Origin of the sequence: Streptomyces sp. NBC_01474 (assembly GCF_035918215.1) — a bacterium.
In the GTDB taxonomy this organism is placed as follows: domain Bacteria; phylum Actinomycetota; class Actinomycetes; order Streptomycetales; family Streptomycetaceae; genus Streptomyces; species Streptomyces aureus.
The window spans coordinates 8604968-9519762 of record NZ_CP109449.1 but is presented as its reverse complement, the minus strand read 5'-3'; the positions used below and the strand labels follow the sequence as shown (position 1 = coordinate 9519762).

General features: G+C 70.4%; 822 protein-coding genes, 2 tRNA genes, 28 pseudogenes and 1 riboswitch (2 of these 853 running past the window's edge). Of the genes and pseudogenes, 416 read left to right on the top strand and 436 right to left on the bottom strand.

All coding sequences use genetic code 11. From position 1 onward, the window contains the following. A protein-coding gene (locus OG758_RS43575; protein WP_326714952.1) for a glycoside hydrolase family 3 N-terminal domain-containing protein crosses the window boundary here: on the top strand, window positions 1–1444 show its 3' portion. Its footprint begins 713 nt before the window's first position; the window shows 1444 of its 2157 coding nt (coding positions 714–2157); its start codon lies off the left edge, out of view; its stop codon occupies window positions 1442–1444. A gap of 86 nt (window positions 1445–1530) precedes the next feature. Here the strand turns inward: OG758_RS43575 and OG758_RS43570 are convergent, their stop codons facing one another. The 3 genes from OG758_RS43570 to OG758_RS43560 form a co-directional block, all read right to left on the bottom strand. Next, entirely contained in the window at window positions 1531–2760 is a 1230-nt protein-coding gene (locus OG758_RS43570; protein WP_326714951.1) for a MalY/PatB family protein, read from the bottom strand. A gap of 313 nt (window positions 2761–3073) precedes the next feature. Continuing rightward, window positions 3074–4597, bottom strand: a complete 1524-nt coding sequence (locus tag OG758_RS43565) for a glycoside hydrolase family 3 protein (protein ID WP_326714950.1) — start codon at window positions 4595–4597, stop codon at window positions 3074–3076. 30 nt (window positions 4598–4627) lie between these two features. Beyond that, complete coding sequence (locus OG758_RS43560; protein ID WP_326714949.1) at window positions 4628–5548, bottom strand: GNAT family N-acetyltransferase; 921 nt, start codon at window positions 5546–5548, stop codon at window positions 4628–4630. 135 nt (window positions 5549–5683) lie between these two features. Here OG758_RS43560 and OG758_RS43555 point away from each other — a divergent pair, with 135 nt between their 5' ends. Together OG758_RS43555 and OG758_RS43550 are read left to right on the top strand one after the other, a co-directional pair. Next, entirely contained in the window at window positions 5684–6766 is a 1083-nt protein-coding gene (locus OG758_RS43555; protein WP_326714948.1) for a serine hydrolase domain-containing protein, read from the top strand. Window positions 6767–6878: 112 nt separating this feature from the next. Continuing rightward, the gene (locus OG758_RS43550) at window positions 6879–7820 is read left to right on the top strand and encodes a MurR/RpiR family transcriptional regulator (protein ID WP_326714947.1); all 942 of its coding nucleotides are present in this window, start codon (window positions 6879–6881) and stop codon (window positions 7818–7820) included. Between the two features lie 56 nt (window positions 7821–7876). Here OG758_RS43550 and OG758_RS43545 read toward each other — a convergent pair whose 3' ends face one another. After that, window positions 7877–8785 (bottom strand): N-acetylmuramic acid 6-phosphate etherase, encoded by a 909-nt coding sequence (locus OG758_RS43545; protein ID WP_326714946.1) that lies wholly within the window; start codon window positions 8783–8785, stop codon window positions 7877–7879. 283 nt (window positions 8786–9068) lie between these two features. Here OG758_RS43545 and OG758_RS43540 point away from each other — a divergent pair, with 283 nt between their 5' ends. From OG758_RS43540 to OG758_RS43520, 5 genes are all read left to right on the top strand, one after another. Next, window positions 9069–10895, top strand: a complete 1827-nt coding sequence (locus OG758_RS43540; RefSeq protein ID WP_326714945.1) for an ABC transporter substrate-binding protein — start codon at window positions 9069–9071, stop codon at window positions 10893–10895. A 98-nt stretch (window positions 10896–10993) separates the two neighbouring features. Beyond that, entirely contained in the window at window positions 10994–11992 is a 999-nt protein-coding gene (locus OG758_RS43535; protein ID WP_326714944.1) for an ABC transporter permease, read from the top strand. A gap of 4 nt (window positions 11993–11996) precedes the next feature. Next, on the top strand, window positions 11997–12905 hold the full coding sequence (locus OG758_RS43530) for an ABC transporter permease (RefSeq protein ID WP_326714943.1): 909 nt from the start codon (window positions 11997–11999) through the stop codon (window positions 12903–12905). Continuing rightward, window positions 12905–13942, top strand: a complete 1038-nt coding sequence (locus tag OG758_RS43525; protein WP_326714942.1) for an ABC transporter ATP-binding protein — start codon at window positions 12905–12907, stop codon at window positions 13940–13942. Before OG758_RS43530 ends, OG758_RS43525 begins: the two co-directional genes overlap by 1 nt. Then, window positions 13939–14955 carry an ABC transporter ATP-binding protein gene (locus OG758_RS43520; protein ID WP_326714941.1) on the top strand — a complete coding sequence of 339 codons (1017 nt, stop codon included), beginning with the start codon at window positions 13939–13941 and terminating at the stop codon, window positions 14953–14955. The genes OG758_RS43525 and OG758_RS43520 overlap by 4 nt, the downstream gene beginning before the upstream one ends. Window positions 14956–15039: 84 nt before the next feature. On the opposite strand, the gene OG758_RS43515 is transcribed toward OG758_RS43520, so the two are convergent. From OG758_RS43515 to vdcB, 5 genes are all read right to left on the bottom strand, one after another. Continuing rightward, a complete protein-coding gene (locus OG758_RS43515; protein ID WP_326714940.1) occupies window positions 15040–16167 on the bottom strand; it encodes a C40 family peptidase in 1128 nt (375 codons plus the stop codon). Window positions 16168–16204: 37 nt separating this feature from the next. After that, window positions 16205–17962, bottom strand: a complete 1758-nt coding sequence (locus tag OG758_RS43510; protein ID WP_326714939.1) for a glycoside hydrolase domain-containing protein — start codon at window positions 17960–17962, stop codon at window positions 16205–16207. A 310-nt stretch (window positions 17963–18272) separates the two neighbouring features. Next, window positions 18273–18512: a non-oxidative vanillic acid decarboxylases subunit D gene (gene vdcD / locus OG758_RS43505; protein ID WP_326714938.1), complete on the bottom strand. Its 240-nt coding sequence runs from the start codon at window positions 18510–18512 to the stop codon at window positions 18273–18275. A 33-nt stretch (window positions 18513–18545) separates the two neighbouring features. Continuing rightward, complete coding sequence (gene vdcC, locus OG758_RS43500; RefSeq protein WP_326714937.1) at window positions 18546–19973, bottom strand: non-oxidative vanillic acid decarboxylases subunit C; 1428 nt, start codon at window positions 19971–19973, stop codon at window positions 18546–18548. 28 nt (window positions 19974–20001) lie between these two features. After that, complete coding sequence (gene vdcB, locus OG758_RS43495; protein ID WP_326714936.1) at window positions 20002–20604, bottom strand: non-oxidative vanillic acid decarboxylases subunit B; 603 nt, start codon at window positions 20602–20604, stop codon at window positions 20002–20004. Window positions 20605–20751: 147 nt separating this feature from the next. Here vdcB and OG758_RS43490 point away from each other — a divergent pair, with 147 nt between their 5' ends. From OG758_RS43490 to OG758_RS43450, 9 genes are all read left to right on the top strand, one after another. Next, entirely contained in the window at window positions 20752–21585 is an 834-nt protein-coding gene (locus OG758_RS43490; RefSeq protein ID WP_326714935.1) for a helix-turn-helix domain-containing protein, read from the top strand. A gap of 310 nt (window positions 21586–21895) precedes the next feature. Further along, entirely contained in the window at window positions 21896–22915 is a 1020-nt protein-coding gene (locus OG758_RS43485) for a LacI family DNA-binding transcriptional regulator (RefSeq protein WP_326714934.1), read from the top strand. Between the two features lie 108 nt (window positions 22916–23023). Next, window positions 23024–24316: an extracellular solute-binding protein gene (locus tag OG758_RS43480; RefSeq protein ID WP_326714933.1), complete on the top strand. Its 1293-nt coding sequence runs from the start codon at window positions 23024–23026 to the stop codon at window positions 24314–24316. Further along, entirely contained in the window at window positions 24313–25257 is a 945-nt protein-coding gene (locus OG758_RS43475; protein WP_326714932.1) for a carbohydrate ABC transporter permease, read from the top strand. The genes OG758_RS43480 and OG758_RS43475 overlap by 4 nt, the downstream gene beginning before the upstream one ends. Window position 25258: 1 nt before the next feature. Further along, window positions 25259–26107: a carbohydrate ABC transporter permease gene (locus tag OG758_RS43470; protein ID WP_326714931.1), complete on the top strand. Its 849-nt coding sequence runs from the start codon at window positions 25259–25261 to the stop codon at window positions 26105–26107. Window positions 26108–26112: 5 nt separating this feature from the next. After that, complete coding sequence (locus OG758_RS43465; protein WP_326714930.1) at window positions 26113–27192, top strand: glycoside hydrolase family 130 protein; 1080 nt, start codon at window positions 26113–26115, stop codon at window positions 27190–27192. Beyond that, complete coding sequence (locus tag OG758_RS43460; protein WP_326714929.1) at window positions 27189–28418, top strand: Gfo/Idh/MocA family protein; 1230 nt, start codon at window positions 27189–27191, stop codon at window positions 28416–28418. The genes OG758_RS43465 and OG758_RS43460 overlap by 4 nt, the downstream gene beginning before the upstream one ends. After that, a complete protein-coding gene (locus tag OG758_RS43455) occupies window positions 28415–30037 on the top strand; it encodes a glycoside hydrolase family 13 protein (RefSeq protein ID WP_326714928.1) in 1623 nt (540 codons plus the stop codon). Before OG758_RS43460 ends, OG758_RS43455 begins: the two co-directional genes overlap by 4 nt. Then, window positions 30021–31406 carry a phosphomannomutase/phosphoglucomutase gene (locus OG758_RS43450; protein ID WP_326714927.1) on the top strand — a complete coding sequence of 462 codons (1386 nt, stop codon included), beginning with the start codon at window positions 30021–30023 and terminating at the stop codon, window positions 31404–31406. The genes OG758_RS43455 and OG758_RS43450 overlap by 17 nt, the downstream gene beginning before the upstream one ends. Before the next feature lie 233 nt (window positions 31407–31639). Here OG758_RS43450 and OG758_RS43445 read toward each other — a convergent pair whose 3' ends face one another. From OG758_RS43445 to OG758_RS43430, 4 genes are all read right to left on the bottom strand, one after another. Continuing rightward, a complete protein-coding gene (locus OG758_RS43445; RefSeq protein ID WP_326714926.1) occupies window positions 31640–31993 on the bottom strand; it encodes a VOC family protein in 354 nt (117 codons plus the stop codon). A 409-nt stretch (window positions 31994–32402) separates the two neighbouring features. Then, window positions 32403–33470, bottom strand: coding sequence for a maleylacetate reductase (locus OG758_RS43440; protein WP_326714925.1), 1068 nt, complete (start codon window positions 33468–33470; stop codon window positions 32403–32405). A 116-nt stretch (window positions 33471–33586) separates the two neighbouring features. Then, complete coding sequence (locus OG758_RS43435) at window positions 33587–33772, bottom strand: hypothetical protein (protein WP_326714924.1); 186 nt, start codon at window positions 33770–33772, stop codon at window positions 33587–33589. A 230-nt stretch (window positions 33773–34002) separates the two neighbouring features. After that, on the bottom strand, window positions 34003–34908 hold the full coding sequence (locus OG758_RS43430) for a LysR family transcriptional regulator (RefSeq protein WP_326714923.1): 906 nt from the start codon (window positions 34906–34908) through the stop codon (window positions 34003–34005). Between the two features lie 173 nt (window positions 34909–35081). Here OG758_RS43430 and OG758_RS43425 point away from each other — a divergent pair, with 173 nt between their 5' ends. The 4 genes from OG758_RS43425 (at window position 35082) to OG758_RS43410 (ending at window position 40795) form a co-directional block, all read left to right on the top strand. Then, a complete protein-coding gene (locus tag OG758_RS43425) occupies window positions 35082–36518 on the top strand; it encodes a M20 family metallopeptidase (protein ID WP_326714922.1) in 1437 nt (478 codons plus the stop codon). A 38-nt stretch (window positions 36519–36556) separates the two neighbouring features. Next, on the top strand, window positions 36557–37882 hold the full coding sequence (locus OG758_RS43420) for an MFS transporter (protein ID WP_326714921.1): 1326 nt from the start codon (window positions 36557–36559) through the stop codon (window positions 37880–37882). Continuing rightward, window positions 37883–38656, top strand: coding sequence for an alpha/beta fold hydrolase (locus OG758_RS43415; RefSeq protein ID WP_326714920.1), 774 nt, complete (start codon window positions 37883–37885; stop codon window positions 38654–38656). It abuts the gene before it with no gap. A 240-nt stretch (window positions 38657–38896) separates the two neighbouring features. After that, window positions 38897–40795, top strand: a complete 1899-nt coding sequence (locus OG758_RS43410) for a multicopper oxidase family protein (protein ID WP_326714919.1) — start codon at window positions 38897–38899, stop codon at window positions 40793–40795. Window positions 40796–40915: 120 nt separating this feature from the next. Here the strand turns inward: OG758_RS43410 and OG758_RS43405 are convergent. Next, window positions 40916–41017 (bottom strand): annotated as a pseudogene (locus OG758_RS43405) (LysR family transcriptional regulator); the annotation flags it as partial. Window positions 41018–41257: 240 nt separating this feature from the next. Here OG758_RS43405 and OG758_RS43400 point away from each other — a divergent pair. Continuing rightward, complete coding sequence (locus OG758_RS43400; protein ID WP_326714918.1) at window positions 41258–42370, top strand: ABC transporter substrate-binding protein; 1113 nt, start codon at window positions 41258–41260, stop codon at window positions 42368–42370. A 301-nt stretch (window positions 42371–42671) separates the two neighbouring features. After that, window positions 42672–43715 carry a hypothetical protein gene (locus OG758_RS43395; protein WP_326714917.1) on the top strand — a complete coding sequence of 348 codons (1044 nt, stop codon included), beginning with the start codon at window positions 42672–42674 and terminating at the stop codon, window positions 43713–43715. A 63-nt stretch (window positions 43716–43778) separates the two neighbouring features. Here the strand turns inward: OG758_RS43395 and OG758_RS43390 are convergent, their stop codons facing one another. Together OG758_RS43390 and OG758_RS43385 are read right to left on the bottom strand one after the other, a co-directional pair. Beyond that, the gene (locus OG758_RS43390) at window positions 43779–45062 is read right to left on the bottom strand and encodes a low temperature requirement protein A (protein WP_326714916.1); all 1284 of its coding nucleotides are present in this window, start codon (window positions 45060–45062) and stop codon (window positions 43779–43781) included. A 127-nt stretch (window positions 45063–45189) separates the two neighbouring features. Then, on the bottom strand, window positions 45190–46227 hold the full coding sequence (locus OG758_RS43385) for a chitinase (protein WP_326714915.1): 1038 nt from the start codon (window positions 46225–46227) through the stop codon (window positions 45190–45192). Between the two features lie 161 nt (window positions 46228–46388). On the opposite strand from OG758_RS43385, the gene OG758_RS43380 reads away from it, so the two are divergent. The 3 genes from OG758_RS43380 (at window position 46389) to OG758_RS43370 (ending at window position 50403) form a co-directional block, all read left to right on the top strand. Continuing rightward, complete coding sequence (locus tag OG758_RS43380) at window positions 46389–46802, top strand: hypothetical protein (protein WP_326714914.1); 414 nt, start codon at window positions 46389–46391, stop codon at window positions 46800–46802. Window positions 46803–46810: 8 nt separating this feature from the next. Continuing rightward, entirely contained in the window at window positions 46811–49198 is a 2388-nt protein-coding gene (locus tag OG758_RS43375) for a bifunctional polysaccharide deacetylase/glycosyltransferase family 2 protein (protein ID WP_326714913.1), read from the top strand. A gap of 122 nt (window positions 49199–49320) precedes the next feature. Further along, entirely contained in the window at window positions 49321–50403 is a 1083-nt protein-coding gene (locus OG758_RS43370) for an acyltransferase family protein (RefSeq protein WP_326714912.1), read from the top strand. A 139-nt stretch (window positions 50404–50542) separates the two neighbouring features. Here OG758_RS43370 and OG758_RS43365 read toward each other — a convergent pair whose 3' ends face one another. Continuing rightward, window positions 50543–51520, bottom strand: a complete 978-nt coding sequence (locus tag OG758_RS43365; protein WP_326714911.1) for a quinone oxidoreductase family protein — start codon at window positions 51518–51520, stop codon at window positions 50543–50545. Between the two features lie 109 nt (window positions 51521–51629). Between OG758_RS43365 and OG758_RS43360 the strand changes: the two genes are divergently transcribed. Further along, entirely contained in the window at window positions 51630–51980 is a 351-nt protein-coding gene (locus tag OG758_RS43360) for an ArsR/SmtB family transcription factor (RefSeq protein ID WP_326714910.1), read from the top strand. Here the strand turns inward: OG758_RS43360 and OG758_RS43355 are convergent. After that, window positions 51906–52298 carry a hypothetical protein gene (locus OG758_RS43355; RefSeq protein WP_382633482.1) on the bottom strand — a complete coding sequence of 131 codons (393 nt, stop codon included), beginning with the start codon at window positions 52296–52298 and terminating at the stop codon, window positions 51906–51908. The two genes, OG758_RS43360 and OG758_RS43355, sit on opposite strands and share 75 nt — an antisense overlap. A 346-nt stretch (window positions 52299–52644) precedes the next feature. On the opposite strand from OG758_RS43355, the gene gdhA reads away from it, so the two are divergent. Continuing rightward, window positions 52645–54012: an NADP-specific glutamate dehydrogenase gene (gene gdhA / locus OG758_RS43350; protein WP_382743130.1), complete on the top strand. Its 1368-nt coding sequence runs from the start codon at window positions 52645–52647 to the stop codon at window positions 54010–54012. Window positions 54013–54116: 104 nt separating this feature from the next. Here gdhA and OG758_RS43345 read toward each other — a convergent pair whose 3' ends face one another. Together OG758_RS43345 and OG758_RS43340 are read right to left on the bottom strand one after the other, a co-directional pair. Further along, window positions 54117–55127 carry an alpha/beta hydrolase gene (locus OG758_RS43345; RefSeq protein WP_326716230.1) on the bottom strand — a complete coding sequence of 337 codons (1011 nt, stop codon included), beginning with the start codon at window positions 55125–55127 and terminating at the stop codon, window positions 54117–54119. 123 nt (window positions 55128–55250) lie between these two features. Then, window positions 55251–55733 carry a MarR family winged helix-turn-helix transcriptional regulator gene (locus tag OG758_RS43340; protein ID WP_326714909.1) on the bottom strand — a complete coding sequence of 161 codons (483 nt, stop codon included), beginning with the start codon at window positions 55731–55733 and terminating at the stop codon, window positions 55251–55253. A 110-nt stretch (window positions 55734–55843) separates the two neighbouring features. Between OG758_RS43340 and OG758_RS43335 the strand changes: the two genes are divergently transcribed. Further along, entirely contained in the window at window positions 55844–56590 is a 747-nt protein-coding gene (locus OG758_RS43335) for a dienelactone hydrolase family protein (RefSeq protein ID WP_326716229.1), read from the top strand. A gap of 474 nt (window positions 56591–57064) precedes the next feature. Here the strand turns inward: OG758_RS43335 and OG758_RS43330 are convergent, their stop codons facing one another. Continuing rightward, the gene (locus OG758_RS43330) at window positions 57065–58222 is read right to left on the bottom strand and encodes an alanine racemase (protein WP_326714908.1); all 1158 of its coding nucleotides are present in this window, start codon (window positions 58220–58222) and stop codon (window positions 57065–57067) included. Between the two features lie 242 nt (window positions 58223–58464). On the opposite strand from OG758_RS43330, the gene OG758_RS43325 reads away from it, so the two are divergent. After that, window positions 58465–60111, top strand: coding sequence for a PucR family transcriptional regulator (locus OG758_RS43325; protein WP_326714907.1), 1647 nt, complete (start codon window positions 58465–58467; stop codon window positions 60109–60111). Window positions 60112–60216: 105 nt separating this feature from the next. Here the strand turns inward: OG758_RS43325 and OG758_RS43320 are convergent, their stop codons facing one another. The 16 genes from OG758_RS43320 to OG758_RS43245 all read right to left on the bottom strand — a co-directional run bounded on the left by OG758_RS43320 (window position 60217) and on the right by OG758_RS43245 (window position 81601). Further along, on the bottom strand, window positions 60217–63573 hold the full coding sequence (locus tag OG758_RS43320; RefSeq protein WP_326714906.1) for a serine hydrolase: 3357 nt from the start codon (window positions 63571–63573) through the stop codon (window positions 60217–60219). Further along, window positions 63570–64568: an ABC transporter ATP-binding protein gene (locus OG758_RS43315; protein ID WP_326714905.1), complete on the bottom strand. Its 999-nt coding sequence runs from the start codon at window positions 64566–64568 to the stop codon at window positions 63570–63572. Before OG758_RS43315 ends, OG758_RS43320 begins: the two co-directional genes overlap by 4 nt. Beyond that, complete coding sequence (locus OG758_RS43310; RefSeq protein WP_326714904.1) at window positions 64565–66496, bottom strand: dipeptide/oligopeptide/nickel ABC transporter permease/ATP-binding protein; 1932 nt, start codon at window positions 66494–66496, stop codon at window positions 64565–64567. The genes OG758_RS43315 and OG758_RS43310 overlap by 4 nt, the downstream gene beginning before the upstream one ends. Next, complete coding sequence (locus OG758_RS43305; RefSeq protein WP_326714903.1) at window positions 66496–67488, bottom strand: ABC transporter permease; 993 nt, start codon at window positions 67486–67488, stop codon at window positions 66496–66498. The genes OG758_RS43310 and OG758_RS43305 overlap by 1 nt, the downstream gene beginning before the upstream one ends. Next, the gene (locus OG758_RS43300) at window positions 67488–69077 is read right to left on the bottom strand and encodes an ABC transporter substrate-binding protein (RefSeq protein WP_326714902.1); all 1590 of its coding nucleotides are present in this window, start codon (window positions 69075–69077) and stop codon (window positions 67488–67490) included. The genes OG758_RS43305 and OG758_RS43300 overlap by 1 nt, the downstream gene beginning before the upstream one ends. Then, on the bottom strand, window positions 69074–69973 hold the full coding sequence (locus OG758_RS43295) for a serine hydrolase (RefSeq protein ID WP_326714901.1): 900 nt from the start codon (window positions 69971–69973) through the stop codon (window positions 69074–69076). The genes OG758_RS43300 and OG758_RS43295 overlap by 4 nt, the downstream gene beginning before the upstream one ends. Then, on the bottom strand, window positions 69970–71361 hold the full coding sequence (locus OG758_RS43290) for a serine hydrolase domain-containing protein (protein WP_326714900.1): 1392 nt from the start codon (window positions 71359–71361) through the stop codon (window positions 69970–69972). Before OG758_RS43290 ends, OG758_RS43295 begins: the two co-directional genes overlap by 4 nt. Before the next feature lie 140 nt (window positions 71362–71501). Next, a complete protein-coding gene (locus OG758_RS43285) occupies window positions 71502–72395 on the bottom strand; it encodes a serine hydrolase (RefSeq protein ID WP_326714899.1) in 894 nt (297 codons plus the stop codon). A gap of 73 nt (window positions 72396–72468) precedes the next feature. Continuing rightward, window positions 72469–73725, bottom strand: coding sequence for an MFS transporter (locus tag OG758_RS43280; RefSeq protein WP_326714898.1), 1257 nt, complete (start codon window positions 73723–73725; stop codon window positions 72469–72471). 140 nt (window positions 73726–73865) lie between these two features. Next, complete coding sequence (locus tag OG758_RS43275; protein ID WP_326714897.1) at window positions 73866–75521, bottom strand: PucR family transcriptional regulator; 1656 nt, start codon at window positions 75519–75521, stop codon at window positions 73866–73868. A gap of 76 nt (window positions 75522–75597) precedes the next feature. Next, window positions 75598–76704, bottom strand: a complete 1107-nt coding sequence (menC, locus tag OG758_RS43270; protein ID WP_326714896.1) for an o-succinylbenzoate synthase — start codon at window positions 76702–76704, stop codon at window positions 75598–75600. Then, window positions 76701–77597: a GNAT family N-acetyltransferase gene (locus OG758_RS43265; RefSeq protein WP_326714895.1), complete on the bottom strand. Its 897-nt coding sequence runs from the start codon at window positions 77595–77597 to the stop codon at window positions 76701–76703. Before OG758_RS43265 ends, menC begins: the two co-directional genes overlap by 4 nt. A gap of 85 nt (window positions 77598–77682) precedes the next feature. Then, entirely contained in the window at window positions 77683–78795 is a 1113-nt protein-coding gene (locus tag OG758_RS43260) for a M20 family metallopeptidase (RefSeq protein ID WP_326714894.1), read from the bottom strand. Continuing rightward, entirely contained in the window at window positions 78792–80267 is a 1476-nt protein-coding gene (locus tag OG758_RS43255; RefSeq protein WP_326714893.1) for an amidohydrolase family protein, read from the bottom strand. The genes OG758_RS43260 and OG758_RS43255 overlap by 4 nt, the downstream gene beginning before the upstream one ends. 367 nt (window positions 80268–80634) lie before the next feature. After that, the gene (locus OG758_RS43250) at window positions 80635–80964 is read right to left on the bottom strand and encodes a branched-chain amino acid transporter permease (protein WP_326714892.1); all 330 of its coding nucleotides are present in this window, start codon (window positions 80962–80964) and stop codon (window positions 80635–80637) included. Then, window positions 80957–81601 (bottom strand): AzlC family ABC transporter permease, encoded by a 645-nt coding sequence (locus tag OG758_RS43245; RefSeq protein ID WP_326714891.1) that lies wholly within the window; start codon window positions 81599–81601, stop codon window positions 80957–80959. Before OG758_RS43245 ends, OG758_RS43250 begins: the two co-directional genes overlap by 8 nt. Before the next feature lie 218 nt (window positions 81602–81819). Here OG758_RS43245 and OG758_RS43240 point away from each other — a divergent pair, with 218 nt between their 5' ends. Then, entirely contained in the window at window positions 81820–82266 is a 447-nt protein-coding gene (locus OG758_RS43240; protein WP_442810389.1) for an Lrp/AsnC family transcriptional regulator, read from the top strand. Between the two features lie 7 nt (window positions 82267–82273). Here OG758_RS43240 and OG758_RS43235 read toward each other — a convergent pair whose 3' ends face one another. Then, window positions 82274–82765 (bottom strand): GNAT family N-acetyltransferase, encoded by a 492-nt coding sequence (locus OG758_RS43235; protein ID WP_326714889.1) that lies wholly within the window; start codon window positions 82763–82765, stop codon window positions 82274–82276. 59 nt (window positions 82766–82824) lie between these two features. On the opposite strand from OG758_RS43235, the gene OG758_RS43230 reads away from it, so the two are divergent. Beyond that, window positions 82825–83403 carry a TetR/AcrR family transcriptional regulator gene (locus OG758_RS43230; RefSeq protein ID WP_326714888.1) on the top strand — a complete coding sequence of 193 codons (579 nt, stop codon included), beginning with the start codon at window positions 82825–82827 and terminating at the stop codon, window positions 83401–83403. 169 nt (window positions 83404–83572) lie between these two features. On the opposite strand, the gene OG758_RS43225 is transcribed toward OG758_RS43230, so the two are convergent. Then, complete coding sequence (locus OG758_RS43225; protein WP_326714887.1) at window positions 83573–84775, bottom strand: erythromycin esterase family protein; 1203 nt, start codon at window positions 84773–84775, stop codon at window positions 83573–83575. Window positions 84776–84843: 68 nt separating this feature from the next. Between OG758_RS43225 and OG758_RS43220 the strand changes: the two genes are divergently transcribed. Both OG758_RS43220 and OG758_RS43215 read left to right on the top strand, forming a co-directional pair. Continuing rightward, on the top strand, window positions 84844–85581 hold the full coding sequence (locus OG758_RS43220; RefSeq protein WP_326714886.1) for a TioE family transcriptional regulator: 738 nt from the start codon (window positions 84844–84846) through the stop codon (window positions 85579–85581). A 69-nt stretch (window positions 85582–85650) separates the two neighbouring features. Then, on the top strand, window positions 85651–85875 hold the full coding sequence (locus OG758_RS43215; RefSeq protein WP_326716228.1) for a MarR family winged helix-turn-helix transcriptional regulator: 225 nt from the start codon (window positions 85651–85653) through the stop codon (window positions 85873–85875). Here the strand turns inward: OG758_RS43215 and OG758_RS43210 are convergent. The 5 genes from OG758_RS43210 to hutU all read right to left on the bottom strand — a co-directional run bounded on the left by OG758_RS43210 (window position 85805) and on the right by hutU (window position 90878). Continuing rightward, window positions 85805–86770, bottom strand: coding sequence for a hypothetical protein (locus tag OG758_RS43210; protein WP_326714885.1), 966 nt, complete (start codon window positions 86768–86770; stop codon window positions 85805–85807). The two genes, OG758_RS43215 and OG758_RS43210, sit on opposite strands and share 71 nt — an antisense overlap. Beyond that, window positions 86742–86924 (bottom strand): hypothetical protein, encoded by a 183-nt coding sequence (locus OG758_RS43205; protein ID WP_326714884.1) that lies wholly within the window; start codon window positions 86922–86924, stop codon window positions 86742–86744. The genes OG758_RS43210 and OG758_RS43205 overlap by 29 nt, the downstream gene beginning before the upstream one ends. Window positions 86925–87148: 224 nt before the next feature. Then, window positions 87149–88030 carry an alpha/beta fold hydrolase gene (locus OG758_RS43200; RefSeq protein ID WP_326714883.1) on the bottom strand — a complete coding sequence of 294 codons (882 nt, stop codon included), beginning with the start codon at window positions 88028–88030 and terminating at the stop codon, window positions 87149–87151. 185 nt (window positions 88031–88215) lie between these two features. Continuing rightward, entirely contained in the window at window positions 88216–89202 is a 987-nt protein-coding gene (hutG, locus tag OG758_RS43195) for a formimidoylglutamase (RefSeq protein ID WP_326714882.1), read from the bottom strand. Then, entirely contained in the window at window positions 89199–90878 is a 1680-nt protein-coding gene (hutU, locus tag OG758_RS43190; RefSeq protein WP_326714881.1) for a urocanate hydratase, read from the bottom strand. The genes hutG and hutU overlap by 4 nt, the downstream gene beginning before the upstream one ends. A 235-nt stretch (window positions 90879–91113) precedes the next feature. On the opposite strand from hutU, the gene hutC reads away from it, so the two are divergent. Then, a complete protein-coding gene (gene hutC / locus OG758_RS43185) occupies window positions 91114–91863 on the top strand; it encodes a histidine utilization repressor (protein WP_326716227.1) in 750 nt (249 codons plus the stop codon). A gap of 12 nt (window positions 91864–91875) precedes the next feature. Here the strand turns inward: hutC and OG758_RS43180 are convergent, their stop codons facing one another. Next, window positions 91876–92706: an IclR family transcriptional regulator gene (locus OG758_RS43180; RefSeq protein WP_326714880.1), complete on the bottom strand. Its 831-nt coding sequence runs from the start codon at window positions 92704–92706 to the stop codon at window positions 91876–91878. 143 nt (window positions 92707–92849) lie between these two features. On the opposite strand from OG758_RS43180, the gene OG758_RS43175 reads away from it, so the two are divergent. Together OG758_RS43175 and hutH are read left to right on the top strand one after the other, a co-directional pair. Continuing rightward, window positions 92850–94325: an amino acid permease gene (locus tag OG758_RS43175; protein WP_326714879.1), complete on the top strand. Its 1476-nt coding sequence runs from the start codon at window positions 92850–92852 to the stop codon at window positions 94323–94325. A 191-nt stretch (window positions 94326–94516) separates the two neighbouring features. Next, complete coding sequence (gene hutH, locus OG758_RS43170; RefSeq protein WP_326714878.1) at window positions 94517–96055, top strand: histidine ammonia-lyase; 1539 nt, start codon at window positions 94517–94519, stop codon at window positions 96053–96055. A 135-nt stretch (window positions 96056–96190) separates the two neighbouring features. Here the strand turns inward: hutH and OG758_RS43165 are convergent, their stop codons facing one another. After that, window positions 96191–96991 (bottom strand): IclR family transcriptional regulator, encoded by an 801-nt coding sequence (locus OG758_RS43165; protein WP_326714877.1) that lies wholly within the window; start codon window positions 96989–96991, stop codon window positions 96191–96193. Between the two features lie 249 nt (window positions 96992–97240). Here OG758_RS43165 and hutI point away from each other — a divergent pair, with 249 nt between their 5' ends. The 4 genes from hutI to OG758_RS43145 all read left to right on the top strand — a co-directional run bounded on the left by hutI (window position 97241) and on the right by OG758_RS43145 (window position 103558). After that, entirely contained in the window at window positions 97241–98473 is a 1233-nt protein-coding gene (hutI, locus tag OG758_RS43160; RefSeq protein WP_326714876.1) for an imidazolonepropionase, read from the top strand. Window positions 98474–98565: 92 nt separating this feature from the next. After that, complete coding sequence (locus OG758_RS43155) at window positions 98566–101310, top strand: aminotransferase class I/II-fold pyridoxal phosphate-dependent enzyme (protein WP_326714875.1); 2745 nt, start codon at window positions 98566–98568, stop codon at window positions 101308–101310. Window positions 101311–101518: 208 nt separating this feature from the next. Further along, window positions 101519–103072 (top strand): acetolactate synthase large subunit, encoded by a 1554-nt coding sequence (locus tag OG758_RS43150; protein ID WP_326714874.1) that lies wholly within the window; start codon window positions 101519–101521, stop codon window positions 103070–103072. A gap of 108 nt (window positions 103073–103180) precedes the next feature. Further along, complete coding sequence (locus OG758_RS43145; RefSeq protein ID WP_382627221.1) at window positions 103181–103558, top strand: PaaI family thioesterase; 378 nt, start codon at window positions 103181–103183, stop codon at window positions 103556–103558. A gap of 92 nt (window positions 103559–103650) precedes the next feature. Here OG758_RS43145 and OG758_RS43140 read toward each other — a convergent pair. Then, window positions 103651–103776: pseudogene (locus OG758_RS43140) on the bottom strand (aldehyde dehydrogenase family protein); the annotation flags it as partial. Between the two features lie 139 nt (window positions 103777–103915). Next, window positions 103916–104587 (bottom strand): GntR family transcriptional regulator, encoded by a 672-nt coding sequence (locus tag OG758_RS43135; protein WP_326714872.1) that lies wholly within the window; start codon window positions 104585–104587, stop codon window positions 103916–103918. Between the two features lie 94 nt (window positions 104588–104681). On the opposite strand from OG758_RS43135, the gene glyA reads away from it, so the two are divergent. Genes glyA through purU form a run of 7 tightly spaced genes read left to right on the top strand, consistent with a single transcriptional unit; the run spans window position 104682 to window position 112229 of the window. Continuing rightward, window positions 104682–106046 (top strand): serine hydroxymethyltransferase, encoded by a 1365-nt coding sequence (gene glyA, locus OG758_RS43130; protein ID WP_326714871.1) that lies wholly within the window; start codon window positions 104682–104684, stop codon window positions 106044–106046. Continuing rightward, complete coding sequence (locus OG758_RS43125; protein WP_326714870.1) at window positions 106043–107272, top strand: sarcosine oxidase subunit beta family protein; 1230 nt, start codon at window positions 106043–106045, stop codon at window positions 107270–107272. Before glyA ends, OG758_RS43125 begins: the two co-directional genes overlap by 4 nt. Window positions 107273–107287: 15 nt before the next feature. After that, complete coding sequence (locus OG758_RS43120; RefSeq protein ID WP_326714869.1) at window positions 107288–107593, top strand: sarcosine oxidase subunit delta; 306 nt, start codon at window positions 107288–107290, stop codon at window positions 107591–107593. After that, window positions 107590–110460 (top strand): sarcosine oxidase subunit alpha family protein, encoded by a 2871-nt coding sequence (locus OG758_RS43115; protein ID WP_326714868.1) that lies wholly within the window; start codon window positions 107590–107592, stop codon window positions 110458–110460. Before OG758_RS43120 ends, OG758_RS43115 begins: the two co-directional genes overlap by 4 nt. Further along, window positions 110453–111082, top strand: a complete 630-nt coding sequence (locus OG758_RS43110; protein ID WP_326714867.1) for a sarcosine oxidase subunit gamma — start codon at window positions 110453–110455, stop codon at window positions 111080–111082. Before OG758_RS43115 ends, OG758_RS43110 begins: the two co-directional genes overlap by 8 nt. Continuing rightward, the gene (locus OG758_RS43105; RefSeq protein ID WP_326714866.1) at window positions 111079–111318 is read left to right on the top strand and encodes a hypothetical protein; all 240 of its coding nucleotides are present in this window, start codon (window positions 111079–111081) and stop codon (window positions 111316–111318) included. The genes OG758_RS43110 and OG758_RS43105 overlap by 4 nt, the downstream gene beginning before the upstream one ends. After that, the gene (gene purU / locus OG758_RS43100) at window positions 111315–112229 is read left to right on the top strand and encodes a formyltetrahydrofolate deformylase (protein ID WP_326714865.1); all 915 of its coding nucleotides are present in this window, start codon (window positions 111315–111317) and stop codon (window positions 112227–112229) included. The genes OG758_RS43105 and purU overlap by 4 nt, the downstream gene beginning before the upstream one ends. Window positions 112230–112273: 44 nt before the next feature. On the opposite strand, the gene OG758_RS43095 is transcribed toward purU, so the two are convergent. After that, complete coding sequence (locus tag OG758_RS43095) at window positions 112274–113224, bottom strand: LysR family transcriptional regulator (RefSeq protein WP_326714864.1); 951 nt, start codon at window positions 113222–113224, stop codon at window positions 112274–112276. A 9-nt stretch (window positions 113225–113233) separates the two neighbouring features. Further along, complete coding sequence (locus tag OG758_RS43090; protein WP_326714863.1) at window positions 113234–114148, bottom strand: EamA family transporter; 915 nt, start codon at window positions 114146–114148, stop codon at window positions 113234–113236. Between the two features lie 68 nt (window positions 114149–114216). Between OG758_RS43090 and OG758_RS43085 the strand changes: the two genes are divergently transcribed. Continuing rightward, the gene (locus OG758_RS43085; RefSeq protein ID WP_326714862.1) at window positions 114217–115101 is read left to right on the top strand and encodes a LysR family transcriptional regulator; all 885 of its coding nucleotides are present in this window, start codon (window positions 114217–114219) and stop codon (window positions 115099–115101) included. An 81-nt stretch (window positions 115102–115182) separates the two neighbouring features. Here OG758_RS43085 and OG758_RS43080 read toward each other — a convergent pair whose 3' ends face one another. From OG758_RS43080 to OG758_RS43070, 3 genes are all read right to left on the bottom strand, one after another. After that, the gene (locus tag OG758_RS43080) at window positions 115183–115305 is read right to left on the bottom strand and encodes a hypothetical protein (protein ID WP_326714861.1); all 123 of its coding nucleotides are present in this window, start codon (window positions 115303–115305) and stop codon (window positions 115183–115185) included. Between the two features lie 255 nt (window positions 115306–115560). Then, window positions 115561–117201, bottom strand: coding sequence for an acyl-CoA dehydrogenase family protein (locus OG758_RS43075; RefSeq protein WP_326714860.1), 1641 nt, complete (start codon window positions 117199–117201; stop codon window positions 115561–115563). 29 nt (window positions 117202–117230) lie between these two features. Next, entirely contained in the window at window positions 117231–117839 is a 609-nt protein-coding gene (locus OG758_RS43070) for a TetR/AcrR family transcriptional regulator (RefSeq protein ID WP_326714859.1), read from the bottom strand. A gap of 73 nt (window positions 117840–117912) precedes the next feature. On the opposite strand from OG758_RS43070, the gene OG758_RS43065 reads away from it, so the two are divergent. Next, entirely contained in the window at window positions 117913–119454 is a 1542-nt protein-coding gene (locus tag OG758_RS43065) for a class I adenylate-forming enzyme family protein (protein ID WP_326714858.1), read from the top strand. Between the two features lie 63 nt (window positions 119455–119517). Further along, the gene (locus OG758_RS43060; RefSeq protein ID WP_326714857.1) at window positions 119518–120108 is read left to right on the top strand and encodes a helix-turn-helix domain-containing protein; all 591 of its coding nucleotides are present in this window, start codon (window positions 119518–119520) and stop codon (window positions 120106–120108) included. Here OG758_RS43060 and OG758_RS43055 read toward each other — a convergent pair. From OG758_RS43055 to OG758_RS43030, 6 genes are all read right to left on the bottom strand, one after another. Next, window positions 120065–121279: a cation:proton antiporter gene (locus OG758_RS43055; RefSeq protein WP_326714856.1), complete on the bottom strand. Its 1215-nt coding sequence runs from the start codon at window positions 121277–121279 to the stop codon at window positions 120065–120067. The genes OG758_RS43060 and OG758_RS43055 overlap by 44 nt on opposite strands. A gap of 241 nt (window positions 121280–121520) precedes the next feature. Further along, window positions 121521–122684 carry an RNA polymerase sigma factor gene (locus OG758_RS43050; RefSeq protein WP_326716226.1) on the bottom strand — a complete coding sequence of 388 codons (1164 nt, stop codon included), beginning with the start codon at window positions 122682–122684 and terminating at the stop codon, window positions 121521–121523. Between the two features lie 20 nt (window positions 122685–122704). Further along, complete coding sequence (locus OG758_RS43045; protein WP_326716225.1) at window positions 122705–123112, bottom strand: YciI family protein; 408 nt, start codon at window positions 123110–123112, stop codon at window positions 122705–122707. 170 nt (window positions 123113–123282) lie between these two features. Beyond that, window positions 123283–123855: a rhodanese-like domain-containing protein gene (locus OG758_RS43040; protein ID WP_326714855.1), complete on the bottom strand. Its 573-nt coding sequence runs from the start codon at window positions 123853–123855 to the stop codon at window positions 123283–123285. A 33-nt stretch (window positions 123856–123888) separates the two neighbouring features. Continuing rightward, entirely contained in the window at window positions 123889–124689 is an 801-nt protein-coding gene (locus OG758_RS43035) for a sulfite exporter TauE/SafE family protein (RefSeq protein WP_326714854.1), read from the bottom strand. Window positions 124690–124807: 118 nt separating this feature from the next. Then, window positions 124808–126178, bottom strand: a complete 1371-nt coding sequence (locus OG758_RS43030; protein WP_326714853.1) for an MBL fold metallo-hydrolase — start codon at window positions 126176–126178, stop codon at window positions 124808–124810. A 196-nt stretch (window positions 126179–126374) separates the two neighbouring features. Between OG758_RS43030 and OG758_RS43025 the strand changes: the two genes are divergently transcribed. The 3 genes from OG758_RS43025 to OG758_RS43015 all read left to right on the top strand — a co-directional run bounded on the left by OG758_RS43025 (window position 126375) and on the right by OG758_RS43015 (window position 128940). Further along, window positions 126375–126692, top strand: a complete 318-nt coding sequence (locus OG758_RS43025; RefSeq protein ID WP_326714852.1) for a metal-sensitive transcriptional regulator — start codon at window positions 126375–126377, stop codon at window positions 126690–126692. A gap of 176 nt (window positions 126693–126868) precedes the next feature. After that, window positions 126869–128080: an MFS transporter gene (locus OG758_RS43020; protein WP_326714851.1), complete on the top strand. Its 1212-nt coding sequence runs from the start codon at window positions 126869–126871 to the stop codon at window positions 128078–128080. A gap of 68 nt (window positions 128081–128148) precedes the next feature. Next, entirely contained in the window at window positions 128149–128940 is a 792-nt protein-coding gene (locus tag OG758_RS43015) for a hypothetical protein (RefSeq protein WP_326714850.1), read from the top strand. A gap of 185 nt (window positions 128941–129125) precedes the next feature. On the opposite strand, the gene OG758_RS43010 is transcribed toward OG758_RS43015, so the two are convergent. Further along, complete coding sequence (locus OG758_RS43010) at window positions 129126–129494, bottom strand: hypothetical protein (RefSeq protein ID WP_326714849.1); 369 nt, start codon at window positions 129492–129494, stop codon at window positions 129126–129128. 597 nt (window positions 129495–130091) lie between these two features. Here OG758_RS43010 and OG758_RS43005 point away from each other — a divergent pair. Together OG758_RS43005 and OG758_RS43000 are read left to right on the top strand one after the other, a co-directional pair. Beyond that, window positions 130092–133466: a pyruvate carboxylase gene (locus OG758_RS43005; RefSeq protein WP_326714848.1), complete on the top strand. Its 3375-nt coding sequence runs from the start codon at window positions 130092–130094 to the stop codon at window positions 133464–133466. Window positions 133467–133647: 181 nt separating this feature from the next. Next, entirely contained in the window at window positions 133648–134205 is a 558-nt protein-coding gene (locus OG758_RS43000; protein ID WP_326714847.1) for a DinB family protein, read from the top strand. A 19-nt stretch (window positions 134206–134224) separates the two neighbouring features. On the opposite strand, the gene OG758_RS42995 is transcribed toward OG758_RS43000, so the two are convergent. From OG758_RS42995 to OG758_RS42985, 3 genes are all read right to left on the bottom strand, one after another. Then, window positions 134225–135217, bottom strand: a complete 993-nt coding sequence (locus OG758_RS42995) for a phosphotriesterase family protein (RefSeq protein WP_326714846.1) — start codon at window positions 135215–135217, stop codon at window positions 134225–134227. After that, on the bottom strand, window positions 135217–136731 hold the full coding sequence (locus OG758_RS42990) for a long-chain-fatty-acid--CoA ligase (RefSeq protein WP_326714845.1): 1515 nt from the start codon (window positions 136729–136731) through the stop codon (window positions 135217–135219). The genes OG758_RS42995 and OG758_RS42990 overlap by 1 nt, the downstream gene beginning before the upstream one ends. Before the next feature lie 159 nt (window positions 136732–136890). Continuing rightward, window positions 136891–138495, bottom strand: a complete 1605-nt coding sequence (locus tag OG758_RS42985) for a PucR family transcriptional regulator (protein ID WP_326714844.1) — start codon at window positions 138493–138495, stop codon at window positions 136891–136893. A 322-nt stretch (window positions 138496–138817) separates the two neighbouring features. Between OG758_RS42985 and OG758_RS42980 the strand changes: the two genes are divergently transcribed. From OG758_RS42980 to OG758_RS42960, 5 genes are all read left to right on the top strand, one after another. Continuing rightward, window positions 138818–139555 (top strand): ABC transporter substrate-binding protein, encoded by a 738-nt coding sequence (locus OG758_RS42980; RefSeq protein ID WP_326714843.1) that lies wholly within the window; start codon window positions 138818–138820, stop codon window positions 139553–139555. 1 nt (window position 139556) lies between these two features. Then, window positions 139557–140516, top strand: a complete 960-nt coding sequence (locus OG758_RS42975; RefSeq protein ID WP_326714842.1) for an amino acid ABC transporter permease — start codon at window positions 139557–139559, stop codon at window positions 140514–140516. Continuing rightward, window positions 140513–141313 carry an amino acid ABC transporter ATP-binding protein gene (locus OG758_RS42970; RefSeq protein WP_326714841.1) on the top strand — a complete coding sequence of 267 codons (801 nt, stop codon included), beginning with the start codon at window positions 140513–140515 and terminating at the stop codon, window positions 141311–141313. Before OG758_RS42975 ends, OG758_RS42970 begins: the two co-directional genes overlap by 4 nt. A gap of 4 nt (window positions 141314–141317) precedes the next feature. Further along, window positions 141318–142508, top strand: coding sequence for an alpha-hydroxy acid oxidase (locus OG758_RS42965; protein WP_326714840.1), 1191 nt, complete (start codon window positions 141318–141320; stop codon window positions 142506–142508). A gap of 104 nt (window positions 142509–142612) precedes the next feature. Further along, entirely contained in the window at window positions 142613–143032 is a 420-nt protein-coding gene (locus tag OG758_RS42960) for a RidA family protein (RefSeq protein WP_326714839.1), read from the top strand. Between the two features lie 154 nt (window positions 143033–143186). Here OG758_RS42960 and OG758_RS42955 read toward each other — a convergent pair whose 3' ends face one another. From OG758_RS42955 to OG758_RS42945, 3 genes and pseudogenes are all read right to left on the bottom strand, one after another. Next, the gene (locus OG758_RS42955; protein ID WP_326714838.1) at window positions 143187–144416 is read right to left on the bottom strand and encodes a 4-hydroxybenzoate 3-monooxygenase; all 1230 of its coding nucleotides are present in this window, start codon (window positions 144414–144416) and stop codon (window positions 143187–143189) included. Window positions 144417–144494: 78 nt separating this feature from the next. Next, on the bottom strand, window positions 144495–144656 hold the full coding sequence (locus OG758_RS42950; RefSeq protein ID WP_326714837.1) for a hypothetical protein: 162 nt from the start codon (window positions 144654–144656) through the stop codon (window positions 144495–144497). Between the two features lie 277 nt (window positions 144657–144933). After that, a pseudogene (locus OG758_RS42945) lies at window positions 144934–145221 on the bottom strand (hydrolase); the annotation flags it as partial. Here OG758_RS42945 and OG758_RS42940 point away from each other — a divergent pair. Both OG758_RS42940 and OG758_RS42935 read left to right on the top strand, forming a co-directional pair. Continuing rightward, a pseudogene (locus OG758_RS42940) lies at window positions 145219–145419 on the top strand (TetR/AcrR family transcriptional regulator); the annotation flags it as partial. The pseudogenes OG758_RS42945 and OG758_RS42940 overlap by 3 nt on opposite strands. A gap of 205 nt (window positions 145420–145624) precedes the next feature. After that, window positions 145625–146833 (top strand): HAD-IIA family hydrolase, encoded by a 1209-nt coding sequence (locus OG758_RS42935; protein ID WP_326714836.1) that lies wholly within the window; start codon window positions 145625–145627, stop codon window positions 146831–146833. Between the two features lie 11 nt (window positions 146834–146844). Here the strand turns inward: OG758_RS42935 and OG758_RS42930 are convergent, their stop codons facing one another. The 5 genes from OG758_RS42930 to OG758_RS42915 all read right to left on the bottom strand — a co-directional run bounded on the left by OG758_RS42930 (window position 146845) and on the right by OG758_RS42915 (window position 150924). After that, window positions 146845–148332 carry a serine/threonine-protein kinase gene (locus tag OG758_RS42930; protein WP_326714835.1) on the bottom strand — a complete coding sequence of 496 codons (1488 nt, stop codon included), beginning with the start codon at window positions 148330–148332 and terminating at the stop codon, window positions 146845–146847. A gap of 5 nt (window positions 148333–148337) precedes the next feature. Then, window positions 148338–149939: a hypothetical protein gene (locus tag OG758_RS42925; protein WP_326714834.1), complete on the bottom strand. Its 1602-nt coding sequence runs from the start codon at window positions 149937–149939 to the stop codon at window positions 148338–148340. Window positions 149940–150057: 118 nt separating this feature from the next. Next, complete coding sequence (locus OG758_RS42920; RefSeq protein WP_326714833.1) at window positions 150058–150348, bottom strand: hypothetical protein; 291 nt, start codon at window positions 150346–150348, stop codon at window positions 150058–150060. Then, complete coding sequence (locus OG758_RS49200; protein WP_442810436.1) at window positions 150285–150524, bottom strand: recombinase family protein; 240 nt, start codon at window positions 150522–150524, stop codon at window positions 150285–150287. The genes OG758_RS42920 and OG758_RS49200 overlap by 64 nt, the downstream gene beginning before the upstream one ends. Window positions 150525–150645: 121 nt before the next feature. Beyond that, window positions 150646–150924 (bottom strand): hypothetical protein, encoded by a 279-nt coding sequence (locus tag OG758_RS42915; RefSeq protein ID WP_405650679.1) that lies wholly within the window; start codon window positions 150922–150924, stop codon window positions 150646–150648. Between the two features lie 622 nt (window positions 150925–151546). On the opposite strand from OG758_RS42915, the gene OG758_RS42910 reads away from it, so the two are divergent. Beyond that, the gene (locus tag OG758_RS42910; protein WP_326714832.1) at window positions 151547–151927 is read left to right on the top strand and encodes a DUF6083 domain-containing protein; all 381 of its coding nucleotides are present in this window, start codon (window positions 151547–151549) and stop codon (window positions 151925–151927) included. A 94-nt stretch (window positions 151928–152021) separates the two neighbouring features. On the opposite strand, the gene OG758_RS42905 is transcribed toward OG758_RS42910, so the two are convergent. From OG758_RS42905 to OG758_RS42890, 4 genes are all read right to left on the bottom strand, one after another. Further along, window positions 152022–152837 (bottom strand): DUF899 domain-containing protein, encoded by an 816-nt coding sequence (locus tag OG758_RS42905; RefSeq protein ID WP_326714831.1) that lies wholly within the window; start codon window positions 152835–152837, stop codon window positions 152022–152024. A 359-nt stretch (window positions 152838–153196) separates the two neighbouring features. Then, window positions 153197–153553 carry a hypothetical protein gene (locus tag OG758_RS42900; RefSeq protein ID WP_326714830.1) on the bottom strand — a complete coding sequence of 119 codons (357 nt, stop codon included), beginning with the start codon at window positions 153551–153553 and terminating at the stop codon, window positions 153197–153199. Between the two features lie 161 nt (window positions 153554–153714). After that, a complete protein-coding gene (locus tag OG758_RS42895) occupies window positions 153715–154980 on the bottom strand; it encodes an alpha/beta hydrolase family protein (RefSeq protein ID WP_326714829.1) in 1266 nt (421 codons plus the stop codon). Window positions 154981–155069: 89 nt separating this feature from the next. Continuing rightward, window positions 155070–155756 (bottom strand): TetR/AcrR family transcriptional regulator, encoded by a 687-nt coding sequence (locus tag OG758_RS42890; protein WP_326714828.1) that lies wholly within the window; start codon window positions 155754–155756, stop codon window positions 155070–155072. 121 nt (window positions 155757–155877) lie between these two features. Here OG758_RS42890 and OG758_RS42885 point away from each other — a divergent pair, with 121 nt between their 5' ends. The 5 genes from OG758_RS42885 to OG758_RS42865 all read left to right on the top strand — a co-directional run bounded on the left by OG758_RS42885 (window position 155878) and on the right by OG758_RS42865 (window position 161648). After that, on the top strand, window positions 155878–157464 hold the full coding sequence (locus tag OG758_RS42885) for an acyl-CoA mutase large subunit family protein (protein WP_326714827.1): 1587 nt from the start codon (window positions 155878–155880) through the stop codon (window positions 157462–157464). Between the two features lie 69 nt (window positions 157465–157533). Continuing rightward, entirely contained in the window at window positions 157534–159114 is a 1581-nt protein-coding gene (locus tag OG758_RS42880) for an acyl-CoA carboxylase subunit beta (protein WP_326714826.1), read from the top strand. Window positions 159115–159175: 61 nt separating this feature from the next. Further along, window positions 159176–159379, top strand: coding sequence for an acyl-CoA carboxylase epsilon subunit (locus tag OG758_RS42875; protein ID WP_326714825.1), 204 nt, complete (start codon window positions 159176–159178; stop codon window positions 159377–159379). 23 nt (window positions 159380–159402) lie between these two features. Next, window positions 159403–159897: a cobalamin B12-binding domain-containing protein gene (locus OG758_RS42870; RefSeq protein WP_326714824.1), complete on the top strand. Its 495-nt coding sequence runs from the start codon at window positions 159403–159405 to the stop codon at window positions 159895–159897. Continuing rightward, window positions 159894–161648: an acetyl/propionyl/methylcrotonyl-CoA carboxylase subunit alpha gene (locus tag OG758_RS42865; protein ID WP_326716224.1), complete on the top strand. Its 1755-nt coding sequence runs from the start codon at window positions 159894–159896 to the stop codon at window positions 161646–161648. The genes OG758_RS42870 and OG758_RS42865 overlap by 4 nt, the downstream gene beginning before the upstream one ends. Window positions 161649–161780: 132 nt before the next feature. Here OG758_RS42865 and OG758_RS42860 read toward each other — a convergent pair whose 3' ends face one another. Continuing rightward, window positions 161781–162320, bottom strand: coding sequence for a YbhB/YbcL family Raf kinase inhibitor-like protein (locus OG758_RS42860; protein WP_326714823.1), 540 nt, complete (start codon window positions 162318–162320; stop codon window positions 161781–161783). 245 nt (window positions 162321–162565) lie between these two features. On the opposite strand from OG758_RS42860, the gene OG758_RS42855 reads away from it, so the two are divergent. From OG758_RS42855 to OG758_RS42835, 5 genes are all read left to right on the top strand, one after another. Continuing rightward, on the top strand, window positions 162566–163030 hold the full coding sequence (locus OG758_RS42855; protein ID WP_372563864.1) for a MarR family winged helix-turn-helix transcriptional regulator: 465 nt from the start codon (window positions 162566–162568) through the stop codon (window positions 163028–163030). A gap of 87 nt (window positions 163031–163117) precedes the next feature. Further along, window positions 163118–164842, top strand: a complete 1725-nt coding sequence (locus OG758_RS42850) for an MFS transporter (RefSeq protein ID WP_326714821.1) — start codon at window positions 163118–163120, stop codon at window positions 164840–164842. 359 nt (window positions 164843–165201) lie between these two features. After that, complete coding sequence (locus OG758_RS42845) at window positions 165202–166236, top strand: phosphotransferase family protein (RefSeq protein WP_326714820.1); 1035 nt, start codon at window positions 165202–165204, stop codon at window positions 166234–166236. A gap of 6 nt (window positions 166237–166242) precedes the next feature. After that, entirely contained in the window at window positions 166243–167457 is a 1215-nt protein-coding gene (locus OG758_RS42840; protein ID WP_326714819.1) for an acyl-CoA dehydrogenase family protein, read from the top strand. A gap of 175 nt (window positions 167458–167632) precedes the next feature. Next, on the top strand, window positions 167633–168220 hold the full coding sequence (locus OG758_RS42835; RefSeq protein WP_116501250.1) for a TerD family protein: 588 nt from the start codon (window positions 167633–167635) through the stop codon (window positions 168218–168220). 97 nt (window positions 168221–168317) lie between these two features. On the opposite strand, the gene OG758_RS42830 is transcribed toward OG758_RS42835, so the two are convergent. Then, window positions 168318–169640 carry a phosphoribosyltransferase family protein gene (locus OG758_RS42830; protein WP_326714818.1) on the bottom strand — a complete coding sequence of 441 codons (1323 nt, stop codon included), beginning with the start codon at window positions 169638–169640 and terminating at the stop codon, window positions 168318–168320. Window positions 169641–169809: 169 nt separating this feature from the next. On the opposite strand from OG758_RS42830, the gene OG758_RS42825 reads away from it, so the two are divergent. Beyond that, entirely contained in the window at window positions 169810–170604 is a 795-nt protein-coding gene (locus OG758_RS42825; RefSeq protein WP_326714817.1) for a PP2C family protein-serine/threonine phosphatase, read from the top strand. Window positions 170605–170722: 118 nt separating this feature from the next. On the opposite strand, the gene OG758_RS42820 is transcribed toward OG758_RS42825, so the two are convergent. The 3 genes from OG758_RS42820 to OG758_RS42810 form a co-directional block, all read right to left on the bottom strand. Then, complete coding sequence (locus tag OG758_RS42820; RefSeq protein ID WP_326714816.1) at window positions 170723–171154, bottom strand: hypothetical protein; 432 nt, start codon at window positions 171152–171154, stop codon at window positions 170723–170725. Window positions 171155–171303: 149 nt separating this feature from the next. Beyond that, window positions 171304–171732: an SRPBCC family protein gene (locus OG758_RS42815; RefSeq protein ID WP_326714815.1), complete on the bottom strand. Its 429-nt coding sequence runs from the start codon at window positions 171730–171732 to the stop codon at window positions 171304–171306. Between the two features lie 34 nt (window positions 171733–171766). Then, complete coding sequence (locus OG758_RS42810) at window positions 171767–172777, bottom strand: aldo/keto reductase (RefSeq protein WP_326714814.1); 1011 nt, start codon at window positions 172775–172777, stop codon at window positions 171767–171769. A gap of 144 nt (window positions 172778–172921) precedes the next feature. Between OG758_RS42810 and OG758_RS42805 the strand changes: the two genes are divergently transcribed. Continuing rightward, the gene (locus tag OG758_RS42805; RefSeq protein ID WP_326714813.1) at window positions 172922–173899 is read left to right on the top strand and encodes a LysR substrate-binding domain-containing protein; all 978 of its coding nucleotides are present in this window, start codon (window positions 172922–172924) and stop codon (window positions 173897–173899) included. Here OG758_RS42805 and OG758_RS42800 read toward each other — a convergent pair. Further along, window positions 173892–175139: an MFS transporter gene (locus tag OG758_RS42800; RefSeq protein ID WP_326714812.1), complete on the bottom strand. Its 1248-nt coding sequence runs from the start codon at window positions 175137–175139 to the stop codon at window positions 173892–173894. The genes OG758_RS42805 and OG758_RS42800 overlap by 8 nt on opposite strands. Before the next feature lie 211 nt (window positions 175140–175350). Between OG758_RS42800 and OG758_RS42795 the strand changes: the two genes are divergently transcribed. Further along, window positions 175351–176310, top strand: a complete 960-nt coding sequence (locus OG758_RS42795) for an NAD(P)H-dependent flavin oxidoreductase (RefSeq protein WP_326714811.1) — start codon at window positions 175351–175353, stop codon at window positions 176308–176310. A 67-nt stretch (window positions 176311–176377) separates the two neighbouring features. Here OG758_RS42795 and OG758_RS42790 read toward each other — a convergent pair whose 3' ends face one another. The 10 genes and pseudogenes from OG758_RS42790 to OG758_RS42745 form a co-directional block, all read right to left on the bottom strand. Continuing rightward, a complete protein-coding gene (locus OG758_RS42790; protein ID WP_326716223.1) occupies window positions 176378–176536 on the bottom strand; it encodes a hypothetical protein in 159 nt (52 codons plus the stop codon). Continuing rightward, complete coding sequence (locus OG758_RS42785) at window positions 176475–177206, bottom strand: haloacid dehalogenase-like hydrolase (protein ID WP_326714810.1); 732 nt, start codon at window positions 177204–177206, stop codon at window positions 176475–176477. Before OG758_RS42785 ends, OG758_RS42790 begins: the two co-directional genes overlap by 62 nt. An 11-nt stretch (window positions 177207–177217) precedes the next feature. Then, a pseudogene (locus OG758_RS42780) lies at window positions 177218–178051 on the bottom strand (SAM-dependent methyltransferase). Between the two features lie 151 nt (window positions 178052–178202). After that, the gene (locus tag OG758_RS42775) at window positions 178203–178697 is read right to left on the bottom strand and encodes an iron chaperone (RefSeq protein ID WP_326714809.1); all 495 of its coding nucleotides are present in this window, start codon (window positions 178695–178697) and stop codon (window positions 178203–178205) included. 58 nt (window positions 178698–178755) lie between these two features. Continuing rightward, window positions 178756–179382, bottom strand: coding sequence for a glyoxalase (locus tag OG758_RS42770; RefSeq protein ID WP_326714808.1), 627 nt, complete (start codon window positions 179380–179382; stop codon window positions 178756–178758). 5 nt (window positions 179383–179387) lie between these two features. After that, window positions 179388–179831, bottom strand: a complete 444-nt coding sequence (locus OG758_RS42765; RefSeq protein ID WP_326714807.1) for a helix-turn-helix transcriptional regulator — start codon at window positions 179829–179831, stop codon at window positions 179388–179390. Window positions 179832–179898: 67 nt separating this feature from the next. Further along, window positions 179899–180309 (bottom strand): VOC family protein, encoded by a 411-nt coding sequence (locus OG758_RS42760; protein WP_266571662.1) that lies wholly within the window; start codon window positions 180307–180309, stop codon window positions 179899–179901. Window positions 180310–180417: 108 nt separating this feature from the next. Continuing rightward, window positions 180418–181473, bottom strand: coding sequence for a chitinase (locus tag OG758_RS42755; protein ID WP_326714806.1), 1056 nt, complete (start codon window positions 181471–181473; stop codon window positions 180418–180420). Between the two features lie 126 nt (window positions 181474–181599). Next, complete coding sequence (locus tag OG758_RS42750; protein ID WP_326714805.1) at window positions 181600–182169, bottom strand: hypothetical protein; 570 nt, start codon at window positions 182167–182169, stop codon at window positions 181600–181602. 95 nt (window positions 182170–182264) lie between these two features. Continuing rightward, window positions 182265–182876, bottom strand: a complete 612-nt coding sequence (locus OG758_RS42745; protein ID WP_326714804.1) for a TetR/AcrR family transcriptional regulator — start codon at window positions 182874–182876, stop codon at window positions 182265–182267. A gap of 89 nt (window positions 182877–182965) precedes the next feature. Between OG758_RS42745 and OG758_RS42740 the strand changes: the two genes are divergently transcribed. Next, window positions 182966–183385 carry a DUF4345 domain-containing protein gene (locus OG758_RS42740; protein ID WP_326716222.1) on the top strand — a complete coding sequence of 140 codons (420 nt, stop codon included), beginning with the start codon at window positions 182966–182968 and terminating at the stop codon, window positions 183383–183385. Between the two features lie 326 nt (window positions 183386–183711). On the opposite strand, the pseudogene OG758_RS42735 reads toward OG758_RS42740, so the two are convergent. Further along, window positions 183712–184005 (bottom strand): annotated as a pseudogene (locus tag OG758_RS42735) (isochorismatase family protein); the annotation flags it as partial. A gap of 271 nt (window positions 184006–184276) precedes the next feature. Then, window positions 184277–184861 (bottom strand): isochorismatase family protein, encoded by a 585-nt coding sequence (locus OG758_RS42730; protein ID WP_326714803.1) that lies wholly within the window; start codon window positions 184859–184861, stop codon window positions 184277–184279. 202 nt (window positions 184862–185063) lie between these two features. Here OG758_RS42730 and OG758_RS42725 point away from each other — a divergent pair, with 202 nt between their 5' ends. The 3 genes from OG758_RS42725 to OG758_RS42715 all read left to right on the top strand — a co-directional run bounded on the left by OG758_RS42725 (window position 185064) and on the right by OG758_RS42715 (window position 188189). Next, the gene (locus OG758_RS42725; protein ID WP_326714802.1) at window positions 185064–186062 is read left to right on the top strand and encodes a GlxA family transcriptional regulator; all 999 of its coding nucleotides are present in this window, start codon (window positions 185064–185066) and stop codon (window positions 186060–186062) included. 67 nt (window positions 186063–186129) lie between these two features. Beyond that, the gene (locus tag OG758_RS42720) at window positions 186130–186774 is read left to right on the top strand and encodes a TetR/AcrR family transcriptional regulator (RefSeq protein ID WP_326714801.1); all 645 of its coding nucleotides are present in this window, start codon (window positions 186130–186132) and stop codon (window positions 186772–186774) included. Continuing rightward, window positions 186771–188189: an MFS transporter gene (locus tag OG758_RS42715; protein ID WP_326714800.1), complete on the top strand. Its 1419-nt coding sequence runs from the start codon at window positions 186771–186773 to the stop codon at window positions 188187–188189. The genes OG758_RS42720 and OG758_RS42715 overlap by 4 nt, the downstream gene beginning before the upstream one ends. A gap of 64 nt (window positions 188190–188253) precedes the next feature. Here the strand turns inward: OG758_RS42715 and OG758_RS42710 are convergent, their stop codons facing one another. Then, the gene (locus tag OG758_RS42710) at window positions 188254–192486 is read right to left on the bottom strand and encodes a S8 family serine peptidase (RefSeq protein ID WP_326714799.1); all 4233 of its coding nucleotides are present in this window, start codon (window positions 192484–192486) and stop codon (window positions 188254–188256) included. 90 nt (window positions 192487–192576) lie between these two features. Between OG758_RS42710 and OG758_RS42705 the strand changes: the two genes are divergently transcribed. Then, complete coding sequence (locus tag OG758_RS42705; RefSeq protein ID WP_326714798.1) at window positions 192577–193527, top strand: helix-turn-helix domain-containing protein; 951 nt, start codon at window positions 192577–192579, stop codon at window positions 193525–193527. Window positions 193528–193550: 23 nt separating this feature from the next. Here the strand turns inward: OG758_RS42705 and OG758_RS42700 are convergent, their stop codons facing one another. From OG758_RS42700 to OG758_RS42690, 3 genes are all read right to left on the bottom strand, one after another. Continuing rightward, complete coding sequence (locus tag OG758_RS42700; RefSeq protein WP_326714797.1) at window positions 193551–194279, bottom strand: DUF899 family protein; 729 nt, start codon at window positions 194277–194279, stop codon at window positions 193551–193553. Window positions 194280–194444: 165 nt separating this feature from the next. Next, window positions 194445–195692: an RNA polymerase sigma factor gene (locus OG758_RS42695; protein ID WP_326714796.1), complete on the bottom strand. Its 1248-nt coding sequence runs from the start codon at window positions 195690–195692 to the stop codon at window positions 194445–194447. After that, the gene (locus OG758_RS42690) at window positions 195689–196033 is read right to left on the bottom strand and encodes a YciI family protein (RefSeq protein ID WP_326714795.1); all 345 of its coding nucleotides are present in this window, start codon (window positions 196031–196033) and stop codon (window positions 195689–195691) included. The genes OG758_RS42695 and OG758_RS42690 overlap by 4 nt, the downstream gene beginning before the upstream one ends. A gap of 112 nt (window positions 196034–196145) precedes the next feature. Between OG758_RS42690 and OG758_RS42685 the strand changes: the two genes are divergently transcribed. Next, window positions 196146–196547 carry a HEAT repeat domain-containing protein gene (locus OG758_RS42685; protein ID WP_326716221.1) on the top strand — a complete coding sequence of 134 codons (402 nt, stop codon included), beginning with the start codon at window positions 196146–196148 and terminating at the stop codon, window positions 196545–196547. A gap of 4 nt (window positions 196548–196551) precedes the next feature. On the opposite strand, the gene OG758_RS42680 is transcribed toward OG758_RS42685, so the two are convergent. Together OG758_RS42680 and OG758_RS42675 are read right to left on the bottom strand one after the other, a co-directional pair. Beyond that, window positions 196552–197838, bottom strand: coding sequence for an MFS transporter (locus OG758_RS42680; protein ID WP_326714794.1), 1287 nt, complete (start codon window positions 197836–197838; stop codon window positions 196552–196554). Next, window positions 197835–198323 carry a MarR family winged helix-turn-helix transcriptional regulator gene (locus OG758_RS42675; protein ID WP_326714793.1) on the bottom strand — a complete coding sequence of 163 codons (489 nt, stop codon included), beginning with the start codon at window positions 198321–198323 and terminating at the stop codon, window positions 197835–197837. Before OG758_RS42675 ends, OG758_RS42680 begins: the two co-directional genes overlap by 4 nt. Window positions 198324–198465: 142 nt before the next feature. On the opposite strand from OG758_RS42675, the gene OG758_RS42670 reads away from it, so the two are divergent. Together OG758_RS42670 and OG758_RS42665 are read left to right on the top strand one after the other, a co-directional pair. Beyond that, on the top strand, window positions 198466–198768 hold the full coding sequence (locus tag OG758_RS42670) for an ArsR/SmtB family transcription factor (RefSeq protein WP_326714792.1): 303 nt from the start codon (window positions 198466–198468) through the stop codon (window positions 198766–198768). Beyond that, window positions 198765–199157 carry a VOC family protein gene (locus OG758_RS42665; RefSeq protein WP_326714791.1) on the top strand — a complete coding sequence of 131 codons (393 nt, stop codon included), beginning with the start codon at window positions 198765–198767 and terminating at the stop codon, window positions 199155–199157. Before OG758_RS42670 ends, OG758_RS42665 begins: the two co-directional genes overlap by 4 nt. Window positions 199158–199190: 33 nt before the next feature. Here OG758_RS42665 and OG758_RS42660 read toward each other — a convergent pair whose 3' ends face one another. Continuing rightward, a complete protein-coding gene (locus OG758_RS42660) occupies window positions 199191–199754 on the bottom strand; it encodes an NADPH-dependent FMN reductase (protein WP_326714790.1) in 564 nt (187 codons plus the stop codon). Between the two features lie 338 nt (window positions 199755–200092). Between OG758_RS42660 and OG758_RS42655 the strand changes: the two genes are divergently transcribed. After that, on the top strand, window positions 200093–200806 hold the full coding sequence (locus OG758_RS42655; protein WP_326714789.1) for a haloacid dehalogenase type II: 714 nt from the start codon (window positions 200093–200095) through the stop codon (window positions 200804–200806). A 305-nt stretch (window positions 200807–201111) separates the two neighbouring features. Here OG758_RS42655 and OG758_RS42650 read toward each other — a convergent pair whose 3' ends face one another. From OG758_RS42650 to OG758_RS42620, 7 genes are all read right to left on the bottom strand, one after another. After that, window positions 201112–201567 (bottom strand): DUF4913 domain-containing protein, encoded by a 456-nt coding sequence (locus OG758_RS42650; RefSeq protein WP_326714788.1) that lies wholly within the window; start codon window positions 201565–201567, stop codon window positions 201112–201114. 4 nt (window positions 201568–201571) lie between these two features. Continuing rightward, window positions 201572–205564, bottom strand: coding sequence for a trypsin-like peptidase domain-containing protein (locus tag OG758_RS42645; RefSeq protein ID WP_326714787.1), 3993 nt, complete (start codon window positions 205562–205564; stop codon window positions 201572–201574). Window positions 205565–205579: 15 nt separating this feature from the next. Continuing rightward, window positions 205580–205888 carry a trypco2 family protein gene (locus OG758_RS42640; RefSeq protein ID WP_326714786.1) on the bottom strand — a complete coding sequence of 103 codons (309 nt, stop codon included), beginning with the start codon at window positions 205886–205888 and terminating at the stop codon, window positions 205580–205582. Window positions 205889–206052: 164 nt separating this feature from the next. Then, window positions 206053–206751 carry an HAD family hydrolase gene (locus OG758_RS42635; RefSeq protein ID WP_326714785.1) on the bottom strand — a complete coding sequence of 233 codons (699 nt, stop codon included), beginning with the start codon at window positions 206749–206751 and terminating at the stop codon, window positions 206053–206055. An 82-nt stretch (window positions 206752–206833) separates the two neighbouring features. Beyond that, window positions 206834–207715: a hypothetical protein gene (locus OG758_RS42630; RefSeq protein ID WP_326714784.1), complete on the bottom strand. Its 882-nt coding sequence runs from the start codon at window positions 207713–207715 to the stop codon at window positions 206834–206836. Window positions 207716–207824: 109 nt separating this feature from the next. Then, window positions 207825–208373 carry a YciI family protein gene (locus tag OG758_RS42625; RefSeq protein WP_326716220.1) on the bottom strand — a complete coding sequence of 183 codons (549 nt, stop codon included), beginning with the start codon at window positions 208371–208373 and terminating at the stop codon, window positions 207825–207827. A 223-nt stretch (window positions 208374–208596) separates the two neighbouring features. Beyond that, window positions 208597–209070 carry a carboxymuconolactone decarboxylase family protein gene (locus OG758_RS42620; RefSeq protein ID WP_326714783.1) on the bottom strand — a complete coding sequence of 158 codons (474 nt, stop codon included), beginning with the start codon at window positions 209068–209070 and terminating at the stop codon, window positions 208597–208599. Window positions 209071–209223: 153 nt separating this feature from the next. On the opposite strand from OG758_RS42620, the gene OG758_RS42615 reads away from it, so the two are divergent. Both OG758_RS42615 and OG758_RS42610 read left to right on the top strand, forming a co-directional pair. Further along, window positions 209224–209736: a hypothetical protein gene (locus tag OG758_RS42615; protein ID WP_326714782.1), complete on the top strand. Its 513-nt coding sequence runs from the start codon at window positions 209224–209226 to the stop codon at window positions 209734–209736. A gap of 91 nt (window positions 209737–209827) precedes the next feature. Then, the gene (locus OG758_RS42610; protein ID WP_326714781.1) at window positions 209828–210172 is read left to right on the top strand and encodes a VOC family protein; all 345 of its coding nucleotides are present in this window, start codon (window positions 209828–209830) and stop codon (window positions 210170–210172) included. Window positions 210173–210218: 46 nt separating this feature from the next. Here OG758_RS42610 and OG758_RS42605 read toward each other — a convergent pair whose 3' ends face one another. The 4 genes from OG758_RS42605 to OG758_RS42590 form a co-directional block, all read right to left on the bottom strand. Next, complete coding sequence (locus OG758_RS42605; protein ID WP_326714780.1) at window positions 210219–210782, bottom strand: dihydrofolate reductase family protein; 564 nt, start codon at window positions 210780–210782, stop codon at window positions 210219–210221. Window positions 210783–210917: 135 nt separating this feature from the next. Then, the gene (locus OG758_RS42600) at window positions 210918–211898 is read right to left on the bottom strand and encodes an L-histidine N(alpha)-methyltransferase (RefSeq protein ID WP_326714779.1); all 981 of its coding nucleotides are present in this window, start codon (window positions 211896–211898) and stop codon (window positions 210918–210920) included. Between the two features lie 215 nt (window positions 211899–212113). Further along, window positions 212114–213136 (bottom strand): GDP-mannose 4,6-dehydratase, encoded by a 1023-nt coding sequence (locus OG758_RS42595; RefSeq protein WP_326714778.1) that lies wholly within the window; start codon window positions 213134–213136, stop codon window positions 212114–212116. After that, the gene (locus OG758_RS42590; RefSeq protein WP_326714777.1) at window positions 213133–214284 is read right to left on the bottom strand and encodes a UDP-N-acetylglucosamine--N-acetylmuramyl-(pentapeptide) pyrophosphoryl-undecaprenol N-acetylglucosamine transferase; all 1152 of its coding nucleotides are present in this window, start codon (window positions 214282–214284) and stop codon (window positions 213133–213135) included. Before OG758_RS42590 ends, OG758_RS42595 begins: the two co-directional genes overlap by 4 nt. A 64-nt stretch (window positions 214285–214348) precedes the next feature. On the opposite strand from OG758_RS42590, the gene OG758_RS42585 reads away from it, so the two are divergent. From OG758_RS42585 to OG758_RS42565, 5 genes are all read left to right on the top strand, one after another. After that, window positions 214349–215026, top strand: a complete 678-nt coding sequence (locus OG758_RS42585) for a response regulator transcription factor (RefSeq protein ID WP_266571697.1) — start codon at window positions 214349–214351, stop codon at window positions 215024–215026. Continuing rightward, the gene (locus OG758_RS42580) at window positions 215023–216447 is read left to right on the top strand and encodes a HAMP domain-containing sensor histidine kinase (protein ID WP_326714776.1); all 1425 of its coding nucleotides are present in this window, start codon (window positions 215023–215025) and stop codon (window positions 216445–216447) included. Before OG758_RS42585 ends, OG758_RS42580 begins: the two co-directional genes overlap by 4 nt. Before the next feature lie 166 nt (window positions 216448–216613). Beyond that, window positions 216614–217111, top strand: coding sequence for a hypothetical protein (locus tag OG758_RS42575; protein WP_326714775.1), 498 nt, complete (start codon window positions 216614–216616; stop codon window positions 217109–217111). A gap of 109 nt (window positions 217112–217220) precedes the next feature. Continuing rightward, on the top strand, window positions 217221–217547 hold the full coding sequence (gene tnpA, locus OG758_RS42570; RefSeq protein ID WP_442810388.1) for an IS200/IS605 family transposase: 327 nt from the start codon (window positions 217221–217223) through the stop codon (window positions 217545–217547). Window positions 217548–217675: 128 nt separating this feature from the next. Further along, window positions 217676–218092, top strand: coding sequence for a cytidine deaminase (locus OG758_RS42565; RefSeq protein ID WP_326714774.1), 417 nt, complete (start codon window positions 217676–217678; stop codon window positions 218090–218092). On the opposite strand, the gene OG758_RS42560 is transcribed toward OG758_RS42565, so the two are convergent. After that, a complete protein-coding gene (locus OG758_RS42560) occupies window positions 218089–218442 on the bottom strand; it encodes a VOC family protein (RefSeq protein ID WP_266571702.1) in 354 nt (117 codons plus the stop codon). The genes OG758_RS42565 and OG758_RS42560 overlap by 4 nt on opposite strands. 458 nt (window positions 218443–218900) lie before the next feature. Here OG758_RS42560 and OG758_RS42555 point away from each other — a divergent pair, with 458 nt between their 5' ends. The 3 genes from OG758_RS42555 (at window position 218901) to OG758_RS42545 (ending at window position 222299) form a co-directional block, all read left to right on the top strand. Continuing rightward, entirely contained in the window at window positions 218901–219785 is an 885-nt protein-coding gene (locus OG758_RS42555) for an aminoglycoside phosphotransferase family protein (protein WP_326714773.1), read from the top strand. A gap of 383 nt (window positions 219786–220168) precedes the next feature. Further along, window positions 220169–221542: a sensor histidine kinase gene (locus OG758_RS42550; protein ID WP_326714772.1), complete on the top strand. Its 1374-nt coding sequence runs from the start codon at window positions 220169–220171 to the stop codon at window positions 221540–221542. A gap of 112 nt (window positions 221543–221654) precedes the next feature. Next, window positions 221655–222299 (top strand): response regulator transcription factor, encoded by a 645-nt coding sequence (locus OG758_RS42545; RefSeq protein ID WP_326714771.1) that lies wholly within the window; start codon window positions 221655–221657, stop codon window positions 222297–222299. 155 nt (window positions 222300–222454) lie between these two features. Here the strand turns inward: OG758_RS42545 and OG758_RS42540 are convergent, their stop codons facing one another. From OG758_RS42540 to OG758_RS42515, 6 genes are all read right to left on the bottom strand, one after another. Further along, window positions 222455–222832 (bottom strand): hypothetical protein, encoded by a 378-nt coding sequence (locus tag OG758_RS42540; RefSeq protein WP_326714770.1) that lies wholly within the window; start codon window positions 222830–222832, stop codon window positions 222455–222457. Next, window positions 222829–223485 (bottom strand): QcrA and Rieske domain-containing protein, encoded by a 657-nt coding sequence (locus OG758_RS42535; protein WP_326714769.1) that lies wholly within the window; start codon window positions 223483–223485, stop codon window positions 222829–222831. Before OG758_RS42535 ends, OG758_RS42540 begins: the two co-directional genes overlap by 4 nt. After that, window positions 223482–224084, bottom strand: a complete 603-nt coding sequence (locus tag OG758_RS42530) for a 4Fe-4S dicluster domain-containing protein (protein WP_326714768.1) — start codon at window positions 224082–224084, stop codon at window positions 223482–223484. Before OG758_RS42530 ends, OG758_RS42535 begins: the two co-directional genes overlap by 4 nt. 9 nt (window positions 224085–224093) lie before the next feature. Then, window positions 224094–226394 carry a molybdopterin oxidoreductase family protein gene (locus OG758_RS42525; protein WP_326714767.1) on the bottom strand — a complete coding sequence of 767 codons (2301 nt, stop codon included), beginning with the start codon at window positions 226392–226394 and terminating at the stop codon, window positions 224094–224096. Then, window positions 226391–227509, bottom strand: coding sequence for an MFS transporter (locus OG758_RS42520; protein ID WP_326714766.1), 1119 nt, complete (start codon window positions 227507–227509; stop codon window positions 226391–226393). Before OG758_RS42520 ends, OG758_RS42525 begins: the two co-directional genes overlap by 4 nt. Before the next feature lie 126 nt (window positions 227510–227635). After that, window positions 227636–228844 (bottom strand): MFS transporter, encoded by a 1209-nt coding sequence (locus OG758_RS42515; RefSeq protein ID WP_326714765.1) that lies wholly within the window; start codon window positions 228842–228844, stop codon window positions 227636–227638. 121 nt (window positions 228845–228965) lie between these two features. On the opposite strand from OG758_RS42515, the gene OG758_RS42510 reads away from it, so the two are divergent. After that, window positions 228966–229187 (top strand): helix-turn-helix domain-containing protein, encoded by a 222-nt coding sequence (locus OG758_RS42510; protein ID WP_100594665.1) that lies wholly within the window; start codon window positions 228966–228968, stop codon window positions 229185–229187. Next, window positions 229184–229900: a Clp protease N-terminal domain-containing protein gene (locus tag OG758_RS42505; RefSeq protein ID WP_326714764.1), complete on the top strand. Its 717-nt coding sequence runs from the start codon at window positions 229184–229186 to the stop codon at window positions 229898–229900. The genes OG758_RS42510 and OG758_RS42505 overlap by 4 nt, the downstream gene beginning before the upstream one ends. A 78-nt stretch (window positions 229901–229978) precedes the next feature. On the opposite strand, the gene OG758_RS42500 is transcribed toward OG758_RS42505, so the two are convergent. Both OG758_RS42500 and OG758_RS42495 read right to left on the bottom strand, forming a co-directional pair. After that, window positions 229979–230152, bottom strand: a complete 174-nt coding sequence (locus OG758_RS42500; RefSeq protein ID WP_266571716.1) for a hypothetical protein — start codon at window positions 230150–230152, stop codon at window positions 229979–229981. A 31-nt stretch (window positions 230153–230183) separates the two neighbouring features. Beyond that, window positions 230184–231638: a ferredoxin reductase family protein gene (locus OG758_RS42495; protein WP_326714763.1), complete on the bottom strand. Its 1455-nt coding sequence runs from the start codon at window positions 231636–231638 to the stop codon at window positions 230184–230186. Between the two features lie 493 nt (window positions 231639–232131). On the opposite strand from OG758_RS42495, the gene OG758_RS42490 reads away from it, so the two are divergent. The 5 genes from OG758_RS42490 to OG758_RS42470 all read left to right on the top strand — a co-directional run bounded on the left by OG758_RS42490 (window position 232132) and on the right by OG758_RS42470 (window position 236811). Further along, a complete protein-coding gene (locus tag OG758_RS42490; protein ID WP_326714762.1) occupies window positions 232132–233565 on the top strand; it encodes an NAD-binding protein in 1434 nt (477 codons plus the stop codon). A 250-nt stretch (window positions 233566–233815) separates the two neighbouring features. Beyond that, window positions 233816–234520 (top strand): VanZ family protein, encoded by a 705-nt coding sequence (locus OG758_RS42485; protein ID WP_326714761.1) that lies wholly within the window; start codon window positions 233816–233818, stop codon window positions 234518–234520. Between the two features lie 95 nt (window positions 234521–234615). Next, window positions 234616–235314, top strand: a complete 699-nt coding sequence (locus OG758_RS42480; protein WP_326714760.1) for a response regulator transcription factor — start codon at window positions 234616–234618, stop codon at window positions 235312–235314. After that, the gene (locus OG758_RS42475; protein WP_326714759.1) at window positions 235307–236386 is read left to right on the top strand and encodes a sensor histidine kinase; all 1080 of its coding nucleotides are present in this window, start codon (window positions 235307–235309) and stop codon (window positions 236384–236386) included. Before OG758_RS42480 ends, OG758_RS42475 begins: the two co-directional genes overlap by 8 nt. 176 nt (window positions 236387–236562) lie before the next feature. Next, entirely contained in the window at window positions 236563–236811 is a 249-nt protein-coding gene (locus tag OG758_RS42470; RefSeq protein WP_326714758.1) for a DUF6332 family protein, read from the top strand. Between the two features lie 423 nt (window positions 236812–237234). On the opposite strand, the gene OG758_RS42465 is transcribed toward OG758_RS42470, so the two are convergent. After that, complete coding sequence (locus OG758_RS42465; protein ID WP_326714757.1) at window positions 237235–237648, bottom strand: hypothetical protein; 414 nt, start codon at window positions 237646–237648, stop codon at window positions 237235–237237. Between the two features lie 2 nt (window positions 237649–237650). Next, window positions 237651–240839, bottom strand: a complete 3189-nt coding sequence (locus OG758_RS42460; RefSeq protein WP_326714756.1) for a beta-glucosidase — start codon at window positions 240837–240839, stop codon at window positions 237651–237653. Between the two features lie 176 nt (window positions 240840–241015). Here OG758_RS42460 and OG758_RS42455 point away from each other — a divergent pair, with 176 nt between their 5' ends. From OG758_RS42455 to OG758_RS42445, 3 genes are all read left to right on the top strand, one after another. Beyond that, complete coding sequence (locus tag OG758_RS42455; RefSeq protein ID WP_326714755.1) at window positions 241016–242170, top strand: ROK family transcriptional regulator; 1155 nt, start codon at window positions 241016–241018, stop codon at window positions 242168–242170. A gap of 25 nt (window positions 242171–242195) precedes the next feature. Further along, window positions 242196–243584 carry an ROK family protein gene (locus tag OG758_RS42450; RefSeq protein ID WP_326714754.1) on the top strand — a complete coding sequence of 463 codons (1389 nt, stop codon included), beginning with the start codon at window positions 242196–242198 and terminating at the stop codon, window positions 243582–243584. Window positions 243585–243964: 380 nt separating this feature from the next. Then, window positions 243965–244180, top strand: coding sequence for a hypothetical protein (locus OG758_RS42445; protein WP_326714753.1), 216 nt, complete (start codon window positions 243965–243967; stop codon window positions 244178–244180). Window positions 244181–244334: 154 nt separating this feature from the next. On the opposite strand, the pseudogene OG758_RS42440 reads toward OG758_RS42445, so the two are convergent. From OG758_RS42440 to OG758_RS42425, 4 genes and pseudogenes are all read right to left on the bottom strand, one after another. Further along, window positions 244335–244475, bottom strand: a pseudogene (locus OG758_RS42440) (chitinase); the annotation flags it as partial. Between the two features lie 323 nt (window positions 244476–244798). Beyond that, window positions 244799–245179 carry a hypothetical protein gene (locus OG758_RS42435; RefSeq protein WP_326714752.1) on the bottom strand — a complete coding sequence of 127 codons (381 nt, stop codon included), beginning with the start codon at window positions 245177–245179 and terminating at the stop codon, window positions 244799–244801. A gap of 56 nt (window positions 245180–245235) precedes the next feature. Beyond that, window positions 245236–245595, bottom strand: a complete 360-nt coding sequence (locus OG758_RS42430) for an ATP-binding protein (RefSeq protein ID WP_326714751.1) — start codon at window positions 245593–245595, stop codon at window positions 245236–245238. A 927-nt stretch (window positions 245596–246522) separates the two neighbouring features. After that, complete coding sequence (locus tag OG758_RS42425; protein WP_326714750.1) at window positions 246523–246786, bottom strand: hypothetical protein; 264 nt, start codon at window positions 246784–246786, stop codon at window positions 246523–246525. Between the two features lie 132 nt (window positions 246787–246918). Between OG758_RS42425 and OG758_RS42420 the strand changes: the two genes are divergently transcribed. The 3 genes from OG758_RS42420 to OG758_RS42410 all read left to right on the top strand — a co-directional run bounded on the left by OG758_RS42420 (window position 246919) and on the right by OG758_RS42410 (window position 249696). Then, a complete protein-coding gene (locus OG758_RS42420) occupies window positions 246919–247686 on the top strand; it encodes a GntR family transcriptional regulator (RefSeq protein WP_326714749.1) in 768 nt (255 codons plus the stop codon). 827 nt (window positions 247687–248513) lie between these two features. Beyond that, window positions 248514–248813, top strand: coding sequence for a transposase (locus OG758_RS42415; RefSeq protein WP_114041739.1), 300 nt, complete (start codon window positions 248514–248516; stop codon window positions 248811–248813). Continuing rightward, the gene (locus tag OG758_RS42410) at window positions 248806–249696 is read left to right on the top strand and encodes an IS3 family transposase (RefSeq protein WP_326716219.1); all 891 of its coding nucleotides are present in this window, start codon (window positions 248806–248808) and stop codon (window positions 249694–249696) included. The genes OG758_RS42415 and OG758_RS42410 overlap by 8 nt, the downstream gene beginning before the upstream one ends. A gap of 1077 nt (window positions 249697–250773) precedes the next feature. On the opposite strand, the gene OG758_RS42405 is transcribed toward OG758_RS42410, so the two are convergent. Next, window positions 250774–250920 carry a hypothetical protein gene (locus OG758_RS42405; protein ID WP_326714748.1) on the bottom strand — a complete coding sequence of 49 codons (147 nt, stop codon included), beginning with the start codon at window positions 250918–250920 and terminating at the stop codon, window positions 250774–250776. Between the two features lie 67 nt (window positions 250921–250987). Next, window positions 250988–251515 (bottom strand): hypothetical protein, encoded by a 528-nt coding sequence (locus tag OG758_RS42400; protein ID WP_326714747.1) that lies wholly within the window; start codon window positions 251513–251515, stop codon window positions 250988–250990. A 500-nt stretch (window positions 251516–252015) separates the two neighbouring features. Between OG758_RS42400 and helR the strand changes: the two genes are divergently transcribed. Next, a complete protein-coding gene (gene helR, locus OG758_RS42395; RefSeq protein ID WP_326714746.1) occupies window positions 252016–254208 on the top strand; it encodes an RNA polymerase recycling motor ATPase HelR in 2193 nt (730 codons plus the stop codon). A gap of 91 nt (window positions 254209–254299) precedes the next feature. Here the strand turns inward: helR and OG758_RS42390 are convergent, their stop codons facing one another. After that, window positions 254300–254443 carry a hypothetical protein gene (locus OG758_RS42390; protein ID WP_326714745.1) on the bottom strand — a complete coding sequence of 48 codons (144 nt, stop codon included), beginning with the start codon at window positions 254441–254443 and terminating at the stop codon, window positions 254300–254302. 150 nt (window positions 254444–254593) lie between these two features. Between OG758_RS42390 and OG758_RS42385 the strand changes: the two genes are divergently transcribed. Further along, window positions 254594–255199: a GNAT family N-acetyltransferase gene (locus OG758_RS42385; RefSeq protein WP_326714744.1), complete on the top strand. Its 606-nt coding sequence runs from the start codon at window positions 254594–254596 to the stop codon at window positions 255197–255199. A gap of 326 nt (window positions 255200–255525) precedes the next feature. Beyond that, window positions 255526–257820 carry an MMPL family transporter gene (locus OG758_RS42380; RefSeq protein ID WP_326714743.1) on the top strand — a complete coding sequence of 765 codons (2295 nt, stop codon included), beginning with the start codon at window positions 255526–255528 and terminating at the stop codon, window positions 257818–257820. A gap of 88 nt (window positions 257821–257908) precedes the next feature. Here OG758_RS42380 and OG758_RS42375 read toward each other — a convergent pair whose 3' ends face one another. From OG758_RS42375 to OG758_RS42320, 12 genes are all read right to left on the bottom strand, one after another. After that, entirely contained in the window at window positions 257909–258700 is a 792-nt protein-coding gene (locus OG758_RS42375; protein ID WP_326714742.1) for an inositol monophosphatase family protein, read from the bottom strand. 90 nt (window positions 258701–258790) lie between these two features. Further along, window positions 258791–260164: an NtaA/DmoA family FMN-dependent monooxygenase gene (locus OG758_RS42370; RefSeq protein WP_326714741.1), complete on the bottom strand. Its 1374-nt coding sequence runs from the start codon at window positions 260162–260164 to the stop codon at window positions 258791–258793. A gap of 21 nt (window positions 260165–260185) precedes the next feature. Further along, window positions 260186–261424: an LLM class flavin-dependent oxidoreductase gene (locus OG758_RS42365; RefSeq protein ID WP_442810387.1), complete on the bottom strand. Its 1239-nt coding sequence runs from the start codon at window positions 261422–261424 to the stop codon at window positions 260186–260188. A 74-nt stretch (window positions 261425–261498) separates the two neighbouring features. Further along, entirely contained in the window at window positions 261499–261615 is a 117-nt protein-coding gene (locus OG758_RS42360) for a putative leader peptide (RefSeq protein WP_326714740.1), read from the bottom strand. A 144-nt stretch (window positions 261616–261759) separates the two neighbouring features. After that, window positions 261760–261984 carry a hypothetical protein gene (locus tag OG758_RS42355; RefSeq protein WP_326714739.1) on the bottom strand — a complete coding sequence of 75 codons (225 nt, stop codon included), beginning with the start codon at window positions 261982–261984 and terminating at the stop codon, window positions 261760–261762. 152 nt (window positions 261985–262136) lie between these two features. Next, window positions 262137–262709: a cysteine hydrolase gene (locus tag OG758_RS42350; RefSeq protein WP_326714738.1), complete on the bottom strand. Its 573-nt coding sequence runs from the start codon at window positions 262707–262709 to the stop codon at window positions 262137–262139. A 90-nt stretch (window positions 262710–262799) separates the two neighbouring features. Beyond that, window positions 262800–263921: a C45 family peptidase gene (locus OG758_RS42345; protein ID WP_326714737.1), complete on the bottom strand. Its 1122-nt coding sequence runs from the start codon at window positions 263919–263921 to the stop codon at window positions 262800–262802. A gap of 64 nt (window positions 263922–263985) precedes the next feature. Then, the gene (locus OG758_RS42340; protein WP_326714736.1) at window positions 263986–265431 is read right to left on the bottom strand and encodes a purine-cytosine permease family protein; all 1446 of its coding nucleotides are present in this window, start codon (window positions 265429–265431) and stop codon (window positions 263986–263988) included. A gap of 400 nt (window positions 265432–265831) precedes the next feature. Continuing rightward, a complete protein-coding gene (locus OG758_RS42335; protein WP_326714735.1) occupies window positions 265832–266977 on the bottom strand; it encodes an agmatine deiminase family protein in 1146 nt (381 codons plus the stop codon). Window positions 266978–267163: 186 nt separating this feature from the next. Continuing rightward, window positions 267164–268258: an agmatine deiminase family protein gene (locus tag OG758_RS42330; protein WP_326714734.1), complete on the bottom strand. Its 1095-nt coding sequence runs from the start codon at window positions 268256–268258 to the stop codon at window positions 267164–267166. Window positions 268259–268656: 398 nt separating this feature from the next. Then, window positions 268657–269241 (bottom strand): TetR/AcrR family transcriptional regulator, encoded by a 585-nt coding sequence (locus tag OG758_RS42325; RefSeq protein ID WP_326714733.1) that lies wholly within the window; start codon window positions 269239–269241, stop codon window positions 268657–268659. A 63-nt stretch (window positions 269242–269304) separates the two neighbouring features. Further along, window positions 269305–269862, bottom strand: a complete 558-nt coding sequence (locus OG758_RS42320; protein ID WP_227300213.1) for a TetR/AcrR family transcriptional regulator — start codon at window positions 269860–269862, stop codon at window positions 269305–269307. A gap of 167 nt (window positions 269863–270029) precedes the next feature. On the opposite strand from OG758_RS42320, the gene OG758_RS42315 reads away from it, so the two are divergent. The 9 genes from OG758_RS42315 (at window position 270030) to OG758_RS42275 (ending at window position 280705) form a co-directional block, all read left to right on the top strand. Then, complete coding sequence (locus OG758_RS42315; RefSeq protein ID WP_326714732.1) at window positions 270030–271634, top strand: serine/threonine-protein kinase; 1605 nt, start codon at window positions 270030–270032, stop codon at window positions 271632–271634. Window positions 271635–271858: 224 nt separating this feature from the next. Further along, a complete protein-coding gene (ureA, locus tag OG758_RS42310; protein ID WP_326714731.1) occupies window positions 271859–272572 on the top strand; it encodes an urease subunit gamma in 714 nt (237 codons plus the stop codon). Continuing rightward, window positions 272569–274278: an urease subunit alpha gene (locus OG758_RS42305; protein WP_326714730.1), complete on the top strand. Its 1710-nt coding sequence runs from the start codon at window positions 272569–272571 to the stop codon at window positions 274276–274278. The genes ureA and OG758_RS42305 overlap by 4 nt, the downstream gene beginning before the upstream one ends. 121 nt (window positions 274279–274399) lie before the next feature. After that, window positions 274400–275410 carry an agmatine deiminase family protein gene (locus OG758_RS42300; RefSeq protein ID WP_326714729.1) on the top strand — a complete coding sequence of 337 codons (1011 nt, stop codon included), beginning with the start codon at window positions 274400–274402 and terminating at the stop codon, window positions 275408–275410. A gap of 47 nt (window positions 275411–275457) precedes the next feature. Next, complete coding sequence (locus OG758_RS42295; RefSeq protein WP_326714728.1) at window positions 275458–277113, top strand: ABC transporter substrate-binding protein; 1656 nt, start codon at window positions 275458–275460, stop codon at window positions 277111–277113. Continuing rightward, window positions 277110–278069, top strand: coding sequence for an ABC transporter permease (locus OG758_RS42290; protein ID WP_326714727.1), 960 nt, complete (start codon window positions 277110–277112; stop codon window positions 278067–278069). Before OG758_RS42295 ends, OG758_RS42290 begins: the two co-directional genes overlap by 4 nt. Next, the gene (locus OG758_RS42285; protein WP_326714726.1) at window positions 278066–278920 is read left to right on the top strand and encodes an ABC transporter permease; all 855 of its coding nucleotides are present in this window, start codon (window positions 278066–278068) and stop codon (window positions 278918–278920) included. Before OG758_RS42290 ends, OG758_RS42285 begins: the two co-directional genes overlap by 4 nt. Continuing rightward, a complete protein-coding gene (locus OG758_RS42280) occupies window positions 278917–279915 on the top strand; it encodes an ABC transporter ATP-binding protein (RefSeq protein ID WP_326714725.1) in 999 nt (332 codons plus the stop codon). The genes OG758_RS42285 and OG758_RS42280 overlap by 4 nt, the downstream gene beginning before the upstream one ends. Next, entirely contained in the window at window positions 279908–280705 is a 798-nt protein-coding gene (locus OG758_RS42275) for an ABC transporter ATP-binding protein (protein WP_326714724.1), read from the top strand. The genes OG758_RS42280 and OG758_RS42275 overlap by 8 nt, the downstream gene beginning before the upstream one ends. A gap of 214 nt (window positions 280706–280919) precedes the next feature. On the opposite strand, the gene OG758_RS42270 is transcribed toward OG758_RS42275, so the two are convergent. Together OG758_RS42270 and OG758_RS42265 are read right to left on the bottom strand one after the other, a co-directional pair. Further along, on the bottom strand, window positions 280920–282146 hold the full coding sequence (locus tag OG758_RS42270; RefSeq protein ID WP_326708625.1) for an IS30 family transposase: 1227 nt from the start codon (window positions 282144–282146) through the stop codon (window positions 280920–280922). A gap of 48 nt (window positions 282147–282194) precedes the next feature. Further along, a pseudogene (locus tag OG758_RS42265) lies at window positions 282195–283437 on the bottom strand (RNA-guided endonuclease InsQ/TnpB family protein). Window positions 283438–283622: 185 nt separating this feature from the next. On the opposite strand from OG758_RS42265, the gene OG758_RS42260 reads away from it, so the two are divergent. The 3 genes from OG758_RS42260 to OG758_RS42250 all read left to right on the top strand — a co-directional run bounded on the left by OG758_RS42260 (window position 283623) and on the right by OG758_RS42250 (window position 287254). Next, entirely contained in the window at window positions 283623–284780 is a 1158-nt protein-coding gene (locus tag OG758_RS42260) for an agmatine deiminase family protein (RefSeq protein WP_326714723.1), read from the top strand. A 174-nt stretch (window positions 284781–284954) separates the two neighbouring features. Next, a complete protein-coding gene (locus OG758_RS42255) occupies window positions 284955–286049 on the top strand; it encodes a hypothetical protein (RefSeq protein WP_326714722.1) in 1095 nt (364 codons plus the stop codon). 251 nt (window positions 286050–286300) lie between these two features. Continuing rightward, entirely contained in the window at window positions 286301–287254 is a 954-nt protein-coding gene (locus OG758_RS42250) for an endonuclease/exonuclease/phosphatase family protein (protein WP_442810386.1), read from the top strand. Window positions 287255–287294: 40 nt separating this feature from the next. On the opposite strand, the gene OG758_RS42245 is transcribed toward OG758_RS42250, so the two are convergent. Next, window positions 287295–287591, bottom strand: a complete 297-nt coding sequence (locus OG758_RS42245) for a YciI family protein (protein ID WP_326714721.1) — start codon at window positions 287589–287591, stop codon at window positions 287295–287297. A 238-nt stretch (window positions 287592–287829) separates the two neighbouring features. Here OG758_RS42245 and OG758_RS42240 point away from each other — a divergent pair, with 238 nt between their 5' ends. Continuing rightward, the gene (locus OG758_RS42240) at window positions 287830–288147 is read left to right on the top strand and encodes a hypothetical protein (protein ID WP_326714720.1); all 318 of its coding nucleotides are present in this window, start codon (window positions 287830–287832) and stop codon (window positions 288145–288147) included. A 53-nt stretch (window positions 288148–288200) separates the two neighbouring features. On the opposite strand, the gene OG758_RS42235 is transcribed toward OG758_RS42240, so the two are convergent. The 3 genes from OG758_RS42235 to OG758_RS42225 form a co-directional block, all read right to left on the bottom strand. After that, complete coding sequence (locus tag OG758_RS42235) at window positions 288201–288332, bottom strand: hypothetical protein (protein WP_326714719.1); 132 nt, start codon at window positions 288330–288332, stop codon at window positions 288201–288203. 289 nt (window positions 288333–288621) lie between these two features. Beyond that, window positions 288622–289827: a cytochrome P450 family protein gene (locus OG758_RS42230; protein ID WP_442810385.1), complete on the bottom strand. Its 1206-nt coding sequence runs from the start codon at window positions 289825–289827 to the stop codon at window positions 288622–288624. A gap of 5 nt (window positions 289828–289832) precedes the next feature. Further along, on the bottom strand, window positions 289833–290720 hold the full coding sequence (locus tag OG758_RS42225) for a patatin-like phospholipase family protein (protein WP_326714718.1): 888 nt from the start codon (window positions 290718–290720) through the stop codon (window positions 289833–289835). 98 nt (window positions 290721–290818) lie between these two features. On the opposite strand from OG758_RS42225, the gene OG758_RS42220 reads away from it, so the two are divergent. The 3 genes from OG758_RS42220 (at window position 290819) to OG758_RS42210 (ending at window position 293438) form a co-directional block, all read left to right on the top strand. Further along, entirely contained in the window at window positions 290819–291550 is a 732-nt protein-coding gene (locus tag OG758_RS42220; RefSeq protein ID WP_326714717.1) for a TetR/AcrR family transcriptional regulator, read from the top strand. A 114-nt stretch (window positions 291551–291664) separates the two neighbouring features. Continuing rightward, the gene (locus OG758_RS42215) at window positions 291665–292444 is read left to right on the top strand and encodes a class I SAM-dependent methyltransferase (protein ID WP_326714716.1); all 780 of its coding nucleotides are present in this window, start codon (window positions 291665–291667) and stop codon (window positions 292442–292444) included. 178 nt (window positions 292445–292622) lie between these two features. Then, on the top strand, window positions 292623–293438 hold the full coding sequence (locus OG758_RS42210; RefSeq protein ID WP_326714715.1) for an SAM-dependent methyltransferase: 816 nt from the start codon (window positions 292623–292625) through the stop codon (window positions 293436–293438). A gap of 87 nt (window positions 293439–293525) precedes the next feature. On the opposite strand, the gene OG758_RS42205 is transcribed toward OG758_RS42210, so the two are convergent. Then, the gene (locus OG758_RS42205; RefSeq protein WP_266568788.1) at window positions 293526–293747 is read right to left on the bottom strand and encodes a hypothetical protein; all 222 of its coding nucleotides are present in this window, start codon (window positions 293745–293747) and stop codon (window positions 293526–293528) included. A 461-nt stretch (window positions 293748–294208) separates the two neighbouring features. On the opposite strand from OG758_RS42205, the gene OG758_RS42195 reads away from it, so the two are divergent. After that, the gene (locus tag OG758_RS42195; protein WP_326714714.1) at window positions 294209–295363 is read left to right on the top strand and encodes a D-alanyl-D-alanine carboxypeptidase family protein; all 1155 of its coding nucleotides are present in this window, start codon (window positions 294209–294211) and stop codon (window positions 295361–295363) included. A 142-nt stretch (window positions 295364–295505) separates the two neighbouring features. Continuing rightward, window positions 295506–297587 (top strand): SpoIIE family protein phosphatase, encoded by a 2082-nt coding sequence (locus tag OG758_RS42190; RefSeq protein ID WP_326714713.1) that lies wholly within the window; start codon window positions 295506–295508, stop codon window positions 297585–297587. Window positions 297588–297878: 291 nt separating this feature from the next. On the opposite strand, the gene OG758_RS42185 is transcribed toward OG758_RS42190, so the two are convergent. Continuing rightward, on the bottom strand, window positions 297879–298778 hold the full coding sequence (locus tag OG758_RS42185) for a TetR/AcrR family transcriptional regulator (RefSeq protein ID WP_326714712.1): 900 nt from the start codon (window positions 298776–298778) through the stop codon (window positions 297879–297881). Between the two features lie 14 nt (window positions 298779–298792). Continuing rightward, a complete protein-coding gene (locus OG758_RS42180) occupies window positions 298793–300187 on the bottom strand; it encodes a flavin monoamine oxidase family protein (RefSeq protein WP_326714711.1) in 1395 nt (464 codons plus the stop codon). 148 nt (window positions 300188–300335) lie between these two features. Between OG758_RS42180 and OG758_RS42175 the strand changes: the two genes are divergently transcribed. The 7 genes and pseudogenes from OG758_RS42175 (at window position 300336) to OG758_RS42145 (ending at window position 311078) form a co-directional block, all read left to right on the top strand. Beyond that, a complete protein-coding gene (locus tag OG758_RS42175) occupies window positions 300336–301919 on the top strand; it encodes an APC family permease (RefSeq protein ID WP_326714710.1) in 1584 nt (527 codons plus the stop codon). A 42-nt stretch (window positions 301920–301961) separates the two neighbouring features. After that, window positions 301962–303128 carry an acyl-CoA dehydrogenase family protein gene (locus OG758_RS42170; protein WP_326714709.1) on the top strand — a complete coding sequence of 389 codons (1167 nt, stop codon included), beginning with the start codon at window positions 301962–301964 and terminating at the stop codon, window positions 303126–303128. After that, window positions 303125–305179 carry an acetate--CoA ligase family protein gene (locus tag OG758_RS42165; protein WP_326714708.1) on the top strand — a complete coding sequence of 685 codons (2055 nt, stop codon included), beginning with the start codon at window positions 303125–303127 and terminating at the stop codon, window positions 305177–305179. Before OG758_RS42170 ends, OG758_RS42165 begins: the two co-directional genes overlap by 4 nt. A 138-nt stretch (window positions 305180–305317) precedes the next feature. Next, window positions 305318–307330: a phosphocholine-specific phospholipase C gene (locus tag OG758_RS42160; RefSeq protein ID WP_326714707.1), complete on the top strand. Its 2013-nt coding sequence runs from the start codon at window positions 305318–305320 to the stop codon at window positions 307328–307330. A gap of 224 nt (window positions 307331–307554) precedes the next feature. Next, window positions 307555–308267: pseudogene (locus tag OG758_RS42155) on the top strand (ATP-binding protein); the annotation flags it as partial. A 185-nt stretch (window positions 308268–308452) separates the two neighbouring features. After that, on the top strand, window positions 308453–310489 hold the full coding sequence (locus OG758_RS42150; protein WP_326714706.1) for an APC family permease: 2037 nt from the start codon (window positions 308453–308455) through the stop codon (window positions 310487–310489). Between the two features lie 127 nt (window positions 310490–310616). Beyond that, window positions 310617–311078, top strand: coding sequence for a F0F1 ATP synthase subunit B family protein (locus OG758_RS42145; protein ID WP_326714705.1), 462 nt, complete (start codon window positions 310617–310619; stop codon window positions 311076–311078). A 70-nt stretch (window positions 311079–311148) separates the two neighbouring features. On the opposite strand, the gene OG758_RS42140 is transcribed toward OG758_RS42145, so the two are convergent. Together OG758_RS42140 and OG758_RS42135 are read right to left on the bottom strand one after the other, a co-directional pair. Then, window positions 311149–311222: transfer RNA gene (locus OG758_RS42140), tRNA-Met, on the bottom strand. 83 nt (window positions 311223–311305) lie between these two features. After that, window positions 311306–312670 carry an FAD-dependent oxidoreductase gene (locus OG758_RS42135; protein WP_326714704.1) on the bottom strand — a complete coding sequence of 455 codons (1365 nt, stop codon included), beginning with the start codon at window positions 312668–312670 and terminating at the stop codon, window positions 311306–311308. Between the two features lie 648 nt (window positions 312671–313318). Here OG758_RS42135 and OG758_RS42130 point away from each other — a divergent pair. Further along, window positions 313319–313441, top strand: coding sequence for a hypothetical protein (locus tag OG758_RS42130; protein WP_326714703.1), 123 nt, complete (start codon window positions 313319–313321; stop codon window positions 313439–313441). 65 nt (window positions 313442–313506) lie between these two features. Here OG758_RS42130 and OG758_RS42125 read toward each other — a convergent pair whose 3' ends face one another. Both OG758_RS42125 and OG758_RS42120 read right to left on the bottom strand, forming a co-directional pair. Then, complete coding sequence (locus OG758_RS42125; protein ID WP_326714702.1) at window positions 313507–313896, bottom strand: hypothetical protein; 390 nt, start codon at window positions 313894–313896, stop codon at window positions 313507–313509. Between the two features lie 112 nt (window positions 313897–314008). After that, the gene (locus OG758_RS42120) at window positions 314009–314464 is read right to left on the bottom strand and encodes a MarR family winged helix-turn-helix transcriptional regulator (protein ID WP_227292924.1); all 456 of its coding nucleotides are present in this window, start codon (window positions 314462–314464) and stop codon (window positions 314009–314011) included. Between the two features lie 281 nt (window positions 314465–314745). Here OG758_RS42120 and OG758_RS42115 point away from each other — a divergent pair, with 281 nt between their 5' ends. The 8 genes from OG758_RS42115 to OG758_RS42080 all read left to right on the top strand — a co-directional run bounded on the left by OG758_RS42115 (window position 314746) and on the right by OG758_RS42080 (window position 322759). Beyond that, window positions 314746–316194 (top strand): MFS transporter, encoded by a 1449-nt coding sequence (locus OG758_RS42115; RefSeq protein WP_326714701.1) that lies wholly within the window; start codon window positions 314746–314748, stop codon window positions 316192–316194. A 147-nt stretch (window positions 316195–316341) separates the two neighbouring features. Further along, window positions 316342–317112 carry an SDR family NAD(P)-dependent oxidoreductase gene (locus OG758_RS42110; protein ID WP_326714700.1) on the top strand — a complete coding sequence of 257 codons (771 nt, stop codon included), beginning with the start codon at window positions 316342–316344 and terminating at the stop codon, window positions 317110–317112. 133 nt (window positions 317113–317245) lie between these two features. Beyond that, window positions 317246–317872: a pyridoxamine 5'-phosphate oxidase family protein gene (locus OG758_RS42105; RefSeq protein WP_326714699.1), complete on the top strand. Its 627-nt coding sequence runs from the start codon at window positions 317246–317248 to the stop codon at window positions 317870–317872. A gap of 103 nt (window positions 317873–317975) precedes the next feature. Further along, on the top strand, window positions 317976–318869 hold the full coding sequence (locus OG758_RS42100; protein WP_326714698.1) for an RNA polymerase sigma factor SigF: 894 nt from the start codon (window positions 317976–317978) through the stop codon (window positions 318867–318869). Window positions 318870–318886: 17 nt separating this feature from the next. Beyond that, window positions 318887–319243, top strand: a complete 357-nt coding sequence (locus tag OG758_RS42095) for a PRC-barrel domain-containing protein (protein ID WP_326714697.1) — start codon at window positions 318887–318889, stop codon at window positions 319241–319243. 105 nt (window positions 319244–319348) lie between these two features. Next, window positions 319349–320041: an alpha/beta hydrolase gene (locus OG758_RS42090; RefSeq protein ID WP_326714696.1), complete on the top strand. Its 693-nt coding sequence runs from the start codon at window positions 319349–319351 to the stop codon at window positions 320039–320041. Between the two features lie 155 nt (window positions 320042–320196). Then, on the top strand, window positions 320197–320556 hold the full coding sequence (locus tag OG758_RS42085) for a hypothetical protein (protein ID WP_326714695.1): 360 nt from the start codon (window positions 320197–320199) through the stop codon (window positions 320554–320556). Between the two features lie 388 nt (window positions 320557–320944). After that, the gene (locus OG758_RS42080; RefSeq protein WP_326714694.1) at window positions 320945–322759 is read left to right on the top strand and encodes a coagulation factor 5/8 type domain-containing protein; all 1815 of its coding nucleotides are present in this window, start codon (window positions 320945–320947) and stop codon (window positions 322757–322759) included. 50 nt (window positions 322760–322809) lie between these two features. Here the strand turns inward: OG758_RS42080 and OG758_RS42075 are convergent, their stop codons facing one another. From OG758_RS42075 to OG758_RS42055, 5 genes are all read right to left on the bottom strand, one after another. After that, window positions 322810–324387, bottom strand: coding sequence for a sulfite oxidase (locus OG758_RS42075; protein WP_326716215.1), 1578 nt, complete (start codon window positions 324385–324387; stop codon window positions 322810–322812). Window positions 324388–324544: 157 nt separating this feature from the next. Beyond that, a complete protein-coding gene (locus OG758_RS42070; protein ID WP_326714693.1) occupies window positions 324545–325918 on the bottom strand; it encodes a GH1 family beta-glucosidase in 1374 nt (457 codons plus the stop codon). Between the two features lie 47 nt (window positions 325919–325965). Next, window positions 325966–326805, bottom strand: a complete 840-nt coding sequence (locus OG758_RS42065; RefSeq protein ID WP_266569547.1) for a carbohydrate ABC transporter permease — start codon at window positions 326803–326805, stop codon at window positions 325966–325968. A 34-nt stretch (window positions 326806–326839) separates the two neighbouring features. After that, complete coding sequence (locus tag OG758_RS42060) at window positions 326840–327835, bottom strand: carbohydrate ABC transporter permease (RefSeq protein ID WP_326714692.1); 996 nt, start codon at window positions 327833–327835, stop codon at window positions 326840–326842. A gap of 11 nt (window positions 327836–327846) precedes the next feature. Beyond that, entirely contained in the window at window positions 327847–329160 is a 1314-nt protein-coding gene (locus OG758_RS42055; RefSeq protein WP_326714691.1) for an ABC transporter substrate-binding protein, read from the bottom strand. A gap of 189 nt (window positions 329161–329349) precedes the next feature. On the opposite strand from OG758_RS42055, the gene OG758_RS42050 reads away from it, so the two are divergent. Further along, complete coding sequence (locus OG758_RS42050) at window positions 329350–330633, top strand: ROK family transcriptional regulator (RefSeq protein ID WP_326714690.1); 1284 nt, start codon at window positions 329350–329352, stop codon at window positions 330631–330633. Between the two features lie 16 nt (window positions 330634–330649). On the opposite strand, the gene OG758_RS42045 is transcribed toward OG758_RS42050, so the two are convergent. Further along, complete coding sequence (locus OG758_RS42045; RefSeq protein WP_326714689.1) at window positions 330650–331054, bottom strand: ACT domain-containing protein; 405 nt, start codon at window positions 331052–331054, stop codon at window positions 330650–330652. Window positions 331055–331321: 267 nt separating this feature from the next. Here OG758_RS42045 and OG758_RS42040 point away from each other — a divergent pair, with 267 nt between their 5' ends. Then, window positions 331322–333598, top strand: a complete 2277-nt coding sequence (locus OG758_RS42040) for a discoidin domain-containing protein (protein ID WP_442810384.1) — start codon at window positions 331322–331324, stop codon at window positions 333596–333598. Between the two features lie 37 nt (window positions 333599–333635). Here OG758_RS42040 and OG758_RS42035 read toward each other — a convergent pair whose 3' ends face one another. Then, on the bottom strand, window positions 333636–334523 hold the full coding sequence (locus OG758_RS42035; RefSeq protein ID WP_326714687.1) for an oxygenase MpaB family protein: 888 nt from the start codon (window positions 334521–334523) through the stop codon (window positions 333636–333638). 184 nt (window positions 334524–334707) lie between these two features. On the opposite strand from OG758_RS42035, the gene OG758_RS42030 reads away from it, so the two are divergent. The 3 genes from OG758_RS42030 (at window position 334708) to OG758_RS42020 (ending at window position 337540) form a co-directional block, all read left to right on the top strand. Further along, the gene (locus OG758_RS42030; RefSeq protein WP_326714686.1) at window positions 334708–335283 is read left to right on the top strand and encodes an IS607 family transposase; all 576 of its coding nucleotides are present in this window, start codon (window positions 334708–334710) and stop codon (window positions 335281–335283) included. Then, window positions 335280–336737, top strand: coding sequence for an IS607 family element RNA-guided endonuclease TnpB (gene tnpB, locus OG758_RS42025; protein WP_326714685.1), 1458 nt, complete (start codon window positions 335280–335282; stop codon window positions 336735–336737). Before OG758_RS42030 ends, tnpB begins: the two co-directional genes overlap by 4 nt. 101 nt (window positions 336738–336838) lie before the next feature. After that, window positions 336839–337540, top strand: coding sequence for an alpha/beta hydrolase (locus OG758_RS42020; RefSeq protein ID WP_326714684.1), 702 nt, complete (start codon window positions 336839–336841; stop codon window positions 337538–337540). Between the two features lie 74 nt (window positions 337541–337614). Here OG758_RS42020 and lysA read toward each other — a convergent pair whose 3' ends face one another. Continuing rightward, complete coding sequence (gene lysA, locus OG758_RS42015; RefSeq protein WP_326714683.1) at window positions 337615–338889, bottom strand: diaminopimelate decarboxylase; 1275 nt, start codon at window positions 338887–338889, stop codon at window positions 337615–337617. A 93-nt stretch (window positions 338890–338982) separates the two neighbouring features. On the opposite strand from lysA, the gene OG758_RS42010 reads away from it, so the two are divergent. Next, window positions 338983–340566 (top strand): PucR family transcriptional regulator, encoded by a 1584-nt coding sequence (locus tag OG758_RS42010; protein ID WP_326714682.1) that lies wholly within the window; start codon window positions 338983–338985, stop codon window positions 340564–340566. Here the strand turns inward: OG758_RS42010 and OG758_RS42005 are convergent. Then, the gene (locus OG758_RS42005; protein ID WP_326714681.1) at window positions 340547–342028 is read right to left on the bottom strand and encodes an APC family permease; all 1482 of its coding nucleotides are present in this window, start codon (window positions 342026–342028) and stop codon (window positions 340547–340549) included. The two genes, OG758_RS42010 and OG758_RS42005, sit on opposite strands and share 20 nt — an antisense overlap. A 356-nt stretch (window positions 342029–342384) precedes the next feature. Here OG758_RS42005 and OG758_RS42000 point away from each other — a divergent pair, with 356 nt between their 5' ends. Then, window positions 342385–342675 (top strand): hypothetical protein, encoded by a 291-nt coding sequence (locus OG758_RS42000; RefSeq protein ID WP_326714680.1) that lies wholly within the window; start codon window positions 342385–342387, stop codon window positions 342673–342675. Between the two features lie 35 nt (window positions 342676–342710). Here OG758_RS42000 and OG758_RS41995 read toward each other — a convergent pair whose 3' ends face one another. The 3 genes from OG758_RS41995 to OG758_RS41985 form a co-directional block, all read right to left on the bottom strand. Then, window positions 342711–343073, bottom strand: a complete 363-nt coding sequence (locus OG758_RS41995) for a GNAT family N-acetyltransferase (protein WP_326714679.1) — start codon at window positions 343071–343073, stop codon at window positions 342711–342713. An 82-nt stretch (window positions 343074–343155) separates the two neighbouring features. Next, complete coding sequence (locus OG758_RS41990) at window positions 343156–343338, bottom strand: hypothetical protein (protein WP_133305482.1); 183 nt, start codon at window positions 343336–343338, stop codon at window positions 343156–343158. A 130-nt stretch (window positions 343339–343468) separates the two neighbouring features. Continuing rightward, on the bottom strand, window positions 343469–344425 hold the full coding sequence (locus OG758_RS41985) for a class I SAM-dependent methyltransferase (protein WP_326714678.1): 957 nt from the start codon (window positions 344423–344425) through the stop codon (window positions 343469–343471). Between the two features lie 113 nt (window positions 344426–344538). Here OG758_RS41985 and OG758_RS41980 point away from each other — a divergent pair, with 113 nt between their 5' ends. Next, a complete protein-coding gene (locus OG758_RS41980) occupies window positions 344539–345123 on the top strand; it encodes a helix-turn-helix domain-containing protein (protein ID WP_326716214.1) in 585 nt (194 codons plus the stop codon). Between the two features lie 48 nt (window positions 345124–345171). Then, the gene (locus OG758_RS41975; RefSeq protein ID WP_326714677.1) at window positions 345172–345570 is read left to right on the top strand and encodes a TOBE domain-containing protein; all 399 of its coding nucleotides are present in this window, start codon (window positions 345172–345174) and stop codon (window positions 345568–345570) included. On the opposite strand, the gene OG758_RS41970 is transcribed toward OG758_RS41975, so the two are convergent. The 5 genes from OG758_RS41970 to OG758_RS41950 all read right to left on the bottom strand — a co-directional run bounded on the left by OG758_RS41970 (window position 345524) and on the right by OG758_RS41950 (window position 350871). Beyond that, on the bottom strand, window positions 345524–347155 hold the full coding sequence (locus OG758_RS41970; protein ID WP_326714676.1) for a PucR family transcriptional regulator: 1632 nt from the start codon (window positions 347153–347155) through the stop codon (window positions 345524–345526). The two genes, OG758_RS41975 and OG758_RS41970, sit on opposite strands and share 47 nt — an antisense overlap. Window positions 347156–347664: 509 nt before the next feature. Continuing rightward, window positions 347665–348600, bottom strand: coding sequence for a hypothetical protein (locus OG758_RS41965; RefSeq protein WP_326714675.1), 936 nt, complete (start codon window positions 348598–348600; stop codon window positions 347665–347667). Then, window positions 348576–348776 carry a hypothetical protein gene (locus OG758_RS41960; RefSeq protein ID WP_326714674.1) on the bottom strand — a complete coding sequence of 67 codons (201 nt, stop codon included), beginning with the start codon at window positions 348774–348776 and terminating at the stop codon, window positions 348576–348578. The genes OG758_RS41965 and OG758_RS41960 overlap by 25 nt, the downstream gene beginning before the upstream one ends. A gap of 229 nt (window positions 348777–349005) precedes the next feature. Continuing rightward, entirely contained in the window at window positions 349006–350199 is a 1194-nt protein-coding gene (locus OG758_RS41955) for a GDSL-type esterase/lipase family protein (RefSeq protein ID WP_326714673.1), read from the bottom strand. 102 nt (window positions 350200–350301) lie between these two features. After that, the gene (locus tag OG758_RS41950; protein ID WP_326714672.1) at window positions 350302–350871 is read right to left on the bottom strand and encodes a TetR/AcrR family transcriptional regulator; all 570 of its coding nucleotides are present in this window, start codon (window positions 350869–350871) and stop codon (window positions 350302–350304) included. Window positions 350872–351074: 203 nt separating this feature from the next. Here OG758_RS41950 and OG758_RS41945 point away from each other — a divergent pair, with 203 nt between their 5' ends. Both OG758_RS41945 and OG758_RS41940 read left to right on the top strand, forming a co-directional pair. Continuing rightward, a complete protein-coding gene (locus OG758_RS41945; protein ID WP_159032477.1) occupies window positions 351075–351218 on the top strand; it encodes a 50S ribosomal protein bL37 in 144 nt (47 codons plus the stop codon). A gap of 137 nt (window positions 351219–351355) precedes the next feature. Continuing rightward, a complete protein-coding gene (locus OG758_RS41940; protein ID WP_326714671.1) occupies window positions 351356–351631 on the top strand; it encodes a hypothetical protein in 276 nt (91 codons plus the stop codon). A gap of 5 nt (window positions 351632–351636) precedes the next feature. On the opposite strand, the gene OG758_RS41935 is transcribed toward OG758_RS41940, so the two are convergent. Together OG758_RS41935 and OG758_RS41930 are read right to left on the bottom strand one after the other, a co-directional pair. Further along, window positions 351637–352068, bottom strand: a complete 432-nt coding sequence (locus OG758_RS41935; protein WP_326714670.1) for a VOC family protein — start codon at window positions 352066–352068, stop codon at window positions 351637–351639. 110 nt (window positions 352069–352178) lie between these two features. After that, the gene (locus OG758_RS41930; RefSeq protein ID WP_326714669.1) at window positions 352179–353408 is read right to left on the bottom strand and encodes an MFS transporter; all 1230 of its coding nucleotides are present in this window, start codon (window positions 353406–353408) and stop codon (window positions 352179–352181) included. A 113-nt stretch (window positions 353409–353521) separates the two neighbouring features. Here OG758_RS41930 and OG758_RS41925 point away from each other — a divergent pair, with 113 nt between their 5' ends. After that, window positions 353522–353854, top strand: coding sequence for a DUF6233 domain-containing protein (locus OG758_RS41925; protein WP_326714668.1), 333 nt, complete (start codon window positions 353522–353524; stop codon window positions 353852–353854). Between the two features lie 18 nt (window positions 353855–353872). Here OG758_RS41925 and OG758_RS41920 read toward each other — a convergent pair. The 4 genes and pseudogenes from OG758_RS41920 to OG758_RS41900 form a co-directional block, all read right to left on the bottom strand. Further along, window positions 353873–354735: pseudogene (locus OG758_RS41920) on the bottom strand (helix-turn-helix domain-containing protein). Window positions 354736–354821: 86 nt separating this feature from the next. Next, complete coding sequence (locus OG758_RS41915) at window positions 354822–356066, bottom strand: MFS transporter (protein ID WP_326714667.1); 1245 nt, start codon at window positions 356064–356066, stop codon at window positions 354822–354824. Window positions 356067–356549: 483 nt separating this feature from the next. Further along, window positions 356550–358127 carry a hypothetical protein gene (locus OG758_RS41905; RefSeq protein ID WP_326714666.1) on the bottom strand — a complete coding sequence of 526 codons (1578 nt, stop codon included), beginning with the start codon at window positions 358125–358127 and terminating at the stop codon, window positions 356550–356552. Window positions 358128–358350: 223 nt separating this feature from the next. Then, window positions 358351–358569 (bottom strand): annotated as a pseudogene (locus OG758_RS41900) (twin-arginine translocation signal domain-containing protein); the annotation flags it as partial. A 413-nt stretch (window positions 358570–358982) separates the two neighbouring features. Here OG758_RS41900 and OG758_RS41895 point away from each other — a divergent pair. The 9 genes from OG758_RS41895 (at window position 358983) to OG758_RS41855 (ending at window position 373415) form a co-directional block, all read left to right on the top strand. Then, a complete protein-coding gene (locus OG758_RS41895; protein ID WP_326714665.1) occupies window positions 358983–360458 on the top strand; it encodes a glycoside hydrolase family 47 protein in 1476 nt (491 codons plus the stop codon). Window positions 360459–360611: 153 nt separating this feature from the next. Beyond that, window positions 360612–363215, top strand: a complete 2604-nt coding sequence (locus OG758_RS41890) for a PA14 domain-containing protein (protein ID WP_326714664.1) — start codon at window positions 360612–360614, stop codon at window positions 363213–363215. Window positions 363216–363351: 136 nt separating this feature from the next. After that, entirely contained in the window at window positions 363352–365751 is a 2400-nt protein-coding gene (locus tag OG758_RS41885; RefSeq protein ID WP_326714663.1) for a beta-L-arabinofuranosidase domain-containing protein, read from the top strand. A 337-nt stretch (window positions 365752–366088) separates the two neighbouring features. Continuing rightward, window positions 366089–367117: a LacI family DNA-binding transcriptional regulator gene (locus OG758_RS41880; RefSeq protein ID WP_326714662.1), complete on the top strand. Its 1029-nt coding sequence runs from the start codon at window positions 366089–366091 to the stop codon at window positions 367115–367117. 234 nt (window positions 367118–367351) lie between these two features. Beyond that, entirely contained in the window at window positions 367352–368464 is a 1113-nt protein-coding gene (locus OG758_RS41875; protein ID WP_326714661.1) for an aldose epimerase family protein, read from the top strand. Window positions 368465–368655: 191 nt separating this feature from the next. Then, the gene (locus OG758_RS41870) at window positions 368656–369753 is read left to right on the top strand and encodes an ABC transporter substrate-binding protein (RefSeq protein ID WP_326714660.1); all 1098 of its coding nucleotides are present in this window, start codon (window positions 368656–368658) and stop codon (window positions 369751–369753) included. Between the two features lie 110 nt (window positions 369754–369863). Beyond that, the gene (locus tag OG758_RS41865; RefSeq protein WP_326714659.1) at window positions 369864–371423 is read left to right on the top strand and encodes a sugar ABC transporter ATP-binding protein; all 1560 of its coding nucleotides are present in this window, start codon (window positions 369864–369866) and stop codon (window positions 371421–371423) included. Beyond that, window positions 371416–372378, top strand: coding sequence for an ABC transporter permease (locus OG758_RS41860; RefSeq protein ID WP_266568655.1), 963 nt, complete (start codon window positions 371416–371418; stop codon window positions 372376–372378). The genes OG758_RS41865 and OG758_RS41860 overlap by 8 nt, the downstream gene beginning before the upstream one ends. Continuing rightward, complete coding sequence (locus OG758_RS41855) at window positions 372375–373415, top strand: ABC transporter permease (RefSeq protein WP_326714658.1); 1041 nt, start codon at window positions 372375–372377, stop codon at window positions 373413–373415. Before OG758_RS41860 ends, OG758_RS41855 begins: the two co-directional genes overlap by 4 nt. Window positions 373416–373433: 18 nt before the next feature. On the opposite strand, the gene OG758_RS41850 is transcribed toward OG758_RS41855, so the two are convergent. Together OG758_RS41850 and OG758_RS41845 are read right to left on the bottom strand one after the other, a co-directional pair. After that, entirely contained in the window at window positions 373434–375518 is a 2085-nt protein-coding gene (locus OG758_RS41850; RefSeq protein ID WP_326714657.1) for a SpoIIE family protein phosphatase, read from the bottom strand. A 244-nt stretch (window positions 375519–375762) separates the two neighbouring features. Continuing rightward, window positions 375763–376179 carry an NUDIX domain-containing protein gene (locus OG758_RS41845; RefSeq protein ID WP_326714656.1) on the bottom strand — a complete coding sequence of 139 codons (417 nt, stop codon included), beginning with the start codon at window positions 376177–376179 and terminating at the stop codon, window positions 375763–375765. Between the two features lie 511 nt (window positions 376180–376690). Here OG758_RS41845 and OG758_RS41840 point away from each other — a divergent pair. Both OG758_RS41840 and OG758_RS41835 read left to right on the top strand, forming a co-directional pair. Beyond that, window positions 376691–377287, top strand: a complete 597-nt coding sequence (locus tag OG758_RS41840; RefSeq protein ID WP_326714655.1) for an ankyrin repeat domain-containing protein — start codon at window positions 376691–376693, stop codon at window positions 377285–377287. Further along, window positions 377284–378396: a YncE family protein gene (locus OG758_RS41835; RefSeq protein ID WP_326714654.1), complete on the top strand. Its 1113-nt coding sequence runs from the start codon at window positions 377284–377286 to the stop codon at window positions 378394–378396. The genes OG758_RS41840 and OG758_RS41835 overlap by 4 nt, the downstream gene beginning before the upstream one ends. A gap of 28 nt (window positions 378397–378424) precedes the next feature. Here the strand turns inward: OG758_RS41835 and OG758_RS41830 are convergent, their stop codons facing one another. The 5 genes from OG758_RS41830 to OG758_RS41810 form a co-directional block, all read right to left on the bottom strand. Continuing rightward, the gene (locus OG758_RS41830) at window positions 378425–379657 is read right to left on the bottom strand and encodes a cytochrome P450 (RefSeq protein WP_326714653.1); all 1233 of its coding nucleotides are present in this window, start codon (window positions 379655–379657) and stop codon (window positions 378425–378427) included. Window positions 379658–379777: 120 nt separating this feature from the next. Then, entirely contained in the window at window positions 379778–380668 is an 891-nt protein-coding gene (locus tag OG758_RS41825) for a hypothetical protein (RefSeq protein ID WP_326714652.1), read from the bottom strand. A 339-nt stretch (window positions 380669–381007) separates the two neighbouring features. Next, on the bottom strand, window positions 381008–382234 hold the full coding sequence (locus tag OG758_RS41820) for a transposase (protein WP_326714651.1): 1227 nt from the start codon (window positions 382232–382234) through the stop codon (window positions 381008–381010). Between the two features lie 191 nt (window positions 382235–382425). Next, window positions 382426–383028: an IS607 family transposase gene (locus OG758_RS41815; RefSeq protein ID WP_382631423.1), complete on the bottom strand. Its 603-nt coding sequence runs from the start codon at window positions 383026–383028 to the stop codon at window positions 382426–382428. Between the two features lie 327 nt (window positions 383029–383355). Continuing rightward, window positions 383356–384345, bottom strand: coding sequence for a helix-turn-helix domain-containing protein (locus OG758_RS41810; RefSeq protein ID WP_326714650.1), 990 nt, complete (start codon window positions 384343–384345; stop codon window positions 383356–383358). A 58-nt stretch (window positions 384346–384403) separates the two neighbouring features. On the opposite strand from OG758_RS41810, the gene OG758_RS41805 reads away from it, so the two are divergent. Then, window positions 384404–385648 (top strand): MFS transporter, encoded by a 1245-nt coding sequence (locus OG758_RS41805; RefSeq protein WP_326714649.1) that lies wholly within the window; start codon window positions 384404–384406, stop codon window positions 385646–385648. A gap of 88 nt (window positions 385649–385736) precedes the next feature. Here OG758_RS41805 and OG758_RS41800 read toward each other — a convergent pair whose 3' ends face one another. Continuing rightward, the gene (locus OG758_RS41800) at window positions 385737–386960 is read right to left on the bottom strand and encodes a PP2C family protein-serine/threonine phosphatase (protein ID WP_326714648.1); all 1224 of its coding nucleotides are present in this window, start codon (window positions 386958–386960) and stop codon (window positions 385737–385739) included. 413 nt (window positions 386961–387373) lie between these two features. Between OG758_RS41800 and OG758_RS41795 the strand changes: the two genes are divergently transcribed. The 3 genes from OG758_RS41795 to OG758_RS41785 all read left to right on the top strand — a co-directional run bounded on the left by OG758_RS41795 (window position 387374) and on the right by OG758_RS41785 (window position 390532). After that, entirely contained in the window at window positions 387374–388711 is a 1338-nt protein-coding gene (locus tag OG758_RS41795; RefSeq protein WP_326716212.1) for an MFS transporter, read from the top strand. Window positions 388712–388752: 41 nt separating this feature from the next. Then, the gene (locus OG758_RS41790; protein WP_326714647.1) at window positions 388753–389241 is read left to right on the top strand and encodes a MaoC family dehydratase; all 489 of its coding nucleotides are present in this window, start codon (window positions 388753–388755) and stop codon (window positions 389239–389241) included. Window positions 389242–389350: 109 nt separating this feature from the next. After that, entirely contained in the window at window positions 389351–390532 is a 1182-nt protein-coding gene (locus OG758_RS41785) for an aminotransferase-like domain-containing protein (RefSeq protein ID WP_326714646.1), read from the top strand. Between the two features lie 13 nt (window positions 390533–390545). Here OG758_RS41785 and OG758_RS41780 read toward each other — a convergent pair whose 3' ends face one another. Continuing rightward, complete coding sequence (locus OG758_RS41780) at window positions 390546–391403, bottom strand: VOC family protein (protein ID WP_326714645.1); 858 nt, start codon at window positions 391401–391403, stop codon at window positions 390546–390548. Between the two features lie 302 nt (window positions 391404–391705). Here OG758_RS41780 and OG758_RS41775 point away from each other — a divergent pair, with 302 nt between their 5' ends. From OG758_RS41775 to OG758_RS41765, 3 genes are all read left to right on the top strand, one after another. Then, window positions 391706–392548 carry a SigB/SigF/SigG family RNA polymerase sigma factor gene (locus OG758_RS41775; protein ID WP_326714644.1) on the top strand — a complete coding sequence of 281 codons (843 nt, stop codon included), beginning with the start codon at window positions 391706–391708 and terminating at the stop codon, window positions 392546–392548. Between the two features lie 321 nt (window positions 392549–392869). Further along, window positions 392870–394417, top strand: a complete 1548-nt coding sequence (locus OG758_RS41770; protein ID WP_326716211.1) for an FAD-dependent oxidoreductase — start codon at window positions 392870–392872, stop codon at window positions 394415–394417. Between the two features lie 77 nt (window positions 394418–394494). After that, on the top strand, window positions 394495–394890 hold the full coding sequence (locus OG758_RS41765; protein ID WP_326714643.1) for a hypothetical protein: 396 nt from the start codon (window positions 394495–394497) through the stop codon (window positions 394888–394890). A gap of 454 nt (window positions 394891–395344) precedes the next feature. On the opposite strand, the gene OG758_RS41760 is transcribed toward OG758_RS41765, so the two are convergent. After that, window positions 395345–396007: a TetR/AcrR family transcriptional regulator gene (locus tag OG758_RS41760; protein ID WP_326714642.1), complete on the bottom strand. Its 663-nt coding sequence runs from the start codon at window positions 396005–396007 to the stop codon at window positions 395345–395347. On the opposite strand from OG758_RS41760, the pseudogene OG758_RS49195 reads away from it, so the two are divergent. Continuing rightward, window positions 395892–396410, top strand: a pseudogene (locus tag OG758_RS49195) (cytosine permease); the annotation flags it as partial. The gene OG758_RS41760 and the pseudogene OG758_RS49195 overlap by 116 nt on opposite strands. 78 nt (window positions 396411–396488) lie before the next feature. Here OG758_RS49195 and OG758_RS41750 read toward each other — a convergent pair. The 3 genes from OG758_RS41750 to cynR all read right to left on the bottom strand — a co-directional run bounded on the left by OG758_RS41750 (window position 396489) and on the right by cynR (window position 400341). Then, window positions 396489–398150, bottom strand: a complete 1662-nt coding sequence (locus OG758_RS41750) for an FAD-dependent oxidoreductase (protein WP_326714641.1) — start codon at window positions 398148–398150, stop codon at window positions 396489–396491. A gap of 19 nt (window positions 398151–398169) precedes the next feature. Beyond that, the gene (locus tag OG758_RS41745; protein WP_326714640.1) at window positions 398170–399084 is read right to left on the bottom strand and encodes an AurF N-oxygenase family protein; all 915 of its coding nucleotides are present in this window, start codon (window positions 399082–399084) and stop codon (window positions 398170–398172) included. Window positions 399085–399432: 348 nt separating this feature from the next. After that, window positions 399433–400341, bottom strand: a complete 909-nt coding sequence (gene cynR / locus OG758_RS41740; RefSeq protein WP_326716210.1) for a transcriptional regulator CynR — start codon at window positions 400339–400341, stop codon at window positions 399433–399435. Window positions 400342–400476: 135 nt separating this feature from the next. On the opposite strand from cynR, the gene OG758_RS41735 reads away from it, so the two are divergent. The 3 genes from OG758_RS41735 to OG758_RS41725 are packed head-to-tail and all read left to right on the top strand — an operon-like array spanning window position 400477 to window position 402151. Then, window positions 400477–401076, top strand: coding sequence for a carbonic anhydrase (locus tag OG758_RS41735; RefSeq protein ID WP_326714639.1), 600 nt, complete (start codon window positions 400477–400479; stop codon window positions 401074–401076). A 53-nt stretch (window positions 401077–401129) separates the two neighbouring features. Beyond that, window positions 401130–401600 carry a cyanase gene (gene cynS / locus OG758_RS41730; RefSeq protein WP_326714638.1) on the top strand — a complete coding sequence of 157 codons (471 nt, stop codon included), beginning with the start codon at window positions 401130–401132 and terminating at the stop codon, window positions 401598–401600. Between the two features lie 53 nt (window positions 401601–401653). After that, window positions 401654–402151 (top strand): nucleoside deaminase, encoded by a 498-nt coding sequence (locus OG758_RS41725; RefSeq protein ID WP_326714637.1) that lies wholly within the window; start codon window positions 401654–401656, stop codon window positions 402149–402151. A gap of 17 nt (window positions 402152–402168) precedes the next feature. Here OG758_RS41725 and OG758_RS41720 read toward each other — a convergent pair whose 3' ends face one another. After that, window positions 402169–404250 carry an ATP-binding protein gene (locus tag OG758_RS41720; protein ID WP_326714636.1) on the bottom strand — a complete coding sequence of 694 codons (2082 nt, stop codon included), beginning with the start codon at window positions 404248–404250 and terminating at the stop codon, window positions 402169–402171. A gap of 342 nt (window positions 404251–404592) precedes the next feature. Between OG758_RS41720 and OG758_RS41715 the strand changes: the two genes are divergently transcribed. Continuing rightward, window positions 404593–404943 (top strand): VOC family protein, encoded by a 351-nt coding sequence (locus OG758_RS41715; protein ID WP_266568606.1) that lies wholly within the window; start codon window positions 404593–404595, stop codon window positions 404941–404943. Window positions 404944–405076: 133 nt separating this feature from the next. Next, window positions 405077–407467, top strand: coding sequence for an excinuclease ABC subunit UvrA (locus tag OG758_RS41710; protein WP_326714635.1), 2391 nt, complete (start codon window positions 405077–405079; stop codon window positions 407465–407467). 204 nt (window positions 407468–407671) lie between these two features. Here the strand turns inward: OG758_RS41710 and OG758_RS41705 are convergent, their stop codons facing one another. Next, window positions 407672–408487 (bottom strand): alpha/beta fold hydrolase, encoded by an 816-nt coding sequence (locus OG758_RS41705; RefSeq protein ID WP_326714634.1) that lies wholly within the window; start codon window positions 408485–408487, stop codon window positions 407672–407674. A gap of 169 nt (window positions 408488–408656) precedes the next feature. On the opposite strand from OG758_RS41705, the gene OG758_RS41700 reads away from it, so the two are divergent. Continuing rightward, entirely contained in the window at window positions 408657–408848 is a 192-nt protein-coding gene (locus tag OG758_RS41700) for a CsbD family protein (protein ID WP_326714633.1), read from the top strand. A gap of 53 nt (window positions 408849–408901) precedes the next feature. Here the strand turns inward: OG758_RS41700 and OG758_RS41695 are convergent, their stop codons facing one another. Together OG758_RS41695 and OG758_RS41690 are read right to left on the bottom strand one after the other, a co-directional pair. Then, window positions 408902–409600: a formylglycine-generating enzyme family protein gene (locus OG758_RS41695; RefSeq protein WP_326714632.1), complete on the bottom strand. Its 699-nt coding sequence runs from the start codon at window positions 409598–409600 to the stop codon at window positions 408902–408904. Between the two features lie 5 nt (window positions 409601–409605). Further along, entirely contained in the window at window positions 409606–410571 is a 966-nt protein-coding gene (locus tag OG758_RS41690) for an aldo/keto reductase (protein WP_326714631.1), read from the bottom strand. Window positions 410572–410776: 205 nt separating this feature from the next. On the opposite strand from OG758_RS41690, the gene OG758_RS41685 reads away from it, so the two are divergent. Further along, on the top strand, window positions 410777–410977 hold the full coding sequence (locus OG758_RS41685; RefSeq protein ID WP_326714630.1) for a hypothetical protein: 201 nt from the start codon (window positions 410777–410779) through the stop codon (window positions 410975–410977). Window positions 410978–411046: 69 nt separating this feature from the next. Here OG758_RS41685 and OG758_RS41680 read toward each other — a convergent pair. From OG758_RS41680 to OG758_RS41670, 3 genes and pseudogenes are all read right to left on the bottom strand, one after another. Continuing rightward, window positions 411047–411418: pseudogene (locus OG758_RS41680) on the bottom strand (potassium-transporting ATPase subunit C); the annotation flags it as partial. Between the two features lie 48 nt (window positions 411419–411466). Beyond that, window positions 411467–411958, bottom strand: a pseudogene (locus OG758_RS41675) (potassium-transporting ATPase subunit B); the annotation flags it as partial. Next, window positions 411919–412485, bottom strand: a complete 567-nt coding sequence (locus OG758_RS41670) for a GNAT family N-acetyltransferase (RefSeq protein ID WP_326714628.1) — start codon at window positions 412483–412485, stop codon at window positions 411919–411921. The pseudogene OG758_RS41675 and the gene OG758_RS41670, both read right to left, overlap by 40 nt. A gap of 175 nt (window positions 412486–412660) precedes the next feature. Here OG758_RS41670 and OG758_RS41665 point away from each other — a divergent pair, with 175 nt between their 5' ends. Beyond that, window positions 412661–413551, top strand: a complete 891-nt coding sequence (locus OG758_RS41665; protein ID WP_326714627.1) for a glycoside hydrolase family 19 protein — start codon at window positions 412661–412663, stop codon at window positions 413549–413551. 136 nt (window positions 413552–413687) lie between these two features. Here the strand turns inward: OG758_RS41665 and OG758_RS41660 are convergent, their stop codons facing one another. Beyond that, on the bottom strand, window positions 413688–414281 hold the full coding sequence (locus OG758_RS41660; protein WP_326714626.1) for a YdeI/OmpD-associated family protein: 594 nt from the start codon (window positions 414279–414281) through the stop codon (window positions 413688–413690). Window positions 414282–414422: 141 nt separating this feature from the next. Here OG758_RS41660 and OG758_RS41655 point away from each other — a divergent pair, with 141 nt between their 5' ends. Beyond that, the gene (locus tag OG758_RS41655) at window positions 414423–415217 is read left to right on the top strand and encodes a hypothetical protein (protein WP_326714625.1); all 795 of its coding nucleotides are present in this window, start codon (window positions 414423–414425) and stop codon (window positions 415215–415217) included. 67 nt (window positions 415218–415284) lie between these two features. Here the strand turns inward: OG758_RS41655 and OG758_RS41650 are convergent, their stop codons facing one another. Both OG758_RS41650 and OG758_RS41645 read right to left on the bottom strand, forming a co-directional pair. Further along, entirely contained in the window at window positions 415285–415830 is a 546-nt protein-coding gene (locus OG758_RS41650; protein ID WP_442810383.1) for a phosphotransferase, read from the bottom strand. After that, window positions 415805–416623 carry a LysR family substrate-binding domain-containing protein gene (locus tag OG758_RS41645; RefSeq protein ID WP_326714624.1) on the bottom strand — a complete coding sequence of 273 codons (819 nt, stop codon included), beginning with the start codon at window positions 416621–416623 and terminating at the stop codon, window positions 415805–415807. Before OG758_RS41645 ends, OG758_RS41650 begins: the two co-directional genes overlap by 26 nt. A gap of 58 nt (window positions 416624–416681) precedes the next feature. Here OG758_RS41645 and OG758_RS41640 point away from each other — a divergent pair, with 58 nt between their 5' ends. Continuing rightward, on the top strand, window positions 416682–417086 hold the full coding sequence (locus OG758_RS41640) for a DUF5997 family protein (protein WP_326714623.1): 405 nt from the start codon (window positions 416682–416684) through the stop codon (window positions 417084–417086). Between the two features lie 168 nt (window positions 417087–417254). Here the strand turns inward: OG758_RS41640 and glsA are convergent, their stop codons facing one another. From glsA to OG758_RS41615, 5 genes are all read right to left on the bottom strand, one after another. Beyond that, window positions 417255–419039 carry a glutaminase A gene (gene glsA / locus OG758_RS41635; protein WP_326714622.1) on the bottom strand — a complete coding sequence of 595 codons (1785 nt, stop codon included), beginning with the start codon at window positions 419037–419039 and terminating at the stop codon, window positions 417255–417257. A 61-nt stretch (window positions 419040–419100) separates the two neighbouring features. After that, window positions 419101–419916, bottom strand: coding sequence for an ABC transporter permease (locus OG758_RS41630; RefSeq protein ID WP_326714621.1), 816 nt, complete (start codon window positions 419914–419916; stop codon window positions 419101–419103). Window positions 419917–420012: 96 nt separating this feature from the next. Next, a complete protein-coding gene (locus OG758_RS41625) occupies window positions 420013–420897 on the bottom strand; it encodes an ABC transporter permease (protein WP_227293016.1) in 885 nt (294 codons plus the stop codon). Window positions 420898–420909: 12 nt separating this feature from the next. Beyond that, complete coding sequence (locus OG758_RS41620) at window positions 420910–422112, bottom strand: ABC transporter substrate-binding protein (protein WP_326714620.1); 1203 nt, start codon at window positions 422110–422112, stop codon at window positions 420910–420912. A gap of 119 nt (window positions 422113–422231) precedes the next feature. After that, window positions 422232–423266 (bottom strand): ABC transporter ATP-binding protein, encoded by a 1035-nt coding sequence (locus OG758_RS41615; RefSeq protein ID WP_326714619.1) that lies wholly within the window; start codon window positions 423264–423266, stop codon window positions 422232–422234. A 107-nt stretch (window positions 423267–423373) separates the two neighbouring features. On the opposite strand from OG758_RS41615, the gene OG758_RS41610 reads away from it, so the two are divergent. Both OG758_RS41610 and OG758_RS41605 read left to right on the top strand, forming a co-directional pair. Beyond that, on the top strand, window positions 423374–424198 hold the full coding sequence (locus tag OG758_RS41610) for a FadR/GntR family transcriptional regulator (RefSeq protein ID WP_372564473.1): 825 nt from the start codon (window positions 423374–423376) through the stop codon (window positions 424196–424198). Further along, complete coding sequence (locus OG758_RS41605; RefSeq protein WP_326714617.1) at window positions 424152–424952, top strand: cache domain-containing protein; 801 nt, start codon at window positions 424152–424154, stop codon at window positions 424950–424952. The genes OG758_RS41610 and OG758_RS41605 overlap by 47 nt, the downstream gene beginning before the upstream one ends. A gap of 17 nt (window positions 424953–424969) precedes the next feature. Here OG758_RS41605 and OG758_RS41600 read toward each other — a convergent pair whose 3' ends face one another. The 7 genes from OG758_RS41600 to OG758_RS41570 form a co-directional block, all read right to left on the bottom strand. After that, window positions 424970–425536: a GNAT family N-acetyltransferase gene (locus OG758_RS41600; RefSeq protein WP_326714616.1), complete on the bottom strand. Its 567-nt coding sequence runs from the start codon at window positions 425534–425536 to the stop codon at window positions 424970–424972. A gap of 52 nt (window positions 425537–425588) precedes the next feature. Beyond that, window positions 425589–426428, bottom strand: a complete 840-nt coding sequence (locus OG758_RS41595; RefSeq protein ID WP_326714615.1) for an alpha/beta fold hydrolase — start codon at window positions 426426–426428, stop codon at window positions 425589–425591. Between the two features lie 68 nt (window positions 426429–426496). After that, on the bottom strand, window positions 426497–427381 hold the full coding sequence (locus OG758_RS41590) for an alpha/beta fold hydrolase (RefSeq protein ID WP_326714614.1): 885 nt from the start codon (window positions 427379–427381) through the stop codon (window positions 426497–426499). Continuing rightward, a complete protein-coding gene (locus OG758_RS41585; protein WP_326716209.1) occupies window positions 427378–428244 on the bottom strand; it encodes an alpha/beta hydrolase in 867 nt (288 codons plus the stop codon). Before OG758_RS41585 ends, OG758_RS41590 begins: the two co-directional genes overlap by 4 nt. A 238-nt stretch (window positions 428245–428482) precedes the next feature. Continuing rightward, the gene (locus tag OG758_RS41580; RefSeq protein ID WP_326714613.1) at window positions 428483–429127 is read right to left on the bottom strand and encodes a TetR/AcrR family transcriptional regulator; all 645 of its coding nucleotides are present in this window, start codon (window positions 429125–429127) and stop codon (window positions 428483–428485) included. A 96-nt stretch (window positions 429128–429223) separates the two neighbouring features. After that, window positions 429224–429871 (bottom strand): DUF1707 SHOCT-like domain-containing protein, encoded by a 648-nt coding sequence (locus OG758_RS41575; RefSeq protein WP_326714612.1) that lies wholly within the window; start codon window positions 429869–429871, stop codon window positions 429224–429226. Between the two features lie 75 nt (window positions 429872–429946). Then, a complete protein-coding gene (locus tag OG758_RS41570; RefSeq protein WP_326714611.1) occupies window positions 429947–430357 on the bottom strand; it encodes a RidA family protein in 411 nt (136 codons plus the stop codon). A 164-nt stretch (window positions 430358–430521) separates the two neighbouring features. On the opposite strand from OG758_RS41570, the gene OG758_RS41565 reads away from it, so the two are divergent. The 3 genes from OG758_RS41565 to OG758_RS41555 all read left to right on the top strand — a co-directional run bounded on the left by OG758_RS41565 (window position 430522) and on the right by OG758_RS41555 (window position 434013). Next, complete coding sequence (locus OG758_RS41565; protein WP_326714610.1) at window positions 430522–433023, top strand: SpoIIE family protein phosphatase; 2502 nt, start codon at window positions 430522–430524, stop codon at window positions 433021–433023. 119 nt (window positions 433024–433142) lie between these two features. Continuing rightward, window positions 433143–433598, top strand: coding sequence for a GNAT family N-acetyltransferase (locus OG758_RS41560; protein WP_326714609.1), 456 nt, complete (start codon window positions 433143–433145; stop codon window positions 433596–433598). Between the two features lie 22 nt (window positions 433599–433620). After that, window positions 433621–434013, top strand: coding sequence for a TOBE domain-containing protein (locus OG758_RS41555; RefSeq protein WP_326714608.1), 393 nt, complete (start codon window positions 433621–433623; stop codon window positions 434011–434013). 417 nt (window positions 434014–434430) lie between these two features. On the opposite strand, the gene OG758_RS41550 is transcribed toward OG758_RS41555, so the two are convergent. Then, window positions 434431–434901 (bottom strand): molybdopterin-dependent oxidoreductase, encoded by a 471-nt coding sequence (locus tag OG758_RS41550; protein WP_326714607.1) that lies wholly within the window; start codon window positions 434899–434901, stop codon window positions 434431–434433. Between the two features lie 148 nt (window positions 434902–435049). On the opposite strand from OG758_RS41550, the gene OG758_RS41545 reads away from it, so the two are divergent. The 5 genes from OG758_RS41545 to OG758_RS41525 all read left to right on the top strand — a co-directional run bounded on the left by OG758_RS41545 (window position 435050) and on the right by OG758_RS41525 (window position 438984). Beyond that, window positions 435050–435436, top strand: coding sequence for a TOBE domain-containing protein (locus OG758_RS41545; protein WP_326714606.1), 387 nt, complete (start codon window positions 435050–435052; stop codon window positions 435434–435436). A 71-nt stretch (window positions 435437–435507) separates the two neighbouring features. Next, complete coding sequence (gene modA / locus OG758_RS41540) at window positions 435508–436329, top strand: molybdate ABC transporter substrate-binding protein (protein WP_326714605.1); 822 nt, start codon at window positions 435508–435510, stop codon at window positions 436327–436329. Then, window positions 436326–437207, top strand: coding sequence for a molybdate ABC transporter permease subunit (gene modB / locus OG758_RS41535; RefSeq protein WP_326714604.1), 882 nt, complete (start codon window positions 436326–436328; stop codon window positions 437205–437207). Before modA ends, modB begins: the two co-directional genes overlap by 4 nt. A gap of 58 nt (window positions 437208–437265) precedes the next feature. Further along, the gene (locus OG758_RS41530; protein WP_326714603.1) at window positions 437266–438357 is read left to right on the top strand and encodes an ABC transporter ATP-binding protein; all 1092 of its coding nucleotides are present in this window, start codon (window positions 437266–437268) and stop codon (window positions 438355–438357) included. A 207-nt stretch (window positions 438358–438564) separates the two neighbouring features. Further along, entirely contained in the window at window positions 438565–438984 is a 420-nt protein-coding gene (locus tag OG758_RS41525) for a TOBE domain-containing protein (RefSeq protein ID WP_326714602.1), read from the top strand. A gap of 69 nt (window positions 438985–439053) precedes the next feature. Here the strand turns inward: OG758_RS41525 and lpdA are convergent, their stop codons facing one another. Continuing rightward, complete coding sequence (lpdA, locus tag OG758_RS41520; RefSeq protein WP_326714601.1) at window positions 439054–440463, bottom strand: dihydrolipoyl dehydrogenase; 1410 nt, start codon at window positions 440461–440463, stop codon at window positions 439054–439056. 269 nt (window positions 440464–440732) lie between these two features. Further along, a pseudogene (gene tnpA / locus OG758_RS41515) lies at window positions 440733–441128 on the bottom strand (IS200/IS605 family transposase); the annotation flags it as partial. Window positions 441129–441181: 53 nt separating this feature from the next. On the opposite strand from tnpA (OG758_RS41515), the gene OG758_RS41510 reads away from it, so the two are divergent. Further along, window positions 441182–442501 (top strand): RNA-guided endonuclease InsQ/TnpB family protein, encoded by a 1320-nt coding sequence (locus OG758_RS41510; protein ID WP_326714600.1) that lies wholly within the window; start codon window positions 441182–441184, stop codon window positions 442499–442501. Window positions 442502–442543: 42 nt separating this feature from the next. Here OG758_RS41510 and OG758_RS41505 read toward each other — a convergent pair whose 3' ends face one another. Together OG758_RS41505 and OG758_RS41500 are read right to left on the bottom strand one after the other, a co-directional pair. Further along, the gene (locus OG758_RS41505; RefSeq protein ID WP_326714599.1) at window positions 442544–444604 is read right to left on the bottom strand and encodes a restriction endonuclease; all 2061 of its coding nucleotides are present in this window, start codon (window positions 444602–444604) and stop codon (window positions 442544–442546) included. Window positions 444605–444945: 341 nt separating this feature from the next. Then, a complete protein-coding gene (locus OG758_RS41500; RefSeq protein ID WP_326716303.1) occupies window positions 444946–445410 on the bottom strand; it encodes a hypothetical protein in 465 nt (154 codons plus the stop codon). Between OG758_RS41500 and OG758_RS41495 the strand changes: the two genes are divergently transcribed. Continuing rightward, complete coding sequence (locus tag OG758_RS41495) at window positions 445358–445663, top strand: peptidoglycan-binding domain-containing protein (protein WP_326716207.1); 306 nt, start codon at window positions 445358–445360, stop codon at window positions 445661–445663. The two genes, OG758_RS41500 and OG758_RS41495, sit on opposite strands and share 53 nt — an antisense overlap. A 51-nt stretch (window positions 445664–445714) precedes the next feature. Continuing rightward, window positions 445715–446362, top strand: a complete 648-nt coding sequence (locus OG758_RS41490) for a CatB-related O-acetyltransferase (protein WP_326714598.1) — start codon at window positions 445715–445717, stop codon at window positions 446360–446362. Here OG758_RS41490 and OG758_RS41485 read toward each other — a convergent pair. Together OG758_RS41485 and OG758_RS49190 are read right to left on the bottom strand one after the other, a co-directional pair. Beyond that, window positions 446310–447215, bottom strand: a pseudogene (locus tag OG758_RS41485) (CoA transferase). The gene OG758_RS41490 and the pseudogene OG758_RS41485 sit on opposite strands and share 53 nt — an antisense overlap. A 304-nt stretch (window positions 447216–447519) precedes the next feature. Then, a pseudogene (locus tag OG758_RS49190) lies at window positions 447520–447765 on the bottom strand (SLC13 family permease); the annotation flags it as partial. Window positions 447766–448034: 269 nt separating this feature from the next. On the opposite strand from OG758_RS49190, the gene OG758_RS41475 reads away from it, so the two are divergent. Beyond that, the gene (locus OG758_RS41475; RefSeq protein ID WP_326714596.1) at window positions 448035–448913 is read left to right on the top strand and encodes a glycoside hydrolase family 16 protein; all 879 of its coding nucleotides are present in this window, start codon (window positions 448035–448037) and stop codon (window positions 448911–448913) included. Between the two features lie 68 nt (window positions 448914–448981). On the opposite strand, the gene OG758_RS41470 is transcribed toward OG758_RS41475, so the two are convergent. The 3 genes from OG758_RS41470 to def all read right to left on the bottom strand — a co-directional run bounded on the left by OG758_RS41470 (window position 448982) and on the right by def (window position 451399). Then, entirely contained in the window at window positions 448982–449812 is an 831-nt protein-coding gene (locus OG758_RS41470; RefSeq protein ID WP_326714595.1) for an SDR family NAD(P)-dependent oxidoreductase, read from the bottom strand. A gap of 69 nt (window positions 449813–449881) precedes the next feature. Further along, a complete protein-coding gene (locus OG758_RS41465) occupies window positions 449882–450694 on the bottom strand; it encodes a HEAT repeat domain-containing protein (RefSeq protein ID WP_326714594.1) in 813 nt (270 codons plus the stop codon). Window positions 450695–450736: 42 nt separating this feature from the next. Continuing rightward, window positions 450737–451399, bottom strand: a complete 663-nt coding sequence (def, locus tag OG758_RS41460) for a peptide deformylase (RefSeq protein WP_326714593.1) — start codon at window positions 451397–451399, stop codon at window positions 450737–450739. Between the two features lie 114 nt (window positions 451400–451513). Here def and OG758_RS41455 point away from each other — a divergent pair, with 114 nt between their 5' ends. After that, on the top strand, window positions 451514–452155 hold the full coding sequence (locus OG758_RS41455) for a winged helix-turn-helix domain-containing protein (RefSeq protein ID WP_326714592.1): 642 nt from the start codon (window positions 451514–451516) through the stop codon (window positions 452153–452155). Here the strand turns inward: OG758_RS41455 and OG758_RS41450 are convergent. Beyond that, the gene (locus OG758_RS41450) at window positions 452142–454976 is read right to left on the bottom strand and encodes a right-handed parallel beta-helix repeat-containing protein (RefSeq protein ID WP_326714591.1); all 2835 of its coding nucleotides are present in this window, start codon (window positions 454974–454976) and stop codon (window positions 452142–452144) included. The two genes, OG758_RS41455 and OG758_RS41450, sit on opposite strands and share 14 nt — an antisense overlap. Before the next feature lie 302 nt (window positions 454977–455278). Here OG758_RS41450 and OG758_RS41445 point away from each other — a divergent pair, with 302 nt between their 5' ends. Then, the gene (locus tag OG758_RS41445) at window positions 455279–456046 is read left to right on the top strand and encodes an MBL fold metallo-hydrolase (protein WP_382062226.1); all 768 of its coding nucleotides are present in this window, start codon (window positions 455279–455281) and stop codon (window positions 456044–456046) included. 49 nt (window positions 456047–456095) lie between these two features. Here the strand turns inward: OG758_RS41445 and OG758_RS41440 are convergent, their stop codons facing one another. Then, window positions 456096–456791: a hypothetical protein gene (locus OG758_RS41440; protein WP_326714589.1), complete on the bottom strand. Its 696-nt coding sequence runs from the start codon at window positions 456789–456791 to the stop codon at window positions 456096–456098. 541 nt (window positions 456792–457332) lie between these two features. Continuing rightward, window positions 457333–458613: an FAD-binding protein gene (locus tag OG758_RS41435; RefSeq protein ID WP_326714588.1), complete on the bottom strand. Its 1281-nt coding sequence runs from the start codon at window positions 458611–458613 to the stop codon at window positions 457333–457335. 216 nt (window positions 458614–458829) lie between these two features. Here OG758_RS41435 and OG758_RS41430 point away from each other — a divergent pair, with 216 nt between their 5' ends. The 5 genes from OG758_RS41430 (at window position 458830) to OG758_RS41410 (ending at window position 465621) form a co-directional block, all read left to right on the top strand. Then, window positions 458830–459891 carry a LacI family DNA-binding transcriptional regulator gene (locus OG758_RS41430; protein WP_382059877.1) on the top strand — a complete coding sequence of 354 codons (1062 nt, stop codon included), beginning with the start codon at window positions 458830–458832 and terminating at the stop codon, window positions 459889–459891. A gap of 282 nt (window positions 459892–460173) precedes the next feature. After that, complete coding sequence (locus tag OG758_RS41425) at window positions 460174–461484, top strand: ABC transporter substrate-binding protein (RefSeq protein WP_326714587.1); 1311 nt, start codon at window positions 460174–460176, stop codon at window positions 461482–461484. A gap of 14 nt (window positions 461485–461498) precedes the next feature. Continuing rightward, window positions 461499–462434: a carbohydrate ABC transporter permease gene (locus OG758_RS41420; RefSeq protein WP_326714586.1), complete on the top strand. Its 936-nt coding sequence runs from the start codon at window positions 461499–461501 to the stop codon at window positions 462432–462434. Continuing rightward, window positions 462431–463252 carry a carbohydrate ABC transporter permease gene (locus OG758_RS41415; RefSeq protein WP_326714585.1) on the top strand — a complete coding sequence of 274 codons (822 nt, stop codon included), beginning with the start codon at window positions 462431–462433 and terminating at the stop codon, window positions 463250–463252. Before OG758_RS41420 ends, OG758_RS41415 begins: the two co-directional genes overlap by 4 nt. After that, window positions 463249–465621, top strand: a complete 2373-nt coding sequence (locus OG758_RS41410; protein WP_442810382.1) for a beta-glucosidase — start codon at window positions 463249–463251, stop codon at window positions 465619–465621. The genes OG758_RS41415 and OG758_RS41410 overlap by 4 nt, the downstream gene beginning before the upstream one ends. 54 nt (window positions 465622–465675) lie before the next feature. Here OG758_RS41410 and OG758_RS41405 read toward each other — a convergent pair whose 3' ends face one another. Next, complete coding sequence (locus tag OG758_RS41405) at window positions 465676–467646, bottom strand: M13 family metallopeptidase (RefSeq protein ID WP_326714584.1); 1971 nt, start codon at window positions 467644–467646, stop codon at window positions 465676–465678. Window positions 467647–467818: 172 nt separating this feature from the next. Between OG758_RS41405 and OG758_RS41400 the strand changes: the two genes are divergently transcribed. Both OG758_RS41400 and OG758_RS41395 read left to right on the top strand, forming a co-directional pair. Next, window positions 467819–468994, top strand: a complete 1176-nt coding sequence (locus OG758_RS41400; protein ID WP_326714583.1) for an FAD-dependent oxidoreductase — start codon at window positions 467819–467821, stop codon at window positions 468992–468994. Window positions 468995–469035: 41 nt separating this feature from the next. Continuing rightward, window positions 469036–469740, top strand: a complete 705-nt coding sequence (locus OG758_RS41395; RefSeq protein WP_326714582.1) for a TetR/AcrR family transcriptional regulator — start codon at window positions 469036–469038, stop codon at window positions 469738–469740. A 24-nt stretch (window positions 469741–469764) separates the two neighbouring features. Here the strand turns inward: OG758_RS41395 and OG758_RS41390 are convergent, their stop codons facing one another. Beyond that, window positions 469765–470274 carry a YceI family protein gene (locus tag OG758_RS41390; protein ID WP_326714581.1) on the bottom strand — a complete coding sequence of 170 codons (510 nt, stop codon included), beginning with the start codon at window positions 470272–470274 and terminating at the stop codon, window positions 469765–469767. A 362-nt stretch (window positions 470275–470636) separates the two neighbouring features. Here OG758_RS41390 and OG758_RS41385 point away from each other — a divergent pair, with 362 nt between their 5' ends. Continuing rightward, window positions 470637–471266, top strand: coding sequence for a hypothetical protein (locus OG758_RS41385; RefSeq protein ID WP_326714580.1), 630 nt, complete (start codon window positions 470637–470639; stop codon window positions 471264–471266). Window positions 471267–471312: 46 nt separating this feature from the next. Further along, window positions 471313–471912 carry a uridine kinase family protein gene (locus tag OG758_RS41380; RefSeq protein ID WP_326714579.1) on the top strand — a complete coding sequence of 200 codons (600 nt, stop codon included), beginning with the start codon at window positions 471313–471315 and terminating at the stop codon, window positions 471910–471912. Window positions 471913–471934: 22 nt separating this feature from the next. Here the strand turns inward: OG758_RS41380 and OG758_RS41375 are convergent, their stop codons facing one another. Then, a complete protein-coding gene (locus OG758_RS41375; protein ID WP_326714578.1) occupies window positions 471935–472504 on the bottom strand; it encodes a PadR family transcriptional regulator in 570 nt (189 codons plus the stop codon). A 71-nt stretch (window positions 472505–472575) separates the two neighbouring features. Here OG758_RS41375 and OG758_RS41370 point away from each other — a divergent pair, with 71 nt between their 5' ends. After that, a complete protein-coding gene (locus tag OG758_RS41370) occupies window positions 472576–472968 on the top strand; it encodes a nuclear transport factor 2 family protein (protein WP_326714577.1) in 393 nt (130 codons plus the stop codon). 30 nt (window positions 472969–472998) lie between these two features. On the opposite strand, the gene OG758_RS41365 is transcribed toward OG758_RS41370, so the two are convergent. Further along, window positions 472999–473958: a LysR family transcriptional regulator gene (locus OG758_RS41365; protein ID WP_326714576.1), complete on the bottom strand. Its 960-nt coding sequence runs from the start codon at window positions 473956–473958 to the stop codon at window positions 472999–473001. 149 nt (window positions 473959–474107) lie between these two features. On the opposite strand from OG758_RS41365, the gene OG758_RS41360 reads away from it, so the two are divergent. The 5 genes from OG758_RS41360 (at window position 474108) to OG758_RS41340 (ending at window position 479874) form a co-directional block, all read left to right on the top strand. Next, window positions 474108–474803: a type 1 glutamine amidotransferase domain-containing protein gene (locus OG758_RS41360; RefSeq protein ID WP_326714575.1), complete on the top strand. Its 696-nt coding sequence runs from the start codon at window positions 474108–474110 to the stop codon at window positions 474801–474803. 2 nt (window positions 474804–474805) lie between these two features. Beyond that, entirely contained in the window at window positions 474806–475378 is a 573-nt protein-coding gene (locus tag OG758_RS41355) for a TetR/AcrR family transcriptional regulator (protein ID WP_326714574.1), read from the top strand. A 146-nt stretch (window positions 475379–475524) separates the two neighbouring features. Beyond that, complete coding sequence (locus tag OG758_RS41350; protein ID WP_326714573.1) at window positions 475525–476838, top strand: aldehyde dehydrogenase family protein; 1314 nt, start codon at window positions 475525–475527, stop codon at window positions 476836–476838. A 190-nt stretch (window positions 476839–477028) separates the two neighbouring features. Further along, window positions 477029–479386 (top strand): molybdopterin cofactor-binding domain-containing protein, encoded by a 2358-nt coding sequence (locus OG758_RS41345; RefSeq protein ID WP_326714572.1) that lies wholly within the window; start codon window positions 477029–477031, stop codon window positions 479384–479386. An 11-nt stretch (window positions 479387–479397) separates the two neighbouring features. Next, a complete protein-coding gene (locus OG758_RS41340) occupies window positions 479398–479874 on the top strand; it encodes a (2Fe-2S)-binding protein (RefSeq protein ID WP_266568436.1) in 477 nt (158 codons plus the stop codon). A gap of 23 nt (window positions 479875–479897) precedes the next feature. Here the strand turns inward: OG758_RS41340 and OG758_RS41335 are convergent, their stop codons facing one another. Both OG758_RS41335 and OG758_RS41330 read right to left on the bottom strand, forming a co-directional pair. Next, window positions 479898–480686, bottom strand: coding sequence for a hypothetical protein (locus tag OG758_RS41335; RefSeq protein WP_326714571.1), 789 nt, complete (start codon window positions 480684–480686; stop codon window positions 479898–479900). Window positions 480687–480823: 137 nt separating this feature from the next. Beyond that, window positions 480824–482023: an MFS transporter gene (locus tag OG758_RS41330; RefSeq protein WP_326714570.1), complete on the bottom strand. Its 1200-nt coding sequence runs from the start codon at window positions 482021–482023 to the stop codon at window positions 480824–480826. A gap of 108 nt (window positions 482024–482131) precedes the next feature. On the opposite strand from OG758_RS41330, the gene OG758_RS41325 reads away from it, so the two are divergent. Further along, window positions 482132–483283: a serine hydrolase domain-containing protein gene (locus OG758_RS41325; protein WP_326714569.1), complete on the top strand. Its 1152-nt coding sequence runs from the start codon at window positions 482132–482134 to the stop codon at window positions 483281–483283. A 121-nt stretch (window positions 483284–483404) separates the two neighbouring features. Here the strand turns inward: OG758_RS41325 and hemC are convergent, their stop codons facing one another. Beyond that, the gene (hemC, locus tag OG758_RS41320; protein ID WP_326714568.1) at window positions 483405–484340 is read right to left on the bottom strand and encodes a hydroxymethylbilane synthase; all 936 of its coding nucleotides are present in this window, start codon (window positions 484338–484340) and stop codon (window positions 483405–483407) included. A 45-nt stretch (window positions 484341–484385) separates the two neighbouring features. Beyond that, entirely contained in the window at window positions 484386–485141 is a 756-nt protein-coding gene (locus tag OG758_RS41315) for a hypothetical protein (protein WP_326714567.1), read from the bottom strand. A 188-nt stretch (window positions 485142–485329) separates the two neighbouring features. Between OG758_RS41315 and OG758_RS41310 the strand changes: the two genes are divergently transcribed. Next, window positions 485330–485863 carry a GNAT family N-acetyltransferase gene (locus OG758_RS41310; RefSeq protein WP_326714566.1) on the top strand — a complete coding sequence of 178 codons (534 nt, stop codon included), beginning with the start codon at window positions 485330–485332 and terminating at the stop codon, window positions 485861–485863. Window positions 485864–485867: 4 nt separating this feature from the next. On the opposite strand, the gene OG758_RS41305 is transcribed toward OG758_RS41310, so the two are convergent. Further along, window positions 485868–486461 (bottom strand): helix-turn-helix domain-containing protein, encoded by a 594-nt coding sequence (locus OG758_RS41305; RefSeq protein WP_326714565.1) that lies wholly within the window; start codon window positions 486459–486461, stop codon window positions 485868–485870. 141 nt (window positions 486462–486602) lie between these two features. On the opposite strand from OG758_RS41305, the gene OG758_RS41300 reads away from it, so the two are divergent. Continuing rightward, window positions 486603–487679: an NAD(P)/FAD-dependent oxidoreductase gene (locus OG758_RS41300; RefSeq protein ID WP_382747067.1), complete on the top strand. Its 1077-nt coding sequence runs from the start codon at window positions 486603–486605 to the stop codon at window positions 487677–487679. Here the strand turns inward: OG758_RS41300 and OG758_RS41295 are convergent. The 3 genes from OG758_RS41295 to OG758_RS41285 all read right to left on the bottom strand — a co-directional run bounded on the left by OG758_RS41295 (window position 487667) and on the right by OG758_RS41285 (window position 490375). Beyond that, window positions 487667–487864 carry a hypothetical protein gene (locus OG758_RS41295; RefSeq protein WP_326714564.1) on the bottom strand — a complete coding sequence of 66 codons (198 nt, stop codon included), beginning with the start codon at window positions 487862–487864 and terminating at the stop codon, window positions 487667–487669. The genes OG758_RS41300 and OG758_RS41295 overlap by 13 nt on opposite strands. A gap of 73 nt (window positions 487865–487937) precedes the next feature. Continuing rightward, a complete protein-coding gene (locus OG758_RS41290) occupies window positions 487938–488897 on the bottom strand; it encodes a nucleoside hydrolase (RefSeq protein ID WP_326714563.1) in 960 nt (319 codons plus the stop codon). A 50-nt stretch (window positions 488898–488947) separates the two neighbouring features. After that, a complete protein-coding gene (locus OG758_RS41285; protein WP_326714562.1) occupies window positions 488948–490375 on the bottom strand; it encodes an MFS transporter in 1428 nt (475 codons plus the stop codon). Window positions 490376–490512: 137 nt separating this feature from the next. Between OG758_RS41285 and OG758_RS41280 the strand changes: the two genes are divergently transcribed. Beyond that, the gene (locus OG758_RS41280) at window positions 490513–491310 is read left to right on the top strand and encodes a GntR family transcriptional regulator (RefSeq protein WP_326714561.1); all 798 of its coding nucleotides are present in this window, start codon (window positions 490513–490515) and stop codon (window positions 491308–491310) included. Window positions 491311–491354: 44 nt separating this feature from the next. On the opposite strand, the gene OG758_RS41275 is transcribed toward OG758_RS41280, so the two are convergent. The 5 genes from OG758_RS41275 to OG758_RS41255 form a co-directional block, all read right to left on the bottom strand. Next, window positions 491355–491999 carry a GOLPH3/VPS74 family protein gene (locus OG758_RS41275; RefSeq protein WP_326714560.1) on the bottom strand — a complete coding sequence of 215 codons (645 nt, stop codon included), beginning with the start codon at window positions 491997–491999 and terminating at the stop codon, window positions 491355–491357. A gap of 132 nt (window positions 492000–492131) precedes the next feature. Then, complete coding sequence (locus tag OG758_RS41270; protein ID WP_326714559.1) at window positions 492132–492821, bottom strand: alpha/beta fold hydrolase; 690 nt, start codon at window positions 492819–492821, stop codon at window positions 492132–492134. Window positions 492822–492910: 89 nt separating this feature from the next. Then, window positions 492911–493813, bottom strand: a complete 903-nt coding sequence (locus tag OG758_RS41265; protein ID WP_326714558.1) for a polysaccharide deacetylase family protein — start codon at window positions 493811–493813, stop codon at window positions 492911–492913. Window positions 493814–493829: 16 nt separating this feature from the next. Next, on the bottom strand, window positions 493830–494984 hold the full coding sequence (locus OG758_RS41260; protein ID WP_326714557.1) for a maleate cis-trans isomerase family protein: 1155 nt from the start codon (window positions 494982–494984) through the stop codon (window positions 493830–493832). Beyond that, on the bottom strand, window positions 494981–496318 hold the full coding sequence (locus OG758_RS41255) for an MFS transporter (RefSeq protein WP_326714556.1): 1338 nt from the start codon (window positions 496316–496318) through the stop codon (window positions 494981–494983). The genes OG758_RS41260 and OG758_RS41255 overlap by 4 nt, the downstream gene beginning before the upstream one ends. Window positions 496319–496457: 139 nt before the next feature. Here OG758_RS41255 and OG758_RS41250 point away from each other — a divergent pair, with 139 nt between their 5' ends. Further along, window positions 496458–497138 (top strand): GntR family transcriptional regulator, encoded by a 681-nt coding sequence (locus OG758_RS41250; protein WP_326714555.1) that lies wholly within the window; start codon window positions 496458–496460, stop codon window positions 497136–497138. Between the two features lie 115 nt (window positions 497139–497253). Here the strand turns inward: OG758_RS41250 and OG758_RS41245 are convergent, their stop codons facing one another. The 11 genes from OG758_RS41245 to OG758_RS41195 all read right to left on the bottom strand — a co-directional run bounded on the left by OG758_RS41245 (window position 497254) and on the right by OG758_RS41195 (window position 508036). Then, window positions 497254–497766 (bottom strand): hypothetical protein, encoded by a 513-nt coding sequence (locus tag OG758_RS41245; protein WP_326714554.1) that lies wholly within the window; start codon window positions 497764–497766, stop codon window positions 497254–497256. Window positions 497767–497841: 75 nt separating this feature from the next. Then, entirely contained in the window at window positions 497842–498630 is a 789-nt protein-coding gene (locus tag OG758_RS41240) for an SAM-dependent methyltransferase (RefSeq protein ID WP_326714553.1), read from the bottom strand. Window positions 498631–498696: 66 nt separating this feature from the next. After that, the gene (locus OG758_RS41235; RefSeq protein WP_326714552.1) at window positions 498697–500136 is read right to left on the bottom strand and encodes a hydrolase; all 1440 of its coding nucleotides are present in this window, start codon (window positions 500134–500136) and stop codon (window positions 498697–498699) included. 176 nt (window positions 500137–500312) lie between these two features. Next, window positions 500313–501185, bottom strand: a complete 873-nt coding sequence (locus tag OG758_RS41230) for a MurR/RpiR family transcriptional regulator (protein WP_326714551.1) — start codon at window positions 501183–501185, stop codon at window positions 500313–500315. A 163-nt stretch (window positions 501186–501348) separates the two neighbouring features. Further along, window positions 501349–502563 carry a M20 family metallopeptidase gene (locus tag OG758_RS41225; protein ID WP_326714550.1) on the bottom strand — a complete coding sequence of 405 codons (1215 nt, stop codon included), beginning with the start codon at window positions 502561–502563 and terminating at the stop codon, window positions 501349–501351. Then, window positions 502560–503312, bottom strand: coding sequence for an amino acid ABC transporter ATP-binding protein (locus OG758_RS41220; RefSeq protein ID WP_326716203.1), 753 nt, complete (start codon window positions 503310–503312; stop codon window positions 502560–502562). Before OG758_RS41220 ends, OG758_RS41225 begins: the two co-directional genes overlap by 4 nt. A gap of 8 nt (window positions 503313–503320) precedes the next feature. Beyond that, complete coding sequence (locus OG758_RS41215; RefSeq protein WP_382059860.1) at window positions 503321–504286, bottom strand: amino acid ABC transporter permease; 966 nt, start codon at window positions 504284–504286, stop codon at window positions 503321–503323. A 2-nt stretch (window positions 504287–504288) separates the two neighbouring features. After that, window positions 504289–505236 (bottom strand): ABC transporter substrate-binding protein, encoded by a 948-nt coding sequence (locus tag OG758_RS41210; protein WP_326714549.1) that lies wholly within the window; start codon window positions 505234–505236, stop codon window positions 504289–504291. Between the two features lie 241 nt (window positions 505237–505477). Further along, entirely contained in the window at window positions 505478–506371 is an 894-nt protein-coding gene (locus OG758_RS41205) for a hypothetical protein (RefSeq protein WP_326714548.1), read from the bottom strand. Next, a complete protein-coding gene (locus tag OG758_RS41200) occupies window positions 506368–507783 on the bottom strand; it encodes a phenylacetate--CoA ligase family protein (RefSeq protein WP_326714547.1) in 1416 nt (471 codons plus the stop codon). The genes OG758_RS41205 and OG758_RS41200 overlap by 4 nt, the downstream gene beginning before the upstream one ends. Window positions 507784–507886: 103 nt before the next feature. Continuing rightward, complete coding sequence (locus tag OG758_RS41195) at window positions 507887–508036, bottom strand: hypothetical protein (RefSeq protein ID WP_165914302.1); 150 nt, start codon at window positions 508034–508036, stop codon at window positions 507887–507889. Between the two features lie 364 nt (window positions 508037–508400). On the opposite strand from OG758_RS41195, the gene OG758_RS41190 reads away from it, so the two are divergent. After that, window positions 508401–508709 carry a zinc-ribbon domain-containing protein gene (locus tag OG758_RS41190; protein ID WP_326714546.1) on the top strand — a complete coding sequence of 103 codons (309 nt, stop codon included), beginning with the start codon at window positions 508401–508403 and terminating at the stop codon, window positions 508707–508709. Window positions 508710–508713: 4 nt separating this feature from the next. Here OG758_RS41190 and OG758_RS41185 read toward each other — a convergent pair whose 3' ends face one another. The 5 genes and pseudogenes from OG758_RS41185 to OG758_RS41165 all read right to left on the bottom strand — a co-directional run bounded on the left by OG758_RS41185 (window position 508714) and on the right by OG758_RS41165 (window position 512331). Continuing rightward, window positions 508714–509253, bottom strand: coding sequence for a 2'-5' RNA ligase family protein (locus tag OG758_RS41185; RefSeq protein ID WP_326716201.1), 540 nt, complete (start codon window positions 509251–509253; stop codon window positions 508714–508716). Between the two features lie 71 nt (window positions 509254–509324). Then, the gene (locus OG758_RS41180) at window positions 509325–509960 is read right to left on the bottom strand and encodes an LAETG motif-containing sortase-dependent surface protein (RefSeq protein ID WP_326714545.1); all 636 of its coding nucleotides are present in this window, start codon (window positions 509958–509960) and stop codon (window positions 509325–509327) included. Window positions 509961–510064: 104 nt separating this feature from the next. Then, complete coding sequence (locus tag OG758_RS41175) at window positions 510065–511270, bottom strand: Gfo/Idh/MocA family protein (RefSeq protein WP_326714544.1); 1206 nt, start codon at window positions 511268–511270, stop codon at window positions 510065–510067. Window positions 511271–511324: 54 nt separating this feature from the next. Then, window positions 511325–511810: pseudogene (locus tag OG758_RS41170) on the bottom strand (sugar ABC transporter substrate-binding protein); the annotation flags it as partial. A 14-nt stretch (window positions 511811–511824) separates the two neighbouring features. Beyond that, window positions 511825–512331 (bottom strand): NUDIX hydrolase, encoded by a 507-nt coding sequence (locus OG758_RS41165; protein ID WP_382059855.1) that lies wholly within the window; start codon window positions 512329–512331, stop codon window positions 511825–511827. A gap of 211 nt (window positions 512332–512542) precedes the next feature. On the opposite strand from OG758_RS41165, the gene htpX reads away from it, so the two are divergent. After that, complete coding sequence (gene htpX / locus OG758_RS41160) at window positions 512543–513457, top strand: zinc metalloprotease HtpX (RefSeq protein ID WP_326716199.1); 915 nt, start codon at window positions 512543–512545, stop codon at window positions 513455–513457. Between the two features lie 18 nt (window positions 513458–513475). Next, entirely contained in the window at window positions 513476–514066 is a 591-nt protein-coding gene (pspAB, locus tag OG758_RS41155) for a PspA-associated protein PspAB (RefSeq protein WP_326714543.1), read from the top strand. 63 nt (window positions 514067–514129) lie between these two features. On the opposite strand, the gene OG758_RS41150 is transcribed toward pspAB, so the two are convergent. The 4 genes from OG758_RS41150 to OG758_RS41135 all read right to left on the bottom strand — a co-directional run bounded on the left by OG758_RS41150 (window position 514130) and on the right by OG758_RS41135 (window position 518340). Continuing rightward, a complete protein-coding gene (locus OG758_RS41150; protein ID WP_326714542.1) occupies window positions 514130–514927 on the bottom strand; it encodes a family 1 encapsulin nanocompartment shell protein in 798 nt (265 codons plus the stop codon). Next, the gene (locus OG758_RS41145; protein ID WP_326714541.1) at window positions 514924–515964 is read right to left on the bottom strand and encodes a Dyp-type peroxidase; all 1041 of its coding nucleotides are present in this window, start codon (window positions 515962–515964) and stop codon (window positions 514924–514926) included. Before OG758_RS41145 ends, OG758_RS41150 begins: the two co-directional genes overlap by 4 nt. Before the next feature lie 74 nt (window positions 515965–516038). Then, complete coding sequence (locus tag OG758_RS41140; protein WP_326714540.1) at window positions 516039–516533, bottom strand: DUF5709 domain-containing protein; 495 nt, start codon at window positions 516531–516533, stop codon at window positions 516039–516041. 631 nt (window positions 516534–517164) lie between these two features. Next, window positions 517165–518340 (bottom strand): hypothetical protein, encoded by a 1176-nt coding sequence (locus OG758_RS41135; RefSeq protein ID WP_326714539.1) that lies wholly within the window; start codon window positions 518338–518340, stop codon window positions 517165–517167. Between the two features lie 250 nt (window positions 518341–518590). Between OG758_RS41135 and OG758_RS41130 the strand changes: the two genes are divergently transcribed. Further along, window positions 518591–518809, top strand: a complete 219-nt coding sequence (locus tag OG758_RS41130; RefSeq protein WP_326714538.1) for a hypothetical protein — start codon at window positions 518591–518593, stop codon at window positions 518807–518809. Between the two features lie 36 nt (window positions 518810–518845). Here the strand turns inward: OG758_RS41130 and OG758_RS41125 are convergent, their stop codons facing one another. Continuing rightward, entirely contained in the window at window positions 518846–519781 is a 936-nt protein-coding gene (locus OG758_RS41125; protein WP_326714537.1) for an SDR family oxidoreductase, read from the bottom strand. A 187-nt stretch (window positions 519782–519968) separates the two neighbouring features. On the opposite strand from OG758_RS41125, the gene OG758_RS41120 reads away from it, so the two are divergent. Then, window positions 519969–520430: a pyridoxamine 5'-phosphate oxidase family protein gene (locus OG758_RS41120; RefSeq protein WP_326714536.1), complete on the top strand. Its 462-nt coding sequence runs from the start codon at window positions 519969–519971 to the stop codon at window positions 520428–520430. 73 nt (window positions 520431–520503) lie between these two features. Here OG758_RS41120 and OG758_RS41115 read toward each other — a convergent pair whose 3' ends face one another. After that, a complete protein-coding gene (locus tag OG758_RS41115) occupies window positions 520504–521634 on the bottom strand; it encodes an RNA-guided endonuclease InsQ/TnpB family protein (protein ID WP_326716198.1) in 1131 nt (376 codons plus the stop codon). A gap of 47 nt (window positions 521635–521681) precedes the next feature. Between OG758_RS41115 and tnpA (OG758_RS41110) the strand changes: the two are divergent. Beyond that, window positions 521682–522108: pseudogene (gene tnpA, locus OG758_RS41110) on the top strand (IS200/IS605 family transposase). A gap of 246 nt (window positions 522109–522354) precedes the next feature. On the opposite strand, the gene OG758_RS41105 reads toward tnpA (OG758_RS41110), so the two are convergent. Both OG758_RS41105 and OG758_RS41100 read right to left on the bottom strand, forming a co-directional pair. Beyond that, the gene (locus tag OG758_RS41105; protein WP_326714535.1) at window positions 522355–523962 is read right to left on the bottom strand and encodes an MDR family MFS transporter; all 1608 of its coding nucleotides are present in this window, start codon (window positions 523960–523962) and stop codon (window positions 522355–522357) included. Window positions 523963–524136: 174 nt separating this feature from the next. Beyond that, on the bottom strand, window positions 524137–524811 hold the full coding sequence (locus OG758_RS41100) for a TetR/AcrR family transcriptional regulator (RefSeq protein ID WP_326714534.1): 675 nt from the start codon (window positions 524809–524811) through the stop codon (window positions 524137–524139). Between the two features lie 215 nt (window positions 524812–525026). Between OG758_RS41100 and OG758_RS41095 the strand changes: the two genes are divergently transcribed. Beyond that, entirely contained in the window at window positions 525027–525596 is a 570-nt protein-coding gene (locus OG758_RS41095) for a DUF4232 domain-containing protein (RefSeq protein WP_326714533.1), read from the top strand. A gap of 18 nt (window positions 525597–525614) precedes the next feature. Here the strand turns inward: OG758_RS41095 and OG758_RS41090 are convergent, their stop codons facing one another. The 3 genes from OG758_RS41090 to OG758_RS41080 all read right to left on the bottom strand — a co-directional run bounded on the left by OG758_RS41090 (window position 525615) and on the right by OG758_RS41080 (window position 527154). Continuing rightward, window positions 525615–526337, bottom strand: a complete 723-nt coding sequence (locus OG758_RS41090; RefSeq protein ID WP_326714532.1) for a PP2C family protein-serine/threonine phosphatase — start codon at window positions 526335–526337, stop codon at window positions 525615–525617. Window positions 526338–526518: 181 nt separating this feature from the next. Continuing rightward, window positions 526519–526914, bottom strand: coding sequence for a nitroreductase/quinone reductase family protein (locus OG758_RS41085; RefSeq protein ID WP_326714531.1), 396 nt, complete (start codon window positions 526912–526914; stop codon window positions 526519–526521). 39 nt (window positions 526915–526953) lie between these two features. Then, window positions 526954–527154 carry a hypothetical protein gene (locus OG758_RS41080; protein ID WP_326714530.1) on the bottom strand — a complete coding sequence of 67 codons (201 nt, stop codon included), beginning with the start codon at window positions 527152–527154 and terminating at the stop codon, window positions 526954–526956. Between the two features lie 481 nt (window positions 527155–527635). Here OG758_RS41080 and OG758_RS41075 point away from each other — a divergent pair, with 481 nt between their 5' ends. The 7 genes from OG758_RS41075 to OG758_RS41045 all read left to right on the top strand — a co-directional run bounded on the left by OG758_RS41075 (window position 527636) and on the right by OG758_RS41045 (window position 536414). Continuing rightward, window positions 527636–528544 (top strand): TIGR03619 family F420-dependent LLM class oxidoreductase, encoded by a 909-nt coding sequence (locus OG758_RS41075; RefSeq protein ID WP_326714529.1) that lies wholly within the window; start codon window positions 527636–527638, stop codon window positions 528542–528544. Between the two features lie 137 nt (window positions 528545–528681). Beyond that, complete coding sequence (locus OG758_RS41070; protein WP_326714528.1) at window positions 528682–529704, top strand: LacI family DNA-binding transcriptional regulator; 1023 nt, start codon at window positions 528682–528684, stop codon at window positions 529702–529704. Window positions 529705–529854: 150 nt separating this feature from the next. Continuing rightward, window positions 529855–531267 carry an extracellular solute-binding protein gene (locus OG758_RS41065; protein ID WP_326714527.1) on the top strand — a complete coding sequence of 471 codons (1413 nt, stop codon included), beginning with the start codon at window positions 529855–529857 and terminating at the stop codon, window positions 531265–531267. A 30-nt stretch (window positions 531268–531297) separates the two neighbouring features. Then, complete coding sequence (locus OG758_RS41060; protein ID WP_326714526.1) at window positions 531298–532245, top strand: carbohydrate ABC transporter permease; 948 nt, start codon at window positions 531298–531300, stop codon at window positions 532243–532245. A 32-nt stretch (window positions 532246–532277) separates the two neighbouring features. Next, window positions 532278–533153 (top strand): carbohydrate ABC transporter permease, encoded by an 876-nt coding sequence (locus tag OG758_RS41055; protein WP_326716197.1) that lies wholly within the window; start codon window positions 532278–532280, stop codon window positions 533151–533153. Between the two features lie 78 nt (window positions 533154–533231). Beyond that, complete coding sequence (locus OG758_RS41050; RefSeq protein WP_326714525.1) at window positions 533232–534833, top strand: glycoside hydrolase family 13 protein; 1602 nt, start codon at window positions 533232–533234, stop codon at window positions 534831–534833. Between the two features lie 150 nt (window positions 534834–534983). Further along, a complete protein-coding gene (locus OG758_RS41045) occupies window positions 534984–536414 on the top strand; it encodes a PP2C family protein-serine/threonine phosphatase (RefSeq protein ID WP_326714524.1) in 1431 nt (476 codons plus the stop codon). A gap of 61 nt (window positions 536415–536475) precedes the next feature. Here the strand turns inward: OG758_RS41045 and OG758_RS41040 are convergent, their stop codons facing one another. Next, window positions 536476–537975, bottom strand: a complete 1500-nt coding sequence (locus OG758_RS41040) for a DNA-binding protein NsdB (RefSeq protein ID WP_326714523.1) — start codon at window positions 537973–537975, stop codon at window positions 536476–536478. A 232-nt stretch (window positions 537976–538207) separates the two neighbouring features. On the opposite strand from OG758_RS41040, the gene OG758_RS41035 reads away from it, so the two are divergent. Further along, window positions 538208–539386: an aminoglycoside phosphotransferase family protein gene (locus OG758_RS41035; RefSeq protein ID WP_326714522.1), complete on the top strand. Its 1179-nt coding sequence runs from the start codon at window positions 538208–538210 to the stop codon at window positions 539384–539386. Between the two features lie 71 nt (window positions 539387–539457). Here OG758_RS41035 and OG758_RS41030 read toward each other — a convergent pair whose 3' ends face one another. Then, complete coding sequence (locus OG758_RS41030) at window positions 539458–539649, bottom strand: carbohydrate-binding protein (RefSeq protein ID WP_326714521.1); 192 nt, start codon at window positions 539647–539649, stop codon at window positions 539458–539460. A 60-nt stretch (window positions 539650–539709) separates the two neighbouring features. Here OG758_RS41030 and OG758_RS41025 point away from each other — a divergent pair, with 60 nt between their 5' ends. Both OG758_RS41025 and OG758_RS41020 read left to right on the top strand, forming a co-directional pair. Then, window positions 539710–539835, top strand: a complete 126-nt coding sequence (locus OG758_RS41025) for a hypothetical protein (protein ID WP_326714520.1) — start codon at window positions 539710–539712, stop codon at window positions 539833–539835. Between the two features lie 319 nt (window positions 539836–540154). Further along, window positions 540155–542140 carry an N-acetylmuramoyl-L-alanine amidase gene (locus tag OG758_RS41020; protein WP_442810381.1) on the top strand — a complete coding sequence of 662 codons (1986 nt, stop codon included), beginning with the start codon at window positions 540155–540157 and terminating at the stop codon, window positions 542138–542140. A 68-nt stretch (window positions 542141–542208) separates the two neighbouring features. Here OG758_RS41020 and OG758_RS41015 read toward each other — a convergent pair whose 3' ends face one another. Both OG758_RS41015 and OG758_RS41010 read right to left on the bottom strand, forming a co-directional pair. Further along, entirely contained in the window at window positions 542209–542706 is a 498-nt protein-coding gene (locus OG758_RS41015) for a hypothetical protein (protein WP_266568310.1), read from the bottom strand. A gap of 208 nt (window positions 542707–542914) precedes the next feature. Beyond that, window positions 542915–543538, bottom strand: a complete 624-nt coding sequence (locus OG758_RS41010; protein ID WP_326714519.1) for a CGNR zinc finger domain-containing protein — start codon at window positions 543536–543538, stop codon at window positions 542915–542917. 74 nt (window positions 543539–543612) lie between these two features. On the opposite strand from OG758_RS41010, the gene OG758_RS41005 reads away from it, so the two are divergent. Then, window positions 543613–544323 (top strand): leucine-rich repeat domain-containing protein, encoded by a 711-nt coding sequence (locus tag OG758_RS41005; protein WP_326714518.1) that lies wholly within the window; start codon window positions 543613–543615, stop codon window positions 544321–544323. Window positions 544324–544338: 15 nt separating this feature from the next. Here OG758_RS41005 and OG758_RS41000 read toward each other — a convergent pair whose 3' ends face one another. The 6 genes from OG758_RS41000 to OG758_RS40975 form a co-directional block, all read right to left on the bottom strand. After that, a complete protein-coding gene (locus OG758_RS41000) occupies window positions 544339–545253 on the bottom strand; it encodes a universal stress protein (RefSeq protein ID WP_326714517.1) in 915 nt (304 codons plus the stop codon). A 162-nt stretch (window positions 545254–545415) separates the two neighbouring features. Further along, window positions 545416–545658, bottom strand: coding sequence for a DUF397 domain-containing protein (locus OG758_RS40995; protein WP_116500600.1), 243 nt, complete (start codon window positions 545656–545658; stop codon window positions 545416–545418). An 82-nt stretch (window positions 545659–545740) separates the two neighbouring features. Beyond that, on the bottom strand, window positions 545741–546928 hold the full coding sequence (locus tag OG758_RS40990; RefSeq protein WP_326714516.1) for a thiolase domain-containing protein: 1188 nt from the start codon (window positions 546926–546928) through the stop codon (window positions 545741–545743). Then, window positions 546925–547971, bottom strand: coding sequence for a thiolase domain-containing protein (locus tag OG758_RS40985; protein ID WP_326714515.1), 1047 nt, complete (start codon window positions 547969–547971; stop codon window positions 546925–546927). The genes OG758_RS40990 and OG758_RS40985 overlap by 4 nt, the downstream gene beginning before the upstream one ends. Further along, window positions 547972–548919, bottom strand: a complete 948-nt coding sequence (locus OG758_RS40980; protein ID WP_326714514.1) for a Zn-ribbon domain-containing OB-fold protein — start codon at window positions 548917–548919, stop codon at window positions 547972–547974. A 28-nt stretch (window positions 548920–548947) separates the two neighbouring features. After that, window positions 548948–549784 carry a crotonase/enoyl-CoA hydratase family protein gene (locus tag OG758_RS40975; protein ID WP_326714513.1) on the bottom strand — a complete coding sequence of 279 codons (837 nt, stop codon included), beginning with the start codon at window positions 549782–549784 and terminating at the stop codon, window positions 548948–548950. Between the two features lie 196 nt (window positions 549785–549980). Between OG758_RS40975 and OG758_RS40970 the strand changes: the two genes are divergently transcribed. The 3 genes from OG758_RS40970 (at window position 549981) to paaK (ending at window position 553960) form a co-directional block, all read left to right on the top strand. Next, a complete protein-coding gene (locus tag OG758_RS40970) occupies window positions 549981–551597 on the top strand; it encodes an acyl-CoA synthetase (protein ID WP_326714512.1) in 1617 nt (538 codons plus the stop codon). A 112-nt stretch (window positions 551598–551709) separates the two neighbouring features. Beyond that, window positions 551710–552501 carry a GNAT family N-acetyltransferase gene (locus tag OG758_RS40965; RefSeq protein WP_326714511.1) on the top strand — a complete coding sequence of 264 codons (792 nt, stop codon included), beginning with the start codon at window positions 551710–551712 and terminating at the stop codon, window positions 552499–552501. Window positions 552502–552664: 163 nt separating this feature from the next. Beyond that, window positions 552665–553960, top strand: a complete 1296-nt coding sequence (paaK, locus tag OG758_RS40960) for a phenylacetate--CoA ligase PaaK (RefSeq protein WP_326714510.1) — start codon at window positions 552665–552667, stop codon at window positions 553958–553960. A 45-nt stretch (window positions 553961–554005) separates the two neighbouring features. On the opposite strand, the gene thrS is transcribed toward paaK, so the two are convergent. Both thrS and OG758_RS40950 read right to left on the bottom strand, forming a co-directional pair. Then, window positions 554006–555346 (bottom strand): threonine--tRNA ligase, encoded by a 1341-nt coding sequence (gene thrS, locus OG758_RS40955; RefSeq protein ID WP_326714509.1) that lies wholly within the window; start codon window positions 555344–555346, stop codon window positions 554006–554008. Between the two features lie 196 nt (window positions 555347–555542). Further along, a complete protein-coding gene (locus tag OG758_RS40950; RefSeq protein ID WP_326714508.1) occupies window positions 555543–557063 on the bottom strand; it encodes an acyl-CoA synthetase in 1521 nt (506 codons plus the stop codon). A gap of 140 nt (window positions 557064–557203) precedes the next feature. Between OG758_RS40950 and OG758_RS40945 the strand changes: the two genes are divergently transcribed. Continuing rightward, entirely contained in the window at window positions 557204–559621 is a 2418-nt protein-coding gene (locus OG758_RS40945) for a penicillin acylase family protein (protein WP_326714507.1), read from the top strand. A gap of 60 nt (window positions 559622–559681) precedes the next feature. Here OG758_RS40945 and OG758_RS40940 read toward each other — a convergent pair whose 3' ends face one another. Next, window positions 559682–561253, bottom strand: a complete 1572-nt coding sequence (locus OG758_RS40940) for an acyl-CoA synthetase (protein ID WP_326714506.1) — start codon at window positions 561251–561253, stop codon at window positions 559682–559684. After that, a complete protein-coding gene (locus OG758_RS40935; RefSeq protein ID WP_326714505.1) occupies window positions 561250–562377 on the bottom strand; it encodes an NAD(P)H-dependent flavin oxidoreductase in 1128 nt (375 codons plus the stop codon). Before OG758_RS40935 ends, OG758_RS40940 begins: the two co-directional genes overlap by 4 nt. A 161-nt stretch (window positions 562378–562538) precedes the next feature. Between OG758_RS40935 and OG758_RS40930 the strand changes: the two genes are divergently transcribed. Then, window positions 562539–564359 (top strand): serine hydrolase, encoded by a 1821-nt coding sequence (locus OG758_RS40930; RefSeq protein ID WP_326714504.1) that lies wholly within the window; start codon window positions 562539–562541, stop codon window positions 564357–564359. On the opposite strand, the gene OG758_RS40925 is transcribed toward OG758_RS40930, so the two are convergent. Then, a complete protein-coding gene (locus tag OG758_RS40925) occupies window positions 564348–564998 on the bottom strand; it encodes a TetR/AcrR family transcriptional regulator (RefSeq protein WP_326714503.1) in 651 nt (216 codons plus the stop codon). The genes OG758_RS40930 and OG758_RS40925 overlap by 12 nt on opposite strands. A 113-nt stretch (window positions 564999–565111) precedes the next feature. Then, a complete protein-coding gene (locus OG758_RS40920) occupies window positions 565112–566176 on the bottom strand; it encodes a LacI family DNA-binding transcriptional regulator (protein WP_326714502.1) in 1065 nt (354 codons plus the stop codon). Between the two features lie 264 nt (window positions 566177–566440). On the opposite strand from OG758_RS40920, the gene OG758_RS40915 reads away from it, so the two are divergent. The 10 genes from OG758_RS40915 to OG758_RS40870 all read left to right on the top strand — a co-directional run bounded on the left by OG758_RS40915 (window position 566441) and on the right by OG758_RS40870 (window position 578351). Continuing rightward, on the top strand, window positions 566441–567712 hold the full coding sequence (locus OG758_RS40915; RefSeq protein ID WP_326714501.1) for an ABC transporter substrate-binding protein: 1272 nt from the start codon (window positions 566441–566443) through the stop codon (window positions 567710–567712). Window positions 567713–567724: 12 nt separating this feature from the next. Next, the gene (locus tag OG758_RS40910) at window positions 567725–568696 is read left to right on the top strand and encodes a carbohydrate ABC transporter permease (RefSeq protein WP_326714500.1); all 972 of its coding nucleotides are present in this window, start codon (window positions 567725–567727) and stop codon (window positions 568694–568696) included. Then, window positions 568683–569564, top strand: coding sequence for a carbohydrate ABC transporter permease (locus tag OG758_RS40905; protein ID WP_326714499.1), 882 nt, complete (start codon window positions 568683–568685; stop codon window positions 569562–569564). The genes OG758_RS40910 and OG758_RS40905 overlap by 14 nt, the downstream gene beginning before the upstream one ends. Before the next feature lie 94 nt (window positions 569565–569658). Next, window positions 569659–570390, top strand: a complete 732-nt coding sequence (locus OG758_RS40900; RefSeq protein ID WP_326714498.1) for an SDR family NAD(P)-dependent oxidoreductase — start codon at window positions 569659–569661, stop codon at window positions 570388–570390. Further along, complete coding sequence (locus OG758_RS40895) at window positions 570378–572171, top strand: heparinase II/III domain-containing protein (RefSeq protein ID WP_326714497.1); 1794 nt, start codon at window positions 570378–570380, stop codon at window positions 572169–572171. The genes OG758_RS40900 and OG758_RS40895 overlap by 13 nt, the downstream gene beginning before the upstream one ends. A 58-nt stretch (window positions 572172–572229) precedes the next feature. Further along, window positions 572230–574158 carry a DUF4962 domain-containing protein gene (locus OG758_RS40890; protein ID WP_326714496.1) on the top strand — a complete coding sequence of 643 codons (1929 nt, stop codon included), beginning with the start codon at window positions 572230–572232 and terminating at the stop codon, window positions 574156–574158. Between the two features lies 1 nt (window position 574159). Then, a complete protein-coding gene (locus tag OG758_RS40885) occupies window positions 574160–574780 on the top strand; it encodes a DUF624 domain-containing protein (RefSeq protein ID WP_326714495.1) in 621 nt (206 codons plus the stop codon). After that, window positions 574777–574941: a hypothetical protein gene (locus tag OG758_RS40880; protein WP_326714494.1), complete on the top strand. Its 165-nt coding sequence runs from the start codon at window positions 574777–574779 to the stop codon at window positions 574939–574941. The genes OG758_RS40885 and OG758_RS40880 overlap by 4 nt, the downstream gene beginning before the upstream one ends. A gap of 60 nt (window positions 574942–575001) precedes the next feature. Continuing rightward, window positions 575002–577374, top strand: coding sequence for a polysaccharide lyase 8 family protein (locus OG758_RS40875; RefSeq protein WP_326714493.1), 2373 nt, complete (start codon window positions 575002–575004; stop codon window positions 577372–577374). A 2-nt stretch (window positions 577375–577376) separates the two neighbouring features. Further along, a complete protein-coding gene (locus OG758_RS40870) occupies window positions 577377–578351 on the top strand; it encodes an acetylxylan esterase (protein WP_326714492.1) in 975 nt (324 codons plus the stop codon). Window positions 578352–578356: 5 nt separating this feature from the next. On the opposite strand, the gene OG758_RS40865 is transcribed toward OG758_RS40870, so the two are convergent. From OG758_RS40865 to OG758_RS40850, 4 genes are all read right to left on the bottom strand, one after another. Beyond that, complete coding sequence (locus tag OG758_RS40865) at window positions 578357–579907, bottom strand: phytoene desaturase family protein (protein ID WP_326714491.1); 1551 nt, start codon at window positions 579905–579907, stop codon at window positions 578357–578359. Window positions 579908–580030: 123 nt separating this feature from the next. Further along, entirely contained in the window at window positions 580031–582289 is a 2259-nt protein-coding gene (locus OG758_RS40860) for a serine/threonine-protein kinase (RefSeq protein ID WP_326714490.1), read from the bottom strand. Next, on the bottom strand, window positions 582262–583239 hold the full coding sequence (locus tag OG758_RS40855; RefSeq protein WP_326714489.1) for an oxygenase MpaB family protein: 978 nt from the start codon (window positions 583237–583239) through the stop codon (window positions 582262–582264). The genes OG758_RS40860 and OG758_RS40855 overlap by 28 nt, the downstream gene beginning before the upstream one ends. A gap of 83 nt (window positions 583240–583322) precedes the next feature. Then, window positions 583323–584807, bottom strand: a complete 1485-nt coding sequence (locus OG758_RS40850) for an MFS transporter (RefSeq protein ID WP_326714488.1) — start codon at window positions 584805–584807, stop codon at window positions 583323–583325. A gap of 231 nt (window positions 584808–585038) precedes the next feature. Here OG758_RS40850 and mptB point away from each other — a divergent pair, with 231 nt between their 5' ends. After that, window positions 585039–586502 (top strand): polyprenol phosphomannose-dependent alpha 1,6 mannosyltransferase MptB, encoded by a 1464-nt coding sequence (mptB, locus tag OG758_RS40845; protein WP_326714487.1) that lies wholly within the window; start codon window positions 585039–585041, stop codon window positions 586500–586502. A 167-nt stretch (window positions 586503–586669) separates the two neighbouring features. Here mptB and OG758_RS40840 read toward each other — a convergent pair whose 3' ends face one another. After that, window positions 586670–588994: a discoidin domain-containing protein gene (locus OG758_RS40840; protein WP_326714486.1), complete on the bottom strand. Its 2325-nt coding sequence runs from the start codon at window positions 588992–588994 to the stop codon at window positions 586670–586672. 161 nt (window positions 588995–589155) lie between these two features. Continuing rightward, window positions 589156–591537, bottom strand: a complete 2382-nt coding sequence (locus OG758_RS40835) for an Ig domain-containing protein (protein WP_326714485.1) — start codon at window positions 591535–591537, stop codon at window positions 589156–589158. 433 nt (window positions 591538–591970) lie between these two features. On the opposite strand from OG758_RS40835, the gene OG758_RS40830 reads away from it, so the two are divergent. The 7 genes and pseudogenes from OG758_RS40830 (at window position 591971) to OG758_RS40800 (ending at window position 600858) form a co-directional block, all read left to right on the top strand. Further along, window positions 591971–592756 (top strand): FadR/GntR family transcriptional regulator, encoded by a 786-nt coding sequence (locus OG758_RS40830; RefSeq protein ID WP_326714484.1) that lies wholly within the window; start codon window positions 591971–591973, stop codon window positions 592754–592756. Between the two features lie 446 nt (window positions 592757–593202). Then, complete coding sequence (locus OG758_RS40825; protein ID WP_326714483.1) at window positions 593203–594501, top strand: ABC transporter substrate-binding protein; 1299 nt, start codon at window positions 593203–593205, stop codon at window positions 594499–594501. Further along, window positions 594501–595499 carry a carbohydrate ABC transporter permease gene (locus OG758_RS40820; RefSeq protein ID WP_326714482.1) on the top strand — a complete coding sequence of 333 codons (999 nt, stop codon included), beginning with the start codon at window positions 594501–594503 and terminating at the stop codon, window positions 595497–595499. Before OG758_RS40825 ends, OG758_RS40820 begins: the two co-directional genes overlap by 1 nt. 38 nt (window positions 595500–595537) lie before the next feature. Then, on the top strand, window positions 595538–596371 hold the full coding sequence (locus tag OG758_RS40815; RefSeq protein WP_266737255.1) for a carbohydrate ABC transporter permease: 834 nt from the start codon (window positions 595538–595540) through the stop codon (window positions 596369–596371). A 150-nt stretch (window positions 596372–596521) separates the two neighbouring features. Next, window positions 596522–597502 (top strand): aldo/keto reductase, encoded by a 981-nt coding sequence (locus tag OG758_RS40810; protein ID WP_326714481.1) that lies wholly within the window; start codon window positions 596522–596524, stop codon window positions 597500–597502. A 55-nt stretch (window positions 597503–597557) separates the two neighbouring features. Further along, window positions 597558–599930 carry a hypothetical protein gene (locus tag OG758_RS40805; RefSeq protein WP_326714480.1) on the top strand — a complete coding sequence of 791 codons (2373 nt, stop codon included), beginning with the start codon at window positions 597558–597560 and terminating at the stop codon, window positions 599928–599930. Window positions 599931–599989: 59 nt separating this feature from the next. Then, window positions 599990–600858: pseudogene (locus tag OG758_RS40800) on the top strand (amidohydrolase family protein). Window positions 600859–600930: 72 nt separating this feature from the next. On the opposite strand, the gene OG758_RS40795 reads toward OG758_RS40800, so the two are convergent. The 3 genes from OG758_RS40795 to OG758_RS40785 are packed head-to-tail and all read right to left on the bottom strand — an operon-like array spanning window position 600931 to window position 603108. Then, complete coding sequence (locus OG758_RS40795) at window positions 600931–601254, bottom strand: L-rhamnose mutarotase (RefSeq protein WP_326714479.1); 324 nt, start codon at window positions 601252–601254, stop codon at window positions 600931–600933. A 3-nt stretch (window positions 601255–601257) separates the two neighbouring features. Beyond that, window positions 601258–602301 (bottom strand): enolase C-terminal domain-like protein, encoded by a 1044-nt coding sequence (locus OG758_RS40790; RefSeq protein WP_326714478.1) that lies wholly within the window; start codon window positions 602299–602301, stop codon window positions 601258–601260. A gap of 30 nt (window positions 602302–602331) precedes the next feature. Continuing rightward, window positions 602332–603108, bottom strand: coding sequence for a FadR/GntR family transcriptional regulator (locus OG758_RS40785; protein WP_326714477.1), 777 nt, complete (start codon window positions 603106–603108; stop codon window positions 602332–602334). A gap of 430 nt (window positions 603109–603538) precedes the next feature. Between OG758_RS40785 and OG758_RS40780 the strand changes: the two genes are divergently transcribed. Continuing rightward, window positions 603539–604708 carry a Gfo/Idh/MocA family protein gene (locus tag OG758_RS40780; RefSeq protein WP_326714476.1) on the top strand — a complete coding sequence of 390 codons (1170 nt, stop codon included), beginning with the start codon at window positions 603539–603541 and terminating at the stop codon, window positions 604706–604708. A gap of 97 nt (window positions 604709–604805) precedes the next feature. Here the strand turns inward: OG758_RS40780 and OG758_RS40775 are convergent, their stop codons facing one another. Both OG758_RS40775 and OG758_RS40770 read right to left on the bottom strand, forming a co-directional pair. Next, the gene (locus tag OG758_RS40775; protein ID WP_326714475.1) at window positions 604806–605267 is read right to left on the bottom strand and encodes a hypothetical protein; all 462 of its coding nucleotides are present in this window, start codon (window positions 605265–605267) and stop codon (window positions 604806–604808) included. Further along, window positions 605197–605349: pseudogene (locus OG758_RS40770) on the bottom strand (hypothetical protein); the annotation flags it as partial. The gene OG758_RS40775 and the pseudogene OG758_RS40770, both read right to left, overlap by 71 nt. Window positions 605350–605658: 309 nt before the next feature. Here OG758_RS40770 and OG758_RS40765 point away from each other — a divergent pair. Both OG758_RS40765 and OG758_RS40760 read left to right on the top strand, forming a co-directional pair. Next, window positions 605659–605823, top strand: coding sequence for a hypothetical protein (locus OG758_RS40765; protein ID WP_326714474.1), 165 nt, complete (start codon window positions 605659–605661; stop codon window positions 605821–605823). 64 nt (window positions 605824–605887) lie between these two features. Beyond that, window positions 605888–606526, top strand: a complete 639-nt coding sequence (locus OG758_RS40760) for a LysE family translocator (protein ID WP_326714473.1) — start codon at window positions 605888–605890, stop codon at window positions 606524–606526. A 57-nt stretch (window positions 606527–606583) separates the two neighbouring features. Here the strand turns inward: OG758_RS40760 and OG758_RS49185 are convergent. Then, window positions 606584–606816 (bottom strand): annotated as a pseudogene (locus tag OG758_RS49185) (IS5/IS1182 family transposase); the annotation flags it as partial. Window positions 606817–607953: 1137 nt separating this feature from the next. On the opposite strand from OG758_RS49185, the gene ltrA reads away from it, so the two are divergent. After that, entirely contained in the window at window positions 607954–609714 is a 1761-nt protein-coding gene (gene ltrA / locus OG758_RS40750) for a group II intron reverse transcriptase/maturase (protein WP_326714472.1), read from the top strand. Window positions 609715–609835: 121 nt separating this feature from the next. Here ltrA and OG758_RS40745 read toward each other — a convergent pair whose 3' ends face one another. Beyond that, window positions 609836–611026, bottom strand: coding sequence for an acyl-CoA dehydrogenase family protein (locus OG758_RS40745; protein WP_266739281.1), 1191 nt, complete (start codon window positions 611024–611026; stop codon window positions 609836–609838). Window positions 611027–611296: 270 nt separating this feature from the next. Between OG758_RS40745 and OG758_RS40740 the strand changes: the two genes are divergently transcribed. Together OG758_RS40740 and OG758_RS40735 are read left to right on the top strand one after the other, a co-directional pair. Beyond that, window positions 611297–612187: a GNAT family N-acetyltransferase gene (locus OG758_RS40740; RefSeq protein ID WP_326714471.1), complete on the top strand. Its 891-nt coding sequence runs from the start codon at window positions 611297–611299 to the stop codon at window positions 612185–612187. A gap of 203 nt (window positions 612188–612390) precedes the next feature. Next, window positions 612391–613539, top strand: a complete 1149-nt coding sequence (locus OG758_RS40735) for a hypothetical protein (protein ID WP_442810380.1) — start codon at window positions 612391–612393, stop codon at window positions 613537–613539. 88 nt (window positions 613540–613627) lie between these two features. Here the strand turns inward: OG758_RS40735 and OG758_RS40730 are convergent, their stop codons facing one another. Continuing rightward, window positions 613628–614260, bottom strand: coding sequence for an HdeD family acid-resistance protein (locus OG758_RS40730; protein ID WP_326714470.1), 633 nt, complete (start codon window positions 614258–614260; stop codon window positions 613628–613630). 138 nt (window positions 614261–614398) lie between these two features. Here OG758_RS40730 and OG758_RS40725 point away from each other — a divergent pair, with 138 nt between their 5' ends. The 6 genes from OG758_RS40725 to OG758_RS40700 all read left to right on the top strand — a co-directional run bounded on the left by OG758_RS40725 (window position 614399) and on the right by OG758_RS40700 (window position 621471). Continuing rightward, window positions 614399–614782, top strand: a complete 384-nt coding sequence (locus OG758_RS40725) for a DUF488 domain-containing protein (RefSeq protein WP_326714469.1) — start codon at window positions 614399–614401, stop codon at window positions 614780–614782. A 195-nt stretch (window positions 614783–614977) separates the two neighbouring features. Beyond that, entirely contained in the window at window positions 614978–616444 is a 1467-nt protein-coding gene (locus tag OG758_RS40720; protein WP_326714468.1) for an APC family permease, read from the top strand. Next, window positions 616441–616878, top strand: a complete 438-nt coding sequence (locus tag OG758_RS40715) for a hypothetical protein (protein WP_326714467.1) — start codon at window positions 616441–616443, stop codon at window positions 616876–616878. Before OG758_RS40720 ends, OG758_RS40715 begins: the two co-directional genes overlap by 4 nt. 3 nt (window positions 616879–616881) lie before the next feature. Beyond that, window positions 616882–618246 carry a dipeptidase gene (locus OG758_RS40710; RefSeq protein ID WP_326714466.1) on the top strand — a complete coding sequence of 455 codons (1365 nt, stop codon included), beginning with the start codon at window positions 616882–616884 and terminating at the stop codon, window positions 618244–618246. 22 nt (window positions 618247–618268) lie between these two features. After that, complete coding sequence (locus OG758_RS40705) at window positions 618269–620092, top strand: alkyl/aryl-sulfatase (protein WP_442810379.1); 1824 nt, start codon at window positions 618269–618271, stop codon at window positions 620090–620092. Between the two features lie 80 nt (window positions 620093–620172). After that, complete coding sequence (locus tag OG758_RS40700; RefSeq protein WP_326714465.1) at window positions 620173–621471, top strand: hypothetical protein; 1299 nt, start codon at window positions 620173–620175, stop codon at window positions 621469–621471. A gap of 18 nt (window positions 621472–621489) precedes the next feature. On the opposite strand, the gene OG758_RS40695 is transcribed toward OG758_RS40700, so the two are convergent. Beyond that, complete coding sequence (locus tag OG758_RS40695) at window positions 621490–622101, bottom strand: TetR/AcrR family transcriptional regulator (RefSeq protein ID WP_326714464.1); 612 nt, start codon at window positions 622099–622101, stop codon at window positions 621490–621492. 228 nt (window positions 622102–622329) lie between these two features. Here OG758_RS40695 and OG758_RS40690 point away from each other — a divergent pair, with 228 nt between their 5' ends. Continuing rightward, on the top strand, window positions 622330–623256 hold the full coding sequence (locus OG758_RS40690) for an acyl-CoA thioesterase (protein WP_326714463.1): 927 nt from the start codon (window positions 622330–622332) through the stop codon (window positions 623254–623256). A 43-nt stretch (window positions 623257–623299) separates the two neighbouring features. Continuing rightward, complete coding sequence (locus tag OG758_RS40685) at window positions 623300–623635, top strand: PaaI family thioesterase (protein ID WP_326714462.1); 336 nt, start codon at window positions 623300–623302, stop codon at window positions 623633–623635. Window positions 623636–623657: 22 nt separating this feature from the next. Here OG758_RS40685 and OG758_RS40680 read toward each other — a convergent pair whose 3' ends face one another. Further along, entirely contained in the window at window positions 623658–624830 is a 1173-nt protein-coding gene (locus OG758_RS40680; protein WP_326714461.1) for an RNA-guided endonuclease InsQ/TnpB family protein, read from the bottom strand. Between the two features lie 369 nt (window positions 624831–625199). Between OG758_RS40680 and OG758_RS40675 the strand changes: the two genes are divergently transcribed. The 4 genes from OG758_RS40675 (at window position 625200) to OG758_RS40665 (ending at window position 629187) form a co-directional block, all read left to right on the top strand. Next, window positions 625200–626882, top strand: a complete 1683-nt coding sequence (locus OG758_RS40675) for an AMP-binding protein (RefSeq protein WP_326714460.1) — start codon at window positions 625200–625202, stop codon at window positions 626880–626882. A gap of 290 nt (window positions 626883–627172) precedes the next feature. Next, window positions 627173–627907, top strand: coding sequence for an SRPBCC family protein (locus OG758_RS49180; protein ID WP_382060247.1), 735 nt, complete (start codon window positions 627173–627175; stop codon window positions 627905–627907). 69 nt (window positions 627908–627976) lie between these two features. After that, the gene (locus tag OG758_RS40670) at window positions 627977–628492 is read left to right on the top strand and encodes a DinB family protein (protein ID WP_326714459.1); all 516 of its coding nucleotides are present in this window, start codon (window positions 627977–627979) and stop codon (window positions 628490–628492) included. Between the two features lie 65 nt (window positions 628493–628557). Further along, window positions 628558–629187: an acyl-CoA-like ligand-binding transcription factor gene (locus OG758_RS40665; RefSeq protein ID WP_326714458.1), complete on the top strand. Its 630-nt coding sequence runs from the start codon at window positions 628558–628560 to the stop codon at window positions 629185–629187. Between the two features lie 20 nt (window positions 629188–629207). On the opposite strand, the gene OG758_RS40660 is transcribed toward OG758_RS40665, so the two are convergent. From OG758_RS40660 to OG758_RS40645, 4 genes are all read right to left on the bottom strand, one after another. Then, window positions 629208–629330, bottom strand: coding sequence for a hypothetical protein (locus tag OG758_RS40660; RefSeq protein WP_326714457.1), 123 nt, complete (start codon window positions 629328–629330; stop codon window positions 629208–629210). Window positions 629331–629667: 337 nt separating this feature from the next. Continuing rightward, window positions 629668–630834 carry an RNA-guided endonuclease InsQ/TnpB family protein gene (locus tag OG758_RS40655; RefSeq protein ID WP_326714456.1) on the bottom strand — a complete coding sequence of 389 codons (1167 nt, stop codon included), beginning with the start codon at window positions 630832–630834 and terminating at the stop codon, window positions 629668–629670. 85 nt (window positions 630835–630919) lie between these two features. Continuing rightward, on the bottom strand, window positions 630920–631360 hold the full coding sequence (locus OG758_RS40650) for an AMP-binding protein (protein ID WP_326714455.1): 441 nt from the start codon (window positions 631358–631360) through the stop codon (window positions 630920–630922). 56 nt (window positions 631361–631416) lie between these two features. Beyond that, entirely contained in the window at window positions 631417–634650 is a 3234-nt protein-coding gene (locus tag OG758_RS40645; RefSeq protein WP_326714454.1) for a carboxyl transferase domain-containing protein, read from the bottom strand. 179 nt (window positions 634651–634829) lie between these two features. Here OG758_RS40645 and OG758_RS40640 point away from each other — a divergent pair, with 179 nt between their 5' ends. The 4 genes from OG758_RS40640 (at window position 634830) to OG758_RS40625 (ending at window position 637901) form a co-directional block, all read left to right on the top strand. Further along, window positions 634830–635480 carry a TetR/AcrR family transcriptional regulator gene (locus OG758_RS40640; protein WP_326714453.1) on the top strand — a complete coding sequence of 217 codons (651 nt, stop codon included), beginning with the start codon at window positions 634830–634832 and terminating at the stop codon, window positions 635478–635480. A gap of 106 nt (window positions 635481–635586) precedes the next feature. Continuing rightward, window positions 635587–636144: a DUF6069 family protein gene (locus OG758_RS40635; RefSeq protein WP_326714452.1), complete on the top strand. Its 558-nt coding sequence runs from the start codon at window positions 635587–635589 to the stop codon at window positions 636142–636144. Between the two features lie 58 nt (window positions 636145–636202). After that, window positions 636203–636787, top strand: coding sequence for a nucleosidase (locus OG758_RS40630; protein WP_326714451.1), 585 nt, complete (start codon window positions 636203–636205; stop codon window positions 636785–636787). Between the two features lie 241 nt (window positions 636788–637028). Then, window positions 637029–637901: a YihY/virulence factor BrkB family protein gene (locus tag OG758_RS40625; RefSeq protein WP_326716193.1), complete on the top strand. Its 873-nt coding sequence runs from the start codon at window positions 637029–637031 to the stop codon at window positions 637899–637901. Here OG758_RS40625 and OG758_RS40620 read toward each other — a convergent pair. The 5 genes from OG758_RS40620 to OG758_RS40600 form a co-directional block, all read right to left on the bottom strand. Beyond that, complete coding sequence (locus tag OG758_RS40620; protein ID WP_326714450.1) at window positions 637870–639036, bottom strand: alpha-hydroxy-acid oxidizing protein; 1167 nt, start codon at window positions 639034–639036, stop codon at window positions 637870–637872. The two genes, OG758_RS40625 and OG758_RS40620, sit on opposite strands and share 32 nt — an antisense overlap. 155 nt (window positions 639037–639191) lie before the next feature. Then, window positions 639192–639734, bottom strand: coding sequence for a TetR/AcrR family transcriptional regulator (locus OG758_RS40615; RefSeq protein WP_326714449.1), 543 nt, complete (start codon window positions 639732–639734; stop codon window positions 639192–639194). Window positions 639735–639745: 11 nt separating this feature from the next. Next, a complete protein-coding gene (locus OG758_RS40610) occupies window positions 639746–640330 on the bottom strand; it encodes a sugar O-acetyltransferase (RefSeq protein WP_326714448.1) in 585 nt (194 codons plus the stop codon). A 79-nt stretch (window positions 640331–640409) separates the two neighbouring features. Beyond that, the gene (locus tag OG758_RS40605; protein ID WP_326714447.1) at window positions 640410–641369 is read right to left on the bottom strand and encodes a hypothetical protein; all 960 of its coding nucleotides are present in this window, start codon (window positions 641367–641369) and stop codon (window positions 640410–640412) included. Window positions 641370–641478: 109 nt separating this feature from the next. Beyond that, window positions 641479–641805, bottom strand: coding sequence for a dihydrofolate reductase family protein (locus tag OG758_RS40600; protein ID WP_326714446.1), 327 nt, complete (start codon window positions 641803–641805; stop codon window positions 641479–641481). 136 nt (window positions 641806–641941) lie between these two features. Between OG758_RS40600 and OG758_RS40595 the strand changes: the two are divergent. Beyond that, a pseudogene (locus OG758_RS40595) lies at window positions 641942–642142 on the top strand (IS5/IS1182 family transposase); the annotation flags it as partial. Between the two features lie 456 nt (window positions 642143–642598). Here OG758_RS40595 and OG758_RS40590 read toward each other — a convergent pair. The 3 genes from OG758_RS40590 to OG758_RS40580 all read right to left on the bottom strand — a co-directional run bounded on the left by OG758_RS40590 (window position 642599) and on the right by OG758_RS40580 (window position 643812). Then, a tRNA-Met gene (locus OG758_RS40590) sits at window positions 642599–642672 on the bottom strand. Between the two features lie 343 nt (window positions 642673–643015). Then, entirely contained in the window at window positions 643016–643396 is a 381-nt protein-coding gene (locus OG758_RS40585; protein ID WP_326714445.1) for a hypothetical protein, read from the bottom strand. A 56-nt stretch (window positions 643397–643452) separates the two neighbouring features. Next, a complete protein-coding gene (locus OG758_RS40580) occupies window positions 643453–643812 on the bottom strand; it encodes an ATP-binding protein (protein WP_326714444.1) in 360 nt (119 codons plus the stop codon). Between the two features lie 1130 nt (window positions 643813–644942). Between OG758_RS40580 and OG758_RS40575 the strand changes: the two genes are divergently transcribed. The 5 genes and pseudogenes from OG758_RS40575 (at window position 644943) to OG758_RS40560 (ending at window position 650779) form a co-directional block, all read left to right on the top strand. Next, the gene (locus OG758_RS40575; protein ID WP_326714443.1) at window positions 644943–645806 is read left to right on the top strand and encodes a helix-turn-helix domain-containing protein; all 864 of its coding nucleotides are present in this window, start codon (window positions 644943–644945) and stop codon (window positions 645804–645806) included. 2 nt (window positions 645807–645808) lie between these two features. Then, the gene (locus tag OG758_RS40570) at window positions 645809–646024 is read left to right on the top strand and encodes a DUF397 domain-containing protein (RefSeq protein ID WP_326714442.1); all 216 of its coding nucleotides are present in this window, start codon (window positions 645809–645811) and stop codon (window positions 646022–646024) included. A 2220-nt stretch (window positions 646025–648244) separates the two neighbouring features. Then, a pseudogene (locus OG758_RS49175) lies at window positions 648245–648685 on the top strand (IS5/IS1182 family transposase); the annotation flags it as partial. After that, on the top strand, window positions 648642–649208 hold the full coding sequence (locus tag OG758_RS40565; protein ID WP_326714441.1) for a LemA family protein: 567 nt from the start codon (window positions 648642–648644) through the stop codon (window positions 649206–649208). The pseudogene OG758_RS49175 and the gene OG758_RS40565, both read left to right, overlap by 44 nt. Further along, window positions 649205–650779, top strand: coding sequence for a DUF2207 family protein (locus OG758_RS40560; RefSeq protein ID WP_326714440.1), 1575 nt, complete (start codon window positions 649205–649207; stop codon window positions 650777–650779). Before OG758_RS40565 ends, OG758_RS40560 begins: the two co-directional genes overlap by 4 nt. Before the next feature lie 97 nt (window positions 650780–650876). Here the strand turns inward: OG758_RS40560 and OG758_RS40555 are convergent, their stop codons facing one another. Next, window positions 650877–651164: a helix-turn-helix domain-containing protein gene (locus OG758_RS40555; protein WP_326714439.1), complete on the bottom strand. Its 288-nt coding sequence runs from the start codon at window positions 651162–651164 to the stop codon at window positions 650877–650879. A 321-nt stretch (window positions 651165–651485) separates the two neighbouring features. Further along, the gene (locus OG758_RS40550; RefSeq protein ID WP_326714438.1) at window positions 651486–652805 is read right to left on the bottom strand and encodes an MFS transporter; all 1320 of its coding nucleotides are present in this window, start codon (window positions 652803–652805) and stop codon (window positions 651486–651488) included. A 182-nt stretch (window positions 652806–652987) separates the two neighbouring features. Here OG758_RS40550 and OG758_RS40545 point away from each other — a divergent pair, with 182 nt between their 5' ends. Next, window positions 652988–654145: an RNA-guided endonuclease InsQ/TnpB family protein gene (locus tag OG758_RS40545; protein ID WP_326714437.1), complete on the top strand. Its 1158-nt coding sequence runs from the start codon at window positions 652988–652990 to the stop codon at window positions 654143–654145. 98 nt (window positions 654146–654243) lie between these two features. Next, window positions 654244–654741 carry an ArsR/SmtB family transcription factor gene (locus tag OG758_RS40540; protein WP_326714436.1) on the top strand — a complete coding sequence of 166 codons (498 nt, stop codon included), beginning with the start codon at window positions 654244–654246 and terminating at the stop codon, window positions 654739–654741. Between the two features lie 588 nt (window positions 654742–655329). Here the strand turns inward: OG758_RS40540 and OG758_RS40535 are convergent. From OG758_RS40535 to OG758_RS40515, 5 genes are all read right to left on the bottom strand, one after another. Next, window positions 655330–656538: a cytochrome P450 gene (locus OG758_RS40535; protein ID WP_326714435.1), complete on the bottom strand. Its 1209-nt coding sequence runs from the start codon at window positions 656536–656538 to the stop codon at window positions 655330–655332. Between the two features lie 39 nt (window positions 656539–656577). Next, window positions 656578–657972: an NAD(P)/FAD-dependent oxidoreductase gene (locus OG758_RS40530; RefSeq protein WP_326714434.1), complete on the bottom strand. Its 1395-nt coding sequence runs from the start codon at window positions 657970–657972 to the stop codon at window positions 656578–656580. Then, window positions 657962–658189, bottom strand: a complete 228-nt coding sequence (locus tag OG758_RS40525; protein ID WP_168527920.1) for a ferredoxin — start codon at window positions 658187–658189, stop codon at window positions 657962–657964. The genes OG758_RS40530 and OG758_RS40525 overlap by 11 nt, the downstream gene beginning before the upstream one ends. A 242-nt stretch (window positions 658190–658431) precedes the next feature. Next, window positions 658432–658662: a hypothetical protein gene (locus tag OG758_RS40520; RefSeq protein ID WP_326714433.1), complete on the bottom strand. Its 231-nt coding sequence runs from the start codon at window positions 658660–658662 to the stop codon at window positions 658432–658434. After that, entirely contained in the window at window positions 658659–658859 is a 201-nt protein-coding gene (locus tag OG758_RS40515; protein WP_326714432.1) for a hypothetical protein, read from the bottom strand. Before OG758_RS40515 ends, OG758_RS40520 begins: the two co-directional genes overlap by 4 nt. Before the next feature lie 243 nt (window positions 658860–659102). On the opposite strand from OG758_RS40515, the gene OG758_RS40510 reads away from it, so the two are divergent. Continuing rightward, entirely contained in the window at window positions 659103–660218 is a 1116-nt protein-coding gene (locus OG758_RS40510; protein WP_326714431.1) for a PP2C family protein-serine/threonine phosphatase, read from the top strand. Between the two features lie 164 nt (window positions 660219–660382). Here the strand turns inward: OG758_RS40510 and OG758_RS40505 are convergent, their stop codons facing one another. Beyond that, window positions 660383–660838 (bottom strand): hypothetical protein, encoded by a 456-nt coding sequence (locus OG758_RS40505; protein ID WP_326714430.1) that lies wholly within the window; start codon window positions 660836–660838, stop codon window positions 660383–660385. 419 nt (window positions 660839–661257) lie between these two features. Between OG758_RS40505 and dhaK the strand changes: the two genes are divergently transcribed. The 5 genes from dhaK to OG758_RS40480 all read left to right on the top strand — a co-directional run bounded on the left by dhaK (window position 661258) and on the right by OG758_RS40480 (window position 665817). Further along, entirely contained in the window at window positions 661258–662250 is a 993-nt protein-coding gene (gene dhaK / locus OG758_RS40500) for a dihydroxyacetone kinase subunit DhaK (RefSeq protein WP_326714429.1), read from the top strand. A 44-nt stretch (window positions 662251–662294) separates the two neighbouring features. Continuing rightward, window positions 662295–662897 carry a dihydroxyacetone kinase subunit DhaL gene (dhaL, locus tag OG758_RS40495; RefSeq protein WP_326714428.1) on the top strand — a complete coding sequence of 201 codons (603 nt, stop codon included), beginning with the start codon at window positions 662295–662297 and terminating at the stop codon, window positions 662895–662897. Further along, on the top strand, window positions 662890–663324 hold the full coding sequence (locus OG758_RS40490) for a PTS-dependent dihydroxyacetone kinase phosphotransferase subunit DhaM (protein ID WP_326714427.1): 435 nt from the start codon (window positions 662890–662892) through the stop codon (window positions 663322–663324). Before dhaL ends, OG758_RS40490 begins: the two co-directional genes overlap by 8 nt. 205 nt (window positions 663325–663529) lie before the next feature. After that, a complete protein-coding gene (locus tag OG758_RS40485; RefSeq protein WP_326714426.1) occupies window positions 663530–664516 on the top strand; it encodes a fibronectin type III domain-containing protein in 987 nt (328 codons plus the stop codon). 197 nt (window positions 664517–664713) lie between these two features. Next, the gene (locus OG758_RS40480) at window positions 664714–665817 is read left to right on the top strand and encodes a Gfo/Idh/MocA family protein (RefSeq protein ID WP_326714425.1); all 1104 of its coding nucleotides are present in this window, start codon (window positions 664714–664716) and stop codon (window positions 665815–665817) included. Here OG758_RS40480 and OG758_RS40475 read toward each other — a convergent pair. The 3 genes from OG758_RS40475 to OG758_RS40465 form a co-directional block, all read right to left on the bottom strand. Continuing rightward, window positions 665814–666353, bottom strand: coding sequence for a PadR family transcriptional regulator (locus OG758_RS40475; protein ID WP_326714424.1), 540 nt, complete (start codon window positions 666351–666353; stop codon window positions 665814–665816). The two genes, OG758_RS40480 and OG758_RS40475, sit on opposite strands and share 4 nt — an antisense overlap. Before the next feature lie 61 nt (window positions 666354–666414). Next, window positions 666415–668436 (bottom strand): NADPH-dependent 2,4-dienoyl-CoA reductase, encoded by a 2022-nt coding sequence (locus OG758_RS40470; RefSeq protein WP_326714423.1) that lies wholly within the window; start codon window positions 668434–668436, stop codon window positions 666415–666417. Between the two features lie 151 nt (window positions 668437–668587). Beyond that, window positions 668588–668854, bottom strand: a complete 267-nt coding sequence (locus OG758_RS40465; protein ID WP_326714422.1) for a hypothetical protein — start codon at window positions 668852–668854, stop codon at window positions 668588–668590. 68 nt (window positions 668855–668922) lie between these two features. Between OG758_RS40465 and OG758_RS40460 the strand changes: the two genes are divergently transcribed. Further along, window positions 668923–669387 (top strand): MarR family winged helix-turn-helix transcriptional regulator, encoded by a 465-nt coding sequence (locus OG758_RS40460; RefSeq protein ID WP_382060533.1) that lies wholly within the window; start codon window positions 668923–668925, stop codon window positions 669385–669387. 22 nt (window positions 669388–669409) lie between these two features. Here OG758_RS40460 and OG758_RS40455 read toward each other — a convergent pair whose 3' ends face one another. Then, window positions 669410–670135 (bottom strand): GNAT family N-acetyltransferase, encoded by a 726-nt coding sequence (locus tag OG758_RS40455; protein ID WP_326714420.1) that lies wholly within the window; start codon window positions 670133–670135, stop codon window positions 669410–669412. Window positions 670136–670438: 303 nt separating this feature from the next. Here OG758_RS40455 and OG758_RS40450 point away from each other — a divergent pair. The 3 genes and pseudogenes from OG758_RS40450 (at window position 670439) to OG758_RS40440 (ending at window position 673871) form a co-directional block, all read left to right on the top strand. Continuing rightward, a pseudogene (locus OG758_RS40450) lies at window positions 670439–671666 on the top strand (RNA-guided endonuclease InsQ/TnpB family protein). Between the two features lie 48 nt (window positions 671667–671714). Then, window positions 671715–672941 carry an IS30 family transposase gene (locus tag OG758_RS40445; RefSeq protein WP_326708625.1) on the top strand — a complete coding sequence of 409 codons (1227 nt, stop codon included), beginning with the start codon at window positions 671715–671717 and terminating at the stop codon, window positions 672939–672941. A gap of 297 nt (window positions 672942–673238) precedes the next feature. Beyond that, on the top strand, window positions 673239–673871 hold the full coding sequence (locus OG758_RS40440) for a peptide deformylase (RefSeq protein WP_266567682.1): 633 nt from the start codon (window positions 673239–673241) through the stop codon (window positions 673869–673871). A gap of 73 nt (window positions 673872–673944) precedes the next feature. Here the strand turns inward: OG758_RS40440 and OG758_RS40435 are convergent, their stop codons facing one another. Next, the gene (locus OG758_RS40435) at window positions 673945–674736 is read right to left on the bottom strand and encodes a VOC family protein (protein WP_326714419.1); all 792 of its coding nucleotides are present in this window, start codon (window positions 674734–674736) and stop codon (window positions 673945–673947) included. A gap of 209 nt (window positions 674737–674945) precedes the next feature. On the opposite strand from OG758_RS40435, the gene OG758_RS40430 reads away from it, so the two are divergent. Then, entirely contained in the window at window positions 674946–675971 is a 1026-nt protein-coding gene (locus OG758_RS40430) for an NAD-dependent epimerase/dehydratase family protein (protein WP_326714418.1), read from the top strand. Window positions 675972–676004: 33 nt separating this feature from the next. Here OG758_RS40430 and OG758_RS40425 read toward each other — a convergent pair whose 3' ends face one another. Further along, on the bottom strand, window positions 676005–677117 hold the full coding sequence (locus tag OG758_RS40425; protein ID WP_326714417.1) for a sensor histidine kinase: 1113 nt from the start codon (window positions 677115–677117) through the stop codon (window positions 676005–676007). Further along, entirely contained in the window at window positions 677110–677934 is an 825-nt protein-coding gene (locus OG758_RS40420) for a response regulator transcription factor (protein WP_326714416.1), read from the bottom strand. The genes OG758_RS40425 and OG758_RS40420 overlap by 8 nt, the downstream gene beginning before the upstream one ends. Before the next feature lie 123 nt (window positions 677935–678057). On the opposite strand from OG758_RS40420, the gene OG758_RS40415 reads away from it, so the two are divergent. The 3 genes from OG758_RS40415 to OG758_RS40405 are packed head-to-tail and all read left to right on the top strand — an operon-like array spanning window position 678058 to window position 680107. Then, window positions 678058–678792 carry a glycosyltransferase family 2 protein gene (locus OG758_RS40415; protein ID WP_326714415.1) on the top strand — a complete coding sequence of 245 codons (735 nt, stop codon included), beginning with the start codon at window positions 678058–678060 and terminating at the stop codon, window positions 678790–678792. Next, on the top strand, window positions 678789–679457 hold the full coding sequence (locus OG758_RS40410; protein WP_326714414.1) for a TIGR04282 family arsenosugar biosynthesis glycosyltransferase: 669 nt from the start codon (window positions 678789–678791) through the stop codon (window positions 679455–679457). Before OG758_RS40415 ends, OG758_RS40410 begins: the two co-directional genes overlap by 4 nt. Continuing rightward, window positions 679454–680107 carry a class I SAM-dependent methyltransferase gene (locus tag OG758_RS40405; RefSeq protein ID WP_442810378.1) on the top strand — a complete coding sequence of 218 codons (654 nt, stop codon included), beginning with the start codon at window positions 679454–679456 and terminating at the stop codon, window positions 680105–680107. Before OG758_RS40410 ends, OG758_RS40405 begins: the two co-directional genes overlap by 4 nt. Here the strand turns inward: OG758_RS40405 and OG758_RS40400 are convergent. Both OG758_RS40400 and OG758_RS40395 read right to left on the bottom strand, forming a co-directional pair. Beyond that, on the bottom strand, window positions 680062–680604 hold the full coding sequence (locus OG758_RS40400; RefSeq protein ID WP_326714413.1) for a hypothetical protein: 543 nt from the start codon (window positions 680602–680604) through the stop codon (window positions 680062–680064). The genes OG758_RS40405 and OG758_RS40400 overlap by 46 nt on opposite strands. Further along, entirely contained in the window at window positions 680604–681836 is a 1233-nt protein-coding gene (locus OG758_RS40395) for a molybdopterin-dependent oxidoreductase (RefSeq protein WP_326714412.1), read from the bottom strand. The genes OG758_RS40400 and OG758_RS40395 overlap by 1 nt, the downstream gene beginning before the upstream one ends. Window positions 681837–681989: 153 nt before the next feature. On the opposite strand from OG758_RS40395, the gene OG758_RS40390 reads away from it, so the two are divergent. Continuing rightward, window positions 681990–683348: a hypothetical protein gene (locus OG758_RS40390; RefSeq protein ID WP_326714411.1), complete on the top strand. Its 1359-nt coding sequence runs from the start codon at window positions 681990–681992 to the stop codon at window positions 683346–683348. On the opposite strand, the gene OG758_RS40385 is transcribed toward OG758_RS40390, so the two are convergent. Next, window positions 683335–685080 (bottom strand): phosphatidylglycerol lysyltransferase domain-containing protein, encoded by a 1746-nt coding sequence (locus OG758_RS40385; RefSeq protein WP_382060535.1) that lies wholly within the window; start codon window positions 685078–685080, stop codon window positions 683335–683337. The genes OG758_RS40390 and OG758_RS40385 overlap by 14 nt on opposite strands. A gap of 157 nt (window positions 685081–685237) precedes the next feature. Here OG758_RS40385 and OG758_RS40380 point away from each other — a divergent pair, with 157 nt between their 5' ends. Together OG758_RS40380 and OG758_RS40375 are read left to right on the top strand one after the other, a co-directional pair. After that, entirely contained in the window at window positions 685238–686464 is a 1227-nt protein-coding gene (locus OG758_RS40380; protein ID WP_326714410.1) for an alpha/beta hydrolase, read from the top strand. Window positions 686465–686602: 138 nt separating this feature from the next. After that, complete coding sequence (locus tag OG758_RS40375; RefSeq protein WP_326714409.1) at window positions 686603–687085, top strand: DUF4440 domain-containing protein; 483 nt, start codon at window positions 686603–686605, stop codon at window positions 687083–687085. Here OG758_RS40375 and OG758_RS40370 read toward each other — a convergent pair. Beyond that, window positions 687082–687807: a class I SAM-dependent methyltransferase gene (locus OG758_RS40370; RefSeq protein ID WP_326714408.1), complete on the bottom strand. Its 726-nt coding sequence runs from the start codon at window positions 687805–687807 to the stop codon at window positions 687082–687084. The two genes, OG758_RS40375 and OG758_RS40370, sit on opposite strands and share 4 nt — an antisense overlap. A gap of 410 nt (window positions 687808–688217) precedes the next feature. Between OG758_RS40370 and rho the strand changes: the two genes are divergently transcribed. From rho to OG758_RS40355, 3 genes are read left to right on the top strand one after another with little or no spacing between them, the layout of a single operon-like run. After that, the gene (gene rho, locus OG758_RS40365; RefSeq protein ID WP_326714407.1) at window positions 688218–689378 is read left to right on the top strand and encodes a transcription termination factor Rho; all 1161 of its coding nucleotides are present in this window, start codon (window positions 688218–688220) and stop codon (window positions 689376–689378) included. Window positions 689379–689438: 60 nt separating this feature from the next. After that, window positions 689439–689924, top strand: a complete 486-nt coding sequence (locus OG758_RS40360) for a GNAT family N-acetyltransferase (protein WP_266930153.1) — start codon at window positions 689439–689441, stop codon at window positions 689922–689924. Window positions 689925–689972: 48 nt separating this feature from the next. Next, window positions 689973–690512 (top strand): inorganic diphosphatase, encoded by a 540-nt coding sequence (locus tag OG758_RS40355; RefSeq protein WP_326714406.1) that lies wholly within the window; start codon window positions 689973–689975, stop codon window positions 690510–690512. Between the two features lie 25 nt (window positions 690513–690537). Here the strand turns inward: OG758_RS40355 and OG758_RS40350 are convergent, their stop codons facing one another. Further along, window positions 690538–690900 carry an ArsR/SmtB family transcription factor gene (locus tag OG758_RS40350; RefSeq protein WP_326714405.1) on the bottom strand — a complete coding sequence of 121 codons (363 nt, stop codon included), beginning with the start codon at window positions 690898–690900 and terminating at the stop codon, window positions 690538–690540. A gap of 89 nt (window positions 690901–690989) precedes the next feature. Beyond that, window positions 690990–691213, top strand: a riboswitch (cobalamin riboswitch). A gap of 29 nt (window positions 691214–691242) precedes the next feature. On the opposite strand from OG758_RS40350, the gene OG758_RS40345 reads away from it, so the two are divergent. From OG758_RS40345 to OG758_RS40310, 8 genes are all read left to right on the top strand, one after another. Continuing rightward, window positions 691243–692337: a HoxN/HupN/NixA family nickel/cobalt transporter gene (locus OG758_RS40345; protein WP_326714404.1), complete on the top strand. Its 1095-nt coding sequence runs from the start codon at window positions 691243–691245 to the stop codon at window positions 692335–692337. A 42-nt stretch (window positions 692338–692379) separates the two neighbouring features. After that, window positions 692380–693093 (top strand): YoaK family protein, encoded by a 714-nt coding sequence (locus OG758_RS40340; RefSeq protein WP_326714403.1) that lies wholly within the window; start codon window positions 692380–692382, stop codon window positions 693091–693093. Window positions 693094–693184: 91 nt separating this feature from the next. Beyond that, window positions 693185–693883, top strand: coding sequence for a hypothetical protein (locus tag OG758_RS40335; RefSeq protein WP_326714402.1), 699 nt, complete (start codon window positions 693185–693187; stop codon window positions 693881–693883). Between the two features lie 532 nt (window positions 693884–694415). Next, the gene (locus OG758_RS40330) at window positions 694416–696131 is read left to right on the top strand and encodes a sensor histidine kinase (RefSeq protein WP_326714401.1); all 1716 of its coding nucleotides are present in this window, start codon (window positions 694416–694418) and stop codon (window positions 696129–696131) included. Between the two features lie 117 nt (window positions 696132–696248). Next, window positions 696249–696668 (top strand): roadblock/LC7 domain-containing protein, encoded by a 420-nt coding sequence (locus tag OG758_RS40325; RefSeq protein WP_326714400.1) that lies wholly within the window; start codon window positions 696249–696251, stop codon window positions 696666–696668. Beyond that, a complete protein-coding gene (locus OG758_RS40320) occupies window positions 696665–697024 on the top strand; it encodes a DUF742 domain-containing protein (RefSeq protein ID WP_326714399.1) in 360 nt (119 codons plus the stop codon). The genes OG758_RS40325 and OG758_RS40320 overlap by 4 nt, the downstream gene beginning before the upstream one ends. After that, window positions 697005–697619, top strand: a complete 615-nt coding sequence (locus tag OG758_RS40315; RefSeq protein WP_326714398.1) for a GTP-binding protein — start codon at window positions 697005–697007, stop codon at window positions 697617–697619. Before OG758_RS40320 ends, OG758_RS40315 begins: the two co-directional genes overlap by 20 nt. Further along, window positions 697616–698860: a cytochrome P450 gene (locus tag OG758_RS40310; protein ID WP_326714397.1), complete on the top strand. Its 1245-nt coding sequence runs from the start codon at window positions 697616–697618 to the stop codon at window positions 698858–698860. The genes OG758_RS40315 and OG758_RS40310 overlap by 4 nt, the downstream gene beginning before the upstream one ends. Before the next feature lie 56 nt (window positions 698861–698916). Here the strand turns inward: OG758_RS40310 and OG758_RS40305 are convergent, their stop codons facing one another. Next, window positions 698917–700140, bottom strand: coding sequence for a cytochrome P450 (locus OG758_RS40305; protein WP_326714396.1), 1224 nt, complete (start codon window positions 700138–700140; stop codon window positions 698917–698919). 113 nt (window positions 700141–700253) lie between these two features. Next, the gene (locus tag OG758_RS40300; protein WP_326714395.1) at window positions 700254–701135 is read right to left on the bottom strand and encodes an MBL fold metallo-hydrolase; all 882 of its coding nucleotides are present in this window, start codon (window positions 701133–701135) and stop codon (window positions 700254–700256) included. Between the two features lie 407 nt (window positions 701136–701542). On the opposite strand from OG758_RS40300, the gene OG758_RS40295 reads away from it, so the two are divergent. Both OG758_RS40295 and OG758_RS40290 read left to right on the top strand, forming a co-directional pair. Next, window positions 701543–702052 (top strand): transglycosylase SLT domain-containing protein, encoded by a 510-nt coding sequence (locus OG758_RS40295; protein WP_327576765.1) that lies wholly within the window; start codon window positions 701543–701545, stop codon window positions 702050–702052. 84 nt (window positions 702053–702136) lie between these two features. Further along, window positions 702137–703273 carry an LCP family protein gene (locus OG758_RS40290; RefSeq protein WP_442810435.1) on the top strand — a complete coding sequence of 379 codons (1137 nt, stop codon included), beginning with the start codon at window positions 702137–702139 and terminating at the stop codon, window positions 703271–703273. A 19-nt stretch (window positions 703274–703292) separates the two neighbouring features. Here OG758_RS40290 and OG758_RS40285 read toward each other — a convergent pair whose 3' ends face one another. Continuing rightward, the gene (locus tag OG758_RS40285) at window positions 703293–703739 is read right to left on the bottom strand and encodes a hypothetical protein (RefSeq protein ID WP_326714392.1); all 447 of its coding nucleotides are present in this window, start codon (window positions 703737–703739) and stop codon (window positions 703293–703295) included. 105 nt (window positions 703740–703844) lie between these two features. Here OG758_RS40285 and OG758_RS40280 point away from each other — a divergent pair, with 105 nt between their 5' ends. Together OG758_RS40280 and OG758_RS40275 are read left to right on the top strand one after the other, a co-directional pair. Further along, window positions 703845–704906 (top strand): right-handed parallel beta-helix repeat-containing protein, encoded by a 1062-nt coding sequence (locus tag OG758_RS40280; RefSeq protein ID WP_326714391.1) that lies wholly within the window; start codon window positions 703845–703847, stop codon window positions 704904–704906. 50 nt (window positions 704907–704956) lie between these two features. Further along, on the top strand, window positions 704957–705985 hold the full coding sequence (locus OG758_RS40275; RefSeq protein WP_326714390.1) for a methyltransferase: 1029 nt from the start codon (window positions 704957–704959) through the stop codon (window positions 705983–705985). Between the two features lie 88 nt (window positions 705986–706073). On the opposite strand, the gene OG758_RS40270 is transcribed toward OG758_RS40275, so the two are convergent. From OG758_RS40270 to OG758_RS40240, 7 genes are all read right to left on the bottom strand, one after another. Next, entirely contained in the window at window positions 706074–706406 is a 333-nt protein-coding gene (locus tag OG758_RS40270) for a TcmI family type II polyketide cyclase (RefSeq protein ID WP_326714389.1), read from the bottom strand. A gap of 35 nt (window positions 706407–706441) precedes the next feature. Beyond that, a complete protein-coding gene (locus OG758_RS40265; RefSeq protein WP_326714388.1) occupies window positions 706442–706918 on the bottom strand; it encodes an SRPBCC family protein in 477 nt (158 codons plus the stop codon). Between the two features lies 1 nt (window position 706919). Then, window positions 706920–707180: an acyl carrier protein gene (locus OG758_RS40260; RefSeq protein WP_326714387.1), complete on the bottom strand. Its 261-nt coding sequence runs from the start codon at window positions 707178–707180 to the stop codon at window positions 706920–706922. Between the two features lie 26 nt (window positions 707181–707206). After that, entirely contained in the window at window positions 707207–708454 is a 1248-nt protein-coding gene (locus OG758_RS40255) for a ketosynthase chain-length factor (protein ID WP_326714386.1), read from the bottom strand. Next, entirely contained in the window at window positions 708451–709719 is a 1269-nt protein-coding gene (locus tag OG758_RS40250) for a beta-ketoacyl-[acyl-carrier-protein] synthase family protein (RefSeq protein ID WP_326714385.1), read from the bottom strand. The genes OG758_RS40255 and OG758_RS40250 overlap by 4 nt, the downstream gene beginning before the upstream one ends. Beyond that, a complete protein-coding gene (locus tag OG758_RS40245; protein ID WP_326714384.1) occupies window positions 709716–710195 on the bottom strand; it encodes a cupin domain-containing protein in 480 nt (159 codons plus the stop codon). Before OG758_RS40245 ends, OG758_RS40250 begins: the two co-directional genes overlap by 4 nt. Before the next feature lie 66 nt (window positions 710196–710261). Beyond that, window positions 710262–711386, bottom strand: a complete 1125-nt coding sequence (locus OG758_RS40240; protein WP_326714383.1) for a SchA/CurD-like domain-containing protein — start codon at window positions 711384–711386, stop codon at window positions 710262–710264. A gap of 229 nt (window positions 711387–711615) precedes the next feature. Here OG758_RS40240 and OG758_RS40235 point away from each other — a divergent pair, with 229 nt between their 5' ends. Further along, window positions 711616–713298, top strand: a complete 1683-nt coding sequence (locus tag OG758_RS40235; protein ID WP_326714382.1) for an FAD-dependent oxidoreductase — start codon at window positions 711616–711618, stop codon at window positions 713296–713298. 15 nt (window positions 713299–713313) lie between these two features. Here OG758_RS40235 and OG758_RS40230 read toward each other — a convergent pair whose 3' ends face one another. Together OG758_RS40230 and OG758_RS40225 are read right to left on the bottom strand one after the other, a co-directional pair. Further along, window positions 713314–714090, bottom strand: coding sequence for a class F sortase (locus tag OG758_RS40230; RefSeq protein WP_326714381.1), 777 nt, complete (start codon window positions 714088–714090; stop codon window positions 713314–713316). 203 nt (window positions 714091–714293) lie between these two features. Then, window positions 714294–715373 (bottom strand): hypothetical protein, encoded by a 1080-nt coding sequence (locus tag OG758_RS40225; protein ID WP_326714380.1) that lies wholly within the window; start codon window positions 715371–715373, stop codon window positions 714294–714296. Window positions 715374–716089: 716 nt separating this feature from the next. Between OG758_RS40225 and OG758_RS40220 the strand changes: the two genes are divergently transcribed. Next, window positions 716090–717481: an MFS transporter gene (locus tag OG758_RS40220; RefSeq protein WP_326714379.1), complete on the top strand. Its 1392-nt coding sequence runs from the start codon at window positions 716090–716092 to the stop codon at window positions 717479–717481. Window positions 717482–717576: 95 nt separating this feature from the next. Here OG758_RS40220 and OG758_RS40215 read toward each other — a convergent pair whose 3' ends face one another. The 4 genes from OG758_RS40215 to lnt all read right to left on the bottom strand — a co-directional run bounded on the left by OG758_RS40215 (window position 717577) and on the right by lnt (window position 722546). Continuing rightward, window positions 717577–719520, bottom strand: a complete 1944-nt coding sequence (locus OG758_RS40215) for a helix-turn-helix domain-containing protein (RefSeq protein ID WP_326714378.1) — start codon at window positions 719518–719520, stop codon at window positions 717577–717579. A gap of 90 nt (window positions 719521–719610) precedes the next feature. Beyond that, window positions 719611–720402 (bottom strand): 3-hydroxybutyrate dehydrogenase, encoded by a 792-nt coding sequence (locus tag OG758_RS40210; RefSeq protein WP_326714377.1) that lies wholly within the window; start codon window positions 720400–720402, stop codon window positions 719611–719613. 55 nt (window positions 720403–720457) lie between these two features. Continuing rightward, window positions 720458–720937 carry an NUDIX hydrolase gene (locus tag OG758_RS40205; protein WP_326714376.1) on the bottom strand — a complete coding sequence of 160 codons (480 nt, stop codon included), beginning with the start codon at window positions 720935–720937 and terminating at the stop codon, window positions 720458–720460. A 10-nt stretch (window positions 720938–720947) separates the two neighbouring features. Continuing rightward, window positions 720948–722546 carry an apolipoprotein N-acyltransferase gene (gene lnt / locus OG758_RS40200; RefSeq protein WP_326714375.1) on the bottom strand — a complete coding sequence of 533 codons (1599 nt, stop codon included), beginning with the start codon at window positions 722544–722546 and terminating at the stop codon, window positions 720948–720950. 225 nt (window positions 722547–722771) lie between these two features. On the opposite strand from lnt, the gene OG758_RS40195 reads away from it, so the two are divergent. Next, entirely contained in the window at window positions 722772–723842 is a 1071-nt protein-coding gene (locus OG758_RS40195) for an O-antigen ligase family protein (protein ID WP_326714374.1), read from the top strand. Window positions 723843–723856: 14 nt separating this feature from the next. Here OG758_RS40195 and OG758_RS40190 read toward each other — a convergent pair whose 3' ends face one another. Together OG758_RS40190 and OG758_RS40185 are read right to left on the bottom strand one after the other, a co-directional pair. After that, window positions 723857–724411 carry a hypothetical protein gene (locus OG758_RS40190; RefSeq protein WP_326714373.1) on the bottom strand — a complete coding sequence of 185 codons (555 nt, stop codon included), beginning with the start codon at window positions 724409–724411 and terminating at the stop codon, window positions 723857–723859. A gap of 105 nt (window positions 724412–724516) precedes the next feature. Then, window positions 724517–725305, bottom strand: coding sequence for a glutamate racemase (locus OG758_RS40185; protein ID WP_326714372.1), 789 nt, complete (start codon window positions 725303–725305; stop codon window positions 724517–724519). A gap of 58 nt (window positions 725306–725363) precedes the next feature. Between OG758_RS40185 and OG758_RS40180 the strand changes: the two genes are divergently transcribed. Continuing rightward, window positions 725364–726539: a glycosyltransferase gene (locus OG758_RS40180; RefSeq protein WP_326714371.1), complete on the top strand. Its 1176-nt coding sequence runs from the start codon at window positions 725364–725366 to the stop codon at window positions 726537–726539. 13 nt (window positions 726540–726552) lie between these two features. Here the strand turns inward: OG758_RS40180 and OG758_RS40175 are convergent, their stop codons facing one another. Continuing rightward, window positions 726553–727836 (bottom strand): TerD family protein, encoded by a 1284-nt coding sequence (locus OG758_RS40175; RefSeq protein WP_326714370.1) that lies wholly within the window; start codon window positions 727834–727836, stop codon window positions 726553–726555. 260 nt (window positions 727837–728096) lie between these two features. On the opposite strand from OG758_RS40175, the gene OG758_RS40170 reads away from it, so the two are divergent. The 4 genes from OG758_RS40170 (at window position 728097) to OG758_RS40155 (ending at window position 732705) form a co-directional block, all read left to right on the top strand. Beyond that, a complete protein-coding gene (locus OG758_RS40170) occupies window positions 728097–728534 on the top strand; it encodes a DUF6643 family protein (RefSeq protein ID WP_116500463.1) in 438 nt (145 codons plus the stop codon). 45 nt (window positions 728535–728579) lie between these two features. Continuing rightward, entirely contained in the window at window positions 728580–729404 is an 825-nt protein-coding gene (locus OG758_RS40165) for an MOSC domain-containing protein (protein WP_326714369.1), read from the top strand. Window positions 729405–729575: 171 nt separating this feature from the next. Beyond that, window positions 729576–730181, top strand: a complete 606-nt coding sequence (locus OG758_RS40160; RefSeq protein WP_326714368.1) for an Rv1733c family protein — start codon at window positions 729576–729578, stop codon at window positions 730179–730181. A gap of 115 nt (window positions 730182–730296) precedes the next feature. Then, complete coding sequence (locus OG758_RS40155) at window positions 730297–732705, top strand: right-handed parallel beta-helix repeat-containing protein (RefSeq protein ID WP_326714367.1); 2409 nt, start codon at window positions 730297–730299, stop codon at window positions 732703–732705. On the opposite strand, the gene OG758_RS40150 is transcribed toward OG758_RS40155, so the two are convergent. Continuing rightward, window positions 732675–735014, bottom strand: coding sequence for a hypothetical protein (locus OG758_RS40150; protein WP_326714366.1), 2340 nt, complete (start codon window positions 735012–735014; stop codon window positions 732675–732677). The genes OG758_RS40155 and OG758_RS40150 overlap by 31 nt on opposite strands. 216 nt (window positions 735015–735230) lie before the next feature. Here OG758_RS40150 and OG758_RS40145 point away from each other — a divergent pair, with 216 nt between their 5' ends. Next, entirely contained in the window at window positions 735231–736058 is an 828-nt protein-coding gene (locus OG758_RS40145) for a DeoR/GlpR family DNA-binding transcription regulator (protein WP_326714365.1), read from the top strand. 66 nt (window positions 736059–736124) lie between these two features. Continuing rightward, window positions 736125–736622 (top strand): SRPBCC family protein, encoded by a 498-nt coding sequence (locus OG758_RS40140; protein WP_326714364.1) that lies wholly within the window; start codon window positions 736125–736127, stop codon window positions 736620–736622. A 15-nt stretch (window positions 736623–736637) separates the two neighbouring features. Here the strand turns inward: OG758_RS40140 and OG758_RS40135 are convergent, their stop codons facing one another. Beyond that, window positions 736638–737789 carry a PLP-dependent cysteine synthase family protein gene (locus tag OG758_RS40135; RefSeq protein WP_382059399.1) on the bottom strand — a complete coding sequence of 384 codons (1152 nt, stop codon included), beginning with the start codon at window positions 737787–737789 and terminating at the stop codon, window positions 736638–736640. A 312-nt stretch (window positions 737790–738101) separates the two neighbouring features. Between OG758_RS40135 and OG758_RS40130 the strand changes: the two genes are divergently transcribed. Together OG758_RS40130 and OG758_RS40125 are read left to right on the top strand one after the other, a co-directional pair. Continuing rightward, the gene (locus OG758_RS40130; RefSeq protein ID WP_326716191.1) at window positions 738102–738446 is read left to right on the top strand and encodes a hypothetical protein; all 345 of its coding nucleotides are present in this window, start codon (window positions 738102–738104) and stop codon (window positions 738444–738446) included. A gap of 211 nt (window positions 738447–738657) precedes the next feature. Next, a complete protein-coding gene (locus tag OG758_RS40125) occupies window positions 738658–739161 on the top strand; it encodes an ATP-binding protein (RefSeq protein ID WP_326714362.1) in 504 nt (167 codons plus the stop codon). Between the two features lie 35 nt (window positions 739162–739196). Here OG758_RS40125 and OG758_RS40120 read toward each other — a convergent pair whose 3' ends face one another. From OG758_RS40120 to OG758_RS40110, 3 genes are read right to left on the bottom strand one after another with little or no spacing between them, the layout of a single operon-like run. Next, window positions 739197–741758: an ABC transporter permease gene (locus tag OG758_RS40120; RefSeq protein WP_326716190.1), complete on the bottom strand. Its 2562-nt coding sequence runs from the start codon at window positions 741756–741758 to the stop codon at window positions 739197–739199. Between the two features lie 5 nt (window positions 741759–741763). Continuing rightward, a complete protein-coding gene (locus OG758_RS40115) occupies window positions 741764–742555 on the bottom strand; it encodes an ABC transporter ATP-binding protein (RefSeq protein ID WP_326714361.1) in 792 nt (263 codons plus the stop codon). Then, window positions 742552–742833, bottom strand: coding sequence for an SHOCT domain-containing protein (locus OG758_RS40110; RefSeq protein WP_266567544.1), 282 nt, complete (start codon window positions 742831–742833; stop codon window positions 742552–742554). The genes OG758_RS40115 and OG758_RS40110 overlap by 4 nt, the downstream gene beginning before the upstream one ends. A gap of 183 nt (window positions 742834–743016) precedes the next feature. Here OG758_RS40110 and OG758_RS40105 point away from each other — a divergent pair, with 183 nt between their 5' ends. The 3 genes from OG758_RS40105 to OG758_RS40095 are packed head-to-tail and all read left to right on the top strand — an operon-like array spanning window position 743017 to window position 745098. Beyond that, on the top strand, window positions 743017–743577 hold the full coding sequence (locus OG758_RS40105; protein WP_326714360.1) for a TetR/AcrR family transcriptional regulator: 561 nt from the start codon (window positions 743017–743019) through the stop codon (window positions 743575–743577). Between the two features lie 19 nt (window positions 743578–743596). Continuing rightward, window positions 743597–744181, top strand: a complete 585-nt coding sequence (locus tag OG758_RS40100) for a DUF4865 family protein (RefSeq protein WP_326714359.1) — start codon at window positions 743597–743599, stop codon at window positions 744179–744181. Further along, entirely contained in the window at window positions 744178–745098 is a 921-nt protein-coding gene (locus OG758_RS40095) for a phosphotriesterase family protein (protein ID WP_326714358.1), read from the top strand. Before OG758_RS40100 ends, OG758_RS40095 begins: the two co-directional genes overlap by 4 nt. Window positions 745099–745107: 9 nt before the next feature. Here OG758_RS40095 and OG758_RS40090 read toward each other — a convergent pair whose 3' ends face one another. The 4 genes from OG758_RS40090 to OG758_RS40075 all read right to left on the bottom strand — a co-directional run bounded on the left by OG758_RS40090 (window position 745108) and on the right by OG758_RS40075 (window position 749229). Further along, window positions 745108–745698, bottom strand: coding sequence for a DUF1097 domain-containing protein (locus tag OG758_RS40090; RefSeq protein WP_326714357.1), 591 nt, complete (start codon window positions 745696–745698; stop codon window positions 745108–745110). A gap of 89 nt (window positions 745699–745787) precedes the next feature. Continuing rightward, on the bottom strand, window positions 745788–747038 hold the full coding sequence (locus OG758_RS40085; protein WP_326714356.1) for an amidohydrolase family protein: 1251 nt from the start codon (window positions 747036–747038) through the stop codon (window positions 745788–745790). A gap of 98 nt (window positions 747039–747136) precedes the next feature. Next, the gene (locus OG758_RS40080; RefSeq protein ID WP_326714355.1) at window positions 747137–748201 is read right to left on the bottom strand and encodes an acetamidase/formamidase family protein; all 1065 of its coding nucleotides are present in this window, start codon (window positions 748199–748201) and stop codon (window positions 747137–747139) included. Beyond that, window positions 748198–749229 carry a carbamate kinase gene (locus OG758_RS40075; protein WP_326714354.1) on the bottom strand — a complete coding sequence of 344 codons (1032 nt, stop codon included), beginning with the start codon at window positions 749227–749229 and terminating at the stop codon, window positions 748198–748200. The genes OG758_RS40080 and OG758_RS40075 overlap by 4 nt, the downstream gene beginning before the upstream one ends. 171 nt (window positions 749230–749400) lie before the next feature. On the opposite strand from OG758_RS40075, the gene OG758_RS40070 reads away from it, so the two are divergent. The 4 genes from OG758_RS40070 (at window position 749401) to OG758_RS40055 (ending at window position 755137) form a co-directional block, all read left to right on the top strand. Beyond that, a complete protein-coding gene (locus tag OG758_RS40070; protein WP_326714353.1) occupies window positions 749401–751017 on the top strand; it encodes a PucR family transcriptional regulator in 1617 nt (538 codons plus the stop codon). A gap of 132 nt (window positions 751018–751149) precedes the next feature. After that, entirely contained in the window at window positions 751150–752775 is a 1626-nt protein-coding gene (gene fdrA / locus OG758_RS40065) for an acyl-CoA synthetase FdrA (protein ID WP_326714352.1), read from the top strand. Next, complete coding sequence (locus OG758_RS40060; protein WP_326714351.1) at window positions 752772–754205, top strand: DUF1116 domain-containing protein; 1434 nt, start codon at window positions 752772–752774, stop codon at window positions 754203–754205. The genes fdrA and OG758_RS40060 overlap by 4 nt, the downstream gene beginning before the upstream one ends. 104 nt (window positions 754206–754309) lie before the next feature. Next, window positions 754310–755137, top strand: a complete 828-nt coding sequence (locus OG758_RS40055) for a DUF2877 domain-containing protein (protein ID WP_326714350.1) — start codon at window positions 754310–754312, stop codon at window positions 755135–755137. On the opposite strand, the gene OG758_RS40050 is transcribed toward OG758_RS40055, so the two are convergent. The 5 genes from OG758_RS40050 to OG758_RS40030 form a co-directional block, all read right to left on the bottom strand. Further along, a complete protein-coding gene (locus OG758_RS40050; RefSeq protein WP_326714349.1) occupies window positions 755122–755616 on the bottom strand; it encodes a levansucrase in 495 nt (164 codons plus the stop codon). The genes OG758_RS40055 and OG758_RS40050 overlap by 16 nt on opposite strands. Window positions 755617–755678: 62 nt before the next feature. Next, a complete protein-coding gene (locus tag OG758_RS40045; RefSeq protein ID WP_326714348.1) occupies window positions 755679–756941 on the bottom strand; it encodes an ROK family protein in 1263 nt (420 codons plus the stop codon). Between the two features lie 69 nt (window positions 756942–757010). Continuing rightward, entirely contained in the window at window positions 757011–757727 is a 717-nt protein-coding gene (locus tag OG758_RS40040) for an alpha-ketoglutarate-dependent dioxygenase AlkB family protein (protein ID WP_326714347.1), read from the bottom strand. Window positions 757728–757787: 60 nt separating this feature from the next. Next, window positions 757788–758639, bottom strand: coding sequence for a class II fructose-bisphosphate aldolase (locus tag OG758_RS40035; protein WP_116500414.1), 852 nt, complete (start codon window positions 758637–758639; stop codon window positions 757788–757790). A gap of 39 nt (window positions 758640–758678) precedes the next feature. Then, window positions 758679–759563 carry an SIS domain-containing protein gene (locus OG758_RS40030; RefSeq protein ID WP_266567510.1) on the bottom strand — a complete coding sequence of 295 codons (885 nt, stop codon included), beginning with the start codon at window positions 759561–759563 and terminating at the stop codon, window positions 758679–758681. A 179-nt stretch (window positions 759564–759742) separates the two neighbouring features. Here OG758_RS40030 and OG758_RS40025 point away from each other — a divergent pair, with 179 nt between their 5' ends. The 3 genes from OG758_RS40025 to OG758_RS40015 all read left to right on the top strand — a co-directional run bounded on the left by OG758_RS40025 (window position 759743) and on the right by OG758_RS40015 (window position 762687). Continuing rightward, a complete protein-coding gene (locus tag OG758_RS40025; protein WP_326714346.1) occupies window positions 759743–760522 on the top strand; it encodes a DeoR/GlpR family DNA-binding transcription regulator in 780 nt (259 codons plus the stop codon). A gap of 151 nt (window positions 760523–760673) precedes the next feature. Then, window positions 760674–761891, top strand: a complete 1218-nt coding sequence (locus OG758_RS40020; RefSeq protein ID WP_326714345.1) for an MFS transporter — start codon at window positions 760674–760676, stop codon at window positions 761889–761891. Window positions 761892–761955: 64 nt separating this feature from the next. Beyond that, the gene (locus OG758_RS40015) at window positions 761956–762687 is read left to right on the top strand and encodes a maleylpyruvate isomerase family mycothiol-dependent enzyme (protein ID WP_326714344.1); all 732 of its coding nucleotides are present in this window, start codon (window positions 761956–761958) and stop codon (window positions 762685–762687) included. Between the two features lie 31 nt (window positions 762688–762718). On the opposite strand, the gene OG758_RS40010 is transcribed toward OG758_RS40015, so the two are convergent. Next, the gene (locus tag OG758_RS40010; protein ID WP_326714343.1) at window positions 762719–763123 is read right to left on the bottom strand and encodes a MarR family winged helix-turn-helix transcriptional regulator; all 405 of its coding nucleotides are present in this window, start codon (window positions 763121–763123) and stop codon (window positions 762719–762721) included. A gap of 87 nt (window positions 763124–763210) precedes the next feature. Between OG758_RS40010 and OG758_RS40005 the strand changes: the two genes are divergently transcribed. After that, complete coding sequence (locus OG758_RS40005) at window positions 763211–764722, top strand: MFS transporter (protein WP_326714342.1); 1512 nt, start codon at window positions 763211–763213, stop codon at window positions 764720–764722. Between the two features lie 133 nt (window positions 764723–764855). On the opposite strand, the gene OG758_RS40000 is transcribed toward OG758_RS40005, so the two are convergent. The 3 genes from OG758_RS40000 to OG758_RS39990 form a co-directional block, all read right to left on the bottom strand. Then, complete coding sequence (locus OG758_RS40000; protein WP_326714341.1) at window positions 764856–765521, bottom strand: response regulator transcription factor; 666 nt, start codon at window positions 765519–765521, stop codon at window positions 764856–764858. After that, window positions 765518–766810: a sensor histidine kinase gene (locus OG758_RS39995; RefSeq protein ID WP_326714340.1), complete on the bottom strand. Its 1293-nt coding sequence runs from the start codon at window positions 766808–766810 to the stop codon at window positions 765518–765520. Before OG758_RS39995 ends, OG758_RS40000 begins: the two co-directional genes overlap by 4 nt. Window positions 766811–766955: 145 nt before the next feature. Beyond that, window positions 766956–767690: a TetR/AcrR family transcriptional regulator gene (locus tag OG758_RS39990; protein WP_326714339.1), complete on the bottom strand. Its 735-nt coding sequence runs from the start codon at window positions 767688–767690 to the stop codon at window positions 766956–766958. 261 nt (window positions 767691–767951) lie between these two features. Between OG758_RS39990 and OG758_RS39985 the strand changes: the two genes are divergently transcribed. After that, window positions 767952–768434 carry a nitroreductase family deazaflavin-dependent oxidoreductase gene (locus OG758_RS39985; protein ID WP_326714338.1) on the top strand — a complete coding sequence of 161 codons (483 nt, stop codon included), beginning with the start codon at window positions 767952–767954 and terminating at the stop codon, window positions 768432–768434. On the opposite strand, the gene OG758_RS39980 is transcribed toward OG758_RS39985, so the two are convergent. Next, a complete protein-coding gene (locus OG758_RS39980; RefSeq protein WP_382059362.1) occupies window positions 768418–769722 on the bottom strand; it encodes a geranylgeranyl reductase family protein in 1305 nt (434 codons plus the stop codon). The two genes, OG758_RS39985 and OG758_RS39980, sit on opposite strands and share 17 nt — an antisense overlap. A 211-nt stretch (window positions 769723–769933) precedes the next feature. Here OG758_RS39980 and OG758_RS39975 point away from each other — a divergent pair, with 211 nt between their 5' ends. Both OG758_RS39975 and OG758_RS39970 read left to right on the top strand, forming a co-directional pair. Beyond that, complete coding sequence (locus tag OG758_RS39975) at window positions 769934–771292, top strand: dipeptidase (RefSeq protein WP_326714337.1); 1359 nt, start codon at window positions 769934–769936, stop codon at window positions 771290–771292. Between the two features lie 93 nt (window positions 771293–771385). Further along, complete coding sequence (locus OG758_RS39970) at window positions 771386–772123, top strand: MBL fold metallo-hydrolase (protein ID WP_326714336.1); 738 nt, start codon at window positions 771386–771388, stop codon at window positions 772121–772123. Between the two features lie 16 nt (window positions 772124–772139). Here the strand turns inward: OG758_RS39970 and OG758_RS39965 are convergent, their stop codons facing one another. Beyond that, on the bottom strand, window positions 772140–773180 hold the full coding sequence (locus OG758_RS39965) for an NUDIX hydrolase (RefSeq protein ID WP_326714335.1): 1041 nt from the start codon (window positions 773178–773180) through the stop codon (window positions 772140–772142). A 148-nt stretch (window positions 773181–773328) separates the two neighbouring features. Between OG758_RS39965 and OG758_RS39960 the strand changes: the two genes are divergently transcribed. Together OG758_RS39960 and OG758_RS39955 are read left to right on the top strand one after the other, a co-directional pair. Next, entirely contained in the window at window positions 773329–773559 is a 231-nt protein-coding gene (locus tag OG758_RS39960; RefSeq protein WP_326714334.1) for a hypothetical protein, read from the top strand. A gap of 61 nt (window positions 773560–773620) precedes the next feature. Beyond that, the gene (locus OG758_RS39955) at window positions 773621–773998 is read left to right on the top strand and encodes an anti-sigma factor antagonist (RefSeq protein ID WP_326714333.1); all 378 of its coding nucleotides are present in this window, start codon (window positions 773621–773623) and stop codon (window positions 773996–773998) included. A 15-nt stretch (window positions 773999–774013) separates the two neighbouring features. Here OG758_RS39955 and OG758_RS39950 read toward each other — a convergent pair whose 3' ends face one another. Genes OG758_RS39950 through OG758_RS39940 form a run of 3 tightly spaced genes read right to left on the bottom strand, consistent with a single transcriptional unit; the run spans window position 774014 to window position 777146 of the window. Continuing rightward, window positions 774014–774946, bottom strand: a complete 933-nt coding sequence (locus OG758_RS39950) for a carbohydrate ABC transporter permease (RefSeq protein ID WP_326714332.1) — start codon at window positions 774944–774946, stop codon at window positions 774014–774016. Beyond that, on the bottom strand, window positions 774943–775866 hold the full coding sequence (locus OG758_RS39945) for a carbohydrate ABC transporter permease (RefSeq protein ID WP_376224992.1): 924 nt from the start codon (window positions 775864–775866) through the stop codon (window positions 774943–774945). The genes OG758_RS39950 and OG758_RS39945 overlap by 4 nt, the downstream gene beginning before the upstream one ends. A gap of 11 nt (window positions 775867–775877) precedes the next feature. Continuing rightward, a complete protein-coding gene (locus tag OG758_RS39940) occupies window positions 775878–777146 on the bottom strand; it encodes an ABC transporter substrate-binding protein (RefSeq protein ID WP_326714331.1) in 1269 nt (422 codons plus the stop codon). A 267-nt stretch (window positions 777147–777413) separates the two neighbouring features. Between OG758_RS39940 and OG758_RS39935 the strand changes: the two genes are divergently transcribed. Next, a complete protein-coding gene (locus OG758_RS39935; RefSeq protein WP_326714330.1) occupies window positions 777414–779480 on the top strand; it encodes an NPCBM/NEW2 domain-containing protein in 2067 nt (688 codons plus the stop codon). A gap of 123 nt (window positions 779481–779603) precedes the next feature. Here the strand turns inward: OG758_RS39935 and OG758_RS39930 are convergent, their stop codons facing one another. Further along, window positions 779604–780551: an ROK family protein gene (locus OG758_RS39930; RefSeq protein ID WP_326714329.1), complete on the bottom strand. Its 948-nt coding sequence runs from the start codon at window positions 780549–780551 to the stop codon at window positions 779604–779606. 161 nt (window positions 780552–780712) lie between these two features. Between OG758_RS39930 and OG758_RS39925 the strand changes: the two genes are divergently transcribed. Continuing rightward, window positions 780713–781750 (top strand): LacI family DNA-binding transcriptional regulator, encoded by a 1038-nt coding sequence (locus OG758_RS39925; protein ID WP_326714328.1) that lies wholly within the window; start codon window positions 780713–780715, stop codon window positions 781748–781750. A gap of 322 nt (window positions 781751–782072) precedes the next feature. Here the strand turns inward: OG758_RS39925 and OG758_RS39920 are convergent, their stop codons facing one another. The 5 genes from OG758_RS39920 to OG758_RS39900 all read right to left on the bottom strand — a co-directional run bounded on the left by OG758_RS39920 (window position 782073) and on the right by OG758_RS39900 (window position 786643). After that, a complete protein-coding gene (locus OG758_RS39920; protein WP_116500357.1) occupies window positions 782073–783365 on the bottom strand; it encodes a DUF6986 family protein in 1293 nt (430 codons plus the stop codon). Window positions 783366–783538: 173 nt separating this feature from the next. Then, the gene (locus OG758_RS39915) at window positions 783539–784501 is read right to left on the bottom strand and encodes an electron transfer flavoprotein subunit alpha/FixB family protein (RefSeq protein WP_326714270.1); all 963 of its coding nucleotides are present in this window, start codon (window positions 784499–784501) and stop codon (window positions 783539–783541) included. Window positions 784502–784562: 61 nt separating this feature from the next. After that, window positions 784563–785348, bottom strand: a complete 786-nt coding sequence (locus OG758_RS39910) for an electron transfer flavoprotein subunit beta/FixA family protein (RefSeq protein WP_326714271.1) — start codon at window positions 785346–785348, stop codon at window positions 784563–784565. Window positions 785349–785518: 170 nt separating this feature from the next. Then, a complete protein-coding gene (locus OG758_RS39905) occupies window positions 785519–786025 on the bottom strand; it encodes a flavin reductase family protein (protein ID WP_326714327.1) in 507 nt (168 codons plus the stop codon). 210 nt (window positions 786026–786235) lie between these two features. Further along, window positions 786236–786643 carry a TlpA family protein disulfide reductase gene (locus tag OG758_RS39900; RefSeq protein ID WP_326714326.1) on the bottom strand — a complete coding sequence of 136 codons (408 nt, stop codon included), beginning with the start codon at window positions 786641–786643 and terminating at the stop codon, window positions 786236–786238. A 76-nt stretch (window positions 786644–786719) separates the two neighbouring features. Here OG758_RS39900 and OG758_RS39895 point away from each other — a divergent pair, with 76 nt between their 5' ends. Together OG758_RS39895 and OG758_RS39890 are read left to right on the top strand one after the other, a co-directional pair. Then, the gene (locus OG758_RS39895; RefSeq protein ID WP_326714325.1) at window positions 786720–787136 is read left to right on the top strand and encodes a DUF4395 domain-containing protein; all 417 of its coding nucleotides are present in this window, start codon (window positions 786720–786722) and stop codon (window positions 787134–787136) included. A 175-nt stretch (window positions 787137–787311) separates the two neighbouring features. Then, a complete protein-coding gene (locus OG758_RS39890; protein ID WP_266567444.1) occupies window positions 787312–788040 on the top strand; it encodes a lysophospholipid acyltransferase family protein in 729 nt (242 codons plus the stop codon). Between the two features lie 40 nt (window positions 788041–788080). On the opposite strand, the gene OG758_RS39885 is transcribed toward OG758_RS39890, so the two are convergent. The 7 genes from OG758_RS39885 to OG758_RS39855 form a co-directional block, all read right to left on the bottom strand. After that, window positions 788081–788767, bottom strand: a complete 687-nt coding sequence (locus OG758_RS39885) for a B3/B4 domain-containing protein (RefSeq protein ID WP_326714324.1) — start codon at window positions 788765–788767, stop codon at window positions 788081–788083. A gap of 34 nt (window positions 788768–788801) precedes the next feature. Continuing rightward, the gene (locus OG758_RS39880) at window positions 788802–789395 is read right to left on the bottom strand and encodes a transglutaminase-like domain-containing protein (RefSeq protein ID WP_326714323.1); all 594 of its coding nucleotides are present in this window, start codon (window positions 789393–789395) and stop codon (window positions 788802–788804) included. Between the two features lie 104 nt (window positions 789396–789499). After that, on the bottom strand, window positions 789500–790570 hold the full coding sequence (locus tag OG758_RS39875) for a threonine aldolase family protein (protein ID WP_326716188.1): 1071 nt from the start codon (window positions 790568–790570) through the stop codon (window positions 789500–789502). Further along, window positions 790567–791325 (bottom strand): SDR family NAD(P)-dependent oxidoreductase, encoded by a 759-nt coding sequence (locus OG758_RS39870; protein ID WP_326716187.1) that lies wholly within the window; start codon window positions 791323–791325, stop codon window positions 790567–790569. Before OG758_RS39870 ends, OG758_RS39875 begins: the two co-directional genes overlap by 4 nt. A gap of 26 nt (window positions 791326–791351) precedes the next feature. Next, window positions 791352–792770 (bottom strand): DUF6421 family protein, encoded by a 1419-nt coding sequence (locus OG758_RS39865; RefSeq protein WP_326714322.1) that lies wholly within the window; start codon window positions 792768–792770, stop codon window positions 791352–791354. Between the two features lie 82 nt (window positions 792771–792852). Continuing rightward, window positions 792853–793854, bottom strand: coding sequence for an alpha/beta hydrolase (locus tag OG758_RS39860; RefSeq protein ID WP_326714321.1), 1002 nt, complete (start codon window positions 793852–793854; stop codon window positions 792853–792855). After that, complete coding sequence (locus tag OG758_RS39855) at window positions 793851–794993, bottom strand: LLM class flavin-dependent oxidoreductase (RefSeq protein ID WP_326714320.1); 1143 nt, start codon at window positions 794991–794993, stop codon at window positions 793851–793853. The genes OG758_RS39860 and OG758_RS39855 overlap by 4 nt, the downstream gene beginning before the upstream one ends. 154 nt (window positions 794994–795147) lie before the next feature. On the opposite strand from OG758_RS39855, the gene OG758_RS39850 reads away from it, so the two are divergent. Continuing rightward, a complete protein-coding gene (locus OG758_RS39850; RefSeq protein WP_326714319.1) occupies window positions 795148–795732 on the top strand; it encodes a PadR family transcriptional regulator in 585 nt (194 codons plus the stop codon). Between the two features lie 292 nt (window positions 795733–796024). Continuing rightward, window positions 796025–796708, top strand: a complete 684-nt coding sequence (locus tag OG758_RS39845) for a glycerophosphodiester phosphodiesterase (protein WP_266567426.1) — start codon at window positions 796025–796027, stop codon at window positions 796706–796708. Between the two features lie 73 nt (window positions 796709–796781). Here OG758_RS39845 and OG758_RS39840 read toward each other — a convergent pair whose 3' ends face one another. Next, window positions 796782–797333, bottom strand: coding sequence for a GNAT family N-acetyltransferase (locus OG758_RS39840; RefSeq protein ID WP_326714318.1), 552 nt, complete (start codon window positions 797331–797333; stop codon window positions 796782–796784). 79 nt (window positions 797334–797412) lie between these two features. Between OG758_RS39840 and OG758_RS39835 the strand changes: the two genes are divergently transcribed. Then, a complete protein-coding gene (locus OG758_RS39835) occupies window positions 797413–797799 on the top strand; it encodes a VOC family protein (protein ID WP_326714317.1) in 387 nt (128 codons plus the stop codon). A gap of 137 nt (window positions 797800–797936) precedes the next feature. Further along, on the top strand, window positions 797937–799328 hold the full coding sequence (locus OG758_RS39830) for an NAD(P)/FAD-dependent oxidoreductase (protein ID WP_326714316.1): 1392 nt from the start codon (window positions 797937–797939) through the stop codon (window positions 799326–799328). Window positions 799329–799337: 9 nt separating this feature from the next. On the opposite strand, the gene OG758_RS39825 is transcribed toward OG758_RS39830, so the two are convergent. After that, entirely contained in the window at window positions 799338–800804 is a 1467-nt protein-coding gene (locus tag OG758_RS39825) for a PucR family transcriptional regulator (protein WP_326714315.1), read from the bottom strand. Between the two features lie 89 nt (window positions 800805–800893). Between OG758_RS39825 and OG758_RS39820 the strand changes: the two genes are divergently transcribed. From OG758_RS39820 to OG758_RS39800, 5 genes are all read left to right on the top strand, one after another. Beyond that, on the top strand, window positions 800894–801901 hold the full coding sequence (locus OG758_RS39820; RefSeq protein WP_326714314.1) for a DUF917 domain-containing protein: 1008 nt from the start codon (window positions 800894–800896) through the stop codon (window positions 801899–801901). Continuing rightward, window positions 801898–803265: a hydantoinase/oxoprolinase N-terminal domain-containing protein gene (locus OG758_RS39815; RefSeq protein WP_326714313.1), complete on the top strand. Its 1368-nt coding sequence runs from the start codon at window positions 801898–801900 to the stop codon at window positions 803263–803265. Before OG758_RS39820 ends, OG758_RS39815 begins: the two co-directional genes overlap by 4 nt. A gap of 87 nt (window positions 803266–803352) precedes the next feature. Then, window positions 803353–804759: a purine-cytosine permease family protein gene (locus OG758_RS39810; protein ID WP_326714312.1), complete on the top strand. Its 1407-nt coding sequence runs from the start codon at window positions 803353–803355 to the stop codon at window positions 804757–804759. Between the two features lie 70 nt (window positions 804760–804829). Then, window positions 804830–806401 (top strand): hydantoinase/oxoprolinase family protein, encoded by a 1572-nt coding sequence (locus tag OG758_RS39805; RefSeq protein ID WP_326714311.1) that lies wholly within the window; start codon window positions 804830–804832, stop codon window positions 806399–806401. Beyond that, complete coding sequence (locus OG758_RS39800; protein WP_326714310.1) at window positions 806394–807464, top strand: DUF917 domain-containing protein; 1071 nt, start codon at window positions 806394–806396, stop codon at window positions 807462–807464. Before OG758_RS39805 ends, OG758_RS39800 begins: the two co-directional genes overlap by 8 nt. Here the strand turns inward: OG758_RS39800 and OG758_RS39795 are convergent. From OG758_RS39795 to OG758_RS39780, 4 genes and pseudogenes are all read right to left on the bottom strand, one after another. Next, complete coding sequence (locus OG758_RS39795; protein ID WP_326714309.1) at window positions 807443–809779, bottom strand: penicillin acylase family protein; 2337 nt, start codon at window positions 809777–809779, stop codon at window positions 807443–807445. The two genes, OG758_RS39800 and OG758_RS39795, sit on opposite strands and share 22 nt — an antisense overlap. Continuing rightward, window positions 809776–810414 (bottom strand): annotated as a pseudogene (locus OG758_RS39790) (amidohydrolase family protein); the annotation flags it as partial. The pseudogene OG758_RS39790 and the gene OG758_RS39795, both read right to left, overlap by 4 nt. A gap of 157 nt (window positions 810415–810571) precedes the next feature. Beyond that, on the bottom strand, window positions 810572–811102 hold the full coding sequence (locus OG758_RS39785; RefSeq protein WP_326714308.1) for a MarR family winged helix-turn-helix transcriptional regulator: 531 nt from the start codon (window positions 811100–811102) through the stop codon (window positions 810572–810574). After that, window positions 811099–812853 (bottom strand): FUSC family protein, encoded by a 1755-nt coding sequence (locus OG758_RS39780; RefSeq protein ID WP_326714307.1) that lies wholly within the window; start codon window positions 812851–812853, stop codon window positions 811099–811101. Before OG758_RS39780 ends, OG758_RS39785 begins: the two co-directional genes overlap by 4 nt. A gap of 218 nt (window positions 812854–813071) precedes the next feature. Here OG758_RS39780 and OG758_RS39775 point away from each other — a divergent pair, with 218 nt between their 5' ends. From OG758_RS39775 to OG758_RS39765, 3 genes are all read left to right on the top strand, one after another. Then, window positions 813072–813620 carry a DUF5134 domain-containing protein gene (locus OG758_RS39775; protein ID WP_326714306.1) on the top strand — a complete coding sequence of 183 codons (549 nt, stop codon included), beginning with the start codon at window positions 813072–813074 and terminating at the stop codon, window positions 813618–813620. 160 nt (window positions 813621–813780) lie between these two features. After that, complete coding sequence (locus tag OG758_RS39770; RefSeq protein ID WP_266567386.1) at window positions 813781–814716, top strand: M56 family metallopeptidase; 936 nt, start codon at window positions 813781–813783, stop codon at window positions 814714–814716. 73 nt (window positions 814717–814789) lie between these two features. Further along, on the top strand, window positions 814790–815464 hold the full coding sequence (locus tag OG758_RS39765) for a phosphatase PAP2 family protein (protein WP_326714305.1): 675 nt from the start codon (window positions 814790–814792) through the stop codon (window positions 815462–815464). A gap of 45 nt (window positions 815465–815509) precedes the next feature. Here the strand turns inward: OG758_RS39765 and OG758_RS39760 are convergent, their stop codons facing one another. Further along, window positions 815510–815755: a DUF2630 family protein gene (locus OG758_RS39760; protein WP_326714304.1), complete on the bottom strand. Its 246-nt coding sequence runs from the start codon at window positions 815753–815755 to the stop codon at window positions 815510–815512. A gap of 29 nt (window positions 815756–815784) precedes the next feature. Then, window positions 815785–816369, bottom strand: a complete 585-nt coding sequence (locus OG758_RS39755) for a GNAT family N-acetyltransferase (RefSeq protein WP_326714303.1) — start codon at window positions 816367–816369, stop codon at window positions 815785–815787. A 259-nt stretch (window positions 816370–816628) separates the two neighbouring features. Between OG758_RS39755 and OG758_RS39750 the strand changes: the two genes are divergently transcribed. Next, entirely contained in the window at window positions 816629–817324 is a 696-nt protein-coding gene (locus tag OG758_RS39750) for a TetR/AcrR family transcriptional regulator (protein ID WP_326714302.1), read from the top strand. On the opposite strand, the gene OG758_RS39745 is transcribed toward OG758_RS39750, so the two are convergent. Further along, the gene (locus tag OG758_RS39745) at window positions 817312–818814 is read right to left on the bottom strand and encodes an LVIVD repeat-containing protein (protein WP_326714301.1); all 1503 of its coding nucleotides are present in this window, start codon (window positions 818812–818814) and stop codon (window positions 817312–817314) included. The two genes, OG758_RS39750 and OG758_RS39745, sit on opposite strands and share 13 nt — an antisense overlap. Window positions 818815–818898: 84 nt before the next feature. Here OG758_RS39745 and OG758_RS39740 point away from each other — a divergent pair, with 84 nt between their 5' ends. The 3 genes from OG758_RS39740 (at window position 818899) to OG758_RS39730 (ending at window position 822545) form a co-directional block, all read left to right on the top strand. After that, the gene (locus OG758_RS39740; RefSeq protein WP_326714300.1) at window positions 818899–819576 is read left to right on the top strand and encodes a DUF305 domain-containing protein; all 678 of its coding nucleotides are present in this window, start codon (window positions 818899–818901) and stop codon (window positions 819574–819576) included. A gap of 95 nt (window positions 819577–819671) precedes the next feature. Continuing rightward, window positions 819672–821021, top strand: coding sequence for an FAD-dependent oxidoreductase (locus tag OG758_RS39735; protein ID WP_326714299.1), 1350 nt, complete (start codon window positions 819672–819674; stop codon window positions 821019–821021). A gap of 162 nt (window positions 821022–821183) precedes the next feature. Continuing rightward, complete coding sequence (locus OG758_RS39730; protein WP_326714298.1) at window positions 821184–822545, top strand: nucleobase:cation symporter-2 family protein; 1362 nt, start codon at window positions 821184–821186, stop codon at window positions 822543–822545. Here OG758_RS39730 and OG758_RS39725 read toward each other — a convergent pair. After that, the gene (locus OG758_RS39725) at window positions 822501–822890 is read right to left on the bottom strand and encodes an ArsR/SmtB family transcription factor (protein WP_326714297.1); all 390 of its coding nucleotides are present in this window, start codon (window positions 822888–822890) and stop codon (window positions 822501–822503) included. The two genes, OG758_RS39730 and OG758_RS39725, sit on opposite strands and share 45 nt — an antisense overlap. Window positions 822891–823055: 165 nt before the next feature. Here OG758_RS39725 and OG758_RS39720 point away from each other — a divergent pair, with 165 nt between their 5' ends. Beyond that, window positions 823056–824135 carry an NADH:flavin oxidoreductase/NADH oxidase gene (locus tag OG758_RS39720; protein WP_326714296.1) on the top strand — a complete coding sequence of 360 codons (1080 nt, stop codon included), beginning with the start codon at window positions 823056–823058 and terminating at the stop codon, window positions 824133–824135. A gap of 38 nt (window positions 824136–824173) precedes the next feature. On the opposite strand, the gene OG758_RS39715 is transcribed toward OG758_RS39720, so the two are convergent. The 3 genes from OG758_RS39715 to OG758_RS39705 form a co-directional block, all read right to left on the bottom strand. Continuing rightward, on the bottom strand, window positions 824174–824428 hold the full coding sequence (locus tag OG758_RS39715) for a type B 50S ribosomal protein L31 (protein WP_116500281.1): 255 nt from the start codon (window positions 824426–824428) through the stop codon (window positions 824174–824176). Window positions 824429–824564: 136 nt separating this feature from the next. After that, window positions 824565–826112 (bottom strand): M81 family metallopeptidase, encoded by a 1548-nt coding sequence (locus OG758_RS39710; RefSeq protein WP_326714295.1) that lies wholly within the window; start codon window positions 826110–826112, stop codon window positions 824565–824567. Continuing rightward, the gene (locus OG758_RS39705; RefSeq protein WP_326714294.1) at window positions 826109–827290 is read right to left on the bottom strand and encodes an ROK family transcriptional regulator; all 1182 of its coding nucleotides are present in this window, start codon (window positions 827288–827290) and stop codon (window positions 826109–826111) included. Before OG758_RS39705 ends, OG758_RS39710 begins: the two co-directional genes overlap by 4 nt. 276 nt (window positions 827291–827566) lie before the next feature. Here OG758_RS39705 and OG758_RS39700 point away from each other — a divergent pair, with 276 nt between their 5' ends. From OG758_RS39700 to OG758_RS39665, 8 genes are all read left to right on the top strand, one after another. Then, window positions 827567–829444, top strand: coding sequence for a peptide ABC transporter substrate-binding protein (locus OG758_RS39700; RefSeq protein WP_326714293.1), 1878 nt, complete (start codon window positions 827567–827569; stop codon window positions 829442–829444). Next, complete coding sequence (locus OG758_RS39695; protein WP_326714292.1) at window positions 829441–830391, top strand: ABC transporter permease; 951 nt, start codon at window positions 829441–829443, stop codon at window positions 830389–830391. The genes OG758_RS39700 and OG758_RS39695 overlap by 4 nt, the downstream gene beginning before the upstream one ends. After that, window positions 830388–831293 (top strand): ABC transporter permease, encoded by a 906-nt coding sequence (locus OG758_RS39690; protein ID WP_266739369.1) that lies wholly within the window; start codon window positions 830388–830390, stop codon window positions 831291–831293. Before OG758_RS39695 ends, OG758_RS39690 begins: the two co-directional genes overlap by 4 nt. 27 nt (window positions 831294–831320) lie before the next feature. Next, window positions 831321–833372, top strand: coding sequence for an ABC transporter ATP-binding protein (locus tag OG758_RS39685; RefSeq protein WP_326714291.1), 2052 nt, complete (start codon window positions 831321–831323; stop codon window positions 833370–833372). A gap of 92 nt (window positions 833373–833464) precedes the next feature. Further along, window positions 833465–834553: a WD40/YVTN/BNR-like repeat-containing protein gene (locus OG758_RS39680; protein WP_326714290.1), complete on the top strand. Its 1089-nt coding sequence runs from the start codon at window positions 833465–833467 to the stop codon at window positions 834551–834553. A gap of 34 nt (window positions 834554–834587) precedes the next feature. Next, complete coding sequence (locus OG758_RS39675) at window positions 834588–835265, top strand: uracil-DNA glycosylase (protein ID WP_326714289.1); 678 nt, start codon at window positions 834588–834590, stop codon at window positions 835263–835265. Next, a complete protein-coding gene (locus OG758_RS39670; RefSeq protein ID WP_326714288.1) occupies window positions 835265–836314 on the top strand; it encodes an N-acetylglucosamine kinase in 1050 nt (349 codons plus the stop codon). Before OG758_RS39675 ends, OG758_RS39670 begins: the two co-directional genes overlap by 1 nt. Before the next feature lie 132 nt (window positions 836315–836446). After that, entirely contained in the window at window positions 836447–837397 is a 951-nt protein-coding gene (locus tag OG758_RS39665; protein ID WP_326714287.1) for a sirohydrochlorin chelatase, read from the top strand. Between the two features lie 86 nt (window positions 837398–837483). Here the strand turns inward: OG758_RS39665 and OG758_RS39660 are convergent, their stop codons facing one another. The 3 genes from OG758_RS39660 to OG758_RS39650 all read right to left on the bottom strand — a co-directional run bounded on the left by OG758_RS39660 (window position 837484) and on the right by OG758_RS39650 (window position 841880). Further along, window positions 837484–838524: a lactonase family protein gene (locus OG758_RS39660; protein ID WP_382060507.1), complete on the bottom strand. Its 1041-nt coding sequence runs from the start codon at window positions 838522–838524 to the stop codon at window positions 837484–837486. A 207-nt stretch (window positions 838525–838731) separates the two neighbouring features. Then, window positions 838732–840069, bottom strand: coding sequence for a nitric oxide synthase oxygenase (locus tag OG758_RS39655; protein ID WP_326714286.1), 1338 nt, complete (start codon window positions 840067–840069; stop codon window positions 838732–838734). 299 nt (window positions 840070–840368) lie between these two features. Continuing rightward, window positions 840369–841880, bottom strand: a complete 1512-nt coding sequence (locus OG758_RS39650; RefSeq protein WP_326716185.1) for an FUSC family protein — start codon at window positions 841878–841880, stop codon at window positions 840369–840371. Between the two features lie 462 nt (window positions 841881–842342). On the opposite strand from OG758_RS39650, the gene OG758_RS39645 reads away from it, so the two are divergent. The 5 genes from OG758_RS39645 to OG758_RS39625 all read left to right on the top strand — a co-directional run bounded on the left by OG758_RS39645 (window position 842343) and on the right by OG758_RS39625 (window position 848314). Beyond that, on the top strand, window positions 842343–843812 hold the full coding sequence (locus OG758_RS39645) for an aldehyde dehydrogenase family protein (RefSeq protein WP_326714285.1): 1470 nt from the start codon (window positions 842343–842345) through the stop codon (window positions 843810–843812). Window positions 843813–843854: 42 nt separating this feature from the next. Continuing rightward, window positions 843855–845423 (top strand): APC family permease, encoded by a 1569-nt coding sequence (locus tag OG758_RS39640; RefSeq protein WP_326714284.1) that lies wholly within the window; start codon window positions 843855–843857, stop codon window positions 845421–845423. A 20-nt stretch (window positions 845424–845443) separates the two neighbouring features. Then, window positions 845444–846988 carry a GMC family oxidoreductase gene (locus OG758_RS39635; protein WP_326714283.1) on the top strand — a complete coding sequence of 515 codons (1545 nt, stop codon included), beginning with the start codon at window positions 845444–845446 and terminating at the stop codon, window positions 846986–846988. Window positions 846989–847123: 135 nt separating this feature from the next. Next, window positions 847124–848008 (top strand): LLM class F420-dependent oxidoreductase, encoded by an 885-nt coding sequence (locus OG758_RS39630; protein ID WP_326714282.1) that lies wholly within the window; start codon window positions 847124–847126, stop codon window positions 848006–848008. 153 nt (window positions 848009–848161) lie between these two features. Then, complete coding sequence (locus tag OG758_RS39625; protein ID WP_326714281.1) at window positions 848162–848314, top strand: hypothetical protein; 153 nt, start codon at window positions 848162–848164, stop codon at window positions 848312–848314. Between the two features lie 88 nt (window positions 848315–848402). Here the strand turns inward: OG758_RS39625 and OG758_RS39620 are convergent, their stop codons facing one another. Beyond that, window positions 848403–850625 carry an NADP-dependent isocitrate dehydrogenase gene (locus OG758_RS39620; protein WP_326714280.1) on the bottom strand — a complete coding sequence of 741 codons (2223 nt, stop codon included), beginning with the start codon at window positions 850623–850625 and terminating at the stop codon, window positions 848403–848405. 229 nt (window positions 850626–850854) lie between these two features. Between OG758_RS39620 and OG758_RS39615 the strand changes: the two genes are divergently transcribed. The 4 genes from OG758_RS39615 to OG758_RS39600 all read left to right on the top strand — a co-directional run bounded on the left by OG758_RS39615 (window position 850855) and on the right by OG758_RS39600 (window position 853812). Beyond that, window positions 850855–851337 carry an Lrp/AsnC family transcriptional regulator gene (locus OG758_RS39615; protein ID WP_326714279.1) on the top strand — a complete coding sequence of 161 codons (483 nt, stop codon included), beginning with the start codon at window positions 850855–850857 and terminating at the stop codon, window positions 851335–851337. Between the two features lie 25 nt (window positions 851338–851362). Next, the gene (locus tag OG758_RS39610) at window positions 851363–852061 is read left to right on the top strand and encodes an HAD family hydrolase (RefSeq protein WP_326714278.1); all 699 of its coding nucleotides are present in this window, start codon (window positions 851363–851365) and stop codon (window positions 852059–852061) included. An 84-nt stretch (window positions 852062–852145) separates the two neighbouring features. Then, complete coding sequence (locus tag OG758_RS39605; protein ID WP_326714277.1) at window positions 852146–852769, top strand: helix-turn-helix transcriptional regulator; 624 nt, start codon at window positions 852146–852148, stop codon at window positions 852767–852769. A 65-nt stretch (window positions 852770–852834) separates the two neighbouring features. Then, window positions 852835–853812: a threo-3-hydroxy-L-aspartate ammonia-lyase gene (locus OG758_RS39600; protein ID WP_326714276.1), complete on the top strand. Its 978-nt coding sequence runs from the start codon at window positions 852835–852837 to the stop codon at window positions 853810–853812. Between the two features lie 44 nt (window positions 853813–853856). Here OG758_RS39600 and OG758_RS39595 read toward each other — a convergent pair whose 3' ends face one another. Further along, window positions 853857–854501, bottom strand: coding sequence for an FxLYD domain-containing protein (locus OG758_RS39595; RefSeq protein WP_326714275.1), 645 nt, complete (start codon window positions 854499–854501; stop codon window positions 853857–853859). Window positions 854502–854572: 71 nt separating this feature from the next. Beyond that, a complete protein-coding gene (locus tag OG758_RS39590) occupies window positions 854573–855664 on the bottom strand; it encodes a baeRF3 domain-containing protein (protein WP_326714274.1) in 1092 nt (363 codons plus the stop codon). Between the two features lie 185 nt (window positions 855665–855849). On the opposite strand from OG758_RS39590, the gene OG758_RS39585 reads away from it, so the two are divergent. Further along, window positions 855850–857310 carry a basic amino acid/polyamine antiporter gene (locus OG758_RS39585; protein WP_326714273.1) on the top strand — a complete coding sequence of 487 codons (1461 nt, stop codon included), beginning with the start codon at window positions 855850–855852 and terminating at the stop codon, window positions 857308–857310. A 39-nt stretch (window positions 857311–857349) separates the two neighbouring features. Beyond that, on the top strand, window positions 857350–858612 hold the full coding sequence (locus tag OG758_RS39580) for an arginine deiminase (protein ID WP_326714272.1): 1263 nt from the start codon (window positions 857350–857352) through the stop codon (window positions 858610–858612). Window positions 858613–858637: 25 nt separating this feature from the next. Here the strand turns inward: OG758_RS39580 and OG758_RS39575 are convergent. The 3 genes and pseudogenes from OG758_RS39575 to OG758_RS39565 form a co-directional block, all read right to left on the bottom strand. Beyond that, window positions 858638–858812: pseudogene (locus OG758_RS39575) on the bottom strand (3-hydroxyacyl-CoA dehydrogenase family protein); the annotation flags it as partial. A gap of 83 nt (window positions 858813–858895) precedes the next feature. Then, a complete protein-coding gene (locus OG758_RS39570) occupies window positions 858896–859309 on the bottom strand; it encodes a Zn-ribbon domain-containing OB-fold protein (RefSeq protein ID WP_382060508.1) in 414 nt (137 codons plus the stop codon). A gap of 133 nt (window positions 859310–859442) precedes the next feature. Further along, the gene (locus OG758_RS39565; protein ID WP_326716183.1) at window positions 859443–860111 is read right to left on the bottom strand and encodes a TetR family transcriptional regulator; all 669 of its coding nucleotides are present in this window, start codon (window positions 860109–860111) and stop codon (window positions 859443–859445) included. Between the two features lie 142 nt (window positions 860112–860253). Here OG758_RS39565 and OG758_RS39560 point away from each other — a divergent pair, with 142 nt between their 5' ends. Continuing rightward, on the top strand, window positions 860254–861039 hold the full coding sequence (locus tag OG758_RS39560) for an electron transfer flavoprotein subunit beta/FixA family protein (protein ID WP_326714271.1): 786 nt from the start codon (window positions 860254–860256) through the stop codon (window positions 861037–861039). Between the two features lie 61 nt (window positions 861040–861100). Further along, window positions 861101–862063 (top strand): electron transfer flavoprotein subunit alpha/FixB family protein, encoded by a 963-nt coding sequence (locus tag OG758_RS39555; protein WP_326714270.1) that lies wholly within the window; start codon window positions 861101–861103, stop codon window positions 862061–862063. A gap of 68 nt (window positions 862064–862131) precedes the next feature. Here the strand turns inward: OG758_RS39555 and OG758_RS39550 are convergent, their stop codons facing one another. The 4 genes and pseudogenes from OG758_RS39550 to OG758_RS39535 form a co-directional block, all read right to left on the bottom strand. Continuing rightward, complete coding sequence (locus tag OG758_RS39550; RefSeq protein WP_326714269.1) at window positions 862132–863673, bottom strand: DEAD/DEAH box helicase; 1542 nt, start codon at window positions 863671–863673, stop codon at window positions 862132–862134. 330 nt (window positions 863674–864003) lie between these two features. After that, window positions 864004–864207, bottom strand: coding sequence for a cold-shock protein (locus OG758_RS39545; protein ID WP_100598391.1), 204 nt, complete (start codon window positions 864205–864207; stop codon window positions 864004–864006). A 288-nt stretch (window positions 864208–864495) separates the two neighbouring features. Continuing rightward, window positions 864496–864673 (bottom strand): annotated as a pseudogene (locus OG758_RS39540) (alkene reductase); the annotation flags it as partial. 38 nt (window positions 864674–864711) lie between these two features. Further along, window positions 864712–865977, bottom strand: coding sequence for an MFS transporter (locus OG758_RS39535; protein ID WP_326714268.1), 1266 nt, complete (start codon window positions 865975–865977; stop codon window positions 864712–864714). An 82-nt stretch (window positions 865978–866059) separates the two neighbouring features. Here OG758_RS39535 and OG758_RS39530 point away from each other — a divergent pair, with 82 nt between their 5' ends. Beyond that, window positions 866060–869311, top strand: a complete 3252-nt coding sequence (locus OG758_RS39530; protein ID WP_326714267.1) for a BTAD domain-containing putative transcriptional regulator — start codon at window positions 866060–866062, stop codon at window positions 869309–869311. A gap of 53 nt (window positions 869312–869364) precedes the next feature. Here OG758_RS39530 and OG758_RS39525 read toward each other — a convergent pair whose 3' ends face one another. From OG758_RS39525 to OG758_RS39510, 4 genes are read right to left on the bottom strand one after another with little or no spacing between them, the layout of a single operon-like run. Beyond that, window positions 869365–870516: an XdhC/CoxI family protein gene (locus OG758_RS39525; RefSeq protein WP_326714266.1), complete on the bottom strand. Its 1152-nt coding sequence runs from the start codon at window positions 870514–870516 to the stop codon at window positions 869365–869367. After that, complete coding sequence (locus OG758_RS39520) at window positions 870509–872647, bottom strand: xanthine dehydrogenase family protein molybdopterin-binding subunit (RefSeq protein ID WP_326714265.1); 2139 nt, start codon at window positions 872645–872647, stop codon at window positions 870509–870511. The genes OG758_RS39525 and OG758_RS39520 overlap by 8 nt, the downstream gene beginning before the upstream one ends. Further along, window positions 872644–873636 carry an FAD binding domain-containing protein gene (locus OG758_RS39515; protein ID WP_326714264.1) on the bottom strand — a complete coding sequence of 331 codons (993 nt, stop codon included), beginning with the start codon at window positions 873634–873636 and terminating at the stop codon, window positions 872644–872646. The genes OG758_RS39520 and OG758_RS39515 overlap by 4 nt, the downstream gene beginning before the upstream one ends. Then, complete coding sequence (locus tag OG758_RS39510) at window positions 873633–874172, bottom strand: (2Fe-2S)-binding protein (RefSeq protein ID WP_227293378.1); 540 nt, start codon at window positions 874170–874172, stop codon at window positions 873633–873635. The genes OG758_RS39515 and OG758_RS39510 overlap by 4 nt, the downstream gene beginning before the upstream one ends. 280 nt (window positions 874173–874452) lie before the next feature. Here OG758_RS39510 and OG758_RS39505 point away from each other — a divergent pair, with 280 nt between their 5' ends. Further along, window positions 874453–875040, top strand: coding sequence for a TetR/AcrR family transcriptional regulator (locus tag OG758_RS39505; RefSeq protein WP_326714263.1), 588 nt, complete (start codon window positions 874453–874455; stop codon window positions 875038–875040). Between the two features lie 26 nt (window positions 875041–875066). Here OG758_RS39505 and OG758_RS39500 read toward each other — a convergent pair whose 3' ends face one another. The 4 genes from OG758_RS39500 to OG758_RS39485 all read right to left on the bottom strand — a co-directional run bounded on the left by OG758_RS39500 (window position 875067) and on the right by OG758_RS39485 (window position 877933). Continuing rightward, window positions 875067–875519: an STAS domain-containing protein gene (locus OG758_RS39500; RefSeq protein ID WP_326714262.1), complete on the bottom strand. Its 453-nt coding sequence runs from the start codon at window positions 875517–875519 to the stop codon at window positions 875067–875069. 430 nt (window positions 875520–875949) lie between these two features. Then, window positions 875950–876618: a DUF305 domain-containing protein gene (locus OG758_RS39495; RefSeq protein ID WP_326716182.1), complete on the bottom strand. Its 669-nt coding sequence runs from the start codon at window positions 876616–876618 to the stop codon at window positions 875950–875952. A 116-nt stretch (window positions 876619–876734) separates the two neighbouring features. Beyond that, window positions 876735–877196 (bottom strand): DUF6153 family protein, encoded by a 462-nt coding sequence (locus OG758_RS39490; protein ID WP_326714261.1) that lies wholly within the window; start codon window positions 877194–877196, stop codon window positions 876735–876737. 176 nt (window positions 877197–877372) lie between these two features. Continuing rightward, on the bottom strand, window positions 877373–877933 hold the full coding sequence (locus OG758_RS39485) for an NAD(P)H-dependent oxidoreductase (protein ID WP_326714260.1): 561 nt from the start codon (window positions 877931–877933) through the stop codon (window positions 877373–877375). A 125-nt stretch (window positions 877934–878058) separates the two neighbouring features. On the opposite strand from OG758_RS39485, the gene OG758_RS39480 reads away from it, so the two are divergent. Then, window positions 878059–878712, top strand: coding sequence for a TetR/AcrR family transcriptional regulator (locus tag OG758_RS39480; protein WP_326714259.1), 654 nt, complete (start codon window positions 878059–878061; stop codon window positions 878710–878712). Between the two features lie 87 nt (window positions 878713–878799). Here the strand turns inward: OG758_RS39480 and OG758_RS39475 are convergent, their stop codons facing one another. From OG758_RS39475 to OG758_RS39465, 3 genes are all read right to left on the bottom strand, one after another. Beyond that, window positions 878800–879015: a hypothetical protein gene (locus OG758_RS39475; protein WP_382061669.1), complete on the bottom strand. Its 216-nt coding sequence runs from the start codon at window positions 879013–879015 to the stop codon at window positions 878800–878802. A gap of 137 nt (window positions 879016–879152) precedes the next feature. Further along, window positions 879153–880091, bottom strand: coding sequence for an AraC family transcriptional regulator (locus tag OG758_RS39470; protein WP_326714257.1), 939 nt, complete (start codon window positions 880089–880091; stop codon window positions 879153–879155). Window positions 880092–880125: 34 nt separating this feature from the next. After that, window positions 880126–881049, bottom strand: a complete 924-nt coding sequence (locus OG758_RS39465) for an NADP-dependent oxidoreductase (protein ID WP_326714256.1) — start codon at window positions 881047–881049, stop codon at window positions 880126–880128. Between the two features lie 367 nt (window positions 881050–881416). Between OG758_RS39465 and OG758_RS39460 the strand changes: the two genes are divergently transcribed. Further along, entirely contained in the window at window positions 881417–882547 is a 1131-nt protein-coding gene (locus OG758_RS39460) for an NADH:flavin oxidoreductase (protein WP_326714255.1), read from the top strand. Between the two features lie 190 nt (window positions 882548–882737). On the opposite strand, the gene OG758_RS39455 is transcribed toward OG758_RS39460, so the two are convergent. Then, window positions 882738–883517: a GntR family transcriptional regulator gene (locus OG758_RS39455; protein WP_326714254.1), complete on the bottom strand. Its 780-nt coding sequence runs from the start codon at window positions 883515–883517 to the stop codon at window positions 882738–882740. Window positions 883518–883721: 204 nt separating this feature from the next. On the opposite strand from OG758_RS39455, the gene OG758_RS39450 reads away from it, so the two are divergent. The 4 genes from OG758_RS39450 to manD all read left to right on the top strand — a co-directional run bounded on the left by OG758_RS39450 (window position 883722) and on the right by manD (window position 889011). After that, complete coding sequence (locus tag OG758_RS39450; RefSeq protein WP_326714253.1) at window positions 883722–885077, top strand: MFS transporter; 1356 nt, start codon at window positions 883722–883724, stop codon at window positions 885075–885077. A gap of 46 nt (window positions 885078–885123) precedes the next feature. After that, window positions 885124–886212: an alcohol dehydrogenase catalytic domain-containing protein gene (locus tag OG758_RS39445; RefSeq protein WP_326714252.1), complete on the top strand. Its 1089-nt coding sequence runs from the start codon at window positions 885124–885126 to the stop codon at window positions 886210–886212. A gap of 2 nt (window positions 886213–886214) precedes the next feature. After that, window positions 886215–887714 carry a mannitol dehydrogenase family protein gene (locus tag OG758_RS39440; protein ID WP_326714251.1) on the top strand — a complete coding sequence of 500 codons (1500 nt, stop codon included), beginning with the start codon at window positions 886215–886217 and terminating at the stop codon, window positions 887712–887714. 82 nt (window positions 887715–887796) lie between these two features. Beyond that, on the top strand, window positions 887797–889011 hold the full coding sequence (gene manD / locus OG758_RS39435) for a D-mannonate dehydratase ManD (protein ID WP_326714250.1): 1215 nt from the start codon (window positions 887797–887799) through the stop codon (window positions 889009–889011). Between the two features lie 201 nt (window positions 889012–889212). Here the strand turns inward: manD and OG758_RS39430 are convergent, their stop codons facing one another. After that, entirely contained in the window at window positions 889213–889500 is a 288-nt protein-coding gene (locus OG758_RS39430) for an FAD-dependent oxidoreductase (RefSeq protein ID WP_326714249.1), read from the bottom strand. An 8-nt stretch (window positions 889501–889508) separates the two neighbouring features. On the opposite strand from OG758_RS39430, the gene OG758_RS39425 reads away from it, so the two are divergent. Together OG758_RS39425 and OG758_RS39420 are read left to right on the top strand one after the other, a co-directional pair. Further along, the gene (locus tag OG758_RS39425) at window positions 889509–889853 is read left to right on the top strand and encodes a hypothetical protein (RefSeq protein WP_326714248.1); all 345 of its coding nucleotides are present in this window, start codon (window positions 889509–889511) and stop codon (window positions 889851–889853) included. A gap of 159 nt (window positions 889854–890012) precedes the next feature. Beyond that, the gene (locus tag OG758_RS39420) at window positions 890013–890603 is read left to right on the top strand and encodes a TetR/AcrR family transcriptional regulator (RefSeq protein ID WP_326714247.1); all 591 of its coding nucleotides are present in this window, start codon (window positions 890013–890015) and stop codon (window positions 890601–890603) included. 4 nt (window positions 890604–890607) lie between these two features. Here OG758_RS39420 and OG758_RS39415 read toward each other — a convergent pair whose 3' ends face one another. The 8 genes from OG758_RS39415 to OG758_RS39380 all read right to left on the bottom strand — a co-directional run bounded on the left by OG758_RS39415 (window position 890608) and on the right by OG758_RS39380 (window position 901533). Beyond that, entirely contained in the window at window positions 890608–892653 is a 2046-nt protein-coding gene (locus tag OG758_RS39415) for a galactose-binding domain-containing protein (RefSeq protein WP_405651551.1), read from the bottom strand. A gap of 753 nt (window positions 892654–893406) precedes the next feature. Further along, entirely contained in the window at window positions 893407–895065 is a 1659-nt protein-coding gene (locus OG758_RS39410) for an ABC transporter substrate-binding protein (RefSeq protein WP_326714246.1), read from the bottom strand. Window positions 895066–895079: 14 nt separating this feature from the next. Continuing rightward, on the bottom strand, window positions 895080–895886 hold the full coding sequence (locus OG758_RS39405; RefSeq protein WP_326714245.1) for an ABC transporter ATP-binding protein: 807 nt from the start codon (window positions 895884–895886) through the stop codon (window positions 895080–895082). Then, on the bottom strand, window positions 895883–896905 hold the full coding sequence (locus OG758_RS39400; protein ID WP_326714244.1) for an ABC transporter ATP-binding protein: 1023 nt from the start codon (window positions 896903–896905) through the stop codon (window positions 895883–895885). The genes OG758_RS39405 and OG758_RS39400 overlap by 4 nt, the downstream gene beginning before the upstream one ends. Continuing rightward, window positions 896902–897696 carry an ABC transporter permease gene (locus tag OG758_RS39395; protein WP_326714243.1) on the bottom strand — a complete coding sequence of 265 codons (795 nt, stop codon included), beginning with the start codon at window positions 897694–897696 and terminating at the stop codon, window positions 896902–896904. The genes OG758_RS39400 and OG758_RS39395 overlap by 4 nt, the downstream gene beginning before the upstream one ends. A gap of 77 nt (window positions 897697–897773) precedes the next feature. Then, window positions 897774–898799, bottom strand: coding sequence for an ABC transporter permease (locus OG758_RS39390; RefSeq protein WP_326714242.1), 1026 nt, complete (start codon window positions 898797–898799; stop codon window positions 897774–897776). Continuing rightward, window positions 898796–900442: an amidohydrolase gene (locus OG758_RS39385; RefSeq protein ID WP_326714241.1), complete on the bottom strand. Its 1647-nt coding sequence runs from the start codon at window positions 900440–900442 to the stop codon at window positions 898796–898798. The genes OG758_RS39390 and OG758_RS39385 overlap by 4 nt, the downstream gene beginning before the upstream one ends. A 17-nt stretch (window positions 900443–900459) precedes the next feature. Continuing rightward, entirely contained in the window at window positions 900460–901533 is a 1074-nt protein-coding gene (locus OG758_RS39380; RefSeq protein WP_326714240.1) for a C45 family peptidase, read from the bottom strand. A 171-nt stretch (window positions 901534–901704) separates the two neighbouring features. Here OG758_RS39380 and OG758_RS39375 point away from each other — a divergent pair, with 171 nt between their 5' ends. The 8 genes from OG758_RS39375 (at window position 901705) to OG758_RS39340 (ending at window position 910904) form a co-directional block, all read left to right on the top strand. Beyond that, a complete protein-coding gene (locus OG758_RS39375; RefSeq protein ID WP_326714239.1) occupies window positions 901705–902733 on the top strand; it encodes a LacI family DNA-binding transcriptional regulator in 1029 nt (342 codons plus the stop codon). A 160-nt stretch (window positions 902734–902893) separates the two neighbouring features. Continuing rightward, window positions 902894–903505: a hypothetical protein gene (locus tag OG758_RS39370; RefSeq protein WP_326714238.1), complete on the top strand. Its 612-nt coding sequence runs from the start codon at window positions 902894–902896 to the stop codon at window positions 903503–903505. Window positions 903506–903712: 207 nt separating this feature from the next. Continuing rightward, window positions 903713–904339, top strand: coding sequence for a hypothetical protein (locus tag OG758_RS39365; RefSeq protein ID WP_405651569.1), 627 nt, complete (start codon window positions 903713–903715; stop codon window positions 904337–904339). After that, complete coding sequence (locus OG758_RS39360) at window positions 904336–905022, top strand: hypothetical protein (protein WP_326714236.1); 687 nt, start codon at window positions 904336–904338, stop codon at window positions 905020–905022. Before OG758_RS39365 ends, OG758_RS39360 begins: the two co-directional genes overlap by 4 nt. Continuing rightward, window positions 905022–909785, top strand: a complete 4764-nt coding sequence (locus OG758_RS39355) for a putative T7SS-secreted protein (protein ID WP_326714235.1) — start codon at window positions 905022–905024, stop codon at window positions 909783–909785. Before OG758_RS39360 ends, OG758_RS39355 begins: the two co-directional genes overlap by 1 nt. A 15-nt stretch (window positions 909786–909800) precedes the next feature. Next, entirely contained in the window at window positions 909801–910241 is a 441-nt protein-coding gene (locus tag OG758_RS39350; protein ID WP_266567246.1) for a hypothetical protein, read from the top strand. Window positions 910242–910381: 140 nt separating this feature from the next. Then, window positions 910382–910570 carry a hypothetical protein gene (locus OG758_RS39345; RefSeq protein WP_326714234.1) on the top strand — a complete coding sequence of 63 codons (189 nt, stop codon included), beginning with the start codon at window positions 910382–910384 and terminating at the stop codon, window positions 910568–910570. A 28-nt stretch (window positions 910571–910598) separates the two neighbouring features. Further along, a complete protein-coding gene (locus OG758_RS39340) occupies window positions 910599–910904 on the top strand; it encodes a hypothetical protein (RefSeq protein ID WP_326714233.1) in 306 nt (101 codons plus the stop codon). A 328-nt stretch (window positions 910905–911232) separates the two neighbouring features. Here the strand turns inward: OG758_RS39340 and OG758_RS39335 are convergent, their stop codons facing one another. Continuing rightward, window positions 911233–912213, bottom strand: a complete 981-nt coding sequence (locus OG758_RS39335) for an AraC family transcriptional regulator (RefSeq protein WP_326714232.1) — start codon at window positions 912211–912213, stop codon at window positions 911233–911235. 478 nt (window positions 912214–912691) lie between these two features. Between OG758_RS39335 and OG758_RS39330 the strand changes: the two genes are divergently transcribed. Next, complete coding sequence (locus OG758_RS39330; RefSeq protein WP_326714231.1) at window positions 912692–913912, top strand: styrene monooxygenase/indole monooxygenase family protein; 1221 nt, start codon at window positions 912692–912694, stop codon at window positions 913910–913912. Window positions 913913–913991: 79 nt separating this feature from the next. Beyond that, window positions 913992–914795: the 5' portion of a flavin reductase gene (locus OG758_RS39325; protein ID WP_326714230.1), read on the top strand. The gene runs 933 nt beyond the window's last position; only the first 804 of its 1737 coding nucleotides appear in the window; its start codon is at window positions 913992–913994; its stop codon lies off the right edge, out of view.

Here is a 914795-nt window from a genome sequence, read left to right as displayed (position 1 = left end):
GGCGGGCGTACCGGCGCACGGCAATCCGCACACGATGAACACGATCCTCAAGGAGGAGTGGGGCTTCGACGGGTTCGTCGTCAGCGACTACACGGGTGTCGAGGAACTCGTCGCGCACGGCTTCGCCGAGGACGGTGCCGACGCGGCTCGCCTCGCCTTCAACGCCGGGCTCGACATGGAGATGGTCTCCACCAACGTGACCGAGCACGGCGAGCGGCTCGTGACCGACGGCCTGATCGGCGAGTCCCGCCTCGACGACGCGGTCACACGCATCCTGCGCCTCAAGTTCGCCCTCGGCCTGTTCGACCAGCCGTACACCGACGAGGCCGCCGAGATCACCGGTCCGACGCCGGCCGCACGGGAGACGGCACGAGCCGCGGGCGCACGGTCGATGGTGCTGATCAAGAACGACGACGGTGTACTCCCCCTGGAGCGCACCACACCCTCGATCGCGGTGGTCGGCCCGCTCGCGAACTCCACGGACCTGCACGGCACTTGGGCCGGCCCCGGCGGCTTCCAGCTCCCGTCCGTGAGCATCCTGGACGCCGTCCGCACGGCGGCGTCCGGCGCCCGCGTCACCCACGCCGGTGACGACGTCGCGGCCGCGGTCGCCGCGGCGCAGGAGGCCGAGGTCACCGTCGTCGTGGTCGGCGAACCCCCCGCGCTCAGCGGCGAGGCGGCCGTGCGCAGCGACATCGCACTGCCCCGCGGACAGGAGGAGCTGATCGCCGCCGTCGCCGCCACCGGCAAGCCGTACGCCGTGGTGCTCCTGAACGGCAGGCCCCTGACGATCGGAGGCTGGCTGGACGCCGCGCCCGCGGTCCTCGAGGCGTGGCACCCGGGCATCGAGGCGGGGCACGCCGTGGCGGACGTGCTGTTCGGCACGGTCAACCCCGGCGGCAAGCTGCCCGTGACCTTCCCGCGGGCGGTGGGCCAGATCCCGGTGTACTACAACCACGAGAACACCGGCCGTCCCGCCCACGTCCCCGGAGCCGACCCGAAGTTCGTCTCGAAGTACCTGGACCTGGACGAGACCCCGCAGCTCCCGTTCGGGCACGGCCTGAGCTACACGACGTTCACCACCGGCGCCCCGGAGCTGCGGCGCGAGGAGATCACCCGCGACGAGCTGGCGGCGGGCGAGACGCTCGAGGTCACGGTGACGGTCACCAACACCGGCGACCGCGTCGGCGACGAGGTGGTCCAGCTCTACATCCACGACGTCGCGGCGAGCATCGCCCAGCCGGTGCGCCGGCTGCGCGGCTTCGAGCGGGTGACGCTGGAGCCGGGCGAGAGCACCACGGTCCGCTTCCGGCTCGGCGCCGAGGACCTCGGCTTCTGGACGAACGACCCGGCAGGGACGTACGTCGTGGAGCGCGGCCGCGTCGACATCTACGCGGGGACGAGCTCGACGGCGCGGGCCCGCGGCACGGTGCGCATTCTCTGACGGACAGTACGGTCTTCCGGCCGGCGCCGTGGCCGACTTCCCCCAGTCGGTCACGGACCTGGGCATGTGGTGCTTTTCTCGGCTGGTCAGGTGGCTTCGAGGCCGGACACCGCTGCGGCCATGCGGTCCACCGCCTCGCGGAGGATCGCCGATGAGGTGGCGTAGTTGATCCGTACGAACCCGGCGCCGCCGCTGCCGAACGCGTGCCCCGAGCTCAACGCGACCCGCGCCTGGTCGAGGAACAGCTGGGCGGGGCCGGCGATGTCGCTGACGACCGGAACGGCAGCCGTCGGGGACGTCGTATGGAGGCGGAGGGTGCGGCAGTCGAGCCAGGCGAGATACGTCGCCTCCGGCCACATCAGCGCGAACCCGGGAAGTTGCTCGGCCACGAGGTCGGCGAGGAGCGACCGGTTGGTGTCGAGGCCACGCAGCAGCGCGTCCAGCCAGGGCCGTCCGTCCTCGAAGGCGGCGGTGTGGGCGAGGATGCCGACGTGGCTGGGTCCGTGGCTGACCTCCTCCGGAAGTCGGTTCAGGTCGTCGACGGCGTTCGGTCCGGCTACCAGCAGGGCCGCCTTCAGACCGGCGAGGTTCCAGGCCTTCGACGCGGAGTGCAGGGCGAACGCGTCCTCGGCGCCGGGGATGGTCAGGTAGGGGACGAACTCCGCACCGGGCAGGACCAAGGGTGCGTGGATCTCGTCCGAGACGACTCGCACTCCGAAAGACCTGGCCAGAGAGGCGACCGCGGCGAGTTCGGCCCTGGTGTGCACCGTTCCGGTGGGGTTGTGGGGATTGGCCAGCAGCAGGACGGTTCGTGCCGCGACGTGTTGGGCCGAGGCGAACGCCGCCCTGAGCGTCTCCATGTCGAGTCGGCCGTCGGGTCCGAGCGGTGCTTCGATCACCTTCCTGTCGGCGTGGGTGACGAAGGCGTAGAACGGCGGGTAGACGGGCGGGCACACCACGACGGCATCGCCCGAAGACGTGATCAGCCGCAGCGCCTCGACGATGCCCATCATCACGTCGGGGACGATGGCGGTCCGCTCGACCTCGAAGCCCCCCCATCCCCAGCGGTCCGCGGCGAACGACTGGAGGGCACGGGCGTACGCACGGCCGCTGGGGTAGCCGGTGTCGCCGGCATCGATGGCCTCGTGCAGCCTGGCCGCGACCGGCTCGGCGAGCGGCACGTCCATCTCGGCCACCCACAGGGGCAGGACGTCGGCCGGAAAGGTCGTCCACTTCATGCTGGTCCGGGCCCGCAGCTGGTCGATCGTCAACTGTTCGAGCGGGTTCGTGATCGACGGATCCATGTCGGATGGCATGGTCGTGATGCTAGCCACGACCCGAGGTCGGGTCGATGACGGCGCGATGGTCACGCATTGCCTCGCTGGACTTCGGCTGACAAGGCCTCTCCCGCTCCTGCACCAGCTGCCCATGAGGGGGGTGACCTGTCCGGTCTCCGTCGAGGTCAAGTGGGCAACAAGGTCGACTGCCAGGTCTGGGACAGCCCCAATCCGAAGGATGTCGAGGCCAAGGTCATCAACGACCGGGGCGAGCTCTCGGCGGAATCTCCTCGCTGACGGGTCCGGGCCGTCCGCCGTCAGGACACGTCCCGGCCGCTGTGCCGTCGGCCGATCAGGTGCGGGGCAGCGTCCGTCCGGCGAGGGCCTCCGCGGCGGCCTGTCCGCAGACCCTGGCGGCTCCGTGTGTGTCGATGCGGACGGATCCGTCCAAACCGGGGCGTGGGAAGCCGAGTTCCACGATGATCGCGTCGGGACGGCGGGTGAGCAGCGCGCGCAGCCAGTCGCCCACGGCGGGGCGGCGGTGTGCGTCGCGCACGGCGATGACCACCGGCCGGCCGGCGGCCTGAGCGGCGATCGAATGGGTCCGGGCCGCGTTGTACGGGGCGTCTGCGGGCAGGGCGACGCGCACCGTCCCGGGCAGGAGTGAGGAGAGGGCGGGCCCCAGGCCCCATGGAACGCCGTCTCCTTGGACGACGGTGCCGGGGATGCCGAACTCGACCAGGACCGGGGCCGTCTCCAGGGGTAGTGCGGGTGCGTCGGGTGGGGTGACGCGCAGGGCCCGGCGGGCGGCGGCCAGTCCAAGCTCCCGGTCCGGTGGCGCGATGGCAGCTGTTCTGGCGAGGTCGCGTTGCCAGGCGGTGAAGTCGGCCGTGCGGTGGGCGGCTTCGGCCAGCCGGTCCTGCGAGAGCTCGCCGCGCGCCACCGCCTGCGCGATGGCGGTGCGCAGGGCGGTGAACTCGGCGTCGCCCGATGTGTTGCCGAGGCAGATGAGGTCCACGCCCGCGGCCAGCGCGCGGACGGCGGCGCCGGTCAGTCCGTAGCGGGCGCGGACGGCCCGCATTTCGACGGCGTCGCTGACGACGAGTCCGTCGAACCCCAGCTCTTCGCGGAGCAGTCCCGTGATCAGGCGCGGGCTCACGGTGGCGGGGTGTTCGGCGTCGTGGGCGGGGATGAGGAGGTGAGCGGTCATCACCGCACGGGCGCCGGCGGCCAGGGCGGCGCGGAAGGGCGGCAGGGCCAGTTCGGCGATCCGGTCGGCGTCCATGGCGACGACGGGCAGGTCGGTGTGGGAGTCCTTGTCGGTGTCTCCGTGGCCGGGGAAGTGTTTCGCGCACGCGGCGGCTCCCGCGCTGTGCAGTCCGCGGATCCAGGCGGCGGTGTGCCGGGCGGCCAGGGCCGGGTCCGCGCCGAAGGATCGGGTGCCGATGACCGGGTTGTCGGGGTTGGAGTTGACGTCGGCGTCGGGTGCGTAGTCCATGTCGATGCCGACGGCGCGTAGTTCGGCGCCGATCGAGCGGGCGACGGCAGTGGTCACTGCGGTGTCGTCGATGGTGCCGAGGGCGAGGTTGCCCGGGTAGGAGGAGCCGGTCTCCGCTTCGAGGCGGGTGATGTCGCCGCCCTCTTCGTCGACGGCGATCAGTACATCGGGGTTCTCGGCGCGCAGGGCATCGGTGAGCGCGGCGGTCTGCGCGCGGTCTCGGATGTTGGGGCCGAAGAGGAGGAGCGAGCGCAGCCCGTCACCGAGCCGACGGCGGATCCAGTCGGGGGCGGCGGTGCCGTGGAAGCCGGGCTGCAGCACCTGGTCGGCGAGGGTCAGCAGCGTGCTGGAGGGCTGGCCGGTGCGGACGGACGGCATGACGGATCCTCTCGGGTCTGGTCGTGGGGCTCAGATGTCTTTGGAGTACGTCCAGAAGACCCGTCCGAGCCGCGCTTCCACGCCGCGTGCGTAGAAGTGGACGGGTCCGGTCCAGCCGATCTCGGCCTCGTCGAGCCCGCCCGCGAGCTGGTCGGCGAGACAGCGCCGCAACAGTACGGTTCCGACACCCATGCCGCGCAGGGCGGAGTCGGTGCCCATCGGGCCGAACCAGGAGCGGCGGTTGACGCCGTGACAGGCGAACCCCACGTATTCGACTCCGCCGGCACCCTCGCGGACGGCGACATGGCCGCGCGGCGGATCATAGGTGAGGGCGCGTGCGGCCTCGCCGTCCCAGGTGCCGCCCCACCGGGTCATCCACGCGAGGAACGGCTTCTCGTCCTGCGCGGTGAGGCGGCGGACCTGCACTCCGTCGGCGGCCAGACGCGCTTCGTCGGCGGCCGTGTTCAGCGGCGCGGTGCGCAGGTCGACGCTCATGTTGAGGCCTTCGCGCCCGCGGGTGTAGCCGCTGGACTCGGCGAGGCAGACCGCTCGCGTGTAGCGGATGTCGATGCCGGGCCAGGCGTAGTACGGGGGTCTGCCTCGCATCATCAATCGGGTGGCACCGGCCGCGGCGATGAGTTCCTCGGCGCGGGTGAGCAGGGTCCGTCCGATGCCCCGGCTCTGCGCCTGGGGGTGCACGGCGACCAGGTCGATGTGGCCGGTGGCGGGGGCGTCTGCGGTTGCCGGTCCCAGCGCGCCGACGGCGAGGCCCACGGGTTGTCCGTCGGTCTCGGCCAGGAGCCGGAGCTGGGGGCAGGACGCGGCCTGCGTCCACAGAAGGTCGAGGACATCAGCGGCGTCCTGATCGTGCACGAGCGCTGCCTGGACGAGCGTGCGCAGCGCCGGAAGGTCGCTCTCGCTCGCGGTTCTGATGGAGTGAGGGGTCGTCATCGCTGCTCACCTCGGGGATCGGTGGAGACACCGCACGTAAATCAATAACGTTTGAGTTCGTTGTTGCGGCGAAAAATTACCAGCGAGATGATCGGCCTGTCAGCCCCCCGTACCCAACCGGAAGGCAGGACCAGGATGCCCGCAGCTGAAGGCGTCGCAGATATCACCGATCCGTCGGACCTCGTACGGCGTGCGGTGGAGGACGGTACGGTGCCCGGCGCCGTCCTGATCACGGGGCGGGGGACCGCGGGTGAGGTGCGCACCTCTTCCTACGGCGTCACCGCCTCAGGGCCTTCGGGCCGTCCGGTCACCGCCGGTACCGTCTTCGACCTGGCCTCGCTGACCAAGGTGGTGGCCACCCTGCCGGCCGTGTTGCGGCTCGCCGATCGCGGAGACCTGGGCCTTGACGACCCGGTCAGCCGTCACCTTCCACGCTTCCACGGGAGGGGCAAGGAGCAGGTGACGCTTCGTCATCTGCTCTCGCACACCTCGGGGTTGCCCGCGCACCGGGACTACTGGCAGCTTCCCGGCGACCCTGCCGACCGGTTGACGGCCGTGCTGCGCGAGCCCCTCGAAAACCCGCCGGGCAGGGTCGTGCGGTATTCCGACGTGGGGTTCATCCTGCTCGGTGAGATCGTCGCCCGAGTCGCCGATGCGCCGCTCGACAGCGCCGTACGGGACCTGGTACTCGACCCGCTCGGCCTGGGAACCGTCCGTTACCTGCCGCCCGCCGAGTGGCGTGCGCACACCGCCGCGACCGAGGCCGTCTCCGGCGGCGAGCCCAAGCGGGGCGTCGTCCACGACGAGAACGCCGAGAGCCTGGGAGGTGTCGCCGGACACGCGGGCCTGTTCGGCACCGCACCCGACCTGGCGCACTACCTGAGAGCCTGCTGGCTCTCCGAGGAATCGGTGCTCTCCCGCCGGATGCGCACCGAGGCGCTGAACCTGCAGACCCGGGGCCTGAACGGCGCCCGGGGACTGGGCTGGACGCTGCCCGGTGACGACTGGGACCACATGTCCCCGCACTGGCCCTCGTCCGGTGCCGGGCACACCGGCTTCACCGGGACCAGCCTGGCACTCGACCCGGTCAGCGGAATCTGGGTGGTGCTGCTGACCAACGCCGTGCACTATGGGCGCGGCGCGCGGGCGAAGACATTGCGCCGCGTGGTCCACGCGGCCGTCGCCCGGACCGAGTCGGCTCTTTCCCACGGCAGTTGAACACCTTGTCGCCCCCGTCGCACCAACCGTGCACGCCGCGGACGAACCCGACTCCGACAGACGAATCCCTCGGCCCGCTCCCCGTTCCCCACCGAAACCGTAGGATTCCCACATGGCTGCTTCACGTCACCGGAACCACGTACGAGGCGACACCCTTCGTCGTGCCCCCAGCGCGGAACGCACCGCACCGGCACAGTCCGTGCTGGTGCAGATCCGTGCGCTCCTGCCCTCGTTGCCGCCGTCGGAGCAGCGTGTCGCCGAGGCGGCGATCGCCGATCCGGTGGGAGTGGCCGGGCGGACCATCAGCGAACTCGCCGCGGAATGCCGGACATCCGAGACGACGGTCATCCGGTTCTGCCGGGCCGTGGGCCTCAAGGGGTACCCGGATCTGCGGATCGCGCTGGCCACGGCCGCGGGGAGCAAGGACGGCGCCCGGGTCTGGTCGAGTGCCGGCAGCGAGATCGAGCCCGACGACTCCTTGGCCAACGTGGTGAGCAAGCTGGGGTTCGCCGACGCCCGGGCCGTGGAGGAGACGATCGCCCAGATCGACCTGGACGTCCTGGAGCGGGCCATCGACGCTGTCGTCAGCGCCAGCGCCCTGGACCTGTACGGGGTCGGTGCGAGCGCGCTGATCGCGCTGGACCTCCAGCAGAAGCTGCACCGCATCGGGCACCGCGCGACCGCGTGGCCCGACCGGGACGGTGCCGTCACGTCGGCGGCCCTGCTCGGCCGGGGCGATCTGGCGATCGGCATCTCGCACACGGGCGAGTCCGCCGACACCGTGACGGCCATGCGGGAGGCCTCGGACAACGGCGCCACCACCATCGCGATCACCAACTTCCCACGCTCCGAGATCGCCCAGGTCGCCGATCACGTCCTCGTCACCGCGGCACGCGAGACCACCTTCAGGACCGGCGCGATGTCCAGCCGGATCGCCGCGCTGACGCTGGTGGACTGCCTGTTCGTCGGCGTGGCCCAGCACAACAGCAGCCGCACGACGCGCGCGCTGGAACGCACGTACAGCGCGGTGCACCGGCGGCGCTCGAAGGGGTGAACGGGACATTCCCGCCGGACCGGCCCGGCGGGAATGTCCGGTGTGACGCGCGGCTCTCAGCCCAGGAGACGCAGCGCCGCACGGACGCGTCCGCCGCTGTCCGCCAACGCCGCTCGCGCCTGCTGCGGTGAACACGCGGCGAGCAGGCCGACCAGAGCGGTCTTCAGCTCCCCGCCCGAGGCGGCGAGGGCGGCGGCGCACGTCTCCTCGTCCAGTCCGGTGGCCTCCACGAGGATGGTGATGAGGCGACCGCGCAACTTGCCGTTGGTTGCGGTCACATCGACCATCAGGTTCGAGTAGGTCCGACCCAGCGCGACCATCACCATCGTGGACAGGCTGTTGAGGACCAGCTTGTGCGCGGTGGCCGCCTTCAGCCGGGTGGAGCCCGCGATGGCCTCGGGTCCGGTGTCCACGCCCAGGTGAACGTCCACCTCATCGGCGAGTTCCGCCGCGGGGTTGGCACTGACCAGGGCGGTGAAGGCACCGGCCTCCCGGGCGGCGCGCAGGGCCCCGCCGACGTAGGGGGTGCGGCCGCTGGCGGCCACGCCGATCGCGATGTCCCCGGAGTCCACCCCCGCCGCATCGCTCGCGCCGGCGTCCGGGCTGTCCTCCACGCCCTCGACGGGCTCGACCAACGCGCGCGGCCCGCCCGCGTGATGGGCCACGACGATGCCGGGCAGCATGCCGAACGTGGGGATCAGCTCGGCCGCGTCCATCACGGCGAGCCGGCCCGACGTCCCCGCGCCGAAATAGTGCAACCGGCCGCCTGCCCGGATCCGCCGTGCCGTCTCGTCGACCAGCCGCGCCAGGTCGGGCAGCACGGCGGCGACGGCATGGGCCGGGATCCGGTCCTCGGCGTTGAGCAGGCGCAACGCCTCCAGGGTGGGGATGTCGTCGATCTCACGGGTGCGGGGATTCCGGGTCTCTGTAGGAGCGTTGACACGTTCGGCACGCGGCGGGCGCATCGTGGAGTCCTCTCGGTCAGCGAGCGGGGGATCAGCGCGGCGCAACTTTGCCACAAGGGTTGCCGGTTGTACGTAACTTTTTCACGTAGGTGTCTCCCGCGTCGCCTGCCAGCCCCGGCAATCGCTCCGTACGGCCCGTCAGTACGGCGCCGAAGGCGGGAAGTTACGAACAGGATTCGGCCAACGCAAATTATTGACATGCCCACAGGGTCGCTCCTACGGTCTGCTCACCTTCAGGGCCTTCCTTCCGCCTTGTTCTGTCATCCGATCGGAGACCACGCGTATGGTCCGGTTCAAGCATTTCGTCGCAGCCTCCGCCGCACTGGCGACGCTCGGATCGCTCGCCGCCTGCGCACCGGACTCCGGTGCCAAGAACGGCGCCAGGGGCGGTGTCTTCACCACGGTCGACGCCAACAACCCCATCACGCCAGGCGCACCGATGAACCCGTACAACGCCAACGGCAACAGCTTCGTCAGCTTCAACACGATGCGCCTCGGCTGGGACAAGAAGAACCCGCTCAACCCCAACGACAACTTCCCTGGCCTGGCCAAGAGCTGGGAGATGAAGGGCGACTCCCTCATCGTCCACCTCCAGGACGGCGCCAAGTGGTCCGACGGCACCCCGGTGACCCTCGACGACCTCAAGCTGTCGATGGCCCTCGGCTACACCCAGAGCGCCGCCGCGGTCGGAGCCCGTGGTCTCACCGAGGGTCTCAACGTGTCCTCGGTGGAGCCGGCCGGCGCAGGCGCCTTCGAGTTCAAGCAGGCTCCCGGCACCAAGAACCTGACCTTCACCAAGCAGGTCCTCGGCCAGGTCATCGTCAACGCCAAGGTCTACGGCCACCTGGTCCCCGCCGACATGTGGGACATCATCCACGCGAGCCAGCAGGTCGATCCGGCCAAGGCGAAGGACGTAAAGGCCGCGGCCGCAAAACTGACCGGGGTCGGCAAGCAGGTCTCGGCCTTCGCCCCCCAGAAGGACATCTCGGCGGGCCCGTTCGTGGTGCGCAAGCTCAACCCCGGCTCGGTGATCCTCGACAAGAACAAGAACTTCTACGCCGCCAAGAAGGTGGGCCCCAGCCAGGTCGTCGTCCGCCACTACTCGGGCAACGAACAGATCTGGGGCTTCATGAAGAACGGCGAGCTGGACGCCGCGCCGTTCACCGCCATCCCCGAGAACGTGCTCAAGCAGATCGAGAGCAAGGGCTACCAGCGCACCGAGAGCGTCAGCTACGTCCAGGCGTCGCTCGCCTTCAACCAGAGCCGCGCCCCCTATGACAAGAAGGAGGTGCGCCAGGGACTCGCGTACCTCCTCGACCGCGCGGCGGCCACCAAGGTGGGCCAGCCGGTGGGCGGCCAGACCGCCGCAGCGCCGACCGGCATGGTCGGCCAGATGACCCAGGCCTGGCTGACCAAGGACCAGTCCTCCGCCCTGGAACCCTACGCTCACGACACGGCCAAGGCCGAAGCGCTGTTCAAGAAGGCCGGCCTGACCAAGAAGGGCGGCAAGTGGTACCTGGCCAACGGCAAGCAGTGGAAGATGACGCTGCAGACCGTCAACGGCTTCAGTGACTGGATCTCCGCCTCCACCGTCATCGCCAACCAGCTCTCCTCGGCCGGCATCGACACCAAGCCGCAGCTGTCCGCCGACTTCGGCAAGTACCAGGAGGACATGGCCGCGGAGAAGTTCGACGTGGGCTGGTGGCTCACCGCCGTCGGTTCCACCGCGCGCGGCGACTTCCAGCGCCTGTACGGCGAGTCCGACGGGTTCACCGCCAACGGTGACAAGGCCTCCCACACCGACAAGAAGGGCTCGGGCAACTGGATGCACGGCCCGGTCAACGTCACCGTGGGCGGCAAGCGCGTCAACCCCGGTGACCTGACAGCCCAGCTGGCCGGCCTGGACAACGAGTCGGCCAAGCCGATCATCAACCAGCTCGCCCAGGTCACCGCGCAGGAGGTTCCGGTCATCCCGATCTGGGACTACACCAACGTGAAGTTCTACAACGAGAAGAACTTCACGAACTTCCCCAAGAACGGGCAGGACGACCTGCTCGGCAACTTCCCCGGCACGTGGATGGCGCAGGGCTACATCCAGCCCAAGAAGTAGGCGATCCCAGCCGGTCGGACAGGGCGGCAGCCGCACAGCCGCCGCCCTGTCCGCCTGTGTCATCCCACCCACCGCATCACACACCCGGAAAGGAGGTGATGAACGTGAAGGGACTCGTCCGCGTCGTCCTGACCAAGCTGGCCGGCGGCGCGGTGATGGTCTGGGTCGTGGCCTCGTTCACGTTCTTCCTCGTCCACGCGCTGCCGGGCAGCCCGGGCAAGGTGGCCTACGAGAGCTACCTCAGCCAGGGCCTGTCCCCCGACGAGGCCATGGCCAAGGTCGCCGTGATCTACGGCTACACCTCGCAGGACCCGCTGGCCACCCAGTACGTGAACTACGTGTCCGACCTGCTGCACGGCAACCTCGGCCTCTCGATCTCCTACAGCGGCGTGCCGGTCTCCCAAGTGATCGGCAACGCCCTGCCGTGGACGCTGATCCCCATCCTCAGCGGCCTGCTGATCAGCTTCGCCATCGGCACCACCGCCGGCGTGGTGGCAGCGGTCAAACGGTCCTCCCGCTGGGGCGGCGCACTCAGCCTGTCCGCCTCGCTGATCGCCGGCATCCCGTCCTTCGTCCTCGCGATCCTGCTCACCACCGTCTTCCACACCCAGCTGGGCTGGTTGCCGTACGGCGAGACCAACGACCCCTGGGTGGACTCCGGCTGGAGCGCCGCGTACATCGGCTCCGTCGCCTATTACGCGATCCTGCCCGTCGCCACCTACGTACTCATCTCCTACGGCGGCTGGATGCTCTCCATGCGCTCCTCGGTCGCCTCCGTCCTCGGCGACGACTTCATCCTCGCCTCAGAACTGCGCGGCATCACCCCCGGCACACGGCTGCGCTACATCGGCCGCAACGCCATCCTGCCGCTGTTCACCACCCTGGCGATCGCCTGCGGCTATCTCTTCGGCGGCGCGATTCTGATCGAGAACGCCTTCAACTACCCGGGCCTGGGACGACTGTTGCTGCAGAGCATCGGCTCCCGCGACTACCCGCTGATGACCGGCGCGTTCCTCATCATCACCATCGCCGTCGTGCTCGCCAACATCATCGCGGACCTGCTCTACTCCGTGATCGACCCCCGAGTGAGGCGCTGAGACGATGACCATCGCACCCCTCACCGCCGAGCCGCGCCCCGCCGTCGTCACGCCACGCCGCCGCTACTGGGCCGGCATCCGGCGGGTGCTCACGCGCAAACCAGGCCGGGTCGCCGGTCTGGTCATCCTGGTGTTCTTCACGCTCATGGGCACCTTCGGCCCGATGCTCTACTCCGACAATCTCGCCGTCGACCCGAACGCGGTCTACGCGCCGCCCAGCGCCGAGCACTGGCTGGGTACCGACTTCGCCGGCTCCGACGTCTTCCAGGCCCTGGTCGTCGGCTCCCGCTACGTCCTGTTGACCTGCGCGATCGCCGGAGTGTTCGCCGTCGGCCTCGGCACCGCCGTCGGCCTGCTGGCCGGCTTCCACCGCGGACTGGCCGACTCGCTGCTGATGCGTGCCACCGACTTCGTCCTCACCATCCCCGGCCTGCCGGTGCTGGTCGTGCTCTCCACCGTGTGGGCCTTCGGCAGCCCGCTGGAGATGGGCCTGGTACTCGGCATCGTCGGCTGGGGCGGCATCGCCCGCGCCGTGCGCTCCCAGACGCTCAGCCTGCGCGAGCGCGGCTTCCTCGAAGCCGCCCGGAGCCTGGGCCTGTCCAACCGTCACATCCTCGTCAAGGAACTCCTGCCCAACCTCGCACCGTACGTGGCGATGAACCTGCTGCTGGCCATCGTCAGCTTCGTCGAGGCCCAGGTCGGCCTGTTCTTCCTGGGCATCGTGCCGTTCACGTCCACCAACTGGGGCGTGATGATCAACCAGGCGGTGTTCTCCGGCGGCGCGCTGCAGAGCCCGGAGGCACTGATGTACCTCCTCGCCCCGCTGGTCTGCATCCTGCTGCTGATCACCGGCGTCGTGCTGTTCCTCGACGCGATCGACGAGCTGTTCAACCCGCGTTTGAGGGAGCGCTGATGACGCACAACACCACCACGGCGACCGCCGAGGCAGAGGTCCGGGTGCGCGACCTGACGGTCCATTACCGCATCGAGGGCACCGAGTACCCGGCCATCGCGGGCGTCACGCTCGACCTGCCCCGCGGCCGGATCACGGGCCTCGTCGGCGAGTCCGGCTCCGGCAAGTCCACTCTCGCCCTCGCCCTGATGAACGCCATCCCCCAGCCGGGCCGTGTGAGCGGCGGCACCGTCCACGTCGACGGCGTGGGCGAGGTCACTGCTCTCTCCGCCAAGCAGCTCCGCGCCGTACGCGGCTCGGCACTCGGCTACGTGTTCCAGGCGTCCCAGAACTCCATGAACCCGCTGCGCACCATCGGCCGGCAGATCCTGGACCTCGGCCGCTCCCACGACGTCAAGGACCTCCCCGGCCTCCTCCACCGCGCCCGCGAACTCGCCGAGCGCATGGGCCTGGACGGCAAGCGTGTCCTCGACTCCTACCAGCACGAACTCTCCGGTGGCATGCGTCAGCGCCTGGGCATCGTCTTCGCGCTCGTCCTCAACGCGAAGGTCCTCATCCTCGACGAGCCGACCACGGCCCTGGACGTCCTGTCCCAGGCCGCCGTCCTGAAGATCATCCGCGAGGTGCACGAGGAGAACCACCTCAGCACCCTGATCGTCACCCATGACATGGGCGTCGTGTCGGAGATCGCGGACAACCTCGCCGTGATGTACGGCGGCCGCATCGTCGAGCACGGTCCGGCACTGGAACTGCTGCGCGCTCCGTCCCACCCGTACACGAAGGCCCTCATCCGTGCCACGGCCCGGATCACCGGTGACCTCGCGAGCGCCCGGGCGCTGCCCGGCCGGCCGCCGGACCTGACGACCATCCCGAAGACAGGCTGCGTGTTCCGCGAGCGCTGCGCGTTCGCCACGGACGTGTGCACCGGCTCGGAACCGCAGCTGGAAGAGTTCCGGCCCGGCCACCGCCGGGCATGCCACGCCGACGTGGCCCTCGTCCGCACATCCCCCGCCACCCCGAAGGGAGACGCGTCGTGATCGAGGCACGCGGCCTCACCCGCACCTACCGCACCCGCGGCGCCTTCACCGGAGAGCGCACCGTCCACGCCCTGCGCTCAGTCGACTTCATCCTGCCCAAGGGCGGAGCCGTCTCCTTCATCGGCGAGTCGGGCTGCGGCAAGACCACGCTCGGCAAGATCCTCACCGGGATCGAGACATTCGACAGCGGTGAACTCCTCATCGACGGAACTGAGGTGTCGAAACTCCCGCCGCGCAAACGCGCGCCGTACTTCCGCCGCATCCAGATGATCCACCAGGATCCGTACTCCGCCCTCAACCCCACCCGCACCATCGACCAGATCCTCGGCGACCCCCTGCGGATGCGCGCGAAAGCGACCGGTGCCGGGTCCTCGGGGGTCCGCGGGCGGGCCGCGGAGCTGCTGGAACTGGTCGGCCTTGAACCCGACGGCGTCCTGCCCAAGTACCCCCACCAGCTGTCCGGCGGCCAGCGCCAGCGCGTCGTCATCGCCCGCGCGCTGACCGTGGACCCGGAAGTACTCATCGCCGACGAAGCCGTCTCGATGATCGATGTGTCCTTGCGGCTCGGCATCCTCGCCCTGCTGCACGATCTGCGCACCCGGCTGGGGATCTCCCTGGTCTTCATCACCCACGACGTGGCCACCGCGCGCTACATCGGCGCAGGGGGCGAACTGCACGTCATCTACCGGGGGCAGGTGATCGAACGGGGACCGACCGACGACATCATCCAGGCGCCCGTACACCCCTACACCCAGTGTCTGCTGTCCGCCGTACCCATCATGCGCGGACGGGAGGAGCCCGGCCCCGACCGGCTGGAGCCGCTCGCCCCGCTGGACGAGAAGGCACCGGCGGACGGCTGCCTCTTCGCTCCTCGCTGCCCCTTCGCCGACGAGCGGTGCAGCGCCGCACGGCCTGCACTCGAACAGCTCGGGAACACGGGGCAGCACCACGCCTGCTTCCACCCCGCACCACGCCGCGTGGTCGGTGTGGAGATCCAGCCGGCGGGCGTCTGAAGACCTTCCGGGCGGCGGGCGCCAAATGCGGCTGCCGGAACCCTTGTTGGGGCTCCGGCAGCCGTTCGCTTCACCCTCTGACGATCAGCCCGCCTTGTGCGGCGCCGGACCGGCCAGCGAGTCGGCAAGGGCCGCCGAGGTGACACCGGTGACGTGGTAGTAGCCGAGCAGGTCGGTGTGTGAGGCGATGGTGTCCTGCCGCACGTAGGTTCCGGTGTGCGAAGCGTTGATCATCAACCCGTTGCCGATGTAGACCCCGACGTGATGCACCGTCGACGCCGAGGCACCGAAGTACACCAGGTCGCCCGGGATCGCGCCGGCCGCGCTGACCTGCGCCAGTTTCGGGTTGACCACCTGGTCCCGTGTCGTCTGGCCGATGTCGCCGGCCCCCGCACGCCAGTACAGCCACCGTGTGAAGCCCGAGCAGTCCAGGCCCACTTCCTTGTCCGCCGGGCACGGCTGGATCGAGCCGTTGTAGTCGTCGCAGATGCCGATCGACGGGCCGAACGAGAACGCGCCGTCCTCATGACCGCCGCCCCAGACGTACTGGATGTTCTGGCCTGTGGCCTGCTGCGCATAGTCGACGACCGCGGCATAGCGTCCCGAGCCGAGGTCGGCCGGCTGCTGCGGCGCCGGATCGCCGTACAGCTTGGCCTTGGTCGGCGGATCGACCAGCCCGGTGGCCGCCAGGCCGTGCGAGGTCTGGTAGTTGCGCACCGCGGTGACGGTGGCGGAGCCCAGATCATGGTCCACGGTCAGGCCGGCCCCGTTGGTGTTGAGCTTGTTCTGCAGCTCGGTGACGCAGCCGTCGCTCTCGCCAGTCTCCAGCTGCACGGGGCAGCGCAGTGAGCGCAGGTCGACCGGCACGGCCGGGTCCTCGTAGTACAGCGCGGACTTGGTGGCGGGCCCGACCAGGCCGTCCGCGGTGAGTCCCTGGGAGGTCTGGTACGACTTGACCGCCGTGGTGGTGGCCGACCCGAAGTCTCCGTCGACCGTCAGCGAGGCGCCGTGGGCGTTCAGCAGGGTCTGCAGTTCCGTCACGCATCCGCTCACCTGCCCCTGCTGAACGGTGTTGGGGCAGTCGGACGAGACCAGAATGATGCGTGCGGGCGCGGTCGCGGCGGCCGCGGGCACGAGGGTGCCCAGCGCGAGCAGTCCCGCCGCCAGGACAACCCCCAGGCCGCGGGCGGCGCGGTCACGTCTGTGGTGCACAGGCATGGTTCTCCCTTGGTTCGTGGTGGACCGGGGGCTACTTGCCGGCCTGCAGGGCCGACCAGGTGGCGTTCCCGACGATTCCGTCGGAGGTGAGAGCCTGGGCGGTCTGGTAGGCCTTGACGGCGGAGGTGGTCGCGGCGCCGAAGTCGCCGTCGATGGCGAGGCTCTGTCCGCGGGCCGCGATCAGCGCCCGCTGCAGCCGCTTGACGTCGGTGCCGGTGGAGCCGGACTGAAGGGTCGGCTTGGTGCCGGCCGACAGCAGGGCGGTCCAGGTGTGGGAGTCCACCGTGCCGGTGACCGGGAGGGACACGGTGCCCTGGAACGACTGCACCGCGGTCGTGGTACCCGAGCCGAACACGCCGTCCACCGCGCCGCTGTAGCGTCCCTGACGCAGCAGCAGGCACTGCGCCGCGCTGACCAGACCGCCGGAGGAGCCGGCCGAGACCGACGTGTACTGCGCGAAGTCGAGGTTCGCGGAGCAGGATCCGGCGAACGGCCCCGTGTCCACGTCCAGGTAGTCCCGGTCGATGTTGATGGTCACGCCGCCCCAGGTCTCGTCGGTGTCCCCGGAGAGCTGGTGGATGCGCTGGTGGTCGGCCCAGTACGCGTCGGGCACGTAGGGCGTGGCGTCGGTGTCGGCGGCGCCGTTCCAGCGGGCGAACCAGATGTGGTCGGGCATGGTGTACGTACCGGCCGTGTACTCACCGGCCAGGTCGGCCATCCCGGACGCGGCGGACGAGTACACGCCGGACAGATAGCCGCCCGCGCGCAGTTCCTCGGTCCACGCACTCAGGAACGTCATCACCGCTTCGCTGCATGCGGTGTTGGTCTGGTCGTAGGCCTCCATGTCGTTGTAGAGCACACTGCCCGCCGGCAGCCCCAGCGCCGCGGCGGCCGACATGGACTCCTGGGCCTCGCTGCGTCCCTGACCAGCGGCGGTGGACAGGGTGTACGACACCTTGTGACTGAAGTTGTTGCACGGCGCCTGAAGACCCACGTGGATGGGGATGATGTGCCAGCCCGCCGACGTCTGCGTCTGCACCCACGACGCCGTCAGGTTCGGCTGGTCGCACGCCGCGCTGATGCCGCTGATGTACACCCCGACGGCCCGGAAGGGCGAGGCGGACCACGCGGACATCTGTGAGGAGGAGGGTGCGGCGCAGGGGTCGAAGCCCAGCCCCGTGTACGTACCGGGCTGTGCCGCCACAGCTGCCGCGGCCGGGGTTGCCTCCTGGCCGGATTCGGCTGTGCCCGGCGTCGCGGCCGTCGCCTTCGCGTCGTCGTCCAGACGGGCACTGTCCAGAATGCCCTGCACGGTGGTCTCGTGAGCGCCGACGGAGGCGGTCACAAGTACTCCTGCGGCGGGTACCACCTCACGTATGCGCCCGGGGGACTCTCTCTTCGTCCCGTTGGCAGCAGCCGTCGCGGAGCCCTGGGGCGCCACGCGCGTCGAACTGTCCATCTTCTGACGGCTCTTGGCGTCGAGGGGTTCGATGACCAGCGCGTCGGTGCGGCCGACGAGACCGGGCGGGCACGAGGCCTGACCGGCGTCGGAGGGATGACCGACATAGACCGCGTGCCGGTCGAGGCGCACGCAGGTGCCGGGGTTCGCGGTCAGGTCCACGACTGGCCAACTTGCGGGCACGCGTACGTGATAACCGCGATACGAGACGTCCTTGGCCGCGGCGGGCGACGCGGCGGCAGCCACGACAGAGGTGCCCAGCGCGGCCAGTACGGCCAGAACGGTGGTTGCGCCGCGCAGTCGTGCACGCGAGGAACGGAGCGGTGTCATGGCACTCCAGATTCAGTCTCTGGGTTGGACAGGACTGTGCGCCTTCGGCCCCGGTCAGCGGATGGGGCCCAACACCGTTGGTGTGCCTGCCGTGACGGGGCAGGCGAAAGGTAGCGCGTCAATGAGTTCCGTTGCACTACCTACTACCGAATATTTTCTACGTTCACTACGCGAGACGGAGTGCGAGCGAGTAGCAACTACGTGTATATGAGGGAAAGTTGGGCACCACCCGCCCTCACTCCCATGTGGGAGCTCGACGCCGGGCCCGCTCAGCTTCTGGCGGACGTTCTCTCCGGGCGTGCCAGGAACGTCACTTGAGCAGTGGCGGCACCGCGGGCACCTCGATGGCGTTCTCGATGTCCTCCGCCGTCAGCTTGAAGCTGTCCGGGTAGGCGTCACGCCGGGTGCGGCGTGCGGGTTCGATCGTGCGCAAGGTGTAGAGACAGCGGCTGCACTGGACCACGTCCCACACGCCTGGGACGGGGGACGTGGCAAGCAGGGAGATCTCCTCAAAGGCGCAGCGGGGGCATTCAACGGGCAGGTGGTTCACGGGAGTTGTCCTTTCAGTGAGTATCGGTGGGTGTCACCCGCGGGCCGCGATCAGGCGCTGCAGGCGGGCGGCCCACTCTGCGGTCTCGGGCAGGTCCTTGGCCGGAGTGGAGAAGTTGCCGCGGACGTCCGGGGCGACCGGCGTCGTCGCATCGATGATCATCTTGCTGCTGATGCCGGCGGGCTGCGCGGCGGGCGCGAGTTCCAGGACCGACAGGTTGGGGATGACGACGACGTCGTCCTTCGGGTTGACCTTGGCGGACATCGCCCACATGACTTGCGGCAGGTTGAACGGGTCGACGTCCTCGTCGACGAGGATCACCTGGGCCACGTAGCCGAGCCCGTGCGGCGTCGTCATGGCGCGCATGCCGACGGCCTTGGCGAAGCCGCCGTACCGCTTGGCCGTGGAGATGATCACCATCAGGCCGTGCGTGTACATGGCGTTGACGGCCTGCACCTCGGGGAACTCGGCGCGTAGCTGCTTGAGCAGCGGCACGCACGTGTTGGGTCCGACGAGGTAGTCGCACTCGGTCCACGGCATGCCGAGGTAGAGCGACTCGAAGACCGGGTTCGTGCGGTACGAGACGCGGTCCACGCGGATGACGGGCATGCGGCGGCCCCCCGAGTAATGACCGGTGAACTCGCCGAAGGGCCCCTCTATTCGGCGCTTGCGGGACTCGATGACGCCCTCGATGACGACCTCGCTCCCCCAGGGCACGTCGAAGCCGGTGAGCGGCGCGGTGGCGATCGGCGCTGGAGCGCCGCGCAGGGCTCCCGCCATCTCGTACTCGCTCTGGTCGTACGCCATCGGCATCCCGGCCACGATCGCCATCACGGGGTCGTTGCCGAGAGTGATGGCGATGGGCAGGTCCTCACCCTTCTCCTCGGCCTTGCGCAGATGCTGGGCCACGTCGTGCATGGGCACGGGCTGGAAGGCGAGCCGGTTGGTGCCGATGACCTGGATGCGGTAGGTGCCGACGTTCTGCTTGCCGAAGTCGTCCGGGTCCTCCGGGTCGCGGGAGACGACGGCGGCCTTGTCGAGATAGAAGCCACCGTCTCCGTCGTTGAGGCGGAAGAGGGGAAGCACCGAGAACAGGTCGACGTCCTCGCCCTCCTGGGTGTTCTCACGCCAGGGTGCGTCCTCGCGGCGCTCGGGGGCGACGGGGAAGGCGTCCCAGCGCCGCGCGAACTCCTCCACCTGCTCCTTGACCGGCGTGTTCTTCGGCAACCCGAGCGCGAGCGCGTGGTTGGCCCAGGAGCCGTGCACGTTCATCGCGATGCGGGCGTCGGTGAAGCCCTTGACGTTGTCGAAGTGGAGGGCGGGGGCGTTCTCGCCGATGCGGCCGGTCGCGTTGGCGGCGGCCGCGAGATCCGGCTCGGGCAGCACCTCGTCGGTGATGCGCAGCAGCTGCCCCTCCTTCTCCAAGGTGTCGAGGAAGCTGCGCAAGTCGTCATAGGCCATGGTGAATTCCTTTACGGGGCAGGGGACTTCAGGCGGCGTCGCCGAAGGATCGGGCGGCGGCGCGGGCGGCGCGCATCCCGGCCCAGCGCCGGGCGGCGGGCGCGGGCAGGTCGAACTGGTCGAGGATGCGGGCCACCACGTGGTCGACGATGTCGTCGACGGTCTGCGGGTTGTTGTAGAAGGCGGGCATGGGCGGCACCAGTTGCACGCCCATGCGGGCGAGTTCGAGCATGTTCTGGAGGTGGATCTCGCTCAGCGGTGTCTCGCGCGGGACGAGGACGAGCCTGCGTCGCTCCTTGAGAACCACGTCGGCGGCCCGGGCGACGAGCCCTTCGGCGTATCCGGTCCTGATCCCGGCGAGGGTCTTCATGGAGCACGGCACGATCACCATGCCGTCGGTGCGGAACGAACCGGAGGAGATGGTGGCGCCCTGGTCCTCGGGATGGTGCGTGACGTCCGCAAGGGCGGACACCTCGGCCACGGACAGGCCCGTCTCCAGCTCGATGGTGGTGCGCGCCCAGCGGGACAGGACGAGATGCGTCTCCACGCCCGGCAACTCGCGCAGATTCTCCAGAAGACGGACACCGAACGGGGCACCCGTCGCCCCGGTCATTCCCACGACCAACCGCATAGGACCACCTCAAACCCGTCGCTGACCTGTGCTTTCACGCTACGGAGCAATCTGGACGCGGCAGCGGTACCCTCGGGACCATCGATGGGGAAAAACGGACACCCTGCAGGGCGCCCCGATGTCAGGGACCTGGAGTACACCCCGGCCGTGGGCGCACCGGCCGGAGTCGAGGTGATGGAACTCGCCGACCTGCTCGCACGCTCGCGGCGCCACGGCAATGACCCGTACGCGCCCCTGCGCCCCGCCTTCCACCAGCTGATCGGCGTCCGTGGACGGCCGCTGCGCATGTGGGTCGACTTCGTCGAGCACGAGCTGAGGCCCGGCTCGTGGCTGTGGATCCGGCCGGGGCAGGTGCAGCGGTTCGGCCCCGACCTGGCGACGGCGGACGGGGTGATCGTGCTGTTCCAGCCCGGCTTCCTGCCGCCGACCACCGTTTCGCTGGCACACATGGATCCGCCGTACGAACAGCGCCCGTCGGTCCTCGAGGGCTCGGACGCGGAGGGCGTTCGCCGGGCACTCGACCATCTCGTCCACGAGTACGGGGCGATGGCCTCGCTCCCCCTCCAGGCACACACCGAGGTGCTGCGCGCGCTGCTGTCCGTCCTCGTGGTGCGGCTCGCGCAGGCGCGCGGCCCGGCGCCGCGGCCGACCGCCGCGTCGGAGACGTTCCGTCGCTTTCACGCGGCCGTCGAGCGGGACCACGCGGTGACCCGGCGCGTCGAGGACTACGCGGCGGCGCTCGGCTACAGCTCGCGCACGCTGACCCGGGCCACGCTCGCCGCGACGGGACGTACGGCCAAGCAGTACGTCGACGACCGGGTCCTTCTGGAGGCCAAGCGCTTGCTGCAGCACAGCGGCCTGACAGCGAGGGAGGTCACCGTCCGGCTCGGGTTCACGGACGCGAGCGACTTCACGAAGTTCTTCCGACTGCGGACGGGCATGACGCCGGGAGCGTTCCGCGAGGGCCCGCAGTTCGGGTGACGGAGAGCGCGATGCGGACGGCAGAGCGGTCCTGCAAGGGCCAAAGGCACTGGTAGGCAGACCGGCAACTGACGCGGGGCGAGGACGCTCGCCGGGACGGGTCCCGCTCCAGAAACGGCGCGAGAGCCCGGAGGAACGACACAGATCACAGCCACCAACCCCTTGACCTCCGACGTTCAAACCGGTTTAGTCGGCCTCGTTCAGCGACTCAAACCGGTTTAAGGACTGGTTGCGGACCATCGTTCCGTGTCAGTTGGACGGTTCGTCGCGCTCCGGCTCGTCCAAGGCCGCACCCAGGGAGTCCAGCACCATGGCACGCAAGCCCACCATCGCGGATGTCGCACAGCATGCGGGCGTCTCACGTGCCACCGTCTCCTTCGCGCTCAACGACCGGCCCGGCATCGCGGAGGAGACCAAGGCCCGGGTCCTCGCCGCCGCCGCCGACCTCGGCTGGACGCCGAGCCATCAGGCACGCGGCCTCTCGCTGGGCAAGGCCGGAGCCTTCGGCCTGGTCCTGGCGCGGGAGGCGGAGCAGATCGGGGCGGACCCGTTCTTCCCGGCGTTCATCGCCGGCGTCGAAGCCGTCATCGGGCAGCGCGGCGACGGACTCATGGTGCATCTGACCACCCCCGAGCAGGAGCAGGGCGTGTACGAACGCCTTGCCGCACGGCGGCAGGTGGACGGTGTCCTCCTGACCGACCTGCGCCGCGACGACCCGCGCCCCCCGCTCATGCGCGAACTCGGTCTGCCCGCCGTCGTGGTGGGCCAGCCCGAGTGGGGCGGCGGTCTGACGGCCGTGAGCCTGGACGACGAACCCGCCTACGCCGACGCGATCCGCCGGCTCACGGACCTCGGACACCGGCGCATCGCCCACGTCGAGGGCCCCCAGGAACTGCGGCACGCCCACCGGCGCCGGACGGCCTGGGAACAGACCCTGCGCGCTCTCGGTCTGCCCGAGGGACCGGTGCTGCCCGGCGGGTTCAGCCCCGAGGGCGGCGCCCGGGCCACGCGGGAGCTGCTCACGCTCCCCGAGCCCCCGACCGCGATCGTCTACGGCAACGATCTTGCCGCGATGGCCGGGCTCTCGGTGGCCCAGGAGCTGGGCGTCCGCGTCCCCGATCAGCTGTCGGTGGTCGGGTACGACGACGCCCCCCTGACGCGATACAGCTTCCCGCCGCTCGCCTCCGCCCGCGCGGACGCCCGTGGCTGGGGAGAGGCGGCGGCGCGCGCCCTGGACGCGGTGATCGCCCTCGGCACCGCGGCACACGTGGAGCTGCCGCCCGCCCAGTTCGTGCCCCGCACGTCGATCGGGCCCGCGCCCCGCGGGTGACGCGGGGACCGCACCCCCGCATGCGGGAACCAAGCAACGGTCGCGCTGGCGCCGACCGGAAATTCCGCTCGGCGACGAGGCCGCGCGTGAACAGTTCGGAGATCAATCATGCTGAGGAGAACGGCGTACGCGCTGCTCGTGCTCGCACTCGCGGGCACGGCGACAGCCTGCGGCCGGTCGGCTCCGGATCCGGCCGCCGCCGCTGACGCGCGCGGTCCGATCACGGTCTGGCTTTCCAACAACGCGCAAGAGGTCCAGTGGGGCAAGGCCATGGTCGCCTCGTGGAACGAGCGCCATCCCGACCAGCACGTGACAGCGCAGCAGATCCCGGCCGGCAAGACGTCCGAGGAGGCCATCAGCGCTTCGATCATCGCGGGGACGACGGCCTGTCTCGCCTTCAACACCTCGCCCGCGGCGGTGCCGACGTTCCAGAAGCAGAACGGGCTCGTGTCCCTCAGTGACTTCCCGGACGGCGAGAAGTACATCACCGAGCGCGGTGGCGCCCTCACGGACCAGTACCGGTCGACGGACGGCAAGTTCTACCAGCTGCCCTGGAAGAGCAACCCCGTCATGATCCTCTACAACAAGAAGCTCTTCGAGAAGGCCGGTCTGGACCCGGAGCACCCGAAGCTCGCGACGTACAAGGAGTTCCTCGAAACGTCGCGCAAGCTCGTGCACAGCGGCGCCGCGAAGGCGGCGATCTGGCCGTCTCCCAGCAGCGACTTCTTCCAGCCCTGGTACGACTTCTACCCGGCCTTCGCCGCGCAGAGCGGCGGCAAGCAGCTGATCGAGGACGGCAAGCCGCAGTTCGACTCGTCCGCGGGCCGCCAGGTCGCGGCGTTCTGGCGCAAGCTCTACGCCGAGAAGCTGGCGCCGCAGGAGGCCTACCCGGGCGACTCCCTCAACGACGGCAAGGCCGCGATGGCCACGGTCGGTCCCTGGGCGCTCGCCGCGTACAAGAACAGCGTGGACATCGGTGTCGCGCCGGTACCGACCGCGGACGGCGGCTCGGACAAGCACTCGTTCAGCGACGAGAAGTCCGCGGCGATGTTCAGCTCCTGCAAGAACCGGGCCACGGCCTGGGACGTGCTCAAGTTCGCGAGCTCCGCCGGCCAGGACGGGAAGTTCCTCGAGACGACCGGCCAGATGCCGATGCGCGAGCACCTGACCGAGAAGTACTCCGGCTACTTCAAGGCGCACCCGACGTACAGGGCCTTCGCCGACCAGGCGGAGCGCGTCGTCGAGGTGCCCAACGTGCCGGGCTCCATCGACATCTGGCAGACCTTCCGCGACGAGTGGACGAAGTCGGTCGTCTTCGGCCGGGAGTCCACGCCGGCGGGTCTGCGCAACGCCTCGTCCGAGATCACCGACCTGCTGAACGAGTACGGGGACCCGTCATGAGCGTGAATCTCCAGTCAGCGCCCGCCACCGTCAGGGACAGCGCCCCCGCGCGGCGGGAGGGCCCGCGCAAGGCCCGTGGCCTGTCCCGCGTCGGCACGCTGTTCGTGTCGCCCTACGTGCTGTTCCTCGTGGTGGTCTTCGCCGTCCCGCTGGTCTACACGGTGTGGATCTCCTTCCACCGCTTCTACTTCACGGCTCCGGGCACCGACGTCGACTCGCCCTGGGTGGGCCTGTCGAACTACAAGGACGTCTTCACCGATCCCGTGGTCGGCCGGGCGTTCCTCAACATCGTGATCTTCCTGGTCATCAACGTGCCGCTCACCGTGGGCGTCTCGCTGGTCCTGGCCACGGCACTGAACGCGAAGATACGGGGCCGCGCGTTCTTCCGCGCCGCGTTCTACCTCCCGTACGTGACCGCGAGCGTCGCGCTGGTCGCGGTGTGGCAGTTCCTGTTCGGCTCGGACGGGTTCGTCAACCATCTGCTGGGCTCGCACGCTCCCGACCCGTCGTGGCTGGTGAACTCGCATCTCGCGATGCCGATGATCGCCGTCTTCGTGACCTGGAAGCAGCTCGGCTTCTTCGTGATGCTGTACCTGGCTTCGCTGCAGAACGTCGGCAAGGAGCTGTACGAGGCGTCCGCCATGGACGGCGCGGGCCGCGTGCGGCAGTTCTTCTCGGTGACCGTGCCCGGTGTGCGCCCGGCGACGACGCTCGTCGTGATCTACGCCATCATCACCGGCGCCAACCTGTTCAGCGAGCCCTATCTGCTGACCGGGGGCGGCGGTCCCGACCACGCCTCCACCTCGCCGGTGCTGCTGATGTACCAGAAGGGCATCGAGCAGGGACACCCCGACTTCGCTGCCGCGCTCGGTGTCGTCCTCGTCGCGTTCGTCATGGTCGTCTCGCTCGCCGCCCGCAAGCTCACCGAGAGGGACAACTGACATGAGTGACACCCTGCAGACCCGCCACCGCGGCGGGAGCGCGGTCCGCCACATCCTGCTGTCACTCGGTGCGGTCGCCTTCCTGTTCCCCTTCTACTACATGGTCGTCGGCTCGCTGCGCGGGACGACGGTCGGTGATCTGTCCGCCGCGGTCCCGTCCGGGCTGACCGGCGCCAACTACACGGCCGTCAACGGCGCGATCTCGCTGGGCCGCTCCCTGCTCAACTCGGGGATCATGACCATCGGCGTCCTGGTCTGCACGCTCGTCTTCGGCGTACTCGCCGGATACGCGCTCGCCCAGTTGCGCTTCCGCGGCAAGGGCGCCGTCTTCGCCGCACTGCTCCTCGTGCAGATGATCCCGTTCCAGCTGCTCACACTGCCGCTGTACGTGCTCGTCGTCCGCGACTACGGGCTCGGTGACAACTACCTCGGCATGATCCTGCCGTTCGCGATCAACTCGACGGCTGTGTTCCTCTTCCGCCAGTTCTTCTCCCAGCTGCCGCAGTCCCTCTTCGAGGCGGCGCGGATCGACGGGGCGAGCGAGCTGCGGATCCTGTGGCAGATCGCTCTGCCGATGGCACGTCCCGCGGTGCTGACCGCGCTGCTGCTGACGTTCATCGGGCCGTGGAACGAGTTCCTGTGGCCGTTCCTCGTCACGAAGAACGCCGACATGCAGCCGCTGGCCGTCTCGCTGGCCAGCTTCCTCTCCAACCTCCAGGGCACGGTCGCCAACCCGGCCGGCGCCCTGCTGGCCGGCGCATGTGTGCTGGCCGTCCCCGCGGTGGCCCTGTTCCTCCTGTTCCAGCGCCACTTCACCTCTACCGACATCGACTCCGGAGTAAAGGGCTAATCGCCATGAGCAACACCACCGTCGCCACCGCCATCCCCTACCGCATGGTGCGCAAGGGCGTGGTCATGTCCCCACTGGCCGGTGAGGCGAACGAGGTCGAGGGCGTCCTGAACCCCGCCTCCGGCCGCACCCCGGACGGCACGCTGCACCTGCTGCCGCGCCTGGTCTCCGAGGGCAACGTCTCCCGCGTCGGCCTCGCCGAGGTCACCTTCGACGAGACGGGCGTGCCGAGCGCCGTCGAGCGCCGCGGCGTCGTCCTCTCCCCCGACGAGGGCTGGGAGCGCGGCAAGAACAACGCCGGCGTGGAGGACCCCCGCATCACCTGGGTCCCCTCGCTCGGCAAGCACGTCATGAGTTACGTCGCCTACGGCCCGCTCGGCCCGAAGCCGGCGCTCGCCGTCTCCGAGAACCTCACCGACTGGACCCGCCTCGGGCCGATCCAGTTCCAGTACCAGGCCGACCTGGACACCGACCTCAACCTCTTCCCGAACAAGGACGTCGTCCACTTCCCCGAGCCCGTCCCGGGCCCGGACGGCGAGATGGCGTACGCGATGCTGCACCGCCCGATGTGGGACCTGGGCTGGTTCCGTCCGGGCGAGGGCGTTCACCTGCCCGCCGGTGTCACCGACGAGCGTCCCGGCATCTGGATCTCGTACGTTCCGGTCGCCGAGGTCGAGGCCGACATCCGCGCCCTGACCCGCCCGCGCGACCACCGTCTGCTGGCTCTGTCCGAGTTCCCGTGGGAGTCGCTGAAGATCGGCGGCGGCCCGGCCCCGATCCGCGTGCCCGAGGGCTGGCTGCTCATCCACCACGGTGTCTCCGGATCCATCGAGGACCCGTGGGCGCAGAACCAGAAGGTGTCGTACGCCGCCGGCGCGATGATCCTCGACCCGGCCGACCCGTCGAAGGTGCTCGCACGCTCCGACAAGCCGCTCATGGCCCCGGAGACCGAGGAGGAGATCTCGGGCACCGTCCCGAACGTCGTCTTCCCGACGGCGATCGAGGAGATCGACGGCAAGCTCTACGTCTTCTACGGCATGGCCGACGCGCACATCGGCGTCGCCCTCCTGGAGCGCACGGCATGACCGGCGGCGCCCTCGCACCTCTCGGAGTCGGCCTGGTCGGCTGCGGCGGGTTCGCCGAGTTCGTCCTGGACGCCGTCGCGGGACTGCCCGGCCTGCGCCTCGCGGCCGTCGCCGACCCCTCACGCGACCGCGCCGAGCGGCTCGGCGCGCGGCACGGCGTCCCGGCGCTCGCTTCCCTCGACGAGCTCCTCGGACGGGACGACGTGGCGGCCGTGCTGATCGCCACGCCGCCCGCCACCCACGCCGCGATGGCCATCACCGCTCTGCGTGCGGGGCGCCACGTCTTCTGCGAGAAGCCTCTCGCCACCACGACCGAGGACGCCTCGGCGGTCGCCCACGAGGCGCGGCTCGCCGGGCGCGTCCTGGTCGTGGACCACGTGCTGCGCTACAACCCGCTGCTGCGGGCCGTGCGACACCTCACCGAGCGGGGGCTGCTCGCACCCCCGCGCCGGTTCCTGTTCGAGAACGACGCCTCCGACGAGGACCTGGGCCCCGACCACTGGTTCTGGGACCCGGCACACAGCGGCGGCATCTTCGTCGAGCACGGCGTCCACTTCTTCGACGCCGCCCGCACCTTGCTGGGCTCGGACCCGGTCAGCGTGCGGGCGACCGCCGTGGCCCGGCCCGGAGGCCCGGTCGACATGGTGAGCGCCGACGTCGTCCACCCCGGCGGCGTCCTCGCCGCCCATCTGCACTCCTTCACGCACGCCCACCGCGCCGAGCGTCAACTCATGCGTCTGGACCACGGGTTCGCCGAGACGCGGATCAGCGGCTGGATCCCCGTGCGGGCCGAGATCTCGGCGTGGACCGACGAGGCGGGCGCCCACCGCTGGCAGCAACTACCTGACCAACTGGGTGAGTTGTTGTCCGTCGACGGCTTCCGGCCGCACGGCGAGGAGCGGATCACCGTCCGCGTCGAGCGGGACGCCGGCCCCGCCGCCCCGGCCCGCGGGCGTGGCGAGCAGCGCACGGTCCCGCACCACGTCACCGCTGTCATCGACCTGGGCGGCGAGGCCCGCAAGCCGTACGTGTACGCGCAGAGCGTGCGCGCCGCGGTGGCCGATCTGGTCCGGGCCGTCCGTGAGGGCACGCCGCCGGTCGCGGACGCCGTCAGCGGTCTCGCCGCGGTCGCCGTCGCCGAGGCGGCCACCCTCGCCGCCTCCACCGGCACCGAACAGCGGGTCCCCTCCTCCGACCTGGCCGTCTCCGGGGGAGCCTCCGCATGAACTGGTGGCAGGACATGGTCTGCTACGAGGTGTACCCGCGCACCTTCGCCGACTCGGACGGCGACGGGATCGGCGACCTGCCGGGCCTGACCGCACGCCTTGAGCACATCAAGGATCTGGGCGCGGACGCCGTATGGTGCACCCCGTTCTACCCGTCACCGCTGGCCGACGGCGGTTACGACATCGCGGACTACACCGGCGTGGCCGCGGACCTGGGAACGGGCGACGACGCCACCCAACTGACTGCTCGCGCACACGAGTTGGACCTCAAATTCATCATCGACCTGGTGCCGAACCACACCTCGGACCAGCACCTCTGGTTCCAGGAGGCTCTGGCCGCGGGGCCCGGGTCGGCGGAGCGGGAGATGTACCTGTTCCGGCCCGGCCGGGGCGCGGACGGCGAGCTGCCGCCCAATGACTGGCAGTCGGCGTTCGGCGGCCCCGCCTGGACCCGGGTCGCGGACGGCGAGTGGTACTGCCACCTCCACGCCGCCGAGCAGCCCGACCTCAACTGGCGCAATCCCAAGGTGCAGAGCGCCTTCACCGAGGTACTGCGGTACTGGCTCGACCGCGGCGTGGACGGCTTCCGCGTGGACGTCGCCCACGCCCTGTTCAAGGCGGAAGGGCTGCCCGACGCGGGCCCCGGCCAGCACGCCGACCCGCTGCGCAACCACCTGATGCCGTACTACGACCAGGAAGAGCTGCATCCGCTCTACCGCGAATGGCGGGCTCTTCTCGACACCCACCCCGCACCCGCCGGCGCGGTGGCACCCCAGGACCGGGTGATGGTCGCCGAATCCGCCGTCTTCGACCCGGCCCGCCTCAGCCGCTACATCCGGCCCGACGAGATGCACCAGGCCTTCAACTTCGCCTTCCTGGAGGCGCCTTGGGAGGCGGCGGAGCTGCGCCGGGTCGTCGACGGCTCGTTCGCCGTGCCGGGCAGCGCGGTCACCTGGCTGCTGTCCAGCCACGACGCGGTCCGCCCGGTCACCCGGTACGGCTCCCTGGCGCGCGCCCGTGCGGCCGCGCTGCTGATGCTGGCCCTGCCCGGCTCCGCGTACCTCTTTCAAGGCGAGGAGCTCGGACTGCCCCAGGTCGAGGTACCCATCGACCGCATCCTCGACCCTCTGTGGGAACGCTCGGGCCGCACGGAGCGCGGCCGTGACGGCGCGCGTGTGCCGCTGCCGTGGACCGGTGAGCACGCACCGTACGGATTCAGCACCGTGGCGCCCGACCACACCTGGCTGCCCCAGCCGGACGACTGGTCGGGCCTGACAGTCGCCGCGCAGCAGCGGGACCCCGACTCGACGCTCACCCTGTACCGGGCGGCGCTGCGGATCCGCCACAGCCATCCGGCGCCGGACCCGACGGCCCCGCCGACCTGGCTCTCCGCACCCGACGCCCCCCACCTCGCCTTCCGCCGCGGCGCGCTGGTCTGCGTCGTCAACCTGGGCGCCGAGCCCCTGCACCTCGCCTCACTCGCTGTGCCCGGCCGACCGGCGCTCGGCAGCGGACCGTTCGACGGCGACACGTTGCCACCCGACACCGCGCTGTGGCTCCTCGACCCGACCGCCCCCGCCCCTCTCGCCGAAAGCGACACCGATGACACGCGCGACTGACGCGACACACCGCACCGACCTGTCCGGACTCGTCAAGGCGTACGACGTGCGCGGCGTGGTCCCCGACCAGTGGGACGAGACGACGGCCGAGCTCTTCGGCGCCGCGTTCGTCCAGGTCACCGGCGCGGACGCGATCGTGACCGGCCATGACATGCGTCCCTCGTCCCCCGGCCTGGCCCGCGCCTTCGCCCGCGGCGCGACCGCGCAGGGCGCCGACGTCACCGAGATCGGCCTCTGCTCGACGGACCAGCTGTACTACGCCTCCGGCTCCCTCAACCTGCCCGGCGCGATGTTCACGGCCTCGCACAACCCGGCCCAGTACAACGGCATCAAACTGTGCCGCGCCGGCGCCGAACCGGTCGGCCAGGACACGGGCCTCGTCGAGATCCGCACCCTGGTCGAAGGGTGGACGGACAACGGCGCCCCGGCGACGGCCGACCGAACGGGCGTCGTCACCACCAGGGACACGCTCGCCGACTACGCGACGTACCTGCACTCCCTCGTGGACCTGTCGGCGATCCGCCCCCTGAAGGTCGTGGTCGACGCCGGCAACGGCATGGGCGGGCACACCGTGCCGACGGTTCTCGCCGGTCTGCCGCTGGACATCGTCCCGATGTACTTCGAGCTGGACGGTACGTTCCCGAACCACGAGGCCAATCCCCTGGACCCCGCCAACATCGTCGACCTGCAGGCACGCGTGCGCGCCGAGGGCGCCGACATCGGCCTCGCCTTCGACGGCGACGCGGACCGCTGCTTCGTCGTCGACGAGCACGGCGACCCTGTCTCGCCCTCCGCGGTCACCGCGCTCGTCGCCTCACGCGAACTTGCGCGGCATCCCGGGGCCACCGTCATCCACAACCTCATCACGTCCCGCGCGGTTGCGGAGGTGATCCGCGAGGCGGGCGGCACCCCGGTCCGCACCCGCGTCGGCCACTCCTTCATCAAGCGGGAAATGGCCCGCGCCGGCGCCGTCTTCGGCGGCGAGCACTCAGCGCACTACTACTTCCGCGACTTCTGGAACGCCGACACCGGCATGCTCGCGGCCCTCCACGTCCTCGCCGCCCTGGGCACACAGAGCACCCCCCTGTCCGACCTGACCAGCAGCTTCGAGCGCTACGCCGCCTCCGGCGAGATCAACTCCGCCGTCGGTGACCCGAGCTCACGCACCGCGGCGGTGCGCGCGGCGTGGACCGACCGCCCAGACGTCACGCTCGACGACCTCGACGGCCTGACCGTCAGCGGAACCGACTGGTGGTTCAACGTCCGCCCCTCGAACACGGAGCCGCTGCTGCGACTCAACGTGGAAGCCCCGACCGAGTCGGCGATGCGCGCCCTCCGAGACGAGGTACTGGCGACGATCCGCGCCTGAGCCCACAAGTCATGGAGGAGGCCCTGACGACGACGCACCCTCGGACACCAGTCCGCACCGCCGTCGAAAGCAGTGGCCGGGCGCCGAACTACTACTCGGCTCCACCCCAGCCCATGCGGTGCAACCCGACCCCTCGCCGCTCACTCCCCCACCAAGAAGGAACCCGAGCCTCCCACGCTCGGGGTCGGGGCATGCTGGTCGACCATTACGTCACCGCCTGCGCGAAGACGTGGTCAGGCCGGCTGCCACAGCTCGACCCGATTGCCCTCAGGATCGGTGACCCAGCCGAACCGACCGACACCCTCCATATCCTGCGTGTCCTCGGCCACGTCCGCTCCCTTGGCGCGCAACTGCGCGAGCATCGCGTCCAGGTCGCGGACCCGGAAGTTGAGCATGGTCTGCTGGGCACGGGACCCGAAGTAGTCGGTCCCGGACTCGAACGCCGCGAACACCGTGGGCCCGGCCCCCTGACGCCACAGGCCGTTGTCATCGGCGTCCAGGCCCAGGCAGTCGCGATACCACGCGGTCAGGGCCGCCGGGTCGTCGGCCCGCATGAAATACCCACCGATTCCAAGCACACGTTCCATGCCGCCATCTTGCCAGGACTGCGATCGGGCGGGCCGTCACCACACCATCGGCCGCTTCACCTCTGGATGGATGACCCCTGATTCCAAAGACCCTTCACGGAGCATTGTGTACGACGTGCGCCCAACTCCCCGGCGGACTCTGGGGTGAGACGGTGAAACCGTCAGAGGCTGATCGAGCACTCGAGTCGGCCGTCCACCACGTGTTTCAGATTCCGGGTCCGCCCTCGGCGGTTGCGCCCGGGGAGCTCTGTCAGAAGTTCGCCAGGGATGTCGTCTGCCGAGGAAGGAACTCGCTCAGTCCCCGGCGAGCAATCTCGCTGTCGTCGGCGACCAGGACATGGATCACCATGGGTGACCACGGGTCGGAAACTCACGGTCGCTCAGGGACGCCTGTATGTCTTGACCAAGGTCACACACCCGCCGTCGCCGGATTCGCGCCCTCCCACGCCGCGCGCAGCAACACTCGTACGCCGTCGGCTGTGACCGGACGGGGATTGTCCGCCGGGGCCGCCTCCAGGATCGCCGGCACCGCGTCGTCGATGTCCGGCTCGCCGAGGCCGTAGTCCCGCAATGCCGTCGGCGCGTCCACGGCCCGGCGCAGCCGCTGCAGTCCTTCGAGCGACGAGCCCGTGCCGAAGGCCTCCGCGATCCTGCGCTCGGCGTGCGGTGCGGCGAGGGCGTTGTAGGCGAGGACGTACGGCAGGACGACGGCGTGCGTCTGGGCGTGCGGCAGGTCGTAGCGGCCGCCGAGTACATGGCAGATCTTGTGGTGCAGGCCCGACCCCGCCGACGAGAACGCGACCGCCGACAGGTACGCCCCGTACAGCATCTGCTCGCGGCCCTCGATGGCGGAGGGGCCGGCGGCGACTGCGGGCAGCCCGGCGGTGAGCGCGCGGATGCCTTCCCCTGCCAGTGCCTGGTCGACCGGGTCGGTGCGCGGGGCCCACATCGAATCGATGCAGTGGGCAAGGGCGTTGAGGCCGGATGCGACGCTCATCGGCACGGCAAGCGTGAGGGTGAGCGTCGCGTCGTAGACGATCGCGCGCGGCAGCACGCGGGCGTCGACGCCCGTCGTCTTGCGGCCACCCTCGGTGAGTCCCCACATGCTGGTCGCCTCCGACCCCGCGTACGTGGTCGGCACGGCCACGATCGGCAGCCCCGACGTGAGCGCGACGGCCTTGGCCAGGCCGGTCGTCGAGCCGCCACCGACGCAGACCAGCACGTCCGCGTCGTGCCGGGCCGCTGCCGCCCGGGCGCGTTCCGCCGTGGCGAGTGGGACGTGCATCGCCACGTCGTCGTGGTGCACGACCACGGGGACGTCAGCGGTGACGGCCTTGGCCCGTTCGGCTTCGCGTGCCGTCGCGATGACCATCACGCGCGCGCCGCCGAGCCGTTCGACCTCGGTGCGCACGGCCGCGCGTGCGTCGCCGGAGGCGAAGTGGACACGCTGCGGCAGCGTCTCGTGCTCGAATCGCATGGGTCGTTCTCCTTCTTGCTCCGATTCCTGCTTCGATTCCTGCTTCGATTCCTGCTTCGATTCCTGCTTCGATTCCTGCTTCGATTCCTGCTCCGATTCCTGCTCCGACGGTCGCGTCACGCGCGCCGCAGCGCGATGTCGAAGCGGACGCGGGTCCAGCTCACGTCGGTGAGGGTACGGCCGTCGGGGGCCGGTGTGCCGGGTGCCTGCCGGTCGAACCTCTTGACGAGTGATTCCTTGACGCCGAACACAGCGTCCTGCGTGAGCAGTTGGTCGCCTTCGACGAAGATGCGAGTGATCACGGCGCGCAGTCAGGGGGCCGTCGCCTTGAAGTGCAGATGGGAGGCGCGCAGCGGGGAGCGTCCGGTCTTCTCCAGGAGTTCACCGACCGGTCCGTCGTGCGGGATCGGGTATGGGGTGGGCGCTACCTGGGGCTCCGCCCGCCAGGTAGCCGCCGATGGGGATCTCCGGGGTGCCGTCCACGAAGAACGGGCCGACGCCGCGTCGCGGGCTTGCGGAGGCCGGCCCGCGGTCAGTTCCGCGGCTTCGGCGGGTCCAAGAGCGACACCAGCAATGCGGTGAACTCCATTGCCGCCCACGGCAGCCGTCGGCCCAACATGGTCTGCACTTGCGCCTCGCGCTGGCGGAAGACCGGGTGGTCGACGCGTACATGGGTGACCCCCTCCGTCGCCGAGTCCTGGTGCAGGTCACCGAGGTCGCCGACCAGTGCGACGCCGCCTCCGGAGCGGACGAATTCATACTGCGGAGCGAGTCCGTCACACACCAGTGCCGGACGGGCCGTCAGGCCTTCCAACTGCACACCGATATCGAAGAGTTCGCGCTGACTGGTCCCGACCGAACCGATACCGAGGGGGTACTCGCACAGTTCCGCCAGGCTGATCCGATCCCTCCCGGCCAGTTCGTGATCCAGAGGCACGACGGCGGCCACGGGTATCACGACGGCGCATTCCACTCGTACGTCGTGTTGCGGACCCATCGTGTAGGTGGCCGCGACATCGGCGATGCCCTCGACCACGCGGCGGGTTGCCTCCTGGCGGGGTACGACGTCGAGCCGGAAGGTCACCTCTGGGTGGTCCCGCCGGAAGGCCGCCATCGCGCGCGGCAGGACGCGACGCCCGAATCCCTCCGAGCAGACCACGTTGATGTGGTGGATATCGGCCCCACGTCCGGTCCTCAACTCGTTGACGAGCGCGGTCGATTCGGCTTCGCTGCGGCGGGCGTGGGCCAGGAGCCGGGATCCCGCGTCGGTCATCGTCATCCCTCGGGGATGTCGGACGAAGAGAACCACTCCCGTCCCGGACTCGAGCTTGGCGATCTGCCTGCTGATCGCGGAGGGAGCGACCTGCAGCTTCTGGGCGGCCTCGGTCACCGATCCCGTCCGGGCGACCTCGAGAAAGTACGCGAGGCTCACCGGCATGAGCTGCATCGTGCCTCCGGGACAGCTGGGTGGCGCCCTCTGGCGTGGACGCCGGTTTGCCAAGAATAGAACGCAGGGTGCCACAAACGGCAATAGTCGCCGCCCGGAAACCGCCCTACGCTCCTGAGCCAGCACGTCACCCACAACTGCTGCCACCATCAGGAGAAGCTTCAGTGATCCCCAAAAGCCTGGTCGAGAAGGCCGAGGAGTACGTCGACTCGGGCGCCTACTTCACCGACCTGAGCGCGATGGTCGCCTACCCCACCGAGAGCAGCCGACCTGAAGGCCGCATTGCCATTAAGGCATACCTGGATGAGGTTCTCGTACCGGACCTGACCGAACTCGGTTGCTCCGTCACCGAGTACGTCAATCCGGACTCCTCCGGCGGCCCGTTCCTCGTCGGCACACGCGTCGAGTCCCCCGAACTCCCGACACTGCTGTGCTACGGCCACGCGGACGTGGTGGACGGCCAGGCCGGCCGGTGGAGCGAAGGCCGGGATCCGTGGACCCTCATCGCGGAGGGCGACCGGTGGTACGGCCGCGGGTCAGCCGACAACAAGGGGCAGCACCTTGCCAACATCGCGGCACTGCGGCTGCTGCTCGCCGAGCAGGGGTCGCTCGGCTTCAACCTGACCTTCCTGTTCGAGACCGGCGAGGAGGTCGGCTCGCCCGGACTCGCAGAATTCGCCGCCGCACACCGCGCGGAGCTGCAGGCTGATGTCCTGATCGCCTCGGACGGTCCACGTCTGGACGCCACGACGCCGACGCTGTTCCTCGGATCCCGCGGAGGCGTCGGCATCATGCTCGATGTCGACCTGCGCCCCGACGCGTACCACTCGGGCAACTGGGGTGGCGTCATCCGCAATCCCGCCACCACCCTGTCCGGCGCGATCGCGAGCCTGGTCGACGGACACGGCCGCATCCAGGTACCCGCGCTGCTGCCGTCCGAACTCCCGGCCCCCGTTCGCGAGGCACTCACCGATGTCGTGGTCGCGGGCAGCCCCGGCGATCCCGCTCCGGACGAGGGCTGGGGTGACACGACGCTGACCGCTGCCGAGCGGCTCTACGGCTGGAACACCCTTGAGGTCCTGTCACTGGGTTCGGCCGACATCGACCGTCCCGTCAACGCGATCCCCGGCCGCGCACGCGCCGTCCTGCAGCTGCGCTACGTCGCGGGCACCGATGTGAGCCGGGCCCGGGAGATCGTCACCGAGCATCTCACCGACCACGGATACCCGATGGTCGACGTGACCGTACTCGGCAACTTCGCCGCCAGCCGTACAGCCCTGGACGACCCGTGGCTGCTCTGGGCCAAGGAAGCACTCGAGCAGGTCACCGACGAACCCGTCGCCGTCCTCCCGAACATCGGCGGCTCACTGCCCAACCACGTCTTCACGGACATCCTCGGCCTGCCGACCCTGTGGCTGCCGCACTCATACCCGGGGTGCCTCCAGCACGCGCCCGACGAGCACATGCTCTCCGCGATCGCCCGCGAAGGCGTCGTCCTGGCAGCCACCTTGTTCCACACCCTCGGCAATCCCTCGGCCGACCGTCCGCTCCCCGCGCGCGCCGGGCTCAACCACCCTGTCCCCGCCGACCACTCCGCCTGACGCCCACCAGCGCTGCGCCCACCGGAAGGAACCCCGCGATGACGGCCATCTCACGTCAGCACACCCCGCAAGGGAACTCGACCGACGCACCCCCACCCCCGAGACGGGTATCCACCAAGCGAGCGGTCGCGGCGGCGACCATAGGCAACGCACTCGAATGGTTCGACCTCGCGGTCTACGCCCTGATGGCGGTCTACATCGGCCGGACGTTCTTCCCCGCCGACAATCCAGGCGTCCAACTAGTCGAGGCGTACGCGGTGTTCGGCGTGACGTATCTGATCCGGCCCCTCAGCGGGCTGCTGATCGGCTCGTACGCCGACCGGCACGGGCGCAAGAAGGCCCTGATGCTGACGATCTGGCTGATGGTCCTCGGCACCTTCATGATCGCTTTCATGCCGGGCTACTCGACGCTCGGCTTCGTCGCGCCCGTGGGTGTCGTGATCGCGCGACTCATCCAGGGCTTCGGAGCCGGCGGCGAGTTCGGCGCCGCCACCTCGTTCCTGGTCGAGCAGAACGACAAGCGCAAGAGCTTCCTCGGCAGTTTCCAGTTCGCCAGCCAGGGGCTCGCGACGCTGATGGCCTCCGGGTTCGCCACGGGGCTGACAGCGACGCTGTCCGAGGAGCAGATGACCTCTTGGGGCTGGCGGGTGCCGTTCGTGTTCGGCCTCCTGGTCGGCCCGGCCGGCTACCTCATCCGCCGCTACGCCGAAGAGCCGCCGGCTACGACTCGGGCGAGCGCGTCGGAGAACCGCGACGAGAAGTCCTCACCGGTCCGGTCGGTGTTCCGGGACCACTGGGGCGGGCTGCTGATCGCGGGCGGAGCCATGGTGGTCTCGACCGCACTCAACTTCCTCCTGCAGTACATGCCCACCTTCGCCATCAAGGACCTCGGGGTGGACGACTCACTGTCGTTCGCCGCGCTGCTCATCACCGGTGTCATCCTGACCCTCGGCACCCCGGTCGTGGGCCTGCTCGCGGACCGGTTCGGCCGATTGAAGATCATGATCCCGGCCGCGGTGTCGATCGGGGTGTGCGCCGTCCCGCTGTTCCTCTGGCTGACCACATCACCGTCCTTCCTCACTCTCGCACTGTGCATGACGGTCCTGGGCGTGCTCAAGGCCACGTACTTCGGCGCGCTGCCGTCGGTGATGTCCGACGCGTTCCCGGCAGAGGCCCGCGCGACCGGGCTGGCGTTCAGTTACAACACGACGGTCGCCATCTTCGGCGGGTTCGCCCCCACGATCGCCGCTGCACTGGTCACAGCCACCGGCTCGCAGATCTCGCCGAGCTATTACCTGCTGGCTGTCGCAGCCGTGAGCATCGCCGCGCTGGTGGGCGGATACCGGATTCGCGGCATCCGCTGAGTGCCCGCTTTCGACAGCCACTCCCAGTCATGTGCCCTCCGTCCCTGGCGATCAGTCCACCCGCCGCGCGGGCACGTGTGGAGTCCCCAGCTGGCCACTCTCGCGCGGACCCACCGCGTCTTGCGCTGGGACCTTCCGGGGCACGGGGGTTCGCGTGCGGACCTCCTTCCGCACGACGGCACGTCGAGCGTCGCCGCGTTGGCGGCACAGGTGTTGCGGCTCGCGGACACACAAGGTTGGGAGCCGTTCGCGTACGCCGGTGTCTCGCTGGGCGGCGCGGTCGGGGCCCATCTCGCGGTCCACCACCCGGAACGTGTCGCCTCGCTGGGGCTGGTCTGCTCCTCCGCCCGCTTCGGGCCACCGGGGCCTTGGCGGGAGCGTGCCGCCCTCGTACGGCGCGAGGGGGTCGGGCCGGTGGTTGAGACCAGCCCGGGCCGCTGGTTCGGCGATCCGGGGACCGCCGAAACCCTGCTGGGACGCGCTCTGTTGCGGGACCTCGCCGAAACCGATCCGGTCGGCTACGCGGCCTGCTGCGACGCACTCGCCACCTACGACCTGCGACCCGATCTGGCCCGCATCACCGCTCCCACTCTCGTCGTCGGCGGCTCCCTCGACATCGCCACCCCTCTCGATCACGCCCGGGAACTCGCGGACGGGATCGCCGATGCCACCTTGAAGGCATGCGCCATCGGGCATCTCGCGGTGGAGCAGCCCGAGGCTGTCGGCGCGGCGCTCAGCACTCACCTCCGCGCCCCGAAAGGGCCGCAGTGTTGAATGTGCACAACAGGGGCTATTCGCGCGCAGAAAAGCGGAGAAACGCGCTTCCGGATTGGTGGCAATAATTCGATTCCGATACCGATATCTTCCGAATTACTACTGAGATCGGCTCAATGAGTGCCTTTCCCGAACCGGACCGGCGTGCTGCATCCACGGCTCTGACCAGCCCTGTATCTCTTCAACGTCACGCGCGGCGACGAAAGGCTGAAGACGATGGTTGGGCGACGGAGATTCCTCATGGCCGGTGCCATGGGCGGTGCGGCCATGCTCCCACGGGTTGCGGGAGGACAGGCGTATGCATCCGACGGTCACGGTCATGGGTCAGCGTCTGCGAACACGCCGATTCCGCACACCCCCAAGCTGACGAAGTACGTTGACCCGCTGCCCATCCCGAGAACAGCCATCTCGGATCCCTCCGTCTATCCGGGCGCCGACTACTACGACATCACGATGCGGCCGGGCACGTGGAAATTCCACCAGGAGCTCGGGTCGGCCAAGGTGTGGGGCTACTGGGCCGCGAACCCGCACGACCCCCGCAAGCCGATCGGCATGGGCTACCTGGGGCCGACCCTCAGCGTGACCAGGGACCACCCGACGGTCGTCAAGTACCGCAACGAACTGCCGACCACCCATCTGTTCCAGTTCGTGATCGACAAAATTCGCAATGGAGACCCTCAGCTCACCCCGACGCCTCCGCCTCCCTACAAGCCCATCCAGCCGTTTCCCGCGAATGTCAACGTGTGGAACGTCGTACACCAGCACGGCGGTTTCACGGCACCACAGTCCGACGGCATGCCGCTGCAGTCGTTCAGCCCGGACGGCATCCGCGCCGAGCCCTACAGCGGCCTGTACCCGAGCCGGGTCAAACCCAACGAGTCGATCTGCGCCTACACCAACCACGACCGTTCGTGCATGCTCTGGTATCACGACCACGGCATGGGAATGACCAGCGTCAACGTCTACGCGGGCCTCGCCGGTCTCTACCGCGTCGGTGACCCCGCCGACGATCGGCTCGGACTGCCGCGAGGCGAATTCGAGGTCCCCCTCATCCTGCAGGACCGGACCTTCCACCCGGACGGCTCGCTCGCCTACACCATGACCTTGCGGGAAGGCGAGGACACCCCGATCGTCAACGGGAAGGCGTACCCCTACCTTGAGGTCGAGCAGCGACGCTACCGGCTGCGTGTTCTCAACGCTTCGAACGAACGGTTCTGGCGGCTGAGGTTCGAAGTTCCCGAGGACGTACTGCCTCAGCCCATCCTTCCGTTCTGGCTGATCGGCACCGACGGCGGCCTCCGCTCCCCGTTGCAGATGCTGAACTTCCTGATCTCGCCGGCCGAACGGTACGACCTGATCGTCGACTTCACCCATATGCCCATCGGCACGAAGATCAAGCTGACGAACTACAACGCGCCCGTGCACTACCCCGGCGGCGGCGGACCGGAAATCTCGGAAATCATGGAATTCCACGTCACCAAACGACCGTCCGGAGGCGGAGACAGGTCAACGCCGCCCAAGAAGCTCGAACTGCCGACGACCGCCCCCATCAAGGTGACGGCGCGCACCCGCCGGCGGGAATGGGTTCTGTACCAGCACAAGCTCTTCACCACCATGACGTTCAACGCGGTGCCATTCATGGAACCGTCCGAGGACTTCATCAAGGCCGGCTCGACCGAGATCTGGGAGTACATCAATCCCAACCACGACGCCCACCCGATGCATGTCCACCTCGTCAACTTCCAGGTGTTGAACAGGCAGCCGATCGACGCGGCCGGCTACCAGGATCAGTACGAAAAGTGGATTGACAGTGGCCGCAAACCGGAGGACAGGCCGGTGTTGGCGAACTATCTCACCGGTCCCCCTATTCCGCCGGACCCGGATGAAGCACTGTCCCGCAAGGACACGGTCAAGTCCTATCCGGAGACGGTGACCAGAATCGTCATCAATGAATTCGACCCGCCGACGGAAAAGATCGCGGGGCTCCCGGGAAGCGGTACCGAGCTGCCGGCGACATACGTCCAGCACTGCCACATCCTCGAACACGAAGACGACGACCTGATGCGACCGTGGACGATCGTCGGCGACGACCACCACAGCGGTGGTGACCACGCCGGCGGCTTCGGCGAGCACCACTGACGGATCGAACGAGCGACAGTTCGCCGCCCCTACCTCAGGGGCGGCGAACCGTCGTTGGAGGTCGCGGCTGTCAGTGGCAAAAAGTTCCACGCCGAGTTCCCGCTCCAGGCCACGGATCTACTGGGACACCGACGGTTGAGCGACGTGCAGCAGCTCCGCCGCCGCCGTCACCGAGCCCGCCTGGGCAATGGCCAGGGCGTACTCGTACTGACGAAGACTCATCGACTCCCGTCCCCTCCCTGCGGTGGACCACGGTCCACCCTTTGCCATCGTTGTGACAGTCGGCAACTCAGTCCCGCTGACGGCGATTCCCCGGGGGGAGTTGGGGGTCGGTCCGTACGCAAACGGGGCGCCGAGGGTGGTCACTCGCCGCTCGGCTACTCTCGGCGCCACTGGTGATCACTCTGCGATCCGACGATCCGGACAAAGTGCCACCGCATCGTACTCAGGAGACGCCAGCACATGCATACGCCACCATCGCCACCTGCCACGAAGCGGACCGCCGGATCATCCGTCCGGATCGGCGCCCTCGTTCCGCTGACTCGGCCCGGTTGGGTCGAGGCAGGCCGGCACTTGCTCGCTGGACTCGAGTTGGCCGTTCACGAAGTCAATGACGCCGGCGGGATCGGCGGACAGCCACTCGAGCTGGTGGTCCGGGACACCGCAGCTGATCCCCAGAGGGCCGCGGCGGCCGTCGATGAACTGGCTCGCATGGGCGTGGCCGCGCTGGCGGGCGAGTATCACAGCGTCGTCGCCCGCGCCGCTGCTGCCAGGGCCGACTCCCTCGGCCTGCCGTTCCTCTGCTCGTCAGCGGTGCTCGACGCGCTCACCGACCAGCCGACGGAGTGGGTCGCGCGTCTCGCCCCGGCGCAGTCCCACGGCTGGCAGCTGTACGCGGACTTCCTCCTCGGCGCGGGCCACAATCGAATCGCCGTAGCGGCGCAGCCGAGTGTCTACTGGGCATCCGGGACCGGCATTCTGCGGGACTGCCTCGCTGCACGCGGTGGCACAGTCATCGAACTCGACATGGGCGAGCTGGACCCCGCGTCCGTGTGCGACCAGCTCGTCGAGAATCGCGCGACAGCCCTCCTTCTTCTGACCGGCCACCCGGAGCCGGCGGTGTCGATCGTCAAGTCCGTCCGCCACGACCAGCGCCTCGCCGAGGTCTTGATCGGTGCTCCTGCCGGGCAACCGGAGTTCACCGAATGGGCGAGGTTGCTGGGCGACGACGGCGCCGCGATCCCGTTCCTGCGCTACCTGCCCGAGCGCCTCGGCCCACTCGGTGCACGAGTCGCGACGGCACTGCGTGAGCGGCTGGGCGAAGCGCCCTCCTTCGTCGCCTTCGAGGGCTACGACACGGTCACTGTCCTCGCCGATGTGCTGCGCTCTCACGCCGCGGACCGTGCGCGCATCGCCGAGTCCTGGCCGCGGGTTGCAGTCGAAGGCACCCGCGGGCAGATCCAGTTCTCCCGCACGCCAGGCATCAGCGTCTGGCAATGGGCTTGGACGCCGGTGCAGGTCGTTGACCGGGATCCGGCGGAACCCGGTCGCTTCCGGATCCTCCACACCGGCTGAGTGAGCACGGAGGTCCGCCGCGTGACGCGGTCACCTGCCAATCAACCCGTTCACTGTCGAGCGCTGCCTCCCGGGGTGCCACGCCAGGCATGTAGGGTCCCGGTCACGGGGCGGGAGGTGAATCGGGATGTGGCGGTGGCGTGCGGCAACTCCGGCGCTGGTGATGGCACTTGCGGTGGCCGGTTGCGGAGGCGGAAGCGGAGCCGGTGAGCCCGCCGCGGCTCCCAGCGGGCATCCCCTTGCCTGGACTTACGCTCATCTGGCCAAGGATCTCTCCTCGTCCGTCGTCAATGTCGCCGCCGTGTCCGCGCACGACGCCTGGGCAGTCGCCCTGACGCCGGTCGTGGGTAACGTCGACAAACAGCAAGTGACCCTGTTGCGCTATGACGGCTCCTCCTGGCGTCCGCAGACGCTACCGCCCGGGATGGAGGCGGCCCCCATCGCTGGGTACCGCCTCGAGGCATCCTCACCGCGCGACGTGTGGCTGTTTCGCAGCGGCCCCAACACCGGCATGTACGCCGCGCACTTCGACGGGACGCGGTGGCAGCAGACACCTGCCCCAGGCGGCGTCAGCGATGTCGCGGTCCTCGGCCCGGCGGACGTCTGGGCCGTGGGCGAAAGCACTACCGCCTGGCACTGGGACGGCTCCCGCTGGACTTCGGTACCACTGCCTGCCCGTGCGGTGCAACTCGCGGGAGTGGCCGGAGACGACGTGTGGGCGTCCGGGCGGACGACAGGCGAGGAGGACGGCCTCACCTATGGCGCCCCCGTGGTGCTCCACTGGGACGGAGAGACCTGGAAACGGGAACAGGTCCCCACCGTCGAACCCCCTTCCGCCCATAGATCGAACTCGATGGGTGCAAGTCCCATGGCGCTCTACGCGCCGGCCGGGGACGACGTCTGGGCAATCAGCCGCCTCGTCGGCGAGGACGACAACGGGGATGCCGTCTACATCGCCCCCTTCGCGTTCCACTGGAACGGCACCAGTTGGAGCAAGACGTCGCCCGATGCCTGCCGCCGTTGCGGGATTCCCGCCGGTGACGGCGTCGTCACGGCCGACGGAATGGAAGGGGACAACGCCGGCAGCAGCATGCTGCTCAGTTCGGTTCACTACCGCTCCCTGCACGGCAGGCCTCGTACGATCGGCTCCCCGCCGGCCGCCGCGGGCCGAAGCGGCAAAGCCACCGCCGCCGACCGCAAGCAGAAGCTACGGCTGCTGGAGATCACAGCCATCCCCGGCACCGACCGCGTCTGGGGCGTCGGCTCCGTGAATGTGGAGGCACACGGCGACGCGAACTTCAGCCGCGGCGCCATCGTCCAGTACGACCCGCACCCCAGGGACTGAACGGGTCGAACGGGTTCCGCATCCTTTGGTCCATGCCCATCTCCCCTACTTCCGACGGGGTTGTCAGGGGTTCTGCGTGCCCAGCCCTTCCAGCATCCGTCGCTGGTGGCGGTGGCCGATCGTCTCGTAGCCGAGCACGGTGACGAACGGGGCCAGCATCACGATGAGGAGGCAGGCCGCGGTGGCGACGCCCGCCGCGGACAGGAGCACCGCCGCGAGCAGCACCGCCAGCGTGATCGAGATCAGCAGTATGTGGAAGGAGTCGGCCGCGGACAGCAACAGCGTGTGCAGGAGATACACCATCAGCAGGTACAGGCCGACCGGGATGGCCAGGGCCAGCACGACGGCGACATCACTGATCTCCGAGTGGTGCTCCAGGTGCAGGCCGGCCACGTGCAGACCGGCTCCGGCGCCGGCCACTCCGATGAAGAGCGGGATGTGCCCGTAGCCGAAGAGGTAACCGCGGCTGCGGCGGTGCACCAGGATGTCACCGAAGGGAGTGGAGAAGTACACCCACCACATGCCGAAGGTCAGTCCGACGCCGGCGACGACCACGGCGATCGCGTTGCCGCTCCATTGGGTCCCGTCCGCACCGCCGAGAAGGTCACCCGAGGACGCGACGGTCCCGACGACGCCCTCCCCGAGAACGATGATGGCGAACAGGCCGTACCGCTCGGCGACATGGTGAGGGTGCCAGGGGGTGCCGCCCGCGCTGCCCTGGGTGAGGACCGGCAGCGTCAGTTCGAGCGCGCCGAGCAGGATGAAGGCGACGAACACCGCGGTGAGTGGCAGATGCGCGAACGCGATCGCGACCCAACCGGCCTGGGCGATCACCGTCCAGCGGATGTTCGCCATTCCGACGTCCCGGAATTGGGGGGACTCCCGCGCGGCGCGCCACCACTGCAGCACCATCGCGATCCGCATCACCACATACCCGAGCACTATCGCACTCAGTTCGAGGTGGTCGCCCTCGTCGACCGAGTGGAACATCGCGGGCAGGCCGAGCGAGAACACGACGACGCCGATCATCTGCAGCATCGTCAGAGCCCGGTAGAGCCAGTCATCCGTGGCGAACGCCGACGCGAACCAGCTGAAGCTGATCCACGCGACACTGATCGAGAACATCGCCAGCACGAACGCGGTGACGGCCTGTCCGGGATGCCCCTCGGCGACCATGTCGGCGAACTGGGAGGCGGCGGTTCCCACCGCGACCACAAACGTCAGGTCGAACAGCAGCTCCAGCGGTGAAGAGACCCGACCGGGTTCTTCCGGATCGCGGCCGGTCATCGGCACCCGACTGTGCGCCAGGTTGCCGTCGGCACCGTGGGTGTGGTGGGGGTCGCTCATGCTGAGCATGATGCCGCATGGGTGCGCGTCGAGCTGAATGATGCGGGACCGGCGCGTGAGGTGCGTCGATCACGATAACGGTCGCTTGCTGTTGCTGTTGCTGTTGCTGTTGCTCCGAAACGTCACCTCAGCCGGACAGAGCCTTTCCGAAGGCTCCCGAACTCTGCCGCACACCACTGCAGTTACTGAGCGCGTCGTCGGCCGAAGTGTCCGCGGAGGAGCACTGCCGGTCGCGGAACGTGGACCACATGGAGACCCACGCAAGGCCGTTCTTCTCCGCGAAGGCACGCAGTTGGGAGGCGTCGGAAAGCGTGAACGTCTCGTTGTCGACGTCATTCGTGCCGAGCATCGGCGTCACGGCGAGTCCGCGCCAGGCATTCCTGTCCGACAGCCCGAAAACGTCCGCGAGTTGGGCATGGGCCGCCTTGGCCGACGTGATGGCGTAATCGCCCATGTCGCCGGCGTAGGACGTGCCGTAGTTCATCGTCATGATGTTGACGCTGGACACCTTCACGCCTTGGTCGTTGGCCGACTCCAGGAGCGCCACGCTGTCCGCGTCCAGGCCCGAGGGCATCACGGGAAGAGTGAAGGACACCGTGAGATCGGTGCGCTTCTCCTGCAACAGGGCGATCGCCTTCGAGCGCAGGGTCACCGAGTCGGAGTCCTTGAGCGCATCTCCTTCGATGTCGAAGTCGGCCTGGGTGGCGCCGGCGGCGTCGAGCGTGGCTGCGTAGGCGGCGGCCAGAGCGGACGCACTGCCGCACGTCTCGGCCAGTTCCTTGCCGGACGCCCCGCCGAAGGAGACGCGCACGGTCGCGCCGGACGCCTCGAGTGCCGAGATCCGCTTCTTCACCGTCGCGTCGCCGATGGCGTGCGTGCCGTTCCACGTGGGCTTGCAGGAGCTGCCGTCCGCGATGGTGAAGGCGAGGTTGTACGTGGAGGGGGACCCGGCCGCGTCCAGGTCCGAAGCGTCCGTGGCGCTGACGTAAGGGGCGAACGGACTGGATGACGAGGGTGCCGTCGCGGCCGGCGACGGTGCTCCGTGCGGTGACGCGTCCGCCGCATCAGAGCCCGATCCCGGGCTCCCCGATGAGCACCCCGCGCAGGTCGCTGCCGCCACCAGCGACACGATCGCGGCGGCCGGCCTCCCCAGAAGATTCCTCATCGCGCATGCACCCATTTCTTGTCGGTCCTGTCCCGGAACTGAAACACGGAAGCCTGTGATCCAGGTGTCATCAGGCGAATCACAGCGAACTGAGGGCCTTCTCAGGGTGCGCACAGGAATGACTGTGAGTTGCCACAAGAAGATCCCTTAGCGTCCCGAGAATGCATTTCGATTCCTCCGTCGAAAACCGTGCCAGTGGGCGCGGAAGCCACCGCAAGCGTGGAAAAGGGGCCGACGCGGGCCCCGTCTTCGTCGACAGCTCCGGGCGGCGGGCCAAGCTGCTGCGCAGGTTCGGCCTTGCCGTGGTCGTCGCCTGTCTGGGCTACGCGGTCGTCCTCGGCCTGTCGTTCATGGGGTGGGGCGTGTCCGTGAGCACGACCGACCTGCTGCCCTTCGGCGGTGGAGGTGGCGGCGCCGGCACCGGTCGTGGTCCGGTCGACGCCGGGTACGGCCCCCTTGGCGGCGCCGGTCAGCAGCAGGGAACGCCTCCGGCCACCCGTCCTTCCCTCTCGCCCAGCCCTTCGCTGCCCGCCCCCTCTGCGTCAACCACCGCCGACGCCACTGACGCGCAGTAAGGGAAGACATGACTCGCAACACCTCCGCGCGGCGCCGTCGCCGCGCCGCTCCCTCCCGCTTCGAACGCGCCGGGCGCCGGGCCGCAGCTCTGCAACGGCCACGCGTCGTCCTCGCGCTCGTTCTCGTCCTGGGACTCGTCAGCGTGATGCTGCTCGACGGATATCTGCGGGCCGAGGTACTGGGCGACCACCGCGTCCGCACCGACGCGGCCTACGACAAGGTGCCGCAGCGCATCCTCGACGGCGGACCGATCCTGACGTCGACGAATGGTTCCATGCGGACGCAGTCCGTTCCGAAGAAGACCATCGTGCTCACCTTCGACGACGGTCCCGACGCCACGTACACCGAGAAGGTCCTCAAGCTCCTCGCGGACAACGATGTGCACGGCACGTTCTTCCTCGTGGGTTCCATGATCGCCCGGCACCCCGGCATCGTGAAGGACATGGTCGGCCAGGGGAACGAGGTCGGCCTGCACACCTTCACCCACGTCGACCTCTCCTACCAGAGTGACGCCCGGGTCAAGCGTGAACTCACACAGACCCAGCTGGCCCTGGCGGGAGCGGCCGGCATCACCACGAAGCTGGTGCGCGCGCCCTACTCGTCCGAGGCATCCGCGATCGACAACTACAGCTGGCCGGTCTACAAGAGGCTCGGCGCCATGGGCTACACCAGCGTCTTCGTCGACACCGACAGCGACGACTGGAAGAAGCCGGGCGTCTCGAAGATCGTCCAGTGGGCGACGCCGAAGAAGAACAAGGGCGCGTCGGTGCTCTTCCACGACGCCGGCGGCAACCGTGACCAGACGCTCAAGGCGCTGCCGAAGTACATCAAGAAGATGAAGGCGAAGGGCTACACCTTCACGACGGTCAGCGGCGCCATGGCCAAGTCCTCGGCGCGGGGAGGCTCCGCGCAGAACGGATCCGCGCAGAACGGCTCCGCACAGGGCAGCGGCGCACAGGCCGGCAGGACACAGGACGCGGGCACTCGGCCCGGTGGGGCTCAGAGGTCCGGTCAGGTGCCGGGTGGCGCGGCAGCCCCGCAGGGGACCCCTCCTTCCTCCGGAACGAACGCTCCGGGCGGCGGCGCTCAGAACGTCGACCAGGCCGCCCACTCCAAAGCCACCGGCACCACTCTCTACGAAGGCAAGGCGCTCATCGTGGCGGTCGCGATCGCCGAGTGGACCGTGCCGACGCTGGCCGTATTCCTCGCGGTCGTCGGAGTCGCGGTCATGGCGCGATTCGCGATGATGCTGGTCCTCGCGCGGCGCCACTACAGGCAGCGCAACAAGCGCCGCTTCAGCTGGGGGCCGCCCGTGACCGGGCCGGTGAGCGTGATCGTGCCCGCGTACAACGAGAAGGAGTGCATCGCCAACACCCTCAACTCTCTCGCACAGAGCACGCATCCCATCGAGATCATCGTCGTGGACGACGGCTCCACGGACGGCACGAAGGAGATCGCCGAATCCCTCGGCCTGCCCAACGTGCGGGTGATCCGTCAGGAGAACGCGGGCAAGCCGGCGGCACTCAACAACGGTGTACGGAACGCCAGTTACGACATCGTCGTGATGATGGACGGCGACACGGTCTTCGAGCCGGACACGGTCCGGCAGCTGGTGCAGCCCTTCGCCGCCTCGGAGATCGGTGCGGTCGCGGGCAATGCCAAGGTCGGCAACCGCAACACGGTCATCGGTGCCTGGCAGCACATCGAGTACGTGATGGGCTTCAACCTGGATCGCCGCATGTACGACCTGCTCCGCTGTATGCCCACCATCCCCGGAGCGATCGGAGCGTTCCGGCGCCAGGCCGTCCTCGAGGTCGGCGGCATGAGCGAGGACACCCTCGCCGAGGACACCGACATCACCGTCGCGATGCACCGCGCCGGATGGCGCGTGGTGTACCAGGAGCATGCGCGGGCCTGGACGGAGGCGCCGGCCTCGCTCAAGCAGCTGTGGAGCCAGCGCTACCGCTGGTCGTACGGCACCATGCAGGCACTGTGGAAGCACCGCAAGTCCCTGGTGGACAAGGGGTCTTCGGGCCGCTTCGGGCGAGTGGGCATGCCGCTCGTGGTGCTCTTCCAGATCGTCACGCCGGTCTTCGCACCGTTGATCGACCTCTTCACCGTCTACTCGATGATCTTCGTGGACTTCAAGGCGTCCCTGCTCGCGTGGCTGGCCGTGCTCGGAATCCAACTCGTGTGCGCCGCTTACGCGTTCCGCCTCGACGGAGAGAGGTACCGCTACCTGTGGATGCTCCCGCTCCAGCAGATCGCGTACCGCCAGATGATGTACCTGGTCCTCATCCACTCCTCCATCACCGCCCTCACGGGCGGCCGGCTGCGCTGGCAGAAGCTCAAGCGCACCGGCGAGGTCGGGACGCCGACGGGGGTGGGGCGGTGACCGCGGAGGCACAGGGGAACCGTCACCGAGCCGCTCGGCGAACGCGCGGAACGCCAGGTACGCCGGGTACGGCAGGTACGCCAAGTACGCAAGCCCTGGATCAGGACACCACACCCCTCCGGGTGATCGGGCCGGACCGAGAGCTCGCGCCCGAGGCGCCGCCAGCCCGGACAGGCGGCCGCGACCGGTACTTCGACACGCTTCGTGCCCTCGCACTTGTTCGCGTCGTGGCCTACCACACGTTCGGCTGGATGTGGGCGGGCCTCGTCTTCCCCTCCATGGGCGTCATGTTCGCGCTCGCCGGGTCGCTGATGGCCAAGTCCCTTGAAAGACCCGCCGTTTCGGTGATCAAAAGCCGGATACGGCGGCTGCTGCCGCCCTTCTGGCTCTGGGGAATGTTCGTCGTCCTCGCGATGCTGCTCCACGGCTGGATGCCGGGGTGGCAGCTCGTGTACTGGCTGGTCCCCCTCGGCGACCCGCCGGGTAACAGCTGGGGCATGCAGGCCTGGGAGATCCTCTGGTACCTGCGGGCCTACCTGTGGTTCGTGCTCCTGTCGCCGCTGCTCCTGAAGGTGTTCCGGCTGGCGCCACTGGCGGTGCTTCTCGCGTCCCTCGCGCCGATCGTGGTGCTCCAGTTCGTGTGGCAGGCGCCGGACAACCGGTTCGGCAGCTGTCTCCTCGACTTCGCCACGTTCCTGTTCTGCTGGCTCGTCGGCATCGCGCACCGTGAGGGCGTCCTGGCCCGGCTGCGTCCGGGACCCGTCGTCGTACTGTCTCTCGCGGCCCTGGCCTACGGCGCCTGGTTCGCCCTCACCCACCAGGCGGAGTACGGGAGTTACGACCTGGACGACATCCCGCTGGCGCAGGCCTTCTGGTCGGCCGGGTTCGTGACACTGCTGATGTACTCGAAGGCGTTCTTCAAGGTCGACTTCGCGTGGCTGGCCCGCTTCGAACGGCTCGACCGGATCGTGTCGGTCTTCAACGCGCGGGCGATGACGATCTATCTCTGGCACGAGATCGCACTGATCCTCGCGGTGCCGCTGATCGACCAGTTCTGGAACGTGCCCGCGTTCGCGCAGTACCTGCCGCTGGAGAGCCAGTGGTTCATGTTCGGTGTCGGCTGGGTGCTGATCGCCCTGGCGATCCCGCTGGTGGGGTGGATGGAGGACGTCGCGGCGAAGCGACGGCCTCGGCTGCTGCCGTGAGGGGCAGGCCTGCCTCCACGAAGCCCTGAATCCTCGGTTCGTGGTTCCGGCCCCCGGGCGCCATGCCGCCCGGGGGCCTGTTGCGGTACGGGTGACCGGCTGAATGAACCGCAGGCCGGTGCTGCGCCGTTGCTGTCGGTCAGTCGCCGATGCGCAGCAGCAGCTTGCCCGTTGACGTACGTGAGCCGACGAGTCGGTGAGCGCCGACGGCGTCCGCGAGCGGGAACTCCGCCGTGACGGGGAGCTTCACCGTGCCGTCGGCGACCGTGCGCAAGGCGCGCTCGGTCAGCGTGCGCACCACCTGGGGGGCGGTCTGCGCGAGCGCCAGAATGGAGAAGCCTGCGACAGTGCGGCCCTGCGCGTACAGATCGGGCTGCCCTACCTGCCACGGCTGCTGCCCGCCGGCATTGCCGAAGGACACCAGGCGCCCAAAGACCGCCAGAGCGTCGAGACCGCGGCGCAGCGTGTCGCCGCCCACCGGGTCGAGGATCAGGTCGACGCCCCTGCCACCGGTGGCACTTCGGACGTCCTCGTCGAAGGTCTCGGTCGGAAAGACCTGGTCGTAGCCGTGCTGGAGGGCGTACTCGGCCTTGGCACCGGTGGACGCCACGCCGTACACCGCGCCGGCGCCGGCCGCCCGGGCCAGTTGCCCGGCCACCGTGCCGATGCCTCCCGCCGCGCTGTGCACCAGGACACTCTCTCCCGCCCGAAGACGCCCCACCTCGTGGATCAGGCCGTACGCGGTCGGCAGCACCGTGGGCAGCGTGGCCGCGGTACGCAGGTCCAGCCCGCCGGGCAGCGGGAAGACGGCCGCGGCCTCGGCGAGCACGACCTCGGCGTAGCCACCCCCGTCGACGAGCGCGGCGACCTCCTGCCCGATGGTCAGCCCTTCGACGCCCTCGCCGACCGCCCGGACCCGGCCGGACACTTCCAGGCCGGGGCGGTAGGGCAGCGAGGCCACCCGGTACCCCTCCGCGCGCGCCTTGATGTCCGCGAAGTTCACCCCCGCCCACGCGGCGTCGATGCTCACCTGGCCCGGCCCCGGCTCGGGTTCACCGGCCTGTACGAGTCGCAGCACTTCGGGGCCGCCGTACTCCTGGAACTCGACCGCGCGCATAAGTGAACCTGCCCTCCGTGAGTGTTCAACGAGAAGCGAACACTCGGACTGTATGATGGACATCGAACACTTGGCAAACGGACGCACGGGGCGCCGGAGAGGAATCGGGATGGCGGCAAGGTCAGAGCGTGCGAGTGCGGGGTACCGTCCGGCACCCGTGCACACGCATCCCGACGACGTTCCACTCCTCACCGCCCTGTCCGCGCTGGCGGATCCCGTACGCATCCAGCTGATCCGCGATCTTGCCGGTCACCCTGACTGGACGCTCAGCTGCAGCAACTTCGACGTGCCGGTCGGCCGGGCCGCCAAGAGCCATCATTTCTCCGTCCTGCGAGACGCCGGCCTGGTCGAGCAGCGCGATCAGGGGCCCAAGCGGCTCAACCGGCTACGCCGGGAGGAGTTCGACGACCGCTTCCCCGGACTCCTCGACCTCGCTCTTCGCGCCGACTCCGTCACCTGAGCCGGGAGAGCAGCCGACGCCATCGCTCGCCGCCACCGTGTTGGCCCGGCCGTCATACGCGACCAGACACCGGGCGTCCGCGTACGGCAAGCCGGCCGCCATCACATGCCGGCGCTCGTCAGTGAACAGCGATCCGTCGAACGAAGCCCGCTGTACGGCCGTCCGCACGTGCGCCTGCTCCGGCCCGATCACCTCGATCCGCACGCCGGGGTCCCCCACCGTCTCGGTGAGGTCGCGGCGCAGCGGCGTCCACGGCTCGGCGGTCTTCCAGCCGTCCTCGACCAGCAGATCTTGGACCAGCGCGCCGACACCCCGCACCCGGATTCCGGCCGGCTCCGACCACTCCGCAGCCTGAGCGCCTCGTCCCCCGGTGACACAATCTCGACCGCCGCTGCCGACTGACCCGGCTCGGCCTGCAGGGACAGCGGCGTTCCACCTGTTGGGCATCGCCGCTCAAGCCCAGCGCCGCGCGGCCCAATTGCCGTAGTGTCGATCTGGATCAACGCTGATGAGGCGCCCGTCGACTCATCCCAGCGCCACGCATCGCCGCCAAGTGGGCCGCATGGCACTGCGTACTGCTTCGGCCCTTCCCACTTGACCAGACACAACGTAACCGTGCCGTCCGATTCCTCCCCCACCAAGTCCGCTCCCCCGCCAGAGGAAGATGATGACCACCGTTTCGCCCTCAGCCGTTCCCTCCCATCTGGACGACGTCCTCGACGCGGTCCGACGTCGCAGCGCAGGCGAAGTCGTGTTTCAACAGGCCGTCGAGGAAGTCCTGCACACGCTCGGCCCGGTTCTCGACCGGCATCCCGAGTACGCCGACGCACGCATTCTCGAGCGCCTCTGCGAACCCGAACGGCAGATCATGTTCCGGGTTCCCTGGGTCGACGACCGCGGCCGGATTCAGGTCAACCGCGGCTACCGCGTGGAATTCTCCAGCGCCCTCGGCCCCTACAAGGGCGGCCTGCGCTTCCACCCGACCGTCGATCTGTCGGTCATCAAGTTCCTCGGCTTCGAGCAGATCTTCAAGAACGCGCTCACCGGCCAGGGCATCGGGGCGGGCAAGGGCGGCGCGGACTTCGACCCCGCAGGCCGCAGCGACGCCGAAGTCATGCGCTTCTGCCAGTCGTTCATCACCGAGCTCTACCGGCACCTGGGCGAGCACACGGATGTGCCGGCCGGTGACATCGGCGTGGGTGGCCGCGAGATCGGCTACATGTTCGGCCAGTACAAGCGGATCGTGAACCGCCACGAGGCGGGGGTGCTGACCGGGAAGGGCGTCGGATGGGGCGGCTCGCAGGGCCGGACCGAAGCGACCGGGTACGGCACCGTGTTCTTCGCCCGGGACATGCTCGCCACCCGCGGCCAGGACCTGACAGGCCGCACCGTCGTGGTGTCCGGTTCGGGCAATGTCGCGATCTACGCGATCGAGCAGGCCCACCGCCTCGGCGCGAAGGTCGTCGCCTGCTCGGACTCCGCCGGCCATGTCGTGGATCCTGACGGCATCGACGTCGCCCTCCTGCGTGAGATCAAGGAGGTGCGACGGGAGCGGCTGAGCGCCTACGCCGCCGAGCGGCCGTCCGCCGAACACCACGCATTCGGATCGGTCTACGACGTGCCCTGCGACGTGGTGCTTCCCTGCGCCACCCAGAACGAGTTGGGCGAGGACCACGCCGCCGCGCTGATCCGGAACGGGGTGCTGGCCGTCGCGGAGGGCGCCAACATGCCCTGCACCCCTGGTGCGGTGGCCCGCTTCCGCGAGGCGGGTGTGCTGTTCGGCCCCGGCAAGGCCGCGAACGCGGGCGGCGTCGCTACCTCGGCCCTGGAGATGAGCCAGAACGCCGCGCGGGCGACGTGGAGCCGGGACCAGGTTACGGACCGGCTGGAGAGCATCATGAGCGACATCCACGCCCACAGTCGCGCAACCGCCGACGCGTACACCGGTGACCCGGACGACTACGTCGCCGGAGCGGCCATCGCGGGATTCATCCGCGTCGCCGACGCGATGCTCGCCCAGGGCATCGTCTGATCCGTACGACCACCGGACACGTCGCCGTCTCCGTGTGAGACGGCGACGTGCGGGGAACGGCGACCGGCTGCCGCACGAGGCGTGCTGCCGTCGCGCTTCGCCGACTACTGAGCAAGTGCTCCCCTGGCGCGCCGAGTCGACGATGAACACTTGGTGCCGAGGGCGTCGGCGAGGAACGCGACGGCCTGCGTGATGGCGGCCTCGGCGGCATGGGTGGCGCGCAGCGCGTTGAGCATCACGAAGTCGTGGATGATGCCCTGGTGGCGGACGGCCGTGACCGGCACTCCGGCCTCGCGGAGCTTGTTCGCGTACGCCTCGCCCTCGTCGCGCAGCACGTCCGCTTGGCCGGTGATGACGAGGGCCGGCGGCAGGCCGCGGAGCTGGTCGACGGTGGCGCGCAGCGGCGACGCGGTGATCTCGGCCCGCTGGGCGGCGTCGGCGGTGTACTGGTCCCAGAACCACTGCATGGCGTCGCGCCGCAGGAAGTAGCCCTCCGCGAACCGGTGGTAGGAGGCGGTGTCGAAGTTCGCGTCGGTGACCGGGTAGAACAGCACCTGCCCGAGCAGTTGGACGCCCCCGCGCTCCTTGGCCATCAGCGTCAGCGCGGCGGACATGTTGCCACCCACGCTGTCACCGGCCACCGCGATGCGGGTGGCGTCCAGGCCCTTGCCCGCGCCATCGGTGGCCACCCAGTGGGCGACCGCGTAGTTCTGCTCGATCGCGACCGGGTAGCGGGCCTCGGGCGAGAGGTCGTACTCGGGGAAGACCACGGCGGCGTTCGCGCCGACGGCGAGTTCGCGGACGAGGCGGTCGTGCGTGTGGGCGTTGCCGAAGACCCAGCCCGCGCCGTGGATGTAGAGGATGACGGGCAGGGTGCCGGTGGCACCGACGGGCTTGACGATCCGGACGCGTACGGAACCGGTGGGGCCGCCGGGGACGGTGATCCACTCGTCGTCGACCGCGGGCTTGGCGATCTCGCCGGACTGGACCTCGTCGACCGTCTTACGGCCCTCCTCGGGGCCAAGGTCGAAGAGGAACAGCGGCTTCGCGGTCGCGGCCGCGAACTCCGCGGCGGCCTGCTCCAGCACTGGCGCGGTAGGGATGTACTCGGAGATGGCGAACTCCTCCGCTGCAAGGAGTCCGGCGGGCCCCGCCTGACAAGAAGGCTATGCCGCGATGACCGGGGATCACGGCAACGGCCCGCTGGCATCCCTGGAGTTCTCCCTTGCTACGCGCGGTCAGGAGGGCCCGGCGTGGTGGTCCAGCAAGCGGTTGAGCAAATCCACGAACTCGTCGCGTTCGGCCGGATTCAGCGGCGCGAGCAGTTCGTCGTGGAGTGCGTCCAGGACCTTGTCGAGGCGGCGCAGTTGACGGCGGCCTTCGGCGGAGATCGTGATGATGTTGCGGCGCTGATCTTCGGGATCCGGCGCCCGCTCGACGAGGTCACGCTCGGCCAGTTCGTTGAGCACGCCGACCATGTCGCTGCGGTAGATGCCGGTGCGCCCGCTCAGCGCCGCCTGGCTGCCCGGCCCGAAATCCTGGAGTGACGCGAGCACGGCGTAATGCCATTTGCGGGCGTCAGCCTGGGCCAGACCGTCGTTGATCAACCGGTCCGACCGCACAGTCAGCTGCGACAACAACCGGCTCGCCCGCCGACGTAGCCGGTCGGGCGTCCTGGGCGCGCCGACGTCGGGCAGGTCTGCGGCATCAGCTCTGATCATGTGGCCAATTCTACCCGTTGCGTTAGTTCGACTAACGATGTACGTTCACTCGCGCCGACACCGTTAGTGTCACTAACGTTAATTGCGAACTCCAGGAAGGAAGATCCGCTATTCCCACCGAGACACTGCAGATTCCCACCCCTGACGGCCAGGCCGACGCCTTCGCCGCCTTCCCCGACGACGGCGAGCGGCACCCGGGGGTGCTGCTGTACCCAGACGCCTTCGGCCTGCGGCCCGAGATGGAGGACAAGGCCCGCGAACTGGCCGGTCACGGCTACTACGCGCTCGTCCCCAACCTCTACCACCGGCACGGCGCGGCACCGGTGGTAGAACTTCCCGAGCACATCAGTGAAGAGGTCCGGCCCGAGGTCATAGGCCGGCTGATGCCCCTCCTCGAGGCACACACCACCGAACATGCCGAGCGCGACGCCGACACCTACCTCAGGTTCCTCACCGCCCGGTCCGAGGTCAGCGCCGGACCGGTTGCCGTGGTCGGCTACTGCATCGGCACCCTCTTTGCGCTGCGTACCGCAGCGGCACACCCCGACCAGGTGGCCGCCGTCGCCGGATTCCACCCTGGCTTCGTGGTCACCGACACACCGGACAGCCCGCACCGCCTCGTCCCCAAGCTCAGCGCCGAGGTCCATCTCGGCCTCGCCGACGACTTGCCTCCGGAGGCCATCAGCGAGCTCAACGAGGCCCTGGACGCCGCAGGTTTGGGCCACACCGCCGAGATCTACCCCGGCACCGTCCACGGCTTCACCATGTCCGACACCGACGCTTTCAGCGCCTCCGGACTGAAGCGCCACTGGGACTGCCTGCTCTCCCTCCTCGACCGCGCACTGGCCAACAGCTGAGGGCCACCCCCGTAAAGCCGCTCGGGACGGCTCCTTGCGGTGGGGCCGCCCCAAGTGCAGCTCGAGTTCGCTCCCCATGCCCCCTCCTCCGGCCTCGGACGCCGAGGCTTCGCAGGGCCTTTGTCATGCACGACCTGGGCGGACCACCTCGGTCACGGGCTTTCCCAGCCGTGTCGACGTCGATGGCCCGCGCGAGAGCGCCCCGGTGGCGGATCCACATGCAGTGGGCGTACTCACTCAACGCGGGCGTGTTCCGTACGAGTTCGTGACGAAGGAGCCGAACCGGGGGGCGCCGGAGTTCCCGTCAGCGGGTCCCGCGCGGCGGTCACACGCTGTGAGACACGATCTTTGAGGGCGGGAACGGGACCTGCCGGACCGCCGTGCAGGGTGGTCATGGGACTCCTCGATGGAGAGCGGACGCGGGACAGTCCGAGTACGACGCGTCGGACAGTTACGAGAGGCTGGGCAGGGAACTCAGCGGCGGGCCCGACCGGTGCCCACGATCGAGGCTCGACGGAAATCCGTCTGCCACACGTCGATCACCTCGCCTCCCTTGTCGGTGACGAAGTAGTCGGGCCAGCGGTCGAAGGCGGAGCAGGGGTGTGAGATTCCGACGTCGACGAGGTCGGCGACCTCGAGGCCGGATACTCCGGTGAGGACGGCGTGGTGGTCGTACAGGCTGCGGACGTGCCCTGAGATGTCGCGCCTGGGAGATCCGCCGGGACTGTGGGCACAGAGAAGTACTGGCAGGTCGGCGTCGTAGGGGAGGTCACGTTTTCCGGCTCCGACGACAGCCGTCCCGGCCTCGGGAACGGACAGTACGACGGCTCGGATCGACAGGGCCGGAACGAGCTGCGGTATGGGACTCACCCGTTGATAGGCGCCGTGATCGTGGGTCACGTAGCAACCGGACCGAAGGAGCCGCACGGTGCCGGGGACGGCGCTCGCGGTCGGCAGGAACTCGACAACTCGATCAGGGAAAGCCGACCCTCCCATCGAGTACACAGGGGTGTCGGTCTCGAAGAGATCGGCGACGTCGAGATAGACATCGCGCACCCGGCGGCAGTGCGCGTCGACCGCTGCGATCGTGTCGTCGCTCCGGGTGTTGGGGGCGACGCCTTCGTATCCGGCGACTCCGGCCAGACTGAGGCCCGGCGCCTGGCTGACCAGCCTCGCCAGCTGTCGTGCGTCCTCGGGATTGCGGATCCCTGTCCGACCACCGGGCGTTCCGACGTCGAGAAGAACCTTGAGAGCCGGTCCGCGCCCGGTGAAGATCTGCTCCGCCGCGATGACGCCTTCCGGCGAGTCGACGAAGCATCGGATTTCTCTGGCCGGATCCTCCTCCAGCAAGGACTTCAGACGCCGAAGCCCGAAACGGTCGACGACCTGGTTCGCGATGAGTACCGCGCCGTGACCCCAGCTCAAGATCGTCTGCGCTTGGTCCACCGTCGCGACCGTGACACCTGAGGCACCCGCGGCGAGCTGTCGCTCGATGACGGGTGCGGACATCGTTGTTTTGACATGGGGGGCGAGTTCCACATCTCGGGATCTGCACCAGGCGGCCATGACGCGAATGTTGTGATCGACGGCGTCGGCGTCGAGGCGCAATTGAGGGTATGCGGCTGAGATCACGAGAATTCCTTGAGATCGATTCGCAGTCCAGCGTGCGGCCAGGACTCGACGAAAACTGCCGGGGTTCGGTCACATCGAAACTCCGACGGCAATTCTCATGAACATCACCTGGAAATGCATCGTCATTCCGTACCAGTTTCACCCCGCGGCCTTGTTCAGAAGTGCGAACCGGCTCGGGATAGGGTGAGAGTGCGGCGCATGCCCGTTTCCTCACTCACCGACCTAGCTGAACGGTTTCGACGATGAATGGCCACGGAGCTCGGCTCGACAGCATCCTGAGCCACCTGGGCGGCACGCTGCTGGAGGAAGTGGCAGGGCGCATCGATCCGGCAGTCGTCGTCACCGACGTCGTCATCGATGAGCGCCACGGGGACGAACCGCTTCGGCCCGGAGCCGTGCTGCTGTGCGCCGGCGCCGATGCGGGAGACATTCCGACGCTGATCGAGCGAGGAGTCGCGGGCGGGGCCGCCGCCGTGGTCCTGCGTGGACCGCTCGACCTCGATGGAGGAGCCCGCACCGCTGTCGAGAACAGCGGGCTCGCCGTGCTCGCCCTGACGCGTGGGGCGAGCTGGGCACAACTCGTGGTGCTCCTCAGGTCGTTGCTGTCCAGCAGCATCGTCGGCGGGGCCGGCGAGGAACTGCTCGCGGGGTTTCCCGCAGGGGATTCATTCGCCCTGGCCAACGCGATCGGTGCACTTCTCGACGCGCCGATCACCATCGAGGACCGGGACTCGCAGGTGTTGGCGTTCTCGGGCCGCCAGAACGAAGCCGATGAAACCCGCATCCAGACAGTCCTAGGTCGCGTCGTGCCCCAACATGCTCGACATGCCCAGGAGCGTGCCGGAGTGTTCAAACGCCTCTATGCCGGCGAGAAGCCGATATTCGTCGATACACCGCTCATCGAAGGAGTGGCCGGGCTGCCACGCGTAGCAATGGCCGTGCGTGCCGGTGATCAGGTGCTGGGTTCGATCTGGGTGGCGGTGCCGAGCCCTCTCAATCCCGAGAAAGAGCAAATACTCGTTGACGCGGCGAAAGTCGTGGCGCTTCATCTGCTCCGTCGTCGGGTGGGTGTCGATGTGGATCGGCAGGTTCGCGCGGATCTCATCGCCACCGCTCTCGCTGAAGGCCCCGCAGCGCCGGAAGCGATCGAGCGTCTTCGACTGGCGCGCCGACCGGTCACCGTGATGGCCATGGCCGTTTCCGAGATGACCGCCACCTCCGCTGCGGGCACACCGACAAGCCGCCAGCTGCTGGAACGAACTGCCGACGCACTCTCGTTCCATCTCTCGGTCGTGACCCCGGGATCCGTGGCAGCCCTGGTCGGCGACGTGTGCTACGCGATTGTCCCGAGTTCCGCACCGGACGCCGACTCCGACGATCTGCCCGAGAAGGCGCTGTCGACTGCGCGGGACTTCCTGCATCGGGCCCCGGACGGGCTGACAGGTGTGGTTCTCGGCATCGGCCGCGCCGTCGATTCGGCCAGCCCCGCCGACCTGGCCCGGTCCCGACACGACGCCGACCGGACACTGCGAGTGCTCCGCCAACGACCCGGACGTCGTGTCGCCCGGTACTCCGAAGTCCAGGTCGACGCACTGCTGCTGGAAATCGGGGATCTGCTGCACAACGAGGGCGGCCTTCTCGACGGACCGATCCAGCATCTGCGCACCTACGACCAAGACAACGGCACCACCCTGGTCGACACGCTGACCGCTTGGCTGGACAGTCTCGGCAACGTTCTGGGCGCCTCCGCCTCGCTCGATGTGCATCCGAATACCTTCCGATACCGGCTGCGGCGGGCTGCGGAGATCGCCGGGATGGACCTGAACGACCCCGAGAAGCGCTTCGCCGCGATGCTCGAACTCCGCATCATGCGAGCGACCTCTCCATGAGCTCACATCCCAGGCCGAACGCGCGGGCCCGCTGGACCAGTTGATCGTTCACCTGGTCGAGCGGGCCCTTCCACATCGCAGCCGGAGACGCCAGCCGCGAACCGGTCAGGACACCTTCGGGGCCGCCCGCACCCCGTAGTGCACGTACGGCTCGCCGGTGGGCAGCGTGTAGAACGTGACCGGGGTCCAGGTCCGGGATTCAGGCGCGCGGAAGACGAACAGGCTGTCGGAGACCGGTACCAGGTCGTACTCCTGCGTCGGATCCGGCTCGAGTTCGGCCAGTGGACCGGTGAGGGTCTGGCGCAGGCGCAGCCTTGTCCCGGTCAGGAGAACCTCGGCGCGCACCCCGGCCCGCTCGTACACACCGGCGTGCCGCCGCGCGTCCACGGCGGGAGGTTCGGCGGCCGGCTCGAGCGGGCGCGACATGGCCACCCCGGCCAGCTCCGCGAAGATCTCCCGGTACAGCCCCTCGTACAGGTCGCGTGGACTGCCGCCGTTGGTGAGCAGCACCACCGCGAGTCCTTGCTCGGGGAGCAGCCTCAGGAACGCCGCCTGGCCGATCGTGCCGCCGTCGTGGCCGATGACCTGGTGCCCGTCCCAGTCGAAACGTATCCAGCCCAGGCCCCAGGAGTCGCCGATGCTGTGCGGATCGGGCAGATCGGTCTGCCTGTCAGCCATCGCGTCCACCGACGTCCGCGAGAGCAGGCGCTCGCCGTTCGGTGCCAGCCCGCCGGTCAGGTGCAGCCGGGCGAACGCCACGACGTCCGCGGTCGCCGCGCCGATCAGACCGGCGGGACCGACCGAGCGCGGCAGCCCCCAGACCGGCGCGGACGTCGGCTCGCCGCCGCCGGGCGAGAGGTGGCCGACCGCCGCGCGGAACAGCAGCGCTTCCTCTGGGAGCGTGATCGTGTGGCTCAGGCCGAGCGGGGTGAACAGCCGCTCGCGCATCGCGACGTCCCAGGTCTTGCCGGTCAGTTTCTCGATGACCCGGCCCGCGAGGACGAATCCCGAGTTGCAGTAGGAGAAGGTCGCCGCGAGCGGGTGGTTCTGTCCGACACCCGCGAGCTGGTCGACGTAGCGCTCCAGGCAGTCGTCGCCACGGCCGGTGTCGGTGAACACGTCGCCGTCTATGCCGCTGGTGTGGGTCAGCAGATGGCGCATGGTCACCTGCCTCGCCACGTCCGGATCGACCAGTCGCAGCTCGGGCAGGATGTCCGTGATCGGCGCGTCGAGGTCGAGCGCTCCCTCGTCGACCAGTTGCATCACGACGGTCGTCGTCCACACCTTGGTGATCGAGCCGATCTGGAACAGCGAGTCGTCGGTGACTTCGACGCCGGTATTGGCACTCAGGACGCCGTGGCTCGCCTGCACCACCTCGTCGGCGCCGTCCGGGCCGATGCGCAGGATGCCGAGCGCCGCTCCGGGTACGCGGTGTGCGCGCGCCAGTTCGCTCAGCCGCCGCCGCCAGTGCGCGGCGTCGATGGGCACCCGCGCCGCGCTCCCCTTGGGCCTTGCGTGCCGCTCCACCCAGTCGACGACGCGTCGGTTGAAGTCCGCACGGTGCGACGGCCTGCCGTCGAGGATGAACAGGTGCGAGCTGCCGGGGTACAGCACCAGCCGGGCCGGGACGCCCCGCTCGCGCAGCGCGGTGAACCACTGTTCCGCCTGCCCCACGGGACAGCGCACGTCATCGGCACCTTGCACGATGAGCGTCGGTACCTGGACCTGGTCGACGTGGGTGAGTGGCGACTGATTCGTGTACGGCTGTTCCTCGCCCCACGGGGTGCCGCCCAGTTCGCGCACGCTCATGTAGTGGCCTGCGTCCGAGGTGCCCGCCATGCTGGTCAGGTCGCTGACCACCCCGCCCGCGACCGCAGCCGCGAACCGGTTGTCGCGGCTCGTCAGGTAGCAGGTCATGAAGCCGCCGTAGCTGTAGCCGGACACGGCCAGCCGGTCGGCGTCGGCGACCCCCTCGGCGACGAGGTGATCCAGTGGTTCGAGGAAGTCAGGCGCGTCCGCCTGTCCCCACGCGCCGAGCGCCGCGGTGAGGAACTTCTCGCCGTAGCCGTCGCTGCCACGTGGGTTGAGCAGCAGCACCGCCCAGCCGCGCGCGGCGAGCACTTGGTGGTAGAGGTGGGTGGTGTCGGCCGTGCCGTTCCAGGCGTTGTGCGGGCCGCCGTGGATGTCCAGCAGTAGAGGCGAAGGGCCGGTGCGGGCCGGGTCACGTACCAGCCAGCCATGGACCACGGTGCCGTCGGAGATCGTGAACTCCCGCTCCTCACGGGCGAACAGCTCGGCGTCGGCGACGCTCTCGCCGTGGTGTGTGCGCGCCTCGACCGTCCCGTCGGCGAGGTCGACCGTCGTGATCTCGCCGAACGAGGACGGCGTGGCGAGGAGGATCGCCACGGTGTCCCCCGCGACGGCCAGGTCGCCGACGGTGTTCCCCGCGCCCCCGACGACCGGTCGCGGCGCGCTGCCGTCGAGACCGGCCGAGTAGAGGTGGGTGCAGCCGCGCTCTCGCACGCAGAACAGCACACGGCCGTCCGCTGTCGGGCGCGGCGCCGCGCCGGGATAGCCGGGGCCGCCCGGCATCACGTTCCGGTCGAGGGCGGCCGTCAGGTCGACGGTGTCACCTCCGTCCAGCGGCACCACCAGCAATTTGGTGTGCCCGATCTCGGTGTCCCCCCGCCCGACGACCAGCAGCGCCCGACCGTCAGGGGTCCAGGTGACCGTGGCTGCCGTGCCGTCGCCGGAGCCCGTCAGCTGCGGCTCGGCGGCGCGCTCGGTCAGGTCGAGGACGTAGGCGGCGGACCGCAGCGTGAGGTCGGCGTCGGGCTCCGGTGCGCCGGGGAACGCCAGCCGGGTGCCGTCGGGCGACCAGGCGGGATCCCCCGCGTTCCAGTCCCCCGACGTGACCTGCCGGATCTCCCGCGTGCCCACATCGAGGACGTGCACGTGCTTGCGCACGGTCCGCAGCAGGCCCGTGCCGTCGGCCTTGAAGTCCAGCCGGTCCGCGACGACCGGGACATGTGCCCGGCGCGCGCGGGCGGTGGCGTCCTCGCCGTCCGCCGCGGCGAGGTCGACCGGCGCCGCGAAGGCGACCTTGTTGCCGTCCGGGCTCCAGACTGGTGCGCCGGCGCCCAGCGGGAGTTCTGTCACCTGCTCGGCCTCGCCCCCGGCGGTGGGCAGGAACCACAGTTGCGGGGCCGAATCCCGGGCACGCAGGAACGCGATACGCGTGCCGTCGGGCGACCATGTCGGTGCTGTGTCGGTCGTGCCCCGGGTGAGCTGCCGCGCCTCGCCGCCCGCGGCGGCGACCTGCCAGAGCGCCCGCACGTCCCGGTCGCCGTCACGGTCGGCGGCGCGCAGCACGTACACGATCCGGCTTCCGTCCGGCGAAACGCTCGGCTGCTCGGGGACTGTCAACTCGTACAGATCATCAATGCCAAGGCGTCGGGTCATCGCAGGAGGCCTCCTCGTGGGATTGCGGGCTGTTCGCTGACGCTCGGGGAGAAGTGGCAGGCCGCTCGGTGCCGGCGGGTCACCGCGTCGTCGGCCGGGTCGGAGCTGAGGCAGAGGGTGCGCTCGGTGTGCGTGAGCGGGCCGATCGGGCAGCGGGGGTGGTAGCGGCAGCCGGTGGGCGGGTGGTGCGGGTCCGGCGGGTCCGTGTCGCCGATGCCGTCGCCGTCACCGGGGCCGTCGAGCAGGCTGGTGCGGGCGGACGGGGCGGCGGCGAGCAGGTCGCGTGTGTAGGGGTGTTGCGGGTCGTTGAGGACTTGCTGGGCGGGGCCCATCTCCACGATGCGGCCGAGATACATCACGGCGATCAGGTCGCTGAGATAGCGCACCACGGCCAGGTTGTGCGAGATGAAGAGCATCGACAGGTCCAGTCGTCGCTGCAGTGTGCGGACCAGGTTGAGCACGGCGCCCTGGACCGACACGTCGAGCGCGGACGTGATCTCGTCGGCGATCAGTACCTGCGGCTTCCCGGCCAACGCGCGGGCGAGCGCGACACGTTGCCGCTGCCCGCCGGACAGGTGCTTCGGCAGCATCCCCGCCCGGTCCGGGTCGAGGTTGACCAGTTCGAGCAGTCTCGCCACCTCGGCCCGTCTGCCCGCCGCCCCGGCGTGCGCACCGCGCGGCAGGGCCTCGGTGATCGACTCACCGATGCTCATCCGCGGGTCCAGCGAGGAGTACGGGTCCTGGAACACCATCTGCAGCGGACGCCTTCGCGGCAGGCTCTTCACATCCACGCCGCCGAGCAGGACGCGGCCCGCGGCGACCGGTACAAGGCCCACCGCGGCCCGTGCCAGCGTCGACTTGCCCGATCCCGACTCCCCGACCAGCCCGACCACCTGTCCCTTGGCCACGCTCAGGCTGACCTGGTCCACCGCGGTCAGGCCGCCGCGCCGTGCGCCGTAGCGCACGCTCACCTCGTCAAACACCAGCGCGCTCATTCGGCACCTCCGTAGGCGGTTTCCCGGTCGGACTCCGGCGCGACGGCGCCGTTCGGGTGCCAGCAGGCGACCCGGTGTGCCCGGTCGACCCGCTCCAGGACCGGGTCCTCGCTCCGGCACCGGTCCGTCGCCACCGGGCAGCGGGCGGCGAACGCGCACCCCTCGGGCATCTGGTCCGGCTCGGGCGGGCGGCCGGGGATCACGGCCAGCGGCTCGTCGCGGTCGGTGTCCAGTTCCAGCGTCGCGGCCAGCAACGCCCGGGTGTAGGGATGTCTCGGTACGGACGTGAGGTCGGCGGTGGGAAGGTCCTCGACGACCCGCCCCGCGTACATGACGAGCATCCGGTCGCAGGTCTGCGCGACGACCGCGATGTCGTGGCTGATCAGGAGGATCGCCGCGTTCTCGGTCTCCCTCGTCCGCGCGAGCAGCCGCAGCACCTGGCGCTGCACGGTGACGTCCAGCGCCGTCGTCGGCTCGTCGGCGATGATCAGCTTCGGCTCGCCCATCAGACCCATGCCGATCATCGCGCGTTGCCGCATCCCGCCGGAGAACTCGTGCGGGTACTGCCGGGCACGTCGTTCCGCGGCGGGAATGCGCACCTCGCGCAACCGGTCCACGGCTCTGGCGAAGGCTTCGCGCCTGTTGAGTCCGTGGTGCTGCTCCGACGCCTCCGCCAGCTGGCGGCCGATCCGCCGGGTCGGGTTGAACGAGCTCATCGGATCCTGGAAGACCATCGCCAGCGACGTGCCGAGCAACTCGCGCAACTCTCGCTCCGAGGCTGTCCGAAGCGGAGTCCCCGCGAACTCCAGCCGGTCCGCGGTCACCACACCCGGCGTCTCGATCAGCCGGGAAACCGCCAGTCCGGTCAGGCTCTTGCCCGACCCGGACTCCCCCACCACACCGATCGCCTCGCCGCCGCGCACGGTGAAACTCACCCCGCGCACCGGGACCGTCCACCCGTCCGGACGCGGGAACGCCACCTGCAGGTTCTCCACCGACAGCACCAGTTCCACGCCGGGTTCCTCGGCCGCGGCGGGACGGGCGGGCGGCGCCGGCCGGGCCGGGGTCCGCGCGGTCGGGGTGCGCACGCCGACCACCGCGGCGACGGTCTCCCCCACCAGGTTGAACGCGAGACCGGCGAGCACCACTGCCGCACCGGGAGCGAGCGCGGCCGCCGGATTCACGTAGATCCCGTCCAGTCCCTCGCCCAGGAGCCGCCCCCAGTCGTATCGGGGTGCCTGGACGCCGATGCCGAGGAAGGAGAGCGAGGCGAACGCGAGCAGTGCCCCGCCCGCGCTGATGGTGGCGTTCACCATCAGCGGCTCGCCGATGTTGGGCAGGACGTGCCGGACGAGCAACCGGAGCCGGCCGACGCCCGCGATCCGCGCCGCCGATACGTAGTCCCGCCCCGCCACCGACGCGGCGAGTGTCTGCGCCAGCCTGGCGAAGCCCGGCGCCGTCGCGAACGCGATCGCAAGGACCGCGCCTCGGGTGCCCACGCCGAAGACGACCGCGAAGAACAACGCAAGAAGCAGCCCCGGGAACGCCACCGCGATGTCCACGGCGGAGGTGATCAGCCTGCCGGCCCGGCGCGGCAGCACCGACGGCAAGGTACCCAGCACGAGACCGACCGTGACGCCGACCGCCGTGGCGATCACCGCAAGCTCGACCGAGAACCGGGTGGCCACGAGCGTGCGGTAGAAGATGTCGCGGCCGAGCGAGTCGGTGCCCAACAGGTGTGCCCCGGAGGGGCCTTGGCCGATCGCGTTCGTGTCGACCGCGGCCGCCTGCTCGCCCCACAGCACCGGTCCCAGGATGGCGAGTGCGGCCAACGCGACCAACAGCGCCAGTGAGCACGCCCCCATCGGGGTGCGCGCGGCCGCCGACCAGGCCGAGCCGCGCCTTCTCCACTGCGATGTCGACGTCATCAGCTCTCCCGGATGGTCGAGCGCGGGTCGAGCAGCGCCAGCAGCACGTCGACCGCCAGGTTCACCAGCAGCACCCCGATGCCGTACACGAGCACGATGCCCTGCACCGTCGGATAGTCCTTCGCGAGAATCGACTGCACGATCGTCGAACCGAGCCCGGGCCAGGCGAAGACGTTCTCCACCAGCACCGTCCCGGCGACCATCGCCGTGAGCATCAGCCCGCCCAGTGTCAGCGTGGCGGTCAGCGCACTCGGCAGTGCGTGCCGGACGTACACGAGCCGGGCGGGCAGCCGTTTCGCCCGGGCGGTGCGGACGAAGTCGTCGCCGAGCACCGACAGCATCTCCACCCGTACGATCCGCGCCAGCACCGCCGTCGCACCGGTCGCCAGCGCCGTCACCGGCAGCACGAACGCGCTCGCGCCGCCGCTCCCGGCGACCGGGAACCAGCCAAGGCGCACGGCGAAGAACGCGACGAGGCCCACCGCGACGAGGAACTCCGGGACAGCGGCGAGGAACACGCTCACCGAGGTGAATCCCAGCTCGACGCCGCGCCGTCTGCCGCCCCTGGTCAGCACCGCGAACAGCACGCCGAGCGGAATCGCCAGGGCGACCACCACCACGAACGCCGGCACGGCCAGCGCGAGCGTCGCGGGCAGACGGTCGCCGATCACTTGCGACACCGGCAGGTTGCTCGTCATGGACGTACCGAAGTCGCCGGTGAACAGGTTGCCGAGGTAGTGGCCGTACTGCACCCACAGTGGGTCGTTCAGGCCGAGCGCCTGGCGCCGGGCCTCGACCAGTTCGGTGGGTGCGGTCATTCCCAGCGCCGCCCGGACCGGGTCTCCCGGGACCAGGTGGATCATCAGGAATGCCGTGGTCATCAGCACCCACAGCGCGACGAGGAATCGCCGCAGCCTGCGCCGTGCGAACGGCAGCCACGGGCCGCCCCGGATTCCGGCACGCAGGGCGGCCGCCACTGCAGCGGTGGCCATCAGCCGTACATCCGTATCGAAGACGGCGTGATGGAACCAGCGCTGACCTCGAACCGCGCTCCAGTGCCGAAGAACGGGACGACCGAGTGGACGTAGGGGACGACGTCGACGCGCTTGATCAGGGACGTCTCGGCCGCGACCCAAGCGCGGCAGCTGTCGTCGCCGACCAGCCCCGCCGCCCGGCGCACCTGAGAGTCGTACCCGGCGTTCTCGACGTGCGCGAAGTTGGTGCCCTGCGGCGGCGCCTTGCCCGACACGAACCGCACTGCCTGGCTCGGCAGTTCGAAGCCGAACGGCGCCATCGAGACATCCCACGCTCCGGTGGTGAACAGCGCCTGGTTGAGCCCGGAGCTGTCGACGCCCTTCAGCTTGACGTCGACTCCGATGCTCTTCCAGGTCTGCTGCGCCAGCTCGGCGGTGGGCGCCATGGTCGGCCCGAGTTGCGTCGCGTAGATCATGGTGAGGGCGAGCCGCTTGCCGTCCTTGACGCGCACGCCACTCGGGCCCACGTGCCAGCCCGCCGCGTCGAGCGCAGTTCTGGCCGCGGCGAGGTCGTGCGCGGGAAGGTTGCCCTTCACGGTGTCGCCCGTACAGGCCCGGGGTTCGGCCGTGACCATCCCCGTGGCCGGTGTGCCGGTGCCGCTGGTGAGCACCTTGCCGAGCTGCGTCAGGTCGAGTGCCTGGACCAGGGCGCGGCGGACGCCTTCGTCCTGGCCGGCCCGGCCGGGAGCCTCGTTGAAGAACAACTCCCCCATCGGGGCCAGGTAGTCGGCGTGGAACAGCTTCTGGGCGGCGAGCCGCTTCTTGTCGGGCCCGACCGTGGCGGCGGCGTTGAGACCACCGGACAGCAGCAGGTTCGCCGAGGTGGTGGCGTTCGGTACCACCCGCACGACCACCTTGTCGGGCAGCCCCGGCTGGTTCGTCTTCCACGCGCCCGGCCCCCACGTGTAGTCCTTGCGCCGGGTGAACGTGTAGTGGTCGTTGGGCACGGCCTCGGTGACGGTGAACATGCCGGTGCCCGCCCCGCCCTTGGCCAGCAGCGAACGGTCCCGCAGGCCGGCGGCGCACACCATCGGCAGCCGGCCCGCGTTGCGCAGCAGAAACGCGTCCGGCGCGCCGCTGGTGAGAGTGACGGTGCGGCTCGCGTTGTCGCCGGTCGCTTTCGTTCCTGGCGCGATGGTCACCCCCGCGAACGGGGACTTGTTCGCCGGGTCGCCCACGAAGTTGATGTTCGCCGCGACGTCCGCTGCGGTCAGCGGCGAGCCGTCGGCACAGGTGATGCCGCGTCGCAGACTGAAGGTGGCTTTCGTCGTCGTGGCCCGCCACTTGTCCGCCAGTCCTGTCACCGGCTTTCCGGCGGAGTCGACGTCGAGCAGCGAGTCGTAGAGGTAGCGGTCGGTCTGGATGGCGACCGAGAGGACCGTCATCTGCGGGTCGAGGCTTCCGGGGTCGGACGCGATCGCCTGCGTGAAGGTCCTGCCGTCCGCCAGTTCCTGGTGTGCAGCCCGCCCCTGCGTGGACTGCGAGACTCCCCCGCACGCGCTCACCGTCAGCGCCAGTGCGCCGAGCAGCACGACCGGGCGCCTCACGACGTCACTCCGTGACGGAGATGGTCCACGGCGAGCCGGGCGGCCCTGCCGATCGAGGCATCGACAGCAGGCCGGCGGTCCTCCAGGGAGTCCGCGCGGGTGAACACCGCGACGGCGTACTGCCTGCCGTCCGGGTAGGTCAGTACACCTGCTTCATTGCGGACCGCGGGAAGCGTGCCCGTCTTGGCCGCCACCTGGACCCCGGTGTCGAGGCCGGACGAGATCCGGTGCGGCCAGATCTGCCGTCCCATGATCGCGCGGACCTTCTCGCACGCTCCGGGATCGGCCGCGCGGTCGGTCCAGATCGCGTCGAGCAGCAGGGTGATCTCCCGCGGCGTGGACGACGTCGTCCTGGCCGGGTCGAGCACCGCCAGCTTCCACAGCTGTTCCGGGGTGGCCGCGGCGAGCGCGGCCTCCACGTCGCTGTCTTCGCCGACACCGAGGTCGGACAGCAACGACGCGAACAGGTCCTCGCAGCAGCCGCGGACACGCGTTCGGGACAGGCCGAGGTCGGTGAGCACCCGGTCCACGGCGTCCTGCCCGACCTGGTGGAACAAGACGTCTGTGGCGGCGTTGTCGCTCATGGTCAGCATGAACAGCGCCAGGTCGCGCCAGCTCATCTCCACGTCGTCGGCGCACCCGGCCGTGCCGATCCCTCCGATGCGGTAGCGCGCGGTGACCCGTGTCCGTTCGGTCTCGTCCAGCCGTCCGGCGGCCACCTCGCGGGCGTAGGCGACCGCGACCGGGATCTTGAACACCGACGCAAGCACCACCGGTGCGTCCGCGCCGACGGCGACCTCGGGGCCGTCGGTCACTCCGACTTCACGGGCGTGCAGGAACCCTTGCGCACCTGCCTCGGCGAAGACCGCGGTGATCTCGTCAGCGACGGCATTCACCGGCTCACCCGCCGATCGGCCCGGCCGGTGTGCAGGAACCGCGCCCGCCCGTTCCCGTCGTCTCCGACGAACGCGTGCACCGTGTGCATGCCGTGCTGCGGCTTCGCCGGGATCAGCTTGTCGCCGTCGTACGCAACCAGTTCGGTCCTTTCCGGGGGACCGCCGTCGAGCTCGGCGAACACCCCCTTCGGGGTCCGCTCGACCCACAGCCGGCCGTCGGCGTCCTCGCTGACCACGGTGTCGCTGACGGACGACGAGTACACCCCCACGAACCTCGCTGTCTCGATGCTCGGGGCTTCGGTGTGCGGCACCGGGGGCGCCGGCATCTCTATGCCGGCGAGCTCGCGCAGCACGCGTCCGACGAGTTCGACGTACAGCGGGAGCGGGTTGCCGCCGTTGGTCAGCAGTGCCACCGCGATGTCGTGTTCGGGAGCCACCCGCAGGAAGGCCGACTGGCCGAGCGTGCCTCCGTCGTGGCCGATCACCGCGCCGCCGGGCCGGTCGAAGAGCGACCAGCCCAGTCCCCAGGCGTCGCCCATCAGACCGAGATCCGGCAGTTCCACCTCGCGGTGCCGCATGGCGAGCGCGCTCTCCGGCGTGAGCACCGGCGTCCCGTCGGGCCCCCTGCCCCCGTCGAGATGCATCCGCGCGAACGTCAGCAGGTCCCGCGGCCGCATCGCCAGCATCGATCCGGCGGGCGCGTTCGACCGGGGCAGTGCCCAGACCTGCGCGGGCTGCGGCTCGGTGCCCCGCTCCGGCGTGAGGTGCCCCGACGCGGCACGGAACCTGACGGCCTCGTACGGGCTGGGGGCGACGTGGGTCAGCCCCAGTGGCGTGCACAGGTGGTCGCGCAGGCAGTCGTCGTACGACTTGTCGCGCAGCACCTCGACGATGCGACCGAGTACACAGAAGGCCGCGTTGTTGTACGAGAACATCTCGCCCGGTGCGAACAGCTGGGGCACGTCGGCGAGGAGGGTGACGAGCTTGTGCACCGCGTCGTCGCCGCGCCCGGTGTCGAGGAAGATGTCGCCCTCGAACCCCGAGGTATGGCACATCAGTTGGCGGACGGTGATCTTCGCGGAGGCCGTCTCGTCCCCGACGGCGAATTCGGGCAGGTACGCCCGGACCGGCGCGTCGATGTCGAGCGCGCCCTCGTCGACGAGCTGCATCGCCAGCGTGGTCGTCCAGACCTTGGTGATCGAACCGATCTGGAAGACGGAATCCACCGTGGCCTCGACGCCGGTGTTCTTGTTCAGCACCCCGGCCGCACAGTCGATCATCTCGCCGTGTGCGTATACGGCGATCGACGCGGCCGGCACCTTGTGTTCGGCCAGCAACTCGGGAAGGCGACTTTCCAACCAGCCAGGGAGTTCATTGAGTTCGGACATGTGCACCTCTTGTCTCGGCGAGGGAGAACGGGTGATTCCGGGAGGGTATGACCTGCGCGCTCATGGCCGATTCGTGAGAATCGACGAGACTTGGCGAAACCTTCATCTCGGCCGACGAAACACCGGGCCGCCGGTATCGGTTACCGCCTGAGCCAGTCCACCGCCCGGGCGGCGGCGAACCCGATGAAGGCGTCACGCTCGGGAACTCTCGAACGGGCGTCGACGGCCCTGGTGAAGACGCCGACCGCGTACCGGCCACCGTCCGGGTACTCCACCACGCCGATCTCGTTGCGCAGCGAGGGCAGCGTTCCGGTCTTGCCGCTGATCCTGACGTCGTCGTCCGCGAAGCCGGAGCGCAGCCGGTGCGGCCACACCTGCAGTTCCAGCCAGCGCCGGACGTCGGCGCACGCCGCCGCTGGCGCTGCTTCGTCACGCCAGATCAGGCCCAGCAGGCGGGTGCTGTCCGCGGCGGTGGTCCGGCAGGTCTCTTCGGGTGTCAACGCCCGTAGCTTGGCGAGTTGTTCGGCCGGCAACGCGGCCAGGATCCGTTCGTCGTCCTGGTAGTCGATCCCGAGGTCCTCCCCGATCGTGCGCAACAGCTCCCCGCAGTCGTGGGGGACGGCCGTGTGCGGGAGGTCGAGCCGCCGCAGTGACGCGGCGACCGCGGCCTTGCCCACCTTCTTGAGGATCAGGTCCGTGGCGACGTTGTCGCTGATGCCGATCATCAGGACGGCCAGGTCGTACCAGGACATCGTGACGTCGTGTCGAAACGTCGCGAGGCCGTACGGGCTGGCGGTCGGATGTCCCGGTGCCACCGTGATCCGCTCGGCGAGGTCGAGTTCACCGTCGGCTGCCTGCCGGGCAAGTTCCACTGCTACGGGAACCTTGAACACGGAGGCGGTGACCACCGGTTCCTCGGCGTCGATGCCCATCTGTCGTGGGCTGTCCAGATCGGCCGCGTGCAGCCATACCTGGACACCGACTTCCGCCGCCCGGCCGGTGATCGTCTCGACCAGTTCCGCTTCGGTGACCATGGGGTGATCCCTTCTGTCTGTCGGGTGTGGAATCGCTGTCCGGACTGGATCTTTTGCTGGGTGCGCCGGCCGACTACTTGGTGCCGGTCGACGGGAAGTTGAACTGTTCGGCTCGCTGCGGGACCCAGAACGCGATCACCGCGGTGAGCAGCGTGGTGCAGATCAGGAAGCCGAACGCGGCGGTGTACGAGAATGCGTCCGCCAGCCAGCCCATCGCCAGCGGCGCGATCACTCCGGCGACCTGGCCGCCGAAGTTGTTGATCCCGGAAGCGAGTCCGGCCACCGCCGTGGGAAGCACCCGCAGCGGAAGGCCGAAGACGCACATCGTCGCCATCCCGAACACTCCGACAGCCAATGTCTCGTAGAGAGTGAATGTCGCCGCGCTGCCCGCCGACACCATCAGGGCGAGCAGGACCGCGGTCACCGTCGCGATGGACACCAGGTACCACCTGGCCTTGTCATGGAAGTACCGGTCGAACAGCCAGCCGCCGAAGATGGTCGTCGCGAAGCCCACCAGACTCGGGATCGCCGACAGCACGCCGGTCTCGTTCAGCGACAGGTGTCTGGCCTCGAGCAGATAGCTGGGCACCCAGGTGACCAGGCCGTAGCTGAGCATGTTCATCGCGCAGAACAGCACCGCGAACTTCCACACCGCCGGGGACTTCAGTACTTGTGCGCGCGAGACTTCGGGCGTCGTCACCGTCGTTTGCGGGAGCCGGCTGAGCCGGTCCGGCAACGCCTTGGGCAGGAGCGCCCACAAACCGATGCCGATGGCCGCGCCGCAACCCGCCATCCAGAGGAAGGTGTGCCGCCAGCCGATGCCCGTCAGCAGCGGGGCGACGAGCAGGGGTGCAAGGCCGGCGATCCCGCTGGCCGACAGCATCACGCTGGTGGCGGTCCCCCGTCTCTCCGGTGTGGTCCGTTCCGCGATGGCTTTGAACGACGCCGCCGGGAAGGCGCCCTGACAGGCACCGAACAGGCCACGGAACAGCAGGAGCAGACCGAAGGTGCCGGCCATCCCGGTCAGAGCGGTGAACAGCGACCAGAGCACGAGCGTGATCAGCATCGGTTTGCGGGAGCCGTACCGATCGGCCAGGAAGCCCGCCGGTATCTGGCAGATCATGTAGACCAGCGCGAAGACGGTGACGAGCGAGCCCTGTGCCGTCTTGCCGAGATGGAACTCCTCTCCGATCGACGGCAGAGCCATACTGATGGAGAAGCGGTCGATGTAGTCGATCGACCAGGCGCACAGCATGACCACCATCGTGATCGTTGCTGTCCGGTTGACCAGCTTCGGTGTCCAGGTGTCCTCGGTGACCACCGCCGTCATGGCTACCTCCGTACCGCTGCGTCGGGATTGATGGCCCATCCTGGACATCAGGTGACGCAGCGGGTTCGTGGAGTTCCACAAACCTTCAGATGCTGTTCGGGCGGTGCGGACGAACGTTGTCTCGTTGCGGTGTCCGGCTTCTACTCGTGGTGGTGGGCTGGGTGGAGCCGGAGTTGCAGCATCGCCGCGAACCGCTCGCCGGGGTCGTCGAGGTTGATCTCACCGACCTCTGCGACCCGTCGCAGTCGGTACCGGAAGGTATTGGGGTGCACGTACGCCGCGGCGGACGCGGCGGCCACGTCGCCGAACGCGTCCAGCCAGCACGAGAGCGTGTGGACGAGCTGTGACTGGTGCCGGGCGTCGTAGTCGAGCAGTCGGGCGACGGGCCCGGTCGCCACGTCCCCGCGCGCGGCGGCCAGATCGGCGAGGTCCAGCATGAGTGCGTCGACGTGGACCTCCTCCGCCGTGGCCACACGCCGGGCGCCCCCGTTGGCGAGCAGCACCCGCAGCGCCCGGTCCGCGCCGTCACGCGAGCGGCTGAGTACGGAGCCGTCGAGAGCGGGCGGGCCGATGCCGATCGCCGCGTCCACGCGCTGCCCGGTGCGTTCGAGGAAGGTCGACGCGACGCGGATCGACCGTTCCTGGCAGTCCGCCCGGCTCCCCGGCATCGGCACGATGCCGTAGGCCACATCGCCCACCAGCGCCACGGCCGAGCGCGCCTGGACCGCACTCAGGTGCATGGCCAGCGCGTCCGCGACCCGCTGGCGGTCCGCGACCCGGCGCAGTCCGTCCTCCGTCGACGGATCGGCGTCCGAACCGCCGAACAGACCCAGGGCCAGGACGATCGCGGGCTGTCCCACGAGCCCGAGCCGCGCAATCGCCTCCGGTGCCCCGGTGCCGCCTTCGAGCGCGGTGCTCACCAGGTCGGCCCGCAACCGGCGTTCGACATCGGCGCCCGCACGCAGGCGCAACATGTGGAGCGCGACGAGCTTGCCGGCGTCGATCAGCGCCTGCGTACGCTCCTTGGACAAGGGCCCCGGCACCGCCGCCCAGATCGAGCCGAGGATCTCGTCGCCGGCCCGCACCGCGAGCGCCACCCGGGGAACGGTCATCGACTCGTCGTGGAGCGGATCGACGTACACAGGCGCATGGCCGCGATGCAGTCGCTCGAAGACGCCGTTGCGCGCCAGGCCGAGGGTGAACCGTTCCGGCACCTGACGGCCCAGGATCGTCTCCACGCGGGACTGGTCGGCCTCGTCCTGGCGGCCGGAGAAGGCGAGCACCCGTGAGCTGCGGTCCTCGATCGTGACCGGCGCGTCCAGGAGCGCGGCCACCGCGTTGGCCAGCGCGAACAGGTCACCCGACGGCATGCCGCCCAGCGTCTGCGGTGAGATGTCGCCGATGTCTCCCTCGACGAGCAGGGTGCGGAGCATGGCGGCGACCTGCGCCCAGGAGGCTCCGCGGGTGAGTCCGAGCAGGGCGACGCCGGACTCGTCGGCGGCCCGCCGGATTTCCCCGGTCGCGGCGAACGGTGACCGGACGACGAGCGCCGCCGCGCCCTTGCGGCCCAGGTCGCACAGGAGGCGGACCACGTCGCCCGGTTCGTGGACGCCCACACCCAGGACGACGGCCTGCGCGGGGAACTGCGCCTCGTCGAGCGGGTCGTGGATGACTACGCCGCTCAGTTGCCGGCGCGTGCTCCCGCCGCCGGCGATCGACTCCAGCAACACGTCCCCGAGATCGTCGAGAACGCGCGCCAGGCTTGTGTGTGGCTTGCCAGACGTCGGTGTCAGCACCGCCCAAAGGTAACTCCGGCCGCACCGGAACCTGTTGGTCCGATCCGACCGGATTTCACGGCGAATTCGTCGCCAGCTACGAACCGAGCCACACCGTCGAGGTGGTGACCTCCGCCAGCAGGTCGGGAATCGGCGTGACACCGAGGCCCGGCCCCTGGGGCACCGGCAGGTGTCCGTCCTTCAGGACGAACGGTTCGGTGATGTCGGTCCGGTAGAACCGGTCCGACGCCGATGTGTCTCCGGGCAGGGTGAACCCGGGCAGCGAGGCGAGCGCGACATTGGCCGCCCGCCCGAGCCCGGTCTCGATCATGCCACCGCACCACACGGCGATCCCATGGGCGGCGCAGACGTCGTGCACCCGCCGTGCCTCGAGGTATCCGCCGACCCTGCCGGGCTTGATGTTCACGATGCGACAGGCGCCGAGCGTGATCGCGTCGGCAGCCGAACGGGCGGACACGATCGACTCGTCGAGGCAGACCGGCGTGCGGATGCGCCGCGCCAGCTCGGCGTGGCCCAGAAGGTCCTCCTCGTCCAGGGGCTGCTCGATGAGGAGGAGCTCGAAGGGGTCCAGACGGGCGAGCTGGGACACGTCGGACAGCGTGTACGCCGTGTTGGCGTCGACCTGCAACAGCACATCGTCACCGAAGCGCTCCCTCACCGCTCGCACCGGCTCGACGTCCCAACCGGGTTCGATCTTCAGCTTGATCCGCACATAGCCTGCGTCGAGATAGCCGCCGACGACGTCCAGGAGTTGGGGGACGGAGTCCATGATGCCGACCGAGACCCCGCACGGAACGGAGTCCCGGGTGGACCCGAGCGCGGCGGCGAAGGACAGGTCGTGTGCTCGGAGTTCGGCGTCGAGCACGGCCATTTCGAGCGCGGCCTTCGCCATCCGGTGCCCCTTGAACCTGGCCAAGCGGGGTGCGACTTGGCTCGCGGTGACCTCGCCCGCCTCCATCAGGGCCGGGACCAGGAAGTTCCGCAGCACGTGTTCGGCGCCGTCGACGTATTCCGAGGAGTAGAGCGGCCCTCCCATGGTGACGCACTCGCCCCAGCCCTCACCGTTCGGCGTCACGACGCGTACGAGCAGCAGTTCCCGTACGTTCTGCGTACCGAACGACGTCCGGAACGGTGCCACCAACGGCATCTGGACACGCAGAAGTTCCACACCACTGGGCTTCATGACGACTTCTCCCTTGAGACCACGTACCAGCCGGCACGATCGAATCCGATGACCCTGGCTTCCTCCGCCATCAGGCCTCCCAACACCTCCCGCAGCGCGACGCGCCACGCCTGGCCCTGACCCGGGTCCGTGCGTCGGAGTGTCTCGATGTCCGGCGGCACGCCGACGAGCACGACCGGCCCGTCGGCCACTGCGGTCAGCGGGTCCCCGTCAGGTGCGACGGACAGGGCAGCTGCCGCACCGCGCTCTCGCAGCGCGGCGGCGTCGACCCGGGCGGGCTCACCGAGCGATGCGGCGGAGGCCGCCGGGCCCGACAGGTCCCAACGGACCATCAGCCGGTCGGTGTCACCCGAGCCGTTGATGCCGTCGCGCATCGGCCCGTAGAAGTCGGGCAGGTAGCGTGCCGGATCGACGCCGAGCTTGGCCAGGTTGAAGTGTGCGTTCCGCCGCACCAGGGGGTCGAACGTCCAGGTGATCAGCGAGACGTGCTGGCGCAACGCCCAGGCGCGCTGGTGCAGTTTGAGGGAGAACCCGATCCCCCGGCCGAGGCCTCGCGGCGCGACCCCGGCGATGTGACTGTGCAGGCTCGCCTTGGCCGGGCTGCCGAAGAAGCCGAGGCAGGCTCCCAGAAGCTCGTCCCCTTCATACGCCCCTGCGATGTAGTTCCCCGCCGCGGCCATCGCCCGCAGCAGCTCGGTCGTCACCGGTTGGGCACCGGCGCCCGGCTGCCAGATCGACGCGAAGAGCCGGCAGACCTCGGTCAGGTCGGACACCTCGGTCAGGTCCCGGATTTCCACACGCGAGGCGGCTGCCGCAGCGGTCGCGGCGGCCAGCGCGGCCGCGCTCACGGCCGGGGAAACCAGACCTGACTCAGGTGTCGCAAGATCGGTCACGGGACTGTCCTTTCCGGGCTTACCGGGCGGGCCACCGTGGTGCCGCACCAGGGTTGTCCGCCGCGTTTGTCGTGGCGCACGGAGCTCATTTCGCCAACACGGCGTCGATCAGGGCGGTCAGCAGGGCGGTGCGCCGCGGCAGTTCGGCGACGACGACGTGTTCGTCGTCCGCGTGCGCACCGCCGCCCACTGCGCCGAGGCCGTCCAGGGTGGGGACCCCGAGGCCTGCGGTGAAGTTCCCGTCCGAGGCGCCGCCGACAGCGGCGGCGGTGAGAATTCCGAGGCTGAGTTCGCCGGCGAGCGTTGCGGCAAGGTCGAACAGCCCCGAGGACGCCTCCTCCTGCAGCGGCGGGCGGTTGATGCCACCCGAGATCCGGATCCGCGAGCCGTCGAGTACGGGCCGGAGGTCCCGCACGGCCTGATCGACCCGCCGCTGCTCCGCCTCGTCCCACACACGCACGTCGACCGCCACGCCGGCATGGGCGGGAACGGTGTTCGTGGTGGTGCCGGCGGACAGTGCCGTCGGCACGACGGTCGTACCCCGTTCGGCATCGGCAAGTGCGGCGACGGCGAGGATCTGGTGCGCCACCTCCACCCCGGCGTTCACTCCCTTTTCCGGTTCGAGCCCGGCGTGCGCGGCCCGGCCGTCCACGTCGATCCGGTACAGGGAGACGCCCTTGCGGCGGCACTTGAGCGCTCCGCCGTCGGCCGATGCCTCCAGCACGAAGACCGCGTCGCAACCGCGAGCCTCTTCCTCGATCAGGCGCCGCGACGACGGGGAGCCGATCTCCTCGTCACCGGTGACGAGGATCGAAAGACCCGACCGGTTCCGTGCGGCCGCGGCGGCATGCAGCGCCATGACGACGCCCGCCTTCATGTCGAAGCAGCCCGGCCCGCGCAGCACTCCGTCCAGGACGGAATACGGGTGCGTCTCCAGCGATCCGGTGGGCCACACCGTGTCGTGGTGTCCGAGCAGCAGCACACGCGGCGCCTCGCCGAACCGCCACCTCAGATGCGTACACCCGTCGATCACCACGGGATCCGGCTCCGCGTCCAGCAGCCTGCGCCCCAGCGCCGCCACGACGTCTGCGCTGCGGGCGACGGCTTTGTGGTCGGACGACGGCGACTCGCACCGCACCAGGGTCTCGATGTCGGCGAGGAGCGCCTCCACCGTCGTTTCGGCGCGCGTCGCCGTCATCGCGGCTCACCTCGCAGCGGCTGTCCGGCAAGCGCGTCGACCTGAAGCTCCCCCGCACTGACCACCGGGACACCACCGACGAACAAGTGCCGCACGCCCACGGACGGCCGCGTGGAGTCGAAGTAGGTGGCGCAATCGGTGATCGCCACGGGGTCGAGTACGACGATGTCGGCGTCCGCACCGACGCCGAGGTGTCCCTTCGCCCGCGCGCCCGGCGCCACGTCGTCGAGGACTCGCGCCGGCAGGTGGGCACAGCGCCGGAACGCCTCCGGCCAGTCCCAGGCGCCGCTCTCCCGCACCATCACGCGCAGCGTCTTGGTGAACGTTCCCGCGGTGCGCGGGTGCGTCGTTCCCCCGGGCGGCAGCGGCCACTCGGTGCTGTCGTTGCTGCCGTCGGGCCAGTAGACCGGCATCGCGTCACTGGCGACGATCGCGTCCGGGAAGGCCAACGCCTGGTGCAGCATCTCGAGTTCGCGCGGGTTGCCCTCGTCGAGGAACTCCAGAATGCAGGGCGCCCCGGGGTCACTGTCGCGCAACTGCCGCAGGCGACCCGCGTCGGCGATGCGTTCCCCCGATTCGAGCATCACGACGCTCGACGGGGACAGGCCCTTCATCCGCAGCCGTTCGGCGTCGAGGAAGGCCGCACCGATCGCGGTGCTGCCCGCCCCGTACGGGTAGGCCTCGACCGTCACCCGGGACCCGGACCGCCGTGAACTGTCCAACGCGCTGAGTACCCGGTCGATGTGGTGGCCCGACGTACTGTTGACGTGGCAGTGGTGCATCGCGGCGCCGGTCTCGGCCGCGGCGATGACGATCTCCTCGGAGCCGTCTGCCGGAGTGCCGGGATCCACCTCGACCAGCTCACGGACGTGGGTGTACGTCGGCACACCGGCCTTCGCGGCAAGCCGGGCGACGGCGAGGAACTCGGCCGGCTCACTGTGGGGCGCGTACCCGAGGAGGACTCCGATGCCGAGCGCTCCGGCGGCCAGTTCACCCTCGATCAGGGCCAGCCACTCGACGAGTTCACGATCGGTGGAGGAGCGCTGCCATGCGTGGTTCCCCAGCACCGCGAGGCCGCTCCCGATCTGTGCGTCGGGCTGGATACCGGCGAGCACCTGGGCTCTGGCGCCACCCCACGAGGCGGAGAAGCCGTAGTGCAGCGGGCGTCCGTCGGCGGCGGCCTCGGCGTACGCGCGCCCGATGGGCATGAGTCCCGATTCCAGGTCGAGGGCCGTCGTCACACCGTCCATGGCCTGCAGCCGTTGCCCCGCGATGGAGTGCACGTGGCTGTGCAGGTCGACGAACCCCGGACCGACGACCAACCCCGTGACGTCGACCACCTCGCATCCCGGCGGCGCGTCGAGCCCTGCGGCGACAGCCCTGACCACGCCGTCGGACACGAGGACGTCGGCAACGCCGTCGAACCCTGTTCCCGGATCAATGACACGGCCGCCACGCAATAGTGTCTGCATGCTTTCGTCTCCTCGTCGAGGACGCACCGGAGCACCTGCTGGTCTCCAGTGCGACCCTAGGAGGGTGATCAGGCACCGCTGTTGGTCCATGCCGACGAATCCGTGGCGGCCTGTTCATGCGCGCCGACGAACGCGGCACGAAGTGCTGGTTCTTCTCCAGGCAGCGAGGCAGAGGAGGACAGTGCCTGCCACCAAGGCGACGGCCGCGCCGGCGGGGATGTGAGGTGTTCAGCCGGGAGTTGAATGGTCGTCGGGATCGTCGCCGAGCCCGGCGGGGCAGAGCGGGGCGAGCACGACGATGCCGTGCTCCTCGGCGAACTCGGCCATCGCGTCCCGGTACTGGGGGTTGAACTCATCCGCCCACCGGTCAATGCGCGAAGACGGTGCTCGCGAGGATCACGTGGACCGCGGTGCCGCCGAGGATGCTCAGCAGGGCGTTGCGTCGCCATAGGTGCAGGCCGATGGTGACCGCCAGAGCTGCGAGTGGGGCGATGGCGCGTGAATGGGTCGCGGGAAGGTCGCGCAGGCAGTAGGCGAGCAGGATGACCATGACGCCGGCCGGCATGCGGGTGCTGAGGTACTGGACCGTGGCGCTGGCGCGCATGGGGGCCAGGGCCGCAAACGGCAGGGCGCGCAGGGCCCAGGTGATGGCGGTGGAGACGGCGACCGCGGCGAGCAGGTAGGGGGTGTCAGGCATGGCTGGTCCTCGTGCGGGCGGTGAGATGCCGGGCCAGGAGGCCGACGGTGAAGAAGGCGAACGCGGCCGGCAGCATTTCGGCGGGGAGGAGAAGGCGGGCGGCAAGTGCACTGAGCAGAGCCAGGACGGGGGTCGGCAGGTCATCGTGCCGGTCGCGGATCGCGTCGAGGGCCAGGACGGTGAACAGGGCGGTCAGAGCGAAGTCCAGGCCGGTGACGCTGTCAGGGATGAGTGAGCCGAGCAGTCCGCCTGCGGTGGCACCGACGACCCAGTACAGATGCATGAACAGTTGGAGCCACAGGATGCGTCGGCCCGACCAGGATCGGGCGTGTTCGCCGGTCGTCAGGGCGTATGCCTCGTCAGTCAGGGCGAAGGTGCTGTAGGTCTTCGCGAGGCGCCCGTTCACACGGTGCAGCGGGAAGGACAGCGTGTAGAAGACGTGGCGAATGTTGACCAGGAAGGCGGTCAGGGCGATGGTCCCCAGCGGTGCGACCGCGGCGACCAGGCCGACGAGCACGAATTCGAACGATCCGGCGTAGATGAGCGCCGTGAACGCGCTCGCCCACCACCACGCCAAGCCGGACTGGGTCACGACAACGCCGAAGGCGACGCCGAGCGGCACCAGCCCCAGGCCCACGGAGGCGGAATCCCTGAACGCGGCCGGCGCCGCGGCTTGCCGAGGCGGAACCGGCAGTGCTGCAGGGGACGGGGGCACAACGGAGTCAGCGGTTCCGGTGACAGGCCGAAAAGCATCGTCGACAGCGGACGGAGGTATTCCCATGCGGAAATATTAGGACAGAAATGACCTAATATGGTTGCCGATAATGACTCAGTGATCTAGCAATGGGCAATCAAATGCATGTTGATCCTATCGATCGTGAAATTTTGTTTCACCTCAGTCAGGACGGGCGACTCACCAACGTCGAACTCGCCAAACGAGTCGGCCTGACCCCACCCCCATGCCTGCGCCGGGTCAAGCGACTGGAGGAGGCCGGCGTCATCAGCGGATACCGGGCCGTCATCGACCCCGTAGCACTGGGCCGCGGGCTTGAGGTCCTCGTCGACGTGGAGGTCAGCGCCACCGACCGCAAGACGTTCGAGGAGTTCGAGGAGACCGTCTCGTCCTACGAGGAAGTCATCGAGTTCCGGCGCATGTTCGGCCGCCCCGACTACTTCATCCGCGTCGCGGTCGCCGACCACGCCGCCTACGAAGCCTTCCTCACCGGCAAGCTCAGCGGCCCGCCTTGCGTTCTCCGGCTCGAATCCCACCTCACCATGAAGAACATCAAGACCAACTCCTGACGCCCTCCTACAGACTGCGCTGCCAGGTCTGGCCGACCAGGTCCTGGCCGAAGCTGTGATGGGACTCTTCGGCGACGAGCTCGAAGCCGTGCTTCTGGTAGATGCGCCGGGCCGACCCGAGCACGTCGTTCGTCCACAGGGTGATCGCCTCGTACCCGGCTTGGCCCGCGAACTGCAGGCACTCCTCGACCAGGCGGGCTCCCAGCCCCAGGCCGCGCGCGTTCGGATCGACGAGCAGCAGGCGCAGCTTCGCCGTCCGCTCGTCATGGCGGACACAGAAGACGCAGCCGGCCCGCGCCCCGTCGACCTCGGCGATCCAGGCGGCCTGCGGACCGGGTTCCTTCCCCTCGGCGTAGTCGGCGACGATCCTGCTGACCAGCGCCTCGAAGCCGGTGTCCCAGCCGAACTCCCGGTCGTAGAACTCACCGTGCGCCATCACCACCCAGCCCAGGTCGCCGGATCGACCCAACGGCCGGATAGCCACTTCACGCTCTGCCATGTCGACCCCGACTTCCGCATTTTCCTTCACTGAAACGACTGTTTCAGTAGACTAGCGTGGTGAGCCGATCCGAACCAACCCCCTCCCCTCGCCGCCAGGAACTGCTGGAAGCGGCGTACGCCTATGCCTTGCGCAGTGGCCTGGGCGAGCTGTCCCTGCGTCCGCTGGCCGAGGAGATCCACTCCAGCCCGCGCGTACTGCTCTACCTGTTCGGCAGCAAGGACGGCCTGATCAGCGCCCTACTCGCCCGGGCCAGAGCCGACGAACTCGCACACATGCAGCAGGTCGCCGAGTCGCGGGACGGGGCCGAGGGGCTCCAGCCGATTGCCCTGGAGCTATGGCGATGGCTTTCCGACGAGGCCCACCAAGGACTCTTGACGCTGTGGGTCGAGAGCTACGCCCGTTCCCTCATCGAACCCGACGGGCCGTGGGCCGGGTTCGCCCGCGACACGGTCAGCGACTGGCTGGCGCTGCTCGCCTCCGGCCAACCCGCCGCGATACGTGACACCGAGGCCGCTCTGACACAGCGCACCCTCGTACTCGCAGTCCTGCGGGGCGCGATGCTGGACCTGCTCGCCACGGGCGAGACCGCGCGCACCACCGCGGCGGTCCACCATCAGCTGTCCGCACTGGGGTGACGCGGGCGCGTCCCGGTCACGCGGTGCCGCGATGGTCTTGCCTTCAGGGCTCCGGCCACCTCACCGGCCGTGCAGTCAGGTCGAGTTCGAGCCGGCCGTTCATGTCGAGTTCGAACCGGCCGAACCGACTGTCGGCGCCGCCGCCGCCTCGATCGGGTCCTTGCTGACGCTAGCTCTGCGGGACGTCCTTGACGTACACGATCCCGTCGTATCCGGCCAGGTGGGCCGGGTCGAGTGGGGCGTAGCCGAAGTAGGGGGACACGCGGGCTGCCGGCTGTGTGTCGCCGAGGTCGGCGGCCAAGCGGTGGGCGTCGACGACGCAGCGGTCCTCCGGAAGCGCGTAGAGGTGACCTTCGACGGTGTCCGTGGGTGGGGTATCCACGCCCTGATGCCGGATCGTGCCGAGGGCCGTGGCCACGAAGGCGTACCCCTCGCCCAGGCGAGAGCTCACCAGTGCGCCGGCGCTCCACCACTCCACCGGCCGTCCGCCCATCCGCATCGAGCTCTTGTCCCGCTGGAGGTGGCCGTTGTGGGCGTGAATCAGTGCCGGGTCCCGTTCGGCGAGGGCGAGGAGGTTGGCGGCCATCATCGAGTCCCGCAGGCCGACGAGCCGCGTCATGCGGCTCGGTGAGGTGTCGGCCATCCAGAAGTGGTAGCGCAGCAGGCCCGTTGCGGTGCGCCCGCACAGGCGCGCCCGGTCCCAGTCGTCCCTCGATGTCGCCGCGATGATGTGCGGTGTCTGTTCGTCGAGCAGCGCCACCAGATCGTCGGCGAGCAGCCGCAGTTCCCTCGCCTCGGCAGACTGCCCCACGGACTCGGCCGGGTCCGTCATCGCCGCGGGATTGGTCCACCGGTCGTCGGCGCCGAGCAGGCGGTCGAGCGTCTCCGCCGTGCAGGGAAGCAGGTCGGCCTCCACTCGGGCCGCAAGGCAGCCGTGCAGTGCGGTGAGGGCCTGGCGGGGGCTCGCGGCGCCGGTGATCTCCAGCGGGCCGTCGAATCCGGCGAAACGGAGCCGCTCGGGCGCGGGCCGGCCGTCGTTGTGGGCGCGCATCCAGCGTACGAGTTCTCGGTTGGCCGCAGACGCACCCCAGCCGTGGCTGAATCCACGCTCCATGACTTCTTCGAGGGTGCCCGAGCCCGTGGTGACGTAGTCGTCCACGACCAGGCCCATCATGCAGTCGCTCTCGATCGCGATCGTCCGGTAGCCCTCCTGCTCCACGAGTTGCCGGAAGAGCTCGTTGCGCAGGTCGAGCAGAGCGTCCTCACCGTGGGTGGGCTCGCCCAGAGCAAGCAGACGCGGCCGGGCCGGGAGCAGCCCCATGACGGCAGTCGCCTCAACGGGGAGGACGGTGTCCTTGATGTCAGTAGCCATGCCTTAAACGCTATCGTTGAACCTTCGATTGAAACTTTTCCGTGATATCGGCAGGACCTGACAGGCTCATGGGAACAAACCTTCAAAGCCGTGTGCGACTCAGGCCGGTCGATCTGGCGCGCGAGCACGGTCTGTCCACACAGGCGATCAGGAACTACGAGGAGGCCGGCATCCTTCCGGCCGCCCGTCGCACACCCCACGGCTACCGCACCTATACGTCACTGCACGCGGGAGCCCTGCGCACATTCCTCGCCCTGCTGCCCGGCCACGGCCACCGGACGGCGACGTCGATCATGCGGGCGGTGAACCAGGGCACGGACGAGGAGGCGTTCCGCCTCATCGACGAGAGCCACGCCCAGCTCCTCGACGACCGCCGGACCCTCCAGGCCGTGGAACGCGCACTTGGCGACCTGGAGCCCACCACGTCGCCCGAGCCCGGTGCGAGGTCCGGGTCCGGGTCCGGCGGCACGTTCATCGGGCCGCTGGCCGGGAAGCTGGGAATTCGGCCCGCGACGCTGCGCAAATGGGAGGGCGCCGGGCTGGTGCGCCCGCGCCGCGACCCTCGGACCGGATACCGCGTCTACGACGACGCCGACGTACGGGACGCCCGGCTCGCCCATCAACTCAGGCGGGGCGGCTACCTGCTGGAGCAGATCGCCCCGCTGATCGCCCAGGTGCGGGCGGCCGGCGGCCTTGAGCCGCTGGAAGCCGCACTGAGCGACTGGCACGGCCGGCTGTCCGCCCGCGGGCGGGCCATGCTGACCGGAGCCGCCGAACTGGAGGCGTATCTCCGCGAGCGCGGCTGAGATTTCGGTCGGCATCCGAAGAGGCGCAAGGGCCAGTGGCGGCTCCTTCGCGGCTGCCCCGTCCACCTCCTGCCCGAGGCGCCCGGCAAGGCGATGCGCATGAGCGAACTCGCCGCCGCCTGCGGCATTTCCTCAGGCGGGATGACACGCGTCGTCACCCGGCTGGAGAAGCGGGGCTGGGTCGAGCGCACCAAGTGCGCCCAGGACGGCTTCCCGCCCTCTGTCATCCGCCGGATTTCCTGCGGCCGCGCCGACGCCAGTGCCACACTGCGCCGACCGCGACCGAGGCAATGAACAGAACGATGCCCACGACCGGCCAGTTGCTGTCGGCGATCCGCACGCCCGTCAAGAGGGTGACCACGACCAGGACGACCGGCAGCAGTAGGGAAAGGAGGGTGCGGGCGGCACCGGCGATCAGGGAAGGGTCGAGGTGCGACCGCCGCCGGGAGACCGGCGCGGAATCGGTGAAGTAGAAGGCCGTGGCCCGGTCTGTCAATCGAGTGGTGGCCTGGTGGTACGACATGGCCATGTATGGCATCCAGATCAAGGGGGCGACGATTCCCACCAGGAACACCAGCCCCAACAGAAGCCATCGGCATGCCTGCACCAGCCGGTGTGACCAGCCGGTGTGCTCGGACGCGGTGAGCAGTCCCAGCACGCGCGCCATGCGCAGGGTCAGGTACCACAGCACAGCGGGACGCCGTAGCGCGGATCGCTTGCCCGGGGCCGCCTGTTTCCGATGGCAGGCCGCGAGGGCGTCCCGGGCCTGGCCGACGTTCTCATGCACGCCTTGGAGGACGAGGAGTTCGGCGGCGCGGTCGTCGGCCGTGGGATCGCCGCCTTTCAGCGCGGCCAGCTCCAGGACCGTACGGGCCTGCTGGAGCAGCGCAGCGCAGAACGCGACCGGTACGAAGATCAGGAACGGGCCGCCGACGAAGGCACCCTCGGACACCGTGGCACGCCACCCCCTGGCAATCACCAGTGCGTGGAGCCCCGCCGCATCCATGTCCGGGTGGTCCTTCTTGATACCGGCGACCGAGCGTGCGGCGGTCGGGCCGAAGCGCCGCACCGCGAAGGCGGCCAGGTTCTCGGGAAGGCACTGCGGATCGTGGAGCGTCGACCTGAGGAGCCACCGCGCGGGCGACGGCCCCGGCGCGGTGTCAGGGGGTAGTGATCGCGAGTGTGGCACGGCGTGGCTTCGGTTTCATCGCGTCCTGCGGCCAAATGACGACCGCAGCGTCTCGAACCTTGATCAGTTCTTGCTTCTGCAACTGGAGCAGCGTGGCCTCGACCGCTTCTGCGCTGCGGGACGCATCGAACCGCGAAACGGTCAGCGTGGCCACGCTCGTCCTCCAGCGATCAGCCGGTCCGGGGGCAGTGCACATCAGTAAACGCCGAAGGCCGAGAAGGTGCATCTTGGGGCCGCGACCTTCCCGAGCTGCGGAAGGACGAGACCTCGCCGTGCCGGCGCCGGAGGGAAACAGCCGGGCACCCGCGTGATCACTTGCGCGGCTCGGCCGTGGTGCTCAGGCAGTGTGCGCCTCCATCGCGTCGACGATCTCGGTGCTCAGGCGGTGTGCGCCTCGATCGCGTCGATGATCTCGGGCCAGAGTTCGCGCGGGCGGTCGTGGCCCATGTCGGGGATCAGCAAGAGCTTCGCTCCGGGTACAAGTTCCGCGGTGCGTTCGCCTCCGCTCGGAGTGATCAGCGTGTCGTCCAAGCCGTGGATCACCAGAGTTGGCACCTCTAGGGTCCGGAGCGCCTCCGCACGCGAGCCGTCGAGGATCATCGCTCCGAGTTGACGCCCGACTCCCGCCGGGTAGTAGGCCCGGTCGTAACTGCCGGCAGCCAGCTCGCGAAGGAGTGCGGCGTCGCCGTATCGCCTGGACGCCCACACCAGTTCGCGATCCGCCGCTGCGATGTATCCCTCGCGGTCCGCCGGCTTCGGGCTCAGGAGTACCGCTTGGGCCTCGGGGTCGGACCGGCCGTATTCGGGTTCGCCGGTCGAGGACATCATCGACGTCAGGGTCAGGACCCGGGTGGGCTGGGCGATGGCCATCTTCTGGGCGATCATTCCGCCCATCGAGGTCCCGACCACGTGAGCGCCTTCGATGCCGAGCGCGGTGAGCAGGTCGAGGCCGTCGGCTGCCATGTCCGTCAAGGTGTACGGGATCATGGCGAGGGCGGAGGCAATGTCTCCGGAGCTCACAGCCGCGATGAACCGGCCCATGTCGACGGGGTGCTCGTCGAACTTGGTGGACAGCCCGCAGTCGCGGTTGTCGTAGCGGATCACGTGGCGGCCACGGTCGGCCAGTGCACGGCAGAAGTCGTCGTGCCAGGCGATCATCTGGGCGCCGAACCCCATCACCAGCAGGACGGGCGGGTCAGCGGGATCACCGAACGTCTCGTACGCGAGGGACATTCCGGGCGAGACTTCGACACGTGGCATGCCCGGATCTTGCCAGCATCGGGTGTCTCCGCGCATGCGGAATATCGGCCGCCGGATGTTGCTGGTGTCGATGCCCTCCACAGCTCACACAGGCCCATTGCGTCCAGCACCCCTGGCCCGTGGCCGAGGGTGCGCAATGCTCCCCCGGCAACGGGCCCAGGCCGTGCGGTCGGTGATGTGTGTCCTCAGACCTTCGTGGTCCTCGCCTGGTGTGTCGTCAGGATGCGGTGGATCAGGCGGGCGCCCGCTCGGGCGGTGCGGTGGTCGGTGTCGAGGTCCGGGTTGAGTTCCGCGATGTCGACCACGAGCGGCTTTCCGCTCGCCGCCACCTTGGCGCAGACGTGCTCGATGATCTCCATCTGGACTCCGTGGGCGGCCGGGGCGCTGACGCCGGGGGCCACTGCGGCCGGGAGCACATCGAGGTCGATGCTGAGGTGCAGCACGTCGTGGCTGTCGATGAACTCGTCCGTGAAGGCGTCGACCGCGGGCAGGTTCAGCACACCGCATTCGGTGTCCGGCAGGTAGCGCACACCGAGGCGCTCTGCGGTGCGGAACAGATGCGCGGTGTTGCTCGGCTGGCTGACCCCGAGCACGCGGTAGTTGAGCCGGTGCCCGCGCCGCTCCTCGCTCCGCGCCATTTGCAGGAACGGCGTGCCCGAGCTCGCGCGCACGTCGTCGCGGAGGTCGAAGTGCGCGTCGAGGTTGAGCACTCCGAGCCGCCCGCCGGCCCGGACGGCCCGCGTGGAGACGAGCCCCAGGTACGTGCCGTACGCCACCTCGTGGCCACCGCCGAGGACCACGACGGGAGCACCGCGGTCGACGAGCGGGCCGACGACCTGCCCGAGCCGGTGGTGGCCCAACTCCAGTTCTCCGTCGGTGACTTCGATGTCTCCGGCGTCGAGCGCGGTCAGCGGGGCGGGCAGGGCCATCGAGGCGAGGGCGGCGCGCAGTTCGCGCGGACCGTTCGCCGCGCCTTGACGGCCCTTGTTGCGGCGGACGCCCTCGTCGCTGCGGAAGCCGACGAACGTGGCGTCCCACGGCCCCGGGGCGCCGGTGTCGGTGCTGATCGCGTGGTGCCAGCGCAGGTGCTCGTTCCCGGGGCCGTCGTCCCGGCCGTGCCAGCGTTCGGGGGCCGCGTCCACGGTGAGTTCGATGGTGGCGACAGCACTCACTGGGAGTCGTCCCCCTCGGTCATCGGGACGCGTACGCCGCGGTCCTGTGCCACGGAGGCGGCGTGCTCGTAGCCGGCGTCGACGTGGCGGATGACGCCCATGCCCGGGTCGTTGGTGAGCACGCGCGACAGCTTCTGCGCGGCGAGTTCGGTGCCGTCCGCGATGCAGACCTGACCCGCGTGGATGGAGCGGCCCATGCCGACGCCGCCGCCGTGGTGGATGGACACCCAGGAGGCGCCGGAGGAGGTGTTCACCAGGGCGTTGAGCAGCGGCCAGTCGGCGATGGCGTCGGAGCCGTCGAGCATCGACTCGGTCTCGCGGTACGGCGAGGCGACGGATCCGGAGTCGAGGTGGTCGCGGCCGATGGCGAGCGGGGCGGACAGCTCGCCGCTCGCGACCATCTCGTTGAACTTGACGCCAGCGCGGTGGCGTTCGCCGTAGCCGAGCCAGCAGATACGGGCGGGCAGGCCCTCGAACTCGACGCGCTCGGCGGCCATCTTGAGCCAGCGGTGCAGGTGCTCGTTCTCGGGGAAGAGCTCCATGATCGCGCGGTCGGTGGCCTCGATGTCCTTGGGGTCGCCGGACAGGGCCGCCCACCGGAAGGGGCCGAGGCCCTCTTCGAACAGCGGCCGGATGTGGGCGGGGACGAAGCCGGGGAAGTCGAAGGCGCGCCGGTAGCCGGCCTTGCGGGCCTCGTCGCGGATCGAGTTGCCGTAGTCGAAGACCTCGGCTCCGGCGTCGAGGAAGCCGACCATGGCCTCGACGTGGCGGGCCATCGACTCGCGGGAGCGGCGGGTGAAGTCGGCGGGGTCCTTGCGGGCCTGCTCGTGCCACTCCTCGACGCTCACGCCGACGGGGAGGTAGGCCAGCGGGTCGTGCGCGGAGGTCTGGTCGGTCACGATGTCGATCGGCGCGCCCATTTCGAGGAGCCGCGGGAAAAGTTCGGCGGCGTTGCCGGTGAGGCCGATGGAGAGCGGGCGGCGGGCCTCCTTGGCCTCGATGGCCAGGCTCAGCGCGTGGTCGAGGTCGTCGGCGGCGACGTCGAGGTAACGGTGGGCGATGCGGCGCTCGATGCGGGTGGGGTCGACGTCGACGCAGATCGCGACGCCGTCATTCATGGTCACGGCGAGCGGCTGGGCGCCGCCCATGCCGCCGAGGCCGGCGGTCAGGGTGATGGTGCCCGCGAGGGTGCCGTTGAACTTCTTGCGGGCGACGGCGCCGAAGGTCTCGTACGTGCCCTGCAGGATGCCCTGACTGCCGATGTAGATCCACGAGCCGGCGGTCATCTGCCCGTACATGGTCAGGCCGCGTGCCTCGAGGGAGCGGAACTCCTCCCAGTTGGCCCAGTCGCCGACCAGGTTGGAGTTGGCGAGCAGGACGCGGGGTGCCCACTCGCTGGTGCGCATGACTCCGACGGGCTTGCCGGACTGCACCAGCATCGTCTCGTCGTCCTTGAGCGTCTTCAGGGTGCGCACGATCGCGTCGAAGGACGCCCAGTCGCGTGCGGCCTTGCCGGTTCCGCCGTAGACGACCAGGTCTTCGGGGTGCTCGGCGACCTCGGGGTCGAGGTTGTTCATGAGCATGCGCAGGGCGCCCTCCTGCTGCCAGCCGAGGCAGTTGAGTTCACTTCCACGGGGGGCGCGGATGTGGCGGGACTCGGGGGAAACGCCGGTCATGTTCTCTCCTGGTCGATGGCGGTGGAGTTGCGTGTTCCATGACAGGCGAGGCGCCGCACGCGTTCCAGCGGCGGCCGCCCAGGTTCTCGGATCCGAGAACGGCGCCGGCCGGCGGTGATGTGGGGGCGCTCAGGGGCGCGGGTTCCGTGCGGGCCGCCTCGCCTAGGATTGCCGTGGTGTTCGCGCATGTGGCGCGACGGATCCATGGGGTACGAGGACGGTGGACGGCTTGGTCGTGGAGGCTGCGGAGATCGCCCGGCTCTATGCGCGGCAGACGCCCGCTTCCGCCCCGGCCTATCAGCGGATCAAGGACCTTGTGGCCGGGGAGATCCTGGGTGGGCGCTGGCGCGAGGGCGAGGCGCTTCCCTCGGAGAGCCAGTTCGTCGAGTCGCTGGGCCTGTCCCGTATGACGATCAACCGCGCCCTGCGCGAGCTGAGCGCCGACGGGCTGCTCCGGCGCGTCATGGGCGTGGGCACGTTCGTGGCGCGGCGCAAGAGCAGTTCCGCGCTCGCCGGGGTGCACAACATCGCCGACGAGGTCCGGGACCGCGGGCATGGCTACTCGGCCAGGGTGCTGTCCCTGCGCGAGGAGCTCCCCGACCCCGAGATCAGCGCTCAGCTCGGCCTCGACGGGCGGCGCAGCGCGTTCCGCTCACGTGTCGTGCACCTGGAGGACGGTGCGGCGGTCCAGTTGGAGGACCGCTACGTCCACCCGGACTTCGCCCCCGGCTATCTCGACCAGGACTTCACCGCGGGTACGCCGTTCACGTTCCTGTCCGAGGTCGCCCCGCTGGGCAAGGGCGAGCACATCGTCGAGGCGGTACTGCCGTCCGCCGAGGAGTGCGAGATCCTCGGCATCGGCCCGTCCGAGCCGTGCCTGCTCATCCAGCGCCGCACCTGGTCCGGGGATGCTGTCGTGAGCGTCGCGCGGCTGATCCATCCCGGATCCAGGTACCGCCTGGTGGGGACGTTCGACGCCCACTGAGTCGGGCTGCCGTCAGCGTGCCCGCGTCGGGGCCGGTTTCGCGGTCGGGCGTCGGCCGGACATCGCGGCCGTCAGCCGTGCCGCCCCCTGCTCCAGGACCTCGCGGACGTGGTCGGGGTCGTGCCGGCTGTAGTGCCGGTGCCAGGTGCTGCTGAGTGCGGCGACGGGCCGTTCGTTGTGGTCGAAGGCCGCGACACCCAGCGACCGGAAGCCCTCGGAGACCAGCTCGACCTCCTCCGACCAGCCTCGTGCGCGGTCACGGGCCAGCAGGTCGAGGAGTTCCGACAGCGAGCGGGGTCCTCTGCCGGTACGCGTGATGAGATCCGCCTGCCGGGGGAAGAGAGCCCGCACCTGTGCCGGGGACACGTGGGCGAGAAGGGCGCGCCCGTTGGCCGTCAGGTGGGCGGGCAGCCGGACGCCGACGTCGGTGACGAGGGAGATGTCCGCGTCGCCGGACCGGTTCGACGGGGGCCGTTCCTTCAGCAGGTAGACGGTCTCCGCGCCGTGGACGATGCCGAGGTGCACGGTCTGGCCCAGACGTGCCGAGGTGGTGCGCAGGATGGGGCGCGCGAGGCGCTCCAGCGGTTCGTGGCGCAGATAGGCCGAGCCGATCTCGAAGGACGCGACCCCAAGACCGTACGCCTGCTCCTTGGGGAGGTAGGTGACGAAGCCGCGGTCCACCAGGACCGAGAGGACGTGGTACGCGGACGATCTGGGGATGTCGAGTTCGCGGGCCAGGGCCGCGGCCTGGACGGGGCCCGAGCGTCCGGCGAGGTGCAGCAGGATGTCCAGCGCGCGACCGACGGCAGGCGAGGCGCTGGACGCCGTTGTCCGTTCACCCATTGGTCCACCTCTTGACTCATCTGTATATACAGGAATATACAAGGGCCTTCGTCATGCGGGAGTGCTGACGAACGCCGTCGACCGGCACGTGATTCAGCCCCGCCACCTCACCCGGAACCCGGCGTTCCCAAGGAGGACCTGCTTTGTCCACCGACACCACGTCCCTGCAACGCGGGCTCAAGTCCCGGCACATACGCTTCATCGCCCTGGGTTCCGCAATCGGGACCGGTCTCTTCTACGGCTCCTCGGAGTCCATCAAGGCGGCGGGGCCCGCCGTCCTGCTGGCCTATCTGATCGGTGGCGCCGCGGTCTTCCTCGTCCTGCGCTCGCTGGGCGAGATGGCGGTGAGCCGCCCGTGCGCCGGATCCTTCGGCGAATACGCCACAAAGTACCTCGGACCGCTGCCGGGTTTCCTCACCGGCTGGACGTACGCCCTCGAGATGGTCTTCGTCTGTCTGGCGGACATCACGGCACTCGGCGTCTACATGAGCTTCTGGTTCCCGGACGTGCCACGGTGGATCTGGCTCCTCGCGGCCGTCGGCATCATCGGCGCGATGAACCTGTTCAGCGTCAAGGTCTTCGGTGAGCTGGAGTTCTGGCTCTCCTTCGCCAAGGTCGTCGCCATCATCGCGATGATCCTCGCCGGCCTTGCGATCATCGTCTTCGGGTTCGGCGGCAACGGCGACGCAGGCATCTCGAACCTGTGGAGCAACGGCGGGTTCATGCCCAACGGCATCCAGGGCCTGGTCCTGTCCTTCGCCGTGGTGATGTTCGCCTTCGGCGGCACGGAGATCATCGGCGTCACCGCCGGCGAGGCGCAGAACCCGGAGAAGACCATTCCGAGCGCCGTGAACTCCATCCCGATCCGCATCGTGCTCTTCTACGTGCTGACGCTCGCGGTCCTCATGTCGCTCAACCCGTGGGAGCACATCGGCGCGAAGGGCAGCCCGTTCGTCGAGATCTTCGCCGGTATCGGCGTCGCCTCCGCGGCCACCGTGCTGAACGTCGTGGTCATCATCGCGGCCCTGTCCGCGATCAACAGCAACATCTTCGCCGCCGGACGCATCATGTACGGCATGGCCGAGCGCAACCAGGCGCCGTCCGTCATGCGCCGCCTCTCCCGCAACGGCGTGCCGTGGATGACCGTCGTCATCATGATCGGCGCACTCCTCTTCGGTGTGCTCCTGAACTACCTCATGCCCGAACGGGTGTTCCTCGTCATCGCCTCGATCGCGACCTTCGCCACGGTGTGGGTCTGGCTGATGATCCTCCTGTCCCAGGTCAGCGCGCGCCGCAAGATGTCCGCGCAGGAGGTCGCCGCACTGAAGTACCCGGCGCCGTTCTGGCCCTACGGCCAGATCATCACCATCGCCTTCATGGTCTGCGTGGTGGTGCTCCTCGCGTTCTCGGACAGCACCCGGATCGCGCTGATGGTCGGCGGGGTGTGGCTGGCCCTGATGACGTGCGTGTACTACCTCTGGCTGCGCCCCCGGGCCCGGCGGGCGGCAGCGGCCGACACCGCGCCGCAGGTCTCGTACGAGAACGAGTCCACCGAGGGCCAGGAGCCCTCGGACGAGGATGCCGCCAGGGCCGGGCTGGAGCCCGTGCGCCAGCGATAAGGGCGGCAGAAAGGGCCGGCGGAACCGCGACAGCGACGGTTCCGCCGGCCCTTTTCGCGTGGGGGCCGGGACCGCCACCGCGCCCGTGATCAGCCCGAGATCCCGGTGCATGCGGCAACTGTCTGGGATCCCAGACAGTAACCCTCCGCAGCCACTGACGAAGACGTTCCGTTTTCGGGCTTCATGGAGTCATGAACGAAACCTTCGTAGGGGTCGGCCCCCTCTCCGTCGCCGATGTCGTGTCCGTCGCCCGGCACGGGGCCCGCGTGACCCTCACCCACGAAGCCCTGGGCGAGATAGCCCAGAGCCGCAAGGTGGTCGAGAACCTCGCCAACGACGTCGTACCCCACTACGGCGTCTCCACGGGCTTCGGCGCCCTGGCCACCCGTCACATCCCGCTGGAGCTGCGCGCGCAGCTCCAGCGCAGCCTCGTGCGCTCGCACGCCGCCGGCTCAGGCGCCGAGGTCGAGCGCGAGGTCGTCCGCGCCCTCATGCTGCTGCGTCTGTCGACGCTCGCCACCGGCCGCACCGGTGTGCGCCCCGACACCGCCCAGGCCTACGCCGACCTGCTCAACGCCGGCATCACCCCGGTCGTCCACGAGTACGGCTCGCTCGGCTGCTCCGGCGACCTCGCCCCGCTCGCCCACTGCGCCCTCGCCGTCATGGGCGAAGGCCAGGTGCGTGACGCGAAGGGCGACCTGATGCCCGCCGCGGACGCACTCGCCGCCGCCGACCTCTCCCCGGTCACGCTGCACGAGAAGGAGGGCCTGGCCCTCATCAACGGCACCGACGGCATGCTCGGCCAACTCGTCATGGCCGCGCACGACTTGCAGATGCTGCTGCGCACCGCCGACATCGCCGCCGCCATGAGCGTCGAGGGCCAGCTCGGCACGGACGCCGTGTTCGCCGCCGACCTCCAGGCCATGCGCCCGCACCCGGGCCAGGGTTCGAGTGCCGCCAACCTCACCACCCTCCTGAAGGGTTCGGAGATCGTCGCGAGCCACCGCGGTCCGGAGTGCACCCGGGTCCAGGACGCGTACTCGCTGCGCTGCACCCCGCAGGTCCACGGCGCCGCCCGCGACACGCTGGCGCACGCCGAGACGGTCGCCGCGCGTGAGCTGGCCAGCGCCATCGACAACCCCGTCGTCACGCCGGACGGACGCGTCGAGTCCAACGGCAACTTCCACGGCGCGCCCGTGGCCTGTGTCCTGGACTTCCTTGCCATCTCCGTCGCCGACGTGGCCTCCGTCAGTGAGCGGCGTACCGACCGCTTCCTCGACGTCGCGCGCAACCACGGCCTGAACGCCTTCCTCGCCGACGACCCGGGCGTGGACTCCGGCCACATGATCGCCCAGTACACCCAGGCGGGCATCGTCTCCGAGCTCAAGCGCCTCGCCGCGCCCGCCTCGGTCGACTCCATCCCCTCCAGCGCCATGCAGGAGGACCACGTCTCCATGGGGTGGGCCGCGGCCCGCAAGCTGCGCCGCGCCATCGACGGCCTGACCCGTGTGGTCGCCGTCGAGATCCTCACCGCGGCCCGCGCGCTCGACCTCCGTGGCCCGCTGGCCCCCGCGCCCGCCACGGCGGCCGTCCTGGCCGGACTGCGCCGCGATGTCGAGGGCCCCGGCACCGACCGGTACCTCGCTCCCGAGATCGAGGCCGCCGTGCAGTTCGTGGCCACCGGCGGCGCCCTCGCGGCCGCCGAGTCGGTCACCGGCCCGCTGGGCTGAACCGATCGGACCTGGTTCCTGTGACCGTCCGCGCCTGGTCTCTGTGATCGTTCGCGCCTGGTCCAAATAAGCCGAACTCCCGCCGCCGGCCTGTCCGGCGGCGGGAGTTCGGCTTCTGCGTGAGGCGCACCGCTTCTAGGTGAGGTGTCCCGCCGTCTGCGTACGGGCCTGTGCGTCGGCCACCCCGCCGATGCGCCGGCTCAGTTGGTTGGCCGTACGGGTCACCTGCGCGGCGATCCGCCGCTGTTGTTCGGCCCCGACCTCGTCGCCGCGAAAAGTGACCGCGACACCTGCGACGGGGTGCGCGCCGTGGTCGAGGACCGCGGCCGCCACGGACGAGAAGCCCGGCGTCACCTCGCCGTCCTCCGTGGCGTACCCCCGCCGCCGCGCCTCCACGAGGAGTTGGCGGAGCGCGGTCAGCGAACCGGGGCCGGACTCGTTGCGCAGGACGAAGGCCGACGCGTCGGGGAACAGGGCCCGCACCTGCGCCTGCGGCAGACGGGCCAGGACGGCCCGACCGCTGGCGGTGAGGTGGGCCGGCAGCCGGACACCGACCTCGGTCACCAGGGGGGCACGTCCTGGCGCACGTTCCTCGATCACGTAGATGACCTCGCGGCCGTGCAGTACGGCGAGGTGCGCGTTGTGGCCCGTGCTGTCGACGAGCTTGGCCAACGGCATCCGCGCCATGCGCTGGAAGGGCGCCTGCCTGCTGTATCCGGAGGCGAGTTCGAAGGCGCTGACGCCCAGGCCGTAGCGTCGCTCCTCCAACAGGTGCACGACGAAGCCCTCGCGCGCCAGGGTGTCGAGCAGGTGGTACGTCGTCGAGCGGGGAAGCCCGACGTCACGGCTGATCGCCGCGGCGGGTACGGGCCCTGCCTGGCCCGCGAGATAGCGGAGGATGGCCAGCACCTGGGCGGCGGCGGGAACGGGAGACATACCGGGAGGTTACGTCCGCCCGTCGGCCCCGCACCGAACCACCCGTACGAAGTCTGGGATACGAGACGCAATGCGGGCGGCGGCCCTGGCACCGCCCCCGGGGCCTGATGCTTGATGGAAGCCCCCGGTGCGGACGCGCGATGGAACGCCGTCCGCACCGGGGCACTCACTCATCCGCTGCCCGGCCGTGTGCCCACGGATCACGCCGCGCCGGCAGGACCTGGCCGCAGCATCCACGGAGAGATTCACATGCCAGTCCCCCAGCCCCTCGCCGAAGCCGGACGCGCCGGTGCTGATCTGCCCGGCGCCTCCACGCTGATCACGAACATCGGCGCCCTGGTCACCAACGACGCCACGCGCGGAACGGGTCCACTCGGCCTGATCACCGACGCCGCGCTGGTCATCGACGGCACCGATGTCGCCTGGGTGGGCCCCCGGGCCGAGGCGCCCACGACCGACCGCAGCTTCGACGCCCAGGGCCGGGCAGCCATCCCCGGATTCGTCGACTCGCACTCCCACCTCGTCTTCGCCGGCGACCGAACCGCGGAGTTCAACGCGCGGATGTCGGGCCGTGCCTACAGCGCCGGCGGCATCCGTACGACCGTCGAGGCCACCCGGGCCGCACCGGACAGCGCGCTCCACGCCACCGCCGGGCGCCATGTGTCCGAAGCGCTGCGGCAGGGCACGACCACCGTCGAGATCAAGTCGGGCTACGGCCTCACGGTGGAACACGAGGCCCGGTCACTGGCCGTCGCCGCCGCCCACACCGACGAGGTGACGTTCCTCGGCGCGCATGTCGTGCCCGCCGAGTTCGCCGAGGACCCGGCCGGCTATGTCGACCTGGTGACGGGCCCGATGCTCGACGCGTGTGCGCCGCACGCCCGTTGGGCGGATGTCTTCTGCGAGCAGGGAGCCTTCGACGCGGACCAGGCGCGCGCGATCCTCGAGGCCGCGTCCGCCCGCGGACTCCTGCCGAGGATGCACGCCAACCAGCTCAGCCACGGGCCGGGCGTCCAGCTCGCCGTCGAACTCGGCGCCGCCTCGGCCGACCACTGCACCCACCTCACCGACTCCGACGTCGACGCGCTCGCGCACGGCGACACCGTGGCGACGCTGCTGCCGGGGGCGGAGTTCTCGACGCGGGCGACCTACCCCGACGCACGTCGTCTGCTCGACGCCGGCGCGACCGTGGCGCTGTCCCCCGACTGCAACCCCGGCTCCTCCTTCACGAGTTCGATGGCGTTCTGCGTCGCCCTCGCCGTACGGGAGATGGGCATGACGCCGGACGAGGCGCTCTGGTCGGCGACGGCGGGCGGCGCACGGGCGCTGCGCCGCGACGACGTCGGCACGCTGTCACCCGGGGCGCGCGCCGACCTCGTACTCCTGGACGCGCCCTCGCACGTGCACCTCGCCTACCGCCCCGGTGTTCCCCTCGTCTCCGCCGTCTGGCGCGCCGGCAGGTGCGTCGTCCGGCCCACCTGAGGAATCCCGCGCGCCACCCCCTGTACGCGCGCCACCCCCCGTTCGATCACCGCCCTCCCGAGACACGACGTCACAAACGAGGAAGCCACACGATGGGTGACACACCCGCCAATCCGCCTGCCGGCGTGTACAGCAGCGTCCGTCAGCTGCGTGCCGACGCCTGGAGCTCACTGACCGAACTCGCACGCCAGTGGGCGTCCGACACCTCGAGCGCAGCCCGCAGGCAGGCGACGCAGGAGCGGCTGGACGAACTCTTCCGGCAGTTGCTGCCGATCGAGAACTGCTGGGCCTTCCCCGGCAGGTCCGCCTTCACCGAACTGCGCCGCCTGCGCACGGCCGAGGACCGGTACGGCCTGGCCCGGCGCACGGACGAACTGCATCGCGCCCTGGGCACGGAGTCGTACCGCAGCGCGACGCCCCGGAAGGCCGAACCGACCGCTCCGGCCGGGGAGGAGCCGCTTCCGGGCGGGACGACGCCCAAGCCGTACTTCGAGGTCCTCGTGGTCGGCGAACTGACCGCGGCGGAGGAGGAGGCGCTGCGCATCTCGCTGCGCGGCCGGCGCCGCGCCGAGGACGAGTTCGTGTACGAGATCGTCGTCGCGCCCAGCTTCGAGGACGCGGTGATGGCGGTCCTGGTCAACCCCGGTCTGCAAGCCGTGGTCATCCACCGGAGGTTCGCCGACCGTTCCCCGTACGACCTGAGTGTCGTCGCGGGCCTCGTCGAACAGCCGCAGGCCGACCCGTTCGCGCAGGACGGGCCCTACGAGCAGAGGGCGCAGGCGCTCGGTGCGCGGCTGCTCGAACTGCGGCCCGAGATGGACCTCTATCTCATGACCGACGGCTCGGTGGAGCGGATCGCCGGTGTGCTCAGCAGCGGATTCGCCCGGGTCTTCCACGCGCGCGAAGGGCTGCTCGAACTCCACCTGTCGATTCTGCACGGCGTCCGCGAACGCTTCCGCGCACCGTTCTTCACCGCGCTCAGAGCACACAGCAGACGACCGACAGGTGTCTTCCACGCGCTCCCCATCTCCCGCGGAACGTCGCTGCTGACCTCGCACTGGATCCCCGAGATGGTCGAGTTCTACGGGCTGAACATCTTCCTCGCCGAGACGTCCGCCACCTCGGGCGGCCTCGACTCCTTGCTGGAGCCGACGGGCCCGCTGCGGGAGGCCCAGGACCTCGCCGCCAAGACGTTCGGGGCGCGCCAGTCCTACTTCGTCACCAACGGGACGTCCACCGCCAACAAGGTGGTCGTACAGGCGCTGGTACGGCCGGGCGACATCGTCCTGGTCGACCGCAACTGCCACAAGTCCCACCACTACGGGCTGATGCTCGCGGGCGCCCAGGTGGTCTACCTCGACGCCTATCCCCTGGACCGGTACGGGATGTACGGCGCCGTGCCGGTGAAGGAGATCAAGCGCAAGCTGCTGGAGCTGCGGCGGGCCGGTCTCCTCGACCGCGTCAAGATGCTGATGCTGACCAACTGCACCTTCGACGGCATCGTCTACAACCCGACGCGGGTGATGGAGGAGTGCCTGGCGCTCAAGCCCGATCTGGCGTTCCTGTGGGACGAGGCGTGGTTCGCCTTCGCCCGCTTCCACCCGGTCTACCGCCGGCGCACCGCCATGGCCGCCGCCCGCACCCTCACGGAGAACCTGCGCGGACAGGGCCTCGCCGACCGATACGCCCGACAGCAGCAGGAGTTGGGCGACGATCCCGACGACGAGATGCTCCTCGACCACCGGCTCGTCCCCGACCCCGCCAAGGCCCGGATCCGGGTGTACGCCACGCAGTCGACGCACAAGACGCTCACCTCGCTGCGCCAGGGTTCCATGATCCACGTCTTCGACCAGGACTTCAGCCACCGCACGGCGGAGACGTTCCGCGAGGCGTACATGACGCACACCTCCACGTCCCCCAACTATCAGATCCTCGCCTCCCTGGACCTGGGCCGAAGACAGGCCGCGCTGGAAGGTTTCGAGCTGGTGCAGAAGCAGCTCGAACAGGCAGGGGTGCTGCGTGATGCGATCGACCAGCACCCCGTACTCAGCCGGTACTTGCGCTTCCTGACGACGCCCGACCTGATCCCGGGCGAATTCCGGGCCTCCGGCGTGGAACAGCCGCTGCGGACCGGTCTGGCACGGATGTCGGAGGCCTGGGAGGACGACGAGTTCGTGCTCGACCCGACCCGGGCGACCCTGCACATCGGTCTCACGGGCATCGACGGGGACACGTTCAAGCACGAGCACCTGATGGACCGCTACGGGGTGCAGGTCAACAAGAGCACCCGCAACACGCTGCTGTTCATGACGAACATCGGCACCACCCGCAGCGCCGTCGCCTACCTCATCGAGGTGCTCCTCAAGATCGTCGAGGAACTGGAGGATCGCAAGGACGAGTTGGGCCCGCCCGCTCTGCGTCGACAAGCCGCCGACGCCGCATGGGACGCCGTCGTCGCCCTGCCCGACTTCAGCTCCTTCCATCCCGCCTTCCGACCGGGAGGCCGTACACCCGAAGGGGACATCCGCCGGGCCTTCTACCTGGCGTACGACGAGACGCAGTGCGAGTACCTGTCGGCGGACGAGGTCACCGAGGCCATGACCGGCGGCCGGGACGTCGTCTCGGCCACGTTTGTGACCCCGTACCCGCCCGGATTCCCCGTACTGGTCCCCGGTCAGGTCGTCAACGACGCCGTACTGGACTACATGCGGGCCCTCGACACCCGGGAGATCCATGGATACCGGCCGGAGACCGGGTACCGGGTGTTCACCGAGCAGGCATTGAAGGAGCAGCAAACGCTCCTGGAGTCCGACAACGGCCCCTGGGCGACGGCCTGATCGATCCGGTCCGACGTCCGGAGCGCCCTCGTTGCCGTACGTCGACGAGATGGACGGGCGCGGGCCCGAGGCCGATCCTCGACACACGATTACCGACCGCTTAGTATCCGCAGGCAGCACACGCATCCCCTCGTGTATCCCACGACAGACAGTCGCCGGCCGTCAGCCCTGGAAATCAGCGCGGACGGCCACGACGGAGAGGCCGCCCATGAACGGCGCGCAGTCGCTGATCCGTACTCTCGTCCGTACCGGTGTCGACGTGTGCTTCGCCAACCCCGGCACCTCGGAGATGCACTTCGTCGCCGCGCTCGACTCCGTACCCGAAATGCGCGGCGTGCTCGGCCTGTTCGAGGGTGCCGTCACCGGGGCCGCCGACGGATACGCACGCATCGCCGGCAAACCGGCCGCCACGCTGCTGCACCTGGGCCCCGGCCTCGGCAACGGGCTGGCCAATCTCCACAACGCGCGGCGGGCCCACACCCCCGTCGTGAACGTGGTGGGCGACCACGCCACCCACCACAAGAAGTACGACGCTCCCCTGGAGTCCGACATCGATCCGGTGGCCGGGTCGGTGAGCGGCTGGGTGCGGCGCAGCGACCGGGTCGCCGAGGTCGGCGCCGACGCTGCGGCCGCGGTGGCGGCCTCGATGAAGGCACCGGGACAGGTCGCGACGCTGATCCTGCCCGCCGACGCGTCCTGGGACGAGGGCGGTCAGGTCGCCGAACCACTGCCCTCGCGCACATCTGCGGCTCCCGGTCCGCAGACGGTGTCGTCCATCGCTGACATCCTCCGCAGCGGCGAACCCGCCGCGCTGCTGATCGGCGGCCCGGCCTGCCGTGAGCCCGGCCTCCTCGCGACCAGCCGGATCGCGAACGCCACCGGCGTGCGCGCGCTGGTGGAGACCTTCCCCGCGCGACTGGAGCGCGGCGCGGGCCTGCCCGCCATCGAGCGCCTCCGCTACCTCGCCGAGCAGGCCGTCCGCCAACTCGACGGTGTCAAGCACCTGATCGTGGCGGGCACTCGCTCCCCCGTGTCGTTCTTCGCCTACCCCGGCAAGCCGAGCGACCTGGTACCCGAGGGCGCCCAGGTGCACACCCTCGCCGATCCGTCCCAGGACGTGGTCGCCGCTCTGGAAGCGCTGGCCGAGCAGGTGGCCGCGGACACGCTCCCGACCCTGGCCGAGCCCGCCCTCCCGTCGTTCCCGAGCGGCCCCCTGACCGCGAACAACTGGGCCGAAGTCGTCGGCGCCCTGCTTCCCGCCGGCGCGATCATCTCGGACGAGGCGAACACCTCCGGCGCCGCCTTGCCGGCCGCCACGGTCGGCGCGCCCCGGCACGACGTACTGACGCTGACCGGCGGCGCGATCGGGCAGGGCATACCGGTCGCCACCGGGGCGGCAATCGCGGCACCGGACCGGCCGGTCGTCAACCTGGAGGCCGACGGCAGTGCGATGTACACGATCTCGGCCCTGTGGACCCAGGCACGCGAGAACCTCGACGTCACCACCGTCATCCTGAACAACAGCGCCTACGCCGTACTGCGCCTCGAAATGCTGCGGGTGGGCGCCGACCTCTCGGGTCCTGCCGCGAAGACGCTGCTCGACCTCTCCTCGCCCGACCTGAACTTCGCCAAGATCGCGGAAGGGATGGGTGTCCCGTCGTCGCGGGCGACCACCTGCGAGGAACTCGCCGAGCAGCTCCGCCGCGCCTTCGCGGAACCGGGCCCTCATCTGATCGACGCCGTGGTCCCGCCTCACCTGTAGTGGGCCCCGAACGACGAAGGAGAACATGTGGACGAGCCTGAGCGGCTGGAAGAGGCAAGCGCCGAGGTACAGGAGCGCGTCCGGGCCAGCTTCGACCAGCAGGGGCTGATGGCCCACCTCGGTGCGCGGCTCACGCGCATCGCACCGGGCGTCGTGCACATCGCGCTCCCGGCCCGGCCCGAAGTGACCCAGCAGCACGGCTACTTCCACGCCGGCGCCACCAGTTCCATCGCCGACAGCGCCGGTGGCTACGCGGCCTTCACTCTGTTCCCCGAGAACACCGAGGTGCTCACGGTCGAATACAAGATCAACCTGCTCGCGCCCGCCCTCGGCGACCACCTTGAGGCCGTCGGAACCGTCCTCAGGGCCGGGCGGACCCTGACCGTGTGCCAGCTGGAGGTTTTCGCCGCGCAGGAGAACGGCACACGCAAGCTCGTGGCCCACGGACAGCAGACGCTGATCCGCGTGAACAGGACCGCGCAGTGAGCGGGGCGACTCGGCTGCACCCGCGACGAGCGTTCCCTCGACCTCAGCTTTAGGGTGAGACTTCGACGCCCCTCCCCTCCCGGCCACGGAGGTCAGCGCGCGTGGTCGCGCATGACGCGTTTGGTGCGCGAGTAGTCGTCCAGCGCGTACACCGACAGGTCCCGGCCGTAGCCGGATCCCTTGAAGCCGCCCCAGGGGACTTCGGTCGCCGGCACGAGAGGTGAGTTGACCCGCCCGAGTCGTCACGGGGGCGCCGCGCGCCGACCCACGGGACGGAGGGCCTCCGGCGCGTCAGGGCTTCGTCGACTCGCCGCCCTGATCAGCGGGTTGGGCCCGCGGCCAAGCCATGGGCCATGGTCAGATGGCGTCGCGCACGGCCCGTTCGAAGCCCTCGACATGCGCGCGGGCGATCTGGGCCGCCGCATCCGGCTCACCGGCGACGATCGCGTCGATCAGCGGTCCGTGCTCCTCGACGTGGCCGGCCATGTCGGCGAGCCGGTCGATGAACAGGCACCAGATCCGCGTGGCCAGATTGTCGTGGCGGATGAGGGTGTCTTCCAGGTACGGGTTGTGCGTGGCGGCGTACACGGCACGGTGGACCTTGAGGTCCAGATGCATCAGCTCGGCCGCATCGCTGTGCCGGGGATCCACGCCTGCCAGTTCACGCCGTACGGCTGTCAGGGCCGCACGGTCCTCGGCCGTGGCCCGCCGTGCCGCACGGGCGGCGGCCAAGGGCTCGAGCTCCAGGCGGACTTCGGAGATATGGGCCAGGTCGGTGATGTTGACTTCGGTGGCGAAGGTGCCGCGCCTGGGATAGGTCGTGACGAGCCGCTCGTACTGGAGTCGTTTGAGGGCCTCGCGCACCGGGGTGCGGCCGACTCCGAGGGACTGGGCGAGCTGATCCTCGTTGATGGGCGCGCCCGGGCGGATGTCGAGCATGACGAGCTGATCGCGGATGGCGCGGTAGGCGCGCTCGGCGAGGGACAGCTCCTCGCCGCCGACCGCCGGCTCGGTCGCCACGTGCTGCATGAGGCCCCCTTGACCTGTCCATCGAGGTCCCATACCTTACCGCACAGACTGATATATCAGTTGCTCATTAGTCGGCTCTCAGAATGGTGTGCAGATGGCAACGGACGCCCAGTCGATCACCACGCCTACGACCTCCGCTTCGCTCCACGCCCTTCCGCTCAGCGAGCTCGACCCGGACATCGCCGCCGCCGTCGACGCCGAGCTGCACCGCCAGCAGTCGACGCTGGAGATGATCGCGTCGGAGAACTTCGCCCCGGCCGCCGTCATGGAGGCCCAGGGCTCGGTCCTCACCAACAAGTACGCCGAGGGCTACCCCGGCCGCCGCTACTACGGCGGCTGTGAACACGTGGACGTCATCGAGCAGTTGGCCATCGAGCGGGTCAAGGACCTGTTCGGCGCCGAGGCCGCAAACGTACAGCCGCACTCGGGCGCCCAGGCCAACGCCGCCGCGATGTTCGCACTCCTCAGCCCGGGCGACACGATCCTCGGCCTCGACCTGGCGCACGGCGGCCACCTGACCCACGGCATGCGCATCAACTTCTCCGGCAAGCTCTACAACGTCGTGCCGTACCACGTAGGCGAGTCCGACCTGCGTATCGACATGGACGAGGTCGAGCGGCTCGCGCGCGAGCACCGGCCCAAGCTGATCGTCGCCGGCTGGTCGGCCTACCCCCGACGCCTCGACTTCGCCGCGTTCCGGCGGATCGCCGACGAGGTGGGCGCCTACCTGATGGTGGACATGGCGCACTTCGCCGGACTCGTCGCGGCCGGACTGCACCCAAGTCCCGTTCCGTACGCGGACGTTGTCACGACCACCACCCACAAGACGCTCGGCGGTCCGCGCGGCGGAGTGATCCTCAGCCGGGCCGGTCTCGCCAAGAAGATCAACTCCGCGGTCTTCCCCGGGCAGCAGGGCGGGCCCCTCGAGCACGTCATCGCGGCGAAGGCGGTGGCCTTCAAGGTGGCGGCGAGCGAGGAGTTCAAGGAGCGCCAGCAGCGCACCCTGGACGGCGCCCGCATCCTGGCCGGGCGACTGCTCAGCGACGATGTGGCCGAGGCCGGGATCACCGTGCTCACCGGCGGCACCGAGGTCCACCTGGTCCTCGTCGACCTGCGGAACTCCGCGCTCGACGGGCAGCAGGCCGAGGACCGGCTGCACCGCGTCGGCATCACCGTCAACCGCAACGCGGTGCCGTTCGACCCGCGCCCGCCGATGGTCTCGTCCGGCCTGCGGATCGGTACGCCGGCGCTGGCCACGCGCGGCTTCGGCGCCGAGGAGTTCCGTGAGGTCGCCGACATCATCGCCGGGACGCTCAGGCCCGAACATCTCGGCGAGGAGCAGGCGAGCCTGCTGCGGGACCGGGTGGAGAAGCTCGCCGATGCGTTCCCCCTGTACCCCCATCTGCCCCGCCTGCCCCAGCCGCCCCACCTGCCTCGCCTGAACGGAGACGCGGCATGACCGTCCAGCCGCAGCCGACCCTGCCGGAACACCCGGACTTCCTCTGGCGCAATCCCGAGCCGCGCTCCTCGTACGACGTCGTCATCGTCGGCGCGGGCGGGCACGGCCTGGCGACCGCCTACTACCTCGCGAAGGAACACGGCATCACCAATGTCGCGGTCCTGGAGAAGGGCTGGCTGGCCGGCGGCAACATGGCCCGCAACACCACCATCATCCGCTCCAACTACCTGTGGGACGAGAGCGCGGCGATCTACGAGCACGCGCTCAAGTTGTGGGAGGGACTCCCGGAGGAGCTGGACTACGACTTCCTGTTCAGCCAGCGCGGCGTCCTCAACCTCGCGCACACCCTCCAGGACGTCCGCGAGGGCAGGCGCCGCGCCAACGCCAACCGGCTCAACGGAATCGACGCCGAATGGCTCGACCCGGACCAGGTCGCCGAGGTCTGCCCCATCCTCAACGTCTCCCCGGACACCCGGTACCCGGTGCTCGGCGGCACCTTCCAGCCCCGCGCCGGCATCGCCAAGCACGACCACGTCGCCTGGGCGCTCGCCCGCCGCGCGGACGAGATGGGCGTCGACCTGATCCAGGGCTGCGAGGTCACCGGCTTCGTCAAGGACGGCGAGAGGGTCGTGGGTGTCGAGACCAACCTCGGCCGCATCAACGCCGGCCGGGTCGGTCTCGCGGCCGCCGGACACAGCAGCGTGCTCGCCGAGCGGGCCGGAGTCCGCCTCCCCGTCCAGTCCCACCCGCTCCAGGCACTGGTCTCCGAGCTCCACGAGCCGGTCCACCCCACCGTCGTCATGTCGAACCACGTCCATGTCTACGTCTCCCAGGCGCACAAGGGCGAACTGGTGATGGGCGCGGGCGTCGACTCGTACAACGGATACGGACAGCGCGGTTCCTTCCACGTCATCGAGGAGCAGATGGCCGCGGCCGTCGAACTGTTCCCGATCTTCGCGCGGGCGCATGTGCTGCGGACCTGGGGCGGCATCGTCGACGTCACCCCGGACGCCTCGCCGATCATCAGCGCCACTCCCGTCGAGAACCTCTTCGTCAACTGCGGCTGGGGTACCGGCGGCTTCAAGGCCACGCCGGCCGCCGGCTGGACCTTCGCGCACACCGTCGCCACGGGCGAGGCGCACCCGCTCAACGCCCCCTTCGCCCTCGACCGCTTCACGACGGGCGCACTGATCGACGAACACGGCGCCGCGGCCGTGGCCCACTGAGAGGACGCTGCTGCGATGCTGCTCATCAACTGCCCATGGTGCGGTCCCCACAACGAGAGCGAATACCACTACGGGGGCCAGGCCCACGTCCCGTACCCCGAGAACCCCGCCGACCTCGACGACCGGCAGTGGGCCGAGTACGTCTTCTACCGGGACAACCCGAAGGGCCCCTTCGCCGAGCGGTGGATGCACAACCACGGCTGCCGCCGCTGGTTCAACGCCCTGCGCGACACGGTCAGTTACGAGGTGCTCGCCACCTACCGGCTCGACGAGCCGCGCCCCGAACCCCGCATCACCGACCCGGCCGGAGAGCAGCGATGACCGACCAGCAGTTCCGGCTCGGCGACGAAGGCCGCGTCGACCGCACCACTCTCCTGCACTTCACCCTCGACGGGAGGGAGTTGACCGGACATCCCGGCGACACCCTCGCCTCCGCCATGCTGGCGAACGGCATCGTGGAGGCCGCCCCGTCGCTCTACCGCGGCCGCCCCCGCGGCATCGTCTCGGCGGGCGTCGAGGAGGCCAACGCCCTGGTACAGCTCGGTGGTTCGTGCTCGGAGGGCATGCTCCCGGCGACGACGGTGGAGCTGTACGACGGCCTGTCCGCGACCACGCTGTCCGGCATGGGACGACTCGACCCGACCCCCGACCCCGCCGTCTACGACAAGAAGTACGTCCATACCGACGTCCTGGTCGTCGGCGCGGGCCCGGCCGGGCTCGCGGCCGCAGCCGCGGCAGCCGAGTCCGGCACGCGCGTGATCCTGGTGGACGACCAGCCTGAACCCGGTGGCGCGCTGTTGTCCGGACGCACTCGGTCGGGGTGGGTGGCCGAGGTCGGCGCGGCGCTCGACGCGGCCCCCGAGGTCACTGTGCTGACGCGCACCACGGTGTTCGGGTCGTACGACGACAACTACGTCCTCGCCCTGGAGCGGCGCACCGACCACCTCGGAGGCGACGCACCCGACCCTTCCTCGGGTGTCTCGCGCCAACGGCTGTGGCACATCCGCGCCCGCCAGGCAGTCCTGGCGACCGGCGCGCACGAGCGCCCGCTGACCTTCGCCGGCAACGACCGTCCCGGCGTGATGCTCGCCGCGTCCGTACGCACGTACCTCAACCGGTACGGCGTGGCCCCGGGCCGCCGGGCCGTGGTCGCCACCACCAACGACAGCGCGTACGACACGGTCGCCGATCTGCACGCAGCCGGCATCGACATCGCCGCCGTCGTGGACGCGCGGCCCGAACTGTCGCGGCCGGCCGCCGAGATCGCGACGGCGACCGGGGTACGGGTGCTGACGGGCAGCGCAGTGGTCGACACCGCGGGCGAGTCCCGCCTCACCGGCGTGACCGTCCAGAGCCTCGACGCGGACGGCCAACTCACGGGCGAGACAGAGGAGTTCGACTGCGAGCTGCTCGCCGTCTCGGGCGGCTGGAGTCCGGTCGTCCACCTGCACAGCCAGCGCCAGGGCAAGCTGCGCTGGGACGACGACCTGGTCGCGTTCGTGCCCGACGGCACCGTGCGGGACCAGCAGGTCGTCGGCGCGGCACGTGGGACGTACGGTCTCGACGGGGCTCTGGCCGAAGGCGCGCGGGCCGGTGCGCTGGCGGCGACCGAGGCGGGCTTCCCCGTTCCGGTGCCCGCGGCGCCGTCCGAGGACGCACGGCCCGACGTCCGCGCCCTGTGGCTGGTGCCCTCCCCCGTCGGCGAACCCGGCACCTGGGACACCCACTTCGTCGACCTCCAGCGCGACGTCACCGTCGCCGACGTCTGGCGGTCCACCGGCGCCGGCATGCGCGGCGTCGAGCACGTCAAGCGCTACACCTCCCTCGGCACGGCGAACGACCAGGGCAAGACGTCCGGCGTCAACGCGATCGGTGTGATCGCCGAAGCCCTCGGCGCCGGCGCGTCACCCGGCGAGATCGGCACCACCGCCTACCGGGCGCCCTACACACCGGTGGCCTTCGCCGCCCTCGCCGGACGGGAGCGCGGGGACCTCTTCGACCCGGAGCGCACCACGTCCGTCCACGGCTGGCACATCGCCCACGGCGCGGAGTTCGAGGACGTCGGGCAGTGGAAGCGGCCCTGGTACTACCCCCGGCCGGGCGAGGACATGGACGCGGCCGTCGCCCGCGAGTGCCGCGCGGCCCGTGAAGGCGTGGCGTTCATGGACGCCACCACCCTCGGCAAGATCGAGATCTGGGGAGCAGACGCGGGCGAGTTCCTCAACCGCGTCTACACCAACGCCTTCAAGAAGCTCAAGCCCGGCATGGCCCGCTACGGCGTGATGTGCAAGCCCGACGGCATGATCTTCGACGACGGCGTGACGCTGCGCCTCGACGAGAACCGCTACTTCATGACCACCACGACGGGTGGCGCCGCCGGGGTCCTGGACTGGCTGGAGGAGTGGCTGCAGACCGAGTGGCCCGAGCTCGACGTCCACTGCACCTCGGTGACCGAACAGTGGGCGACGGTCGCCGTCGTCGGCCCGAAGTCACGCGACGTCATCGCGAAGCTCGCCCCCGAACTCGACGTCTCCGCCGAGGCGTTCCCTTTCATGGCGTTCCGCGAGACGACGCTGGCCTCGGGCATCCCGGCCCGCGTCTGCCGGATCTCCTTCTCCGGTGAGCTCGCCTTCGAGATCAACGTCTCGTCCTGGTACGGCCGAGCCGTCTGGGAGCAGGTGTACGAGGCCGGAAAGTCGTACGACATCACCCCGTACGGCACCGAGACGATGCATGTCCTGCGCGCCGAGAAGGGATTCATCATCGTCGGCCAGGACACCGACGGCACCGTCACGCCCCAGGACGCGAACATGGACTGGGTGGTCTCCAAGCGCAAGGACTTCATCGGGAACCGCTCCTACTCCCGTGCCGACACGACGCGCGCCGACCGCAAGCAGCTGGTCGGCCTGCTGCCCACCGACCGTACGACGCGACTTAACGAGGGGTCCCAACTCATCGCGCGGGACACGCCGTTGACGCCCGAGTCCGGGCCGGTGCCCATGCTCGGCCACGTCACCTCCAGCTATCACAGCACCGCCCTCGGCCGCCCCTTCGCCCTCGCCCTCGTCGCCGGCGGGCGGGCCAGGATCGGCTCGACCCTGCTCGCCCCGGTGGGCGACGACCTGGTGCCCGTCGAGGTCACCGACTCCGTCCTCTACGACCCGGAAGGGACCAAGCGCGATGGCTGAGCCCACGAACGACGCGCGCACCGGCCTGCTGGCATGGCGCGTGAGCCCTCTGGCGCATCTCGCGGAGCGGATGCGGGACGCCGCCGTCACGGGGGCCCGCGGTGTCACGCTGGCCGAGTGGCCCTTCGTCAGCATGGTGAACGTGCGCGTCGACCCCGCCTCCGCGGCGGCGACCCGCATCGAGAAGACCCTGGGAGCACCACTCCCCCGCGAGCACGGCCGGACCACCACCTCCGGCGGCCACACGGCGTTCTGGCTCGGCCCCGACGAGTGGCTCGTGCTGTCCCAGACCGAAGTCGGTTCCGTGGTGGCCGAGTTGAGGGAGGCGCTCGCCACGGATCCGGGTTCGGTCGTCGACGTCTCGGCGAACCGCACCACCCTCGAACTGAGCGGCCCCTCCGCCCGGCAGGTGCTGGAGAAAGGCTGCCCGCTGGACCTGCATCCCCGGGTCTTCGGCCCGGGCCGGGCCGTATCGACCACGGTGGGACCGATCGCGGTCCTGCTCTGGCAGGTCGACGACGGGCCGACGTACCGTCTGCTGCCGCGCTCGTCGTTCGCCGATTACCTGGCGCGCTGGCTCATCGACGCGATGCGCGAATACCGCGGCCCCGAGCTGCCTTGACCGCACCGGGCGCGTTCGGCCCGCACTCGGTCCGCGCCGGCCCCTCCTCGCGCACGGTGGGGCCGACACGGGCGGCCCGGCGCTTCGCCAGCAGCTGGGCCGACCACCGCACGTACACGGACAGCCTCGCCAAGGTCACCACGACCCTGCGCGACACCGGCCGGGACATGAAGGCCACATGCCAGGAGGCCGCCCGCGGGCCTCGCCGTCAACGTCACCGAATGCTGACACCATGACTGATTCCCCGGCTTCCGCCGCGTCCCCCGCCCCCTCTCCTACCGGCCCCGCCACGGCGCCGGCCGAACATGTCCTCACCCTCGACTGCCCAGAGGCGCCCGGCATCGTCCACGCCGTCTCCCGGTTCCTCGTCGAGCACGGCAGCGACATCATCGACAACCAGCAGTTCGGCGACCGCCGGGACGGCCACTTCTTCATGCGGGTGCACTTCGCCGCAGCCGTCGGCGAGAACACCACGCAGTCCATGCGCGACGACTTCGCCGCCGTGGCCGCCCCCTTCGCCATGCGGTGGCACCTCGAACCGGCCGGCACCCGCCGACGCGTGCTGATCATGGTGTCCCGCTACGACCACTGCCTCAACGACCTGCTCTTCCGCACCCGCAGCGGCGACCTGCCCATCGACGTCGTCGCGGTCGTCTCCAACCACCGCGACCACGAGGCACTCGTCACCTGGCACGACATCCCCTTCTTCCACGTGCCGGTCACCACCGCGACCAAGCCTCAGGCCGAGGCGCAACTCCTCGAAATCATCGACTCGTTCGACGTCGACCTGGTCGTCCTCGCCCGCTACATGCAGGTGCTCTCCGACGACCTGTGCACCCGACTGCCCGGCCGGCTGATCAACATCCACCACTCGTTCCTGCCGAGCTTCAAGGGCGCCAAGCCCTACCACCAGGCCCACGACCGAGGCGTCAAACTCGTCGGCGCGACGGCCCACTACGTCACCCCCGACCTCGACGAAGGCCCGATCATCGCCCAAGAGGTCATCAGCGCCGACCACAGCCACACCCCCGAGGACCTGGCCGCGATCGGCCGTGACGCGGAATCGGCAGCCCTGGCCCGCGCCGTCCGCTGGCACTGCGAGGGCCGGGTGTTCGTCCAGGGGAGGCGCACGGTGGTACTCCGCTGAGGGGATGGCCAGAGGGCCAGGGGGTCAGAAACCGGCCGTGGGCCTCACGTCCTTCTGGCTGTTCGCTGCCTCCACGTCGGTTCCCACACCTCGACGTCAGGGGTTCGTGCGTGTGTCGTCTCCAGGTGGGCGCGGAACGCGTCGAGCACCGGATGCCGGTTGTCGCCGCGCCAGATCAGTGACATCGGGTAGACCGGTGTCGGGTTCCGTACCGGGATGCGCCGCAGGTCGTAGCTGTCGGGCCAGAGATAGCGCGACCCTTCGCCGACGAGGGTCGCCAGGTCGGTGGAGTCGGCGATCTCGTCCAGGAGCGCCTCGTTCCCGAAGACGGGCCCGACGACGTCGATCGTGAGCCCGAACGCGGCGGAGAACTCGTCGTAGTAGTCGGCCCACTCGGTGCCGGGTGCCATGCCGGGCATCCAGATGCGGTGTCCGGCGAGTTGTGCGGGCGTGACGCTGTCGGCGTCGGCCAGCGCGTGGGAGGGTCCTACGAGCAGCTCGTGCGGGTCGTCGATCACTCGGGCGGTCTTGATCGAGGCCGGCAGGTGGTGCTCGGGGACGGTGATCGCGTGGAACGTCGCGTCGATCGTCCCGGCTTCGACGGCGGCGATCGCTGTGTCGACGTCGGCGTTCAGGGTGACGACGTCGAGCTCGATCTCGGGACGTGTGCGGTAGAAGTCCTGGAGGAGCACGGCCGGAGCGATCCGCCGGTTGAGGACGTCGACGCGCAGGGGGCGCCGGCCGGGGCGCACGGAGGCGTCGGCCCGGTCTTCGGCCCGGAGGAGTTCGCGGGCGTGGGGCAGGAACGCCTGCCCGTCGATGGTGAGCTCGGCTCCGCGCGGGGTGCGGGTGAACAGGCGTACTTCCAGATCCTTTTCCAGCACAGCGATGCGCTTGGAGACGGCTTGCTGGGTGATCGACAGTGCCACGGCGGCTTCCTGGAACTGGCCGGCGTCCGCAGCCGCGACGAAGGTGCGCACAGCGTTGAGATCCACCCGCCCACTCTATTCACACAGCGTCCGGGTGGCCGGAGAGCGGTGCGCTGCCGTGCCCACGGCCACAGCGTTGGCGGCAATGATCACGGCGATGGCCGTCCATGATGCCGGGTCGAGGTGCTGACCGAGTATCAGGAGGCCCACCAGTGCCGCGCACACCGGGTTGACGCTCATGAAGATTCCGAAGAAGTGGGCGGGGACGCGTCGCAGGGCGAGCAGGTCGGTGAGGAAGGGCACTGCGGAGGACAGCACACCGGCCGCGAGCGCGCACAGAAGTGCGGGTGCGGTGGGCCGGTGCAGCCACAGTGCGGTGATGCCGACCGGAACATAGAGAGCGCCGGAGACGAGTGCGGCGGCCGCCGACCCTTCGATTCCGGGCAGGCGCTGCCCCACGGTCCGGTTGAGCAGGATGTAGCAGCCCCAGCACACGGCGGCGAGCAGGGCCAGGGCGATGCCCAGGTAGTCGGTGCTGGGCCGGGGCCGAGTAAGGACGAGTACGGCCGCGCAGGCGACGAGCGCGCAGACCAGGTCGACGCGGCGGCGGGAGCCGGCCAGCGCGACGGTGAGCGGCCCGAGGAACTCCAGGGTGACGGCCAGGCCGAGCCCGATCCGGTCGATCGCCATGTACAGCGTCAGGTTCATGATCGCGAACACCAAGGCCAGTCCCACCACCGGCCGCCATTGCGTCGCGGTGAATCCGCGCAGGTTCGGCCGACCGGCGCTCAGCAGCACGCCGGCGGCCACCCACTGGCGCACCGCGACCACGCCTACCGGGCCCAGAACCGGGAAGGCGAGTGCGGCGACGGAGGCTCCGAGCTGGTTGGACAGACCGCTGCCCAGCATCAGGGCCACGCCGGACCAGCGAGGTGAGGTGACCTGCGGTGCGGTGGACACGGTCGGCTCCGCGCGGGCATCGGTTTTCATGCCGCGACCATCCGCCTGACGGGCTCATACGCAAAATGCATCTGATGCCGGACCTATACGCTGGGCGTATGGATGGTTCTTGGGGTCTGGAGCTGCGGCACCTGCGGTGTCTGGTCGCGATCATCGACACCGGAAGTTTCACCGACGCCGCGATCGAACTGGGCGTCTCCCAGGCGTCGGTCTCCCGCACCCTGCTGGCCTTGGAGCGGATCCTCGGTGTACGGCTGCTGCACCGCACCAGCCGTACCGTCACTCCCACGACCGCCGGTGTAGAGGTCCTGGCCCGCGCCCGGCACATGCTCGCCGATGCCGACGAGCTGGTCCGTCAGGCCACCACCGGTCACACGCGTCTGCGGATCGGCCACGCCTGGTCCGCGATGGGGCGGCACACCGCCGAGTTCCAGCGTCGCTGGCGCGACCGCTACCCCGACGTCGCACTCCACCTGATTCGCCACAACACCCCCACCGGCGGGCTTGCCGAGGGCCTGTGTGACATGGCCGTCATCCGGACCGTCATCGACACCCGGCGTTACGCTCATGCGCTGGTCGGTCACGAGCGCCGCTACGTCGCCCTGGCCTCCGACGACCCGTGGGCCAGGCGCCGCGGCATCCGCCTGTCGGAGATCCGCGAGCGCACCCTCGTCGTGGACCGCCGCACCGGCACCACCACCTTGGACCTGTGGCCCGAAGGGGTTCGCCCCGACGTGGAGTACATCCAGGACGTCGACGACTGGCTCGCCGCCATCGCCACGGGCCGCTGTGTCGGCATCACTCCGCAGTCGACCGCCACCCAGTACCGTCGCGACGGCATCGCCTATCGCCTTCTGCGCGACACCGAACCCGTCCCCGTCCACCTCATCTGGCCCCAGCAGAGCCCGCACCCCGCCACCCACGCCGCCGTCGCCCTGCTGGCCGACCTCTATCGGGAGGACGCACGAAGTCCAAGGGCGTGAAGGGCTCAGCGGTACGACCTGCCCAGCAGCACGTGGAATGCAGGTGCGGCAGCCGCGCCGCGCTGATCTCACGTCAATCGGTCACTGCTCCCCTCGGGCCTTGAGCCAGTTGGCGGCCCTGGTCGCCGATGCCTGGGACAGCCAGGCGTCCTGGACGACTTCGGTCAGTTCCGTGAGGGTGAGTTCGCCGATCCGGCCGGCCATCCTCCACCTCGTACGGAGCACGGTGTCGACCTCCGTCACATGTCGCGCGAAGGCAGCTGCCCATTCCTACTCATCGGGACGCAGGAACGGCGAGCGCCTGAGAAGGAGTCGGCGAGGTCAACCATCAGGCGCTGTTCGGCCGGGGGCCGAGTTGGGCATCGACGCGGCCCTCGCTCCGGAGACCCGAGCACGGGCGAGGACCGCGGCCGACACGATGTGCACCGAGGCCGGCGAAGGCCGAGCACGGCACGAACGTCACGCAGGCAGTCGCTCCAGCAGCGCCGCGAAATCGGTGTCCGGCGGCAGTGTTCCGAAGGCGAGTCCGCGGTCCCCGGCGAGCCGCGAAGCGCAGAACGCGTCCGCGACGGCGGCCGGTGCGTGCCGCACCAGGAGCGCACCCTGCAGCACGAGTGCCGCGCGTTCGATGACCCGGCGGGCCCGCAACGGCGCGTCCTCGGTGAGGACGAGTTCGCCCTGCAACTCCTGCCAGGCCGCGTCGAGCCGCTGGTCGCGGCCCGCCGCCGCCTCGATCTCCGTACGGAACGCCTCCAGGGACTCGGGCTCACGGGCCAACGCGCGGAGCATGTCCAGGGCGTTGACGTTGCCGGAGCCCTCCCAGATGCCGTTGAGCGGCGCATCGCGGTACAGGCGTGGCATACCTGACGCCTCGTCATATCCGTTGCCGCCGAGGCATTCCAGGGCCTCTGCCACCGCTACGGGCTGCCGCTTGCACACCCAGTACTTGCCGACCGCCGTGGCCAGGCGCAGGAAGGCTCGCTCGCCTTCGTCGCCGCGCTGGGCGCGGTCGGCGGCGCCGGCCAGACGCAGCGCGAGCGTGGTGGCGGCCTCGGACTCCACGGCGAGGTCGGCCAGTACGTTGCGCATGAGCGGCTGGTCGATGAGCTTGGCGCCGAACACCGAGCGGTGGCGGGCGTGGTGGGCGGCCTGGGCGAGGGCGGCGCGGGTGCCGGCGGCGGAGCCGAGGACGCAGTCGAGCCGCGTCATGGTCACCATGTCGATGATGGTGCGGACGCCCTTGCCCTCGGCGCCGACGAGCCAGGCCACGGTGTCGTCGAACTCGGGCTCGCTCGACGCGTTGGAGCGATTGCCGAGCTTGTCCTTGAGGCGCTGGATGCGGAAGGTGTTGCGGCTGCCGTCGGGCAGGACGCGCGGGACCAGGAAGCAGGACAGGCCGCCGGGTGCCTGGGCGAGCACGAGGAACAGGTCGTTCATCGGGGCGCTGGTGAACCACTTGTGACCGCGCAGACGCCAGGTGCCGTCGGTCTGTTCGGTGGCGGAGGTGGTGTTGGCGCGCACGTCGGTGCCGCCCTGCTTCTCCGTCATCCCCATGCCGGCGAGCAGGCCCCGCTTGCCGCCCGGGGTGTGCAGACCGGGTTCGTAGACACGGCTGGTGAGCAGGGGTTCGTAGATCTTGGCCAGGTCGGGGGCGTGGCGCAGGGCGGGGACGACGGCGTACGTCATGGAGACGGGGCAGCCGTGCCCGGCCTCGGTGCTGCTCCACACCATGAAGGCGGCGGCCCGCGCCACATGCGCACCGGGCCGTTCGTCCGCCCACGCGCTGCCGGCCAGGCCTTCGCCGACCGCCACGTCCATCAGGGCGTGGTACGAGGGGTGGAAGTCGACCTCGTCGATGCGGTTGCCGTAGCGGTCGTGGGTGCGCAGCACCGGCTCGAAGCGGTTGGCCTCGTCGGCCCAGCGCTGCACCTCCTCGCTGCCCGCGCGGCGGCCGATCCGGTGGAGGTCGTCGAGAGACCATGCGGCGCCCTCGCGGCGCACGCCCTCCAGGAGGACCGGGTCGTCGGCGATGTCGTGGCCGGCCAACGGCGGTACCTGGTTGGTCACTTCGTGCGTCACGGCGGTGGGATTGCTGGACATGGGGCCTCCTCCGGGGGAGAGCGTGGGAATCAGGCGGTCGGGGCGCCCGCGCAGCGCAGCGCCGCGGCGGTGAGGTCGGTGAGGAGTTCCTCGGTGGCGTTCTCGTCGGGGGTGCCGAGCGGGTCGACGAGCACTTCGCCGATGGCTCCGGTCAGGGCGGCGGCGGTGATCTCGGCGTTCTGCTGGGGCAGTCGGCCTGTCGTCGTACCCTCGCGTACCACCTCGGCCCACAGCGCTCGGTAGCGGCGGCGGAAGTCGAGTCGCTCGGCGCCGACCGCGGGTTCGGCGGGGGCGGCGAGCAGGGCGTAGGCGAGGCCGCGGTTCTCCAGGGCACGGCGGGCGAAGACCTCTACGCCGCGGCGGAGCCGTTCGACGGGGTCTCCCGGACCGTGCAGCACCTCGCCCAGGACCTCGACCTCGCGTCCCGCGGCGCGCCGGAACACCTCCACGGCGAGCGCCGCCTTGGAGGGGAAGTGCTGGTACACGGAGCCTGCCGCGATGCCCGCCGAGTCGGCGACGGCGGTCACGGACGCCTGTGACCAGCCCACTTCCGCCACGACCGAGGTCGCGCAGGAGATGAGGCGCTCTCTCGCGGCTTCGAGCCGACTGATTTCGGCTGGGGTCTTGCGGTAGGCCATGAAAGAAGTGAACCATGATTCAGAGTTTCCCGCCACGGTCGGTTCCGTCGGCCCGGCTCGTCAGGAGAACGTGATGCACCTCAGTGCCCTGCTGGACAGAGTGGTTCGCTCGGCCGGCGACAAGGAAGCGGTCGTCTACCGCGAACAGCGGTGGAGCTACCGGGAGTTCGACGAGGCCGCCCGGCGCGCCGCGACGGCACTGACCGAGGCCGGGCTGCGGCCGGGCGACCGTCTCGCGGTGATGACGTACAACACCCCCGCCTTCCTGTTCGCGGCGTTCGGTGCCTGGTACGCGGGCGCCACCCTGGTGCCGGTGAACCACAAACTGCAGAAGGCCGAGGTGGCGCGCCAGCTGCGGCACTGCGGGGCCCGGCTGGCGCTCGTCGACGCGGAGATCGGCGAGCGTGCGACCTCGGCCGACGTGGAGGTGCCGTGGCTGGTCAGCCACCCCGACGCGGACGCGGACACACGCCCGGCGGACTGCTTCGAGTCCCTCATGGCGCGCGCCGAGCCTCGGCGCGCGGAGCCGGGCCCGGACAGCGACATCGCGCAGATCCTCTACACGTCGGGCACCTCCGGGACCCCCAAGGGCTGTGTGCACACGCACCGCGGCATCGTCCTGACCGCCGGGCACACCGCGGACACGATCCCCCTCGTCCACGACGACCGGTTCCTGATCTGCATGCCGATCTGGCACGCGTCCCCCCTCAACAACTGGACCCTGGGCACGCTGCTGCGCGGGGCCACGGTCGTGCTGCAGCGCGAGTACGACCCGCGCGGCATGCTGGAGACGATCCAGCACGAGCGGGTCACCGCGATGTTCGGGTCGCCGATCGCGCTCATCGCCCCGGTGCAGGCCGTCGCCGACTTCGCCGACTTCGACCTGACGTCCGTACGCGCCTGGATCTACGGAGCCGGGCCTCTGGACGCGGACACCGCGCGCCGGCTGATGAAGGCATACGGCTCGCAGGACTTCCACCAGGTGTACGGGATGAGCGAGATGGGCCCCGCGGGGACCTCGCTCTCCCCCGCCCAGCAGGTGACGAAGGCCGGATCGATCGGGTGCCGTGGCATGCCCGGTGTCGATCTGCGGGTCGTACGCCCCGACGGCGCGGATGTCGGTTCGGGCGAGACCGGGGAGATCTGGCTGCGCTCGGAGAGCCGGATGGTCGGCTATCTCGACGACGAGGCCGCCACCGCGGAGGTGTTCGCGGGCGACTGGTACCGCAGCGGTGACCTCGGCCGGGTCGACGAGGACGGCTTCGTCACGATCGTGGACCGGATGAAGGACGTGATCATCACCGGCGGCGAGAACGTGGCCTCACAGGAGGTGGAAGGCGCGCTGCGCGGCCATCCGGACGTGCTCGACGTCGCCGTCGTGGGCCGCCCGCACCCGCAGTGGGGCGAGACCGTGGTGGCCGTCGTCGTGCCGCGCGACGGGGCGGACCTGGACGTGGCGGGCATGCGCACGTGGCTCGAGTCGCGGATCGCCCGCTACAAGATCCCGCGCGAGCTGGTACTGCGCCGGGAGCTGCCGCGTACGCCGTCGGGGAAGATCACCAAGCATGTGCTGCAGGCCCAGCTGACCGACCCGGCGCGCTCGGTGAGCGGCTGAGCTGCCACATCCCGCGGGCCGTGCCCCGTACGCGTCACGGCGTAGGGCCGCGTGGGGGCTCGCATGACGGAGGAACAGGTGGAGCGGGCACGCCGGGGTCCGGGGCGGCCTCGCCAGGAACACGTCATGCGAGCTGTGCTCGACGCCGTCGTCGACCTGGTGGCCGCGAGCGGTATGGCCGCGCTCACGATGGACGCCGTCGCGGCCCGCGCCGGGGTGAGCAAGCCGGCCATGTACCGGCGCTGGTCCACCAGGCAGGACCTGGTCCTCGCTGCCGCGGAATCGCGGATCGGGCCGCGGACCGTGCCCGGCATGGGGGACTTCCGGGCCGGGCCGCGGGCCGTCCTGACGGCGCGCACGAAGGCCTGCCGGCAGCCGGGGATCGACCGCCTGCCGGCCAGTGTGAGGGGTTCCGCCGCCGAGGCGGGAGCGGATCGCCGCGCCCGCCGTACTTCGTCACCAACCGCACCGGACGCACGACGACGGAACGCCTCACGGCCCACGCCACCGACCCGCGGGCGAGCAGGCTGCCGGGCATTTTCGCGTCGGCCCTGCGCGGCTGAGTGGGTTCCGATCTGCCGAGTGCGCAGTTCCCCTCAGCCCCGCGTCGTCACCAGGCCTCCGTCGCGGGTGACTGGGGCAGGTGCGGTGTGATGTCACGTTCCCGGGCCCGCAGGCGCAGGGCGAGCAGGGGGAAGACGAGGACCGAGATCATCGCCGCGCCGACCAGGGCCGCCGCCTCGCTCTTCTTCACGACACCGTCGTCCACGCCGATCGCCGTGATGGCCACGACGAGCGGAAGGCAGGTGGAGGAGTAGATCGTCAGCGCCCGGCGGCTGAGCGGTGACAGGTCCCGCGGCGCGAGTACGTACGTCGGCAGTCCCCGTACGACCATGAAGAGAACGAGGAAGACCGGCAGCAGCAGGAGTGCGCGACCGCCGTCGAGGAGCGAGGCGAGGTCGAACTCAATGCCGGTGACGATGAAGAAGAGCGGGACGAGGAAGCCAAAACCCATCGCCTCCACCCTCGTCAGAATCTCCTCGCTGCTCTCCGGCGCCGAGCTCTGGAGCACGAGCCGGGTGAGCAGTCCGGCGGCGAAGGCGCCGAGGAGCACGTCGAGGCCGAGTACCTGCGACAGCGCCAGCATCGCCACCAGGAGCAGCATCACGAACCGGACTGCGAACTGCGCGCTGGTGTGCAGGGTGCTGCGGATGATCCGGCTGAACCACGGCCGGCGCGGGCGCAGGGCCAGGAACACGGCACCGGCCGTGATGGCGGCGAAAACGGCGAGAACCACCGTGGCCGCCCCTGGTCTGCGGCCGCTGAGCAGCACCGCCATGGCGATGATGGGCCCGAACTCGCCGACCGCCCCGAACGCCATCATCACCGTGCCGAACCGGCCCTCCAGATCCCCGCTGTCCCGCAGGATGGGCAGCACCGTACCCAGCGCCGTACTGGTCAGCGCGGTGCCGATGATGACGGCGCGCGCCCAGTCCACACCCGTCAGGGCCAGCGCCACACCCAGACCCAGAGCCAGGGAGGCCACCCAGGCCCAAACGGATCGGCGCAGCGTGTCTCCCCGGATGGCGGCGAACTGGATCTCGTACCCGGCCAGAAAGATGAGCATCGACAGGCCGAGGTCCGAGAGGACGTCGATGACCTCTCCTCCGTGCGCCCAGTCGAGTACGTCGGGACCGATGAGGATCCCCAGCACGATCTCGAAGATGACCACGGGGATGCGGATCCACCGGCCGACGCCGTGCGCCAGCAGCGGTGCCAGAACGGCGGCCGCCATGATGAGGATGAGCGTTCCCGCCTGTCCCACACCGTCCCCCTGTTCCGCGCCGGATCATGCTCCTCCGACGATCGGTGAGGCGGGCGTCCGGCGCATGCGAGAGCGGACCGTGCGGGTGAGGACGCCGCCGAGGGAGCCGGGGTTGGTGGTACGAGCCCACGACAGCCCGTGCGGACCAGCCCGTTCCGCACCGGCCGCCGTGAGCCGGGGCGCACCCGATTGCCCCCAGGACCGAGCCCCGCACACCTTGCAGCCCGACTCGCCCGGACCGCTACGTGTCTCCTTCCAGCCGGTTCAGCCGAGACGCGTTCAGCCTCGCGGCCTGGCGCGTGAGGTGGTCGCGCTCGGCGAGGGTGGGTGCCTTCCTGGCCGCCTCCGCGTACAGCCGTGCCGCCGTCGCCAGGTCGCCGGCGCGCTCGTGGAGATACGCAGCCACCGCCGTGTGGCGCGGCAGCGAGTCGTTCAGCTCCGCGAGCGCCGCCAGGCCGGCGCGTGGTCCGTCGGCCTCGCCGACGGCCACTGCGCGGTTGAGCCGGACGACCGGGCTGTCCGTCAGATGCGCGAGCTCGTCGTACCACTCGACGATCTGCACCCAGTCGGTCTCCTCGGCTGCCGGCGCGTCGGCGTGGAGCGCGGCGATGGCGGCCTGAGCCTGGAACTCGCCCAGGCGGTCGCGGGCGAGGGCCGTCTGGAGGATCTCGACCCCCTCGGCGATCGACTCGGTGTCCCAACGGGCGCGGTCCTGCTCGGCGAGCGGCACCAGGCTGCCGTCGGGCGCCGTACGGGCGGCGCGCCGGGCGTGGTGGAGCAGCATGAGGGCGAGCAGCCCCCTCACCTCTGGATGGTCGATCGCGGCCGCGATCTGCCGGGTGAGGCGGATGGCCTCGGCGGCGAGGTCCACATCGCCGGAGTAGCCCTCGTTGAAGACCAGGTAGAGGACGCGCAGCACGGTGGCGACGTCGCCGTGCTGGTCGAACCGCACGCCGGAAACGGTGCGCTTGGCCCGGCTGATGCGCTGCGCCATCGTCGCCTCGGGCACCAGGTAGGCCTGGGCGATCTGGCGGGTGGTGAGTCCTCCGACGGCGCGCAGGGTGAGCGCGACGGCGGAGGACGGCGTCAGCGACGGGTGTGCGCAGAGGAAGTAGAGCTGGAGCGTGTCGTCCGTCGCGGGCGCGGGGCCGGGCGCCGGTTCCTCTTCGACGAGGTCCTCACGCCGGCGGCGGGCGGCGTCCGACCGGGTCGCGTCGAGGAACTTGCGCCAGGCCACGGTGACCAGCCAGCCCTTCGGGTCCCGCGGCTGCTCGACGGGCCAGACACGGACCGCCTCGACCAGTGCGTCCTGTACGGCGTCCTCGGTCGCCGCGAAGTCGGCTCCGCGGCGGACGAGGATCGCGAGCACGCTCGGTGTGAGGCTTCGGAGCAGGGCCTCGTTCACCTGAGAGGTCACGTGGGAAGTCACTCCGTGATGGTGGGCGGCTCGGTCAGGAACGGGCGCAGCTCGAGCCACTCGTGGATCGGCCTCCCGCCCGCCCCGGGGGCGGCCGACAGTTCCCCGGCCAGTTCGACGGCGCGCTCGTAGTTGTCGACGTCGATCACCATCCAGCCGGCGATGACGTCCTTGGTCTCGGCGAACGGTCCGTCGGTGACCGGCGGGCGCCCCTCACCGTCGTACCGCACCCACGCCCCTTCGGGGGCGAGCGCCTGACCGTCGACGAACTCGCCGGACTTCTCGAGCCGGTCCGCGAAGTCCCGCATGTACTGCATGTGCGCCGAGATCTCCTCGGGCGTCCACTGCTCCATGGGGACGTCGTTGACCGCGGCCGGAGCTCCCCGGTAGTGCTTCAGCAGCAGGTACTTGGCCATCGTGTTCTCCTCGGTGGTGGTGCGCCCCATTGTGGTCGCGTTCACCCCGGGGACGGAGCGGGCCACGGATTCTCGACATCGCGGTCGAAGTTTTTTTCCGGTTCTCGTGGATGGTCTCGGTGGACGGCGTCTCCCGGACCCAGGCCGATCCAACGCCGCCCATCTTGGGGTCAGTTGTTTCGCAGGGCGGCGAGGGTGGCGTTCAGGTCGGTGCGGTCCGTGCGGTTGTAGGGGAGCTTCCCGAGCAGGGTGGCCATGGCGCAGCTGTTGGAGAGCGCGGAGTAGACGAGGCCGGCGGCGATGCCTGCGGAGAGCAGCTGGAAGGCGGGGTGGATCACCAGGCCCAGGAGCAGGCCGAGGAGGACGACGGAACCTGCGGTCAGGCGGACTTGGCGCTCCATGGCCCACTTGGGTGCCGCGGTGACGGCGGATCGGTGAAGGTCTCCTCCCGCCGAGGCCCAGGCGGCGGTTCCGCCTTCGAGGCTTGCGGCGGGGATGCCGTTACGGGACAGGGTGACGCTCGCGTTCTGCGAGCGGGCGCCGGAAGCGCAGACCACGAGCAGGTCACTGCGGTCGGCCGCCTCGCGGAGGGTGGGCAGTGCGTGTTCGAGGTCGTCGAGGGGGATGTTGTGGGCGCCGGGCAGGTGTCCGCCGGCGTACTCACCGGGGGTGCGTACGTCGATGACGACCAGGGTGTGCAGACGTTCCCGGACGGCGCCGGTGGTGAGGGTGGTCGTATGCATGGGTTTCTGTCCTTCGGTTCTGGCGGGGCTGGGTCAGATGAGGCTGTCGAGGAGCATGAAGGCGGCAACGGCCAGCAGGACGTAGGCGAAGACGTGCTGCAGGCGGTTGCCAGAGATCTTCGCCGCGAGGCGCTTGCCGTCCCAGGCGCCGAGGATCGCGGCTGCCGTGAAGGGGGCGATGACGGCCCAGTCGAGGCTGTCGGCGGTACTGGTGCGGGTGGCCAGTGCGGCGAGCGAATTGATGACGATGACCAGGAGGCTCGTGCCGACGGCGGTCTTCATTCGCAGACCGAGGACGCCGACCAGGGCGGGTACGGCGAGGAACCCTCCGCCGACGCCGAGCACCCCTGTGACGGCGCCGAGCCCGGCTCCGGATCCTGCCGCTCTGGGCGGCCGCACGGGGCGGTCTTGTGCGGGACTTCCTTGTACGGGGCCGTCTTGTACAGGACTGCCTTGTACGGGGTCTTGTGCTGGGCGGCCGGGACGGAGCATCCGCCAGGCGGCGAGTGCGGCTGTCACCGAGAAGGCGATGGTCAGTGCGGTGGCGGGGATGTGGCCTGCCACGAGGCCGCCGAGCATGGCGGGGCCGATTCCCGCGGCGGCGAACAGCAGTCCGGGCCGCCAGCGGACGTTGCCGTCCCGGGCGTGAGCGGCCAGTGAGCTGATGGATGTCAGGGTGACGATGATCAGGCTCGCGGTGGTGGCGGCGACGGGGGTGAAGCCGAGCAGGTAGATCAGTGCGGGCACGGCCAGGACGCTGCCACCGCCGCCGAGTCCGCCGAGGGCCAGGCCGACCACGGCGCCCGCGACCAGGGCAAGGATGAGCACGCTCATATGTGATCGGGATTGGGGCCGAGCCCGGCATTGAGGCCGAGGCGGGGATGGAGGCCGAGGCCGGGGCAGAAAAGGGACATGGCGGGACCAGGACTCCTACTGATTTCGATCAAGGGGCTCAGGCGGCGGCGTGGACGGTCAGGCCGGCCTCTGCCGCCCGGTCGAAGCCGTCGTCGACGGCGACCACGTCGCGCCCGGCCGCGTCCAGCAGCGAGGCCGCGATCCCGGCCCGCATACCGCCGGCGCAGTGCACCCACACCTGCCCGGCGGGCACCTCGTCGATCCGCTGGTGCAGTGCGTGTACGGGAATGTGGACCGAGCCCTCGACGTACCCGCCGGCGCGCTCGGAGTCGCGGCGCACATCCAGGACCACCGGCGGCACCTCTGACCGGGACAGTTCGGCGGCCAGGTCGGCGAAGACCGCCCGACGGAACGACGCCGGAACCTGGCCGGGGCGCAGCCAGTCGGACGGGCTGCCGGTGGCTGCCGCCGCGGGGTGGTCGATCCCTACCCGGACCAGTTCGCGCTGGGCCTCGGCGAGCTGCTGGGGCGTTTCGGCGAGCAGAGTGACGGGTTTGCCCCACGGGATCATCCACGCGAGGTAGGTGGCGATCTTGCCGTCGGCCTCGAAGTTGAACGAGCCCGCGACATGCCCCTGGGCGAACGCGACGCGGTTGCGCAGGTCCACGACCCATTCGCCGGCTGCGAGCCGCACGCCGATCTCCTGAGCGTCCGCGCGCCGGGGTGCGGTCAGGTCGACGGGCTCCGGGCCGGCGGAGTTGGCCGGGGCCATGTGCGCGTAATAGGCGGGGACGTCCTCCAGGCCGGCCAGCAGACCGGCGAGGAAGGAGTCGACGTCCTGGAGCAGGGCCGCGTTCACGGCCTTCTCCCGGCCGATGGTGCTCGCCTCACCCTCGGCCTGCCCGGAGGAACAGAAGCTGCCGAAGCCATGGGTGGGCAGGATCGAGGTGTCATCGGGCAGCTCGGCCGCGAGGCGGTGCGCGGAGGCGTGCTGGGCGCGGGCCAGGTTCTCCGTGAGGCGCGGTTCGACCAGGTCGGGGCGGCCCACGGTGCCCATCAGCAAGGATCCGCCGGTGAACGCGGCGACCGGCGTCCCGGCTTCCTCCAGGACGTACGCGGTGTGGTGCGGGGTGTGGCCGGGTGTCGCCAGGGCCCGCACGGACAGTTCCTCGTCGATCTCGTTGACGTCGCCGTCGTGGACCGGGACACGGGCGAAGGCGACCTGCGCGGCGGCCGGCACGAGGTAGGCGGCGCCGGTGACCCGGGCCAGCTCCAGGCCGCCCGTCACGTAGTCGTTGTGGATGTGCGTCTCCACCACATGCGTGATGCGCACGCCGCGGCGCGCGGCCGCCGCGATCACCTGGTCGATGTCACGCGGCGGATCGACCGCCACCGCGGCCCGGGAGCCCCCGGCCAGGTAGTGCCGGTTGCCCAGACCCTCGATCTCGATGGTGTCGACGAAGAACATGTGCCGTTCACTTCCTCTGATGAATACCCCCCCGGGTATTGATTTCACCGTAGCAGATTACCCCCGGGGGTATACTCGAAGGAGATTTCGCCCCGTTCATCCGGACCCGGGGTCCCCGGCACCGTGCCCCGGCCGCGAACGAGGCAGCGGGCAGACTGGACCGCGCGCTCGTCCAACTCACCAAGGAGCCCTACGGATGACCCCGAACGTGCCGAACCCGGCCCCCAAGGCCACTGCGGCCACCACCGCCGACGACGAAGCCTCCGCGCGCGCAGTGCTCAACCGCCTGCGTCGCGCTCAGGGGCAGCTGGCCGGAGTCATCACGATGGTCGAAGAAGGCCGCGACTGCCGGGACGTCGTCACCCAGCTCGCCGCCGTCAGCCGCGCGCTGGACCGCGCCGGCTTCAAAATCATCGCGGGCCGGATGCGCGAATGCCTGACCGCCACCGAGGACGGCGGCACCCCCGCCATGAACGAGGCGGAGCTGGAAAAGCTCTTCCTCACGCTGGCCTGATCACAGACCTGGGGGTGGGACACAGCGCCCCACCCCCAGAAACACCCCCACCCCCAAAAGCACCCTCCACGCAGACGACAACGCCACCCTCTGAGCGCACCATGCCGCCCGCACTCGCGGCGCGTCGGCGCACGCCGTGCCGGGGCGGGACAGCCCACGGAACTACTGTCGACCGCATGGACGGTGATCGCGGAACATGGCGCAGGTGTTCTCTTGCCGGCGCGGTGTTTGCCGTGTGTATGGCCGGGACCACCCTGCCGACCCCGCTCTACGGGCTCTACCAGGACAAGTTCGGGTTCTCCGAGCTGACGGTGACCGTCGTCTATGCGGTGTACGCCTTCGGGGTCATCGGTGTGCTGTTGCTGGCCGGCAACGCATCGGACGCCGTCGGGCGACGGCCGGTGCTGTTGTGGGGGCTGGCGTTCGCGGCGGCCAGCGCCGTCTGCTTCCTCAGTGCCACCGGGCTGGGGTGGCTGTACGCCGGGCGACTGCTCTCGGGGTTCGCCGCCGGGCTGTTCACCGGGGCCGCCACGGTGCACGTGATCGAGTTGGCTCCGCGCGGCGGTGGCTCCCGGGCCACGTTCGTGGCGACCGCGGCCAACATGGGCGGGCTGGGCTGCGGTCCGCTGCTCGCCGGACTGCTCGCCCAGTACGCCGCCTGGCCGCTGTACCTGCCCTTCGCCGTGCACCTCGCCCTGGTGGCCGTCTCGGCCGCCGTGCTGCTGTGGCTGCCGGAGACCGTGGCCGAGCGGCGGGCGCTGAGTACCGTACGGCCGCAGCGACCCAGCCTGCCCCCGCAGGTGCGGCCGGTGTTCGGGCCAGCCGCGATCGCCTCGTTCGTGGGATTCGCGTTGTTCGGGGTGTTCACCTCGGTCAGCCCGGCGTTCCTCGCCGAGTCCCTGGACGTGGACAACCACGCCGTGAGCGGACTGGTCGTCGCGCTCGCCTTCTTCGCCTCGACGGCGGGGCAACTGGCGGTCACCCGGGTCGGGATGGACCGGTCCCTGCCACTGGGCTGCGGCGCACTCCTCGCCGGTCTGGCGCTGCTCGCGGGCGCGCTGCGATGGGACCTGCTGCTCCTGGTGGTGCTGAGCGCGCTCGTCGGCGGTACGGGGCAGGGGCTGGCATTTCGCGCGGCGCTCGGCGCGGTGGCCGAGGCGTCTCCCCCGGACCATCGCGCGTCGGTGATCTCCACGCTGTTCGTGGTGGCGTACGCGGGCATCTCCGTACCGGTCATCGGTGTCGGAGTACTGACCGGCCCGATCGGCCTGGAGGGTGCCGGGCTCGTGTTCATCGCGGTCATGGCGGTCCTGGTGTCGACCGCGGGTGTCTACCTGGTCCGACGGCCGCGTCATACGACACCTGAGCACGTACGCCCTGCCCCGTAGCGTCCGCGACCGGCGTGATCGGGCGGCAGCCGGCGCAACGAAGCCCCGCCCACATCGTTGATCAACCTATGAAGATCACCATCGCCCGGCGGCAGCTGCGCCTCATGGCGGCGACCGTCTCCGCCCTGGCACTGGGACTTGCGGGCGCCGGAAGCTCGCCGGCCGCGAGCTCCGCCGCGGCTGATTGCCCAACGGCGCAGCTCTTCGCCACCAACAACACCGCGGTCATCACTGACCCGGACGACCCCAGGCTCCACACCCGTCTCACACGCTTCGACCACGAACTGCGCGGGATCATCCGCGCCAACGGGGCCACCCCGGTCGCCTCGAAGCTCCTGGAGGGAGTCTTCTGGTCCGGCGATCTCAAGCAGGCCACGTACGAGCGCTCACGCGAGTTCGACATCAACAGGGTCGGCCGTGACGGGCTCAACCACATCGCCGGTGTCATCGCCAAGACGTACCGTCAGGAGTCCGTGCTCACCTTCGGCTGTCTGCCGCGCACATCGCCGGAGACGGACGCACTCGAAATCGAGGCGCCCGGCGTCAGCGCGAACCGGCTGCACGACGAGCTGGTCGCGGACCCGGTGGCCCGCGACGAACTCGGCGGCGGCTCGGTCACCGTCGACGGCCGCCTCATCCTCATCGCCCCGCTCGCCGACCTGCCACTGGCCCGGGAGTTCACCGCCAAGCTCGGTGTCGACTGGCGGACGACCCAAGTGCACTACGGGGACAGGGAATTCGTGAGCCACATCAGGAGCGTGCCGGCACTCTCACGGCCTAAGCAGCACCGGCGCGCCCGTGCGGCCCCGCGGGGTGCTCGGCCGGACCGGGTGCCGGCCGGACCCCAGCGTGGCCGTTGAGCGCATAGGCCATCTGGTACCGCGCCTCTTCGGCCACCAAGCGGGCCTCCGCCACGACGTCACCGCGTTCACGTACCAGACTCTCGTAGACCGGCAGATGATCGTTTCCGGCTGAGTTGTGATTCACAGGGCTGGTCCTTATCGGTATGTGGGGCTGCCGTCCGGTAATGCGGGCTCAATCGCGGTCACACGCGGTTGAGTCGCGCGGCGATCCCATGCCCGACCAGGAGGTAAATCACTGCCGGCAGACCGTAATTGAGGAGAACGCGAAGGCCTTCTGTGTCCATGGTGAAAACATCCTGTGCCCACCCGGCAAGCCAGTCGGCCGTTCCGTGCACGAATCCGACGAAGACGTTGTCCTGGTTGGCTTCGAGCAGGTAGAGCAGAATCCACAGCCCCAGGAACACCGCGGCTATGTCAGCGATGGTGTGGATGACCAGCCCCGCCCGCCGGGCACCGCCCTCGCGCCGCTCAGGGCGCCGTGGCGGCTGCGGGGGCTGCTGGTACTGGTCGTAGGGGTGGGGCGGTCCGGCCATCGGGTCGGTATTGCTCACGGGAATCCAATCTGACGCGTCACCTTGCAGGCTGAGGCAGGGGCGGACATCGCTACTGACTCTTTCAGGCAATCGCCTGCCGCACCACGCGCACAAGGCGTCGCACGGGGCCCGTACAACTCTGCGTCACGCAACCGCCGTAGCGTTACACGGCCATCGGAATATCCCAAATATGGCCAGGTAATCGGCAACTTGCCCAAATGTGTGAGTGGGGGATCCATTTCACCGTCGAACACCTCACACCGGTGTGCTCATTTCGTGCACTCCTCGTGACGCCTTCATGTGAATACCTCACTTGCCGTTCACGTTGCCGCAGACGATGAGATTCGGCGATCTTCTCCCGGGCCAACTCATAAGCAGTATCAACCGTTTCGGCGTCCATGAAGGCACCCGATTCCGCCGGGTCGGGATGCTCATGTCGCCGCCCGCAGCCGCCCGCCCGGAGCACGCCCCTGAGCCACCGGGCGCCGTCACCCGACGCCGCGGCGTGTGACGTAGTGCACCTGGATGTCTGGAGTGCAGAGGTGGCATGATCCGGGAGCGTGACGCCCCGCAACCCGACAGTTCGCCCATTCCGGGCGACGGAAGGACATGCGCATGTTCCGTAAGGTGCTCGTCGCCAATCGCGGAGAAATCGCGATCCGGGCGTTCCGCGCCGGCTTTGAGCTAGGGGCTCGAACCGTCGCGGTGTTCCCCCACGAGGACCGCAACTCACTGCACCGGATGAAGGCGGACGAAGCCTACGAGATCGGCGAGGCCGGGCACCCCGTACGGGCCTATCTCTCCGTCGAGGAGATCATCCGTGCGGCGCGCAAGGCGGGCGCCGACGCCATCTATCCCGGGTACGGCTTCCTGTCCGAGAACCCCGAACTGGCCCTCGCTTGTGAGCGTTCCGGCATCACGTTCGTCGGGCCGAGCGCGGAGACGCTCGAACTGACCGGGAACAAGGCGCGCGCCGTGGCCGCGGCCCGCGCGGCCGGCGTCCCGGTCCTTGGATCCTCGCAGCCCTCCACCGACGTCGACGAACTGGTCCGGGCAGCCGACGAGCTCGGTTTCCCGCTCTTCGTGAAGGCCGTGGCCGGGGGCGGCGGACGCGGCATGCGGCGCGTCGAGGACGCGGCGACACTGCGCGAGTCGATCGAGGCGGCGGCCCGTGAGGCCGAGTCGGCGTTCGGCGACCCGACCGTCTTCCTGGAGAAGGCCGTCGTCGAACCCCGGCACATCGAGGTGCAGATCCTCGCCGACGGCGAGGGCCGGGTCATCCATCTCTTCGAGCGCGACTGCTCCTTGCAGCGGCGCCACCAGAAGGTGATCGAGCTGGCCCCCGCGCCGAATCTCGATCCCGAGGTACGCGACCGGATCTGCGCCGACGCCGTGAAATTCGCCCGGCAGATCGGCTACCGCAACGCGGGCACCGTGGAATTCCTGCTCGACCCCGCCGGCCGGCATGTGTTCATCGAGATGAATCCGCGGATCCAGGTCGAGCACACGGTGACCGAGGAAGTCACCGACGTGGACCTCGTCCAGGCCCAACTGCGGATCGCCGCCGGCGAGACGCTGGACGACCTCGGCCTGTCCCAGGACACCGTCCGCCTCCACGGTGCCGCGCTGCAGTGCAGGATCACCACCGAGGACCCGGCCAACGGTTTCCGCCCCGACACCGGCAAGATCAGCGCCTACCGTTCCCCCGGCGGCTCCGGCATCCGGCTGGACGGCGGCACCACCCACGCCGGTACGGAGATCAGCGCCCACTTCGACTCGATGCTGGTCAAACTCACCTGCCGGGGAAGGGACTTCGAGACGGCGGTCGGCCGGGCCCGGCGTGCCGTCGCCGAGTTCCGCATCCGTGGCGTGTCGACGAACATCCCCTTCCTCCAGGCCGTGCTCGACGATCCCGACTTCGCCGCCGGACGCGTCACCACCTCGTTCATCGAGAAGCGGCCCCATCTGCTGACCTCCCGTCACTCGGCGGACCGCGGCTCGAAGTTGCTCACCTACCTCGCCGACGTCACGGTCAACAAGCCGCACGGCGAGCGCCCCCCACTGATCGATGCGGCGACCAAGCTGCCGCGGCTCCCCGAAGGCGCACCGCCCGCCGGCTCCAAGCAGAAGCTGACCGAGCTCGGCCCCGAGGGCTTCGCCCGGTGGCTGCGCGCCTCCCCCACCATCGGCGTCACCGACACCACGTTCCGGGACGCGCATCAGTCACTGCTCGCCACCCGGGTCCGCACCAAGGACCTGCTCGCCGCGGCACCGGCCGTGGCGCAGACGGCGCCGCAGCTGCTTTCGCTGGAGTGCTGGGGCGGCGCGACCTACGACGTCGCGCTGCGCTTCCTCGCCGAGGACCCGTGGGACCGGCTCGCCGAACTGCGCGCGGCCGTGCCCAACATCTGCCTGCAGATGCTGCTGCGCGGCCGCAACACCGTCGGCTACACGCCGTACCCCACCGAGGTGACCAACGCCTTCGTGGAAGAGGCGGCCGCAACCGGAATCGACATCTTCCGGATCTTCGACGCCCTGAACGACGTGGGTCAGATGCGGCCCGCCATCGACGCGGTGCGGGAGACCGGCTCGGCGGTCGCGGAGGTCGCCCTGTGCTACACCTCTGACCTGTCCGACCCGTCGGAGAAGCTCTACACGCTCGACTACTACCTGCGTCTCGCGGAGCAGATCGTGGACGCGGGCGCCCATGTGCTCGCGGTCAAGGACATGGCAGGGCTGCTGCGCGCTCCCGCGGCGGCGAAGCTCGTCTCCGCGCTGCGCAGGGAGTTCGATCTGCCCGTGCACATCCATACGCACGACACCGCGGGTGGCCAGCTGGCCACCTATCTCGCGGCGATCCAGGCGGGCGCGGACGCGGTGGACGGAGCGGTGGCGTCGATGGCGGGCACCACCTCGCAGCCGTCTCTCTCAGCGATCGTCGCCGCCACCAACCACTCGGAGCGGCCGACCGGTCTCGATCTTCAGGCGGTCTGCGATCTGGAGCCGTACTGGGAGAGCGTGCGCAAGATCTACGCGCCGTTCGAGGCGGGCCTGTCCTCACCGACCGGCCGCGTCTACCACCACGAGATCCCGGGCGGCCAGCTCTCCAATCTCCGGACGCAGGCCATCGCGCTCGGTCTCGGCGACCGCTTTGAGGACATCGAGGCGATGTACGCCGCCGCCGACCGGATCCTCGGCCATCTCGTGAAGGTCACCCCTTCGTCCAAGGTGGTCGGCGACCTCGCACTGCACCTCGTGGGGGCCGGGGTGTCGCCCGAGGACTTCGAGGCCGAGCCGAACTCGTTCGACCTCCCGTCCTCGGTCATCGGATTCCTGCACGGCGAGCTGGGTCTGCCGCCCGGCGGGTGGCCGGAGCCGTTCCGCACCAAGGCGCTGCAGGGACGCGCGGGCCCCGAGCCGATGCGCGAGCTGTCCGCCGAGGAGCGCGCCGGACTTGCGAAGCACCGGCGGGCGACACTGAACCAGCTGCTGTTCCCCGGCCCGACCAAGGCCTTCGAGAACCACCGGCAGGCCTACGGCGACACCAGCGTGCTGGCGAGCAAGGACTTCTTCTACGGCATCAGCCCCGGGCGCGAGTACTCCGTGGACCTGGAACCCGGCGTCCGGCTGCTCATCGAGCTGGAGGCCATCGGCGAGGCGGACGAGCGCGGTGTGCGCACCGTGATGGCCACGCTGAACGGTCAACTGCGGCCGATCCAGGTTCGGGACCACTCCGTGGCCTCCGACATCCCGGTGACCGAGAAGGCTGACAAGGCCAACTCGAACCATGTCGCGGCGCCGTTCGCGGGTGTCGTGACGCTGGCGGTGACCGAGGGCGACACGGTAGAGGCCGGTGCGACCGTGGCCACGATCGAGGCGATGAAGATGGAGGCCTCCATCACGGCCCCGAAGGGTGGCACGGTGTCCCGGCTCGCCATCAACGCGATCCAGCAGGTGGAGGGTGGCGACCTGCTGGTCGAACTCGCCTGACGCCTGATGCCTGACGCCCCGGGCCAGTCGCACTGCGGCTGCCCGGGGCTTACGCGTCACTGGGTCGGGCGGTTTCGGCGTGGTCTTTGCCCCTCACCGGCGTATGCAGGACAGCAGCTGACCTCAATGCCCCATAACGTGCTTCTTGTCCAACGGAGCAGAAACACGTGGAGGCGGAACCATGGCTGTCAACGAGCTGGACACCCATGACCTGGCAGGGGCGCCGGCCGGCAGCGGCGAGCGTGCCGAGTGGCTGGAGGTGCTGGGCAAGCACCGGGACTTCCTGCGCTTCACCACTCGTGAACTCACCGACGAGCAGGCCCGGAAGCGGACCACCGAAAGCGCCCTCTGCCTGGGCGGTCTCATCAAGCACGTCACCGAGGTCGAGCGGAGCTGGGTCGACTTCATCCTCAACGGCCCGTCCCCCACGGCCGACTTCGCGGCCATGACGGAGGCCGACTGGGCCCGTCGCGAGGACGGGTTCCGGCTGCTGCCCGATGAGACGCTGGCCGGTGTGCTGGCCGCTTACGCCGAGGTGGCCCGCCGGACCGACGAGGTGGTCGCCGCTCTGCCCGACCTGGATGCCACGTGGCCGCTGCCGAAGGCCCCGTGGTTCGAGCCGGGTGCTCAGTGGTCGACCCGCCGGGTGCTGATGCACATCGTCGCCGAGACCGCCCAGCACGCCGGCCACGCCGACATCATCCGGGAGTCCCTCGACGGGGCCAAGACGATGGGCTGACCGGCTGGGCGCTGGGCTTCTAACCCTTCGCGTCGGCCTCAAAGTAGCGGCGGGGTACGTCGACGAGCATCGTGTCGATCTGCTCCTCGGTGACCCCGCGCCGTTCGAGGTAGGGCAGCACCTCGTCCGCGATGTGCAGGTAGTGCCACTGCGGCAGCAGTGGCATGACGGCCGGGTCGATCCAGTCGGTGTAGCAGGATGCGTCCTGCGAGAGCACCATCCGGTCGGCGTACCCCCGTCGGCACATCTCCACCACCGTCTCGGCCCGAGCCTCGAAGGTGGTCTCGAGGTTGATCCCGAACCGGTCCATCCCGAGTACGAACCCTGCTTCGGCCAGTTCGCTGAGGTGGTCCACGTCGGTTGTGTCACCGCTGTGCCCGAGCACGACCCGGCCCGGGTCCACGCCCTCCTCGTCGCACAGCACACGCTTGACGTCCGACCCCGTGTGCGCCCCTGGGTGGGTGTGCACGGTGATCGGGGTGCCGGTCCGCAGGTGCGCCCTGGCCACCGCACGCATCACCCGCTCCACACCCGGCGTGAGGCCCTGCTGGTCGATGGCGCACTTGAGCAGGCCGGCCTTGACGCCGGTGCCGGCGATGCCGTCCTCGATGTCGCCGACGAACATGTCCACCATCGGGTCCGGCACCTCCGTACCCGCGGCCTCGTTCAACGCCGGACCGCGGTGATGGAAGAAGAACGGCACCTCCTCGTACGTATAACAGCCTGTCGCCACGACGATGTTGAGGTCGGGAAGCTGCTCGGCGACGCGCTGGATCCGTGGAATGTACCGGCCGAGGCCGATCACCGTCGGGTCGACGATGGTGCGGACGCCCTGGGCGCTGAGCGCACCGAGCTTGTCCACCGCGTCGGCGATCCGGGCGTCCTCGTCGCCCCACTCCCCGGGGTAGTTCTGCTGCACGTCCGGGGTCAGCACGAAGATGTGCTCGTGCATGTAGGTGCGCTCCAGCGCGGCCGAGTCCACCGGCCCCCGGACGGTCTCCACCATGGCCATCAGCGCAGCTCCATCTTGAGGATCTTCCCGGTCGGTCCCTTGGGCAGCTCCTGGACCACCCGGATCTCACGGGGATACTTGTAGGCGGCCATCCGTTCCTTGCAGAAGGCCGTCAACTCCTCGGGCGTGGCCTGCCGTCCGGGCGTCAGGCTGACGACCGCGACGACTTCTTCGCCGAACGTCTCGTCGGGCCTGCCGATGACGGCGACCTCGGCGACGGCGGGGTGCTCGTACAGGACCTCCTCGACCTCACGGGGATAGACGTTGTAGCCGCCGCGGATGACGAGGTCCTTCTTCCGGTCGACGATGAAGAGGTAACCGTCCTCGTCGGCGTAGCCGAGGTCGCCGGTGTGGAACCAGCCGCCTCTCATCGCCTCGGCCGTCGCCTGCGGGTTCTTGTAGTAGCCCTTCAGGACGTTGTGCCCGCGGATCACGATCTCGCCGACGCTGTCCGGGCCAGGGGGCAGCGGTTTGTCGTCGGTGTCGACGACGCGTATCTGCACGCCCCAGACCGGCTTGCCGACGGAGAGCACCTTGCGTTGGTCGGCGCTGATGTTGAACGTGGCGGTACTCGCCGTCTCCGACAACCCGTACCCCTCAAGGATCACGATGCCGGGGAACCGCTTCTCGAAGGCCCGGACAACCTCACCCGGGATGGCGGCGCCGCCCGACACTCCGACACGCAGCGACGTCAAGTCCCATTCCGCGGCTTCTGCGTTGAGGAGGGCCACGTACATCGTGGGCACGCCCGGGAAGATGGTGACGCCATGCCTTTCTATGGCGTCGATGACCGCTCCCGGATCGAAGCGGGGCACCAGCACCATGGTGGTGCCGAAGCGCACGGCAGCGTTGAGGACACTGGACAGCCCGAAGACGTGGAACAGCGGCAGTACGGCCATGACGATGTCGTCGTCGAGGAAGCCGATCAGGTCTCCGGCGACGGAGCGGTTCATGTACAGCTGGAAGTGCGTCAGTTCGGCGCCCTTCGGCTTGCCGGTGGTGCCGCTCGTGTAGAGCAGTACCGCGGTGTCGTCGGCGTTGGTCGGCACGATGTCGGGGGCCTCGACCAGGGCGAGCAGGTCGTCGAACCGCCTGCTTCCTTCCGGCCGCCGCCCGCCACCGAGGTCGACGACGTACGTGGAGATACCGGGCACCGCGCTCGCACCCCGGTGTGCTTCCTCGGCGAACGACTCGCAGGTGATGAGGACTTGGGCGTCGGAGTTCTCCAGGTGGTACGTGACCTCCGGCGCCCGCAGAAGCGGGTTCAGGGGCACCATGACCAGGCCGGCCCGCAGGGCGCCGAAGTAGGCGAACAGGAACTGCGGGATGTTGGGCAGCTGGACCGCTACCTTCGCGCCCCGCTCGAGTCCGAGCGCGAGGAGGTTGCCGGCCACCAGGCCGGAGGACTCCTCGACCTGGGCGTAGGTCAGGGCGGTGTCGTCGATGATGACGCATGGCTCGTCCGGGGCGGCCGACGCCGTCTCGTACAGCATCGTAGCCAGGTTGAAGCTCACATCAGCTCCTGAGTGCCGTAACAGTGGCCCTAGGCATACCGTCCGGTCGGTAGGGGGTCAAGGGATTGCGCACGGACACTGAAGAGCGACCCGGAACCGGCCGTGTGCCCCTGCTCCGACTGCCGCCGGTTGCGGCTGCCAACGCCCGCCGGGCGGCGGTCAGTTCGCTGGCTTCGCCCCTGCGGTCGAGCGCGAAACGTAGCGGCAGTGAAGGACGAGCCAGGTGAACGTGTCGAGGTCGGCCAGGTCCAGGTCGAACGTCGTCTGGATCTTTTCCACCCGGTATCGGGCGGTGTTGGGGTGAACGCCCATCGTCACGGCCGTTGCGGCGATGTTGCGGTTGTTGTCCACATAGACTTGGAGGGTCCGGAAGTAGTCCGTTCCCGACTGCTTGTCCAGCTCCTCGATGCGGCGGAGGACAGCCGGCTGCCGGGGGCCTGTGCTGCGATTGATGCCGGCCATTTCCGCGAGGTCTACGTGGTGGTGATGATGTGTCAGATGGACTACGTACGCACCGGGCCGGGGTGTGACCACCTGCGCCCGCAGCAGCCCGGCCAGGGTTTGCATCTGCTTGAATTCGGCGCTGATATCGCCCACGTCGCCGAGTCGGGATCCGGCGATGACGGCCATGGATGCAACATTCGGCTGCGCACCTTGGAAGAAGTCTTCGAGACTTCGCTCTGTCTGGACCCAGTCGTGCTCGGCGCTGCCGCTGAAGAGTATGACGAGGCGGGCGTCGACTTCGGCGAGGAGCGCACTCGGATGAATGATGTGGAGCCACGCCGAGAGGCGGCGGACGAGCCGGTCCCTGGGCGCGCTCGCGGAGTCGTCGGACGTCGGTGCCAGCATGGCCAGGACGAACCAGCGCCGTTGTGAGACGTCGAACGGAAGCGCGGCTGCGAGGGACTCGCTGGGCGCCCGTACCAGAGCTGAGAGCAGATTGGCCTGCCGTGTGCGCCGCAGGTCCAGCTCGGCGCGTGCGTGGTGGAGGTGCAGCGCGGCCGTGTCCAGCAGTCCCGGCAGGACGGCGGTCGCCTTTGCCTGAGCGTCCTTGGTGTCGGCGATGACCCAGACCGTGCCCAGGATTTCTCCGTCGCTGCGCACGGCGGCGGCCACTCGTCCGAACACGCCGGCCCCGCCCGGCACGTACAGGCACCCGGTGCGTGCGTAGACCGTCCGGTAGTCGGGGTCGGCCGCGGGCGAGTCGATCTCGCTCATCAGCACTGTGGCGTCGCGGCGTTGCTGGTCGATGGGCTGCCCAGGCAGGTTGGAGAAGCCGAGGACGCGGCCGGTGGGATCGACGATGCTGGTGGCACCACCGGTCATGGAGGCAACGGCGTTCGCGAAGGTGAAGAGATCACCCAGCCGTGCTCCGGCGATGGAATCCGTGGCCGAGAGCGCGGCCGCGCTCTTGAGAAGTGAGGCCAGCTGCAGCCAGTCGCTGGAATCGCGCGCGAGCACCGTTGTGACGTCGTGCAGGCGCCCCAGCGCACCGAACTCGGCGGCGTCGATGCTCGCAGGTTTGGCGATGACCCCCGCGGCGCGCGCCTCACCTGCTCGCGCGACGAGCTCGGCGAACGACGGGTCGCCGTTGCGGTACCCGACGGCGAGAAGCACGGCGTGGGGCGGGATCCGCTCTTCGAGCTGTCCCGGCTCGCGCAACACGATCGATTGCACACGCTCATCCTGGGCGCGGTGCACGAGCCACGCGTCGTCACCGACGCGCTCGACGAGTTCGGACAGCGTCGGTCCGCGCGGGTCCACCTTCGTGGACGAAGCCTTTCTCATGGCACAGCACTCTATGGGGCCGTTTGGAGCTGGGCACTACCGGATGGCGCGATGCTTGGAACCAGCTCCATAGCTCGTGAGTGGGGTGGCTCCTACTTTTGTGGCCACAGCAACACCCGAGCCATAGGAACAACTCATGAACAGATCCTCGCGGCGACTGTTGGCAGGCCTGTTGGTCACGGCCACGGCGACGCTCACGGCATGCGGTGCCGGACCCGCCAGGAGTGCCGGCCCAGATGGATCGGAGTCGGCCGCACAAGGCATCCCGGCTTCGATACGTGAAAGCGGTGTCCTGCGTGTGGGCACGAACGTGCCGTTCGTGCCGATGGAGTACATGAAGCCGGACAACACGACGTTCACCGGCATCGACATCGACCTGATGCGGGCCGTCGGGGACAGGCTGGGGCTGAAGGTCCAGTTCACCAACGCTTCGTGGGACAGCCTGATTCCGTCATTGAGCGCGGGTCGTTACGACGTACTGGCCTCCTCGTTCGGGGACTTCGTTCAGCGCCGGAAGCAGGTCGACTTCGTCGACATGCTCCAGGGCGGTATCGCCGGCGTCGTTCCCTCCGCGAAAAGGGCGAAGTACCCGGACGCCGCTGCGGTGTGCGGAAAGACCGTGGGCGTCGAGAACGGCTCGGCCACCGTAGAGGTGGCTCAGACCCTCTCGGCCCGTTGCACGAAGGCCGGCAGAGCGGCAGTCACCTCGCGCGTCTACCCATCCGATTCCAACGCCGTCGTCGCACTGCAGAGCGGGCGCATCGACATGGTGCTGGACGACCGCGTAGTGGCCGAGCACCTCACAGCCACTCAGGCCGGCCGCTACGCCATGGTTCTCGACAAGGCCACTCCCGCCTTCCTGTACGGCTTCGTGGTCAGCAAGACCAACCGTTCCCTGTCCGAGGCCGTCATGAAGGCGCTGAACTCACTCATCGCCGACAGCACGTACGCCAAGATCTGCGCCCGTTACGGCATCACCGGCAGCTCCCTGCTCACGAAGGCGACCCTCAATGCGGGAACACGGAAGGAGGGCTGACATGGCCGTCTCCACACCGACCCGGACCGGCACACAGGCGTCGGACATCAAGTACGACGCCGGCACACTGCGGGTGATCCGGCGCCGTCATCCATGGCGGTGGGTGTCGGCAATCGTGGTGCTGGGCCTCTGCACAGGGCTCGTGTACGCGCTGGCCGGCACGCCGAACATCAGGTGGAACGAGGTCGGCCACTACCTCACCGAAGACTCGATCCTGACCGGCATCCGCCTCACCGTCGTCCTCACTGTGGCAGCGCAGGGGATCGGTGTCATCGGCGGCATCATCCTGGCCGTGATGCGAGGTTCGGACAACCCCGTGCTCCGCGCGGCCGGCGCCGCGTACCTGTGGATCTTCCGCGGCACACCTGCGCTGATCCAGATCATTCTCTGGTACAACCTGGCCCTGGTCTTCCCCACCGTCTCACTGCACATCCCCTTCACCTCACTGGGATTCAGCAGCCCGACCAACTCCCTCATCACCCCGGTCACCGCCGCGATCATCGCGCTCGGCCTCAACGAGGCCGCCTACATGGCCGAAATCGTGCGTGGCGGCCTGATCTCCGTCGAGCAAGGGCAACACGACGCGGCCGGCGCGATCGGCATGTCCCGAGGCAAGGCGATGCGGTACGTGATCCTGCCCCAGGCGCTGCGCACCATCATCCCGCCCACGGGGAACGAACTGATCAACATGCTCAAGAGCACTTCGCTGGTCAGCGTCATCGCCGCGCAGGAACTGCTCACCGCATCGCAGCACATCTACGCGGTCAACTTCCTCACCGTCGAGCTGCTGATCGTGGCCAGCCTCTGGTACCTGGCGATGTCGACCCTCGCGTCGATCGGCCAGGGCTACCTCGAACGCCGCCTCCAGGTGGTGCTGCGCGTGCGCCCCAAGAGCTGGACGAGCCGGCTCCTTGCGCACACCGGCCAACTCACCCGAACCATCGGAAGGCGCACTTCATGACCGCCATGCTCTCCGTCCAGCATGTGAAGAAGGCCTACGGCGGTGTCAGCGTTCTGCGCGATGTGACGCTCGACGTCGACCAGGGGCAGGTGGTGTGCGTGCTCGGTTCCTCAGGGGCCGGGAAGTCCACACTCATGCGGTGCGTGGCCCACCTCGAACCGGTGGACGCGGGCACCATCAGCGTGGAAGGCCAACTCGTCGGCTACGAACGGCGTGGCAACCACCTGCACGAGATCCGTGAAGCCGAGCTGTGCCGCCAGCGCCGCGGGATCGGCATGGTCTTCCAGCACTTCAACCTGTTCGGCCACCTCACGGCACTGGACAACATCACGCTCGGCCCGCGCAAGGTGCTCGGGCTCGGACGCGGGGAAGCCGAGGCCGAGGCGCGCGATCTCCTGGCTCAGGTGGGTCTCGGCGACCACGCCGCCACCTATCCCCGCCAGCTGTCCGGCGGTCAGCAGCAGCGTGTGGCGATCGCCCGCGCGCTCGCGATGCACCCCCGGCTGATGCTGTTCGACGAACCCACCTCAGCACTCGATCCGCAGCTGGTCGGCGAAGTCCTGCGGGTGATCCGCGCACTGGCGCACACCGGCATCACGATGGTCGTCGTCACCCACGAAGTGCATTTCGCGCTGGAGGTCGCCGACCGCATCGTGCTGATGGCAGACGGCACCGTCGTCTATGACGCTCCCCCGAGCCAGTTCAGGTCGACCACCGATGAACACGTCACCGCGTTCATGTCCCACGTAACGGATGTACCGGCGGCAATATCCACCGCCGAAGCCCTCACGGAGTAACACGATGCCCAAGCGAATCAACGTCAGCGACTACCGCAAGGCCGCAAGCAAGCGCCTGCCCCACATCGTCTACGACTTCCTCGAAGGCGGCGCGCTCGACGAACAGACTCTCGCGAGCAACACCGCCGATCTGGCCGGGTCGCCCCTGCAACAGCGCATCATGCGCGACGTCTCCGGCATCGATCTGAGCACCAGTGTCCTCGGCCACCGGCTGCGAACTCCCGTACTCATCGCGCCGATGGGGCTGCTCTCCCTGTTCCACCCGCAGGCCGACGTCCACCTGGCCCGGGCCGCTCAAGCCGCCGGCACCGTCTTCGTGCACAGCGCATGGTCCGGCACTCCGCTCAAGGACGTGGTCGCGGCCGCGCCGGGCTCGGTGTGGTGCCAGGCCGCCCTGTGGGCCGACCCGCGCCTCGTCGACCAGCACCTTGAACGTGCCGCTGACGCCGGAGTCGACGTCCTGGTGATCGCCGGCGACGTATCGGTGTCCAGCAAGCGCGAACGCGACCTGCACAACGGCTTCACGATGCGCGCCCGTCCGTCGGTCCGAGGAGTGTTCAACGCGGTCCGGAAGCCCCGCTGGGTCAGCAACTTCCTCTTCGGGCCGAAGATCACCTTCGGTGATCAGTCCACCGAAGGCCGCCCGATGACCATCCAGGAGATGGGCGAGTTCATGGAGGCCGACAACGACCGCGTCACCTGGGACGACGTCCGCAGCATCCGAGAACGCTGGCCCGGCAAGCTCGTCGTCAAGGGCATCATGAGCCCGGCCGATGCCCAACTCGCCATCGACGCGGGCGTCGACGGCATCTACATCTCCAATCACGGGGGCCGTCAGTTCGACGCCCAGCCGTCCACGTTCTCGGCTCTTCCGGCGATCGCGGAGACGGTCGGCGATCAGGCCGACATACTCGTCGACAGCGGGATCCGGCGCGGCAGCGACATCGTCAAGATGCGCGCCCTCGGCGCCACAGCCTGCCTCATCGGCCGCCCCGCCGTGTACGGCGCAGTCCAGTCCGGCCAACGCGGCGCCGCCGCGATACTCGACATCCTCACGGACGAACTCGCCACCGCACTCGCGTTCACCGGCGCGACGAGCCTCGCCGACGTCGGCCCCGGCACACTCGCCCTCAACGGCACACTCACCACAGCAGCGCGGGCCGGCTCACCGCGGCTCACGGGATCACGGCGATGAACGGTCGGCCGACACCACACCCGAACCCGCGTCGGTCACCCCGCAGTCAACCCTCACGTCGACGGGTCCATGCCCGCACCAGGCCGCCCCGATGAAGGACCACCATGACAAGCAGCGCCATCACGCGCATCCCGACGCCCTCGGATGAACCCACCGCCGCGCTCTCGGCCGACGCCGTTTCCTACGCGGGGGTCACCTTCACCACGCAAATCCCGGACCGCACCGACGGCTCCCTGGAGCTCGGCGACATCAGACGCCAGACCGAGCAGGTGTTCCACAACCTGTCAGAGACACTCGAAGCGGCAGGCAGCTCACTTTCCCGGCTGCTCCATCTCACCATCTACCTAACGGACATGACGGATCGTGAGGTGTTCAACGAGGTCTACGCGGCGTGTATCCCTAAGCCGGTGCCGGTCCGGTGCTGTGTGGCCGTCGCGACCCTCGCGGTGGAGGGCATGCGTATCGAGATCACCGCACACGCCGCCGTCGAACCGTCGGCCGATGGCTCTTCGGATCGCCGGTGATCACGTGATCGGGGCAGCGGCCACCTGATCACCGAGCGGCCTCGTGTCACGGACGCCTCGCCCTGTTCGCAGCCGTCCGGCCGTGGTGCGAGCGGCATGTCAGGGCCGCCCGCTCCAGGCCGGGCGATGCCGAGCGGCTCGCAGACTGCCGGCGTCAGTAGCGCTCGGCCGTGCCGAGGTACTGCTCGGCGAAGGCGGCCGCCGCGACCGGGGAGCTGAACAGGCGTCGTAGCCGGGCAAGCGTGGTACCTGTCCGGAACGGTTCCCCCGTGGCCGCCCCGTGGTAGACCTCGGACAGCCACTGCGAGAACTCCTGGTAGTCCCACACACGACGCAGGCAGGCCTCCGAATAGCTCTCCAGGCCGCTGCTGTCGCTGTCGGCTTCCTGCGTGAGGTGGGCGACGAGTGCGTCGCCGAGCAGGAAGGCGTCGTGGAGAGCGAGGTTCATGCCCTTCGCCGCGATCGGCGCCACGAGGTGGGCCGCGTCGCCCGCCAGGAACAGGCGTCCGGAAGCCATCGGCTCGACAACATAGTCGTGCATGTCGAGCATCCGCTTCTCGATCAACCGCCCCTCGACCAACTCGGGAGCACCGTCTACAGCGAGCCGTCGGCGCAGCTCGGCCCATACGCGCTCGTGCGACCAGTTCTCCGGGTCGTCGCCGGGCGGGCACTGGAGGTAGTACCGGGTCACCTCGGGACTGCGGGGCATCTGTCCGGCGAATCCGTCCTGGTGGATTCCGAAGAGCACACAGTCGGAGGAAGCCGGCGCCTCGGCCAGCAGGGCGAGCCAACCTATCCCGTAGTCGTGGCGCGCGACCGGGAATCGATCGGCGGGCAGTGCGCGCCGCGTCACCCCACGCGCACCGTCACACCCTGCGACGAAGTCGCAATGAATCACCTGGTGTTGACCGGACTGGGGGCAGGTGTACGAAACCGATGGCTGATCGGTGTCGATGCCGTGTACCTGCACGTCCCGGACGCCGAACCTGACGTCACCGCCCCGCACGTCGGCGTACTCACGCACCAGATCCGTGACGAGCAACGTTTGGGGGTAGATGTAATGATTTCGCCCCGTCAATTCGCTGTAGGAAAAGCGGTGTTGACGGCCGTCGAACCGGAACTCACACGCGGTGTGCCGCTGCGCCTCCCGCAACAGGTTCTCGGCGAGACCCCGTTCCTCCAGGGCACGAACCGCCCACTCCTCGATGACCCCGGCACGCGGCCGCTGCTCGATGAACTCCCGCATCTCGGTCTCGAGGACCACGCAGTCGATCCCGGCGCGTCTGAGGATGTTCCCGATGGTCAGCCCGGCGGGACCGGCGCCCACCACGACTACCGAAACGCGTTGTGGAGCAGGGGTATTGGGATGCTGAAGAGGGTTCACGGCGACATTATGTCGGCGCAGGTGGACAGCTGGATGCCCGGCCCTGCTGTGCCGCTGCCCAAACCCATGGAAGACAGGTCACACCGGAGGTCTCATCCAAAAGGCCAGGCGTGCGCCGGCCGCCAGGTCCTCGCGCCAGCACCGGAAGACAATTCCCTGGACGATGTTGAGCCGCCCGGCCGCAAGCAGACCGGAGTCGAGAGTGGGGCCGCCCGCGTCGGCCTCGAAGGCGACCGGCACGGGAGGTGTCTCACCGACCTGCCGGGCGACGAGTGGGACCTCATCAGGTGTCGGCCGCCGAAGAACCGGATCGTGGAAGGTCGCAGGACACGTGACGAAGACTGGGTCACCGAACACCAACTCCGAGCCGTGGGCATACGAGACGTCGTGCCTGGCGCCCAGACACAGCCGCCCCGGGTCCCAGGCAACAATGTCCAAGTCCCACCACGCCCCCTGCGGCAACTCCCCCGTCCCGGGATACGTGCGGTCGATGAGAGGGACTCTCTCTCCGGCCTGGTCAGCCGTACATCGCCACGCGGTAGAGAGCCGCAAACGCGTCGTCGATGGGATGTGGCTGCGGCCTGCCCGCGGAGTCGAGCCTGTTCCACCTCTGCAGATTCACCGCGACGGACATCTGCCGCTTGCCGTCGGCACTGGTCATGGCCAGCGCTCCACCACCCCAGACCGTCCCGCCATGGCCCCAGAAGGTGCCCTGACCGGGAGCCTCCATCGGGTGCAGACCGAGGCCGTAGTCGATCGCCTTTCCCTCTTGGGAGACGACCGCGACGGTGCGTTGCATCTGCGCCCGGCGGTGCTGGGTGCCGACCCCGAACGCTTCCCCGCCCTGGCCCACTTCGCCCGCGAGGTCCGCCCCCTCGGGGCAGACCGCCGCGCCGCGTTCGAAGAGATTTTCGCCGCCCAACTCGCCCACATCGAGGCCGCGATCCGCCCGAGCCGGCCGACGAGCTCCGAGGTGTCGGCAAACGACAGCACCCTCAAGTGATCAACTCACCCCCTGATCCCGTACACGCTGGTGGGCAGTGTCGAGAACTCGCGCCGGCGATCAACGTCGGTGAGTGGTCCGACCGAGGGATTCCGGCACATGCTCATCGGCTACGAGCGGGCCGAACTTCTGATCTCGGCGTGACGGTCGGTCAGGCCCATCGGGAGGGGAACGGTGTCGTAACCGGCCAGCGACGTGCTCTGCCATGGCGAAGACCTGTGATGCGAGTCGCGGAATTGCCGTCGTCGTCCGGGCTGACGCCCGCTATCGCGCCCGGCCGGGCCTACTCCTTCGGCTGGGTGTCCGGCTGTCCCGCCGCCCCCGTGAATGCGGGCGCGAGCGCCTGTTCGGGTGTAAGACCGAAGCCGAAGCATCCAGCGGCACGGCCGCCCGGGTGCGCCCACTGTTCTCCGGGCCCCCGACACCCCGTCGGTGCACCCAGAGTGCACCGGTAGCCCTCACGCGCCGCGTCCGCGCAGGTCAGAGAGGATTCTCAGCTGTACACCGACTTCTCACACACGCTCTCACCGGGATGGACCGGCGACTCGGAGAGCTTGCACCGCGGATTCAGCCGCGCGGCGACTACCGTCGCCCCATGGAGCGAGAACGAGCCCCCGCGATCCGCGCGGTCCTCATCGACATCGACGGAGTACTCACGGTCTCCTGGGAGCCTCTCCCCGGCGCCGTCGAGGCCATGGAGCGGCTGCGCGCCGCGGGGCTCCCCCTCGCGCTGGTCACCAACACGACCTCACGTACACGCGCGTCGATCTGCGCACGGCTTACGGGGGCCGGGTTTCCCGTCTCGGTCGACGACATCCTCACCGCCCCTGCCGTCACAGCCGCCCACCTTCGCGAGAACCACCCGGGCGCGCGCTGCCTGCTGCTCAACGCCGGCGACATCCAGGACGATCTGACGGGCGTGACGCTTGTGGAGCCAGAGGCACAGGCGGACGTGGACGTCGTAGTGGTCGGCGGCGCAGGGGACGAGTTCGGCTACGCGGCCCTCAACCGCGTCTTCCACCACCTGCAGCGCGGAGCGCACCTCGTAGCCATGCACCGGAACCTCTACTGGCGCACGGCCGACGGGCTCGACCTCGACACGGGCGCCTTCCTCCTCGGGCTGGAGCGGGCCGCCCGGGTCGAGGCGACCATCACCGGCAAACCGTCCGAGGCATTCTTCGCCGCCGCGCTCACCCACCTGGGCGCCGATGCGTCCGCGACCCTCATGGTGGGCGACGACATCGAGTCCGACGTGCTCGCCGCCCAGCGCAGCGGCATCACCGGCACCCTCGTCAAGACAGGCAAGTACCTTCCGGAGACCCACCGTTCGGCCGACGGCACACCTGATCATGTGCTCCACTCCTTCGCCGCGCTCCCCGACCTCCTCGAACGGATGGCCTCGGACTCCCGCTGAGCACCATGGCCCTACTTGTTGCTCTTCCAGAGGGTCAGCGTGGTGACGTAGTCAGGCATGTCGCTGGACAAACCCTGCTTGGTGTCGGGTACGACGTCGGTGATACGGAGCATCGCCAGGTTGTCGTCGCCGGTGACGGTGCACAACACCATGCCCTTGGTCAGGGTCTTCCCCGCGTCCAGGTCGTCGGCGGAGATCGCGGCCGGGAGCGCGTCGGTGTCCACGCCGCTGCTGCATGCCTCGGGCGTCGTGCCGGTGCTCCTGCCCATGGGGGTGAGGAAGCGCAGGTCGGAGTCGCCCCAGTCCTGGTAGGTGAGTTCCATGCCGTCGTCCTGTCCGATCTCGCCGTCGGGGAACAGTTTCGGCGCGTCCAGGTCCACGTGTGTGCCGGTGTTGTAGGCCGGAGCCCGCAGGGTGAGGGGCTTGTCCTTGAAGACGAGCGTGTACGCGTCCTTCGGCGAGGGAGAGGACGAGGTCGACGGTGACGAGGTGGCGGTTGGGGTGCCGGAGTGCTTACCGTCCGCGCCGGTGCCGCTTGCGCCCTCCGTACCGCCGTCGGGCCTCGCGATCGCCCACGTGACGATCACGGCGAGGGCCACGGCGACGACGCCGGCGGCGGCCAGCAGCGGAGTGCGGGTGCGCTTGGCGGGCGTGGGTGAGGGCGTGTTCGTCGACCACGGCGCATGCGCCGGGCCGGGCGGGGGTGTCGACGGGGGCGGCAGGGCGGACACGGTGGGCTGGCCTGCCAGGTGCGCGGCGGCATCGGGCTGGGTGGGCGTGGCCGTAGGTGTCGGCGTGGGCGCCGGGGGCCGTGCGGCAGCCGCCTCCCGGCGTGCGATGCGCTCCATGAGCGGCGCCGGCAGCCAGCTGTCGAACGTGCGCAGTGGCCGACCGGCCTCCCGCTCGCACAGCTCGGCGAGTTCGTCTGTCGTGATGCGGGCCGCGGGTTCGGCGGTGAGACATCGCTCCAGCAACGTCCGCAGCGGCGCCGGGTAGCCGCTCAGGTCCGGGGGTGTGCGCTCGGTGTTGGCGATGCGCACCCCGAGGGCGGTCGCGCCGCCCTCGCCGTACGGATGCCGTCCGGTCGCCGCGACCGCAGCGATGAGGCCGAGCGAGAACAGATCGGTGGCCGCGGTGACCGGTTCACCCAGCGCGTGTTCGGGCGACATGTACTGCGGCGTACCGATGACCCCGCCGCTGCGGGTGAGCTGGGTGGCGTCGGCCGCCTGGGCGATGCCGAAGTCGATGACGTAAGGACCGGTCGAACCGAGCAGGATGTTGCCGGGCTTCAGGTCGCGGTGCACGACGTCCGCCGCGTGGATTGAGCCGAGGGCCCGGGCCGTGCACCCCACCAGCTGGAAGACGGCGGGCAGGGGCAGCGGCCCGTACGCGGCGAGGGCGTCGGCGAGCGAGAGGCCGGGCACGAACGCCGAGGCGATCCAGGGAAGTGCGCCCGCGGTGTCGTGGTCGACGACCGGTACGAGGTGGTAGCCCTGCACCGTTCCTATCGTGATTGGCCAGTGTTGGCCGAATCGCGACAAACCGGATAGGTGATCCGGTGACCCCACGAACGGTCTTCGGGGTCGAGGAACAGCGCGAGTTGGTCACCTCGGTCCAGTCGAGTCTTACCGCCCGGTACGGGCGCGCTCGCTGTCCTGGGTGGGCTCACGGTCCCACGTGGCCTGGGAACGGATACGGTCTGGCCGGCAGCTCTCCGCGAAGCGATCCTCTGGTCGCTTACGGTCACACCTGGCCGACGCCGGATCCTGTGTCCCAGGCCACGCCTGCCGATAGCCACAGCGGCACCGTGGTGCCGTGTGACCGTGGTCTTCTTGTTGGTCTCCTGGAGCGGGGTCTTCCAGTACCTCTCGCCCCAGATGCTGGTGTAGGCCGGGTCGACGGCGATGACGACGAGGCCGGCGTGGAATGCCATGCCGCGCAGCCGTTCCCGGAACCGTGCGGTCGGGATACCGGCGACGGTGCGGCGCAAGGTCTTGCCGCGCCGGCCTCGCCCCATCCGCTCGCGGCCGGTGGCGCGGGCGTCGTCGAAGTTGAGGTTCTCCACCACGATCCCGGCGCAGTTGTGGCGCCGGGCGAGCGTGATGAGTTGGCTGATCGACTCGCGCAGTCGGCCGTCCCGCTGCGATGCCGGGCCGACCAGGTCGAGGGGGATGCTGTGGAGCTGGCCGATCGGGTTTCCGTGGGGGTCCAACACGTAGGCGGCCAGGTGATCGGCGTTGAGGTCGATGCCGATCGTCCGCTCACCAAACCGCCGGATCTCCTGCGGAGTGGGCAGCACGGCCGTGTCAGCGCCCCAGGACGCATCGAGGTACCAGCGTCCGCGCTCGGGATCGTGGACGAAGTCGTACCGCACGGCACGGTTCGCGCTCACGCGGTCTAGCCACTCGTCACGGCGGTGCGAGAACTGCACGGTGCAGGACAGCCGGTACCGGCCACGAGGCTGATTCGCCAGGTGCCGCAGAGGCTCGGGCAGGACGACCGTCACGCTGCCATCGTTCGGGTCCACGCTGATGGTGTAGTTCCCGAACGGTGCCCCCGACTCCCCGTCAGCGGTGAGAAACAGCCGCTCAGCGTCCCACCGTTCGCGCCACTGCTGCTCGGTGAGCCGGGCCTTGGCCAGATTGTGCCGGGTCTTCGCCAGGCGGCGCCCGCCGACCACAATGCTCGGCCGCCCCTCGGCAATGCGCTGCTCGACTCGGGCGAGGCGCGCATTGAGGACCTGCATGCGGCGCCGTTTGTCGAAGTGTTCGGCCTGGTCCCGGTAGCCGCGGACCTTGCCCTTCTTGGTCCCGCACGCAACAGCCAGGCGGCGGGTGATGGCACGGATCGCCCGGCGGAGCGAGGACGCTTCGTCGTACAGGCACCGCAAAGAGAGCTGGTACTGGTCCTCGCTCGCCCTGGTCATCGCGCCAGCCATGCGCGACGACGAGTGCTTCGTCAGCGAGCGTTTCCGCTCGGTGCGCTGATTGTCCTTGACGCACACCTTGCCGATCTCGACTCGCCGGGCGAGGTCGACTCGCTGATGGTGACCCAGATGCCGGCCGGCCAGCGTGAGGACTTCGGCGTCAGCGCCGGTGGCATGCACACGGTCCCGTATCCGGGCCCCAGACGGGGCGGCGACGGTGAAAGGGTCAGCCAGTACGCGAAGCCGCTTACCTCGCTCCTTACGTGCCACTGGCCGACCTCCCCTCACATCGACAAGATCACCCAACCAGCGATGGCCAAGCATGTCCTGCAAGTCCGGGGAAAAGACAGTGGACTTGACTGCCTTCGTTCAGCGCCCTGGCCTTCGCGGAGCGCTGCCCGTACAACCTTCCGGAGAAAAAGGTGACCACGGCCAGCATGTCCCGCACCAGCTCCGATTCCTGCGAAGCGTCCAGGTCTTCATCCGTACCGGTGATTTCCAGCGCCACACCGAACGCCGGCAGCATCACATCCCGCATGACCCCTGCCCCGAACCGAGCAAGGCGTTCCTCGTGCTCGACCAGCAGCACTGCACTTCCGGCCGCTGGCACAACGTCAACACCCTACGCAGCCCCCGCCGCTGGTCCGAGAGGCCAGAGGCGACATCGAAGAACTCGCCCACAACCGGGCGCCCGGCAGCAGCCTTTCTGAGCCGGGCCATCTGCCGGTTAAGGTCACCCTCACCCCGCTGCCGCCGGGACGACACGCGCCCGTACAACACCACACCCTCAACATCCGGCAGCTTCCCGGCGCAGCGTCCGCGTCGACACCCCCAATATCCGGGCAGCCCTTGTCGCCGAAACCATCCCTTGATCCATCCCGGCAAGTTATCCCGAAATGGCCAAGCGTGACCTACCAATCAAGAAACAGTTGCCAACCCGACGGGCGGCCCGGACCTCCTGCTCGAATCGGCGCCGGAAGTCGGGGTCCTGGCCGTACTCGCGTCGGATCACCTTGAAAGCCACGGGTTGCCCGCCTCGCGTGTGCGAGAGGTACACGGTGCCCATGCCGCCCTCACCGAGCTGCGCGAGGAGCCGGTAGCCGGCTGTCTCGCGCGGATCGACGGGCTCGAGCGGGGCCAGTATGTCGTCGATGCCGTTGGTCACGGCAGCCCACCTTATGGCATGTGACAGTGCGTCAAAGTGCCTTGAGATGACGCCATATGCCGAATTGGATCACGGCATGCGAGCGCCGACGGTATGCGCGTCCGGGGACAGGACCTTGTCCGTTCAGAGCCGTTCCCGCTTCGCAGCGGCCGCGAGGTTCTCGGAGGGCTTCGCATCCGAGCCGGGCTGCGGGACGAGGCCCTCGGCGTGGGAACGCGCGGAGCTCCGCGTCGGTCACCAGCTTGCAAGTGTCCGGCCACTTCGCGAGCGCGACCGCGGCGCCCGGGGCCGGCTGAAGACCGAGCTTGTCTCCGGCGGGCTCGGCAGCCCCGATCCTGACCGGGGGTGGCGGCTTCTCCTCCAACGACTACGGCCTGCACGACTTCCGCGCCACCGACGCCGGCTCCATGCTGCGGGTGAAGGGAGGTTGCGTTCGGTTCCAACGGGGACGTGTGTTTCTGACGCTGCCTGTCTACGGCGCCTGTCCGGCCTCTCCCCCTGGGGCGCGAGCGGCCTGAGGTGGCGGATGTCGCCTCGTGTGGCGTGTGACGCCTCACTGGGCGCAGGTGTCCCGTCCTAAGTCGTACGTGTGTTGGGGCGCCGTCGACCGCAGGCTCGCAGTATGAGGGGTTCTGGCAGGGGGATCGCGAGGATCGGCGGCGGGCAGTTCCGGTGTCCTCATTGCGGGCTGCCACAGGATCGGGTGGCCACGCTCGAGCACGACTGGGTTCTCCTGGAGCCCGGGATGCGGGTGCCGGCACATCTGGTGCCGGCGCGGCATCGGTGGATCGAGCTGTCTGACGGCCGGGTGGCGATGTACGGCGTGTGTCCCGTGGACGGGACGCAGCGGTGCCGGATCGAGCATCGGCTGGCCTGCGCCGAGCAGAGACGGCCCGATCTGTGGCCGTGGCTGACGACACTGCGGGATGAGAACAAGCAGATGGCGCGGCGCCAGGAACCGGCGCCGCCCCCCGGAGACGACGCGCTGCCCGACGTGGGGTGACCTTCTGGCGGTCCGGGCCGACCCAGCCCGGCGTAAGAGGCGGTCCACGGGGGTGGTGGCCCTGCGGGTCGACCACCCCGTCGGCGAAGGCGCGTCAGTGGTGACGGCCGTGACGCCCGAGCGTCTCCACGGGGGTCGCGTCGGGGCGGCTCCACTGCGGCACGGGGCGGCTGGTCGGGCCCCAGGCGGCGTTCCCGTCCGCGTCCGAGCGCCAGTACCAGCAGATCGGCGCGCCATGCCCACCCACCGGCGAGCCGGCCTCGGCGGCCTCGGGCCAGCCCTCGGGGTTGTCCTCCCACCCCTCGCGGCGGCCGTAGGGCGTCATGTCGAGCAGGCCGAGGGACCCATTGATCCGCTCGTTGCCACGGCCTGTCGTGGAGTAGGTGAGGAACACGCGGTCGCCGTCGCGCAGGAAGCAGGTGACGTAACCCATTCCTCCGCCGGCAGGCCCCTCCACGTCACGCACCGAGTACCAGGGCTGGGTGTAGCCCATGAACTCGACGAAGGAGGCCACCTCGTCCCACGGGCCCGTCGTCAGGATGGCAAACGAGACGCCGCGGGCGTTGAGGTAGACGGCGTCCTTCATGGACCAGGCCGTGGTGGTGCAGCCCTCGCACTGCCCCTGGGGCGGTGCGCCGTCGTACCACATGTGCTTGTAGACCACGAGCTCGTCGCGGCCCTGGAACAGGTCCAGGAACGGGACCGGGCCGTCGGGTCCGACGACCTCGACCTTGCCGTCGAACTCCACCATCGGCAGTCGGCGGCGGGCCGCGGCGATGGCATCGCCCTCGCGGGTGTGGGCCTTCTCGCGGACCAGCAGCTCGTCACGGGCGGCCTGCCAGGTGGCCGGGTCGACGATGGGCGGGCGGCCGGGCAGCTCGGCGGCCGGGTCGTTCGGCGTGGTCGTCATGGTGTCCTCCGTGGTGTCTCTTGCCGGGCAGCGTCATACGGCGTTGTACGACGGTCACCAGAACAGACTCGGGACCCGGCCGGAACTCATCGCGGCAGGGGCAACCCTCTGCCGAGCCTGCACGGCCCCCTTCGGGCCGGCAAGTTCACACACGCGCCCCAGGACGCGGCGCGCCGGGTCCGTCAAGGTGTCGCCGACACCACATCCCCTGAGGTGACGGGGGCTGCCGGCCCGCGAGGCCGGTCTCGGAGTCGGCCTCCATGGCACCGACACATACGCCCCGCGCTTCCGGCGCTCAGGACGGTCGCTGTGCGGCCGTCAGTTGCGCGCGGGAACCCGGGGCGGGTGTGTGTGGTGGTTCAGCAGTTGGGCAGCGGGTTCGTCTCGCTGGAGATCGCGGTGTCCTTCATCCAGCCGTACTCCCCGTTGTCGGCGACCGTGAACTCCCAGCGGGTCGGGTGCGGTCCGCCGACCCAGTTCTGGCCGTCCATCTTGCAGAAGAACCAGCTGGGGTTGGAGTTCATGTAGCCGACGATCCTGCTCGGATCGGGGTACTGCGTGCTCGCTCCCATCGTGCCGTAGACGGGCGCCCCCGACACGTTGTTGCACCACCAGCGTCCGCCGCTCTGCCAGCATCCGCCGGCCGCGCTCGCGGACGGCGCGGCAGCTCCTGCCACGGTGACGGCGAGTGCGGCGGCGGTCAGCACCGCACCCATCCTGCTCCCCCTGCGCATATGAATCCCACGTAACTCCCTTTGTGCGATGGAATGTTCACCATCCACCGCGGGTACTCCCCCATGGCAGCACAGTCGGATGCCCGCGCGCGGATACTTGCCACGAACATCACAAACGCCCACAACTTTTGCGCCCCCGCGTCCTACACGAACCGCACCTCCGGATACTTCGACGAGGGTCCGTCCAGGAAGTGACCGCCTGCGCGCCCACGAAGCCAGCGGTCGAAGAACGCCGTCACATACGCCCGCTGCACGGCGATCGCCCGCGCCGCAGGCACCGTTCCCACCAGGCCGGTCACCGTCTCCTTCGGCAGCCCCAGCTGCCGGGCGATCTGCGGGATCATCGACGTCGCATCGGTATACGTCGCATGCTGGGCACCCCGCAGCACGAGGTCACGGTGCCAGCCGTCGCTGTGCTCCCACAGCGCGCGCCAGGACGGCACGTTCGTACGGTCGTCGCCGTCCATGCCCATGAGGAGGAACGGCCCGTCCACCCCGTCGCGGGCCACCGAGGACAGCTCCCCCTCGTCATGGTCGTCCGACACGTAGGCGAGCACCCCGTCCAGATTCGCCGCCGCCGCGATGCGCCCGTCGTCATGCATCGTCTGCAGCGCCGCGAAGCCTCCCGCCGACTGCCCGAACATGCCGATCGGCGCGCGCTCCAGGCGGCCCGTGGCGAACGCCCGCTCCACCTCGTCCAGTACGAACCGCGTATCGGCCACCCGTACCGCACAGGTCTTCCGCATCAGGGCGACGACCGCTTCGGGCCCTTCCTTCTGCGCCCGTTCGAACTCCTGTGGAAGCAGAGTCGTCTCCACCCGCCCACCGGGGAACTCCACCGCCGACGCGTCGTAGGTGTGGTCGATCGCCACCACCACGTACCCGTGCGACGCCAGTTCGTCCGTCAGCGTCGTGCCCAGGGTGCGCGGGTCACCCACGCCCGGCGAGTACAGCACCACCGGCCGCGGGCCGCGCCGGTCCGGCGGCGCGCCGAGGTGGGCGAAGGTCTCCGTTCCGCTCCAGTCGATGCGGCCCTTCGGCAGGTCGCCGAAGTTGTTCACACGGTCGAAGCCGGCTGCCTCACCCTTCGTCATCTGCGGCACGCGCGGGTGCGAGTCGACCGAGCGGGCCGGGTACCTCACATCCACCATCAGCTCACGCCTGCGACCGGCCACCCATGGATCGGCACGCCGCCGGTCCACCAGGCGCAGCGACACCGTCCCCACGCCGTACGGCCCGGTCGGTGCGGGCAGCTTCATACGTGCCGTGCGGGGCGTACTGTCCACTGCCACCGCCGTCGCTGTCGCGCCGGGCACGCCCGATGCCGTCCAGGCGAGGCCGAGCGCGGACGCGGCCAGCACGCGGCGCCGGCTCGTCAGTTTGGTCTTGGTGTCGCTGTTGGTGTCCATGCCGCAAGCTTCGCCGGTGGCCCGCCCACGTCACCATCCGACAGGCCAGACCATGCAGTTGGGGGAAATCCCCCACACGCCGCGAACGCTCAGCGTCCCGCGCCGTCCTCAACGAGTCGCCTCAGTGAGGGGAGCAGCGTGTCGAGGTCCTGGCCGGTCCGGAAGGCCACGACGGTGGTGCCGCCGTCGCGGGAATCACCGGCGCCTGAGGGCGCGGGGAAGAGCGCGAGCACTTCGCGCATCGCCTCGTCCATCTCCGCCACCGGGTCGGAGGTCTCACCCCGGAGCCAGCGGCGCAGTACGTGGTTGTGGGCCGCGACCACGGACGCCGCCATCAGTTCGGCCCTTAGCGACGCCGACTCCGTCGGGTCCCCCATCCATTCCGCGATGAATTCGCGGAACAGTCGCTGGTACCTGGCCACGCTGGCGATCTCCCGGTCACGCAGGACCGCCACCTTGCTGGTCAGCCTGTACCGCCGTCGCGCGAGGTCGCCCTCCTCGATGTAGTGCAGCAGCACCAGGCGGACCGCGTCGGACACGGCGATCAGGCCGGTGCTGTGGCTGGAGGTGACCAGCCTGTCCTTGATCAGCGCGAGCAGCCGGTCATGGTCAGGGAAGATCACGTCTTCCTTCGACCGGTAGTGCCGGAAGAACGTCGTACGTCCCACTCCGGCGCGCTCGGCGATCTCGTCGACGGTGGTCTGCTCGTATCCGCGCTCGTCGAAGAGCGCGAAGGCGGCGTCCGCGAGTCGGATCCGCGCGGCTGGCTTACTCATGACCATCCATCCTCACTCATGACCGCCCATCCTTACCTGTCTCGGTGCCAGGAAGCCACTTGCCCAAGTCAATGGTACTGAGTACCGTCTATATGACATCGAGTACCGAAGGAGGTCCGGCATGGGTTCCGCGGCACAGAGCGAGTCCGGCCTGCCCATCCAGCCGCTCTACGACGGCTGGTCGCTCACGGATTTCGACGCGGACGCCAAGCTGGGCGCCCCGGGAAAGTTCCCGTACACGCGTGGCGTGTATCCGTCGATGTACACCGGCCGGCCGTGGACGATGCGGCAGTACGCCGGATTCGGCACGGCGAAGGAGTCCAACGAGCGCTACCACGAGCTGGTCGGCGCCGGCACGGGCGGCCTGAGCGTCGCCTTCGACCTGCCGACGCAGATGGGCTACGACTCCGACGAGTCGATCGCCCGCGGCGAGGTGGGCAAGGTCGGCGTGGCCATCGACTCGATCGAGGACATGCGCACGCTGTTCCAGGGCCTGCCCCTGGACAAGGTGTCCACGTCGATGACGATCAACGCCCCTGCCTCGACGCTGCTCCTGCTCTACCAACTCGTCGCGGCCGAGCAGGGCATCTCCGGTGACCAGCTGACCGGCACCATCCAGAACGACGTGCTCAAGGAGTACATCGCCCGCGGCACGTACATCTTCCCGCCGAAGCAGTCCCTGCGGCTGATCAGCGACATCTTCGCGTACTGCCACAAGGAGCTGCCCCGCTGGAACACGATCTCCATCTCGGGTTACCACATGGCCGAGGCGGGTGCCACGCCCGCGCAGGAGATCGCCTTCACCCTCGCCAACGCGAAGGAGTACGTGCGCGCCGCGATCGCCGCCGGCCTCGACGTCGACGACTTCGCGCCGCGCCTGTCGTTCTTCTTCGTCGCCCGGACCACGCTCCTCGAGGAGATCGCGAAGTTTCGCGCCGCCCGCCGCATCTGGGCGCGCATCATGCGCGACGAGTTCAAGGCCAAGAACCCCAAGTCGCAGATGCTGCGCTTCCACACCCAGACCGCCGGCGTGCAGCTGACCGCGCAGCAGCCCGAGGTCAACCTCGTACGGGTCGCCCTCCAGGGCCTCGGTGCGGTCCTCGGCGGTACGCAGTCCCTGCACACCAACTCCTACGACGAGGCCATCGCCCTGCCCACGCAGAAGGCGGCGCGGCTCGCCCTGCGCACCCAGCAGGTCATCGCCTACGAGACCGACGTGACCAAGACCGTCGACCCGTTCGCCGGGTCCTACGTCATGGAGTCGATGACGGACGACGTCGAGGCGGCGGCCCTCGAACTGATCCAGGCCGTCGAGGACCGCGGCGGCGCGGTGGCGGCGATCGAGCAGGGCTTCCAGAAGTCCGAGATCGAGAAGTCCGCGTACCGGATCGCGCTGGAGATCGACCACCAGGAACGCACCGTGGTCGGCGTCAACAAGTACGCCCTCGACGAGGAGGAGCCGTACGAGCCGCTGCGGGTCGACCCTCAGATCGAGGCCGACCAGTGCGAACGCCTCGCGGCCCTGCGCAAGGACCGTGACAACGACGCCGTCGAGGGAGCCCTCGAAGCGCTGCGCGACGCGGCGCGCGGCACGGACAACGTCCTGCCCCCGATGCGCGAGGCCCTGCGCCTGCGCGCCACGGTCGGCGAGGTCTCCCACGCTCTGCGCGACGTGTGGGGCGTTCACGTCCCCCACGACACGTTCTGATCCTTCCTCCTGTCCCCCTTCGATCCGTCCGATCATTCAGATGACCAGTCAGCCCCGGTGGAGCAATCAGTGAACGAAATCGACATCCACACGACCGCGGGGAAGCTCGCGGACCTGCAGCGCCGGATCGACGAGGCCACGCACGCCGGCTCCGCACGCGCGGTGGAGAAGCAGCACGCGAAGGGCAAACTGACGGCCCGTGAACGCATCGAACTGCTCCTGGACGACAGCTCGTTCGTGGAACTCGACGAATTCGCCCGCCACCGCTCCACCGCCTTCGGCCTCCAGGACAACAAGCCCTACGGCGACGGAGTGGTCACCGGCTACGGCACCGTCGAAGGACGCCCGGTAGCCGTCTTCTCCCAGGACTTCACCGTCTTCGGCGGAGCCCTCGGCGAGGTCTACGGCCAGAAAATCATCAAGGTGATGGACTTCGCCCTCAAGACCGGGTGCCCCGTCATCGGCATCAACGACTCCGGCGGCGCCCGCATCCAGGAAGGCGTCATGGCGCTCGGCATGTACGGCGAGATCTTCCGCCGCAACACCCACGCCTCCGGCGTCATCCCCCAGATCAGCCTCGTGGTCGGCCCCTGCGCGGGCGGCGCGGTCTACTCCCCCGCCATCACCGACTTCACGATCATGGTCGACCAGACCTCCCACATGTTCATCACCGGCCCCGACGTCATCAAGACCGTCACCGGCGAGGACGTCGGCTTCGAAGAACTCGGCGGCGCCCGCACCCACAACACCAGCTCCGGCGTCGCGCACCACATGGCCGGCGACGAAAAAGACGCCATCGAATACGTCAAGACGCTCCTGTCCTACCTCCCCTCGAACAACCTGTCCGAGCCCCCCGCCTTCCCCGAGGAGGCGGACCTGGCCCGCACCACGGAGGACGACGAGCTCGACACCCTCGTCCCGGACAGCGCGAACCAGCCCTACGACATGCACACCGTGATCGAGCACGTCCTGGACGACATGGAGTTCTTCGAGACGCAGCCGCTGTTCGCGCCGAACATCCTCACCGGCTTCGGCCGCGTCGAGGGCCGCCCGGTCGGCATCGTCGCGAACCAGCCCATGCAGTTCGCCGGCTGCCTCGACATCGACGCCTCCGAGAAGGCCGCCCGCTTCGTGCGGACCTGCGACGCCTTCAACGTCCCCGTCCTCACCTTCGTCGACGTGCCCGGCTTCCTGCCGGGCGTCGACCAGGAACACACCGGCATCATCCGCCGCGGCGCCAAACTGATCTACGCCTACGCCGAAGCCACCGTCCCGCTGATCACGGTCATCACCCGCAAGGCGTTCGGCGGCGCCTACGACGTAATGGGCTCCAAGCACCTCGGCGCCGACCTCAACCTCGCCTGGCCCACCTCCCAGATCGCCGTCATGGGCGCCCAGGGAGCCGTCAACATCCTGCACCGCCGCACCATCGCCGCCGCCCCCGAAACCGAGCAGGAAGCCACCCGCACCCGCCTCATCCAGGAGTACGAGGACACCCTCCTCAACCCCTACACCGCCGCCGAACGCGGCTACATCGACGCCGTGATCATGCCCTCCGACACCCGCGCCCACATCGTCCGCGGCCTGCGCCAGCTCCGCACCAAACGCGAAAGCCTCCCGCCCAAGAAGCACGGCAACATCCCGCTCTAGCCCCAGGACCGAAACCGCCGGATACGAACCGCCGAAAGAGCCGCCCGAAAGGACCCGACCGATGATGATCAAGGTCGTACGGGGCAACCCCACCCCCGAGGAGCTGGCCGCCGCACTGGCGGTGGTCCAGGCCCGCGCCGCGGCGGCGGCCACCACCCCGCCCGGCGCGGCAGGCACCCGCGACGCATGGGCCGACCCCTCGCGCATCAACTCCCTGCCTCAGCACGGGCCCGCGGCCTGGGCGCGCACCTATTGGCCGCGCTGAACAACCACCCGATCGGAGAGTTCATGAACACCGTGCAACAGAGGGCGCATCGCGCCGGTCCCGTACCGGCCCCGCGCGCTCGCGTGGTGATCGCCAAACCCGGCCTCGACGGCCACGACCGTGGTGCCAAGGTCATCGCGCGGGCGCTGCGCGACGCGGGCTACGAGGTGATCTACACCGGCCTGCACCAGACCCCGGAGCAGATCGTCGCGACCGTCATCGCCGAGGACGCGCCGCTCCTCGGGCTCTCCGTACTGTCGGGTGCCCACCTGACGATCGTCGAGAGGGTGCTCCAGTTGCTGGCCGAAGAGGATGCCGGCGACGTCCGTATCCTGGTCGGCGGGATCATCCCCGACGCCGACATCGCAGCCCTCGAAGCGCTGGGCGTCCACGCCGTGTTCACTCCCGGCGCGGGCATCGGCGGCATCGTCGAGACCGTCGACCGCCTGCTGACCGCAACTGACACGACCGCCATCACTGAGACCACCACGGACCCCGCGCTGGAGCCGGCATGCTGAAGAAAGTCCTCATCGCCAACCGTGGCGAAATCGCTGTCCGCGTGGCCCGGGCGTGCCGGGATGCCGGTATCGCGAGCGTTGCCGTTTACGCGGAACCGGACCGGGACGCTTCGCATGTCCGAGCGGCGGACGAGGCGTTCGCGTTGGGCGGTGACACCCCGGCCACCAGCTATCTCGACATGGCGAAGGTGCTGCAGGCCGCCAAGGACTCCGGCGCGGACGCCATCCACCCCGGCTACGGATTCCTGTCGGAGAACGCGGAGTTCGCCCAGGCCGTCCTGGACGCCGGACTGATCTGGATCGGCCCGCCCCCGCAGGCCATCCGCGACCTGGGCGACAAGGTCGCCGCCCGGCACATCGCCCAGCGCGCCGGCGCCCCGCTGGTCGCCGGCACCCCGGACCCCGTGTCCGGATCCGACGAGGTCGTCGCGTTCGCCCGCGAACACGGCCTGCCCATCGCCATCAAGGCCGCCTTCGGCGGCGGCGGCCGCGGCCTCAAGGTCGCCCGCACCCTCGAAGAGATCCCCGAGCTCTACGACTCCGCCGTACGCGAAGCCGTCGCAGCGTTCGGCCGCGGCGAATGCTTCGTCGAGCGCTACCTCGACAAGCCCCGCCACGTGGAGACCCAGTGCCTGGCCGACACCCACGGCAACGTGGTCGTCGTCTCCACCCGCGACTGCTCCCTGCAGCGCCGCCACCAAAAACTCGTCGAAGAGGCCCCCGCCCCCTTCCTGACGCCGGCGCAGAACGAGCAGCTCTACACCGCCTCCAAAGCCATCCTCAAGGAAGCCGGCTACGTCGGCGCCGGCACCGTCGAGTTCCTCGTCGGCCTCGACGGCACCATCTCCTTCCTCGAGGTCAACACCCGCCTCCAGGTCGAACACCCCGTCACCGAAGAGGTCGCCGGCATCGACCTCGTACGCGAGATGTTCCGCATCGCCGACGGCGAAGCACTCGGCTACGACGACCCCACCCTGCGCGGCCACTCCTTCGAGTTCCGCATCAACGGCGAGGACCCCGGCCGCGGCTTCCTGCCCGCCCCCGGCACCGTCACCCGCTTCGCACCCCCCACCGGCCCCGGCATCCGCCTGGACGCCGGCGTCGAGACCGGCAGCGTCATCGGCCCCGCCTGGGACTCCCTGCTCGCCAAACTGATCGTCACCGGCGCCACCCGCGAACAGGCCCTGCAACGCGCCGCCCGCGCCCTGGCCGAGTTCGACGTCGAAGGCATGGCCACCGCCATCCCCTTCCACCGCGCCGTCGTCGTCGACCCCGCCTTCACCAGCGACCCGTTCACCATCCACACCCGCTGGATCGAGACCGAGTTCGTCAACGAGATCAAGCCCTTCGCCGCCACCCCCGACACCGACACCGACGAGGAAGCCGGCCGCGAGACCGTCGTCGTCGAGGTCGGCGGCAAACGCCTCGAGGTGTCCCTCCCCGTCTCACTCGGCATGTCCCTGGCCCGCACCGGCCTCGCCGCCGGCGCCAAGCCCAAACGACGCGCCGCGAAGAAGTCCGGACCCGCCGCCTCCGGCGACACCCTCGCCTCCCCCATGCAGGGCACCATCGTCAAGATCGCCGTCGAGGAAGGCCAGGAAGTCAAGGAAGGCGACCTCGTCGTCGTCCTCGAAGCCATGAAAATGGAACAACCCCTCAACGCCCACCGCACCGGCATCATCAAGGGCCTCAACACCGAGATCGGCGCCTCCATCACCTCCGGCGCCACCATCTGCGAGATCAAGGACTGATACGGCCTGTGGACCGAGTTCGGGCCCGCGTCCTGAGCTCACGGTGAGCGTCGCCGCCCACCGGCCGGCGGGCCGAAGCCGGCAGCCCAGGAGGACCTTCTTCTGGGCTGTCGGGCTCTCGCTCCTACGCGCTCACTCCGGAGTCTCGAAGATCGGGACGATCGTGGCCCGCGCCACCGCATGGGTGAAGAGCTGGATGCCCAGCCATGCCGGGGATGCCGCCGCCGGCACAGCCAGCTCGGGCGTGTCCAGCGCGTGGACGGCGTAGATGTAACGGTGAGGACCGTGCCCGGGAGGGGGCGAGGCGCCGAGGAAGCTGTGCCCGCCCGCGTCGTTGGCCAGCATCTTCGCGCCGACGGGAAGGTACTTCCCGCCTGGCGCACCGGCACCGGCCTCCAGTTCGTGTACCGACGCGGGGATGTCGTACACGGCCCAGTGCCAGAATCCGCTCGCCGTAGGTGCGTCCGGGTCGAAGCAGGTCACCGCGAAGCTCTGCGTGTCGGCCGGGAACCCCTCCCAGGACAGCTGTGGGGAGCGGTCCTCGCCGGGGCCGCCGAAGAGACTGCTGCACTGCGCGACGTCGAGGGACTTTCCGTCCGCGATATCCGTGCTGTGCAAGCCGAACTCGGGCACTGAGGGCAGGACGCTGTAGGGATCGAAGGAGTGGGACATGTGCTTCTTCTCCTCTGGTCAGGCGGTCAGGTGCTCGCGGAGTGGTCGGTGACCGACCCGCCCTGATCGACCACACCCTCGACACTCGCACGACACCGGCATACGCCGCACGCCGCAAATGGGCGACTTCCCTCCCGAAAGGGACCGCGAGGGGTCCATCGCGGGCGACGCACACCCCGGGAAAAGTTCTGCCCGGGGGCGCGACCACCCTGCCCACACACGGTATTGATTCACACTACACATAGATGCATAATGCCGTTATGGATAAGCGGGTTGCGGAAGTCGACGCCCGGGCCGAAGGCCTGATGATCGCCGTGGAGCAGATGGTTCGCTACGTGCGGCACAGCGCCGTCGCCGGCGGCCTGAGCACCGCGGCCTCGTCCGCGATCGGCCGGCTCGGCCGCGAAGGCCCGCACCGACTGAGCGAACTCGCCAGGGCCGAAGGCGTCTCCCAGCCGAACATGACCCAACTCGTCACCCGCATGGAACGCACGGGCCTGGTACGCCGTGTGGCTGACCACAACGACGGCCGGGCCGTCCTCGTGGAGGCCACCGAAAGCGGCCTCGAGGTCTTCCGGCAGCGGCGCGCCGAGCGGGCCCGGGCTCTCGACCTGCTCATCGGGGAGCTGACCGAGCCGGAGCAGCAGGCCGTGCGGACCGCGCTGCCCGCCCTGGCCCGCGCCATCCAAGACCGCCAGGCCCACGACTGACGCGCCCCGCCACCAGCCACCCACCACCCCGCAAATCTGTCCGCGCTCCCTCACCACCGCTTCTCGACACTTTGGAGAGAACCGCACATGAGTGCACCGCATGGAAAGGCCGCCAGCCCCTTCAAGCAGCCCAAGGCCGTCTGGGCCGTGGCGTTCGCCTGTGTGATCTCGTTCATGGGCATCGGCCTGGTCGACCCGATCCTCCCCGCCCTGGCCGAGAACCTGCACGCCTCACCCAGCCAGGTCTCCCTGCTCTTCAGCAGCTACCTGATCGTGACCGCGGTCGCCATGCTCTTCGTCGGCTGGATATCCAGCCGCATCGGCGCCAAGCGCACCCTCGTCGTGGGCCTGGTCGTCATCGTCGTCTTCGCCGCCCTGGCCGGGATGGCCGGCTCGGTCAATGGCATCGTCGGCATGCGGGCCGGCTGGGGCCTGGGCAACGCGATGTTCATCGCCACCTCCCTCGCCGTCATCGTCGCCTCCGCGAGCGGCGGCTTCGGCGGCGCGATCATCCTGTACGAGACCGCGCTCGGCCTCGGGATCGCCGTCGGCCCGCTACTGGGCGGGGAGTTGGGCGGGATCAGCTGGCGCGGCCCGTTCTTCGGCGTCGCCGTCCTGATGGCCATCGCGCTGGTCGCGACCCTCGCCTTCGTGCCCTCACTGCCCAAGCCGAAGCGCCCCACCTCGCCGATCGCACCGCTCAAGGCGCTGCGCCACCGCGGCCTGCTGACCATGGGCATCATGGCCCTGCTGTACAACTGGGGCTTCTTCACGATGCTCGGCTACGCCCCGTACCCGATGAAGCTGAACGCGCACGAGCTCGGTCTGGTCTTCACCGGCTGGGGCCTGCTGGTGGCCGCCTTCAGCGTCTTCTTCGCCCCGCGCCTGCAGGCCCGCTTCGGCACGGCTCCCGTCCTGTACGCCAACCTGCTCGGCCTCGGCATCGTGATGGCGCTCATCGCCGCCGGCGTCAGCAACCCCACCGTCGTCATCGTGTCCGTCATCGTGAGCGGCGCCTTCATCGGCATCAACAACACCCTGACCACACAGGCCGTCATGCTCGTCTCCCCCGTCGAGCGCCCCGTGGCCTCTTCCGCCTACGGGTTCCTGCGCTTCATAGGCGGCGGTCTGGCCCCCTTCGTCGCGGGCAAGCTCGCCGACGCCACGGACCTGAGCGTCCCCTTCTACCTGGGCGCCGCCACCTTCCTCCTGGCCATCCCCGTGCTGGCGAGCGGCCACAGTCTGCTGCGCAAGGCGGAGGCCAAGCTGGGCGAGGGTGAGCCCGTCGCCCCGTCACTCACCCCCGTCGGCAGCCCGGCCGTTGCGACGGACGCGCCGCCCGTCATCGTCGCGGTGGGCGCCCACGACAGGGCCGCCGCCATCGTCGACGCCGCGGCCCGGCTCGCTCGCGACACCGGCAGCCCGCTGGAGGTCGTCCACGTCCAGCAGACCGCGGTGGTCGAGGAACAGGCTGTCGACACCGAGACGGACGAGCAGGCCCGTGCCGCAGTGACCGCCCACCTCGACCGCCTCAGCGCCGACGGCATCGCTGCCACCGGGCAGATCCTGACGAGCGTGGGCGACCACGCCGCCGCGGGCCGCGCCCTCGCCCACCACGCGGCGGAGGTGCACGCCCGTACGGTGGCCATCGGACGCTCGCCGCGCGGCCCCGTCACCCAGTTCGCCGACGGCAGTCTCACCACCGCCCTCACCCACTCCGCCACGTGCACGGTCGTCCTCGTCGACCCCGACAGCACACCCCGGCACCTGACCAAGGACAGCCTGGCGGAGATGCGGAACAGCGCGATCTGATCCATTGCCGTCCGAGCTGCGGTGCACGTCCGTGCCGCAGCCCGGAGCTGTCTCCGCCGGCACGGGCCGAAGGGACGAGGTGCTCGGCCAGATGCATCTCGAACCGGGTGAGCAGCGGTCCCGGTCCACGGTGGCCGGGGCCACGCCGCGGGGCTCGGCGGTGCGCAGGGCGCCGATGCGGGGGAGCCCTGCCGAACATTCCCGGTCCGCGCTCTTCCGCTCGGTCATCCACCGCGGCAACGTCCTTGGAAGTCCGAATCCGGCTGAGACGCCGATCACTTTAGCGGCGCCCACTGGACGACATACCGACTAGTCAGGATGATGAGTCCGTCCAGTTCAGACGTCCCGTAGGAGCAAAGATGAGCGCCGGCCACCCTCCAGGTCTCGATCTCGACCAGTTGCGCGGCCACCTCGACCGGGAGCGCCCGGGACTCGTGACCGGTCCGCTGTCCGGGCGGGTCGTCGAGGGCGGCCGGTCGAACCTGACCTACATCGTCGGCGACGGCTCGTCGACCTGGGTGGTCCGGCGTCCGCCGCTGGGTCATGTGCTCGCCACCGCGCACGACATGAAGCGCGAGTACCGGGTGATCAGCGCCCTGAACCCGACGTCCGTGCCGGTGCCCGGGGCGCTGCTCATGTGCGAGGACGACAGCGTGCTCGGCGCGCCGTTCTACGTGATGGAGTACGTGGCGGGCACGCCGTACCGCACGGCCGACCAGCTCGCGCAGCTGGGCCCTGAGCGCACCCGCGCCGCCGTGCTGAGCCTCGTGGACACCCTCGTCGACCTGCACGCCGTGGACCCCGCCGAGGTGGGCCTCGCGGACTTCGGGCGGCCCGAGGGGTTCCTCGACCGGCAGCTGCGGCGCTGGGGCAAGCAGCTCGACGCGTCCAGGAACCGCGAGCTGGCCGGCGTCGACGAGCTGCACGCGGCGCTCGGCCGCTCGCTGCCGACCTCGCCCGCCCCCACGGTCGTGCACGGCGACTACCGCCTCGACAACGTCCTGATCAACGAGGACGCCGACGGCGTCGACCGGATCAAGGCCGTCCTCGACTGGGAGATGTCCACGCTCGGCGACCCGCTCACCGACCTGGGCCTGCTGGTGATGTACAGCGCGAAGCTGGAGGTGCCCGACTCCCCCGTCTCCACGACCGCCGCTGCCGCCGGGCACCCCGACCCGGCCGAGATCATCGAGCGGTACGCCGCGCGCTCGGGGCGTGACGTGTCCGCCGTCTCCTGGTACACGGCCTTCGCCTGGTTCAAGCTCGCCGTGATCCTGGAAGGCATCCACTACCGCTACACCCTCGGCCAGACCGTCGGCGCCGGCTTCGACCGTATCGGTGAGCTCGTGCCCGTCTTCATCGACCACGGCCTGACGACCCTTCAGAAAGGCTGACCCGCAATGGACTTCGCATTCGACGCGCGCACGGAGGAACTGCGGGCGAAACTCCTCGCCTTCATGGACGAGCACGTGCACCCCGCCGAGGCCGTCGCGGACGAGCAGCGCGCGCAGCTCGCCTCCCCGTGGGACACCCCGCCCGTCGTCGACGAGCTGAAGGCCGAGGCCAGGCGGCAGGGCCTGTGGAACCTCTTCCTGCCCGACGCGGAGTACGGCGCCGGGCTGACCAACCTCCAGTACGCGCCGCTGGCCGAGATCACCGGCCGCAGCCCGCAGTTGGCGCCCACGGCCCTCAACTGCGCGGCCCCCGACACCGGCAACATGGAGGTGCTCTCCCAGTTCGGCGACGAGCACCAGAAGAAGCAGTGGCTCGAGCCGCTGCTCGCCGGTGAGATCCGCTCCGCGTTCGCGATGACCGAGCCCGAGGTGGCCTCCTCCGACGCCACGAACATCACCACGCTCATCGAGCGCGACGGCGACGAGTACGTCATCACCGGCCGCAAGTGGTACATCTCCGGGGCGATGAACCCGGACTGCAAGATCTTCATCGTGATGGGCAAGACGGACCCCGAGGGCTCGGACATCCGCCGCCAGCAGTCCATGGTGCTCGTCCCCCGCGACACCCCCGGCCTCGAGATCCGGCGCGCCATGCAGGTGTACGGCTACGAGGACCACTACCACGGCGGCCACGCCGAGGTCGTCTTCGACCGCGTCCGTGTCCCGGCGAGCCACCTGATCGGCGAGGAGGGCGGCGGCTTCGCCATCGCCCAGGCGCGGCTCGGCCCGGGCCGCATCCACCACTGCATGCGGCTGATCGGCATGGCCGAGCGGGCCATCGAGCTGATGTGCAAGAGGGCCGTGGCGCGTACCGCGTTCGGCAAGCCGCTGGCCCAGCAGGGCGTCGTACAGGAATGGATCGCGGACGCGCGGGTCGCGGTGGAGCAGCTGCGCCTGCTCGTCCTCAAGACGGCCTGGCTGATGGACACCGTCGGCAACAAGGGCGCCCACACGGAGATCCAGTCCATCAAGATCGCCACCCCGCGCACGGTCGTCGACATCATCGACCAGGCCGTACAGCTGCACGGAGCGGGCGGCGTCAGCCAGGACTTCCCGCTGGCCGAACTCTGGGCCGCCGCGCGCACCCTGCGCCTCGCGGACGGCCCCGACGAGGTCCACCAGCGCTCGCTGGCCCGGCGCGAGCTGAAGAAGTACCTCTGACACGTGGAGATCCGGCCCACCGCAGCCGGAATCGCGATGTGGCCCCTGCCCGGTCGGGCGGGGGCCGCGTCTGTTGAAGTGCCCTTGCCGCCGCCAATTTCGGACCTGGTGTATCAAGCGACGAGTGATATCGGCAGACTTCATGCATTGCACTCCACCATCACGAGGAATTCACATGATCACGCTCACCAAGGAAGACGGACCGGCCGATCTCGACGGTGTGACCCACCTGTCGATCGGGGTGTCCTGGGACCCCACCGCCGGAAGCAGCGGCGGGCTGATGGGCAAGCTCCGCCGCAACGTCGGCACGGACCTCGACCTCATCGCCATCGCGCTGCAGGGCGCCGACCCGGTACGGCTGGCAGGCCTCGACTCCCTGGACCCGCTGGGCAACGGCTCCTTGGTGCACAGCGGCGACAACCAGACGGGGCGCGGTGACGGGGACGACGAGACCGTGACCGTCGAGTTCGGCCGCATCCCGACGAACATCACGTCGATCGTGTTCGTGGCCGCCGCGTACAAGAAGTCCAGCTCCTTCCAGAAGGCGCGGAACATCAGCTTCAAGGTGTACGACGCGACCGGTGGCACCTCTCAGCAGGTCGCCGACATCTGGCCGAGCCTGCTCACCAACGACAACGGCTGCCGTGTCGCCAAGGCGATCCGGGTCGACGGCAGTTGGAAGCTCGAGGTGCTGAACGAGACCGGGAAGATCAAGCAGGGTGACGAGCGGGCGCTGATGCGTTTCGCCGTGAGCAACCGGTAGACGGGGATCAATAAGGCAGCCAGGGATCAATAGGCAGGAGGCCGGGCGCGTCGTGTACGTGCCCGGCTCCGCTTCTGTGTCCCCGATGAGGCACCGTTCAGTGATGTGGCGTCCGGCGCGCCGACGTCGGAGGGTCGCTGCCTGCCGTCAGGTGCGTGGTGAACCACTGCCTCGCGAGGTCGGCGACCCGGTCGAGCGCTCCGGGTTCCTCGAAGAGATGCGTGGCTCCTGGCACGATCTCCAGCCTGTTCTCGCAACGGAGTTGAGCCTGGGCGGCACGGTTGAGGTCGAGCACCATCACGTCGGCCCCGCCGACGATGAGCAGGGTCGGCGCTCGTACGTCGTCCAGGCGCGGCCCGGCGAGGTCGGGCCGTCCGCCGCGGGACACCACGGCACCGATGTCCGGGTCGTCGGCGGCCGCCCGGAGCGCCGCCGCAGCCCCGGTGCTGGCACCGAAGTATCCGATCGGCGCCGACTCGCGGTCGCGCAGCCAACGGGTGGCTCCCGCCAGCCTGCCGGCGAGAGTGCCGATATCGAAGACGTTGTTCCGGTCGGCCTCCTCGGCGGGCGTGAGCAGGTCGAACAGCAGCGTGCCGAGGCCCGCTTCCTGCAATACCTCCGCCACCGCACGATTGCGCGGACTGTGCCGGCTGCTGCCGGAGCCGTGGGCGAACATCACCAGGCCCGCGGCCCCTTCCGGCCGCGCGAGGTCTCCCGCGAGTCGGACTCCGGCGGCCTCCACCTCGACATCGGTCGTGACCGGTGCGGGCCGCACGCGTGCGGGATCCGCCACGGCCCGCGCCAGACACGCGGCCACTTCCTCGTCCGTGGTCTGCGAGAAGTCGCTGTACCACTCGCCGACGGAACCGAACAGGGGCTGTACGGAGAGGCACACCACGTCGTCGGCCACCGCACTCAGTCGGCGCACCGCGTCGGGCGGCGCCACCGGCACGGCAAGGACCACGCGGGCAGCGCCCTGCGCCCGTACGACCTGGCATGCGGCCGCCGCCGTGGCGCCGGTCGCGATCCCGTCGTCCACCACGATCACCGTATGGGCCTCGCCGGCCGACGCGGGCCGCCCGCCGCGGTACCGCCGTGCCCGCCGCTCCAGCTCCTGTCGCTCCGCGCGCTCGACGGCCGCGATGTGGTCAGGTTCGATCCCGCAGTGGCGCACGACGTCGTCGTTGAGGACCCGCACGCCGCCCTCGCCGATCGCGCCGAAGGCCAGTTCCGGCTGATACGGGACGCCGAGTTTGCGGACCACGATCACATCGAGCGGGGCGCCCAGCGCACGCGCCACCTCGAAGGCCACCGGAACACCGCCACGCGGCAGCCCGAGGACGACCGGCTCCTCATCACGCAGATGCTGCACCGCTGCGGCAAGCCGCCGCCCGGCATCGGTACGATCCGTGAACCGCACGGCGCTCGCCCCTCTCGGAGCCCCTCACAGGTGACGGCAGGCTTGCGTCTGCCCTTACCTCCGGGCTAACCCCGTTCGCGGCGCCGCGCAACTCGGGACGCGAGCCGCTGTCCGGCGCGACAATGGTGGTGCGGACGATGCACTCCTTCGCGGAGAGGCGGCACCGGCTATGCCGTACATATCGGTCACTGCGCTGAGCCACCCCGGCCTCAGGCGCGAACACAACGAGGACAGCCTGGTCGTCGGCCCGTGGACGCTGTGCGGAACGGTGACGGAGAATCCGCAGACGATGGCGTTCCCGCTCGGCCGTCCACTCGTGGTCGCTGTGGCCGACGGCATCGGCGGGCAGCCGGCCGGCGAGGTGGCCAGCAGCCTCGTCGTCCGCCGGCTGGCCCTGTTCGGGCCTGCGCTGGACGGCGAGGAAGCGGTGCGTGACGCGCTGGGGATGTGCAATCACGCCGTGTACGCGGCGGCCGACCGCGCCCCGGAGCTGTCCACGATGGGGACGACCGTCGCGGGTGTCGTGATCCTTGAAAAGGAACTGCTCGTGTTCAACGTCGGCGACAGCAGGGTGATCGAAGTGGGCCCGGCCGGTGACGGCGACGACGACGGCGACCCCGCCGGTGCCCGGGCCGCCACGGACGACACGCTCCACCAGGTGAGCGTGGACGACAGCCCGGCCCTCCCGCAGGGCCGGCGCACGACGTCGATCATCACGCAGGCGCTCGGTGGCGCACCGGCGTTCAGCGCGATCACGCCGCACGTCAGCACGTCATCGCTCACCCCAGGTACACGCATGCTGGTGTGCAGCGACGGCCTGACCGATCCCGTACTCGACGACGAGATCGACGACATCCTTCGGGCGCACGACGGCGGCAGGGCCGTCTTCGAGCTGTGGAAGGCCGCAATGGCCGCAGGCGGTCCCGACAACGTCACGATCGCGCTGGTCAGCGTCACCGGCTGACCCGACAACGACCGACCGGCCGGCCCGCTTTCAGCCGGCAAGGCCTTCCCCGCCTTCAGGCCGGGACATAGCGCAGCAACACGATCCCGCTCCGGAACGCCCTAAACGGCCGACGCCCTTACGAAGTAGGAGCGTTGGAGGGCACGGACGGTGGGCCCGGTGGTCGGGATGGTCGAGGCGGAAACAGCGGTGGAGGTGGCGGGGGCGCCGCGAGGGGACGACTGCGCTGCTGGGGTGGGGCCTGCGCGAGGGCCGGGGGCAGCGCGGATGGTGGCGGGGGCGGAGGCGGCTCGATCGCGGGCAGCAGCGGGCCGCCCTCGCTCAGTCGGGCGATGGTCAGCTCGGCGCGGCGGCGCGCCTGGGGGCCGTCGTCGCGTTCGTAGACGAGCCGGGTGCCCGCGCGGCCGAGGTTCTCGATGCCGAGCCGCTGGTAGCCGAGCGCGTGGGCAATATCTTCGATCCGCCCCAGCTTCGCGGCTGTGGAAAGGCCGGGGATCAGCTCGACGCGGCCACGGCCGTCGAAGCGCGCGCGTACTTCGTCGTCCTTCACCTGACTCCGCTCCCGGGAAAGGGCGGGAGTCACTGACTGCTCCACACCGCGAACCCATCAGTCCCCGACCGTAGAGCACCCGGGGTGCCGACAGCGTCACAAGTCGGCACCCGACGCATCGCCTCACCGGTCCAACACCGGTGTCAGTTTCAGGAGTTGAGGGTCTTGAGCAGCGCCGCGAGGCCGTCCGCGTAGATGCCGTGGAAGAGCTCCTCGACGTGGGCCTCGCTGACGCCGACGGGTGTGAACGAGCCCGTCCATTCCACCCGCGACGTTCCGGGCGCGCCGGATACGTCGCGCACCGTCAGCGTGGAGAGGTAGCCGGTGACGGGGAACGGTGCCTGCTCGATGGCGTAGGAGTAGGTGCGCCTGTCGTCGTCGAAGGCCTTGAGGCGTTCGACGATGACGCCGCCGTCCTGATTGGTCAGGCGGCGCACGCGGCCGCCCTCGCTCAGCTCGCTCTCGGGGATGTACGGGAGCCAGTCGGGCAGGGAGTCGAAGCCGCCGATGAGCCGCCAGACGTCGTCGGCGGATCGGGGGAGGTCGATGGTGGCGGTGGCTGTGGCGGTGGCGGCCATGTGCCGGTCCTTTCGTGTGACGTGAAGCCGGTGGTCAGGCAGTGGGAGTGGGGGCGTCGGCAGCGATGAGCTGCTCGTCGCGGAGCGCGGTCCAGAAGGCGGCCGGGACGTTCTCCTTGAGGGCGGCGATGTCTTCGGCGATGCGGCTGGGCCGGGTGGCGCCGGGGACGACGGCGGCCGTGGCCGGGTGTGCCAGGGCGAACTGCAGGGCGGCGGCCTTGATGCTGACACCGTGCCCGGCGGCGAGCGCCTTGATCCTCTCGACCTTGGCGATGATGTCCGCGGGGGCCTTCTGGTACTCGAAGTGCTGCCCACCGGCGAGGATGCCGGAGCTGTAGGGGCCGCCGACGACCATGTCGATGTTCTGCTCGGTGGCGGCGGGCAGCAGCCTCTGCAGGGAGCGGTTGTGGTCGAGCAGGGTGTAGCGGCCTGCCAGGAGGAACGCGTCGGGCTTGGGCTCGTCCAGGTCGAGGGTGAGCTCGATCGGCTCCACGCGGTTGACGCCGAGGCCCCAGGCCTTGATGACGCCCTCGTCGCGGAGGTTCTGCAGGACACGGAAGGCGCCGGTGCGGGCCGTCTCGTAGACGGCGAGCCAGTCGTCGCCGTGGAAGTCCTGGGCGACGTCGTGCACCCAGACGATGTCGAGCCGGTCCGTCTTAAGGCGCTTGAGGCTGTCCTCGATGGAACGCAGGGTGGCGTCCGCGGTGTAGAGGTCGACCATCTTGTTCGCGCGGCCGTGCTCGAAGAGACCGCCCTTCTCGCCCAGGTCGCGGTCGGCGGGGTCCTCCAGCTCGTCCAGGATGACGCGGCCGACCTTGGTGCTGAGCACGTACTCGTCACGCGGCCGGTCGGCCAGCACATCGCCGAGGCGCAGCTCGGACAGGCCCGCACCGTAGAAGGGCGCGGTGTCGAAGTAGCGGATGCCCTGGTCCCAGGCGGCCTCGACGGTGGCGGCGGCCTCCTCGTCGGGGATGCTGCGGAACATGTTGCCGAGCGGGGCGGTACCGAAGCCGAGGGATCCCGGCAGGAGGGACTTGATACCCATGAGTGGAATCTTTCTGTCTGTCATGTGATGCGAAGCTCAGGACGGTTTCTCCTGCTCCGCGGCTCTTGCTCTGTCGAGGTTAGGATCGAGGGGTCAGACTGTCCAAGACTTGCTTGGACACACTTGAGTCCCCAGAGGTCTTACATGCTTGACCTGCGACAACTTCGCTATTTCGTGGCCGTGGCCGAGGAGGAACACGTCGGCCGGGCCGCCGATCGCCTGCACATCTCCCAGTCGCCACTGAGCCGGCAGATCGCCCAGCTGGAGAAGAACCTGGGCCTGACCCTGTTCGAGCGCAGCCAGCAGCGCCTGCGCCTCACCTCGGACGGCCGCGTCTTCCTCACCGAGGCCACGGCCCTGCTGCGGCACGCGGACCGGCTCGAGAACCTCGGCCGCCGCCTCGGGCGCGGCGAGGAAGGCGGACTGTGCGTGGGATACGTCGGCGACGCCATGCACACCGGGATCCTGCCGCAGGCCCTGCGCGCCCTGCACGACGAGCGGCCTGGCATCCACGTCGCCCTCTACGACCTGACCGCGGCCCAGCAGTTCGAGGGCCTGCGCCAGCGCAGCCTGGACATCGCCCTCGTCCCGGAGGCGCCCCCCGAGGCGGACCCCGACCTGCGCAGCGCCCTCCTCCTGGAAGACCCCCTGCTCCTGGCCATGCCGAGCAGCCACCCGCTTGCCGGGAGGGGGGAGATCCTGCCCGAAGACCTCGACGGTCAGCCGTGGATCGCCATCGAGAACAGCCAACAGCCGGCCTGGCGCGACGACTTCGTCGCCGCCTGCGCGGCGGCCGGGTTCACCCCCGACATCCGGCTCGAAGCCCCCGAACCCCTGACCGCGCTCGGCCTGGCCGCATCCGGCCTCGGCATGGCGCTGGTCCAGGAGAGCATGCTGCGGGGCGACACCCCAGGCGTCACGGTTCGTGAACTCCCCTGGTTCCAAAGGTCCGTACGCCTCTGGGCCGCCTGGCACCAGATCGATCTGCGGCCGGTCGTCACGTCCTTCCGCGCGACCGTGCTGAACACCGAGAACGTCGCGGACGTCGCGCACGATGCGGACGTCGCGGACGTCGCGGACGTCGCGGACGTCGCGGACGTCGCGGACGAGCCTGTCAGCTGATGCCGGCGGTGGCCTGCTCCCCCGCGTTCCGGAGCGCCTTCTCGCGGCGCGGGAGCAGCAGCGGGGTGGCCAGGAGGACGACTCCGGCGATCGCGATCGCGGTGCGGGGGCCGGTGACGGCGGCGATCACACCCCACACGGCGGTCAGGGCCGCGATGGACAGGCTGCTACTCACCGACCACGCGGACAGCGTGCGGGCGACCCGGTCGGGGTCGCTGTGTTCGAGCCGGTAGGTGGCGAGCACCGGGTTGAACAGACCGCAGCAGGTCACCAGGCCGAGCTGGACGGCGATGACGAGCACGATCCCGGGAACTCCGGGCTGGACGAACGCCAGCCCGATGGGCCAGCACGCACGCAAGGCTCCAACGGTGAGCATCACCTTGTGCTGTCCGAACCGTGCCACGAGCGGGTGCGCCACGCGTGAGCCGATGAGTCCACCGATGCACGGGGCCGCGAAGGCGAGACCGTACTGCCAGGGTGCGAAGCCGAGCCGGCTCAGCATGAGCACGGCGATCAGCGGCTCCGAGGCCATGATGAGGCCGTTGACGACGATCGAGTTGAGGAACAGCGGGCGCAGCGTGCGGTGGCTGAGGATGTAGCGCCACCCTTCGAGCAGATCACCGGCGCGCAGCCGTGGTGCCGCGGCCCGCGCGGGGCGGGCTTCCGTCCCTCCGATGGCACGGATGCCCAGCGCCGAGAGCAGGTAGCTGACCGCGTCGGCGATCACCGTCGTCACAGGGCCGAACATCCCGATCGCGGCCCCGCCGAGCGGCGGCCCGACCACGATCGAGGCCCAGGTCGTGGACTCGAAGCGGCCGTTCGCGACGAGCAGGTCCTCCGGCGGCACGAGCGACTTCAGATACGCGCCGCCGGCCGCCTTGAAGGCGATGTCGGCCGCCGCGACGACCACGGAGACGGCGAGCAGTTGGACGAAGCTGAGCCCGCCGAACGCGAACACGGCGGGGACGCTCATCAGCGCCGCGAACCGGATCAGGTCCATCGCGATCATGACGGGCCGCTTACGCCGGAACTCCATCCACGGCCCGAGCGGCACCGCGACCACGGCCCCCACGGCCCGCCCCGCGGCGGCCAGCGCCGCCACCTGCGTCGGCCCGGAGTGCAGCACGAGGATCGCGATCAAGGGGAATGCGCCGAACCCGAACCCCGTGCCGTACGAGCTGACCGCGAACGCCGCCCACAACCACCCGAAGCGCCGCCCCAGCGCCCGTCTGCCCTTCACACTCACTGCACCTCTCGCCGCCCCCGACAACCACACGCTGACCACCGACATCAAAGCGAGGAGCAGACGACGAGATCAAACAACCGACCCGCCATGAGAACACAACCAGTCGTTGTGCGGGCATTCGGGCCGCGCGGATCTCTCGGCGTCAACCGGGAATCGCGCGGGCCTGAGGCTCAAAAGAGGCTGGGCGGGGAGCGATGATGTGGCCATGGCGTTGTCGACGGCGTTCACGGAGATGTTCGGCGTGCGGTACCCGATCGCGCTGGCGCCGATGGGTGGGTCGGCCGGCGGCGCGCTGGCCGCAGCCGTCTCACGAGGCGGAGGGTTCGGATTCCTGGGCGGCGCATTCGGGGACCCGGAGTGGCTGGCGCGCGAGGCGCCGATCGTCGCGGGCACCGACAGTCCGTGGGGCGTCGGATTCCTGACCTGGGGAATCGACGTCGCCGTGGTGGAGCGGGCTCTGGAGTACGGGCCGAGGGCCGTGATGCTGTCGTTCGGCGACCCGAGCCCATACGCGGAGCGTGTCCGCCGAGCGGGGACGCTGTTGATCCTTCAGGTCACGGATCTGGAGGAGGCCGAGCAGGCCGTGGACCTGGGCGCCGACGTGATCGTGGCCCAGGGAACAGAGGGCGGTGGGCACGGAGCCCGGAACGGGCGCTCCACGTTGCCGTTCGTGCCGGCGGTCGTGGATCTCGTGGACCCCGTGCCCGTACTGGCAGCCGGCGGGATCGCCGACGGCCGCGGTGTGGCGGCCGCACTGGTGCTGGGCGCTGCGGGGGCGCTCGTCGGCACCCGCTTCCAGGCCACCACAGAGGCCCTGGTCGCCCCCTCGATCACCAAGGCGATCCTCGAAGGACGCGGCCGGGACACCGAGCGCAGCACGGTCCTGGACATTGCCCGCGGCTCCCGATGGCCGGCGAAGTACCCCGCCCGCACCCTCGGCCACCCGTATCTCGACCAATGGCGTGGCCGCGAGGCGGAACTCGCCGCCGACCCCCAAGCCCGTCAGAACTACCAGGACGACGTGGCACGCGGCACGGTGCCTCCGCTGCCGGTCTGGGCCGGCGAAGCCGTCGACCTCATCACCGACCTCCCCTCGGCAGCCGAACTCGTCCCCACCCTGGCCGCCCAGACGGAGGAAGCACTGGCCCGCGCGGGCCGCCGCTGACAGACCAACTGCCCACGTGGTGAAGGCTCGTGGTGCGCGCAGCCACCTGGCCGGCCAGCGCCAGTGACTACGACGAGGGGTTGCCTCCACGCACCTTGAGCCAGTCCTCCAGCAGGGGGATCACAGCTCGGATGTCCTCACCGTCCACACAGACTCCGGCTGTTTCACGTGCCTGCTGGTCGGCGTTGTACGCGATGCTCAGCCCCGCCTCCCTGAAGAGCGGCAGGTCTGAGCGGCTGTCGCCGATGGCGGCGCAGTCTTGAGGCGCGAGGCCGAAACGACCCGGCGTAGCGGACAGCGAAGTCACGCTTGCCGTACTCGTCGAGCTCTGCCAGGACGCGGCCCGTGAATCGTCCTTCCGCCGTCTCCAACTCGGGTCCGCAGTACGCCTCGAACCCGAACCGGTGGCAGAGGTGTTTGCCTATGGACTGCCAGGCGAGAGTGGCCAGAACAGGGATGAGCCCCTCTCCTCGGCACCACGCGACGGTCTCCTCGATGCCGTCCACGAGTGGAACACCGGCCAGCCAGTCGTCGATCTCCCGCTCCGTGTAGCCGGACCAGGTCTTCGCGTCGGCAGCGGCGACCTGAGGATTGGTCAACCTTCCGGCCGCGTAGTCGGCCTCGGCTTCGGCCATGGCCGCCTCGGTCCCCAAGTAGCGGGCGACGTAGACGGCCGAGCCCGGAGCCGGCACGAGCGTGCCGCCTATGGCCTCGGTCCCCAAGTAGCGGGCGACGTAGACGGCCGAGCCCGGAGCCGGCACGAGCGTGCCGCCTATGGCCTCGGTCCCCAAGTAGCGGGCGACGTAGACGGCCGAGCCCGGAGCCGGCACGAGCGTGCCGCCTATGTCGATGAAGACGACACCTGACACATCCGAAGCGCTCGAGATCAGCAGCACCGTATTTCCCCCTACCTCTTCCGCCCGACCCCACCGAACATCGCCACTTCATCAGGCTCCGCGGCGGTGGCGCCCTCCGGACGCCAGCGCGAGCAGGAGACCACTCCGGGGTCCAGCAGTTCCAGGCCGTCGAAGAATTGGGCGACCTGCTCCGGCGTGCGCTGGTTCAGCTTCGGTGTGCCGTGCTCGTTCCAGAACGCCACGGCCGCGTCCACGTCCGGCATCACCGGGCTGGTGATGGTGTGGGACAGGACGAGATGGCTGCCCGAGGGCAGGGCGTCGAGCAGGCGCCGGACGATGCCGTACGGGTCCTCGTCGTCGCCTACGAAGATGACGACGCCGAGCAGCATCAGCGCCACGGGCCGGTTGAAGTCCAGGGTCTTGGCGGCAGACTCCAGGATCTGCTCGACGTCGCGCAGGTCGGCGTCGAGATAGTCGGTTCTGCCCTCCGGCGCGCTGGTGAGCAGGGCCTGGGCATGACGCAGGACGAGAGGGTCGTTGTCTACGTAGACGATCTCCGAGTCAGGGGCTGTCCGCTGGGCGACCTCATGGGTGTTGTCGACCGTGGGCAGGCCGGTGCCGATGTCCAGGAACTGGCGGATCCCCACCTCGCCGGTCAGGTGGCGCACCGCGCGCCCGAGGAACGCCCGGTCGGCCAGGGCGTAGTCCACGATGCCCGGGTGGAGCTACCTGATCTGGTCACCCGCTGCCTCGTCGACGGAGTAGTTGTCCTTGCCGCCCAGCCAGTAGTTCCAGATCCGTGCGGTGTGCGGCCTGCTGGTATCGATTCTGCTGTCCTGGCCGCCGGGGCGTGCGTCGCTTGTCACGGGTCCCTCTCCTGACATCCGCCGATCACGATCTCACCCCCTCTCACCCTAGATGCTCTCGGCGACGGCAGGAGCAGCCACCAGGCAGCAACTCTCCGACAACGTAAGGCGATTGGGGATATCGAGATGAAGGAAGTCGGGCGGGCGCCGCCCTTGAGGCGGGCCGGTCTCAGCCGGCCGCCCGCTTGATGAGCTCGCCGATCCGCGCCTCGTCGTCGGCGTTCAACTCGGCCAGGGCGTACGCGGACGGCCACATGGTGCCGTCGTCGAGCTTCGCCAGGTCGCTGAAGCCGAGCGTGGCGTACCTGGTCTTGAACTTCTGTGCGCTCTGGAAGAAGCAGACGACCTTGCCGTCCCTGGCGTACGCGGGCATGCCGTACCAGAGCTTCGGGGCCAGGTCCGGGGCGCTGGTCCTGACGATGTCGTGGATGCGCTCGGCGATGGCGCGGTCCGCTTCCGGCATCTCGGCGATCTTGGCGCGGACCTCGGTGTCGCCGTCCGCCTTGGCCGTGCGCGATCCGCGTCGAGAGGTTGCCTTGAGTTCCTTGGCGCGCTCTTTCATCGCGCCTCGCTCCTCCTCGGTGAACCCGTCGTACGTCTTGTCGGCCGTGGCGGTGCCGGTGGTGCTCTTGGCGCTCTTCGTGGTCCTTTGCGTGTTCGTCATGGCAGGTTCCTCTCGGGCAACGCGTGGTCAGGGCGAGCGGGACGGGGGTGGCTTCGGGTCAGGCCGTGGAGGCGACCGTGGTGGCCTGCCAGGCGAAGTCGTCCGGGTCGGTGAAGGTTCCGGCGTCGCCGCCGAGTACGAGCCGGTGCGATCCGCTGCCGTCGACGGGGACGCCGACATCCTTGGCCAGCGCGCGGCGCCCGTAGAGAGCCAGCTTGACCGGGCTCGAGGGTGTTTCGAACTCGACGTACTTGCGGCCGAAGCTCTTCGCCACGGTGAGACCGCGGTCGACGTAGAACTGCCTGCTCGCGGCCACGTCCGCCACGCCCAGCAGGAGCACGATGCTGTCGATCTGGCGGGTCGCCGGGCCCTTGTCCTTCCGCGCGGACGTGGCGACCTTCCAGATCGTCCCGTCCGGTGCCTGTACGACGCCGCCGTATCCCCACAGGGACTTCGTGACGGGCTTGAGAGGCGTGGCGCCGGCGTCGAGGGCCGTGCCGATGAGTGCCTTGACGTCGGCCGGCTGGGACACGGTGAGTGACAGCGAGAAACCGCGGAAGCCGGTCGTCGGCGCCTCCGAGGCGCTCAGTCCGACCTGGGTGTCCAGGCCGAACGCGGCGGTGTGGAAGCGCTGGGCGGCCGTGGGGTCGGCCACCTCGAGGGTGATGGACTCGATGGAGGTCATGGACATCACGCTAGTTCTGGCTCGGTGAGGAATGCTTCTCCATTCCTGACCGGTATCGGCGGCGTCCTTGTCGCGGCCGCCACCACCCCGCACCGGTATGCGCTGGGCGTCACGCCGGCCAGCTCGGTGAAGCGGGCACGGAAGACGCCCTGTGACGCGTATCCGACCAGGAAGCCGACCTCGGTGACCGTGAGGTCGCCCCCGTGCAGCAACGCCTTCGCCCGCTCGACACGACGCGTCATCAAAAAAGCGTACGGCGACCGGCCGTACGCGAGCCGGAACTGACGGCTGAGATGCCCGGCCGGCCAGTTCACACCGCGGGCGAGCGCCTCCACGTTCAGTGGCTGCGCGTACGCCCGGTCGATCCGGTCACGGACACGGCGCAGTCGCACCAGGTCCTTCAGCCGCTGATCCTGGGCGAGCGCGCGCCCCCAGGCGGGATGGCACATACGGCACCTACCTTCATGGGTGTCCGCGCGCGCCAGGGGACCCTGGGGCCACCTGGCGCGGCAGGGCTCAGCGAAGCTCCTGGATGCGGACCATGTTGCCCGCGGGGTCACGGAAGGCGCAGTCGCGGACGCCGTACGGCTGCTCGGTCGGCTCCTGGACGACGTCCACGTCGGCTGCCTGCACCTTCTCGAACGTGCCGTCCAGGTCCCGGGTGGCCAGCAGGATCCAGCCGTAGGTGCCCTTGGCCATCATCTCGGCGATGGTGCGGCGCTCGTCCTCGCTGATGCTGGGGTCCGCGGCAGGCGGCGCGAGGAGGATGGACGTCCCGGGCTGGCCGACGGGGCCGACCGTGATCCAGCGCATCTTGCCCTGGCCCACGTCACTGCGGACCTCGAAACCGAGGACGTCGCGGTAGAAGGCCAGGGAAGCGTCCGGGTCGTCGTGCGGGAGCGAGGTGGTGTGAATGGTGATGTCCATGGCCCCACGTTAGTAGCGGCCCGGCGGACTACGCTTCTCCAATCCTGACCGGCCGGGCCGGATCTCACCCCAGTGGGGTGAAGGGGGCGTGCCCACGTCTCGGGTCGGCTACTGTTCCAGGCCCTTCACGTTGTCCCCGAATGTCCACCCCTTCGACCCGTCCCAGTTGATCGACCAGGTCATCAGCCCCTTGAGGCCGTCGCCGTACGTGTTCCATGCCTGCGAGACCAGACTCGGCGACATGTAGCCTCCGCCCGCGCCGGGCTGGGCGGGCAGGCCGGGGACCTGCTTGTCGTAGGGGACCTTGATGGTGGTGCCCTGGACCACGAGGCCCTTGTTCAGGCAGTCGGTCTGGGCGGTGAAGCCCTGGACGGTGCCGGCCTCGTAGGAGTCGCCGGAGCAGCCGTACATGCTGCCGTTGTAGTACTGCATGTTGAGCCACCACAGGCGGCCGTTGTCGGCGTACTTCTTGATGATGGGGAGGTACGCGCCCCAGATCGAACCGTACGTGACGCTGCCGCCGGTGACGTACGCCGTCTCGGGGGCCATCGTCAGGCCGAACCCGGCGGGCATCTGGGCAAGGATGCCGTCGATGATGCGGATCAAGTTGGCTTGGGACGTGGAGAGTTGGCTGATGTTGCCACTGCCGGTGAGACCCGTCTCGATGTCGATGTCGATGCCGTCGAAGTTGTACTTCTTCAGGATCGGGACGATCGTCTCGACGAAGTGGTCGGCGACGGCGGTCGAGTTGAGGTCGATGCCCGCCGCCGCGCCGCCGATGGACATCAGGACGGTCTGGCCCGAGGCCTTGGCCTGACACATCTCGGCGGGAGTCGCGACCTTCACGTTCGCGTCCATGCCGTCCTCCCACAGCGCGGTGCCGTCGGAACGGATCACCGGGAAGGCCGCGTTGATGACGTTGTAGCCGTGCTGCGCCATCTCGGGGTTGGTGATGGGGGTCCAGCCGAACGGCGGGTGCACGCCGTTGGACGCACCGTCCCAGTTCTCCCAGTACCCCTGGAGGACCTTGCCGGCCGGTCGCGGTTTGGTCGCGCAGGTGTCGGCGGCGGGGGCGGCGGGCGCCGCGACGAGGACGGTGGAGAGGGACGCGGCCGCCGCGAGGGCGGCGCCGAGGAGACGGGACGTACGACTGCGACGGGACATGGGGGGCCTCCGCAGGATCGCCGGGCGACTGGGGGTTGGCGTGAGCACGACGCACGGTAGAGAGGTCCAGACCTTTCGTCAATGGGTATGGACCAATAGGGAGTTGGGGTCGGGTTGCGATCCGGGCTAGTACGTCGCGCGGCGCTGCTGCGGCCGGGCCGCGCTCCCGTCGGCGGCGTCGGGGCGGTCTTCGGGCGCCGAGCGCCCGGCCTGCGCACGCAGGGCGGCGAGCCCCGCGACGACCTCACCGCGGTTGGCGGCCGAGGTCATCCAGTCGGGCAGCCTCGGGATCATCGCCAGGGACGACGACACACTCCCTCGCTCCCTCAGACGCGCGCCGATGTACGCCGCAAGCGCGTCCACATGCTCGATGTCGTACGCCCACAGCACCCGGCCCGCGCAGCGCGTCTGCAACCACAACGGCCGGCCGAAGAACGGCTCGGCCGGACCGCCGAGCGTCGCGCCGATACGGGCACCGCCGCGCCGCTCCGGCTCCCATTCGGCTGTGACCCCGCAGCGGGCGCAGGCCAGCCGCCTGGGCAGGAACAATAGGTCTACGGGGTAACGGAGTTCGGGCCCTCCAGGCCGGGGAACAACCACGGCACGCCCGGAGCAGCGGGGGCACACCACGAGGATGCGGGCCGCGAATTGTGCCAGCATGGCGCCCCTGTCGGCGTGCCGGTGCCCGGCGTCCATGGGGCCTCCCCTGCGTACTTCGCCACTCGGATCCGCTTACCTCGACGCGCCGAATCGTACGCAACGGCCGACCACGCCGCGCGGTCCGCGCCAGGTCACCGGCTCCCCTCCACTCCGGTCAGGGCATCGAGATCCAGCACGGCGCCCAACGCCCCCTTCAGCGCACCGACGCACATTCCGTGCAGTTCGGCGCGGGTGAACGACTCATTGGTCAGCCAGTCCACGCAGAGCACGCGGACGAAGACCAGCCAACTCGTGAGCGCGGCCGACACGAGGTGCGTCGGCCCGTCGCCGAGCACCGTCGCCTGCAGCAACCGCCGCCGCAGTTCTGCCAGTTCGCCCGTGATGATCGCCTGGATGACCGGGTCGCCGGCCAGCACCCGGTTCGCGGCGAGCACGGTGTGCCGGTTGGCGGCGAAGTAATCGAAGTGCGCATCGAGCCCTGCCGAGAGCTGCTCCATGACGGGTGCCGACTGGTCGAGCCTGGTCGCGGCCAGCAGCTGGTCCGCGGCCTGTTGGTAGACCGCGGCGAACAGGGCGTGCTTGCTCGGGAAGTAGCGGTAGAGCAAAGCGCGTGAGACGCCCGCCCGTTCGGCGACGTCCTCCATGAACACCTCGTCGTACGGCTTCGCCGCGAACAGTCGCGCTCCGGCGTCGAGCAGTTCACTGCGGCGCTCGGCGGGATCGAGTCTTCGGCGCGCGGTCATGCGCCCACCTTACTTGACACATGTCTACTAGCAGTCCTAGCGTCGCGCTAGTAGACATGGGTCTACTAGTGAGCGGAGGCGGTTCCCTCATGGCCAGACTTCTCAAGTGGCTCGCGATGGCGATGGGCATCGCCTGCGCGGCGATCGGCCTCTACCACCTCGTCCTCGGCATCGCCTCCGTACCCGGCGAGGGCTCGACGGGAGCGACGGTCGACAGCCGGGAGCGCTTCTACAACGCGATCTTCTTCGGATACGGGCTCGCGTGGATCTGGGTCGCGCGCCAGTCGCCGATCCCCTCCACAGCAGTGCGGTGGCTCGCCGGCATCTTCCTGCTCGGAGGCATCGGGCGCGTGCTGTCCGTCGCCGTCCACGGCTGGCCGCACTGGTTCCAAGTGCCGCTCAGCGCCCTCGAACTCGCTCTTCCCCCGCTCCTCTTCTGGCTGTCGACCGCGGACGAGCGGAGGACGAGAGAGACGGCCGCGGGCGGAGACCGTGTCGGGGCGCTCTGACCGCGGACCGTCCGCCCGTCCGTTCTTCTTCTGGGGGGATCAGAGGGGCCGGAGGGGGGAAGGAATGCGCATTCCTTCCCCCCTCCGAACGCCGAGCTCAGAACTCCGAACTCAGGACTCCGAGAGAGGCGAGTGCTGGGCGGGTACCAGCTACTTGAGCGAGCTCTGCTTGGGGACCACGACTCCGTGCAGTCCTGAACCGTGGCGAGCGCGGCCTCGTGGACCTGCTTCGCGGGGATGCCGTTCGGGTTTCCCTTGAGCGGCAGCGGCCGGGTCGCGGAGGCGTCGCCCACCACGGTCGGGTTGTTGCCGTTGAGGAACGCGCCCTGGGTCGTGAACAGGGTGCACATGTTGGTCATGAATCCGGCGATGATGACGTTCTTGCGCCCGGCCTTCTTGACCTCTTCGGCGAGATCGGTGTGGTGGAAGCCGTTGGGGACGGTCTTCTCGACGACGGGCTCGTCCTTCGCCGGCTTGAGTGCCGGAATGATCTGGCCCGCCCTCGACTTCAGGCCGTAACCCTTGTCGACGATGTGGATGACGGGCGTGCCCGCCGCTCGGGCGCGCTTCAGCAGGGATTCGGCGTTGTTCACCGCGGAGTGCCATCCGTCGAGTTCCATCACACCCTGGGTGTAGGTGTTCTGGTAGTCGCCGAGGATCAGCGTCGCGTCGGAGAGCTTCGCCGGGGTCTCGTCCAGCTTGTTGAGCTGCCGCAGCGTCGTGGTGTCCTTCGCGACGTTCTTCTCCCCGGCGTTCCCACGGGCGTTGTCCACGTCGGGCGACGCCTCGCGGTCGGCGCGTGCGGCGGCTTCGGAGCTTCCGCCCACGCCGTCGCGGTGGCCGCGAGAACGGTGACGAGGCTCAGCGCGGCGGCTGAACGCAGCAGCTTCATCAGACGATCTCCTTCTGGGTCGGTACGACGACGCCGTACAGGTCGGCGATGGTGGCGAGGGCGCTGTAGTGCACCTGATAGGCGTCGAGGTCGGTGCCGGCCACCGGCAGCGAGCGGGTGGCGGTGGCATCGGCGACGACCGTGGGACGGTTGCCGCGCAGGAACGCGCCCTGCGCGGTGAACGCCACGCACATGTGCGTCATCCAGCCGGCGATGATGACGTCCTGTCCGTCCGGGACGTGCGTGCCCAGGTCGGTGTCGACGAACGCGTTCGGGACCTGCTTGACGACGACGGCCTCACCCTCGACCGGCGCGACACGGGGGTGGATCCGACCGATCTCGGCCCGGATGTCGTACGGGGTGCCCTCGCCGCCGTCGTTGATGACGTGCACGACCTTCGTGCCCTCCTGGCGGGCCCGTGCCAGCAACTGCGCGGCGGCGTCGAGCGAGGCCTCCCACCCGTCGAGTTCCATCACACCCTGGGTGTAGGTGTTCTGGAAGTCGATCAGGATCAGCGTCGAGTCGGCCAGCTTCGCGGGCGTCTCGTCGAAGCCGTTGAGCTCGCGCAGCGTGGTTCTGGACATGGGTGTACCGCCTTCGGTCTTCGCGTGAGGTCGGCAGCCCAAGCGATGCGGTGGGCTGCGACTAGAACGCTATGGCCCAGCAGGCGTGTCGACAATGACGTCTAACATGCAGATACCGACATGCCGCTCGCGCATCACTGATCGCCAACTGCCCACCACCAATGGCCAATCACCAATCGTCAATCGCCAACCACGGGGACTCATGCAGGACATCGTCAGACGGCTCATCGTCATCGTCCTCTTCGAAGGCGTCGACCTGCTCGACGTCACCGGGCCACCGGAAGTGTTCTCCCTGGCCCGGCGCGAGACCGAGGACGCGGCGGGCTATCACGTCGTCCTCGCCGCCGAGAGCATGGACCCGGTCACCACCTCCGCCGGGGTCCGCATCCTCCCGGACATCACCTTCCGGGAAGCCGTCGAGGGAAGCATCGACACCCTCATCGTGCCCGGCTCGGTGGAGGTCGACAGCGAGCGCCGTGTACGCGCGCTCATCGACCCCGAGCTGGTCAGCTGGGTGAAAGCCCTCGCCGACCGGACGCACCGCATCACGTCCGTATGCGTCGGAGCGCACCTCCTCGCCGCGGCCGGGCTCCTCGACGGCAAGCGGGCGACCACGCATTGGTCGACCGCGCCCCAACTGGCCGCGGACCATCCGGCGGTGAAGGTCGACGCCGATCCGATCTTCATCCGCGAAGGCAACGTCTGGACCGGTGCCGGAATCAGCGCCTGTCTCGACCTGTCGCTCGCGCTGATCGCCGATGACCTGGGCGAGGCCATCGCCCTGCGTGTCGCCCGGCAGCTCGTCATGTATCTCAAACGGCCGAGCGGACAGAGCCAGTTCAGCGTTCCCCTGGAACAGCTCTCCACGACGCGGCGCATCGAGGATCTCCGTCACCACATCATGCGCAACATCGGCGGGCCACTGACCGTCGTGGACCTGGCCGAGTACGCGCATGTCAGCGACCGGCACCTCACCCGGCTCTTCAAGACCGAACTGGGCATGACGCCTCACGCCTACATCGAATCCGTCCGGGTCGAGAAGGCGCGCCACGACCTCGAATCCTCCGACGCCACCCTCGAACGCATCGCGTCCAGCTGCGGGTTCGGCACGACGGACACTCTGGTGCGGGCGTTCCGACGGCGGCTGAACACGACGCCTACGGAGTACCGCCGCAGATTCCGGGTGCCTCAGACCCGTTGACGACCGAGATCCGCCTCCCTCCCCTCGCGTATAGACACTGTCTACGGATCACTGGTAGACAGTGTCTATGGCTGATGAGAACTCTCTGCGCGAGCGGCTGATCGACGTCGGTGTGCACCTGGTCCTCACCGAAGGCTCCGCGTCTGTGGGGCTGCGGGAGATCGCCCGGCGGGCCGGGGTGTCGCACGGGGCCCCGCGCCGGTACTTCGCCACGCACCACGCCCTGCTCTCGGCCGTCGCGCGGCGCGGCTTCGAGGACCTCGCGGCCCGTTTCGAGACCGCTGTCGACCCCGAGGCGCCACCACGCGCCCAACTGGAGCGGCTTGCCAAGACCTACGTCGGGTACGCGCTGGAGTGCCGCGGCATGTTCGAGCTGATGTTCCGCCACGACCTGCTCGACGGTGCGCAACAGCACGACGACGGACCTCAGTTGCGCACCTCCACGCTTCCTCTGTTCGAACGGATGGCCGCGCTGGTCGGCCGGTGCGGGGAGGGTCCGGACGTCGTGCATCGGCCCGGCCCGCCCGGCAGTTCGGCCGTACCTCCCGTGGTGACCGCCGCCGCCCTGTGGTCCGGGCTGCACGGCATCGCCCAGCTGTGGACCTGGGGAAGCCTGCAGCTGGCCCTCGCCACTCCCCCGCCGGGCGATGAGGAACTCGACCGGCTCGTCACAGCAGTCCTGGACGCTCACCTCGGTCCGGTGACGGCGTGAGCACTGCCGCACGGCGGCCCTTCGCCCTCCTCGCCTCCGTGTCCGGGGCGATGATCGTGGCACTGGACGGGACCATCCTGCTGGTGGCGCAGCCCGGCCTCCGGCGTGATCTCGACGCTAGTGTGGCCCAGGTCCAGTGGACGAGCACCAGCTACCTGATCGCCGTCGCCACGCTCCTCGTCGTCGCCGGCCGCCTGGGTGACCGGTACGGACACGCGCGGCTGCTCTTCGTAGGAGTACTCGGATTCGGGGCCGCGTCGACCGGAATCGCGCTCGCGCCCACAGTCGGATGGGTGATCGCGCTGCGCGCTGCTCAGGGCGTCTTCGGCGCGCTTCTCCAGCCCGCGACACTCGCGCTGCTGCGGCTGGCGTACCCGCCGGACCGTCTCGGCACGCCCATCGCCATTCGCACCAGCGCGATCGCGGTGGCTGCCGGGATCGGTCCGGTCCTCGGCGGGATTCTGGTGCAACATCTCGGATGGCGTGCGGTGTTCTGGGTCAACGCGCCCGTCGCGCTGGTGATCGCCGTACTCACCCTCGCCGTCCGTACGCCGGTCCCTGAACGCACCGGCTCCGAACGGCTGGACCTCGCCGGTACGGCCCTGCTCACGGTGGCCCTTGCGGTCATGGTCCACGCCCTGACCGAGGTGCCGGGGCGCGGGTGGACCGCTGGGTCAACCCTGCTCGAACTCACCGGCGGCCTGACCTGTTTGACGGCGCTGGTCCTGCACGAGCGCCGCGCCAGAGACCCGATCGTGCCGCGTGCCGTGGCCCGGTCCGTCCCTGTGACCGCGGCCATGGCGCTCCTCCTGGTCATCAGCGCGGGTCTGTTCGGCGCCCTGTTCAGGGCAACGTTCTACCTTCAGGACTCCCTTCGCCTCGCCCCGCTCGCCACGGGTCTGCGCGTCCTTCCGCTGACGGCGCTGATGGTCCTGGGCGCGCCCGTTGCCGGTGCAGCACTGCGCCGGTACGGCCCACGGCACACCGCCATCGCGGGCACGGCTCTCGTCGTGGTCGGCATCGCGCAGTTGTCCCGGCTCGGTCCGACCAGCCCGTGGCCGTTCATGACACTCGCCTTCGCCGCACTCGGTGCCGGGTTCGCGACGGTGATGGTCACCGCCACCGGGACGGTCGTCGGCGATGCGCCGCCGGGCTGTGCCGGAGTCGTCGGAGGGCTCAAGCAGACGGCGATGAACATCGGCCCGTCGCTGGGCATCGCCGTCGCTGCCGGCGCGACGGGCGCAACCGCCGGCTCCGCTTCCACGATGAGCCTCAGCCTGCTGCCCCTGGCGGTCCTCACTCTCCTGGGCCTGATTCCCGCCCGCCTCCTGCCTCGGCACCCGGCCAGGCACGTCCCGCCGCGTCAACCGGCGCCACCAGAAAGGGCTGTCGCGGAGGTCGCTGAACGCCCGTGACCACCACGAGGCGCCGCACGCGACCCCACCCCAGGGCCACGTGCGGCGCGCATTCGGGAGAGGGTCAGAGCTTGAGGCGGTGCACACCTCCCTGGACCGTGCCCACGTACAGCCGGCCGCCGTCGGCCGCGAGGCTGGTCGCGTTGAGGTTCTGCAGGCCGGTGGAGATGTTCTGCCAGGTCCGGCCGCCGTCCGTGGAGCGCAGGACGCCACGCCCGCCGCGCGGCAGGGCCGTCTCCCAGTAGCTGGTGGTCGCCGCGTACAGCGTGCTGCCCACCTGCAGCAGGTCCTTGACCCGGAGCGGCAGCTTGCCGGTGTCGCCGGTGCGGAAGGTCTTTCCGCCGTCCGTCGACACCTTGATGGTGTCGCCGCCGGTCAGCATCCGTGAGCCGGTGAACTCGACGGTGTCCACGCGGCCGTCGGCAACCTTGGTGATGTCGTCGCCGCCGTTGTCCGAGCGGTAGAGGCCGTCGGGGGCGCCGAGCCACAGCCGGTCCGGGTTCTTCGGGTCACCCGCGACCGCGGTGAAGTACGTCCGGTCGTTGAGCAGGTTCTTCCAGTTGGCTCCCCCGTCCTCGGTGGAGAACAGGCCCACGCCCAGCAGGTTGCCGTACGAGACGTACACGCGGTCGGGGTCGGCGGGGTGCACGGCCATCGCGAACACCGTGCCGTTGCTCTCGCCCTTCTTCTTCCAGGTGACGCCCGAGTCGCCGCTGCGCTCCAGACGGAAGCCTCCCCAGGCGTTGTACTGCACCCGCCAGACGATCCGTGAGTCCTTGGGAGAGGTCTGCAGCAGCCGGGTCTCGACGCCTATCCTGCCCTCGCCCCCGGTGGTGCCCCACTCGGCCCCGGAGACTGGGAGCCGGGAGCGGTGGGTGCCCTGCCGACCGGCCGCGAGCAGCTGGTCGCCGCTCACCGCGAGGGAGTTGACGGTGCCGCCCTGGACGCCCAGGCGCCGGTAGTCCTTGCCTTCCGTCGTGCCCCGGTACACGCCGGCCGCGTCCGCTGAGACGGTCAGCGAGCCGTCGGCCCAGCGGTCGAAGTCGGAGACGGTCGAGGCGCGGTTGACGCCGGGGATGGTGCTCCACTCGCGGCCGTGGTTGCGGCCGACCCGGGTGTCACCGCCGTAGCTGACGTACAGGTCGCCGCCGGTGAGGGTCATTCCGGAAGCGCCGTATCCGTGATTGTCCAGCGCCGCCCAGGTCTTGCCGCCGTCGAAGGAACCGACGATGCCCGAGCCGATCTCGTAGATCGCCACGACCTGGCTGTCCGCGACCACATTGACGGAGACGCCGCCGTCCACCGAGTCGTGGACCTTGACGGCTGCGCCGAGCGTGCCGGTGGAGAGGCCGTCGCGCTTCCAGAGTGACGTGCCCGCCGAGAGGTAGAGGCTGTCACCGCCGATCGCCAGGTCGTAGACGTGGTCGGCGGGAAGGCCTATGGGCTGGGACGCCCAGGTGTCGCCACCGTCCCTGCTGATCAGCAGATCGGTGGCGGTGCGGGCGACGAGGGTCTTCGTCGCCTCGTCGGCGAGGAAGTCATAGATGGGAGTGTCGGGGGTGTTCAGGGTCTTCCAGCTGCGGCCGGCGTCCTCCGTGCGCAGGATCGAGCCGGTGCGGGGGGTACCGGAGGCGCTGTTCGCGGCGTACCACCAGCGCTTGGCGTTCGTCGGGTCGATGACGGTGAAGGCCTGGCCCGACACGTTGCCGAGCGGCAGCCTGGTGTGCTGCTTCCAGGTCGCGCCCTTGTCCTCGGTCGACCAGGGGCCGGCCTTGTTGTACTGGGTGAGCACGGCGGCCCCTGGGTCGCTCCGCGCGGTGCTGATGTCGCCGCTCTCCGAGTTGGGTCCGACCGGCTGCCAGCGGGAGTCGCGGCTGTCCTCGGGGGTCACCTCGAAGCCGTCGCGGTTGCTCGTCAGGGTCTTGCCGTCGGTGGTCCGACCAGTCACCGAGACCAGATGGGCGCCGGTGCCGCGGCCGGTGATCTCCGCCTGGTAGACGTTCCCGGAGCGGAGTCGGGTGGTGACCGAGTAGGGCCTGCCGTGCGGCGGGGTCACGGTGAGGACCGGCGGCTTCGCCAGCGGGGCCGGCGTGAAGACGACCGCGGTGGACCTGCCGTCGCTCGGGTCGGGGCCCGCCTGCACGAACAGCTGCCGTACGACCAGGAGATACGGGACGCGCAGGGCCGCGCCGCCCTGCGGCGTGACCGTGACCGTGCCGCTGATCTCGGCCTCGCCCGCGGGGCGGTCGGCGCCGAGGGTGACGGTCGCGGTGGCGCTGCCACCCGCCGGGATACGCAGGTTGCTCGGGCTGACCCGGGCCTCGCCGCTCACCTTCAGGCGGACGGAGCGGGTCCGGGTTCCGGAGTTGTTGACGGTGAGCTTCTTGCTGCCGCCCACCGTGTGCCGCGCCAGGTCGGCGAGCCCGTACGAGAGGGTGGCCGGGGTGGTGGTGACGGCGGTGTCCGCCCGGTCCGCGGCCGCGGCGACGTCGAGCCGGCCGGAACCGGCGGTCGTTGCCCCGTATTCCGTCAACTGCTTGGTGCTGCCGACGAGTTCGGAGGTGACCTTCGCCGGGGTCTCACCAGGGTGGAGCTGGCGCAGCAGGGCCGCGGCGCCCGCGACGTGCGGTCCCGCCATCGACGTACCGGAGAGGCGGTAATAGCCGGGTGCATACAGGGACTTGGGGATCGTGGAACGGATGTCGTAGCCCGGTGCGACCAGGTCCGGCTTGAGGTCCCAGCGCTGGTCGGGGCCGCGCGAGGAGAAGGAGGCGATCTTGTCCGTGACGTCCGTGCCGCTGATCGTCACCTCGACCTTGCCGTCCGCCAGACGGCGGCCGAGCTCGGCGTACTGGGTCGAGTCGACGCCCAGCATGACCATGGAGTCCATGCGCAGCGAGTCGCCGGACTCCTTGACGGAGGTCGCCGGCGCGAGCGGCACGGTGCCGTCCGCCTTCGCCGCCGGCGGCTGACCCGCGGTGTCCGGCCGGCCCGCGTCCTGCGGCTGTCCGGCGAGCACCGGACCGCCGCCCGAGCTCTTCCCTCCGATGATGGCGAGCGCCCCATGGCGCTCCGCCTCGCGGGCCATCTCGATCTCCCAGGCGGACAGATGCTCCTGGGTGTCCGCGACGAGCATGTCGATACGGACGGCCTTGCCCTTGACGTCTCCGGCCCGCTCCCAGTCCTCCGCGGTGCCCTGGCCGAGGTCGACGACCTCCGTCGTGACGGGGGCCGCGGGCGGGTTCGCGGAGATCACGCCGCGGTACGTCTGGATCTTCCTGCCGCCCTTGTAGGTGGCGTCTGGTATGCGCAGGCCGCTGACCGAGGCCCCGACCGCGATGACGCCGTCGGCGGCGGCCGGGGTGCCGACGGTGTCGCTCCCCGGGCCCTCGTTGCCGGCCGAGGCGACCACGACAACTCCGGCCTTGGTGGCGGCGGTTGCGGCCAGGCCGAGCGGATCGCGGCCGTCTCCGTAGCCGCCGAGGCTCATGTTGATGACATCGGCGCGGTGCGGATTGGCCGGGTCGATCGCGGCCTCGATGCCGGCGACGATGTCGGAGGTGTAACCCTCGCCCGCATCGTCCATGACCTTGTACGCAAGGAGGTCGGCACCTGGGGCCACACCGGTGACGCCGCCCTTCTCGGCGGCCTTGCCCGCGATGATGCCGGCGACATGGGTGCCGTGGCCGTTGTCGTCCGTCGGGTCGGCGTCGCGGTTGACGAAGTCGTAGCCGCCGACGACTTTGTGGCCCTTGCCGAGGGCGCCGCCCAGGTCCGGGTGGCTGTAGTCGACGCCGCTGTCGAGGATGGCGACGGTGACGCCCTTGCCGTCGGCGCCGTTGCCCGCCGGGTCCTTGCGCTGCCAGACCTGCGGGGCGTTGATCAGCGGCACGCTGTCGTCGGTGAGGATGTGCATCTTGGTGTCGGGGACCACGGAGGCCACCCCGGGCAGTTGCTTCAACTCGGGGACCTCGGAGGCCTTCACGGTCACGGCTACCGCGTTGAGCAGCAGGTTCAGGCGGCGCGGGGAGCCGGTGCGCAGCCCGGCGTCCTTCGCGTCACCGAGGAACGCCTCCTGCCGTGCGGCGAGGGAGGCGCGGTCGGCGCCGATCTCCTGGGCGTCGGCGGACCGCAGCCGGCCCTTTCCCGTCGCGGCGGCGGCCCCTGACAGCGTGACGATGACACGCTGCTCGGGGTCCTGGTGTGGGTCCGCGGTGGCGGACTGGGGCACCGCGGACAGCAAGCCGCCGATGACGGCGGCCGTGAGCCCGGCGGTGAACGTTCTTCGAGGGGTCATGCCAGACGAATAAATCGGAAGCGAGTGGTCCAGACAATGATTTGGCCTGGCCCATTGCTGCCGCTGGCACACACGGGCCAAGATCCGGCCATGCCTCAGCTGACCGCCGCAGGAATCGAAGCCTTCGACGAGAGCGTCTACCGCGCGATCCTCGTCCGGCACACCGCCGCACCCGCCGAGCTGGCGGATGACTTGTCCTGCTCCACCGAGCGGGTCGCCCGCGCCCTCGACCGGCTGCGCGAAAACGGCCTGGTAGGACGGCTGGCCGGAACGCGCCGCCGGTACGCGGCCATTGAGCCGGGCGCGGCCCTGGAGTCCCTGGTCCGCTCCCGTACCGCCGATCTCGACGGCGTCCGGGCGGCGGCCGGCGAGCTCTCACGGCTGTTCGCCGCGGCCCGGCAGGGCGGCTCCGAACAGGTCGAAGTCATCACCGGCGGCGAGGCGTTGGGCCGCTGGTTCGTACAGCTTCAGCAGGAAGCACGCGACGAGGTCATCACCCTTGACCGCCCGCCGTACGCGCTGACCACCTCCAACCCGGTCGAGGCCACGGCCCTCACCCGGGGCGTCCACTACCGCGCCGTCTACGCCCCCGAGGCGCTGGAGTGGCCCGGAGTCCTGGGCGACATCCGCGAGCTGGTGGCGCACGGCGAGCAGGCACGCGTACTGCCGGGCCTGCGCATCAAACTGGCCATCTCCGACCGCCGCCTCGCCCTGATGCCGCTCACCCTCGACTTCACCACGGAGGTACGCGCCGCCGTCATCCGCCCGTCAGCCCTGCTCGACGGCCTCATCGACTACTGGGAACTGTGCTGGCGCACCGCGACTCCGCTGGGTGCCCCCACCGAGGACGACCCCCTCGGCGAGGAGGACCGCCAGATGCTGACCCTCCTCGTCGGCGGCCTCAAGGACGAGGCGATAGCTCGCCAGTTGGGCTGGTCGGTACGGACCATGCGGCGCCGGATCAGCCGCCTCCACGAGGAGCTGGGCGCCGCGAACCGCTTCCAGGCGGGGGTGATCGCGGCGCGCCGGGGGTGGATATGAAACCCAGCAAGCCGGTCGCTCGACTAGCGCCCGGGGACTTCGAGGTCGTCGGAGCCTCCGGCTTCGACGCGGGCCCACTGGGCGGTGGGGCGTCCGTCGGTACGCATGTAGTTGCCGCTGATCTGCGGCCAGCCGGCGGGCGAGTCCTCCCACGGCTCCTGCCGCCCGTACGCCGTCCGGTCCAGCAGGCCGTACGTCTGGTCCATCGCCTCGACGCCACGGCCGGTGGTCCAGTACGTCTCGAACACCCGGTCCCCCCGGCGCAGATAGCACGCCAGCATGAACGGGCCACGCCCCGCCATCAGTGTGTCGATCGACTCCCGGGCCGAGTACCAGGGCACGTCCCAGCCCATGAAGTCGCGGTAGCGGACGCTCTCCTCGTACGGGCCCTGGCACAGCGTCGCGTAGGTGACGTCACGGGAGTGCAGGTAGGACAGCTCGCGGACCTGACTGTTGAAGAACGTGCAGCCCTCGCACTGCTCGGCGGCGGGGTGGTCGGCGTGCCACATCTGGAAGTACGCGATGAGCTGCGTGCGGCCCTCGAATGCGTCCAGCAGCGTGACCTGACCGGACGGGCCGGTCAGCGGGGTACGGGCGTCCACTTCCACCATGGGCAGCCGGCGGCGGGCCGCCGCGATCGCGTCGCCTTCGCGGGTGTACGCCTTCTCCCGGATCCGCAGCGCGTCCAGTTCTGCCTGGTAGGCGGCTCGGTCGACGGCCTTGGGTGCCGCAGCACTCGCTTCGGTGCTCATGAGAACTCATCCCTTCATGTCCTGTCCGGAGGGGGCCTGCCCGGAGACTCTTCTCCGGCTCATCTCCGGCTCATCTCCAGAGCGACTTTCACCCCACCGACGAAGGCGGTCCCGCCGGATCGACACCGGCGGCGAAGAAATTTCGCGGAATGTGCGCGACGCTCGTCAGAGCTCGCCGTTTCCACTGGTCAGCTCACTGATCCGGCCGGACAGGTAGCGCCGCTCGGCCTCGGTCGGCGCCAGTTTCAGGGCTTCCTCGTACGACTGCCTGGCCTCGGCCCTCCGGCCGGAGCGGCGGAGCAGGTCGGCCCGGGTCGCGGGCAGCAGGTGGTAACCGTCGAGGCGCCCGGATGCCGCCAGCTCGTCGACCAGCGCCAGACCGGCCGGGATGCCGTCCGCCATCGCGACCGCCACCGCCCGGTTCAGCTCGACGACCGGGGACGGGGCCAACCGGGCCAGCTCCGCGTACAGCACCGCGATCTGCGGCCAGTCCGTGCTCGCCGCGTCGGGCGCGGTGGCGTGGCACGCGGCGATCGCGGCCTGGACCTGGTACGGCCCGGTACACCTTCCGGCCAGCGCCTGGTCGAGGATCTCCACGCCCTCGGCGATCAGCCCCTGATCCCACCTGCGCCGGTCCTGCTTCTCCAGCGTGACGAGGACGCCGCCGGATGTACGGGTCGTGCGGCGCGCCTCGTGCAGCAGCATCAGGGCGAGCAGTCCGCGCGGCTCGGGTTCGCTGGGCATCAGCCGGATCAGGACCCGGGCCAGCCGGATCGCTTCGGCGGTCAGCGCCCGGCGGGCGTCCTCGCCCTCGTCGTCGTACCCCTCGTTGAAGATCAGGTAGAGCACCGCGAGGACGGCGGCGAGTCTCTGCGGGAGCAGGTCGGCGGGTGGCACGCGGTACGGGATGCCGGCCTCGGCGATCTTGCGCTTGGCGCGGACCAGGCGCTGCGCCATCGTCGGCTCGGCCGTCAGGAAGGCCCGGGCGATCTCGGCGGTGCTCAGCCCGGCCAGCGTACGCAGGGTGAGCGCGACCCGGGCCGGGAAGGGCAGCGCCGGATGGCAGCAGGTGAAGATCAACCGCAATCGCTCGTCCGGGATGTCCTCCACCGGCGGTTCATCCGGGTCTCTGGTGACCACGGCGAGCCCGCGCAGCTTGGCCGCGCCGACGGCGTCGCGCCGCAGCCGGTCGGTCGCGCGGTTGCGGGCGGTGGTGGTGAGCCATGCCCCCGGGCGGCGCGGCACGCCGTCGCGCGCCCAGGTCGTCAGCGCGGCGGCGAACGCGTCCTGCGCGCAGTCCTCCGCCAGGTCCCAGTCGCCCGTCATCCCGATCAGGGTTGCGACCACCTGGCCCCACTCGTCCCGGAACGCCGCGTCGACGGCTGTCCGGACCTGGTCGTCCGGCGCGGTCATTCCCAGACCGGGCGGATCTCGACGCCGCCCCAGCGCGCGTAGGGATGGCCTTCGGCGATCGCGATCGCCTCGTCCAGGTCCGCGCACTCGACGATCACGAAGCCGCCGACGAAGTCCTTGGTCTCAGCGAACGGGCCGTCCGACACCAGGGTTTCGCCGTCCCGGACCCGGACCGTGGTCGCGTCCACCACCGGACGCAGCCGCGCGCCGACGAGCATGCCGCCGCGCCGGTCGAGATCCGCGAGCCAGGCCTGGTGTACGGGGTCCGCGTCGAGTTCCTCGTTGCTGGGTGAAACCTTCTCGTCGTCGCAGATGAGCAGCACGTACTTCACCCTGTTCATTCTGCCCCCGATGCTGCCGGCGTGAGAGCCGCGAATCGCATCTCAGACGCGCATCTCAGACGCATAACCACCCCCTTCTTCGTGAGCGTGAGACTCTCTGGGTGTGTCAGAGATGTTGAGCCGGTTGGAGTCGGCTTTGACTGAGGCCCTCTCCCCTTCGTGGTCGCAACGTGTTCGGGCGGGGCGTGAACTTGCGTCGTCCGCCCATGTTCCCGAGGCTGCGGAAGCGTTGGTGGGGCTGCTGCTGGACGCCGAGGACACGGCGGTGACCCGGCAGACGGCAGAGGCCCTGGCCCGCGTGGGAACGACGGCCTCCGTAAGGCTCCTCGCTCTCGCGATTGCCGGGGCCGACGACAGCCAGGCCGACTGGATGGAGACCGGAGTGCATGACGCGCTCGTGGGGCCGGACGTCGCAACGGTCTGCGGGCGGCTCGGCCGGGACCCAGTAGCGGCTGTCCGTCAAGGTGCCGCGGAGATCTTGGCATGGACGGACGACAGACCGGGTCCGCCATGACCGGCTACCCAGTGACCGTCGCCGCGTCCACGGTCTCGGGCGCGCTCGGCTCGTCGGTGGTCGGCGGCGTGCGGTACGTACGGAGGGAGGCGTTCGTCGCTGCCACCGCGGCGACTGCCAGCGTGGCGGAGAGGCCGCCGGCGACCAGGGCGACGGGGGCGGAGGTGGCCGATGCCATCAAACCGCCGCGGAAATTGCCGAGTTCGGGGCCCGCGATGCCGATGACGTGCTCCAGCGAGGAAACCCGCCCCCGGTACGCGTCGGGGGTCTCCAACTGGACCAGCGCACTGCGGGTGACGACGGAAACGGTGTCGGCGGCCCCGGCCACGGCCAGGCATCCGAGCGCCGGCCACAGCGGCCCGGACAGGCCGAAGCCCGCCAGCGCGAGGCCCCAGACGGCGGCCGCGCACAGCTGGACCAGGCCGCCGCGGCGCCAGCGCGTCACCGTGCCGGAGAGAATGCCTGCCGTGATCCCGCCGACCGCGACGGCCGTGAGAAACAGACCGAGGGTCTGCGGGTTGCCACCGAAGCGGATCTCGTTGACCAGCGGGAAGAGCGCGACCGGCATGGCGAGCAGCGTCGCGGACAGGTCGGTGGCCATCGAGCCCCACAGCGCCGGGCGGCGCAGCACGATCCGCCAACCTCCGCGCTCCGGGCAGCGCCTGGTGTGATTCCTGTCGGCGCCCTCAGGCTTCATGGCCGGGAGACGGATCACCGCGAGCACCGAGACCACCGTCGTCACGGCCTGGGCACCGTATGCGGCAGGGAGGTCCCAGCGGGCGATGATCAGCCCGGCCAGCGCGGGTCCGGCCAGCATCGCCGCCTGGAACGAGACGTTCGTCAGCGCGAGACCGGCCGCGACCTGGTCGGCCGGAAGCAGCCGGACGGGGAAGGTTCGCCGGGCAGGGGCACCCAGCGCGCCGCAAGCGGTCCCGGCCGCAACCAGGGCGAGTAGCAGGACCACGTTCCGGTTGCCCGCCACGGCTTGAGCGGACAGCCCTGCGGCGACCAGCAGTTGGCCTGCCGTGGTGGCCCGCACCAGCGCACGGCGATCGACACTGTCGGCCAACGTGCCGCCGAGCAGCCCGAACAGCACCATCGGCAGGCCGGTGGCGAGCCCGATGGCGCCGGTGCCCACCGTGCTGCCGGTCAGGTCCCAGACCTGGGCGAGAACCGCCACCGTCGCTATCTGGCCGCCGAGTTGGGAGGCCGAGGTGCCGATCCACAGGTCACGGAACGGCCGGCAGCGACGCAGCGGGCGGGTGTCGAGGAACCGGACACGCCTGTTCACTGCGGTGGCTCCGTGAGGTGACGGAGGATCCGCTCCCGCATCGACCGGTGCTCCAGTGCCCGCCGCACCTCCTCGACGACAGCCGTCATCGAGTACGGGATCTCGCCGTCCAGCTCGGCGACCGTCGCGTGCGTGGCCCGCCACTCGGCCTCCAGGAACGGCACCAGCGAGCGGCCGCGTTCGGTGAGATTGATCCGCCGGGTGCGGGCGTCGGGCCCTGGTTCGGAGGTGACCAGATCCTCCTTGCGCATGGCGGCGATGGTCTGGCTGATCGCGGAGTGCGAGCGGTTCAGGGACTCCGCGAGTTCACGGATGGTCAGGGGTCCGGCGTGGGCGAGCCGGATCAGCGGGTACGCGAACCGCGGCCGCACCCCCTTGATGCCACGCTCGACGTAGACCTGCTCGATCTCGGCGTCCATGGCGGCCAGCAGCTGGTGCAGCGACTGCCAGGGATCGGGCAGCACCGTGGGATCAGTAGATGTCACAGCGCTAATATAACAGCGCTGCGATAAATGAGCCTGGGTCACCACTTCACAGGCGAACTGGCCGAACCGAGGCGCAGGACGTCGGCAGGACACGGCGCACCTCGACTTGATAGGCAAGTAAAGAGTTGCCTATCATCTGGCCATGGCCGACGATCTTTTCAAAGCCTTGGCCGACCCCACCCGCCGCACCATCCTCGACGAGCTCTCGGAGAAGTCCGGACAGACACTGTTCGAGATCTGCGGGCGACTGAGCATGAAGCATCAGCTCGGCATCTCACGCCAGGGCGTCTCCCAGCACCTCGCCGTGCTGGAGGCCGCCGGGCTCGTCGAGACCAGGCGGGAGGGCCGCTACAAGTTCCACGACCTCAACACGGCGCCGTTGCGCCACATCGCCGAGCGATGGCCCGTGCCCGACACATCCGGACCGGAGGAGAGCACCTCATGAAGATCCACCTGACCAGCGTCTTCGTCGACGACCAGGCCAAGGCCGAGCGCTTCTACACCGAGATCCTCGGCTTCGTGAAGAAGCACGACGTCCCGATCGGCGAGAAGGACCGCTGGCTGACCGTCGTCTCGCCCGACGAGCCGGGCGGCACCGAACTCCTCCTGGAGCCGGCAGGTCACCCGGCCGTCAAGCCCTACCGCGACACGCTCGTCGCGGACGGCATCCCTCTCGCCCAGTTCGCCGTCGACGACGTCAAGGCGGAGTACGAGCGCCTGCGCGCCCTCGGTGTGGTCTTCACCCAGGAACCCGTGGAGATGGGCCCCGTCACCACCGCCGTCTTCGACGACACGTGCGGCAACCTGATCCAGATCGCGACGAAGCCGGAGTAGGCGACCGACCGCGTGGAAGGGCGGTGGCCGGGACTACGCTTCGTCGGGCTTCGTTGCCGGTGCGGGAAACTCGGCAAGCAGGCCAAGGACCTTGCCGAGCTGCTCCCGCGCCGTCGGATCGGTGATCAATCCGTCCGTGCCGATCGTCCGGCGCTCCACCGGGATCCTCGTGCAGGCCGACTCCACGATGTCGGCGCCCGTGTAGCCGAGTACGGTGCGCAGGGTCGCCGCGGCGCCCTCGCCCCGGCCCGGGGCAGCCGCGTTCACGAAGGCCACGGGCTTGTCGCAGATCTCGGTGCCGCCGACCGTCCAGTCCAGCAGGTTCTTGAACGAACCCGGCAAGGTGCCCGCGTACTCCGGCGTACAGATCAGGATCGCAGTCGCCTCCGCGATCGCCGCGCGCAACGCGGCCACGGGGACCGGCAACGGATCGGCGTCATCGTCGGGGTTGAAATGCGGAAGCGCCGCGAGCCCGTCGTACATGACAGTGCGCACCTGAGGGGAGGCCAGGGCCTGCGCGGTACGCAGCACGGCCTCGTTGGAGGAATCGGTGCGCAGGCTTCCGGACAACAGCAGGATCGAAGGCAGCGTAAACATCCGCTCAACCTATCGGGCCGTTCACCGGTTCCGGCTGCTGCTCGCCGGCGGAGCACAATCGGGGCCCAACTCCCCTGCTTCCCACTGCGGTTGCCTGTGACGACAAGCGACGGCGCCGCGCTCCGCCGCCTCGCCGCCACTCCGGCAGCGGCGAACTCCTGCCATCCCCGCCGCCACCTGGCACACAACACCGGCCACCCGCCCTCCTGAAGGTCGCGGGACCCGCCGGCCAGGCGTAGGCGTCCAGGCGTAGGCGTCCAACGCGGCTTGCCTCCTTGGCGACCCTCCCACTACGTTCGGCCATCCGCCGTCTCACCCCTTGCATGGAGACCTCGCCCATGTCGCAGCTGGAGATCGATGCCGTCGTCTTCGACGTACTCGGCACCCTCGTCGACGAACCCGCCGGTATCCGCAACGGCATTCGCGAACTCGACCCGTCGCTCGACAACCTCAGTGTCGAACGGCTTTTGTCGCTGTGGCAGCAGCACATCGAGCGCGAGCAGCGTCGCATCCTCGACGGCGGCCGGCCCTACGTCACCAGTGACGCGCTCGACCAGGAAGCCGCCCGGCTCGTCGCCGACGCTGCCGGAGTCGGCGACCCTGCCTCCGTAGCGGCGCTTGCCCGGTCAGGTCGCCGGCTCCCGCCGTGGCCCGACACCGTGACCGGCCTCGCCCGACTCGCGGAACGGCACCCGCTGATCGGACTCTCCAACGCGAGCCGCACGGCGCTGCTGGAAGTCAACGCCCACGCCGGCCTGCGCTGGCACCAGGCGTTGTCCGCCGAGGACGCCCGGACCTACAAGCCGGACCCAGCGGTCTACCAGTTGGCCGTCAGGGTCTCCGGGCGACCGCCCGGGCGGCTGCTGATGGTCGCCACCCACGCCTGGGACCTGCGTGCGGCCCAGACCCTCGGCCTGTGCACCGCCTACGTCACCCGCCCCGTCGGCGACCCGCCCACCGCCGCGGACCAATTCGACCTGTACGCCGACGACTTGGACGACCTGGCCGACCAGCTCGACAAGGCTCGCCCTGCCCGCCCCGGCCTGCCCTAGCCATAGGGTTTGGCCAACCAGCGGTTCCCGGATGTCACATGACGCTCGTGCGAGGGCTCACGACCGATTCCGGGTCCCCCGACGTCCATACCGTGTCGCAGGAAGTGCAGGCGAATCTGTTGGACAGGCCGTCGGTGTGGCAACCGCAGCTCGGGCACTGTTCCGTCGTGAAATAGGCGTTCACGACATACGAGCCTAACGGCGAACACCCAGGCCGCTGCTCGCGGTTCGCGTGCTTCATGACGTCCGACGGTTCCGTCTCCGCGCGGAAATAGAGTCCTCTGCGGGACGCATGGCAGGTCGGCTCAGTCCAGGGCGAACGGGTCCTTCGCCGGTGGCTGCGCGTGTTGCTCGAACACTCCTTCTGGCACCGGGTCGATCGGCAGAGGCTCACTCCTCACGTGGCCTTCGGCACAACCGGCGAACGGTCCCGTGACCGGGTCCATTAGGGCGCTCAGATGCGGGTCGACATGATGGAGCCACCAGTTCGACATTCCCAGCGCGCCGTCCCAGCGCAACGTCTCCCAGGCGCGCCAGATGGAGTCCAGCCGGGAAAACGCCTGAGCGTGAGTGAACCAGCTCGGGCACCACACCCGCCCGGATTCGGGGGTCGGCCGGGGAACGAAATAGATGAACCGGTCGGCGACGAACTCGGCCACGTTCGGGTAGTACAGCTCTGCCGGTCGGGTGGCGCTCTCCTCGTCCCTCCGGATGTCCTCGAGCGGCTCGTCCCTCTCCCCGTCGGGCAGTGGTGATGTCACGGCGTCATGCTCCCTTTCGCAGCTGTACGTCGATCGCCTCGGCGTGGCGGCCAAGGCGTTCCAGGACTTTGGTGAGCGTGTTGAGGGCCCATGCCAGGTCGGCCTGGTGCGTCCTGGGGTCCTGGTCCACGAGGCGGCGGTAGATGCGGACGGCCCGCCGCGCCGGTCGCTCCGCACGGGCGGCCCGGCGCCAGTCGCGGCGACCGCACAGGCTCAGCGCTCTGGCCAGTCGGCACAGGAGCAGCGCGCGCTCGGCCGGCGGTTCGCCGGGGCGGTCGACCAGCGTCAGGCAGGCCTGCTCCGCCTGTAGTGCGGTGCGCCATGCGTCGGCCTCGTTCCCCGTCGACGCCCGCCCCTCGGCCAGCCGTAGGAGCGCGAAGCACAGCGGGCTCTCGTGGCGGGCCCGGTTCGTGACGGACAGGCGGCTGCGAAGGCTCACCTCGTGCTCCGCGATACGGACGGCTTCGTGGAAGGAGCTCGTCATCAGCAGGACGCGGGCCAGCTGAGCGCAGGTGCCGGCCAGGTCCTCCTCATGTCTCGCGTCGCCGGCCGACAGGCCTACGCGCAGCTCGTACGCCTCCCGCAGGGACGTAACCGCGCGGTCGGCCGTCGCCCAGGACGTGGCGTAGCTCGTGCCGAGGTCATGCAGACACCACGCCAGCCCCTCGCGGCCCTCGTCGGTGACGCGGGACAGCCGGCGGTAGAGGGGTTGCGCCTGGCGCAGCAAGATGCGCTCCGCGACCGGACGGTCGTACTTGCGGTACAGGTCGGAGAGGTCGTGGAGAGCGGTGGCATACCCCTCCGTGTACAGGCTGGGGGCATACTCCCTGAGGCGGTGCCGGACGGCGAGGGCCTGGTTCAGGGCGGTGAGCGCGTCCGCCGAGCGGCCCAGGGCATCGTAGGAGTGGGCGAGTTTGAGGGCCGTCCCGGATTGGTTCTTCAAGTCGCTCGCACTGAGCGGGAGTTCGGTGCGCTCGTAGGTCGCCAGGGCCTCCTCGAAACCCTCCACCGCCGCCCGGTGGTCGCCCGCGCTCGCGTGGTGGGTCGCGAGCGCGCTCACCGACTGGGCCAGAGCGGGAACTGGTGTCCCGTACGGTTGACGCATCAGGGCCCGGCGATGCTCGACGGCCTCTGCTATGGACTCCCGCGCCGCCGCGGCGTCCCCCGCGTCGAACTGCTCCCAGGCCAGATTGTGCAGCATCTGCGCCAGAGTGGAGCGGTGGACGCCGGGAAGATCCCCTGCCAGCGGGCGCAGGAGTTCGATCGCTTCCCGTACCAGCGCCATGGCCTCGCCTGGTGGCCGTGTGGCGTTGCTGTAGTCGACCGCCAGGCCCATCAGCGCGCTCGCGAGGTCGGCGGCGTAGGCATCGGGGTTCTCCCTGGCCAACCGGCGCGCGGTCTCGGCCGCCTCCTCGCTCAGCGACAGCGCCTCCGAATGCCGTTGGAGGCGCCACAGGTTCGCCCCACGCTCCGCCAGCGCCTTGGTGAGCAGGAGGGGATCCAGATCGGGGTGCCGGGCCGCCAGAGTGCGGGCGCGTCGGACGGCCTCGTCCGTGTGGTCGTCGGACCTGGCGATCTGGTCGAAGGGAATCGCGCTCGGGTCGAGCCGCCAGACCACCTGTGACTGATTGATCAGCGCCCGGACCAGGCCGCGCTCGCGTTTCTCCCCGTCCTCGCCGCCCTGTGCCGCGAGTGTGCGGAAGAGGCCCAGCGCCTGGTCGCCGGCGTCGTGAGCCTCCATCAGGTGCCTGGTCATGCGCCGGGCTTGCGAGAGCGCCAGCAGCGAGTCGGCCCACTCCGTGCGGTGCGTGCTCGTCCCGTCGTCCGCCTGCGTCCTGCGGAGCGCGGCCGCGTCTCCGGCCGCCACTCGGGCTTCCTCCCAGTCGCCGACCGCCATGTGCCGCTCCGCCAGGTTGTGCAGTGCCCACGCGCGCTCGCGCAGCGCCTGTGGGCTGTCGCCCGTGGTGCGGCACAGGCGGCTCAGTTCACGGGCGACGTCGAGGGCGTACTCGCGCAGCACATGGGACTGTTCCGGCAGTGCGTCGGAGTGCGCGCGCAGGGCGGTGGCTGTCAGCGGTTCGTCGGCGGTCAGCCTGCTGGTGCTGTGTGGCTCGCCGGCGGGAGCCGGGCGCACCGTCTCGCGGAGCCGGTCGATGACGATGCGGGCCTCGCGCGTGCGGCCCTCGTTGACGTGGGCCACGGCGGATCGGGCCAGTACGGTGAAGGCCTGCACCTGTTGATGGTCCGGGGCTCCGGCGAGCAGCCTGCCGAGCAGCCCCGCATCGTCGATGACCTGCTCGGAGGCCTGGTACTCCGCCAGCCGGTCCGGTTCGAGCCGGCCCCAGTAGCGGCCCTCGGGCGGCGGATACAGGTCGCGCAGCCAGGCGGCGATGTCCGCGGTCAGCCACGCCGGTTCGTCGGGCAGCAGCCGGGCGATGGTGGCACGGGCTTCCCGCTCGTCCTGCGCGGGACACAGCACGGCCGCCGCCACGGCCCGTGCCTGCAGCCTCTGCGCCCGCCTGCCCATGCCCCACTCCTCGGCGGAATCCTGCCAGTACTTCTGCTCGTGCCACAGGAGTTGGGACTCCAGCACGTCCCCGACCGGCTGGGGGACCCGTACGTGGCGCAGCAGCGCGGCGAGGGCCGCCATCTGTACGGTCAGCGCCGTCTCGGCCCGCGGGCCCGCACCTCGGACCGCTGCCGGGAGGGCGTCGGGGAGCCGGGCCCAGTCGACGTCCGTCTCACCGGTCACCTCGGCCAGGCGACTCGACAGGTCGCGGGCCGCCGTCAAAAACGCGTGCTCCCGGTCCGCGGCACCGGTACTGAGCGCGTGCAGCCGGGTCTCGGGGAGGGCACCGGTCGCCCTGGTCCGCCAGGATCCGAGGGAGCGGGCGAGCAGCAACAGGCGTACCGGATGTCTGGCCTCCTCGGTCTGCTCCCGCAGCTCCCTGACCAGCTCGGGCATGGTCTCGGCGTAGTCGACGACGAGGAGCAGCGGGTGCTGCACGGTGCGCAGCGCGTCCAGGTCGCGTGGCTTGTGGCGTACCTGTCCTGCCACCCAGCCGCGGTTTCGCAGCCGCGCCATCACCTGTCGCGCCAGTCGGGTCTTGCCCTGACCCCCCGGGGCGGTGATCACGCGCACAGCGGTTGCGCCGTCGGAATCCGCCAGGCACCACTGCTCCAGATCGGCGAGGGTGTCCTCCCTGCCGTGGAACGACACGACCTCGGTATCGGCCCGCAGCAGCATGGTGGGGGACGTCACCTCCCGTTTGGGCGGCGCCGACTCCAACAAGCCTGCGAGCTCCACCGGTTCGGGCTGCGGGTCGACGGAGGTCGCATCGCGGACCACGGCGCGGAAGTCGGCGGAGGCCAGCAGATCCTCGCTGCGGGTGTACGTGAGCCGGGTGCCGTGGCGCGGCCGGCGGTCCGCGCGCACCACGCCGAGCAGCAGCTTCCCGCGCTCCTGGAAGAGGGCCGCGCCCGACATCCCGGACCATGAGGTGATGTTCGCGGCGGTCTCGTGGTCGAGCCCAGTGGTGTCGAATCCCAACAGGCCGGCGTCGTCGATAATTTCGGAGATCCTGCCGCCGTGCGGCCTGACCCGGCCGAGCAGTTCCTCGCGGTTCCGGCTGCCGTCCGCGGCCCGCTGCTGCCGGGGGAATCCCGTGGCGGTGACCCGCATCTCGGAACCGCCCGTCACGCACCAGCCCCAGCGTTGCGGGCGGCGGCCGAGGGCGCCGCGCAGTGTGGCGGGCGTGGACCACTCGGGATGATCGGCAGAGATCTCCAGCAGGGCGGCGTCCACGGCCTCGTCCTGCCGTCGCCACCGCACCACCACCGGGAACCGTGCCACCGAATCCCGCAGCGCCACAGTGATCTCGGCCCGCGTTTCCGGTGGCGGCAGCAGATGCGCGGCGGTCAGGACGAGCCGCGGCGCGATCAGATAGCCACTGCCGATGCCCGCGCCGCGGACAAGAACGACCTGTTCCTCCTCCATCAGCCCACCGCCCTACTAGTCGACGTCGCCCACGGCCACGTCTCCGCCGCCGCGACGCTCCGGGTTCAGACGCAGGGTCACGCGTTGAGCGGACCGCTTCGACCGCTCCTGACGGCCGTTGGCCTCCACGACGCCGAACCGCAGTGCCCCGCCGCCATTACGCGTGCGCACCAGCTCGATCTCGAACTCCGCGGTGATCTCGCCCAGCACGAAGCGCAACTCCGAGCCCTGGCCGCGGCGTTGCGCCTCCGACAGCTGGGAACGCAACACCTCGATGGCGTCAGCCAGGTCCAACCAGTCCTCGTCGCGTTCCCTGCTCGCCATGCCCTACCCCTCGTCACGACTTCAGCATGGGCACCCATGCTAGTGATCCTGGTTAACTCACACCCCTACAAGCCGTCATCCCGCACGAAACGCAGACAACGATCCGCGGAACGCCGAACCGCGGCCGCCCCGTCGGTGCTGATCGAAGAGGAAGACACCGCAACTCACCCTTCCTGTACGAGGCCAAGAACGGCACGCAGAGCGTTCGGTCGTCGGTCGACGGGCAGGTGCTCGACCAGGTGAACCGGACACCCCAACGCCGCAGCCCCCGCGTCCGCGACGCGATCGTCGCCGACCATGAGCACCTCCTCGGGCGGCAGTCCGAGCTTGTCGCAGGCCGCTCGGAAGAGCCCCGGATCCGGCTTCTGCACCCCGTGTTCGAAGGAGAGGACGTACGCGTCGACGAGACCGTCGACAGCGTGGTCACGGAAGACGGGCCGCAGGTCCCAGCCGATATTGCTCACCACAGCGACCGAAACGCCCTGCCCACGCAGAGCGCGGAGAGTCGCTTCGGTGTCGGGATAGGGGCGCCATGCGGCCGCCGTGCGGTGCCGGTCATACAGCGCCTCGGCCAGTTCCGCCGACGGGAGGGACGCCTCTCGGGCGAGAGCGGTGTAGGCAGCGCGGTGTTGCTCGGCGCTGAGGTCCCGTTCACGCCACAGCCCCTCGAGATGCGACGGCAGCGCGCGAGGCGGAGCCCCTCCGGGCAGAGCTCCGGCCTCGGTCAACCGACCGGCACACGCGGCGAGTTCGTCCGCACTCATATCGAGTCCGGCCTCGGCAACAACCGCTCCCAGCCACTCGGAAACCGACTCGATGCGGAAGAGGGTCCCGGAAAAGTCGAACATCACACCTTTGACCATGCCGGTGATCCTCGCCTTCCCCGTCACCGGTGCGCAAGCCCGGCAGTGGGCCAGGAAACGGACGACGCTCCCGGCGACTTCGTCACGGCTTCCGGTACGTCACCAGCGCCGTGGCGTCACCGAGGTTCCTGAGCTCCATCGGCCCGCCGGCGGTCGCCACCACGTACTCGGAATTGAACTCCTCGGGCGGGCAGTACGTGGTTTTCTCGCCCGCCAGGACCTTGGCTCCCCTGGGCTGTGCGCGGTCCTCCCAGATGTCGATCAAGTCCATGCGGACCTTGCACGTGGGGCCCTTGAGCATCTCGACCGTTACCGACGCGGGCACGTTGAGCTTGCTCTGCCGGAAGGTCACCTGGTGGCTGCCGTCCTCGGCGCTCCAGGTGCCGAGGAACCGCTCACCGAGCTTCTTGTACGTGGTCGCGACCTCGCCGAAGCCCTTGCCGGCGCGCCAGTCGAGAGTCGTCGCGCTGGCCCACGACTTGCTCGAGAACGTCGCCGATTTCCCGTCGCGGGCGATGTCGACCCGGTCCCAGCCGTCCCAGTTCTTGGCGATGTGGGTGTCCCACTTCCGCAGTCCACCGGTGCCGACGGCGGCGACACTCTCCGTCGGTGGCTCGCCGTCCCGGCAGTACTGTCCGAAGTTGGCGCGGACGGTGACGGCGGCGCGTTTTGCCTTCAGGTCGATGCCCTGGCAGGGGTCGGTCTTGGTGGCGTAGACCGTCTTCGCGTGGGACCAGGGCTTGCCGCCGGCGCTCCGGTGCCGTTCGCGCAGGCCCGTACCGGCCTGGTAGCGCAGGGAGACCCGGCGTCCGTCGGACAGTTCGATGACCGCCTCGTCATCGGTGTCCTTGACGACCCGCGCCGTGCCGGGCGGCGCGGCCGAGGCGTCGCCCTGACAGGCGGTGATGCCGGCGGTGGCCAACAGCACGGCCCCGGCGACACCGAAGGCACACTCGCGTTGCATTTACGTCCTTCAGCATCGAAGTGAACTCTCGGATAACTGACGCACGCGGGGCCGGAATCGTTGCACGGCTCGCCCGTCCTCCGCTCTCAGGGCAGGCTGAGGGCCGTCATCACCGCCTGCCGCCGAACTGCCAGTTGTGGACCTCGATCTCGGCGTAGAGACCCACGGTCAGAACGGCACATGCCGTGTCCGGGTCCGGCGCCCGGACCAGCGCCGCCGTACCCAGCCAGGTGGCGCCGTCGTCGGACAGCAGAGGCCCGTACGCGATCAAGTCGTCCTCATCTGCGGGCACATCGAGGTCGGCAGCCTGCCCGGCACCGAGGCCGAGCACCAGGTACCGGTTTCCTTCGGTCGGGCCGCCGGGGTAGTCCCACATGGTGCGTCCGAGCCTGTTGCGCCACCGGCGCAGCATCACGTCCCGGTACACGCCGGCTTGATAGCCGGGTTCGTCGAACGCGAACGCGCGTGCCGCGGCGGTGTCCGGCAGGTCGACGATGTGCACACTCCCCGTCGGCTCCTCGCCGTCGCTGCTGAGCGTCGGGCCGCGCGCGATCAGCTCTTTGCCGTACCGGTCCATGTAGGACCAGTGGTCTTCCAGCAACTCCTGACGTAGCGCCAGGGAGTCGAGACGATCGCGGTGGTAGCAGAAGAACTCCATGCGCACACTCTGTCCCACCATGCCCAGCGTCACCTCGCAGTCGTCCTCATTCGGTCTGCGAGTGAGGTCACCTGAAGGGGCGGACCACCTGATCGGGCAGGTCGGCCGGATCGGACAAGTCAGCCTGATCCGACAGGTCGGCGGTCCCAGCGATCGGCCGGCCCAGCGGTCGGCCGGAGAGCACCGCCGGGCCGGGCACACCTCGTCGTCCGTCCGGACCGAGTTACCCGAACTGGCCGGGCTGGTAGTCGCCGGCCGGCGTCTGGATGATGACGTTCCCGCGGTTGAACGCGTTGATGATGGCGATCTGCGACACGAGGACGACGAGCTGGTCCTCGTCGTAGTACTTGGCGGCGTTCGCCCAGACCTCGTCCGGGACGCCGCCGGCCGCGTCGGCGAGGCGGGTTCCCTGCTCCGTCAGCTCCAGCGCCGCGCGCTCGGCCTCGGTGTAGACGGTGGCCTCCCTCCACGCCGCGACCAGGTTGAGGCGCGTCGAGGTCTCACCGGCGGCAGCGGCGTCCTTGGTGTGCATGTCGAGGCAGCCGCCGCACCCGTTGATCTGGCTGGCACGGATCTTCACCAGCTCCAGCGTCGCGTGCGGCACCGACGACTCGGCGAGCACCTGGTTCGCCGCGATGATGTGCTTCCAGATCTTCATGGCCGCCGGGTTGCCGAACATGTTCAAACGGGCGTTCATCGTGAACTCCTCCGTCGTTGCCGATGCCTACACCCCTATGACGAAACGGCTCCGTGCGCTGTGACATGACCGCATGTGACCTGCGTCTCCACGTCTTGCCCCGCGGGAGCTGCCACCGACGACGAGGTTCACGGGATGAACGAGGTTCAACGGGTGAGCGAGGTTCACGGGATGAGCGTCGCGATGCCCGCGCAGATCAGGTCCAGGCTGCGGGTGAACTTCTCGTCCGGGGCTGGGCGGCCGCGGCGGCGAACGTCCCGCAACTTCGCCGGCAGCTCGGGCGCGACGTCCTTCCTGGGCGCGAAGCTGGCCGCGGCGCTGTTGCTGCGCGGTGGCGCCGACGAGGTGCCCGAGAAGGACTCCCAGGGCGTGGGACCCTACGCCGAGGCCTCAGCCGACGAGAGCTCGCCCCGCCGGGCCGCTCGAAAGACCGCAAGCAAGAACCGCCTGCTCGCGCGCGCCGTGCCCGTACTTGGGCTGGCGATGTGGTTCGCCCAGGAGAACGGCCACGGGCTGGTCGCCTGTTACGGGTTCGCCCTCGGGGCACTCGCCTGGGCCGCGTTCCGTACGGTCCTGCGCCCGGACCGCGATCTGCGACAGCCGCCGCGTACGACGATGTTCTCGCTGGCCGGGCTCGTCGGCCGCCGGGCCCGGAGCGCCGCGTAGCGGGAATTCCCGCTTCTCCCCCAGGACATCGCCGCCCCGGGACACGGCGTCATATCCGGACTCCGTCCCCAGCGGTAAGTACCCTGCACGCATGATTAACGGCGCTCACGTCATCATCTACAGCCAGGACGCGGAGGCGGACCGCGCCTTCTTCAGGGATGTTCTGGAGTATCCGCACGTCGATGCCGGCGATGGCTGGCTCATCTTCAAACTGCCTCCGGCCGAGGTGGCAGTCCATCCCTCCGACGCACCGTCACACGAGCTGTACCTGATGTGCGATGACGTCAACGCGACGGTCGATCAGCTCTCGGCCAAGGGGGTCACGTGCGCCCCGGTCACGAACGCCGGCTGGGGCCTCAAGACCGGGATCCGGCTGCCGGGCGGCGGCGAGCTGGGCCTCTACCAACCGCGCCACGAAACCGCCCTCAACCTCTGACGACCTCTCCAGGGCCGGACGGCCAGGGCTGGATGGAGACTGCCCGTCAGGCCCGTGGAATGGCGCGTCCCGTGGGGCGGTACTCCATCACCAGCACCCTGCCGTCCAGGTCATGATGGCTCACCAGCTCCAGGTCGGCCGACCTCACACCGGCGAACAACGGCTCGCGGCCCGACTCCCCGACGAGCAGCGGAAAGGTCATCAGCCTCAGCCGGTCCACGAGGCCCGCTTCGAGGAGTTGCCGGACCACGGACAGACTGCCCATGGTCCGCAGGGGCACATGGCCCTCGCTCTTGAGCCGGGTGACCTCGGCGATCAGGTCGTCATGGCACACGCGGGTGTCCTGCCAGGAGACCGTCCTCAGCGTCGACGAGAAGACGACCTTGTCCACGCCGGGCACCGGGTCGGTGCCGGCGCCACCCGTCTCGCCGGAGAGACCCGCGAGGGCCTCGTAGGTGCGTCGCCCCATGAGCACCAGCTGCGGCCCGGCCAACTCCTCGTGGATCCACTCCTCGAGCATGGGCCCGTCGTAGCCGAAGTAGGCGGGCGATGTCGCGCTGCCGGCGTACCCGTCAACCGAGACGAACACATCGACGGTGAGTGTCTGCATGGCCATACCTCCGAACGGCTCGCACCTTCCGTGCCACGTCCGCTCCCATCGGCCATGGCCTCCAGTAGAGACGTCGGAGCGGCATCGCGTGATTCGACCTGTTCAGCCAACCATGTCGCTCGCTCCTCCGGGTCGCTACGAGCCGCTGTCCGTGGGGCGGCGTGCGATCCAGAGCTCGCGCGCGGAGCGCACCACCAGGTCGTCGCGATGGCGTACGTCCGCAGGACCCCCGTTCACCAGGGTGTCCAGCGCTTCCAGGTCGGCCGGGTCGACGCGGCCGACCAGTGCGCCGCGGATGCGGCTGAGCGTGCCGTGCGCGTAGAGCCCGGCACTGCCGCCCGACTGCGGGCGCAGTTCGAGACTCTCTGCGCGTTCCTCCTCAAGGGTGAATCCGGCCGATGCCAGCAGTGCGCCCCAGTCGGCTCCCATGTGGGGTACCTCTTCGTCGTGCAGCGTCGTGAGTGCCTCGCGGCAGCGGCCTTCCAGTCCGGGGCGCTCCGGTACCGCGTCGTCGGCGAGAAAACGTGGCATCCCGTCGAGTTCGGCGATGGCCAGGAGTCCGCCCGGGCGCAGCGCCTTGAAGATGATGCCGAGGGTCGCCGTGGGGTCGTCCATGTGGTGCATGGAGGCGGAGGCCCATACGAGGTCCGCGTCCGTGACGCCCGGAAGGCTCGTACCGGCGTCCGCTTCCAGCGGGTGGACGCGCGAATCCAGGTTCTTGGCGGCAGCGGTTCGGGTCAGCTGTTCCAGCATGTGGGCGGAGCTGTCCACGGCCGTCACCTGGGCGGAAGGGAACTGCTTCAGCAGGGCGAACGTTCCGGTTCCGCTACCGGCGCCGAGGTCCACGATCCGCTTGACGTCGTCCCCGGCCACTTCGGCGATGGAACGCATCGAAGCAGCGAGGTAGGGAGCGAACAGTTCGGCATCGAGGTCGAGCAGCTCCGCGAGGCCGTCCTGCTCATGCGCATGCTCGTGCGCGTGTGTGCCGTGGTTTTCCCGCGCATGTGTGCCGTGACCATGGGAGTCGGTGGCATCGTGGCCGAGCTCATGGGACCCATGCCCGTGCGGCTGGGAGTGTGCGGGGGAACCGTGCGGTGCGGGGGTGGGGTGCGTCATGACATCGACCGTACGCGTCATTTCGTACAACGCATAAGTCCTTGCCTATGACGCAAGAAGATCCCGCGCTCGACGGCCTCGTGCGCAAGGGATCACGGCCTTGCGCGCCTCACGCGGCCGGATACCCGAGGACCGGCCACGGACCGGCCCTCCCCCCAGCCACCTGACACACCGCACCCCACCCCTGACTCAGACCTGGGTACCGGCCCCCTGACTCAGACCTGGTACCGGTCCGTCGCGAACAGCGCGATGTTCTCAGCCACCCACTGCGACGTCCGCTTCAGCCCGTCCTCCAGGGACACCTCAGGCTGCCACCCCGCCCACTCGCGCGCCCTCGCGTTGTCGGAGAGCAGCCGCTCCACCTCGCTGCCGGACGGCCGCAGGCGTGCCGGGTCCACGACCACCTTCGCGTCACGCCCCGACGCGGCGATCAGCGCGGTCGCCAGGTCCCCGATGGAGATCTCCCGCCCGGTGCCGAGGTTGACGGACTCGCCGAGCGCCCGGTCGCAGTCCGCGAGCGCCAGGAACCCGGCGGCGGTGTCGGTGACATAGGTGAAGTCGCGGGTCGGGGTGAGCGAGCCGAGCCTGATCTCCGTTGCGCCCGCGTGCAGTTGGGACAGGATCGTCGGTATCACGGCGCGCGCGGACTGCCGCGGACCGTAGGTGTTGAACGGCCGTACCACCGTCACCGGCAGTTCGAAGGCGTGCCAGTGCGACAGCGCCATCATGTCCGCGCCGATCTTGGAGGCGGAGTACGGGGACTGCGGCTGGAGCGGGTGGGTCTCGCTGATGGGTGCGGTCAGCGCGGTCCCGTACACCTCGCTGGTGGAGGTGTGCAGCAGGCGGCGGACGGAGTGGCGGCGGCAGGCCTCGGCGATGTTCTCGGTGCCGACGACGTTCGTCTGGACATAGGCGCCGGGCGAGTCGTAGCTGTACGGGATGCCGATGAGCGCGGCCAGGTGGAACACGGTGTCGCACCCGGCCACGGTGTCCATCACGCGGCCCGCGTCGCGCACGTCGCCCGCGATCATCTCGACGGGACTGTGCGGGTCGCTCAGGTAGCGCGCCAGATAGCCCTTCTCCGCGTACGGCTTGTAGTGCACCATCGCGCGGACATTCGCCCCTCGTTCCACCAGCATGTCGACGAGTGTCGAGCCGATGAATCCCTCGGCGCCGGTGACGAGGACGGTGCGGTTGTTCCAGTCGGTGCGGTTGTTCCGGTGGTTGTGGTCGGTCATGAGGTGAACTCCATTGCGTGGACGGGTGAGTTGGGGGTCTTGGCGAGACTGATGACCTTGGCGGCGAGCAGGTCGGCTGCGCGAGAGTGGTTTCCGGGGTCCGCGGCGCGGCCCATCGCGGCGAGCCGGGACGGGTCGGCGAGCAGCGGCTCGACGAGGGCCGCGAGCCGCTCGGCGGTCGTTTCGCCGTCGGGTACGAGGTGTGCGGCGCCCGCGTCGGACAGGACGCGGGCGTTGTGCGTCTGGTGGTCGCCGGGGGCGTGCGGGTACGGCACGAGGACGGCGGGCACTTTGGTGGTGGCGAGTTCGGCGACGGTCGCCGAGCCGGCCCGGCAGACGACCAGGTCGGCGACGGCGTACGCCAGGTCCATGCGGTCGAGGTAGGGCACGGCCTGCGCGACCGGCGAGTCCCCGAGCCGCCGCCGGGTCTCGTCGAGCGCCGCGGGCCCGGTCTTGATCAGCAGATGGACGTCGGGACGGTGCCGCCAGCGCGCGGCGAGCCCGAGGGCCGCCTCCGTGAGCCGCGCCGCGCCGAGGCTGCCGCCGTTGAACAGCACGACCCGCGCGCCGTCGGGTATCCCGAAGGCGTGCCGCGCCTCGGCGCGCAGGGCGTTCCGGTCGAGGGTCGCGAGCTGTGCGGCGATGGGCATGCCGACGGTTTCGGCGTCCTTGCCGCCGGCCAGGTGGGCGCGGCTGCGGTCGAAGGCGACGGTGATGTGCGGCGTGAGCCGTGCGGCGAACTGGTTGGCGCGGCCCGGCACCGCGTTGGACTCGTGGATCACGCTGGGCAGTCCGGCCATGCGTGCGCCGACGATGACGGGGGCGCTCGGATAGCCGCCCATGCCGACGGCCACCCGGGCATTTTGGGCGCGCAGAATGCCGCGGCACTGGGCCCCGGAGCGGATCAGGGCCGCGGGCAGCAGGTAGCGCTTGGCCCCGAGGGCCGGGTCGAAGGGGATCATGTCGACGGTGTGCAGGCGGAATCCGGCGCCCGGGATCAGTTTGGTCTCCAGGCCCCGCTCGGTGCCGACGAAGGAGATCACCGCGTCCGGGTCGGCCCGGCGCAGCGCTTCGGCGAGCGCGAGCCCGGGGTAGATGTGGCCGCCGGTGCCGCCCGCACCGATCACGACGGAGAGTGGTGTGCGCATGGCGGCCACACTCGTGGAGCGGTCTAAGAGGGTTCTAAGAGTCCCGTTTGGCACTCTTTACGGCATGACCAAGATCCTCGTAGTCGATGACGAGCCGGAAGTGCGGGCGGCCGTCGAGGACGGACTGGCCGTCGAGGGATACGAGGTGCGCGGCGCGCGCGACGGCCTCGAAGCGCTCTCGGCGGTCTCGTCCTGGCAGCCCGACGCGCTCGTCCTCGACGTGATGATGCCGGTCCTGGACGGGCTCGGGGTGTGCCGCCAGCTGCGGGCGATGGGCGACCGTACGCCCGTACTCGTCCTCACTGCGCTCGACTCGGTGAGCGAGCGCGTCGACGGCCTGGACGCGGGCGCCGACGACTACCTGGTGAAGCCGTTCGCGCTCGACGAACTGGTGGCGCGGGTAAGGGCGCTGCTACGGCGGGCGGCACCGACCCCTACGGAGGGCGGACTGGAGTACGCGGACCTGGTCCTCGACCCTGATACCCGTACAGGTCGGCGAGCCGGCCGCCCCCTGGAGTTCAGCCGCACCGAAGCGGCACTTCTCGAACTGCTGATGCGCCATCCCGGGCAGGTCCTGCCGCGCGAGCTCATCCTGGAACTCGTATGGGGGCGCGACTTCGGCCCCGAGTCCAACTCCCTTGCCGTATACGTCGGTTACCTGCGCCGGAAGCTGGAGGCCGGCGGCGAACCGCGCCTCGTCCACACGGTCCACGGCATCGGCTACCGGCTGGACGTGGCATGAGCGGCGTCCGCCGGCTCGGACGTCGCTGGCGACGGCGACGGCCGCTGCGCACACGCCTCGCCGTGGCGGCCTCGGCGGCGGTGGCGCTGGTCGCGGTCGGCGTGTGCACGGCGGCGTTCTTCGTGATCCGGTACGAGATGTTCCACCAGCTCGACCTGAATCTGACGCAGTCGGCGACGCGGGTGATCCAGGAGAACCGGGACGGGGGACCGCAGGTCGTGGCGGGAGAGTGCCGCTACCTGTCGGCGCCGGCGTGCGCGCAGATCGTGCCGGCCCTGCCGGCCGAGGACCCTGCCGCCCCCTATCTCCTGCCCGTCTCGGCGCCGGTCCGCGAGGTGGCCACGGGCGATCGCGTCCCCTACTTCAGCAACATCACGCTCTCCGGCAAGCCCATGCGGATGCTGACGACCCGCCTCGGCGACGACAAGGCCCTTCAGGTCGCCCTTCGTTCGGACAGCGTCGAGAAGGGGGTGCGCCAGGCCGCCGGGCTGCTGGCCGCGATCGGGGCGGCGGGCGTTCTGCTGGCGGCCGGGCTCGGCTACTGGGTGTCCAGGACCGGACTCGCGCCGGTGGCCAGACTGACCGCGACCGCCGAACGCATCGCGTCGACCCGCGACCCGCGCCACCGCATCGAACTGCCGCCGGGCCCACCGGGCCGTCAGGACGAAGTGACCCGCCTCGCCGCCAGCTTCAACACGATGCTGGGCGAACTGGAGCAGTCCGTGACGGCACAGCGCCGCCTGGTCGCGGACGCCTCGCACGAGCTGCGCACACCGCTCACCGCACTGCGCACGAACGCGGAACTCCTCGTCCGCGCACACCGGTTGACCGACGCGCAGCGCGACCGGGCTGCGGGCGCGCTGGCACGCCAGCTGCGCGAAGTGACGGGCCTGGTGAACGACTTGATCGAACTGGCCAGGGACGAGGAGCCCACGCCACTCCTCGAAGAAGTACGGCTCGCCGCGCTGGCCGAACACGCGGTGACGGCCGCCCGCGCACACTGGCCCAGCACCCCCTTCACCCTTCACATTGCCCCGGATGCCGCCGAGACCGTACAGCCGGGGGTTCCCGCCCGACTGACCAGGCTACTGACGAACTTGCTGGACAACGCGGCTAAGTTCAGCCCGGAAGGGCTCCCGGTGGAGGTGGAACTCACCGCGTCCCGGCACGCGCGGTCGGGGTCGGGGTCGGGGTCGGGCGAGCGTCTCGAACTGACGGTCCGCGACCACGGCCCCGGGATCACCACGGAGGACCTGCCGTATGTCTTCGACCGCTTCTACCGCGCGGAAACCGCCCGCGCCCTGCCCGGTTCGGGCCTCGGCCTGGCCATGGCCCGCCAGATCGCCCGGGCCCACGGAGCCGAACTGACGGCGAAACAGGCGCAGGGGGGCGGGGCGTTGTTCAGGCTGACGTTCGAGTGAGGACGGGTATCCGCCCCGGGCGGCGCGGCGTGGCGCGCGACGACCGTGGCAATGGGGAAGACTGGCTGCCGTCCACCGAACGCAGGCAGGCAGGAACACGGGGAACATCATGGCCGCGACGGCATCGGCAGGGAGGCTGCGGGCCGGGCGTTCGCATCATCGGCGCGTGGCGGGCATCGCGTTCGCCGCGATGGTCGCCGTGGCGGTGGGTGGCTGCGGCAGTACAGACAACGCCGACGACACGTCTTCACCCAGCCGTCAGACCTCGAAACCCACACCGGCGCCGCCCTCCTCCGCGCAGCCGTCCGTGTCGGCGGCGGACGGGCGTGATGTCCGCGCCTGCGCGGACGGCAACTGCGAGATCGCGGTAACCGGCCCGGTGACGTTCCGTTTCAAGGGCCCGGCCGGTCCGGCGACCCTGTCCGTCACCGAAGTCGGCCCGAACAAGGTGCAGTACACGGTGAAGTCGGGCAATGGCCGGTCCAATGGTGGCGCCACCGGACCGGGCCAAGGTTGCATCACGGTCCTCCGCAGCAACGGCGGAGGCAACTCCTGCGGTGGCCTGGACGCCGCCACCCGACCGAGCCCCCAGCCCGACGCGGTGGTGATCCAGGCGACGACCGGCAAGGACGGCACGGCAATCCTCCACATCGTGTCCGACTGACCACGCGAAGCCTTGAGGCCGTTCGGCACCGAGTCTGCCGCGGCCTCCTGCTCGCGGCCAGCTTTTTGCGCGGCGTCAGTCGCCGTCACCAGAAGGCTTCCGGCACAAGGTGTTCGACGATGTCCATCTGCGCCCGATGGAGGAGATCACGCAAGGCGTCTGCACAGACTTCGAGTGCGAGCCGTTGGAGGTCAACGGCGAGGCCGACCACATCCACCTCCTCGTGAACTTCCCGCCCAAAACCGCCGTGACGAAACTCGTCAACTCCCTCAAGGGCGTCTCCTCCCGGCGGGTGCGCCAGGAACTCGACGACCTGACCCGGCACTACTGGCGAGCCAACAAGCTCTGGTCCGGTTCCTACTTCGCCGGCATCGTCGGCGGCGCGCTCCTGTCCGGGGTCAAGCAGTACATCGAGCAACGGAGCCGGCGCAGGTGAGCACTGTCCGGCTCCGCCCGACAGTCGCCGCGACGCATCGCGGCACACGGCATGATGGCGCACCTGACCACCGATGGTGCCGGCCGACTGACCGCACCACGGGCCAAGACCTCACGAAGGCAGGGAAATTGACCACGCAGACCGAGCACGTCGACCACGAACTCATCGAGGCCGCGGCCCATGTCGCGCGCACGCGCTGCCGGGGCGACAACCACACCATGGCGGCCGCGGCCCGCGCCCAGGACGGCCGGATCGTCACCGCGGTGAACGCCTACCACTTCACCGGAGGCCCCTGCGCCGAGCTGGTCGTCATCGGCGCGGCAGCCGGCCAGGGCGCCTACGCGCTGGACACGATCGTCGCCGTGGGCGACCGCGACCGCGGAGTCGTCCCCCCGTGCGGCCGGTGCCGCCAGGTCCTCCTCGACTACTTCCCGGACCTCAAGGTCATCGTCGGTGCGGGCGACCGCCTCCGGACCGTCCCCGTCGCCGATCTGCTCCCCGAAAGCTACGTGTGGCACGACCACCAGCTCGACGCGGAAAATTAGTAGAACTGGGACAGACAGAACTCGTGCCCCTCGGGGTCGGTCATCACGACGACCACGCCCTCGTCGTAGTCATGCCGCTCGCCGGTGAACCGGCCGCCAAGGCCTACGACTTGGGCGATTCCCTGATCGATGTCGTCGACCGAGACGTCCAGGTGCAGGCGCACTTTTCCGGCCCTCGGCTCGGCCACGGGCTGGAAGACCAGGCGCGGCTGCGGGTCGTCGCGATGGCCGAGATAGACCCAGCCCGGCTCGGACGGTCCCCGTGGGCGGTCCAGCAGCACGCTCCAGAACGCTGACACCCGTTCGACGTCGATGCAGTCGACGGTCACTCCCACCCACCGGTTTGCCATGGATCGAGTATTCCCCGGGCTGCGGCCCCAATGTGGCCCGTGGGGCGGCCGCCCGACTCGTTCCGGTCCCCGCTTCCGCCGCAGGCGGTGAGTGCGAGCCCGAGTACGGTGGCCAGGACCCCGGAAAGGGCCCTCGAGTGGCGCTCCATGATGCGCTTTCTCCCTGGATGAACGTGCCGAGGGGACGCGGCTGGAGCGCGACGAGTCCCCCTCGTGACGACCACGCGGCGCGCGTCATGTGCATGCTCGATCATCTCTTGGTCCGTAAACTCCGGGTTCCGTAGCCGGGACCAACATCCCAGTGAGCGCTGTCAGTTCGATCCAGGACGGCCGCCGGTATCCGCAGCCGGTATCCGCAGTCGGCAAACGAGGTGCGCTCCGGGGAGCGTTCCTCGTAGTGTCCCCTGCGCACGTTCGACATTCGGCTTACCCAGGAGGTCCAGGTGCCCCGGAACACCATGCCTGACGAAGGTGACAAGGGCACCGCCCAGGCGGTCCTGCGTGAGGCCAACCACGCGCATGGCGAGCAGTTCCAACTGCTTCGGCGGTTCGACGACGGAGTCCAGTCAGGGGCCTGGCTCCTCACCGATGACACCGGCCGACATGCCGTACTGAAGTGGAGCCCGGACCTCTCCTGGGCCCCCCAGATCGAACGGGCCGCCGCTGGCGTCGCCAGGATCCGCGCTGCCGGATATCCGACCCCCGCCTGGCTCGCCGTCGGCACCAGCGCCGCCGGCTTCGGATACCAGATCCAGGAATTCGCACGTGGTCACACCAGACCACAAGTGACCGCGAGCGAGGCCCGGTTGCTGATCGGCGTCCTGGAGATGCACGCCGGTCTCGACCCCGACCCGCAGCGATGCTGGTCGGAGTTCGTGACCGCGCGCATGACCGGTGAGGACCTTTGGCGGCAGACGGCCGGGACCGGACCGACCGGACGGGACCTCGTCCACGCCTGCAGGCGGCTTCTCGCCGCTCACGGCCCCGTCACCCTGCCCATCGAGGACCTGGTCCACGGCGACTTCCGCCCCGGCAACATCCTGTTCGACGCGGACCGCGTCAGTGGCGTCATCGACATCGAGGCACTGGGCAGCGGCACGAGAGTCTTCGACTACGCGACGCTTCTGAGCGCCCACGACTTCAATCCCGAGGCTCTTGAGATGCTGTGCGACGCCGGCGAGCAAGTGGCCGGACCCGGTGTTCTGGCCTACTGCTTCGCCCAGGTCGCCCTCGACCTCACCGTCTTCGTCCACCAGCGGAACCTTCAACTGGGCATTGAGAACGTGGGCAAGCTTCTCGAGCGCACGCTGATCCTCCTCCGTCGCGCGGAGGGACAGGCCTGAAGCCCACACCGCAGCAGACACCCCTCCCCTGGGACCCCAGGGGGATTGGCCCACGCCGCGCGGATGGCGTGATCAAACTGCGCAGCCTGCGCTCCACCCTGTGGGCGCGGGTGAACAACGTGCTGGCCGGGATCGTCTCGGCCAGCTGATCGTCGGCGTGCTCGGCGTGCTCGTGGTCACCGGCGAGTACTCCTCCGGCGCGATCCGCCTGCTGTGCGTATACGTACTTGCAGCGTTCGCCACGGGAGGTTTGGCTGCTGACGCACCGGGACGCGAAACCGCCCCGCGGCAGATACGTACGCCGGTGCCTACACCAGGTACGTACAGCAGTGGTACGGCAGTGACGTACACGCATAGGTACTTACGTGCAGGAGACTTGAGCCATGCACGAGTCAGCCGAGGAACGGCTGCGGGACGGCGCGCGGGCCGAGCCCTCACGTCGGGTCTCCCCGGGCGCCGTCCTGCGCGCGCCGTTCACGGCTCGTGCCTGGGCCGAAGTCGCGTACTGCCTGATCGGTTTCCCCCTGGCCGTCGTCGGCACCGTCCTCGTGCTCGTCCTGCTCGCCCTCGGCACCGGTCTCACCGCTTCCCTCGTCGGCGCCGTACTCGGGCTTGCGCTCGCCGTCGCGGCGGTCGGCCTCGCGCGCGGCTGCGCCGCCGTGCATCGCCGGTTCGCCCAGGGGTTGCTGGGCGAGCGGGTGGAGGCGCCGCCGCGGCTGCGGCCGACGGGTAAGGCGTTCGCGCGGCTGGACGCTCGGCTGCGCGATGCGGCGGGGTGGCGTTCGGTGGCGTACGTCCTGGTGAAGCTGCCCGTCGCCGCCTTCGGCCTGTACGCCGTCGGCTGGTGGCTGACCGCCCTGCTCAATCTCTCCGCACCACTGCGCTGGGCGGTCTTCCATCAGCGCCCGGCTGTCGGCGAGGCGGGGATGCCGACGATCACGCCGATCCCCTTCGGCGGTGGCGCCCCGCACAGCACGAGTTTCGCCGGAACCTTCGTCGCGGTGGCGATCGGCGCGGTGACGCTGCTGGCGGCGCCCTGGTTCACGCGTGGCGTCGTCGCCGTGGACCGCTGGCTCATCCGGGCACTGCTCGGCCCGGGCCAACTCGTCGAACGTGTGAGGAGTTTGGAGGAGAGCCGCGCTCTCGCCGTCGACGACTCGGCGGCTCTGCTGCGCCGCCTGGAGCGCGATCTGCACGACGGGGCACAGGTCCGGCTGGTCGCGTTGGCGATGTGCCTCGACATGGCGAAGGAGCGGCTGGGCAGGGACGGAGAACCGGTCGCGGACCCGGATCGGGTCCGGCAACTCGTGGACACCGCGCACCGCAACGCCACCGAGGCCCTCGCCGAGCTGCGTGACCTGGCGCGCGGTATCCACCCCCCGGCCCTCGACGACGGCCTGTCCGACGCGCTGTCGACACTGGCCGCGCGGAGCACCGTGCCGGTGGAGCTCTCGGTGGACGTGACGCAGCGGCCGACGCCGGCGATCGAGACGATCGCGTACTTCTGTGCGGCGGAGCTGCTCACCAACGTCATCAAGCACAGCGGCGCGCGCCGGGCGGTGTTGCGAGTGGCGCAGGAGGACGGGTTGCTGCGGCTGCGGGTCACGGACGACGGCCGCGGCGGGGCAACGCTCGGCGCCGGAAGCGGGCTGACAGGCCTTCGGCAGCGAGTGCGGACGGTCGACGGGCGCCTCGACGTGTCGAGCCCGAGCGGCGGGCCGACCTCGGTGACGGTGGAACTGCCGCTCCACGCATGAGTGACACCGTGACGGAAGCCATGGATGACGTTGTGAGTGACATCGCGGACGGGGCGCGCGCAGCACGTCGGCGCCTGCCGTCCCCCGGTCGGACCCGTGAGAGCATGCCTCCATGCGCATCGTGATCGCCGAAGATGCCGCCGTGTTGCGGGAGTTGCTGGCCCAGATGCTCACCGAGCGTGGTCACGAGGTGTGCACGGCCGTGCCCGACGGCGAAGCGCTTCTCACCGCCGTCGCCGAGCACCGGCCCGACGTCACCGTCGTCGACATCCGGTTGCCGCCGACACACACCGACGAGGGCCTGCGAGCCGCGATCGGCATCCGGTGCGAGCACCCGGGCACGGGTGTGCTGCTGTTCTCCCAGTACATCGAGACGAAGTACGCGACCAGGCTGCTCGCCGCGGGCTCCGCCGGGGTCGGCTACCTGCTCAAGGACCGGGTCGCGAACGTCGCCGAGTTCACCGACGCCCTGTCCCGCGTCGCCGCCGGTGGCACCGCTCTCGACCCGGAAGTGGTCACGCAGTTGGCCGGTGCGAGCCGTCGTGGAGACGACCTGGAGTCGCTGACGGCACGCGAGCGCGAGGTGCTGGCGCTGATGGCCGAGGGCAGGACGAACGCCGCGATCGCGCAGACGCTGGTGGTGTCGGCGGGCACGGTCGAGAAACACGTCGCGGCCGTCTTCGGCAAACTGGCCCTGCCCGCGTCGGAGGACGCGAACCGGCGCGTGCTGGCCGTACTGCGCTACCTGGAGTCGTAGGCGACGCCGCTCCGTTGGGGTTCAGGGCGGACCTGCAGGCCGGTTGACACCGGTCCGGAGGGGTTCAGGCCGGACCCGTAGACCGTGGTCGACACTGGCCCGGAGGGGTTCAGGCCGGACCGTTGGGCCGTAACTGACGCTGTCTGGCCGGGAGTTCAGCGGTCCTTCGGGTCGAGCAGCCACAGCCCCAGGACCACCAGGAAGGACAGGCACAGGAAGCCCGCGCCCCACCAGGCCGTGCCGGTCTCGCCCATCATCCACTCGTTGACGATCACGCTGAGGCCCCAGAGCTGGCCGATGACGACGGTCATCGCCAGGACGAGACGGGCGGTGAGTTTCGAGGAGCGTTCCGGTTCCTGGTCGGTGCCTGCGCCGGGGCCCGGACCCGTGCGCTGGATCCGGGGGTCGCCGTAGCCGCTGGTCGGGCGGATCTGCGGGTAGCGCTCCTGGACGGGGCGGTTGAGGCGCGGCTGGGCGCTGCCGGGGGTGTAGTTGGGCATCGGGGGGAGGCCTTCGGGCTGTTCGGTGCTCATGTCCGCTGTTTCCTCTCCCCGTTGGTGCCGTTCGCGACGGGGCAGCCCAGCTGGGCCCTCGCGGCAGGCGGCTGGCCGGCGAACTCGCGGCACACCGCGTCCTGGGGGCTTTCGCCGGAGCGGGCCGTGGCGACCGCCCAGACGCTGCCGTCGGCCTGTTCCACGAGCAGTACCTTGGGCAGGCCGCGCGGTGGGGGGCCCGCGGTGACCTCGCCGGTGCGGGCGTCGAAGACGCCTTCATGGCAGGGGCAGTACAACTCGCCCTCGCTGCCGCGGTCCTTGCGCCACAGTACGCCGCAGGCCAGGTGTGTACAGACGGCGGAGTAGCCGACGAGGCTGCCGTCCGTGAGGCGGACGGCGACGGCGCGGTCGTCCTCGCCGGGGTAGCGGAAGGCGATGGACTCGCCGGGGGCGAGCCGGTCCGTGATCCGCTTGGCGTCCGGCGCGCCGTTGGTGTCGCCGTGCCGGTGCAGCACTCCCCCGGCGACGGCGATGCCTCCGACGGCGAGGCCGCCGGAGACGGTGGTGACGATACGGAGGTAGTCGCGGCGTGTGGTGAGGGAGTCGGCGGAGATGCGGTCCTCGAGTGCCGCCTGGGCCGAGTTGTCGTCGGTGCCGTGTTCGGGGACCGGGGGCTGCTGGGTGACGCTCATCGGGTCACGTCCTTCCCGTTGACCTGGACGATCGGCAGCCCTCCGGGCACCGGCCACTGGACCTTGTCGGCGGGGACGACCATCGCGACGCCGGTGTTGACGACGACGTCGCCGAAGGTGAAGGAGTCCGCGACCTGGACGCCCGGTCGTTCGGCCTGGAGTTCCTCGAGCGTTCCGTAGAAGAGCGCGCCGGTGGGGCAGACCGTGGCGCACATGGGGGCGAGACCGTAGGCGGTGCGGTCGTAGCAGAGGTTGCACTTCATCTGCAGTTTGGCCTGGAGGTCGATCTTCGGTACGCCGAAGGGGCAGGCGTTGACGCAGTTGGCGCAGCCGATGCAGCGGGTGGTGTCGGCCTGCTGCACCACACCGTCGGCGGTCACCAGGATCGCGTCGGCGGGGCACACCTCGGCGCACGGGGCGACGGGGTCCTCGCAGTGCATGCACACGGTGGGAAGGGACGCGACGGAGTGGCCTTCGTCGGGGTAGTCGAGGTGGATCATGGATTTGCCGCGGTGCGAGTCGCACTCCCGGCAGGCGGACACGCACGCCTGGCAGCCGATGCACCGGCCCGGGTCGATGAAGATCGTTCTGCCCATCATGGGGTGACCTCAGCTCCTCTCGGCGGTGCCACGGCCCTGCGGGGCCGTGGGCGGCAGGGGGTCGGTGCGGGACACCTGGGCTTCCGGGTACGCGGCCTGGCCCGGTGCGGTCGGGGGCGCCGGCACCTCGTCGATCTGTTCGGCGTGCTCGATGCGGCAGGCGCAGACTTTGTACTCGGGAATCTTGGATCGGGGGTCGAGGGCGTCGAGGGTGAGCGCGTTGGCGGCCGTGGGGACCGGCCAGTGGTAGGGCACGAAGACGGTGTCGGGGCGGATCGCCTCGGTGACCAGGGCGGGGAAGACCTCACTGCCCCGGCGTGTCACGACGCGTACCGGGTCACCGTTCTTGAAGCCGTGCGAGGGGTGGACTTCCGCCCATGGGCGGGGGGTCTGTTCGACGAGGCCGGCGAGCCGGCGTGTCTGGTTGCCGGACAGGAAGTGGGCGACGGTGCGGCCGGTGGTGAGCGACATGGGGTGGTCGTCGTCGTACGGGTCCATCGGCGGGTGCCACTCCACGGTCTGTAGGTGGATCTTGCCGTCCGGGTGGTACGACTTGCCGTCCTCGAAGAGGCGGGGGGTGCCGGGGTGGTCGGTGGAGGGGCACGGCCAGGCGATGCCGCCGGTCTCTTCCAGTCGGTCGTAGGTGATTCCGTAGTAGTCGATGACCGTGCCGGCCGACGCGATGCGCAGTTCGTCGAAGACCTCGCGGGAGCCGGGATAATCGAACTTCTCGCCCACGCCCAGGCGTTGGGCGAGCTGGCACATCACCCAGGTGTCGGTGCGTACGCCCTCCGGCGGTTCCTGGGCCTTGTTGTGCTTGACGACCCTGGCCTCGGCATTGGCCATCACGCCTTCGTCCTCGGCCCAGGTGGTGACGGGGAAGACGACGTGGGCGTTGTCCGCTGTCTCGGAGAGGAAGAAGTCGAACTGGGCGTGGAATTCGAGGGTGTCGTAACCGTCCTTGACCGTCTTGTAGTTGGGCAGGGAGACGAACGGGTTGTTGCAGATGCCGATCAGGCCGCGGATCTCCTGGCGCTGCATCTGCCAGACCATTTCCATCATCGATGTGCCGGCGGCGGGGAGTTCGGACTCCTCGATGCCCCAGATTTCGCAGATCTGCCGTCGGTGGTCGGGGTTCAGGATGGAGCGCCCGCCGGGCAGCAGGTCGGACTTCTGGCCGTGTTCGCGGCCGCCTTGGCCGTTGCCCTGGCCGGTGATGGTGCCGTAGCCGGCGCCGGGCTTGCCGATGTTGCCGGTGGCCACGCAGAGGTTGATGACGGTGAGGCAGTTCTCGACGCCCTGCGAGTGGTGCTCGATTCCCCGGGCGTGCCAGGCCATGGCGTTGTTGGCGCCCGCGAAGGCCCTGGCGACCTGGACGACCTGTGCGGCGGGGATCCCGCAGATCTCGGCGGCCCGTTCCGGGGTGTACGTCGCGACGGTGGCCTTGACCTCGTCCCAGCCGGTGGTGTGGGCGGCCACGTACTCCTCGTCGACGAGGTTCTCGCGGATGACGACGTTCAGTACGGCGTTGAAGAACGCGGAGTCGGTGCCCGGCTTGAGGGCGACGTGGATGTCGGCCGTGCGGGCGATGGACGTCTCGCGCGGGTCGATGACGATGAGGACGGCGCCGCGGTCGCGGGCGCCCCACACGTACTGGGTCATGACCGGGAAGCACTCCCCCACGTTCGACCCGGCGATGAGCAGGCAGTCGGAGCGGAGGATGTCGGAGAAGGGGTTGCCGGCCCGGTCGATGCCGAAGGACAGCTTGTTGGCGCCGGCGGCGGAGACCATGCACAGGCGGCCGTTGTAGTCGACGTGCTTCGTCTTGAGGGCGACGCGCCCGAACTTGCCGACCAGATACGTCTTTTCGGAGAAAAGGCTCGCCCCGCCGAGCAGCCCGAACGCGTCGTTGCCGTGGGCGGACTGGATGCGGCGGATCTCGGAGACGGTGAAGTCGAGGGCCTCCTCCCAGCTCGCCTCGCGGAAGGGTTCGTCGCGGGAGCGGCGCATGAGGGGGGCGGTCAGCCGGTCCGGGTGGTTGACCTGCTGGTAGGCGTTGATGCCCTTGGGGCAGAGCCGCATCCGGTTGATGTCGTGGTTGCGGGGCTCGACGCCGAAGACCTTGCCGGCCTTGTCGACGCGCAGATACATCCCGCACTGCACACCGCAGAAGCAGCAGTGCGTGGGGACGAGGGTCTCGCCGGCCTGGTCGGCGTGCCACTGGTCGGCTGGAATGCCGCCCGCGTCGCGGAAGTTGCGGGTGCCGGGCGGTGCGATGGAGGGGTCAAGCGGGATGTGCTGCCGGGTCACTTGAAGCCCCTCTTCACGTCGCTCAGGTATGCGGTTCCGCGCAGCACCCGCTTGCAGCGCGGGCAGTACTCGGTCCAGGTGTCGAAGTTGAGCTTGAGGTCGCGCATGGTGCCCTGGAGGTTCTCGACGTACGGGGCGGTGTCGATCAGCTGACCGCAGCGCTTGCAGTGGAAGAGCTGTTCGTCCTGGCGGGCCGTGTACTTGAACAGCTGCATGCCGACGGCGGCAGGCCGCTGCACGATGTGGAAGAACTTCCCGAACGGGATGTAGATGAGGGTGAAGACCACCGACACCATGTGCAGGATCGCCAGGAACTCGTAACCGCCGCCGTGCAGGAAGATCGACGAGAAGGTGAGCAGCAGGCCCGTCACCGAGATGACGATCAGGGCGATCAGCGGGACCAGGTCGTAGGCGAAACGCTGCCCGGTCATGGCGCCGCGGTCCTTCATGCGCCGCCACAGGAAGTACGAGGCACCGGGGATCACCAGGACGGCGGCGATGTCCAGGCCGTGGAACATCAGCCAGCCGAGGATGTTCAGCGAGTCGAAGCCGATGACCTTGATGCCCCAGATCCGCATCGCGTAGCCGGGGCCCGCGCCGGACGGGGAGGTGAACGTGAACCACCCCCAGGTCAGCGGGAAGGTGATCAGGGCGGCCAGGATGCAGCCCCAGAAGATCAGCTGGTGGGCGGCCCAGCGGGCGTGCGAGCGGGCGCCGAGGAACTTCTGGAAGCCGAGGTAGGTGGCGATCATCCCCGGCAGCGCGGTGGGCGCCTTGCGGAAGTTGTCGGCCGAGAACAGGCTGCGCCAGCCCTGCTTGAACAGTCGGCGTGCGCCCGGGGCGGAGATCCACACGGTGTAGCGGTAGGCGACACCGAAGGCCAGGAACACGGTAGCGACGGCGTACGGGAGGAGCGCCGAGTCGAAGTCCTGGAGCATCCGGCTGCCGAACACGATGGCCAGGATCAGCAGCACGGACACGATGGTGCCGGCGAGCGTGGCCCGCCGTGCGACGGAACGCGGTCCAGGCCCGCCGGCCGCGCCGGCCGGCGGTGGCGCATCCAGGGTGGGGGCCGCGTTCGAGGCGGCGGCGGGGGGTGCGGGTGGCTCAGTCACCCGGCCCACGATAGGGAGCTATTTACCCGTTTCGCCCGTTCTGGGAGGCGCGCGAGTGACGTGTCGACGGGACGCGCGCTCAACGGGGCACACCCGCCCGGCCCATGACGAGGCCACACACACGCCCTACGGCCGCTCCGCCCCGATGTTCCGCATGCGGCCGTACGCGTAGACGCAGCCGGCGAGAGCGAGGTCGGACAGCAGCATGAATCCGATGGAGTACGAGTTCTCGGCGCTGTAGACCGCGCCCATGACGAGCGGGGGCACGAAGCCGCCGAGGCCGCCCATCGCGCCGACGATGCCGGTGACGGAGCCGACCTGCGGTTGCGGGGTGACCTGGGAGACGAGCGCGAACACGCTGCCGCTGGCCGTGCCGAGCCCGGCGGCCATCACCAGGAAGCAGATCGTGCCCACGGGGTTCAGCTTCGGGTCGAAGGCCTGGACGATCGCGAAGAGCGCGACGACGGCGAGGGCGCAGGCGGTGACGGTGGCCGGATGGATGCGGTCGGACAGCCAGCCGCCGATCGGCCGGAAGATGACCGTGACCAGGGCGAACCCGGCTGCCTTGGTACCCGCGTCGGTCGGGTCGAGCTCGTACCAGGTCTTGAGATACGTGGGCAGGTAGACGCCGAACGCGACGATGCCGCCGAACCCGATCGCGTAGAGGAACGACAGTTCCCACGTCACCCTCAGACGTCCCGCCTGCCCGAGCCGGGTGGCGAGCGGACTGGTGGGGACCGGCCGGTCGGGGCGGTCGGTGATGAGGACCAGCGCGAGCAGCGCGAACGCGGCCAGCGCGACGGCGACCACGATGAACGGCAGGTTCTCACCGTGCTTGGCGATGCGCGGTGTGAAGTAGCCGGACAGGGCGACACCGCCCATGCCCATACCGAAGATACCGAGCGCGAACCCCCGGTGGGCGGGCGGGAACCACGAGTTCACGAGCGGGATGCCGATGGCGAACGTCGTGCCGCCGACACCGAGGAGGAAGCCGACGCCGAGCATGGCGACGAAGGAGTCCCTGGCGGGGATGACCAGGAGCACCGGGATGATCGTCAGGGCGGAGACCAGCGGGAACATCCGCTTGGCGCCGTAGAGGTCCGTGAGCGCGCCGACGGGTACGCGGCCGAGGGAACCCACGATGACGGGCACCGCGACGAGGAGCGACTGGCTGAACGAGCTCAGGTTCAGACGCTCCTTGAAGTCGCTGCCGAGGGGAGCGATCAGGGCCCAGGCCCAGAAGGTGAGGGTGAAGCCAACGGTGGCCACGGCCAGGTTGCGGTAGGCCGCGGCGGGCGGCCGGGTGGTCGTCTGCTCCGGTGCAAGGTGTTCCACATGCCGATGCTAGGAAGGCCCGGGAGGTCCGGCCTGATCTGGTGCGCCGATCGATTCGCGCGCCCCGGGCTCGCGTCAGCATATGTTGACACTCGTCGAGCGTCAGCATATGCTGACGGCCATGGAGAGCACACTCGAAATCGCCGAGGGCGCCGCCAGCAGCGACCCGGACACCGGACTCCGCGCAGTGGCCGCCCTACGAGAACTCACCGAACGACTGGAGATCCTCCAGGTGGAGAACGCCCGCAAGCTGGGCTGGTCCTGGCAGGACATCGCGGAACGGCTCGGCGTCACCAAACAGACCGTGCACCGCAAGTACGGCCGCCTGATAGGGAGTCGATGATGTTCGAACGCTTCAGCCCGGACGCCCGCACCGTGGTGGTCCACACCCAGGAACACGCCCGCCGGCTCGGCCACAACCACATCGGCCCCGAGCACCTCCTGCTCGCCCTCGTCTCCCTGGACCAGCCCGCAAGCGCCGTACTGCGTGAACACGGCGTCACGCCGGAGGCAGTGGAGGAGGAGATCGTGCGTCTCGTCGGACTCGGGGCCGGGTCCCGCCTGTTCGGCACCCTCAACCGGGACGCGCTGGCGTCCGTGGGGATCGATATCGACGCGGTGCGCGCCAGGATCGAGGAGTCCTTCGGACCGGAAGCCCTCGCACGCGCCGACAGCGCCGTCCACGGTGGGCGCCGCCCGTCGAGGCGCGGCCCGCGTCGCGCAGTGCCCACGGCTCTCGCCCGCCACTGGCGCCGGCGGCGCGCCGCCCGACGCCCCGTCCTCACGGCAGCGGCCGCCGCCCCCGCCGGCTTGTACCAAGCCGCCGGCGCTCGCTCCGGCGGGCACATCCGGTTCTCCCCTCGCGCCAAAGAGAGCCTTGCGAATACCGTCCGCGAGGCACAGGCCCGGCACGACAGTTACATCGGCGTCGAGCACCTCAGCCTCAGCCTCATCACCATGACCAGCGGCCTCGTGCCTTCAGTACTGTCGGCGCTCGGCGCCTCGGCCCCGGCGTTGCGCACCGCGATCACCGACCGGTACCGGCAGGCGAGCTGATCCCGTCCTTCCCGCGGCCATGTGGCTAGGGTCTTTCGTTTGGATCAGGCGAGCCCAGCATGATCCAAACGAAAGACCCTACGGCGCCGTCGCCGTGGTCCGGTCGGGGGCGGGCGGGGCCGTCGGGTCGACGGTGAGGACGAGGAACGTCGCGACGAGCGCGCTGGCCCCCGCGAGCCCCGCCGCAAGACGGCGGCGGGCCGTGAGGGTGGGGAGGGGCGTGGGGCCTGCGGGCTTGCGGTGGCGTCCCATGGTGGATCTCTCTGTTTCGGTCCGGGCCAGGTCAGAACGTGAAGCACTCTGTGTGGATGTGGTCCTCGGGTACCCCGGCCCGTACCAGCGCCGTCGTGGCCGCGGCCGTCATGCCGGGCGGCCCGCACACGTACACGTCGTGCTCGGCGAGTTCGGGTACGAGATTGCGCAGGGCCTGCGGTGCGAGCGGGTCGAACGAGGCGTCCGACGGGCCGAGCAGATAGTGCAGGGCCGCCTGCCTGCCGCGGGCGATCGCCTCCAACTCCCCGCTCAGGACGAGATGTTCGGCCGTGCTCGCGCGGTAGAGGAGAGTGAGGTCGCCCGGCGCTCCCGGCAGCGTCTCGAACAAGGCCCGCAGGGGTGTGATGCCGACGCCGCCCGCCAGGAGCAGCACCTTGCGCCGGGTGCGCCGGTGCGCGGTGAGCGCGCCGAACGGGCCGGTGGCCAGGACGCGCGTGCCCGGCGCGATCCTGCGGACGCGGCGCGTGTGCCGGCCAAGTGCCTTGACGGTGATACGCAGTTCGTCTCCGCGCACCGGCGCCGAGAGGGAGAACGGGAGCGACGTGTGCCAGAGCCCGCCCCGGAGGAATCGCCAGCGGAAGAACTGGCCGGGCTCGGCACGCAGTCCGTCGAGCCCGATTCCCTGCATGACGACGGAGAAGACGCCGGGCCCTTCGCCGTGGACGGCGACCACGCGCAGGCTGTGCCGTAGCGCCTGATGGATGGGCACGACCAGCCGGTACCAGACGAGCAGCACGGCGACTGTCGCGTGCAGGAGGGCCCAAAGCCACCGCGTGACCACGTCGCTTGCCACGTCCGGGCCCGCGAGTTGATGGACGAAGCCCAGCGCGGCGCCCAGGTACGTGAGCAGATGCAGGGCCCGCCACGTCTCGTGGGTGACGCGGCGGCGCACCGCACGAGCGCTGCTCACGCCGACGGCGACGAGCAGGCCCGTACCGGCGGACGCGGCCGCGATGGCCGGGTAGCCGAGGAGGTCCACGACGGTGGAGACGAGGTCGGTGCCGGCGTGGGTGGCGTATCCGCACACCGCGAGGACCAGATGGGCCGCGCACAGCTCCAGGACGTGGCGGCCCCCGGTGGCGTGACGGCGGGCGAGGCGGTCGGCGCCGACTCCGTGCTCGACCGCGGGGATGCGCGCCATGAGGAAGAGCATGACGAGGATGCCGTAGCCGGCGAGCAGTCCGGTGAGGTGTGCGCCGGTCGCGAAGAGCGCGTCGAGGCGCGCCGACGGTTCGGCCTGCACGGCCCAGAGGGCGCTGACGCCGGTGCCGCCCGCGACGATGCCGGCGCGCAGCGCGCGGGGCGAGATGCGAAGGGGCGCGGCGGGGCGGCCGATGCAGGGCCGGCGGGTGGGCCGCGGGGGTATGGGCGCGAGTTCCGCGCCTGGGCCCTCGACGTGGCGCAGGTACGCGTTCAATGCGGGGTACCTGGAGAGTTCGGATGCGCTGGCGGCCTCGGTCGTCACGCAGCCACAGTAGGGGTGGGGAGGGGCGAAGAAGGCCAGGTCAGAGCCTTCGCGCTGATCCTTAAGGCCAGCTTGAGGATCGCCTCACGAGTGGTTAAGCCACGGCCGCCCCCAACCCGGACGGAGGGCCGCACGACCGCGCCGGAAACGCCGCTCCACGTTTGCGACTTCTTCGCCAGGAGGTCACTGTCCCGGACAACAGTGACTCGCGTACCGCACAAAGGACTTCGACTTCTTGTACACAATGTCGGACAGGCCGGGGAACCGACGCCCCTGTGGAGCGAGATACGAACCACCGTCCCCCTGGTACAAAGAACACGTCTTCGGCTCCTCCCGACCGTGCCTCACCTATCGGACACGGCTCACGAGACAGATGTGCCGGCCAGACCGGCCCGCGCCGAAGCCCCCGCACCGAGCCTCGACCAGGCATGCCGGGCGCACTGATCAACACGTGGCTCAGAGCAGCCCCCACCCGTGCAGAAAGGCCGACGGTTTGAACCCGCAGACATTTCAGGACGAGGCACCTCCCCACATACCCGCGCCGGGTCAGCGCATTGTGATCATCGAGGACGACGAGGCGCTGGGGCGCTCCGCCGCCGCCCACATCGGCCGCTGGTACGGCACGGTGCACCGCCTGCCGCGGCCCGACGACGACACGTTGCGCGAGCACCTCGATCAGTCCGTCGATGCCGTCGCCGTCGTCTCCCGTGACGACATCGTCGCCCTGCGCTATGCCTTGCTGGCCGAACATCTGAAGCCGGGCATCCGGTTGGTCGTGACCCTCTTCGACCGCACGGTCGCCGACGAGGTCTCCCGTACGGTCCCCAACTGCACCGTCCTGAGCATGACCGATGCCATCGTGCCGAGCCTCCTGGCCGAGTGCCTCGCTCCGAGCTACGCCATGCTCCAGCCCGACGGCGGCGGCGTCATCGCGGTCCGGCGGGAAGACGGGGCCACTTCCGTCGAGCACCTGCACGGACGCGCTCTCGCGGCCCACGCACACGACCACCCCCGGGCGTCCTTCCGTGCGTGGCTGCGCTCCCTCGGGACCTCGGCCAAGGCGCTCATCGCGAGTCTGGCCGCTCTGTCGGTGGCCTTCTCCGTGGACATCGCACTCGGCGTCCTCGTCCTGCACGAGCACTGGACCGACTCCGTGTGGAACGCCGCCCGCGCCCTCACCACGATCGGCTCCTCGCCGGCGGCCGAGCACGGACCCGGCTGGTACAAGGTCCTGTCCGCCGTCTCCATGCTGGCCGTCCTGGTACTGGCGGCCATCTTCACCGCGAGCGTCGTCGACCGGTTCACCGGGCACCGCATGACGAGCATCCTGGGCGCCCGCTCCATCCCCCGCCGCGGCCACGTCATCGTCGTCGGCCTCGGCCAGGTGGGCCTGCGGCTGTCCGCGCGACTGAAGGACCTCGGCATCAAGGTCGTCGCCGTGGAACGCAACCCCCAGGCGGCCTGCCTGCCCCTGGCCCGCTCCCTGAACATCCCCGTCGTCCTCGGCCGGGGCGGCGACCGCTTCCTCCTCGAACGCCTCTCCGTCCTGCGGGCCCGCGGTCTTGCCGCGGTCGGCTCGGACAGTCTGGCGAACATGGCGGTCGCGGTCGCCGCCCGGGCCGTCGCCCCCGACCAGCGGATCATCCTGCGCGCCGGAAGCGACGAGGTCACGACGGACTCGCAGTCCCTGTTCCGGATCGGCGCGGTCTGCGACTTCCCCCGCATCGTCGGCGCGTTCGTCGCCGCGTCCGTACTGGGCGCCGAGCCGTCCAGCGTCTTCGTCGCCGAGGACCGCACCTGCGCCCTGTTCCCGGACGGCCAGGTGGTCGACCTCGCCACGTGGGACACACGCCCCGAGCAATCCGGGGACGAGACCGCACCTGGCCGTACTGCGTCAGGCGTTGAGGCGTCAGCGGCCACGGGCTGAGGGCGGCCTCACCGTGCTCTCAGTGCTGGCCAGTTGGCGGCCGTCCCCTCCACGCGACATGCCGTGAACGCGACCGAGGAGAGGGAGGGAACATCCGATCGAGCGTGACGACGCGTCGGCGCAACCACCAGCGGCGGGACCATCTCACTGCTGGCTTACGCCAGTTCCTTGATGAGGGGGATTCCGTGTATCGCGGGCGTATCGAAAATCGCATACGCCACCGCAACGGCCCTCCGTCTCCAATGGAGGCATGAACCACAACGCATCCGTGTCGGCAACGCCGCGCCGCACGCGCAGGATCGTGCTCCTCGGCCTGGCGATCGTCGCCTTGGCGAGCGGCGCGTTCGTTGTGCGCGGGCCACTCATGATGTCCGCTCCCAGGTGCATGGCCGGGCGGTGGCACGGCTGCTTCGACACGTTCAACGGTGTGGTGCTCATGACGTTGGTCGCGCTGCCATTGGCCGCGCTGGTGGTGTGGGCTCTGGCGCTCCGTCGGCGTGCCGCCGGCGTCCCATCGGCGTGGCGGATGTCGTTGGCCGAGGTGGGCATGGTCCACGGGACGGTGCCGTTCCTGTGGCTGACCATGATGCCGGGCGCCGGGGCCGGCATCGTCCCCGCCCGGGTGAGCCTGGTACCGCTGCGGGACCTGGTCACGATGGGGACGCTCGGGATCGTCGGCAACCTGCTGGTCTTCGCGTCGTTGGGGTTCTTCGCCCCGATGCGGTTCGCGGCGCTGGCGTCCGTGCCGCGGATCCTGGCGCTCGGGGCGGGCTGCTCGGTCCTGGTCGAAACCGCACAGTACGTCCTGCGCCTTGACCGGGTGTCCTCCGTGGACGACGTACTGGTCAACGCCGCCGGCGCCGTACTGGCCGCGCTGGCGTCACACCACTGGTGGCGCACTGCGGCGCAAGCGCCGTCGGACCAGCCTCGTCTCGCGCCGGCATCGACGGGCTGAGCCGTCGTGTGTCCGCTGTGCACACTTCTTTGCACTCGGCCTTGCATACGCCTTTGCATACGTCGGCGATATGTTCTGCTGCTTAGGCTTCGCACATGCGCGTACTGATCGTGGAGGACGAGCCCTACCTGGCCGAAGCCGTCCGTGACGGTCTACGCCTTGAGGCGATCGCCGCCGACATCGCCGGCGACGGCGACTCCGCCCTGGAACTCCTCAGCGTCAACTCCTACGACCTCGCGGTCCTCGACCGCGACATCCCCGGCCCCTCCGGCGACGAGGTGGCCCGGCGCATCGTCGCCTCCGGCAGCGGCATCCCGATCCTCATGCTCACCGCCGCCGACCGGATCGACGACAAGGCTTCCGGGTTCGGGCTCGGCGCCGACGACTACCTCACCAAACCGTTCGAACTGCGGGAGCTCGTCCTGCGGCTGAGGGCGCTCGACCGCAGACGCGCGTACGCCCGGCCTCCGGTCCACGAGATCGCGGGCCTGCGGCTCGACCCCTTCCGCCGGGAGGTCTTCCGCGACGGACGCTATGTGGCGCTCACCCGCAAACAGTTCGCCGTCCTTGAAGTCCTCGTCGCCGCCGAGGGCGGGGTCGTCAGCGCCGAAGAACTCCTTGAACGGGCGTGGGACGAGAACGCCGACCCCCTCACCAACGCCGTGCGCATCACCCTCTCGGCACTGCGCAAACGGCTCGGCGAACCATGGGTCATTGCCACGGTGCCCGGCGTCGGCTACCGGATCGACACCGGTCCGGACACCACCGCCCCCGGCAGTACGCCGCATGGATAGGCGCCCCGGGCTCAGCGTCCGACTGAAACTCACCCTCAGCTACGCCGGATTCCTCGCCGTCGCCGGCGCTCTCCTGCTGGCCGTGGTGTGGGTGTTCCTGCTGCGCTACGTACCTGACAACCCCAAGGGCCTTCTCGGGATCTCGCCCAACCGCTACCTCCTGGTGCACACCTTCGCCCCCGCCGCGGCCGTGGCGATGGTCTTCCTGCTCATGTTCGGCCTCGTCGGGGGATGGATCCTCGCCGGCCGGATGCTCGCACCGCTCACACAGATCACGGATGCGGCACGGATGGCCGGGAGCGGGTCGCTGTCCCACCGGATCCACATGGAGGGCCGCCAGGACGAATTCCGTGAACTCTCCGACGCGTTCGACTCGATGCTCCAACAACTCGAGTCCCACGTCGCCGAGCAGCAGAGGTTCGCCGCGAACGCCTCCCACGAACTGCGCACCCCGCTGGCGATCTCGCGGACGCTCCTCGACGTCGCCCGCAAGGACCCCACGCGGGACCGGGGCGAACTCATCGAACGCCTGCACGCCGTCAATACGCGGGCGATCGACCTCACCGAGGCCCTCCTGCTGCTCAGCCGTGGCGACCGCGGAAACTTCATCCGCGAGAGCGTCGACCTTTCCCTCATCGCCGAAGAAGCCACCGAAACACTGCTCCCGCTCGCCGAAAAGCGCCACATCACGCTCGACGCCACCGGCGGGGCGGCCCGGACCAGCGGCTCCGCGGAGCTCCTGCTGCGGATGGTGACGAACCTCGTCCAGAACGCCATCGTCCACAACCTCCCCGCCGGCGGCACCGTGACGGTCCGCACCGAGACGCACGGCAACACGAGCGTGCTGCGGGTCGAGAACACGGGCCGTCGGCTCCCACCGGAACTGGTACCGACCCTCACCGAACCCTTCCAGCGCGGAACGGAACGCGTACGCACCGACGAGCATGCCGGCGTCGGGCTCGGCCTGGCCATCGTCCACAGCATCGTCCACGCCCACGACGGGACCCTCGAACTCGTCCCCCGCCCCGCCGGCGGTCTCCTCGTCACGGTCCGGCTTCCCGGCACGCCGTAGGCATGGTCCCCGAGCATGGTTGGCGGTCGGGCACAGCGTCGTGACACCGGAGCCGACCTGACCGGGCTCGCCCGGGCCGCCCCGCGCCCACGGGCCGGACGGCGAAGTTCTACCAGAGTCCCTCTACGGGCGTGCACGTACGTGGCCGGATGGCGGATCGGCTGCGATGCTGCCTCATGGGGACAAGACCGCGGCGCAGCCAGGCCGAGCGGGACGCGATCACCGTCGAGATCGGCTATGCACTGTTCAGCGCGTGCTTCCTCGGTGGTGTCGTCTTCGCGACCATCGCCGGCCCCGCCGCCGTCTGGCACCTCCCTCCCGCCATTGAAGAGTTGTTACTGGCTACGGGAACTGTCGTGGGCGGCGTTCTGGCAGTGCTGCGTGTCGTTCATGTCCTGTGGCGGTTCGGATCGCCGCATCGCTGACGAGTCATCAAATCTACGGCGGCGGCCGCATCATGACGGTGGTCTGGTGGCGCAGGGACAGGATCTCGGCGTCCTTGGCGCGGTTGAATCGCTCCAGGTCCGTGCACTGGGGCCACATCGGTAACGTGGCGCTGTTACCGAATGCGACGTTCAGCATGGCCTACCGTGATTCGACTTCTGGACGGGTCTCTATGCCGAACCTCCGTGCCTCGCGCTCGGCGGCGCAGGACTCGGGGCGATCAAGAAGCTCGAACGGTAAAGGCGGCTTTCCCTCGTCGAGAAAGCCACCCACGAGGTGTACCCGGGCATCCGGCTGATCACGTCGCCCGGGCACACGCTTCGACCACCACGACCCTGAGATCGTCAACTGGCTCAGCGCCCGGCGCCGACCGCCTTGGATAGGGCCTGTTTCGCTGAGCAGGCTCAGCCGCTTTCAAGGCGGAACGCCGGGCATGTGTCCGGGTCGGCACTGGTGAGCGCATCCGGCTCGTCGAAGGAGACTCGAACCGTCGCGTACTTGGCGATCTCGGCTGTCTTGTCGACTTGCCAGGTACCCGAGCCGTCGAACGACTTGTCCTTGCCATACCTCGGGAAATCGCTGCTCGGCCACGGGTGCACCGTCAACGTGCCGCCGAACTGACCAGAAGTTGCCTTGAGGGTGATCGTGGCTCCGTCGCCGTCGCCCGAACCTCGGTAGCTACCCTCGAGATCGGCTGAGCTGACCTCCCCGGTTTCCTCCGGCACGCACCGCTCGAACGTATCGGACGAGCCGCCCACGAACAGTCCGCCGGCAAGCGCGGGGGCGGCGGCCTCTGTGTGATCGGCCGCCGCCCGCATGGTCAGCGCTTGTGGTGGGGCTGCTGGACTCGGCCGTTGACGGAGGTGACCGTCGGGTCGAGGTTCTTGAACTGGTCGGTGTAGGAGCCCACCGAGATGCCTCGTACCTTCTGGGACTGGGCCAGTTGCTCGAACGAAGCGGTCTTGGACGCCGTGGTGAGGATCCGGATCGCGCTGCGCTGCAGGTCGCCCAGCCGCATCGTGTAGGCGCCGGCCGCAGGGTAGTTGCCGGTCAGGGTGACGGTGTAGGAGGTTACGGGGCTGGTCGAGTCCCCTGCCGTGCTGTGCCGCACGTCCGAGACCGTGACAGCTGCCTTCTGGGTCGCGGTCAGGGCGGAGGAGGCGAGCAGGTCCTGCACGGCCTGGTAGGCGTCGTCGACCGAGGTGAACTTCGGGTGAGCCGTGTAGGTCTGGTTGTTGATCGCATCGATCGTCGTGGTACCGGACAGCGGGGTCTTCGACAGGTCCGTCGTGCCGTCGACGGTGGAGGAGACGGTGGTGCTGCCGCCGGCTGCCAGGGTGAGTCCGCCGAGCTGGAAGGTGTAGCTGGTGGAGCCGGTGCTCCGGACGGTCTTGGTGTAGGCGGGCAGGCCGTGGACGTCGACGGTCGGTGCGGCCTTGACGGTGGCGTTGACGATGTCGGAGGGCTTGCCGCCGGGCTCTATGAGGTCGTTGCCGGAGTACATGGTGTTGGTGGCGCCGTGCGCTCCGCCCCAGTCGGTCATGACGGTGCCCTTGAAGCCCCATTCGCCGCGTAGCACGTCGGTGAGCAGGTCGTAGTTGCCGGAGGCGTAGGTGCCGTTGACCTTGTTGTACGAGCTCATGACGGACATGGGCTGGGCGGCCTTGACGGCGATCTCGAAGCCCTTGAGTTCGATCTCGCGCAGAGCCCGCTCGCCGACCACGGCGTTACTGGAGTTGCGGGCGGTCTCCTGGTTGTTCGCGGCGAAGTGCTTGATGGTCACCCCCACGCCCGGGTTGCTCTGGACGCCCTCGGTGGTGGCCGCGGCGGTGAGTCCGGAGATCAGGGGGTCTTCGGAGTAGTACTCGAAGTTGCGGCCGTTCAGGGGGTCGCGGTGGATGTTCATTCCGGGTGCCAGCCAGAGGGAGACCCCGTATTCGTTCATCTCCTTACCGACGGCGGTGCCGACCTTGTCGACCAGGTCACGGTCCCAGGTCTGGGCCAGGAGGGTGCCGATGGGCCAGGCGGTGCCGTACTGGTAGGTGGGCGGGGTCGTGGCTATCTGCTGGGTGAGGCGCAGTCCCGCGGGTCCGTCGGACAGTGTCATGCTCGGGATGCCGAGGTCCTCGTGGGCTCCGGTGGTGTATCCGGCGGCTCCGACGGCTGACGGGGTGGTGCCTCCGACGCTGGAGCCTTCCACGATGTCGGCGAGCTGCTTCACCGTGAGTCCGGCGACGAACTGCTCGATCGAGGTCTTGCCCTTGGCCACGTCGTAGAGGGTGCTGCCGGAGCTGGCCCTGACGTGCTTGACCTTCTCTCCGGTCTTGGGTGCGTAGGGGGCGCCCGTTCCCTCCCAGTCCTTCTCGTCGTGGTCGAGATAGACGGTGGTGGAGGAGATCTTGTCCCTGTCGAGGGCGTAGTAGGGCGAGGTCGAGTCGACGGTGACGTTCTGCTCGCTGTCGGAGGCGTCGTTCTCGGTGTGGAACGAGCGGGGGTCCAGGTTGATGCGCCGGGCGTGGGCGATCTCCTGCTTCTCGTCGGCGTAGGTGTAGAAGTCCGCGGGCTTGCTGGTGAGTTCGCTCGCGGGCTTCTGGTCGTTCAGCTCGTTGTGGTCCTGTTCGGTCACGACGGGCTTGGCGAGGTTGAGCTTGGCGGCGACGTGAGTGTTGCGGGACGAGTTGCCGACGCGGACGAGGTAGTCACCGGCGTCGAGGACCCATGCGGCTCGGGATTCGCTGTAGGAGGCAAGTGAGGAGGTGTTGAAGGTGACCGTCACGGTCTGCGAGGCGCCGGGGGCAAGGTCGTCCGTCTTCGCGTAGCCGGCGAGCTGCTGGTAGGCCTTGTCCGCGCCGGTCTGCGGGGCGGAGACGTAGACCTGCACGGTCTCCTTGCCGCTGTAACGGTGCCCGGTGTTGGTGACCTTGGCGGTGACCGATACCTGCTTGGCGCTCGCGGTCACCTTCTGCGCCTGGATGCTGAAGTCGGTGTAGGAACCGCCGTAGCCGAAGGGGTAGTTGACGACGGAAGCGGGGTCGTTCTCGTTGATCGAGCGGTAGAAGGAATCGAAGTAGCGGTATCCGACGTAGATGCCCTCGCTGTACTCCTCGGTCGCGGAGTTGCCGTCATTGTTCGCAAAGGTTGCGGAGGCCGGATAGTCGGAGTAGCTGGATGCCCAGGTGTCGGTGAGCTTCCCGGAGGGGGCGGTGGTGCCGTTGAGGACGTCGACGAGGGCGTTGCCGCTCTCCTGGCCGGCCTGGCTCATCAGCAGCATCGAGTCCAGGGCCTGCCCACCGGACGAGTCCTTCTCCGCGGCGTTGATCTGCTGGTAGAAGCTGGTGTCGATGATGCCGCCGGAGTTGATTACCACGACCACGTGCTGGTAGGTGCGGCCCAGCAGTTCGAGGTTGGCCCGTTCGGTGTCGCCGAGGAGGTAGTCGCCCTTGCCGGAGGAACGGTCCGATCCCTCGCCGGAGTTGCGGGCGATGACGTAGACGGCGGTGCCGGTCTTGGCGGTCGGCTTCACCGTGTCCGTGGTCAGCGGCTGTTCCACGGAGGCGTAGTCGATCGTGGGGCCGAAGATGCCGCCGGTGGGGGTGCCGTACTTGGTGTCGTAGGCGCTGGTCATGGCGGACCAGTAGGCGTCGCTGGTGGTCACGCTGTAGCCGGCGTTCTCCAGCCCCTGGCGAGCGGTGATCGTGTACCGGTTGTTCACGTTGCCGGAGCCGGTGCCGCCCTTGACGGTCCGGTAGGCGCCGACTCCGTACAGGGCAATGTTGCCCGAAGAGGCGACGGGGAGAGCCTGGCCGTGGTTCTCCAGCAGGACCATGCCCTGCTCGGCCGCCTTGCGGGACAGGGCCGCGTTGGCCTGCTCAAGGGCGGTGGGCTGCGGGTCGGTCGTCGCGGCCTGGGCGGGGATCAGTCCGCCGAACATCAGGGTCGACGCCACGACCGAGGCTGCGGCGGCCACGATCATGGGTCTGTTCCGGGGGTAGCGCGGGGCGAAGGTCATCGACAGCGTCCTCTCTGTCCAAGTCCGGCTGAGAGCCGGACGCAAGAGGAGGCTATGGAGCCTCTTTTGGCCCGTCAATAACTGAAAACAGCTACGTTTCCCGGGTTTTGCGTTAACCCGGCAAAACAAATTCGCCCGTCATTGGCTAAATGCAGGGAGGTGCCTATCATCAGCGCATGGACGTGACCGCCGATCGCTCCTCACCACGCAACAGGACCCGCGAAGAGATCTTCCGCGCCCTCCAGGGCGGCAGCATCACGCGCGCGCACCTCGTCGAGACCACGGGCCTGTCTCGCAGCACGGTGAACCATGCCGTTTCGCGGCTCATCGCCGAGGGGCGCGTGACGGAGGACGATCCGGAGGTCAAGGGACCGGGCAGCGGCAGCGGCCGCCCCGCCGGCGTGCTGCGATGCGTACCCCGCCACGGCAACGCCACGGCGATCGACTTCGGACACACACACGTCAAGGTCGCCGTCGTCGACGGCTCCGGCCAAATGGTCGCCCAGCGACGCGCCGATCTGAATGTCGACCTGTACGCGGCTGAAGCCATGGACGCCGCCGCGGACATGTTGAGGGATCTTCGCCAGGACCACGAAATCGACGCCGGTTCCACCGTGGTGGTAGGGATTCCCGGGCCGCTGGACTCCGCATCCGGCCTGGTGCGCTCACCCACGATTCTCTCCAGCTGGGTCGGACTCGACCCCGGACAGGAACTGATACGCCGACTCGAACTGCCGGTCCACGTCGAGAACGACGCCGTGCTGGGTGCATACGGTGAACTGCGGCGCGGCGCAGGCATGGGTTACGCAGACTTCCTGTATGTGAAGGTCTCCCACGGCATCGGGGCGGGCATGGTACTGAACTCCGAGCCCTACAGAGGTTCGCTCGGTTTCGCCGGGGAGATCGGTCACACGCCGCTGTCCGGGTACACGGAGCTGTGCCGGTGCGGCAGACGAGGCTGTCTGGAGGCTGTCGTCTCCGTCTCCTCGATCATGGCCCAGGTCGCCCACACTCATCCAAGCCAGCAGTCCGACGCCTCGCTCCAGGGGCAACCCGACGACCCCACGACCCGGCGCATCCTCAACGACGCCGGCCGCATGCTCGGAGGTGTTCTCTCCGTCCTGAGCAATCTTCTCAACCCGGCCGCACTCATCATCGGAGGCGAACTGGGAGCAACCGGTGGCCCGCTTCTGGAAGGTATCGACGCGACAGTGAAGCGCGACGCCCAGCCCGCGATCGCCGCGTCCCTGAAAGTCCTGCCCGCCCAGCTCGGGGAGAACGCGGAACTGGTCGGCGCGGCGGTACTGGCCGGCGAACTGGCCCAGAGGTGAAACGAGTTACCGAGCTCCAGGCGGCATGCAGCGTTGCGCCGCCAGACATTGCCCGACAACAACGGTCGTTTCGCCGGGCACGTTAGCGCACCCGCATGACGCCGACACCTCAGACAGGGGCCCCGGTCGGCGTCCACCGCCACGAACGAGGGCCTGCCCGACCACTCTGCTCGTCTCACCCCCGGCGAAGACGCATGCAGTCACCTGCGCAAGAGGAACAATCATGACCGTGACGCGCGGACCGCGCAGCTCAGCCGCTCTCCTGGAAGCTGCCGTCCTGAGTTGCTTTGACACGGCCCCAACCCTGAACCGTGCAGAGGTCGCCCGGCACACCGGTCTGTCGCGGACCGTCGTCACCTCAGTGCTTAACACCCTGGTCGACCGGGGAACTCTCTCGGTCGTCGCCGGCTCCCCGGTCAGAACTCCCGGCCGCCCCGCCATCGCCTATCAACTCCGCGCATTCGCCGACCCCGTCGGCCTGATCCGGTTCGGGGAGTCCACTTCCGCTCTGACGGTAGTAAGCCCGGCGGGCCCGTACTCGGCAGTCCCGATCTCGAAATCGGCCACTCAGCCCGACCGCTGGGCCGCCGAAGTCCTTGAACTTCTCGAGAAGGCCGGTAGCAAATACTGCTCGCCGGTCAGACAGGTAGTAGTCGCCGCACCGTTCCCCGTGTCCCAGGACGGCCACCCTGCGATCCCCGCCTCTGCCGTTCGAGACGAACGTCTGGCCGGGTACTTCCGCGCGGTGGAGGAGGCTCATGCGCGCCTGAGTGCAACGCTCCGTCAGCCGGTCGTCCTGGTCAACGACGCCCAGTTGGCCGGACTGGGCGAGGCCGTCTTCGGTGCCGCCACCGGCGACCACTCCAGCGTGCACCTGAGTGTGCGTCACGGCTTCGGCTGTGGCATCGTCATCGGCGGCCATCTCTTCACCGGTCCTGGCGGCACCGCAGGCGAGATCGCGCACGTTCAGATCAGCGCCGACGGGCGCAAATGTCTCTGCGGCGGCCGAGGTTGCCTTGCGACCCTGTTGACGAGCAAGCACACGGATCGCGCCCTTGCCACGCTCTACGGACGACCGCTCACCCCGGTCGAAACGAACGAACTGGTCGCTGCTCGCGACCCCATGGCCATGGAGTTCTACCAGGACATCGGACATAAGGCCGCCCGAGCCCTGGCCGGCCTGGTCACGGTCCTGACGCCTGATGTGATCGTCATTGATGCCGAACTCGGACCGGCACACATACCGTTCACGACCTCACTCGCCGACGGTCTGGCCGAACACTGCCCACCGACTCAGCTCCAGGACCTGCGGCTCGTACGTGGCAGGCTCGCAGACGCACAAGCATACGGAGCTGTGGCCCTGAGGCTGGACGCACCTGGCCAGCGTGGCACGGCGACCCAGAACCGACTGTGAGCGCCCCGGTCCACCCAGATGGAGGCCATTCTCGCCCTCGCTGCCGCTATCGCTGGCGCCCGCGCGAATGTGGTCACCTCGTCCCGTGGAGAACACCCGACGGAAGCCGACCAGGTCACCGCGACGCAATGAGCGCGTGCACGCTCGTTCCCGTGGCCGTGGCGGCGGGCACGAGATGCCGGAGCGGCGACCGCCCGGCGGGATGGCTCCCAGCATCAGGCCCTCCAGACTGAGTAGATCGGGCACCAGCCACACCCAAATTGGTCGTCCTGATTCAGTACGCCGATCGCGGCTCGCTCAAGCCCATCCCACCGTTCAATCCATCTCCTTCCTCAGACCGTCCTACGCACAGGCCCATCCCCTCGCTCAGGAAGGTCCCCATGTCCGTCACCGACGCCGCGCAAAGCCTTGCCCCCGGCTTGGTCTCCGATCCGCGCCTCGTCAACGAAGACCTCGCCCCCCGCCGGCAAGCGAAGGCTTCCGTGCTGTCCTGGCCGATGAGCACGAACCCGCCGTTCCAGGGCGTGACGCTCACACGCCTGTCGGCCGATGTCGTGGCCCAACTCGTCACGGACGCGATCCGTCCGTCGGCCTGACCCGCATGGACCGGAAGGTGCGGGCGATATCGACGTGACCATGACGCGCCACCGTGCCCCCGACATCGTTGTCGAAGCACGGCTGCACGGGTCGCGGCCCTACGCGATGCGGCAAGCCCCGAGGGGGCACCACGCGCCAGGGCGTGCGGTCGCCTTACGGCGTGTAGACGGCGTCACTGCCGTACAGCTCCCTGGTGAATGCGGAAACATCGGCACTGCGATCAGCGCCGTCGAGGTTGTACGTCAGATAGACGCCGTACCCCTCGCTGACGGTGCGGCGGGCGAGGTCGGCAGTTGCGGCCGAGAGCGCGAGCGCGGCCGCCCGCACTCTGCTCCGCATCAGAGTGAACATCGTCGATCGGTCTCCCATCGCATGAGGCGGCGCGGGAAACGGAGAACCTACCGACCAGACCGGAGGCGAAGCTGACGGCGAACGTCGCGGTTTCCTCGTTCTCGCCCCCCCAACTCATCCAAGACAGAGTCGGAGTTGTAGCCGACGGCGGCGCCGAGCGGCAGCGGACGGCTAGGCCCTGCCCGATGGCCGGGGCCGAGGTCATCCGGGCCACCGGGCAGAGATCTATGGGGTGTCGCCGCGGGGACGGCAGGGCAGGGCATGCCTCATGGCGGACTCTCTCCGTCGGGGTCGAAGGCGCCGGGCGTGGCTGCCAGGACGAACTGGACGCTGCCGTCGCAGACGACGAGCGAATAGGTGATCCCCCGAGCGAGCTGTCCGCCCGCCCGTTGGTGCTCGGCGTGGTCTTGGATCCATGCGCGCACCGGTCGGGCCAGTTGGTCATCGAGCTGGTCGGCAACGTGTCCGGCTCGCCATCCGATCCAGGCCAGCGCCTGCTCAGGTGTCCAGCAGGCCTGTCCGCCCAGCCAGAGCATGCGGCCGTCGCAGAGGTGAGCGGCAACATCGCACCAAAAGGAACCGCGCACTGGCGCTTGGGAAGGTTGCCGGTCATGGATTTTCTGCGGCGGGGCCTGCTCCACGACCATGGGCGGGTCCGCCCGCGTCGCGCGGAGGGCAGGTGCGTGGGGAGCTTCCCGCGCTGTCACAGCGCGCCTGCCGTCTGCTCAGGAAGAGTGACCGCGGCCTCAACGTGGGTCCCGTCGGCCAGCGGTGTGGACCCCCATCGGGTGGCCAGGGCGTCGACGAGGGCCAGGCCTCGTCCGTGTTCCTCCTCGGGGCACGCCTGTCGTGCGACGGGGGTTCCGGACAGTCCCTGGTCGGTGACGGTCACGATGGCCTCAGTGGCGGTGACGGACACAGTGATCTCGATGGTCCGACTCGCTGTGTGGACCACGGCATTGGTGACGAGCTCACTGACGATGAGCCGCAGAGCCTCGACGATGTCGTCGTCGATCTGCCACTCCCGCAGAGCATCGACCGTGTGCGCGCGGGCGTGGGCCACGCTGGAACGCAAGGCTCCGGGCAAGGCCACCCTGCGCCGGCGCGGTGGACAAGTGCCGGCTGTGGGGTGAGCTGTGGTCAGGCCTTGTGCAGGGACCGGTTCGAGGTCACGGCCCGGGACTTGCGCGGTGGAGTCGTAGCGCGCAGGAGGAGTCGGTTTCATGTGAGGCGCGCACCTCCCGAGCATGTCGCTCCCGCGAAGGCGAGCCAAGGCGACTCCAACGTGACCAGTGCGGTAGTGATGGCCTCGCACAGCACGTCGCTGTCGGTGGTGGCCGGCCTCTCGGGACCGGGGGCGCAGATCCACGTGCGACCGCCCGTGTGGCGGCGGCTGGCGGCCGTGAACTCAGGTGCAGGGCACCGCATCACGGCGTCCTCAACACAGTTGGTGGCCGGCAGCGCAGGCCAGGTAGCTCCCGTGCCCGCCGCGACGACAATTTCGACCGTGGAGCGGGCGCGGTTGGCCAGGATCGGCCCCAGCGGTGTTCCGTTCGCCTCAAGAACAGCCAGAGCCGCGACGGCCACGGTGCCACTGACGCGTAACACCTCCGCATCGGTGATCCTGACAGTGCCACAGCGGCCCAACCGCCAGGCCCGCTGGAGCCCCTCCCCCGGCTCGGCGCCTGGCGTCCAGCTCTCGGCCCTGCCGTAGGCGGGCATCACCGCGTGCCCCGGACAGAGCGAGGGCAGTTGGGGCAGACCCGCACCGCGTAGCCAAGTAATCCTCGCAACTTGACGTAGGCGAACCCACCGGGTTGCAGGTTCTTCGTACTCCCGCATCCTGCACAGGCGTTGCCTCGAATCCTTTCCCAGACCTCGGCCGGCGTGCTCAGGCCGTCATGCTCGCGGGCCCGCACGTCGCCTGGCGTACCTGGCTTGGGCGGGAGAGGAACGAGACATGACGCGGGGGCGGGGTGGGCTTGGGTACTCAAGAGTGGCCCTTCTTTGTCGTCGGCGGGCGATCGACCTCGGCCCACAGGGTGGAGCCATCCGGGGCGGCGATATGGCCGAACCGGTCTGCCGTGGCCTGCAGCGCTGCGAGCAGCCTGCGACGTACGTCTTCGTCGAGGTCGTCCGGGACTGGTGCGGTGACGCGTATGACGGTTGTAAGGGTCTGGGTGTGGGGTGGAGTGGCGAAGGCGTGCTGGAACAGTGCCTCCAGCCGGCTGGTGCGGTTCTTCGGTGAGTCCACAGCTCTCCCCCACACAGGCCTCATCACGCAACGTAGATCTGATGCATTAGCTTGCTGCTGATGCATTAGCTTGTCAATCGGGATGCAGTAATTCCCGCCGCCTCTGTCCACGCCGACGTACGGAGACACCACATGGGGCACGAGCCGCCGCCGTACCAGCGAGTCGCCGCCGACCTGCGCCGCCGGATCTCAGCCGGAGAGTGGGGAGTCGGCGAACGGCTGCCCAGCCGCGCCCAGCTCGCCGCGCACTACTCCGTCGGCCCCAACGTCCTCCAAAAGGCCACGGAACGCCTGATCATCGAAGGCATCCTGGAAGGCCGCTCCGGGTCAGGCACATACGTATGCCGCCCACGTGAGCGTCGCCGCATGGTGCGTTCGCGCCACCGCGAACGACGCGGCGGCTCCCCCTTCCGCGCCGACATGAGCGAACTCGGACAGGCCGGCGCCTGGGAGTCCAACTCACAGGCCCGAACTCCCGCCCCGGACCACATTGCCCAGCGCCTCGGCATCTCACCAGGTGACCTCTGTGTGCGAACGGACTACGAATTCCTCGCGGATGGCCGACCCGTACAGACCTCGGCGAGCTGGGAGCCCATGGCCGTCACCGGCCAGAGCCCGATCGTGCTGCCCGAGATGGGCCCACTCGCCGGCCGCGGCGTTGTGGAGCGGATGCGGTCCATCGGCATCGTCATCGACAACGCCGTCGAGATCCCGCGGCCGGGGCGTGCCACCCAGGCCCAGGCGAACCTGCTGGGCATCAGTGTCGGCGACCTGGTACTGCTGATCGAGCGGACCTACTACGACACCGACGGTCGTCCCGTCGAAACGGCGGACATCGTCGTCCCCGACGTGCGCTGGGAAGTCGCCTACGAGTACGGCATAGAACGGTCGGATCAGTAACCCACATCCAGGTTCCGGCTCGGGGTGACGCACCGCCCGCTTCAGCCATCTCCACGTCGAACCACGGCTCCCCGACTCTTCCTGGAATCGGCCGATGGCCTGCTGCACGGCGAGCGCCGTGCAGCAGGCCATCGTCAGCCGCCCCGCCTGAATCTCCGTCCAGGCAGCGCGTGATGCACCCCGTCTCCGCCCCCCTTCCCGCCGCGGCCCGTCTCATCGGGCCCCGAGCGCGGAGGCCCCCAGCCGACGCGCAACAAGGCAGAACGCGGCTCCGAACCCCGAGCGCGCACGCGCCGGCCTAGTCCTGCCGCCTGCTCTTTCTCTTCTACTTCCTTCCACCTTGTCTGCCAGGCCGAAGGGTGCGTGAGAGGGGTTGTCGGCAAGACCGGTACGCCCGTACCGGCCTATCTGACCTGCCGTTTCCTCTCTCAAGCGGTGGAGGGTGCACTAGGGACTTTGAGGCCCATTTTGCAGGTGACTTTGCTAGGGGTTTTGAGGGTGAGTTTGTCGGCGACGCCGGTGCTGGCGGCCGCGGCCCGAGCGGGTCGTCACAGGCGTTGGGCCTCCCTCACCCGGGCACTGCCACTCCATCACGACCTCCACTAGGAGGCTCCGCGATCACGACTGAATCAGAGTCCGTCACAGCAGACCGGTACGCATACCGGTACGCGTCTCGCTGCACCGCACCGCCGGGCGCCACTGCGCACTCGCCTGTCGCCGCCTGCGCAACGGCTCGCGGGTGGTTGCGCAGCACCACATGTGAACCTTCCCCTTGATCGTGGACACCTGGAGACTGGGACCTGAGGTTCCAGAGGAAGTAGCGCCAGGTGGGAAGCAAGTACACGAAGCGGTACACCGAGGAGTTCAAGCGGGACGCGATCGCGCTCGTCGACTCTTCGGGCAAGACGGTCACGGCGGTCGCCCGGGATCTCGGCATCAGCTCCGAGTCCCTGCGCGGCTGGTATCGCCGGGCCAAGGCAGATCGGGGCGAGGGAGCCCCGGGTGAGCTCACCACGGCCGAGCGCGAGGAGCTCAGGCGGCTGCGTCGGCAGAACGTCGAGCAGGCCAAGACGATCGAGGTGCTGCGAAAAGCCGCGGTCTTCTTCGCGAAGGAGAGCGATCGGTGAACGACACGTACGCGTTCATCGAGGCGGAGAAGACCACCCACGGCGTCGCTTTCCTCTGCGGCTGCTGAAGGTTGCCCGCTCCTCCTTCTACGCCTGGCTCGCCGCGGCCAGGACCCGATCAGTCCGCAAGGCCGCCGACGAGGCCCTGGTACACGAGATCACCGTCATCCACGTCGGCTCACGCCAGACCTACGGCGTCCCGCGCATCCATGCCGAGCTGCGGCGTCTGGGGCGGCGTGTGAACCGCAAGCGGGTCGCCCGCCTGATGCGCGAGCACGGTATTCAGGGAGCCCATCGCCGCAGGCGGCGGTCGCTGACCCGGCCGGATAAGAAGGCGAAGCCGGCGCCAGACCTGATCGGCCGGGATTTCCACGCCGAGATCCCCGGCACGAAGCTGGTCGGCGACATCACCTGCCTCCCGACCGCCGAGGGCTGGCTCTACCTCGCCTGCTGGCTGGACCTGGCCACCCGCGAGGTCGTCGGCTACTCGATGGCCGACCACCACCGCGCAGACCTGGTCGTGGATGCCCTGAAGATGGCCGCCGGCCGTGGGCGGCTCCGGCCCGGCTGCATAGCGCATTCGGACCGCGGCAGCGAATACACCAGCAGTCAATTCCGCTGTGAAATAGGTGAGTTGAACCTCCGGCAAAGCTGCGGACGCACCGGATCATGCTTCGATAACGCCGCCGCGGAGAGTTTCTGGGCCCTGCTCAAGGAAGAGATCGGCACCAGAGTCTGGCCCGACCGGGCCACCGCCCGCGCCGACGTTTTCGACTTCATCGAGACGTTCTATAACCGCCGCCGACTACGCAAGCACAAGGCCTTCGGCTACCTCACCCCAGCCGAGACCCGGCAACGGCACCAACACGGCCTCGCAGCATAGAGATCAAGTGTCCAAGATCACGGGGAAGCTTCAGCCGATCCCGTGCCACCCGGCTTCGAGGGGCGCCGCGCGACTGCCCACGCCCATCGCCATCCGGCGACCGCTACGCGTTCTACCGGGGCGGATAAGCACGTATCGAAACGCGCACCGGCCTACAGAACACCCAGGTCAATGACCTGTTAGGCGCACCTATGGTCAGCAGGACGCAACGGTCGCTCAGGTATTGGTACGCGTTTTGCCGTGCCGCTCTAGCCTTCCGGTACGCGTTTTGGCGGGCCCCGCAAGGGCGTTACGACCGCTCACCATCGACCGGTACGGGTTGCGCAGTACCCGGTGCGCAACGCGCCTCGATCGGCAGTGCGCAGCCGGAGTCGGGGCCGGGCAGGCGTGCTGCGCACTCCCAGGACCGCGTTGCGCAGCGAGCCCGAGCACCTGCGCACTGCACCCCGAGTACGGGATCCATAGGGCACTGCGCAGTCGTAGGCCGTACCCCGGCACCGGCACAGGTCACTGCGGCACCGAGGCGTGAGGAGGCTGCGCACCACACTGCGCAGCTTCCGAGAACGAGGGTGCGCAGTCGGCCGTCGGCCGCTACGCAGCCCCATAGTTGGACACGTTGGGTGAAGGCTCGCCTGACCTTTCGCGGTCGCTGCGCACTCCCCGGACCGGTACGCGTGTCGGTACGCGTTGGGGCGGGCGTCACCAGAAGGGCGTGCCGAAACGCGTACCGGTTTGCGTACCGGTCCAACGTGACCAACTCGCAACCGCAGACCCCAGAAACCGGTACGCAAACCGGTACGCCCTGTTGGCTTGGCTCATGGCATCAACAGCCTCCCCCTCCGGGAGTTCGCCGATGCCAGCACCCACCCTTGAGGCGCCGCCGACCGCGGCCGGTCTCGACCTCCACCGCACGCCGCATCGTCCGTCTCGGACGGGCCAGTGCGTGGGCCAGCCTTATCTCCAGCCCGGCCGCCTTCGCCCTGGCTCTCGCTCAGCCGACCACCACCGTCGTCGCACTGGCGCCCCCGCACCAGCCCGCACCAGCTCTGCCGCGGCGGCACCGGTCCATCCATCCGGCTACGTCGGCGGGTTCGTCGACGCCGTCGGCGCAGGCCATCGCAGGGCCGTGTCCGGCCGTTCCTGCAGGCGCAGACGGTGCAGCACCTCGTGGGGCAGCGGTGCGAGGAGTGCGGCGAGCACGGTCCGGCCCTCGGGAGCGAACATCGCTTTCTCCGGGCCGAGTTGCCGTTTCAGCACGTCTTGCGATAGGGAACGTAGTGCTCCCCAGCTCTCATTGCCCGCCGAGTCGGACCGCAACGACCACGTACAGGGTCGCTGATGTCGTCAGAAGCAGAAAGGTGAGAACCGTGTGGACGACGAGCCCTCGTCCCGGCGCAAGGCCCAGGTATGCCCGGGCCGCACGGCTCACCTGGGGGCGGGGGAATCCTCGCGCGGCGTTCGCGTCGGCCTTCTCGATCGCTCGGCGAAGCTTCCCGCGGGATCTCTTCGTCGTGATGCCCAGGCGCACACCATGGGCGTCGCACACCAGCAGGGTGCGGTGCGGGCCGCCGTACGAAAAGGTCGTGAGCAGGCGGACGGTGGCGATCCCGTTCAGGTCGACGGAGCGTTCGCCGGTCAGGGTGCGCGCGGTCAGGTGCGACGACGAGTGCCGGAACGGGGCTCGCTCCTCGGACAGCTCGGTGAGGAGGACGGGGCCGATGATCCCGCACAGCAGGGCGAGCACGATCGGTGTGCCTTCGGGGACCGCCCCGGTGCGGGCCAGTCCGTAGCCGGCGAGGGGCAGCAGAAGGACAGCCACCGCCAGCCCCGATCCCACGCGCGCACGCGCCACGCTGCGGGTTGTGCTTGCCTCCACTGACGCCCCCATCTCTGCCGAAGGGCACCAGCATGCCTGCGCGGTGAGTCCAGCGCACTGCCTGTGTCCGGCAATCTTCGGCCGATGCCGCGGGAGCGTTGCGCGGCGCCACCGCTTGAGGGATGTGCCCGTCCGCAGACAGCAAGGAAGGCGTAGAAACAAGAAAGGCAAGGAGGTCTTCCCACTCCTTGCCACTTCTAACTTATAGCGCACTGGGGGGCTTGCGGCAAGGCCCCCACCATCCCGCACAATCGCTGGCCGAGGCCCGAACCTGCGGAAATGGGAGATCAACGAAGTGCATGTGTTGTTGTCGGTCGACAGGTCGCGCGGTGGCGTCGAACCGGTGGTGGGACTCGTGTCCCCGGTGTGGACGCTCAGTGCCGAGGTGCGCGTGTGCGCACCGTCGGACTTCGCAGACGTGACCTCGGATCGGAGCTGATGACATGACCTCCAGTACTTCCACGACCACCAGTGCGTTCCGCCTTCCCGAGCGTCTCTCCTCCAAGGCTGACGCGACCCTGATCGCCGGCGACGAGGCGCACTTCGCGGCCATCGCGAGCAGCCTCGACCAGACGATCACCGAACTCTCCGACCGTCTCGACGCCCTGCGCAGGGCCCCCGGCGGCATCGGCCGCGAGGCGATGGACCGGGACTCGGAGATCCACCGGCTGACCGGCCGCCTGCGCGCCCTGCGCCGCTTCGGCCTGGATCTGTGCCTGGGCCGTGTCGTCGGCGCGGACGACGCCGGGCCCCTGTACATCGGGCGGCTCGGCCTCACCGACAGCGAGGGTCGCCGGCTGCTTGTCGACTGGCGCTCCCCCGCCGCCGGGCCCTTCTTCGGGGCGACCCACGCCAACCCGATGGGCCTGGCGAGCCGCCGCCGGTACCGCTGGACCGGCGGCCGGATCAGCGACTACTGGGACGAGGTGTTCACCGCCGACGGCCTGGAGCAACACGCCGCGCTCGACGACCAGTCCGCGTTCATCGCCAGCCTGGGCAGCAACCGGTCGGCCCGTATGCGCGACGTCCTCGGCACCATCCAGGCCGACCAGGACGCCATCATCCGCGCCGGTTCACGCGGCGCCCTCGTCGTCGACGGCGGCCCCGGCACGGGCAAGACCGTCGTCGCCCTGCACCGCTCCGCCTACCTCCTCTACTCCGACCCGCGCCTCAGCCACCGCCGGGGCGGTGTGCTGTTCGTCGGTCCGCACCGGCCCTACCTGGACTACGTAGCCGATGTCCTGCCCAGCCTCGGAGAGGACGGTGTACAGACCTGCATCCTGCAGGACCTCGTCACCGAGGGCTCCGCGGCGACCGTGGAGACCGACCCGGACGTGGCCCGCCTCAAGTCGTCCGCGGACATGGTGCGAGCGATCGAGAAGGCCGTCAGGTTCTACGAGGAGCCGCCGACCAAGGGCATGACCGCCACGACGGCCTGGTCCGACATCTGGGTGAGCGCCGACGACTGGGCCGAGGCTTTCAAGGCGCCGGGTCCGGGCGCTCCGCACAACGAGGCGCGCGAGCAGGTCTGGGAGGAACTGGCCTCGATCCTCATGGACAAGCAGGGCATGGACGAGGACGAGGACGGCGTCTCGCCCGAATTGTTCCTGCGGTCGCTGCGGCAGGACCGGGACCTCGTCGCGGCCCTCAACAGCGCGTGGCCGCTGCTCGAGGCCGCCGACCTCGTCTCCGACCTGTGGACGGTCCCCGCCTACCTGCGGATGTGTGCCCCCTGGCTCGACCGCGACGACGTGGCGAAGTTGCAGCGCAAGGACGCCCCCCAGGCCTGGACGGTGTCCGACCTGCCGCTCCTGGACGCGGCTCGGCAGCGGCTCGGTGACCCGGAGGCCGCGCGGCGCAAGCGGCAGCACGACGCCGCGGTCGCCGCCGAGCGCGAGCACATGGCCCTCGTCATCGACGACATCATCTCGGCCGCCGACTTCAACTCGGCCGGCGACGACAGCGAGGGCGCGGTGCGAATGCTGCGCGGGAAGGACCTCCAGGACAGCCTGATCGACGAGAGCGCGCTGCCCACCGCCGACCCGGACCGGCTCGCGGGACCGTTCGCGCACATCGTCGTGGACGAGGCGCAGGAACTAACCGACGCGGAGTGGCAGATGCTGCTCCTCCGCTGCCCGTCCCGGAGCTTCACCATCGTCGGTGACCGCGCCCAGGCACGGCACGGGTTCACGCAGTCGTGGGAGGAACGCCTGGAGCGGGCCGGTCTCGACCGGATCGAGCTGGCGTCCCTGAGCATCAACTACCGCACTCCGGCAGAGGTCATGACGGAGGCCGAGCCCGTCATCCGGGCCGAGCTCCCCGACGCCAACGTGCCGACGTCCATCCGCAGCAGCGGCATCCCGGTCGTCCACGGACCGGTTACGGACCTGGATTCGATCCTCGACACGTGGCTCGCCGCACACGACGACGGGATCGCCTGCGTCATCGGCGACCCCGCGTTCCCGGCGACGTCACGCGTCCGGTCCCTGACCCCGGAGCTGTCGAAGGGCCTCGAATTCGACCTGGTCGTCCTCGTCGACCCGCAGGAGTACGGCGACAGTATCGAGGGAGCGGTCGACCGCTATGTGGCGATGACCCGGGCGACACAGCAACTCGTCATCCTGACGAGTCCCTGACCTGGGAGAGGCCGGTGGGCCCGGTGCGTGCGCAGGCGCGCGGCCGCCGTGTGTTGGCGTGGTCGAAGGGCAGGGTGCTGTCGATCACCGGTCAACGGCCGCTGGTGCGCGGGCCGTTGTACGTCGCCTCGGGGACCTTCTCCAGCCAGGCGGTCTCCTCGATGCCGTCGCCGGCGCCCTCCCACAGCGCGAGGTGCTCCATGAAGCGGTGCGCTGCGGACTGCTCTTCTGCCATGCCGTGCTCCTTGTGGTGCCGATAGCGGCGACACGTGTGGCGCCAGAGACGAGATTGGCACCCTTGCGCACGCCCACAAAGAGGAGACTTTCGTCCTGGGAGAGAAACATCCTGGGAGGAATCCCTCCCCCTCAGCAGCACAATGTCTCAGTGCTCACACTCACCGACATCGCTGAGGAACCGCTGGTCCTGACCAGCCGCCTGCGCCTGCGCGACGGTTCGCAGGCCGTACTCCGCCCTCTCGTCCACGCCGACGCGGAGCGCCTGGCGGGCTTCCTTGAGGGACTCTCCCCGGAGTCGAGACGGCTGAGCACCTTCGACGGCTACGACCTCGCGGCGGCCCAGGAGCTGTGTGACGCGATCGCGCGCTACGACAAGTTGCGGCTGGTGCTGGAGGACGAGTCGTCGGCGCGCATCGTCGGCCTGTTCGAGCTCAGCCTCGCGCTCACTGCCGGCGACACCGCGCGCTACCGGACCGCCGGGATCCACCTCACCGAGCAGACCGACTGTCGCTTCGGCCCCACGCTGGCCGACGCGTACCAGGGCAGTGGGGTGGGCTCGCTCGTCCTGCCGCTCGTCATGGAGGCCGTACGACAGCTCGGCAGGACGCGGGTCATCCTGTGGGGCGGCGTCCTCGCCGGCAATGCGCGGGCGCTGCGGTTCTACGAGAAGGCTGGGTTCCAGCTCGTCGGTCCCTTCACCGGACCGGACGGCACATCGTCGCTGGACATGATCCTTCCACCCGACTGCGCCTGACGCCATAGCCCACCTGACCTGCGCAGACGCTGAGGTCGGTCACGAGCCCGGCGCCGGAGGCGGACTCGTCCTCAGGTCCCCGCCTCCACCCCCCTCCTGCACCCATCGCTCTACAAAAGGGGTCCGGCGGTCATACCGGGGGATGACCGGCGACCTCGTCCGAGTACCGCAGCCGTGGGCCGGAGTCCGTCCCGGAGTCTGACATCCGGGCTCCGGAATGCGGCGACGATAGAGGGAGAAATCCTGCTGACTTCCCTGACGTGCCACGGGCACCGCCGGGCGGTCGCGCCTGCCTCCGCCTCCACCCGACGGGAGTCTCTTTCGCCGTGGCTACCTTCCTTTACAAACTAGGGCGCCTCTCCTTCAGGCGGCGCCGCTATGTGGCACTGCTGTGGGTGCTGCTCCTGGGCGGCATCGGATACGCGTCCTCGGCCGCGCCCGCGCCGCCCGCCGACTCGTTCTCCATGCCGGGCACGGACTCCCAGAAGGCCTTCGACCTGCTCGACGAGCGCTTCCCCGCCGCCAGCGCGGAGGGCGCCACCGCCCGAGTCGTCATCCGCGCGCCGGAGGGCGAGAAGATAACCGACCCCGCCGCGAAGGCTGAGGTCAACCAGCTCGTCGCAGCGCTCGGCAAGGGTCCGCAGGTCGCCGGCGTGGCCAACCCGTACAAGGCGAACGCCGTCAGCAAGGACGGCACCACCGCGTACGCGTCCGTCACCTACAAGGTGATCTCGACGGAGCTCACGGACAAGACGCATGACACGCTGAATGACGCCACCGACAAGACCCGCGCCGAGGGCTTCACCGTCGAGACGGGCGGTGACGCCGTCCAGGCCGAGCAGGAGATGGGCGGATCGGCCGAGCTCATCGGCATCGCCGTCTCCGCGGTCGTCCTCGTCATCACCTTCGGCTCGCTGATCGCCGCCGGACTTCCGCTGCTGACCGCCATCATCGGCGTCGGTATCGGTGTCTCCGGCATCGCCGCCCTGGGCAGCGTCCTCAACCTCTCGGGCACCACCTCGACGCTGGCGATGATGATCGGGCTCGCGGTCGGGATCGACTACGCCCTCTTCATCGTCTCCCGCTACCGCGCCGAGATCGCCGAGGGCCGAGAACCGGAGGAAGCGGCGGGCCGGGCCACCGGAACCGCGGGATCCGCCGTGGTCTTCGCCGGGCTGACCGTGATCGTGGCTCTCGCGGGTCTGTCGGTCGTCAACATCCCCATGCTCACCAAGATGGGCCTCGCGGCAGCGGCCACGGTGGCCATCGCCGTACTCATCGCGCTCACCATGATCCCCGCGCTGCTCGGCTTCGCGGGCAAGCGCGCCCTGCGTCGCAAGGACCGTAAGAACCTCAAGAGCCGCGCGGACAGGAAGGACAGCAAGGTCAGGGGCCTCACTCAGCCGGCCGCCGCGCACAGCACGGAGAACGCCAGGAACACCAAGCCCAACCTCGGCACCCGCTGGGCGCGCCTCGTGCTGCGCCGCCCCGTCACCGTGCTGCTGATCGGTGTACTCGGTCTGGGCGCCGTCGCCATCCCGGCGACGAGCCTGGAACTGGGGCTTCCCGACGAGGGGACGTCGGCGCCGGACACCACGCAGCGCAAGGCGTACGACTTGCTGTCCGAGTCGTTCGGGGCGGGCTTCAACGGCCCGCTGATGGTCACCGTCGACACGGGCGGAACGAAGGGAGCCGCTGCCGCCGCCAAGACGGTGGGCTCGTCCCTCGCCAAGGTCGACGGCGTCGCGGCGGTCACGCCCGCGTCGGTGAACCCGGCCGGTGACACGGCGATCATCACCGTCGTCCCGACCACGGGCCCGAGCGACCACAGGACCGAGGAACTCGTCAAGACGATCCGCTCGAAGGCGAGCGGCCTGGAGGCGGACACCAAGTCCGATGTCCTGGTCACCGGGCAGACGGCGATGACCATCGACTTCTCGCAGACCCTCGACGACGCCCTCCTGCCCTACCTGGGTCTCGTCGTCGGGCTCGCCTTCCTGCTGCTGATGCTGGTCTTCCGCTCGGTTCTCGTCCCCCTGAAGGCGGCCCTGGGCTTCCTGCTGTCGGTCGCCGCGGCCCTCGGCGCCGTCGTCGCCGTGTTCCAGTGGGGCTGGCTCGCGGACATCGTCGGCGTCGACCAGCCGGGCCCCATCATGTCGATGATGCCGATCTTCATGATCGGCGTGGTGTTCGGCCTGGCGATGGACTACGAGGTGTTCCTCGTGACGCGGATGCGCGAGGCGTACGTCCATGGGGCCCGCCCCGCCGAGGCGGTCGTCACCGGCTTCAAGCACGGCGGACGGGTCGTCGGCGCGGCCGCGGTCATCATGATCAGTGTCTTCTCCGGCTTCATCATGGAGAACGACGACATGATCAAGATGATGGGCTTCGGGCTCGCCATCGCGGTGTTCTTCGACGCCTTCGTCGTCCGCATGGCCATCGTCCCGGCGGTCCTCGCCCTGCTCGGCAAGTCGGCCTGGTGGCTGCCGCGTTGGCTCGACAAGCTCCTGCCCAACATGGACGTCGAGGGCGAGAAACTGCACAAGACGCTCGCGCCGTCGTCGTCACCGGCAGCCGAGGACGACGAGGAGGAGCGGGAACTGGAGCCCGTACGCGGCTGATCCCATGCGGTCCGGCCCCGCCCGGGTCTCCTCCCCGCCGCACGCCCGCCGCCCCGGTGATCACGGTCGCCGGGGCGGCGGGCGTGTCTCAGCTGCGGATCATCGACATCAACTGCCCATGGGTCTCGGCATCGGCGGCCACCACAAGTCCCCGCCCCCCAGCCCCGGCCGGGGCGCCGTCGATCCCGGTGACGACGCAGCCGGCGGCCCGGCACAGTGCGATGCCTGCGGCGAAGTGCACACTCCCGATGAGGTCGGCGCCATCGGTGACGTACGCGGCGCGCCTGCCGGCCGCGACCCAGGTCAGCGCCAGCGTCGTCGACACGACCCGCGGCCGGAACCGCTCGACGAACGCGGGGTGGGCCAGCAGGTCAACGGCCCTGAAGCCGGGCCGGTTGATGAACGGCGGGTCCAGATTGACGTCCACCAGCGAAGTGGCGGACGTCGGGGCCAGCGGCTCGTCCACCCCGTCACGCCGCACCCACGCGCTCGTCCCGTCCGTGAAGAACACCTCGCCGCTGAACGGGTCGGCCACCGCCGCCGCCCCGTCGCGCAGCGCCACGTTGACGGCAACGAGCATGCTGCCGGCGGCGTAGTTCAGCGTGCCGCACAACGGGTCCACCAGCCATTGGCGCGCGGCATCGGCCGTACCCTGCTGCCCGCCTTCCTCACCGACCACCGCGTCGTCGGGGCGGGCGGCGCGGATGAAGTCGACAATGGCCTTCTCGGCCTCCACGTCGGCGGCGGTGGCGAAGTCTCCCGCGCCCTTGTCGATGCGGGTGAGGCGTCGCCCGTACAGGCTGCGCACCACGTCGGCACCGGCACTCGCCGCGGCTGTCGCGACCGCGGAATCGTCAGAACTCGCAGATGAGTTGATCACGCGGTGCAGAGTATCGGGCGGCGCCGGAGACGGCGGCGGAAGGCCACCGCCGGCTCCGGCACTGGTGCGGATCGCGTGGTGGACGGGTCGTTACGACGCCACTCGGCGGGTCCCGGCTTCCAGAGCGCTCGGCTCCGTCAGGCCCAGGTGGTCGCGCAGGGTGCTGCCCTCGTACTCCGTGCGGTACACCCCGCGTTCCTGGAGCAGCGGAACGACCGTGTCGGCGAAGACGTCGAGGCCGCCGGGGGTGATGTGCGGGACGAGGATGAAGCCGTCGGCCGCGTCCGCCTGGACGAACTCGTCGATGGTCTCGGCGACCGTGGCCGGGGAGCCGACGAAGGACTGGCGGTTGCCGGTCTCGATGACGAGATCGCGGATCGACCACTTGTTGGCGGCCGCGCGCTCCCGCCACTCGCGGGCCGTGGCCAGCGGGTCGCGGTACATGCGGACCTGGGCTCGGCCGCGTGCGATGGTGTGCTCGCCGAGGTCGGGGTCGATGTCGGGGAGCGGTCCGTCCGGGTCGTAGCCGGACAGGTCACGGTTCCAGACGAACTCCAGGTGCTTGATCGCGGTGGCGCCGCTGACCTGCTGGCGGCGTACCTCGCGGGCCAGTTCCGCCGCCTCGGCGTCACTCTCGCCGAGTACGAACGTCGCGGCGGGCAGGATCAGGAGCTGGTCGGGCGTACGGCCGTGGCGGGCGAGGCGGCCCTTGACGTCCGTGTAGAACGCCTGCCCTTCCTTGAGGGCGCTGTACCGGCTGAAGATCGCGTCGGCGCTCGACGCCGCGAACTCGCGCCCCTCGTCGGAGTCACCGGCCTGGAAGATCACCGGGCGGCCCTGCGGGCTGCGGGGGACGTTGAACTGCCCGCTGATGTCGAAGTGCTGTCCCTGGTGGACGAAGGCTCCGGCCTGGGCGTCGCGCAGGAAGGTACCGCTCGCCCGGTTGGCGACGATCTCGTCCCCGTGCCAGGAGTCGAACAGCTCGCTCGCGGTGGTCAGGAACTCCTTGGCGCGCGAGTACCGCTCGTCCTGCGGCAGGAACCCGCCGCGCCGGAAGTTCTCGCCGGTGAACGCGTCCCAGGAGGTGACGACATTCCACGCGGCACGCCCGTCCGAGAGGTGGTCGAGGCTGGCGAACTGGCGGGCGACCTCATAGGGCTCGTTGAAGGTGGAGTTGATGGTGCCGGTCAGCCCGAGGCGCTCGGTGACCGCGGCGAGCGCGGTGAGGATCGTGAAGGTGTCGGGCCGCCCCACGACGTCCAAGTCGTAGATCTCACCGCCCTGTTCACGCAGGCGCAGCCCCTCGGCCAGGAACAGGAAGTCGAACTTGGCCCGCTCGGCGGTCTGCGCGAAGTGCGCGAAGGAACTGAACTCGACGTGGCTGCCGGCCTTCGGGTCGCTCCACACGGTGGTGTTGTTGACGCCCGGGAAGTGGGCCGCGAGGTGGATCTGCTTGCGAGGCATGGTGTCGGTGGTCCCTCCGGCTCAGACGGTGGCGGTGGCGGTGGCGGCGTAGCGGTTGGCGGGGCGCGTGAGCCCGAGGAGCCCGCGCAGGGTGTCGGCCTCGTACGCACTCCGGAACGCTCCGCGCCGCTGCAGCTCGGGGACGAGCCCCTGAGTGATCGCGGGCAGGTCATGGCCGACGACGCCGGGACGCAGCCGGAATCCGGTGAGACCCGCCTGCTGCAACTCCTGCAGCAGATCGACCAGTTGAGCGGGAGTACCCGCGAAGATCCGGGCGTCACTGGTGTACGTGTAGCCCGCCAGGCCGTCGAGCCGTTCGCGCCGTGCCGCCGCCGCGGCCGGGTCGTCGTCCAGGAACACCACCAGGTCACCGAAGACATGGACGGACTCGTCCGCCCGTCCGGCCGCGGCCTGCGCCGTACGGATCTCGTCGACGACGGCACGCGCCTGGTCCGCGTCGTGCGGGGTCACGAATCCGATGTCGGTGGAACGCGCGACGAGTTGGAACGGCACGCTCTGGTGGGCCAGGGCGCTGACGACCGGCTGGCCCTGGGGCGGCCTGGGGGTGATCGAGGGGCCCTTGACGCTGAAGTGCCTGCCCTCGAAGTCGATGTAGTGCAGCTTGTCGCGGTCGATGAAGCGGCCGGTGGCGACGTCCCTGATCTCCGCGTCGTCCTCCCAGCTGTCCCACAGCCGCCGCACCACTTCGATGTGGTCGGCGGCCTCGTCGAAGAGGTCGCCCGTCAGCTCCTTCGCCTCCGGGCTGTCCAGGTCCTCGATGCGGAGGGCGGGGAACGTACGGCGTCCGAAGTGCGCGGCCTCGTTCCGGCGTACCGAGACCTGTACGCGCAGTCCCGCACGCCCGGAGCTGACATAGTCCAACGTGGCGATCGCCTTGGATATGTGGAACGGCTCCGTGTGTGTGGCCACCACGGTCGGTACGAGACCTATGTGCCGGGTGAGCGGGGCGACGCGGGCGGCGATGAGGACGGCGTCGAGGCGCCCGCGGACCTGGTCGGTGCGGGCGTCGGGCTCGGCGAAGTGCGAGGACTGGGGCCCGAGTCCGTCCTCGATGGTCACGAAGTCGAGCAGCCCGCGCTCGGCCTCCTGGACGAGGTCGGCCCAGTAGCGGGCGGTGAACAGCTCCCGAGGCCGGGACACCTGCTCACGCCAGGCAGCCGGGTGCCAGCCGGCGCCGTCGAGGGCAACGGCGAGATGCAGCACGGGAGTTGAAGAGGGCGGCAAAGAAGACGAGGACACGAAAGGGTGCCTTCCTGATCGACCGTACGAGATGAGCGACCCTCAGGCGGAGGGTGCGACGGCGGAGAATCCGATCAGGAACAACAGAGCGCGCCGGCGACGCGCTGGAGGTCGATATGGGCGCGCGTGTACAGGTGCACCGGGCGGTACGGGGCGAGGACCATGGCGCACAGGCGGGACACCTGGGTCATGACCGCCCTCCCCCTCATCGCCAGTACACACTGCATTGTCAGCAAGAACGGTCCGCCCCCGCCGTCTGTTCCCACTTCCGGCCCGGATCTCGCACGGAACCGATCGTGTTGGTACCGGGGAGGGCTACGGCTCCCCTCGCCGGGTCAGTCCTCGGCGCGATGAAGCCGGATCTCACGGTTCACGAAGAGGTGCACGTATCCGCACTTCCAACAGATCAGGCCCGTCGCTGTCTCGTCCGCCCACGCCAGCTTCATGAACTCCATGCCGGTGCTGTTGAGCTTGATGCCCCGCTCACGGAAGAGTTCGCTGCCGCAGACCTGGCAGGTGATCCACATCTCCCCCAGCGACGCGCGTACCGGCTTGGCCATGTTCGTACTCCCCCGAGTCCGTCCGCCCACCCCGAACGAGGCGGCATGATCACCCTACCGCCCGGTAGCGCGCCTGACACCCCGGACAGGGGTCATCTGCCCGACTGCGGGATTCCGCCGGTGAGTTGACCTGCGAGATGCGACCTGCGACATCAGCCGCTCGGCGTCAGGGAACCGACCCAGTCCTCGACGGTGACGACCTCCGCCCACTGCGGGAACAGCTTCCCGATGAGGGCCCGGTGCACCTCCGGGTCGAGGTCGAGGCAGGCGTCCGACAGGACGGTGAGGCCGAAGTCCAGGTCGTTGGCCTGGCACAGGGTGTGCAGCACCACGCCGCTGGTCGCGATGCCCGCCAGGACAAGGCTGTTGATGTCGCGAGCCCTGAGCACCAGGTCGAGGTCGCTGCCCGAGAACGCGCTCGCCCGTCTCTTGGTGACCACGATGTCGCCCGGCCGGGGCGCCACATCGTCGTGGATCTCGGTGCCGTGAGCTCCGTCGGTGAACAGGCCCGCCTGCAGAACGGTGGCGAGCGTCCTGTTGCGCGGGCTGGCTTCGGGCTGACCCGGCCGGAGCCGCATGACCACGTAGATGACGGGGATACCCGCCGCGCGGGCGCCGGCGATCGCCCCTTTCAGGCGAGCCAGATAGCCGGACCCGTCGTCGGCGATCCGGACGACGTCCCGCTGGATGTCCATCACGAGCAGAGCGCTGTTCGCCTTCACCATGCTTGCTGTCCCTTCCCTCACAGGTGCCCTTGAGCGGGGCTCCATGGAATCAGAAGAGTTTGGGAAGCAGGGTCCAGTGCTGCGAAGAGTTCACCGCGTACCGGATCCGGAATCCGAGCCACGCTGTGCCGCGAGGTGGCGCCAGGGCCGTGAGCCGGAATCGGCCGGTGTGCCGTCCAGGATGCGGGCCGTGCTCGTGGCCGGTTCTAGGATGACCGTGGCCAGGCTTGCCCACCGCTGTCCCTCGGGAAGGTTCATGTCGGGCAGGCAGGTGAGGGCCGCCTCGCCCTCCCCCGATACGAGGAGACCGACAAGGCCGTCGGGCGACTGCGGCAGAGCGGTGGGCGTCAGGCGCTTGCGGATCAGGTCGTAGCGCTCGCCGGAATCAGGCTGGTAGAGCCACGTCTTCTCCCCGGCCGCAAGGGCCGGCGTGAGGAAGTGGTTGGTGCGCACGAGCGTGCCCCGGTCGGATTCCACCGCGAACACACCCCCGGGACTCAGGTCGAGGAGTACGGCCTCGGAGGTGTCGAAGAGGGCGAACGATCCCGACGAGGCGATCGGAGCTCCGCGCACGATTTCCACGGCTTCCGCCACGCTCCCCGCTTCCTCCAGGACGACGGCGGCCAGGACGTGCATGGGGACGCCGCCGACGCCGTCTCGGCGGTGACCGAGGATGTTGAAGTGCAGTGCGAGGCCTGCGCTGTTGATGCCGATCTTGCCGAGGATGCCGTGCTCGGTGAGGCCGACCACGTCGTGGGTGCCGCCGCGGGATTCCAGGGTGTGCCAGTAGGGGTTCAGCTCGACATGCCAGTCCCAGGTCTGGATGCCGAAGGTGTCGACGGTGCCGGCTGCGCCACGCGTGCGGCGGACGATCGTCGAGCATTCGCCGGGTGGGACGGTGGCGCTGCGGGCGAGTATTTCGGTGCGTGCGTTGAGTGCCGCGATGCGCCAGACGTCGACTCCGGCGCCGTGGGCGATGCCCTCGATCTCCGCCCGCGCATGGGGGTGGAACGCGTCGATGGTGTCGAGAGCGCGCTCGGCGTCGTCGCGGACCTGCTGCGGGCCGATGCCGCCGAGGTGGAAAAGGCGGTCGTACGCGGCGATCCCTCCGGGGATGGTGTCGCGCAGTCGCTCACCGCGGGAGGCTCCGCGCGCGAACGGGTCGGACGACGCGACCTCGACGTGGAGGCGTTCGGCGGGGCGGGCGATCATGACGGCGTTCTCCTCGGAGGGTGGGGGGATGTCGTGGCGTGGGGATGTGGCTGCCGCGCGTCGGTCACGCGCCCGGTTCACGGGTCACCGTGCGGCGCCGGGTGCGCCCCGACGCCCCGTACATGACGGCGGAGACCACGAGTCCCGCGACGAGTGACAGATTCGCGCCGCCGAGCAACGATGAGACGGGGCCGGTCCAGAAACTCGTACTCACGCAGAGGACTCCGGCGAGAGCACCGGCGAGGAACCCGGCCACTCCCGCCCGGTGCACGCCCGCGTCGTACCAGAACGGGCTGCCACGCCGCTCGTCGAGGAGTTGCGGGCCGTCGTAGCGGTTGCGACAGATCCAGATGTCGGCGACGTACACGCCGACGGCGGGTCCAGTGACCACGACTACGAGTTCGAGCATGGTGTTCACGCTGGTCAGGAAGTCGAAGACGAGGAGGGCGTACAGGGTCATCGCCGTGGCCAGGATGCCGATGATCAGAACGGCCCGGATCCGGCCGAGGCGCACGCCGATGGACTGGAGGGTGAGACCCGCGCTGTACGCGGTCAGGCCGTTGTTGGCGACGGTGTTGAGGACGACCGCGATGACGAACACCGGGATGAACCAGCTCGGGAGGATGCCCTCGAGCGCCGCTTCCGGGTCACTCATGTCGAGCGTGGTGGCGGCCAGGGCGCCGACGCCGGTGAAGAGCACGCTCGGCAGGAAGGCCCCGAGCGCCGTCCACCCCGCCACCGCCATCGGCTTGCTGTCGCGCGGCAGGTATCGCGCAAGGTCAGGGCTGTTGCTGTACGAGAGCGGGGTGGACGCGATGATCGCGAAGCCGCCGACGAGCGTCACCCAGAGCTGGGCGCCGTGCAGTGGCTCGGCGGGCCGGTAGGACCAGTCGGTGTGTCCCAGAACGTAGCCGCTCACGACGACGAACACGACGGTGAGGGCGACACTCAGCACGGAGTACAGACGCACGATCGTGGCGTGGCCGTACACGCTGACCACGAGGGTGGCCGCGGCGATGCCGCAGATGATGACGCCGTCGAGCACGGGGCTGTCGGGAGCGCCGAGCCGCCGGGCGAGCCCGAACGCGGCGACCGAGGCCGCGGACCAGTTCAGCGCCAGATAGGCGGCGGAGATCAGCCAGCCCGTGAGCGCGATGACGGCCTTGTTCCCGAGGACTCCGTACATGGCACGGGAGATGACCGAGCCCGTGGTGCCGGCGGCCGGCCCGCTGACGGCCAGGACTCCGGTGAGCGCCCACAGCAGGTTGCCGGTGACGATCACCGCCAAGGCCTGTCCGAGGGTGAGGCCCATCAGGACCAGTGCCGCGCCCACGACCAGACTCAGGTAGCTGACGTTGGGCGCCGCCCACACCGCGAACAGCTCCCGGGGTCGGCCGTGCCGCTCCTCCTCCGGGATGTAGTCGATCCCGTGCGCTTCCAGCTGTCCGGCCTGTTCCACGCCCGTGGCCGCGTCACTGCCGGCGGTGGCTGTCAGGTCTCTGGTCGCCATCGCGTCCTCCCTTGAAGCGTCACGGCATGACCGATCGACCCTATTGGCCGCATGCCCAATAGAGCAGATCTAATAGCGGAGGGTCGCGAGACGTCAAGGGTTCACCGGAAATACGTTCGCGATACAACGGCAGCCGCACCGTCGATAAGCCATGTTCAGGAGGCAGCCGGACCCCGATGGGCGCCGCAGCCCCGACGCCCGCCAGGACGACAGTCACCTCACGGACCGCGACGACGGAGGCGCGAGCGAGAGCTGCCTGGCGGCCCGGCCTGCCATAGCCGCCGGGGCCGCCGGGGCCGCCGGGGCCGCCGGGGCCGCCAAGCAGCGAAACGAGCCGACGTCTGCCGCTCGGCGTGCGACGGCTCGTCCCGGACCTGGCGGCCCCGTGCGTGGGGTGGGGTTACGCGGCCGGCTTGCCCGGCTGGTCGTGGGTCGAGCAGTGGATTCCGCCGCCGCCACCCGCGATGGTGTCGATCTTCACGGGCACGATGTCGCGCGTCGGGAAGTGGTCCTGGAGGATGCCCTTCGCGCGGTCGTCGGCCCGGGTGTCACCGAAGCGCGGCATGAAAACGGCGCCATTGGCGACGTAGAAGTTCGCGTAGGTCGACACGAAGTCGTCGCCGGTGCCGGTGATCCTGTCGAGGTCCGGCTGGGGCAGGTCGATGACTTCCAGGCGCTTGCCGCGGGCGTCCGTGGCTTTCTTGAGGACCGACCTGGCCTGGTCCGCCGAGCGCGACCAGACGTCCGGCGGGCTGCCGGGGAACGCCTGGTCCACGAGGACGACCCCCGGCGCGGTGAACCTGACGAGGCTGTCGACGTGCGCGTCGGTGATGTCCTGGCCGCGTACTCCGGCCAGCCAGAGCACCTTCTCGACGCCCAGAGTGCTCTTGAGCTCGGCCTCGATCCGGTCGCGGTTCTTCCCGGGGTTGCGGTTCTTGTTGACCACTGAGCTCTCGGTGACGAGCAGGGTGCCCTCGCCGTCGGTCTCGAAGGAGCCGCCCTCGGCGACGAGCGGGGCCTTCGAGCGGGCGATGTCGTACTTCTTCAACAGGAGCCGGCCGACCTGCGCGTCATTGCGGTGCTCCTGCTTGTCGCCCCAGCCGTTGAAGTTGAAGTCGACGCCCAGCAGACGGCCGTCGGACTCCTCGACGAACACCGGGACGATGTCCCGCGCCCACAAGTCGTCCACCTCAAGAGGGATGACCTCGACCTGAGAACCGCAGGCACTCTGGGCGGCGTCGACCTGTTCCGGCCGCGCCATGAGCACCACCGCCTCGTACTCCGCCACGGCCCGCGCCACGCGAGCGATGTCGGCGCGCACGGCGGGCAGGTCCTCGAACCACACCGATTCCAGCGCGGGCCAGGACATGAACGTACGGGTGTGACTGTCCCACTCCGCGCCGAACCTGCGACCCGAAGCCTTCGCCCCGCTCCCGGAGGACGAGGACGCGGAGGAGGTCAGTTCGTCGCCGGGATTGCAGGCCGCGGCTCCGAGGGCGAGGGCGCCGAGACCCGCGAAGGAACGCAGGGCGCTGCGACGGGACATGGGGGGGTGGGGCACTGGGAACTCCGGAATTCAGCTGACGGGCCACTTTCAGGATTGCTGGATCCTGAATCGTGGGGCCCTGGGGACAGAAATATCCGACGCCGGTTGCCTTTTCGGCTGTCTGGGCGCGCTTTCAGGCATCTAGGTATCTGGAAGAGTTTTCGGTTACCTGCGTGCGTGTGGGGTCTACGGCACGGGTTCGTGCATGGTGGAGCAGTGGATGCCGCCGCCTCCGCCCATGAGACGGTCGACATCGAGCTGGATCACCTCGCGCCCGGGGAACGCGTCGGAGAGGGCCTGGCGGGCGGCGTGGTCCTTCGCCCGGTCCCCGAACTGGGCTGTGATGACTGCGCCGTTGACGACATGGAAGTTGAGGTACGAGTCGACGAACTGAGAGCTGCGCGAGCGGACGGTGTCGGGGCCGTCGACCTGGATGACCTGGAGTCTTCTCCCCCGGGCGTCGGTCGCGCCGGACATGATCGCGAACTGTTCGCGCGCGTCGCGGGCCCAGACGTCTCCCCTGTCGCCGGGCGGCATCTGCACCATGACGACGCCGGGACGGATGAAGCGGGACGTGACGTCGATGTGGTTGTCGGTGATGTCCCGGCCGCGGACACCGGGGACCCAGATCATCTTTTCGGCGCCGTACGCGTGCAGTACCGCCTCCTCGATTTCCGTCCGGCTCATTCCGCGGTTGCGGTTCTTGTTGACGAGGCTGCTCTCGGTGGCCATCACCGTCCCGTCACCGTCGGTCTCGATCGACCCGCCTTCGCCGACGAAGTCCGCCCGTTCGAAGTCGAGTTCATTGAACTCGGCGACCCATTCGGCCACGGCGGCGTCGTCCCGATGGGTCTGCTTGTGGCCCCACCCGTTGAAGTTGAGGCCTACGGCGTCACGGTTTCCCCGGCCGTCGCGCCGGAAGACGGCGCAGGTGTCGCGCGTCCAGAGGTCGTCGGTGGGGATCGAGGTGATGACGGTCACGTCCCGCCCACAGGCGGCCCGGGCGGCCTCGGCGGTGTCCTCGTCCGGGGCACACATGATGACGGGCTCGTAGGCGGCGACCGTGCGGGCGATGAGGGCGATGTCCTGCTGGACTCCGGACAGCTGGCGGCCCCAGATGGATCTGCTCGCCGGCCAGGACATCCAGGTCCGCACGTGCGGGACGTCGTCCGCCGGTACGTGCCATCCATCATCGGCCGTGTTGTCGTAGCCGGCCTGACGCGAGGGGCTCGCCCCGAAGACCGCGTCGAGCAGACGCCTGCCCAGGGGAGGTTCATTCATGAGGGGCTCCACATCAAGTGCTGTGTATTGAGCGGCTGTTGAGGCACAGGAATCGCCAGGAGAGCGGCGGTCGGCGACGGGGAACCTGCCGGTTCCGCGCATGGGGCGAGCCGGAAGCCTCTGCGGCGATCACCGTTCACGCCACGTCATGACGGGAGCCGTCGGCCTGCGACGCCTACGCGGCTGCCGCACTCACCCGTATCCCCCGGGCCGCAGGACGCGCCCGGGGCAGGGAGTGAGCCGAGCGGCTCGGTGTCACCATACCCCCATTGTGACACTGACTGGATTTTCAGTCAAAGAACCGCGCCGGGCTCTGCGCGTCCAGCGAACCGGTGAGGCTCGACGCTTCTTCGTACAGTCCAGCGGATCAGTCCAGCGGATCAGCCTTGCGGGTCAGATCAGCCCTGGGCATCGGGCAGCAGCTCGCGCTCCAGAGCGGCGGCCACATGTGACCTGGCCTCGGCGGTGGTGAGCAGGCCGGCGAGCCAGCGTCCGCTCAGCCCCTCCACCAGCGATGTCAGCCGGACCGCGGCGGCGCGCGAGTCCACCGAGGCCGGGATGTCACCCTCGTCCTGACCGTCCTCGATCACCTCCGCCAGCTCGACGAGCCAGCGTTCGGTCAGCGTCGCCAGGACAGGCCGCAGCCCCTCGTCGAAGGTGGCCGCCGCTCGCACCTCGCCCCACACCGCGGAGTTCTCCCGCACGGCCCGGTCGTCCTGGAACTCTCCGGCCAGCAGGCGGAGCAGCAGCTCGCGGACGGGGGCGTCATCGTCGTCGGAGACGCCCGCATACCCTTCGGCGCGGTCGTTGACGTACTCCAGCGCGCTCGTGACCAGGCCCGACCGGTCACGGAAGTGGTAGTAGATCAGGGTCTTGGACACGCCCGCCTCGGCGGCGACCTCCTCGACCCGCAGTCCTCTCACTCCCCGCAGGGCGATCACTCGGCAGGTGGCTTCCAGCAGTTTGGCGCGTCGAGTACTCACGCCCGTACTGTAACCAGCAGGTCAGGGCGCCGGCGCGACGCACACCGCCGGGGCGGGCCACACCTACCGGCGCTCCAGTCGCCCCAGTTCGGCGTCGACGGCGTCCAGCATCAGCTCGCGGGCGTGCTCCAGCGGGAGGATGCCGCTGAGCCAGCGCATACTGATGCCCTCCACCAGGAGCGTCAGCCGCTCGGCGGAGGTGGCGAGGGTGGTAACTGTGGCCATCGGCCGTACCTGGCCGAGCAGTTCGGAGATTTCCTGCACCCAGACCAACGTCGCCCTGGCCAGGTCCTCCCGCAGATCGGGGTCGAAGATGGCGCTGGCACGCAGCTCGCCCCACGCCGTGCTGTTCTCGCGTACGACCGGATCGTCCTGGAGTTCCAGGAGAAGGGTGCGCTCCAGCTCCTGACGCGGGGTCAAGGGCTCGGCGTCCGCGTCGCGCTCCGTGGTGTAGCGCTCTGCGCGGTCATTGATGAACTCCAGGGTCCGGCGCAGGATCCCGGCGCGGTCCTTGAAGTGGTAGTAGATGAGCGCGGTGGACACCCCGGCCTCGGCGGCCAGTTCCTCCACCCGCAGCCCGCGCACTCCGCGGCGGGCGATGACCCGCGCGGCTGCCTCCATGATCGCTGTTCTACGGTCGCCCACGATTCCTACCCTAACTGCTTTCGGCGGCTGAACCTCACCTCATATTGACTGAAACTTCAGTCACGGGCACCATGCAGTCCCACCCCCTCCCCGCGCGTGCCGCACGCGGCCCCCTGTCCGTCACACCCCGAGAGAGCCACCGCATGACCTCCGACCGACGCGCCGCGCCACCCGCCTTCCAGGCCCTGTCCGCGGACGATCCGCACGAGATCGGCGGCTACCGGCTGTACGCCCGGCTCGGCTCGGGCGGCATGGGCCATGTCTACCTGGCCTTCACACCCGGAGGCCGGCCGGTCGCCCTCAAGGCGGTACGCCCCGAGCTCGCCGGGGACACCGCCTTCCGCCACCGGTTCGCCCAGGAAGTGACGAACACGCAGCGCGTCCACGGCCTGTACACGGCTCCGGTGATCGACTCCGGCACCGACGCCGCGACACCTTGGCTGGCCACCGCCTATGTGCCGGGCCCCTCGCTGCACGAGGTGGTCCACCGGCACGGCCCGCTGCCCGTTCCGACGGTGCTGCTGCTCATGGCCGGCATCGCCGAGGCGCTCCAGGCGATCCACGCCGCCGGCGTGGTCCACCGCGACCTCAAGCCCGCCAACGTACTGCTGGCCTCCGACGGCCCACGGGTGATCGACTTCGGCATCGCCAGGGCCGCCGACGCCGTCGCGCTCACCAGCGCGGGCCTGCAGATCGGCACACCCGCCTTCATGGCCCCCGAGCAGGCCCTGGGCGCAGCCGCCACGTCCGCAACGGACGTCTTCGCGCTCGGGGCGCTCGCGGTGTACGCGGTATGCGGCGCGCCCCCCTTCGGCGGCGGCCCCGAGTCCGCGGCCCTGTACCGAGTGGTGCACGAACAGCCCGACCTCACGCGCGTACCGCCCGAACTGCGGAACCTGCTGTGGCAGTGCCTGGCGAAGAACCCCGAGGATCGGCCCACCACCGGCGCCCTGATCGAGGCCGTGCGCCACCATCCGGCCGCGGGTGCGCAACTGCGGTTCACCGACGGCTGGCTGCCGCACCCGATCCGTGCCGACATAGCCGGCCGCAGCGATCTGCCCGAACCACTCCAGCCGTCATACGCGCAGCCCACGATGACGGCCACCCCCACGGCCCCGGCCCGCACGGACACCGCCGTCAGCGCGCAGCCCGCACCTCCACCTGCGCCGGCCCGGCGCGGGAGGCGCCGCCGCTGGGTCGTGCCGACGGTGACAGTGGCCGTCCTGGTCGCCGGAGCGGCGGCCTACCGCCTGAGCGACTCGACCGGGGACCCGTCGAAGGCGAACGGCCCCGGCGGGCGCGACCGGGGCTCGGCCCCACCGTCGCGGCCGCACTCTTCACCGCCCTCGAAGTCGACCGCCTCACCAGGTGCCGGATACCGGCAGGTGTACGCCGAGACCGAGCTGACCTCCCCCGACCCGAGCTACGAGTTCGACCTCCGCAACGGCACGGTCGCCCCCGAGTCCACCGCCGCCTGGTATCTGGCGCGCACCGCCGACGCATTCGAGTTCCCCGACGACAGCGACGCCTACATCGCCTACGACGACACGCTCTCCCCCGGCGGCTGCGAGGAGGGAATCGACAGCGAGCCGGTGACCACGCTGAAGTTCGACGACCTGGAGGAATGGCGTCCGTTCTGCATCCGCAGCGCGAACGGCAAAGACATCGCGATCGTGCATCTCATCGATGCACCGACGACGAGCGAGTCCGTGACGGTCTCCGTCCGTCACTACCGCCGGACCGACTGACGAACGGCCGCCGGACCGTCCGACGGGCCTGCGCCGGACCGTCCGGCGACCCCGCCCGGCGAATGCTCGTAGAAGTCCCGTTCTGCGTCTTGACTGAATTTTCAGTCAGTGACATCTTCAGGTCAGCACCAGATGAACCGCCACAGAGAGCGACTCACCACCATGCACTTCGACGACTCCACCGCCCACGAGCCCACCCAGGGCAGATCCGCGGAGCCGCCGGTATGCGGCTGACCCCGACGGAGCGCGACCGGCTGCTGCTGTTCGGTGCCGCTGAACTGGCCCGCGCCCGACGCGCCCGCGGTCTCCGTCTGAACGTGCCCGAGGCGACCGCACTCATCGCCGACACCGCGTGCGAGGCCGCCCGTGACGGCGCCCGCCTCGCGGAGGCCGTCGCCGCCGCACGCAAGGCCCTCGGGCCCGACGACGTCCTGCCGGGCGTGCCCGATGTGGTCACCGAGATCCACGTCGAGGCGGTCTTCGACGACGGGACCCGGCTGGCCGTGGTCAGCGATCCGTTCGGCGGCGGCAGCCTGGGGGCGCAGGCGCCCGGCGCCGTCCTGCCCGCGGCGGAGGCACCGGCCGGGCAGCCCGCGCCGGTCCGGACCGTCACCGTCCGTAACACCGCCTCCGTCCCGATCAGCGTCACCTCGCACTTCCACTTCTTCGAAGCCAACCCCCGCCTGGACTTCGACCGGGCCGCCGCCTTCGGGATGCGTCTGGCCATGCCGGCCGGCGCGTCCACCCGGTTCGCGCCGGGCTCCGAGAGCGAGGTCGGGCTCGTCCCCATCGGCGGCGACCGCGTCGTGATCGGGTTCGCCGGCCTGGTCGACGGACCGCTGGACGCGCCGGGCGCCCGTCGCGACGCGCTGATCCGCGCGGCCGCCTGCGGATATCTCGGCGTCAGGCCCGACGACGACCAGGAGGCTTCACCGTGAGCACCACCATCGATCCGCAGGAGTACGCCGCCGTGCACGGCCCGCGCGCCGGCGACCGGGTCCGCCTCGGCGACACCGGACTCGTCGTACGGGTCGAGTCCGACTCCCAGGCCCCGGGGGACGAGTTCCTGGCCGGCTTCGGCAAGACCGCCCGCGACGGACTGCATCTGAAGGCCGCCGCCGTCCGTGAGACCTGCGATGTCGTCATCAGCAACGTGCTCGTGATCGACGCGGCGCAGGGCATCCGCAAGACGTCGATCGGCATCCGGGAGGGGCGCATCGCCTCGGTCGGCCGCGCGGGCAACCCGGACACCCTGGCCGACGTTGATGTCGTGGTCGGCACCGGGACGACGATCGTCTCCGGAGAGGGCATGATCGCCACGGCGGGTGCGATCGACACGCACGTACACCTGCTGTCGCCGCGCATCATGGAGGCATCGCTCGCCTCCGGCGTCACCACGATCATCGGCCAGGAGATCGGGCCCAGTTGGGGCGTCGGGGTCAACTCGCCCTGGGCGCTGCGGCACGCGTTCAACGCGTTCGACGCCTGGCCGGTCAACATCGGCTTCCTGGGCCGGGGTTCGTCCTCCGACCCGGCACCCCTGGTGGAGGCGCTCGCCGAGGGCGGCGCCTGCGGCTTCAAGGTGCACGAGGACCTCGGCGCGCACACCAGGGCGCTCGACACCGCGCTCCGGGTCGCCGAGGAGCACGACGTCCAGGTCGCCCTGCACACCGACGGCCTGAACGAGTGCCTCTCGGTCGAGGACACCCTCGCCGTCCTCGAAGGGCGGACCATCCACGCCTTCCACATCGAGGGATGCGGCGGCGGTCATGTGCCCAACGTGCTGAAGATGGCAGGCGTACGGAATGTCATCGGCTCCTCGACCAATCCGACCCTCCCCTTCGGCCGGGACGCGGTCGCCGAGCACTACGGGATGATCTTCAGCGCGCATGCCCTGCAGCCGGATCTCCCGGGCGACGCCGCCATGGCGCGGGACCGGATCCGGGCGGGAACCATGGGCGCCGAGGACGTGCTCCACGACCTCGGGGTCATCGGCATCACCTCGTCCGACGCCCAGGGCATGGGCCGGGCCGGGGAGACGGTGCGCCGCACCTTCGCCGTGGCCGGGAAGATGAAGGCCGAGCTCGGCCCGATGGAGGGCGACGGACACGACGACGACAACGCGCGCGTGCTGCGCTACATCGCCAAGCTGACCGTCAATCCGGCGATCGCCCATGGCCTGTCCCACGAGGTCGGCTCGATCGAGAGCGGAAAGCTCGCGGACATCGTGCTGTGGTGGCCCGACTCGTTCGGCGCCAAGCCGCAGATGGTCCTCAAGGCGGGCTTCCCCGCCTACGGGGTGACCGGTGATCCCAACGCGGCCGACGACCGGTGCGAACCGCTCGTCCTCGGCCCGCTGTTCGGCGGACACGGGGCGACCGCGGCGGATCTGTCGGTGGCGTTCGTCAGCCGGGCCGCCGCCGAGTCCGGCTCCTTCGGCCGGCCGTACGACGCGCTGGCGACCCGGCGCCGGCGGGTGGCCGTGCGCGGCACCCGCGGGATCGGCCCGGCCGACATGGTGAACAACGCGCGCCTGGGCGAGGTCCGGGTCGACGCCGACAGCGGCCTCGTCACGCTGGACGGGTCGCCGGTCCGCTCGGAGCCGGCGTCCGAAGTGCCGCTCAACCGCCTGTACTTCCTGTAACGCACCGAGACCGACGAGTGCAAAACCGCCGAGATTCTTCGGCTCCCATGACCTGACTGAAATTTCAGTCATAGATCTACCTGCTGCGAACCCCGGATGAATCCGGAGAGGGAGAACCCTGATGACCTTCCGTATGCCCGCCGAGTGGACCGAGCACGAGCGCTGCCTGATGGCCTGGCCGACCCGCCCCGACCTGTGGGGCGACGTCCTGGACACCGTCAAAGGTGAGTACGCCGAAGTGGCCCGCGCCATCGCCGAGTTCGAGCCCGTGACCATGGTCGCGCCGCCCGGCCACGCAGCCGAGGCCCGCGAACGGTGCGGCGACGACGTCGAGGTGATCGAACTGCCCACCGACGACTCGTGGTTCCGTGACTCCGCGCCGCTGTTCGTGCTCGACCCCGACGGCCGCCGGGCCGGCGTGGACTTCCGCTTCAACGCCTGGGGCGGCAAGCACCACCCGTACGACGCCGACGACCGGATCAGCGCTCTGCTCCTCGAACGGCTGGGTGTTCCGGCCGACCGCTCCGAGATGATCCTGGAGGGCGGGGCGATCACCGTGGACGGTGAGGGCACGCTGATCACCACCGAGCAGTGCCTGCTCCACCCCAACCGCAACCCGGGCCTGACCAGGGCGGAGATCGAGGCGGAGCTGAAGGCCCGGCTCGGTGTCACCAAGGTGATCTGGCTTCCGTACGGCGGGCTCCTGGACACCGAGACCGACGGTCACGTGGACGGCGTCTGCGCGTTCGTCGCCCCCGGCAAGGTCGTCGTACAGCTCCCCGATGATCCCGAGCACCCCGACTACGCGCGGATGCGCGCCAACCGGGCGGTCCTCGAGGCCACGCCCGATGCGACGGGACGGACGCTGGAGATCGTCGACCTTCCGCAGAGCGCGTTCGTCGAGGTCGAGGGAGCGCCGGTCGAGGTCGGTTACCTCAACTTCTACGTGGCCAACGGCGGCGTGGTCGTCCCGGTCGCCGGGCTGCCTCAGGACGCGCAGGCCCTGGAAGTCATCGCGGAGGCCTGTCCAGGGCGCAAGGTCGTCGGCGTGAACGCGCGCGTGATCGCCCACGGCGGCGGCGGTGTCCACTGCATCACCCAGCAGGTCCCCGCCGCGCGTCCGCGCGCCTGAGCAGCTCCTCACCCTCGGCGACGTACGTACGGAGAGGAACCGCGCCGATGCACACCACACCACCCAGGCCGGGAAGACGCAGAGCCGGCCGTCCGGCCCTGCTGGCCGCCGCCCTGTCCGCCGTCCTCCTCGTGCCCGCGTGCGCGGGACCGCCGGGCACCGGCGCCTCGGGCGCGGGTACCGACTTCCGGCTGTCCGCGAGCACGCCACGGGCGAAGGGCCAGATCGACTCGTTCACATGGGCGCTCTACGCGGAGCCCCCGACGCTCGACTACATCTCCGCGTTCGACTACCCGCAGAACATGATCCTCTCCAACGTGTGCGAGAGCCTGATGCGGTGGACGCCCGACCTGAAACTGGCGCCGGGCCTTGCCAGGAAGGCCTCCCATCCCGACCCCCTGACCTGGGTGTATGACCTGCGCGACGGCGTGCGCTTCCACGACGGGCGCGTCATGACCGCCGACGACGTCCTGTTCAGCCTCGGCCGGCAGATGAACCCGCACAACGGGGCGGCGTGGGCGCAGGTCTTCGAGAACGTCGCCTCGCTCGACAGGACCGGACCGCTCCAGGTCACCGTCAAACTCAAGCGGCCCGACTCCCAGTTCCCCCAGTACATGGCGACCGCCGCCGGGGTGGTGGCGAGCCGGTCCGGGGTCAGGGCCGCGGGAAGGGACTACGGAACCTCGGGCGGGCTCGCCTGCACGGGACCGTACGAGCTCGGCAAGTGGGACAAGGGGCAGTCGATCGAGCTGCGGCGCTTCGACCACTACTGGGGCAGGAAGGCCAAGTCCGCGAAAGCGGTGTTCCGCTTCCTCGGTGACTCCTCCGCGCGCACCAAGGCCATGCTCAGCGGTGAGGTGGACGGCGGATACCTCATCCCCACCGAGAGCTACGGCGCGCTGCGCTCCAGCGGCGTCGGGACCCTCTACTTCGGCGAGGGCCTCAGCACCGTCAATGTCAACGTCACCAACATGCGCGGACCCCTCGGTGACGTCCGGGTCCGGCGCGCGCTGTCCCTGGCACTGGACCGCCGGGGCTTCCTCAAGACGGGCCTGAGCGGCGCGGGCACCGTCACCAACTCCCTGACCACCAAGGCTGCTTGGGCCGCCGCCCCAGAGTCGGTACGCAAGGCCGCCTTCGACGGACTCCCGTCGGCCGAGCCGAATATCGGCAAGGCCAGGAAGCTCATCAAGGAAGCCGGGGCCACCGGCAAGACACTCACCGTCGCCACCAGCTCGATCGGCCAGGACGTGTCACTGCTCGCCACCGCCGTCCAGGCGGCGGGCAGCGAGATCGGGCTCGACATCAAGCTCAAGACCGTCGCCCCCAACGCCTTCACCGCCCTGTTCACTGACCCGCAGGCGCGCAAGGGCATCGACATGTTCCCCGAGACGTACTACGACTCGATCACCGATCCGCTGGACCTGCTCAGCAACTTCCGGACGGGCGCCTACCAGAACTTCGCCGGCTACAGCGACCACTCCTACGACCGCCTCGTCGACCGGGCACGCGCCACCTACGACCCCGTCGAGCGACTGACGACGGAGGCCGAGCTACAGCGGAAGGCGGCCGATCAGGTGCTGTGGATCCCGGTCGCCGAATGGCCCACCGCCCTGTTCCTCAACAAACGGATCACCGGCGCCCCCACCACGATCTCCTACCTCTACTCCCCGTGGGCCGCCGGCATCGGGGCCGCGCAATGAACTTCCTCATATTCACGGTGCGGAGGCTGGCCGAGATGGCCGCCACCCTGCTCGGCGCCTCGTTCGTGATCTTCGGTGCGATGTATCTCGCGCCCGGCAGCCCGGCGAGCTTCCTCCTGTCGGGGCGGTCCGCCTCGCCGGACGCGCTGCGGGCGGTCAACGAGCAGTACCACCTCGACGACCCGTTCGCCGTACGGTACTTCCGCTGGCTCGGCCAACTGCTGCACGGCGACTTCGGCCGCTCGATCACGTACCGCACCGACGTGTCCCGGCTCCTGGCCGACCGGCTGCCGAGCACCCTGCTCCTGGTCACGATGGCACTGGTCCTCGTCGTGGTCATCGGCCTCGCCCTCGGCCGGATCGGCGCGGTCCGCGGCGGCGCCACCGACGCCACGATCCTGGTCACCACCACCCTCGCCGTCGGCACCCCGTCCTTCGTCGCCGCGGTCGTGCTCCAGGGTGTGTTCGCGGTGCGGCTGCACTGGTTTCCCGCCGGAGGAACCGGCGAGGGGCTCGGGCAGTTGCTCTGGCATCTCACCCTCCCGGCCGTGGCCCTGTCCCTGTATCTGATCGGCATGCTGGCCCGCGTCACCCGCAGCGCCATGCTCGACGTCCTCGGCCAGGAGCACGTCACCGTGGCCCTCAGCCGGGGCGTCCCGAAGCGACATGTGATCAGCAGGCATGTGTTCCGCAACGCGCTCGGCACCGTGCTCACCACCGGCGGGCTCATCGTCTCCACCCTGCTGGTGTGCACCGTCCTCGTGGAGTCCGCCTTCGGTGTCGGCGGCATCGGCCAACTCCTCGAACTGTCCATCACCACCAAGGACTTCCCCACCGTGCAGGCCATCTCGCTGACCATGGTCGCGCTGTTCATGGCGGTCAACCTCGTCGTCGACCTCGTCCACCCCCTGGTCGACCCGCGCATTTCCCTCAGCCCGGGGAGGTCTGCCGCATGACCGTCGCCGTTCTGCGCCGCCCCGGCCTCGCCCGGCTCCGCACCAACCGTCCACTCCTCCACGTGCTCTGCCTCGGTTTCGTCTGCCTGGTCGTCCTCACAGCCCTGCTCGCCCCTTGGCTGGCCCCGGCCGACCCCAACGCGGCCGACCTCGGCAACGCGCTCGCGGGCACGTCCACCGCCCACCCCCTCGGCGTCGACGCCTCGGGCCGCGACACGCTGTCCCGCCTGGTCACCGGCGCCCGGACCTCCCTCCTCGGCCCGCTCGGCGTGGTCGCCTTCTCGACCGTCGCCGGAGTCGCCATCGGGATCGCCGCCGCCTGGCGGGGCGGCTGGCTCGACTCCGTGCTGTCCCGCAGCACCGAACTGATCTTCGCGTTCCCCGGCATGCTCCTGGCGATCCTGATCGTCTCCGTGTACGGCGAAGGCCTCTTCGCCCCGGTCATCGCGCTCGCCGTCGCCTACCTCCCGTACGTCAGCCGGCTCACCCGCTCCCTGGCGCTGGCCGAGCGCGAACGCCCCTACGTCAGCGCCTACTCGGTCCAGGGGCACTCCGGACTCCAGGTCTGCCTGCGGCACGTCCTGCCCAACATCGCGCCCGTCGTCCTCGCCCAGTCCGCCATCAACTTCGGCTACGCCCTGATCGATCTCGCAGGTCTGTCCTTCCTCGGGCTCGGCGTGCCCGCGCTGACGCCCGACTGGGGCCGGATGGTCTTCGACGGCCAGACCGCCATCCAGCGGGGCTACCCCCTGTCGGCGTTCCTGCCGTGCGCCGCGATCGTGCTGACCGTCGTCGCGTTCAACGTGGTCGGCGAACGCTGGGCCGACCAGGTCGCCAGGAGGGACAAATGAACGACAGCCCGCCCGTGCTCGACATCAAGGGGCTCCGGCTCCAACTCCTGGACACCGCACGACCGGTACTCGACGGCGTCGACCTCACCATCGCCGCCGGGGAGACGGTCGCCCTCGTCGGCGAGTCCGGCTCCGGGAAGTCCCTCACCTCCCGCAGCGTCCTGGGCCTGCTTCCGCCAGGGGCCACGACCGAAGGGACCGTACGGGTCTCCGGGAACGACGTCCTCACCATGACGCCGCCACGGCTGCGCGAGCTGCGCACCGGCACGACCGCCATGATCTTCCAGGACCCCCGCGCCGCCATCAACCCGCTGCGCCGGATCGGTGACTTCCTCACCGAGAGCCTGCGCCTCAACACCGGGATGCGCGCCGAGAACGCCGGCCGGCGCGCCGCGGAGATGCTCGCCGCGGTCGGCCTCTCCCCCGACGTCCTGCGCCGCCACCCGGGCCAGCTGTCCGGCGGCATGCTCCAACGCGTCATGATCGCGGCCGCGTTGATGGGCGACCCGGCACTGCTCCTCGCCGACGAGGCCACCACCGCACTCGACGTCACCACCCAGGCCGAGGTCGTCGCCCTCCTCGGTGACCTGCGCGAACAGTTCGGCACCGGCCTGCTCTTCGTCACCCACGACCTCGGTCTCGCCGCGACCATCAGCGACCGGGTCTACGTGATGTACGCGGGCCGGATCGCCGAGACCGGCCCCGCCGACGCCCTGTTCGACCGACCGAGGCATCCGTACACGGCCGCCCTCCTCGGAGCCACACCGCGCCTCGACGCACCTCAGGGGCGGCTGGCCGCGATCGACGGCCAACCACCCGACCTACGACAGGAGCTGCTGGGGTGCCCGTTCGCGCCACGGTGCGCGTACGCCACCGACATCTGCCGGGACGAGACGCCCGTCGACCGGCCCGTCGGCGACGAGGACGGGCCGCTGCGGCATCGCGTCTCGTGCCACCACAGCGAACGGCTCGAAGGGAAGTCCGGCCATGAGTGAGACCGTCCTCGAAGTGACCGGAGTGAGCCGCTCCTACCGCAGCGTCCAGGCGGCGGACGACGTCTCGTTCACCCTCGGCGTGGGCGGATCGCTCGGCATCGTCGGCGAGTCCGGCTCCGGCAAGACGACCACCGCCCGCATCGTCGTGGGCCTGGAGCGCGCGGACGCGGGCGAGGTCCTGGTGCGCGGCGTTTCACGGACGGTACGGGCGCGTGGCCGGGCGGCCCGGCTCGCGCGGGCCCGCGACGTCCAGATGGTGTTCCAGGACCCGTTCCTCTCCCTCGATCCGAGAATCACCGTCGACGCGGCGCTGCGCGAAACGCTGCGGCTCCACTTTCCCGACGGGGACCACTCGCGCCGCCTCGACGAACTCCTCGACCAGGTCGGGCTCGGCAGCCGGGCGGCCGGCGCACTGCCCCGGCAGCTCTCCGGTGGACAGCGCCAGAGGGTGGCCATCGCGCGGGCACTCGCGGTCGAACCGGCCGTACTCGTACTCGACGAGGCCGTCGCCGCTTTGGACGTGTCGGTGCAGGCGCAGATCCTCAACCTGCTCGCCGACATCCGCGAACAGACCGGCATCGCCTACCTCTTCATCACCCACGACCTCGGCGTCGTGCGCTGTGTGACGGACGACGTGATCGTCATGCGCCAGGGCCGGATCGTCGAGTCAGGACCGACCTCCCAGGTCCTCGACGGCCCCCAGCACCCGTACACACGCCTGCTGTTGGAGTCGATCCCCCGCCCCGGATGGAACCCGCAGGCCATCGCCCTGGCCCGCCGCGCGCTGTAGCCACGGGGCTCCGAGACCACCGACCAGAGAGCCGTACACAAAAGATCGGAGATCACAGTTGACTCCTCCCCCTTGTAAGGCGCATTCCATAGATCGTTGCAACACGTGATGCTTTCCGTGCCGCTCTTCTATTCGAACGGCGGTGGACTTAGACGTTCAGTCTTGGCTTCTCATCGAGACATGACGGTGGAGCATGCTACCGCGCCACCGCGTGTCAGCTCGCGGCTAGAAGAGCGGCCATCCGGTCAGCCGGCGTCGCCCAATCCAGCACTTCGCGGGGTCGTTCGTTGAGTTCAGCAGAAACGGAATCGAGGTCGATGCGAGTGAAGACGGATAGGTCGGTGCTCTTCGGAAAGTACTGCCTCAGAAGGCCGTTGGTGTTCTCATTGGTGCCTCGCTGCCAAGGGCTGGCAGGGTCGCAGAAGAAGACCGGAACTCCAGTGGCCTTGGTGAACTGCTGATGATGCGCCATCTCCCCACCTTGGTCCCATGTGACCGATCGCCGCAATTGCGCGGGAAATTCCATCATGGCGGACGTCAGAGCCTCCCTCACGGCGACCGCACCCTTGCCGGGCAGATGCAGGAGTTTTGTGTAGCGAGTCGTTCGTTCCACCAGCGTGCCGATGGCAGAGCCCCCAAGGTTCGGCCCGGTGATCAGGTCGCCTTCCCAATGTCCCGCAACAAGGCGGTCATCAGCTTCCGTCGGACGCTGCTTGATCATGACCATCCCGGTGATGGAGACGGAGGCCCGATGGTGGCGTGCCATCGAGCGAGGCCGGCGGCGGTGTCGACGCGTCCGCAGCACCCTCTTCGCTTCGCGCTCGAGCAGGTTCCCGCGGGCATAGAGGGACCGATAGATGGTCTCCACGCCGATGCACATATCTTCTCTGTCTGGATACTTGAGGCGCAGCCACTGCACGATCTGTCGAGGGCTCCACTTCTTGTCCAGGAGGGACTGGATGACAGTCCTCAGTTCCCCATAGCTCTCAATCTTCCGAGCTTTGGGGCGTGGTCGACGCGCAGCCGCACGCCTTTGTGCCGAGTGGGGCCGGTAGGTGCCATTCGCATTCCTGTTACGTCGGATCTCCCGGCTGACGGTCGATGGGCTCCGACCGAGCGCAGCAGCGATGGCACGGACGGAACGGCCCTCTCGCAGCAAATCACTGATGTGGCCACGTTCCTCCTCGTTCAGATAGCGAGAATTCCCGGACGCAAGGTCACATGTGACGGGTTCCCTGAACTCGGGCAGCGGGAGCCGGGCCCCATTACTGCTGCTGGCTGCCCTGCCATTGACCCAGACCTTCCCCGTTCTGTAGCTGACCCCGACAGTGTGACTAGCTTCTTTGATTCCCATGCCCTCTCGAACGAGCTCGACGAACTTTCGTCGCGCTTGTACACGGGCTGTCCCCCCTGGCTTGCTGCCACGGTGGTACTCGAACATGCAACACACCTATCTACCTGTGGTGTTGCTACGACGGTGGGAATGCGCCTAAACGAGGGGGATTCCTAGCTCACGTCGCCTGTCCCCCAGCGGGGGTGCAGGTCTTACACGATCAGCACTAGCCGGGTGGAAGACCAGCCCGGACCAGCATCACGCGGGCGGAGTTCTTGTCTCTCGGCGAGACGGCTCCGCATGCGGTGCAGGCATACGTTCGTTCGGAAAGAGGTAGTGCGTGCTTGGTTCTCGCTCCGCACTGCGCGCAGTCCGTCGTGGTGTGCGCGGGGTGTACCAGATGGATGGTCCGGCCGTGCTTCCTGGCCATCTCGACAAGCGCCGCCTTGGTGGCGCCGATCGCGGCATCTGCTGCCTTCCTGGCCATGGTCGACTTCGCGAGGAACTTCGGCTTGAAGTCCTCGACGGCCAAGGCATCGTGGTCACGGACGACCTTCTTGGCCCACTTGCGGCCAGTGTCCTGCCGCTGGGCCGCGACCTTGCGGTGCAGTTTCGCCCTCTGCCGCTTTGCCTCGCGGTATCCCTTCGATCCGGCCTGTCCCTTCGCAGGGCGGCGCCGGGCCATCATCCGCTCATAGCGGGCCAGTTTCTGCGCGGCTGTCCGCCCGTGCTGGGAATGGGGAAGGTCGTGGTCGTCGGATGTGGTGGTCGCGGTCTCCTTCACACCCCAGTCGATGCCGATCACGCGACCGGTTGCAGGCAGCTTCTCAGTCTGTGCGGGGACGACGAAGGACGCCCACCAGTGCCCCACCGCATCGCGGTACACACGCACCGACGAGGGAGGCTTGGGCAGCTCGCGCGACCACACCGGCCGCACCACAATGTGGCCGGCGAGATGCAGACGGCCGTCCTTGAGACGGAACCCTCGCCTGGTGTATTCGAGGGTGGGCAGCGCTTCGCGCTTCTTCTTGTACTTCGGCATCCCGGCCCGCTGCCGCATCGGCAACCGCGCCTTGATGTCCTTGAGGGCCTTCGCGCGCGACTTGCCGAAGTCGCGTATCAGCTGCTGCTGAGGAACGCAGGCACCATCGGCCAGCCACGGCGTGCGCGATCGGGCCTCGGTCAGCATCGCCGCGAGCTGGACCGGCCCACACGTCGCCTTCTCGCCGGTCGCCCGGTTGTGCGCGTGGACGGCCTTGGACGTGGCGACGCACTCATTCCACACCCAACGCGCCCGGTCCCACTCAGCTTCGAGCGCAGCGCGGGCCGACGCCGACAGACGCACGCGGTAGGTGTACCGGCAATGGCCGGCCGCCAGCGTGGTCGCTTCTGTCGTCATGCATCGGAACCTACCCGGGAGGACTGACAGTTGAGCCCCCGTTTGCTCTTTGTGGTGTCCCTCGCCAGCGGTTTCGGTGTACGCCGATCCGTCCCTGGCAGCGAATCTGCTTTCCCTGCCCCGCTCACGCAGGAGCTTCATTTCCTCCCCCGGCTAAAGCCGGGGGTATCCACGAAGGAGAAACGATGAACGACCACCGCGCACCTCAGATCCCGGCCCACCGCCTGCTCAACAGAAGGAACTTCCTCGCCGCGACGGGGCTGGCGGCAGCCGGCGCCGCCTGGGCCGCGACCGGCGGCGGCAACGCACTCGCCACCCCGCTTCCGGCCGCCGGCACGGGATTCGCCGTGCCGCTCGACACCGTCCCGCACACCCGGACATGGATGGCGTGGCCCGACAGCACCGCCATCTGGGGCCGCAAGCTGGCCGGCGTCCAGGCGAACATCGCCCTCATCGCGAAGACGATCGCCAAGTACGAACCCGTCACCGTGTGCGCCAACTCCGCCAGCGTCTCGCAGGCCCGGAGCGCCTGCGGATCGGCCGTCACCGTGATCGGTTCGATCCCGGTCGACGACTGCTGGATGCGTGACAGCGGGCCGGTCTTCCGCACCGACGGGGCGGGCGGCCTCGACGCCGTGGGCCTGAACTTCAACGGCTGGGGCAACAAGCAGACCCACGCGAAGGACTCGCTGGTCGCCGAGCGCATCGCGGCCGAGGTCGGGGTGCGGCTCACCACCGCCGACTTCGTCGGCGAGGGCGGCGCGGTGGAGACGGACGGCAACGGCACACTCATCGCCACCAAGAGCAGCCTCGTCAACAAGAACCGCAACCCGGGCATGACGACCGCGCAGATCGAGACCGCGATGTGCGACGCCTTCGGGGCGTCGAAGGTGATCTGGTTCAACGGAGTGACCGGGCGGGACATCACCGACGACCACGTCGACGCCACCTCCCGCTTCCTCGCCGCCGGTGACGGCCTCGTCCAGATGCCCCTGGTCACCGACACCGACGCCTGGTCGAAGGACGCCCGCCAGCAGTACCAGATCCTCTCCACGTCCACCGACGCCGACGGCACCCCGATCGCGGTCACCAAGATCCAAGGCCCCGACTACTCCCGCATCCGGTCGAGCGACGTCAACTTCGTCGCCGCGTACGCCAATTACTACGTGTGCAACGGCGCCGTGATCTCGGCCCAGTTCGGTGACACGCGCGCGGACGCCGCGGCCAAGGCGGCCCTCCAGCGGCTGTTCCCGGGCCGCACCGTGGAGCAGCTCAACATCGACAGTCTCGGAGCGGGCGGGGGCGGCATCCACTGCGTCACCCAGCAGCAGCCCCGCCCGTAGCGACGGGGTACCGGTGCCGGGCTACGGCTCGGCACCGGTACGTCGAGACAACCGCCCCACGTGCACACGGTTTAGGATCAGCGACGCCGAGGCGGCAACCATGCCCCCGGCCGACTCGACGTGGTGAAGGTGGAGCACCACGTCAAGTGCCGTGGAAGGGGCGGGGAGCAGATCGTGAGCAAGAGTGGGGCGTCCATATCGGACGAGGAATGGGAGCGATTCCAGAGGGAGGCCGAGGCGGGAACCCAGGGTGCGCCCGAGGAACCGTCGGCCAGGGCCCGGATGGTGACGCGACGGCTGCGGGAGGAGACCGGCCGGCCCGAGGGGTGGCGGACTCACCAGCCGGCCCCGCAGCGGCGCGGCAAGGGCCGGTACGTGGTCGGTCTGATCCTCGCCGCGGGCGTGCTGTTCGTGGCGCTGGATCCCGGGCGCGTGACCGATTGGTTCGGCGGTGGAGGTGGCGACACCCCGCTCGCCGCGGAGTCGGAACGTCCCGACCAGCCGCCCGCGACGGAGTCGGCGGCCCAACAGCCCACCCTCCAGCAGCCGTTCAGGGGATCGCCGGCGGCGCGATGGGGTGACGGAACGGCGGGGATCACCGTCCCCGAGGCCCGGGCGACCGGCTGGATGAGCAAGGCGCAGGTCTCCCAGGCGCTCGACAGGTCCCGGGACTTTCTTGCCGCGTCCAATCTGGATTCCGGAGTGCTGCTCGGACAGCCGCCCGAGAAGGCGATCGCGTTGATCAATCCGAAGCAGAAGGACGTCCAGGACTACCTGGCGACCGCGTTCCGCGCACCGGGCAAGGACGACGATCCTCTGCTGCTGTTCAGCCGTTTCGCGACGGAGAAGGTGCGTCTCGTCGGGGACGTGGTCAAGACGCGCGGGCGGATCACGTACCGGGAGGGCAAGCGGGGTGCGGTCGAGGTGACCACCGACGTCACGTACGTCTACCCGGTCGCGCACGCTGCGGAGCGAAGTGACGAGGTCGCGCGCACGATCGTGCGCCGCGAGGTGGTGATGAGCTGGGACGACCCGGCGAAGGTGATCACCGAGCCGGGGACGTTCTCCCTCGTCTCCTACAAGTCGGACACCACCAACGGCGGCTGCGACAACGACACCGGTTTCTACGTCCCGGAGTTCCGCTCCGCGCGCGCGGCAACCGGCCCGGGAGCCGGCCGAGAGGTCGACCCGTACGACCGGAGTGCATCGATGGACGCGCGGATGCAGGGCGCCGACGACACGGAGTGCGGGACCGCGACACGGTCGTGAGCGGTGCGGGGGCGCGAGTGAATCGCGGCGACCACTGCCGGTTCAACGTGCTCTTGCGAGGAACCCCCGCGGTTCACCCTGGGAGGAAACGCATCCGGTGATGGCGGTGCGGAGCATCGCCGCGGCAACGGGCGCGGAGTGCCCGCAAGGGGCCTGGCCGGAGTGCCTGGTGAGCGCAATGGGCGGATGGGGAACCTGATCCGTCCGACGGCTCGTGCTGAGAGGTGATGCCGAGCAGATGGGAAGCCGTGGTGAAGTGGGATCGGGCGGCCTGGGCACGGGGGCGTGTGCTCGCCGGGCTCGCCGTCGTGACGGCCGGGCTGCTGGCCTTCCACCGGGCCGTGCCCAACTCCGCGGGGCACCTGGGCAGTTTGCTGGAGCAGTTCCTGCCGTGGCTCGGCCTGGTGGTCGTGATGCTGCTGGTCCTGGCGCTGCTGCGCCGTTCGGTGATCGCGCTGGTGGCCCTGCTCCTGCCCGTGGCGGCATGGGCGTACCTCTGTGGCGGGCTGCTGTTGCCGGGGGCGACACGCGGCGCGCACGACCTGGTCGTGGTGCAGCACAACGTCAGTGACGAGAACGCCGACCCGGCGGGCACCGCGCGCTCCCTGACCGACGCCGAGCCCGATCTCATCGCGCTGGAGGAACTGGTCCCGGCGGCGCTGCCGGTCTACGAGAAGACGCTGGCCCCGCAGTACCCGTACCACGCGGTCCGGGGCACGGTCGGACTCTGGTCGAAGCATCCGCTGACCGGCTCCCGGACGGTGGACATCAAACCGCCAGGGATCACGGACAGTTGGGAACGTGGGCTGCGAGCCGTCGCCCGCACCCCGCACGGCGAGATCGCGGTGTACGTCGCGCACCTGCCCTCGGTCCGCGTCGGGGCGAGCGGTCTCGCATCCGCGTGGCGCGACGAGAGCGCGGGCATGTTGGGCCGGGTTGTCGCGGCCGAGAAGCTGAGGCCGGTGATCCTCATGGGTGACCTCAACAGCACGGTCGACGACCGCGGGTTGGCCCCGCTGACCTCGCGCATGACCACGGCGCAACGCGGCTTCGCGTTCAGTTTCCCCGCCGCGTTCCCGCTGGCCCGGATCGACCAGGTGATGGCCCGCTCGGCGACCGTGACCCATATCCGTACGCTGCCCGAGACCGGCAGCGACCACCTGCCCGTCGCCGCCCGGATCGCGCTGGGCCCGGGAGTGGACTGATGAGGCCGTCACCGCAGATCGGTGGCGGCCGCACACGGCGTCAGGACAGCTGGTCGGCGAGCGGTCCGAGCACCGGGATCCACTCCCGGACCGAGACGTCACTGACGAGCCCGTTCAGGCGGAACGGATCCTTCTCCGTGGCAGCCAGCGCCGACTGCTTGTCGGCTGCGCGGAACAGGAGCAGCGCGCCGGGCGCCTCCGCCTCGGCAAAGGGGCCGGAGACGAGGTTGATCCCCTGCTCGATGAGCACGCCGAGGAAGTCCCGGTGGGCGGGGCGGACGGCGTCGCGGGCCGCGGAGTCATCGGTGTAGGTGTAGGTCACGGCATAGATAGGCATCGTGGTGTTTTCTCCTGTCAGTCCGAATCCGCGGCAGGCCCGAGGTATGTCTGAGTCTGCGGCAGGTCGGCGCGATCTCTGTGCGATTATGCTGCCCGGCTTGTCGAAGAGATCAGTACCCCCGTCTGTGCAGTCTGCCTTCAGGGCATGCCACGCCGGTGGGACGGCTTGGGGGACTGCGGTGCGGGGACAGCAGGGCGGATCTTATTCCGGACGGGCGGCGGCAGTAGCCGGGGCGGTGGCGCTCTGCTTGGGCCTGACCACCGGGTGCTCGTTCGGCGAGAGCTCCGACCCCAAGAGGGCTGCGGCCCAACAGGAGCGCTTCTGCGCCCAGTTCGGCCGGTGGCAGCAGGAGGTCGACACACCTGACGCCGACTCCGTCGCAGGTCAGATGGTGATCGACGCGGCGAAGGTACTGGACCGGGAACATCTGGACACGGGCGGCAGTCACATCCTGCGTGACACCGAGGCGGCCGTTGTGTACCGCATGCACGACAGCGGAGCCAGGGTGGCCGCCTACTGCGACCGGGCTGGCTTCGAAACGCTGGTCGGCTGACTCGAGAGCACTGACACACTGACCACCCCAGTGGGGCGCCTCCTCCGACCGGGTCACGCGAGGCCCTCCCGGAAGCCCTGCCGCCACGACGGACAGTGCGGCTCCCAGTCGAGCTCCCGCTCGGCCTTGGCATTGGGGAAGCCGCGCCCCTGGGTCATCATCCGCACCGCGACTTCCCCGGCCATCAGCCGGGCCGGCCACTTGGGAACCCGCAGTCATCTGGTGCACGACGACGTCCGGCCGGGCCTTCGCGACCGCCTCGCCGACCGACACCGCGACCAGCGCAACAGCCTCCGCGCCCAGGTCCCCGAGCAGGCCCGGCTTGGCCGCGCTCGTCGTCGTGGCCGTCACCTGGTGCCCCCGGGCCACGAGCTGCGGCACCAGCCGCCGCAGGCCGGCAACCGGGCAGCACCGAGACCCTCCTCCCCTTGCCCGCACACGCTCCGTGCGGACAAGGGTGGCGTCCGTAGCGGTTCAATCGACGCGCAGGGGGAGTTCGGTCAGGCCTCTGAGCAGGGCGCTGGTACGCCATGTGAGGGTGGCCGGGTCCGTGGCGAACGCGAGGGTGGGGCGGTCGTGGAGGAGACGGCGGAGGGCGATGGTGGCTTCGGCGCGGGCCAGGGGCGCGCCCAGGCAGTGGTGGAGGCCGTGACCGAAGCCGAGGTGGCTGTTGGGCGCGCGGCGTATGTCGAACCGGTCCGGGTCGGGGAAGTGCAGTGGGTCCCGGGACGCGGCGGCGAGGGAGATGAGTACGGCGTCGCCCGCAGGGATGTGCGTTCCGGCGATGTCGAGCGGTTCGGCGGCGAAGCGGAACGCGCTGGCGTGTACGGGTGAGTTGTAGCGCAGCGATTCCTCGATGGCCGCGCCCGTCAGCTCAGGTTCGGCCCTGAGGAGGTCGAGTTGGTCGGGGTGGGTGAGCAGGGCGTGGAGTGTGCCGGAGATGAGGTTGACGGTGGTTTCGTGGCCCGCGACGAGGAGGAGGAAGGCCATGCCGAGGAGTTCTTCGCGGGTCGGAGGAGCGTGCCCGGTCGCGGTGTCGGCGGTGGCGAGGATGCTGAGCAGGGCGGAGTCCGGTGTGCGGCGTTTGTGTTCGATCAACTTGGCGAGATAGGCGGTCAGTTCGGTGGCCGCCGAGGTCGCGTGCTCCGGGTTCTCCGGCATGACCAGCGCGTTGGACCAGGCGTGGAATGCAGCTCGGTCGGATGCGGGGATGCCCAGAAGGTCGCAGATCACGGTGACCGGCAGGGGCAGCGCGTAGGCGCTGACCAGGTCGACGGTCCCGTGGTGCGGGAGTTCGGCGAGCACGTCGGTGGCGATGGCTTCGATCCGCGGGCGCAGGGCGGTGATGCGCCCCGGGGTGAAGTGGCCTGCGACCAGGCGGCGGAGTCGGGTGTGCTGGGGTGGGTCGGTCTGGAGCATGTTGCGTCCGATGGCGTGTCCGCCGTCGTCGTGCCAGGAGGAGGAGTGCCGGATGTCGTTGCGCAGGCGCGGATCGGTCAGCGCGGCGCGTGCCGCGTCACGTGTGACGACCATCCACGCCTCCCCGCTCTCGGGGACGAGGACGCGGTGCACGGGGCCCTTGTCCCGTAGGGCCGCGTATACGGCGTAGGGGTTCGCGGCCATGTCGTGCCCGTCAGGGGCCAGGTCGTTGAGGGTGGGTGGCTGAGTGGGCTTTTCCATCTCCGTCACACCTTCCAGAGACGGGACACCGCGTCTGCGAGCGCCGTGGCCTGGGCATGGCCGGCGCGTGCGGCGCCGGGCCTGCGCGTATCCGCGGCCATGTTGCGCCCCATGGCGCGGCGGGCGGTACGGTCCGGGGACACCAACAGGATGTCGGTCCCCGCGGCCTCCAGTTCGGCCGCCTGCTGCTGGGCGCTCGGGTGCGGGCCCGGCGCCGAGGTCAACGGAGCAATGGCCAGGACGCGGCGATAGCCGCGGGCGAGATGGATGTTGGCGGTGGCGCGGCTGCCGCCGTCGATCCAGCGACGCCCGGCCGCCGACGCCGGAGGCCAGACAATGGGGACGGCACAACTGGCCGCGACGGCCTCAGCGAGGGTGACCTGTCCGGCGGCATCGAACGCCTCCAGGGATCCTGTGTGCGCGTCGATCGCCGTGATCCGCAGATCCGTGTCCTCGGGCCAGGCGGTGGCGTCCCGCAGCAGAGTGGCGATGGTGGGACGGACGTCGGCCTCGGGTGGTGTGCGAGCGGCAAGGGCGGCTCGTCCCAGCCGTTGTACGGACCGCTGCGAGTCACGGGAGCCGAGTGCCGCCCAGAGAAAACGCAGGGTCTGGGCGGTGGTGACCGGCAGGTCGATGCGATCGGCTCGGGCCAGCTGCCGCTCGTACGACTCGCGGGCGGATTCGCCGCAGGCCAAGCGTGCACCGTAGATCGCGCCCGCCGACGTGCCGATGACCACGTCCGCACTCAGGAGATCGATCCCGGCGTCGGCGAGACCGGCCAGCACTCCCGTCATCCAGGCCCCGCCCACGGGCCCGCCACCGCCCAGCACCAGCGCCGTGCCGTCCCTGTCTCCCTTGCCGCTGATCTCGCTCTTGTTGCTCACGTCGCTCATGTCGCAACCCCTCGAAACCGTAAACGGGGAGTACTCCCCACTTCCCGTTCGACGTTAGCATCAGTACTGGGGAGCACTCCCCGGTACCGTGAAGGGCAATGAAGATCGCAGACAGCACGGACCGCCCGGACGGAACCGCGGACACCGGCAGCGGCAGCGGAACTGGCGGCGGCAAGGACGGTTCGGGCGCCGGTGCACCCGTCCGCCGCCGAGACGCGCGACGCAACAGAGACCTGTTGCTCGAAGCCGCCCACGAGGTGTTCACCGAACTGGGCCTCAACGCGCCGCTGGACGTGATCGCCCGTCGCGCCGGCGTGGGAAACGCCACCCTGTACCGGCACTTCCCCCACCGCGCCGCACTCGTCGACGCGGTCTTCCGCGACCAGCTGACCGGCACGATGGACGCCGGCGACCGCGCCCGGGACGTCGACGATGCCTGGACAGGGCTGATCGGCTACCTCCAGGCCGTCTTCACCGTCCTGGCCACCGACCGCGGGACGAACGACCTCATGACCACCCACCTCGAGGGCGTCGAGTCACTGACGGCCGTGCACGCCCACAACCACCGCACCGTGGAACTCCTCCTCGAACGCGGTCGCCATCAGGGCACCATCCGGCCCGACGTCACCACCGAGGACGTGCTCTTCGCCCTGGCCGCACTCGGCCGCGCGGTACCCGCCCTCACCACGGCGACCACCCCCGACGGGTGGCGCCGGCCCCTCGCGCTCCTCTGCGACAGCCTCCGCGCCGCACCGACGTCGCCCCCACTCCCCTCCCCCGCGCTCACGCCCGAGCAACTCGACGACACGTTGCACCACTTCAACCGCTGACCGCCGAAGTCGTCCGCCCTACCCCTCCGCGAGGGCGCTCCGCGTCCGCCGCCGCAAGTTCCTCAGAAGTCCAAAGGTGGCGCAGCGGCCGTGCGGCACGGATACGGTCATCAGATGGAACAGGACGAACGGCTCCTTCACAGCTCGTCGTTCGGTGCAGCGGCGACCGCGTACGCCGAGCACCGCCCGGACTATGCGCAGGCCGCGGTGCGCTGGGCCCTCGACCCCGCGCCCGGCCTCCGAGTGCTCGACCTCGGCGCGGGAACCGGCAAGCTGACCGCCACGCTCGTCGAGCTGGGCGCCGAGGTCATCGCGGTCGAGCCCGACCCGGCGATGCTGACGGAGCTGCGCCGCACACTGCCGACGGTCCGTGCCCTGCCCGGTAGCGCCGAGACGCTACCGCTGCCTGACGCGTCCGTCGATGCCGTCGTGGCCGGCAATGCCATGCACTGGTTCGACATGGACGTCGCGGGACCCGAGATGGCCAGGGTCCTCGCACCCGGTGGCGTGCTCGCCGGCTTGTGGAACGTCTTCGACAACCGGGTCGACTGGGTCGCCGGACTCGAGCGGATCAGCGGAAGCGCGGCCATCGGCCCGCGGGACACAATCAGCAGTTGGCGTGCCCAGACGGCCGACATGCATCTTCCCGGCGCCGGCCTGGCGGCCCGGTTCGGCTCGCCGGAGCAGACCGAGTTCCCGCACGGGCAGCGCCGGACCGCCGACTCCCTCGTCGCGACATTCGCGACCAAGGCAGGGATGCTGGTCATGCCGGAACAGGAACGAGAGGCCGCGCTCGACCCGATCCGCGCTTTCCTCGCCAGCACGCCGGAGACCGCCGAAGGCGAGTTCACCCTCCCGATGCTGACCGGCGTGCTGCGCGTACGACGACTGTGAAAGTCATCAACTCCGCGATGGGCACGCCGTGCCCGTGTCCGTGCTCGGCCGCTCCGCCACGACGGTTCGCGCACGGGTTCTGTCCGATCGTGTGAACTGGTGTGCGTGCCGGGTTTGTTGGGACGTAGGTTATGCGGTGGAAACAGTTCACGCCTCGGTTGGAAGACGGACGGTAACCATGACGGACCACGCGACGACGCCCGGAGCTGCGGCTCACCAGAAGATCGACACGTCGGTTCCGCATTCGGCCCGGATCTGGAACTACTGGCTGGGCGGTAAGGACAACTACCCCGTCGACGAGGAGGCGGGTGACGCGTACAGCGCGCTGTTCCCCGGCATCTCCACCATCGCCCGCAGCAGCCGCGCCTTCCTCCGCCGCAACATCTCGTACCTGGTCACCCAGGCGGGCATCCGCCAGTTCCTTGACATCGGCACCGGCCTGCCGACCGGGGACAACACCCACGAGGTCGCCCAGCGGATCGCCCCCGAGACCAAGATCGTGTACGTCGACCACGACCCGATGGTCCTCGCACACGCCCGCGCGCTGCTCACCTCGACCCCCGAGGGGGCGACCGCCTACGTCGACGCGAACCTGGCCGACCCCGACCGCATCCTCGCGGCGGCCGCCGAGACGCTGGACCTCACCCGCCCCACGGCCCTGATCCTCAGCAACATCCTGGGCCACATGGGCGACTACGAGCAGGCGCGGACCATCGTCAAGCGGCTGATGGACGGACTGCCCTCGGGCAGCTACCTCTCCATCAACGACGGGTCGCGCGGCATCGACGCCGGCTTCGAGCAGGCCCAGGACGGTTACAACAGCTCGGGCGCCGTCCCCTACTTCCTGCGCCCGGTCGACGAGATCACGGCGTTCTTCGACGGCCTCGAACTCCTGGAACCCGGCGTGGTCTCGGTGCCGTTCTGGCGCCCGGAATCCGACTCCCCGGCCCCACAGCTCATCGCCGAGCACGGCGGCCTGGCCCGCAAGCCGTGACGAGTAACTCCCGTTCCAAGAAAGGGAGTTACTGACCAAGCACTTCCGAAAGCCGAGGCCGGCCGCCGTCGCCGGGGGCGGACCGGGCTACGCGTCCGGATCGTCGTTCCGCCACCGCGGGCCGACGCCGAGTCTGCGCCGGCCGGAGTCCGTCGGCTCCGCATCGTCGGCGGAGGACGGCTCGGGGTCGAAAGGCTGCGGGGCGGCACCTGCTCGCTCCGCGGCCGTGCGGCCTCGTGCGGCGCGCGCGGGCTCAGTGGCCTCGTCGAGGCTCGGTCCGGTGCCCAAGGGGCGGCGGGAATGGCTCACGCGGCAAAGTCTCGCAGGTCACCGCGGCAGATTGCACCACGCGCAGCACCTCGTCACAGCGCCCTCACGACAGCGCTGCCACGACAGCGCAGACGGACGCTTCGGTGGCACGACCTTGGACAGCGCTTCCCACAGCGGCCATGATCCGGCTGCCCAGGTCACCAAGGTGAGGCGATCGACCAGGCGCACCCCGCACCGCCGACTTGCCGAGCGTCCCCGCAACCGTCACGGCGCATCAGATCCCTTACCGCGTACTCGAAGTCACGATGGTGCAGGGAGTCCACCTGAGGCAGGCATGACCGGAGACCCCGACTGCGTACGCGCGCGGCAGACCACCCTCACACCCACCGCCGCCATCAGGTGAGGCGGGAACCACGCAATGTGACATGGAGTCATCCGGCCCCTGCCGAATGGCGTAAGCGCGATGGCAGGGGCGAGGGAAACAACCCTAAATTTCCGCCATGGGACGATTCGTAGGCTTTTACCCCTGTATTACCAAGTCAGTTGTCGCCTCCTTCGCCGGTGCGGCGATCGCGGTCGGCCCGGTCGGCGGCGTCGCGGCCGCGGTGCCCCGCTCCGACGATGTGAGCGATCAGATCCAGACCGCGCCGGGCACGCCGGACGCGCCGGAGGTGTCCGCCCTGTCCTGGACGGTCACCGACGTCGGCACCGGCAAACTGCTGGGCGCCAAGGAGCCGCACCTTCGCCTGGCGCCGGCCAGCACCCTCAAGACGCTGTTCGCGGTGGCTCTGCTGCCACAGTTGCCCGCCGCCACGGAACACACGGCCGTCACCGCCGACATCGACGACGTAGCTCCCGGCAGCAGTCTCGTCGGCGTACACGAAGGCACCAGCTACACCGTCGGCGACCTGTGGCGCGGTGTCTTCCTCAGTTCCGGCAACGACGCGGTTCACACGCTCGCCAGACTGAACGGCGGAATGCCTCTCACGCTCGCGCGGATGCAGGCCACCGCGGACCGGCTCGGCGCGCACGACACCTCGGTGCGCTCCGCCGACGGGTTCGACACTCCAGGGCAGTACTCATCCGCGTACGACCTGTCGCTGTTCGCGAAGGCCGGGTTGCAGAACCCGGACTTCCGCCGCTACTGCGGGACGAAGTCGGCCCAGTTCCCGGCCACGGGCGGCCCCGACTCCTTCGGCATCCAGAACACCAACCGCCTCCTGGTCGGGTCCCACGGCGTGGAGCCGTATCCGGGGCTGATCGGCGTGAAGAACGGATACACGTCCGAGGCCGGCAACACGCTCGTGGCCGCCGCGACCCGGCACAACCGAACGATCCTGATCACCATCATGAATCCGCAGGACACCTCGGCCAACGCCGTCTACGAAGAGAGCCGCGAACTCCTGGACTGGGGCTTCGACGCCGCTCCTCAGGCCGTGAAGGCAGGGCAGCTGCGAGGGTCGGGCTCGCCCTCCACGCCACGTCACTCCGAGGCGGCCCACCACGGTGCCGGCGCCTCGCAGGCTTCCACGTCCGGGGACGGGTCGTCCGGCCTCACCCGCCATCTGGAAGCGGCCGTCGCCCTGCTCAGCCTCGCCTGTCTGCCCTTCGTCCTCAAGGCTGTCCGGCGCAGGCGCAGGCGCTCCACCAGGTGACGGTCCGCGCGCGCACCGGGGCCCGGCGCCTGACAGGCGACCCTCCGCGATTCCGCGCAGAATAAGGAGGTGGGGGTACGCCCGGCGCAGCCGTGAACCGGCGCGCCCACGGTTACCGAGGGCGTACGGGCCAGGAGGTTTCATGGATCGCCCTTTCGAACCGAGCGGCGTGCCTGATACACAGGTTGATCCCGAGGCCGCCGCCCACGTCGCCCTGGCGGTCAACGGCATGGGCACCTTCTCGTGGGACGTGGACGCGGGACTGATCAACTATGACGACGGGGGCCTGGCCGTCATGGGGTTCCGCCCCGGCGAGTTCGACGGCCGCCTGGCCACCCTGGGCGAGCGAATAGTGCCCAGCGAGGTGCCGGCCATCGAGGACCTGGTGGACAGGGCGCTGCGGGAGCGCTCCGGATTCAGCCTCTACTTCCGGGTGCGGCACCCCGACGGGCGACTGCAGTGGACGCACACGCAAGGTCACATCGTCCGGGACGAGCACAACCGCCCGGTGCGGGTCATCGGGATCATCCGGGACGCGAGCCAGGAGCTGCGGGCGGTGGACCAGACCGAGCTGCTGCGGCAGGCCCGGGAGGAGCGCCACCGTCCGTCCGACGCCGTCGTCCACGTCAGTGACGCCCTCGTGCCGACCGTCACCGTGGAGGACGTCGCGGAGGCCCTCACCGACTCGCGGCTGATGGAACGGATCGGCGCCTCCAGCGTCCTCCTCGGCCTGATCGACAACGGCCGCATGGAGCTGGTGGGCTCCAACGGCGTCCACGAGGGCCTCATCCAGGACTTTCACCTGGCACGTCTGAGTGAGCCGCTGCCGCTGACGGAGGCGGCTCGCACCCGCGAGGCGGTGTTCGTGACGAACAGGCTGGACTTCATCGCCCGCTTTCCGGCGCTGACGCCGTACCTGTCTCACTTCCCGGACGCCGCGGCGGCGGTGTATCTGCCGCTGATCGCGCAGGACACCCCGATCGGTGCCGTCGGGCTCACCTACGAGGGGCGGGCCAGCTTCCCGCCGGAGGAGCGGACCGTGCTGACGGCGCTCGGCAAGGTCATCGCGCAGTCGCTCCAGCGGGCGCTGCTCTACGACCAGGAGCACGAGCTCGCCGCGGGGCTGCAGACGGCGATGCTTCCCGGGATCCTGCCGCACGTGCCCGGTGTGCACCTCGCGACCCGTTACCGGCCCACGCGGGCCCGGGGCGGCATCGGTGGCGACTGGTACGACGCGCTGACGCTGCCCGACGGCCGGATCGCCATCGTCGTCGGCGACGTGCAGGGCCACGATGTGACGGCCGCCGCCGTGATGGGGCAGCTGCGCATCGCTCTGCGCGCGTACGCCGCCGAGGGGCATCCGCCGTCCACGGCCATGGCGCGCGCGTCCGCCTTCCTCGCCGAACTCGACACCGACCGGTTCGCCACCTGTCTCATGGCCCTCGTCGATCCGCTCACGGGGATGACGTCAGTGGTGCGCGCGGGCCATCCGGAGCCCGTGCTGCGCAGCCCGGACGGAAGCTGTGCCTGGCTCGACATCCCCGGTGGTCTACCTCTCGGTCTCAACACGCCGGGTGGCCAGCCCGCGTACCCGGTCTTCGAGACCCTCGTCGAACCCGGCTCGACTCTGGTGCTGTGCACGGACGGGCTCATCGAGTCGCGCGCCGAGGACATCGATCAGGGGCGTGAGCGGCTCCTCGACGCGCTGGGCGCCGGGCCGGGGCCGCCCGAGGCCCTCGCCGACCATCTGCTGGACACCATGGCCACCTACACCGGCGAGGAGGACGACGTGGCTCTCCTGGTGCTGCATCGGTCCCGGGGGAAGGCGTCCCCGGCACCACGTATGGAGGCGGTCATCTCCCCCAGCGATCCCGACGCCCTGCGCAACGCGCGGATCGCGTTGCGCGAGGCGCTGCACAGCTGGTCGCTGGAGGCTCTCAGTGACACGGCGGAACTCCTCGCCTGCGAACTCGCCACCAACGCCCTCCTGCACACCGACGGCAGCGCCACGCTGACGGCCAGACCGGTACGGCACAGTGGCCGGGGCCTGCGTCTGGCCGTCAGCGACACGTCGACGGCGTCGCCGCGGCGCCGGGCCGCCCTGGAAAGGGCCACCTCCGGCCGCGGCATGATGCTCGTCGAGGAGCTCGGCACCGCCTGGGGCATCGAACCCCGCGGCAACGGCAAGACGGTGTGGTGCGAGCTGTCCCTCGATCTGGTCTAGCCACGGACCTCACGAGCGTTCTCCCATGGTCAACTCCGGTGTGGGGCGGCTGATTCCGCGGGTGAGCCGGAGCAGCTGGGCGCCTCCCACGGCGAGCCGGCACAGTCCGATGGCGTGGAAGCGGGCCTACGCGCATCTGCCCGCGGATGAGTACCCGACCCCACTCGGGCCCACATCGACGAGTTCAGCTCCGTCAGCCAGAAGGCCCTCTACGACACTGCGCTGGAAGCGGTCGTCGCCGCGATCGAGCGGGCCGCCGACGGCAGTTGACGCAACGCCCAAGGCCCTGTGTCACTGCCGCTGGCGCAGCGTGATGTACGGCTCGAAGGCGTCCAGCAACAGCTCGCGCATGCGTTCCGCGTCCATGTCGCCCGTCCCCGCGAGGACCTGGATGGCCATGCCGTCGACCATGCTGGTGAAGCGGCTGGCCATGGCCTCCGCGTCCGCGCCCCGCGCCATCCCCTCCTGCTGGCAGGTCCGCAGCAGGTCGAGGACGATCTCGCGCCAGCGGACGTGGACGCCCTTCTGGCCTTCCCTGAGGGTCGGGTCGAGGATGGCCTCGTTCCACGACTGCACCCACACCGACCACTCGTCGGCATCCTCGTCGGTCGTCGTCAGCTGCACCTCGATCAGCCGGCGCAGCTTCTCGACGGTGGTGTCGGCCGTCCTGAACTCCTCTTCGAGGCGCGCGTGGAAGCGGTCGGCGTAGAAGACGAGGGCGCCCTTCAGCGCGTCGTCCTTTGTCGGGAAGTGGTAGTGGACAGTGCCGGTGCTGGTCCCGCACGCACGGGCGATGTCGGCGACCCGTACCTTGTGGAACCCGCGGCGGGCGATGAGGCGGGCGGTGGCTTCCAGGATCTGGGCGCGGCGGAGGTCGGCGTCCACGGCGTCGGCGCGGCGGCGGGCCGGCTGACCGCTACCCGCTCCCCCGCGCGCGACGGGTGGCTTTCCCGCCCCGGTCCGCAGATACCGCTGCGACACCTTGCCGACCTGCGCGATCGCGGCGACCTCGTGGTCCTGGAGACGGCGGTTGCCGCGCAGGGCCTTGGACAGCGCGGTGGGATCCATGCCCACGCGGTCGGCGAACTCCCGCTGGCTGATGGGCGCCGAAAGCACCACGAGCCGCGCCCGGTCCGCGAGGGTCGCGGTGTCGTCCGCGATGTCCTGCGCCCCGCCTTGGATGGACGTCATTGCGCTGGGTCCGTTCAGCCTTCCGCGTGCGATGAGAGTGCCGACACGACCTCGTCGGCCGCTCGCAGGCCCGACGAAATGGCACCGTCGATGTAGCCGTTCCACACACTAGCCGTCTCGGTTCCGGCCCAGTGCACGGTTCCGGTGGGTTCCCGCCAGCCGCGACGCCCGTATCCCGTCCAGCCGCCGGGTGTTACGTACGCCTCGTAGCCGCCCCGCGCGAAGGTGTCCCGCGACCAGATCTTCTCCGTGTAGTCGAGCGGACGTGCCGCGCGCTGCCCGACGACGGTGGTGAAGCTCTCCAGTACGGCCGCGCGGCGCCGGGCGTCGTCGAGGTCGCTCCAGTCGGTGACGCGGTCGCCGTACACGAAGCCGACGAGCACGCCCCGGGAGGCGTCGTCCGGCGAATTGTCGAACACGACGCCGACCGGCCCGTCGTCGTAGAGCGTGGCGACGCCCGAGAGTCCGGCAGCCCGCCAGAACGGGGCGTCGTACACCGCGTGGACCTTGGCGACGCGTCCCATCGGGCTGTGGGACAGCCAGCCGTCCCTGCTGACGGGGAGCCCCGGGGTGAAGCGGATGGTGCGGACCGCCTGGGGTGGCAGCGCGACGATCGCCCTGCGGGCCTCGAACACGGTGGACGCCGTCCTCACGCGGACGCCGCCCTCGTCGTACTCGATCGACTGCGCATGCTCGCCGAGTCGGACGCGCCCGCCGAGCAGGCCGGCGACGGCGCGGGCCGGCCCCGCCGCGCCGGTGACGAAGCGGCTGTCCTGGGCGCAGTCCCGCGTCTCCATGAGCTGCTCGTACCCGCCGGCGGCGGCGATGTAGAACAGCACGTGGAACAGCGAGATCTCGTACGGCTCCGCGCACCACAGGCCCTGCACGGCGAGTGCCAGGCGGCGCCGGGCGTCCGGGTCGTCGGTCTGCGCACGGAAGAACGACTCGGCCGTCTGGGCGTCCCACTCCGCGAATCGGGTGGTACGCCAGGGCCGTTGGGTGTCCACGGTCCGGGCGAGCTCGTCGAGGACTTCGCTGACGCGGGTGTACTCCGCGATGCCGGGGCCGTCGGCCGGTGCGGCGCCGAGGTAGGGAACGGTGCCGCCGTCGTGCCACACCTCGACGTGCTTGCCCGTCTCCCAGGTCGGGAAGGTGGCGCAGCCGAAGCGGTCCGCGAGGGCGAGCAGATGTGTCTGGGTCGGGCCGACCCACTGGCCGCCGTGATCGAGCGTCACGCCGTCGGCCCGGATCTCGGTGAGCACGCGGCCGCCCACCCGGTCGGCGGCCTCGACGAGCGTGAAGTCGACACCCGCGTCGTGGAGTCGAAGAGCTGCGGCCAGTCCCGCGTAGCCGCCACCCACGACGACCACCTCGGATTCGACCAGGTCCATTTCGGTCTGTTCCCACATGGCCGCAGAGCATGTCGCAAGACTGATCAGTCAGTCAATCGTTGCGATGAATCTGTCCGGAAACCTTGACACACCCTCCCCCGCCAGCATCATTGACCCACGCATCAATCTTGCGATTCGCCGCCCACCCCGGACAGGGGGTTCGCCCATGGCAACGTCACCTGACACCACTTCGGAAGCCGCACCCGGCAGCTCGCAGGAAAAGGGCCTGCGCACCGGCGCCCTCGGCATGACCACGAGCCTGATCCTCTCGGTGGCGTCCGCCGCCCCCGCCTACAGCCTCGCCGCGACTCTCGCGTTCATCGTCGCCTTCGTCGGATTCCAGGCGCCGTCGATCGTCGTGCTCGCCTTCGTCCCGATCCTGTTCGTCTCCTTCGGCTACGCCGCCCTCAACCGCAAGGAGCCGGACTGCGGAACCATCTTCACCTGGGCCACCCGCGTCCTCGGCCCGCGCGTCGGCTTCATGGGCGGCTGGGCCATCATCACCTCGTTCACCCTGGTGATGGCCAGCCTGGCCCAGGTCGCCGGCCAGTACGTGTTCATCCTCTTCGGTGCGAAAGGCATCGGGTCCGACCCGTCCAGCCCCTGGGTCCTCCTCGTGGGACTCGGCTGGATCGCCCTCATGACGGCCGTCTGCTATCGCGGCATCGAAGTGGCCGCCGCCGTCCAACGCGCCCTGCTCTTCCTTGAGTTCGCGATGCTCGCGGTCTTCTCGGTGGTCGCCCTCGTACGCGTCTACACGGGGAACGCCGGTGCCGGCGCACGGCATCCGCACTGGTCGTGGCTCAACCCGTTCGAGATCTCCTCACCGAGCGCGTTCGTCAGCGGCCTCGTCCTGATGCTGTTCATCTACTGGGGCTGGGAGACCGCGCTCACCGTCAACGAAGAGACCACCGACCGGCACCGGACACCCGGCGTCGCCGCCGTCTCCTCCACGGTCATGCTGCTCGTGCTCTACCTCGTCGCGACCGTGGCGACGCTGGCCTTCGCCGGCATCGGCACGACCGGCGCGGGGCTCGGCAACCCCGACAACTTCGGTGACGTCTTCTCCGCCATCGGCAGGGCCGTCTTCGGCGACAGCGGTCTCGGCTCCTTCCTGTGGCATCTGCTCGTCCTGATGGTGCTGTCCTCCGCCGCCGCGTCCACCGAGACGACCGTGCTCTCCCTGGGGCGCACGCTCCTGGCCATGGGCGGCCGCGGAGCCGCGCCGCGCATCTTCGCGAAGGTCCACCCGCGCTACTCGATCCCGCAGTTCAGCACCATCGCCACCGGAGTCGCGGGAGCGGTCTGCTACATCGTCATGAACTTCCTGAGCCACGGCCAGGTCATCGGCGACGCCGTCTCCTCCTGCGGGCTCATGATCGCGTTCTACTACGGCCTCACGGGCCTCACCTCGGCCTGGGCCCACCGCACCGAGTGGCGACACAGTGCCGCCGACTTCTGGCTGCGCCTCACCCTGCCCGCGATCGGCGGCCTGACCCTCGTCGCGGCCGGGCTGTGGAGCCTGAAGAACGACTGGGACCCGGTGAACAGCTACACCTCCTGGACCCTCCCCTTCGCACCCCACTGGCGCATCGGCGGAGTCTTCGTCATCGGAGTCGGGACGCTCCTCCTCGGCTACCTGCTGATGCTGGCGTACGGCCGCATCGCACCACGGTTCTTCACCGGCACGCCCCAGGAGACCTCGGCCGTCGCCGAGCAACGGCCCCCGCACGAGCGCATCCCTCAGTGAACGTCACAGCCCCTCAGTAGCCCTCCCACCACGGAGTTCGCCATGCCCTACCCCGTACGCGACGCGCTCGGCCTCTCCGCCGAGCAGCACGACTTCATCCGGCTCGCCCGCGACTTCGCCGCCGCCGAGATCCGTCCCCGCGCCCGCGCCGTCGACAACGCCCAGACCGAGTCGCCGCTGGACCTGTGGGACAAGGCCGCCAGGACGGGCCTGGCCGCTTTCATGATCCCCGCGGAGTTCGGCGGCGGCGGAGTGACCGACATGGTCACGCAGGCGCTCGTGCAACAGGAGCTGTGCCACGGCGACATCGGCATCGGGAACCTGCTGACCTCCAGCGGCTTCTTCGCCGATCCCGTCCTCGAACTCGGCACGCAGGCGCAGAAGGAGCGGTGGCTGCGACCGCTCACCACCGACACACCCCCGTTGACCGCGCTCGCCGTCACCGAACCCGACCACGGCTCGGACGCCGCCGGCATCCGCACCCGCGCGGTGCGCGACGGAGATCACTACGTGCTCAGCGGCCAGAAGGCGTGGATCTCCAACGCCCCTTACGCACAGCGGTTCGTCGTGTTCGCCACGGTCGACCCGTCGCTCCGCGCGCGCGGCGTGACCGCGTTCGTCATCGACCGGGACACACCGGGACTGACCGTGGGCAGGCCGATGCGCAAGATGGGGCAGCGCGCCATCGTCAACGCCGAGGTGTTCCTCGACAACGTACGCGTCCCCGCCGCAGACCGGCTCGGCGCCGAGGGCCAGGGCTTCTCCGGGCTGATGCGCACCTTCGACGCCTCCCGGATCCTCATCGGCGCGTCCTGCGCGGGCCTGTGCCGGGCCGCTCTCGACCTGGCCGTGGAGTACGCCCAGGAGCGCGTGCAGTTCGGCGTGCCCATCATCGAACACCAGGCGGTCGCGTTCCGGCTCGCCGACATGGCGACCCGCGCCGACACCGCCCATCTGGTGACGATGCGCGCGGCACGCCTCTTCGACCAGGGCGAGAAGGTCACCGCCGAGTCGGCGATGGCGAAGCTGACCGGCTCGGAGAACGCCATGTTCAACACGTGGGCCGCCGTGCAGACGCTGGGCGGCTGGGGCTACTCGCAGGAATTCCTCGCCGAGAAGTGGATGCGTGACGCCAAACTGGAGGAGATCGAGGAAGGCACCTCCGACATCCAGCGGCTGGTCATCTCCCGGGCGCTCGCGAAGTCATGACCACTCTCGACGTCTTCCGCGCCCCGGAGTCGGTCGCCGTCGTCGGCGCCACCGACCACCCGGCCAAATGGGGCCACTGGCTCGCCCGCGGCGCCGTCGCGGGCGCGCACCGGCGCCGCGTGCACCTGGTCAACACGCGCGGCGGCCAGGTCCTCGGCCGCCCCGCCCTCCCGGGCCTCGACGCGCTGCCCGAGGTCCCCGATCTGGTCGCCTTCGCCGTCCCCGCCTCCGCTCTCGCCGACGGGGTCTCCCGAGCTGTCGCGCTCGGCGTGCCCGGCCTGCTCGCGATCACCGCGGGCATCGAGGACGAGGCCGCGATCGGTGACGTGATTGCCGCGAGCGGGACCCGGCTGCTCGGGCCGAACTGCCTGGGCCTCTACGACGCGTCGAGCGAACTGGAGCTGGCCTGGGGCCGGTTCACGCCCGGCAGCCTCGCGATCGTGTCGCAGAGCGGACAGCTGGGACTGGAGATGGCGGGGATGGCCGCGAGCGCCGGCATCGGTGTCTCCAGGTTCGTCTCCGTCGGCAGCCAGCTCGACGTGTGCGCCGCCGAACTGCTCGCCGACCTGGCCCACCACGAAGCCACCCGCATCGTCGCCGTCTATCTGGAGAGCTTCGGCGACGGCGAGCGGCTACTGGACGCCCTGGACCTCCTGCGTGAGGCGGGCAAGCCGGTGCTCCTGCTGACGGTCGGCGCCAGCAGGGCCGCACAGCAGGCGGCCCGCTCGCACACGGGATCCATGACGTCAGGCATCGACGTCGTGGACGCCGCCTGCCGCGCGGTCGGCGCCGTTCGCGTCGACACACCGGCTCAACTCGTCGACACGGCAAAGCTGCTGAGCCGATGCGCGCCGGTGCGGGGGCGTCGGGTCGCGATCGTGGCCGACAGCGGCGGACAGGGGGCCGTCGCCGCGGACACCGCGTCACGGCTCGGCCTGACCGTCGCCGAGTTTCCCCCGGCGGTCCAGGAGCGCCTCGCGGACCGGCTGCCGCCGCACGCCGCGGTCGCGAACCCCGTCGACCTCGCCGGCGCGGGTGAGGACGACATCTCCACGTACGCGTCGACACCGGCGGCCCTTGCCGACAGCTCGGTCACCGACGCCGTCGTGCTCAGTGGCTACTTCGGCAGCTACGGTCGCGACATCCCCGAACAGCAGGCGGCCGAGTCGGAGGTCGCGCGGGCCATCGGCTCCCTGGCCGCCGAGCGGGCGCTTCCGGTCGTGGTCCACTCGATGGCCGAACACACCGAAACGCTAAGGGAGTTGCACGCGTCCGGGGTGCCGACCTTCGCCGATGTCGAGGCGGCGCTGCGAGCGGTGGCGACGGCGCACCGCTTCACTCAGGCACCCCGTCCGCGCGTACGCCGTGCGCCCATGCCTGAGCGCCAAGTGCCGCCAGGCGGTGGATATCTGGCCGCCCGACGACTGCTGGCCGATGCGGGAGTCCCGTTCCCGCCCGCGGTCGGGATCGCGCCGGGTGCGCCGGATCCTGGCGGCGCGATGCGATCCCTCTCGGCTCCGGTCGTACTCAAGGCCGACTGGCTGGAGCACAAGACGGAGCACGGAGGTGTGGAGACCGGGCTGGGCGATACCGCCGCGCTCGGCGCCGCGTACCACGCCATGGTGGCGCGGCTCGGGTCCCACGGGTACGTGGTCGAGGAGATGGACCGGCGCACCGACGTGGTCGAAGTGATCGTCGCCGCGCGGCGCGACCCGTCGTTCGGTCCGGTCGTCGTGGTCGGCGCCGGCGGAGTCCAGGCCGAGCTCACCCAGGACCTCGCGCTTGAACTCGCCCCCTGCTCCCACGGCACCGCGAGCGAGATGATCCGCCGGCTCCGGTCCTGGCCACTGCTGGCCGGCTGGCGCGGCAGGCGGCCGGTCGACGTCGACGCGCTGGCGGCGGCCGTCGTCGCCGTCTCCGAGCTGATCGCCGACCGTGGCGACATCGGCGAGATCGAGCTCAACCCGGTCCGCGTCTCACCGGAAGGAGCCCTCGCGGTCGACGCCCTCGTCATAGCGACAGCGACGCCCGACAACCCTTCCACTCCCTGACCGCGTCCGGCCGGCGACCACCGGCCGGAACCCGGTGTTCACAAACTCGACCGTGTAGAGGTCTAGCCGCAGACCATTAAGTGTCGGCACTCTTGCGCCCGTTGTGTCAGGACGTACGCGTGAGACAAGGGTGAACCGATGACACCGATAAGCCGCAGGGGTTTTGTCGCGCTGGGCGCCGGGATCGCGGCCGGCGCCGCGCTGCCCGCCACCAGAGCGGGGGCAGCCACCACGGGCACCGTCAAGGACGTCAAGCACGTGGTGATCCTCATGCAGGAGAACCGCAGTTTCGACCACTACTTCGGCCGCCTCAAGGGCGTCCGCGGGTTCGGCGACCGCAGCGGCATCACGCTCTCCGGCGGGCAGCCCGTCTTCAACCAGCCGAACGGGCTGGGCCGCCAGTACCCGTGGAAACTCAGCTCCACCCCGGCCGCGGGCGGCGTGGACGGCGAGACACTCGCCCAGTGCAACGGCGACCTGCCGCACAGCTGGTCCTCCCAGCACTCCGCGTGGAACAAGGGCCGGCTCGACCACTGGGTCGCCGGTGTCGGCAACGTGCGCAGCCTCGGCTACCTGGACCGCGGCGACATACCGTTCCACTACGCCCTGGCCGACAATTACACCGTCTGCGACGCCTACTTCAGCTCCACCCTCAGCGCCACCGGGCCCAACCGCACCTACCTGTGGAGCGGCAAGGTCGACGGCTCCAGCTACGACGGCGGCGACGAGTCGGGGCTGACCTGGGAGACGTACGCCGAGGCGCTCCAGCGGGCCGGCGTGAGCTGGAAGGTCTACCAGAATGCCAATGACAATTACGGCGACAACGGTCTCGCCTACTTCTCGAAGATCGCCGGCGCCGAGCCAGGTGACCCGCTGCACGACCGCGGCATGGCCTCCGTCCCCGCGGTGACCGGTTCCACGCCCGACGACATCGCCGCCGCGATCAAGGCGGACGCGCTGGCCGGCACGCTCCCCCAGGTCTCCTGGGTCGTCGCCAACCAGGCGTTCTCCGAGCACCCCTACGCTCCGCCCGGCGACGGAGCCCACTTCGTGGACCTCGTCCACCGCGCCCTGGCCGCATCCCCCGAGGTGTTCGACTCGACCGTCCTCTTCCTCAACTACGACGAGAACGACGGCTTCTTCGACCACGTACCCCCGCCGTCACCTCCCGCCGGTACGGCCGGCGAGTTCCTCAACGGAACCCCCTTCGGCCTCGGCTTCCGTGTCCCGATGGTGGTCATGTCCCCCTGGACCAGAGGCGGCTGGGTCTCCTCGGAGGTCTTCGACCACACGTCCGTCCTGCGATTCATGGAGACCTGGACGACCGCCCTCGGCACCCCGGCGACCTGCCCCAACATCAGCGCGTGGCGCCGCAAGGTCACCGGCGACCTGACCGGCGTGTTCGACTTCGCCCGGCCCGTGTACGGAATGCCGTCCGGCCTGCCCGCCACCAAGGTCATCGGGTACGACACCTGCGGCCCGCTGCCCAACCCCGCGCCGCAGACGAACGCCCTGCCCAGCCAGGAACCCGGCACCCGCCCCGCGCGCGCCCTCCCGTACCAGCCGAACGGCAACCTCGACCACTTCGAGTTCGGTGCCGCCGGCAAGATCCTCGCGTGGTTCTCCATGGCGAACCAGGGCTCCCCGGCACGCAGCGCCGCCCACCTCTCCATCCACCCGAACGCCTACCGTGACACGACGCCGTGGCAGTACACGGTTGACGCGGGCGGCACGGCCACGGACTTCTTCAACATCGGCGCGGGCTCCGGGGCGGGCGCGTACGACATCACGATGGCAGGGCCGAACCGCTTCCTGCGCCGCTTTACGGGCGACGCCACGAAGGCGGGCAAGGCGATCGAGGTCGCCGCCCGGTACGCCGTGGAGTCCGGCACCGGCAAGATGGCCATCTGGTTCAAGTTGACCAACTCGGGCTCCGCGTCGGCACAGTTCACCATCACGTCCAACAACTACCGTTCGGACGGCCCGTGGACCTACACGGTCCCCGCCGGCGGCTCGACGGAGGACTTCTTCAACGCCGTGGCGAACCAGAACGGCTGGTACGACTTCACGATCACGTCCAGCACGGACACGACGTGGTCCCGCCGCTACACGGGCCACATCGAGACCGGCGCGGCGTCCGTCAGCGGCTGATTCCCCGGCGGCGCCCGCGGCGGGTGATTCGGCCGGGCGAACGGTCGGTTTGTCGGCGGGTCGGTCGGTCAGCGGTCGGTCGGTCGGGAGCACGCGGCCCGGCCGACCCTGCACCGGCCGACCGGTCACCGACTTAAACTGATCGTTTTGACCGTTTCTCGCGAGGGGTAGGGCCGCGCGCAACCGCACGACAGGATAGGCCCGTAGTAGGCAACCTTCCCGTCATGACGACCAGTTTCGTCGGCCGCGACAGCGAACTGGCCGCCGTCGGACGGTCATTGCAGGAACACCGGCTGGTCATGCTCACCGGCAGCGGAGGTGTCGGAAAGAGCCGGCTCACGCTGCGCTTCGCCGAGGAGGTACGGGGCGCGTACGCGGACGGGGCCTGGTGGGCGGACCTCTCCCATCTCTACGACGACCGGCTGTTCACCGCCACGGCCTCCGACGCCGTCGGACTCCTGGACCACAATCCGCGCGCCCATCGAGGCGCTGAGCGAATGGCTGGCCGGCCGGCGCCTCCTCCTCGTCCTCGACTGCTGCGAGCGCGTCCTCGATGCCTGCTGCGAGCTGGTCACCGAGCTCCTCGACGCCACCCCGAACCTGACCGTCCTCGCCACCAGCAGGCAGCCCCTCGGGGTCCATGGCGAGCACTGCATCGAGGTGGCCCCCTCTGTCCACGGGCGACGAGGAGGGCGGTTCCGACGAGGCGGTGCGCCTGTTCCGCGAGCGGTGCGCCCCGGACGCGCCGGACGTCCCGCTCGACTCCCCCGAGACCATCTCCCGTATCTGCCGCCGCCTCGAAGGCATCCCCCTCGCGGTCGAGCTGGCCTGCGCACGGCTGCGCGAGAACAGCCCCGACGAGATCGCCGAGCGGCTGACCTCACGCCTGGACACCCTGGTCGACGACACGGTCTGGCCCGAGCGCCACCGCGCCCTCACGGACGACGCCGAACACGGCCTCGCGCACGCGCTCCAGGGGCACGCCGGTCCCTGACCGCGCCTCACGAGACAGGGCTCGTCTCCCCCCTCGGACGGTAGGACCATTTGTGTACCCCGGCCCGCCGACACGTCCGCAGGCTCGAACGGTGGCACGGTCCGCCATACGCTCACGCAGTGTTCAACATGCCCGCTCTGATCAAACGCCTGGTGATCGGCCGCGCCATGCGCAGCGAGGAGCTGGGCGAGACACTTCTGCCCAAGCGCCTCGCCCTGCCGATCTTCGCCTCCGACCCGCTCTCGTCGGTGGCGTACGCGACCCAGGAGATCCTGCTCGTCCTCACCCTGGGCGGACTCGCCTATCTGCACTTCACGCCGTGGATCGCCGCGGCCGTGGTGGCGCTGATGGCGGTGGTCGTGCTCTCGTACCGGCAGGTCGTGTACGCGTATCCGAGCGGCGGCGGCTCCTACGAGGTCGCTTCCACCAACCTCGGGCCGTCGGCCGGTCTCGTGGTCGCCGCCTCGCTGCTGGTCGACTACGTGATGACGGTGGCGGTGTCCGTCGCCTCCGGCGTGGACAACATCATCTCGGCGCTCCCGGCACTCAACGACTACCGCGTCCTGCTGGCCGTCGGTTTCGTCGCCCTTCTCACCGCGATCAATCTGCGAGGCGTACGCGAGTCGGGCAAAACCTTCGCCGCACCTACTTACCTCTTCATCGGCGGCGTACTGATCATGGTGATCACCGGCCTGATCCGGTACGCCCTGGGGGACGCGCCGGTCTCCGAGACCGCCGCGTACGGCATCACGCCCCAGAAGTCCGACACACATCTCGCGGGCCTGGCCCTGGTGATGCTCGTGCTGCGCGCCTTCTCCTCGGGGTGTACGGCGCTGACCGGCGTGGAGGCGATCTCCAACGGCGTACCGGCCTTCCGCAAGCCCAAGTCCAAGAACGCCGCGGCCACTTTGGTGGCCATGGGCGTCATCGCCGTCGTCATGTTCGTCGGTGTGACGACGCTCGCGCTGATCAGCAAGGTGCACATCACGGACGACGCGTGCCGGCTGACGGGACTCGACGGGGACTGCGCGAGCTATACGCAGCGCACGGTGATCGCGCAGGTGGCGGCCGCCGTGTTCGGCGGTGAGCACAGCGTCGGATTCTTCTTCATCCAGGCCGCCACGGCCCTGGTCCTGATCCTGGCCGCGAACACCGCTTTCAACGGCTTCCCGATGCTGGCCTCGATCCTCGCCAAGGACCGTTTCCTGCCGCACCAGTTGCACAACCGGGGCGACCGGCTGGCGTTCTCCAACGGCATCCTCGCGCTGGCCGTCGTCGCCGCCGCGCTGCTCTGGGGATTCAAGGCCAACGTCACCAGCCTCATCCACCTCTACATCCTGGGTGTGTTCACCTCGTTCACCCTGTCCCAGCTGGGCATGGTGCGGCACTGGAACCAGGAGCTGGCGACCGAGCACGACCCCGTGGTCCGCCGCCGCCACCACTCCACGCGCGCCATCAACACCCTCGGCGCGTGCGTCACCGGCCTCGTCCTGCTGATCGTGCTCGTCACCAAGTTCACCGAGGGCGCCTGGCTGGCCGTTCTCGCCGCTACGGTGCTGTGGCTGATGATGCGCGGCATCCGCCGCCACTACGACACGACGTCCGCCGAGCTGGCCGTCGAGGACGCGCACGCCGAACTCGTGTCCCCCTCAAGGGTCTTGGCGATCGTCCTGGTCTCCAGGCTTCATAAGCCCACGATGCGCGCCCTGGCCTACGCGCGCGCCTCCCACCCCGACCGGCTGGAGGCGCTGACCGTGTCGGTCGACCGCGACGAGGCCGCCGCCCTGCGCGAGAGCTGGGACGAATACAGCATCGACGTACCGCTGAAGGTCATCGACTCCCCGTACCGCGAGGTCACGAGGCCCGTCGTCGAGTACGTGCGCGCCATCCGCCGGGACAGCCCCCGCGACATCATCGCCGTCTTCATCCCGGAGTACGTGGTCGGCCACTGGTGGGAGAACCTGCTCCACAACCAGTCGGCGCTCTGGCTCAAAAGCCGTCTTCTGTTCACGCCCGGGGTGATGGTGACGAGCGTTCCCTGGCAGCTCACCTCGTCCGCGCACGCGAACCACCCGGCCCGTCGGGCGCCCGGTTCCGTGCGCCGGGGCGAACCCCAGCACCCACGGGCCGGTGCCGGCCGGTCGCACAGCACCGGGCACGACTGACGAACCGGGGTACGACATCCATTCCGGTCTCGCACGGCCCAGCGACGGCATCCCGCCAATTCTGGCGCAAATGAGCATGGGGTCAGCACGAATGAGCAGGTAAGCAGGGGTCATGTATCTTCTGCCGATGAAATTTGGACCACTCAACGCCAATATCGAAGTCCTGGCAGTGGCCCTCATCCTCTTCGCCGTCGTCTTCCTCTGGTTGAGGCGCCTCCTGCCCCGCATCAACGAGGTGCTGGCCGAGCGCGCCGACCGTACCGAAGGCGCCCTGGAACGCGCCGAGGCGATCCGGGCGGAGGCCTCCGCCGAGCACGCCGGCGCCCAGGCCTTGCTCGCCGAGGCCCGTCGCGACGCCGCCAGGGTCACGCAGGCGGCGCGCGAGGAAGGTGCGGCGCTGATAGCCGCCGCCCGCGAGGACGGACTGCGCGAACGCGAGGCGCTCCTCGCCGACGGCCAGGCCCTGATCGAGGCCGAACGGGCCTCGGCGGAGGCCGAACTGCGCCTCACCGTCCCCGAACTGGCCGCCGAACTGGCGAGCCGCATCATCGGGGAGCGCGTCCCGGCGGCAGCACCCACGCACCCCTGAAACGCGCTCGTCGCACGGGGCCACAACGCACCAGGGCCCGGATCCAATGGATCCGGGCCCTGGTCGGCAGTAGCGGGGACAGGATTTGAACCTGCGACCTCTGGGTTATGAGCCCAGCGAGCTACCGAGCTGCTCCACCCCGCGTCGGTAGACACCACCGTACGCCATCGGAGCAGCTACTCCTGACCACCTCCTGCCAGGACGGCAGGCACCGCTGTCGCCAGGAGCTACGCGCCACTCGCCCTGAGCATGTCCTCACGCTCGACGATCTTCACGCGCTCACGGCCCTCGGGCTCGCCCAGCGCCTTCTCCGCCTCGTCCAGCCGGTACCAGCCGTCCCACGTCGTGTAGCGCACGTTCCGCTCGTCGAGGAACGCGTCCACGGCCTCCGGGTCGGGCGCGGAGGGCGTGCTCAGACGGCCGTTCTCACGGTCGTCCAGGAGGCTGGCGACCGTCTCGTTGGCGTCGCCCTTGGTGTGGCCGATCAGACCCACGGGACCGCGCCGGATCCAGCCGGTGACGTACGTCGACTGCAGGTGCTCGCCGGACTCCTCGATCACCCGGCCACCCTTGTCCGGAACGGTGCCCGACGCCAGGTCCCAAGGCAGCTTGGGGAGTTCGTCGGACAGGTAACCCACGGCACGGTAGACGCCCTTGACGTCCCAGTCCTTGAACTCGCCGGTTCCCTTGACGTTGCCGGTGCCGTCGAGGGCGGTCCGCTCGGTGCGCAGGCCGGTCACTTCGCCGTTCTCACCGAGGATCTCGGTCGGGGATTCGAAGAAGTGCAGGAACAGCTTGTGCGGCCGCGTGCCGACGTCGCGGATGGCCCAGTTCTCGAGCGTCTTGGCGACCATGTCGGCCTGCTTGTTGCCGCGCCGGGTCGCGATCGAGCCGTCGTCGTAGTCGATGTCCTCGGGGTCGACGATGACCTCGATGTTCGGGGAGTGGTCGAGCTCCCGCAGCTCCATCGGGCTGAACTTCGCCTGCGCCGGACCGCGGCGGCCGAAGACATGGACCTCCAGGGCCTTGTTCGCCTTGAGGCCGTCGTAGACGTTCGGCGGGATCTCGGTCGGCAGCAGCTCGTCCGCGGTCTTGGCCAGGATGCGGGCCACGTCGAGCGCGACGTTGCCGACACCCAGGACCGCGACCTTCTCCGCTTCGAGCGGCCAGGTCCGCGGCACATCGGGGTGGCCGTCGTACCAGGAGACGAAGTCGGCAGCACCGTACGAGCCGTCGAGGTCGATGCCCGGTATGTCGAGCGCGCGGTCGGCCGTCGCGCCCGTGGAGAAGATCACGGCGTCGTAGAACGAGCGCAGGTCGTCCAGGCTGATGTCGCCCGGGTAGTCGACGTTGCCGAAGAGACGGATCTGCGGCTTGTCGAGGACCTGGTGCAGGGCCGTGATGATGCCCTTGATCCGCGGATGGTCCGGCGCGACGCCGTACCGGATCAGACCGAACGGCGCCGGCATCCGCTCGAAGAGGTCGATGGACACACCAGGGTCTTCGGCCACCGCGGATTTCAGCAGCGCGTCAGCGGCGTAGATGCCGGCAGGGCCGGCTCCCACAACGGCTACCCGCAGAGGGCGAGGCATGATCAGGTTCCCTTCGTGGCATGGGCACTCGATGGGAATCCTAAACTAAGGCAAACCTTAGTTAGTAGTCGGGCTGGGTCTATGACCCCATAAGGCCGCCTTATGGGTTCCTACGGGTGGGCCTTATGGCTCGCCTCGGGCGTCGACCAAGTACGCCACGAAGGAAGAGGCCGCGGCTCACGCGGGGCGCGTTCCTCACGCGGCGCGTTCCTCACGGCGCACGCCGCCGACCGCGGGCAGTGCGTGCCCCGCCCGAGACCCGGAACATATCGGCAGGCTCGCGCGGATCACGCCTGGCGTCCGGGCGGTCAGCCTCACGATCACGGGCGACCTACGGACCGGGACCGCGCTGCTGCGCCGGGGCGAACCGTGGTTCCCGTCGGCGTTCCAGGCCCTGGAGGCGGTCACCGCCGGCAACGCCACCGACGAGCACTCGAAGGCCATCGCCCCTTTCTCGTAGGGCCGTTGGGACGAAACGGCGCAGGCGCATCAGGCCGCGGGCAACGAGCGGATGAACACGGAGGTGGTGGCCGCCTACGGGGCCGCGGGCGCTTTCGACCCCGATGCCACACGTACCGTGCCGGCGCGGTTCAGGGCTCCGGTGTTCCCGCCGGCCGGCGAGGCGGCCTCGGGGCGCCTCCACCTACCATGGCCGAGTTCGCCCAGCTGTTCCCGGACGCCGAGTTCGTCGTCCAGTCCGGAGCCGGACACTTCCCGTGGCTCGACGACGCGGCCTGGTCCGTGACGGCCACGGCGGGCTTCTTGGAGTAGGCGGAGAGATGCGTCCGTGGTGCTGCGGTCCACGGACTGGTGACGCGAACGCACCCCTCCGTGGGTCAGTGGTCGGAGTAGCTGAAGTCGCCCACGGTCCAGGCGCTCACGTCCTGGATCGCGACGCGGTACATGCCGCCCGTCTCGGGGATGCCGACGGCGCCCTGAAGGATCCGGGCCACATGGAAGTGCAGATGGGTGGGTGCGAGGCCGTCATCGGTCTCGCCCCGCTTCTGTTCATCGGGCTTCTCGTCGGCGGTGAAGATCTCCGAGAAGGAGCCGAGGTGGTCCGAGTCCGTCAGGACCTCCGAGACGCGCTGCCTCCACACGGTCTCGGGGGCGAGGCGTCCGGTGATCACAGCACCGCTGGTCACCACAGTCAGGGACATCTGATTGCTCTGCTCGGACTCCACCATGCCGGCAATATCGACGAGCAGTTCGTCAGGGTTCGACATGAGAGCGGATTCTAACGGCAGACACCTCCCGGGAAGGCCCCGACGCCCCAACTTCCCCAGGGACACGGCCCCACCGCTCCGCCTCACACGCTCCGGCTCACCGGCGCACACCTCACGGCCGAGGCCACGGCCGGCCGCCCAGGCGTTCGATGTCCATGTTGAAGCGCCTCAGGTACGTGGTGAAGGCCGCGATGTCCTCGTCCGCCCAGTCGGTCATGACGCGGTCCAGGCTGCCCACGATGTGATCGCGTTCCTCGTCGAGGACGCGCGCACCCTTGTCCGTGATGCGGAACTTGCGGGCCATGCCGCCCTCGGGATCAGGGATGCGCTCCACCAGTCCGGCGCGCATCGCGGCGGCGGTCTGCCGGTTCAGGGTGGAGGCGTCGAGCCCGAACGCGTCGCTGAGCTCGCCGATGGACATGGGCCCCTGCACGCGAATGCGGCTCAGCAGGATGTAGGCGCTGCGCTCAAGAGTGCCGTTCTCGGGGCGCCCGCCTTTGTGGTGCACGAGTCCGTGCCGGCTGAGCAGCATCTGCTCGTACTCGAGCTCGTACGTGGGCCTGGCCATGCGTCTGCTGCCTCCTGCTGTCGTTCCGCGGCGTCGCACCGCGCGTTCGTGCACACCCCCGCGCCCATCGTCGCACAGCCAAATGTATCCACCACACAGTGTGCCCCATGCACGAGATGTGTACGATGCATATCACCCCCGGACAGTCCACGCGGGCATCCCGACGGACATACCGACCGGCATCCGACCAGCTCACCGCCGGCGCCCCTCAGACGCTCAGATCCCGCAGACCCCACACCCCGCATTCACCCGAATCCCACAGACACGCAAGGAGCCCCTTGATGGACGCCCCCCAGCCGACGGCACGCGCCGGCGGCGTGGTCGCCACTCTGGCTTTCGCCGGCACCACAGCCGCGATCATGCAGACCCTGGTCACCCCGCTCATCGCGGAGCTGCCCAAGATCCTTCACACCACGTCGTCGAACGCCGCCTGGGTCATCACCGTGACCCTGCTGGTGGGAGCCGTGTGCGTGCCGGTCACCGGACGTCTCGGCGACCTGCTCGGCAAGCGCCGCATGCTGCTCGTGTGCTCGGTCCCGCTCATGGCGGGCTCCGTGGTGTGTGCGCTGTCGTCCTCCGTCGTGCCGATGATCGTCGGACGCGGTCTGCAAGGCATGGGGATGGGCATGGTGCCGCTGGGCATCGCCCTCCTGCGGGACGTGGTGGCGAAGGAGAAGCTCAGCTCCTCGATCGCCCTGGTCAGCGCTTCCATGGGCATCGGCGGCGGCCTCGGCCTGCCCATCGCCGCCGCAGTGGCCCAGTACGCCGACTGGCGTGTGCTGTTCTGGGGTTCGGCCGTCCTTGCCGTACTGATCGCCGCCCTGATCTGGTTCCTCATTCCGGACGTCCCGGCGAGCGCCAAGGGTCAGCGCTTCGACACACCCGGCGCGCTCGGCCTCGGTGTCGGCCTGGTCTGCCTTCTCCTCGCGGTCTCCAAGGGCGCCGAATGGGGCTGGGGCTCGGCGACGACGCTCACACTCTTCACCGCGGCCGTCCTCGTACTGCTGAGCTGGGGCTGGTGGGAGACACGCACCCGGGACCCGCTGGTCGACCTGCGCACGACCGCCCGGCCCCGCGTGCTGTTCACGAACGTCGCCTCGATCTTCGTCGGCTTCGGTATGTACGCGAGCATGCTCGTGATCCCGCAGCTGCTGCAGTTCCCCGAGGCCACCGGCTACGGCCTGGGCCAGTCGATGCTCGCGGCGGGCCTGTGGATGGCGCCCGGCGGCATCATGATGATGATCGTCTCCCCGCTCGGCGGGAAGCTCACCGATGCCCGAGGCCCGAAGTTCACGCTCATCTGCGGTGTCCTGGTGATCGCCGCCGGATATGGCCTGTCGCTCGCGCTGATGGGCTCCGGCCTGGGTCTCATGGTGGTCTGCATGGTCATCAACAGCGGCGTCGGACTCGCCTACGGTGCCATGCCCGCGCTCATCATGAGCTCGGTGCCGCTCTCGGAGACCGCCGCCGCCAACGGCTTCAACACGCTGATGCGCTCCCTCGGCACCTCGGTCGGCGCCGCGGTGATCGGCGTGATCCTCTCCCAGATGACGACCACCACGGGCGGCTACAGCTTCAGCTCCGAGGCCGGTTTCCGTACGGCTCTGATGGTCGGCGGAGGCGTCGCGCTCGTCGCCGCGCTGATCGCTGCGGTCATCCCGGCCGTACGCGCCACCCCCGTCGAAGCGGGCACCGAACCGGCTGCCGCGCCGGCCGAGGTCAAGGCCTAGGCCGGACGCAGAAACTGGACTTGCGAGTCCAATTTCATCGGAGCACAGTCGGCCTCACGGTCCGGACGAACGGACCGCCGGGCCAGGTCGGGCGGTGTTCCCGACCGGCCCGGTGAGCGGGAGAACCGAGACTGAGGAGAGCCGGCCATGAGTGGACGACTGCAGGACAAGACCGCACTCGTCACGGGGTCGACCAGCAACATCGGAAAGGCGATCGCCGAGGCGTTCGCCGCCGAGGGGGCCCATGTCGTCGTATCGGGGCGCAATCGGGAGCGCGGCGAGCACGTCGTCGAGGGCATCCGTGCGGCCGGAGGGCGGGCCGACTTCGTCGAGGCCGACCTCGACGGCAGCGCGGATGCCTCCCGCCGCCTCGCGGACGAGGCCCGCGAGGCGCTGGGCGGGCGCCTCGACGTGCTGGTGAACAACGCGGGCATCTACCCGCCCGGAACCACCACCACGACGGACGAGAAGACCTTCGACCAGGTCTACGCGGTGAATGTGAAGGCGCCCTTCTTCCTGACCGCGGATGTCGCCCCGGAGATGGCACGGAACGGTGGCGGAGTCATCGTCAATCTCGGCTCCTGGATCGCCCGCCTGGGCGTCCCGGTGGGTTCGCTCTACAGCTCCACCAAGGGAGCCATGGAGACGCTCACGCGCGCGTGGTCGGCGGAGTTCGGTCCGCAGGGGGTGCGGGTGAACGCGATCTCGCCCGGCGTGATCGTCCCCCGCGCGGCCGAGGGCGGCGAGCCGCACCCGGGCGAAATCATGATGAAGGGCACGCCCTTCGGCACGATCGGCACGCCCGACGCCATCGCGCACGCCGCGGTCTGGCTGGCCTCGGACGAGTCGGCGTTCGTCCACGGCACGGTCGTGGACGTCGACGGCGGCCGCGTCGGCGCCGCTGTGATCGCCGCGTAGCGCCGGCCGGCGCCTGTTCCTGGCGGAACCGTCGCATTCGCGGATCGTCAATGGCCTAGCGTGGCGCCCACAGTTCGAGTGGGCGCCACGCTCGCTCGTTGTCCACCCCCGGCGATTGAGACGTGATCACGGCATGCCCCTCCGCCCCCACACCCCCCACCCCGTGCCCTCCCAGGGTGAACGCGCCCTGCAGGCCCACATGGGTACGAGCGAGCGCGCCGATGACTTCTACGACCGTCAGGTCCAGCCCCGTCTGACGCCGGCGATGAGTGAGTTCATCGCCCGGCAGACCATGGTGTTCCTGTCCACGGCGGACACACGTGGTCACTGCGACGCCAGTTTCCGTGCCGGGCCGCCCGGGTTCGTCACGGTCCTCGACGACCTCCATCTCGCCTACCCGGAGTACCGGGGCAACGGAGTCATGGCCAGCGCGGGCAACATCACCGAGAACCCCCATATGGGCCTGCTCTTCATCGACTTCACCCGTGACCACATAGGGCTGCATGTGAACGGATCGGCCCAACTGGTCAGCGATCGTGAGCTACGGGCCATCTGCCCCACGCTGCCCAGGGATTCGGCCCCGGGGCGGCAGGCCGAGATGTGGATACACCTCACCCTGCAGGAGGCGTACGTCCACTGCTCCAAGCACATTCCCCACCTGGAACCCGCGCACCAGCCGAACCGAAGGGCCCCCGGACGCCCCAAGGACGGCGACTACTTCACCGAGCAGATGTCCCACGCCTACCTGGGACAGAGATAGGTCAGGTTCCGGCCGGTCCACGCCACTTCCCCCCCGACGGGGGCATAACCGGAGCGGACGAGGGCACACGCTCTGCCACGGGGCCGAGACGAAAGGCAGGGACATGACGGCAAGTTCGGTGCACGCTCATGAAGATGCGCGAGCGCAGGCCACGACGACGCACGACGCCGACGCGACCGTCGGCGCGGGTGGGCTTCCGTGGGTCGAAGACGCCGGCAAGGTCGCGCCCAAGGACGCACGGGATCTCTCCAGGGTGTTCTTCGAGCAGCTCCAGGTACTCGAAGAGGGCACCGAGGACTACCAGTACGCCCGTAACACGCTCATCGAGATGAACCTGTCGCTCGTCCAGTTCGCGGCGTCCCGCTTCCGCCACCGTGGCAGTGGCGAGATGGAGGACATCGTGCAGGTCGGGACCATCGGCCTGATCAAGGCGATCGACCGGTTCGACCTGTCGCGCGAGGTCCAGTTCACCTCCTTCGCCGTCCCGTACATCGTCGGCGAGATCAAGCGCTTCTTCCGCGACACCAGCTGGGCCGTCCATGTGCCGCGCCGCCTCCAGGAGTTGCGCGTCGACCTGGCCAAGGGCAAGGACGAGCTGTCCACCGTCCTGGACCACGAGCCGACTCCCAAGGAGCTCGCCGAGCACCTGGAGCTCAGCGAGGACGAGGTCATCGAGGGCATGGTCGCCTCGAACGGTTACACCGCAGGGTCCATCGACATGCCGAGCGATCCCGGCGAGCACCCGACCGACGCCTCGAGGACCTTCGCCGACGTTCTCGGCGAACCGGATCCGGCCATGGAGACGGTGGAGGACCTCCACACGCTGGCACCGCTCCTGGAACAGCTCGACGGCCGTGAGCGCCGCATCCTCGAGATGCGATTCGGCCAGGAGATGACCCAGTCGGAGATCGGCGCCGAGATCGGCGTGTCCCAGATGCACGTCTCCCGGCTCCTGACCCGCACCCTCACCAAGCTCAGAACAGGCATGTTCGCCTGACACAGAGGGGCTCCACGATGATTCAGGCCGCGGATATCCGTGAGTGGCGCTCCTACGACGTCGTCGACCCGGACGGCCACAAGATCGGCACGCTCGAGGCGGTCTACGTGAACACGCGGACCGACGAGCCGGCCATGGCCACCGTCCTGATCGGACTCCCCACGCGGCGCAGGCTCGTCTTCGTACCGCTGGACGGCGCGGTCGTCGGGCCGACCTACGTCAAGGTCGACTACGCGAAGGCTCTGGCGAAGGAGTGCCCGTCGATCGGCACGGACGACGTGCTGCCCGCCGAGGACGAGGAACCCCTGTTCCGGCACTACGGACTGCCGTACGAGCCCGGGACGAAAGGGGAGCGGCAGCTCGCCCGTCGCTGACGCGCGCCGTCTCACACCCATCCGTTCGGCCCGCGGCCACGGATTCGTCATGATGGCCTCGCAGCGCCGGGCCACGTGGCCGGGGCACGACGAAGGGGAGACAGCGTGCTCGTATGGGACGACGATCCGCGATCGGCACTCGTGGCACCCGTGGCCGCCGAACCGCCGCGGGCCGCGGTGCTCCTCCTGCACGGTGGCAGCTCCGAGGGGACGAGAGCGGTGCCGTGGTTGAGTCTCGCGGGTGCGCGCATGCGTCCGTTCGCCCGGGCCGTCGAGCGGGCCTGCGAGGGCCAGGGGCTGCTGGTGGGGAGCGTCCGCTATCGCTGCCGGGGCTGGAACGGCGACCGCGAGGATCCGCTCCGGGACGCGCTGCGGGCGCTGGACGAACTGGCCGTACGCGCCGGGGACGTGCCGACCGTGCTGGTCGGTCATTCCATGGGCGGACGTGCGGCGCTGCGCGCCGGCGGGCATCGGCTCGTCCAAGGCGTGGTGGGACTCGCTCCGTGGTGTCCGGAGGGTGAGCCGGTGACGCAGTTGCGCGGCCGCCGCGTGGTGCTGCTCCACGGCGACCGGGACCGCACGACGGATCCCGCGGCCTCCGTCGACTACGCCGTCCGGGCCTCCGCCGCGGGCGCCGAGGCCTGCACGCTGCTGATGCCGGGCGGCGACCACGCGATGCTGCGGCAGGCCGGTTCCTGGCACCGTCAGACCGGCCGGATCGTGAGCGGCCTGCTGGGGTTCGCGCCGCTCCCCACCGACGTCGCGGGCCGTCTCGCCCTCAACGGCCGTACGCCGTAAGCGTTCTCGCACGCATGACGTCACAGGTATGCCTCGGGGCGTTCCGCCGAACGGGCGACAGTGAATCCTTTCGGCTTCTGTCGCCGGCGTGACGGGAGGGCCCATGGGCGAAGCTGCCATGGACCTTCCCCAAGCACCGAATGATGAGGCTGTCCATGCGCCGTCGCTCCGCCGTTGCCGCTTCCCTCGCCGCGTTCGCCCTCGCGCTGACCCTTCCCGCCTCCGCCCAGGCAGCCACCGGGGACTTCTCGTACAAGTTCGTCGGGCTCAACGGCCGACCGCAGACGGTCACCCTCCACGCGTTGCCGAGCCGTCAGTGCGTCACCCTCCCCGAGGTCGCGGACCCGAGCTCCTCCGAACCGGCGTTCGCCCCGCACAACGACACGGACGAGTGGGCCATGGTCTTCACCGGACCCGACTGCGAAGGCGACTCCTGGACACTGCGTCCGCACGGCAGGCCGACCACCGACAACCTCAAGCTGCGCTCGGTGTTCCTCACCCCGTCGCAGTTCTGACCGGTCGGGCGGGGGGAGAGGGGCCCTGCCCCCTCTCCCCCCGCCGGCCTACGCCGACTGCCTGTGCTTTCTTGCCGGGAGAAGCCCTCGCGACGCTCCGCGTCGCCACTGGAAGATTCGCTTCACCACCGGCCTGGCAGTCGGAGAGTTGCGGCGTTGGCGCGAGACTGTCAGGAGACGGCTAACACCTCTTCGTTCAAGGGGTGTTGGACTACCGAGGGCGGCTGGGTGACTCGAAACGAGCCTCAACAGCCCCACGCCCGCCACTAATTTCAATGATTCTGGATTTAAGTCTTGACGCATCGTTCACACAGATGAAGCATTCGACCGCAAGAGAGCGCTCCCACCCCCCTCATTCGTTCATTTACTGAACCAGGAGAGTCGCCCTATGCTCACGCCCCCCACGAACCCCTCGACCACGTCCAGTTCGCCCACGGCCGGCTCCGTCGCCCCCTCGCGCCGGACCGTCCTCGGCGTCATGGCGGCGACCGCTGCCACCGTTCCCGGCCTCCTCGCACTCGGCTCCCCCGCCTCCGCGGCCCCTGCCGCCGATCCACTGCCCGGCGGCGGTGACCTGGGCCCGAACGTGATCGTGTTCGACCCCTCCACCTCGGGCATCCAGGCCAAGCTGGACGAGATCTTCAAGCAGCAGGAGTCCGCACAGTTCGGCTCCGGCCGCTACGCGTTCCTGTTCAAGCCCGGCACGTACAACGGCCTCAACGCCCAGCTCGGCTTCTACACCTCGATCGCCGGCCTCGGCCTGTCCCCCGACGACACCTCGATCAACGGCGATGTCACGGTCGACGCCGGCTGGTTCAACGGCAACGCCACCCAGAACTTCTGGCGCTCCGCCGAGAACCTCGCCCTCACCCCCGTCAACGGCACCAACCGCTGGGCCGTCGCCCAGGCCGCGCCGTTCCGCCGTATGCACGTGAGAGGCGGCCTCAACCTCTCCCCCGACGGCTACGGCTGGGCCAGCGGCGGCTACATCGCCGACAGCCGCATCGACGGCACGGTCGGGCCGTACTCGCAGCAGCAGTGGTACACCCGCGACAGTTCCGTCGGCGGCTGGACCAACGCCGTCTGGAACATGGTGTTCTCCGGCGTCGAGGGCGCCCCCGCCCAGAGCTTCCCGGACCCGCCGTACACCACGCTCAACACGACGCCGGTGTCCCGCGAGAAGCCGTTCCTGTACCTCGACGGCGCCGACTACAAGGTCTTCCTGCCCGAGAAGCGCACCGACGCGCGCGGCACCACCTGGGGCAGCGGCACACCCCGGGGCACCTCGCTCGCGCTCACCCAGTTCTACGTGGCGAAGCCCGGTGTCACCGCCGCCACCCTCAACGCGGCGCTCGACCAGGGCCTCAACCTGCTTCTCACGCCCGGGATCTACCATCTCGACGCGGCGATAGAGGTCGAGCGCGCCAACGCCGTGGTCCTCGGCCTCGGTTACGCCACCCTCATCCCGGACAACGGTGTCACGGCGGTGAAGGTCGCCGACGTCGACGGTGTGCGCCTGGCCGGGTTCCTGATCGACGCGGGCGCGGTCAACTCGCAGACACTGCTGGAAGTCGGGCCTTCCGGAGCGTCCGCCGACCACTCGGCCAACCCCGTCACCGTCCAGGACGTCTTCGTGCGGATCGGCGGCGCGGGCCCCGGCAAGGCAACCACCAGCATCGTCGTCAACAGCCGGCACACGATCATCGACCACACCTGGGTCTGGCGCGCCGACCACGGTGACGGCGTCGGCTGGGAGACCAACCGCGCCGACTACGGCGTGCGCGTCAACGGCGACGACGTGCTGGCCACCGGCCTGTTCGTCGAGCACTTCAACAAGTACGACGTGTACTGGTCCGGCCAGCGCGGCCGCACGATCTTCTTCCAGAACGAGAAGGCGTACGACGCCCCGAACCAGGCCGCTGTCCAGGACGGCAGCGTCAAGGGCTTCGCCGCGTACAAGGTCGCCGACTCCGTGACCACGCACGAGGGTTGGGGCCTGGGGAGCTACTGCAACTACACGTCGGACAACACCATCCGCCAGGACCACGGCTTCGCGGCGCCCAACACGTCGGGGGTGAAGTTCCACGACCTGCTCGTCGTGTCCCTGGGTGGCCAGGGTCAGTACGAGCACGTCATCAACGACATCGGCGCCGCCACGTCCGGCACGTCCACGGTGCCCTCGACCGTGGTCTCGTATCCCTGAGCCCACCCGGTGAAGGGCGACGGACCACGGTCCGTCGCCCTTCACCGGCGTCAGCCGATCTCCACCCGGATCGAGTGGTAGCCACTCGCCCCGTCCGGGACGGGGTCGGCGCGTTTCGCCGTCTGCGTCCGGCCCGTGCCGTCGGTCGCGCGGACCGTGAGGCGGTGTCCTCCCGAGGTCGCCTGCCACGGGTAGGACCACTGGCGCCAGGTGTCGCGGGTGTCCTCCTCCGCGAGCGTCGCCCGCTCCCACGGCCCGTCGTCGACGCGGACCTCGACCTTCTCGATCCCGCGATGCTGCGCCCAGGCCACGCCCGCGACCATGACCGTGCCGGCCTTGCGGCTCACGGAGGGCTTGGGGGTGTCGATGCGGGACTCCGTCTTGATGGGCGCCTGCTGGGCCCAGTCCCGTTTCACCCAGTACGCGTCGTAGTCGGCGAAGGTGGTGAGCTCGATGTCCTCGATCCACTTGCAGGCCGACACGTAGCCGTACAGGCCGGGGACGATCATGCGCACGGGGAAGCCGTGCGCGAAGGGCAGGGGCTGACCGTTCATCCCCAGCGCCAGCATCGCGTCGCGCCCGTCCATGATGTCCTCGACGGGGCTGCCGATCGTCATGCCGTCGACGGAGCGCGCGACCAGCTGGTCCGCGGGGCCGCCCTTCGACGGGGGTCTGACGCCGCTCTCGGCGAGCACGTCCGCGAGGCCTACGCCGATCCAGCGGGCGTTGCCGATCAGGGGGCCGCCGACCTCGTTCGACACGCAGGTGAGGGTGATGGCGCGTTCGATGAGCGGCCTTCGCAGCAGGTCGTCGAAGGTCAGGGTGACGGGGCGGGTGACGCCCTTGCCGTGGATCCGCAGCCGCCATTTCATCGCGTCGACCATCGGTACCACCAGAGCGGTGTCGACCCGGTAGAAGTCCTTGTTCGACGTGGTGAACGCGCCGATGCCGGGGATCGCCAACTGGGCGCCCGCCGGAGTGGGTTTTCCCGGAGACGCCGGAGCGGGCAGTTTGACGCCGTTGCGTGAGGACACGGCGTTCACGTCCTGCGTGCCGCGCGACGACCGGGCCAGCAGCCCGGCGCCGGTGGAGATGGCGGCGGCGGCCGTCGCGAGCGTGATGAACCCGCGCCGGTCCCATCCGGGTTCGGTGCTGCCCTCGGGGGGCTCCTCGGCCGCCGTGGAGCGCGCGCGTCCGCTGAGCGCGTACAGGAGCCAGGCACCCACCAGCGCGCCGATCACGGACGGCGCGGCGTCGGCGATGCCCGTCGATTCGGGGCGCGTGGTGGCCGCCAGTGCGCCGATCACACCGAACAGCAGGACGCCGGCCGATCCGACGCGGCGGTGGCGGACGGCGACGAGACCCAGGACCACCGCGAGAACGGCCAGCACGGCGACGATGCCGAGCTGCAGAACTAGCTTGTCGTTCGTTCCGAAATTCCGGATCGCCCAGTCCTTGAGCGCGGTCGGCGTACGGTCGATGGCCGCGCCTCCCACGGCCACCACGGGGCTCGCCTGGGGACGGACGGCGGCCGCCGTCAGCTCGGCGGCGGCCAGAGCCGCGTATCCGGCCAGCAGTCCGCTCAGCGCGCCGAGGTACGCGCGCCGTCGCGCACCGCGCCGCCCCAGGAAATTCCGGTTCTCGCCCGCTTCAGAAATGGGGAAACCTTCCTCGCGGCATGCCGCCGCACCTCGAGCTTCGTCAGCCCGACCATGCTGGAGGCGATCCCGCACGCATTCAAGCGGACATGCGCTGGCGTACGGGCACAAAAGCCGCGGGAACGCATCAGGCCGCGTTGCCCCTGAGTCCCCTCCCCTGCCGGTGCCTGCGGACGATGTCCGCGTAACGGTGGCCGCTGCCCTTGATGGTGCGGCGCTGCGTCTTGTAGTCGACGTGGACGAGACCGAAGCGCTTGTCGTAGCCGTAGGCCCACTCGAAGTTGTCGAGGAGGGACCAGGCGTAGTACCCGGCGAGCGGTGCCCCCTTGCGGGCGGCGGAGGCGCAGGCCGCGAGGTGGTCTTCCAGGTACTCGACGCGTCCGGGGTCGTCGACGGAGCCGTCGGGCCGTACGACGTCGGGGAAGGCGGAGCCGTTCTCGGTGACGTAGAGCTTGCGGGCGCCGTACTCGTGGGTGAGGCGCAGGAGCAGGGTCTCGATCCCGCTCGCGTCGATCTCCCAGTCCATGCCGGTGCGCGGAACGCCGAGGCGGCGCACCTCGCGGGCGTACGGGGCGGGGCCCGTGGGGTCGTCCGCGACGACGGCCGGCATGTAGTAGTTCAGGCCGAGCCAGTCGAGCGGGGCGGCCATCGTCTCCAAGTCGCCTGCCCGCTCGGGCAGTTCGATCCCGTAGACGTCGCGCATGTCGGCGGGGAAGCCGCGGCCGTGAACGGGGTCGAGCCACCAGCGGTTGGTGTGGCCGTCCATGCGGTGGGCCGCCGCGAGGTCCTCGGGCCGGTCGGTGGCTGCCTGGACGGTGGAGAGGTTGTTGACGATGCCGATGCGCGCGTCGGGCGCCGCGGCGCGGATCGCCCGGGTGGCGAGGCCGTGGCCGAGCAGCAGGTGGTACGAGGCACGGACAGCGGCGGTCAGGTCGGTGAACCCGGGGGCCATGCGGCCTTCGAGGTGGCCGATCCAGGCCGAGCACAGGGGTTCATTGAGGGTGGCCCACTGGGTGACGCGGTCGCCGAGGCGTTCGGCGACGACGGTGGCGTAGTCGGCGAAGTGGTTCGCCGTGTCCCGCTCGGGCCAGCCGCCGCGGTCCTGGAGGGTCTGCGGGAGGTCCCAGTGATAGAGGGTGACGGACGGCTCGATGCCTGCTCCGAGCAGACCGTCGATCAACTGGTCGTAGAAGTCGAGGCCCTTGGCGTTGACCGGGCCGTCGCCGCCGGGCACGATCCGCGGCCACGCGAGCGAGAGCCGGTAGGCGTTGGTGCCGAGCTGCTTCATCAGCGCGATGTCCTCGCGCCAGCGGTGGTAGTGGTCGCAGGCGACATCACCGTGGTCGTCGCCTGCGATCTTGCCGGGGGTGTGCGAGAAGGTGTCCCAGATCGAGGGGGCGCGGCCGTCCTCGGCGACGGCTCCCTCGATCTGGTAGGCGGAGGTGGCCGTGCCCCAGGCGAAGTCCTTCGGGAGAGCGGCGAAGTCGATGGGCTTGGACACTGACGTCCTTTCGGGCGAGGGGTCGGCGGCACGGTCCGGGGTACTGCTCACTTCACGGCCCCGGCGGTCAGGCCGGCGACGAGGTAGCGCTGGAGCAGCAGGAATCCGGCGACCACGGGGATGCTCACGACGAGTGAGGCGGCCATGATCTGGTTCCAGTACACGTCGTTCTGGGTGGAGTAGTTCTGGAGGCCGACGGCGAGGGTGCGGGTGGCGTCGGTCGTCAGGACGGACGCGAAGAGCACTTCTCCCCACGCGGTCATGAAGGCGTACACGGCGACCGCGACGATGCCGGGGATCGCCGCCGGGACGACGACGCGGAACAGCGCCTTGAGCGGTCCGCAGCCGTCCACCATCGCGGCCTCGTCGAGGTCCCTGGGGACCGACTCGAAGTATCCGATGAGCATCCAGATCGAGAAGGGCAGGGAGAACGTGAGGTAGGTGAGGATCAGTCCGCCGCGTGAGCCGAACAGGGCGATCCCGGTGGACTGGCCGATGTTGACGTAGATGAGGAACAGCGGCAGCAGGAAGAGGATGCCGGGAAACATCTGGGTCGACAGGACCGTCACCGTGAAGACGCGCTTGCCGCGGAACTGGTAGCGGCTGACCGCGTAGGCGGCGAAAACGGCGATCACGACGGAGCAGACCGTCGCGGCGCCGGCCACGATCAGCGAGTTCCAGAAGTACTTCGCCAGCGGGACGGTCTTCCAGATGTCGAAGTAGGGCTGGATGGTGAGCCCGCTGGGCATCCAGCGGAACTTGCCCGACACGTCCTCCAGCGGCTTGAGCGAGCTGGAGATCATGACGTAGACGGGCAGCAGGACGAAGCCCGTGAGCAGGGTCAGGAAGATCCGGCGGGACCAGATGAAGGAGCGCGGGGACGCCATCGGCGAGCGCGGAGCGCCGCGGGGGACGGTGGGGCTAGCCACGGGAGACCTTCCTCCCTCGTGAGGTGAGCACCAGGTAGATCCCCGTCACCAGGAGCAGGAACAGCAGCAGGAGTACGGACATGGCCGCTCCGGTGCCGAAGTTCCAGGTGGCGAAGGACGACTGGTAGATGTGCACGGAGATGAGATCGGCCGCCTCGGGCGCCGCCCGCCCGAACAGCACGAACGGTGTGTTGAAGTCGTTGAACGTCCACAGGAACAGGACGAGTACGAGCACCTGGTTGACCGGGCGCAGCGAGGGAATGGTGATGCGCCGGATCTGCTGCCAGATTCCCGCGCCGTCCATGGCGGCGGCCTCGTAGAGCTCCTTGGGGATGTTCTGGAGCCCGGCCATCACGATCAGGAACGCGAACGGCCAGCCCTTCCACACCGAGACGGTCAGCAGCGCGAAGAAGCTGTTGTCGCCGATGAGCCAGAAGGGATGCCCGTCGGCGAGTCCGAGCTGGTCGTGGAGTACGTGGTTGACCAGGCCGTTGTCCCTTTGGAACATGAACGCCCAGGTGATCACGGCCGCGTAGACGGGCAGCGCGTACGGCACCAGGAACAGGGTCCTCAGGAAGCCGCGTCCGGTGAACGTCTCCTGCATGAAGACGGCCGCCGCCGTGCCGAGGAGCCAGCACAGGCCGACCGACATGAGCGTGAAGACGCAGGTGATCCAGAACGAGTGGAGCAGGGCCTTTCCGACGGGTTCGTTGAAGTCGACGGCCACGTCGAAGTTGCCGAGGCCGGTCCAGGGAGCCGCGCTCCAGTCCCGCAGGAAGTTCTGGGTCAGCTCCTTGAACGCCATGACAAAGCCGATGGCGATCGGCAGCAGGTGGACGAGGATCTCGAGCAGGAGCGCGGGGAGCAGCAGCAGGTACGGCAGTCCCAAGCGGCGGATGCGCCCGGGGCGGCGCGGCTTGCGCGTCGCCCCGGGGGTGTCCTCACGCACCGCCGGATCCCCCTTCGGGGAGTTCACGATGGTGGTCATGGGCACATCGCTCACTGACTGGCCATCTGCTGCTGAGCCTTGGTCAGCTCGGCCTTGACGTCAGCCGTCGAGAGCTTCTTGCCGTTCGCGGCCTGGGCGAAGAGGTTCTTGACGGCGGTACCGACCGAGGTCTCGAACTGGGACTCGTTCGACACCTGGGGCAGGGCGGTGGCGCTGGTCGCGAGGGTCTCGCGCAGCACCTTGAGCTCCGGCCGGTCGAAGGCCGGGTCGCTCTGGGCGGCCTTGACCGGAGGGATGGAGCCGTAGGTCTTGCAGAGCAGCTTCTGCTCGGCGTCACTCGTCATGAACTTCACGAACTTCAGGGAGCCGTCGATGTTCTTGGTGTTCTTGAAGACGGCGAGGTTGATGCCCGCCACCATCGAGTTGGTGGCCTTGCCCGCGCCGGGCGCACCCGACTGCACCGGCACCGGGGCGACGCCCCACTCGTCGTCCTTCATGCCCTGCGACTTGAACGTGGTGGCCGCGGCCTGCCACAGCACCATGGCCGTTTTGCCCTTGGAGAAGTCGCTGAGGGACTGGTTCTTCGCGTACTCGGCGTTGCCGGGCGCGATGATCTTGTTCGTGGCCATCATGTCGACGTACTGCTTGACGGCGGCGACCGCGGCGTCGTTGGTGAAGTCGGCCTTGCCGTCCGCGGTGAAGAAGTCGCCGCCGTGCTGCTTGGCGAGGACGAACACCTGGTGGATGTTGTTGGACAGGTTGGAGCCCTCGGCGCCGAGTCCCCACTTGCCGCCCTTGGATATCTTCGCGCCGTCCGCGGTGAGTTCGTCCCAGGTCTTCGGCGGCTCGGTGATGCCGGCTTCCTTGAACATCGCCTTGTTGTAGTAGAGCGCGTAGGCCATCGAGTAGAGCGGTACGGCGGCGGGGTCCTTGCCCTGCGCGCCCGTCGAGCCGAGCGCCGACTCGACGAAGCGGTCCTTGCCGCCGACCTTGTCGAAGTTCTTCTGGTCCCACGGGAGGAGGGCGCCGGTCGCCTGGAGCGAGGACGACCAGGTGTTGCCGATGTTGAGGACGTCGGGGCCCTCACCCGAGGTGGTCGCCGTGAGGATGCGGGTGAGCAGGTCCGACCAGGGGACGACCTCCAGCTTGACCTTGATGCCGGTCTGCTTCTCGAACTTGGCGAGTTCGGGCTGGAGGATCTTCTTGTCGGCCTCGATGTTCGGCCCCTGGTTGGACGCCCAGTACGTCAGGGTCTTGGGCGACTCGTTCGATCCCTCACTGGATGAACCCCCGCCGCAGGCGGTCGCCGCGGCCAGCAGGGAGACGACGACCGCGCTACTGGCGAGTGCTCGAATTCTTTGCATGGCTCCAGGTGTCCCTTCCTCAGGAGCGTCCAAGCCGGGGCGCGGGTCTGCAGGCCGAAGCGCTCGGCGTTCAGTTCCTGAAGTCACCCACGACTTAATTTAGGCTGTGAGTTAAACCGCGCGGAAAGGTCGCGTCAAGGGTTTCCGCAGGGGTACCTTGCGTCTGTCGCAGGTCAGGAAGGAGCCCAGATGGATCGGCTGAGCAGACGCACGGTGAGTGACCTGCGCAGAGCCAACCGAGCAGTGATACTGCAACAGTTGTATTTCGACGGCCCGACGAGCCGCCAGGCACTCGGCCCTCTCACGGGTCTGAGTTCAGGATCCGTCAGCAACGTCGTGGCCGAACTCGCCGCCGACGGGCTCGTGGAGGAGGCCGGCAGCCTGGACTCCGACGGCGGCCGGCCCCGCATCCTGCTCCGTGTCAGCCCGCACAGCGGCAACCTGATCGGCATCGACGTCGGCGAGACCCGCGTCCGCGTGGAGGTCTTCGACGTGACCCTCACCGAACTGGCCCGCGCCGACATCCCGTTGACGGGCGACGGGTACGACGTCGCCGTCATCGTGGAACACATCCGCAGCGGCATCGAGCGGGTACTCGCCGAGGCCGGCGTGCCGGCGGGCGATCTTCTCGGGATCGGGATAGGCGTCCCCGGCGTCGTCGAGCGGGTCCCCGGGTCCGGGGCCGTGGTCCACTGCCAGACCATCGGCTGGGACGCGGTTCCCCTGGAGGCGCTGCTGCGCGCGTCCTCTCAACTCCCGCCCACAGTCCCGTACTTCATCGACAACGGCGCGAAGACGCTCGGACAGGCGGAGATGTGGTTCGGCGCCGGACGCGGTGCGCGCAGCGCCGCGATCGTCCTCTTCGGCACCGGGGTCGGCGCCTGCCTCTTCGCGGACGGCAAGGGTCGGGCGCTGGAGTGGGGCCACCTGACGGTGCAGGCGGGCGGACGGACGTGCCGCTGCGGCGCGCCGGGCTGCCTGGAGGCGTACGCGGGGGCGGAGTCCGTACTGGAACGGTGGCGCGAGGCGGGTGGACAGCCGCCCCGACACGTCGACGAGGAGACCCAGTTGACGGCGCTGCTCGCCGCCGCCTGCCCGACGGACGGGACCGATCCCGACCCCGTGGCCTACGAGGTGATGGCCAAGACGGCCGAATACCTGGGCGCCGGACTGTCCGACCTGATCAACCTCTTCCAGCCGGAGCGCATCCTGATCGGCGGCTGGGCCGGGCTCCAGTTCGGCTCCCGTTTCCTCGACGACGTCCGGAAACACACCACGAAGTACGCCCTGTCCTACCCGGCCGGAAAGGCCACCATCGCACTGGGCAAGCTGGGCCCCGACGCGGTCACGGTCGGTGCGGCGACCCTTCCCCTGGAGGACTTCTTCGCCCGCGGCGGCCGCCGCGACACCCCGGCCCAGGAACCGACACCGCCCGCCTGGCGCACGGCACTTGAGGGCCGCGTGCTCGGGTGACCCGTGCCCGGCTTCGTCACGTGGCGGCCGAACGGTGCGCGAGGTCTTCCAGCAGCGCCACCGCCTCTTCCGCCCGCTCGTACGGGACGAAGAGGTGGTCGTGGTGGAATCCCGCCACGACGTTGCAGCTCAGGCCCGCGGTGGCAAGCTCCTGGGCGACGGCTGCGGTCAGGCCCACGGCCTCAAGCGCCGAGTGGACGCGCAGGGTGATCCACCCCGCCACGTAGTCGTGGGCGAGACCTGCCGCCTCGGCCGCCTCCAGCGGGACCACCAGCGTCAGGGCCTCCCGCTCGGCGACGGTCACCACGGGGGTGACGCCGGGCGGAATCGCACCGTCGACGGCAGTGAAGACGTAGCGCCCGGGGTTCAGCTCCGGCCGCATGCCGCTCAACAGTGCCCGCAGATCTCTCTCGCCACTCATGATCACCAGAGTAGGCGGCACGCACGATCGCGCACGCCACGCGGCCACGGACGCCCGCATTCCTCGCACCTTCTTGCCAGTCGATGTCGCAGATTTTCATGTTCATATCAAAATCTTGCGCACACTTATGGCGATCAGCCCATCGCGCGCCCTAGCCTCTGAGCGTTCGCAGTGTTCCCACGAGCGACAAGGACCCCTTCCGTGGTGCACCCCCCAAGCCCCCCAAGAAGCTCTCTGCTCAGATGTGGCATGCTCACGTCATTAGTCATGGCGCTGACGATGTCAGGAACAGCCACAGCCGTCGCGCTCTCCACCGCCGCCCCCGCGGCCCGGGCCGAGGCGGTCCAGGCCCCCTCTCCGCTCGACGTCAAGGACCGCGGCGCGGCCGTCCCCTTCAAGGAGCAGGAGGCCGAATACGCCTCCACCAACGGCTCGTTGATCGGCCCCGACCGCATCTACGGCACGCTGCCCTCGGAGGCGTCCGGCCGCCAGGCGGTGACGCTGGACGCCGTCGGCGAGTACGTCGAGTTCACCCTCACCGCCCCGGCGAACGCGATGTCGTTCCGCTACTCGATCCCGGACAACGCGGCGGGCACCGGCCGGGACGCGTCGATCGACCTGAAGGTCGACGGCAACCAGCTCAAGAGCGTCCCCGTCACCTCCAAGTACAGCTGGTACTACGGGGGTTACCCCTTCAACAACAACCCGGGAGACACCAACCCGCACCACTTCTACGACGAGACCCGGACCCGCCTCGGCTCCACGCTGCCCACCGGCACGAAGATCAGGCTCCAGGTCGCCTCGGTCGCGGACTCACCCTCCTTCACCGTCGACCTCGCGGACTTCGAGCAGGTCGCGGCGCCGGCCGGCAAACCCTCCGGAGCGCTCGACATCGTCGGCGACTTCGGCGCGGACCCCACGGGCGCCGCGGACTCGACCGCCAGGATCCAGGCGGCCGTCGACGCGGGAAAGGCGCAGAACAAGGAGGTCTACATCCCCGAGGGCACCTTCCAGGTCCGCGACCACATCGTGGTGGACAAGGTGACCCTGCGCGGCGCGGGCCCCTGGTACAGCGTCCTCACCGGACGTGACCCATCGGACCGCAGCAAGGCGGCCGGTGTCTACGGCAAGTACGCGGCGCAGGGCGGCAGCAGCGGCGTCACCCTCAAAAACTTCGCCATCATCGGCGATATCCGCGAACGCGTCGACAACGACCAGGTCAACGCCATCGGCGGCGCACTGTCCGACTCGACCGTCGACAACGTCTGGATGCAGCACACCAAGTGCGGCGCCTGGATGGACGGCCCGATGGACAACCTCACCATCAAGAACAGCCGCATCCTCGACCAGACGGCCGACGGTGTGAACTTCCACCAAGGCGTCACGAACTCGACCGTCACCAACACCTTCGTCCGCAACACGGGCGACGACGGGCTGGCGATGTGGGCGGAGGCGAAGCCCAACGTCGCGAACAAGTTCACGTTCAACACCGTGATCCTGCCGATCCTCGCGAACAACATCGTCACGTACGGCGGCAAGGACATCGTCCTGTCGGACAACGTCATGTCCGACACCGTCACCAACGGCGGCGGCCTGCACATCGCCAACCGCTATCCGGGCGTCAACTCCGGCCAGGGCACTGCGGTTTCGGGCACGATCACCGCTGCGCGCAACACCCTGATCCGCGCCGGCAACAACGACTTCAACTGGCGCTTCGGCGTCGGCGCGATCTGGTTCAGCGGCCTCAACGAACCCGTCGACGCGACGCTCAACATCACCGACAGCGAAGTTCTCGACAGCTCCTACGCAGCGATCCACCTCATCGAGGGCGCGACCAACGGCCTGCACTTCAAGAACATCCGCATCGACGGGGCGGGCACGTACGCCCTGCAGATCCAGGCACCGGGCACCGCCACCTTCGAGAACGTGACGGCCACCCACATCGCCCAGAGCAACCCGATCCACAACTGTGTGGGCAGCGGCTTCCAGATCACCCGCACCGGCAGCAACTCCGGCTGGTACGCGGACCCGCCCGCCTGCACCGGTACATGGCCCGACCCCGTGTGGACCAACGGCGGCGTGCCGCAGGGCGGCGGTGACCCGACCGACCCGCCCACCGACCCCGGCAACCTCGCCAAGGGCCGCCCGGTCGCGGAATCCGGGCACGCCGACGTCTACAAGGCGTCGAACGCGGTGGACGGTGACGCGGCCTCGTACTGGGAGAGCACGAACAACGCCTTCCCGCAGACGATCACCGTCGATCTGGGATCCGCCAAAGCGGTCAAGCGCCTCGTCCTGAAGCTGCCGCCCGCGGCGGCGTGGGCGACCCGCACGCAGACGCTGAGCGTGTCGGGCAGCACCGACAACTCCGCGTTCACCACGCTCAAGGCATCCGCCGACTACACCTTCGACCCGAACAGCGACAACACGGCGGACGTCGCTCTGACCGGAACACCGACCCGCTACCTACGGCTCACCTTCACCGCCAACACCGGGTGGCCCGCCGCGCAGCTCTCCGAACTGGAGGCGTATACGGGTCAATGACGCAGGATGCCCAGGACCGGCCCCACCGAGGCGAAAGTCAGCCCGCCGGTGGGGTCGGTAGGGGCCGGTTGGGCGCCATGGCCCAGCGCACCAACGAAGTGACGCCGCGGCCGAGCGGACGGACGGCCACGGTGTCGACCAACGGCAGCCGCGGCAGGCGCAGTTCCGCCGCAGCCCAACTGGGGAGCAGGGAAACGGCGTTCGCGGCGAGAACCCCGTACGGGAGCCGGGCGACCAGTGGCACCGGCGGGTTGAGGAGAAGGAAGCGAGCGGCGCCGCGCGCCTGCGGTGTCGCACGCAGCTCACGCCGGTACGCCGTGAACCGCTCGGCGAGCTCCTCCCGGTTCGTGGGCGGGTCCAGGACACCGAGCGCGGTGGCCACGCGCGCCGCGTCGGCGACGTATCCGTCGTACTCGTCGCCGGTCAGCGGGTGAGCGCCGTAGCGCTGATGAGCGCGCAGGAAGCTGTCGACCTCCGCGATGTGGACCCAGCCGAGCAGATGCGGGTCCCCCGCGTGGTAGGCCTCGCCGTCAGCGGTGACCCCGCGCACCCGGGCGTGGACAGCCCGCACCTGGTCGCAGGCCTCTTGGGCGCCTTCGGCGGGGCCATATGTCGTCATCGCCAGGAAGGTGCTCGTGCGCTGGAGCCTGCCCCAGGGGTCGCCGCGGAAGCCCGAGTGGGCGGACACGGCGGCCATGGCGAGGGGGTGGAGCGACTGGAGCAGCAGGGCCGAGATCCCGCCGATGAACATGGACGCGTCCCCGTGCACCGTGCGGATGGGGCGGTCCGGGCCGAACCAGCGCGGTCCGGGGGTCTCGTGGATACGGGCGCGGTTCTTCGGCCCCTCGGGGCCCGCGACACGGGCGAAGAGGTTCTTTCCCAGCCGCTCCTGCACTCCGCGGCCGTCCGGTCCGGTCAGTCTCATGGTGACGTGACGTCCCTTCGGATGCGCGTATCCAGCCTACTTTGTCCGGTCGTGGCGGGGTCGCGTGTGTCCGTCCCGGCCGCCCGGGGAGACTTCGCGGCGGTGGTGCGGCAAGGATGGGGCTCACAACTGCTGCTGGCTAGATCAGTAGATCTCGGTCTTTCTCGGCTGTTATTTTGATCGAGTGACGCTTTCCGAATGGGCGGCAAGCAATGGTGTGCACTACCAGACCGCGTGGACGCGGGCGAAAGAGGGCCGTATGCCGGTCCCGGTGCGCCAGACACCGTCCGGGACGTGGCTGGTCGACGGCCCTTCCGTGAAGGCATCTGGACGGGTCGTGGCGTACTGCCGCGTGTCCTTGGCTGACCAGAAGCCGGACCTTGACCGGCAGGTCGCGCGTGTGGTTCCGGGAGCTACCGGGCTAGGGCTGCCGGTCACGGAGGCTGTGACCGAGGTGGGTTCGGGGCTCAACGGTCGTCGGCGCAAGCTGCACCGGGTTCTGTCGGACCCGCAGGCGGTGGTGATCGTGGTTGAGCATCGAGACCGGCTGGCCCGGTTCGGCGTCGAGCACCTCGAAGCCGTCTTGTCCGCGTCCGGGCGTCGCCTGGTTGTCCTCGACCCCACCGAGACCGCTGACGACCTGGTGCGGGACATCACCGAAGTGCTGACGTCGATGTGCGCGCGCCTGTACGGGCGGCGGGGGGCGAAGAAGCGTGCCGCCCGCGCGGTGGTCGTGGCGACCGGTGAGGCTGCCGGGTGAAGAAGTTCCGGCCGCAGTCCGGGTTCGTGGTTAAGGCGTACCGGTTCGCTCTGGACCCGAACGCTGCCCAGGAGCGGGCACTGCACTCGCACTGTGGTGCGGCACGGGCCGCGTACAACTGGGCGGTTGCCTGGATCGAGGCGTCGTGGTGGCAGCGCAAGGCCGAGTCCACCTACGGCATCCCGCAGGAGCAGTTGACCCAGTGGCGGCCGTGGTCGCTGCCCGCGCTGCGCAAGGCGTTCAACGCGGTCAAGCACACCGACCCCAGATTCGCGCACTGGTGGGCAGAGAACTCCAAGGAGGCGTACAACACCGGCCTGGCCAACGCCGCCGCTGCGTTCGACAACTACGCCAGGTCCAGGCAGGGCCAACGCCGTGGCCGCGCGATGGGACTCCCGCGTTTCAAGTCGAAGCGGAAGGCGCGCCTGTCCTGCCGGTTCACCACCGGCACCATCCGTGTCGACGCCGACGGCCGGCACGTCACGCTGCCCCGGCTCGGCACACTGCGCACCCACGAGCCCACGGTGAAACTCCTCGCGCGCGTTCAGGCCGGGACGGCCCGGATCCTGTCGGCGACCGTCCGGCACGAGCGGGGGCGCTGGTTCGTCTCCTTCCAGGTAGAGGTGAAGCAGGACCTCGCCCGGGTCACCCGGCCGGAGGCGGCGGTCGGGATCGATCTCGGCGTGAAGACCCTCGCGGTGATGGCCGACAGCGCCGGAGCGATCCGCGAAGTGGCCAATCCGAGGCACCTGGACACTGCGCTGAAGCAGTTGCGCCACGCCTCCCGCACGGTCTCCCGACGCCAGGGACCCGACCGGCGTATCGGGCACAAGCCCTCGAAGCGGTGGGAGAAAGCCAACGCCCAGCAGAACAAGGTCCACCACCGCGTAGCGAACCTCCGCGAAGACGCCCTGCACAAACTCACCACGAGCATTGCGGCCGAGTACGGCACCGTCGTCGTCGAAGACCTCAACGTCGCCGGCATGCTCCGCAACCGGCGCCTGGCCCGCCGGATCGCCGACGCCGGATTCGGCCAGATCCGCCGCCAGCTCGAGTACAAGACCCGCCGGCGCCACGCCACCCGCCTCGTGGTCGCCGACCGCTGGTACCCCTCCTCGAAGACCTGTTCCGGGTGCGGCGCGGCGAAAGCCAAGCTGCCGCTGCACCTGCGGACCTACCACTGCGACGCCTGCGGCCTGGTCATCGACCGGGACCACAATGCGGCCCGCAACCTCGCAGCCCTCGCGGCAGCCGCAGTAACTGGTACCGGAGTGGCCGGAGACCAGGACACCGCCCCGGCGGCGTCGAAGCCTCGTGGAGCCGACCGTAAGACCCGCGCAACCGCCCGCAGCCGCAAGGCCACGGGCGGGCGGGCAGGTGGCGCAACCCTGCCGCACCAGCGGCAGACGGAAACGAGAGACCGTACTCAAGCCGAAGCACTCACGCTTTGGTGATGAGACGGACCTTCCGGGCCACAATGCACGGAATGCTGACAGCCACCGAGGCTCTCAGCAACGGTCATGATGCAGCATTCCGGCGGCCAGGAGGAACGGCCTTGAGCGCAACGATCCGCACCGTTTCCTATCCCACCGGCAGGGAGCACAAGCGTGTCGACATCCACAACTCGCCGCAGGCCGACGGTCCTTGTGTCCTTCTGTGGCACGGCATCGGGACCGACGAGCGCGACGTGATGGTCCCGCTGGCCCAGGACATCGCCGGACTGGGCCTCACCGTCCTCGTCCCCGACTGGCGTTCGGACACCCCCGACGAGGGCCGCGCGCATCTCACCGATTCGCTGCGGTTCGCCCGCGACTTCGCCGGCGGCTCCCGGCAGGTGGTCGTCGCCGGCTGGTCGGCGGGTGCGGGCGCCGCACTGGGGGTGGCTCTGGACCCGGAACTGGTCGATGGCCGGCCACCCGCCGCGGTCGTCGGCATCGCGGGCGGTTACCGGCGCCCGGCCCGTACCACGGGGGCCGTGCCTCTTCAGGCGCTCGGGCGCGCGACGGCACGTGTGCCCGTACGCCTCGTGCACGGCACGGACGACGCCTCAGCCTCCGTCGACTCCTCGCGGGAACTGCACGAAGCGCTGCGCGCGCACGGCTGGGACTGCGCACTCAGCGAACAGGCCACTGATCATGCCGGGGTGCTCGGTTGCGTGTACGACGCGGCGGTGGGCCGCTGCGTTGCCGGTGCCTCCGTCCGCGCCTTCGGCCTGGCGACGGCCCAGGTGGTGGCGGCCGTCGCCCGGTCGGTGTAGCCGGGGGGGCCGGCGGCCGTCAGGCACCACTCCCCTATCACGACTCCCCTATCCACTCCCCTATAAGGACACCGTCACTGGTCGCGGCGTAGCAGGTCCTCGTACGTCTCGCGGCGGACCACCGCGCGGGCCTCGCCGTCGTGACAGAAGACGACCGGGGGCCGGCGGGCGCCGTTGTAGTTGTTGGAGATCGAGTAGCAGTACGCGCCGGTGACCGGTACCGCGATCAGGTCGCCGACGGCCGGTGTCCGCAGCGGTACGTCACGGATAAGGGTGTCGCCCGACTCGCAGTGGCGGCCGACCAGGTCGCAGGGTTCGCCGCCGCCGACGCGGGAGGTGACGGTCGCCTCGAAGCGCTGGCCGTACAGCATCGGTTCGAGGTTGTCGCCCATGCCACCGTCGACGGCGACGAGGGCGCGGGGACGGCCCCGCTTGACGGTGACCGCTCGGTAGAGGGTGAGCGCCGACTCGGCGACCAGGGAACGCCCGGGCTCGATGATGAGGCGGGCGTTCGCGGGGAGGTGGGCGCGGGCGGCGTCGGTCAGGGTCTGTACGTACTCGTCGACCGTCGGTGCCCGGTCCGCGTACGTGTAGCGGACGCCCAGGCCGCCGCCCAGGTCGTACACGGCGTGCTCGCCCAGCTCGCCGAGGGAGGCGATGGCCTCGACGGCGCGGGCGAACGGGGCGGTGTCGAGGAGCTGCGAGCCGACGTGGACGTGCACGCCGTCGAGGCGGAGCCGGTCACTGGCGCGCAGCCGGGCCGCGGCGCGCACGGCGTCGGGCACGGAGAGGCCGAACTTGGAACCGGCGTGGCCGGTGGCCATCGCCTCGTGGGTGTCGGCCTCGACGTCCGGGATGACGCGGATCAGGACGCGCTGCTCGTCCGTGACGATCTTCTCCAGGCGGTCGATGTCGTCGAAGTTGTCGATGACGATCGTGCCGGCTCCGGCGCCGACCGCCATGGCGAGTTCCTCGTCGGTCTTGGCGTTGCCGTGGACGACGAGCCGGGCCGGGTCGGCGCCCGCGGCGAGTGCGGCGACGAGTTCGCCGCCGCCGGCGACGTCCACGCCGAGCCCCTCCTCGACCATCACCCGGACGACGGCGGTGCATGGGAAGGACTTCGAAGCGAAAACGACTTGTCCGTTCGGCCAATGACGGCTCAGGGCGTCCACGTACTCGCGCGCCCGGGCCCTGAGAGCACCCTCGTCGACGATGACGGCGGGGGTGCCGAAGCGCTCGGCGAGGTCGTCGAGGCGGCATCCGCCGACGACGATCTCGCCGTCCGGGGCGAGATCTGTCCCCTTCGGGAAGAGTCCGACGATATCTGAGGTGGCGGTCGTGGCGCTCATGGGCGATGGCTCCTGTCCCTGGTCGATGGGCCTATCCTGACGGCTTCCCCCGTCGCCTTCACCGGCGTCCCGCCCCAGGAATCGAGGCCCCCGTTGTCTGATCGGACAATCCCCGATGGTCGGGCCGCGGGTTCCTTGCGCTTCCTGGTCGGCTCCACCGGCCCCCTCCGCGTACTGGCAGCGCCCGGTGGCCTCGACGTCCCCGTGCGCGGCACTGTCATCCACGACCCGGGCGACCCGCTGCCCGCGGCCCCGTCGGCCCTGCTGCTGCTCGTCGGCGCGGACGTGGCCGATCCGCGTACGGGCACCGTGCTGCGCCGCGCGGCGGCGGAGGGATACGCGGGGGTGGTCGTCAAGTGCCGTGGCCAGGAGGCGGATCGGCTGACTGCCGAGGCCGAACGGTGCTCCCTGGCGGTGCTTGCCGCCGGCGACGCGGTGCCGTGGCGGTACGTGGATGCCGAGATCGGCTGCGCGCTCGCGGCGTACGGAGTGGGTGACCTGTCCCCGTCGGCCCCCGCCGGAAGTGAGGAGCTGTTCTCGCTGGCCGACGCGGTGGCCGCGGTGGTGGGCGGTTCGGTGGCGGTCGAGGACCTGGACCAGCATGTCGTCGCCTATTCGAACGTCCCCGGCCAGCGCATCGACAGTCTGCGCGAGCGCGGCATCCTGGAGCGGCGGGTTCCTGACGACCCGGGACAGCGGCAGCAGTACCGCGACGTGCTGGCGGCCGACGGCGTGGTCCGGTTCCCCCGGGCCCGCGACGAGCTGGCGCGTGCGGCGGTCGCGGTGCGGGCGGGGACGCTGCCACTGGGGACGCTGTGGGCGATCGAGCCGGAGGGCGGCCTGTCGGAGCAGGCCGAGTCGGCGTTGCGGGACGCGGCGCGGCTGGCGGCCCCGCATCTGCTGCGCGCGCTGAACTCGACGGAGACCGAGCAGCGCATGCGCCGGGACACCCTGCGCGCGCTCCTGGAGGGGTACGGACCGCCGGCCGACGAGGCGGCGGCGCGGCTCCGGCTCGGCCAGGGGGAGAAGGTGTGCCTGGCCGCGTTCGCCCCGGACGAGGGCAGCGCCCTCATCGCCCACCTGGAGTCGTCCCTGGTCCGGTACTGCGCGGCGCATCTCCCGTCGGCGACGGTGACGGCGTCGACCCGTGCGGTGTACGTGCTGCTGACCTCGCTCTCGCCCGCCGCCGCGCGGAGGTTCGCGGACGGTGCGCTGGGCACCGTACGGGCTGCCCTCGGTACGCCGGTGCGGGCCGTGGTGACGCGGGCGTACCCGGATCTGCTGCGGGCCGGTGCGCTGCGGCGCGAGGCGGACGACATCCTCCGGGCCACCGACGGCGGCCGGGCCGGCGCGCCCACGGCCACCGCAGAGGACGTACGCCATGTCGTCCTGCTGAACCGGCTTGCCGACGAGCTGCGTCGGGAGCCGTGGCTGCGGCTGCCCGGGGTCGCCGCGCTGCTGGCGCACGACGCGGAGCAGGGCACCGACTACGCGGCGACGGTCACGGCCTGGCTGGACGCGACCGGCGACGTCGCGAGCGCCGCAGTCGGTCTGCGGGTGCATCCCAACACCCTGCGCTACCGGCTGCGGCGCGTTCGTGAACTCTTCGGCCTGGACCTCGACGACCGCGAGGTGCGGCTTGCCGCCTGGCTCGAACTCAGGCTTGCGCAGCGGTAGTCGATGCCTCGGCCGCCGCGTGCTCGTGTGCGACGGCCCGCTCGCGCAGGGCGGAGTGTCGACGGCCGAACACCAGGTAGAGCGCCGCCGCGAGCACCAGCCACCCACCGAAGAGCGCCCATGTGATGCCCGGCAGCAGCCACGCGAGGTAGAGGCAGGACGCCGCGGACACGATCGGCACGACTGGGTACAGGGGCACCTTGTACGGCCGCGGCGCGTCGGGGGCGATGCGGCGCAGGACGACCACGGCCGCCGCCACGGCCACGAACGCGACGAGGGTTCCCATGCTGGTCAGGTCGGCCAGGTACTGGAGCGGCACGAGCGCGGCCAGCGCTCCGACGCCGGCGCCCACGATCCATGTGTTGCCGACCGGCGTGTGCCGCTTGCGGTCGACACGGCGGAAGATCTCGGGGACGAGCCCGTCGCGAGCCATCGAGAAGAGGATGCGCGTCTGCCCGTAGAGGGTCACCAGCACCACGCTGAAGATCGACACCACGGCACCGGCCGACAGCAGGACGACGGGCCACCCCGCGCCGGTGACGTCGCGCAGGATCTCGGCGAGGACCGCCTCGCCCGCGTCGGCCTGCGCACCGAACCGGCCGGTGGGCTGTGCGCCGACCGCCGCGAGGGACACCAGGATGTACAGCACCGTGACCGCGCCGAGCGTCAGGAGCAGCGCGAGCGGGATGGTGCGCCGCGGATTGCGGACCTCCTCGCTCGCCGTGGCGACGGTGTCGAAGCCGACGTAGGAGAAGAAGACGGCGGAGGCGGCAACCCCGATGCCGGACGCTCCGTGCGGCGCGAAGTCGGCGAAGTGACTGGCCCGGAACGCGGTGAACGCCACGGCGACGAACAGTACGAGGACGCTCAGCTTGACGCACACCATCACGGCGTTGAGGCGTGCGGACTCGCGTGTGCCGCGCGCCAGCAGCAGGGAACAGAGCAGCACCACGACGAGCGCCGGGATGTTCACCACTCCCCCTGCCCCCGGCGGCTGGCTGATCGCGTCGGGCAGCGTGAACCCGAAGAGCGCGTCGGTGAGTTCGTTGAGGTACTGCCCCCAGCTCACGGCCACGGTGGACACCGCGACGCCGTACTCGAGGATCAGACACCAGGCGACCAGATACGCCGCCCCCTCGCCGAGGGAGGCGTAGGTGTACGAGTACGTACTGCCCGCCACCGGGATCGCGCCGGCCAGTTCTACGTAACAGAGCGCCGCGAGTCCCGCGACCGCCGCCGCGATGACGAAGGAGAGCACCACGCCCGGTCCCGCCTTGGGGACCGCGGTGCCGAGCACGAAGAAGATGCCGGTGCCCACGACGGAGCTGATCCCCAGCAGGGTCAGCTGCGTCAGCCCCATACTGCGCCGCAGACCGCCGGGCCCGGAGGCCTCGCCCTCCGCCTCGCCGATCATGCTCTCCAGCGGCTTACGGCGGCACAGTTGACGGGCCGTCACGCGCATGCGTCCTCCTGGATGTCCCACGCCCCGCGGTGGATCGCGAGGCGCTGCGGGGGATGCTGCGGCACCCGGACCGCGCGCTCAACGTCGGATCCGTACAAGAGCGGCAGGACGCTTTGGCCGATGCGACAGGTGCGCGCACTGTGCGTCGTATCGCCGGAGGTGCGGGTGGCTACACAGGCGAATGCGCAGGTGAAAGCGCAGGTGAAAGCGCCTTCTCCGATTGGCAGTTGATTTCCGCCTTTGTGCGGTGATTACGGCGTTCGGGTGCTGTGTCCGTCAGGACGCAACCAACCGGTTGCCCGGCAGCCTCCTGACCGACACAGACCGACATAGTCCGACCGTCGTGAGGAAGTGCCATGAACTCTGCTGCCACCGTCCTGCCGACCCCCGACCTCGACGCGGGCGGCGACTTCCTGCTCCCGCTGCCCGACCCGGCGCAGCGCCTGGACCTGGCTCCGCCGGCCCCCACGTGCCTGACCTCCTGCGACCGGCACCGCCTCAGCCTTAACGCCACGCTCACCACCGCCGGGATCCCGCCCCACCCCGACGACATGGAGGCCATCGACGCGCTCAGCGCCCTCGACGACACCGTCGCGCTCGCCGTCCAGAGGTGGCTCATGTCCCGCCCCGCCGTTCTGTTCGGGTGACGTGAGGCACCGGCCCTGTCCCCGCCGCGGACGCCTTACAGCGGCTGGTCCATCCGCACCCGCATCAGCCGCAGCCCGATGGCCTCGTAGAACGGCCGTGCCGCGGCGTTGAACTCCCCTACGCTCGCGACCAGGCGCCGGCATCCGGCTCGGCGTCCCACTTCACGGACGGTTTCCACCAGCGCCGCGCCGACCCCGCTCCGAGCGCCGGCGGGGTCCACGGCCGGCTGCTCCATGGAGACCACCGCGGCGGGCAGGGTGATCACGGACGCCTCTCGTCTCTCGACGCGGCAGAGCGTGTGGCCCACCACTTCGCCCTCGTCCGACTCGGCCACCAGCCGGATTCCGGCCCGGCGCGGCTCCCCTGAGCGCGGAGTGCTCCGGCGCTGAACGCTCACGTGCCTGTGCATGCTCACATGCCTCTGCCCGGCACACCGCAACGCCCCCGCGGCTGCGCGGGGGCGTTGCGGCGTCGACGTGTCAACGCCTCAGGCTCGACTCGGCCACGCGCGCGGCGATGGCGTTCACCTCGTTCTGGGGCAGCCCCGCCTCGCACACGATGGTCACCACACGACCGTCGTCCAGCGTGGCCCGCCGCACCCCGACACCCAACGGCACGGACGGTTCCCGCCGCGTCTCCACTTCAAGTTCCTGCTCGGGCATGCGCGCTCCAACCCTCGACGAGAGGCCACGGTAAGCACAGCCGGGAACGCGGATCACGACAGCCACACAGGCACATCACACAAACGAGCTCTCACGTTCCACGCAGACGGAGCACCCCGCCCGCCGGCCGTCAGGACGCCCGGCGCACACCCGCGAAGACGGTGGTGGCCGAGAGCACGAACGCGTCGGGGCGTCGCAGGATGCCCTCCGGCGCCGTGCCGTCGAGCAGGACGTCGAGCGTCTTGCGGTCGTCGGCGTCCAAGGACTCGCTCATCACGTCGCGCAGCCGGGTCAGTTGGTTGCGCAGAAACGTGCGGGCGGTCCCGCCCAGGGGCGCCGGCAGGTCGAGCAGGTACGTGAAGCTGCCGACGTCCGTGAGTCCTGCCGCGGCGAGCATCGCGGGCCAGTCCTCGACCGTGCTGGTGCTGCCCGGCAGCTCGGAGCGCATCCGCTCGAACCAGTACTCCTGCAGGGCGTCGAGCCGCGCCTGGAAACCCGGCGTGCCGATACCGATGTCGCGGGGGAGGCAGCGCATCGGCAGTCCGCCCTCGGCGACCGCGAGCATGCCGCCGGGCCGCAGCGCGCCGGTGAGCGCGTCCAGTACCCCCTGCTGATCACCGATGTGGTGCACGGCCTTGCTGCTCCAGATCAGATCGGCCTCGCCGAGACCGCCGCCCGCGTGCCCGTCGCCGCCTTCCAGGTCGCCGGGCAGTTCCGCGTGCCGGATCGCCACCCTGTCGCCGAGTCCGAGCCGCTCGGCTCGGGCCAGAGCCCGGTCGAGGAGTGCGGGCGCGCCGTCCACCGCGACGACTTCGGCGTCCGGGAAGGCCTCGGCGAGCGCACAGGTCATCACGCCCGGGCCGCTGCCGATGTCGAGGATGCGGCGGACCTCTTTGTCGGGGCCGAGCAGTTCAGCGAGTCGGGCCGCCGTCTGCCGCAGTACAGGGAGGTGCAGTTCCCCGTTGTTCTCCAGCGTGTCGGCCATGGCCTCCCAGTCGATCTCGGTGCTGTCGGAACCGTGGTCATGCCCGTGACCATGCCCGTTCTCGTGTCCGTGGCTCTGCGCGGGACTGCTGTGTGTGCTCATGGCCAGGAGCGTGCACCCGTCGCGCGTGAACGGCAATCTGTGTTGCCATTTCCGGGACAGCCGGATGAGATGCCCACATGGCCGATGCGGATGACGTGGACGACACGGACGACATGGACAAACCAGTGCCCTATCAAGCGGTCCTCGACGAGGTGGCCCCGCGGCTGAGACGGCTGCGCGACCGGCGCGGTCTCACCCTGGCGGCGCTGTCGGAGGTCACCGGCATCTCCAAGAGCACCCTTTCCCGTCTTGAGTCCGGACAGCGCCGCCCGAGCCTTGAGCTGCTGCTGCCGCTGGCCGGTGCGTACGGTGTGCCCCTGGATGAGCTGGTCGGCGCTCCCGAGGTGGGGGATCCCCGGGTCCGGCTCACGCCACGCCCGATGCCGAGCGGCGGCACGTTCGTGCCCCTGACGCGGTCGCCCGGCCCTCTTCAGGCGTACAAGATGGTCATCGCCGACCGGGGCTGCGAGCCGGATCTCCGTACGCACGAGGGCTACGAGTGGCTGTATGTGCTGGACGGCCGGCTGCGGCTCGTGCTCGCCGAGCACGATCTGGTCCTCGGCCCGGGCGAGGCCGCCGAGTTCGACACCCGGGTCCCGCACTGGTTCAGCAGCGCGGACGGCCGGCCCGTCGAACTCCTCAGCCTCTTCGGGCGCCAGGGGGAACGGATGCACGTCCGCGCCAAGCCCCACCGGTGAGCCGCCTCCCCACAAGAGCCCTGCACCCGGCACGGCTAAGGTTCCGATGTGTCGTCGTACAGCATTGGCCAGGCCGCGCGCCTGCTCGGGGTGAGTGGGGAGACCGTGCGTCGGTGGGCCGACAGCGGCCGGCTGACCATGGGGCGGGACGGGACGGGGAACCGTGTGATCGACGGCGCCGGTCTCGCGCGGTTCGCCAAGAGCCGGGCCGCCGAAGCCGATCGGGGCGTGTCAGAGGCTCCGCGCACGTCGGTGCGCAACTCGTTCACCGGAATCGTGACGGCGCTCAAGGCCGACGACGTCGTGGCGCAGGTGGAGATCCAGGCCGGGCCGCACCGGATGGTGTCGATGGTGACGCGTGAGGCTGTCGAGGAGTTGGGCCTCGCCGTCGGGGTCACCGTCACCGCTCGCGTGAAGTCGACGAGCGTGCACATCGACCGTTCGTAGCCGGGGTCTCGCGGCTCAGGAGCGCGGCCCAGAGGTCGGCGCGGTCGTAGAGCCGGGAGAGGTCACGGCCGGTGAAGTGCTCGATGCGCTGGATGCGGTAGTGGACGGTGTTGACGTGCAGGTGCAGTACCTCCGCCGTGCGCGCCCATGAGCCGTCGCAGGCGAGGAAGGTCTCCAGGGTCTGCAGCAGCGCGGACGCGGACGCGTTGGTCTCGTCGAGCAAGGGGCCCAGCGCGGTGCGGCTGAACGCGGCGCGCACCTCGGCGGGTACGCCGGTGAGCAGCGTTTCCAGGCCGGTGAGCGAGGCCGCGTCGGTCAGCCGCGAGCCGCCGGGCGCGGTGGTGCGGGCCGAGGTCAGGGCGTAACGGGCCTCGGACAGCGTGCCGTTCAGGTTCCGGGGCGCGGCGGCCGGGGAGGCGATGCCCGCGTGCAGCGGGTCGGACGGCTCGCCGGCCGCGAGCAACGGCCATACGTCGGCCAGCGCTGCGCTCACGGCGTCCGCCCCTGCGATGACGGCGAACGCGGTGCCGTCGGGGAGCCGGCCCACGGCGGCGCCGGTGTGCGGGACATGAGCGGCCGCCTCGGTCAGCGCGCCCTGCGCCCAGTCCTCACGCCCCGAGCCGACTTCGGCGACGACCACGCGGTACGGGCCCTCGTCGGGGATCCCGCAGCCGCGCAGCGCGGCTTCGAGGGCCGCCTTGTCTGTGTCGGGCGCGGTGAGCAGCGTGCCGAGTTCGCGCACCGCGCGGCCCCCGTCGGCCCGGCGGCGGGCCCGGATCTCCTGGCATCGGCCGAGGACCTCCGCGATCTCGTGCAGCATGCGCGGCGGGGCGTCGTCGGCGTCGGGCACGTGAAGATGCCAGCGCTCGTAGGGCGAGACCGTGTCGGTGTCGGCCTGGACGGGCACGGTGACGGATGCCCGGCCGAGCGCCGGACCGGCTTTGATTCCTGAGGAGTTGCGGCTGGTCCTCTGTGCGGGGGCCGTGCCTGTCGTGATCAGGGTGGCGGCGTCCCGCGTCGGGAGATCGGCCGAGGCGGCGGTGGCGGCCACGGTGCGTCCCGCCGGTGTGAGGACGTAGGCGACCGGCCGGTCGAGGTGGGCGAACGCGGCGTCGACGATCGCGGCCGGGTCCGCCTCCTGCGCCAGGAGCCGGCTCAGCGTGGTGCGCACGTTCTCGGGCAGGGCGTGGTGGCGGCTGAGCTCGCCCCACTGCTGGAGGTACACCGTGTCCGTGATGGCGCGGAACATGATGTGCGCCGGGACCGCCGCGACGGGGAGCCCGTGGCGGCGGCACGCTTCGACGAGGTCGTCCGGGACGGCGCCGTGCGTCTCCTCCCCCGCGAGGAGCACGGCCGCGCCGGCCGTGCGCAGCGCAGAGACGAACCGGTCCGCCTTGGCCCGCCCGCTCCGCTGCGTCCACCACACCAGGCCGCTGAGCACGACCTCGGCCGGCCGCACGAAGCGGGCCGGGTCCTCCAGGTCGGTGACGGTCACGCCGCTGATCTCCTGCCGCAGGTGCGGTTCGTCGGCCCAGAGCAGGCGCAGGCCGAGTGACTCGTCCCTCAGGAGATGTTCGATGTGCATGTGCTCTGACTCCCTGTGTACCCGGGGACGCAGGAAAGCGGCACCCCGTTTCTCACATTCGCCAGGCGAGTGCGAGTCATCGCATCGTAAATGCCAGAGCGCGCGAGCGATATGGGTCTTGGTTGAACATCCAAGGACCCGCCCCTGAGAGGTGGAGATTCCGTGCTGCGAACCAGTCGTCCGAACCTCCGTGCGGCGGACGCCCGTTGTGACTCGCGTGCGTCTTGTCCAGGGTGGCTGTCGCGTGGCGAAACGGCCTCCGCGACGAACATCAACTCTGTCGGTCCGGCCCGGGCTGAGCTACGGGAAACCAGGGTCGTTCCGGGGTCGTTTCCCTCTTCCAGGTGTGAGATCGGCGCCCACCCGGCACGCCTACCGCCGGGTAGCCGGGTGCGGCACCGCTCTCCCGGGCCCGGGTCACACCCCCAACGACCCGCAAACGACCCCGCCCGCCCCGGCGGCCAGACCGGGCCCGATCACGGGCCCGGTCCCCGACCCCACCGTCACCCTCAGTCGTCGAACTCACCCGCGAACCGCAGTACTCGTTCGAGTGCCTCGACGAAGATGAGGCGGCTGCGCGGGCGCAGCATCCCCGCGATGCCGTACGCGCCCAGTTCGCGGCCGCGCCGCACCAGCCAGCCCCAGTCGAGGTCGAGATGGTGGGCGAGCGACCGCAGCCGCTCCTCCGAGCTGTAGCTCTTGGTGACGCTCTGACTGCGGGCGTGGTCGACGACCTGGGCGTAGGCGCTGACATCGGCCAGGCTGTCGGTGGTGTCGACATGCCAGATGCCTTCGGAGCCGAGCCAGTTGGCGGAGATGACGCGGCGTCCGGGCACGAGCACGAAGCCGTCGATGCGCTTGTACTCGGGCTCGGCGCACACCGAGAACTTCTGCCCGTCGCGTTCCATCATGGCCACGGCCAGCCACAGCAGGATCCGCTCGTAGCGCTGGCTCGCCCCGGCGTCCGTAGCCGGGATGCAGAACACCCGCTCGGGAGCGGCTCCACCGTCGGCGAGGCGCTCCTGGAGCGCGCGGCGGGTGGCCCGCGTGAAGGCCCGTACGTGCGTGTGGTGGTGGGCTCCGATGACCACGCGGCCGTCCTGCTCGTCGGCCTCGTAGAGCTGGACGGCGACGGAGGTTCCGTCGAAGAACCGCTGGCCGTCCAGGTGCCACACGCCCTCCATGCCGGAGGCCCGGCCCAGGGAGTCCAGGTAGGACGTGTCGAACATGGAGTTCAGGAGCCGCGCCGCGTCCCGCGCGGCGCTGGGTGCGATCTGCGACAGTACGACGCCGCGCTCCACCGCGGGCCGCAGCAGCGTCTCGACGCCGACGCCGAGCATGAACTCGAGGACGGCGCCGGCGTCACTGCGGGGTATCCGGTGGCCGGAGAGCCAGCGCCTCCAGGTGGCCTGGGAGGCGGTCAGCCATGCCTGATCCAGTTCCACTTCAGGAAGACCGTGATCACGGGTCCGCACAGCATGGCAAGCATCCACAGGCCGACGCTCGCAGGCGAGTAGATGTAGTACTGCCACGAGGCCGGAAGCACCGACGGCGCCAGGAACAGCGCCGTCAGAACAACCCAGGTCACCGCCACCACAATGATCATTCGTACAGTTGCCACATCGCCCTCCCCTTCAGCGAGCGCTCAGCTCGAGCACAGGCCGCAGGCCCTCTCGCCGCCACCTACAGCAGTCGCTCCACGTATTGAAGCAGCGCCTCCGATGACGGGGTTCCGTCGCCCTGTCCGTCGGCGCGGTCGCGGCGGTACGCGTCGCGATGCGCCTGACGGAACAGAGGCTCGGCGCCGCACGCCAGGGGTGACGCCACTCCCCTGTCGGCGGGGATGAGCCTCAGGGACGGTCGCACGCCGGGAGGGCGAGCGGCCCGTCCGTGCCGAAGGCCAGGGTGTTGAAGCGGTCGCCCATGCGCCGGTGGGTGGCGGCGTCCGGGTGAAGCTGGTCGGGCAGCGGCAGCTCGGCGAAGTCCGCCTCGCCGTAGAGGTCGCGGCCGTCGAGGTAGAACAGGTGCGGATCCTCCGCCGCCCGCTGCTTCACGACGCGCGCCAGCTCGTCCCGGATGACGTTGAGCGTCAGCTTCCCCGCCGCCCGCTCCGCCGGGTCACCGGCGGCCACGAACTGGAGCCTGCCCGCACTGAGATTGCTGAAGTCCGGGGCGCTGGGGCCCGGGGTGTCCTCGTGGATGGCGCAGTAGATCGGCGACACGACCAGCAGCGGTGCGGTCGGGTGTCCCTCGCGGATCGTGTCGAGGAAGCCGTGCACCGCCGGGGCGAACGCGCGCAGGCGCATCAGGTCGGCATTGACGATGTTGATGCCGACCTTGACGCTGATCAAGTCCGCGGGGGTGTCCCGCAGGGCACGCGCGGTGAACGGGTCGAGCAGGGCACTGCCGCCCAGACCGAGGTTCATCAGCTCCACGCCACCGAGGGAAGCGGCCAACGCCGGCCAGGTCGTGCTGGGGCTCGCGGCGTCCGAGCCGTGGCTGATCGAACTGCCGTGATGCAGCCACACCTTGCGTCCGCTGTCCGGCGCGGACTCGACCGGGGCGTCGGCGCGCAGGGCGACCAGCTCGGTGATCTCGTTGTACGGCAGCCAGATCTCGACGTCCTTGATGCGGTCGGGCAGCCCGGTGAACCGCACGGTACCGACGGGGCCGGGCCGGGTCTCCCTGGTGCCGGTGGTCATGTCCATCATCTGCACGTTGCCGCCGGTGACGCCGGCCTGCGCGGCCAGGCGGCCGTCGACCAGCAGGTCGTACACGCCGTCGGGACGGGGCGGAGTGCCCTTGTAGGCCATCTTGGTGCGGAGCGCGTCCAGCTCGATGACGGTGGCCCGGGTGCGGAACACCAGCCGTACGCCGGCGGGCTGGGACTCCGCCATGGCGAGTTGTGCGTCGGAGCACTGCGCGCGGGCCCGCGCGGGCAGCCGGTGCGGGAGCACGCCGTGCTCGGTGCGCTCCAACTCGTACGCGCCACGCACGAGTTCCGGGGTGACGGGAGTGGTGGTCCAGTTGTCGTTCATGTGCATTGCCTCAACCTGTTGATCAATATGCCTGAGTGGCTGGAGTTGTTCCGCCGTCGCCGATGCGTCCGCCGTCGCCCATGCGTTCGCGGTCGGGTGGGGCCGCGGTCAGGGTGCGGGCCAGTTCCGCAGCGTGGCGTCGAGGGAGTCGAGGATCCGCGACCAGCTCTCCTGCGAGTCGGGTGCACTGTGGCTGAACCCTCCCTGCATCTCCAGGCTCACGTAGCCGTGGAAGACGCTGCCCAGGAGCCGGACCGCGTGGGTCTGGTCCGGCTCCGTGAGGTCGTAGCCCCGCAGGATCGCCCGCATCATCTGCGCATGCCTGACGCCGGCGCTGGCGGCCGCCGTCTCCGGGTCGAGCCGCAGCTGGGCCGCCGCGTAGCGACCGGGGTGTCCCCTGGCGTAGTCGCGGTAGACGTTCGCGAAGGCGGCGAGGGCGTCTTTGCCCGCGCGCCCGGCGAGCGCCGCCGCTCCCCGGTCGGCGAGTTCCTCCAGGGCCAGCAGCGCGATCCCGGTCTTGAGTTCCTGGGAGTTCCTCAGGTGCGAGTACAGGCTCGCGACCTTGACGTCGAACTGTCTCGCGAGCGCCGAGACGGTCACCTTGTCGAACCCGACCTCGTCGGCCAGCTCGGCGCCCGCCCGGATCAGGCGTTCCCTGCTCAGCCCTACTCGCACCATTTCCTTCACTCCAATCAACGATAGCGATTATGCAGCTGCCTAATACCTTTAGGCAAATACGTATACATCTTAGTGAGCACAGGAGGGGAACAGGGCCGCCCGCAGCGCGGATCGCCGCAGCGGCGCGCCGCCCGGCCGATCGGGGGCGGGAGTGGTGGCATGGGCCACGTCATTACCGGTCGCGCCCTTGGGTAGGCGGCCGGATGATCGTCTGGGTGGGCCCGCTCATCCAGGCAGGACCGAAGAACAGCGACACCTGGGAGGTAGCAATGTCCTCGAAGCGACGCCGCAAGAAGAAGGCCCGCCGCAAGCACGCCGCGAACCACGGCAAGCGCCCCCAGTCCTGAGGGCCCTCGCCGGACGGGTCAGGGGCGGCGCCGGACGGCGCCGCCCCTGACCCGTTTCGCTCACACCCCTCCGGCATTCGTGTCACCCGCGCGAGCGCTGACCGGGATCGCCTTCACGGCGACCTAGGATCCGCTGCGTGGCACACACCTTCGACGAACTCGTCGAGAGACAGCAGGCCGCGAACGCGGCACACCACGAGGTCCTGAGACTGCGGGACGGCTACGGACCACCGGGGCTCGAGCCGCGGAGCGAGTCCCAGACCCAGACGTACGAGACGGCCTGGCGTGCGTGGCGCGACCTGGCCCGCGATGTCCAGGAGGCCGTCACCGAGTACGCCAAGGACGAGGGCCTCACCAGGAGCGACGTCGAGGCGGACGTGAAGGCGAAGGCGGGTGACGGCTCAGGTGCATAGCGCTCTCAGGCGGCGAAGACCTGCGAGTCGTCGGCGAACGCCTTGAACTCCAGGGCGTTGCCCGCCGGGTCGAGCAGGAACATCGTCCACTGCTCGCCGGTCTCGCCCGCGAAGCGTACGTAGGGCTCGATGACGAACTTCGTGTCCGCGGCACGGAGCCGCTCCGCGAGTTCCTGGAACGCGGGGATGGCGAGGATCAGGCCGAAGTGCGGTACGGGCACGTCGTGTCCGTCGACAGGGTTGTGGACGTGCCGGGCGCGGGTGGGCGCGAGGTGGGTGACGAACTGGTGGCCGTGGAGATTCCAGTCCACCCATGTGTCGGCGCTGCGGCCCTGCTCAAGGCCGAGCACCTCGCCGTAGAAGTGCCGGGCGGCAGCCAGGTCGTCCACGGGCATGGCCAGGTGGAACCGCGGGATCGGCGAGTCGAGTTCGGTCATGGTGGGCCGGTCTCCTTTCGGGAGACTGTTCGGGAGACTGCGCGGTGACGGAGCGTCGGTCACGCTTGCCACGTCGGACGACGTGGACCTACCCGTGGGCGGCATCGAGGTCACGCCGTCGAGGTCGCGATCGGTACGGGCGCCGGATCTTGGCGCGTTTTCGCCGCCCACCGCGCCACCGGCCCCAGCGCGTACGACGCCGCCAGGACCAGGCCGCCCAGCAGCAACCATCCGGTCGTTCCCATCCCCATCAGCAGCGCCGTGAGCAGCAGCGGGCCCAGTGTGCGGGCGACGGTGACGCCCGTACCGAAGAAGCCCTGGTACTCGCCGACGCGTCCGGCCGGGGCGAGGTCGAAGCCGAGCTGCCAGGATCCGGCCGACTGGAGCATCTCGGCGGCGACCAGAAGCACCGACCCACCGACCAGGGCGGCGACCGCCGCCCAGACCGAGCCGGCGGCCGAGGCGGCGAAGACACCGCAGGCCAGCAGCATGAGCACGCCCGACCGGCGGATGGCGCGGGCCGCAGTGGGGAGGCCTGAGACGGAGCGGGCCGTGCGGACCTGGAAGAGCATCACGGCGCCGGTGTTGAGGATGAAGAGCGCGGAGACGAGCCAGGTGGGGGCGTCGGTGCGCTCGTTGATCCACAGCGGGAGCCCGACGCTGAGCAGCGGCATCCGCAGGAGAAGGACGGTGTTGAGGAGGGTCACGGCGGCATAGGGCCGGTCCCGCAGCACTTCGAGCTTCGCTCCCCGGACGGCCGGCGCCGGTGCGAGGGCCGGGAGCCGCAGCAGGACGAGCGCGCAGAGGACGAAGCTCAGGGCGTCGATCGCGAAGACCGTGAGATACGCCGACCTCGTCCCTGCGGACAGCGCGAGGCCGCCGAGCGCCGCGCCCACCGCCAGACCCGCGTTGAGCGTCGACTGCAGGTGGGCGAGCGCGCCCGTGCGGTCCTCCTTGGCCACGAGACCGGCGAGCAGCGCCTGACGTGCGGCCGCGAGTCCCGACTGCGCGCTCGCGTAGAGGCAGGCAGCCACGAGGAACGGGAGGAATTCGCGTACGGCCAGGAAGGAGGCGACCGCGGCGCCGGTCGCGAGGGCGAGCAGGACCGCCGTTCCGCGCGGGCCCCGGCGGTCCGCGATCCTGCCGAGGGGCACCCCGACGACCGAGCCGACGGCCCAGGCGACGGTGAGGCCGAGGCCGATCCTGGCGGGCGCGAGGCCGACGACGTGAGTGAAGTAGAGCGCCGAGGTGACGTAGTAGGCGCCGTCGCCGAGCGAGTTGCTCAACTGGGCCAGGGCGAGGGTGCGTTGAGGGCCGGCGGGCGGCAGCGGGTTCGGCATGTCATGGACGGTACGCGCAGAGCGGCCCATCCCTGTGGGGCAATTCATGGCCTTGAGCTTGGGCCATTTGACGTGCGCGCTGCCTGGCCGGAAACCGTCGTAGACTCGAACACATGTCCGAACTGCCGCCCGACCTGTCAAGGCTCCGCACGCTGGAGACATGGCTCGTGCTGTCCCTGGACCGGGTGCGCCGCAAGATCGCGGAGGCTGAGCGGCAGGAAGCCGAGAAGCAGCGCGGCGAACGGGACCGGCCGCCGGCCCCCGACTGGCTGATCGAGATGGGGCTCGGCGGACGCGCGCCTGTGTACGTGCACGTCGGCGGCTGCCACATGGCGGGCAAGCGGTCGCGAGGCGTCACGGACGACCAAGCGCGCCGCGCACTGTGGGAGCAGGTGCCGGCCTGCCCGCACTGCAACCCCGACGGGGTGCTCGGAGTGCTGGACTGACCCGGTGACGGGCGCCCGTCAGCAGCGCGCCGGTTCCGAGGCGGCCTCCGGGTGATCCGCCGCCCAGGACGCGAGAATGCGCAGCCCGTCATGGCTGGGCGTGCCGACCTCGGCAGTCCAGACCACGAGCTGCTGGTCGGGATCGGTGCTCGCCGTCAGGGTGTCCCAGTCGAGCGTGAGGTCACCGGCGACGGGGTGGTGGAGCACCTTGGTCCCCACCCGCAGCATGGCGACGTGGTGGGCGGCCCACCACTGGCGGAAGTGCGGGTCCCGCACCGACAGTTCACCGACCAGAGCCGTCAGCCGCGGGTCGTCGGGATACTTGGCGGCTTCCCTGCGCAGCTGGGCAACACTGGTACGCGCGACCGTCTCCCAGTTCGCGTACAAGGCCCTCATCGCCGGGTCGGTGAAAATGATCCGGACGTAATTTCGCTGCTTCTCCGGGATCCGGCCGAAATCGGTGACCAGTGCGGCAGCGAGCGAATTCCACGCGAGAACGTCCATACGCCGGCCCATCACGATGGCCGGGGTGGCATTCAGGTCGTCCAGCAGGCGCTGCAATTGCGGCTGGACCTTCTGCCGCGTGCGCTGCCGGGACCGACCGGGCTCTTCCCCGCCAGCCCGAACAGGTAGTCGCGCTGATCGTCGTCGAGGTGCAGTACGCGCGCCAGCGTGCCGAGGACCGGCGCCGACGCCTGTATGCGCCCCTGCTCGAGGCGGGTGTAGTAGTCGGTGCTGATCGAGGCCAGCTGCGCGACCTCTTCTCTGCGCAGTCCCGCCACGCGCCGCGGCCCACCGCTGTCCGGCAGCCCGACCGTGCGGGGGCTGAGCTCGGCGCGCCGGTCCTTGAGGAACTCACCCAGCTCATTGAGGCGATTCACCCGGCTGGTCCGAGGGCTGCCCTCGGTATCACTCGGCCGACCGGAATTACTCGGTCGCAATTCAGACGGCATGGCCCGGCCGCATTTCAGACCTGGGAAACGGGCCGCCCCGCTTCGAGAGGCATCTCCCGCGCGGGCACAGGCCGTTGAGCCCAGCGCACGGCGAAGGGGGCCGCCAAGCCGGTGACGGTGAACAAGGCGCCGACGACGTACCAGCCGGGCCGGCCCCACGTGATGCAGAGCGCGATCAGCAGGCTGGGGCCGAGCGCGTCCGCCAGGCCCGCACCCAGACCGAACACGCCGAGGTACTGGCCGGTGGCCCGTTCGGGGGCGAGGGCGAAGGACACCTCGAACCCCGCGGCGGAGTGCCACAGTTCGCCGACCGTGTGGACCACCACCGCGGCCATGAGGAGCGTCACGGCGGCCCATGTCGGGACGCCCGCGGACAGCGAGATCAGCGAACAGGAGACGAGGAAGACCACGCCTGCCCGCCGGTACGCGCCGCCACCCGCCGCCGGGGAGTTGATGGTGCGGCCGGCCCGCACCTGGAGGGCGATGACGATGACGGTGTTGACGAGCATCGTGCCCGAGATGAGCCAGTGCGGTGCGCTCGTGGCGACGACCAGCCACAGTGGAATGGCCACGGTGAGCACCTTGAACTGGATCGCCATGATGCCGTCCAGCGCCGTGAGGAGGAGGTAGGGCCGATCCCGCAGCGCGATCCAGCGGGGGCCCGCGGCCGTGGGTTCCGGAGCGACCGCCGGCAGCAAGAGCAGGATGGCCGCGGAGGCGCCGAAGGCGACCGCGTTGCCGATGACCAGGAGCTGGTACGCGGTGTGGGTACCCACCTGGAGGGCCAAGCCCGCCAGCAGTGCGCCGAGGGAGATGCCGATGTTGGTGACGGCCCGGAGGTAGGCGCGGAACTCCTGCGGCCGGTCCCCGCCGAAGTGCCTGATGAGAGGGCTGCGCGCGGCCCGTCCCGCCGCTTGCGCCCCGGTCGCGGCACAGACCGCCAGGACGAACGGCCAGAAGCTGCCCACCAGGGCGAAGCCCCCCGTCGCCAGCGCCTGCACGACGATGGTCGCCGCGTAGACGCCGCGCGCTCCGCGCCTGTCCGCGAGGTGGCCCGCGGCTATGCCCATGGCGAGCGAGGCGAAGCCGGCGACACCGAGTCCGAGTCCCACCTGCGTCGCGGGGAGACGGACGTCCTGGGTGAAGTACAGGACTCCGGCGGTCAGGTAGAGGCCACTGCCGACGGCGTTGACGAAGTTCGATGCGGCGAGGACGCGCCGAGGTCCCGCTTCGGGCATCAGCTGGGGCATGACCGGCATGTCGGGCTCCGTGTCCTGGGGCAGGCGGTAAGGACCGGAACAGTTTGTTGCACATTACTTGCAATAACAAGAGAGTTGCGTGATGTCGCCGACGAAGAACCGCTGGGGGAGCCCGCACACACAGAGCGAGCCCCGCCCGGCCGGGGGGGGTGGGCCGAGCGGGGCTCTGTCTCTATCTTCCAGCAAAAACGCCTGACCACCGGATGCACGCGCCCAGCATTCGGATGACCCTGCTCATGGACGTCGCGCCGACAGTCGTGCACCGCCCCTCGCCCCCGAGTGGGCGCAGGGTGACGGTGCCCGGTGCCCGGACAGAAACTCGGCCTCGCGCACTCCGACATGGAAGTCGTCGAGTTCCTGCACCGGGCCGGGCTGCCGGACGCGGAGATGCTGCTCGACGGCCCGGCGTGGGTGAAGTGGCGCGGCGGCGGTGCTCACCACTACGAGGCGGCGCAGCCGGCCCGCCTAGGGGCTCCCGACCTCTCAGTCCTCCCGGCTTCCGGCCCGGTTCAGCAGGTCGAAGAAGACGTCACCGCGGACGATCTCGAACGGGTCCCCGAGCAGTTCGCCGAGCTCCGCGACATCGCTCGGGGTCCAGCTCCAGGCGTTCACGGCACCCGCGATGAACAGCGGTGAGCCGCCGTCCCAGTCCTTGATGTGCTTGAGCAGCCCGTCCCGGTACTCGGCCGCCTTTCCCTGCGGGAAGAAGTTGCCGATCACGGGCAGCCCCGCGGGCCTGATCTGGAGATCCCCCGTCTCCCAGGACTGGATGATGCCGCGCACCTGCGTGTGGTCCCGGTAGGAGCGGACGACGCGCTCGTCGAAAGGCACCCAGCCGTCGCCGGCCGCGTTGCGGGGGTTGTACGCGTAGACGAGATCCAGCCCTGTGCGGCGCAGGAAGCGTCCGGTGAGTGCCGTGTACGCGTCGAGCGCCTTCTCGGGCCAGGAACCGGCATAGGTGTAGCCCGCGCCCGAGGGGCCCGCGATCAGCAGGTCGTTGCCGGTGGCGGACTTCTGGTAGTACGCCAGGAGCGCGGGTCCTATGTCGGCGAGCAGGGGGCTGACCGTCCAGTTGACGGGGACGGCGCCGCGCTTCGGATCGTCCCAGATGTCACGCATGTGGCGCTGGCAGTACTGGACGTTGTCGCCCTCGCCGAACGTGAGGGTGAGGTAGACGCGGTTGCGGAGGGTGGACTTCCGGCGGGGCCGGATCTCGGCGGAGACCTTCGCCGGGACGCCGGCGTGCACGGTGCCATTCATGTAGAAGTCGGCGGGCACCACCTCGATGCCGTGCTGCGAGGCCCGGTCGACGCCACCCCACTCCCCCGCCACGTCGTTGGAGAACCAGCCGGCGTAGGGGGTGGTGGGCTCGACGCGGCTGAAGATCTCGTCGAGGAGCTCGCCCGTCCCGCCGGACGGCGGCAGCCATACGACCATGGCGCGGCTCGCGACCGCGTAGTCCCGGAAGTACGGGAACGGTTCGATGCGCGTGGGTGCCGTCGTCGTCGCGGTGACCAGGTACTGGTTCCACACGTCGACCTCGGCCACGAGTTCCCGGGTGCCGGCCGGCGCGGTGAACCGGTAGATGAAGTAACCGCCGCCGTCGCAGAACCGGTTGGCGTCCCCGCCCATCGAGGAGTTGACGCCGTCGAAGAGGAACGGGGTCTCGGCGTCCGTGCCGGGCGTGAAGGAGGCGACCACCTGCCCGTCCGCCTTCACCGCGACCGAGCCGACCGACGCGCCCCAGCCGTCGTCTCCGTAGGAGTCCTGGAAGCGGAGGTAGACGCCGTCCTCGCCGGTGAGTTCCGCGCTCAGGTCGAAAGTGCGCACCTGCCGGTTCGACGAGTCGCGCACGCGCTCGGCCTCGCGGGCGAGCTCGCGCCACTGCACGCCGTCGGCACGTACGGTCCTCGTCGGCGGCAGTCCGGCCACAAGCGTGTGGGTACAGCGCGGGAACAGATGGTCCAACTGCCAGCGGTACGTGGCGAGTACGTCGTCGGCGTCGAACCGGCCGCGCAGATCGGCGACAGTGGCGAGACCGTGGTCGCGGGCCCGGTCCACCGTGGCAGCGACGGCGTTCTCCAGGCCGGCGAGGGTCGTGGCGACGTTCCACCGAGTCGGGGACGTCCGGGTCGTAGAGGACGGCTCCGCGTACCTCGTCGCGGTAGCGGCGTACGAGGTCCGTCGCGTGGTCGTGGCGGGTGACGGCGGCGCCGGTGCCGGGCAGCCAGCGCAGGTCCACGTCGCCGCTGTCGAAGTTGAAGTACAGGCGCGGGCGGCGGCGGTTGACGACGCCCTGAAGGGTCGTCAGGAGCAGCTGGTCGTGGCCGTCGAGAGCGCTGACGTCCGCGACGTCGAGGTGGGCGGGGCGGCCGAAGGACGGGAGGAGGGGGCGGGCTGCAGCGGATTCGGCGGCACCGGCCGGGTGCGGCAGGCCCATACCCAGTCCTCCCGCCGCGAGGGCCGCACCGCTTGCCTGGAGAAGGCTTCTTCGGGACACCATCGGCGATCACTGCTCCTTGGGAGAAGTAGAGATGACATCGTTGTCACACGGCCGGTTGCACTCGATCGAGGACTGCGGCGCCGTGGAGCATGACAACACGGGCGCGGCACCGTGTCCACCCATCCGTCAGGGCCTCGCAGGACAGGCGGAATTGGGCACGACCGCACTCTTGCCTCCGGACCACCCGGCTCATATAACGTTGTAAAGCACGTGGTGAAGCACCGCCTCCGCACCCGCGGTCCGCGCGGCTGCGAGTCGAGGCCGTGAACAAGAGCGCCGAGCGCTATCTTCTCCGACAACCCGTCAGCACCCCGAGGCCCCTCCGTACTCGGCAACAGCGCCCCCGTGAAGGATGACAACGTTATCAATTGCCCTGCAGCCGTGGGCTGTCGGGCAGAAGGCGAGATCCCCGCATGACTTCGACCTTCCCCTCCCCCTCCCCCTCCTCCCCCGGCAGGAGAAGTCTCAGCCGCCGCGGCGTCCTGCGCGGCTCCGCCCTGCTCGGCGCCACCGCCGCGGCCTCCGGGCTGCTCGGCTCCCCGCTCGCCGGGGCCGCCACGAGGCCCTCCGCAAGTCCGGGCGGCCGCCATCTGCCCCCGGCGGACCGCGCGAAGGCGGCCCAGGTCCGCGCCGAGTTCCTCCATGGCTGGAACGGCTACAAGAAGGCCGCCTGGGGGCACGACGAGGTCAAGCCGGTGTCCGGCACGAGCAGCGAGTTCTTCGTCCCCGGCCGTCCCGTCGCGCTGTCGGTGATCGAGGCACTGGACACGCTCTACGTGATGGAGCTCGACGACGAGCTGAAGTTGAGCTGCGACTACCTGGAGAAGCATCTCGACCTCGACATCGACGGCGACTTCCATGTCTTCGAGGCGATCATCCGCGTGGTCGGCGGCCTGCTGTCCGGCTATCTGGTGACCCGCAGGCCGAAGCTCCTGGAGCTGACCCGAGAGGCGGCGGACCGGCTGCTCCCGGCGTTCACGAAGTCGCCGACCGGCATCCCGTACACGCAGGTCAACATGCGTACCGGTGCCGTCTCGGGGAACACGCCGCCGCTGGCCGAAGTGGGCACGAACATCCTCGAGTTCGGGGTGCTGTCCCAACTGACCGGCGATCAGAAGTACTACCAGGCTGCGAAGAAGGCCTATCGCGAGACGATGCGGCGGATCTCTCCGCTCGGTCTGCTCGGTACGTCGCTGAACGTCGAGACCGGGAAGTGGGCCGACGGGACCGACACGGCTCCGAACCCGCCGGTGGACTCGTTCTACGAGTACCTGTGGGGCGGCTGGGAGCTGTTCGGTGACCGGGATCTGCTCAACTGGTACCGCGAGACCACGCGCGCGATCCTGCGGCGGCAGTCGGTGACCGTCGACGGCCATCTGTGGTTCCGCCAGGCCGACATGAACACCGGAAAGACCACCGGGACCCGCGCCTCGGAGCTCGCCTCGTTCTACGGCGGTCTCCTCGCGATGGGCGGCGACCAGCCGCAGGGTGAGGCGTACTACCGGTCCTGGTCTGCGGTGATGCAGCGCTATCCCGTCCTGCCGGAGGAGATCGACTACACCGACTTCTCGGCGACGCAGAAGGGCAACCAGCTCAGGCCGGAGTACGTGAACTCCGCGTTCAACCTCTTCCAGCTGAACGGCCGGCAGGAGTGGCGCGACACCGCGTGGACGTACTTCCAGGGGATGAAGAACCTGCGCGTCGACGGCGGTTACACCATCGCGTCGGACGTGACCGTCTCGCCGATGGCGCTCGGAGACCTGACTCCCGCGTACTGGTTCGCCGAGAACATGAAGTACCTCTACCTCACCTTCGCCGCCGCCCCGCGCTACGACTACCGGACCGGCTATCTCTCGACCGAGGGCAAGCTGCTGCGCGGCGTGCGCTGATCCCGGCCGGCCCCACGCGGTAACCGAGGGTCGTCTTGTCATGACCCTGGACAGCGCACCTGAGGGCGTGCTGTCATGCCAACTGCCCGTTCCTTCCAACGTTGTACAGACGCAGACGACGAGCCGCCCCCCTTCCTCAGTCAAGGAGGATTCGTGCGCACCAAACGACTCAGAGGCCGACTGGCCATGCTGCTGGCCGCGGGACTGGGCCTCGCGGCACTGACCGTGTCACCGTCGGCGACAGCGGCCGACGACCCGGTCGAACCCCACGGCCTGAAGGGCGAGTACTACACCCAGTCCGCCTCCGGAGCCTTCGACTTCCACGAACTCAAGGCCACCGGCTTCGACCCGAAACTCGACTTCGACACCCTCGAGCCGCGGCTGCGGACGGCCACCGGCCAGGCCGACGACGCGAGTGTGCGCTGGACGGGCAAGGTCGTACCGGAGAAGACCGGCGCGACAACGTTTTCCATCACCGGCGACAACGGCTTCCGGCTCTGGGTCGACGGCAAGCTCGCCATCGACCACTGGGTCGACGACTGGGACAAGGAACAGAACTCCCAGCCCGTCGAGTTGACGGCCGGCAAGGCGTACGACATCAAGGTCGAGTACTTCGAGCACTTCGGCGGCTCGAACCTCCATCTGCGCTGGACCGAGCCGGGCGAGACCAAGGAAGCGATCCCCTCCTCCGCCTTCCGGCTGCCCGACGGCTGGGACTACGACGGGGCGATATCCACGACCGTCCTCAAGGACGGCCGTACCCTCAAGCTCGACTTCGCGCAGTCCCTCGCGGCCCCGCCGGCCGGCCTCGCGGATCACCTCCAGGCCGTGATCGGCGGCGCCCAGTGGCCGCTCTCCACGATCAAGGCCGACCCGGCCGACCCCCGCACCCTGCTCATCGGGCTCAAGGAGCCGGTCGTGGGCAAGAAGGGCGGCGGCGCGTCCGGCCAAGCCGATGTCACGTACGACGGCAAGGGCGGGCTGACCGGCACCGGCGACAAGGCCGTCGGCCAGTTCTGGAGCAGCGGCCCGAACGACTCCGAGTACGAGCTGAGCACCAAGTGGGCGGACGAGGTGGGCCCGAAGAACGCCCACCCCGAGTACCCGCGCCCGCAGCTCACCCGGGACGCCTGGCAGAACCTCAACGGCGAGTGGCAGTTCGCCGCGGCGAAGTCCGGTGACAAGCCGCCGGTCGGCAAGCAGCTCGGTGAGAAGATCCTCGTGCCCTACCCGGTCGAGTCGCAGCTCTCCGGCATCGAGCGCCACGAGGACCGCATGTGGTATCGCCGCACCTTCACGGTCCCCGCGGGCTGGAAGGTCGGTGACGGCAAGCGCCTCCAGCTGAACTTCGGCGCCGTCGACTGGCAGTCCGAGGTGTATGTCAACGGCAAGAAGGTCGCCGACCACAAGGGCGGCTACGACAAGTTCAGCGCCGACATCACGGACGCGCTGAAGCCGGGGCGCACCCAGGAACTGATCGTCGGCGTCTACGACCCGACGGACGCGCAGGGCGGCGAGAACCCGCCGGTCGGCAAGCAGCGCCTCGACCCGAGCGGCATCTGGTACACCCCCTCCTCCGGCATCTGGCAGACCGTGTGGATGGAGCCGGTCGCGGCCGATCACGCCGCCGACCTCAAGATCACCCCGGACGTCAAGGCGGGCACGGCCACCGTCGAGGCCAAGGGCGTACGGGACGGCGTGCCGGTCACGGCGACGGCGTACGACGGCAAGCGCAGGGTCGCCACGGCGAGCGGGGTCACCGGCGCGCCGCTGACCCTGAAGATCGACAAGGCGCATCTGTGGTCGCCCGACGACCCGTTCCTCTACAACCTCAAGGTGAACGTCGGCAAGGACAGCGTCGGCAGTTACTTCGGGATGCGCTCCATCTCCGTGGAGAAGGTGAACGGCACTCCGCGCACCCTCCTCAACGGCAAGCCCGTCTTCATGATGGCCACGCTCGACCAGGGCTTCTGGCCCGACGGTCTGCACACCGCGCCGACGGACGAGGCGCTGGCCTACGACCTGAAGATGCACAAGCAGATGGGCTTCAACTCGGTCCGCAAGCACATCAAGGTCGAGCCCGACCGCTGGTTCTACTGGGCGGACAAGCTGGGTCTGATGGTGTGGCAGGACATGCCCGCCATGAGCGCGGCGCCGGACGCGGCCGCGCGCGCCGAGTACGAGCGCGAGATGAAGACGATGATCGACCAGCACAGCAGCCACCCCTCGGTGGTCATGTGGGTCACCTTCAACGAGGGCTGGGGCCAGTACGACGTGGGTCGCATCGCCGAACAGGCCAAGGCCTGGGACCCGACGCGGCTGGTCAACAACATGTCGGGCCTCAACCTCGGGGCGGACGGCGGGACCGGCGACATCATGGACGAGCACGGCTACCCGAGCCCGGCCCTGCCGCCGCATCCCGACGGAAAGCGCGCCCTGGTCAGCGGCGAGTACGGCGGCCTCGGCCTCGCGGTGCCCGGTCACGCCTGGGCGGTGCAGCAGTCGTACGTGGACGTCGACCCGGCGAAGTACACGGACGACTACCTCGCGCGGCTCGCCGAGGTGCACAAGCTGGCCTGCCAGGGCAGCAACGGCGCCGTGTACACGCAGATATCGGACGTCGAGGGTGAGCTCAACGGCCTGATGACGTACGACCGCAAGATCGTCAAGCCGGATGTGAAGCGGGTGAAGGCGGCGCAGGACGCGCTGATCCGCGACGCCTCGCAGGCGACCGTGGCCGGCTGTTCCGGCAGCTGAGCACGGTCTGACATGTGCCCCGGTCCCCCTTCCGCCTTCGTCGGGGCGGAAGGGGGACCGGGGCACGGCTCGCCCTCCTGGCGCGAGCGCGGCCTTTCGTATCCCCTCCCCCGTACTCCCGAACAGGAGCACCCGCATGCCTGTCAGCAGACGCGCTCTTCTCGGTGCCGGCGCCCTGGGCCTGGGCGCCGCGGCCCTCGGCGGCCCGTTCGCCACGTCCGTGGCGGCGGCTTCACGCCCGTCGGCCGGCACTCTGCTCCCGGACGCGTTCCGGAAGCTGCCCTCCGGCAGTGTCACCGCCCGTGGCTGGCTCGCCGGACAGCTGAAGCTCCAGCTCGACGGGCTGTGCGGCCGGTACGAGGACCTCTCCCACTTCCTGGACTTCGACAACACCGGCTGGGTGCACCCCGAGCGCGGCGCGTGGGAGGAACTGCCGTACTGGCTGCGCGGCTACGTACCGCTCGCCGTCGCCACCGGTGACGAGCACGCCCTGGCCAGTTCGCGCGAGTGGATCGACGCCATCCTCGCCACGCAGGAGAGCGACGGCTTCTTCGGCCCGCGCGCGCTGCGCACCTCGCTCAACGGCGGTCCGGACTTCTGGCCGTTCCTGCCGCTGCTGATGGCGTTGCGGACCTACGAGGAGTACTCGCGCGACCGGCGCGTCGTCCCGTTCGTCACGCGCTTCCTGAGTTTCATGAACGCCCAGGGTGCCGGGGCCTTCAACTCCAGCTGGGTTTCGTACCGTTGGGGCGACGGGCTCGACATCGTGGTGTGGCTGTACCGCCGCACCGGGGAGAAGTTCCTCCTCGACCTGGCGGGCAAGATGCACACCCTCGGGGCGGACTGGACGGGCGGCACGCCCTCGCGCCACAACGTGAACATCGCCCAGGGATTCCGTGAGCCGGCCCAGTACGCGCAGCTCACCGGCTCGGCCGAGCTGACCCGGGCCACGTACCGCGGTTACGACGCCGTGATGGGTGCGTACGGCCAGTTCCCCGGCGGTGGCATGGCGGGCGACGAGAACTACCGGCCCGGCTTCGGGGACCCCCGTCAGGGCTTCGAGACGTGCGGCATCGTCGAGTTCATGGCCAGCCATGAACTGCTCACACGCATCACCGGTGACCCGGTGTGGGCGGACCGCTGCGAGGAACTCGCTTTCAACATGCTGCCCGCCGCACTGGACCCTCAGGGCAAGTCCCTGCACTACGTCACCAGCGCCAACAGCGTCGACCTGGACAACACCCCGAAGACGCAGGGGCAGTTCCAGAACGGCTTCGCCATGCAGTCCTTGCAGCCCGGCGTCGACCAGTACCGCTGCTGCCCGCACAACTACGGCATGGGCTGGCCCTACTTCAACGAGGAGCTGTGGCTCGCGACGCCCGGCGACGGGCTCGCCGCCGCCATGTACGCCCCCTGCACGGTCCGTACGCGGGTCGCCGGCGGCACCGAGGTGACCATCGTCGAGGAGACCGGCTACCCCTTCACCGAGACCGTCGAGTTCAGGCTCTCCACCCCGAAGCCTGTACGTTTCCCGCTCCGGTTGCGTATCCCGGGGTGGTGCCGCGGACCCGAGCTCCTCGTCAACGGCAAGCGCCTGGCGGCCGAGGACGGACCGGTCTGGGCCGAGGTGGAGCGCACCTGGCACGACGGGGACGTGGTGACGCTGCGCCTGCCGCAGCGCACTTCCGTACGCCACTGGCCCGACAATCACGACGCCGTCAGCGTCGACCACGGACCGCTCACCTACTCCCTGAAGATCGGCGAGCAGTACGAGCGCTACGCGGGCGACGACACCTTCCCCCACTACGAGGTGCACGCGACCTCCGCCTGGAACTACGGCCTGTCGCCCGACGCCGGGCTCTCGTTCCGGCGCGACGGCGGCCCGGTCGGGGACAACCCGTTCACCCACGGGACGACACCGGTGCACATCACCGCGCGTGCCCGTCGCATCGAGGAGTGGGTCGCGGACGACGAGCACGTCGTCGCGCCCCTGCAAGGCGGACCGGCCCGCAGCGACGCGCCCGTCGAGACCGTGACACTCGTCCCGATGGGCGCGGCCCGGCTGCGGATCACGGCGTTTCCCCAGGCCTCGCCCGACGGCAGGCCATGGACGCCGGAGCCCGCGTTCCGGCGCATCGCCAACAAGCACAGCGGGAAGGTTCTGGCGGTCGACGGCATGTCGACGGAGAACAGCGCCCGCGTCGTCCAGTTCGCCAACTCCGGTACGGGCGACCACGCGTGGCAGCTCGTCGACAAGGGCGACGGCTGGCATCTGATCCGTAACGGCCAGAGCGGCAAGGTCCTCGGGGTCGACGGGATGTCCACGGCGGACAGCGCACACGTCGTCCAGTACGAGGACAACGGCACCACCGACCACCTGTGGGCGCTGGTCGACAGCGGGGACGGGTGGTACCGGATCCGCAACAAAAACAGCGGCAAGGTCCTCGGCGTGGACGGGATGTCGACGGCGGACAGCGCGCAGGTCGTCCAGTTCGACGACAACGGGACGGACGACCACTTGTGGCGGCTGCTCTGACGTCGTGACCGAGCGTGGCGCGCAGGGGGTGTCCCGGCGCGTCACGGCCTCGGTGCCGGGGACGGGTGCGCCGGGGGTCCTGTGTGTCAGGGGCCGGTGTGCCGGGCGCCCTGCGTGCCAGGGGTTAGATGCGTCGTGAGTCCGGTGTGCCCGGGTCCGGTTCCCCTGCTGGTCCGGCTGCCGGTGCCGGGTAAATCCGTTCCCCTTGCCACCTTTCGCCAAGCGGACGTATAACGTTGCAAGCCCGGCTCCAGAGCCTTTGCGCCGGGGCCATGGCTCCGGCGCCGTGCGGGCACGCAACGGTCCCGGCGCCCGGCAGGCCACCGGAAGGAATGTTGTGCGGGTCAGCCTCAAGGACGTCGCCGCGCGTGCGGGCGTGTCGATCAAGACCGTCTCGAATGTGGTGAACAACTACCAGCACGTCACACCCGCGATGCGCGAGCGGGTGCAGCAGGCGATCGACGAGCTCGGCTACCGGCCCAACCTCACCGCGCGGCACCTGCGTCAGGGGCGGACGGGCATCATCGCCCTCGCCCTGCCCGAGCTGGGCAACCCGTACTTCGCCGAGCTCGCGGCCGCGGTGATCGACGCCGCCGCCCTGCACGACTACATCGTGCTCCTGGACCACACGGGCGGCCGGCGCGAACAGGAGGTCCTGGTCAGCCAGGGTTTCCGCGCCCGCGTCATCGACGGCCTGATCCTCAGCCCCATCGAGCTGGAGGCGGAGGACCTCCGTGAGCGCACGGAGAACGTGCCTCTGGTCCTGCTCGGCGAGCGCCACTACGACCTGCCCTACGACCACATCGCGGTGGACAACGTCGCAGCGGCCCGTACCGCAGTGCGCCACCTCATCGATCTGGGGCGCCGCGAGGTGGCGTTCATCGGCGCCCGCCGCGGCCACAGCCAACCCGCCCACCTGCGTCTTCAGGGGTGGCGCGAGGAGCTCCTCTCGGCGGGCCTCTCCGTGGACGACGGGCTGATCGCGACGACCGAGGGCTGGGGGCACGCGGACGGCGCGGCGGCGATGACCCGGATCCTGGAGACCGGGCGCCGGCCCGACGCCGTGTTCGCGTACAACGACCCCATCGCCATCGGAGCGATGCGGGTGCTGTCGGAGCGCGGCATGCGCGTGCCGGAGGACGTCGCCGTGGTCGGCTTCGACGACGTCGTCGAGGGGCACTTCGGGACGGTCACGCTCACCTCCGTGTCTCCGGACAAGGAGGCCATCGCGCGGATGGCGGTGGAGTCGGTCCTCGCCCGGCTCAGCGGCAAGGCGCCCGAACCCCGCCGCGTCTGGGCGGACTACCGGCTCATCGCGCGTGAGAGCACGCTGGGGCGGAGCACACAGGCCGGACGGAGCACGTAGGCGGGCGGCGGGACCGCGTGCCCGTTCCGCCGGCACAGGGGCTTCCCGCCGAAATCCCCGACCGGGCAGGCGCCGGATATCCGAAAGACCCGAGCAGATACCTGTACCGGCCCCTTACAACGTTGTAATGTCCAGGCGTCCGCAGCTGCCGGTCTCCGGCTCCGTCCGCGCCCCGTCGGCATCGCCCGCGTCCGGCGCCGGACGGAGCCCGGCCCTCACCCCCGCGAGGAGCCCATGTCCTTCGCCGTCCCATTCCCGGCACCCTTCGGCGCCACCCCCTCGGGCCTCCCGGTCGAACGCTGGACTCTGCGCAGTGCGAGCGGAGTTGAGGCCGCCGTGCTGACGTACGGCGCCGTACTGCACTCCCTGCGTGTCCCCGGCCCCGAACGCCGGCCGCCCGCCGAGGTCGTCCTGAGCCTCCCGGACGTGAAGCACTACGCCACCCACGGCGCGTATCTCGGCGCCGTGGTGGGGCGGTTCGCCAACCGCATCGCCGCGGGCACGTTCACCCTGGACGGAACGCGGCACCACATCCCCGGCAACGACCGGGGCAACTCGCTGCACGGCGGGGCCGACGGGTTCGACCGCCGGTTGTGGCGTGCCGAGCCGTGCGAACGGCCGGACGGCGCCGCGAGTGTGCGGCTGAGCCTGGACAGTCCGCACGGCGACCAGGGCTTTCCCGGTTCGCTCCAGGTGTCCGTCACCTACACCCTCGCGTCCGACGGATCCCTGACGCTCGACTACCACGCCGTCACGGACCGCCCCACGCCCGTCAATCTGACGCACCACGCCTACTTCAACCTCTCCGGCAACCCGGACCGAGGGGTGCTCGACCACCTGCTGACGGTGGACGCCTCCGCGTATCTGCCCATCGACGAGACGGGCCTCCCGCTCCCTGGGACACCCGCACCGGTGGCCGGTTCGCCGTTCGACTTCACCCGGGCACGGCGGATCGGTGCGCGGATCGCCGAGCCCGACGAGCAGTTGGCGCGCGCCGGCGGCTACGACCACTGCTGGGTGCTCGACGACCACGACCGTCCGTCCGGCGAGGGGCAGTTGGGCGTGCGCCGTGCTGCCCGACTCGAGGACCCCGGCAGCGGGCGCGTGCTCGAGGTGCACACCAGCGAGCCGGGACTCCAGGTCTACGCCGGGCAGCAACTCGACGGCGGGTTCGGCGACTTGCTGGGCCGCAGGCTGGGCGCCCACTCAGGCCTGTGCCTGGAGACGCAGCACTTCCCCGACTCACCCAACCGTCCCGACTATCCGAGCACCGTCCTGCGCCCGGACCAGGCCCTGCGCAGCCGGACCGTGTTCGGCTTCCCGCACCTCACAGCGGTCGCACGTTGACCGCGGTCGGACGCCCACCCGAATCACAGGGCGGTCACGTCCCGTACAAAGGCTTTACACCCTCCTTTCAACGATGTAAAAACTCCTGCGGGCGGACTGGTCGAGGCTCTCGCCTCGTCGAGCCGCATACGCGCCGCCCTCACTGCTCCCTGCCAACCCTCCGTCGCCGCGTCACCCGGATCGGGGTCACCATGAAGCACTTCGCCCACCGCCGCCACCTCACCGCCCGCCCTGTGATCGTGGCCCTGGCCGCCGCCATGGCCCTCACCGCCTCCGGCTGCGCCAAGTCCGAGGACGACGCCGCGAACAAGTCCGACTCCTCCGCGTCGGCCGCCGACGCGGGCCAGAAGGTCGTCACGCCGAAGCCCGGCAGCAAGGGCTGCACGATCGACGCGTACGGCGGGAAGAAGCTCGACCTCAAGAACGCCACGGTCGGCTTCTCGCAGTCCGAGAAGGAGGCCAACCCCTTCCGGATCGCGGAGACGGCCTCGATCAAGGCCGAGGCGAGCAAGCGCGGTCTGAAGCTGCTCACCGCCAACGCCCAGTCGCAGTTCTCCAAGCAGATCAGCGATGTGCAGGACCTCCTCGCCAAGGGCGCCGATCTGCTGGTGATCGCCCCGCTCAACTCCGACGGCTGGGAGCCGGTGTTGAAGGCCGCCGCGGCCAAGAAGGTGCCGATCGTCACCATCGACCGCAAGATCAACGCCACGGCGTGCAAGGACTACGTCAGCTTCATCGCCTCGGACTTCGTCGACCAGGGCAAGCGCGCCGCCGACCAGATGATCGAGGCGACCGGCGGCAAGGGCGAGGTCGCGATCCTGCTCGGCGCCGCGGGCAACAACGTCACGACCGAGCGCACCAAGGGCTTCAAGGACCGCATCAAGGAGAAGGCCCCGGACCTCAAGGTCGTCTTCCAGCAGACCGGCGACTTCGCCCGCGAGAAGGGCCAGCAGGTCACCGAGCAGCTGATCCAGTCCAAGCCCGGCATCAAGGGGATCTACGCCGAGAACGACGAGATGGGCCTCGGAGCGGTCGCCGCGCTCAAGGGCGCCGGCAAGAAGGCCGGCGACGTGAAGATCGTGACGGTCGACGGAACGCGCAACGCGGTCCAAGGCATCGTCGACGGCTGGATCAGCGGTGTCATCGAGTCCAACCCGCGCTTCGGCCCGCTCGCCTTCCAGACCCTCGACACGTTCACCCAGGGCAAGGAAGTCCCCCAGGACGTCATCATCCAGGACGGGGCCTACGACGCGAAGAACGCCAAGTCGGACATCGGCAAGGCCTTCTGACACGGCTTCAGGCGGACGGGGCGGGGTGGGCCCGCGCCGGCCCACCCCGCCCCTGATCCAGCGTGATCCGAACGAAAGACCCCAGCCCTCACCCCACTCTGGAGGCACAGGTGGCTCCCTCCGCCGAAGTCCTCACCGTCCGCGGACTCAGCAAGTCGTTCCCCGGTGTCCGGGCCCTGGACCGTGTGGACCTCGCGCTGCACGCCGGTGAGGTCCACGCCCTGATCGGCGAGAACGGCGCCGGCAAGTCGACGCTCATCAAGGTGCTCACCGGTGTGTACCGGCCCGACGCGGGAGACATCACCTTCCAGGGCCGCCCGGTCTCCTTCGCCACACCGCTGGAGGCCCAGCACGCGGGCATCTCCACGATCTACCAAGAGGTCAACCTCATCCCGCTGTTGAGCGTGGCCCGCAACCTCTTCCTGGGGCGCGAGCCGCGCAACCGGTTCGGGCTGCTCGACTTCGGCCGCATGCACCGCGAGGCCGGGGAGACACTGCGCGCGTACGGGGTGCGGGTGGACGTCCGGCAGCCGCTGCGGACGCTGGGTGTCGGCGCCCAGCAGATGGTGGCCCTGGCCCGGGCCGTCGCCACCGACGCGCGTGTCGTCATCATGGACGAGCCGACCTCCTCCCTCGAACCGCGCGAGGTGGAGACCCTGTTCGAGGTGATCCGCCGGCTGCGCGCCGACGGGATCGCCGTCATCTACGTCAGCCACCGGCTCGACGAGCTGTACGCGATGTGCGACACGGTGACGGTGCTGCGGGACGGCTGCCGCGTGCACACCGGACCGCTCGCCGATCTGGACCGGCTCACCCTGGTGTCCACGATGCTGGGGCGTGACCTGGGCGAGGTCCGCAGTGAGGGCCTGACCAAATTCACCGGCGACCACCATGCCGCCGACTCCGAACCCGTGCTCAGCGCACAAGATCTGACGGTTCCTCACAAGCTGCACGGGGTCTCGCTGGACATCCGTCCCGGCGAGGTCGTCGGCCTGGGCGGGCTGCTGGGGTCGGGGCGCACCGAGACCGCGAAGGCGATCTCCGGCGCTCTGGCGTCGAAGGCGGGCAGCGTCACGGTGGCCGGCGTCCCGCTGCGCGCGGGATCCACGCCCGCCGCCATCCGCGCCGGCATCAGCCTGCTGCCCGAGGACCGCAAGAGCGAGGGCATCGTCCCCGGGCTCTCCGTCCGCGAGAACATCGCCCTGGCCGCACTGCCGAGGCTCTCCCGGTTCGGTCTGGTCTCCGAGGCCCAGGTCGACAAGATCGTGGACACCTTCGTCAAGCGGCTCCGTATCAAGGCCTCCTCGCCGTACCAGAAGGTCGGCGAGCTGTCCGGAGGCAATCAGCAGAAGGTGCTCCTGGCCCGCTGGCTGGCCATGAACCCGAAGGTGCTGCTCCTGGACGAGCCCACGCGCGGTATCGACGTGGGCGCCAAGGCCGAGGTGCAGAAGCTGGTCGACGAACTGGCCGAGGACGGCCTCGGTGTCCTGCTCATCTCCTCCGACCTGGAGGAACTCATCGAAGGGTCCGACCGCGTGGTCGTGCTGAAGGACGGCGCGGTCGTCGGCGAACTGACCGGCGACGACGTCACGGAGGACAAGCTGATGCAGACCATCGCGGCGGGCAGCCCCGCCCCCGGCGCCGCCGGGGAGGTGACGCGCCATGGCTGAGGCCGCGATACGGCCGGCCGCCCTCGACCGCGCCCGCGTCCTGCAGTGGATGCAGACGTACGGCGTGTACGCGGGCGTGGCCGTGCTGCTCGTCGTCAACATCGCCGTGACGCCGCACTTCCTGTCCGCGGAGAACTTCCGGACGCAGGCCGTGCAGGTCGCGCCCGTGATCATCGTCGCGCTCGGCATGGCCCTGGCCATCGGCACCGAGGGGATCGACCTGTCCGTGGGCGCCGTCATGGCGCTCGCGGCCTCGGTCACGGCCCTCTATCTGGGGTACGGGCTCGTGCCGGCCCTGCTCACGGTGGCCGTGTTCGCCGCCGTGGTGGGCCTGGCCAACGGGGCGCTGGTCGCCTGGGTCGGCGTCCAGCCGATCGTGGCCACGCTCGCCCTCATGGTCGGCGGCCGCGGCATCGCCCTGGTGCTGCTGCCGCAGCTCAAGGACCTGCACAACCCGGCGCTCGCGTCGCTCGGCTCGGGTGACGTCCTCGGCATCCCGTACCTCATCGTCATCGCCGCCGCGCTCGCGCTGCTGGTGGCCTTCGTCATCCGGCGCACCACCTTCGGGCGGCAGTTGCTCGCCATCGGCGACAACCGGGCGGCGGCGAAGCTCGCGGGGCTGCCGGTGCGCCGGGTCCTGATGCTCGTCTACGTGGCGTGCGCGCTCCTCGCCGCTGTCGCGGGTGTGCTCGCGACCGCCCGGCTCCAGGCCAGCGACCCCACGTCGCTGGGCAATCTGATGGAGCTGTCCGCGATCACCGCGGTGGTGGTCGGCGGCACCCCCCTGAGCGGCGGCAGGGTCAACATCGCCGGAACGGTGGCGGGCGCCGTCCTCATCCAGCTGCTCACCGCCACCCTCATCAAGCACGATCTGCCGCCTTCGTGGACGCAGATCGCCCAGGCCATCGTGATCGTGCTGGCGGTGTACGCGGCGCGCGGACGGGGGAAGCGATGACGGCGACCAGGACGGAAACGGAGGAGACCGTGGCCCGTACGGAGAAGGAGCTCCTCGACGCCGCCGAGCCCGTCGGCAGCAGCCGCTCCGAGCGGCTGAGCGCGCTGGTCCAGCAGCACGGCGCGCTGGCGGTGCTCGTGATCGTGTCGGCGGTGGCGTCCCTGAGCTTCGACTCGTTCGCCAGCGGGGACAACTTGTCCAACATGGCGACGAGTTCGGCGTTCCTGGCGGTCGTGGCGCTCGGCATGACGTTCGTCATCATCACCGGCGGCATCGACCTGTCCGTCGGTTCGCTCTTCGCTCTGGGCGGCGTCCTGGCCGCGTGGGGTTCGCAGTACGGCACCTTGGTGGCGCTCCTGCTGCCGATGGCGGTCTGCGGTCTCATCGGTGTGGTCAACGGTCTGCTGATCGCCCGCTCGCGGCTCGCTCCCTTCATCGTCACGCTGGCCGCGATGCTGGGCGCGCGCGGCCTGATGCTGTCCCTGACCGACGAGGGCGCCAACACCTATCTCGTCGCCAAGGGTTCGTTCCTCGCGGAGCTCGGCCAGGGCACGACCCTCGGCCTCGGCAACCCCGTGTGGATCACCCTGGCCCTGTTCGTGGCGGGCGCGGTGGTCCTGCGCCGCAGCCGCTTCGGCCAGCATGTCTACGCGGTCGGCGGCAACGAGGACGCGGCCGCCCTCATGGGTGCTCCCGTGGCCCGCACCAAGATCCTTGTCTATACGCTGTCCGGCGTCCTCGCGGGCCTGGCCGGCGCGCTCAACGCCGCCTGGCTGGCCTCCGGCGTCACGATTCTCGGCAACGGCATGGAGCTGGAGGCCATTTCCGCGGTCGTCATCGGCGGCACGCTGCTGACCGGCGGCCTCGGCTATGTCAGCGGCTCCCTGGTGGGGGTGCTGCTCCTGAAGGTCATCCAGAACGTCATCAACCAGATCGGCTCCCTCGACTCCTCCTACCAGCAGGTCGTCAGCGGCGCGTTCCTGGCGGTCGTGGTCATCGCGCAGACGTGGCTCGGCCGCAGGCGGCAGTTGTTGTGACCGATCTGCTCCGTGTCCTTACGCCGTGGTACCCAGCGGGCGGGCCCGGGCGATCAGGAGGGCCACGTCGTCGTGGTCGTCCTGATCGCGCAGTGCGACCAGGAGGTGGTCGCAGACCTCGTCCAGGGACCCCTGCGGGTCGGAGAGCAGAGCGAGCAGGGTGTTGATGCGGGCGTCTATGGCGTCTGAGCGCGTCTCGATCAACCCGTCGGTGTAGAGGACGAGTTGGTCGCCGCACTCCATCTTCACTGTCGTCTCCTGGAAGGCGATGTCGCCCACGCCGAGGGGTGTTCCCGAGGGCAGGTCGAGGAGTTCGGGGCGCCCGCCCGGTCTGACCAGGATGGGCGGCAGGTGGCCCGCGACGGCGATCCGGCAGTCTCCGCGGTGCGGGTCGTACACGGCGTAGATGCACGTGGCGAACGCGGGGTCGAGTTCGGCGGCGGTGTGGTCGAGGTGGCGGAGCACTTCGGCCGGTGCGAGGTCGAGGTCGGCCAATGTGCGGGTGGCTGTGCGTAGTTGACCCATGGTGGCGGCGGCGTTGATGCCGCTGCCCATGACGTCGCCGATGACGAGGGCGGTCTTGTCGCCGGCCACCGGGATGGTGTCGAACCAGTCGCCGCCGATCTCGCTGGCCGACTGGGCCGGCTGGTAGCGGTAGGCGATCTCCAGGCCGGGCCTGCGCGGCGGCCTGGGCGGGAGCAGGTGGCGCTGGAGGGTGAGAGCGGTGCGGCGTTCGCTCTGGTACGAGCGGGCGTTGTCGATGGCGACCGCCGCGCGGGCGGCCAGTTCGCCGGCCAGGACGACATCGTCCTCGTCGAACGGCAACTCGTTTCTCGCGCGTCCCAGGTCGAGCGCGCCCAGTACTTCACCGCGCGCGATGAGCGGCACCGCCAGATAGGAGTGCAGTCCCGCGCGGGACAGGACCCGGGCGGACTCCGGATCGGGCGCGATGCGCTCCAGGTCCGCTTCGCTCACGTGTTGCACCAGGACCGGGCGCCCTGAGGTCACGCACTGGGTGATGTACCGGTCGGCCGCGTAGCTGGCTATCTGCCCGGGGGTGTCGGCGGCGTGGAGCGCGTTGGTGGAGTAGGCCGCGGTCACCGCCAGCGCCCGGAACAGAGTCGGCTCTCCGGCGGCCCGGGTGGTCTGGCGCCGGCCCTGGAGCACGGCGTCGAGGATGTCGACCGCCGCCACGTCGGCCAGCTCGGAGACGACCACCGACGCCAGTTCGTGCGCGGTCTGCTCGACGTCCAGCGTGGTTCCCACGGTCGTCGACGCGTCGGCGATGACGGCCAGGCGCCGGCGGGCCCGGGCGGCTTCCTTCGAGGCCCGGTGCTGCTCGCTCACGTCCACCACGGAGATCGCCAGACCGAGTACCCGGCCGGCCTGGTCGTCCAGCCGGTAGTAGGACACCGACCAGGCATGTTCCACGTCGGCGGCGCCACCGGGGCGACCGACGGTGAATTCGTTGAGGACCGGGGTGCCCGTGGCCAGGACCTGGCGCATCGTGGACGTGATGGCTTCGGTGTCCAGGAACGGAAGGGCCTCGCCGACGCCGCGGCCGATGTGCTGCTCGGCGGGCAGGGCGTTGATGCGTTCCAGCGCGGGGTTGACCAGCACGTAGCGCAGGTTCGTGTCCAGGACCGCGAGCCCGATGGGCGACTGGGCCACGAGTTGCACGGACAGCGCGAGGTCCCTCTCGACGCGGCGCAAAAGGGCTCGGTCGCTGGCGATGCCCAGGGCGTAGACGTCTCCGAGTTCGTCGTGGAGCCGCATGTTGCGGAACTCCACCAGGCGGGTGCTGCCGTCCTTGTGACGTACGGGGAAGACGCCTGCCCAGCTCCGGCCGCTCTCCATGACCTCGGCGAACAGGCCGAGGACGAGGTCGACGTTTTCCGGGGCGACCAGGAGCTGAGCGGCCCGCCGTCCGAGCGCCTCCTCGGCGGTGAAGCCGAACAGTTCCTCGGCCTGGGGGCTCCACAGGCTGATCCGGCCCTCGGCGTCGACCATCACCGCGGCAACCGCCAGGGCGTCCAGAAGGCCGCCGGGCTCGGATACCGTGCCCGCCGTCAGGCCCGTCCGCGACGAACCGATCGCATCCATCCAGACACCTCCCCAGAATCGCCGGGGTCCGAGGGACGGCTGAAGAAGATCAGCCCGGTTCGGGATGTCATCGACTCCATCGAGGACGAGTATTTTGTCAGCCGGAGCCCCGGCGTGTGGTGCGGTCCAGATTCTCGGCCATGCTGCCTCCAGACTCCCCACGGCATTTTATGCCCCTTTCCCGGGGAAGGTCATGTTTGCTTCCTCCACTGCTGGTGGGCCACGACCATGCCGGGCCGGTGGGCTATCGGGCGCCGATCATCGCCAAGCTGTCGACCGCGGCGGGGGACAGCCGCGATTCCCGCAAGCCGGACAGGGGCATCCAGGTGACGGCGCTCGTGGAGTCGTCCGCCTTGATCACCGCGAGTGGGCCCGGCTTGACGTCGACGCGGTAGAAGAGCCCCACCAGATGCCAGTCGATGCCGAGCCGGTGAGCGGTGTACGCCCGCGCGTCGACCAGCCGGGCGTCCAGGAGTTCCAGGCCCGTCTCCTCGTACAGTTCGCGCCCCAGCGTCTCGTGCGGCTGTTCCCCCGGGTCGATCCCGCCACCGGGCAGGTGCCACCGGCCGGGCTCGAAGACCGGTGAGCTGTCCGCGAGTTGGGTCAGCAGCAACTGCTCCTCCATGACGGCGATCGCATACGCCGAGACTCGCGAACGCATCTGACCTCCTACGTTGCACCACTGAGGACCTCACCGTCCCCGATGACGGCCGGTGCAGGGGAACAACCTATCGATCACGCGCCCCGCGCGGTCAGGAATCACGCTGAACCTACAGAGCCCGCACAGCGCGTCAACGTGACACGCCGATCCACCACGTGCGGGTGTCCTGTGCGGCCATGGCAGAACATGGCACATCCCGGCTCGTTGAGATACCCGAGGACGTCCTCGGGTTCCTGTCGTGGCGACGGCAACCGGTGCACACCCCGAGGGCAGGCCTCCATCACGGCCCCCTCCTCTCCCTCACCGGGTACGGAGGGGGCCATTCTCTTCGTCCCGCCCGGTGGGCCGGCCCATTGGGCATCAGCCGATCGGCTGACCCCGGTGTCGTCCGTAGGGGTACGTAGCCGCAGACGGCAGGCCGACCGGTGAGGGCGTGCCGCGACCGGAGAATGGACTCCGGAACGGAGATCGGAGGCGCCCCGTTCCTTCCCTACGGACTTGGAGCATCGAGATGCACGACCGCGACCGCCGACTCCTGGAGGCCGCCCGGCGCGGTGACGCCGCCGAGGTGCGCGCAGCCCTCGACGCCGGCGCCTCGGTGGAGACCCGCGACGAGGAACTGCGCTCCCCACTGCTCCTTGCCGCTCTCAGCGATCACGTCCAGGCCGCGCGGGTCCTGGTCGCGGCCGGAGCGGACCCGGACGCCCAGGACCGGCGGCACGACAGCCCGTGGCTCGTCACCGGCGTGACCGGCAGCGTCGCGATGATGCGCGTCCTCATCCCGGCGAGCCCGGATCTCACTCTGCGTAACCGCTACGGCGGCGTCTCGGTGATCCCCGCCAGTGAGCGCGGCCACGTCGCGTACGTGAGGGCGGTCCTCCGGGAGACGGACATCGACGTCAACCACGTCAACGATCTCGGATGGACCGCGCTCCTGGAAGCCGTGATCCTCGGCGACGGAGGCCGCGCGCACCAGGAGATCGTGCAGCTGCTGCTCGCGGCGGGCGCCCGCCCGGAACTCGCGGACGCGGACGGCGTCACGGCCCTGGAACACGCGGAACGCCGCGGCTTCGACGCGCTCGCGGCGCTGCTCAAGGCGGCGGCATGACGGCCCGCGCGCGCGGTGTGCTCGGGGCATTGGCCGTCGTCCTCCTCGCGGCGGGGTGCACGGCGACCGGCGCCGCCGACTCCACCGCGTCCTCGCCCCCGGCCTCCACCGTCGCACCCTCGGCGCCGGCGCCCGCGCGGACCGCTCAAGGCACCCTGCTGGTGGCCGACTTCGGCAGCGACACGGTCACGTTCGTGGACCCGGATCGCGGCACACTCGACTCGGTGAAGGTGGGCACGGCACCGTACGGGCTCGTCGTCGGCAAGGACGGCCGAGGCTGGGTGGCGACGGCCGAAGGGGTGGCCGTCGTCGACACCGAGACACGCGAGAACGTCGGCCGCATCCCGTACACGACGGAAACCGGCCCCGCCACGACCGGCGAGTACCGCGGCGGCGGCATGGGCATCGCCCTCGCGCCCGACGGAAAGCATGTCTACGTGGGTGTCAACGTCCCGGACAGGAACGGGGTGTTGGAGGTCATCGACACGGTGACGCGGAAGGTCACGGACACCGTCCCGGTCGGCCGTCGCCCCTTCGATGTCGACGTATCGCGGGACGGCGGCGAGGTGTACGCCACCGGCCACGACTCGTTCGACGTGACCGCCGTACGCGCCGACACACACACCCCGCGCCGGTTCGAGGTCGCGCCGTACGGCACGGAGGGCGGACTCGGCTCGTGGCTGAAGCCGCACTACGCCGCCGTACGCGATGACGGGAAGCTCCTGCTGCCCTTCGAGGGCGAGAAGCTGGCCGTGCTCGACCCCCGCACCGGCAAGGTCGCCGTCGAGCCGATGACCGCCGACACGCACCAGCACGGCGCCCGGCTCACCCCCGACGGCACCCTGCTCGCCGTCGGCACGGGACCGATCAGCGCCGGGGACGACGACGCCTCGCTGACGATCCGTACCGCCGACGGGAAGGAGCGCGTCGTCCCCCTCGACGGCCCGCACGAGGACGTCGCCGCGTCACGGGACGGCCGCACCGCCTATGTCACCGGGGGCTTCACCCGGGACGGGTTCTGGGACGGGATCACCGTCGTGGACCTGGAGAGCGGGGACACCCACCGGCTGCCCGCAGGTCATCGGCCACTGGGCATCGCCGTACTGTGACCGGGCCGCGCCCCATGCGCGTCCGACCCTAGACGCGGACCGGCAGCGCGATCGGGTAGGTGCCGTCGCCCGCGAACCCGACGCGCTCGACGGCGTCCCGGTCGACGGCCAGCTTGAGGCTGTCGCGCCGCAGGAACAGCTCGTCGATGATCACCTCGGTCTGGAGGTTGGCGAGCGCGGCGCCGATGCAGCGGTGCGCGCCGTGCCCGTAGGCGATGTGCCCGGCCCCGCGCGCCGCCTCGCGTGTGAGGTCGAGCCGCGTGGCGTCGTCGAAGGTTCCCGGGTCGCGGTTGGCGGCGAGCAGACCGCTCGTGACGCCCTCCCCCTGGCGTACCAGGACGCCGCCGAGTTGCACGTCCTCGGTGGCGTACAGGGTGGCGCCGACCCGCACCGCGGACACGTGACGGAGCAACTCCTGGACGGCGCGCGGCAGCAGGTCGCGCTCCGCCCGCAGCCGGGCTGCTTCCTGCGGGTGGTCGAGGAGGGTGAGGACCGCGTCGGTGATGAAGAAGGCGGGCGGTGCGATCCCTGTGTTGATCAGCAGGAAGACGAGCGCGATCATCTCCTGGCGCGTGAGGCGCTGCCCCTCGGACGCCGCCGCGCTGGAGCGCAGCAGATCGGAGACCAGGTCCTCCCTGGGCGCCGGACCACGGAGGTCGAGCAGTTCGCCGATGTACTCGGCGAGGTGGTCGATGCCGGGCAGGAACCGGTCCGGCTCACCGGACTCGTAGTCCCGGATCCAGCCGCTCACCTTCGGCCGGTCGGCCGCGTCCACGCCGATGATCTCGCAGATGACGTCCGTCATGACCGGGTAGGCGAAAGCACTCAGGAGGTCGAACTGGTCGCCCTTCGCGGCAAGTTCACCGGTCACGTCCTGGACGATGCGCTCGATGCGCGGACGCAGCGCGGAGATCCGGCGCGGCGCGAAGGCCCGCATCACGTGCGTGCGCAGGCGAGTGTGCTCGGGCCCGTCGACCATCACGAGGATCTCCAGATACTGCCGGTACTCCGGCGGCAGCCCCGCGTCGTCGAGCAGTTCCGCGCCCACACCTCCGCCCTGCGCACCCGGAACCCTCGCCAGGTCCCGCACGAAACGGGTGTCGCCGAGCGCCGCCTTCACCACGTCGTAGCGCGTGGCCAGCCACACGGGGGTCGTGGTCCCCGGGAGCGTCACGCGCACCAGCGGCACGCCGTGGCCGTGCGACGCCTCGTCGATCTGAATGTGGGTCAGTTCCAGTGGTGCGACGGCCGGATCGGTCATGTCCTCACTCCGTTTCGCGAGCACGTATCCCCTGACGTGATCTCGGTCGCCAGCATCCAATAGAACACGGGTACGGGTGGATGGCGTGACCACTTCGTGATCCGAGGGTGAGCCTCACGCTCAGCGGCCGGAATCACCTCCGGAGAGCCGCTCGACGACCAGGGACGTCCTCGCCGACTTCCGCTGGGCGGCCTTCTGTTCGCGTGCGGCGTCCCGGACGCGTACGGACGCCTCGTCCGCCGCCTCGGCGGCGGTGCGCCGCTCCTCCTCGGCCTCGCCGAGCCGAGCCGTCAGGAGCGCGACGCGTTCGTCCGCCGCGGACCGGCGGGAGGTGGCCTGCTCGTGCTCCTCCTCGGCCCGGCGCACGTCGTCGTCGCGGCGGCTCGCCTCGGCCGCGGCCGCGGTGGCCGCCTTCATCGCCTCCTTGAGGCGGGCGCGGCGCTTCTGCTCGGCGGCGTCGGGGGCCTTTCTGCTTGCGGAAGCCGGGGCGGGCTTTTCGGGCTTTGCGTCCTTCTTCGGCACCTGCGCCAAAGGCGACGTACCGGGGAAGTCCGTGGACACGGCGGGGACCTTCGTGAGCCTGCCGGTGGCCCACTGCTCCGCGACCTCCGGGTCGGCCAGCGCCGCGTGGAGGATCTGTTCGACCTCGTGCAGAACGCTCGGGCTCACCGGCTGGCCGGCCTGCCGGGCGAGGCCACCCGCCAGTCGCGCGAGGCCCGCGATCACTACGTGCTGCTGGTGATTGAGGGCCCGGAACTGCTCCGGGTCGAGCGTACGGTGCGCTTCCCGCAGCGCCTGTGCGAGCTCGAGGAGCTGCCCCGCCTCCTCTTTCTGCCGCGCCAGCAGGTTCGACACCCAGGCGGCGAGGGTCGGCTTGTGGAAGGCAGCAATCCGGCGCGCGGTGGCCGCGTCACCGGCGCGTTTCGCCTCGACGACCTGCGCGTTGCGCGCGGCCGTGAACTGGACGGGCGGCAGGCGGTAGAGCTCCTCGGCGGCATCATCTGCATCCACATGTCCACTCTGCCCTGCGGGCGGCGCAGGCGGCCGAGACGCGCCGGTCGCCGTGGTTCGCCCGCCACCGCGCCGTCGCGCCGAGCACCGGCGAACGTGTCGCGCTCGGCGCGAGGCCAGTACACGGTCGACAGTCAGGCGGCCGGCCCGCTCCCACGTGGGCTTGCCGCCGGGCACACCCCGTTCTCCTGCTTCGCCGATCGCGACCAGGGACAGGGCCGTCAGGACGGCCCACCCGCGAGCGCGTCGGGATCACGGCCCCGTCGGCACCCCACAGGCTCCCCCATAGGCGTCAAAGCCGCAGAGTCAGGAGCGGCAGCCAGTGGTACTGCTTCCTACTTATTGCTCAGAGTTGAGCAAGGGTCGGATATTTCGCTCTCCGCACTGGCAGAGTTGCCGGGTGCTGGAGTCCTGGTCCATGGGCAGTCCGGACCGTTGGCGATCGGTACGTTCCTGGAGTATCTGCTTCACCCGCGCGTGCGGGGTGTACAGGGAGATATCGGGATCTCCGTCTCGCTCCAGGATGTTGATCGCTCCGGCGTGGTCTGCTTGCCATACCGCCGTGCACTGGGTGCACTGAAGCCGGTCCCCTTTGCGGACACCAAGGATGTCCGTGAAGGGGACGACTTGCGAGGTATAGGCAGCGTTGACCAGCCGCACCGCAGAACCTCTACGGCCCGATACGGTTTCCAGCGCCTCAGCAGTGATGCCCTTGGTCCAGGCAGCCAGGCGCCGGTTGGTGTTCTTCCCCAGCTTCTTACGGCCGGCGAATACCTTGGTGAGGTCTTCGGCCACGATCACCGCGGCCTTGTCGACGACCGCGTGGACGGCCTTGAAGGTCAGGTCACGCACTCGCGCCTGGCAGGCGTTCGAGCGTCGGTCGCGCTTGATGGTGCCGAGGTTGTTGTCCCGAATCCGCTTCGCCTTGGCCAGGTCGCCGCGCTGCTCGGCCTTCTCTGCCAGGGCGCGAAGCCTGGCGCGTCGCTGGCCCTTGACCTTGCGGTGATCGGACTCGTCGGTGAGGAGCTTGCCGAGCTCTTGGCCGTGATGTTCGCCATCGGAGTCGGTCAGGGCCTCGGTGTAACCCTTGTCCACGCCGACCTTCCGGTCCCCGCAGGGGCGCTGGGATGACTTCATGCCGGCGGCGTCGATGGCATAGTGCACCTCGATGCGACCACCCCGGAGGATCAGCCGCAGGGTGCCCGCAGGCGCCACCGTCGTGTTGAGCGGGATCTTGACGAGCTGTCGGCGCTCCAGGCCGGGCACGGCGAGCCAGATGTTGCCGCCCTCGGTGAGGGCGAACGTCTTGTACTGGTCGGAGCGCACGACGATCTGGTTCGCGGTCTTGTTCCTCCCGCGCCGCCAGTGCTTGCGCATCATCCGGCACAGGTACGGGTCATCCGTCCACTGGTCTCGCTTCAGCGCGGTGAACAGTCGCTTGCGCTCCGCTTCGTCCACGCCGAGCTTTGCCACAGCGCGGCGGACCTTGACCTTCGCGGCCTCACGGTTCGCGGTGATGTCGGCGACCGCGTCACGTACGGTCTCCTTCCACGCGTTCGCCAGCACTCCGAACCCGACCGCAGTGCCGTCGGCCATCCACGTATCGCGGACTGTACGGTCACGCACGCCGACACCGGCGATGGAGCCGTACGATCGCCACACCCTGGAGCGCACCACGCCGAGCCGTATGGCCTGCTCTTCGAGCTGGGCGTACTTCCCGGCGTTGAGGTTCTCGCTGTAGGCGATGCGGGTGACCTTCACCGGCCACAGCCGGTGAGTTCGCCCTTCAGGGTCTTCTCGTACTTGCGCAGCCCGTAGAGGCGGCACGAGAAGGTGTGCACGATCGCGAGCAGGTCCTGCACCATCTCCTCCTGCGGAGACAGTGACTCCTGGTTCGCGACCAGGATCGTGCAGCCATTCTTCTCGGCCACGTACTCCAGGTACTCGAACCCGAAGCGGGCAAGCCGGTCCTTGTGGGCTATGACCAGCGTTCCGACCTCGCCCCGCTCGATCGCGTCCATGAGGGCGAGAAACTTCTTGCGCTTGAGGTTCATGCCGCCGCCGATCTCGCGGACCCATTCGTCCACGGCCAGACCACGACCTCGGCAGAACTCCTCCATCGCCGTGACCTGCGACGCGAGATCGTCCTTCTGCCCAGGTGACGAGACCCGGCAGTACACGATCGTCCTGCGGGTCAACTCGTCGAAGCCCGGATGCAGCATTTTCCGCACATCGGCGTCGGTGAAGTACCGCTGACCGGACGCGGTACGCGCAACGGTGATACGGCCCTCCCGCTCCCACCGGCGCACTGTGGAAGCAGAACGGCCGATCCGCTGCGCGAACTCGCCGATCCGGTACATATTGATCAGTGTACGCAACTCTGGATAACAGTGGGCAAGAATCAGGAACTGGATCCCGCCTCCTTGCGCAGCAGGTCCGGGGCGCGTGGCGTACGTGGCAGACGTACCGCCAACTCGGCGCCCAGCCACCGCAGTTGGTTGCCCCAGACCCTCGCCGACTGGTGAGGTTCCAGCCCCGCCAGGTCCGGACACTGCTCCTTGAACAGCGATCGCACCACCGCTTCGCCGATGGCTTCGCCGACTGCTTCGTCTTCGTCGATTCACTCGTCGATCGGCTCGTCGATCGGCTCGTCGATCGGCTCGTCGATCGGCTCGTCGATCCTGTGGTCAGTCATCCGGCGAGTCTGTACGACCGGCGAGGCGGTCGCCCGCCTCCGTGCGCCGGTAGACCACGCGTCGCCCCACTCTCGTACCGACGACCATGTCCGCATCGCGCAGGACGGCCAGGTGGCCGCCGACGGTGCCGAGCGACTGGCCCAGGTGCGCGGCGAGTTCGCTGCTGGTCGCCGGGCGTTCGAGTTCGTGGAGGAGGGCGGCGCGGCCGCTGCCGATCAGCCGGTCGAGAGCCCGCGGTGCCCGCGCCCGCCCGGTCCGCTCGGCCGTACCGCGGGCCGGGTACACCAGGGCGTACCGGTCGGGAGGCGCCTCGGCCAGCCAGGTACCGCTGGTCACGCAGACCGGGACGAACAGCATTCCGCCCTCGCCGACGACGCAGTCAGGACCTGGCTGGTCACTGAAGCGGATCCCGTCGGCGCCGACCCAGGCACTGCGCCGGTTCATGTGCTGGAGCGCCCTGGGCCAGCCGTACGCGGCGAGCAGCCCCGCCCGGTATGTGACGTCCCGCTCCAACAGGGCGCGGCGGCGCGGCCAGTCCGGCGACACATGCGTCGTCCACACCTGCCGGAAGAGGTCGGCGGTCCGGGCTCCCCACCCGTGCCCGGTCAGCCACTCCAGGTCGTGCCGCTTCCAGCTGCGGGCCACCGCCGCGTCGAGGTCCGCGCGGATGTCGTCGTCACGGGCCGCGGCGACGGCCTTCAGTTCGTCGGCGAGCGTGGTGCGCATTCCGCCGGACGGCGGGCGGCTCACGTACCCGGGGAGGTACTTGGTCGAGCAGATGAGTTCGACCATGCCTCTCGCGAACGGATCCGCGTCGAGCGTGGCGTGGAAGGCGTCGTGGTGGCGGGTGTACCAGGGGGTGAGCCACGGGTCGGAGCAGGGCTTCATCAGGACGCTCATCGACCCCAGCGTCTCGGCGCTCGGCGACAGCGCGAACCGGGACTGTGACAGGGCCATCGAGCTCAACCGCAGCAGCACCATCTTTCGCCTCCTGCCGAAACGTTAGCGTGCGCGCCCACGGCTGCCCACACTCGGGCCGGTGCGTTCCTCCCTCCTCCAACAGGCCGCGTTCCGCTCGTTCTTCGCCGGACGTCTGGTGTCCCTGCTCGGCAGCTCGATGGCTCCGGTGGCGCTTGCCTTCGCCGTCCTCGACGCCTCGGGCAGCGGTCACGACCTCGGTGTCGTGCTCGCCGCCCACATGCTTCCGCTGCTCGCGTTCCTGCTCGTGGGCGGCGCCGTCGCCGACCGGTTCCCGCGCCGGACCGTCCTGGTGACCGCCCATCTGGGGGCGGCGTTCACGCAGGGCGCCGTCGCCGCGCTCCTGCTGACCGGGCGCTACTCGCTGCCGCTGGTGGCCGCCCTCGAGTTCCTCAACGGCGCGCTCGCCGCCTTCACGACCCCGGCGCTGCGCGGCATCGTCCCTCAGCTCGTGGCCAAGTCCCTTCTGCGGCAGGCGAATTCCCTCCTCGGTTCCGCGAGCAACGCCACGAAGATCCTCGGTCCGAGCCTGTCGGGCGTGCTGGTCGTGACGGTCGGGAGCGGGCCCGCCATCGCGTTCGACGCGTTCACGTATCTCGTCGCGGCCGGATTCCTCGCACGGCTGTCCCTCACCAGCACCTCGGGGGCGTCACGGCGAAACACGGTGTCGGCCGACATCCGCGACGGCTGGAGCGCGTTCCGTGCGATCCGGTGGGTGTGGGTCGGCACGCTGTCCTTCTGCCTGCTGAACCTCGTCCAGACCGGTACGTGGCAGATCCTCGGCCCCCAGCTCACCCGGCAGCTCAGCGGCGAGACGACCTGGGGTTTCGTGCTGAGTGTGCGCGGTGTCGGCATGCTGGCGTCGAGTCTGCTGATGTACCGGCTGGTGGTACGGCATCTGCTGCGGTTCGGGCAGCTGGCCGGGGTGCTGGGCGCACTGCCCCTGATCGCGCTGGGGGCGCAGGTGCACGCCCCGTGGCTGATCGCGGCGGCGTTCGTCGCGGGGCTCGGTTCCTCCGTCACCGCGGTCGCGTGGGACACCTCGCTCCAGGAGCACGTCCCCGCGCATGTGCTGTCGCGCGTCTCGTCCTACGACGACCTGCTGTCGTATGTCGCGATTCCGGTCGGGCAGCTCTGCGTGGGCCCGCTGGCCGAGGCGTTCGGCGCGTTCCGGGTGACCGCGGTCGCCGGCGCCGTCTCCGCCACGGCCACGCTGATACCCCTGGCCTCCAGAGCCGTACGCCGACTGCCCCACGCACAGCCCGACACCTCCGCACCCGCCGCGGACTCGTGCCCGGCTGCCTGATGGCCCGCCGGATCACCGGCGGTCCGCGCCAGGGCCAGGTCCGGGGCGGAAGCCCGGTGCCTGCTGGTCGCGGCCGTCCCGGGACCGTTCAGATCCCGCGTTCGCGCGCCGTCGACGGCGGCGCTCCGTCGGGGTGTGCGCCGGCCCGGTCCGTCATGGGGTGGCCGTCGAGAAGCGGGCGGAGCAGGTGGCGGGTGGCTACGCGTTCGATGACGAGGAGCGCGATGTCGTCGTTGAGCTGCCCGTCGGTGTGGGCGAGCAGATCGCGGTGAATGTGGTGCAGAAGGGAGTCGGGGCCGCCGCCGGGAAGGGACGGGAAGGGGGCGAGCCGCTCGTCGAGCGGGTAGAAGGCGCCGGTGGGCGAGCGGGCCTCGATGACGCCGTCGGTGTACAGGACGAGGTAGTCACCGGCCGTGAAGGTGAAGCGGTCGGCACGGAGCGGGGCGTCGGGCAGTACACCCATGCCCAGGGGTGGCACGGAGTTGCGTGAGGTCAGCTCCGTGACCTGGTGCTCGCGCACCAGCAGCGGCGGTGGATGGCCGCAGGTCACCATCTCCGCGTGATTGCCCTCGTCCGGGATGTCGAGCACGAGGGCGGTGACGAAGTGCTCTCCGGCGTCGTGCTCGGTGTCGGCGACCTCCTCCAAATTCCGGGCGACGCTGTCGTCCATGGCCGCCACCAAGTCGGTCAGCAGAGCGTGGCGGTGAGCGCCCTCGCGGAACGCCCCGAGCACGACCGACGCCTCACCGATGGAGGCGAGGCCCTTGCCGCGTACGTCTCCGATGACCACGCGGGTGCTGGGGTGAGCGGCGCGGGCGACCGCCAACAGGTCGCCCCCGATCTTGGCCTCGTCCCCCGCGGCCAGGTACAGCCAGGCCACGCGCAGCGGACCGACCCTGCGGGGCGGCGGTCTCAGAAGCACCCGCTGCGCCGCCTCGGACACCGACCGCACCCGGTTCAGCTCCTGACGGCGCCGTTCTCCCGCACGGCAGAAGATCACGATCAGCACGGAGAGCAAGGTGATGGCGATGATCTGCGAGATGTGGTTGGCCGTGGTGAGACCGCCGTGCAGCACCGCTATCAGGATCTGGGCGCCCACGGCCAGGAGTCCGACCAGGGCGGTCAGCCGGGGGCCGGCGATGGAGGCGGTCAGGGCCGGCGCGATGACGAGCAGCGGGCCGAGATGGACATCTGTCGGTGAGTGGATGTCCACCAGGGTGATCACCACGATCAGACCGAGCGGAACAGCCACCGGACCGCGGCCCGATGGCCGCTCCAGGAGACGATCCACCGACCATCGCCGGACTCTCACATGGGAAATTTTATACCCGCGTGACGTCGGCGCCCTGTCGCACGGACGACTCACCGGCGCCCAACACACCCCCTGCGACCTGCGCGAATACCGTGCACACCCAGCACGCCACTCCCCCGGCGCGGGTGTGCCACTCAGGTGTTCCCACACCCGCCTTCAGGACGCGGGCCGCCGCCGACCACCCAAAAGGGAAGTAAAACTGCTCAGCTCAAACTGGACAGGCAAAACTGTCGAATCTACGGTGGAGGCATGAGCAAGCACGCCGGGACCCCGCCACCCACCCGCCAGGGGCTGACCCGCCCATGAGCAAACCCGACATACCCGCACCGGCGGCCACCGGCCCGGCGGCAGAGTCCGACCCCGGCGAGCACGACGCCCCGGCGCGGCACTTCGACCGCAGGCTCATCCCGCCGATGGTCCTCGGCGCGGTCCTCAACCCGATCAACTCCACGATCATCGCCGTGGCCCTCGTCCCCATCGGGGCCGCGTTCGGCGCGCCTCCCTCGCAGACCGCGTGGCTCGTCTCGGCGCTCTATCTGGCCACCGCTCTCGGGCAGCCCGTCGTCGGACGGCTCATCGACCTCTTCGGACCGCGCCGCCTCTTCCTGATCAGCACGTCCCTGGTCGGCATCGCGGGCATCGCCGGCACGCTTGCCCCCAACCTGGGCTCGCTGATCGCCGCACGCGTACTGCTCGGCTTCGGCACCTGCGCCGGATATCCGGCCTCGATGTCCCTGCTGCGCAGCGAGGCGGAACGGACCGGTCGCGACAGTCCCGGCGCCATCCTCACCACCCTCGCGGTGGCCGGCCAGACGATCGCCGTCATCGGCCCCTCCCTCGGCGGGCTCCTCATCGACGTGGGCGGCTGGCGCGCCACGTCCGCCCTCAACATCCCCCTCGCGGCGGCCGCCCTGATCCTCGGCGCACGCCGGCTGCCGGCGCAGGCCCGCCCGCGCCGCACCGGCGGCAGGTCCATCGCGTCCGAGCTGGACCTCCCCGGGATGGCTCTCTTCGCCGCGCTGCTGTTCTCGCTCCTGCTGTTCCTGATGAACCTGCACGCCGACACGTGGTACCTGCTCGCCATCGCCGCCGCGGCGGCCGCGGCGTTCGCGGTACGTGAACTGCGCGCCGCCGTACCGTTCATCGACCTCAGGGTCCTCGCCGGCAACACCCCGCTGCTCACCACCTACGGCCGGGCCCTGGTCGCCTACGTGGTCTCGTACGCCTTCCTCTACGGCTTCACACAGTGGGCCGAGGAGGGCCGCGGGCTCTCGCCGTCCCAGGCCGGCCTCGTACAGCTGCCGATCTTCCTCACGGGTATCGCCGTCTCCACCCTCACCGGCCGCCACCAGGCCATCCGCGGCAAGCTGCTCATCGGAGCCGTTTTCCAACTCGCCGCCTGCACGCTGCTGTTGAGGCTCGGCGGCACGAGCCCGATCTGGCTGCTCCTCGCCGTCGCCCTGATCTTCGGCGTGCCCCAGGGACTCAACAGCCTCGCCCTGCAGAACTCGGTGTACTACCAGGCCGACCCGGAGCGCATCGGCACCTCGTCCGGGCTGCTCCGCACGTTCATCTACCTCGGCTCGATGGTCGCCTCCGCCGCCTCCGCGACCGCTTTCGGGCAGCACGCCGACACAGGCGGGATGCACCAGCTCGCATGGTTCATGCTCGGCGCCGGCGCGATCTTCCTGCTCCTGACGGTGTTCGACCGGGGGCTGCGCCGCGTCGCCGCCCCGGGCTCCCCCTCCTGACCCGGGAGGTCGTGGCCCGGGAGGTCGGCTACCGTGCCCCGATGACCACTACAGCGATCGGCACGGACTTCAACACCCCTATCGAAGAACGCTACTTCGAGGACTACGTTCCCGGGTCCAGCCATGTGTTCGGGAGCGTCACGGTGACCGAGGAGGAGATCCTCCGGTTCGCGGGCGAGTTCGATCCGCAGGACATCCACACGGATCCCGAGGTCGCGGAGCAGGGCCCTTTCAAGGGTCTGATCGCGAGCGGCTGGCACACCGCCTCCCTGATGATGCGCATGTACGCCGACCACTACGTGAGCAAGGTCGCGAGCCTCGCCTCGCCCGGCGTCGACGAGTTGCGCTGGACCCGCCCCGTGCGGCCCGGTGACAGCCTGTCGATCCGTACGACGGTGGTCTCCGCACGTCCCTCGCAGTCCAAGCCCGACCGCGGGATCGTGCACACCGGCATCGAGGTGTTCAACCAGCGCGGCGAAACCGTGCTCACGCTGTCCGCGATGAACTTCCTGCGGCGCCGGACGCGGTGACGGGGCGGGCCCCGGACCCGACAGGGCCGCCGAGGCCCGGACGGGCAGCACCCTTCTCGCATGCTGGAAAGGCCGGTGCACACACCACCGGCCTTTCTAGGGTGCGTACATGTCGCCTGCTCTCACCCGAGTCCTCCCGCCTCAGCTCGCCGCCCGCGCCGCCACGGTCACAGCCTCGCCCGTACGGGAGATCCTCGCCCTCACCGCGCGGCCCGAAGTCATCTCCTTCGCGGGCGGGCTGCCCGCACCCGAACTCTTCGACACCGAGGGCGTGTCCGAGGCGTTCCGTGCGGTCCTGGACGAGCAGCCGAAGGCGGCGCTCCAGTACTCCACTACCGAGGGCGACCCCGGTCTGCGTACGGCCGTCGCGGCCCGCGTCGGCGCGCGTGGCCTGCCGACCGCCCCCGACGACCTCGTCATCACCACCGGGTCCCAGCAGGGACTCTCACTGCTCGCCTCCGCGCTGATCGAGCCGGGCGACGTCGTGCTCGTGGAGAACCCCTGTTACCTCGCCGCGCTCCAGGTCTTCGGCTTCGCGGGCGCCCGTGTGGTGCCCGTGCCGGACCTCGCGGACCTGGACGACATCGTCCGGCGCGAGCGGCCGAAGTTCTTCTACACCGTCCCGAACTTCCAGAACCCCACCGGTCGCACCATGAGCGACGCACAGCGCGCGTCGGTGGCCGAGGTCGCGGCCCGGCGCGGGATGTGGATCGTGGAGGACGACCCGTACGGCGAGCTGCGGTACGAGGGTGAGGCGACCGGCTGGATCGCTTCGTACCCGGGGGCCGAGGACCGGACGGTGCTCATGGGGAGCTTCTCCAAGGTGATGGCCCCCGGCCTGCGCATCGGCTGGCTGCGCGCGCCCGCGGAGCTCCTTCGCGCCTGCGCCGTCGCCAAGCAGGCCGCCGACCTGCACACACCGACGGTGACCCAGCTCGCGGCAGCCCGCTATCTCGCGGACCGTGACCTCGACGCGCACATCGCCACGGTCAGGGAGGCCTACGGGGCGCGGCGTGACGCGATGCTCGCGGCCCTTCCGGACGCGCTGCCGGACGGCGCCGAGTGGAGCCGTCCGCAGGGCGGGATGTTCCTGTGGGCGCGGCTGCCGCAGGGCGCGGACGCGACGGCTCTGCTCCGCACGGCCATCAGCCACGACGTGGCGTACGTGCCCGGGGCCCCCTTCTACGCGGGCGAGCCCGACCCGGCCACGCTGCGCCTGTGCTTCGTCAGCGAGACGCCCGAGGTGATCCGGAAGGGCCTCGGACGGCTGGGGGCGGCGCTGCGGGGGTGACGCGGACCGTCGGTCACGGACGGTCCGCGGGCCCCTCCGACGCCGGCTCCGTGCCACTGTCCGGGCGCGGTCGGGGTGCGAAGACCGTGAACCGGGCGCCCTCGGGGTCGAGCAGGGTCACGGAGTCGCCTGTCGGGTCCGTGTGCCGGCCCATGACCGCTCCGCCGCGCTCCACGGCGGCCCGGGCGCACGCCATGGCATCTCGGACGGTGAAGCGGACCTGCCAGTGCGGCCGCACCTGCGGGTCGGGGGCCGATCCCGGCGCCCCACCGCCGAGTGTGGCCACCGGCTGCCCCGCACACACGAGGACGATCTCCTCGTGCTCGTACCGCACGTCGCAGCAGCCCGGGCTCGTCCACCCGAGGACTTCCCCGTAGAAGATCGCGGCGTCGAACGCGTCGCGCGTGACGAGGCGCAGCCACAGGGGCGCCTCCCGGCGCCACGCGCCGAAGTTGCGGAGGAGCGCGCCGGCCCAGATCCCGAATACGGCGCCGGCGCGGTCGGACACGAGGGCGGCCCGCCCGGTGGGGAAGCCGATCGGACCGACCCCGACCGTGCCGCCGCGCTCCTGTACGCGGCCGGCCGTCTCGTCCGCGTCGGCCACCGCGAAGTAGGGCGTCCACGCGACGGGAACCTGCAGGGCCGGAGCGACCGCTCCGATCCCCGCCACGGCCCGCCCCTGCGCGAGCGCCACCACGAACCGCTCACCCAGCGTGCCCGCACGGAACGTCCAGCCGAGGACAGCGCCGTAGAACGACTGCGCGGCCGACAGGTCACGCGCAGCGAGGCTCACCCAGCAAGGAGAACCGAGGATCGCGTGGTGCGACGTGGCGTCGTCCGATCCGGTCCTGGAGATCAGCTTGCTGCTCATGAAAGGCCGCCCCCTTTCGCCCTGGGGGCTCGGTCAGTGCCCTGGCGGCGACCGGGTACCCGTAACACCGCGTCCGACACACCACGTCCTGGAGGAACACCGTCCGCCGAGCTCCGATGACCTGCCGTGACGTGGCGCCCGCCGAGTCGCATCCGGGCACGTGCGGCCGGAGAATCGTAGTGCAGTCGCATGTCGATACTTCGGACCGGAGGCACTTACCTGCGAGCGGCGTACCGCTCCTGATGGATGCCGGCGCCCGTTCCCGCGGCCCGCGCCGGCACACCGTTGAGGAGCGAATCCCGATGCTCACAAACATCACTGCGGTCGCCACCCAGCGCCGTCGGACCTCGCGCCACGTCCACGACGACTGCCCCGACACGACGGCGGCCTTCGGGCGCGTGGCCGGTCTCGCCGAGGGACCCGAGCGGGATCTCCTGTGCGAGGAGCTCGTCGAGGCATGGCTGCCCATGGCCCACCGCATCGCCCGCCGGTACCGCAACAAGGGTGAGAGCACGGAGGACCTGGAGCAGGTCGCGGCCATGGGACTGGTCAAGGCGATCAACCACTACCAGCCCGAGCGCGGCCCCTTCCAGTGCTACGCCGTGCCCACCATCACCGGCGAACTGCGCCGGCACTTCCGCGACCGGATGTGGGACGTGCACGTGCCCCGCCGCGTACAGGACCTGCGCAACAAGGTCCGCGCGGCCCGCCGCGACCTCACCGAGCGCCCCGGCAGCCCCGAGCCCGGCATCAGCGCCATCGCCGCGTACGCGGGGCTGAGCGAGGCGGAGGTCCGGGACGGGCTCAAGGCGATCGAGAGCTACAGCGCGCTGTCCCTCGACGCGGAGCTCTCTCCGTCCGGTCACGACGGACAGAGCCTCGCCGACGCGCTCGGCGCACCCGACACCGCGTACGACCTCATCACCGACCGTGAAGCCGCGAAGACGGGGCTGCGCCACCTTCCCGAGCGCGAGCGCGCCATCCTCTACCTGCGTTTCTTCGAGGGCATGACGCAGGCCCGCATCGCCGAGAAGTTCGGCATCTCGCAGATGCACGTCTCCCGCCTCATCCATCTCAGCTGTGCACGGGTACGCGCCGAGGCGGGGCGGGAGTACGGGGCGGCCGACGGCCTGCCGGCCGCCTGACACCTGGCGCTCCGCCCGGCCAGGGGGAGGACACTGGGATCGGGGGGTTGTACTCCGCCCCCTGCCCCCGGCTCCCGGTGGGAGCAAGGGTGGCAGCCGGCGGGGAGCGGCCGCCGCCGGGATGGCTTGGGCGACGGCCGCAGGGCGCGGGGACGCAGCGTTTCCCCTCCGCGATGTCCTCGCGTCCGCCGCCCGCCTCCCCGGCACTCGACGAGCGCCCCAACGGCATCGCGGTCACCATGTTTCAGGGGGGCGCCGGGGAAGGAGGCCTTGACCGTGGCGCCTGGACCGGAACTGCCCGGACGGGGCGAGTCGTACTGGATGCACACCAGCGGCACGACCGCCTACCCGCCGCTCACCGAGGACCTCGAGGTCGACGTGGCGGTGGTCGGTGGCGGAATCGCCGGGCTCAGCACGGCCTGGGAGCTGACGCGCGCCGGCCGGACCGTCGCGGTACTCGAAGCCGACCGCATCGCCGCCGGAGTCACCGGCTACACGACGGCCAAGGTGTGCGCGCTGCACACCCTCGTGTACGACCGCCTGCGCCGCACGCACGGCGAGGAGGCCGCCCGGCTGTACGCGACGTCGCAGCAGGGCGCGGTGGAGCGCGTGGCCGAGATCTGTGCCGGGGTCGCGATCGACTGCGACCTGGAGCGCGCCCCGGCCTTCACCTACTCGGTCCGCCAAGAAGGCACGGACATACTGCGCGCCGAGGCCGAGGCCGCCCGCGAGGCCGGGCTCCCCGCGCGGTACACCGAGGACACGGGCCTGCCCTTCGCCGTCGCGGGGGCGGTGCGGGTGGACGACCAGGCGCAGTTCCACCCCCGCAGGTATCTGCTGGCCCTTGCCGAGGATCTGGTCGCGCAGGGCTGCGTGATCTTCGAGCGGTCCCGCGTGACCGAGATGCTCGGCGGCACCCCGTGCACGGTGACCACCGAGGCGCAGCACACGGTGACCGCGCACGCCGTCGTCGTCGCCACCCATTACCCGATCTTCGACCGGGCGTTCCTGTTCGCCCGCCTCCAGCCACGCCGGGAACTCGTCGTGGCCGCCCCGCTCGCCTCCGACCCGGGCCCGCTCGGCATGTTCATCACCGAGGACGAGGGCAGGCGTTCGGTGCGTACCGCTCCGTACGGCGCCGAGGGGCAGCGGCTGCTCATCGTGACCGGGGAGAGCTTCACACCGGGTACGGGCGACGCGGCGGCGTCCTTCGCACGGCTCGACTCGTGGATGCGCGAGCACTTCGCCGTCGAGGACACCGCGTACCACTGGGCAGCCCAGGACAACGACTCCGGCGACGGGATCCCGATGATCGGGCCCCTGCACCCCGGGGCCCGGCACGCGTATGTGGCGACAGGTTTCGGCGGGTGGGGCATGAGCAGCGGCGTCCTGGCCGGACAGCTGCTCAGCGGGCTGATCACCGGCGACGACGTGCCCTGGGCCGAGCTGTACGACCCCCGTCGCCTGTGGCACGCGATGCGGGAGGCGCCCGCTCTGCTGCGCCAACAGGCCGATGTCGCACGGCACTTCGTCCGCGACCGGCTGCACACCGCCCACGTCGACTCCGTCACCGAGATCCCGCCGGGATCGGGCGCGGTGGTGCGTGTGGACGGGCATCGGTGCGCCGTCTATCGCGCCGAGGACGGCACGGTCCGCGCCGTCTCGGCGCGCTGCACGCATCTGGGCTGCATCGTGGCGTTCAACGCGGCGGAGGCGACGTGGGAGTGCCCCTGTCACGGTTCGCGGTTCGCCACGGACGGGTCGGTCCTTCAGGGACCGGCCATGTGGCCACTGGCACCGGTGGAACTGCCGGGTACGCCGCCCGGACCGGGGCAGGGGGAAGGAGGCGCCACGACGAGTGGGCCATGACAGTGGCGACCGGCCGCACCGCTTCCGTAGAGACCGTTCCCATAGAGACCTAGAGACCTAGAGACACGGAGAACGACGTGAACGGCACATCAGCTTCGACAGCCTTCTCCTCGGAGGCCCCCTCGTCCCGGGACCTGGTGGAGGTCGTGCTCGGCGACTGCTCCGCGCCGGACGCCGACGCGGTCTTCCACTTCCTGGGCGACCACTTCGCCTCCGACCGCGGCGAGGCCGTCCCTCACGGCAACGAGGGGCCGCGCCCCGCCGCATGGACGGGCAACTTCCTCGTGGAGCACTCCCCCGCCGAGGTCTCCGGCACCGTGCTGGCCGGAACGGTCACGGCCGATCTCCAGGGCTGCCCGGTGGCGGTGGAACGCCTCTGCCGGACCTTGGACGCGGCCTTCGCCGTCGAGAAGGTCGGCAAGGTCGCCGGCGACCAGGAGGTCGAGGTCCAGCTCCACCTCAACAACCCGTGACCACCCGCAACCCCGGTCCGGCCCAGCCCGGACTCTGCCCGCGGTGGCGACGGCCGTCTCCGGGTCGAGCGCCCGCTCCGCCCGACGCCGCGCGCCGCCCACCCGGCGGGCGATGACCACACCGAAGAACGCCGGCGCGCCGCAGGACGCCCAGACCGGGACGCAGGCGGTCTCCGAGGCGATGCGGGCGCCGGTGTGTTCGCCCGCCGGCTCCCGCTCGACTTCGCCCAACACCCTCAAGACCCTGGCCGCAACACAGTGTTCACCCGGTTCAGGTCGCAGGCACTGACGTGTCGGTCGTCCGCCGCGCGCCGGCGATGGCCTGGACGTACCTCGACATGGCCGCGGACCCCCAGTGGCGCAACTGCTGCGTGGCTTCCCGCCACGGCTGACCTGCCCGGCGCGCGGTCAGGCCATGGCATGGGGGGTGCCCAGGATCGACCAGGGCCTTTCACTAGGGCCTTTCGCTCAGGTCATGCTGGGCCGCGATCAGTCCGGCGAGTGTCCCGGCGGGCACGTCCAGTTCGCGTTCCGCGGTGGTGATGGCCATGGCCGTCACCGCCGGGGGGCGGTTGCTGTGCTCCGTGTTGGCGTGGGCGCCGAGGCCGTCCAGGACCACGAGGATCTGGATGGCGGTCACCTCGGGGTTCTCGGTGCGAAGGGCTCCGGCCGCTACGCCGTCGCGGATGAACTGGGTCAGGCGTTCGCGCCACTGGGCCTCCTGGTGGCCCACGCGGTCGCGCAGCCTGTCGCGGTAGCGGCTCAGGTGCCTGGCGTTGAGCCACAGGCGGCTCATGCCGTCGAAGCGGTCCCCCGTGGTCAGGCGGAAGAAGCGGGCCAGGTCCTCCAGCGTCTCGCCCTCGGGCCGATCCACGGGAATCAGTTCGTCCAGCTCGGCCGTCGCCGCCACGCCGAAGGCCTCGGCGACGAGGTCCTCCGCGACCGGGAAGTAGTGGCTGATCAGCCCGGGGCGCACCGCGAGCTCGTCGGCGACCCGGCGCATGGTGATGCATTCGAGGCCCTCCGCGAGGGCGATCGCCGCCGCCGCGGCGACGATCTCGGCGCGGCGGGCCTCCGGATTCTTCCGCACCCGTTTCGGCCGGGTGCTTGACGGCACCCCCTGCTCACTATTGGATTCGCGGCCAATAGACAAGTCGGCTCCCGTGCTCGCCTGTTCGGAGGACTGCATGGATTCCACGATCCCAGACCCCTCGGCACAAGCTGCCGCACCCCCTGCCGACCAGGCCGGGCGCGTGAAGGCGCACGGCATCGACTTCATACCCGACGCCGAACGGCACGGCCGCGCCCGCGAGCTGTTCGCCGTGTGGGCGGCGCCCAACGTCAGCTACCTCAGCCTCGTGGTCGGCGGCGCCCTCATCCTGGTGGGCCTCGGCCTCCGGCAGGCGCTGGTCGTGATCGCGGCCGGCGACCTGTGCTGGATGCTGATCGGTCTTGTCGCCGTGAGCGGTCCCGCGGCCGGCACCCCGAGCCAGGTGATCACACGTGCGATGTTCGGCATCCGGGGCAACCGGGCGGACATCGCCCTCTGCGCCGGGGCCCGGCACCGCCAACTCCCTGGCCGGGCCCACCTGTTCACCTCACCGGAGTACACGCCTGCGCCGCGCGCTCGCCACCAGTTCATCGACCGTGGCCAGCTTGACCCGTGGCCGGCCGGCCTCGCGCCCCCGCGCGGCCTCCGCCCGTTCGATCGCCATCAGGCCCTTCGCGTCGAGGACGCGCCGGTTCCGGCGCCTGGCCAGCCGGTGGAAGGCCTTGGGTGCGTGCGGTGGCGTCGGCAGCGCGCCTGAGACGGCGTCGGCCAGCAGTGTGGCGACCGTCTCGGCCGCGCAGGTGCGGTTGGCGCCGATGCCACCGCTCGGGCCGCGCTTGATCCAGCCCACGACATACGTTCCGGCCATGCCGGTGACGCGCCCGCCCTCGTGCGGAACGGTGCCGGTGACCTCGTCGAAGGGGAGGCCGGAGAGCGGTCCTCCGCGGTAGCCGATCGCACGCAGCACCATGCCCGCCGTGATCACCCGCTCCCCCGACGTCCCTTCGACGCGCACGGCTTCGACCTGTTCCGATCCGAGCAGTTCTACGGGCGAGCTGTGGAAGCGCAGGACGATGCGCCGCCCGGGCGGCGGTGCCACGTCCGCGTCGAAGGGACCGCGGGGAACATCCTTCAGGACGGCGGCCTTGTCGTTCGTACCGGCCGCGTCGATGGCCGCGCCGATACGGGGATCGTGGTCGTCCACGAGCAGGTGCAGGCCTGGCACGTGCTTCAGCGCGAGGAGTTCCGGCGCGGTGTACGCGGCGTCGTCGGGGCCGCGGCGGCCGAGCAGGACCACTTCGCGTACGGAGCTCTCGCGCAGCGCCTTCAGGGCGTGGTCGGCGATGTCGGTGCGGGCGAGGGTGTCCGGGTCGGCGAGCAGGATCCGGGCGACGTCGAGGGCGACGTTGCCGTTGCCGACGACCACGACGCGTTCGGCACGGAGGTCGATCGCGTCGTGTGCCACGTCCGGATGGGCGTTGTACCAGGCGACGAAGGTGCGTGCCGAGATGCTGCCGGTGAGACCCTCGCCCGGGACGGACAGACGGCGGTCGGCGGCGGCCCCGACGGCGTAGACGACCGCGTCGTGGTGCTCGGCCAGCTCCTGCGGTGTGACGTCGGCGCCCACTTCGAGGCCCAGGTGCATGCGTACCCGGTGATGCGTGTGGAACCTGGCGAAGGTCTCGCCGACCTTCTTGGTGGCCGGGTGATCCGGCGCCACGCCGTAGCGCACGAGGCCGCCGGCCACGGGCAGCCGGTCGATGAGGGTCACCTCGGCGCTGGTGTGCAGCAGCAGGTCCTGCACCGCGTACATCCCGGCCGGTCCGGTGCCGACGACGGCGATCCTGAGCGGCGCGAGGTCGGACGGCAGGACACGCGGGAACGAAGGGCTGCCCCAGGCATGGAAGTTGGGGCCGTGCTCGACCGCGTCCGCACCCGAAGCCGGATGCCTGTCCCGGTCTTCGAAGTACGCGGCGTTGATCGCGGCGTACTCCTTCTGCGCCGGGGCCAGCGTGTCCACCGGGAAGATCGCGTCGACGGGGCAGGCGTCGGCGCACGCGCCGCAGTCGATGCAGGACACCGGGTCGATGTGCAGCATCTCCGTGCTGCCGAACGCCCGCTCCTCGGGGGTGGGGTGGATGCAGTTGACCGGGCACACGGCGACACACGTCGCGTCGCTGCAGCAGGTCTGGGTGATGGCGTACGTCATGTCGTCAACTCACGTCGGCTCAGATGAGGTTGGCACGCTTGTAGAACGCCAGCGCCGGCTTGGTGAGCAGCCGTGCGGAGGCCAGGAACTCCATGAGGCCCGAGCAGCTGGCGCGCATCATGGACTTGTGGTGCTCGTTGGCCCCGGCCTCGGCCACGGCGCGCCGCACGTCCAGCCCGGCGCTCTCGTAGACCTGCCTGCGGACCATGCTCGTCACGATGAAGTAGGACGCGGTCGCGACCACGAAGGCGTTGATGTGCCGGCGGATCCGGCCCGCACCCGCGAGACGCCTGCGCGTCTGGTCACGGGCGAACTTCATGTGCCGCGACTCCTCGACGACATGGATGTTGTTGATCGTGCGGACGAACGGCACGACCCGCTCGTCGCGCATCCAGTCGCGCTGCATGACGTCGAGGACTTCCTCGGCCACCAGGATCGCGGCGTAAGCCGCCTCGCCGAAGGCCAGCGTCTTGAAGACGCGGCCGAGTTCGATGACGAGCCGGTGCGGCCGGTAGGCCGGCGCCCCCAGCTTCTCGGCGCCGCGGGCGAACATGATCGAGTGGCGGCACTCCTCGGCGACCTCGGTGAGCGCCCACTGGAAGTCGGCCTTCGTCGGGTCCTTGGCGTACATGTCCCGCAGCACCATCTGCTGAAGGATCATCTCGAACCAGATGCCGGTGCTGGCCACCGACGCTGCTTCCTGCCGCGTCAGCTCCTTGCGCTGCTCCCCGGTCAGTTCCGCCCAGTACGCGGTGCCGTAGAGCGTGCTCCACTCCGGGCTCGCGCCGTGGAAGTCCCTGTCCAGCGGCGTCTCCCAGTCCACCTCGGTCGCCGGGTCGTACGCCAGCACGGCGGCCGACTCCAGCAGTCGCCGCGAGACGCCGCGCTCGTCGGGGAGTTCGTGCGATTCCGGCCCAACAATGCTGCTTGCCATGCTGCGGCTCCTTGGATCAGACGTGTGCGTTCCCTGTCGTTGCGCTGCCGTGTCCGTCGCCGTCCGTGGGTGCGCCCGGCGGTTCGCGGGGCTCATCACGGAGGCCGCCGTGCGGGCACACGCACGGGGCCACGGACCGTCGCCCCGTCGCGGCCCGTCGGCGGGGCGCCGCCTGCCGGCTCCGCGGGCTGCGCGAAGGCACCAGGTCAGCACAGGTGGACGGGGGCTCTGCAGAGGCCACCCGCCCGCTTGTTAGACGGACCGTATAACAAGGGGGGCGCGTTGGCCTACCCCGCGGTAAGTAGCGGGCGGCAGCCCTCGTACGCCGTGGCCGAGGACTCGGCGCGGTCAGGCCTGCCGATAGCCGCGGCCCTTGACCAGGCCGTGCGCGAGGCGGGCGAACGCGCGCGCGGCCGCGCTCTCGTAGGCACTCTCCCTGCGCAGGAGCACGGCGGTGCGGGTGGGCAGCGGCGGGTCGAGAGGGACGGGGCGAAGGTGTGGGTGATCGTCGGCGATGGCGTCGGGAAGCACGGTGGCCAGCAGTGACGAGCGGCGCACGATCTCGGTGAGCGCCAGGATGCTGTTGGCCTCGACGGCGACCGTCGGATCGACGCGATGCGCCGCGAGATAGTCGTCGATGTGACCCCGGGTCGCGAAATCTCCGCTGAGCAGGGCGAGTTGACGGTCACCAAGGTCACGTACGGGCAGCGGCCGGTCGCCCCGGACCTCATGGCCGTCGGCGCTGACGACGAGGCTCAGGCGTTCGGTGAACAGCGCTGCGGCGGCGATACCCGCCTGGTGCGCCCCCTCGAAGGCGATCCCGAGGTCGAGTTCGTCGGCGAGCAGGCTCGCCTCGATGTGATCCTGCGTCATTTCCCTGACGTCGACGGTGATTCCGGGGTGGCGGCTGCGGAGCGTGTCCACGAGCGGGCCGATGAGATAGACGGTGAACGTGGGCGTCATGGCGAGCCGGAGATGACCCCGCGAGAGGTCCGCGACGTCGAGCACGGCGCGGTCGGCGGCCGCCAGGTCCCTCAGTACGCGCTTTGCGTAGTGCACGTAGGCCTCGCCGGCGTCGGTGGGGCGCACCGTGCGGCCGCTGCGGTCCAGCAACTGGGCGCCTACTACGCGCTCCATCTGTTTGATCTGCTGCGACAGCGTCGGCTGGGAGATGCGCAGCTCCTCGGCCGCACGGGTGAAGTTGCCGTGTTCGGCCACCGCGATCAGATAGCGGAGATGACGAAGTTCGGGGCCCATAACCCGACTATAGACCGCGTCATAGATGTCATCGATAGGAATCATGGTCATTGCGTCTTGGACTCTATAGACACTGGTCATGCATGGTGGATCTCGTCAGCCCGACGGGCCGGCAGTCATCGAAGGGAGTGACCCATGCATGACCTCTCGGACGGTCTCGCGCGCTTTCGCCGCGACGTCTTTCCCGCAAAGGCGGGGCTCTTCGCCCACCTGGCCACGACCCACCGCCCGACGACGCTCTTCATCGGCTGTTCGGACGCCCGCGTGGTCCCCGAACTGATCACACAGAGCGAACCCGGCGAGCTGTTCGTCGTCCGCACCGCGGGCAACCTGGTCCCGGCCTACTCCTCGGACCCCGACGGCGTCGCGGCGAGCATCGAGTACGCCGTCGCCGTGCTGCGCGTGAGCGACATCGTCGTGTGCGGTCACTCCGCCTGCGGGGCGATGACCGCGCTGGCAGAGGGGCACGACCTCAGCGCCGCGCCGGTCGTCTCCGGCTGGCTGCGGCACGCGGACGCCGCGCGGGCCCGGGCCGCCGCGGTCCCGGAAGCGTCGGGTCCCGGCAGGGTCGCCGCCCTGGTGCGGGCGAACGTGTCCGCGCAACTGCAGAACCTGGCCACTCACCCCTGCGTGGCCCGCGCTCTGGCCGAAGGGACGCTCACGCTGCACGGCTGGGTGTTCGACATCGCCACCGGAGCAGTCAATCCGGTCGACGCCGCCGCGATCGCGGCCTGACCGCACCGTCCAGAACCAAGAAGCACCGAACCCTTCCGAAAGAGGAACTCCCCATGCAGCACGCCCAGTTCGACCCCACCGCCCGCGAGACCCTCGCCGTGGCCGCCGTCGATGCCAAGACCCGCAAGGACCTGACCTGGCAGCAGATCGCCGACGTCGCGGGGCTGTCGCCGGCCTTCGTCACCGCGGCCGTGCTCGGCCAGCACGCCCTTCCGCAGACGTCCGCCGAGGCCGTCGCGGAACTCCTCGGCCTCGACGAGGACGCCGCCCTGCTGCTCCAGACCATCCCGACGCGTGGTTCGATCCCCGGCGGCATTCCGACCGACCCGACCATCTACCGCTTCTACGAGATGCTCCAGGTCTACGGCACCACCCTCAAGGCACTCGTCCACGAGCAGTTCGGCGACGGCATCATCAGCGCGATCAACTTCAAGCTCGACGTGAAGAAGGTCGCCGACCCCGAGGGCGGCGAGCGCGCCGTGATCACCCTCGACGGCAAGTACCTCCCTACGAAGCCTTTCTGAGTTTTCGTCAGGACAGATACCGGAGCCGGTCACGCAATCCCCGGAGGACCCCCATGGACTTCGCCCAGCGCACCATCGACCTCGCCCGCCAGAACGTCGAAGAGGGCGGCCGCCCCTTCGCCACCGTCATCGTCAAGGACGGCGAGATCCTCGCCGAGAGCCCCAACAAGGTGGCCCAGACCTCCGACCCCACCGCGCACGCGGAAATCCTCGCCATCCGCGACGCCTGCCGCAAGCTCGGCACCGAGCACCTGGTCGGCGCCACGATCTACGTACTCGCCCACCCCTGCCCGATGTGCCTGGGTTCGCTGTACTACTGCTCCCCCGACGAGGTCGTCTTCCTCACCACCCGCGACGCGTACGAGCCGCACTACGTCGACGACCGCAAGTACTTCGAACTCGACTCCTTCTACGGTGAGTTCGCCAAGGACTGCACCGAGCGGCGCCTGCCCATGCGCCACGAGCCGCGGGACAGCGCCGTCGACGTGTACCGGCTGTGGCAGGAGCGCAACGGCGGCAGCCGCCGGGTGCCCGGGGCGCCGACGGCCTGAGGCGGTCTCGCGCCGGCTCAGCCCGGGATGCCGCTGCCGGCCTGCGCAGGGATGGCCACTCCCGTAAGCCCCCGTGGCACAGTCGCCGTCGGCAGGCCGCTACGGCTCCCCCGGTCGATGTCGGTGATCAGATCCCGCAGCGCGGCACAGCCGTGCGGTGCCGGCAGCCGGCCGTCCAGGGCGGCGAGCGCGCGGTGCGCACGCAGGCGGGCCCTGCCGGTGCGGCCGTCGCTGTGGTCGACGAACGCCTGGGCGTACCGGGCGACGAGACACGCCCAGGCGTCACCGTGGATGCCGGGCTGACTCAGGGCGCGGCGGGCGCTCCGCCGCGCCGCCCGCGGCGACTGCTCGGCCTGCGTCACGGCGAGAGCGGCCAGGCTCACCGCGGGCGGCAGACCGCCGGACACGTGCGGCGGGATCGTGCTCGCCGCCTCCTGGAACTGCTCGGTGGCCCGTTCCAGGTCGCCCTCATGGAGCGCCAGCATGCCCTGGACGTGCGCGATCCGCCCGATGGTCGCGTCGTCCCCGGTCAGCACCGCGGCCGGCCACGCGTGCTGGAGCAGCTCACTCGCCCCGTACGGGTCGCCGTACGCCGTGAGCCAGGCCGCGAGGCACAGGCCGCGCGCGATCAGGAGGGTGTCCGAGCGGCACATCGGGAGCAGCCGCAGCAGATGGCGGCGCCCCTCGTCGGCGGCGTCGTAGACCGCCCACCAGAACCACAGGTTCAGTACGGACTCCAGGGCCGCCGCCGCGAGTTCGGGCTGGCGGGGCGCGTACTCCAGCATCGCCCTGAGCCCTTCGGCCTCGGCCAGGACGAGTCGTACGGCCTGCGGCTGGCTGCCGAGACTCCACAGGTTCTCGGCGAGGGCGGCCACCCGGTGGAAGTGGATCGCGCGGCGTTCGGCGGCGACCTCGAACTCCCTTGCCTCACGCAGCCGTTCGCCGCCGAAGTCGTGGGCGGCGGGGGCCATGCGGTAGCGGGGTTCACGGATGCCGCCGGGGTCGCGTACCGGAGTCAGGACGCCGACCGCGGCGAGACGGGTCAGGCATGCCGGCACCCGGGCCGGGGCGAGTCCGCCGCCGGCGCAGACGAACGCCGCCGTCGACTCGTCGAACTCTCCGGCCAGGATGCTGGCGCGGGCCCACACGATCCGCTCATCGCGGTCGCACAGCACGTAGGCCGCGGCGACGGCGTCCCGCAGCGAGCGGTGCCGGGGAGCCGCCATGTCCGGTGCGCTCAGCCAGCACTGGTGTTCCTTGAGCCGTTCCGCGACCTCGCCCACGCTGCTCCTGGCGGCCTGCTCCGCGGCCAGCTCGACCGCGAGCGGAAGCCCTCCCACGTACCGGCAGATGTCCGCCACCGAGCTCAGGTCCGAATCGTCGGCGTCGAAACCGGCGCCCGCCCGCTCCAGGAACCGGTCCAGGAACAGCTTCATGGCAGGCGCGGTCCTGTGCTCGTCCGTGGGCTCGGCGCTGAGCGGCGCCAGGCGCAGCACGGCCTCGCCGCCCAGGCCGAGGGGCCGGCGCGCGGTCACCAGGACGCGCAGCGACGGCACGAACTCCAGCAGCGTCTGCACCATCCCCACGCACTCGGCATGGACCGGATCGACGTCGTCGAGGAAGAGCAGCACGTCAGCGGCGCGCAACCGGTCGGCGACGGCGCCGACACCGGCCGTTCCGCGCCGCCCGTGGACCCCGGCCGCCGCCTCCATGACGGCGGCGGTCAGTGAGACGGGCGAGCCCGGCCCGGCATCGGATCCGGCGTCCTGGCGGCCCTCCGGCCAGCGGACGACCACGACGCGCGGCCCGGCCCCCTGCGCGCCGACTCCGGCGACCTCCTCCGCTGCCGGCCGCCCCTTGCCCACACCGAGCACGCACTCCCCCACCTCGTGCGCCACGGCCTCCGCGACCGCCTCCGCTGCGAGCCGGCTCTTGCCCACGCCGACCTCACCGGCCACCGTCACCAGTCGATGGTTCTCCAGGAGCGCGCGCAGGTCCCGCGACTCCCGTTCCCGGCCCACCAGCGGACCGGGCACCTGGCCGCGGTCCTGCGCCGACGGCGCGCTGTCGCCGCCCTTGCGTGTCCACACGTCCGCCATGCTCCGCACATTCCTGCCCCTCGTCCGTCGACCGCCGCCGTCGTCCGTAGCCCGCGCCCAGTCTGTGCAGAACCGTCACTGCACTTGCGCCACGGCTACCCCAACGCCTGAGCGGCCCCGGGGTGTCGTCGCCGGGCGACGGTCCACCCTTCGCGCGGAACGGTCGAACGCGCGCCCGACTCCACGGTGCGGCGGAGGCCACCCGAAGTGAGCAGTTTTGGAGAAGCGCCGGTCATGAGCCGCGCCTAGCCTGAACTCCGTGGACAGCGCCCCTCACGGCAGCTCTCCCGCCGCCCTCGAACCGGATGACGGCGACCACACCCACGACCTTCAGGAGTGATCATGACCAGCTCTTCCACCCAGGGGATCAAGACCGTGCTGCACCCCGTCTCCGACCTGGCGAAGGCCAAGGCGGTGTACGTCGCCCTGCTCGGCGCGGAGCCGACGGCCGACGCCCCCTACTACGTCGGCTTCGACGTCGCGGGCCAGCACATCGGGCTCGTGCCCGGTGGCGGGGGCATGACCTCGCCGGTGACCTACTGGCACGTGCCGGACATCGAGGCGAAGCTCTCCGAGGTCACGGCCGCGGGTGGTGTGGTGAAGGAGGCCGCGCACGACGTCGGCGGCGGCCGCCTCGTCGCCACCTTCACCGACGCCGACGGCAACGTCCTCGGGCTGCTCCAGGACAGCTGACGGACGGCCCGGCCGACCGGGTCCCGGGCAGAGGACAAACAGCATCAGGCGGACCGCTCGAAACTGGTTAGATCGAGCCGGGCGACGCCGACGGGGCCCGCGAGGGCGGTCCCGCGCAACAGATGGAGACACGATGAGCATGGCCAAGGGGACGCAGGCGCAGTCACCTGCGCTGCACGCTGCCGACAGCCACGATCTGATCCGCGTGCACGGTGCGCGCGTGAACAACCTCAAGGACGTCAGCGTGGAGCTCCCGAAGCGCCGGCTGACGGTGTTCACCGGTGTCTCCGGCTCGGGCAAGAGTTCGCTGGTCTTCGGCACGATCGCCGCGGAGTCACAGCGGATGATCAACGAGACCTACAGCACGTTCGTCCAGGGCTTCATGCCGACGCTGGCCAGGCCCGAGGTCGACGTACTCGACGGTCTGACGACCGCGATCATCGTCGGCCAGGAGCGGATGGGCGGCGACGCCCGCTCCACGGTCGGCACGGCCACCGACGCCAACGCGATGCTGCGCATCCTCTTCAGCCGGCTCGGCAAGCCGCACATCGGCTCGGCCAAGGCCTTCTCCTTCAACGTCGCCTCGATCAGCGGCGCGGGTGCGGTCACCGTCGAGCGCGGCGGCGAGAAGGTCAAGGAGCGGCGCAGCTTCAGCATCGTCGGCGGCATGTGTCCGCGCTGCGAGGGCCGGGGTTCGGTCACGGACTTCGACCTGACGGCGCTGTACGACGACAGCAAGTCGCTCAGCGAGGGCGCGCTCACCGTCCCCGGCTACAGCGTCGACGGCTGGTACGGCCGGATCTTCCGCGGCTGCGGCTTCTTCGACCCGGACAAGCCGATCCGCAAGTTCACCAAGAAGGAACTGCACGACCTGCTCCACAAGGCGCCGACCAAGATCAAGGTCGACGGCGTCAACCTGACGTACGAGGGTCTGATCCCGAAGATCCAGAAGTCGATGCTGTCCAAGGACATCGACTCGCTGCAGCCGCACATCCGCGCCTTCGTGGAGCGCGCCATGACGTTCACGTCCTGCCCCGACTGCGGCGGCACGCGGCTGAGCGAGGCGGCCCGGTCGTCGAAGATCAAGAAGATCAGCATCGCCGACGCCTGCTCGATGCAGATCAGCGACCTCGCCGAGTGGGTGCGGGGCCTGAAGGAGCCGTCGGTCGCGCCGCTGCTGAAGGCGCTCGGGGACACGCTCGACTCGTTCGTGGAGATCGGGCTCGGCTACCTCGGCCTCGACCGCCCGGCGGGCACACTCTCGGGCGGTGAGGCGCAGCGCGTCAAGATGATCCGCCACCTCGGGTCGTCCCTGACCGATGTCACGTACGTCTTCGACGAGCCGACGATCGGGCTGCACCCGCACGACATCCAGCGGATGAACGACCTGCTGCTGCGGCTGCGGGACAAGGGCAACACGGTGCTGGTCGTCGAGCACAAGCCGGAGGCGATCGCGATCGCCGACCACGTCGTCGACCTCGGCCCGCGGGCCGGAACCGAGGGCGGCCAGGTGGTGTTCGAGGGCACGGTCGAAGGGCTGCGGGCCAGTGACACGATCACCGGGCAGCACCTGGACGACCGCGCGACGCTGAAGCCCACGGTGCGGACGCCGACGGGGAAGCTGGGGGTGCGCGGCGCGGGCACCAACAACCTCCAGGACGTCGACGTCGACATCCCGCTCGGCGTACTGACCGTCGTCACGGGCGTCGCGGGTTCGGGCAAGAGCTCGCTGATCCACGGCTCGGTGTCCGGACAGGAAGGCGTGGTCACGGTCGACCAGGCCGCGATCCGCGGCTCGCGGCGCAGCAACCCGGCGACGTACACCGGGCTGCTCGACCCGATCCGCAAGGCGTTCGCCAAGGCCAACGGCGTGAAGCCGGCGCTGTTCAGCGCGAACTCCGAGGGTGCCTGCCCCACCTGCAACGGCGCGGGCGTCATCTACACCGACCTGGCCATGATGGCCGGCGTCGCCTCCACCTGCGACGACTGCGAGGGGAAGCGGTTCCAGGCCTCTGTCCTCGACTACCACTTCGGCGGGCGCGACATCAGCGAGGTGCTCGCGATGTCGGTGGCCGAGGCCGAGCAGTTCTTCGGCGCCGGGGAGGCACGCACGCCGGCCGCGCAGAAGATCCTTCAGCGGATGGCCGACGTCGGACTCGGCTACCTCAGGCTGGGGCAGCCGCTCACCACGCTGTCCGGCGGCGAGCGGCAGCGGCTCAAGCTCGCGACGCACATGGCCGAGAAGGGCGGGGTCTACGTCCTCGACGAGCCGACGACCGGCCTCCACCTCGCCGACGTCGAGCAGTTGCTCGGCCTGCTCGACCGCCTCGTCGACTCCGGCAAGTCCGTGATCGTCATCGAGCACCACCAGGCGGTCATGGCCCACGCCGACTGGATCATCGACCTCGGTCCCGGCGCCGGTCACGACGGCGGACGGATCGTCTTCGAGGGCACGCCCGCCGAACTCGTCGCGGACCGCTCCACCCTGACCGGTGAGCACCTCGCGGCGTACGTGGGCGGCTGACCGAAAGGCGAGCACGAACATCCTCCGGGCCGGACACGAGTAACTCCGTGTCCGGCCCAGAGGATTGCATGAACAGCGCGTCGGCGGATCCGCCCGCTTACGGCAACGGCAACGGCAGGACGCGTATGCCCTCCCCCATAGCCCCTGTTCCCGCTCAGTCCTTGGACGAAGGCGCGTGCGACGGCACGGGGCGCAGCCATTCGCTCATGTCACGGCTCCGGAGTCCGCGATCCGCGAAGCCATCGCCGAGAGTTCCTCGTAGGCACGACGCAGCACCCTGCTGAACGTGTCCGGCTCGGTGAGCGGGAGCAGGTGCGGCCCGGGGACGTGGACGAGGCGGACCGGGGTGCCGACGGCTTGCACCCGTTCCAGGAACTTCCGCTCCTGGAGCCGGAAGAGCGGGTCGTCGAGTCCGTTCGCCAGCACGAGCGGTGCGTCGACAAGCCCCGCCATGGCGAGCGTGTCCCAGCGCGACATCTCCGCCATGGCCTCACCGAACACATGGCGGGACAGGCCGCCCTCCATGACGCCCCGGAAGCTGTCGACGGGCAGTTTCGCTTGCAGGACACGCCTGTTGAGCCGGAATGCGCACTCCTCCCCCATCAGCCTCTGCAGCACGGCGGCCGTCCGGTGCGGAACCGTCACAGGCCCGTCGGTCCTGATCGTGGCGGCATGCGCGAAGAGCCCCGCGGCGCCGTCCGAACCGTGCGCGCCGTAGGCAAGAGTGGAGATCGCGCCGAGCGAGGTGCCCGCGACGACGGGCCTGTGTCCGGTCGCCCTGGTCGCCTCGGCGACGGCCGCCTCGATCTGCCCGACCACGCCCTCAAGAGTGAACGGCCGCTCGCTCAGGGCTCCGTGGCCCGGCAGGTCGCAGGCGGAGATGCGGAAGTCGGGTACGAGGCGCGCGGCTACGGCGCTCCACATGTGGGCCGACAGGCGGATTCCGTGGACGAGTACGAGGGGGTGGCCATGGTCGGAGCCAGTGGTCCACAGACCTGGCTCCTGTGCCTGCCGGAGCATGTCGATCTCCTTCGGGACGGGGCACCATGCCCTCTTCGACGCCTCCCCGAACCGGGAAGGGACCTGCGAGTAGCTGCGGGTCTCACGGAGCGTAGTCGTCCGCCGCGCGGCTTCGGTGCCGCCGTTCTACGTTGGTCGAGCAAGACCCGTACAAGACAAAGGAGTCGTAATGGCTGACAAGGGCGGCATGGACAAGGTCAAGGGCAAGACCAAGGAGATGACCGGTAAGGTCACCGGCGATCGCCGCAAGGAGGCCTCGGGCCGCGCCGACCAGGCGAAGGGCGAGGCCAAGAAGGCGATGGGCGAAGCCCACGACCGCGCCCGCGGAGTCCAGGACTCCATCCAGCGCGACGGCTCCTGACCCGAGCCTCGAAGAAGCCCCCGCGCGTGCTGCGCGGGGGCTTCCCCCTGCCGTCACACGGTGCGTGCCAGCCGTAACCCCAGGTCGTCGATGGTGAACGTCGGGTGGCTGCGGCGGCGCACGGTGGCCCCGCAGCCGCGCTCCGACTCGGCCCAGCCACCACCGCGGAAGATGCGGTACGAGCCGTAGACCTCCTCGTCGTACAGGTCCCAGCACCACTCCCAGACGTTGCCGAGCATGTCGTGAAGCCCCCACGCGTTGGGGGCCTTTCCCCCGACGTCGCGGACTCCGCCCCCGGAGTTGTCCGCGTACCAGGCGATGTCGTCGATCGCCCCGTACCGGTAGCCCTCGGTTCCCGCCTTGCACGCGTACTGCCACTCGGCCTCTGTCGGCAGACGGTAGCCGTCGGCGTCCCAGTCGCATGTCACCTCCCCGCCGTCCGCGTCGCGGGTGTAGGCCGGGGTCAGACCGGAGCGCGCCGAGATGGCGTTGCAGATGTCGATCGCGTCGAGCCAACTGACGTTCGTCACCGGCGAGGCACCACTCGTGGCGGGAGCGGGGTCGGCTCCGGTGGCGGAGCGCAGGAGGTCAGCCGTGACGGGATGGCGGCCGAGCAGGAAGGGGGCGATGTCCGTCGTCCAGCGCGTGCCGCGCCGGTCGTCCCGTAGGTCGACGGTGCCGCCGGGGACGCGCACCATCCCGTTGGCGATGGTGGCGTCGGTCGCGGGGTGCACCTCGTGAAGCCTCTCCATGGGAATCATCCGTAGAAGTTGCGCTGCCAGCGGTGCCTCGCCAGCACGGCGAGTTGGTCGGCGGTCAGCGGCCGTCCGTCGCTCAGGGCCGTGTTGCGCTCGACGTTGCGCACGGTACGCATGCCGGGGATCACGGTGGAGACGGCGGGCGAACTCAGCACGAAGCGCAGCGCGTTCTCGGCGATCTCGTCGGGTGCGATGCCGAGGTCGGCGACGATGGCGGCGACCTTCCGCTCGACCTGCGCCGGCCGGTCGTCGCGGAAGTAGCGGGCGCGGAAGTCGCCTTCGGGGAATGTCGCCCCTGCGGTGATCCGGCCCGTGAGCCCGCCCTCGTCCAGCGCCACGCGGACGATGACGCCGACGCCGTGTTCTTCGCAGGCGGGCAGCAACGCGTCGGCGGGTGCCTGGTCGAAGATGTTGTAGATGACCTGCACGGTGTCGACGGCGCCGCTGCGTACGAGAGCGAGTGCGTTGTCCGGCTGGTGGTCGTTGACGGAAACGCCGAACAGGCGGATCTTCCCCTCCTTCTTCAGCTCCTCGACCGTCTGCAGCCAGTCGCCCCGGCCCACCCACTCGTCACTCCAGACGTGGAACTGCACCACGTCGAAGTGGTCGAGGCCACTGACCCGCAGACTGGTCTCCACGCTCTCGCGTATGTGGGCGCCGGGGAACGCCTCGGCGGGGTCGATGCCGTCGGGCGCGGGCCAGATCCTATTCATCGGCGGCACCTTGGTCGCCACCAGCACCTCGTCGCCTGCCCGTTCGCGCACGACCCGCCCCACGATCCGCTCGCTCTCGCCGTAGCCGCGGGCGGTGTCGATGAAGTTCACCCCGAGGTCGACGGCCCGGTGCAGGGCGCGTACGGACTCGTCCTCGGTGGCGCCCACCCACCCGGACGCGCCGATGCCCCAGGCGCCGTAGCCGATCTCGGACACGGACATTCCGCTGCGGCCCAGCTCGCGGTAGCGCACTCTCAACCTCCACGTCGAGTTTCTTCGCCCGGGCCGCATCGAAGCCGGCGCCCGGAAGCGTCCCGACGATCCATACCCTCTTCTGGGGGCGCGCGTCCCCCGATATGGACACTTTGCCTACGACGGAAAGGTCACGGGTAGACTCGTTGGCTGATTCCTCCGGCGCCGGGGGCGTCGCCAGCCAAGGAAAGAGGGAAGTCTCGACGTGTGGGCCGCACAGCACGAAGCTCCGATCTACAGTCGGCTCATCCAGGAACGAGGCGACATCCCCGCCCAGGTCCGTGCCGTAGCCGAACAGACCCTGCGGGATCTGGAACGGGTGATGCCGGCGCCGCTACCGCGCGCCATGCCGACGCAGCAGACGCACTCGCCCGCGCTCAACAGCGGCGGACAGGGCTCGCTCTAGCGCATACGGAAGCCGGCGGCACCGGGAGGGTTTCCCGAGCCGCCGGCTTCCGCCTTGCGCGGTTCGCGATCAGCCCTTCGCTGCCAAGTCCTTGAGCGCGATGTTGAGTTCGAGGACGTTGACGCGGGGTTCGCCCATGAAGCCGAGGATGCGGCTGCTGGTGTGGTTCTTGACGAGCTTGTCCACCTGGCTGACGGAGAGGTGGTTATTCTCCGCGATGCGGTGGACCTGGAGGTCGGCGTAGTCCGGGTCGAGGCCGGAGCCGGAGGAGGTGACGGCGTCGGCCGGCACATCCGACTTCTTGACCTTGTAGGTGGCCGTGGAGTTGTCCTTGATGACTGCCTTCTGCGCGGCCTCCACCTGGCCGATGAGGTCCTTGTTGTCGCCGGCCAGGTTGGTGGCGCCGGAGACCAGCGTCAGCACGAGGAGGGCACCCAGCCCGACCCCGAGCAACCGGGCGGTGTTCTTAACCGAGTTGTTCATAGCCGATCAGCCGATCCCGGGGATGAGAGAGATGAGGAGGTCGATGATCTTGATGCCGATGAACGGGGCGACGAGACCGCCGAGCCCGTAGATCCCGAGGTTGCGCCGGAGCAGCTTGTCGGCGCTCACCGGCCGGTACTGCACGCCGCGCAGGGCGAGGGGTACGAGCGCGATGATGATGAGCGCGTTGAAGATGACCGCGGACAGGATCGCGGAGTCCGGTGAGGACAGGTGCATGATGTTGAGCTTGTCCAGGCCCGGGTAGACCGCCGCGAACAGGGCCGGGATGATCGCGAAGTACTTCGCGACGTCGTTGGCGATGGAGAACGTCGTGAACGCGCCTCGGGTGATGAGGAGTTGCTTGCCGATCTCGACGATCTCGATGAGCTTGGTCGGGTTGGAGTCGAGGTCGACCATGTTGCCGGCCTCTTTGGCGGCGCAGGTCAGGAGGACCTGGGCTACCTCGCCGAGGCGCCCCTGAGCTTGTGCCAGTCCGGGGCCAGGACCGACCAGACCTCCTCGTCGTGCCGGACGCCGCGGTACAGGTAGCTCTCCCGCAGCACCGCGTCGCGGGTCATGCCGAGGCGCCGGGCCACGTTGAGGCTCGCGGTGTTGCCGGCCCCCGCCACCCAGTCGACGCGGTGCATGCCGCGCACGCCGAAGGCCCAGTCGAGCAGAACACGGATCGCGCGCGTGACGATGCCCCGGCCTACCATCGTCGCCTCCAGCCAGCAGCCGACCTCACAGTTCCCGGCCGCGGCGTCGAAGAGCCGGAACATCACCCCGCCGACGAGCGTGCCGTCGGCCCAGATGCCGTAGAGGCGACCGGCGTCGGCGGCGGTCTTGTCCGCGTAGCGCTGGAGGAAGGCCCTGGCGGACGCCAAGTCCGTTACATGGTCGGGGAGTTCGACGAACCGGCCGATGTGTTGGCGGCCCCGGTCCATGTGGGCGAGGAACTCCTCGGCGTTCCACGGCTCCAGGGGCCGCAGCTCGACTCCGTCATCACCCAGCGGTATCGCGAACATGCTGCTCCTTCGGTACGGGTTGCTGCCGCGCGGCAGCCTAGGCCGGAACCGCGCCACCGCAGCGGCCATTTTTGGTCTAGACCTTGACAGGTCCAGACCAGGTTCGCTTGAGTGGCCGGCACCCCCATGGCGGCGCCGGGCTCCCCAACTCGCGCCGCGCCGAAGGAGCGTTGGCATGATCAAACGCGTCACGAGTCTTGTCGCCACCCTGGCCGCGGTCAGTGCCGTGGTCGTCATCGGACCGGCCACCACGGCATCGGCGGCCGAGTGCGCCGCGCCCTGGAACTCCTCGTCCGTCTACACGGGCGGCGGGTCGGCCTCGTACAACGGACACAACTGGAACGCCAAGTGGTGGACCCAGAACGAGACCCCGGGCACCTCCGACGTCTGGGCGGACCAGGGCGCCTGCGGCGGTGGCGACACGAACCCGGGTGACCCCGCGCCGTCCGGCTTCGTCGTCAGCGAGGCCCAGTTCAACCAGATGTTCCCGAACCGGAATCCGTTCTACACCTACAGCGGCCTCACCGCCGCGCTCAGCGCCTACCCCGGCTTCGCCAACACCGGCAGCGACACGGTCAAGCGCCAGGAGGCCGCGGCGTTCCTGGCCAATGTCAGCCATGAGACCGGCGGCCTGGTGTACATCGTCGAGCAGAACACCGCCAACTACCCGCACTACTGCGACAGCAGCCAGTCCTACGGCTGCCCGGCCGGCACCGCCGCGTACTACGGCCGCGGCCCGATCCAGCTCAGCTGGAACTTCAACTACAAGGCCGCGGGCGACGCACTCGGCATCGACCTTCTCCACAACCCGTACCTCGTGGAGCAGGACGCGGCCGTGGCCTGGAAGACGGGCCTTTGGTACTGGAACACGCAGAGCGGCCCCGGCACCATGACGCCGCACAACGCCATGGTGAACGGCGCCGGCTTCGGCGAGACGATCCGCTCCATCAACGGCAGCCTGGAGTGCAACGGCGGCAACCCCGGCCAGGTCCAGAGCCGCATCGACCGGTACAAGGCGTTCGTCCAGATCCTGGGCACCGCACCGGGCGACAACCTGAGCTGCTGACACGCCACCGCGTGTGACGTGCCCTGCCGCCGCCGGGCGGGCCTTGAGTTCACCAGGTCCGCCCGGCGGTCTCGTCACGGGGCGCGGGGCGCACCGGGTGACCGCACGAAGTGACGAGTCCGGCAACGGAGGCGGGCTAGCCGGGCTCGCCGTTGAGCAGCTTGTCGACGGCCCTTCGGAGCCGAGCACGCCGAGCCTCGGGGGTGAGGGCCTGGAGCAGCGGCAGAATCGCCTGGTAGCGCCCGGACCTGTCGAGCGCGTCGAACGCCCTCCTGGCCTCGGGTTCCGCGTCGAGCTCCGCGGCGAGGTCGGGTGGCACCGTCGCCGTCTTCTGCGACTCGTACGCCGCCGCCCACCGCCCGTCCTCCTGCGCCCTGCGCACCTCGGCGAGACCGGGCTCGCGCATCCGGCCGGCGGCGGTCAGCATCGAGACCTTGTCCACGTTCACCCTGGACCACAGGCTCCTGGCCCGGCGCGGCACGTACCGCTGGAGGTAGTACCGCTCGTCCAGGGAGCACCGCCGGCCGGAGATCCAGCCCCAGCACAGCCCGATGTCCACCAGCTCGTCCTCGGTGACGGACGGGATGCCGGACCTCTTCTTGGCGACCTTGACCCACACACCTTCCTGCCGCGTGTGGTGCTCGCCGAGCCAGCTCTCGAACGCCTCGGCATCCAGGAAGGCGATGATCTCCACCCCGTCGGCCCCGTACACCCCACCCGTCCCGTCCATGGGGCGCAGCGTACCGCCGCCGCGACGAGCGTCGGTCTGAAATGTACAATTTTATGGCGTTCAACGTATGGGTGATCCCGTTCGCGAGGTGGCGCCATGCAGTCGTGTGTGTCGAGGCATCGCAAGGCCGCGTTGCTCCCGGTGAGCACCGCCGTCGCCTGCGTGACCGCTCTCGCGGGAGTTCCCGCGTCCGCGGACGACGGGGGCGATGCGTCGAAGCTGAGCGCGCAGCAGCTCGCCGACGACGCGAAGAAGGAGCTGCTGGACGCGAAGTCCCTCCATATAGTCCTGAAGAACAACTCCACGGGACCCGCCGACGCCCAGTCCCCCGCGGTCCTCGATCTCGCCCTGGACCAGGACGGCAACTGCGCCGGATCACTGACCATGGGTACGGGCGGCGCCAAGGGCGGCACCGTCGAACTCATCAAACGCGGTGACGAGTTGTGGATGAAACCCGACACCACGTTCTGGAAGTCCCAGGTCACCGGCGCCGCGGGCGAGCGCGCGGCCCAGCTCTACAACGGGCGTTATGTGCACGGCAGCGCGAACGACGGACTGCTCAGGACCCTGGGCGACACATGCGACTTGACCGCGTTCCAGGCCCGGTTGGACGGCGGCCCCTCGAGCGCGCCCCCCGAGAAGCTGACCAAGGGCAAGGAGACCAAGGTGGACGGCACGGACGTCGTGCCGGTGAGTGGCAGGAACGACGGCAGTGAAGTCGTTCTGTTCATCACCTCGAAGGATCCGCATCGGCTCGTGCGTGCCACCGAGAAGATGGGCGATCTGAAGACGGCGATGACACTCACGGACTACAACCGGCCGGTGCCGACCGCGACTCCGTCGAAGGAAGACTCCGTCGACGTGTCCAAGATCCAGAACCTCTCCCCGGAGGCCACCCCGCCGCAGGCCGCTGCGCCGGACCGGGCCGCGTGGTGAACTGCCCGGTCAGGGAAGGGAGTTGAGCAGTCGAGCCGCGCGAGCTCGTGCATTACGTCACAGGCCCTCAGCTACGGCTTGTAGGCGTTCTGTTGCCGACCCCGCCGAATCGGTCGTGGTCGGCAAGGAGTTCGTCGATCACACGGTGGTGGGACGCGGTGCGCTCCGGGTCCGCGCCGAGGGACTCCGACATGACCAGCAGGGACTTCCACAGGGACCAGCCGCGGGCTCGGGCCCATGTGCCGGCGTCCTTGGCGACCGTGCGGCGGAAGGCCTCACGGCTGTCTCCGGAGAACATGCCCCAGGCGATCACCAGGTCGCAGGCGGGGTCGCCGACCCCCGACGTGCCGAAGTCGATGACGGCCGTGGGTGCGCCGTCGGCGACGAGCAGGTTGCCGGTGCCGGTGGCGATGTCTCCGTGGAACCACACCGGCGTCCCCCGCCACCGCGCGGCGAGCGCGGCCTCCCACACGGCGGCCGCCCGGCGCGTGTCGACATGGCCCTCCAGCGCCGTGAGGCAGCGGCGGGTCTCGTCGTCGTGCCCGTACGGGGCAACGGAACATCCGTGCCCGCGGACGCTGTCGCGACTACGGCCTGCGGCGCGGCTTCCCACGCTTGGCGCCGCCCTTGGAACCACCCTTGAGACCGCCCTTGAGACCGCCCTTTGCCGCGCCCTTCGGCCCGGGTTTGGTGCCACCCTTGGCGCCGCCGCGCGGGTTCTTCCCGGCGGCCGGCTTCTGCCGCGCCGCCCCGCTCTTGTCGGTACGAGCCGCCTTGGGCTGCGGCGGGGTCGCCGTGCGGCCGCGTGAGCTGTTGACCGTCCGCCCACGGACGATGCCGATGAACTCCTCCACCAGATCGGTGGTCTCGTCCTCCGGCCACGACAGCGCGACCTGGGACTCGGGGGCGTCGGTCACCGGCCGGTAGGTGAGGTCCTTGCGGTGGTGCAGGCGGGCGAGCGACTGCGGCACCACCAGCACACCGATCCCGGCGGCCACCAGCTCGACCGCGTCCGCCGTCGTCTCCGGGCGCTCGAACGCGGGCTCACCGGGAAGCTGCTCCCAGACGAGGGTGTCGTCGAGGGGGTGCAGCACCGTCTCGTCGGCCAGATCCTCCAGGGACACCTCGTCGACCGCGGCCACGACGTGGTCCTTGGGGATCACCACCACGGTCGTCTCGGTGTAGAGGGGGATCGCGCTGAGTACGGTCCGGTCCACCGGCAGTCGCACGAGGCCGGCGTCCGCCCCACGGTCCCGCAGTACGTCGGATGCCTCTCCTGCGGGAGTAGCGACGAGGGTCAGCGGAACGCCGGGCAGCCGCTCGTTCCAGATCCGCACCCACTTGGTGGGCGTCACTCCCGGGACATACGCGAGCCGGAACGAAGGGGATACATCCGAGCCTGTCACTCCGCCAGGTTACCGGTCGTGGTCGGAGGTATCGCACACAGTCGATACCCTGGACACCATGACGTCGCACCAGACCACCCAGACCATGAAGCCCGCGACCGCGGCCAAGAAGCTGGGTGTGTACCTCGAGGCCACCCCCGCCGAGTTCCAGGAGGGTGTCGTCTCGCGCAGCGAGCTCAACGCGCTGCAGGCCGACCCGCCCGAGTGGCTCCAGGAGCTGCGGCTCCACGGCCCGCACCCCCGGCCCGTCGTCGCGTCCAAGCTCGGCATCTCGATCTCGGGTCTCGCCCGTGGCGGGATCACCGAGGCGCTCACCACGGAGCAGATCGAGGCGCTGAAGACCGAGAGCCCCGAGTGGCTCCAGCAGGAGCGTGCCACCCAGGCCGCGGTGCGCAAGGAAGCCGTCCGTATCAAGGAGCGGAACGCGCAGCGCGCCGAGCAGTCCGGCGACCAGCGTTCCTGACCGCCGCCCCGCCTGACCGACCACCGACCTCCCCGGCCCCGCCTCCGGCCTGTCAGGGCACGCACTGGATCCGAGGGAAGCGCGGGGACGGCCCGGGCAGGGGACCGCGAGGCGACAGCTGACGGAGCAGCGGAGCGGCGGGCCGCTTCGGGCACACCCCCGTTCGACTCAGGCCCCCTCGGGCCGGTCCACCGTCTCCGCGCCGTCGAGCGGGCTGCGTTCCAGGAAGGCCGCCGCCGCGGGAACGGCCGTGCGCAGGCGCAGCAGTCCGGCGGCGGTCAGGGTGCGGCACACCGAGTCCTCCTCGGCCATGACGCGCTGGCCCAGGCGGGCGTGGAAGTCGGCGGGGGTGAGGGCCGCGCCGGGCCCCGCGGACCAGGTGCGGCCCGCGGGTGTGGGCCGCGAACTGTGGGCGCACACGGCCAGGCGCCCCGACTCCACGTACCAGAGGACCACGGGCTCCGCGCGGGGTGGCTCGACGGTCCGTCCGGCGGGCAGGGACATGGTGCCGAAGCAGTCGGAGACGGCCTGCGCGGCCCGCTCGCCTGCCCTCCCGAAGAGGTCGCTTTCCGTCAGGGGAACGGGCGCGGAGGGGTCGAGTCCGAGGTCGGTCAGGAGTTCGTCCTCGCAGGATTCGATGGCGCGTCCGAGGTCGGCGAATTCGTCCTTGGTGTGCGTGACGGGGCGCGCCGACGGGTCGGCGATCACCATCCGGATCCCGCGTTCGCGCAGGTCGTGGCCGAGAGCGCGCAGGAGGTCGGCGGCGACGGGTTCGATGCGGCCGACCCGTGCGAGGTCCAGGACGAACCAGCGGGCGGCCTTCGGGAGGTCGCGGGCCGCGCGCAGGGTCTGTTCCGCGGTGGCGAAGTCCAGGTCGCCCTGGAGGACGTGGACGCGGATGCGGTCGGGCCGTTCGTCGAGTGCGGCGCGCTGGTCGCGCGGGCGGTGGCGCAGCGAGCGCAGTGGGCCCGGATCGAGGGAGCGCGGCGGCAGCGGACGGCCGCTGCTGCCGGTGGCGCGCATCAGGTGCAGCCCGAACTGTTCCGACAGGAGGTGGCAGGCGGCGATGGCGCGGACGCTGTTGCCCTTCTCGTCCAGGGGCGGGCTGAACACGCCGATGCCGAACTGGCCGGGCAGCGCCACGCCGATCCCGCCCGAGACCCCGCTCTTCGCCGGCAGGCCCACGCGCAGCATCCACCGCCCGGAGGCGTCGTACATCCCGCAGGTGGCCATGACGGCGAGGACGTGCTGGGCGTGGTGGGAGGCGACGACCCGTTCGCCGGTGAGCGGGTTGGTGCCGCCGCCGGCCAGGGTCGCGTGCATCACGGCGAGGTCGTCGCAGGTCACGAGCACGGAGCACTGACGGAAGTAGACCGCGAGCTGCTCCTCCACGTCGCCGGTGAGCGAGCCCGCGTTGTGCATGAGGTAGGCGAGGGCGCGGTTGCGGTCACCGGTGGCGCGCTCGGAGGCGAACACCGCGTCGTCGACGGTCAGGTCCCGGCCCGCGAAGGCTCCCAGGCCGGCCAGGATGCGGGCGGAACGCTCGTCGGGGTTCGCTCCGGCCACCAGTGAACTGGTCACGATGGCACCGGCGTTGACCATCGGGTTGGGCGGGCGTCCGGTGCCGGGTTCGAGGCGGATCGAGCTGAACCCCTCACCGCTCGGTTCGGCGCCCACGCGCGCGAGGACGTCCTCCAGTCCCTGGTCGGCGAGTGCGAGCGCGAAGACGAAGGGCTTGGACACGGACTGGACGGTGAACGGCACCTCGCTGTCGCCGCAGCTGTAGACCTGCCCGTCGAGCGCACACAGGCTCAGTCCGAACAGGTCCGGGTCGGCCCTGCTCAGCTCCGGGATGTACGAAGCCGGCTCGCCCTCCGTGAGGTCGCGCAGCCTGATGCGGACGCGGTCCAGGAGCGCGGCGAGCGGATCGTCCGACGGCTTGTTGTGCCTCACACCGCAATCGAACACCACGGCCGGACGATGCGCCTTCCCAAGCGGGCAACGGGTGCCCGAGTCAGATCCGGCTCCCGGACGCGGTGTCCGAGGACAGACGCTGGGCGAGGTAGATCGGGATGACGGACAGCAGGACGAGGACGGCGGCGACGACGTTGACGACGGGGGCCTGCTGCGGGCGCGCCATGTTCGAGAAGATCCAGACGGGCAGGGTCTGGATGCCGGGTCCGGCGGTGAAGGTCGTCACGACGATCTCGTCGAAGGAGAGGGCGAAGGCGAGCAGGCCGCCCGCGACCAGCGCGGAGCGCACCAGCGGGAACGTGATGTCGACGAACGTACGGAAACTGTGCGCCCCGAGGTCCATAGCGGCCTCTTCGTACGACCCCGGCATGCGCCGCAGCCGGGCGATGACGTTGTTGAAGACCACCACGATGCAGAACGTGGCGTGGCCGACGATGACGGTGAACAGGCCGAGGCCCACGCCGAGCGGTTCGAGGACCGTACGGAAGGCGGTGTTGAGGGCGACGCCGGTGACGATGCCGGGCAGCGCGATCGGCAGGACGACGACGAAGGAGACGGCGTCGCGTCCGAAGAACCTGTAGCGCTGGCAGGCGAACGCGATGAGCGTGCCGAGGACCAGGGCGATGGCGGTCGCGCCGAGCCCCGCTTTGACCGATGTCCACAGCGCGTCGCGGGCGCCGGAGCTGTGCCAGGCGTCGGCCCACCAGTCGAAGGTGAGCCCGGGCGGAGGCCAGCCCGAACTGCGGTCCGGGTTCAGGGAGTTGACGAGGACCAGGAGCAGCGGGACGTAGATCACCGCGAAGCCGAGCGCGGCGGCGATGCGCAGGGTGATGCGCGCGGGGCGGGAGAGATTCATCGGAGGGACCTTCGCTGTGCGTGATCCGGAGGGACGGCGAGGGCGGGCGCGGCCCGGGACATCAGGGGCTTCAGAAGAACCGGCGGGCTCGGGGCGTCACAGGCTGCTGAGGGCTCCGGTACGGCGTACCGCGAGCAGATAGAGCACGATGATCACCACGGGCACGGTGCCGAGCGCGGCGGCGAGCGGCAGGTCGAGGGTGATGTTGGAGTAGATGAGGTTGCCGATCAGCTGGGTCTTGCCGCCGACGATCTGTACGGCGATGTAGTCGCCGAGGCTGAGCGAGAAGGTGAAGACCGACCCGGCCGCGACGGACGGCAGGATCATCGGCAGGACGACGGAGCGGAAGGTGCGGCCCGTGCGGGCGCCGAGGTCGGCGGAGGCGTCGAGGAGGCTGTCCGGGAGCTGTTCGAGTCCGGCGTGGATCGGCAGGATCATGTACGGCAGCCACAGGTAGGTCAGGACGAGGACGGTGGCGGTGAGGCCGTAGCCGGGTCCCTTGAGGCCGAGCGGTCCCAACACCCAGTCCAGCAGCCCGCCTTGGGCGAGGATGAGCCGCCAGGCGTACGCCTTGACGAGGTAGCTCGCCCACAGCGGGGTGAGGATGGCGACGACGAGGAGCGGCCGCCACCGCGGGTTCGCGATGCGGGCCGTGTAGAACGCGATCGGGAACGCGATCAGTACGCACAGGGCGGTGACCGCGAGGGCGACGCCGACGCTGCGCAGGGCCACCTGCCGGTAGACGTCGGTGGTGAACAGCGCGGTGAAGTTGTCCGTGTTCCAGATCTTCACGACGTTCGAGGTGAAGGAGTCCGTGGTCCAGAACGCGGACAGGAACAGGACGGTGAGCGAGCCGAGATAGGCCAGGACGAGCCAGGCCGTCGGTGCGGAGAGCAGCAGGGACAGCTGTAGCCGGGGGCGCCGGTACAGCGCCCCGGCGAGCCGCCGGACAGGTCCGGCGGCAGGCGCGGTGTCGGTCATCGGCGGCAGGTCCTAGCCCTTGATCTCGGTCCAGGCCTGGACCCACTTGGCGTACGGGACGCACTTGGTGTCCGTGCGGCCGTCGATGCACTGGGCGATGGGCGTGGTCCAGAAGTGGACGTTCTTCCAGTACGCCTCGTCGGCCGCGTGGTACGTGGCGCAGTGGTTCTTGTCGGCCGTCAGGTCACAGGCCTTCGCGTTGGCCGGAGCCTCGCCGAAGTACTCGGCGACCTGCGCGTTGGCCTTCGGCGAGATGATCCAGTTCATCCACTTGTAGGCACAGTTGGGGTGCTTGGCCTTGGCGGAGAGCATCCAGGTGTCGGACCAGCCGGTGGCGCCCTCCTTGGGCAGGACCCCCTTCACGGGGACCTTCTCCGCCTGGGCGGTGTTGAGGATCACCTGCCAGCTGGTGCCGACGACGGAGTCACCGCTCTTGAACGCGGAGACCTCCTTGAGGTAGTCGCTCCAGTACTCGCCGACGTTGGAGTTCTGCGCCTTGAGCAGGGCGACCGCCGCGTCGAACTGCTTCTGGTCCAGCGCGTACGGGTCCTTGATGCCGAGGGACGGCTTGGACTTCATCAGGTACAGGGCGGCGTCCGCGAGGTAGATCGGCGAATCGTACACGGTGACCTTCCCCTTGTGGGCGGAGGCCTTGTCGAAGACCGCGGACCAGGAGTCGGGCGCCGGGGAGACCTTCTTGGTGTTGTACATGAGGAGGTTGGCGCCGCGGCCGTGCGGGATGCCGTAGGCGACACCCTTGACCGAGTTCCACTGCTGGTTCTTCAGCCCGGCGAAGACGTCCTTGTAGTTGGGCACCAGCTTGGTGTTCACGGGGGCCGCGTCACCCGAGGCGATCAGCCGCAGCGACGCGTCGCCGGAGGCGGAGACCGCGTCGTACTGGCCGGTCTTCATCAGGTTGACCATCTCGTCGGACGTGCCCGCGGTCTTGGTGTTGACCTGGCAGCCGGTCTGCTTCTCGAAGTCGGTGACCCAGTCGACCTTCGGGTCGTTCGAGCCGTCCTCGGCGTAGCCGGCCCAGGCGATCAGGTTGACCTGCCCCTCCGACTTGCCGAGGGTCTTCTGCGCGGAGAGCTTCGGCGGGGTGAATTCGCTGCCGCCGGGCGAGGATCCGGCGGTGTCCGAGGAACCGCAGGCGGAGGCGAGGAGCAGGGCGCCGAGCGCGGCCACCGCTCGGGACGTTCGGGTCAGTCGCACGGGGATCTCCACGGAGGGGGGACGGGCGGGCGGTAACGGTCGTACGGGGTCTGCGGCGACGCGTGCGTGGCGTGCGCGTAAGCGCGTTCACGTGCGTCAGGAGCGTGGCGGGCCGGGGGTCAACTCGCGTCGGGTACCTGGAAGTTGTGCCGCCGGTGCCACTGGAGTCTGACCCGGGAGCCGCGCAGGGCGGCCACGTCCTCGGACGAGGTCTCCAGGTTCTGCTGCAGGGCGGTGAGCCGGCCACCGGCGTCGAGGTCGACGAGGAAGCGGGTCGCGTCCCCCAGATAGACGACCTCCGCGACGGTGCCGGTCGCGCTGGCGTGCTCCGGCTCGGCGGTGGCGGACTCCTTGAGCACGTGGATCTTCTCCGGGCGGATGCTGTACGTGGCCCGGTCCCCCACGACCTGCTCCGCCGCGTCGCCGGACAGCAGGTTCGAGGTGCCGACGAACCCCGCGACGAAGGGGGTGGCGGGACGCTCGTATATCTGGGCCGGGGTGCCGACCTGTTCGACGCGGCCCTGGTTGAAGACCGCGATGCGGTCGCTCATCGTCAGCGCCTCCTCCTGGTCGTGCGTGACGAAGACGAACGTGATCCCGATCTCGCGCTGGATCGCCTTGAGTTCGACCTGCATCTGCTCACGGAGCTTGAGGTCGAGGGCGCCCAGCGGTTCGTCGAGGAGCAGCACCTTCGGGCGGCCGACGAGTGCGCGGGCCAGGGCCACGCGCTGACGCTGCCCGCCGGAGAGCTGGGAGGGGCGGCGCCCGCCGAAGCCTTCGAGCCGCACGCTCGCCAGTGCCTCCCTGGCCCGCGCGAGGCGCTCGGCCTTGGGCACCTTGCGGACCTTGAGGCTGTAGGCGACGTTCTGCTCCAGGGTCATGTGCGGGAACAGCGCGTAGTCCTGGAACACGGTGTGCACGTCACGCTCGAAGGGGGCCCGACGGGTGACGTCGGCGCCCGCGAGCTCGATGGTTCCGGCGGTCGGGGCCTCGAAGCCCGCGATCATCCGGAGCACCGTGGTCTTGCCCGAGCCGGACGGCCCCAGCATCGAGAAGAACTCGCCGTCCGCGATCTCCAGGTCGACCCCGGCCACGGCCTCCGTCCTGCCGAAGGACTTGCGCAGGCTCTGCAGCCGGATGGCCATTCCCTCCATGGGCGGGAACCTTTCTGGTGCTGTCGGGAGTTGGCCGTAAACATATGAAGTCATAGTTCTAATTTCAAGGCCCCGCTAAGGTAAAGGCTGCGCCAAGTGGCAAGGTGGTGACCGTGAACCGAGACAAAACCGGCGTCCGAAGAGCCGTCTTCACACCCGTCGACACGCTCGCCCGCGTGGACGCCGTGGTGCGGCGGCTCGGTGACGCCATCGACCTCGGGCTGCTCGCCGACGGTGAGCAGCTGCCCGGCGAGAGCGACCTCGCCGCCCAGCTCGGCGTCTCCACCGTGACCCTGCGCGAGGCGCTCATGGCCCTGCGGCAGCGCGGCCTGGTCACCACCCGCAGGGGCCGCGGCGGGGGCAGCTTCGTGACCGTCCCCGACGGCCCCGCCGAGGACCGGCTCCTCGCCCGCCTCGCCGACTGGAGCACCGAGGAACTGCGCGATCTCGCCGACCACTGGGCCGCCGTCTCCGGCGCCGCCGCCCGCCTCGCGGCCCGGCGCACGGAGCCCGCCGATCTGCGGCAACTGCAGAGGTCTTTGGGAGAGTTGATGGACGCCAAGGACTCGGGGGCCCGCAGCCGCATCTACGGGCGCTTCCACGTCGAGCTGGCCGCCGCCGCCCAGTCCGCCCGTCTGACCAGGGAGGAAGTCACTCTGCAGACCGAAGTCGGGGCGCTGCTACGGCTCGTGCTGCACGACGACGTCCTCCTCGCGGACGCGGCGGACCGTCACCGCGCCGTGATCTCGGCCGTGCATGATGGGGCGGACGACCGCGCCAGGGCCCTGGCCGAAGAATGCGTGCAGACCTCCATGGCGCGCCTGATCGAACTCCGCCTCGGCCCGGCCGGCGGCGCGAGCGGTCCCGGTCCGAAGGAGGCCCCCGATGGGCAGCAACCCCCGTCCCGCAAACGCCGGATCGGCGCTGCTTGACGACCGGCCGGCAGCCGAGGCGGCCGCCCGCGTCCGTGACGCGCTCGAAGGTGTCTTCGACGCCGTCGGCGCCACCGCCGTGGACATCGAGTCCGTGCTCTCCTCCGTCGCAGGGAAGGGACGCCGCCCGGTCGCGGACGACCTGACCGCGCTCCGCCCCGGGCTGCACACCCGGCTCGACCGCTACGACCTGGTCTCGGGGATCGGCTTCGTCGCGGACCCCGGCCTCCTCGACGACGTACCCGCGTGGCTGGAGTGGTGGCAGCGGACCGCGGACGGGGCCGTGCAGCCGCTGCTGCTCGACCTGGACCCGCAGCGCTCCGCGTACTCGGACTACACCCACTGGGACTGGTTCACACTGCCCCGTGACACCGGACAGCGGGCCGTCGCGGGCCCCTACGTCGACTACCTCTGCTCCGACGAGTACAGCCTCACACTCTCCGCGCCGGTGACGGTCAATGGACGCTTCATGGGGGTGGCCGCCGCCGACGTCTACCTGCGCCGCTTCGAGTCCGTCGTCATGCCGCTGCTCCAGCGCCTCCCGGGGCCCGCCCGTCTGGTGAACGCGCGCGGCCGCGTCGCCGCCTCCACGGACCCCCGCCACCTCGTCGGCTCCCTCAGCAAGGGCCCCGACCTCGCGGCGGTACTGGCCGGACCGGCGGAGGGCACGGACCACGACGGGCTGCGCCTGCTGCCGTGCGACGGCGTCCCGCTGATCCTGGCGACGGCGACGCCTTCCGCCATGCGGCCGTAGACCCAAGTCCTGTTCCCTCAGGCGCCACCCGGCGCGCGCACCGCCGCTGCGACGGCGCTGTAGGCGCGGCCGTCCACGACGTACTCGCCCAGGGGCCGCATACCGAACCCGTCCACGTGGACGCGCCAGGAGGGCCGGTTCGTGGACTCGATGAACGCGACCACCGCGTCGGCCCGCGTCGCGGCCGCCTCGACAGCCATGGTGAACAGTCCGCGCGCCACCCCACGCCCCCGGTAGGCCGCGTCGACGACCACGGGCCCGTAGAGCAGCCAGCGCACCTCGCTCAGCGGCCGGCCCTCCCAGCGCAGCGTGTCCTGCGCCGCGAGCAGGCCGACGACCGGCGGCGGCGGCCCGGGCAGGTCGTCGGGGCCGGAGAGGGCGAGGAGACCCGCCACCTGCCCGTCGTCGTCGGCCACCAGCAACGTCCCGGCCGCGGCCATGGCGCGGAGCGTTGCGGCGTCGAAACCCCCTTGCACGAAGCCCTGCTCGTCCCGCTGACGTTCCGTCAGGGCATCTCGGTCATTGGCGGCGAAGAGCGCGGCCATGGCGGGAGCGTCGGCCTCGGTCGCCCAGCGATACATCATGGGACCGATCTTGACACGGCACGCACGGCACACACGGCACGCACGGCAGCGGCTATCCCAGGAACGAGGCCACCGTCCGCGTGAAGCGATCGGGGGCGTCGACCCACGGGAAGTGACCCGCGCCTTCCTGGACGGCCAGTTCGGCGTGCGGGAGCAGCTCCGCGACGGCGGCGGCGACCCGGGGCCGCGGGCCGCCGTCCCGCTCGCCCGCCAGGACCAGGACCCTCGCGTCCCAACCGGCCAGGGCGGCGCGCGCCGCGGCGGGGTCGAAGGCTCCGGGGGACGCGTAGACGTCCGCCGCCGCCTCGTTGGTCTGCTCGACCTCTCCGGCGGCGTGCGCCTCGGCGGCCGTGTCCCAGCGCCCGTAGAAGAACGGCACCGCCGCGTCGAAGTCGGCGTCGGTCGCGGTGCCGTCCCAGACCCGTCCGTACGCGTCGCGCGCGGAGGCGAACCACGGTTCGTCCACGCGCAGGGCTGCCGCTTCGAGTCGGTGCTCCGTGGTGAAGTCGACGCCTAGGGCGCGTGCGCGGGCGGTGACCATCGCGAGGGTGCGGACGCGCCGGGGGTACCTGGCCGCGTAGAGCAGCGCGAGGTCACCGGCCGCCGAGTGCGCGAGCAGGTCGACGCTCTCCAGGCGGAGTCGGACACGGAGCGCCTCGACGTCGTCGACCTGCCGGTCGCAGCGGTACGTGGACGGGTCCGCCGGGGCGTCGGAGTCGCCCGTGCCACGCAGGTCGAGCAGCACAAGGCGGCGCCGCTTCGAGAGCCCGCCGAGATCGCCGAGGTAGGCCGAGGCGCGCATGGGCCCGCCGGGCAGGCAGATGAGGGGCTCGCCCTCCCCCACGACGCGGTAGGCGAGCCGGGTGCCGTCGGGGGCGGTGAAGGCAGGCATGGCGTCATCCTCGGGTCCGCGCTCCGGTCATGGCAAGCGGATTGGCGCCCGTCCGGCGGGGCCGGGAGTCACCAGCGGGGGTCCGGATCGGGTACGCGCGTGAACTCCCGTACAGCTGAGGCCAGTTCAGTCGGCTGGTCCAAGGGGACGAGGGTGTAGCTGTCCTCGATCTCGACCAGCCGCCCCTGCGGGAGGAGTTCGGCGAGGCGTCGGCCGTGGGCGAGCGGCATCACTCGGTCGTCGCGCGCCCACACGACGAGCGCGGGCCGGTCGAACGCCGGCAGATGCTCCGCCGCCCGCAGCAGGACGCGGGTGTCGCCGAAGACCGCGCGCAGCATCCGTACGGCATCGCGGCGGATCTCCGGCTGCGTGATGACGGGCCTCATCCACCGGCCGGTCGCGGCGCCGCCTCGTTTGGTCAGCCACCCGAACGCAACCGGCAGCCGACGCACCGCGCCGATCCGCATCTGCTGCATGAACAGACCGAACATCCTTGGCGACAGCTTCCCCGCGAGAGTGAGCGTCCTGCCGGTCAGCCCCGGCGGAAGGTTGTCGAACGCCTCGCACGAGACCAGCACCACGCGGCCCACGCGCTCGGCGGCGCCCTCGGAGATGACCAGTTGGACGAGCGCCCCTCCGGTGTCGTTGCCGACGAGGGTGACGTCGCGCAGGTCGAGACGGTCGAGGAACTCGACCACGAGGCGGGCGACCCCGGGCAGCGACAGATCGGCGTCGTCGCGCATCGCGCGGCGGTGCGCGCCCAGGGGCAGCGTCGGCGCCACGCACCGGTGCTCGCCGGACAGTTCCGCGATCGGCCCGTCCCAGAGCGAGGCGTCCATCATCAGGCCGTGCAGGAAGACGACCGTGGGGCCACCGCTGCCCGCGTCCGCGTCCGCCCGTCCTCCCGTGTCCTCGTATGCGACGGTCCCTGCGGTCAGCTCGATCTCCTTCATGACCGGCTCCGGGCCGAAGGATCAGCAGTGGCGGCGGCACCATGGCCGGCGGGTGGTGTCTCGTCGAGCAAGTGGCGCTGCAGAAAGGCGAGTTCGGCTTCGACGGCCGGTTCGTGCGCGTCCATGAAGGGCGCGTAGTGCCCTCCCGGCAGGTGGACCAGCTCTGCCTGCGGCGCTCGTCGCGCCGCGTCGACGGCCGGCCCCGGCAGGGCGGACCGGTCCTGGTCGCACACGACGACCAGCAGGGGACACCGCGCCTTGGACGCCTGACGGCCCGGCCGGTAGAAACTGAGGCTCAGCGCCGAGCGGGCGGCGACCTCCTGCTGCCAGTCCGGGTAGCGGTTGCCCGGGTTGAGCGCCCGGTCCCCCTCGTTCCCGTCCGGCGTGGTGAGCATCGCCACGGTCCCGGGCGGACCGGCGAGCGGCATCAGCAAGGGCTTACGTCCGACGAGACCACCGGCGGCATCGAGGAGGCCCCTCACGGTGAGCCGGAGCATTCCCCACGGCGTCTGATACGCCATCGCCCTGCGCGACGCCACGGGCCCGTCGGCCAGCGGTGTCTGCGCGATCGCCGCCGCCAACCGCGGTGCGCGCCCGGCGACTTGGAAGATGTGACCGCCCGAGGCCGAGAACCCCCAGGCCGCGACGCGTGAGGGGTCGACCCCCGGCAGGATCGCGGCACGGGCGATCGCGGCCCGCCAGTCGGCGAGTTGCTCCTCGATGTCCAGGATCTGGCGCGGCGCGCCCCCGCTTTCACCGAAGCGCCGGTAGTCGAAGGCGAGGACGCTGAACCCGGCGGCGTGGAAGCGCGCCGCGAACGGGTCGGTACCCGGCTCCTTGGTCACCCCGCCGCCGGGCGCCATGACCACGCACGCACCGTTCGTCCCCGGGTAGTGCCACGCGGCGCATTCGGTACCGCCGCTGGGGAATCGGACTTTCTCCCGCTCCATGGACATCCGCATGACCGGCCTCCGAGTGGACCCGCGTGGATCCGAGTGGACGAGAAACACCCTCATCGAAAGTGAACCACGTGGTTCACAACCTGTCCACGGGCTCCGCCCACGCGTTCCGGCCGGATCGGGCGCCGCCCGGGCGCCGCTGTCACGCCTCCGCGGCCTCCTCCCGCTCCAGCGCGCGGGCCAGCGCCTCGAACCCGGCAGCGACGCCCTCGGCGTCACCGCTGGTCCGCGCGTCCACCAGAAAGCCGCGGAGCGTGGCGAGGACCATCTCGGCGACCTCGAGCTTGCGACGGTCGGACCAGTGCCCGGGGCACACGGACAGCAGCGTGGGCAGATACTGCTGCGACGCCTCGCGGCCCAGTGCCGCGTGGCGCTCCGGGTCGTACATCGCCAGCCCGATGGCCTGGTCGAGCACGCGCGCCTCCGCCCCCACGAGGATCGGCCAGACCGCGCGCACCCAGTCCGCCAGCGTCCTGCGGTCGTGGCCCTCGGTGGAGGCGGCGAGCGCCTTCGCGATGCGCCGCTCGCGCAGCTGGACGATCGCCTGCGTGAGCAGGTCGTCGGCCCCGTCGAAGTGGTACAGCAGCACCTTGTGCGTGGTGCCGGCCGCTCGCGCCGCGCGCCGGAGCGAGAAGTCCACGAGCCCGTTGACCTCTAGGTCATCGGTGACCAGGGCGAGGAGTTCCCGCCGCCGGGCTTCGCCGCGCGGCGACCCGGCCGACCGCCGGTATCCCGCCCGTCCTGGTGAGCCGTCGTCGGCAGGGGTGTTCACATCGGCGGCTTCCATGGCCGGTCCTCCTCGCGCAGCGAACGCTCGGGCCGACCTTAGCCCCCGGGGACGGACCATGATCAAGCTCAGCCGGAGGCCTCACAGTGGCCCCGGTCAGCGAGGGAGCGCCGCCACCGGTCGCGGGCGCCTCAGCAGCCACTGCCAGAAGCCGCGGCGAGGCGGCCTGGGCGGCCGTATCGCGATGCTGCCGCCGTGCACCTCACCCGTCATCTGGATGCGCAGCCTGACCGGTGTCGCGGGCTCGGGCCGCGTCTGATGGCGCACGCTGCCGTTGCGTACGGCCACGTCGTCGGCGTCGGCGACGACGTCCGGCGGCACGAGCAGCGTCACCGACCCGCTGCGCACCGCGACCTCGATCTCCAGGGTGGGCACCGCTATGACGGCCTGGGTGAAGTCGAGAACGACGGAGCCGCTCTTCGACTCGATCTCCAGACGCCTCGGGACCACCCAGCCGCCGTCCCGCTTCGCGCTCGCGCCGTCGACGACGATCCGCGACACGTCTTTCGGAGCGGCGGCCGCGACCCCGGCGGCCCACACGGGACCGGCATCCGGCAGGTCTTCGAGCAGGGCCGCCAGCTCACCGTGGGTACGGGCCGTCAGCGCGGCCTCGAGCCGCTCGTCCAGCTCGTCCGCGGTCAGCCGGCCGTCACCGGCGGCGACGGTCAGCCGCTCCACGGCCTGGTCGCGCTCCTCGTGCGACGCACGCAGTTCGCGGCGGTCTGGCACCATTTCACCGGGCATGGAGGCACTCTAGTGGCGTGGCCGCCCGCCACGGGAACCGGGCCCGAGGGGCCACCCGCGATCGGCCCGCCCCCGTCAGGAGTCCAGTACCGCCGCGACGCCCTCGATCTCCACGAGCTGGTCGTCGTACCCGAGCACCGTGACCCCCATCAACGTGCTGGGGACGTCGTGGTCGCCGAACGCGTCACGCACCACCTCCCAAGCCGTCACCAGGTCCGCCCGGCGCGTGGACGCGACGAGGACACGGGTGCTGATCACGTCGTCGAGGGTGGCGCCGGACTCGGCGAGCGCCGTCCGCATGTTCTCGACAGCCTTGGCCGCCTGTCCCGCGTAGTCGCCGACGGCAGCCGTCGAGCCGTCCTCGTTCAGCGGACAGGCACCCGCGAGGAAGATCAGCCGCGCCTCGGCGGGAGCCGTAGCCGCGTAGGCGTACTCGGCGACGTCGGACAGCGAGGACGAGCGGATCAGCGAGACGGCGCGAGGCACGTGGGTTCCCTCCGGAGCGGGCACGACGGGCGGTCATCCTCGCAAGGAACGTCGGCGGGCGCCCCTGATTTTCCCGGCGCGGGGGCGCACAGCTGCCGTCATCGTCACACGAGGTGAACAATGGACGGGAGAGGTAAACCACTCTCGGGACGGAGCGGGACACCGTGGGGACGAGCGAGCAGAGCGACGCCGCAGAGCAGCGCTTCGACGTGGCGGACGCCGCACCGGTGCTGCTCGACACGCACGGCGTGGTGTGCGGCTGGTCCGGCGGGAGCGAGCGGCTGCTGGGGTACGCGGCCGCCGAGGTGGTGGGCCGGAAGGTGGCCGAGTTCCTGATGCCCGAGGACGCGGCCCGCGTTCCCGCGCTCGCCGGGCAGTGCACTCGGGGCGGCGGATGGTCGGGGATCCTGACGGCGAAACACCGCGACGGGCGCCCCGTCCCCCTGATGGTGCACGTCGTCGAGGCACAGCTCTGCCCGGAGCCCGAGCGCTGGATCGCGCTCGTGACGGACCTGGCGCGGGCGCCCGGATGGGAGATGAGCCGCTCCGTCCTGGAGCAGATGGCCACGCGCTCCCCCCTGGGCATCGCCATCGTGGACACGGACCTGAGGTACGTCTGGTCGAACGACGCGCTGGCGCAGTTCGGCGGCGGTCCGGCGCAGGACCGTATCGGCCGCCGGCTGGCGGACATCCAGCCCGGACTCGACTCCGAGCGGCTCGAGGGACAGATGCGGCAGGTCCTCGAGACGGGGGTGGCGGTCGTGGGCTACGAGCAGGTGGGCCGCGTGCAGTCCGCGCCGCACCGCCAGTGCTGCCACGCCATGTCGTTCACTCGGCTCAACGACGAAAACGGATCCCCGCTGGGCGTGTACTACACGGCGATGGACATCACCGACCGCTATCTGGTCCGGCAGCGGCTCGCCCTCCTCGACCGGGCCGGTGAGCACATCGGCCGGAGTCTGGACGTCGTACAGACCGCGCAGGAACTTGCAGACGTGGCGGTGCCCGGCCTCGCGGACTTCGTCGCCGTGGATCTGCTGGAGTCGGTGCTCGAAGGGGCCGAGCCGACGGCGGGGACACCGAGCGACTCGGAGATGGTCACGCTGCGGCGCGCGGGCCACCGGTCGGTGCGGGACGGCGTTCCCGAGACCCTCGTCCGCATCGGGGAGGCGGCCCGCTACCGCACGGAATCACCCCCCGTCCGCGTCCTGACCAGCGGCGTGTCCTGGTACGCGGAGCAGGTGGATCCCCGGGACGAGGACTGGACCGCCACCGACCCCGGCCGCCCGGCGGCCTCCCTCGTCGAGCTCGGGCTGCACTCGATGATGATCGTGCCGATCCGCTCGCGCGGCATCACGATGGGCGTCACCAGCTTCTTCCGGCGCGACCGTCCCGACCCGTTCGACGCGGAGGATCTGGCGCTCGCGGAGGAGTTCGTCGCCCGGGCCGCGATCTGCGTGGACAACGCCCGCCGCTACACACGCGAACGCGACGCCGCGCTGGTGCTTCAGCGGAGTCTGCTGCCGAGCCACCTGCCCGAGCAGGACGCCGTGGACGTCACCGCCTGCTACCGGCCCGCGGACGAGCTGACGGGCCTCGGCGGCGACTGGTTCGACGTCATCCCACTGTCCGGCGCCAGGGTCGCCCTCGTCGTGGGCGACGTCCCCGGCCACGGCATCGACGGCGCCGCCGCCATGGGACGGCTGCGCACCGCGGTCCAGACGCTCGCCGATCTGGACCTGCCGCCGGAGGAGGTGCTGGCCCACCTCGACGACCTGGTCAGCAGGGGCGCGCGCGAGGAGGACGCCCGCAGCGCGATCCAAGCCGTCGGCTCCAGCTGTCTGTACGTGGTGTACGACCCGGTCAGCGGCCAGTGCGCCATGGCGAGCTCCGCGCATCCCCCGCCCGCGCTCGTCACCCCGGACGGCACGGTCTCCTTCCCCGACCTCCCGGTCGGGCCGGCGCTCGGCACGGGTGGTCTGCCCTTCGAGGCGGCCGAGTTCTCCCTCGCCGAGGGCACCGTGCTCGCCCTGCACACCGACGGACTGCTCGCCGTCGACCCACGGGAACCCGGCCGCGAGCCCGGCCTCGACGCGGGCAGGGAGCGCCTGCGCAATGCCCTGGAGCTGCGCGGCCCGTCCCTGGAGGGCCGCTGCGTGGCCGTCGTCGACGCGCTGGTGCCCGCGCGCCAGATCGACGATGTGGCCCTGCTGATGGCCCGCACCCACCGTCTCGGCGCCGGGCAGGTCGCGTCGTGGGATCTGGAGAGCGACCCGGCGGTCGTCGCCGAGGCACGCAAGAAGGTCACCCGGCAGCTGTCCGAATGGGGGCTCGACGAACTCGCCTACACCACCGAACTCGTCGTCAGCGAACTCGTCACCAACGCGATCCGGTACGCCTCCGGGCCGATCCGGCTGCGTCTGATCGTCGAACGGGCGCTGATCTGCGAGGTGTCCGACGCGGGCGCCAGCGCTCCGCATCTGCGCCACCCCCGCACCACCGACGAGGGCGGGCGCGGCCTGTTCCTCGTCTCCCAGTTCTCCCAGCGCTGGGGAGCGCGCTACACCCTCGACGGGAAAGTCATCTGGGCCGAACAGTCCCTCAGCGAGCAGGCGGACGAACCGGCCGCCGCGACCGACGGGCCGACCCCTGAGACGACGCGCTGAAGCAGCCCCGCGCCAACGCATCGCCGGGAACGTCGGTCGCCGAAGAGGTCGCCCGATCACCGATGCCCGGGCGCAGATACGCAGTTGACGTGCGGCGACGCGCACGCTTTCCTGCTGCGATGACTGATCTCCGCATTGAGAAGGTGCAGGGCGACGCCCTGATCGAGGACTGGCGACACGTCCACAACCTGATCATCCCGGCCGACCCGCTGTCCCTCGACGACGTGCGCGAGCGGGTGGGGCGCAACCATCTGGAAGTCGCCTATCTCGGCGACACTCTCGTGGGCTGCACGACGGTGCGCCCTCCGACGGACGACACCGCCACCGCCACGGTGATCGCCCGCGTGCTCCCCGAGCACCGCCGGCAGGGCTTCGGCGAAGTGCTCTACCGGCACGGCCTGGAGCACGCGCGCACACTGGACGCCGCCGTCATCGAGACGGTCATCCTGGCGTCGAACGTGGCCGGGGTGCGGTTCGCGGAGAAGCACGGGTTCGCGGAAGTGGAGCGATACGTGCTGCCGGAGGACCCCGCCCTCTGGCTCACGATGCGACTCACCGAGGACGGGCTCACCTGAGTATTCGTCTATCTTGGCGCGTATGCAGTCCTACACGATCGGCCAGGCCGCCCGGCTCCTCGGCGTGAGCCCGGACACCGCACGCCGATGGGCCGATGCGGGCAGAGTGGCCACCCATCGTGACGCGGGTGGGCGGCGGCTCATCGACGGCAGGGACCTGGCCGCACTCTCGGTCGAGGTCGCCAGGACCGGCGGCGAGGACGACGTCTCGTACACCTCCGCGCGCAACGCCTTCCCGGGCATCGTCACCGCCGTGAAGCTGGGTGACGTGGCGGCCCAGGTCGAGATCCAGGCGGGTCCTCACCGGCTCGTGTCGCTGCTCACGCGTGAGGCCGTGGAGGAGCTGGGACTTGAGGTGGGCGCGGAGGCCACCGCCCGCGTGAAGTCGACGAACGTGCACATCGACCGCACCTGACGTCCGCGGGCGGCGGCCGTCTCGTCAGCCTCAGGAGTCACCGGGCGCCGTGGAGTAGGAGTGCGCGCCCGCGCCGGCCATCGCGCCGCCCGCCACGATCGGGTACTCGTCACGGATCGGCCTGCCGTCCAGCCAGGCCTCTGTGTCGGCGAGCGCGGGAGGTCGTCGCGGGCGTACGTCTTCGGGTATCCGTCGGCCGGGTCGTCGTACAGCACACAGAGCACCTCGGCGATGACGTGGGACTCCTCAACTCCCTTGCCGAAGGATGCCGTTCACGATCCCCGCGATGAACTCGACCGGTCAAAGCGAACCTTGCCGTGCCGGGACAGGTGGCTTCCATCAAGGCCACTGAAAGGGGGCCCGCGCCATGGGGCGTCCCCGTCGGGGGTCCGGTGTGCCGGTGGTGCTCCCACCCTGTCACGCCCACGACGCGTAGCGGCCGTCCACTCGGATCGCGTTGATGCCGCTGATGTGCCGCGCCCCGCAGCGGTCCTGGGGCAGGACCAGCTGGGGTCCGGCCCGGTCGAGGGGCGTGTCGTCGATGGTGACGGCCAGCAGCACGGGGGCCCGCCCGAAGTCCGGGTCGATCTCCGCCCAGGACAGCAGCGCGTGATGGCCGTCCGCCCCGGTCACCGCGATCAGGAACCGCAGCCGGTCCTTGCGGCGGGCGGGGTCGAAGCCGGGCCCGGCGTCATGCAGGACGTCGTGCAGCAGCGGGCCCGCGAAGCTGTGCTCCTGGACGCCGCTGGTGGCGCACTCGAAGCTGACCCGGGCCGTGTGCTGGGGCCAGTCGAGCAGATCGGGCACCGTCAGCCGGGCCGGGCGCGCGACATCGCCGGTCAGGGCGAGCTCTGCCACCGGTTCGGCGGCCGTAAGGGATTGACGCACGGACTACCACCTCCCGAATGACCGTACCCGGGCCGCGGCCACAGCACTCTCATACAAACGCACATGCCTACCCCCATCAGCACATGATCCAGCTCATGCGATGCAACAAGAGACTTCCCCCTCGCATCTGCGGCAGTATGATCCGTGCATGCGCACCTACCGGATCGGGGAGGCGGCCGCCTTGATGGGCGTCAGCGCCGACACCCTTCGGCGCTGGGTCGACGGCGGGAGGCTGCATGCCGAGCGGGACGAGCTGGGCCGCCGGATCATCCCCGGAGCGGACCTGGCGTCCTTCGCCCGACAGCTGCACCGCACCGAGCGGACGAACAACGGATCCTCGGCGCGCAACCGCCTTTCCGGCATCGTCACCGAGGTGATCCTCGGGGATGTCTCGGCGCAGGTGGAGATCCAGGCCGGGCCCTTCCGGGTCGTGGCCATGGTCAGCCGGGAGTCGGCCGAGGAGATGGAGCTGGAACCCGGTGTGCCTGCCGTCGCCGTGATCAAATCGACCAACGTGGTCGTCGAACGTCCTTGAAGTGTCCGCCGGACGCTTCGCGGAGAATCAGCCCGATTCTTCTCAAGAGAGCCCTAGGGAGTAACCCCGTGATGACCCGTTACACGCGCCGGACCCTGCAGGTGACCGGCGTAGGCGTCGCCGCGCTGCTGGCGCTGAGCGCCTGCTCCTCCGGCTCGGACTCGTCGTCCAAGAAGGACTCCGCCTCTTCGTCGTCCAAGGACTCCGCCAAGAAGGTCACGGGCACGGTGACGGTCTTCGCGGCGGCCTCGCTCAAGGAGAGCTTCACGACCCTGGGCAAGGACTTCGAGAAGGCCCACCCAGGCACGAAGGTGACGTTCAGCTTCGGCGGCAGTGACACCCTCGCGGCGAGCATCACCGGTGGCGCGCCGGCCGACGTGTTCGCCGCCGCCAGCCCCAAGACGATGGCGATCGTGACGGACAAGAAGGACGCGGCCGGCGCCCCGTCCACGTTCGTGCGTAACCAGCTGGAGATCGCGACCCTGCCGGGCAACCCCGACAAGGTCTCCTCCCTCAAGGACCTCACCAAGTCCGGCCTCAAGGTCGTGCTCTGCGACAAGACGGTGCCGTGTGGCGCCGCCGCGCAGAAGGCGCTGGACGCCAGCAAGCTGAAGCTCACCCCGGTCTCGTACGAGCAGGACGTCAAGAGCGCCCTGACGAAGGTGGAGTTGAAGGAGGCCGACGCCGCCGTCGTCTACAAGACCGACGTGAAGGCCGCGGGCAGCAAGGTGGAGGGCGTCGAGTTCCCCGAGTCCGCGAACGCCATCAACGACTACCCGATCGCTCTCCTGAAGGACGCGCCGAACGCCGAGGCGGCGAAGGAGTTCATCGCGCTCGTGCAGTCCCCCGAGGGCCAGAAGGTCCTGACGGCGGCCGGGTTCCTCAAGCCGTGACCGAGCTCGACAGGTCCGGCGCCGCGGCCGAGGTCCTCACGGGTGGCGACACCCGTGGGGCCGGGCCGCGGCGTCGGCGTGCCCGCCCGGGCGCCCGAGGCCGCGGAGTGCCTCTGCCGCTTCTGGTACCCGCCCTCGTCGGCCTCGCGTTCCTGCTGCTGCCCCTGATCGCCCTGCTCGTACGGGCCCCTTGGCGCACCCTGCCGGAGCAGCTGACCAGTCCGGAGGTCTGGCAGGCCCTCCAGCTGTCGCTGATCTGCGCGACGGCGGCCACGGCGGTGAGCCTGGTCCTGGGGGTGCCACTGGCCTGGCTGCTCGCGCGCACGGAATTCCCCGGGCGCGGCTTCGTCCGGGCGCTGGTGACACTGCCACTGGTACTGCCCCCGGTGGTGGGCGGTGTGGCCCTGCTGCTGGCCCTCGGACGCAACGGCGTCGTCGGGCAGTTGCTGGACTCGTGGTTCGGGATCACGCTGCCGTTCACCACGGCGGGGGTCGTGGTCGCGGAGTCGTTCGTGGCGATGCCGTTCCTCGTCATCAGCGTGGAGGGCACACTGCGGGCCGCCGATCCGCGGTTCGAGGAGGCCGCCACGACGCTCGGCGCCTCCCGCTTCACGGCGTTCCGCAGGGTGACGCTGCCGCTGATCATGCCGGGTATCGCCGCGGGTGCCGTGCTCGCCTGGGCGCGCGCGCTCGGTGAGTTCGGCGCGACCATCACGTTCGCGGGCAACTTCCCCGGTCGTACGCAGACCATGCCGCTGGCCGTGTACCTGGCGCTCCAGAACGACCCGGCCGCCGCGATCGCCCTCAGCCTGGTGCTGCTCGCCGTGTCGATCGCGGTCCTCGCGGGGCTGCGGGACCGCTGGATGACGGCATCATGACCGCCCCCCGCCCCCACACGGTCCTCGCCGGACCGTCCGACCCCCGGATGACCGCCTCATGACGCACATCGACCACGTCACCGGCGGCGTCCCTGCCGACGACATGCGCGCCGACGGCCTGGACGCCCACCTCGTCGTCGACCGCGGCACCTTCCGCCTCGACGTCGCACTGCGCGCCGCCCCCGGCGACGTGGTCGCGCTGCTCGGTCCGAACGGCGCCGGCAAGACCACAGCCCTGCGCGCCCTGGCCGGACTCACACCGCTGACGGGCGGTCATCTCCACCTGGACGGCGACGCGTTGGACCGCACGGCCCCCGAGTCCCGGCCGGTCGGCGTGGTCTTCCAGGACTACCTCCTCTTCCCCCACCTGAGCGCCCTGGACAACGTCGCCTTCGGACCGCGCTGCCACGGCGTGTCCAAGGCCGAGGCGCGTGAACAGGCCGCGAAGTGGCTGGACCGCATGGGCCTCGCCGACCACCACGGCGCCAAGCCGCGCCGACTGTCCGGCGGCCAGGCGCAGCGCGTCGCCGTGGCCCGCGCTCTGGCCACCCACCCCCGGCTGCTGCTCCTCGACGAGCCGCTCGCCGCGCTCGACGCGCGCACCCGTCTCGACGTACGCGCCCAACTCCGGCGCCACCTGGCGGACTTCGAGGCCGTCGCCGTACTGGTCACCCACGACCCGCTGGACGCGATGGTGCTCGCCGACCGGCTCGTCGTCATCGAGGACGGCCGCGTCGTCCAGGAGGGCGCCCCCGCCGACATCGCCCGTCATCCGCGTACGGACTACATCGCCCAGCTGGTCGGCCTCAACCTCTACAAGGGGCAGGCCGACGGGCATGTGGTGCGGGTCGACTCCGGGCCGGACATCGCGACCAGCGAGGAGCTGTCGGGACCGGCCTTCGTGGCGTTCCCGCCGAGCGCCGTGACCCTCTACCGGGACCGGCCCACCGGCGCCAGCGCCCGGAATCTGTGGCGGTGCCAGGTCGCCGGGCTCGAGACGCACGGGGACCAGATCCGCGCGGACCTCACGGGTGAACTCGCGCTCGCCGCCGACCTCACGACGGTCGCCGCCGCGGAGCTGAACCTGCACCCGGGCGCGCCGGTCTGGGCCACGGTCAAGGCGACGCAGACGCACGCGTACCCCGCCTGACACCGCACCCCTGCGTCCCTGCATCCGCAACAAGCCGCGCCCCTGCATCCCCGTAACGCACTGGGCGCCTCCGACCTGCCAGGTGCTCACGTCCCTTCACCTCGCAGATGCGACGAGCCTCCCACCAGCCACATCCAACCCGGCTACGGTGAGCCCTACACAGGCCCAAAGCCTGACATTCCATACCTTTCCTGTGAGGCGTTCCGCATGAGCCTGAGCATCCGCAATCAGCTTCCCGGCAGCGTTACGGGCATCACCTCGGGCGAAGCCATGGCGACGGTCAAGGTCCGCCTCGACGGCGGCCAGGACATCACCGCGGCGATCACCCTGGACGCCGTCAAGGACCTCGGCCTCACCGAGGGATCCGCCGTACGCGCCCTGGTCAAGTCCACGGAGGTCTCCCTCGCCACCGGCAGGGTCGAGGGGCTGTCCATCCGCAACCAGCTCGCCGGAACGGTCGACGACATCGCCACGGGCGGCGCCATGGCCTCCGTCAAGGTCAGCGTCCCGGGCGGAGAACTGACGTCCGCCATCACCAAGGACGCCGTCACCGACCTGGCCCTGGCCCCCGGCACCTCCGTCGTGGCCCTGATCAAGTCGACCGAGGTCTCGCTCGCGACCGCGTGACGGCCGGACGTCGATCGGCACCCGACCGAGGAGGCACGGCTACCGGAGGAGGCGCCGCCCGGACGACCGTCACATGTTGATCATGTGTCCGGCCAGCCCGTGCACCGCCTCCTTCACGGCCTCGCCGAGTGTCGGGTGGGCGTGCACGTTGCGGGCCACCTCATGGACGGTCAGATCCCACTGCTGTGCGAGCGTCAACTCCGGGAGCAGTTCGGTGACTTCGGGACCGATGAGATGGGCGCCCAGCAGCTCGCCGTACCGGCTGTCGCTGATGACCTTGACGAAGCCCGTCGGCTCACCGAGGCCGTGGGCCTTCCCGTTCGCGGAGAACGGGAACTTCGCCACCTTTACGTCGAAGCCGAGCTCACGGGCCTGCGCCTCGGTCCACCCGAAGCTGGCGATCTGCGGCTGGCAGTAGGTGGCGCGCGGGATCATCGTGAAGTCGACCTCCATGGTCTCCGCGCCACCGATCGTCTCGGCGGCGATCACGGCCATGGCCTCCGCCGCGTGCGCCAGCATCAGTTTCGCGGTGACATCGCCGATGGCGTACAGGTGGGGCACGTTGGTGCGGCCGCGTCCGTCCACGTCGATCGCGCCGCGCTCGGTGAGCCGCACGCCGGTGTTCTCGAGCCCGTATCCGGTGGTGCGAGGCGCGAAGCCGATCGCCTGGAGGACCTTGTCGGCCTCGATCACGCGCTGCTGCCCGTCCTTGGAGACGGTGACGCGCACCTTGGCCGCGGGATCGCTGTCGTCGATGGATTCCACCCGGGTCCCGGTGTGGACCTCGATGCCCAACTTCCGGTACTGGCGGGAGAGTTCCTTGGACACGTCGGCGTCCTCGGTCGGCACCATGCGGTCCAGGAACTCGACGACGGTCACCTTGACGCCGTAGTTGTGCAGGACGTACGCGAACTCGACGCCGATCGCCCCGGCGCCGGCGATGACGATGGACTCGGGCAGTGTCTCGGAGAGGATCTGCTCCTCGTAGGTGACCACGCGGTCGCTCAGGGCGGTGCCCGGCAGGAGGCGGGTGGTGGCGCCGGTCGCGATGATGCAGTTCCCGAAGGTGACGGTCTCGCTCCCGCCCGCGGTCAGATCGACCCGGAGCGTGTGGTCGTCGATGAACGTGCCGCGGCCGTCGTACTCGGTGATGCCGTTCTTCTTCATCAGGTAGTGCACCCCGGCGACCCGCCCGTCGGCGACCTTGCGGCTGCGCCGGTAGGCCTCGCCGTAGTCGAAGCTGACCTCTCCGTCGACGTGGATGCCGAAGGTCGAGGCCTGCTGCGTGAAGATGTGCGCGAGTTCGGCGTTGCGCAGGAGCGCCTTGGACGGGATGCAGCCCACGTTCAGGCAGACACCGCCCCAGTACTTCCCCTCGACGACCGCGGCACGAAGGCCCAGCTGGGTGGCGCGCACGGCCGCGGTGTAGCCACCGGGCCCGGCGCCCAGGACGACGACGTCGTAGTGCGTGGTACTCATGGAGCGTTCCTGCCGTTTCGGTGAGACGCGAGTCTGGCCCTGACGTGCACGACGGTACGTCCGCGACCGGGACCCGTGCAGATACGCAACGCCAGCGCCTCCCGGGTCTCCGCGCCGTCACGCCCCCTGGGGGCGAAGCTCAGTCCCGGCCCGAGCCGCGCTTCATCTACCTTTTGATCTTGGCCAGTGCTCCGGCGTTTACGCCGGGGGTGAAGGCCATCTCAGGACTGCTCTGACTCGCGGGTGAGTACGGGTCGGCACTGTTCACCTCAGCCTACGAGGCGCTTCTGGTTCTCGATGTACTGGCGTGCGACGGTCAGGGGCGCACCGCCGCAGCTTCCGGCGAGGTAGGAGCCGGACGGGAAGTGGCCGCCCCACAGGTAGCGGCGGATGTGCGCGTCGTACTCCTGGCGCAGACGCCTGGAGGAGACGGAGTTGACCAGCTTTGAGAGCTGGACTTTCGGCGGGTAGTGCACGAGCAGGTGCATGTGGTCCTCCTCGCTGTTGAACTGCTTCAGCTCGGCCTCGAAGTCCGTGCACATCTCCCGCATGATCTCTTCGCAGGGCTTCAGCATCTTGTCCGTGAACGTCTTGCGTCGGTATTTGGTGACGACCACCAAGTGGACGTGCAGGTTGTGGACGACGTGCCGGCCGGTTCTGACATCGGGGTTCGGCTTCCATCATGGTGACATTGACCAACTGTAGTACTGTGATCACCGTGGGTGAACTCGGTTTGGGGAAGCGGCAGTTCGGGCATCGTGCCCGACTGGCGCTGTCGGCTGCCGAGCATCTCCTCGTCGACGAGCAGGCGCACGCCGCGCGCACGGTGTGGAACTGTTTGCATGCGTGGTGGCAGATGATGCCGAGGCACATGCGGACTCTGGCGAACGCGGACGCCGCGATACGCCAGGCCCGCAAGGAGATCGATTTCCTCGCCGTCCTTCCTGCGCAGGCCGCGCAGGCGGTGCTCAAGATGTACTTCCAGGCCTGGAAGAACTGCTGGGACGGCCGTACCGATGCTCCGAACTTCAAGGGCCGGTTCCGGTCCGTGATGAGCGTGGACATCCCGCAGGGCCGTGACCTCCAGATCAAGCGGGTACACCGCCGCTGGGGCATGGCCAACATCCCCAAGGTCGGCCGTGTCCGCTTCCGCTGGACCAAAGACCTCCCGGTGGGCAACAAGGCGAACGCCGACAACCGGATCACCGGGGCACGGCTGGTCAAGGACCACCTGGGATGGCACATCGCCTTCCGCGTGCAGAGCTTCGAAGCCAAGCCCGCATCCCACCAGGGGGCGGAGGTCGGAATCGACGCCGGGGTGAACCTGCCACTCGCCCTCTCGGACGGCAACCACCAGGACCACGGGCGTGCGCCTCGCCTCCCGGATGGCAGCGCCGACCGTGACAAGTGGCTGAACACCGAGGAAAAGGGCAAGCTCCTGCGCCTTGAGCGCCGGGCCGCCCAGCGCAAGACACACCGCAAGCCTGGCGAGCGCACCAGCCGCCGCCTGCACCACACCTATGACCAGATCCGAGGGTTGCGCGCAAAAGCCACGCGACGACACCAGGACTGGCAACACAAGACGACCACCACCCTCGCCCAGAAGTACGGCGTCATGGTGGTCGAAGCACTCACCATCACGAACATGGTCAAGTCCGCTCAGGGCACCATCGCCGAGCCGGGGACAGGCGTCGCCCAGAAAGCCGGACTCAACCGCTCCATCAGCCAAGAGGCATGGGGCAGGACGGTCACGATGCTGACGTACAAGGCCGGCCGGTACGGCGGCACCCTGCACAAGGTGCCCGCCCCGAACACCTCCCGACGCTGTTCCGTCTGCGGCTTCATCACGCCCGGCAGCCGGGAGGACCAGGCCACGTTCGTATGCAAGAACCCGGACTGCGGATGGTCGGGCAACGCCGACCACAACGCGGCCCGGAACATCTTGCACCTGTACCGGATGGGCCACGCGCTCATCCCGGCTGCCGGGAGGGCAGTCGTCAGGCGTGAGAAACGCGTCAAGCCCGCCACCGCAAGGTAGACGGGAATCTCCTTCCTGAGCTTGCGAAGGGAAGAGAGCACTTCAATCCACCTGGATGCCGAAGTCCTGAACGAGCTGCTCCAGGCCCCCCGCGTAGCCCTTGCCGCCCAGGACGAAGTCCCAGTCCCCGTTCGGTCTGCGGCGGAAGGAACCGAGCACCAAGGCGGTCTCGCCCGGGCGGCCGTCGGAGACCTCGAGCCGTCCCAGGTCGGCCAGCCTCGGGTCGAGCAGGCGGATGGAGGCGTCCGTGAAGCCGGAGAGGTCGGCGTCCGGGTTCGCCTCCGGGTCGATCGCGGCCACGAGCACGAACCGGTCGGCCTCGTCCGGCAATTCGTCGAAGGAGACGCAGATGGCGGCCTTGTCCGGTGCGGTCGGAGGCAGAACGCGTACGGAGCCGTCCGCTGTGTGCGGGTTGTTGTAGAAGACGAAGTGATCGTCACTGAGGATGCTGCTGCCACGGCAGACGAGAGCACACACATCCAGGGCGACGCCTCCGGTCCACGACATCCCCAGGATGTTGTAGTCGTCGGGCAGCCGAAAGTCCGGAACCGTCGGAGTCGGCTGCGCTGCCGGGCGGCGGGCGCCGTCGCCCAGAAGCCCTCGTAGCCCGTGCCGGTGCAACAGGTCGACGAGTTCGGCGCCGGAGATCAGTTCCAGCGGCTTGCCGTTGGCGAAGGTGTGCGAGCCCGGGCCGAACCCTGATGTCGTCACGAGGACGCCCTTGTTGGCGCCGGCGTCCTGCACGGTCCCGTACAAGTCGCGGACGGCGGTGGGCGGCACCGTGTTGCGGTAGCGCTTCACCTGCACGACGATTTTGCCGCCCCGGATCGGTGTCGGATCCAGTGCGTCGACGTCCACGCCGCCGTCGTTCGAGCGCTGGGTGGTGACCGCCTGCATCCCCATGGCCCGGAAGAGCTCGGCGACGAGATTCTCGAAGGCGATCGGATCCATGTCGTAGAGGTCGGGTTCCTCGTCGCTGCCATGCGTGACAACGCGGTTTCCGACCTCCTGCGGCCGGCGACCGGGCCGTACCAGCGTGAGCTGGTCGGGGCGAGCGGAGAGTTGCCCACGCAGTGCGTCGGACAGACAACTGCCGGCGTCCACCTGCGCCAAGTACAGGTCGCGGAAGGTCGCTCTCGACGTCATGACGGTCGCCAGGTAGATGTGGCCCGGTCGGCCCGTCGTGGGGTCGTGCCCGTCCACGAACCCGTTCAAGGTCACCGCCTCGAGCGTGCCCATCTCGTCCGCGGCGAAGAGTTCGTGCAGGACGAGCAGCATGCACTGCGCGAGAACTTCCCGGTACAGAGCCCGACGTTGGCCTACTGGGCGGGCCGTCTCCTTGTCCTGGTCCAGTCCGGACATGTACCGAACGGACTTGATCTCGGGGACGACGGTGTAGGTCGGCAGTTCCCAGTCCAGCACCAGCTGGCGAGCCTCCGAGTCGTACGCGGCTGCCACCTGACGCGGGAAACCCTCCGGCCATGCGGTCGAGGCGTATAGAGCGGCGGAGAAGTACTCGACCACGGAGTCGGGTTCGCGGCGCCTGACTGCTTCGGTCAGTTCTTCGATGCCTGCGTTGTGCCGGCGCACATCGGCCAGTTGGGCATCGGCCCACTGCTGGTACTCCCGCTGGTACGACGCCAGCTGTTGCTGCCGTTGAGCCTCCGCCGCCTGGGCCGACTGCCAGTCCCTCTCGAAATGCGCCCGGGCCTCGGCCTGCGCCTGGGCCCGCCGAGTGGCAGTCCACCCGCTCTGTGTTTGGTAGTGCTGGAAGTCCGGCATGGGCACGGGCCGCGCCAGGGGGCCTGGAGTAAAGGGCTGGATGTCTTCAGGGCGCATGAGAGAGGGAGCTCTGAAAGGCGGAGCCTGACAACCCGAGGCGAGAAGACCTTGCAGCGAGGTGACTTGAGCGTCCAGTTCCTCGGTGCGGCGCAGGGCTTCTGCCTGGCGGTACTCGCGGTGGTTCTGGATCGCTCGCCGTTGATAGGCACGTGCTTGCTGCGCTTCTTGCCTCTGCCGTCTTGCTTCGGCCTCCATCTGGCGCTGCTGTTGCCGTTGCATTTCGGCCCAGACGCCGACCGAGCCACTGGAGCGTCGACTCATGTGTTGCAGGCCCTCCCCAAGGCGCTCCGGTTGTCCCCACAACCAGTTGTAGAGGGACGACTGTATCGAGCGATACCCATTTCGCATATCCACTCCTCAAAGGCCGACCGCAGCCGGGCTCCATGGGGCAGGTGGCGGTCGGGCGAGCACTCAAGTCGGACTTCACCTGATCATCGGCATATGCTGTGGCCGCCCGGAGGAGGGGCCATTCACGTGAGTGCACAGCGATGCCCCTTGTGCGGGTCCGAACCGATTGCCGACCAGCAGCCGGCGTGCGGCTGCGCGACGTCCGCACCGGCGGTGCCGGCGAACCCGGTGTTCGGGCAAGTGACCCCGCCCGGTCAGTCCGCCGGGACGGTGGCCCAGGAGGATCTGCGGCTCTTCGAGGGGCCGGTTGGCGACGGGCCGGCCCTCGAGGGCATGTCGGTCCGGACTTCGGAGCATCTCGTCGCCGGTCGTGGTCGTCGGTCACCCGCGCGCCTCAGGCCCCAGTGGGTGATCGTCGGGACGGCGGCGTTGGGTGTCGGGGCGGCGGCCGTGATCGCCGTGGCGGGTGGCGCCTTCAGCTCCGGGAACGCCCCGAGCCGGACCGTGTCGGCGACGGACGACTCCGCCATGCTCACGCCGTCCGGATCCGTCTCGTCGCGGTCGGCGGCCCCTTCTCCCGAGAACGGCGGCGCCCACGCGACCCGCTCCCCCGGCCCGTCGTCGTCGGCGGCCTCCGGAACCGCGTCCACCTCGGCGACCGCAGCCGTGTCCGCCTCGGTGAGATCCTCCTCCGCGACGCCCTCCGCGCCCGCACCCACGGTGTCTTCCGCCGCTCGCCCGGGATCCGGCGCCCGAGTCCTGTCCACCGGCAGTCACGGCGGTCAGGTCAAAGACCTCCAACGACGGCTGACTGAACTCAACTTGTACACGGGGCCGACCGACGGCAGGTACTCGACCGATGTCGCGGACGCCGTCCACCGCTATCAGGTGGCCCGCGGCATCGACGAGGACGCCGGTGTGTACGGTCCCGAGACGCGGGCCGCGCTGGAGTCGGAGACCCGGGGCGGCTGAGAGCATGGCCGTCCGTCGTCGTCCCGTACCACGTGAGGAAGTTGACCCGTCATGTCATTCGTGCCCGCCGATCCGACCGTGCTGCACCCGATGCCTGGGCAGTCGCGGGTCGTGCTGCTCAAGCCGCTTGTGACGTCGCCGTTGATCGAGGTCGGTGAGTTCTCGTACTACGACGATCCGGACGACCCGACCGCCTTCGAGACGCGCAATGTGCTGTACCACTACGGGCCGGAGAAGCTGGTCATCGGGAAGTTCTGTGCGCTGGGCGAGGGTGTGCGGTTCATCATGAACGGGGCCAACCACCGTATGGACGGCCCGTCGACGTTCCCCTTCCCCATCATGGGCGGCTCGTGGGCGGACCACTTCGATCTCATCAGCGGGCTGCCCGGCCGGGGTGACACGGTGGTCGGGAACGACGTGTGGTTCGGCTACCGCACCACGGTGATGCCCGGCGTGCGCATCGGGCACGGGGCGATCATCGCCTCGGGTTCCGTGGTCGTCGACGACGTGCCCGATTACGGGATCGTCGGCGGCAACCCGGCGAAACTCATCCGCCGCCGCTACTCCGACGAGGACGTCGAGCGCCTGCTCGCCCTCGCGTGGTGGGACTGGCCCACCGAGCATCTCACCGAGCACGTGCGCACCGTCATGTCCGGCTCCGTCGACGCGCTGGAGGCCGTGGCCCCGAAGCCGCGGTGATCGGGGCGGTGGGCATCGCATCCAGCACCGCCTGTGTGTGCGCGCCCAGTTCGGGTGCCGGCGTGCGGAAGGTGTTCAGGCCGGACCCGAAGCGGACCGGGAAGCGCGCCTGCGGCGCCGGACCGGAGGCCTGGGAAAACAGGTTTCTTGCCGTCAGATGTGGTTCGTGGATGAGCTGTTGGGGTGTGGTGAACACGGGGGCCCATGGCGCGCCGATCCCGGTCAGTGTGCGCTCCCACCACGCGTAGTCGTGGGCGGCGAACACCTCGGTCAGCAGGTCGTGGATCTTCTCCTTGGCGGCCGTACGGGCGGCCCGGCGGTCGTACGCGTCCGCGTCCAGGCCGGGGAACTCCGTACCCAGCGCGCTGCGGAGCTCCCGTCAGAACTTGTCCTCGAACGTGGCGAGCGAGAGCAGCCGTCCGTCGGCCGTGCGGAAGACGTCGTTGTCGCCCTGCACGAGCCCGCTCTTCAGCGGATCCCCGGCATCGGCCGGGGGCAGCGCGAACAGGGCGCACCAGCCGGCGATCGATTCGGTGAGGGAGACGTCGATGTGCTGTCCCTGTCCCGTGGCGGCCGCGCCCGCGAGCGCCACGGTCAGTGCGAACGCCGCCTGCATCGCGCCCGCCATGTCACCCACCCGCACGCCCGGCCAGGTGATCTCCCCGTCGATGCGCCCGGGGACGGTGAAGAACCCGGACAGGCCGAGGAAGTTCAGTTCGTGGCCGGGCCTGTTCGCGTACGATCCCGTCTGGCCGTATCCGCTGAGGGAGCGCAGGACGATGCGCGGGTTCGCCTCGCGCAGGACGGGATAGGAGAGTCCGAGCCGGTCGAGGACGCCGGGGCGGTTTGTCAACTGCCATGGTTTTTCCATTCCTTGAGTGACAGTCAGGTGACGCGGTGGCTGGCCGGCGTCGCGTCAGAGCCCCGTCGCCAGCGGTAGAACGAGAAGAGCCGGGGGGCAGTACCAGCGCCGCGCCGACGGACCACGCCATCAGCCGCCGGAAGACGCGCGGCGCGTCCGCCTCCTCGGTGTTGGCGAGGATCAGGCCGCCACCCAGGTGGAGGGGGCTGATCGCCACGGCGCCGATCGTGGCGCAGACAGCGATCAGCAGCACGGTGAACCGTGCCGAGTCGGCATGCGGCAGCACCGCGGCGGCCAGTGGGACGACCACGCCGAGCACGGCGACCGTCGAGGATTCCACGGTCGCGAAGACCGCGGCGAGGTAGGAGACGGCGAGCACCGCGAGGAGGGTGTTGTCGATGCCGCCGAGGTGTTCGGCGATCGCCTTGAGCGTTCCCTTCCGCTCCAGTACACCGACGTACACCATGATGGCGCTGGTCAACAGGACGACTGACCAGGGGAGTTCGGAGACGACCCGCCTCGAGTCGGGGCGGAGGACCATCTGGAGCGCGAGGCCGATCAGGAGCGCCACGAAGCTGACGGACGGCGGACCTCGGCCTACCGGGCGACCCCGCGGGCCATGGCGCCTGCGGGGTCGCTCTTTGCACTTGGTACACGCCAATGCCTTGACGCCACGATGGGCACTCCTTTAAATCAAGAAGTGAAGGAAGTGCCTCAAGTGGCCGCCGTCGGCGTTCACTTCTGGATACTTCGTTCGCCGACTTGTCATGCACGCGACCCCCCACACGACCCCCCACGTGAAGCGATGTGATGACCGTGCGCTCATCCTGGCGCCGCCGCGCCTCCCTGTACGCCGCCTCCCTTGCCTGCTGTGCCGCGAGCCTGGCGGCGGTGCCCACCGGCGCGTCCGCCGCCCCGGCGCCCGTCGGCAGTCCCGCGAAAGCCGCCGCCGCGGCCACGTTCACCGACGATTTCAACGGCGCCGCGGGCTCGGCCGTCGACGGCGGCAAGTGGCAGATCGAGACCGGCGACAACGTCAACAACCATGAACGGCAGTACTACACCGCGGGCAACAGCAACGCCGCGCTCGACGGCCAGGGCAACCTGGTCATCACGGCCCGCAAGGAGAACCCGAACAACTACCAGTGCTGGTACGGGCGTTGCGAGTACACCTCGGCCCGGCTCAACACCTCGGGCAGGTTCACCCAGGCCTACGGTCATGTCGAGGCCCGCATGAAGGTGCCGCGCGGGCAGGGCATGTGGCCCGCGTTCTGGATGCTCGGGGACGACATCGGCAGCGTCGGCTGGCCGGCGAGCGGCGAGATCGACGTCATGGAGAACGTCGGTTTCGAACCCGGAACGGTCCACGGCACACTGCACGGCCCCGGGTACTCGGGCTCGGGCGGCATCGGGGCGGCCTACACGCTGCCCGGCGGACAGGCCTTCGCGGACGGATTCCACACCTTCGCCGTGGACTGGGCCCCGAACTCCGTCAAGTGGTCGGTCGACGGGAACGTCTACCAGACCCGCACGCCGGCCGACGTCGGCGGCAACCAATGGGCGTTCAACAAGCCGTTCTTCCTGATCCTCAACCTCGCGGTCGGCGGCTACTGGCCGGGCGATCCCGACGGCAGCACGAGCTTCCCCCAGCAGCTCGTCGTCGACTACGTCCACGTCACCACTCAGTAAGCAGGGGGTGACGTCCCGGGGCGGCCGGTGTCCTACGGACCGGCCGCCCCGGGACACCGACGTCTGGTTCACGGTGCCGCGGGGCCGTACCCCGTCAGCTCGTCCGTCAGGGCCATCAGGCGCCGACGCGCCTCCTTGTCGTAGGCCTGTTCGTGGGCGCGCGCATCCGTGAAGCGGTCGAAGTACCGGCCTGTGGTGGACCCGAGCTCCGGGTCCGTGATCAGCCGCACCGTCGGCCGTACCCCCTCGTCGATTCCCGTCACCGGGGTGAGGCCGTACGCGCGCACTCCTTCCGTGTCCATGAGATGCGCCGGATGCAGGGCGTTGACCGTGACACCCGTGCCTTCGAGTTCCGCGCCCAGCTCGAACGTCGCCATGATCAGGGCGAGCTTGCTCCGGCAGTACGCCCGGAGCCCCTCGTAGTCCCGTTCCAGCATGACGTCGTCGAAGTCGATGCGCTCCTGCCCCATGGACGCGACGTTGACGACGCGCGCGGGGGCGGAGGCCCTGAGCAGGGGCAGGAGGCCGCGGATCAGGGCGTACGGGGCCAAGTGGTTGACGGCGAACCGCAGTTCGTGGCCCTGCGCGCTCACCTCCCGGCGCAGCGGCTCCGTACCCCCGCCGGCGACCGCGTTGTTGACCAGCGCGTCGAGACGGGGTTCGGCACCGCGGATCCGGTCCGCCATGGCCCGCACCTGGCCGAGGTCCGAGAGGTCGGCGAGATACGTACGGACCGTGGCGTCCGGTGCGGCCTCCCGCACATCGGCGACGACCGCTTCGAGCCGCCCCGCGTCGCGGCCGTGCAGGAGGAGGGTGTCGCCACGCGCGGCGAGGTCGAGCGCGATGCCACGGCCCAGGCCCTGGGTCGCTCCGGTGATCAAGGTGATGCGTGGGTTCATGACGCACATCCTGGACGGCGCGACGCCACAGATGGGAGAACCTGCCACGCCTGTCGTTCCCAGCATCACTCATCGATGCGCACGTCTCTCCTCCCGCCGTTCGACGACGGCCGCCGCCAGTTCCCGTACGTCGGGGTCCGGGTCGGACATCAGGCGGTCGAGGAGCGCGTCGACCCCGGGCGTCGACCAGCCGGCGACCGCCTCGGCGAGAGCCTCGCGCACCGCCGGCTCCGGGTGGCCGGCGAGCCTGGAGAGCCGTTCCACCGGGCCCCGCCGACGCAGGCCGAACCAGTGCAGCGCCTCGCACAGCGCCGTGGCGTCGCCCGGATCTCCGGCCGCCTCCACGCGTCGCAGCAGGACCGGCGCCGGGGGCGGCGGGCCGTCGTGCGGGTGCGGCCTGCGTTCACGCAGCCGCCGGGACCCGTATTCGCCTCGCACCCGGCAGCCCGCGCACGTGCACGGCACGACGCCGTGTGCGTGGGGGAAGTAGCGCCAGCCGGCCACCTGCCGAACGGCGCGGACGCGCTGCACCTCGCGTTTGGCGACCGCCCGGGGGACGAACACCTCCCACCCGCGCGGGTCGTCCATCGCGGCCACGCGGCGCACCGCGTCACTTGCCGTCGTCACCAGCGCGTCGCGGTTGTACCGGCCGACCGTGACCGGCTCGTCGTCGGGCAGCCGCACCTGGACGGCGACAAGCCCGCGCGGCCCGCCGTGCCGTGCCAGCTCCCGCAGCCACTGGTGCGTGAGCGTGTACGACGCGAGCACCGGGAAGCAGAACACCCCGCGCCCGCCGTCGTGGTGCCGACTGGCGGCCCGGATACCTGCCCGCCTGATGCGCGCCGCGTTGGCCTGGGGTGTCAGGTGTACGAACGTTGCCATGGCCGCGATCCTAGGCGCCGCCATCCGCGGGCGGCCGGTGTGTCACTTGCCGAGTTCGGCGGCGCGGGCCGCTCGGCGGGCGAACATGCTGTCCTTCGTATCCTCCATCTCGCGCAGCGCCGCATTGCGTTCGCGTCGGGCGAGCCGGTCCAGATACGTGCGGCCGTAGAGGTGGTCCGTCTCGTGCTGCAGGCAGCGCGCGAAGTAGCCCCGGCCCTCGATCACCAGTGGACTGCCGTCCCTGTCGCGGCCCCGGACGACTGCGTGGTCCGGCCGGGGTACGAGCTTGTAGGGGCCGGGGACCGACAGGCAGCCCTCCGACTCCTCGGCCAGGACGCGTTGCGCGGCGGGCAGTTCGTCGAGGACGGGGTTGGCGATGTGCCCGACATGACGCACGCCCCAGTCGTCCGTGATGTCCCACACGAACAGCTGGAGGTCCACGTCGACCTGGTTGGCGGCGATGGCCGCGCCGTCCGCGACAGCGTTCGTGGCGAACATGTCGTCGATCAGGCGCGCCAGTTCGGGGGTTCCGAACTGTGTCACCTCGCGGCAGCGGCGGTGCAGGATCTCCTCCCCCACGACGGTGACGCGGCGTACCGTTCCGCGCGCGACCTCCGGCGGAAGGGCCGGGTAGGAGTCCGCCGGAACACCCTGCACCCGCACCCTGAGATCTTGTGGTGTTCCGTCACTCAGCCGAAAAGACATGGGTGTTGACGCCTCCTGAGCAGGCCGAAGGAGGACCGGGAGCGCGCCCCCGGCCCGACTCGGCAGACCTGACCGACTTGACCAACCGCTTTGCAAAGTAGCACTCTTTGCAAAATGAGCGACAAGGAACGACCCACGACGCCCGCCGGTTCCGGCCCTGGCTCCGGCCCGTGGATTCCGCCGCACGGAGCGCGCCGCCCCCTGCCCGACCACCCGGTCCGGATCGCGCTCCTCGACCTGCTCGCCGAGGTCGGCACGGTCACGTCCACCGAGGCCGCTGCCCGCCTCGGCCACAGCTCAGGCCTCTGCTCGTTCCATCTGCGCCAGCTCGCGCGCTACGGCCTCATCGAGGAGGCGCCACCCACGGACGGCCGGGCCCGTCCGTGGCAGCTGCGCTGGGAGTCCGACCACCTGACGGACCAGGCCGGCGCGGTGGAGTTCACCGCGCTGACCCACGGCCTCGAGGACGAGAGCTACCGGCACCACCTCGCCCACTTGGAACAGGCACCGGCAGCGTGGCGTCACGACGAGTCGTTCAGCGCCGTACTGCGCCTCAGCCCCGACGAGGTGACCCACCTGGCCTCGTCCATACGTCAGTTGATGACCGATTTCCAGGCGCGTCACGACGCGGCCGCGACGCGCCCGGCGGACACCGTGGCGGTCGCGGCCGTCGCGCGACTGTTCCCTCTGCTCGACGAGGACACGGCTCCCGCCCAGCGGCAGACCGAACCCCCGACAGCGTCTAGCGGACCTTGAAGCTGTCCACGATCAGATAGCTGCCCGTCCTCATCACGCCCTTGATCGTGTGCTCGCCCGGCGTCAGGCCCGACTTGCTGAACACGGTCTGCTGATGCTGCCGAGTGGGGCTCGAGTTGTCGATCGTGCCCGCCGGCTGCCCGTCCACGTAGAGGTCGACCTGCCCCTCGTCGCTGTTGATCTGGGTGATGACGTCGATCGCCGTGCCGTTGAAGGTGAGCTCGAAGGAGTCGCCCTTGTTCTGTGTGGCGTGCACGTCGTCGGCCCAGCCGCCCGCGCCGCCGCGCGAGGCGTTCTTCCAGTCCCATCCCGAGCCGGCGTACACGACCCCGGACGTGTTGTTGATCTGTTCGCCCGACTCGGGTTTATGGACGGTGAGTTGAGTGGAGGCCTGGTTGCGCCAGATCGTCAGCGGGATGTCGGCGCCCGGCGCCGAGCGGTTGTAGACGCTCCAGAAGCTGAGGCGGCCGGTGACCTTCTTGCCGTCGATCTCCTGGATGACGTCGTTCGTGCGCAGGCCCTGCCGGTACGCCTCCGATGTGGTGGGGACGGTGGGCAGATGCAGACCGTCGTAGTCGGTCAGACCCGTCGCCGACTTGACCGCGTCGGAGTAGATACGTGTCGCCGACGCCCCGAGCAGCGGCTCCTGGAACGCGTCGAGCGTGTCGGTGGGGGTGTCGTCGACCCATTCGAGCGGGGGCGGCGTGGGACTGCCGGCCTTGCCGAAGCCGTCCATCGCGAAGGGGCGGAAGCCGAGGGCGCGGGCCGGGGAGTCCGCCTGGAGCGTGTAGTCGAGCTTCTTCGGATCGGTGAAGGGCGAGGCTCCGGTGAACTCGGGGTCGGCCGTCACCGAGTGCGTGTCGAGGCCGAGGGCGCGCCACGCGTCGGTGACACCGGTGACCGGCCTGCCGTTGTTCCAGAACAGGTTGTTGTCGACGGTCGGCTCGCTCTTCGCCATGTCGGCCTGGATCAGGCTGTACGGGGTACCGGTGACGAAGATGTTCTTCTCCACCGTGTCGCCGCTGTCCGCGTACCAGACGTGGAAGTGGGCGCCGCCGTTGACGAAGATGTTGTTGCGCACGGTCCGGTGGAAGCCCTCGCGGAGCTTCACCCCGCCGTTGAGGAGGAGGTTGTCCTCGATGAGGTAGTTCGAGCTGCCGTCGTCGAGGTCGATGTCCCAGTGCGAGGAGTGGCGGATCCTGTTGTGCCGGATGACGGTGGTGTCCATCGCGTCGAGCTTCGCGTACGACTTCTTCGTCGCGTCGTCGGCGGTCAGCGGCCAGAACCGGTCGCGGCCCCAGGAGTTGATCGGCCCGTGGTCGGAGGTCTCCTTGACGCAGTTGAAGATGTCGTTGTTCTCGATGACGTGTCCGCCCCAGGTGCCGTCGTTGATGTCGACGCAGGCGCGGGGTCCGTCGTGGATCGTGTTGCCGTCGACGGTGACGCGCCGGCTCATCGAGATCTGCACGCCGGAGGTCTGCTTCTCGAACTGCCCGTTGTCGTGCATGTAGTTGTCGCTGATGCGGATGTCGCGCGGGTAGTTGTCGGACCTCGGGCCGGGTGTGGTGTCCGTGATGGTCTTGCGCATGCTGTCCCAGGTGGACGGCTCGCGTACCGCGTCGCGGTTGCCCACCACGGCGACGTCGGAGGCACCCGAGTGGCTGAACTCGTTGCCGGAGACGGTGTCTTCGCGGTTGTAGCCGTCGACGAAGAGGGCGTTGCCGCCGACCTGGTCGAAGAGCGAGTCGCGCACGGCGACATTCTCGGTGTTCTTGAGGTGGACCGCCGCGGCGCGCGCGATCGCCCAGTCGCCAAGCTGGAGCTTCTCGTACGGCTGGTCGAAGAGAGTGCGGTGGGTGCGGGCGAACGTGAAGCCGGAGAAACTCAGATCGTGCACGGCGTCGTCCGGTCCGCCGCCCTGCACCCTGACGAGTTCGTCGAGTTCGGCGGTCTCGATGTGCGCCGAGGCCAGATCGGCGTCCTTCGGAGGGAAGAAGTAGAGCTTGCCGGCCGCCTTGTCGTAGAACCACTCGCCGGGGGCGTCGAGTTCCTCGAAGACGTTCTCCACCATGCGGTACGTGGTGTGCAGGCCGCTGCCACGGTTGTTGTCGCCCACCCAGTCGAGTTGCGGGGTGCCGTCGGCCTTCAGCCCGGTCACCCGGTAGGAGTTGCCGCCCCACTCCCCCTGGTGCAGGCCTCGTACGAGCGCGGTGGTGGGGTTCTTCCAGCGGGCGGCTCGCTGCGCCGAGATGGCGTCGGCCGCGTAGCCGCCCAGGATCGCGGTCTTCGGGTCGTAGTTGGGGTAGCGGGCGAGGACCTGGCGTTCCCCGTCCAGGAAGAGACCGTCGAAGTCGAGACCCGCGCCTATGTCGGCGACCTTGACGGTGTCGTTGTACGAGTTCCACTCGGGCCGCAGCGATCGGCCGCCGCTGATGACGACGCGTTCACCGGGTGCCGCGAGGTAGCGGACCGGGGCGCCATCCGTGCCGGAGTCTTCCGGGCCGAACGTCAGGGTGTGGTCCAGGCGGTAGGTGCCCGCGTGCACCACGACGTCGACGGGTCGTGGCCGGTGTTTGCGCACCTCCTTGCGGGCGGCTTCCTGGGCGCGCTCCACTGTGCGGAACGGCCTGGCCGCCGAGCCGTTGGCGCGATCGTTGCCGGTGGGCGCCACGTGGAGGGTGACGGTCTTGCCGCCACCCTCGGCCGCCGACGCGGTGGGCGCGGTGGCGGCGCCGAAGCCCAGCGTGACACCCACCACCGCGGCGAGCAGACCGGGGAGCGGGAATCTTCGGCTCTTACGGAAACCTGGGACGGTACGCACGGGGACTCCTGAGGCCGGGCAGGTCGGGATTGACCATCGATCTTCGGACCGAACATCCAACGTTTGATGGATAGTTGGCTCAATTGAGGAGCGTCTGGCCACGGAAGCTATAAATTCATCGGATGACTGTCAAGGGATGCTGCACGCATCGGCTGCCCGATGTCCCGTCGAAGACATCCGGGCGGGAGAGGTGATCAACTACCCTGCCTGCGACCGCTGCAGCAGACCGGTCACCGCGGTACCCCCAGCTCCCCCATGCTTCCCCGGCCCCCAGTGGCATACCTCAAGAGATGCGGTCCGTCATGCGCGAAGGCACCCTCGTTCACGCCGCCACCGGCGTTCATCTGGTCCACGGAAGCAACACGAACTGGGTCATCCTGAGCGAGGGCGACGCCGTCACGCTCATCGACTGCGGCTACCCCGGCGACCGGCAGCAGGTCCTGGACTCACTGGCCGCGGCGGGCCACTCCCCCGAAGCGCTGACGGCGATCCTGCTCACCCATGCACACAACGACCACCTCGGGTCCGCCGAGTACCTCAGCCGCACCTTCGACGCCCCGGTGTACGCACACGCGGCCGAAGTCCCGCACGCCCGGCGCGAGTTCCTGCACCAGGTCTCGCTCGGCCGGGTCCTGCGCAACAGCTGGCGCCCGGGCGTCCTGCCCTGGGCCGTGCACGCCCTGCGCTCCGGCGGGACGACGGACGCCCGTGTCAGTCAGCCCCTACCCTTCTCCGCAGAGGGTGCCCTCGACCTGCCGGGCCACCCCGTCCCGGTCCACACCCCCGGCCACACCGCGGGCCACTGCGCCTACCACCTCCCCGGCGCGGGCATCGTCATCTCCGGCGACGGCCTGGTCACCGGCCACCCCACCTCGCGCACGCTGGGGCCGCAGCTCCTTCCCACCATGTTCGACAGGGACCGCGAGCGCACCCGCGACTCCCTGGACGTGTTCGAGAGGCTCTCGGGCGACATGCTGCTGCCCGGGCACGGCCCGTTGCACCACGGTTCGGTGGGCGAGGCCGCCACGACGGCACGCGAACGTGCCACTCCGGCGCGACTGAGGTCGTGAGCGGCGCAGCAGTGGGCGTGAGCGGCCCGCCTGGTCGCAACCGGCCCTTCTAGCCCTGCGAGCCGGAGCGGCGCCTTGCGGCGTACAAGCCCGCCGCGCCCACGGCGCCCGCCACCAGTGCGGTGCCCGCCAAAAGCTGCGTGGCGTCGAGCTGGGAGAGGCTGCCGCCGTCTCCGGCCTCCACGCCCCTCGGCACGGTCGACGTGCTGGGACCGATGGGACGGGCGCCGCCTGCGGAGATCTTCAGTTTGGCGGTGCCCTTCTGCCCCTTGCAGTCGAACGTCACGTCGTACTGGGCGCCCGGCTTCGCGTCGGAGGAGACCTTGGCCTTCGCCGAACGGCCCCCATTGAGCGTGACGTCGCCGAAGACCGGCGCCGTGACGCGCACGGTCGGCGTCTGGCACTTGGTGGCATTGATGGTGACCGTCCCACCGGGGGACACGGTCGTCGGAGACACCGTGAATCCGAACGAGGTGACGTTGTGGCCGTCGCCGGCCGTGCGGCCGTCACCGCCGGAGTCGGTACGGCCGAAGTCGCTGCGACCGGAATCGGTACCGCCGGAATCGGTACTGCCGGAATCGGTAACGCTGTCCGTGCGGCCGTCACCACCGGAATCGGTAACGCCAGAGTCAGTAACGCTGTCCGTACGACCGTCACCACCGGAATCGGTACCACCGACGTCGGTACCAACGGAGTCCGTACCACCAGAGTCAGTACCACCGGCGCTGCTACCACCGGCGTCCATACCACCAGAGTCAGTACCACCGGCGCTGCTACCACCGGCGTCCATACCACCAGAGTCAGTACCACCGGCGCTGCTACCAACGGCGTCCATACCACCAGAGTCAGTACCACCGGCGCTGCTACCACCGGCGTCCATACCACCAGAGTCAGTACCACCGGCCTTGGTACCAACGGCGTCCATACCACCAGAGTCAGTACCACCGGCGCTGCTACCACCGGCGTCCATACCACCAGAGTCAGTACCACCGGCGCTGCTACCACCGGCGTCCATACCACCGGAGGCGGTACCGCCGTCGGAGCGGCTGCCACTGTCGGATTCGTAAGCAGTGGCGGCGTCGCCACCGTCGTCCGCCACGGACGCCGATGCTGCCACGGACAGAAGCGCGGCGGCGCCGAACAGTGCTGCGGAAGCGAAACCTATGGAACGCACAGTGGACCCTCCAGACAGAAAACCCCCTGACTGTGGGAACGCTAGGTTCGGCGCAGGACCGCAGCGACCCGGGCGCCGCCGAACGGACCAGCCTGCGGCGCTCGGCATGAGTTCACGTTCCGTGAGCGGCGAAGAGTTCCGTCACGAAGGCGTTGCCGAACTTCCCTGCCGGGTCCAGCTCTTGCCGGAGCCGCCGGAAGTCGGGTGCTCGTTCGTAGAGCGCGGCGACGGTACTGGGAGCCGCCGCCGTCAGCTTCCCCCAGTGGGGGCGGGCCCCGAGTGGCAGCAGCCGCTCCTCGATGGCGCCGATGACCGGGAGTACGTCGTCGGGGCGGCGCACCCATGTGAAGTGGAGGGCGAGGGACGCGCGGCCGTGGCTCGGGCTGAGCCACAGGTCGTCCGCGGCGACCGTCCGGATCTCGGAGACAAGGAGCACCGGGGCGATCCGGTCTCCGAGGTCACGCAGGGCCGCCATCGCGCCGGCCGCGGCCTCGCGCGGCAGGAGCAGCTCGGACTGGAGCTCCTCGCCGTTGCTCGGGGTGAAGTCGGGCCGGAAGTGGGGAAGCCGCTCGTGCCACGGTCCGGGGACGCCCAGCTGCTCGGTGCAGAAGGCCGGTGGCATGCCGGGGACCGGGTGGCGTGGGCCGTCCGCGAGGAGCCCGCCCATCCAGCGGTCTCCCGGTGTGTCGGTCGGCAGCCGGTCGGTGCGGCGCTTCAGCCACACCGTGGCGGTGTCCGCGCGCCAGTCGGTGAACGCGCTGACGCTGTACGCGGCGCCGAACACGGCGTCGAAGTCCTCGGAGATCCGGTCGAGCGGCACGTCGTCGTACACCCACTGGGCGACGTCGAACGCGGGCTCCACGGCGAGGGTCATGGCGACGACGACACCGAGTGCGCCGAGGTTGACGACGGCGCCGGGGAAGCGGTCCGGGTCGGCGGCGCGGTTCAGCGCCGTCCGCGTGCCGTCGGGGCCGATCAGCTCGATCCCGGTCACGGCGGCGGCCAGACCGCGCAGCGCGTCTCCTGAACCGTGCGTGCCGGTGGCGCACGATCCCGCGACGGAGATGTGCGGCAGGGAGGCCAGGTTGGCGAGAGCGAGACCCTGCGCCTGGAGCGCCGAGGCCACCTCCGCGTACCGCATGCCCGCCGAGACGTTCACGGTGGCGCGGTCCTCGGACACCCGCACCCGGCGCGCGAGCCCGTCCAGGAGGACCAGGTCGCCGTCCGTGTCCGCGATGCGGTTGAACGAGTGTCCGCTGCCGAGGACCCGTACCTTCTCGGCGGAGGCGACGGTCCGGCGCAGGTCGGCCTCCGACGCCGGACGGTGGACCCGCGCCGGGCCGAAGGTGACGTTTCCCGCCCAGTTCCGCAGCGGTGTACCGGTCGCCGGCATACGCATGTCCGTTCTCAAGAGGTTCGCGTCTCAGGCCCCGAGGGGTCCACGTCCCCAGTCTCAAGGAGTTCGCGCCTCAAGGAGTTCGCGTTCAACTATTTCGATACTGATGACGCATGTTGCGAAAACCTAGAAGGATCTTGCCGGTGCGTCAAGGCGCGGAGGTCCGATGATCCCCTTGCCCCGTCTCACCCCCTAGAAGTTACGATCCGTACCGTGAACTCCTCAGCGGTGCAGAAGAAGCAGGGGCCGGCGTCCCGGGAGGCGCGCGAGGCCGGCGCGGCGACGCTTGCCGAGATCGCCCGCGAAGCGGGAGTCTCCGCTCCGACTGTTTCGAAGGTCCTCAACGGCCGGGCCGATGTCGCTCCGGCCACCCGCGAGCGGGTCGAAGAACTGCTCCGCCGCCACGGTTACCAGCGCCGCAGGGCCAACACCACGGCCATCCCCCTGCTCGAACTGGTCTTCCACGAGCTGGACAGCTCCTGGTCGATGGAGGTGATCCGCGGCGTCGAGAACGTCGCCCGCGAGGAAGGGCTCAGCCTGGTCCTGTCCGAGCACGCCGGGCAGCTCAGCATCGGCCAGTCCTGGGTCGACGGCGTCCTCGCCCGCCGTCCCACCGGCGTGATCCTCGTCCTGTCGGGGCTCGATGCCGCCCAGCGGGCGCAGCTCACCAGCCGCGACATCCCGTTCGTGGTGATGGACCCGGCGGGCGACCCCGGGGAAGACGTGCCCGCGATCGGTGCCACGAACTGGCAGGGCGGGCTCGCCGCCACACGGCACCTGCTCGAGCTGGGCCATCGCCGGATCGGGGTGATCGCGGGACCGGCGGGGATGATGTGCAGCCGCGCCCGGATCGACGGCTACCGGGCGGCCCTGGACGCGGCCGGGGTCGCCTTCGACCCGGCGCTGATCCGCGAGGGGACCTTCCATCACGAGTCCGGCCACGCGGCCGGTCTCGAACTACTCGGCCTGCCGGACCGGCCGACCGCGGTGTTCGCCGGCAACGACCTCCAGGCGCTCGGTCTCTACGAGGCGGCCCGTGAGCTGGGCCTGCGGATCCCGGACGACCTCAGCGTCGTCGGCTTCGACGATCTGCCCCTCGCCCGCTGGGTCGGGCCGCCGCTGACCACCGTCCGCCAGCCCTTGGTCGAGATGGCCGAGGCCGCCGCACGGCTGACCCTTGACCTGGCACGGGGCAAGCAGCCCGCGACGCTGCGCATGGACCTGGCGACCCGTCTCGTCGTACGGAGCAGCACGGCGGCGCCCGCCGAGCGGTAGCCCAACGGTAGCCCTCGCCCCCACTCCTCCTCGGCCATCTCGCTGAGGGGTGATCTTCGAAACTGTCGGTCGCGCATGCTGCGCGCTCCCTTCGGCGGCCGGAACCGGTCCGCCTCCTCGTCATGCCCTTTCGTCCCTAGGCCCCGGCCTGCGGATGACCCCCCATCGATAACGCTTCGGAAACCCGTCCGCCGAGGGTTGACCACCCGTTCGGCGCAGCTTAGCGTCACACCGCCCAACACATTTCGCTCTCTTGACCGACACTTTCGAGAGGCTTCAAAGATGAAGACACCCGCACGGATCTCCCGCGCCGTCGCCGCAGGTGTGGCGCTCGCCCTCGGTCTGACCCTGTCGGCCTGTGGTGGCGGCTCCTCCGACTCGGCCGGCGGCGGGGGCTCCGACAAGATCCACGTGCTGGTGTACGGGGACGCGGCCAACAAGGTCGAGAAGCAGCTCGTAGCCACCTTCAACAAGACGTCGAAGGTCAAGGCGGTCCTCGACACCATCCCGGGCGCCGACTACCAGCAGAAGCTGCAGACAATCATCAGCACCCCGCAGGCCCCCGACATCTTCTTCAACTGGGGCGGAGGCAGCATCAAGCCCTTCGTCGACGCCGACCTGCTGCTGCCGCTCGACGACTTCATCAAGAAGGACCCGGCCCTCAAGTCCAGCTTCCTGCCGTCGGTCTTCGACAGCGCGACGGTGAACGGGAAGCCGTACGGCGTCCCGATGCGCGGCACGCAGCCGGTGCTGCTCTTCAACAACAAGAAGGTGCTGGCCGACGCCGGTGTCACGCCGCCCAAGACCTGGGACGACCTGCTCGGCGCGGTGAAGGCGCTGAAGGCCAAGGGCGTCACCCCGATCGCGCTCGGCGGCGGCGACCAGTGGCCGACGCTGATGTGGTTCGAGTACCTCTACGACCGTGTCGCCGGCCCGGACGTCTTCCAGAAGGCGCTCGGCGGCGACAAGAGCGCCTGGGAGAGCGCGGGCAGCAAGAAGGCGCTGGGCATGATCAGGAAGCTCGTCGACGCGGGCGCCTTCGGCACCAACTACGACTCGGTCAAGTTCACCGACCAGGGCTCGCCCACGCTGCTCGCCACCGGCAAAGCCGGCTTCGAGCTCATGGGTTCGTGGGAGTACTCGACCCAGCAGGACTCCCACCCCGCGTTCGCCAAGAAGGACCTCGGCTACTCCTCGTTCCCGACGGTCGCGGGCGGCACGGGCGACGCAGGCAACCTCGTCGGCAACACCAACAACTTCTACTCCGTGATGAAGAAGACGAAGCATCCCGAGGCCGTCGCCGCGTTCCTGAAGCTCCAGTACTCCGACGAGTTCGTGAAGGCGCAGCTGGGCATCGGCAACCTGCCGACCACGACCAACACGGAGAAGTTCCTCGGCGCCTCCGCGAGCCCGGCGTACTCGAAGTATCAGTTCGACCTCGTGAAGAAGGCCCCGTCGTTCCAGCTCTCGTGGGACCAGGCCTACCCCCAGTCCGCCTCGACGCCCATGCACCAGGCGGTCCAGCAGTTCTTCAACGGCGGGCTCGACACCGACGGCTTCATCAAGGCCATGCAGGCCTTGCCCACCGCGTGAGACCTGGTACCGAGATGACCACCACCGTCACCAAGGCCGCTGTCGTCGCCGAACGGCGGCCCGCGCAGCGGCGCACAGCCGGCGTGGGGCGCCCGGGCTTCGCCTGGGCGCTGCCCGCCACCGCGTTCTTCGTCCTGTTCGCCGTCGTCCCGCTCGTCCTGGTCGCCGTGCTGTCGTTCACGAGCTGGAACGGCCTGGGCTCGCCCCGGTTCGCCGGGCTCGACAACTGGACCAAGCTCTTCGACGACCCGGTGATGCTCAACAGCCTCTGGCTGAGCGTCCTGATCACCGTCCTCGGCGTGCTCGTCCAGACGCCGCTGAGCATTCTGCTCGGCGTCTGGGCGGCGGGCCGCCAGCGCAACCGCGCGATCCTGTCCGCGATCTACTTCGTCCCGCTGCTGCTGTCCGCCACCGCGGTCTCCGTCCTGTGGCGCACCCTGCTCGACCCCAACTTCGGTGTGCCGTCGCAGGCCAAGTGGCTGTTCGGCGACGGCAATCTGCTCGGTATGCAGAGCGGGGCCATCGGGGTGCTCGTCTTCGTGGGCGCCTGGCAGTTCACCCCGTTCCACACCCTGATCTACCAGGGCGCGGCGCGGGCCATCCCCCAAGTCCTGTACCAGGCGGCGCAGATCGACGGGGCGGGCACGGTGCGCCAGTTCTTCCACATCACGCTGCCGCAACTGCGCAACACCATGATCACGTCGATGATCCTGATGGTCGTCGGCGGCCTCACCACGTTCGACACCGTCCTGATCCTGACCCAGGGCGGCCCGGGCACGGACACCACCATCAGCGCCTACTACATGTACCAAAAGGCCTTCAAGAGCTTCGACTTCGGCGCGGGATCGGCCATCGCGCTGCTCCTGGTGGTGGTCGCGACGGTCATCTCGCTCGTCGTCGTACGGGTCTCGGGCTACGACAAGATGCGCAGCTCGGTGGAGGGCCTGTGAGCAAGCAACGCCCCAACTACCTGGCCGGCCTGGGCTCCGTGGTCTGGCTGCTGATCGTCGGCGCACCGCTCTACGTCCTGGTCTCGGCGTCCGTGCAATCACGCGCGGACTACGGCGCGAGCGGTCCGCTGAGCCTGCCGCGGCACTTCACGCTGCACAACTACGTCGACGACTTCTCCACCGGCTTCGGCCGGTACTTCCTCAACACGGTGATCGTGACCGTGTGCGTGGTCGCCATCGTCCTCGTGGTGGTGCCGCCGCTGTCGTACACCATCGTCCGCAGCCGCGGCCGCGTCACGACCGCCGTCTTCCGCCTCTTCCTGCTCGGTCTCGCCATCCCCGCGCAGGCGGTGATCGTGCCGATGTTCTACGTCATCAGCAAGGCGGGGCTCTACGACAACCTCATCGGCGTCATCCTGCCGACCGCCGCCTTCTCGCTCCCCATGTGCGCCCTGGTCCTGACCGGGGTGATGCGCGACATCACCCCGGATCTGTACGAGGCCATGGCCATCGACGGCGCCTCGTCCTGGCGGGTGTTCCGTCAGCTCGTGCTCCCCCTGTCGCGGGGCGGGCTCTCGACGATCGCGGTCTTCTCCGCCCTTCAGGCATGGAACGGCTTCCTGTTCCCCCTGGTGCTCACCCAGTCCGACTCCACCAAGGTGATCACCCTGGGGCTCTACAACTTCCGCACCCAGTACGGCATCAACATCCCGGGGCTGCTGGCCGCCGTGGTCCTGTCCATGGTGCCCGTCCTGCTCGTCTACCTGTTCGCCCGGCGCACCCTGGTCCAGGGGCTCATGGGCGTGGGAGGAAAGTGACCCACAACGTGGCCGTAACGACAGATTCCACCACGCCCCTGTGGCGCGACACGACCCTCGACCATGAGACGCGCGCCGACGCCCTCGTCGCCGAGATGACCCTCCAGGAGAAGGTCGCCCAGCTGTTCGGCGTGTGGGTCGGGGCGTCCGACGAGGGCGGCGAAGTCGCCCCGTACCAGCACGAGATGGAGGAGGTGGTCGACCTCGACGCGCTGCTGCCGCACGGGCTCGGGCAGCTCACCAGGCCCTTCGGAACCGCCCCCGTCGACCCCGCCCTCGGCGCGCTGTCCCTGCTGCGCACCCAGCGCCGCATCGCCGCGGGAAACCGCTTCGGCATCCCGGCCGTGGCCCACGAGGAGTGCCTCGCGGGCTTCGCCGCCTGGGGCGCGACCGCCTACCCCGTCCCGCTCTCGTGGGGCGCGACGTTCGATCCGGCGCTGGTACGGCGCATGGCCGGGGCCATCGGGCAGGACATGCGCTCGGTGGGTGTGCACCAGGGTCTCGCCCCCGTGCTCGACGTCGTGCGCGACGCCCGGTGGGGCCGCGTCGAGGAGACCATCGGCGAGGACCCGTACCTCGTCGGAACCCTCGGCACCGCCTACGTCCAGGGCCTGGAGTCCGCCGGGATCATCGCCACCCTGAAGCACTTCGTGGGCTACTCCGCCTCCCGCGCGGGACGGAACCTCGCGCCCGTCGGCATGGGGCGCAGGGAGCGCGCCGATGTGATGCTGCTGCCGTTCGAGATGGCGCTGCGGGAGGGCGGTGCCCGCTCGGTGATGCACGCCTACACCGACACGGACGGCGTCCCGTCGGCAGCCGACGAACAGCTGCTCACCGGGCTGTTGCGGGACACCTGGGGCTTCACGGGGACGGTGGTGGCGGACTACTTCGGTGTCGGGTTCCTCAAGACTCTGCACGGTGTCGCCGCCACGTGGGGCGAGGCGGCCGGAGCCGCGCTGAGCGCCGGGGTGGACGTGGAACTGCCCACCGTCAAGGCGTTCGGGCAGCCGCTCCTCGACGCGGTCGCGGACGGTCGGGTGTCCGAGGCCGTCGTGGACCGCGCGCTGCGCCGCGTGCTCGTGCAGAAGGCGCAGCTTGGCCTCCTCGACGCCGGATGGGACGCGGTGCCGCCGGCGCTGACCGGTGCCGGTCTCGGGGACCCCGGGGCGCTGCGCGGAACCGTGGCCCTCGACACCGCGGACCGCCGCGCCCTCGCCCGGGAGGTAGCCGAACAGGCCGTCGTACTGCTCCGCAACGACGGCACACTCCCCCTGGCCGGGCCCGCCAGAATCGCGGTGGTCGGCCCGACTGCCGACACCGCGACGGCCGTCCTCGGCTGCTACGCGTTCCCGGTGCACGTGGGCGCCCGGCACCCCGAGGTACCTGTCGGCATCGAACTGCCCACCCTGGTCGAGTCGTTGAGGGCCGAGTTCCCGGACAGCGAGGTCGTCACCGCACCCGGGTGCGGCATCGACGACAGCGGCACCGACGGTTTCGCCGAGGCCGTGGAGCTGGCCCGTGGCGCCGACGTCGTCGTCCTCGCGCTCGGCGACCGCGCCGGCCTCTTCGGCCGGGGCACCAGCGGCGAGGGCTGCGACGCCGAAACGCTCGCGCTGCCGGGCGTGCAGGAGCAACTCCTCGACGCACTCCTGGACGCCGGCACACCGGTCGTGGTGACGCTCCTGGCGGGTCGTCCGTACGCGCTCGGCCGTGCGGTGCGGGAGTCGGCCGCCGTCGTCCAGTCGTTCTTCCCCGGCGAGGAGGGCACCCCCGCGATCGCCGGTGTGCTCAGCGGGCGGGTCGCCCCGTCGGGACGGCTGCCCGTCAGCATCCCGAACGGCCCGGGGGCCCAGCCGTCCACATATCTGGCGGCGCGGCTCGGGCAGGTCAACGAAGTGTCGAACATCGACCCGACTCCGGCGTTCGGCTTCGGGCACGGACTGACGTACACGTCGTTCGACTGGTCCGATCTCACCGTGGAGCGCGCGGCGGTCGGCACGGACGGCGAAGCCGAACTCGCCTTCACCGTAAGGAACTCGGGTGACCGGGACGGCACCGAGGTCGTACAGCTCTATCTGCACGACCCGGTCGCCTCGGTCGTGCAGCCCGTCCAGCGGCTGGTCGGGTTCGTGCGCCTGGCACTCGCGCCGGGGCAGGCCGCGCGGGTCGGGGTGACGGTGCCCGCGGACCTCGCGTCGTTCACCGGGCGGGACGGCCGGCGGATCGTCGAACCGGGCGAACTGGAGCTGCGGCTCGGCGCGTCCAGCACCGACCTCCGACTGACCGCGAACGTGACGCTCACCGGTCAGGTGCGGGTGGTGGACCACACCCGCAGGCTGCACGCCGACTTCGGGGTCACCACGCCCTGAACCAGCCGTGGCCCGTACCTTCCAGGAAGGTACGGGCCACGCGTCACGGGCGCGTCACCAGATGCGCACGCGGTCGGCCGGGGCGAGCCACAGGCCGTCGCTGTCCGACGTGCCGAACGCGTCGTGGAACTCGTCGAGGTTGCGCACGATGTTCGCGCGGAACTCCGGCGGCGAGTGCGGGTCGATCGTCAGGTACTGCTGCTCCTGCTCCTTGCGCCGCTTGGTGCGCCAGCAGTAGGCCCAGTTGAGGAACAGGCGCTGGGAACCGGTGGTGGCCCCGTGCTCCGGCGACGGGGTGTCGCCGAGCGAGATGACGTACGCCTTGTGGCCGATGGTCAGGCCGCCGAGGTCGCCGATGTTCTCCCCGACGGTGAGCGCGCCGTTGACGGTCTCGCCGGGCAGGTTGCGAGGCGAGAATCCGTCGTACTGCTCGATGAGGGCCTTCGACTTGGCCTCGAAGGCCGTCTTGTCGGAGGCGGTCCACCAGTCGTTGAGGTTGCCCGCGCCGTCGTACTGGGCGCCCTGGTCGTCGAAGCCGTGGCCGATCTCGTGGCCGATCACGGAGCCGATGCCGCCGTAGTTCTCCGCCGCCTCGGCGTCGGGCGCGAAGAACGGCTTCTGCAGGATGCCCGCGGGGAAGCAGATCTCGTTGGTGCCCGGGTTGTAGTACGCGTTCACCGTCTGCGGCAGCATGAACCACTCGTCGCGGTCGACCGGCGAGCCGATCTTGGCGAGCTCGCGGTCCGTCTCGAACGCCGCGGCCGCCTGCGCGTTGGCGAGCAGGTCGTCCACGGTGACCTGGAGCTTGGAGTAGTCGCGGAACTTGTCCGGGTAGCCGATCTTGGGGCGGAACGTGGCGAGCTTCTCGTACGCCCGGTCCTTCGTCTCGTCGGTCATCCAGTCGAGCTGGGCGATCGACTGACGGTAGGCCTCCAGGAGGTTGGCGACGAGTTCGTCCATCATCGCCTTGGACGCCGGCGGGAAGTGCCGGGCCACGTACTCCTTGCCGACGGCCTCGCCCATCGCGCCCTCGACGAGCGCGACGGCGCGCTTCCAGCGGGCGCGCAGCTCAGGGGTGCCGTTGAGCGTGCGTCCGTAGAAGTCGAAGTTGTTCTGGACGAACGCGTCCGAGAGGTACGGCGCCGAGGCGCGCAGCACGCGCACCAGCACCCAGTCGCGCCACTGCTCGATCGAGAACTCGGTCAGGACCTGGGACAGGTGGGCGAAGTACGAGGGCTGGCGGACGCAGGTCTCGGCGATGGTCGCGTCGGTGCCGCCGATCGCGGCGGCGTAGACGTGCCAGTCGAACTCCGGTGCCAGGGCCTTGAGTTCGTCCAGGGCGGTGAGGTTGTACGTCTTCTGCACGTCACGGGTCTCGGCCCGCTCCCAGTGGCCCGCGGCCAGCTTGGTCTCGATGGCGAGGACCGTCCGCGCGGCGGCCGCGGGATCGGCGTGCTCGGCGAGCGTCAGAAGATCGGTGAGGTAGGTGACGTACTTGTCGCGGATCTCGGCGAACTTGTCGTCCCGGTAGTACGACTCGTCGGGCAGGCCGAGGCCGCCCTGCACGACGTTGACGAGGTACCGGTCGGAGTTGCGGTCGTCGGTGTCGACGTACGACCCGAAGAGGCCGGAGCCGCCGACGCGCTCGAAGCGGCCGAGGAACGTCGCGAGGCCCCGGAGGTCGGCGATGGCCGCGACCTCGTCGATCAGCGGGCGCGCCGGCGCGAGACCGAGCGCCTCGATGGCCTGCTCGTCCATGAAGGAGGCGTAGAGCGCGGCGATCTTGCGTGCCTCGCCGGCGTCGGCCGAGGTCGACCCGGCCCCGGCCCCGGCCGCGAGTTCCTCGATGATCGCCTTGACCTGCTCCTCGGCGGTGTCGGCGAGCTGCACGAAGGGGCCCCAGCTCGAGCGGTCCTCGGGGATCGGCTCGGTGTCCAGCCAGTGACCGTTGACGTGGCCGAACAGGTCGTCCTGCGGCCGGATCTCGGGGTTCATACCCGGGCGGGCGTCATCAAGAATGCTCATCGAGGCAGCTTATGCGAGGCGCGGCCGGGACGTTTCGCAATCCCCCGGGCCGCGCCCATCAGGGCATGGACGAACATGTTCGTAAAAAACTTGTTCGCGACGAACATGTTCGTTACCTTCGCGAGGAGGCCCCCGGAACGGCGGGCGCCACTCCCGTCCGAAGGAGCACGCCATGACCACCACCCACCAACCGATCGCGATCGTCGGCGCAGGCCTCGGCGGCCTCGTCCTCGCGCGCGTCCTGCACCTCGGCGGCGTCGAAGCTGCCGTCTACGACCTGGATGCCTCCCCCGCCTCCCGCCCCCAGGGAGGCATGCTCGACATGCACGTCGAGTCCGGCCAGGCCGCACTGCGCGCCGCGGGTCTCCACGAGGAGTTCCTCGCCGCCATCCACGCGGGCGGCGAGGCCATGCGGATCCTGGACAAGCACGGCACCGTGCGCATGGAGGAGAGCGACGACGGCGGCACCGACGGCCGGCCGGAGGTCAGCCGGCACGATCTGCGCGACATGCTGCTCGCCTCGCTGCCGGAGGGCACCATCCGCTGGGGTGCCAAGGTCACCGCCGCCCGCCCGCTGACCGGGGGCCGCCACGAGGTGACCCTCGCCTCCGGCGAGACCTTCACGACCGACCTGCTCGTCGGCGCCGACGGCGCCTGGTCCAAGGTCCGCCCGCTGCTCTCCGACGCCCGCCCCGCCTACTCCGGTATCTCGTTCGTCGAGGCGCACCTGGACGACGCGGACACCCTTCACCCGGAGAGTGCCGAAGTCGTCGGCGGCGGATCGCTGTTCGCGCTCGGGGACGAGAAGGGCTTCCTCGCCCACCGCGAGAGCGACGGCCGCCTGCACGTCTACTGCGCGCTGAGGGTTCCCGCCGACTGGTTCACCACCCGCGGCATCGACTTCACCGACACCGAGGCGGCCAAGGCCCGCATCCTCACCTCCTTCGACGGCTGGGACGAGGCACTGCGCGGACTCATCGGCGACGCCGACGGCGCGCTCGTCCCGCGGCCCATCCACGCCCTGCCCGTCGGACACCGGTGGGACCGGGTCCCTGGTGTGACCCTGCTCGGCGACGCCGCCCACCTGATGTCGCCGTTCGCCGGCGAGGGCGCCAACCTGGCGATGCTCGACGGCGCCGAGCTGGCCGCCGCGATCCTGGCGCACCCCGGCGAGACCGAGAAGGCCCTCACCGTCTACGAGGAGGCGCTCTTCCCCCGCGGCGAGCACGCCGCGGCCGGGTCCGCCGACAACCTCGACGTCATCTTCCACCCCGACGCCCCACAGGGCCTGCTCGACATGTTCGCGTCGTTCCGCGAGGAGGCGGAAGCCGCGGGAACGGGTTCGTGACGAACTTGTTCGTCACGAACCCGGCTCGTTACGGTGAACCCGTGTCCCCCCAGCCCGCAGCACCCCGCAGCCGCCGAGAGCGTCCGGCCAAGCCCGCCCTGACCCGGGACGGCATCGTCGCGACCGCAGTCGCGATCATGCGCGACGAAGGCCTCAAGCGCGTCACCATGCGCCGCCTGGCGCAGGAGCTCGACACGGGCCCGGCCTCGCTCTACGTGTACGTGCGCAACACCGCCGAGCTGCACGCGGCCATCCTGGACGAGTTGCTCGGCGCGGTCGACCTCTCCCCCGCCACCACTCCGGGTGACTGGCAGGACCGTCTCGTGCGGATCCTGTCCTCGTACACCGCGGTGTTGTTCGAGCATCCGAGCCTCGCCCGGTCGGCGCTGGTGGCGATGCCCTCCGGCGAGCACTACCTCGACCTGCTCGAAGCCCTCCTCGCGCTGCTCTCCGAGGGCGGCATCCCGGACGCGCAGGCCGCGTGGGGCGTGGACGCCCTTCTGCAGTACGCCACTTCGACCGCGGCCGAGCAGTCCACCCGCGACCGGGACGGGGACGCCCAGGGCGACTGGGACGCGCTGACCACCGTGCTGCGCGACGTGTCCGCGACGACCCACCCGCGCCTCGCGGCGCTGGGTGACGACCTGCTGTCCGGGCCGGGACAGGCCCGCCTCGGCTGGGGGCTACGGGTACTGATCAACGGGATGCCGCACACACCCAGGCCGTCCACCACCGATGCTCCGTGACCCCCCACCAGCTGTCGCGGCAGGTCAACGCGTCGCCCTGACGTTCAGGCGCACGGTCAGCCGACGGCCGGTCATGCCCTTCGCGGCGGTCACACCGAACGCGTAGCGGTCCACGACGGTCGACGCCACGACCGTCAGACTACGGCCCTCGACAGTCACGCTCTCGACGGTGACGTCGGCCGGCCGGCTGACACCGAGGACGGTCAACTCCCCCGTCATGACTGTCCCGTCGGAACCGACCTCGACGCCGTCACCACGGAACGCGAACTCGGGATGGGTGGCCACATCGAGGTAGTCGGCCGACCGGACGTGTTCGTCGCGGCGCGCCACACCCGACTCGAACGTGTCCGCTCCGATCCTCACGTCCACCGTGGACCTCTCGACAGGTCCGGCCACGTCGATCCGTCCCCGCGTGATCCGGAAGCTTCCCCGCACCGGGAACAGCCCGAAGACCGTGCGCATACGGAAGTTCACGCTCGACGCCGCCGGATCGATCTCGTACGTGCCGCTCTCCGGCACAGGCTGTTCTCCCACTCGCGATGTCACCATGACCTCCATCGGTCTCGACGCCGCCGGCGCGGCGGCCGACCTCAGCATGTCAGGTGGCGGATGGCACCCGGCAGAGCGAGATGTCGTCGCCCGGCCGGTACAAATGTCACTGCCGACGTCGTCGGCACAGCCGCCACGTCCACCCGACGCACCCAACCAGCACCCCACGTAAGGGTGTTCCACACACCGTTCCCACAGTGGCCGCAGCGCCCCGCACGGCCCTACATGGTGCCACCCCACCGACACTGCGCAGGGGCAATGCGCCGAAGGACCGTGCACAAGTGTGTGTGGTGTGAGTACCCTTCGGCACCAACACACAGCCCCACAGCCACAGGAAGCGGGCAGTCATGTCGGACAGCAACACGCTCAAGTCCCAGTACTCCGCCCAGGTGGAGGCCGACCTCGAGCGCAACGCCAAGGAACAGGAACGCGTCACCGCCGAGTTGGCCGCACTTCAGGAGCAGCTCCAGACGCTGGACCACGACCGCACCCTCCTGGCGGGGATGCGCGACGCACTCACAGGACCGGGCGCGGCACCGGTGGCCGAGGAGGCGCCGGTCGCACCGAAGGCGGAGTCACCCGTCGAACTCCCCAAGGCACGCAAGCCGAAGGGTGAGAGCGCGGCACCCAAGCAGCGCGCGAAGAAGGAGGCCGGCAAGAAGCCCGCCGCGAAGAAGGCACCCACCGCCGCGCAGCCCCGCACCCCCGGCTCCCCCACCCTGCGGGAACTGGTCCTGAACCTCATCACCACGAGCACCGAGCCGCGTTCGGCAGCCGAGGTCACGACGACGCTCGCCGAGTCCCACCCGGAGCGCAATGCCGGTGGCACGGTCGTACGCAACACCCTCGAGTCCCTCGTCGCCCGCGGTCAGGCCGAGCGCACCAAGCAGAACAAGTCCGTGTTCTACACCGCCCTTCCGGCCGCGGCGGCCACCATTGAGGACACCGACAAGAAGGACGCTCCGGCGAACGCCTGAGACATCCGGTCCCGGCACCGCACAACCACCGCTATCGTGCGTCCTCATGGAACCCGCCCCTGAGACATACACCGCACTGGCGTCCCGCATCCGGGCGGCGGCGCCGCGGTGCGGACCGGTCAGGCTCGTCGCCGTGGACGGCCCGTCGGGGGCGGGCAAGAGCACGTTCGCCGAGCGCCTGGCCGGGGCACTCGGCAGCGCGCGGATCGTGCACACGGACGACTTCGCCTCGTGGGACGACCCGTTGGGCTGGTGGCCCCGCCTGGAGGAACAGGTGCTCCAGCCGCTGGGGAGCGGGGTGGCGGGCCGGTTCCAGCGCTACGACTGGGTACGGCGCGAACTCGCCGAGTGGCATGACGTTCCCGTCGGCCACACCCTCGTCCTCGAAGGTGTGTCGACGGCACGCCAGGCCGTCGCCGACCGTCTCACCTGCGCCGTGTGGGTCGAGACGGGACGCGCGGTGCGGCTGCGCAGAGGCCTCACCCGCGACGGTGAGGACGCGCTGCCGCTGTGGCGTACATGGATGGCCGCGGAGGACGAACACTTCGCCCAGGACGGGACACGGGAGCGGGCCGACGTGGTGGTCGACGGCAACCCGCACACCGCGCCCGCCGATCCGGCACACACCTACCTGCGCCTGCGGTAGACACCTACGTCCGTACGGGGGTTCAGGACCGGCCGGCAGGTGAGGTGCGCCGCGCCAGGATGTCCAGGACGCGCTCGCCCCACCGGAGGTTCTCCTCCTCGAAGGAGCGGCCGCGCATCAACGTCAGGTACGGACCGATGCGTTCGGCGTCGCGCAGGTACGTGTCCTCGTCGCGCCCGTCGAGGAGCCGCTCCCGGAGGCGTTCGTAGCGGGCCAGTTTGCCGCGCGCCCAACCCATGCGCTCCTCGACGAGCGCGCGCACGGCGTCCGGGTCCGCGCCGTCCGACGCCTGGATCTTGACCATGAGTTCGTCGCGGATGGCGGTGGGCCTCGGCGGGGCGACGGCGAAGTCGTCCAGGGCGGCGCGCCCCGCGTCGGTGAGCGTGAACATCCGCTTGTTCGGTCTGCGTTCCTGCGGCACGACCCGCGCCTCGACCAGGCCGTCCCCGGCGAGGCGCTCCAGTTCACGGTAGAGCTGCTGCGGGGTCGCGGACCAGAAGTTGGCCACCGCCACGTCGAACACCTTGGCCAGGTCGTACCCCGACGCCTCGCCCTCCAGGAGAGCCGCGAGGACCGCGTGCTTCAGAGACATCTGGACACGCTAACACCAGCACGATTAATCTCGGCCACACCTATTCAACAAATTGACTATGGAGCGCGCGCATGCAGGCATTCCGCAAGGCCGTGGAAGCGAACGACCCCGACGGCGTCGAGGCGCTCCTCGCCGAGAACGTCGTGTTCACCAGCCCGGTCGCCTTCCACCCGTACCCGGGCAAGGCGATCACCGCCGCGATCCTGCGGGGTGTCACACGGGTCTTCGAGGACTTCCGCTACGTACGGGAGATCAACAGCGCCGACGGCCGCGACCACGCCCTGGTCTTCGTCGCCCGCGTCGGCGACCGCGAGGTCAACGGCTGCGACTTCATCCACCTCGACGAGGACGGGCTCATCGACGACCTCACCGTCATGGTGCGCCCCCTGTCCGGCGCCGAGGCACTCTCCGAGGCCATGGGGGCGCAGTTCGAGCGCATCCGGCAGGAGGCCGCGGGCGCGTAGCCGCCGCCACGGCGTGGAGGCCGGCCAGGGCTACCAGCCCCGGCCGGCCTTCAGGAGCTGGTCACGGACGAGGGCGATGTGCGGGTTGTCCGGCGTTCCGGGGCGCTGGACGACGTAACCGGTGTTGAACGGCGGGTCCTCCGGGTCGTGGAGGAGGACGAGCGCCCCCGCGGCGAGCAGCTCGCGGCACAGATAGCGGGGCAGCACACTGAATCCGGCCCCCGCCGCCACGGCGGACACGACACCGCGCAGGTCGGGCACGGTGACGGCGGCCTTGCAGGTCAGGCGCCTGCCGAAGACGTGATGCCAGTACCGGCGGACGATCGGGAGTTCCTCCGCGTACGTGATGAGCGGGACGGTGTGCAGCATCCCCGGTCCGTCAGCGGCGATCCGGTTCGGGCCGCCGATTCGGTCCGCCCAGGCCGGGGCGGCGACCAGGACGAACTCCTCGTCCGCGAGAGGCACCGACGTCAGGTGGCGGCCGCGGGGCCGCGCGGTGGCGATGACGAGGTCGTGCCGGCCGGTGCGCAGCTCCTCCAGGAGCGGGTCGGTCAGCCCGGTGGTGACGCGCAGCCGCACCCCCTTCTCGATCAGGGGCGCCAGCGCCGGCAGGACGCAGTGGCACAGCATCTCGGCCGGTCCCGCCAGATGGACGGGCTCGGCCGCGGCGTCCGTACCGGGGCCGCCCTGTCCGGCGACGGCCGAGAGGGCGTCGAGCGGGTCGACCACGCGGGACGCGAGCTCGTCCGCGAAGGGGGCGGGAGCGACGCCGCGCGGCAGCCGCTCGAAGAGTTCGCGGTCCAGCTGCCGCTCCAGCGCGCGGATCTGTGTGGTGACGGTCGGCTGCGACAGGCCGAGCAGTCGCGCGGCCGCGGTGAAGGAACCCGACCGGTACACCGCGAGGAAGGTGCGCAGCAGATTCAGGTCCAGCGGGCCCGTGTGCGCCGTCCGGCCTATGCCCGGAGACCCATTCGAATCCCTATTTCTCATATTGGCCACCCTATTGGATTCCTATGGGAGACCCGCCCTACGGTCGGTGCCATCGCCACACACTGACGATCTGGGCACAAAGCGTCAGAGGTTCCGCGATCCGAACCCGTCCTCCGGGCCCGCGGGCCCGCACCCTCGGAGCACTCACCATGTCGAAGATCCTTTTCGTAGTCACCGGCGCCACCCACTGGACGCTGGCCGACGGCACCCTGCACCCCACCGGCTTCTGGGCCGAGGAGGCCGTCGCCCCGTACGAAGCCTTCAAGGCCGCGGGCCACGACATCGTCGTGGCCACGCCCGGCGGCGTCGTCCCGACCGTGGACAAGGGCTCCCTCGCACCCGAGTTCAACGGCGGCCAGGCGGGCGCGGACCAGGTGACGGCAGCCCTCGCCTCCTTCGGCGAACTCCAGCACCCGGTCAAGCTGGAGGACGTGAACCTCGACGACTACGCGGCGGTGTTCTACCCCGGCGGCCACGGCCCCATGGAGGACCTCTCCGCCGACGCCGACTCGGGCAGGCTCCTCACCCTCGCCCTGGAGACGGGCAAGCCGCTGGGCATCGTCTGCCACGCCCCGGCCGCCATGCTCGCCGCGATCAAGGGTGACGGCACCAACGCCTTCGCCGGGTACAAGGTGACCGGCTTCACCAACACCGAGGAGACCCAGGCCGGCTTCGCCGACAAGGCGAAGTGGCTCCTCCAGGACCGCCTCGTCAACGCGGGCGTGGACTTCCAGGAGGGCGAGCCGTGGGCCCCCAAGACCGTCGTCGACCGCAACCTGGTGACCGGCCAGAACCCGTCCTCCTCCGCCCCGCTGGCGGCCGAGCTCCTCAAGAAGCTGGCCTGACGGTGGGCGCCGACCGGCTCGACGAGGTCCTCGACGCCGCCTACGACTGCCTGACCAGGTACGGCGTTCGGCGCACCACGATGGACGACATCGCTTCCACGATGGGCGTGTCCCGGTCCGCGGTCTACCAGTACGTACGCAACAAGGACGACGCCTTCCGCCGGCTCGCGGAGCGTCTGCACATGCAGGCGCTGGAGCGGGCGCGGCGGGCGGCCGCCGCCGAGGACACCCCTGTGGCCGAGCGCGTCCGAGGTGTCCTGGCCGCCAAGCTCGAGCTGGTGCTTCGCCTGGCCGGGGACTCGCCGCACTCCGCCGAGCTGCTCGACGCCAAGGCCCGGCTGTTCGGCGACACCTGCCACACGTTCACCGCAGATCTGCGCCGTCTGCTGACCGGCCTGTTCACGGAGGCGGGCACCCCCGCCTCCGTGGAACCAGCCGAGGCCGCGGACATCTGCATCGCCCTGGTGGTCGGCCTGGAGTCAGTGTCCGACGCGCCGCAGTTGTTCACCCCGGCCACGGACGCGCTGCTCGCAGGGCTCCTCACCAGCCCCATACCGAGTGCACCTCGCGGGTGACAACGTCCGGCGGGGCGCCGCCCGGATCCGCGGCGCTCCCCGCCCGACCGGCCACACTGTGCCGACCGCAGGCCACCGCCGCGCTCTTGCCCCACCCCTGACCCCCCGCTCGACACCCGCCGGGCACCCCTCGCAGGAGACCCCTCGTGACCGACATCGAAGACCTCGTCGCCCGCCTCCACGCCACCTTCGCCAGTGGTCGCACCAAGCCGCTCGCCTGGCGCAAGGAGCAGCTCACCCGGCTGCGCGCCATGTTCACCGAGCACCGCGGTGACATCGCGGACGCCCTGTACGCCGATCTGCACAAGCCGCGCGCCGACGCCTTCGCCACCGAAATCGACTTCCCCGTACGGGAGATCGACCACACCCTGAACCATCTCGACGAGTGGCTTCGCCCCCGGCCCGTGGCGTCCGGCGCCCTCGCGGGCCTGCCCGACGGTTCGATCGCCGGAACGCAGTACGACCCGCTCGGCACCGTCCTCATCATCGCGCCCTGGAACTACCCGGTGCAGTTGCTGCTCGTGCCGCTCGTGGGTGCGCTCGCCGCCGGCAACACCGTCGTCCTCAAGCCGAGCGAGGTCACCCCGGCGACGTCCGCGCTGATCGCCCGCCTGGTGCCCGAGTACCTCGACAAGGAGGCCGCAGCCGTCGTCGAGGGCGGCATCCCGGAGACGACCGAGCTGCTCGCCCAGCGCTGGGACCACATCTTCTACACCGGCAACGGCATGGTGGGCCGCATCGTCATGCGGGCCGCCGCCGAGCACCTCACCCCGGTCACCCTCGAACTGGGCGGAAAGTCACCGGTGTTCGTGGACCGCGACGTCAATCTGAACCGTGTCGCCGAACGCCTCGCGGGTGCCAAGTTCCGTAACGCCGGGCAGACATGTGTCGCCCCCGACTATGTGCTGACCGACCCGGAGACCGCCCCGGCGCTCGCCGCCGCGCTCGCCAAGGCGGTCGAGGCGATGTTCGGCACCGACCCGCAGGCCTCGGAGGCGTACGGCCGCATCGTCAATGAGCGGCACTTCGACCGGGTGTCCGCCCTGCTCGGCTCCGGGACGACGGCCTTCGGCGGGCAGACCGACCGCGACGACACCTACATCGCGCCGACCGTCCTCACCGGCGTGAAGCCCGACGAGCCGGTCATGCGCGAGGAGATCTTCGGCCCCGTCCTGCCCATCGTCGAGGTCGCCGGGCTCGACGAGGCCATCGCGTTCATCAACGACCGCGACAAGCCGCTCGCCCTCTACGGCTTCACCGAGAGCGAGGACACCCGGCGCCGCCTCGCCGACGAGACCTCCTCCGGCGGCATCGGATTCGGGCTGCCGATGGCCCATCTCCGGGTCCCCGAGCTGCCGTTCGGCGGAGTCGGCGAGAGCGGTCTCGGCAACTACCACGGCCCGCACTCCATCGCGACGTTCAGCCACCGCAAGGCCCGGCTCGACGTACCGCTGGGCTGAGTCCGGCCGGGCGGTGGCGGGTCCCGGCGGCCCGCCCCTCTCGCAGCCGCGAGCCGTGCGTCTCAGCTGCCTCGCATACGCGAGTGTGTGGCAGTCATGTGGAGTTTGCCCGCACCGTGTGCACCGCCCGCCTCCCGAGCCCTAGGCTGCCCGGTTGATCAACTCAATCCGTGCGCCGGGAGGCACCCCCATGGCAGAACAGAGCCGTTCGCCACGCGACCCCGTGGAAGAAGCCGAACAAGCCGCACAATCTGAACGTCCCGGCGGTCCCGGACGGCGCAGGGTCCTCGCGTATCTGCTCGCCGCTCCGACGCTCGCCGTCGGAGCGCGCCTCGGCCTGGACGCCGTAGGCGGCGAGTCCGCCGAGGCCGCGGTGCCTTCGCTGCCGCAGCCGGAGGAGCTCTTCGACCTCGGTGACATGCAGACCCTGGCGGCGGCGCCCACGTCCGGTCTCATCTCCGTCCAGGTGCACTCGGACGGGACGGCGTCGTTCGCGGTCCCGCGCGCCGAGGTGGGCCAGGGCATGACCACGGCGGTCGCCATGATGATCGCCGAGGAGATGGACCTCCCGCTGGCGAAGGTACGGGTCTCCCTGGCCGACGCCCGCCCGGAACTCCTGATGAACCAGCTGACCGGCGGCTCCAACTCGATGCGCAGCATCTACCTCCCGGTCCGCTCCGCGGCGGCCGTCGCCAGACAGCGGCTCGTCGCCACGGCCGCGCAGCAGTGGGGTGTACCGGAGTCCGAACTGACCACGCGGGAAGGCGTGATCACGCACGGCGCCGCGAAGAGCGCGACGTACGGCTCGCTCGCCGAGGCCGCCGCCAGCGCGCGGACCGTCACCGCCTCCGCGCACCTCAAGTCCACGTCGGACTTCACGATCCTGGGCACGCCGCAGAACCGTGTCGACGCACGCGACATCGTGACCGGACGCAAGAAGTTCGGCATGGACCTTCACGTGCCCGACGCCAAGCCGACGATGGTGCGCAGGCCGCCCACGGTCAACGGCACGGTGGTCTCCGTCGCGAACGCCGACGCCGTCAGGAACATGCCGGGCATCACCGATGTCGCCACCGTCAAGCACGGTGTCGCGGTACGCGGCGAGACGTTCGGCCAGTGCATCGACGCGCTGCGCGCGCTCGAAGTGACCTGGGGCCCCGGCACCGTGGACAAGGAGTCGGACGACACCGTCCTCGCCAAGCTCAGGGCCGCGGCGCTGCCCATGGTCGTGCCGCCGCTCCTCACGAAGAAGATCGACGCCGAGTTCAGCTTCGCGTTCGCCAGCAACAGCCCGCTGGAGCCGGACAACGCGATAGCCGACGTGCGCTCGGACCGCGCCGAGATCTGGGCGAGCCTCAAGGTTCCCATCGTGGCGCAGCGCGACATCGCCGACCGGCTCGGGCTGCCGCAGACGGCCGTCACGGTCCATGTGGTGGAGGGCGGCGGCTCGTTCGGGCGGCACCTCTTCCACGACGTGGCCGCCGAGGCCGCCGAGATCTCGCAGAAGATGGGCAAGCCGGTCAAGCTGTCGTGGTCGCGGACCGACAACTTCCGGCAGGGCAGGACCCATCCGATGTGTGTCTCGCGGGTGCGCGCCACCTACGCGCTCGGCAACGTCGTCAGCTACGAGCAGCGCCACACGAGTTCGCAGACCGACTTCGGGCACGGGCTCGGAGAGATGATCACGTCGACGGCGGCGAAGCTGCCCGTGGCCGGCAACCTCACGTTCGCCGAGACCATCTTCCAGCTGACCCAGTCCACGCCGTACAACTTCGGTGTCACCACACAGCTCCTCAACGAGGTGCCGCTGCAGTTCAACACCGGCAGCATGCGCAACATCTACTCGCCCAATGTGGCGTGTGCGCGCGAACTCGTCGTCGACCAACTGGCCGCGAAGATGCGCAAGGATCCCGTCGCGTTCCGCCGCGAGTTCCTCAAGGAGGAGCGCCTGCGCGCCGTCCTGGACAAGGCCGCCGAGGCCGGGGAGTGGGGCAGGGCGCTGCCCGCCGGTGTCGCGCAGGGGATCGCCCTGCACACGGAGTACCGCGGCGCGGTCGCCTCACTCGTCGAGATCGACTGCCGGCCCGAGACGGTGAACCGCAAGGTCAGGGACGGTGTCACCGGACCGCGCGTGACCCGCGCCCTGATGGTCGTCGACGCCGGGTTCGCCATCAACCCCCGCGGTCTTGAAGCCCAGATGATGGGCGGGATGAACGACGCGCTCGCCATGGCGCTCACCTCCAGCCTGCACATCAAGGACGGCATCCCGCTGGAGGGCAGCTGGGACGAGTACTTCTACACGCGGCAGTGGAACACTCCGCCCGACCTGCGCGTCATCGTCATGCCGTCCACCGGTGACAAGCCGTCAGGGGCCGGCGAGCTGGGTGTCGCGCCCGCGTTCGCCGCCATCGCCTGCGCCTACGCCCGTGCCACGGGCACGCTGCCGACGAGCTTCCCGATCAACCACGCCACCCTCTCCTTCGACCCGCTGCCGCGCGAACCGTCCACACCCCAGTCCCCCACCGACGGTCTCGACCGCGCCTTCTGAGGAGCCCCGCCATGCCCAGTCACACCTTCAAGCTCAACGGCGAGCAGATCACGGTCGAGGCCGAGGACGACGTACGGCTCCTGTGGGTCCTGCGCGACCTGCTCGGCGTCACGGGACCCAAGTACGGCTGCGGCCTCGGCGTGTGCCAGGCGTGTACGTCGCACATCAACGGCAAGGCGTTCAACCCGTGTTCGGTGCCCGTGTCGAAGATCGCCCCCGACGACGAGGTCACCACCATCGAGGGGCTGCCCGCCACCGTGGGCAAGGACCTCCACCCGATGCAGGAGGCCTGGCTCGACCTCGACGTCGCGCAGTGCGGGTACTGCCAGCCGGGCCAGATCATGACGGCGGTCGCCAAGGTCCGGCGCGCTGCCGAGGACGGCCGCGACATCACCGACGCGGACCTCGACGAGATCCGCAACATCTGCCGCTGCGGCACGTACACCCGCATCCGCGAGGCGATCAGGGCGGGCGCCAAGAACATGTGAGGAGCCGCAACGCCGGCGGCCGGCTACGTCAGCGGCCGCGGCGGCGCGGGTCCCCTGCCGACGTCGCGTACGAGGTCCAGGCCGAGTACCCGGTCCACGTACGCGAAGGTCTCGAAGAGCGCTCCGGCCGGGGCGTCCCCCGAGTGCTCCAGGCGGTGCAGCGTGCGCAGCACCCCGGGCAGGTCGAGGTCGTCCTCCAGGCAGTCGCGAATGCTGTCGCGGGCAGGTCCCGGCATGGGCCGCGAAGGGCTGTCCGCCCAGGTGGCCACCGCGTGGCGCCAGCGCAGCAGCGTGTGATGGGCGACGGACACCGACGCGGGAGCGAGGCGCAGCGTCTCGGTGCGCGGCTCGGTCATCAGGGCGAGGCGCAGGGCCAGGGGGTCGTCGGCACTCGCCGCGACACCGTCAGCGGCGTGGGCGTCGGCGACACAGAGCCGGATGACGTCCCCGTGCGCCTCGTCCGGTGCTGCCTCGCTCCGGCTCAGACGGACGGCGAACGGCCCGCCCAGCTCGCCCTCCACGCCCCGCTCGTCGCCGTGGGCGGCGGCCGGGTGCATGCCGAGTTCGGCGGCCCGCGCCTGGAGCGCCGCGCGTCGCTCGTCGGCCCCGTCCGGGCAGATCAACCCCGTGTACGCGATGGTTCCCGACAGTTCCAGTACGCGGGTCAGGACGTCGGCGACGAGCATCGCCCGTACGTCGGAAAGCGCCTCGCCGCCCTCGGGAAGGGCCACCGGCACGCCGATGCGCACCACGCTCCGGTGCATCACCGGAGCGACAGGAAGGCCCGAACAGGCATCGACGAGGCGCAGCATGGCGCGAAGCCTATGCGCAACTCCCTCCGCCCGCCGAGACGTGCGGCCGAATCGGGACCTCGCGCGTCGCGGATCGGGGGTCCACGGCCGGCGTTCGGGCCCAACTGAAGGACATTCCAGGTGCGTTGGCCGGAGTGTCACTTGTGGCCGACCCCATGGCTTCTGAAACCGGTGACGGCCAGCAGGAGTACGGCCGCGGCCTGGATCCCGGCCACCACGGCGATCAGCACAGGGATCGAGATGTCGTAGAGCACCCCGGTCAGCGCTCCTCCGGCGAACGCGGCCACACCCACGACCGCGGCGAAGACGCCGTAGGCCGTCGCCCTGCGGCCCGGCGCGACGAGATCGGCCACGACCGCGCGCAGGGTGGACTCCTGCACACCGGTCGCCGCACCCCACACCAGGGCGCCGAGCACGACCGGCGCGAGCGAGTCGGTGAACGCGAGCGCGGGCACCGCCGCCGAGAGGACCGGCAGGACGATCAGCACGCGTGGCCCGACCCGGTCGTACACCCACCCGGTCGCCAGCGCGGCCAGCGCGTCGACGGCCATGGCTGCCGCGTAGAGAAGGGGGACGGCGGCGGTCGGGACGAGCCCGCGCGCGACGAGGTGGAAGGAGAGCACACCGAACGTCGCGAACCCCGTCATCGTCGCGGCGGTGAATGACGCGTACACCCAGAAGTCGCGCGGCAGTCGGGCCCCGGACAGCGGCTCCTCGCTCTCGGGTGCGACCGCTCGTTCGTAGGCCGCCGGGTCGGGGACCTGGCGCCGCAGCCGAACGAGCAGGGCCAGTACGGCGACACCGGGCACCGCCAGGACCGCGAGCGTGGGCCCGTAGTCGTCGCCCGTCAGAGCCAGCATCCCGGCCACCGTCAGCGGGCCGAGCAACGCGCCCACCTGATCCAGCGCCTCGTGCACCGCGAACCCCTTGCCGAGCCCGGTGGCCGCCGCCGCGTGCGAGAGCAGTGTGTCCTTCGCGGGTGAACGCACCGCCTTGCCGACCCGTTCGGCGATGACGAGCGCGCAGGCCGCCCACAGCACTCCGGTCGAGCCGAGCGGGGGGACACTGGCGACGGTCAGCGCGTAACCGGCGATCGCCCACCCCCAGAACCGGCCGCTGCGGTCGGCCAGCGGTCCCGAGCCCAGGCGCAGCAGGAGCGCCGCCGCCTCGCCCGCTCCCGTCACCGCGCCGACGACGGCCGCGGATGCGCCGAGCGAGGCGAGGAGCGGGCCGGTCACCGAGCGGGCGCCCTCGTAGACGAAGTCGGCGAGGAGGCTGACCACGCCGAACCAGACCACGAACCGCCAGGGCCTCATCGCTGTCGCCTCTTGGGTCATCCGGCCTCCTCCCCGCCGTCTTTCGGGTGCGTCGGCGGCGCCCCGCCCGATGATTCCGCGCCGCGTGGGGAGTCTCCCCTTCGACACCACACTCAAGAAGGTGGATCGATGACCAGCTTGCAGGACATTTTCGCGCCGCACGTCCGTGACGGCTCGCTGCCGGGGGCGGTGGCGCTGGTGGCTCGTGGTGACCGGGTCGAGGTGGAGACCGCCGGCTCGGCCGCCCTCGGTGGCGGCTCCCCGATGGCCCGGGACTCGATCTTCCGGATCGCCTCGATCACCAAGCCCATCACGGCCGCCGCGGTGATGATGCTGGTCGACGAGGGGCGGATCGCGCTGGACGACCCGGTCGACCTGTGGCTTCCCGAGATCGCGAAACCGGTCGTGGTCCGCACGCCGGACGCTCCCGTCGACGACGTGGTCCCCGCGGCCCGGCCGATCACGGTGGCCGATCTGCTGACGTTCCGCGCGGGGTGGGGCTTCCCGTCCGACTTCTCGCTGCCGGCGGTCCAGGCGCTGTTCGGGCTCCAGAAGAACGGCCTCTCCCCCCAGCTCGTCGCGCCGCCCGACGAGTGGATGGCACATCTGGCCCGTATCCCGCTGCTCAACCAGCCGGGTGAGGCATGGCTGTACAACACGTGTTCCGACATCCAGGGGGTGCTGATCTCCCGGGTGTCGGGGAGCGCGCTGCCGGACTTCCTCGCCGAGCGCGTCTTCGAGCCGCTCGGGATGACCGACACCGGATTCGAGGTACCTGCCGGCAAGCTCGACCGGTTCACCACGTCCTACCGCCCGCGCAAGGAGGGCGGCCTCCAACCGGCGGACGCGCCGGACGGACAGTGGAGCAGCCTGCCCGCGTTCCCGTCCGGCGCGGGCGGGCTCGTCTCGACCGCCGACGACTGGTACGCCTTCGCCAGGATGCTGCTCGCGGAGGGGGTCGCGGGCGGCCGGCGGCTCCTGTCGTCCGACGCGGTACGGCAGATGACGACGGATCAACTGACGGCTGCCCAGCGCGAGGCCAGCGGCCTGTTCACGGAGGGCCAGGGCTGGGGCTTCGGCGGCTCGGTCGACGTGGCACCCGTCGATCCGTGGAACGTCATGGGCCGCTACGGCTGGGTCGGCGGCACCGGCACCGCGGCGCACCTCGTCCCGTCCACGGGCGCGGTCGGCATCCTGCTCACACAGGTGGAAATGACCGGCCCGACCCCGCCCGCGCTGATGCGCGACTTCTGGCGGTACGCGGCCGCCGAGACCGCCTGACCGTCAGGCGCCCGCCTTCGGGACGACCTTCGACACGCGTCCCGCACCGCTCGGCGAGACCCTCGACCGCACCCTCGCGTGGTGCGGCGAGTGGCTCGCCGGGCAGTGACGGGCCGGGTGTTCAGTGCGCGATCGAGTCGATCAGCTCACGCGCTCCCTGGCGCAGCAGGGCCACGGCGACCGACGTGCCGAGGGTGGCGGGGTCGAGAGGGCCGGCCCACTCGTGCGCGTTGAGGACGGTCTTGCCGTCGGGGGTGAACACGCAGGCCCGCAGAGACAGATCACCGCTGCGCTCCGCCCTGGCGAACCCTGCGATGGGGCTGTTGCAGTGCCCCTGGAGTACGTGGAGGAACATGCGTTCCGCGCTCGCCTCGCGGTGGGCGTCGGGGTCACCGAGCGCCGAGATCGTGTCGATCAGATCGGTGTCGCCCTCACGGCACTGCAGAGCCAGGATCCCGGCGCCGATCGGCGGGCACATGACCTCGGCCGACAGGATCTCCGTGATCACATCCGTACGGCCGATGCGTTCGAGGCCGGCGGCGGCAAGGAGGAGCGCGTCGGCGTCGCCCGCCGCGAGCTTCTCCAGGCGCCGGTTCGCGTTGCCGCGCATCGGCACGCACTCGAGGTGCGGGTACGCGGCGGCGAGCTGGGCGATGCGGCGCACGGACGAGGTGCCGATCCGCGTGCCGGGCGGGAGTTGATCGAGCGTCAGGCCGTCCGGGTGGATGAGGGCGTCCCTGATGTCGTCCCGCTTGAGGAACGCGGCGAACACCGTTCCGGCGGGCAGGGGGCGGTCGGCGGGCACGTCCTTGACGCAGTGCACCGCGAGGTCGGCCTCACCGGCGAGCAGCGCGGCGTCGACCTCTTTGGTGAACGCCCCCTTCCCCTCGACCAGGGACAGGTCGCCCATCCACTTGTCGCCGGTCGTCTTGACGGGGACGACCGTCGTGCGGATCTCCGGGTGCAGGGCGGCCAGTTCGGCGCGTACGCGCTCCACCTGGGCCAGCGCCATGGGCGAGTCGCGGGAGACGATACGGATCAGTTCAGGGGCGGACATGGCCCCAGGATAGGGGGTCATGTCTGCCCCGCCCGCGTGACGTGTTCAGCCGGTGGGCGTGAAGTTGTCACCCGTCACCGTGACCTGGCGCCCGGCCGCTGTGTCGGTCGACGTGCTGCTCAGGCAGCTGCCGGACGCGGGGTCGGTGACGGTCGGGAGGCTTCCCGTGTATGTGTTGCCTGCCTCCGTCCCTACGGGCTTGCCGTAGGTGACGGTGACCTGCTGCGAGCAGCCCGCCGTCAGATACGGCTCGATGAACCCCTGGTCGGCGGCCTTGAACCGGCCGGACGCCACGGGGAGCCTGAAGCTGCCGATGTGCGCGACATCGGCGCCGGTCTCGGTGTTGACGACCTCACCGTTCATCAGCTGTGTCGTACCGTCGTCGCTCACCCGCGAGAGCTCGACGGCGTACATCGTGCCCTTCGTGTAGGGGAATTGGACGGCGCAGCTGACGCCCGCGCCGCCGTCGGCGCCGTACGTGCAGTGGCTGTCCGTGGTGGTGGCGTTGGCGTTGAAGGAGCTGAAGATGGCCTGGAGAGTGGGCTTTCCGTTGACGGCCGGCTTGGGCTGGAAGCCCGCGTACGGCCGGGTCCCGCTCTCCAGGGTGGTGTAGTACGCGAAGTAGATGCCGGACGCGTCGGGTGCCGACTCGAACGACATCGGCAGGGTCAGTTCGGTGACGGGCGTCGGTGCGCCCGTCGTCCAGCGGACGGTGGGCGTCGAGGCCCAGCTCTCGCCCGCCGCACCCAATGTGAGCAGTACGGCGGCTCCGGCTGCTGTGGCCAGACGTAGCGGCTTCATCGTCTCTCCTCGGACTCGGTGGTGTGCGGGCTGCGCGACAGCATGTAAGCGTTTGCTATCCACTCGCAAGAGGACTCGGAATGTTTCTGTCTTTTACTATGGCGGCGGCGATTTGACGGGTGGTAACCGCTCACATCGAAGGGGCGGGCCCGCACACCCCGCACCGGCATACGAGAGGCGAGAAGTCCGTGGACACGAGCCAGGCCCGGCACACCGACGGCGACATGACGGTCCGCAAGGGAGGGGCCGAGTTCATCGACCGCCTCGCGCCCCTGTGGCTCGCGCTGCACTCCCATCACCAGTCCGTGCAGCCCGGGTTCACCTACTTCCCCGACGGCAGCTCCTGGGAGCTGCGTCGCGACTGCTACCGGCGCTGGATCGTCGACGAGGGCTCGTTCGTCCTGCTCGCCGAACGGGACGGACAGCCCGTCGGCTACGCCTTCGTACAGATCGAGGCAGGTCCCGACGACACCTGGGTGACCGGCAACCGCATCGCGGAGCTCCAGACGCTGTCCGTCCTTCCGGCCGAGCGCGGCCATGGCATCGGCACGCTCCTGCTCGACCTGGTCGACGCCGAACTGGACCGCATGGGCGTCGCCGACCTGCTCATCGGCACACTGGCCGCGAACGCCGGGGCGCAGCGCCTCTACGAACGCCGCGGTCTGCGCCCGGTGTTGGTGCACTACGCCCGGTTCGGCGCCGACGACGCGAAGCCCGCGTAGGAACTCATCCCTCGCTCGGCCGTGCCCGCACGTGGAGCCGTTCGCCCTGGGGGCCGAACAGGGAGAGGAACTCGACGGGGTACGGACCGGCGTTGGCGAAGCCGTGCGGGGTGCGCGTGTCGAATTCGGCGGCCTCGCCGGCCGTCAGGACGAGGTCGTGCTCGCCGAGGGCCAGGTGCAGGCGGCCGGTGAGCACGTAGAGCCACTCGTAGCCCTCGTGCGTCTTCTGTTCGGGCCGCACGCCCTCGCCGAGTTCGCGCACCGGCATGATCTGTTTGTAGGCGTGCAGGCCGCCGAGGTGCCGGGTCAGCGGGATGAAGGTGTGGCCGTGGCGGGTGATGGGGCGCGGGTGGATCCGGGGGTCGCCCGTGTCGGGGGCGCCGACCAGCTCGTCGAGCGCCACGTGGTGGGCCTTGGCCAGCGGCAGCAGCAGTTCCAGCGTGGGCTTGCGCTGCCCGGACTCCAGGCGCGAGAGGGTGCTCAGCGAGATCCCGGTCTCCTCGCTCAGCTGGGCCAGGGTCGTCCCGCGCTCGTGCCGCAGGGCGCGCAGCCGCGGCCCCACGCCGGCCAGGACCGGGGTGAACTCGTCGTCGCTCATGCCTCGATTTTGCTCTTACGGCAAAGAACTTTGTCAATCGGGACAGGGCCGGCGCAGTCTCGGTGGCGAATGGAGGCAATCCCCATGAGTAATCACCTGAGCGAGCAGGCCAGCCGGCAGACGAGGCAGCAGAGGGAGCCGATGATGAGCGTTCACCCTTCGCAGGACGAGCAGCGCTACGACGTCGTGGTGATCGGCGGTGGAGCCGCCGGGCTGAGCGGGGCCCTGGCCCTGGGGCGGGCGCGCCGCTCGGTCCTCGTGATCGACGCGGGCGAGCCGCGCAACGCCCCAGCCGACGGCGTGCACAACTACCTGGGCCGCGAGGGCACACCCCCCGGCGAGCTACTGGCCACCGGCCGCGGGGAGGTGCGCCGGTACGGCGGGGAGATCGTGGCGGGCCGCGTCGCCACGGCCGAGCGCGACGGCGACGGATTCCGGATCGTGCTCGACGACGGCGGCGCGGTGCGGGCCGCCCGCCTCCTGCTCACGACGGGCCTGGTGGACGAGCTGCCGGACGTGCCCGGCCTTGCCGCACTGTGGGGCTCGGACGTCCTGCACTGCCCGTACTGCCACGGCTGGGAGGTCCGCGACCAGACGGTCGGCGTCCTCGGGACGGGACCGGCCGCGGTGCACCAGGCCCTGATGTGGCGGCAGTGGACCAAGAGCGTCACCCTCTTCCTGCACACGGCGCCCGAGCCCGGCGACGAGGAGTACGAGCAGCTCGCCGCCCGCGGCATCAGCGTGGTCGACGGCACGGTGAGCGCGCTGGAGAGCGAGAACGGCCGGCTGGCCGGGGCGCGCCTGGAGCGTGGGACGCTCGTGCCGGTCCAGGCGCTGGTGGTCGCGCCCCGGTTCACCGCGCGCGCCGGCTTCCTCGGCTCCTTGGGGCTCGAAGCGTCCGCGCAGGAGATGAACGGCATGGTGATCGGCACGCGCATCCCCGCCGACCCCACCGGTCGCACTGCTGTACCGGGCGTGTGGGCGGCGGGCAACGTCACCGAGCTCACCGAGCAGGTCATCGGCTCGGCCGCCGCGGGACTGCGTGCGGCCGCTGCCATCAACGCGGACCTGATGGCGCAGGAGACCCGGGCCGCCGTCGAAGCGCGGCGCGCCGACTTCTCCGACGTGCCAGATGCCTCCGGCCTGTCCGACTTCTCCCCGGAGGCCGAACGCCGGGTGTCCGAGCGGGTTCTCGGCACCCGGCGTCACGGCCTGTGACGCCGGAAGGCCTCCTCGGGCCACACGCCTTGAGCCGCCCCCCGGCGTAGTGCGGCGCGCGTCCCGTCGTCCATGAACCCGGCCTCGACGGCGGCCCGGTCGAGGGCCTTGAGCACGCGTGCGTCGAAGCCGAGGTCGCGGGCCAGGAGTCGGTACTCGTCGCTCAGGAGCGAGCGGGTCTGCATGGGGTTGTCGTCCCCGAGCACGACGCGACCAGGTGCGTGTGCAGGTTGATCAGCATGACGTACCCCGTTGCGGTCAGAGGGCGAGCATGCGCTCGGTCAGATGGGCCGCCACGTCGGTGTCCGTGGCGAGGACGACGCGGCAGCGGGCGCCGGGCTGGTCCGGGAAGCCTTGGTGGGCGCCGCGCAGGTCGCAGATGGTCTGGCCGCGGCCGGGGCCGTCGGTGTCGTCCACCGTCACGTGCACGCGGGGGGCGAGGCTCGCCGCGACTCCGCCGGTGGCGACGGCGGCGGCCAGCGGGTCGTGCGCGGCGCAGCACGGGCGGCCGAACGTCTGGACGTAGAAGGCGAAGTAGACGTCGAGCATCTCGCCGAGTGCGCGTGCCAGGGGACGTTCCGACTCCAGGAGCTGCTTGCGGTGCGACTCCTCGAGGGTGTGCGAGAGGGTCACGTCGAGAGGGACGAGGGTGATGTCCCACGGGGCGTCGAGGACGGCTCTGGCCGCTTCGGGGTCGTTGTGGATGTTCGCCTCGGCGACGGGAGTGACGTTCCCGGAGACGAGTCCGGCGCCGCCCATGACCGTGATGTCCTGGACCAGGGAAGGGAGTTCGGGGTCGAGCGCGAGGGCGGCCGCGATGTTGGTGAGGGGGCCGGTGGTCAGGAGCCGCAGGCGGCCGCCGTGGGCGCGGGCGAGGCGGACGATCATCTCGGGGCCACTCTCGGCCTCGGGGGCGGCCTGGGCGTCGGCCACCTCGATGTCGCCGATGCCGTTCACGCCGTGGATGTGGGGGACGCCGCCGGGGAAGGTGCCGGCGAGCGGGTCGTGTTCGCCGACGGCGACGGGTATCTCGGGCCGTCCCGCCAGTTCGAGGAGCGCGAGGGTGTTGCGGGCAGCCTGCGTCGAGTCGACGTTGCCGCTGACCGTGCCGATGCCGACGAGGGAGATCTCGGGCGAGGCCAGGAGATAGGCCAGGGCCATCGAGTCGTCGATGCCGGTGTCGCAGTCGAAGTAGAGCGGCTGCGGTGCGTTGTTCATGGGGTTCTCGACATCCTTGTGTACGTGGGGGGTCGGGCGGGGTGATGCGGTCAGGCGTGGTCGGTGCGGGGCGCCGCGATGAACAGGCTGGCCCCGAGGGCGAGCACGGTGATGGCGACCGAGATCCACAGGGCGGTGGCATAGCCGCCGGCCGTGGCGCGGGCCGCGTACGGGGCGACGATGCCGATGCCGAGGCCGGCCCCGATACCGAACGCGGCACCGTTCAGACCCGGGAGCGCCGCGGGCGCGTCCTTCGGCGAGAGGAGGACACCGAGCCCGTTGAGCGTCGTGAGGACCAGGCCGTTGTACGTGATGCCGAGGAACGCGACCGCCGCGAGGACGAGCCATTTGTCGAGCGGGAAGGCCGCGACGACGCAGAGGGCCACGATGCTGAGGACGAGGCCGACGCGCAGCGTGGTGAGCCAGCCCCGCTTGCCCGCGAGCCACCCGGCCATCGGCGCGGCCCCGAGGCCGATGAGCGCGGCCGGGGTGAGGAACAGCAGCGCGGAGTCGGTCGCGGAGAGGCCGAAGCCGGTGTCGGGGTTCTGGCTGATGATGACGACGGTGAAGTTGATGACGGCGAAGACGCCGGACAGAACGAGCACCGTAGTCGTGACGAGGGGCCACATGCGGCGGGACCTGAGGTGGGCCAGGGAGACCAGCGGGGTGGCTCGCCCGCGCTCGACGAGGCCGAACACGAGGGCGGAGACGAGGGTTCCGGCGAGGTAGCCGAGAGAGTCCGGGCTCGTCCATCCGTCGGACGAGCCGTGCGAGACGAAGTACGTGACGCAGTACAGCGCGACGGACAGTGCGCCCGCGCCCCACCAGTCCATGCGGCCCGCGGTGACCGACGGCCGGTCCTTGGGAATGAACAGCGCGACGCACACGGTCGCGAGGACACCCACGACGAGGATGACGGCGAAGATGGCGCGGAACCCGTAGCGGTCGCAGAGCGCGCCGCCGAAGAATCCGTCGACTCCGCCGACGCCGCCGTTGATGGCGGTGAGGACTCCGAGCGCGGTGCCGAAGACCTTCGCGCTCAGGCGTTCGTTGAGGATCACGTACGCGATCTGGAAGACGGCGCTCGACGCGCCCTGGAGGACCCGGCCGATGAGCAGGACCGGCAGGTTGGGCGCCAGGAAGCAGATCAGGGTGCCGACGGCCGTGACGGTGAGCACCGCGACGAGGACCTTGCGCCGTCCCACGAAGTCGCTGACGCGGCTGAGGACGACGCCGCCGATGGCACCGGCCAGGAAGAACAGCGAGGACACCTGGGCTATGTCGTCCACGCTGCCGCCGAGCCGCTCGGCCATGTCGGGCAGCGCGGGCGTGACCATGCTCGCGTTGAGCTGGAACGAGATCACGCCAAGCAGCAGTGTGGCGACCAGGCCCACGACCTGCGCGCCGCGCAGGGGCGGCGCGTCGGGCGCGGCCGAGGGGTCGGCGCTCTCTCTGTTCTGCACACCGTGAGTAACCATGTTGGACACCTTGATTTCGTAGCGTCGCCGCCCGGCTGATGTGTGATGTTATACCTCTCGGTCCGACATGCGTCCAGAGCCGTGTTTCTGGGGCTACGCTGGTCCCCCATCCAGCCAGCACGGCCTAGTGAGGTGCAGTGGTCGCGACCGTCGACAACTTCGGCGACTTCTTCGATCAGCCGCTGACGGTTCCCCTCGGGCAGCCGCGACGTGTGGCGGTCTACTCACGCCTCGCCGCCGGCATCCGCGCGCAGGTCTTCCCGCTCGGCTCGCTCCTGCCGAAGGAGAGCGACCTCGGCACCCGCCTCGGCGTCAGCCGTACGGTCGTCAGGGAGGCTCTGATGCTCCTGGAGGAGGACGGGCTCATCCACACGCGGCGCGGTGTCGGCCGTTTCGTGGCGCCCGAGTTGCCCCGCGCGGGCCTCGAACGGCTACGCCCCTTCGAAGAGGTGCTGGCCTCCCAGGGCCAGACGGTCGGCGTGGAGAACCTTCAGGCGACCATCCAGCACGCGACGGACTTCGTTGCGGGCGGCCTCAAGCTGGACCCCGATGCGAACACGTGGTTCTGGGAGACCCGGCTCACGCGCGACGGCGAGCCGGTGGCGCTCGTCCAGGAACACATCCCCGCCGGGCGCGACCTGCGCGACATCAGCCCCGTGCTCGCCGAGCGCCTGCGGGAGGACCCGCATGATCAGGGCCGCACCCTCTTCGCCGTGATGACGGACGTACTGGGCCCCGTGTTCGGCCCGGGCGAGTGCGCGATGACAGCGGGCGTCGCGGGGGCCACACGCGGACGCCTGCTGTCCCTGGCCCCCTCCGCCCCTCTGCTGATCCTCACCCAGACCGCCCAGCACGGCGGCCGGGTGGCCTATCTCGCGAAGTACCTCGTCCGCGCCGGGGAACGGCTCTCGATCAACCAGCCGCCGCAGTCGTAGGACGCCCGACGGGCCCCGCTCCGCGGGCCGCCCGGCGTGACGGGTCAGCCGCCGCCCAGCCCGCCCTGCGCGGCCACCATCGTCATACCGAGGCCGCCGACCGCCTTGCCCAGACCCGGCGCCACGGCGTCGAGACGTCCCGTCAGTTCCTCGATGCGTTCCTTGCGGGCGTGGGCGTCCGCGCGGGAGACGACCGACCGGATGCCGCCGACGGCGGCCAGGGCCACCAGTGCGGCGTCGGCGGGCGCGATCAGCGCGGCAGGCTCGGTGCCGTGCAGGAGCCCGGCCGCCGTTGCCTGGAGCGAGGTGACGGCGGACGCGTCCCTCACCGTCACCTCGCGCCGGGACCGGCCGAAGGACCGCTTCTCCTCGACGGCCAGCACCCCCTGGGCGACGAGCCGGTCCTCGACCGCGAGCAGCGTCTCCTTGCGGTCGTGCCTGATCCAGGACTTCCAGCCGCGCCGGTCGCGCGCGACATGGTCGAGCGTCAGGTCGAGGACCGGGTCCCCGGTCGGTCCCGGCCTCGCGACGGACACGTCGCCGTGGGAGGCGACGAGGTTCCCCCGGATCGCCAGCTCGGCCAGGACGGCGGCCCGCAGCAGGAACCCGGTCCTCGTACGGTCGTAGAGGTCGTGGGCGGGGGTGTCGTAGGCCGTGAGGTAGATCCGGCCGTACAGGGTCTGCGTCATGACATCGACGCTACGACGATCACGACCGGAAGTGATCCCCCCAGCGGGTGGAACGGCGCTGGGCACAACGGATGAGTGGGCCCGGCGCTCGTCCTGACGGATGAGTCACGCCACCGGGGTCACCGGCGGACGTCAGGCGCTCTCCTTGACGTAGGCCTCCAGCCGGTCGACTAGCTCCATCGGGTGGCTCAGCGCCGCCAGATGCCCGCCCGGTACCTCGTCCGGAATCATGCCGAGCCGGTCCTCCGCCACCCGGCGCTGGAAGTCGGCGGGGAAGAAGCGGTCGTCGCGGCCGGCCACCACCCGGGTCTCCACCGCCGGCCACACGTCGAGGGTGAACGGTGTGGCGAAGGCCGCCTCGGACTCGTCCTGGTTGTGCTCCGCCGACGCGTCGATCTGTGCCTGCGACAGATCGTGCAGGAAGTACGTCGCCAGGTCGGTCTCCGCGTCGGGGTCGCGGCCCTCGCGCGCGTCGTTCGCGCGGCGGGCCGCCTCCTGGCCGGTGTTGGCCCACCACTCCCCCGGTGTCTCGCCGGGCCGCGGGATCATCCCGTTGACCAGTACGAGGAGCGACACGGGCAGGCGCGGGCAGACCAGCGGCGCGGTGAACCCGCCGAGGGACTGCCCCACGACCACCAGGTCGGTCCGGTCACCGACCGCGTCGACGACTGTGTCCACGTACTCCGGAAGACCCGCCCGGGGATCGTCCCCGGGGAGGTCCACGGAGACGACGTCCCGCCCCCGGCGGCTCAGTTCGTCACTGACCCCGTGCCAGTACCAGGCCGAGCCGCCGGCTCCGGGGATCAACACGTACGTGGTCATGGCGCACCCTCCACGATGGGACCGTCCGTCGTCTGTGTGACCGTCGCCGTAACGACCGTCCTCTCTCTGACTGTCGTTCCCCGCGGAACTCACCGCATGTCGACAGGCCTCTCCTTGGACTCGAACGGGAAGCGGCGGCGGAAGTCGTCGGCCGCGTCCTCCAGGGTGCAGAAGGAGACTCCCTCGTGGGCCGAGACGTAGTCGATGAAGCGTTCCAGCATCAGCAGCACCTGGGGGCGGCCCGAGACGTCCGGGTGCAGGGTCACCGGGACGACCGCGTAGTCGAGCTCGCGGTGGACCCAGTCGAACTGGTCCTTCCAGTCCTGTTCGAGCGCGCGCGGGGACACATAGCCGTGGCTGTTGTGGGAGTGCTTGTTGAACATCATGGGCGGGAGGTCGTCCACGTACCAGTTGCCGCAGAACTCGACGAGGTCGACCTCGTGACCGTGGATGAGGGGCTTCATCCAGTCCTTCGCCTGACCGGAGTAGTCGATCTTCGTCCAGGAGTCGCCCACGCGGGCGTAGAAGGGGGTGAAGTCCCGGTAGTTCTGGGAGTGGTCGTAGGAGAAGCCGTACTTGTGGAGCAGTGCGGCGGTGGACTCGGACATCTCCCACCAGGGGGCGACGTAGCCCTTGGGCCTGCGGCCGGTGAACTGCTCGATCAGTTCGACGGACTTCGCGAGGACGTCCTCCTCCTGCTGGGGGGACATCGCGATGGGGTTCTCGTGGCTGTAGCCGTGCGCGCCGATCTCGTGGCCCGCCTCGACGACCATGCTGGTCTGCTCGGGGAACGTCTCGATCGAGTGGCCGGGGATGAACCACGACGTGCGGATGCCGTGGCGCTCGAACAGCTTGAGCAGGCGCGGGGTGCCGATCTCGCCGGCGAAGACGCCGCGCTGGATGTCGTTCGGGGAGTCCTCGCCGCCGTAACTGCCGAGCCAGCCGGCGACGGCGTCGACGTCGACTCCGAGGGCGATCTTGATGTCCTTCATGGGGGCGGCTCCTAGCTCACAGGGCGGTACGGATACGGGCGACGGCGTCGTCGAGCGCGGCGGTGTCGGTGGGCGTCCAGTCACGTTCGGCCATGCTGTGGACGGAGATCCAGCCGGTCATGGCTCCGCCGGTCTCCACGGGGGCGAGCATCTGGGCCTGCACCCCGTAGACGTCGACGAGGGCCTGCGGGGGGTGCGGGTCCACGTGGAAGTGGGGCTGGATCAGGGGCTTCCGGTGCTGTTCGAGCCACACGACGGTGTTCAGGTTGCGCTGGTCGAGCGAGGCGTCGCGGCGGATCGGGCGGACGCCGGGACGCAGCGCCTCCCCGGCGGTGAGGTCGACGTGCAGGCCGAGCTCGGGCAGGTCGACGCGGAACGTGGTGCGGTCGGCGCCGGTCGCGGCGAGGAGGCCGGCGAGGGTGTCCTGGATCAGGGCCCGCAGGCTGCCCGAGCGGAGCAGGTCGCCGTGGCCGGTGAGGCGGGGCGCGGCGCCCGCGAGGTCGAGGGCCTTCCAGAGGGTCACGGTGACGGAGTCCAACACCGGTATGTGCAGGGCCTGTTCGAGGCGTTCGGCCTCCGAGGCGCCGTGCACGTTCGTGCAGAGGACGGCCACCGCGTGCGTGTCGTCCTCGGCGGCCTGCTCTGCCTGGCGCGCGACATGGGCGGCGGGGATCCGGGCGAAGGCCTCGTTGTCGTCCTCGCCGAACGGCTCCGCGAGGGAGCAGGTGATCCCCTCCTTCGCGTACGTGTCGACGATCCGCTCGCACACGTCCCGGGTGTAGGGCAGTGCGAGTCCGAGCCGGGTGACGCCGTACGCGGCGCAGGCGTCGAGGAGGGCGAGCGTGGAGGTGGTGGCGGGGATGCCGGTCTCGGCGGTGATCGCGGCGGCGAGTGCGCGGTCGCGTTCGATGCCGAGCCATGAACCCGAGGTGCCGTTCCACGCGATGACGTCGACCTTGGCGTCGGCGAGCTGCCGCGCCGCGGCCAGCATCGGGCCGGGGTCGAACTGGGCGTCGCTGTCCCCGTCCAGGGCGATCCGGGTGACCGGAACGCGCGCGAAGTGGGCGGTCGCGGCGTTCGTGCCGTGCAGGAGGGCGTAGGTCTCCGGCTCCAGGGCGGTGTTGGACGACGGTGTGAGCATCCCGAGGCGGGGCGGTGTGTGACTGGTCATCGGGTGGCGAGCCTCCTGGAGTAGTCGATGACGAGGGACGAGACGGTGAACAGGACCCCGGCGCCGACGAAGTAGAGCAGCGCCCAGGTGTAGGAGCCGGTGCCGCCGACGATGAATCCGACGGCGATGGGCGTGACGATTCCGGCGATGTTGCCGGACAGGTTCATGGCGGCGCCGACGACGCCCGCGTTGGCCCGGCCGCCGAGGATCGAGGGCAGGGACCAGTAGAGGCCGGCCCAGCGCAGGAAGAAGAGCACGATGGCGAGCAGCGCGACCGCGGTCAGGGCGTCGGGGACGAGGACGACACCGAGGAGCCCGGCGACGACGGCGGCGCCCGCGATGCCCATCAGGGTGCGCATCACGCGGTTGGCTCCGGCGCCGGTGGCCTGCCAGCGGTCGGAGATCCAGCCGCCGGTCAGCTCGCCCACGAAGCCCGCGCCGAAGATGGCGAGGGTGGACCAGCCGATGGTCTTGATGTCGAAGCCCTTGGTCTCCGAGAGGTAGAGCGGGCCCCAGGTGAGGATGCCGTAGAAGACGCCGTTGAAGCCCATCCAGCCCAGGCACATGCCCCAGAACGAGCGGTACTTGAGGTAGGCGCCGAGACGGGCGCGCCGGTCGGTGCCGGCGGCGGCGTCCTCGGCGGCGTGGGCGCGGTCGATATAGTCGGCCTCCGCCGCATTGACGCGGCGATGGGCGCGCGGGGTGTCGCGCAGGAACCACAGGGCGACGAAGCCGATGGCCGCGGTGAGGACACCGGCGACGACGAAGCTGATGCGCCAGCTGCCGGTCCAGGCGATGAGTCCGGAGATGGCGATGCCGCCGAGTGCGGAGCCGAGCGGTGCGCCTCCGTCCATGAGCACGGCGCCGCGGCCGCGTTCCTTCGCGGGCAGCCAGTTGGCGTTGAGTTTGCCGCCGGCGGGCATGACCGGGGCCTCTACCGCGCCGAGGAGCAGGCGGAACCCGAGGAGGGAGCCGACGCCGGTGGCCGCGCCGGTGAGTCCCGTCGCGACGCCCCAGCCGATGCAGGCGCCACCGGCCATGTAGCGGGGCCCGAAGCGGTCGATGAGCCAGCCGCTGGGGATCTGCATCAGGGCGTAGGTCCAGAAGAACGCGCTGAGGACGAAGCCGGTGACCTCCTTGGAGAGGTGGAGGTCCTCGGTGATGAGGGGCAGCGCCACGGAGACGGATCCGCGGTCGATGTAGTTGAGGGCCACGACGGCCAGGAGAAGGACGAAGACTTTCCAGCGGGTGCGTGTGGGCCGGGCGGCGGGGGCGGGCCCCGCGTCGGCCCCGGTTCTTTCATCTGTGCTGTGTACGGGGTTGACCTGTGACATGGCGGACCCTCGATTCGGCAGACTTCGGGTACGTGCTGACGTGCAACTTCCGCGCTATGGCATACCAAACAATGAAGGGAACCCCAGGGCCTCGTCAAGCGTTTGGTATACCGTAAGAGCAACTTTTCGGGGAGGACACATGACAGAGGGCCAGACCCGGGACACCACGTCCCCGACCGGGACGGGGTGGCTGCGCGACCAGGTCTGCGAGGGGATCCGCGATCAGATCATCGGCGGCAGGCTCAAGCCGGGCGACCGCCTTGTCGAGCGGGACGTGGCCGAGGAGTTCGGCGTCTCCCGCATCCCGGTGCGCGAGGCCATCCGCATCCTGATGAGCGAGGGGTTCCTCCAGGCCCTGTCCCCGCGGCGCATCGTCGTCAAGGAGCTGTCACGCCAGGACGTGGCGAACCTCTTCGACCTGCGCGAGGCACTCGAGGTCCTCGCGGCGCGCCGCGCGGCAGAGAACGCGGACGAGGTTCAGCTCCGGCAAATGCAGCGCCTGTTGGAGAGCGCCCGCAAGGCAACGCTCGCCGGTCGCCCCGAGCGCGTGTCGCGCGCCAACACCGCGTTTCACCACCACATCGTCGAGATGGCGGGCAACGAACTCCTCGCCGCGACCCTCGAACCCCTGGAGGGCCGGCTGCGCTGGCTGTTCCATCAGATCGACGACCCCACGTTGGTGTGGGAGGAGCACCGACGCCTCTACGAGACGATCGTCGCGGCCGACCCCGAGGCGGCGGCCGCGTGCGCGCTCCGGCATGTGCGCCACTACAGGGAGGTGGCGCTGCGCCTCCTGTTCGACGCGCCCGACACCTACTGAGCCGTGGGGCCGCCGGCCACCGGTCCGGCCCCCGGCGCCTCCCGCCCGAACGCGGCGGCGGCGCCCAGGAGTTGGCCGTCGCGCCACTCGGAAAGACTCGGAAGGCGCGGGACGGTCAGTGCCCCGCGAGGAGCTTCACCCCGACCACGCCGACCCCGATCACCGCGTCGACCACGGCCGCCAGGCTCGACGCGAGCAGCCCGCCGCCCATCCGGCGGCCACCCTCGAAGCCCCAGGCGGCGAGGCCGGCGACGCCCACACCGGCCGCGATCCACAGAGCGGTGTCGAGGTCGAGGGCGCCTGTCGCGGACAGCGCGTCCATCACCAGCGGGCCGGCCGCGGACGACAGGAGAGGGCTGCTGACGTACAGCATGTGCCGCGCCTCGGCGCGCGCCGGGAACCGCTTGTGCACGACGCGGTGCGACTGCACGTCCGCCACCAGCGTGGCCAGCCACAGGCCGACCGCGGTACCCGTCACATAGGCGGCAGCGGTCCAGTGCCCGGTGTGCGGGTTCTGCGCGAGGCTCACGACCACCGCGAGCATCGTGATCGCGGCGTAGATCCGCTCCTTCAGCCGCTCGCGCAGGGTGTTGAGCAACTCCCCTTTTTTCTCCGCATTCACTGCCATGTGCGAACAATAAATGCAGCGCCCGTCGGGAGGTCACCCCCGCCGGACGCTGCACCGGTGTCCACCGTGATGCGCCTACGGCTTGCGCGCCACCACGGCGTAGATTCCGCCGTCCTCCGCGCGCGGGGCGACCGTGCCCCGGAACCACTCCGTCGCCGTGACCAGGCCCGGCTCCACGAGTTCGAGCCCCTCGAAGAAGCGGCCGACCCCGTCGCGCGAACGGAACCCGAGCTCGATCCCGCCCTTCGCGTACTCGGCGGTCACCTGTGCGGAAAGCTCCGGGAAGATGTCGGACGACGCGTGCGACAGCACGAGATAACTGCCGGAGGGCAGCGCTCCCACCAGAGTGGAGACGATGTCGTACGGCTCCTGCTCCCCGGGCAGGAAGTGCATGAGCGCGATGAGCGAGAGCGCGATCGGCCGGTCGAAGTCGAGCAGCTTGCGGGCGTGGTCGAGGATCTCGCCGGGCGCACGCACATCCCCCTGGACGTAGTCGGTCATGCCCTCGGGGCTGCTGACCAGCAGGGCCTCGGCATGCCGCAGCACGATGGGGTCGTTGTCCGTGTAGACGACGCGCGACTCGGGACGGATCCCTTGGACGATCTGGTGCAGGTTCGGCGCGGTCGGGATCCCGGTGCCGATGTCGAGGAACTGGTCGACGCCGGTGCCCGCCAGCCACGCGACGGCGCGGTGCATGAACTCACGGTTCTGGCGCGCCGCGTCCCGCGCCTGGGGAGGCAGTTGCTCCCCCACCTCCTCGTCGACGGGGTAGTTGTCCTTGCCGCCGAGGAGATAGTCGTAGACACGGGCCGGGTGGGGCTTGCTGGTGTCTATCCGGGGGGTGGGTGGTGTCTCTGCCGTCATGGCCACGCAGTCTGCCACAGCAACTCGCCTGTCAGTACGGATGGTTGGCGGGCGACCTGCGCTCGGTCAGCTCACACTGACCGATGTGTCGTCGACGACGAACGACGTCTCGAGGGTGGACCCTTCCGCGCCGGTCAGTTTCACGGTCACCGACTGCCCCGCGTAGGCGCCCAGGTTGAACGTCTTGAGCGCGTAGCCCGAGGCCGCGTCGAGGTTGGAGTACGTGCCGAGCGTCGACAGGACCGTGCCGCCGCTGTTGAGTACCTGCACCTTGAGCGTGTCGTACGCCGTAGTGGTGGTGGTCTCGGCCGTGTCGATGTGGAGGTAGAGACTGAGGGTGGCCGCGCAGCCGGTCGGGATATTCACCGTCTGCGACAGGGTGTCGGTGTGGGCGGAGCCGTAACCGTTCATCCAGGCCTTGTAGGTGCCGGTGCGCGCGGGTTCGCCGGTGTCGTTGGTGATGACGCCGCTGGAGGCGGTCCAGGTGGTGCTGCCCGACTCGAAGCCCGGGTTGCCGAGGAGCTGGGCGGCGGTGCAGGTGCCGCCGCCTCCCCCGCTGCTGCCGGTGGCTCCGGAGAGCCACTCGGTGGCGTTCAGGGCGAGGGGCGCGTTCGTCCCCGCCGGGTCGTTCCAGCCGTCGTAGAGCGTGTTCCCGGACTGGCCCGTGCCGTCGTCGATCGGGGAGCTGTCGCCCCAGAACGCGACGCGGCCGCTGCCGAACGTGCTGGTGGCGAAGAAGGCGCCCGTATTGCCGGAGGAACCGGTGCGGTAGACGAGGCCCTTGACCGAGGAGTTGTCGGCCGGCTTGAGCGTGGCCGTGGTGCCGCTGCGGATGATGCTGCCGCCGACCTTGCCGAACGACCCGTTGATGACGGGGTCGGTGGTGGAGGTGATGGCCTTCGGGTCGTCGGTGCTGATGCTCAGTGTGTCGACGGAGAAGCCGAACGGGTCCGTGGAATCGACGGAGTTGTTGGTCATGAGGTCGTTGATGACCTCGACCGCGTCGATGCCGTCGCTGTTGCGGTCCGCGCCGGTGTGGTCGGAGATGAGGAAGAGGCCGCCGCCGTTCTGGACGAACTTCATGACGGCGGTCTTCTCCGCCGCGCTGAGCAGCACGTTCGGCTCGGGCAGCACGAACGTGTCGAAGTTCTTGAGATCCAGGGCCGACGAGGTCCCGTACGTGATGGTGTTGCCGGACGGCAGTGTCTTGAGCGCGTAGTCGCCGGTCTTCTGAAGGCCCACGCCCCATGCGGAGAGCGCGCCCGTCCAGTCGTTCTCGGCCGAGGGCGTCGCGTCCTGGCCGAGCGGATCGGGCTGGCTGGTGCCGATGATCCAGTCGGCGTTGCCGGCGGTCTCGGCCTTGGTGTTGTCGAAGAGCACGCGGTGGGGCGTCGCGGCGGCGGCCGGGGTGGCACCGGCCTGACCTGCCGTCACACCGGCGAGGAGCATTCCGAAGACGGCGGCCGCGCAGGCGACGCGGCGGCGGGGACGTCTGGATCCGAGCATCCGTCATACCTCCGTGAGGGGTGGGGAGAAGGCGGTGCGGGCGTCGAGTCTGCGCGCGTAGAACGCCGATCATGAAGAGGCAGGACGACGCGTTATTGAACAGTACATGGCAATCCGGTGCCCCGACAGGGCACCGCGGGCCGACCGTCCGCGTCACAGCTGGCAGATGCCCCGCATCACTGCAGGCCGATACGCCGCGCGATCTCCTCGGTGTGCCGCAGGCGCGCGGGCGCGTCGTCGCCGAGGGCCGCGACGACTCCGGCGACGACGGTCTCGACCACGGCGAGGGTGGGCACGAAGCTGTCGTACGGCGACGGCGTCGTGACCAGGCTGGGCAGCACGACCTCGGCGTGCGTGGAGACCGGGGACAGCCATCTGTCGGTGAACAGGATGACCTTCGCGCCCTGTTCCAGGGCGAGTTGGGCCATGGTGACCTTGTCCTGCTCGTAACGGCGGTAGTCGAAGACGATCAGGACGTCGCGGCGGGTGAGCGCGCCGAGCACCGCGGTCCGCTCGACGTCGCCCGCAGGCAGGAGCCGGATGTCACCGCGCAACTGCATGAGGTGCAGCCCGAGGTACTGGGCGAGGAGATGGGTGAAGCGGCCGCCGGCCAGCGTGATGCGCCGCTTGCCGTCGGCCAAGAGCGAGACGGCGTGTTCCAGGTCGTGCGACGGGAGTTCGGTGAGGGTCTGTGCGACGGCGGAGCTGAACAGCCGGCCGGCCTGCCCGAGAAGGGACGCGTCGCCGCCCGCCGCCCCGTCGGTGCGGGCGCGGTCGGCGGATTCGTACAGTGACAGGGGCGACGCGTTGCGTTCGTCGAGTTCCTCGCGCAGCGCGGTCTGGAAGTCGGGGAAGCCGCGGTAGCCGAGCCGGTTGACGAAGCGGATGACCGTCGGGGCGCTGACGCCCGCCCGCTCGGCGAGTACGGCGACGGTCTCGAAGCCGGCGGAGGGGTAGTTGGCCAGGAGGACGCGGGCGACCTTGCGTTCGGCGGGGCTGAGGTCGCCCAGCTTGTGCCGGATCACGTCGGCGAGTGCGCCGGAGGCCATCGCGGGTTCCTTTCTCGGGTCGGCGGGCGTGGGCCCGCGGGCCGAGCCTAATGCCGATCTTCGGAGCTGTGGTCCCGACCGTCGCCGCGCCCCGGGGCCACGACGGGTGCTCCCGCACCGGGCAACGGCGCGATGAACCGGTGCGGGAGCGTCGGGGGCAGCGTCAGTCGCTGCGGCTGTCGCCCAGGTCGGCGATGAGAGAGGCGAGCAGGGCGACCCGGACCGGGACCGTACTGACGTCGAGCCACTCCTCGGGGGTGTGGTCGGCGCCGCCGACCGGTCCCAGGCCGTCCAGTGTCGGTACCCCTGTGCCGGCGATGGTGTTGGCGTCCCCCACGCCGCCCGTGGCCGTGGCCCCGAAGGACAGGCCCAGGCGTACGCCGATGCCCTTGGCCCGGTCGAACATGCGGCGGGAAGCGTCGGTGTCCTCCATCGGCGGGCAGGATTCGAGTTCCTCGACGGTGACGCTGGTGCCGGGGACGACGGGCCGCGCGGCGGCCTCCTGGAGGGCGGCGGTGGCGTCGCGCATGCCGGCGTCCGTGGCCGAGCGGATCTCGACGAGGAGTTCCGCGTCGGGGCAGACGATGTTGAAGCGGCTGCCCGCGCGGACGACGCCGACGTTGAGGGTGACGCCCTCCCACATGCCGTTGAGCGCCTGGATCGCGATGACGAGGTGGGCGGCGGCCAGAGCCGCGTTCGCTCCGCGTTCGGGTTCGATGCCCGCGTGTGCGGCGCGGCCGGTGACGGTGAGCCTGAAGTCGGCCACGCCCTTGCGGGCGATGACCAGGTCGCCGTTCTCCCGGGCGCATTCGAGGGCGAGGGCGTAGTGCGCCCCCTCGGCGGCCCGCCGGGTGACCGGTCTGCTGGCGGGCGAGCCGATCTCCTCGTCCGGCGTGGCGAGGAAGACGAGTTCCGCGTAGTCCTCGACGCCGGCCCGGGCGAGGATCTCGAGGGCGGCCAGTCCTGCGACCAGGCCTCCCTTGTCGTCGCTGACGCCGGGTCCGTGGGCGAGGGATCCGCTTAGGGAGAAGGGGCGTTCGGCGGCGGCCCCGTCGTCGAAGACGGTGTCCATGTGCGCGGCGAGCAGGAGTCTGCGGCCTCCGTCGGCGACGGCTAGGCGACCTTGTCTGCGCCCGATGAGCACATCTCCGGTGCGCTGTCCGTGGGTCGGCGGCAGCGGGACGCGTTCCACGAAGAAGCCCAGACGCTCGAGGCGGGCCCGGACCAGGTCGGCGACCCGGTTGACGCCGTCGGAGCTGTACGAGCCGGAGTCGATCGCGACGAGTTCGGCCAGGTCTTCGAGGTACCGCGGCTGGTGTGCGTGGGACAGGGCCAGCAGCGCCTCGTCGAGGGGCTGCTGACGGGGCGGGGCGCTCACAGGACCTTCGACAGGAAGGCGCGGGTGCGCTCCTGCTCCGGTGCGGCCAGGACCCGTCGGGGGTCACCGGATTCGACGACGACACCTTCGTCCATGAAGACGGCCAGGTCACCGACTTCGCGGGCGAAGCCGATCTCGTGCGTGACGACGACCATGGTCATGCCGTCGTCCGCGAGCCGGCGCATGACGTCGAGGACGTCGCCGACGAGTTCGGGATCGAGCGCCGACGTCGGTTCGTCGAACAGCATCAGCTTCGGTTTCATGGCGAGGGCACGGGCGATGGCGACGCGCTGCTGCTGGCCGCCCGAGAGCTCGGCCGGGTAGTGGCCCTCCCGGTCGGCGAGCCCCACCTGGTCCAGCAGGGCCCTCGCCTCGTCGCGGGCCCGGTCCCTGGGGGCGCCGGCGACCTTGACGGGGGCTTCCATGACGTTCTCCAGGGCCGTCATGTGCGGGAAGAGGTTGAACCGCTGGAACACCATGCCGATGTCGCGCCGCCGGGCGGCGACCTCGCGCTCACGCAACTCGTGGAGGCGGGTGCCCTGCGGCCGGTAGCCGACCGGTTCGCCGTCGACGGAGAGGCGGCCCCCGTCGATCTTCTCCAGATGGTTGATGCACCGCAGGAACGTGGACTTGCCGGACCCCGAGGGCCCCAACAGGCAGCACACCTGGCCGCGTTCGACCATCAGGTCGATGCCCTTGAGGACCTGCAGCTTGCCGAAGTGTTTGCGCACGCCTTCGGCGTGCACCATGGGCGCGTTCAACGGCCCGCCTCCTTCTGTGTGCGGCTGCGCAGGGCGGTGAGGGATCCGGCGCAGAGGCGCCGCAGCGGGGAGACCGCGGCGCCGCGCGCCGTGCCGCGCCCGTAGCGGCGTTCGAGCCACGCCTGCGGGACGCTCAGGACGCTGACCAGAGCCAGGTACCAGAGGGACGCCACCACGAGCATGGGGATGACCTGATAGTTCTGTCCGTACACGTCCTGGATGTTGGACATGAGGTCGTGCGCCGCGATCACAGACACGAGTGCGGTCATCTTGAGCATGTTGATCGTCTCGTTGCCCAGCGGCGGGATGATCACCCGCATCGCCTGGGGCAGCACGATCCGTCGCATGGTGAGCGCCGGGCGCATGCCGAGCGAGTGGGCCGCCTCGGTCTGTCCGGCGTCGACGGACCGGATCCCTGCGCGGACGATCTCGGAGGCGTACGCGGCCTCGTTCAGGCCGAGCGCGAGCAGGGCGGCGACGGCCGGGGTGAGCAGGGTGTTGGTGTCGGCCTGGAAGAAGGTGACGCCGGTGAACGGGATGCCGACCATCACGTGCTGGTAGAGGGCTCCGGCGTATCCCCAGAAGATGATCTGTACGAGCAGCGGGGTGCCACGGAAGAGCCAGACGAACAGCGATGAAAGGCCATACAGGACCGGGTCGTCGGAGAGCCGCATGACGGCGACGAGGGTGCCGAGGACGAGGCCGAGCGTCATCGCGGCGACGGTCAGCCACAACGTGGTGGCCAGACCGTCGAAGATCAGCCCGGCGAACAGGTAGTGGCCGACGACGTCCCAGTGCAGGTTGCCGTTCTTCGCGAGCGAGCCGACGAGGCCGGCCAGCGCGGCGACCGCGGCCACCGCGGAGATCCAGCGGCCCCAGTGGCGGACGGGGACGATCTCGAAGGCGTCGGATGCGGGGGTCTCGCCCGTGCGCGGCGTCCCCATGGGCGTGGTGGTGGCCATCTCTAGTCCACCGCCGCGTTCTTGGTGGCTTCCTTAACGGCGATGGAGGCGACGCCGTACTTGTCGCAGATCTTGGTGAGGGTGCCGTCGTCGATCAGGGCCTGGAGCGCCCGCCGGATCGCGTCGGTCAGTTGCGGAAGTTGCCTGGAGACCGCGATGCCGTTGGGTGAGGCGCGGTAGCCTGCCGGCGCCTTGGGGTCCTCGGCCAGGTCGAAGGCCTTGCCGCCGTCGGCGGTCTTGGCCGACCATCCGGCGGCGGGTTTGGTGACGACCTCGGCCGTCACCTTGCCCGAGCGCAGGGCGAGCTGGGCGTCCGAGTCCTTGGGGAAGGTCTGGATGTCGGCCGCCTTCCGGCCGGCCGCCCGGCACTCGGCCTGGTGGCCCTCGAGCAGCTTGTACTGGTTGGTCGCCGCCTGGACGCCGACCTTCCTGCCGCAGAGGTCGTCCAGCGTGCTGATCTTCGCCGGGTTGCCCTCGGCCACCAGGATGCCCGAGCCGGAACGCGAGTAGTCGACGAAGTCGACGACCTTCTGCCGCTCCTTGTTGTCGGTCAGGGCCGACATCGCGGCGTCGAACTTGCCGGCCTGGAGGGCGGGCACGATGCCGTCGAACTTCGTCGGGGTGAAGGCGAACCTGACGCCGAGCTTCGCGCCCAGGGCCTGGCCGAGGTCGTAGTCCAGACCGGTCAGTTCGCTCTTTCCCTCGGTGACGAACATCGCGAACGGCGGGTAGGGGACGTCCGTGGCCACGCGCACGGTGCCCACCTTCTTGATCCGCTCGGGCAGGGCCTCGTGCAGTGCCACGTCTCGCGTGACCGTGACCCCGGCGATCTTTTCACTGGACGCCGGCTCAGCTCCGCCGGAGCCGCTCGCGCCGCAGCCGGAGACCACCACCAGAGCCGTGCAGGCCAGCACGGCAGCAGCCCCGCGGCGGGGCACAGAGATGTACATCAACGTCGTTCCCTCTCGGACGTCCGAAGCGCGCGGAATCACCTCCGCCGACGTCCCAGAAGTTACACATCAATGCTCGCCATGGCTAGATGTAATGCACGTTACAGTCCTGGTCGCGCTCGGGCAGGTATCCGTTCCGTGTGTCGTTCGTCGGCAGATACGAGGCCCGACGTGCCCATCCGTACCCGGGCGGACCTCGTCGTCGAGGCCGTCATGCCGGGCGTGCAGGTCTGCCGGTGCTCTACGCGGCCACGGAGGCCGGCACCGGAGCGGGCGGGCGAACATCCGCCATGCGGCGCTCGGGTCCACGCCGCCGCAGCACCAGATGACCGACGAACGCGGCGGGCCCGAAGAAGATCTGTGCGGGCACGATCTCGGGGAGATGCCCGGTGAGCGCCTCGACCGTGACCGGCGTGAGGGTCGGCAGCAGCGCACCGAACACGGCGACGAGGCCGAGAGCGGTGGCGAGGCCGGACCGCCCGTAGGCCTTGTACGCGACGGTGCTGTAGAGGGCGTACACGAGGAGGTCACCCATGCCGAGCACCGCGCCGAGGTCTCCGACGCGCAGGCCCGCGGAGGGCGCGAAGGCGTAGCCCTGCACGGCATCGAAGAGCCGCTGCGTGATGGGCACGGCGGTGGCGAAGAACAGGTCGTACGCAGCGAGGGCGAGCGCGAACCGGGCGACGTGCCGCAGGCGGAGACCGCCCTGGGCGTTGAGGTTGGCGGCGCCGACCGCCATCAGCATGATGACGGTGCTGTTGATCAGCCAGTACGGCAGCGCATGGGTCGGGTCGTGTTCGGCGGTGCGCGCGGCGAACCAGTCGGCCGCAAGGAGCCCGGCGATGAGGAGCCACCGGAGCCGGGCGCTTCGGACCACGGGCCCGTAGGCGACGGCGAGGCCGCCCGCCAGGGTGAGGCCGAGGACGGGCGGCAGGAGCGCGCCGGGCAGGGCCAGGTAGAGGAACGGCAGGGCGATCACGAAGCCCATCATGATGACCATGTCGTTGCCGTTGAAGGCTCCGACTGCCGGCCTCGGCAGGGTGACGAGCCGGAAGTACGCGACGCCCGCGAGCGAGACGCCCAGGGCGACGCCCAGCGTGACGAGGGTGAAGAACACGGACTGTGCGGCGCTCACGAGGCCCTCCCGGCGAAGCTCTGCTCGACCAAGTCGCAGCGGTACCGCCGCAGTTGGTGTCCCTCGGCGTCGGTGAGGGCGACGGTCGCGTCGATGCCTGCCGCGGCGAGGCGGCCGGCGATGTCGGCCGGACTGTTGTCCGCGGCGCACGCGGCGGCGAGTTCGAGTCGTAGGCGGCCGTCGGTCACGTCGGTCCGGTAGCGCATGGGCCACCGGGCGCCCGGCAGCGCGTCGAGGACCTCGATGATGTCGCGCGGCATCACGGCCCCGGCGCGGGTGCTCAGGACATGGTCGGCCTTGCCGAGGATGTGCGAGGTGGCCGGGACGTTCGCCATCTCACAGGTGAGGGGCGCGTCGGGCAGGCGCCGCACGAGATCGCGGGTGTCGTAGCGGAAGAGCGGCATGCACTCCCGGTACGGGTAGAACGGGGTGGCGACGATGGTGCCGAGCGCACCGGGCTCGGCCGGCTCCCCGGTCTCCAGGTCGCACACCTCGACGAGGCCGATCCCGGCGTCGATGTGCAGATGCCGCTGCGCGCAGATCGCGCCCGCGACCGGAGTCACCTCGGTCATGCCGTAGCCGTCGTGGACCGGGGCGCCGAAGGTCTCCTCGGCGGCCGAGGCCAGGGCGGGCGAGAGGACTTCGCTTCCCACGTTGATGCGCCGAAGCCGGAAGTCGGCCGGGCCGAGGCCCCGTTCACGCGCGAGGATGACCAACTGGCCCAGGTAGCTCGGGTAGGTGACCATCAGGGTCGGGGCGGGGGCGTCGGTGCCGACGGTGAGGTCGAGGGTCTCGACGGGGGGCACCAGGCCGACCATGCGGATCGCGGCCCCGGCCATGCGGGCCACCTGCATCTCCGCGTACGCGGTGCCGGTGGCGCGGGAGCTGATGTTGAACTGGACGAGGTCCGTGGTGCGCACATTGCCGCGCAGGACCTGCGAGAGAGCCACCAGAGCGGGCCACAGCCGCTCCTCGTAACGGGAGTACCAGACCTCGGCGGGGCGGCCCGTCGTGCCGGTGGTGCGCGAGGCGAGGAACGGCTCACCGCACAGAAAGTCGCGGGACCGCTTGACGAGGTCCGTCTTCGTGGTGACCGGGACGCGACCCACGGTGTCGACGGTCAGCGTGGCGGGGTCGACGCCCGCGGCCTCGAAGTGCTCGGCGTAGAAAGGTGACTTGTCGGCCAGTCGCCCGGCGGTGCGGCGCAGGGCCTTGTTCGTCAGGTCGGCGCGCAGTTGCGGATCGGCGGCCGCGCCCCGCAGGAGTTGCTCGACGTCCTCTCCCGGCGAGCCGAACTCGGCGATCGTCGCCAGGGCGTCCTCGACCAGCCGCTCGGCGGACCGTACGTCGATGGGACGGCCGAGCACCATCGCCAGCGCCATTCGGAACTGCCGGATCCCCGCGTCGAACATGGTTCCTCCCCCGCCTCCGACACATCGCGCACCGTGAACCGCGCCCCTGAAACGGGGCAAAGAGACGGGGCGGGCGGCCATCGCCGCCCGCCCCGTCGCCGCGTCAGCTGGGACAGTTGGTGAAGAGCACCGCCGCCAGCGAACCCATGACGTACTTGGTGTGCTTGAGCGTGGAAACGATCGCGGACATTCGTAAACCCCCTCCATCGTTCGGATGGCCTTCACCGGCTGGTGAAAGCACAACGATGCTCACTGCGGCAAACTCTCCTGTCAAGAACACGTCAGGCGATCCATTGTCCGCGCCGAAACATGCAATCGGACGAGATCATCCTGCGTCCGGCCGCTCCCGCATTCACGCGATGCGTTCCGGCGCCGCTCACGGTCACACACGGAGCAGCGCCCCCGACGGAGGAGAGCTCCCGAATGGTGGGGCGACCTCGATCTGGCGCAGGTATCCGTCGAGGATCAGGTCGTGGCGATGGAGGCGATGGCGGCGGCCCCGGACCTCGACGCCTTCCGAGGGCCACTGCGCCCGACCGGCCTCGGTGTGCTCCCTCTACGATGGCGCCATACCGCCGCTCATGTGCCGGCGGGCCGCCGGTCGGGAGGGGCCACCAATGATCATTTTCGGTACGCGGGGATATCTGTACCAGCTCGCGATGCTCACGTTCGTCTGTGGCAACTGCGGAAATCCCGCTGCGCACGCGCTGCGCAAGTACGTCACGAAGTTCACGCTGTTCTTCGTGCCGCTGTTCCCCATCTCCAGCAAGTACCGCTCACAGTGCACGTTCTGCGGGATCGAGCACCAGCTCGCCAAGGAGCAGGCGGAGGCGCTGCTCGCGCAGACCGCCGCGCCCGCCGGCTACCCGGCGCAGGGCCAGCAGCAGCCGGGCCAGCCGCTCGGTCAGAACCCCTACCAGCAGTAGTCGTTCAGGGGCTGGCGGCGAACGGCGCCGTGAGGCGCAGCCGCCAGTCCCCGTCGGTGCGGACCACGAGATCGACGCGCCAGGCCGCCACGCGCAGCGGGAGCAGCGGCCGCACCCTGTCCCTCACGAGCTCCGCCTCCTCGTCCGTGGCCCCCGTCGCCAGCGTGACATGCGGCTCGGGACGCTCCCCGAACCGGCCGCCGTACGGGGCGATGTGCGGCCAGCGTGCGCAGAACGCGTCGGCCACGGGCTGCAGTGCGGGTGCGGGGACGGCGACGAAGCGCGGCGCCACCACGAAGTCCTTCAGATCCGTCCGGACCGCGGGCAGTGACGCCGCGAGGTCGCGCACCTCGGCGTCGACGTCCGCCGTCAGCTCCGCCGCGGGCAGGAACGGGTAGAGCAGCGAGACATGGGCGGGCAGACCCTTCCTCACGAGCGCGGGGTTGATCTCCGCCGCGGCTTCGAGCAGCGGGTTCGCCATGGGCAGGGTGATGACCAGCGCGCTCCGGTCCTCCGGGGCGCGCCCCTCGCCGACGGCCGTCATAGCCACCTCACCTCCGTGCCGGGACATGCGTGCGGGGGCGGACCAGGAACGGCCGGCCCCCGCACATGTTCTCAGCCCTGAGCGGCGCTGCGGCGCTTGCGCGTCGCCCACACAAGGCCGCCACCCGCGAGGATCACCACGGCGGCCGCCCCGCCGATGAGCGGCGTGGCGCTGGACGAGCCCGTCTCGGCGAGGTCGCCCGAGTCGGCGCTCGGCTTGGACGAGGGCACCGCGGCAGCGGAGCTCGTCGCCGTGCTCGGCTTGTCGCTCGGCGTGGGAGACGCCGTGTCGGCCGGCTTGGACGGCGTCGGAGTCGGCTTCGGCGTGTCCGACGGCTTGGGCGTGCTGCCCTCGCACACCGGGGCCGTCTTCGTCTCGTCACGCGAGTACTGGTCGCCGTCGGCCGCCTTCACGACCAGGTGGACCTGGAGTTCCTTGCTGTGCTCGGGCAGGTCCAGCTTCTTGTGGAAATCGTTCTGGAACGTCGCGGTGGGCAGCAGGTCCTTTCCGTCCACCGTGACAGTCACCGTGTTGTCGGCCCTCGACCCGTAGTTGGTCAGGTCGAGGCTGACCTGGGAGCAGGTCACCTCCCACACGGGGGTGTGCGCCTGCGCGGGGCTCGCGAAGAGCCCCACGCCGAACGCACCCGCAGTGGCGGCCGCTATGAGAGCGCCCGACGTCCGCCACGTCTTCTTGTTCTCAACCACAGAATTGTCCTCCGCGATGTTCGCCCCGTATGACAGTGCGCGCACCCTACTCCCGACGCACCCGGGGTTCACAACCGCCTCCCCCTTTCCCACGCGCCCCTGGCTCAGAGCGAGTTGGGAGCGTCCCCGAAGTCCGGGATGTCCAGTCGTGCACCCCCGCGCAGGGCCGACTCGTGGGCGACGATGCCGGGCAGGGTGTAACGGGCGGCCACCCACGCGTTCACCGACGGCAGGGTCCTCGTGGCGACGGCGGTGACGAAGTCGTCGACGAGGAAGTGGTGGCTTCCCTCGTGGCCGTTGGGCATGTGGTCGAACTCGCGGGGCAGCCGGGCGCGGTCATGCACGGGCGCCGAACCGGAGGTGAACGCGTCCCTGAGGGCAGGCGCGATGTGCTGGAGCGAGGGGTCGTCGGCCGGCAGCGTCGGCTTGGGCTGAAGGAGTTCCGAGATGTCCCGCACCCCCTTCTTGTCCTGCCAGAAACTGACCGTGGCCAGCTGCTCCATACTGGCGTCGGTGCCGAAGAACCGGAACCGCGATTCGCGGATGTGTGACGGATAGCCGACCCTGCGGAACTCGTTCGTACGGAACGAGCCGCCGCCCGCGACCTCGAAGAGCGCCGTCGCGTTCGACAGGTCGTTGCCGAACTGGCTGACCTCCTTGTCGAAGACCCCGTCACCGCGCTCGTCGGGCACACCGATCGCGGAGACGCTCACGGCGTGGGTCCGCCAGGCGCCGAGCACACCACCGACGGAGTGCGTCGGGTAGAGCAGGGGCGGATAGCTGGCGGTGGCCTTCCAGTTGTCGCCGCCGCTGTACCGGTAGGCGTCGTAGAAGCCGAGGTCCATGTCGTGGACGTAGTCGCCCTCGGCGTAGAAGAGCCGCCCGAAGGCGCCGTCGGCGATCTGGTTGCGGGCGTGCACGGTCGCCGGGTTGTACTGGCTGGTCTCGCCCATCATGTACGTCAGCCCCGTGTCGCGCACGGCGTCGATGATGGCGGCGATCTCGTCCTCGGTGATCGCCATCGGCACCGCCGAGTACACGTGCTTCCCGGCGCGCAACGCCTGCAGGACGAGCGGGCCGTGGGTCCAGCGCTGGGTAAAGACCGCCACGGCGTCGACCGCGTCGGACTCCAGCATGGCGTCGAACGAGGGGAAGGTGCCGGTGAGCCGCTCGGCGGCGACGAGCTGTTCGGCGCGCTTCGGCAGCAGGTCCGTGACGTGGATGTCGCCGACACCGGGGTGGGCGCGGAACAGCTTGGCGAACTGCCCGGAGAACTGCCCGGCGCCGACGATGCCGATGGAGAACGTCATGAGGATCCCTTCACAGACTGGACTTCACTGAAATGCACGGGACTTCACTGAACTTCATTGGGAGAGCAGGAGGTTGATCTGACTGTTGGTGCGGTCGAGGCCGCCGACGGGGACATCGCTGGCATAGATGTCCTGCATGGCGGGCCGCATCAACGCATACACCCCCGCCGCGTAGTTGGTGATCGGGAAGGAGAAGGTCGTCTTGTCGGCGACCGGCTTGGTGAACACCGTGACGTCGATGCCGTCCTTCTTGTAAGCGGCGACGGCCGCCGCCGTGCCGTCCTTGGTGGCCGGGAACACGATCCCGTGCTCGCCGACCGTCCGCCGGCAGGCGAGGTAGGCCACCCACTTCTCGGCGCCCGGCTTGTTGCGCGCGTGCTTGGTGATGGAGTCCGCGAGGTCGTTCATCATGGTGGCGCGCCTGCCGCTCGGGCCGACAGGGGTGACGGCCGTGCCGGTCTGGATGCGCTTGAACCCGTAGTACGTCTTGATCATCCAGGAGCCGTCGAGCGAGGTCGCCGCCGTGCCCGAACCGAACTGCACGCTCAATACACCTAGCGGGGGCCTCGGGCCGGGCCTAGCAGGACGCCGGCGATCAGATCGTGGACCAGGAACTCACCCGGCCGACAGTTCTCCTTGAGCCGGTCCAGGTCGGCGGCCCCGAACCAGCCGTACGCGGAGTGCTTGGACCACTCCAGGGCGGGATGGTCCAGATCCCCGTCGACCTCGACGACCCAGTCGGCCTCGTGCCGTCGGCCGCCACCGTCGTCACCGGTCCACGTGGAGACACCGAGGAACGCACCCACCCGCCGCAGGCGCCACCCCGTCTCCTCCTCGATCTCGCGGGCCAGCGCGCCGAGGAGACTCTCGCCGGGCTCGACGTGGCCGCCGACGATGTCCCACGTGTCGGGAAAAAGGCGCCGGTCGGGGCTTCGCCTCTGCGCGAAAGCCTGCCCCCGCGCATCGAGGATCACGGCACCCACGGTCCACACCTCGCCCTGCTTCATCACGGGAGGTGCGGGCGTCACCGCGATGCGTTCGTATTGCTCGCGCGATGGCATGGCGCCACTTTAGAGGGACGCAGCGCGACCTGGCAGGACGGCGGGAGCCGGGGCTGACAGGAAACTGACAGCGTCCGTGCGCTACTGGTCGCAAGAGCCCCGGTAAGTGGCATCGTGGAAGGTGAGCGCACCGCCGGTCCCGCTCCGCGTGAGCGGCTCGTACGGCGGCGCGCACCGCGGAGCGAAGGCGGTGACGGCTGTGACAACCACCCTGAAGGCCGGAGGGAGCCGGTTCAAGGCCGACCGGCAGCTGACCGTGCGCATGCTGGTCACCGTGTTCCTGCTGGGCCTGCTGTACGTGGCGTTCATCGGCGCGCTCCTGGTCCTGCTCAAGTCGACACTCCTGGTCGTCGTGATCGCCGCGGGACTCCTCGGGTCGCAGTACTGGTTCTCCGACCGGATCGCCCTGTACGCCATGCACGGCCGCATCGTGACCCGTGAGGAGCAGCCCCAGCTGCACGGCGTCATCGACCGGCTGTGCGCGACCGCCGACATGCCGAAACCGCAGGTGGCCATCGCCGGCACCGACCTCCCGAACGCGTTCGCCACCGGCCGCAACGCCGATCACGCGGTGGTGTGCGTGACCACGGGCCTGCTGCGCCGTCTGGAGCCCGACGAACTGGAGGGCGTCCTCGCGCACGAGCTGTCCCATGTGGCTCACCGCGACGTCGCCGTGATCACGGTGGCCTCGTTCCTCGGTGTGGTCGCCGGCATCGTCGTGCGCTTCGCGTTCTACTCCGAGCTGCTCGGCGGCCGCCGCAGGACCGACCAGAACACGCTGGTGGTCCTCGCGGTGGTCATGGGCGTCTCGATCGCCGTCTACGCGATCAGCTTCGTCCTCATCCGGGCGCTGTCCCGGTACCGGGAGCTGGCCGCCGACCGGGCCGCGGCGCTGCTGACGGGCCGGCCGTCGGCGCTGGCGTCCGCGCTGACCAAGCTCGACGGGGACATCGCCCGCATCCCGAGCAAGGATCTGCGGACGGCCCGGGCGTTCAACGCGTTCTACTTCATCCCCGCGCTGTCGAAGGCGGCCCCGCTGCCCCGGCTCTTCTCCACTCACCCCTCGCTCGAACAGCGCCTCGACCAGCTGGCGGCGATCTCCGCCGACCTCGGCCGCCCGGCCTGAGCCCCCGAAGGGATCCATATGGGCTTCCTGGACATCCTGCTCGGGCGCACCAGGCCCGCTCCACCCGACCTCGACCGGCTCTTCGGCCTGCCGTCGGCCGCGATCACTCTGGAGGCGGCCGCCGGGTTCACGCCGACCGGCCTGGGCTCGGTGTGCTTCACGACGGTGGAGGGGACGGCCTTCGACACGATCCGCGAGGACGTAGGGGCGCTGCTGAACGCCGATACTGAGCGTGGCGCCGCGGCGGAGTTCAGCCGGGACGAATACGGCTACACATGGCTGCTCTCCCGAAGAGCCCCCTCGGACCTGCCGGCGCTGGTCGGCGATCTGCACGCGGTGAACGCCACGCTCGAAGGCAACGGCTTCGGCCCCCAACTCCTGTGCTCCCTGGCCGGCTTCCGCAACGCTGAAGGCCGCTCGCTGGCGCTCGTCTACCTCTACAAGCGGGGCACGTTCTACCCCTTCGCCCCGCTCCCTGGAGAAAAGCGCGACAACGCCCTGGAACTGCGCGTACGCGCTGTGATCGGCGACGACCTCCGCATGGAACAGGACCTGGAACGCTGGTTCCCGGTGTGGGGCGCCCCCGGCCTGGGAGAGACCAGGACCTGACACGGCCGCCGAGGGAAGGGCGGTACCCGTCGGTAAACCCCGACCATCACGCAACCGCGACCGTCACGCCCGCAGAGCGACAACGGCCTCGTCCGTGTACATCAGGAACGTCAGCGTCTCCTGGAAGTACAGCTCGACGCCGGTCGCGTCGTGCGAGGTGTAACCGATCGAAAGATCCTGGCCGATGCGGAGTTCGTAGTCGCCGCCGCGGGTGGACAGGACGAAGGCGCCGTTGATCGCGGGTGCCCAGATCAGTTCGCCGTCCAGGAGCCGGGCGATGTGGCCGGACACGGGGAAACCGTGGTCGGTGGTCTCGCTGACCGCCGTGTACGCCTCGGCGCCGAGCAGCAGCGAGTACGGGCCGTCGACGCCGGCGAGGCGCAGGGCGCTGAGAGCTCTCGCGATGGTGTCGGGGTAGTCGCGGGGTTCGGCCGGCAGACTCAGGACGGGGTTGGACGTGCGCTCGCGGACGCCTTCGATCCGGCCCGCGGCGTAGCCGTCGAAGATGGCCTGGTCCTCGGCGAACGCCATGGTGCGGGCCGCGTCCTTGACCGGCTGCCAGTCGGAGTCGTTGGAGCCGCGGGCGACGTCGTCCACGGCCTCGCGGCTGACGGTGAAGGGAACGCGCAGTTCAACCAGCGGCTGGGCCTCGCGCAGCCGCGCCATGACTCCCGGTGCGGGCGGCGTGACGGACCGCAGATGCCCGGTGCCGACGGCGGCGAGTTCGAGCCCGTCAGGTCCGGTGACGTCAAGGACGCGGCGTCCCGCGACATGACGCTGGAAGGTGCGGCCGGCCTCTTGCTCGATCTCCGCCCAGGCGGCTTCGCTGATGGGGGCGAGTTCGCGGTGCAGATTGTTCATGACGCGGGAGCTCCTTTGAGGCCGCCGATGCCCAACGAGCCGTCGGGCGGGGCGACGACGGGCTGCGGTGACGCGGCAGGGGCGGGAACTTCGCGTGCGGCGTCCGGCAGAGCGGGCGGGTCCGGCAGGTTGTCGAGGAAGTCTGCGGCGGGAACGAAGAACAGGTTTCCCGTGACGGCGGTGGAGAAGTCGAGGATCCGGTCGGTGTTGCCGGGAGGGCTGCCGATGAACATGTTCTCGAGCATCTGCTCGGTGACCGCGGGGGTCCGCGCGTACCCGATGAAGTACGTACCGAACTCGCCACGTCCCAGCGTCCCGAACGGCATGTTCTGGCGGACGATCTTCCGCTCCTCGCCGTCCTCGGTGATGGTGTTGAGGGCGACGTGGGAGTCGGCGGGCTTGGTCTCGTCGGACATCTCGATGTTGTCGGCCTTCGAACGGCCGATGACCTTCTCCTGCTCCTCCGTCGACAGGGCATGCCAGGCAGCCATGTCGTGGAGATACTTCTGCACCACGACGTAACTGCCGCCCGCGAACGGGGCGTCCTCATCGCCGATGAACACGGCAGAGAGTGCCGCGTCACCCGTCGGGTTCTCGCTGCCGTCGACGAACCCGAGCAGGTCCCGGTCGTCGAAGTAGTTGAAGCCGTGCACCTCGTCGACGACGGTCGCGGCGTCGCCGAGCTGTCCGACGATGTGGCCGGCCAGCTCGAAACAGAGGTCCATGCGCCGTGCCCGCAGATGGAAGAGCAGATCCCCAGGAGTGGCGACGGCCCGGTGCCGATCGCCGTTCAGCTCACGAAAGGGATGCAGTCCGACAGGCCGCGGCCCGCCGAACAACCGGTCCCAGACAACAGAACCGATACCGACGGTGCACGCCAGGAACGAGTCGGGAGAACGGAACGAGACCGAACGCAGCAGCCCGTTCAACCCACCGAGCTGGTCGCGTACGCGGGGTTCGGCGCCCGGTGCCGTGGTCACCACGAGAAAGAGGGCCGCTGTCGAGTACGGCGCCAAGACGGGCTGCGTTTGCGTCACTGGCTCTCCCGCAGGGGTGCAATGCAGTCGGCTGACTTCCGTCACACTAAGCCGGGCTCACCTCTCCCGCACGGTCAGTCGGTGACCCGCCGCGGGTCCCGCCCTCTGCGGACGTCCTCCACGAGGTGCATCGCGGCCTCCTCGGCGGACGCGGCCGCACCGTCGATCCCGACGTCCTCGGCGAACAGGTCGCCCTCCTTGTCCTTGCGCACCCCTTCATCGGGCGCCACGAGCCGACCGGAGCGCTCGGCACCCACCTCGTCGTCGAGCGGTTCGCCGTCGGTGTCCCAGGTGTCGCCGATGCCGTCGTCCTCCGGCACAACGAGGTCGGGGACCTCCTCGGACAGACGCTCGTCGAGCGTCTCGCCGAGCCGCTGCTCCGAGCAGGTGACACCGGTGTGCTCGACCCCCCAGGGCCGCTCGGGCGGCGAATAGCCCTCGTCGAGCGGATCGGTGACGCGACCGCCGAGCAGGGTGTCCTCCTGGTCGAGGAGACCCTCGTCGTCCTGGACCTCGGACCCGTCGGGCTGGTAGACGTCGTCTCCCCGCCCTTGATCGTCGATGTCCACGTCGCCTCCTTCAGCGGTGGCCTCTGCCTCCATTGTGTGCGGCGAGAGGGCGGCACGTCCTGCTGAACGATCCCGGACATGAAGGTGCCCCGACCGTGACGGGGGATCACGGCCGGGGCGGTCCGGGTGGGCGCGGATGGCGGTCGCCTCGCGGCGGGGGCTCCACAAGGCATCAGCCGAACGATCGTCCTTGCAGGCGAATGAGATGAGGCCCGGGGACACAGCTCCATCCGCGTCCACGCCACTTCCAACGACGAACCGCTCCCGGGAATTCCCCACCCCCCCGGCCCGCCCCATGAACCCCGTCACGGGAAGGCAGCCCCACCGAGCGATGAGCCGCATACGAGACGTGGACCGGCACCTGGGATGGAGCAGCCTCGCCGAAGGGGCGGCCGCGTACGAGACGCGCGGCAGCGAGTCCCACCGGCGGTGAGGCGCCGACGGGACGGGAGGGGACGCGGGGGCAAGTGCGCGCGGAGCCACCAGCACCACGTACAGGTAATCAGCTAGCTGACGTACGCCCGTAGAACAGCGAGCTCGTACATGCCCCCGCGGCCCCGCACCCGAAAACACAACGGCCGAAGACAGCCGGCACCCGTCGGCGCACCGGCATCCCCACCCCACCCTTCCGTCACGGCATCGCGGGCACGTCCTCCAGCGCCGAGATCCGCCGGCCGATCGCCTCGAGCGCGCCGGGCCGCCGCCCAGGAACCGAACGCCGCAACCGCGTAAGAGACGCGGCAAGCGCACGGGCCTGCGCCGGATCGCCAAGCTGCTCCCACTGATGATGGGCGCGATCCACGGCGGCCTCGACATCCTCCGTGTCCGCAGCCTGCCCACGTGCCAGCCGAGCCGAAGCCGCAGCCATCCACAGCTCGCAACTGCGGCCAGGATCCCGCGCGAGCCGCGCAAGATCCGCACGCACCTCGAGCCAGTGGAGCGCCTCCGGCGACCCCGCGCCATGAGTGCGCAGAGCGGTGCTCTCCCACATGGCCGCGATGGCCGCGGCCTCACCATGCCGCCCGGACTGCGCGGCGGCGAGGATCGCCGGGTGCGGATCGGCATCGGGGCGAGCCTCGGCAACTGGAGCCGCCTCTTGCCGAGGGACCGGCACGGCCGACGGGGGAGCCGGCGGCACACTCCCCGGCCCACCGTCGACCGCGAGGAACACCGCATCGCCGGGGCCGGCCTCCCCAGCCGCCTGGGCATGAAGATGCGCAAGCGGCGGGCGGTGCCCGTTGCGCCATATCGAGGCGTAGGTCTTGAGATAGCCAGGTGCGGCAGTGGAACGGCGTGGAGGAGGAGGCGAGACCCGCCCGAACAGACGAACCCCGGGCCCCACACCGAACCCCCCGCCCCGCACCTGCCCCCAGGCATCACCGTCGGCCACCAGATCGAGGACCACCGTGGTGGTGTCGGGCCGCCGGAGCGCGAGTTCGCCGGTGAGCCAGTGCCAGGGCAGTGCGGTGTACCGCAGGGTCGACGGAGTCGTACGGGCCAGGGCGAGATGAAGCAGTTGCTGGCGGTGATCCAGATGGAGCTGCCCGGTCACGTACAGGACGAGAGGGCCGGGCGCGGCGGCCGCGGTGCGGATGCGGGTGAGGACGGTCTGCGGGTCGACGGGGTCGGCGAGTTCGACGACGGTCGCGGCGGCGGTGCCGGTCAGCGCGCTGGGTGGTACGGCCGCGAGCGCGGGCAGTACGGAAGTCGCGTCGATGAGACAGCTCTTGTTCGCCGGGGCGGCCGCAAGGAGCAGCGCGGTCCCGGTCACTGTCTGTTCCCCGTTGTCCTGCTGAGTGATCACCACTACAGCACCGTAACTGGTCCTTCCCTGTCACGGGTGACCGGTAGCAGGAGCTCGACTGGGGCCAATACAGGGCGATTTCGACGCAATCGGGAAGTGGCTGCCGCACGCGCAAGGGTTCCGTCATTGTTGACGGAACGAGAACGAGCCCACCCCCGTTCCGCCCCGCAGCCGACCGCGATGCGCGCCACGCGTCCGGCGCCGGTGCCCCGTCCGGGTGCGGAGCCGAACCCCGTCACGGAAGCTGAGAACTATGGACGAACCTGAAGGATTTCCCCCTGTGGTCGTGCACGCCGCCCAGCCCGGCGGCCGCCGGGTGACCATCCGCGGCGAGGACGCCGGACTGGCGACCGGGCAGGAGGACGTGCTCGAGTTCCTGCGGCGAGCGGGCCTGGAGGACGCGCGGCTGGACGACCCCGAGCTGGTCGAGTGGCGGGGTGGCGGTACGAAGGTGTGGCCGGCGCAGATCTGAGAGGGCGCCGCCGAACCCGCACCCCACAGCCCAGCGTCAGCGGTAAGAACTCGCGTCAGCCGGCTTGCCCGGGTCCTGCACCTCGACGAGATAGCGCCAGGCGTCGGGCCGGCTCCCGTCGACGTCGGTGAACCCGTACACCTGGGCAAGTGCCCCGCTGGACGTCGACTGCCCGTTCCAGCGGGCCACTTCGGGGTCGGCGGCGAGCGCGGCGACGGCCCGGCCGACGTAGAACGGGGTCTCGGAGATCGCGAAGTGGGGCACCTGTTCCAGGGCGTCGCGCCAGTTCTCCTCGGTGACGCCGAAGTGGCCGAGCATGATCTCCGAGCGCAGCCAGCCCGGGGTGAGGGCGAGGGCTGTCGCGCCGCGTGGGCCCAGTTCCTGCCCGAGGGCGAAGCCCATACGCAGAACGGAACTCTTGGCGAGATCGTAGAAGAACGAGACGCGGTAGTTGTCACGGTTGTACTCGGCCGTACCGTCGGTCATCTCGACGACGAGACCACCGGGGTTCCGGAGCAGGAGCGGCAGCGCGTGGTGGCTGGTGACGGCGTGCGTCTCGACGGCGAGGCGGAGCAGACGAAGCCCGTCGTCGAGGTCGTGCTCCCAGACGGGGGTGTCCCAGGCGAAGAGGTTCTCGCCGCCCCAGATGTCGTTGACCAAAACATCGAGCCGCCCCTGTTCGGTGGCGATACGGTCGACGAGGGCCTTGACCTGGGCGGGGTCGAGGTGGTCGGTGGGCACCGCGATACCACGCCCGCCGGCCGCGGTCACCAGGTCCGCCGTGTCCTCGATGGTCTCCGGCCGGCCGTACTCGGAGCGCCGGGCCCGCGTGGTGCGGCCGGTCACGTACACCGTGGCGCCGGCCGCGCCGAGTTCCACGGCGATGCCTCGTCCCGCGCCGCGGGTCGCGCCCGCCACGAGGGCGATCTTGCCGTCCAGCCGGGCACTTCCGGTCCCGGGTTCCTGTGTCATGGAGCCGTCTCCTCGCTGCTGCCGGACGGGCCGCCGTGGCCCGCCTCGGTTCGAGCATGACCCGAAATCAGGACACCGCGTGTCGCCATTCCTGAGCGGATGTTCTCCGCCCATCGGTCACATTCCAGAGCCGGCCCGTGTCATAACAGTGACCAGGGAACCCGCCCGACGTGACAGGGAGACGCCGATGCCACCCGCCCGGACCGTGAAGCAGCGCAAGCAGGACACCCTCGACAGACTCGAACGCGACGAGGACGTATGGGTGGCCACGGCCGACAGGGAGAACGCGACGCCGTATCTCGTACCGCTGTCGTTCCTGTGGGACGGTGCGACGCTGCTGCTCGCCACTCCGGCGGCCAGTCCCACGGGACGCAATCTGCGGGCCACGGGGCGGGCCCGGCTCGGCGTCGGCCCGACGCGTGACGTCGTCATGATCGAGGGCACGGCGCAGACGCTGACGGCCGCCGAACTCCCGGACGGCGTCGGAGACGCGTTCGCGGAGAAGACAGGGTTCGACCCGCGCACGCTGACCTCGGAGTACCTCTACTTCCGCGTCACACCGCGGCGGGTCCAAGCCTGGCGGGAGGCCAACGAGCTGGCGGGCCGGGACCTGATGCGGGAGGGCGAGTGGATCGAGGAGTCAACTTGACCTGGCCCTGAAGGACCGGGTTTGGAGGTAGCGTCCAACTGGCTGTTGGGTGGGCTCCTCCGTCCAGACACCCTTATGGGGTGGCAGGGACGCGTGACTCACGCCCCGCAGTCCACACAGCCTCGCCCTTGCGGGCGATGTTGTGGGAAGCGTTCCGGTCTGCGTGGGCAACGACCCCGCAGTTCCGGCAGGTGAAGAGGGCCTGGCTTGCCCGGTTCTTCTTGTCGATGTGGCCGCACGCGCAGCACTGCTGCGTGGTGTAGGCGGGATCGACGAAGACCACGGGGACGCCGGCCCTGCGGGCCTTGTAGACGATGAAGTCTGCGAGCTGGGCAAAGGCCCAGGAGTGCAGTGCGACCCGTTGGGGCTTGCGGAGCCGTACCCTCTGCCGGATTCCCCTGAGTTCCTCCAGGGAAATCCCGGCCGAGGTGCGTTCAGCCTCGGTCACGATCGTCTTGGCGATGATGTGATTCTGGTTCTTCGCGTGACGCTGTTCACGCCGGTTGCGCTTCTTCAACAACCGCTTGGCGGACTTGGTGCCCTTGGCCTGGAGCTTCCTGCGCAGGTCGAGTTGCCGCTTACGGTGGCGGTTCAGGCCGCGCCCGGCAGATTTGTGGCCGGTGGATGTGGTGGCAATGTTGGCGATTCCAAGGTCCACGCCGATGAAATGGCCGGGCTCGTACTGCTCGGCCTCGGGAACGTCGCACGTCGCGATCAGATAGAACACGCCGTCGCGTTCGATCAGATCCGACTCGCCCTGCCGGTGGTCCCGAAGCGTCTTGAGTACGTCAGACGAGCAGGCAAAGCGGACGTTCTTGATACGCCCGGAAGTTGTCCAGATGCTCACCGTCTGCGCGTCGTACTGCCAGCTCAAACACCGGTCGTCATACGGCTGCGCAGCCTCGGGCCGAAACGTGATCGGCTTGGACTCCGCCTCGCGGCGACGCTTAGAGCCTTCTTTGCCGAGATTCCCGGCACGGATGTTGGCCCTGAGCGTCGCGTAGGCATCGCGGGTCTTCTTGATGATGTGCTGGGCAGCCTGCGCCCCCAGTCCCCGCGACCGCAGTTCGCCATAAGTGTGCTTGCGCAACTCGTACTCACGCGGCACACCGCGCTCGAACGCCACCGCCGACACCCAGTTCGCGGCCTCGTTGACCGTACGCAGCGTCACCGACAGCGCGCCGGCCTGCCCGGCCTGCGGCATCAGCTTCACCTGCACGACAACCTTCACACAGGCGATCGTATCGACGCATGTCACCACGCCGAGAGCCAAACCCCCATATTCGCAGGGGCCGCACGAGCGTCCACACCCTCCACGCCCACTTGGTCTTCACACCCAAGTACCGGCGCGGACCGTTCACCGACGAGATCCCTCGACGCTGCGAGGACGTCATGCGCGCCGTCTGCGCAGACTTCGACACAGAGTTGGTCGAGTTCAACGGCGAGACCGATCACGTGCACCTGCTGGTGCTACCCGCCGAAGGTCTCCCCGTCCCGGCTGGCCGGCTCCCTCAAGGGCGCCTGTGCCCGCAGGCTCCCTCAGGAGCTTCCCCGACATATCCACAAGCACCTGTGGGGCGACCACTTCTGGCCGCCCTCGTACTCTGCCGCCTCCTGCGGGCGCGCCCCGCAGTCGATCATCAAGGAGTACATCGACAACCAGAAACATTCAGGCTGAGGTCAACCATGCGGACCCCTGGAAACCTGCGGGTCAAAGCAGTCCAGAGAACCGCTTCCTCCCGTGCCGGAACGCCCAGGGTTCCGCACTAGATCCTGCTGAATCACCCGCACCGAAGCCCGAGTTGAGAACGGACTGCGGAGCCGGCCAAGAGCCAGCCCCACCCACGGCAGCCCACCCGCAGCCCGACAACGCGGAACGCGCCCGCCGGAGAGACCTCCGACGGGCGCGCCCGGTGCCACACACTCAGCCGGCGGCAGGCTCCAGCTCCTTCTCCTCACCGTCCGGCCGCGCCGTCTCGTTCTCGGCATGCCAGTCCTCGTTGTCGGCGAGCGGCTTCTCCTTCAGTACGAAGGCGAGGACGAGACCGACCGCGAAGACGGGCACCAGGTACAGGAAGATCGGCACGAGTGCCTCCTGGTACGAGGAGACGACCGTGGCGCGCAGGTCGGCCGGCAGGGCCCGTACGAGCGCGGGCGTCAGTGAGTCGCTGTCTCCGACCTTCGAGGCGGCGTCCGCGGGCAGGCGCGTGGCGAGCTGGTCGGTGAGGCGGCTGGCGAAGACCGCGCCGACGACGGCGGTGCCCAGGGTCGCGCCGATCTCGCGGAAGAAGTTGTTCGCGGAGGTGGCGGTGCCGACCTCGGCGCCCGGGAAGTCGTTCTGCACGGCGAGTACGAGGGTCTGCATCATCAGGCCGACACCGGCGCCCGCGAGTCCTACGTACAGGCAGACCAGCCAGACCGGGTCGCTCACGTCGAGGCGGGACATCAGGAACGCGACGAGCATGATGACGACCGTGCCGACGATCGGATAGATCTTGTAGCGGCCGGTCTTGCTCATGATCGCGCCGGACGGCAGCGCTGTGGCCATGATGCCGACGACCATGGGGATGAGCAGCAGCCCCGACTCGGTGGCCGTCTTGCCGTAGACCATCTGGAGATACGTGGGCATGTAGCCAACGATCGCGAACATGCCGAGGCCGATCACGATCATGCCGAGGAGCGTGGCGACGTTGAAGATCGGGCTGCGGAAGAGGTGCAGCGGGATGACCGGCTCGGCGGCCCGCTTCTCGGCGGCGAAGAACAGCACCCAGGCGACGACCGCGCCGATGCCGAGCCCGATGACCAGCGGGTCGGACCACTCGTACTGCGTGCCGCCCCAGCTGGCGAACAGCACGGTGCAGGTGACGGCGGCGGCCATCAGTGCGGTGCCGAGGTAGTCGAGGGTGACCTTGACGGCCTTGCGCGGCAGCTTGATCGCGACGGCCGCGACGAAGAAGGCGAGGACGCCGAGCGGCAGGTTGACCCAGAACGCCCAGCGCCACGAGTGCTCGTCGGTGAACCAGCCGCCGAGCAGCGGCCCGACGACCGAGGAGAGACCGAACACGGCGCCCATGGGGGCCATGTACTTGGCGCGTTCCCGGGGCGGTACGAGGTCGGCGATGATCGCCTGCGAGGTGATCATGAGGCCGCCGCCGCCCAGGCCCTGGAGGGCGCGGCCCGCGACGAGCGTGCCCATGTTCTGGGCGAGCCCGCAGACCACGGAGCCGACCAGGAAGAGCGCGATGCCCGCGAGGAATATGTTCTTGCGGCCCATGAGGTCGCCGAGCTTGCCGTAGACCGGCATGCCGATGGTGGCGGCGAGGATGTACGCGGTGGTGATCCACGCCATGTGCTCGATGCCGTTGAGCTCGCCGACGATGGTCGGCAGGGCGGTGCTGACGATGGTCTGGTCGAGCGCGCCGAGCAGCATCGTCAGCATCAGCGCGCCGAAGATCAGCCCGAAGTTGTGCGGCTTGGCCGTTCCGTCCTCAGGGGCGGGATCGGTGCCCGCCGGTGCGGGGGCGTGGGTCATGCTCAGGTCTCCGTACGTGAAGTGATGGGATGCGCGGCGCGCGAGCGGTCGCCGCCCGGGGAGTTCGGGGAGTCTTCGGGGCTGGGGTGGGGAGTCGTGTGGGGGCCTTGCGCGGGGAGCGCTCGCACCGGTGCCGTGGGGGCGGCGGCCGGGTTGCGCTGCGGGAGCCGCGCCTCAGGCCTCCCGTTCGGTGGTGGCGGGTGGGGTGTGCGCCGGGGCGAGGAGGCCGCGCAGAGCGGTGAAGGAGTCGCGCACCGAGGCCGCGGGGCCGTCGGGGTGCTGCTCGTCGCGGGCCCATCGCATGAGGCCGCTGCGTACGGCGGTCATGGCGATCCCCGCGAGCAGCGCCACGGTCTGCCCGTCGGGGGCGTCTCCGGTGCGGCGGGCGATGGCGCCGGCGAGGTCCCGTTCGAGCGCGTCGCACTCGGCGAGGAACGCACCGAGGGCCGAGGGCACCTTCTCGACGACGGCCAGGACGTCCTCGAACGCTCCGGCGCCGGGCGGCATCTCGTCGACGTGCGTGGCGAACACGTCGCCCAGGTCCCGCAGCACGGCGTCCGGGCCGCGGCCCGGCGCGGAGACGAACTGCTCCGCCTCGGCCTCGGTCAGGCCGCCGGGCCAGGCGAAGAGCGCGGTCTCCTTGGTGCGGAAGTAGTTGAAGAAGGTCCGCGGGGAGACCCCGGCCTCCTTGCTGATCATCTCGACCGTGACGTGTTCGAGGCCGTGTTCACGGGCCAGGCGGACCGTGGCGGCGTGCAGTTCGGCCCGGGTCTGGCGCCGTCGCCGGGCGCGCAGCCCTTCGGCCGGCGTCGGCTCGCGGACCGCCGACGCCGCGGTGCCTGATGTCATCACGCCGAAGATTCTTGCACACACTGCAATCTTTGCACGCACTGCATCTAGGAGCCCGCGAAACCCTGATCCCCTCGGCCGCGAAACCCCCGACAACCGCGGTCGCGCCGGCGGCACGGGCGCCGACGTGGGCAGACGCATTCATCCGAGATACGCTCCATAAGCATTATTTCGGGTGAAATGCGAAAGCCACTGTTCACCGGGAGACCAACCTGATGCCCACTCGCACCGTCCTTGCCGCCTCCGCCGCCGCGCTGCTCGCGTCCGCCACCGGCGCGTCCGCCACCGCGGCGTCGGCAGACATCCGCCCGGCGCACCCCGCCGCCGCACCGGCCGCCGCCCTCAAGCTCTGCGCGGAGAACGCACTGACGGTGAAGGCGGCCCCGTCAGGCCAGGACCACGTCCTGCGCCTGAGCCTCAAGAACCACTCCTCGCGCGCCTGCCTTGTGGACCGCGTGCCGCTGGTCACGTACGGCGATCTGGACGGGGCCGCCGTCCCGTTCCCGCTCTCCGGCAGCTCCGCGTACAAGCTCGACGCCGGGAAGACGGCCCACGCCGCCGTGCGGTCCCTGTCCGCGAGCGGTGACAGCGACGCCCGGTCGGTCGGCTACGTCGTGGTGACGGCGAACCCGGAACACCACGGCAAGAAATTCACCGCAGCCTCGCTCTCCGAGCCGGGCGGGCTGCGCGTCTGGTCGCCGGTGACGACGTTGTGGCAGCCGACGCGGGCCCAGGCGGACGAGGCGCTGGCCGAGTCCGACGGCGCGGGGGTCCTGAAGGTCTGACCCCTCGCCCACCTGGCATCAGGCCGCGGCGCGGACCGCGAGAAGCGAGGCGTCGTCCTGGAGCCGGCCCTCCGCGTGGCGGAGCAGGTCGCAGGCGAGGGCGTCGGTGAAGTCCTCGAGGGCCGCGTTCCCCAGGGCGGCGGCCCGCTCCGCCAGCGGGTAGAACGCACCGCGCGCGTCCCTGGCCTCGCTCACCCCGTCCGTGTAGAGCAGCATGCACTCCCAGGCGGTGGCCGGCACCGGCTGGGCGGCGCACCATCCGGAGTGGAGGTCGAGCAGGCCGAGCGGCGGCGCGGGCGCGGGGACCGCGGCGTGGACGGCGGCGCCGTCGCGCAGCAGGACGGGCGGCGGGTGTCCGCAGCAGACCAGTTGGGCGGATCCGTCGGACTCGACGCTGAGCAGGGTCGCCGTGACGAAGCGGTCGGGTTCGTCCGAGTGCGCGACCAGCGAGTGCAGCCGTACGGCGATGCCCTCCAACCGCGCCTCGCAGGCGGCGAGATCACGCCAGGCGCGTAAGACGTTGTCCGCGGTGCGGGCGAGCGCGCGGCCTTTGCCCATGACGTCACCCATCAACAGACGGGTGCCGTAGGGGGATTCAACGGCTCCGTACACGTCGCCGCCCGCCCCCGCGGGGATTCTCTCCACCGGCGTGGCGGTGGCGTTCGCCAGGTGCCGGGCGCTGACGCGCAGCGCGCCGACCTGCTCGGGAAGAGGAGAGACCGGCTGGGAACGGGCAGGCATGCAGGGACCTTCCGAGGTGCGGCCGGACGTGCTGCCCGACGTGACGCGCCGCGCAAGTGTAGCCAGTCGAGCGCTCCCCGTAACCGATTGTCACCGAATCCGTCCCACCGGATCCCGCCGCCCGGAGCCCACCAACTTCGCACTGGTGCACGCCAGTTCACGCAACCGTGCTGCGGGCCCCTCAGTCAGTGAGGTCGGCCCGGAGCGTCAGCAGGTTCGTGCCGAGGGCACGCACGGCGGCGCTGTTGTACCGCGGCAGGTTCTTCAGGCGCGCGCGGGCGTCGTCGTCCGGCAGCAGATGCGCCGTGCCCGTGTGCCAGCGTCCCTTGACCCGGACGCGGATCTTGGGGTCGGCCTGGATGTTGCGTACGTACTGCGACTTGTCGCCGTACTCGGACACCCACCAGAACTCGCGGCCGACCATGCGACCGCCGACCGGGGTGCGGCGGGGCAGCCCGGACGTGCGGCCGGTGGTCTCCAGCAGGATCTGGCCGGGGAGCCGGGAGAGGAGAGGGTTGCCGATACGCCGCTGGAACGACGTCACGGCCCTGAACTTGAACTCGCGATACCGCGACATACGCGTCCCTCCGCCGGCACTGTGACTACCCGCCGCACTCTAGGTCACCCGACGGACCGGGTCAGGCGGCGCCTCGGCCGGGGCCGCGGTGGCGGGTGCCGGGCGGGGCAGCGCCAGGTTTGCCGCCGCCACGAGCGCCCCGACGACCGCGGCGGTCGGCCAGCCAGCCAGCCAGCCGTGGGGGAACGCGGTGAGGGCCGCTTCCGCTGTGCGGGGCTCGCCGATGAGGCCGACCGTCACGGCCACTCCGTCAAGCGGGACCCGGTCGACCCGTCGTCGGGTCGTACCTGGCCCGGGACCGACGTCATGTACTGCGACCTCACGCGCGGCCACGTCCCGGTCCACGCGAGCCGCTCCCCCGGTTCCCCGGTGGTCGGCTACCTGGAACAGGGCGGCGCGGGGAACTGGTTCATCACCGAGAAAAAAGAAGGGCGAGACGTACCGGGACGGCGCCGCGGAGAACAACCGGTGGGCCAGCGCCCAGGCGGACAACGGCCGTTGGGGCTGGACGCCCGAGGTCTGCTTCGCGGGCGGCGGCAACTACGAGGACGACGCGAGCCTGTTGATGCCGGGGTCCTGCACCTGCGCAAACACCTGCGCTCCTGTGCCCTTCTGGGCGCGCTGACCCCGCAGCGCGCCGGGGGTGTGGCCGGATCGCCCCACCCCCGCTTCGGCGACGCCGGTTCGACAAGCCCGCCCATGATCATCAAGACTGAGGATCATGCGATTCGGCGTGAACCTTCTCAACTTCGGCTCCGACACGACCCCGCGAACCCTTGAGCGCCAGGCGACGGACGCCCGCGCGCTGGGCTTCACATTCGCGATGATCTCCGACCACATAGCCGTCACCCCCGACGTGCACGAGGTGTACCCCGCCCCGTTCTACGACCAGTTCGTCCTGGCCGCGCATCTCGCGGGACGGGTCCCGGGGCTTCGGCTCGGCACGACCATCACCGTCATCCCGTACCGGCACCCGCTCCAGACGGCGCGACTCGCGGCCAACATCGACCAGCTCAACGACGCCGGGTTCATCCTCGGCGCGGGCGTCGGCTGGTCGGCCGCCGAGTACCGCGCGCTGGGGGTCCCGTTCGAGGAGCGCGGCGCCATCACCGACGAGTACCTGGCCGCGATCCGCGCCGCCTGGGCGCAGGACCCGTGCACCTTCGAGGGGCGCTACGTCTCGTACGAGGGCATCCGCACGGCCCCCGCCCCCGCCGCCGCGCAGTTGCCGGTCTGGGTCGGCGGCGACTCGCCGGCCGCGCTGCGCAGGGCCGCGCGCCTGGGCGAGGGATGGCACCCCTTCATGCCGACCCTTCAGGGCCTGCGCGCGAAGCTGCCGGTCGTGGCCGCCGAGGCCGAGAAGGCCGGCCGGCCCGTACCGGAGCTCGTGCCCCGGCTGCAGATCGCGCTCGGGGAGCGGCCCGACACCGATGACCGCCCGCTCGGCCACGGCAGCGTCGACCAGGTCCGCGCAGACCTGCACGCGCTGGCCGAACTCGGTGCCACGCACGTGCTGTTCGACACCTACCCGGGCGGCCCGGCCGCGCGCGCCACGGCCGACGAGGACCGCCGCGTCCTGGAACTCCTCGTGGAGAAGGTCGTCGATCCGGCCACGGGCGACGTGCGCTGACGTCAGGACCCGCAAGTAGCCCGACCGCCCCCTCAACGGATGGGCCCCGGGCCCAGGGCGCCCGTCTCCGCGCCCTGGGCATCCATTCACCGAACTTACGCAAGCAGACTGCAAGTCTTGCGCTAATCTTGCGTTCCATGACACGGAGACTTGCTCAGGTGGCACAGAAGGTCGGCGTCAGTGAGGCGACGGTCAGCCGGGTGCTCAACAACAAGCCCGGCGTCTCGGAGGCCACCCGGCAGGCCGTGCTCACGGCCCTGGACGTCCTGGGCTACGAGCGGCCGACCCAACTGCGCGGCGAGCGCGCGCGCCTGGTCGGGCTCGTCCTGCCGGAGCTGCAGAACCCGATCTTTCCCGCGTTCGCGGACGTGATCGGCGGTGCGCTCGCCCAGCAGGGCCTCACCCCCGTCCTGTGCACCCAGACCAACGGCGGCGTCTCCGAGGCGGACTACGTGGAACTGCTGCTCCAGCAGCAGGTGTCCGGCGTGGTCTTCGCGGGCGGCCAGTTCGCCCAGGCGGACGCCCGGCACGAGCACTACCGGCTGCTCTCGGAGCGCAAGGTGCCCGTCGTCCTCGTGAACGCGGCGATCGAGGACCTCGGTTTCCCCTGCGTCGCGTGCGACGACGCCGTCGCGGTCGAGCAGGCGTGGCGGCATCTGTCCCTGCTGGGGCACGAGCGCATCGGGCTCGTGCTCGGCCCGGACGACCATGTGCCGTCGATGCGCAAACTCGCCGCCGCGCGGGGCGTGGTGCGGGCAGCCGGCGGGACGCTGCCCGAGGACGCGGTCGAGCGGGCCATGTTCTCGCTGGAGGGCGGCCAAGCGGCGGCGGCGCGCCTCATGCGGCGCGGCATCACGGGCATCATCTGCGCGAGCGACCCGCTGGCGCTCGGCGCGGTGCGGGCCGCGCGGCGCGAGGGTCTGCGGGTGCCGGACGACATCTCGGTGGTCGGGTACGACGACTCGGCGTTCATGAATTGCACGGAGCCGCCCCTCACCACCATGCGCCAGCCGATCGAGGCGATGGGCCGGGCCGCCGTCGAGCTGCTCGTCACCCAGATCCAGGGCGGCTCGGTGACGCCCGGTGAGCTGCTGTTCGAGCCCGAACTGGTGGTACGCGGCTCTACGGCGCAGGCTCCGTCCGGCACAACCGAGGTGTAGTCAATTTTTTGCGGAGTCTGCACGACATCTTGCGAGCACCTGTTTGCGGTGGTTGAGTGTGCCGCGCCCCGGCTGCGCGGTAGCCGTAGGCCTTCCTGCGGCTGTCGTCAGCCGTGGGCCTTCCATGCTCATGCCCGAAGGGGACCACCGATGAGAAGCTCCTGGTTCCGCCCTACTCGCCGTAGCTCCGCGGCCGCGGTCGCCGCCGTGCTCACCCTGACCTCCCTCGCCGCCTGCGGCACCAGCAGCAGCGACGACAACAGCGGGGCGGGCGGCGGCTCGAAGGCCGACATATCGGCTCCCCTGGATCCGAAGACCAAGGTCACGCTCACCATCGACTGCATGCCGCCGGCGGCGAAGGCGGCAGAGCTCAGGGAGTGGAAGGAGGACGTCAAGGAGTTCAACAAGAAGTACCCGAACGTCACGATCAGCGGGAAGTCGACGCCGGGCCAGTGCGAGGAGCCCGCCCGCTTCACCGCTCAGCTCAAGGCGAAGTCCCAACCGGACGTCTTCTACACGTACTTCACCGATCTCCAGCAGGTGCTCGACAACGACGGCGCCGCGGACATCACCGCCTACGTGACGCCCAAGACCGTGCCGGCGCTGGACTCCATCGACGGGAACGTCCTCGGCGTCCTCAAGAAGGACGGCAAGCTCTACGGCCTGCCCACCAGCAACTACACGATGGGCCTGCTGATCAACCGCAAGCTCTTCGAACGGGCCGGACTCGACCCGGACAAGCCGCCGACGACCTGGGAAGAGGTCCGCACCGCCGCCAAGAAGATCGCCGGTCTCGGCAACGGCATCTCCGGTTACGGCGAGTACAGCGCGGAGAACACCGGCGGCTGGCACTTCACCGCGGCGATGTACGGCCTCGGCGCCGACGTCGTCTCCGCCGACGGCAAGAAGGCCGCGTTCAACGACGCCACCGGCAAGCAGGTCGCCCAGCAGCTGCACGACATGCGCTGGAAGGACGACAGCATGGGCAAGACGCAGCTGCTGAAGTGGGGCGACCTCCAGAAGCAGATCGCCTCCGACAAGCTCGGCATGTTCCTCGCCGCGCCCGACGACATCACGTACATGGTCCAGCAACTGGGCGCCGACTACGAGAACTTCGGCATGGGGCCCATCCCCGGCGGCAAGACGACGCTCTTCGGCGGCAACGACTACATGATCAAGAAAGGCTCGTCGCCCGACAAGATCAAGGCGGCCGTCGCCTGGCTGAACTTCAAGACCCTCACCCCGGGCAAGGGCCAGTTCCAGTGGGACCGCACCAAGGCGGACAAGCTCCCCGTCGGCCTGCCGCAGCCGAACTTCTTCACCGGTGACACCAAGGCCAAGGACCTCGCGTCCCGTACGGAGAACGCGACGATGCCCGTCGAGAACTTCAAGCCGTTCCTGGCTAACACTGTGCCCGGCAAGGCGGAGCCGCCGAAGGCGCAGGAGGTCTACAAGGTCCTCGACAACGTGATGTCGGGCGTCCTCACCAACCGCAACGCCGACATCGACAAGCTGCTCGCCACCGCGGAGCAGCAGGTCAACCAGGTGCTGGCCAACCAGTAACCCACGGCACCGGCATCCCGAGGAGCGACCATGTCGGCCCCCACCGTGTCCAAGAGCTCGCCGGCGCCCGCACGTGCGCTGCACCAACTCCCGGTGCGGCGCGGCTCGTTGGCGCGAGCGGTGCAGCGCAATCTCTCCGCCCACGGCTTCCTGATCGGTGCGGTGCTCTGCTTCTCCTTCTTCTCCTGGTACCCGATGGTCAGGGAGTTCTTCCTGGCCTTCCAGAAGAACAAGGACGGCAGGACCACCTGGGCCGGCTGGTCCAACCTCTCCTACGTCTTCAACGACCCGGCGTTCTGGCAGGCCTGGCGCAACACCCTCCTGTTCACGGGGCTCGCGCTCGTGCTGGGCTTCGCGGTGCCGTTCCTCGTGGCGGTCCTGCTCAATGAATTCCGGCACGGCCAGGGCTACTTGAGGATGCTCGTCTACTTGCCGGTGATGCTTCCGCCGGTCGCCTCGGTCCTGCTGTTCAAGTACTTCTACGACCCCGGCTACGGGCTGTTCAACCGGATCCTCGGCATCTTCGGGATACCTGACCAGCAGTGGCTGCAGTCCACGAGTACGGCGATGATCTCCGTGGTCATCGCGGCGACCTGGATGAACATGGGCGGCGCGACCCTGATCTATCTCGCCGCGCTCCAGGGCATCCCCGGCGAGCTGTACGAGGCCGCGGAGCTGGACGGCGCCGGACTGTGGCGCAAGATCTGGCATGTGACGATCCCTCAGACGAGGCTGATCCTCTCGCTGATGTTCCTCATGCAGATCATCGCCACGATGCAGGTCTTCACCGAGCCGTTCCTGCTCACCAACGGCGCGGGCCCCGAGGGCTCGACCATGACCGTCGTCTACCTCATCTACCAGTACGCCTTCAACTTCAACAACTACGGCGGCGCGGCGGCCCTCGGCCTGGTCCTGCTGGTCCTGCTCGCGGGGTTCTCCGCGGTGTACGTACGCCTCAGCCGCACCCAAGAAGACTGACCGGCACGGGAGTTCACATGGCTACCGACACGATGCGCCCCCGGACCCTGATCTCGCCGGCCCAGCTCGGCAGGCGGCGCGGCAAGGTCGTCTACTGGTGCGTCTTCGCCCTGGTGATGGTCCTCTTCACCCTGGTCTTCCTGGGGCCGATGTACTGGATGGTCAGCGGCGGCCTCAAGACCACGCAGGAGTTCGTCAAGGCCCCGCCGACGCTCGTACCGACCAGCGTGCACCCCGGCAACTACGGGGACGCGTGGCGGGTGATGGACTTGGCGAAGCTGCTCGGAAACACGCTGTACTACGCGTTCGGCGCGCTCGCCTTCCAGCTCGTCCTCGACGTCGCCGCGGCCTACTCGCTGTCCAAGCTGCGTCCCCTGTTCGGCAACGTCATCCTCGGGATGATGCTGGCGACGCTGATGATCCCGGCGACGGTCCTGGTCGTGCCGCAGTACCTGACCGTCCTCGACGTGCCGCTCTTCGAACGCAACCTGCTCAACAGCCCCTGGGTGATCTGGCTGCCGTCCGTCACCAACGCCTTCAACATCTTCCTGCTCAAGCGGTTCTTCGACTCGATCCCGCAGGAGCTGCTGGACGCCGCGTCCATCGACGGGGCGTCCGCGCTGCGGACCCTGCGGTCCGTGGTACTGCCCATCTCGCGGCCCATCCTGGGCGTCGTCTCCATCTTCGCGGTCGTCGGCGTGTGGAAGGACTTCCTCTGGCCGATGCTGACGCTGCCCGACCCCGGCAAGCAGACCCTGAACGTCGGCATCTACTCGCTGGCGAGCGGCGTCCCGGAGAACTGGCTGATCGCCGCCCTCACCATCGCGTCACTGCCGACCCTGATCCTGTTCCTGCTGTTCCAGCGCAACATCATGAGCGGTCTCACCGCGGGCGGCCTCAAGGGCTGACTCCCGCCGCCCCTCCCCCGTACGCCGCCTCAGTGACGGCGCGCCCCGGCACGCCCTCCTGCCCGAAAGGACCTCTACGTGGCAGCCCCCCATTCCTCAGACACCGCAGACTGGTGGCGTTCCGCCGCCATCTACCAGGTGTACGTACGCAGCTTCGCCGACGGCGACGGCGACGGCACGGGCGATCTCGCGGGGGTCAGAGCCCGGCTGCCGCACCTGGCCCGGCTGGGGATCGACGCGATCTGGTTCACCCCCTGGTACCGCTCCCCGATGGCGGACGGCGGTTACGACGTGGCCGACTACCGGGCGATCGACCCGTCCTTCGGCACGCTCGCCGAGGCGGAGAAACTCATCGAGGAAGCTCGCGACCTCGGCATCCGCGTCATCGTCGACGTCGTGCCCAACCATGTCTCCGACCGGCACGCCTGGTTCAGGGCCGCGCTCGCGGCGGGCCCCGGCAGTCCCGAGCGCGAGCTGTTCCATTTCCGGCCCGGCCGGGGCGCGCACGGCGAACTGCCGCCCAACAACTGGCCGTCCCAGTTCGCCGGCGAGACCTGGACCCGCGTCCCCGACGGCGAGTGGTACCTGCATCTCTTCACGCCGGAGCAGCCCGACCTCAACTGGGCGCATCCCGCCGTGCGCCACGAGCACGAGGAAGTGCTGCGGTTCTGGTTCCAGCGGGGCGCGTCGGGCGTACGCGTCGACTCGGCGGCACTGCTCGCCAAGGACCCGGCGCTCGCCGACGCCGCCGCGGACGACACGAGCGGCTATGTCGACCGGGACGAGCTGCACACGGTCTACCGCTCCTGGCGGGCCGTCGCCGACGAGTACGACGGCGTGCTCATCGGTGAGCTGTGGGTCCCCGACCCCGAGCGCTTCTCCCGCTATCTGCGCCCCGACGAGCTGCACACGGCCTTCAACTTCGACTTCCTGTCCCGCCCGTGGGACGCGGCGGAGCTGCGTGACTCCATCGACATGACTCTGGCCCACCACGCGCCGGTGGGGGCTCCCGCGACCTGGGTCCTGTGCAACCACGACGTGACGCGGACGGTGACCCGGTACGGCCGGACGGACACGACGTTCGCGTTCGCGTCGAAGCGCTTCGGCACGCCCACGGACCTGGCCCTCGGCACCCGCAGGGCGCGCGCGGCGGCGCTGCTGTCGCTGGCTCTGCCGGGCGCCGTCTACCTCTATCAGGGAGAGGAGCTGGGCCTGCCCGAGGCGGAGGTACCGCCCGGCCGCATCGAGGACCCGATGCACTTCCGCTCCGGCGGCACCGACCCGGGCCGCGACGGCTGCCGGGTGCCCCTGCCCTGGACGCGGGACGGATCTTCGTACGGCTTCGGGTCGGCCGGGGAGCCCTGGCTGCCACAGCCGGCGGGCTGGGGGACGTACGCCGCCGCGCGCCAGGACGCCGATCCTGGCTCGATGCTCTCGCTCTACCGCGAGGCGTTGCGCCTGCGCCGCTCGGAGCCGGGCTTCGGCGACGGGCCGATGCGCTGGCTCCCTAGCCCCCCTGGCGTGCTGGCTCTTGCCCGGGGCGAGGGCCTGGTCTGCGTCGTCAACTTCGCCGATCCGGCCGCTGCGCTCCCGCCCCATTCGCGTCTCCTGCTGGCCAGTGGCCCCTTGGACGACGAGGGGCGGCTCCCGAGGGACACGGCGGTGTGGCTGCGCGTGTGAACGGCGCGCCCGGGAGGACTTAGGTATATGCCAGAAGCATCACCGCGCCGGGTGTTGCCAAACCCCTTACGGGGCCTGTCCGGCTGTGCGACAGTCATTACCGGTCCTTCCGTCAGTCTTGGTCGTGCCGCGCCTGTATCGGAGTACGCCATGTCACCCCATGTCTTCGCGGACCGCCCCGCCGCCCAGCCGCCGGAGCACGGTTCGGTCGACGCGCTGATCACGCAGACGCGTCGGCTGCTCGGTGACGTCGACGCCGTGCGCCGCGAGGCCGTCTCGGACGACGGTGACCCCGAGCGACGCTGGCAGCGCGCCCTCTACGAGCTGGCCGTGCACCAACTCAGCGACCTCGACAAGCACTTGGCGCAGCTGCGTGACGGACCACCGCGTCCGGCCGTGGACTCCCCGGTCCCCGGAGCACACGACTCCGCGCCGGCCGAGCCGCAGAGCGGTTCCCTGCTCAGCCGCGTGGGCAGCGCCGAATGGAATCTCCTCACCGACGAGGCGAGCTGGTCCGGAGAGCTGTTCCAGATCCTCGGCCGCAGCCCGGGCGCACCCCCGCTGACCCTCGACGAACTGCCGTCCGTCGTGCACACCGATGACCAGGCCATGCTGACCAGAATGGTGACGGACTGCCTCATCGAGGGGAAGCCGATCGACGGCGAGTTCCGCATCCTGCGCGCCGACGGCACCGCCCGGACGGTGCACATGATGGGCGAGCCCGTGCTCGACGCCGACGGCTCCACGGCGTCGATGTGGGCGGTCCTGCGCGACGTCAGCGAGCTGCGCCGCACCCAGCGGACCGTACGCGAGACCCATGACTCGCTCCAGCGCCGGCGCCACATCGAGCAGACGGAACACCGGCTCGCGGTCGAGCTCCAGGAGGCCGTACTGCCGCCGTGGCGTGGCTCCCTGCGGTTCTCCCAGGGGACGCCGCACGACCTCGACCTCGCGGCCCGCCATCTGCCGTCGTCCACGGGCGAGCTCGTCGGCGGCGACTGGTACGACGCCCTCGAACTGCCCGACGGACAGACCTTGTTGAGCGTGGGCGGCCTGACCGGACACGGCGTGACCGTGACCTCCGGCATGGCGATGCTCCTCGGCGCCCTGCGCGGCATGGCCGTCACGGGGACCCGCCCCGCCGAGCTGATGGGCTGGCTCAACCAGCTGACCGACACCTCGGTGCAGCCGTCCCTGGGCAGCGCGGTCTGCTGCCGTTACGATCCCCGGTCGCGCACCCTGACCTGGGCGCAGGCGGGACACCCCGCCCCGCTGCTGTTCCGCGACGGGGTGGGGCGTGCGCTGACGCCACCGGAGGGCGTGCTGCTCGGAGCGACACCCGGTGCCACGTACGGGCAGGCCGAGGAGTCGCTCCGCGCCGGCGATCTGCTGCTGCTGCACACCGACGGCCTGGTCCCCCACCGCAGCGGCGCCGCGGCGGCGAACAGGCTCCTCGATCTCGCGCCACGACTCACCGAGGCCGCCACCGCACAGGACTGCGTGCGGACGGTCTTCGAGGAGTTCGCCGCGTACGAGCGCGCGGACGAGGCCTGTGTGCTGGTCGCCAGGATCGGCTCCTGACGCGGACAGTCATGTGTTGAAGTCGGTCATGTGTTGACGTCGGACCGCGTGCCGTGGAGTGTCACGCCTGGGCGCGCTTGCCTCCTGTGGACTTTCCGGGGACCTTCGGCAGCGCGAGCTTGATCTCCTCACGGAGGTCCACGATCTTCGGGTAGCTCGCGTACTGCCCGGTGAGCCGGTACATCTCGCGGAGCCGGTCCCAGGTGCGATGGGAGGAGTTGGCCCCCATCGACACCAGCGCCAGGCGCGCGTACCGGTCAGCCTGCTCCGGGTCGTCGGCGATGAACAGGGCCGACGCGAGCGAGATGTAGTCGAAGATCTGCGACCGCTGCCGCCCGTTCGCCCGCAGTTCGAGGGCTTCCTTGGCGTGGCGCTGCGCGGTGTTCGCCGCGGCCGGCTCGTGGTCGGCGAGGGTGCGATAGGCCAGGGCCTGCATCCCGTGCAGGTCCGCCTCGTCGAACATCTGCATCCAGCTGGGCGGCGGCACGTCGCCCTTGTCGGAGACGAAGAGGTCCTCCGCCTCACCGAGGGTGCGCCGCATGGCCTGGCCCTTGCCCATCGACGCCTGTGCCCAGGCCTCGATGGTGTAGAGCATGGCGCGGGTACGCGGCAGGGTCTCGTCGCCGGATCCGGACTTGGCGAGCTTCATGAGGTCGAGGGCGTCGTCGGGCCGGCCGAGGTGCACCATCTGACGGGCCGCCCTGGACAGGGCCTCCCCGGCGCGCGGCCGGTCGCCGCCCTCCCGCGCCGCGTGCGCGGCGATGACGAAGTACTTCTGGGCCGTGGGTTCGAGGCCGACGTCGTGGGACATCCAGCCCGCGAGGACGGCCAGGTTGGCGGCGACGCCCCACAGACGCCGATGGAGATGGTCGGGGTGGCGGTAGCTGAGCATGCCGCCCACTTCGTTGAGCTGGCCCACCACCGCCTTGCGTTGCAGACCGCCACCGCGGGCCGCGTCCCAGGCCCGGAACACCTCGACGGAGCGCTCCAGTTCCTCGATCTCCTGCGACCCGATGGGGGCGGCCTCGTAGCGGTCGTACCCAGCGGGGTCGGCGTGCAGGGGGTCTTCGAAACGTGGGGCGTCGGCCGCGAGGGCCGGATCGGTGTGCAGCCAGTCGTGCATGGCGCCATTGAGTACAGATCCTGCGGTGAGCGCGGCACCCGCGCCCACCAAGCCGCGTCGGTTGAGCATGAGGTCCATTCCCGTGAATTCGGTGAGGACCGCAGCAGTCCGCTCGGGCGCCCACGGCATTCCGTCGGGGTGTTCCACCGCCCCGGCGTCACGCCGTTTCCCCGTGCGCCCGTGCCGGACCAGACCGAGATCCTCGATGGTCACGACACGGCCGAGTCGCTCGGTGAACAGCGCCGCCAGCACCCGTGGCACCGGATCGCGCGGGATCTCTCCCATGTCGATCCAACGCCGCACCCGTGAGGTGTCGGTCGCCAGCTGGGGGTGGCCCATGGCCGCCGCCTGCCGGTTGACCAGCCTCGCGAGCTCCCCCTTGGACCAGCCGGCGAGGCCGAACAGGTCGTTCAGGCGGGTGTTGGGTTGTCCGTTCACGTCAAGCCCCCAGGTTCTCGGCTGAGTTGACAGTAACCCTCTGTCAGTTGCTGAGCGACTATTCGCCAGGGTTCGCCAGGGTGCGCCAGATGGTGTGCCAGTGGGCACCGGGTGTCAGGTAGGAATGCGCCACCCCGACCCGGTTGCCGCGGCTCACTCCCCAGGGTGCACCACGGTTCCCGGGGCGGGTGGCGCAGGCAACTCGCAGGCACACGAAGGGATCTGTTCGCCCATGTACGCAGCATCGTCCTCCGTGTCCGCCCCGCCCCGGCCGCTCTACGCCCGGCCCCCGGCTCGCGGCAACGGCCGCGCCGGGGAGGCCCCACCGGCGGGCGGCGGCCCCTACCTCGACCCCGCGCGACCTGCGACCGCAGCGCTCGGCTCCGGTCGGACAAGGCGCCTCCCGGGGCTCGGCACCCAACCGCTCAGCGGGAGACTCGACTTGTCCGGCCCCCAGGGCGCGCAGCTGCGCACGGCGATCGCCTCGGTGCACCGGATCTGCCCGGAGTTCAATCCGGTGCAGGTACTGCGCCGCAGTGGACGGTCCGTGCTGCTCGTCGGCACCACAGGGCGCAGCACCGCCGTCGCCAAGTGTTTAGTGGACCACTCCCCCGTCTGGGCCGAGCGGATCCGCCATGAGATAGCGGCATACCGCTCGTTCGTCCGGCACCGGCCACCGGTCCGGGTGCCGCGGCTCATCGCCGCGGACCCCGACAACTGCACGCTGGTGATCGAGCGGATGCCCGGCCGGGTCGCCGCCCTGCAGCGGCACCCGGCCGAGGCACCGCCCCGGGCGGACGTGCGGGCCGCGCTCAGCGCGCTCTGCCGGCTCAACCTCTGGCGTCCGCCGGCCGGCACCTTCAACGCGCCGCTCGACTACGCGGACCGGATCTCCCGCTACCACGACCTCGGTCTGCTCACCGACCGGGACATGGGCGATCTGCAGAAGCTGCTGCACGGCATCGCGCACTCGTCGGGCCGCCAGGGCATGGGCCAGTTCTGTCACGGGGACGCGCTGCTCTCGAACATCCTGCTGTCCCCCGCGGGCCCCGTGCTCGTGGACTGGGAGCACGCGGGCTGGTATCTGCCGGGGTACGACCTGGCGACCCTGTGGTCGGTGCTCGGTGACGCGCCGGTGGCGCGGCGCCAGATCAGTCAGCTCGCGCAGTCCGGCGGGCCCGCGGCGCGGGACGCGTTCCTGGTGAACCTGATGCTCGTACTGACACGGGAGATCCGGACGTACGAGACGGCCGTACAGCGTTCGATGCACGACACGACCCCGGCGGCATCGAGCACGGCCCCGCACGGTGCCGCGCCGTCCGGCGAGGAACAGCGGCTGCTGCTGAGGCGGCTGCACGACGACTGCCAGCTGGCCCGCCGGGCCGTGCGTGCGGCGGTCGGCACTCGCTGAGGGGACGGGAATCCGCGGTGCGCCAGGACAGCGGCGCACCGCGGATTCCTGTGTGCGCTTACCGCTGGGGGCTACGGGTTGCTGAACTGCACGGCATCCACGTCGAACGCGTTGTCCTGCGGGGACTTGAACACGAGGGACAGCTTGTCCCTGCCGGTCAGCGCGTCGACCGGGACGGCGGGTGTGGCCTGGTAGGTGTCCCAGTCGCCGGTGTTCGGGACGGGTGCGGTGGCCAGGAGCTTGCCGTCGGGGCGTCCGCGCACCGTCTTCCGCACACCCGCCAGGAGTTGGCCGCTACGGCCGCTCCCACCCGCTGACCACCCATGTCCTGCGCACCGACCCGCACCGGAGCCGACGCTGCCGTGGTCGACGCGGCGATCCTGGCGATCGAGCACGCGCTCTCGCCGGAGCAGATGGACCGGGTCCTCGCGGGCACGTCGCCGCGCTGACCGGGCCGGGCCGACCGCCGGGGAACGCCCGCGCGGTCGATCCCCCGATCAGGTGGAGTACGCGGCTGAGTTCGCGGCGCCCTCCCGCATGCCGAGGCAGCGGCGCCACTCTTTGCGCACAGTCATTGGTCCATTCCACTGACGCGCCGCAGGCGGTGAGGCCTCCCCGGAGAAAGCCCGCCGAACGGGCGCTGACATGGGAAATCCCATGCCCTGAGCATGATTGACGGATCGTCGGCAAGCCGATACCACTGACCCACGATCGCCCCCGCACACCCGTCGAGTCCACATGTCCCAGGACCGTTCCCAGGAGGCCGCTTTGCCCTCGACCACCAGCGACCGCTCGCCGGCCGCCCGCAGACGCACGAACCAGGCGGCCCGGGCGGCGGGGACGCTCGCGACGGCGGCCCTGCTGCTCCCCCTCCTCGGCGCCGCACCTCCGAGCGAGGCCCAGGAGGCGTCGAACGCGGGGCTCCAGCACGCGTTCGCGACCGCGGCGGCCGAGTACCGGGTGCCCCAGAGCGTCCTGCTCGGCGTCTCGTACCTCCAGTCCCGGTGGGACACGCACGGCGGTGCGCCCAGCGTCACCGGCGGCTACGGCCCCATGCACCTCACGGACGCCCGCGCCGCGCTCGCCGGTGTGGCCGCGCACAGCGAGGCCGAGGGCGATCCGCGCGGCGACACGTCACGGCCGGCGCTCGCCCCTAAGACGAAGGTGCCGCAGAACTCCCAACTCCCGGCCCGTCTGAAGTCGTTGACGCGTGCCGCCGAGCTCAGCGGCATCCCCGCCGAACAGCTGCGCTCCGACCCCGCGGCCAATGTGCGCGGCGGCGCCGCCCTGCTCGCCTCGGCACAGAAGGCCCTCGGCAAGCCCCTCAGCTCCGACCCGGCCGACTGGTACGGAGCGATCGCGAAGTTCTCCGGAGCCGACGACACCGCCACGGCCGCGACGTACGCGAACGACGTGTTCGCCGTGATCCACGACGGCGAGCGACGCACCACGGACGCCGGGCAGCGCGTGGAGCTCGCGGCCGACCGCAGCCTGAAGCCCGACGCGGCGCAGGTGCGGAACATGGGGCTGCGGAAGTCCGACGAGAGCGGCACCGAGTGCCCGCCGACCGTGTCGTGCGAGTGGATCCCGGCGCCCTACGAGGAGTTCGGGGACGGCGACTACGGCAACCACGACCTCGCCGACCGGCCGAACGACCAGAGCATCGACTACATCGTCATCCACGACACCGAGGCGACGTGGGACACGACACTTCAGCTGGTCCAGGACAAGACGTATCTGGCCTGGCACTACTCGCTGCGCTCCACGGACGGGCACATCGCCCAGCACGTGAAGGCCAAGGACGTCGGCTGGCACGCGGGCAACTGGTACGTCAACGCCAAGTCCCTGGGCCTGGAGCACGAGGGATTCCTCGCCGAGCCGGATTCCTGGTACACGGAGGAGATGTACCGCGCGTCGTCGCGCCTGGTGAAGTACCTGGCGAAGAAGTACGACATCCCGCTGGACCGGCAGCACATCCTCGGCCATGACAACGTGCCGGGGACGACGACGGCCGGGATCAAGAGCATGCACACGGACCCGGGTCCGTACTGGGACTGGGCGCACTACTTCGCGCTGATGGGCAAGCCGTTCAAGGCGACCGCGGGCCCGAAGGGCGGCCTCGTGACCGTGGCCCCCGACTTCGCCGGGAACAAGCCCGTGTACACGGGCTGCGTCAAGGCGGCCGAGACCTGCGCCACGCACGGCTCCGGCGCCGTACGGGTGTACACCGCGCCCAGCGAGGACGCGCCGCTGATCAAGGACATCGGGCTGCGGCCCGGCGGCGAGGACTCCACTACCGACGTGAACGACACGGGCGCACGCCTGTCGACCGGCCAGCAGTACGCGGTCGCGGAGCGCAAGGGCGACTGGACGGCGGTCTGGTACCTCGGCCAGAAGGCCTGGTTCAAGAACCCGAAGAAGCACCCCACGGCCGTGAACGCGGCGGGCCTGGTCATCGCCCCGAAGGCCGGCCGTACCGACGTCCCGGTGTACGGGCGCGCCTACCCCGAGAAGGAGGCGTACCCGGCGGACATCACCCCGCAGACGGTCTCCCCGCTGCCGTACAAGCTGCTCGCGGGGCAGCGGTACGTCGCGGGTGGCAGGACGACCGCTGAGTACTTCTACTCGCCGACGTTCGACACGACGTCGCACCGGGTGGTGCGCGGCAAGGACGTCTACTACGAGATCCAGTTCGGTCACCGGGTGGCGTATGTGCGGGCCGCCGACGTGCAGGTGCTGCCGTCGGGCGCCTGAGGGCGCATGACTCGGCCGGGCCCGGAACTGCCGTGGGGGCAGGTCCGGGCCCGGCCGGTTTTCGTGGCTCAGCCCTGGAACAGCTCCGGGGGCAGCGGCTTCAGGAGCGCGTAGAGGTCGTCCGTGATGGGCCGGTCCCAGGCCGCGATGGTCACGAGGACGTTGTCACTGCGGTCGAACTGCACGCAGGAGATACGGCTCTCGGAGAGCTTGAGGCGGCGCACGATGAGGAGGTTGTCGCCCTGCATCACCGGGACGTCCTCGGTGCCGACGACGGTGACCTCCTCGTCGTTCTCCAGTGCGAGGAGGAGCTGGGCGACCTCGAAGGGAATCTCGCCCTCGGCGGTCTCGCGGGCCGAGGAGCCCTCGGGCAGGTTCCCGATGATCATCGCGGGGCCGCGGCCGCCGAACAGGTCGTAGCGCAGGAAGACGCCCTGGCAGCTGCCGTCGGGGGCGGGCAGCAGGCCCGCGCCGAGATTGCCCGGCCAGTCGCCCGGGTCCATGGCGAGGACATCGAAGTCAGGACCCGCGGGTGTGGCGGAGCTGCGTCGGCGGAGGAAGGACATGCCGCAATGGTACGTGCACCGGGGCGGTCCGCGGTGCGGGGGCCGCGGCCCCGACGGAGTCCCTGGCGGACCGGCGCGGGCGGTTCCTGGGGCACCGGGGGTTCCCGCCCGCTCGGTCCGGTCTGCTCAGTGGTGTGCAACCGGCCAGGGGCGACGGTCCGGGCGCGCGCCGATGATCTCGCTCAACAGGCTCTCCCCCGCAGCCGGTTCAGTCTCCTACGGCCTCCGCGCGGTGCCGCTCGTGATGCCGGGCGACCCGGGCACGGTTGCCGCAGGACGGCTTGCACCACTCCTGACGGGGATGGTCCTTGAGGAAGTAGCGCACACAACGCGGGGCGTGGCAGGCGCGCAGCCGCTCGCGGTCGTCGCTCGCGAGGAAGCCGACAGCGGCGCGGGCCAGGGCCGCCGTGAGCAGGTCGGAAGCGGGCACCGGGGTGCGTACCTCCTGGCGTACGAGGGGGGTGGCGCCGTCGTCCCAGGTGAGGACGGGGACGGTCGGGGTGAGCGCCGCCGCCGCGTTCAGCCGCCGCACCGCCTCGCTCACGGGGAGCAGCCGGTGGGCGTCCGCCGGGCTCGGGTCGCCGGGGCGCACGGCGTGGGCGAACAGTGCGCGGACGGCGGCCCGCACCTCGCGCACCTCGGTGAGCGCCGCCGCGTCCGCTTCGAACCCGGCGGTGTCCGGCAGCGCCTCGGCGTGCTCCCGCACCCAGGCCGTCAGCGCTTCGGGCCGCCCGAGGTCGTCGGCGACACCGCCGTGCCCGTCGTGGCGGATGGTGAGAGCGAGGTCCAGGGCGAGTGGTGTGGCGTGCGGGCCGGTGCTGATGTCGCGCATGCTGCTAATGATAAGGTCCCACGCATCCATTAGGTCTGTGGGCGGAGGTCCAGATCTCCGAGGGGAGGCCGGCGGTGCTCTCGTACTGGCGGGCGGGTCTGAGCGACGTGCCGGACGAGGTGTGGGACCACCCCCGCCTCGAGGTTCTCCTCCTGCCCGACAACGCGCTCACCCGGATCCCCCACCGCATCGGATCGCTCTCCCAGCTGCACACCCTCGATCTCGGGCACAACCGTCTCACCTCGGTCCCGGACACGCTCGGCGACCTGACGGGCCTGACCCGTTTCCTCTACCTGCACGACAACGAGCTCACCGCGCTCCCGGAATCGCTCGGCAGGCTCTCGCGGCTGGCCTATCTGAACGTCGGCGAGAATCCGCTCGCCGGTCTCCCCGGATCGATCGGCTCGATGACGGGCCTCGTGGAGCTGCGCGCCCAGCACGCCACCCTCACCCGGCTCCCCGAATCGATCGGCGGCCTGGGGGCGCTGCGCGAGCTGTGGCTGCGCGGCAACCGGCTCACCGCCCTCCCCGATTCCGTACGGCACCTGCGTGAGCTGCGGGAACTCGAACTGCGGGAGAACGCCTTCACCGACGTACCCGCATCCCTGCGCGGCCTCCCGCTGCTGCGCCGGCTCGACCTGCGGTCCAATCGGCTGCGCGAGCTCCCCGGCTGGGTCGCCTCGCTGCCCGCGCTGGAGAAGCTGGACCTCAGATGGAACGACCTGCACGTGCCCCCGGCGCTGCTCGAGACACTCACGGCGCGAGGATGCTCGGTCCTGTACTGAGCCACCGACGATCTTCTAGGGCATGTCCTCCGCCACCGGCGGCACCACCGCGACCGGACTCGCCGCGTGCAGCAGCACCGCCATCGTCACCGTGCCGAGCATCGGTGCGGGGCGCGTGAGGCGGCGGCGGTGGCGGCCCACGACAACGAGGCCGGCCTCGCGGGAGTTCTCGACGAGGTGCCCGGCCGCGTCGCCCGGCGCCACGTACAGGTCGACGTCGACGTCGGGGTGCGCCTTGCGGAAGGGCGCCACGGCGGCGTTCACCAGGGTCAGGGTCTCGCTCTCGGCCGCCTCCTGGTCGACGGTCGTGGGCGTGAAGTCGCCGAAGGTCGTCCAGGCGAGCACCGGCCACGGGAACGCCGCGATGACCTGGAGCCGCGCCGCGCGCCGATCGGCCTCCTCGAAGGCGAAGGCGAGGACGGTGTCGTCGGGCTCGTCCACCTCGACGCCGACGACCACACGCGGTCCGGGCGGTACGTCGTTGTCGCCGTGCACGGCTCGTCCGGGCCTGGGCACCACGACGACGGGGCAGGCGGCGTCCCGCGCCGCGGCCACACCGTTCGAACCGAGCAGCAGACTGGCGAAGCCGCCGCGCCCCCGCGAGCCGAGGACCAACAACTGCGCCTCGGAGCCGAGTTCGGCCAGGACGGCCGCCGGGGCGCCCTCCAAGGTCACGTATTCGACCGGTGGCAGATCATCTCGACCGGTCACGGTGGCGCGCACCTCGTCGAGGACCGCGTCGCCCGCGGGCTCCGGCGGGCCGGACGCCAGTACCCCGCGCCGAGTCCAGGGGCCGTACTGGCGTACATGAACGATCCGCGCGGGCGCCCCGCGCCTGCCCGCTTCCGCTAGTGCCCACTCCAGGGCACGCAGGCTGTCTTCGGATCCGTCGACGGCGGCCACGACGGGCAGGGGGCGCGGGGTACTCATGTCCAACCTCCGACACCGGGGCACGGTGTCGACGGGCCCCGGCAAGAGCGACTGTTCCTGCCCCCAGCCTCGCTCACACCGGGACCAAGGGGCAGGGACGAACGTCGCATGTCGTCGGAAAAGCCGGAAACCTCACCTGACCGCGGCTCGGGTCAGGCCCGCTCAGGTCAGGTCGAACTCCCCCTCGCGTGCCCCCAGCACGAAAGCCCCCCATTCCGCGGGCGTGAAGATCAGGGACGGATTCTGGGGACTGCCGCCGTTGCGCATCGCGATGAAGCCTTCGACGAAGGCGATCTGGACGTCGCCCCGCCCCTTGCTGCTCGAATGCCAGTCCGCGGCACTCAGATCGAGGTCCGGCTTGTCCCAACCCGCGAGCGTGTGCTGCTCGATGGTGCTTTCGGCCACGTCCGTGCTCCTCCCGGTTCGTCGTCCGCCCGCCAGCCTAGCGATCGGCCCGCGCGGCGGACAGGCCGCGGCGCCGAGCCGTTCAGGACGTGGGCGGCTGCGCCCCGACGAGCCACATCGAGAAGAACTGCGAGCCGCCCCCGTAGGCATGTCCGAGGACCTTGCGAGCACCGTCGACCTGGTGTTCCCCGGCCTGCCCCCGGACCTGGAGCGCGGCCTCCGCGAAGCGGATCATGCCGGAGGCGCCGATGGGATTGGTGGACAGGACGCCGCCCGACATGTTGACGGGGAGGTCGCCGTCGAGTTCCGTGACGCCCGATTCCGTGAGCTTCCAGCCCCCGCCCTCGTCGGCGAAGCCGAGGTTCTCCAGCCACATCGGCTCGTACCAGGAGAACGGCACGTACATCTCCACGGCGTCGATCTCGCGGCGCGGGTCGCCGATGCCCGCCTGCCGGTAGACGTCGGCGGCACAGTCCTTCCCGGCCTGCGGCGAGACGAAGTCCTTGCCCGCGAACATGGTCGGCTCGCTGCGCATCGCGCCACCGTGCATCCAGGCCGGCGGCTGCGGTGAACGGGCCGCGCCCGCACGGTCGGTGAGGATCATGGCGCACGCGCCGTCGGAGGACGGGCAGGTCTCGGAGTAGCGGACCGGGTCCCACAGCATCGGCGAGGACTGGACCTTCTCCAGGGTGATGCCGTGCTCGTGCAGATGCGCGTAGGGGTTCTTCAGCGCGTTGCGCCGGTCCTTGTACGCGACAAGGGAGCCGACGTGGTCGGGTGCTCCGGTGCGCCGCATGTACGCGCGGACGTGCGGGGCGAAGAAGCCGCCGGCGCCGGCGAGCAGCGGCTGCGTGAAGGGGATCGGAAGGGACAGGCCCCACATCGCGTTGGACTCGGACTGCTTCTCGAAGGCGAGGGTGAGGACGGTCTTGTGGATGCGGGACGCCACGAGGTTGGAGGCGACGAGGGCGGTGGAGCCGCCGACCGAGCCCGCCGTGTGTACCCGGAGCATCGGTTTGCCCACCGCGCCGAGGGCGTCCGCGAGATACAGCTCGGGCATCATGACGCCCTCGAAGAAGTCGGGTGCCTTGCCGATCACCACGGCGTCGATGTCGGCCCACGTCAACTGGGCGTCTTCCAGGGCGCGTTGCGCGGCCTCGCGGACGAGTCCGGCGATCGAGACGTCCTTGCGGGCCGCGACGTGCTTGGTCTGGCCGATGCCGACGACGGCCACGGGTTCCTTGTGCGTGGCGTGCCCCGTACTGCTCATCGGGCGTCTCCTTCCAGGACGGCGACCAGGTTCTGCTGGAGGCAGGGGCCGGAGGTGGCGTGCGCGAGGGCCCGGTCGGACTCACCTCGGTGGATACGGGCGGCGGCCTCGCCGATCCGCAGCAGACCCGCGGCCATGACCGGGTTGGCGGCGAGCGCGCCGCCGGAGGGGTTCACGGCCACGCCGTCGCCCAGCTTCAGCGCCTTGCGCAGGACGACCTCCTGCGAGGTGAACGGGGCGTGCAACTCGGCGGTGTCCACGGGCCGTTCGAAGGCGCCCGCCCGCTCGGCGGCCAGCCGCGTGGACGGGGAGTCGGTGAGGTCGCGTACGCCGAGGCTGTGCGCCTCGATGCGGTGGTCCATGCCGCGGATCCAGGCGGGCCGCTCGCACAGTTCGCGGGCCTTGTCACCGGCGGCCAGGATCACGGCGACGGCGCCGTCGCCGACCGGCGGGCAGTCGCCCTTGCGCAGCGGCTGCACCTCGTAGTCGCCCTGCGGCACCGAGCCCTTCACCTGTGCATGGGAGTTGGACGATGCGGACTCCCGGCTCCGTGCGGCGATCCCGGCGAGCGCGCGCTCGTCGGTCTCGCCCGCGTCGATCAGGGCTTGTGCCTGGAGTGCGGCGAGCGCGACCGAGTCCGGCCACAGCGGGGCCACGTAGTACGGGTCGAGCTGGCGGGTGAGCACATCGCGCACGGAGCCGGGCGAGGACTTGCCGTACGAGTAGACGAGCGCCGTGTCGACCTCGCCGGTGAGGAGCTTGACCCACGCCTCGTACATCGCCCAGGCCCCGTCCATCTCCACGTGGGACTCCGAGATCGGCGGCCAGGCGCCCACGCCGTCGAGGGTCATGGTGAAGGAGAACGCGCGGCCCGCGAGATAGTCGGAGGAGCCGGAGCAGGTGAAGCCGATGTCGCTGGTCTTCAGACCGGTCTGCGCCAGCACTTGGTGCAGCACCGGCATCACCATGTCGACCTCGGAGAGTTCGTCGGTGGTGCGCAGATGGTCGCTCTGCGCGAAGGCGACGATCGCTACCTCTCGCATCTAGACCAGCTCCTTGTACGTGTCGTAGTCGGCGTCCGGTTCGCCGGTGGGCCGGTAGTGGTCGGGATAGCGGCCGCCCTCGGTCCAGACGGGCTCGACCCTGAGGCCCATCCGCACCTGGTCGTAGGGAATGCCGGCGATGCGGCCGTGCAGCGCGAGGTCGGCTCCGTCGAGGGCGATGTGGGCGTAGACGTAGGGCAGTTCGATGTCGAGGTTCTTGGCCTTGACGTTGACGATGCAGAAGGTGGTGACGGTGCCGGCCGGGCCGACCTCGACCCGGTCGGTCGTGGCGACGCCGCAGGTGGGGCAGGCGCCGCGCGGCGGCACGTAGACCTTGCGGCACGACGGGCAGCGTTCGCCGACGGTGCGGCGGCCGGCGAGGGCGTTGATGTAGGCGGTCTGGGCGCGGCCCGGTGAGTACACGTAGTCGAGACGGGCCTCGGCGACGATCCCGCTGACCGCGTCGTCGAACTGCCCGTCGTGCGCGGCGGGTTCGGTATCCGACGCCGCCCCCTCGTACGGCTCGAAGCAGGCGATGTCGGTGATGGCGCCGGTGCGTTCGGTGGCCCAGCGGACGCGGACGCGCATGCCGGTGGTCACGGCGTCGGGGCCGGGTGCGTCGAGGGCGTGCAGGAGGCCGGTGTCCGCGCCGTCGAGCTTGACCAGGACCCAGGCGAAGGGGGCGTCGAGGGGCTGGCCGCGGCGGGGCTCGGGGTTCCAGGCCCAGGTGGTGACTGTGCCGGTGGGCTCAACCTCGACGAGGTCGCGGAGCTCGTCGGCGGTGACGGGGTCGTACTCGACGGGCGGGACCATGACCTTGCCGTCGGTGGTCTTCACGCCGAGGACGGTGCGTTCGCGCAGGCCGGTCAGGAACGCGCTCTGGACGGGGCCGAGCGAGCGGGTGAAGGGGAACTCGACGACGAGCGGGGCTTTGAGGACTTCGGGCACTTCATGACTCCTTGACGGTCGGAGGGCTTCACGCGCGCCGGTAGACGGCGGGACGCTTCTCGGCGAAGGCCCTGGGGCCTTCCTTCGCGTCCTCGGTGGCGAAGATCGGCCAGCCGCGCTCCAGTTCGGACTTGAGGCCGTCGGTCTCGGTCATCTCGGCGGTCTCGTACGCCGAGGCCTTCACCGCCTCCACCGCGAGCGGGCCGCAGGCGTTGACCTGCTCGGCGATCTCCAGGGCCTTGTCGAGCGCGGTGCCGGCCGGGACGACACTGCCGATGAGCCCGATGGAGAGGGCCTCGGCCGCGCTGTAGTGCCTGCCGGTCAGCAGCATCTCCAGGGCGTGGGTGCGCGGGATCTGCCGCTGGAGCCGCACCGTGGAACCGCCGATCGGGAAGAGGCCGCGCTTGACCTCGGAGAGGCCGAAGGTCGCGGTCTCGGCGGCGACGCGGATGTCGGTGCCCTGGAGGATCTCCGTGCCGCCGGCCACGCAGTAGCCCTCGACAGCGGCGATCACGGGTTTGCGGGGGCGGTGATGGCGCAGCATCGCCTTCCAGTGCAGATCGGGGTCGGCCTTGAGCCGGTCCCGGTACTGCTCGCCCTCCATCCCCTTGCCGGCCAGGGCCTTGAGGTCCATGCCCGCGCAGAACGTGCCGCCCGCGCCGGTCAGGACGACCGACCGGACCGAGTCGTCCTCGTCGGCGGCGACCCATCCGTCGTAGAGGCCGACCAGCATCGGCAGGGAGAGCGCGTTCCTGGCCTCGGGCCTGTTGAGGGTGAGTACGAGGGTGGCGCCCTCGCGCCGCACCGTGAGGTGTTCCGTCCCGTGACCCGCCCCGTGTCCCGCGTCGTGTTCCGTGCCACCCATGGCCGTGCTCCCGTCTCGGATGCGTCTCGGCTGCCGCGTACGTCTCGGATGCGAGAACAGGTTGCAGTAGGCGGGTGCCCAGTTCAAGAGTTTTCTGACAGACAGTCAGATTTCTTGTGCGGGAGCCCTTCCCTGTTCCCTGCGGCTCTGCTGAGATGACGGCCACATCGAGATGGCGCCTGGGTCAGGAGGAGCGGTGGAGTACAACCTTGCCGACCTGTTCGAGTCGGTCGTCGACGTGGTCCCGGACCGCGAGGCGCTCGTGCACATCGACCATCCCGGCACGGGCGCGGAGCGCCGGCTCACCTATGCCGGACTCGACGCGGCGGCCAACCGCCTCGCCCACCATCTGATCGACAGCGGGATCCGCCCCGGCGAACACCTGGGCCTGCACCTCTACAACGGCATCGAGTACCTCCAGACGGTGCTGGCCTGCCTCAAGGCACGGATCGTCCCCGTCAATGTCAACTACCGCTACGTGGAAGAGGAGCTGGTCTACCTCTACCGCGACGCGGACCTCGCGGCGCTCGTCTTCGACGCCGAGTTCACCGAACGCGTCGCGGCCGCGCTCCCGCAGACGGAGAAGCTGCGCCACCTCGTGCGCGTGGGGACCGCGCCGGCCGGCGCGCCGCCCGTCAAGGCCGTGGACTTCACGGAGGCGGTGGCCGCGGGCTCGCCGGCGCGCGGCTTCGGGCCGCGCTCGGCCGACGACCTCTTCATCATCTACACCGGCGGCACGACCGGCATGCCCAAGGGCGTGATGTGGCGCCAGGAGGACCTGTTCTTCTCGGGGCTCGGCGGCGGCGCCCCGACGGGCGAGCCGGTGAGCAGGCCGGAGGAGCTGTCCGAACGCGTCGCGGCCGGCGGCGACGGGATCACCTTCTTCCCCACGCCTCCCCTGATGCACGGCACCTCCACCCTCACCGCCTTCATCGGCTTCAATTTCGGCCAACGCCTCGTCATCCACACGAAGTTCGTGCCCGAAGAGGTCCTGCGCACAGTCGAGAAGGAGAAGGTGACGAGCATGTCGCTCGTCGGGGACGCGATGCTGCGGCCCCTGATCGACGCGCTGAACGGGCCCATGAAGGGCACGGACTGCTCATCGATGTTCAGCGTCTCGTCGTCGGGCGCGATCATGTCGGAGACGGTGCGCGCGCAGTTCCAGGCGCTCGTCCCGAACGTGATGCTCCTGAACAACTTCGGCTCCTCCGAGTCCGGCTTCAACGGCACGGCGACGGACGACTCGGGCCCGGAGAAGGGCTTCCGCCTCCGGGTCAACTCCCGTACACAGGTGGTCGATCCGGCGACGTACGAGCCGATCGCTCCCGGAGAGCCGGGCCGCATCGCCCAGCGCGGGCACGTCCCGCTCGGCTACTACAACGACCCCGCGAAGACGGCCGAGACGTTCTTCCAGAAGGGCGACGAGCGGTGGGTGCTGCTCGGGGACATGGCCACGGTCGACGAGGAGGGCATCGTCACCGTCCTCGGGCGCGGTTCGCAGTGCATCAACACGGGCGGCGAGAAGGTGTATCCGGAAGAGGTCGAGCAGGCCCTCAAGTCCCATCCGGACGTGTACGACGCGCTGGTCGCCGGAGTGCCCGACGCGAAGTGGGGCAACCATGTCGCCGCCGTGGTCCAGCTGCGCGACGGCGCGGCAACGCCCTCGCTCGACGACATCCAGACCCACTGCCGCACCCGCCTCGCGGGCTACAAGATCCCCCGCCAGCTCGTCCTGACCGACCGCATCCAGCGCTCACCCAGCGGCAAGGCGGACTACCGGTGGGCGCGGGCGGTGGCGGCGGACGGCTCGTGACGGGACACGACGACGATCGCAACGGACACGGCAAGCGCTCCTGGCGCGAGGCACCGGCGTACCGGGGCACAAACCATTTGCCGCACCGCCGCGCCGGTGCTGGAGTGGCTGGATGGATCATCAAGCGGTGTTGACCCGGTTCGACCGGCAGATAAGGCGGGACGCAGAGCCCGACGGCCCCGGCGCGCGGGTCGAGCGGGCGGGCGGCGTGGTGCGGCTGACCGGCGCCGAGGGCAGTTCCTGGAACGGCGTCGTGTGGTCGGACCTCGACGAGAGCTCGGCGGACGCGGCGATCGCCGCCCAGGTACGACATTTCACCGAGCTCGGACGCGAATTCGAGTGGAAGCTGTACGGGCACGACCTGCCGCACGACCTTCCGCAGCGACTCACGGCCGCCGGATTCGTCGCCGAGCCCGTGGAGACCCTCCTGGTCGCCGAGGTCGCGGCCCTGCCGACGGACGTCCCGCCCCCCGAAGGAATCCGGCTGCTCCCCGTCACCGACGAGACGGGCGTCGACCTCATGTCGCAGGTGCACGACAAGGCCTTCGGCAGGAGTCTCGGCCTCACCTGCCACCAGCTCCTCGCCCAGCTCGCCGAGGACCCGGGCGCCGTGCCCGCGGTGCTCGCGCTGGCCGGGGACGAGCCGGTGAGCGCGGCCCGCATGGAGACGCACCCAGGGACGGACTTCGCGAGTCTGTGGGGCGGCGGCACGGTCGCCGAGTGGCGCGGGCGCGGGATCTACCGCAGTCTCGTCGCGTTCCGTACCCGCATCGCCGCCGAGCGTGGCTACCGCTACCTCCAGGTCGACGCCTCCACCATGAGCCGCCCGATCCTGGAGCGCCTCGGCTTCACGGCTCTGAGCACCACGACTCCATACGTCCACCGGGCCGCCGGGGGCGCCTGACGCCACCCGGCGGAGATTGAGTCCGTCCCGCCCCTTGACGCCTGCCCCCACCCCTTGAATTACTGACCCTGAACGGATCAACCGAATGATCGGTCGGCCGATTCGCCCATTATGTGGATCCGGGTGGACGGTCGGCCCTCAGGGCTCGGGAGTGCGGTCGACGATGACAGAACTGCTGGACGCGGGGGAACAGCTCGGCCCCGAGCAGCTGCACGCACAGCAGCTGGAGCGGCTGCGGGCGACACTGCGCCGCGTGTACGAGCGGGTGCCGTTCTACCGCGCGTCCTTCGACAAGGCGGGCGTGCACCCGGACGACTGCCGCTCGCTCGCCGACCTGGCCCGCTTCCCGTTCACCACGAAGACCGACCTGCGGGACAACTACCCCTTCGGGATGTTCGCCGTGCCGGAGACGGATGTGCGCCGGCTGCACGCGTCCAGCGGGACCACGGGCCTGCCCACCGTCGTCGGCTACACGGAGAACGACCTCTCCATGTGGGCCGACATGGTGGCGCGCTCCCTGCGCGCGGCGGGCGCCCGGCCCGGCCACAAGATCCACGTCGCGTACGGATACGGCCTGTTCACGGGCGGGCTCGGCGCGCACTACGGTGCCGAGCGGCTCGGCTGCACGGTCATTCCCGCGTCCGGCGGCATGACCGCCCGCCAGGTGCGGCTGATCCAGGACTTCCGCCCCGAGGTCATCATGGTCACCCCCTCGTACATGCTGACGATCCTCGACGAGTTCGAGCGCCAGGGCGTCGACCCGCGCAGCACGTCCCTCAAGGTCGGGGTCTTCGGCGCCGAACCCTGGACCGAGGAGATGCGCCGCGAGATCGAGGAGCGCTTCGCCATCGACGCCGTCGACATCTACGGCCTGTCGGAGGTGATGGGACCGGGCGTCGCCCAGGAGTGCGTCGAGACGAAGGACGGGCTGCACATCTGGGAGGACCAGTTCTATCCGGAGGTCGTCGACCCGATCACCGGTGAGGTCCTGCCGGACGGTGAGCAGGGCGAGCTGGTGTTCACCTCGCTCACCAAGGAGGCCATGCCCGTGATCCGCTACCGGACACGGGACCTGACCCGGCTCCTGCCCGGCACGGCCCGCCCCTCCTTCCGCCGCATGGAGAAGGTGACGGGCCGCAGCGACGACATGGTGATCCTGCGCGGCGTGAACCTCTTCCCGACCCAGGTCGAGGAGATCGTCCTGCGCACGCCGGGGGTCGCCCCGCACTTCCAGCTCCGGCTGACCCGCGAGGGGCGCATGGACGCCCTGACGGTACGCGCGGAGGCCCGCGCGGACGCGACCGCTTCCGAGCGCGACGCGGCGGCCCGCGCCATCGCGACCGGCGTGAAGGACGGCATCGGTGTCTCGGTGACCGTGGAGGTCGTGGACCCGGAGACGCTGGAGCGGTCGGTGGGCAAGATCAAGCGCATCGTGGACCTGCGGCGGCGGGAGGCGTAGGTCGTACGGCGGGGCCGGCACGCCGGCCCCGCCGGGCCGCCTTCGTCAGCTCGCGTCGTCCCACAGGTCGTGCGCGTACCCGTCGACGACCGCCCCGATCCTGGCGAGCGCCTCCTCGGCGGGCAGCGGTGCGGGGCGGCGGCCGTCGCGCAGGCGCAGCGCGACCCGGCCGTCCACCGCCTCTCTCGCACCGATGACCGCCTCGTACGGCACGAGCCGGGCCTCCCGGACGCGGGCGCCCAGGGTGCCGCGCTCGGGGCCCGCGACCTCGGCCCGCAGCCCGAGCTCGGCGCACCGGCGCGCGAGCGCGTCGGCGTGCGGCAGCTCGGCGTCCGAGATCGGCAGGATCGCCACCTGGGTCGGGGCGAGCCACGCCGGGAAGGCGCCGCCGTGCTGCTCGATGAGGTGCGCGACGGCCCGCTCCACGCTGCCGATGATGCTGCGATGGACCATCACCGGACGGTGTTTCGCCCCGTCCGGGCCGATGTAGTGCAGATCGAAACGCTCGGGCTGGTGGAAGTCGACCTGGACGGTGGACAGGGTCGACTCGCGCCCCGCACCGTCGGCGACCTGGACGTCGATCTTGGGCCCGTAGAACGCGGCCTCGCCCTCGGCCGCCTCGTACGGCAGACCCGACCGGTCGAGGACCTCGGTGAGCAGCGCGGCGGAGCGCTGCCACATTTCGGGGGCGGCGACGTACTTGCCGCCCGGCCCCGGCAGCGAGAGCCGGTAGCGCGCCGGGGTGATGCCCAGCGCCTCGTAGGCCCTGCGGATCATCTCCAGGGCCGCCAGCGCCTCGCCGGCCACCTGGTCGAGGGTGCAGAAGATGTGCGCGTCGTTGAGCTGGATGGCCCGCACGCGGGTCAGGCCGCCGAGCACACCCGACAGCTCGGAGCGGTACATGCCGCCCAACTCCGCCATGCGCAGGGGCAGTTCGCGGTAGCTGTGGGAGCGGGAACGGTAGATCACGGCGTGATGGGGACAGAGGCTGGGCCGCAGGACGACCTGCTCGCCGCCCAGGTCCATCGGGGGAAACATGTCGTCGCTGTAGTGCGACCAGTGCCCCGAGATCTCGTACAGCTCGCGCTTGCCGAGGACCGGCGAGTACACGTGCCGGTAGCCGGCCCGCCGCTCAGCGGTGCGGATGTACTCCTCCAGGGTGTGCCGGACAGCCGCGCCGTCGGGCAGCCAGTAGGGCAGACCCGCGCCGATCAGCGGGTCGGTGTCGAAGAGGCCGAGCTCACGACCGAGCTTGCGGTGGTCGTGCTTCGACCGCTCGTGCTGCGGGTGTTCCTGACTGAGCTGCTCGTGCTTCTGCCGGTCCTGCTTCTGCTGCTCGTGCTTCTGCGGGTCCTGCTTCTGCTGCTCGTGCTTCTGTTGGTTCATTTCGGGATCCCTCGCGGTCGTCGGGCGAGTGGTCCCATGGCGAAGCCCCGGGGCACTCGCCCCGGGGCTTCGGACAAACACAGCTGTCAGCGCGCCGGGACACTCTCCGGCGTCGTCGTCCTGGCAGCAGCGCGTCGCTTCATGCCCGGACCGTAACAGGGCCCCGGCCAGGTCCGCGCGTCATTTTCCGACGGGCTCAGTCCGCCGTACTGAACCGGTCCCGCAGCTCCCGCTTGAGGATCTTGCCGCTGGCGTTGCGCGGGAGTTCGTCCACGAAGACGATCCGCTTGGGCGCCTTGAAGTGGGCGAGCTTCTCGCGTGCGTGGTCGATGAGTTCCGTCTCGGTGACCTCGCCGGCGCGGACGACGACGGCCGTGACGGCCTCGATCCAGCGCTCGTCGGGCAGTCCGATGACGGCGGTCTCGGCCACCTGCGGGTGGGTGTAGAGCGCGTCCTCGACCTGCCGTGAGGCGACGAGCACTCCCCCGGAGTTGATGACGTCCTTCACGCGGTCGACAACGGTGAAGTAGCCCTCGCCGTCGCGCACCGCGAGGTCCCCCGAGCGGAACCAGCCGTCGCGGAAGGCCGCCTCGGTCTCCTGGGGCTTGTCCCAGTAGCCGTCGCACAACTGCGGTGAACGGTAGATCACTTCACCGGCGGTGCCGTCGGGCACTTCCTTGCCGTCCTCGTCGACGACCCGTGCCTCGACGAACAGGACGGGCCGCCCGCAGGAGTCCATGCGGCCCTCGTGCTCGTCGGGCCCGAGGACGGTGGCGAGCGGTCCGATCTCGCTCTGGCCGAAGCAGTTGTAGAAGGCGAGTCCGGGCAGGTGCGCGCGGAGCCGTTCCAGGACCGGTACCGGCATGATCGATGCGCCGTAGAAGGCCTTGCGCAGGCCGCTCAGGTCCCGGGTCGCGAAGTCAGGGTGCTGCGAGAGCGCGATCCAGACGGTGGGCGGCGCAAAGAGGCTGTCGGCGTCACCCGCCTCGACGAGGTCGAAGATCGTCGCGGCGTCCGGCGCGTCGAGGATCGTGTTCTGCGCGCCGACGGCGAGGTACGGCAGCAGGAACACGTGCATCTGCGCCGAGTGGTAGAGCGGCAGGGAGTGGACGGGCCGGTCCGTCTGCGTGAGGCCGAGGGCGTGGATCGCGCTGACGTACTCGTGGACGAGCGCCCGGTGCGACATCATCGCGCCCTTGGGCAGCGCGGTGGTGCCGGAGGTGTACAGGAGTTGCACCAGGTCGTCGGCGTCGGGCTGCGGTCCGTCGTAGGGCTCGGCGGACGGGATCCGGGCGAGCAGGGAGTCGTCCGCGTCGCGCAGGGCCAGGGTGCGCACGCCCGCGGGGAGCCGGTCCGCCAGGTCGGGGTCGGTCAGTACGAGCGCGCAGCCCGACTGGCCGACGATGTAGGAGAGGTCTTCTCCCGTGAGGTTCTGGTTGACCGGCACGTGCACGAGTCCGGCGCGTGAACAGGCCAGGAAGCCGAGCAGGTAGGCGTCCGAGTTGTGCCCATAGGCGCCGACGCGGTCCCCTCGTCCGAGCCCTAGGCCTCGCAGTACGCCGGCCGCGCGCGAGACGGCCGCGTCGAGTTCGGCGTACGTCCATGTGCGCGGGCCGTAGCGGACGGCGACGCGCTCGGGGGTGCGCCGTGCGCTGCGGCGCAGCGTCCCGTCGACCGTGCTGGCGCGTACGTCTTGTTCATCCCGGACACCCGTCATGGCGCGATCCTGTGCCCCGGCCGACACGAAATCAAGGCCGGTGACGCGCGTCGCGCGAAGGCCGCACCGGACGCCGCCCTTCCGGGCATACCGGTTGGTACGCTCAACCGCCCCTTCCCTCAGTCCAGTTGGGAGGCACGATGCGCACCCGCCCGAGACGTCTCGCGGTCATCGGTTTCGCCCTGTTGACCGCGTTGAGCACCACGGCCTCACTCCCGTCGGCGGCCGCCGACGGCCACGGCCGGCCCGAGCGCCACCCGCACGGCGGCGGCCTGTCCGCCACTATCCGCTACACCGAGTACGGCATTCCGCATATCGTCGCCAAGGACTACGCGGGCCTAGGCTTCGGCACCGGGTGGGCGCAGGCGGCCGACCAGGTGTGCGCGCTCGCCGACGGATTCGCCACCGTGCGCGGCGAGCGCTCCCGCTACTTCGGGCCCGACGCGGCCCCCGACGGCTCCTTGTCGTCCGCCACGAAAAACGTCTCCAGCGACCTCTACTTCCGGGGTGTCCGTGAGGCGGGCACCGTGGAGAAGCTCCTCGCCGAGCCGGCGCCCGCGGGCCCGAGCCGCGAGGTGAAGGAGACGATGCGGGGCTTCGCCGCCGGATACAACGCGTGGCTGAAGCAGAACCGGATCACCGACCCCGCCTGCAAGGGCGCGGACTGGGTGCGCCCGGTGACGACCCTGGACGTCGCGGCACACGGCTTCGCGCTCGCCGTGCTCGGCGGACAGGGCCGCGGCGTGGACGGCATCACGGCCACACAGCCACCTTCCGCGGGGGCCCCTGCCCGCACGCCCGACAAGGCCACGACGGCCGCGGCCGCCAAGGAGCTGTTCTCGAGCGAGGACGCCGACATGGGGTCCAACGCCGTCGCGTTCAGCGGCGCCACCACGGCGAACGGCCGCGGTCTGCTCCTCGGCAACCCGCACTACCCCTGGCAGGGCGGCCGCCGCTTCTGGCAGTCACAGCAGACGATTCCCGGTGAACTGAACGTCTCCGGCGGCTCGCTCCTCGGCTCGACGACGATCTCGATCGGGCACAACTCCCGTATCGCCTGGAGCCACACCGTCGCGACGGGCGTGACGCTCAATCTCCACCAGTTGACACTGGAGCCTGCCGACCCGACCTCGTATCTCGTGGACGGCAAGCCGGAGAGGATGACGAAGCGGACCGTGAGTGTCGCGGTGAAGGACGGCGCGCCGGTCACCCGCACCCAGTGGTGGACGCGGTACGGGCCGATCGTGAACTCGCTGGGCGCCTCGCTGCCACTGCCCTGGACGGCCACGACGGCCTTTGCGCTGGGCGACCCGAACGCCCTGAACCTGCGTGCCTCCGACACGGCGCTCGGGTTCAGCAAGGCACGCTCCACCGACGACGTGCTGCGCTCGCTGAAGCGCACGCAGGGACTTCCCTGGGTGAACACGATCGCCGCCGACGCGTCCGGGCACTCGCTGTTCGCTCAGGCGCAGGTGCTGCCCCGGATCACCGACGACCTGGCCGCGCGCTGCTCGACGCCGCTCGGCAAGGTGACGTATCCGGCGTCCGGCGTCGCCGTCCTGGACGGCTCGCGCGGCGACTGCGCGCTCGGCTCCGACAAGGACGCCGTGCAACCGGGCATCTTCGGACCGTCGAGGATGCCGGTCCTCAAGGACGCGCCCTACGTGGAGAACTCGAACGACAGCGCCTGGCTGGCCAACGCCGACCGGCCGCTGACGGGGTACGAGCGGGTCTTCGGGACGGTCGGCACGCAACGGTCGATGCGGACGCGCGGCGGCGTCGAGGACGTCTCGGCGATGGCGGGTCGCGGCGCTCTCACCGTCCCCGACCTTCAGCGTCAGCAGTTCGCCGACCGGGTGCCCGCGGCGGATCTGGCGGCGGCGGACACGGCGCGCGCGTGCGCCGCACTGCCGTCCGGCATGGCAACAGACAGTGACGGAAAGGCCGTTGACGTGAGCCAGGCATGCGGTGTGCTCCAGAAGTGGGACCACACGATGCGCACATCGAGCCGTGGCGCACTGCTCTTCGACCGGTTCTGGCGCAAGCTCACGGCGGCCGTGCCGAACGACAAGCTGTGGAAGGTGCCGTTCTCGGCCGCCGACCCGGTGCGCACGCCGAACACGCTGAACACGCAGGCGCCGGGCTTCGCGACGGCACTCGCCGACGCGGTGGGCGAACTGCGGTCGGCCGGGATCGCCCTGGACGACCCGCTCGGAGCGCACCAGTTCGTCGTACGCGGCGGCAAGCGCATCCCCGTCCACGGCGGCACGGAGTCCCTCGGTGTGTGGAACAAGGTCGAGACGGTGTGGGACGCGAAGGCGGGCGGATACACGGAGGTCGTCCACGGGTCGAGCTACATCCAGGCGGTCGGCTGGAACGGCGGCGGCTGCCCGGTGGCCCGCACCCTGCTGACGTACTCCCAGTCCTCGAACCCCAACTCGCCCCACTCCAGCGACCAGACGCACCTGTTCTCGGACGGGCAGTGGGTGACCTCGCGCTTCTGCGAGAAGGACATCCTCAAGTCACCGGCGCTGAAGGTGGTGCGGGTGCACGACTGAACGACGGGAGCGGCTCGGGGGATTGCCCCGGGCCGCTCCCGCGTCAGGCCTCAGCGCGGGTCACATCGCCCGGGTGCGGCCCTCCCAATAGGGGTCGCGCAGGCGGCGCTTGTAGAGCTTGCCGTTCGGGTCGCGCGGCATCGTCTCGATGAAGTCGACGGTCTTGGGCCGCTTGTAGCCGGCGAGTTGGCGCTCGCAGTGAGCGAGGATCTCGGCGGCGAGCGCGTCTGTGGCGGTGTGCCCCTCCGCGGGTTCTACGACCGCCTTGACCTCCTCGCCCCAGTCGTCGTTCGGGATCCCGAAGGCCGCGGCGTCGGCGACGGCCGGGTGGGTGAGGAGTGCGGACTCGATCTCGGCGGGGTAGATGTTGACACCACCCGAGATGATCATGTCGATCTTGCGGTCACGGAGAAAGAGATACCCGTCCTCGTCGAGAATGCCGAGGTCGCCGACGGTGAAGAAGTCGCCGATGCGATTCTTCTTCGTCTTGCTCTCGTCCTTGTGGTACGAGAATCCGCCGGTGCTCATCTTCATGTAGACGGTGCCGAGTTCGCCGGGCGGCAGCCGGTTGCCGTCGTCGTCGAACACGGCGAGTTCGCTGATGGGCCAGGCCTTGCCGACCGTGCCCGGCTTCTTCAGCCAGTCCTCGGCGGTCGCGAAGGCGCCGCCGCCCTCACTGGCCGCGTAGTACTCCTCGACGCTGTGGCCCCACCAGTCGATCATCGCGCGTTTGACGTGGTCGGGGCAGGGCGCGGCGCCGTGGATGGCGTGCCGCATCGCCGACACGTCGTACGCGCTCCTGACGCTGTCGGGCAGGGCGAGCAGGCGGTGGAACTGGGTCGGCACCATGTGCGTGTGCGTGCACTTGAAGGTGTCCATGAGGCGCAGCATGTCCTCGGGGGTCCACTTGTCCATCAGGACGAGGGTGTGTCCGATGTGCAGGGACGCGCCCGCGAACTGGAGCACGGCGGTGTGGTAGAGCGGCGAGCAGACGAGGTGCACGTTGTCGTCGAACGGCTTGATGCCGAAGATGCCGAGGAAGCCGCCGAGGTAGGTCTCCTCGGGGAGCTTGCCGGGCAGGGGGCGGCGGATGCCGCGGGGGCGGCCCGTGGTGCCCGAGGTGTAGTTCATGACCCAGCCGAGGGTGCGGTCGTCCGGCACCGACTCGGGCTGTCCGTCGAGGAGTTGGGCGTAGGGGCGGAAGCCGTCGATAGTTCCGACGGCGTACCGCTGCCCGGCGGGGAGTGCCGCCTCGTCGGCGGCGGCCACGGCCTGTTCGGCGAACCGCTCGTGTGCGATGAGGACCTTCGCTCCGGAGTCGGCGACGATCCAGGCGATCTCGGGGCCGACGAGATGGTGGTTGACCGGGACGAGGTAGAAGCCGGCCTGGGAGGCGGCGAGGTACGCGGTGAAGAACTCGACTCCGTTGGGCAGGACGACGGCGAACGCGTCACCTCGTTCGAGCCCGGCGGCCCTCAGGCCGTGCACGAGCTTGTTGACGTCGGCGTGCAGCCGGCCCGCGGTCCACTCCTCCCCGTCGGGTGCGACGAGGACGGTACGGCCGGGATCCGCGGTGGCCTGGGCCCAGAATCCGTTGGGGGGCGCGCTGTTGGTGTGGGGGCCTGTGCTCACGACTGGCCGCTCCTTCCTGCGATGCGGTTGATCCGGTCGACGGCGCGCTCGAAGCCGCGCGTGAGGTCGTCGAACACGGCCTGGACGGGGCGTTCGCTCGTCATCCGGCCGACGATCTGTCCGACGGGCGTGCCGAGCAGCGGATCGACCTCGTACTTCTGGATGCGGGAGACCGCCTCGGCGACGAGCAGCCCCTGGAGCGGCATGGGCAGCGTGCCAGGGCCCGACGGGTCGTCCCACGCGTCGGTCCACTCCGTGCGGAGCTGGCGCGCGGGCTTGCCGGTCAGGGCGCGGGAGCGGACGGTGTCGCCGGACCCGGCCGCGAGGAGTTTGCCGGTGAGGGCGCGGGAGTGGAGGTCGGCCTCGGTGGTGGTGAGCCAGAGGGAGCCGAGCCAGACGCCCTGGGCGCCGAGCGCGAGGGCCGCCGCGATCTGCTCCCCGCTGCCGATGCCGCCGGCCGCGAGGACGGGCAGTGGCGACACGGCGTCGACCGCTTCGGGCGTGAGCACCATGGACGCGATCTCGCCGGTGTGTCCGCCCGCCTCGTAGCCCTGCGCGACGACGATGTCGATGCCCGCGTCCGCGTGTTTACGGGCGTGCCGGGCGCTGCCCGCGAGAGCGGCCACGAGTACGTTCTGGTCGTGGGCGCGCCGGACGACGTCGGCGGGCGGTGAACCGAGCGCGTTGGCAAGGAGTTTGATCGGGTAGTCGAAGGCGACGTCCAGCTGGTTGCGGGCGACCTGCTCCATCCAGCCGGTGATGCGCCAGCCCGACGCCTCGCCCTCGGCGAGTTCGGGCACGCCGTGCTTGGCGAGGGTGTCTCTGACGAACTGGCGGTGCCCTTCGGGGATCATCGCCTCGACGTCGGCCTCGGTCAGATTCTGGTGGTTGGGGCCCTCGACCTTCTTCGCGGGCATCACGACGTCGAGCCCGTAGGGCGCGCCGTCGACGTGTTCCTCCATCCAGTCGAGGTCGCGGGCCAGGTCGTCGGGTGCGGTGTAGCGGACCGCGCCGAGCACACCGAACCCCCCGGCCCTGCTGATGGCGGCGGCCACCGCCGGGAAGGGCGTGAAGCCGAAGATGGCGTGCTCGATCCCCAGTTTCTTGCTCAGCTCCGTCTGCATGGGCGCAGAATGCCGCACTCCTCCGAACGAGGGAAGACACTTTCTGATGCTGCGTCAGATTTTTGCGGCGCAATTCCGAGGCTTGACACGACCGGAACCTGACATGAAAGTTTCATCCGTCGAGCTAGATCCCGAAAGATACTTTCAGAAGGGGTTCGTTCATGACCGACGGCGCGGCGGACAGATTGCACGACACGGACGACGGACTCTCCCGTCGCCAACTGGGCGCGAGTGTACTGGCGTTGAGCGGGGCACTGGCCCTCGCCCCGTTCCCGGCGGGGCCCGCCGCCGCCGCGGACACACACACGGACGGGCACGCCGACGGGCTCGGAACCACGCTGCGCCGCGGGTCCCCGGAGCGGGCCGGACTGATCGCCGGGCATCTGCGCCAGCTCGTCGCCGACGCCGAGAAGTTCCTCGCCCCCTCCCCCAAGCACCCCTGGTACGCGGGCGCCGTCCTGCTCGCCGGCCGCGGCGGCACGGTCGCTCTCCACCAGCCGATCGGCAAGGCCGTGCGCTACTCGGCCTACGACGACAAGACCGACACGGGTGTGGAGTTCCCCGCCGACCAGCAGATCGCGGCGGCCGAGGACACGGTCTACGACCTGGCCTCCGTGTCGAAGCTGTTCACCTCGCTCATCGCCGTGCAGGAGATCGAGCGCGGCAAGCTGGAGCTGGAGGCCACGGTCGCCTCGTACATCCCCGACTTCTCGGGCGCCGGCAAGCAGGACATCACGATCCGTCAACTCCTCACGCACACCTCGGGATTCCGCGCCTGGATCCCCCTCTACAAGGAGACGACGCGCGAGGGGCAGCTCCGGCTCATCTGGAACGAGGCGCCCCTCAACCCGCCCGGCACCGTGTACCTCTACTCCGACCTCAATCTGATCTCGCTCCAGCTGGTCCTGGAGAAGCTCACGGGCCAGACCCTGGACGTACTCCTGCGCGAGCGGATCACCGGCCCCCTCGGCATGCGCCGCACCCGCTACAACCCGCCCGCGTCCTGGAAACCGAAGATCGCCGCGACGGAGGACGCGCGCCTGCCCTGGTCCGGCCTCGACCGCGGACTCGTCTGGGGCGAGGTGCACGACGAGAACGCGTTCGGGCTCGGCGGTGTGGCGGGCCACGCCGGTGTCTTCTCCTGCGCGTGGGACCTCGCGATCCTCGGCCGCACCCTCCTCAACGGGGGTTCCTACGGCAAGGCGCGCATCCTGTCCGAGGAATCCGTACGGCTGCTGTTCACCGACTTCAACCAGGCGTTCCCCGGCGACGAGCACGGTCTCGGCTTCGAGCTCTACCAGCACTGGTACATGGGCGCGATGGCGACGCCACGCACGGCCGGGCACACCGGCTTCACCGGCACGTCCATCGTCCTCGACCCGACGACCGACTCGTTCCTCATCGTGCTCGGCAACTCCGTGCATCCCGTGCGCACTTGGCGATCCGGCTCCGCTCCCCGGGTCGCCGCGGGGAACAACCTCGCCCGCGCCGTCGCGGTACGCCCCGCGCACGGGCGCACCGCCTGGTTCTCCGGCATGGTGAGCGCCACGTCGGCGACGCTCACGCTGCCCGCACTCGACGTCACCTCCGACACGGCGAGCCTCGGCTGCGACCTGTGGTGGGACACGGAACCGCACTCCGACCTCCTGTATCTGGAGGTGTCGGCCGACGCCGGGGCGACCTGGCAGCCCCTGCCGTTCACGACCACCCGTAAGGGAGAGGACGCCGAGGACCACCCCAAGGGCACGGCCGACGGCTGGTCGGGCCGCACCTGGCACCGCCTGACCGCGGCTCTCGGCACCTTCAAGGGCGGCAACGTCCGCCTGCGCTGGCGCTACGCGACCGACCAGCTGTACGTGGGGCGCGGGGTGTACGTGGACGGGGTGCGCGTCACCGACGGCCGCCGGACGGTGTTCGACGAGACACGCCCGTCCGACGCGGCGCGGATCGAGGCGGTGGGGTGGTCGCCCTCAGAGGACTGAGCGCGGCGCCGACGAGGCCGGGGATGCCTGGGCGGGCAGGCGGGTCCGGGGACGTTCGATCGCGTACAGCGTGAACGTCTCCAGCTCGTCCGCCGCCGCGTCCAGGTCGAATTCGGGGTGCGTCAGCCAGTGGGAGATCACCCCCTCGATGGCGCCGCCGACGGCGAGCGCCACCATCTGCGGGTCGAACTCACGGAACACGCCGGCCCGTTGGCCGTCGGCGAGCAGCCGGACCAGCATGCCCCAGCGCCCCACCGGGGACGCGGCGCCACTGCGCCGGTCGAGGAGCATCTCGGCGATGACGCGGACGTGGCGCCGCTCCGTACGCTGGTAGCCGACCACCGAGCGCACATAGGCGACGACGGCCCCCTTCGGTCCGGCCGCGTGTGCCACGCGCTCGGTGACGTACGCCGTGACCGAGTCGAGGACGTGCGTGAGGGTCGCCTGCGTCAGGTTGTCCTTGGACGAGAAGTGGTAAAGGACCGCGGCCTTGGACATCCCGGCCTGCTGGGCGATGGCCGACAGGGATGCCGCGGCACAACCCCTGTCGCAGATCAGGTCGATCGTCGCCTCGATGAGCTGACCGCGCCGCACCTGCTCGGTCGCGGTCGGCGTCGTGTCCGCACGGCGAGGAGCCATGACGGCGCCACCTCGTTCCTTCTCGGCCCCCCCACGGTCACTCGACCGTACCCCGCGCACTCACTCCCGTTGACAGGCCCGACGTCCCCCATGCGCGGGCCTTTGTGCCCTCCTCACCGGGCACCAAGGCCTTTGGCCGGGCCCGCCGCGGTCGACTCCCGCACGACGAGTCGCGGCCGGATCAGGAGCGAGCGCCCGGCTCCCGACGTGGACTCGATGCGGGCGCGCAACTGCTGGAAGGTCTCCGCCGCCATCTCCGGGAGCGGCTGGCGGACAGTGGTCAGCGGGGGCTCGAAGAGCTCGGCGAGCAGGATGTCGTCGAACCCGACCACCGAGACCTCGCGGCCCGCGCTCAGCCCCGCGTCGCGGGCACCCCGGCACACGCCGATCGCACACATGTCGTTGATCGCGACGAACCCGGTCGGCGGCTCCGGCGCGGACAGCAACTCGCGCGCGGCCGAGCGGCCCAGCTCGGCGGACTCCTTGTCGCCGAACTCGCTGGTGGCCGCGCCCGGCCAGACCACCCCCTGGGTGGGGTCGATACCCGCCTCCTCCAGGGCCGACCGGAAACCGCGCAGCCGCTCCCGCCGGTTGACGCTGTTGACCGAGCCGGAGACGAACGCGAGCCGCCGGTGGCCGAGGTCGAGGAGATGGCGGGTGGCCAGTTCGGCGCCCATCGCGTTGTCGACGCTGATGCTGGCCAGGGACGGCGGGTCACCGGCCTGGGCGGCGCGGTCGAAGGCCACCATCTTGAGCCCCCGCTTCAGCAGGGGCGCCACGTGGTCGAGCGAGGGGAGGGAGGAGCACAGCACCACGCCGCTCACCCCGTCCGCGAGGAGTTCCTCGCCGTACTTGAGCTCCCTGGCCGGGTCGCGCTCGCTGTTGCACAGGAGTACGTGGTAGCCCTCGGCGAGCGCGACGGCCTCCAGCTCACGGGCGAGGGCACCCCAGAACGGGTTCGCGACGGAGGGCACGATGAGGCCGATGACCTGGATGCGACCGGTGCGGAGCATGCGGGCCGCGCGGTTGGGCCGGTAGCTCAACTGCTCTATCGCCTGCTCGACCCGGGCCAGGGTGGCGGGCTGCATCCGGTCGGTGCGGCCGTTGAGAACGTTGGACACCGTGCTCGCGGACACTCCGGCCGCCTCCGCGACCTGATGGATCGTAACCCCGTTCAATGCCGTGCCACCTCCGGCTAGCTGCGACTTCCCGACTGTCCCGTGCAGTGTTCCACTCCAGTGTACCGATTTACTAGATCTGGTCAGCAGGTTCAGCGAATCAGTGGCTCCCGTGATCGGCCCAAAAGATTGTTGTGCACGGGCTGTTGACGCCTCTCGCGAGCGACTCCTAGCCTCACTGCATCGATTTACCGGCGTTTCCGGCCGCTCACAGGTCACTCTCCGCTGTATCGATTGACCATTCCGCCTCACAAGGGGTGTCCCATGGAACTCACGAGACGATTGCTGCTGACCGCACTCGGTGCGGGTACGGCGGCCGCGGTCACGGGCTGCGGCACCGGCTCCTCGTCCGGCGGCTCGGCCGGCGGCCCCGCCGAAGGTGAGATATCGCTGCTCACCCCGATCTTCGAAGGCTCCGACGGCAAGAAGCTCCTGGAGCAGGAGATCCTCGGCGGCTTCCGCAAGAAGCACCCGGACGTCAAGGTGAACGTCGACTACACGACGTACACACAGCTCAACGAGAAGATCACCACCGCGCTCGCGGGCGGGCTGCTGCCCGACGTGCTGATGATGGGCGTCGGCTGGATCCCGCCGTTCGCCGCGAAGAAGGTACTCGCCCCGCTGCCCGAGTCGCTCGCGACCCGCCACGACTACGAGCCGCGGGTCCTCGAACCGTCCCGCTACGACGGGAAGCTGTACGCCCTCCCGACCGTGATGGCCACCCGGCTCGTCGCCTACCGCAAGGACCACTTCGCCGCCGCCGGCATCAAGAAGTCACCCCGCGACTGGACCGAACTGCGCGCCATGGCGAAGCAGTTGACCAAGGGCGACCGGCTGGGCTTCGACCCGTTCTCGATCGACCTGCGGCAGTGCTGGGAAACCTTCCTGTACGCCAACGGCGGCTCCCTGTTCAGTGCCGACGGAAAAAAGGTCGCCTTCACCGACGGGCGAGGGGTCGAAGCGCTCCAGTTCTTCAAGGATCTGAGCGCGGACGGCTCGGCCGACTACGCGAAGAAGACGGACGCGGACGCCGGGGCTCCCACCAACCTCCAGACGGGCAAGGCCGCCATGATGATGACCGGCAGCGGCCTGTGGAAGCAGCTCCAGGACCAGACGCCCGAGCTCATCGAGAAGGACCTGATCGGGGCGTTCGTGCTGCGCAACCGCAGGCCCGCGATGCTCACGGGCGGGACGCTCGTCACGCAGTCCGCGCGCAGCCGGCACCCGGCGGCGGCCCGCGCCCTCGTCGAGTACCTCGCCGCGCCCGACTCGATCCTCGCCGCCGCCGAGCAGCGCGCCACCGTGCCCGGTCTGCGCGAACTGCGCTCCACCTCGTACGTCAAGAAGAACAAGCTCGTCGACTTCTCCCAGCAGAACCTCGGCAGCGCCTGCGCCGAAGGCGGCACCCCGGCCTGGATGGAGATCCGCGAGAAGATCAAGCCGACCCTCGAACCCGCCGTCGTGGGCGGCCGGTCCGCGAAGAGCGCGATCGCGGAGCTCGGGCGTCTCGCCGAGGCCGCCATCGCGCGGATGTGAGGGGCTGTCACCGTGGGAGCCCTCTCCGTGGCGAAGGCCGGCCCCGCGCGGCCGCCCTCGCCTCCCGAGTCACCGAAACCCTCTCGCAGCAAGGCCGTTCGCGGCGGCGCCGGTCCCGGCGCACGCCGTCGCAGGGCCGGTCTGCTGATGGTCGCGCCCGCCCTGCTGCACGCGGCGCTGTGGATCGGCCTGCCGGTCGTGGCCGCCGTCTTCCTCGCGTTCACGTCGTACGACGTCCTGTCCGCACCGAAGTTCGTGGGCCTGGACAACTTCCGCGACATGTTCGGCGACGCCGTGTTCCGCAAGTCGATCCTGAACACCGTCGTGTACACCTTCTTCACCGTGCCGTTCGGCATGGCGCTCGGGCTGCTGCTCGCGCTCGGCCTGAACGCGGGGCTGCGGGCGCGCGGGGTCTTCCGGACCGCGATCTTCCTGCCGCAGGTCACCGCGACCGTGGCGATCGCCCTCGTCTGGCTGTGGATCTACAACCCGCGCAACGGCCTGTTCACCACGCTGCTGAGCATCTTCGGCGTGGAGAGCCCGGCCTGGCTCGCGTCCACGACGTGGGCGATGCCGTCGGTGATCCTCGTGGGGATCTGGCAGGGCATCGGCATGAAGATGCTGATCTATCTGGCCGCGCTGCAGAACCTGCCGAAGGAGCTGTACGAGGCCGCCTCCGTGGACGGCGCCTCGAAGGTGCGCCAGTTCTTCTCCCTCACGCTTCCCCTGCTCAAGCCCGCCACGTTCTTCGTCCTGATCACCTCGATGATCACCGCGTTCCAGTCCTTCGACCAGATCTACATCCTCACCGACGGCGGCCCCGCCAACAGCACCACGATGATGACGTACGAGATCTACAAGTCCGCCTTCCGGGAGTTCCGCGTCGGCTACGCCTGCGCCCAGTCCCTCGTGCTGTTCGTCCTGCTGATGGCGTTCACCCTGGTCAACCGGCGGATGATGGGAGGCACCCGTGGCCAGGCTTGAGTCCCGACCCCGGGTGTCGCCCGGACGCGTCGCCCTGTACGTGACGCTCGCGCTCACGTCGCTCGTGATGGTCGTGCCGTTCGTGTGGATGGTGGTGACCTCGCTCAAGACACCGGCGGAGATCGCCTCCGAGCACTCCGGACTCCTGCCGTCGCACTGGGAGTTCGGGAACTACGTCGACGCCTTCAAGGCCGCTCCGTTCGCGACGTACGCGCGCAACAGCTTCGTCATCGCGCTCAGCCACACGGTCCTCAACGTGCTCGTCGCGTCGATGGCCGGCTACGCACTCGCGCGGATCAGGTTCCGCGGCAGCGACCTCATCTTCTACTGTTTCATCGCTGCCTTGATGATCCCGACGTACACGAAGGTCCTGCCGGAGTTCCTGATCGTGCGGTTCATGCCGCTCGCCGGCGGCAACGACCTCTTCGGCCAGGGCGGCAGCGGCTGGCTCGACTCGTGGTGGGCGCTGATCGTGCCCGGGGCCGTGACGCCGTTCGCCGTGTTCCTGTTCCGGCAGTTCTACCTGGACCTGCCCGTGGAGCTGGAGGAGGCGGCGCGGCTCGACGGGCTGGGCGAGTTCCGGATCTACGCCCGGATCATGACCCCGCAGGTCAAGCCCGCCCTCACCACGGTGGCCCTGCTCACCTTCGAGTCGTCCTGGAACAACTTCCTGTGGCCGCTGCTCGTGACGCGCACCGACAGTCTGCGCGTCATCCAGGTCGGCCTGTCCGTCTTCAGGACGGAGAACGGCACGCACTGGCACTTCCTGATGGCGGGGACGACGCTCGCCACGCTGCCGATGGTGATCCTCTTCCTCATCGGCCAGCGCTACTTCGTCCAGGGCTTCGCCACCGCCGGCCTCAAGTGACCCGCCGCCCCATCCCCTCTTCGTCTCTTCGCCCACTTGCTCGTGAAAGGGCTCTGTCTCCATGTCTGTTGATCTCCAAGGTTCCCGTGCGCTCGTGACGGGAGCCGGCCACGGCATCGGCCGTGCCATCGCCGTCGGACTCGCCGCGGCCGGCTGTGACGTCGCCGTGCACTTCCACAGCTCGCCCGAGGAGGCCGAACGGACCGTCGCCGCGATCGGGGCGCTCGGCCGCCGCGCCAAGGCGTTTCCCGCGGACGTCACGGTGACCGCCGACGTGGACCGCCTCGTCGCGGAGGCCACCGGGTTCCTCGGCGGTCTCGACGTCCTGGTCTGCAACGCCGGGCATCTCATCGGGCGGGCCACCGTCGCCGAGATGAGCGACGAGCACTTCGAGCGGGTCGTCGACACCAATCTGACGTCCACGTTCCGCACCTGTCGCGCCGCGCTCCCCCACCTCACCGGGTCGGCGGCCGGCCGGATCGTCACCATGTCGTCGCTGGCCGCGCACAACGGCGGCGGGCCCGGCTCCGTGCCGTACGCGGCGGCGAAGGCCGGGATCCGCGGCTTCACCAAGGCCCTGGCCAAGGAGGTCGCGGGGGCGGGCATCACGGTGAACGCGGTCGCGCCCGGCTTCATCAAGGGCACCGCGTTCCATGACACGTTCACCGCGCCCGAGGCCCAGCAGGCGATGGAGGCGGGGATCCCCGTCGGCCGCGCGGGCACGCCCGAGGACGTGGCCGCCGCCGTGGTCCATCTCGCCTCCCCGGCCTCCGGTTTCCTGACGGGTACGACCCTCGACATCGACGGTGGCGTATGGCCGCGGTGAAGCGGATCCCCCGCGAGCGCGGCGGCTGGTGGCACGCGTACGTGTGCCCGGCGCACGGCGTCGAGCTCGACCACGGCGACGTCCTCGGCGGCGTGTTCCCCAAGGACGGTGCCCGGTGTCCGCGCGGCTGCCGAGTGGACACCCCCGCCGTGCGCGGCGCCTGGACCGTCCTCTCCCATCAGGCATGGGCCCGGCGCCTCCGTGTCCTGGCCGAGTGCGGCGAGGACACGGAGGCGGTGTCCGGACTCGTCGAGTACACGTCCCTGTACGCGGAGTTGGCGAGCCGGCACCACGACGACGCGCAGCCGTGGATGCTGCGCGGCCGGCTGTTCCACCAGGCGCTCACCGACGCGATCTGGGCCGTGAACGTCGGACACGCGACGTGGACGCTCGGCGCACGCGGCACGGCCGGGCTCGCCGCCGTGCTCCCCCTGCTCGACGAGCTGGAGCGGGCGGCCCTCGACGCCCGGGACGTGCTGGTCGCACGGGGCGACCTGGCGTCCAACTACACGACGTGGCTGACCGCGGCGGGGATCGCCACCGGGCGGGCCGCGGCGGCCGTGCGGGGCGTGCCCTGGGACGGAGCGAAGCAGTGGCTGGAGGGCCCGCACGGCCTGTACGCCCATCTGCGGGCCTGCGTCGCGGACGACGGCTGGGAGTGGGAAGGCAGCACGTACTACCACGGGTTCGTGCTGCGCGCGGCGCTCCTCGCGCTGCGCGGCACCGATCCCTCGGCCCTGCCCGGCGACGTGGCCGCCCGCCTCGGCGGCATGGTCGACGTCCTGGCCGCGATCGCCACGGACGGCGGTGTCCTGCCCGCCCTGCACGACGGCCCGTATCTGCGCGACCCGCTCTCTCTCGAGTGGCTCGAACTGTGCGCACTGGCAAGGCAGTTCGCGCCCGCGCCCCGCATGGACGCGGTGGCGGCACGGGCCCGCGCGGATCTCGCGGGCGCAGACGACGGCCTGGACCGGCTCCTCGACGGCTGGTTCACGGGCCCCCCGCTCCCGGAGCGCTCCGCACCCGCTCCGGTCACGGTGTTCGGCGACGCGGGATACGCCGTCGTGCGCGCCGCGGGCGTCCACGCCGTCCTCGACTTCGGACCGCACGGCGGCTCGCACGGCCACCGCGACAAGCTCTCTCTGTACCTGTACGGGGTGACGGCTCCGTGGCAGCCCGATCCCGGACAAGTCCCTTACGCCCACGACGAGTTCCGCGACCTGTACGCCTCGACGGCAGCCCATCCCTCCTTCCGTGTGGACGGCGCCGAGCAGGCCGAGTGCGCGGGCGCGCTGCTGAACGCGGACGACACGTCGGCCACGGCCGAGGTGACCACGGCCTACGAAGGGGTCCGAGCGGTCCGGCGGGTCGAGGCGGGAACCTGTCACCTGGTCGACGTGCTGACGGTTACGGGAGAGCGGGGGGCACTCGGGCGGGTGTCGGCGCAGCTGCGACCCGGTGTCGCCCTCGACCTCCAGGTGCAGGCGACCGGTCCGGTGCGCACGACCTGGTACGGGGACGAGCTGCTGCACGGCTGGCACACCACGTCCACACCCGTCCGGCCCTTCTGCCGGCCCGGTCCGGGTCCGGCCGACGATCCCCAGCAGCAGCGCACCCGGGTCGACTTCACCGCCCGGGACACGACGCGGGTCGTCTTCGCGTCGGTGTACCAGTCGGCGTCCGCCGGGCCCGCCGTGACGGACGTCCGGCTGACCGAGGAGGGCCTGGTGGTCGTCTCCCTGGCCGACGGATCCCGCCGCGTGCACCGGACGGAGGCCTGAGATGCTCCTGTCCGCGACGCCGCCTCCGGGGCCCCGTCCGTTCCAGGAGCGGCGGCTCATGGACGAGGCCGTCCGCCACCGCGCCCTCACACCGCCCCGCCGGCACCCCGAGGCGTCGATCACCTGGCTCGGCCCGGCCGCGTCGAACCCCGCCCTCGCGTACCGCGTGAGCGGCGACCCGGCGCATCTGGCGGAGGCCGAGCGCTGGATCGGGGCGGCGACGGGTTTCGCCCACTGGGGCAGGGCCCACATGCCCGACCACGACCTGGACGCGGGCTGGCTCCTGCACCATCTCGCCCTGGCCCACCACTGGCTGGGCGACGCCCTGTCCGACGAGACGCGCACGCTCCTGCGGTACAAGCTGATGGTGCAGGGCCGGCGCCTGTACGACTTCGCGGTGGCGACGGAGGGCCGCTGGTGGTCCTCCTCGTACTGGCAGAACCACAACTGGATCTGTTACGCGGGCCTGGCCACCGCGGGCTACGTCCTCGGCCGTGAGGAGTGGACCGAGCGGGCCAAGGACAACCTGGGACGCGTCCTCGACCTGCTCCCCGAGGACGGCTCGCACGCCGAGGGCGTCGTGTACTGGCGCTACGGCGTGCCCTGGCTGGCGATCCACCTCGATCTGCTCCAGGAGTGCGAGGGTCTCGACTGGTGGGGGCGCGGCGGGTTCATGGAGAACACGTTCCGCTTCCGGCTCCACCAGTCGGCGCCCGGGTTCGCCGAACAGACGGGACACGGCGACTGCCACGACCGGCTCAGCGGGCACAGCGCCGCGCTCTATCACCGTCTCGCGGCCGCCTACGGGATCGGCGAGGCCCAGTGGCTCGCCGGTCTCGTCGGGCGCGAGCTGCTGGGACGCGAGGCGGCCGAAAGCGGGGTGCGGCCGGGAATCCTGCCCGAGGCCTACCTGGAGTACCTCTGGTACGACCCCTCCGTCGGTGCCCGCCCGCCGGCCGCGTCGGACACCCACGCACAATTCCCCGACCTGGGCCTCGTCACGGCCCGCACGAGCTGGGCCGACGACGCGACGTTCGTGTCGTTCAAGGCCTCGCCCGGCGGTGGCCACAAGGCGTGGGAGACGGCGGCGAGACACCGGGCGGAGCTCGGCTGGGACACCCTCGACACCGGCCACCACCACCCGGATTCGGGCTCGTTCGTCCTGCTGTCGCAGGGCGCGTTCCTCGCGGTCGACGAGGGCTACAGCAACCGCAAGCGGGCCGCCCACCACAATCTGCTGCTCGTCGACGGGCAGGGTTTCGCCGACGAGGACCGCTATCACGTCTACGAGGGAATCCCTCACGAGCGCCGGGCCCGCATGCGTGACGTCCTCGCGGGCGGTGGCTGGGCACATGGCACGGCGGAGATCGGCGCCATGTACGACCCTCACCTCGGGGTACACCGCCTCGACCGCACCCTGGTCTGCACACCGTCGGGGCGGCTGGTGCTCCTCGACCTGGCACAGGCCGAGGAGGGCGCCGCCCGCGAGTGGACGTTCCTGCTCCAGACCGACGAGCCCACGGTCCCCGAAGGTGACGGGTGTACGCGGCTGATCCGGGCGGGCGAGGCGCGCGCGACGGTGACCCGGCTCGCGCCCGACGACGTCCGCACGGAGTCCGGCGTGACCGAGGTGGCGGCCAACCCCACTTCCAGCACACCGGAGTTGACGGTCACCAGGACACTGCACACGTTGCGGGTGACCACGCCTGCCGCTCGCCGCGCCACGTTCCTGACCGTGATCGAGCCGGGCGCACAGGTCACCGCGCGCGCGGTGGACTGCGCGCACGGGCACGGCGTGACATTCGGGTCCGAGACCGTGCTGCTCTCGCCCGTGGAGCGGCGCGTCGAGGGGGCGGGTGTGCGGGCCGACGCGGCGGCGGTCCTCGTGAGCGAGGGCCGGCCGGTGCACGTGGTGGCCGCACGGCGTGTGGAGGTGGACGGCCACATCGTCCTCGACGTTCCCGAACCGTTCACCGGAGGTGTGTGACATGGCGACCGCTCTCTCACCGGGCCGCTTCGCGGACCGGGGGCTGCTGCGGCGGCTCGAGTTCGTGGCGTACCCGGCGGCCGCCGGGGCGGCGTTCGCGGTACTCGCGCTCGGGGTCGTGACCTGGCTGCCCGCCCTCGCCGCGCTCGCCCGGGCCCTCCAGCGCTGGCGCACGGACGGCGACAGCCACATGTTCTCGGGCGTACTCAAGGCCTTTCCGCACTACTGGCGGTCGCTGTGGCGGCACGGGCTGTTCTCTACAGGCGTCGTCGCGCTGCTCGTCGTGAACACCCTGTATCTGTTGAGCAGTTCGAGCCCGTACGCCTTCGTTCTCCTGGCCGCACAGGCGGGGATCGCGGCGACCGTGGTGGTGCATCACACCGCGCTGGCGGCCTGCGCGGGCATCGCTCCCGAGGCGTCCGTCGGTTCATGGACGCGCGGCGCGCTCACTCTCTCCTTCGGCTCGCCCGCCCGCGGCACCGCGCTCCTCGGCGCCGTCGTCTCCGCCGCACTGCTCTCACTCGTCGTCCCGCTCGGCCCGCTGCTCCTGGGGCCGAGCGTGCCCGTTCTGCTCGCCCTGTCCTTCGCCGATCCGTCCCCGACCGGAGGGAACCCCGCATGAGCCGCATCGTGCTCGTCGCCGCCCTCACGGCAGCCGCCCCGCTCGCGTTGCCCGCGCACCCCGCCGCCGCGGCGACCGCGTACTACGTCGGCCCTTCGGGCAACGACGCCGTGGGCACCTGCGGCAGCGCGTACGACCCGGCCGGCCCCTGCCCCTCCTGAGCACTCATCGCCCCTTTCTTCTCTCCCGCTCCTTCTCCCACCCCTTCGCGAGGTCCTCTGATGACTCAGCACGCCTCCAGACGCACCGTCCTGATCGGCGCCGCCGCCGCCCTTGCCCTGACCGGGCTCCCCGTCGCCATGCCGTTCGCGCGGGCCTCGGAGAGCCCCGGCGCCACTTCTCTGCTGGCCCGTTGGCAGGGGCTGCTCACCGGCGGGCCCGGTCTCGACCCGGCCGACCCGCAGATCGCCGCCGCCGTCGTCCGGATCGGCCGCGCCGGCACCGCCGCGGCCCAGGGTCTCGACCCCAACCGCACCGACGGCCTGTGGCCCGACCTGACCAGCACCACCGTGTCCAACCACGTCACCACCTCCTTCAAACGGCTGGCCACGCTGGCCACCGCCTGGGCCGTCCCCGGCACCCCGCAGCACGCCGACGCCGCCACCGCCGACCTCCTGCTGCGCGGCGTGGACTGGATGCTCGACCACCGCTACGGGCCCGATTTCGAGCGGTTCGACAACGACTGGGACTGGGAGATCGGCTGCGCGCTCGCCCTCAACGACGCGGCGGTCCTCCTCCATGACGTCCTGGGCGCGGACCGGCTCGCGCGTGTCACGTCCGCGGTGCGCCACTACACGCCCGACCCCAATCTGTGGCGCGCCGACCGGCAGATCGCCACGGGTGCCAACCGCGTGTGGATCTGCACGGTCGCCGCCGTCAACGCCGTGCTCCGCGACGACGCCGACGCGCTGGCCCGCGTCCGTGACGCGCTGTCGGACGTGGAGGGGGCCGGCGCGAACAGCGTGCTGGCCTTCAACGACGACCAGACGGGGACGGGCGAGGGCTTCTACTCCGACGGCTCCTTCCTCCAGCACTACAAGCACCCCTACAACGGCGGTTACGGCAAGGAACTCCTCGGCAACCTCTCCCGGCTCCTCCATCTTCTGGCCGCCACGCCGTGGGATGTGACCGACCCCGACGTGGCCAACGTGCGGCGCTGGGTGACCGAGGGGTTCGACCCGCTGATGGCGCGCGGTGACATGCTCGCGCCGGTCTGCGGCCGGGAGATCGCGCGCTCCAGCAAGCAGGGACACGTCTCCGCGCAGACGGTCATCGAGGCCGTGCTGCGCCTGCTGCCCGGCGTCCCGGCCGCGGAGACCGACCGTTTCACCGCGCTGGTGAAGCAGTGGATCACCGAGGACACCTACCGCGACTTCCTCGCAGCCACCGATCTTGCCTCGCTGGTGGCCGCCCGCGATGTGCTCGGCTCCGGTGTCCCGCCCCGCGGACGGCTGGTGACGCACCGTCAGTACCCCCGAATGGACAAGGCGGTGCACCACAGGCCCGCCTTCACGTTCGGCGTCTCCACCTACTCGACCCGCATCTACAACTACGAGTCCATACAGAACGAGAACCTGCACGGCTGGCACCTGTCCGACGGCATGACGCTGCTGTACGACGACGACCTCGGTCACTACAGCGAGGACTACTGGCCCACCGTCGACCCGAAGCGCCTGCCCGGCACCACCGTCCTCACCGGACGCCCGGCCGAAGCGGAGGGGCAGCGCACCACCAGCACGGCCGACTGGGCGGGCGGCACCGCACTGCCCGGCACGACGCTCGGCTCGTACGGGATGGACCTGCGGGCCTACGGCAGTTCACTGCGAGCGCTGAAGAGCTGGTTCTGCCTGGACGACGTGATCGTGCACATGGGGTCGGGCGTCAGCGCGGACTCGGGCGACGCGGAGACGATCGTCGAGAACCGCAAACTGCGCGATCCTCAGGCGCGGTTGACGGTCGACGGTGACCGCTTCGACGGATCCGGTGAACTCGCCGACGTCCGCTGGCTGCACCTCGCGGGCACCGGCGGCTACGTCTTCCCCCGCCCCACCCGCGTTCGGGCCCTGCGGGAGGAACGCACCGCGACCTGGCGGGAGATCAACCTCAAGTACGGCACCGACACCCCGGTGACACGGCCGTATCTGACGCTGTGGCAGGAACACGGGACGGCGCCGGCCGACGCCGGGTACTGCTGGCTCCAGGCGCCGGGCGCGTCCGCCGACCGAACCCGGAGACTCGCCCTGGCGCCGCCCGTACGCCCGGTGGCCACGACGGCGTCCGTGCACGCCGTGCGGCGCGGCGCTGACGGGCTGCTCGCCGCGAACTTCTGGGCCGGGGGCCGGGCGGGCGAGCTGGCCTCCGACGGTCCCGCCTCCGTCCTCGTACGGCCCGACGGCAGGACCGTGACCGTGGCGGTCAGCGACCCCACGCAGCTGCGCGACCGCGTCACGCTCGACCTCGCCCTGCGCGGTCTCACCGTCGCCCGGGCCGACACCGGCGTACGGGCCGAGCGCACCTCCGCCGGGACACGCGTCACCGTCGACACCGCCGGCACGCACGGCGCCACCTTCGCCCTCACCTTCGCCAGGAGCTGACCTTGCTGTTCGACATGCCCCTCGACCGGCTGCGGGACTACCGTCCCGAGCCCGAGGAACCCGCCGACTTCGACGCGTTCTGGACCAAGACGCTCGACGAGGCCGCCCGGCATCCGCTGGATGCCCGGTTCGCGGCGCACGACACGGGCCTCGCCACGGTCGACGTGCACGACGTGACGTTCAACGGCTGGGGCGGCCAGCCCGTCAAGGCCTGGCTGCTGCTGCCGCGCGGTCACGCGGAGCCGCTGCCCGCGGTCGTGCAGTACATCGGCTACAACGGCGGGCGCGGCATCCCCTACTCGTGGCTGACCTGGAGCTCGCTCGGCTTCGCCCACCTCGTGATGGACAACCGCGGGCAGGGCGGCGGCGGCAAGAACACCGCCGACACCCCCGACATCGCGCCCGAGGGCCACGGCTCCTCGTCGCCCGGCTTCCTCACCCGGGGCATCGAGGACCCGCACCGGCACTACTACCGGCGGCTCATCACCGACGCCGTCCGGGCCGTGGACGCCGCGAAGGCCCACCCGTGCGTCGACGCCTCACGGGTCGCCGTCCTCGGCGGCAGCCAGGGCGGCGGGCTCGCCCTGGCCGTGGCGGGACTGCGCGACGACCTGTCCGCGGCCGTCGCGGACGTGCCGTTCCTGTGCCACTTCCGGCGCGCCTCGCAGATCACGGACAACGGGCCCTACGCGGAGATCGCGCGCTGGCTGTCGGGCCATCGCTTCAGCGTCGAAGCCGCGATGGAGACACTGTCGTACGTCGACGGCGTCAACTTCGCGGCGCGCGCCACCTGCCCCGCCTGGTTCTCGGTCGGCCTGATGGACAAGATCTGCCCGTCGTCCACCGTGTTCGCCGCCTACCACCGCTACGCGGGGCCCGCCGAGATCGAGGTGTTCCCGTACAACGGTCACGAGGGAGGAGCCGAGTACGACCTGCCGCGGAAGATCGCCGCGCTGCGCGGCGCCCTGCGCGGCTGATCGCCTCAGTGGCCGAGGACCGCCATCGCCGCGTTGTGCCCGGGGATCCCGCTGACCCCGCCGCCGCGCACGGCTCCCGCCCCGCACAGCAGGACGTTTGCGTGCGCGGTCTCGACGCCCCATCGGCCCGTCCCCTCCTGGGCGTACGGGAAGGACAGGTCGCGGTGGAAGATGTTGCCGCCGGGCAGGCGCAGGTCCCGCTCCAGGTCGAGCGGGGTCTTCGCCTCGATGCACGGCCGGCCGTCGGCATCGACGGCGAGGCAGTCCTCGATCGGCTCGGCGAGTTGCGCGTCGAGCTGGGCGAGCGTGGCCTTCAGGAGCTCGACGCGGGCGGCGTCGTTGTCGCCCGCGAAGAGCCGGGCGGGGGTGTGCAGGCCGAACAGGGTGAGGGTCTGGTAGCCGCGCGCGACGAGGTCCGGGGCGAGGATGGTCGGGTCGGTCAGCGAGTGACAGTAGATCTCCGACGGGGGCGCCGCGGGCAGTGAACCGGCCGCCGCCTGGCCGTACGCGGTCGCCAGCTGCTCGTAGCCCTCGGCGACATGGAACGTGCCGGCGAACGCCTCGCGCGGGTCGACGGACGTGTCCCGCAGCTTCGGCAGCCGGGTCAGGAGCATGTTGACCTTGAGCTGCGCGCCCTCGGCCGGCGCCGGCGGCTCGTCGCCGACGAGTGCGGCGAGGGCCTGCGGGGACGCGTTGACGAGCACGTGCCCGGCACCCACCCGGCCCGCGCCGCCCTCCGACGCGTACGTCACCTCGGCGTGGCGCCCGTCGGTCTCCACGCGGGTCACCTCGTGCCCGGTGACGAGTTCGGCGCCGGCCGCGCGGGCGGCAGAGGCGAGGGCGTCGGTGAGGGCGCCCATGCCGCCGACGGGCACGTCCCAGTCCCCGGTCCCGTTGCCGATCACGTGGTACAGGAAGCAGCGGTTCTGCTGGAGGGACGCGTCGTGGGCGTCGGCGAACGTGCCGATCAGGGCGTCGGTGAGGACGACACCGCGCACCAGGTCGTCCGTGAAGCGCTCCTCGACGGCCGTGCCGATCGGTTCCTCGAAGAGCATCCGCCAGGCCGCGTCGTCGTCGACCCGCCGGCGCAGCGCGTCCCTGTCCGGGAGCGGCTCGGTGAGGGTGGGGAAGACCCGCTCGGCGACGCGGCGGGTCGTCTCGTAGAACTCGGTCCACGCGGCGTACTCGCGCCCGCCGCCCGTGAGCCGCTCGAAGGAGGCGCGGGTGCGCTCCTCACCACCGCCGACGAGCAACCCGGTGGCCCGCCCGTCGCGCTCGGTCGGGGTGTACGAGGACACGGTGCGGCCGCGCACGGCGAAGTCGAGCCCGAGATCGTCGACGATCTTGTGGGGCAGCAGGCTGACCAGGTACGAGTACCGCGACAGGCGTGCGTCGACCCCCGCGAAGGGACGGGTCGAGACGGCGGCACCGCCGGTGGTGCCGAGCCGCTCGAGAACCAGGACGGAACGTCCGGCCCGGGCGAGGTAGGCGGCGGCGACGAGGCCGTTGTGGCCTCCGCCGACGATGACGACGTCGTAGCGCTCGTGTGCTGGCATCCCTCTTGGTAACACGATCCGATCATGCCGGGCCAGACCCCGGTTCGGGGGATGGCGGGGGCGGATGGCGGAGCGGGGAGGATCTCGGGCCACGCGCGGGGGCGGCCGCCCCCGCGCAGCCCCTCAGTGTCCGCCGGACGCCCCCTGCCGGCGCAGGGCCGCCACCCGCCGGTACAGCTCGACCGCCTCCGTGCCGCGTCCGAGCTGTTCCAGGCAGTGCGCCTCGTCGTTGCGGCTGGCGAGGGTGTCCGGATGGTCGGCGCCGAGTACCTGTTCGCGGGCCGCGGCTACCCGCCGGTACTCGACGAGCGCGTCGGCCCACCGGCCGAGCCAGCCGAGACCGACGGCCACCTCGCGGCGGCTGACCAGCGAGTCGGGGTGATCGGCGCCGAGGACCCGGGCGCGGATCGCGCAGACGTCGCGGGCCTCGGCGAGCGCTTCCTCCCAGCGGCCCATCCTCCCCAGGTTGACGCCGAGGCCGTGGCGGGCGCGCAGGGTCTCGGGGTGGGCCGTGCCGCTGACGCGCGTACGGTCGTCGATGAGGTCGCGGTAGAGGCCGAGTGCCTCGGCGCTGCGGCCGAGCCGGCCGAGGCTGATGCCCACCTCGTAGCGCGCGGCGAGCGTGTCCGGATGGTCGGGGCCGAGCGCCTGTTCGCGGGCCTGCACCACCTCGTGGTAGGTGCGCAAGGCCTCCGTCCAGCGGCCCAACTGGCCCAGGGCATAGGCGACTTCGCATCGCGTGACGAGCGTGTCGGGATGGCTGGCGCCGAGTACGCGGGCGCGCGCCGACGCGACCTCGCACGCCATACGGTACGAGTCCTCGAGGCGCCCGAGCCGACTGAGGTTGTACGCGAGGTTGTGGCGGCAGCGCAGGGTATCGGGATGGTCGGGTCCGATGGCCCGTTCACGCGTGGCGAGCACCGACGTGTACACCTGGTGCGCGTCGAAGTGCCGCCCCAACTGGCCGAGGACGTACGCCATTTCCTGCCGGGCGCCGAGAGTTTCGGGGTGCTCGGGGCCGTGGACACGCTCACAGCCCTCGGTGACGCGGCGGTACTCGCGCAGGGCGTCGGCGGGGCGGCCGGTGCGGCTGAGCGTGAAGGCGACCTCGTAGCGGCTGGCGAGTGTGTCGGGGTGGTCCGGGCCGAGCGCGTGCTCGCGCTCGGCCGCGACGGCGCGGTGCACCTCGCCGGCCTCCTCCCAGCGGCCGAGCCGGCCGAGGCTCAGGCCCGCGTTGTGCCGGGCGGCGAGGTGGGCGACCACCTCCGGTGCGGGCGTGGGGCGTTCCGTGCGCGCGGGCTGCTCACTGCGCCGCGACTCGGGGCGCGCGATCCACTCTCCGGCGAGCCCCGCCCCCGCGTCGGGCGGCCTACCGCGCAGGACGGGCGGGCCGGCCGCCTTGTGGCCGGTCGTCATGCCGCGCGTCCAGGACGGCAGCCGCGGCTCACGGGACACCGGCTGCTGCGGCTCACCCACGGCCTGGCGTACGGGGGTTGCCGTCACCGTCGGCACATATCCGGACGGAGAACGGCCGTCATCGATCCGGCGGACCAGTTCGCGGGCGTCCCGCGGCCGCTCGTCCGGCTCCTTCGCGAGCAGGTCGAGGATGATCCGGTCCAGGAAGCCGGGGAGCTCGGCCCGGTGCGTGCGGGGTGGTTCGGGCACGGTGTCGCGGTGCCCGACGAGGACGGCCCAGGCGTCCTCCAGGTCGAACGGTGGCGCTCCGGTCGCGATCTCGTAGAGCACGCAGCCGAACGAGTACAGGTCGCTGCGCCGGTCGACGTGGTCGCCGCCGATCTGCTCCGGCGACATGTAGTGCGGGGTCCCCATCGCGATGCCGGTGCCGGTGAGGCGAGCGGTGAAGCCGATGTCGTGGCCGAGGCGCGCGATGCCGAAGTCGCAGATCTTCACCGTGCCGTCGGTGAGCCGCATGATGTTCGCGGGCTTCAAGTCGCGGTGGATGATGCCCTGTTCGTGCGTGTAGGCGAGCGCGGCCGAGACCTGGCCGGCGATCTCGACGATGTCCGCGACGGGTAGCGGGTGCTGCTTGTTGTCCTCCAGGAGTTGGCTGAGGTTCTTTCCCTCCAGGAGCTCCATCACGAGGTACAGCCCGCCGTCGTGCTCGCCGAAGTCGTGGACGACGGTCACCCCGCGGTGCTGAAGGGCGGCCGCCACGCGGGCCTCCCGGCGGAAGCGCTCCCGCAGGACACGGGTGAAGGACTGGTCGTGCTGCGGCCCCATCGGCTTGAGGCACTTGACCGCGACTCTGCGCCCGAGCGACTCGTCCCTGGCACGCCACACTTCGCCCATACCGCCCCGCCCGATGAGATCGAGCAGCCGGTACCGGCCCTGGATCAGCCTGGTCTCCCCCGACTCCGGCATCTCGCGCTGTCGCCCCCGTCGCCTCGCTGCGCCCTCCCCGGCCTGTCCAGTATGGCCGTCCGACTCCCGATTCTGTACGGTGCCGGACGGCTGCCGGGGCCGAGTCGTGACATGGCGCGCAGGATGTGTTTCGGGGGGAGTTGCCAGCGCACACGTGCGGGAACGCAGCGCAGGACGGTGCCGGTGAACCGCAGTCCTCGGGTCACGGCGGCCGGCGTCGGGGCCGGCCTGCCGTACAACTCGTGGGCGTACGGCGGCAGAGAGGCGTACGCGAGATGCGACACGCGCCTCCAGAGTGTCGCGCGCGCCGGGATCAGCAACGGGTGGACGGGCGGCCTGCGCAGGAAGTCGTCGACGTCCCGGGCCTCCGGACCGGCGGCGAGCAGAGGCCTCATCTTCTCGAAGTACGCGGCGAGTCGGGCCCGGTCCCCGGGCACGTCGGCGGGGTCGAGGCCGACCAGCCGGGCGCTGGTGCGGTGTTCGGCGATGTACTGGTCGGCCTGTGCGTCCGTGAGCCGGAACCCGGAGCGGCGCGCGACGTGGAGGTAGGAGTCGATCTCGGCGCAGTGCACCCACAGGAGCAGTTCCGGCTCGTCGACCCCGTAGCGCTCACCGGTGTCGGGGTCGGTGACCTTGAGATGACGGTGGATCTTCCGCACGCGAGCACCGGCACGCTCCGCGTCCTCAGCGGTCCCGTACGTGGTCGTGCCGACGAAACCGGCCGTGCGCATCAGCCTCCCCCAGGCGTCCTTGCGGAAGTCCGAGTTCTGCATGACACCGCGCACGGCCCGCGGAAGGAGCGCCTGAAAGTAGAGCGCACGCACACCCGCAACCCACATCATGGGGTCCGCGTGCACCTGCCAGGTCACCGATCCGGGCCCGAAAAGCCCGGGATCGCCCCGCCCCTCTTCCGTCCCTGTGCCCACCACGTCGCCGCCTCTCCCCCGCATCAGCGGTCCCGGCGCGATCAAAGATCTCCGCTCGGCGCCTCAGCACAACGCTACCGGTGAGCCGACACGGTCGCCCCAGGGGTTCAGGCCGTGACTGCCGCCGTCCGGGACCGCGTCCGCTCCTCCGCGTCCGCGTCGAAGCCGATCGGTTCCCAGCGCTTCGACAGCAGAGCGATCAGACCGAGGACGGGGGCGGCGAGGATGACCCAGTAGACGTGGGTGCCGAGGCCGGTGCTGAGGATGGGGAAGAAGAACAGGGTCAGTGTCGAGCCGAGGCGCAGCACGGCCTGGTTGAAGCCGATGCTGACGCCGCGCATCGACGTCGGAAAGCCCAGCGAGGCGTAGCTCATGATGTGCGCGCCGGGGCCGAAGCCCTGGGCGAACATGAACGCGCCGAGCATCAGGATGCCCGCCGTCACGACGGCCGTCCCGGACGGATCCCCGATGAGAGCGAGCACCGTGATGGCGACGAGCTGGATCGCGAAGCCCAGCGTCATCATCGGCCAGGCGCCGCGGGTCGACGCCCAGCGGATGCCGAGGAGCCCACCGGTCAGGGCGAAGACGAGGTTCAGGGCGAAGGAGGACGCGATCGTGGTCAGCGGGCCCTGCGTCATCAGCGTGGCGATGATGATCGGCAGCCCGAACGCGACCGCGTTGTAGCCGAAGGTCTCCGCCAGACCGACCGCCACCGACTGGATCGTGCGCGTGCGGTACGGAGGGGTGAAGAGCCGTGCGTACGCGCCCAGGCCGGTCCGGGGCGGACGGGATGCCGTCTCGGGCGCGTCGTCGGCGACGCGCGCGTCCACGCCGTACGACTGGCGCAGGATCTTCGCCGCGCCTTCCAGGTCGCCCTGGTCGGCGGCCCAGGTCGGGGACTCGTTCATGTAGCGCCGGCGCAACAGCAGTACCAGCAGCGCGGGCACCGCGCCGAAGCCGACGGTGAACCGCCACAGCCAGCCCAACTGGGCGTCCGGCAGGAGGAAGTACAGCAGCATGATCACGAGGTAGCAGCCGCTGGTCGCGGTGTACCAGGCGGGTGACCAGGCGGCCGTGCGGGAGCCCTTGCTGCCCTTGCCGTGCAGCCGGGAGAACTCGGCGAGGAACGCGATCGCGACGGGGATGTCCATGCCGACGCCGATGCCCATCACGAAGCGTGCGGCGATCAGCGTCCACACGTCCTGCGCGACCGCGCACACCAGCGCGGTGGCGACGAAGAAGAGCATGTTCGCCATGAAGACGCGGTAGCGGCCGATGCGGTCCACCAGCCAGCCGCCGACGAGAGCCCCGAGGAGCGAACCGACGCTGATCGAGGCGGTGACCGTGCCGGCCATCGTGGAGCTGAGACCGAACTGTTTCGTGATGTCGGGCAGCCCGTAGGCCAGGGAACTCAGGTCGTAGGCGTCGAGGAAGATGCCGCCGAGCGCGATGATCACGATCATCTTGGCGTGGCGGCCGCGCGCCGTGCCCGAGTTGACCAGATCGGAGACGTCGGCCGCGGAGCGGATCAGTACCGTGCCCGACGGCGTCACCGGAGATGTGCTGGTGGACAGGGGGGAGGTGGAGCTCACGAGCGCCTTCCGGTGTGGTGCGGGGACGTACCGTCGGATCGTATGCACCGGCCGGAATTCGCCCGTGCGCGTGTCCACATCCTGGTCATCCTTGTGGACTCGGTCGCGACGCATGATCCAAGCTGTGAACGTGGTCCCGACCGGCCGCGGGCGCGGGCGACATCCTGCGTTTGCCGTCCATTGGGGCGGAGCTGGGTGCGGTGATCCGCAAAGCGTTCTACCTTCGACCGAATGAGAGCGGCGGATATCGATACACGGGTCTGGGCACGACGCGGCATGTGGGGTTCCGTGCTGCTCTCATCAGGCGCCTGGGGCGCCGGCGCGCTGCCGCGGGGCGTACCGGACGGGATCTGGGGAGTCCCGGGACCCGCTCTCGCGCTGATCGGTGCGACGGCGACGTATGCGGGACTCGGTCTGCTGCTGTGGTCCTGGTGGCGGTTGGGCACGCTGCTGCGGGCCGGTGCGGTGATGAGCAAACGGCGGCAGTGGCTCACGCTGGGCGGCTGGGCGCTGCCTCTGCTTCCGGCGCCGGCGCTGTTCAGTATGGACATCTACAGCTACGTGGCCCAGGGCGCACTGGCCGGGCGCTCCTGGAACGTCTACGAGATGGGCCCCTCCGCACTCGGCGGGCCGCTCGCCGCGAACGTCCCGGAGGTGTGGCAGGACGCCCCGGCTCCGTACGGACCCCTGTCCGTTCTGGTGAGCCGGGCCGTGGTCTTCGTGACCGGCGAACACCATGTGGTCGCCGCCGTCGTACTCCATCGGGTGGCCGCGCTCGCCGGGCTCGCCCTGCTGGCCTGGTCGGTTCAGTGGCTAGCGACGCGGTCGGGCGGCGACGGCTCGGGAGCCTGGTGGGCGGCGCCGCTGAATCCGCTGGTGCTGGTCCACCTGGTGGGCGGGGCGCACAACGAGGCGCTGATGCTCGGCTTGATGATGGCCGGTCTTGTGGCGTGCCGGTCCGGACGATGGGTTCTGGGCGTTGTCCTGCTGACGTGCGCCACGCTGGTGAAGGCCCCGGCCGCGGTGGCCCTGGGGTGCGCAGCCCTGGTGGCGGTCGCCGGACAGACGGGCTGGTGGCGACGCCTGGGCCGCGCGGCGGGGATCATCCTCGCGGCCGTCGGGACGCTGGTGCTGACGGTGGCTCTCTGCGGGCTGGGCTGGGGTTGGCTCGACACGATCCGCACACCGACCCACTCGTACACACCGATGTCGGTGACCACGGACGTCGGCCGGCTGCTGAGGTGGATCGGGACCGAAGCCGGCTGGGTCACCACACCGGACCCGGTGACGGTGATGCGCACGCTCGGGACCTTGGCAGGGCTCTGCGGGGCCCTGTACTTCCTGGCGCGCGCTCCCCGCCTCGGCGCCGAACGCGCAGCGGCCCTGGGACTGTTGGCCCTGGTGGTGTGCGCTCCCGCCGTGCAGGGCTGGTACCTGCTGTGGGGGGCGGTGCCCCTGGCCACGGTCGCATGGGGCGCGCTGGCGGACACCCGGATCAAGACAGCGGTCGTCGTTCTGGTTCTCATGGTGATGCCGTCGGGCCGGGGGCCCACCGTCACAGATGTGGTCGGCATTGTCCTGGGGGGCTTGGCGATCCTGCTGTGGATGGCGTGGACGTCTCAGCGAACCCGTGACGCAGGGCTCCAGCCTTCCCCTCGGCCCAGTTACGGAGAGGTGCCCTTGCGGTTTCCCTGACACCCAGACAGGGAGTTCAAGCCGCCTTCGGGCGTCAGGCGGGTCACGCGCGTACCGCGAGGGGGCGGGCCCTGGAGCCATGCCCTCTCTCCATTAGTGACTATTGCGTGCTTGGTGGGGGTTGTGCAGTGGTGCCGACCGGCGCCGTCACCGGCCGGCACCACGCCTCAGCGGCGCAGGAGGTTCGTCGCCGGGCTCGCGGCCCGGACCTCGAGGCGCCGGAGCGAATAGCCGAAGGATGACGTGCGCTTGATGCCCTGCATGCGGATGTACCGGCCCGACACGGGAGCGAAGGTGAGGTCGTCCACGCGGGCGCCCGCGGGCTTGTCCCGGACGGCGGCGGCTGTCTTCCAGTTCGTCCCGTCGTCGGAGACCTGGATGTCGTAGTCCTTTCCGGACGCCGTCTCCCAGTCGAGCAGGACGCGGCGGACCGGCTGTACCTGGCCCAGGTCCACCTGGATCCATTCGCCGTCCCGGTAGGCACTGGCCCAGCGGCTCGCCGGGTCACCGTCAGTGGCGTTCTCCGGTCCCAGGCTGGGCACTTCGGACGACGACGCCGTGGTCGGCCGGTGCAGCGCCAGATCCGCTGCGTCAAAGACGCGCATGCTCCACAGCGCGAAGCCGTCCTGCTTGCGGGCCGCTTCGGTGCCGACGAGACGCACGTACCGGGCGGTGACCGGTTCGAAGGTGAGCGTGTCGGATCCCGCGGACGCGCGGTCCGTGCGGCGGGCGACCGTGGTCCAGGTCGTGCCGTCGCCGGACACCTGGATCGCGTAGTCGCGGCCGTGTGCGGGCGCCCAGTCCAGGTCGGCCTTGGTGACGATCCGGGGGCGGCCGAGGTCCACGCGGAGCCAGGCGTGATCTCCCGGGCCGCTCTGCCACTTGGTGGTGCTCACCCCGTCGAACGCCGCGTCGGCCGTACCCGCGGACGCCGACGCCGGCTGGCCCGCGCTCAGCTCACTGTTGGCCGGGGTGGCGAGTGTCGTGGCGACCTCGGTCAGCCCCGTGCCCACGCCGAGCTTGCGCACGGTAGACATGAAATCGCTGTACGGGACACCCGAGTTGGCGCCGCTCCACATCTTCTGCGCGAGGACGCCGAAGGTGGGCTCGACCAGTTTGTGTACGTCGAGTTCGGTGTAGCTGGAATTGGTCAGGTCGTTCCACACCGAGGACATGGCGCCGAGGAGCTTGGGGTCCTTCGGTGCGACGCTCTGGCCGTCGGGGAAGACGTTGGGTTCCCAGTTGTCGTAGAGGTACGTACCGTCCAGGCCGTGGCCGTGGTAGTAGCTCGCGAACGGGACGATGTAGAGCAGGGCGTCGTTGGTGTTGATGAACGAGTAGCCGTCCTTCTTGGCGGCCTGGGGGCCGTACCACGAGTTGTTCCAGCTGTTGAGGGTGACGTCGCGGTCGAAGCCCTCGGTGTCGGACGTCATCAGGGACAGGCTGCCCCAGGCGCGCGGGTGCTTGCCGAGCGTGCGGATGTGGGCGGCGATGTCGTTGAAGTAGGTCTTGTAGCGGGGCTTGTCCGACCGGTACTCGTCGGCGCCGAAGTGCACGTCCGGGCCGCGGAACCACGGCGTGAACTCGTCGAACACCGATTTCATGAACGCGGTGGTCTCCGGCTTGGACAGGTCCAGGTGGTCGGAGTCGCCGTTGTTGAGGCCGAGGGAAGGCTTGAAGCGGATGAACGCGAGGGAGTGGGCGGGGGCGTCGAACTCGGGGACGAGCGTGACGCCGTTGGCGGCTGCGGTGTCCTCGAAGGAGTCCCAGTCGTGCCGGTCGTACGCCCCGTCCTTCGAGGCCAGGCCGGACAGCGCGGGGTTGTCGGTCTTGAGGCGGAAGCCGGCCTGGGCCTCGCTCCAGGGCCGGTCGCCTTTGAACCCGTTGTCGTTGAGGTGGATCTGGAACTCGTTGAGCTTGAACCAGCCCATGAGACGGATGTAGTCCCGGATGAAGTCCGCGGTGAAGAAGCGCCGCCCGACATCCAGCGTGAAGCCCCGCACCTTGTAGTTCGGCCAGTCCACGGCGGTGCCCACGGGGACGGAGTCACGGCCGTCGTCGAGCAGCAGGATCTGCAGGAGCGTACGGGTGCCGTAGTAGACGCCCTTCGTGGTCGGCGCGGTGATCCGCACGTTCTCGCCGCTGACCGTGAAGGTGTATCCCTCTTCCTTGAACCGGGCGCTGTCCACCCCTTCGGGCACGGTGGGATCGATCGACAGCACGATGTCGCCGCTCTGCGGGTGGCGCGGCGACAGGGTCGGCTTGCGCCCCGTGACCTGCTCGATCTCGACGGGGAGGGTGGCGAGTTGGTCGCGGAGACGGTCGCGGTGCGCTCCGGCGAACACGATGCGGCTGTGCCGGCGCAGCTCGAAGGAGCCCGTGCGGCCCTGCCACTTCTGGAGGGCGGGTACCACGGCGGGTTTTGCGTTGACCGGGACGGGGTCGGCGCTCGCCGGCGTGGCGGGAGCGGCGAGGGCGAGCAGGGAGACCATTAACGCGAGAAGGCACAGCAACTGTCTTGAAAGCACTCTCATGTGGAACTCCAAGTGTTCTCAATGAATTCGTTCCTGGAGGTTCGTGCGGGTGACGCGAAGAGGAGCAGGTGCCGGCTGTGCCGCGCCCCAGCCGAGGCTGGGGCGCGGCACAGCCACGTTCACGGTCTGGTTGTCACCTTGTAGGCGATCTTCGCGTCGGCGACGCTCCCCCCGTTCGCGGCGGTGATGGTGAACTTGCTGGTGCCGGGGTGGGTAGGAATTCCGGTGATGCCACCGGTGTCCTGGTTGAGGGTCAGGCCGCGCGGGAGGCGGCCGTCGGTGACCTCGTAGCGGATGGTCCGCGGCGTCGTCGAGGTCACCTTGAAGCCGTACAGCTTTCCGATCCGGGCGTCCGTCGGCTCCGCCGTGGCGAAGCCCGGCGTCGGGACCTTGATCGACTGCGGGTCGTCGATCGGCTGACCGGACGTGTCCATCTCCTGCAGGGTCCACTCGGCGTCCGGTGTGACCTCGGTCAGGTGCCAGTGCCTGCTCGCGACACCCAGTTGCTTCTTCTGCTCGGCAGTGAACGCGCCGGCCGCGCGCGCGGACTCCCACATCCGGACGGCGGCGAGCAGCGTTGGGGCGTTCTGACCGGACTGGAGGCTGCTCACGCTGGTCTCGAAGTTGACACCGGCGTCGAGGGAGGCCGCATGAGCCAGGGTGTCCTCGATCTTTTGCAGGCTGTCGCCGCCCGAGAGCCCCTGCTGGCCCATCATCCCGGGCAGGTAGTTCGCCCGGTAGAACGTGTTGCTGCGGATGATCTGGGCGTAGCTCGTGGGGCCGATCTCACCCCAGCTCGCCCTGGACTGGGCGTCCCACGTGTTCGACGCGAGGTTGCTGCACTCGGTGATGAAGTTCTTGGTGGTGACCTGCCGATGGACGCCGTTGACGAGCCGTGCGAAGCCGTAGCCGCCCCAGCCGTTGTAGCCGGTGCCTTCAAGGCCGTCGTAGGACGTGGCGTGGACGCCGCTGGTGTTGTAGGCGGTGGCCAGCCGGGTCGCGATCTCGTCGGTGATCGGCAGACTGGCCAGCGCTCCGCCGTAGCCGTTCTGGATGAGCCGGGCGACCGTGGTGCCGGCCGGGTAGTCCTTGGCGGCCGAGGACCACTGTGCCCGCTTGAGGCCGCCGACCTGCCACTCGGTGTTGCTGACCTTGGTGACGGAACCGTAGGTGATGAACTCGTCGCCGATCCGCAGCCGTTGACCGTCGACGCCGGAGGCCAGCAGGCCGCTGGCATCCACGTACAGCGTGGTGTCCGACCCGGCCAGCGGGCGGGTGAGCCGGGCGGAGCCGCCCGACGCGAGCCGTGGATCGGCCGGCGCCTTCACGTACGGGTCGTTGGCGTCGATGAAGGTGGACAGGGTGTGCACCCCGACCTCGATGCCCTCCTTCGCCGCCGCGGCCACCAACTGGGCGGCCGCCGCGTCCGATCCGCCGAAGGAACCGTTGAACTGGTAGTGCCCGTGCGACACCCATGGCCCGTTGCCGGAGATCGCGTAGATGTTCCGCACCCCGGCCTGCGCGGCGAGCTTGGCGGCCGCGGTGACGTTGCCCGTGTTGAGGTCGTGGACCCAGAAGTGGGTCTGCGAGGTGCGCTGGGCCGCCTTCTGCCACTGGCCGTCCAGGGTGGGGTACGCCTGGTCGTGCTCCTTGGCGATCTGGCTGAGCACGGTCAGGGCGAGATCCGGCGCACTGCCGAACAGGGCGATCTTCGACCCGATGATCCGGCCCTCCGGCGCGGGCAGCGGGCCGAGCGGGATCTCGTAGCCGTTGGTGCGCTGCCGGACCCGTACCTTGCTGTAGTCGTAGGTGGTGGCGCGCAGAACGCTGCCCCATGTCGTCTTCGCGGCGACGTTGCTCGCCAGCCACTCGTCCTTTGCACCGGTCTGGAGCCCGTACGGATTCCAGACGAGATCGGGACCGAACCCGTACGCCAGATGCTCGTTCGGCCACCCGCCCACTGTCTTGTCGTTCAGCGGCCGGACCCCCATGACGAAATCGGAGTCGGCGACCACACCGACCGTCTCTCCGATGGTCTCGTCGAGCGTCGTCGGCAGCGGACCCCACAGCAGCGTCTGCACATCCACACCCGAGGATGCCGTCAGGCCGACGACTTCGAGTGTGGAATGCGTGGGGAACCTGACGGCCTCCACCTGGATCGTCACGCTCTCGCCGGCGAACTCCAGGACCTGCCGGTTGTGCGACCGGTCGCGCGACACGACCCGGACCTTCGCCGGAACCACGTGCTTGCCGTCGGCCACCACGCTGACCAGGGGCACGGGGGTGTCCTTCGCCAGGTGGTCGGTGCCGTTGCGCAGGTCCACCAGGCTGTCCACGTACCCGGAGCTGCTGATGCCCACCGACAGGAAGCCCGCCCCTATCCGCAGCGAGGGGGACGTCTTGGTCCTGGCCGTTCGCGCGGCATGCGCGGGGCCGGCGGCCATGGCCACGGCCGTGGCCGAACTCAGGCCGCTGGCAACCAGAAAGCGACGTCTGTCCACATTTCCTCCTAGGTGAAGTGACTCTCGATGACACGCGGGATCGCTGATCAACCGCCCGTGAACAGCACAGAGGGAGCAAGGCCGGCAAACGTCGAGCGGCGAACGAGGTCACCTGGATAGTTCGTATTCTTCAGCGGAGATGGTTCGCGCTGTTCCGGGGAGCGGGATCGGTGGGCGGCCGTGAGCTGGAGGGCCCCTAGGCCTGCCCGTGCAGGGAAGTGCGCTTGCTTCTCCTGTGTAACTACCGCAGCACAAGTGCGATCTAGCGTGCACGGGACGGAAGGGACCGTCAAGGCTTAGTTCGGATCTATTCCCGATAGCGTGAGTGTTACGTGGTGCGATCCGAGCACCCCTGAACGGACGGCCACGGAGGTATCTTGGGGCCCAGCACTTGGAATTTCGTGACCTGCATGCATCGGATACATGGAGCAACATGACTGGATCTTCCCGGCCCGCGTCCGCGGCATCGGATTCGGAGACGGAGGCGGCTCCCTACCGTCCCGGCTACGAGGTCGCGGCGGAGCGCATCCTGGAGTACGTCGCACGGCAGGGGATGGGGCCCGGCGACCGGCTGCCGACGGAGAAGGATCTGGCGGCCGAAGTGGACATGAGCAGAACGGTGGTGCGGGAGGGCGTCAAGATCCTCTCAGCCCTCGGGAGGCTCTCGGTGGAGAAGGGGCGCGGCATTTTCGTGGCGCATCCCAAGAACGATCTGTGGTCCGACACGTTCTCCCGGTTCCTGCCGACCGACCCCAGTCGCGTCGGTGAACTGTTCGAGTTCCGGCGCTTCACCGAGACCGAGACCAGCGGGCTCGCGGCCACGCGGGCCACACCGGTTCAGCTCAGGGCGATCCGCGAGGCAGCGCAGCGTTCGGCGGAGGCCGCCGAACGCGACGACCACGAGTCGTTCGGCCGGGCCGATGCGGAGTTCCATCAGGCGATCGGTGCGGCGGCGGGGAACGCGTTCCTCTCCAGCCTGGTCGACGCGATCCAGCGGCTGCAGCGACAGGTCACCATCGTGGCCCTGGCCGACTCCGCACCGGGATCGCTGGCCGGGGCCGCCGAGCAGCACCTGGCGATCCTGGAAGCGATCGGGGCCGGCGAGCAGGAGCAGGCCGCCGCCCTCATGGCCCGCCACATAGACACGACGGAACTCCAGGTCCAACGAGAGATCCGCAACCGCATCTTCGCCACTCCCGCCGGCCTGGACGGGGCGTGACCGTGGGCGGCAGCCTCGATCAGTAGTGCCCCGCCGGCCCTCGCCCCGCCGCCCACGCCGGAAACGGCCGGGCGACGGGGGCGTAGCGTGCCGCGGTCGCGAACCGCGCCACCGATGTGTCTCGTTCTCGCGAAGCGAATCCGTAGAGGCCCGGCGACACCCCACCGACATGTATCGGATCTATTGACGCCTCGCTTGAGGCAATAACTCCGTCTCATCTCTTGACATGCCGTCGCGTGCAGACTTCCATACCCCCAAGGTGCCCTGAGGGTCGAACGCTGAGGGGAAGCGGTCGCCCCCGAGAGCAGCAGGACTCTGGGAAGAGTCTGAACCATGTGACGGATTCGGTGGACGGTCGGCAGCGGGGTTCCCTCTCTCGTCTCGGTACGAGCAAGACAGCGACTCGGTACCGCCCCCCGGACAACGACGGGCAGGGGAAGTTGAACATGAAGCGCAATCCGATACTCACGAGAACCGTCGCCCTCGCAGGTGCTCTCCTCCTGGCCGGGTGCACGGCCGGCAGTTCCGGTACGAGTGCATCCAAGGGCAACGGCGACAAGGTCTCCTTGACCTTCCTCACCTTCGAGACGCCCAACCTGGACGCGAAGTACTGGGACGCCGCGATCGCCCGTGCCTCGGCGAAGGTGCCCGGGGTGACGATCAAAAAGCTCGTGTCGCCCAGCGCCGACCGCACCGGGTACGCGAAGCAGCTCGACAGCACGGGCCAGTTCCCGGACGTCATGATCGGCCTGAACCCCGCCGGATTCGCCGAGGCCGGCAAGCTGGCGCCGTGGACGGACAAGGAACTCGCGACGTACGAGAACCCCCGTGCCAACACGTACGGCGGCAAGGTCTACCAGCTGCCCTACGCCGCCCAGACGACGCTGGTCTACTACAACAAGAAGGATTTCGCGGCGGCCGGCATCGACACACCGCCCCGCACGTACCGTGAACTGCTCGACGACAGCACCAAGTTGAAGAAGAAGGGCATCAACCCCTTCGTGGTCGGCGGTGGCGGCAAGGATTCCTGGGCCGACATGTTCCCGCTGATCTGCACGGTGGCCACCGACGTCTACAGGAAGACGCCGGACTGGCTGTCCCAACGTGCCGAGGGCAAGGTCAAGTTCACCGACCCGGCGTTCGTCGCCGCCGCCCAGAAGGTCGCCGGCCTCGCGGACAAGGGATACATCGACCGCGCCGGCCTTTCCCGCTCCTACGCGGACACCGAACAGGCCTTCCGTGACGGCAAGGGCGCGATGTATCCGATGGGGAGCTGGTTCTCCGCCTCGGCCGACACGAAGAAGCCGGACTTCGACACGGGCGTCTTCGCGTGGCCCACGGACCAGGGGGCTCCTGCACTCCCGGGCGTCCTCGGCGGCGGGATGACGGTGAGCTCCAAGGCGTCCGATGTGCCCCTGGCCAAGAAGTGGGCCAAGGCTTTCATGGAGGACCAGAAGAACCTGGACGCCGCCGTCAAGGCCGACGGGCTCATCATCGACATCAAGGGTTACAGCCCGCCCAGCACCATGGGCCCCGTCTACAAGAAGACTATGGCGGCGTATCGGCAGGCCCAGAAGGGCGGCGGGATCGTCAACTCCTTCTCCCAGGAAACCGGTGACGGTTCCCTGCCGCCCGGCCTGGCCGACAAGGCCGCGGCCGGCGTCCAGAAGCTCATCGGCGGCCGCATGACAGCCCATCAGTTCGGTGCCTACATGGACGAGCAGTGGGACAAGGCCACCCGATAATGCGCATACGTACTCTGACCCGACCGGAAGGTTCCGCTGCCGCGCCCGCGGCGAAGGACACGGCAGCGGCCCGACCACAGGACGCCCCCGCACGGCGGTCGTCGCGACCGTCCCGGCGCTTCCGCCCGAACGGCGGACCGGGCCGCTTCGCCGTCTTCGCGGTGCCCGGACTGCTCGCTTACCTGGCCCTCGTCCTGGTGCCGATCGGGATGACCGCCGGCTACAGCCTCACCAACAAGAACCCCTTCAACCCGCCGACCCAGTGGGTGGGCCTGTCCAACCTCACGAGCCTGTTCTCCGACGACGATTTCCTCAAAGCACTGCAGAACACCGTCGTCATCACCGTGATCGTGACGCTGGTGACCAACGCCGGCGGCCTGGCGATCGCCCTGCTGCTGGACCGTCGCGGCTGGCTGTACAACGCTCTGCGCAGCGTGTTCTTCGTACCGGTCGTGCTGAGCGCGGTGGTGGTCAGCGTCATCTGGCAGTCGATCCTCGTCGACGACGGCCTGCTCAACTCCATGCTGCGACAGCTGGGGGTGAGTCATCCTCCGGGCTGGCTCTCCGACCCGAGCCTCGCCCTCTACACGGTCTCGTGGGTCATCGCCTGGCAGGGGCTCGGCTTCTGCGTGGTGATCTACCTGGCCGGACTGCAGGGAATTCCACAGGAGTTGTACGAGGCGGCGGCCATCGACGGCTGTGGGCCGATGATGCGGTTCCGCCATGTCACCTGGCCGATGCTGGCACCCGCCGTCACCATCAACACGGTCATGTCACTGATCGGCGGATTCAAGGCCTACGACCAGATCCAGGTGCTCACCAACGGCGGCCCCGGCCCCGGCACCACATCCACCCTCGCCTTCCAGGTGGTCCAGACCGCGTTCAACGGCAACCACGTCGGCTACGCCTCCGCGATGGCCGTGGCGATGCTGATCCTGGTCGCGACCGTCTCGGTGATCGCGCTCGGGTGGCTGCAGAAACGCGAGGTGTCCGCATGAGCACGAACACGAAGATGAACCCGGACCTGAACGCGAGCATGAACAGGGGTGGAACAAGGGCGTGGATACGCCCGGTCGTCGCACTCCTCGCCGGCCTGCTGTTCTTCCTGCCGATCTACCTCGTGCTGGTCAACGTGTTCAAGGACGGTTCGGCGATCGTGTCGAACCCGGTCGGTCTCCCGGTCCCACCGACCCTGGACAACATCCAGAGCGTGCTGTCGCGCCCGGACCACCTCTTCTGGTACGGGCTGGTCAACAGCACGGAGGTCACCGTGATCTCCATCCTCGTCATCACCGCGATCTCCGCCATGCTCGGCCACTACCTGGCGCGGTCGACCGGCGTCCTGTCCAAGGTCATCATGGTCGTCCTGCTCTGCGGTCTCATGGTGCCGCCCGCGGTGATCCTCACCCCGATCACCGAAGTCCTGCGCACGCTGGGGCTGATGAGCAGCGTGCCCGGACTGGTCCTGGCGTACGTCGGCTACTACATGCCGTTCGGGGTGTTCGTCTTCGCGGGCTTCGCCAAGACGATCCCTCGAGAGCTCGAAGAAGCCGCGGCGATCGACGGTGCCGGAGCGTTCCGCGCCTTCTGGCAGGTGGTCTTCCCACTGATGCGGCCGGCGTCGGCCAGCGTGGTGATCTTCCTCGGCGTCTGGATCTGGAACGACTTCCTCAACCCGCTGATCGTCCTGGGCCCGGCGGCGGGCACCACGGTGACCGTCGGTATCTACCGGGCCATCGGCGAACACCAAGCGGACTTCGGCTCCGTCTTCGCCTTCATGTTCCTGGCGACACTGCCCATCCTCGTCTTCTACCTGGCCTTCCAGAAGCAGTTCGTCAAGGGCCTCACAGGAGGAGCGACGAAGGGCTGAGATCGGGCGGTACAGCGGGGCATGTGACAGGGGGTGGGGACCGACGCAAGCCCCGCCCCCTGTCACATGTCGCGGACTTCGGACGCTCGCGCCCCTTCACGCCCGTTCATGTCCGTTCACGTCCCTTCAGCGAGAGGCACTCCTCACTCCATGCACCCCACAGCACCCGTGCACCCCGCCACCGCCGTCGACGCACTGTCACTGGGCGCAGCCGCCCTGGGGAACCTGTTCCACGCAGTCAGCGACGAGGACGCGGCCGCCACCGTGGAGGCCGCCTGGGCCTGCGGCATCCGTGCGTTCGACACCGCTCCGCACTACGGACTCGGCCTGTCCGAGCGCCGACTGGGGGACGCACTACGCACCCGGCCACGTGCACAGTTCACGCTGTCCACCAAGGTCGGCCGCCTGCTGCGCGCACGCGCCGGGCTGCCCGGCGACGACCTGGCGAACGGCTTCGCCGTCCCGGCCACCCAAGAGCGGGTGTGGGACTTCAGCACCCGAGGTGTACGCGCCAGCGTCGAGGAGAGCCTCACCCGGCTCGGCCTCGACCGCGTGGACACCGTCTATCTGCACGACCCGGACGGCCACGAGCGCGAGGCCTTCGACTGCGCCTACCCCGAGTTGGAGCGGATGCGTGCGGAGGGCATGGTCGGCGCGATCGGCGTCGGCATGAACCAGACCGCGATGCCGACACGCTTCGTCCGCGACACCGACATCGACGTGGTCCTGCTGGCCGGCCGCTACTCCCTCCTCGACCAGAGCGCTCTGGCCGCACTGCTGCCGCTGGCGGCGCAACGCGGAGTGTCCGTGCTGGTCGGCGGGGTGTTCAACTCAGGCCTCCTCGCCGATCCGCAGCCGGGCGCGACCTTCGACTACGCACCGGCCCCGGCACACCTGCTCGACCGCGCGCTGGCTCTGCGCACGCTGTGCGAGGCCTTCGGGGTTCCGCTGCGGGCAGCTGCCCTGCAGTTCCCGCTGGGCCATCCGGCGGTCGCCGGTGTTCTGCTCGGGGCACGCAGCGCCGCCGAGGTGACGGACGCCGCCGCGATGACCGGCCACCCAATCCCCTCCGAGATGTGGCGTGCCCTGCGTGCCCAGGGTCTGCTGCCGCCGGCGTGCCGGTGCCCGTAGCGACATTGATCTGAAGCTCCACTCACTGGAACCCACACACGAGGACGGTTGCAGAATGCTGGACAGAAGAAACTACCTTGCCCTGTTGGCGGCCGCCGGGGTCGGAGCGACGGTCGCTTTCGAACCGACGATCTCGCAAGCCCAACCGCTCGACGCAGGAGTTGCCGGAGCCAGTGGCCAGGCCGCGGAACTCAGCCGCGCTCTGCGCGAGTTGCACGGCTCCCTCCGGGTGTCCGTTCGGGAATATGACGGTACGACGCTTCGTCGGACCCAGGAATTCGACGGTGACCTGCTGTCCGACGGGCCGCGACAGTGGCAGCTGAAGTGGAACACGCGACGGGTGCCCGACGGTCACGGGTGGGAGGTCACTCTGACCTGCACCCTGGAGAAGGGCGAGGCGGAGCAGAGCGCGATCTCCCTTGATTTCCCCTTCGAGAGCTGGGAGACCGCCAACTACGTGATGATTCCCGGAATCATCTACAACGGCAATCGCTATCGCGCCATCGGCAACGGATACAACCCGGACTATCCGGCCGACATGTACTACAACCCACAGACGCCGCTGACGATATCGAACAACCCACGACTGGCCGTCGATGCTGCGGCGCCTTCACGGATCGAGCTGGCGACGTTCAGTACTGCCGCCCCGGCGATGAGCTTCTTCTCGCCCAAGTTCAAAAAGGGCTGGATCGTCCTGACTGAGCAGGGAACTCGTCTGGGCAACAGTGGGCTCTCGGTCGAGGAGAGTGCGAGCAGGGAGAGCTGTGAATTCAGCATCTCGGCCCCGGTTGTGCGCCGGCAGGTGGCCGGTTTCGGCGATTTCCGGACGAGCGACGACAGGGCGTCGAGCTGGGCTCCCGGTGACGCGGTTTCGATTCGCTTCCAGGTCTTCACCTTCGATGCCGACGGAATTCCGACCGTCCTGCAGAAGTTCATGGACGTACGAAAGTCGCTCACCGGCCCCACCGCGCCTCGCAACCTGCTTCCGATGAGCAAGCTGGCGGAGCTCGGCACCGACATCTGCCGAGGCAACTTCACAGAGACCAAGGCGGGCCGCTACTACCTTCCGGAGAACAACAGGGACTTTCAGCTGGGCTGGGTCAGCGGAATGATCAACACCTACCCCATGCTGGCTCTGAACGATCCGACGGAACGGGGCAGGGTCTCCGATGAGCTCGACTTCGTCTGTTCCCGTATGAAGGGGAAGAGCGGATTCTTCTACGGCACCATCACCGAAGGCGGTGAGATCCGCTCGGAGAAGGCCCACCCCGACTTCCCTGCCGTGCAGGCGATGGTGCGCAAGAACGGAGACGTGCTCTTCTGGCTGATGAAGCATGTGATGCTCCTGAAGGCGCAAGGGCATGGCGACACCGTCAAGGAATCCTGGGAGCTGGCCGCGGGCGGCCTGGCCGAAGCCTTCACCCGGACCTGGCGAAAGCACGGAGAATTTGGCCAGTACATCGTGCCCGAAACAGGCGACATCGCCGTGTACAACTCGACGGCCGGTGCTATCGCTCCCGCTGGACTCGCTCTGGCCGCCGCATACTTCCGCCGTCCTGACTGGCTGTCCGCAGCAGAGGAAGCAGCCGAGTTCTACTACGAGCGGGACACCAAGTCCCGTGGATTCACCGGCGGAGCGTGCGCGGACATCTCACAGGACGCGGACTCCGAAACGGCGTTCGGTCTCCTGGAGTCCTTCATGGCGCTGTACCAGTACACCGGAAAGAAGGGATGGCTGACTCGCGCCAGGGTCCAGGCCGCACTGTGCTCGTCCTGGACTCTTGCGTACAATCCGCTGTTTCCGGTAGGCAGTGCTATCGCGCGGCTCAAGGGGCGGATGGCCGGCGCCGTCTGGGCGAGCAGCCAGAACAAGCATGCCGCGCCCGGTGTGTGCACGTCCTCCGCGGACCACCTGTTCAAGCTGTACCGAGCCACCGGGGACAAGAAGTACGCCGAACTCATCAGCGATATCCAGCATGCCCACGCCGAGGCCGTCAACATGCCGGGACATATCACCACCGACTATCGCATCGGTTCGAGCATGGAGCGCATCCAGCCCAGTGATGCCGAGGGCAAGGGTGCCGTCGGTAATTTCATCTGGACGAGAAACTCCTGGACCGAGACCGACGGTGTCCTGATGGCACTCGAACTTCCCGGAATCTACGTCAGGCCCGGGGAAGGGATTCTCATTCCCTTCGATCACATCGAGGCCGAGTACGTCAGTGAGAGCCGCCAGGCCGCCGAAGTCCGTTTGACCAACAACACGGCCTACGCGGCACGGGTGTCGGTGCTGGCGGAAACGGCCCGCCAATCGGCCCGCCCCCTCGGGTACACGGCGTTCCTCGACTGGCCGCAGGTCGACGTCCCTGCGGGCGGAGCGGTCACCGTGCAGGTCACGCGGAAGGGAAAGGTCACGTGTCTGGCCTGATCTGGCCGTTCTCGCTGTGCACCCGCTCCACCAGTACCTTCGCCAGTCACAGGAAGATCATGCCGAGCACGTCGTCAGAGACAACCGTGACCACCATCGACGCCCACCAGCACGTCTGGGACCTGTCGGTCCGCGACCAGGACTGGATCACCGGCCCCGAACTCGCTCCGCTGCGACGCGACTTCACCCTCGACGACCTGCGACCGCAGGCCGCGGCCGCAGGTGTCGACGCCACGGTGCTGGTGCAGACGATCTGCGTACCCGAGGAGGTCCCGAATACCTGGCGCTGGCAGCGGCCGACCCACTGGTGGCCGGCGTTGTCGGCTGAACGGACCTGACCTCTCCCGCGGTCGCGGACGCCCTGGCCGCACTGCGCGCCCTGCCCGGTGGCGACCGTCTCGTCGGCATGCGCCACCAGGTGCAGGGCGAGGACGAGGCGGACTGGCTGCTCCGTCTCGACGTGGGCCGCGGCCTGGCCGCCGTCGCGGCCGCCGGCCTCGCCTACGACCTGGTCCTGCGCCCCGAACAGCTGCCCTCGGCCGTCGCCGTGGCGCGGAAGCGGCCCGAACTCACCTTTGTTCTCGACCACTTGGGCCAGCCGCCGATCCGCCCTCGCCGACCGGACACCTGGGCCGCGGACCTGGCCGCCCTGGCCCGCCTCCCCAACACGGTGGCCAAGCTCTCCGGGCTCGTCACGCAGGCCGACCGACACACGTGGAGCCCGGCCGACCTGCGGCCCTTCGTGTCGGTCGCGCTGGAGACCTTCGGCCCGGAGCGGCTCATGTTCGGCTCGGACTGGCCGGTGTGCACCCTGGCGGCCGAGTACGAACAGGTGGTCGCCGTCGGCCGCGAGCTGATAGCGGACCTGTCCGAGCATGAGCGGGCAGCGGTGTTCGCGGGCACGGCCATGCGGGTCTACGGTCTGTGACCCACAGCAGGTGAGCGGCAGGGGGCGGCGGACTCAGTTGCGTCCGCCGCCCCCTGCCGCTCACCCCTGATGTCATTCGAGATGAAAGACCTCTTCGGCGGGTGCCCACCATTCGCCGTCGCCGACGCTGTCCAGTGGCTGCTGGCAGGGGTCAGTACGGGCCCACCAGTCCCGGGTGACCGGGCACTCGGCGATGTGCGCGGCGTCGGCCGTGTAGTCATCGCCCGCGTATTCGAGGTAGCTGAAGAGCAGGCCGTCACGCAGGAAGATCGAGTAGTTGCCGATGTGGGCGCGCTTGAGGGTCGCGAGGACCTCGGGCCAGGCCGCCGCGTGCAAGGCGCGGTATTCCGCTTCGAGTTCCCCACGCAGGCGTATGACCGCAGCGTAGCGTTGCACATGTCACCAGCCCTGCTGGTCGAAGCCGATGCCGGGGGCCGTCGGCGCCCGCACCAGCCCGTCGGCGCCGACCGCCGGCTCGCGCTGTACGGGGTTGGTGTACACGAGGGACTCGTAGTAGGTGGTGTTGGGGATCGCCATGCACAGGTGGGCGTTGACCACTCCGCTGCCGTGCACCTCGGCCCGCAGGTTGAAGCTGTCGGCCAGGTGCGCGATGCGCAAGGCCCCGGTGATCCCACCCTTGAGCTGCGCGCTGGTGCGGACCCGGCTCGCCGCGCCCGCCATGATGAAGTCGCCGGCGTTGAAATGCGCGCCGTCGGAGGTCTCCGCGACCAGAAGCGGAATGTCGACCTGTTCGGCCAGCCACCGGTGAGCGGTCACGCTGAACTCGCGCATCGGCTCCTCGTACCAGAGGTAGTCCGCCTCGGACAGTGCGCGGCCGAGGTACACCGAGTCGGCGAGGTCGAACCCGGCCGAGCCGTCGTACATGAGTGGAATGTCGTCACCGACGTGGGCCCGCAGCTTCTGGCACAGGTCCGCGTCGACTCGTGCGTCTCCCCACGCGTGCAGCTTGATGGCGGAGTAGCCGAGCTCCAGGCACTGGTCGGCCACGTCGAGGTACTCCTCGACGCTGCCGAAGGTGACTGTGCTCGCGTAGGCGGGGATGGCCTCGCGGTAGGGGCCGAGGAGCCGGTGGACCGGCTGCCCGGCCGCGAGGCCGGCCAGGTCCCACAGCGCTACGTCGACCAGGCCGAGCGCGTAGATGGGGAGTTCCTCTATACGGTCCAGCTCCCACAGGCGGTGCCACAGCAGCTCGCGCATCAGCGGGTCGCGGCCGAGCAGGTCCTCACGTATACGGCGGTTCACCAGGTCGGCGACGATCAGCCCACGTCTCGTGTGCGCCTCGCCCACCAGGCCTTCGTCCGTGTGGACCCGCAGAATTCCGCCCACGACCGCCGGCTCCGAACCGGGCAGCCCTGCTCGCCACCGGAAGGGCGGCTGAGCGGGCAGATCGACCAGTTCCACAGTCACGTCGGTGATTCGCATGGATGTCCTTCATGGGTGATGGTGTGCGGTTCAGGCGCTGGGGTGGCCGGGGGTTATGCGGTGCCGGATCTCTCTTTGGAACTGGTGGGTGGTCCGGTCGATGTGATGGGCCATGAGGGTGTGTGCGTACGTAGGTTCGCCGGTGGCGATGGCGTGGGCGATGGCCTCGTGCTGGGCGGCGGCGTCGTGCAGGGAGCCGCCCGCGAGGCCTGCCAGTCCTATGGCGGTGACCTGGTGCTGCAGGCGGCGCAGGATGTCGATGGTGGCGGTGAGGAAGGAGTTGTTGGTGGCGGCGGCGATGGCGGCGTGGAAGGCGTCGTCGGCGCGGCTGAAGGCGTCGATGTCACCTTGCTGGGCGGCCCGGGTGGACTGATGGGCGGCCTCGCGGACGGCCTTGACCTGGGCCGGCGTGGCGCGTTGGGCGGCCAGGCGGGCGGTGGTGGTTTCCAAGTGCCGCCGGAATTCGAAGAGTTCGTCGACCTGGTGCAGGTCGGCGGGCAAGAAGTGGGTCAGGGAGTTCTGCCAGGAGGACTGGTCGGGCTGGGCGACATAGATGCCGCGGCCCTTGTGCACGGACAGCCGGCCCAGCGCGGAGAGGATCTTCACCGCCTCGCGGACCACGGTCCGGCTCATCCCCACCCGGTCGGCCAGGTCCTGCTCGGTGGGCAACCGGTCACCCGGCTCCAGGCCGGCCAGGACGAGGTGTTCGAGGACACGTTCGGCCGCGACCTCGTAGCCGGGACGGTATCCGAGACCGTCGCCCGGGGGTTCCAGCGCGGGTGCGGTGCTGTGGGCTGCGCGGGTCAACGGCGCTCCCCTTTCACGTCGATCCACTTCTGCGTCGATCCATGGCACGGCGATCCGGACGGCATAGCGATAGCAGTCCGTGTCGGGCATGAGGTCTCCGAACGGCGCAGAGGCGCCCAAGCGCGATATGTTTCGGATACATCAGCCAATCTGTGGTCAGTGAATCACATTCAAACTCTTGACGCCAGGATCCGGCGAGCCCAGACTCGTTCCGCCCCCTACCGGCCACTCCATCCCACCCCTCACCGGGGCAACACCCTTCTCCTGCCTGGCCGTAGCGCATCCAGGAGTGCGAGTGTCCTGACCGTCGGCGCCACCTCAACCTCGTCAGGATCAGGCACAAATCCACCATGCAATCGGATATGTTGCAGATCTATCATCGATCATCCTGGCCCTGCTGGGGTCGAAACCTTCTGAAAGGGCAAGCACCTTGGACGACATCAGGCTCGGCGTCATCGGCCTGGGCAATCGCAGCGACCTGGCCGACCTGGCTCACCGGCCCGGATCGGGCTCACTGATGGCCGCCGCCTGCGACCGCGACCGACAGGTGCTTGCGCACGCCGAGGAGCGGTTCGGCGCCCAGGTGCGGACCGCCGTGGATCACCACGAGCTGCTCGACGCGGGACTCGACGGCGTGCTGGTGCTGACTCCGGACCACACGCACGAGAAGATCGGCCTGGACTTCCTTCAGGCCGGTGTACCGGTGTTCCTGGACAAGCCGATGGCGATCACCACCGACGGGTGTGACCGGCTGCTCGCGGCTGCTCGCCAGTCCCGGACCCGGCTGTACGTGGGCCACAACATGCGGCACATGCCGGTCGTGGTGGCCATGCGTGAACTGATCGTCAAGGGGGCGATCGGTGAGGTCAAGGCCGTCTGGTGCCGCCATTTCGTCGGCCACGGCGGGGACTTCTACTTCAAGGACTGGCACGCGGACCGACGCCTCACCACCGGCCTGCTGCTGCAGAAGGGCGCGCACGACATTGATGTCATCCATTGGCTGGCCGGCGGCTACACCCGGCGGGTGAACGCCATGGGCGGGCTGACGGTCTACGGGGACATCGACTCGCACCGCGACCGCCGCGGGGAGCGGATGACCGAGTGGCTGTCGACGGAGAACTGGCCGCCGCTCAGCCAGACCGGTCTCCACCCGGTGGTGGACGTGGAGGACCTGAGCATGATGCAGATGCAGCTGGACAACGGTGTTTTCGCGAGCTACCAGCAGTGTCACTACACCCCCGACTACTGGCGCAACTACACGGTGATCGGCACCGAGGGACGGCTGGAGAACTTCGGCGACTCGGAGGGAGCGGAGGTCCACGTGTGGAACCACCGCTCCGACGGCCGCGCCGAGGCCGATCTGGTGGTGCCCGTGCACACACCGACCGGCACGCACGGGGGCGCCGATCCCGTGCTGATGACGGAATTCCTGCGGTTCGTACGAGACGGTGGAGCCACCGTCACCTCGCCCGTCGCGGCCCGCGAAGCGGTGGCCGCCGGCTACGCGGCCACCATGTCGTTGCGGGACGGCGGCCGGGCCATCGAGGTCGCGGCCCCGGACCGGGAGTTGGCCGCGTACTTCGGGCACGGCCAGAGCTGATCTGCCTCGGGGACTCGTTTCAAGTGGCTCCGTTCCGGGAGGAATCCGGACCGGAGCCACTTCGCATTCCGAAGGTCAGCCGAAGGTCAGCCGAAGGTCAGCCGGTCGGGCCCGGATCGGTGGGGTCCAGATCCGCGACGTCGCAGAGCTCGATCCGCTCGCCCGGCCGGTGCAGTTCCAGGATCACGAGTTCATTCAGGCCGACCCGCCACACAGGGGCGGGGGCGTACAGCGTGCGCTGGGGTCCGCGTTCCCAATAGCGACCGAGGGCAAAGCTGTTCAGCCACACCTGGCCCTTGGTCCAGCCCGGCAGGGCCAGGAAACTGTCGGCCGGTTCCGGTACCTCCAGCGTCGCACGATGAAAGGCCGGGCCCTCGACCTGTTCGGCGGCCCCGAACCGCTGGCCTGCCAGATCGGTCAGCGGGATGGGGGCGGATCTCCCAGTCGAACTGGTACTGACCGTCGGTCCGGACGCCGCCGCTGATGCCCTTGTGATCCTCCAGCAAGGGGCCGGAGTTGATCTGTCCCATGTTCGCCACCAGCAGGTCGAGTTCGGCACCGGTGTCGGGGACGCTGATCGGCAGCACGTCGAGCGACCCTGTCCGCTCCAGGACGCCCAGCGGCACTCCGCCGAGGAACACCTGAGCCCGGTCCGCAAGGCCGTGCACGCGCAGGGTCGTTGTCGGGGAAGGAGCCACGGAGCCACGTGCGGTAGTGGATCAGCTCCAGTAACTGGCCCAGCACCTCCATCGGTTCCGGTGAGAGCCGCTGCCGAGGAGTGGAGAGCATGTCGAGGCAGTCCGCCAGCGCCACCGCACCGTTCGGCCGTACCGTCTGCGGGGCGAGACGGTCCGGTGTCGCGGGTATCGCGTACGGAATCGGGCCAGGCGCTTGCCGCTGCGATCAGCTCGGCAAAGATCCATCATCTGTCGGCCTGGCTCCACCGGTGGATGACCGAAGTCGAGATCGAGCGGCGCGCTGATCTGCGCAGGCGTCAGGACGGAGCGCTCGCCGCTGTCCGCGAGTCGGCCGGCTCGTATGAGCCCACGTTCATCACCGGGAACGCGGAACTGCACCGAACCAGCAAGGTCCTGTCTCTTGGGAGTAGAGGCTAAGCAGCTCAAGATCCACCAGACCCGCTAACAATGCAGGCGATCTGGCGGGGTAAGCTGGCATTCCATGGCAATAAGCTCCGCCCTGTGGTCCTTCGCCCTAGTTGTAGGGCTTCTCACTCTGACTCCCGGACTCGACACGGCGCTGATCTTGCGCACGTCGGCCCTCGGCCGGCGCAGGAGGGCCTGGGGCGTCGTCCTCGGAATCCAGACCGGCACCCTGGTGTGGGGTGCGTTCACCTCCCTCGGAGTGACCGCGCTTCTCACGGCCTCCCATCTCGCTTACACCGCGTTGCGCTGGATCGGCGCCGCTTACCTGATCTGGATGGGGTTCCGCATGCTCCGGGACACCTTCCGGGGGCTGCCTACGGCAGACACGGACGATTCCGTTCTGGCCGCCGGCGCGGACTCAGTCAGCGGCGGCTGGCGGCAGGGGACGCTCACCAACCTCCTGAACCCGAAGATGGGCGCCTTCTACGTCGCCGTCCTGCCTCAGTTCATCCCCCCAGGCACCGGCCACTTCACCATGGGCCTCCTGCTCACCGCGGTGCACATCTTGATCGGTCTGCTCTGGTCTGCCGTCCTCATCGGCTTCGCTCGGGTCCTGCAGGGGTGGCTCCGCAAGCCCCAGGCTCGCCGACTGCTCGACCGGATCACCGGCACCGTCATCGGCGCCTTCGGTATCAGGCTGGCACTCAGCAACTGACGATCCGAATGTCAGGGTCCAGCGACCTGCTCAGCACCGGACCCAGATCAAGGCGATGCACCGCTCGACGGCATGACGCTCCCTATATTTCTCGGAGTCAAAGCCGGCGGGCGGCCTCCGGCGCGGCCTCGCCGCAAACGGTGACCGATCTGGTCGGCGGGGTGCAGGATGACAGCCCGGATGCCTCGACGCCGAAGGTGTCCACGAATCGCGCGGGACGAGTTGGTGCGATCTGCCAGGACGGCCATCAAACGGGTTCTTGGCCTCCCGAGTCCGCTGCGCGGGATCCGGATCCTGGCCGTGACCGCCTCGGAGGCCGGCGCGTCACCAGCCTGACGGGCGGTGACGTGGATACCCAGAGGACGAGTTTGGGCTGTCACTGGCCAAGTGGACCTTCGTGCTCAGTCCGCCGCGGGAGCGTCCGAGCGCGTGATCCTCGGGCTCCGACCGGCCTGGTGCCCCCGTTGCGGTTTTCATGGTCCCGCAATGGGGCTCCCGGCCTCCGGGTCCGGCGGTGGTCAGCCCACCGTCGCCCCCTCCCCGGACCGGATCGGCGGCTGGCGCCCCCATAGGCACGACCCCGTGGGGCTTACATCGCCTGGTGCTCAGGTTGGGCGAGACAGGCGAGTCTTTACCGGCTCACCCGACCCGCCCCCAGGCCACAGTCTCGCGAATGGCTCGATTCCAGCTGAGGCGGGACAGATCGAGCGCCAGATCCAGTGCCAACTATCCCGCTTTTATGCCAACTAAAAAGCTTCGTGTGCGACACGAGGTCGCTCCGGATAAGTAAGGACAGCCATGTGAAGGAGGTATCGATCGGCTGAACTTCGGGCCGGTGTCCAGGGCCCGTCCCCGCGCTCACATGCGTCGCTGGTAACGGCGGGGTCTGAAGCTGAGCGTTCAAGCCCAAGAGCGTCTCGGCCATCGAGGTGCAACAGGCGAGGGGAAGGCTGGACGGGCGAACGCAAGTGAACCCTCGATGATGCCCCGTGACTTTAGGACCGTGCGATGGCATGTGAGCGACGGTCACAGGACCCGGTGCTGGGAGGCACCAAGCGACCTCCGGGGAACTTTGTCCGGAGAGCGGACACCGCTGGTCCCGGGGTAGAGAGGGCGCCCACCCCAGCCGTTCCTTAACGGTGCGGAACGTGGAAACCCCGTCGTGGTCCAGGCCCTGGCCTGGTAAGCCGACCGCAAGGAAGGCCTAACTCCCCGGCGGGACAGGATGATCCAGAAAGCGAAGGCCGGCAGGCCGAAAGGCCGGAGGAAACCGGGAGTTGGGACCTTCACCCGCTCTCACATAACTCGCCGGACACGGGTCCTGGTGACCCGGCCCGAAAGGGCGCCCACGTGGATCAGGTGAGCCTTTGAAGTCACCACTGCAACGAAGCCGGAACCAAGGGACAAGTTAGATACCGGAGGCGAACATGGAAATCACGACACCTGTCGTGATGCCCTCGCCTGCGGTGAACGGACCCGAGGACGACTTACTCGACTGGCACGGCATTGACTGGGCCACCTGCGAGGAGAACGTACGGCGGCTGAGGCGGAGGATCTTCAAGGCAACGCAGGAGGGGGACCTCAAGAAGGTCCACAACTTGCAGAAACTCATGCTGCGAAGCCGCAGCAACACGCTGATCAGCGTGAAGCGGGTGACGCAGCAGAGCAGTGGTCGCATGACCGCTGGCATCGACGGGGAACGGGTCCTCACGCCGAAGGCGAGAGGCACGCTGGCGGCCGAGATCCATCGGTCGTCGAAGCCCTGGAAGGCCAGGCCGGTCAAGCGAGTGTTCATCCCGAAGAGCAACGGGAAACAGCGACCGCTCGGCATCCCGGTCATCCGTGACCGGGTTCTCCAGGCTCGCGTGAAGAACGCGCTGGAACCCGAGTGGGAAGCGCGGTTCGAGCCGAGGACCTATGGCTTCCGGCCCGGCCGCAGCTGCCAGGACGCGATATCCGCGATCTTCTGGACGGTGAAGGGCAAGAACCCGAAACGTCTGTGGGTCCTGGACGCGGACCTGTCGGCGGCATTCGACCGAATCGCCCACGACCACCTCATGACCATGCTCGGCCAGTTCCCCGCCAGGGACCTGATCGCGGGATGGCTGAAAGCGGGAGTGATCGACCGCGGCCGATTCGCACCGACTGAGGAGGGAACTCCTCAAGGCGGTGTGATCAGCCCCTTGTTGCTGAACGTTGCTCTGCACGGACTGGAACAGGCCGCAGGGTGCCAATACACGGCGCGGGCCGGGCGTGAGCCCGGCGCCGCCCCGGGCACTCCGGTGCTGGTGAGGTATGCCGATGACTTCGTTGTGCTCTGTCACGACGAAGCCCAGGTGCACCAGGTCAAGGTCCGGCTGGAGGACTGGCTGGAGCCGAGAGGTCTTCGCTTCAACGAGGAGAAGACCAAGGTCGTCCACCTCGATGAGGGGTTCGACTTCCTCGGATTCACGGTCCGCCGGACGGGTGGCAAGCTGATCATCAAACCCAGCGTCGCGGCCTGCAAGAGGCTCCGGGCGCGACTGCGGACCGAGGTGGGGGCCCTGCACGGGTCCAATGCCGAGGCGGTTTTGCGCAGGCTGATCCCGATCGTTCGCGGTTGGGCGGCCTACTACCGGGCGGTGGCATCAACGACGACGTTCTCGTCGTTGGATCACTACATGTGGTGGCTGACCTTCAAATGGGCCAGGCGCCGTCACCGCAACAAGTCGAGGTACTGGGTTGTGGACCGGTACTTCGGCAGGTTCCACCCGTCCCGGCGCGATCGGTGGGTGTTCGGCGACCGCGACAGCGGCGCCTTCCTCATCAAGTTCGCCTGGACCGGGATCGTCCGTCATCAGCTCGTTAAGGGCGGAGCGTCCCCGGACGACCCGGCCCTGGCCGAGTACTGGCGGGACCGCCGCCGGAAGAAGGCGCCGCCGCCAATGGACAAGACGAGTCTTGTCCTGGCGGTTCGGCAGCAGGGGCTCTGTCCTCTCTGCAAGCAGGCGCTGATCGTCGGAGCCGAGTACGAACCGGACAGTCCACGCGAGTGGATCAACTGGTTCGCGGCCTCGAAGAAGATGCTCCACAAGCATCACTTCACCTACCGACGAGACGGCGGCACGGACGAGCGGACCAACCTTCGCCTTGTGCACTCCGAATGCCACCGCCAGCACCACGCTGGCGACGGCGAACGGGCCACATAACCCTGCTGACCTGCGAAGCCCTCGCGGCTTGCTTGAGCCGGATGCGCTGAAAGGTGCACGTCCGGTTCTGAGGGGGCCGGGTCACGGCAACGTGATCCGGCTACCCGACCACAGCGGAGCCTCAGCGTCGGACGCGGGGCATCCCCAGGCCTATCCAGGAGATGATCTCGCGCTGAATCTCGTTGTTGCCGCCGCCGAACGTGAAGATCACGGCTGATCGGTAGCCGCGTTCGAGTTCGCCGTGCAGGACGGCGCCTGCCGAGCCCTCCTTGAGCGCTCCCGCCGCGGCGACGACCTCCATCAGCCAGGCGTACGCCTCGCGGCGTGCCTCGGATCCGTACACCTTCACGGCGGAGGCGTCCTGCGGGGTGAGGCTGCCTTCCTGGACGGCGTTCACCATCTGCCAGTTGAGGAGTTTCATCGCGTCGAGCCGGGTGTGGGTCTGGGCGAGGCGCTTCCTCACCCAGCCGAGGTCGATGACGCGGCGCCCGTCGGCCAGTTTGGTGTCCATGGCCCAGCGCTGCACGTCGCGCAGCGCGCGGATCGCCATGGTGCCGTGGGCGGCGAGGGTGACCCGCTCGTGGTTGAGCTGGTTCGTGATGAGCCGCCAGCCCTTGTTCTCCTCACCGACGCGACGGCTGACGGGAACGCGGATGTTCTCGTAGTAGCTGGCCGTGGTGTCGTGCGACGCAAGGGTGTTGATGATCGTGCAGGAGTAGCCGGGGTCCGACGTCGGCACGAGGAGCATGGTGATGCCCTTGTGCGGCGGGGCGTCCGGGTCGGTGCGCACGGCGAGCCACACCCAGTCGGCCGTGTCGCCGTTGGTCGTCCAGATCTTCTGCCCGTTCACCGTGTAGTGGCCGGTGGCCTCGTCCCCGTCGCGCACCGCCCGCGTCTTGAGCGCGGCGAGGTCGGTGCCCGCGTCGGGTTCGCTGTAGCCGATGGCGAAGTCGAGCTCCCCGGAGAGGATCCTCGGCAGGAAGTACGCCTTCTGCTCGTCGCTGCCGTACTGCATGATCGTGGGACCGACGGTGTTGAGCGCCATGAGCGGCAGGGGCACGCCCGCCTGCGCGGCCTCGTCGAAGAAGATGAACTGTTCCATGGGCGTGAGGCCACGCCCGCCGTACTCCTTCGGCCACCCGACGCCGAGCCACCCGTCGGTGCCGAGCCGGCGCACCGTCTCGCGGTAGAACCGCTTCTGCGCCGCCGGGTCCTCGTAGCGGGCGTAGGCGTTGTCGGGCACCAGCTCCGCGAAGTAGGCGCGCAGTTCCGTGCGCAACTGCTGTTGCTCGGGCGTGTATTCGAGGTGCACGGCCCCTCCTGGCGGTCGCTGGTACACCGGGTCCCGGTCCTGACGGCGCACACAGTAGAACTCGTTCCAGAAATAGGGAATGGGCGCGGGCGGGCGGTTCCGGCACACGGCCTGAACGCGCCGGCCGGTGCGCGCTCGGCCCGTGCGCGCTCGGCCCGTGCGTGCTCGGCCCGTGCGTGCTCGGCCCGTGCGTGCTCAATTGCTTTGCGGGCGCCGCGCCGGCCCGGTTAGGTTCTGCCGCGTCCGCAACTCCCCGTACAAGGAGCCCTCTTGTCGCTGCACCTCACACCGCTGACCGATCCGGCCGGCGGTCCGGACGCCCGCCGCCTCGCATGGCTGGCGTCCGACGCCGACGGGAACCCGGTCGGCTCCGCGTTCCTGCGGCTCATCGACCGGGACGGCCAGCGGCATCTCGCCGAGCTGTCCCTCCGGGTCCATCCCGCGGAACGCCGTCGCGGCGCGGGCTCCCGGCTCCTGGAGGCGGCGGTGACGGCCGCGAAGGCCGACGGACGGCGCTCGCTCACCGCCCCGGCCGACGACGGTTCGCCCTCCGACCTGTTCCTGGCCGCGCGAGGGTTTCGCCGGGTGCTGAATCTGACGTACGCGCGGCTCCCGCTCGCCGACGCGGACATCCCGGCCCTCACGCGGACGGCGCGCGCGGAGCACCCCGGATACCGGCTCGTCTCCTGGGAAGGCACGGTTCCGGACCATCTGGCCGCGACATTCGCCGCCTCGCGTCGCGCCATGGACGACATGCCTATGGACGACACCGACTACGGGACCGTCCTGTGGAATGTGGACCGGGTCCGCGCGGTGGCCAGGGCCGTCGAGCGGCGCGGCGAACACCTCGACACGGTCGCGGCGGTCGACGCCTCCGACGGCAACGTCGTGGGGTTCACCGAGCTCGTCGTCCCCGGTGACGGCACAGGCGACGGACAGCACTACGGCACGGGCGTGCTGCCCGAGCACCGCGGTCACGGCCTCGCGCGCTGGATGAAGGCCGAGGCCGTTCTCCGCGCCCGCGACCGCCACCCGCGGCTCGGGGGTCTGCTCACGGACACCGCCGACAGCAACACACCCATGCGCGCGGTGAACGACGGACTGGGCTACGTGCCGACGCATCGGACGTACGAGTACCAGCTCGACCTCCAGCAGGCCTGACGACCTCGGCCGGCAGCAGACGGACAGGCATGTGCGATGACCACCGCGGGTTCGCGGTGGCCATCGTCACACCCTCCCCCGGGCCCCATCACCCAGAGATAGTTGTAGAGTACAACGTGAGCGAAGGTTGTAAACACCAACCCACCGAGTTGCATACGCCGACGCCCGCCTCTGCTCTCCGTCCATCACTGGAGGTCCTGCCCATGCCCGCCGATCAAAAGGCACACCGCTCCGAGTCCTCGGGCGCCGTGCACGGCGTGCGGAATCCGGCCCTGCGCCATGTCCTGACGCACCTCATCACCCCGCTGCTGATGTGCGTGGGCATGGGGCTGGCGTACATGGGGGCCTTCGTGGCGCCCGAGCCGCACCATCTGCCGGTGGCGGTCGTGGGGGCCGGGCCCGAGGCGAAGGTCTTCGCCCAGACGGTGAAGGACAAGGCCGGCGACGCCCTCGACGTCCGCACGCTCGACAGCCGCTCGGCCGCCGTCGAGCAGCTCCGGTCCCGTGACATCGACGGCGCGTACGTCCTGAGCGCGAAGTCCCCCGAGCTGATCGTCGCGACCGCCGGGTCCGACATGAGCGCGATCACCGCCGAGAAGATCTTCACGCCGGTCGCCACGCAGCAGGGCGTGCCGCTCAAGGTGACGGACGTGACCCCGACCGTGTCGGACGACCCGACGGGCCAGGGCCTGTTCTTCCTGCTGGTGGCGCTGAGCATCGGCTCGTACGCGTCGGTGGCCGTGGTCGGCGCGGCGGGTTCCGCCCTGTCGATGCGGACGCGGGCCGCTCTCGTGGCCGGTGTGTCCGGCGTGGTCAGCCTCGTCGGCGCGGCTCTCGCGGGACCGGTGTTCCACCTGGCCCACCACGGCCTGTGGGGCATGTGGTCGATGTCATGGCTGTACTCGGCGGGCATCCTCTTCATCGGTGTCGGCCTGCACACGTTCCTCAAGCGGTGGACGACCCTCGCGCTCATGGTGCTGTTCGTGATGCTGAACTTCACCAGCTCCGGCGGCCTCTACCGGCCCGAGCTCCAGAACGGCTTCTTCGGCACCCTGCACTCCTTCTGGAACGGCGCCGGATTCGTCGAGGGCTCGCGCAGCCTGCTGTACTTCGGCAGCCACGACCTGGCCAGGAACGTGTGGACGCTGGCCGTCTGGCTCGTCGTCGGCCTGGTCGTGATGGGTCTGGCCGCGCTCACGGAGCGGCGGCGCGGTGCCGCAGCCGTAGAGCCCCGGGAGCAGGCCGCGCACAGCGTGGCGCAGGCCCCCGCACGCTCTGGCCGGAGCGAGGCCGAGGAGGCCCAGGAGTCGGAGGCGGCGGAGGAAGAGATGGAGGAGACGGTCGCGGTCTGACCGTCACCGAGAGGCCGAAGCAGTCGCGCCGGGCGTCCCTATGGTGGCGTCCGGCGTTCGCGTGCCCGCCCGCCCCCCGTCGCCACCGTCACACTCCGTGCGGAATCCGCTTCGCCTTGCTCCGCAGCTGGAACGCCGTGACGATCTCCACGACGCCGACCGCGACCAGCCAGCAGCCGCCGACCAGGGTGAGCACGGCGACGGACTGGAACGGCGAGACGATCAGGACCACACCGGCCAGCGCGCTCACGACGCCGAGGAAGATCTGCCAGCCGCGTGCCGGCATCGCCTCGTCGGAGATGGCCGCGACGGTCTGGGTGATGCCGCGGAACAACCAGCCGATACCGATCCACAGGGCGAGCAGCAGGATCGACTGCGTCGCCCCGCGGAAGCAGAACAGACCGAGCAGGATCGACACCGCGCCGCTGATGAAGGCCATCACGCGCAGCCCGGTGGTGACATGGGTGCCGAATGCGGCCACCAGCTGGAAGACGCCGGTGACCAGGAGGTACACGCCGAAGAGCACTCCGGCTGCGAACAGGGACGCCCCTGGCCAGACCAGGACCAGTACGCCCAGGATCAGGGCGGCTATGCCGGCCAGCAGCACTACTTGCCACGCGGATTGAGCCAGGCGTCCCAGCGGACCCTGGGGCGCGGCGGGGCGCTCTTCGTGAGTGTCTTCGGCCGTCGGGATTCGGGGTTCGTGCGGTGCGTGCGTCATGTCCGACTGTTCACACGGCGTCGGCGCGACCGCCACCCGGGTGAGGCGAACGACGTACGCCCCCGGCAGTCGGGGGCCGTCACCGCAGCGGCGGACGACCGCGGACGCGAGGCGGGGAAAACGCCGCACAATTGGGCCATGACAGAACGCTCCAAGAGCTCCGAACCGCACTTCCGCGTCCGCCGGGTCTACGATCCGCCGTCGTCGGACGACGGAATCCGGGTCCTGGTGGACCGCTTGTGGCCGCGCGGCGTCTCCAAGGAACGGGCCGACGTCCAGGAGTGGATGAAGGACGTGACGCCGTCCTCCGCGCTGCGCTCCTGGTACCACGAGGACCGCGAATCACGCTTCCCCGAGTTCGAGCGCCGCTACCGCGACGAGCTCGCCGAGCCGGACCGTGTGGAGCTGACGGACAAGCTGCGCGCGCTGGCCCGTACGAGCACGGTCACGCTGGTCACCTCGGTCAAGGACATCGAGCACAGCCATGTGCCGGTTCTGGTGCGGCATCTGACCGAGAGCTGACCGGCCCGGGAACGGTGCGGATTCCCTCCCGCCGCGCCCCGTGAGCGTACGGGCCCGACCCGACAGCAGGTGCGAACCGGCACAAGCTATGTCAATTTTGTGCAACGACGTACCACTTGGACGCATGGCGTCGTCCGAGCGACGCGGGCACCGGTGGCGCCGGGGGCCCGCCGACGCGCCCCCGGGAGGGCTCGCATGACCACCATGGATGTCCCGTCCGACGAACCCATACCGCGGGCGAAGGCGGCGCCACCGGTAGTGGCGCCCGCCCTGAAGTGGGTGACGCTGGCGCTGATGACGACCTCGTCGGTGGCGAGTCTGCGGGCCGCTCCGACCATGGCCGTGTACGGCCTGGCCTGCGTCTTTCTCTATATCGTCCCGGCGATCGTGTTCCTGCTGCCGACCGCCCTGGTCTCGGCGGAGTTGGCGTCGGGGTGGAACGGCGGTGTCTACCGGTGGGTCAGTGAGGGCCTGTCGAAGCCGCTCGGGTTCCTGGCCGTCTGGTGCCAGTTCGCCATGACGATCTTCTACTACCCGAGCCTGCTCGCGTATGTGGCCAGCACCATCGCGTACGTGATCGACCCCTCGCTCGCCTCCAACGGCCTCTACACGGCCATCGTCATCATGGTCCTCTACTGGACCGGGGTCTGGGTCTCCTCGCGCGGCACGAAGGCCGTGGCCGGGCTGTCGTCCTGGGGACTGGTCATCGGCACGCTGATCCCGGGCACGATCCTCGTCGTCCTCGGCCTCGTCTTCCTCGGCCAGGGCAACGGTTCGGCCGCCCCGATGGGGGCCGCGAACCTCTTCCCGCAGTGGACGGGGCTCGCCAGCCTGGTGCTGATCGTCAACAACTTCCTGAGCTACTCCGGCATGGAGATGAACGCGGTCCACGTCTCCTCGCTGAAGAACCCGGCCACGGAGTACCCGAAGTCGATGTTCCTCGCGACGGGGCTCGTGCTGCTGATCTTCATCCTGCCCGCGCTCGCCATCAGCTGGGTCGTGCCGTCCGACCGGCTCAGCCTCACCGCGGGCGTGATGCAGGCCTTCCACGCCTTCTTCTCGTACTTCCACGTCGGCTGGCTCACCCCGATCGCGGCCGTCATGCTGGTCGCCGCCGCGCTCGGCGGCATGCTCACCTGGCTCGCCGGACCGTCCAAGGGCCTGCTGATGATCTCCCGCGAGGAGGGCTATCTGCCGCCGTTCCTGCAAAGGCTCAACAAGAACGGCGTCCAGCAGAACATCCTCGTCACCCAGGGCATCGTGACGACGGCCATCGCTCTGATGTACGCGCTGATCCCGAACGTCTCCAGCGCGTACTGGATCTTCTCGGTGATCACCACGCAGGTGTACCTGATCGTCTACCTGCTGATGTTCGCCGCCGCGATCCGGCTGCGCAGGACGCAGCCCGACCACCCGCGCGGCTACCGCGCACCGGCCCTCACGCTTCTGTGCGGCGTCGGTCTCATCGCCTCGCTCGCCGCGCTGGCCATCGGGTTCGTGCCGTCCTCGCAGTTCGGCGGCAACAGCGTGTGGGCGTACATCATGCTGATCGGCGGCGGGCTCCTCATGCTCGGTCTGGTGATCCCCGGGCTCTTCCTCGCGTTCCGCAAGCCGAGTTGGCGCAACCCCGCGTCGGCCGCCGGCGAGGGTGGTGCCGCGTGAGCCCCACCAGGTTCGCCTCCGAGCACCGGTGGATCTACGTCTGCGCGATCCTCCTGCTTCTGGCCCTCGTGGTCGTCGGACTCATCCAGTACGACAGCGTGAAGACGACCGGCGACGCCCACAAGAAGGCCAACCAGCTCGCGGACGAGTTGGTTGCGGCCGGGTACTCCAGACCCGACACCGGTGGCGTCGTCCGCACGCTCGGCACCGACGGCGGCAACGTCTGCCACGATCCCGGGTCCGCCCTCAAGTCGGGCCTGTGGAAGATCAATCTGTCCAACGGTGCGGCCGGCCCCGGGCAGCGGCCCGTGATCTCCGACCGACGGGTCGTGGAGGCCGAGGCGATCATCCTGGGCATCTACTGCCCCGACAAACTCGAGAAGATCCAGGACAAGATCGACGATCTCAAGACCGACGACACCGTGAGGCGATGAAGCATGCCCTCGCCCGACAGTGAACTGGCCGCCCGCATCACGGAGTTGATGCCCCGGGCGAAAGCCGACCTGAGCGAGCTCGTCGCGATCCCGTCCGTCGCCGACCCGCGCCGGTACCCGCCCGAGGAGTGCCGCAAGGCCGCGCAGTGGGTCGCGGACGCGTTCGGCGAGGTGGGTCTGCGCGACGTCCATCTCGCCGAGACCCCGGACGGCAGCCACGCCGTCATAGGGCACCGGCCCGCGCCGCCGGGAGCGCCGACCGTGCTCCTGTACTGCCATTACGACGTGCAGCCCCCGCTCGACGACGCGGCCTGGACGACCCCGCCGTTCACCCTCACCGAGCGCGAAGGACGCTGGTACGGGCGGGGCACCGCCGACTGCAAGGGCAACATCGTCATGCACCTCACGGCGCTGCGGGCCCTCGGGGACGACATCCCCGTCGGCATCAAGTTCGTTGCCGAGGGCTCGGAGGAGCAGGGCACGGGCGGCCTGGAGGCCTACGTCACCCGGCACCCCGAACTGTTCCTGGCGGACGCCCTGTTGATCTGCGACACCGGGAACGCCGCAGCCGGTACGGGCACGGCGACGACGTCCCTGCGGGGCCTCACCAACGTGGTGGTGAGCGTCGACACGCTGGCCGGCGAGGTGCACTCGGGCATGTTCGGCGGCCCCGCGCCCGACGCCCTCGCCGCGCTCGTCCAGATGCTCTCGACACTGCGCGACCCGAAGACGGGCGCCACGCGCATCGACGGGCTCGACGGCGAAGGGACATGGAAGGGCGCAGGCTACGACGAGGAGCGGTTCCGCAAGGACGCGGGCGTGCTCGAAGGGGTGCGGCTGACCGGGACCGACTCCGTCGCGGACCGGCTCTGGGCGCGTCCGGCGGTCACGGTTCTCGGCATCGACTGTCCGCCCGTGGTCAGTTCGTCCGCCTCGATCCCGGCGAGCGCCCGCGCGCGGGTGAGCCTGCGCGTACCGCCCGGTACGAACGCCGACGCCGCGCGCGAGGCACTCACCGCGCATCTCGTGGCGGCGGCGCCGTGGGGTGCGCGGGTCGGCGTGGAGGCCGAGACCACCGGCTCCCCGTTCCGGGCCGCCACGGACGGTCCCGCGTACGCCGCGCTGGGCCGGGCCATGGCCGACGTGTACGGAAGGCCCATGGAGTTCCTCGGCCAGGGCGGCTCCATCCCGCTGTGCAACGTCCTCGCCCAGGCGTATCCCCGTGCGGAGATCGTCCTGATGGGGGTGGAGGAACCGCAGTGCCTGATCCACGCCCCGAACGAGAGCGTGGACCCCTCCGAGATCGAGCACATGGCGCACGTGGAGGCGCTGTTCCTGCGTACGTACGGCACCGAAGCGCGGCGCTGACACACATCCCTGGGAGACCGACGTGACCATCTCCGACACCCCCGCCTCTTCCCCCGACTTCGCCGACCGGTCCGACTTCGAGGAGGCGGACCGGGGCCTCGTCTCCCCGCCGCTCTCCGCGACGGTCACGGCCGAGGACGGGCGCGTCGTGTGGAACTTCGACGACACGGCGTTCCTCGACGAGGACTGTCCGGACACCGCGCACCCGAACCTGTGGCGGCAGTCCCAACTCTGCGCCCGGGCAGGTCTGTTCGAGGTCACCGAGGGTGTCTTCCAGGCGCGCGGGTTCGACCTCTCCAACATGACACTGATCGAGGGCGACCACGGTGTCGTGGTCGTCGACCCGCTCGCCTCCGCCGAGACGGCGGCCGCCGCCCTGGACCTGTACCGGTCGCAGCGCGGCGAACGGCCGGTCGCCGCCGTCGTGTTCACCCACTCCCACCTCGACCACTTCGGCGGTGTGCTCGGCGTCGTCGGACCCGACGACGGCGTGCCCGTGGTCGCTCCACAGGGCTTCATGGAGCACTCCGTCGCGGAGAACGTGTACGCGGGTACGGCGATGCTGCGCCGCGGCACCTACTACTCGGGAGCCAACCTGGAACGGGGGCCCGGGGGTCTCGTCGGCATGGGCCTCGGCTTCACCGCGTCCACCGGCACCGCGGGGCTGGTGGCGCCCACCGTCGAGGTCCGGCACACGGGACAGGAACTCACCCTCGACGGCATCGTGTTCCGCTTCCAGATGACGCCGGGCACCGAGGCACCGGCGGAGATGAACTTCCTGCTGCCCCAGCGGCGCGCCCTGTGCATGGCCGAGAACGCCACGCACAACCTGCACAACATCCAGACCCTGCGCGGCGCCGTGGTCCGTGACGCCCGGATCTGGGCCCGCCATCTCAACGAGGCCATCGAACTCTTCGGCCACGACGCGGACGTCCTGTTCGCCTCGCACCACTGGCCGACCTGGGGCTCGGACCGGATCAGGTCGTTCCTGGCGGAGCAACGCGACCTGTACGCGTATCTGCACGACCAGACGCTGCGGCTGCTCAACCAGGGGTACACGGGGACAGAGATCGCCGAGCTGATCGAGCTGCCGCCCCCGCTCTCCGCGGCCTGGCACGCACGCGGCTACTACGGCTCCGTCAGCCACAACGTGAAGGCCATCTACCAGCGTTACATGGGCTGGTACGACGGCCACCCCGCCTCCCTGTGGGAGCACCCGCCCACCGAGACCGCCGAGCGCTACGTCGACTGCATGGGCGGGCTCGAAGCGGTGCTCGGCAAGGCGCGTACGTACCTGGAGGACGGCGATCTGCGGTTCGCCGCCCAGCTCCTGAGGCACGCCGTGTTCGCCGCGCCGGACAACGCCGACGCCAAGGAGCTGCTCGCGCAGACCTTCGAGCGGCTGGCGCACGGCGCGGAGAACGCGACCTGGCGCAACTGCTACCTCACCGGCGCCCAGGAGCTGCGCGGCGACATCGGGAGGACCAGCATCGGAGGCGGCGACATGTCCGCCGCGCTGAACGTCGAGCAGCTCTTCGACTCACTCGCGGTCCGGCTCGACGGGCCCAGGGCGTGGGAGCACTCGCTCACCCTGCACTGGCATCTGTCGGACCTGGGCGAGATGTACCGCATGACGCTGCACAACGGTGTCCTGGTCCACACCCGCACGACCCGGCCCGCCGACAACGCGGATCTCTCCCTCACGCTCACGAAGCCCCAACTCCTCGCCCTGCTGGCCGGAAAGGGTCTCCACGGCGTCTATCACTCGGGCGATCTGGACGTCCTCGACACCCTGCTCTCGCTCCTCGACGACAACGCTCCGGACTTCGCGATCGTCACCCCGTGACGGTGGTGACGGGGTGCGACGGCCGCCCGTACGCACTAACACAGCGCGCCCTCCACCACCGCATGGCATCCCATGAGTACATGACACCGGACCGTGAGGACCGTTCCCCGTCGGACGCGAGCGACGACATCGCCGAGCTGCGCGCCCGGGTCGCCCAGTTGGAGTCCGCGGGGCCGGCGCGGCCCCGGCACCATCTGCGCTCGTTCTTCGCGGGCCTCCTGATCGTCCTCGTGGCGATCCTGACGCCGCTCAGCGCCGTCGCGACATGGGCCAGCGACATCGTCGGCGACACCGATCGCTATGTGGCGACGATGGAGCCGCTCGCCTCCGACCCCGATGTCCAGGCGGCCGTCACGAACCGCGTCACGAACGTCGTCATGCAGAACATCGATCTCAAGACGCTCCTCAGCGACGTGGCACCCGCCGACCGGCCGAGGCTCGAAAAGGCACTAGGGAAGCTGAGCGGCCCGCTCACCAGCGGACTCAGCGGCTTTGTGCACAACACCGTCCAGAAGTTCGTCTCGAGCGACGCGTTCGCAAAGCTGTGGACCGGCCTCAACCGGCGTGTGCACACGGCGGTCGACAAGGCGCTGACCGGGAGCGGCGGCGGTGCCGTCAAGCTCACGAACGACACGGTGACGATCGACCTCGCTCCCGTCATCGCGGAGGCGAAGAAGCGGCTCGTCGACCGCGGCCTCGGGGTCGCCTCGAAGATCCCCGACGTGCACACCGACTTCACGGTCCTGACGTCCGACTCCATCGGAAAGATCAAGAAGGGCTTCCGGCTGCTCCAGCTCATGGGGGTCTGGCTGCCGATCCTCACCCTGGTCCTCGCGGCCGTGGCCGTCCTCCTGGCCGTCCGCAAGCGGCGCGCCCTGGTGGCGGCGGGGATCGCCATCGCCGTGGGCGCCGCGATTCTCGGCATCGCCCTGTGGGCCTTCCGCGCGATCTATCTCGACGGGCTGCCCTCCGGGGTGTCGCAGCCGGCCGCCGGCGCCGTCTACGACGCGCTCGTACGGTTCCTGCGGACGACGGTACGGATGGTGATCACCGTCGGCGTCGTGGTGGCGCTCGCCGCGTGGCTGACCGGCGAGGGCCGGGCGGCGACCAGGGTCACGGCCATGTGGCGCGGCGGCATCGGCGCGGTGCGTGACGCGGCGGGCCTCACGGGCGGCCCGGTGGGCGCGTGGGTGCACCGGGCGAAGACCTGGCTGAACTGGACGGTCGTCGCGGTGTCGGCCGTCATCATGCTGGTGTGGGACCGTCCGACGGGCGTCGTCATCGTGTGGATCGCCCTGTGCGCGCTCATCGCTCTCGCGGTGATCGAGTTCCTGGACGACGACGGATCGCCGCATATGACGGCCACCCCCGCCGGGTGACGCCGTTGCGGTTCGGTGTCAGGCGCGTGCGGGGCGCCGCACCGCACGGGGGCGGTACTCGACCACGGTCAGCGCGAGGGCCACGTACCGCTCCACCAGCTCGTCCACGGACACCGGGCCCTCCGTCCGGTACCACTCCGCGATGGCGTTGCACATCGCGATGACCGCGCGCCGGGCGTCGTCCGGATACGGGGTGAGGAAGATGCCCTGCGCCACGCCCCGCTCGACGACCTCACGGAACTGCTGGGTGCCGCGCGCCTCGTTCTTCCGGTAGCGGGCCAGGTGCTCAGGCTCCAGGCTGCGCCCCTCGGTCAGCACGATGCTGCTCTTCACGGGGTGGTCGGTACGGAACCGGACGGTCGCCGCGACGAGCGCCTCCAGCTGCTCGGCGGGGTCGTCACCCGCCGCCTCCAACGCCTTGTCGCACATGCCGAAGTAGGCGTCGAGACCGTCGTCGAGGATGGCGACCAGCAGGTCCTGCTTGCCCTTGTAGTAGTAGTACAGGGCGGACAGGCTCACCCCGGCGCGCCGGGCGATGTCGCGGATCGAGGTCGAGCCGTAGCCCCGCTCGGAGAACTCCTGCCGGGCAGCCTCGACGATGGCCTTGTGGCCTGCGGGTCGCGTGGACACAGCTCTCCGATCTCCTGCTTCCGCCCCGGCGCCATGCGCACTGAACGAACGGTCGATCAGTCGTAGCGGGACGTCGCCGAGTGTACCGGCACACGCCGCGAACCGGCCGGTCACAGGCCAAATGACCAGGGCAGACGCTTCAGCCGTCCGATCCGGGGCGGCACGGCTGCGGGCCGCGTGATCACCGTCACAGCCACGGAAGCGCCTCGGGCTGGCAGCATGCCGACCATGGGTGCTCAATACAACCAACTCGCCGTGGCGCAGCCGGATGCCACGTCCGGACGCGCGGACCTGCTTCCCCTCGGCGAGCTACTGGGTCTCGAGGCGCCGGGCGACAGCGCCTTCACCGGCATGCCCCACATGGGCCGGCCGCCGCGTGCCTTCGGCGGGGTCACACTCGCGCAGGCTCTGCTCGCGGCGGGGCGCACGGTCGACGGAGGGCGGCAACCGCACTCCCTGCACGCCTACTTCCTGCGTTCGGTCGCCCCGGAAGCCTCCGTCGCGTACGAGGTGGAGCGGCTGCGGGACGGGGCGTCCTACGCCGCCCGGCAGGTGGCCGCGCGCCAGGACGGCATGACGGTGCTCAGCCTCTCCGCTTCGTTCAAGAAGCCCGAGAACGCGCTCGACCACCAGCCGGAGATGCCCGGCGCACCGGCGCCGGACGACTGCGAGGCCCCGTACGAGGCGATGGCGCGGGAGCACCCGGAGCGCTACGCGGAATCCGTCATCCCCCGCGCAGTCGACCTGCGGCTCGTGGAGGCGGACGCCGATGAGCTGGCGGCGCGGGCCGACGGCATGTCCCGGCGGCGCTGCTGGCTGCGGGCGGCGCGGCCGCTGCCCGACGAACCGCTGCTGCACACCGCCGCGCTCGCGTACCTCTCGGACCTGACGATCTCCCCCACGGCCGCGCTGCCCTGGGAGCCGCACGGTGCACGGAGCGCCCGCCGGCCGAGGGTGATGCTGGCGTCGCTGGACCACGCCATGTGGTTCCACCGCCCCGCGCGCGCCGACGCCTGGCTGCTGTACGCCCAGCACACCACGAACCTGTCCGACGGCCGCGCGATGTCACGCGGTGAACTCTGGTCGCAGGACGGCCAGTTGGTCGCCTCGGTGCTCCAGGAGGCGCTGATCCGTCACCGGCCCGCAGCCGCCTGACCCCACCCGCACCCGCAGCACACCCGGAAGGAATCCACTCCACATGCTCGACTTCGCCTGGGGCGCAGGCACCGGCCTGGACCGCATCCGCACGCTCGCCGAGGAGCTGGCTCACTCGCCGCACGTCCCCTACACGCAGTTCGGCCTGAGCATCACTCAGGTCGACAAGGGACGGGTGGAGATGGCCTGGCCCCCCGGGGAGTCCCTCCTCAACCGGGGCGGTGTCGTGCACGGCGGCTTCATCGCGACCACGCTCGACGAGGCGTGCGGCGCCACGGTGATGTCCGGGAGCGAACCGCTGACGCCGTTCCTGACGATGAGCGTCAACTACCCGGTCGCGAACGATCGGGTTTGCTGCTCGAGTCATCACTGGCTGTGACGGGTTCGGCTGCGTCCAGGACTCACGCGATGAGGGTGAGTTCGGGGGCCGTTGACTGGGCCCCGCAGACCCACACGTACCACCCGCGGTGGGCGATGGTGTGGGACGCGTTGTGGTCTGCGTGATCAACGAATCCGCAGACCCGGCACGAGAAAACAGCCTGGGAGGGCCGGTTGCCGCGTGCGGTGTGATGGCACTGGGAGCATTCCTGGCTGGTGTAGGCCGGATCGACGTAGACGACCGGCACCCCGGCCCGCTTCGCCTTGTAGGCGATGAAGGCGCCGAGCTGGGCGAAGGGCCAGGAGTGGAGCGTGGTGCGTTGGGGCTTTCTCAGCCGTGCCCGCTCGCGGATGCCCGTGAGTGTCTCCAGGGCGATCCCGCGACCGGTGCGTTCAGCCTCCGCCACGATCCGCTTCGAAATCTTGTGGTTGATGTCCTTGTTCCGCCGGGCTTCCTTGCCCGCGTACTTCTTCGCCCGCCGCTTGGCGGACTTGGTGTTCTTCTTCTGCAGCTTGGAACGCAGCTTGCGGTCCTGTTCCCGCTTGCGGTTGATCCGCCTGCCGCAGTGGCGCTCGCCGTCGGAGGTCGCGGCGATGTTTACGATCCCCAGGTCGACGCCCAGGAACCCGGCCGGGTGGGCGTTCGGGGCGGCTTCGGCGATCTCGCAGGTCGCGATCAGGAACCACTTCCCGCCCTGGCACACCAGGTCGGACTCACCCTGGCGGTGCCCGGCCAGCACAGCCAGCTGCTCGGCCTGCCCCGTGAACGCCACGCCCTTGAGCCGGCCGGCCGTGGTCCAGATCGATACCGTGCGTGCCTGGTGCTGCCAGGACAGCATCCGATCGTCGTAAGGCTGCGCCGCCTGGGGCCGGAAGACCACCGGTTTGCCCGAGGCCCGGGCATCACGCTTCGCGCCGGGCCGCCCGTACCGTCCGTTGCGAAGGTTCGCCTTCAGGGTGGTGTAGGCGTCGCAGGTCTTCTTGATCGCGTGCTGGGCGGCCTGCGCCCCCAGTCCCCACCTCTCCCGGATCTCGGCATAGGTGTGCTTGCGGAGCTCCAGCGGACGCCGAGCGTTTTCCTCGAAAGCAACCCCGGCCGCCCAGGTCGCCGCTTGATTGCAGGCGTGCAGGGTCGCTCCAAGTGCCGACGTCTGCAAGGGCGTCGGCAGCAGCTTCACCCGCACCACCAGCTTCACGAGCAGCGAACCTATACACCCGGACGAAGACCCACCACACGTTCGCCCCACCTCACCCGAACGAGCGACACCCGCCCCGGTCCTGCCCGCGCACACCGCCGAAGCCCGGCTCCGCCGGAACGCCTCCCGGCCGCTCCGGGCGGGGGCACGTACAAGGTGGTCGGGACGGTGCTCAAGCCGGGCCGCCTCCGGACGCTGGTGCGGGCGGCCGTCGAGGACGCGGCGGGCAGGCTGTGCGCGGAGGGCACCGCTTCGATGACGCCCAACCGGGCCCTGCTGCAGACATCTGGACACGCGCCGACGGGGACCGTAGCTTAACGAATGTTCTGACTGCACGTCCGTCGCACCCGCCGACAAGGGAGTTGCCGCGTGATCCGTCGCCGTCCGAAGGGCATGCCGGCCCGCCTCTCCTACCCGGAGGCATCCGTCGGGGACATCCTCGCCGGCTCGGCCAGGAGATACCCCGACCGGGTCGCCCTGCGCGACGGCGACGACACGCTGACCTACGCGGAACTCCACGAACAGGCGCTCCGCTTCGCACGGGGGCTGCGAGAGCACGGCATCACTGAGGGCGACGCGGTGGCGCTGCACCAGCCCAACTCCCTCTGGTTCCCGGTTACTTACTACGGGATCCTGCTGGCCGGGGCCGTCGTGGCACCCCTCAACCCCACCCTTCCCCCGGCGGCCCTGCGAGCCCAGCTGGACGAGGCGGGGGCCCGCGCGGCCGTGACGCACCCGGCCACGGCCCCCGCACTCCTCGCCGCCGGCACCGACGGACTCCAACTGGTCGCCGTCGTACCGCCGTCGGCCGTCGCGCCCGGCGATCCGGCGCACCGGGACGGCACGGTGCCGCTCGCCGAGCTGCTCACGGGCGACCCGGAGCCCGGCCCGCACGTCCCGCCCGACGCGGTCGCCCACCTGTCCTTCACGGGCGGCACGACAGGGCGCTCGAAGGCGGTCCAGGTGTTGCACCGTCATGTCGTGGCCAACTGCCTCCAGTTCACCTGCTGGCGCGCGGCCGCCGTGCCCGCGGTGGACCCCGACGGAGGCATCTTCCTCGACCCGGTGGCCGAGGCCGCCACGGAGTACACGAACCAGCCCGGACAGGGCGTCTCGATCGCCGTCGCGCCGTTCTTCCACGCGATGGGCCTGGTCGGCCAGTCGATCGGCGTACTCGCCGGACTGGCGAGCGTCCTCGCGGGCCGTTTCGACCCCGAGCGGTTCCTGGAGCTGGCCGAGAAGTTCGGAGCCACCCAGATCGCCGGGTCGCCCGCGCTCTTCCACGCCCTGCTAGCCGCCCCCGCCGCACAGGGCCGCACACTCCCCGCGGTCCGCGTGGTCAACTCGGGCGCCGCACCCATCGACACGACGACACTGCGGGCCCTGCGGACGCTGTTCCCCCGCGCGTGCGTCGTGGAGGGCTACGGACTGACCGAGGCCACCATGGGGGTCACCTCGGGGATCGTCGACCCCGACGACCCGGTCCCGATCGGGTCGGTCGGTCTGCCCGTCTTCGACACCGAGGTCGAGATCCGCGACCTCGTGCAGACCGGGAGTTGCGTGCCCGACGGCGAGACCGGCGAGCTGTGGGCCCGCGGCCCGCAGATCACCGCGGGCTACCACGGCCACCCGGAGCTGACGGCCGAGCAGTTCGTCGACGGCTGGCTGCGCACCGGCGACCTGGCGCGGTGCGACGAGCGCGGCCACGTCTACATCGTGGGCCGCGCCAAGGACATGCTCATCTACAAGGGTTACAACGTCTATCCGGGCCAGCTGGAGGAGATCCTCAGCGGTCATCCCGCGGTCGCGCAGGTCTCGGTGATCGGGGTTCCCGCAGCCGAGGCGGGCGAGATACCGGCGGCGTACGTCGTGGCCCGTCCGGATGCCTCGCCGGCCCCCGGCCCGGCTCTCGCACAGGAGCTGATGGCGCATGTGTCCGCCCGCGTCGCGCCGTACCAGCGGGTGCGCGAGGTGCGGTTCCTGGAGGCGCTGCCCACGTCGGCTGCGGGGAAGGTCCTGAAGGCGGAGCTGCGGCGGGCACACAAGGCATAGCTTTAACGAACGTTCAACACGTCCGGCGCCGGGCCTCTCGATCGGTGACGGCCCGGCCCCGCCTCCCCCACACCTCCCCCGCACCTCCCTCACGCCCGTGGTCGCCCCGAGCCGCATGACAGGCGGCGTTCCGGGCAGGCGACCACCGTACGTGCCTGCCCCATCACCCGTTCGGGCTAACCCGAGATGTCGTGGAGCCGATCCGCACGCACGTTTGGAAGGTAGAGCCCGTGGGGTGCGTACCCGTCGGCACCGCGCCGACGACCGGACGGGCGCCGGGGAGGTGCGTGATGCCAGAGATATCCGTGGACGTCCACATCAACCGATCCGTCACCGAGGTGTACGACTTCCTTTCCGACGCACGCAATCTCGAACTCTGGTTCTCGGGAGTCCACAGCGTCGCCGAGAGCGCAGAGCCCGCAGGTCCCGGCGTGGCCCACGTGTACCGCTTTCCCGGGCGCCACCGGGACCAGCTGCTCCAGTGCGTGGCGTACGTCCCGGGCGAGCACCTCGTCTTCCGTGGCGACCGGATGTGGAACTTCCTCGGCGCCCAGACGCCGATGTACTCGTTCACGCTCTCCCCGCGCCCCCGTGGCACCCTCCTGCGCCTCACGGTGCAGAGCCGCCTGGCAGGCGCCCTGACGCTGCTCGCGCCCGTGGTCGCCATGGCCTGGCGGCGCGACCTGCCGAGGGACGTGCGCCGGCTGGGTGAGCGTCTCGGCGCCCCGCACTGCCACGTCATATCCGCCCCGCGGCGGGTGCGCCTGCCTATATCGGCGTTCACCCCGGCCGCCGCGCCCACGACCGTTCCACCGGCCCTCGCGCCACCGGCCCCACCACGGCCGCAGCTCCGCCCCGAGCCCCGCTCCGAGGCCCGCCCTGGGCTCCGCCCCGAGCCCCGCTCCGAGGCCCACCTCGAGCCCCACCCAGGGCCCCACCCAGGGCCGCGTCCAGGGCCGCGTCCAGGGCCGCGTCCCGCCTCGGTCCCGGCCGCCAAGGAACGCACGCCGCGCCCCGCGGCGTGAGCCGGCCCGAAGCCGCCCGCAGGAAATTGCCGTGCGGCGGAGGCGACCCGGCCAGTAGCGTCCTCACCCATGACTCCTCCTCCTCGCATACGCCCTGCCTACGACGCCGACGAGCGAACGCAGTTGGTCGCCTGGCTGGAGATGCAGCGCGCCGTCGTCGCGTGGAAGTGCGAGGGCGTTTCCGAGAAGGACGCCCATCGCTCCGTGCTCCCCGCGTCCCCCGCCATGACCGTGGCGGGGGTCGTGTCGCATCTGCGGTGGGTCGAGCACTGCTGGTTCGAGGTCATGCTGATGGGCGGCGCGGCCGAGGGACCCCAGTTCGACGACGGGCCCGAGGACGCCGACATGCTCGTAGACGACGTCCCCCTCGACCAGCTGCTCGGCGAGTACGCGCGCCAGTACGCCCGGTCGAACGAGATCACCGCCGCGCACTCCCTCGACCAGGCGGGCCGGCACCCCGACTTCCGTGCCGGGTCGGCGAATCTGCGGTGGATCCTCCTGCACATGATCGAGGAGACCGCCCGGCACGCCGGTCACCTCGACGCGATCCGTGAGCTCCTCGACGGCGAGAAGGGCTACTTCTGACCCGGGGGTGCGATGGCCTGCGGGGCCCTGCGCGGGCGCGTCGTGCGACCTGCGAGACTGTCGCCATGCCCAGTCCGGTCCGTACGTCCGCAGCAGGCGAGGGCCTTCGTGCGAGGCGTCGCCGCGAGACCGAGCACGCGATCCACGCCGCCGCGGTACGGCTCGTCGAGGAGCTCGGCCTGGCCGGGGTGACGGTCGACATGATCAGTGCCGCGGCCGGGATCTCGCAGCGCACGTTCTTCAACTACTTTCCGAGCAAGGAGTCGGCGCTCACCATCGGCCCGCCCCCGCTGCCGGACGCGCTCCACCGGCGCCTCGCACACGGCGACCCGGCGCCCCGGGTGACGCTCACCGAACTGCTCGACGTCCTGTCCGCGCACATCACCGACGATGTCGTGCCCGACCGCGAACTCGTCCAGGCCACCTTCCGGATCGCCGACCGGCATCCCGAACTGCGGGCGGCGCTCCACGCGCGCTTCGACGCCTTCGAGGAACAGGTGAGGGAGGCGGTGGCCGAGCGGATGGCCGCCGCTCCGGCCGACCCCCGGCCCCGCCTGCTCACCGGCATCGCGCTCGCCGTGACCCGCACCGCGCTGGAGCAGTGGTCTCTGGGCACCGCCGGCGACCATGCCTCGCCCGAGCCGGACCTCCGGCAGTGCGTCGACCTGCTGCACACCCTCATGCCGAAGACCTGAGGCACGCGCCGACGCGGCCTTCAGCGGTCGTCGGCGAGCTGCTGCGCGCGGGTGCTCAGGTCCACCTTCCGAATCTTCATGGTCGTCGTCATCGGCATCTCGTCGACAATCTCGACGAGGGGAACCTTGAAGAAGGCCGCCATGCCTCCCGCAGGACGGAAGAGGCGCACGCGGCGGCCGCCCAGCGCCGCCGGGCACCGACGTCTAGCCTGCGGATCGACGAGGGAATCAGGTCGCACGAGGCGAATTCGGGCCGGTGGAGAATTTCGAGGTAGTTCTCCACGGTGCCGACCATCGTGGTGACCTTGTGCGCGTCACATGACGCGCGCCGGGCCCCAGCGGGCACGAGGACCGAAGTGCCACCCAGCATCAGGGGGTTGAGGATGCCCAGATTCTCGCCCGCGATCCAGAAGACAGGGATTTGACATGCTCCTCGGACTGAGCCCGGGGATTCTGGCCGTCCCACGGGCTGCGGTGCCGCTACGCGGCACGGCTTCCTGCTGGGGTTCCGTGGCTTCCTGTTTCTTCGCGTTGGGCCAGAACGGGTTCTGGTCTTACCTTCGCTCCGCAGGCTGTTACCGCGAGTCCGGCGGCCTGTTTCACATTCTTGGCGGCGTTGACATCCCGGTCATGCCGGGTTCCGCAGGCGGGGCAGGTCCACTCGCGTACGTTGAGCGGCATGGGCCCGTCATGGTGTCCGCAGGTCGAGCACACCTGGCTGGTGGGCTCGAACCGACCGATCTTGATAAAGGTCCGCCCGTACCGGGCCGCCTTGTATTCGAGCATGGTCACGAACTGTGACCAGCCCGCGTCATGGACGGACTTGGCCAGCTTGGTGCGCGCAAGGCCCTTGACCGACAGGTCTTCCACGGCGATCGCATGATTCTCGCGGATCAACCGGGTGGAGAGCTGATGGTGGAACTCCTTGCGCGCATCGGCGACCTGCGCATGCGCGCGGGCAACCTTGAGCCGGGCCCTGTCCCGGTTCTTCGAGCCCTTCTGTTTGCGGGACAGCTCCCGCTGGGTTTTCTTGAGTTTCTTCTCCGCCCGGCGCAGAAACCGCGGGGAGTCGAATTTCGTGCCGTCGGACAGCACCGCGAAGTGGGTCAGGCCCAGGTCGATACCGATGGCCTGCTCGGTGGCGGGCATCCGGCCGGCGTCGGCGGCCGGGTCGGTGTCGATGACAAAGCTCGCGAAATACCGGCCCGCACTGTCTTTGATCACCGTGACCGAGGACGGCACCACGCCGGTTGGGGTGATCGACCAGCGGGCGTTGGCCGTGAACCGGATCGACTGCCTCGAGTCCTTGCGCGACTTGAACCGCGGCGCACCCACCCTCGCGCCCTTACGCTCACCCTTGAGAGAGGCGAAGAACGCCCGGTAGGCGGCCTCCACATCCCGCAGGGACTGCTGGAGCACCACCGAGGACACCTCGCCCAGCCAAGACCGCTCCACGGTCCGCTTGGCCTGGGTGATCAAGGCCTGGGACAGCTCGGCGGCCTTCGGATACGGCAGATTCGCCGCGTGGGCGTCCTGTCGGGCGCGCACCGCGTCGTTGAACACGACCCGTGCGCACCCGAACGCCCGGCCCAACGCGAGGCGTTGACCCGGTTCCGGGTACAACCTGAAGGCGTACCGGAGCTGCATGAACGTCACCCTAGGTGCGCCCTCCCGGGTACCGCCCCTGAAGATCGGAACTGATCACGATCGTCCTCCTGTTTGACGCTCGTGCTCAAGTTCGGCCCATTGCGCCCGCCAATGATCGCTGGACGCGTGGGGCGGAGGCCAGGCGGGAGGCGAGCCATGATGCTCCGCACCGGCGGAAGATCGAGTTGACCGGCACGTGCACCGCGCCGAGGCGCAGGACGGCCAGGAAGGCGATCAGGAACTGGGGGCAGTTGGGCAGGTGGACGGCGACCCGGTCGCCCGCGCCGACCCCCTCGGAGGCGAGCCGTCCCGCCACGCGGCGGCTCAGCTCGTCCAGTTCGCGGTAGGTGACGGTGCGGCCCTCGAAGACGACCGCGGCTCGGTCGGGGCGCAGCCGCGCCCAGTGCGCGACGTGGTCCGGCACGGAGATCTCGCCGAGCGGGTACACGACGTCGGACGGTGTGCCGTGCGGGCGGACCCGGGCCTGGCGGGCGCGCAGACCCTCCAGGTACTCCTCAATCTTCATGCGGCTCCTCGGTTGTCGTCCCGACCTGACCTACCTGGACCTTCACCGAACCGGCGTCACCACGTGTCGACGAAGCGACGGCGCGAATGCCCCTCGGGCGGGCGCCGGTGCGGATGCGTGGGGTGCTGGGCGAACGTCGTGCTGATCCAGCGGCGGGTGTCGGCCGGATCGATCACGTCGTCGACCTCGAAGGTCGTCCCCGCGTTGAGCGCCTTGCCCCGCTCGTACTGCTCCGCGAGCAGCGCCTCGTACGTGGCCTGGCGCTCCGTCGGGTCGGCGATGGCTTCGAGTTCGCGGCGGTAGCCGAGCCGGACGGCGCCTTCGAGGCCCATCGGGCCGATCTCGCCGGTGGGCCAGGAGACCATCGCGGTGGGGGCGCGGAAGCCTCCGCCGGTCATCGCCATCGCGCCGAGGCCGTAGCCCTTGCGCAGGACTGCGGAGAAGACCGGCACGCCGAGGTGGGCTCCCGCGACGAAGAGCCGGCTGAAGTGCCGTACGGTCGCGGTCTTCTCGGCGTCCGGGCCGACCATGAACCCCGGGGTGTCGCACAGGGTGATCACGGGCAGGCCGTGGGCGTCGCAGAGTTGCAGGAAGCGGGCCATCTTGTCGGCGGCGTCGCTGTCGATGGCGCCGCCGAGATGCTGCGGGTTGTTGGCGACCAGGCCCATCGGCCGCCCCTCGACCCGTACGAGGGCGGTGATGACGCCGACGCCGAACTCGCGGCGCAGCTCCAGGACCGAGCCGGTGTCGGCGAGGAGGGTGACCGCCTCCCGGACGTCGTACGCGCGCAGCCGGTTCTCGGGGACGACGTGCCGCAGGAGGCGCTGGTCCGCGCAGTCCCAGTCGCTCAAGTCGCCCTGGAAGTACGAGAGGTACTGCTTGGCGACCGCCACGGCCTCGGCCTCGTCGTCGACCAGGATGTCGACGACGCCGTTCGGGACCTGGACCTGCATCGGTCCGACCTCCTCGGGCAGGAACTGCCCGAGCCCGCCCGCCTCGATCATCGCGGGGCCGCTCATGCCGACGGTGGCGTCGGCGGTCGCGATGACGACGTCGCAGCAGCCGAGGAGCGCGGCGTTGCCCGCGAAGCAGCGCCCGGCGACGATGCCGACCGTCGGCACCTGCCCGCTGAGGCGGGCGAGGGTGGCGAACGTGGGGACGTCGAGTCCGGCGACGGCCATCATGTCGGTGTCGCCGGGGCGCCCGCCGCCGCCCTCGGCGAAGAGCACGACCGGGATCTGCTGCCGCTCGGCGAGTTCGAGCATGCGGTCGGTCTTCTTGTGGTTGAGCATTCCCTGCGTGCCGGCGAGGACCGTGTAGTCGTACGCGAGGACGGCGCACTGGCTGCGCCGGTCGCCGAACCGGGCGCCGTTGACCTGGGCGACGCCGGTGACGATGCCGTCGGCCGGTGTGCCGGCGATCAGGTCGTCGAGGGTTCGGCGGCGGCGCTGCGCGGCGATCGCCAGGGCGCCGTACTCGGTGAAGGTGCCCGGGTCGCAGAGGTCGGCGAGGTTCTCGCGTGCGGTGCGGTGACCGGTGCGCCTGCGGCGCTCGACGGCTTGCGGCCTCGCCTCGTCGAGAGTGACGCGATGGCGCTCGACGACCTCGGCGAGGTCGGGCCTGATGACATCGAGATCGACCTCGGCCGCCGCCTCGTCGACACTCTCCTCGCCCTGCGACGGTGCGAAGACGACGAGTTCGGCGCCGGCCGGGACCACGTCCCCGACCCTCGCGCGGACCTCGCGCACCACTCCCCCGCGCGGCGCCGTCAGGACGTGTTCCATCTTCATCGCCTCGAGTACGACGAGTGGCGCGCCGGCCGCCACCTCGTCGCCCGGCTCCACACAGACGTCGACGACACTGCCCGCGGAGAGCGCGGTGAGGACCGAGCCGTGCCCCTCCTGGGAAGGGGCGGCTCCCGGTACGAGCTTGTCGAGGTGTTCGTTGACGAAGGCGGTCGTCACCGTGCCGTCCCGGAAGGCCTCGTGGCGCAGGACGGCGCGAAGGAGCGGCAGGTTCGACGGGACTCCGGAGAGGGCGAACTCGCCGAGCGCTCCGGCCGCCTTCCCTGCCGCGTCGGCGAAGTCGCCCCGGACGGTACGCGTGATCACCTTGGCGACGAGGGAGTCGTACGAGCCCTTGATCTCCAGGCCCGCGCGGCCGTGGGTGTCCACGCGCACGCCGGGGCCGCCGGGCGCCTCGAAGGCGGTCAGCGTGCCCTGCGAGGCGCGGGCCGTGCCGTCCGCGGACAGCTCTTCGAGGTTGACGCGGGTCTGGATCGCGAAACCGCGCGGCCGCGGGATGTCCTCCTGGAGGAGGCCGAGTTCGGCGAGGGTCCTGCCCTGGGCGAGGCGCAGTTGGGTGGCCACCAGGTCCACGCCGGTGAGTTCCTCGGTGATGGTGTGCTCGACCTGGAGGCGCGGGTTGGTCTCGATGAAGTAGAAGGCGTCCGGGTCGTCCGCGTCGACGAGGAACTCGAAGGTCCCGAGGCCGAGATACCGGGTCGCCGAAGCCATCGTGACCGCGGACTCGATCAGCAGGTCACGCGTGCGCTCGGGGAGCCACGGGCTGGGCGCGACCTCGATCAGTTTCTGGTTGCGGCGCTGGACCGAGCACTCCCGGTCCCACAGGTGGGTCACCTGGCCGGTGCCGTCCCCGACGACCTGGATCTCGACGTGCTTGGCGCGGGGCAGCAGTTGCTCGACGTAGACGTCGCCGTTGCCGAAGGCGCGCTCGGCCTCGGAGCGGCAGCGTTCATGGGCCCAGGCGAGGTCCGCCGCGTCGTGCACGGCGCGCATGCCGCGGCCGCCTCCCCCGGCGACCGCCTTCACCATGACGCCATCGCGCACGCCGGCGAGGAACTCCGTGGCCTGCGCGAGCGAGGTCGGGGCGCCGGTCGCCGCGAGGACGGGGACGCCGTGCCGGACGGCGAGCGCCCGTGAGCTCGCCTTGTCGCCGAAGAGGCCGAGGAGTTCCGGGGTGGGCCCCACGAAGGTCAGCCCCGCCTCGGCACACGCCTTCGCGAAGTCGGCGTTCTCGCTGAGGAACCCGTAGCCGGGATGGACCAGATCGCACCCGGCGCGCCCGGCGATCCCGATGATCTGGCGCGCGTCGAGATAGGCAGCCACGCCTTCACCCTTGAGCAGGTGGGCCTCGTCGGCGAGCCGCACATGGGCCGAGGAGCGGTCGTCCGCGGAGTGCACGGCCACGGTCCGCAGGCCGAGCGCCGACGCCGCGCGGTGGATCCGGACCGCGATCTCGCCCCGGTTGGCGATCAGCACACCTGTCATCGGACGTCTCCTCCGCGGGCCCGTGACGCGGGCCTTCTGTACGTGACGGCTTCGGGCTGTTCATGACGGTTCCGGGCGTGCCGGACCTGCCGACGCGCCGGTACGTTGACGCTGGCGTCAACGTCAATGGCGGGCCCAGTCTGCGTTGACGCCATCGTCAACGTCAATAAGCTGGGGCCATGCCGATCGCGAGAAACTCCTGGACCGTGCGCGACAAGCTGGACCGCCAGGACAGCGCCACCCGCGCCCGGCTGCTCACCGCGGCCCGCACGGTCTTCGAGCAGCGGGGCTACGCGCGCACGACGATCGCCGACATCACGGCGCAGGCCGACGTCGGCCGCGCCACGTTCTACGTCTACTTCGCCTCCAAGCAGGACGTCTTCGCCGTGCTCGCCGCCGATCTGCGCGACCGGTTCCTCGCGGCGCAGGAAGCGGCGGACCCCGAGGCCGAGGACCCGTACCTGCTCGCCGAGCGGACCAACGCGGCCTTCCTGGACGCCTACGTGGACAACCTCGCGTTCATGACCGTGCTCGAACACCAGTCGCTCACGGACCCGGCGATGCGCGTGCTCCGCGACGAGATCAGCGACCGCCCCCGCGGGCGCACCACGCGCTACATCGCCCGTCTGGTACGCCAGGGCCTGGCAGAGCCCGCCGGTTCGCCGGAGTCCGTGGCCACCGCCGCGGCCGGTATGGTCGCGGGCTTCGCCCGGGCCGTGGCCGCCGACCCGGCCTGCCGGGACCGGGCGGTCGCCGACCTGACGGCGATGTATCTGCGGCTGCTCGGCCTCACGCCCCGCGCAGGCGCCCCGGCCCCCGGCCGCGACTGACCCCACCACTCCTCCGGCCCGTCCATTCGGCCCACGCCCGCTCGCGCCACGCCGCCGCCCCTGTGTTGGCTTGAGCCAGGCATCCGGACGAAGGGGGACGTTCCTCGTGGAGACACCGCATACGCCCTATGGCCAGGACCCCGGCTACGGGCAGGATCCGCGCCAGCTCTACGGGCCTGACCCGGCGCACCCCTCCTACCCCGCGTACGGGACGTACGTCGACAGCCCACCGCCTCCGCCCCCGCAGCCGCGCGTCGACGCCCGCAAGATCTGGTCCGGCGGCCTGATGACCGCGCTCGTCGCCGCGCTGACCGCGGTGGCCGGTGTGCTCCTCGTCCGCGGTGTCCTCGGCGTCGCCGTGTTCGCGCCGGAGCGCGACGGCGCGATGGGGGACGCGTCCACCGGCCTACTCGCGGGCGGCGCCGCCGTCGCGGCCCTCGTCGCGACGCTGCTTGTGCATCTCCTGTGCCTGGGCACACCGCAGCCCGGGCGGTTCTTCGCCTGGATCGTCACGCTGGCGACGCTCGTCATGGTGCTGCTGCCCTTCACCACGTCGGTGCCCCTCGTGACCAAGGTGGGCACGGCCGCCGTCTACCTCGCCGTCGGACTCACCATCGGGATGCTCCTGACCCCTGTGGCGCGCGGCGCGGTTCGCAGCCGCTGACCACACGTTCCATGCCCCGGCTGCGAGTGGGCGACCGCCTCGCGGCTACCGTTGCGGCATGGAACTCATAGGTGAGATCACCGCCGGCCGCCCCCTGCTCGTGCTGGCCGTGAAGGAAGAGGCGCAGTTCCTCGACACGGATCTCCCCGTCCTGCTCACCGGCATGGGCAAGGTCAACGCGGCGACCGCGCTGGCCACCGTCCTGGCCCGCGGCCCGCACCCCTCGGGCATCGTGAACCTGGGCACGGCGGGTGCGCTGCGCCCCGGCTGGACGGGCACCCACGTCATCGGTTCCGTGATCCAGCACGACCTGGACAACGCCGTGCTCGCCTCGCTCACGGGCGAGATCTACGGTGCGCCGATCGACCTGCCCGACCACGGCGGGCCCGTCCTCGCGACCGGCGACTCGTTCATCTCCGACGAGGAGGCCCGCGCCCGCCTGGCCGCGCACGCCCCGCTCGTCGACATGGAGGGCTACGCTCTCGCGTCCGCCGCCCAGCAGGCCGGTGTTCCGCTGCGCATCGTCAAGCACGTCAGCGACGAGGCGGGCGACGGCGCGGCCAGGACATGGCGCGAGACGGTCGCCGACTGCGCACGCGTCCTCGCCGACTGGACCGCGCGGAACGTCCCCGTACGCACCTGATCCACGACTCCCCCGGCAGGCTGCGGGGCCGGCGATGAGATGATCGCGGGCCATGTCCCGCGCGCGCCGACACTCCCGCCGAGGCCGTCGGGCGCCCTCCGACCGAGACGAGCACGCCTTGGGAACCCGGCCGACGGACCAGGTCACCCGAACCGTCCCCTCCCCCGCCACGCCCTCCTCCGCCGGCGAAGGCGACAACGACCACGGAGACGGAGACGGCCCCGTGCCGGACGACCGGTCGATGTCCGGGCCCCGGCTGTGGGCGGCGCTGCGTCGCACGCCGGTGTCGATGTGGAACGACGACGTGTCGGACTGGGCCGCGGCGTTGACGTACTACGCGATCCTCGCCCTGCTGCCCGCCATGCTCGTGACCGTCTCGCTCATCGGTCTGGTCAGCCCGGCGACGACGGACGCCCTGATCGCGCATGTGACGGCCTGGGCGCCCGCCGAGTCGGGCGCCGCCCTGCACGGGGTGCTGCGCCACATGGCACACGAGCGTTCCGCGGCGCTCACCGTGACGATCGCGGGCGCCGTCAGCGCCCTGTGGTCGGCGTCGAGTTACTCGGCGGTGTTCCGCCGGGCCCTGCACACGCTGCACGGCGTCCGCGACACCAGACCCGTGTGGCGCAAGGCCCACCGCATCCTGCTGACCGCCTGCACCCTGCTCGCGCTCCTCGTGGCCAGCGCGCTCGTCCTCGTGCTCAGCGGATCACTCGCCCAGTCCCTCGGGCACTGGCTCGGGCTCGGCGACACGGTCGCCGCGGCCTGGAACGTCCTCAAGTGGCCTGCCCTGCTGTGCCTGGTGGCGCTGCTCGTCCTCGTCCTGTTCCGCTCGGGGCCGCCCGCCGCCCGAGGGTGGCGGCACGGCCTGCCGGGTGGCCTGCTGGCCGCGGTGATCTGGCTCGTCGCGTCGGCCGGCTTCACTTTCTACGCCTCGCAGTTCGGCACCTACAGCAGGCTCTACGGCTCCCTGGCGGGGGGCGTCGTGTTCCTCGTCTGGCTGTGGGTGTCGAACCTGGCGCTGCTGGCCGGGGCCCAGTTCGGCGTCGAGCTGAACCGGGCCGCGCCCCACGCGCCCGAGGTCAGCGCCGACGACGCAGCGCCTGCGGAGTGAGGTCGGCGAGCGTCGGGTAGCCGTCCACGGCCATGATCAGGTCGGTCTCCGCGAGCAGGGACCTCAGCACGTGGACGATCCCGTCGACGCCGCCGAGGGCGAGGCCGTAGGCATAGGGGCGGCCGATGCCGACCGCCGTCGCGCCGAGGGCGAGCGCCTTGACCACATCGGCTCCGGAGCGCACGCCCGAGTCGAACAGGACGGGCAGACCGTCGGCGGCCTCCACCACGTCGGGCAGGGCGTCGATGGCGGCGAGTCCTCCGTTGGCCTGCCGTCCGCCGTGGTTCGAGCAGTAGACGCCGTCGACGCCACCGTCCTTGGCGCGTCGTACGTCCTCGGGGTGGCACAGGCCCTTGACGATCAGCGGAAGGCTGGTGAGCGAGCGCAGCCAGGGGAGGTCGTCCCACGTCAGGGGGTTGCCGAAGACGCTCGCGAACTGCATGACGACGGCCTGTGTGTCATCGGCGCGGCCCTGCGGGAGCCGGGAGCGGAAGACCGGGTCGGAGGTGTAGTTGCTGAGGCAGTGGCCGCGCAACTGGGGGAAGTTGCCGGTGGACAGGTCGCGGGGCCGCCAGCCGGTGACCCAGGTGTCCATGGTAACGACGATCCCCTTGAAGCCGGCCGCCTCCGCGCGGCTGACGAGGCTCTCGGCGAGGTCGCGGTCGGTCGGCGTGTAGAGCTGGAAGAAGCCGGGGGTGTCGCCGAACTCCTTGGCCACGTCCTCCATGGGGTCCGCGGACAGGGTGGAGGCCACCATCGGAACTCCCGTGCGCGCGGCGGCCCGTGCCGTCGCCAGGTCCCCGTGCCCGTCCTGCCCGCAGAGCCCGATCACGCCGACGGGGCACATGAACAGCGGGCTGTCGAGCTTCAGCCCGAAGAGGTCGACGCTCAGGTCCCGCTTGCTCGCCCCGACGAACATGCGGGGCACGAGCCCCCACTGTTCGAACGCAGTGACGTTCTCGCGCTGGGTGAACTCGTCGCCCGCGCCACCCGCGACGTACGACCACACGGACGGCGCGAGCGCCTCACTGGCCCGCTGCTCCAGTTCCGCGAAGGCCATGGGCAGCTCGGGGACGACGCCCCCGAGCGCGTTGAAGTAGATCTCGTGCTGGTAGTCACCGAACTGCTGCGTCATCGCGGCCACCCTCCTCGTCGAACGCCACCGTGTCCTGGCGGTGGCGATCAGACACTAGTGCGCAGGCCGGCGGATGGGAGCCCGTGGGGTGCGAGGTCAGGTCCGCACCCCACGGGCGGCTCGGGGCCGGCTACGCACCGAGGGCCGGCCGGAGATCAGCCGGAGGTCATGCGCCGCACGGCCGCCCGAGTGAGTTCGCGGCTCTGCGGGGCGGCGTCGAGGGAGCGGTGCAGGACCAACCCCTCGATCAGCGCGTCCAGTTGGCGGGCGGTCTCCGCGTCGAAGTGCCGCTCCAGGAGGTCGCGGCTGCGGGCCATCCAGGCGTGGGTGAGTTCGCGGTACTCGTCGCGGCGGGCGGCGAGGGCGTAGAGCTCGTGGGTGAGGACGAGATCGCGACGTGAACCCGCGGACAGCGCGTGGATGAGGTCGGTGACGGCTTCGCGGGCCCGCTCGGGGGTGCCGACATCGGCCAGGTGCCGCTCGAACACGGCCACGATCTCGTCGGCGAACCGGGTGAAGGCCTCGCGCAGCAGGTCGTCGATGCCGGCGAAGTGGTAGGTCATCGAGCCGAGCGGCACGTCGGCGCGTACGGCGATCCTGCGGTGGGAGACCCCGGCGACGCCCTCTTCGGCGATGTGGTCGAGGGTGGCGGCGAGGATGCGCTCGCGGCGCTGCGGGTCCGTGCGTCCGGTGGCCATGGGGACGCGGGTCAGAGGGTGCGGACGGGGCGGGCGGGGTTGCCGACGGCCACGACGTTCGCCGGAATGTCCTTGGTGACGACAGCCCCGGCGCCGATGACGGAGTTGTCCCCGATGCTCACTCCCGGGCACACGATGACCCCGCCGCCGAGCCAGACGTTGTCGCCGATGGTGATGGGCAGCGCGGCTTCCAGCTTGTCGCGCCGGGGCTGCGGCTCCACCGGGTGGGTGGGGGTGAGGAGTTGGACGTTGGGGCCGATCTGGCAGTCCTCGCCGATGGTGATCCGGGCGACGTCGAGCGCGGTGAGGTGGTAGTTGACGAAGGTGCGGGCGCCGATGGTGATGTTGCTGCCGTAGTCGACGTACAGCGGCGGCCGCACCTCGACGTCCTCGCCCACGGACTCGAGGAGGTCGGCCAGGATCGGCCGGGCCTTGTCGGCGTCCTCGATGAAGGCGTCCTGGTAGCGGGCGGCCAGCCGCATCGCCCGCCGCTGACGCCGGGCGATCTCCGGATCGTCGGCGAGGTAGAGGTCACCCGCGAGCATGCGCTCCAGGTTCGTCCGCGGGTCGTCGGCGAAGTAGTCCGTCGTCGTCATGCGTACGATCGTACACTCTGGAATGTACGAACGTACGCTCGCGCTCGGCGCGCCACTGGGCGCACAGTGCTCGGCCCGGCTATCCCGGCTGCCGCATCAGCATGTCCCGGACCGCGATGCCGTAGTGCGCGCGCAGCCGGTGCAGTTCCCACAGGCCGACCGCGGTCACCGAGACCGGGGCGCCGAGCACGAGCAGCACCCGGAGCGGGCCCGGCACGCCCGCGTAGGCGCCGGTGAACAGGTCGACGAGCGTCATCTCCCAGACCAGCGTCATCGCCAGCAGCGGCGGTACGGTCTCGTGGATGTCCGCGGTACGGAAGACGTGTACGAGTGCCAGGCCGATGCCCCAGAACATGAAGGGCACCACCCACAGGAACGTCAGGATCGTCGTGCCGTAGGTGACGACGGCCATCGCCGGGCTGGTGGCGAACCGGCCGTCGACGAAGCCGGAGAGCACGGCGGCCGGGAACACGCCGACCGCGGCCACGATGGCCACGATCGCGCCGAAACACCTGGCGGCCCGGCGCAGCAGTTCACGGCGGGCGGAGGGCGCGGCGAGGGCGAGCAGGACGCCGACGGCGACGGGGAAGGTCACCGACAGCATCAGGACGCTGTTCCAGGACTGACTCAGCCGGTCGTCGGCGATGTCACCCACCGACTGGGCGACCTTGTACGCCACTGACATCCACACCACCGCGCCCAGGCCGACCAGCGTGCGGATCTTCTGGACGCGGGCGACGAGGGCGTCGTGGACCATGCCGGGGCGGGACGGCTTGAACACCCTGCGGGCGGTGTGGATGGGGCCGATCCTCAGCCACAGCCGGCGGAAGGGGCCGGGCGGTACCGGCGGGCCGGGGCGCGGCGGGTACGGCTGAGGCCCGTAGGGGTGCGGGATCCGCGGCGGGTAACCGCCGTTGGGCGGCGGAGGCGGGTACGGGCCCTGAGGCGGCGGAGGCGGGTACGGGCCGGGCTGGGGCGGGTGCCCTGCCCCAGCCCGCGGGTCATAGGGCGGCTGCCCGCCCGGGTTCCAGGCGTTCATGTGTCTCCCCCGAGGTGTGACTGATGCGACACGAACGGCAACAGAATAGAGGCGCCGCACCCTGAGAACCCCTGTCGGGCGACGCGGCGGCGGTATCGATGCCGGCGGTTCAACCGGCGGCGGCCGGGCGGTAGCGCACGTTCACCACGAGCGACGGATCGCTGCCGTTGACCAGGCCGAGCCGGACCGGCGAGCCGCCCGGGTTGTCGAACAGGCGGATCCCGTCGCCGAGCAGGACCGGCGCGATGTGCAGGTCGATCTCGTCGACGATCCCGCGCTCCAGGAGCTGACGGCCGATCGAGGGTGACAGGACCTCAAGGTTCTTGCCCCCGGCAGCGTCCAGAGCGATCCGGACCGCCTCGGCCACATCGCAGTTGAGGAACGTCACGCCGCCGGCGGGCTTCAGGTCCTCGGGACGGTGGGTGAGGACGAACACGGGCCCCTGCCACTGGCCGCCGTAGGTCGCGCTCGCGTCGGGGTAGGCGTCCCAGCCGTCCCGGCCTCTAGACCCGGCGCGAACCCGGAACTCATCGCCGCCGCCCGGCCCATGCCGCTTCCGCAGTCCGTGACGGGGAAGGGAATTGCGCCAAAGCCGCGCGGGAGGTCGCCCCCCAGCTTTCGACAGTGAGGGATACGCGCAGTGCACTACGGTCGAGCGGTGTATCGCACGCCTCAAGCAGTGGCGCGACCTCGCCCTGCGAACAGACAAGCCGGCCAACGCCCACGAGGCCGCTCGTCAACTCGCCGCCATCCTGATCTGGGCCCGGCCCTGAGCACTGCTCTGGGGCGTTACAGGTCGGCTGTTCAGTCGCTCAAAGCGAGCCGCACGCCGAAGATGGCGATGACGGTCCCGGTGATCCGGTCCAGCAGGCGACGCGCCTGGGTCTTGCGTAGCCAGCGGTGTGGCCGAAGGCTGCCTGCATAACGCTTCGAAGGGGCACCGTGCCCGCGCTACCGGTCCCCGTCCCCGCATCCAGCATCTGCGTGCCCAGCCTGCGCGCGGCGTCAACTCGACCAGGACGATGCCTTCGCCGACGTCGACTTGATCGCTCGGTGTGTGCTGCTCATGACCGTCGGCGCCGAGGCCGCAACCGACGCTGACCTTCAGCGAGAGCGCCGTAGCCCAGCCGGAGAGACATCGAGCTCTTTCTCATCGGGGGCGCGACCCACGTGGACCTCTACACCGCAGGGCCCGGATCCGTGAGGATCCGGGCCCTGCGGTAATGCAGTAGCGGGGACAGGATTTGAACCTGCGACCTCTGGGTTATGAGCCCAGCGAGCTACCGAGCTGCTCAACCCCGCGTCGGTAAGCACGACCCTACGCCATGGCCTCGGGTACGTTGACCAGTTCTTGTTGCGGGCAACCACCGTGGCCGTCCGTCGAGTTCCACACCGCAGGCCGGGCCCGCTCGACACCTGAGACGCGTACTCGAATCCATCCGTCAGCCTGTAGGTCTGCGAGGGCGCTGGGCATCCGCGGTGATGGATTCCTCCGTGATCCGTTGAGGCAGTTGTGGAACGGTCCGCCAATGAGGTGCTCGGGTACTGGCGTTGGGCCCTGCCCGATGGCCGGGACCGAGGTCATTCGGGCCACCGGACAGAGATCTATGGGGTGTCGCCGCGAGGACGGCACCGCAGGGCATGCCTCATGACGCGCTATCACCGTTGAGGGCGAAGGCGCCGGGTGTAGCTGCCAGGACGAACTGGACGCTGCCGTCGCAGACGACGAGCGAGTAGGTGATCCCGCGAGCGAGCTGTCCGCTTGCCCGTTGGTGCTCGGCGTGGTCTTGGATCCATGCCCGCGCCGGTCGGGCCAGTTGATTATCGAGCTGGTCGGCAACGTGTCCGGCTCGCCATCCGATCCAGGCCAGCGCCTGCTCAGGTGTCCAGCATGCCTGTCCGCCCAGCCAGAGCATGCGGCCGTCACGAAGGTGAGCGGCAGCATCGCACCAGAAGGAACCGCGCACTGGCGCTTGGCGAGTTTCCCCGTCATGGATCTTCTGCGATGGGGCCTGGTCCACGAACATGGTCAGGTCCGGCCCTGGTACGTCGAAGGCAGGTGCGTGGGGAGCTTCCCGCGCTGTCACAGCGCGCCTGCCGTCCGCTCGGGAAGAGTGACCGCGGCCTCAACTTGGGTCCCGTCGGCGAGTGGTGTGGACTCCCATCGGGTGGCAAGGGCCTCGACGAGGGCCAGGCCTCGTCCGTGTTCCTCCTCGGGGCGCGCCGTTCGTGCGACGGGTTTTCCGGACAGTCCCTGGTCGGTGACGGTCACGATGGCCTCAGTGGCGGTGACGGACACAGTGATCTCGATGGTCCGACTCGCTGTGTGGACCACGGCGTTGGTGACGAGCTCACTGACGATGAGCCGCAGAGCCTCGACGATGTCATCGTCGATCTGCCACTCCCGCAGAGCATCGACCGTATGCGCGCGGGCGAGGGCCACGCTGGACCGCGACGCCCCGGGCAAGGCCACCGTGCGCCGGCGCGGAGGACAAGTGCCGGCTGTGGGGTGAGCTGTGTGCAGGCCTTGCGGAGGGACCGGTTCGAGGTCACGGCCCGGGACTTGCGCGGTGGAGTCGTAGCGCGCAGAAGGAGTCGGTTTCATGTGAGGCGCGCCCCTCCCGAGCATGTCGCTCGCGCGAAGGCGAGCCAAGGCGACTCCAACGTGACCAGTGGCGTAGTGACGGCCTCGCACAACACATCACTGTCGGTGGTGGCCGGCCTCCCGGGACCTGGGGCGCAGATGCACGTGCGACCGTCCGCGTGGCGGCGGCTGGCGGCCGTGAACTCCGGTGCAGGGCACCGCATCACGGCGTCCTCAACGCAGTTTGCGCCCGGCAGCGCAGGCCAAGTAGCTCCCGTACCCGCGGCGACGACGAACTCTGCCGTGGAGCGGGCGCGGTTGGCCAGGATAGGTCCCAGCAGTGTTCCGCTCGCCTCAAGAACAGCCAGAGCCGCAACAGCCACGGTGCCGCTGACGCGTAACACCTCCGCACCGGTGATCCGGACAATGCCACAACGGCCCAACAACCAGGCCCGTTGAAGCCCCTCCCCCGGTTCGGCGCCGGGCATCCAACTCTCGGCGAACCCGCGGGCCGTGAAGCTCATTGGCCGCCCCCCGTGTTCGCATGGTCGCGGCAGACCTTCACCTGCCATCCGAGGCGGCTTTCCCCGTTTGGACCGCTGGCGGTGTACGCAAGGCCGCCGTCGCGCAGTCCTTTGGTCGAGCTGCATCGGGCGCATGCCTTGCCGTGCAGTCGTTGCGACTCGTCGGGGGTCATGCGTAACAGGTCATGTACCTGGGCGCGGATATCTGCCGCAGCCGGTCGTTTCGCGGACATTAGCCATCCCTTCGATGATCAACTCAACGCGATCACATCACTACATCCCGTAGTGCAATCCCGTTTAGAATCCTCCATGCAATCCCATGAGACAAGCCCAACCATCAAATCCGCCCCTCCCGAGGGGCGTTGGAAGGAGGGAGACAAGGGCATGCCTAACGGCCCGTCGCGCGATGAGGCAGACTTGCAACCAGCAAGCCCACGACAACGACGAAGGCGGGGAGGGGGAAGGGTGAGCGACCCGAACGGACCGACAGTTCGCCGACGACGGCTCGGCAGTGAACTACGACGGCTGCGCGAGCATGCAGGACTCGACCAGGCTGCCGCGGCCGCCCATCTGGAGTGCTCCACCTCCAAGATTTCACGGCTGGAGACGGGCCAAGGACTCGCCAAAGCGATGGAGGTCCGTAGTCTCCTAGACCTCTTCAACGTGACTGACGATGCCGCACGGGCCAAGATCCTCAAACTGCACAAGACAGCGGCAGAGGTCGGCTGGTGGGAACAAGCGGAGTACGAAGAGGTACTACCCAGCGGACTGGGTGTGTTCGTCGGGCTGGAGTACGACGCCCGGTCAGTACAGACTTGGGAGCTCGGGTTCGTACCTGGCCTTCTGCAGACAGAGGACTACGCGCGAGCCGTCTTGGCTTCGCTGCCGCTTCGGTCGCCGGATGAAGTAGACCGGCTCGTGAAGGTCCGGATGCAGCGCCAGCAGCGCCTGACCCGGGACACCGACCCTCTGGAACTATGGGCCGTGGTCGATGAATCCGTGCTCCGCCGGCCCATCGGTGGCCCAGACGTTCTCCGCGCTCAGCTCAAGGCACTCGCGCAGTCATCAGCGCAGCCGAACATCACAGTGCAGGTATATCCGGCGAGCAAGGACGTACACCCCGGACTCCGGGGCTCTTTCTCCCTGCTGGAGTTCGGCCAAGCCGACCCCCGCATCGGCTACGTAGACAGCCCCAGCGGGAACGCCTTCCTTGAGAAGGACAAGCAAGTTCGCGGCTTGGTCTCGACGTTCGATCGCCTACGAGCAGGCGCAGTTGACCCTGAGGAGTCCGCGGCACTCCTACATGACTTGGCCGCAAAGGAGAACTGATCATGACCCGCCCCACCCCGCCCCAGTGCAACCCTGAAGAGCTCGCCTGGTGGAAGGCCTCGGCCAGCAGTGAAAACGGCGCCTGCGTAGAAGTCGCGCGTGCTCCCGAGAGCTGGGTGGCCGTGCGGGACTCCAAGGACCTCGAAATGGGTCTGACGATGACCACCAACCGCGCCTGGGCCAGCTTCATCAAGGGCCTGACCACCGGCAGCCTCTGACGCCAGAACCACCCCCCAGGACCCCGGCCCAGTCGCTGGGGTCCTCTGCGCTGTCCCCGCAAGAAACACCTTGCACCAGCATCCTGAAGAAGGCCGCCGGGGCAGGAAGCTCCGTAATGCGTGTCGAGGCCCACACGTAATTCGCGACGTACACGATCGACGGCACTCCCGTCGACGCACCGGGCACCCGCGGGCTGCACAGCTGCTCCATCTCGTCCCAGTCGATGACCCCGCCGACTTTGATCCTGCGGACGATGACCTCGGTGAGGGACACGGTTCCTGGCGGCAGAAACAGCTCGCTCCCCCGGGACAGGCCGTGCTCATGAGTCGGCCCTGGAGTCGTCGTCCTGGTGGAAGAAAGCGCGACTGAGACGCTCGAAAATGAAGGGACACTCCACGCCAGTAGGGAAGACACGTCGAACCGCGGCTCCCCCGACTCTTCCTAGAATCGGCCGATGGCCTGCTGCACGGCGAGCGCCGTGGCCACCGTCAGCCGCCCCGCCTGGATCTCCGTCCAGGCAGCCCGTGGTGCACCCCGCATCCGTCCCCCTTCCCGCGGCGGCCCGTCTCATCGGGCCGCGAGCGCGAAGGCCCCCGGCCGACGCGCAACAAGACAGAACGCGGCTCCGACCCCGAGCACGCACGCGCCGACCTGGTCCTGCCGTCTGCTCTTTCTCTCCTTCTTCTTCTTCTTCCCCACCTGTTGCCAGGCCGGAGTGTGCGTGAGAGGGGTTGTCGGCAAGACTGGTACGCCCGTACCGGCAGGCCTGACCTGCCGTTTTCCTCTTTCAAGCGGTGGAGGGTGCACTAGGGGCTTTGAGGCCCCCCTTGCGGGTGACTTTGCGAGTGGCTTTGAGGGTTAGTTTGTCGGCGATGCCGGTGCCGATGACCGCGGGTGCCCGGTCGGCTCGTCACAGGCGTTGCGCCTCCCTCGCCCGGGCACTACGGCTCCATGGCGAGCGGCTCGATCAACACCTTCACCGGCTTCTGGCCGGTCGCCTGATCGCCGTCGCTTTCCATCCAACTAAGCTGCCGGTGACGGGCAGTGGGGTAGTTCATCTTGTTTGCAGACCGTTACAGGGCCAGCGGTGAAGGTCAGTCCAGGGGCTGAGGACTGCCCCCGCGATCTGCGTTCCGCCACGTCCGGTCCCACGGTCCACGCTCGTATTCCTCGGTCTCTTCGCCGGTTACCTCGGCGTCGCTCTAGCAGCACACTCCATGCGTCGCGCCGGCGCTGAGGGCGAGTTTCACGTCACCGAAGCCGATCATGCGGGGCTGGTGGGGATCATCAGCCCCAGCACACCGGCACCCAACAGCGCGGCCTTGAAGGATCTGCGCGCCCCGGGCACCCCACTGGCGATGGCCGGCACGGCAAGTGCGGCAAGGGCGGCAAGGGCGAACGGCTCCACCTCACAGCCCGCTACCTCCGGTCGGTACGCATACCGGTACGAGTCTCGCTGCACCGCGCCGTCGGGGTCCACTGCGCACCGGTTGCGCAGTGGCCTGTCGGCGCCTGCGCAACGGATCGCGGATGGTGGTGCGCAGCACGGCCCGATCGTCCACTGCGCAGTGGACGATCGAGGACGCTGCGCAGCGGGATCCCAGAGTGCGCAGTCAGAGTGCACTGCGACTACGCAGCGGAGGCTGCGCAGCACCGTGGGTGCTCCTCCGCGGTCACTGCGCACTCAACCGCACCGGTACGCGTTTGGTTTCCCAACGCGTACCGGCCGCCTCGGCCAATCCTGCGTAACCCGGCTTCGACGGCGCCTCGGCGACGGGCCGCGCCCGCCGCCCTCCGGCGACCGGTACGCGTTGTGCGGGATGGAAAAGCGCGTACCGAAACGCGCACCGGTCTTCAGAACACCCAGGTCACAAACCTGCCAGACGAAGCCATGGCCAGCAGGACGCAACCGGTTTACTCAACTACTGGTACGCGTTTGCCGCGCCGCTCCAGCCGCCCGGTGCGCGTTTTGGCGGGCACCGCAAAATGCTTACCGACCGCTCACAGTCGACCGGTACGGGTTGCGCATTACCCGGTGCGCAACGCGCCCCAGTTGGCACTGCGCAGTCGGAGTCCGGGCGGGGCGGGCCTGCTGCGCAACTCCCGGCACCCCCGTTGCGCAGCGAGCCCGAGCACCTGCGCACTGCGCCGCGAGTACGGGTCTTATGGGGCGCCCGGCGCGGTGTCGGCCCGCGGGCTCAGGCGAGGGCGGCGACCAGCAGGGTCAGCTCGACCGGTTGCGGTGCGTGATCCACTCCGTCAGTTTCCGGGCTGCATATGGGGCCACTGACCGGACCGAACCCGACCGATCGCGGCAAGCTGGGGTCGAAGATCCCTGATCACGGACCGGACTCCCACTGTCGCTGGGCGTCTCGGCTGCCAACCTGCGCGACAGCCAGGGGCTTCAGCCGCTCGTGCGTGGCATCCCGCCTATTCGTTCTCCCCACGGACCCCGTCGCCGCCGCCCGGCGAAGCTTCACGCCGACAAGGGCTGTGACCAAGCACGCGCATCCCATGGGCCGACGTTCCCCGAGGGGCGTGGGTCGTTGACGGCCGGAATAAGATCGCGTCGATCGGCCAGGGGGGTCGGATCTTCTAGGGCCTCTGGGGGGCGTCGTGGGTGTGATCGTGTGTGCGGTTGTTGCGGTGTTTGTCGTCGTGGTCGGGTGGTGGGTCGTTCGGACATACAACCGGCTCGTTCGGCTGCGGAATCAGACGCAGGCTTCGTGGGCTCAGATCGATGTGCAGTTGAAGCGGCGACATGAGCTGATACCGAATGTCGTCGAGGGGGCGCGCGGCTACGCCGCTCACGAGCGCGGCACTTTCGAAGCGGTCACTGCCGCGCGCGGGGCAGCTGTGAGCGGGGAGCTCGGTGTTGCGGACCGGGCGGCCGCCGAGGACGCGCTCACCGCGACGCTGGGGAAGCTGTTCGCGCTCGGGGAGAACTATCCGGAACTCAAAGCGGATCGGCACTTCAGTACGGTGCAGGCCGAGTTGAGGTCGGCGGAGGACAAGATCGCGTACGCGCGGCAGTTCTACAACAGCGCCGTGCAGAGCTACCACACCGCCCTGGAGAGCTTCCCAGGGAACGTCGTGGCGGGGCTGGGCGGCGCGCATGGGCGGCGGGAGTACTTCGAAGCCGCCGGTGTGGCGCAGGATGCCGTCCAGGTGAGGTTCGCGTGACGCTCACCGAACAGCTTTACTGGGGCGGCGCCGGCCTGATCGCGCTCTGGCTCGTCGTCTTCGGCCTTGCCCTGGCCGCCACCCGGAACGGCGCGGTCACGCCGGGCCCCGCGACCCAGGAGTTCGGGACCGACCCCGAACCGCCGGGAGTGGTCAGCCTGCTGGGCAACAACTGGCGGGGCGTTGAGCATGCCGCCGCGGCCACGCTGCTGGATCTCGCGGCCCGTGGGCTCGTCGAGCTGCGACAGCCGGGCGACGACCCGGCCCGTAGCACCGTCCACCTCACCGAGGCGGGCCGGGCGGCGCCGGGGCTGACGCCGTACGAGCAGCGGGTGCTGGTCCGCGTCGCCGCCCGCGCGGCGAACGGGGGCGCACCCATCGGGGCGATCGCCTTCCGTGACGACGAGCGCGCCGCCTCCTGGAACACCGCGCTGCGCCGGGAGATCATCGCCGAGGCCCGGCTGCGCGGCCTGTCCCGATACCGGTTCGCACCCTTGCTCTCCAGCGCTCTGCTGGTCTGTGCCTTCGTACCCGGTGCGCTGTTCACCGTGGCCGCGATCATGGGACACCACGGCGTACGCGGCGCGATCTTCGTCGGTGTGGCCCCAGGCGCCGCGCTGGCCTTCCTGCTCGGCAAGGCGCTGGGCGAGCGGGCGACACCGAAGGGCCTTGAACGCGCCGGGCATTGGGCCGGACTGCGAGCCTGGCTGACGGCGCACGAGGACTTCGCCCAGCTGCCGCCCGCATCCGTGACGGTCTGGGACCGCTATCTCGCGTACGGGACGGCCCTCGGTGTCACCAGCCTGACCGGCCGGCTCCTCGGCTTCGACTCCGGCGACCGGCGACGCGTCTGGTCCTCGTACGGAGGGACCTGGCGCCCGGTGCGGATCCGCTACCCGCGGCTGCGCCCCGGCTTCGGCGGGTCGACGGGCCGGCTCCTGCAGTTTGCGGCCGCGGCGGGCGTGGTCGCGGGGGCACTCTGCGCCTTCGCGATCCTGCGGCAGCCCGACTGGGCGGTCGCGGTCGACGCGCACGACGGCGGCTCGCTGCGGCGGCCGGGACTGGTGCTGAGCGCCGGCTGGGTGGGCAGCGCACTGCTCGGCCTTGTGGTGGCCGGCAAGTTCAGCCGCTGGACGCTGTTCGTTGCGTTCCTGGCGATGATGCCCGGCAACTTCGCGAGCGGCAGCCACGGCTGGTTCAGGGATGCGGCGGCCCACGAGGGGCCTCTGTTCGGCGAGTTGGCGGCGATCGTGGCCTTCGGCGCGCTGGCGACGTACTTCCTGGCACTCGCCTGCCTGGAGCGGCGGGAGCCCTACACGATCACCGGTGAGGTGCTGCGGCTGGAGTCACGCAAGGGCAAGGAGGTGGCCCGGTTCCTCGCCCTGGACGAGGGGAACACGGACCTGACCACCGCCTGGGCGCTGCCCGCGGCCTCGCAGGACATCGCGACCGGCGCCCAGGTGCGGCTCAGGGTCTCGCGGGGCACCCGCACCATCCGCTCCGTAGACCTGGTGAGGGCCGCGATGCAGGAAGGCGACCGGGTGAAGGCCCCCAAGCAGGACGCCCCTTAAGGAAGAAGATGCTCCGGAGCGCCTCTGCGGTGGGGCGCTCCGGACACCTGCCATGGGTCCCAGCGCTGATATACACGCGATCAGCGAGCGCGCGGCATCACGAGCCTTGGCCTCGCGGGCCAGGTCCGGGCACGACCAGCGGGACAGCGGCGCCCCGGTTTCGGCGGGCAGTTGGCAGGCCAGGGTCTTGAGTTGGGCGGCCTGCGGCGCAGCTGAAGGAGGGCGGGCGGATCGAACGCTCGCGGTCGGCCGGCCCGGACTTGCCCTGTGCGGCGAACCTGCCCCGCCACCTGCGCACGGTGTCCACATGCAGGCCGGTCTCCTCGCGGGCGGTGCGCGCGTTGGAACGTCCGCGCGCGGCGTGCAGCACGACCTGCGCACGCATCCGGACCTGGTAGGGAGTCTTATGGCCCCGGGCCGCCTTCTTCAACCGGTGGCGCTCGGAGGCAGTCAGGACGATCGGGCGGGCGGCAGCAACGGGCAAGGCAGACAGGCCGATCACCAGAAGTGGATCTTACCGGAGGGAGTCTGCCGTGCTACCCGGCACGGCGACCGGCAGCATGGGCCCCTGCCCGCCGTGCCACAGTCGACCAAGTCCCCCTCGACCAGAAGTGACCGCCCACGCCCACATCGCCTGGTCCGGGCTCGCCGGCCTGACCATCCGCCACCGCGGCCGATTCGTGCTGGGCAGGCAATCGTTCCCCTCTCAGGGTTGGTTCGGCGCCAACGGGCCGGCGACGGGGCCCCTCTCCGTCGCCGGCTCCGCGTGGGACGGTAGTTCGCGCATCCGCCGCAGCGGCGACAGGAAGACGGGCAGGAAGGTGAGTGACTGGCCGACCGCCCCGACCAGCAGCGTGCCGCGGACGCCGATAGTAGAGCCGAGCAGGCCGCCGAGCAGCGCCCCGAAGGGCATCGTGCCCCAGACCAGGAACCGCATCGTCGCGTTCATCCGGCCGAGCAGCCCAGGCGGGCACAGCGCCTGCCGGAAGCTGACCTGGTTGATGTTGTAGACCACGATGCCCATCCACATCGCGATCTGCGCCACCGCGAGCAGCCCCACCGTCCAGTCGCGCTGCACGAACGGGGTGACCAGCGCGCACGGTCCGGCGACCGCGCTAGCGATCCAGATGGCCGGGCCCTGGCCGGCCTTCGCGGCGAATCGTCCGGCCGCCAGCGCACCGATCAGGCCACCCACCGCCGCGGTCGAGGTGAGCAGGCCGATGACGCCCGGCGAGAGCCGCAGTTGGCGGGCGAGCAGCACGTAGAACCCGGCGGAGATCACCGAACCGAAGAGGTTCGCGGAGCTGGTGCACATGGCGATGGCGCGGAGTATCCGGTTGCCGAGCACGAACCGCAGACCGTCGCGGATCTCCCGGAGCAGGTTGGAATCGGGGCTGCGCTCGGGGCGCGGCGGCCGGACCTCGATCCGCATCACCCACGCAGCCGACCACAGGAAGCTCACCGCGTCGACGAGCACCGCGTAGGGCGCGGTGAGCGCCTGGATCAGCGCGCCGCCGAGGCTCGGGCCCGCGATCTGGCTGACCGACTCGCTGGCCTGGAGCTTCGCGTTGCCCTCGACCAGCAGCTCCCGGTCGATCAGCTGGGGCAGGTAGGACTGGTAGGCCACGTCGAAGAAGACCGTGCTCACCCCGGTGGCGAGCGCAACCACGTACAACTGCTCGATCGTCAGCACACCGAGGAGCTGAGCCACCGGAACCCAGGCCAGCAGGGCAGCCCGAACCAGGTTGCTGACGATCAGCACCCAGCGGAAGCGCATCCGCTCCACCCACGCGCCGGCCGGCAAGCCCACTGCCACGAACGCCGCGGTCTCGCACGCCGCCAGCACGCCGACCTGCCAGGTGCTGGCGTGCAGCACCAGGATGGCGACGAGGGGAAGCGCCAACTGGCTGACCATTGTCCCGAACTGACTGACCGTCTCACCGACCCACAGTCGACGGAAGTCGGCGTGCCGCCACAGTCCGCCGCGGTTGGCCGGTCGGTCGGGCGAGGGCTCGGGAGCAGTCATGGGAAACTACCGTGGAAGAGTGATTGGATTTTGTCAATCACTTGTCCTCCCGGCCCTCCAGCGGGATCTAGTGAGGATCCCTGGGCCTTCAGGCCCGGGAGGAATCACTTCTCGAGATAGGGGTGACCTGCGCGTACGCACGGGTCTGCATTGTTGTCAGTGCCCCCGCATAGGGTTCCGGTATGAAGATCGTGGTGCAGGTGAAGCTGATGCCGGAGGCCGAACAGGCCGCCGCGCTGCGCTCCACGCTGCGCACGGTCAACGATCTGGCGTGCTGGGTGTCCCAGGTGGCGTTCGCTCGCGGCGTGCCGCGTGAGTATGAGCTGCGTAAGCACACGTATCCGCGCCTCAAGGCGCAGGGGCTCGGGGCGCAGGCCGCGCAGCATGTGATCAAGAAGGTGCGTGACGGGTACACCACGCTGCACGCCAACCTGCGCGCCGGAAATCTCGGCAAGCCGAAGTCGAGGCGCCGGGTCAGGGCGGAGTCCAAGCCGATCGCGTTCCGCGCCGAGGCCGCGCAGCCGTATGACGACCGGTGTTTGAGCTGGCAGTACGACCAGCAGACGGTGTCCATCTGGACGATGGCCGGGCGCATCAAGAACGTCTCGTTCGTGTGCTTGGCCGACGCGTTCAAGGTGCTCCAGCAGTATCGCAAGGGCGAGTCCGACCTGATCGAGCGCGACGGCGTGTTCTACCTGATCGCCACCTGTGATGTGCCCGAGGCTGAGGCGTACGAGCCGGACGGCTTCATCGGCGTGGACCTTGGCATCGTCAACATCGCCACGGCTTCCACCGGTTACCAGGCCGCAGGGCGCGGCCTGGGCCGGTACCGCAAACGTCAGCTCACGCTGCGGGCCAAGCTCCAGAAGAAGCGCACCAAGTCTGCCAAGCGTCGGTTGAAAGAACGCTCCCGCCGTGAACAGCGGCACGTCAAGAACACCAACCACATCATCGCGAAGACGATCGTGACCGAGGCTGAACGCACCGCACACGGCATAGCCCTGGAAGAACTCAGGGGCATCCGCCGGCGGGTACGGCTTCGCAAGCCCCAACGGGTCACACTCCACTCCTGGGCCTTCGCCCAGCTCGGAGACTTCATCGTCTACAAGGCCAAGCGGGCAGGCGTGCCCCTGGTCTTCGTCGATCCCGCGTACACGTCGCAGATGTGCTCGCAGTGCCGGCACATCGACAAGCGCAACCGTGTCGACCAGGGGCTTTTCATCTGCCGGGGGTGCGGGGTCGTTGCCCACGCCGACCGGAATGCTTCCCACAACATCGCCGCACGTGGCGCTGCTGTGTGGACTGCGGGGCGTGAGTCACGCGTCCCCGCCACCCCATAACGGGTGTCTGGACGGAGGAGCCAACCCAGCAGCCAGTTGGGAACTACCTCCAAGCCCGGTTCCTTTAGGGCCGGGCCAAGTTGACTAGGCTGCTGACCATGACCGAACGCCGGCCGGCGACCGACGAGGAGGCGAAGGCACTCGCCTCCGCGCTCCGCCTGCGTATCCTGCGCATCTGCCTCGGTGAGGCGCGCACCAACAAGGAGATCGCGGCGATCCTCGGCCGCGATCCCGCCAGCGTGCTGCACCACACCAGGACGCTGGTGCGCACCGGTTTTCTGAAGGCCCAGGAGGAGCGACGCGGCGCGCGCGGCGCACGGGAGGTCCCCTATCTGGCGACGCGGAAATCCTGGCGGCTCGACGCGGCCGCGCACGACCGGTCGATGCTCGACGCGTTCCTGGAGGAACTGGCGCTCGCACCTGCGGCCGAGGTCGACAGCACCCGGCTCGGGCTGCGCCTGCCGCCGACGGAGATGGAGGAGTTCCAGACCCGGCTCCGAGCCCTGCTCGAGGAGTTCGCCGCCCGCCCGGACGACCCGACCGCGCCCGCCTGGTCGCTTTTCGTGGTGGTGCACCCCGACCCGAATCGGTCCTGACCGGGCGCGAATTCCCGCTCGAGCGAACGCAAGGTCGTCTCGCCCGACGACTTCACCTTCAGTGCCCAGGTCGGGGACCGACTCCGAGTCTGTCCTGCACTTCGGGCTCTCTCCGCTGTGCCGGGGATTCCTCGACGGCTTCGCCGTCCAGGCGTGCCAGGACCCCGTTCGTCAAGAGCTGGTCATCATCGCCGGTGAGCTGGGCTTGGTACCGCCGTCGCGCTGACCGAGCGCGCTTGCTGTGAGGTGCGCCCGTGCCCCGCCGTCGGGTGAGCGGGTCCTGCGACCGGACCGGTTCGCATGCTCGGGAACTGGCGCCCGCGCCGAGGCCTGCCAGTAACTCAGTGCCCGTCGTGAACGGCATGCCGTTCACGGTCTGAACTGCTCAATCATCACTTCAAGTTGTCGCGGGCGCGCATACGCGGTGGTCGACGTCGAGGCTGGACGGCGCGTCGATGTCTGGACGGCGCGTCGATGTACTGATCGTCGTAGGCGGAGTATCCACGCCCGCCAGAACGCGACACGATCCCGCAGGGCCCCGATGCCCGCCACTGGCATTCTCCTCAGCCGGCCCCGCGTCAGTGGTGTTCAGTCCGTCAGGCCCTCGATGGCCACGGGAAGATGGCGCGGGCCGCGCAGCACGGCGTTGGCACGGTAGGGCGGCGGGTCCTCGAGCAGCCGGGAGAACTTGACCCGGCGGAAGAGTTCGGGCACAGCCACATGGAGTTCTATGCGGGCGAGAGGGGCGCCGAAGCAGTAGTGGATGCCGGTGTAGAAGCCCAGGTGCTCGTTGTCCTTGCGGTCGGGATCGAACCGGTCGGGGTCCTCGAAGCGCCGGGGATCGCGGTTGGCCGCGGCCAGCATGAGCCAGACCGGCGAGCCCTTGGGGATCGTGGTGCCGGCGACGTCGATGTCGGCCAGGGCGGTGGTCCACGGGACGAACTGGACCGGGGGCTCGTACCGCAGCACTTCCTCGACGAGGGGGACGGCCAGCTCCGGGTCCTTCTGGAACCGCTCGAGGATGTCGGGGTGGCGCAGCAGGGTGAGGGTCGTATTGGTGATTGCGTTGACGGTGGTCTCGTGGCCGGCGACCAGGAGCAGCACCGCGGTGGCCTCCAGGTCTGCCGGTGTCATGTCGGGGGCGAGCGCGCTGAGGATCCCGGGGCCGGGGTGGCGGCGTTTGGTCTCGATCAGATCGGTCAGGTAGGCGCCCAGTTCCTGGCGTGCCTGCTGTGCCTTTTCCTGGCCGCTCCCGCCGGCGGCTTGGGGATCGATTCCGGACGCCAGGGCATCGGCCCAGGCGTGGAAGAGCGGTTCGTCCTCGCGCGGCACGCCCAGGACCTTGCAGATGGCGGTGACGGGAAGGGGGTAGGCGAAGTCCTCGACGATGTCGACCTGGTCCTTGCCTTCGAAGGCGTCGAGCAGCTCGGTGACGACCTTGGCCAGCTCTCCGCGCAGGCCGTCGAGGAATCTGGGGCTGTGCGGGGGACCGAACGGCCGGTTGATCGTGTCGCGCAGCCGGTCGTGCACGGGCGGGTCGGTGAAGATGAAGCTGGGCGGCAGGCCACTCTCCGCTGGCGGTTGCCCGGGGCGGCCATGGCCGGCTGGGCGGTTGCTCGTGTCGTTGCTCAACCGCGGGTCGTTGGCCAGGCTCCGCACCTCGTAGTAGGTGCTGACCAGGTAGGTGCCGTCGTCCTCCCGCCTGACCGGAGTCTTGCGCAGCTCCGCGTAGAGCGGGTACGGATCGGCCCGATTGGCGTAGTCGGTGATCTGAGCGACGATGCTGCCGGACGTCATGCTGACTCCTGAGGGCTCCGGGTGGTGAAGGGCCGGTGATCAGGCATGCGACGGAACGAACGCGACACGCCGCTCGCTCGGCGAGTGACCCGTCAGCGTGACCGTGGCCCCATGGGTGGGCAGATGGGGGTCGGGGAAGTCCGGGTCGATCGGATGCAGCGTCTCGGTCCGGCGGTCGACCGCGCGGTACTCCGGCGGGAAGGGGGCGCCGGACGCGATCTGCTGCTCGTAGAACCCCAGCCACTTGGCTCCGTCGAAGGCGGCCGCGGCGATGACGCGGCCGCGGTACCCGTACACCGCGACGAACCGCTCCTCGGCGAGCGCCCCCTGGGCGACGACCATCTGGTCGCCCAGCGTGGGAACACCCACCGACTTGATGTTGACACCGAACTGGGTGGACCAGAACATCGGCAGCCACAGGTGCGGACGGCGATCCGGACCGGCACAGATCATGTTGTGGGCGGCGATCTCGGCCTGTTCGACCGCGTTACCCCAGTGCTCCAGCGCCAGGAACTGGTAGTCGAACAGCGGGTGGGGGCTGCGTGCGACATCACCGGCGGCGTAGATGTCGTCGGTGACGATGCCGTTGACGTCGAACACCCGGCACCCGGCGTCGCACGCGATGCCCCGGGGACCCGCGGCCACTCCCGAGCCGGCGAGCCATTCCGTGTTCCGCATGGCCCCGAGCGAGACGACCGCCACCTCCACGTCGATCACCGCACCGTCCGACAGATGGGCGCGCCTGAGCCGTCCCACATCGTCGCCTTCGAGTGCGGTGACGCTGACCCCACAGCGCAGGTCGACTCCGTGCTTGCGCTGCAGCCGATCCGCGACCGCGCCGATCACTCCGCCGAGCGCGCCCACCAGCGGCGCAGGGCCGCGTTCGGCGACCGTGACCTCGAGGCCAAGCTCCCGGCAGGCGGAGGCGACCTCGGAGCCCGTGAAACCGGCGCCGATCACCAGCACCCGGGACACACCCCCGGTCAGCTTCCGGAGCAGGCGGGCGGAGTCGTCGCGGGTACGCAGCACGAACACCCCGTCCAGCGCGGCCTCTTCCGGGTGGAACCAAGGCCGCGCTCTGGTCCCGGTGGTGATCAGCAGGCGGTCGTAGGGGACGGTGTCGCCGTTCGTCAGGCGTACCTGCTTGGTGTCCCGGTCCAGGCCCTCGGCGGCGACACCCAGACGCCACTCGGCGTCGATGTCCCGCCGCCGCGGAAGCGCGGTGTCCTCGGGCCGTGCCCGCCCGAGCAGTGCCTGCTTGGACAGCGGCGGCCGGTCATAGGGCTCGTACGGCTCGTCGCCGATCATGGTCAGCGATCCGGTGAAGCCGTGCTCGCGCAAGGTCTCCGCCGCGCGCAGACCGGCCAGCGAGGCACCGACCACGACAATGCGGCCCTCGCGCCGCAGGACCTCGACGTCCGTGTCAGCCGACATGGGGCTCCACCCGCTTCGTCGGCTCGTCGGAGTAGTCGACGAGGATGGCCTGGACCGGGCAGGCGGCAGCAGCCTTCTCCACCCGGTCACGCTGTGCCTCGTCGAAGCGAGGGGAGAACAGCAGCGCCTCTTCCCCGTGCAGGGCGAAGACGTCCGGGGCGAGGAAGACGCACTGCGCGAACCCCTGGCACCGGTTGAGATCGACGACAAGCCTCATTGGAATCCGCTCCCTGCACGGGCCGCGGTGGCCGAGCCCCGCAGCCGTCTGCGCTCGGTCCAGGTGGTCGGTAAGCACGCCTCATCTTCAGGTTCAGCCCCTCGCCCAGGTCTCGCAAGGCGAGGCGGCGCTCATGAGTTCTTCGACTTCTGACCTGCGCGTCGTCCGCGATCCCGGCTTGACGCACGTCTGGTCACACTGCACGGAGGGGAACGTGTCAATGGGGCGGGCGTCGTCGGACGTCAGCTGAGCCGGTGGTCCCGCGAGCCGGCGTCCCGAGCGCGCCGAACGACCCTTGCCTCCTCAAGGCGGCGCAGCTGGTACAGCGCCGACGAGGGGCCGGCCACGCCGACGGCCGCGGCGATCTCTCGCACCGTGGGGGCCTCGCAGTGATCGGCGATGTGGGTGCGTATCGCGGCGAGCACCGACCGCTGGCGCTCCGTGATCTCCCAAGACCGTCGGACGCGGGTCACGATTTCTCCTCAGCCTGCCGGCGCAGGTCTGCTAGCTGCTCCCGAGGGACGTCCTGGACGAGACGGCGGGACAGATCGATCAGACACCGCCGCAGGCGGGTATTGCTGCCGGTCGGCGCCTCGGCGAGTGAGTTGTAGGTGCGGATCCAGTCGCGCTGGGCCTGCACGATGTCGGGGGAATGCTCGGTGTGCACCATGAATCCAGTAGAGCATGTGTTCGATTTCTAGTGCACACTCAAACGCACCTGACATGAGGGTCCGGAGCGTCTTTGTCCTGTGCCGCTGAACGTTGATCCTTGCCGCCGAAGTCTGCCGGTCATCGGAATCGTGTCGATAAAGTTTGAGTGGCAAGAGTTCCTGGTCGTCAGGGCCGGCGGCAGGCGGCCGCGCTGCCCGTCTCCGCCGGTGCGAGTCGGGCAGGGGCGGTGTAGACAGGAGTCATGCCGCAGCGCCGCGAAGGACTTCGACGGCCGGTGCGAGCGGGGCGGGCGTTGCTCGTCATCCCGATCGCGTGGATTGTTGCGGTGTCCGTGGTCGACCTTGTTGCTCCGCCCGACATTCATCTGGGTCCGCTGCTCGTCGCGGCCCCGGCGATCACGCCGTTGTTCGGGGGGCCCTGGTCGGTGGGCCTGGTCTCTGCACTGGCGGTGATCGCGCAGACGATCATCGGACTGGTGCGCGATCCTGGCGAGATGCTCTCGTCCAACCACCAGGCACAGATCATCGCCCTGGTGCTGGTCGGCGCGAGCCTGGTGATCTTCTGTGTATTCCGGGAGCGTCGCGCAAAAGAGCTCGCGCAAGTGAGGTACGTGTCCGAGGCCGCCCAGCGTGTGGTCCTCCCGCCGCTGCCCAAGGCGCTCGGATCGCTGCGCGTCGCCTCCCTCTACCTCGCCGCAGAGGCCGAGGCCCAGATCGGCGGGGATCTGTACGCGGCGGCACGCACCACCTCCGGCACCCGGCTGATCGTCGGCGACGTGCGAGGCAAGGGGCTGACCGCGGCCAATGACGCCGCCTTGCTGCTCGGAGCGTTCCGCGTCGCTGCCCACCGCCAGGCGAGCCTGGACGAGCTGGTGAACTACCTCGACCGAAGCGTGTGCTGGGACCTGATGGAGCCGGGCGAGACGGGCTGCTACGGGGAAACGTTCATCACCGCCAACATCCTGGACATCCCCGACCAGGACAGCCGGGTCCAGATGGTCGCCTGCGGACACCCGCCGCCCATCGTCCTGCGCAACGGCCGACCGACGACGATGGACGCCCTTCATCCCGCACCTCCGCTGGGCCTGGGCGAACTGGCCCATCCGCGCTACAACGTCGACAGCTTCCAGTTCGAGCCGGGAGACCTTCTGCTGCTGTACACAGACGGCGTCACCGAGGCCCGCGACTCCACCGGCACCTTCTACCCGCTCACCGAGCGCATCACAGGCTGGACCGAGAACGACCCCGACGCCTTCCTCGTCCGCTTCCGGCGCGACCTGCTGCACCACGTCGGCGGACACCTCAACGACGACGCCGCCATGATCGCCATAGCAGGCACCTCCACGCCCCGGGCCTGATCACCCGGCCCCCTCCTGAACCACTCAAACTTCGATGGCACACGCTTCAGGTTCGCTGTCACGACAAACGCCGTGCGTCGCCCGCAGCCGGCTCGCGACAGACACCCGCATCGCCGACCGCCCGGGTACCGGTCCCGCGGCCCATGTGATCGTGGGCATGGCCGTCACGCCGCACGCGCCGTCCAGGGATGCGGTGTTGGCCGCGCTGCGGTGCACAATCCACCTGCGGGCGACCTTCCGGCAGATAGACCACTTCTCACTACACGCCCTGCTGTCCCACAGGCGCCGGGACAGATCGCCTGCAGGTGTACGCCGGCCGAACGGTCCCGGGCTGCCTGGGCGGTGGCTGTGGGGATGGCGAGTGCGTCAATGACGCTGAGCAGGCCGGCGGTGCGGGCGAAATGCGCAACGTGACTATCGTCCACCACCACCTGCTCACCGATCCCCACCGGATGCTCCCGCACTGTCAGGCCCAGCCTCTCGAGGAAGCCGGCGCGCGCCACGAACCGCGGCGCCACCACCAGCTCCTCCACCGGCGCCACCACACCCGTCACCAACCGCACCACCGCCAGCCGGTCCCCGTCATCGACGACCAGGCCGCCGCCTCTGCCCTCGACCACACCGACCCTCAGGCCGTTCCTCTGAACTGCGGCTACACCAAACCCGCTAGATCCTGGATTTGAAGATCGTCCGGAGAAAGCACCACCTCCAGCCGATCTTCTGCCGCGCACTACACCGAGCCGACGTCCTCTTCGCCATGCTCCGCGACGACCACCTTCTACCGACCACCCACGCCGCACACGTGACCAGGGCTCCGCGAGAGCCGATACTGCCGTGAGTGAGCGGTTGGGAGCGCCGGTCCGCAACTACACGCCTACCTGATACTCCGTCAGTAAAGTCAGCGATAGGTCAGCAACAGCCCCGCCAGGTCCCGCTTCCAGCCGCCACAGACCGCCAGGATCGAAAGCCTTCCAAACCCGCTTTGATCAGGGGAAACACTGGTCAGAGGCTCAGATGCTACGCACACTTGGAGGTACCCATGAAGATGCTCATCAACGTGGCCGAGACCGTGGTCGCCGACGCGTTGCGGGGAATGGCCGCGGCTCATCCGGAGCTGATCGTCGATGTCGAGAACCGGGTGATCGCGCGCCGGGACGCCCCCGTCGAGGGGAAGGTCGCGATCGTCTCCGGCGGCGGGTCGGGGCACGAGCCGCTGCACGGGGGGTTCGTGGGGCACGGGATGCTGTCGGCCGCCTGTCCGGGTGAGGTGTTCACGTCGCCGGTGCCCGACCAGATGGTGCGGGCCGCGGCCGCCGTGGACAGCGGCGCCGGGGTGCTCTTCGTGGTGAAGAACTACACGGGTGACGTGCTCAACTTCGACATGGCCGCGGAACTCGCCGAGGACGAGGGGATCCAGGTCGCCAAGGTCCTCGTCAACGACGACGTGGCCGTCACCGACAGTCTGTACACCGCGGGCCGGCGCGGCACGGGCGCGACCCTGTTCGTCGAGAAGATCGCGGGCGCGGCGGCCGAGGAGGGGCAGCCGCTGGAGCGCGTGGAGGCGATCGCCCGTCAGGTCAACGCGAACGCGCGGAGCTTCGGTGTGGCCCTGAGCGCGTGCGCCACGCCCGCCAAGGGCAGCCCGACCTTCGATCTGCCGCCCGGCGAACTGGAGTTGGGCGTCGGCATCCACGGTGAGCCGGGCCGCGAGCGGCGCGCCATGATGACCTCCGGCGAGATCGCCGACTTCTCCGTGGACGCCGTCCTCGAGGACCTTCGGCCGACCGACCCGGTACTCGTCCTCGTCAACGGCATGGGCGCGACCCCGCTGCTGGAGCTTTACGGGTTCAACGCCGAGGTCCAGCGCGTGCTCACCTCGCGCGGCGTGCCGGTGGCACGCACCCTCGTCGGGAACTACGTCACCTCGCTCGACATGGCCGGTGCCTCCGTCACCCTGTGCCAGGTCGACGAGGAGCTGCTGCGCCTGTGGGACGCACCCGTCAGCACGGCGGGCCTGCGCTGGGGCATGTGAGGCAGCCCATCGTCCGAACCATCACCACCACGCAAGGAGATGACGTGCTCGACGCCGATTTCTTCCGACGCTGGCTCACCGCGGCCACCGCGGCCGTCGACCGGGAGGCGGCCCGGCTCACCGAACTCGACTCGCCGATCGGTGACGCCGACCACGGCAGCAATCTGCAGCGCGGCTTCGTCGCTGTGAGCGCCGTCCTGGAGAAGGAGGCACCGGCCACCCCCGGTGGTGTCCTCACCCTCGCCGGGCGCCAGTTGATCTCGACCGTGGGCGGCGCCTCGGGCCCGCTGTACGGGACGCTCCTGCGCCGTACGGGCAAGGCGCTCGGGGACGCCCCCGAGGTCAGCGGGGCGGAACTCGCCGCGGCGCTGCGGACCGGGGTGGACGCGGTCATGACGCTGGGCGGTGCCGCGCCGGGTGACAAGACCATGATCGACGCGCTGGTGCCCGCGGTCGACGCGCTCGGCACCTCCTTCGACGCGGCCGCCACCGCCGCCGAGCAGGGCGCGCTCGCGACGACGCCGATGCAGGCGCGCAAGGGGCGGGCGAGCTATCTGGGCGAGCGCAGCATCGGGCATCAGGACCCGGGCGCCACGTCGTCGGCGCTGCTCATCGGGGCGCTGGCCGAGGCGGCCCGCGATGAGTGATCCCGGGAGCGTGGGCAGCGGTCAGGAGAAGGTCGTCGGGATCGTCCTCGTGTCGCACAGCCGCGCCGTCGCCGAGTCGGTGGCGGAGCTGGCGACGGGGCTCGCGGGCGGCGATGCGGTCGTCCCCCTTGCACCGGCGGGCGGCACCGAGGACGGCGGGCTCGGCACCAGCGCCGAGCTGATCTGTGGCGCCGCGCGGTCGGTGGACCGGGGTGCGGGCATCGCGGTGCTCGCCGATCTGGGCAGCGCGGTGCTCACGGTGAAGGCGCTGCTCGCGGAGGGCGACGAACTCCCGGACGGGGCACGCCTGGTGGACGCCCCGTTCGTCGAGGGGGCCGTGGCCGCCGTCGTCACGGCGTCGGCGGGGGCGGATCTGGACGCGGTCGAGGCGGCTGCCGTCGAGGCGTACACGTACCGGAAGGTGTGAGGGGCCCGGGGCGGCGGCTCACCCGTCGCCCCGACGTGCCGTGCGCGTCGGTCACCCCAACTCCGCTCATTCCGCGCTCACTTGAGCATGTGTTCCACCGCTCGGGGTCCAGACGGGACTGACGGTCTCGACACTGTCTCTTGATGTGACCCCGTCACTCATGACATACAGGTCTGCACCAATGCTTCCGAGTGGAAGGCCTGCCATGCGACGCATCCCCGGACGCGCCCCGCTGGCGTACACGACCTGCACTGCCGCGCTCCTGTTCGCCACCTCGTGCGGCCTGCTTGGCGACGATGCCCGGCGGGGACCCGCCCTGGCGGCCCCCGCCGGAGTCACGGCGCAGGCGGGCAGCGCCACCTCCGTCCACGTCATGTGGAGCCGCCCCGAGGGAGCCGCCGAGGTCAAGGGCTACACGGTGTACCGGGGCGCCACCAAGGTGAAGGAGGTGCCGGGCGAACAGCACATGGTCGACGTCGTCGGGCTGCACCCGCGCTCCGCCTACACCTTCTCCGTCCGTGCCGAGGACACCGACGGCACACTCGGACCGCTCAGTCCGAAGGTGGCCGTCACGACACCGGCCGCCGTGGCCGAGGACCGGTCGGCCCCGGCCCGGCCGGGAGCGCTGCGCGGCCGGGCGGACGGCGGCCGGGCGGCTTCGCTGTCGTGGGGCGCGTCGAAGGACGACAAGGGCGTCGTCTCGTACGACATCTACCAGGGCGCATCGAAGGTCCACAGCGTCGGCGGGGGCGAGACCCGGGCGCTGATCACCGGGCTGCGGCCGGGCACCGCCTACTCGTTCACCGTGAAGGCGCGCGACGCCGCCGACAACGCCTCCCCCGCGGGCCCGGCCCTCAGGCTCACCACCGCGCAGGGCTCCGACGAGGGCCCCGGCACCGCCCCCGCCGACTTCCGCGCCACGACCCGCCGGGCCGGAGGCGCGTACTACATCGACCTGTCGTGGACGCCGCCGCGCACGGGCGGCACCGTGCCCGCGTACCGCATCTACCTCGACGGCCGCCAGGCCACCACGCTCGTCTGGGGCGACGCCCCGCCCAAGGGCACGGCGCGGAACAGTTTCTATGTGGGCAAGAAGGCCGGCGTCCGGCACCGGGTGCGGATCCGGGCCCAGTTGCCCGACGGGACGTGGGGCGCCTATTCCACCGAACGGAGTGTCACCACCGGGTCCTGAGCAGGGTCCTCCGGGCCGACCGGCCACCGCGGGAGCCGGCGGCAACGCCTGGTTCCTGCGCAGGCGTGACACGACGATGCCACCGGACCTGGGTCACGCCCGGGACGCGCCCTTGCCTGCTCCCCTCCGGACGTCCTACCGTCTCCGGAGCCGCGCGGGAGCGGCCGCACCACCTACGCATCCGCCTTGGGGGCAGCGTGAGTTCGGGGCCGGTCGGTGTCGCCGTCATCGGAGCGGGCGTCATCAGCAACGAGTATCTGCGGACACTGTCCGCCTTTCCCGATCTGCGGGTGGTGGGGGTCGCCGACCTCGACGCGGGCCGCGCCACGGCCGTCGCGCGCGAGCACGGCGTACCCGTCGCCGGCGACGTGGCGACGGTGCTCGCCGTTCCCGAGGTCGAGCTCGTCGTGAACCTCACCGTGCCGGCCGCCCACGCGCAGGTCGCGACGCAGGCGCTGCGGGCCGGGAAGCACGTGTACGGCGAGAAGCCGATCGCCCTGGCGCCCGGCGAGGCCGAGAAGGTGCTCGCCCAGGCGGCGGAACGGGGGCTCCATGTGGGGAACGCGCCGGACACGTTCCTCGGCGCGGGGCTCCAGTCGGCGCTGCGGGCCGTCGCGGCGGGGCACATCGGCGAGCCGGTGGCGGCGACGACGGCGGTGCAGGGCCTTGGGCCGGAACGCTGGCACCCCGATCCGGCGTTCTTCTACCAGCCCGGCGCGGGACCGCTGTTCGACCTCGGGCCGTACTACCTGACGGCGCTGGTGGCGCTGTTCGGCGGGGTGTCGCGCGTGGCGGCCTCGGCGGCACGCGCGCGCGAGGAGCGCGTCGTCGGGTCGGGGCCCAAAGCGGGGCAGGTGTTCCCGGTGGCGGTGCCGACGCATGTGTCGGCACTCGTCGAGTTCGCGTCGGGGGTGCGGGCGACCTCGGTGTTCAGCTTCGACTCGGCGCTGCCGCGTATCCAGTTCGAGGTCACCGGCACGGAGGGTGTCCTCGCGGTGCCGGACCCCAACACCTTCCGCGGGCCGCTGAAGGTGCGGGCCAACGGGGCGGACGCCTGGCGCGACCTGCCGGTCGCGGGGCGCGTCGACGGGCGCGGGCTCGGCGTGCTCGACCTGGCGCGGGCGATCCGCCGGGGCGGTGCGCCACGTGCGTCGGGAACACTGGCCCTGCACGTCCTGCAGACGATGACGGCGATCACGCACTCGGCCGAACACGCCGAGTTCACCCGGATCGCCACCTGTCCGACGCCACCACCGCCCGTGCCGGCGGACTGGGACCCGGAGGCGGCGACCGTAGGCTAGGAGAGGTCGAGGCCGAGTTCCTCCAGGGTCTGTTCGAGCCAGCGCGCCCAGAAAGTCTCCAGATCGATGCCCGCGCGCAGCACGACGTGTTGCAGGCGGTCCTCGACGGAGTCGAGGCCGGGCGGGAAGTCCCGCTTCTCGATCTCCTCGTACTCCGCCAACTGCCGCCGGTGCAGGTCGAGATGGCGGCGCAGGTCGGCCTCGATGCCGTCGGTGCCGACGACGGCGGCGGCGCGCAGGCGCAGGAGCAGCGGGTCGCGCAGCGGTTTGGGGTCCTGGCTCGCGGCGGTCCAGCGGGCCAGTTCGGCGCGGCCCTCGGGCAGTACCTCGTACTCCTTCTTCTGACCGCGCGCCGGCGTCGGCGCGGGCAGGGCCCTGATGTACCCCTCGCGTTCCAGGCGGCCCAGCTCACGGTAGATCTGCTGGTGCGTGGCCGACCAGAAGTAGCCGATCGACTTGTCGAAGCGGCGCGTCAGTTCGAGGCCCGACGACGGCTTCTCCAGGAGGGCCGTGAGGATCGCGTGCGGGAGTGACATGGCTGCACCTTATGCGGAGGCGGTCACGCGGCCGGCGGGCCCGGCCACGTGACCGCCGGTCTCACAGCGCCGCGGCCAGCTCGGTGCCCTGGCGGATGGCGCGCTTGGCGTCCAGCTCGGCGGCCACGTCGGCGCCGCCGATCAGGTGCGCCTCACGGCCCGCGGCGAGCAGGTCGTCGTACAGACCGCGGGCCGGGTCCTGGCCGGTGCACAGGACGACGGTGTCGACGGGGATGACGGTGGAGTTGCCGTCGACGGTGACGTGCAGACCGGCGTCGTCGATGCGGTCGTAGGTGGCGCCCGCGACCATGGTGACCCCGCGGTGGCGCAGTTCGGTGCGGTGGATCCAGCCGGTGGTCTTGCCGAGTCCGGCTCCGACCTTCGAGGTCTTGCGCTGGAGGAGGTGGACGGCGCGCGGCGGGGCGGGCCGGTCGGGCTTCGCGAGACCGCCGCGGCCCTGGTAGTCCATGTCGACGCCCCACTGCCGGAAGTACGTGGCCGGGTCCTGGCTCGCCTTGTCCCCGCTGTCGGTGAGGTACTCGGCGACGTCGAAGCCGATGCCGCCCGCGCCGACGATCGCGACGCGCTCCCCGACGGGCGCGCCGTCGCGCAGGACGTCGAGGTAGCCGACGACGCTGGGGTGGTCGAGCCCCGCGATCTCGGGGGTGCGGGGGGTGACGCCGGTGGCGACGACCACCTCGTCGTACGCGTCCGGGGTGAGGTCGGCGGCGGTGACGGGGGTGTTCAACCGGACGTCCACGCCGTGCAGTTCGAGCTGCGCGCGGTAGTAGCGGAGGGTCTCGTCGAACTCCTCCTTGCCGGGGACCTTGCGGGCGACGTTGAGCTGGCCACCGACCTCGGACGCGGCGTCGAAGAGGGTGACGGCGTGGCCGCGCTCGGCGGCGGAGACCGCGCAGGCAAGACCCGCGGGGCCCGCGCCGACGACAGCGACACGCTTGCGCAGGCGGGTGGGCGCGAGGACGAGTTCGGTCTCGTGGCAGGCGCGCGGGTTGACGAGGCAGGAGGTGATCTTGCCGCTGAACGTGTGGTCCAGGCAGGCCTGGTTGCAGCCGATGCAGGTGTTGATGGTTTCCGAGCGCTCGGCCTGGGCCTTGGCCACGAAGTCCGGGTCGGCGAGCAGGGGCCGCGCGAGGGACACCATGTCGGCGCAGCCGTCGGCGAGCAACTCCTCGGCGATCTCGGGGGTGTTGATGCGGTTCGTGGTGACGAGCGGGATGGAGACCTCGCCCATGACCTTCTTGGTGACGAAGGTGTACGCGCCGCGCGGCACCGACGTCGCGATGGTCGGGATGCGGGCCTCGTGCCAGCCGATGCCGGTGTTGATGATGGTGGCGCCGGCGGCCTCGATCTCCTTGGCGAGCTGCACGACCTCTTCGAGGGTGGAGCCGCCGGGCACGAGGTCGATCATCGAGAGCCGGTAGATGAGGATGAAGTCCGTGCCGACGCGCTCGCGGACGCGGCGGACGATCTCGACGGGGAAGCGGATGCGGTTCTCGTACGAGCCGCCCCAGCGGTCGGTGCGCCGGTTCGTGGCGGCGACGATGAACTCGTTGATCAGGTAGCCCTCGGAGCCCATGATCTCCACACCGTCGTAGCCCGCCCGCCGGGCAAGTTCGGCGGCGCGCGCGAAGTCCTCGACGGTCTGCTCGACCTCGGCGTCGGTGAGTTCGTGCGGCGGGAAGGGACTGATCGGCGCCTGGAGCGGGCTCGGGGCGACGAGGTCCTCGTGGTAGGCGTAGCGGCCGAAGTGGAGGATCTGCATCGCGATCTTCCCGCCCGCCGCGTGCACCGCGTCGGTGACCTGGCGGTGCTCGTCGGCCTCCGCCTCGGTGGTCAGCTTCGCGCCGCCGGCCCAGGGGCGTCCGGCCTCGTTGGGGGCGATGCCGCCGGTGACCATGAGGCCGACACCGCCGCGGGCGCGGGTGGCGTAGAACTCCGCCATACGCGCGAAGCCGTTCTCCGCCTCCTCGAGTCCCACGTGCATGGAGCCCATCAGGACCCGGTTGGGCAGCGTGGTGAATCCGAGGTCGAGCGGGGTGAGCAGGTGCGGGTATCGGCTCATGGTGGCCCTCCGTGCGCGGCGAACGTCGTCACAGTTGTAGACGACGACACCTCGCTTTTGCAACAAGTTGCATAAGAGAGCTGCGCCACGCCGCGCAGCGCCGCGATCCGCCCCGCCGCCGGGGCGGGTCTCGGCGTGGCCGGGCGGCCGGTCAGTCCGCGGCGACCTCGGCTACCCACCCGTACGGCAGTTCCTCGCCGTCGACCGTCACGGCCTCGACGGAGCGGGTGAGCGGGTCGATCTCCACCTGCACCCCTTCACCCTCGAAGCGCGGATAGCCGGACTCCCCGGACGATCCCGTGGCCTCGACGGCCACCACGCGCAGGGGGTTGCCGTGCACGGGGTGACCGTCCTTGTCGGCGAGTTGGGGCTTGACCAGGACCGTGTAACGGGCGGGCACATCACTGGGGTCGCTCATGCTCAGGAGGCTAGCTCCGGGCAGGGGAACGCGCCTGCCCGCGGCGCGCACCTGCCCTCGGTTGTAGAATGCAACGAGCAGCGGGGAGAGGACAGCACGTGACAGACCGAGAGACGGCCGTCGAGACCATTCAGCGCGAGATGACGTCGTTCGCTCGGCGTGCCAGAGCGATGGCCGGACGGATGCACCCCGAGCTGTCGCTCGTGTCGTACACCCTGCTCAGCCACCTGGACGAGAAGGGCGGCTGCCGGGCGACGGACCTCGCCGCGCACTACGCCCTCGACAAGTCGACGGTGAGCCGGCAGGTGTCCGCGCTGGAGCGGGCCGGGCTCGTGATGCGCCGGGTGGACCCGGACGACCACCGCGTCCAGGTCCTCCATCCGACCGAGGCGGGCGCCGACATCCTCGCCCAGGTCACCGTCAGCCGCCGTCAGGCGTTCCAGGAGCGGGTGACGGACTGGCCCGAAGAGGATCTCGTCCGCTTCGCGGCCTATCTGCTGCGCTACAACGCGCAGGTCCAGGACGACGCCTGAGCCGCCCCGGACACCCGGCGCGTCAGCGGGCGGCGGCGTGGTCGAACTCCGGGACCCGGGCCGCCATGAACTTCGTGGTGCGCCGCAGCCGGAAGCCCAAGGACTCATAAAGCCTGATGGCGTTCGTGTTACGCGCCGCCGTGTGCAGGAACGGGGTCTCGCCGCGCTCCTTGATCCCCGCCGCCACGGCCAGGACGAGGCGGGCCGCGAGCCCCTGGCCGCGATGGTCCGGGTCGGTGCAGACGGCGCTGATCTCCGTCCAGCCCGGCGGGTGGAGCCGCTCCCCCGCCATCGCCACGAGCGCGCCCTGCCTGCGGATCCCGAGATAGGTGCCGAGTTCGACGGTGCGGGGCAGGAACGGCCCCGGCTGGGTGCGCGCGACGAGGTCCAGCATCTCGGGCACGTCGGCCGCGCCGAGCAGCACGGCCTCCGCGTCCGGCGCCGCGGCCACGCCGTCGTCGACGAGCTGCACCCCGTCCATGCTCATCGTGAGTTCCCAGCCCTCGGGCGGCGCCGTGCGCATCCCGGGCAGCGGGACGGTCTCGCCTGGCCCGACGAGCGCCGCGAGATCCGCCCAGTCCCCGGGGCCCGGCTCGTCCGGCAGCGCGAGCCACGGCGACACATCGAGGGGGTACCGCACAACCCGGCCCCGCCGTTCGGCGAAGTGTGCGTGCGGGCCGGTGAGGGAGGCGTACGCGGGGTTGTCGAGCGGGTGCGGGTGGGCGGTGGCGGCGGCCGGGACGGACATACGGCGTGCTCCCAGGAGGCGGCGGTGGGCGTGCGGGCGGTGGAGCGGCCGTGCCGACCATGGCCGCCCTCTGATGAAAGCCCATGTCACCGCGGTCTCATTCCCCCACTGGGGGAATGTTCACCGGATTCCTCCGAGGATGCCCCGGCCTTCAGGCCGGGGAGGAATCGGACTCCTGCGGAGCAGGGCAGGAGAAGCCGATTCGCCGGCAGGGCGGATCGGCGTGCACCCGCCGTGGTGGTGAGGCAGCCCCCATAGGATCAGAGCTCTCAACTGTCAGTCCTCCCAGATAGGTTGCTGTTCATGACGACCGCGGCTCAGGAAACGGCAGGTGTCGGGCATGCCCGTTACACCTTCCGCCTTCGTGTGTCGTCCACCGCAACTGGCGCCCTCGAAGCGGAGTGGGCGCGGTGCCGGTGGCTGTGGAATGAGTGCTGCGCCCGTTCGAAGAGGGCGCACGCCGAGAACGAGAAGTGCGGTCCGGCCCGGCTGGACAAGATGCTGACCGAGGCGCGTGCCTGCATGGGCTGGCTGCGCGAAGGCTCCAGCGTTCCTCAGCAGCAGGTGATACGCGATTTCGCGAAGTCGCGGGCGAAGGCGCTGAAGGACATCAAGGCCGCTTTGCCGATGCGGCAGCGGGCCGGGATGCCCCAGTACAAGAAGAAGCACCAGGACGAGCTGTCTTTGAACTACACCCAGCGGGGTTTTCGGCTCAAGGACGGCCGCCTGCACCTGGCAGGCGGCATCGCCGTGACGGTCGTGTGGTCGCGTGCCCTTTCCAAGCCTCCCTCCAGCGTCCGCGTCTACCGCGACAGCACCGGAGCTTGGTACGCGTCGTTCGTCGTCCCGAGCGTGACCGAGGCGCTGCCGGGAACCGGCCGGGTGATCGGGATCGACTGGGGTGTGAAGGAGATCGCGACCACCACCAGCGACGACCACGACCTTGCCCACCCGCAGCACGGGAAGAGTGCCGCCCAGCGCTTGGCGCACTATCAGCGGATGATGTCCCGGCGTAAGCCGAAGCGTGGACACGCCCAATCGAAGGGCTACCGCGAGGCGAAGCGGCAGACGGCGAAGCTGCACAAGAAGGTGGCCCGGCAGCGTCAGGACACCGCCCGCAAGTGGGCCAAGAAGGTCGTCCGCGACCATGACGCCCTGGCCGTGGAGGACTTCCGGCCGAAGTTCCTCGCGAAGTCCACCATGGCCAAGAAGGCCGCTGACGCGGCGATCGGCGCGACCAAGACAGCCCTGGTCGAGATGGGCCGTAAGCACGGCCGGTGGGTGCACCTGGTACACCCGGCGCACACCACGATGGACTGCGCAGACTGCGGAGCGAGAACCAAGCACGCGCTGCCTCTCTCAGAACGAACGTATACGTGCACCACGTGCGGGATGTCCCGACCTCGGGACAAAAACTCAGCCCGTGTGATGCTCGTCCGGGCTGGTCTCTGTCCCGGCTAGCGCTGATCGTGTAAGACCTGCATCCCCGCCGGGGATCAGGCCACGTGAGCTAGGAATCCCCCTGCCTTAGGCGCATTCCCACCGTCGTAGCAACACCACAGGTAGATAGGTGTGTTGCATGTTCGAGTACCACCGTGGCAGCAAGCCAGGGGGGACAGCCCGTGTACAAGCGCGACGAAAGTTCGTCGAGCTCGTTCGAGAGGGCATGGGAATCAAAGAAGCTAGTCACACTGTCGGGGTCAGCTACAGAACGGGGAAGGTCTGGGTCAATGGCAGGGCAGCCAGCAGCAGTAATGGGGCCCGGCTCCCGCTGCCCGAGTTCAGGGAACCCGTCACATGTGACCTTGCGTCCGGGAATTCTCGCTATCTGAACGAGGAGGAACGTGGCCACATCAGTGATTTGCTGCGAGAGGGCCGTTCCGTCCGTGCCATCGCTGCTGCGCTCGGTCGGAGCCCATCGACCGTCAGCCGGGAGATCCGACGTAACAGGAATGCGAATGGCACCTACCGGCCCCACTCGGCACAAAGGCGTGCGGCTGCGCGTCGACCACGCCCCAAAGCTCGGAAGATTGAGAGCTATGGGGAACTGAGGACTGTCATCCAGTCCCTCCTGGACAAGAAGTGGAGCCCTCGACAGATCGTGCAGTGGCTGCGCCTCAAGTATCCAGACAGAGAAGATATGTGCATCGGCGTGGAGACCATCTATCGGTCCCTCTATGCCCGCGGGAACCTGCTCGAGCGCGAAGCGAAGAGGGTGCTGCGGACGCGTCGACACCGCCGCCGGCCTCGCTCGATGGCACGCCACCATCGGGCCTCCGTCTCCATCACCGGGATGGTCATGATCAAGCAGCGTCCGACGGAAGCTGATGACCGCCTTGTTGCGGGACATTGGGAAGGCGACCTGATCACCGGGCCGAACCTTGGGGGCTCTGCCATCGGCACGCTGGTGGAACGAACGACTCGCTACACAAAACTCCTGCATCTGCCCGGCAAGGGTGCGGTCGCCGTGAGGGAGGCTCTGACGTCCGCCATGATGGAATTTCCCGCGCAATTGCGGCGATCGGTCACATGGGACCAAGGTGGGGAGATGGCGCATCATCAGCAGTTCACCAAGGCCACTGGAGTTCCGGTCTTCTTCTGCGACCCTGCCAGCCCTTGGCAGCGAGGCACCAATGAGAACACCAACGGCCTTCTGAGGCAGTACTTTCCGAAGAGCACCGACCTATCCGTCTTCACTCGCATCGACCTCGATTCCGTTTCTGCTGAACTCAACGAACGACCCCGCGAAGTGCTGGATTGGGCGACGCCGGCTGACCGGATGGCCGCTCTTCTAGCCGCGAGCTGACACGCGGTGGCGCGGTAGCATGCTCCACCGTCATGTCTCGATGAGAAGCCAAGACTGAACGTCTAAGTCCACCGCCGTTCGAATAGAAGAGCGGCACGGAAAGCATCACGTGTTGCAACGATCTATGGAATGCGCCTTAGCTGGGGGAGGTTTCAAGAGCCCGCAACGATGTCGGTCGGTCGGCGGCGGCGCGGCGGGCGAAACGGCGACCGAGCGAGCGACGGCGTTGCGGCGTGCGCGCCGTGCGCGGCGCGCAGGACGTTGCCCACGCGTGATCCTTCTTGACATGCTGGCCCGATGCCCTCCGTACCCCTGAGTGACCGCGTCGAGGAACTGCTCGCGGGCGAGCACCCGTTGCCGGTCGTGGAGGCGGGCGACCCCGTGCTCCGGTCCCGCGCGCAGACCTACGACGGTCAGCTCGCGCCCGCGCTCCTGGAGCGTCTGATCACCGCGATGCGCGCGTCGATGCACGCCGCTCCCGGCGTCGGGCTCGCCGCACCGCAGATCGGCGTCCCGCTGCGGATCGCCGTCATCGAGGACGCGGCCGAGGTCCCCGAGGAGCTACGGGTGGCGCGCGGCCGGGTGCCGCAACCGTTCCGTGTTCTGGTCAACCCGTCGTACGTGCCCCTGGGGGCGCACCGCGCCGCGTTCTTCGAGGGCTGCCTGAGCGTGCCCGGCCTGCAGGCCGTGGTCTCCCGGCACCAGCGGGTGCGGCTGCGGGGTCTCGACGAGCGGGGCCGCACCCTGGACGAGGAGTTCACGGGGTGGCCCGCCCGGATCGTGCAGCACGAGACGGACCATCTGCACGGAACGCTCTATCTCGACCGGGCGGAGTTGCGCTCGCTGTCCACCCGGAACGCGATGGCCGAGCGCTGGACGCAGCCCACCGCGGAGCTGGCCGCGGGCGCGCTCGGCTTCTCGCTTCCCTGAGAGCCCGTGCTCCGTGAGAGCCCGTGCCCCTTGAGAGAGAGCCCGTGTCCCTGAGGGCCCGTGCGCCCTCCCGTCAGGTGAGGTCGGGCATGTCGCCCTGGGTCGTGCTCAGGTCGATCACCGAGAACGCGGCGCCCTGCGGGTCCGTCACCGCCGCGAAGCGGCCGAACGGGGTGTCCATCGGGCCGTAGTGGAGCTTTCCGCCGAGCCTGGTCACCGTGGCGACCGCCGCGTCGCAGTCGTCGACCGCGAAGTAGACGTTGACGTACGACGGGACCTGCGGCGGGAAGTCTTCGGTCATCTTGAAGCGGCCGAGCTGGGGCTGTCCGTCGAGCTGCCAGATGTTGAAGTCGACGCTCTCGTCGGCCATCTTCCGGACCTCGTACGGGAAAACGGCCTCGAAGAACCCGTCCGTCTTTGCGGTGTCACGCGTGGTCACCTCGGCCCAGGCGTACGAACCGGGCTCGCCCACCTTCTCGAACCCGTCGTGCGTACCCGGCTGCCAGAGGCTGAAGAAGACGCCGGCCGGGTCCTGGACGGTGACCATCGAGCCGAAGTCGCGGACCTCCATGGGCTCCATCATCAGGGTGCCGCCGGCCTCCTTGACGCGGGCCGCCGTGGCTTTGATGTCAGGCGTGGCCAGGTACAGGTTCCAGGACGGCGGGGTGCCCTCCATGCCCGGCATCTGCGGCGAGAGCGCGCCGACCCGCTTGCCGTCCGACTTCGCCTGCGTGTAGTTGCCGAACTCCTCCTGGCCCTCCTCGAACGTCCAGCCGAGAAGCTCGCCGTAGAAGCGCTTGGCGCCCTCCAGGTCGGGGAACATGGCGTCGGCCCAGATGGGCGCGCCCTCCGGTCGTGCGGCCATGGCGCGAACCCTTCTTCCAAGTGATGGTGGTTCCGGGGGTGGGACGGTCCGGGCAACGATGTGTGGTTCAGCCCGTTTCCCACCGATTCACGCTAGTCGCGTACAGGCCGCCGCGCGATACCGAACTCTGTTCGCACAAGCCTTACGGAGCCATGACGTATCGGCGCGTAGAGCCGTCGCGGCGCCCTGTGCCGCATAGCGTGGGCGGCATGCGTGTACTGGTCACCGGCGGTGCCGGGTTCATCGGGTCCGCGGTCGTGGACACTCTCTCCGCACGAGGACATGAGGTCGTCGTGCTCGATGTCCGGCCGCCCGGCCCGGACGAACGCCGGCCCTGGGTCGTCGTCGACGTACGCGACCCCGCCGCCGTGGAGTCTGCCCTCGCCGGCGTCGACGCGGTGTGTCATCAGGCGGCGAAGGTCGGACTCGGCAAGGACTTCGCCGACGCGCCCGACTACGTCTCCCGCAACGACCTCGGCACGGCCGTGCTGCTCGCCGCGATGGCCTCGGCGGGGGTGCGGGATCTGGTGCTCGCCGGGTCGATGGTCGTGTACGGGGAGGGGCGGTACGAGTGCGGGCGTCACGGGGTGGTGCGCCCGGGACCGCGTGCCGAGGCGGACCTTCGGGCGGGCCGCTTCGAGCCCGCGTGCCCGCGGTGCGGCGATGCGCTGGGCCCCGGCCTCGTCGGCGAGGACGCCCCCACGGACCCGCGCAACGTGTACGCGACGACGAAGCTCGCCCAGGAACATCTGGCGTCCGCCTGGGCGCGGGCCACCGGGGGCCGCGCGGTGGCGCTGCGCTACCACAACGTGTACGGGCCGGGGATGCCGCGCGATACCCCGTACGCGGGCGTCGCGTCGTTCTTCCGGTCGGCGCTGGCCCGGGGCGAGGCCCCGCGCGTCTTCGAGGACGGCCGCCAGCGGCGGGACTTCGTGCACGTTCACGACGTGGCCGCGGCGAACGCGCTCGCCCTCGAGGCCATGGGCGACCGGCCCTCCGACTCGTGCGTCGCGTACAACACGGGCAGCGGGGACCCGCACACGGTGGGCGAGATGGCCCACGCACTCGCCGCCGCGTACGGCGGGCCGATGCCCGTCGTGACGGGCGAGTACCGGCTCGGCGACGTACGGCACATCACGGCGGACCCGGCCCGGCTCAGGGCGGAGCTCGGGTGGCGCGCCGAGGTGGGGTTCGAGGAGGGGATGACGGAGTTCGCCAAGGCCGAGCTGGGGTGAGGTGACTGTGCCGGCCGCCGGGACGCGTGCCCGCTACGCCCCCGCGGCCGGGAGCGTCACCTCGAAGCAGCAGCCGCCGGCCACATTGCGCACGGCGGCGCTGCCCCGGTGGGCCTCCACGATTCCCCTGACGATGGCGAGCCCGAGGCCCGCGCCCGACGGGGGTGTACGGGCGTGGCTGCCGCGCCATCCCGTGTCGAAGACGCGCGGCAGATCCTGCTCGGGGATGCCGCCGCAGCCGTCCGTGACGGTGAGGACCACACCGTCCGTGGAGCCGGCCGCCGCCACGGCGACCGTGCCGTCGGCCGGCGTGCGACGGATCGCGTTCACGAGGAGGTTGCCGAGGACGCGGCTCATCTCCTTGCCGTCGACCTCGACGGGAATCGAGTCGATGCGGTCGCCGACGAGGCGTACGCCGTGTTCGCGGGCGAGCGGGTCGGCGCCCGCGAGCGCGTCGCCCACGAGGTCGTGGAGGGAGATCCTGGACGTGCTCAGGACGAGGGTCCCCGCGTGGATGCGCGACAGTTCGAAGAGGTCGCCCACCATGTCGTTCATGCGCTCGACCTCGGTGCGGATCTGGCGCAGATAGCGGTCCGGGTCGGCCGCCATGCCGTCTTCCAGGGCCTCGGACATCGCGCGGAGCCCGGCGAGCGGGGTGCGCAGATCGTGCGAGATCCAGGCGACGAGCTCGCGACGCGAGGTCTCCAGGGCGCGCTCGCGGTCCCTGGAGGCGGCCAGCTTGGTGCTGGTGGCCTCCAACTCCCTTGAGAGCGCGGCGAGTTCCGCCGTCGCGGGAACGAGGGGCGCCGCGAAGCTGCCGCCGTCGCCGAAGGAGCGGGCGGCGAGGGTGAGCGCGTTGCTGCGGGCCACGACCCAGCGGCCGAGGAGCAGCGCGGTGGCCAGTGACACGGTGGCGGCCATCGCGGCGACGGTCGTCACGACGGTCAGGTCGTGCGGGGACAGGAACATCGCCCAGGCCACGACGAGCGTTCCGGCGAGCATCGCCGTCACGGCGACGGCGGCGACGACCGTGAGCGACACCGTCAGGGAGCGGCGGCGCAGCACGAACAGGGCGAGCGCGCCCAGCAGGCCCGCACCGACGGCGCCGAGGAACGCGTAGAGGGCGATGAGGACCATGTCATGCACGGGGTTCGGTCCACTCTGCCGGTGAGCGGTCGGGCCGGGGAACGTCCGGCGCACGGCCGGGCCGAGGGACCTCCGGCGCACCGTCGGATCGAGTGGCGTCGCCGTGCGGGTCCGGGCCTGGGCCCGGGTCCAGGCGGTAGCCGACTCCCCAGACCGTCTGGATGAGGCTCGGAGCCGCCGGGTCGTCCTCGATCTTGCCGCGCAGTCGGCGGACGTGAACCGTGACGGTCGACAGGTCACCGAAGTCCCACCCCCACACCTGCTGCATGAGCTCCTCGCGGGAGAAGGCGCGGCCGGGGTGGCGCAGGAAGAAGGCGAGAAGGTCGAACTCCCTTATCGTCAGGGCGAGTTCGACCCCCTCCTTGGCGGCTCGACGTGCCGCGGGGTCGACGGTGAGGCCGGCCGCGCGCAGCGGTCCCGCCGGCTTGGGTGCCGTGGCCGCGCGGGCCCGGCGCAACACCGACTCGACCCGCAGGACCAGCTCGCGCGGGCTGAACGGCTTGGTCACGTAGTCGTCCGCGCCGACCTCGAGACCGAGGATGCGCTCGTCCTCGTCGCCACGCGCTGTCAGCATGATCACGGGGACGGGGCCGCGGGCCCGGAGTCTGCGGCACACCTCGAGGCCGTCCATGCCGGGCAGCATGAGGTCGAGGACGACCAGGTCGGGCCCGTGCGCGGCGGCGCGGTCGAGGGCGGCCGGGCCGTCGGCGGCGCGGACGACGTCGTAGCCGGCGCGGTCCAGGTAGCCCGCGACGACCTCGGCGACGGTCGGGTCGTCATCGACGACGAGGACACGGCCGAGCGGTGGTGGCTGCATTCCACCAGCGTCGCACCCGAGGGTGCCGGTCCGAGCCGCCGGAGGGGTCACCCGCGTGCGACGTCCGCGTTTCGTAAGGAGCTGAGGACCGGAATGTCCGGTTTGAATTCGTAGGGTGACACCGTGATCCCCCCTGACTACCCCTCGCTCCCCACCCCGGCCCCCTCGGTCGATGTCGTGCTGCCCTGCCTCGACGAGGCCGCCGCGCTGCCGTGGGTGCTGGCCCGCATCCCGGACGGCTGGCGGGCGCTCGTCGTGGACAACGGGTCCACCGACGGCTCCCCCGACGTCGCCCGTTCCCTGGGCGCGACGGTGGTGACGGAGCCCCGGCGCGGCTTCGGGGCCGCCTGCCACGCGGGCCTGCTGGCGTCCGACGCGGACGTCGTCTGCTTCTGCGACTGCGATGCGTCGCTCGACCCGGGTCTGCTGACGCCGTTCGTCCAGGACGTCGCCGCGGGCCGGGCCGATCTCGTGCTCGGGCGGCGCAGGCCGCAGGGCCGTGGCGCCTTCCCCGTGCACGCGCGCGCCGGGAATCTCGCGCTGGCGGGGATGCTGCGCCGGCGCACCGGGCTGCGGCTGCACGACCTTGGCCCGCTGCGCGCCGCGCGCCGCACCTCCCTCCTCGCCCTGGACCTCGCGGACCGCCGCAGCGGCTACCCCCTCCAGATGGTCGTCCGGGCCGCCGACGCGGGCTGGCGCATCGAGGAGCGCCCGGTGCCTTACCGGCCCCGTACGGGAAAATCGAAGGTCACCGGCACCTGGCGGGGCACCTGGCAGGCAGTACGGGACATGCGCGCGGTCCTCGCGGAGAAGCCGCTGCCGGCACTCAGGTCGCACGGAGAGGCGGCGTCCCGGTGAGCGCCGGCGGATCGCCCGCGGCACGGCGGCACGGCACCACCCTCCTCGTCATCGCCAAGTCCCCGGTGCCCGGGCGGGTCAAGACGCGGCTCACGCCGCCGTTCACGCCCGAGGAGGCCGCGCGCCTGGCCGAGGCCTCGCTCGTCGACACCTTGCACGCCGCGCTCGCCACGTCCGCGCGGCGTCGGGTCCTGGTGCTCGACGGGGCGCCCGGAGCGTGGCTGCCGGCCGGGATCGACGTGGTCGCGCAGTGCGACGGCGGCCTGGACCAGCGGCTCGCGGCGGCGTTCGCCGGGTGCGACGGACCCGCCGTCCTGATCGGGATGGACACCCCCCAGGTGACGCCCGCGCTGCTCGCTCCCGCGCTCGGGCCCGACGCCTGGCGGGACTGCGACGCATGGTTCGGGCCCGCCGACGACGGCGGTTTCTGGGCGCTCGGGCTCGCCGAGCCCGACCCGGAGCTGCTGCGGGGTGTGCCGATGTCGACGGCGCACACGGGTGCGGACCAGCGCACGCGGCTCACGGATGCAGGGCTGCGCGTACGGGACCTGCCGGTCCTGCGGGACGTCGACACGGCCCACGACGCCGCCGTGGTGGCGGCCGCCGCGCCGGACGGACGATTCGCGGCCGAACACGCGCGGCTGACGCGGGTGGTCCGCTCATGACGACGGCGCGCGAGGCGGCACCGGCCTGGTGTACGGACCCTTACGCCGACGCCGTGCGCAACGAGCGCGGCCCCCTCTTCCTGCGGCGCGCCGACGGATGGCTGCTGCCGCTCGAGGTGGAGCGCTGGTGCGCGGTCGCCGACGCCGCCGACCTGTCGGCGCTGCGCCGCTGCGAGGGCGCTGTCCTCGACATCGGCTGCGGCCCGGGCCGGCTGGTCGCCGCACTCGCCGCGGCCGGTCACCGCGCGCTCGGCATCGACGTGAGCGAGGCCGCGGTCGCGCGGACGGTCCGCGTCGGTGGCGCCGCGTTGCAGCGGTCCGTCTTCGACTCCCTGCCCGGCGAGGGCCGTTGGGGGACGGCCCTTCTCCTCGACGGCAACATCGGGATCGGCGGCGACCCGGGGGCCCTGCTGTCCCGTGTCGCCGAACTCACCGCTTCCGGTGGGCTGTTGATCGCCGAGACGGCTCAGCTCGACATGGACGAGCGGGTGGAGGTGCGGGTGGACGACGGGCAGGGCGCCGCGGGCTCGCTCTTCCCGTGGGCCCGGGTGGGCACGCGGGCGCTGCTGCGGTACGCGCGCCCGCTCGGCTGGCTGCCGGTCGCTCAGTGGTCCGAGGGCGGGCGCTCCTTCGTCTCCTTGCGCCGCTGACGCTCCCGTTCACGCTCCCGCCCTTCCCGGCGCGCCATGCGTGCCTGCCTCCAGGGCGACGCGGGAGCGAGGAACGTGACGGCTACGAACCACAGGGCCGACGCGGCGAACAGCGCGGCCGTCAGCAGCAGCCACCGCGGCAGGAACGCGTCCCCCGAATGTCCCGTCACGAGGGCGTAGTGGTCCTCGCGCGCCCGCGTGATCAGCGGGAACCACACCAGGAGCAGCAGGCCCGACAGGAACGCCGGGACACGTACATACGTCATCGTCGTGCGGCTCCGGTCGCCGAGCGCCTCCTGCGCCGCGACGTCCGCGAGCGAGTACACCGGCACGAGCAGCAGGTCGTGGACGAGGGCCGCACCGACGAACCAGACCGCCACGGCCCACGGATCGTTCTCCAGCAGCCGCACCCCCGCGTATCCGGCGAGGGCGAACGAGGCTGCCAGGAGCAGGAGTTGGAGCGGGCTCTCGCCGTACCAACGACTCAGTCGGTTCATCACAGCGCTCCGAACGTCATGCGGGCGACCCACTTGGTGTTCAGGACGCCCGGCGCCGCGGGGACGATGACACGGGCCGGGTAGCCGTGGTCGAGGGTGAGGTCGGCTCCGTTGACGCGCAGGGCGAGCAGGGAGCGCGGGTCGTGGACCTGGTTGTGCCGCAGGGCCGCCTTCCGGAACGCGCCGTGCTGTTGCAGCGATTCGACGAACACGTCGGTGTCGCCGTCGGCCCCGGCGAGGGCGGCCAGGTCGCGCAGCCGTACGCCGCTCCAGTGCTGGTCGTCCGTGGACCAGCCCTCGACGCAGGCGATGGGCAACGCGCTGGTGTGCTGCGGTAGTTGGAGGAGGTCGTCGCGGGTGAGTCGGTGGACGGTGCCTTTCGGCCCGGTGACGACGAGCCGCCACGGCTCGCCCGTGTCGGCGGTACGGATGCCGGCCACGGCGGCGGTCTTGTTGATCTGGAAGCGGCCGGGGCCGGTGCCCGGGTCGGCGCCGCCGTGCGGCGCGAGCAGAGCGGTGCGCCGCCATACCCCGCCGATGCTCTGGCCGGCCGTCGTGACGAGCAGCAGGAGCGAGCCCGCGCCGACCATGGCGAACGCCCCGCGCCGCGAGACCGTGGGCTCGGCCGGTTTCGCCGGCACCAGGTCACCCGTCTCGGGCAGGCCCGCCTTCCGCTCGCGCAGCACGCGAAGCGCCTGCGGTACGCGCAGCACCGCGTGGACGATGAACGCGCTGATGAACACCCAGGCGCCGTAGAAGTGCAGTGGATAGAAGGAGCCCGGGAACAGGTAGTCGAGCTGCACGTTGAGGATGCCGGTCACGAACTCGAAGAGCGCGCCCCCCACGAGCAGGAGCAGAGACAACCGTTCCAGGGCGTGGACGATGGAGCGCGCGGGTGGCAGCGCGAACAGTTTGGGCACGACCGACCACAGCTTGGCGAGGAGCACGGGCACGAGCACGACGCCCACGGTGACGTGCAGTCCCTGGGTGAGGCGGTACAGCCAGTGCGGGTCCGTCGGCCAGGAGAACAGATAGAAGCCGAGCAGGCCCTTGCCGGGCGTCTTGTCGTTGACCGCCGCGAGGTTCGGGTTGTAGGCGGCGTACGACAGGAGGCCGGTCACGAAGAGCAGGGTCATGCCGACGAGCAGGACGAGGCCGAGGACCGCGGTGAAGCGCGGGCCGCGCAGCGGGCTGCGCCACGGATCGGGGAGAGTGCGGGGGAGGACGCCCATGTGATTCCTTCAGGCTGTGCGCGGCGGGGGCCCGCCGACCTGTTCCGACCGTATTGCGCACAGCCCGCGGATCGGCGCAGGAAGATCTGACGGTTCGGTGACGCGACCCCGCGGTGCACCGTATGGACGGTGCGGGCGCCTAGCGTTCCGGGTGTGAAGCTCGAAGCTCCCCCCGAAGCCCCCCGCTCCGCGCCACCCTCCACCGGGACGCGCCGTGACCTGCTCGCCGCCGCTGCCGCCGCCGCCCTGGTCGCGGCGGCCGCGCTCGTGGGCCGGTACATCCAGGACCACTACGGCACCCTGCACGTCGACTGGGCGCCCCTGTACGCCCATTGGGATCCCCACGTCGGCCCGGGCACCCCGGCCGCGATCGCCGTCGCCGTACTGGTCGTCACGTACGGGCCCGTGGTGGCGGGCCGGCTTCGGTGGCGGCTGCTGCTGCCCGCCGTGTGGGCCGCGTCGGCGGCGTGGACCTTCTCGCTCGCGCTCATCGACGGCTGGCAGCGGGGCATCGCCGGGCGCCTCACCACGTCGTACGAGTATCTGCAGGTCATCGACCGGTTCGACGACGTCGGCGCGACACTGCGGGATTTCACGCGGCACATCCTGCTGCACTCCCCCGGCCACTGGCCTCCCCATGTCGCGGGGCATCCGCCCGCGGCGACCCTGACCTTCGTGGGCCTGGACCGGATCGGGCTCGGCGGGGGTGCGTGGGCCGGGGTGTGGTGCATCACGGTGGGGTGCACGGCGGCTGTCGCCGTCCTCGTCACGGTGCGCGCGCTCGCCGACGAACGGACGGCTCGCCGCGCGGCGCCCTTCCTGGCGCTCGCGCCGGCCGCGGTCTGGACGGGCACGTCGGCGGACGGTTACTTCGCGGCGGTCGCCGCCTGGTCGGTGGCGCTGCTCGCGGTGGCGGCCACCCGCGGCAGCCGCTGGGCGGCCCTCGGCAGCGGACTGCTGTTCGGGCTCACCTGCTATCTGTCGTACGGGCTGACGCTGATGGTCCTCGTCGCGGCGGCCGCGCTGCTCGCGGCGCGGACACCGCGGCCGCTGCCGCTGTTCGTCGTGGGGGCGGCCGTGGTGCCCGTCGCGTTCACCCTCGTCGGGTTCAACTGGTGGGAGGCGTATCGCCTGCTGACGGAGCGTTACTACCAGGGTGCGGGCGGGATCCGGCCGTACGGGTACTGGGTATGGGCCAACCTCGCGTGCACCGTGCTGATCGTCGGGCTTGCCACGGCGGCGGGGCTGCGCCGGGTTCCGGGACGTGTCCTGCACGCGCGTGGTGAGCCGGAGGGGCGGCTCGCGCTGGTCGTCCTCGGCGCGGCGCTCGCCCTCCTGGCCGCCGATCTGTCGGGCATGAGCAAGGCGGAGACGGAACGTATCTGGCTCCCGTTCGCCGTCTGGCTCATCGCGGCCACCGCTCTGCTGCCCGAGCGGTGGCGGCGCGGGTGGCTGACCGCGCAGGCGGTGCTCGCCCTGCTGGTCAACCACCTGCTGGTCACGGGGTGGTGACCTTCACCGGCTGCGGCTTCTCCTCGCGGGCGGCGGGCCGTTTCCGCAGCGACTGCCTCAGCCGCTCCGCCGGGTGCGGCAGGACGACGAACGCCTCGGCCTGGAGACAGGCCCAGCTGATCCTCGGCAGGTCGCGCACCGTGGGGTAGACGACGAAGCGCGGCTCCCACTCGGGCCGGAACTTCGCGTTGAAGCGGTACAGGGACTCGATCTGGAACCAGCGCGAGAGGAACACGAGCAGCCCCCGCCACACCCGCAGCACCGGGCCCGCACCGAGGCGCTCGCCGCGCGCGAGAGCGGCCCGGAACACCGCGAAGTTGAGCGACATGCGGCGCACTCCGAGCCCGGGGGCGCCGCGCAGGGCGGCCACGATGAGGAGTTCGTTCAGGCCGGGCTCTGCCGTGCGGTCGCGGCGCATCAGGTCGAGGGAGAGACCGTCCTCGCCCCAGGGCACGAAGTGGAGCAGGGCGCGCACACGGTCGTTGCCCGCCTCGTCGTCCTGGTGGGCGGTGACGACGACGCAGTCCCCGTCGTCGGGGTCGCCGAACCGGCCGAGCGCCATGGAGAACCCGCGTTCGGTGGCGCTGCCCCGCCATGCGGCGGCGGCCTCGCGCAGCCGCTTCTTCTCCTCGTCGGGCAGATCGCGTACGCGCCGCATGCGGCAGGTGTAGCCGGCGCGTTCGATGCGGTTGACCATCTGCCGGACGTTGCGCATGGTGCGCCCCGAGAGGCTGAAGGCCTGGCAGTCGACGATGGCCTCGTCGCCCAGCTCCAGCGCCTTGAGGCCGCCTTCGCGGATCCAGACCTGTCCGCCGAGTTCGCTGCACCCCATGACGGCGGGGGTCCAGGCGTGCAGGGCGCACTGCCGCAGGAACTCCTTGATGGCGCCGGGCCAGGCCTCGTGGTCGCCGATGGGGTCGCCGCCCGCCAGGGCGACGCCGGACACCACGCGGTAGGCGACGGCGGCCTTGCCCGAGGGCGAGAAGAGGACGCTCTTGTCGCCGCGCAGCGCGAAGTAGCCGAGCGAGTCGCGCCGCCCCTCGTCGGCCAGCAGGGCGCGCAGCCGTTCGTCGCTGTCGGCGCGGCGCAGGGTCACGGGCCGCAGGGCGAGATAAGCGCTGGTGGCGGCGGTGACCACGCCGAGCGCCAGCAGCGAGAAGTACACGATGTCGCCGGCGCGGTCGCTCCTGTACGCGATGGGGCCTGACGCACCGATCAGGCCGTAGCCGACCTCCTGGACCCGGTCGGCGAAAGTGATGGCGTGGCCCGCCTCCTGGTTCGCGCGCACACCGACGACGAGCAGGCCGAGCCCGAAGCTGCTGCCGCCGAGGACGACGAGGTTCCACAGGGCGCGCGTTCTGCCGCGCGGGTCGCCGAGTGCGTAGAACTCCTCACGGTAGGCGACGAGCGCGACGCACAGGACGACGGAGACGGTCGCGGGGATCAGGGCGTGATGGCGCACGCCCTGGACGAGCGCGCTGACCGCGAGGAGCCCCACGGCCGCCTCCCAGGCGCGCCGTTTACGCCGGCGCAGGCCTCTGGCGAGCATCACGAGCAGCAGTCCCGCGGCGAGCGCGGCGGCGCGGGCCACCTCCTCGGCGAGGCCCGGCACGTAGGGCGCGATGCGCTCTATGCGGGTCTCCTGCATGTGCGGGGAGATCGCCGACGCGATGTCCAGAATTCCGATGATCAGGCACGTGTGACCTGCCACGGCGGCGGGGCGTTGTTTCACAGTGACTGAGCGTAGGAGTGCTCCACCTCGCTGGAGTAAGAGCGACACAGGAGCACGGTAAGAACGCGGTGGCCGGCAAACCTTCCTCGGCCATCGTGCCTCTTTCCCGGTGAAAACTGCCGAACAGCGCAGATGACGGCTGAAAGTTGAGGAAAACATGGGCTTGACGAGCCGGTCACTCGAGTACGCGACGGTGCTGGCCGCCCTGGTGTGTGTGGGGCTCACGGTCTGGGTGTGGCCGCGGCTCGCCCGGCGCGGGCCCATGGCCGTGCTCGGCCGCCTCGGCGTGATCGGCGCGACCCAGCTCACGATCCTGACCGCGTTCGCCGTCGCCGTGAACACGAACTTCGAGTTCTACGGCTCGTGGGACGAGCTGATCGGCCATGTCGACAAGGCGCCCGCCGAGGTCACGGCGCTCAGCCGGTCCGGTGTCTACTCCACGGTCGGTGCGGTACGCGGCGGCCTGGTGCAGCCCGCCGGACCGCAGGGCCTCGATCGGGTGAAGGGCATTCCGCACGGGCCCGCGGCACAGGTCGGCCGGGTCGAGTCGGTCAAGATCGTCGGACGGCGCAGCAAGGCCGTGAACCCCGCGTTCGTGTATCTGCCGCCGCAGTACTTCCAGAAGCAGTTCCACCGCCAGCGCTTCCCCGTGATGGTCGCGATCAGCGGCTACCCGGGCGGCATCATGAACCTCGCCCAGTACCTCCAGGTCCCGCAGACCGCCGACCGGCTGCTGAGGGCGGGCAAGATCCAGCCGACGGTGATCGTGATGGTGCGCCCGACGATCGCGCCGCCCCGTGACACGGAGTGTGTGGACGTGCCGGGCGGTCCGAGGGCCGAGACGTTCTTCACGAAGGATCTGCCGGAGGCGCTCAAGCGGTCGTACCGCGTGGGTCACGACCCCAGCGCGTGGGGCGCTCTCGGCTACTCGTCGGGCGGCACGTGCGCGCTCCAGCTCACCCTGCGCCACCCCGGCGTGTACACCTCGGCGGCCGCACTGTCCGCGGACTACAGGATCGGCGACGACCTGACCACCGGCAGCCTCTTCGGCTCGGGTCCCGGCGCCGCGCAGCGGCAGCGCGAACACGACCTCATCTGGCGTCTGGAGCACCTGCCCGTGCCGCGCGTGTCCGTCCTGGCCGCCAGCAGCAGGTCGGGCGAGAAGGACTACGGCGACACGGTGAAGTTCCTGCACGCGGTGAGGCCGCCCATGACGTCGGCCCAGATCATCCTGCCGCGCGGCAGCCACCACTTCACGACATGGCAGCGGGAGATCGCTCCGGCCATGCGGTGGATGAGCGGCCAGCTGACGTTCCCGCAGGACACCGTGTCGTCACGGCACCGCCGACCCATTACACAGGCCGCGAATCAGCCACACCCGTAGCCGCGCCCGCGCCGGTGTCCCTCCCTGCCCGGGCCTCGCTTCAGCCCGACGGAGCACCCGTCACCGACGACCCGTTACGGTGGCCTGGCATCGGCGCCGACCCGGCGCGCCTCCCCCGTCCGACCAGGAGCAGCCCTCATGCCCGAGTCCGCCGTGTCCGCCCGCCCCGCACTGGCCAGGCCGGGCGCGGCGCCCGGCGACGTGGCCGCCGTCTGGTCCGTCGTGACCGGCATGTACGAGGCGTACGCCACCGGGGACCGCGCCCAGATCGACGCCCGGCTCGACCCGGAGGCGACGATCTGGGACCCGGCCGCCGAGCCGCTGCTGCTCGGCAAGCCGGACCTGGACCGGGTGCGGGACGAGCGGCCTGAGTCCGGGGACGGGCCCGTGGGGAGCGGGCTTCGCCCGTACGACCCGGTCGTCGACGTCTTCGGTGACACGGCGGTCCTGCGCTACTGGCTGCGCGTCGCGTACGCGCCCGGCCCGGACGGCACCCCGCTCCGTCCCGAACTGCTGCGGAACACGGCGGTCCTGCGCAAGGACCCCACGGTCGGCCGCTGGCTGATCGTGCATCTCCACGAGGACGTACGGCAGGCGGGCGGGGCGCCCGAGGCCGCCTAGCGCGGCGGGCCGGCCTTCGTGGCCACCAGGAGGCGGCACCTGGGGCTGCCGTCGGAGCGCTCGCCGAGTTCGGGCAGCGCCCGGAGCTCCACGTCGAAACCGGCCCTGACCAGCTCGCTCCGTACGTCGCCGAGGCGGAAGCCGCGGTAGTACATGACGAAGGGTGGCCGCCACAGCGCGTTGCGGACCCGCATCGCACCGTCGAAGGCCAGCATCGCCCAGTAGCCGCGGGAGCCGGGCCGCGCGGGAGCCGGCACCGGGAAAGCGAAGCGTCCGCCCGGCCGCAGCACGCAGTGGACCTGGGCGAACAGGGCGGGCCGCTGCCGCGGCAGGAAGTGGCCGAACGCCCCGAAGCTGACGACGAGGTCGAAGGCCGGTCCGAAGGGCAGCGCGAGGGCGTCGCCGCGCACCAGGTCCGCGCCGCTTCGGTGGACCGTGCGGCCCGCCGTGAGCATGCCCGCGCTGATGTCGACCCCGACGGGCCGTTCGCGGCACACCTGCGCCAGCACGCCGAACCCCGCGCCGGTCCCGCAGCACAGGTCGAGTCCGCGCTCGAAGGGGCCCATACCGTGCAGGGCACGCGTCACGGGTGCGAGGACCGACCGGGGCGTGCGGAACGGCGTGCGGTCGAACTTGGGGGCGAGCAGGTCGTAGCCGTGCTCGACGGAGGACAGCGCCTGGACGGCGAGCTCCCGGACCGTGGGGCCTTCAGGTGCGAACATCGGGGCTCAGCATAGGCCGCGCCCGGCGGCACGGGGGCTTTGCCCAAGGGGTCGAGCAGGGTTCACGGGCGGTTGAGAGCGGCGGCCCGTGACGTGAGCCCTTGCGGGACGGCGCCCCCGTGGTGTTACAGTGCGAGTGGCACGTGTGCTAGCCGCCTCTTCGGCGCCGGTGCCAGTCTCCCTCTCCGAATCGCCGCGACAGCGGGATTCGTCGAATCGATGTCAGCGATGCGCCAGGCGGCGCCGACGCGCCGTACCCCGCATCGCTTCTCCCCGGCCACAGGCTTCTCAGGGCTTTCACGGGCCTCTTCGCCCGCCCGCCTCGCGGGGCGTGCAGTCACCGCCCCGATCCCGCCGGATCCCACCTCACTCATGCTCTCGTACGAACGTCCGCGAAAGGACCGATTCCGATGACCACCACACTCGAACCCCCCACCACCACAAAGGCGTTCACGACGCAGCCGAAGGAGGTCGCGGTCCAGGCCGCGGGCGTCCTCGACATCTCGGGCAACGGGCCCGGGTTCCTGCGCCTCGCCGACCTCCTGCCGACGTCGCACGACGTCCAGGTGCCGGCCGCCCTGATCCGCCGACTCGGCCTGCGCAAGGGCGACTTGATCCAGGGGACGTGCGGCAGGCCGCGCGCCCTCGCCGAGGTCGAGCGCGTCAACGGGCGCCCCGTGCAGGAGCTGCGCGGACGACCCCGGTTCGGCGACCTCACGCCCCTGCACCCGCGGCAGCAGCTGCGTCTCGAAACCGCGAAGGGCGGTGTGACACCCCGCGTCGTCGACCTGTTCACCCCCATCGGCAAGGGGCAGCGCGGGCTGATCGTGGCGCCGCCCAAGACCGGCAAGACGGTGCTGCTCCAGCAGCTCGCCGCGTCCGTCGCCACGAACGACCCCGAGGCCCATCTGATGGTGGTGCTCCTCGACGAACGGCCGGAGGAGGTCACCGACATGCGGCGCTCGGTGCGCGGCGAGGTCTTCGCCTCGACCTTCGACCAGCCCGCGAAGGCGCATATCGCGCTGGCCGAACTGGCCGTCGAGCGTGCCAAGCGGCTCGTCGAGGACGGCCGGGACGTCGTCATCCTCCTCGACTCCCTGACGCGCCTGTGCCGCGCCCACAACAACACGGTCTCGTCCGGCGGCCGTACGCTCAGCGGCGGTGTCGACGCGTCCGCGCTGATCGGGCCCAAGCGGTTCTTCGGAGCGGCGAGGCTCGCCGAGGAGGGCGGCTCGCTCACCATCCTCGCCACCGCGCTCGTCGACACCGGCTCTCGCGCCGACGACTACTTCTTCGAGGAACTCAAGAGCACGGGCAACATGGAGATCCGCCTCGACCGCACCCTTGCCGAGCGCCGGATCCACCCCGCCGTCGACCTCACCCAGTCCGGCACGCGCCGCGAGGAACTCCTACTGCCGGAGGCCGAGTTGGCGGTCGTACGCGGTCTGCGGCGCGCACTTCAGTCGCGGGACGGGCACGCCGGGCTCGAGACGCTCGTCGAGCGGATCCGGCAGACGCCGGACAACGCGACGTTCCTGCGGCAGGTGCAGTCCACCGTTCCCACCGCGTGAGACGGCCGCCGTACAGGGTCCCGGGTCGATCGGCGCCGCAGGATGCGTAATACTCTCACTATGACTTCGAGCATTACAGCCTTGGGATCGGGAGGTGGCGGGGCGGTCCGGGTGCGCAGGGCGACCGCCCGCGACGCCAAGCGGCTGACCCGGCTCGTCCGTACGTCCCGCGCCTACGAGGCCCCGTACGCGTCGATGGTGGCCGGCTACCGGGTGGGCCCCGACTACATCGAGGCTCATCGTGTCTTCGTCGCAGTCGGCGCCGACGACCTGGTGCTCGGGTTCTACGCGCTCACGCTCGTACCGCCGGAGCTCGACCTGATGTTCGTCGCCGACGCGGCGCAGGGGCTCGGCATCGGGCGGCTGCTGGTCGCCCACATGAAGGACGAGGCGCGCGCCGCCGGTCTCACCTCGGTCCGCGTGGTCTCGCACCCGCCCGCCGAGGGCTTCTACCGCAGCACGGGAGCCGTCCGCACCGGCACGGCGGCCGCCGATCCGCCCGCCGTGATGTGGGACAGGCCCGAATTGGAGTTCCCGATCGGCTGACGCGCCGGTACTCCCGGGCGCACACTCGGGGTGGACGAGGAGGCCGGCTTGGACAACGAGGTCCGACACACCGACGCAGCCCACGGCACCGACGCGCTCCACGCGTTCGACGTCACCGTGGAGATCCCCCAAGGCTCCCGCAACAAGTACGAGATGGACCATTCCGTCGGCCGGATAAGGCTCGACCGGATGCTGTTCACCTCCACCCAGTACCCGGCGGACTACGGATACATCGTGGGCACCCTCGGGCGCGACGGCGATCCGCTCGACGCACTCGTCCTGGTGGGCGATCCGACGTTCCCCGGCTGCACCGTCGAATGCCGGGCGATCGGCATGTTCGTGATGCGGGACGAGAAGGGCATGGACGAGAAAGTCCTCTGCGTGCCCGCGCACGATCCGCGCCACACCTCCGTGCAGGACATCGAGGACATCCCCGAGTTCGACCGTCTGGAGATCACGCACTTCTTCGAGGTCTACAAGGACCTGGAGCCCGGCAAGTCGGTCGAGGGCTCGCACTGGGAGGGCCGCGACCTCACGTACGCGGAGATCGCCGCCGCGCGCCGCCGGGCCGCCGCCCGACGGGACTGAAACCGGCCATGACGGCGCGCACGTGTCAGTGCGCGCCGTCCGTCGCGCACTGCTCGAGCAGATCCGCGGTCGCCGCGTCGACGACGCGGTAGCGCACGATCCTGCCCTCCTTCTCCCCCTCGACCACGCCGGCCGCGCGCAGCAGCCGCAGCGCCTGCGAGACCGCCGGGTCATTCATGCCCGTGGCCACGGCGAGATCCGACACGGCCAGCGGCCCCGCCCGGTACAGCGCGAGCAGCAGCGCGAGGCGCCGGGGATCGGCGAGCAGGGAGAACCGGTCGGCCCAGGCACGGACATGCCCTGGCTCACCGATGGCGGCGATGGCCTCGCAGACCCGGTGGCCGTCGATCGTGCGGCGGTCGGCGCGCTCGGCAGGGACGAGATGCATGACGCCATCCTCGCAGCCGCCGATGTGATCTTGAATACCCGCGCACACCTATGCAGCTGTGCAGCCTTGCAGGCGTCGCCGACCGGCCTCTACTGTGGGCGGGCCGTGGCGCTCGGGAATTCGGTGACGGTCCCTCAAAGGACCCAGACCGAAGCGGCCCTCGCCACTGTGATCGGGCCCCGGGTCCCTCGGCAACGAGACGACTCGGGACGCCTCGCCCCACCACGCCACTGGCTGCCGCGCGCAGCTGGGAAGGCAGGGGCGGACGCGGACACCCGTCAGCCAGGAGACCGGCCACGGCATCTCACGAAGTGATTCCACGAGGTGTTGGAGCGTGACCGCATGACCCTGCCCGTAAAGCCCCCGGAGACCGGACGCGACGCGTTCCACTGGCGGCGCGAGGACACCGTCCGCACCGCCGGGCTCCTGGCGGTGATAGCCGCACTCCATGTCGTCGCGTTCGGCGTGCTGTTCCTGCTCGTCGTGCCGGAGCACTACGAGGTGGGGTCGAAGGCCTTCGGCATCGGCCTCGGCGTCACCGCGTACACCCTGGGCATGCGGCACGCGTTCGACGCGGACCACATCGCCGCGATCGACAACACGACCCGGAAGCTGATGGCCGACGGCAAGCGCCCGGTGTCGGTGGGGTTCTGGTTCGCGCTCGGCCACTCCAGCGTGGTGGTCGTGCTCGCCGCGCTGATCGCCGGGGGCACCCAGCTCGCCGGGCGGATCATGAACGAGGGCTCCGCCACCCATCAGACGCTCGGCGTCATGGGCACCACCATCTCCGGGTCCTTCCTCTACCTCATCGCGGCGCTCAACCTCGTCGCCCTGGTGGGGATCCTGCGGGTGTTCCGGGCGATGCGCGCGGGCTCGTACGACGAGGCGGAGCTCGAACAGCACCTGGATTCACGGGGGTTCATGAACCGGATCCTCGGCCGGTTCACCAAGTCCATCACCCGGCCTGGCCAGATGTACCCGCTCGGCTTCCTCTTCGGCCTCGGCTTCGACACGGCGACCGAGGTCACGCTGATGGTGATGGCGGGCAGCGGCGCGGCGGCCGGACTGCCCTGGTACGCGATCCTGTGCCTGCCGCTGCTGTTCGCCGCCGGAATGAGTCTGTTCGACACCCTGGACGGGACGTTCATGAACTTCGCGTACCAGTGGGCGTTCTCGAACCCCGTGCGCAAGGTGTTCTACAACCTGGCCATCACCGGCCTCTCGATCGCCGTCGCGTTCCTGATCGGCACCATCGAGCTCGTGGGGGTCCTGCACGACAAGCTCGACCTGCGGGACTCGGTGACCGGCTGGATAGCCGGGCTCGACCTGGACAACGTCGGGTTCATCATCGTGGGTCTGTTCGTCGTCGTCTGGGCGGTGGCCATCGGGTACTGGCGGCTCGCGAAGGTCGAGGAGCGGTGGGCCGTGCGGACCTGATCCGGCGGGCCGCCGGGACCGGGACTCCGTATGGTCGTGCGGGTGAGTGAAGCCAGCGTTCCACCGGCGGAGCCCGCGCCCGTACCACGCAGGTCCGCCCTCCCCGCGGCCCTCACGGTCCTCACGGTCGTGAGCGGCTTCGTCGACGCGGTCAGCTATCTGGGCCTCGGCCGCGTCTTCGCGGCGAACATGACCGGCAACGTCATCATCATCGGCTTCGCCGCGGCGGGCGCTCCCGGGTTCTCCGTCCTCGGGTCGGTCACCTCCCTCGGCGCGTTCCTCGCGGGGGCCGTGTGCGCCGGGCGGCTGACCGGAGTGTTCGCCGGGCGGGCGCGGGCGACCTGGGTGCGGTCGGTGTTCGTCACCGAGGCGGTCCTGCTCGCCGTGGCGACGGCCGTCGCGTTCGCGTGGCCGGGCGGGGCGACGTACACGCTCATCGCCGTCCTCGCATGGGCGATGGGGCTACGCAACGCGACCGTCCGCAAACTCGGGGTCCCGGACATGACCACGACGGTCCTCACGATGACGCTGACCGGGTTCGCCTCGGAGTCCTCGCTCGCGGGCGGCACCGCTCCGCGGACGGGGCGGCGGATCGCCTCCGTGGTGGCGATGCTCGCGGGCGCCACGCTCGGCGCTCTGCTCGTGCTGCACCACGGTCTCGGCTGGCCGCTCCTCGTCGGCACCCTGCTCGTGGCGGCCGCCGCGGCCGGATATCGCGAGCCGGCCTCCGACGCGGACGACATCCGATCGGCCTAACCCTGCGGGCGCCGTCCGCCCGGGCTCACTAGCGTCCTGACCAGGACCGCAGCTCCCTCTGCCGCTGCGGCACAGGGACCGGAGACGCCTCATGTTCTGCCCGATAGCCACCGTCATCACGACGACCGCCTGCCTCACCGCGCTCGCGCCCGGGACCGCAGCCGCACAGCACCCCGTCGCAGCGCCCGCCTCGCTGACCGCACCCGACGCGGTGGGCCGGGTCGGCTCGGTGGGCCGGACGGACCCCTTGAGCCCCTCCGACGACGGGCCTCTCGACCGGGGCTCGGACGACGGGACCCGTGACCGGGGCTCGGCGGACGGAACCCGTGACCGGGGCTCGGCGAACGGCGACTCCTACGCGGAGGCACGCCTGTCGCCGTCCACGACGGTGGGGGCCTCGTCCACCGCCGAGATCACGGTCTACTGCGCCGGCGGCGGGCGCGGCTCCATCACGGCCCGCTCCCAGGCCTTCGCCGCCGGCTCCGTCACGCTCCCCATGTTCGGCGGCGGAATCGGGCAGGACGGGCGCACCCAGTACCGGGGGACGGCACGCCTGGCCGGTGCGGTCGGGAGCAGCTCGCAGGTGTCCGTGGAGGGAGCGTGCCCTGACGGCAGGCCGTGGAGCACCCCGATGAACGTGACACGCGACAACTATCTCGGCGCACGCGCCGGAGTCGGCAGCACCGCGGGCGGCGGCCTGGACCTGGGCCGGATCGGCTTCGGCGCGGCCCTCGCGGGCGGGGCCGCCTGCGTGCTGTGGCGCAGGACGCGCGCCCCGCACGAGGACTGACCGGTCCATCCGCCAACCGTCACACACGAGGCAAGTGCGCCGTACGTCCGTTCCGCCCCTGACCTACCGCGCTTTGCCGACAATCGCCTCCATTGCGGCCGGCCGAACGGCACCCCCGAGGCTCCACATCCATGACGCAGCACTGCGCATCCGGCCGGGGTTGGCTGAAAACAGCCCCCCGGCAGTAACGCGCGAGCCGCTCAGGGCAGCCGTTCCCCGGTCAACTCGCCGGTGAACCCGTCCCGGCCCGAGCGCACTCACGCACAACACCCGTACACCTGTCCCCATTTGGCACACCCCTGGCGGCGAAGGCTGTTACCACGGCCCCCCGACAGGCTGGCGACTTCGCGACGAACTTCGCCGCCGGGCGCTCTGCGCCCATTGTCCCGGTTCTCTCACCGCGCGCGGTGGCTAGCATGAGCGCCACATACGTGCCGGAAGATCACCATCCCGTTGGTGGGACCGGCCGTGCGGCCGACCCGAGCCGATCGGCCACGACCTTCCCGCACGCAAGCACCGATGGGACCGCGGAATGCCAGTGCCTGCCCGCCCGAGGCCGCGCCGAACACCCACGTCGCGGCGCTCCACGCTCGCCGTCCCCCTCGCCGTCCTCGTCGTGGCCGGAGCGGCCGTCGGCGCGGTGACCGCCGCGGCTCCGCAGGCCGCCCGCACCTGGGTGCTCGTCGCGCTTCTGATCAGCTGGCTCTGCGTGGCCGCTTCCCTCATCACCGCCGCGCTGCTCCAGCAACGGGCCCGTGGCGCAGTGGACACCGCGCAGGGTGAATCGCTCGCGCTCCAGCAGCAGTTGACACAGCGCGGGGCCGATGCCGCCCATCTCGTGAACGTCACGCTCCCCTCCGTGTCGAAGCGGCTGCGGGACGGCACGGGCGCCGAGGAGGCACTCGCCGCCACCGCACCGCCCGCGGACCACCAACTGCGCCAGGCACTTGAGGCGTTCACCGCCGAACTGGACGACGCCGTACGGCGCGAGGCGTCCGCGGTGGCCACCGCTCAGGACACGGCCCGCCGGATCGCCCGCACCGACCGCGACCTGGACGAGCTGGCGACCGCGACCCTGCCGGCCGCCGTCGCGGCGCTGCGCGAGGGCTCCACCGCCGACGCGGTCCTCTCCGGCCTCCACCACCCCGACGACGCGCACCTGCGCGCCCTGACGGAGTCCTTCGTACGGGAACTCGCCACCAGCGAGCGGCGGGCCGCGGCCGCCCAGGCCGCCAGCGCCAAGGCCCTCAGCCGGGTGCAGGCCAAGTCGGTCAGCATGCTCGCCGATCTGCGCGACATGCAGGACCGGCACGGCGAGGAGGTCTTCGGCGATCTGCTCAGGCTCGACCACAACACGTCCCAACTCGGCCTGCTCACCGACCGGCTGGCCCTTCTCATGGGCGGCCGCGCCAGCCGCGCGTGGAACAAGCCGATCGTCATGGAGAGCATCCTGCGCGGTGCGGTCGGCCGGATCGCCGCCTACCAGCGGGTCAGGCTCCACTGCGCCACGAATGCCGCGATCGCCGGCTTCGCCGCCGAGGGCGTCATGCACCTCCTCGCCGAACTGATGGACAACGCCGCGAACTTCTCGCCGCCCATCGACGAGGTCCACGTCTACGTCGAGGAACGCAGCGCCGGGATCGTCGTGACGATCGAGGACAGCGGCCTGAAGATGGCCGACGCGGCCATGCGCCGCGCCGAGGCCGCGGTGTCGGGCCGCGAGACGGACCTGGCCTCGCTCCAGGGCACCCGGCTCGGCCTCGCCGTGGTGGGCCGCCTCGCCGCCAAGTACCGCATCAGCGTGAACTTCCGGCCGTCCTCCCGCGGCGGCACGGGTGTCGTGGTCCTCCTTCCGCCGCAGCTGCTCGCCCAGCAGCGCGACCCCGCCCCGCAGCAGCCCCCGGTCCGCCACGCCGCCGCCCCCGCCGCACCTGTGACGGCGCCGGACCCCGCACCGCGGACGTCCGACGACACCACGCCCGGGATTCCCGCCCAGGCGGACCCGCCGTCCGCGACGCCGGGCGGCCTGCCGGTACGGGCGCCGGGGCGCACCATGGCCTCGGCCGAACGCGACCGCAAGGACCGTGCCCCCGCCGAGGACGGCACGCCCGCGGAGGAGTCCGTGCGTGCGCCGCGCGACGCCGGTGCGCAGTTCGGCGCCTTCCACCGCTCGCGGCGCGCTCGCGACGAAACGCCCGGCACGTCGCCCGAGGTGCCCCACCAGGCCGACGAGTCGCCGGCCGAGTAGCCCGCCCCGCTCCCCGCACGCGCCCGGGCACCGGCGCCCCCATCCCCCGTACGAGAACGTTTGATTGGAGGCACGGGCTGGTGACCGGTTCGCCGGGCACAACCCGCCCCACACGCCATGCGGACCACTGACAACAGCCTGACCTGGCTCCTGGAGAGCCTGCTGGACCGCACGCCCGGCACGCGCCACGCCCTGGTGCTCTCCCGGGACGGTCTGAAGCTGTGCTGGAGCGAACATCTGACCCTCGACCAGGCCGACCAGCTCGCGGCCATCTGCTCCGGCATCCAGGCGCTCGCCCAGGGCGCCTCGGTGGAGTTCGGTGACGGGACGGGCGGTGTACGGCACTCGATGACCGAGTTCCACGGCGGTCTGCTGTTCATCGTCGAGGCGGGCGAGGGCGCGCATCTCGCGGTGATAGCCGAGGACGGCGCCGACCCTGGCGTCGTCGGCCACCGGATGAGCGAGCTCGTCGAGCAGATCGGCGAGCACCTGCGGGCCGAGCCACGGACGGACGACGGAGAGAGCGCGTCCTCATGACACGCCGGCCCGTCGACACCGGTGACCCGGACCGGCTGTACACGGTCACGGGTGGCCGCAGCCGGGCCGACGACGACACCTTCGATCTGGTCACCCTGGTCGTCGCCGAGTGCGAGCCCACGCCGGGGATGCAGTCGGAACAGGTCCGCATCCTCGACCTGTGCCGGCATCCGGCGGCCGTGGTCGAGATCGCGGCCGAGATGAAGCTGCCGATCACGGTGATGCGCATCCTGCTCGGCGATCTCCTCGCGACGGGCCGCATCACCGCCCGGCATCCACGCGCGGCGCGGTCCGTCGCCTCGCTCCCCGACTCCGCCCTTCTCAAGGAGGTGCTGCATGGACTCCGCAACCTCTGAGCTGCCCTCCCGTACGCCGCTTTCCGACGTCGCCGAGACCGGGCTCAAGATCGTCATCGTGGGCGGGTTCGGCGTCGGCAAGACGACCCTGGTCCGGTCCGTCAGCGAGATCCGGCCGCTGAACACCGAAGAGGTCATGACGCAGGCGGGCATCGGCGTCGACGAGCCTGCCGCGGTCTCCTCGAAGACCACGACGACGGTGGCGTTCGACTTCGGGCGCATCAGCCTCACCGAGCGAATGGTGCTCTATCTGTTCGGCGCCCCCGGGCAGGAGCGCTTCTGGTTCCTGTGGGACCGGTTGTTCTCGGGGACGCTCGGCGCGGTCGTGCTCGTCGACACGCGGCGGATGAGCGACTCCTGGTACGCCATCGACCGCCTGGAGCACCACAGGACGCCGTTCGTGGTCGCCGTGAACCGGTTCGACGGCGACGGGACCCGGTTCTCCCTCGACGAGATCCGCCAGGCGCTCACGCTGCCCGAGCACGTGCCGCTGATCGACTGCGACGCGCGCGTCAGGTCGTCGGGCAAGCACGTTCTGATCACCCTCGTCGACCACCTCTACGAACTGGCCATGGCCCGGGAGAAGACACCATGACCGACGCGACCCCGCCGCCCGGCTGCCCCGCCCATTCCGGCGCGGTGGCCCTCAGCGGCCTGGAGTACCAGCAGACCCCCTCGGAGCTGTACCGGTCCCTGCGCAGGGAGCACGGCGCCATCGCGCCCGTCCTGCTCGACGGGGACATCCCGGCGTGGCTGGTCCTCGGCTATCCCGAGGTCACGTATGTCACGAGCCACGACGAGCTGTTCGCCCGGGACTCGCGGCGCTGGAACCAGTGGGAGCACATCCCGGCCGACTGGCCGCTGATGCCGTTCGTCGGCTACCAGCCGTCGGTCCTATTCACGGAGGGCGCCGAGCACCAGCGGCGCGCGGGCGTCATCACTGAGGCCCTCGAAGAGGTCGACCAGTTCGAACTCGCCCGCGACTGCGAGCGCATCGCCGACCAGCTCATCGACGCGTTCGCCGGCAGCGGCCGGGCCGAGCTGATGGCCGCCTTCGCGCACGCCCTGCCGATGCGGGCGGCGGTGCAGTTCTGCGGGATGCCCGCGGGCAGCACCGACACCGAGCAGCTGGTGGACGATCTGCGGATCTCCCTGGACGCCGCGGAGGGCGACGACCCGGTGGCCGCGTACGGCCGGGTGGGCGCGCGCATCCAGCAACTGGTCAAGGAGAAGCGGGAGTCACCCGGTCCTGACGTCACGTCACGGATGCTGGCGCACCCGGCGGGCCTCACCGACGAGGAGGTCGTCCAGGACCTGATCTCCGTCATCGCGGCGGCGCAGCAGCCGACGGCCAACTGGATCTGCAACACGCTGCGTCTGCTGCTGACCGACGAACGGTTCGCGCTGAACGTCTCCGGCGGGCGGCTCAGTGTCGGTCAGGCGCTGAACGAGGTGCTGTGGCTGGACACGCCCACGCAGAACTTCATCGGCCGGTGGGCGGTGCGCGACACACAGCTGGGCGGGCGGCAGATCCGGGCGGGCGACTGTCTGGTGCTCGGCCTCGCGGCGGCCAACACCGATCCGCAGATCTGGCCCGAGTCGCAGGTGGGCGCGGAGAACTCGGCCCATCTGTCGTTCAGCAACGGCGAGCACCGCTGCCCGTATCCGGCCCCGCTCCTCGCGGACGTCATCGCCCGTACGGCGGTGGAGACGCTGCTCGAGCGGCTCCCCGACCTGGTGCTCGCCGTGGAGCCGCAGGAACTGACCTGGCGCCCGTCGATCTGGATGCGCGGACTGACCTCGCTGCCGGTGCAGTTCACGCCTGTGTCGCACTGAGACATACGGACACCACACGGCCGGGACCGGACAACTGCCGCTCCCGGCCGCATGGTTCACGCGGTGACGGGGGTGAACTGCACCGGCAGGGACTGCGGGCCGCGGGTGAACACTCCTTGTTCCACCGGGTCGAACCCGTCGGCGAGCCGCACGTCCGGCATCGCGTCGAGGAGCTGGCCGACGCCGATCTCGACCTCGGCCTTGGCGAGCAGCGCGCCGACGCAGAAGTGCCGGCCGAGCGCGAAGGACAGATGGTCGGCCGCCGCCGAGAACGCGTTCGTGGCGGTGAGGTCCTCGCGGAAGATGTCGAAGCGGTCGGGCTCCGCGTAGCGGTCCGCGTCGCGGTTGGCGGCGCCGATCAGACAGGTGACGGTCGCTCCCGCGGGGATCGTGCCGCCGCTCACCTCCACGTCGGTCGCCGACTGGCGCATGATCATGTGGACGGGCGGGGTGTAGCGCAGCGTCTCGGCGAAGGCGCGGGCGATCAGCGTGCGGTCCTTGCGGACGGCGTCGAGCTGCTCGGGGTGGGTGAGCAGGTTGGCGAAGATGCTGGCGATGGCCTTGTCGGTGGTCTCGCCGCCGGCCGCGAGGAGCAGGCTGCAGAACGCCTTGATGTCCTCGTCGCTCATGCGGACGCCGTCGACCTCGGCGGCGCAGAGCGAGGAGAGCAGGTCGTCGCCGAGGTCGTCCCGGCGCTGCTGGATGATCGGGATCATGTACTCGGCGAACTCGACGCGGGTGCGCTCACCTGCGGCCGCGACGTCCTTGTCCCCGGACAGGTTGCCGAGGAACGCGATGACGGTGGTGTACCAGCCGTGGAAGCGCGCGTGGTCCGCCTTGTCCAGGCCCAGCATGTCGGCGATCACGTTGACGGGGAAGCGGGTGGCGTACGCGCCCACGAGGTCGACGGAGCCGGTGGCGCGGAACGTGTCGATCAGTTCGCGGGAGTTGCGCTCGATGACCGGCAGGAACTTCTCCTGAAGGTCGCTCCCGCGGAACGCCGGCGCGACTAGGGCGCGGCGGACCGCGTGCTCACGCCCGCTGAGCTGGAGGATCGTCTTGCCGTGCACCGGCTCGATCTGCCAGTTGTAGTTGTCCGTGGTGAACTGCGACTCCTTGTCCTTGAAGACGCGCTCGACATCGGCGTACCGCGAGATGACGTAACTCTGTGTGGCCTCGTGCCAGATGAGCGGAGAGTGCTCACGCATGGCCGCGTAGGCCGGGTACGGATTCTCGGCGAACTCCGGCGACAGTATGTCGGGGACCTGTGCGGTGGACATGAAGCTCCCTCGGTCAGTAACAGGCAACGCCCACCAGGTTATTGATCATCCGTCGGCGGAGACAGCCCCCCTCATGGTTTCGCTGCGCCGGTCGGCGTGATAGGCCGGGGCGCTCAGTCGTCGGAGCGGCAGATGATGAAGTCGGGGAAGACGTGGCGGCCGACCCGGTCGCCGATCTCGTCGATCGCGCGGCGGATGTCCCGCAGCTGCTCCACCGTCATCTCCAGCGGTGGCTCGTCGGGCTGACAGGTGGTCAGGACCGGGTGGTCAACCCCCGGCTCACTGCTCATCTCGATGTGGCAGCCCAGGACGTGGGTGACCGTACGGGTAGCCGCGAACTCGATCATGCGGTCGATGGACTCGGTGAACGCCGCCCAGTCCTCGACGTACAGCCGCCCGGGATAGACCGTGTCTCCGGTGAGCAGGAACCCGGTGTGCGGGTCGTAGTAGGTGACGGCCGCCGCATGGTGACCCGGGGTGGCCAGGCACTCCAGGACGCGGCCGCCCAGGTCGACGCGGGCCACTCGGCCCTGGTCGTTCGCGAACCCGAAGAACTCCCAGGCGCTGCCACGATCCGCCCTGACCAAGCGCGTGTGGGGCCGGTCGGCGAACTGGGCATCCGCCGCCACGTGGTCCCCGTGGGCGTGCGTGTGCAGGACGAGGAGTTCGTAGGTGTCCCGGGGGTGCTCCGCCAGCCAGTCCCCGATGAGCCCGTCGACGACCCGGCGCAGGGGGAAGTACTCGGCGGACGCGGTGGCTCCCGTGTCGATGAGTACGGCGCGCGCGTTGCCGAACAGCAGAAACAGGAAAGGCGCCTCGTAATGCACGGCCATGTTCTGGCGCAGGACGACCGTGTGCTCGTCATAGGGGTGCACCTGGATGTCCGGGTCGGTGTTGTGCTTCGCCGACTCCGATCCATGGATCCAGCGCACGTCCAGCGCCAGCGGCACGGGCCACTCGGTCACGAAGTCGACCTGCCGCGCGGTTTCACCCATTCCGCCTCCTTGAGAAGGTCACCCTCCGGGGGCGTCATCCTGGCCTCCGGACCGGGCTGGAAGCGTGACGTGGGTAACGCGGAGGGGGTCGAGCCTGTGAAGCACCCCATAGGAGCCAGATCACATACTAGTGGTGGTAGTAGCCGGTGGGGCCGCCCAGCGGTGCATAGAAGGCACCACATAGGGTCATTTCGGACATTCCTCCGTAGTGGGGTAGTACGTCACATCCTTGCGCCCCCTCTCGGCCATCGCTAACTATGGCTGTCGTCCCGGAGAGCGGGTCGGAGCACGAGCGAAGCGGCTCGCTCCACACCCCCGGGTCAGGACGCGGATCCCCATTCCGCTCCAGGCGCCACCACACGGTCCAGCGCCGCCCGATGTCCCCGAACATGAAGAGGTACTCCCGTATGACCTTCTCCGCCCCGATCGCCGCTGCCGCCCCCACCACCCGCTTCAAGCGCGCCACCGTCACGGTCCTGGCCGCCGCCGGTCTCGCGGGCGCGGCGCTGACGTTCGCCCCGTCTCCCGCGCAGGCCGCCGAGCCCGCCGCGGCGCCGAAGGCCGCTTCCGCGGTGTCGGCCCAGAAGGGCACCGGCGGAGGCAACGTCGACGCGTGGATCAACGAGGCTCTGTCGATCATGAAGGCCAAGGGCATCCCCGGTTCCTACGAGGGTCTGCACCGCAACATCATGCGTGAGTCCTCCGGCAACCCGAACGCCGTGAACGGCTACGACGTCAACGCGGTCAAGGGCACCCCGTCCAAGGGCCTGCTGCAGGTCATCCAGCCGACCTTCGACGCCTACCACGTCGCCGGCACCTCCAACAGCCTGACGGACCCGGTCGCCAACATCACCGCGGCCGCCAACTACGCCGCCGACCGCTACGGCTCCATCGACAACGTCAACTCCGCGTACTGAGCCATCGTCACCGCACGCCGTGACTGACCCACGGCACAGCTCCACCACCGCACAGCTCCACCCTCGATATGGAGGGCAGCCCCTATCCCGCACACCAGCGGAGACGAAGGGCACGCGCCCTCGGCCGACGCCCTTGACCACCCCGGCTACGGGTCCGCGAACCAGCACCGCTCACGCGGCAGGTCACGCAGGAAACGACTGCGCGTCATCACATACACCGCACTCGGCGCCGTCCTCGTCGGCGCAGGCGGTGCGGCCTACGCGTGGTCGCACCTGAACGGGAACCTCAAGGGCACGGACATCAACGCCGTACTGGGCAAGAACCGCCCGGGCACGGGCCACAACGGAGCGATGAACATCCTCCTCCTCGGCTCCGACTCACGCGCCGGCACACACGGCCGATACGGCCGTGGCGTCACCGGCGCCCGCTCGGACACGGCGATGGTGCTGCACGTCGACAAGAGCCACAAAATGGCCTCCGTCGTCAGCATCCCCCGCGACACGATGGTCGACCGGCCGCAGTGCGCGAAGCCGTCGGGCGGCACAGCGCCGGGCGAGCACCAGGCGATGTTCAACGCCGCCTACCAGGTGGGCGGCCCCGCCTGCACCGTGAAGACGGTGGAAAAAATGTCGGGCGTGCGCATGGACCACTACCTCGAGGTCGACTTCAAGGGCTTCGAGAAGTTCGTCGACGAGCTCGGCGGTGTCGACGTCACCACCCACCGAGCCATCAAGGACACCAGCAGCCACCTCTCCCTGACCGCCGGCAGGCACACCCTCAAGGGCGAACAGGCTCTGGCGCTCGTGCGCACCAGGCACGGCGTCGGCGACGGCAGCGACCTGGGCCGCATCCAGCTCCAGCAGACGTTCATCAAGGCACTGATCCACCGCGCCGAGTCGATCGGCGTGGTCAGCAACCCCGCCCGGGCCTACGCGCTCGCCGACACCGCGACCAAGACCGTGAGCGCCGACTCCAATCTCGCGTCCGCGGACAAACTGCTCGGCCTGGCCAAGGACCTCAAGGACATCAGCCCCGACCACATGAACATGATCACGCTGCCCGTCCGCTACGACACCCACGACACCGGCCGCGTCCTGCCCCTGACCAAAGCATCCCACCAGGTCTGGCAAGCCCTGCGCCACGACCACCCGATCCCCAAATCCGCGACCGACAACTCGGTCGCCGCACGCACCGACTCACCCGTGACCACCGACACCTAAGGGGCCTCGGGCCATGCCGTCACGGCAGGTCGGTGCGGCCCAGCCAGGCCGGCTTCACCGGCACCCCGTCCGCGTACCGGTCCACTGTCGGACCCGAGGGTGCCGGAGCAGTGTCCTCGGCAGGCGCGGCGGGCGCAGGCGCGGCGTCCTCGGGTGTCGGCACGGGCGTCGGCTGCGGCTCGGGCGCCGGCGCGGCGCTGTCCTTCACCAGCTCCGCGACCGTGAACCGGGAACTGAAGGTCTGCCAGGCACCGTCGACGACGAGCAGGAACCCGTCGGCGGTACGGAAGATCCGACTGCGCTTCGGACTGCGGGGATGCTCCGGCGTGTAGCGCCCGATCCACTCCCCCAGCTCCGCCAGGGCCTCTTCACGTGAGCCCTCCACATGCGTGAGCACGGACGCCTCCATGTGTTTGCGCTCCCCAGTCCCCACGGTCATCTCGACGATCAGCCCCCAAGTGGCCATGCGCCGCCCCCCTTTCCGCTCGTTCGGCTCACCCTCAGGGTAGGCGGCTGCCCACCTGGGCGATCAGCAGTGGCGGGCCGGAACACCCGCTCGTAGCTTCGCCATATGACCAAGCGACAGATTGCGTACCTCGCATGCACCGCGGCCCTCGTCGCGTCGGGGGTGGGGGCCGCCGCCCCGTCGTCCGACTGCCGATCGGTGCACCGGGTGAAACCGGGCGAGTCGATCCAGAAAGCCGTGAACACGGCAAAGCCGGGAGACGTCATCGTCCTCTCCCCCGGCACCTACCACGAGAGCGTCACCATCACCGTGTCCGGTGTGACGCTGCGGGGCGCGAGCGCCCGGTCCACCGTCATCGTCCCTGGCGCGGCGTCCGCCGGCAGCGCATGTGCCAAGGCCGGCAACGGCATCTGCGTGACCGGGACCAAGAGCAAGCCCATCGAACGCGTCACCGTGCGCTCGCTGACCCTTCGCGGTTTCACCAAGACCGGTCTGTGGGCGACGGGTACCGATCGCCTCCGGATCGAGGGAGTGACCTCCGAGAAGAACGGCCAGTGGGGCATCGGCCAAGAGAGGTCCGTGCGCGGGGTGGTCCGCTACGACACCCTCAAGGGCAACGGCGACGCCGGCCTCTTCCTGGGCAACACGGTCTACGCCGAGGAGGGGGCCCTGGACACCGATGGGACGGTGATCAGCCACAACCGGATGCTCGGCAACCGGATCGGCGTCACCGTGCGGCGGCTGCGGAACCTGGCGGTCGCGCACAACGAGGCGGCCGGCAACTGCGCCGCGATGATGCTCGTGGGTGACGAGAACAAACCGCGCCCCGGCGCACTGACGGTGCGGAACAACTACGTACACGACAACAGCAAGTACTGCCCCAAGACCGCGCGCCTGCCCTACATCCAGGGGTCGGGCATCGTCCTCACCGGCGTCGAGGACTCGCTGCTGGCGAACAACAGCATCGTGAACAACGTGGGCAAGGCCCCGATGTCGGGCGGCATCGTGCTCGCCAAGAACTTCAAGGGTGCCCTCAACCAGCGCAACGAGATCCGCGACAACCTCGTGATGGGCAACACGACCGACCTGGTCACCCAGGACAAGGGCAAGGGCAACAAGTACCGCGACAACAGGTGCGCGGTGTCCGTGCCCGCCGGAAGGTGCTGAGGGCCCATGCCATGTCCGCACACATCACGCCAGCAGAAGCGAGGCAACAGATGACGACCGTCGATCAGGCTCCCCAGTCACCCATGCGCCTGCGGGAGCTGGTTTTCGGAGCCGCGTGCGCCGCCGCCGTACGCGCGGCCGCCCGCCTGGGCGTGGCCGACGCCCTGGACGACACGCCCATGAGCGTGGAGGACCTGGCGGCTGCGGTGAAGACCCAACCGCTGACACTGCGCCGACTGCTGCGCGCACTGGCCAGCCAGGGCGTCTTCACGGAGCGCCCGGACGGCACGTTCGCGCACACGGACATGTCCCGGCTCCTGCGCGAGGACGACCCGCACAGCCTGCGCTACATCGCGCTGTGGTGCACCGAGCCGTGGACCTGGAACGTCTGGCCGAAGCTCGACGAGGCGGTGCGCCACGGCCGCAACGTCTTCGAGGACGTGTACGACAGTGAGTTCTTCACCTATCTCAACCAGGAGGCTCCCGAGTCGGCGCACGTCTTCAACCGCGCCATGACGACGTCCAGCGAGCAGTCCGCGCGCGACGTCGCCGCCCTCCTCGATCTGGAGGGCGTGGCCTCGGTCGCGGACATCGGCGGCGGTCACGGGCAGGTCGTGGCCGGCCTGCTGGAGAAGCACCCCGACATGCACGGCACGCTGCTCGACCTGCCGGGGGTGGTCGAGAACGCCGATCCCCGCCTGCGCGAAGGCGGTTCGCTGTCCTCACGGGTGCGCATCATCGCCGGTGACTGCCGCGAGGACATCCCGGTCCAGGCGGATGTCTACATCATCAAGAACATCCTGGAGTGGGACGACGACAGCACCCGCAGGGCGCTGGCCAATGTCCGCAAGGCGGCGCGGCCCAGTGCCCGCGTCATCGTCATCGAGAACCTCGTCGACGACACCCCGTCGATGAAGTTCACGACGTCCATGGACCTGCTGCTGCTCCTCAACGTCGGCGGTGCCAAGCACACCCGGCTGAGCATGGTCGAGCGGCTGACGGACGCGGGTCTCGTCCTCGGCGAGGTCCGTCCCGTCAACGCGTACCTGCACGCCTTCGAGTGCACCGTGCCCGCCTGACCCGCACACAGTCCCCGGACACAACCCGAGGCCGCCGGCTCCGCGTCTGACGCGGGACCGGCGGCCTCGGGTTGTGTCGTGCCCTCGCTCAGGAGGGGTCGTTCCGGTTCCAGTGGTAGAAGCGGTGCGCCATGGCGTCCTTGGGGCTGCGCCATGTCTGCGGGTCGTACGCACTGACGTACGCCGACAGCTGATCGCTGATGTTGCGGAACTCGGGGTGCCCGGCCACCTGTGCGATGGCGGGCGCCGGGTCCTCGTCGGACTCGATGAGGTGCATGTACACGTCGCCGAACTGGAACAGGCTACGGCTCTTGACGCCGATCAGACGCGGGAGCTCACCTCGGTCGGAGGCGGCGAACACGTCGGAGATCGCCGGCGCCGAACCGGGCGCCATGCGGGCGACGATCAGGGCGTGATGCATCGTGTTTCCTTCCTGGACGGTCGGTCGATCGGCGGTCAGCGGGGCACGGCGGCCTTCTGCCGGTCACGGGCGACGCGCTCGATCTGGTCGCGGATGAGGCCCATCTGCGTGACGGAGTTGCGGTTGATGTTGTCCGTCATCCAGGCGTCGTCGACCGGGGCCTCGGGCTTCATCGCGAAGTCCTGCACCCAGTCCATACGCGTGCCTTCCGGGGTCTCCGTGTAGTCCCACCGGATGTCCATGTGCGCGAAGGGCCCGGTCTCGACGCGGCGGGCACGCACGGTCCGCTTGGCACGGTCCATGGTCCGCTCCGAGACCCAGCTCCAGACCTTCCCGTTGTCGTCCGGGTGCATGGTCAGGCGGAAGGTCGTCGTGTCACCCTCGCGGGAGAGCACTTCGAGGGACGCGTACTCGCTGAAGAGCTGCGGCCAGTTCTCGATGTCGTTGGTGATGTCCCAGACGAGGTCGAGGGGGGCGTCGATGGTGATGCTGTTCTCGGTGTGTCCGGACATGTCAGGCTCCAGCCTTGAGGGTGCTGTTGACGAGGTCGAGGAACTCGCGGGGCGTCTTGCAGCGCTCCGAGTCCTGGGGAAGCGACTGGCCGTACCGGTTCTCGAGCTCGCCGACGATGCCGAGCAGGCCGAGGGAGTCGAGGCCGACGGAGTCGAACGGGAAGTCCGGCGACTGCTTGAGTCGCGCGGGGTCCACGGTGACTCCGGCCGCCTTCTTCATGAGGCCGGCCAGATCGTCGAAGGTCAGTTCTGCGGTGATCATGCGGGTGTTCTCCTTCCCGCCCGGTCCTATCGGGCGGAGTCGCCGCCGCGGCGCACTACCAGCGCCGCGTTGGAGCCCATGAGTCCCCTGCTGAGGACCAGGGCGGTGCGCAGCTCGGCGGGGCGAGCGCGAGACATCACCAGGTCGAGGTCGTGGCAGATGTCGAACACGTTGGGTGTGGGGGGTACGAGGCCGTTCTCCATGGCGAACACGGCCGAGACGACGTCCAGGACGGGCGCCGCGCAGTAGGCCCGCCCCGTACCGGTCTTGGGCGCCGTGACGGGGACGCGGCTGCCGTGCGCACCCAGGGCGTCGGCGATGGCCAGCGCCTCGGCGCGGTCCGCCTCCGGTACGCCCATGGCGTCGGCGAAGACGACGTCGATCTCCTCCGGGGCGCAGCCCGCCTCGTCGAGGGCACCCTTGATCGCGCGGGCGAGCCCCTCTCGGGACTCCTCCCAGCGGGAGGCGCCGGTGAAGGTGGCCGAGTGGCCGGCCACCACGGCCCGGATGTCGGTCCCCCGTTCGCGGGCGCGGGTCTCGTCCTCGACGACGAGCATCGCGCCGCCCTCGGCGGGCGCGAACCCGCGGGCCCTGTTGGTGAAGGGCAGATAGGCCCGGTCGGGATCCTCGGCGGTGCTGAGCTCGGGGTAGCCGAGCTGGCACACCATCGAGTACGGGGCGAGGGGGGCCTCGGCGGATCCGACGACCATGGCGCCGGTTCCGCGCCGTACGGTGCGGGCCGCGTGCGCGATGGCGTCAAGACCGCCCGCCTCGTCGCTCGCGACCACCCCGCACGGCCCCTTGAAGCCGCTCCAGATGGAGATCTGTCCGGTGCTGGCGGCGTAGAACCAGGCGATGGACTGGTAGGGGCCCACGAATTTGGAACCCTGACCCCACAGCTTCTGGAGCTCTCGCTGTCCGAACTCACCGCCGCCGGAACCGGCCGCGGTGACCACGCCGATGGAGTACGGCTCCGCGGGGTCACCGCGGCCGAGCCCGGCTTCGTCGAGGGCGAGCGCCGCAGCGGCCATACCGAAGTGGGTGAAACGGTCCGTCTGGACGAGGAACCGCTCGTCGATGAGGCCCGCGGGGTCGAAGCCGCGGACCTCACCGCCGACGCGGAGCGGCATGTCCTCGCATCCTTCGCGGGTGATCCGGTCCAGGGCGCCGAGGCCCTCCCGGACGGATTTCCAGTACGCGTCGGCGTGCAGTCCGTTGGGCGCGATCACACCGATCCCGGTGATGGCCGCGCCGCGGGCGCGTTCACTGCTCATCGTGTCCTCCCACCTGGTTCGGTCAGGAGCACCGCGGACTGGAATCCGCCGAATCCGCTGCCGACGGAGAGCACGTTCCGCAGCTTTCGCGGGCGTGCGGTGCGCGGTACGTAGTCCAGGTCGCACTCGGGGTCGGGGGTCTCGTAGTTCGCCGTGGGCGGCACCACCTGGTGCTTCATGGCAAGGACGCAGGCGACCACCTCTATCGCGCCGATCGCGCCCAGGGAGTGGCCCACCATGGATTTGATGGAGCTCATGGGTGTGTCGTAGGCGTGAGCTCCCAGGGACACCTTGACCGCGGCCGTCTCGTGGCGGTCGTTCTGTCTGGTGCCCGAACCGTGTGCGTTGACGTAGTCGATCAGCGTGGGGTCGAGGCGGGCCTGGCCGAGCGCGTTGTCGATCGCCCGGGCCATCTCCAGGCCTTCGCTGGTCAGACCGGTCATGTGGTAGGCGTTGCCGTAGGTGGCGTAGCCGCTGAGCTCGCAGTAGATGTGCGCGCCGCGCGCACGGGCGTGCTCGTAGTCCTCCAGGACGAGCACCGCGGCGCCCTCGCCCATCACGAAGCCGTTGCGGTCGGCGTCGAAGGGACGGGAGGCGTGCTCGGGGTCGTCGTTGTTGGGCGACGTCGCCTTGATGGCGTCGAAGCACGCCATCGTGATCGGGGAGATCGGCGAGTCCGACGCCCCGGCGATGCAGATGTCGGCGCGGCCTTCCTCGATGGTGTGAAAGGCGTAGCCGACCGCGTCGAGCCCGGAGGTGCAGCCGGTGGACACCGTCTGCACCGGACCCCGGGCACCGAACTGCTCGGCGACGACCGAGGCGAGTGTGCTCGGCGAGAACGCCATGTGCAGTTTCGGTTCTGCCGCGCGGTGGTCCACGTCCCACCGCTTCCCGCCCTCGCTGACCAGCACGTAGTCACGCTCCAGGCGGGTGGTGCCGCCGATGGCGCTGCCGAGGGACACCCCGATGCGCCAGGGGTCCTCGACCCCGGTGTCGAGTCCGGAGTCCTTGACGGCTTCGTCGGCGGCGATGACCGCGAACTGGATGTACCGGTCGGCGTGTTCGACCAGTTCCGGGTCGAGGCCGTGCGCGACCGGGTCAAGGTCGCACTCGGCGGCTATGCGTGAGCGCAGGCCCACCGGGTCGAAGAGCGTGATGCCACGGGTCGCGGTACGGCCGTTGGCGAGAAGATCCCAGAACGCGCTCGCCCCGATACCACCCGGGGCGACTACACCGACTCCGGTGACAGCCACCCGCCGGGTCACGTTATGGCCCCACTACGCTCGGACGGCTGTCCGTGTCCTGGCGCGGTCAGGTCCGGACCGCCGGTGATGAACCCGGGGCCGGCTTCGGCACCCTCGGTCACCTCCGTGTCGACGTGGCCGAGGCTGGGGCGCGGGGCGAGCGGGCCGAGGTGGAAGACCATACGGGCTTCCACGTCGCCGACGTTGCGGAAGCGATGCCGCATGTTGATCGGGATCAACAGGCCCTGGTCCGGGCGGAGTTCATGCGTCTCGCCGTCCAGGTCCACCTCGAGGGCGCCGTTGACGACGTAGACGAACTCCTCCGAGTACGGGTGGTAGTGCTCGCCGATGCGCTCGCCGGGCTGGACGAGGGCCAGCCCCATGAACCCGCTGGTGGAGCCGACCGTCGCGGGTGTGAGCATGGCCCGCAGGTCACCTCCTCGGCGGCGGTTGGGTTCGGTCTCGCTCAGGTCCACGATGCGTGGATTCTTGGTCATGGTTGATACCTCCGGGTGCGGCGGTGGCGTCCGGGGCAGCGCCCACGGACACCCCGCAGTTGTCCGTCAGGAACCCGCCGAGCTGCGGTCGGTGATGGGCATCATGTCGGCGTGCGACAGGAGCCGATTGATGTTGCGCTCCGTCTGCAGGGAGCCCTCGACGCCGATCGCTGCGCCGTCGAGGAGCTGCTCGAGCTCCGCGCTCTTCTTCGCGCCCTTGAGGCCGAGGGAGGCGACGGGGTCGCTGTCGAGCTCACCCGTGATGTCGATGAGACGCACCACGATGTCGTCGCGCTGGAAGACGGTGCTGCCGTACACCGGGTTGTCCTGGTCGTCCGCCGCGATCGCGTCCTGCTCGGCCAGCAACCGGGCCAGGTCCATCCCGCGGCCCTTCTTGGCCGGGTAGTACAGCGCGTGCCGCCGCAGGTCGCGCGGTACCGGAACGTCGGACACCACATGGTGGACGGCCGGAAGCGCGGCCCGGGTGAAGAAGACGCGCGCCGAATCGGCGTCGGTCAGGTCCCGGTGCTGCTCGAGGTAGGGGTTGATGGCTTCCTCGACCGCCCGCACCTCGGGCTGGCGGGCGACGTGACGCAGCGCGGCGAGGAGGTCTCCCTCCACCTCCACGGCACGCACGACGCGGTTGCCGTGCATGAAGAGCGAGGTGCGGCGCAGGCGGGTGGTGTCGTCGACCTGGGCCTGGGGTGACTGATACCCGGCCAGGATCTCCGCGACCTTCGACTCGGAGCCCGGCTTGACGGTGAAGGTGAGGGCGTGGCGCGCCGCGCCGTCGCCCACCCGGGCCGTCACCGCGTTCGCCGCTGCCGGCGCCGGCGTGACCGGCTCGGCGGGGCTGGTCTCCCGGAGGATGCTGTAGCGCATCGACCGGGTGTCCTTGACGCAGTTGTGCATCGGCCTGACGGTCTCGACGTGCTCCTCGCTGTTCACCCAGGCGAGGAAGGGCGGGGCGCTCTCCCACTCGCTGGTGATGAGCCACTGCGAGGGGTTCTCGATCGACTGGCAGAGCTGGTCACTGATGTGACCGGGCACGGAGGCGACCTGATTGCGCATGTGCTCGTACGCGTCCAGGAACTGCTGCTGGGCTCCCTCGTACAGGTCGAGCAGGAGGATCACTCGCAACTTGGAGCCGTCGAAGGCCGACTGCGATATGCGTCCTGAGATGGGGGTCATACGGCACACCTCTCCTCTTCTTCAGAAGATCAGGAACGACCACCGCGTCCGAAATGCCGGGGTCGCCATGAGCCGATCGTCGATCGGGCCCCCGGAGGACGCGATCCACAAACGCCGTACGGGTGACCAAGGCACCCATCCGGGCGCTCCGAGGGGCGAAGCGACGCGGGGAGGCATGGACTGTGCACACAACCCCCGACTCACCCGCGGCTGCGGCTGGAGGCAAGCAATGAACCGATCGGAAGCGGCGCCCGAGGGTGCCGAGCACGTGCCCGTACTCATAGTCGGTGGCTCCCTGGTGGGCCTTTCGACCTCGCTGTTCCTGGGGCGTCTCGGCGTCCCGCACATGCTCGTGGAGCGCCACTCGGGCACGTCGATCCATCCCCGCGGGCGCGGCAACAACGTGCGCACGATGGAGTTGTTCCGGGTGGCCGGAATCCAGCAGCGCATCGAGGACGCCGCGTCGGTCCTGGCCGACAACCACGGCATCCTGCAGACGCCGACCCTGGTGGGCGACGCCGGCGAGTGGCTGTTCAAGGAGATCGACCCCGGTGGCGGGCTCGCCCGCTTCAGTCCCGGCGGTTGGTGCCTGTGCAGTCAGAACGACCTCGAACCCGTACTTCTGGAGAGCGCGCGGGAGCTGGGCGGGGACCTGCGGTTCCACACCGAACTGATGTCGTTCGAGCAGGACGCCCAGGGTGTGACCGCGCAGCTCAAGAGCCGCGACACGGGCGAGCACAGCACCGTCCGGGCGGACTACCTCGTCGCGGCGGACGGCCCGCGCAGCCCCATCCGCGAGCGGCTCTCCATCGGGCAGAGCGGCCCGGGCGACCTGTTCCACAACGTGAGCATCACGTTCACCTCGCGCGGCCTCGCGGACGCCGTCGGCGACCGGCGCTTCATCGTGTGCTACCTCACGAACCCGGAGGCCGACGGCGCCCTGCTGCCGGTCGACAACCGTGAGCACTGGGTGTTCCACGCTCCCTGGCACCCCGAGAACGGCGAGACGCTCGAGGAGTTCACGGACGAACGCTGCACGGAACACATCCGGCGGGCCACCGGAGTTCCGGACCTCGATGTGCAGATCACCGGCAGGGCCGCCTGGCACGCCGCCGAGCGGGTCGCCGAGCGGTACTCGGACCACCGGGTGTTCCTCGCCGGCGACTCGGCCCACGAGATGTCCCCCACCGGGGCGTTCGGCTCCAACACCGGTATCCAGGACGCGCACAACCTCGCCTGGAAGCTGGCCGCCGTACTCGGCGGCTGGGCCGGCCCCGGCCTGCTGGAGTCCTACGACCTGGAGCGCCGGCCGGTCGCGGAGGCGACGAGCGCCCGCGCCTCGACGCGATCGGTCGAGCACAGCCACCCGGGATACACCCCCAACCCGGAAGCGGGCGGACCGGGCGGACCGGGAGCAGGCGGCCCCGGTGGCAAGAAGGGCGGAATCCTCAACGTGGCGCTGGGCTATCGCTACCCGCGCGGCGCGGTCCTCGGTGCCGACCCGGCGACGCCGGTCGTACCCGAGGGAATGCGGCTGACCGGCGAGCCCGGGAGCCGCGCGCCCCACATGTGGCTGAACCGCGCCGCCACCCGGGTCTCCACCCTCGACCTGTACGAGCGGTCGATGGTGCTCCTGAGTTCGGGGGACGGCGACGGCACGTGGCACAACGCGGCCACGGCCATCGCGCAACGAATGGCCGTGCCGCTCGACTCCTACCGCATCGGCAGTGGGCCCGACGCGGAACTGTCCCCCGTAGGCGACGTGGACTGGGCGGAGACCCACGGTGTCGCCCCGGGGGGTGCGGTCCTCGTCCGCCCCGACGGATTCGTCGCGTGGCGGTCCGAAGGGCCGGCGGCAGATCCCGGGAAGGAACTGCGGGACGCCCTCATGGGAGTCCTGGACCGGGACTGACAACTCCCGCCGGCCTCAGATGAGATGGGCGAAGACCACCAGGTTGTCGGTGTAGTCCTTCTTGACGTGGTCGTACACCCCGGTGCAGGTGATCAGCCGGACCTGAGCCTGAGGCGTGTCCCCGTACACGCGCTCGTTGGGGAAGTTGTTCTTCGCGAACGTCTCGGCGCTGTCGACCACGAAGGAGGCCGTGCGCGAGTCGGCCCTCTCGACGGAGAAGGTGTCCCCCGTCTTCAGATTGGTGAGGCCGGCGAACACCGCGGCGGACGTCTTCGTGTCGACATGCCCGGCGATGATCGAGGTACCGGTCTCGCCCGGGGTCACGCCGTCGGCCATCCAGCCGACCAGGTTCGTGTCGGCGGCGGGCGGGGGCTGCAGCTGGCCCGTGGGGCCGATGACGAGCTCGGTGAAGGGGGCGTTCACACCGATCTTCGGGATGAGCAGCCGCGTGGGCCTGGCCCGCGGCAGATGCTTTCCGACGGGCGCCACGGACGCTGCGGGCGGCACGGGCTCCTCGGACGCCACGGGCGGCACGGGCGCTACGGGCGCTGCGGGCGGCGCGGGCGGCTCCGACGGCGCGGGCGGCACGGCGTCCGAGGACGGCGCGTACGCCACCGCGGGTCGCGACGCACCGGAGGAATCGGATGTGTCTGACGTCGTGTCATTTCCGCCGAACAGACTCACCGCCAGGACGACGATTCCGACGGACCACACGATCCACGCGCCGATGCGAGATCGGCGCCCGGGCGGCACGGACTCGGTCTGATTGGGGGAAGGCAACCGGGCTGCCATCTGGCATCACCTCACTGGAACGAGCAGGTCTGGAACAGCACAAGAAGATCGGGATCGGCAAAAGAGTCCGGTAACAGCGCAAGCGCGGTCCGGGACCGCGCAGCCAGATCGGGAGCTTCAAGAGGGAACTACGCAAAAAGGAAGGCAGCCGGGCCGCCGCGACGTGTTAACGCGGCGGCCCCGGCTGCTATGACGGGCACCGGTCAGGACGCGTCGGACGCGCGCTTACGGCGCATCGCGAACGCGCCGGCCGCGGCGACCCCGAGGATCGCAATGCCGCCTGCCGTGACACCCGGCGTGGTGGCGAGCCCGCCACCACCGGTGTGCATGCCACCACGCGGCTTGCCGTAGCCGGAGCCGGAGTCGGAGCCGGAGCCCCACGAGTCCTTGCCGGAGTCGGAGCCCCACGAGCCCTTGCCGGAGTCGTCGCCGTCCTTCTTGTAGCTCTCCGGGTCGTACTTCTCCTTGTCCTTGGTCCAGTCGTCGTCGTTCACCATGGTGAGGGCGCCACCACCGGTGTGCATGCCACCACGCGGCTTGCCGTGGTCGTCGCCCTTGCCGTAGCCGCCACCCTTGCCGTGGTCGTCGCCCTTACCGTGGTCGTCGCCCTTGCCGGAGCCGCGGTCCTCCTTGCCGTAGCCGCCGTGGTCGTCCTTGCCGGAGCCGTGCTCGTCCGAGTCACCCTTCTTGTTCTCGTCCTTGCTCCAGTCGTCCCCCTTCAGCATGGCGAGGGCGCCACCACCGGTGTGCATGCCACCACGCGGCTTGCCGTAGCCGCCGCCCTTGCCGTGGTCGTCGCCCTTACCGTGGTCGTCGCCCTTGCCGTGGTCGTCGCCCTTGCCGTGGTCGCCGCCGTCCTCGTTGCCGTAGCCGTCGCCGTCCTCGTTGCCGTAGCCGTCCTCGTCCGAGTCACCCTTCTTGTTCTCGTCCTTGCTCCAGTCGTCCCCCTTCACCATGGTGAGGGCGCCACCACCGGTGTGGATGCCACCACGCGGCTTGCCGTAGCCGCCGCCCTTGCCGTGGTCGTCGCCCTTACCGTGGTCGTCGCCCTTACCGTGGTCGTCGCCCTTACCGGAGCCGCGGTCCTCCTTGCCGTAGCCGCCGTGGTCGTCCTTGCCGGAGCCGTGCTCGTCCTTGCGGTTGCTGTCTTTGTCGTGCTCCGAGCTGTAGGAAGAGCCGTCGTTGTCCCAGTCGCCTGCGGCGGCGGCGAACGCACCAGGAGCAGCGATGGCGAGTGCGGCCGTAGCCGTCGCGGTAGCGAGAAGCATGCGGGCAGTACGCATCGTCGAAGTCCTTCCGCCACGGCCGAGCCACTGACGCTTTGTCAGCTCGAATTACTCGGCCCCGACCTGATCACCGTCAGTCAAAGGCGGCCCGCGCACCACTCGAGCCGCGCGCCCGTCTCATAGCCGCGACGTCACCCAATAGGCCTCCAATGGCTCAACCCGCGGGCAAGTCACAGATCCTGACCAGGCATTTCGCCACAGAGGTTCCCTGACTTCCCGCTCGCGGACCGCTTCGAGCACAACCCGATCGGCCCCGACACGACTGCACGCACCCGGCCCGAACGGACCAGCGGCCCGGCGCACCTCGATCGCTGACGGCGGGTCCGATCCTCCCGGCCCTCATCGCTGACGCCCAGTCCGATCCGGCCGTCCCTCATCGCTGACGAAGCGTCCGGCCCGCACCCGCCCTGATCCCTGACGACGGGTCCGATGCGCCGGTCGCCATCCCTGACGGCGCTTCCGATCCCCTCGCCCTCGTCGCTGACGATCAGTCTGATCCACCTGGCCCAGTGACTGGGGAGGCTCACGGGCGCCGCGCTGTCGCGACACGCCGACGCGCGCTGAACTTGACGCTGCTCACCGTCTCCTCATGGTGGCTCCCCGCATAGCACCGCCCAAAACTATGGTGCCCCACCACATGTGCCGTTGACCTGCGTCTTTCTACCTTGTGCCGACACGTACCCGTCCCCGCCCAACGCCTGGAAGTGGTCCACATGGCCTCCGCAGCAACCGCTCCCCCACCGCCCGCGAGCCTCCGGCGGATCGTCGCCGCGAGCCTCATCGGCACCACGATCGAGTGGTACGACTTCTTCCTCTACGGCTCCGCCGCCGCACTGGTCTTCAACAAGCTCTTCTTCCCCGACGCCGACCCGCTCGTCGGCACGCTCCTCTCGTTCCTGACGTACGCTGTCGGATTCGCTGCGCGGCCGCTCGGCGCGCTCGTCTTCGGGCACTACGGCGACCGGCTCGGCCGCAAGAAGCTGCTGGTCCTGAGCCTGCTCATGATGGGCGGGGCGACGTTCGCGATCGGCCTCCTGCCGACGTACGCGACGGTCGGCGTGGCCGCTCCGGTACTGCTCACCGTGCTGCGACTGGTCCAGGGCTTTGCTCTGGGCGGCGAGTGGGGCGGCGCCGTGCTCCTCGTCTCCGAGCACGGGGACGCCAAGCGGCGCGGCTTCTGGGCCTCCTGGCCGCAGACCGGAGCGCCCGCGGGACAACTGCTCGCCACCGGCGTTCTCTCCCTGCTGACGGCGCTCATCTCCGACGCCTCCTTCACCGCGTGGGGCTGGCGTATCCCGTTCCTGCTGTCCGGGGTCCTCGTCATGGTCGGACTGTGGATACGTCTGTCCGTCGATGAATCACCTGTCTTCAAGGAGGCGCTGGCGCGGGCCGAGGCTCGCAAGGCCGAAGAGGGCGGGGCGAGCGAGAAGACGCCGCTCGTCGCCGTACTGCGCCACCACTGGCGCGACGTCCTCGTCGCCATCGGCGCCCGCATGGCCGAGAACATCAGCTACTACGTCATCACCGCCTTCATCCTCGTGTACGCCACCACGTCGGCCGGCGTCTCCAGGCAGACCGCACTGAACGCCGTACTCATCGCGTCCGCCGTACACTTCGCGGTCATCCCGGCCTGGGGCGCGCTCTCCGACCGGGTCGGCCGCAGGCCCGTGTATCTGCTCGGGGCCGCGGGCGTGGGCCTGTGGATGTTCCCGTTCTTCTCGCTCATCGACACCGGCAGCTTCGGGAACCTGCTCCTCGCCGTGACCGTGGGCCTCGTGCTGCACGGGGCGATGTACGCGCCGCAGGCGGCCTTCTTCTCCGAGATGTTCGCGACGCGGATGCGCTACTCGGGCGCCTCCATCGGCGCGCAGTTCGCCTCGGTCGCCGCCGGAGCGCCCGCGCCGCTCATCGCCACGGCGCTCCTCGTGGACTACGACAGCTCCACCCCGATCGCCCTGTATGTGATCGCCGCCGCCGTCCTGACGCTCATCGCCGTGGGCGTCGCGAAGGAGACCCGGCACCGCGACCTGTCCCACATCGAGGAGGACAGCGCCGCCGGCGAGAAGTCGGCCACGGCCCACACGGCGGACGCCCGCACCGCCTGACCCGGCCATCGCTCCCCGGCCCCCGTACGCACCCCGCGTACGGGGGCCTCGCCGTCACACGACACGCTGAGCACCACGGAACCGCGACCCGCCCGTCAGCCCGATATCGCCCCGGCCAACCGGTGCAGCCGCAGCGCGAGTTGGATCTCCAGGGCACGCGCGGGCGACTGCCAGTCGGGGCCGAGCAGACGCCCTATTCTTTCCAGGCGTTGCGCCACCGTGTTCACGTGCACGTGCAGCGCGTCCTTGGTGCGGGCCGGGCTCATGCCCGAGGCGAAGTACGCGTCGAGCGTGCGCACGAGGTCGGTCCCCCTGCGCCGGTCGTACGTCACGACCTCGCCCATGGTGCGTTCGACGAACCCGGAGATGTCCCGGCTCTCCGCGAGGAGCAGGCCGAGGAAGCCGAAGTCCTCCGCGGCCGCGCCCTCCCCCGCTCTGCCGAGCAGGCGCAGGGCGTCCAGGCAGCGCTGCCCCTCCGCGTAGGCCGCGGCGACGGTGTCGGTGCGGTTGGCCAGGTCCTCCACGGGCGCCGACGCGCCGACCGTCACCTGCTCGTGGACCGCGGAGGACAGGTGCTTGGCGGTGCGGCGGGCGAGGTCGGAGGCCCGGTCCGCGGCACTCAGGGGAAGCAGCAGGACCGTGCCCCCGTCGCGCGCGGCGGCGAGCCCGTGCCGAGTGGCGGCGAGGTGGGACGCGGCGGACCACAGGCGGCGCCGTGCGGCGGCCTCATGTTCGGCGTCTGCGCCCGGGGTCTCCAGGCGCGCGGCCAGGACCACATGCGTGGCGTCCAGGTCGGCGTGCAGCCGCGCGGCGCGCTCCCGCAGCAGTCGCGGGTCCCGGTCCCGCGCGTCGAGCAGATCGTCCAACAGCTCGCCCCGTACGCGCTGTTCGGCCTCGGAGGCGGAGCGCCGGGCGAGCAGCAGGAGCGAGGTGACCATGGCGGCGCGCTCCAGGGTGCGCTGGTCGACGGGGTCGAGCCCCGGGTGGCCGCGCAGCACGAGCGCGCCGAGGAGTTCGCCGCCCGCCGCGACGGCGGCTACCCAGTCGTCCCCGTCCCGCACGGCGTGCCCGTCGGCGCGCGAGGCGTCGAGGGGTTTGTCGGGGGCGGTGACCGCGTCGGCGAACTCCACTGTCCCGTCGAGGACTTGGGACACGGCGGCCGCCACGTCGTGGACGCCGCCGCCCCGCAGGACGAGTTCGGCGAGGCGGTCGTGAACGTCGGACGCACGCTCGATGACGTCGCCGCGGTCCCGGATGATCTCATTGGCGCGCTCCAGCTCGCCGAGCGCCTCCCGGGTCTCGGAGAGCAGGTTCGCCGTGTCGATGGCGGCCGCGGCGAGCGCCGCGAACGAGCCGAGCAGCGCGATCTGCTCCCGCTCGAAGACCCGGGCGCGCCGGTCCGCGGCGAACAGCACGCCGATGACATGGGGCCCGAGCATCAAGGGGACGCCCAGGATCGCGACGAGACCCTCGTCATGGACACCGGTGTCGATGGTGCGCGTGTGCTTGAAGCGGACGTCCTGGGCGTAGTCCGCGGTGACATAGGGCCGGGCGGTCTGGGCGACGAGTCCGCCGAGGCCCTCGCCCATGCCGAGCCTGAGCTGCTGGAAGCGCGCGGCGACGGAGCCCTCGGTGACGCGCATGTAGGTGTCGCCCCTGGACGGGTCGTTCAGCGTCAGATAGGCGACGTCCGTGCTGAGGAGGGAGCGGGCGCGCTGCACGATGGCCTGGAGGACGGCGCCCAGGTCGCGCAGGCCCGCGAGATCGTGCGCGGTCTCGAAGAGCGCGGACAGCTCCGCCTCGCGGCGGCGCCTGCCTTCGAGGTCGGCACGGACGCGCAGGGCGAGTCCCTTGGCGTGTTCGAGGGCGTCGATCCGCCCCGGTGGCTCGCCCTCGGCGCGGGCGACCAGCACGGGCTGTTCGTAGGCGTCGGCGGACGCGCCCCTGGCGAGGAGCTCGAGGAACGGCGCCTCGGCACTCGGTGCAGGGCGTTCGGAGCCTGCGGGGCCTGACGGGGACTGTGCTGGATCGTGCGACATGCTCAACAGGATTACCCGTCGTACGGCCGGCCCCGCCAGCCCTGTGGACAACTCGATGGATCAGACAATCGCCGCCACCCGCGAGGATGATCAGTGTGCGGTCCAGCCGCCGTCCATGACGAGCGACGTCCCGGTGATGAAGGAGGCCCGCGGGCTGCACAGATACGCGACCGCCTCGGCGACCTCGTCGGGTTCGATGAGCCGCTTGAGCGCGCTGTCCTGGAGCATCACCTCGGCGAGGACCCGCTCCTCGGGGATGCCGTGGGCGGCGGCCTGGTCGGCGATCTGCTTCTCGACCAGCGGCGTGCGGACGTAGGCGGGGTTCACACAGTTCGAGGTGACGCCGTGCGGAGCGCCTTCGAGTGCGGCCGTCTTGGAGAGCCCTTCGAGGCCGTGCTTGGCCGCGACGTACGCGGACTTGAACGCGGACGCGCGCAGGCCGTGGACCGAGGAGAGGTTCACGATGCGCCCCCAGCCCTGCTCGTACATGTGCGGCAGGGCGCCGCGGATCAGGCGGAAGGGTGCCTCGAGCATCACCGTCAGGACGGTGTGGAAGACGTCGGGCGGGAACTCCTCGATGGGGCGCACCAATTGGATGCCCGCGTTGTTGACGAGGATGTCGGCGCCGGCGGCGCACTCCTCGGCCGCGTCCAGGTCGGTGAGGTCGAGGACGCGCGGCTCGATGCCGCCGGGGGTGGCGCCGGCTTGCTCGGCCAGCGCGTCGAGGCCCTCCTGGTCCCGGTCGACCGCTCTCACTTTGGCCCCGGCCGCGGCGAGCCGCAGCGCGCAGGCGCGGCCGATGCCGCCTGCGGCGCCGGTGACGAGTGCGATGCGGCCGCCGAGATCGAGCGGCGCGGTGAGGGGTGCGTGGGGCGCGGTCATGCTCCGCACCCTAGGCAGCGCTCGCGCCCCGCCCGATGTGGTCGGCACCCATACTTCAGCGCTCGGACATGGTCTCGAACCATGTCGGCCCGTCGGAGGACGCTTGCTTGATCCGGAGCAGGCAGAAGTCGCCCAGCGGCGGCAGCGAGTCCAGCTCGAACCAACCCACCTCAAGGGACTCGTCGTCGTTCACGCGCGCCTCGCCGCCGGTCGCCCGGCAGCGGAAGGAGATGTCGGTGAACTGACACCGGTCCCCGTTCGGGTACCTCACCGGCTTGAGGGTCTTCACCAGGACGACCCGCTCGGGCACGCACTCGACGCCCGTCTCCTCGTACACCTCGCGTACGGCGGCTTCGGCGGGCTGCTCCCCCGGCTCCGGGATTCCGGCGAGGACCGCCCACATTCCGGTGTCGGCGCGGCGCCCGAGAAGGACCCTGCCGTCGTCGTCGAAGACGACGGCGCTGACGCCGGGCAGCACCAGGAGCTGGTGGCCGATGCCGGCCCGGATCTTGCGGATGAACTCTGGGGTACCCATGCCTGCGACCCTATCCGGCGGCTGGCCCGCTCCGGCGGGAGCGCACCACGGCCCAGCCGAGACCGCCCACGCCGATGGCCACGAGCAGCAGCTCCGGCCATCCGCCCAGCCGGGTGGCAAGGGTCAGCGAGGTCCGCTTCGGCACGTCGGCGACCAGGGTGTCGGCGACGAACATGCCGGTGCGCTGGGCGACGGATCCGTCGGGCCTGATGATCGCGCTGACGCCGCTCGTCACCGGCACCATCACGGCGCGGCCGTGCTCCACGGCGCGCACCCGGTCCATGGCGAGCTGCTGGTAGGTCATCTGGCTGCGGTCGAAGGTGGCGTTGTTGCTGGGCACGGAGAGGATCTGCGCGCCCGCCTCCACCTGGTCTCGCACGACGGAGTCGAACGCGGCCTCGTAGCAGGTCACCGGACCGATCCTGGTGCCCGCCATGTCGAAGACGACCGGCTTCTTGCCGGCCACGAAGTTGCCCGCGCGGTCGACGTCCTTGCTGAAGATGCGGAAGAAGCTCCGGTAGGGCATGAACTCGCCGAACGGCTGGAGCTGCCGCTTGTCGTAGACGGCGCCGGGGCCCGTCTTCGGGTCCCAGAGGATCTGCCGGTTGCGGGGCGTGCCGTCCTTGGCGGTGACGACCGCGCCCACGGAGATGGGCGCGCCGACGGCCTTGGCCGCCTTGTCGATCTCGGCGTACGCGTCGGCGTTGACGTAGGGGTCGATGTCGGAGGAGTTCTCCGGCCACAGCACGAGGTCGGGTTTCTTGACCTGGCCCGCCTCGATCTTCGTGGCGAGCTTCATCGTCTCCCGTACGTGGTAGTCGAGCACGGCCCGGCGCTGGGAGTTGAAGTCGAGGCCCATGCGCGGCACGTTGCCCTGGATGACGGCCACGCGCGCGGTGCCTTCCTCTGCCGCGGTGGAGACGAGGGGCGCCGCGACGGCTCCCGCAATGACGGGCGCGAGGGTGAACGCGGCGGCGACGGCCACGCCCCGGTCACGTACACCGCGTACGTCCTTGAGGCGCAGCGCGAGAGCGGCGAGGCCGAAGCCGCACAGGACGACCGCGAAGCCCAGGAGCGGGGTGCCGCCCAGTGAGGCGAGCGGCAGGAACAGGCCACTGGGCTGACCGAACGCGACCTTGCCCCAGGGGAAGCCCCCGAACGGGAAGCGGGCCCGCAGCGCCTCGTCCGCGATCCACACGCCCGCGGCCCACAGCGGCCACAGCGGCAGTCGTGAGACATAGGCGATGCCGAGTCCGGCCAGGGCCATGACGAGCGATTCCGCGAGGGCGAGGGCCAGCCACGGCAGCGGACCGACGTCGACGCCCGTCCACGACAGGAGCGGCACGAGGAAGCCGAGGCTCATGAGGAAGCCGAGGCCGAGACCCGCGCGCATCCGCCGCCCGTGAACGGACGCTCCGAAGAGCGCGAGGGCCAGGGGCGCGAGCCACCACAGCTCACGGGGCGGGAAGCCGACGTACAGCAGTACTCCGGAGAGCACCGCGGCGGCGGCCGGAGCGATCCGTCGGGACAGTCGGGCCCGGCGCGAGGCGGGCGCCGACTGCGGATCGAGCTGTTCCGGCTCGTCTACGGAGGTTGCGGTGGCGGTCACTCGGGGAGTGTACGGCGGGTCATCTGCTGGGCGACACGGCGGTCTGCGGGGGTCGCGCCGACCGCGCGGACCATCCGCTGCAGCATCGTTCCTGCGCAACCCGTGCACAAACCGGTGCATCAGCCGTTACGGTGTGCCCCGAGTCCCCGAGGGACGGCCGTATCCGGCCATGACGCTCGGGGCCCGTCACAGTCGGGGGGCGACGGGGTGGTGGGGACCACGGGAATGTCGTCGACGGCCGGTCCGTCGGCGGAGTACGAGCGGCGCAATGTCGCCGACGCGGCGGGTGTCTTCGCGCTCGGGGCGTGCGCCGTCTGGTCGCTGATCACCGCGACCGCCCGCGCGGGCAGGCCTGAGGGCGTGCTCCTGGCGGTGCTCGCCGTGGCGGCGGGCTATGCGTGCGGCCGGATCTCCGGCGCGCTGCTGCCCATGGCGGCGCCCTTCGCGGCGGCCTTCGCGGGACTCGGGCTCGCGCTCGCGTCCCCGCACGCGGTGCCCGCGCCCGACACCGGCTCTCCGCTCGGCCGCACCGGCGCGACGGCCGCGCTCCTGGCGCTGTCCACCGGGGCGGCGTGCTGCGCGGCCTGGGCGGCGCGACGCCCGCCCGTGCGCGCGGCCCTTTTCCTGCTGGCGGGCGGCACGGTCGCGGCTGCCGCTGCCGTCGGGTCGATCGCCGGTGTCACCGCGTGCACGGGAGTGCTGCTGTGCTCCCTCGCCTCGATGAGGATGCGGCACCACAGGGGCCTCGGCCTCGCCGGCCTCGGCGTCATGACGGGGCTGGTGACCGGGCTCTCCCTGGCACTGCTGAAGGGCGTACTGCCCTCGGGCCTCTCCGCTTCCCTGGAGGGGCAGCTCTCGCAGCACCGAATCCTTCTGTGGCAGGACGCCCTGCGCCAGGCCGAGTCCGATCCGGGCCTCGGAGTGGGCCCCGGCCGCTTCGGGGAGCTCAGCCCCACGGTCGGCGAGACGCTGCTGCCCGACGGCAAGCCGCACTCCGCCCCGCTCCAGCAGGCCGCCGAGCAGGGACTCGTAGGCGTCTGCCTGCTGGCCGCGGTGTTCTGCTGGCTCCTGTACGTCCTGTGGCGGTCGGCGCGCTCCACGCCGGTGGTCCTGACGGCGGGCGCGGCGCTGACCGCTCTCGCCGGTCTGGCGACGCTCGGCAACGCCCTGAGCTTCACCACCGTCACCGCGGGCGCGGGCCTGCTCGCGGGGGTGGCGACGGCGAGACCCTGGGGCGACGAGCCCTCGGACAGCACTACGGCCGCCCCGGTACGTGTCCGGGGCGGCCGTGTGTGAGTGTGCGGGTGCCGTCAGGCGGCGGGACCGACAGAGGTCGGCTTGAGCCGGTCGTGGATGGCGCGCACCGCGGACTCGGCGTTGTCCACGGTCACCGTGAACTTCCTGCCGTCGCCCATGATCACGACAACGCCCTCGCCGCGCCGGACGATGACGGCCGTGCCCTGCTCGGGGCGCCAGCGGTATCCCCAGCCGCCCCACTGGCGAGGCGTGACACGGGGTTCGAACTCGGCTCCCACCACATGGGCGAGCAGGATGCGGCGGCGAGGCACTCCTATGTGACCGCACCGCACTTCCAGGTAGTCCTTGTCGACCTTCACGGCCACATGGACGAAGGCAAGGGTGCCGAACAGGATCAGAAGACCCGCGGCGATGCAGCCGACCACCGACATCACCAGCGCGGCGACACCGGAAGTCCACTGGGAAACCACGGCGAGCTCGATGCCGAGCGCCACACACGCGGCGCCGCCCAGCGCTGCCAGCCACTGCACGTGATTGTGTGCACGGCCTGTCCAGATCTCGGGGGCGACGGAGGACGCGCGCCGCTCACTACCGGAGTGGTCCCTCATGGAACTGAGACTACTCATGTTCCGCAGCGAAGGCACTGTGTCGCGGAGAGTGATTACTCGCGGCCCCGGGACGCCGGGGCCCTGCCCGGAATCAGCGCGCCGCCGTCACTGTGCGTGGCTGACGGCGGCCTGGAGCAGCCGGCCCTCGGCATACGCGAGAGCGGTGGGCGGGAGCGCGGAGGTGCGGCCGCTGAGGATGACGGTGAGGGCGCCCTGCGCACCGCTCTCCGCGTCGGGCCCGGCCCCGATCCTGCGCAGTGCCTGCGCGGCGACGGCCCCGGCGCTGCCATGCAGGACGAGCGGCGGCATGCCGGGCTGCTGAACGGCGGCGCGGATGCGTTCCGCCACGAGTTCGTAATGGGTGCAGCCCAGGACAACGGCCCTTACATCGGTCGGGGTGAGCGCAGCGGCGGCCGCGATCGTCCTGTCGATGGCGTCCTCGTCCGCGTGCTGCACGGCGTCGGCGAGGCCCGGGCAGGGCACCTCGGTGACCTCGACCCCGTCCGCGAAGTCCCGGATCAGTCCCCGCTGGTAGGGGCTTCCGGTGGTGGCGGGAGTGGCCCAGATGGCGACGGGTCCGGCGCCGGCGGCAGCCGGCTTGATCGCGGGGACGGTGCCGATGACCGGGATGCCGGGTTCGAGGCGGGCCCGCAGGGCCGGCAGGGCATGGACCGAGGCGGTGTTGCAGGCCACGATCAGCGCCTCGGGACAGTACTCCGCGGCGGCCTCGGCGACGGCCAGGGCCCGTTCGGTGACGTCCTGCACGCTGCGCGGCCCCCAGGGCATCCCGTCGGGGTCGGAGGACAGGACGAGATCGGCGTCGGGCCGCAGGCGCCGTACCGCGGCAGCGGCCGCGATGAGTCCGATTCCCGAGTCCATCAGCGCGATCTTCACCCGGAAACCATAGACGATGGCCCTCACACCAAGGATGCGGTGGGGCAGACTGCGGCGGATGGACGCCGTTGTGTGGATCACCGCAGCATCGCTGGCCGCGTGGGTGTGGCTGCTGGTCGGACAGGGCTTCTTCTGGCGCACGGATCTGCGTCTGCCCCCGCGCACGGACCCTTCGGAGTGGCCCTCGGTGTGCGTCGTCGTCCCCGCGCGGGACGAGGCGGCCGTGCTTCCGGAGAGCCTGCCCTCGCTCCTCGCGCAGGACTATCCGGGGCGCGCCGAGATCTTCCTGATCGACGACGGCAGCACGGACGGCACCGGAACCCTGGCCGGGGAGCTGGCCCTGCGGCACGGCGGGCTGCCGCTCACGGTCGACTCGCCGGGCGAACCGCCGGCGGGCTGGACCGGCAAGCTGTGGGCGGTGCGGCACGGTATCGGCCTGGCACGCGCGCGTGACCCCGAGTTCCTGCTGCTCACCGACGCCGACATCGCGCATGAGCCCAACAGCCTGAGGGAGCTGGTGGCCGCGGCCCGTACGGGCGGGTTCGACCTCGTCTCGCTGATGGCGCGGCTGCGCGTGGAGAGCGTGTGGGAGCGGCTCGTCGTCCCGGCCTTCGTGTATTTCTTCGCCCAGCTGTACCCGTTCCGCTGGATCGCGCGGAAGGGCTCGCGCACGGCGGCCGCGGCGGGCGGCTGCGTGCTGCTGAGCGCCGAAGCCGCCGACCGCGCCGCGATCCCCGACTCGATCCGGCACGCCGTCATCGACGACGTCGCGCTCGCCCGGGCGGTGAAGGGCTCCGGGGGTCACATCTGGCTGGGCCTCGCCGACCGCGTCGACAGCGTGCGCCCCTACCCGCGGCTCGGCGACCTGTGGCGCATGGTGTCCCGCAGCGCCTACGCCCAGCTCCGGCACAACCCCCTGCTCCTCGCCGGGACCGTGGCCGGGCTCGCGCTCGTCTACCTGGCGCCGCCGGTCGCGCTCGTCGCCGGACTCGCCACAGGCCATGGGCTCACCGCGCTGCTCGGCGGGCTCGCCTGGCTGCTGATGACGGCGACGTACCTCCCGATGCTGCGTTACTACGGGCAACCGCCCTGGCTGGCGCCGCTGTTGCCGGGTACCGCGTTCCTGTACCTCCTCATGACGGTCGACTCCGCCGTGCAGCACTACAGGGGGCGGGGTGCGGCCTGGAAGGGGCGTACATATTCCAGGCCTGACCCCGCGCCGGAGCGGCAGTAGCCGACCGGGGCGGCTACTTTCTGCCGGGCGTCCAGTTCATGCCCCACCCGTAGGCGTGGTCGACGGTGCGCTGCGGGCTCACGCCGCGCTCGGGTACGAGGTAGCGGGCCTCGCGCTGCACGGTCAGGTCGCTGCCCGTGTTGGTGATCAGTGCGAGCGCGCACACCGTCGACGGAACGGTGCACTCGTCCAGGGAGAAGTCGACGGCCGCGCCGAACTGGGGCTGGAGCGTGACGGTCGCGTGCAGGTCGGCGAAGCTGCGGGCGCCTTCGTAGATGGTGACGAAGATGAGGACGCGCCGCAGTTCGTTCTTGTGGTCGAGGTTGATCGTCAGGTTCTCGCCGCTGGAGACGGCACCGGTGCGGTCATCACCGTCGAGGTGGATGTACGGCGGACGGTTCAGGGCGCCGAAGGCGTTGCCCAGTGCCTGGACGACACCCTTGCGGCCGTCGGTGAGTTCGTAGAGGGCGCACAGGTCCAGGTCGAGGTCCGCGTGCTGCGCGACGGCGCGGCCCAGCTTGCTGCCCCACCCCTTGAACTGCTTGCGCACCTCCCAGTTGAGGTTCACGCGCATCGAGCCCGACGTACCGCCCTGCTTGGCCAGGGAGACGGACGGCGCCGCCTTGGTGAGGGTCACCTTGGTCAGGCGGACGGGCTGCTGCGGGGGAGCGGCCGGGGGCGGCGGCGCGGTGACGGGGGCCGCGACCGGCGGTGCGGGGGCGGGCGTGAGCGCGGGCGTGGGTGCTGGTGCAGGTGTCGGCGCGGGTGTCTGGGGTTCGTCGACCGTGATCCCGTAATCGCCGGCCAGGCCCGCCAGACCGGTGCCGTACCCCTGGCCGACGGCGCGGAACTTCCAGGCGCCCTGGCGACGGTAGAGCTCACCGAGGACGAAGGCGGTCTCCACGCTCGCGTCGGCGCTGTCGTAGCGCGCGATCTCGGCGCCGTCCGCCGCGTCGAGGACTCTGATGTACAGCCCGGGGACCTGCCCGAACGAGCCGCCGTCCGCCGACGCGGCGAGCACCACGTTCTCGATCGCGGGCTCCACGCGCGCGAGGTCGACCGAGATCGTGTCGGTCACCTGGCCGTCCGCGCTCCGCTTGCCCTCGTGACGTACGGCCCCCGAGGCGTGCGTCGGCTGGTTGTAGAACACGAAGTCCGCGTCCGACCGGACCTTTCCGGCAACGAGCAACAGCGCGGACGCGTCCGCGTCGGGCACCCCCGCGCCTGAACGCCACCCCAATTCGATCCGCACGGCCGGCGCCGGCACGACGACATTCGAACCTTTAGACATTGGCATGTCCGCCCCCAACAGAGATCTCCGGCTTCCTGGTCAACCTATTCCCCGCGACCGAAAGCGGCACAGGGGCACGTGTTCGATGATCACTGGCCAACCGCCGGTAACTCACCAAGAACTCGCCTTTACACGATCCGAACGCTGAACGACGACCGATTTTGCCAAGTTCGCTCGCATTGGGGATCTCGAGTCACTGCCGACACGCAAAACAACCCTCTTATCGGTCTCCCCAACCAGCACATCGTGGGCTTAACTTATGTGCCATGACCTCCCCCCGCTCCACCTATGGCGGCGGTTACTACTCCGCGCCGTCCTTCCCGGACACTCCGATCTACGACTCCCTCGTCGCAGAGCGGGGCACACCCCAGATCGCCCCGATCCGGGTTCCTGCCATGTACGACACCGGCAGTCATCTGCCCGCGCTCCCGTCCGCGCTTCCCGCGCTGCCGGCCGCGCCCTCCGCACCCATGCCCCAGTACGGTTACGCGACCCCGCAGCAGGCGCCTCTCCAGCACGCGCCGGCGCCGTACATCCCGCAGCAGGCCTCCGGGCCCCGCGGCTACGCGGGCATGCAGCAGCCGCAACAACAGCAGCAGCGTCCGGCGCCCGGCACCGGCTACGAGGCCATGCGCCCCGCGGCGCCCCGCCCTGCCGCGCCCTACGAGGATCCGTACAACCGTCAGCAGTACCGCGGTTATTGATCTCCTGGAGATGGGGCCGTCCGTGCCTGCTGGCAGGATGGCCCCATGCCGAATGCCTCGCTTCGTTCGATCCACATACACCCACTGAAGTCGGTTCGGGGGCACGCGCCGCGCGAGGCGGCCGTGGAACCGTGGGGTCTTGCAGGAGATCGCCGGTGGGTGCTCATCGACGCCTCGGGCAAGGTCGTCACCCAGCGCCAGCACCCGCGTCTCGCGCTCGCTTCGGCCGAGACCCCGGACGGCGACGGTCTGCGCATGTCGGCCCCCGGCCGCACGCCCCTGACCGTGCCGGTTCCCCGGCCCGCCGGGACGACCACGGTGAACATCTTCGGGGACAAGGTCGAGGCCGTGCTCGCCGACGACGCGGCGCACGCCTGGTGGAGCGCGTATCTGGAGGCCGACGTGCGGCTCCTCCACCTCGACGACCCGGCGACGCGACGCCCCATCGACCCCGAGTACGCCAAGCCCGGCGAGACGGTCAGCTTCGCCGACGGGTATCCGCTGCTGCTCACCACCCTGTCCTCCCTGGACGCCCTCAACTCCCTCATCGCGCAGGGTGACCACGCGGACGAGGGCCCGCTGCCCATGGACCGCTTCCGGCCGAACGTCGTGGTGGACGGCACCGCGCCCTGGGCGGAGGACGACTGGTCACGCATCGCGATCGGCGCCGTCACGTTCCGTATCACCAAGAAGAGCGGCCGCTGCGTGGTGACCACCACGAACCAGTCGACTTCGGAGCGTGGCAAGGAGCCGCTGCGGACGCTCGCCCGCCACCGCCGCTTCGGTGACCAGCTGTGTTTCGGGACGAACCTGGTCCCGGAGGCGGCGGGGACGGTCCGGATCGGTGACGCGATCACGATCCTGGCCTGACGCCTGGCCGCGCGGGGAACCCCGCGCCGGATCACGGTCGTTGGAGCACAATGGAAAGGCGGGAACAGGCGGAGAGCTTCGTCGAGTGGGGTGATTTCGCTCTCTCTTCGCCCCACCTGCGCGTGAGCCGTGCCGTTCACGGTTAAGAGGACGCGGAAGGGGGTGCTGGCTGTGCGGGCAATCGCCGGACTCTGGCGGTGGCGGCACAATCCACTGCGCCGCGCGACCGACCTCGCCGAGGCCTGGGTCGCGCTGGTGGCGGTGCTGCTCATCGTCGTTGTCGCACCGATCATCGGCGTCGCGACGGGATCCCTGGCACAGGGCGCCTTGATGCAGTCGGTCCAGGAACAGCACAAGAACCGCCGGGAAGTTCCCGCCACGGTCGTACGGAAGCTGGCTCAGCCGCCGCTGGACTCCGACCCCGAGACATCCACGGCGAGAGACGCGCACAGCCGGGTCGTCGCCAACTGGAAGGCACCCGACGGCGCCCACCGCACGGGCCGCGTCCTGTCGAGCCTCACGACCCCGCATCCGGGCGACCGGTTCATGCTGTGGGTCGACGGCACGGGTCAGGTCGTGGGCCGCCCGCTGGACGACGCGACGGCGACAACTCACGCCGCGCTGGCCGGATTCGGGACCGCGGCGGCCGCGGCGGGGCTCGTCGAGGGCGCCCGGCGCCTGATCGTGTGGCGCATGGTCCGCCGCCGGTACGACCGTTGGGACCGCGCCTGGGACAAGGCGGGCCCGGACTGGGGCAGGACCGGGACCGGCAGCTGAGCGGCCTTCCGCTCCGGTCAACTCAGCGGCTGCGCGCACGCTACGGTTGACCCACCTTCGCCGCGGGGATCGCAGCGAGGACCCGCGTACGACGAGGTGGGGGCACGACAAAGCCATGGCACAGGGCACGGTCCAGGTGACGCACACCGGCACGTCGCGGTGGCGGCGCCGCACTGGGGAGTACGCATCGCTCGCCGCGGCCCTGGAGGCCGCGGGTGACGGCGATGTACTGACCGTGGCGTCGGGCACGTACAGAGAGAACCTCGTCGTGGAGCGCGCGGTGACGCTGCGTGGTCCGGAGGGCTCGCCCGGGTCCGTGCGGATCGCGCCGGTCGACGGGGTGCCTCTCACGGTGCGCGCGTCCGCGACCGTCCTCGATCTGCATGTCGAGGGGCAGGACTCGGCGGCCCCCGCGCTCCTGGTGGAGGAAGGCGCTCCCGAGCTCTGCGATCTGCGCATCGTCACGCGCTCCGCGGCCGGCATAGAGGTGCGGGGCGGAGCGCGGCCCACCGTGCGCCGCTGCACCGTCGACAACCCCGGAGGGATCGGCATCGCCGTACTCGACGGCGGGGGCGGTGTCTTCGAGGAGTGCGAGGTCGTCTCGGCGGGCCAGGCCGGAGTGGCCGTACGCGGCGGCGCGCACCCTCGGCTGGAGCGCTGCCGGGTGCATCACGCGTCGGGTTCCGGACTGTCCGTCACCGGCGAGCACAGCGGCCTGGAGGCCGTCGGCTGCGAGGTGTACGAGGTCAAGGGCACCGGCGTGCAGATCACGGGGCGCGCCACGGCCCACCTCACGGACTGCGATGTGCACCGCACCACGGCGGACGGCGTCACGCTCGACACGGACGCGGTGCTCACCCTCGCCGACTGCCGTATCCACGACATCCCGGAGAACGCGATCGATCTGCGCTCCCGGTCGGTCCTGACGCTGACGCGCTCGACGGTGCGCCGGTTCGGGCGTAACGGCCTGTCCGTGTGGGACCCGGGCACGCGCGTGGACGCCAACCAGTGCGAGATCCACGACAGCACGGGCGACTACCCGGCCGTGTGGGTGAGCGACGGCGCGACCGTCGTGCTCGACGCGTGCCGGGTGCACGACGTGCCGGACGCGCTGTTCGTCCTGGACCGGGGCTCCCGCGTGGACGTCGTCGACAGCGATCTCTCCCAAGTCCGCAACACGGCCGTGTCGGTGAGCGACGGCGCCACGGCCCAGCTGGACGACTGCCGGATCCGGGAGGCCGCGACGGGTGCCTGGTTCCGTGATCACGGGAGCGGCGGCACCCTCGCCAACTGCACGGTGGACGCTGTCCAGACCGGCGTGATCGTCACCAAGGGTGCGGACCCGACGATCGAACGCTGCACGGTCACCTCCCCTGCCGAGGCCGGCTTCTACGTGTCGGCCGGGGGCCGGGGCAGCTTCCACGGCTGCCGCGTCACGGGCAGCGAGGGCTACGGCTTCCACATCATCGACGGCTGCCGTACGACCCTCAAGAAGTGCCGTACGGAACGGTGTTCGCGCGGGGGTTACGAATTCGCCGAGGACGGCCCCGTGGTCGAGGACTGCACCAGCGACGAGAGCGGCGGGGTGCGCTCCGCCGGGCAGGCCGCCGCCCCGGCGCCGGGCGCCCAGAAGGCCACGCAGACCGTGGGGCTGCTCAGCGCGCTGCCCGGCCAGCGTGCCGTGTCACCCGACACGGAGACACCGGCCACGACCCGTACGCCGACGGATGTCCTCGGTGAACTCGACACCCTGGTGGGCCTGGAGAGCGTCAAGCGCGAGGTGCGTGCCCTCACGGACATGATCGAGGTCGGCCGGCGCCGGCAGCGGGCGGGCCTCAAGGCTGCTTCCGTCAGGCGGCACTTGGTGTTCACGGGCTCCCCCGGCACCGGCAAGACGACCGTGGCGCGCCTGTACGGGGAGATCCTCGCCTCACTGGGTGTCCTGGAGAAGGGCCATCTCGTCGAGGTGTCCCGGGTCGACCTGGTCGGCGAGCACATCGGCTCGACCGCCATCCGCACGCAGGAGGCCTTTCAACGGGCCACCGGGGGCGTTCTGTTCATCGACGAGGCGTACGCCCTGTCCCCCGAGGACTCCGGCCGCGACTTCGGGCGTGAGGCGATCGACACGCTGGTGAAGCTGATGGAGGACCAGCGCGACTCCGTCGTGGTGATCGTCGCGGGCTACACCTCCGAGATGAAGCGCTTCCTCTCGGTCAACCCCGGCGTGGCGTCCCGTTTCTCACGGACCATCACGTTCTCCGACTACCTGCCCGAAGAGCTGCTGCGGATCGTGGAGCAGCAGGCCGACGAGCACGAGTACCGGCTCGGCGAGGGCGCGTCCGAAGCACTTCTGAAGCACTTCACGGCGCTCCCCAAGGGGCCCGCCTTCGGCAACGGCCGCACGGCACGGCAGACCTTCGAGTCGATGGTGGAGCGCCACGCGGGCCGGGTCGCCCAGCTCGCCGAACCGAGCACGGACGACCTGACCCTGCTCTACGAGGACGACTTGCCTGAGCTGCCCTGAGGCGCGGCGGGCTCGCCGTCCGGGCGTGGCCCCGGGACCTCGGGGCGCAGCCTGGCGAGCAGGCGGGCCCGTTCCTCGGCGAAGACGGGGTCGGCCTGGTAGTCGGAGTGGCCCAGGATCGGTGCGGGCAGCGGGTGTTGCTCGGTACGGCCGTAGGCGAGCGGGTCCTTCAGTGCCGGGTGGTCGACCTGGGGGCCGTCCTCGCCGGGCAGCCGGACGGGTCCGCCGATCGGGTCGGTGGTGCGGTGCAGGTTGCGCCAGCAGTCGACCTGGCGGTGCAGGGCGCCGAGCGCGGCGGGACCGAAATGGGCCGGGAACCAGCGTCCGTAGAGCCGCTCCAGAGGCGAGCCGTAGGTGAGCAGGGCGACGCGTCGGCGGACGGTGGGATGCAGCTGCCAGGCGGCCGCGGCGGCGAGGACGCTGCCCTGGGAGTGCCCCGACAGGACGAGGCGGCCGCCCGTGGCGCGGGTCCAGGTGGCCATGCGCCAGGTCAGGTCGGGCACGGCGCGCTCCGCGTAGCAGGGCGGCGCGAAGGGGTGCGCGGCGCGCGGCCAGAACGTGCCGACGTCCCACAGGATGCCGATCGTTCGGCGGGCCGACGCGTCGCGGTAGGCGCGCCTTCCCCAGGTGACGAAGAGTATGAAGCCGAGTCCGATGAGCCAGGAGCCCATCGCCTGCGCGGTCTGCGCGGCGCCTTCCACGATGTCGTACGTGCCCAGTGCGGCCTGGCCCGGGACCTGATGGGTCGCCCACGCGCCGGTGAGCGCTCCCGCGCCGAGGAGGAGCGTCACCGTCGAGACCGCGCCGATGATCATGGGCGCCTGGTCGGTGAGGGCGGCACGCGCGCGCGTGCCCGCGATGGCGCTGGTGCGGGCGGCGTCCTCGGGCTCCCCCGGGTAGTCGGTCGCGACGGTGGCCGTCTCACGGCGCTTGAGCCGGATGGTGCGCTGGGCAAGGACGCCGCACACCACGGCGACGACGATCAGCAGGGGCGGGATCACGGAGGCCTGCCAGGACAGCAGGACGGGCGGTCCTTCGATGGTGCCGCCGGCTCCCGGCGTGCCGGAGCCGTCCAGCCAGTCGGCGACGCGCTGGGACACTCCCCCGGACATCACACCGCCCAGGGCGCAGGCGAGCATCGCGGTCGCGGGTCCGCCGAGGCCGCGCAGGGCCGCACGGGAGTCGCGGGCGCGGCGGTGGATGGCGTGGGCGACCACGGCGAGCGCCACGACCACCGCGCCCTGGACGAGGACGATCCCGCCGAACGTCGCGTCTCCGGGCAGGCGCCCGTGCGACCGCCACTCGGGACGTGACCAGCCCGCGTACAGGAACGTGAGCAGCAGGAGGGTCAGGGCGGCGGCGGGCAGGAGGCGGACGACGGTCCGGTCGAGGGTGCGGTCGACGGTGTTCTCGCTGCGGCCCCTGCGGCACACGACCCAGACGACGATGCCGGTGCCCACGACGAGCGCGCCGTCGAGGATCCGGCCGAGCACGTCGAGGAGCACGGGGCCGCCGCTCCCGCGGTCGAAGCGGGCGGCCGAGGTGCCGACGGCGGCCGCCACCGTGAGCAGGCCCGCGGCGGTGTGCGCGGCGCGCAGGCGGGCGACGAGACGGCGTCCGTACCAGAACCCCGGCCTGCCGAGCGCGTTGGTCGGAGCCTCCTCCTCCGGGTCGGGCCGGTGGGGCAGCGGCTGCTGGGACTCGTACGCGCCCCAGGTGCGGTGGGAGAGGTACCAGAGGAGGCCGACGAGGGCGGCGGGGACGGCCGCGGCGAGGGCGAGGCGGCGGCCGGGCTGGCTCCACCAGCCGCCGTGTCCGTGCGCGTCGACCGACAGGAAACCCAGCCAGGAACGTTCCTCGGCGCACGCGTGCGTGCCGGCGCACTGCCAGGCCACCAGATCGAGCGCCACCTCGCAGGCGGCGGCGACCAGGAGGACGGTGAGGCTGAGGCCCACGAGGCGCACCAGAAGGCCGTAGGCGCGCACGGTCCGTGTGCGGCGGTGGGCGTTGGGGCGCATCCAGTGGGCGAGGTTGACGACCATGAACGGCAGGAGCAACAGCCATAAGGCGCGCGAGCCGTTGCCGGACGTGAGGTTGCACCAGACGTACGCCTCCGGGACGGGCTTGCCCCGGTAGTCGTCGGGGCGTGCCTCCGCGTCGGCGTCGTCGGCGCGGCGGTACACCGCGGCCGTGTCGTCGCCGGAGACCCGGACCGTGCGCGGGTCGCCGAGCATCGCCGCGGGGGTGGTGCCCCCTACGCCGTGGACCAGAAGTTCGAGGGCGGTCTCGTCCGCCGTGTCACGCTCCACCGTTCAGCATCCCCCGATTGACGTGCGCGTGTGGTGCCGGAATCAGGATCCCCGCTCACGACCGCGCTACGCACCCCTCCTCACCGAATCTCCTCCATCCGTGCGACCGCGCGCCATACGGCGGGCGCGAGCGGGCAGTGGCACGGCTGTCGGCGGCGCGTGCGAGGATGTGGCGACCATGGACGGCTGTGCCGAGGCGAAGGGATCCGACAGGACGTGAGCGAGAATCAGAACCTCCTCGCGGAGCAGCGCCGGACCCTGATCCTCGACGAGGTCAGGCGCCGTGGGGGCGTCAGGGTCAACGAGCTCACTCGCAAGCTGGGCGTCTCCGACATGACGGTCCGCCGTGATCTCGACGCGCTCGCCCGGCAGGGTGTCCTGGAGAAGGTGCACGGCGGCGCGGTCCCCGTGGTCGAGGCGAGCACGCACGAGCCGGGCTTCGAGGCGAAGTCGGGGCTTGAGCTCAGCGCCAAGGAGGACATCGCGCGGACCGCCGCGGCCCTGGCGGTGCCGGGCACGGCCATCGCGCTGTCCGGCGGCACCACGACGTACGCCCTGGCCCACCACCTCCTCGACGTGCCGGACCTGACCGTGGTGACCAACTCGGTGCGGGTGGCGGACGTGTTCCACGGCGCGCAGCGCTCGTCGGGCCAGCAGCAGGGCGCGGCGACCGTCGTCCTCACGGGCGGCGTGCGGACACCCTCTGACTCGCTCGTGGGGCCCGTCGCGGACCAGGCCATCGCGGCGCTCCACTTCGACGTGCTGTTCCTCGGTGTGCACGGCATATCGCTGGAGGCCGGCCTGTCGACGCCGAACCTGGCGGAGGCGGAGACGAACCGGCGGCTCGTGCAGTCCGCGCGCCGGGTCGTCGTGGTCGCCGACCACACCAAGTGGGGGACGGTGGGCCTGAGTTCGTTCGCCTCGCTCGACCAGGTGGACACGCTCGTCACGGACGCGGGGCTGCCCGCGGACGCGCGCGCGGAGATCTCCGAGGAGCTGCGGCTCGTCATCGCGGGCGAGCCCGGAACAGGTACAGACATCTGACGGTTCGCCAGCTATGGTGACCCCTGCCCGCTCAACCGCCCGATTCCGCTTGGGGGCTGAACGTCCATGGCACGCCGACTGAAGCCCGTGGGGCTCGAGTTCATCGAGTCCGCGCCGCTGCGCCTGGTCTTCGCCCGAGAGGTGTCCGCGCCTCCGCAGGCGGTGTTCCGGGCGCTCGCCGAGGACGTGGCAGGCTGGCCCGAGTGGTTCTCCGCCGTGACGCTCGCCCGCCCGACGGACGACGGCGCGGGGCGCGAGGTGCGGCTCAGGGGCGGTACGCGCATGCGGGAGACCATCCTCGCGGCCGACCCCGACGAGGTGTACGCGTACCGGGTGGACGAGACCAACGCGCCGGGGATACGCGCCCTGGTCGAGGAGTGGCGGCTCACGCCGTCGGGCACCGGTGGGACGCGGTTGCAGTGGACGTTCGCCGCGGACGGGGTCGCCGCGTTCCGGGTGGGCCTGCGTCTCGGCCGGGCCGGACTCGGCCGCGCGTTCCGTGACGCGGTGGCCGCACTCGATCGCAGGATCGCGGCGAACTCCAGGGATTCCAGGGCGAGTTGACGGCAACCCAGGTCCTCAGTCGGCGCTCGGCCAGACTCCCGTCGCGAGCAGCGTCTCGATGGCCCGCGTGTACGGCGCGATGTCCAGGCCCTGGTGGGCCAGCCACTGGTCGGAGTAGTACTTGTCGAGGTAGCGGTCCCCCGGGTCGCACAGCAGCGTGACGACGCTGCCGGTCCTGCCCTCGGCCACCATCTCGGCGACGATCTTCAGCGCGCTCCACAGGCCCGTACCGGTCGAGCCGCCCGCCTTGCGGCCGATGGCACCCTCCAGGGCGCGCACGGCGGCGACGCTCGCCGCGTCCGGCACCTTCATCATGCGGTCGATCGCGCCGGGCACGAAGCTCGGCTCCATGCGGGGCCTGCCGATGCCCTCGATGCGGGAGCCGCAGTCGCAGGTGACGTCCGGGTCCCCGGTCGTCCAGCCCTCGAAGAAACAGGAGTTCTCCGGGTCCGCGACGCAGATGCGGGTGTCGTGCTGCATGTAGTGGACGTACCGGGCGATGGTCGCGGAGGTGCCTCCGGTGCCGGCGGTGGCGACGATCCAGGTGGGCTCCGGGTAGCGCTCCAGCTCCAGCTGCCGGTAGATCGACTCCGCGATGTTGTTGTTGCCGCGCCAGTCCGTGGCCCGCTCCGCGTACGTGAACTGGTCCATGTAGTGCCCGCCCGTGTCGACCGCGAGCGCCGCCGACTGCTCGTACATCGTGCGCGAGTCGTCGACGAAGTGGCACCGGCCGCCGTGGAATTCGATCAGGCGGATCTTCTCGGGGCTGGTGGTGCGTGGCATCACGGCGATGAAGGGCACCCCGATGAGCTTCGCGAAGTAGGCCTCGGAGACGGCGGTCGAGCCGCTGGACGCCTCGATGACGGGGCGGCCGGGCCGGATCCATCCGTTGCACAGGCCGTAGAGGAACAGCGAGCGGGCGAGCCGGTGCTTGAGGCTTCCCGTGATGTGCGTCGACTCGTCCTTCAGATAGAGGTCGATGCCCCACTCCTCGGGGAGCGGGAAACGCAGGAGGTGGGTGTCGGCCGACCGGTTGGCGTCTGCCTGCACCTTTCGTACGGCTTCTTTGAGCCAGCTTCGGTACGCGGCGTCCGTGTGGTCCACGTCCAGCGTGGCCACCGGGTCCGGCCCTTGAGGGGCCCCGGCTGACTGGTCCTGCTGAGGGATGCTCACCGCATGGCTCCTTGGCGTCGTTCCGAGCGCCGGTCCGACGCCGTCCACACCCGGCCGTCGTCTTTACGACCGGTCGGACGCCCCGATCATAAACACCTTCCGCACGCTTCTCACCTGCATAAACACCCCTTTGAGCAACTCAAAGGAACACCTGCCCCAGGACAGGAACAGGCGTGCGGAGGAACAAAGGCGTGAGTCGGCCCTTCCCCTGCCGGGCGCACCGCCTCGCGCACTGGTGCGGACGCCTTCGTGCGGGCAGACTGCACCGCGGGGCCGGTGAGAGCTCACACCAAGGGGGCGGACGACATGGCGGAGCCGGAGTTCACGGCGACGGGTGTGCGCATAGGGCGACTCCTTCGCTCGCTCACCCGGGCGGGCGAGGTCCGCATCAAAGGCGGCCGTCTCGAACTGCTCACCAGTTACGGCAGCGAGATCGACAGCGCGCCGCTCCAGGAAGTCCGCGCCGGCAAGGCCTGGTTCGCGCCCGGCGACCGTGCCCTCGCCGATGTCGGCGGCAGGCGCTACCTGCTGAAACTCGGCGCCGATCATGAACCCGGCAACGCGGTGCCCCGTCTCGTCGGCGAGAACGGGCCGCCCACGACGCGTCGGTTCCTCGAGGCGGTGCGCAGGGCGCGCGGCCGGCTGACGTAGTCCGCCGCGTACTGGGGGACGGCGCGCGCGAGTTGCAGGCTCGCACCCCCTGAGTCACTCTGGTCACACATCACTACTCAGGGTTTACCGGCGATAACGCTGCGAACCAGCCCGCCGGACACGCAGCAGGCGGGCCTCGGCTGTCAACGCGGCCCACTGCTGGATCGGTACTCCGCCTTCTTCCGGACCTTCAATTCGGGGAGTCGCAGCCGTGATCACCCACCCAAGCAGGCATTGCACGGTCGAGCTCCAAGCCCTGCCGTCGCGGATCCGCCAGGTCCGCAGAATCGTATCGGCGCAGTTGCGCTACTGGCATCTGGACCCGCTGATAGACGAGGCGATGCTCGGCGTGACCGAGTTGCTGACCAACGTCCACCGGCACGCGGGTCCCGACAAGATGTGCACCGTCGAGATCGAGCTGCTGCTCGACCGCCTCACGGTGTCCGTGCACGACCACGACCCGCACCTGCCGCAACCGTGCGAGGCCGACCCGCTCGCGACCTGCGGCCGGGGCCTCGCCCTGGTCGCCGCGGTCAGCGAGAGCTGGGGCGCGCGCCCGCAGGGCGAGCACGGCAAGGTCGTGTGGTTCACGCTCCCCGCGCCGTCGGCGCCGCTGCCCGAGTACCGGGTGGGGGACGCCTTCCCCGAGCTGGACTCCCCGGTGGACCGCCGCGCCGCCCGACATGCTCCCGCCCGGTCGGCCGTTGTCGGCTGACCGGGCGGTGACCACCTCTTACGGCACGGGCCACGTCACTCGGTGGCGATGGCCCGCAGCACGTCGAGGCGTGCGGCGCGGCGGGCCGGGCGCAGACCCGCGAGCGCTCCGACGGCGAGGCCCACCAGGGCGACGACGACGAGCTGGAGCGGGGGCAGGGCGAACGCGAACGCGCTGTCGCTCGCGCCGTCCGACGCCTCGACCAGGACCCAGCCGAGGAATCCGCCGAGCACCAGGCCACCCGCGGTACCGAACGCGGCGACCAGGACGGACTCCCACCGGACCATGGCCCGCAGTTGGGCGCGGGTCTGGCCGACGGCCCTCAACAGCCCCAGTTCGCGGGTGCGTTCGTGGACGGCCAGGGTGAGGGTGTTGGCGATGCCGAGCAGAGCGATCAGCACCGCGAGGGCCAGCAGCGCGTAGACCAGGGTCAGCATCATGTCGATGCCGCCGGCGGACGACTGCGCGTACTCGTCGCGGGTCTGCACCTCCGGATGCCCGTACGCCGCCGCGACCTTGGAGACGGCGGCCTTGCCGTCGGCCGTGCTCACGCCGTCCTTGAACGTGACGGCGATCAGGGTGTCGGAGTCCTGGGCGCGGTGCGGGGCCCAGGCCTGGCGCGTGATGACGTAGTCCCCGGCGAGCTCCGACCGGCCGTAGACCGCGCGGACGGTGAAGTTCTGCTGCTTGCCGTCGGTGAAGGCCAGGCGGGCGGTGCTGCCCGGTCGGAGGTGCTGCTTGTCGGCCTCCTTGCGAGTGATGGCGATGCCGTCCGTGCCGAGGTCGTCGAGCGAGCCGCGGACGGTGCCCAGGTCGAAGGACCTGGCGAGCGCGGCCGGGTCGGTGACGGTGAGGGCGCGGCCCTCGCCGTCGACGTCCGCGACACCCTTGCCCAGGCCGACGGCGGTCGCGACCTGCGGCTGTCCTGCGATGGCCGGGGCGAGCCTCGGGCTGAGGCCGCTGCCGCCGGCGCCGAACGACGGGGCGGACACGGCGATGTCGCCGGCGAAGGAGAGGGACACCGTCTGGTCCATGGTCGCCTTCAGCGAGGCGCCGAAGACGGTGAACAGGGAGACGACGGCGACACCGATCATCAGGGCGCTCGCGGTGGCCGCGGTGCGCTTGGGGCTGCGCAGGGCGTTGCGCCGGGCGAGGCCGCCGGTGACGCCGCGCAGCTTGTCGAGGGGGCCGCCGAGGACACGTACGGCGCGCGACGAGGCGACCGGACCGAGCACCACGAACGCGACGAGGATCAGCACGCTGCCGAGGCCCGCGAGCCGGATGGACGGCGAGGCGAGGACTCCGACCAGGGTGACGGTGACCGCTGCGACGCCGAGTGCGGTGCCGATGACGGCGCGGCGGCGCGAGCCACCGGACTGGTCGACGGCCGTCTCGCGCAGGGCCGCGAGGGGTGCGGTGCGTCCGGCCCGTACGGCGGGCAGGAGCGCGGAGCCGAGACAGACGAGGATGCCTACGGCGAGCGGGAGCAGCATGGACAGGCCGCTGATCACGAGAGCGCCGTCGGGGAACGGGAAGCCGATCGCGGGGAACAGCGCCTGGAGCCCGGCCGCGATGCCGATGCCGCCGGCGAGACCGGCGACCGACGCGAGAACGGCGACGGCGCTCGCCTCGACGAGCGTCGTGGCGGTGACCTGGCGGCGGGAGGCGCCGAGGGCGCGCAGGAGCGCGTTCTCACGGGTGCGCTGGGCGACGACGATCGCGAACGTGTTGTGGATCGAGAAGGTCGCCACGAGCAGGGCGATGCCGGAGAACACGAGGAGGAAGGTGGTGAAGAGGGTCAGGAACTGGCCGGAGATCATGTCGGTGTTCTCCTGCGCCGACGCCTCGCCGGTGATGGCCTCGACTCCCTTGGGCAGTACGGGAGTCAGCTCGTCGACGAGTTCCCGCTGACTGGTGCCGGGGCCGGCCCGCACCTGGATGGACGCGGCCTCGCCGGGCCTCGGCGTGAGGTACTTCTCCGCGTCGGCCTGCGTCATGCCGGTGTACGTCACCTGCGCCATCCCGTCCTCGCCGCCGAAGGTCGCGAGGCCGACGATCGTCACCCTGACGGGGTCGGGGGTGCGCAGGGTCGTGGTGTCGCCGATCTTGAGGCCGCCCTTCTTGGCGGCTCCCCGGTTGACGACGACCTCGCCGGTCTTCGAAGGGGTGTGTCCTTCGGCCAGGCGGTAGGGGTTGAGTTCGGGGTCGTCGATCCAGTTGCCCGCGAGGGTGGGCGGGCCCTGGCCGCCGATCGCCTTGCCGTTGCTGCCGACGAGCTGGCCCGCGCCCTGGACGGCGGGCACGGCGGCGGCGACGCCCGGGGTGTCCGCCAGCTTCTTCGCGAGCGACGCGGCGACGGGCTGCCGGGTGCCCTGGCTCTCGCCGGGGGTCATGATCACGTTCGTGCTGCGGACGACGGCGTCCGTGCCGCTCGACGCGTTGCCGAACATGGTGTCGAAGCTGGCGCGCAGGGTGTCACCCATGACGAGCGTGCCGGCGAGGAAGGCGACGCCGAGCAGGACGGCCAGGAAGGTGCCGGCGAAGCGCCGCTTGTGGGCGCGCAGCGACGACAGGCTCAGGCGCGCGGAGGTGCTCAGGGAGCTCATGACGGCGGCGCCTCCCCCGCATGCCTTGCGCCGCCGGCCGCGTCGAAGGCCTTCATGCGGTCGAGGACTTTGTCCTGAGTCGGTGCCTGCATCCGGTCGACGAGGCGGCCGTCGGCGAGGAAGACGACCTCGTCGGCGTGGGCGGCGGCCACCGGGTCGTGGGTGACCATGACGACCGTGCGGTCCATCTGCCGTACGGCGCGGCCGAGGAGCCCGAGCACCTCCTCGCCGGAGCGCGAGTCGAGGTTGCCGGTGGGCTCGTCGGCGAAGACGACGTCGGGGCGGCCGGCGAAGGCCCGGGCCACGGCGACGCGCTGCTGCTGTCCGCCGGAGAGTTCGGAAGGCCGGTGGTGCAGCCGGTCGCGCAGGCCGACGATGTCGACCAGGGCGTCGATCCACTCCCTGGAAGCGGCGTCGTCCTTCGCGCCCGCGAGGTCCATCGGCAGGGTGATGTTCTCCGCGACCGTCAGCGTCGGCACCAGGTTGAAGGCCTGGAACACGAAGCCGATCCGGTCGCGGCGCAGCAGGGTCAGGCGGCGGTCGTCGAGGTCGCTCAGGTCGGTGTCGCCGATGAAGGCGGAGCCGGCGCTGAGGGTGTCGAGGCCCGCCGCGCAGTGCATCAGCGTGGACTTGCCGGAGCCGGAAGGACCCATGATCGCGGTGAACCTCCCGGCCTCGAAGCCGACGCTCACGCCGTCCAGGGCCCGGACCGCGGTGTCGCCACTGCCGTAGACCTTCACGGCGTCGACGACTCGGGCCGCGGTCCGGGTGAGCGTGGCGGTGGTCATGCCGCACCGCCCTTGGAACGGCCGAACTCCTCGTTCAGGACGGAGCTCCGGCGCCAGTACTCGTCCTCGTCGATCTCACCCGCGGCGAAGCGGCGGCCGAGCACGGTGAGGGGCGAGTTCTCGTCGGCGGCGGGGCGCCAGGGGCCGCCACGGCGACGTCCGCGCCACACGGTGCGGCGCAGCAGCGTGACGACGCCGATGACGACGGCCGCCCAGATCAGGGGGAAGAACAGGATCCACGGGCCGGGCCCGCCGTCCCAGTCGGCCAGGGTCTGCATGAGACTCATCTCCTCGGAACATGTGCTCACGTTTTCTCGATGACTCGAGACTCGCTCCGAAGGGGGGTCGAAGTCGTCGTACAGCCAGCGGCAGCGCGCGTACCCCCACGGGAGTACGGGGCCCGCTTCCGCCTACTCTCCCCGCCGTCGACTTCTGTACCTACTAGTATGTACAGTGGCTTCATGAGCACTTCGGACCGGTTGATCGAGTCCACTCGTGAGCTTCTGTGGGAGCGGGGTTACGTGGGCACGAGCCCCAAGGCGATCCAGCAGCGCGCCGACGCGGGGCAGGGCAGCATGTACCACCACTTCGGCGGGAAGCAGGACCTCGCGCTCGCCGCGATCGAGCGCACGGCGCAGGAGATGCGGGCCACCGCCGCGAAGTCGTTCGACGGCGGCGGTTCCGCGTACGCCCGCATCGAGGCGTATCTGCGGCGCGAGCGCGATGTGCTGCGGGGCTGCCCGATCGGCCGGCTCACGATGGACCCGGACGTGATCGCGAGCGACGCGCTGCGCGCACCGGTCGACGACACGATCGACTGGCTGCGCGAGCAGCTCGCAGGAATTGCCGAAGAGGGCAAGGAACAGGGCGAGTTCGCGCCCTCCCTGGACGCCGACGAGATCGCGGCGACGATCGTCGCGACTGTCCAGGGCGGCTATGTCCTCGCCCGCGCGTCGGGCTCGCCCGCCGCCTTCGACGCGGCGGTGCGCGGACTGCTTTCGCTGCTCGCACCCGCCGCCTGAGCCGAGGAGAGACACGACCGTGCACGCGATGCAGTACGAGATCACGCTGCCCGCCGACTACGACATGGGCATCATCCGCAAGCGGGTGGAGACCAGGGGGCATCTCCTCGACGCCTTCCCCGGACTCGGCCTCAAGGCCTATCTGATGCGGGAGCGCGGTGTCGCCGGGTCACCCGTGAACCAGTACGCGCCGTGCTATCTGTGGAACACCCCTCAGGGCATGAACTCGTTCCTCTGGGGGCCCGGATTCCAGGGGATCGTGGACGACTTCGGGCGGCCCGAGGTGCAGCACTGGGCCGGACTCGCGTACGAGGAGGGGCCGGCCTCGCAGGCCACCCCGAGGTGCGCGGTACGCCGCCGGACACCCCTCGACGGGCAGGCTCCGCTCGCCGAGCTGACGGACGCCGCCGTGCGCGACGCGGCCCGCATCGCCGGGCAGGACGGGGCGGTGTGCGCGGCCGTCGCCGTCGACCCGCGCCACTGGGAGCTGCTCACCTTCTCCCTCTGGGACCACGCCTCGCCCGACACACCGGGCGACCTCTACGAGGTGCTGCACCTGAGCGCCCCCGAGCGCGACCGGCTCCCCCGGGGGAGGCAGTGGTGACCGCGACCGTTCGGACCGTGCTCGGGGATGTGGCGCCGGAGGAACTCGGTGTGTGCGACGCGCACGACCACCTCTTCTTCCGCAGCCCCCTGCTGCCCGGCCAGGAACTCGACGACACAGCCGCCGCCGAGGCGGAACTGCACGCCTACCGGAACGCGGGCGGCGGCGCGGTCGTCCAGTGGACACCGCACGGGCTCGGGCGCCGGGCCGAGCTGCTGCCCGAACTGTCGACCGCGACGAGCGTACGCGTCGTGGCCGCGACGGGACTCCACCAGGCCGCCCACTACACACCGGAGTCGCTCGCCCGGCTGCGTCCCGTCCTCGCCGACATGTTCGTGCGGGAACTCACGGAGGGGATCGGCGACAGCGGTGTGCGGGCCGGCCTCATCAAGGTCGCGGGCGGCTTCCACGCCCTCGACGACCACGCGGTGTGGACGATGCGGGCCGCCGCCGAGGCCCATCACGCGACGGGCGCACCGATCGCCGTCCACCTCGAGCTGGGGACGGGCGTACTCGACGTACTCGACCTGCTGTGCGGGGAGTTGGGGGTGGCGCCGGAGCGGGTCGTGCTCGGGCATCTCAACCGCTCCCCCGACTTCGCCGTGCACCGGCAGGCCGCCGAGTCCGGCGCGTACCTCGCCTTCGACGGGCCGTCGCGCGCCAACCACGCGACGGACTGGCGGATGCCGGACGCGATGGCGGCGCTCGCCGATGCGGGGTACGGCGAGCGGCTCCTGCTCGGCGGCGACACGACGACCGCCGGAGCGCGCTCGGTGAGCGGCGGGCCCGGGATGCCGTATCTGCTGCGCCGCGTCCGTCCTCGCCTCGAACTGGCCCTGGGCAAAGCACTGGTGGACCGGATCCTCGTCGACAACCCGGGCAGGGTGTTCGCGGTGGAGCGGCTGCCCGGGAGGTGACGGACGGCCTCACTCGGCCTGTGCGCCTCCGGCCGACGGCGTGCGGCCGTCGTGGTGCACAGGGCCCGCGGACGCCACGACCGACGTCGGCACCGGCGAGAAGATCGGGTACATGAGCCGGTTGGACAGATAGGCGAAGACCGGCCCGAGCGCGTTCATCGCGACCACGCAGACCCACGCCGCCCAGATGTTGCCCGGTTTGTAGCCGAAGCCGCCGAAGAACGTGGCGAAGTAGCTGGCGAAGCCGAGGAACATGCCGGGAATCAGCGAGAACGTCTTGATGCGGCCCGTGTACATCAGGGCGGTGTTGACGACCATGATCACCAGGGCCAACACCGCGTTCCGGGCGAACTGGCTGTCACCGAACGCCGTGCCCACGTGCTGGTCGATCAGCACGATGATCAGGGCGAACGCGGAGCCGGCGGGCATCGTGCACCACAGCCTGCGTGCGTTGGCCCAGCTCGGCCCTCCGAGCGCGAAGACGGCCGCCCATGAGATGAAGATCGCCCAGGGCGGGAGATGGAGCGCGGTCCCTCCGATGAACGCCGTCAGACCGGCGAGTACGGAGGCAACGATTTCGTGAGAGAGGCGTTCGCGCATGGGGATTCCTCCGCTGGAGTCGGATGGCAGAGCGCGGTGCCGTGCGGGGGCGCGTGGGGGGCTGTTGGGGGTGCGAGGGGAGGGGAGGCTCAGTGGACGAGGAGTTCGCTGGTCCTGACCGTGCGGGCCACCACCTTCCCCGCCTTGATGACGTGGGCGCGTTCGGGCCGGTCCAGGATGATGTCGTCGTAGACCTGCGTGTCGAGCACGACCAGGTCGGCGCGGGCGCCCGGCCGAACGCCGTAGTCGTCGGCGACGCCCACGACCCGGGCCGCGTCGTGCGTGACCATGCGCAGCACCCGGTGGAGGTCGGTGGGCCCGGACAGATGGCCGGTCTGCGCCAGCAGGAGCGCCGTGTCCAGGGGGTCCGCGCGTCCGAACGGGGTGAAGGCGTTGCGGATGTTGTTGGAGGAGCAGGCGGCGAGCACGCCGTGGTCCCACAGTTCGCGGACCGGGGCGATCCCCCGCCGGACCGCCCGGGAGTCCCGCCGTCCGCCGAGGTGCAGGTCGGTCGCCGGGAGCGGCACGACGGCGACGCCCGCGTCGGCGAGTGCGGCCATCGCCCGCGCCCGGTCCGCGGGCTCCCGGCCGCCGAGTGAGGTCATATGACCGAGCGCCACCCGACCACCCAGGCCCCGGCGCGCGGTCTGGCCGGCGATGAACTCGGCGAGCGCGTACCGGGGGTCGGACGCGTCGTCGGCGAAGTCCGCGTGCAGATCGGCCGGCACTCCGTGCTGTGCGGCGAGATCGAGCACGAGCTCGACGTGGCGGCGGCAGTCCTCCAGGGTGGCCTCGTTGTAGGCGCAGCCTCCCACCACGTCGGCGCCCGCTGCCAGCGCCGCGATCAGCAGCTTCTCGGTGCCGGGTGACCGCAGGACGCCCTCCTGCGGGAACGCCACGATCTGGAGGTCCACCATGTCCGCGTATTCCTCGCGGAGTCGGAGCAGGACCTCGACGCCGAGCAGCCCCGCGATCGGGTCGACGTCGGGATGGGCGCGGATCAGCGTCGTGCCGTTGAGGACCGCCGCCTCGAGGACGCGCCGCGCGCGAGCCAGTACGTCCTCGTGCGTGAACGCGCTCTTCAGTTCGCCGGTCACCGCGATCGCTCCGGCGAGGGTTCCGTCGGGGTTGCTTCGTACGCCGTCCAGGAGGGCCTTGTCGAGATGCAGATGCGGTTCGACGAAGCCGGGCAGGACGACCCGGCCCGCGCAGTCGATCACCTCGTCGGCGTCCTGCCCAGAGGCGTCCCCGACGGCTCGTACGCGGCCGCCGTCGATCACCACGTCGCAGGGCGACCGGGCGTCCTCGACGCGTGCTTGACGCAGTATCAGTTGAGGCATTCGGGCTCCCGGTGGGTGGATGGGCGGGGGCGGATGCGGGGGGTGACTGGCGTACGTGGCTGGCGGGGCCAGCCGCGATCGGACTGCGTCGGACCGGATCAGTCAGGGAAGTCCGCCTTGCGGATGAGGCAGTGCACTCCCTGGACCTGGTCGACGACCTGCGAGATCTCGAAGTCCGCCGCCGCGCTCAGGTAGGCGTACGCGGCCTGCCCGGTCATGCCGAAGCGGTCCGTGAGGAACCGGACGGCGGCGCGGACCGCTTCCCGCATCGCCTCGTCGAGGTCCTCGTGCAGCCCCACGGGGATCCAGTGCCGGTCGGTCTCGCCGAAGGGGTGCTTGAGGGTCGCGGCCGCCGCGCGGGCCCGTGCGCCCTTGAGGAGGGTGAGCCGGAACGTGGCGCGCAGCGGCGCCTCCAGGGCGGTGAGGGCGACTTCGCCATTGCCCTGGGCGTAGTGCGGATCTCCGGTGTAGAAGCCCGCTCCGGCCGTCTGTACGGGCAGATACAGAGCAGAGCGCGTCTCGAGTTCCTTGATGTCCAGGTTCCCGCCGTGCCGTCCCGGCGGCACCGAGTGCTGCGATGCGTCCGTGTCGGTGGCCACGCCCATGACGCCCATGAAGGGCCGCAGCGGGAACCGGGCCGCCCGGCCCTCGGCGTAGCGGATCACGCCGACGTCCCGGCCGTCCGCACGCTCCACGTCGCAGAAGGTGAACTCCGGTGCTGTGCGGGCGAATTCGTCCGGCAGGGCGCCACGGCCGTGCCTGCTGGAGATGACGCCGTAGTCGGCGCGCCGGTGCAGGGACAGCACTTCGGCCCTGAGGAGGTCCCCCGGCTCGGCGCCCCTAATGTGGACGGGGGCACTGACGACATGGGGGCCGTCCCCGTCCGGGTCCCGCGGCGGCGGGGACTTCGCCAACAGGCGGGCGTCGGAGAGCACTTCGGTCGCGGCGATGCCGTACCGCCCGAAGAAGGCCGCCGGGTCGCGCCCCTGGTCCTCCAGGATGCCCTCGTGCGAGACGGTGTCGAAGGTGACGCTGTCGCCGGAGTCGATCGTGAGCGCCGGCGCTGTGGTGCGGCAGGGCAGCCGCCCCCAGCCGACGGTCTCCGGTGTGGCCCGCAGATAGTGCGTGCCGTCGATCGGGCCCTGTCCCGCTTCGAGAATCACTGCGGCCTCCCTGCCGTGCCGGTGCCGTTGAGGGGTTCTTCGGTGGTCCGCGCCGGGTCGCTGTCGAGCCAGGTGCCGCCGTGTCCGTCCAGGGCGGCGCCCAGCTGCCGCGGTGAGGTGATGAGCACCTGGCGGCCGGGGGCGCCGCGCAGGAAGTCGAGGGCGGCGCTGATCTTGGGGCCCATGCTGCCCGGCGGGAACTGACCCTGGGCCAGGAGCCGTTCGGCCTCGCCGCAGGTCAGCCGGTCCAGGAAGCGCTGCGCGGGCCGGCCGTAGTCGACGGCTACGCGTTCGACTGCGGTGGTGATGACCAGCAGGTCCGCGCCGAGTTCCGCCGCGAGATACGCCGACGTCAGATCCTTGTCGATGACGGCTTCGACGCCCTGGTAGCCACCGTCGTCGCCTTCCACGAGAGGGATGCCGCCGCCACCGGCCGCGATCACCGTGAATCCTGCCGAGGACAGTGCCCGTACGGACTCCGTCTCAAGGACCCGGAGCGGCCGGGGCGAGGGGACCACGCGCCGCCAGCCCAGCTCACCCTCCTCCGCCACGGTCCAGTTGTGAAGTTCCGCCAACTCCCTTGCGCCGTCTGCCTGATAGAAGGCTCCGATGGGCTTGGTCGGGTGGCTGAACGCCTCATCGTGCGCGTCCACCACGGTGTGGGTGATCAAAGCGGCGACCCGGCCGTCGGCGCGCCCGAGCGACCTGAGGCGGCCCGCGATCGCGGTCGCCAGGATGTATCCGAGGCCGCCCTGCGAGTCGGCCACGCACATGTCGAGGCCGAGGGCGGGCAGTTCGGGGGCCAGGGCTGCCGCGAGGTCCGCGCGGCGCTTGATGAATCCGACCTGGGGGCCGTTGCCGTGGGTGACCACGACCCGCCACCCCGTGTCGGCCAGCGCCACCACGGGGGCCGCGAGCCGGCGCGCGGCCTCGACCTGTTCGGCGACGGTGGCGTGGGTGCCACCGCGCAGCAGCGCGTTGCCGCCGATGGCGACCACCGCTGTCCTCGGGACGGCTCGGGGAGTCATGCGGGTCACCGTAAGAGAGGCGGGCCGAGCCGGTCATGGGCACCGGACACCAGGATGAACGGTCCGCCGTTGACACCCGCTGACAAGGGGCGTCCCCAACCGTGCCGGGAAACAGGGAAGTTACGCGCGGGGTATTACAGGTTACTCGCGGCTGTCGCATAGTGACTGTGCATGACAGGCATCGGTATCGGTACCGCCCCGACCGTCCCCTACGGCCTCTCTCCCGGGCTGACCGTGAGCGAGGCGCTGGCCCTTCCCTGCCTCAGCGGCGCACGACTCGTCGCCGGGGCGAGCGGCCGCGGCCGCCGTATCCGCGTCGTCAACATCATGGAAGTCCCCGACATCGTGCGCTGGATGCGCGGCGGCGAGCTGCTGCTGACCACCGCCTACGCCGTCCGTGACGACGCGGAGGCGCTGAGCGACCTGGTCCCCGTACTCGCCGAGCGCGGCCTCGCCGCCCTGGCCGTGAAAGTGGGTCCCTATCTGCCCGCATTGCCGCCGGTGATGCTGGCCGTGGCTGACGAACTCGGCTTCCCGGTCGTCGAGCTGCCGGGCGCCGTCATGTTCAACGACATCCTGTCCGAGGTGCTGGGCACCGTACTGAACCGTCAGGCCCTGGAGTTGGAGCGTTCGCGCGCCATCCATGAACGGCTCACGGCGGTGGCCCTCGACGGAGGCTCCTACCAGGAGCTCATGAACGTACTGCTCGAACTGTCCGGCTGCGCAGCCGCCGTGCTCGACGAGCACGGGTGGATCCTGGCCTCCGCGGGCTCCCCGCCTCCCGACCGTCCGCCCGCCGCCGAACGCGCCATCGAGACGGGCACGGGCGCGAGCGGCGCCGTCGCCCTGTGGCGGGACGACGCAGCCGCCGCGGACCACGGGGCCGGGGCGGCCATGCCATCCACTCATGAGCTCGACACTCATCAGCGGATGGCGCTGGAGCACGCCACGACCGTCGCGGCGACCATCGCCGCCCAGGAACGCGCCCTGGCCAGCCGCCAGCAGCGCTACCGCACGCTGCTCCTGATGGAACTGGTCTCACGGCCTCCGCGCGACCGCGCCGAGACCGCGCGCCGCGCGGCGGCCATGGGCTGGAACCTGCGTCTGCCCCGTGCGGTCGTCCTCGTCGAGGTCGCCTCCACGGGCACCGGCGGCCCCACCGACACCGAACTCGCTCTGGAGGAACGGCTGTTGCCCCTCGTACGGTCGGCGGCCGGGCCCGGCGCGATCATCTGGGGAAGTCAGAGCGGACTCGTCCTGCTGACGGAGCCGGGGCCGTCCCTCAACGGCCGATGCCAGGCCCTGCACGCGGCTGTCACCGCCGCACACCCCGACTGGGACGTGGCGGTCGCCGCCGGAACCGTCCGGGACGACTTCACCGACTACCACCACAGCTACGAGGAAGCGGCGCAGACCCTGACGCTCGGCCGCGAACTGCACGGCCCCGACTTCGTCCGCGGCTATGCGGACCTGGGGGTGTACCGGCTCCTCGGTCAGCTGCCCGCGGCGGAGCTCACGGCCCTCGTCGACGACGCGCTCGGCCCGCTGCTCGCCCATGACGCCGAGCACGAGGGCAGCCTCGTCGAGACCCTCGGCGTCTATCTCCTCCAGGACCGCAACGGCGTGGCCACCGCCGCGCGGCTGCACGTCCACTACAACACCCTGCGCTATCGGCTGCGCCAGATCGACCGCCTCACCGGCGGTCTCGAACGCCGGCCGACGGCCCGGCTCCAGACGGAACTGGCCGTCCACGCCTACCGGTTGCTCTCCGCACGCGACCGGCGCTGAGCAAGCCCTCCTTGCGGCTGACGCTGATCCTCGAAAGGCGGGTCACTGTCACCCGTTGCCGGTAATTCCCCGGCGGGTTCTGGCACTTCGAGCCATGCTGCAAGGGGCGGGCCGCTGCCTAGAGTCGGACCCATGGTGCTGCGAAACGCCGTGCACAAGGATCTTTACGCCGACTCCGTCGCCCTCATGAGGGTTGCCGCCCACCTGGCCGAACCGCCGGGCGTCGAAACCATCAGCCTCGTGATGGGCACACCCGCCAACCGTGACGTCCTCGCGCGGTCGGGGCTGCTGACATCCCCGGGCCACGACGCCGGACCCAACGACCTGCTCGTCGCCGTCCGCGGCGAACCCGACGCGGTGGACACCGCCCTCGCCCTGGTGGTCGATGCCCTGTCCGGTCCCGGCGAGGGACCGGGCGCGGGACCGGAGGCCGGTGCGGACGCCGGGCCCCCGGTGCGCTCGCTCGTCGGCGCCCCCGCCGGCGCGAGTCTCGCGCTGATCTCCACCCCCGGACCGTACGCGGCCGCCGAGGCCCTCAAGGCGCTGCGCCTGGGCATGCACGTCTTCGTCTTCAGCGATCACGTGCCGATCGAGCAGGAGGTGCTCCTGAAGCGCGAGGCCGCCCGCCGCGGGCTGCTCGTCATGGGCCCGGACTGCGGTACCGCCGTCATCGGCGGCATCCCCCTCGGCTTCGCCAACGAGGTGCGGGCGGGCCGCGTCGGCCTGGTCGGGGCCTCCGGTACGGGACTGCAACAGGTGTCGAGTCTGCTGCACTCCATGGGCTCGGGGGTCAGCCACGTGATCGGCACGGGCAGCCGCGACGTGAGCGCGGAAGTGGGCGGGCCGACGATGCGGGCCGGACTCGACGCCCTGGCCGCGGACCCCGCCACGGAGATCATCGTCCTCGTGTCCAAACCGCCCGCACCACACGTGGCCGAGCAACTGCTGCGGCACGCGAGCGCGTCGGGGAAACCGGTGGTGGCCTGCTTCCTCGGCACGGACCAGGCCGCCCCTGCCCCGGCCGGTGTGACGCTCGCGCCCACTCTCTTGGAGGCGGCGCGGTCCGCGGCCTCCCTTACCGTCGGCGGAGCGCTGCCGCCCGGCGAAGAGCTGCCCAAACTGCCCGCCCCCGCTGCGCCGCGCCATCTGCTGCGGGCCCTGTACGCGGGCGGCACGTTCGCCCATGAGGCGGCCCTGCTGCTCGGCCCGGCGCTCGGTGACATCACCCGCACCGCTCCCCCGCCGGTGCCAGGCGCCGCCCCGCGCCTGCCGCACCGGCATCTCGTACTCGACCTGGGCGACGACGAGTTCACCGCCGGGCGCCCCCACCCGATGATCGACCCCACGGTCCGCACCGAGTACCTGCGGGCGGCCCTCGCGGACCCGCGGACCGCCGCGGTCGTCCTCGACGTGGTCATCGGACACGGCGCGGCGCCGGATCCGGCGGCGGCTCTCGGCGAGGCCCTGGCCGAGGCTCCTGCCGACGCCCCGCCGGTGATCGCGTTCGTCGTGGGCACCGACGACGACCCGCAGGGGCTCACCGCACAGCAGCGGATTCTGCGTGACGCGGGTGCGTACGTCGTCGACAGCAGCACGACCGCCGCGCGATTGTGCGCCGAACTCCTCGCCGCCGGTGGCGACTTGATGCTCGCCCCCGCCGCCTCCGGCTCCGCCCCTTCCTCTTCCTCGACCTCTTCCTCGACCTCTTCCTCGACCTCTGCCTCTGCCTCCGCCTCCCGGATCGGAGAGACCGCATGACCGCACAGGCCGCGCCCGCGCAGGGCCTCCTGACCGGCGTACCGCACGTCGTGAACGTCGGTGTCGACGCGTTCGCCGGGCCGCCGCGGGCCGCCGGCGCGACGGTGACGGCGGTCGACTGGCGCCCCCCGGCCTACGGTGACCCGGAACTCGGCGCCGGGCTCGCCCGCCTGGTCGCGCACCCGGCCGTCGAGGCGGCCAACGCCGAAGCACTCGAGCGGATACTCGGCGTCGTGCCGCTGTGGACCGACGTCCGCCCGGCCGGGGAACTCATCCCCGAACTGGCGCAGGAGAGGCTCCTGTTGCACGCCGGACCGCCGATCGAGTGGCAGCGCATGTGCGGCCCGATGCGGGCCGCCGTCGTCGGCGCCGCACTCCTGGAGGGCTGGGCGGCGACGGCACCGGACGCGGAAGCACTCGCCGACGCGGGAGCCATCCGCTTCGCCCCCTGCCATCACCACGACACAGTCGGCCCGATGGCGGGCGTCATCTCCGCGTCCATGCCCCTGCTCGTCGTGGAGGACGAGGCCACGGGGCTGCGGGCCTACTCGAACCTCAACGAGGGGCAGGGCCGCTGCCTGCGCTACGGCGCGCTCGGCGACGACGTGATGAAGCGGCTGCGCTGGATGGGAGAGCGCCTCGGCCCCGCGCTGCGCGCGGCGATCGGCTCGCTGGCCGAGCCGGTGAACCTGCGGTCGGTCACCGCGCAGGCCCTTCAGATGGGCGACGAGTGCCACAGCCGCAACACCGCCGCGAGCGCCCTGCTCACGCGCGAGCTCTCCGCCGCGCTCGCCCGGCACGCGGAACTCGGCGGGATCGAGGCGCTGGACTTCCTGCGCGACAACAACTACTGGTTCCTCAACTTCTCGATGGCCGCGAGCAAGTTGGCACTGCTGGCCGGGCACGGCGTGCCGCACTCCACGGTCGTCACCGCCTTCGCGCGCAACGGTGTCGACGTCGGCATCCGCGTCAGCGGCCTCGGCGACTCCTGGTTCACGGCGCCCGCCGCCCCCGTGGACGGCCTCTACTTCGCCGGATACGGGCCCACCGACGCCAACCCGGACATCGGCGACAGCGCCATCACCGAGATGCACGGCCTGGGCGGATTCGCGCTGGCCGCCGCCCCGGCGATCGTCGGCTTCGTGGGCGGCACCCCCGAAGGGGCCCGCCGCGTCAGCCAGGAGATGGCGACGCTCACCGTCGGCCGGCACCGCGACTACCGCCTCCCCGGCCTCGACTTCGTCGGCAGCCCCGTCGGCCTGGACATCCGCAAGGTCGTCGACACGGGCCTCGAACCGGTCATCACCACGGGCATCGCGCACCGCGAACCGGGCATCGGCCAGATCGGCGCCGGCCTCACCCACGCCCCGATGCGCTGCTTCACGGACGCGCTGAGCGCCTTCGACGTGCCCCCGGAGCCCGGGGAGTGACGGGCACGGCGGCCGGCGGGGGTGCTGTACGGGCTGGGGTGCCCCGCCCTGAGCACGTACACCTCGGCACCCTCAGTCACCTGCACCCCGACACCATCAGTCACATGCGCCTCGGCGCCATCAGCACGGCCGTCGCCCCGCTGCTGCACGGTCCGTCCCGGCCGGCCCGCGTCGTCGCCGCCACCCGCTACGCGGTCCATCTCGCCACCGGCGACCGGGAGTTACCCGCACTCGCCGTGGTGACCCGGGACGCGATCCGACTGCCGAACGCGCTCGTACTGCCCTTCTCGTCGGCGGACCGGCCGTTGGACCTGAACCCACAATGGGCCGGCTTCGGGGCAGGCCGTGTCGTCATCGGGCCCGTTCACTTCGAGCCGGAGGCGTCCTGGACACCGCCCCGTGTCCAGGACGCCTCCTCCCCACCGGACCCCGCCCGCGTCAGACAGGTGACGGTGCTGCTCGACGCGCTGGCGCACCCCCTGCCGCCCCCGCTGGCTCCCCGCCTGACCGACCTGCGCCACGCCCTGCACACCGATGACGCGAGCGAAGTCCGCCGGACCGCCCGCGCACTGGTCGGCCTCGGCCCCGGGCTCACCCCGTCCGGTGACGACATCCTGTGCGGCGCGCTACTGGCGAGCCGCGCGTGGGGAGGCCCTCTCACCCCCCTCTCGGAGGCGCTCGCGGACGCGTCCCTGCGCACCCCGCTGCTCTCGGCGGCACTCCTGCGGCACGCGGTGCGCGGCGAATGCGTGCCGCAGGCCCACGCGTTCCTGCGGGCGCTGAGCGGGGACGGTGCCCTGGAACCCGCTCTACGCGAACTGCTCGCCGTCGGACACCACTCGGGAGGCGATCTGGCGCGCGGGGTGCTCGCGGTGGGCCTCGGCAGAGCGGGCGCGACGCCCCTTGACCGTGATGACTACCCGTTGAAGTAGCGGTTGCCCTTGTCGATGAGGTGGGAGGCGTAGACGCGGCCGAGGGCCGGCTTGCCGCGGTAGAAGCCGACGTAGCGCTGTGCGCTGTCCACGACGACGGGGCGCGCGAAGCAGGCGAAGCGGTTGCGCTGCTGCTGTTCGGCCCAGGCCATGGCGGCTGGGTCGACGCGCTCGCTGACAAGGACGGGGAAGGCCGCGACGCCGGTCTGCAGGCCGACCGGGAGGCCGCCCTTGTTCTGCTTCGCGTACGTCAGGACCTGCGAGGTGAAGGCGTCGACGCTCTGCGGGGTGATCTCGGGCACGGCGGCGGCAACGGTGAACAGGTGCAGGTTGGTGGCCATCCAGCGCATCCGGAAGTCGGCCCGCCGCCCCACGAGGACGGGCACACCGAACCAGTCCTCCCAGCGCGTCGCGCAGCCGTCCGCCTGGAGGCGGCTCTCCACCGAGGCCAGGTAATTCCGGGCCGATTCACCGATCATGGCGGTGATTGTGCACGGTCGAGCGCCTGTAGGACCAGCCGGGTGCGACGGTTTCCCGCACGTCAGGCGAGGCCCAGCGCCGAGAGAGGGTCGTCGAGGACCGGCTGCCACGCCAACTCGGCTGCTCCGACCAGGCTGTTGTGGTCGAGCGTGCACGCCAGGATGGGAACGCCCCCGCTGCGGCCCCACAGGCTGCGGTCCGCGACGACGGCCCGCAGGCGGTCCGGGTCCGCGTCGAGGAGCGCCCGGTGCAGGCCGCCCAGGATGATGCGGTCGGGGTTGAGGATGTTGACCAGGCCCGCGAGTCCGAGTCCGAGACGGTCGATCAGGGCCTCGGTGGCCATCCGCACCTTCGGGTCGTCGAGGCTGCCGGCGATCAGGTCGCGGGCCTGCTGGAGCAGGGAGCCGTCGGGGCCCGGTTCGCGGCCCGCAGCGTCGAGCAGGGCCAGCGGGTCGGTCTCCACGTCGAGGCAGCCGCGGCTGCCGCAGTAGCAGGGCCGGCCCTCGGGGTTCACGGTGAGGTGCCCGACCTCCAGGGCGAGGCCCGAACTGCCGGTGTGCAGACGCCCGTCGAGGACGAGCGCGCCGCCGACGCCGCGGTGGCCCGTGGCGACGCACAGCAGGTCGCGCGCGCCGCGGCCCGCGCCGTGGCGGTGCTCGGCGAGGGCGGCGAGGTTGACGTCGTTCGCGGCGAACGCCGGCCGCCCGATGCCCGCCTCCCGTACGCGCTCGGCGAAGATCTCGCGGACGGGCGAGCCCGCGGGCCAGGCGAGGTGGAGCGGGTTGAGGGCGGTGCCGTCGGGCTCGGCCACCGCCGACGGCACGGCGAGGCCCGCGCCGACGCAGTGGCGGCCGGTCTCGCGCAGGAGTCGGGCGCCGGCCTCCACGACCGAGCCGAGTACCCGCGCCGGATCCGGGTCGATGATCTCGCAGCCGGGCGTGGTCGCGACGATCCGGCCGCCGAGGCCTACGAGGGCCGCGCGATAGCCGTCCGCGTGTACCTGCGCGGCGAGCGCCACGGGTCCGTCCTCGGCGACGGACAGCCGGTGCGAGGGACGCCCCTGCGACCCCGCCGCGGCGCTCGGCTTCGCGTCGATCCTGATCAGCCCGAGCGCTTCCAGCTCGGCGGCGACCGCGCCCGCCGTGGCCCGGGTCACCCCCAGTTCGGCGGTGAGGACGGCGCGGGTCGGCGCGCGGCCGGTGTGCACGAGTTCGAGCGCCGGGCCGAGAGCACCACGGCCCCGCTCGAGACGGGGCGCGCGCGCGGAACCCTCCGCCTCGCCCGCCGTCTGCCCCCCGGCCCCGGAGGCCGCCTTGCCACGCATCAGCAACTCCTCGCCCTGATCACCGTGTCGCATCGTATCCGGTGAACGCCGCAGCCCCTGCGGGTGAACTCACCCCTGTGGGGAGGGTGCGGAGGGCGGTCCGGTGAGTCCGGTGACGCGCATCGTGAGATTCAGGCGGCCCCGGGAGAGCCCGGTGGCCGGGTCGCCGGTGCCGGGGTACACCTTCGGCACCCCGTGGAAGGCGAGCCGCGACGGTCCTCCGAAGACCAGCAGGTCCCCGGAGACCAGCTCCACGTCCTCGTACGGCTTCCCACGGTTCTCGGTGTTGCCCAGCCGGAAGACGCAGGTGTCGCCGACGCTGAGCGAGACGACGGGTTCCCGGGCGCGCTCGTCCTTGTCCTGGTGCATGCCCATGGTGGCGGCGCCGTCGTAGAAGTTGATCAGTGCCGTGTCGGGGTCGTAGCCGTCACCGGCCGCGTCGTCCTCGTACGCGTCGACGAACGCGCGTCTGCCCAACTCCCTTAGCCAGTCGGGGAAGTGGGCCACCTGCGCGCCGTTCACATCGGTTGCCGTACGCGTGTAGCGGTAGGGCTGCCAGTGCCATCCGACGCACACGGTCTGGACGGACATCACGCCGCCGCCCGGCAGTCGTGTGTGGCGCATCGGCACGGGTCCGGCGGCCCAGCCGCGGCAGGCTTCGACGAGTGCGCGCTGGGCCTCGGCGTCGAGCCAGCCGGGCACGTGCACGGCGCCGGGGGTGATCTCCCGGCGCTCCCGGTCCACCGGGAAGAGCGGGGGTGCGTGCGGTTCGTGCCGGCCGGCCATGGCCCCATTGTCCCCGGTACGAGGTGTCTTGCGCGTACCGGGGCGTGCACGGGGGACGGGTCAGCGGCGCATCACCTCGACCAGCTCCGTCACCGTGCGGGCCATCGCCTCGCGGCCCACGCTCAGGTACTTGCGGGAGTCGACGGCATCGGGATGTGCGGCAAGGAACTCCCGGATGGCCGCCGTCATCGCTATGTTCAGGGCGGTGCCGACGTTCACCTTGGCGATGCCGCCCCGGACGGCCTGCGAGAGTTCGTCGTCCCCGACACCGGAGGAACCGTGCAGGACCAGCGGTACGTCGAGGCCCTCCGAGAGCTGCTTGAGGAGGTCGTGGTCGAGCGTCGCGGTGCGGGTGGTCATGGCGTGCGAGGAGCCGATCGCGACGGCGAGGGCGTCGACGCCCGAGTCCGTCACGTAGGCGCGGGCCTCCCCCGGGTCCGTGCGAGCGCCCGGCGCGTGGGCGTCGAGCGGCGCCGAACCGTCCTTGCCGCCGACCTCGCCCAGCTCCGCCTCGACCCACAGCCCGTTGGCGTGGCCCCAGTCGGCGGCCGCGCGGGTGGCCGCGAGGTTCTCGTCGTAGGGGAGCCGGGCCGCGTCGTACATCACCGAGCTGAACCCGGCGTCCGCGGCCTGGCGGAGCAGCTCGTCGCTCTGGACGTGGTCGAGGTGGAGCGCCACGGGCACCGAGGACGCCTCCGCGGTGGCGGCCGCGGCCCTCGCGAGGGGCAGCAGGCGCCCGTAGCGATACCGCACGGCGTTCTCGCTGACCTGGAGGATCACCGGCGCGTTCGCCGCCTCGGCGCCCGCCACGACGGCCTCGATGTGCTCCAGGGTGATGACGTTGAACGCGGCCACCGCGGTACGCGCCGCGGTGGCTTCGGCGACGAGCGCGCCGGTTGCTGCGAGGGGCACAGCCCCTCCTTTCGGAAGGCTCGGAAGCTCGGTCGACGGTCAGCCGGCGGTGAGGATCACCGAGCGGGTGAGGTGGCGCGGCTGGTCGGGGTCGAGTCCGCGGGCGGCCGCGACGGCCACGGCGAGGCGCTGCGCGCGGACGAGTTCGGCGAGCGGGTCGAGGCCGCCCTCGACCCAGAGCGCGCCGGTGCCGGCCACCTGCTCGGCGAGTCCCTCGGGCGCCGTGCCGATCATCCAGGTGGCGGTGCCCGCGGTGGTGACGCTGATGGGGCCGTGGCGGTACTCCATCGCGGGGTACGCCTCGGTCCACGACAGGGACGCCTCGCGCATCTTCAGGGCGGCCTCGTTCGCGAGGCCGACGGTCCAGCCGCGGCCCAGGAAGCTGAACTGGCCGCACTCCACGAGGCCTTCGGGCAGCGGTGTCTCCAGCGCGGTGCGCGCGTCGGCGACCGCCTGCTCGGTGTGCAGGCCGAGGTGGGCGCGCAGGAGCGTCAGCGCCGTCGTCGCGAAGCGGGTCTGGACGACGGACCGCTCGTCGGCGAAGTCCAGGACGATCACGTCGTCGGCGGCGGAGACGATCGGCGTGTTCGGGTCGCCGATGACGGCGGTCGTCCGGATGCGGCCCTTGACCGCGGCGAGCAGCTCGACGACCTCGGTCGTCGTGCCGGACCGGGACAGCGCGATGAGGCGGTCGTACGGGCGCCCGGCCGGGAACTCCGAGGCCGCGAACGCGTCGGTCTCGCCCTGCCCGGACTGCTCGCGCAGCGCGGCGAAGGCCTGCGCCATGAACCACGAGGTGCCGCAGCCCACGATCGCGACGCGCTCCCCCGGCGCGGGCAGCTTGGCGGCCTCGCCCGCGGCCAGGCCCGCCGCGCGCGTCCAGCACTCCGGCTGGCTGTTCAGCTCGTTCTCGACATGGCTCATGCCGTGCCCACTCCCTGATGTGTCGTGTCCGTGGGCCGGTCGAACACGTCGCATGCGTCGCGCTCGAACGGCCCCGCCGAGCCTATGCTCGTTCCTGCAAGAATTCGATACCTTTCGAGCATAACCAAGCATCAGGTAGTGCGCTAGGGTCACCGGAGAACGACGATTGGAGGCCGCGGATGTCCCGCGACGCCCGCTGGAAGTCCCTGCTGGAACTGCTCGTGGAGCGGGGGCGCCTGGATGTCGAGGAGGCGGCGGCCGATCTGGGGGTGTCCGCGGCCACCATCCGGCGCGACTTCGACCAGCTCGCCGAGCAGCAGATGCTCGTACGCACCCGGGGCGGCGCCGTCGTCCACGGCGTCTCCTACGAGTTGCCCCTGCGCTACAAGACCGCACGCAACGCCTCCGAGAAGGAACGGATCGCCAAGGCCGTCGCCGAACTGATCACGCCGGGCGAGGCGGTCGGGCTCACCGGCGGCACCACGACGACCGAGGTGGCGCGCGCACTCGCGGTCCGCCCCGACCTCGCCTCCGGCTCCCCGGCCCTCACGATCGTCACGAACGCGCTGAACATCGCCAACGAGCTCGCCGTGCGGCCCCAGTTCAAGATCGTGGTGACGGGCGGGGTCGCCCGGCCGCAGTCGTACGAGCTCATCGGTCCGCTCGCGGACGGCGTGCTGAGCCAGATCACGATCGACACGGCCGTGCTCGGTGTCGTCGGTTTCGACGTCGCGCACGGCGCGGCGGCGCACGACGAGGCGGAGGCGGCCATCAACCGGCTGCTGTGCGAGCGGGCGGAGCGCGTCGTCGTCGCGGCGGACTCCAGCAAGCTGGGCCAGCGCGCGTTCGCCCGGATCTGCTCGACGGAGCGGATCGGCACCCTGGTCACCGACAGCGCCGTGGATGCGGCGACGGTGGAGCGCTTCGAGGAGGCGGGGGTCAAGGTCCTCGCGGTGTGACTCCCCGAGCCACACCTGCGGTTTTCATGGCTGCGGCCCCTCCCGGACGGGTGGGGCCGCAGCCATTTCCCCGCACCGGTCCGGCGGATGTCGTGGCCGTCACGCCTCGCACCGTCTTGTCCCGGCCGGGGTGGCGCCCTACCCTGACTTTGTGCCGACACTAAACAAACTCCGGGCCGTCAAGGACGACAGCCCGCGGACCGCGTCCCTCACCCGCCTGCGCATCGCGCTCACGATCTTCTTCGCACTCGACGGCTTCATCTTCGCGGGATGGGTCGTACGCATCCCCGCCGTGAAGGAGCAGACCGGCGCTTCGGCGAGCACGCTCGGGCTCGCGCTCCTCGGCGTCTCCGCGGGGGCCGTCATCACGATGATGCTCACGGGGCGCCTGTGCAGGCGCTTCGGCAGTCATCCGGTGACCGTGGTGAGCGGTGTGCTCCTGGCGCTGAGCGTCGCACTGCCTCCGCTCACCCACTCGGCGCTCACCCTCGGCCTGGTCCTGCTCGTGTTCGGCGCCGCCTACGGCGGGATCAACGTGGCGATGAACAGTGCCGCGGTCGATCTCGTCGCCGCCCTGCGCCGCCCCGTCATGCCGAGCTTCCACGCGGCGTTCAGCCTCGGCGGCATGCTCGGCGCCGGGCTCGGCGGCCTGGTCGCGGGCCACGTCTCCCCCACCCGGCACCTCCTCGCCCTCACCGTCATCGGCCTGCTCGTCACGGCCGCCGTCGGCCCCACGCTCCTGCGCCACGACGCCCCCACGGCCCCGGACGACCGCGGTCGTATACGGAACGAGCACGCATCGGCGTCCGAGCGGCCCTCCGGGCGCGTGCGCGGGCTCGTCCTCGTCTTCGGCCTCATCGCCCTGTGCACCGCGTACGGGGAGGGTGCGCTCGCAGACTGGGGCGCCCTGCACCTGGAGGAGGACCTGCACGCCCATCCCGGAGTGGCCGCGGCAGGCTATTCCTGCTTCGCCCTGGCCATGACCATCGGCCGGATCAGCGGGACGACGCTGCTCGAACGCCTGGGCAGGACACGCACGTTGGTGTTCGGCGGCGCCACCGGCGCGGCAGGCATGCTGCTCGGCTCGCTCGCCCCCACCGTGTGGCTGGCACTCCTCGGCTTCGCCGTCACAGGTCTCGGCCTCGCCAACATCTTCCCCGTGGCGGTCGAACGCGCGGGCGCCCTGGCAGGACCGACCGGCGTCGCCGCCGCGTCCACGCTCGGCTACGGCGGCATGCTCCTCGGTCCGCCGATGATCGGCTTCATGGCGGACTGGTTCTCCCTCCCCGCCGCGCTGACCAGCGTGGCCGTACTGGCGGGCGTCGCCGCCCTGATCGGTTTCGCGACCCGGCGCGCGGCCGTCTCCTGACCCGCACGTGACGAGCATCCGCAAGGACGCATTCCAGCCAGGTCCCATCGGGCAGACTCCCGCCATGAAGACTGCGGAACACATCGAGACGCTCGACGAGGAAGGCCGCCTCCTCGCCGACGCCGCCGAGACGGCGGGCACCTCCGCCAAGGTGCCGACCTGCCCGGGCTGGGCCGTACGGGACCTGCTGCGACACGTGGGCATGGTGCATCGCTGGGCCGCGGCGTTCGTCGCCGAGGGGTACACGTCGTACCACCCCGACGACGGTCTGCCGGATCTGGACGGCGCCGAGCTCGTCGCCTGGTTCCGTGAGGGCCACGGCCGGCTCGTCGGGACGCTGGCCGACGCCCGGCCCGACGTGGAGTGCTGGACGTTCCTGCCCGCGCCGTCGCCGCTGGCGTTCTGGGCGCGGCGGCAGGCGCACGAGACGACCGTCCACCGGGTGGACGCGGAGTCCGCGCTGGCCGGGACGCCCGGCGTCATCCACGCGGAGTTCGCGGTCGACGGCATCGAGGAACTGCTGCTCGGCTTCCACGCGCGCGGCCGGAGCAAGGTGCGGTCGGACACCCCGCGCCTGTTGCGCGTGCGGGCCACCGACGCCGGCCGGTCATGGACCGTACGGATCTCGCAGGAGCCGCCGGTCACCGAACGGGACGGGGCGGGCGAGGCCGACTGCGAGCTGTCGGGTCCCGCGGCGCGGCTCTATCTGTCGCTGTGGAACCGGCTGCCGTTCCCGAGCCTCACCGGCGACGCCTCACTGGCCGCACTGTGGCGGGAGCGGTCGGGGGTCACCTGAAGCTGACGACAGGCCGGGCCACCTGGGGAAATCAGCCCTGAGCGCGATCGGCGAGCATCCGCCCCAGTACCGCGCGCTGCAACGGCCGGACCTCCGTGTGCAGGTCGCGGCCCTTCCGCGTGAGGCAGACCCGGACGCCGCGGCGGTCCTCGGGGCACATGCCGCGCTCCAGGAGGCCGTCCTTCTCCAGGCGGCCGATCAGGCGCGACAGGGCACTCTGGCTGAGATGGACCTGAGCGGCGATCTCCTGCACGCGGAAGGAGGAACTGCCGTCCTCCGCCGCGCTGTCGGCCAGGACGTCGAGCACCTCGAAGTCGCTGGCGCCCAGGCCGTGCTGATGCAGCTCACGATCGAGCTCGCACATGGTGCGCGCATGCACCGCAAGGATGTCCCGCCACTGTTCCACGAGGCCGGACTCGGCCTTTTTCGCCGCCATGACCGCACCGTAGCAGAAAAGACGGGCATTGTTGCATCGGAATTAAATGCACTTGCAGTCAATGCATATGCATGTAGTCTGCTCCGCATGACCTCTCCGCTCACCAACACCCCTGCGTCCCAGGAGCGTTGGTCCCCCCGTCTGTGGGGCACACTGCTCGTCCTCTGCGCCGCGATGTTCCTCGACGCACTCGATGTGTCGATGGTCGGAGTCGCCCTGCCGTCCATAGGCTCGGAGCTCGACCTGTCGACGTCGACGCTGCAATGGATCGTCAGCGGCTACATCCTCGGCTACGGCGGCCTGCTGCTGCTCGGCGGTCGCGCGGCCGACCTGCTCGGCCGGCGCCGGGTGTTCCTGATCGCCCTCGGCGTCTTCGCCCTCGCGTCCCTGCTCGGCGGACTCGTCGACTCCGGGCCGCTCCTGATCGCCAGCCGCTTCGTCAAGGGCCTCAGCGCCGCGTTCACCGCGCCGGCCGGCCTGTCCATCATCACCACGACATTCGCCGAGGGCCCGCTGCGCAACCGCGCGCTCTCCATCTACACGACCTGCGCCGCCACCGGCTTCTCCATGGGCCTCGTCCTGTCCGGCCTGCTGACCGAGGCCAGCTGGCGCCTGACCATGCTGCTGCCCGCACCGATCGCCGTGATCGCGCTGCTCATCGGCATCAAGCTCATCCCGCACAGCGAACGCGAGAAGAACCACCGCGGCTACGACATCCCCGGCGCCATCACCGGCACCGCGTCGATGCTGCTCCTCGTGTTCACCGTCGTCCAGGCACCGGAGGCGGGCTGGGCCTCGGCCCGCACCCTGCTGTCCTTCCTGGCCGTCGCCGTGCTGCTCGCGGTCTTCGTCTCCATCGAGCGCCGCTCCCCCGGCCCGCTGATCCGCCTCGGAGTGCTGCGCTCCGGCTCACAGATCAGGGCGCAGCTCGGCGCGATGGCGTTCTTCGGCTCGTACGTCGGCTTCCAGTTCCTGGTCACCCTGTACATGCAGTCCCTGCTCGGCTGGTCCGCGCTGCACACCGCGCTGGCGTTCCTGCCGGCGGGCGCCCTCGTGGCGCTCTCCTCGACGAAGGTCGGCGCGATCGTCGACCGGTTCGGCACCCCGCGCCTCATCGCGGTCGGCTTCACCTTCATGGTGATCGGCTACGCGCTGTTCCTGCGCATCAACCTCGACCCGGTGTACGCGTCCGTCATCCTGCCGACGATGCTCCTGATCGGCGCGGCCTGCGCCCTGGTGTTCCCCTCGCTCAACATCCAGGCCACGAACGGCGTCCACGACGACGAACAGGGCATGGTCTCGGGCCTGCTCAACACCTCCGTGCAGGTCGGCGGCGCCATCTTCCTCGCCGTCGTGACGGCCGTTGTCACCGCGAACTCCGGCGAGGGCTCGTCCCCGCAGGCCGTCCTCGACAGCTTCCGGCCCGGTCTCGTCGTCGTCACCGCGATCGCGCTGGTGGGCCTGCTGGTCACCCTCACCGGGCTGCGGACGCGGCGTCCGCAGGGCACGGTCCTGATCGCGAAGTCGGTGCCGGAGGAGGAGGCGGCGCTGGAGGGGTCGGACGCCGCGCGCACGGAGCGCATCGCAGTCCACGACTGACCCAGGGATCCTCGATCGACCCACGGGTCCTCGCCCCGGCCCCACACGCTCGACCCGACCGCACACGGGTGCGCCCGGCCGGCAGTCCCCTGCCCGCCGGGCGCACCCGTGTGTCAGAGCGGCGCGTGTCCGCTCAGCCGAGCCAGCCGGGCCGCACGAGCCCGGACTCGTAGGCGAGGACGACCAGTTGGGCCCGGTCACGCGCGCCGAGCTTCACCATCGTGCGGCTCACATGTGTCTTCGCGGTGAGCGGGCTGACGACGAGGCGGCGGGCGATCTCCTCGTTCGACAGGCCGATGCCGACCAGCGCCATCACCTCACGCTCGCGCTCGGTGAGCTGCCCGAGCGACTCGGCCGCCGCGGGCTCCTTGGAGCGCGCCGCGAACTCGACGATCAGACGGCGGGTCACCCCCGGCGAGAGCAGCGCGTCGCCGTGCACCACCGCCCTCACGGCGCGCAGCAGTTCCTCGGGCTCGGTGTCCTTGACGAGGAACCCGGACGCTCCGGCACGGATCGCCTCGAAGACGTACTCGTCCAGTTCGAAAGTGGTCAGCATGACCACCTTCACGGTTTCCAGCGCGGCGTCGTCGCTGATGCGGCGGGTCGCTGCGAGCCCGTCGAGGACCGGCATCCGGATGTCCATCAGGACGACGGCGGGCCGCAGTTCGCGTACGAGGCGCACCGCCTCGTCGCCGTCGGAGGCCTCCCCCACGACCTCGATGTCGCTCTGCGCGTCGAGCAGCGCCCGGAATCCGGCGCGGACGAGCGACTGGTCGTCGGCGAGCAGTACGCGGATCAACGGTTCTCCTCCGTCGGCGTGAACGGCAGTTCGGCGAGTACCCGGAAGCCGCCGTCGGGCCGCGGTCCCGCCTCGATCGTGCCACCCAGCGCGGCGGCCCGCTCACGCATTCCCGCGAGGCCGTTCCCGCTGCCGCCGGCCGCCTCATGGCTCGCCGGCCCGTCGTCGTCGATGCGCAGGGACAGCGCGGTCCCCGTGTACCGCACTTCTACGCGCGCGTTGCGCGACTCCGAATGCCGTACGACGTTGGTGAGCGCCTCCTGCACGATGCGGAACGCGGCGAGGTCGGTGCCGGGCGGCAGCGCGGCGCGGGATCCTTCCGTGGCGATGCCGACGGTGAGGCCCGCGCTCGCGGCCTGCTCCACGAGTTCCGGGAGCCGGTCGAGGCCCGGGGCGGGGGCGCGCGGCGCGTCGCCCGGGGTCCGCAGGGTGTCGAGGACCTGGCGGACCTCGCCCAGCGCCTCCTTGCTCGCGGACTTGATGGTGGTGAGGGCGGTACGCGCCTGCTCGGGGTCGGAGTCGAGCAGTGCCAGACCCACGCCCGCCTGGACGTTGATGACCGAGATGGAGTGCGCGAGCACGTCGTGCAGCTCCCGCGCGATCCGCAGGCGCTCCTCGTCCGCGCGCCGCCCGGCGGCCTTCTCACGCTCGGCGCGCTCCTTCGCCCACTGCTCGCGACGCGTTCTGACCAGCTCGGAGAAGGCGACGATCGCCAGGACCCACGCGGCGATGAAACCCTCCTGCCCCCAGGACGCGGCGTCGTCCCCCGACGGCGGCAGATACGCGTACAGCCAGTGCGCCACGAGGACATGCCCCACCCAGAACATGCCGACCGCAGCCCACGCGGCTCTGCGGTGCCCCGCGACGATCGCGGCGTAACAGCCCACGGCCACGGTGATGAAGACCGGCCCGTACGCGTAGCCCGCGCCGAGGTAGACAGTCGCGCAGGCCGCCGTGCCGAAGGCCACGAGGACCGGGTACCGCTGACGCCACAGCAGGAGGACGCCGCCCGCGAGCAGCAGCACGCGGGCGAACACGTCGAGTTCGGCCCGATCGGTCTGGGCGTGCGCCGCGAAGTTCGAGCCGGCGACGACGAACGCGGTGATCAGGACGGTGGACCGCCAGGGCCAGCGCGGCCCCTGTCCCGCGGCGCCCCACCAGGGCGGCCCGTAGTGACCGCGCCGGGCGGCACCGGCCGCCGTCCAGGGCGGCCCGTAGCGCCTGAGGTGCGGCGGACCCGCCCAGTGCCGGGGCGGGCCGTCGGCCCCGCGTACGTGCTGCTCATCCATGACCGCAACGCTAGACGCCGCACGCCGTCACGGGCGTCAGCCGGGCGTGGTGACCACACCTACTCCCCGGGGAGTACGCGACGCGGTTCGGGCGCGGCGCGCGTCACGCCCGGGGCAACGACTTTCCCTCCCGGGCCGGGGCATGTCATTCCCGGGGCAGCACCAGGCCCACGCCGTGGGCGAGCTGTGTCGCGGCGTGCGTGAAGAAGGTGGCACGGTCCTCCACGACCCGGTTGAACTGGCCGAACAGCTCGAAGCCGATCAGGCCGAACAGCTGCGCCCAGGCGGCGACGAGCGCGGCCACCACCGCGGGCGGCAGGTCGGGGGCCAGGTCGGCGCCCAGCCGCTCGGCCTCGGGCCGCAGCTCCTCGGGAAGCGGCGGCTCCGCGATCCCGCGGCCCTGATACGCGTCGCGGACGATGCCCAAGAACAGCAGCCCGACGCGCGACGCGGCCGGAACGGTTGTCATCGGCGCGGTGTATCCGGGCACGGGCGAGCCGAAGATGAGCGCGTACTCGTGCGGGTGGGCGAGCGCCCAGGCGCGGACGGCTTCGCTGACGGTGACCCAGCGGCGCACCGGCGCGATCGCTCCCGCCGTGCTGTCGGTGGTCTTCGCCGCCTTCTTGAGCAGGGCGGCGTCCGCCTGCTCGGCCGCTTCGCCGATGGAGTCGTACGCGTCGATGATGAGCGCCGTCAGGAGGTCGTCGCGGCTGGGGAAGTAGCGGTAGAGCGCCGAGGAGACCATGCCCAGCTCGCGGGCGACGGCGCGCAGGGACAGCCTGGCGGCGCCCTCGGCCGCGAGCTGTCTGCGGGCCTCGTCCTTGATGGCGGCGGTGACTTCTTCCCGTGCCCTGGCCCTGGCTCCTCGTGTGGTGCTCATACGGGCAGTGTCCCACGCTTCCGGAGCAGTGCACACGTTCCGGATCGATGCACGCGTTATGGATCGGTGCACTCTTCTGGGAGCAGTGCACTCAGTGGGCAGTGGCGCACTCGGCGGCGCAGAGAAAAGAGAGCACCGCTCTTGCTTTGAATCACCGATCTCGTGCACACTGATCTCAAGCGAGAGCAGTGCTCTCGCAACCGAGATCGAGACCGACTCCAGCGGCGCCCGCATCGCGCCACCCACACCCAGGAGAACCCCATGACCGCGAACGCCCAGTCCGGCTCGTCCTCCTCCCCCAGCCCCTACTACCTGAAGGGCAGCCGCCTCAACGTCCGGTTGAACGGCATGATCGGCTGGCTCGCGCGGCACGGCGTCAGCCTGATGGGGTCCGCCGAGCTCTCCGTGCGCGGCCGCAAGAGCGGCCAGATGCAGCGCATCCCGGTCAACCCGCACACGTACGGGGACGCGCAGTACATCGTCTCGGCCCGCGGGCACTCCCAGTGGGTGCGCAACATGCGCGTCGCCGGGACCGGCGAGCTGCGCGTCGGGCGCAAGGTCCGTACGTTCACCGCGACCGAGGTGCCCGACAGCGAGAAGCTGCCGATCCTGCGCGGCTACCTGGAGAAGTGGGGCTGGGAGGTCAACCAGTACTTCCAGGGCATCACCGCCAAGTCGACCGACGAAGAGCTGACCGCGGCCGCGCCGGACCACCCGGTCTTCCTCATCACGGTCGAGAAGTAGCCTCCGGATCGTCGTCGACCGATGGCGCGGCCGAGGACGCGGCCGCCGCTGCCGGCCCCAGACGGCTCAGGACGCGACCCGCCATCGGATACGTCCTGACGATCTCGCCCAGCGTCGTCGAACCACGGGTGATGCGGGCGAAGGCCTTCCACGCGGGCCGGAACCCGGTGATCGCCGCATGCAGCACCCCGGGCCTGCGCTCGAAGACCGTCAGCATCCGCTTGCCGACGCTCATCTCGACACCGAGGCCCGCCTTGACCGCGAACGCGTAGTTCAGAGCCTGCCGGCGCGCGTCCACCGCGTCGTGCGCCTCGGAGACGCGGACCGCCCACTCCCCCGCGAGACGACCGGAGCGCAGCGCGAACGAGATGCCCTCGCGGGTCCACGGTTCGAGAAGTCCCGCCGCGTCACCACAGACGAGTACGCGGCCGCGTGACAGCGGCGAGTCGTCGGCGCGGCAGCGCGTCAGATGGCCGGAGGAGACCGACGGTTCGAAGCCGGCGAGGCCGAGCCGGGCGATGAAGTCCTCCAAGTACCGCTTCGTGGCGGCGCCCTCGCCTCGCGCCGAGATCACTCCGACGGTCAGGGTGTCCCCCTTGGGGAAGACCCAGCCGTAACTCCCGGGCATCGGGCCCCAGTCGATGAGGACGCGGCCCTTCCAGTCCTCGGCGACCGTCTCGGGCACGGGGATCTCCGCCTCGAGGCCGAGGTCGACCTGGTCGAGCTTCACCCCGACATGAGCCCCTATGCGGCTGGCGCTGCCGTCCGCCCCGACGACGGCGCGGGCCAGGATCGTCTCGCCGCCCTGGAGGATCACGGCGACCGTGCGACGGTCGGGCACGGCCGAGCCGTGCTGCTCGACCCGCGCGACCGTCACCCCCGTGCGCAGTTCGGCGCCCGCCTTCTGGGCGTGCTCGACGAGCTGGTGGTCGAAGTCGGCGCGGTTCACCAGGCCGAAGAGCATGTGCCGGGAGCGCCGGGTGCGGGTGAACTTCCCGTCCAGGGAGAACGTCACCGCGTCGATCCGGTCCCGGAACGGCAGCTCGAACCCCGGGGGCAGCGCGTCCCTGGAGGGACCGATGATGCCACCGCCGCACGTCTTGTACCGGGGCAGTTCCGCCTTCTCCAGAAGGAGGACGCTGCGCCCGGCGACCGCTGCCGCGTAGGCGGCGGAGGCGCCCGCGGGACCGGCGCCCACGATGACGACGTCCCACACCTGCCCGCCGCCACCGGCGTCCGCCGCGTGCTCGTCCGTACCGTTGCCGCCCGCCGAGTTCTCGCTGCTCACGATGGTCTACTGCTCCCGATCCAGCCGCCTGCCGCACCTTTCCCAGGCATCCTACGGCGGTGTCCTGCCGACCCCCTGTGGGAGGATCGGCGCTGCATGCCCTGTGCACGAAACGCTCACGCACATCAGCCGACGGCGGACCCGCACGGACGCGTGCGAAAGCCGCATACGTATACACAAGTGCAACGTCGCACCTACGAGGAGCGTTCCCATGTCACCGAATCCGATCGCCGAGACCGTCGCCTCGCTCATGCCCGGGGCCCGGACCGAGCTCGCCGAACTGGTGGCGTTCAAGTCGGTGGCGGACTTCGACCAGTTCCCGAAGAGCGAGAGCGAGGGCGCCGCGAACTGGGTGGCGGACGCACTGCGCGCCGAGGGCTTCCAGGACGTCGCGCTGCTCGACACCCCGGACGGGACACAGTCGGTCTACGGCTTCCTGCCGGGCCCCGAGGGCGCGCCGACCGTTCTCCTGTACGCGCACTACGACGTGCAGCCGCCGCTGGACGAGTCGGCGTGGGTCACGCCGCCGTTCGAGCTGACGGAGCGCGAGGACGGCCGCTGGTACGGGCGCGGCGCCGCGGACTGCAAGGGCGGGGTCCTGATGCACCTGCTCGCGGTGCGGGCGCTCAAGGCCAACGGCGGTGTCCCGGTGAACGTCAAGGTGATCGCCGAGGGTTCCGAGGAGCAGGGCACGGGCGGTCTCGAGCGGTACGCCGAGCAGCACCCAGAGCTGCTGAAGGCGGACACGATCGTCATCGGTGACGCGGGCAACTTCCGGGTCGGCCTGCCGACGGCCACGTCGACGCTGCGCGGCATGACGCTCATCAGGGTCCGGGTCGACACGCTCGGGGGCAACCTGCACTCGGGGCAGTTCGGCGGCGCGGCCCCGGACGCGCTCGCGGCGCTGGTTCGGATCCTCGACTCGCTGCGCGCGGAGGACGGCTCCACGACGGTCGACGGTCTCGCGACCGACGCCGCGTGGGACGGTCTCCAGTACGACGAGGGTCAGTTCCGCAAGGACGCCAAGGTCATCGACGGTGTCGAGCTGATCGGTTCGGGCACGGTCGCCGACCGCATCTGGGCCCGCCCCGCCGTCACCGTCCTCGGCATCGACTGCCCGCCGGTCGTCGGCGCGACGCCGTCCGTGCAGGCCGGGGCGCGCGCCCTGATCAGCCTGCGGGTGCCGCCGGGCACGGACGCCGTGGAGGCGACGAAGCTGCTCGTCGCGCACATCGAGTCGCACACCCCGTGGGGCGCCCGCGTCCAGGTCGAACAGATCGGGCAGGGCCATGCGTTCCGCGCGAACACCGGCAGCCCGGCGTACGCGGCCATGGCGGAGGCGATGAGCGTCGCGTACGACGGTCAGGAGATGCAGTACGCGGGCCAGGGCGGCTCGATCCCGCTGTGCAACACGCTGGCGTCGCTGTACCCGGAGGCGGAGATCCTGCTGATCGGCCTGAGCGAGCCCGAGGCGCAGATCCACGCGGTGAACGAGAGCGTGTCGCCGCAGGAGCTGGAGCGCCTCTCGGTCGCCGAGGCGCTGTTCCTCCAGAACTACGCGGCGATCTGAGTCGCGCGGTCGTCACCTTCGCCCCGGGCGGAACTCTTCTGCCCGGGGCGTAGCCATGTCCCCCGGACAGCCGCCGGTCCCTACGGTCGGCGCATGAGTGTCTACGCCATCACCGATGTGATCGAGGTCGTCCCCCGCCTGCACCTGTTGCGCTTCCCGGTGGGGCAGGCCTATCTGTGGGACGACGGGGACGAGTTGACGCTGGTGGACGCGGGGGCCTCCGGTGCCGGGGCGGCGATCGCCGACGCCGTACGCGCGCTCGGCAGGCACCCGCGCGAGGTGCGCCGGATCGTCCTGACGCACTTCCACGAGGACCACGCGGGCGGCGCGGGTGAGTTCGCGGCGCTCAGTGGGGCGGTGGTGTGGGCGCACCGGCTCGACGCGCCGTTCGTACGCGGTGAACGTCCGGGTCCTGCCCCGGAGTTCGAGGACTGGGAGCGTCCGCTGCACGCCGAGGCGCTGAAGCTGCTCCCGCCCCCGCCGGCGGATCCTGTACTGCCGTGTGAGGTAAGAGAGTTGGCGGGCGGTGAGGTGCTCGACTTCGGCGGTGGCGCCCGCGTCGTCGCGGTGCCCGGGCACACGGACGGCAGCATCGCGCTCCATCTGCCCCGTCACGGTGTGCTGTTCACGGGTGACGCCGTCGCCGCGTCACCGCTGGACGGTCAGGTCATGCTGGGCGTGTTGAACCTCGACCGCCGCCGGTCCGTCGAGTCCTTCCGCACCCTCGCCTCGCTCGACTCCGACATGGCGTGCTTCGGACACGGCGACCCCGTGACGAGCGGGTCGGCGGCGGTCCTGCGCGCGGTGGCCGCGCGACTGGACGCCGCGTAGTCACCCCCGCGCGGCGTCAGCCCACCGGCACTCCGGCCTCCAGGTAGAGGGCGGCGCCGCGCTCCCGAGCCCGCAGCGCCCAGCGCAGGCGCTCGTACCGCACGGGAGGCAGGAGTCCGGCGGCCTCCTGCTCGGTGACGAACCGCCAGCCGCGCAGCTCCTGGCCCGGAAGGATCATGCGGCGGGCCTCGGCGCCGCCGAGGCGCCCGCCGTCGAAGAGCAGCCGCAGGCCGCCGTACGCGGGTGGTGCGGGCGCCTCCCAGTCGACGACGAGGAGGCCGGGCAGCTCGGGGAGCTGGATCCCGGTCTCCTCGGCGACCTCCCGTACGCCGGCCCTTGCGGGGGCTTCTCCGGGTTCCACGACACCGCCGGGGAACTCCCAGCCGGCCTTGTACGTGGGGTCGACGAGCAGGACGCGGTCGTCCTCGTCGAAGAGCAGTACGCCCGCGGCGACGGTCTCCCCGGTGGGCGCGGGTGTCTGCACGATGTCGCAGGGCTCGACGGCGCCGGTGCGCACGGCCTCGGCGATGCGGGCGGCGGCTTCGTACGCATTCAGTGCGCTGGTGTCGACGGGGTGCGCGTCGGCGGTGAGCCAGGTGGCCAGCGCCGTGCGGTAGGCCTCGATGTGGTCGTAGGACCACTGCCGGGCGCGTATCTCGCCGTCGGGTGTCTCGGGCGGTATCTCGCGGCGGGCCATTCGCTCGCGCAGGATCGTTTCCGCCGGGGCGAGGAGCACATGGCGCACGGGGATCCTGCGGGCGGCGAGACCGCCGAAGATCTCGTCGCGGTACTCCTGCCTGAGCAGGGTCGCCGGGACGACGAGAACGCCGCCCACCTCGGCGAGCAGCGCGGCCGCCGTGTCGACGACGAGCCTCCGCCAGATGCGCAGGTCCTGGATGTCGGTCACCTCGGCCAGCTGCTTGGCGGGCAGCAGCTGCGCCAGTTCCCCGCCGATCACGTCGGGGTCGAAGAGCGTGCTGTTCGGGATCAGCTCGATCAGTTCCCGTGCGGTGGTGGACTTCCCCGCACCGAAAGCACCGTTGATCCAGACGATCACGGTTCCCCCTCCTCTGTCGGCCCCCTGAGGCTTGCCCGCAACAGCGTGCGGCGGAAACCAGCACCTGATGGGGGCGCGCCTCGCGTACGCCTCGCGCACGTCACCGAGGTCCGCGAACCAGTCGTGAGGGCCGCTTAGGATCCGCTCCGTGGACCTTCCCGAAGAGTTGATTCGCATGCAACACGACGCCGACGACAAGGGCCGCACCCTGGAGCACCTCGATGACGGGGAGCGCCAGGCGCAGCAGGAGGCCTGGATCGAGGCGGCGGCCAAGGTCGAGGCCGCGGTCACGACGTACGCGCAGGAGCAGGGCCTGAACCGGCACGACGTGGAGAAGACCCTGCGCCAGGCCGCCCGCCGGCCCCACTCCCAGAGCTGATTCCGGACGGTGTACGGGAGCGCTCCCCCTGTGAGGTGTGCCCGCGCGGCCGAGGGGATCCATGCGACAGGGTGAACATCGCCACGGCGGCACGGACGCACCCCCGGCGCCCCCCGTGGTCTACGAGACCGGTGACTGCGTCGTCGTCGAACTGCGCGGCGAGGTCGACATCGTGACGCTCCAGGACTCCGTCGCCCTGCTCGAGACGGTGGCGGCGGGCCCGGCCGCCACCGTGGTGATCGACCTGACCCGCACGACCTTCCTCGACTGCTCCGGCCTGACCCTCCTCCTGCGCACCCGCCGCCGCGTCGAGTCCCGCGGCGGCCGCCTCAGACTGGTCTGCGACCGGCCCCTGACGCTGCGCCTCCTGGAGGTGACGGGCCTGCTGCCACTCTTCGCCCCGGCCCCGACCGTCGAGGCGGCGGTACGGCAGAACTAGAGCGACCGGCCCGGCCTACCCCTTGCTCGACCCCAGTGTGAGTCCCGCGATGAAGTGCCTCTGCAGGAGCAGGAACACCAGGATCGTGGGGAGGGCCACCAGGACCGAGCCGGCGGCCAGCAGGTTGTAGTCCGTGAAGAATTGCCCCCTGAGGTTGTTGAGGGATGAGGTGATCGGGAGTTTGTCAGGGTTCGAGATGAAGATCAGGGCCCAGAGGAAGTCGTTGTAGATCCAGGTGAATTCGAGCGTGCCGAGCGCCGCGAGTGCCGGTCGGCACAGTGGCAGCGTGATGCGCCAGAACTGCGTCCACAACCCCGCGCCGTCGACGATCGCCGCCTCGAGGATCTCCTGGGGAAGCGTCCGCATGAAGTTCGCCAGGACGAAGACGCAGAATCCCAGCTGGAATCCGATGTTGACGATGATCACGGCCCAGTACGAGTCGTACATGGTCAGCGAGTCCGACATCCACCAGGGCAGCGGAATCTTCAGGAAGAGGACGTACAGCGGGGTGACGAGGACCTGGGGTGGCAGCAGGTTTCCCGCGGTGAAGAACATCAGGAGCACGATTCCGCCGCGCACCTTGATGCGCGACACCGCGAAAGCGACGAACGAGGCGAGAAAGAGCGTGATCAGAACGGCCGGGACCGCGATGATCAGGGTGTTCTTGAAGTACTCGCCCATCCCCGAGTCGCTGAGGGCCTCACGGTAATAGTCGAACGACAGGTGTTCGGGCAGCGAGAAGTAGCCGTGCTGCGCCGTCTCCTCGTAGGGCCGCAAAGAGGCGTAGACCGCGAGCAGGAGCGGCGCGAGGAACGCCAGCGAGACGCCCATGAGGAAGATGTGCACCCCGAACCGGCCGCGCCGGCGCGGGTGTTCACCACGCCGGTCGCCGCCGGCCAGGGAGCGGCCCCGGGTGGCGGGGGACGTCGTACGGATGTCGGCGGTCATCGGTCGCGCGCACCTCGCAGCTCTTGGACCAGGAACGTCACGATGAATCCCAGGGAGACCGTGAGGAGGACGACCGCGATGGCCGAGCCGAAGCCGATGCGGCTGGCCTCGCCGATGACGTTGTCCGTGATGAGGACGGACAGCAGCTCCAGGCCGTTGCGGCCCTTGTTCACGGCGTAGACGATGTCGAAGGCGCGCAGCGACTCGATGACGGTGATGACGCCGACGATGACGTTGACGGGGCGAAGTGTCGGGAAGACGACGCGGAAAAAGGTCTGACGGGCGTTCGCGCCGTCGATCGCCGCGGCTTCCTTCAGTGTCGGGTCGACGGATTTGAGGCCGGCGAGATAGAGGATCATCACGTATCCGGTGTGCCGCCAGCTCGCGGCCAGCATCATCATCCAGATGTTGAGGTCGGAGTCGCCCAGCCAGTCGATCGGGTTCTCGTGGTTGTCGAGAAGGGTGTTGACGACGCCCTGGTCGGTGCCGAGGATCAGCTGCGCCATGAATCCGACGACGGCCAGTGAGAGCACGACCGGCATGTAGAGCGTCGACTGGTAGAAGCGGCTGAAGCGCACGCCCCGGTCGATGAGCACGGCGAGCAAGAGGCCGAAGGGCGTGGCGATCAGGCCGAGAAAGGCGAGCCACAGGAGGTTGTGGCGCACGGCCGGCCAGAACGGCGGATAGTTGTCGACGAGGTTCCGGTAGTTCTCTCCACCGACCCAGTGAATGTCGCCGATGCCGTCCCACGAGGTGAAGGACAGGCCGATGGAGGCGAGCGTGGGACCCCAGATGATGACGATGTCGAGCAGTACGGGTATTCCCAGGAGCACGACGAGAACGGCGAGGTCACGGCGGGTGAAACGCCGTGACCTCCGCCGCCCTGCGCGCCGCGCGGTCTTCAGCGCCACGGAACGCATTCCCCCACTACTCAGCTGACGGCGGACGAGAAGATTTCCTTCTTCTGCCGCTCGATCCGGTTGACGAGGCCGTCGACGTCGTTCGGATTTCCGATGAAGTCCTGAAGTGCCTTGATCATCACGGTCTGCGCGAAGTCGGGCCGGGTGTCGCGGTCCATGAACTGCGATATCTGCTGGGCACCGGAGACGAGTTCGGCCGACTTCTTCTGCAGCGGGGTGTACTTGGACGTGTCGGCGCCGTCGTTCACGGCGACGTTGTTCGGGTCCCCGGCGAGGTAGATGTCCTCGGCCCCGGGCGTGCCGAGGTATTTGAGGAGCGCCTTGCCCGCTTCGACGTTCTTGGCCTTCTTCGCGATCAGGAAGCCGTCGATGGGAGCCTCCACCGCGTCCTGCCCGTACTGGGGGTCGATCTCCGGGAACGCGAAGAAGTCGATGTCCGCGCGCTCGTTCTCCGGGAACTGCTGGCCCGGGTGCGGCATTCCGAAGACGGCCATGCCGGTCTGGCGCTTCTGCAGGCCTTGAGCGGCCTCTTCCCAGGTCCGGCCGAGCGCGCCCTTCTGGTAGTACGGCATGAGTTCGCGCCAGAGGTCGAACACCTTCTTGACCTTGGTGTCGGTCCAGGCTTCCGTACCCGCCATGAGGCCCTTGTGGAAGTCGTATCCGTTCAGGCGCATGTTGATGTAGTCGAAGGTGCCCATCGCGGGCCAGCCGTCCTTGTCGCAGAACGCGACCGGGGTGCCGTCCTTGTGCATCTGCTTCGCCAGGGCGATGAAGTCGTCCCAGTTCTTGGGCTGTTCGTAGCCCTGCTTCTCGAAGAGGCTCTTCCGGTGGAAAACGGCCCACGGGTAGTAGTAGTACGGCACGAAGTACTGCTTGCCGTCGTGCGTGGACTGGTCCTTGAGCGCCTGCGAGAAGCCCTTGAAGCCCTTCCAGACGTCGTCGACGTCCGTCAGGAGGCCCTTCTCGGCGAAGTACTGCATGCGGTAGCCGGCGAACCACATGAAGACGTCGTCCGGGGTGCCCTGGAGATAGCGCGTGATGTTCGTCTGGAACTCGTTGTGATCCGTGGTGTTGACGTCGACCTTCTTGCCGGACTTCTTCTCGTACGCCGTGAAGGCCGCCGCGAACGCCTTCTTCGGCACCGCGTCCGAGGAGTTGGACCCCACGGTGACGGTCTTCTTGTCGCCACCCGGGCCGTCCCCGCACGCCGTGAGCAGTGCCGGAAGGGTGAGCGCACCTGCGCCCACCGCCGCGCCCCGCAGGAGACCCCGACGGGACATCCGATGTCCTGTCGCGCTCCCGGGCGCGCCAGAACCGTAGAACGATGACTGTGCCATGTCCCCCTCCTGGGGCCGCAACCCAACACAACCGAACGCGAGGGTTGGATCCCACTCCCAACTCCCGAGATCGTCAAGGGTTCTGACGGGACATCGGGCAACCGTTACCGCATCTCTTCCAACAGAGTCCAACACGGCCTACCGTAAACGCGCGCCACTGACGCGAACATGACGTCATCCCACCTTTCGCGAGTACGGAGGAACGTAACAATGCGTCACCTTCCCACCCGGACCTCTCGCACCACCCGCCGAAGAGTCGTCGGAGCGCTGGCCACCGGGCTGCTGTGTGCCGCGGGCGTCACGGCACCGGCCGCGGTCGCCGACCCGCCGAAATCCGGCGTGTCCGGCTCGCAGGGCGCAAGCGCTCAGGAAGCTTCGCCCACGCTCGACGACGGGCTCGCGCTGACCCCTCCCATGGGCTTCAACAACTGGAACTCCACGCACTGCCGCGCCGAGTTCAACGAGGCGATGGTCAAGGGCATCGCCGACATCTTCGTGGACAAGGGCCTCAAGGCCGCGGGCTATCAGTACGTCAACCTCGACGACTGCTGGGCCCTGCCGCAGCGCGACGCGAACGGCAAACTCGTGCCGGACCCCGCGCGCTTCCCGGGCGGCATCAAGGCCGTCGCCGACTACGTCCACTCCAAGGGCCTCAAACTCGGCATCTACACGAGCGCGGGCACCAAGACGTGCAGCGACATCGGCTTCCCCGGCGGCCTCGGTCACGAGTACAGCGACGCCCAGCAGTTCGCCGACTGGGGCGTCGACTACCTCAAGTACGACAACTGCAACAACCAGGGCGTCGACGCGAAGCAGCGCTACCGCACGATGCGTGACGCCCTGAAGGCCACGGGACGGCCCATCGTCTACAGCCTCTGCGAATGGGGATCCAACAAACCGTGGGAGTGGGCGGCCGACGTCGGCCAGCTGTGGCGCACCACCGGTGACATCAGTGACAGCTGGGGCTCGATGCTCTCCCTGATGAAGCAGAACCTGCCGCTGGCGCAGTACGCGGGGCCCGGGCACTGGAACGACCCCGACATGCTCGAGGTCGGGAACGGCGGCATGACCGCGACCGAGTACCGCACGCACTTCTCGATGTGGTCGATCATGGCCTCACCGCTGCTCATCGGCACCGATCTGCGCAAGGCCTCCGCCGAGACCCTCGACATCCTCAGCAACCGCGAAGTCATCGCGGTCGACCAGGACCCGCTGGGCAAGCAGGGCACGGTGCTCTCCTCCGAGGGCGGGCGCTGGGTCGTCGCCAAGGAGATGAAGGACGGCAGCCGCGTCGTCGCCCTCTTCAACGAGTCGGGCAACGCGCAGCGGATCGCCACGTCGGCCGACGCGGTCGGCCTGCCGCACGCGAGCGCCTACACGCTGCGCGATCTGTGGCAGCACAAGAGCTACAACACGGCCGGGGCCATCTCGGCGACCGTGCCCGCGCACGGGACCGTACTGGTACGGGTGGCTGCCGACGGCAAGTGGGCCGCGAACCCGCCCGCCGTCGAACTCGGCCTGGGCGGGGCGCCGTTCGTCGAGGCCGGCAAGGCAGCCCGGCTCACGACGTCCGTCACCGATCTGGGCCGCACGCCCGCACGCCGGGTGTCCGTCGCGCTGAGCGGGCCCTCCGGGTGGAGCGTCAGGCCGGCCTCGCCGACCCGCGCAGGAACCGTACCGACGGGCAAGGCACTCACCACGTCATGGACCGTGACCGCGCCGGCGGGGACCGCGACGGGAGCGTACGACCTGTCCCTCAAGGCCACGTACCGCTCGCCGGGCGGTGTGCGCGCCCAGAGCGTGCTGCCGCTGACCGCGCACGTGGTGGTCGCGCCACCTGCCGGGGCGTCGTCACTCGGCGATCTGCCGTGGCTGTCCACGACGAACGGGTACGGGCCCGTCGAGCGCAACACCAGCAACGGGGAGAGCGACGCGGGCGACGGGCATCCGATCACCATCGGCGGCGTCGTCTACCAGAAGGGGCTCGGCGTGCACGCGGACAGTGCCGTCGAGTACTACACGGGTGGCTCGTGCGAACGCGTCAGCGCGAGTGTGGGCGTCGACGACGAGAAGGGCACGAAGGGCACCGTGACGTTCGAGATCTGGGCCGACGGCAAGAAGGTGGCATCCACCGGCACCCTCACCAACGCGGACGCGGCCGAACCGCTGTCGGCCGACGTGAGCGGGGCACAGGCCGTACGCCTCGTGGTGACCGACGCGGGCGACGGCGTGGACTCCGACCACGCGGACTGGGGGGACGCGACGCTGTCCTGCTAGTGCGTCACCCGTGAGCCGGGGCGGGCCTCATGTGCCGTCCCGGCTCCGGCCCGCCCTGGAACGACGTGAAGACGCACAGACGACGTGAAGGCGTGCAGACGTGGAGACGTAAGCACCCGCGCCTCAGAGCGCCGACACGTCCCGGTCGCGTGTGAGCGCCGCCGCTGCCGCGCCGACGAGGCCCGCGTCCGTGCCCATGCGGGCCGGGGCCACCGTGAGGCGCTGCACGAACGACAGCGTCGCGTAGTCGCGGAGCGCGCGGCGCAGGGGCGCGAAGAGGACCTCTCCCGCCTTCGCCACTCCCCCGCCGATCACCGCGATGTCGATCTCCACGAGCGTGGCCGTCGCGGCGATGCCCGCCGCGAGCGCCTGGGCGGCACGTTCGAACGAGGCGATCGCCACCTGGTCGCCCTCGCGCGCGGCCGCGGCCACCGCCGCGGCCGACACGTCGCCGTCCACGCCGGGGCGCCAGCCGCCGTCCAGCGCACGGCGCGCGATGTTCGGCCCGCTCGCGATCCGTTCGACACAGCCGCGCGCCCCGCACGGGCACGGGTCCCCGTCCAGATCCACGCTGATGTGGCCGATGTGGCCCGCGTTGCCCGTGGGCCCCGGGTGCAGCTTGCCGCCGAGGATCAGGCCGCCGCCGACGCCGGTGGAGACGACCATGCACAGCGCGTTGTCATGGCCCTGCGCCGCGCCCTGCCAGTGCTCGGCCGCCGTCATCGCCACGCCGTCCCCGACCAGTTCGACCGGCAGGCCCCCGGTGACCGCACTGACCCGGTCCACGAGCGGGAAGTCGCGCCAGCCCGGCACGTTGACCGGACTCACCGTGCCCGTGGAGGCGTCCACCGGACCCGCGCTCCCGATGCCCACGGCCCGCGCCCTCACCCACAGTGGCGCGGCGGTCAGCTCGCGCAGCACGTCCTCGACGGCCCGCATCACCGTGTCCCCGTCCTCCTTGGCCGGAGTCGGCCGCTGCGCGCGCAGAAGGATGCGGCCGTGGTCGTCCACCAGGGCCCCGGCGATCTTGGTGCCGCCGATGTCGAGCGCGGCGACGAGGTCGGTCTGCATCAGTGTGAGGTCCCCTGGTGAAATGGCAGGTCGGGAGAATGTGATGGATAGTCTCTCCCGCATCTGACAACGTTGTCCAGGGCCTATGCTCGACGCCACATCCCCATACAGCATCATGAACCCCCTGGAACCGCAGCGACGACAGGACAGGACAGCCCACCGTGGACCGCACCGCCCGCCGCCCCGACAGCCGTTACGGCAACCGCCCGACCATGAAGGACGTCGCGGCGCGCGCCGGAGTGGGCCTCAAGACGGTGTCCCGCGTCGTGAACGGCGAACCGGGGGTCACCCCCGACACCGAACGCCGCGTCCAGGAGGCCATCGAGGCCCTGGGCTTCCGCCGCAACGACAGCGCGCGCGTCCTGCGCAAGGGCAGGACCGCGAGCATCGGCCTGGTGCTCGAGGATCTGGCCGACCCGTTCTACGGGCCGCTGAGCCGCGCCGTCGAGGAAGTCGCCCGCGCCCACGGCGCGCTGCTCATCAACGGGTCGAGCGCCGAGGACCCGGAGCGCGAGCAGGAGCTCGTCCTCGCGCTCTGCGCCCGCCGGGTGGACGGGCTCGTGGTCATTCCGGCCGGTGACGACCACCGTTACCTGGAGCCCGAGATCGCCGCCGGTGTCGCGACCGTGTTCGTCGACCGTCCCGCCGGGAAGATCGACGCGGACGTGGTCCTGTCCGACAGCTTCGGGGGCGCGCGTGACGGCGTCGCGCATCTGATCGCGCACGGCCACCGCCGTATCGGCTTCATCGGTGACCAGCCGCGCATCCACACCGCCGCCGAGCGTCTGCGCGGCTACCGGACCGCGATGGAGGACGCCGGGATTGCCGTCGAGGACGCCTGGATGTCGCTCGGCGTGACCGATCCGGAGCGGGTGCGGCGCGCCGCGGAGGAGATGCTCACGGGCTCCGATCCGGTCACGGCGATCTTCGCGGGCAACAACCGTGTGACGGTGACCGTCGTACGGGTCCTGTCCGAGGTGGACCGCCCTGTGGCGCTGGTCGGCTTCGACGACATCGAGCTGGGCGATCTGCTGCGCCCCGGCGTGACGGTCGTCGCGCAGGACGCCGCGCAGCTGGGCCGCACGGCCGCCGAGCGGCTGTTCCGGCAGCTCGACGGGGTGTCGCGGGTGCCGGAGCGGATCGAGCTGCCGACGCGGCTGATCACCCGCGGCTCGGGCGAACTCCCCCCGGCCGACTGACAGTTGGCCCATGGGACGGCTCGGCGGACGGTCAGCAGACGGGGAGCCCGGGGAGCGGCGCGTTGTTGTCGCCGCCCTTGAGGCAGACGTCGCTGACGAAGACGTTCGTGTTGCCGCTGTCGTCGTCCGTCTTCGCCCACCAGACGTTCGTCCACTTCCCGTACGTCTCACGGCGGCCCAGGTTCTGCCGGGCATTCTCCCGTACTCGCTCGACGAGTCCCCCGAAGACAGCGCTGCCCCGTCCCCGTGACGCCTTTTCAGTGGCGGGCAGGTTACGGGGCAGCAGTGACAGGACCGGATGTGCGTGACAGGACCGGGACGGTCAGCGCTCCTGCGCGGTCAGGTCGCCGCGTCGCGGGCCCGCGAAGCCCTGGAGGCGGGCCAGGGTGAGGCCGGTGATCCGGGTGACCTCGCCCGTGTCGAGGGCGCCGCAGTCCAGGCCGCGCAGCAGATACCCGGCGAGCGCCTTGGCGGTGGCGGGCTCGTCCGCCACGTCGCCGCCCTCGTGGTGACCGGCGTAGGCGGCCAGGCGCGCGGCGGCCGACTCGAAGCCCTCGCGGTAGAAGGCGAAGACCGCGGCGTAGCGGGTCGGGATGTGGCCCGGGTGCATGTCCCAGCCCTGGTAGTAGGCGCGGGCCAGGGCGCGGCGGGTGAGGCCGTAGTGCAGGCGCCAGGCGTCGTGGACCTTCGCGGTCGTGCCGACGGGCAGGACGTTGGTGGAACCGTCCGAGACGCGGACTCCGGTGCCGGCGGCGGCCACCTGCATGACGGCCTTCGCGTAGTCGGCGGCCGGGTGGTCGCTGGCCTGATAGGCGGCGCTGACGCCGAGGCAGGCGCTGTAGTCGAAGGTGCCGTAGTGCAGTCCGGTCGCGCGGCCTTCGGCGGCGTCGATCATGCGGGCGACGGCGGCGGTGCCGTCGGCGGCGAGGATGGACTGGCTGGTCTCGATCTGGATCTCGAAGCCGAGGCGCCCCGCCTCGAGGCCGTGAGCCTTCTCGAACGCCTCCAGGAGCCGGACCATGGCGGTGACCTGCTCCGGGTACGTCACCTTGGGGAGCGTGAGGACGAGCCCGTCGGGGAGGCCGCCCGCCTCCATGAGGCCGGTCAGGAAGATGTCGAGGGTGCGGATGCCCCGGTCGCGTACCGGCTCCTCCATGCACTTCATGCGGATGCCCATGTACGGGGCGGCGGTGCCGTTCTTGTACGCCTCGGCGACGAGACGGGCGGCACGGGCGGCGTCCTGGTCCTCGTCGGCGCCCTTGTAGCCGTCCTCGAAGTCGATGCGCAGGTCCTCGACCGGCTCGCGCTCCAGCTTGGCGCGTACGCGCGAGTGGACGGCCTCGGCGAGGTCGTCGCCCAGGCCGAGGACGGCGGCGAAGGAGGCGGCGTCCGGGGCGTGTTCGTCGAGCATCGCCAGGGCCTTGTCGCCCCACGTACGGATGCTGTCGGCGTCGAACTGCTCGCCCGGGATGTACACGGTGTGGACGGGCTGCCGGGTGCCTGGGTCTCCCGGGTAGCGGCGCTCCAGCTCCGCGTCCACCGGGGCGAGGGAAGCGCTGATGCCCTCGCTGACCGCTCCGGCGAGGCTCGTTGCCACCTTCTCTTGCTGACCCATTCCTGCACCCTCCACACTCTCGACGTTCCAGAGTTTCCGCTTCACGGAATCAACAATCCGTATAGCGAAGTTATCTGCGCTCGCCACCTGCGTCAATGGTCCCCCGAACGCGAACGGGGCCGCACGGTGAAGATCACCACGCGGCCCCGTTGCCGTTACCGGCCCGGAGAAGCTCAGCCCTTGCGGGTGTTGATTTCCTCGGTGAGCTGGGGGACGACGTCGAAGAGGTCGCCGACGACGCCGTAGTCGACGAGGTCGAAGATCGGGGCCTCGGCGTCCTTGTTGACCGCGACGATGGTCTTCGAGGTCTGCATGCCGGCCCGGTGCTGGATCGCGCCGGAGATACCGTTGGCGATATACAGCTGCGGGGAGACACTCTTGCCGGTCTGGCCGACCTGGTTGGAGTGCGGGTACCAGCCCGCGTCGACCGCGGCGCGCGAGGCGCCGACCGCCGCGCCGAGGGAGTCGGCGAGGGCCTCGATGACCGTGAAGTTCTCGGCGCCGTTCACGCCGCGGCCGCCGGAGACCACGATCGCGGCCTCGGTCAGGTCCGGACGCCCGGTCGATTCACGCGGCGTGCGCGCGGTGACCTTGGTCCCGGTGGCCTGCCCGGAGAACGCCACCGTCAGGGCCTCGACGGTGCCGGCCGCCGGGGCGGACTCGACCGGGGCACTGTTGGGCTTGACGGTGATGACCGGAGTGCCCCTGGAAACACGGGACTTGGTCGTGAACGAGGCGGCGAACGCCGACTGCGTCGCGATGGGACCCTGCTCACCGGCCTCGAGGTCGGTGGCGTCGGTGATGACACCCGACCCGATGCGCACCGCCACACGCGCGGCGATCTCCTTGCCCTCCGCCGAGGACGGCACCAGCACCGCGGCCGGCGACACCGCGTCGTAGGCGGCCTGCAGCGCGTCCACCTTCGGCACGACCAGGTAGTCGGCGTACTCGGACGCCTCGTGCGTGAGGACCTTGACCGCACCGTGCTCGGCCAGCGTGGCGGCGGTGCCGGCGGCACCCGCACCCACCGCCAGGGCGACGGGCTCACCGATCCGGCGGGCCAGCGTCAGCAACTCAAGAGTGGGCTTGCGGACGGCACCGTCCACGTGATCGACGTAGACCAGAACTTCAGCCATGGGACTTCTTCTCTCCTGCGTGCGAAAGATGAGGACAAGGGGGGCGATACGGACAGGCGGGCTAGATGAACTTCTGGCCCGCGAGGAACTCGGCGAGCTGCTTGCCGCCCTCGCCCTCGTCCTTGACGATCGTGCCCGCGCTGCGCGCCGGACGCTGAGCCGCCGCGTCCACGACCGTCCACGCACCCGCCAGACCCACCTCGTCGGCCTCCAGGCCCAGATCCGACAGATCCCAGGACTCGACCGGCTTCTTCTTCGCCGCCATGATCCCCTTGAACGACGGGTAGCGCGCCTCACCCGACTGGTCGGTCACCGACACCACCGCCGGCAGCGAAGCCTGAACCTGCTCGGAAGCCGTGTCACCGTCACGACGACCCGTCACCACACCACCCTCGACGGACACCTCCGAGAGCAGCGTCACCTGCGGCACACCCAGCCGCTCCGCCAGCAGCGCCGGAACCACACCCGCCGTGCCGTCCGTCGACGCCATACCCGAGACCACCAGATCGAAGCCGGCCTTCTCGATCGCCTTCGCCAAAACCAGCGACGTGCCCACGATGTCCGTACCGTGCAGATCGTCGTCCTCGACATGGACCGCCTTGTCCGCGCCCATCGACAACGCCTTACGCAACGCGTCCTTCGCGTCCTCCGGACCCACCGTCAACACGGTGACCTCCGCATCGTCCACCCCGTCCGCGATCTGCAACGCCTGCTCGACCGCGTACTCATCCAGCTCCGACAGCAGCCCGTCCACATCATCACGGTCCACCGTCAGATCATCAGCGAAATGCCGGTCCCCCGTCGCATCCGGCACATACTTCACGGTGACAACGATCCTCAAGCTCACGCCGGCTCTCCTACTGCAATCGTCTTTACTGGGCGGCCTTGCTCCCTCTGCAGGCAGCATAGGCGTCCGAAGCGGACTCTCCCGGTCGGGGCGGCCCGCGCCCCGAACGAAATATTACTCGTCAGTACACCCAGGATTTGCCCGCTAAGCAAGCGCTTTGAACTGTGATCCTAGTCGCGCAGACCGTTGAAGCGGCCCTGGTGGTAGACGAGCGGCCGACCGGTCCCCGCGGGGTCCCCGACGACGGCCTCGGCGAGCACGATGCGGTGGTCTCCGGCGGGCACGCGCGCGATCACCCGGCACACCAACCAGGCCAGGACGCCGTCGAGTACGGGCACGCCCTCCGGACCCTCGCGCCAGCGCGTGGGCTCCCCGAAGCGGTCGGCGCCGCTCTTCGCGAACGTGGCGGCCAGGTCCTGCTGATGCTCGCCGAGTATGTGCACGCCGACGTGCTCGGCCTCGGAGACGACGGGCCAGCTGGAGGCGCCCAGGCCGATGCCGAACGAGATGACGGGAGGTTCCGCCGACACCGACGTCAGGGAGGTGGCGGTGAAGCCCACGGGGGCGGCGCCCCGGGCGGTGATCACGGCGACTCCGGCCGCGTGCTGCCGGAAGACCGAGCGCAACAGGTCGGGCGATGCGGTGATGGCGGTGCGGAGATCGGGCGTGACCGTCATGGAGTTGTCCTTCTGCCGGAGGGGTGCGAGCGGGATCCGTGACTGCTCAGGAGCCGGGACAGCGCGCGCTCGCGCAGCGGGCGAGGTCCACATGGACACGCTCGAAGAGAAGGAGTTCCGTCGACATACAGTCAGGCTGACGATAGGTGGTGCGTGCAGTCAAGTGTGTCCCGCCATCTGGGAGTAACGTCACCACGAAGTCACCACCCGTCAGACCGCCTCCCCGAGCGCGGCGATGACGTCCGCCTTCCGCGGCTGGCCGGAGGCGCGGCGCACAATGCGTCCGGCCGCGTCGAGGACGAGCACGGTGGGCGTCTTGAGGACGCCGAGTTCCCGTACGAGGTCGAGCCGGTCCTCGGCGTCGATCTCCACGTGGGCCACGCCGGGAACCATTTCGGCCACTTCGCCGAGCACGCGCCGGGTGGCCCGGCACGGGGCGCAGAAGGCGCTGGAGAACTGTACGAGGGTGGCCCGCTCCCCCAGTGCCTCGCCCAACTTCGCCGCTCCGAGAGCCGCTTCGCCCTGCCGCACCTTCATCCTCCCGCTCCGCCGCCGCTGCATCAGCCCGAAGACGCTCGCCGCGGCGAGCACTGCCACACACACCACAAGTCCGGTCATCGTTCCAGTGCAGCATTCACGAGACCGCAAAGATTCCCCGGGTCCGCTCGGCGCACTGTTGCGGAATGCTGGGTTCATGGACATCGATGTGAGAGGGCCGCGGTTCGGCGCCGCGGTCACAACGTTCGTACTGGCCCTGGTGCTCGTCACGGGCAGCGCCTGGCTCCTGGCGTGGCAGACGCTGTGTTTCGCGCTCGGCGCGGCGGGCGGGGTGGGGCGTTCTCCGTATGCGTGGCTGTTCCGTACGGCGGTGCGGCCTCGGCTCGGGCCTCCCACGGAGTTCGAGGCTCCGCAGCCGCCGCGGTTCGCGCAGTTCGTCGGGCTCGTCTTCGCGTTGGTGGGTCTGGTGGGTCTGGTGTGGGGGCCGGGCTGGCTGGGGCTCGGGGCGACGGCCTGCGCACTGGCGGCGGCGTTCCTCAATTCGGTGTTCGGCTACTGCCTGGGGTGCGAGATGTACCTGCTCCTGCGGCGTGGCGCGGCACGATTTGGCTGATCAACGGGTTGCGGAGACCGCGTGGGAGTGACGAGGATCTCGCGCCCTGCCGGAACCAGGACTGGCTACTCAGCCGTTGATGGGGCACGATCTGCGCAAGCCACAAAACCTACGGCTGCGTAACTTCCCGCCGGGAGCCCCCTCCCCAGGCAGAGATGAAGGGTCCTCCCCCTCCATGGCAGAGCTCGTCTACCGTCCGGTCATCGGCGCGGCCCGCACGATGTTCAAGGCGCTCGATCTGAAGATCGACGTCAAGGGTGCGGAGAACATTCCGCGCTCCGGCGGCGCGGTCCTGGTCAGCAACCACATCAGCTACCTGGACTTCATCTTCGACGGTCTCGCAGCGCTGCCGCAGAAGCGCCTGGTGCGCTTCATGGCGAAGGAGTCGGTCTTCCGGCACAAGATCTCCGGTCCGCTGATGCGCAGCATGAAGCACATCCCCGTGGACCGGAAGCAGGGCGAGGACGCGTATGCGCACGCCCTCGACTCGCTGCGCTCCGGTGAGGTCATCGGGGTGTTCCCCGAGGCGACGATCTCGCAGTCGTTCACGCTGAAGAGCTTCAAGTCGGGCGCCGCGCGCCTGGCTCAGGAGGCCGGTGTGCCGCTGATCCCCATGGCGCTGTGGGGTACCCAGCGCGTGTGGACGAAGGGCCACCCGAAGAACTTCAGGCGTCAGCACATCCCGATCACGATCCGGGTGGGCGAGCCGATGGAGGCCCCGCGCGACCAGTTCGCCGGTGCGATCACGCGGCGGCTGCGCGAGCGCGTGCAGGAGCTCCTCGAAGCGGCGCAGCGCGCGTACCCCGTACGCCCCAAGGGTCCGGACGACACCTGGTGGATGCCCGCGCACCTCGGCGGCACCGCGCCCACCGCGGCAGAGGTGAAGGCCGCCGAGGCGAGCTGAATCGGTACTGCAGACGTGTCGCGGGCCCACCGCGGTGCGTCTACTCCGGCGCGTGGACGGTGATCCGCGCGCCGGGGCTGAACTTCTCCAGGAGTTCGGCGAGTTCGGTGCCGGCCGCCGCCACGTCGCAGTGCGGCCCCATCGCCTCCAGCAGGAAGAGCGCGTTGACCGATTCCTCGGTGAGGCGCGTGCGCGTGCCCTGGCGCCAGTTCCAGCGGCGGCAGGTCACGCCGTCGTCGTCGCACCAGACGACCTCGCCCGCGTCGGGGTGTTCCACGACGTCCGCTCCCCCGGCCACGGTGGCGAAGCCCTCTTCGCCGGTGGCCCTGACGAGGCGCATCCCTCCCTCGATGTGGTCCAGGTCCTCGCCGCCGACCGGGATCAGATGGGCCACGCTGATCGCGTTGTAGACGTCGACGAGGGTGTTGATCCGCGGCAGTCCGCCGTCCGCGAGGGCCCTCTTGGCCAGTGCCTCCGCGGAGTTGCGGGTGCGGGAGGGCTTGGCGCCGAAGGCGGTGTAGGCGGTGCGCCAGGCCACCATGTGCGGATCCTCGTGCGGGGCGCGTCCGTCGAGGCGTGCGGCGAGGCGGCGCGCGGCGGCGTCGAGAAGGGCCGAAGTTCCTTCCCCGCTCGGGCTGTTGACCAGCCCGTACGCCTCGACGGCGACGTGCCGGAACTCGGGTGCGAGGGTCCGTACCTCGTCGGACACGGTGAGATGGAGGGTCATCGTCCGCCTTGCTGTTCGGGGTGCGCTTGCTGTTTCAGAGTGCGTCGGGGAGGTGTTCCCACAGGTGCGGCCGGTCGGGGGCGTTTCGCAGGGCGCGCAGAACGGCCGGATCCGGTACATCAAAAAGTACCGGATAGTCCACTTCACTGGACTCCGCGTCCACGACGAAGGCCAGCCGCTCGCCGTCGAGGGAGAACTGGGCGTCGACCCCGGGCTTGTTCCCGCGGCAGTCCTGCCGGTGCCAGGCCCCGTGGAAGCGCACGGCGACCAGGCCGTGCAGCACGTGCCCACTTCCGGCGTCGTGCGTCAGCCGCTGATAGCAGAGCGCGGCGGGGATGTCCTCTGCACGCAGGAGTGCGGCCAGCGCGTGGGACTTGGCGTGACAGATGCCCGTGCCCTGCTCCAGGACGTCCGAGGCGCGCCAGGTGACGCAGAGGTCCCCACTGTCGGCGGAGTGCGGAATGGTGTCACGCACGAACTCGTAGGCGACCCGCGCGTATGAATATGAGTCGGAGGCCTGCGCAGCGAGGCGCTCGGCAGTCTTCCGTACCAGTGGGTGGTGATGGTCGATGACCTCGTCGGCCGCCAAGTAAGCAGACAGGTCAGGGTTCTTCTGGATCAGCCGCATGGATCGGGAGCATAGAAATGCGACCGACCGCGCGTCAATGACTTTACGGTCGATCGCATATCCATGCAGCACTGCGGGTGACTCAGGTGAGTCCGGAGGGGCGCCTAGCGGGCCATTTCCTCCTTGAGGGCGGCGACGAAACCGTCGACGTCCTCCTCGCGGGTGTCGAAGGCGCACATCCAGCGGACGTCGCCGGCCGCCTCGTTCCAGAAGTAGAACCGGTAGCGCTTCTGGAGGCGCTCACTGACGTCGTGCGGCAGCCGCGCGAAGACGGCGTTGGCCTGCACGGGGTAGAGGATCTCGACGCCGTGCACGGCGCGGACCCCCTCGGCGAGGCGCTGGGCCATCTCGTTGGCGTGCCGCGCGTTGCGCAGCCACAGGTCCTTGGCGAGCAGGGCCTCCAGCTGCACCGACACGAAGCGCATCTTGGAGGCGAGCTGCATCGACAGCTTGCGCAGATGCTTCATGTGGCTGACGGCGTCCTGGTTGAGGACGACGACGGCCTCGCCGAACAGGGCGCCGTTCTTCGTGCCGCCCAGCGACAGGATGTCGACGCCGACCGCGTTCGTGAACGTGCGCATCGGCACGTCGAGGGAAGCGGCCGCATTGGCTATGCGGGAGCCGTCGAGGTGCACCTTCATGCCGCGCTCGTGGGCGTGGTCGCAGATCGCGCGGATCTCGTCGGGCGTGTAGAGCGTGCCCAGTTCGGTGTTCTGCGTGATCGAGACGACCTGCGGCATCGCGCGGTGCTCGTCGTCCCAGCCGAAGGCCTGCCGGTCGATGAGCTCGGGCGTGAGCTTGCCGTCCGGGGTCGGCACGGTGAGCAGCTTGAGGCCGCCCATTCGCTCCGGCGCCCCGCCCTCGTCCACGTTGATGTGCGCGGACTCGGCGCAGATCACCGCGCCCCAGCGGTCGGTGACCGCCTGGAGCGCGACGACGTTGGCACCGGTGCCGTTGAAGACCGGGAAAGCCTCGGCCGTGGGGCCGAAGTGGGCGCGAATGATCTGCTGGAGGTTCGCCGTGTAGTCGTCCTCGCCGTACGCGATCTGGTGACCGCCGTTGGCGAGGGCGAGGGCCGCGAGGATCTCCGGGTGCGCGCCCGCGTAGTTGTCGCTCGCGAAGCCGCGGACGTCCGGGTCGTGATGCCTGCGGGCGTCGGTCTTGGGCGGATTCACGGCTTCTCGGTCAGCCACAGACGGGTCCCGTTCAATTCCTTGGCGGGCCGCTCCCAGACGCCGGCGATGGCATCGGCCAGGTCCGTGACGTCCGTGAAGCCCGCGAACTTCGCGTTGGGTCGCTCGGCGCGCATCGCGTCGTGCACCAGCGCCTTCACCACCAGGATCGCAGCCGCCTGCCGCGGACCCTCGTCGCCCCCCGCCTTGCGGAAGGCGTCGCCGAGGGCGAGCGTCCAGGCCTCGGCGGCGGCCTTCGAGGCCGCGTACGCCGCGTTGCCCGCGGTCGGTTTGCTGGCGCCCGCGGCGCTGATCAGCAGGAAGCGTCCGCGGTCGCTGCGCGTCAGCGCGTCGTGGAACGCGAGGGAGGTGTGCTGGACCGTACGGATCAGGAGCTTCTCGAGCAGCTCCCAGTCGGCGAGGTCGGTCTCGGCGAAGGAGGCACTGCCGCGCCAGCCGCCGACGAGGTGGACCACGCCGTCGACGCGCCCGAAGTCCTTCTCCACGTGGTCGGCCCAGTCGCGGGTCGCCTGCAGGTCGAGCAGGTCGACCGTGTCCCCGATGACGGTGGCGCCGCCGTGCGCATAGCGCGCCGCGTCCACGGCCTCCGCCAGGCGTGCGGCGTCCGCGTCCGCTCCGACGACCGTCGCGCCCGCCTCGGCGAGGCGCAGCAGGGTCGCGCGGCCCGCGGGTCCCCCCGCGCCCGCGACCGCGATGACCGCTCCGTCCAGCGTGCCGTTCCCGTTGCCTTCGGCCATGACCGTCGCCTCCTCGTCGCGAGCGCTCACGCGGCGGCCTGCTCGGCGCCCGCAGCAGTGATCCCCTTGGTGGAGGCGATCACGTTCTTCAGCTTCTTGGACAGTGCCTCATAGAACATGCTCAGCGGAAACTCGTCCGGAAGCACGTCGTCGACGAGCTTGCGGGGCGGCAGGCTCAGGTCGAGGGCGTCCGGGCCCTTGGCCCAGCGGGAGCCGGGGTGCGGGGCCAGGTACTGGGACACCAGGTCGTACGCGGCGAACCAGTGCACCAGCTTCGGGCGGTCGATGCCGTCGCGGTACAGCTTCTCGATCTCGGCGCACAGCTGGTTCGTGACCTGCGGGGCACGCTCCCAGTCGATCTGGAGCTTGTTGTCGGTCCAGCGCACCACGTCGTGCTTGTGCAGGTACGCGAAGAGGAGCTGGCCGCCGAGTCCGTCGTAGTTGCGCACGCGCTCGCCGGTGACCGGGAAGCGGAACATGCGGTCGAAGAGGACGGCGTACTGCACGTCGCGCCCCTGCGGGAAGCCGTCGGCCTCCAGCTTCACGGCCTCCTTGAAGGCGGTGAGATCGCAGCGCAGCTCTTCGAGGCCGTACATCCAGAACGGCTGGCGCTGCTTGATCATGAACGGGTCGAACGGCAGGTCGCCGTGGCTGTGGGTGCGGTCGTGCACCATGTCCCACAGCACGAAGGCCTGCTGGCAGCGGTCCTGGTCGGAGACCATCTCGCGGATGTCCTCGGGCAGTTCGAGCCCGAGGATGCCGACGGACGCCTCGGTGACGGCGCGGAAGCGCGCCGCCTCACGGTCGCAGAAGATGCCGCCCCAGGAGAAGCGCTCGGGGGCCTCGCGCACGGCGATGGTCTCCGGGAAGAGCACGGCCGAGTTGGTGTCGTAGCCGGCGGTGAAGTCCTCGAACGTGATCCCGCAGAACAGCGGGTTGTCGTAGCGCGTCGCCTCCAGCTCGGCGAGCCACTCGGGCCACACCATGCGCAGGACGACGGCCTCCAGATTGCGGTCCGGGTTGCCGTTCTGCGTGTACATCGGGAAGACGACCAGGTGCTGCAGTCCGTCCTCGCGGTGCGCGGCGGGCTGGAAGGCCAGCAGCGAGTCGAGGAAGTCGGGGACCTGGAAGCCCCCTTCAGCCCAGCGGCGCAGGTCGGCGACGAGCGCCGAGTGGTACGCGGCGTCGTGCGGGAGCAGCGGGGAGAGCTGCTCGACGGCGGATATCGCGCGGTCGAGCGTCAGCTCGGCGACGGCCTTGGACGGGGCGCCGTCGGCGGCGAAGTCGATGGAGCCGTCCTTCTGCTGCCAGGGCCGGACCTCTTCCACGGCGGCCTTGAGCAGGGGCCACGCCGGGTGTTCCACCACCCTGCTTTCGGGGCTTCCCCCGACCTTCTCCGGAGGAACCTTCCCCTCCACGCCCGACTGCACAAGAATTTCCGTCATTACCCATCCTCCACGGGAGAACCTCGCGTAGAGACACCGTAAACGGGCGAGGTTCTCCACCACAAGGGGAGCCGGGAGGAAGTTATCCTGCGTGACCCCCTGGTTCACCGTCGTTTTTCCTGCCCGACACGGTTGAAACGATGGCCTTCGCCACATCCGCCAGGGCCGTACGGGCGTCGTCGAGCAGCTCGGGGAAGCCGAAGAAGCCGTGGAACATCCCCGGGAAGTGGCTCTCGGTGACCTCCACGCCCACCTCGCGCAGGGCCCTCGCGTACGCGAGCCCCTCGTCGCACAGCGGGTCACAGCCCGCGGTCACGATGTGGGCGGGCGGCAGCGAGGCGAGATCGGCGAGGAGCGGCGAGACGTGCGGGTGGGACCGGTCGCCGTCCGGGCCGAGGTACTGCTCGGCGAACCAGCGGCAGTGCGCGGCCGTCAGGAAATAGCGGTCGGCGTTCCGCGCGAACGACTCCGTCGACTGATGGGCGTCGGTGGCCGGATAGACGAGGGCCTGGAGCGCGATGCGCGGGCCGCCCCGGTCCCGGGCCAGAAGGCAGACGACGGCCGCGAGGTTGCCGCCCGCGCTGTCGCCCGCCACGACGAGGGCGTCCGCGTCGCCGCCCAGTGCGGCGTGATGGTCGGCCGCCCAGCACAGCGCCGCGTACGCGTCGTCGACGGCGGCCGGGAACGGCGACTCGGGGGCCAGCCGGTAGTCGACGGAGACGACCACGGCCCCCGCCTCGCGGCACAGCCCGCGGGCGGTGGAGTCGTGGCTGTCCAGGCCGCAGATCGCCCACCCTCCCCCGTGGAGGAAGACGACGGTCGGGCGCGGGCCGGGCGCGTCGTCGGGGTCCGGGCGGTAGATGCGTACGGGGATCCGGGGCGCTCCGGCCGGGCCGGGGATGTCGCGGTCCTCGACCGAGCCGACCACCGGCGGCGGGAGCGGCGACGCGGGCGCCGCGGCCAGTGTGCGGCGGGCCTCGGCGGCGTCGGTGACGGCACCGCCGAGGTCGGGGAAGAACGCGGTCATCGCGTCGACCAGGGCGCGGACGTCGGGTGCGAGGCGGTCCTCGGGCGCGGGGCTCATGCGGACACCGCCTGCTGCTCCTGGGCGCGGAAGTGCGGGATGACCTTCTCGCCCCACTGCCGCAGCGTCTCCAGACAGGCCTCCTGGGGGACGGTCCCCATCTGGACGAGGCACATGATCTCGTCGGCGCCCGCGTCGCGCAGGCGCTCGGCATAGGCGATCGCGTCGTCGGCGGTGCCGTAGGCATGGTCGGCGTTGAAGGTGGCCGTGGCGGTGGGGCGTACCGGGATCCGGTGTTCGTGGAGACGGGCCACGACCTGTTCGGCGGCCCTGCGCATGTCGGCCGCCTCGTCGGCGCCCTCCACCACCGCCTCGTCGGGGACGCCCGCGCCGCCGTACCAGTGCCCGATGGACTGCGCGAAGAACCGCTGCCCGCGGATGCCGATGTTCCGGGCCGCCTCCTGGTCGTCCAGGACGATGGTCGGGCACAGGACGGAGAAGTGGTCGTTGACGACGCCGGACACGAAGCGGGCGGGGGTGCGGGCGGCGATCGCGTCGTCGTAGGCGCGCCGCATGCCGGCGATCGACTCGGGGCCCGCGAAGCCCATCACCAGGGCGCCGATGCCGAGTTCGGCGGCCTGGGTGAGCGTCTCGGTGCGGCTGCACGCGAGAAAGAGGGGCGGGTGGGGCGTCTGTTTCGGGCGGGGCAGGACGGGGTGCGGGTCGATGTCGAGGAGCTCCCCGTGGTGTTCGAGCTCGTCCTTCTCCCAGGCCTTCCCGATGATCCGCAACGCCTCCTCGACCTCCTGCGTCGTGCGGTCCTTGTCGACACCGCACAGGGAGGTCTCCTGCTCGGTGCCGCCCCGGCCGGCCCCGAGATCGAGGCGGCCCCCGCAGAGCAGGTCGAGCATGGCGGCCCGCTCGGCGACCCGCACCGGATGGTTGAAGTTGAAGGGCATGCACACGACGCCGTGCCCGATCCGGATGGTGCTGGTGCGGGCGGCGACCCAGGTCAGGAAGATCTCCGGGGCCGACATGTGCGCGTACCACTTGAGGGAGTGGTGCTCGACGGCCCAGATCCGGTCGAAGCCCATCTCCTCGGCGAGGACCGCCTGTTCCACACAGTCATGGATGACCTGGTGTTCGTGTTCGACGGTGGGATCGGCGAGCTGCGCCTCGAAGATGACGGAGAACTTCACGTTGCCTCCAGGGAGTTGAACCACGCGCACTATTCCGGTTAGGTATATGACTAACCGTCAGATGCCGAGGCGGCAATACCGGGGACGAGATTCGGCGACAAGGCACGTGCCGGGGTCTTGCGGTGACCGGCTCCCGGTCACTTCAATGCGGCGCATGGCTGACGACCTGCCACCGACCGCCTGGGCCGTCCTCGGGCTGCTGTCCTTCCCCGGGGAACGGACCGGATACGAGCTGAAGAAGTGGGCCGACGCCTCCCTGCGGTTCTTCTACTGGTCACCCGCCATCAGCCAGATCTACGCCGAACTGCGCCGCCTCGAATCACTGGGCTACGTCACGTCGCTGCACTCCGGGGCCGAGGAGCCGCGGGCCAAGCGGACGTACGCGATCACCGAGAAGGGGCGCGGGGCGCTCGCGGTGTGGGCCGGAGGCGGCCAGGGCCTCGGCGCGCCCGTGCTCAAGCACCCCGTGCTCCTGCGCGTCTGGCTCGGGCATCTCGCCGCGCCGGAGCACCTGCGGGGCCTCGTGACGGAACACGTGGCCCGCACGAAAGGCGAGCTGAAGGAGGCCAGGGACGCGCTCGGGCGCGCCGACGGAGTCGAGGCGTGGGCCCATCCGCAGATCGCGCTGCGCTGGAGCGAACGGCGGCTCGCGGCCGAAGTCGAACTGGCCGAGGCCATGCTGGACGACCTGGACGCGGTGCCCGGTCAACCTCCGGGGAACTCGCCCACCCAGGGGTGACGCTTCCCGCGGCAGGCTGCCGAGGGCGGTAGGACGGACCGGTCCCCGCCCTTCCCCTGTCCCTCAGCCCGTCTGGAGCCCCGACCGTGAGCATCCGTGCCGTCCTGGTCGCCGCCGTCATCACTGGACTGGTCCTAGGAATCACCGCAACCAGAGCGGACCACTCCACTCCGTCGCGTCGGACCGGTCCCATCGTGGAGACGGGCCGTTAGGCTTCGGCCGTGCCGCGCGGGCGAGCCCGTCCGTGACCTCGCGCGGAAGCCGAGCCGCCGTCGACGGAAGCGAGACGATCTTGAACTTCCTCACCATCGGGCATCGCGGAGTCATGGGTGTCGAACCCGAGAACACCCTCCGGTCCTTCGTCGCCGCGCAACACGCGGGCCTCGACCTCATCGAACTCGATCTGCATCTGAGCAAGGACGGCGCCCTCGTCGTCATGCACGACGCCGACGTCGACCGCACGACGGACGGCCGGGGCCCCATCGCCGACAAGACCCTCGCCGAGCTGCGCGCCCTGGACGCGGGGCGCGGCGAGCGGGTGCCGGTCTTCGAGGAGGTGCTCGACGCCGTCTCCAAGCCGCTCCAGGCCGAGATCAAGGACGTCGCCGCGGCGCGCGCCCTCGCCGACGTCATGCTGCGCCGGGACCTGGTGAGCCGCGTCGAGGTGATCTCGTTCCACGACGCGGCCATCGCCGAGATCGCCCGGCTGGTGCCGGGCGTCCGTACGGCGCTGGTGGCCAGCCGCTACGGCACCGACGTGGTGGAGCGCGCCACCGCCGTCGGCGCCACGTCCCTCGTCCTTAACATCCGGCGCCTGACGCAGGAGATCGTCGAGCGGGCCCGCAAGGCGGACCTGCGGATCATCGGCTGGGTCGTCAACACACAGGACGATCTGCGCCTGGTGCGGGCGCTCGGCCTGGACGGCGCGACCACCGACTACCCGGAGATCAAACGGACCGGCCGCTTCACGGCCTGAGCCGCGGGAGCGGCCCGCGTCGTCCGCGGGACCCGAGCCGGCCGAGCGGCCCACGCCAGCGGAGCGGCCCACGTCAGCCGAGGGGCTTGACCAGCAGCTCGAACCGGAGGTCGTCCCGCTGCGGGATGCCGAAGCGCTCGTCGCCGTACGGGAAGGGGGTCATCTCTCCCGTACGGCGATAACCCCGGCGCTCGTACCAGGCGATGAGGTCCTCGCGCACGGAGATCACTGTCATGTGCATCTCGCGCACGCCCCACGCCTCGCGGGCGGTGCGCTCCGCCTCCGCGATGATCACCTTGCCGAGGCCCGCGCCCTGGAGGGCCGGGCTCACGGCGAACATGCCGAAGTAGGCGTGCTCCCCGCGGTGCTCCAACTGACAGCAGGCGACGACCGCGCCGTCGCGCTCGACGGTGAGCAGCCGGCTGTCCGGCGACTTGATGACGTCGACGACGCCCTGCGGGTCGGTGCGCTGCCCCTCCAGGATGTCCGCCTCCGTGGTCCAGCCGGTGCGGCTGGAGTCCCCGCGGTACGCCGACTCGATCAGCGCGACAAGCACGTCGACATCGGCGTCGGTGGCGTCCCGGAAGGTGAGGTCGCCGGTCGTGGGGCGGGGAGCGATGGACATGGGACGGTCTCCGATCTCGTGCGCGGCTGTCGGCGCGGGCGCCGTCGAGCCTAACGCCGAGCCTCTACGCTGCGTTGGCATGGTTCACGTACTGAGCAGCAGGACGCTTCTTCGCCCCACCGATCCGGAGCGGTCGCGGGCCTTCTACGGTGAGGCGCTCGGTCTTGCCGTGTACCGGGAGTTCGGGACGGGGCCCGAGCGCGGGACCGTCTACTTCCTCGGGGGCGGCTTCCTGGAGGTGTCCGGCCACTCGGAGGCACCGCCGTCGCCCGGGCTCCAGCTGTGGCTCCAGGTCGCGGACGCGGCGGCCGCGCACGAGGAGCTGGCGGCGCGCGGCGTCGAGGTGCTCCGGCCTCCGGTCAGGGAGCCGTGGGGGCTGATCGAGATGTGGATCTCGGATCCGGACGGCGTGCGCATCGTGGTCACCGAAGTACCCGAGGACCATCCGTTGCGCTACCGGCCTTGAGGGAGCGGGGATCGGGTACACGCGAGCGGAAGGACCCGTTCGGCGTGCGCGGCACGTGCGCGCGGAAGAGTATGAGCGGGACGGCCGGAGACCGGCCCCTTCGCGTCCGGATGAGCCCGACCCTGGAGAGACATCACATGGCAGCTCCTCGGATCCTGATCGTCGGCGGCGGATTCGCCGGCATGGAGTGCGCGCACAAGCTGGAGAAGATCCTCAAGCCGGGCGAGGCGCAGCTGAGGCTGGTCAGTCCGTTCGACCATCAGCTGTACCTGCCGCTGCTCCCCCACGTCGCCTCGGGCGTGCTCACTCCGCAGTCGGTCGCGGTGCCGCTGCGCCGCATGCTGCGGCACACCGGCATCGTGCCGGGCGGCGCGGTGGGCGTGGACCCCGAGGCGAAGGCCGTCGTCGTACGGAAGATCAACGGCGAGACGGTGGTGGAGCGCTACGACTACCTCGTCCTGACGCCGGGCAGCGTCACGCGTCAGTTCGACATCCCCGGTGTGGACCAGTACGCGGTCGGCGTGAAGACGCTGGCGGAGGCGGCCTGGATCCGCGACCACGTCATCTCGCAGCTCGACCTGGCCGCGGCCAGCACCGACCCCGCCGAGCGGGAGTCGCGGCTGCAGTTCGTGGTGGTGGGCGGCGGGTACGCCGGTACGGAGACGGCCGCCTATCTGCAGCGCCTGACGACCGCCGCCGCCAAGCGTCTTCGAGGGCTCGACCCGGCGCAGATCAAATGGCATCTCGTCGACATCGCGCCCAAGTTGATGCCCGAACTCGGCGACCGGCTCGGCGAGAAGGCCCTGTCGATCGTGGAGCGGCGCGGGCTCCACGTGTCGCTCGGGGTGTCCGTGGCGAAGGCGACCGAGGACACGGTGACGCTCACGGACGGCCGGGTGCTGCCGTGCCGCACGCTGATCTGGACGGCGGGTGTGGCGCCGAGTCCGCTCATCGCGACGCTCGGCGCGGAGACGAACCGGGGCCGGCTCGTGGTCGAGCCCGATCTGACGGTGCCGGGGCTCGACGGCGTGTTCGCGCTCGGTGACGCGGCCGCCGTGCCGGACCTCGAGAAGGGCGCCGACGCGATGTGCCCGCCGACCGCCCAGCACGCCATGCGTCAGGGCTGGGCCGCCGCGAAGAACGTCGCCGCCGCGCTGCACGGCCGGCCGCTGACGCCGTACCGGCACAAGGACCTGGGGCTCGTGGTGGACCTGGGCGGCATTCAGGCGGTGTCCAAGCCGTTGGGTGTGCAGCTGACCGGGCTGCCCGCCCAGTTCGTCGCCCGCGCCTACCACTTGGGCGCGCTGCGCACCATGACGGCCCGGTTCCGCACGGCGGCGAACTGGGGGCTCAACGCGGTCGCCGGCGACGACTTCGTGCGTACGGGGTTCCAGGCGGAGCGGCCCGCGACCCTGAAGGACTTCGAGAAGACGGACGCTTATCTGACGCCGGAGGAAGTGCACGCGATGGTGACGGCACACGTCGAGGGCCGTTCGACGCCGGCTCCGACTGAGCCCAGGACCCGTTAGGTACGGCGGTTACGCGGGGCCCTTCGGGGCCGTCAGGCGTGCGCGGCAGGCCAGTTGGAGGGCCAGCCTGGTTTCGGGATCGGTGAGGTCGGCGCCCGTGAGGTCCGTGATGCGGCGGATGCGGGCGCCGACGGCGTTGCGGTGCAGATGGAGCTCCTCGGCGGCGCGGGCCGGGGAGTTGTTGTGGTCGAGGTAGGCCTGAAGGGTACGCAGCAGCGGGTCGGCGCGGTCCGGTCCCAACTCTGTTACTGGAGCGAGGAGTTCGTCCACGGCTTCGCGGGCGGTGTCCGAGGCGTACCACTCCAGGAGCATGCGGTCGAGGCCCGCGGCGTCGTGCGCGGTCACGGGGGCGGTGTCGGCGGTGGCGGGCTTGAGAAGGGCGGCCCTGGCCTCGCGGGCCGAGGTGCGGATGCCCAGGGGGCCGCGGTGCGGGGCGCCGACGCCGCCGCGCAGGTCCGCCTCGGGGTGCAGTCGGCGCAGCCGGTCGACGGCGCGGCGGGCCAGGGCGAGCGCGGTGCGGCGGCCCGGGGCGCCGGGGTCGGTGGGCCAGGTGCCGAGCAGGACGAGCGCGTCGTCGACGAGGGCGGCGTTCCAGTGGACGCCGTCGGGGACATGGCCGTCGGCGTGCTGCCGTACGTCGGTCAGTGTCCTGGGCAGGACGGTGTCGAGGAGCCGGTAGCGGTCCGCGGCGGGCAGTGCCGCGGCCTCGATGCGCAGGGCGATGTGGCGGCCGTCGACGGGGAGGCCGATGGTCCGGCCGCGGGCGGCCAGGCGGGCGGTCTGGTCCTGCGGGGCGACGAGGAGTTCGGCGAGGAGGTGGCCGCGGGAGCGCACGGGGACGTCGCCGTGTCCGCCGCCGGCCGCCGTGAGCGCGGCCAGCGCCAGGACGGAGCGGATGGCGGTGCCCGGGTGACCGGGCTGTGCGGCCGCGGCGAGGCGCACCTCGCCGTCGGGTCCGGCGGCCGATGCGCCCTCCTCCCCGGGGCCGGCGGCGCGGCGCTCGACGGGTGTGCCGAGCAGGCGGGCGGCGATCGCGGCGGCCCGTTCCGGGTCGCCCGCGGCGGAGGGCAGTTCGCGGGCGGCGGCCCCGATCCGGGCGAGGGCGTCGGCCGAGTCCCCGGCGACGGCGCGGTCGACGGCCACGACCAGGGCCGCGAGGTCTCCGTCTGTGGTGAGGACGGCGATCCGGCCGCGCTCCGCGAGGGCGTGTACGGCGATGTCACCCGTCACCTGCTCGCCGCCCGGAAGCACGAGCGCCGCGGCGCCGGCCGCCGCGGCGTCCCGTACGACCACGTCAAGGAGGTGGTCCGGCACGGGTGCGAGGAGCACCGCGACGGTTCCCGCGGGGACGGCCGCGAGCCCGTGGGCGCGGGGTTCGAGGCGGATGCCGGTGACCTCGGTGGCGTCGAGCGGGCCCGCGAGCGGGCGGAGCGTGTCGAGGCCGGGTGCGCTGAGCAGGTCGACGAGGCGCGGCATGCGGTCATTGTGCTGGAAGCACATCGTGGTGCCAAGGTCTGGGCTCGCAGCCCATTGGTGGGCGCGTGCGGGCTCGTAGTCTGAGCCGTATGCAGATGGACGCCGGAGTGCTCGCCGACTTCGCGCGGGGCTGTGCCGTCCTGGGTTCGGGAGGCGGCGGTGGCCCCGCCGCCGTGACGTGCCCCGTGGCCGAGCAGGCCATCGAGGAGTGCGGGCCCGTGCAGGTCGTCACGGCCGGCGAGCTGCCTGAGGACGCGTTCGTCATGCCGGTCGGCCTGATCGGCTCGCCCGCCGTCGCCGAGGAGCGCATCGGCAGCCGGGCCGAGCCCGGGCGGATGCGGGAGCGGGTCGAGGCGCTGCACGGCGTGCCGGTCGCCGCCGTCCTCATCTCGGAGATCGGCGGGCTCAACGGCTGCACGGCCGTCGCGTGGGCGGCCCGGCTGAGGTTGCCGCTGCTCGACGCCGACGCCATGGGCCGGGCGTTCCCGCGCATGGACCAGAACGTCCTCGAACTGGCCGGGCTCCGGCCGGGCCCGACCGTGCTCGCGGACGAGTACGGCCGCACCGTCGTCCTCGACCATGTCGACGGCCCCTGGCTGGAGGAACTGGCGCGGGCCGTGGTCGCGACGTTCGGCGGGCACGCCGCGTCGTCCGAGTACCCGCTGACGGCCGGGCAGGCCGCCCGGCACGCGGTCGCGGGCTCGGTGACGCGGGCCGTCGCCGTCGGGCGCGGCGAGGGGCCCCCGCCGGTCCTGACCGGCAAGGTGTCGTCCGTACGGCGGACCGACGAGGACGCGACACGCGTGCTCCTGGAGGGCACCGGCGCCGACGCGGGACGCCTCGTACGGATCGAGGCCCGCAGCGAGTTCGTCGCGGCGGTCGAGGACGGCAGGGCGCTGGCGCTGGTGCCCGACGTGATCGCTCTCGTCGACGTGCGGACCGGCTGGGCGGTGCCCGTGGAAGAGGTCAGGTACGGGCTGCGGGTGCGCCTCGTCACCCTTCCGTCGGCGCCTATCTGGTACTCGGAGGCCGGCCTGCGCCTCGCCGGACCCGCCGCGTTCGGCGTGCACGGGCTGACGAGGGAGGCCACGCCATGATCATCGGTGTGGATGTGGGCCCCACCGGCACGGATGCCGTCCTGCTGGACGGCGACGGAACGGGCGGCGCCACCGGCGGCAGCCGGGCGTTGCGGGCCGTGAGGGTGCCGTCTCTGCCCGGCGACGCCGTCGGTTCGCTCGTCGCCGCTGTCGAGGCACTGCCCCGCGAGCCGCGGGCGCGCGCCACGCAGCTCGCCGTGGGGCTGCGGGTCGCCGACCGGGCCCTGGCGGAGCGCGCGGGCCTCGCCCATGTGGGGGTGCTGCGCATCGGGGGTGAGGCCGCCGACACCGTACGACCGCTGTTCGGGTGGCCCGCCGAGCTGCGCGGTGCCGTGTGCGCCGGCACCGCGAACGTGGCCGGTGGCGGCGGGCTCGGCCCGCACGACGGGGCGCCGCTCGACCGGGACGCCGTGGCCCGTTTCGCGGCCGAACTCGCGGGCCGGGCCGAGGCGTTCGCGGTCTGCGCCGTGTTCGCACCCGCCGACGGGACACAGGAGCGGGAGGCCGCCGAGATCCTGCGGGCCGAGGCGGGCGCCGACGTGCCGGTGGTCCTGTCGGGCGAGATCGGCTCGCTCGGGCTGCTGCGGCGCGAGAACGCGACAGTCCTCGACGCCGCGCTGTGCCTCCTGGTGGCCCGCGTCGCCGACGAGCTGACGGCCGCGCTCCCCCTGCTCGGGCTCGCGCCGGGCGCCGCCGTGCTCGTGACCCGGCACGACGGCACCCTGATGAGCCTGGACCACCTGCGCCGCCAGCCCGGCCTGAGCCTCGGCTCCGGCCCGGCGTGCACGATCCGCGGCGCGGGGCTGCTCGGCGGCGTACGGGACGCCGTGGTCGCGGACATCGGCGAACGCCGGGCCCGCGTCGGCGCATTGACCGCCGGCTATCCCCAGGAGGCCGGACCCGGAGGGCGCATCGGCGGCGTACCCGTCAGCCTGCGCGTCCCCGAACTGCTCACCGTCGACGCCGCGGCACACCGCGACCTGGCGGAGGCGGTGGACCGCATGCAGCCGGCCGCCGGCCGGCTCCCCGTCGTCCTGGTCGGCGGTGGCGCGGCCGCGGTGCCCGGCCGCGCACTTCCCGGATGCGATGTCGTACGGCCCGGACACGGCGGCGTCGCGGGCGCGTTCGGCGCGGCCGCGAGCCCGGTGGGCGGCCACCACGAGCGCATCGTGCGGGCCGGTCCCGGCCGGCGTCTCGACGCCGTACGGGACGAGGTGCGCGACCTCGCCCGGGCCGGGGCCGTGCGCGCCGGGGCGGATCCCCGTCGTGTGCGCACGCTCCTCGAACCGGATCTCGCCGTGCCCTACCTGCCGGGCGCGCTGCTCCTGAGGGCCAGGGCCTTCGGGCCGCCACTACCGCTCTGACCTGATCAACACCCTTTCCCCGCACGGCAGTTCAGCTTCGCCCTGCCGTGATCCCGCCCATCCCTCTTCGATGCGAGGACCGTCCCCATGCCCAAGCCGTCCGACGCTCCAACAGCTGACCAGACCGACGAGGACTACCCCCTGGAGCGGGTGCCGCTCGCGGCCCGCTACTCCTGGTTCAACGTAGCCGTGCAGCGCTTCGGCTCGCTCTCCGACCTCACACAGTTCCTCCTCGGCGCGACGCTCGGCGCCGGGCTCTCCTTCTGGGGCGCCTTCTGGGCGATCACGCTCGGCTCGGTGATCCTTGAGGTCGTCTGCATCTTCGTCGGCATCGCCGGGATGCGCGAGGGCCTCGCGACCTCGATGCTGGTGCGCTGGACCGGCTTCGGGCGGTACGGCTCGACGCTCATCGGGCTCGTCATCGCGGTCAGCCTGTTCGGCTGGTTCGGGGTGCAGACCGCGGTGTTCGCGGCCGGTCTCCAGTCGATCATGCCGTCCCTCCCGCTGTGGGCCTGGTGCCTGATCTGCGGGCTCGCGGTCACCGCCCTGGTGCTGCGCGGATTCCGGGCCATGGGCTGGACGGCGTTCGTGACCGTCCCACTGTTCCTGGGCCTCGCCGGGTGGGCGATGACCGTGCAGATCTCCCGGCACAGCTTCACCGACCTGGTCGCGTCGCCGCCGTTCGGCGCGCACATCTCCATCGCGACGGGGGCGACGATCGTCGCGGGCTCGTACATCGTCGGCGCCGTCACCACACCCGACATGACGCGCTTCAACCGCACCACCGGCGACGTCGTCAAGCAGACCCTGGTCGGGATCTCCCTCGGCGAGTACGTCCTCGGCCTCGCCGGGGTGCTCCTCGCCTACGCCGTGAAGTCCTCCGACCTGATCGCGATCATCACGTCCAGCTCGGGCGTGGTCGGGGTGATCGTCCTCGTGTCGGCCACCGTGAAGATCAACAACTGGAACCTGTACTCGTCCGCGCTCGGTCTCATCAGTGCCGTGGAGACCGTGTTCAAGGTGCGCCTCGGCCGGGTCGGGACGACCGTCGGCATCGGTGTATTCGGCAGCCTCGCCGCGGCGGCCGGGATCCTGGACCACTTCACGGACTTCCTGACGGTCCTGGGCGTCCTCACCCCGCCGATCGCCGGGATCATGGTCGCCGAGTATTTCGTGGTCAAGACGTGGCGGCCCCAGCTCGACGCCTCCCGGGCCTTGGGCCGGCTTCCGGAGAGCGAGCCGAGCTGGGTGCCGGCCACGGTCGCCCTGTGGACCGCCGCCTCACTGGTCGGCTGGTTCAGCGACCACTACGCGTGGTGGGGCATCCCGGCGCTCAACTCGTTGATCCTCGCGGGCCTCGGCTACGTAATCCTCGGCAAGCTCGGCCTCGTGCGCGGCGTCCGTGAGCTGCCCTTCACCCAGCCCGCCCGCCCGGCCGCCCAGATCGAGGCCGAGTCCGGCGCGACGGATCCCCTGCCCGCCCCCGCCCACTGAACCCCGTACCGACCCACGGACGCACCATCCACGGACGCACCGTCCACGTACGCACGAAGGAAGCCACCACATGCGCATCGGCATCGACGTCGGAGGAACCAATACCGACGCCGCCCTGCTCGGGGACGACGACCGGGTACTCGCGGCGGCCAAGTCGCCGACGACGCCGGACATCACGTCCGGGGTCACGGCGGCGGTCCGGGCCCTCGACCCGCCCGTCGAGTCCATCACCGCGGTGATGATCGGCACGACCCACTTCCTCAACGCCCTCATCGAGGGCGCCCGGCTGGCGCCCGTCGCCGCCGTGCGCCTCGGCCTGCCGGCGACGGCGGCCCTGCCGCCGATGACGGACTGGCCCGACCGGCAGCGGGCCGCGGTCGGCGGGCACGGTTATCTGTGCCACGGCGGCCGCGAGTTCGACGGCCGGGTGCTGTCCCCTCTCGACCCGGACGAGCTGAAGCGGACCGCCGCGGACATCGCCGCGCGCGGGATCGGATCCGTGGCCGTCTCCTCGGTGTTCTCACCGGTCGCCGAGGACGACGAGCGGCGCGCCGCGGAGATTCTGCGCGGCGAGCTGGGCGACGGCGTGCACTTCTCGCTCTCGCACGAGCTCGGCCGGATCGGCCTGCTCGCCCGTGAGAACGCCACGATCATCAACGCGGCGCTGCGGGACCTGGCGACGGTCATCGTCGAGTCGTTCGGCAAGGCGCTCGCGGAGGTGTCGATCACGGCGCCGTTCTTCCTGTCGCAGAACGACGGGACGCTGATGGACGTGGACTTCGCCCGTACGTATCCGGTGGCGACGTTCGCGTCGGGCCCCACCAACTCCATGCGCGGCGCGGCCTTCCTGTCCGGGCTCGGGGACTGCGCGGTGGTCGACGTGGGCGGCACGACCGCGGACGTGGGCATCCTCGCGGGCGGCTTCCCGCGTGAGGCCGCGGGCGAGAGCGAGGCGGCGGGCATCCGCACCAACTTCCGTATCCCCGACGTCCTTTCGCTCGGCATCGGCGGCGGTTCGCTGGTGTCGCCGGACGGGGAGACCGGGCCGCGATCGGTCGGGTACCGGCTGACGGAGGAGGCGCTCGTCTTCGGCGGTACGACACTGACGGCGACGGACCTGGCAGTGGCCGCCGGCCGCGCCGACGTCGGGGACGCGGCGCGGGTCGCGCACCTCGGCACGGGCTTCGTGACGCGCGCCCTGGACCGGATCGCCGACCGGCTCGCGGAGAGCGTCGACCGGATGCGGACCTCGGCCGCCCCGCTGCCCGTGGTGGCCGTCGGCGGCGGTTCGATCCTGGTGCCCGAGTCGCTGCCCGGCTTCGACGACGTACGACGGCCCGGCAACTTCGGCGTCGCGAACGCGGTCGGCGCGGCCATCGCGCAGGTCGGCGGCGAGGTCGACCGGGTCTTCCACATCCCCGAGGGGCGCAGGGACGCGGTGCTCGCCGAGGCGCGCGACGAAGCCGTGGGACGGGCCGAGGACGCGGGCGCGCGGCGCGGCACCGTACACGTCGTGGACATCGAGGAGGTGCCGCTCGCGTATCTGCCGGGCGGCGCGACCCGGATCCGCGTCAAGGCGGTCGGCGCCCTCGACCTGCACCGCATCGGAACCCAGCAGCACGGAGCGACGGCACATGCGTGAGATCAACCTGGACAACCTCGACGACATCGCCCGCGGCGCCGGCATCCTCGGCACCGGCGGGGGCGGCGACCCGTACATCGGCAAACTCCTGGCACGGGAGGCCATCCGCAAGCACGGCCCGGTGCGGGTGGTAGACATCGACGAGGTGGCGCCGGACGCGACCGTCGTGCCGGTGTCGGGGATGGGGGCGCCGACCGTCCTTCTGGAGCGGGTCCCGAACGGCGGCGAGGAACTGGCCGCCCTGCGGGCGCTGGAGAAGCACATCGGGCGGCCCGCCACGCACATCGCGCCCATCGAGGTCGGCGGCGTCAACTCCATGCTGCCCATCGCGTGCGCCGCGGAGGCGGGCCTCCCGATCGTGGACGGTGACGCGATGGGGCGGGCCTTCCCCGAGGCGCAGATGGTGCTGCCGGGCCTGATCGGCGTAACGAACTCGCCGATGGCGCTCGCGGACGACAAGGGCAACACGATCATCGTGGAGGCCGTCGACAACCACGCGGCCGAGCGGATCGCGCGCGCCGTGTGCGTGGAGCTCGGCTGCCAGATCTCGGCCGCGGACACGGTGCTGCGCGGTGACCAGCTCGCCGACGGCCTCGTGCCCGCGACGCTGACCCTGGCGGAGCGGCTCGGCGCGGCGGTGCGCGAGGCGCGGGCCGCGCACAGCGACCCGGTGGCCGCGGCCCGCGCGATGCTCGCCGGTGTCCATCTGCTGACCGGCAAGGTCGTCGACGTGAGCCGGCGGACCGAGGGCGGCTTCGCGCGGGGCCGGGCCCGCATCGAGGGCATCGCCGACGAGACGGGGCAGGTGCTCGAACTCGACTTCCAGAACGAGCACTTGCTGGCCACGCGTGACGGCGTGACCGTCGCCACGACGCCCGACCTGATCTGTGTCCTGGACAGCGAGTCCGGCGATCCGGTGACCACCGAGGGGCTGCGCTACGGGCTGCGCGTCAGCGTGCTGGCCGCGCGTTGCGACCCCCGGTGGACCTCACCGGGCGGCCTGGCGCTGGCCGGGCCGCGGTACTTCGGGTACGACGTCGACTATCTGCCGTTCGGGTCCTGAGCGGTGGCCGGCGCGGGCGGTCGCAGGGTGATCGTCCGCGCCGTGTGCTTCTCCACCTGCTCGCGGCTGTAGAGGAGCGGGAAGGAGCCGTCGGCGGCCCAGGTGGCGAACAGGTCGCTGTAGTGCTCGCTGTCCGGATTCCCTGACTGGCCGGGCGAGTTCATGGCCACGGAGTCGTCCCAGGAGCCGACGTCGACGACCAGGCGGAAGGTGGCGCCCGTCGTCTGGCGGAAGTCGGGTCCGTACGACGCGACGCCCACCGTGTCCGCACTGCCGCCGCGCGGGGCGGGACCCACCGACGCCCACGGGGGCTGCGGTCCGTCGTGGAGCGCGGTCACCGGGTGGTACACACGGGCGTGGTGGAGCGCGCCCCAGGTCCATGCGGCCGGGTCGGGGCCGAGGAGTGCGGAGAGTTCGCCGGCCGCGGCCGACAGGGTGGCGAGCAGGGTGCCGGGGTCGAGGCCCGTCTCCGGGCCGGTGAGCAGATCCAGGTCGACGCGGGGGTCGGAGGCCGGGTCGTCGGGCGGCAGGATCCGGGCGAGGGCCGCCGCGCGTTCGGCCTCGGGGCCGACTTCCCGCAGCGCCTCGCCGAAGACGGCCGGACGCAGATGACGGCGGTACCAGATCTCGAAGAGCGCGGCGGCCGCCGAGTCCGCCGTGATGTCGGCGTCCCACTCCCTCAGCAGGCCGACGGCCCGCTCCGTCAGCGGGTCGTCGCCGGTCAGTCCGGCGAGCAACGGCAGGATGCGGCGTGCGGGCAGGCTGACGGTGTCGGTCTGGAGCCGTACGCAGTCTTCGACGGTCCAGTCGGCGCGCGCGTCGAGCTCCTCGGCGATGCGGTGGTGGCGGGTGGGGGCGTACCAGTCGTACGTGACCGTGTCGCGGTCGTTGGGGTAGCCGGGCGGCAGGTTCATCTGGTTGGCGGTGGCGAACCAGCCCTGGTCCGGATCGCGTTCGGCGGGCAGCGCGTCGGCGTCGAGGAAGCCGTCCCATTCGTAGCGGCCGTCGCCGGGCACGGGCAGAGTGCCGTCCCAGTTCGGGCGGACCGGGACGCGGCCCGCTGGGCGCCAGCCGACGGTGCCGTCGGGCGCCGCGTACACCTGGTTCTCGCCGGGCGCACCCCAGCGGCGCAGTGCGGCGAGGAACGCGTCGGGTCCTTCGGCGCGCATGTAGCCGGTGCTGCCGAGGTAGGGCGCCATGCCGGGGCCGAGCCAGGCGGCGCGCACGGCGAACGCGGCTTCCCGCGTGGGGTGTTCGTGGATGACGGGGCCGTGCCGGGTGAACCACAGCTCCACGTCGACCGGCTCCCCGTCCTTGACCTCGATGGTCTCGGTCACGCGGGTCATCGCTTCCCAGCGGCCTTCGTAGCGGTAGGCACGCGGGTGGTCGGGGTCGGTCTCGTAGACGTACAGGTCCTCCTGGTCGATCGGGAAGATCGTGAAGCCGAAGGCGATGTTCCCGTTGTGGCCGATGGAGAGGCCGGGCAGGGCGGGCTCGCCGGCGCCGATGACGTCGATGCCGGGTGCGGTCAGGTGCGCGATGTAGCGCAGGGCGGGCAGGGTGACCGCGCGGTGTGGGTCGTTGGCGAGTATGGGGCGGCCGGTGGCGGTCCTGGAGGGCGCGAGCACCCAGTTGTTGGAGCCGTCGATGCCCTGGAGGGCTGTGGCGTCCGGCCAGGGCGGGACCGTCGCGAGGTCGTACACGCGCAGGACGTCGTCCGGGATGACGCTCAGGTCGAGGCCCTCGGGGACGGTGAGGTGGTGCGGGGCGGGTTCGCGGCGTCGGCGCAGATCCTCGACGCCGGTTCCGTGATCGCGCAGGGTGAGGGCGCGGGCGACCTCGTCGTGGAGGTTGTACTGGAGGCCGTGGCTGCGGATCCGGGCGACGTCCGAGGGGTCCCAGTACGCCGGTTCGTGGCCCAGCGTGGCGAACTCCGGAGGGAGTCGGGAGGGGTCGCTGCGGCACAGGGACACGTAGGCGTTGATGCCGTTCACGAACGCCGTGGTGATCCGCTCGGTGTCCTCGCCGTACGCGCTCCACTCCTCGACCATGTCGCCCCGGTAGAGGAACAGGCGGGCGGCACGGTCGTGTTCGACGTACTGCCCGCCGAACACCTCCGACAGCAGGCCGAGTCCACGGCGCCGCCACAGGTCGAGCTGGAAGAGGCGGTCACGGGCCGCGTTGAAGCCCTGCGCCAGGAACAGGTCGTCCTGGGAGTCCGCGTAGAGGTGGGGCACGCCCCACCGGTCGACGAGGATCTCGACGGGGCCGGTGAGGCCGGGGATCTCGAAGCTGTTCGCTGCTTGCGCGTTCACCGGTGCGCCTCCCCCGTCGCCGCGTACACCTGGTCGCCGCCCACATAGGTCGCCCTGACCGGGATCGACGCGATGCCGTGCGGGTCGGCGGTCAGGGGATTCTCGCCGAGGGCCACGAAGTCCGCCAACTGGCCCGCAGCCAGGCGGCCCTTGTACGCCTGCGTGCCCTCCGCCTCCGCCGAGCCGAGCGTGAAGATCCGCAGCGCCTCATCCGCCGAGACGCGCTGTCCGGGGCCGGCCGCGGCGCCGTCGTCCGTTCCCTCGCGGGTGACCATCGACTGGAGGCCGATGAGCGGCTGGTAGGGGCCGCAGGGGTAGTCGGAGGAGCCGGCGACGGTGACGCCCGCGTCGAGTAAGGAGCGGTGCGCGAACATGCGGCCGACGCGCTCGGCGCCGTACCAGTCGTTGAGTGCGCCGCCGTGGTACGCGGCATATCCGGCGAACGGGACGGCAATGGCGTCGAGTGCCTTCATCCGGGCGAGGATCCCGTCGTCGACGAGGCTGCAGTGCTCGATGCGGTGGCGCAGGCCGGGGCGCGGCAGGTCTCGGGCGGCCTGTTCGAAGGCGTCGAGAACGAGGCGGATCGCGGCGTCCCCGTTGGCGTGCACGCCGACGCGGTTGCCGTCGCCGTGGACGGTGCGGACGTGGGCCGGTCCGCGCCTACCGGCGGGCGGCCCAGCAGATCGAGGAGCGCATCCTCAGGAACGACCGGCCGAGGCCCTCAGCAGGGACTCCACCAGACCGGGCGCACGGCTGGGCCAATCCGGGCGGAGGCCACACCGAGCCCCCGGATCAGGCGCGCGGACCGCCCGGGCGCCCTTCGAGCTGACCGAGCAACTCACCCAGCAGGAGACTGAGTTGCCCCTGTCCGGCGCCGCCGATGCCGGAAAGTACCGTCTTCTCGTACGCGAGCTGGTCGGGCAGCAGCGCGTCGACCAGTTCGCGGCCGGCGTCGGTCAGGCTGAGGTGGGAGACGCGCCGGTCGCGGGTGTCGCCGCGCCGGTCGACCAGACCGCGCTCCTGGAGCTGCTTGAGCCGCTTGGTGACGGCGGCACCCGACGAGAACGTCTCCCGCGCGAGGTCACCCGGGGTGAGTTCGTGGCCGGTACGGCGCAGCGCGCCGAGCAGGTCGAACTCGGCGCGGGTCAGCCCGGCGCGGCGCAGCGGCGCGTCCTCGGCCTGCTGGAGGAGGGCGGCGCAGCGGTTGATCCGCCCGATGACCTCCATGGGCCCGGTGTCGATGTCGGGGCGGACCGTCTGCCACTGCCGCACCACCGCGGCGACGGTGTCGTCCGCCGCAGCCCTGCCGTTCCGTGTCGTCATGCTCGCGCGTTCTCCCGGGCGTCCGTGCCGCCCCTGTGCTCGTCGGTCTCCTGGACGGTCCGCCGCGTCCGGCGTCGGACCGTCGCCGCGAGCGTACGGTGTCCGGCCTGCTCGGCGGCGACCACACGCTCCTCGGGCAGGGCGCGCTGCCACCATTCGCCGGCCGCGGTGTCGTCGGCGGCGCGCAGTTCGACGAGCGCGGCGGCGAGCCTGCGGTGCGTGGTCTCCAAGCCGCCGGGCTCGGGACGCGGGGCGGCGAGGGTGCGCTCCGCGTCCTCGCGGGCGCGGTCGGTCGCTTCGAGGGCGAGCTCGATGTGGTCGGCGGCGCGCCGGTTGGTGACGATCACGGCGGCGACGATGCCGAGCAGCGCCCCGACGAGGGTGTCCACTACCCGGTCCGTGATGAGCTCGCCGGCCTCCTGCGTCCTGGCGAACTCGGTGATCAGCAGTGCCATGGGGGTCACGCAGACGCTGCCGAGCCAGTAGTTGCGGGAGATGAACGCCTCGGCGCCGAAGCTGAAGAGCAGGCAGAACAGGACGACGAAAATCTGTCCTACGTGGGCGAGGGGTACCACGGCGGCGAAGACGAGCACTCCGGCGAGGTTGCCGGCCACACGCTGCACGGTGCGGTTCCAGGTGAGGGTGACGTTGGCCTGGTAGAGCGAGGCGGCGGTGACCAGGGCCCAGTACGGGCGGCCGACGCCGAGGGCGAGGGACCCGTATCCGGCGAGGGCGCAGCCGACGGCGGTGCGCAGGGCGACCGGCAGGAGAGGCGAGCCGGGGGCGAGCCTGCGCCACAACGACGGCTTGCCGAAGGCGAGTTCGGCCTCGATGCCGAGGACTTCGTCGTCGATGTCGCCGGGGTCGCTGATGCCGTCGTGGCGGGCCGGTCGCGGGACGGGACCCGTGCCGCTCAGGCCGGCGGCCCAGGCGCGCAGGAGCGCCGGGTCGGTGTCGGCGGGGGCCGCGAGGGCGACCTCGGCGCGCACGACGAGGCGCTCCAGACCGCGGCGGGCGGCGCCGCGGCCGCCGGTGGCGAGGAGCGACTGCCAGGCGGCATGGACGGCGGCGGCAGCGCCGGCCCTGGCCCGCTCGCGCGCTCCGTCCTCGGCGCTCACGTACGCGGCGGCGGCGTTCAGCGCGCGGGCGGTGGCACGCCGCTCCGGGCCGTGCGGCCGCATGAGGGCGGGGGCCATGCCGACGAGCCAGGCCACGGCGCCCGCACCGGCGGTCAGGGCGAGGTGGCCGGGTATCTGCCCCAGGGTCTGCGGGGCGAAGAGGCTGGCGGAGCTGATGAACGTGAGGATCAGGTGACCCGGCGGGCCGATGCGGGTCGCGTCGCACAGGGTCTTCTGCGCGGCGGCGAGAACCGCGCCGACCGCGACGAGCACGGCCGCCGACGAGGTGAGCGACGCGGTGAGCAGGGCCGCCGCGAGGCTCGCGAGCATGCCGAGGACGACCCAGGCGAGGGCCCGCGCACGCGCCGCGTACGGCAGATTGTGGGCGTAGAGGGCGCACAGCGACCCGGCCATCGTGTACATCGCGAGGTCGAGGCGGCCGAGGGCGAGCAGCGTCAGGTTCGGCACCGCCGCGGACACGACGACGCTCGTCGCGGGCTTGAACCAGATGTCGGACGGCTTGTGGAGGCGCAGCACCCCCGCGAGCGGGAGCCGCCGGACGAGCCGGGGCCCGGACGGCGACGGGGACGCGGACGGGGTGGGGGCCGAGGTCGGGGTTTCTGCGCTGCTCATGCAGAGAAGTTTAGCAAGTGTTTTACCTGCAAACTTTCTGGGCCCGCTCCCGGCCCCCGAAACCCGCTCACCGACCGGCGGGCCGCCGACCGCGCGCACCACCCGCGCACGGTCGCACCGCCGAGCGCGCCCAGTGCTCCCCTGCGCTCGATTGCGCCCCGCCCTGCACGGGCATCTCGTCCCCGACGCGGTACGGCGTCCGACTGGGGGAGGTTCGCGTGCACGGACCGGGCTCGGCCGCCTGGCTGCTCGTCGCGCTGTGCGCGGCGACGGGGGCGTACTGCCTGCTGCGGATGCGCAGCGGAGTCGAGGAGCAGCGCCGCACGGCGGGCAGCGAGGCCCTCATGGGGTTCGGCATGGCGCTCATGGCGATACCTGCCGCGGTGATCACGCCGCCGCGCGCCGCCTGGGCGTTGTACGCGGTCGTGTTCGGGGCGGCGGCGCTGCGCGCGTTGTGGTCGTCCCGTTCGAGCGCGCACCACCTGCACCACCTGGTGGGCACTTTCGCCATGGCGTACATGGCGGTGGGGATGGCCGCGGCGCCGAGCGGGCACGCCGGTCACGGAGGGGCGGGCGCACCGCTGGTGACCGGACTGCTCCTTCTCTATTTCGCGGGGTACGTGCTGTGGTCGGGGGTGCGGCTGGTGCCGGTGGCGACGGCCGGGGGTGGCCCGCCGGCGTCCGGGTGGGGGGACCGCCCGGAGCTGGCGCAGGCCTGCCGCCTCTCGATGGGCATCGGGATGGTCGCGATGCTGCTGACCATGTAGGCGCGCGGGCAGGGGCGTGGAGGTGCCTGCGCGAGCCCGCGCGGACAGGAGGCCGGGGAAACTGCTCCATTGCGGACAACTGCCCGCTCAAAACCGTGGCGTACGTCACTTGACGCGACAGCCCGTACCCTCCGGTAGTCCCGGCTCATAGGCTGAGGCCATGACGGTCCCCGTAGCACTGCTGCTGCTCGGCACCCTCGCCGCTGTCGTCGCCCCGCGTCTTCTCGCGCGGGCCGACTGGCCGGAGCGCGAGCCGGTGGTCGCCCTTTGGGTGTGGCAGTGCGTGGTGGCCGGTGTCCTCCTGTGCTGCGCGCTGTCGATGACGCTGAGCGCGGCCGCCGCCTGGCAGGCCGTCCGCGGCCATGTGTTCGCGTCCGCCCCGCACGCCGTCGTCGACGCGTACGCGCTGCGGGCGGCCGGCGGATGGGCGGCGACACTGGCCGTGACGCTCGCGCTCGGCGGGCTGTGGACCGCGGCGATGCTCGCCCGGGAGATCTTCCGATCGCGGGCCAGGCGCAGGCGGCGGCGCGCCGAACTCCTGGTGCGTTCCCCGCTGTTGCCGGGCGAGGAGCCGGGCAGCGACCGACTCGTCGTCCTCGAAGGCGAACGTCCCGACGCCTGGTGGCTGCCGGGTGCCGCGCCGCAACTGGTCATCACGACGGCCGCCCTGCGCCGCCTCAAGGGCCGTCAGCTGGACGCGGTCCTCGCGCACGAGATGGGCCATGCGCAGTGGCGGCACGACTGGCTGCTGCACTGCTCGGGGGCGCTGGCCACGGGCTTCCCGCAGGTTCCGGTCTTCGCCGCGTTCCGCGACGAGATGCACCGGCTCGTCGAACTGGCCGCCGACGACATGGCGTCGCGCCGCTTCGGGCGCCTGACCATCGCCCTCGCCCTGGTCGAACTCAACGAGGACCGCGGGGTGTTCGGCCCCTGCCCCACGCCGCAGGCCCATGTGCCGCAGCGCGTGCACCGCTTGCTGACCCCGCCGCGGCGGCTCACCCCGGCCCGGCGTCTGCGCCTGACCGCGGCGGCCGCCCTCGTACCGGTGGTGCCGCTCCTGGTGACCTTCGTGCCGGGCCTGCGCGCGCTGGGCTGACCGACGGCCGGAGCCGGACGCGTCCGCTCCGCCTGATGGCCACCGGCGCCGTCCATGGGTGAGGATCTTCCCCATGCACCCGGCACCGGTCGACTCCCCGCCCCGCCCCCGGCATCCGCGGCTCACACGCGCGACGGCGGTGCTGGCCGCTCTCAGCGCGCTGCTGCTGATCGCGGTGGCAACGCGCTGGGAACCACTGATGACACTGGACGGCGAGCTGGCGCGCACCGCCCACCGCTGGGCCGTCGACGATCCCGGACTGACGCAGGTGAACCGGGTTCTGACGGACTGGTTCTGGGATCCGTGGACGATGCGCGCCCTGTGCGCCGTGGTCGTCGTCTGGCTTGTATGGAGACATGACGCCTGGTGGCTCGCGCTGTGGGTGGCCGCCACATGTGCGGTGGGCACACTGATCCAGCAGGGCCTCAAGGCGGCCGTCGGCCGTGCCCGCCCGGTGTGGACGGACCCCGTGGACTCCGCTCACTACGCGGCCTACCCCTCCGGGCACGCGATGACAGCCACGGTGGTGTGGGGGCTGATCCTCTGGCTGCTGCGCCGCTACGGCGCAGGCCGCGCCCTGTGGCGCACGGCGTGCACGCTCGCGGTGGTGTCGGTCGTCGGCGTCGGCCTCACGCGGCTGTGGCTCGGCGTGCACTGGCCCTCGGACGTACTCGGCGGCTGGCTGCTCGGGGCGCTGACGGTGACCGTGTCCGTGACGGCCTACGAGCGGCTCACCGCGAGCAGGTGACCCGTCAGGGCGAGACCGTCCGGATGCGCCGCCGCGACCGGGCCGTCACGACTCATAGCCCTCGACCTGGGACTCGGGCCTGACCCTCGCCTCGTCGGGGTTCTCGCCGAACTCCGTCTTGGCCCGGCGCTGGCGCAGCAGGTCCCAGCACTGGTCGAGTTCGCGCTCCACGGCGGCAAGGCGCTCGTGCTCGGTCGCCCCGTCGATCTCACCGGAGGCGAGCGACGCGCGGAGCCGCTTCTCGTCGTCGACCATCGCCGTGATCCGGGCCAGGATCTGCTCTTGATCCATGTCGGTACGCCTCCTAGCTGGCCTGCCCGTCACCCCTTGCCCACTGTAGGGAGGGTTCGCCCGGTGTGCGATCCGGTTCCGGTGGGCGCCCGGTACCGCAGCACCCCGTCGTCCTCGCCCGTCTCGTCCCGTACTCCACCGCAGGCCTCGATGACGCGGCGGGAGGCGGCGTTGTCCGTGTCACACGTGATCAGCGCCGGGTCGATGCCCAGGCGCGCGGCGAGCGGGAGAGCCGCGCGGAGCATCGCGGTGGCGTGTCCGCGGCCGCGGGCGCCGGGCCGTACGTCGTAGCCGATGTGCCCGTCGCGCAGCCAGGCCTCGGTGAGGCGGTGGCGGATCGCGAGGCGGCCGAGGTAGGCGTCCCCGTCGACGTACCACAGGGTCGTGCACTCCACGTCGTACTGCAGGATGCTCCGCGGTCCGTGGGTGAGCCGCATGCGGGCGACGTATTGCGCGAAGACCGCCGGGTCCTGCCAGGTGTCTCCGTACGCGCGCAGGCTGAGCCCCGCGGTGGAGTCGTCGTCGGGTCCGCCGTGGCCCTCGGCGCGGGCCTCGTCCATGGCGGCCAGGAAGGAGGCGTGGACGCGGACGTCGGGAGCGATCAGCTGCGGCATGGGGCCAGTGTGCCCCTGGAGGAGTCCGCAACGTCGGGGATTTCCGGCGCCGGCGGCCACACCGGAATCACCTGCCGGGCGGGTGTCCGGACGGCACCGACGCCGTCCGGACACCCGCCCGGCAGGACCGGGCGTATCCGACGATCCCCCGCGTCGCCGGATACGCCCAGGAGCCCTGGCCAGGGGTTCCGCAAAGGGCCCTCTGTCAGGGACGCGCTGAGTATACTGGCTACAAGCCAGTCAACGCAGGAGTTACAGGATGTCCCCGCGCAGCGCATCGGTCAACGAGGAGTTGCGACGGCGATCCCGCGAGCGGCTTCTGCAGGCGACGGTCGAGCTCGTCGGGGAGCGCGGGTACGACGCGACGACGCTCGGCGACATCGCGGACCGCGCCGGTTCGGCGCGGGGCCTGGTGTCGTACTACTTCCCCGGCAAGCGGCAGCTGCTCCAGTCCGCGGTGCACCGGCTGATGCACCGGACGCTGGAAGCGGCGCTGGAGCGCGAGCCGCACACCGAGGACGGGCCGGAGCGGCTGGCGCGGGCCGTCGACGCGATCCTCGGCCTGGCCGTCGACCACCCCGTCCTCATGCGGACGCACATGGCGGGGATCCTCCAGGCCGAGGGCTTCGTGCAGTGCCCCGAGCAGCAGCGGCTCGCCGAGCTGCTGCGCGACACCGTCCTGCGGAACGGCTCGCTCAGCGTCGAACGCGACTATCCGCTGCTGCGCTCCCAGCTGATGGGGGCGGTGTTCGCGGCGCTGGTCCCGGGGGCGCCGATGCCGTTGCCGGCCCTTCGGGCGGAGCTGTTCGCCCGGTACGGGCTCGCGTGGGAGCTCGGAACCCCGCCGGACGACGCGGCGCCCGGCGGGAGAAGCCCGGGGGGTGCCCCGGACTTCTCCCAGTACTTCGAGCCCGGAGGTCCCGGGTCCCGGTCGAACGGCTCTCAGTCGAAGTAGTCCGGCTGCGTCTGGACGTTCAGCTCGCCCGTGCGGACTCGCTCGGCCGGGTCGGTGCGCCGGTCGCTGAGCTTCAGGACGTCGAAGCCCTTGGCGATGTCGTTCGAGTAGATGTAGCCGTTGTAGTAGTACGCGGACCAGGCACCGCCCACCTGGAGGGTGTCCGTGGTGAGCGGACCGCGCTCGAAGTAGGCGATCTCCCTGGGCTTCGAGGAGTCGGTGAAGTCCCAGACCGAGACGCCGCCCTGGTACCAGGCCTGGACCATGATGTCCTTGCCCTTGACGGGGATCAGCGAGCCGTTGTGGGCCACGCAGTTCTCGGTGTCCGCCTGGTGGCGGGGGATCTTGAAGTAGTTCTTGAACACCAGCTTGCGGTGGTCGCCCTTGCCGACGACGGCGTAGATGCCGTCGGCGCCGCGGTCCGGCCCGACGGCCTCGTTGCAGGTGGCCGCCCCGCCGCCGCCGAGCTCGTCCGTGAAGACGACCTTGTCGGCCTTCTGGTTGAACGTCGCCGAGTGCCAGAAGGCGAAGTTGGTGTTGTCCTCGACCTGGTCGATGACCTTGGGGTTCTCGGGGTCCTTGATGGAGAACAGGATGCCGTCGCCCATGCAGGCGCCGGCGGCCAGGTCCTTCGAGGGCAGGACCGTGATGTCGTGGCAGCCGGTGGTCTTGGAGACGCCCGGGTTGGTGGGCCCGCCGGGGTTGCCGCCGCCGTCGGGTCCCTCACCGGGGAACAGGACGGGGAAGTTGACCAGCGCCGCCTTCTCGGGCGCCTTGCGCGGCACCTTGATGACCGAGATCCCGTCGTGCGGCGGCTGGCAGTCCGGGAACGTCGCGCTCGGCGAGTACGACGAGACATACACGTAGACGTTCTTCTTCTCCGGGACCAGCGTGTGCGTGTGCGAGCCACAGGCGGTCTCGACGGCTGCGACGTACTTCGGGTTCTTCTTGTCGCTGATGTCGAAGACCTTCATGCCCTCCCAGGAGGACTTCTCCGTGGCGGGCTGCGTGGTGCTGGCGCAGGAGTTGTCGCTGCGCGACGAGTCGGTCGACAGGAAGAGCAGGTCGCCGGAGACGGAGATGTCGTTCTGCGATCCGGGGCACAGGACCTGCGCGACGGTCTTCGGGGCCTTCGGGTTGCTGATGTCGAAGATGCGGAAGCCGTCGTAGTTCCCCGCGAAGGCGTACTTGCCCTGGAACGCGAGGTCCGAGTTGATGCCGGGCAGGACGTCCTTGGGGATGTTGGCGAGATGTTCGATGTTGTCGGAGTGGACGACCTCGTCCTGGGCGGGTATGTCGCCGTTCGCGATCGCCGCCCGGGTGTCGGCCGCCGCGCTCTTCGAGAGCCGCTCGGCCCTGGCCGGGGCGTCGCCCGGGTCGGGGGTCGCCGCCGCCGGAGCGGCCATGAGTAGCGCGGCCAGCAGCCCGGCCGCGGTCGCGGCAACTCCCAGGCGTCTGCGGCGCGTTCGGGACTCGTTCAACAGGGTCACTGCTGTCTCCCTCGTCGATGACTTCCCCGCTTCCCCCGTTCATGCGGGAGCGGAGCACGGACCCCCACGAGTATCGTCTTCATCATGCACAGATCAACAGATGGCAACGTACTCGTCATGAAAGTTGTCCTGCCGTTGACGGCCGCGGTCGCCGCGCTCGTACTCGGCGGCTGTGACACGGCGCCGGACGGCGGGGGCGCTGACACCAACTCCCGTGCGCGGCCGGGGCCTTCGGTGATCGCACCGGGCAAGCCGGGCGAGGGCGCCGAGACGCTGTCGGCCGAGGACGCGCGGAAGCGCAAGCCGGACGACAGCCCCAACTCGGCCGACTTCGGCTACGCACAGATGATGATCGCGCATCACACACAGGCCCTCCAGATGACCGAACTCGCCCCGAAGCGAGCCGAGTCGGGCCAGGTGAAGCGCCTCGCGCAGCGCATCTCCGCGGCGCAGGGCCCGGAGGTCGGGGCCATGGAGGGCTGGCTCAACTCCCACGGCAGGGAACGCGAGAGCGGCGGGCACCACGGACACGAGGCGATGCCGGGGATGGCGACCGAGGCACAGCTGAAGACGTTGCGCGCGGCGCACGGCGCGGCCTTCGACGAGCTCTTCCTGAAGCTGATGATCACGCACCACACCGGGGCGGTCACGATGGCGACGGACGTGCTGTCCGAGGGGAACAACGTCCAGATCGAGGAGATGGCGAACGACGTGATCGCGCAGCAGACGGCCGAGATCGGGCGCATGCGGAAGATGTCGTGACGCCCGGCGCGTGAGCTCCGTGCGCGTCACACCCTCCCGGCCCGGCCCCCTCGGTGTCATGCTGGAAGTCCGTCGGCCTGCGGAAGGAGTCCGCCGTGCTGCGCGTCGCCGTTGTGGGGTCGGGGCCGAGCGGGGTGTACACCGCGCAGAGCCTGGTCCAGCAGGAGCGGGTGCCGGACGTCCACGTGGACGTCCTCGACCGGCTCCCCTGCCCGTACGGCCTGGTGCGCTACGGCGTGGCACCGGACCACGAGAAGATCAAGTCGCTGCAGAACAATCTGCGCACGGTCCTGGAGCACGAGCGCGTCCGCTTCGTCGGCGGCGTCGAGATCGGCCCCGGCCTGCCGCCCGACCGGCTCCTGGAGATGTACCACGCGGTCGTGTACTGCGTGGGCGCCGCCACCGACCGCCATCTGGGCGTACCGGGCGAGGACCTTCCGGGCAGCTGGTCGGCGACCGACTTCGTCTCCTGGTACAGCGCGCATCCGGACGCGGTGGCCGAGGGGTTCGTGCGGGGCGTGGAGTCGGCCGTCGTCATCGGCGTGGGCAACGTCGCCGTGGACGTCACCCGGATCCTGGCCCGCGGCGCGGCCGAGCTGGCGCCCACCGACATGCCGCAGGCGGCGCTCGGCGCACTGGCCGACAGCCGGGTGCGGGACGTGTACATGGTGGGGCGGCGCGGCCCTTCGCAGGCACGCTTCACGACCAAGGAGCTGCGTGAGCTCGGCACGCTTCCCGGGGTCGAAGTGGTCGTGGACCCGGCCGAGTTGGCGCTCGATCCCGCCTATATCGACCCGTCGGGGCTGCCGGCGGCGAACCGGCGGAACGTCGAGGTGCTGCGCGGCTGGGCCGAGCGCCCGTCGCCGGGTCTCCCCCGCCGCATCCATCTGCGTTTCTTCCAGCGGCCGGCGGCGCTCCTGGAAGGGGCCGCGGGCCGGGTGTCGGGCGTGCGGTTCGAGCACACCGCGCCGGACGGCTCGGGAGGCGTGAGCGGCACCGGCCGGTTCGACGACATCGACGCGCAGCTCGTCCTGCGGTCGGTGGGATACCGCGGAGTACCCCTGGACGGGCTGCCGTTCGACGAGGCCACCGCAACGGTGCCGCATCGCGAGGGGCGCGTCCTGCGGGCGGGTGAGGTCTCGCCCGGCGAGTACGTCGCGGGCTGGATCAAGCGCGGCCCGACAGGCGTGATCGGCACCAACCGCCCGTGCGCCAAGGAGACCGCGCAGTCACTGCTCGACGACGCCGCCGCGCTGACCGCCCGGGACGTTCCTGGTGACGCGCTCCGCGGGCTTCGCGCGGCGGGCTGCGCGACCGTCGAGTGGCCCGGGTGGCTCGCGATCGAGCGCGCGGAGGCGGAGCTGGGCCGCTCCCTGGGGCGTGGCCCGGTGAAGATCCCGGACTGGGCGGGCCTGCTGGCGGCGGCCCGCGACGGGACGACGTAGCTCCTGAGCGGCGATACGCGCTGACGCAGGGCGCCCGGGAAGCGCGACACATCCCGGCAACAGACGCGAAATCAACAAATCGTTTAAGCCCCTTACGGTCTCGTGCTGTCCACCCCGCCCCTCGCACCCACGTTCGCGTTCCGACATCCCCTTGGAGTGCCCATGGCAGCCCCGGCCGCCCCACCGTCCGTCCACCCCGTCGACGAGGTGCTGCCCGTGCGGCAGCTGGCCGCGTTCGGCCTTCAGCACGTGCTCGCCATGTACGCGGGCGCGGTGGCCGTGCCGCTGATCGTGGGCGGCGCGATGAAGCTGTCGCCCGCCGACCTCGCGTATCTCATCACCGCGGATCTGCTGGTGTGCGGCATCGCGACGCTGATCCAGTGCGTCGGGGTGTGGCGGTTCGGCGTCCGGCTGCCGATCGTCCAGGGCTGTACGTTCGCCGCCGTCTCGCCGATGGTGATCATCGGCACGACGGGCGGCGGGCTTCCCGCGATCTACGGGGCGGTGATCGTCGCCGGGCTCGCGATGATGCTGCTCGCGCCGGTCTTCGGCAGGCTGCTGCGCTTCTTCCCGCCACTGGTCACCGGCACGGTCATCCTGATCATCGGCGTCTCGCTGCTGCCGGTGGCGGGCAACTGGGTTGCGGGCGGCGCGGGTTCGAAGGACTTCGGCGCCCCGAAGAACGTCGCGCTGGCGGCGTTCGTCCTCGTGGTGGTCCTCGCGGTACAGCGCTTCGCGCCGCCGTTCCTGAGCCGCGTCGCCGTGCTCGCCGGCATCGTCGTCGGCACGGCCGTCGCCGTGCCCACCGGTTTCACGGACTTCGGCGGTGTCGGTGACGCGCACTGGGTGGGGGTCAGCACGCCGTTCCACTTCGGTACGCCGACGTTCCACGGCGCGGCGATCGTGTCGATGCTGATCGTGGCCCTGGTGACGATGACCGAGACCACGGGCGACTTCATCGCGGTGGGCGAGATGACGGGGCGGCCCGTCCAGCCCCGCTCAGTGGCGGACGGCCTGCGCGCGGACGGCCTCTCCACAGTCCTCGGCGGCGTGTTCAACACGTTCCCGTACACCGCGTTCGCACAGAACGTCGGGCTTGTGGGCATGACGCGGGTGCGCAGCCGCTGGGTCGTCGCCACGGCGGGCGGAATCCTGGTGCTGCTCGGCCTGCTGCCCAAGCTGGGCGCCGTCGTCGCCGCGATCCCGGCGCCCGTGCTCGGCGGCGCCGGCCTGGTCATGTTCGGCACGGTCGCGGCGAGCGGCGTGCGGACGCTGGCCCGGGTCGACTTCGCCGGCAACCACAACCTGACGGTCGTCGCCGTGTCGGTGGCGATCGGGGTGCTTCCGGTGGGCGTGCCCGGGATCTACGCCAAGTTCCCCGACTGGTTCCAGACGGTCATGGACAGCGGGATCAGCGCTGGCTGCATCACGGCGATCGTACTCAACCTGCTGTTCAACCACCTTCCGGGAAGCGGTGGTTCAGCTCCCCAGGCCGCCGACACCGCCGGAGCCCCCGTCGCCTAGCCGGTCGTCCTGCCGGGCGGCCGCCGCGAGGACGCTGTCGAGAAGGCCGGGGAAGAGCTCGTCCAGTTCGGCGCGGCGCAGCACGCTCATCTTGGCGGTGCCCCGGTAGATCTGCCGGATCACGCCGCTCTCGCGCAGGACGCGGAAGTGGTGCGTGGTGGTCGACTTCGTGACCGGGAGGACGAAGTGCGAACAGGAGAGCTCACTGTTCTCGTCCTCCTCCGCCAGCTCCCGCACCACCCGCAGGCGCATCGGGTCGGCGAGCGCGTGCAGCACCGACTCCAGGCGGATCTCGTCACGCGTGGGGTGAGCAAGCGCCCTGCTGCTCGGTGCGGCGGTCGTCACGGCGGCTCCACTTCGTTCGGCCCGGTGTGCGGATGGGGATGACGGGTGCGTTGCGGGTGCGTCGAGCCCATTGTACGAGACTCGTCGTAGTTTGACAGGTGCCGTACTACGATGCCTATCGTACGAGGACCCGCCACGCCCGTCGTGAACGTATAGGAGTCTGCCGTGAGCGCGCTGTTCGAGCCCTACACCCTTCGGTCGCTGACCATCCCCAACCGGGTCTGGATGCCGCCGATGTGCCAGTACAGCGCCGCCCCCGAGGGCCCGGACACCGGTGCCCCGAACGACTGGCACTTCGCGCACTACGCGGCCCGTGCCGCCGGTGGCGCGGGCCTCATCATCGTCGAGGCCACCGGTGTCAGCCCCGAGGGCCGCATCAGCCCGTACGACCTCGGGATCTGGAACGACACGCAGGTCGAGGCGTTCCGCCGGATCACCGCCTTCCTCAAGGCGCACGGCACCGTCCCGGGCATCCAGCTCGGGCACGCGGGCCGCAAGGCGTCGACCGACCGCCCCTGGAAGGGCGGCGGCCCCGTCGGCGCCGACGCGTACGGCTGGGACTCGGTCGCGCCGAGCCCGCTCGCCTTCGACGACAAGCACGCGGCCCCGGCCGAGCTCACCGTGGAGCGGATCCGCGAGATCGTCGCCCAGTTCGCCGACGGCGCCCGCCGCGCCCTGGACGCGGGCTTCGAGGTCGCCGAGATCCACGGCGCGCACGGCTACCTGATCGGCCAGTTCCTCTCGCCGCACTCCAACGTCCGCACGGACGAGTACGGCGGCTCCTTCGACAACCGGGTGCGCTTCGCCCTCGAGGTCGTCGACGCCGTCCGCGCCGTGTGGCCCGACGACAAGCCGCTCTTCTTCCGTATCTCCGCCACCGACTGGCTGGAGGAGAACGGCTGGACGCCCGAGGAGACCGTGCGCCTCGCCACCCTCCTCAAGGAGCACGGCGTCGACCTGCTCGACGTCTCGACCGGCGGCAACGCGTCCGGCGTGCGCATCCCGGTCGGCCCCGGCTATCAGGTCCCCTTCGCCGCGCGCGTGAAGGCCGAGACGGAGCTGGCCGTGGCCGCAGTCGGCCTCATCACCGACGTGGAGCAGGCCGAGAAGATCCTCGCCAACGGCGAGGCCGACGCCGTCCTGCTCGGCCGTGAGCTGCTGCGCAGCCCGTCGTGGGCGCGCCTGGCGGCGCGCGAGCTGGGCGGGGACGTGCACGTGCCGGACCAGTACCTGCGCTCGGTCTGATCCCCGGCGGTGCGGCGGTCAGTCAGGCGTCCGGGCGCTCAGCCCTTGTCCTGCTCGCCGTACCGCTTCTCGAACTTGGCGACCTGCCCCTCGGCGTCGACCACCCGCGCCTTGCCCGTGTAGAAGGGGTGCGACTCGGAGGAGATCTCCACGTCGACGACGGGGTAGGTCTCGCCGTCGTCCCACTCGATCGTCTCTTCGCTGGCGGCCGTCGAGCGGGTCAGGAAGGCATAGCCCGCCGACCGGTCACGGAACACCACGGGGCCGTAGGCGGGCTGTTTGTCCTGCTGCATCGTGTCTCCTTCAGCGCGCGGTTCAGCGCACCGGCTCGTCCACGGCCGGTACGGGCCTCTCAAGCCTCACCCGGAAGCGTCCGCTCCGCGACTCCGTCCGCTGCCGGTTGGCACAAGCGCGCCGGCGGAAGCGCGCCTACAGGAGCGTGGCCGTGAGGTCGGGGCCCGGCCCGTCCGCGTACGCGTCGTCGTCGAACGGGTACAGCGGCCGCTCGACCCGGTGGTGGCCCAGGCGCAGGAGGTCCTGGTCGACGCCGCCCGGGGTGAGGGCGAGCAGCCAGTCGGCGGCCATGTCGTGGAGTTCGGGCTCCAGGTAACCGATCTTGACGACGACCAGGTCGTACGTGCGCGGGTCGACGCCGAGGCCGCCCTCCGCGGGGCCCATGAAGTCGGCGAGCGTGTGGAAGGGTTTGCGGCGCTCCACGAGGACGACGGTGAGTCCGCCGACGCGCACCGCCGCCATGTCGACGCCGCGGTCGTACGCGCCGCCCTCGGCCCGGTCCTTCTGCTCGGTGGCGCGCTGCAACGCCGTGACGGTGCCGGTGAGTTCGTACGGTCCGCCGTGACCGGCGTCGACCTTGCCACCGACGCCGAGGGTGACCTCGGCGCCCACCCCCGCCTCGAAGCAGCGGGCCACGGCGACCGGGTCGGTGATCCCAGGGTGCACTGCCGTGACCTCGCCCGTGCGGATCGCGTCGTTCTCCAGGAGCTTGCCCAGCATGTACGCGAGGTCCCCGGCGCCGCCCGCCGTCGGGTTGTCGCCGGAGTCACTGATGAGGAACGGCCGCTTGTCGGAGGCGACCGCCTTCTCGATGCACTCCCCGGCGCTGCCCGTCGGACTGACGAAGACGAAGTCCCTGCGGGCGTCCCAGTAGCGCCGGGCGAGCTTCTCGGCCTCCGCGGCGGCGAGTTGGGCGTCGTCGCCGGTGACGACGATGGCGGCCTTGCAGCGCGGCTCGTCCGCCCAGGCGTAGCCGACCCACATCGCCGCGTCGAGGATGCCGTCCTTCCGCTCGATGTCGGCGAGCGAGGCGTAGAGGGACATGGCGGGTTCGAGGCGGGTGCTGGTCTTCTCGCCGGGCAGCAGGACGGGGACCTGGACCCAGGCGCGGTGCGGGCGCGTGCCGTCGCGCAGGCAGCGTACGAGGTTGCGGGCGGCGCGCTCGCGGGTGTCCCAGGCGTCCTCGTGCGGGGCGAGACGGTGGGCCGTGAGCAGGTCGCAGGGGCCGGCGAAGCGGCGCGAGACATTGCCGTGCAGGTCCATCGCGGCGGACAGAAGCGGGCGGGTGCCGTGCGCGTCGAGGGCGGCACGGACCGCGTCCGTCAGGTCGCCCTCGGCGTCGGTGAGGCCGATCACGCTCATGGCGCCGTGGATGTCGTAGACCATGCCGTCGAGGGGGCCGGCCTCGCGTATGCGGGTGACGAGTTCGTCCTTGAGGACCAGGTACGACTCCGCCTCGACCGGGCCGCCGGGCAGCGAGGTCGCGTGCAGCAGCGGCACCCACTCGACCACGTCGGCGAGGTCGGAGTCGGGCCGGGTCCAGGTGTAGCGGTCGAGGAGGTCCTGGCCGCGTGTCTGCCGGAAGTCGTCCGTGGTGGAGCGGTGCGGGCAGAACGTGGAGGACTCGATGCCGATGCCGCCGATGCCGATGCGCAGGCGGCGTGCGGGGGCCGTGCTCGTCATGCTGAGGCGCTCTCTTCCTGGGGGACGGGTGCGGTGGGGAGGTTGTGGCGCAGGGCGGTGAGGCCCGCGCCGAGCAGTCCCGCGTCGGGGCCCGTGACCGTCGTGGTGATCTCCAGGTCCGCGGTCGCGAGCGGCAGGCAGCGCTCATACAGGACTCCGCGGACGGCGGCGACCAGCGGTTCGGCGGCGGCGAGTGCGCCGCCGAGGGCCACGACCTGCGGATTGAAGAAGTTCACGACGACGGACAGGACCGTGCCGATGTGCCGGCCGGCGGTGCGGACCAGGGTGGTGGCCTGCGGGTCGCCGTCGGCGACGAGCTGGAGGAGCTCGGTGGTGGAGGCCACCTCGACGCCCTGCCCGGCGAGTTCGCGCATCAGCGCGGCGCCGCTGGCGACCGTCTCCAGGCAGCCGATGTTGCCGCAGCTGCACGGCCGGTCCTGCGCGGCCTCCACGCGTACGTGGCTGATGTCGCCGGCGCAGCCGTTGGCTCCGTCGTGCGGGCGGCCCGCGGAGATGATGCCGCTGCCGATGCCGCGGCCCGCCTTCACGACCACCATGTGGTCGAGGTCTGGGCGGGCGGCGCGGTGCTCGCCGACGGCCATCATCGTGGCGTCGTTCTCCACGGTGACGGGCAGGCCGAGGCGTTCGGCGAGGACGTCGCGCAGCGGGTAGCGGTGCCAGCCCGGCATGCGGGACGGGCTCAGGACGCGGCCCTCGCCGGGCTTGACCGGGCCGGGGAACCCGACGCCGAGAGCGCGCACGGTGCGGCCCGCCTCCCGCTGCCGTGCGGCGAGTTCGGTGACCTGACCGCAGAGCCAGTCGACGGCCGGCTCCGGCCCCACAGTGATGTCGTGCGGCAGGTCGACGGCGTCGAGGACGGTCCCGTCGAGGCCGACCACTCCGAGCCGCGCGTGATGGCTGCCGAGGTCGGCGGCGAGCGCGACACCACCCTGGGCCCGCACGCGCAGCAGACGGGGGCGCCGCCCGCCGCGCGAGGCGCCCTCGCCGGACTCGGTGAGCACGCCGGCCGCCACGAGTTCCTGCACGCGCAGCGAGACGGTGGAGGGGGCGAGGCCCAGCTCCCGCACGAGGTCGGCCCGGGAGGTGGCGGCGCCCGAGGAGACCAGGTGCAGGATGTGCTGCGCCGACCCCGGTTCGCCCTGCGATGTGTCGGACATACCGCCCTCTTGGTTGCTCGGTTGCTTGGTTGCTTGATTGCTTGGTTCAGCGCCTGGGGTTCGATGAGCTCGTTCGGCGTCTTAGTTCGATGTGTTTCTTCGAGGAATGATCGAACCCTAGACCGAACCAAACCAAGTTGGCCATACTTTCGGAACGAAGAACTATTTGCCGAATGAAGCTATTGACTTGGTTTCGCCGACCGGCCTAGCGTTCGGGCGCCGCCCCGTCGCACTCCGGTACGGGGCCGTCCCCCGACCCCTTGGAGGCCCTCCGGCATGCGCTCATTCAGGTCAACGGCCGCCGCCGCCCTCGTCCTCGCGGCGGCGCTCACCGGCTGCACGCACGAGGGCGGCAGCATCGCCATGGGGCCGACCGGCGGCACCCCCGTGGAGGGCGGCACGGCCACGATGGCGCTGCCTCCCGCCGCCACACCGAACTGGATCTTCCCGATCGGCGCACCCGGCTACGGAGCCTCGTACAACTACGGCATCCAGACCCTGCTGTTCATGCCGGTCTACGACGCCGTGCAGCTCAAGGGCGAGCTGACCACGCACGGCCCGAGCACGCTCGGCCTCGAGCCGAAGTACAGCGACGGCAACAAGACGGTGACCGTGCCGCTGCGCGAGGGCGTGAAGTGGTCCGACGGGAAGCCGGTCACCTCCCGCGACCTCGAGTTCTGGTTCAACCTCGTCAAGGCGAACAAGGCCGACTGGGGCAGCTACTCGGTGGGCACGATGCCGGACAACGTGAAGCGGTTCGAGGTCGTCGACGACCGCACGGTGCGGCTGCACCTCGACCGGGCGTACAACCCGGACTGGTTCACGGCCAACCAGCTCACGCTGATGCGCGCCCTGCCCCAGCACTCCTGGGACGCCACGACCGACGGCGGCCGGGTCGGCGACCACGACCGCACCACCAAGGGCGCCAAGGCCGTCTTCGCCCGGCTCACGCGGCACGCCAAGAGCCTCGGCTCGTACGGCAGCGACCCTCTCTGGAAAACGGTCAACGGGCCCTGGAAACTTGCCGGCTGGCGGGACAGCGGCCAGGTGACCATCGTCCCGAACGAGAAGTTCACCGGCCCCGACTCCGAGCGGCCGCACCTGGACAAGGTCGTCTTCAAGCCGTTCACCACCGCCGACTCCGAGTACAACGTGCTGCGCTCCGGCGGCGTCGACTACGGCTACATACCGCCGTCCGTCATGGCGCAGAAGGCGAAGTTCGAGGACAAGGGATACCGCGTCGATCCGTGGGAGGGCTGGGCGGCGACGTACATCGTCTACAACTTCAACTCCACCCACGCCGGGCCCCTGATGAGCCAGTTGTACATCCGCCAGGCGATGCAGCACCTCGTCGACCAGAAGGCGATGAGCAACGTCATCTGGCAGGGCAGTGCCACCCCGACGCTCGGCCCGGTGCCCGTGACGCCGAAGAGCCAGTACCTGTCGCCGTCCATGGCGAAGAACCAGTACCCGTTCTCCGTACGCACGGCGCGCGAGCTGCTCTCCGCGCACGGCTGGAAGACCCGCGACGGCATCGCGCGCTGCGCACGCCCGGGTACCGGCGACGACGAGTGCGGCCCCGGCATCGAGGAGAACGCCCCCCTGGAGATGACACTGCTGTCGCAGTCGGGTTCCACCGAGACGACGAACATGATGCAGGAGCTGAAGTCGTCGCTCAGCCGGGCGGGCATCGACCTGGCCGTGCGCCAGCAGCCCCTGAACTCGGTGCTCGGCAACTCCGTGCCGTGCACGGCCAAGGACCCGGGCTGCGACTGGGACATGTCCTTCTTCGGTACGGCCGGCAGCTGGTACTACCCGCTCAACCCGAGCGGCGAGCAGCTCTTCTCCACGGGCGCCTCCGCCAACTTCGGCAACTACAGCGACAAGAAGGCCGACCGGATCATCCGCGCCGTGCAGTACTCGCCGGACATGAAGGCCGTCCACCAGTACGGCGAGTACCTCGCCGGGCAGCTGCCGGTGATGTGGATGCCGAACCCCGCGTACCAGGTGTCGGTGATCCGGAACGACCTGCGGGGCATCGAGCAGAACCCGACCGTCACGTTCGCGCCGCAGCACTGGTACTTCGTCAAGAACGACAAGCAGCACACGAACGACGCGAACAACAAGCACGCCAAGAAGGGAGCCGCGAAGTGACCGGCTTTCTGGTCAAGCGCTTCCTGCAGGCCCTCGTCGTCCTGTTCCTGGTCTCGGTGATCGTCTTCACCCTCCTGCATCTGCTGCCGGGCGGCCCGGCCCGTGCCATCCTCGGCCCGAAGGGCACCCCGCAGCAGATCGAGCACTTCAACCACCAGCAGGGCTACGACCGTTCACTTCCCATGCAGTACGTGATGTATCTGAAGCGGCTGCTCACCGGCGACCTCGGCGACTCGTACAAACTCAACTCGCCCGTCTTCGAACTGCTCAAGCAACGCCTGCCGAAGACGCTGCTCCTGACGGTCCTGTCCACCGTCCTCGCCGTCGTGATCGCCGTCCCGCTGGGCCTGCTCCAGGCCGTGCGGCGCGGCAAGGCCTCGGACTACGCGCTCACGGGACTCGCCTTCCTGCTGTACGCGACGCCCGTGTTCTTCCTCGGCCTCATCATGATCATCCTGTTCGCGCAGGTCATGCCGATCTTCCCCGCAGAGGCGCCGCAGGGCGAGACGATCGGTCAACTCCTCGGCGATTTCACGGGGTTGGTCCTGCCGGTCGTGACGATGGCCTTCGGCATCGTGGCGATGTTCAGCCGCTACATGCGCTCCGCCGTGCTCGACAACCTCACCGAGGAGTACGTCCGCACGGCCATGGCGAAGGGCCAGTCCAGCCGGCGGATCATGGTCAGGCACGTCCTGCGCAACGCCCTGATCCCTCTCGCGACCCTGCTCGGGCTCTACCTCCCGACGCTGTTCAGCGGCGCTCTCGTCGTCGAGTCGATGTTCAACTACCCGGGCATGGGGCTGCTGTTCTGGAACGCGGCCCAGGGCTCCGACTTCCCCGTGCTCCTCGGCGTGACCCTCGTGGTCGGCATCGCCACGGTCCTCGGCTCGCTGCTCACCGACATCCTGTACGCCGTCCTCGACCCCCGGATCCGGAGCGTGGCATGAGTACGTCCGCCGTCCTTCCCGTCCAGCCGGGCCAGGAGGAAGCCGCGCAGGCCACCCCCTCCCTCGCCCGCCGGACCCTGCGCGTCTTCACCGGCAACAAGCTGGCCCTGACGGGCGTCGTGGTCCTGGTCCTGCTGCTCGCCTTCTGCTACCTGGGCCCTCTCGTCCACCCGACCGAGCAGATCCACACGGATCTCGCGCAGGCGAACCTCTCCCCCGGCACCGCCGGGCACCTCCTCGGCACCACCGACCTCGGGTACGACCTGCTCGGCCGGCTCATGGTCGCCGGGCGGACCTCTCTCGAAATCGGGCTGGCGGCGGGCCTGCTGGCGACGCTGTTCGGCACCGTGTACGGGGCTGTCGCCGGGTACTTCGGCGGCTGGGTCGACGCCGCGATGATGCGGGTCACCGACGCGGCGCTCGCGATCCCCGCGATGTTCCTGCTCGTCGTGGTCGCCGCGATCATCACGCCCAGCAAGGGCATCCTCATCCTGATCATCGCCGGAGTCGCGTGGCTCTCCCCCGCCCGCCTGGTGCGCGGCGAGGCACTGTCGCTGCGCAACCGTGAGTACGTCCAGGCCATGCGGATGATGGGCGGCGGCGGCACGCGGGCCGTGTTCAAGCACATCGTGCCGAACGCGATCGGCACGGTCATCGTGAACTGCACGTTCCAGATCGCCGACGCCATCCTCTACGTCAGCTATCTCGCGTTCCTCGGGCTCAGCATCCCGCCGCCGTCCGCCGACTGGGGCTCGATGCTGTCCGCCGGCATCACCTACACGCAGAACGGCTATTGGTGGCTGATCTTCCCGCCGGGCATCGCGATCGTCCTGGTCGTCGCCGCGTTCAACTTCATCGGCGACGGGCTGCGTGACGCGTTCGAAGTACGGCTGCGGAAGTAAGGGACCGAGGCATTGAGGAAGACAGACATGACCGAGCCCCTGCTCAGGATCGACGACCTGCGCGTCGACATCGCCACCCGCGACCGCACCGTCCACGCCCTCGACGGGATCTCCCTCGACCTGGCCGCCGGTGAGGCTCTCGGGGTCGTCGGCGAGTCCGGCTGCGGCAAGACGATGACCGCGCTCAGCGTCCTCGGACTGCTGCCGCCCGGCGGCCGGATCACCGGCGGACGCGTCCTGTTCGACGGAGTGGACCTGGCCGCCGCGCCCGCGCCCGTCCTCCAGGACGTACGCGGCAACACCATCGGCATGGTCTTCCAGGACCCGCTGACCTCGCTCAACCCGACCATGACGATCGGCCGGCAGGTCGCCGAGCCGCTCCTCCTGCACCGCGGCGTCTCCCGCAAGGAGGCCTGGGCACGCGCCGAGGAGACCCTCCGGCTCGTCGGCATGCCCCAGCCCGCCGAGCGCATGAAGGCGTATCCGCACCAGCTGTCGGGCGGCATGCGCCAGCGCGTCGCCATCGCCATGGCGCTGGTCTGCGAGCCGAAGCTGCTCATCGCCGACGAGCCGACGACCGCGCTCGACGTGACGACCCAGCACCAGATCCTGGAGCTGATCGACGACCTGCGCGAGCGGCTCGGCATGGCGATGATCCTCGTCACGCACGACCTCGGCGTCATCGCGAACCGCGTCGACCGCGTCGCCGTCATGTACGCGGGCAGAGTCGCCGAACAGTCGGGCGTACGGGACCTGTTCGCCCGCCCGCGCCACCGCTACACGGAATCCCTGTTCGCGGCGCTTCCGGAACGGGCAGGCGACGGCGGGACCGAACTGCACACGATTCCCGGGCTGCCGCCGAACCTGACGGTGCGGCCGCAGGGCTGCCGGTTCGCGCCGCGCTGCGTGTTCGCCACGGACGAGTGCCGCACCCAGGAGCCGGCGCTCGCCGACGACGAACTGGGTGGAGCCGAGCACCGGTTCGCCTGTTTCCACCCGGTGCCGGACGTGAACGCGGAGGGCGAGGCGGCCGGCGTCATCGCGCCCGCCGCCGTCCCCGCGCAGTCGGCGCCGGGCGCGCCGCTTCTCGAACTCGACGGTCTCGTCAAGGAGTTCCCGCTCAAGGGCGGCCCGTTCTCGCGCAGTCGCGGCACGGTCAGCGCGGTGGGCGGGGTGTCGCTGACCATCCGCAAGGGCGAGACGTTCGGCATGGTCGGCGAGTCCGGCTGCGGCAAGACGACGCTCGGCCGGATCGTCGCGGGCCTGGAGGACCCGACGGCCGGATCGGTGCGCTTCGGCGGCGAGGACCTCGCGGGCCTCACGCGGGCCGGGCGCCGGGCGTACCGCCGCCGCATCCAGCTCATGTTCCAGGACTCGACCGCGGCCATGGACCCGCGGATGCGGGTCGGCGAGATCCTGCGCGAACCCCTCGTCATCCAGGGAGTCGGCAGCCGCGCCGGGCAGGAGGCGCAGATCGGCACGCTCCTGGACGCCGTGGGGCTGCCGCGGGGCGCCGTGCACCGCTACCCGCACGAGTTCTCCGGCGGCCAGCGCCAACGCCTCGGCCTGGCACGGGCGTTGACACTGTCCCCCGATCTGGTGGTCGCGGACGAGCCGGTGTCGGCGCTCGACGTGTCCGTGCAGGCGCAAATCCTCAACCTGATGCGGGAGCTCCAGCGTGAGCGCGGCCTGACGTATCTGTTCATCTCGCACGACCTCGCGGTCGTGCGTTACCTCGCCGACACCGTGGGCGTGATGTATCTCGGCAAACTCGTCGAGACCGGTCCCGCGGAGGAGGTGTACGCGCGTCCGCTGCATCCGTACACGCGGGGACTCCTCGACACGGTCAACGTGCCCGATCCGTCGGCCACGGCCGGTTCCGGGTCTCCGCTGACGGGCGAGACGCCGTCCGCGGCGAAGCCGCCGTCGGGGTGCCGGTTCCGCACCCGCTGCCCACTCGCGCAGGACGTCTGCGCCGAGGTCGAGCCGCCGGTCGCGGCCCCGCGCGGGGCCGGCCACCAGGTGGCCTGTCACTTTCCGCTGCCGGTGCCGGAGGAAGTGGCCGCCCAGCCGGTGTGACCTGCGGCGATGCCGCCTCCGAGGGTGACTGTCAGTGGTCGGGTGCAGACTGGGCCGTACCTGAGACAAAGGCGTCCTCGGAGGTGTCCGGCATGACCGAAGTGCTACTGACGGTTGGCACGCGCAAAGGGCTTTTCATCGGCCGCAGGCGGGGTGGCGGCGCGTGGGAGTTCGACGAAGGCCCGTACTTCAACTCCCAGGCCGTGTATTCGGTGGCGATCGACACGCGGGGCGATGTCCCTCGGCTCCTCGCGGGCGGTGACAGTGCGCACTTCGGCCCGTCGGTCTTCCACTCCGACGACCTGGGCCGTACGTGGACGGAGCCGTCACACCCCGCCGTCAAGTTCCCCAAGGACACGGGGGCCTCGCTGGAGCGCGTGTGGCAGCTGCACCCTGCCGCCGCCGAGCGGGACGTGGTGTACGCGGGCACCGAGCCGGCGGCGCTCTACCGCTCGGAGGACCGGGGCGAGACGTTCGACCTGGTGCGTCCGCTGTGGGAGCACCCGACGCGGTCGAAGTGGGTCCCCGGCGGCGGTGGCGAGGGCCTGCACACGGTGGTCACCGATCCGCGTGACGCGCGCGCGGTGACGGTCGCGGTGTCCACGGCCGGGGTGTTCCGCACGCGGGACGGCGGACAGAGTTGGGACCCCGCCAACTCCGGGGTCTCGGCGGTCTTCCTGCCGGATCCGAACCCCGAGTTCGGCCAGTGCGTCCACAAGGTCACGCAGGACGCGGCCGACCCGGACCGCCTCTACCTCCAGAACCACTGGGGCGTGTACCGCAGCGACGACGGCGGTACCCGGTGGAACGACATCGGGGCGGGCCTCCCCTCGACGTTCGGCTTCGCCGCCGCCGCGCATCCGCACCGCGGGGACACGGCGTACGTGTTCCCGATCAACGCCGACTCGGACCGCGTGCCCGCGGAGCGGCACTGCCGCGTCTTCCGTACGGAGGACGCGGGCAGGAGCTGGGAGCCGCTGACGGCGGGGCTCCCGCAGGGCGATCACTACGGGACGGTACTGCGCGACGCGATGTGCACGGACGACTCCGACCCGGCGGGCGTCTACTTCGGCAACCGCAACGGCGAGGTGTACGCGTCGGCCGACGACGGGGACAGCTGGCGGCAGTTGGCCTCCCATCTGCCGGACGTGCTGTGTGTGCGAGCGGCCGTGGTCGGTTGATCGGCCCGTCCGTTACGGCAGTAGGGTGACGCCCGTGGCACCACGACCCTTGCACGAAATCGTAGAAGCCGGCTGGGCCAAGGCCCTCGAACCCGTCGCGGGACAGATCACCGCCATGGGCGAGTTCCTGCGCGCGGAGATCGCCGCGGGACGCACCTACCTCCCGGCCGGGGCGAACGTGCTGCGCGCGTTCCAGCAGCCGTTCGACGAGGTGCGGGTCCTGATCGTCGGCCAGGACCCCTATCCCACGCCGGGACATGCCGTCGGGCTCTCGTTCTCGGTCGCGCCCGAGGTGCGGCCACTGCCCGGCAGCCTCATCAACATCTACCGCGAGCTGAACACGGACCTGGGCCTGCCCCAGCCGACGAACGGTGACCTGACGCCCTGGACGCGGCAAGGCGTACTCCTGCTGAACAGGGCACTCACCACGGCCCCCCGCCGCCCCGCCGCACACCGCGGCAAGGGCTGGGAAGAGGTGACCGAGCAGGCGATCAGGGCGCTGGCCGCGCGCGGCCGTCCGCTCGTGTCCGTCCTGTGGGGCCGCGACGCCCGCAATCTGCGGCCCCTCCTCGGCGACCTGCCGTCCGTGGAGTCCGCGCACCCGTCCCCCATGTCGGCCGACCGCGGTTTCTTCGGCTCGCGCCCGTTCAGCCGGGCCAACGACCTCCTGGCGCAGCAGGGCGGGCAGCCGGTGGACTGGCGGCTGCCGTGATGCGCGAGCCCACCGCTGCCGAGCCCGGTCCGGGCCACGGCGGGGACGATCCCACGGGCCCCGGGTGGGTCCTCGGCGTCGACTCCGGCGGTTCCGGTCTGCGCGTGGCGCTCGCCTCGGCCGGGGATCTCACACGTCCCGAGACGACGGTGTCCCGCGAGCCCGTGCGGACCGGTGCGGCGGGCATCGACGCCGGGCATCTGCTCGAACAGATGCTTCCGATGGCCCGGGAGCTGCTCGCCCGCGTCGGCGACCGCGGCCCCGGCGTGCCGCGGCTGAGCACGGTCGCCGTCGGCGCGGCCGGCATGGCCACGCTCGGCGACGGACTGCGGGCCGAACTCCCGGGCGCCCTCGCGGCCGAACTGGGCGTACGGCGGCTCGCGTTGGCCGCGGACGGTGTCACCGCCTACGCGGGCGCGCTCGGCCAGCGGCCCGGCGCGGTCGTCGCCGCGGGCACGGGCATGATCGCGCTCGGCACGGACCTCACCTCCTGGCACCGGGCCGACGGCTGGGGGCACCTCCTCGGTGACTGCGGTGGCGGTGCGTGGATCGGGCGGGCGGGGCTGGACGCGGCGATGCGGGCGTACGACGGGCGCCGCGGGGGCTCCGCCGCGCTGCTCGCCCTCGCCGAGGAGCGGTTCGGCCCGGCGGCCGGACTGCCGGCCCGGATCTACCCGCGCACGGACCGTCCCGCCGTCCTCGCCGCCTTCGCGCCCGATGTGGCCCGCGCCGCACTCGACGACTCCGTCGCCGCCGGCATCCTGCGCGAGGCGGCCGGACATATCGCCGAGGCGGCGGCCGCGGTGTGCCCGGCGGGTGACGGCAGTGAAGTGGCGCTCACCGGCGGCCTGTTCAAGATGGGCGAGCCACTGCTCGCCCCGCTCCGCGCCGAGCTCGCGGAGCAACTCCCGTACGCCGGCACGGTGTCGGCGACCGGCGACCCCCTGCACGGTGCGCTGGTGATCGCCGCCGCGCTCGCCGTCGACGGTCTGCGCCTGCCGTGCGACGGCCGTCTCCTCCACGCCCCCCAGGAGGCCGCCGACCGCTGACGGCGGTCCTTGCGCCCCTTCTGACCTGGACAGTTGAGCCATTCGTAACCGAAAGGATAAATACGGACGGATACCGCTCAGCTGCCCCCTCCCCGAACAAGGGAGACCCGTGAGCCAGTAGCATGCGGCGGCATGAGCTCCCCCACTGGGCCTGCATCCGGCCTGCCTGTACGAATGCCGCGACCCCGTCAGCCCGGTCGGCACCGCCGCCCGGAACCCGTGGCCGCCCCCGAGGGCGCACCCGCACTCGTCCTCGCGGTGCCCGGCACGCCCAGCAACGCCTCGCGCAGCCTCGCCGAAGAGGTCGTCAGCATCGCCCGCTCCGAGCTGCCGGGCCTCGAGGCCCGCATCGGATACCTCGACGGTGACGACTCGGAGGCCGCCGAGGCCTCGGCGTTCGCCGAGTTCCCCTCCCTGCGGGCCGTGCTCTCGCGCGCCGCGAAGGAGCGCACCGCCCGTTTCGAGCAGGCCCGTGCCGCGGGCGCCGACGTCGCGGAGCCCGACGGACCGGTCGCCGTGGTCGTGCCCCTGCTCGCGGGCCCGGACAGCGCGCTCACGCGCCGCATCCGGCAGGCCGTGATCGACAGCCGTACGGCCGCCGAGCTGACGGACGTCCTCGGCCCGCACCCGCTGCTCGCGGAGGGCCTGCACGTGCGTCTGTCGGAGGCGGGCCTGGCCCGTGCCGACCGCGCCCGGCTGTTCACGGTGGCGACCGCCGCCGACGGCATCATCCTCGCCTCGGTCGGCGGCGACGAGGCTGTCCAGGCGGCCGGGATCACCGGCATGCTCCTGGCCGCGCGCCTCGCGGTGCCGGTCATGGCGGCCGCGCTCGACGAGGAGGGCGCCATCGCGGCGACCGCCGAGCAGCTGCGCGGATCCGGCTCGCAGCAGCTGGCGCTCGCCCCGTACCTGATCGGCCCGGAGATAGACGCCAGCCTCCTGGAGGCGGCGGCGAACGAGGCGGGCTGCGCCTCCGCCGAGTCGCTGGGCGCCTACCCGGCGATCGGCAAGCTGGCCCTGTCGAAGTACACGACGGCGCTGGGCATCGCCCCGCAGCAGCCGCAGGGCGCGCCGGTCCTCTAACGGACCCGGACCGTACACAGGCACCCGGCGACGGGCCCGAACCCCGGTGGGGTCGGGCCCGTCGCCGTACCCGCCCGGGAACGGTCTCAGCCGAAGATCACGCAGGACGCGGCGGGCGCCTCGATGGAGCCGCTGCGGCGTGGGAGGCCGGTCTCGCGGTCGACGGAGAACCACGTCACGTCGCCGGACCGCTCGTTCGCCGCGTACAGGAAGCGGCCGGAGGGGTGCAGGGCCAGGCCGCGTGGCCAGTCGCCGCCGCAGGAGACGGTGGCGCGCAGCGTCGGCCGGTCTCCGGTGACGTCGAGGGCGAGGACGGAGATGACGTTCGCGCCGCGCGTGGCGGTCCACAGGAAGCGCCCGTCGGGCGATACGACGGCCTCGGACGGGAACGCGTCGCCGTGCGGCGCGTCCGGCAGCACGGAGATCTCGCCGAGCGGCTGCAGGGCGCCGCCGTCCGCGTCCCAGCGGCAGACGGTGACGGTCGGCGTGAGCTCGTTCAGGATGTACGCGCGGTCGCCGCGCGGGTGGAACGCGAGGTGGCGCGGTCCCGAGCCGGGCCGCAGCGCGACCTCGCGGTGCACCTCCAGGCGCCCGCCCTGCATCGAGCAGATCCGCACGGAGTCGGTGCCCAGGTCCACGCTGACGGCCCAGCGGCCGCTGGGGTCCGGCATCACCTGGTGGGTGTGGGGGCCCTGCTGGCGCTTGGGGTGCGTGCCCGAACCCTCGTGGCGCAGCACGTCGACGGACTCGCCGTCGAGAGTGCCGTCGGCGCGCAGCCGTACCGAAGTGACGCTGCCGGAGCCGTAGTTGGCGGTGAGTACATGGCCGACGTACAGGGCGAGGTGGGTGGGGCCCGAGCCGCGGACGAGCACGCCGCGCCCGGCGAGTTCAGGCTTGCCGTCCCCGGTACGGAACGCGGCGACGGCCCCCTCGGCGGTCTCGCTCACCGCGTAGAGGATGTCGCGCGCGGGCGAGAGCGCGAGGTACGAGGGGTCGGGAAGCGAGTCGACGGCGCTGAGCACGGTGAGTGAGCCGCTGTCCATGTGGACGGACGCGGTGAGGATCCCGGAGCCTCCCGCGGCGGTGAAGGATCCGATGTACGCCCGTCCGCCCTGCCTGTCGCCCACGCGAATCCCCTCGCACCGCCTGCACGGCGAGCCCGGTGCTCGCCGTTCGTGCGGCCGACGGTAGCAGCGGGGTCCAGGGCCTTTCGTTCGGATCAGGCCGGGCAAGGAAGGGGTCTGGTGCGTGCAGCTGCGAGGCGGAGGAAAGCGGCGACGCAATGGGGCCCCTGGTGCAGGACCCGCGAGCCCAGCTGATCCGGACGAAAGGCCCTAGAGCAGGAAGTCACCGGACGCCCTGGCGAGTGCCTCGGGATGCTGTACGTACGCCGGCGTGCGCTCCTTGGTGTCGTACGTGCGGTGGAAGACCGGGGTGGCCGAGCCGGAGATCGGCGGCACGATCCAGGACCAGTCGGCGCCGACCGTGCGGCCCTTGCGCTCCTCGCGGTCGAGGTGGGTGAGGAAGCGCCGGGACTCGGTGTGGTGGTCCGTGACGGTGACGCCGACGCGGTCGAAGGAGTACAGGACGGCGCGGTTCAGCTCGACGAGGGCGCGGTCCTTCCACAGGGAGCGGTCGCTGGTGGTGTCGAGGCCGAGGCGTTCCGCGATGCGCGGCAGGAGGTCGTAGCGGTCGGTGTCGGCGAGGTTGCGGGCGCCTATCTCGGTGCCCATGTACCAGCCGTTGAAGGGGGCGGCCTGGTAGCAGATCCCGCCGATCTCCAGGCACATCGTGGACAGGGCGGGCACGGCGTGCCAGCGCAGGCCCAGCCCGGCCCACCAGTCGTGGTCCTCGTGCTCGATGGGGACTTCGAGGACCGCGTCGGGCGGCAGGTCGAAGCAGCGCGGCTTGTCGTCGGTGCCCTGGACGATCAGGGGCAGTACGTCGAAGGGGGTGCCGTCGCCGCCGCGCCAGCCGAGACGCCGGGCGAGCGCGGTGAGGCCCTCGTTGCGCGGGTCGCCGACGACACGACCGTCGCGCTGCACGTACCCCGCGTACCGGATGAGCTGTTCGTTCCAGATGCGCGGTCCGGGGCGGTCCGGCGCGTCAGGTGCGAAGACGGTGATCAGGGGGCGGATGCGGCCGCCTTGGGAGGCCCCGCGCAGATGGTCGGCGCAGGCGGCCGCGATGTCCTCGGCGGCGGTGAGGTCGCGGCGGTCACGGACGTGCAGGGAGTTCCAGTAGAGACGGCCGATGCAGCGGTTGGCGTTCCGCCAGGCGACGCGGGCCCCGAAGGTGAGCTCGCGCTCGGTGTGGCGATACGTTCCGGTCTCCGCGATCTCGGCGTAGGCCTCCGCCAGGCGCGGGGCCGCGTCGCCGAGCCGCTCCTCGGCGTGGTGGGCGCGGATGAAGTCGGAGGCAGCGGGCCAGAGTTCCGGCGTGCGGGGAACTGGGGTACGGGGGTCGGGGCTGCGGGGGTGGCCAATACCGGCGGCGGAGTGACGGCGGCCGGCGCCTTCCGGGCAGCGTTCGTGCCGTTCCTGGAAACCTCCGCTCCGGGCGACGGCTCCGTCCCGCGCCGTGCCTCCGCCCCGGGCCGAGCCTCCGTCTCTTGCCTCGGCTCGGTCCAGCCAGCCGGCGGGACCGTCGGTTCGCTGTGGTGTATCGGGCATGGCGCACTCCCAGGGGGTCCCCGGCCGCGAGCCCTCCCGCGGGCCGCGCACTCCGTGCGTCCACATGATGCCGCTGCGTCACCCGTCCGGGGGCCGATCCGTCGTCTACGTGACGGGCGAATCCGCCCCGGGCCACGCCGGGCCGTCCACCCCGCGGGGCGTTGCCGCAGGTGGGACGAGTGACGTAGGGCCGCGACCGTAAGCGCGATCAGACCCAGACCAGCGAGGAGCGCGAAGAGCACAACAGGGGCGCGAAATATCCGGCGCGCGCTCTTCCGGTGGGCCGGAGCCGCGAGGGCTCAGGCGCCGACCGCGACCCTGTTGGATCCGCGCAGCGGGACGGCGAGTTCGAGCAGTGCCTGCTCCAGGGCATGGAGATGGGCCAGCACCGCTTCGCCCTCGACGAGATGCGGCACCTCAGCGGATGCGGTCTGGCGGCGCCGCCCGCCCGCCGGGGCGTCGGTGAGCGCCTCGACAGCGGTCTCCACGCGCCAGCAGGCCGCGGCGAGCCGGGCGTCGTGCGAAGCCTCCGGGTCGGCGACGACGGAGGCGAGCCCGCGCACCTCGCGCGCGCAGTCGTCGAGCAGCGCGAGTACGTGCCGGGCCCGGCCCATCCGCGCCCGCATCGGGCTGAACGGATGCACCAGCGGCGCGAGCGAGAGCCGCACCCTGCCGAGGATCGACTCCAGTTCGGCCACGCGCCGGGCCGGGTCGGCCGTCGGTGAGCCCGCGAGCCGGGCGGCGGCCTCGGCGGTGCAGGCGTGCACGCAACGCAGGGCCCGCTCGACCCACGCGTCGGTGACGGAGTGCGTGGTCACCGGCAGCACGAGCAGTACCGCGAGCACGGCGCCGAGCGCCCCGACGGCGGTCTCGCCGACCCGCAGGGCGAGCAGCGCCGGGTCGAGCACGCCGAGCAGCCCGTACAGCATGCTCGCCATGACGGTGACGGCGAGCATCATCCACGTGTACGAGACAGCGGCGGTGTAGAAGATCCCGAACACGCTGAGCGCGACGATCACGGCGGCCGCGACCGGCTGGTCGTGCAGCGGCACGGCCACGGCGAAGCCGAGCACGATGCCGAGCACCGTGCCGAGGAACCGCCGGAATCCGCGCACCACGGTCTCCCCGCGGGACGTCGTGTTGACGAACACCCACCACGTGGCGCCCACGGCCCAGTACCACCGCTGGTCGGACAGCACCTGACCGGCCGCGAGCGCGAAGCCGGCGCCCACGGTCGCCTGCACGGACTGCCGCGTCGTGATGCGCGCGAGCCGGCTCCCGCCGGTGGGCGCCGCCACCGCCGCGGGCGCCGGCAGCCGGCGCTCGTAGCACCACAGGCCGAACCGCACGACTGACGCGGCGGCGAGCGAGAGGAGTACGGCCGCGTACAGCTCGGGGAGCTGGTCCGGCACGGTGTGCAGGAACTGCGCGGCGAAGAAGGTCATGAACGCGAACACGCCGAGCGAGTGCCCGCGCGGCCCCCACCGCCGCGCGTACACGCCGGCGCCCACGACTCCGAGGAACGCCAGGTCACGGACGACGGGCACGTCGTGCAGCGCGGCCGCGAGCCCGAGCACCGGGAGTCCGACGGCCGGGAGCAGCGCGGTGGTCACGGCCTGTCCGCGCACCGTCGCGTCGGTCACCGTGAACAGGGCGAGCAGCGCGGCCAGGCCACCGGTGATGGCCGCGACGAGCGAGTGTCCGGCGAGCCCGCACAGGGTCACCGCAAGGCTGATACCGAGGACGCCACGGGCCGCGAAGCGCAGCCGTAGCCGCCCCGGATCCGGAGCCACGAACACCCTCTTCAGCACAGCCACCCACTCTTTCCGCGACACCGCGAAACTCCGCACGAAAAAGGCGCCGCGGAGATCCCGCAGCGCCATCGACGGGAACATCACAGCATCTCAAGGGCCTATGGATCAACAGCAGGAGAAATTCTTGGGCCAATGGCCCAGTCAAACGCGCCGCACGTAAGCCGGGAGGGGGCCAACGGACCACACCGAGGGAGAGGGCGCGCTGCCGGCCTTCGAACCGTCAGGCGGACGCGGCCGACGACCCGTCCGCCGCGCCTGAAGCCGGTGACGACCGCCGTGGGGCCCGCCCGCCGGCAACGGGATGTCCCTCACCTCACCGCTGGCCCCCGCGGTGCTGCGCCGACGACGCCGCGTACTTACTGTCGGTTGACGGAGCACCACACCGCGTGCCCGGGAGCGGGGTCGGAGGACCGACCGTGCTCGGGAGCCGAATCGCACGTCCGACCCGGAGGAGTCTGCATGCCTGAGCTGTTCATCGGTGGCAGGTGGATCTCCGCCGTCGACGGGCGGGTGCGCGAGATCCGCTGCCCGGCCGATGGCACGCCGGTCGCCAGGGTCGACGAGGCGGGTCCGCAGGACGCGGCGGCGGCGGTCGCCGCGGCCCGTGAAGCCTTCGACCGCGGACCGTGGCCCGCCACACCGGCCGCCGAGCGCGGCGCGCTGCTGCTGCGTGTGGCCGCCCTCATCGAGCGTGACAAGAACGCACTCGCCCGCGCCGAATCCCTGGACACCGGGAAACGGCTCGTGGAGAGCGAGTACGACATGGACGACATCGCGAACTGCTTCCGCTATTTCGGCAATCTGGTGGCCTCCGGCGGCACCGACCGGATCGTCGACACCGGCAACCCCGGCGTGGACAGCCGAGTGGTGCACGTGCCGGTCGGCGTGTGCGCGCTGATCACTCCCTGGAACTATCCGCTGCTGCAGACCGCCTGGAAGGTGGCCCCCGCGCTCGGCGCGGGCAACACCTTCGTCCTCAAGCCCAGTGAGCTCACCCCCCACACCGCGATCATCCTGATGCGGCTGCTGACCGAGGCCGGACTGCCCGACGGGGTCGCCAATCTCGTCCTGGGCACCGGTCCGGACGCGGGAGCGCCGCTCACCGAGGACCCTCGGGTCGACATGGTGTCGTTCACCGGTGGTCTTGTCACGGGACGGCGCATCATGGCCGCGGCCGCGGCCACCGTGAAGAAGGTGGCTCTGGAGCTCGGCGGCAAGAACCCCAACATCGTGTTCGGCGACGCCGACTACGAGACGGCTGTCGACTACGCCCTGACGGCCGTGTTCCTGCACTCCGGTCAGGTCTGTTCGGCCGGGGCGCGGCTGCTGGTCCAGGACGAACTGCACGACAGGTTCGTCGAGGACCTGGTGGCGCGGGCCCGGGCGATCCCGATGGGCGGCCCGTTCGCCGAGGATGCCCGCACGGGTCCGCTGATCTCCGCCGCCCATCGCGACAAGGTCGAGGCATATGTGGCCGCGGGTGTTGCGGAGGGTGCGGTGCTGCGCTGCGGCGGCGTCCGGCCCGAGGACCCGGCGCTGCGGGACGGTTACTACTATCCGCCGACCGTCCTCACCGAGTGCAGCCCGGGCATGTCGGTGGTGCGCGACGAATCCTTCGGTCCGGTCCTTACCGTCGAGCGGTTCCGCGACGAGGCCGAGGCGGTCGCCCTCGCGAACGACACCGTCTACGGCCTGACCGGAGCGGTCTGGACGCAGAACGCCGAGCGAGCCGAGCGGGTCGCGTCTCTGCTGAACGCCGGGACCGTATGGATCAACGACTTCCACCCGTACGTACCGCAGGCCGAGTGGGGCGGCATGAAGCAGTCCGGCGTCGGCCGGGAGCTGGGTCCGACCGGCCTCGCGGAGTACCAGGAGGCCAAGCACATCTGGCGTAACACCGCCCCACGGCCCCAGCGGTGGTTCGAGTGAGCCCTGGGCACGCCACCACCCGCGCGGGAGAGGAGAACGGCGATGCCGGACATTCCGCCTGATGGACCTGGTCACCCGGCGAGTGGTCACGACCAGGACGCCGCGCTCACGGAGCTGGGCTACAAGCCCGAACTCAAGCGCACCCTCGGCAATTTCCACACCTTCGCCGCCGGAATCAGTTACATCTCCATCCTGACAGGCACCTTCCAGCTGTTCTACTTCGGCGTCAGCTTCGGTGGGCCGGCCTACTGGTGGTCGTGGCCGATGGTCTTCATCGGGCAGCTGATGGTGGCGCTGAACTTCTGTGAACTCGCGGGGCGCTTCCCCGTCGCGGGGTCGGTCTACAACTGGGCCAAGCACACGGGCGGTCCGCACATCGGCTGGCTGGCCGGCTGGATGATGACGATCGCGACCATGGTGTCGCTGGCCGCCGTGGCCCTCGCGTACCAGCTGACGCTGCCTCAGATCTCAAGCATCTTCCAGGTGATCGGCGACGGGACGGGACAGTACGACGCGGCCACCAACGCCGTACTCCTGGGCACGATCCTCATCCTCTTCACCACCCTGATCAACGCCTTCGGCGTCAAACTGATGGCCACCATCAACTCCGCCGGTGTGTTCATCGAGTTGATCGCCGCGGTCGTGCTGGTGGGCCTGCTGGCAGCGCACATCACCCGCGGTCCGAGCGCGATCGTCGACACCGACGGCTACGGACAGGGCCAGCCGCTCGGCTACCTCGGCGCATTCCTGACCGCGTCACTCGCCTCGGCGTACGTGATGTACGGCTTCGACACCGCCTCCTCGCTCGGCGAGGAGTCCGTCGATCCGGCCCGCAACGCTCCGCGCGCCATCCTGCGCGCACTCATCGCCTCCTTCGTCCTGGGAGGCCTGATCCTGCTCTTCGCACTGCTCGCCACCCCTGATCTGCGGGCCAAAGAGCTGTCGGTGGACGGTCTGCAGTACGTGGTGAAGGCCACGCTCGGCGAGACGGTCGGCCTGGCCGTGCTGTGGTGCGTCGTCATCGCCATCACCGTGTGCGCCTTGTCCGTACAGACCGCCGGCCTGCGCATGGCGTTCGCGATGGCCCGCGACAACAACCTGCCGGCCGGCTCCAGACTGGCCAGGATCAGCCCGCGGTTCAAGACACCGGTGGTCGCCACGTGTCTGATCGGGATCGTGGCGATCGCCATCCTCGTCGTCAACATCAAGCAACCGCAGATCTTCTCGGTTGTCACCAGCATCGCCATCATCATGATCTACATCGCGTATCTGCTGGTCACGGGCCCCATGCTGGTACAGCGGCTGCGCGGCGAGTGGACGCCCGCGCCCGGCTACTTCTCACTGGGCCGCCTAGGCCTGCCGGTCAACATCCTGGCGGTGCTCTGGGGCGCCGCGATGTCGGTCAACCTGCTGTGGCCGCGCGCCGCGGTCTACAACGCCACCGGACCCCAGCACTGGTACCTGCGATGGGGCGGCGTCCTGTTCGTCAGCGTCGTCGCGGCCGCGGGCTTCGCCTACTACTGGTTCGTGCAGCGCAAGAAGACCGGCGTGATCGCCGAACACGCCGTCGGGGAACCGCCGGAGCCCGCGCCGGCCCACGGCGGAGCGTGAGTCGAGAAGGAGCAGCAGAGGTGGATGAGTTCGATTACGTGGTGGTCGGCGGCGGTACGGCCGGTGCGGTCGTGGCCGCGCGCCTGAGCGAGGACCCGGCCGTCACTGTCTGCGTGCTGGAAGCCGGCCCCTCCGACGTCGGCGACGACAGCATCCTGCGGCTCGAGCGGTGGATGGCCCTGCTGGAGTCCGGTTACGACTGGGACTACCCGGTGGAGCCGCAGGAGAACGGCAACAGCTTCCTGCGGCACGCCCGCGCCAAGGTCCTCGGCGGCTGCTCGTCGCACAACTCATGCATCGCGTTCTGGGCGCCGGCCGAGGATCTCGACGAGTGGGGGTCGCTCGGCTGTACGGGGTGGAGCGCCGCGGACTGCTACCCGCTCTACCAGCGCCTGGAGACCAACGACGCGCCCGGGGACCACCACGGCCGATCCGGCCCCGTCACCATCCGCACGATCCCGCCCGACGACCCGTGCGGCAGGGCCCTGCTGGCCGCCTGCGCCGACGCGGGCATTCCCACCACGCCGTTCAACACCGGCTCCACGGTGGTGCGCGGCGCGCACTGGTTCCAGATCAACGCCCGTGAGGACGGCACCCGTTCGTCCGCGTCCGTGTCGTATCTCCATCCGATTCTCGGCAGTCGGCCGAATCTGCAGATCCGTACCGGGCTCCAGGCCAAGCAGCTGCTCTTCGACGACAGCAATCGCTGCACCGGTGTCGAATACTTGGAGCCCGACACAGTTCACAGCGGCTCGGTCGCGGCGCGGAGTGAGGTCATCGTGAGTTGCGGGGCCATCGACTCGCCGAAGCTGCTGATGCTCTCGGGCATCGGCCCGGCCGGGGATCTGCGCGACTGCGGCGTCGACGTGCGGGTGGACTCCCCGGGGGTCGGCTCGCACCTCCAGGACCACCCGGAGGGCGTGATCATGTGGGAGGCGAAGCAGCCCATGGTCACGAGGTCCACCCAGTGGTGGGAGATCGGCATCTTCGCCGGTACCGAACCAGGCCTGGACCGGCCCGACTTGATGTTCCACTACGGCTCGGTGCCCTTCGACATGAACACGTACCGGCGCGGCTACCCGACGACGGACAACGCGTTCTGTCTCACGCCGAACGTCACCCGGGCCCGGTCCATGGGCACGGTGCGGCTGCGCACCCGCGACTTCCGTGACAAGCCCAAGGTCGACCCGCGGTACTTCACGGATGAGCACGACATCCGGGTGATGACCCACGGGCTTCGGCTCGCACGGGAGATCACGGCGCAGACGCCCATGGCCGCTTGGGCGGGTACCGAACTCGCCCCGGGCCCTGCCGCTCAGTCCGACGACGAGCTGTTCTCGTACATCAAGGAGACCCACAACACGGTGTATCACCCGGCGGGAACGGTCCGGATGGGCTCGGAGTCCGACGCGGACTCTCCGCTCGACCCGCAGCTGCGGGTCAAGGGGGTCAGCGGGCTGCGGGTGGCCGACGCGTCGGTCATGCCGTTCCTGCCTGCCGTCAATCCGTGTATCACGACGATGATGATCGGCGAGAAATGCGCCGACATGATCAAGGCAAGTTGATCCGGGGAGGGTGTTGACGGTGCGCTCCGCCCGCGCGGGCATCGCGCACGGTTTTGTGGTGATGGAATACAAGATCGCCTACGAGGGTTGCGGCAGACGTCGGACATCGATCCACCTGGCAGCGGGAGACAAGTCATGAGCTTCAGCGACAGCGGCACGCAGGCATCCGCGATCGGCAGGTACGGCCTGTGGAACACCGGACTGCGCGACCCAGACCCTGCTCGGGCAGCCGAACTCTCCGAAACCGCAATGGAGTTGGAGCAGCTCGGCTACGGCGCTCTCTGGCTCGGCGGCAGCAGCGGCATCGAACACGCCGCCCCGCTGATCGAGGCCACCTCGAAGATCACTGTCGCGACCGGCATCCTCAGCATCTGGGAGCACGAGGCGCAGGAGACCGCCGACCGCTGGGCCGCCCTGGAGGCCGCCCGCCCCGGCCGGTTCCTGCTCGGCCTCGGCGTGAGCCACGCGAAGCTCACCACGCAGTACAAACGTCCGTTCGCCGCCATGGTCGACTACCTCGACGCGCTGGACGCCGCGGGGATCCCGGCCGACCGCCGCGTGCTGGCCGCCCTCGGCCCGCGCATGCTGGAGCTCTCCCGGGACCGTGCCGCCGGCGCCCACCCGTATCTCGTCACCCCGGAGCACACCGCGCAGGCCCGTGAGGCGCTCGGCCAGGGGCCGCTGCTCGCGCCGGAGTTCACCGTGGTCCTGGAGGCCGACCCGGAACGCGCCCGGGCGACCGCCCGCGAGACGCTGGCGCTCTATCTGCAGCTGACCAATTACACCAACAGCTGGCTGCGTCTCGGCTTCACCGAGGACGACTTCGCGCACGGCGGCAGCGACCGGCTCGTCGACGCCCTCTTCGGCTGGGGTGACGAGCAGCGGGTGCGCGAGCGGATCGACGCCTTCCTGGACGCGGGCGCGGACCACGTCGCCATCCAGGTGCTGGCCCCGGGCGAGGACCGGGCCGGCCTGCCCCGCGAGCAGTGGCGGCGGCTGGCGGCGGCGCTGGAGCTCTGAGTCCAGGGGGTGAAATCCTCGCGCGAAATCCCGTGCCCCCCAGGCCCACCCCTGTCGCACGCCCCATGCGCCGCGCACCCTCACACGGTTGAGGGATGACCGGCGGTAGTGATCCGCCCGGTCACAACCGCTTCGACAAATGATGGGGTTGAGATGCGAGACGTCCAACCGGTGCTGATCAGGGGCGGGAAACCGCTGTGCCCCGCGTCGGACCGCAGGGTCCCGCTCCGGCTGGTGGAGAGCCGGAGGTTCGGGCACGGGGTCGAGCTGCTGCGTTACCGGCGCGCCTCGGAGGCGGCCACGTAGTCACCCGTACCTCGGATACGGGACCGCCCCGGTCGACTGGTGCCGACCGGGGCGGAACGTGTCACACCGGGAGTGCTGTCTGAAATGCTCAGGCGAGCGACGCGATGGCCTGGTTGAACGTGGCCGACGGGCGCATGATCGCCTCGGCCTTGGCGGCGTCGGGCTGGTAGTAGCCGCCGATGTCGGCCGGGTTGCCCTGGACGGCGATCAGCTCGTCGACGATCGTCTGCTCCTGCTCACCAAGGGTCTTGGCGAGCGGCGCGAACGCCTCGGCGAGCTGGGCGTCGTCGGTCTGCCTGGCCAGCTCCTGCGCCCAGTACAGGGCGAGGTAGAAGTGGCTGCCGCGGTTGTCGATGCCGCCCAGCTTGCGGCTCGGCGACTTGTCCTCGTTGAGGAAGGTGCCGGTCGCGCGGTCGAGGGTGTCGCCCAGGACCTTGGCGCGGGCGTTGCCCGTGGTGGTCGCGAGGTGCTCGAAGGAGACGGCGAGGGCGAGGAACTCACCGAGGCTGTCCCAGCGCAGGTAGTCCTCCTTGACGAGCTGCTGGACGTGCTTCGGGGCGGAGCCGCCGGCGCCCGTCTCGAACAGACCGCCACCGTTCATCAGCGGGACGACGGAGAGCATCTTCGCGCTCGTGCCCAGCTCGAGGATCGGGAAGAGGTCGGTCAGGTAGTCGCGCAGCACGTTGCCGGTGACGGAGATGGTGTCCTCGCCGCGGCGGATGCGCTCCAGGGAGAACGCGGTCGCCTCGACCGGCGACATGATCTCGATCTGCAGACCGTCCGTGTCGTGGTCGGCCAGGTACGTCTTGACCTTCTCGATGAGCGTCGCGTCGTGCGCGCGGCCCTCGTCGAGCCAGAACACGGCCGGGTTGCCGGTAGCGCGGGCGCGGGTGACCGCGAGCTTGACCCAGTCCTGGATGGGCAGGTCCTTGGTCTGGCAGGCGCGGAAGATGTCGCCCTCGGCGACCTCCTGCTCCAGGACCACGTTGCCCGCGGCGTCCACGAGGCGCACGGTGCCCGCGGTCTGGATCTCGAAGGTCTTGTCGTGGCTGCCGTACTCCTCGGCCTTCTGCGCCATGAGGCCGACGTTCGGCACCGAGCCCATCGTGGACGGGTCGAAGGCGCCGTTGGCGCGGCAGTCGTCGAGGACGACCTGGTAGACGCCGGAGTAGCTGCTGTCGGGCAGCACCGCGAGGGTGTCGGCCTCGTCGCCGTCCGGGCCCCACATGTGGCCGGAGGTGCGGATCATGGCCGGCATGGACGCGTCGACGATGACGTCGGACGGTACGTGCAGGTTGGTGATGCCCTTGTCGGAGTCGACCATGGCGAGGGCGGGGCCCTCGGCGATCTCGGCCTCGAAGGACGCCTTGATCTCGGCGCCCAGGTGGGGCACGGAGTCCAGGCCCTTGAGGATGGCGCCGAGGCCGTCGTTCGGGGACAGGCCGGCGGCGACGAGCGCCTCGCCGTACTTGGCGAACGTCTTCGGGAAGAAGGCGCGCACGACGTGACCGAAGATGATCGGGTCGGAGACCTTCATCATCGTGGCCTTGAGGTGCACGGAGAACAGGACGCCCTCGGCCTTGGCCTTGGCGATCTGCGCCGTGAGGAACTCGCGCAGCGCGGCGACGCGCATGACGGAGGCGTCGATGACCTCGCCCGCGAGGACCGGGACGGACTCGCGCAGGACGGTGGTGGTGCCGTCGGCGGCCGCCAGCTCGATGCGCAGGGTGCCGGGCTCGGCGATGACCGCGGACTTCTCGGTGGAACGGAAGTCGTTGACGCCCATGGTGGCGACGTTGGTCTTCGACTCCGGCGTCCACTTGCCCATGCGGTGGGGGTGCGCCTTGGCGTAGTTCTTGACCGACGCGGGGGCGCGGCGGTCGGAGTTGCCCTCGCGCAGGACCGGGTTGACGGCGCTGCCCTTGACCTTGTCGTAACGGGCGCGGACGTCCTTGTCCTCGTCCGTCTGCGGGTCGTCCGGGTAGTCCGGCAGCGCGTAGCCCTGGCCCTGCAGCTCGGCGACGGCCGCCTTCAGCTGCGGGATGGAGGCCGAGATGTTCGGCAGCTTGATGATGTTCGCGCCGGGCGTCTTGGCCAGCTCGCCGAGCTCGGCGAGCGCGTCGTCGATGCGCTGGCCCTGCTCGAGGCGCTCCGGGAAGCTGGCGATGATCCGCCCGGCCAGCGAGATGTCGCGGCTCTCCACACTGACGCCGGCGGTCGAGGCGTAGGCCTCGACCACGGGCAGGAACGAATACGTCGCGAGGGCCGGGGCCTCGTCGGTGTGCGTATAGATGATGGTCGAGTCAGTCACCGGGTGCTCCGCTCCACAGTCTGCGTCTCTCGTCTGCAACATTGCTCGACATCAAGATATCTCGTGACCGGCCCCCTCTCGACAGGACCCCGCACCGGATCCTGGGCACTCCCTCGCCGCGACCCTCCGAAACGTGCCGATTCACCCACTGGCCCGCACAATCCCGGATCCGCTGGACCATTGGTACAGTCGTCCAGCGATCACCGCCCCGTGAAGGAGGCCGCAGCCCATGGCCGTGGACGAGTTGGACACCCGCATCCTGCGGCTCCTCCTGGAGCAGCCGCGTACGAGTGTGCGTGAGTACGCCCGCATCCTCGGCGTGGCCCGCGGCACGCTCCAGGCGCGGCTCGACCGGCTGGAGCGCGAAGGCGTGATCACCGGCACCGGCCCGGCCCTCTCCCCCACGGCGCTCGGGCACCCGGTCCTCGCGTTCGTCCACATCGAGGTCACGCAGGGCCATCTCGAAGACGTCGGCGACGCGCTGGCCGGGGTTCCGGAGATCATCGAGGCCTTCTCGATCACCGGCGGCGGAGACCTCCTGACGCGCGTGGCGGCCCGCGACAACGGCCATCTGGAGGACATCATCCAGCAGCTCAACCGGCTGCCCGGCGTGGTCCGCACCCGCACCGAGGTCGCGCTGCGCGAGCGCGTGCCGCACCGGGTCCTGCCGCTCGTCGAGGCGATCGGCCGGGCCGCCGCCGAGCGCCGGTGACCGCGGACTTGGCATCCTGGAGCACATGAGCACCCTGGGCAGCACCGCGGTCGTCCTCGACCTCGACGGAACCCTCGTGGACAGCGAGCCGAACTACTTCGAGGCGTGCCGGCGCACCCTCGCCGAGCACGGCGTCCCGGACTTCACCTGGCAGGAACACGAGTCGTACGTCGGCATCAGCACCCAGGAGACCATCGGGATCCTGCGCCGGAAGCACGGCATCCAGGCCTCGGTGGAGGCAGTGCTCACGGAGATGAACACCCGCTATCTGGCGCTCGCGCGCGCCGGCACGCCGGTCTACCCGCAGATGCGGAAGTTCGTGGAGCGGCTGCACGACGCGGGGGTCCCGATGGCCGTCGCGTCCGGATCGTCGCCCGAGGCCATCGACGCGATCCTGTCGGGTACGGGCCTGGCCGCACAGCTCAGGATCTACGTCTCCGCGGACGAGGTCGCCCACGGCAAGCCCGCGCCCGACGTGTTCCTGGAAGCGGCGCGCAGGCTCGGCGCGATGCCCGCACACTGCACGGTGATGGAGGACGCGATCCCGGGAGCCGCGGCCGCGTATGCCGCGGGGATGCGCTGCATCGCGGTCCCGTACGTGGCCGCGCAGGCCGACGATCCCGCGTTCGCCACGGCGGGACTGCTGTTCCGGGGCGGGCAGCGCGAGTTCACGGCCGAGGCCGCGTACGACTGGCTGGCGAGGACGGCGGCTCCGAGCACGTGACCACGTGACACGTAGCCACGTGACCTCTCCGCACGACAATTGATCTCTCTGGACGAACAGTCCAGCTTTTTATAAAATGTCAGCATGTCCGAACCCGGTCACCCCCATCTCATGGAGCAGCTCCAGCAGGTCGCCAAGGGGCTCGCGGCCACGTTCGCACCGTTCTGCGAGGTCGTCGTGCACGATCTCGACGACCCGGACCACGCGATCGTCGCCATCGAGAACAACCTGTCGGGCCGTTCCGTGGGCGACCCCGCCACCGAACTCGGGCTCGCACGGCTGGCCGACGACGCGTACCCGCAGGTCGTGGCGAACTATCCGAACCGGTTCGCGGACGGCCGCCGGGCCAAGAGCACGTCGATCGGCATCAAGGACGAGCGGGGCCACTACGCCGGCGCGCTCTGCCTGAACATCGACATGACCGTCTTCGACGGCATCGGCACCGTGCTCGACCACTTCGGCCGCTCCGACGGCTCCGCGGCCCCCGCCGAGTCGCTCGACCCGGCGGGCGGCGACGCCATCCGCGCCCGCATCGACGCGTTCGCCGCCGACCGCGCGACCACGCCCCGCGCCCTGCGGACGACTCAACGCCGGCAACTCGTACGGGAGTTGAAGGCGCAGGGCTTCATGGAAGTACGCCGGTCGGCGGGCATCGTCGCCGACCACCTGGGTGTGTCGAGGGCGACGGTGTACGCGGATGCCAAATGAGCGGATGCCACATGCCGCACGCCCGGACGCCACATGAACAACTGCCGATTGAGAGGAAGTCCCCCATGGCCGACCTGACGCCGACCGACCTGCCGACCTACGAGGACGTCGTGCGCGCGCACGAGCGCGTCGCCCCGCACGCCCACCGCACCCCCGTGCTCACCTCGCGCCTCACCGACGCCGAACTCGGCGCCTCCCTCCACTTCAAGTGCGAGAACTTCCAGCGCATGGGCGCCTTCAAGTTCCGCGGCGCGTTCAACGCGCTGTCCAGGTTCTCCCCGGAGCAGCGCCGGGCCGGCGTCGTCGCCTACTCGTCCGGCAACCACGCGCAGGCCGTGGCCCTGTCCGCCGCCATCCTGGAAATGCCCGCGACCATCGTCATGCCGCACGACGCGCCCGCGGCCAAGCTGGCCGCCACCAAGGGGTACGGCGCGGAGCTCGTGATGTACGACCGCTACTCGGAGAACGTCGAGGAGATCGGGCACCGGGTCGCCGCCGAGCGGGGCCTGACGCTGATCCCGCCGTACGACCACCCGGATGTGATGGCGGGTCAGGGCACCGCGGCCAAGGAACTGTTCGAGGAGGTCGGCGAACTCGACGCGCTGTTCGTGCCGTTGGGCGGCGGCGGCCTGCTCTCCGGGTCGATCCTCGCCGCCCGCGCGCTGTCCCCGGGCTGCGCGGTCTACGGCGTCGAGCCCGAGGCGGGCGACGACGGCAGGCAGTCGCTGCGCGAGGGCCACATCGTCGACATCGACACCCCGCAGACGATCGCGGACGGCGCGCAGACACGGCACCTGGGCAAGCACACCTTCGCCGTCATCAAGGACGGTGTCGACGACATCCTCACCGCGACGGACGACCAACTCGTCGAGTGCATGCGGATCTTCCACACCCGGATGAAGACCGTCGTCGAGCCGACGGGCTGCCTCGGCTTCGCCGCCGCGCGCGCCCTGGCCGGGCAGCTGCGCGGCCGCCGCGTCGGTGTGATCGTCAGCGGCGGCAACGTCGACGTCGAACGCTTCACGCAGTTGCTCAGGCCCTGAGGCGCTTCTCCGCAGCGCCGCGCTCTCAGCAGCACTGCTCGGTCTCAGTAGCGCTGCGCCTTGGCGACCTTCGCGGTCAGCTTCATCTCCGGGGGCTTGCGGCTGATGGCGAGAGGCTGGGCCCGCTCACCGGGGTCGAGGTTCTCCGCGCCGACGTACCGGGTCTCGACGACCTTGCCGTCGGCGTCCTTGAAGTCGACCTGCACGGCATAGGACGCCTTCTTGTCGGTGCGGTTGGTGATGTTGACGACGACGGCGAACACGCCGCCCGTCTGGGACCGAGGCTTCCCGGTGAGGGCGACGTCGGCCATGGCGTTGCCCTGGCCCTTGACCTTCATGAGTTCACTGGCGGCCGCGGCGTTGGCCCGTTCCACCTCGGCCGACACGGACGCCTCGAACTCGGAGGCCCTGGCCGAAGCGGAGCTCGCCGCCGCCGAGGCCTCCGCCTTCGCCGAGGCGATGGCGGACTTGGCTGCCGACGCCATCGCGGAGGGCGGGGTGCCGGAGAAGGAAGCCGTATTGGGGGGTGTCGCGCGCGGGCTGACGCTCGACGAACTGTTGTTGCCGTTGTCCGTGCTGCACGACACGAGGGCCGCGGCGCTTGTCGAGGCGGCGAGCACCGCGAGGACGGCCGTCATGGACCGCCGCCGGCGCGGCGCTGGCTTCTTCCCGGGGGAACCGGCACTCATTCAGACGTCTCCTTGAATCTCTCCGAAAGCTCTGGCTCTTTCCGACACCTCTGACAGGGGTGCCGACGAGGTCAATAACGCATGATTCCGACGATTCCCGTCCCCTCCGGGAGGGTTCCGTCGGGGACGAAACGCACCTCGGCGCCCGTCTCCAGGGCCCGTTCGACGATCTCGTCGACGATGTCGTCGTGGGCGTCCAGGTCGCCGGGCTCGGCCGGGACCAGGTGGTCGCCGTCCAGCCGGACGGTGGTGCGAAAGTGCTCCTCGACGACGAGTGCGCGGACCCGCCCGGCGGCGACGTGCTCCCACACCTCGTCCACGCCCGCGGCGAACTCCTTCCATCCCCGGGCGCGCTCGATGTCCGCCATGGTGGCGGCCACGGTCTGCTGCTCCTGTGCGGCGACGGCGGGCCGCACCGCCTCGCGCACCGCTTCCGCTCCGGCGTTCGCGAGCCCGCCGTGGGCCACGGGGACGGCGTGCCCGGTGGCGGTTCCGACCTCGTTGAGCAGGGTGACGGCCGCCTGCTCACCGGCGACGTACAGCCGCGCCGTCGGAGCCAGGGCCTCGCCGAGCGCCGTGTCGACCTGCCGGAGGAACCGGCGGGTCTGCTCGTCGCGGTAGGTGCTCGACAGGTCCCCGATGCGCTCCTTGCGCTCGGCGTCGGGGTCGTCGAGGCTCCGGGTCAGCGGGAATCCCGCGGTGTGCTGCTCCACGAGGCGCCGCGCGTCGCCCCTCCACAGCGCGGCTCGGTCCGCCGAGACCGCGAGGACCCAGTAGGGCTGTTCGGCGGTGTACGCGGCGACGAGATTGCGGGTCAGATACGTGTCGGCGAGGACGACCCGTTCGGGGACGGTGCGCGGCAGCGACCACACATGGTGCTCGCCCGGCGAGGCGAAGATCGCCAGACCGTCCTCGGCGTGGTCGAGGTCGATCTCCGCGAGCGCCAGATCCAGCTGCTCGACGACGTCCTGGCGGCGCTCCGGGGTCACCGCGGGATCGGCCTCCAGCTCCTTGGCCGCGCCGGCCAGCAGATTGCGCAGCCGGATGGGGTCCTGCGCGTTGTCCGGCTTGCGCCGGTGCGTGGGCATGAGGACCGACACGGCCGGATAGTGCCGGGGCCGGCGCAGCGACGCGAGCACGGCGGGTGTCAGTTCGGGCTGCATGGGAGCGCCTTTCCGGAGGCGTGAGGCTTCACAAGGCTTCCTCGATGCACGATATGCCCGAAATTCCGGTTCGGCGCGCGGCGCCACTCCCCTTGCCACTCGCACGCCCTCAAGGGGACATTCCGGTCATTTTATGAATATGGTCGTCCTCTGTCGGTTCCAACGCCCCACGGCCAGAGGAAGACATGACGCAGGCAGAAGGCTCCCTCGCCGCCGACCAGCCCGAGCAGTCGCCCACGGCCAAGCTGACCCTGCTCACGCTGACGACGATGGTCGTCGGATCCATGGTCGGTGCCGGCGTCTTCTCCCTGCCGAGCCGCTTCGCCCAGGAGACCGGCGTCGCCGGCGCCCTGATCGCGTGGGCCATCGCCGGCACCGGCATGCTGATGCTCGCCTTCGTCTTCCAGAAGCTCGCCGTCCGCAGGCCCGACCTGGACGCCGGTGTGTACGCGTACGCCAAGGCCGGGTTCGGCGAATACCTCGGCTTCTTCTCGGCGTTCGGCTACTGGGCCAGCGCCTGCGTCGGCAATGTGACGTACTGGGTACTGATCATGTCGACCATCGGCGCGATCGCACCGGCCCTGGGCGAGGGCGACACCGCCCTCGCGATCATCCTTTCCTCCGCGGGGCTGTGGGCGTTCTTCTTCCTGATCCGGCGGGGCGTCAAGGAAGCCGCCACGATCAACCGCATCGTCACCGTCGCGAAGGTCGTGCCGATCCTCGTCTTCGTCCTGCTGGCCCTGTTCTGCCTCAAGCCGCATGTCTTCGCGGAGAACTTCGGCGGCGCCGACTACGCCGGCTCACTGTTCCACCAGGTCAGAGGGACGATGCTGGCCACGGTCTTCGTGTTCCTCGGCGTCGAGGGCGCGAGCGTCTACTCCCGCCACGCCAAACGCCGCGAGGACGTCGGACGCGCGACCGTGCTGGGCTTCCTGAGCGTCTTCGCCGTCTTCGCCTCCGTCACGATCGTGTCGTACGGCATCCTGCCGATGAGCGAGATCGCCGAGCTGCGCCAGCCGTCCATGGCGGGCGTCCTCGAGGAGGCGGTCGGCACCTGGGGCAAGGTGTTCGTCAGCGTCGGCCTGATCATCTCCGTGCTCGGCGCCTATCTCGCGTGGACGCTGATGGCGGCCGAGGTCCTCCTCGTCGCCGCCCGGGACAGTGACATGCCGCGGTTCCTGGCCCGCACGAGCCGGGCCGACGTTCCTGTGCCCGCGCTTGTGATGACCACGGCCCTCTCCCAGGTCGTCCTGGTCATCACCTCGTTCTCGGACGACGCGTTCAACTTCGCGCTCGATCTGACGAGCGCGCTCTCGCTGATCCCGTTCCTGCTGGCCGCCGCGTTCGCCGTGAAGATCGCGGTGCGGCCGGACGCGCTCACGGTCGGGGCCCACGACTCACGCGGCGAACTCGTCGTGGGGGGCCTCGCGACCGTCTACACGGCGTTCCTTCTCTACGCGGCCGGGATGAAGTTCGTCCTGGTGTCGTTCATCATCTACGCGCCCGCCACGGTCCTCTTCGTGATGGCCCGCCGCGAACAGGGCAGACGCCTGTTCTCCCCCGCCGAACTCGTCATCCTCGCGGTGTCCGTGGCCGGAGCTGTCCTCGGTGTCATCGCCCTGGCGACCGGCTGGATCAGCCTCTGACCGGCCCGCCCGTCACACCGACTCTCTGGAAGGCACATCGTGACCAGCAACGACACCACGGCCGAGCCGGCGCTCGGCGTCCACTCCGAGGTCGGCACGCTGCGCAAGGTCCTGGTCTGCGCGCCCGGCCTCGCCCACCGCAGGCTCACCCCGACCAACTCCGACGACCTCCTCTTCGACGACGTGATGTGGGTGGAGAACGCTCAGCGCGACCACGCCGACTTCGTCAACAAGCTGCGCGGACGCGGCGTCGACGTCGTCGAACTGCACGAACTCCTCACCGAGACCATGACGATCCCCGAGGCGAAGGCCTGGCTCCTGGACCGCAAGATCGTCGCGAACGAGGTCGGCCTCGGCCTCATGGACGACACCCGGGCCTTCCTCGACGAGCTCAGCCCGCACCGTCTCACCGAGTATCTGATCGGCGGCCTGGCCACCACCGACCTGCCGGACGAGTTCCGCTCCGACTACGTCGCCCTGGTCCGCGAGTCGACGGGCGTACGCGAGTACCTGATGCCGCCCCTGCCCAACACCCTCTACACCCGCGACACGACCTGCTGGCTGTACGAAGGCGTCACCCTCAACCCGCTCTACTGGCCCGCACGCCACGACGAGACCCTGCTGATGAAGGCGATCTACACGTTCCACCCCGACTTCACCGGCTCCACCGTGTGGTGGGGAGACCCCGAACGGGACTGGGGCCAGGCCACGTTCGAGGGCGGCGACATCATGCCCGTGGGCAACGGCGTCGTCCTGATGGGCATGAGCGAACGCACCTCTCGCCAGGCGATCACGCAGGTGGCGGCCGCGCTGTTCGAGAACGGCGCGGCGGACCAGGTCATCGTCGCCGGCATGCCGAAGCTGCGCTCCGCCATGCACCTGGACACCGTCTTCACCTTCGCCGACCGCGACATCGTCACGCTCTACCCGGCCATCGTGGACGCCGTCCACACCTTCACGCTGCGCCCCGGCGACGATCCGTCCGGCCTCCACATCACCGACGAAGGCGCGCGCCCGTTCGTCGACGTCGTGGCGAAGGCCCTCGGCCTCGGCGCACTGCGCGTGATCGAGACCGGCGGCGACGTCTACGCGTCCGAGCGCCAGCAGTGGGACAGCGGCAACAACGCCGTCGCGGTCGAGCCGGGCGTCGTCATCACCTACGACCGCAACACCCAGACGAACACGCTGCTGCGCAAGGCGGGCGTCGAGGTCATCACCATCGTCGGCGCTGAACTCGGCCGCGGCCGAGGCGGTGGCCACTGCATGACATGCCCGCTGATCCGGGACCCGGTCGACTTCTGACCGGCGCCGAGTGCGCCCGGCTCAACTAACTGTCGTATGCGTAGAAGCCGCGCCCCGACTTCCGGCCGAGCGCGCCCGCGGCGACCATGCGGCGCAGCAGCGGGGGGCGCGTACAGCGGCTCCTTGAACTCGTCGTACATCGACTCCGCGATGGACCGGGCGGTGTCGAGGCCGATGAGGTCGAGGAGCCGCAGCGGGCCCTGCCGAACTCACGCATCGAAGATCGTCCTCGCTTACGGCCGCCCGCGGTTGCCGGGCCACCAGTTGTCGCAATACGGCAGAGTCACTGCCAGTCGGTGCGTCCGCCCGTGTCGCACAGCTCGAAGACCACTTCCCCTGCGTCGGGGTCGCTGCCGGCCACGGGCCGCACCCGGGCGCCGATCCACACCAGGTTCGGGGCGGCACCGACGACACGGCACCGGAACACGAAGCCTTCGGGGAAACGGACGAGGGACTCGTTGCGCGCCGTGCCCGTGTACCGGTTCACGACGCTGGACTGCACGACGACGCCAAGTCCGTCGCTGTATTCGGCCTGCAGATCGCTCGACGCGCACACCGGACACAGAAGCCGCCGGAACGAGGCGGTGCCGCACCATCGGCAGCGCTGGATCGTCAGGCCGGTCCCGTCGGGCCCGGTCGGCGCGGTGTGGGACACCGCGTGCCCGATCGGCGCGGTGTGGGTTGCTGTCTCGGACACGGCTCGGCCCCCTGCGCTCGGCTCTGATGCGCCGCACCATCGCGCCGGCGCCTCCGCACCGTATGGCACTGAGTTCCGCGCTGTAAAGGTACTGAGTGCCAAATCAAGCCGGATTCATCTCTGGATCGAGCCCTCAGCCCTGACCCAAGGCCGATTCGATCCGCTGCACGACCTGCCACATCGGGGCACCCTTCCGTGCGACCATCACGACGACTTCGTCCTCCGCGGCGGGCAGGGCCGCACCCTGATCCGCGCCACTCCACACACCGCGCACCATCCCCAGAGCGTGGTCCACGGCCGCGTACGGGTCTCCCTCACCACCCGAACGGAGCCAGGAGCGGAGCCCGTTGTTATGGGCGGCGACGACGGACGCGGCGATCACCTCGGCCCGCAGCGCGCCGTCCCGCTCCCCCTCGAAACGCTCCCTCAGATAGCCCGCCAGGGTGCGCTCGTAGCGCCGCACCACCGACAGCTCGTACGTCCGCAGCCCCGGCACCTCGCGCGTGAGGCGGTAACGCTGCACGGAGAACTCGGGGTTGGCCGCGTACATGCGCAGCACGAGGCGCGCCGCGTCGGCGACGGTACCCACCGGGTCGCCGCCGTCGGCCTCTTCGAGGAACGCCGTCATGTCGGCGAGGCAGCGCTCGTGATCCGGGAAGACTGCGTCCTCCTTGGACGGGAAGTACCGGAAGAACGACCTGCGCCCGACACCCGCACGGGCGACGATGTCGTCGACCGTGGTCTGCTCGAAACCCCGGTCGAGGAAGAGCTGGAACGCCGCCTCGGCGAGCACCTCGCGCATCGGCGCTTTCTTGGCCGGTCTGGTCGCCTCAGTCATGCCGGGAACGTAACACCGAAGCGGCTCATCTGGCACCACGTACCTTGCCAGAGGGTACTGAGTGCCATAGTGTCGCTTTCAGGAACCAGAGGGCAGGAGAGCCGGCGTGAGCTTGAGGATCGTTGTCACCGTGAAGTATGTGCCGGATGCGACGGGGGACCGGCATTTCGCTGATGATCTGACGGTGGACCGTGATGATGTGGACGGGCTGCTGTCGGAGCTGGATGAGTACGCGGTCGAGCAGGCGTTGCAGATCGCGGACGGGGTGGACGATGCGGAGGTCACCGTGTTGACGGTGGGTCCGGAGGACGCGAAGGACGCGTTGCGTAAGGCGTTGTCGATGGGCGCGGACAAGGCGGTCCATGTCGAGGACGACGATCTGCACGGTACGGACATCGTGGGCACGTCGCTGGTTTTGGCGAAGGCGATCGAGAAGGCCGGCTTCGATCTGGTGGTCTCGGGTATGGCGTCGACGGACGGCACGGCGGGTGTGGTTCCGGCGCTGCTGGCGGAGCGGCTGGGTGTGCCGCAGGTGACGCTGCTCTCGGAGGTGTCCGTCGAGGGTGGTGTGGTGACGGGTCGTCGTGACGGTGACACGGCTTCCGAGCAGGTTCAGGCTTCGCTGCCGGCGGTGGTGTCGGTGACCGACCAGTCGGGTGAGGCGCGCTACCCGTCGTTCAAGGGGATCATGGCGGCGAAGAAGAAGCCGGTCGAGTCCTGGGATCTGTCGGATCTGGGCCTGGAGGCCGACGAGGTGGGTCTGGCGGGTGCGTGGACGGTCGTGGACGCGGCGGCTCAGCGTCCGGCGCGCAGCGCGGGCACGATCGTCAAGGACGAGGGCGAGGGCGGCAAGCAGCTCGCCGAGTTCCTCGCGGGCCAGAAGTTCATCTAGCCCGCCTGTCCGTATCGCCCCCCTTGTCCTCATCTTTCGCACGCAGGAGAGAAGAAGTCCCATGGCTGAAGTTCTGGTCTACGTCGATCACGTGGACGGTGCCGTCCGCAAGCCCACTCTTGAGTTGCTGACGCTGGCCCGCCGGATCGGTGAGCCCGTCGCCCTGGCGGTGGGTGCGGGTGCCGCCGGCACCGCCGCCACGCTGGCCGAGCACGGTGCGGTCAAGGTCCTCACGCACGAGGCGTCCGAGTACGCCGACTACCTGGTCGTGCCGAAGGTGGACGCGCTGCAGGCCGCCTACGACGCGGTGTCGCCGGCCGCGGTGCTGGTGCCGTCCTCGGCGGAGGGCAAGGAGATCGCCGCGCGTGTGGCGGTGCGCATCGGGTCGGGTGTCATCACCGACGCCACCGACCTCGAGGCCGGTGAGCAGGGTCCCATCGCGACGCAGTCGGCGTTCGCCGCCTCGTTCACGACCAAGTCCCGTGTTTCCAGGGGCACTCCGGTCATCACCGTCAAGCCCAACAGTGCCCCGGTCGAGTCCGCCCCGGCGGCCGGCACCGTCGAGGCCCTGACGGTGGCGTTCTCCGGGCAGGCCACCGGGACCAAGGTCACCGCGCGCACGCCGCGTGAATCGACCGGGCGTCCGGACCTGACCGAGGCCGCGATCGTGGTCTCCGGCGGCCGCGGCGTGAACGGCGCCGAGAACTTCACGGTCATCGAGGCCCTCGCCGACTCCCTCGGCGCGGCGGTCGGCGCCTCGCGCGCCGCGGTCGACGCGGGCTGGTACCCGCACTCCAACCAGGTCGGCCAGACCGGCAAGAGTGTCTCCCCGCAGCTGTATATCGCCAACGGTATCTCCGGCGCGATCCAGCACCGGGCCGGCATGCAGACCTCGAAGACCATCGTCGCGGTCAACAAGGACGCCGAGGCCCCGATCTTCGACCTCGTCGACTACGGCGTCGTCGGCGACCTCTTCGACGTCGTCCCCCAGCTCACCGAGGAAATCAACACCCGCAAGGGCTGACAGCAGCAGAACGGCCGGAGGCCCTGGACCGATATCGGTCCAGGGCCTCCGGCCTTCGTGCGTATGCCTCAGCCGGCGCGGCGGACCCGCGCGGCCTTGCGGGCGTCGGCGAGCTGGCGGGCCTCGGAGGTGCGGCGCGAATCACCACCGGCACGGCCGGGGCGCGAGCCCATGCCGCGGAACGGGGCACCGCCGCGCTTGGGGCGCTCCGTGGCCGGCGCGGTGCCGGTGATCGGGACGCCGGAGGGCGCCTGAGCACCGGTGATACGGCTCAACTCGGCTTCGCCCGACCGGACTTGGGTGATCTGCGGCCGGATGCCGGCGTCGCGCATCAGCCGGCTCATGTCGCGGCGCTGGTTGGGCAGGACGAGGGTGACGACGCTGCCGGACTCACCGGCACGGGCCGTACGGCCGCCGCGGTGCAGGTAATCCTTGTGGTCGCTCGGCGGGTCGACGTTGACCACGAGGTCGAGGTTGTCGACGTGGATGCCGCGCGCCGCGACGTTGGTGGCGACGAGCGCCGTGACCGTGCCGGCCTTGAACTGCGCCAGAGTGCGGGTGCGCTGCGGCTGGGACTTGCCGCCGTGCAGGGCCGCGGCCCGCACGCCGCTGCCGAGCAGGTGCTTGGTGAACTGGTCGACGGCGTGCTTGGTGTCCAGGAACATGATGACCCGCCCGTCGCGGGCCGCGATCTCGGTGGCGGCGGCGAACTTGTCGGCGCCGTGCACATGCAGTTCGTGGTGTTCCATCGTGGTGACGGCGCCCGCCGACGGGTCGACGGAGTGGACGACCGGGTCGTGCAGGTAGCGGCGCACCAGCAGGTCGACGTTGCGGTCCAGGGTCGCCGAGAACAGCATGCGCTGACCCTCGGGGTGCACCAGGTCGAGCAGCTCGGTGACCTGCGGCATGAAGCCCATGTCGGCCATCTGGTCGGCCTCGTCCAGGACGGTGATCTTCACCCGGTCCAGACGGCAGTCCTTGCGCTCGATGAGGTCCTTGAGGCGTCCGGGCGTCGCGACGACGACCTCGGCGCCACCGCGCAGGGCACTGGCCTGACGGCCGATGGACATACCGCCGACGACGGTGGCCATCCGCAGCCTCAACGACCGGGCGTACGGGGTGAGCGCCTCGGTGACCTGCTGGGCGAGCTCACGCGTGGGGACGAGGATCAGGCCGAAGGGCTGCTTGGCGTCGGCGCGCTGACCCGCGAGGCGCGCGAGAAGCGCGAGTCCGAAGGCGAGGGTCTTGCCGGAGCCGGTGCGGCCGCGGCCGAGGACGTCCCGGCCCGCGAGCGAGTTCGGCAGGGTGGCCGCCTGGATCGGGAACGGCACGGTCACACCGAGACCGGTGAGTGTCTTGAGGATCTCGGCCGGCAGGTCGAGCTCACCGAAGGTCTCCACAGCGGGGAGGGCGGGCGTGACGGTGACAGGCAGCGCGAACTCGCCCTGCGGCGCGGCGGGCCTGCGCCCGTAGCCGCCGGAGCTCTTGCCGCCGGAGCGTCCCTGGCCCTGACCCTGGCCCTGGGGTCGAAAACGGGCGCCCCGGTCACCGCCGGCGGAGCCCCTGCGGGGGTTGGAGTAGCGGTCGTTCGTGCGAGCTGAACGGTTCATGGAGAACCTTCCTCGATATGGCACGTATCGAGGAATTCCCGGCGCATGAGTGCCGTACGAATTGCAAGAACGAGCCGAATAACAGACTGAAAATCAGCCGGCGCGCCGGTACGGAGAATGGCGACGCCTGACGTCGGAATGCTGGGATTCCGCTGCGGCAGGCGGCTCTCGGACGGGCCGGATCAATGGGGTGCGGGGGTCTTGGCGCCCCGCCGGGGTGGTGTGACACCCGGTGGTCGTGCCTACCCGGGCGGGATACCCCGCAAACAGCAACGAGCTGGTGCCCGTACCACCAGGGTACGGGCACCAGCTGCGCTCAACGCTTCAGCGTCAGGCGGGAACGATGTTCTCCGCCTGCGGGCCCTTCTGGCCCTGCGTGACATCGAAGTTCACCTTCTGGCCTTCCTGAAGCTCACGGAAGCCCTGGGTGGCGATGTTCGAGTAGTGGGCGAAGACGTCGGGGCCGCCACCCTCCTGCTCGATGAAGCCGAAGCCCTTTTCCGAGTTGAACCACTTCACGGTGCCAGTAGCCATATGCAAATTCTCCTTCGGGGCAGTGCCCGTGGCCCACACTGTGCGGACCTCGGCGTCGCCGCAATGATTGCCCCGCCCGGAAAAATGCATCCGGAAATAGAAAAGCGCCCGGCAACGTGAAGTCACCTAAGGCACTTGAAGTATCTATGGGAACCACAACTGCAACTGAGATCAAGACTAGCACGGACCGGGCTTCGGAGCACGGTGAGCCAGAATATTTCGCGCGTCGCCGTGAACCTTCACCCCGGATTGAGCAAATCCAGGGGCCCCGGGCGCCTGATATTCACTTCAGCGGCGGCTGCCGGACAGGGTCGGGCAGTCCGTGCAGCCCGTCTCCCCTCCCCCGTACATCAGGTACCTGTCCCGGACCTGGTTGAGCGGCGCGCCCCCTCGCAGCCGCTCGACCGGATCAGGGTTCGCCAGGAAGGAACGGGCGGCCGAGCGCCACCAGGTCGGCGCCGGCGGAATCGGGGTGAGTGGTGTGACGGGGTGCGGTGTGGGCGTTCATGAGGTCGGCGCCGTGCGGCGGGCGGGGAATCCGTGGGTGCGGGCGGTGACGACCACGGCGAGTACGGGAATCAGGAGCAGGAGGACCGTCCAGGGGAAGGAGCGGGATCCGACCAGGTCGAGGAGGATCCCGCCGGCGATTCCACCCCCGGCCATGGCCACGTTCCAGAGAGTGACGAGCATGGCCTGCGCGGCGTCCGCCGACTCGCCTCCCGCGTCGCCCGCGGCGGTCTGCAGGAGCGTGGGGGCGCCGCCCCAGCCGAGGCCCCACAGCGTCACGGCCGCGTACACCAGGGCGGGACTGTCGGACAGCAGGGCCAGGACGGCCGCCGCAGCGGCGACCAGCAGGGCGGCCGCGACGGTCAGGGCGCGCAGGTGGCGGTTGATGAGTGCGCCCACGATCCAGATGCTCGCCAGGGACGCGGCGCCGAAGGCGAGCAGCACGAGATCGGTGGAGTTCCCCATGCCGACGCCGTCGAGGAACGTCGCGACGAACGTATAGAGGACGGTGTGGGCGAGGACGAAGACGAGGGTGACGAAGAGGACCGGGGGCACGCCGGGGACGCGGAGCGCCCGCAGCATCGGCGGCCGGGCTACTTGTCGCAGGCCAGGCTGGTCGGGGACGGCCGCCGCGATCCAGCCGAGGAGGCCGACGGTGAGGACGGTCATGCTCAGGAACGCGATCTGCCAGTTCACGGCCTTGCCGAGGAACGTGCCCGCGGGAACGCCCAGAGACAGTGCGACCGGGATGCCCGCCATCGCGATCGCGATGGCCCTGCCCTGGAGATGGACGGGCGCGAGGCGCCGGGCGTAACCGGCGAGCAGCGCCCAGGCCAGGCCGGCCGCGACCCCGGCCACGAAACGGGCCACCATCGTGAGGGGGAAGTGCGTCGAGAGGGCAGTGACCGTGTTGGCGACGCCGAACCCCGCCATCGCCGTCATCAGGAGCCGCTTGCGGCGCCATCCGGCGGTGGCCGCGGTGAGGGGGATCGCGGTGAGGGCGGTGCCGATCGCGTAGACCGTCACGGTCTGCCCGGTGGCCGATTCGCCGACGCCCAGGTCACGGCTCATCGCGGGCAGCAGACCCGCGGGCAGGGTCTCCGTCAGGCTCGTGACGAAGACGGCGGTGGCGAGGGCGAGCAGTGCGGGGAGCGGCAGCTTGCGGTTCCCGGTGGCGAAGGCGGTGGATGGTGCGGCCGTGGATGGTGCGGTGGCTGGTGGTGTGCGGGTCGGCTCTGTTCTGGTGAAGTCTGTTCCGGTCATGGCACGACAGTGCAGGTCGGGACTTCGGAAACGCTGACGGTCCACTGACGGTCGGCGGCTACGGCGTGTGTACCGTGCTCACATGCGGTTCGGGGTGCTTGGTCCACTGACGGTGTGGGACGGCGACGGGGATCCGGTCGCGGTTCCCGAGGTGAAGGTCAGGGCCCTCCTCGCCGCGCTCCTGGTCCGCGAGGGGCGGCCCGTCTCCGCCGACCGTCTCATCGATGGCCTGTGGGGCGACGATCTACCTGGGAATCCCGCCAACGCCCTCCAGGCGAAGGTCTCTCAGCTGCGCAAGGCGCTCGGCCGCGACCGCGTGGTGCGCCAGGCTCCCGGCTACCGGCTCCGTCTCGACGAGGCCGGGGACGAGGTGGACGCCGACCGCTTCCTGTCGCTGGTGGACCGGGCGAAATCCGCGGCGGGTCCGCGCGAACGGGCCGAACTCCTCACCGAAGCACTGGAGTTGTGGCGTGGTCCGGCCTACGCAGATTTCGCGGACGAGGAGTTCGTACGTACTGCTGCGCAGCGCCTGACGGAGCAGCAGCTGGCGGTCCGGGAGGAACGGGCCGAGGCGCTCCTTGAGTCGGGCGACCTCACGCTCCTCACCGGGGAGCTGGCGGACCTCGTCGCACGCCATCCGCTCCGGGAGCGGCTGCGCGCCGTCCAGCTGCGGGCGCTGTACCTGACGGGCCGGCAGAGCGAGGCGCTCGGCTCCTACGCGGAGCTGCGCGGCCGGCTCGCGGACGAGCTCGGCCTCGACCCGAGCCCCGAACTGGCCGCGCTCCACGAGGCGATCCTGCGTCAGGACCCGGCGCTCGCCCCTCCCCCGGCCGCTCCTGCGGGCGCCGCGCCACCGCCGTCCGAACGCCCTCGGTCGAACCTTCCCGCCCCGCTCACGGCACTTCTGGGCCGTGAGCGCTCCCTGGCCGAGATCGGTCAACTCCTCGCCACGGAACGCCTGGTCACGCTCACCGGCCCCGGCGGGGTGGGCAAGACGCGACTCGCGGTCGAGGCGGCCCGGCGGATCCAGGACGCCCCCGACGGGGTGTGGCTGGTCGAACTCGCCGGTGAGCGCGGGAGCGTGGCCGATCTCGCGCAGGTCGTCTCCGCTGCGTTGGGCTTGCGCGACGACGCGCTTTCGGGTCCGCCCGGACAAGGCGCGGCGGCCGGGCCCGAGCAACGGCTCGCCACGGCCCTGCGGGACCGCAGGACGCTGCTCGTCCTGGACAACTGCGAGCAGGTCGTCGATTCGGTGGCGCGGCTCGCCGGGACGCTGCTGGGCCGCGCACCGCACCTGCGGATCCTGGCCACCACCCAGGAGCCGCTGTGCGTCGCCGGGGAGACGGTCCATCCGGTCGAGCCACTGCAACCCGCGGACGCGGTACGCCTGTTCACGGCGCGCGCGGCGGCAGCCTCCCCCGGCTTCTCGCCCGACGAAGCCACTCCTGAGACCCGTGCGGCGGTTCTGGAGATCTGCCGGCGCCTCGACGGCATCCCGCTCGCGCTCGAACTGGCGGCGACGCGCGTACGGGCCCTGGGCGTCGGGGAGTTGGCGGCCCGGCTCGAGGACCGTTTCCGGCTGCTCACGACGGGGCGGCGGGGTGCGCCACCGCGTCAGCAGACCCTGCGGGCGGTGATCGACTGGAGCTGGGAGCTGCTCAGCGTTTCCGAGCGGATCGTGCTGCGCCGCCTGGCCGTGCATCGCGACGGCTGCACTTTGGACGCGGCGGAGGAGGTGTGCGCGGGCGACGGGGTGCGCCGCGACGAGGTTCTCGACGTCGTGACGCGACTGGTCGACCGGTCACTGGTCGTCGTGGTGGCCGGCCCCGGCGGCGCCGGCCCCCGCTACCGGCTCCTCGAGTCCGTCGCCGCGTACGCGAAGGAGCGCCTGCACGAGACGGATGAACTCGCCGCAGTACGCCACCGCCATCTGCGGCACTACGCGGAACTGGCCGAGCAAGCCGAGCCCCGCCTCCACGGCGGCGGGCAGGGCGAGTGGCTCGGCCGGCTCGACGCCGAGACCGCCAATCTGCGGGCGGCGCTCGACGAGGCGACGCGGCGCGCGTCGACGAGTGGCGCTACCGACGACGCCGTGCACGTGGCCACCGCCCTGTCCTGGTGGTGGCTGCTGCGCGGCCGCCTGAGCGAGGCCCGTCGGGCCCTGTCTGCCGTGCTCGCCGTGGTGCCGTCCGCGGGCGAACTCCGGTTACTGAGCGATGCGTTCGGACTGATGACCGGTGAGCGGCCACCGTCGGCGCCGTGCCCTGACGTGGCGATCACCGATCCTGTGCGGCGGGGGCGTGCCATCTGGTTCTCCGCCTACGGCCTGTTCAGGTCGGGTGACCTCACCGCCAGTGAGGAGGCCGTCTCGCGGGCGCTCGCTCTCTTCGCCGCCGCGGACGACCCGTGGGGTACGGCCGCGGCTCTCGGGCTGCGGTCGATGCACGCGCTGATCCGTGGTGACCTGGACGCCCTCGGGCGCGACGGGCTGCGCAGCGCGGGGCTCTTCCGTGAACTCGGCGACCGGTGGGGCGAGTTGCAGACGGTGGAGCCACTGGCGGCGCTCGCCGAGATCAAGGGTGAGTACGCGGAGTCCGCCCGGCGTCACGAGGAGGGACTGCGTATGGCGCGGGAACTCGGCCTGGACGTGGAGGTCTCCGCCCGGCTCTCCGGCCTGGGCCGGCTCGCGCTGCTCGACCGCGACTGGGACAGGGCCGCCGAACTGCACGGGCAAGCTCGGCGGTCAGCCTCCGAACAGGGCTACAAGTACGGCGAACTCCACGCGGAGATGGGCCTCGCCCTCGGCGCACGCCGCTCCGGCGACCTCGATGCGGCGCGGGCACATCTGCTGCGCATCCGCGACGAATTCGGTGCCGTGTCGTCGGAGGCGGGTGACCATCTGCTCCAGGCCGAACTGGGCTTCGTCGCCGAACTGCGCGGCGATGCGGCCGGGGCGGCCGCCCACCATCTCCTCGGTCTGGACGTCGCCTGTGCCATCGGCGAGCCGCGCGCCGTGGCCCTCTCCCTGGAAGGCCTGGCAGGCGCGGCAGCGCTGGCTGAGGACGGGGGCCGGGCAGCCGCACTCCTCGGCGCCGCGGACGCGGCCCGCCGGAGCGCGGGCGCGCCGCTCCCGCCCGCGGAACGCGGCGACGTGGACCGCATCACCGCGAGGGCGACGGCCGCGCTGGGCGACCCGGCCTTCGCGGAGGCGTACGGGGACGGTGCGAACCTGTCACCGGAGGAGGCGGCCCATACGGCGCGGTTCCACTTCCGGGCTGCCGCGTCAGGCCAGGACCCTGGGGGCCTCCACACGCCTCCCCTCACGGGTCGTTGAGGCCGGACACAGCGAATACGGCCCGCCCTCTCCAGCTACGGTCGTATCACACCTCAGATCCGCCCCGACATCATCCGGCGCTCTCCCGCCTCACCGTCGTGATGAATCGGTGTGCGCGAGGTGGTCAGGGGTGCGCCCGTGCCGCCCTGTCTCGACGCGATGATTTCCGCCGCGATGGACAGGGCCGTCTCCTCGGGTGTGCGGGCGCCGAGGTCCAGGCCGATCGGCGAGTGCAGGCGCGCCAACTCCTCGCTGGTCAGGCCGACTTCGCGGAGGCGGCGGTCGCGGTCCTCGTGGGTTCGGCGTGAACCCATCGCTCCGACGAATGCGACGGGAAGCCGTAGCGCGATCTCCAGTAGCGGGATGTCGAATTTCACGTCATGGGTGAGGACACACAGGACCGTGCGTTCGTCGGTCGTGGTGCGCCGCAGGTAGCGGTCCGGCCAGTCGACGACGATGTCGTCGGCGTCAGGGAAGCGGGCCCGCGTGGTGAAGACGGGGCGTGCGTCGCACAACGTCACGTGATAGCCGAGGAACTTGCCCGTACGGACCAGGGCCGCGGCGAAGTCGACGGCGCCGAAGACGATCATCCGGGGCGGTGGCACGCTCGACTCGACGAAAAGGGTCAGGTCGGCGCCGCATTGGGAGCCGTCGGCCGAGAGATCGAACGTGCCGGTGCGGCCCGCGGCGACGAGGGCCCGCGCCTCTCCCGCCACGGTGCGCTCGAGGCCGTCGCCCCCGGCGAGCCCTCCCTCGTACGAGCCGTCGGCCCTCACCAGCATTGCCCCGCCCCGCAGTTCGGCCGGTCCGCGGGCCACCCGGGCGAGCGCGGCCGTCTCGCCGCGGGCGGCGGCCGCGAGCGCCGCCGCGAACACCGGCCTGTCCGGCGCGTCGGCGCGCACCGGCGTGACCAGGACCTCGATGACGCCGCCGCAGGTGAGCCCCACGGCGAAGGCGTCCTCGTCGCTGTAGCCGAACCGCTCCAGGACGGACCCGCCGTCCTGGAGCACCTGCACGCACAGTTCGTAGACCGCCGCCTCGACGCAGCCGCCGGAGACCGAGCCGATGACCGTGCCCTCGCTGTCGACGGCGAGGGCGGCGCCGGGCTCGCGGGGTGCGCTGCCGCCCACCGAGACGACGGTGGCGACGGCGAAGTCCCGGCCCTGTCCGGCCCACCGGTTCAGCTCGTCGGCGATGTCAAGCATCGCCGTCACCCTCGGCCGGGGCCCCGGCCGACAGGACGCGGTCGGGCCGGATCGGCAGGTGGCGGTGGCGGACGCCGGTCGCGTGCCACACCGCGTTGGCGACGGCCGCGGCCGCGCCCACGATGCCGATCTCGCCGATTCCCTTGATCCCGACGGGGTCGTCGGCGTCCGGGTCGTCGACCCAGTCCGCCTCGATCAGCGGTACGTCGGCGTTCGCGGCGAAGTGGTAGCCGGCGAGGTCGGCTCCGACGTGGCCGCCCGTGGCCTGGTCCCGGACCGCCTCCTCGTGCAGCGCCATGGACAGTCCCCAGGTCATCCCGCCGATGAACTGGCTGCGCGCGGTCAGCGGGTTGACGATCCGGCCTGCCGCGAAGACGCCGAGCATGCGCCGTACGCGTACCTCGCCGGTGGTGACGTCGACGGCGACCTCGGCGAACTGGGCGCCGAAGGAGTGCCGTTCCTTCTGGGTGAGGGAGCCGACGGCGGCGCTGGTGTCGGAGCGCACGGTGATGCCCTGCGGCGGAATGTCGCCGCCCAGGGCCAGCTGCTCCCGCAGGTCTCGCCCGGCGGCCGTGACGGCCCAGCCCCAGGAGCGGGTGCCCATCGAGCCGCCCGAGATCGCCGCCGGGCCGAAGTCGCTGTCGCCGATGCGCACATGGACGCGCTCCCCGGCCACCTCGAGGGCCTCGGCGGCGAGCAGGGTCAGCGCGGTCCGCGCCCCCGTCCCGACGTCCGACGCGCCGATCCGCACCGTGAAGGTGCCGTCGGCCTCAGCGGTCACGGCCGCCGTGGACGGTGCCACGATCACCGGGAAGGTGGCCGCCGCCGTGCCGGTGCCGAGCAGCCAGCGCCCTTCGCGCCGTACGCCGGGACGTGGGTCCCGGTCCGCCCAGCCGAACCTGCGGGCCCCCTCGTCGAAGCAGGCCAGCAGGTTGCGGGAGCCGAACGGCAGCCCGGAGACCGGGCCCACGTCCGGCTCGTTGCGGGCACGCAGGGCGATCGGGTCCATGCCGCACCGCTCGGCGAGTTCGTCGAGCGCGGACTCCAGGGCGAACGAGCCCGGAGCCTCACCGGGCGCGCGCATGAAGGTCGGTGTCGGCACGTCCAGGCGCACCACCCGGTTGACGCTGCGGTGAGCGTCGGCGGCGTACATCGGACGCCCGAACCCGGCGCTGGCCTCGACGAATTCGTGGACCGTCGACGTGAGGCTGTGCGCCTGATGGTCGAGAGCACGCAACCGCCCGTCGGCATCGGCGCCGAGCCTGACGCGCTGGGCCGTCGGGCTGCGGTAGCCGACCAGCGAGAACATCTGACGTCGGGTCATGACGACCCTGACCGGGCGGTCGAGCACGGTCGCCGCCATCACGGCGAGGATCTGGTGCACGCGCACACCCTTGGACCCGAAGGCACCGCCGATGTGCTCGGACCGCACCCGCACCGAGGCCGGGTCGAGCGAGAACAGTTTCGCCAGCTCCTGCGCCACCCACATGCTGCCCTGGTTGGAGTCGACGACCTCCAGGCGTCCGCCGTCCCAGCGCGCCATCGCCGCGTGCGGCTCCATCGAGCTGTGGTGCTCTTCCGGGGTGGTGTACTCCGCGTCCACGACATGGACGGACGCGGCGAGTTCGGCCGCGAGGTCGCCCTTCTCCGCCAGCATGCCGTCGCCGTCCGGCGTGTAGATGCCGGCGTGTCCGGCGGAGAACGCGACGTCGTGCGGCTCCTCGTCGTACCGCACCACCAGCGCCTCGGCGGCCTCCCTGGCCTGCTCCGTGGTCTCGGCGACGACCAGCGCCACCGGCCAGCCCACGAACGGCACCCGGTCGTGCTGGAAGACCTCGACGATCGGGTCGGGCCGCCCCAGCATGCCGACGTAGTTCCCGTCGACGCGCGGCGCGTTGCCGTGGTGCAGCACGGCCAGCACCCCGGGCATCGCGCGGACAGGGTCCGACTCGATCGAGCGGATGCGGCCGCGGGCGACGGTGGACAACACCAGCCAGCCGTGGGCGAGTTCGGCGGCGGGGACGTCCCCCGCGTACCGGGCTGCCCCGGTGACCTTCTCCAGCCCCTCCACCCGGGTGTACGAGGCGCCGACGGTTCCCGTCACCGGGGCTGCCGTGGTCGTCGTGGTCATCGGGCGGCCTCCTCGGCGAGCTCGGTCAGCACGGCCACGACGAGATTGCGCATCAGCGTCACCTTGTATCCATTGTGGGGCAGCGTCTCGGCGGCCGCGAGTTCGGCGTCCGCGGCCGCGGCGAAGGCTTCGGCGGTGGCGGGGCCGCCGGTCAGGACGCGTTCGGCCTCGCGTGCGCGCCAGGGTCGTGACGCCACCGCCCCGAAGGCGAGGCGCACTTCGTGGACGGCTCCGTCCCGGACGTCGAGCGCGGCGGCGACGGACCCGATCGCGAACGCGTAGGACGCGCGCTCGCGGACCTTGCGGTAGCGGGAGAGGGCGGCGACGGGCGCCGGGGGCAGGGTGACGGCGGTGATGAGCGCGCCGGGCGGCAGGGCGGTCTCCATGTGCGGGGTCTCCCCCACGGGCGCATAGAACTCCGCGAGTGCCAACTCGCCCGGGCCGTCCACCGTTTCGTACGTGACGACGGCGTCGAGTGCGGCGAGCGCCACGCCCATGTCCGAGGGATGGACGGCCACGCAGTGCGCGGAGGCACCGAGGATCGCGGCGTTGTGGTGCTCCCCCTCGATGGCGGGGCAACCGCTGCCGGGCGTGCGCTTGTTGCAGGGTTTGGCCAGGTCGGTGAAGTAGCCGCAGCGGGTGCGCTGGAGCAGATTGCCGCCGACGGTGGCCATGTTGCGCAGCTGGCCCGAGGCGCCCGCGAGGACGGCCTGCGCGAGCATCGGGTAGCGGCGCCGCACGTCGGGATGGGCGGCGAGGTCGCTGTTGGTGACCGTGGCGCCGATGCGCAGGCCGCCGTCCGGTGTCAACTCGATCTCGCCGAGCGGCAGTTCTCGTACGTCGACGAGCCGGGCCGGCCGCTCGACGCCCGTCTTCATCAGGTCGACGAGGTTGGTGCCGCCGCCCAGACAGCGTGCGTCGGGGTCGGCGTCGAGCAGGGCGACCGCGGCGGGCACGTCGAAGACGCGCTCGTAGCCGAACTCCTTCATGCGACTGCCTCCGTTCCGGCGGCCCGTGCGACGGCCTTGACGATCGAGACGTAGGCGCCGCAGCGGCACAGGTTGCCGCTCATCCGCTCCCGGATCTCGTCGGCGGTCAGCGGTGGGACACCCGCCTCCGGCCGCACGTCGGCGGTGACAGCGCTGGGCCAGCCCGCCGCGTGCTCCTCGATGACGGCGAGGGCCGAACAGATCTGGCCGGGGGTGCAGTAACCGCACTGGTACCCGTCGAGGTCGAGGAACGCCTGCTGCACCGGATGCAGTCCGTCGGCGTCGGCCACGCCCTCGATGGTGGTGATCTCACGCCCTTCGGCGGCGACCGCGAGCTGCAGGCAGGAGACGGCGCGGCGGCCGTCGAGGAGCACGGTGCAGGCGCCGCACTGGCCCTGGTCGCAGCCCTTCTTGGTGCCCGGCAGATCGAGTCGCTCGCGCAGGGCGTCGAGCAGGGTGGTGCGGTGGTCGACGGGCAGCGTGTACTTCTCACCATTGATGTTCAGCGTGATGACGCTGGACGTCGATGGGGCCATGATCAGCCTTCTTTCGCTCATGGGGTGCGAGGGCTGTGCGTATGCGAGGGGTGTGCGTAGAGGGAGAACGTCGGGATGGTGCGCCTGCCGCGCGCTCGTCGGCCGCAAGGCCGCTTGCGGTGGGCGGCGGCCGTTAACTCGAGCCGGATCTGCCGCTATGGTGGAACCTAAGCGGACAAGTGTCCGCTACGTCGAACCTAACGGACACCTGTCCGCTTAGCAAGGTCATACCGGTTCTTGGCACCGGCGTACGGATTCGTGATTCCCGGAAGGGGGACGGGTGCAGCCGAAGAAGGAAGCGCCGCTGCGCTCGGACGCGCAACGCAATCGCGACCGCATCCTGGAAGTGGCGCTGGTCGAGCTGACGCGGTCGGCGGACGCCCCGCTGAGCGCGATCGCGAAGAAGGCGGGCGTCGGCCAGGGCACGTTCTACCGCAACTTCCCCAACCGCGAGTCCCTCGTCCTCGAGGTCTACCGCTACGAGATGCAGCAGGTCGCCGACACCGCGTGCCAGCTGCTCGCGGCCCGCGCTCCCGACGAGGCCCTGCGCGCATGGATGGACCGCCTCGCCCAGTACGCCATGGCGAAGGCCGGCCTGGCGGACGCACTGCGTCAGGCCGCCACGCGCGGCAGCCTCGCCGCCCTCGGCCACGGCCCGGTGACCTCGGCCATGTCGCTCCTGCTCAAGGCGAACGAGGAGGCGGGCACGATCCGCCCCGGGGTGACACCGGAGGACTTCGCACTCGCCATCGCCGGGCTCTGGCAGATCGACCCGCACGGCGACTGGCAGTCGCGGGCCGGGCGGCTGTTCGACCTCGTGATGGACGGCCTTCGCGCCGGTGCGCCGGGGGCCGCCCGAGGCGGGTGAGTCCCGCGCGCCCCAGGCCGGGCCCCTCAGGGTGAAGGAGGCCGGGGATGCGGGGGTCTGGGCGGGCCGTCGTCCAGCGCGTCGGGGCTCGATACGGGCGGCCAGACCGGCCGGTGCGAGGGAGGAAGCGACAACAGGGCCTGCCCGACGGACCGTTGGGCGGGCAGCAGATCGACACTGCCTGTCTGGGCGAGGAGTTCGGTCAGCCGTCGCCCCGCCCCGGCCAGGAGGAGCTTGCCGCCCCGGCGGTCCAGCAGCCACCGCATGGCCAGCAGACAGTACAGACCGCGTGAGTCGCAGAAGGAGAGCGCGGTGACGTCGAGGACGAGGTACGGGTGGCCCGCGTCGACGCAGGCACCGAGCGTGCCCAGGAAGAGTTCCTCACCGCTCTGGTCGAGTTCGCCGCTGACCCGCAGCACCGCGCAGCCTTCGCAGCTCGCCAGCTCGGTGATCATCAAACGGTGGCTCTGCGTGGACATCGCACCTCCATCCGGCCGACGTACGAAGGCCCTTGGCGTCGAGCCTCGCACACATCGGCGCCGGTGCCCGAACCGGACGAGTGCCCCGAGCCGGCACGATCAGGCCATGGCGGATCCCGGTTCACGGTCGGCACGGGCGCAGGGCGGCCGTTGCGGTGAGGGTCTCCCACCATGCCCCCGATCGCGCGTGCCGTCACGGGTCCGGCGGCAAGCAGCCTTGCGTGCACCCTGCCGGGGTGTGGCCGGCAGGGTGCCTGTCGGCCACACCCCGGGGGTGTACGGCGCGTCCACCCAGGGCGTTTCGCCAGATCTTTCAGATCCGTCAGATCTCTCGGATCTCTCGGATCTCTCGGATCTCTCGGATCTCTCGGATCTCTCGGATCTCTCGGATCTCTCGGATCTCTCGGATCTCTCGGATCTCTCGGATCCGTCAGCTCTTGCCGAGCATCTTGTTCATCTGCTCGATCTCGGCGGTCTGCGCGGTCACCACGTCGGCGGCGAGCCGCGTCGCGGGGCCGTACTTGCCGTCGGACTTCTCGGTCCTGCCCATCGTGACGGCACCCTCGTGGTGCTTGACCATCATCACGAGGAACTTCTTGTCGAAGTCGCCGCCGGAGGCCTTCTTGAGCGCCTCCATGTCGCCGGCGCTCATCATGCCGGGCATGGACGAGGACATGTCGTGGCCCATGCCGGACATGTCGGCGGGGACTTCCTCACCCCATGCGGTGAGCCAGCCGGACATGTTCTCGATCTCGGGGTCCTGGGCCCCCTCGATCCTGGCGGCGAGGCTCTTGACGTCCTTCGACGCGGCGCGGCCCTCGGCCAGTCCGGCCATCTCGACGGCCTGGCGGTGGTGCTGGATCATCTCCTTGGAGAAGGAGACGTCGGCGCTGTTGTGAGCGTCGGCTCTGTTGCGGCCTTCCGCCTTGCCGTGGTCGTCGGCCTTGGGCGAGGCGGCCGCAGCCGAGCCGGATTCCTTCGCCCCCATGTCGTGTCCCCCGGCCGACTTGTCGCTGCCGCAGGCGGCGAGTACCAGGGCGGCCGCCCCTGCGGTGGCGGCGAAGGCGGCGCGGCGGACGAACGTACGGTGTGCGGTCATGCGGTGTGCGGTCATGCGGTGTGCGGTCATGCGGAACTCCTGGTGCTGATCTTGGGTGAAGGGCTCGCGCGAGCGCGGCGCCGCCCCTTGGGGCGTGCGGTACCGCGCGGGCCGTTCTAGATCCGCAGGAGTTGGAGTTCCGATAGTGACGGCGGGGCGCGGCCGCCGTCGGGGCCACTGCCGGCCGACGAGGTGCGGGCGGCCGAGCGGGCGGGGCAGGCGATCACGTCGGGGAGCATCGCGGGCGCGACTGCCGGGGGCCCGGCGACGGAGGCGGAGGCGCAGACCGAGTCGGCGTGGGCCATATGTCCGTCGCAGCCACCGCCACCGTGGTCGCACGAATCGGAAGCGGAAGCCTTGACGGCCCGCTGTCCGGGCCCGGCATGGTCACCCGCGTCTGCGGCGCCATCCGCACCCATGGCGGACGCGGCCGCGGGATGCATCTCGCTGTGCGCGCCTGCCGGTACTGGTCCCAGGCCGTGCATGCCGAGCAGGCCGAGGAGCACGGCGCCGACGAGCAGCCCGAGGAGCCGCAGCGTCAACTGCGGTCGCGCGGGCGGTCCGAGGCGGGTGGTCACCGCTGCATCGTAGGCAGAGAGGATCCGCGTGCGCGCTCCGGGGCTGCCACGGATCAGCCGTTCGTGGCCCGGCCGGGGTTCGTCCGGAACCCGTCAGGACTCCCCCGGAACGGGAGCGGCCGGAGGCCCGGGACGGTCGTCGTCCCGGGCCTCCGGCCGCGCTCGTGTCAGGAGCCTCAGGCAGCGGCGGGAGTGACCTGCTCGCTCAGGCGGCCGACGACCTCGGTCAGCGCGGTCGCGACCTCGGAGTCGTCGGCGGGGTGGGTCTCGGCGAAGCGCGTCACGGAACCGGGGATGGACAGCTTCACGTCCTCGAGCACCGCGGCACCGGCGATGCCCGCGGCCTTGCGCACGTCGTCCTGCGCCCACACGCCGCCGTACTGGCCGAACGCGGTGCCGACGACGGCGACCGGCTTGCCGGAGATCGCGCCGGCGCCGTACGGGCGGGACAGCCAGTCGATGGCGTTCTTCAGGACGGCCGGCATGGTGCCGTTGTACTCGGGCGAGAAGAGGAGGAAGGCGTCGGCCTGACCCGCGGCCTCACGCAGCCGCGCGGCAGCGGCGGGGACGCTGCCCTCGACGTCGATGTCCTCGTTGTAGAAGGGCACGTCGGCGAGGCCCTCGAAGAGCTGGATGTCGGCGCCGACGGGGGCGTGCTTGGCGGCGGCCTCGGCGAGCTGACGGTTGTGGGAACCGGCGCGGAGGCTGCCGACGAGGGCGAGGATGCGAACAGACATGGCATAACTCCAGATAAGGGCGAACGGATCTCATGCACGGTCCAACCGGACCGAAGTCCGTTTAAATTTGTACCACCTATCCGGACCGCGGTCCACTTTTCGGTTCCCGGCGCTACTCTGAAGCCATGACCGGCCCCATCCCTCCCCTCGTCACGACATCCGGCACCCCGGGCGGACCGACCGACCTCGCCCTGACACCGGCGGGCGAGCGGCCTGCGCTGCGGGCGGACGCGGCACGCAACCGCACGCGCCTACTGGAGGCCGCGTCACGCCTGATGTCCGCGTGCGGGGCGGCGAACCTGACCATGGAGGCGGTGGCCACGGCGGCCGGAGTCGGCAAGGGGACGGTCTTCCGGCGCTTCGGCGACCGGACCGGGCTGCTCATCGCCCTCCTGGACCACCGGGAGCAGCAGCTTCAGGCGGCGTTCCTTTCGGGCCCGCCTCCCCTGGGTCCGGACGCGCCCGCCCTGGAGCGCCTGCATGCCTTCGGGCCCGCCCTCATCCGTCACGAGCGGGACCACCACGAGCTGATCCTCGCCGCCCGCACCGACCCCCTACGCAACTACACGGTCCCGGCGAACCGCCTGCGCCACACGCACGTCATGCTGCTGCTGCGCCAGGCGGGCGCGAAGGGCGACACCGATCTCCTCGCGCACACGCTGCTGGCCGCCGCGGACACCGCGCTCGTCCACCATCTGACTGTCGAGCGGGGCATGCCGCTGGACCGCGTGGAGGCGGGCTGGCACGAGCTGCTCGACCGGCTCGCGCGACCGTCCTAGTCGGACCGGCTTACGTACGCGGACATCCTGGTCGGCCGATTTACGCAAGCGTCCTGACCGTCGCGCAAGCGCCCTACGGCCGACCGGTCACGACGCCGGCTCCGGCCCGTCCGGGCCCCAGGAGTCGGGGCCCGCACCATGCCAGTCGATCAGTTCCGGGTCGTCGACGGCCGTGTCCGCCTCGGGAAGGCCCGCGGCGCGCAGGAATTCCAGGACGTCGAGCAGGTTGTAGGCGGTCCCCACGTCCTTGCCGCGAATCGTCACCCGTCGACCGCCGTCAGGCAGGGGCGGGTGCACGGTCACGGGCGCACCTTCGGCCATACCTCAAGAATGGTCCAGGCAACCCGAAAATGCACCCCCACTCGAACCCGCATTCGAAATCCCGGCCCCGCCTGCCCGGCCCGCCTGAGCCGCCCCGCTGCACCGCCGCTCCGCCGCACCTACCCCGCTCCGGTCTTCCGCCGGTAGCCGCCCGGGGCGAGCCCGTACTCCCGTTTGAACGCCTTGGCGAAGGCGAACTCCGAGCCGTAGCCGGTGCGGGCGGCGACCACCGTCAGGGGCGCGTCGGACTCCCGTAGCAGCCGGGCCGCCGTCGTCATGCGCCAGCGGGTCAGATACGCCATGGGCGGCTCCCCCACCAACGCGGTGAACCGCCTGGCGAACGCGGCGCGGGACAGCCCGGCCCGCTCGGCCAGCGCCTCGACGGTCCACTGGGCCGACGGGGCGCCGTGCATGGCCGCCAGCGCGGGCGCGACGGCCGAGTCGCCGAGCGCCGCGGCCCAGCCCTGCGCGGCGGAGGCGGGCTGGTCGTCCAGCCAGGCGCGCAGGATGTAGAGGAGCAGTGAGTCGATCAGCGTGGGCACGATGCCGTCCGAGCCGATCCGCGGATTCTCCAGTTCGGAGCCGAGGAGCTGGACCGCGGCGCTCAGCTCCGGGTGGCGCCCCTGCCGCGCCGGCAGGTGGACCACCTCGGGCAGCTGGCGCACCAGGGGATGCGGGCGGCCCTGGTCCAGGTGGTAGTTGCCGCACAGCAGGCTGGTCTCGGGGCCGTCACCGCCGAGCGTCACCGAGCCGATCGGCGACCCCTCCCGGAAGTGCTCGGCCCTGGGCTCCTCGGCCGCGCTGGACGGGTGGTCGGCGAGGATGTGGCCCCGCCCGTCGCGCAGGAAGACGACGTCGCCGGGGCTGAGCGGGATCGGCTCCAGATGCGGGGCCGAGTCCTCCAGCGGGACCAGCCAGCAGGTCCCGTACAGCACCACGTGGAATCCCGCGCCGGCGACCGGGGGCAGGCGCAGGCCCCAGGGGGCGCGGCCGTTGGTGCGGACGGACGCCGGGCGTCCCGTGCGCATCGAGGCCAGCGCCTCGGTGAGGATGTCCATCCGGCCTCGCCCTCCCTGGTGCGGCCCGTCCCGGTCAGACCGTCAGGACAATCTTGCCCTGTACATGCCCCGAGGCGACCAGCTCGTGCGCCTTGCCCGCCTCCGCCAGCGGGAACGTCTCCTGGACGTGCGGACGGATCGCGCCCGCGTCGACGAGTTCGGCGATCGCCTCGAGCGCGGCGTAGTCCGGCTCGACCGAGATGCCGGCGAAACGCCGCCCGGCCGCCTCCACGCGCGCGGCGAGTTCCGGGTCACCGTGTTCCAGGATGCTGATGAGCACCCCGCCGGGACGCAGCGTCCCGAGCGACCGGTCCCCCTGGGCGAGCGAGTCGAGGACGATGTCGGCGTCCTTGACCACGTCGGTGAAATCGGTGGTCCGGTAGTCGATGACCTCGTCGGCGCCGAGGCCGCGGAGGAAGTCCTGCCGGGCCGCGCTGCCCAGGGCGGTCACATGGGCGCCCCGCGCCTTGGCGATCTGCACGGCGAAGTGGCCGACACCGCCTGCAGCCCGCTGGACGAGGACCCGGTCCCCCTCCTTCACGCCCGCGGCCTGGACGAGGCCCTGCCAGGCGGTGAGCGCCGCGAGGGGGATGGCGGCGGCGTGCACATGGTCGACCGACGCGGGCTTACGGGCCAGCTGGCGGGACGGGGCCGCGACGTACTCGGCGTAACCGGTGGCGGCGCGGGGGAAGAACGGCATCCCGTAGACCTCGTCGCCCACGGCGAACCGGCTGCCGGGGGCGGCCTCCTCGACGACCCCCGAGATGTCCCAGCCGACGCCGAACGGGGGCTCGCCGAGCAGCGGGAAGGCGCCGGACCTGACGGCCACGTCCACCGGGTTGACCGCGCTGGCGTGCACCTTGACGAGAACCTCACCGGAGAGCGGCTTCGGCCGCCCGGTCTCGACGACCTCGAGAACCTCGGGACCACCGAAGGACTTCTGAATCACTGCGCGCACGGTAACTCTCCCTGTTCCAGGCGGGCTTGAGGGCGCCGGCCCGGGATCCGGCCCGACGCCCCGCTTGATGTCCTCAACCATAGGGAGATCGAGTGAGCCGCTGAATAGCCTTCCGTCTCGGCCACATGTCCCAGCGTCTCGACGGCCGGGATCCCTGGGCATGCCCTCCCCGAAGGGACGCTCGCACCGCCGGCCGACGTGGCGCGGCAGCCCTCCGGTGTCGCCGGCCACCCATGGACCCCGGAGCCGTGGCCCGGATCACATGAGGGCGAGGCTGACCAGCGGAATGCCATGGGGGCCGGAGCGGTTGGCACACGAAGATTCCATGCTTGTGCACATACCGACTGGTACCCAAGAGGAGCACTCTGTGACTGACGCCGCGTCGCCTGTTTCCCGCGCTGCCGAGATCCTGTCCCGCCCTGTCGCCCTGAACGGTCTGAAAGTTCCGAACCGCATCGCGATGGCGCCCATGACGCGCATGTTCTCGCCGAACGGCGTCCCGGGTGAGGACGTTCGGTCCTACTACTCCCGCCGGGCCGCCGCGGGCGTGGGCCTGATCGTCACCGAGGGGACCTACGTCGGCCACGAGTCGGCCGGAGAGAGCGACCGGGTGCCGCGCTTCCACGGCGAGGAGCAGCTGGCCGGCTGGGCGAAGGTCGCCGAGGACGTGCACGCGGCGGGCGGCACGATCGTGCCGCAGCTGTGGCACATCGGCATGGTGCGCCAGCAGGGCAAGCCGCCCTTCGCCGAGGCCCCGGCCGTCGGCCCGTCGGGCCTTCGCATCGACGGCACCGAGGGCACGGGCAAGGCGATGACCCAGGGCGACCTGGACGACGTCATCGGCGCGTTCGCACAGGCCGCCAAGGACGCCGAGCGCATCGGCTTCGACGGCGTCGAGGTGCACGGCGCCCACGGCTACCTGCTCGACCAGTTCCTCTGGGCCGGGACCAACCGCCGTACCGACGGCTACGGTGGCGACCCCGTGGCCCGCACGCAGTTCGCCGCCGAGATCGTCGCCGCCATCCGCGAGAACGTCTCCCCCGAATTCCCGGTCATCTTCCGCTACTCGCAGTGGAAGCAGGAGGCCTACGACGCTCGGCTCGCCGAGACCCCGGACGAGCTCGAGGCGATCCTCGACCCCCTCGCCGCGGCCGGCGTCGACGCCTTCCACGCCTCCACCCGCCGTTACTGGAGCCCGGAGTTCGACGGCTCGGACCTGAACCTGGCGGGCTGGACCAAGAAGCTCACCGGCAAGCCCACCATCACGGTCGGCTCCGTCGGCCTCGACGGCGACTTCATCCGCGCCTTCATGGGCGAGGGCTCCGCGGTCAAGGGCATCGACGACCTCCTCGACCGCCTGGAGCGCGACGAGTTCGACCTGGTCGCCATCGGTCGCGCCCTGCTCCAGGACCCGGAGTGGGCGGCGAAGGTCCTGGAGGGCCGTTTCGACCAGCTGAAGCCGTACGACGCGGCAGCAGCGCTCAAGACCCTGAGCTAGGACCTGCCTCCAGTCCTGGGGTCGTCCTCCACGACGTCCTCCACGACGCCCTCACACGAACAAGGACAAACCGGCCTCGCGCCCCGGTTTGTCCTTGTTCGTTTCTGCGGGACTCCGTTGGGGGCGCGCAGCTGCTGGACGACTGCTCGGCCCTCGCACGGCAGACGAGCCGCCCCCGGAGTGAGTGGCGTCAGGCGCGCAGCCCTGGATGGACCCGTGGGCGGGCCGGGGCGCTGCCCGGCCGCTCGTGCGGATCCGCGAACAGCTCCGGATGGCTTGCCCTGATCGTTCCGATGTCGTCGAAGACGCCCTGAAGGTGTCCGCGCAGCGCGTCCTCCGCGCGCGCCGCGTCCCGCCGTTCCAGGGCGTCGACCACCGCGGTGTGCTCGTCGACCAGCGTCTCGATCCGGTGCGGCAGCGGCAGACTCAGCCGGCGGGCCCGGTCGAGGTGCGCCTTGGCGGTCGCCACCGTGCGCCAGAGCGTGCGGTGACCGCTCGCCTCCATCAGGCGGCGGTGGAAGGCCTCGTCCTGCTCGAAGAACACGTCCGCGTCCCCCGCCTTCAGCGCGGCCCGCTGTGCGTCGAGGATGGCGCGCAGCGCCGTGATGTCCGGCGCGCCGGACTTCGTCACCGCCTCGCGCAGCGCCGCCAGTTCGAGCGCCTCCCGCATGAACTGGGCTTCCAGGACGGCGTCGACGCTGATCCGCGAGACGAACGTACCGAGCTTGGGGAAGACGTCGACCAGCGACTCCTCGCCCAGCAGGATCAGTGCCTCGCGCACCGGGGTGCGGCTGACGTCCAGCTCCGCGGCCAGCTCGTTCTCCGACAGGGGCGCACCCGGCAGGAGCTCGAGGGAGGTGATGCGCGCCCGCAGGAGGGCGTGCACCCGAGCCCGGACGGACTCGCGCGGACGCGACGCCTCCGCTTCGACCCGTCGCGTCTTTCCCGGTTCCCGCCGCTGAGCTGCCATGACGCTCACTTTCTCACCTCAGCTGCGAGGTTACTTACATACAAGGCTTGTATGTAAGTGCGGACGGGGGTAGAAAATGACGCGAGGGTCAACGGACCCCCTGGCCACGCCCGTGTCCCTGTCCCCACTGTGGACACCCCTGTGCCCCGGTCTCGCGAACCGATTCCGTCACGTCCGCACGTCCCCCTCGACCGGAGGTCAACGATGACCACCCGCTCCGTCACCGAGAGTGAGGCGCCGGCTGCCCCGTCCGGCGCCTCACTCCCCGCCCGCCCGCGCGGCCGGGGGAAGAACGTCCGCTGGGGCATAGCCGTCCTGTGCTTCGGCGGCCTCGCGGTCAACTACCTGGACCGCTCCACGCTCAGCGTCGCGCTGCCGTCCATGTCGGACGACCTGCGCATCGGCCCCGAGACACAGGGCTTCATCCTCAGTGCCTTCTTCTTCACGTACGCGCTGTGCCAACTGCCCGCCGGGGCACTCCTGGACAAGTACGGCGTGAAGCGGGTCTTCGCGATCGGCGCCATCTGGTGGTCGGTGGCCACCGTCGGGATGGGCCTGGTCCGCGGCGTCGGCTCGCTCGTCGGCGCCCGGATGCTGCTCGGCGCCGGTGAGGCCGCCGGATATCCCGCACCCGCGAAGGCCGTCTCGCGCTGGTTCCCCCGTCACGAACGAACCCTCGCCAACAGCGTCTGGGACAACGGCGCGCGCGTCGGCACCGCCATCGCCCTGCCGCTGGTGACGATGCTGGTCTCCGCGTTCCACTGGCGGGTCGCGTTCATCGCCTGCGGCCTGCTCGGCGTTCTGTGGATCATCGGCTGGTGGCGGCTCTACCACGAGCCCGCCGACCACCCGAAGCTGACCACCGAGGAGCGCGCCTACATCGAGGCGGGTGGCGCTCACACCGACGAGACGGCCGCGCAGGAGGCGGACGCGCCCGAGGTGCGCTGGCGGGACCTGTTCCGCTACCGCACGGTCTGGGGCATGATGCTCGGCTTCTTCTGCCTCAACTACGTCATCTACTTCTTCATCACCTGGTTCCCCAGCTACCTCGTCGACGAGCGCGGCTTCGACCTCCTCAAGCTCGGCTTCTTCGGTACGGTCCCGGGGCTGGTCGCCATCTTCGGGTCGCTGCTCGGCGGCTTCACCGCCGACCGGCTGCTCCGCAAGGGCTGGTCCACCACCAGGGTCCGCAAGACCTGCCTGGTCTCCGGCACGCTGTGCTCGTCCGTGATCGCGCTCACCGTCGTCGTGCCGACCGCGTCCGGCGCCCTCGCGTTGCTCTCCCTCAGCTACGCCTCGCTGACCTTCTCGACCGCGTCCGTGGCGTCGCTGCCCGCGGACGTGGCGCCGACCGCCGGGCATGTCGCCTCGCTCGCCGGCATCCAGAACTTCGCCTCGAACGTGGCGGGGATCCTCGGCCCGATCGTCACCGGATTCCTGCTGGCATCCTCCGGGGGCTCGTACGTGGTGCCGCTCCTGGTGTCCGGCGCCCTGTCCGTCGTCGGCGCCCTCACCTACGCGTTCGTCATCAAGCGCGTCGAACCGCTGCCGGTGCGCTAGTCCGCCCCGGCCCGCTCCATCCCCGTACGAAAGAGAGGGACGCCCCGTGGCCCAGTCGGTCGAGCCGGCGCAGTCGGTCGAGCCTGTCGAGTCCATACATCGCGCCGCCGTACTGCACGGTCCCAACGACGTGCGCGTCGAGGACCGCCCGGTGCCCGAGCCCGGGCCGGGCCAGGTCCTGGTCGCCGTCCGTGCCGTCGGACTGTGCGGGTCCGACCTGCACTACTACGCCCACGGCGAGAACGGCCCGAACGTCCTGCGGCAGCCGACCGTCCTCGGCCACGAGCCGGCCGGCGTGGTCGTCGGCCACGGCGCTGGCGTTGACGACCTGCCCCACGGCACGGCCGTGGCCATCGAACCGGCGCACCCGTGCGGCACGTGCGCGCTGTGCCGGGCCGGGCGCTACAACCTCTGCCCGAAGGGCACCTGTTTCGGTTCGCCGCCGACCGACGGCGCGCTCGCCGAGTACGTCTGCGTGCCACGGGACTTCGTGCATCCGCTGCCCGCGTCGACGGATGTCCGGCTCGGCGCGCTGATCGAGCCGCTCGCCGTCGCCGTGCACGCGGTGCGTCGCGCAGCGCTCGCCCCCGGTCAGCGGGTGCTGGTCACGGGGGCGGGGCCGATCGGTGTGCTGGTCGCGCAGGTCGCTGCGGCCGTCGGTGCCGGGTCCGTGACGGTGTCCGATGTGGCGGCCGAGCGGCGGGAGTTCGCGGCGCGGCTCGGCCTGCACACCGTGGACGCGGCCGGCCTCGTGCCCGATCCGGAGCGGGCCCACGCGCTGGCGTCGCCGGACGGCTACGACGCCCTGTTCGACTGCTCCGGCGTGGGGCCCGCCCTGGTGTCGGGGATCCGCGCGCTGCGCCCCGGCGGCACCGCCGTGGTCGTCGGCAATCCGAGCCGGCCGCTGACCGAGCTGCCGCTGGCGTGGATGCAGCGTCAGGAACTGTCCCTTGTGACGTCGTTCCGGTACGGGGCGGGAGACTTCGCGGCGGCGGCCGCGTTGGCGGGACGTGTCCAGCTGGCCGAACTGGTCACCGCCTCCTTCCCGTTGGAGCGGGCGGCCGAGGCGCTCGAGGTCGCGCTGACCGACCCGTCGCAGATGAAGGTCCTGGTCGAGCCGGCGCGGGAGGCCTGACCATGACCTCGCGCACCCAGCCCCGCCTGTCCCGTACCGCCCTGCCCGTGGCCGGTCTGAAGCTGCCCCCGCCCCTCCCCGAACCCGGCATCGTCCATCTGGGCCTCGGTAACTTCCACCGCGCCCACCAGGCCGTCTACACGGCCGACGCCCTGCGCCACAGTCCCGGCCCGTGGGGCATCACGGGTGTCTCGACGAGCGCGGCACGAGGTCCGCGCCCAGTGCTGACCGGCATGGCGGAGCAGGGCCAGCTCTATACCGTCCTCACCCTGCGCCGCGACGTGGGTGTCGCCGCGACCGTGCCCGGGGTGCACCATCCGGGCCTCGTCGCGGACGGGCAGGGGGCCGAGGTCGTCGCCGCGATCGGCAGCCCCACCACGCGCATCGTCTCCGTCACGGTGACAGAGAAGGGGTACACCTTCGGCGCCGACGGCCGCCTCGACCTCGACGACCCGCTGGTCCGCGCCGACCTCGCGGGAGGCCCGCCCCGCACCGCCCTCGGCCTGATCGTGCGCGGGCTCCAGCACCGGGCCCGCACCGACGGGGCGCCGGTCACCGTGCTCAGCTGCGACAACCTCATGGCCAACGGGCACCGACTGCGCGCCCTCATCGACGAGTTCGTCGCCGCCCTGCCCGCCTCGGAACGCCCCGAGCTGCAGGCCTACGTCGCGACCTCGCTCACCACACCGAACACCATGGTCGACCGGATCGCGCCCGCCACCACCGACGAGCACCGTGACCTGGTCGCCCGCGCCTTCGGCGTCCGCGACTCGGTGCCGGTGCCCGCCGAGCCGTACCGGCTGTGGGTCATGGAGGACGACTTCCGCGCCGGACGTCCGGCGTGGGAGCACGCGGGCGCGCTGTTCACGGACGATGTCGCCCCGTACGAGCTGATGAAACTGCGACTCCTCAACGGCGCCCACTCGCTCCTCGCCTACCTCGGCCTGCTGCGCGGACACCGCTGCATCGACCAGGCGGTGACGGACGAACTCCTGGGCGGTGCAGCGGAGTTCGCGATGCGGGAGGAGATCCTGCCGACGGTCCCGGAGCCCGAGGGAATGCCGGGCAAGGCCTACGTCACCGAACTCCTCGACCGGTTCGCCAATCCGGCGCTCGGCCACCGCACCGCGCAGGTCGGCTCCGACGGTTCCCTGAAGATCCCGGTCCGCTGGGCGGGGGTGCTCGCCGAGTCGCTGGCCGCGGGGCGCGTCCCGCGCGTCCTCGCTCTCGGCCTCGCCGCGTACGTGCGCGTCATCACGGCCGACGACGCGTACGACGAGCGTGCGCTCGGCACGGTCCACGACGGTGCCCGGCCGCGCCTGGCCGAGCTCGCGGCCCGGGCGAGCGGCCCCGCCGACGCGGCCCGTCTTCTGCTCTCCGAAGGAGACTTCCTGCCGCCGGACGTCGCTCAACACCGCGAACTCATCGATGTGGTCGGCGAGTTCGCGCACACGCTCGCCGTGCACGGCGTCGAGGCCGCGCTGCGTTCCGCGCTCACCTGATCCAGGTGCCGGCCGCCGATCCGGTACGCCGGCCCGGCACCTCTCCCTGCCCCGCACTCCCCCATCGAGAAGAACGGCACCCATGGCCACCATCACCTCGGCCGAGGTCTTCGTCACCTGCCCCGGCCGCAACTACGTCACCCTGAAGATCACCACCTCGGACGGTGTCACCGGCATCGGCGACGCCACCCTCAACGGCCGCGAGCTGTCCGTCGCCTCCTACCTGCGCGACCACGTCTGCCCCACCCTGATCGGCAAGGACCCGGCCCGCATCGAGCAGGTGTGGCAGTACCTGTACAAGGGAGCCTACTGGCGGCGCGGCCCGGTCACCATGACGGCCGTCGCCGCCGTCGACGTCGCCCTGTGGGACATCAAGGGCAAGGTCGCGGGCCTGCCCGTGTACCAGCTGCTCGGCGGCGCGGCCCGCGACGGCGTCACCGTCTACGGCCACGCCAGCGGCAACACGGTCCCCGAACTCCTCGACGACGTACAGCGTTTCCTCGACAAGGGCTTCCGCGCCGTGCGCGCGCAGGCGGCGGTGCCCGGACTGGAGCGGGTGTACGGCATGCGCAAGGGCGACGGCGACACCTACGAGCCGGCCGACGGGGAGCTGCCCACCGAGGAAGTCTGGGACACCGGCGCCTACTTGGACTTCGTGCCGACCTACATGTCCGCCGTCCGCGAGCGGTTCGGCTACGACTTCCACCTGCTGCACGACGTGCACCACCGGCTCAGCCCCATCGAGGCGGGTCGCCTGGGCAAGTCCCTGGAGCCCTACCGTCTGTTCTGGATCGAGGACCCCACTCCGGCAGAGGACCAGGAGGCCTTCCGTCTCATCCGGCAGCACACCACGACGCCGCTCGCGGTCGGCGAGATCTTCAACTCGATCTGGGACTGCCAGCACCTGATCACGAACCGCCTCATCGACTACATCCGCACGTCCGTCTCGCACGCGGGCGGCATCACCCACCTGCGTAAGATCTTCTCGCTCGCCGAGCTGTACGGGGTCCGCTCCGGCTCGCACGGCGCCGGCGACCTCTCCCCCGCGTCACTCGCGGCCGCGCTCCACGTCGACCTGTCGATCCCGAACTTCGGCATGCAGGAGTACATGGCCCATCTGCCGGGCTACGAGGAGGTGTTCGAGACGTCCTGGAGGTTCGAGGACGGCCTGATGCACCCCGGCGACCGCCCCGGCATCGGCGTCGAGTTCGACGAGAAGGCCGCCGAGCGCTTCCCGTACGAGCGCAAGTACCTGCCCGTGAACAGGCTGCGGGACGGATCCGTGCACGACTGGTGAGGCGAGTGGCCACGACGGCTGCCCGCCGTGGCGCCGATCCACTCGGGACCGCTGCTGACCGGGACAGGGAAACCCGGCAAGGGACGGCGGGCGCGGCCCCCCGACCGTGCCTGCCGTATCCACGACGCGGGGAGCCCGCAGCCCATGCCGGATCAGCCGGGAGCTCCGCACGGCATCGGTGCGGCCCTCGGGCAACGGCTCCTACCCGCGTGCCGCCTTGGCCGCCACGGAGCCGTGGCCGAACCCGAGATGGTCCACGAGGTCGGCGATGACCGGCTGGTTGTTCAGGTAGCGCATCCCGCCGAGGTCGGCGTGCAGGTGCGGCATACCGGGCGGCGTCACCGAGAAGAGGCGGCCGCCGACGCGTTCACCGCCCTCGAACAGGCCCACCGTGAGGGGCCCGACTCGACGCCGTCGAAGCTCCTTCAGTACGGGACCGTGCTTGGCTTCCGGGCCGAGCAGCCGCCAGGCGGCGTACGCCCCGGACACCCCGGCCGATGACCGCGACGTCGAGCACGCCGTGCTCGCCCTCGATCGTGGTGGCCTGCTCCGGCCTCGCCTGGACGAGCGGACGCGCCCGCGCCGACGCCCCCAGCGCTCCGGCGAGAGATCACGTTCGCCACTCCCGAGGAAATCCTCCCGGCGCTGCGCGGTGCACTGGCCGAGGACTGGATGGCCATGCCGGTCTGGCCCGCAGTCTCGCCTTCCGGCTGGCCTGCCTGCAGCGCCCGGACGATCCCGAACTGCTGCGCGAGGCAGCGGCCGATCTCCTCTCTTTCGGACCCGACTGGGATGATTTCGCGGAAGACCTGAAGGCTCGGGCCACCCGCCTGGACGGCTGATTCCCACGATCGAGGGTTCGAGCGGGACTCGTTCGGTGCGGCCACACTTCATCTTCGTGTCCGCGAGACTCCCTCAGCGGAGATCGCGGGCCGTCACAGCGGCCCGCTGGGCCGCACCCCCCGCGGCGTATGCTTGCGCAGGTCAGGGGAGGAGGCACCATGGGGCGGATGCCGTCGGCGCAGCGGCGCAGGCAACTGGTCGAAGCTGCTATCCGGGCCATGGCCCGCGACGGAGTCGCGAAGACCACCACGCGGTCCGTCGTTGCGGAGGCGGGTGTCTCGCTGAGCGTTTTCCACTACTGCTTCGACTCCAAGCAGGAGTTGCTCGAAGCGGTGATGGACACCATCTCCGAGCACTCCGAGTCGGACGTTCTCACCACGCTCACCCGCAGGCCCACCCTGCGCGAAACGATCCGCGCCGGGCTCCAGGCGTACTGGGACCACGTACTGGCCAATCCCGGCGAGCACATGCTGACGTACGAACTCACCCAGTACGCCCTGCGGGAACCCGGCTATGAGCATCTCGCCCGGCGGCAGTACGAGCGCTATCTCGCGGCCCACACCAAGGTGATCCGCCAACTCCCCTCGGTCCTGGGCGTGGAGCTGACCGTGCCCGAGCCCGCGGCCGCCAGGTATCTGGCCGCGCTGACCGACGGGCTCACGCTCAACTTCCTCGTGCTGGGCGACGAGGAGAAGGCGGGCGACGTGCTGGACGTCGCCGCTGACCAGATCCTGACGCTGCTGCGGTAGCAGGTCAGCGGCCGTACACCGCCGCCTCGTTGATCGAGTAGCCGTACGTGGTGGCGCGTGTCACGCCGTGGACACGGACGTACCGCGCCTGCACCGGGCTGAACACCGCGTTGTCCAGGCCCCCGTCCCCGCTGTCCGTGGACCACACGGTCCGCCAGGTGGTCCCGTCGTCCGAGACCTCGATCCGGTAGGCCCGCGCAAAGGCCCGTTCCCAGTCGAGGGAGACCTTGCCGACCGTACGGGAGCTGCCCAGATCGAGCCGCAGCCACTGGTCGTCCGACCAGCCGCTCGCCCATCTCGTGCCGGTGTCGCCGTCCACGGCCCGCCCCGCCGCGTAGCTGGTGAACGGGTTCCACTCCGTCGCGCTTGCGCTCGCCGGGGCGCCGGCGGCGAGGTCGGGCGCGGGCTTGTGGAGTTCGGTCGCCTTCCAGGTGCGGAGGTAGGACTCCGCGCCGCCGAGCAGGTCCTGCACCGTGTCCTTGCCGCCGCTGAGCCGCATCTGCTCGATCCAGTCGGGCACCATGCCGACATGGGCCGCACCGTCGGTGTTGAAGTCCCAGGTGCGTTCGCCGGTGTGCTGACGGTCGATGACGGAACCGCCGTCTGCGCTGCGGAAGGGGTACTTGACCGCGTTGGGGGCGTCGGGTCCGACCGGTCCCGGCCAGCCGCCGACTCCGTTCATGTCGGTGCCGTAGCCGAGTCCGACGCCATACTGCTGGCGCAGCGCCCTGGTCCCGGCGGACTCCTTGGCGAAGCTGTCGGCGCTGGACATGTACGAGGCCTTGAAGCCGCCGAGACGGTACACGCGCTCCAGCCAGCCGTCGTCCATCCAGCTGTGGCTGGAGAGCACGCCGGGGTAGTCCGCCGACTCCAGCAGGTCCAGGGTGCGACCGGCCGCCTTGACGCTCATGTGGTCGACCTCGACCATCATGTTGCGCTTCATCAACCCCTTGACCGCGTACTCACCGAGGCGGGTCAGACCGCGCCTGTTGCACTGCGCGTCGCTGTCGTACGTGGGCACCTTGGTGCCTGCGGGGAGCAGTTTGGTCACCTCGGCCGGGGCGGCCGCGTTGCCGGTGGGGTTGTCGTGCTGCGGGCCGCTGCACTTCTCCGTGTTCCAGAAGGTGCCGGTGGAGAGGAACTGGCCGATGTCCACGGCCGTTCCGATGGTGCCGGAGTCCATCCGCACCCCGCACAGGGCGTTGTCGAACTTGTGGCACAGGAACATGCTGCGCACACCCAGCTTGTACAGCTCGTCCAGACCGCTGTCGATGTCGGCCTGGCTGCACTGGGGGACGTCGAGGATCTGCTTGCAGCCGAAGGGCTCCGAGGTCTCTACGCCGAGCACCACGGCGAGCTTGCCCTCCGCGACGACCTGGCGGGCCTGGGTGGAGTCGGTGACGATGCGGAAGAAGCCCTTGCCCTTTCCGCCGTAGATCTTGTCGATGTAGTCCTGCATCTCGTAGGACTTACGGGCCTCTAGGCGGATGGCGTCCATCTCGTTGCAGCCGCGGTCCCTGACGTAGATCGAGCACAACAGGCCGTTGGTGACCAGGTCGTTGACGAGGATCCGCTGGCCGCCGCGCCAGGCGCGCTCCAGCCACGCGTAGTAGTTCTGCTGGTGGCTGAGGGAGTTGTGGGCCGGCCAGTCCTTGAACGTCGGCCAGCCCACCGGGTCGTGGTGACCGTCCGCACCGCCGGTGACGTTCTCGAAGAGGGCGAGCGAGCCGTCGGGATAGTGCTCGGGGCAGTCCTTGAGGGCGTCGGCGATGCCCGCTTCGGAGAACGGCTTGCCGCAGATGATGCGGCCGCCGAAGCCCTCGTTGGACATCAGGTGATTGTGCGCGTCGATGAAGCCGCGGACCCGGCCCTGACCGTCCGTGCCGTGGAAGGGTTCGCCGGTGACGTTGATCTGCGAATCGGCGGCGGGCCGCGCCGTGGGCTCCCACCAGGGGGTGTCGGCTCCGACGGCCGGAGGGGAGCCCATGCCGAGAGCCAGCAGGAGGGTGACGACGATGGCGAACAGGCCGCGTCTGCGGAGGAGGGTCATCCGGGCTACCTTCGCTGTCCGGGATGGGCACGCGCTAACTTACTCGCGCGTAGGTCCCGTCGAGGATGGCGCGGACCTGACAGCGAGTCAATAGTCCGGGACAGATGACCTATTTGATGCGCCGTCAGCTCCGCTGACTGAAAATGACCCCTGGACTGGTCGGAGAGAAGGGCCTGTTCAAAGGGCGGTTCTGGAGGACGCGCCGGAGGCCGGAATGGCGGAGCAGCCCGGTTGCGAGCGAGGCGACAACGCCGGGGCAGGGGCGGGGAACCCACGCGATGACACCTCGCGCAAGCGAATTACGGCCGATGTGACCAGCTGGAATTCCTGCTGCGTGGTTTGACGGGCCTGGGCCAGCCGGCCGTGGATGCGGTGGGAACGTGACCTGCTGGTGCGAGACCGCTCACGCCACCCATGACGTTGATGCCCTCAGGACGACGAAGCTTCGCCAGGCGCACTGGGCGGCCGTCGATGCCCGGCCCTGCCGGGGCCGGATCGAGGTAGAGATGAGGCCCGGCGTCGGACGATCGGCCGCGTGCCGGACCCATGCCCCTCTACGAGGACATCGGCCGCATTGCCGTTTCGGCACACGCCGCGGCTCTCCGGGTCTGCGGGGGCTGCCTGTCAGCCGTGCAGAAGACGCCTGTGGAAGGCACGAACCGCACTCCGGGCGGGCGGCGCCCTGAAGCGGGAAACACCGGCGGGTTGCCGCTGGAATCTCCCGCCCTGGGCGGAAGGGAAGCCAGGTGAGGGCTACTTGCCGGTTCCGCTGAGGTGAGCCGCCCACGGGTAGTAGACGTAGGAGAACGCTGCCGGCGCCCCCGTGATCTTGCTGCCGAGCCACACGTCGTTCGTCAGCTGGATGCCCGAGAACATCGGATCCATCTCGTCGTGCAGCTTCTGCTCCATCTGCACGACCAGCTTGGAGCGGGCGCTCTCGTCCTTCGTGCCGATCGCCTTGGCGTAGAGCCCGTCGATGCCCTTGTAGCCGGACTGGTTGAAGGTGCCGCCGGTCACCGCGGTGAGGCCCAGCCAGTCGAGCGGGTTAGGGATGTTCGGCCAGAACTGTGTGTACAGCAGGTCGGTGCCGCCACGCGTCGCCGGGTCGTAGAGGTAGTTCGAGTAGCCGGTCGCGGGGACGACGTTGAGCTTGAATTTCAGGCCGATCCTGTCGGCCGCGTCCTTGATCCCGACGCCCAGCTGCTGCGTCTCCGCCTGCTGCGGCACCACGAGGCTGATCTCCTTCGACTTCACGTCGGCCGGAACTCCGGCGAGCAGCTTCTTCGCCTCGTCCGTCTTCGCGGAGCCGTCGGTCTTGACCGAGCCGGCGTACGAGGTCAGGTCGTCCTTCGCGAAGCCGTACACGGCCGGTACGGTCTGCAGCGAAGCAGGGGTCCCCTCACCGGCGTACACCTGCTTGCCGATGCCCTTCCAGTCGATGGCCATCTGGAGCGCCTTGCGTACGTCGGCGTTGCCCATCGCGCCCTTGTGGTTCGCGACCACGAGCGTGACGGCCAGGGGCGCGGGACCGGAGTAGAGCTTGCCCGCCGACGACGCCCTCAGCTGTGACAGGCCGGCCACCGGCGGACCGTACGTTCCGTCGATCTGGCCCGAGAGCAGGCCGGAGGTGATCGCGGAGTCGTCGGTCAGGAACGTGAAGTCGATGTTCTTCACCTTCCGTGGCAGCGACTTGTTCCAGTAGCCGTCGTAGCGGCTCGCACTGATCGACTGACCCCGCGTCCACTTGGCGAACCTGTAGGGGCCGGTGCACATGACACCGACGCCCGGCGTACCGACCTTCTTGCCGTGCTGCTCGTAGAAGTTCTTCTGAACGACGACACCGGCGTAGCTCGCCAGCTCATCGTTGAAGAGGTAGTCGGGCTTCTTGAGCTTGACGGTCACTTCGGCGGTGCCCGTCTTCGCGATCGAGGCGACGTTCGCGTACAGGTAGCCGTAGAAGCTCGACTTGTCCGTCATGTTGTGCCGCATGCTCCACACGACGTCGTCGGCGGTCATCGGCGAGCCGTCCCAGAAGGTGACGCCGCTGCGCAGCTTGTACGTCCAGGTCTTCGGGTCGGGGTTCGTGTACGACGTCGCCAGGTTGGGCTTGATCTTGAAGTCGGGCGTCTGGGCGAACAGTGTCTCGCACATGTTCGAGTTGATCATGTTCGGTGTGTAGTCGGCCGACTGGAAGGGGTCTACGGTCTGCGGCTCGCCCTGGAAGACGTTCCAGGTGATCTTGTCGACCGAGCCCTTGCCTGCCGGCGTGAAGGTCGTCAGCGCGTCGGAGGACTTGGACGCGCTGGTGTCGGATGTGCCTCCTCCGGAGCCGGAACAGCCGGCCAGCACGAGGCCGGTGGCGGCGACGACGGCGAGTGCCGATGCCCGTCTGCTGGGGCGGGGTGCGTACATGGCGTGACTCCTGGTCAGTGTCGGGCTGTGAGGGTTTCGGGGTCCCACCCGCTGCGGGGGACGCTGCCGCGCAACAGGCGGGTGTAGGGGTCCTGAGGGTTGTCGAGCACGTCGGCGGTGGGCCCTTGCTCGACGACGGCGCCGTGACGCATGACGATCGTGTCGTCGGTCACCTGGCGGATGACGGCGAGATCGTGGCTGATGAACAGGTAGCTCACACCACGCTTGCGTCGGATGTCCGAGAGCAGATTGAGGATCTGGGCCTGGATCGAGACGTCCAGGGCGGACACGGCCTCGTCGAGGATGAGGACGTCCGGATCGGCGGCGAGCGCCCGGGCGATGGCGACGCGCTGGCGCTGCCCTCCGGAGAGTGACCTCGGCAGTGCCGCCAGCTGCCGGTCGTCGAGTCCGACGAGCTCCGCCAGTTCGCTCACGCGCTTCCTGGTCTCGTCACGGCCGAGCCGGGAATGAACGCCGACGACTTCCGCAAGGCAGTCACCGACGCGCTGGCGGCGGTCGAGCGAGGTGTACGGGTCCTGGAACACGATCTGGATGTCCCGGCCCCGCTGACGGCGGCTGCGTGCGGAACGCGCCGGATGTGTCCGGTCCTCGCCCCGGAACGTGATGCGGCCACCGGAGGGACGCTCCAGGCCGATGATCATCCGCGCCGTGGTCGTCTTGCCGGAGCCGGATTCGCCGACGATACCGAGGGACCCGCCGGGGGCCAGGGCGAAGCTGACGTCGGCGACCGCGGTCGCCTCGGCACGCCCGCGGCCGAACGTCTTGGTCAGGTGCTCGACCACGAGCAGCGGTTCGGTCATCGCTGGGCCTCCTCGTTCGAAGCGGAGCCGACGTGCTCCTGCGGCACCGACCGGCCGCGCAGTCCGGGCATCCGGACACATCGGGTCTGCGACGGACCGATCTGCAGCAGGGGCGGCACTCCTGCCCGGCACTCCTCTTGCGCGAAGGAGCAGCGCGGCGCGAACGCGCAGCCGTCCGGCGCCTCGTAGGCGGTGGTCGGATGACCGCTGATCGCGGGCAGCCGGTCGACGCGCCGGTCGATCTCGGGCCGCGCCCGCACCAGTGCGGCGGTGTACGGGTGGAGCGGGTCCTCGTGCAGCCGCGCCGACGCCTGACGCTCCATGACCTGGCCGGCGTACAGCACGATCGTCTCGTCGCACACGGCGCCGGCGAGCTCCAGGTCGTGCGTGATGAAGAGCATCGCCATGCCGTACTCGCGCTGCATGCGCCGGAGAATCGCCATCACTTCCGCCTGGGTGGTGACGTCGAGCGCGGTCGTCGGCTCGTCCGCGAGGATGAGCCGGGGTCGCGCGGCGACCGCGGCGGCGATCATCACCCGTTGCAGCAGACCGCCGGAGAGCTCGTGCGGGAACTGCCGCAGCCGGCGCTCCGGGTCCCCGATCCCGACCTCGGTGAGCAGCTCCTGTGCGCGCTTTCGAGCAGCGGACTTCGGCAGCCGGTCGTTGATGCGCATCGCCTCGGTGAGGAAGTCGCCGATCGTGCGTACGGGGTTCGTGTAGGCCCGTGCGTCCTGGAAGATCATCGCGACGTCCTTGGCCCGGTAGGACCGCAGGGCGTCGGCGCGAAGGTCGAACACCTCGGCGCCGTCGAAGCGGACACCGCCCCGGACGTCGGCGCCGTCGGGAAGCAGGCGCGCGATGGTGCGTACCGTCATCGACTTGCCCGAGCCGGACTCCCCGACCAGACCGAGCGTGCTTCCGCGGTCGAGCGAGAACGAGACCTCGCGCAGCACGGTGCGCAACTCGCCCGCGACCGGCAACTGGACTGTCAGACCCTCGACTTCGAGAAGTGCGTTCACGCGCGTGCCTCCCAGCGCTCCGTGAGCCGGTCGCCGAGCATGTTCACGGCCCCGACGGTGACGACGATGAGCGCGCTGGCGAACAGCGCCTCCTGCGGGTGTTGTTGCAGCACACCGGCCATGCCGGTGCCGACCATCGCGCCCCAGTCGGAGGTCGGCGGCTGCACCCCGAGGCCGATGAAGGAGAGGCCGGCGAGGTCCATCAGGGCGAACCCGAAGGCGAGTGTGGCGTTGGCGACGATCAGCCCACCCACGTTGGGCAGGATGTGCCCCAGCGCGATCCGCAACCCGTGCACGCCCTGAACCTGCAACGCCGCGATGTAGGGCAGGTTGCGCTCACGCAGCGCCGCGCTCCGCACGATCCTTGCGATGTAGGGGACGTAGGCGACGGACAGCGCCACGACGGCGGCCGTCAGGCCGGATCCGAACAGGGCGGTCGCCAGGATCGCGAGGAGCAGACCGGGGAAGGCGAACACCGCGTCGACGACGCGCACCACCATCTGGTCGAACCAGCCGCCGAACCAGACGGCCGCGAGCGCGAGGACCGTCCCGAGGAGCGTCGAGATCACGACGACGAGGAACGGTCCGATCAGCGCGGTTCGGGAGCCGTGGACGAGGCGGGAGAGAAGGTCCCGCCCGCTCGCGTCGGTTCCCAGCAGATGTGCGCCGCTTGAACCCTGATACGCGCCGGAGAGGTCGACGGCGTTCGGGTCCTGCGGTGAGAGGAGCGGCGCGAGGACGGCGCAGCAGACGACGAGTCCGAGGAGCGTGAGCGCCACCCAACCGGACATCCCGATGCCTCGCGTACCCCGCGTCGTCCGCCGGCCTGCCTTTCGGGCTCCGATACGGCGTACCGCCGCTGTCGCGCTCATGAGTCCTTCTTCCCGATCGACACGCGCGGGTCGAGCAGTGTGTAGGCGATGTCGATGAGGGTGTTCAGCACGATGAAGGCGGCGACGTACATCAGGCAGATCGCCTGGACGACGGGGAAGTCCTTCTGCTGAACCGAGCTGACGAGGAACTGGCCGAGCCCGCCGAGCTGGAAAACCTGTTCCACGATGACGCTTCCGGCGATCAGGCCCGCGATCGTGAGCCCGGCGACGGTGAGCACCGGCATCGCGGCATTGCGCATCACATGTCTGCGCACGACTGCCCCCCGGGGCAGTCCGCGGCTGATCGCCGTCTGCACGTGATCGGCCGACAACTCCTGCCGGACCGCGGTCTGCGCGAGTCGCGCGACGAACGCGACGGACGCCAGCGCGAGCGCGAGCGACGGAAGAACCAGGTGGTAGACCTCGTCGAGGCCCGCGCGGCCGGCGCCGAACACCGGGAACCACTCCAGGTCGACCGCGAACACGACGATCAGCACGACCGCTCCGACGAAGGTCGGCACCGCCATGACACCCGTCGCGGCGGCCATGGCCGACCGGGACACCCAGCCGGGCTTGAGGCCGGCGAGCGTGCCGATGGCCAACCCGAGCACCAGGACGATCGCCGCGGCCATGAGGACGAGAAGCGTGGTCACCGAAGCGCGGTTTCCGACCAGCGACGACACGGGTTGGTTGTAGATGATCGAGGTTCCGAAGTCCCCGTGCAGCACGCCGCCCAGCCACCTCAGGTACTGCTGCCAGATGGAGTCGTCGAGGTGGTACTCGGCCTTGATCGCGGCGATCGCTTCGGGGCTCATGGTGCGACCGTGCGTGAGATAGGTGAGCGGGTTTCCCGGCGCGGCGTAGAGCGCTCCGAAGACGACCAGGCTCGCGATGAACAAGGTCACCATCAGCCCCACGAGGCGAACGGCGACGAACCGCAGGACCGCCCCGCCGGGCCGCTGCTTCGCCTTCGCCTTCGCCTGCCCCGTTGGCGCGGGCACCGACAGGGTCGCGTCGCTCATCGGTTCACCTCCGGCTGTGCGTGATGGACCACGCGGCCACCCACGACGGTCCGCAGCACTCGCGTGTCGAGCAGTTCCTCGAGCGGCCGGGAGAAGATGTCCCGGTCGAGCACGATGAAGTCGGCGTACAGCCCTTCGGCGATACGGCCGTGCAGGTGCTCGGAGCGGCTCGCCCAGGCGGAGTCACGCGTGGCGTGCACGATCGCGTTCGCCAACGGCAGGGCGTAGTGCGCGAGATTGGCGGGCAGCGACGGATCCAGTGCCGAACGCCGTGTCGCCGCGATGAACATGTTGGGCAGCGGCGCGTGCGGCGAGGTCGGGGAGTCGGTGCCGAGCACGAGCGTGGCCCCGGCATCGGTCATCTCGGGCCACGGGAAGCCGCGCTCGACCCGTTCGTCACCGAGTACGCGTCGCCAGTTCTCCTGGATGGCCGGGTCGGCGTGCACGGGCTGCATGCTCGCCGTGATGCCGAGTGCTGCCAGTCGGTCGATCTCCGCGGGGTCGACGACTTCGAGATGCTCGATGCGGTGGCGGCGCTCCTTGGGGCCGTTGAGAGCGACGGCGTGCTCGACGGTGCCGATCGCGACGCGGATCGCCTCGTCACCGATGGCGTGCATGGCGACCTGCAGGCCGGCCGCGTCCGCGGCGGCCACCACCGGTGCGAGCTCGGCAAGACTCCAGATCGGGTCGGCGTTCGTGCCGTCCGCGTAGGGCTTCCCGAGAGATGCGGTGCACCCGTCGACGGTTCCGTCGACCATGACCTTGATGCCGGTCACGCGCAGGAACGGGGTCGAGTGGTGGGTGGCGAGTTCGACGGCACGCTCGACCTGAGCGCGATTCCCGGCCGCGTCTCCAGTGGGCTGGACGCGCCAGAACGCGCCGATGCGCGTGGTCAGGGCGCCCGCCGCGTCGGCTCGGCGCATCGCCGCGTAGTCGTCCTCGCCCAGCGCCATCTCGGTCGAACCGACGATCCCGGACTCGGCGTACGCCGCGAGGGCGACCGCCAGGGCCTCGTCACGGTCGGCGTCACTGGTGAAGCCGTCGAGCACCGGCCACACGAGGTGGTGCATCGCGGTCTCGTCGACCAGTCCGGTGGCCGCGCCCCGCTCGTCCCGGTGGACCGTTCCCCCGGGGGGTGATGCCGTGGTGTCGTCGATCCCGGCCTCGGCGAGGGCCGCCGAGTTCAGCCAGATCGAGTGGAAGTCGTAGGCCTGCGCGTAGACGGGCCGGTCGGCGACGACGACATCGAGCATGCCTCGATCTGGCTGGCCGCCAGGTATGTCACCGTGCTTCCACCCGGTGGCGAGCACGCGAGGGGCGTCGGGGTTCTCCTGGGCCCACGTCCGGATGCGCCGCTGGATCTCCTTCACCGTGTTGGCGCCCCAGAGATCGACCTGGGCCGCTGCTTCGCCGGTGCCGACCACGTGCGCATGGCCGTCGACGAATCCGGGGAGGACGGTCGAGCCGTCGAGGTCGTGGATCAGGGCATCCGGTCCGGCCACACGTGCCGCGGTGGCGTCGTCGCCGACGTAGGCGAGCCGGTCGCCCACCACCACGAGCGACTCGGCCCAGGTGCGTCGGTCGGAGGTGAAGATGCGGGCGTTGCAATAGAGATGAACGGGCTGGGTCACGTCGTTGTGCATCGGGTTCCTCAGAACTGTCAGAACTGGTCGAGACCCTCGCGGGCCGCGGTGTCGGGGTTGCCTGCCCGGTACTCGAGGGCGAAGCCGGGAATGTCGAGAGAGACCGTGAGCAACGTGCTCCACTGCTCGTGGCCGGGCTGGGACGCGTCGGCATGGACGCACACCACCGCGGCGGCGCCGTCACCACCGCAGAAGGCGGCCGCGCGCTCCGGCGCGGAGCGGCCGGTCATGTGGCCGCGCGCAGCGCGTGCGTGGAGGTACCGCTCGACCGACGCCGACTCCGGAATGCCGGCGTCGCCGTCGGCAAGCCCGGCATCGAGAAAGTGGTTCGTGTGGACGACCCAGCCGTCGTCGTCGGGCCGCACCACGGCGATTCCGGAGGGCGACATCTCGATGGACGCCGCTTCGGCGTGGCCGCCCTGGTGGCTCGCGACAGTCTGCACCGTGGACGCGCTCAGGGTCGCGGAGGCGACGATGTCGCGGGCCTCCGCCACCGTCGTCGCCTCCTCGAGGACGCGACGCGCGACCGCATGGACGGGTACGCCGCCGGTGGCTCCGTCGGAGCAATGCCTGAGGATGTTGAAGTGGAGGCCGAGGCCGGCGTCGTTCACCCCGATCTTCGCGGCCGTTCCGAACTCGGTGAAGAGCTTCACCCGGCGTCCGGTCCCGGTCACGAGCGCCAGCAGGAGACCGTCCGGAGTGAGCGAGTCGTGCCAGTCCCACGTCTGGATCGTCTCGGGTGGGCCGCCGGCGGGCGGCGCGTACACGGCGGTCGTGCACTCGCCCTTCCCGGGGGGTGCGGCGGCGAGCACCTCGGTCCGTGCGCCGACCGCGGCCACCTGCCACGGCTCGATCCCGGCTGCCCCGGCGATCGCGTCGGACTCCTCGGCCAGACCCGGATACCAGTCGCGCAAGGCGTCGTGACTGCGGGCGACGATGTCGCGGACGGTCGTCTCCGGGATGCCCAGAACCGCGAAATGCGCCAGGTAGCGGGCACTGACGTCACGCACCTGATCGGCGAATCGCGTGCCGATCTCGCGTCCCCGGTCGTGGGGGTCAGTGGTGGTCGTGCGAAGTGTGTGCAGCTTCATCGTGTTGCTCTTCGACCTTTGCTTGTGAGGCCAGTCACAGTGAGAGGCGGGCGACACGCTAGGTGGGTAAAACGTTTAATACAATGGCGTTGCGCAAGTCACTTCCGCTCACTTTCCGCTCGCTTTCCGCTCTTTCCGACGCAGCGGGAAATTCGAACCGAGGAGGTCGCCGTGGCCCGACCGAAGGGCGTGACCATTCGCGATGTCGCCCAGCGCGCGGGGGTATCCGTCGCAGCCGTCTCGATGGCGCTCAACGACACCGGGACGCTCAGCGCGGCCACGCGACTGCGCATCCGGGCACTCGCCGAGGAGATGGACTACCAGGCCGACGCCCTCGCGCGCGGCCTGCGACGTTCGTCGGTCGGGGCGATCGGGCTCGTCATACGGTCACTTGACGCACTCGGTGAATACGCGCCGCGGGGCGTCGACGTGTTCACTCGCTACATCGGCGCCGTCTCGGCGCAGGCGATGGACCGTGGACTCAGCGTGATGCTCGTACCCGACCCGACCAGGCGGCCGACCCCACCACTGGCGCTGTCGCTCGACGGCTACATCGTGACGATGCCTCACATGGATGATCCGGTGGTCGCTCTCCTCGAACGGAGAGGGATCCCGTACGTGACGCTGGGACGCGATCCCAGCCGCCCGGACTTCACGGACTGGGCCACCGAGGACGACAGCGCGAGCTTCCGGCGCGTCTACGAGCACTTCGCCGCGAGCGGCGCCCGATCGATCGCCCTGTTGCGCGGAACGGACCCCAACGCGTGGAACATCGACAGCGAGGCGACGTACCGCGCCTGGTGTGAGAGCGCCGGGATCACGCCGCGCGTCTACATGTCGGCCGAGCGCACCGGCGAGCAGGGCGGCGAAGCCGTGGCGCACACGATCGTGGACGACGGCATCCCCGACGCAATCCTGTGCCACACCGGCCGTCAGGCGGCCGGCGCGCTCGCGGGCCTCACGGCTCGCGGTGTCGCCGTGCCGGACCGGACGATGCTCGCCGCAGCTTCCGACTCCGAGCACACCCGCCACAGCAGGCCTGCCATCTCGGCCATCGAACTCCACGCCGAGGAAACGACGTTGGCGCTGCTCGACCTTCTCCAAGCGCGTATCGCAGGCGAGCCGAGCGCGGGACCGGTCCTGACGACCGATCGCTTCCGGGTACGCGCATCCTCACGACGCACTCACACGAACACCTGATTACTCGCTCGAGCTGCCGCACCCGGGATGATGGGGGCGCCGTTCCTGGCCGCTGGCCCACCGTGGCGAGCACCGAGCACAGCTCATGAAGTCCGAGGTTCGGACAGTAGCGTCACGTTCCCCCATAGCTCTCTGGTTCCTGCACCGGTACTGTCGGGCCGTGACACCCGATCCCTCCATCGATGCCGTTTCCGCAGGCCAGGGTCGCGTCAGTCAGCGCAACCTGCGTCTGTCGGCGGTGCTGGTGACGCCTGTGCTGGTGGTGACGTCAGGGTTGCTCGTGCGGTCAGGTCTGGTCGGTGATTCGTGGTGCATCCTCGCCCTGTTCTCTCCGCTGATCAGCGTCCTTGTCTGGTCCATCCTCGGCGAGGCGCGGTCCGTTGAGCTGCGAGACGGCCATCTGTTGACCGCGCACACCTTGAGCGGGCGGCGTACCGTCGATCTCACCCGACTGACGAAAGTACGACGACTCGAACTCATGGGCCGCGGCCAGCCGATAGACCGGCTCGCGTTGCAAGACGCCCATGGCGTCTCCCTCGTCATCGACAAGGGGCCCGACGCTGCGGTCCGCGAAGCGATCGCGCAGCGTCCGACCGGGGAGATTGCCGTCTCGCGCCGCGCGGCCGAGCGACTGCAGCTCATGCCGTCGACGTACCGCGCCTGGAGGACCTACCTCCGAGCCCTGCTCTGCACCATCGCCTGGATCAGCGCCGTCATGGTGTCGGGCATCATCTTCCTGACCGTCAGCCTTGGCATCGCGGGCAGGGTTTGACGGACGCTCCGGAGGTCGCAGCGGCGGAGGGGTCCGGTTGACTTCCGAGCCCTAGGCTCACGACACACGCGAAGGCATGCCCATGCCATTCGTGCGCGCCTTGCCGGGACGAGGCCCGGCGCACTTCCGGATACCCCCCGGGTCTACGCGCTTCTCTGTGACAGGGGTGTGACGCAGGCACGTTGCCACACGCAATGTGCGGTTGTGATGATGGGTGGTATGTCTGAGCACGGGGGTGCGGCAGGTGAGCCGCAGCGGATACCGAGATCGCGTCTCGCAGACTACGCGGCGATGAGCGCAACGCCAGATGCTGAACCAGCGGCGACGTCCGGGGAGCCCGATTCCGGACTGCAGGAAACCCCGCTCCCGCAGGCGGCGACAGCCGACCCGGCGACCGGGCCGGTCGGCCCGGATCCGGCGGCTGAGGAAACCGAAACAGCCGCCCGTAGAAAAGCGTTCGCCCAGCTACTCGGAGAGTTCCGGCGGACGGCCGTGCTGGTGCCGCTGGGCGACGAGCCGGGCGCGGAGGAGGAACGCGGGATGCTGACCGCCGACTTCAACGGGATCCGGTTCATCCTCGCCTTCTCCGACGAGCAGGCCCTGGCCCGCTACGCACAAGCGCGTGGCGAATACGCCCGGGAGTGGACATACCGCACAGTGCTGGGGGCCCGCCTCCTCGATGTGGCGGTGCCGGCCGCGGGGGTGCCCTGCGGGGTGGCCCTGGACTGCGCGGACGGGGCTGACGGGATGGTGTTCCCGCCGGTGAAGGGGATCGTGCCGGACGACGTGGCGCTCGACCGTGACATCGACGAGAACGCGGGGGGTGCCGCATGACCGGCGACGGAGGCGGTGGCGGAGGTGGAGGTGGCGGCGGCAAGGATCTGAAGGCCACCGGTCTGGATCTGGTCGCCAAGGGGTTGACCGAGGCGCTGGCCGAGTTGAAAGAGCTGGGGATGGTCGGGGAGGCCGGCGCGGGGCGCGGCTTCTCCGACATCGCTTTGTCCGGCCTGGAGTTGGGGCACGAAGGGCTCACCGGGGACTTCAAGTCGTTCTGCGAGCGCTGGGAGTGGGGTGTGCGCTCGCTGGTCAACGAAGGCAACACGTTCGCCCAGAAGACCGGCCTGTCGGCAGGCACGTACTACGAGACCGAGCAGTACGTGGAGGGCAGCTTCAAGGTCGTCGCGAACTCGGCGATCGGCAACCCGTACGCCTCCGAGGAGGACGTCACCAAGCAGGGCTGGGGTGACATCGCGAAGTCCGGTGCCTACGGCGGTGTCGACTACAGCGAGAAGTCCTTCGATCAGGCCATGGCCAACAGCGCGCAGGGCTGGAAGGACGCCGGCCGCGACATCGCGACGTCCCATACTGCGGGCCCGTTGGGCCTCAATCCCGAGAACATGCACAACGCTGCCGGCGTCTCCGATGCCGAGTACGACAAGTGGCTCGACGACACCTTCGGCCCCTCCCCCGAGGAGCGGGCCAAATCCGCCGGGCAGCAGGGCGGGGGTGAGGGCTGATGGGGCTCGGGGACATCGTCGACGGCGTCAAGGGCGGTATCAACAAAGGGCTTTCGGTCGGTGAGGATCTCATCGACGAGGGCAAGAAGAAGGTCGGCGAGGGCGTCGACTACGCCACGAACAAGGTCGGCGACGGCCTGGACTACGTGGGGCTGCACGGGGCGGCCGACGCGGTCGAGGACTGGGGCGACGACGTCGCCTCCGACCTCGGCGCAACGCCCGGCGAGCAGCAGCTCGGCCAGACCGAGGAGGCCAACGAGCTCGTCCACGGCAACCCCGACAAGATCCGCGAGTCCGCCAAGCACCTCAAGGACTTCCACACCGCCTTCGACCACGTCAGCGCGGGCATGCGCAAGGTCGACTCCTCCGGCTGGGCGGGCGAGGGCGGCGACGCGTTCCGCAAGAAGTTCGGCGTGCACCCCACCAAGTGGGCCGAGGCCGCCGACGCCTGCGACGATGCGTCCAGCACTCTGGAGTCGTACGCCGGTACGGTCAAATGGGCGCAGGGCAAGGCCAAGGAAGCCGTCGAGCTGTACAAGAAGGGCACGAAGGCGTCCAAGGACGCGGTCGACGCGTACAACAAGAAGGTTGACGCCTACAACGGAAAGATCAAGGCGAACGAGGACCCCGGCCCCAAGCCGGAGCCGTTCTCGGATCCCGGCAAGGCCGACATCAAGAAGGCCCACGAGACGCTCGCCGAGGCACGCAAGCAGCGCAACACCGCGGCCTCCGACGCCCAGGGCAAGGTCAAGGCGGCCCTCGCACACGCCCCCGCCGAACCCCCGCCGCTCGACCGCCTCGGCAACGACCTCGTCGACGGCTACCAGGCGTACAACCTCGAGCTGACGCACGTGGTGGGCGGCGCCCTCAAGGGCACGGCGGGACTGCTCAACTTCGCCCGCGGCCTGAACCCCACCGACCCCTACAACCTCACACACCCGGCCGCCTACATGCAGAACGTCTCCATGACGCTCTCCGGCCTCGTCTCCACGGCCGCGCACCCCGAACGCATCGTCACCGCCGCCGTCGACGGCTTCAAGAAGGACCCCTCCGAATTCATCGGCCGCCTCCTTCCCGAACTCGTCGGCACCAAAGGCGCCGGACTCGCCCGCAGCGGCCTGCGACTGAGTCTCAAGAAGGGGATGGAGGAAGGGGCGGAGACCGGCCTGCGGCGCGCCACGCGCGATGCCGAGCGGCACGCGGAACCCGACGGACAGAAGAAGTGCAACGGTACCGACCCGGTCGACCTCGCGACGGGGCTCATGTATCTGCCCCAGACCGACGTCGAACTGCCGGGAGTGCTGCCGCTCGCCTTCACGCGTCGCGCCGAGTCCGGGTACCAGCTCGGCCGCTGGTTCGGGCCTTCCTGGTCGTCGACGCTGGACCAGCGCCTGGAGATCGACGCAGAAGGGGTGGTCTTCGTCACCGATGACGGCCTCCTGCTCGTCTATCCCCATCCCGCTCCCGGGGTTCCCGTGCCGCCCTCCCACGGCCCCCGTCGCCCGCTGAACCGTGTCGACGGCGGTTATACGGTGAGCGATCCGCGCACCGGCCGCGTCTGGCACTTCGCCGACCGGGACGAGCGATCGGCGGTGATCGAGCAGATCGACGACCGCAACGGCAACTGGATCACCTTCGAGTACGACTCCGAGGGCACCCCGCTGTCCATCGCCTCCAGCGCGGGCCACCGTCTGGTGTGCACCGTTTCCGACGGCCGGGTCCGTGCCCTGCTGCTGGCCGACGCCGCCGGCGACGGGGAGAACCTGGAGATCAAGAGATACGGCTACTCGGACGAGGGCCACCTCACCGAGGTCGTCAACTCGTCCGGCCTGCCACTGCGCTTCACCTACGACGAGCGTGGCCGCATCACCTCCTGGACCGACACCAACGACCGCTCGTACACCTACGCGTACGACGACCGGGACCGCTGCGTGGCAGAAGGCGGAGCGGAGGGCCATATGGCTCTTCGCCTGGCCTATACAGAGCCCGACCCGAGCACGGGGTACCGCCTGACCACGACGACGACCGGCGAGGGTCACCGGCGGCGATTCCTCGTCGACGCCTCGTCCCGAGTGATCGCGGAGACAGACCCGCTCGGCGCCACCACCCGCTACCGGCGTGACCGCTTCGACCGGCTCCTGTCCCGCACCGATCCTCTCGGACACGTCACCGCCTTCCGGTACGACGAAGCGGGCAATCTCGCCCACGTGGTGCGCGCCGACGGGCGCGAGGCCCACGCCGAGTACAACGAGCTCGGTCTGCCCGTGAAGGTGACCAATCCCGACGGCACGACCTGGTGCCAGACCTACGACGAACGCGGCAACCGCCTCACAGCCACCACCCCCGCCGGTGCGACGACGCACTTCACCTACGACGAGGCGGGCCGACTCACCTCCGTGGTCGACCCGCTCGGCGGCGCCACGACGCTTCGCTGTGATCGCGCGGGCCTTCCGGTCGAGGTGACGGATCCGCTCGGTTCGACCACCACGTACGAACGTGATGCCTTCGGCCGGCCTGTCGCCGTCAGGGACCCGCTCGGGGCGACGACCCGCCTGGAATGGAACACCGAGGGCCGGCTCGTCCGCCGTACCGCGCCCGACGGCGGCAGCGAGACGTGGTCGTACGACGCGGAGGGCAACTGCACCGCCCACACCGACGCCGTCGGCAACGTGACGCGCAGCGCCTACACGCACTTCGACCTGATCACCGCGCGCACGACACCGGACGGAGCACAGTACGCGTTCACGCACGACTCGGAACTGCGCCTCACCAAGGTCACCAACCCTCAAGGTCTCACCTGGAGTTACGAGTACGACAGCGCCGGCTGGCTGGCCCGGCAGACCGACTTCGACGGACGTACGGTCCACTACGAGCACGACGCCGCCGGGCGCATGACCACCCGGACCAACGCTCTTGGCCAGACGGTGCGTTACGTCTACGACGAGCTCGGCAGGGTGGTGGAGAAGGAAACCCCCGCGGGCAACACCACCTTCGCCTACGACCTCACCGGCCGGCTCGCCCGGTCCGACGGGCCCGGGGGCTCGCTCACCATCCTGCGCGACCGCTTCGGGCGCGTGCGTTCGGAGAACGTCGACGGACGTGTACTGACCTACCGTTACGACGAGTTGGGACGACGGACCGGGCGGCTCACGCCCAGCGGCGCCGAGTCCGCATGGACCTACGACGTGGCGGGGCGCAGCGTGCGGCTGACGACCGCGGGGCGTGATGTGGGCTTCGCGTACGACTCCGCCGGCCGCGAAACCGGTCGCCGCATCGGCACGTCCCTCGCACTGGACAACTCCTTCGACGACATGGGCCGCCTCACCACACAGTCCGTCATCGCGTCGGGCGAGGACCGGTGTGTCCAGCGCCGCGCGTACACCTACCGCGCGGACGGCAACCTGCTGGGCGTCGAGGACCTCGTGTCCGGCACCCGGCGGTACGAACTCGACGCGATCGGCCGCGTGACCGGCGTCGAGGGCAGCAGCTGGTCGGAGTCGTACGCCTACGACCTCGCGGGGAATCTGACCGCCGCCTCCTGGCCTGACGAGCATCCGGGCCAGGCGGCCACCGGCGCGCGCTCGTACTCCGGTACGCGCCTCACCCGGGCAGGGCGTGTCCACTACGAGCACGACGCGCTGGGCCGGGTCACCGTGCGCCGCAAGCGCCGCCTCTCGGGCTCGACCGAGGTCTGGCGCTACGAGTGGGACCCCGAGGACCGGCTCGTCTCCACGGTCACCCCGGACGGCAGGAAGTGGCAGTACACGTATGACGCGTTGGGGCGACGCAGCGCCAAGACCTGTCTGGCCCCCGACGGCGAGACCGTGGTCGAGCGCACCGTCTTCACCTGGGACGGTACGACCCTGTGCGAGCAGGTGGCGACGTCGCCGGAGCTGCCCCGGCCTGTCGCTCTCACCTGGGACCACGCCGGTCAACGGCCCATCACCCAGACCGAGCGGGTGCTGGCACCCGGGGCGCCGGGCGAGCTGTGCCCGATGCCACCGCAGGAGGTCGACTCACGGTTCTTCGCCATGGTCACCGATCTCGTCGGCACTCCCACGGAGCTCATCGACGAGTCCGGGGACATCGCGTGGCGTCGGCGCAGCACCGTGTGGGGCACGACGGCCTGGGCGAGCGACAGCAGCACGTACACGCCGCTCCGTTTCCCCGGGCAGTACTTCGACCCCGAATCCGGCCTGCACTACAACTACTTCCGCCATTACGACCCCGAGACGGCACGCTACGTATCGCCCGATCCGCTCGGCCTGACTCCCGCACCCAACCCGTCCACCTATGTGGACAACCCCCATACCTGGTCGGACCCGCTCGGCCTCGCACCGGAGTGTCCGCCGAAGGGCGAGCACTCCAACCCCTTCGAGCGCCGGGAGGACGCCGAGAGGGCGGCCTTCGAGGTGGCGGGCGTCCCCTACGGGGCCGCGCCGGACGCGCAGTGGGTGGTGATGGGGGACAAGACCCTCAAGCACATGCCCGGGCACGTCTACTCGAAGGACCCCACCCACTGGGGCAACTTCCGGCAGTTCGAGACTTCGGACGGCTCCAGAGTGGTGGTCGAGCACACGCACGATCCGGCAGGTCCCCACTTCCACGCCGGGGCACCCAAGGGCTTCACCCCGGCGGACCGGAGCCGAGACCTCGTCAACTTCGGCTGGGACAACACCCGAGAGGGCTACAGCACGATGGAACGCTATCGCGCGTTGGACAAACCTGGTGGGGACCACCACTTCTTCCACAAGAACAACTGACGGACAAGGACCACAGTGAACAACGACGACATCAAGGATCGCTTCCGGCAAGCCGGACTGGGCGTCGGGGAGTTCCTCGACGACGGGACGAGTCCGACGGTCACCGAGGCGTTCCGGGTGACGGCGAACATCGACACCGTGCCGTCGGCCCGGGTGCCGAAGCGGGACGAGGACGCCCTGCGCCGGGCTCAGGACCTGTGGCTGTCGGCGGCCCGGCAGCGGGGCGTCGTCACACCCGACGGCGCCTTCCTCACGGCCGCCGGGCTGAACGAAGGCTGGCTCCGCGTCACGCTCACGCCCGACACCGACCTCTCCCGGCTCACGGATCCCTCCGGCGGCATCGAGTTCCTCACCCGCTCACCGGACGGTTCCCGGCTCTGCGCGATCTCCACCGAGGGCGGCGAGCACTGGGTCATCGACGAGGCGTACCCGCCGACGGACGACGAGGACGACTGACGCAACCCCTCACCATCGACCCGACGCACGACGGCACCAACGGCACCGGGAAGTACGGGACCGGGCGTTACGACCCGCCGGGCTACACCCCTCCGGGTCGTACTCCGCAGCCACCGTTGGTCATGTCCACCTTGTAGGAGATGCCCGTGGCCCTGGCCCAGCTCTACACCCGCGACGTCCCTCTCCCGAGCAGCCCGCCCGGAGCCGATCTCCTCCAGGTCCTGTGGTGCCCCTTCGGCCACTCGGCGGCACACCCCCGAACCGCCCTCTTCTGGCGTTCCTCTGTCACCGTCACCGACTCCTCGACGCCCCGCCCGAGCCGCCCGTAATCCAGGAGGGCTGGTACCTCCCGGAACCGTGCTTGCTCGCACCGGAGCAGATCACCGAGTACCCCAACCCCATGGAGCTGAGCAAGGAGCGCTGCAGGATCAGCTGGGCGACGCGAGCCGGTGGGAAACGGCCGGCGCCGCGTGGGACAGCGGCTGCGCGGTCACCCCGCAGGAGTTCTACTTCAGCGATCTGTGCCACGCTCCCGGGTGGAAGACCGGCGGCTGGACCCGCTGGGGCCTCACCGACCCCGTCCCCCGCCCCTGCCCCGAATGCGTCACCGAGGCGATCCCGCTCCTCACCATCGCGAGCGCGGAATGGGACCCGCGGAACTGAGAGCTGGAGCCCCGAGGAGGAACGGACCGACCCGACTCCACTCCTCCTCGGCACCCCGCCCGCGAACTTCACTCTCATCGACGTCGCCGGCGGCTACGACCTGGAACTCCACGCCTGCCCGGCGCCCCCGAACCATCCACACATCGAGCTGATCCAGTAAGCCACCGACCCCATCGTCGGCTTCTACGACGTAGGGCCGCACTGAGTTCACGGCCTGGGTCCTGGGCTGGCTTCGGGTGTTACTGGCTGTCGATAACGCGGACGCCGTAGTGGCCGGCGAGGGTGTTGATGGCTTCCTTCCAGTTGGAGGTGCGTCCGGTGGGGTCTCCTATGACCGCAACGTCTCCGAAGGAGACTCCCCGAACTGCTGGCGGTACGTGAGTGAGAAGCGGCCTGGGTGCAAGAAGCCCCAGCGGGATGCGACGGCGGTGACGGTCGTGACACCCGGGTCGGAGGTCAGGAGTTCCTTGCGTACGCGGTCCAGGCGGACCTCGCGCAGGTACGCGAGCGGTGTCGTGTCGAGGTGCCGGCGGAAGCCTTCCTGGAGGGCCCGCACGCCGACGCCGGCACATTCCGCGATCTCAGCGACCGTGAGCGGCTCGGCGGCGTGACCCTCGATGATCTCCATGGCACGGCGGACCGCGGGCGGCGCGACGCGCGGCTGCTCGCCGAGCAGCGCCGGCGTGTAATTGCTGGGCTGGGCCATCAACAGCTGGGTCATGAGGAGTGATTCAAGCTGTTGCGTCACGACGGGCCGGCTTGTCATGCCGTCCGGCCCCTCCGCCTCCCGGCGCATGAGGTCGACGATGTTGAGCCAGGAGCGGGAGCCTGGTGTGGTGAGGTCCATACCGAGCGAGAAGGAGATCGGGCGGCGCACGGTGCGGCCGAGCAGACTGCCCAGGTGTGATTCCAGGGATGATCGGTCGAACCACACGATCAGCTGCGGATTGCCACCACCCCAGCGCATGTCCAGCTTTCCGGTCGGAGAAGGGACGGAAGCGAGTTCGGGGGAGGAAATGATCTCCTCGCGGCCGCAGGTGATTTCGGCGTAGCCGGCGAGCGGGATCTGGACAAGGAAAAAGCTCTCCAGGTCGCCCGGCGTGATCCGGACCTCCGTTCCGTAATCGAGGTAATACAGACCTGTCCGGTCAAAGGGTGCGCCGTGCAGCCGGGCGTCGAGCGTCGCCGAGCGCTGCATGATGCGCAACCCATGTGGACAGAAGGCGCGGCCGACCTCGGCCCGCGCCTCCCAAATGTCCGCTGTATGAAACCGCTGGCGATTTGCGAGGGGAGGCTCTTCAGCGGGCACGTAAACCTCCACCGCCGAGACGCGCGATCAGGACAGCAACCCGCGTGATCCGGATAGCAAAGATGATCTTTCCATACCAAGGTTGATTCCCGGCACCTCGAGATGGAACCAGGGAATCAACGATGCAGGGAGTGCCGGGCCGGACTGCGCTCGTCACGGGAGCGGAGCCAGGCCCAGCGGACAGCCCGTCGCATGCGCGCCGCGCGTGCTACGCGCGACCTGCACGGAGAGGGCCGCCGAGGCCGTACCCCGCGCGTCACAGCGCCCTTGCCTCTGCCTCCCGGCTCACCGAGTCGGCCGGGCCGGGTCCCCTACGGGTGACCCGGCCTCCAGCGGCTGCTCCCCGGCCCCCTCCGGGGGGGGCAGCCGTATTCCACACGTGCGCCCCCACTCATTGACGCCGTCACCTTGCCGGAACGCTGTACCAGTGCACGGCACCGCTCACAACCGCACAATCCGACACCCGGAGGTTCCCCCCATGCGCAAGATCACCATCGTCGGAGCCGGCCAGGCCGGCCTCCAGCTCGGTATCGGTCTGCTCGGCCATGGTTACGACGTCACCGTCGTGTCCAACCGCACCGGAGACCAGATCCGTGAGGGTCGGGTCATGTCCAGCCAGGCCATGTTCGGCACCGCGCTGGCCCACGAGCGCAGCCTCGGCCTCGACTTCTGGGGCGACGCCTGCCCGCCGATCGCCGGGCTCGGCGTGAACATCGCGGACGGCCAGGGCGGCCGGGCGCTCTCCTTCGACGCCCGCCTCGACGCCACCGCCCGCTCGGTCGACCAGCGCGTCAAAATGCCGATCTGGATGGGCGAGTTCGCACGCCGCGGCGGCCGTCTGGTCATTCACGAGGCCGGCCTCGAGGACCTGGAGCGCTACGCCGCCGAGTCCGACCTGGTGATCGTCGCGGCGGGCAAGGGCGAGATCGCCGGACTGTTCCCGCGGGACGCCGAGCGTTCCCCGTACGACGCTCCGCAGCGCGCGCTGGCCCTGGCGTACGTCACCGGCATGGCGCCGCTGCCCCACCGCACCGGCGTCAGCTTCAACGTCATCCCCGGTGTGGGCGAGTACTTCACCATGCCCAGCCTCACCACCAGCGGCCCCTGCGACATCATGTTCTTCGAGGGCATCCCGGGTGGCCCGTTCGACTGCTTCGACGGACTCACCCCGGACCAGCAGCTGGCGAAGTCCCAGGAGCTGCTGCGGACGTACGTCCCGTGGGAGGCCGAGCGCTGCACCGATGTCGCGCTCACCGACCAGAACGGCACCCTCGCGGGCCGCTTCGCGCCGACCGTCCGCAAGCCCGTCGCCACGCTGCCCTCCGGCGCGCAAGTGCTCGGCCTCGCCGACGTCGTCGTCCTCAACGACCCGATAACCGGCCAGGGTTCCAACAACGCCTCGAAGTGCGCGGCCTCCTACCTCGCCACCATCCTGGACCACGGTGAGCGCCCGTACGACGCGGCGTTCATGGAGCTGGCCTTCGGCCGCTTCTGGGACAACGCGCAGTCCGCCACGACCTGGACCAACGCGATGCTCGGCGCCCCCCCGCAGCACGTCCTGGAGCTCTTCGGCGCGGCGAGCGTCACCTCCCGTATCGCCGCCCGCTTCGTCAACGGCTTCGACGACCCGCGCGACTTGTTCCACTGGTTCATGGATCCGGTCGCCGCGAAGAACTACCTGGCCGAGGTCAGTGCCTGAAGCTCCGTCGGGATCAGTCGGGCAGTGACCTGACAGGGCGTCAGCAGTACGTACGTAACGAGAGCAGGACAGCAGGACCATGAGAAGGATCGCGGTGATCGGCGCCGGGCAGGCGGGTGCCCAACTCGCTCTGGGACTACAGACGCACGGCTATGACGTCACCCTGGTCACCGACCGCAGCCCCGACGAGATACGTCGCGGCCCGGTCATGTCCAGTCAGTGCATGTTCGACACCGCGCTGCAGAGCGAGCGCGAACTCGGTCTGCACCACTGGGAGGACCGAGCCCCGGACATCACCGGCATCGCGCTCACTCTCATCGGTCCGCACGGCACTCCGGAAGTCTCCTGGCGCGCGCCGCTGGATGGGCCCGCCCACTCCGTCGACCAGCGGGTCAAGTGTGCCGCCTGGATGGAGCAGTTCGCGGACGGCGGCCGCGGCGAGATCGTGCTGCACGAGGTGGGCGTCAACGACCTCGAGTGGTACGCCCGTACGCACGATCTCGTCGTGGTCTCCACCGGCAAGGGCGAGCTGAGCCGCCTCTTCCCGCGCAACGCCGAACTCTCCCCGCACGACGGGCCGCGCCGGGCGCTGGCTCTGACGTACGTCACGGGAACGGCGCCGCGGGAGGGGGAGGCAAAGGGGGAGGCCGCCGTCCACTACCGCATGGTGCCCGGCGTCGGCGAATACTTCTCCTTCCCCGCCCTCACCACCACCGGACCCTGCGACATCATGGTCTTCGAGGGCGTCCCCGGCGGCCCGATGGACTGCTGGGACGACATCGTCACCCCCGAAGCCCACCTCACCCGCTCGCTGGAAATCCTCCACCGGTTCTTCCCCGACGAGTACGAGCGCTGCCGGCACGCCCAACTCATCGACACCGGC

Bases quoted from the DNA above. Each gene is read 5' to 3' on its own strand.
- OG758_RS39520 (WP_326714265.1), bottom strand. From the start codon at position 872,647: ATGACCACGACGACCACGGCAGCCCCGGTGACGGGAACCGTCGGCGCC.
- glyA (WP_326714871.1), top strand. From the start codon at position 104,682: ATGGCAACGGACGCCCAGTCGATCACCACGCCTACGACCTCCGCTTCG.
- OG758_RS41345 (WP_326714572.1), top strand. From the start codon at position 477,029: ATGGCAGAACAGAGCCGTTCGCCACGCGACCCCGTGGAAGAAGCCGAA.
- OG758_RS41060 (WP_326714526.1), top strand. From the start codon at position 531,298: ATGTCGGCCCCCACCGTGTCCAAGAGCTCGCCGGCGCCCGCACGTGCG.
- OG758_RS40025 (WP_326714346.1), top strand. From the start codon at position 759,743: ATGTCCCGCGACGCCCGCTGGAAGTCCCTGCTGGAACTGCTCGTGGAG.
- OG758_RS40820 (WP_326714482.1), top strand. From the start codon at position 594,501: ATGCGCATACGTACTCTGACCCGACCGGAAGGTTCCGCTGCCGCGCCC.
- OG758_RS42005 (WP_326714681.1), bottom strand. From the start codon at position 342,028: ATGCGCGTGACGGCCCGTCAACTGTGCCGCCGTAAGCCGCTGGAGAGC.
- OG758_RS40640 (WP_326714453.1), top strand. From the start codon at position 634,830: ATGCCGATCGCGAGAAACTCCTGGACCGTGCGCGACAAGCTGGACCGC.
- OG758_RS43280 (WP_326714898.1), bottom strand. From the start codon at position 73,725: ATGACGGCGGTGGTCACCGAGGACACCTGGACACCGAAGCTGGTCAAC.
- OG758_RS41525 (WP_326714602.1), top strand. From the start codon at position 438,565: ATGAGCCTGAGCATCCGCAATCAGCTTCCCGGCAGCGTTACGGGCATC.
- OG758_RS41340 (WP_266568436.1), top strand. From the start codon at position 479,398: ATGCCCAGTCACACCTTCAAGCTCAACGGCGAGCAGATCACGGTCGAG.
- OG758_RS39455 (WP_326714254.1), bottom strand. From the start codon at position 883,517: ATGGCAGCTCAGCGGCGGGAACCGGGAAAGACGCGACGGGTCGAAGCG.
- OG758_RS42905 (WP_326714831.1), bottom strand. From the start codon at position 152,837: ATGACGACCACGCCGAACGACCCGGCCGCCGAGCTGCCCGGCCGCCCG.
- OG758_RS43125 (WP_326714870.1), top strand. From the start codon at position 106,043: ATGACCGTCCAGCCGCAGCCGACCCTGCCGGAACACCCGGACTTCCTC.
- OG758_RS39385 (WP_326714241.1), bottom strand. From the start codon at position 900,442: ATGCACAACGACGTGACCCAGCCCGTTCATCTCTATTGCAACGCCCGC.
- OG758_RS39945 (WP_376224992.1), bottom strand. From the start codon at position 775,866: ATGCGTTCCGTGGCGCTGAAGACCGCGCGGCGCGCAGGGCGGCGGAGG.
- OG758_RS42690 (WP_326714795.1), bottom strand. From the start codon at position 196,033: ATGAACAGGGTGAAGTACGTGCTGCTCATCTGCGACGACGAGAAGGTT.
- OG758_RS43220 (WP_326714886.1), top strand. From the start codon at position 84,844: ATGGGAACAAACCTTCAAAGCCGTGTGCGACTCAGGCCGGTCGATCTG.
- OG758_RS41230 (WP_326714551.1), bottom strand. From the start codon at position 501,185: ATGGCCTCCGGCGCACTCGCCGACGTGATCCGGCACAAGCTGGGCGAC.
- OG758_RS42665 (WP_326714791.1), top strand. From the start codon at position 198,765: ATGAAGATCCACCTGACCAGCGTCTTCGTCGACGACCAGGCCAAGGCC.
- OG758_RS39670 (WP_326714288.1), top strand. From the start codon at position 835,265: ATGCGCGAGCCCACCGCTGCCGAGCCCGGTCCGGGCCACGGCGGGGAC.
- OG758_RS41895 (WP_326714665.1), top strand. From the start codon at position 358,983: ATGACTTCGACCTTCCCCTCCCCCTCCCCCTCCTCCCCCGGCAGGAGA.
- OG758_RS42645 (WP_326714787.1), bottom strand. From the start codon at position 205,564: ATGGAGGAGGAACAGGTCGTTCTTGTCCGCGGCGCGGGCATCGGCAGT.
- OG758_RS41855 (WP_326714658.1), top strand. From the start codon at position 372,375: ATGACGGCGACCAGGACGGAAACGGAGGAGACCGTGGCCCGTACGGAG.
- OG758_RS40085 (WP_326714356.1), bottom strand. From the start codon at position 747,038: ATGCCTCAACTGATACTGCGTCAAGCACGCGTCGAGGACGCCCGGTCG.
- lysA (WP_326714683.1), bottom strand. From the start codon at position 338,889: ATGAGCGCCACGACCGCCACCTCAGATATCGTCGGACTCTTCCCGAAG.
- OG758_RS42190 (WP_326714713.1), top strand. From the start codon at position 295,506: ATGGATCGCCCTTTCGAACCGAGCGGCGTGCCTGATACACAGGTTGAT.
- OG758_RS40140 (WP_326714364.1), top strand. From the start codon at position 736,125: ATGGCACGCCGACTGAAGCCCGTGGGGCTCGAGTTCATCGAGTCCGCG.
- OG758_RS43070 (WP_326714859.1), bottom strand. From the start codon at position 117,839: ATGGCCTACCGCAAGACCCCAGCCGAAATCAGTCGGCTCGAAGCCGCG.
- OG758_RS43180 (WP_326714880.1), bottom strand. From the start codon at position 92,706: ATGGGTGAACGGACAACGGCGTCCAGCGCCTCGCCTGCCGTCGGTCGC.
- OG758_RS42045 (WP_326714689.1), bottom strand. From the start codon at position 331,054: ATGAGTGGCGAGAGAGATCTGCGGGCACTGTTGAGCGGCATGCGGCCG.
- OG758_RS41985 (WP_326714678.1), bottom strand. From the start codon at position 344,425: ATGAGCACACACAGCAGTCCCGCGCAGAGCCACGGACACGAGAACGGG.
- OG758_RS40350 (WP_326714405.1), bottom strand. From the start codon at position 690,900: ATGCATCTCGTCCCTGCCGAGCGCGCCGACCGCCGCACGATCGACGGC.
- OG758_RS41870 (WP_326714660.1), top strand. From the start codon at position 368,656: ATGAAGCACTTCGCCCACCGCCGCCACCTCACCGCCCGCCCTGTGATC.
- OG758_RS43040 (WP_326714855.1), bottom strand. From the start codon at position 123,855: ATGCATACGACCACCCTCACCACCGGCGCCGTCCGGGAACGTCTGCAC.
- OG758_RS41075 (WP_326714529.1), top strand. From the start codon at position 527,636: ATGCGATTCGGCGTGAACCTTCTCAACTTCGGCTCCGACACGACCCCG.
- OG758_RS42315 (WP_326714732.1), top strand. From the start codon at position 270,030: ATGACCTCCGACCGACGCGCCGCGCCACCCGCCTTCCAGGCCCTGTCC.
- OG758_RS41835 (WP_326714654.1), top strand. From the start codon at position 377,284: ATGACGGCCCGCGCGCGCGGTGTGCTCGGGGCATTGGCCGTCGTCCTC.
- OG758_RS41385 (WP_326714580.1), top strand. From the start codon at position 470,637: ATGTCGGACAGCAACACGCTCAAGTCCCAGTACTCCGCCCAGGTGGAG.
- OG758_RS40440 (WP_266567682.1), top strand. From the start codon at position 673,239: ATGCCCTCCGTACCCCTGAGTGACCGCGTCGAGGAACTGCTCGCGGGC.
- OG758_RS42975 (WP_326714842.1), top strand. From the start codon at position 139,557: ATGGCCGTCTCCACACCGACCCGGACCGGCACACAGGCGTCGGACATC.
- OG758_RS40050 (WP_326714349.1), bottom strand. From the start codon at position 755,616: ATGATCGGTGAATCGGCCCGGAATTACCTGGCCTCGGTGGAGAGCCGC.
- OG758_RS39740 (WP_326714300.1), top strand. From the start codon at position 818,899: ATGCACAGATCAACAGATGGCAACGTACTCGTCATGAAAGTTGTCCTG.
- OG758_RS43430 (WP_326714923.1), bottom strand. From the start codon at position 34,908: ATGCCGGTGAGCCTCGCGTACTTTCTCGAGGTCGCCCGGACGGGATCG.
- OG758_RS40030 (WP_266567510.1), bottom strand. From the start codon at position 759,563: ATGAGCCATGTCGAGAACGAGCTGAACAGCCAGCCGGAGTGCTGGACG.
- OG758_RS42585 (WP_266571697.1), top strand. From the start codon at position 214,349: ATGACCAAGATCCTCGTAGTCGATGACGAGCCGGAAGTGCGGGCGGCC.
- OG758_RS39890 (WP_266567444.1), top strand. From the start codon at position 787,312: ATGGCAGAGCTCGTCTACCGTCCGGTCATCGGCGCGGCCCGCACGATG.
- OG758_RS39780 (WP_326714307.1), bottom strand. From the start codon at position 812,853: ATGAGCAGCGCAGAAACCCCGACCTCGGCCCCCACCCCGTCCGCGTCC.
- OG758_RS42630 (WP_326714784.1), bottom strand. From the start codon at position 207,715: ATGCAACGCGAGTGTGCCTTCGGTGTCGCCGGGGCCGTGCTGTTGGCC.
- OG758_RS39765 (WP_326714305.1), top strand. From the start codon at position 814,790: ATGCACCCGGCACCGGTCGACTCCCCGCCCCGCCCCCGGCATCCGCGG.
- OG758_RS41085 (WP_326714531.1), bottom strand. From the start codon at position 526,914: ATGTCGCGGTATCGCGAGTTCAAGTTCAGGGCCGTGACGTCGTTCCAG.
- OG758_RS41875 (WP_326714661.1), top strand. From the start codon at position 367,352: ATGTCCTTCGCCGTCCCATTCCCGGCACCCTTCGGCGCCACCCCCTCG.
- OG758_RS43525 (WP_326714942.1), top strand. From the start codon at position 12,905: ATGACGCACAACACCACCACGGCGACCGCCGAGGCAGAGGTCCGGGTG.
- OG758_RS39810 (WP_326714312.1), top strand. From the start codon at position 803,353: ATGCCCAAGCCGTCCGACGCTCCAACAGCTGACCAGACCGACGAGGAC.
- OG758_RS39415 (WP_405651551.1), bottom strand. From the start codon at position 892,653: ATGACCCTCCTCCGCAGACGCGGCCTGTTCGCCATCGTCGTCACCCTC.
- OG758_RS39510 (WP_227293378.1), bottom strand. From the start codon at position 874,172: ATGGCCCCATCGACGTCCAGCGTCATCACGCTGAACATCAATGGTGAG.
- OG758_RS42130 (WP_326714703.1), top strand. From the start codon at position 313,319: ATGGCCGAGTTCGCCCAGCTGTTCCCGGACGCCGAGTTCGTCGTCCAG.
- rho (WP_326714407.1), top strand. From the start codon at position 688,218: ATGACCACCACACTCGAACCCCCCACCACCACAAAGGCGTTCACGACG.
- OG758_RS40645 (WP_326714454.1), bottom strand. From the start codon at position 634,650: ATGACAGGTGTGCTGATCGCCAACCGGGGCGAGATCGCGGTCCGGATC.
- OG758_RS43110 (WP_326714867.1), top strand. From the start codon at position 110,453: ATGGCTGAGCCCACGAACGACGCGCGCACCGGCCTGCTGGCATGGCGC.
- OG758_RS43260 (WP_326714894.1), bottom strand. From the start codon at position 78,795: ATGACGGCGACGCGCGCCGAAACGACGGTGGAGGCGCTCCTCGCCGAC.
- OG758_RS41640 (WP_326714623.1), top strand. From the start codon at position 416,682: ATGACGTCGCACCAGACCACCCAGACCATGAAGCCCGCGACCGCGGCC.
- OG758_RS42260 (WP_326714723.1), top strand. From the start codon at position 283,623: ATGAACGACCACCGCGCACCTCAGATCCCGGCCCACCGCCTGCTCAAC.
- OG758_RS42580 (WP_326714776.1), top strand. From the start codon at position 215,023: ATGAGCGGCGTCCGCCGGCTCGGACGTCGCTGGCGACGGCGACGGCCG.
- OG758_RS41950 (WP_326714672.1), bottom strand. From the start codon at position 350,871: ATGGTGCGAGTAGGGCTGAGCAGGGAACGCCTGATCCGGGCGGGCGCC.
- OG758_RS39865 (WP_326714322.1), bottom strand. From the start codon at position 792,770: ATGACGGAAATTCTTGTGCAGTCGGGCGTGGAGGGGAAGGTTCCTCCG.
- OG758_RS39425 (WP_326714248.1), top strand. From the start codon at position 889,509: ATGACCGCGACGTCGAGCACGCCGTGCTCGCCCTCGATCGTGGTGGCC.
- thrS (WP_326714509.1), bottom strand. From the start codon at position 555,346: ATGAACCAACAGAAGCACGAGCAGCAGAAGCAGGACCCGCAGAAGCAC.
- OG758_RS39760 (WP_326714304.1), bottom strand. From the start codon at position 815,755: ATGGATCAAGAGCAGATCCTGGCCCGGATCACGGCGATGGTCGACGAC.
- OG758_RS40855 (WP_326714489.1), bottom strand. From the start codon at position 583,239: ATGCGGGGGAGAGGCGGCGACGTGGTGGGCACAGGGACGGAAGAGGGG.
- OG758_RS39905 (WP_326714327.1), bottom strand. From the start codon at position 786,025: ATGACGGTCACGCCCGATCTCCGCACCGCCATCACCGCATCGCCCGAC.
- OG758_RS39990 (WP_326714339.1), bottom strand. From the start codon at position 767,690: ATGAGCACCACACGAGGAGCCAGGGCCAGGGCACGGGAAGAAGTCACC.
- OG758_RS40180 (WP_326714371.1), top strand. From the start codon at position 725,364: ATGGACGCCGTTGTGTGGATCACCGCAGCATCGCTGGCCGCGTGGGTG.
- OG758_RS41470 (WP_326714595.1), bottom strand. From the start codon at position 449,812: ATGAACCCACGCATCACCTTGATCACCGGAGCGACCCAGGGCCTGGGC.
- OG758_RS41250 (WP_326714555.1), top strand. From the start codon at position 496,458: ATGACAGAGGGCCAGACCCGGGACACCACGTCCCCGACCGGGACGGGG.
- OG758_RS39450 (WP_326714253.1), top strand. From the start codon at position 883,722: ATGACCACCCGCTCCGTCACCGAGAGTGAGGCGCCGGCTGCCCCGTCC.
- OG758_RS40215 (WP_326714378.1), bottom strand. From the start codon at position 719,520: ATGTCGCACGATCCAGCACAGTCCCCGTCAGGCCCCGCAGGCTCCGAA.
- OG758_RS43375 (WP_326714913.1), top strand. From the start codon at position 46,811: ATGACTCGCAACACCTCCGCGCGGCGCCGTCGCCGCGCCGCTCCCTCC.
- OG758_RS42320 (WP_227300213.1), bottom strand. From the start codon at position 269,862: ATGGAGGCAGCCGCGCGGGTCATCGCCCGCCGCGGAGTGCGCGGGCTG.
- OG758_RS40205 (WP_326714376.1), bottom strand. From the start codon at position 720,937: ATGGGTACCCCAGAGTTCATCCGCAAGATCCGGGCCGGCATCGGCCAC.
- cynR (WP_326716210.1), bottom strand. From the start codon at position 400,341: ATGGGCCCCGAACTTCGTCATCTCCGCTATCTGATCGCGGTGGCCGAA.
- OG758_RS42625 (WP_326716220.1), bottom strand. From the start codon at position 208,373: ATGGAGTTCTTCTGCTACCACCGCGATCGTCTCGACTCCCTGGCGCTA.
- OG758_RS41365 (WP_326714576.1), bottom strand. From the start codon at position 473,958: ATGAGAAATAGGGATTCGAATGGGTCTCCGGGCATAGGCCGGACGGCG.
- OG758_RS39940 (WP_326714331.1), bottom strand. From the start codon at position 777,146: ATGTCCCGTCGGGGTCTCCTGCGGGGCGCGGCGGTGGGCGCAGGTGCG.
- OG758_RS39600 (WP_326714276.1), top strand. From the start codon at position 852,835: ATGGCCGACCTGACGCCGACCGACCTGCCGACCTACGAGGACGTCGTG.
- OG758_RS43360 (WP_326714910.1), top strand. From the start codon at position 51,630: ATGGCGGCAAGGTCAGAGCGTGCGAGTGCGGGGTACCGTCCGGCACCC.
- OG758_RS40460 (WP_382060533.1), top strand. From the start codon at position 668,923: ATGCAACGAGCAGCGGGGAGAGGACAGCACGTGACAGACCGAGAGACG.
- OG758_RS41190 (WP_326714546.1), top strand. From the start codon at position 508,401: ATGATCATTTTCGGTACGCGGGGATATCTGTACCAGCTCGCGATGCTC.
- OG758_RS39900 (WP_326714326.1), bottom strand. From the start codon at position 786,643: ATGACCGGACTTGTGGTGTGTGTGGCAGTGCTCGCCGCGGCGAGCGTC.
- OG758_RS39495 (WP_326716182.1), bottom strand. From the start codon at position 876,618: ATGACCGCACACCGTACGTTCGTCCGCCGCGCCGCCTTCGCCGCCACC.
- OG758_RS40400 (WP_326714413.1), bottom strand. From the start codon at position 680,604: ATGAACCGACTGAGTCGTTGGTACGGCGAGAGCCCGCTCCAACTCCTG.
- OG758_RS41775 (WP_326714644.1), top strand. From the start codon at position 391,706: ATGCTCACAAACATCACTGCGGTCGCCACCCAGCGCCGTCGGACCTCG.
- OG758_RS41330 (WP_326714570.1), bottom strand. From the start codon at position 482,023: ATGACCCAAGAGGCGACAGCGATGAGGCCCTGGCGGTTCGTGGTCTGG.
- OG758_RS42505 (WP_326714764.1), top strand. From the start codon at position 229,184: ATGATGTTCGAACGCTTCAGCCCGGACGCCCGCACCGTGGTGGTCCAC.
- OG758_RS41955 (WP_326714673.1), bottom strand. From the start codon at position 350,199: ATGCACATGAACGACAACTGGACCACCACTCCCGTCACCCCGGAACTC.
- OG758_RS40110 (WP_266567544.1), bottom strand. From the start codon at position 742,833: ATGCAGACCCTGGCCGACTGGGACGGCGGGCCCGGCCCGTGGATCCTG.
- OG758_RS41670 (WP_326714628.1), bottom strand. From the start codon at position 412,485: ATGTTCGCGATACCGCTGGGTGATGACGGAGTCGAGCTGCGGCCCCTG.
- OG758_RS42545 (WP_326714771.1), top strand. From the start codon at position 221,655: ATGCGCATCGTGATCGCCGAAGATGCCGCCGTGTTGCGGGAGTTGCTG.
- OG758_RS42330 (WP_326714734.1), bottom strand. From the start codon at position 268,258: ATGAATGAACCTCCCCTGGGCAGGCGTCTGCTCGACGCGGTCTTCGGG.
- OG758_RS39680 (WP_326714290.1), top strand. From the start codon at position 833,465: ATGACCGAAGTGCTACTGACGGTTGGCACGCGCAAAGGGCTTTTCATC.
- OG758_RS43225 (WP_326714887.1), bottom strand. From the start codon at position 84,775: ATGGCTACTGACATCAAGGACACCGTCCTCCCCGTTGAGGCGACTGCC.
- OG758_RS42890 (WP_326714828.1), bottom strand. From the start codon at position 155,756: ATGAGTAAGCCAGCCGCGCGGATCCGACTCGCGGACGCCGCCTTCGCG.
- OG758_RS41770 (WP_326716211.1), top strand. From the start codon at position 392,870: ATGCACACCAGCGGCACGACCGCCTACCCGCCGCTCACCGAGGACCTC.
- OG758_RS39835 (WP_326714317.1), top strand. From the start codon at position 797,413: ATGGTTCACGTACTGAGCAGCAGGACGCTTCTTCGCCCCACCGATCCG.
- OG758_RS42000 (WP_326714680.1), top strand. From the start codon at position 342,385: ATGAACTCTGCTGCCACCGTCCTGCCGACCCCCGACCTCGACGCGGGC.
- OG758_RS43250 (WP_326714892.1), bottom strand. From the start codon at position 80,964: ATGCCTGACACCCCCTACCTGCTCGCCGCGGTCGCCGTCTCCACCGCC.
- OG758_RS41710 (WP_326714635.1), top strand. From the start codon at position 405,077: ATGAGCATGGCCAAGGGGACGCAGGCGCAGTCACCTGCGCTGCACGCT.
- OG758_RS39645 (WP_326714285.1), top strand. From the start codon at position 842,343: ATGCCTGAGCTGTTCATCGGTGGCAGGTGGATCTCCGCCGTCGACGGG.
- OG758_RS41575 (WP_326714612.1), bottom strand. From the start codon at position 429,871: ATGCCCGGTGAAATGGTGCCAGACCGCCGCGAACTGCGTGCGTCGCAC.
- OG758_RS40455 (WP_326714420.1), bottom strand. From the start codon at position 670,135: ATGTCCGTCCCGGCCGCCGCCACCGCCCACCCGCACCCGCTCGACAAC.
- OG758_RS41945 (WP_159032477.1), top strand. From the start codon at position 351,075: ATGATCGTCTGGGTGGGCCCGCTCATCCAGGCAGGACCGAAGAACAGC.
- OG758_RS39640 (WP_326714284.1), top strand. From the start codon at position 843,855: ATGCCGGACATTCCGCCTGATGGACCTGGTCACCCGGCGAGTGGTCAC.
- OG758_RS42540 (WP_326714770.1), bottom strand. From the start codon at position 222,832: ATGAGCACCGAACAGCCCGAAGGCCTCCCCCCGATGCCCAACTACACC.
- OG758_RS40225 (WP_326714380.1), bottom strand. From the start codon at position 715,373: ATGCGTACTGCCCGCATGCTTCTCGCTACCGCGACGGCTACGGCCGCA.
- OG758_RS40735 (WP_442810380.1), top strand. From the start codon at position 612,391: ATGCCCGCCGATCAAAAGGCACACCGCTCCGAGTCCTCGGGCGCCGTG.
- OG758_RS43155 (WP_326714875.1), top strand. From the start codon at position 98,566: ATGGGTGACACACCCGCCAATCCGCCTGCCGGCGTGTACAGCAGCGTC.
- OG758_RS39935 (WP_326714330.1), top strand. From the start codon at position 777,414: ATGCGTCACCTTCCCACCCGGACCTCTCGCACCACCCGCCGAAGAGTC.
- OG758_RS39420 (WP_326714247.1), top strand. From the start codon at position 890,013: ATGGGGCGGATGCCGTCGGCGCAGCGGCGCAGGCAACTGGTCGAAGCT.
- OG758_RS42825 (WP_326714817.1), top strand. From the start codon at position 169,810: ATGCCGTACATATCGGTCACTGCGCTGAGCCACCCCGGCCTCAGGCGC.
- OG758_RS41830 (WP_326714653.1), bottom strand. From the start codon at position 379,657: ATGACCGATCCGGCCGTCGCACCACTGGAACTGACCCACATTCAGATC.
- OG758_RS40275 (WP_326714390.1), top strand. From the start codon at position 704,957: ATGACGACCGTCGATCAGGCTCCCCAGTCACCCATGCGCCTGCGGGAG.
- OG758_RS40285 (WP_326714392.1), bottom strand. From the start codon at position 703,739: ATGGCCACTTGGGGGCTGATCGTCGAGATGACCGTGGGGACTGGGGAG.
- OG758_RS42810 (WP_326714814.1), bottom strand. From the start codon at position 172,777: ATGGGTATCAAGTCCCTCCTGCCGGGATCCCTCGGCTTCGGTACCGCC.
- OG758_RS41465 (WP_326714594.1), bottom strand. From the start codon at position 450,694: ATGGCAACGTTCGTACACCTGACACCCCAGGCCAACGCGGCGCGCATC.
- OG758_RS42655 (WP_326714789.1), top strand. From the start codon at position 200,093: ATGTCGCAGCTGGAGATCGATGCCGTCGTCTTCGACGTACTCGGCACC.
- OG758_RS42760 (WP_266571662.1), bottom strand. From the start codon at position 180,309: ATGGACATCACCATTCACACCACCTCGCTCCCGCACGACGACCCGGAC.
- OG758_RS41150 (WP_326714542.1), bottom strand. From the start codon at position 514,927: ATGAACAATCTGCACCGCGAACTCGCCCCCATCAGCGAAGCCGCCTGG.
- OG758_RS43120 (WP_326714869.1), top strand. From the start codon at position 107,288: ATGCTGCTCATCAACTGCCCATGGTGCGGTCCCCACAACGAGAGCGAA.
- OG758_RS42900 (WP_326714830.1), bottom strand. From the start codon at position 153,553: ATGGGTGCGGTGCTGACCGCCGCCGCACTCGCCGTCACCGTGGCAGGA.
- OG758_RS42660 (WP_326714790.1), bottom strand. From the start codon at position 199,754: ATGTTTACGCTGCCTTCGATCCTGCTGTTGTCCGGAAGCCTGCGCACC.
- OG758_RS42750 (WP_326714805.1), bottom strand. From the start codon at position 182,169: ATGGACGCCGGGCACCGGCACGCCGACAGGGGCGCCATGCTGGCACAA.
- OG758_RS39915 (WP_326714270.1), bottom strand. From the start codon at position 784,501: ATGGCTGAAGTTCTGGTCTACGTCGATCACGTGGACGGTGCCGTCCGC.
- OG758_RS41370 (WP_326714577.1), top strand. From the start codon at position 472,576: ATGCAGGCATTCCGCAAGGCCGTGGAAGCGAACGACCCCGACGGCGTC.
- OG758_RS39590 (WP_326714274.1), bottom strand. From the start codon at position 855,664: ATGCAGCCCGAACTGACACCCGCCGTGCTCGCGTCGCTGCGCCGGCCC.
- OG758_RS40330 (WP_326714401.1), top strand. From the start codon at position 694,416: ATGCCAGTGCCTGCCCGCCCGAGGCCGCGCCGAACACCCACGTCGCGG.
- OG758_RS43420 (WP_326714921.1), top strand. From the start codon at position 36,557: ATGACGGCCATCTCACGTCAGCACACCCCGCAAGGGAACTCGACCGAC.
- OG758_RS39700 (WP_326714293.1), top strand. From the start codon at position 827,567: ATGCGCTCATTCAGGTCAACGGCCGCCGCCGCCCTCGTCCTCGCGGCG.
- OG758_RS43450 (WP_326714927.1), top strand. From the start codon at position 30,021: ATGACACGCGCGACTGACGCGACACACCGCACCGACCTGTCCGGACTC.
- OG758_RS42745 (WP_326714804.1), bottom strand. From the start codon at position 182,876: ATGACCGCGCGCCGAAGACTCGATCCCGCCGAGCGCCGCAGTGAACTG.
- OG758_RS39825 (WP_326714315.1), bottom strand. From the start codon at position 800,804: ATGCCGCGCCTCGTCGACCTGCTCAGCGCACCCGGCCTCGACACGCTC.
- OG758_RS42280 (WP_326714725.1), top strand. From the start codon at position 278,917: ATGAACGACAGCCCGCCCGTGCTCGACATCAAGGGGCTCCGGCTCCAA.
- OG758_RS41070 (WP_326714528.1), top strand. From the start codon at position 528,682: ATGACACGGAGACTTGCTCAGGTGGCACAGAAGGTCGGCGTCAGTGAG.
- OG758_RS42180 (WP_326714711.1), bottom strand. From the start codon at position 300,187: ATGTGGGAACAGACCGAAATGGACCTGGTCGAATCCGAGGTGGTCGTC.
- OG758_RS40685 (WP_326714462.1), top strand. From the start codon at position 623,300: ATGCTCGACTTCGCCTGGGGCGCAGGCACCGGCCTGGACCGCATCCGC.
- OG758_RS41125 (WP_326714537.1), bottom strand. From the start codon at position 519,781: ATGACACAGGAACCCGGGACCGGAAGTGCCCGGCTGGACGGCAAGATC.
- OG758_RS42805 (WP_326714813.1), top strand. From the start codon at position 172,922: ATGCTTGACCTGCGACAACTTCGCTATTTCGTGGCCGTGGCCGAGGAG.
- OG758_RS43325 (WP_326714907.1), top strand. From the start codon at position 58,465: ATGAATGGCCACGGAGCTCGGCTCGACAGCATCCTGAGCCACCTGGGC.
- OG758_RS40195 (WP_326714374.1), top strand. From the start codon at position 722,772: ATGTCGTCGACGGCCGGTCCGTCGGCGGAGTACGAGCGGCGCAATGTC.
- OG758_RS39345 (WP_326714234.1), top strand. From the start codon at position 910,382: ATGCCCGTGGCCCTGGCCCAGCTCTACACCCGCGACGTCCCTCTCCCG.
- OG758_RS41980 (WP_326716214.1), top strand. From the start codon at position 344,539: ATGGACAAACCAGTGCCCTATCAAGCGGTCCTCGACGAGGTGGCCCCG.
- OG758_RS43235 (WP_326714889.1), bottom strand. From the start codon at position 82,765: ATGGCAGAGCGTGAAGTGGCTATCCGGCCGTTGGGTCGATCCGGCGAC.
- OG758_RS40570 (WP_326714442.1), top strand. From the start codon at position 645,809: ATGACCCGCCCCACCCCGCCCCAGTGCAACCCTGAAGAGCTCGCCTGG.
- OG758_RS40300 (WP_326714395.1), bottom strand. From the start codon at position 701,135: ATGGGTGAAACCGCGCGGCAGGTCGACTTCGTGACCGAGTGGCCCGTG.
- OG758_RS39410 (WP_326714246.1), bottom strand. From the start codon at position 895,065: ATGTACGCACCCCGCCCCAGCAGACGGGCATCGGCACTCGCCGTCGTC.
- OG758_RS42740 (WP_326716222.1), top strand. From the start codon at position 182,966: ATGGCCAGACTTCTCAAGTGGCTCGCGATGGCGATGGGCATCGCCTGC.
- OG758_RS43200 (WP_326714883.1), bottom strand. From the start codon at position 88,030: ATGCCACGTGTCGAAGTCTCGCCCGGAATGTCCCTCGCGTACGAGACG.
- OG758_RS43390 (WP_326714916.1), bottom strand. From the start codon at position 45,062: ATGAGCGACCCCCACCACACCCACGGTGCCGACGGCAACCTGGCGCAC.
- OG758_RS40210 (WP_326714377.1), bottom strand. From the start codon at position 720,402: ATGACCGCGCCCCACGCACCCCTCACCGCGCCGCTCGATCTCGGCGGC.
- cynS (WP_326714638.1), top strand. From the start codon at position 401,130: ATGCAGCACGCCCAGTTCGACCCCACCGCCCGCGAGACCCTCGCCGTG.
- OG758_RS40965 (WP_326714511.1), top strand. From the start codon at position 551,710: ATGGATCATCAAGCGGTGTTGACCCGGTTCGACCGGCAGATAAGGCGG.
- OG758_RS42935 (WP_326714836.1), top strand. From the start codon at position 145,625: ATGGCGAAGACCTGTGATGCGAGTCGCGGAATTGCCGTCGTCGTCCGG.
- OG758_RS43465 (WP_326714930.1), top strand. From the start codon at position 26,113: ATGAGCAACACCACCGTCGCCACCGCCATCCCCTACCGCATGGTGCGC.
- OG758_RS42270 (WP_326708625.1), bottom strand. From the start codon at position 282,146: ATGTTCGAGTACCACCGTGGCAGCAAGCCAGGGGGGACAGCCCGTGTA.
- OG758_RS42685 (WP_326716221.1), top strand. From the start codon at position 196,146: ATGTTGAGCCGGTTGGAGTCGGCTTTGACTGAGGCCCTCTCCCCTTCG.
- OG758_RS43025 (WP_326714852.1), top strand. From the start codon at position 126,375: ATGACCCCGAACGTGCCGAACCCGGCCCCCAAGGCCACTGCGGCCACC.
- OG758_RS42300 (WP_326714729.1), top strand. From the start codon at position 274,400: ATGACCTTCCGTATGCCCGCCGAGTGGACCGAGCACGAGCGCTGCCTG.
- OG758_RS42460 (WP_326714756.1), bottom strand. From the start codon at position 240,839: ATGACCTTCGCCCCGCGCTACCCCCGGAACAGACCCATGATCGTGGCC.
- OG758_RS41240 (WP_326714553.1), bottom strand. From the start codon at position 498,630: ATGACGGCAGAGACACCACCCACCCCCCGGATAGACACCAGCAAGCCC.
- OG758_RS43410 (WP_326714919.1), top strand. From the start codon at position 38,897: ATGGCCGGTGCCATGGGCGGTGCGGCCATGCTCCCACGGGTTGCGGGA.
- OG758_RS42700 (WP_326714797.1), bottom strand. From the start codon at position 194,279: ATGAGCACCGAAGCGAGTGCTGCGGCACCCAAGGCCGTCGACCGAGCC.
- OG758_RS42035 (WP_326714687.1), bottom strand. From the start codon at position 334,523: ATGAGACTGACCGGACCGGACGGCCGCGGAGTGCAGGAGCGGCTGGGA.
- OG758_RS42770 (WP_326714808.1), bottom strand. From the start codon at position 179,382: ATGACCTCCATCGAGTCCATCACCCTCGAGGTGGCCGACCCCACGGCC.
- OG758_RS42755 (WP_326714806.1), bottom strand. From the start codon at position 181,473: ATGTCCCGTCGCAGTCGTACGTCCCGTCTCCTCGGCGCCGCCCTCGCG.
- OG758_RS42775 (WP_326714809.1), bottom strand. From the start codon at position 178,697: ATGACGAACACGCAAAGGACCACGAAGAGCGCCAAGAGCACCACCGGC.
- OG758_RS42595 (WP_326714778.1), bottom strand. From the start codon at position 213,136: ATGACCGACCACAACCACCGGAACAACCGCACCGACTGGAACAACCGC.
- OG758_RS43015 (WP_326714850.1), top strand. From the start codon at position 128,149: ATGAAGATCACCATCGCCCGGCGGCAGCTGCGCCTCATGGCGGCGACC.
- OG758_RS40255 (WP_326714386.1), bottom strand. From the start codon at position 708,454: ATGAGCAGTGAACGCGCCCGCGGCGCGGCCATCACCGGGATCGGTGTG.
- OG758_RS40930 (WP_326714504.1), top strand. From the start codon at position 562,539: ATGACCGACGGCGCGGCGGACAGATTGCACGACACGGACGACGGACTC.
- OG758_RS49180 (WP_382060247.1), top strand. From the start codon at position 627,173: ATGCCAGAGATATCCGTGGACGTCCACATCAACCGATCCGTCACCGAG.
- OG758_RS42725 (WP_326714802.1), top strand. From the start codon at position 185,064: ATGCAGGACATCGTCAGACGGCTCATCGTCATCGTCCTCTTCGAAGGC.
- OG758_RS41200 (WP_326714547.1), bottom strand. From the start codon at position 507,783: ATGTTCGACGCGGGGATCCGGCAGTTCCGAATGGCGCTGGCGATGGTG.
- OG758_RS41990 (WP_133305482.1), bottom strand. From the start codon at position 343,338: ATGCCCGAGCAGGAACTTGAAGTGGAGACGCGGCGGGAACCGTCCGTG.
- OG758_RS42115 (WP_326714701.1), top strand. From the start codon at position 314,746: ATGGACGCCCCCCAGCCGACGGCACGCGCCGGCGGCGTGGTCGCCACT.
- OG758_RS40690 (WP_326714463.1), top strand. From the start codon at position 622,330: ATGGGTGCTCAATACAACCAACTCGCCGTGGCGCAGCCGGATGCCACG.
- OG758_RS42695 (WP_326714796.1), bottom strand. From the start codon at position 195,692: ATGACCGCGCCGGACGACCAGGTCCGGACAGCCGTCGACGCGGCGTTC.
- OG758_RS42620 (WP_326714783.1), bottom strand. From the start codon at position 209,070: ATGAACGCCCGTTTGAACATGTTCGGCAACCCGGCGGCCATGAAGATC.
- OG758_RS43570 (WP_326714951.1), bottom strand. From the start codon at position 2,760: ATGCCATCCGACATGGATCCGTCGATCACGAACCCGCTCGAACAGTTG.
- OG758_RS41745 (WP_326714640.1), bottom strand. From the start codon at position 399,084: ATGGCAAGCAGCATTGTTGGGCCGGAATCGCACGAACTCCCCGACGAG.
- OG758_RS40830 (WP_326714484.1), top strand. From the start codon at position 591,971: ATGACTGGATCTTCCCGGCCCGCGTCCGCGGCATCGGATTCGGAGACG.
- OG758_RS42895 (WP_326714829.1), bottom strand. From the start codon at position 154,980: ATGGACACCAACAGCGACACCAAGACCAAACTGACGAGCCGGCGCCGC.
- OG758_RS41405 (WP_326714584.1), bottom strand. From the start codon at position 467,646: ATGAGCATTCTTGATGACGCCCGCCCGGGTATGAACCCCGAGATCCGG.
- OG758_RS42720 (WP_326714801.1), top strand. From the start codon at position 186,130: ATGGCTGATGAGAACTCTCTGCGCGAGCGGCTGATCGACGTCGGTGTG.
- vdcB (WP_326714936.1), bottom strand. From the start codon at position 20,604: ATGCGGTTGGTCGTGGGAATGACCGGGGCGACGGGTGCCCCGTTCGGT.
- OG758_RS42185 (WP_326714712.1), bottom strand. From the start codon at position 298,778: ATGACGTCCATCCAAGGCGGGGCGCAGGACATCGCGGACGACACCGCG.
- OG758_RS41305 (WP_326714565.1), bottom strand. From the start codon at position 486,461: ATGAGCGACGACGAGTTCACCCCGGTCCTGGCCGGCGTGGGGCCGCGG.
- OG758_RS42670 (WP_326714792.1), top strand. From the start codon at position 198,466: ATGGCCGACGATCTTTTCAAAGCCTTGGCCGACCCCACCCGCCGCACC.
- OG758_RS40985 (WP_326714515.1), bottom strand. From the start codon at position 547,971: ATGCGAGAGGTAGCGATCGTCGCCTTCGCGCAGAGCGACCATCTGCGC.
- OG758_RS41115 (WP_326716198.1), bottom strand. From the start codon at position 521,634: ATGCCGCAGGCCGGGCAGGCCGGCGCGCTGTCGGTGACGCTGCGTACG.
- OG758_RS43115 (WP_326714868.1), top strand. From the start codon at position 107,590: ATGACCGACCAGCAGTTCCGGCTCGGCGACGAAGGCCGCGTCGACCGC.
- OG758_RS42165 (WP_326714708.1), top strand. From the start codon at position 303,125: ATGACCACTCTCGACGTCTTCCGCGCCCCGGAGTCGGTCGCCGTCGTC.
- OG758_RS42285 (WP_326714726.1), top strand. From the start codon at position 278,066: ATGACCGTCGCCGTTCTGCGCCGCCCCGGCCTCGCCCGGCTCCGCACC.
- OG758_RS41530 (WP_326714603.1), top strand. From the start codon at position 437,266: ATGACGCACATCGACCACGTCACCGGCGGCGTCCCTGCCGACGACATG.
- OG758_RS43285 (WP_326714899.1), bottom strand. From the start codon at position 72,395: ATGGTCACCGAAGCGGAACTGGTCGAGACGATCACCGGCCGGGCGGCG.
- OG758_RS41490 (WP_326714598.1), top strand. From the start codon at position 445,715: ATGTCATTCGTGCCCGCCGATCCGACCGTGCTGCACCCGATGCCTGGG.
- OG758_RS42870 (WP_326714824.1), top strand. From the start codon at position 159,403: ATGAACACCGTGCAACAGAGGGCGCATCGCGCCGGTCCCGTACCGGCC.
- ureA (WP_326714731.1), top strand. From the start codon at position 271,859: ATGCGGCTGACCCCGACGGAGCGCGACCGGCTGCTGCTGTTCGGTGCC.
- OG758_RS39975 (WP_326714337.1), top strand. From the start codon at position 769,934: ATGTCACCGAATCCGATCGCCGAGACCGTCGCCTCGCTCATGCCCGGG.
- OG758_RS40010 (WP_326714343.1), bottom strand. From the start codon at position 763,123: ATGGCGGCGAAAAAGGCCGAGTCCGGCCTCGTGGAACAGTGGCGGGAC.
- OG758_RS42875 (WP_326714825.1), top strand. From the start codon at position 159,176: ATGATGATCAAGGTCGTACGGGGCAACCCCACCCCCGAGGAGCTGGCC.
- menC (WP_326714896.1), bottom strand. From the start codon at position 76,704: ATGAAGCCCAGTGGTGTGGAACTTCTGCGTGTCCAGATGCCGTTGGTG.
- OG758_RS39755 (WP_326714303.1), bottom strand. From the start codon at position 816,369: ATGCCGCAGCTGATCGCTCCCGACGTCCGCGTCCACGCCTCCTTCCTG.
- OG758_RS40375 (WP_326714409.1), top strand. From the start codon at position 686,603: ATGCCCGAGTCCGCCGTGTCCGCCCGCCCCGCACTGGCCAGGCCGGGC.
- OG758_RS43065 (WP_326714858.1), top strand. From the start codon at position 117,913: ATGCACCTCAGTGCCCTGCTGGACAGAGTGGTTCGCTCGGCCGGCGAC.
- OG758_RS43030 (WP_326714853.1), bottom strand. From the start codon at position 126,178: ATGTTCTTCGTCGACACCATCGAGATCGAGGGTCTGGGCAACCGGCAC.
- OG758_RS42145 (WP_326714705.1), top strand. From the start codon at position 310,617: ATGAAATTTGGACCACTCAACGCCAATATCGAAGTCCTGGCAGTGGCC.
- OG758_RS41315 (WP_326714567.1), bottom strand. From the start codon at position 485,141: ATGAAGCCGCTACGTCTGGCCACAGCAGCCGGAGCCGCCGTACTGCTC.
- OG758_RS39970 (WP_326714336.1), top strand. From the start codon at position 771,386: ATGAGTGTCTACGCCATCACCGATGTGATCGAGGTCGTCCCCCGCCTG.
- OG758_RS39500 (WP_326714262.1), bottom strand. From the start codon at position 875,519: ATGTCCACGCAGAGCCACCGTTTGATGATCACCGAGCTGGCGAGCTGC.
- OG758_RS39665 (WP_326714287.1), top strand. From the start codon at position 836,447: ATGAGCTCCCCCACTGGGCCTGCATCCGGCCTGCCTGTACGAATGCCG.
- OG758_RS42605 (WP_326714780.1), bottom strand. From the start codon at position 210,782: ATGCAGACACTCACCGTCGATGTGTTCGTCTCGGTTGACGGGTACGCC.
- OG758_RS42390 (WP_326714745.1), bottom strand. From the start codon at position 254,443: ATGGCAGAAGAGCAGTCCGCAGCGCACCGCTTCATGGAGCACCTCGCG.
- OG758_RS39470 (WP_326714257.1), bottom strand. From the start codon at position 880,091: ATGGACATCCTCACCGAGGCGCTGGCCTCGATGCGCACGGGACGCCCG.
- OG758_RS41445 (WP_382062226.1), top strand. From the start codon at position 455,279: ATGCGCGAAGGCACCCTCGTTCACGCCGCCACCGGCGTTCATCTGGTC.
- OG758_RS42215 (WP_326714716.1), top strand. From the start codon at position 291,665: ATGGAACAGGACGAACGGCTCCTTCACAGCTCGTCGTTCGGTGCAGCG.
- OG758_RS42040 (WP_442810384.1), top strand. From the start codon at position 331,322: ATGGCGCTGACGATGTCAGGAACAGCCACAGCCGTCGCGCTCTCCACC.
- OG758_RS40760 (WP_326714473.1), top strand. From the start codon at position 605,888: ATGGCAATAAGCTCCGCCCTGTGGTCCTTCGCCCTAGTTGTAGGGCTT.
- OG758_RS41705 (WP_326714634.1), bottom strand. From the start codon at position 408,487: ATGCTCCGGCAGGCACAGGAGCCAGGTCTGTGGACCACTGGCTCCGAC.
- OG758_RS40665 (WP_326714458.1), top strand. From the start codon at position 628,558: ATGCCCAGTCCGGTCCGTACGTCCGCAGCAGGCGAGGGCCTTCGTGCG.
- OG758_RS43445 (WP_326714926.1), bottom strand. From the start codon at position 31,993: ATGGAACGTGTGCTTGGAATCGGTGGGTATTTCATGCGGGCCGACGAC.
- OG758_RS39525 (WP_326714266.1), bottom strand. From the start codon at position 870,516: ATGCTTGACATCGCCGACGAGCTGAACCGGTGGGCCGGACAGGGCCGG.
- OG758_RS40445 (WP_326708625.1), top strand. From the start codon at position 671,715: ATGTTCGAGTACCACCGTGGCAGCAAGCCAGGGGGGACAGCCCGTGTA.
- OG758_RS39950 (WP_326714332.1), bottom strand. From the start codon at position 774,946: ATGACCGCCGACATCCGTACGACGTCCCCCGCCACCCGGGGCCGCTCC.
- OG758_RS39705 (WP_326714294.1), bottom strand. From the start codon at position 827,290: ATGTCCGACACATCGCAGGGCGAACCGGGGTCGGCGCAGCACATCCTG.
- OG758_RS42245 (WP_326714721.1), bottom strand. From the start codon at position 287,591: ATGCCTATCTATGCCGTGACCTACACCTACACCGATGACTCCGCGGCC.
- OG758_RS41015 (WP_266568310.1), bottom strand. From the start codon at position 542,706: ATGTCCTTCCTCCGCCGACGCAGCTCCGCCACACCCGCGGGTCCTGAC.
- OG758_RS41035 (WP_326714522.1), top strand. From the start codon at position 538,208: ATGTACGCAGCATCGTCCTCCGTGTCCGCCCCGCCCCGGCCGCTCTAC.
- OG758_RS40395 (WP_326714412.1), bottom strand. From the start codon at position 681,836: ATGGGCGTCCTCCCCCGCACTCTCCCCGATCCGTGGCGCAGCCCGCTG.
- OG758_RS42110 (WP_326714700.1), top strand. From the start codon at position 316,342: ATGAGTGGACGACTGCAGGACAAGACCGCACTCGTCACGGGGTCGACC.
- OG758_RS42295 (WP_326714728.1), top strand. From the start codon at position 275,458: ATGCACACCACACCACCCAGGCCGGGAAGACGCAGAGCCGGCCGTCCG.
- OG758_RS43555 (WP_326714948.1), top strand. From the start codon at position 5,684: ATGCCCGCAGCTGAAGGCGTCGCAGATATCACCGATCCGTCGGACCTC.
- OG758_RS40790 (WP_326714478.1), bottom strand. From the start codon at position 602,301: ATGCGAATCACCGACGTGACTGTGGAACTGGTCGATCTGCCCGCTCAG.
- OG758_RS41560 (WP_326714609.1), top strand. From the start codon at position 433,143: ATGACTGATCTCCGCATTGAGAAGGTGCAGGGCGACGCCCTGATCGAG.
- OG758_RS41095 (WP_326714533.1), top strand. From the start codon at position 525,027: ATGCCCACTCGCACCGTCCTTGCCGCCTCCGCCGCCGCGCTGCTCGCG.
- OG758_RS40060 (WP_326714351.1), top strand. From the start codon at position 752,772: ATGACCGCACAGGCCGCGCCCGCGCAGGGCCTCCTGACCGGCGTACCG.
- OG758_RS42860 (WP_326714823.1), bottom strand. From the start codon at position 162,320: ATGTCCCACTCCTTCGATCCCTACAGCGTCCTGCCCTCAGTGCCCGAG.
- OG758_RS39595 (WP_326714275.1), bottom strand. From the start codon at position 854,501: ATGAGTGCCGGTTCCCCCGGGAAGAAGCCAGCGCCGCGCCGGCGGCGG.
- OG758_RS40335 (WP_326714402.1), top strand. From the start codon at position 693,185: ATGTTCTGCCCGATAGCCACCGTCATCACGACGACCGCCTGCCTCACC.
- OG758_RS40170 (WP_116500463.1), top strand. From the start codon at position 728,097: ATGACCTCCCCCCGCTCCACCTATGGCGGCGGTTACTACTCCGCGCCG.
- OG758_RS41425 (WP_326714587.1), top strand. From the start codon at position 460,174: ATGAAGACACCCGCACGGATCTCCCGCGCCGTCGCCGCAGGTGTGGCG.
- OG758_RS39850 (WP_326714319.1), top strand. From the start codon at position 795,148: ATGGCTGACGACCTGCCACCGACCGCCTGGGCCGTCCTCGGGCTGCTG.
- OG758_RS41695 (WP_326714632.1), bottom strand. From the start codon at position 409,600: ATGGAGAGGCTTCACGAGGTGCACCCCGCGACCGACGCCACCATCGCC.
- OG758_RS41780 (WP_326714645.1), bottom strand. From the start codon at position 391,403: ATGAGCAGCAAGCTGATCTCCAGGACCGGATCGGACGACGCCACGTCG.
- OG758_RS40710 (WP_326714466.1), top strand. From the start codon at position 616,882: ATGCCCTCGCCCGACAGTGAACTGGCCGCCCGCATCACGGAGTTGATG.
- OG758_RS42210 (WP_326714715.1), top strand. From the start codon at position 292,623: ATGACGGACCACGCGACGACGCCCGGAGCTGCGGCTCACCAGAAGATC.
- OG758_RS42095 (WP_326714697.1), top strand. From the start codon at position 318,887: ATGATTCAGGCCGCGGATATCCGTGAGTGGCGCTCCTACGACGTCGTC.
- OG758_RS40115 (WP_326714361.1), bottom strand. From the start codon at position 742,555: ATGACCACCGCCACGCTCACCCGGACCGCGGCCCGAGTCGTCGACGCC.
- OG758_RS40040 (WP_326714347.1), bottom strand. From the start codon at position 757,727: ATGGCCGGCCGGCACGAACCGCACGCACCCCCGCTCTTCCCGGTGGAC.
- OG758_RS40865 (WP_326714491.1), bottom strand. From the start codon at position 579,907: ATGCCAGCACACGAGCGCTACGACGTCGTCATCGTCGGCGGAGGCCAC.
- OG758_RS40260 (WP_326714387.1), bottom strand. From the start codon at position 707,180: ATGATCACCGCAGAACTGACCTTCGACGATCTGGCCGGCCTCATGAAG.
- OG758_RS42050 (WP_326714690.1), top strand. From the start codon at position 329,350: ATGGATCGGCTGAGCAGACGCACGGTGAGTGACCTGCGCAGAGCCAAC.
- OG758_RS41130 (WP_326714538.1), top strand. From the start codon at position 518,591: ATGGACGAACCTGAAGGATTTCCCCCTGTGGTCGTGCACGCCGCCCAG.
- OG758_RS39555 (WP_326714270.1), top strand. From the start codon at position 861,101: ATGGCTGAAGTTCTGGTCTACGTCGATCACGTGGACGGTGCCGTCCGC.
- OG758_RS40245 (WP_326714384.1), bottom strand. From the start codon at position 710,195: ATGACCAAGAATCCACGCATCGTGGACCTGAGCGAGACCGAACCCAAC.
- OG758_RS42850 (WP_326714821.1), top strand. From the start codon at position 163,118: ATGAGTGCACCGCATGGAAAGGCCGCCAGCCCCTTCAAGCAGCCCAAG.
- OG758_RS42960 (WP_326714839.1), top strand. From the start codon at position 142,613: ATGACAAGCAGCGCCATCACGCGCATCCCGACGCCCTCGGATGAACCC.
- OG758_RS39480 (WP_326714259.1), top strand. From the start codon at position 878,059: ATGACCGGCCCCATCCCTCCCCTCGTCACGACATCCGGCACCCCGGGC.
- OG758_RS42275 (WP_326714724.1), top strand. From the start codon at position 279,908: ATGAGTGAGACCGTCCTCGAAGTGACCGGAGTGAGCCGCTCCTACCGC.
- OG758_RS43485 (WP_326714934.1), top strand. From the start codon at position 21,896: ATGGCACGCAAGCCCACCATCGCGGATGTCGCACAGCATGCGGGCGTC.
- OG758_RS40105 (WP_326714360.1), top strand. From the start codon at position 743,017: ATGAGCACTTCGGACCGGTTGATCGAGTCCACTCGTGAGCTTCTGTGG.
- OG758_RS42555 (WP_326714773.1), top strand. From the start codon at position 218,901: ATGCCTGACGAAGGTGACAAGGGCACCGCCCAGGCGGTCCTGCGTGAG.
- OG758_RS40625 (WP_326716193.1), top strand. From the start codon at position 637,029: ATGTCCGGGCCCCGGCTGTGGGCGGCGCTGCGTCGCACGCCGGTGTCG.
- OG758_RS39920 (WP_116500357.1), bottom strand. From the start codon at position 783,365: ATGGGTCAGCAAGAGAAGGTGGCAACGAGCCTCGCCGGAGCGGTCAGC.
- OG758_RS41045 (WP_326714524.1), top strand. From the start codon at position 534,984: ATGTCACCCCATGTCTTCGCGGACCGCCCCGCCGCCCAGCCGCCGGAG.
- OG758_RS40475 (WP_326714424.1), bottom strand. From the start codon at position 666,353: ATGTCACTCCCGCACGCGATCCTCACGGCCCTCCTGGAGAAGCCGTCG.
- OG758_RS42345 (WP_326714737.1), bottom strand. From the start codon at position 263,921: ATGATCGCCCGCCCCGCCGAACGCCTCCACGTCGAGGTCGCGTCGTCC.
- OG758_RS41585 (WP_326716209.1), bottom strand. From the start codon at position 428,244: ATGGCGCCCGGCGGCGGGGTGACCAAGGAGCCGGGTACCGACCCGTTC.
- OG758_RS42995 (WP_326714846.1), bottom strand. From the start codon at position 135,217: ATGGCCATGGTGGAGACCGTCCGGGGGCCGGTGGACTCGGCCGCGCTG.
- OG758_RS39930 (WP_326714329.1), bottom strand. From the start codon at position 780,551: ATGCAGACCGACCTCGTCGCCGCGCTCGACATCGGCGGCACCAAGATC.
- OG758_RS43020 (WP_326714851.1), top strand. From the start codon at position 126,869: ATGGACGGTGATCGCGGAACATGGCGCAGGTGTTCTCTTGCCGGCGCG.
- OG758_RS42060 (WP_326714692.1), bottom strand. From the start codon at position 327,835: ATGACCACCATCGTGAACTCCCCGAAGGGGGATCCGGCGGTGCGTGAG.
- OG758_RS41700 (WP_326714633.1), top strand. From the start codon at position 408,657: ATGGCTGACAAGGGCGGCATGGACAAGGTCAAGGGCAAGACCAAGGAG.
- OG758_RS43005 (WP_326714848.1), top strand. From the start codon at position 130,092: ATGTTCCGTAAGGTGCTCGTCGCCAATCGCGGAGAAATCGCGATCCGG.
- OG758_RS40130 (WP_326716191.1), top strand. From the start codon at position 738,102: ATGGCGGAGCCGGAGTTCACGGCGACGGGTGTGCGCATAGGGCGACTC.
- OG758_RS42500 (WP_266571716.1), bottom strand. From the start codon at position 230,152: ATGGGACGCCACCGCAAGCCCGCAGGCCCCACGCCCCTCCCCACCCTC.
- OG758_RS41660 (WP_326714626.1), bottom strand. From the start codon at position 414,281: ATGGACGGGACGGGTGGGGTGTACGGGGCCGACGGGGTGGAGATCATC.
- OG758_RS43090 (WP_326714863.1), bottom strand. From the start codon at position 114,148: ATGAAAACCGATGCCCGCGCGGAGCCGACCGTGTCCACCGCACCGCAG.
- pspAB (WP_326714543.1), top strand. From the start codon at position 513,476: ATGGGCTTCCTGGACATCCTGCTCGGGCGCACCAGGCCCGCTCCACCC.
- OG758_RS43550 (WP_326714947.1), top strand. From the start codon at position 6,879: ATGGCTGCTTCACGTCACCGGAACCACGTACGAGGCGACACCCTTCGT.
- OG758_RS42085 (WP_326714695.1), top strand. From the start codon at position 320,197: ATGCGCCGTCGCTCCGCCGTTGCCGCTTCCCTCGCCGCGTTCGCCCTC.
- OG758_RS40465 (WP_326714422.1), bottom strand. From the start codon at position 668,854: ATGAGCGACCCCAGTGATGTGCCCGCCCGTTACACGGTCCTGGTCAAG.
- OG758_RS42405 (WP_326714748.1), bottom strand. From the start codon at position 250,920: ATGTTCGCTCCCGAGGGCCGGACCGTGCTCGCCGCACTCCTCGCACCG.
- OG758_RS40925 (WP_326714503.1), bottom strand. From the start codon at position 564,998: ATGGCTCCTCGCCGTGCGGACACGACGCCGACCGCGACCGAGCAGGTG.
- OG758_RS41665 (WP_326714627.1), top strand. From the start codon at position 412,661: ATGATCAAACGCGTCACGAGTCTTGTCGCCACCCTGGCCGCGGTCAGT.
- OG758_RS42125 (WP_326714702.1), bottom strand. From the start codon at position 313,896: ATGTCGAACCCTGACGAACTGCTCGTCGATATTGCCGGCATGGTGGAG.
- OG758_RS43240 (WP_442810389.1), top strand. From the start codon at position 81,820: ATGCATGTTGATCCTATCGATCGTGAAATTTTGTTTCACCTCAGTCAG.
- OG758_RS42355 (WP_326714739.1), bottom strand. From the start codon at position 261,984: ATGGCCAAGCCGGTACGCGCGTCGCTGGGGGAGATGTGGATCACCTGC.
- OG758_RS41090 (WP_326714532.1), bottom strand. From the start codon at position 526,337: ATGCCTGCCCGTTCCCAGCCGGTCTCTCCTCTTCCCGAGCAGGTCGGC.
- OG758_RS41295 (WP_326714564.1), bottom strand. From the start codon at position 487,864: ATGCAGACCCGCTCGCTCCTGAGCGACGAGTACCGACTCCTGGCCCGC.
- OG758_RS43075 (WP_326714860.1), bottom strand. From the start codon at position 117,201: ATGTCCAGCAATCCCACCGCCGTGACGCACGAAGTGACCAACCAGGTA.
- fdrA (WP_326714352.1), top strand. From the start codon at position 751,150: ATGGTGCTGCGAAACGCCGTGCACAAGGATCTTTACGCCGACTCCGTC.
- OG758_RS42420 (WP_326714749.1), top strand. From the start codon at position 246,919: ATGGGGCACGAGCCGCCGCCGTACCAGCGAGTCGCCGCCGACCTGCGC.
- OG758_RS41245 (WP_326714554.1), bottom strand. From the start codon at position 497,766: ATGGCAGTGAATGCGGAGAAAAAAGGGGAGTTGCTCAACACCCTGCGC.
- OG758_RS41300 (WP_382747067.1), top strand. From the start codon at position 486,603: ATGATGAGCGTTCACCCTTCGCAGGACGAGCAGCGCTACGACGTCGTG.
- OG758_RS40045 (WP_326714348.1), bottom strand. From the start codon at position 756,941: ATGCGTGGCAAGGCGGCCTCCGGGGCCGGGGGGCAGACGGCGGGCGAG.
- def (WP_326714593.1), bottom strand. From the start codon at position 451,399: ATGTCTTTTCGGCTGAGTGACGGAACACCACAAGATCTCAGGGTGCGG.
- OG758_RS39770 (WP_266567386.1), top strand. From the start codon at position 813,781: ATGACGGTCCCCGTAGCACTGCTGCTGCTCGGCACCCTCGCCGCTGTC.
- OG758_RS41105 (WP_326714535.1), bottom strand. From the start codon at position 523,962: ATGACCCACGCCCCCGCACCGGCGGGCACCGATCCCGCCCCTGAGGAC.
- vdcC (WP_326714937.1), bottom strand. From the start codon at position 19,973: ATGGCCTATGACGACTTGCGCAGCTTCCTCGACACCTTGGAGAAGGAG.
- OG758_RS41475 (WP_326714596.1), top strand. From the start codon at position 448,035: ATGACCGTGCGCTCATCCTGGCGCCGCCGCGCCTCCCTGTACGCCGCC.
- OG758_RS40070 (WP_326714353.1), top strand. From the start codon at position 749,401: ATGACAGGCATCGGTATCGGTACCGCCCCGACCGTCCCCTACGGCCTC.
- OG758_RS42765 (WP_326714807.1), bottom strand. From the start codon at position 179,831: ATGTGCCATCCCGCCTGGGGGCGCGCGCTCGCCCAGGATCAGCGGCTG.
- OG758_RS40885 (WP_326714495.1), top strand. From the start codon at position 574,160: ATGGCGACCGCTCTCTCACCGGGCCGCTTCGCGGACCGGGGGCTGCTG.
- OG758_RS40540 (WP_326714436.1), top strand. From the start codon at position 654,244: ATGACCGAACGCCGGCCGGCGACCGACGAGGAGGCGAAGGCACTCGCC.
- OG758_RS40235 (WP_326714382.1), top strand. From the start codon at position 711,616: ATGAACCGATCGGAAGCGGCGCCCGAGGGTGCCGAGCACGTGCCCGTA.
- OG758_RS40090 (WP_326714357.1), bottom strand. From the start codon at position 745,698: ATGCGCGAACGCCTCTCTCACGAAATCGTTGCCTCCGTACTCGCCGGT.
- OG758_RS41065 (WP_326714527.1), top strand. From the start codon at position 529,855: ATGAGAAGCTCCTGGTTCCGCCCTACTCGCCGTAGCTCCGCGGCCGCG.
- OG758_RS42710 (WP_326714799.1), bottom strand. From the start codon at position 192,486: ATGACCCCTCGAAGAACGTTCACCGCCGGGCTCACGGCCGCCGTCATC.
- OG758_RS41055 (WP_326716197.1), top strand. From the start codon at position 532,278: ATGCGCCCCCGGACCCTGATCTCGCCGGCCCAGCTCGGCAGGCGGCGC.
- OG758_RS41440 (WP_326714589.1), bottom strand. From the start codon at position 456,791: ATGGACGCCGGTGGTAGCAGCGCCGGTGGTACTGACTCTGGTGGTACG.
- OG758_RS41175 (WP_326714544.1), bottom strand. From the start codon at position 511,270: ATGACGTTCTCCATCGGCATCGTCGGCGCCGGGCAGTTCTCCGGGCAG.
- OG758_RS42120 (WP_227292924.1), bottom strand. From the start codon at position 314,464: ATGGCCAGGCCCACGTACGAGCTCGAGTACGAGCAGATGCTGCTCAGC.
- OG758_RS40990 (WP_326714516.1), bottom strand. From the start codon at position 546,928: ATGAGCAGTACGGGGCACGCCACGCACAAGGAACCCGTGGCCGTCGTC.
- OG758_RS42450 (WP_326714754.1), top strand. From the start codon at position 242,196: ATGCAGCGTTGCGCCGCCAGACATTGCCCGACAACAACGGTCGTTTCG.
- OG758_RS40005 (WP_326714342.1), top strand. From the start codon at position 763,211: ATGACCTCTCCGCTCACCAACACCCCTGCGTCCCAGGAGCGTTGGTCC.
- OG758_RS39715 (WP_116500281.1), bottom strand. From the start codon at position 824,428: ATGCAGCAGGACAAACAGCCCGCCTACGGCCCCGTGGTGTTCCGTGAC.
- OG758_RS41290 (WP_326714563.1), bottom strand. From the start codon at position 488,897: ATGAACAACGCACCGCAGCCGCTCTACTTCGACTGCGACACCGGCATC.
- OG758_RS41455 (WP_326714592.1), top strand. From the start codon at position 451,514: ATGAGCGACAAGGAACGACCCACGACGCCCGCCGGTTCCGGCCCTGGC.
- OG758_RS41785 (WP_326714646.1), top strand. From the start codon at position 389,351: ATGTCGCCTGCTCTCACCCGAGTCCTCCCGCCTCAGCTCGCCGCCCGC.
- OG758_RS39815 (WP_326714313.1), top strand. From the start codon at position 801,898: ATGATCATCGGTGTGGATGTGGGCCCCACCGGCACGGATGCCGTCCTG.
- OG758_RS40840 (WP_326714486.1), bottom strand. From the start codon at position 588,994: ATGGTCTCCCTGCTCGCCCTCGCCGCTCCCGCCACGCCGGCGAGCGCC.
- OG758_RS42105 (WP_326714699.1), top strand. From the start codon at position 317,246: ATGCCCCTCCGCCCCCACACCCCCCACCCCGTGCCCTCCCAGGGTGAA.
- OG758_RS39840 (WP_326714318.1), bottom strand. From the start codon at position 797,333: ATGTCCATCGCTCCCCGCCCCACGACCGGCGACCTCACCTTCCGGGAC.
- OG758_RS40315 (WP_326714398.1), top strand. From the start codon at position 697,005: ATGGACTCCGCAACCTCTGAGCTGCCCTCCCGTACGCCGCTTTCCGAC.
- OG758_RS39365 (WP_405651569.1), top strand. From the start codon at position 903,713: ATGATGGGTGGTATGTCTGAGCACGGGGGTGCGGCAGGTGAGCCGCAG.
- OG758_RS43535 (WP_326714944.1), top strand. From the start codon at position 10,994: ATGAACGTGAAGGGACTCGTCCGCGTCGTCCTGACCAAGCTGGCCGGC.
- OG758_RS41840 (WP_326714655.1), top strand. From the start codon at position 376,691: ATGCACGACCGCGACCGCCGACTCCTGGAGGCCGCCCGGCGCGGTGAC.
- OG758_RS41275 (WP_326714560.1), bottom strand. From the start codon at position 491,999: ATGACGCAGACCCTGTACGGCCGGATCTACCTCACGGCCTACGACACC.
- OG758_RS41375 (WP_326714578.1), bottom strand. From the start codon at position 472,504: ATGTCTCTGAAGCACGCGGTCCTCGCGGCTCTCCTGGAGGGCGAGGCG.
- OG758_RS40660 (WP_326714457.1), bottom strand. From the start codon at position 629,330: ATGGCGGCCTTCTTCAAGGTTCCCCTCGTCGAGATTGTCGACGAGATG.
- OG758_RS43145 (WP_382627221.1), top strand. From the start codon at position 103,181: ATGGCCCACCTCGGTGCGCGGCTCACGCGCATCGCACCGGGCGTCGTG.
- OG758_RS39820 (WP_326714314.1), top strand. From the start codon at position 800,894: ATGCAGATGGACGCCGGAGTGCTCGCCGACTTCGCGCGGGGCTGTGCC.
- OG758_RS40280 (WP_326714391.1), top strand. From the start codon at position 703,845: ATGACCAAGCGACAGATTGCGTACCTCGCATGCACCGCGGCCCTCGTC.
- OG758_RS40165 (WP_326714369.1), top strand. From the start codon at position 728,580: ATGCCGAATGCCTCGCTTCGTTCGATCCACATACACCCACTGAAGTCG.
- hutI (WP_326714876.1), top strand. From the start codon at position 97,241: ATGCCAGTCCCCCAGCCCCTCGCCGAAGCCGGACGCGCCGGTGCTGAT.
- OG758_RS41100 (WP_326714534.1), bottom strand. From the start codon at position 524,811: ATGACATCAGGCACCGCGGCGTCGGCGGTCCGCGAGCCGACGCCGGCC.
- OG758_RS39530 (WP_326714267.1), top strand. From the start codon at position 866,060: ATGCGGTTCGGGGTGCTTGGTCCACTGACGGTGTGGGACGGCGACGGG.
- OG758_RS42350 (WP_326714738.1), bottom strand. From the start codon at position 262,709: ATGGTGAAGGCGAACAGCGCTCTGCTCGTGATGGACATCCAGCGGGAC.
- OG758_RS40670 (WP_326714459.1), top strand. From the start codon at position 627,977: ATGACTCCTCCTCCTCGCATACGCCCTGCCTACGACGCCGACGAGCGA.
- OG758_RS43290 (WP_326714900.1), bottom strand. From the start codon at position 71,361: ATGTCCGAACTCAATGAACTCCCTGGCTGGTTGGAAAGTCGCCTTCCC.
- OG758_RS40320 (WP_326714399.1), top strand. From the start codon at position 696,665: ATGACACGCCGGCCCGTCGACACCGGTGACCCGGACCGGCTGTACACG.
- OG758_RS39380 (WP_326714240.1), bottom strand. From the start codon at position 901,533: ATGAAGCTGCACACACTTCGCACGACCACCACTGACCCCCACGACCGG.
- OG758_RS43365 (WP_326714911.1), bottom strand. From the start codon at position 51,520: ATGCGCGCGGTCGAGTTCCAGGAGTACGGCGGCCCCGAAGTGCTGCGA.
- OG758_RS42635 (WP_326714785.1), bottom strand. From the start codon at position 206,751: ATGGTCAAAGGTGTGATGTTCGACTTTTCCGGGACCCTCTTCCGCATC.
- OG758_RS41845 (WP_326714656.1), bottom strand. From the start codon at position 376,179: ATGCGTTCGCGAGTCTCGGCGTATGCGATCGCCGTCATGGAGGAGCAG.
- OG758_RS42445 (WP_326714753.1), top strand. From the start codon at position 243,965: ATGTCCGTCACCGACGCCGCGCAAAGCCTTGCCCCCGGCTTGGTCTCC.
- OG758_RS41420 (WP_326714586.1), top strand. From the start codon at position 461,499: ATGACCACCACCGTCACCAAGGCCGCTGTCGTCGCCGAACGGCGGCCC.
- OG758_RS42135 (WP_326714704.1), bottom strand. From the start codon at position 312,670: ATGCCTCGCCCTCTGCGGGTAGCCGTTGTGGGAGCCGGCCCTGCCGGC.
- OG758_RS41400 (WP_326714583.1), top strand. From the start codon at position 467,819: ATGACCACCACCCACCAACCGATCGCGATCGTCGGCGCAGGCCTCGGC.
- OG758_RS41325 (WP_326714569.1), top strand. From the start codon at position 482,132: ATGACCAGCTTGCAGGACATTTTCGCGCCGCACGTCCGTGACGGCTCG.
- OG758_RS42560 (WP_266571702.1), bottom strand. From the start codon at position 218,442: ATGGCAAACCGGTGGGTGGGAGTGACCGTCGACTGCATCGACGTCGAA.
- OG758_RS42535 (WP_326714769.1), bottom strand. From the start codon at position 223,485: ATGAGCGTCACCCAGCAGCCCCCGGTCCCCGAACACGGCACCGACGAC.
- OG758_RS40175 (WP_326714370.1), bottom strand. From the start codon at position 727,836: ATGCCAATGTCTAAAGGTTCGAATGTCGTCGTGCCGGCGCCGGCCGTG.
- OG758_RS43455 (WP_326714928.1), top strand. From the start codon at position 28,415: ATGAACTGGTGGCAGGACATGGTCTGCTACGAGGTGTACCCGCGCACC.
- dhaK (WP_326714429.1), top strand. From the start codon at position 661,258: ATGAAGATGCTCATCAACGTGGCCGAGACCGTGGTCGCCGACGCGTTG.
- OG758_RS42640 (WP_326714786.1), bottom strand. From the start codon at position 205,888: ATGGCGAGCAGGGAACGCGACGAGGACTGGTTGGACCTGGCTGACGCC.
- OG758_RS41220 (WP_326716203.1), bottom strand. From the start codon at position 503,312: ATGGTGCACGCCGAAGGCGTGCGCAAACACTTCGGCAAGCTGCAGGTC.
- OG758_RS41210 (WP_326714549.1), bottom strand. From the start codon at position 505,236: ATGTACATCTCTGTGCCCCGCCGCGGGGCTGCTGCCGTGCTGGCCTGC.
- OG758_RS43045 (WP_326716225.1), bottom strand. From the start codon at position 123,112: ATGGCCAAGTACCTGCTGCTGAAGCACTACCGGGGAGCTCCGGCCGCG.
- OG758_RS41790 (WP_326714647.1), top strand. From the start codon at position 388,753: ATGACCACTACAGCGATCGGCACGGACTTCAACACCCCTATCGAAGAA.
- OG758_RS39710 (WP_326714295.1), bottom strand. From the start codon at position 826,112: ATGACGAGCACGGCCCCCGCACGCCGCCTGCGCATCGGCATCGGCGGC.
- OG758_RS41595 (WP_326714615.1), bottom strand. From the start codon at position 426,428: ATGCCTGCCTTCACCGCCCCCGACGGCACCCGGCTCGCCTACCGCGTC.
- OG758_RS40530 (WP_326714434.1), bottom strand. From the start codon at position 657,972: ATGTCGGCTGACACGGACGTCGAGGTCCTGCGGCGCGAGGGCCGCATT.
- OG758_RS43085 (WP_326714862.1), top strand. From the start codon at position 114,217: ATGGATGGTTCTTGGGGTCTGGAGCTGCGGCACCTGCGGTGTCTGGTC.
- OG758_RS42170 (WP_326714709.1), top strand. From the start codon at position 301,962: ATGCCCTACCCCGTACGCGACGCGCTCGGCCTCTCCGCCGAGCAGCAC.
- lpdA (WP_326714601.1), bottom strand. From the start codon at position 440,463: ATGAGTACCACGCACTACGACGTCGTCGTCCTGGGCGCCGGGCCCGGT.
- OG758_RS40630 (WP_326714451.1), top strand. From the start codon at position 636,203: ATGGAACTCATAGGTGAGATCACCGCCGGCCGCCCCCTGCTCGTGCTG.
- OG758_RS39630 (WP_326714282.1), top strand. From the start codon at position 847,124: ATGAGCTTCAGCGACAGCGGCACGCAGGCATCCGCGATCGGCAGGTAC.
- OG758_RS39955 (WP_326714333.1), top strand. From the start codon at position 773,621: ATGCGACAGGGTGAACATCGCCACGGCGGCACGGACGCACCCCCGGCG.
- OG758_RS40485 (WP_326714426.1), top strand. From the start codon at position 663,530: ATGCGACGCATCCCCGGACGCGCCCCGCTGGCGTACACGACCTGCACT.
- OG758_RS40720 (WP_326714468.1), top strand. From the start codon at position 614,978: ATGACCACCATGGATGTCCCGTCCGACGAACCCATACCGCGGGCGAAG.
- OG758_RS40890 (WP_326714496.1), top strand. From the start codon at position 572,230: ATGGACGAGGCCGTCCGCCACCGCGCCCTCACACCGCCCCGCCGGCAC.
- OG758_RS41935 (WP_326714670.1), bottom strand. From the start codon at position 352,068: ATGACCGAACTCGACTCGCCGATCCCGCGGTTCCACCTGGCCATGCCC.
- OG758_RS42835 (WP_116501250.1), top strand. From the start codon at position 167,633: ATGATCACGCTCACCAAGGAAGACGGACCGGCCGATCTCGACGGTGTG.
- OG758_RS40370 (WP_326714408.1), bottom strand. From the start codon at position 687,807: ATGTTCGCACCTGAAGGCCCCACGGTCCGGGAGCTCGCCGTCCAGGCG.
- OG758_RS43340 (WP_326714909.1), bottom strand. From the start codon at position 55,733: ATGATCAGAGCTGATGCCGCAGACCTGCCCGACGTCGGCGCGCCCAGG.
- OG758_RS43165 (WP_326714877.1), bottom strand. From the start codon at position 96,991: ATGTCTCCCGTTCCCGCCGCCGCCCAGGTGCTGGCCATCCTCCGCTAT.
- OG758_RS43440 (WP_326714925.1), bottom strand. From the start codon at position 33,470: ATGCGATTCGAGCACGAGACGCTGCCGCAGCGTGTCCACTTCGCCTCC.
- OG758_RS41025 (WP_326714520.1), top strand. From the start codon at position 539,710: ATGTCCTGCGCACCGACCCGCACCGGAGCCGACGCTGCCGTGGTCGAC.
- OG758_RS39655 (WP_326714286.1), bottom strand. From the start codon at position 840,069: ATGCCCGATACACCACAGCGAACCGACGGTCCCGCCGGCTGGCTGGAC.
- OG758_RS42910 (WP_326714832.1), top strand. From the start codon at position 151,547: ATGAGGGGTTCTGGCAGGGGGATCGCGAGGATCGGCGGCGGGCAGTTC.
- OG758_RS42465 (WP_326714757.1), bottom strand. From the start codon at position 237,648: ATGCGGGCGGCGGCCGATCACACAGAGGCCGCCGCCCCCGCGCTTGCC.
- OG758_RS39585 (WP_326714273.1), top strand. From the start codon at position 855,850: ATGACGCAGGCAGAAGGCTCCCTCGCCGCCGACCAGCCCGAGCAGTCG.
- OG758_RS40875 (WP_326714493.1), top strand. From the start codon at position 575,002: ATGACTCAGCACGCCTCCAGACGCACCGTCCTGATCGGCGCCGCCGCC.
- OG758_RS40310 (WP_326714397.1), top strand. From the start codon at position 697,616: ATGACCGACGCGACCCCGCCGCCCGGCTGCCCCGCCCATTCCGGCGCG.
- OG758_RS40470 (WP_326714423.1), bottom strand. From the start codon at position 668,436: ATGAGCCGATACCCGCACCTGCTCACCCCGCTCGACCTCGGATTCACC.
- OG758_RS40945 (WP_326714507.1), top strand. From the start codon at position 557,204: ATGCGCACCCGCCCGAGACGTCTCGCGGTCATCGGTTTCGCCCTGTTG.
- OG758_RS40915 (WP_326714501.1), top strand. From the start codon at position 566,441: ATGGAACTCACGAGACGATTGCTGCTGACCGCACTCGGTGCGGGTACG.
- OG758_RS43385 (WP_326714915.1), bottom strand. From the start codon at position 46,227: ATGAGGAATCTTCTGGGGAGGCCGGCCGCCGCGATCGTGTCGCTGGTG.
- OG758_RS42225 (WP_326714718.1), bottom strand. From the start codon at position 290,720: ATGAGCGACGTGAGCAACAAGAGCGAGATCAGCGGCAAGGGAGACAGG.
- OG758_RS42435 (WP_326714752.1), bottom strand. From the start codon at position 245,179: ATGGTCGTGGAGCAGGCCCCGCCGCAGAAAATCCATGACCGGCAACCT.
- OG758_RS39485 (WP_326714260.1), bottom strand. From the start codon at position 877,933: ATGTCTGTTCGCATCCTCGCCCTCGTCGGCAGCCTCCGCGCCGGTTCC.
- hutH (WP_326714878.1), top strand. From the start codon at position 94,517: ATGAACGAAACCTTCGTAGGGGTCGGCCCCCTCTCCGTCGCCGATGTC.
- OG758_RS43510 (WP_326714939.1), bottom strand. From the start codon at position 17,962: ATGACACCGCTCCGTTCCTCGCGTGCACGACTGCGCGGCGCAACCACC.
- OG758_RS39800 (WP_326714310.1), top strand. From the start codon at position 806,394: ATGCGTGAGATCAACCTGGACAACCTCGACGACATCGCCCGCGGCGCC.
- OG758_RS41850 (WP_326714657.1), bottom strand. From the start codon at position 375,518: ATGGATGCGATCGGTTCGTCGCGGACGGGCCTGACGGCGGGCACGGTA.
- OG758_RS42175 (WP_326714710.1), top strand. From the start codon at position 300,336: ATGGCAACGTCACCTGACACCACTTCGGAAGCCGCACCCGGCAGCTCG.
- OG758_RS43315 (WP_326714905.1), bottom strand. From the start codon at position 64,568: ATGAGCGCGCTGGTGTTTGACGAGGTGAGCGTGCGCTACGGCGCACGG.
- OG758_RS42485 (WP_326714761.1), top strand. From the start codon at position 233,816: ATGAACCACAACGCATCCGTGTCGGCAACGCCGCGCCGCACGCGCAGG.
- OG758_RS41260 (WP_326714557.1), bottom strand. From the start codon at position 494,984: ATGACCAGTCACACACCGCCCCGCCTCGGGATGCTCACACCGTCGTCC.
- OG758_RS41165 (WP_382059855.1), bottom strand. From the start codon at position 512,331: ATGCCATCGCGCGAGCAATACGAACGCATCGCGGTGACGCCCGCACCT.
- OG758_RS42230 (WP_442810385.1), bottom strand. From the start codon at position 289,827: ATGGAAAAGCCCACTCAGCCACCCACCCTCAACGACCTGGCCCCTGAC.
- OG758_RS40325 (WP_326714400.1), top strand. From the start codon at position 696,249: ATGCGGACCACTGACAACAGCCTGACCTGGCTCCTGGAGAGCCTGCTG.
- OG758_RS41555 (WP_326714608.1), top strand. From the start codon at position 433,621: ATGCAGTCCTACACGATCGGCCAGGCCGCCCGGCTCCTCGGCGTGAGC.
- OG758_RS43475 (WP_326714932.1), top strand. From the start codon at position 24,313: ATGAGCGTGAATCTCCAGTCAGCGCCCGCCACCGTCAGGGACAGCGCC.
- OG758_RS41625 (WP_227293016.1), bottom strand. From the start codon at position 420,897: ATGACCGACACCGCGCCTGCCGCCGGACCTGTCCGGCGGCTCGCCGGG.
- OG758_RS39860 (WP_326714321.1), bottom strand. From the start codon at position 793,854: ATGAGCCCCGCGCCCGAGGACCGCCTCGCACCCGACGTCCGCGCCCTG.
- OG758_RS40550 (WP_326714438.1), bottom strand. From the start codon at position 652,805: ATGACTGCTCCCGAGCCCTCGCCCGACCGACCGGCCAACCGCGGCGGA.
- OG758_RS43255 (WP_326714893.1), bottom strand. From the start codon at position 80,267: ATGCAGACACTATTGCGTGGCGGCCGTGTCATTGATCCGGGAACAGGG.
- OG758_RS43530 (WP_326714943.1), top strand. From the start codon at position 11,997: ATGACCATCGCACCCCTCACCGCCGAGCCGCGCCCCGCCGTCGTCACG.
- OG758_RS40190 (WP_326714373.1), bottom strand. From the start codon at position 724,411: ATGAGGGACCACTCCGGTAGTGAGCGGCGCGCGTCCTCCGTCGCCCCC.
- OG758_RS39360 (WP_326714236.1), top strand. From the start codon at position 904,336: ATGACCGGCGACGGAGGCGGTGGCGGAGGTGGAGGTGGCGGCGGCAAG.
- hemC (WP_326714568.1), bottom strand. From the start codon at position 484,340: ATGTCCGCCCCTGAACTGATCCGTATCGTCTCCCGCGACTCGCCCATG.
- OG758_RS39355 (WP_326714235.1), top strand. From the start codon at position 905,022: ATGGGGCTCGGGGACATCGTCGACGGCGTCAAGGGCGGTATCAACAAA.
- OG758_RS40270 (WP_326714389.1), bottom strand. From the start codon at position 706,406: ATGCATCACGCCCTGATCGTCGCCCGCATGGCGCCCGGTTCGGCGCCG.
- OG758_RS42195 (WP_326714714.1), top strand. From the start codon at position 294,209: ATGGGACGATTCGTAGGCTTTTACCCCTGTATTACCAAGTCAGTTGTC.
- OG758_RS41590 (WP_326714614.1), bottom strand. From the start codon at position 427,381: ATGAAGGAGATCGAGCTGACCGCAGGGACCGTCGCATACGAGGACACG.
- OG758_RS41600 (WP_326714616.1), bottom strand. From the start codon at position 425,536: ATGATGTATCGCTGGGCGACCGAGGCCGACGCTCCCGCCATGGCCGCG.
- OG758_RS41885 (WP_326714663.1), top strand. From the start codon at position 363,352: ATGCCTGTCAGCAGACGCGCTCTTCTCGGTGCCGGCGCCCTGGGCCTG.
- OG758_RS39405 (WP_326714245.1), bottom strand. From the start codon at position 895,886: ATGACCGAACCGCTGCTCGTGGTCGAGCACCTGACCAAGACGTTCGGC.
- OG758_RS42840 (WP_326714819.1), top strand. From the start codon at position 166,243: ATGGACTTCGCATTCGACGCGCGCACGGAGGAACTGCGGGCGAAACTC.
- OG758_RS39330 (WP_326714231.1), top strand. From the start codon at position 912,692: ATGCGCAAGATCACCATCGTCGGAGCCGGCCAGGCCGGCCTCCAGCTC.
- OG758_RS43460 (WP_326714929.1), top strand. From the start codon at position 27,189: ATGACCGGCGGCGCCCTCGCACCTCTCGGAGTCGGCCTGGTCGGCTGC.
- OG758_RS39690 (WP_266739369.1), top strand. From the start codon at position 830,388: ATGAGTACGTCCGCCGTCCTTCCCGTCCAGCCGGGCCAGGAGGAAGCC.
- OG758_RS40545 (WP_326714437.1), top strand. From the start codon at position 652,988: ATGAAGATCGTGGTGCAGGTGAAGCTGATGCCGGAGGCCGAACAGGCC.
- OG758_RS39515 (WP_326714264.1), bottom strand. From the start codon at position 873,636: ATGAAGGAGTTCGGCTACGAGCGCGTCTTCGACGTGCCCGCCGCGGTC.
- OG758_RS41630 (WP_326714621.1), bottom strand. From the start codon at position 419,916: ATGAATCTCTCCCGCCCCGCGCGCATCACCCTGCGCATCGCCGCCGCG.
- OG758_RS43470 (WP_326714931.1), top strand. From the start codon at position 25,259: ATGAGTGACACCCTGCAGACCCGCCACCGCGGCGGGAGCGCGGTCCGC.
- OG758_RS41725 (WP_326714637.1), top strand. From the start codon at position 401,654: ATGGACTTCGCCCAGCGCACCATCGACCTCGCCCGCCAGAACGTCGAA.
- OG758_RS43150 (WP_326714874.1), top strand. From the start codon at position 101,519: ATGAACGGCGCGCAGTCGCTGATCCGTACTCTCGTCCGTACCGGTGTC.
- OG758_RS40435 (WP_326714419.1), bottom strand. From the start codon at position 674,736: ATGGCCGCACGACCGGAGGGCGCGCCCATCTGGGCCGACGCCATGTTC.
- OG758_RS43060 (WP_326714857.1), top strand. From the start codon at position 119,518: ATGACGGAGGAACAGGTGGAGCGGGCACGCCGGGGTCCGGGGCGGCCT.
- OG758_RS42510 (WP_100594665.1), top strand. From the start codon at position 228,966: ATGGAGAGCACACTCGAAATCGCCGAGGGCGCCGCCAGCAGCGACCCG.
- OG758_RS41605 (WP_326714617.1), top strand. From the start codon at position 424,152: ATGGGCAGCAACCCCCGTCCCGCAAACGCCGGATCGGCGCTGCTTGAC.
- OG758_RS41335 (WP_326714571.1), bottom strand. From the start codon at position 480,686: ATGCTGCGCCTCGTCGATGCCTGTTCGGGCCTTCCTGTCGCTCCGGTG.
- OG758_RS39605 (WP_326714277.1), top strand. From the start codon at position 852,146: ATGTCCGAACCCGGTCACCCCCATCTCATGGAGCAGCTCCAGCAGGTC.
- OG758_RS40805 (WP_326714480.1), top strand. From the start codon at position 597,558: ATGCTGGACAGAAGAAACTACCTTGCCCTGTTGGCGGCCGCCGGGGTC.
- OG758_RS39550 (WP_326714269.1), bottom strand. From the start codon at position 863,673: ATGAACCGTTCAGCTCGCACGAACGACCGCTACTCCAACCCCCGCAGG.
- OG758_RS41270 (WP_326714559.1), bottom strand. From the start codon at position 492,821: ATGACCACGTACGTGTTGATCCCCGGAGCCGGCGGCTCGGCCTGGTAC.
- OG758_RS42100 (WP_326714698.1), top strand. From the start codon at position 317,976: ATGACGGCAAGTTCGGTGCACGCTCATGAAGATGCGCGAGCGCAGGCC.
- OG758_RS41720 (WP_326714636.1), bottom strand. From the start codon at position 404,250: ATGGCGGACGTGTGGACACGCAAGGGCGGCGACAGCGCGCCGTCGGCG.
- OG758_RS39615 (WP_326714279.1), top strand. From the start codon at position 850,855: ATGGCCGTGGACGAGTTGGACACCCGCATCCTGCGGCTCCTCCTGGAG.
- OG758_RS40430 (WP_326714418.1), top strand. From the start codon at position 674,946: ATGCGTGTACTGGTCACCGGCGGTGCCGGGTTCATCGGGTCCGCGGTC.
- OG758_RS42335 (WP_326714735.1), bottom strand. From the start codon at position 266,977: ATGTCCCGTCGCAGCGCCCTGCGTTCCTTCGCGGGTCTCGGCGCCCTC.
- helR (WP_326714746.1), top strand. From the start codon at position 252,016: ATGACCTCCAGTACTTCCACGACCACCAGTGCGTTCCGCCTTCCCGAG.
- OG758_RS42590 (WP_326714777.1), bottom strand. From the start codon at position 214,284: ATGCGCACACCACTCTCCGTCGTGATCGGTGCGGGCGGCACCGGCGGC.
- OG758_RS40825 (WP_326714483.1), top strand. From the start codon at position 593,203: ATGAAGCGCAATCCGATACTCACGAGAACCGTCGCCCTCGCAGGTGCT.
- OG758_RS41235 (WP_326714552.1), bottom strand. From the start codon at position 500,136: ATGCTCGGATCCAGACGTCCCCGCCGCCGCGTCGCCTGCGCGGCCGCC.
- OG758_RS40860 (WP_326714490.1), bottom strand. From the start codon at position 582,289: ATGCCGGAGTCGGGGGAGACCAGGCTGATCCAGGGCCGGTACCGGCTG.
- OG758_RS40535 (WP_326714435.1), bottom strand. From the start codon at position 656,538: ATGACGTCCGGCAGCATCGTCGCTCAGATCACCGACTACGCCAATCGG.
- OG758_RS40240 (WP_326714383.1), bottom strand. From the start codon at position 711,386: ATGACCCCCATCTCAGGACGCATATCGCAGTCGGCCTTCGACGGCTCC.
- OG758_RS40765 (WP_326714474.1), top strand. From the start codon at position 605,659: ATGACCGAAGTCGAGATCGAGCGGCGCGCTGATCTGCGCAGGCGTCAG.
- OG758_RS42530 (WP_326714768.1), bottom strand. From the start codon at position 224,084: ATGATGGGCAGAACGATCTTCATCGACCCGGGCCGGTGCATCGGCTGC.
- OG758_RS42845 (WP_326714820.1), top strand. From the start codon at position 165,202: ATGAGCGCCGGCCACCCTCCAGGTCTCGATCTCGACCAGTTGCGCGGC.
- OG758_RS39830 (WP_326714316.1), top strand. From the start codon at position 797,937: ATGGCAGCTCCTCGGATCCTGATCGTCGGCGGCGGATTCGCCGGCATG.
- OG758_RS40345 (WP_326714404.1), top strand. From the start codon at position 691,243: ATGACCCTGCCCGTAAAGCCCCCGGAGACCGGACGCGACGCGTTCCAC.
- OG758_RS40725 (WP_326714469.1), top strand. From the start codon at position 614,399: ATGACAGAACGCTCCAAGAGCTCCGAACCGCACTTCCGCGTCCGCCGG.
- OG758_RS42600 (WP_326714779.1), bottom strand. From the start codon at position 211,898: ATGACGCACCCCACCCCCGCACCGCACGGTTCCCCCGCACACTCCCAG.
- OG758_RS39730 (WP_326714298.1), top strand. From the start codon at position 821,184: ATGGCAGCCCCGGCCGCCCCACCGTCCGTCCACCCCGTCGACGAGGTG.
- OG758_RS39440 (WP_326714251.1), top strand. From the start codon at position 886,215: ATGACCTCGCGCACCCAGCCCCGCCTGTCCCGTACCGCCCTGCCCGTG.
- OG758_RS42815 (WP_326714815.1), bottom strand. From the start codon at position 171,732: ATGGCCGCCACCGCCACAGCCACCGCCACCATCGACCTCCCCCGATCC.
- OG758_RS42370 (WP_326714741.1), bottom strand. From the start codon at position 260,164: ATGCCTCGCAAGCAGATCCACCTCGCGGCCCACTTCCCGGGCGTCAAC.
- OG758_RS40515 (WP_326714432.1), bottom strand. From the start codon at position 658,859: ATGGTGCACACCGAGCATTCCCCCGACATCGTGCAGGCCCAGCGCGAC.
- OG758_RS42885 (WP_326714827.1), top strand. From the start codon at position 155,878: ATGGGTTCCGCGGCACAGAGCGAGTCCGGCCTGCCCATCCAGCCGCTC.
- OG758_RS39535 (WP_326714268.1), bottom strand. From the start codon at position 865,977: ATGACCGGAACAGACTTCACCAGAACAGAGCCGACCCGCACACCACCA.
- OG758_RS42055 (WP_326714691.1), bottom strand. From the start codon at position 329,160: ATGCAAAGAATTCGAGCACTCGCCAGTAGCGCGGTCGTCGTCTCCCTG.
- OG758_RS42065 (WP_266569547.1), bottom strand. From the start codon at position 326,805: ATGGCGTCCCCGCGCTCCTTCATCTGGTCCCGCCGGATCTTCCTGACC.
- OG758_RS39985 (WP_326714338.1), top strand. From the start codon at position 767,952: ATGACCGCGAACGCCCAGTCCGGCTCGTCCTCCTCCCCCAGCCCCTAC.
- OG758_RS42475 (WP_326714759.1), top strand. From the start codon at position 235,307: ATGGATAGGCGCCCCGGGCTCAGCGTCCGACTGAAACTCACCCTCAGC.
- OG758_RS41120 (WP_326714536.1), top strand. From the start codon at position 519,969: ATGCCACCCGCCCGGACCGTGAAGCAGCGCAAGCAGGACACCCTCGAC.
- OG758_RS40605 (WP_326714447.1), bottom strand. From the start codon at position 641,369: ATGAACGCCTGGAACCCGGGCGGGCAGCCGCCCTATGACCCGCGGGCT.
- OG758_RS40555 (WP_326714439.1), bottom strand. From the start codon at position 651,164: ATGCGTGCGCAGGTCGTGCTGCACGCCGCGCGCGGACGTTCCAACGCG.
- OG758_RS41505 (WP_326714599.1), bottom strand. From the start codon at position 444,604: ATGAGTCGACGCTCCAGTGGCTCGGTCGGCGTCTGGGCCGAAATGCAA.
- OG758_RS41715 (WP_266568606.1), top strand. From the start codon at position 404,593: ATGACCAGCTCTTCCACCCAGGGGATCAAGACCGTGCTGCACCCCGTC.
- OG758_RS40655 (WP_326714456.1), bottom strand. From the start codon at position 630,834: ATGCAGCTCCGGTACGCCTTCAGGTTGTACCCGGAACCGGGTCAACGC.
- OG758_RS39545 (WP_100598391.1), bottom strand. From the start codon at position 864,207: ATGGCTACTGGCACCGTGAAGTGGTTCAACTCGGAAAAGGGCTTCGGC.
- OG758_RS40405 (WP_442810378.1), top strand. From the start codon at position 679,454: ATGACGACGGCGCGCGAGGCGGCACCGGCCTGGTGTACGGACCCTTAC.
- OG758_RS40585 (WP_326714445.1), bottom strand. From the start codon at position 643,396: ATGTTCGTGGACCAGGCCCCATCGCAGAAGATCCATGACGGGGAAACT.
- OG758_RS43310 (WP_326714904.1), bottom strand. From the start codon at position 66,496: ATGACGTCGACATCGCAGTGGAGAAGGCGCGGCTCGGCCTGGTCGGCG.
- OG758_RS41215 (WP_382059860.1), bottom strand. From the start codon at position 504,286: ATGGCCACCACCACGCCCATGGGGACGCCGCGCACGGGCGAGACCCCC.
- OG758_RS41970 (WP_326714676.1), bottom strand. From the start codon at position 347,155: ATGCACATCGAACATCTCCTGAGGGACGAGTCACTCGGCCTGCGCCTG.
- OG758_RS43400 (WP_326714918.1), top strand. From the start codon at position 41,258: ATGCATACGCCACCATCGCCACCTGCCACGAAGCGGACCGCCGGATCA.
- OG758_RS43565 (WP_326714950.1), bottom strand. From the start codon at position 4,597: ATGCCGTCCGTCCGCACCGGCCAGCCCTCCAGCACGCTGCTGACCCTC.
- OG758_RS42550 (WP_326714772.1), top strand. From the start codon at position 220,169: ATGCACGAGTCAGCCGAGGAACGGCTGCGGGACGGCGCGCGGGCCGAG.
- OG758_RS43135 (WP_326714872.1), bottom strand. From the start codon at position 104,587: ATGCAGCACGTGGCGACCGAGCCGGCGGTCGGCGGCGAGGAGCTGTCC.
- OG758_RS39870 (WP_326716187.1), bottom strand. From the start codon at position 791,325: ATGGCCGAAGGCAACGGGAACGGCACGCTGGACGGAGCGGTCATCGCG.
- OG758_RS41735 (WP_326714639.1), top strand. From the start codon at position 400,477: ATGCATGACCTCTCGGACGGTCTCGCGCGCTTTCGCCGCGACGTCTTT.
- OG758_RS40975 (WP_326714513.1), bottom strand. From the start codon at position 549,784: ATGGGTGGCACGGAACACGACGCGGGACACGGGGCGGGTCACGGGACG.
- OG758_RS40620 (WP_326714450.1), bottom strand. From the start codon at position 639,036: ATGACGCAGCAGTTCGGTGACTACCAGCACGAGATCTACTTCAACGCG.
- OG758_RS40950 (WP_326714508.1), bottom strand. From the start codon at position 557,063: ATGACGGGTGTCCGGGATGAACAAGACGTACGCGCCAGCACGGTCGAC.
- OG758_RS39685 (WP_326714291.1), top strand. From the start codon at position 831,321: ATGACCGAGCCCCTGCTCAGGATCGACGACCTGCGCGTCGACATCGCC.
- OG758_RS40880 (WP_326714494.1), top strand. From the start codon at position 574,777: ATGAGCCGCATCGTGCTCGTCGCCGCCCTCACGGCAGCCGCCCCGCTC.
- OG758_RS40730 (WP_326714470.1), bottom strand. From the start codon at position 614,260: ATGACGCACGCACCGCACGAACCCCGAATCCCGACGGCCGAAGACACT.
- OG758_RS40055 (WP_326714350.1), top strand. From the start codon at position 754,310: ATGCGCCTCGGCGCCATCAGCACGGCCGTCGCCCCGCTGCTGCACGGT.
- OG758_RS39565 (WP_326716183.1), bottom strand. From the start codon at position 860,111: ATGCGCGAGGTGCTCGCCGAGGCGGCGTTCCAGCTCTTCCTCGACCGG.
- OG758_RS40490 (WP_326714427.1), top strand. From the start codon at position 662,890: ATGAGTGATCCCGGGAGCGTGGGCAGCGGTCAGGAGAAGGTCGTCGGG.
- OG758_RS43000 (WP_326714847.1), top strand. From the start codon at position 133,648: ATGGCTGTCAACGAGCTGGACACCCATGACCTGGCAGGGGCGCCGGCC.
- OG758_RS42235 (WP_326714719.1), bottom strand. From the start codon at position 288,332: ATGGCCGGGGAAGTCGCGGTGCGGATGATGACCCAGGGGCGCGGCTTC.
- OG758_RS40075 (WP_326714354.1), bottom strand. From the start codon at position 749,229: ATGACTCCCCGAGCCGTCCCGAGGACAGCGGTGGTCGCCATCGGCGGC.
- hutU (WP_326714881.1), bottom strand. From the start codon at position 90,878: ATGACCGGCGTTTCCCCCGAGTCCCGCCACATCCGCGCCCCCCGTGGA.
- OG758_RS40650 (WP_326714455.1), bottom strand. From the start codon at position 631,360: ATGAAGATTGAGGAGTACCTGGAGGGTCTGCGCGCCCGCCAGGCCCGG.
- OG758_RS39750 (WP_326714302.1), top strand. From the start codon at position 816,629: ATGTCCCCGCGCAGCGCATCGGTCAACGAGGAGTTGCGACGGCGATCC.
- OG758_RS41815 (WP_382631423.1), bottom strand. From the start codon at position 383,028: ATGTACCGGATCGGCGAGTTCGCGCAGCGGATCGGCCGTTCTGCTTCC.
- ltrA (WP_326714472.1), top strand. From the start codon at position 607,954: ATGGAAATCACGACACCTGTCGTGATGCCCTCGCCTGCGGTGAACGGA.
- paaK (WP_326714510.1), top strand. From the start codon at position 552,665: ATGACAGAACTGCTGGACGCGGGGGAACAGCTCGGCCCCGAGCAGCTG.
- OG758_RS43560 (WP_326714949.1), bottom strand. From the start codon at position 5,548: ATGACGACCCCTCACTCCATCAGAACCGCGAGCGAGAGCGACCTTCCG.
- OG758_RS40230 (WP_326714381.1), bottom strand. From the start codon at position 714,090: ATGGCAGCCCGGTTGCCTTCCCCCAATCAGACCGAGTCCGTGCCGCCC.
- OG758_RS43320 (WP_326714906.1), bottom strand. From the start codon at position 63,573: ATGACCCGACGCCTTGGCATTGATGATCTGTACGAGTTGACAGTCCCC.
- OG758_RS40305 (WP_326714396.1), bottom strand. From the start codon at position 700,140: ATGTCCACCGCACAGGTCCCCGACATACTGTCGCCGGAGTTCGCCGAG.
- OG758_RS41930 (WP_326714669.1), bottom strand. From the start codon at position 353,408: ATGCCGAACCCGCTGCCGCCCGCCGGCCCTCAACGCACCCTCGCCCTG.
- OG758_RS39885 (WP_326714324.1), bottom strand. From the start codon at position 788,767: ATGACCCTCCATCTCACCGTGTCCGACGAGGTACGGACCCTCGCACCC.
- OG758_RS42610 (WP_326714781.1), top strand. From the start codon at position 209,828: ATGATTAACGGCGCTCACGTCATCATCTACAGCCAGGACGCGGAGGCG.
- OG758_RS40155 (WP_326714367.1), top strand. From the start codon at position 730,297: ATGGCACAGGGCACGGTCCAGGTGACGCACACCGGCACGTCGCGGTGG.
- OG758_RS39395 (WP_326714243.1), bottom strand. From the start codon at position 897,696: ATGTCCGGTTGGGTGGCGCTCACGCTCCTCGGACTCGTCGTCTGCTGC.
- OG758_RS39805 (WP_326714311.1), top strand. From the start codon at position 804,830: ATGCGCATCGGCATCGACGTCGGAGGAACCAATACCGACGCCGCCCTG.
- OG758_RS40510 (WP_326714431.1), top strand. From the start codon at position 659,103: ATGCCGCAGCGCCGCGAAGGACTTCGACGGCCGGTGCGAGCGGGGCGG.
- OG758_RS41285 (WP_326714562.1), bottom strand. From the start codon at position 490,375: ATGGTTACTCACGGTGTGCAGAACAGAGAGAGCGCCGACCCCTCGGCC.
- modA (WP_326714605.1), top strand. From the start codon at position 435,508: ATGACCCGTTACACGCGCCGGACCCTGCAGGTGACCGGCGTAGGCGTC.
- OG758_RS40295 (WP_327576765.1), top strand. From the start codon at position 701,543: ATGACCTTCTCCGCCCCGATCGCCGCTGCCGCCCCCACCACCCGCTTC.
- gdhA (WP_382743130.1), top strand. From the start codon at position 52,645: ATGATGACCACCGTTTCGCCCTCAGCCGTTCCCTCCCATCTGGACGAC.
- OG758_RS42965 (WP_326714840.1), top strand. From the start codon at position 141,318: ATGCCCAAGCGAATCAACGTCAGCGACTACCGCAAGGCCGCAAGCAAG.
- purU (WP_326714865.1), top strand. From the start codon at position 111,315: ATGACTGATTCCCCGGCTTCCGCCGCGTCCCCCGCCCCCTCTCCTACC.
- OG758_RS41810 (WP_326714650.1), bottom strand. From the start codon at position 384,345: ATGGTGCTGCTGCGGTTGAGCTCGATGGCCCTGTCACAGTCCCGGTTC.
- OG758_RS39610 (WP_326714278.1), top strand. From the start codon at position 851,363: ATGAGCACCCTGGGCAGCACCGCGGTCGTCCTCGACCTCGACGGAACC.
- OG758_RS42795 (WP_326714811.1), top strand. From the start codon at position 175,351: ATGGCGTTGTCGACGGCGTTCACGGAGATGTTCGGCGTGCGGTACCCG.
- OG758_RS42290 (WP_326714727.1), top strand. From the start codon at position 277,110: ATGAACTTCCTCATATTCACGGTGCGGAGGCTGGCCGAGATGGCCGCC.
- OG758_RS40360 (WP_266930153.1), top strand. From the start codon at position 689,439: ATGACTTCGAGCATTACAGCCTTGGGATCGGGAGGTGGCGGGGCGGTC.
- OG758_RS39880 (WP_326714323.1), bottom strand. From the start codon at position 789,395: ATGCGGCTGATCCAGAAGAACCCTGACCTGTCTGCTTACTTGGCGGCC.
- OG758_RS41915 (WP_326714667.1), bottom strand. From the start codon at position 356,066: ATGCCGGTCATGCCCCAGCTGATGCCCGAAGCGGGACCTCGGCGCGTC.
- OG758_RS43545 (WP_326714946.1), bottom strand. From the start codon at position 8,785: ATGCGCCCGCCGCGTGCCGAACGTGTCAACGCTCCTACAGAGACCCGG.
- OG758_RS40015 (WP_326714344.1), top strand. From the start codon at position 761,956: ATGAAGACTGCGGAACACATCGAGACGCTCGACGAGGAAGGCCGCCTC.
- OG758_RS42730 (WP_326714803.1), bottom strand. From the start codon at position 184,861: ATGTCCAGAACCACGCTGCGCGAGCTCAACGGCTTCGACGAGACGCCC.
- OG758_RS41860 (WP_266568655.1), top strand. From the start codon at position 371,416: ATGGCTGAGGCCGCGATACGGCCGGCCGCCCTCGACCGCGCCCGCGTC.
- OG758_RS42455 (WP_326714755.1), top strand. From the start codon at position 241,016: ATGGACGTGACCGCCGATCGCTCCTCACCACGCAACAGGACCCGCGAA.
- OG758_RS41435 (WP_326714588.1), bottom strand. From the start codon at position 458,613: ATGCCGGCGACCGGTACACCGCTGCGGAACTGGGCGGGAAACGTCACC.
- OG758_RS40895 (WP_326714497.1), top strand. From the start codon at position 570,378: ATGGCCGCGGTGAAGCGGATCCCCCGCGAGCGCGGCGGCTGGTGGCAC.
- OG758_RS41000 (WP_326714517.1), bottom strand. From the start codon at position 545,253: ATGAGTACCCCGCGCCCCCTGCCCGTCGTGGCCGCCGTCGACGGATCC.
- OG758_RS40420 (WP_326714416.1), bottom strand. From the start codon at position 677,934: ATGCAGCCACCACCGCTCGGCCGTGTCCTCGTCGTCGATGACGACCCG.
- OG758_RS41360 (WP_326714575.1), top strand. From the start codon at position 474,108: ATGTCGAAGATCCTTTTCGTAGTCACCGGCGCCACCCACTGGACGCTG.
- manD (WP_326714250.1), top strand. From the start codon at position 887,797: ATGGCCACCATCACCTCGGCCGAGGTCTTCGTCACCTGCCCCGGCCGC.
- OG758_RS40700 (WP_326714465.1), top strand. From the start codon at position 620,173: ATGACACCGGACCGTGAGGACCGTTCCCCGTCGGACGCGAGCGACGAC.
- OG758_RS41750 (WP_326714641.1), bottom strand. From the start codon at position 398,150: ATGACGTACGCCATCACCCAGACCTGCTGCAGCGACGCGACGTGTGTC.
- OG758_RS42705 (WP_326714798.1), top strand. From the start codon at position 192,577: ATGCCTCAGCTGACCGCCGCAGGAATCGAAGCCTTCGACGAGAGCGTC.
- OG758_RS41265 (WP_326714558.1), bottom strand. From the start codon at position 493,813: ATGAAGGACATCAAGATCGCCCTCGGAGTCGACGTCGACGCCGTCGCC.
- OG758_RS40615 (WP_326714449.1), bottom strand. From the start codon at position 639,734: ATGGCCACCGGACGCACGGACCCGCAGCGCCGCGAGCGCATCCTCGCC.
- OG758_RS43305 (WP_326714903.1), bottom strand. From the start codon at position 67,488: ATGGCCACCGCTGCAGTGGCGGCCGCCCTGCGTGCCGGAATCCGGGGC.
- OG758_RS41615 (WP_326714619.1), bottom strand. From the start codon at position 423,266: ATGGAGGGAATGGCCATCCGGCTGCAGAGCCTGCGCAAGTCCTTCGGC.
- OG758_RS42480 (WP_326714760.1), top strand. From the start codon at position 234,616: ATGCGCGTACTGATCGTGGAGGACGAGCCCTACCTGGCCGAAGCCGTC.
- OG758_RS39625 (WP_326714281.1), top strand. From the start codon at position 848,162: ATGCGAGACGTCCAACCGGTGCTGATCAGGGGCGGGAAACCGCTGTGC.
- OG758_RS39390 (WP_326714242.1), bottom strand. From the start codon at position 898,799: ATGAGCGACGCGACCCTGTCGGTGCCCGCGCCAACGGGGCAGGCGAAG.
- OG758_RS41545 (WP_326714606.1), top strand. From the start codon at position 435,050: ATGCGCACCTACCGGATCGGGGAGGCGGCCGCCTTGATGGGCGTCAGC.
- OG758_RS41795 (WP_326716212.1), top strand. From the start codon at position 387,374: ATGGTCCTCGGCGCGGTCCTCAACCCGATCAACTCCACGATCATCGCC.
- OG758_RS43380 (WP_326714914.1), top strand. From the start codon at position 46,389: ATGCATTTCGATTCCTCCGTCGAAAACCGTGCCAGTGGGCGCGGAAGC.
- OG758_RS39785 (WP_326714308.1), bottom strand. From the start codon at position 811,102: ATGACGACACGGAACGGCAGGGCTGCGGCGGACGACACCGTCGCCGCG.
- OG758_RS41380 (WP_326714579.1), top strand. From the start codon at position 471,313: ATGGAACCCGCCCCTGAGACATACACCGCACTGGCGTCCCGCATCCGG.
- OG758_RS43080 (WP_326714861.1), bottom strand. From the start codon at position 115,305: ATGGCCGGCCGGATCGGCGAACTCACCCTCACGGAACTGACCGAAGTC.
- OG758_RS43480 (WP_326714933.1), top strand. From the start codon at position 23,024: ATGCTGAGGAGAACGGCGTACGCGCTGCTCGTGCTCGCACTCGCGGGC.
- OG758_RS40265 (WP_326714388.1), bottom strand. From the start codon at position 706,918: ATGTCCGGACACACCGAGAACAGCATCACCATCGACGCCCCCCTCGAC.
- OG758_RS42220 (WP_326714717.1), top strand. From the start codon at position 290,819: ATGAAGATCGCAGACAGCACGGACCGCCCGGACGGAACCGCGGACACC.
- OG758_RS42855 (WP_372563864.1), top strand. From the start codon at position 162,566: ATGCATAATGCCGTTATGGATAAGCGGGTTGCGGAAGTCGACGCCCGG.
- OG758_RS42160 (WP_326714707.1), top strand. From the start codon at position 305,318: ATGACACCGATAAGCCGCAGGGGTTTTGTCGCGCTGGGCGCCGGGATC.
- OG758_RS42970 (WP_326714841.1), top strand. From the start codon at position 140,513: ATGACCGCCATGCTCTCCGTCCAGCATGTGAAGAAGGCCTACGGCGGT.
- OG758_RS41010 (WP_326714519.1), bottom strand. From the start codon at position 543,538: ATGCGCGACATCAGCACCGGCCCGCACGCCACACCACTCGCCCTGGAC.
- OG758_RS41255 (WP_326714556.1), bottom strand. From the start codon at position 496,318: ATGTCACAGGTCAACCCCGTACACAGCACAGATGAAAGAACCGGGGCC.
- OG758_RS42360 (WP_326714740.1), bottom strand. From the start codon at position 261,615: ATGACCCAGGTGTCCCGCCTGTGCGCCATGGTCCTCGCCCCGTACCGC.
- OG758_RS40810 (WP_326714481.1), top strand. From the start codon at position 596,522: ATGCACCCCACAGCACCCGTGCACCCCGCCACCGCCGTCGACGCACTG.
- OG758_RS39895 (WP_326714325.1), top strand. From the start codon at position 786,720: ATGGACATCGATGTGAGAGGGCCGCGGTTCGGCGCCGCGGTCACAACG.
- OG758_RS40220 (WP_326714379.1), top strand. From the start codon at position 716,090: ATGGCCTCCGCAGCAACCGCTCCCCCACCGCCCGCGAGCCTCCGGCGG.
- OG758_RS42470 (WP_326714758.1), top strand. From the start codon at position 236,563: ATGGGGACAAGACCGCGGCGCAGCCAGGCCGAGCGGGACGCGATCACC.
- OG758_RS39995 (WP_326714340.1), bottom strand. From the start codon at position 766,810: ATGGATGAGCAGCACGTACGCGGGGCCGACGGCCCGCCCCGGCACTGG.
- OG758_RS41185 (WP_326716201.1), bottom strand. From the start codon at position 509,253: ATGACGGCCGTCGGCGAGGGGCGCGCCCCGGAGGACCGGAGCGCGCTG.
- OG758_RS40525 (WP_168527920.1), bottom strand. From the start codon at position 658,189: ATGAGGCTTGTCGTCGATCTCAACCGGTGCCAGGGGTTCGCGCAGTGC.
- OG758_RS42340 (WP_326714736.1), bottom strand. From the start codon at position 265,431: ATGGCGACCAGAGACCTGACAGCCACCGCCGGCAGTGACGCGGCCACG.
- OG758_RS41580 (WP_326714613.1), bottom strand. From the start codon at position 429,127: ATGGAAGCCGCCGATGTGAACACCCCTGCCGACGACGGCTCACCAGGA.
- OG758_RS40610 (WP_326714448.1), bottom strand. From the start codon at position 640,330: ATGACGACGACGGACTACTTCGCCGACGACCCGCGGACGAACCTGGAG.
- mptB (WP_326714487.1), top strand. From the start codon at position 585,039: ATGAGAGCGGCGGATATCGATACACGGGTCTGGGCACGACGCGGCATG.
- OG758_RS40815 (WP_266737255.1), top strand. From the start codon at position 595,538: ATGAACAGGGGTGGAACAAGGGCGTGGATACGCCCGGTCGTCGCACTC.
- OG758_RS41925 (WP_326714668.1), top strand. From the start codon at position 353,522: ATGTCCGAACTGCCGCCCGACCTGTCAAGGCTCCGCACGCTGGAGACA.
- OG758_RS43035 (WP_326714854.1), bottom strand. From the start codon at position 124,689: ATGAGCGTGCTCATCCTTGCCCTGGTCGCGGGCGCCGTGGTCGGCCTG.
- OG758_RS42080 (WP_326714694.1), top strand. From the start codon at position 320,945: ATGCTCACGCCCCCCACGAACCCCTCGACCACGTCCAGTTCGCCCACG.
- OG758_RS42150 (WP_326714706.1), top strand. From the start codon at position 308,453: ATGCCCGCTCTGATCAAACGCCTGGTGATCGGCCGCGCCATGCGCAGC.
- OG758_RS43540 (WP_326714945.1), top strand. From the start codon at position 9,069: ATGGTCCGGTTCAAGCATTTCGTCGCAGCCTCCGCCGCACTGGCGACG.
- OG758_RS40935 (WP_326714505.1), bottom strand. From the start codon at position 562,377: ATGCAGACGGAGCTGAGCAAGAAACTGGGGATCGAGCACGCCATCTTC.
- OG758_RS40380 (WP_326714410.1), top strand. From the start codon at position 685,238: ATGGGCTTGACGAGCCGGTCACTCGAGTACGCGACGGTGCTGGCCGCC.